The 900605-nt window shown below is 64.7% G+C and carries 869 protein-coding genes, 8 tRNA genes, 3 rRNA genes and 9 pseudogenes (2 of these 889 cut by a window edge); 453 read left to right on the forward strand and 436 right to left on the reverse strand.

Annotated features, from left to right (window positions below):
• The 3 genes from ACSFC7_RS00765 to ACSFC7_RS00775 form a co-directional block, all read right to left on the reverse strand.
• Window positions 1-379: the 5' portion of a helix-turn-helix domain-containing protein gene (locus ACSFC7_RS00765; protein WP_436345855.1), read on the reverse strand. It extends 284 nt beyond the left edge of the window; 379 of the gene's 663 nt are visible here — the first part of the coding sequence; it begins with the start codon at window positions 377-379; its stop codon lies off the left edge, out of view.
• Window positions 380-479: 100 nt separating this feature from the next.
• Window positions 480-1439, reverse strand: a complete 960-nt coding sequence (locus ACSFC7_RS00770; RefSeq protein ID WP_436345856.1) for a PfkB family carbohydrate kinase — start codon at window positions 1437-1439, stop codon at window positions 480-482.
• A gap of 158 nt (window positions 1440-1597) precedes the next feature.
• Window positions 1598-2980 (reverse strand): sulfatase family protein, encoded by a 1383-nt coding sequence (locus tag ACSFC7_RS00775; RefSeq protein WP_436345857.1) that lies wholly within the window; start codon window positions 2978-2980, stop codon window positions 1598-1600.
• A gap of 165 nt (window positions 2981-3145) precedes the next feature.
• Between ACSFC7_RS00775 and ACSFC7_RS00780 the strand changes: the two genes are divergently transcribed.
• Window positions 3146-4654 (forward strand): sulfatase family protein, encoded by a 1509-nt coding sequence (locus ACSFC7_RS00780; RefSeq protein ID WP_436345858.1) that lies wholly within the window; start codon window positions 3146-3148, stop codon window positions 4652-4654.
• Window positions 4655-4777: 123 nt separating this feature from the next.
• Here ACSFC7_RS00780 and ACSFC7_RS00785 read toward each other — a convergent pair whose 3' ends face one another.
• Window positions 4778-6610 (reverse strand): multicopper oxidase family protein, encoded by a 1833-nt coding sequence (locus tag ACSFC7_RS00785; RefSeq protein WP_436345859.1) that lies wholly within the window; start codon window positions 6608-6610, stop codon window positions 4778-4780.
• A gap of 365 nt (window positions 6611-6975) precedes the next feature.
• Between ACSFC7_RS00785 and ACSFC7_RS00790 the strand changes: the two genes are divergently transcribed.
• The 4 genes from ACSFC7_RS00790 (at window position 6976) to ACSFC7_RS00805 (ending at window position 12728) form a co-directional block, all read left to right on the forward strand.
• Window positions 6976-7269 carry an Hsp20/alpha crystallin family protein gene (locus tag ACSFC7_RS00790; RefSeq protein WP_436345860.1) on the forward strand — a complete coding sequence of 98 codons (294 nt, stop codon included), beginning with the start codon at window positions 6976-6978 and terminating at the stop codon, window positions 7267-7269.
• 125 nt (window positions 7270-7394) lie between these two features.
• Window positions 7395-9029, forward strand: a complete 1635-nt coding sequence (locus ACSFC7_RS00795; RefSeq protein ID WP_436345861.1) for a hypothetical protein — start codon at window positions 7395-7397, stop codon at window positions 9027-9029.
• A 50-nt stretch (window positions 9030-9079) separates the two neighbouring features.
• Window positions 9080-11773 carry a heavy metal translocating P-type ATPase gene (locus tag ACSFC7_RS00800; RefSeq protein WP_436345862.1) on the forward strand — a complete coding sequence of 898 codons (2694 nt, stop codon included), beginning with the start codon at window positions 9080-9082 and terminating at the stop codon, window positions 11771-11773.
• 415 nt (window positions 11774-12188) lie between these two features.
• Window positions 12189-12728, forward strand: coding sequence for a flavodoxin domain-containing protein (locus tag ACSFC7_RS00805; RefSeq protein ID WP_436345863.1), 540 nt, complete (start codon window positions 12189-12191; stop codon window positions 12726-12728).
• 529 nt (window positions 12729-13257) lie between these two features.
• On the opposite strand, the gene ACSFC7_RS00810 is transcribed toward ACSFC7_RS00805, so the two are convergent.
• Window positions 13258-14619 carry a restriction endonuclease gene (locus ACSFC7_RS00810; RefSeq protein WP_436345864.1) on the reverse strand — a complete coding sequence of 454 codons (1362 nt, stop codon included), beginning with the start codon at window positions 14617-14619 and terminating at the stop codon, window positions 13258-13260.
• A gap of 134 nt (window positions 14620-14753) precedes the next feature.
• Between ACSFC7_RS00810 and ACSFC7_RS00815 the strand changes: the two genes are divergently transcribed.
• Together ACSFC7_RS00815 and ACSFC7_RS00820 are read left to right on the forward strand one after the other, a co-directional pair.
• Window positions 14754-15155 (forward strand): hypothetical protein, encoded by a 402-nt coding sequence (locus ACSFC7_RS00815; RefSeq protein ID WP_436345865.1) that lies wholly within the window; start codon window positions 14754-14756, stop codon window positions 15153-15155.
• 267 nt (window positions 15156-15422) lie between these two features.
• A complete protein-coding gene (locus ACSFC7_RS00820; RefSeq protein WP_436345866.1) occupies window positions 15423-16358 on the forward strand; it encodes a hypothetical protein in 936 nt (311 codons plus the stop codon).
• A gap of 22 nt (window positions 16359-16380) precedes the next feature.
• Here ACSFC7_RS00820 and ACSFC7_RS00825 read toward each other — a convergent pair whose 3' ends face one another.
• Both ACSFC7_RS00825 and ACSFC7_RS00830 read right to left on the reverse strand, forming a co-directional pair.
• Window positions 16381-17304, reverse strand: coding sequence for an LLM class oxidoreductase (locus ACSFC7_RS00825; RefSeq protein ID WP_436345867.1), 924 nt, complete (start codon window positions 17302-17304; stop codon window positions 16381-16383).
• Between the two features lie 124 nt (window positions 17305-17428).
• Entirely contained in the window at window positions 17429-18490 is a 1062-nt protein-coding gene (locus ACSFC7_RS00830) for a M20/M25/M40 family metallo-hydrolase (RefSeq protein WP_436345868.1), read from the reverse strand.
• Between the two features lie 147 nt (window positions 18491-18637).
• On the opposite strand from ACSFC7_RS00830, the gene ACSFC7_RS00835 reads away from it, so the two are divergent.
• Window positions 18638-19774, forward strand: a complete 1137-nt coding sequence (locus ACSFC7_RS00835; RefSeq protein WP_436345869.1) for an ATP-binding protein — start codon at window positions 18638-18640, stop codon at window positions 19772-19774.
• A gap of 168 nt (window positions 19775-19942) precedes the next feature.
• Here ACSFC7_RS00835 and ACSFC7_RS00840 read toward each other — a convergent pair whose 3' ends face one another.
• Entirely contained in the window at window positions 19943-21913 is a 1971-nt protein-coding gene (locus tag ACSFC7_RS00840) for an aconitate hydratase (RefSeq protein ID WP_436345870.1), read from the reverse strand.
• A 321-nt stretch (window positions 21914-22234) separates the two neighbouring features.
• Between ACSFC7_RS00840 and ACSFC7_RS00845 the strand changes: the two genes are divergently transcribed.
• The 6 genes from ACSFC7_RS00845 (at window position 22235) to ACSFC7_RS00870 (ending at window position 26147) form a co-directional block, all read left to right on the forward strand.
• Window positions 22235-22717, forward strand: coding sequence for a deoxyuridine 5'-triphosphate nucleotidohydrolase (locus tag ACSFC7_RS00845; protein ID WP_436345871.1), 483 nt, complete (start codon window positions 22235-22237; stop codon window positions 22715-22717).
• A 61-nt stretch (window positions 22718-22778) separates the two neighbouring features.
• Entirely contained in the window at window positions 22779-23333 is a 555-nt protein-coding gene (locus ACSFC7_RS00850) for a metal-dependent hydrolase (RefSeq protein WP_436345872.1), read from the forward strand.
• A gap of 75 nt (window positions 23334-23408) precedes the next feature.
• Entirely contained in the window at window positions 23409-23873 is a 465-nt protein-coding gene (locus ACSFC7_RS00855) for a copper resistance protein CopD (protein WP_436345873.1), read from the forward strand.
• A gap of 197 nt (window positions 23874-24070) precedes the next feature.
• Window positions 24071-24508 carry a hypothetical protein gene (locus ACSFC7_RS00860; RefSeq protein ID WP_436345874.1) on the forward strand — a complete coding sequence of 146 codons (438 nt, stop codon included), beginning with the start codon at window positions 24071-24073 and terminating at the stop codon, window positions 24506-24508.
• A gap of 257 nt (window positions 24509-24765) precedes the next feature.
• Complete coding sequence (gnd, locus tag ACSFC7_RS00865) at window positions 24766-25665, forward strand: phosphogluconate dehydrogenase (NAD(+)-dependent, decarboxylating) (RefSeq protein ID WP_436345875.1); 900 nt, start codon at window positions 24766-24768, stop codon at window positions 25663-25665.
• A 170-nt stretch (window positions 25666-25835) separates the two neighbouring features.
• Complete coding sequence (locus ACSFC7_RS00870) at window positions 25836-26147, forward strand: HalOD1 output domain-containing protein (protein WP_436345876.1); 312 nt, start codon at window positions 25836-25838, stop codon at window positions 26145-26147.
• Between the two features lie 56 nt (window positions 26148-26203).
• Here ACSFC7_RS00870 and ACSFC7_RS00875 read toward each other — a convergent pair whose 3' ends face one another.
• Entirely contained in the window at window positions 26204-26500 is a 297-nt protein-coding gene (locus ACSFC7_RS00875) for a hypothetical protein (protein ID WP_436345877.1), read from the reverse strand.
• 380 nt (window positions 26501-26880) lie between these two features.
• On the opposite strand from ACSFC7_RS00875, the gene ACSFC7_RS00880 reads away from it, so the two are divergent.
• Window positions 26881-28353, forward strand: a complete 1473-nt coding sequence (locus ACSFC7_RS00880; protein WP_436345878.1) for an HNH endonuclease — start codon at window positions 26881-26883, stop codon at window positions 28351-28353.
• Window positions 28354-28498: 145 nt separating this feature from the next.
• Here ACSFC7_RS00880 and ACSFC7_RS00885 read toward each other — a convergent pair whose 3' ends face one another.
• The 5 genes from ACSFC7_RS00885 to ACSFC7_RS00905 form a co-directional block, all read right to left on the reverse strand.
• The gene (locus tag ACSFC7_RS00885) at window positions 28499-28897 is read right to left on the reverse strand and encodes a DUF5615 family PIN-like protein (protein ID WP_436348043.1); all 399 of its coding nucleotides are present in this window, start codon (window positions 28895-28897) and stop codon (window positions 28499-28501) included.
• Window positions 28806-30056: an RNA-guided endonuclease InsQ/TnpB family protein gene (locus tag ACSFC7_RS00890; protein WP_436345879.1), complete on the reverse strand. Its 1251-nt coding sequence runs from the start codon at window positions 30054-30056 to the stop codon at window positions 28806-28808. Before ACSFC7_RS00890 ends, ACSFC7_RS00885 begins: the two co-directional genes overlap by 92 nt.
• Window positions 30057-30302: 246 nt before the next feature.
• Window positions 30303-30575, reverse strand: coding sequence for a DUF433 domain-containing protein (locus ACSFC7_RS00895; protein ID WP_436345880.1), 273 nt, complete (start codon window positions 30573-30575; stop codon window positions 30303-30305).
• Window positions 30576-30873: 298 nt separating this feature from the next.
• Complete coding sequence (locus tag ACSFC7_RS00900) at window positions 30874-32121, reverse strand: hypothetical protein (RefSeq protein ID WP_436345881.1); 1248 nt, start codon at window positions 32119-32121, stop codon at window positions 30874-30876.
• 230 nt (window positions 32122-32351) lie between these two features.
• Entirely contained in the window at window positions 32352-32546 is a 195-nt protein-coding gene (locus ACSFC7_RS00905) for a hypothetical protein (protein ID WP_436345882.1), read from the reverse strand.
• A gap of 92 nt (window positions 32547-32638) precedes the next feature.
• Here ACSFC7_RS00905 and ACSFC7_RS00910 point away from each other — a divergent pair, with 92 nt between their 5' ends.
• Window positions 32639-33034, forward strand: coding sequence for a thiol-disulfide oxidoreductase DCC family protein (locus tag ACSFC7_RS00910; protein WP_436345883.1), 396 nt, complete (start codon window positions 32639-32641; stop codon window positions 33032-33034).
• A gap of 44 nt (window positions 33035-33078) precedes the next feature.
• On the opposite strand, the gene ACSFC7_RS00915 is transcribed toward ACSFC7_RS00910, so the two are convergent.
• Entirely contained in the window at window positions 33079-34569 is a 1491-nt protein-coding gene (locus ACSFC7_RS00915) for a lipase maturation factor family protein (RefSeq protein ID WP_436345884.1), read from the reverse strand.
• Window positions 34570-34756: 187 nt separating this feature from the next.
• Window positions 34757-35548, reverse strand: coding sequence for an HpcH/HpaI aldolase family protein (locus ACSFC7_RS00920; RefSeq protein WP_436345885.1), 792 nt, complete (start codon window positions 35546-35548; stop codon window positions 34757-34759).
• 94 nt (window positions 35549-35642) lie between these two features.
• Between ACSFC7_RS00920 and ACSFC7_RS00925 the strand changes: the two genes are divergently transcribed.
• Window positions 35643-36170 (forward strand): cupin domain-containing protein, encoded by a 528-nt coding sequence (locus ACSFC7_RS00925; protein WP_436345886.1) that lies wholly within the window; start codon window positions 35643-35645, stop codon window positions 36168-36170.
• 46 nt (window positions 36171-36216) lie between these two features.
• On the opposite strand, the gene ACSFC7_RS00930 is transcribed toward ACSFC7_RS00925, so the two are convergent.
• Window positions 36217-37431, reverse strand: a complete 1215-nt coding sequence (locus tag ACSFC7_RS00930; RefSeq protein WP_436345887.1) for an MFS transporter — start codon at window positions 37429-37431, stop codon at window positions 36217-36219.
• 90 nt (window positions 37432-37521) lie between these two features.
• On the opposite strand from ACSFC7_RS00930, the gene ACSFC7_RS00935 reads away from it, so the two are divergent.
• A complete protein-coding gene (locus tag ACSFC7_RS00935) occupies window positions 37522-38016 on the forward strand; it encodes a TIGR03668 family PPOX class F420-dependent oxidoreductase (RefSeq protein WP_436345888.1) in 495 nt (164 codons plus the stop codon).
• Between the two features lie 47 nt (window positions 38017-38063).
• On the opposite strand, the gene ACSFC7_RS00940 is transcribed toward ACSFC7_RS00935, so the two are convergent.
• The 8 genes from ACSFC7_RS00940 to ACSFC7_RS00975 form a co-directional block, all read right to left on the reverse strand.
• On the reverse strand, window positions 38064-39296 hold the full coding sequence (locus ACSFC7_RS00940; protein ID WP_436345889.1) for an MBL fold metallo-hydrolase: 1233 nt from the start codon (window positions 39294-39296) through the stop codon (window positions 38064-38066).
• 452 nt (window positions 39297-39748) lie between these two features.
• Window positions 39749-40126, reverse strand: coding sequence for an MFS transporter (locus ACSFC7_RS00945; protein WP_436345890.1), 378 nt, complete (start codon window positions 40124-40126; stop codon window positions 39749-39751).
• Window positions 40127-40129: 3 nt separating this feature from the next.
• Complete coding sequence (locus ACSFC7_RS00950) at window positions 40130-41968, reverse strand: IucA/IucC family protein (protein WP_436345891.1); 1839 nt, start codon at window positions 41966-41968, stop codon at window positions 40130-40132.
• Window positions 41968-43341: a lysine N(6)-hydroxylase/L-ornithine N(5)-oxygenase family protein gene (locus ACSFC7_RS00955; protein WP_436345892.1), complete on the reverse strand. Its 1374-nt coding sequence runs from the start codon at window positions 43339-43341 to the stop codon at window positions 41968-41970. The genes ACSFC7_RS00950 and ACSFC7_RS00955 overlap by 1 nt, the downstream gene beginning before the upstream one ends.
• On the reverse strand, window positions 43334-43990 hold the full coding sequence (locus tag ACSFC7_RS00960; protein WP_436345893.1) for a GNAT family N-acetyltransferase: 657 nt from the start codon (window positions 43988-43990) through the stop codon (window positions 43334-43336). The genes ACSFC7_RS00955 and ACSFC7_RS00960 overlap by 8 nt, the downstream gene beginning before the upstream one ends.
• On the reverse strand, window positions 43987-45801 hold the full coding sequence (locus ACSFC7_RS00965) for an IucA/IucC family protein (protein ID WP_436345894.1): 1815 nt from the start codon (window positions 45799-45801) through the stop codon (window positions 43987-43989). The genes ACSFC7_RS00960 and ACSFC7_RS00965 overlap by 4 nt, the downstream gene beginning before the upstream one ends.
• Entirely contained in the window at window positions 45798-47282 is a 1485-nt protein-coding gene (locus ACSFC7_RS00970) for a pyridoxal phosphate-dependent decarboxylase family protein (protein ID WP_436345895.1), read from the reverse strand. Before ACSFC7_RS00970 ends, ACSFC7_RS00965 begins: the two co-directional genes overlap by 4 nt.
• The gene (locus ACSFC7_RS00975; RefSeq protein ID WP_436345896.1) at window positions 47279-48652 is read right to left on the reverse strand and encodes a diaminobutyrate--2-oxoglutarate transaminase; all 1374 of its coding nucleotides are present in this window, start codon (window positions 48650-48652) and stop codon (window positions 47279-47281) included. Before ACSFC7_RS00975 ends, ACSFC7_RS00970 begins: the two co-directional genes overlap by 4 nt.
• Before the next feature lie 403 nt (window positions 48653-49055).
• On the opposite strand from ACSFC7_RS00975, the gene ACSFC7_RS00980 reads away from it, so the two are divergent.
• Window positions 49056-49574, forward strand: a complete 519-nt coding sequence (locus ACSFC7_RS00980) for an Lrp/AsnC family transcriptional regulator (protein ID WP_436345897.1) — start codon at window positions 49056-49058, stop codon at window positions 49572-49574.
• A 266-nt stretch (window positions 49575-49840) separates the two neighbouring features.
• Here the strand turns inward: ACSFC7_RS00980 and ACSFC7_RS00985 are convergent, their stop codons facing one another.
• The gene (locus tag ACSFC7_RS00985; RefSeq protein WP_436345898.1) at window positions 49841-51214 is read right to left on the reverse strand and encodes an aspartate aminotransferase family protein; all 1374 of its coding nucleotides are present in this window, start codon (window positions 51212-51214) and stop codon (window positions 49841-49843) included.
• Between the two features lie 452 nt (window positions 51215-51666).
• Between ACSFC7_RS00985 and ACSFC7_RS00990 the strand changes: the two genes are divergently transcribed.
• A complete protein-coding gene (locus ACSFC7_RS00990; RefSeq protein ID WP_436345899.1) occupies window positions 51667-53076 on the forward strand; it encodes an APC family permease in 1410 nt (469 codons plus the stop codon).
• 282 nt (window positions 53077-53358) lie between these two features.
• Here the strand turns inward: ACSFC7_RS00990 and ACSFC7_RS00995 are convergent, their stop codons facing one another.
• The 6 genes from ACSFC7_RS00995 to ACSFC7_RS01020 all read right to left on the reverse strand — a co-directional run bounded on the left by ACSFC7_RS00995 (window position 53359) and on the right by ACSFC7_RS01020 (window position 57643).
• Window positions 53359-53793 (reverse strand): SHOCT domain-containing protein, encoded by a 435-nt coding sequence (locus ACSFC7_RS00995; protein ID WP_436345900.1) that lies wholly within the window; start codon window positions 53791-53793, stop codon window positions 53359-53361.
• Window positions 53794-53868: 75 nt separating this feature from the next.
• Window positions 53869-54207 (reverse strand): hypothetical protein, encoded by a 339-nt coding sequence (locus ACSFC7_RS01000; RefSeq protein WP_436345901.1) that lies wholly within the window; start codon window positions 54205-54207, stop codon window positions 53869-53871.
• Between the two features lie 11 nt (window positions 54208-54218).
• Window positions 54219-55100 carry a hypothetical protein gene (locus ACSFC7_RS01005; RefSeq protein WP_436345902.1) on the reverse strand — a complete coding sequence of 294 codons (882 nt, stop codon included), beginning with the start codon at window positions 55098-55100 and terminating at the stop codon, window positions 54219-54221.
• 1 nt (window position 55101) lies between these two features.
• Complete coding sequence (locus tag ACSFC7_RS01010; protein WP_436345903.1) at window positions 55102-56580, reverse strand: MATE family efflux transporter; 1479 nt, start codon at window positions 56578-56580, stop codon at window positions 55102-55104.
• The gene (locus ACSFC7_RS01015; protein WP_436345904.1) at window positions 56577-57284 is read right to left on the reverse strand and encodes a TetR/AcrR family transcriptional regulator; all 708 of its coding nucleotides are present in this window, start codon (window positions 57282-57284) and stop codon (window positions 56577-56579) included. The genes ACSFC7_RS01010 and ACSFC7_RS01015 overlap by 4 nt, the downstream gene beginning before the upstream one ends.
• A gap of 74 nt (window positions 57285-57358) precedes the next feature.
• Window positions 57359-57643: a hypothetical protein gene (locus tag ACSFC7_RS01020; RefSeq protein ID WP_436345905.1), complete on the reverse strand. Its 285-nt coding sequence runs from the start codon at window positions 57641-57643 to the stop codon at window positions 57359-57361.
• Between the two features lie 340 nt (window positions 57644-57983).
• Here ACSFC7_RS01020 and ACSFC7_RS01025 point away from each other — a divergent pair, with 340 nt between their 5' ends.
• Together ACSFC7_RS01025 and ACSFC7_RS01030 are read left to right on the forward strand one after the other, a co-directional pair.
• On the forward strand, window positions 57984-58388 hold the full coding sequence (locus ACSFC7_RS01025) for a 30S ribosomal protein S6e (RefSeq protein ID WP_436345906.1): 405 nt from the start codon (window positions 57984-57986) through the stop codon (window positions 58386-58388).
• A 26-nt stretch (window positions 58389-58414) separates the two neighbouring features.
• On the forward strand, window positions 58415-58852 hold the full coding sequence (locus ACSFC7_RS01030; RefSeq protein WP_436345907.1) for a DUF7112 family protein: 438 nt from the start codon (window positions 58415-58417) through the stop codon (window positions 58850-58852).
• A 64-nt stretch (window positions 58853-58916) separates the two neighbouring features.
• Here ACSFC7_RS01030 and ACSFC7_RS01035 read toward each other — a convergent pair whose 3' ends face one another.
• The 8 genes from ACSFC7_RS01035 to ACSFC7_RS01070 all read right to left on the reverse strand — a co-directional run bounded on the left by ACSFC7_RS01035 (window position 58917) and on the right by ACSFC7_RS01070 (window position 66610).
• Entirely contained in the window at window positions 58917-59417 is a 501-nt protein-coding gene (locus ACSFC7_RS01035; protein WP_436345908.1) for a helix-turn-helix transcriptional regulator, read from the reverse strand.
• Window positions 59418-59763: 346 nt separating this feature from the next.
• Window positions 59764-60219, reverse strand: a complete 456-nt coding sequence (locus ACSFC7_RS01040; RefSeq protein WP_436345909.1) for a FlaD/FlaE family flagellar protein — start codon at window positions 60217-60219, stop codon at window positions 59764-59766.
• A 125-nt stretch (window positions 60220-60344) separates the two neighbouring features.
• Window positions 60345-62102, reverse strand: a complete 1758-nt coding sequence (flaJ, locus tag ACSFC7_RS01045; protein ID WP_436345910.1) for an archaellar assembly protein FlaJ — start codon at window positions 62100-62102, stop codon at window positions 60345-60347.
• Between the two features lie 30 nt (window positions 62103-62132).
• Window positions 62133-63812 (reverse strand): type II/IV secretion system ATPase subunit, encoded by a 1680-nt coding sequence (locus ACSFC7_RS01050; RefSeq protein WP_436345911.1) that lies wholly within the window; start codon window positions 63810-63812, stop codon window positions 62133-62135.
• Window positions 63813-64541, reverse strand: coding sequence for an ATPase domain-containing protein (locus ACSFC7_RS01055; RefSeq protein WP_436345912.1), 729 nt, complete (start codon window positions 64539-64541; stop codon window positions 63813-63815).
• Complete coding sequence (locus tag ACSFC7_RS01060) at window positions 64538-65023, reverse strand: flagellar protein G (protein ID WP_436345913.1); 486 nt, start codon at window positions 65021-65023, stop codon at window positions 64538-64540. Before ACSFC7_RS01060 ends, ACSFC7_RS01055 begins: the two co-directional genes overlap by 4 nt.
• Complete coding sequence (locus ACSFC7_RS01065) at window positions 65013-65468, reverse strand: flagellin (protein ID WP_436345914.1); 456 nt, start codon at window positions 65466-65468, stop codon at window positions 65013-65015. The genes ACSFC7_RS01060 and ACSFC7_RS01065 overlap by 11 nt, the downstream gene beginning before the upstream one ends.
• A 23-nt stretch (window positions 65469-65491) precedes the next feature.
• Window positions 65492-66610: a FlaD/FlaE family flagellar protein gene (locus tag ACSFC7_RS01070; protein ID WP_436345915.1), complete on the reverse strand. Its 1119-nt coding sequence runs from the start codon at window positions 66608-66610 to the stop codon at window positions 65492-65494.
• Between the two features lie 440 nt (window positions 66611-67050).
• On the opposite strand from ACSFC7_RS01070, the gene ACSFC7_RS01075 reads away from it, so the two are divergent.
• From ACSFC7_RS01075 to ACSFC7_RS01100, 6 genes are all read left to right on the forward strand, one after another.
• Window positions 67051-67752, forward strand: coding sequence for an archaellin/type IV pilin N-terminal domain-containing protein (locus tag ACSFC7_RS01075; RefSeq protein WP_436345916.1), 702 nt, complete (start codon window positions 67051-67053; stop codon window positions 67750-67752).
• Between the two features lie 3 nt (window positions 67753-67755).
• On the forward strand, window positions 67756-68475 hold the full coding sequence (locus ACSFC7_RS01080; protein ID WP_436345917.1) for an archaellin/type IV pilin N-terminal domain-containing protein: 720 nt from the start codon (window positions 67756-67758) through the stop codon (window positions 68473-68475).
• A gap of 2 nt (window positions 68476-68477) precedes the next feature.
• Window positions 68478-69224 (forward strand): archaellin/type IV pilin N-terminal domain-containing protein, encoded by a 747-nt coding sequence (locus tag ACSFC7_RS01085; protein WP_436345918.1) that lies wholly within the window; start codon window positions 68478-68480, stop codon window positions 69222-69224.
• A 31-nt stretch (window positions 69225-69255) separates the two neighbouring features.
• Window positions 69256-69522 (forward strand): hypothetical protein, encoded by a 267-nt coding sequence (locus tag ACSFC7_RS01090; protein ID WP_436345919.1) that lies wholly within the window; start codon window positions 69256-69258, stop codon window positions 69520-69522.
• 428 nt (window positions 69523-69950) lie between these two features.
• Window positions 69951-70646: a twin-arginine translocation signal domain-containing protein gene (locus ACSFC7_RS01095; protein WP_436345920.1), complete on the forward strand. Its 696-nt coding sequence runs from the start codon at window positions 69951-69953 to the stop codon at window positions 70644-70646.
• A 54-nt stretch (window positions 70647-70700) separates the two neighbouring features.
• Window positions 70701-71144, forward strand: coding sequence for a DUF7500 family protein (locus tag ACSFC7_RS01100; RefSeq protein WP_436345921.1), 444 nt, complete (start codon window positions 70701-70703; stop codon window positions 71142-71144).
• A gap of 148 nt (window positions 71145-71292) precedes the next feature.
• Here the strand turns inward: ACSFC7_RS01100 and ACSFC7_RS01105 are convergent, their stop codons facing one another.
• Together ACSFC7_RS01105 and ACSFC7_RS01110 are read right to left on the reverse strand one after the other, a co-directional pair.
• Entirely contained in the window at window positions 71293-71721 is a 429-nt protein-coding gene (locus ACSFC7_RS01105) for a type II toxin-antitoxin system VapC family toxin (protein WP_436345922.1), read from the reverse strand.
• Window positions 71721-71969 (reverse strand): AbrB/MazE/SpoVT family DNA-binding domain-containing protein, encoded by a 249-nt coding sequence (locus ACSFC7_RS01110; protein WP_436345923.1) that lies wholly within the window; start codon window positions 71967-71969, stop codon window positions 71721-71723. The genes ACSFC7_RS01105 and ACSFC7_RS01110 overlap by 1 nt, the downstream gene beginning before the upstream one ends.
• A 127-nt stretch (window positions 71970-72096) precedes the next feature.
• Between ACSFC7_RS01110 and ACSFC7_RS01115 the strand changes: the two genes are divergently transcribed.
• From ACSFC7_RS01115 to ACSFC7_RS01125, 3 genes are all read left to right on the forward strand, one after another.
• Window positions 72097-72525: a DUF5807 family protein gene (locus ACSFC7_RS01115; RefSeq protein ID WP_436345924.1), complete on the forward strand. Its 429-nt coding sequence runs from the start codon at window positions 72097-72099 to the stop codon at window positions 72523-72525.
• A gap of 76 nt (window positions 72526-72601) precedes the next feature.
• The gene (locus ACSFC7_RS01120) at window positions 72602-73300 is read left to right on the forward strand and encodes a hypothetical protein (protein WP_436345925.1); all 699 of its coding nucleotides are present in this window, start codon (window positions 72602-72604) and stop codon (window positions 73298-73300) included.
• Window positions 73301-73402: 102 nt separating this feature from the next.
• A complete protein-coding gene (locus tag ACSFC7_RS01125; RefSeq protein ID WP_436345926.1) occupies window positions 73403-73729 on the forward strand; it encodes a MaoC/PaaZ C-terminal domain-containing protein in 327 nt (108 codons plus the stop codon).
• Between the two features lie 176 nt (window positions 73730-73905).
• Here ACSFC7_RS01125 and ACSFC7_RS01130 read toward each other — a convergent pair whose 3' ends face one another.
• Both ACSFC7_RS01130 and ACSFC7_RS01135 read right to left on the reverse strand, forming a co-directional pair.
• Window positions 73906-75207, reverse strand: a complete 1302-nt coding sequence (locus ACSFC7_RS01130) for a DHH family phosphoesterase (RefSeq protein WP_436345927.1) — start codon at window positions 75205-75207, stop codon at window positions 73906-73908.
• A 95-nt stretch (window positions 75208-75302) separates the two neighbouring features.
• The gene (locus ACSFC7_RS01135; RefSeq protein ID WP_436345928.1) at window positions 75303-75779 is read right to left on the reverse strand and encodes a universal stress protein; all 477 of its coding nucleotides are present in this window, start codon (window positions 75777-75779) and stop codon (window positions 75303-75305) included.
• A 174-nt stretch (window positions 75780-75953) separates the two neighbouring features.
• Here ACSFC7_RS01135 and ACSFC7_RS01140 point away from each other — a divergent pair, with 174 nt between their 5' ends.
• Window positions 75954-76415, forward strand: a complete 462-nt coding sequence (locus tag ACSFC7_RS01140; protein WP_436345929.1) for a universal stress protein — start codon at window positions 75954-75956, stop codon at window positions 76413-76415.
• Window positions 76416-76532: 117 nt separating this feature from the next.
• On the opposite strand, the gene ACSFC7_RS01145 is transcribed toward ACSFC7_RS01140, so the two are convergent.
• Together ACSFC7_RS01145 and ACSFC7_RS01150 are read right to left on the reverse strand one after the other, a co-directional pair.
• Window positions 76533-77093 (reverse strand): N-acetyltransferase family protein, encoded by a 561-nt coding sequence (locus ACSFC7_RS01145; protein ID WP_436345930.1) that lies wholly within the window; start codon window positions 77091-77093, stop codon window positions 76533-76535.
• Between the two features lie 2 nt (window positions 77094-77095).
• The gene (locus tag ACSFC7_RS01150) at window positions 77096-77464 is read right to left on the reverse strand and encodes a universal stress protein (RefSeq protein WP_436345931.1); all 369 of its coding nucleotides are present in this window, start codon (window positions 77462-77464) and stop codon (window positions 77096-77098) included.
• Window positions 77465-77705: 241 nt separating this feature from the next.
• Between ACSFC7_RS01150 and ACSFC7_RS01155 the strand changes: the two genes are divergently transcribed.
• From ACSFC7_RS01155 to ACSFC7_RS01195, 9 genes are all read left to right on the forward strand, one after another.
• A complete protein-coding gene (locus tag ACSFC7_RS01155; protein ID WP_436345932.1) occupies window positions 77706-79136 on the forward strand; it encodes an ATP-binding protein in 1431 nt (476 codons plus the stop codon).
• A 118-nt stretch (window positions 79137-79254) separates the two neighbouring features.
• Window positions 79255-79683 (forward strand): VOC family protein, encoded by a 429-nt coding sequence (locus ACSFC7_RS01160; RefSeq protein WP_436345933.1) that lies wholly within the window; start codon window positions 79255-79257, stop codon window positions 79681-79683.
• A 50-nt stretch (window positions 79684-79733) separates the two neighbouring features.
• The gene (locus tag ACSFC7_RS01165) at window positions 79734-80540 is read left to right on the forward strand and encodes a PHP domain-containing protein (protein WP_436345934.1); all 807 of its coding nucleotides are present in this window, start codon (window positions 79734-79736) and stop codon (window positions 80538-80540) included.
• Between the two features lie 146 nt (window positions 80541-80686).
• Window positions 80687-81124, forward strand: coding sequence for a DUF2237 family protein (locus tag ACSFC7_RS01170; protein WP_436345935.1), 438 nt, complete (start codon window positions 80687-80689; stop codon window positions 81122-81124).
• Between the two features lie 82 nt (window positions 81125-81206).
• The gene (locus tag ACSFC7_RS01175) at window positions 81207-81536 is read left to right on the forward strand and encodes a hypothetical protein (RefSeq protein WP_436345936.1); all 330 of its coding nucleotides are present in this window, start codon (window positions 81207-81209) and stop codon (window positions 81534-81536) included.
• 135 nt (window positions 81537-81671) lie between these two features.
• Window positions 81672-82496 (forward strand): MBL fold metallo-hydrolase, encoded by an 825-nt coding sequence (locus tag ACSFC7_RS01180; RefSeq protein ID WP_436345937.1) that lies wholly within the window; start codon window positions 81672-81674, stop codon window positions 82494-82496.
• A 96-nt stretch (window positions 82497-82592) separates the two neighbouring features.
• Window positions 82593-84065, forward strand: coding sequence for an ATPase domain-containing protein (locus ACSFC7_RS01185; RefSeq protein WP_436345938.1), 1473 nt, complete (start codon window positions 82593-82595; stop codon window positions 84063-84065).
• Between the two features lie 40 nt (window positions 84066-84105).
• On the forward strand, window positions 84106-85200 hold the full coding sequence (locus ACSFC7_RS01190) for a sensor histidine kinase (RefSeq protein ID WP_436345939.1): 1095 nt from the start codon (window positions 84106-84108) through the stop codon (window positions 85198-85200).
• Window positions 85201-85265: 65 nt separating this feature from the next.
• Entirely contained in the window at window positions 85266-85769 is a 504-nt protein-coding gene (locus ACSFC7_RS01195; RefSeq protein WP_436345940.1) for a hypothetical protein, read from the forward strand.
• Between the two features lie 194 nt (window positions 85770-85963).
• On the opposite strand, the gene ACSFC7_RS01200 is transcribed toward ACSFC7_RS01195, so the two are convergent.
• The 5 genes from ACSFC7_RS01200 to ACSFC7_RS01220 all read right to left on the reverse strand — a co-directional run bounded on the left by ACSFC7_RS01200 (window position 85964) and on the right by ACSFC7_RS01220 (window position 90222).
• Complete coding sequence (locus ACSFC7_RS01200; RefSeq protein ID WP_436345941.1) at window positions 85964-86962, reverse strand: DUF5787 family protein; 999 nt, start codon at window positions 86960-86962, stop codon at window positions 85964-85966.
• Between the two features lie 118 nt (window positions 86963-87080).
• Window positions 87081-87986 (reverse strand): DUF7351 domain-containing protein, encoded by a 906-nt coding sequence (locus tag ACSFC7_RS01205; protein ID WP_436345942.1) that lies wholly within the window; start codon window positions 87984-87986, stop codon window positions 87081-87083.
• Window positions 87987-88069: 83 nt separating this feature from the next.
• Window positions 88070-89065, reverse strand: coding sequence for a PhoU domain-containing protein (locus ACSFC7_RS01210; RefSeq protein WP_436345943.1), 996 nt, complete (start codon window positions 89063-89065; stop codon window positions 88070-88072).
• Window positions 89066-89368: 303 nt separating this feature from the next.
• Window positions 89369-89881, reverse strand: coding sequence for a winged helix-turn-helix transcriptional regulator (locus tag ACSFC7_RS01215; RefSeq protein ID WP_436345944.1), 513 nt, complete (start codon window positions 89879-89881; stop codon window positions 89369-89371).
• Entirely contained in the window at window positions 89878-90222 is a 345-nt protein-coding gene (locus ACSFC7_RS01220; RefSeq protein WP_436345945.1) for a DUF7471 family protein, read from the reverse strand. Before ACSFC7_RS01220 ends, ACSFC7_RS01215 begins: the two co-directional genes overlap by 4 nt.
• 292 nt (window positions 90223-90514) lie before the next feature.
• Here ACSFC7_RS01220 and ACSFC7_RS01225 point away from each other — a divergent pair, with 292 nt between their 5' ends.
• The 20 genes from ACSFC7_RS01225 (at window position 90515) to ACSFC7_RS01320 (ending at window position 108486) form a co-directional block, all read left to right on the forward strand.
• Window positions 90515-91486 (forward strand): PstS family phosphate ABC transporter substrate-binding protein, encoded by a 972-nt coding sequence (locus ACSFC7_RS01225; protein WP_436345946.1) that lies wholly within the window; start codon window positions 90515-90517, stop codon window positions 91484-91486.
• Between the two features lie 64 nt (window positions 91487-91550).
• Window positions 91551-92492 (forward strand): phosphate ABC transporter permease subunit PstC, encoded by a 942-nt coding sequence (pstC, locus tag ACSFC7_RS01230; RefSeq protein ID WP_436345947.1) that lies wholly within the window; start codon window positions 91551-91553, stop codon window positions 92490-92492.
• 52 nt (window positions 92493-92544) lie between these two features.
• A complete protein-coding gene (gene pstA, locus ACSFC7_RS01235) occupies window positions 92545-94269 on the forward strand; it encodes a phosphate ABC transporter permease PstA (RefSeq protein ID WP_436345948.1) in 1725 nt (574 codons plus the stop codon).
• Window positions 94270-94271: 2 nt separating this feature from the next.
• Complete coding sequence (gene pstB / locus ACSFC7_RS01240; RefSeq protein WP_436345949.1) at window positions 94272-95177, forward strand: phosphate ABC transporter ATP-binding protein PstB; 906 nt, start codon at window positions 94272-94274, stop codon at window positions 95175-95177.
• A gap of 16 nt (window positions 95178-95193) precedes the next feature.
• Window positions 95194-95871, forward strand: coding sequence for a phosphate signaling complex protein PhoU (gene phoU, locus ACSFC7_RS01245; protein WP_436345950.1), 678 nt, complete (start codon window positions 95194-95196; stop codon window positions 95869-95871).
• A gap of 4 nt (window positions 95872-95875) precedes the next feature.
• Entirely contained in the window at window positions 95876-96880 is a 1005-nt protein-coding gene (locus ACSFC7_RS01250) for a PhoU domain-containing protein (RefSeq protein ID WP_436345951.1), read from the forward strand.
• 343 nt (window positions 96881-97223) lie between these two features.
• Window positions 97224-97439 (forward strand): hypothetical protein, encoded by a 216-nt coding sequence (locus tag ACSFC7_RS01255; protein WP_436345952.1) that lies wholly within the window; start codon window positions 97224-97226, stop codon window positions 97437-97439.
• Between the two features lie 307 nt (window positions 97440-97746).
• Window positions 97747-97971 (forward strand): DUF7511 domain-containing protein, encoded by a 225-nt coding sequence (locus ACSFC7_RS01260; protein WP_436345953.1) that lies wholly within the window; start codon window positions 97747-97749, stop codon window positions 97969-97971.
• 101 nt (window positions 97972-98072) lie between these two features.
• The gene (locus ACSFC7_RS01265; protein ID WP_436345954.1) at window positions 98073-98897 is read left to right on the forward strand and encodes an undecaprenyl-diphosphate phosphatase; all 825 of its coding nucleotides are present in this window, start codon (window positions 98073-98075) and stop codon (window positions 98895-98897) included.
• A 208-nt stretch (window positions 98898-99105) separates the two neighbouring features.
• Complete coding sequence (phnD, locus tag ACSFC7_RS01270; protein ID WP_436345955.1) at window positions 99106-100212, forward strand: phosphate/phosphite/phosphonate ABC transporter substrate-binding protein; 1107 nt, start codon at window positions 99106-99108, stop codon at window positions 100210-100212.
• A gap of 6 nt (window positions 100213-100218) precedes the next feature.
• Window positions 100219-101079, forward strand: coding sequence for a phosphonate ABC transporter ATP-binding protein (gene phnC, locus ACSFC7_RS01275; protein ID WP_436345956.1), 861 nt, complete (start codon window positions 100219-100221; stop codon window positions 101077-101079).
• Entirely contained in the window at window positions 101079-101924 is an 846-nt protein-coding gene (gene phnE / locus ACSFC7_RS01280; protein WP_436345957.1) for a phosphonate ABC transporter, permease protein PhnE, read from the forward strand. The genes phnC and phnE (ACSFC7_RS01280) overlap by 1 nt, the downstream gene beginning before the upstream one ends.
• Window positions 101924-102724 carry a phosphonate ABC transporter, permease protein PhnE gene (gene phnE / locus ACSFC7_RS01285; RefSeq protein ID WP_436345958.1) on the forward strand — a complete coding sequence of 267 codons (801 nt, stop codon included), beginning with the start codon at window positions 101924-101926 and terminating at the stop codon, window positions 102722-102724. Before phnE (ACSFC7_RS01280) ends, phnE (ACSFC7_RS01285) begins: the two co-directional genes overlap by 1 nt.
• Complete coding sequence (locus tag ACSFC7_RS01290) at window positions 102725-103714, forward strand: metallophosphoesterase family protein (RefSeq protein ID WP_436345959.1); 990 nt, start codon at window positions 102725-102727, stop codon at window positions 103712-103714. It abuts the gene before it with no gap.
• Window positions 103715-104105: 391 nt separating this feature from the next.
• Window positions 104106-105128 (forward strand): glycerophosphodiester phosphodiesterase, encoded by a 1023-nt coding sequence (locus ACSFC7_RS01295; protein ID WP_436345960.1) that lies wholly within the window; start codon window positions 104106-104108, stop codon window positions 105126-105128.
• Between the two features lie 338 nt (window positions 105129-105466).
• Window positions 105467-106699, forward strand: coding sequence for a translation initiation factor IF-2 subunit gamma (locus ACSFC7_RS01300; RefSeq protein WP_436345961.1), 1233 nt, complete (start codon window positions 105467-105469; stop codon window positions 106697-106699).
• A 16-nt stretch (window positions 106700-106715) separates the two neighbouring features.
• Window positions 106716-107108 (forward strand): PIN domain-containing protein, encoded by a 393-nt coding sequence (locus tag ACSFC7_RS01305; protein WP_436345962.1) that lies wholly within the window; start codon window positions 106716-106718, stop codon window positions 107106-107108.
• Window positions 107109-107678, forward strand: coding sequence for a DNA-directed RNA polymerase (locus tag ACSFC7_RS01310; RefSeq protein ID WP_436345963.1), 570 nt, complete (start codon window positions 107109-107111; stop codon window positions 107676-107678).
• A 2-nt stretch (window positions 107679-107680) separates the two neighbouring features.
• Window positions 107681-107878 carry a transcription elongation factor subunit Spt4 gene (gene spt4 / locus ACSFC7_RS01315; protein WP_436345964.1) on the forward strand — a complete coding sequence of 66 codons (198 nt, stop codon included), beginning with the start codon at window positions 107681-107683 and terminating at the stop codon, window positions 107876-107878.
• Window positions 107879-107880: 2 nt separating this feature from the next.
• Window positions 107881-108486 (forward strand): GTP-dependent dephospho-CoA kinase family protein, encoded by a 606-nt coding sequence (locus ACSFC7_RS01320; protein WP_436345965.1) that lies wholly within the window; start codon window positions 107881-107883, stop codon window positions 108484-108486.
• A gap of 20 nt (window positions 108487-108506) precedes the next feature.
• Here the strand turns inward: ACSFC7_RS01320 and ACSFC7_RS01325 are convergent, their stop codons facing one another.
• The 4 genes from ACSFC7_RS01325 to ACSFC7_RS01340 form a co-directional block, all read right to left on the reverse strand.
• Entirely contained in the window at window positions 108507-109103 is a 597-nt protein-coding gene (locus ACSFC7_RS01325) for a hypothetical protein (protein ID WP_436345966.1), read from the reverse strand.
• Window positions 109104-109413: 310 nt separating this feature from the next.
• Entirely contained in the window at window positions 109414-110517 is a 1104-nt protein-coding gene (locus ACSFC7_RS01330; protein ID WP_436345967.1) for a hypothetical protein, read from the reverse strand.
• A gap of 152 nt (window positions 110518-110669) precedes the next feature.
• A complete protein-coding gene (locus ACSFC7_RS01335) occupies window positions 110670-111665 on the reverse strand; it encodes a fumarylacetoacetate hydrolase family protein (protein ID WP_436345968.1) in 996 nt (331 codons plus the stop codon).
• Window positions 111662-112498 carry a cyclase family protein gene (locus ACSFC7_RS01340; RefSeq protein WP_436345969.1) on the reverse strand — a complete coding sequence of 279 codons (837 nt, stop codon included), beginning with the start codon at window positions 112496-112498 and terminating at the stop codon, window positions 111662-111664. The genes ACSFC7_RS01335 and ACSFC7_RS01340 overlap by 4 nt, the downstream gene beginning before the upstream one ends.
• Before the next feature lie 125 nt (window positions 112499-112623).
• On the opposite strand from ACSFC7_RS01340, the gene lrp reads away from it, so the two are divergent.
• From lrp to ACSFC7_RS01355, 3 genes are all read left to right on the forward strand, one after another.
• The gene (gene lrp / locus ACSFC7_RS01345; RefSeq protein ID WP_436345970.1) at window positions 112624-113088 is read left to right on the forward strand and encodes an HTH-type transcriptional regulator Lrp; all 465 of its coding nucleotides are present in this window, start codon (window positions 112624-112626) and stop codon (window positions 113086-113088) included.
• Window positions 113089-113318: 230 nt separating this feature from the next.
• Window positions 113319-114407, forward strand: a complete 1089-nt coding sequence (locus ACSFC7_RS01350; protein ID WP_436345971.1) for a geranylgeranyl reductase family protein — start codon at window positions 113319-113321, stop codon at window positions 114405-114407.
• Window positions 114408-114519: 112 nt separating this feature from the next.
• Window positions 114520-115947 (forward strand): MATE family efflux transporter, encoded by a 1428-nt coding sequence (locus ACSFC7_RS01355; RefSeq protein WP_436345972.1) that lies wholly within the window; start codon window positions 114520-114522, stop codon window positions 115945-115947.
• A 29-nt stretch (window positions 115948-115976) separates the two neighbouring features.
• Here the strand turns inward: ACSFC7_RS01355 and ACSFC7_RS01360 are convergent, their stop codons facing one another.
• Complete coding sequence (locus ACSFC7_RS01360) at window positions 115977-116252, reverse strand: hypothetical protein (RefSeq protein WP_436345973.1); 276 nt, start codon at window positions 116250-116252, stop codon at window positions 115977-115979.
• 110 nt (window positions 116253-116362) lie between these two features.
• On the opposite strand from ACSFC7_RS01360, the gene ACSFC7_RS01365 reads away from it, so the two are divergent.
• Window positions 116363-116554, forward strand: coding sequence for a hypothetical protein (locus ACSFC7_RS01365; RefSeq protein ID WP_436345974.1), 192 nt, complete (start codon window positions 116363-116365; stop codon window positions 116552-116554).
• Window positions 116555-116561: 7 nt separating this feature from the next.
• Here ACSFC7_RS01365 and ACSFC7_RS01370 read toward each other — a convergent pair whose 3' ends face one another.
• The 4 genes from ACSFC7_RS01370 to ACSFC7_RS01385 all read right to left on the reverse strand — a co-directional run bounded on the left by ACSFC7_RS01370 (window position 116562) and on the right by ACSFC7_RS01385 (window position 120223).
• Complete coding sequence (locus tag ACSFC7_RS01370; RefSeq protein ID WP_436345975.1) at window positions 116562-117902, reverse strand: TIGR00341 family protein; 1341 nt, start codon at window positions 117900-117902, stop codon at window positions 116562-116564.
• A 115-nt stretch (window positions 117903-118017) separates the two neighbouring features.
• Window positions 118018-118437, reverse strand: a complete 420-nt coding sequence (locus tag ACSFC7_RS01375; protein ID WP_436345976.1) for a hypothetical protein — start codon at window positions 118435-118437, stop codon at window positions 118018-118020.
• 337 nt (window positions 118438-118774) lie between these two features.
• Entirely contained in the window at window positions 118775-119884 is a 1110-nt protein-coding gene (gene ygfZ, locus ACSFC7_RS01380; RefSeq protein WP_436345977.1) for a CAF17-like 4Fe-4S cluster assembly/insertion protein YgfZ, read from the reverse strand.
• Window positions 119885-119923: 39 nt separating this feature from the next.
• Entirely contained in the window at window positions 119924-120223 is a 300-nt protein-coding gene (locus ACSFC7_RS01385; protein WP_436345978.1) for a DUF6432 family protein, read from the reverse strand.
• A 138-nt stretch (window positions 120224-120361) separates the two neighbouring features.
• Here ACSFC7_RS01385 and ACSFC7_RS01390 point away from each other — a divergent pair, with 138 nt between their 5' ends.
• Entirely contained in the window at window positions 120362-121348 is a 987-nt protein-coding gene (locus ACSFC7_RS01390) for a DUF7093 family protein (protein ID WP_436345979.1), read from the forward strand.
• Window positions 121349-121551: 203 nt separating this feature from the next.
• Entirely contained in the window at window positions 121552-121941 is a 390-nt protein-coding gene (locus ACSFC7_RS01395; RefSeq protein WP_436345980.1) for a DUF5611 family protein, read from the forward strand.
• Window positions 121942-122043: 102 nt separating this feature from the next.
• Here the strand turns inward: ACSFC7_RS01395 and ACSFC7_RS01400 are convergent, their stop codons facing one another.
• A complete protein-coding gene (locus ACSFC7_RS01400; protein ID WP_436345981.1) occupies window positions 122044-122499 on the reverse strand; it encodes a hypothetical protein in 456 nt (151 codons plus the stop codon).
• A gap of 86 nt (window positions 122500-122585) precedes the next feature.
• Here ACSFC7_RS01400 and ACSFC7_RS01405 point away from each other — a divergent pair, with 86 nt between their 5' ends.
• Complete coding sequence (locus ACSFC7_RS01405; protein ID WP_436345982.1) at window positions 122586-122756, forward strand: hypothetical protein; 171 nt, start codon at window positions 122586-122588, stop codon at window positions 122754-122756.
• 50 nt (window positions 122757-122806) lie between these two features.
• Here ACSFC7_RS01405 and ACSFC7_RS01410 read toward each other — a convergent pair whose 3' ends face one another.
• Entirely contained in the window at window positions 122807-124375 is a 1569-nt protein-coding gene (locus tag ACSFC7_RS01410; RefSeq protein ID WP_436345983.1) for a heme-binding protein, read from the reverse strand.
• Between the two features lie 210 nt (window positions 124376-124585).
• Between ACSFC7_RS01410 and ACSFC7_RS01415 the strand changes: the two genes are divergently transcribed.
• Window positions 124586-125215, forward strand: a complete 630-nt coding sequence (locus tag ACSFC7_RS01415) for a PadR family transcriptional regulator (protein ID WP_436345984.1) — start codon at window positions 124586-124588, stop codon at window positions 125213-125215.
• An 87-nt stretch (window positions 125216-125302) separates the two neighbouring features.
• Here ACSFC7_RS01415 and ACSFC7_RS01420 read toward each other — a convergent pair whose 3' ends face one another.
• The 4 genes from ACSFC7_RS01420 to ACSFC7_RS01435 form a co-directional block, all read right to left on the reverse strand.
• Window positions 125303-127132, reverse strand: coding sequence for a site-2 protease family protein (locus ACSFC7_RS01420; protein WP_436345985.1), 1830 nt, complete (start codon window positions 127130-127132; stop codon window positions 125303-125305).
• A 65-nt stretch (window positions 127133-127197) separates the two neighbouring features.
• Window positions 127198-128970, reverse strand: a complete 1773-nt coding sequence (lysS, locus tag ACSFC7_RS01425; RefSeq protein WP_436345986.1) for a lysine--tRNA ligase — start codon at window positions 128968-128970, stop codon at window positions 127198-127200.
• Complete coding sequence (pyrH, locus tag ACSFC7_RS01430; RefSeq protein WP_436345987.1) at window positions 128967-129692, reverse strand: UMP kinase; 726 nt, start codon at window positions 129690-129692, stop codon at window positions 128967-128969. The genes lysS and pyrH overlap by 4 nt, the downstream gene beginning before the upstream one ends.
• A gap of 129 nt (window positions 129693-129821) precedes the next feature.
• The gene (locus ACSFC7_RS01435) at window positions 129822-130898 is read right to left on the reverse strand and encodes a CapA family protein (RefSeq protein ID WP_436345988.1); all 1077 of its coding nucleotides are present in this window, start codon (window positions 130896-130898) and stop codon (window positions 129822-129824) included.
• A gap of 109 nt (window positions 130899-131007) precedes the next feature.
• On the opposite strand from ACSFC7_RS01435, the gene ACSFC7_RS01440 reads away from it, so the two are divergent.
• The 3 genes from ACSFC7_RS01440 (at window position 131008) to ACSFC7_RS01450 (ending at window position 133896) form a co-directional block, all read left to right on the forward strand.
• Complete coding sequence (locus tag ACSFC7_RS01440) at window positions 131008-131865, forward strand: molybdopterin synthase (protein ID WP_436345989.1); 858 nt, start codon at window positions 131008-131010, stop codon at window positions 131863-131865.
• Between the two features lie 251 nt (window positions 131866-132116).
• Window positions 132117-132362, forward strand: a complete 246-nt coding sequence (locus ACSFC7_RS01445) for a DUF7123 family protein (protein WP_436345990.1) — start codon at window positions 132117-132119, stop codon at window positions 132360-132362.
• 370 nt (window positions 132363-132732) lie between these two features.
• Window positions 132733-133896, forward strand: coding sequence for a site-2 protease family protein (locus ACSFC7_RS01450; RefSeq protein WP_436345991.1), 1164 nt, complete (start codon window positions 132733-132735; stop codon window positions 133894-133896).
• A gap of 18 nt (window positions 133897-133914) precedes the next feature.
• On the opposite strand, the gene thiL is transcribed toward ACSFC7_RS01450, so the two are convergent.
• Window positions 133915-134805, reverse strand: coding sequence for a thiamine-phosphate kinase (gene thiL / locus ACSFC7_RS01455; RefSeq protein ID WP_436345992.1), 891 nt, complete (start codon window positions 134803-134805; stop codon window positions 133915-133917).
• Window positions 134806-134982: 177 nt separating this feature from the next.
• Between thiL and ACSFC7_RS01460 the strand changes: the two genes are divergently transcribed.
• From ACSFC7_RS01460 to ACSFC7_RS01470, 3 genes are all read left to right on the forward strand, one after another.
• On the forward strand, window positions 134983-135435 hold the full coding sequence (locus ACSFC7_RS01460; protein ID WP_436345993.1) for a 30S ribosomal protein S19e: 453 nt from the start codon (window positions 134983-134985) through the stop codon (window positions 135433-135435).
• 104 nt (window positions 135436-135539) lie between these two features.
• The gene (locus ACSFC7_RS01465; protein WP_436345994.1) at window positions 135540-135890 is read left to right on the forward strand and encodes a DNA-binding protein; all 351 of its coding nucleotides are present in this window, start codon (window positions 135540-135542) and stop codon (window positions 135888-135890) included.
• Window positions 135890-136486 carry a DUF7411 family protein gene (locus tag ACSFC7_RS01470; RefSeq protein WP_436345995.1) on the forward strand — a complete coding sequence of 199 codons (597 nt, stop codon included), beginning with the start codon at window positions 135890-135892 and terminating at the stop codon, window positions 136484-136486. Before ACSFC7_RS01465 ends, ACSFC7_RS01470 begins: the two co-directional genes overlap by 1 nt.
• Before the next feature lie 157 nt (window positions 136487-136643).
• On the opposite strand, the gene ACSFC7_RS01475 is transcribed toward ACSFC7_RS01470, so the two are convergent.
• Window positions 136644-137684 carry a sensor histidine kinase gene (locus ACSFC7_RS01475; RefSeq protein ID WP_436345996.1) on the reverse strand — a complete coding sequence of 347 codons (1041 nt, stop codon included), beginning with the start codon at window positions 137682-137684 and terminating at the stop codon, window positions 136644-136646.
• A gap of 184 nt (window positions 137685-137868) precedes the next feature.
• On the opposite strand from ACSFC7_RS01475, the gene hisS reads away from it, so the two are divergent.
• Window positions 137869-139167, forward strand: a complete 1299-nt coding sequence (hisS, locus tag ACSFC7_RS01480; protein WP_436345997.1) for a histidine--tRNA ligase — start codon at window positions 137869-137871, stop codon at window positions 139165-139167.
• 61 nt (window positions 139168-139228) lie between these two features.
• Here hisS and ACSFC7_RS01485 read toward each other — a convergent pair whose 3' ends face one another.
• The gene (locus ACSFC7_RS01485; protein ID WP_436345998.1) at window positions 139229-139423 is read right to left on the reverse strand and encodes a hypothetical protein; all 195 of its coding nucleotides are present in this window, start codon (window positions 139421-139423) and stop codon (window positions 139229-139231) included.
• A 116-nt stretch (window positions 139424-139539) separates the two neighbouring features.
• On the opposite strand from ACSFC7_RS01485, the gene ACSFC7_RS01490 reads away from it, so the two are divergent.
• Window positions 139540-141030 (forward strand): sulfatase-like hydrolase/transferase, encoded by a 1491-nt coding sequence (locus ACSFC7_RS01490; RefSeq protein ID WP_436345999.1) that lies wholly within the window; start codon window positions 139540-139542, stop codon window positions 141028-141030.
• A 209-nt stretch (window positions 141031-141239) separates the two neighbouring features.
• Here ACSFC7_RS01490 and ACSFC7_RS01495 read toward each other — a convergent pair whose 3' ends face one another.
• Both ACSFC7_RS01495 and ACSFC7_RS01500 read right to left on the reverse strand, forming a co-directional pair.
• Window positions 141240-141728 carry a desampylase gene (locus ACSFC7_RS01495; RefSeq protein ID WP_436346000.1) on the reverse strand — a complete coding sequence of 163 codons (489 nt, stop codon included), beginning with the start codon at window positions 141726-141728 and terminating at the stop codon, window positions 141240-141242.
• Window positions 141725-142684 carry a cobalamin-binding protein gene (locus tag ACSFC7_RS01500; protein ID WP_436346001.1) on the reverse strand — a complete coding sequence of 320 codons (960 nt, stop codon included), beginning with the start codon at window positions 142682-142684 and terminating at the stop codon, window positions 141725-141727. Before ACSFC7_RS01500 ends, ACSFC7_RS01495 begins: the two co-directional genes overlap by 4 nt.
• 113 nt (window positions 142685-142797) lie before the next feature.
• Between ACSFC7_RS01500 and ACSFC7_RS01505 the strand changes: the two genes are divergently transcribed.
• Window positions 142798-143517 carry a YIP1 family protein gene (locus tag ACSFC7_RS01505; RefSeq protein ID WP_436346002.1) on the forward strand — a complete coding sequence of 240 codons (720 nt, stop codon included), beginning with the start codon at window positions 142798-142800 and terminating at the stop codon, window positions 143515-143517.
• Between the two features lie 118 nt (window positions 143518-143635).
• On the opposite strand, the gene npdG is transcribed toward ACSFC7_RS01505, so the two are convergent.
• Together npdG and ACSFC7_RS01515 are read right to left on the reverse strand one after the other, a co-directional pair.
• Window positions 143636-144304, reverse strand: a complete 669-nt coding sequence (npdG, locus tag ACSFC7_RS01510; protein WP_436346003.1) for an NADPH-dependent F420 reductase — start codon at window positions 144302-144304, stop codon at window positions 143636-143638.
• A gap of 108 nt (window positions 144305-144412) precedes the next feature.
• Entirely contained in the window at window positions 144413-144670 is a 258-nt protein-coding gene (locus ACSFC7_RS01515; protein WP_436346004.1) for a hypothetical protein, read from the reverse strand.
• Between the two features lie 116 nt (window positions 144671-144786).
• On the opposite strand from ACSFC7_RS01515, the gene ACSFC7_RS01520 reads away from it, so the two are divergent.
• Complete coding sequence (locus ACSFC7_RS01520; protein ID WP_436346005.1) at window positions 144787-145821, forward strand: LLM class flavin-dependent oxidoreductase; 1035 nt, start codon at window positions 144787-144789, stop codon at window positions 145819-145821.
• A gap of 41 nt (window positions 145822-145862) precedes the next feature.
• Window positions 145863-146699, forward strand: coding sequence for a glycerophosphodiester phosphodiesterase (locus tag ACSFC7_RS01525; protein ID WP_436346006.1), 837 nt, complete (start codon window positions 145863-145865; stop codon window positions 146697-146699).
• A 78-nt stretch (window positions 146700-146777) separates the two neighbouring features.
• Here ACSFC7_RS01525 and ACSFC7_RS01530 read toward each other — a convergent pair whose 3' ends face one another.
• Window positions 146778-147380 (reverse strand): hypothetical protein, encoded by a 603-nt coding sequence (locus ACSFC7_RS01530; RefSeq protein ID WP_436346007.1) that lies wholly within the window; start codon window positions 147378-147380, stop codon window positions 146778-146780.
• Window positions 147381-147511: 131 nt separating this feature from the next.
• Complete coding sequence (locus ACSFC7_RS01535; RefSeq protein ID WP_436346008.1) at window positions 147512-149089, reverse strand: FAD-dependent oxidoreductase; 1578 nt, start codon at window positions 149087-149089, stop codon at window positions 147512-147514.
• 253 nt (window positions 149090-149342) lie between these two features.
• Here ACSFC7_RS01535 and ACSFC7_RS01540 point away from each other — a divergent pair, with 253 nt between their 5' ends.
• The gene (locus ACSFC7_RS01540; RefSeq protein ID WP_436346009.1) at window positions 149343-149789 is read left to right on the forward strand and encodes a response regulator; all 447 of its coding nucleotides are present in this window, start codon (window positions 149343-149345) and stop codon (window positions 149787-149789) included.
• A gap of 109 nt (window positions 149790-149898) precedes the next feature.
• Here ACSFC7_RS01540 and ACSFC7_RS01545 read toward each other — a convergent pair whose 3' ends face one another.
• The 3 genes from ACSFC7_RS01545 to ACSFC7_RS01555 form a co-directional block, all read right to left on the reverse strand.
• Entirely contained in the window at window positions 149899-150774 is an 876-nt protein-coding gene (locus ACSFC7_RS01545) for a TIGR01548 family HAD-type hydrolase (RefSeq protein WP_436346010.1), read from the reverse strand.
• Window positions 150775-151073: 299 nt separating this feature from the next.
• Entirely contained in the window at window positions 151074-151733 is a 660-nt protein-coding gene (locus ACSFC7_RS01550; RefSeq protein ID WP_436346011.1) for a DUF3267 domain-containing protein, read from the reverse strand.
• Between the two features lie 92 nt (window positions 151734-151825).
• On the reverse strand, window positions 151826-152233 hold the full coding sequence (locus tag ACSFC7_RS01555) for a UPF0146 family protein (protein ID WP_436346012.1): 408 nt from the start codon (window positions 152231-152233) through the stop codon (window positions 151826-151828).
• A gap of 39 nt (window positions 152234-152272) precedes the next feature.
• Here ACSFC7_RS01555 and ACSFC7_RS01560 point away from each other — a divergent pair, with 39 nt between their 5' ends.
• Window positions 152273-152794 (forward strand): archaemetzincin family Zn-dependent metalloprotease, encoded by a 522-nt coding sequence (locus ACSFC7_RS01560; protein WP_436346013.1) that lies wholly within the window; start codon window positions 152273-152275, stop codon window positions 152792-152794.
• A 158-nt stretch (window positions 152795-152952) separates the two neighbouring features.
• Here ACSFC7_RS01560 and ACSFC7_RS01565 read toward each other — a convergent pair whose 3' ends face one another.
• The 6 genes from ACSFC7_RS01565 to ACSFC7_RS01590 all read right to left on the reverse strand — a co-directional run bounded on the left by ACSFC7_RS01565 (window position 152953) and on the right by ACSFC7_RS01590 (window position 160738).
• Window positions 152953-154767 carry a ribosome biogenesis/translation initiation ATPase RLI gene (locus ACSFC7_RS01565; protein WP_436346014.1) on the reverse strand — a complete coding sequence of 605 codons (1815 nt, stop codon included), beginning with the start codon at window positions 154765-154767 and terminating at the stop codon, window positions 152953-152955.
• A gap of 2 nt (window positions 154768-154769) precedes the next feature.
• Entirely contained in the window at window positions 154770-155093 is a 324-nt protein-coding gene (locus ACSFC7_RS01570) for a hypothetical protein (RefSeq protein WP_436346015.1), read from the reverse strand.
• Window positions 155094-155194: 101 nt separating this feature from the next.
• Window positions 155195-155962, reverse strand: coding sequence for a hypothetical protein (locus ACSFC7_RS01575; protein ID WP_436346016.1), 768 nt, complete (start codon window positions 155960-155962; stop codon window positions 155195-155197).
• A 348-nt stretch (window positions 155963-156310) separates the two neighbouring features.
• Window positions 156311-156835, reverse strand: a complete 525-nt coding sequence (locus tag ACSFC7_RS01580) for a DUF7344 domain-containing protein (protein ID WP_436346017.1) — start codon at window positions 156833-156835, stop codon at window positions 156311-156313.
• Window positions 156836-157012: 177 nt separating this feature from the next.
• Window positions 157013-157525: a hypothetical protein gene (locus tag ACSFC7_RS01585; RefSeq protein ID WP_436346018.1), complete on the reverse strand. Its 513-nt coding sequence runs from the start codon at window positions 157523-157525 to the stop codon at window positions 157013-157015.
• Window positions 157526-157618: 93 nt separating this feature from the next.
• On the reverse strand, window positions 157619-160738 hold the full coding sequence (locus tag ACSFC7_RS01590; RefSeq protein ID WP_436346019.1) for a DUF7289 family protein: 3120 nt from the start codon (window positions 160736-160738) through the stop codon (window positions 157619-157621).
• Between the two features lie 431 nt (window positions 160739-161169).
• Between ACSFC7_RS01590 and ACSFC7_RS01595 the strand changes: the two genes are divergently transcribed.
• The 7 genes from ACSFC7_RS01595 (at window position 161170) to ACSFC7_RS01625 (ending at window position 168235) form a co-directional block, all read left to right on the forward strand.
• The gene (locus ACSFC7_RS01595) at window positions 161170-161706 is read left to right on the forward strand and encodes a hypothetical protein (protein WP_436346020.1); all 537 of its coding nucleotides are present in this window, start codon (window positions 161170-161172) and stop codon (window positions 161704-161706) included.
• A gap of 38 nt (window positions 161707-161744) precedes the next feature.
• Window positions 161745-162881, forward strand: a complete 1137-nt coding sequence (locus ACSFC7_RS01600; RefSeq protein ID WP_436346021.1) for a CARDB domain-containing protein — start codon at window positions 161745-161747, stop codon at window positions 162879-162881.
• A 124-nt stretch (window positions 162882-163005) separates the two neighbouring features.
• Complete coding sequence (locus ACSFC7_RS01605) at window positions 163006-164175, forward strand: signal peptidase I (protein WP_436346022.1); 1170 nt, start codon at window positions 163006-163008, stop codon at window positions 164173-164175.
• A 185-nt stretch (window positions 164176-164360) separates the two neighbouring features.
• Entirely contained in the window at window positions 164361-165536 is a 1176-nt protein-coding gene (locus tag ACSFC7_RS01610) for a DUF5305 domain-containing protein (protein ID WP_436346023.1), read from the forward strand.
• Window positions 165537-165698: 162 nt separating this feature from the next.
• Entirely contained in the window at window positions 165699-167309 is a 1611-nt protein-coding gene (locus ACSFC7_RS01615; protein ID WP_436346024.1) for a long-chain-fatty-acid--CoA ligase, read from the forward strand.
• Window positions 167310-167489: 180 nt separating this feature from the next.
• Window positions 167490-167783 carry a winged helix-turn-helix transcriptional regulator gene (locus ACSFC7_RS01620; RefSeq protein ID WP_436346025.1) on the forward strand — a complete coding sequence of 98 codons (294 nt, stop codon included), beginning with the start codon at window positions 167490-167492 and terminating at the stop codon, window positions 167781-167783.
• Window positions 167784-167830: 47 nt separating this feature from the next.
• Window positions 167831-168235, forward strand: coding sequence for a hypothetical protein (locus ACSFC7_RS01625; protein WP_436346026.1), 405 nt, complete (start codon window positions 167831-167833; stop codon window positions 168233-168235).
• A gap of 185 nt (window positions 168236-168420) precedes the next feature.
• On the opposite strand, the gene ACSFC7_RS01630 is transcribed toward ACSFC7_RS01625, so the two are convergent.
• The 3 genes from ACSFC7_RS01630 to ACSFC7_RS01640 form a co-directional block, all read right to left on the reverse strand.
• On the reverse strand, window positions 168421-169308 hold the full coding sequence (locus ACSFC7_RS01630; protein WP_436346027.1) for an NAD+ synthase: 888 nt from the start codon (window positions 169306-169308) through the stop codon (window positions 168421-168423).
• Window positions 169309-169646: 338 nt separating this feature from the next.
• Window positions 169647-171527: a PINc/VapC family ATPase gene (locus ACSFC7_RS01635; protein WP_436346028.1), complete on the reverse strand. Its 1881-nt coding sequence runs from the start codon at window positions 171525-171527 to the stop codon at window positions 169647-169649.
• A gap of 115 nt (window positions 171528-171642) precedes the next feature.
• Window positions 171643-172248, reverse strand: coding sequence for a hypothetical protein (locus ACSFC7_RS01640; protein WP_436346029.1), 606 nt, complete (start codon window positions 172246-172248; stop codon window positions 171643-171645).
• A gap of 124 nt (window positions 172249-172372) precedes the next feature.
• Here ACSFC7_RS01640 and ACSFC7_RS01645 point away from each other — a divergent pair, with 124 nt between their 5' ends.
• The gene (locus tag ACSFC7_RS01645) at window positions 172373-173497 is read left to right on the forward strand and encodes a M20 family metallopeptidase (protein ID WP_436346030.1); all 1125 of its coding nucleotides are present in this window, start codon (window positions 172373-172375) and stop codon (window positions 173495-173497) included.
• Between the two features lie 3 nt (window positions 173498-173500).
• Here ACSFC7_RS01645 and ACSFC7_RS01650 read toward each other — a convergent pair whose 3' ends face one another.
• A complete protein-coding gene (locus ACSFC7_RS01650; RefSeq protein WP_436346031.1) occupies window positions 173501-174430 on the reverse strand; it encodes a universal stress protein in 930 nt (309 codons plus the stop codon).
• Window positions 174431-174563: 133 nt separating this feature from the next.
• Window positions 174564-174932 (reverse strand): hypothetical protein, encoded by a 369-nt coding sequence (locus ACSFC7_RS01655; RefSeq protein ID WP_436346032.1) that lies wholly within the window; start codon window positions 174930-174932, stop codon window positions 174564-174566.
• 239 nt (window positions 174933-175171) lie between these two features.
• On the opposite strand from ACSFC7_RS01655, the gene ACSFC7_RS01660 reads away from it, so the two are divergent.
• From ACSFC7_RS01660 to ACSFC7_RS01675, 4 genes are all read left to right on the forward strand, one after another.
• Window positions 175172-176704, forward strand: a complete 1533-nt coding sequence (locus tag ACSFC7_RS01660) for a carboxypeptidase M32 (RefSeq protein ID WP_436346033.1) — start codon at window positions 175172-175174, stop codon at window positions 176702-176704.
• 283 nt (window positions 176705-176987) lie between these two features.
• Window positions 176988-177335, forward strand: coding sequence for a hypothetical protein (locus ACSFC7_RS01665; RefSeq protein ID WP_436346034.1), 348 nt, complete (start codon window positions 176988-176990; stop codon window positions 177333-177335).
• 145 nt (window positions 177336-177480) lie between these two features.
• Entirely contained in the window at window positions 177481-178224 is a 744-nt protein-coding gene (locus tag ACSFC7_RS01670) for an SDR family oxidoreductase (protein ID WP_436346035.1), read from the forward strand.
• Between the two features lie 92 nt (window positions 178225-178316).
• Window positions 178317-178982 carry a hypothetical protein gene (locus ACSFC7_RS01675; RefSeq protein ID WP_436346036.1) on the forward strand — a complete coding sequence of 222 codons (666 nt, stop codon included), beginning with the start codon at window positions 178317-178319 and terminating at the stop codon, window positions 178980-178982.
• 92 nt (window positions 178983-179074) lie between these two features.
• Here the strand turns inward: ACSFC7_RS01675 and trxA are convergent, their stop codons facing one another.
• From trxA to ACSFC7_RS01690, 3 genes are all read right to left on the reverse strand, one after another.
• Window positions 179075-179344: a thioredoxin gene (gene trxA, locus ACSFC7_RS01680; protein WP_436346037.1), complete on the reverse strand. Its 270-nt coding sequence runs from the start codon at window positions 179342-179344 to the stop codon at window positions 179075-179077.
• Between the two features lie 797 nt (window positions 179345-180141).
• Entirely contained in the window at window positions 180142-181662 is a 1521-nt protein-coding gene (locus ACSFC7_RS01685) for an amidase (protein WP_436346038.1), read from the reverse strand.
• An 87-nt stretch (window positions 181663-181749) separates the two neighbouring features.
• Window positions 181750-182643 carry an MBL fold metallo-hydrolase gene (locus ACSFC7_RS01690; protein ID WP_436346039.1) on the reverse strand — a complete coding sequence of 298 codons (894 nt, stop codon included), beginning with the start codon at window positions 182641-182643 and terminating at the stop codon, window positions 181750-181752.
• Window positions 182644-182769: 126 nt separating this feature from the next.
• Here ACSFC7_RS01690 and ACSFC7_RS01695 point away from each other — a divergent pair, with 126 nt between their 5' ends.
• On the forward strand, window positions 182770-183924 hold the full coding sequence (locus tag ACSFC7_RS01695; protein ID WP_436346040.1) for an epoxide hydrolase family protein: 1155 nt from the start codon (window positions 182770-182772) through the stop codon (window positions 183922-183924).
• A 36-nt stretch (window positions 183925-183960) separates the two neighbouring features.
• Here ACSFC7_RS01695 and ACSFC7_RS01700 read toward each other — a convergent pair whose 3' ends face one another.
• Window positions 183961-184440 (reverse strand): MaoC/PaaZ C-terminal domain-containing protein, encoded by a 480-nt coding sequence (locus tag ACSFC7_RS01700; RefSeq protein ID WP_436346041.1) that lies wholly within the window; start codon window positions 184438-184440, stop codon window positions 183961-183963.
• Window positions 184441-184577: 137 nt separating this feature from the next.
• On the opposite strand from ACSFC7_RS01700, the gene ACSFC7_RS01705 reads away from it, so the two are divergent.
• Window positions 184578-185774 carry an acyl-CoA dehydrogenase family protein gene (locus tag ACSFC7_RS01705; RefSeq protein ID WP_436346042.1) on the forward strand — a complete coding sequence of 399 codons (1197 nt, stop codon included), beginning with the start codon at window positions 184578-184580 and terminating at the stop codon, window positions 185772-185774.
• 93 nt (window positions 185775-185867) lie between these two features.
• Here ACSFC7_RS01705 and meaB read toward each other — a convergent pair whose 3' ends face one another.
• Window positions 185868-186947 carry a methylmalonyl Co-A mutase-associated GTPase MeaB gene (meaB, locus tag ACSFC7_RS01710; RefSeq protein ID WP_436346043.1) on the reverse strand — a complete coding sequence of 360 codons (1080 nt, stop codon included), beginning with the start codon at window positions 186945-186947 and terminating at the stop codon, window positions 185868-185870.
• Window positions 186944-187360 carry a cobalamin B12-binding domain-containing protein gene (locus tag ACSFC7_RS01715; RefSeq protein ID WP_436346044.1) on the reverse strand — a complete coding sequence of 139 codons (417 nt, stop codon included), beginning with the start codon at window positions 187358-187360 and terminating at the stop codon, window positions 186944-186946. The genes meaB and ACSFC7_RS01715 overlap by 4 nt, the downstream gene beginning before the upstream one ends.
• 159 nt (window positions 187361-187519) lie before the next feature.
• On the opposite strand from ACSFC7_RS01715, the gene ACSFC7_RS01720 reads away from it, so the two are divergent.
• Window positions 187520-188044: a GNAT family N-acetyltransferase gene (locus ACSFC7_RS01720; RefSeq protein WP_436346045.1), complete on the forward strand. Its 525-nt coding sequence runs from the start codon at window positions 187520-187522 to the stop codon at window positions 188042-188044.
• Between the two features lie 9 nt (window positions 188045-188053).
• Here ACSFC7_RS01720 and ACSFC7_RS01725 read toward each other — a convergent pair whose 3' ends face one another.
• Entirely contained in the window at window positions 188054-189754 is a 1701-nt protein-coding gene (locus ACSFC7_RS01725; protein ID WP_436346046.1) for an acyl-CoA mutase large subunit family protein, read from the reverse strand.
• Between the two features lie 151 nt (window positions 189755-189905).
• On the opposite strand from ACSFC7_RS01725, the gene ACSFC7_RS01730 reads away from it, so the two are divergent.
• On the forward strand, window positions 189906-190340 hold the full coding sequence (locus ACSFC7_RS01730) for a universal stress protein (protein WP_436346047.1): 435 nt from the start codon (window positions 189906-189908) through the stop codon (window positions 190338-190340).
• 313 nt (window positions 190341-190653) lie between these two features.
• On the opposite strand, the gene ACSFC7_RS01735 is transcribed toward ACSFC7_RS01730, so the two are convergent.
• From ACSFC7_RS01735 to ACSFC7_RS01750, 4 genes are all read right to left on the reverse strand, one after another.
• Entirely contained in the window at window positions 190654-192318 is a 1665-nt protein-coding gene (locus ACSFC7_RS01735) for a sodium:solute symporter family protein (protein WP_436346048.1), read from the reverse strand.
• Complete coding sequence (locus tag ACSFC7_RS01740) at window positions 192311-192613, reverse strand: hypothetical protein (RefSeq protein WP_436346049.1); 303 nt, start codon at window positions 192611-192613, stop codon at window positions 192311-192313. The genes ACSFC7_RS01735 and ACSFC7_RS01740 overlap by 8 nt, the downstream gene beginning before the upstream one ends.
• 211 nt (window positions 192614-192824) lie before the next feature.
• The gene (locus tag ACSFC7_RS01745; RefSeq protein WP_436346050.1) at window positions 192825-193508 is read right to left on the reverse strand and encodes a haloacid dehalogenase type II; all 684 of its coding nucleotides are present in this window, start codon (window positions 193506-193508) and stop codon (window positions 192825-192827) included.
• An 81-nt stretch (window positions 193509-193589) separates the two neighbouring features.
• Window positions 193590-194474, reverse strand: coding sequence for a halocarboxylic acid dehydrogenase DehI family protein (locus ACSFC7_RS01750; protein ID WP_436346051.1), 885 nt, complete (start codon window positions 194472-194474; stop codon window positions 193590-193592).
• Window positions 194475-194665: 191 nt separating this feature from the next.
• Between ACSFC7_RS01750 and ACSFC7_RS01755 the strand changes: the two genes are divergently transcribed.
• Window positions 194666-196300, forward strand: a complete 1635-nt coding sequence (locus ACSFC7_RS01755; RefSeq protein WP_436346052.1) for an acyl-CoA synthetase — start codon at window positions 194666-194668, stop codon at window positions 196298-196300.
• Here the strand turns inward: ACSFC7_RS01755 and ACSFC7_RS01760 are convergent.
• The 4 genes from ACSFC7_RS01760 to ACSFC7_RS01775 all read right to left on the reverse strand — a co-directional run bounded on the left by ACSFC7_RS01760 (window position 196297) and on the right by ACSFC7_RS01775 (window position 198763).
• Window positions 196297-196686, reverse strand: coding sequence for a MaoC/PaaZ C-terminal domain-containing protein (locus ACSFC7_RS01760; RefSeq protein ID WP_436346053.1), 390 nt, complete (start codon window positions 196684-196686; stop codon window positions 196297-196299). The two genes, ACSFC7_RS01755 and ACSFC7_RS01760, sit on opposite strands and share 4 nt — an antisense overlap.
• Window positions 196687-196798: 112 nt before the next feature.
• Window positions 196799-197215, reverse strand: coding sequence for an acyl-CoA thioesterase (locus ACSFC7_RS01765; protein ID WP_436346054.1), 417 nt, complete (start codon window positions 197213-197215; stop codon window positions 196799-196801).
• On the reverse strand, window positions 197199-197597 hold the full coding sequence (locus tag ACSFC7_RS01770) for a Zn-ribbon domain-containing OB-fold protein (RefSeq protein ID WP_436346055.1): 399 nt from the start codon (window positions 197595-197597) through the stop codon (window positions 197199-197201). The genes ACSFC7_RS01765 and ACSFC7_RS01770 overlap by 17 nt, the downstream gene beginning before the upstream one ends.
• On the reverse strand, window positions 197594-198763 hold the full coding sequence (locus ACSFC7_RS01775; RefSeq protein ID WP_436346056.1) for a thiolase C-terminal domain-containing protein: 1170 nt from the start codon (window positions 198761-198763) through the stop codon (window positions 197594-197596). The genes ACSFC7_RS01770 and ACSFC7_RS01775 overlap by 4 nt, the downstream gene beginning before the upstream one ends.
• 120 nt (window positions 198764-198883) lie before the next feature.
• Between ACSFC7_RS01775 and ACSFC7_RS01780 the strand changes: the two genes are divergently transcribed.
• Window positions 198884-199738 (forward strand): 3-hydroxyacyl-CoA dehydrogenase family protein, encoded by an 855-nt coding sequence (locus tag ACSFC7_RS01780; protein WP_436346057.1) that lies wholly within the window; start codon window positions 198884-198886, stop codon window positions 199736-199738.
• Window positions 199739-199776: 38 nt separating this feature from the next.
• Here ACSFC7_RS01780 and ACSFC7_RS01785 read toward each other — a convergent pair whose 3' ends face one another.
• The gene (locus ACSFC7_RS01785) at window positions 199777-200901 is read right to left on the reverse strand and encodes an acyl-CoA dehydrogenase family protein (protein ID WP_436346058.1); all 1125 of its coding nucleotides are present in this window, start codon (window positions 200899-200901) and stop codon (window positions 199777-199779) included.
• 164 nt (window positions 200902-201065) lie between these two features.
• Between ACSFC7_RS01785 and ACSFC7_RS01790 the strand changes: the two genes are divergently transcribed.
• Together ACSFC7_RS01790 and ACSFC7_RS01795 are read left to right on the forward strand one after the other, a co-directional pair.
• A complete protein-coding gene (locus ACSFC7_RS01790; protein WP_436346059.1) occupies window positions 201066-201854 on the forward strand; it encodes an enoyl-CoA hydratase/isomerase family protein in 789 nt (262 codons plus the stop codon).
• A gap of 51 nt (window positions 201855-201905) precedes the next feature.
• Entirely contained in the window at window positions 201906-202889 is a 984-nt protein-coding gene (locus ACSFC7_RS01795) for an LLM class flavin-dependent oxidoreductase (RefSeq protein WP_436346060.1), read from the forward strand.
• Between the two features lie 39 nt (window positions 202890-202928).
• On the opposite strand, the gene ACSFC7_RS01800 is transcribed toward ACSFC7_RS01795, so the two are convergent.
• On the reverse strand, window positions 202929-203681 hold the full coding sequence (locus tag ACSFC7_RS01800; protein WP_436346061.1) for an IclR family transcriptional regulator: 753 nt from the start codon (window positions 203679-203681) through the stop codon (window positions 202929-202931).
• 2023 nt (window positions 203682-205704) lie between these two features.
• On the opposite strand from ACSFC7_RS01800, the gene ACSFC7_RS01805 reads away from it, so the two are divergent.
• The 8 genes from ACSFC7_RS01805 to hisE all read left to right on the forward strand — a co-directional run bounded on the left by ACSFC7_RS01805 (window position 205705) and on the right by hisE (window position 211319).
• A complete protein-coding gene (locus ACSFC7_RS01805; RefSeq protein ID WP_436346062.1) occupies window positions 205705-205866 on the forward strand; it encodes a preprotein translocase subunit Sec61beta in 162 nt (53 codons plus the stop codon).
• A 124-nt stretch (window positions 205867-205990) separates the two neighbouring features.
• Complete coding sequence (locus ACSFC7_RS01810; RefSeq protein WP_436346063.1) at window positions 205991-206848, forward strand: VOC family protein; 858 nt, start codon at window positions 205991-205993, stop codon at window positions 206846-206848.
• 44 nt (window positions 206849-206892) lie between these two features.
• A complete protein-coding gene (gene pdxT / locus ACSFC7_RS01815) occupies window positions 206893-207522 on the forward strand; it encodes a pyridoxal 5'-phosphate synthase glutaminase subunit PdxT (RefSeq protein ID WP_436346064.1) in 630 nt (209 codons plus the stop codon).
• Window positions 207523-207678: 156 nt separating this feature from the next.
• Window positions 207679-208665 carry an acetamidase/formamidase family protein gene (locus tag ACSFC7_RS01820; protein WP_436346065.1) on the forward strand — a complete coding sequence of 329 codons (987 nt, stop codon included), beginning with the start codon at window positions 207679-207681 and terminating at the stop codon, window positions 208663-208665.
• Between the two features lie 261 nt (window positions 208666-208926).
• Window positions 208927-210069: a bacterio-opsin activator domain-containing protein gene (locus ACSFC7_RS01825; protein ID WP_436346066.1), complete on the forward strand. Its 1143-nt coding sequence runs from the start codon at window positions 208927-208929 to the stop codon at window positions 210067-210069.
• A gap of 46 nt (window positions 210070-210115) precedes the next feature.
• A complete protein-coding gene (locus ACSFC7_RS01830) occupies window positions 210116-210448 on the forward strand; it encodes a HalOD1 output domain-containing protein (RefSeq protein WP_436346067.1) in 333 nt (110 codons plus the stop codon).
• Between the two features lie 118 nt (window positions 210449-210566).
• The gene (locus ACSFC7_RS01835) at window positions 210567-211034 is read left to right on the forward strand and encodes a bifunctional nuclease family protein (RefSeq protein WP_436346068.1); all 468 of its coding nucleotides are present in this window, start codon (window positions 210567-210569) and stop codon (window positions 211032-211034) included.
• On the forward strand, window positions 211035-211319 hold the full coding sequence (gene hisE / locus ACSFC7_RS01840; RefSeq protein WP_436346069.1) for a phosphoribosyl-ATP diphosphatase: 285 nt from the start codon (window positions 211035-211037) through the stop codon (window positions 211317-211319). It abuts the gene before it with no gap.
• 342 nt (window positions 211320-211661) lie between these two features.
• Here the strand turns inward: hisE and ACSFC7_RS01845 are convergent, their stop codons facing one another.
• The gene (locus ACSFC7_RS01845; RefSeq protein ID WP_436346070.1) at window positions 211662-212510 is read right to left on the reverse strand and encodes a sugar phosphate isomerase/epimerase family protein; all 849 of its coding nucleotides are present in this window, start codon (window positions 212508-212510) and stop codon (window positions 211662-211664) included.
• Between the two features lie 303 nt (window positions 212511-212813).
• Between ACSFC7_RS01845 and ACSFC7_RS01850 the strand changes: the two genes are divergently transcribed.
• Window positions 212814-215564 (forward strand): PQQ-dependent sugar dehydrogenase, encoded by a 2751-nt coding sequence (locus ACSFC7_RS01850; protein WP_436346071.1) that lies wholly within the window; start codon window positions 212814-212816, stop codon window positions 215562-215564.
• Window positions 215565-215618: 54 nt separating this feature from the next.
• On the opposite strand, the gene ACSFC7_RS01855 is transcribed toward ACSFC7_RS01850, so the two are convergent.
• The 3 genes from ACSFC7_RS01855 to ACSFC7_RS01865 are packed head-to-tail and all read right to left on the reverse strand — an operon-like array spanning window position 215619 to window position 218247.
• Window positions 215619-216572: a UbiA family prenyltransferase gene (locus ACSFC7_RS01855; protein ID WP_436348044.1), complete on the reverse strand. Its 954-nt coding sequence runs from the start codon at window positions 216570-216572 to the stop codon at window positions 215619-215621.
• 40 nt (window positions 216573-216612) lie between these two features.
• Window positions 216613-217443, reverse strand: coding sequence for a sugar phosphate isomerase/epimerase family protein (locus ACSFC7_RS01860; protein WP_436346072.1), 831 nt, complete (start codon window positions 217441-217443; stop codon window positions 216613-216615).
• Window positions 217444-217446: 3 nt separating this feature from the next.
• A complete protein-coding gene (locus ACSFC7_RS01865) occupies window positions 217447-218247 on the reverse strand; it encodes a TatD family hydrolase (RefSeq protein WP_436346073.1) in 801 nt (266 codons plus the stop codon).
• Between the two features lie 320 nt (window positions 218248-218567).
• Here ACSFC7_RS01865 and ACSFC7_RS01870 point away from each other — a divergent pair, with 320 nt between their 5' ends.
• The 3 genes from ACSFC7_RS01870 to ACSFC7_RS01880 all read left to right on the forward strand — a co-directional run bounded on the left by ACSFC7_RS01870 (window position 218568) and on the right by ACSFC7_RS01880 (window position 221639).
• Window positions 218568-219800 (forward strand): inositol-3-phosphate synthase, encoded by a 1233-nt coding sequence (locus ACSFC7_RS01870; RefSeq protein WP_436346074.1) that lies wholly within the window; start codon window positions 218568-218570, stop codon window positions 219798-219800.
• A 16-nt stretch (window positions 219801-219816) separates the two neighbouring features.
• Window positions 219817-221181 carry an alkaline phosphatase family protein gene (locus tag ACSFC7_RS01875; RefSeq protein ID WP_436346075.1) on the forward strand — a complete coding sequence of 455 codons (1365 nt, stop codon included), beginning with the start codon at window positions 219817-219819 and terminating at the stop codon, window positions 221179-221181.
• A 110-nt stretch (window positions 221182-221291) separates the two neighbouring features.
• Entirely contained in the window at window positions 221292-221639 is a 348-nt protein-coding gene (locus tag ACSFC7_RS01880; protein ID WP_436346076.1) for a four-helix bundle copper-binding protein, read from the forward strand.
• 40 nt (window positions 221640-221679) lie between these two features.
• Here the strand turns inward: ACSFC7_RS01880 and ACSFC7_RS01885 are convergent, their stop codons facing one another.
• The 3 genes from ACSFC7_RS01885 to ACSFC7_RS01895 form a co-directional block, all read right to left on the reverse strand.
• Window positions 221680-221898, reverse strand: a complete 219-nt coding sequence (locus tag ACSFC7_RS01885) for a hypothetical protein (protein ID WP_436346077.1) — start codon at window positions 221896-221898, stop codon at window positions 221680-221682.
• A gap of 21 nt (window positions 221899-221919) precedes the next feature.
• The gene (locus ACSFC7_RS01890; protein WP_436346078.1) at window positions 221920-222324 is read right to left on the reverse strand and encodes a DUF5518 domain-containing protein; all 405 of its coding nucleotides are present in this window, start codon (window positions 222322-222324) and stop codon (window positions 221920-221922) included.
• A 172-nt stretch (window positions 222325-222496) separates the two neighbouring features.
• Window positions 222497-224719, reverse strand: coding sequence for a sensor histidine kinase (locus ACSFC7_RS01895; protein WP_436346079.1), 2223 nt, complete (start codon window positions 224717-224719; stop codon window positions 222497-222499).
• Between the two features lie 97 nt (window positions 224720-224816).
• Here ACSFC7_RS01895 and ACSFC7_RS01900 point away from each other — a divergent pair, with 97 nt between their 5' ends.
• Both ACSFC7_RS01900 and ACSFC7_RS01905 read left to right on the forward strand, forming a co-directional pair.
• Window positions 224817-225812, forward strand: a complete 996-nt coding sequence (locus ACSFC7_RS01900) for an NOG1 family protein (protein WP_436346080.1) — start codon at window positions 224817-224819, stop codon at window positions 225810-225812.
• 61 nt (window positions 225813-225873) lie between these two features.
• Window positions 225874-226215 (forward strand): hypothetical protein, encoded by a 342-nt coding sequence (locus tag ACSFC7_RS01905; protein WP_436346081.1) that lies wholly within the window; start codon window positions 225874-225876, stop codon window positions 226213-226215.
• A gap of 20 nt (window positions 226216-226235) precedes the next feature.
• Here the strand turns inward: ACSFC7_RS01905 and ACSFC7_RS01910 are convergent, their stop codons facing one another.
• Together ACSFC7_RS01910 and ACSFC7_RS01915 are read right to left on the reverse strand one after the other, a co-directional pair.
• Window positions 226236-226697: an archaeal flagellar protein G gene (locus tag ACSFC7_RS01910; RefSeq protein WP_436346082.1), complete on the reverse strand. Its 462-nt coding sequence runs from the start codon at window positions 226695-226697 to the stop codon at window positions 226236-226238.
• A gap of 82 nt (window positions 226698-226779) precedes the next feature.
• Window positions 226780-228072 (reverse strand): TIGR00341 family protein, encoded by a 1293-nt coding sequence (locus ACSFC7_RS01915; RefSeq protein WP_436346083.1) that lies wholly within the window; start codon window positions 228070-228072, stop codon window positions 226780-226782.
• 179 nt (window positions 228073-228251) lie between these two features.
• Between ACSFC7_RS01915 and ACSFC7_RS01920 the strand changes: the two genes are divergently transcribed.
• Together ACSFC7_RS01920 and engB are read left to right on the forward strand one after the other, a co-directional pair.
• On the forward strand, window positions 228252-228722 hold the full coding sequence (locus ACSFC7_RS01920; protein ID WP_436346084.1) for a hypothetical protein: 471 nt from the start codon (window positions 228252-228254) through the stop codon (window positions 228720-228722).
• A 173-nt stretch (window positions 228723-228895) separates the two neighbouring features.
• Window positions 228896-229561 carry a GTP-binding protein EngB gene (engB, locus tag ACSFC7_RS01925; RefSeq protein ID WP_436346085.1) on the forward strand — a complete coding sequence of 222 codons (666 nt, stop codon included), beginning with the start codon at window positions 228896-228898 and terminating at the stop codon, window positions 229559-229561.
• Window positions 229562-229743: 182 nt separating this feature from the next.
• On the opposite strand, the gene ACSFC7_RS01930 is transcribed toward engB, so the two are convergent.
• The gene (locus ACSFC7_RS01930; protein ID WP_436346086.1) at window positions 229744-230214 is read right to left on the reverse strand and encodes an NUDIX hydrolase; all 471 of its coding nucleotides are present in this window, start codon (window positions 230212-230214) and stop codon (window positions 229744-229746) included.
• Between the two features lie 61 nt (window positions 230215-230275).
• On the reverse strand, window positions 230276-230797 hold the full coding sequence (locus ACSFC7_RS01935; RefSeq protein WP_436348045.1) for a GNAT family N-acetyltransferase: 522 nt from the start codon (window positions 230795-230797) through the stop codon (window positions 230276-230278).
• A 230-nt stretch (window positions 230798-231027) separates the two neighbouring features.
• Between ACSFC7_RS01935 and ACSFC7_RS01940 the strand changes: the two genes are divergently transcribed.
• Window positions 231028-232212 carry a polysaccharide deacetylase family protein gene (locus ACSFC7_RS01940; protein WP_436346087.1) on the forward strand — a complete coding sequence of 395 codons (1185 nt, stop codon included), beginning with the start codon at window positions 231028-231030 and terminating at the stop codon, window positions 232210-232212.
• An 80-nt stretch (window positions 232213-232292) separates the two neighbouring features.
• On the opposite strand, the gene ddh is transcribed toward ACSFC7_RS01940, so the two are convergent.
• Together ddh and ACSFC7_RS01950 are read right to left on the reverse strand one after the other, a co-directional pair.
• Window positions 232293-233222: a D-2-hydroxyacid dehydrogenase gene (gene ddh, locus ACSFC7_RS01945; protein ID WP_436346088.1), complete on the reverse strand. Its 930-nt coding sequence runs from the start codon at window positions 233220-233222 to the stop codon at window positions 232293-232295.
• 527 nt (window positions 233223-233749) lie between these two features.
• Window positions 233750-235225 carry an NUDIX domain-containing protein gene (locus ACSFC7_RS01950; protein WP_436346089.1) on the reverse strand — a complete coding sequence of 492 codons (1476 nt, stop codon included), beginning with the start codon at window positions 235223-235225 and terminating at the stop codon, window positions 233750-233752.
• 136 nt (window positions 235226-235361) lie between these two features.
• Between ACSFC7_RS01950 and ACSFC7_RS01955 the strand changes: the two genes are divergently transcribed.
• The 8 genes from ACSFC7_RS01955 to ACSFC7_RS01990 all read left to right on the forward strand — a co-directional run bounded on the left by ACSFC7_RS01955 (window position 235362) and on the right by ACSFC7_RS01990 (window position 244897).
• Window positions 235362-235907: a ribbon-helix-helix protein, CopG family gene (locus ACSFC7_RS01955; RefSeq protein WP_436346090.1), complete on the forward strand. Its 546-nt coding sequence runs from the start codon at window positions 235362-235364 to the stop codon at window positions 235905-235907.
• A 157-nt stretch (window positions 235908-236064) separates the two neighbouring features.
• Window positions 236065-237270 carry an Nramp family divalent metal transporter gene (locus ACSFC7_RS01960; protein WP_436346091.1) on the forward strand — a complete coding sequence of 402 codons (1206 nt, stop codon included), beginning with the start codon at window positions 236065-236067 and terminating at the stop codon, window positions 237268-237270.
• A gap of 46 nt (window positions 237271-237316) precedes the next feature.
• Window positions 237317-239389, forward strand: a complete 2073-nt coding sequence (locus ACSFC7_RS01965) for a hydantoinase/oxoprolinase family protein (RefSeq protein WP_436346092.1) — start codon at window positions 237317-237319, stop codon at window positions 239387-239389.
• Window positions 239386-241083 (forward strand): hydantoinase B/oxoprolinase family protein, encoded by a 1698-nt coding sequence (locus tag ACSFC7_RS01970; protein WP_436346093.1) that lies wholly within the window; start codon window positions 239386-239388, stop codon window positions 241081-241083. The genes ACSFC7_RS01965 and ACSFC7_RS01970 overlap by 4 nt, the downstream gene beginning before the upstream one ends.
• Window positions 241080-241817 carry a maleate cis-trans isomerase family protein gene (locus ACSFC7_RS01975; protein ID WP_436346094.1) on the forward strand — a complete coding sequence of 246 codons (738 nt, stop codon included), beginning with the start codon at window positions 241080-241082 and terminating at the stop codon, window positions 241815-241817. Before ACSFC7_RS01970 ends, ACSFC7_RS01975 begins: the two co-directional genes overlap by 4 nt.
• Window positions 241818-242062: 245 nt before the next feature.
• Window positions 242063-242620 carry a DoxX family protein gene (locus ACSFC7_RS01980; protein WP_436346095.1) on the forward strand — a complete coding sequence of 186 codons (558 nt, stop codon included), beginning with the start codon at window positions 242063-242065 and terminating at the stop codon, window positions 242618-242620.
• Between the two features lie 478 nt (window positions 242621-243098).
• Window positions 243099-243869, forward strand: coding sequence for a coenzyme F420-0:L-glutamate ligase (locus ACSFC7_RS01985; RefSeq protein WP_436346096.1), 771 nt, complete (start codon window positions 243099-243101; stop codon window positions 243867-243869).
• Window positions 243869-244897, forward strand: coding sequence for a 5,10-methylenetetrahydromethanopterin reductase (locus tag ACSFC7_RS01990; RefSeq protein ID WP_436346097.1), 1029 nt, complete (start codon window positions 243869-243871; stop codon window positions 244895-244897). Before ACSFC7_RS01985 ends, ACSFC7_RS01990 begins: the two co-directional genes overlap by 1 nt.
• A gap of 22 nt (window positions 244898-244919) precedes the next feature.
• Here the strand turns inward: ACSFC7_RS01990 and ACSFC7_RS01995 are convergent, their stop codons facing one another.
• Window positions 244920-245120, reverse strand: a complete 201-nt coding sequence (locus ACSFC7_RS01995; RefSeq protein ID WP_436346098.1) for a hypothetical protein — start codon at window positions 245118-245120, stop codon at window positions 244920-244922.
• A 207-nt stretch (window positions 245121-245327) separates the two neighbouring features.
• Here ACSFC7_RS01995 and ACSFC7_RS02000 point away from each other — a divergent pair, with 207 nt between their 5' ends.
• The 6 genes from ACSFC7_RS02000 (at window position 245328) to yciH (ending at window position 251075) form a co-directional block, all read left to right on the forward strand.
• A complete protein-coding gene (locus ACSFC7_RS02000; RefSeq protein ID WP_436346099.1) occupies window positions 245328-245651 on the forward strand; it encodes a DUF7573 domain-containing protein in 324 nt (107 codons plus the stop codon).
• Window positions 245652-245747: 96 nt separating this feature from the next.
• The gene (locus tag ACSFC7_RS02005) at window positions 245748-245942 is read left to right on the forward strand and encodes a cold-shock protein (RefSeq protein ID WP_436346100.1); all 195 of its coding nucleotides are present in this window, start codon (window positions 245748-245750) and stop codon (window positions 245940-245942) included.
• 265 nt (window positions 245943-246207) lie between these two features.
• Window positions 246208-247179, forward strand: a complete 972-nt coding sequence (locus ACSFC7_RS02010) for an AAA family ATPase (RefSeq protein WP_436346101.1) — start codon at window positions 246208-246210, stop codon at window positions 247177-247179.
• Between the two features lie 2 nt (window positions 247180-247181).
• Window positions 247182-248294, forward strand: a complete 1113-nt coding sequence (locus ACSFC7_RS02015) for a DUF58 domain-containing protein (RefSeq protein WP_436346102.1) — start codon at window positions 247182-247184, stop codon at window positions 248292-248294.
• A complete protein-coding gene (locus ACSFC7_RS02020) occupies window positions 248291-250609 on the forward strand; it encodes a transglutaminaseTgpA domain-containing protein (protein WP_436346103.1) in 2319 nt (772 codons plus the stop codon). Before ACSFC7_RS02015 ends, ACSFC7_RS02020 begins: the two co-directional genes overlap by 4 nt.
• A gap of 172 nt (window positions 250610-250781) precedes the next feature.
• Window positions 250782-251075, forward strand: a complete 294-nt coding sequence (gene yciH, locus ACSFC7_RS02025; protein WP_004217450.1) for a stress response translation initiation inhibitor YciH — start codon at window positions 250782-250784, stop codon at window positions 251073-251075.
• A gap of 218 nt (window positions 251076-251293) precedes the next feature.
• Here the strand turns inward: yciH and ACSFC7_RS02030 are convergent, their stop codons facing one another.
• Entirely contained in the window at window positions 251294-251659 is a 366-nt protein-coding gene (locus ACSFC7_RS02030; protein WP_436346104.1) for a rhodanese-like domain-containing protein, read from the reverse strand.
• 161 nt (window positions 251660-251820) lie between these two features.
• Here ACSFC7_RS02030 and ACSFC7_RS02035 point away from each other — a divergent pair, with 161 nt between their 5' ends.
• Window positions 251821-252054 carry a hypothetical protein gene (locus ACSFC7_RS02035; protein WP_436346105.1) on the forward strand — a complete coding sequence of 78 codons (234 nt, stop codon included), beginning with the start codon at window positions 251821-251823 and terminating at the stop codon, window positions 252052-252054.
• Window positions 252055-252192: 138 nt separating this feature from the next.
• Here the strand turns inward: ACSFC7_RS02035 and ACSFC7_RS02040 are convergent, their stop codons facing one another.
• The 10 genes from ACSFC7_RS02040 to ACSFC7_RS02085 all read right to left on the reverse strand — a co-directional run bounded on the left by ACSFC7_RS02040 (window position 252193) and on the right by ACSFC7_RS02085 (window position 258474).
• A complete protein-coding gene (locus ACSFC7_RS02040) occupies window positions 252193-252804 on the reverse strand; it encodes an NUDIX hydrolase (RefSeq protein WP_436346106.1) in 612 nt (203 codons plus the stop codon).
• A gap of 68 nt (window positions 252805-252872) precedes the next feature.
• A complete protein-coding gene (locus ACSFC7_RS02045; RefSeq protein ID WP_436346107.1) occupies window positions 252873-253751 on the reverse strand; it encodes a hypothetical protein in 879 nt (292 codons plus the stop codon).
• Window positions 253752-253879: 128 nt separating this feature from the next.
• Window positions 253880-254290, reverse strand: coding sequence for a DUF5809 family protein (locus ACSFC7_RS02050; protein WP_436346108.1), 411 nt, complete (start codon window positions 254288-254290; stop codon window positions 253880-253882).
• Window positions 254291-254315: 25 nt separating this feature from the next.
• Window positions 254316-254765, reverse strand: a complete 450-nt coding sequence (locus ACSFC7_RS02055) for a DUF5810 domain-containing protein (RefSeq protein WP_436346109.1) — start codon at window positions 254763-254765, stop codon at window positions 254316-254318.
• A 104-nt stretch (window positions 254766-254869) separates the two neighbouring features.
• The gene (gene rimI, locus ACSFC7_RS02060; protein WP_436346110.1) at window positions 254870-255352 is read right to left on the reverse strand and encodes a ribosomal protein S18-alanine N-acetyltransferase; all 483 of its coding nucleotides are present in this window, start codon (window positions 255350-255352) and stop codon (window positions 254870-254872) included.
• Between the two features lie 78 nt (window positions 255353-255430).
• Window positions 255431-255754, reverse strand: coding sequence for a hypothetical protein (locus ACSFC7_RS02065; RefSeq protein WP_436346111.1), 324 nt, complete (start codon window positions 255752-255754; stop codon window positions 255431-255433).
• Complete coding sequence (locus ACSFC7_RS02070) at window positions 255754-257214, reverse strand: sodium-dependent transporter (RefSeq protein WP_436346112.1); 1461 nt, start codon at window positions 257212-257214, stop codon at window positions 255754-255756. The genes ACSFC7_RS02065 and ACSFC7_RS02070 overlap by 1 nt, the downstream gene beginning before the upstream one ends.
• A 227-nt stretch (window positions 257215-257441) precedes the next feature.
• On the reverse strand, window positions 257442-257579 hold the full coding sequence (locus ACSFC7_RS02075; RefSeq protein ID WP_436346113.1) for a hypothetical protein: 138 nt from the start codon (window positions 257577-257579) through the stop codon (window positions 257442-257444).
• 6 nt (window positions 257580-257585) lie between these two features.
• A complete protein-coding gene (locus ACSFC7_RS02080) occupies window positions 257586-258080 on the reverse strand; it encodes a ferritin-like domain-containing protein (RefSeq protein ID WP_436346114.1) in 495 nt (164 codons plus the stop codon).
• 82 nt (window positions 258081-258162) lie between these two features.
• Window positions 258163-258474 (reverse strand): DUF6360 family protein, encoded by a 312-nt coding sequence (locus ACSFC7_RS02085; RefSeq protein WP_436346115.1) that lies wholly within the window; start codon window positions 258472-258474, stop codon window positions 258163-258165.
• A 1152-nt stretch (window positions 258475-259626) separates the two neighbouring features.
• Here ACSFC7_RS02085 and ACSFC7_RS02090 point away from each other — a divergent pair.
• The 3 genes from ACSFC7_RS02090 to ACSFC7_RS02100 all read left to right on the forward strand — a co-directional run bounded on the left by ACSFC7_RS02090 (window position 259627) and on the right by ACSFC7_RS02100 (window position 260706).
• On the forward strand, window positions 259627-259773 hold the full coding sequence (locus ACSFC7_RS02090; RefSeq protein WP_436346116.1) for a hypothetical protein: 147 nt from the start codon (window positions 259627-259629) through the stop codon (window positions 259771-259773).
• A 51-nt stretch (window positions 259774-259824) separates the two neighbouring features.
• Entirely contained in the window at window positions 259825-260520 is a 696-nt protein-coding gene (locus tag ACSFC7_RS02095; protein WP_436346117.1) for a DUF7119 family protein, read from the forward strand.
• Between the two features lie 112 nt (window positions 260521-260632).
• A tRNA-Lys gene (locus tag ACSFC7_RS02100) sits at window positions 260633-260706 on the forward strand.
• Window positions 260707-261214: 508 nt separating this feature from the next.
• Here the strand turns inward: ACSFC7_RS02100 and ACSFC7_RS02105 are convergent.
• From ACSFC7_RS02105 to ACSFC7_RS02125, 5 genes are all read right to left on the reverse strand, one after another.
• Window positions 261215-261290 (reverse strand) — tRNA-Cys (locus tag ACSFC7_RS02105).
• A gap of 158 nt (window positions 261291-261448) precedes the next feature.
• Window positions 261449-261570: ribosomal RNA gene (rrf, locus tag ACSFC7_RS02110) — 5S ribosomal RNA — on the reverse strand.
• Between the two features lie 175 nt (window positions 261571-261745).
• Window positions 261746-264665: ribosomal RNA gene (locus tag ACSFC7_RS02115) — 23S ribosomal RNA — on the reverse strand.
• Between the two features lie 246 nt (window positions 264666-264911).
• Window positions 264912-264983, reverse strand: a tRNA-Ala gene (locus ACSFC7_RS02120).
• Between the two features lie 150 nt (window positions 264984-265133).
• Window positions 265134-266607 (reverse strand): 16S ribosomal RNA (locus ACSFC7_RS02125).
• The 16S, 23S and 5S rRNA genes sit together here with 2 tRNA genes alongside, the layout of an rRNA operon.
• 961 nt (window positions 266608-267568) lie before the next feature.
• Between ACSFC7_RS02125 and ACSFC7_RS02130 the strand changes: the two genes are divergently transcribed.
• Window positions 267569-267946, forward strand: coding sequence for a helix-turn-helix domain-containing protein (locus tag ACSFC7_RS02130; RefSeq protein WP_436346118.1), 378 nt, complete (start codon window positions 267569-267571; stop codon window positions 267944-267946).
• Window positions 267943-268236: a DUF7521 family protein gene (locus ACSFC7_RS02135; protein WP_436346119.1), complete on the forward strand. Its 294-nt coding sequence runs from the start codon at window positions 267943-267945 to the stop codon at window positions 268234-268236. The genes ACSFC7_RS02130 and ACSFC7_RS02135 overlap by 4 nt, the downstream gene beginning before the upstream one ends.
• 35 nt (window positions 268237-268271) lie before the next feature.
• Here ACSFC7_RS02135 and ACSFC7_RS02140 read toward each other — a convergent pair whose 3' ends face one another.
• The 6 genes from ACSFC7_RS02140 to lipA all read right to left on the reverse strand — a co-directional run bounded on the left by ACSFC7_RS02140 (window position 268272) and on the right by lipA (window position 276663).
• Window positions 268272-269420: a multicopper oxidase domain-containing protein gene (locus ACSFC7_RS02140; protein ID WP_436346120.1), complete on the reverse strand. Its 1149-nt coding sequence runs from the start codon at window positions 269418-269420 to the stop codon at window positions 268272-268274.
• Between the two features lie 571 nt (window positions 269421-269991).
• On the reverse strand, window positions 269992-271491 hold the full coding sequence (locus ACSFC7_RS02145; RefSeq protein WP_436346121.1) for a dihydrolipoyl dehydrogenase family protein: 1500 nt from the start codon (window positions 271489-271491) through the stop codon (window positions 269992-269994).
• Between the two features lie 77 nt (window positions 271492-271568).
• Window positions 271569-273281 carry a 2-oxo acid dehydrogenase subunit E2 gene (locus tag ACSFC7_RS02150; RefSeq protein ID WP_436346122.1) on the reverse strand — a complete coding sequence of 571 codons (1713 nt, stop codon included), beginning with the start codon at window positions 273279-273281 and terminating at the stop codon, window positions 271569-271571.
• Between the two features lies 1 nt (window position 273282).
• Window positions 273283-274305 (reverse strand): alpha-ketoacid dehydrogenase subunit beta, encoded by a 1023-nt coding sequence (locus ACSFC7_RS02155; RefSeq protein WP_436346123.1) that lies wholly within the window; start codon window positions 274303-274305, stop codon window positions 273283-273285.
• A 4-nt stretch (window positions 274306-274309) separates the two neighbouring features.
• A complete protein-coding gene (pdhA, locus tag ACSFC7_RS02160) occupies window positions 274310-275416 on the reverse strand; it encodes a pyruvate dehydrogenase (acetyl-transferring) E1 component subunit alpha (RefSeq protein WP_436346124.1) in 1107 nt (368 codons plus the stop codon).
• Window positions 275417-275691: 275 nt separating this feature from the next.
• Complete coding sequence (gene lipA, locus ACSFC7_RS02165) at window positions 275692-276663, reverse strand: lipoyl synthase (protein WP_436346125.1); 972 nt, start codon at window positions 276661-276663, stop codon at window positions 275692-275694.
• A gap of 253 nt (window positions 276664-276916) precedes the next feature.
• On the opposite strand from lipA, the gene ACSFC7_RS02170 reads away from it, so the two are divergent.
• The 5 genes from ACSFC7_RS02170 (at window position 276917) to ACSFC7_RS02190 (ending at window position 281533) form a co-directional block, all read left to right on the forward strand.
• Window positions 276917-277432, forward strand: coding sequence for a PH domain-containing protein (locus ACSFC7_RS02170; RefSeq protein ID WP_436346126.1), 516 nt, complete (start codon window positions 276917-276919; stop codon window positions 277430-277432).
• Window positions 277433-277603: 171 nt separating this feature from the next.
• The gene (locus ACSFC7_RS02175; protein ID WP_436346127.1) at window positions 277604-277894 is read left to right on the forward strand and encodes a hypothetical protein; all 291 of its coding nucleotides are present in this window, start codon (window positions 277604-277606) and stop codon (window positions 277892-277894) included.
• 144 nt (window positions 277895-278038) lie between these two features.
• Window positions 278039-278638, forward strand: a complete 600-nt coding sequence (locus ACSFC7_RS02180; RefSeq protein WP_436346128.1) for a hypothetical protein — start codon at window positions 278039-278041, stop codon at window positions 278636-278638.
• 86 nt (window positions 278639-278724) lie between these two features.
• Complete coding sequence (locus ACSFC7_RS02185) at window positions 278725-281142, forward strand: DEAD/DEAH box helicase (RefSeq protein WP_436346129.1); 2418 nt, start codon at window positions 278725-278727, stop codon at window positions 281140-281142.
• Between the two features lie 79 nt (window positions 281143-281221).
• Window positions 281222-281533: a bacteriophage holin gene (locus ACSFC7_RS02190; protein WP_436346130.1), complete on the forward strand. Its 312-nt coding sequence runs from the start codon at window positions 281222-281224 to the stop codon at window positions 281531-281533.
• 24 nt (window positions 281534-281557) lie between these two features.
• Here ACSFC7_RS02190 and ACSFC7_RS02195 read toward each other — a convergent pair whose 3' ends face one another.
• The 3 genes from ACSFC7_RS02195 to ACSFC7_RS02205 all read right to left on the reverse strand — a co-directional run bounded on the left by ACSFC7_RS02195 (window position 281558) and on the right by ACSFC7_RS02205 (window position 284191).
• Complete coding sequence (locus ACSFC7_RS02195) at window positions 281558-282208, reverse strand: HAD family hydrolase (RefSeq protein ID WP_436346131.1); 651 nt, start codon at window positions 282206-282208, stop codon at window positions 281558-281560.
• Between the two features lie 420 nt (window positions 282209-282628).
• On the reverse strand, window positions 282629-283222 hold the full coding sequence (locus ACSFC7_RS02200; protein WP_436346132.1) for a DJ-1/PfpI family protein: 594 nt from the start codon (window positions 283220-283222) through the stop codon (window positions 282629-282631).
• Between the two features lie 87 nt (window positions 283223-283309).
• Window positions 283310-284191, reverse strand: coding sequence for an inositol monophosphatase family protein (locus tag ACSFC7_RS02205; RefSeq protein WP_436346133.1), 882 nt, complete (start codon window positions 284189-284191; stop codon window positions 283310-283312).
• A gap of 111 nt (window positions 284192-284302) precedes the next feature.
• Between ACSFC7_RS02205 and ACSFC7_RS02210 the strand changes: the two genes are divergently transcribed.
• On the forward strand, window positions 284303-284611 hold the full coding sequence (locus ACSFC7_RS02210) for a MazG nucleotide pyrophosphohydrolase domain-containing protein (protein WP_436346134.1): 309 nt from the start codon (window positions 284303-284305) through the stop codon (window positions 284609-284611).
• Between the two features lie 226 nt (window positions 284612-284837).
• Here ACSFC7_RS02210 and ACSFC7_RS02215 read toward each other — a convergent pair whose 3' ends face one another.
• The 3 genes from ACSFC7_RS02215 to ACSFC7_RS02225 all read right to left on the reverse strand — a co-directional run bounded on the left by ACSFC7_RS02215 (window position 284838) and on the right by ACSFC7_RS02225 (window position 287506).
• Window positions 284838-286013: an HD domain-containing protein gene (locus ACSFC7_RS02215; RefSeq protein WP_436346135.1), complete on the reverse strand. Its 1176-nt coding sequence runs from the start codon at window positions 286011-286013 to the stop codon at window positions 284838-284840.
• A 123-nt stretch (window positions 286014-286136) separates the two neighbouring features.
• The gene (locus ACSFC7_RS02220; protein WP_436346136.1) at window positions 286137-286664 is read right to left on the reverse strand and encodes an AAA family ATPase; all 528 of its coding nucleotides are present in this window, start codon (window positions 286662-286664) and stop codon (window positions 286137-286139) included.
• 125 nt (window positions 286665-286789) lie between these two features.
• Entirely contained in the window at window positions 286790-287506 is a 717-nt protein-coding gene (locus ACSFC7_RS02225) for a hypothetical protein (protein ID WP_436346137.1), read from the reverse strand.
• 223 nt (window positions 287507-287729) lie between these two features.
• Between ACSFC7_RS02225 and ACSFC7_RS02230 the strand changes: the two genes are divergently transcribed.
• The 4 genes from ACSFC7_RS02230 to ACSFC7_RS02245 all read left to right on the forward strand — a co-directional run bounded on the left by ACSFC7_RS02230 (window position 287730) and on the right by ACSFC7_RS02245 (window position 291839).
• A complete protein-coding gene (locus ACSFC7_RS02230; protein WP_436346138.1) occupies window positions 287730-288332 on the forward strand; it encodes a TlpA family protein disulfide reductase in 603 nt (200 codons plus the stop codon).
• A gap of 48 nt (window positions 288333-288380) precedes the next feature.
• Complete coding sequence (locus ACSFC7_RS02235) at window positions 288381-289157, forward strand: DUF91 domain-containing protein (protein ID WP_436346139.1); 777 nt, start codon at window positions 288381-288383, stop codon at window positions 289155-289157.
• Window positions 289158-289507: 350 nt separating this feature from the next.
• On the forward strand, window positions 289508-290572 hold the full coding sequence (gene endA / locus ACSFC7_RS02240) for a tRNA-intron lyase (RefSeq protein ID WP_436346140.1): 1065 nt from the start codon (window positions 289508-289510) through the stop codon (window positions 290570-290572).
• Between the two features lie 118 nt (window positions 290573-290690).
• Window positions 290691-291839 (forward strand): cell division protein FtsZ, encoded by a 1149-nt coding sequence (locus tag ACSFC7_RS02245; RefSeq protein ID WP_436346141.1) that lies wholly within the window; start codon window positions 290691-290693, stop codon window positions 291837-291839.
• Window positions 291840-292267: 428 nt separating this feature from the next.
• On the opposite strand, the gene ACSFC7_RS02250 is transcribed toward ACSFC7_RS02245, so the two are convergent.
• Window positions 292268-293194 (reverse strand): ornithine cyclodeaminase family protein, encoded by a 927-nt coding sequence (locus ACSFC7_RS02250; protein ID WP_436346142.1) that lies wholly within the window; start codon window positions 293192-293194, stop codon window positions 292268-292270.
• Between the two features lie 150 nt (window positions 293195-293344).
• Between ACSFC7_RS02250 and ACSFC7_RS02255 the strand changes: the two genes are divergently transcribed.
• A complete protein-coding gene (locus ACSFC7_RS02255) occupies window positions 293345-293665 on the forward strand; it encodes a hypothetical protein (protein ID WP_436346143.1) in 321 nt (106 codons plus the stop codon).
• Window positions 293666-293689: 24 nt separating this feature from the next.
• On the opposite strand, the gene ACSFC7_RS02260 is transcribed toward ACSFC7_RS02255, so the two are convergent.
• Window positions 293690-294088, reverse strand: coding sequence for a methylated-DNA--[protein]-cysteine S-methyltransferase (locus ACSFC7_RS02260; RefSeq protein WP_436346144.1), 399 nt, complete (start codon window positions 294086-294088; stop codon window positions 293690-293692).
• A 119-nt stretch (window positions 294089-294207) separates the two neighbouring features.
• On the opposite strand from ACSFC7_RS02260, the gene ACSFC7_RS02265 reads away from it, so the two are divergent.
• The 4 genes from ACSFC7_RS02265 (at window position 294208) to ACSFC7_RS02280 (ending at window position 301167) form a co-directional block, all read left to right on the forward strand.
• On the forward strand, window positions 294208-295836 hold the full coding sequence (locus tag ACSFC7_RS02265) for a tryptophan--tRNA ligase (RefSeq protein WP_436346145.1): 1629 nt from the start codon (window positions 294208-294210) through the stop codon (window positions 295834-295836).
• Window positions 295837-295977: 141 nt separating this feature from the next.
• On the forward strand, window positions 295978-297450 hold the full coding sequence (locus ACSFC7_RS02270; RefSeq protein WP_436346146.1) for a hypothetical protein: 1473 nt from the start codon (window positions 295978-295980) through the stop codon (window positions 297448-297450).
• Window positions 297451-297814: 364 nt separating this feature from the next.
• Complete coding sequence (locus ACSFC7_RS02275; protein WP_436346147.1) at window positions 297815-299341, forward strand: phenylalanine--tRNA ligase subunit alpha; 1527 nt, start codon at window positions 297815-297817, stop codon at window positions 299339-299341.
• A complete protein-coding gene (locus ACSFC7_RS02280) occupies window positions 299341-301167 on the forward strand; it encodes a phenylalanine--tRNA ligase subunit beta (RefSeq protein ID WP_436346148.1) in 1827 nt (608 codons plus the stop codon). Before ACSFC7_RS02275 ends, ACSFC7_RS02280 begins: the two co-directional genes overlap by 1 nt.
• Window positions 301168-301585: 418 nt before the next feature.
• Here the strand turns inward: ACSFC7_RS02280 and ACSFC7_RS02285 are convergent, their stop codons facing one another.
• Window positions 301586-301783, reverse strand: a complete 198-nt coding sequence (locus tag ACSFC7_RS02285; protein ID WP_090312084.1) for a hypothetical protein — start codon at window positions 301781-301783, stop codon at window positions 301586-301588.
• A 250-nt stretch (window positions 301784-302033) separates the two neighbouring features.
• On the opposite strand from ACSFC7_RS02285, the gene ACSFC7_RS02290 reads away from it, so the two are divergent.
• From ACSFC7_RS02290 to ACSFC7_RS02300, 3 genes are all read left to right on the forward strand, one after another.
• Window positions 302034-302342, forward strand: a complete 309-nt coding sequence (locus ACSFC7_RS02290; RefSeq protein ID WP_436347893.1) for a non-histone chromosomal MC1 family protein — start codon at window positions 302034-302036, stop codon at window positions 302340-302342.
• 417 nt (window positions 302343-302759) lie between these two features.
• A complete protein-coding gene (locus tag ACSFC7_RS02295) occupies window positions 302760-304088 on the forward strand; it encodes an MFS transporter (RefSeq protein ID WP_436346149.1) in 1329 nt (442 codons plus the stop codon).
• Between the two features lie 118 nt (window positions 304089-304206).
• Complete coding sequence (locus tag ACSFC7_RS02300) at window positions 304207-305730, forward strand: amidase (protein ID WP_436346150.1); 1524 nt, start codon at window positions 304207-304209, stop codon at window positions 305728-305730.
• 47 nt (window positions 305731-305777) lie between these two features.
• Here ACSFC7_RS02300 and ACSFC7_RS02305 read toward each other — a convergent pair whose 3' ends face one another.
• Window positions 305778-306443: a type 1 glutamine amidotransferase gene (locus ACSFC7_RS02305; protein ID WP_436346151.1), complete on the reverse strand. Its 666-nt coding sequence runs from the start codon at window positions 306441-306443 to the stop codon at window positions 305778-305780.
• Window positions 306444-306554: 111 nt separating this feature from the next.
• Here ACSFC7_RS02305 and ACSFC7_RS02310 point away from each other — a divergent pair, with 111 nt between their 5' ends.
• The gene (locus tag ACSFC7_RS02310; RefSeq protein ID WP_436346152.1) at window positions 306555-306947 is read left to right on the forward strand and encodes a hypothetical protein; all 393 of its coding nucleotides are present in this window, start codon (window positions 306555-306557) and stop codon (window positions 306945-306947) included.
• A gap of 327 nt (window positions 306948-307274) precedes the next feature.
• Here ACSFC7_RS02310 and ACSFC7_RS02315 read toward each other — a convergent pair whose 3' ends face one another.
• Window positions 307275-307496, reverse strand: a complete 222-nt coding sequence (locus ACSFC7_RS02315; RefSeq protein WP_436346153.1) for a hypothetical protein — start codon at window positions 307494-307496, stop codon at window positions 307275-307277.
• 82 nt (window positions 307497-307578) lie between these two features.
• Window positions 307579-309204, reverse strand: a complete 1626-nt coding sequence (locus tag ACSFC7_RS02320; RefSeq protein WP_436346154.1) for a SagB/ThcOx family dehydrogenase — start codon at window positions 309202-309204, stop codon at window positions 307579-307581.
• 80 nt (window positions 309205-309284) lie between these two features.
• On the opposite strand from ACSFC7_RS02320, the gene ACSFC7_RS02325 reads away from it, so the two are divergent.
• The 9 genes and pseudogenes from ACSFC7_RS02325 to ACSFC7_RS02365 all read left to right on the forward strand — a co-directional run bounded on the left by ACSFC7_RS02325 (window position 309285) and on the right by ACSFC7_RS02365 (window position 318320).
• Window positions 309285-311342 (forward strand): MutS-related protein, encoded by a 2058-nt coding sequence (locus ACSFC7_RS02325; RefSeq protein ID WP_436347894.1) that lies wholly within the window; start codon window positions 309285-309287, stop codon window positions 311340-311342.
• 213 nt (window positions 311343-311555) lie between these two features.
• Complete coding sequence (locus tag ACSFC7_RS02330) at window positions 311556-312761, forward strand: MFS transporter (protein WP_436346155.1); 1206 nt, start codon at window positions 311556-311558, stop codon at window positions 312759-312761.
• A gap of 134 nt (window positions 312762-312895) precedes the next feature.
• A pseudogene (locus ACSFC7_RS02335) lies at window positions 312896-313380 on the forward strand (DUF192 domain-containing protein).
• A 177-nt stretch (window positions 313381-313557) separates the two neighbouring features.
• Complete coding sequence (locus tag ACSFC7_RS02340; protein WP_436346156.1) at window positions 313558-313725, forward strand: DUF1059 domain-containing protein; 168 nt, start codon at window positions 313558-313560, stop codon at window positions 313723-313725.
• 373 nt (window positions 313726-314098) lie between these two features.
• Window positions 314099-315229: an ORC1-type DNA replication protein gene (locus ACSFC7_RS02345; protein WP_436346157.1), complete on the forward strand. Its 1131-nt coding sequence runs from the start codon at window positions 314099-314101 to the stop codon at window positions 315227-315229.
• Window positions 315230-315315: 86 nt separating this feature from the next.
• Complete coding sequence (locus ACSFC7_RS02350; protein ID WP_436346158.1) at window positions 315316-316407, forward strand: saccharopine dehydrogenase family protein; 1092 nt, start codon at window positions 315316-315318, stop codon at window positions 316405-316407.
• A gap of 123 nt (window positions 316408-316530) precedes the next feature.
• Window positions 316531-317307, forward strand: a complete 777-nt coding sequence (locus ACSFC7_RS02355; protein ID WP_436346159.1) for a TrkA C-terminal domain-containing protein — start codon at window positions 316531-316533, stop codon at window positions 317305-317307.
• 100 nt (window positions 317308-317407) lie between these two features.
• Window positions 317408-317806 (forward strand): DUF2267 domain-containing protein, encoded by a 399-nt coding sequence (locus ACSFC7_RS02360; protein ID WP_436346160.1) that lies wholly within the window; start codon window positions 317408-317410, stop codon window positions 317804-317806.
• A 97-nt stretch (window positions 317807-317903) separates the two neighbouring features.
• Window positions 317904-318320 carry a DUF2267 domain-containing protein gene (locus ACSFC7_RS02365; protein ID WP_436346161.1) on the forward strand — a complete coding sequence of 139 codons (417 nt, stop codon included), beginning with the start codon at window positions 317904-317906 and terminating at the stop codon, window positions 318318-318320.
• A 203-nt stretch (window positions 318321-318523) separates the two neighbouring features.
• On the opposite strand, the gene ACSFC7_RS02370 is transcribed toward ACSFC7_RS02365, so the two are convergent.
• The 4 genes from ACSFC7_RS02370 to ACSFC7_RS02385 form a co-directional block, all read right to left on the reverse strand.
• Complete coding sequence (locus ACSFC7_RS02370; protein ID WP_436346162.1) at window positions 318524-319534, reverse strand: hypothetical protein; 1011 nt, start codon at window positions 319532-319534, stop codon at window positions 318524-318526.
• Window positions 319527-319730, reverse strand: a complete 204-nt coding sequence (locus tag ACSFC7_RS02375; RefSeq protein ID WP_436346163.1) for a DUF4177 domain-containing protein — start codon at window positions 319728-319730, stop codon at window positions 319527-319529. The genes ACSFC7_RS02370 and ACSFC7_RS02375 overlap by 8 nt, the downstream gene beginning before the upstream one ends.
• Before the next feature lie 81 nt (window positions 319731-319811).
• A complete protein-coding gene (locus ACSFC7_RS02380; RefSeq protein WP_436346164.1) occupies window positions 319812-320078 on the reverse strand; it encodes a DUF7553 family protein in 267 nt (88 codons plus the stop codon).
• Between the two features lie 148 nt (window positions 320079-320226).
• Window positions 320227-321456 carry an outer membrane protein assembly factor BamB family protein gene (locus tag ACSFC7_RS02385; RefSeq protein ID WP_436346165.1) on the reverse strand — a complete coding sequence of 410 codons (1230 nt, stop codon included), beginning with the start codon at window positions 321454-321456 and terminating at the stop codon, window positions 320227-320229.
• A gap of 168 nt (window positions 321457-321624) precedes the next feature.
• On the opposite strand from ACSFC7_RS02385, the gene uvrB reads away from it, so the two are divergent.
• Window positions 321625-323679 carry an excinuclease ABC subunit UvrB gene (gene uvrB / locus ACSFC7_RS02390; RefSeq protein WP_436346166.1) on the forward strand — a complete coding sequence of 685 codons (2055 nt, stop codon included), beginning with the start codon at window positions 321625-321627 and terminating at the stop codon, window positions 323677-323679.
• Window positions 323680-323763: 84 nt separating this feature from the next.
• Window positions 323764-324966: an outer membrane protein assembly factor BamB family protein gene (locus ACSFC7_RS02395; RefSeq protein ID WP_436346167.1), complete on the forward strand. Its 1203-nt coding sequence runs from the start codon at window positions 323764-323766 to the stop codon at window positions 324964-324966.
• 19 nt (window positions 324967-324985) lie between these two features.
• Here the strand turns inward: ACSFC7_RS02395 and ACSFC7_RS02400 are convergent, their stop codons facing one another.
• The 3 genes from ACSFC7_RS02400 to ACSFC7_RS02410 form a co-directional block, all read right to left on the reverse strand.
• The gene (locus tag ACSFC7_RS02400; RefSeq protein WP_436346168.1) at window positions 324986-325468 is read right to left on the reverse strand and encodes an N-acetyltransferase family protein; all 483 of its coding nucleotides are present in this window, start codon (window positions 325466-325468) and stop codon (window positions 324986-324988) included.
• A 173-nt stretch (window positions 325469-325641) separates the two neighbouring features.
• Complete coding sequence (locus ACSFC7_RS02405; RefSeq protein WP_436346169.1) at window positions 325642-326190, reverse strand: N-acetyltransferase family protein; 549 nt, start codon at window positions 326188-326190, stop codon at window positions 325642-325644.
• Window positions 326191-326272: 82 nt separating this feature from the next.
• A complete protein-coding gene (locus ACSFC7_RS02410) occupies window positions 326273-326569 on the reverse strand; it encodes a translation initiation factor (protein WP_436346170.1) in 297 nt (98 codons plus the stop codon).
• Window positions 326570-326712: 143 nt separating this feature from the next.
• Here ACSFC7_RS02410 and ACSFC7_RS02415 point away from each other — a divergent pair, with 143 nt between their 5' ends.
• From ACSFC7_RS02415 to ACSFC7_RS02425, 3 genes are all read left to right on the forward strand, one after another.
• Window positions 326713-327369: a helix-turn-helix domain-containing protein gene (locus ACSFC7_RS02415; RefSeq protein WP_436346171.1), complete on the forward strand. Its 657-nt coding sequence runs from the start codon at window positions 326713-326715 to the stop codon at window positions 327367-327369.
• A gap of 71 nt (window positions 327370-327440) precedes the next feature.
• On the forward strand, window positions 327441-327788 hold the full coding sequence (locus tag ACSFC7_RS02420; protein WP_436346172.1) for a HalOD1 output domain-containing protein: 348 nt from the start codon (window positions 327441-327443) through the stop codon (window positions 327786-327788).
• A gap of 131 nt (window positions 327789-327919) precedes the next feature.
• Window positions 327920-328246 (forward strand): hypothetical protein, encoded by a 327-nt coding sequence (locus ACSFC7_RS02425; protein WP_436346173.1) that lies wholly within the window; start codon window positions 327920-327922, stop codon window positions 328244-328246.
• Between the two features lie 31 nt (window positions 328247-328277).
• On the opposite strand, the gene ACSFC7_RS02430 is transcribed toward ACSFC7_RS02425, so the two are convergent.
• The gene (locus tag ACSFC7_RS02430; protein WP_436346174.1) at window positions 328278-330035 is read right to left on the reverse strand and encodes an excinuclease ABC subunit C; all 1758 of its coding nucleotides are present in this window, start codon (window positions 330033-330035) and stop codon (window positions 328278-328280) included.
• Between the two features lie 26 nt (window positions 330036-330061).
• Window positions 330062-330844 carry a hypothetical protein gene (locus ACSFC7_RS02435; RefSeq protein WP_436346175.1) on the reverse strand — a complete coding sequence of 261 codons (783 nt, stop codon included), beginning with the start codon at window positions 330842-330844 and terminating at the stop codon, window positions 330062-330064.
• A gap of 119 nt (window positions 330845-330963) precedes the next feature.
• Here ACSFC7_RS02435 and ACSFC7_RS02440 point away from each other — a divergent pair, with 119 nt between their 5' ends.
• From ACSFC7_RS02440 to ACSFC7_RS02455, 4 genes are all read left to right on the forward strand, one after another.
• The gene (locus tag ACSFC7_RS02440) at window positions 330964-331233 is read left to right on the forward strand and encodes a hypothetical protein (protein WP_436346176.1); all 270 of its coding nucleotides are present in this window, start codon (window positions 330964-330966) and stop codon (window positions 331231-331233) included.
• Between the two features lie 166 nt (window positions 331234-331399).
• Window positions 331400-332326 carry an ATP-binding cassette domain-containing protein gene (locus ACSFC7_RS02445; protein ID WP_436346177.1) on the forward strand — a complete coding sequence of 309 codons (927 nt, stop codon included), beginning with the start codon at window positions 331400-331402 and terminating at the stop codon, window positions 332324-332326.
• The gene (locus ACSFC7_RS02450) at window positions 332323-333258 is read left to right on the forward strand and encodes an ABC transporter permease (protein ID WP_436346178.1); all 936 of its coding nucleotides are present in this window, start codon (window positions 332323-332325) and stop codon (window positions 333256-333258) included. Before ACSFC7_RS02445 ends, ACSFC7_RS02450 begins: the two co-directional genes overlap by 4 nt.
• A gap of 132 nt (window positions 333259-333390) precedes the next feature.
• A complete protein-coding gene (locus ACSFC7_RS02455) occupies window positions 333391-334392 on the forward strand; it encodes an ArsA family ATPase (protein WP_436346179.1) in 1002 nt (333 codons plus the stop codon).
• A gap of 89 nt (window positions 334393-334481) precedes the next feature.
• Here the strand turns inward: ACSFC7_RS02455 and ACSFC7_RS02460 are convergent, their stop codons facing one another.
• The 5 genes from ACSFC7_RS02460 to ACSFC7_RS02480 form a co-directional block, all read right to left on the reverse strand.
• Complete coding sequence (locus tag ACSFC7_RS02460) at window positions 334482-335759, reverse strand: MFS transporter (RefSeq protein WP_436346180.1); 1278 nt, start codon at window positions 335757-335759, stop codon at window positions 334482-334484.
• 127 nt (window positions 335760-335886) lie between these two features.
• A complete protein-coding gene (gene ligA, locus ACSFC7_RS02465) occupies window positions 335887-337965 on the reverse strand; it encodes an NAD-dependent DNA ligase LigA (RefSeq protein ID WP_436346181.1) in 2079 nt (692 codons plus the stop codon).
• A gap of 91 nt (window positions 337966-338056) precedes the next feature.
• Complete coding sequence (locus ACSFC7_RS02470; protein WP_436346182.1) at window positions 338057-338428, reverse strand: 2Fe-2S iron-sulfur cluster-binding protein; 372 nt, start codon at window positions 338426-338428, stop codon at window positions 338057-338059.
• Between the two features lie 31 nt (window positions 338429-338459).
• Window positions 338460-339863, reverse strand: coding sequence for a selenium-binding protein SBP56-related protein (locus ACSFC7_RS02475; RefSeq protein ID WP_436346183.1), 1404 nt, complete (start codon window positions 339861-339863; stop codon window positions 338460-338462).
• A 62-nt stretch (window positions 339864-339925) separates the two neighbouring features.
• A complete protein-coding gene (locus tag ACSFC7_RS02480; RefSeq protein WP_436346184.1) occupies window positions 339926-340306 on the reverse strand; it encodes a 2Fe-2S iron-sulfur cluster-binding protein in 381 nt (126 codons plus the stop codon).
• Between the two features lie 194 nt (window positions 340307-340500).
• Here ACSFC7_RS02480 and rio1 point away from each other — a divergent pair, with 194 nt between their 5' ends.
• Together rio1 and ACSFC7_RS02490 are read left to right on the forward strand one after the other, a co-directional pair.
• Complete coding sequence (rio1, locus tag ACSFC7_RS02485) at window positions 340501-341376, forward strand: serine/threonine-protein kinase Rio1 (protein WP_436346185.1); 876 nt, start codon at window positions 340501-340503, stop codon at window positions 341374-341376.
• Between the two features lie 48 nt (window positions 341377-341424).
• Window positions 341425-342282: an RNA ligase family protein gene (locus tag ACSFC7_RS02490; RefSeq protein ID WP_436346186.1), complete on the forward strand. Its 858-nt coding sequence runs from the start codon at window positions 341425-341427 to the stop codon at window positions 342280-342282.
• Window positions 342283-342795: 513 nt separating this feature from the next.
• On the opposite strand, the gene ACSFC7_RS02495 is transcribed toward ACSFC7_RS02490, so the two are convergent.
• Complete coding sequence (locus tag ACSFC7_RS02495) at window positions 342796-343644, reverse strand: hypothetical protein (protein WP_436346187.1); 849 nt, start codon at window positions 343642-343644, stop codon at window positions 342796-342798.
• A gap of 579 nt (window positions 343645-344223) precedes the next feature.
• Here ACSFC7_RS02495 and ACSFC7_RS02500 point away from each other — a divergent pair.
• The 5 genes from ACSFC7_RS02500 (at window position 344224) to thsA (ending at window position 350361) form a co-directional block, all read left to right on the forward strand.
• Entirely contained in the window at window positions 344224-344727 is a 504-nt protein-coding gene (locus ACSFC7_RS02500; RefSeq protein WP_436346188.1) for a metallophosphoesterase, read from the forward strand.
• Window positions 344728-344840: 113 nt separating this feature from the next.
• A complete protein-coding gene (locus ACSFC7_RS02505) occupies window positions 344841-345398 on the forward strand; it encodes a KH domain-containing protein (protein WP_436346189.1) in 558 nt (185 codons plus the stop codon).
• A gap of 266 nt (window positions 345399-345664) precedes the next feature.
• Window positions 345665-347092, forward strand: coding sequence for a short-chain fatty acid transporter (locus tag ACSFC7_RS02510; protein ID WP_436346190.1), 1428 nt, complete (start codon window positions 345665-345667; stop codon window positions 347090-347092).
• A gap of 115 nt (window positions 347093-347207) precedes the next feature.
• The gene (locus ACSFC7_RS02515) at window positions 347208-348464 is read left to right on the forward strand and encodes an MFS transporter (RefSeq protein ID WP_436346191.1); all 1257 of its coding nucleotides are present in this window, start codon (window positions 347208-347210) and stop codon (window positions 348462-348464) included.
• Window positions 348465-348699: 235 nt separating this feature from the next.
• Window positions 348700-350361: a thermosome subunit alpha gene (gene thsA, locus ACSFC7_RS02520; protein ID WP_436347895.1), complete on the forward strand. Its 1662-nt coding sequence runs from the start codon at window positions 348700-348702 to the stop codon at window positions 350359-350361.
• Window positions 350362-350727: 366 nt separating this feature from the next.
• Here thsA and ACSFC7_RS02525 read toward each other — a convergent pair whose 3' ends face one another.
• A complete protein-coding gene (locus tag ACSFC7_RS02525; RefSeq protein WP_436347896.1) occupies window positions 350728-351963 on the reverse strand; it encodes an MFS transporter in 1236 nt (411 codons plus the stop codon).
• A gap of 226 nt (window positions 351964-352189) precedes the next feature.
• On the opposite strand from ACSFC7_RS02525, the gene ACSFC7_RS02530 reads away from it, so the two are divergent.
• Entirely contained in the window at window positions 352190-353179 is a 990-nt protein-coding gene (locus ACSFC7_RS02530) for an ornithine cyclodeaminase family protein (RefSeq protein WP_436346192.1), read from the forward strand.
• A gap of 88 nt (window positions 353180-353267) precedes the next feature.
• Here ACSFC7_RS02530 and ACSFC7_RS02535 read toward each other — a convergent pair whose 3' ends face one another.
• The 5 genes from ACSFC7_RS02535 to ACSFC7_RS02555 form a co-directional block, all read right to left on the reverse strand.
• Window positions 353268-354704, reverse strand: a complete 1437-nt coding sequence (locus ACSFC7_RS02535; protein WP_436346193.1) for a sugar porter family MFS transporter — start codon at window positions 354702-354704, stop codon at window positions 353268-353270.
• Between the two features lie 197 nt (window positions 354705-354901).
• Entirely contained in the window at window positions 354902-355741 is an 840-nt protein-coding gene (locus tag ACSFC7_RS02540; protein WP_436346194.1) for a YqjF family protein, read from the reverse strand.
• 171 nt (window positions 355742-355912) lie between these two features.
• Complete coding sequence (gene leuS, locus ACSFC7_RS02545) at window positions 355913-358570, reverse strand: leucine--tRNA ligase (protein ID WP_436346195.1); 2658 nt, start codon at window positions 358568-358570, stop codon at window positions 355913-355915.
• A 131-nt stretch (window positions 358571-358701) separates the two neighbouring features.
• Window positions 358702-359121 carry an Hsp20/alpha crystallin family protein gene (locus ACSFC7_RS02550; protein WP_436346196.1) on the reverse strand — a complete coding sequence of 140 codons (420 nt, stop codon included), beginning with the start codon at window positions 359119-359121 and terminating at the stop codon, window positions 358702-358704.
• Window positions 359122-359180: 59 nt separating this feature from the next.
• Window positions 359181-359639, reverse strand: coding sequence for a peroxiredoxin (locus ACSFC7_RS02555; RefSeq protein ID WP_436346197.1), 459 nt, complete (start codon window positions 359637-359639; stop codon window positions 359181-359183).
• 129 nt (window positions 359640-359768) lie between these two features.
• Here ACSFC7_RS02555 and ACSFC7_RS02560 point away from each other — a divergent pair, with 129 nt between their 5' ends.
• Window positions 359769-360194, forward strand: coding sequence for a CBS domain-containing protein (locus ACSFC7_RS02560; protein ID WP_436346198.1), 426 nt, complete (start codon window positions 359769-359771; stop codon window positions 360192-360194).
• A 179-nt stretch (window positions 360195-360373) separates the two neighbouring features.
• On the forward strand, window positions 360374-360835 hold the full coding sequence (locus ACSFC7_RS02565; RefSeq protein ID WP_436346199.1) for an SRPBCC family protein: 462 nt from the start codon (window positions 360374-360376) through the stop codon (window positions 360833-360835).
• 81 nt (window positions 360836-360916) lie between these two features.
• On the opposite strand, the gene pheA is transcribed toward ACSFC7_RS02565, so the two are convergent.
• Window positions 360917-361729 (reverse strand): prephenate dehydratase, encoded by an 813-nt coding sequence (gene pheA, locus ACSFC7_RS02570; RefSeq protein ID WP_436346200.1) that lies wholly within the window; start codon window positions 361727-361729, stop codon window positions 360917-360919.
• 69 nt (window positions 361730-361798) lie between these two features.
• Entirely contained in the window at window positions 361799-362164 is a 366-nt protein-coding gene (locus ACSFC7_RS02575; protein ID WP_436346201.1) for a group I truncated hemoglobin, read from the reverse strand.
• 204 nt (window positions 362165-362368) lie between these two features.
• Between ACSFC7_RS02575 and hemC the strand changes: the two genes are divergently transcribed.
• The 5 genes from hemC to ACSFC7_RS02600 all read left to right on the forward strand — a co-directional run bounded on the left by hemC (window position 362369) and on the right by ACSFC7_RS02600 (window position 367164).
• Window positions 362369-363508, forward strand: a complete 1140-nt coding sequence (gene hemC / locus ACSFC7_RS02580; protein ID WP_436346202.1) for a hydroxymethylbilane synthase — start codon at window positions 362369-362371, stop codon at window positions 363506-363508.
• Window positions 363509-364351 (forward strand): uroporphyrinogen-III C-methyltransferase, encoded by an 843-nt coding sequence (gene cobA / locus ACSFC7_RS02585; RefSeq protein WP_436346203.1) that lies wholly within the window; start codon window positions 363509-363511, stop codon window positions 364349-364351.
• Window positions 364348-365091 carry a uroporphyrinogen-III synthase gene (locus ACSFC7_RS02590; RefSeq protein ID WP_436346204.1) on the forward strand — a complete coding sequence of 248 codons (744 nt, stop codon included), beginning with the start codon at window positions 364348-364350 and terminating at the stop codon, window positions 365089-365091. Before cobA ends, ACSFC7_RS02590 begins: the two co-directional genes overlap by 4 nt.
• 113 nt (window positions 365092-365204) lie before the next feature.
• Window positions 365205-365564 carry a hypothetical protein gene (locus tag ACSFC7_RS02595; RefSeq protein WP_436346205.1) on the forward strand — a complete coding sequence of 120 codons (360 nt, stop codon included), beginning with the start codon at window positions 365205-365207 and terminating at the stop codon, window positions 365562-365564.
• Window positions 365565-365646: 82 nt separating this feature from the next.
• Window positions 365647-367164, forward strand: a complete 1518-nt coding sequence (locus ACSFC7_RS02600; protein WP_436346206.1) for a DHH family phosphoesterase — start codon at window positions 365647-365649, stop codon at window positions 367162-367164.
• A 21-nt stretch (window positions 367165-367185) separates the two neighbouring features.
• Here ACSFC7_RS02600 and ACSFC7_RS02605 read toward each other — a convergent pair whose 3' ends face one another.
• A complete protein-coding gene (locus ACSFC7_RS02605; RefSeq protein ID WP_436346207.1) occupies window positions 367186-367941 on the reverse strand; it encodes a PHP-associated domain-containing protein in 756 nt (251 codons plus the stop codon).
• Window positions 367942-369028: 1087 nt separating this feature from the next.
• On the reverse strand, window positions 369029-369418 hold the full coding sequence (locus ACSFC7_RS02610) for a hypothetical protein (RefSeq protein ID WP_436346208.1): 390 nt from the start codon (window positions 369416-369418) through the stop codon (window positions 369029-369031).
• A 196-nt stretch (window positions 369419-369614) separates the two neighbouring features.
• On the opposite strand from ACSFC7_RS02610, the gene ACSFC7_RS02615 reads away from it, so the two are divergent.
• Window positions 369615-369932, forward strand: coding sequence for a DUF5783 family protein (locus ACSFC7_RS02615; protein WP_436346209.1), 318 nt, complete (start codon window positions 369615-369617; stop codon window positions 369930-369932).
• 83 nt (window positions 369933-370015) lie between these two features.
• On the forward strand, window positions 370016-370381 hold the full coding sequence (locus tag ACSFC7_RS02620; protein ID WP_436346210.1) for a NifU family protein: 366 nt from the start codon (window positions 370016-370018) through the stop codon (window positions 370379-370381).
• A 154-nt stretch (window positions 370382-370535) separates the two neighbouring features.
• On the opposite strand, the gene ACSFC7_RS02625 is transcribed toward ACSFC7_RS02620, so the two are convergent.
• Window positions 370536-371453 carry a ketopantoate reductase family protein gene (locus tag ACSFC7_RS02625; RefSeq protein WP_436346211.1) on the reverse strand — a complete coding sequence of 306 codons (918 nt, stop codon included), beginning with the start codon at window positions 371451-371453 and terminating at the stop codon, window positions 370536-370538.
• A gap of 40 nt (window positions 371454-371493) precedes the next feature.
• Window positions 371494-371793, reverse strand: coding sequence for a DUF7130 family rubredoxin-like protein (locus tag ACSFC7_RS02630; RefSeq protein ID WP_436346212.1), 300 nt, complete (start codon window positions 371791-371793; stop codon window positions 371494-371496).
• A 458-nt stretch (window positions 371794-372251) separates the two neighbouring features.
• Here ACSFC7_RS02630 and ACSFC7_RS02635 point away from each other — a divergent pair, with 458 nt between their 5' ends.
• The gene (locus ACSFC7_RS02635; protein WP_436346213.1) at window positions 372252-373160 is read left to right on the forward strand and encodes an alpha/beta fold hydrolase; all 909 of its coding nucleotides are present in this window, start codon (window positions 372252-372254) and stop codon (window positions 373158-373160) included.
• A 318-nt stretch (window positions 373161-373478) separates the two neighbouring features.
• On the opposite strand, the gene ACSFC7_RS02640 is transcribed toward ACSFC7_RS02635, so the two are convergent.
• Both ACSFC7_RS02640 and ACSFC7_RS02645 read right to left on the reverse strand, forming a co-directional pair.
• Entirely contained in the window at window positions 373479-377771 is a 4293-nt protein-coding gene (locus ACSFC7_RS02640) for a DNA-directed DNA polymerase II large subunit (RefSeq protein ID WP_436346214.1), read from the reverse strand.
• 1 nt (window position 377772) lies between these two features.
• Window positions 377773-378192, reverse strand: a complete 420-nt coding sequence (locus ACSFC7_RS02645; RefSeq protein ID WP_436346215.1) for a PPC domain-containing DNA-binding protein — start codon at window positions 378190-378192, stop codon at window positions 377773-377775.
• Between the two features lie 277 nt (window positions 378193-378469).
• Between ACSFC7_RS02645 and ACSFC7_RS02650 the strand changes: the two genes are divergently transcribed.
• The 6 genes from ACSFC7_RS02650 to ACSFC7_RS02675 all read left to right on the forward strand — a co-directional run bounded on the left by ACSFC7_RS02650 (window position 378470) and on the right by ACSFC7_RS02675 (window position 385155).
• The gene (locus ACSFC7_RS02650; RefSeq protein WP_436346216.1) at window positions 378470-380068 is read left to right on the forward strand and encodes an ABC transporter substrate-binding protein; all 1599 of its coding nucleotides are present in this window, start codon (window positions 378470-378472) and stop codon (window positions 380066-380068) included.
• 87 nt (window positions 380069-380155) lie between these two features.
• Entirely contained in the window at window positions 380156-381154 is a 999-nt protein-coding gene (locus ACSFC7_RS02655; RefSeq protein WP_436346217.1) for an ABC transporter permease, read from the forward strand.
• Window positions 381155-381174: 20 nt separating this feature from the next.
• Complete coding sequence (locus tag ACSFC7_RS02660; protein WP_436346218.1) at window positions 381175-382200, forward strand: ABC transporter permease; 1026 nt, start codon at window positions 381175-381177, stop codon at window positions 382198-382200.
• A 2-nt stretch (window positions 382201-382202) separates the two neighbouring features.
• On the forward strand, window positions 382203-383435 hold the full coding sequence (locus tag ACSFC7_RS02665) for an ABC transporter ATP-binding protein (protein WP_436346219.1): 1233 nt from the start codon (window positions 382203-382205) through the stop codon (window positions 383433-383435).
• Window positions 383432-384784, forward strand: a complete 1353-nt coding sequence (locus ACSFC7_RS02670; RefSeq protein WP_436346220.1) for an ABC transporter ATP-binding protein — start codon at window positions 383432-383434, stop codon at window positions 384782-384784. The genes ACSFC7_RS02665 and ACSFC7_RS02670 overlap by 4 nt, the downstream gene beginning before the upstream one ends.
• A 215-nt stretch (window positions 384785-384999) precedes the next feature.
• Window positions 385000-385155 (forward strand): hypothetical protein, encoded by a 156-nt coding sequence (locus tag ACSFC7_RS02675; protein WP_436346221.1) that lies wholly within the window; start codon window positions 385000-385002, stop codon window positions 385153-385155.
• A 178-nt stretch (window positions 385156-385333) separates the two neighbouring features.
• On the opposite strand, the gene ACSFC7_RS02680 is transcribed toward ACSFC7_RS02675, so the two are convergent.
• Complete coding sequence (locus ACSFC7_RS02680) at window positions 385334-385840, reverse strand: hypothetical protein (protein ID WP_436346222.1); 507 nt, start codon at window positions 385838-385840, stop codon at window positions 385334-385336.
• 60 nt (window positions 385841-385900) lie between these two features.
• A complete protein-coding gene (locus tag ACSFC7_RS02685; protein ID WP_436346223.1) occupies window positions 385901-386419 on the reverse strand; it encodes a hypothetical protein in 519 nt (172 codons plus the stop codon).
• A gap of 175 nt (window positions 386420-386594) precedes the next feature.
• Between ACSFC7_RS02685 and ACSFC7_RS02690 the strand changes: the two genes are divergently transcribed.
• Window positions 386595-387044: a DoxX family protein gene (locus ACSFC7_RS02690; protein WP_436346224.1), complete on the forward strand. Its 450-nt coding sequence runs from the start codon at window positions 386595-386597 to the stop codon at window positions 387042-387044.
• Between the two features lie 128 nt (window positions 387045-387172).
• Here the strand turns inward: ACSFC7_RS02690 and ACSFC7_RS02695 are convergent, their stop codons facing one another.
• Window positions 387173-387334 carry a DUF7556 family protein gene (locus ACSFC7_RS02695; RefSeq protein WP_436346225.1) on the reverse strand — a complete coding sequence of 54 codons (162 nt, stop codon included), beginning with the start codon at window positions 387332-387334 and terminating at the stop codon, window positions 387173-387175.
• Between the two features lie 178 nt (window positions 387335-387512).
• Here ACSFC7_RS02695 and ACSFC7_RS02700 point away from each other — a divergent pair, with 178 nt between their 5' ends.
• From ACSFC7_RS02700 to ACSFC7_RS02715, 4 genes are all read left to right on the forward strand, one after another.
• Entirely contained in the window at window positions 387513-388364 is an 852-nt protein-coding gene (locus ACSFC7_RS02700) for a CBS domain-containing protein (protein WP_436346226.1), read from the forward strand.
• On the forward strand, window positions 388357-390252 hold the full coding sequence (gene glyS, locus ACSFC7_RS02705) for a glycine--tRNA ligase (RefSeq protein WP_436346227.1): 1896 nt from the start codon (window positions 388357-388359) through the stop codon (window positions 390250-390252). Before ACSFC7_RS02700 ends, glyS begins: the two co-directional genes overlap by 8 nt.
• 337 nt (window positions 390253-390589) lie before the next feature.
• A complete protein-coding gene (locus tag ACSFC7_RS02710; protein ID WP_436346228.1) occupies window positions 390590-391915 on the forward strand; it encodes a CitMHS family transporter in 1326 nt (441 codons plus the stop codon).
• 88 nt (window positions 391916-392003) lie between these two features.
• On the forward strand, window positions 392004-392594 hold the full coding sequence (locus ACSFC7_RS02715) for a dolichol kinase (protein WP_436346229.1): 591 nt from the start codon (window positions 392004-392006) through the stop codon (window positions 392592-392594).
• A gap of 92 nt (window positions 392595-392686) precedes the next feature.
• On the opposite strand, the gene ACSFC7_RS02720 is transcribed toward ACSFC7_RS02715, so the two are convergent.
• Window positions 392687-393529, reverse strand: coding sequence for an ABC transporter permease (locus tag ACSFC7_RS02720; RefSeq protein WP_436346230.1), 843 nt, complete (start codon window positions 393527-393529; stop codon window positions 392687-392689).
• Window positions 393526-394461, reverse strand: coding sequence for an ATP-binding cassette domain-containing protein (locus tag ACSFC7_RS02725; protein WP_436346231.1), 936 nt, complete (start codon window positions 394459-394461; stop codon window positions 393526-393528). The genes ACSFC7_RS02720 and ACSFC7_RS02725 overlap by 4 nt, the downstream gene beginning before the upstream one ends.
• Before the next feature lie 124 nt (window positions 394462-394585).
• Here ACSFC7_RS02725 and ACSFC7_RS02730 point away from each other — a divergent pair, with 124 nt between their 5' ends.
• The 4 genes from ACSFC7_RS02730 to ACSFC7_RS02745 all read left to right on the forward strand — a co-directional run bounded on the left by ACSFC7_RS02730 (window position 394586) and on the right by ACSFC7_RS02745 (window position 402877).
• Window positions 394586-395803 (forward strand): MFS transporter, encoded by a 1218-nt coding sequence (locus tag ACSFC7_RS02730; protein ID WP_436346232.1) that lies wholly within the window; start codon window positions 394586-394588, stop codon window positions 395801-395803.
• Window positions 395804-396143: 340 nt separating this feature from the next.
• Window positions 396144-397796, forward strand: coding sequence for an HTTM domain-containing protein (locus ACSFC7_RS02735; protein WP_436346233.1), 1653 nt, complete (start codon window positions 396144-396146; stop codon window positions 397794-397796).
• Between the two features lie 316 nt (window positions 397797-398112).
• Window positions 398113-400608 carry a DEAD/DEAH box helicase gene (locus ACSFC7_RS02740; protein WP_436346234.1) on the forward strand — a complete coding sequence of 832 codons (2496 nt, stop codon included), beginning with the start codon at window positions 398113-398115 and terminating at the stop codon, window positions 400606-400608.
• Window positions 400609-400783: 175 nt separating this feature from the next.
• Window positions 400784-402877 (forward strand): cation:proton antiporter, encoded by a 2094-nt coding sequence (locus ACSFC7_RS02745; protein ID WP_436346235.1) that lies wholly within the window; start codon window positions 400784-400786, stop codon window positions 402875-402877.
• 6 nt (window positions 402878-402883) lie between these two features.
• Here the strand turns inward: ACSFC7_RS02745 and ACSFC7_RS02750 are convergent, their stop codons facing one another.
• The 4 genes from ACSFC7_RS02750 to ACSFC7_RS02765 form a co-directional block, all read right to left on the reverse strand.
• Window positions 402884-404452, reverse strand: a complete 1569-nt coding sequence (locus ACSFC7_RS02750; RefSeq protein ID WP_436346236.1) for an HTTM domain-containing protein — start codon at window positions 404450-404452, stop codon at window positions 402884-402886.
• Between the two features lie 348 nt (window positions 404453-404800).
• Window positions 404801-405529, reverse strand: a complete 729-nt coding sequence (locus ACSFC7_RS02755; RefSeq protein WP_436346237.1) for an Sjogren's syndrome/scleroderma autoantigen 1 family protein — start codon at window positions 405527-405529, stop codon at window positions 404801-404803.
• Window positions 405530-405600: 71 nt separating this feature from the next.
• On the reverse strand, window positions 405601-406029 hold the full coding sequence (locus ACSFC7_RS02760) for a GNAT family N-acetyltransferase (RefSeq protein WP_436346238.1): 429 nt from the start codon (window positions 406027-406029) through the stop codon (window positions 405601-405603).
• Between the two features lie 107 nt (window positions 406030-406136).
• Complete coding sequence (locus ACSFC7_RS02765) at window positions 406137-406601, reverse strand: TIGR00725 family protein (RefSeq protein ID WP_436346239.1); 465 nt, start codon at window positions 406599-406601, stop codon at window positions 406137-406139.
• 250 nt (window positions 406602-406851) lie between these two features.
• Between ACSFC7_RS02765 and mdh the strand changes: the two genes are divergently transcribed.
• A complete protein-coding gene (gene mdh, locus ACSFC7_RS02770; RefSeq protein ID WP_436346240.1) occupies window positions 406852-407766 on the forward strand; it encodes a malate dehydrogenase in 915 nt (304 codons plus the stop codon).
• 61 nt (window positions 407767-407827) lie between these two features.
• Here mdh and ACSFC7_RS02775 read toward each other — a convergent pair whose 3' ends face one another.
• The gene (locus ACSFC7_RS02775) at window positions 407828-409267 is read right to left on the reverse strand and encodes a cytochrome P450 (protein ID WP_436346241.1); all 1440 of its coding nucleotides are present in this window, start codon (window positions 409265-409267) and stop codon (window positions 407828-407830) included.
• 80 nt (window positions 409268-409347) lie between these two features.
• On the opposite strand from ACSFC7_RS02775, the gene ACSFC7_RS02780 reads away from it, so the two are divergent.
• On the forward strand, window positions 409348-410004 hold the full coding sequence (locus ACSFC7_RS02780) for a helix-turn-helix domain-containing protein (RefSeq protein ID WP_436346242.1): 657 nt from the start codon (window positions 409348-409350) through the stop codon (window positions 410002-410004).
• A gap of 34 nt (window positions 410005-410038) precedes the next feature.
• Here ACSFC7_RS02780 and ACSFC7_RS02785 read toward each other — a convergent pair whose 3' ends face one another.
• Window positions 410039-410284: a ferredoxin gene (locus ACSFC7_RS02785; protein ID WP_436346243.1), complete on the reverse strand. Its 246-nt coding sequence runs from the start codon at window positions 410282-410284 to the stop codon at window positions 410039-410041.
• A 114-nt stretch (window positions 410285-410398) separates the two neighbouring features.
• Between ACSFC7_RS02785 and ACSFC7_RS02790 the strand changes: the two genes are divergently transcribed.
• On the forward strand, window positions 410399-411214 hold the full coding sequence (locus ACSFC7_RS02790; protein WP_436346244.1) for a class I SAM-dependent methyltransferase: 816 nt from the start codon (window positions 410399-410401) through the stop codon (window positions 411212-411214).
• Between the two features lie 76 nt (window positions 411215-411290).
• Window positions 411291-412499 carry an anion permease gene (locus ACSFC7_RS02795; RefSeq protein ID WP_436346245.1) on the forward strand — a complete coding sequence of 403 codons (1209 nt, stop codon included), beginning with the start codon at window positions 411291-411293 and terminating at the stop codon, window positions 412497-412499.
• A 32-nt stretch (window positions 412500-412531) separates the two neighbouring features.
• Here the strand turns inward: ACSFC7_RS02795 and ACSFC7_RS02800 are convergent, their stop codons facing one another.
• Entirely contained in the window at window positions 412532-412759 is a 228-nt protein-coding gene (locus ACSFC7_RS02800; RefSeq protein WP_436346246.1) for a hypothetical protein, read from the reverse strand.
• 34 nt (window positions 412760-412793) lie between these two features.
• Window positions 412794-413255 carry a universal stress protein gene (locus ACSFC7_RS02805; protein ID WP_436346247.1) on the reverse strand — a complete coding sequence of 154 codons (462 nt, stop codon included), beginning with the start codon at window positions 413253-413255 and terminating at the stop codon, window positions 412794-412796.
• 157 nt (window positions 413256-413412) lie between these two features.
• Between ACSFC7_RS02805 and ACSFC7_RS02810 the strand changes: the two genes are divergently transcribed.
• The 3 genes from ACSFC7_RS02810 to cgi121 all read left to right on the forward strand — a co-directional run bounded on the left by ACSFC7_RS02810 (window position 413413) and on the right by cgi121 (window position 416642).
• Window positions 413413-413586, forward strand: coding sequence for a DUF1059 domain-containing protein (locus tag ACSFC7_RS02810; protein WP_436346248.1), 174 nt, complete (start codon window positions 413413-413415; stop codon window positions 413584-413586).
• Between the two features lie 141 nt (window positions 413587-413727).
• Window positions 413728-416091, forward strand: a complete 2364-nt coding sequence (locus tag ACSFC7_RS02815) for an ATP-dependent DNA helicase (protein ID WP_436346249.1) — start codon at window positions 413728-413730, stop codon at window positions 416089-416091.
• On the forward strand, window positions 416091-416642 hold the full coding sequence (gene cgi121 / locus ACSFC7_RS02820; RefSeq protein ID WP_436346250.1) for a KEOPS complex subunit Cgi121: 552 nt from the start codon (window positions 416091-416093) through the stop codon (window positions 416640-416642). Before ACSFC7_RS02815 ends, cgi121 begins: the two co-directional genes overlap by 1 nt.
• 43 nt (window positions 416643-416685) lie before the next feature.
• Here cgi121 and ACSFC7_RS02825 read toward each other — a convergent pair whose 3' ends face one another.
• Together ACSFC7_RS02825 and ACSFC7_RS02830 are read right to left on the reverse strand one after the other, a co-directional pair.
• The gene (locus ACSFC7_RS02825) at window positions 416686-417513 is read right to left on the reverse strand and encodes an iron-sulfur cluster assembly protein (protein WP_436346251.1); all 828 of its coding nucleotides are present in this window, start codon (window positions 417511-417513) and stop codon (window positions 416686-416688) included.
• Window positions 417513-418577, reverse strand: a complete 1065-nt coding sequence (locus ACSFC7_RS02830) for an amidohydrolase family protein (protein ID WP_436346252.1) — start codon at window positions 418575-418577, stop codon at window positions 417513-417515. Before ACSFC7_RS02830 ends, ACSFC7_RS02825 begins: the two co-directional genes overlap by 1 nt.
• 186 nt (window positions 418578-418763) lie before the next feature.
• On the opposite strand from ACSFC7_RS02830, the gene ACSFC7_RS02835 reads away from it, so the two are divergent.
• Complete coding sequence (locus tag ACSFC7_RS02835; protein WP_436346253.1) at window positions 418764-419807, forward strand: NAD(P)-dependent alcohol dehydrogenase; 1044 nt, start codon at window positions 418764-418766, stop codon at window positions 419805-419807.
• 286 nt (window positions 419808-420093) lie between these two features.
• On the forward strand, window positions 420094-421485 hold the full coding sequence (locus tag ACSFC7_RS02840) for an NADH:flavin oxidoreductase (protein WP_436346254.1): 1392 nt from the start codon (window positions 420094-420096) through the stop codon (window positions 421483-421485).
• A gap of 4 nt (window positions 421486-421489) precedes the next feature.
• On the opposite strand, the gene ACSFC7_RS02845 is transcribed toward ACSFC7_RS02840, so the two are convergent.
• The 3 genes from ACSFC7_RS02845 to ACSFC7_RS02855 all read right to left on the reverse strand — a co-directional run bounded on the left by ACSFC7_RS02845 (window position 421490) and on the right by ACSFC7_RS02855 (window position 422991).
• Window positions 421490-422188, reverse strand: a complete 699-nt coding sequence (locus ACSFC7_RS02845) for a rhodanese-like domain-containing protein (protein WP_436346255.1) — start codon at window positions 422186-422188, stop codon at window positions 421490-421492.
• Window positions 422189-422318: 130 nt separating this feature from the next.
• A tRNA-Gln gene (locus ACSFC7_RS02850) sits at window positions 422319-422391 on the reverse strand.
• A 33-nt stretch (window positions 422392-422424) separates the two neighbouring features.
• The gene (locus ACSFC7_RS02855; RefSeq protein WP_436346256.1) at window positions 422425-422991 is read right to left on the reverse strand and encodes a homing endonuclease associated repeat-containing protein; all 567 of its coding nucleotides are present in this window, start codon (window positions 422989-422991) and stop codon (window positions 422425-422427) included.
• A gap of 122 nt (window positions 422992-423113) precedes the next feature.
• Here ACSFC7_RS02855 and ACSFC7_RS02860 point away from each other — a divergent pair, with 122 nt between their 5' ends.
• The 3 genes from ACSFC7_RS02860 to cysE all read left to right on the forward strand — a co-directional run bounded on the left by ACSFC7_RS02860 (window position 423114) and on the right by cysE (window position 425425).
• Window positions 423114-423704 carry an IMP cyclohydrolase gene (locus ACSFC7_RS02860; RefSeq protein WP_436346257.1) on the forward strand — a complete coding sequence of 197 codons (591 nt, stop codon included), beginning with the start codon at window positions 423114-423116 and terminating at the stop codon, window positions 423702-423704.
• Between the two features lie 328 nt (window positions 423705-424032).
• The gene (locus ACSFC7_RS02865; RefSeq protein ID WP_436346258.1) at window positions 424033-424701 is read left to right on the forward strand and encodes a metallophosphoesterase family protein; all 669 of its coding nucleotides are present in this window, start codon (window positions 424033-424035) and stop codon (window positions 424699-424701) included.
• Window positions 424702-424915: 214 nt separating this feature from the next.
• Window positions 424916-425425 (forward strand): serine O-acetyltransferase, encoded by a 510-nt coding sequence (cysE, locus tag ACSFC7_RS02870; RefSeq protein ID WP_436346259.1) that lies wholly within the window; start codon window positions 424916-424918, stop codon window positions 425423-425425.
• A 50-nt stretch (window positions 425426-425475) separates the two neighbouring features.
• On the opposite strand, the gene ACSFC7_RS02875 is transcribed toward cysE, so the two are convergent.
• On the reverse strand, window positions 425476-425847 hold the full coding sequence (locus ACSFC7_RS02875) for a hypothetical protein (protein ID WP_436346260.1): 372 nt from the start codon (window positions 425845-425847) through the stop codon (window positions 425476-425478).
• A 204-nt stretch (window positions 425848-426051) separates the two neighbouring features.
• On the opposite strand from ACSFC7_RS02875, the gene ACSFC7_RS02880 reads away from it, so the two are divergent.
• Window positions 426052-426372 (forward strand): hypothetical protein, encoded by a 321-nt coding sequence (locus ACSFC7_RS02880; protein WP_436346261.1) that lies wholly within the window; start codon window positions 426052-426054, stop codon window positions 426370-426372.
• Between the two features lie 118 nt (window positions 426373-426490).
• On the opposite strand, the gene ACSFC7_RS02885 is transcribed toward ACSFC7_RS02880, so the two are convergent.
• Window positions 426491-427891, reverse strand: coding sequence for a phosphoglucomutase/phosphomannomutase family protein (locus tag ACSFC7_RS02885; RefSeq protein WP_436346262.1), 1401 nt, complete (start codon window positions 427889-427891; stop codon window positions 426491-426493).
• Window positions 427892-428041: 150 nt separating this feature from the next.
• Between ACSFC7_RS02885 and ACSFC7_RS02890 the strand changes: the two genes are divergently transcribed.
• Window positions 428042-428635 carry an NADPH-dependent FMN reductase gene (locus ACSFC7_RS02890; protein ID WP_436346263.1) on the forward strand — a complete coding sequence of 198 codons (594 nt, stop codon included), beginning with the start codon at window positions 428042-428044 and terminating at the stop codon, window positions 428633-428635.
• Window positions 428636-428683: 48 nt separating this feature from the next.
• Here ACSFC7_RS02890 and ACSFC7_RS02895 read toward each other — a convergent pair whose 3' ends face one another.
• The 6 genes and pseudogenes from ACSFC7_RS02895 to ACSFC7_RS02920 all read right to left on the reverse strand — a co-directional run bounded on the left by ACSFC7_RS02895 (window position 428684) and on the right by ACSFC7_RS02920 (window position 433435).
• Window positions 428684-429715, reverse strand: coding sequence for a hypothetical protein (locus ACSFC7_RS02895; protein ID WP_436346264.1), 1032 nt, complete (start codon window positions 429713-429715; stop codon window positions 428684-428686).
• An 83-nt stretch (window positions 429716-429798) separates the two neighbouring features.
• The gene (locus ACSFC7_RS02900) at window positions 429799-430047 is read right to left on the reverse strand and encodes a GIY-YIG nuclease family protein (protein ID WP_436346265.1); all 249 of its coding nucleotides are present in this window, start codon (window positions 430045-430047) and stop codon (window positions 429799-429801) included.
• 82 nt (window positions 430048-430129) lie between these two features.
• Complete coding sequence (locus ACSFC7_RS02905; protein ID WP_436346266.1) at window positions 430130-430279, reverse strand: DUF7563 family protein; 150 nt, start codon at window positions 430277-430279, stop codon at window positions 430130-430132.
• 113 nt (window positions 430280-430392) lie between these two features.
• The gene (gene larB / locus ACSFC7_RS02910; RefSeq protein WP_436346267.1) at window positions 430393-431160 is read right to left on the reverse strand and encodes a nickel pincer cofactor biosynthesis protein LarB; all 768 of its coding nucleotides are present in this window, start codon (window positions 431158-431160) and stop codon (window positions 430393-430395) included.
• A 954-nt stretch (window positions 431161-432114) separates the two neighbouring features.
• A pseudogene (locus ACSFC7_RS02915) lies at window positions 432115-432531 on the reverse strand (type IV pilin); the annotation flags it as partial.
• A 466-nt stretch (window positions 432532-432997) separates the two neighbouring features.
• Window positions 432998-433435, reverse strand: a complete 438-nt coding sequence (locus ACSFC7_RS02920) for a type IV pilin (protein WP_436346268.1) — start codon at window positions 433433-433435, stop codon at window positions 432998-433000.
• A gap of 1076 nt (window positions 433436-434511) precedes the next feature.
• On the opposite strand from ACSFC7_RS02920, the gene ACSFC7_RS02925 reads away from it, so the two are divergent.
• Entirely contained in the window at window positions 434512-434679 is a 168-nt protein-coding gene (locus ACSFC7_RS02925) for a DUF1931 family protein (protein WP_005578700.1), read from the forward strand.
• Window positions 434680-435340: 661 nt separating this feature from the next.
• Here ACSFC7_RS02925 and fni read toward each other — a convergent pair.
• Window positions 435341-436402: a type 2 isopentenyl-diphosphate Delta-isomerase gene (fni, locus tag ACSFC7_RS02930; RefSeq protein WP_436346269.1), complete on the reverse strand. Its 1062-nt coding sequence runs from the start codon at window positions 436400-436402 to the stop codon at window positions 435341-435343.
• Window positions 436403-436527: 125 nt separating this feature from the next.
• Here fni and ACSFC7_RS02935 point away from each other — a divergent pair, with 125 nt between their 5' ends.
• Window positions 436528-436944 (forward strand): hypothetical protein, encoded by a 417-nt coding sequence (locus ACSFC7_RS02935; protein WP_436346270.1) that lies wholly within the window; start codon window positions 436528-436530, stop codon window positions 436942-436944.
• A gap of 533 nt (window positions 436945-437477) precedes the next feature.
• On the forward strand, window positions 437478-437894 hold the full coding sequence (locus tag ACSFC7_RS02940) for a hypothetical protein (protein WP_436346271.1): 417 nt from the start codon (window positions 437478-437480) through the stop codon (window positions 437892-437894).
• A 3-nt stretch (window positions 437895-437897) separates the two neighbouring features.
• On the opposite strand, the gene rpiA is transcribed toward ACSFC7_RS02940, so the two are convergent.
• The 3 genes from rpiA to ACSFC7_RS02955 all read right to left on the reverse strand — a co-directional run bounded on the left by rpiA (window position 437898) and on the right by ACSFC7_RS02955 (window position 440500).
• Entirely contained in the window at window positions 437898-438605 is a 708-nt protein-coding gene (gene rpiA / locus ACSFC7_RS02945; protein WP_436346272.1) for a ribose-5-phosphate isomerase RpiA, read from the reverse strand.
• A gap of 114 nt (window positions 438606-438719) precedes the next feature.
• Window positions 438720-439571, reverse strand: a complete 852-nt coding sequence (locus tag ACSFC7_RS02950) for an ABC transporter permease (RefSeq protein WP_436346273.1) — start codon at window positions 439569-439571, stop codon at window positions 438720-438722.
• On the reverse strand, window positions 439568-440500 hold the full coding sequence (locus tag ACSFC7_RS02955) for an ATP-binding cassette domain-containing protein (protein WP_436346274.1): 933 nt from the start codon (window positions 440498-440500) through the stop codon (window positions 439568-439570). Before ACSFC7_RS02955 ends, ACSFC7_RS02950 begins: the two co-directional genes overlap by 4 nt.
• Window positions 440501-440833: 333 nt before the next feature.
• On the opposite strand from ACSFC7_RS02955, the gene ACSFC7_RS02960 reads away from it, so the two are divergent.
• From ACSFC7_RS02960 to ACSFC7_RS02980, 5 genes and pseudogenes are all read left to right on the forward strand, one after another.
• Entirely contained in the window at window positions 440834-441133 is a 300-nt protein-coding gene (locus tag ACSFC7_RS02960) for a hypothetical protein (RefSeq protein ID WP_436346275.1), read from the forward strand.
• Window positions 441134-441276: 143 nt separating this feature from the next.
• Complete coding sequence (locus ACSFC7_RS02965) at window positions 441277-441498, forward strand: DUF5788 family protein (protein WP_436346276.1); 222 nt, start codon at window positions 441277-441279, stop codon at window positions 441496-441498.
• Window positions 441495-441760 (forward strand): annotated as a pseudogene (locus ACSFC7_RS02970) (DUF5788 family protein). The gene ACSFC7_RS02965 and the pseudogene ACSFC7_RS02970 overlap by 4 nt, the downstream one beginning before the upstream one ends.
• 93 nt (window positions 441761-441853) lie before the next feature.
• On the forward strand, window positions 441854-442618 hold the full coding sequence (locus ACSFC7_RS02975; protein ID WP_436346277.1) for an ABC transporter ATP-binding protein: 765 nt from the start codon (window positions 441854-441856) through the stop codon (window positions 442616-442618).
• Window positions 442618-443994 (forward strand): ABC transporter permease, encoded by a 1377-nt coding sequence (locus ACSFC7_RS02980; protein WP_436346278.1) that lies wholly within the window; start codon window positions 442618-442620, stop codon window positions 443992-443994. The genes ACSFC7_RS02975 and ACSFC7_RS02980 overlap by 1 nt, the downstream gene beginning before the upstream one ends.
• A gap of 33 nt (window positions 443995-444027) precedes the next feature.
• Here ACSFC7_RS02980 and ACSFC7_RS02985 read toward each other — a convergent pair whose 3' ends face one another.
• Both ACSFC7_RS02985 and ACSFC7_RS02990 read right to left on the reverse strand, forming a co-directional pair.
• Window positions 444028-444573 (reverse strand): DUF5518 domain-containing protein, encoded by a 546-nt coding sequence (locus tag ACSFC7_RS02985; RefSeq protein ID WP_436346279.1) that lies wholly within the window; start codon window positions 444571-444573, stop codon window positions 444028-444030.
• An 80-nt stretch (window positions 444574-444653) separates the two neighbouring features.
• Window positions 444654-445784, reverse strand: coding sequence for an AI-2E family transporter (locus tag ACSFC7_RS02990; RefSeq protein WP_436346280.1), 1131 nt, complete (start codon window positions 445782-445784; stop codon window positions 444654-444656).
• A 130-nt stretch (window positions 445785-445914) separates the two neighbouring features.
• Between ACSFC7_RS02990 and ACSFC7_RS02995 the strand changes: the two genes are divergently transcribed.
• The 3 genes from ACSFC7_RS02995 (at window position 445915) to ACSFC7_RS03005 (ending at window position 448088) form a co-directional block, all read left to right on the forward strand.
• Window positions 445915-447051, forward strand: coding sequence for a thiamine ABC transporter substrate-binding protein (locus ACSFC7_RS02995; protein ID WP_436346281.1), 1137 nt, complete (start codon window positions 445915-445917; stop codon window positions 447049-447051).
• 148 nt (window positions 447052-447199) lie between these two features.
• Window positions 447200-447511: a DUF7521 family protein gene (locus ACSFC7_RS03000; RefSeq protein WP_436346282.1), complete on the forward strand. Its 312-nt coding sequence runs from the start codon at window positions 447200-447202 to the stop codon at window positions 447509-447511.
• Between the two features lie 61 nt (window positions 447512-447572).
• Complete coding sequence (locus tag ACSFC7_RS03005; RefSeq protein WP_436346283.1) at window positions 447573-448088, forward strand: SHOCT domain-containing protein; 516 nt, start codon at window positions 447573-447575, stop codon at window positions 448086-448088.
• A gap of 42 nt (window positions 448089-448130) precedes the next feature.
• Here ACSFC7_RS03005 and ACSFC7_RS03010 read toward each other — a convergent pair whose 3' ends face one another.
• A complete protein-coding gene (locus ACSFC7_RS03010; protein WP_436346284.1) occupies window positions 448131-450515 on the reverse strand; it encodes an ATP-dependent DNA helicase in 2385 nt (794 codons plus the stop codon).
• Window positions 450516-450652: 137 nt separating this feature from the next.
• Here ACSFC7_RS03010 and ACSFC7_RS03015 point away from each other — a divergent pair, with 137 nt between their 5' ends.
• Window positions 450653-450892: a DUF7127 family protein gene (locus tag ACSFC7_RS03015; protein ID WP_436346285.1), complete on the forward strand. Its 240-nt coding sequence runs from the start codon at window positions 450653-450655 to the stop codon at window positions 450890-450892.
• Between the two features lie 154 nt (window positions 450893-451046).
• Window positions 451047-451670: a DUF1684 domain-containing protein gene (locus ACSFC7_RS03020; protein ID WP_436346286.1), complete on the forward strand. Its 624-nt coding sequence runs from the start codon at window positions 451047-451049 to the stop codon at window positions 451668-451670.
• 158 nt (window positions 451671-451828) lie between these two features.
• On the opposite strand, the gene ACSFC7_RS03025 is transcribed toward ACSFC7_RS03020, so the two are convergent.
• Window positions 451829-452509, reverse strand: coding sequence for a class I SAM-dependent methyltransferase (locus tag ACSFC7_RS03025; RefSeq protein ID WP_436346287.1), 681 nt, complete (start codon window positions 452507-452509; stop codon window positions 451829-451831).
• 342 nt (window positions 452510-452851) lie between these two features.
• On the opposite strand from ACSFC7_RS03025, the gene ACSFC7_RS03030 reads away from it, so the two are divergent.
• The 3 genes from ACSFC7_RS03030 to ACSFC7_RS03040 all read left to right on the forward strand — a co-directional run bounded on the left by ACSFC7_RS03030 (window position 452852) and on the right by ACSFC7_RS03040 (window position 456385).
• Window positions 452852-453985 (forward strand): extracellular solute-binding protein, encoded by a 1134-nt coding sequence (locus ACSFC7_RS03030; RefSeq protein ID WP_436346288.1) that lies wholly within the window; start codon window positions 452852-452854, stop codon window positions 453983-453985.
• Window positions 453986-454127: 142 nt separating this feature from the next.
• Window positions 454128-455711: an ABC transporter permease gene (locus tag ACSFC7_RS03035; RefSeq protein WP_436346289.1), complete on the forward strand. Its 1584-nt coding sequence runs from the start codon at window positions 454128-454130 to the stop codon at window positions 455709-455711.
• Between the two features lie 95 nt (window positions 455712-455806).
• Window positions 455807-456385 carry a DUF7090 family protein gene (locus ACSFC7_RS03040; RefSeq protein WP_436346290.1) on the forward strand — a complete coding sequence of 193 codons (579 nt, stop codon included), beginning with the start codon at window positions 455807-455809 and terminating at the stop codon, window positions 456383-456385.
• Window positions 456386-456675: 290 nt separating this feature from the next.
• On the opposite strand, the gene ACSFC7_RS03045 is transcribed toward ACSFC7_RS03040, so the two are convergent.
• The 5 genes from ACSFC7_RS03045 to ACSFC7_RS03065 all read right to left on the reverse strand — a co-directional run bounded on the left by ACSFC7_RS03045 (window position 456676) and on the right by ACSFC7_RS03065 (window position 460006).
• Complete coding sequence (locus ACSFC7_RS03045) at window positions 456676-457458, reverse strand: DUF7089 family protein (RefSeq protein ID WP_436346291.1); 783 nt, start codon at window positions 457456-457458, stop codon at window positions 456676-456678.
• A complete protein-coding gene (locus ACSFC7_RS03050; RefSeq protein ID WP_436346292.1) occupies window positions 457458-457547 on the reverse strand; it encodes a hypothetical protein in 90 nt (29 codons plus the stop codon). Before ACSFC7_RS03050 ends, ACSFC7_RS03045 begins: the two co-directional genes overlap by 1 nt.
• 309 nt (window positions 457548-457856) lie before the next feature.
• Window positions 457857-458960 (reverse strand): OapC/ArvC family zinc-ribbon domain-containing protein, encoded by a 1104-nt coding sequence (locus ACSFC7_RS03055; RefSeq protein WP_436346293.1) that lies wholly within the window; start codon window positions 458958-458960, stop codon window positions 457857-457859.
• The gene (locus ACSFC7_RS03060; protein ID WP_436346294.1) at window positions 458960-459361 is read right to left on the reverse strand and encodes a DUF2073 domain-containing protein; all 402 of its coding nucleotides are present in this window, start codon (window positions 459359-459361) and stop codon (window positions 458960-458962) included. The genes ACSFC7_RS03055 and ACSFC7_RS03060 overlap by 1 nt, the downstream gene beginning before the upstream one ends.
• A 6-nt stretch (window positions 459362-459367) precedes the next feature.
• Complete coding sequence (locus tag ACSFC7_RS03065) at window positions 459368-460006, reverse strand: Era-like GTP-binding protein (protein WP_006092808.1); 639 nt, start codon at window positions 460004-460006, stop codon at window positions 459368-459370.
• A 1813-nt stretch (window positions 460007-461819) separates the two neighbouring features.
• On the opposite strand from ACSFC7_RS03065, the gene ACSFC7_RS03070 reads away from it, so the two are divergent.
• Complete coding sequence (locus tag ACSFC7_RS03070; RefSeq protein WP_436346295.1) at window positions 461820-463460, forward strand: Cdc6/Cdc18 family protein; 1641 nt, start codon at window positions 461820-461822, stop codon at window positions 463458-463460.
• 102 nt (window positions 463461-463562) lie between these two features.
• Window positions 463563-464003 carry a hypothetical protein gene (locus ACSFC7_RS03075; protein ID WP_436347897.1) on the forward strand — a complete coding sequence of 147 codons (441 nt, stop codon included), beginning with the start codon at window positions 463563-463565 and terminating at the stop codon, window positions 464001-464003.
• Between the two features lie 38 nt (window positions 464004-464041).
• Here the strand turns inward: ACSFC7_RS03075 and ACSFC7_RS03080 are convergent, their stop codons facing one another.
• Window positions 464042-465061 carry a S26 family signal peptidase gene (locus tag ACSFC7_RS03080; RefSeq protein WP_436346296.1) on the reverse strand — a complete coding sequence of 340 codons (1020 nt, stop codon included), beginning with the start codon at window positions 465059-465061 and terminating at the stop codon, window positions 464042-464044.
• Between the two features lie 291 nt (window positions 465062-465352).
• Here ACSFC7_RS03080 and ACSFC7_RS03085 point away from each other — a divergent pair, with 291 nt between their 5' ends.
• Window positions 465353-466921 carry a DNA-directed DNA polymerase II small subunit gene (locus ACSFC7_RS03085; protein ID WP_436346297.1) on the forward strand — a complete coding sequence of 523 codons (1569 nt, stop codon included), beginning with the start codon at window positions 465353-465355 and terminating at the stop codon, window positions 466919-466921.
• Here ACSFC7_RS03085 and ACSFC7_RS03090 read toward each other — a convergent pair whose 3' ends face one another.
• Together ACSFC7_RS03090 and ACSFC7_RS03095 are read right to left on the reverse strand one after the other, a co-directional pair.
• Window positions 466922-467308 carry a dehydratase gene (locus ACSFC7_RS03090; protein ID WP_436346298.1) on the reverse strand — a complete coding sequence of 129 codons (387 nt, stop codon included), beginning with the start codon at window positions 467306-467308 and terminating at the stop codon, window positions 466922-466924. It lies immediately after the preceding gene.
• Between the two features lie 74 nt (window positions 467309-467382).
• The gene (locus tag ACSFC7_RS03095; RefSeq protein WP_436346299.1) at window positions 467383-468003 is read right to left on the reverse strand and encodes a TetR family transcriptional regulator C-terminal domain-containing protein; all 621 of its coding nucleotides are present in this window, start codon (window positions 468001-468003) and stop codon (window positions 467383-467385) included.
• A gap of 55 nt (window positions 468004-468058) precedes the next feature.
• Here ACSFC7_RS03095 and ACSFC7_RS03100 point away from each other — a divergent pair, with 55 nt between their 5' ends.
• The 3 genes from ACSFC7_RS03100 to ACSFC7_RS03110 all read left to right on the forward strand — a co-directional run bounded on the left by ACSFC7_RS03100 (window position 468059) and on the right by ACSFC7_RS03110 (window position 471098).
• Window positions 468059-469081 carry an ABC transporter ATP-binding protein gene (locus tag ACSFC7_RS03100; protein ID WP_436346300.1) on the forward strand — a complete coding sequence of 341 codons (1023 nt, stop codon included), beginning with the start codon at window positions 468059-468061 and terminating at the stop codon, window positions 469079-469081.
• Window positions 469078-469992, forward strand: coding sequence for an ABC transporter permease (locus ACSFC7_RS03105; protein WP_436346301.1), 915 nt, complete (start codon window positions 469078-469080; stop codon window positions 469990-469992). Before ACSFC7_RS03100 ends, ACSFC7_RS03105 begins: the two co-directional genes overlap by 4 nt.
• 344 nt (window positions 469993-470336) lie before the next feature.
• On the forward strand, window positions 470337-471098 hold the full coding sequence (locus ACSFC7_RS03110; RefSeq protein WP_436346302.1) for a hypothetical protein: 762 nt from the start codon (window positions 470337-470339) through the stop codon (window positions 471096-471098).
• Window positions 471099-471175: 77 nt separating this feature from the next.
• Here the strand turns inward: ACSFC7_RS03110 and ACSFC7_RS03115 are convergent, their stop codons facing one another.
• Window positions 471176-471613, reverse strand: a complete 438-nt coding sequence (locus ACSFC7_RS03115) for a hypothetical protein (RefSeq protein ID WP_436346303.1) — start codon at window positions 471611-471613, stop codon at window positions 471176-471178.
• A 307-nt stretch (window positions 471614-471920) separates the two neighbouring features.
• Between ACSFC7_RS03115 and ACSFC7_RS03120 the strand changes: the two genes are divergently transcribed.
• The 3 genes from ACSFC7_RS03120 to ACSFC7_RS03130 all read left to right on the forward strand — a co-directional run bounded on the left by ACSFC7_RS03120 (window position 471921) and on the right by ACSFC7_RS03130 (window position 475394).
• On the forward strand, window positions 471921-473099 hold the full coding sequence (locus ACSFC7_RS03120) for an aspartate kinase (protein ID WP_436346304.1): 1179 nt from the start codon (window positions 471921-471923) through the stop codon (window positions 473097-473099).
• A gap of 158 nt (window positions 473100-473257) precedes the next feature.
• Complete coding sequence (locus tag ACSFC7_RS03125) at window positions 473258-473842, forward strand: hypothetical protein (RefSeq protein ID WP_436346305.1); 585 nt, start codon at window positions 473258-473260, stop codon at window positions 473840-473842.
• Between the two features lie 205 nt (window positions 473843-474047).
• Window positions 474048-475394, forward strand: coding sequence for a tryptophanase (locus ACSFC7_RS03130; protein WP_436346306.1), 1347 nt, complete (start codon window positions 474048-474050; stop codon window positions 475392-475394).
• Between the two features lie 48 nt (window positions 475395-475442).
• On the opposite strand, the gene ACSFC7_RS03135 is transcribed toward ACSFC7_RS03130, so the two are convergent.
• The 4 genes from ACSFC7_RS03135 to ACSFC7_RS03150 form a co-directional block, all read right to left on the reverse strand.
• Window positions 475443-475802: a hypothetical protein gene (locus tag ACSFC7_RS03135; RefSeq protein WP_436346307.1), complete on the reverse strand. Its 360-nt coding sequence runs from the start codon at window positions 475800-475802 to the stop codon at window positions 475443-475445.
• 143 nt (window positions 475803-475945) lie between these two features.
• Complete coding sequence (locus tag ACSFC7_RS03140; RefSeq protein ID WP_436346308.1) at window positions 475946-476278, reverse strand: DUF5789 family protein; 333 nt, start codon at window positions 476276-476278, stop codon at window positions 475946-475948.
• Window positions 476279-476490: 212 nt separating this feature from the next.
• A complete protein-coding gene (locus ACSFC7_RS03145) occupies window positions 476491-476904 on the reverse strand; it encodes a GNAT family N-acetyltransferase (RefSeq protein ID WP_436346309.1) in 414 nt (137 codons plus the stop codon).
• Window positions 476905-476907: 3 nt separating this feature from the next.
• Window positions 476908-477444 (reverse strand): peroxiredoxin family protein, encoded by a 537-nt coding sequence (locus tag ACSFC7_RS03150; RefSeq protein ID WP_436346310.1) that lies wholly within the window; start codon window positions 477442-477444, stop codon window positions 476908-476910.
• Window positions 477445-477787: 343 nt separating this feature from the next.
• Here ACSFC7_RS03150 and ACSFC7_RS03155 point away from each other — a divergent pair, with 343 nt between their 5' ends.
• Complete coding sequence (locus ACSFC7_RS03155) at window positions 477788-478432, forward strand: helix-turn-helix domain-containing protein (protein WP_436346311.1); 645 nt, start codon at window positions 477788-477790, stop codon at window positions 478430-478432.
• A 30-nt stretch (window positions 478433-478462) separates the two neighbouring features.
• On the opposite strand, the gene ACSFC7_RS03160 is transcribed toward ACSFC7_RS03155, so the two are convergent.
• Window positions 478463-478846, reverse strand: coding sequence for a hypothetical protein (locus ACSFC7_RS03160; RefSeq protein ID WP_436346312.1), 384 nt, complete (start codon window positions 478844-478846; stop codon window positions 478463-478465).
• 29 nt (window positions 478847-478875) lie between these two features.
• Complete coding sequence (locus ACSFC7_RS03165; RefSeq protein WP_436346313.1) at window positions 478876-480015, reverse strand: aromatic ring-hydroxylating oxygenase subunit alpha; 1140 nt, start codon at window positions 480013-480015, stop codon at window positions 478876-478878.
• A 213-nt stretch (window positions 480016-480228) separates the two neighbouring features.
• Here ACSFC7_RS03165 and solA point away from each other — a divergent pair, with 213 nt between their 5' ends.
• The 4 genes from solA to ACSFC7_RS03185 all read left to right on the forward strand — a co-directional run bounded on the left by solA (window position 480229) and on the right by ACSFC7_RS03185 (window position 487114).
• Complete coding sequence (gene solA / locus ACSFC7_RS03170) at window positions 480229-481377, forward strand: N-methyl-L-tryptophan oxidase (RefSeq protein WP_436346314.1); 1149 nt, start codon at window positions 480229-480231, stop codon at window positions 481375-481377.
• A gap of 137 nt (window positions 481378-481514) precedes the next feature.
• Window positions 481515-484031 carry a GcvT family protein gene (locus ACSFC7_RS03175; RefSeq protein WP_436346315.1) on the forward strand — a complete coding sequence of 839 codons (2517 nt, stop codon included), beginning with the start codon at window positions 481515-481517 and terminating at the stop codon, window positions 484029-484031.
• A 4-nt stretch (window positions 484032-484035) separates the two neighbouring features.
• Entirely contained in the window at window positions 484036-485271 is a 1236-nt protein-coding gene (ilvA, locus tag ACSFC7_RS03180; RefSeq protein WP_436346316.1) for a threonine ammonia-lyase, read from the forward strand.
• Window positions 485272-485485: 214 nt separating this feature from the next.
• Entirely contained in the window at window positions 485486-487114 is a 1629-nt protein-coding gene (locus ACSFC7_RS03185) for a BCCT family transporter (RefSeq protein ID WP_436346317.1), read from the forward strand.
• A gap of 108 nt (window positions 487115-487222) precedes the next feature.
• On the opposite strand, the gene ACSFC7_RS03190 is transcribed toward ACSFC7_RS03185, so the two are convergent.
• The 4 genes from ACSFC7_RS03190 to ACSFC7_RS03205 form a co-directional block, all read right to left on the reverse strand.
• A complete protein-coding gene (locus ACSFC7_RS03190; RefSeq protein WP_436346318.1) occupies window positions 487223-487573 on the reverse strand; it encodes a nuclear transport factor 2 family protein in 351 nt (116 codons plus the stop codon).
• Between the two features lie 108 nt (window positions 487574-487681).
• Window positions 487682-488926, reverse strand: coding sequence for a serine hydroxymethyltransferase (glyA, locus tag ACSFC7_RS03195; protein ID WP_436346319.1), 1245 nt, complete (start codon window positions 488924-488926; stop codon window positions 487682-487684).
• 194 nt (window positions 488927-489120) lie between these two features.
• Window positions 489121-489351: a ubiquitin-like small modifier protein SAMP2 gene (gene samp2, locus ACSFC7_RS03200; protein ID WP_436346320.1), complete on the reverse strand. Its 231-nt coding sequence runs from the start codon at window positions 489349-489351 to the stop codon at window positions 489121-489123.
• 106 nt (window positions 489352-489457) lie between these two features.
• The gene (locus ACSFC7_RS03205) at window positions 489458-490543 is read right to left on the reverse strand and encodes a bactofilin family protein (protein ID WP_436346321.1); all 1086 of its coding nucleotides are present in this window, start codon (window positions 490541-490543) and stop codon (window positions 489458-489460) included.
• A 256-nt stretch (window positions 490544-490799) separates the two neighbouring features.
• Between ACSFC7_RS03205 and ACSFC7_RS03210 the strand changes: the two genes are divergently transcribed.
• On the forward strand, window positions 490800-491792 hold the full coding sequence (locus tag ACSFC7_RS03210; RefSeq protein ID WP_436346322.1) for a replication factor C small subunit: 993 nt from the start codon (window positions 490800-490802) through the stop codon (window positions 491790-491792).
• A gap of 22 nt (window positions 491793-491814) precedes the next feature.
• On the opposite strand, the gene ACSFC7_RS03215 is transcribed toward ACSFC7_RS03210, so the two are convergent.
• The 3 genes from ACSFC7_RS03215 to ACSFC7_RS03225 all read right to left on the reverse strand — a co-directional run bounded on the left by ACSFC7_RS03215 (window position 491815) and on the right by ACSFC7_RS03225 (window position 495754).
• Window positions 491815-494268, reverse strand: a complete 2454-nt coding sequence (locus ACSFC7_RS03215) for a histidine kinase dimerization/phospho-acceptor domain-containing protein (protein WP_436346323.1) — start codon at window positions 494266-494268, stop codon at window positions 491815-491817.
• Between the two features lie 119 nt (window positions 494269-494387).
• A complete protein-coding gene (locus ACSFC7_RS03220; protein ID WP_436346324.1) occupies window positions 494388-495077 on the reverse strand; it encodes a hypothetical protein in 690 nt (229 codons plus the stop codon).
• Window positions 495074-495754 carry a hypothetical protein gene (locus tag ACSFC7_RS03225; protein ID WP_436346325.1) on the reverse strand — a complete coding sequence of 227 codons (681 nt, stop codon included), beginning with the start codon at window positions 495752-495754 and terminating at the stop codon, window positions 495074-495076. The genes ACSFC7_RS03220 and ACSFC7_RS03225 overlap by 4 nt, the downstream gene beginning before the upstream one ends.
• Window positions 495755-495975: 221 nt before the next feature.
• Between ACSFC7_RS03225 and alaS the strand changes: the two genes are divergently transcribed.
• Window positions 495976-498753, forward strand: a complete 2778-nt coding sequence (alaS, locus tag ACSFC7_RS03230) for an alanine--tRNA ligase (protein WP_436346326.1) — start codon at window positions 495976-495978, stop codon at window positions 498751-498753.
• A 102-nt stretch (window positions 498754-498855) separates the two neighbouring features.
• Here alaS and ACSFC7_RS03235 read toward each other — a convergent pair whose 3' ends face one another.
• A complete protein-coding gene (locus tag ACSFC7_RS03235; RefSeq protein ID WP_436346327.1) occupies window positions 498856-499632 on the reverse strand; it encodes a hypothetical protein in 777 nt (258 codons plus the stop codon).
• 282 nt (window positions 499633-499914) lie between these two features.
• Between ACSFC7_RS03235 and ACSFC7_RS03240 the strand changes: the two genes are divergently transcribed.
• The 6 genes and pseudogenes from ACSFC7_RS03240 to ACSFC7_RS03265 all read left to right on the forward strand — a co-directional run.
• On the forward strand, window positions 499915-500697 hold the full coding sequence (locus ACSFC7_RS03240; protein ID WP_436346328.1) for an alpha/beta fold hydrolase: 783 nt from the start codon (window positions 499915-499917) through the stop codon (window positions 500695-500697).
• Window positions 500698-500758: 61 nt separating this feature from the next.
• Window positions 500759-501424, forward strand: a complete 666-nt coding sequence (locus ACSFC7_RS03245; RefSeq protein WP_436346329.1) for an SdpI family protein — start codon at window positions 500759-500761, stop codon at window positions 501422-501424.
• Window positions 501425-501601: 177 nt separating this feature from the next.
• Window positions 501602-502618 carry an NAD(P)-dependent alcohol dehydrogenase gene (locus tag ACSFC7_RS03250; RefSeq protein ID WP_436346330.1) on the forward strand — a complete coding sequence of 339 codons (1017 nt, stop codon included), beginning with the start codon at window positions 501602-501604 and terminating at the stop codon, window positions 502616-502618.
• 197 nt (window positions 502619-502815) lie between these two features.
• Complete coding sequence (locus tag ACSFC7_RS03255) at window positions 502816-504129, forward strand: class I adenylate-forming enzyme family protein (protein ID WP_436346331.1); 1314 nt, start codon at window positions 502816-502818, stop codon at window positions 504127-504129.
• A gap of 129 nt (window positions 504130-504258) precedes the next feature.
• The gene (locus ACSFC7_RS03260; protein ID WP_436346332.1) at window positions 504259-504996 is read left to right on the forward strand and encodes a type 1 glutamine amidotransferase; all 738 of its coding nucleotides are present in this window, start codon (window positions 504259-504261) and stop codon (window positions 504994-504996) included.
• A 198-nt stretch (window positions 504997-505194) separates the two neighbouring features.
• Window positions 505195-505347, forward strand: a pseudogene (locus ACSFC7_RS03265) (type II toxin-antitoxin system VapC family toxin); the annotation flags it as partial.
• A 100-nt stretch (window positions 505348-505447) separates the two neighbouring features.
• Here ACSFC7_RS03265 and ACSFC7_RS03270 read toward each other — a convergent pair.
• Window positions 505448-507646, reverse strand: coding sequence for a heterodisulfide reductase-related iron-sulfur binding cluster (locus ACSFC7_RS03270; RefSeq protein WP_436346333.1), 2199 nt, complete (start codon window positions 507644-507646; stop codon window positions 505448-505450).
• Between the two features lie 182 nt (window positions 507647-507828).
• Between ACSFC7_RS03270 and ACSFC7_RS03275 the strand changes: the two genes are divergently transcribed.
• The 3 genes from ACSFC7_RS03275 (at window position 507829) to ACSFC7_RS03285 (ending at window position 510093) form a co-directional block, all read left to right on the forward strand.
• Window positions 507829-508419 carry a conditioned medium-induced protein 4 gene (locus tag ACSFC7_RS03275; protein ID WP_436346334.1) on the forward strand — a complete coding sequence of 197 codons (591 nt, stop codon included), beginning with the start codon at window positions 507829-507831 and terminating at the stop codon, window positions 508417-508419.
• A 540-nt stretch (window positions 508420-508959) separates the two neighbouring features.
• Complete coding sequence (locus ACSFC7_RS03280) at window positions 508960-509643, forward strand: CRISPR-associated protein Cas4 (RefSeq protein WP_436346335.1); 684 nt, start codon at window positions 508960-508962, stop codon at window positions 509641-509643.
• 90 nt (window positions 509644-509733) lie between these two features.
• The gene (locus ACSFC7_RS03285; RefSeq protein ID WP_436347898.1) at window positions 509734-510093 is read left to right on the forward strand and encodes a hypothetical protein; all 360 of its coding nucleotides are present in this window, start codon (window positions 509734-509736) and stop codon (window positions 510091-510093) included.
• 15 nt (window positions 510094-510108) lie between these two features.
• Here the strand turns inward: ACSFC7_RS03285 and ACSFC7_RS03290 are convergent, their stop codons facing one another.
• From ACSFC7_RS03290 to ACSFC7_RS03300, 3 genes are all read right to left on the reverse strand, one after another.
• On the reverse strand, window positions 510109-510717 hold the full coding sequence (locus ACSFC7_RS03290; RefSeq protein ID WP_436346336.1) for an L-threonylcarbamoyladenylate synthase: 609 nt from the start codon (window positions 510715-510717) through the stop codon (window positions 510109-510111).
• A gap of 98 nt (window positions 510718-510815) precedes the next feature.
• A complete protein-coding gene (locus tag ACSFC7_RS03295; protein ID WP_436346337.1) occupies window positions 510816-511325 on the reverse strand; it encodes a redoxin domain-containing protein in 510 nt (169 codons plus the stop codon).
• Window positions 511325-511603 (reverse strand): glutathione S-transferase N-terminal domain-containing protein, encoded by a 279-nt coding sequence (locus tag ACSFC7_RS03300; protein WP_436346338.1) that lies wholly within the window; start codon window positions 511601-511603, stop codon window positions 511325-511327. Before ACSFC7_RS03300 ends, ACSFC7_RS03295 begins: the two co-directional genes overlap by 1 nt.
• A 101-nt stretch (window positions 511604-511704) precedes the next feature.
• Here ACSFC7_RS03300 and ACSFC7_RS03305 point away from each other — a divergent pair, with 101 nt between their 5' ends.
• Entirely contained in the window at window positions 511705-513108 is a 1404-nt protein-coding gene (locus ACSFC7_RS03305; RefSeq protein WP_436346339.1) for a hemolysin family protein, read from the forward strand.
• Window positions 513109-513140: 32 nt separating this feature from the next.
• Here ACSFC7_RS03305 and ACSFC7_RS03310 read toward each other — a convergent pair whose 3' ends face one another.
• The 4 genes from ACSFC7_RS03310 to ACSFC7_RS03325 all read right to left on the reverse strand — a co-directional run bounded on the left by ACSFC7_RS03310 (window position 513141) and on the right by ACSFC7_RS03325 (window position 516526).
• Window positions 513141-513584, reverse strand: coding sequence for an acyl-CoA thioesterase (locus ACSFC7_RS03310; RefSeq protein WP_436346340.1), 444 nt, complete (start codon window positions 513582-513584; stop codon window positions 513141-513143).
• A 134-nt stretch (window positions 513585-513718) separates the two neighbouring features.
• Window positions 513719-514108 carry a hypothetical protein gene (locus tag ACSFC7_RS03315; protein WP_436346341.1) on the reverse strand — a complete coding sequence of 130 codons (390 nt, stop codon included), beginning with the start codon at window positions 514106-514108 and terminating at the stop codon, window positions 513719-513721.
• Window positions 514109-514285: 177 nt separating this feature from the next.
• A complete protein-coding gene (locus tag ACSFC7_RS03320; RefSeq protein ID WP_436346342.1) occupies window positions 514286-515290 on the reverse strand; it encodes an AAA family ATPase in 1005 nt (334 codons plus the stop codon).
• Between the two features lie 135 nt (window positions 515291-515425).
• Entirely contained in the window at window positions 515426-516526 is a 1101-nt protein-coding gene (locus ACSFC7_RS03325) for a DUF7282 domain-containing protein (protein WP_436346343.1), read from the reverse strand.
• 201 nt (window positions 516527-516727) lie between these two features.
• Between ACSFC7_RS03325 and rnz the strand changes: the two genes are divergently transcribed.
• Together rnz and ACSFC7_RS03335 are read left to right on the forward strand one after the other, a co-directional pair.
• Window positions 516728-517654 carry a ribonuclease Z gene (gene rnz / locus ACSFC7_RS03330; RefSeq protein WP_436346344.1) on the forward strand — a complete coding sequence of 309 codons (927 nt, stop codon included), beginning with the start codon at window positions 516728-516730 and terminating at the stop codon, window positions 517652-517654.
• Between the two features lie 97 nt (window positions 517655-517751).
• Entirely contained in the window at window positions 517752-519107 is a 1356-nt protein-coding gene (locus tag ACSFC7_RS03335; RefSeq protein ID WP_436346345.1) for a TIGR00341 family protein, read from the forward strand.
• 12 nt (window positions 519108-519119) lie between these two features.
• Here ACSFC7_RS03335 and ACSFC7_RS03340 read toward each other — a convergent pair whose 3' ends face one another.
• The 3 genes from ACSFC7_RS03340 to ACSFC7_RS03350 all read right to left on the reverse strand — a co-directional run bounded on the left by ACSFC7_RS03340 (window position 519120) and on the right by ACSFC7_RS03350 (window position 521124).
• Window positions 519120-519317 carry a hypothetical protein gene (locus ACSFC7_RS03340; RefSeq protein WP_436346346.1) on the reverse strand — a complete coding sequence of 66 codons (198 nt, stop codon included), beginning with the start codon at window positions 519315-519317 and terminating at the stop codon, window positions 519120-519122.
• 87 nt (window positions 519318-519404) lie between these two features.
• Window positions 519405-520160: a pentapeptide repeat-containing protein gene (locus tag ACSFC7_RS03345; RefSeq protein ID WP_436346347.1), complete on the reverse strand. Its 756-nt coding sequence runs from the start codon at window positions 520158-520160 to the stop codon at window positions 519405-519407.
• A gap of 112 nt (window positions 520161-520272) precedes the next feature.
• Window positions 520273-521124 (reverse strand): hypothetical protein, encoded by an 852-nt coding sequence (locus ACSFC7_RS03350; protein ID WP_436346348.1) that lies wholly within the window; start codon window positions 521122-521124, stop codon window positions 520273-520275.
• Window positions 521125-521218: 94 nt separating this feature from the next.
• On the opposite strand from ACSFC7_RS03350, the gene ACSFC7_RS03355 reads away from it, so the two are divergent.
• Window positions 521219-523192 carry a DUF460 domain-containing protein gene (locus ACSFC7_RS03355; protein ID WP_436346349.1) on the forward strand — a complete coding sequence of 658 codons (1974 nt, stop codon included), beginning with the start codon at window positions 521219-521221 and terminating at the stop codon, window positions 523190-523192.
• A 24-nt stretch (window positions 523193-523216) separates the two neighbouring features.
• Here the strand turns inward: ACSFC7_RS03355 and ACSFC7_RS03360 are convergent, their stop codons facing one another.
• Entirely contained in the window at window positions 523217-523471 is a 255-nt protein-coding gene (locus ACSFC7_RS03360) for a hypothetical protein (RefSeq protein WP_436346350.1), read from the reverse strand.
• Window positions 523472-523536: 65 nt separating this feature from the next.
• Window positions 523537-523716 carry a DUF7470 family protein gene (locus tag ACSFC7_RS03365; protein WP_436346351.1) on the reverse strand — a complete coding sequence of 60 codons (180 nt, stop codon included), beginning with the start codon at window positions 523714-523716 and terminating at the stop codon, window positions 523537-523539.
• Window positions 523717-523841: 125 nt separating this feature from the next.
• On the opposite strand from ACSFC7_RS03365, the gene eif1A reads away from it, so the two are divergent.
• The 3 genes from eif1A (at window position 523842) to ACSFC7_RS03380 (ending at window position 527668) form a co-directional block, all read left to right on the forward strand.
• Window positions 523842-524132 (forward strand): translation initiation factor eIF-1A, encoded by a 291-nt coding sequence (gene eif1A, locus ACSFC7_RS03370; protein ID WP_006065309.1) that lies wholly within the window; start codon window positions 523842-523844, stop codon window positions 524130-524132.
• 544 nt (window positions 524133-524676) lie between these two features.
• Complete coding sequence (locus ACSFC7_RS03375; RefSeq protein WP_436346352.1) at window positions 524677-526035, forward strand: S8 family peptidase; 1359 nt, start codon at window positions 524677-524679, stop codon at window positions 526033-526035.
• Window positions 526036-526321: 286 nt separating this feature from the next.
• Window positions 526322-527668: an RNA-guided endonuclease InsQ/TnpB family protein gene (locus tag ACSFC7_RS03380; protein ID WP_436346353.1), complete on the forward strand. Its 1347-nt coding sequence runs from the start codon at window positions 526322-526324 to the stop codon at window positions 527666-527668.
• Window positions 527669-527716: 48 nt separating this feature from the next.
• Here ACSFC7_RS03380 and ACSFC7_RS03385 read toward each other — a convergent pair whose 3' ends face one another.
• From ACSFC7_RS03385 to ACSFC7_RS03400, 4 genes are all read right to left on the reverse strand, one after another.
• Window positions 527717-528829 (reverse strand): pyridoxal-phosphate-dependent aminotransferase family protein, encoded by a 1113-nt coding sequence (locus tag ACSFC7_RS03385; protein ID WP_436346354.1) that lies wholly within the window; start codon window positions 528827-528829, stop codon window positions 527717-527719.
• Between the two features lie 117 nt (window positions 528830-528946).
• Window positions 528947-529519 (reverse strand): plastocyanin/azurin family copper-binding protein, encoded by a 573-nt coding sequence (locus ACSFC7_RS03390; protein ID WP_436346355.1) that lies wholly within the window; start codon window positions 529517-529519, stop codon window positions 528947-528949.
• A gap of 326 nt (window positions 529520-529845) precedes the next feature.
• A complete protein-coding gene (locus tag ACSFC7_RS03395) occupies window positions 529846-530316 on the reverse strand; it encodes a plastocyanin/azurin family copper-binding protein (RefSeq protein ID WP_436346356.1) in 471 nt (156 codons plus the stop codon).
• Between the two features lie 128 nt (window positions 530317-530444).
• Window positions 530445-531668 carry an MFS transporter gene (locus tag ACSFC7_RS03400; RefSeq protein WP_436346357.1) on the reverse strand — a complete coding sequence of 408 codons (1224 nt, stop codon included), beginning with the start codon at window positions 531666-531668 and terminating at the stop codon, window positions 530445-530447.
• Between the two features lie 205 nt (window positions 531669-531873).
• On the opposite strand from ACSFC7_RS03400, the gene ACSFC7_RS03405 reads away from it, so the two are divergent.
• Window positions 531874-532530, forward strand: a complete 657-nt coding sequence (locus ACSFC7_RS03405; protein WP_436346358.1) for a DUF6517 family protein — start codon at window positions 531874-531876, stop codon at window positions 532528-532530.
• 18 nt (window positions 532531-532548) lie between these two features.
• Here the strand turns inward: ACSFC7_RS03405 and ACSFC7_RS03410 are convergent, their stop codons facing one another.
• Together ACSFC7_RS03410 and ACSFC7_RS03415 are read right to left on the reverse strand one after the other, a co-directional pair.
• A complete protein-coding gene (locus ACSFC7_RS03410; RefSeq protein ID WP_436347899.1) occupies window positions 532549-532887 on the reverse strand; it encodes a DsrE family protein in 339 nt (112 codons plus the stop codon).
• A 149-nt stretch (window positions 532888-533036) separates the two neighbouring features.
• Complete coding sequence (locus tag ACSFC7_RS03415; RefSeq protein ID WP_436346359.1) at window positions 533037-533540, reverse strand: methyltransferase family protein; 504 nt, start codon at window positions 533538-533540, stop codon at window positions 533037-533039.
• A gap of 200 nt (window positions 533541-533740) precedes the next feature.
• On the opposite strand from ACSFC7_RS03415, the gene ACSFC7_RS03420 reads away from it, so the two are divergent.
• A complete protein-coding gene (locus tag ACSFC7_RS03420; protein ID WP_436346360.1) occupies window positions 533741-535069 on the forward strand; it encodes an O-acetylhomoserine aminocarboxypropyltransferase/cysteine synthase family protein in 1329 nt (442 codons plus the stop codon).
• Window positions 535070-535081: 12 nt separating this feature from the next.
• Window positions 535082-536287, forward strand: coding sequence for a homoserine O-acetyltransferase MetX (gene metX, locus ACSFC7_RS03425; RefSeq protein ID WP_436346361.1), 1206 nt, complete (start codon window positions 535082-535084; stop codon window positions 536285-536287).
• A 107-nt stretch (window positions 536288-536394) separates the two neighbouring features.
• On the opposite strand, the gene ACSFC7_RS03430 is transcribed toward metX, so the two are convergent.
• The 3 genes from ACSFC7_RS03430 to serB all read right to left on the reverse strand — a co-directional run bounded on the left by ACSFC7_RS03430 (window position 536395) and on the right by serB (window position 538367).
• Window positions 536395-536982 carry a hypothetical protein gene (locus tag ACSFC7_RS03430; protein WP_436346362.1) on the reverse strand — a complete coding sequence of 196 codons (588 nt, stop codon included), beginning with the start codon at window positions 536980-536982 and terminating at the stop codon, window positions 536395-536397.
• A 154-nt stretch (window positions 536983-537136) separates the two neighbouring features.
• The gene (locus ACSFC7_RS03435; protein ID WP_436346363.1) at window positions 537137-537508 is read right to left on the reverse strand and encodes a hypothetical protein; all 372 of its coding nucleotides are present in this window, start codon (window positions 537506-537508) and stop codon (window positions 537137-537139) included.
• Window positions 537509-537716: 208 nt separating this feature from the next.
• On the reverse strand, window positions 537717-538367 hold the full coding sequence (gene serB, locus ACSFC7_RS03440) for a phosphoserine phosphatase SerB (RefSeq protein WP_436346364.1): 651 nt from the start codon (window positions 538365-538367) through the stop codon (window positions 537717-537719).
• Window positions 538368-538573: 206 nt separating this feature from the next.
• On the opposite strand from serB, the gene ACSFC7_RS03445 reads away from it, so the two are divergent.
• Window positions 538574-539470: an EamA family transporter gene (locus tag ACSFC7_RS03445; protein WP_436346365.1), complete on the forward strand. Its 897-nt coding sequence runs from the start codon at window positions 538574-538576 to the stop codon at window positions 539468-539470.
• Between the two features lie 151 nt (window positions 539471-539621).
• Window positions 539622-541208 (forward strand): phosphoglycerate dehydrogenase, encoded by a 1587-nt coding sequence (gene serA / locus ACSFC7_RS03450; RefSeq protein WP_436346366.1) that lies wholly within the window; start codon window positions 539622-539624, stop codon window positions 541206-541208.
• A gap of 78 nt (window positions 541209-541286) precedes the next feature.
• Here serA and ACSFC7_RS03455 read toward each other — a convergent pair whose 3' ends face one another.
• Entirely contained in the window at window positions 541287-541415 is a 129-nt protein-coding gene (locus ACSFC7_RS03455) for a DUF7577 domain-containing protein (protein ID WP_436346367.1), read from the reverse strand.
• Between the two features lie 160 nt (window positions 541416-541575).
• Between ACSFC7_RS03455 and ACSFC7_RS03460 the strand changes: the two genes are divergently transcribed.
• The 3 genes from ACSFC7_RS03460 to ACSFC7_RS03470 all read left to right on the forward strand — a co-directional run bounded on the left by ACSFC7_RS03460 (window position 541576) and on the right by ACSFC7_RS03470 (window position 543589).
• Entirely contained in the window at window positions 541576-541866 is a 291-nt protein-coding gene (locus tag ACSFC7_RS03460; protein ID WP_436346368.1) for a hypothetical protein, read from the forward strand.
• Between the two features lie 124 nt (window positions 541867-541990).
• On the forward strand, window positions 541991-542413 hold the full coding sequence (gene hisI / locus ACSFC7_RS03465; protein WP_436346369.1) for a phosphoribosyl-AMP cyclohydrolase: 423 nt from the start codon (window positions 541991-541993) through the stop codon (window positions 542411-542413).
• 6 nt (window positions 542414-542419) lie between these two features.
• A complete protein-coding gene (locus ACSFC7_RS03470) occupies window positions 542420-543589 on the forward strand; it encodes a DUF7118 family protein (RefSeq protein WP_436346370.1) in 1170 nt (389 codons plus the stop codon).
• 78 nt (window positions 543590-543667) lie between these two features.
• Here the strand turns inward: ACSFC7_RS03470 and ACSFC7_RS03475 are convergent, their stop codons facing one another.
• Window positions 543668-544732, reverse strand: a complete 1065-nt coding sequence (locus ACSFC7_RS03475) for a hypothetical protein (RefSeq protein WP_436346371.1) — start codon at window positions 544730-544732, stop codon at window positions 543668-543670.
• A 171-nt stretch (window positions 544733-544903) separates the two neighbouring features.
• Here ACSFC7_RS03475 and ACSFC7_RS03480 point away from each other — a divergent pair, with 171 nt between their 5' ends.
• Together ACSFC7_RS03480 and ACSFC7_RS03485 are read left to right on the forward strand one after the other, a co-directional pair.
• A complete protein-coding gene (locus ACSFC7_RS03480; protein WP_436346372.1) occupies window positions 544904-545317 on the forward strand; it encodes a universal stress protein in 414 nt (137 codons plus the stop codon).
• A 117-nt stretch (window positions 545318-545434) separates the two neighbouring features.
• Window positions 545435-545944, forward strand: a complete 510-nt coding sequence (locus ACSFC7_RS03485) for an HPP family protein (RefSeq protein ID WP_436346373.1) — start codon at window positions 545435-545437, stop codon at window positions 545942-545944.
• Window positions 545945-546058: 114 nt separating this feature from the next.
• Here ACSFC7_RS03485 and glmM read toward each other — a convergent pair whose 3' ends face one another.
• Window positions 546059-547423, reverse strand: a complete 1365-nt coding sequence (glmM, locus tag ACSFC7_RS03490; RefSeq protein ID WP_436346374.1) for a phosphoglucosamine mutase — start codon at window positions 547421-547423, stop codon at window positions 546059-546061.
• 81 nt (window positions 547424-547504) lie between these two features.
• On the opposite strand from glmM, the gene ACSFC7_RS03495 reads away from it, so the two are divergent.
• From ACSFC7_RS03495 to ACSFC7_RS03515, 5 genes are all read left to right on the forward strand, one after another.
• Window positions 547505-548404 (forward strand): HVO_0234 family beta-propeller protein, encoded by a 900-nt coding sequence (locus tag ACSFC7_RS03495; RefSeq protein WP_436346375.1) that lies wholly within the window; start codon window positions 547505-547507, stop codon window positions 548402-548404.
• Between the two features lie 104 nt (window positions 548405-548508).
• Window positions 548509-549039: a hypothetical protein gene (locus ACSFC7_RS03500; RefSeq protein WP_436346376.1), complete on the forward strand. Its 531-nt coding sequence runs from the start codon at window positions 548509-548511 to the stop codon at window positions 549037-549039.
• A gap of 200 nt (window positions 549040-549239) precedes the next feature.
• Window positions 549240-550094, forward strand: coding sequence for a ribose-phosphate diphosphokinase (locus ACSFC7_RS03505; protein ID WP_436346377.1), 855 nt, complete (start codon window positions 549240-549242; stop codon window positions 550092-550094).
• 164 nt (window positions 550095-550258) lie between these two features.
• Window positions 550259-550492, forward strand: coding sequence for a hypothetical protein (locus ACSFC7_RS03510; RefSeq protein ID WP_436346378.1), 234 nt, complete (start codon window positions 550259-550261; stop codon window positions 550490-550492).
• A 299-nt stretch (window positions 550493-550791) separates the two neighbouring features.
• Window positions 550792-551331: a heme NO-binding domain-containing protein gene (locus ACSFC7_RS03515; protein WP_436346379.1), complete on the forward strand. Its 540-nt coding sequence runs from the start codon at window positions 550792-550794 to the stop codon at window positions 551329-551331.
• Between the two features lie 42 nt (window positions 551332-551373).
• Here the strand turns inward: ACSFC7_RS03515 and ACSFC7_RS03520 are convergent, their stop codons facing one another.
• The 3 genes from ACSFC7_RS03520 to ACSFC7_RS03530 all read right to left on the reverse strand — a co-directional run bounded on the left by ACSFC7_RS03520 (window position 551374) and on the right by ACSFC7_RS03530 (window position 557316).
• Entirely contained in the window at window positions 551374-553470 is a 2097-nt protein-coding gene (locus tag ACSFC7_RS03520) for a hypothetical protein (RefSeq protein WP_436346380.1), read from the reverse strand.
• A 297-nt stretch (window positions 553471-553767) separates the two neighbouring features.
• Window positions 553768-556980 carry an isoleucine--tRNA ligase gene (gene ileS, locus ACSFC7_RS03525; RefSeq protein WP_436346381.1) on the reverse strand — a complete coding sequence of 1071 codons (3213 nt, stop codon included), beginning with the start codon at window positions 556978-556980 and terminating at the stop codon, window positions 553768-553770.
• A gap of 93 nt (window positions 556981-557073) precedes the next feature.
• Complete coding sequence (locus ACSFC7_RS03530; protein ID WP_436346382.1) at window positions 557074-557316, reverse strand: hypothetical protein; 243 nt, start codon at window positions 557314-557316, stop codon at window positions 557074-557076.
• Window positions 557317-557407: 91 nt separating this feature from the next.
• Here ACSFC7_RS03530 and ACSFC7_RS03535 point away from each other — a divergent pair, with 91 nt between their 5' ends.
• Window positions 557408-558184: a uracil-DNA glycosylase gene (locus ACSFC7_RS03535; protein WP_436346383.1), complete on the forward strand. Its 777-nt coding sequence runs from the start codon at window positions 557408-557410 to the stop codon at window positions 558182-558184.
• 35 nt (window positions 558185-558219) lie between these two features.
• Here ACSFC7_RS03535 and ACSFC7_RS03540 read toward each other — a convergent pair whose 3' ends face one another.
• The 3 genes from ACSFC7_RS03540 to ACSFC7_RS03550 form a co-directional block, all read right to left on the reverse strand.
• The gene (locus ACSFC7_RS03540; RefSeq protein ID WP_436346384.1) at window positions 558220-558924 is read right to left on the reverse strand and encodes a glycerophosphodiester phosphodiesterase; all 705 of its coding nucleotides are present in this window, start codon (window positions 558922-558924) and stop codon (window positions 558220-558222) included.
• 98 nt (window positions 558925-559022) lie between these two features.
• Window positions 559023-559706, reverse strand: coding sequence for an NTP transferase domain-containing protein (locus ACSFC7_RS03545; protein WP_436346385.1), 684 nt, complete (start codon window positions 559704-559706; stop codon window positions 559023-559025).
• On the reverse strand, window positions 559694-560680 hold the full coding sequence (locus ACSFC7_RS03550) for a CDP-glycerol glycerophosphotransferase family protein (protein WP_436346386.1): 987 nt from the start codon (window positions 560678-560680) through the stop codon (window positions 559694-559696). The genes ACSFC7_RS03545 and ACSFC7_RS03550 overlap by 13 nt, the downstream gene beginning before the upstream one ends.
• Before the next feature lie 420 nt (window positions 560681-561100).
• On the opposite strand from ACSFC7_RS03550, the pseudogene ACSFC7_RS03555 reads away from it, so the two are divergent.
• A pseudogene (locus ACSFC7_RS03555) lies at window positions 561101-561238 on the forward strand (RNA-guided endonuclease TnpB family protein); the annotation flags it as partial.
• 190 nt (window positions 561239-561428) lie between these two features.
• On the opposite strand, the gene ACSFC7_RS03560 reads toward ACSFC7_RS03555, so the two are convergent.
• On the reverse strand, window positions 561429-561599 hold the full coding sequence (locus tag ACSFC7_RS03560; RefSeq protein WP_436346387.1) for a hypothetical protein: 171 nt from the start codon (window positions 561597-561599) through the stop codon (window positions 561429-561431).
• Window positions 561600-562093: 494 nt separating this feature from the next.
• Between ACSFC7_RS03560 and ACSFC7_RS03565 the strand changes: the two genes are divergently transcribed.
• Together ACSFC7_RS03565 and ACSFC7_RS03570 are read left to right on the forward strand one after the other, a co-directional pair.
• Entirely contained in the window at window positions 562094-562513 is a 420-nt protein-coding gene (locus ACSFC7_RS03565) for an HIT family protein (protein ID WP_436346388.1), read from the forward strand.
• Window positions 562514-562584: 71 nt separating this feature from the next.
• Complete coding sequence (locus ACSFC7_RS03570) at window positions 562585-562815, forward strand: hypothetical protein (RefSeq protein ID WP_436346389.1); 231 nt, start codon at window positions 562585-562587, stop codon at window positions 562813-562815.
• A gap of 384 nt (window positions 562816-563199) precedes the next feature.
• On the opposite strand, the gene ACSFC7_RS03575 is transcribed toward ACSFC7_RS03570, so the two are convergent.
• From ACSFC7_RS03575 to ACSFC7_RS03585, 3 genes are all read right to left on the reverse strand, one after another.
• Window positions 563200-564240, reverse strand: coding sequence for an A24 family peptidase C-terminal domain-containing protein (locus tag ACSFC7_RS03575; protein ID WP_436346390.1), 1041 nt, complete (start codon window positions 564238-564240; stop codon window positions 563200-563202).
• A 295-nt stretch (window positions 564241-564535) separates the two neighbouring features.
• Window positions 564536-564925, reverse strand: a complete 390-nt coding sequence (gene fer, locus ACSFC7_RS03580) for a ferredoxin Fer (protein WP_436346391.1) — start codon at window positions 564923-564925, stop codon at window positions 564536-564538.
• Between the two features lie 324 nt (window positions 564926-565249).
• Window positions 565250-566431, reverse strand: coding sequence for an anion permease (locus ACSFC7_RS03585; protein ID WP_436346392.1), 1182 nt, complete (start codon window positions 566429-566431; stop codon window positions 565250-565252).
• Window positions 566432-566723: 292 nt separating this feature from the next.
• Between ACSFC7_RS03585 and ACSFC7_RS03590 the strand changes: the two genes are divergently transcribed.
• The gene (locus ACSFC7_RS03590; RefSeq protein WP_436346393.1) at window positions 566724-567212 is read left to right on the forward strand and encodes a hypothetical protein; all 489 of its coding nucleotides are present in this window, start codon (window positions 566724-566726) and stop codon (window positions 567210-567212) included.
• A 22-nt stretch (window positions 567213-567234) separates the two neighbouring features.
• On the opposite strand, the gene ACSFC7_RS03595 is transcribed toward ACSFC7_RS03590, so the two are convergent.
• The 3 genes from ACSFC7_RS03595 to ACSFC7_RS03605 all read right to left on the reverse strand — a co-directional run bounded on the left by ACSFC7_RS03595 (window position 567235) and on the right by ACSFC7_RS03605 (window position 570814).
• Entirely contained in the window at window positions 567235-567660 is a 426-nt protein-coding gene (locus ACSFC7_RS03595; RefSeq protein ID WP_436346394.1) for a universal stress protein, read from the reverse strand.
• A gap of 42 nt (window positions 567661-567702) precedes the next feature.
• Window positions 567703-568866 (reverse strand): anion permease, encoded by a 1164-nt coding sequence (locus ACSFC7_RS03600; protein WP_436346395.1) that lies wholly within the window; start codon window positions 568864-568866, stop codon window positions 567703-567705.
• Between the two features lie 91 nt (window positions 568867-568957).
• Window positions 568958-570814 carry an SLC13 family permease gene (locus ACSFC7_RS03605; RefSeq protein WP_436346396.1) on the reverse strand — a complete coding sequence of 619 codons (1857 nt, stop codon included), beginning with the start codon at window positions 570812-570814 and terminating at the stop codon, window positions 568958-568960.
• Between the two features lie 173 nt (window positions 570815-570987).
• Between ACSFC7_RS03605 and hisA the strand changes: the two genes are divergently transcribed.
• Complete coding sequence (gene hisA, locus ACSFC7_RS03610) at window positions 570988-571722, forward strand: 1-(5-phosphoribosyl)-5-[(5-phosphoribosylamino)methylideneamino]imidazole-4-carboxamide isomerase (RefSeq protein WP_436346397.1); 735 nt, start codon at window positions 570988-570990, stop codon at window positions 571720-571722.
• Between the two features lie 604 nt (window positions 571723-572326).
• On the opposite strand, the gene ACSFC7_RS03615 is transcribed toward hisA, so the two are convergent.
• Both ACSFC7_RS03615 and ACSFC7_RS03620 read right to left on the reverse strand, forming a co-directional pair.
• On the reverse strand, window positions 572327-573859 hold the full coding sequence (locus tag ACSFC7_RS03615; RefSeq protein ID WP_436346398.1) for a TrkH family potassium uptake protein: 1533 nt from the start codon (window positions 573857-573859) through the stop codon (window positions 572327-572329).
• 156 nt (window positions 573860-574015) lie between these two features.
• Entirely contained in the window at window positions 574016-574285 is a 270-nt protein-coding gene (locus ACSFC7_RS03620) for a hypothetical protein (RefSeq protein ID WP_436346399.1), read from the reverse strand.
• A gap of 290 nt (window positions 574286-574575) precedes the next feature.
• On the opposite strand from ACSFC7_RS03620, the gene hisB reads away from it, so the two are divergent.
• Entirely contained in the window at window positions 574576-575163 is a 588-nt protein-coding gene (gene hisB / locus ACSFC7_RS03625; protein ID WP_436346400.1) for an imidazoleglycerol-phosphate dehydratase HisB, read from the forward strand.
• Here hisB and ACSFC7_RS03630 read toward each other — a convergent pair.
• Window positions 575160-575924, reverse strand: a complete 765-nt coding sequence (locus ACSFC7_RS03630; protein ID WP_436346401.1) for a hypothetical protein — start codon at window positions 575922-575924, stop codon at window positions 575160-575162. The genes hisB and ACSFC7_RS03630 overlap by 4 nt on opposite strands.
• Window positions 575925-576120: 196 nt before the next feature.
• Here ACSFC7_RS03630 and ACSFC7_RS03635 point away from each other — a divergent pair, with 196 nt between their 5' ends.
• Window positions 576121-576624, forward strand: a complete 504-nt coding sequence (locus tag ACSFC7_RS03635; protein WP_436346402.1) for an amino acid-binding protein — start codon at window positions 576121-576123, stop codon at window positions 576622-576624.
• 21 nt (window positions 576625-576645) lie between these two features.
• Here ACSFC7_RS03635 and ACSFC7_RS03640 read toward each other — a convergent pair whose 3' ends face one another.
• Window positions 576646-577062 (reverse strand): DUF7522 family protein, encoded by a 417-nt coding sequence (locus ACSFC7_RS03640; RefSeq protein WP_436346403.1) that lies wholly within the window; start codon window positions 577060-577062, stop codon window positions 576646-576648.
• A 326-nt stretch (window positions 577063-577388) separates the two neighbouring features.
• On the opposite strand from ACSFC7_RS03640, the gene ACSFC7_RS03645 reads away from it, so the two are divergent.
• The gene (locus ACSFC7_RS03645; RefSeq protein WP_436346404.1) at window positions 577389-578027 is read left to right on the forward strand and encodes an IMPACT family protein; all 639 of its coding nucleotides are present in this window, start codon (window positions 577389-577391) and stop codon (window positions 578025-578027) included.
• Between the two features lie 724 nt (window positions 578028-578751).
• Here the strand turns inward: ACSFC7_RS03645 and ACSFC7_RS03650 are convergent.
• The gene (locus ACSFC7_RS03650; RefSeq protein ID WP_436346405.1) at window positions 578752-579402 is read right to left on the reverse strand and encodes a metal-dependent hydrolase; all 651 of its coding nucleotides are present in this window, start codon (window positions 579400-579402) and stop codon (window positions 578752-578754) included.
• Between the two features lie 105 nt (window positions 579403-579507).
• Here ACSFC7_RS03650 and ACSFC7_RS03655 point away from each other — a divergent pair, with 105 nt between their 5' ends.
• Window positions 579508-580044, forward strand: coding sequence for a hypothetical protein (locus ACSFC7_RS03655; protein WP_436346406.1), 537 nt, complete (start codon window positions 579508-579510; stop codon window positions 580042-580044).
• A gap of 124 nt (window positions 580045-580168) precedes the next feature.
• Window positions 580169-580522 (forward strand): hypothetical protein, encoded by a 354-nt coding sequence (locus ACSFC7_RS03660; protein WP_436346407.1) that lies wholly within the window; start codon window positions 580169-580171, stop codon window positions 580520-580522.
• A gap of 78 nt (window positions 580523-580600) precedes the next feature.
• Here ACSFC7_RS03660 and ACSFC7_RS03665 read toward each other — a convergent pair whose 3' ends face one another.
• Genes ACSFC7_RS03665 through ACSFC7_RS03680 form a run of 4 tightly spaced genes read right to left on the reverse strand, consistent with a single transcriptional unit; the run spans window position 580601 to window position 585800 of the window.
• A complete protein-coding gene (locus ACSFC7_RS03665) occupies window positions 580601-581485 on the reverse strand; it encodes a hypothetical protein (protein WP_436346408.1) in 885 nt (294 codons plus the stop codon).
• A 54-nt stretch (window positions 581486-581539) separates the two neighbouring features.
• Entirely contained in the window at window positions 581540-584272 is a 2733-nt protein-coding gene (locus ACSFC7_RS03670; RefSeq protein WP_436346409.1) for a TRAP transporter permease, read from the reverse strand.
• A gap of 16 nt (window positions 584273-584288) precedes the next feature.
• Window positions 584289-584813, reverse strand: a complete 525-nt coding sequence (locus ACSFC7_RS03675) for a DUF1850 domain-containing protein (RefSeq protein WP_436346410.1) — start codon at window positions 584811-584813, stop codon at window positions 584289-584291.
• Between the two features lie 39 nt (window positions 584814-584852).
• Complete coding sequence (locus ACSFC7_RS03680; protein WP_436346411.1) at window positions 584853-585800, reverse strand: TAXI family TRAP transporter solute-binding subunit; 948 nt, start codon at window positions 585798-585800, stop codon at window positions 584853-584855.
• A 180-nt stretch (window positions 585801-585980) separates the two neighbouring features.
• On the opposite strand from ACSFC7_RS03680, the gene ACSFC7_RS03685 reads away from it, so the two are divergent.
• Window positions 585981-588089 (forward strand): S9 family peptidase, encoded by a 2109-nt coding sequence (locus tag ACSFC7_RS03685; RefSeq protein WP_436346412.1) that lies wholly within the window; start codon window positions 585981-585983, stop codon window positions 588087-588089.
• A gap of 194 nt (window positions 588090-588283) precedes the next feature.
• Window positions 588284-588487: a YgaP family membrane protein gene (locus ACSFC7_RS03690; protein WP_436346413.1), complete on the forward strand. Its 204-nt coding sequence runs from the start codon at window positions 588284-588286 to the stop codon at window positions 588485-588487.
• Between the two features lie 92 nt (window positions 588488-588579).
• On the opposite strand, the gene ACSFC7_RS03695 is transcribed toward ACSFC7_RS03690, so the two are convergent.
• Together ACSFC7_RS03695 and upp are read right to left on the reverse strand one after the other, a co-directional pair.
• A complete protein-coding gene (locus ACSFC7_RS03695; protein WP_436346414.1) occupies window positions 588580-588960 on the reverse strand; it encodes a cupin domain-containing protein in 381 nt (126 codons plus the stop codon).
• Window positions 588961-589013: 53 nt separating this feature from the next.
• Entirely contained in the window at window positions 589014-589691 is a 678-nt protein-coding gene (gene upp / locus ACSFC7_RS03700) for a uracil phosphoribosyltransferase (protein WP_436346415.1), read from the reverse strand.
• Window positions 589692-589984: 293 nt separating this feature from the next.
• On the opposite strand from upp, the gene ACSFC7_RS03705 reads away from it, so the two are divergent.
• Window positions 589985-590857, forward strand: a complete 873-nt coding sequence (locus tag ACSFC7_RS03705; RefSeq protein WP_436346416.1) for a hypothetical protein — start codon at window positions 589985-589987, stop codon at window positions 590855-590857.
• Between the two features lie 79 nt (window positions 590858-590936).
• Window positions 590937-591659 carry a DUF5828 family protein gene (locus ACSFC7_RS03710; RefSeq protein WP_436346417.1) on the forward strand — a complete coding sequence of 241 codons (723 nt, stop codon included), beginning with the start codon at window positions 590937-590939 and terminating at the stop codon, window positions 591657-591659.
• 28 nt (window positions 591660-591687) lie between these two features.
• On the opposite strand, the gene ACSFC7_RS03715 is transcribed toward ACSFC7_RS03710, so the two are convergent.
• Genes ACSFC7_RS03715 through ACSFC7_RS03725 form a run of 3 tightly spaced genes read right to left on the reverse strand, consistent with a single transcriptional unit; the run spans window position 591688 to window position 594113 of the window.
• On the reverse strand, window positions 591688-592851 hold the full coding sequence (locus ACSFC7_RS03715) for a pyridoxal phosphate-dependent aminotransferase (protein ID WP_436346418.1): 1164 nt from the start codon (window positions 592849-592851) through the stop codon (window positions 591688-591690).
• A 19-nt stretch (window positions 592852-592870) separates the two neighbouring features.
• A complete protein-coding gene (locus ACSFC7_RS03720; RefSeq protein ID WP_436346419.1) occupies window positions 592871-593875 on the reverse strand; it encodes an agmatinase family protein in 1005 nt (334 codons plus the stop codon).
• Entirely contained in the window at window positions 593868-594113 is a 246-nt protein-coding gene (locus ACSFC7_RS03725) for an aminotransferase class III (protein WP_436346420.1), read from the reverse strand. The genes ACSFC7_RS03720 and ACSFC7_RS03725 overlap by 8 nt, the downstream gene beginning before the upstream one ends.
• 132 nt (window positions 594114-594245) lie before the next feature.
• On the opposite strand from ACSFC7_RS03725, the gene ACSFC7_RS03730 reads away from it, so the two are divergent.
• Window positions 594246-595289 (forward strand): NrpR regulatory domain-containing protein, encoded by a 1044-nt coding sequence (locus ACSFC7_RS03730; RefSeq protein ID WP_436346421.1) that lies wholly within the window; start codon window positions 594246-594248, stop codon window positions 595287-595289.
• Between the two features lie 57 nt (window positions 595290-595346).
• On the opposite strand, the gene ACSFC7_RS03735 is transcribed toward ACSFC7_RS03730, so the two are convergent.
• The 5 genes from ACSFC7_RS03735 to ACSFC7_RS03755 form a co-directional block, all read right to left on the reverse strand.
• Window positions 595347-596177: a nitrilase family protein gene (locus ACSFC7_RS03735; RefSeq protein ID WP_436346422.1), complete on the reverse strand. Its 831-nt coding sequence runs from the start codon at window positions 596175-596177 to the stop codon at window positions 595347-595349.
• Window positions 596174-598072 carry an ABC transporter permease subunit gene (locus ACSFC7_RS03740; protein ID WP_436346423.1) on the reverse strand — a complete coding sequence of 633 codons (1899 nt, stop codon included), beginning with the start codon at window positions 598070-598072 and terminating at the stop codon, window positions 596174-596176. Before ACSFC7_RS03740 ends, ACSFC7_RS03735 begins: the two co-directional genes overlap by 4 nt.
• The gene (locus ACSFC7_RS03745) at window positions 598073-599149 is read right to left on the reverse strand and encodes an ABC transporter ATP-binding protein (RefSeq protein ID WP_436346424.1); all 1077 of its coding nucleotides are present in this window, start codon (window positions 599147-599149) and stop codon (window positions 598073-598075) included.
• A 5-nt stretch (window positions 599150-599154) separates the two neighbouring features.
• Complete coding sequence (locus tag ACSFC7_RS03750; protein WP_436346425.1) at window positions 599155-600258, reverse strand: ABC transporter substrate-binding protein; 1104 nt, start codon at window positions 600256-600258, stop codon at window positions 599155-599157.
• 174 nt (window positions 600259-600432) lie between these two features.
• The gene (locus ACSFC7_RS03755; protein WP_436346426.1) at window positions 600433-600720 is read right to left on the reverse strand and encodes a hypothetical protein; all 288 of its coding nucleotides are present in this window, start codon (window positions 600718-600720) and stop codon (window positions 600433-600435) included.
• Window positions 600721-600753: 33 nt separating this feature from the next.
• Here ACSFC7_RS03755 and ACSFC7_RS03760 point away from each other — a divergent pair, with 33 nt between their 5' ends.
• The 6 genes from ACSFC7_RS03760 (at window position 600754) to ACSFC7_RS03785 (ending at window position 606304) form a co-directional block, all read left to right on the forward strand.
• A complete protein-coding gene (locus ACSFC7_RS03760) occupies window positions 600754-601947 on the forward strand; it encodes an anion permease (RefSeq protein WP_436346427.1) in 1194 nt (397 codons plus the stop codon).
• Between the two features lie 50 nt (window positions 601948-601997).
• Window positions 601998-602726: a hypothetical protein gene (locus ACSFC7_RS03765; protein ID WP_436346428.1), complete on the forward strand. Its 729-nt coding sequence runs from the start codon at window positions 601998-602000 to the stop codon at window positions 602724-602726.
• 498 nt (window positions 602727-603224) lie between these two features.
• Window positions 603225-605411 carry a bacterio-opsin activator domain-containing protein gene (locus ACSFC7_RS03770; protein ID WP_436346429.1) on the forward strand — a complete coding sequence of 729 codons (2187 nt, stop codon included), beginning with the start codon at window positions 603225-603227 and terminating at the stop codon, window positions 605409-605411.
• Window positions 605412-605555: 144 nt separating this feature from the next.
• Window positions 605556-605867, forward strand: coding sequence for a HalOD1 output domain-containing protein (locus tag ACSFC7_RS03775; RefSeq protein ID WP_436346430.1), 312 nt, complete (start codon window positions 605556-605558; stop codon window positions 605865-605867).
• A 35-nt stretch (window positions 605868-605902) separates the two neighbouring features.
• Window positions 605903-606109, forward strand: a complete 207-nt coding sequence (locus ACSFC7_RS03780; protein WP_436346431.1) for a DUF7576 family protein — start codon at window positions 605903-605905, stop codon at window positions 606107-606109.
• Between the two features lie 42 nt (window positions 606110-606151).
• Window positions 606152-606304, forward strand: coding sequence for a hypothetical protein (locus tag ACSFC7_RS03785; protein ID WP_436346432.1), 153 nt, complete (start codon window positions 606152-606154; stop codon window positions 606302-606304).
• Between the two features lie 157 nt (window positions 606305-606461).
• On the opposite strand, the gene ACSFC7_RS03790 is transcribed toward ACSFC7_RS03785, so the two are convergent.
• Entirely contained in the window at window positions 606462-607565 is a 1104-nt protein-coding gene (locus ACSFC7_RS03790) for a TIGR01177 family methyltransferase (protein ID WP_436346433.1), read from the reverse strand.
• A gap of 206 nt (window positions 607566-607771) precedes the next feature.
• Here ACSFC7_RS03790 and ACSFC7_RS03795 point away from each other — a divergent pair, with 206 nt between their 5' ends.
• Entirely contained in the window at window positions 607772-608332 is a 561-nt protein-coding gene (locus ACSFC7_RS03795) for a TATA-box-binding protein (RefSeq protein WP_006092636.1), read from the forward strand.
• A gap of 296 nt (window positions 608333-608628) precedes the next feature.
• Complete coding sequence (locus ACSFC7_RS03800; RefSeq protein WP_436346434.1) at window positions 608629-609057, forward strand: DUF7344 domain-containing protein; 429 nt, start codon at window positions 608629-608631, stop codon at window positions 609055-609057.
• 68 nt (window positions 609058-609125) lie between these two features.
• Here the strand turns inward: ACSFC7_RS03800 and ACSFC7_RS03805 are convergent, their stop codons facing one another.
• The 6 genes from ACSFC7_RS03805 to ACSFC7_RS03830 all read right to left on the reverse strand — a co-directional run bounded on the left by ACSFC7_RS03805 (window position 609126) and on the right by ACSFC7_RS03830 (window position 616386).
• The gene (locus ACSFC7_RS03805) at window positions 609126-609458 is read right to left on the reverse strand and encodes a hypothetical protein (protein ID WP_436346435.1); all 333 of its coding nucleotides are present in this window, start codon (window positions 609456-609458) and stop codon (window positions 609126-609128) included.
• A gap of 194 nt (window positions 609459-609652) precedes the next feature.
• Window positions 609653-610543 (reverse strand): ATP phosphoribosyltransferase, encoded by an 891-nt coding sequence (hisG, locus tag ACSFC7_RS03810; RefSeq protein WP_436346436.1) that lies wholly within the window; start codon window positions 610541-610543, stop codon window positions 609653-609655.
• Between the two features lie 176 nt (window positions 610544-610719).
• The gene (locus tag ACSFC7_RS03815; protein WP_436346437.1) at window positions 610720-612789 is read right to left on the reverse strand and encodes a PAS domain-containing sensor histidine kinase; all 2070 of its coding nucleotides are present in this window, start codon (window positions 612787-612789) and stop codon (window positions 610720-610722) included.
• 102 nt (window positions 612790-612891) lie between these two features.
• Window positions 612892-615219, reverse strand: coding sequence for a heavy metal translocating P-type ATPase (locus ACSFC7_RS03820; protein WP_436346438.1), 2328 nt, complete (start codon window positions 615217-615219; stop codon window positions 612892-612894).
• Window positions 615219-615578, reverse strand: a complete 360-nt coding sequence (locus tag ACSFC7_RS03825; RefSeq protein ID WP_436346439.1) for an SHOCT domain-containing protein — start codon at window positions 615576-615578, stop codon at window positions 615219-615221. The genes ACSFC7_RS03820 and ACSFC7_RS03825 overlap by 1 nt, the downstream gene beginning before the upstream one ends.
• A 169-nt stretch (window positions 615579-615747) precedes the next feature.
• Window positions 615748-616386 carry a DUF305 domain-containing protein gene (locus ACSFC7_RS03830; protein WP_436346440.1) on the reverse strand — a complete coding sequence of 213 codons (639 nt, stop codon included), beginning with the start codon at window positions 616384-616386 and terminating at the stop codon, window positions 615748-615750.
• Between the two features lie 223 nt (window positions 616387-616609).
• Between ACSFC7_RS03830 and ACSFC7_RS03835 the strand changes: the two genes are divergently transcribed.
• Both ACSFC7_RS03835 and ACSFC7_RS03840 read left to right on the forward strand, forming a co-directional pair.
• Window positions 616610-619321: a heavy metal translocating P-type ATPase gene (locus ACSFC7_RS03835; RefSeq protein WP_436346441.1), complete on the forward strand. Its 2712-nt coding sequence runs from the start codon at window positions 616610-616612 to the stop codon at window positions 619319-619321.
• 87 nt (window positions 619322-619408) lie between these two features.
• The gene (locus ACSFC7_RS03840) at window positions 619409-620116 is read left to right on the forward strand and encodes a hypothetical protein (protein ID WP_436346442.1); all 708 of its coding nucleotides are present in this window, start codon (window positions 619409-619411) and stop codon (window positions 620114-620116) included.
• A 543-nt stretch (window positions 620117-620659) separates the two neighbouring features.
• Here the strand turns inward: ACSFC7_RS03840 and ACSFC7_RS03845 are convergent.
• Together ACSFC7_RS03845 and ACSFC7_RS03850 are read right to left on the reverse strand one after the other, a co-directional pair.
• Window positions 620660-621688 carry a stage II sporulation protein M gene (locus ACSFC7_RS03845; protein ID WP_436346443.1) on the reverse strand — a complete coding sequence of 343 codons (1029 nt, stop codon included), beginning with the start codon at window positions 621686-621688 and terminating at the stop codon, window positions 620660-620662.
• 89 nt (window positions 621689-621777) lie between these two features.
• Window positions 621778-622767, reverse strand: coding sequence for a phosphotransferase family protein (locus tag ACSFC7_RS03850; protein ID WP_436346444.1), 990 nt, complete (start codon window positions 622765-622767; stop codon window positions 621778-621780).
• Between the two features lie 115 nt (window positions 622768-622882).
• On the opposite strand from ACSFC7_RS03850, the gene ACSFC7_RS03855 reads away from it, so the two are divergent.
• The 4 genes from ACSFC7_RS03855 (at window position 622883) to ACSFC7_RS03870 (ending at window position 627704) form a co-directional block, all read left to right on the forward strand.
• The gene (locus ACSFC7_RS03855) at window positions 622883-623698 is read left to right on the forward strand and encodes an FkbM family methyltransferase (RefSeq protein ID WP_436346445.1); all 816 of its coding nucleotides are present in this window, start codon (window positions 622883-622885) and stop codon (window positions 623696-623698) included.
• Between the two features lie 99 nt (window positions 623699-623797).
• Entirely contained in the window at window positions 623798-625096 is a 1299-nt protein-coding gene (locus ACSFC7_RS03860; protein ID WP_436346446.1) for an amidohydrolase, read from the forward strand.
• A gap of 157 nt (window positions 625097-625253) precedes the next feature.
• Window positions 625254-626129, forward strand: coding sequence for a hypothetical protein (locus tag ACSFC7_RS03865; RefSeq protein WP_436346447.1), 876 nt, complete (start codon window positions 625254-625256; stop codon window positions 626127-626129).
• Between the two features lie 285 nt (window positions 626130-626414).
• The gene (locus ACSFC7_RS03870; RefSeq protein WP_436346448.1) at window positions 626415-627704 is read left to right on the forward strand and encodes an adenosylhomocysteinase; all 1290 of its coding nucleotides are present in this window, start codon (window positions 626415-626417) and stop codon (window positions 627702-627704) included.
• A gap of 354 nt (window positions 627705-628058) precedes the next feature.
• Here the strand turns inward: ACSFC7_RS03870 and ACSFC7_RS03875 are convergent, their stop codons facing one another.
• Both ACSFC7_RS03875 and ACSFC7_RS03880 read right to left on the reverse strand, forming a co-directional pair.
• Window positions 628059-628838, reverse strand: coding sequence for a PAS domain-containing protein (locus ACSFC7_RS03875; RefSeq protein ID WP_436346449.1), 780 nt, complete (start codon window positions 628836-628838; stop codon window positions 628059-628061).
• Window positions 628839-628928: 90 nt separating this feature from the next.
• Window positions 628929-629186, reverse strand: coding sequence for a HalOD1 output domain-containing protein (locus tag ACSFC7_RS03880; RefSeq protein WP_436347900.1), 258 nt, complete (start codon window positions 629184-629186; stop codon window positions 628929-628931).
• A gap of 709 nt (window positions 629187-629895) precedes the next feature.
• Between ACSFC7_RS03880 and ACSFC7_RS03885 the strand changes: the two genes are divergently transcribed.
• From ACSFC7_RS03885 to ACSFC7_RS03900, 4 genes are all read left to right on the forward strand, one after another.
• Window positions 629896-634761, forward strand: coding sequence for a PAS domain S-box protein (locus tag ACSFC7_RS03885; RefSeq protein WP_436347901.1), 4866 nt, complete (start codon window positions 629896-629898; stop codon window positions 634759-634761).
• An 89-nt stretch (window positions 634762-634850) separates the two neighbouring features.
• Window positions 634851-635681, forward strand: coding sequence for a CPBP family intramembrane glutamic endopeptidase (locus tag ACSFC7_RS03890; protein ID WP_436346450.1), 831 nt, complete (start codon window positions 634851-634853; stop codon window positions 635679-635681).
• A gap of 62 nt (window positions 635682-635743) precedes the next feature.
• Complete coding sequence (gene hjc / locus ACSFC7_RS03895) at window positions 635744-636265, forward strand: Holliday junction resolvase Hjc (RefSeq protein WP_436346451.1); 522 nt, start codon at window positions 635744-635746, stop codon at window positions 636263-636265.
• A 156-nt stretch (window positions 636266-636421) separates the two neighbouring features.
• Window positions 636422-636568, forward strand: coding sequence for a hypothetical protein (locus ACSFC7_RS03900; RefSeq protein ID WP_436346452.1), 147 nt, complete (start codon window positions 636422-636424; stop codon window positions 636566-636568).
• A gap of 9 nt (window positions 636569-636577) precedes the next feature.
• On the opposite strand, the gene ACSFC7_RS03905 is transcribed toward ACSFC7_RS03900, so the two are convergent.
• Window positions 636578-638422 carry an acyl-CoA dehydrogenase family protein gene (locus ACSFC7_RS03905; RefSeq protein ID WP_436346453.1) on the reverse strand — a complete coding sequence of 615 codons (1845 nt, stop codon included), beginning with the start codon at window positions 638420-638422 and terminating at the stop codon, window positions 636578-636580.
• Window positions 638423-638684: 262 nt separating this feature from the next.
• Window positions 638685-639311 carry an SWIM zinc finger family protein gene (locus tag ACSFC7_RS03910; protein WP_436346454.1) on the reverse strand — a complete coding sequence of 209 codons (627 nt, stop codon included), beginning with the start codon at window positions 639309-639311 and terminating at the stop codon, window positions 638685-638687.
• 364 nt (window positions 639312-639675) lie between these two features.
• On the opposite strand from ACSFC7_RS03910, the gene ACSFC7_RS03915 reads away from it, so the two are divergent.
• Both ACSFC7_RS03915 and ACSFC7_RS03920 read left to right on the forward strand, forming a co-directional pair.
• A complete protein-coding gene (locus tag ACSFC7_RS03915; RefSeq protein ID WP_436346455.1) occupies window positions 639676-639939 on the forward strand; it encodes a DUF7472 family protein in 264 nt (87 codons plus the stop codon).
• Window positions 639940-640018: 79 nt separating this feature from the next.
• Window positions 640019-640417: a hypothetical protein gene (locus ACSFC7_RS03920; protein ID WP_436346456.1), complete on the forward strand. Its 399-nt coding sequence runs from the start codon at window positions 640019-640021 to the stop codon at window positions 640415-640417.
• Between the two features lie 48 nt (window positions 640418-640465).
• Here the strand turns inward: ACSFC7_RS03920 and priL are convergent, their stop codons facing one another.
• A complete protein-coding gene (priL, locus tag ACSFC7_RS03925) occupies window positions 640466-641548 on the reverse strand; it encodes a DNA primase regulatory subunit PriL (protein WP_436346457.1) in 1083 nt (360 codons plus the stop codon).
• A 160-nt stretch (window positions 641549-641708) separates the two neighbouring features.
• Here priL and ACSFC7_RS03930 point away from each other — a divergent pair, with 160 nt between their 5' ends.
• On the forward strand, window positions 641709-642575 hold the full coding sequence (locus ACSFC7_RS03930; RefSeq protein ID WP_436346458.1) for an alpha/beta fold hydrolase: 867 nt from the start codon (window positions 641709-641711) through the stop codon (window positions 642573-642575).
• Window positions 642576-642694: 119 nt separating this feature from the next.
• On the opposite strand, the gene ACSFC7_RS03935 is transcribed toward ACSFC7_RS03930, so the two are convergent.
• The 4 genes from ACSFC7_RS03935 to ACSFC7_RS03950 all read right to left on the reverse strand — a co-directional run bounded on the left by ACSFC7_RS03935 (window position 642695) and on the right by ACSFC7_RS03950 (window position 644580).
• Window positions 642695-643012 carry a HalOD1 output domain-containing protein gene (locus ACSFC7_RS03935; protein WP_436346459.1) on the reverse strand — a complete coding sequence of 106 codons (318 nt, stop codon included), beginning with the start codon at window positions 643010-643012 and terminating at the stop codon, window positions 642695-642697.
• Between the two features lie 125 nt (window positions 643013-643137).
• Window positions 643138-643881 (reverse strand): DNA polymerase sliding clamp, encoded by a 744-nt coding sequence (locus tag ACSFC7_RS03940; RefSeq protein ID WP_436346460.1) that lies wholly within the window; start codon window positions 643879-643881, stop codon window positions 643138-643140.
• A gap of 87 nt (window positions 643882-643968) precedes the next feature.
• Window positions 643969-644220, reverse strand: a complete 252-nt coding sequence (locus ACSFC7_RS03945; RefSeq protein ID WP_436346461.1) for a PRC-barrel domain containing protein — start codon at window positions 644218-644220, stop codon at window positions 643969-643971.
• Window positions 644221-644310: 90 nt separating this feature from the next.
• Window positions 644311-644580, reverse strand: a complete 270-nt coding sequence (locus ACSFC7_RS03950; RefSeq protein WP_436346462.1) for a hypothetical protein — start codon at window positions 644578-644580, stop codon at window positions 644311-644313.
• Between the two features lie 208 nt (window positions 644581-644788).
• On the opposite strand from ACSFC7_RS03950, the gene ACSFC7_RS03955 reads away from it, so the two are divergent.
• Complete coding sequence (locus ACSFC7_RS03955) at window positions 644789-645349, forward strand: uracil-DNA glycosylase (protein WP_436346463.1); 561 nt, start codon at window positions 644789-644791, stop codon at window positions 645347-645349.
• Window positions 645350-645486: 137 nt separating this feature from the next.
• Here the strand turns inward: ACSFC7_RS03955 and wecB are convergent, their stop codons facing one another.
• Complete coding sequence (gene wecB, locus ACSFC7_RS03960) at window positions 645487-646596, reverse strand: non-hydrolyzing UDP-N-acetylglucosamine 2-epimerase (RefSeq protein WP_436346464.1); 1110 nt, start codon at window positions 646594-646596, stop codon at window positions 645487-645489.
• Window positions 646596-647672, reverse strand: a complete 1077-nt coding sequence (locus ACSFC7_RS03965; protein WP_436346465.1) for a DUF354 domain-containing protein — start codon at window positions 647670-647672, stop codon at window positions 646596-646598. The genes wecB and ACSFC7_RS03965 overlap by 1 nt, the downstream gene beginning before the upstream one ends.
• 659 nt (window positions 647673-648331) lie before the next feature.
• On the opposite strand from ACSFC7_RS03965, the gene ACSFC7_RS03970 reads away from it, so the two are divergent.
• Window positions 648332-649033 carry a hypothetical protein gene (locus ACSFC7_RS03970; protein ID WP_436346466.1) on the forward strand — a complete coding sequence of 234 codons (702 nt, stop codon included), beginning with the start codon at window positions 648332-648334 and terminating at the stop codon, window positions 649031-649033.
• A gap of 45 nt (window positions 649034-649078) precedes the next feature.
• Here the strand turns inward: ACSFC7_RS03970 and ACSFC7_RS03975 are convergent, their stop codons facing one another.
• Complete coding sequence (locus tag ACSFC7_RS03975) at window positions 649079-649324, reverse strand: DUF7127 family protein (protein ID WP_436346467.1); 246 nt, start codon at window positions 649322-649324, stop codon at window positions 649079-649081.
• 295 nt (window positions 649325-649619) lie between these two features.
• Here ACSFC7_RS03975 and ACSFC7_RS03980 point away from each other — a divergent pair, with 295 nt between their 5' ends.
• Window positions 649620-650405 carry a 23S rRNA (uridine(2552)-2'-O)-methyltransferase gene (locus tag ACSFC7_RS03980; protein ID WP_436346468.1) on the forward strand — a complete coding sequence of 262 codons (786 nt, stop codon included), beginning with the start codon at window positions 649620-649622 and terminating at the stop codon, window positions 650403-650405.
• Between the two features lie 39 nt (window positions 650406-650444).
• On the opposite strand, the gene ACSFC7_RS03985 is transcribed toward ACSFC7_RS03980, so the two are convergent.
• The 3 genes from ACSFC7_RS03985 to ACSFC7_RS03995 form a co-directional block, all read right to left on the reverse strand.
• On the reverse strand, window positions 650445-650705 hold the full coding sequence (locus ACSFC7_RS03985) for a hypothetical protein (RefSeq protein ID WP_436346469.1): 261 nt from the start codon (window positions 650703-650705) through the stop codon (window positions 650445-650447).
• 49 nt (window positions 650706-650754) lie between these two features.
• Complete coding sequence (locus ACSFC7_RS03990; RefSeq protein ID WP_436346470.1) at window positions 650755-650937, reverse strand: ribbon-helix-helix domain-containing protein; 183 nt, start codon at window positions 650935-650937, stop codon at window positions 650755-650757.
• Window positions 650938-651087: 150 nt separating this feature from the next.
• A complete protein-coding gene (locus ACSFC7_RS03995; protein WP_436346471.1) occupies window positions 651088-653427 on the reverse strand; it encodes a twin-arginine translocase subunit TatC in 2340 nt (779 codons plus the stop codon).
• 142 nt (window positions 653428-653569) lie between these two features.
• Between ACSFC7_RS03995 and ACSFC7_RS04000 the strand changes: the two genes are divergently transcribed.
• The 4 genes from ACSFC7_RS04000 (at window position 653570) to ACSFC7_RS04015 (ending at window position 660697) form a co-directional block, all read left to right on the forward strand.
• Window positions 653570-654517: a twin-arginine translocase subunit TatC gene (locus tag ACSFC7_RS04000; RefSeq protein WP_436346472.1), complete on the forward strand. Its 948-nt coding sequence runs from the start codon at window positions 653570-653572 to the stop codon at window positions 654515-654517.
• Window positions 654518-654985: 468 nt separating this feature from the next.
• The gene (gene nasA / locus ACSFC7_RS04005) at window positions 654986-657148 is read left to right on the forward strand and encodes an assimilatory nitrate reductase NasA (RefSeq protein WP_436346473.1); all 2163 of its coding nucleotides are present in this window, start codon (window positions 654986-654988) and stop codon (window positions 657146-657148) included.
• Window positions 657149-657162: 14 nt separating this feature from the next.
• Complete coding sequence (locus ACSFC7_RS04010; RefSeq protein WP_436346474.1) at window positions 657163-658512, forward strand: MFS transporter; 1350 nt, start codon at window positions 657163-657165, stop codon at window positions 658510-658512.
• 370 nt (window positions 658513-658882) lie between these two features.
• Window positions 658883-660697, forward strand: coding sequence for a nitrite/sulfite reductase (locus ACSFC7_RS04015; protein ID WP_436346475.1), 1815 nt, complete (start codon window positions 658883-658885; stop codon window positions 660695-660697).
• A gap of 161 nt (window positions 660698-660858) precedes the next feature.
• On the opposite strand, the gene ACSFC7_RS04020 is transcribed toward ACSFC7_RS04015, so the two are convergent.
• The 5 genes from ACSFC7_RS04020 to ACSFC7_RS04040 form a co-directional block, all read right to left on the reverse strand.
• Window positions 660859-660996, reverse strand: a complete 138-nt coding sequence (locus ACSFC7_RS04020; protein ID WP_436346476.1) for a hypothetical protein — start codon at window positions 660994-660996, stop codon at window positions 660859-660861.
• Between the two features lie 236 nt (window positions 660997-661232).
• Entirely contained in the window at window positions 661233-661589 is a 357-nt protein-coding gene (locus ACSFC7_RS04025; protein ID WP_436347902.1) for a hypothetical protein, read from the reverse strand.
• A gap of 238 nt (window positions 661590-661827) precedes the next feature.
• Entirely contained in the window at window positions 661828-662724 is an 897-nt protein-coding gene (larE, locus tag ACSFC7_RS04030; RefSeq protein WP_436346477.1) for an ATP-dependent sacrificial sulfur transferase LarE, read from the reverse strand.
• A 70-nt stretch (window positions 662725-662794) separates the two neighbouring features.
• Window positions 662795-663769 (reverse strand): Gfo/Idh/MocA family protein, encoded by a 975-nt coding sequence (locus ACSFC7_RS04035; RefSeq protein WP_436346478.1) that lies wholly within the window; start codon window positions 663767-663769, stop codon window positions 662795-662797.
• 195 nt (window positions 663770-663964) lie between these two features.
• Complete coding sequence (locus tag ACSFC7_RS04040; protein WP_436346479.1) at window positions 663965-664756, reverse strand: hypothetical protein; 792 nt, start codon at window positions 664754-664756, stop codon at window positions 663965-663967.
• 123 nt (window positions 664757-664879) lie between these two features.
• Between ACSFC7_RS04040 and ACSFC7_RS04045 the strand changes: the two genes are divergently transcribed.
• The 3 genes from ACSFC7_RS04045 to ACSFC7_RS04055 all read left to right on the forward strand — a co-directional run bounded on the left by ACSFC7_RS04045 (window position 664880) and on the right by ACSFC7_RS04055 (window position 667393).
• Window positions 664880-665449 carry a DUF6789 family protein gene (locus ACSFC7_RS04045; RefSeq protein WP_436346480.1) on the forward strand — a complete coding sequence of 190 codons (570 nt, stop codon included), beginning with the start codon at window positions 664880-664882 and terminating at the stop codon, window positions 665447-665449.
• A 139-nt stretch (window positions 665450-665588) separates the two neighbouring features.
• The gene (locus ACSFC7_RS04050; RefSeq protein WP_436347903.1) at window positions 665589-666485 is read left to right on the forward strand and encodes an ABC transporter permease; all 897 of its coding nucleotides are present in this window, start codon (window positions 665589-665591) and stop codon (window positions 666483-666485) included.
• Window positions 666486-666673: 188 nt separating this feature from the next.
• Window positions 666674-667393 (forward strand): DUF2270 domain-containing protein, encoded by a 720-nt coding sequence (locus ACSFC7_RS04055; protein ID WP_436346481.1) that lies wholly within the window; start codon window positions 666674-666676, stop codon window positions 667391-667393.
• A gap of 70 nt (window positions 667394-667463) precedes the next feature.
• Here the strand turns inward: ACSFC7_RS04055 and ACSFC7_RS04060 are convergent, their stop codons facing one another.
• Complete coding sequence (locus ACSFC7_RS04060) at window positions 667464-668561, reverse strand: glutamate-cysteine ligase family protein (RefSeq protein WP_436346482.1); 1098 nt, start codon at window positions 668559-668561, stop codon at window positions 667464-667466.
• Between the two features lie 294 nt (window positions 668562-668855).
• Between ACSFC7_RS04060 and ACSFC7_RS04065 the strand changes: the two genes are divergently transcribed.
• Complete coding sequence (locus tag ACSFC7_RS04065; protein WP_436346483.1) at window positions 668856-669452, forward strand: cupin domain-containing protein; 597 nt, start codon at window positions 668856-668858, stop codon at window positions 669450-669452.
• A 47-nt stretch (window positions 669453-669499) separates the two neighbouring features.
• On the opposite strand, the gene ACSFC7_RS04070 is transcribed toward ACSFC7_RS04065, so the two are convergent.
• The 3 genes from ACSFC7_RS04070 to ACSFC7_RS04080 are packed head-to-tail and all read right to left on the reverse strand — an operon-like array spanning window position 669500 to window position 671020.
• Window positions 669500-670000 carry a ferritin-like domain-containing protein gene (locus ACSFC7_RS04070; RefSeq protein WP_436346484.1) on the reverse strand — a complete coding sequence of 167 codons (501 nt, stop codon included), beginning with the start codon at window positions 669998-670000 and terminating at the stop codon, window positions 669500-669502.
• 16 nt (window positions 670001-670016) lie between these two features.
• Window positions 670017-670661, reverse strand: a complete 645-nt coding sequence (locus ACSFC7_RS04075) for a ferritin-like domain-containing protein (RefSeq protein ID WP_436346485.1) — start codon at window positions 670659-670661, stop codon at window positions 670017-670019.
• Window positions 670662-670690: 29 nt separating this feature from the next.
• Entirely contained in the window at window positions 670691-671020 is a 330-nt protein-coding gene (locus ACSFC7_RS04080) for a DUF5789 family protein (protein ID WP_436346486.1), read from the reverse strand.
• Window positions 671021-671137: 117 nt separating this feature from the next.
• Between ACSFC7_RS04080 and ACSFC7_RS04085 the strand changes: the two are divergent.
• Both ACSFC7_RS04085 and ACSFC7_RS04090 read left to right on the forward strand, forming a co-directional pair.
• Window positions 671138-671512 (forward strand): annotated as a pseudogene (locus ACSFC7_RS04085) (sensor histidine kinase); the annotation flags it as partial.
• A 145-nt stretch (window positions 671513-671657) separates the two neighbouring features.
• On the forward strand, window positions 671658-672320 hold the full coding sequence (locus tag ACSFC7_RS04090) for a sensor histidine kinase (protein ID WP_436346487.1): 663 nt from the start codon (window positions 671658-671660) through the stop codon (window positions 672318-672320).
• Between the two features lie 89 nt (window positions 672321-672409).
• On the opposite strand, the gene ACSFC7_RS04095 is transcribed toward ACSFC7_RS04090, so the two are convergent.
• Together ACSFC7_RS04095 and hemL are read right to left on the reverse strand one after the other, a co-directional pair.
• Window positions 672410-673099, reverse strand: a complete 690-nt coding sequence (locus ACSFC7_RS04095; protein WP_436346488.1) for a hypothetical protein — start codon at window positions 673097-673099, stop codon at window positions 672410-672412.
• A gap of 212 nt (window positions 673100-673311) precedes the next feature.
• Window positions 673312-674658, reverse strand: coding sequence for a glutamate-1-semialdehyde 2,1-aminomutase (gene hemL, locus ACSFC7_RS04100; RefSeq protein WP_436346489.1), 1347 nt, complete (start codon window positions 674656-674658; stop codon window positions 673312-673314).
• Between the two features lie 110 nt (window positions 674659-674768).
• Here hemL and ACSFC7_RS04105 point away from each other — a divergent pair, with 110 nt between their 5' ends.
• Window positions 674769-675659 carry a DMT family transporter gene (locus ACSFC7_RS04105; protein ID WP_436346490.1) on the forward strand — a complete coding sequence of 297 codons (891 nt, stop codon included), beginning with the start codon at window positions 674769-674771 and terminating at the stop codon, window positions 675657-675659.
• A 123-nt stretch (window positions 675660-675782) separates the two neighbouring features.
• On the opposite strand, the pseudogene ACSFC7_RS04110 reads toward ACSFC7_RS04105, so the two are convergent.
• The 4 genes and pseudogenes from ACSFC7_RS04110 to ACSFC7_RS04125 form a co-directional block, all read right to left on the reverse strand.
• Window positions 675783-676184: pseudogene (locus ACSFC7_RS04110) on the reverse strand (P-II family nitrogen regulator); the annotation flags it as partial.
• A 596-nt stretch (window positions 676185-676780) separates the two neighbouring features.
• Window positions 676781-678475 (reverse strand): ammonium transporter, encoded by a 1695-nt coding sequence (locus tag ACSFC7_RS04115; protein WP_436347904.1) that lies wholly within the window; start codon window positions 678473-678475, stop codon window positions 676781-676783.
• Window positions 678476-678977: 502 nt separating this feature from the next.
• Window positions 678978-680006 (reverse strand): porphobilinogen synthase, encoded by a 1029-nt coding sequence (hemB, locus tag ACSFC7_RS04120; protein ID WP_436346491.1) that lies wholly within the window; start codon window positions 680004-680006, stop codon window positions 678978-678980.
• A gap of 117 nt (window positions 680007-680123) precedes the next feature.
• Entirely contained in the window at window positions 680124-681146 is a 1023-nt protein-coding gene (locus ACSFC7_RS04125) for an asparaginase (protein WP_436346492.1), read from the reverse strand.
• A 210-nt stretch (window positions 681147-681356) separates the two neighbouring features.
• Here ACSFC7_RS04125 and ACSFC7_RS04130 point away from each other — a divergent pair, with 210 nt between their 5' ends.
• From ACSFC7_RS04130 to ACSFC7_RS04140, 3 genes are all read left to right on the forward strand, one after another.
• Complete coding sequence (locus ACSFC7_RS04130) at window positions 681357-682529, forward strand: MFS transporter (protein ID WP_436346493.1); 1173 nt, start codon at window positions 681357-681359, stop codon at window positions 682527-682529.
• Between the two features lie 438 nt (window positions 682530-682967).
• Complete coding sequence (locus ACSFC7_RS04135) at window positions 682968-683768, forward strand: TrmB family transcriptional regulator (RefSeq protein WP_436346494.1); 801 nt, start codon at window positions 682968-682970, stop codon at window positions 683766-683768.
• Window positions 683769-683936: 168 nt separating this feature from the next.
• Window positions 683937-684260 (forward strand): 4Fe-4S dicluster domain-containing protein, encoded by a 324-nt coding sequence (locus ACSFC7_RS04140; protein ID WP_436346495.1) that lies wholly within the window; start codon window positions 683937-683939, stop codon window positions 684258-684260.
• A 73-nt stretch (window positions 684261-684333) separates the two neighbouring features.
• Here ACSFC7_RS04140 and ACSFC7_RS04145 read toward each other — a convergent pair whose 3' ends face one another.
• Together ACSFC7_RS04145 and ACSFC7_RS04150 are read right to left on the reverse strand one after the other, a co-directional pair.
• A complete protein-coding gene (locus ACSFC7_RS04145; RefSeq protein ID WP_006066091.1) occupies window positions 684334-684498 on the reverse strand; it encodes a DUF6757 family protein in 165 nt (54 codons plus the stop codon).
• 61 nt (window positions 684499-684559) lie between these two features.
• Window positions 684560-685339, reverse strand: a complete 780-nt coding sequence (locus ACSFC7_RS04150) for a PHP domain-containing protein (RefSeq protein WP_436346496.1) — start codon at window positions 685337-685339, stop codon at window positions 684560-684562.
• Window positions 685340-685509: 170 nt separating this feature from the next.
• On the opposite strand from ACSFC7_RS04150, the gene ACSFC7_RS04155 reads away from it, so the two are divergent.
• A complete protein-coding gene (locus tag ACSFC7_RS04155; RefSeq protein WP_436346497.1) occupies window positions 685510-685797 on the forward strand; it encodes a DUF5789 family protein in 288 nt (95 codons plus the stop codon).
• Window positions 685798-685955: 158 nt separating this feature from the next.
• Here the strand turns inward: ACSFC7_RS04155 and ACSFC7_RS04160 are convergent, their stop codons facing one another.
• The 3 genes from ACSFC7_RS04160 to ACSFC7_RS04170 all read right to left on the reverse strand — a co-directional run bounded on the left by ACSFC7_RS04160 (window position 685956) and on the right by ACSFC7_RS04170 (window position 689242).
• Window positions 685956-686915 (reverse strand): plastocyanin, encoded by a 960-nt coding sequence (locus tag ACSFC7_RS04160; protein ID WP_436346498.1) that lies wholly within the window; start codon window positions 686913-686915, stop codon window positions 685956-685958.
• A 153-nt stretch (window positions 686916-687068) separates the two neighbouring features.
• On the reverse strand, window positions 687069-688130 hold the full coding sequence (locus tag ACSFC7_RS04165) for a zinc-dependent alcohol dehydrogenase family protein (RefSeq protein WP_436346499.1): 1062 nt from the start codon (window positions 688128-688130) through the stop codon (window positions 687069-687071).
• A 104-nt stretch (window positions 688131-688234) separates the two neighbouring features.
• Complete coding sequence (locus tag ACSFC7_RS04170; RefSeq protein WP_436346500.1) at window positions 688235-689242, reverse strand: DUF5784 family protein; 1008 nt, start codon at window positions 689240-689242, stop codon at window positions 688235-688237.
• 136 nt (window positions 689243-689378) lie between these two features.
• Between ACSFC7_RS04170 and ACSFC7_RS04175 the strand changes: the two genes are divergently transcribed.
• Entirely contained in the window at window positions 689379-689552 is a 174-nt protein-coding gene (locus tag ACSFC7_RS04175) for a DUF5786 family protein (RefSeq protein ID WP_436346501.1), read from the forward strand.
• A gap of 108 nt (window positions 689553-689660) precedes the next feature.
• Here ACSFC7_RS04175 and ACSFC7_RS04180 read toward each other — a convergent pair whose 3' ends face one another.
• Window positions 689661-690659 carry a YkgJ family cysteine cluster protein gene (locus ACSFC7_RS04180; RefSeq protein ID WP_436346502.1) on the reverse strand — a complete coding sequence of 333 codons (999 nt, stop codon included), beginning with the start codon at window positions 690657-690659 and terminating at the stop codon, window positions 689661-689663.
• A gap of 93 nt (window positions 690660-690752) precedes the next feature.
• On the opposite strand from ACSFC7_RS04180, the gene ACSFC7_RS04185 reads away from it, so the two are divergent.
• A complete protein-coding gene (locus ACSFC7_RS04185) occupies window positions 690753-690992 on the forward strand; it encodes a DUF7561 family protein (RefSeq protein ID WP_436346503.1) in 240 nt (79 codons plus the stop codon).
• A 404-nt stretch (window positions 690993-691396) separates the two neighbouring features.
• Here ACSFC7_RS04185 and ACSFC7_RS04190 read toward each other — a convergent pair whose 3' ends face one another.
• Complete coding sequence (locus ACSFC7_RS04190; RefSeq protein ID WP_436346504.1) at window positions 691397-692128, reverse strand: hypothetical protein; 732 nt, start codon at window positions 692126-692128, stop codon at window positions 691397-691399.
• Between the two features lie 243 nt (window positions 692129-692371).
• Here ACSFC7_RS04190 and ACSFC7_RS04195 point away from each other — a divergent pair, with 243 nt between their 5' ends.
• Entirely contained in the window at window positions 692372-694216 is a 1845-nt protein-coding gene (locus ACSFC7_RS04195) for a helicase C-terminal domain-containing protein (protein ID WP_436347905.1), read from the forward strand.
• Window positions 694217-694502: 286 nt separating this feature from the next.
• Here the strand turns inward: ACSFC7_RS04195 and ACSFC7_RS04200 are convergent, their stop codons facing one another.
• The 3 genes from ACSFC7_RS04200 to ACSFC7_RS04210 are packed head-to-tail and all read right to left on the reverse strand — an operon-like array spanning window position 694503 to window position 698531.
• Window positions 694503-695714, reverse strand: coding sequence for a class I SAM-dependent methyltransferase (locus ACSFC7_RS04200; protein WP_436346505.1), 1212 nt, complete (start codon window positions 695712-695714; stop codon window positions 694503-694505).
• Window positions 695707-696846: a 60S ribosomal export protein NMD3 gene (locus tag ACSFC7_RS04205; RefSeq protein WP_436346506.1), complete on the reverse strand. Its 1140-nt coding sequence runs from the start codon at window positions 696844-696846 to the stop codon at window positions 695707-695709. The genes ACSFC7_RS04200 and ACSFC7_RS04205 overlap by 8 nt, the downstream gene beginning before the upstream one ends.
• A gap of 53 nt (window positions 696847-696899) precedes the next feature.
• A complete protein-coding gene (locus ACSFC7_RS04210; protein WP_436346507.1) occupies window positions 696900-698531 on the reverse strand; it encodes an outer membrane protein assembly factor BamB family protein in 1632 nt (543 codons plus the stop codon).
• 399 nt (window positions 698532-698930) lie between these two features.
• On the opposite strand from ACSFC7_RS04210, the gene htpX reads away from it, so the two are divergent.
• The 4 genes from htpX (at window position 698931) to pspAB (ending at window position 701415) form a co-directional block, all read left to right on the forward strand.
• Window positions 698931-699812 carry a zinc metalloprotease HtpX gene (gene htpX, locus ACSFC7_RS04215; protein ID WP_436346508.1) on the forward strand — a complete coding sequence of 294 codons (882 nt, stop codon included), beginning with the start codon at window positions 698931-698933 and terminating at the stop codon, window positions 699810-699812.
• A gap of 143 nt (window positions 699813-699955) precedes the next feature.
• Window positions 699956-700093: a hypothetical protein gene (locus ACSFC7_RS04220; protein WP_436346509.1), complete on the forward strand. Its 138-nt coding sequence runs from the start codon at window positions 699956-699958 to the stop codon at window positions 700091-700093.
• Between the two features lie 87 nt (window positions 700094-700180).
• Window positions 700181-700738 carry a metal-dependent hydrolase gene (locus tag ACSFC7_RS04225; RefSeq protein ID WP_436346510.1) on the forward strand — a complete coding sequence of 186 codons (558 nt, stop codon included), beginning with the start codon at window positions 700181-700183 and terminating at the stop codon, window positions 700736-700738.
• Between the two features lie 71 nt (window positions 700739-700809).
• On the forward strand, window positions 700810-701415 hold the full coding sequence (gene pspAB, locus ACSFC7_RS04230) for a PspA-associated protein PspAB (protein ID WP_436347906.1): 606 nt from the start codon (window positions 700810-700812) through the stop codon (window positions 701413-701415).
• 186 nt (window positions 701416-701601) lie between these two features.
• Here the strand turns inward: pspAB and ACSFC7_RS04235 are convergent, their stop codons facing one another.
• Window positions 701602-701757 (reverse strand): hypothetical protein, encoded by a 156-nt coding sequence (locus tag ACSFC7_RS04235; protein WP_436346511.1) that lies wholly within the window; start codon window positions 701755-701757, stop codon window positions 701602-701604.
• A gap of 29 nt (window positions 701758-701786) precedes the next feature.
• Here ACSFC7_RS04235 and ACSFC7_RS04240 point away from each other — a divergent pair, with 29 nt between their 5' ends.
• Together ACSFC7_RS04240 and radA are read left to right on the forward strand one after the other, a co-directional pair.
• Window positions 701787-702977: an outer membrane protein assembly factor BamB family protein gene (locus ACSFC7_RS04240; protein ID WP_436346512.1), complete on the forward strand. Its 1191-nt coding sequence runs from the start codon at window positions 701787-701789 to the stop codon at window positions 702975-702977.
• 188 nt (window positions 702978-703165) lie between these two features.
• Window positions 703166-704197: a DNA repair and recombination protein RadA gene (radA, locus tag ACSFC7_RS04245; protein ID WP_436346513.1), complete on the forward strand. Its 1032-nt coding sequence runs from the start codon at window positions 703166-703168 to the stop codon at window positions 704195-704197.
• Between the two features lie 13 nt (window positions 704198-704210).
• On the opposite strand, the gene ACSFC7_RS04250 is transcribed toward radA, so the two are convergent.
• From ACSFC7_RS04250 to ACSFC7_RS04280, 7 genes are all read right to left on the reverse strand, one after another.
• Window positions 704211-704501 carry a HalOD1 output domain-containing protein gene (locus ACSFC7_RS04250; protein ID WP_436346514.1) on the reverse strand — a complete coding sequence of 97 codons (291 nt, stop codon included), beginning with the start codon at window positions 704499-704501 and terminating at the stop codon, window positions 704211-704213.
• A 234-nt stretch (window positions 704502-704735) separates the two neighbouring features.
• On the reverse strand, window positions 704736-705155 hold the full coding sequence (gene sufU / locus ACSFC7_RS04255) for a Fe-S cluster assembly sulfur transfer protein SufU (protein ID WP_436346515.1): 420 nt from the start codon (window positions 705153-705155) through the stop codon (window positions 704736-704738).
• Window positions 705156-705356: 201 nt separating this feature from the next.
• Window positions 705357-705605: a hypothetical protein gene (locus ACSFC7_RS04260; RefSeq protein WP_436346516.1), complete on the reverse strand. Its 249-nt coding sequence runs from the start codon at window positions 705603-705605 to the stop codon at window positions 705357-705359.
• Window positions 705606-705743: 138 nt separating this feature from the next.
• Window positions 705744-706382 carry an HD domain-containing protein gene (locus ACSFC7_RS04265; RefSeq protein WP_436346517.1) on the reverse strand — a complete coding sequence of 213 codons (639 nt, stop codon included), beginning with the start codon at window positions 706380-706382 and terminating at the stop codon, window positions 705744-705746.
• Window positions 706383-706622: 240 nt separating this feature from the next.
• Window positions 706623-707078 carry an arsenic resistance N-acetyltransferase ArsN2 gene (gene arsN2 / locus ACSFC7_RS04270; protein ID WP_436346518.1) on the reverse strand — a complete coding sequence of 152 codons (456 nt, stop codon included), beginning with the start codon at window positions 707076-707078 and terminating at the stop codon, window positions 706623-706625.
• A gap of 222 nt (window positions 707079-707300) precedes the next feature.
• Complete coding sequence (locus ACSFC7_RS04275; RefSeq protein WP_436346519.1) at window positions 707301-707723, reverse strand: hypothetical protein; 423 nt, start codon at window positions 707721-707723, stop codon at window positions 707301-707303.
• 195 nt (window positions 707724-707918) lie between these two features.
• The gene (locus ACSFC7_RS04280; RefSeq protein ID WP_436346520.1) at window positions 707919-709163 is read right to left on the reverse strand and encodes an aminotransferase class V-fold PLP-dependent enzyme; all 1245 of its coding nucleotides are present in this window, start codon (window positions 709161-709163) and stop codon (window positions 707919-707921) included.
• Window positions 709164-709607: 444 nt separating this feature from the next.
• On the opposite strand from ACSFC7_RS04280, the gene ACSFC7_RS04285 reads away from it, so the two are divergent.
• Together ACSFC7_RS04285 and ACSFC7_RS04290 are read left to right on the forward strand one after the other, a co-directional pair.
• Window positions 709608-710588, forward strand: a complete 981-nt coding sequence (locus ACSFC7_RS04285; RefSeq protein ID WP_436346521.1) for an ABC transporter ATP-binding protein — start codon at window positions 709608-709610, stop codon at window positions 710586-710588.
• On the forward strand, window positions 710585-711460 hold the full coding sequence (locus tag ACSFC7_RS04290) for an ABC transporter permease subunit (RefSeq protein ID WP_436346522.1): 876 nt from the start codon (window positions 710585-710587) through the stop codon (window positions 711458-711460). The genes ACSFC7_RS04285 and ACSFC7_RS04290 overlap by 4 nt, the downstream gene beginning before the upstream one ends.
• A 17-nt stretch (window positions 711461-711477) precedes the next feature.
• On the opposite strand, the gene ACSFC7_RS04295 is transcribed toward ACSFC7_RS04290, so the two are convergent.
• On the reverse strand, window positions 711478-711768 hold the full coding sequence (locus ACSFC7_RS04295; protein WP_436346523.1) for a DUF424 domain-containing protein: 291 nt from the start codon (window positions 711766-711768) through the stop codon (window positions 711478-711480).
• A gap of 3 nt (window positions 711769-711771) precedes the next feature.
• Window positions 711772-712656 (reverse strand): tetratricopeptide repeat protein, encoded by an 885-nt coding sequence (locus tag ACSFC7_RS04300; protein WP_436346524.1) that lies wholly within the window; start codon window positions 712654-712656, stop codon window positions 711772-711774.
• A gap of 165 nt (window positions 712657-712821) precedes the next feature.
• Here ACSFC7_RS04300 and ACSFC7_RS04305 point away from each other — a divergent pair, with 165 nt between their 5' ends.
• The 6 genes from ACSFC7_RS04305 to ACSFC7_RS04330 all read left to right on the forward strand — a co-directional run bounded on the left by ACSFC7_RS04305 (window position 712822) and on the right by ACSFC7_RS04330 (window position 716379).
• Window positions 712822-713358: a hypothetical protein gene (locus tag ACSFC7_RS04305; protein WP_436346525.1), complete on the forward strand. Its 537-nt coding sequence runs from the start codon at window positions 712822-712824 to the stop codon at window positions 713356-713358.
• A 61-nt stretch (window positions 713359-713419) separates the two neighbouring features.
• Complete coding sequence (thpR, locus tag ACSFC7_RS04310) at window positions 713420-714034, forward strand: RNA 2',3'-cyclic phosphodiesterase (RefSeq protein WP_436346526.1); 615 nt, start codon at window positions 713420-713422, stop codon at window positions 714032-714034.
• 191 nt (window positions 714035-714225) lie between these two features.
• Window positions 714226-715200 (forward strand): hypothetical protein, encoded by a 975-nt coding sequence (locus ACSFC7_RS04315; protein ID WP_436346527.1) that lies wholly within the window; start codon window positions 714226-714228, stop codon window positions 715198-715200.
• 77 nt (window positions 715201-715277) lie between these two features.
• The gene (locus ACSFC7_RS04320; RefSeq protein ID WP_006092547.1) at window positions 715278-715430 is read left to right on the forward strand and encodes a 50S ribosomal protein L39e; all 153 of its coding nucleotides are present in this window, start codon (window positions 715278-715280) and stop codon (window positions 715428-715430) included.
• Window positions 715431-715432: 2 nt separating this feature from the next.
• Window positions 715433-715711, forward strand: a complete 279-nt coding sequence (locus ACSFC7_RS04325; RefSeq protein ID WP_436346528.1) for a 50S ribosomal protein L31e — start codon at window positions 715433-715435, stop codon at window positions 715709-715711.
• 2 nt (window positions 715712-715713) lie between these two features.
• Window positions 715714-716379, forward strand: coding sequence for a translation initiation factor IF-6 (locus ACSFC7_RS04330; RefSeq protein WP_436346529.1), 666 nt, complete (start codon window positions 715714-715716; stop codon window positions 716377-716379).
• A 198-nt stretch (window positions 716380-716577) separates the two neighbouring features.
• On the opposite strand, the gene ACSFC7_RS04335 is transcribed toward ACSFC7_RS04330, so the two are convergent.
• A complete protein-coding gene (locus ACSFC7_RS04335) occupies window positions 716578-716889 on the reverse strand; it encodes an ASCH domain-containing protein (RefSeq protein ID WP_436346530.1) in 312 nt (103 codons plus the stop codon).
• Between the two features lie 246 nt (window positions 716890-717135).
• Between ACSFC7_RS04335 and rpl18a the strand changes: the two genes are divergently transcribed.
• From rpl18a to ACSFC7_RS04355, 4 genes are all read left to right on the forward strand, one after another.
• Complete coding sequence (gene rpl18a, locus ACSFC7_RS04340) at window positions 717136-717312, forward strand: 50S ribosomal protein L18Ae (protein WP_006092542.1); 177 nt, start codon at window positions 717136-717138, stop codon at window positions 717310-717312.
• Entirely contained in the window at window positions 717309-717764 is a 456-nt protein-coding gene (pfdA, locus tag ACSFC7_RS04345) for a prefoldin subunit alpha (protein WP_436346531.1), read from the forward strand. The genes rpl18a and pfdA overlap by 4 nt, the downstream gene beginning before the upstream one ends.
• Window positions 717765-717785: 21 nt before the next feature.
• Entirely contained in the window at window positions 717786-719417 is a 1632-nt protein-coding gene (gene ftsY, locus ACSFC7_RS04350) for a signal recognition particle-docking protein FtsY (RefSeq protein ID WP_436346532.1), read from the forward strand.
• Between the two features lie 136 nt (window positions 719418-719553).
• Complete coding sequence (locus ACSFC7_RS04355) at window positions 719554-720144, forward strand: hypothetical protein (RefSeq protein ID WP_436346533.1); 591 nt, start codon at window positions 719554-719556, stop codon at window positions 720142-720144.
• A 40-nt stretch (window positions 720145-720184) separates the two neighbouring features.
• On the opposite strand, the gene ACSFC7_RS04360 is transcribed toward ACSFC7_RS04355, so the two are convergent.
• The 5 genes from ACSFC7_RS04360 to ACSFC7_RS04380 all read right to left on the reverse strand — a co-directional run bounded on the left by ACSFC7_RS04360 (window position 720185) and on the right by ACSFC7_RS04380 (window position 725451).
• Window positions 720185-720682: an Lrp/AsnC family transcriptional regulator gene (locus ACSFC7_RS04360; protein ID WP_436346534.1), complete on the reverse strand. Its 498-nt coding sequence runs from the start codon at window positions 720680-720682 to the stop codon at window positions 720185-720187.
• Window positions 720683-720777: 95 nt separating this feature from the next.
• A complete protein-coding gene (locus ACSFC7_RS04365) occupies window positions 720778-721599 on the reverse strand; it encodes a carbon-nitrogen hydrolase family protein (protein WP_436346535.1) in 822 nt (273 codons plus the stop codon).
• Window positions 721596-722414 carry an enoyl-CoA hydratase/isomerase family protein gene (locus tag ACSFC7_RS04370; RefSeq protein WP_436346536.1) on the reverse strand — a complete coding sequence of 273 codons (819 nt, stop codon included), beginning with the start codon at window positions 722412-722414 and terminating at the stop codon, window positions 721596-721598. Before ACSFC7_RS04370 ends, ACSFC7_RS04365 begins: the two co-directional genes overlap by 4 nt.
• Window positions 722411-724627 (reverse strand): acetate--CoA ligase family protein, encoded by a 2217-nt coding sequence (locus tag ACSFC7_RS04375; protein WP_436346537.1) that lies wholly within the window; start codon window positions 724625-724627, stop codon window positions 722411-722413. The genes ACSFC7_RS04370 and ACSFC7_RS04375 overlap by 4 nt, the downstream gene beginning before the upstream one ends.
• A gap of 2 nt (window positions 724628-724629) precedes the next feature.
• On the reverse strand, window positions 724630-725451 hold the full coding sequence (locus ACSFC7_RS04380; protein ID WP_436346538.1) for an enoyl-CoA hydratase/isomerase family protein: 822 nt from the start codon (window positions 725449-725451) through the stop codon (window positions 724630-724632).
• Between the two features lie 158 nt (window positions 725452-725609).
• Here ACSFC7_RS04380 and ACSFC7_RS04385 point away from each other — a divergent pair, with 158 nt between their 5' ends.
• The 6 genes from ACSFC7_RS04385 to ACSFC7_RS04410 all read left to right on the forward strand — a co-directional run bounded on the left by ACSFC7_RS04385 (window position 725610) and on the right by ACSFC7_RS04410 (window position 733413).
• Window positions 725610-726686, forward strand: a complete 1077-nt coding sequence (locus ACSFC7_RS04385) for an ABC transporter substrate-binding protein (RefSeq protein WP_436346539.1) — start codon at window positions 725610-725612, stop codon at window positions 726684-726686.
• Between the two features lie 27 nt (window positions 726687-726713).
• Window positions 726714-727820 (forward strand): ABC transporter ATP-binding protein, encoded by a 1107-nt coding sequence (locus ACSFC7_RS04390; protein ID WP_436346540.1) that lies wholly within the window; start codon window positions 726714-726716, stop codon window positions 727818-727820.
• The gene (locus ACSFC7_RS04395) at window positions 727817-728662 is read left to right on the forward strand and encodes an ABC transporter permease (protein ID WP_436346541.1); all 846 of its coding nucleotides are present in this window, start codon (window positions 727817-727819) and stop codon (window positions 728660-728662) included. The genes ACSFC7_RS04390 and ACSFC7_RS04395 overlap by 4 nt, the downstream gene beginning before the upstream one ends.
• On the forward strand, window positions 728659-729453 hold the full coding sequence (locus ACSFC7_RS04400; RefSeq protein WP_436346542.1) for an ABC transporter permease: 795 nt from the start codon (window positions 728659-728661) through the stop codon (window positions 729451-729453). Before ACSFC7_RS04395 ends, ACSFC7_RS04400 begins: the two co-directional genes overlap by 4 nt.
• 458 nt (window positions 729454-729911) lie before the next feature.
• Window positions 729912-731597, forward strand: a complete 1686-nt coding sequence (locus ACSFC7_RS04405) for a nitrite/sulfite reductase (protein WP_436346543.1) — start codon at window positions 729912-729914, stop codon at window positions 731595-731597.
• Window positions 731587-733413, forward strand: coding sequence for a Coenzyme F420 hydrogenase/dehydrogenase, beta subunit C-terminal domain (locus ACSFC7_RS04410; RefSeq protein ID WP_436346544.1), 1827 nt, complete (start codon window positions 731587-731589; stop codon window positions 733411-733413). Before ACSFC7_RS04405 ends, ACSFC7_RS04410 begins: the two co-directional genes overlap by 11 nt.
• Window positions 733414-733464: 51 nt before the next feature.
• Here the strand turns inward: ACSFC7_RS04410 and ACSFC7_RS04415 are convergent, their stop codons facing one another.
• A complete protein-coding gene (locus tag ACSFC7_RS04415) occupies window positions 733465-733899 on the reverse strand; it encodes a hypothetical protein (RefSeq protein WP_436346545.1) in 435 nt (144 codons plus the stop codon).
• Window positions 733900-734047: 148 nt separating this feature from the next.
• On the opposite strand from ACSFC7_RS04415, the gene ACSFC7_RS04420 reads away from it, so the two are divergent.
• The 4 genes from ACSFC7_RS04420 (at window position 734048) to thiM (ending at window position 737380) form a co-directional block, all read left to right on the forward strand.
• Window positions 734048-735100 (forward strand): phosphatase PAP2 family protein, encoded by a 1053-nt coding sequence (locus ACSFC7_RS04420; RefSeq protein ID WP_436346546.1) that lies wholly within the window; start codon window positions 734048-734050, stop codon window positions 735098-735100.
• 62 nt (window positions 735101-735162) lie between these two features.
• Window positions 735163-735768 carry an N-acetyltransferase family protein gene (locus ACSFC7_RS04425; protein WP_436346547.1) on the forward strand — a complete coding sequence of 202 codons (606 nt, stop codon included), beginning with the start codon at window positions 735163-735165 and terminating at the stop codon, window positions 735766-735768.
• Between the two features lie 111 nt (window positions 735769-735879).
• A complete protein-coding gene (thiE, locus tag ACSFC7_RS04430) occupies window positions 735880-736548 on the forward strand; it encodes a thiamine phosphate synthase (protein ID WP_436346548.1) in 669 nt (222 codons plus the stop codon).
• A complete protein-coding gene (gene thiM / locus ACSFC7_RS04435; RefSeq protein WP_436346549.1) occupies window positions 736541-737380 on the forward strand; it encodes a hydroxyethylthiazole kinase in 840 nt (279 codons plus the stop codon). Before thiE ends, thiM begins: the two co-directional genes overlap by 8 nt.
• Window positions 737381-737446: 66 nt before the next feature.
• On the opposite strand, the gene ACSFC7_RS04440 is transcribed toward thiM, so the two are convergent.
• Complete coding sequence (locus ACSFC7_RS04440) at window positions 737447-738703, reverse strand: RNA-guided endonuclease InsQ/TnpB family protein (RefSeq protein WP_436346550.1); 1257 nt, start codon at window positions 738701-738703, stop codon at window positions 737447-737449.
• 165 nt (window positions 738704-738868) lie between these two features.
• Here ACSFC7_RS04440 and ACSFC7_RS04445 point away from each other — a divergent pair, with 165 nt between their 5' ends.
• Window positions 738869-739141: a DUF7553 family protein gene (locus tag ACSFC7_RS04445; RefSeq protein WP_436346551.1), complete on the forward strand. Its 273-nt coding sequence runs from the start codon at window positions 738869-738871 to the stop codon at window positions 739139-739141.
• 60 nt (window positions 739142-739201) lie between these two features.
• Here the strand turns inward: ACSFC7_RS04445 and ACSFC7_RS04450 are convergent, their stop codons facing one another.
• On the reverse strand, window positions 739202-739837 hold the full coding sequence (locus tag ACSFC7_RS04450) for a rubrerythrin family protein (RefSeq protein ID WP_436346552.1): 636 nt from the start codon (window positions 739835-739837) through the stop codon (window positions 739202-739204).
• Between the two features lie 188 nt (window positions 739838-740025).
• On the opposite strand from ACSFC7_RS04450, the gene ACSFC7_RS04455 reads away from it, so the two are divergent.
• Window positions 740026-741222 carry a polysaccharide deacetylase family protein gene (locus tag ACSFC7_RS04455; RefSeq protein WP_436346553.1) on the forward strand — a complete coding sequence of 399 codons (1197 nt, stop codon included), beginning with the start codon at window positions 740026-740028 and terminating at the stop codon, window positions 741220-741222.
• Between the two features lie 480 nt (window positions 741223-741702).
• Here the strand turns inward: ACSFC7_RS04455 and ACSFC7_RS04460 are convergent, their stop codons facing one another.
• Window positions 741703-742566, reverse strand: a complete 864-nt coding sequence (locus tag ACSFC7_RS04460; RefSeq protein WP_436346554.1) for a sulfurtransferase — start codon at window positions 742564-742566, stop codon at window positions 741703-741705.
• 280 nt (window positions 742567-742846) lie between these two features.
• Here ACSFC7_RS04460 and ACSFC7_RS04465 point away from each other — a divergent pair, with 280 nt between their 5' ends.
• Together ACSFC7_RS04465 and asnB are read left to right on the forward strand one after the other, a co-directional pair.
• Window positions 742847-743659, forward strand: a complete 813-nt coding sequence (locus ACSFC7_RS04465) for a sulfurtransferase (protein WP_436346555.1) — start codon at window positions 742847-742849, stop codon at window positions 743657-743659.
• Between the two features lie 251 nt (window positions 743660-743910).
• A complete protein-coding gene (asnB, locus tag ACSFC7_RS04470) occupies window positions 743911-745779 on the forward strand; it encodes an asparagine synthase (glutamine-hydrolyzing) (RefSeq protein WP_436346556.1) in 1869 nt (622 codons plus the stop codon).
• 43 nt (window positions 745780-745822) lie between these two features.
• Here the strand turns inward: asnB and ACSFC7_RS04475 are convergent, their stop codons facing one another.
• The 4 genes from ACSFC7_RS04475 to ACSFC7_RS04490 all read right to left on the reverse strand — a co-directional run bounded on the left by ACSFC7_RS04475 (window position 745823) and on the right by ACSFC7_RS04490 (window position 750361).
• A complete protein-coding gene (locus tag ACSFC7_RS04475) occupies window positions 745823-747415 on the reverse strand; it encodes a sensor histidine kinase (protein WP_436346557.1) in 1593 nt (530 codons plus the stop codon).
• Window positions 747416-747433: 18 nt separating this feature from the next.
• A complete protein-coding gene (locus ACSFC7_RS04480; RefSeq protein ID WP_436346558.1) occupies window positions 747434-748876 on the reverse strand; it encodes a dihydrolipoyl dehydrogenase in 1443 nt (480 codons plus the stop codon).
• A 67-nt stretch (window positions 748877-748943) separates the two neighbouring features.
• The gene (locus tag ACSFC7_RS04485; RefSeq protein WP_436346559.1) at window positions 748944-750056 is read right to left on the reverse strand and encodes a YihY/virulence factor BrkB family protein; all 1113 of its coding nucleotides are present in this window, start codon (window positions 750054-750056) and stop codon (window positions 748944-748946) included.
• 83 nt (window positions 750057-750139) lie between these two features.
• Window positions 750140-750361 (reverse strand): type II toxin-antitoxin system HicB family antitoxin, encoded by a 222-nt coding sequence (locus ACSFC7_RS04490; protein ID WP_436346560.1) that lies wholly within the window; start codon window positions 750359-750361, stop codon window positions 750140-750142.
• 135 nt (window positions 750362-750496) lie between these two features.
• Here ACSFC7_RS04490 and ACSFC7_RS04495 point away from each other — a divergent pair, with 135 nt between their 5' ends.
• The 4 genes from ACSFC7_RS04495 to ACSFC7_RS04510 all read left to right on the forward strand — a co-directional run bounded on the left by ACSFC7_RS04495 (window position 750497) and on the right by ACSFC7_RS04510 (window position 754033).
• A complete protein-coding gene (locus ACSFC7_RS04495) occupies window positions 750497-751039 on the forward strand; it encodes a winged helix-turn-helix domain-containing protein (protein ID WP_436346561.1) in 543 nt (180 codons plus the stop codon).
• Window positions 751040-751492: a hypothetical protein gene (locus ACSFC7_RS04500; protein ID WP_436346562.1), complete on the forward strand. Its 453-nt coding sequence runs from the start codon at window positions 751040-751042 to the stop codon at window positions 751490-751492.
• A gap of 55 nt (window positions 751493-751547) precedes the next feature.
• On the forward strand, window positions 751548-752945 hold the full coding sequence (locus ACSFC7_RS04505; RefSeq protein WP_436346563.1) for a signal recognition particle protein Srp54: 1398 nt from the start codon (window positions 751548-751550) through the stop codon (window positions 752943-752945).
• Window positions 752946-753061: 116 nt separating this feature from the next.
• Window positions 753062-754033, forward strand: coding sequence for a hypothetical protein (locus ACSFC7_RS04510; protein ID WP_436346564.1), 972 nt, complete (start codon window positions 753062-753064; stop codon window positions 754031-754033).
• A 28-nt stretch (window positions 754034-754061) separates the two neighbouring features.
• On the opposite strand, the gene ACSFC7_RS04515 is transcribed toward ACSFC7_RS04510, so the two are convergent.
• A complete protein-coding gene (locus tag ACSFC7_RS04515) occupies window positions 754062-755021 on the reverse strand; it encodes a CBS domain-containing protein (protein WP_436346565.1) in 960 nt (319 codons plus the stop codon).
• A 106-nt stretch (window positions 755022-755127) separates the two neighbouring features.
• Between ACSFC7_RS04515 and ACSFC7_RS04520 the strand changes: the two genes are divergently transcribed.
• Complete coding sequence (locus ACSFC7_RS04520) at window positions 755128-755481, forward strand: hypothetical protein (protein WP_436346566.1); 354 nt, start codon at window positions 755128-755130, stop codon at window positions 755479-755481.
• 42 nt (window positions 755482-755523) lie between these two features.
• On the opposite strand, the gene ACSFC7_RS04525 is transcribed toward ACSFC7_RS04520, so the two are convergent.
• Window positions 755524-755937, reverse strand: a complete 414-nt coding sequence (locus ACSFC7_RS04525; protein ID WP_436346567.1) for an RNA-binding domain-containing protein — start codon at window positions 755935-755937, stop codon at window positions 755524-755526.
• The gene (locus ACSFC7_RS04530; RefSeq protein ID WP_436346568.1) at window positions 755934-756533 is read right to left on the reverse strand and encodes an AAA family ATPase; all 600 of its coding nucleotides are present in this window, start codon (window positions 756531-756533) and stop codon (window positions 755934-755936) included. Before ACSFC7_RS04530 ends, ACSFC7_RS04525 begins: the two co-directional genes overlap by 4 nt.
• A 367-nt stretch (window positions 756534-756900) precedes the next feature.
• On the opposite strand from ACSFC7_RS04530, the gene ACSFC7_RS04535 reads away from it, so the two are divergent.
• The 5 genes from ACSFC7_RS04535 to ACSFC7_RS04555 all read left to right on the forward strand — a co-directional run bounded on the left by ACSFC7_RS04535 (window position 756901) and on the right by ACSFC7_RS04555 (window position 762981).
• On the forward strand, window positions 756901-757287 hold the full coding sequence (locus tag ACSFC7_RS04535; RefSeq protein WP_436346569.1) for a hypothetical protein: 387 nt from the start codon (window positions 756901-756903) through the stop codon (window positions 757285-757287).
• A 204-nt stretch (window positions 757288-757491) separates the two neighbouring features.
• Window positions 757492-757869, forward strand: coding sequence for a YccF domain-containing protein (locus tag ACSFC7_RS04540; protein WP_436346570.1), 378 nt, complete (start codon window positions 757492-757494; stop codon window positions 757867-757869).
• A 53-nt stretch (window positions 757870-757922) separates the two neighbouring features.
• Window positions 757923-758026, forward strand: a tRNA-Arg gene (locus ACSFC7_RS04545).
• Window positions 758027-758383: 357 nt separating this feature from the next.
• Window positions 758384-761386 carry a DUF4350 domain-containing protein gene (locus tag ACSFC7_RS04550; RefSeq protein WP_436346571.1) on the forward strand — a complete coding sequence of 1001 codons (3003 nt, stop codon included), beginning with the start codon at window positions 758384-758386 and terminating at the stop codon, window positions 761384-761386.
• Between the two features lie 365 nt (window positions 761387-761751).
• On the forward strand, window positions 761752-762981 hold the full coding sequence (locus ACSFC7_RS04555; RefSeq protein WP_436346572.1) for a C45 family autoproteolytic acyltransferase/hydolase: 1230 nt from the start codon (window positions 761752-761754) through the stop codon (window positions 762979-762981).
• A gap of 44 nt (window positions 762982-763025) precedes the next feature.
• On the opposite strand, the gene ACSFC7_RS04560 is transcribed toward ACSFC7_RS04555, so the two are convergent.
• Genes ACSFC7_RS04560 through ACSFC7_RS04570 form a run of 3 tightly spaced genes read right to left on the reverse strand, consistent with a single transcriptional unit; the run spans window position 763026 to window position 765689 of the window.
• A complete protein-coding gene (locus ACSFC7_RS04560; protein WP_436346573.1) occupies window positions 763026-763991 on the reverse strand; it encodes a sulfite exporter TauE/SafE family protein in 966 nt (321 codons plus the stop codon).
• A 2-nt stretch (window positions 763992-763993) separates the two neighbouring features.
• Window positions 763994-764233: a DUF7512 family protein gene (locus tag ACSFC7_RS04565; RefSeq protein ID WP_436346574.1), complete on the reverse strand. Its 240-nt coding sequence runs from the start codon at window positions 764231-764233 to the stop codon at window positions 763994-763996.
• Window positions 764226-765689 (reverse strand): FAD-binding oxidoreductase, encoded by a 1464-nt coding sequence (locus ACSFC7_RS04570; RefSeq protein ID WP_436346575.1) that lies wholly within the window; start codon window positions 765687-765689, stop codon window positions 764226-764228. The genes ACSFC7_RS04565 and ACSFC7_RS04570 overlap by 8 nt, the downstream gene beginning before the upstream one ends.
• Before the next feature lie 148 nt (window positions 765690-765837).
• Between ACSFC7_RS04570 and ACSFC7_RS04575 the strand changes: the two genes are divergently transcribed.
• A complete protein-coding gene (locus ACSFC7_RS04575) occupies window positions 765838-766746 on the forward strand; it encodes a helix-turn-helix transcriptional regulator (protein ID WP_436346576.1) in 909 nt (302 codons plus the stop codon).
• A 59-nt stretch (window positions 766747-766805) separates the two neighbouring features.
• Here ACSFC7_RS04575 and ACSFC7_RS04580 read toward each other — a convergent pair whose 3' ends face one another.
• Window positions 766806-767879, reverse strand: coding sequence for a glutamate-cysteine ligase family protein (locus ACSFC7_RS04580; RefSeq protein ID WP_436346577.1), 1074 nt, complete (start codon window positions 767877-767879; stop codon window positions 766806-766808).
• Window positions 767880-768268: 389 nt separating this feature from the next.
• Between ACSFC7_RS04580 and ACSFC7_RS04585 the strand changes: the two genes are divergently transcribed.
• The 4 genes from ACSFC7_RS04585 to ACSFC7_RS04600 all read left to right on the forward strand — a co-directional run bounded on the left by ACSFC7_RS04585 (window position 768269) and on the right by ACSFC7_RS04600 (window position 770814).
• Window positions 768269-768889: an FAD-dependent oxidoreductase gene (locus ACSFC7_RS04585; RefSeq protein WP_436346578.1), complete on the forward strand. Its 621-nt coding sequence runs from the start codon at window positions 768269-768271 to the stop codon at window positions 768887-768889.
• 18 nt (window positions 768890-768907) lie between these two features.
• Window positions 768908-769528: a VOC family protein gene (locus ACSFC7_RS04590; RefSeq protein ID WP_436346579.1), complete on the forward strand. Its 621-nt coding sequence runs from the start codon at window positions 768908-768910 to the stop codon at window positions 769526-769528.
• A complete protein-coding gene (locus ACSFC7_RS04595) occupies window positions 769528-770190 on the forward strand; it encodes an alpha/beta hydrolase (protein WP_436346580.1) in 663 nt (220 codons plus the stop codon). Before ACSFC7_RS04590 ends, ACSFC7_RS04595 begins: the two co-directional genes overlap by 1 nt.
• Window positions 770191-770289: 99 nt before the next feature.
• A complete protein-coding gene (locus ACSFC7_RS04600; protein ID WP_436346581.1) occupies window positions 770290-770814 on the forward strand; it encodes a cupredoxin domain-containing protein in 525 nt (174 codons plus the stop codon).
• A gap of 28 nt (window positions 770815-770842) precedes the next feature.
• Here the strand turns inward: ACSFC7_RS04600 and ACSFC7_RS04605 are convergent, their stop codons facing one another.
• Entirely contained in the window at window positions 770843-771259 is a 417-nt protein-coding gene (locus ACSFC7_RS04605) for a universal stress protein (RefSeq protein ID WP_436346582.1), read from the reverse strand.
• Between the two features lie 288 nt (window positions 771260-771547).
• Window positions 771548-771678 (reverse strand): annotated as a pseudogene (locus ACSFC7_RS04610) (RNA-guided endonuclease TnpB family protein); the annotation flags it as partial.
• A gap of 267 nt (window positions 771679-771945) precedes the next feature.
• Between ACSFC7_RS04610 and ACSFC7_RS04615 the strand changes: the two are divergent.
• Window positions 771946-772530, forward strand: coding sequence for an HTH domain-containing protein (locus ACSFC7_RS04615; RefSeq protein WP_436346583.1), 585 nt, complete (start codon window positions 771946-771948; stop codon window positions 772528-772530).
• A 207-nt stretch (window positions 772531-772737) separates the two neighbouring features.
• Window positions 772738-773130 carry a DUF7344 domain-containing protein gene (locus ACSFC7_RS04620; protein ID WP_436346584.1) on the forward strand — a complete coding sequence of 131 codons (393 nt, stop codon included), beginning with the start codon at window positions 772738-772740 and terminating at the stop codon, window positions 773128-773130.
• A gap of 142 nt (window positions 773131-773272) precedes the next feature.
• Here ACSFC7_RS04620 and ACSFC7_RS04625 read toward each other — a convergent pair whose 3' ends face one another.
• The 4 genes from ACSFC7_RS04625 to ACSFC7_RS04640 form a co-directional block, all read right to left on the reverse strand.
• The gene (locus ACSFC7_RS04625; protein WP_436346585.1) at window positions 773273-774400 is read right to left on the reverse strand and encodes an aminopeptidase; all 1128 of its coding nucleotides are present in this window, start codon (window positions 774398-774400) and stop codon (window positions 773273-773275) included.
• 58 nt (window positions 774401-774458) lie between these two features.
• Window positions 774459-774668: a hypothetical protein gene (locus ACSFC7_RS04630; RefSeq protein ID WP_436346586.1), complete on the reverse strand. Its 210-nt coding sequence runs from the start codon at window positions 774666-774668 to the stop codon at window positions 774459-774461.
• A gap of 94 nt (window positions 774669-774762) precedes the next feature.
• Window positions 774763-775797 carry a hypothetical protein gene (locus ACSFC7_RS04635; RefSeq protein WP_436346587.1) on the reverse strand — a complete coding sequence of 345 codons (1035 nt, stop codon included), beginning with the start codon at window positions 775795-775797 and terminating at the stop codon, window positions 774763-774765.
• Window positions 775798-775876: 79 nt separating this feature from the next.
• Complete coding sequence (locus tag ACSFC7_RS04640) at window positions 775877-777109, reverse strand: M14 family zinc carboxypeptidase (RefSeq protein WP_436346588.1); 1233 nt, start codon at window positions 777107-777109, stop codon at window positions 775877-775879.
• 90 nt (window positions 777110-777199) lie between these two features.
• Here ACSFC7_RS04640 and ACSFC7_RS04645 point away from each other — a divergent pair, with 90 nt between their 5' ends.
• Complete coding sequence (locus ACSFC7_RS04645; RefSeq protein ID WP_436346589.1) at window positions 777200-778222, forward strand: threonine aldolase family protein; 1023 nt, start codon at window positions 777200-777202, stop codon at window positions 778220-778222.
• Between the two features lie 6 nt (window positions 778223-778228).
• Here ACSFC7_RS04645 and ACSFC7_RS04650 read toward each other — a convergent pair whose 3' ends face one another.
• Together ACSFC7_RS04650 and ACSFC7_RS04655 are read right to left on the reverse strand one after the other, a co-directional pair.
• Window positions 778229-778357, reverse strand: coding sequence for a DUF7859 family protein (locus tag ACSFC7_RS04650; RefSeq protein ID WP_006092488.1), 129 nt, complete (start codon window positions 778355-778357; stop codon window positions 778229-778231).
• Window positions 778358-778855: 498 nt separating this feature from the next.
• Window positions 778856-779437, reverse strand: coding sequence for a metallophosphoesterase (locus ACSFC7_RS04655; RefSeq protein WP_436346590.1), 582 nt, complete (start codon window positions 779435-779437; stop codon window positions 778856-778858).
• A 97-nt stretch (window positions 779438-779534) separates the two neighbouring features.
• Here ACSFC7_RS04655 and ACSFC7_RS04660 point away from each other — a divergent pair, with 97 nt between their 5' ends.
• The gene (locus ACSFC7_RS04660; protein ID WP_436346591.1) at window positions 779535-780479 is read left to right on the forward strand and encodes a cation diffusion facilitator family transporter; all 945 of its coding nucleotides are present in this window, start codon (window positions 779535-779537) and stop codon (window positions 780477-780479) included.
• A gap of 6 nt (window positions 780480-780485) precedes the next feature.
• Here the strand turns inward: ACSFC7_RS04660 and ACSFC7_RS04665 are convergent, their stop codons facing one another.
• Window positions 780486-780914 (reverse strand): hypothetical protein, encoded by a 429-nt coding sequence (locus ACSFC7_RS04665; RefSeq protein WP_436346592.1) that lies wholly within the window; start codon window positions 780912-780914, stop codon window positions 780486-780488.
• A gap of 164 nt (window positions 780915-781078) precedes the next feature.
• On the opposite strand from ACSFC7_RS04665, the gene ACSFC7_RS04670 reads away from it, so the two are divergent.
• Window positions 781079-783250, forward strand: a complete 2172-nt coding sequence (locus tag ACSFC7_RS04670; RefSeq protein WP_436346593.1) for an ATP-dependent DNA helicase — start codon at window positions 781079-781081, stop codon at window positions 783248-783250.
• A 28-nt stretch (window positions 783251-783278) separates the two neighbouring features.
• Here the strand turns inward: ACSFC7_RS04670 and ACSFC7_RS04675 are convergent, their stop codons facing one another.
• The 3 genes from ACSFC7_RS04675 to ACSFC7_RS04685 form a co-directional block, all read right to left on the reverse strand.
• Window positions 783279-783626, reverse strand: a complete 348-nt coding sequence (locus ACSFC7_RS04675; protein WP_436346594.1) for a hypothetical protein — start codon at window positions 783624-783626, stop codon at window positions 783279-783281.
• 90 nt (window positions 783627-783716) lie between these two features.
• Entirely contained in the window at window positions 783717-784217 is a 501-nt protein-coding gene (locus tag ACSFC7_RS04680) for a 2'-5' RNA ligase family protein (protein ID WP_436346595.1), read from the reverse strand.
• 65 nt (window positions 784218-784282) lie between these two features.
• Window positions 784283-784468: a DUF7554 family protein gene (locus ACSFC7_RS04685; protein WP_436346596.1), complete on the reverse strand. Its 186-nt coding sequence runs from the start codon at window positions 784466-784468 to the stop codon at window positions 784283-784285.
• 86 nt (window positions 784469-784554) lie between these two features.
• Between ACSFC7_RS04685 and ACSFC7_RS04690 the strand changes: the two genes are divergently transcribed.
• The 11 genes from ACSFC7_RS04690 (at window position 784555) to thrC (ending at window position 797166) form a co-directional block, all read left to right on the forward strand.
• Window positions 784555-785646 (forward strand): helix-turn-helix transcriptional regulator, encoded by a 1092-nt coding sequence (locus tag ACSFC7_RS04690; RefSeq protein WP_436346597.1) that lies wholly within the window; start codon window positions 784555-784557, stop codon window positions 785644-785646.
• Between the two features lie 506 nt (window positions 785647-786152).
• Window positions 786153-787385 (forward strand): argininosuccinate synthase, encoded by a 1233-nt coding sequence (locus ACSFC7_RS04695; RefSeq protein WP_436346598.1) that lies wholly within the window; start codon window positions 786153-786155, stop codon window positions 787383-787385.
• Window positions 787386-787387: 2 nt separating this feature from the next.
• Window positions 787388-788944 (forward strand): argininosuccinate lyase, encoded by a 1557-nt coding sequence (gene argH, locus ACSFC7_RS04700; RefSeq protein WP_436346599.1) that lies wholly within the window; start codon window positions 787388-787390, stop codon window positions 788942-788944.
• 258 nt (window positions 788945-789202) lie between these two features.
• Window positions 789203-789367 (forward strand): lysine biosynthesis protein LysW, encoded by a 165-nt coding sequence (lysW, locus tag ACSFC7_RS04705; RefSeq protein ID WP_005554620.1) that lies wholly within the window; start codon window positions 789203-789205, stop codon window positions 789365-789367.
• The gene (gene lysX / locus ACSFC7_RS04710) at window positions 789364-790248 is read left to right on the forward strand and encodes a lysine biosynthesis protein LysX (RefSeq protein ID WP_436346600.1); all 885 of its coding nucleotides are present in this window, start codon (window positions 789364-789366) and stop codon (window positions 790246-790248) included. Before lysW ends, lysX begins: the two co-directional genes overlap by 4 nt.
• Window positions 790248-791324, forward strand: a complete 1077-nt coding sequence (gene argC / locus ACSFC7_RS04715; RefSeq protein ID WP_436346601.1) for an N-acetyl-gamma-glutamyl-phosphate reductase — start codon at window positions 790248-790250, stop codon at window positions 791322-791324. Before lysX ends, argC begins: the two co-directional genes overlap by 1 nt.
• 1 nt (window position 791325) lies before the next feature.
• Window positions 791326-792201: an acetylglutamate/acetylaminoadipate kinase gene (locus ACSFC7_RS04720; RefSeq protein WP_436346602.1), complete on the forward strand. Its 876-nt coding sequence runs from the start codon at window positions 791326-791328 to the stop codon at window positions 792199-792201.
• On the forward strand, window positions 792198-793352 hold the full coding sequence (locus ACSFC7_RS04725; protein WP_436346603.1) for an aspartate aminotransferase family protein: 1155 nt from the start codon (window positions 792198-792200) through the stop codon (window positions 793350-793352). The genes ACSFC7_RS04720 and ACSFC7_RS04725 overlap by 4 nt, the downstream gene beginning before the upstream one ends.
• A complete protein-coding gene (locus ACSFC7_RS04730; RefSeq protein ID WP_436346604.1) occupies window positions 793349-794458 on the forward strand; it encodes a [LysW]-lysine hydrolase in 1110 nt (369 codons plus the stop codon). Before ACSFC7_RS04725 ends, ACSFC7_RS04730 begins: the two co-directional genes overlap by 4 nt.
• Window positions 794458-795378 carry an ornithine carbamoyltransferase gene (gene argF, locus ACSFC7_RS04735; RefSeq protein WP_436346605.1) on the forward strand — a complete coding sequence of 307 codons (921 nt, stop codon included), beginning with the start codon at window positions 794458-794460 and terminating at the stop codon, window positions 795376-795378. Before ACSFC7_RS04730 ends, argF begins: the two co-directional genes overlap by 1 nt.
• Before the next feature lie 510 nt (window positions 795379-795888).
• Entirely contained in the window at window positions 795889-797166 is a 1278-nt protein-coding gene (gene thrC / locus ACSFC7_RS04740) for a threonine synthase (protein ID WP_436346606.1), read from the forward strand.
• A gap of 212 nt (window positions 797167-797378) precedes the next feature.
• On the opposite strand, the gene ACSFC7_RS04745 is transcribed toward thrC, so the two are convergent.
• Window positions 797379-797669 carry a hypothetical protein gene (locus ACSFC7_RS04745; protein ID WP_436346607.1) on the reverse strand — a complete coding sequence of 97 codons (291 nt, stop codon included), beginning with the start codon at window positions 797667-797669 and terminating at the stop codon, window positions 797379-797381.
• Between the two features lie 227 nt (window positions 797670-797896).
• On the opposite strand from ACSFC7_RS04745, the gene ACSFC7_RS04750 reads away from it, so the two are divergent.
• Window positions 797897-798796 carry a transcription initiation factor IIB gene (locus ACSFC7_RS04750; protein ID WP_436346608.1) on the forward strand — a complete coding sequence of 300 codons (900 nt, stop codon included), beginning with the start codon at window positions 797897-797899 and terminating at the stop codon, window positions 798794-798796.
• 89 nt (window positions 798797-798885) lie between these two features.
• Here ACSFC7_RS04750 and ACSFC7_RS04755 read toward each other — a convergent pair whose 3' ends face one another.
• From ACSFC7_RS04755 to ACSFC7_RS04765, 3 genes are all read right to left on the reverse strand, one after another.
• On the reverse strand, window positions 798886-802914 hold the full coding sequence (locus ACSFC7_RS04755; RefSeq protein ID WP_436346609.1) for an LAGLIDADG family homing endonuclease: 4029 nt from the start codon (window positions 802912-802914) through the stop codon (window positions 798886-798888).
• Between the two features lie 397 nt (window positions 802915-803311).
• Window positions 803312-803968 (reverse strand): DUF502 domain-containing protein, encoded by a 657-nt coding sequence (locus tag ACSFC7_RS04760; RefSeq protein ID WP_436346610.1) that lies wholly within the window; start codon window positions 803966-803968, stop codon window positions 803312-803314.
• A gap of 868 nt (window positions 803969-804836) precedes the next feature.
• Window positions 804837-804909 (reverse strand) — tRNA-Pro (locus ACSFC7_RS04765).
• Between the two features lie 85 nt (window positions 804910-804994).
• Here ACSFC7_RS04765 and ACSFC7_RS04770 point away from each other — a divergent pair.
• A complete protein-coding gene (locus tag ACSFC7_RS04770) occupies window positions 804995-805249 on the forward strand; it encodes a pro-sigmaK processing inhibitor BofA family protein (protein ID WP_436346611.1) in 255 nt (84 codons plus the stop codon).
• A 45-nt stretch (window positions 805250-805294) separates the two neighbouring features.
• Here ACSFC7_RS04770 and ACSFC7_RS04775 read toward each other — a convergent pair whose 3' ends face one another.
• Window positions 805295-805996 carry a DUF7504 family protein gene (locus ACSFC7_RS04775; protein WP_436346612.1) on the reverse strand — a complete coding sequence of 234 codons (702 nt, stop codon included), beginning with the start codon at window positions 805994-805996 and terminating at the stop codon, window positions 805295-805297.
• 172 nt (window positions 805997-806168) lie between these two features.
• Window positions 806169-808301 carry a DEAD/DEAH box helicase gene (locus tag ACSFC7_RS04780; protein WP_436346613.1) on the reverse strand — a complete coding sequence of 711 codons (2133 nt, stop codon included), beginning with the start codon at window positions 808299-808301 and terminating at the stop codon, window positions 806169-806171.
• A 155-nt stretch (window positions 808302-808456) separates the two neighbouring features.
• Here ACSFC7_RS04780 and ACSFC7_RS04785 point away from each other — a divergent pair, with 155 nt between their 5' ends.
• Window positions 808457-810808, forward strand: a complete 2352-nt coding sequence (locus ACSFC7_RS04785; RefSeq protein ID WP_436346614.1) for a methyl-accepting chemotaxis protein — start codon at window positions 808457-808459, stop codon at window positions 810806-810808.
• Between the two features lie 296 nt (window positions 810809-811104).
• Here ACSFC7_RS04785 and ACSFC7_RS04790 read toward each other — a convergent pair whose 3' ends face one another.
• From ACSFC7_RS04790 to ACSFC7_RS04825, 8 genes are all read right to left on the reverse strand, one after another.
• Window positions 811105-812010, reverse strand: a complete 906-nt coding sequence (locus tag ACSFC7_RS04790) for an ABC transporter ATP-binding protein (protein ID WP_436346615.1) — start codon at window positions 812008-812010, stop codon at window positions 811105-811107.
• Window positions 812007-813224: a FecCD family ABC transporter permease gene (locus tag ACSFC7_RS04795; protein WP_436346616.1), complete on the reverse strand. Its 1218-nt coding sequence runs from the start codon at window positions 813222-813224 to the stop codon at window positions 812007-812009. Before ACSFC7_RS04795 ends, ACSFC7_RS04790 begins: the two co-directional genes overlap by 4 nt.
• Before the next feature lies 1 nt (window position 813225).
• Complete coding sequence (locus tag ACSFC7_RS04800) at window positions 813226-813396, reverse strand: hypothetical protein (protein ID WP_436346617.1); 171 nt, start codon at window positions 813394-813396, stop codon at window positions 813226-813228.
• Window positions 813397-813528: 132 nt separating this feature from the next.
• Window positions 813529-815052, reverse strand: coding sequence for an NAD(P)H-dependent oxidoreductase (locus tag ACSFC7_RS04805; RefSeq protein WP_436346618.1), 1524 nt, complete (start codon window positions 815050-815052; stop codon window positions 813529-813531).
• Between the two features lie 89 nt (window positions 815053-815141).
• Window positions 815142-815507, reverse strand: coding sequence for a cupin domain-containing protein (locus ACSFC7_RS04810; protein WP_436346619.1), 366 nt, complete (start codon window positions 815505-815507; stop codon window positions 815142-815144).
• A gap of 346 nt (window positions 815508-815853) precedes the next feature.
• Window positions 815854-816048, reverse strand: coding sequence for a cold-shock protein (locus tag ACSFC7_RS04815; protein ID WP_005554588.1), 195 nt, complete (start codon window positions 816046-816048; stop codon window positions 815854-815856).
• Window positions 816049-816160: 112 nt separating this feature from the next.
• On the reverse strand, window positions 816161-816379 hold the full coding sequence (locus ACSFC7_RS04820) for a hypothetical protein (protein ID WP_436346620.1): 219 nt from the start codon (window positions 816377-816379) through the stop codon (window positions 816161-816163).
• 118 nt (window positions 816380-816497) lie between these two features.
• The gene (locus ACSFC7_RS04825) at window positions 816498-817193 is read right to left on the reverse strand and encodes a carbonic anhydrase (RefSeq protein ID WP_436346621.1); all 696 of its coding nucleotides are present in this window, start codon (window positions 817191-817193) and stop codon (window positions 816498-816500) included.
• Window positions 817194-817388: 195 nt separating this feature from the next.
• Here ACSFC7_RS04825 and ACSFC7_RS04830 point away from each other — a divergent pair, with 195 nt between their 5' ends.
• Window positions 817389-818396, forward strand: coding sequence for an NADP-dependent oxidoreductase (locus ACSFC7_RS04830; protein WP_436346622.1), 1008 nt, complete (start codon window positions 817389-817391; stop codon window positions 818394-818396).
• A 96-nt stretch (window positions 818397-818492) separates the two neighbouring features.
• Here the strand turns inward: ACSFC7_RS04830 and ACSFC7_RS04835 are convergent, their stop codons facing one another.
• The 3 genes from ACSFC7_RS04835 to ACSFC7_RS04845 form a co-directional block, all read right to left on the reverse strand.
• Complete coding sequence (locus tag ACSFC7_RS04835; RefSeq protein WP_436346623.1) at window positions 818493-819296, reverse strand: ABC transporter permease; 804 nt, start codon at window positions 819294-819296, stop codon at window positions 818493-818495.
• The gene (locus ACSFC7_RS04840; protein ID WP_436346624.1) at window positions 819293-820342 is read right to left on the reverse strand and encodes an ABC transporter ATP-binding protein; all 1050 of its coding nucleotides are present in this window, start codon (window positions 820340-820342) and stop codon (window positions 819293-819295) included. The genes ACSFC7_RS04835 and ACSFC7_RS04840 overlap by 4 nt, the downstream gene beginning before the upstream one ends.
• 94 nt (window positions 820343-820436) lie before the next feature.
• The gene (locus ACSFC7_RS04845) at window positions 820437-821618 is read right to left on the reverse strand and encodes a CBS domain-containing protein (RefSeq protein ID WP_436346625.1); all 1182 of its coding nucleotides are present in this window, start codon (window positions 821616-821618) and stop codon (window positions 820437-820439) included.
• A 550-nt stretch (window positions 821619-822168) separates the two neighbouring features.
• Here ACSFC7_RS04845 and ACSFC7_RS04850 point away from each other — a divergent pair.
• The 3 genes from ACSFC7_RS04850 (at window position 822169) to ACSFC7_RS04860 (ending at window position 824423) form a co-directional block, all read left to right on the forward strand.
• Window positions 822169-822399, forward strand: coding sequence for a MarR family transcriptional regulator (locus tag ACSFC7_RS04850; protein ID WP_436346626.1), 231 nt, complete (start codon window positions 822169-822171; stop codon window positions 822397-822399).
• 316 nt (window positions 822400-822715) lie between these two features.
• Complete coding sequence (locus ACSFC7_RS04855) at window positions 822716-823246, forward strand: 50S ribosomal protein L16 (protein ID WP_436346627.1); 531 nt, start codon at window positions 822716-822718, stop codon at window positions 823244-823246.
• Between the two features lie 301 nt (window positions 823247-823547).
• A complete protein-coding gene (locus ACSFC7_RS04860; protein WP_436346628.1) occupies window positions 823548-824423 on the forward strand; it encodes an ATP-grasp domain-containing protein in 876 nt (291 codons plus the stop codon).
• 42 nt (window positions 824424-824465) lie between these two features.
• Here ACSFC7_RS04860 and ACSFC7_RS04865 read toward each other — a convergent pair whose 3' ends face one another.
• Window positions 824466-824864, reverse strand: a complete 399-nt coding sequence (locus ACSFC7_RS04865) for an Hsp20/alpha crystallin family protein (RefSeq protein ID WP_436346629.1) — start codon at window positions 824862-824864, stop codon at window positions 824466-824468.
• Between the two features lie 120 nt (window positions 824865-824984).
• Window positions 824985-825998, reverse strand: a complete 1014-nt coding sequence (locus ACSFC7_RS04870) for a type II glyceraldehyde-3-phosphate dehydrogenase (protein ID WP_436346630.1) — start codon at window positions 825996-825998, stop codon at window positions 824985-824987.
• Between the two features lie 183 nt (window positions 825999-826181).
• On the opposite strand from ACSFC7_RS04870, the gene ACSFC7_RS04875 reads away from it, so the two are divergent.
• Together ACSFC7_RS04875 and ACSFC7_RS04880 are read left to right on the forward strand one after the other, a co-directional pair.
• Window positions 826182-826547, forward strand: coding sequence for a DUF7857 domain-containing protein (locus ACSFC7_RS04875; RefSeq protein ID WP_436346631.1), 366 nt, complete (start codon window positions 826182-826184; stop codon window positions 826545-826547).
• Complete coding sequence (locus ACSFC7_RS04880) at window positions 826544-827242, forward strand: MinD/ParA family ATP-binding protein (RefSeq protein ID WP_436346632.1); 699 nt, start codon at window positions 826544-826546, stop codon at window positions 827240-827242. Before ACSFC7_RS04875 ends, ACSFC7_RS04880 begins: the two co-directional genes overlap by 4 nt.
• Window positions 827243-827327: 85 nt before the next feature.
• On the opposite strand, the gene ACSFC7_RS04885 is transcribed toward ACSFC7_RS04880, so the two are convergent.
• The 7 genes from ACSFC7_RS04885 to ACSFC7_RS04915 all read right to left on the reverse strand — a co-directional run bounded on the left by ACSFC7_RS04885 (window position 827328) and on the right by ACSFC7_RS04915 (window position 836063).
• Window positions 827328-828620 (reverse strand): DUF7125 family protein, encoded by a 1293-nt coding sequence (locus ACSFC7_RS04885; RefSeq protein WP_436346633.1) that lies wholly within the window; start codon window positions 828618-828620, stop codon window positions 827328-827330.
• 192 nt (window positions 828621-828812) lie between these two features.
• Window positions 828813-829688, reverse strand: coding sequence for a transcription initiation factor IIB (locus ACSFC7_RS04890; protein WP_436346634.1), 876 nt, complete (start codon window positions 829686-829688; stop codon window positions 828813-828815).
• Window positions 829689-829993: 305 nt separating this feature from the next.
• Window positions 829994-831709, reverse strand: a complete 1716-nt coding sequence (locus tag ACSFC7_RS04895) for a secretion system protein (RefSeq protein WP_436346635.1) — start codon at window positions 831707-831709, stop codon at window positions 829994-829996.
• Between the two features lie 7 nt (window positions 831710-831716).
• Window positions 831717-833645 carry an ATPase, T2SS/T4P/T4SS family gene (locus ACSFC7_RS04900; protein ID WP_436346636.1) on the reverse strand — a complete coding sequence of 643 codons (1929 nt, stop codon included), beginning with the start codon at window positions 833643-833645 and terminating at the stop codon, window positions 831717-831719.
• A gap of 31 nt (window positions 833646-833676) precedes the next feature.
• Entirely contained in the window at window positions 833677-834141 is a 465-nt protein-coding gene (locus ACSFC7_RS04905; RefSeq protein WP_436346637.1) for a DUF7311 family protein, read from the reverse strand.
• Complete coding sequence (locus tag ACSFC7_RS04910) at window positions 834138-834911, reverse strand: DUF7310 family coiled-coil domain-containing protein (RefSeq protein WP_436346638.1); 774 nt, start codon at window positions 834909-834911, stop codon at window positions 834138-834140. Before ACSFC7_RS04910 ends, ACSFC7_RS04905 begins: the two co-directional genes overlap by 4 nt.
• 90 nt (window positions 834912-835001) lie before the next feature.
• The gene (locus tag ACSFC7_RS04915) at window positions 835002-836063 is read right to left on the reverse strand and encodes an ATP-binding protein (RefSeq protein WP_436346639.1); all 1062 of its coding nucleotides are present in this window, start codon (window positions 836061-836063) and stop codon (window positions 835002-835004) included.
• A gap of 76 nt (window positions 836064-836139) precedes the next feature.
• Between ACSFC7_RS04915 and ACSFC7_RS04920 the strand changes: the two genes are divergently transcribed.
• The 13 genes and pseudogenes from ACSFC7_RS04920 (at window position 836140) to ACSFC7_RS04980 (ending at window position 850329) form a co-directional block, all read left to right on the forward strand.
• The gene (locus tag ACSFC7_RS04920) at window positions 836140-836676 is read left to right on the forward strand and encodes a DUF7382 domain-containing protein (RefSeq protein ID WP_436346640.1); all 537 of its coding nucleotides are present in this window, start codon (window positions 836140-836142) and stop codon (window positions 836674-836676) included.
• Between the two features lie 9 nt (window positions 836677-836685).
• Window positions 836686-837162, forward strand: a pseudogene (locus ACSFC7_RS04925) (ZmpA/ZmpB/ZmpC family metallo-endopeptidase-related protein); the annotation flags it as partial.
• Between the two features lie 543 nt (window positions 837163-837705).
• Window positions 837706-838986, forward strand: a complete 1281-nt coding sequence (locus ACSFC7_RS04930) for a CARDB domain-containing protein (RefSeq protein WP_436347907.1) — start codon at window positions 837706-837708, stop codon at window positions 838984-838986.
• 296 nt (window positions 838987-839282) lie between these two features.
• Window positions 839283-840557 carry a hypothetical protein gene (locus tag ACSFC7_RS04935; protein ID WP_436346641.1) on the forward strand — a complete coding sequence of 425 codons (1275 nt, stop codon included), beginning with the start codon at window positions 839283-839285 and terminating at the stop codon, window positions 840555-840557.
• A gap of 1 nt (window position 840558) precedes the next feature.
• Window positions 840559-841785, forward strand: a complete 1227-nt coding sequence (locus ACSFC7_RS04940; RefSeq protein WP_436346642.1) for a hypothetical protein — start codon at window positions 840559-840561, stop codon at window positions 841783-841785.
• A 198-nt stretch (window positions 841786-841983) separates the two neighbouring features.
• On the forward strand, window positions 841984-842934 hold the full coding sequence (locus ACSFC7_RS04945) for an aminopeptidase (RefSeq protein ID WP_436346643.1): 951 nt from the start codon (window positions 841984-841986) through the stop codon (window positions 842932-842934).
• Between the two features lie 258 nt (window positions 842935-843192).
• Window positions 843193-844113 (forward strand): DUF7351 domain-containing protein, encoded by a 921-nt coding sequence (locus ACSFC7_RS04950; protein ID WP_436346644.1) that lies wholly within the window; start codon window positions 843193-843195, stop codon window positions 844111-844113.
• A 171-nt stretch (window positions 844114-844284) separates the two neighbouring features.
• Window positions 844285-845091: an ABC transporter ATP-binding protein gene (locus ACSFC7_RS04955; protein WP_436346645.1), complete on the forward strand. Its 807-nt coding sequence runs from the start codon at window positions 844285-844287 to the stop codon at window positions 845089-845091.
• Window positions 845063-846799 (forward strand): hypothetical protein, encoded by a 1737-nt coding sequence (locus tag ACSFC7_RS04960; RefSeq protein WP_436346646.1) that lies wholly within the window; start codon window positions 845063-845065, stop codon window positions 846797-846799. The genes ACSFC7_RS04955 and ACSFC7_RS04960 overlap by 29 nt, the downstream gene beginning before the upstream one ends.
• Window positions 846800-846922: 123 nt before the next feature.
• Window positions 846923-847966, forward strand: a complete 1044-nt coding sequence (locus ACSFC7_RS04965) for a M23 family metallopeptidase (RefSeq protein WP_436346647.1) — start codon at window positions 846923-846925, stop codon at window positions 847964-847966.
• A 157-nt stretch (window positions 847967-848123) separates the two neighbouring features.
• On the forward strand, window positions 848124-848783 hold the full coding sequence (locus ACSFC7_RS04970) for an HVO_0476 family zinc finger protein (protein ID WP_436346648.1): 660 nt from the start codon (window positions 848124-848126) through the stop codon (window positions 848781-848783).
• A 99-nt stretch (window positions 848784-848882) separates the two neighbouring features.
• On the forward strand, window positions 848883-849515 hold the full coding sequence (locus ACSFC7_RS04975; RefSeq protein ID WP_436346649.1) for a protein-L-isoaspartate(D-aspartate) O-methyltransferase: 633 nt from the start codon (window positions 848883-848885) through the stop codon (window positions 849513-849515).
• Between the two features lie 64 nt (window positions 849516-849579).
• Window positions 849580-850329, forward strand: coding sequence for a protein-L-isoaspartate O-methyltransferase family protein (locus ACSFC7_RS04980; protein ID WP_436346650.1), 750 nt, complete (start codon window positions 849580-849582; stop codon window positions 850327-850329).
• A gap of 682 nt (window positions 850330-851011) precedes the next feature.
• Here the strand turns inward: ACSFC7_RS04980 and ACSFC7_RS04985 are convergent.
• The 4 genes from ACSFC7_RS04985 to ACSFC7_RS05000 form a co-directional block, all read right to left on the reverse strand.
• Entirely contained in the window at window positions 851012-853123 is a 2112-nt protein-coding gene (locus ACSFC7_RS04985) for a bacterio-opsin activator domain-containing protein (RefSeq protein WP_436346651.1), read from the reverse strand.
• A gap of 92 nt (window positions 853124-853215) precedes the next feature.
• Window positions 853216-853629, reverse strand: coding sequence for a group I intron-associated PD-(D/E)XK endonuclease (locus ACSFC7_RS04990; RefSeq protein ID WP_436346652.1), 414 nt, complete (start codon window positions 853627-853629; stop codon window positions 853216-853218).
• Window positions 853630-853834: 205 nt separating this feature from the next.
• Window positions 853835-853907 (reverse strand) — tRNA-Asp (locus ACSFC7_RS04995).
• Window positions 853908-854216: 309 nt separating this feature from the next.
• Window positions 854217-854289 (reverse strand) — tRNA-Asp (locus tag ACSFC7_RS05000).
• A 314-nt stretch (window positions 854290-854603) separates the two neighbouring features.
• Here ACSFC7_RS05000 and ACSFC7_RS05005 point away from each other — a divergent pair.
• The 8 genes from ACSFC7_RS05005 (at window position 854604) to ACSFC7_RS05040 (ending at window position 864030) form a co-directional block, all read left to right on the forward strand.
• The gene (locus ACSFC7_RS05005; RefSeq protein WP_436346653.1) at window positions 854604-854831 is read left to right on the forward strand and encodes a DNA-directed RNA polymerase subunit H; all 228 of its coding nucleotides are present in this window, start codon (window positions 854604-854606) and stop codon (window positions 854829-854831) included.
• The gene (locus tag ACSFC7_RS05010; protein ID WP_436346654.1) at window positions 854832-856406 is read left to right on the forward strand and encodes a DNA-directed RNA polymerase subunit B''; all 1575 of its coding nucleotides are present in this window, start codon (window positions 854832-854834) and stop codon (window positions 856404-856406) included.
• A gap of 6 nt (window positions 856407-856412) precedes the next feature.
• Window positions 856413-858242, forward strand: coding sequence for a DNA-directed RNA polymerase subunit B (gene rpoB / locus ACSFC7_RS05015; RefSeq protein ID WP_436346655.1), 1830 nt, complete (start codon window positions 856413-856415; stop codon window positions 858240-858242).
• A 9-nt stretch (window positions 858243-858251) separates the two neighbouring features.
• Complete coding sequence (locus ACSFC7_RS05020) at window positions 858252-861179, forward strand: DNA-directed RNA polymerase subunit A' (protein ID WP_436346656.1); 2928 nt, start codon at window positions 858252-858254, stop codon at window positions 861177-861179.
• Window positions 861172-862365, forward strand: coding sequence for a DNA-directed RNA polymerase subunit A'' (rpoA2, locus tag ACSFC7_RS05025; protein ID WP_436346657.1), 1194 nt, complete (start codon window positions 861172-861174; stop codon window positions 862363-862365). The genes ACSFC7_RS05020 and rpoA2 overlap by 8 nt, the downstream gene beginning before the upstream one ends.
• Before the next feature lie 3 nt (window positions 862366-862368).
• Window positions 862369-862812, forward strand: a complete 444-nt coding sequence (locus ACSFC7_RS05030; protein ID WP_436346658.1) for a NusA-like transcription termination signal-binding factor — start codon at window positions 862369-862371, stop codon at window positions 862810-862812.
• 179 nt (window positions 862813-862991) lie between these two features.
• Entirely contained in the window at window positions 862992-863420 is a 429-nt protein-coding gene (locus tag ACSFC7_RS05035) for a 30S ribosomal protein S12 (protein ID WP_004267302.1), read from the forward strand.
• Window position 863421: 1 nt separating this feature from the next.
• Window positions 863422-864030 carry a 30S ribosomal protein S7 gene (locus tag ACSFC7_RS05040; protein ID WP_436346659.1) on the forward strand — a complete coding sequence of 203 codons (609 nt, stop codon included), beginning with the start codon at window positions 863422-863424 and terminating at the stop codon, window positions 864028-864030.
• Window positions 864031-864087: 57 nt separating this feature from the next.
• On the opposite strand, the gene ACSFC7_RS05045 is transcribed toward ACSFC7_RS05040, so the two are convergent.
• The gene (locus ACSFC7_RS05045) at window positions 864088-865917 is read right to left on the reverse strand and encodes a hypothetical protein (protein ID WP_436346660.1); all 1830 of its coding nucleotides are present in this window, start codon (window positions 865915-865917) and stop codon (window positions 864088-864090) included.
• 469 nt (window positions 865918-866386) lie between these two features.
• Here ACSFC7_RS05045 and ACSFC7_RS05050 point away from each other — a divergent pair, with 469 nt between their 5' ends.
• Both ACSFC7_RS05050 and ACSFC7_RS05055 read left to right on the forward strand, forming a co-directional pair.
• Window positions 866387-866896 carry a HalX domain-containing protein gene (locus tag ACSFC7_RS05050; RefSeq protein WP_436346661.1) on the forward strand — a complete coding sequence of 170 codons (510 nt, stop codon included), beginning with the start codon at window positions 866387-866389 and terminating at the stop codon, window positions 866894-866896.
• Window positions 866897-867062: 166 nt separating this feature from the next.
• Window positions 867063-867185, forward strand: a complete 123-nt coding sequence (locus ACSFC7_RS05055; protein ID WP_436346662.1) for a DUF7503 family protein — start codon at window positions 867063-867065, stop codon at window positions 867183-867185.
• On the opposite strand, the gene ACSFC7_RS05060 is transcribed toward ACSFC7_RS05055, so the two are convergent.
• The 3 genes from ACSFC7_RS05060 to ACSFC7_RS05070 all read right to left on the reverse strand — a co-directional run bounded on the left by ACSFC7_RS05060 (window position 867170) and on the right by ACSFC7_RS05070 (window position 871176).
• Complete coding sequence (locus ACSFC7_RS05060; RefSeq protein WP_436346663.1) at window positions 867170-869242, reverse strand: hypothetical protein; 2073 nt, start codon at window positions 869240-869242, stop codon at window positions 867170-867172. The genes ACSFC7_RS05055 and ACSFC7_RS05060 overlap by 16 nt on opposite strands.
• An 83-nt stretch (window positions 869243-869325) precedes the next feature.
• Window positions 869326-870039 (reverse strand): DUF7504 family protein, encoded by a 714-nt coding sequence (locus ACSFC7_RS05065; RefSeq protein WP_436346664.1) that lies wholly within the window; start codon window positions 870037-870039, stop codon window positions 869326-869328.
• 372 nt (window positions 870040-870411) lie between these two features.
• A complete protein-coding gene (locus ACSFC7_RS05070) occupies window positions 870412-871176 on the reverse strand; it encodes a DUF5781 family protein (protein WP_436346665.1) in 765 nt (254 codons plus the stop codon).
• Between the two features lie 367 nt (window positions 871177-871543).
• Here ACSFC7_RS05070 and ACSFC7_RS05075 point away from each other — a divergent pair, with 367 nt between their 5' ends.
• Window positions 871544-873730, forward strand: a complete 2187-nt coding sequence (locus tag ACSFC7_RS05075; RefSeq protein WP_436346666.1) for an elongation factor EF-2 — start codon at window positions 871544-871546, stop codon at window positions 873728-873730.
• A gap of 345 nt (window positions 873731-874075) precedes the next feature.
• Here the strand turns inward: ACSFC7_RS05075 and serS are convergent, their stop codons facing one another.
• Complete coding sequence (gene serS / locus ACSFC7_RS05080) at window positions 874076-875452, reverse strand: serine--tRNA ligase (protein ID WP_436346667.1); 1377 nt, start codon at window positions 875450-875452, stop codon at window positions 874076-874078.
• Between the two features lie 144 nt (window positions 875453-875596).
• On the opposite strand from serS, the gene ACSFC7_RS05085 reads away from it, so the two are divergent.
• On the forward strand, window positions 875597-876805 hold the full coding sequence (locus ACSFC7_RS05085) for a potassium channel family protein (protein WP_436346668.1): 1209 nt from the start codon (window positions 875597-875599) through the stop codon (window positions 876803-876805).
• Window positions 876806-876888: 83 nt separating this feature from the next.
• Here the strand turns inward: ACSFC7_RS05085 and ACSFC7_RS05090 are convergent, their stop codons facing one another.
• A complete protein-coding gene (locus ACSFC7_RS05090) occupies window positions 876889-877011 on the reverse strand; it encodes a hypothetical protein (RefSeq protein WP_436346669.1) in 123 nt (40 codons plus the stop codon).
• Window positions 877012-877256: 245 nt separating this feature from the next.
• On the opposite strand from ACSFC7_RS05090, the gene ACSFC7_RS05095 reads away from it, so the two are divergent.
• Complete coding sequence (locus ACSFC7_RS05095) at window positions 877257-878306, forward strand: SDR family oxidoreductase (protein ID WP_436346670.1); 1050 nt, start codon at window positions 877257-877259, stop codon at window positions 878304-878306.
• Between the two features lie 100 nt (window positions 878307-878406).
• Here the strand turns inward: ACSFC7_RS05095 and ACSFC7_RS05100 are convergent, their stop codons facing one another.
• Genes ACSFC7_RS05100 through ACSFC7_RS05110 form a run of 3 tightly spaced genes read right to left on the reverse strand, consistent with a single transcriptional unit; the run spans window position 878407 to window position 879892 of the window.
• On the reverse strand, window positions 878407-878685 hold the full coding sequence (locus ACSFC7_RS05100) for a hypothetical protein (RefSeq protein WP_436346671.1): 279 nt from the start codon (window positions 878683-878685) through the stop codon (window positions 878407-878409).
• Between the two features lie 56 nt (window positions 878686-878741).
• Window positions 878742-879323 (reverse strand): magnesium transporter, encoded by a 582-nt coding sequence (locus ACSFC7_RS05105; protein WP_436346672.1) that lies wholly within the window; start codon window positions 879321-879323, stop codon window positions 878742-878744.
• Window positions 879323-879892, reverse strand: a complete 570-nt coding sequence (locus ACSFC7_RS05110; RefSeq protein WP_436346673.1) for a magnesium transporter — start codon at window positions 879890-879892, stop codon at window positions 879323-879325. Before ACSFC7_RS05110 ends, ACSFC7_RS05105 begins: the two co-directional genes overlap by 1 nt.
• A 334-nt stretch (window positions 879893-880226) precedes the next feature.
• Here ACSFC7_RS05110 and ACSFC7_RS05115 point away from each other — a divergent pair, with 334 nt between their 5' ends.
• Window positions 880227-880421: a cold-shock protein gene (locus ACSFC7_RS05115; RefSeq protein WP_254862228.1), complete on the forward strand. Its 195-nt coding sequence runs from the start codon at window positions 880227-880229 to the stop codon at window positions 880419-880421.
• A 150-nt stretch (window positions 880422-880571) separates the two neighbouring features.
• Here the strand turns inward: ACSFC7_RS05115 and ACSFC7_RS05120 are convergent, their stop codons facing one another.
• Together ACSFC7_RS05120 and ACSFC7_RS05125 are read right to left on the reverse strand one after the other, a co-directional pair.
• A complete protein-coding gene (locus tag ACSFC7_RS05120; RefSeq protein ID WP_436346674.1) occupies window positions 880572-880964 on the reverse strand; it encodes a fluoride efflux transporter FluC in 393 nt (130 codons plus the stop codon).
• Entirely contained in the window at window positions 880961-881371 is a 411-nt protein-coding gene (locus ACSFC7_RS05125; protein ID WP_436346675.1) for a fluoride efflux transporter FluC, read from the reverse strand. Before ACSFC7_RS05125 ends, ACSFC7_RS05120 begins: the two co-directional genes overlap by 4 nt.
• Before the next feature lie 263 nt (window positions 881372-881634).
• Here ACSFC7_RS05125 and ACSFC7_RS05130 point away from each other — a divergent pair, with 263 nt between their 5' ends.
• Window positions 881635-882540: a cation diffusion facilitator family transporter gene (locus tag ACSFC7_RS05130; RefSeq protein ID WP_436346676.1), complete on the forward strand. Its 906-nt coding sequence runs from the start codon at window positions 881635-881637 to the stop codon at window positions 882538-882540.
• A 105-nt stretch (window positions 882541-882645) separates the two neighbouring features.
• On the opposite strand, the gene ACSFC7_RS05135 is transcribed toward ACSFC7_RS05130, so the two are convergent.
• Window positions 882646-883893 carry an ATP-binding protein gene (locus ACSFC7_RS05135; RefSeq protein WP_436346677.1) on the reverse strand — a complete coding sequence of 416 codons (1248 nt, stop codon included), beginning with the start codon at window positions 883891-883893 and terminating at the stop codon, window positions 882646-882648.
• Between the two features lie 157 nt (window positions 883894-884050).
• Here ACSFC7_RS05135 and ACSFC7_RS05140 point away from each other — a divergent pair, with 157 nt between their 5' ends.
• From ACSFC7_RS05140 to ACSFC7_RS05150, 3 genes are all read left to right on the forward strand, one after another.
• Complete coding sequence (locus ACSFC7_RS05140; RefSeq protein ID WP_436346678.1) at window positions 884051-884977, forward strand: MBL fold metallo-hydrolase; 927 nt, start codon at window positions 884051-884053, stop codon at window positions 884975-884977.
• A gap of 376 nt (window positions 884978-885353) precedes the next feature.
• Window positions 885354-887309 (forward strand): AMP-dependent synthetase/ligase, encoded by a 1956-nt coding sequence (locus ACSFC7_RS05145; protein ID WP_436346679.1) that lies wholly within the window; start codon window positions 885354-885356, stop codon window positions 887307-887309.
• A gap of 356 nt (window positions 887310-887665) precedes the next feature.
• Window positions 887666-888112 carry a DUF2391 family protein gene (locus tag ACSFC7_RS05150; protein ID WP_436346680.1) on the forward strand — a complete coding sequence of 149 codons (447 nt, stop codon included), beginning with the start codon at window positions 887666-887668 and terminating at the stop codon, window positions 888110-888112.
• Between the two features lie 21 nt (window positions 888113-888133).
• Here the strand turns inward: ACSFC7_RS05150 and ACSFC7_RS05155 are convergent, their stop codons facing one another.
• The 3 genes from ACSFC7_RS05155 to ACSFC7_RS05165 all read right to left on the reverse strand — a co-directional run bounded on the left by ACSFC7_RS05155 (window position 888134) and on the right by ACSFC7_RS05165 (window position 890913).
• Window positions 888134-888736, reverse strand: a complete 603-nt coding sequence (locus ACSFC7_RS05155) for a magnesium transporter (RefSeq protein WP_436346681.1) — start codon at window positions 888734-888736, stop codon at window positions 888134-888136.
• The gene (locus ACSFC7_RS05160; protein ID WP_436346682.1) at window positions 888733-889305 is read right to left on the reverse strand and encodes a magnesium transporter; all 573 of its coding nucleotides are present in this window, start codon (window positions 889303-889305) and stop codon (window positions 888733-888735) included. The genes ACSFC7_RS05155 and ACSFC7_RS05160 overlap by 4 nt, the downstream gene beginning before the upstream one ends.
• A 348-nt stretch (window positions 889306-889653) precedes the next feature.
• Window positions 889654-890913 (reverse strand): magnesium transporter, encoded by a 1260-nt coding sequence (locus tag ACSFC7_RS05165; protein WP_436346683.1) that lies wholly within the window; start codon window positions 890911-890913, stop codon window positions 889654-889656.
• A 218-nt stretch (window positions 890914-891131) separates the two neighbouring features.
• On the opposite strand from ACSFC7_RS05165, the gene ACSFC7_RS05170 reads away from it, so the two are divergent.
• On the forward strand, window positions 891132-892322 hold the full coding sequence (locus ACSFC7_RS05170) for a potassium channel family protein (protein ID WP_436346684.1): 1191 nt from the start codon (window positions 891132-891134) through the stop codon (window positions 892320-892322).
• 178 nt (window positions 892323-892500) lie between these two features.
• Window positions 892501-892773: a hypothetical protein gene (locus tag ACSFC7_RS05175; protein ID WP_436346685.1), complete on the forward strand. Its 273-nt coding sequence runs from the start codon at window positions 892501-892503 to the stop codon at window positions 892771-892773.
• Between the two features lie 286 nt (window positions 892774-893059).
• On the opposite strand, the gene ACSFC7_RS05180 is transcribed toward ACSFC7_RS05175, so the two are convergent.
• Window positions 893060-893629: a DUF2391 family protein gene (locus ACSFC7_RS05180; protein ID WP_436346686.1), complete on the reverse strand. Its 570-nt coding sequence runs from the start codon at window positions 893627-893629 to the stop codon at window positions 893060-893062.
• Window positions 893630-893814: 185 nt separating this feature from the next.
• Between ACSFC7_RS05180 and ACSFC7_RS05185 the strand changes: the two genes are divergently transcribed.
• The gene (locus tag ACSFC7_RS05185; RefSeq protein WP_436346687.1) at window positions 893815-895545 is read left to right on the forward strand and encodes an aldehyde ferredoxin oxidoreductase family protein; all 1731 of its coding nucleotides are present in this window, start codon (window positions 893815-893817) and stop codon (window positions 895543-895545) included.
• A gap of 76 nt (window positions 895546-895621) precedes the next feature.
• Here the strand turns inward: ACSFC7_RS05185 and ACSFC7_RS05190 are convergent, their stop codons facing one another.
• On the reverse strand, window positions 895622-896797 hold the full coding sequence (locus ACSFC7_RS05190) for an MFS transporter (protein ID WP_436346688.1): 1176 nt from the start codon (window positions 896795-896797) through the stop codon (window positions 895622-895624).
• Between the two features lie 262 nt (window positions 896798-897059).
• Between ACSFC7_RS05190 and ACSFC7_RS05195 the strand changes: the two genes are divergently transcribed.
• The 3 genes in view from ACSFC7_RS05195 to ACSFC7_RS05205 are tightly spaced (at most 14 nt apart) and all read left to right on the forward strand, a layout consistent with a single transcriptional unit that may run on beyond the window.
• Window positions 897060-898421, forward strand: coding sequence for an ethanolamine ammonia-lyase subunit EutB (locus tag ACSFC7_RS05195; protein WP_436346689.1), 1362 nt, complete (start codon window positions 897060-897062; stop codon window positions 898419-898421).
• A 2-nt stretch (window positions 898422-898423) separates the two neighbouring features.
• A complete protein-coding gene (gene eutC / locus ACSFC7_RS05200; protein ID WP_436346690.1) occupies window positions 898424-899248 on the forward strand; it encodes an ethanolamine ammonia-lyase subunit EutC in 825 nt (274 codons plus the stop codon).
• A gap of 14 nt (window positions 899249-899262) precedes the next feature.
• On the forward strand, window positions 899263-900605 hold the 5' portion of the coding sequence (locus ACSFC7_RS05205; RefSeq protein ID WP_436346691.1) for an ethanolamine ammonia-lyase reactivating factor EutA. Its footprint extends 106 nt past the window's final position; only the first 1343 of its 1449 coding nucleotides appear in the window; the start codon lies at window positions 899263-899265; the stop codon falls past the right edge of the window.

The raw sequence follows: 900605 nt of genomic DNA on the forward strand, positions 1-900605 counted from the left end.
GGGAGAGGTGTTCGGGGTGTTCGACACGGAACTCGAACACCCAGTTTCCGCGCTCTCCGGTCCCCGTTCCTTTCGTTAACGCCATATCGAACGTCGCAATCGCGGTTAGCACACCTTCTGCCTGTTCGTCCCAATCAGCGCGGAATAGGCCACCGCCGCTCACCGCGTCGACGAGGGTGACGGACAGGATTTCGGGTTGATCCGCGATCACGCCTTCGACACGCTCCATATCGTCGCCCCACACCCAGAAGTACGGAAGTATAGCCTTGTTCGTCGGAACGAGACGGTCCAGTTCCACGGTAACAGCTGGTAACTCCTCGAAGATCAGCCCGAGGGGAAAGTCGTCGCCCTCGATGGTGAATTCGGCTACCGTGACCATACACCGCTAGTCGGGTTCGATTCGAATAAGGGCTGGTACCGGTCGAAAGTTCCAACACGTTCGAACGAGCGGCGGTCGCCGGTTACGCCGGTGACGGCGATCAATCGTCCACGTTCCTGTTTTCGAGCGTCCGTTCGACCGTCTCGCGGTCGGGAATCGCGTTCTGGACGCCTTCCGTCTCGGTCGCGGTCGAGCCGGCGACGGTCGCGCCCTCGAGCGCTCGCTCGAGCCCCGCTCCCCCGCCCACCAGCGCCGCGAGGTAACCGCAGAAGGCGTCACCCGCACCGGTCGTATCGACCGGGTCGACGGACGGCGGCGTGACTCGGTGTTCGACGGCACCGGTAGCGACGACGCCGTCGGCCCCCCGCGTTCGGACGACCGTTCCGTCGAAATCCGCGAGTTCCTCCTCGAGCGCCGCGTACTCGGCTTCGTTGACCACGACGATGTCGACGGCCGAACGGGAGCAGAGCGGTTCGGCCCCCTCGGCCGGAGCCGGGTTGAACACCGTCGTCGGGCGAGTCGACTCGCTCTCGAGGCGCTCGAGCACCCGCTCCATCGCGGCGACCGGAATCTCGTTCTGCAGGAGGAGTGCGTCCGCCGTCCGGATCCGCTCGTAGTGGCGATCGACGTACGCGTCGTCGACTGCGTCGTTCGCCCCGCCGACGATCGCGATCCACGACTCGCCCGTATCGTCCACGAACACGTACGCTTTCCCGGTCTCGAGATCGGCGGCGATCGCCACGCGATCGACGTCGACGCCGCGGTCGGCGAGCGTCTCGAGCACGCCGTACTCGGCCGCGTCGGCGCCGACGCAGCCGAGAAACGCGGTCTCGGCGGCGGCACGGGCCGCTGCTACCGCCTGATTCGCGCCCTTGCCGCCGACGACGTTCTCGTAACGGTCGGCCTCGAGGGCCGGTAACTCGGGACTCGCGTCGATCCGAACGGTCTCCCCGGCCGCCGGAAACCAGTCGTATCGGGCCTCGAGGTCGCGGATTCGGTCGGTGGACAGATACCGGGTCCGGTCGACGTTGGCGCTGCCCAGGCTCACGACGTCGGTCATTCGTGTCGTGACTTCGCGTGCAAGAGCATTAATCCGGGCGGCAGCGCGGTTCGTTGGCCGTTCGCGCTCAGTGCTTCGGCCCGTTCGCACTCAATTCCACGTATCGTCTCCGATCCGTCCGCGCTCAATTCCACGTATCGTCTCCGATCCATCCGCGCTCAGTTCCACGTGTCCTTCCGGAGATCGTCTAGCCGCGGGTGGACCGTTTCCCAGTCGTTGGGCAGAACCGGGCCCTCGAGCAGCGGATCGACGGTCGCGTCCATCCAGTCGAGTAACTCGTCGCAAAGCCGATCGCGAACGGCTTCGACGGCCGGGTCGTCCGGTTCGTCCGCCGCTGCGAGGTTCTCCCGTTCGAGCGGGTCGGCCTCCAGGTCGTACAGTTCCTCGTAGGGTCGCTGCTCGCCGTAGTACTCCTCCTGAACCTCGCGGCCGGCGTCGCTGGCGAAGATGTCCGTCGTCATGTAGACCGCGGGCAGGTGCCAGAAGTTCCGAATGTACTTCCAGCGCTCCGTCCGGATCGCCCGAGTCGGGTTGTAGCGGTCGTGCCAGGTCATCCCGGCGAAGACCCGATCGCGCGGCTCGTACGTGGATTCGTCGTCGCCCAATAGCGGGGCGAAGCTCCGACCGGCGAGGCGGTCCGGCTCGGGAACCGACGCCGACGCGATATCGAGCAGCGTCGCGAAGACGTCGACGTTGCTCAGGAGGTCGTCGACGACCCGCTCCGACTCGAGGACGCCGGGCTGGCGCATCAGGAGGACGCCCTCGATGCCGGCGTCGAAACAGGTCCCCTTCGCACGCGGCATCGCCAGCCCGTGTTCGGTCGTGAAGACGACGAGGGTGTCCTCGGCGAGCCCCGCCTCGTCGACGCTCTCGAGGATTCGCCCGACGCCGTCGTCGATCGCGCCGAGCATCCCCTGCATCTCGGCGATATCCGACCGGATCCCGGGTCGGTCAGGGAGAAACTCGAGCGGCTCAACCGCGTCGGGATCGGGCGTCTCGTAGCGGTCGCCCTCGAACCCGAAGCCACCGTTCTCCTCGACCCGGTGGAGTTCGAAGAAGCCGACGGAGGCGAAGAATGGGTCGTCGTGATCGCCCGCCTCGAGCAGCCCGGCGACGTCGTCGGCGACGTCTCGAGCGCGGGCCGTCTCGTGGACCGACGGCGGGGCGTCCACCGTCAACGGTTCGTCGCTGTGGATGTGATCGTAGCCGAGCCGGTCCGGATACTCGGTGAGATGCTGGAGACCGAAGAGATGGGTTTCGTAGCCGGCCTCGCCCAGCAACTCGGGCAACAGTCGCTCCTCGGGTCCGAGCTCCCAGTTCCCGTGAGCCAGCCCGAGCATCCCGTTCTGGTGGGGATGGCAGCCGGTCATCAGACTCGAGCGACTGGGCGAGCACTGCGGGGCTGTCACGAAGTGCCGGTCGAACCGGACGCCGTCGGCGGCGAGGGCGTCGATGTTCGGCGTGTCGACGGCTGCGCCGTAACAACCCACGTACTTCCCCAGATCGTGACAGTGGACCAGTACGATGTTGGGCGAGGCCATGGCCGTGGCGTACGGGAACGAGCGGAGTAAGGGTTCGGACTGCTATTCCCGAAAAACAGGTTCTCGGCGGCGAGTATCGATGTTTCGGACACATTCCAATATCGTGAACCACCTGCATACTCCGGGGCGGTGACCTTCCCTGCGAGGGGCGGAGTTGTATCCACCATGGCGGACTCTACCGAATCCGACGCGGACTCGACTAACGAGCGTGACTCGGAGTCACATTCCACCGTGCGGAACGTCGTTTTCGTCGTTCTCGACACCGCTCGAGCGAAGAGCAGCGGTCCGGAGACGAGCCCGACGCTGACTCGACTCGCGAACGAGGGAACGTCCTTCACCAACGCCTTCGCGACGGCGCCGTGGACCCTCCCCTCTCACGCGTCGATGTTCACCGGAACCTACCCCTCCGAGCACGGAACTCACGGCGGCCACACCTTTCTCGACGAAACGTTGCGGACGCTCCCCGAATCCTTCGCCGACTCGGGCTACGAAACGATCGGCGTCTCGAACAACACCTGGATCACCGAGGAGTTCGGCTTCGACCGCGGCTTCGACGAGTTGCGAAAGGGCTGGCAGTACATCCAGTCCGACGCGGACATGGGCGCCGTCGTCCGCGGCGAGGACATCCGGGAGAAATTCGATGCGACCCGAAACCGACTCTTCGACGGCAACCCGGTGGTCAACGCCGCGAACATCCTCTACAGCGAGGTGCTCCAGCCGGCCGGCGACGACGGCTCCGACCGGTCGACGACCTGGATCGGAAACTGGCTCGAGGAACGCGACGACGATCCGTTCTTTCTGTTCTGCAACTTCATCGAACCCCACGTCGAGTACGATCCGCCGAAGGCGTACGCCGAGGAATTCCTGCCCGCGGACGCGAGCTACGAGGAAGCGGCCGCGATCCGACAGGACCCCCGCGCGTTCGACTGCGAGGACTACGAGCTCACCGACCGGGATTTCGCCCTCCTTCGCGGCCTCTACCGGGCCGAACTCGCCTACGTCGACGACCAACTCGGCGAGCTTCGGACGGCACTCGAGGACGCCGGCGAGTGGGAGGATACCCTCTTCGTCGTCTGCGGAGACCACGGCGAACACATCGGCGAGCACGGCTTCTTCGGCCACCAGTACAACCTCTACGACACCCTGATCAACGTCCCGCTCGTGTTCTACGGCGGTCCGTTCACCGACGGCGGCCGGCGCGACGACCTCGTTCAGTTGCTCGATCTTCCCGCCACGCTGCTCGAGACCGTCGGCATCGACGATCCGGAACTACTCGAGCAGGGCCCGAGTCGCTCGCTGCACCCGGACTCGGTATCGGCCCCGCGAGACGCCGTCTTCGCCGAGTACGTCGCACCCCAGCCCTCGATCGAACGGCTCGAGGCCCGCTTCGGGGACATCCCGGATCGCGTCCGCGAGTACGACCGTCGACTTCGCGCAGTCCGGACGCGGGAGTACAAGTACGTCCGCGGCGACGACGGCTTCGAGCGCCTGCACGACGTTACGACCGATCCGAACGAACGTACCAACATCGCGGCCGAGAAACCCGAGCGGGTGCGCACGCTCCAGCGACGCCTCGAGGACCGGTTCGAACCGCTCGAGGACGCCGGTACGACGGGCGAGGTCGAGATGCGCGACGGGACCAAAGAGCGGCTGGCGGATCTGGGCTACCTCTGAGCGGAACCGGTGAGACCGTTCGCGTTCGGAGGGCGCTCCGTCGAGACTCGGTGCGAGATCGGTGTGGCGACCGCAGCGGTACGGCGGGGAGCACACCGATCGGTGAGATCGAATGTCGGTATCCTATCCGTCGTCGTCGGTATCGCCGGCGTCGGTATCGTCGGTATCGCCGTCGTCAGCGTCCGGCAGTACCCTGAAGGGACGCATCATGTCGTGATCCTCGTGCTCGATCATGTGGCAGTGCCACATATAGTCGCCCGTCTGGTCGGTGAACAGCCCGTCGTACTCCCCGAAGTGTACGATCACGTGGACCACCTCAGCGGGATCGACGTTGATCACGTCGTTCCAGCCCAGTTCGTAGGGCTCGGGCGACTCGAGCGTCTCCGGTTCGACGCCGTCCTCGGTCGGATCGTAGTCGGACACCGGCTGTCGTCCCAGCATCTGAAAGTGGACGAGGTGGAGGTGTATCGGATGGGACATCCCGGTGTAGTTCGCGAGACTCCAGATCTCGGTGTCACCGAGCGTGGGATCTTCGGTAATGGGATCGTCCAGTCTGTACCCCGATTTCTCCTCGTCCGTCCCGAGGAGGTACAGCCGTCGCCCGTACTCGTCGGTTTGCGTAGCGAGCGTGAGATGTCTGTGTCGGTCCGCCGAGTCGACGGGGATCTCCGGGACCGTCGTCAGCTCGTCCGGCACCTGGCCGGTGTCCCGTACGCCTCCCGCGTCGTCCACGTCGACGAGCATGAGTTCCGGAAGCGGCTGCGTCTCCGTGCTCTTCTCCGGTGGGCCGCGGTACAGTGACAGCGCATCGTTGTGGAGGAGCAGCGTCTGCCCGGCGTAGTCGGCAAAGTCGACGACGACGTCGGCACGTTGGCTCGATCCGAGCTCCAGACGGTCGGCGATCCGAACCGGCTCCGAGAGGAGGCCGCCGTCGTTCCCGATCTGGACGAACGGCGGGCCGTCGTCGCCGGTCTCGCCGGAGTCCTCGTCGTACTCGAGCAGTTTGAGGTTGTAGTATCGACTGTTGGCTCCGTTGAGGAGCAGGAGCCGGTACGTTCTGGGTTCGACGGACAGCCGGGGCCAGGCTTTTCCGTTGACGACCGACGTGTCCCCGTAGAACTGCGGAACGATGCTCGGTTCGGGATGCGAACCGTCTCCCTTCCCGTCCGAGACGGCCGTCGGATAGAACAGCGACCCGTCCTCGTCGAAGCTTCGATCCTGAAACACGAGCGGGATCTCGTACTCGCCTTCGGGCAGGTCGAGACCCCGTTCGTGTTCGTTCCGAAGGAGATAGAAGCCTGCGAGGCCGGCGTACACGTTGAGCCGCGTGATACCGAGCGAGTGGTCGTGGTACCACAGGGTCGTCGGGGGCTGGTCGTTCGCGTAGTAGTAGTCTTTCTTCTCGAACTCGGGGCCCGTCTCCCGAAAGTCCCGGGTGAACCACGCCCGAGCTTTGCCGTCGCTCTCGGCCTCGACGTTTCCGCCGTGAAGGTGCGTCACGGTCCGTACACCCGCCGTATCGTACGGAATCAGATCGCCGTGAACCGTCGGATCCTCGGGCAGGAGGTGGTCGTCCGGCAGTTCGTTTCGCCACCGCACGTAGATCGGCTCGCCCTGCTCGGCTTCGATCGTCGGACCGGGGTACTGGCCGTCGTACCCCCAGACGGTCGTCGGCGGGAGGTCGCGGTGTATCTGCTGTTCGACCTCGCGGATGTCCACCTCGTACCGGGGCTGTCCGTTCTTCGTTCCGGACGGTTCGATGACCCCCGGGCGAGGGACCTCGTCGACCCACTTCTCGAGTTCGGGCGACGAATGGTCCGCTATCGTCGTCGCCGGTTCCTTCTCAGCGGTCGGTACCGAACAGCCCGCGAGAGCCGAGACGCTCGCGGCGCCGGTCGCCAGGAGATACTCGCGACGAGCGATACCGGTTCCGGGCGCTCCAATCTGATCCCTCATGGTATACGTCAGTATATGAATCCCCTGCGAATAGCGGGCTAGACCGGTTCCTACCGGGTGAGAACCCGAGCAAACATGTTCGTTACTGCCTTTACGTCCGATCGTTCGGATGCCGTCGAGCAGTCGATCGTCCCGTTACACGAATGTTAGGAGAACGCCCGCGACTGAAGCCGTGAGCCGAATCCGACAGCGGCCGACGCAAACCGCCGACGACAGCGCGGTGCAGTCTCGAAGACCGTCTGGAACGCGTCTATCCGACTGGCGAACGGAGCGTTCGAGGACAGAGAGGGTGACCGAGACAGCGACTATCAAGGACACAGTTGTGCACGCGGATCGATTTCCGACTGGATTCGGAACGTGGCTCCGTGTCCCCCTCCACGCACACGACAACGCAGTCGTTTCCGACGCGAGCCGTCTACGATCGATCGACCGGTCGGCTGACCGTCGTCGTCGACGCGCTCCCCGCCGTCGTCGACGATATCACGGTCACCGCCAGTTCGAAGCGCATCCACCTCCGGATCGAACGCGAAGAGACCACCTTCGAGCGGTTCGTCTCCCCGCCGGTCCGCCGACACGGCTTTACCGACGACCGTGAGGCCGTCTACAACAACGGAATTCTCACCGTCACCGTCGGAACGGCGCGGCGATTCAGGCGCTGAGTCGTATCCGTTCGGCGGAGTGGGTGTGCCTGCAGTGAATTTTTGCCCGGCGGTCCGATACACTCGAGCCACGAGTTCCGTCTACTCTCTCGGATCCCACTCGAGGGACACCCACACGCCACCCGATGACCACACACGATGCATCCGCCGAGGAGAACGGCTTCGTCCGGTTCTTTCGGAACTACACGAAGACGTGGGTCCACACCGTCGCGACGGCCGGGTTGACCGCGTTCGGGACGCTGACGGTCGTCCACCGCTGGTTCGCCGCGCTCGCGATCGCATCGTATCTCGTCCCGCCGATCGTGCTGTATCTCCGAAGCGGACGGGCGCGTCCCCGCGGCGAGGACGCATCGGCTGCGGCCTCGAGCGGCGAGACCGGGTCCTCGAGCGGCGACGGGCGTGAGAGCGGAAACGCCGACAGGAGTGGACAGTCGGAACGCGCCGACGCTCGAGAGCAAGCGGAGGCAACCGCGACGACGGACCCATCCGCGGAACCCGCGTCGAACGCGGCTGCAGGCACCACGACGGAGGCGCCTACAAACGCCGCATCGGAAACCGCCGCAGGCACCGCGACGGGCGAGACGTCCGACGCCGAATCGCACGCGACGGACGATCAGCACCCGGACGTGGGATCGAGTACGGCGGATTCCAACGGAGCGGCGCTCGAGCACGCCGACGCAACGGACAGCGAATCTGCTGAAGCAGCGGAGAGCGAAGACGCCGACGCGACGGACAGTGACGACATCGAAGCGGGGGGCAGAGGCGGTCGCGCCGACGAACCTGTCGGCCTCGACGAAGACGAACCGGACGCAGCCGACGACACTCGAGCCGACTCGACAGCCGGCGAGACTGCAGAAACCCCCGCGGAGACCCCGCCCGAGTGGCACGCCGTCGACGCACCCACGGATGCGACACTCCGCGGCGTGATCGTCTCAGCGGCGAGCGGCGGCTACGCGGTCGGCGACGGCGGCACCGTCCTCGCCAGCGGCGAGAACGGCGACGAGGGCGGGTGGAACGTTCTCCTCGAGGACGGCCCCGCCGCCGGCGGCAACGACCTCCGTGGCGTGGACGCGACGGCCGGCGGCGGCGCGGTCTGGGTCGCGGGCGACAGCGGTTCGCTGGGGCGAATCGACGCCGAGACCGGCCGGCATGTGGACTACACGGCTCCCGAGGACATCACGGACAACTGGCTGGGCGTCGCCGTCGCCGGTGACGGCGGCGACGAGACGGTCCTCCTGATCAACGGCTCGGGTGCCATCCTCCGCGGACGGTATCGCGACGAGACGCTCGAGTGGACCGGTCCCGAGAAGCCCGGCAGCGGCTCGAGTCTGAGCGGCGTCGCGCTCCTCGAGGACGGCGTCGGCTACTGCTGTGACACCAACGACGGCGTCTTCGAGACGACCGACGGCGGCGAGTCGTTCGAGCGGGTGGGGCTCGAGGGCGCCGACGGGACGCTCACCGACGTCGCGACGACGGGGGAAGGCGAGTGTCTGGTGACCGCAGACGACGGCGTCGTCCACCGCTACGATGGTCCGACGTGGACCCCCGAGCGGGTCGCCGATCAGGCGCTGTCCGGAATCGCCTCCCGCGGCGAGCGCGTCGCGGTGTGTACCGACGACGCGGTGTACGAACGTGACGGGGCGAACGCCGAGTGGGAACGGTTCGATGTCGATGCCCCCGGGCCGCTGCTGGGGGTCTCGATCGACGCCGGTCGAGGGGTTGCCGTCGGGGAGGGCGGGACCCTCGTCGAACGGGACTGACGGCGAACTGCGACCACTGTTATGCCACTCGAGGATGGAGAGTTCGTGTGGTGAGTGATCAGGAATCGACGCGCGATCGCTGTCGCCTGTGCGGAACGGCGTGTTCCGAATCCTTCGGAGCGTCGGCAGCGGAGTCGGCTGCGGCAACGGAATCGGCCGGTGATGCGGCAACGGAATCGGCCGGTGATGCGGCAGCGGAATCGGCCGGTGACGCGACGGTTGAATCGGCGCGAGAGGCGGCGGCCGAATCGAACGCCGAGGGTCCGTTCTGCTCGAGCGGCTGCCGCCAGGTCGCCGCGGTACTCGGCTGTCCCGACGCCGACGACCGCGACAGCACCAGCGACGGTGCCCCCGGTGACTCGAGCGACACCGCCGGTCCGGATGCCGTTCCCGAGAACCATACGCGTACGTTCTTCCGGGTCGACGGCATGCACTCGACGCTGTGTGAGTCGTACCTCGAGTCGATCGCCGCCGGTCACGACGGCGTTGCGGACGCGGCGGCGAGTTACGTGACGGAGACGGTCCAGGTCGACCACGACCCCGAGCGGGTGTCGGCGGCGGCGCTCGAGGACGCGCTGAGTCGGACCGGTTACACGGCGTACCGCCGCGAGGAAGCCGCGGGTGAGGACGACGGGTCGGAATTGGCGAGCGACGACGCGAGCACCACCCGCCGCTCGCGCGAGATGCAGGGGATGCGCAAGCGACGCTCGGAGGACGTCCTCGAGATCCGCTACATCGTCGGGATCGTCTTCGGGTCGTTCCTGCTGGTACCCTACGTCACGGTGTTTTACCCGGTGTATCTCTCCCAGTACACGGAGTACTGGCTGTTCGAGCAGTACGGGGACACGTTCGCGAGTTTCGACGGGGTGCTGTTCCTGCCGGTCTTCTTCGTCCTGACCGCGGCCGTGCTCTACCTGACCGGGATGCCGCTGCTCCGCGGGGCGTACGTGAGCCTGAAACTCCGCCAGCCGAGTACGCACCTGCTCGCGGCGCTGACGATCGTTGCGGCCTTCTGCTACGGCACGCTCGCGTTCCTCGTCGGGCGGCCCGAGGTCTACTACGACCTGACGATTCTCGTCGCCGCGTGCGTGATGGCCGCCGTCTTCTACGAGGAGACGATCAAACGCACGGCGCTGAACCGGCTCACCGACCTCACGGTCTCGCAGGTCGACACGGCCCGCGTGCTCGACGCCGACGGGACGACTCGAGAGATTCCGGTGGCGGACGTCGCTGCCGACGACCGCCTGCTCGTCCGCGCCGGCGAGCGGATCCCGGTCGACGGACACGTCGCGGAGGGCGAGTGCACCGTCGACGAAGCCGTCGTCACCGGCGAATCCCTCCCGGTCTCGAAAACCGCGGCCGACGCGGTGATCGGCGGGTCGATCGTGACGGGCGACGCCGCGATCGTCGACGTCGGCGACCGGACCGCGAGCAGTATCGAGCGACTGACGCGAACCGTCTGGAACCTCCAGAGCGCGGATCACGGCGTCCAGCGCCGGGCCGACAGGCTCGCCGGAATCGCCCTCCCGCTCGTCGCCGGCGCTGCGATCCTCGCGGGTCTCGCAGCCGTCCTGCTGGGCTCGAGTGCACCGGTGATCGGGAGCGCCGTCCTCGTGACCGTCCTCGTCGCGAGTCCGTGGGCGCTCGCGCTCGCGACCCCCTGTTCGGTCGCCTCGAGCATCCGCGACGCCCTCGAGTCCGGCATCGTCGTCTTCGACGAGAGCGTCTTCGAACGGCTGCGCGAGGTCGAGTGCGTCGTCTTCGACAAGACGGGGACGCTCACGACCGGCGAGATGACCGTGCTCGAAGCCGAGGGCCCGGACGAGCTGTTGCAGGCTGCCGGCGCACTCGAGCGGCGGGCGTCGCATCCGGCCGCGGCGGCGATCGCGGACGCCTTCGACGGTGGAATCGGCGAGGGTGAGAGCGAACCGACGCGAGCGGACGGCGGGGGTACCGACGAGGGAACCGGTGAGACGGGTGACGGGGCGCAAGACGAGGCGGTACGGGAGTTCGAGCGCCACGCGACCGGCGTGGAGGGCATCGTCGACGGCCGGCGGACCCTCGTCGGCCACCCCGATTGCTTTCGCACGGCGGGGTGGGGACTCGATTCCGGCTTCGAGTCCCGAATTGCCGACGTGCGCGAGGCCGGCCGCCTCCCCGTCGTCGTCGGTCGAGACGGACGCGCGGAGGGGCTCGTCGTCGTAGGTGACGAACAGCGGGCGGAGTGGACGGACGTGGTGACCGCGCTCGCCGACCGCGGCGTCGACGTCGTGGTGCTCACCGGCGACGACGACTCGGCAGCGGCCCGCTTTCGGGAGCATTCCGGGATTACGCACGTCTTCTCGAGCGTCCCACCCGCGGGAAAGACGGCCGCGATTCAGCGGTTACGCGGGGACGGCTGCGTGGCGATGGTCGGCGACGGGACGAACGACGCGCCCGCGCTCGCCGCGGCGGATCTGGGGCTCTCGCTGGGCGGCGGGACGGCGCTGGCCGCCGACGCTGCCGATCTCGCGATCGTCGAGGACGACCTCGCGGCGGTCGAGCGCGCGTTCGCGCTGGCCCGCGGCGCTCGCAGGCGCGTGGTGCAGAATCTCGGGCTGGCGCTCGCCTACAACGCGATCGTGATCCCCGTCGCGCTGGCGGGGCTGTTGAGTCCGGTGGTGACGACCCTCGCGTTGGTGCTCAGCGGGTCGTTGATCGTCGGGAACTCCTCGCGGGCGCTGCTAGAGGAACAATCCACGTAAATCGTACAGAGGCGGCTCGGTTCGGGTCGACCGAGCTACTGCTTCTCAGTGGACGGCCGTGAAACACTCAGTACAGGTGGTGTACACACCGTTAGGGCCGATTAATCCACGCGTGCGGTGGCGCGTGCCGGGTCGCGGCGAACGAATAGTGAGGCGCGAGCCGAAATTGCGCGAGGGATGAGTGAGCGAACTCGTGAGCGAGCGAATCGGTTGGGGAGGATGTGGCAATCACCGCTGCCAGCGAGAGCAGAGCATTCGTCTTCAGATTCCGTCGTCTACACTCGAGCGTTCACTACGCCTAGCGAGTGAGTAACTCGAGCAGTTCAGGTACAACGCTCAATACCCACATCGTCGAACGGACACCCGAGATGCCTTCGTTCGACCCTAAATCCGCGGCCGCTCGAGGTGGCCACCGATGACCCGCGTCCTCGTCGCCTTCGGCTCGAGCGAGGGCCAGACGGCGACGATCGCCGAGCGAGTGGGAGACGTCCTCGAGGCGAACGACCACGAGCCGGTGCTGGTCCACCTGAAACATCCCCCGTCGGGACTCGACGTGAATGCGTACGACGGCGTGATCGTCGGCGCGTCGATCCACGCGGGGTCTCATCAGGGGTACGTCACCGAGTTCGTTCGAGAGTACCGCGAGGCGCTAAACCGGCTTCTGTCGGCCTTTTTCTCGGTGAGTCTGACGGCGGCGCACGCGGATCCGGTCGAGCGAGAGCCTGCACGAGAGTTGCTCGAGGCGTTTCTCGAGGAGACGGGTTGGGAGCCGGACGGGACACTCACCGTGGCGGGCGCGCTGAAGTACAGCGAGTACGGGCTGATGAAACGGTTCGTGATGCGCCGGATTGCACGGAAGGCGAGCGGCGATACCGACACGTCGCGGGATTACGAGTACACTGACTGGAACGAGGTCGAGGCGTTCGCACTCGAGTTCTCATCTCAGCTCCGCTGACTACTGTACTGTCCGATCTACCCGACAGGTATGACGAGTCGAGCGTTCTGCTGCCGCTGGCGGCGATGAGTGCCACGTCCTCCCCAGCCGATTGCTGCTCGCGGGCCGACGGCCCGCTTGTCTGGTTCGCGGAACCTCCGGTTCCGCGCTACCGTTCGCACCCGCTGGCTGCTCACTCATCCACTGGAAGACGCTTCGCGACTGCCAAGCCGTCGCTCGATTCATCTGCTTACGGGCGCTCCGCGCCCGTCTGCTCGCGGGCCATCGGCCCGTCTGCTCACGGCGGCAAAGCCGCCGTTCGCATGGTATGCGGGACCGTTGGTCCCGCACTACTCGCATGGTCTGCGAGACCTGCGGTCTCGCACTATTCGCACGGTCCGCGGGACCTTCGGTCCCGCGCTACTCACGACGACCTCGCACGGTTTTGTGCCGTGGTTCGCCCCCGGCTCACCACGGCCCAGCGCGCGCCACCGCATGTGGATCGATCGGTCCGAAGTGACACGTGGGAAGTTCTTTGCGTCGGGCGAATTTACACGAGACCGAGCGATAGCACGACCAGGAACGCCACGAATAGCACGCAGAGGACGGTACCCGCGGCCAGCGTCACGTTCTCCTTCGCCTTCTCGTGGATCGGCATGTTAGCGTACTCCTCGCGGAAGGCCTCGAGGTTCTCCCGATCGTAGAAGTACTTGGTGTCGAACGCGAACCGTTCGGTCACGGCACAGCCGGTACACACCGGTTCGTCCACGAGTCGCTCCGTTCTGACGTGTTCGTCGCAGTTGATGCTCCCGCAGTTGCGACAGTAGATGTAGCTCTCGCTCGCCCCGTCGGTGCCGCAGTGGACACACTGACGGAACTCGTTCGTCGTGGTCGCTCTCGAGGGGCCGGCGGCGTAGTAGGCGTACCGATAGTCGTACTCCCCGAGCGAGACGCGGGACTGGACGTGCGGCGCGTAGACGGGATCGATCGACCAGATCGAGACGTCCGAGGATCTCGGCGTACAGGTCTTCTCGTAGTCGACGTTGTTGTCGCCCGTGTACTGGACCGTCGTGGTGTGCACCTGTTGCAGTCGATCGATCGCCCACTGCTTGTAGGTCGTTTCCGTCCGGCCGAATCGGGCGTGCTCGACGCCGTCGAAGGTGTCCCGGAGGCCACAGTTCTCGAGGTCGATGCGGGGTGCCGACGGGTTCGCGACCAGGTCCTTGACGTCGCCGGTCTCGATCTGCGGCGTGTCGCCCTCGGCGCGGATCACGAGGTCGTTCGACTCGTCGACCTGATGGACGACGCCGACGGACGTTTCGAACGTCGCGTTCGTTCTCGTGTGGACGGTCACCATCGGCTCGAGCGACACGGTCGTCTCGGGCGTCGGAATCGTCGCGGGCTCGAGGTTGTCGATCTCGCGGGCGGCTTCGAAGACCGGCGCGTCCCGACCGGCGGTGGGGTGGGTCGGCCGGAGGACCTCATCGCAGAGGATCTCGATCCGGCCGTTGTAGAGGTCCATGCCGATCTCCTCGCTGATCTCCCGGAGGTCAGTGCCGTCGAGGAGTTCGACGCCGCCGTCCCGGCTGGAGCCGAGGTTCCGCGTGTACTCTCGAGCGGGGGCGGTAAACCGTCCGGTCGTCACGACTAACCCGCGGACGGGGCCGTCGTACTCGTACGTCTCGACCGCCGAGTGGAGTTTCTGGATGACCGGCCGGCTGACGGTCTCCGTGTGTTTGCACTCGACGACGACCGCCCGCCGGTTTCCGTCGACGACCTCCTCCATCAGGATGTCTCGACCCTCGTCGGCCGTCCGTCTCGATTGCTGGACGTTCTCGTAGCCCAGGTGTCGGAATACGTCCTCCATCAGGTCCTCGAACTCGTAGCCCGAGAGGTCGTCGAGTATCGCCATCGCGTTCACGGAACCTAGATAGTCAGGGAACCATAGCGTTTCGGGTCGACTATCGAATCCGATTACTAGGGCCGAGAATCGGCAGCCGTTGCCGACCCTGAAACGTCTTTGATGCCGTCCGTGGTCCCACGCCTATGACGACCGATCCCGACGAGCTCGAGTTGACCGACGCCGAGGAGCAGGCCCTCCACGAACTGCAACTGGGCATCGAGCACATCCACCGGGCCTACGGCACCCTCCTCGAGTTCCACCACGACCTCGGCCACGCGATGGACCGGATGAGCGACGCCGAGGACGCCCTCCGCGAGGCCGGCCACGACGAGTGGGCGGACGACCTCCGCGACGACCACCTCCCCGCGGGTGCGATCAGCGATCAGTGGACGTTCGAACTCGTCGAGGAGTTCTCGACCGAGTTCCTCGAGGAGGTCGACGACTTCGAGGGAGAGGTCAGGGACGAACTGGCCGACGGCGTCGACCACGTGACCGAGCGCCGCCAGAAGCGTCGGTTGCGCGACCGCGCGAAAGACGAGCGGTGACGGCCGGCGACCCGAGACGGGGATCGGTCGATACAATTATTTGATGGGAATCCCGATAGTTGATCGAATGGGGGATTCGCAAATAGCGACGGTTGGGGACACCGTCGGTCTGACACCGAACGGTACCGGCTCAGCGGCTATCGACGGACCGACACCGAACGCTAACCGATCGACACCGAACGCTAACCGATCGACACCGAACGCTAACCGATCGACACCGAACGACGACGGCCCACCGACTGCAGACGCCGTCGGTCCGAACTGAGCATGAACCGAACACGACGGACGGTAGTGGCGACGATCGGCGGCTCCGCCGGCCTGCTCACCGCGGGGACGCTCGCGGCTTCGTACTGGTCCAGCGACGGGTCCGACGAGTCCGCCGTCGACGGCGACGGCCCGGTCCTCGAGTTGACCGACGACGGCTTCGAGGCCCACGGCGACCTGTTCGACGGCGACGTCCAGCGGCCGCCCGTCGCGTTCGACGTCGTGAACGGCCGACCCGACGCCGTCTCGCTGACGCTCGCGGCCGACGCGTTTCGACTGACCGCGGCAGACGCCACTACGACGGACGATGGACACCTCCGCGTCGGTGGCGGCTCGAGCGACCGACTCGAGTCCGGGGCCAGACTTGCGAACGTCGTCGTCGAACTGACGCCGGACGCTGCCAAACGGGCGACCGAGCGGACGATCACGGAGCCGATCGCGGTCACCGTCGACGGCGAAGCGACGATCGAAAGCGGCCTGGAACTCGCCCTCGAGCGCCCCGGATTCGTCGTCGAGAAAGCCACGCTGGCGCTGCGTCGAGTTGACGGCCCCGTCGAACACCGATGGACCCTCTCGAATCTCGACACCGGCGGCGTCGCGCTCGAGGCGCTTCGGTTCGACTACGCCGACCTCGAGTCGCGATCCGCGAGCCGGTTCGACGACGCGGAGTCGCTGTCGGCGACGATCACGGTCGACGGAACCGAACGCGAGGGCGAGATCGAACACCGAACGGCGGATCGGATCGACGTCGCGCTCGCGGAGCCGCTCGAGACCGACGGCGCGTCGGTCGAGATCCGGTTCGCGGCACCGGAATCAGAATCGGAGTCGTCGGCGAACCAGCCGCCGAACGGGGAGCCAGGGACTCGGAGCGGGGCGACACTCGAGTTCATCGGCGGCGGGTACAGCGGCCGCGTCGAGGGCGTCTGGAACGACCCCTGAAATCGAGGCGTAGAAAAGCGCGCTACAGTTCGGCCATAATTTCGTCGGCGAACGTCGACAGCACCGCCTCGCGATCGTCGTTCTGGATCCCGATAATCGCGTGGTCGAGGCCGTAGTCCTCGAGTCGTCGGAAGTAGTCGCGGAACCACTCGACACCCGCGTGAAAGCCGAGATGCAGCGGTTCGGGGTCGGCCGTCGGATCGTCGGCCAACTCGACCCGGACCGCGATGGAGAACGGTTTCTCGCCCGCCAGTTCGCGCCAGTCCGCGAGATAGCTCTCGAGCGTGGACTCCGGGAGGTGATAGAACAGCCAGCCGTCGCCGTGCTCGGCGATCCACTCACGGGACTGGCGGGCGTTCCCGGTGGGTAACAGCGGGAGCGTTTCGGTCGTCGGCTTCGGGACGACGTCGAGGTCACCCTCGAGCGATCCCCACTCGCCGTCGACGGTTGGAAACTCCTCGCTCCAGACGGTTCGAATCGCATCGACGCGCTCGCGGAACACGCGGCCGCGCGCCTCCTGATCGACGTCGAAGGCGGGATACTCCGGGTCGCGGTCGCCCGAGGCGATCCCGAGGACGAGCCGCCCGTCGGAGAGCCGGTCCACCGTCGCGGCGGATTTCGCGACGTGGAGCGGGTGGCGAAGCGTGAGGACGATACTCGAGGTCCCCAGCGCGATATCGTCGGTGTGGGCGGCGACGTGGGAGAGCCACGGCCAGGTGTCGAAGGTCTGGCCAGCATCGCCGAATTTGGGCCAGTAGGTCGGGACGTCCCGCGCCCAGAGTCCGTCGAAACCGACGCCCTCGGCGTGTTTCGCGAGGCGCACCTCTTCGGCGACGTCCGGCGTCGAGCGGTTCGCCCCGGTGAGTGGGAATCCGGCGCCAAAGGACAGGCCGTCGCCGTCGAACAGTCGTCGGTAGCCCTCGTTTTCGTATCCACGGGTCGGCATTCGCTCGAGCTATCGGCTCCGATCGGATGTCGGTACCGGTTCACCGACGAGACCGGTTCGAGATCACCGGTGTCGCAGCGCGCGTTCGCGATGCTCGCCGTCTCGCGGTCAGTCCCGAGGGAGGTCAGATATCGACGGCGAACGGGGCGAACTCGTCCGCGCGACTCGCAAACCCGCTGAGCAGCGCCGCCACAGCCTCGAGATCGTCGGTGTCGATCACCTCTACGGGGGTGTGCATGTACCGGTTGGGAACGCTGACGACCTGCGAGGGGATCCCGCCGGCCGCGGTGAAGAAGCCGTCGGCGTCCGTACCCGTCCCGAGACCGAGCGCCTCGACCTGAACGTCGATCTCTCGGTCGTCGGCGACCGACCGTAGCGCCTCGAAGAGCGTCGGATGATTCGTACTCCCTCGTCCCAGGGCCGGCCCCCCGCCGAGTTCCATTCGGCTCGTCTTCTCGCTCGGCGCCGAGGGGTAGTCGACCGCGTGACCGACGTCGACGACGACGACGGCGTCGGGCTCGAGGTCGAAGCCGACCATCTGCGCCCCTTTGACGCCGACTTCCTCCTGGACGGTCGAGACGGCGTAGACGGTCGCCTCGGTACCGGCTTCGACGGCCGTTCGAAAGCCTTCGGCGGCGGCCCACGTCCCGACGCGGTTGTCGAGACCGCGGGCGGCGAGGCGCGTCTCCGAGAGCCAGGAGACCGTCGACGAGAACGTGATCGGGTCGCCGATCTCGAGGCGTTCGCTCGCCTCCTCCTCGCTCTCGGCGCCGATGTCGATCCAGAGGTCCGAGATGTCGGGATCGCCGCCGTCGTCCTCGCGGAGGTGGATCGCGGTCTGTCCGATCACGCCGTCGATGGGGCCGTCCACGGCGTGGATCGTGACGTGCTGGCCCTGCGAAACCGTCGGGTCGCTGCCGCCGATGCGCCCCGGCCTGACGAAGCCGTTCTCGTCGATCGATCTGACGATGAATCCGATCTCGTCGGCGTGGCCGGTGAGGGCCACTTCGGGCGCGTCGGGGTCCCCCTCGTGAACGGCGATGGCGTTCCCGTAGGCGTCCGTCCGAACGTCGTCCGCAAACCGGTCGACGTAGTCGACCCAGACGCGCTGTCCGCGAGTTTCGTAGCCCGACGGCGAGGGCGTCTCGAGCAATTCGACGAGGAATTCGCGCGACGTAGATTCCATATCCGAATCCTACGGGCGGAGAGTTGGATATAACTGCGTCGATTTCGAGCCGGAATACGCGGTCACCGTACGAGCGAACTGAGCACTGAACGGGTATTCACTGGCCGAGTCATAAGGACTATAATCGATCCTGATGCAAACACGGCAATGCGCCCCTGGGACCGCTTCGTCGCCGTCATAGGCGGGAGGAACACGATCATCATTCTCGGGGGGCTGTACCTCGCCCTTGCTGTTGGTTGGGCGTTTTTGCCTACCACTCCGGAGCTGACACTTCCGAGCGTTCTCATCGTCTCTAGCTTCATCGGCGGCTCCGGGTTCATCCTCCTCGCTGGCGGATACCGATTGCCCAACACCGACATCCACCCGCGATTCTATTCCACGATTGCAGGCTGGTGCCTCGTCGGAATCGGGGTAATGCTCGCCATTCTCGCGCTCTACAACCTCCAGCCCGGTCCGAATCTCTCCAGCCCACTGTGGTCCGTCTCTATACTCACCGGGTTCAGTTGTGTCGCCGGATACGGCGTAGGGACGTACGCTGCGCAAGCGAAAACACACGCCTATCGACTCGAACGGCAAAATCACCGACTAGAACGGACGCAAGCGGAACTCAGGGAATCGAACGAACGCTTAGAGCAGTTCGCGTACGCCGCGTCGCACGACCTCCAGGAGCCGCTCCGGATGGTCTCGAGTTACCTGGAACTCATCGACCGCCGATACGGTGACGAACTCGACGACGACGGCGAGGAGTTCATCGAGTACGCCATCGACGGCTCGATGCGAATGAAAGAGATGATCGACGGGCTGCTCGAGTATTCACGCGTGGATACGCAGGGTGAACCGTTCGAACCCGTCGATCTCGACGAGGTGCTCGTCGACGTTCGCGAGGATCTTCAACTGCAGATCGACGAGACCGACGCCACCATCGAAACCGCCGAGTTACCGCGTGTCGAGGGAGATAGGAGCCAATTACGCCAGCTCTTTCAGAACCTGCTGTCGAACGCGATCGAGTACAGCGGCGACGAGCCGCCGCGGATCGACGTTTCCGCCGAACCCGATACCGAGGAGTGGATCATCTCGGTTCGTGATAACGGCATCGGGATCGATCCGGCGGACCAAGATCGCATCTTCGAGGTGTTCCAGCGCTTGCACAGCCACGAGGAACACGCCGGGACGGGAATCGGGCTCGCGCTCTGTGAACGCATCGTCGAACGTCACGGCGGCGAGATCCGGGTCGATTCCAGTCCCGGGGAGGGGACGACGTTCACGTTTTCGTTACCGGCGTAACCAGTGAGACGGAGAACCGTTCTACACCGAGCGATTCAGTATCGGCCTGAACAGCCTCAACGTGTTACATCCTTCATCTATAGTATACACTGAACCGATCCCATCGGTCGGTGCGGATTCCAACGGAGTCAAAAATCGAAACGCGATTCGCTCGCTGCAGCGAGTCGATCAGTCGTCGGCGGGGGCGGCGCCGCTGCCGCCTTCGGCCTGCTCTTTCGTCCAGGAGAGCTTGCCGCCGGCGGCGAGGATTGCGCGCTCGCGTTCTGAGGCGTCCAGCGTCGCGGTGTACTCCTCACCGTTGACGCGGACGGTGAACTCTTCCTGCCCGCTGGTGACGGCGTCGTAGACGTCGTCGTCGATTTCGATCTCGTCGCCCTGATCGATGTTCTCGTAGGTGTCCTCGTCGATCGTCAGCGGGACGATCCCGAAGTTGAAAAGGTTCGCGCGGTGGATCCGGGCGAAGCTCTGTGCGAGGACGCCCTCGATGCCGAGGTACATCGGACAGAGGGCCGCGTGCTCACGCGAGGAGCCCTGGCCGTAGTTCTCGCCCGCGACGAGGAAGCCGCCGTCGGCCTCGAGTGCACGGTCGGCGAACGTGTCGTCGACGCGCGAGAGGGTGAACTCGCTCAGCTTGGGGACGTTCGACCGGTACATCAGGATGTCCTGGGTCGCAGGGATGATGTGGTCGGTCGTGATGTTGTCCTCCATCTTGAGCAGCGCCTCGCCGGAGATATCCGAACCGAGCTGGTCTTTCAGCGGAACGTCGCCGATGTTCGGACCCTTGATGAGTTCGTCGTCGACGGCCTCGTCGGGGGCGATGAGGTCCGTCTTGGAGCCGTCGTACTCGTCGGGAAGCTCGACGCCGGGCGCTTCGAGATCGCCGAGCTCGTCGGCGAGGTTCCGTGGGTCGACGATTTCGCCTTTGAGCGCCGCAGCGGCGGCGACCTCCGGCGAGCAGAGGTAGACGTTGTCGTCTTCGATCCCGGAGCGCCCCTCGAAGTTGCGATTGAAGGTTCGCAGCGAGACGGAGTCCGAGGACGGCACGTGACCGATGCCGATACAGGCACCGCAGGTCGCCTCGGAGAAGTTGACGCCGGCGGCCATCATCTCCGCGACCCAGCCCTCGCGGGCGAGCATCTCGGAGGCCTGCTTGGAGCCGGGCGCGACGATCGTCTCGGTCTCCATCGAGGTTTCACGGCCCTCGAGCATCTTGGCGACGGGGAGGATGTCCTCGTAGCCGCCGTTCGTACAGGAGCCGACGATGACCTGCTCGACGGACTCGCCTTCGACTTCGCTGACTGGGACGACGTTGTCCGGCATCGAGGGCTGTGCGATCAGCGGCTCGAGGTCGGAGAGGTCGACGACGATCTCGTCGTCGTAGTCGGCGTCGTCGTCGGGCTGGAGCTCGACGTACTCGTCGCCGCGGTTGACGCGCTCGAGGTAGTCCTGGGTCTGGTGGTCGGTCGGAAAGATCGACGTCGTGGCGCCGAGTTCGGTGCCCATGTTGGTGATCGTCATCCGCTCGGGTGCGGTGAGCGACTCGACGCCGGGGCCGGTGTACTCGAGGATTTTGCCGACGCCGCCCTTGACGCTCAGTCGGCGGAGCAACTCCAAGATGACGTCCTTGGCGGTCGCCCACTCGGGGAGTTCGCCCTCGAGACGGACGCTGACGATTTCGGGCATCTCGATGTAGTAGGGGGCGCCGCCCATGGCGACGGTGACGTCGATGCCGCCGGAGCCGATGGCGAGTTCGCCGATGCCGCCGGGGGTTGGCGTGTGGCTGTCGGAACCGAGCAGCGTCTTGCCGGGCGCTGCGAAGTTCTCGCGGTGGACGTTGTGACAGATACCGTTGCCGGGGCGAGAGAAATGAGCGCCGTAGGTGCCGGCTGCAGAGCGGAGGAAACGGTGGTCGTCGGTATTCTTAAAGTCGAACTGGTAGGTCTGGTGGTCGCAGTACTGGGCTGCGATCTCGGTCTGGACTTCGTCCAGTCCCATCGCTTCGAACTGGAGCCAGACCATCGTTCCGGTCGTGTCCTGGGTAAGTACCTGGTCGATCTCGATCCCGATCTCCTCGCCGGTTTCGAGTTCGCCCTCGACGAGGTGGTCGTCGAGAATCTTCTCGGTGAGAGTCTGTCCCATAGCATCCAGAACTCGGCTTTCCGTCGTGATAAATCCAGCGTGTTTCTGCGAGGTGGCGTCCGTTTTCAGGCCACGAAACAGGTACTGTTCGAGTAAATATTACCACGCGGGTGGACGTTCGTCCGGGTAAGTCCGGACGGATGACACTACCATTCCAGTACCGCTGATTCTCACGAGTACAGGTGCGTCACCGCTCGATTGCGCGTTCCGTCGGCTCACCCGAGCGCGGCTCGTCGACTGTCGTACGGCGTGCCACGCGTATCCGTTCCGAACCGCTCACGAACGGATACGCTTTTCTCGGTTCCGTGGTGTTGTCAGCACATGTTTCGCTCCGGTGCGTTCGTCGCCGAACACATCTCGCCGACGACCGACGATCAGATCCAGCCGAACGGCGTCGACCTGACGCTCGACGTCGTCTTCGACCAGCTCGAGCCGGGTCGCATCGGCCGAGACGGGAAACAGGTCGGCGACCGGGTCGCCCGCCCGCTCGAGGAACTCGAGAAGAAAGATCCCGACACGTACTATCTGCCGGAGGGTGCCTACGTCGCCCGCTACGGCGAGCGAATTGCGATCCCCGAGAACCACATCGGCTTCGTCTACCCTCGCTCGTCGCTGATGCGCAACTCGTGTATGTTGAACACGGCCGTCTGGGACGCCGGTTACGAGGGCCGTGGCGAAGGGCTGTTGCAGGTCCACCACGACGTCGAGATCGAACGCGGCGCACGGATCGCCCAGCTCGTCTTCGCCGAAGCGGACCACGAGGACGTCTACGACGGCAGTTATCAGCGCGAGAACCTCGAGTAGGTCGGACGAACCACCGGTTCGCGTATCCTTTTGACGGTTCCCGACGGAGGGATCGATACCGATGATGGCGACCACGCACGTGTTCGCGGGACTCGCCGTCGTCGCTCCCGTCGCGGCACTCCGCCCCGAGTTTACGCTGCCGATCGCAGTCGGTGCGATCGTCGGCGGACTCGCTCCCGATTTCGACCTCGTGTTCGCACACCGGCGGACGCTGCACTTCCCCGCGGCCGGCGTCGCACTCGCCGGTCCGGCCGCCGCGTTTGCAGTCGCGTTCCCCTCGAGCGCCACGGTCGCCCTCGCGGCGTTCGCCGTCGCCGCGTGGCTCCACGCCGCCAGCGACGCGCTCGGGGGCGGCCCCGAGATGGACCCGTGGAACGACCGGAGCGAACGGGCGGTCTACGACCACGTCCGGAACCGCTGGATCCGGCCGCGACGCTGGATTCGCTACGACGGCGCGCCCGAAGACGCGGCGCTCGCCGTCGCGCTCGCCGTGCCGGCGCTGCTCGTCTTCGACGGCTGGATCCAGACTATCGTGCTCGGCGGCATCGCCGTTTCGCTGGCCTACGCGCTGCTTCGCCGGCGACTGGTCGCGTGGGTTCCCGACTGGCTCGAGTGACAGCGTACGGAGACGAAGACGCGAGGAGAGACGCGAGTCGGAACGCTGATACTGCCGCTTCTCCAGCAACTCCGTATGGTTGATACGTTCCTCGCCCAGACGACCCATCTCGTCTTCGCCGCGCTCTGGGCCGGCAGCGTCTGCTTCGTCGCGTTGGTCGTCTTACCGCTCGCTCGAGACGGCGCGTTTAACACGACGAAACCGCTCGAGGTCATCTCGGGGAGACTCACGACCATCACACGCGTGAGCGCGCTTCTCTTGCTCCTCTCGGGCGGTCACCTCGCCGAAACGGGGTACACCTCCGAGAGTCTCTTCGGGACGATAAGCGGCCAACTCGTGCTCGTCATGGTCGGCCTCTGGGCCGTGCTGGCCGCGCTCGTCGAGATCGGTACGAAGCGACTCGAGGCGGGACTCAACGGGAAGAAACTGCGCGAACCCGCGAGCAAGGCGCTGCCGGTGTATCGGGCGGCAGCGGTCGTCTCCATCGCGTTGCTCGTGGTCGGCGGCATGCTCTCGACGAACGTGGCTCGACTCCTCTAACGACTCACAGCGTCCCACGACGGGTCACGGACTCTCGTGGCCGTTCGACGTGTAATACTGTCTGCCGTTCGACGCACGTCCGTGAACTGGCCGAATATCGTCGGGAAACTGCCGACAGAATAGATTTTCGGTCCGAAACGTCCTTGGAAGGAATATTCTTGCGAAAGATACTTAGTTGGTTACTGTAACGTACTCCCATGATGATCAGGGGCAAAGAACTGGCGCTGTCGGTGCTTGCGGTCGGAACTGCTGCAGCCGCCGGATACGTGCTACACTCGGGCCAGCGGACCGACTGCCCGTCGCGATCGAAAGCCGACCTCGGCGCACGAGTCGTCGGCAGCGAAGAGGTCCCTCGCGGGGCGACCGTCGTCGATATCACCTCCCAGCGACTGAGCGACATCCCCGGCGCGCGCCGCGCCATCGACCGCGCGGTTCGCAACGACGCGCGCGAGAAATGGGAACACATCACGATCGACCACGAGGGCGCCTGGTCCGTCGTCGACGCCGTCCGCGGCTCGCTGCCGTACCACGACGGGAACGGCGGCGAGTACAACGGCGTCTACGTGCGGTACAACGACCACATCGTCGTCCTCGACGCGATCGGCTGGGCCCGGCTCGAGGAGCCGCTCCACTAACCGCCGCTGGCGTCCGATCGACCGTTGTCGCCGCGATTCGAACCGTCGTTACGACGGTGGTTTTTGAGCGCCCGCTCGACCCGAGCAGTGTCACCTCGACCCGATCAGTGGTACTGATCGGCTAGCGCGTGCGATCGGTTGGACCCGCCAGTGCAACTCGAGAGTGCAGTTCGAGCGTGGATCCGCCCGAACTCGAGCACCCGGCGGCCGTATCCCAAATCACAACCACTACCTCGCCCCCCCGCCGAGTACTCGTCATGCAACTGGGCGTAATCGGACTCGGACGTATGGGACAGATCGTCGTCGATCGCACCCTCGAGGCGGGCCACGACGTGGTCGCCTTCGACCTCGAGCCGGAAGCCGTCGCGACGGCCGCGGACGCGGGTGCCGAACCGGCGGAGTCGGTGTCGGATCTCGTGGACCGCCTCGGCGAGGACAAGCGCATCTGGCTGATGGTCCCCGCCGGCGGGGCCGTCGACGCGACGCTCGAGGAACTCGAGGCGCATCTCGATTCGGACGACGTCGTCGTCGACGGCGGGAACTCGTACTTCGAGGACTCCGTTCGACGGGCCGAAAGCTGTCCCGCGGCCTACCTCGACTGCGGGACCTCCGGCGGCCCCGCGGGCGCACACCTCGGCTTCTCGCTGATGGTCGGCGGGCCGGAGTGGGCGTACGACGAGTTCGTCCCCGTCTTCGACGCCGTCGCGACGGGACCCGACGGCCACGAGCGCATGGGCCCCGCGGGCTCGGGCCACTACGTAAAGATGATCCACAACGGCGTCGAGTACGCGCTGATGCAGACGTACGGCGAGGGGTTCGAGTTGCTCCACGAGGGGCGGTACGACCTCGATCTGGAGAACGTAGCGTCGGTCTGGAACAACGGCGCGGTGATCCGCTCGTGGCTGCTCGAACTGTGCGAGGAGGCGTTCCGCGAGGAGGGCACCGATCTGGGCGACGTCGCGGACCGCATTGAGGGCGGCTCGACGGGCACGTGGACCGTCCAAGAGGCGCTCGAGCAGGAGGTACCGCTGCCGCTCATTTACACGGCGCTCTCCGAACGGTTCGGCTCGCGGGCCGACGACGGACGGTTCTCGCGACGGCTGGCGAACCGACTCCGGTACGGCTTCGGTCGACACGACGTGCCGCGACGGGAGTAGCGGAGTCGCCCGCTCGGGATCGAGACGCGAGAGTCACAATTACCGGTCCAAAACCGGCGATACCGGCACCGATCGCGACATTACACGGGGTCGAACTGTGATTTTGCCTGTCTGGCCCGGGTCGAAAAATTGGGTCATTTTCTTTACTCCCGGTCACGAGACCATGAGTTATGAACGCTCACAACTCGACGACGGTGACGGCTGACGACAACCAGCGGCCGAGTATGGCCGTCGTCGACCTCGTCAGTGAGGCGACTGGAATCGACATCCTCGAACTCGATCCCCTTTACAACGCCATCGACCCCGACGTTCTCGATACGCTCTGTACGTCCAGTTCCGGATTTACGAGTCTCGAATTCCAGTACGCGAGTCACACCGTCGTCGTCGAGCAGGTCGAAATCGGGGTAGAAATATCGCTCGAACCGGTGACGATCGGGGCGTCCGGATCGTCGGGCGTTGCCGATAGCGGACCGTCGGCATAAGCTGGATTTTCAGAACGATAGCGACTACTGTTCGTCATTTCGGCAGATCACCGTGCTTAGTCGCAGACTTCTTCCTCGTACTCTCGCTCGAGCGTCAGCACGATATCCCACTGTCCTGACGTCATCAGCGCTTCGTTCTCGAGTTGAACGTAGTATCGGCCGTCAGTATCGATAGTGAGCGTCCGCCGGATGTTGCTGCTGGGGCCGATATCAGCGATCATGCTTCCCAGCGAATCTTCGACCTCGAGCGCAGGCCGTGCGCCATCGACTTCGGTGACATCGATGGTCAGTTGGTCGCCACGCTCCAGGTCGGGATTCCACGTGAGTGTTCCACCAGCACTGACAGACTGCATCTCGTCGTACAGCGTTTCCTCTCTGGTCTCTGTAACAGTTCTGCAGTCTGTACCACCGTTAGACGATTCAGTCGCGGTTGTCGCGCCGTTCCCCTCATCCGTACATCCAGCGAGCGTGACGATTCCGCCAGCACCAACGCCCCGAATCACAGTACGCCGTGTAACCATACACTGTACTGGTGAGATGTCGTGAAAAGACATTCGCTATAATTTATCAGTATTGGCATCTGATAGCACATCCGGTACAAGCAGTTCCGTGTCAAAACGATTCCGGAGCGCAACGCCGTCGATTGTATTGGACGAGGCGATCCGTAACTGAAAGCGCTGCCACTCGATTTATATCACGTGTCTCTCAATAGTAGCGTAGCTAGATATCACAGATGGGAGAGGAGAAACGCAACATCGCAGTTCGATTCTTCGGCGGTGCGGGGAACTACACGGACGTCCTCGAGGAGTGCTTCACATACATTTGTACCGAGAATCCGGATGAACGGGCCGTTCTCGAGTGGCTGAAATCGAACACGCGAGCGACGAGCGACGACGGAATTCGTGATCGGCTCAGTTTTCTCGAGGCGATCGGACTGCTCGTAATCGACGAGGAACGGGTGACGTTGACCGAGCGCGGAATCCGGTGGCTGGCCGGTACTGAACCGGAAGTGCTGTTCGAGGCGCTCACCGAGAACGTCCGCGGGTTCGAAGCCGCTCTCGAGGCGCTGCTGGACGGGCCGAAAACGGACGAGGAATTGGGGACGGCTATCGCAGCCGAGCACCTCGAGTTCGGCTGGAACGATCCCGCGGGTCCCGCACAGCATCGGGGCTGGTTACAGAGCCTCGGCTACGTCGAGCGGTCGGACGGGATGAACTCGCTGACGGACGGCGGACGAACCCTCGCCCGACGGCTCGCGTCCGACGTACCGGCCCTCGAGTGCGGCGAGTACTACTCGCAGACGGAACTCGAATCGGCATTCGACACGAGTTTCGGCTCGTACATCAAAGGGATCAGTCCGCGAACGGACGACGACGGCGAGCGTGCGTACATCATCGTCAAGGCTCGAGAGGACGGCCCGTACGGCGACGATCTCGACGGTGAGCGCTTCACCTATATCGGCGAAGGGGTTCCCGCGAAGGGCGATCAGTCGTTGACCGGGGCGAACAAGGCGTTACTCGAGCAGGCAGAGGTGGAGCCCATTCCGGTGTACTTCTTCTTCCAGCCCGCAGACAACAGCGAACTGCGCTACGAGGGACTGGTGGATGTCGTCGACGTCCGGTACGTGTTCGATGACGACCAAGAGCGAATGGTCTACCGATTCACGATGGAGCGTCTGGAGTTCGATCATCCAGCGGAGTTCGAAACGCTCGCGGCGTCAGTCACCGACGGCGGCGCCGCGAGTGGTGAGCAGACGGAGGATGAACCCGACGCGGAACCGGCGCTGACCGACGACGAAGCCGAGTTCACCGAGACCCAACGACGGGTGCGCTCGAGTGCGTTCGCGAAACGGGTCAAGACGGCCTACGACTTTCGCTGTGCGATCTGTGACGCGTCTCGTGAGTCACCCGCGGGGACCGTCGACATCGAAGCGGCACACATCTATCCGAAACGGGACAATGGCAGCGATATCGTTCAGAACGGACTCGCACTCTGTCGACTGCACCACTGGGCCTTCGACGCCGGCTGGCTCGCCGTGTCGGACGAGTATCGGATTCTCGTGGTGGATCGACCGGATCTCGAGGGGTACGAGGAGTTTTCGCGGCTCGAGGGAGAGACCATCACGGTGCCGACTGCCGAGGAAGAACGACCGCACGCGAAATTCCTGGCGGCACACCGCGAGCGGTACGGGTTCGAACCAGTGTAGAGTCCCAGAATCTATCGTAATCGAGAGTAGTGTCCAGCCATCAATACGCCTAACTCGTTAGTCGAACTCTCGAGTGGGAGTCAGTGCTATCGGGAATAGTATAGACAACAAGCAGTTGAAACGTGATCGATTTGTCGACGCAGCTTCAGCAATAATGGATCTCGCGGTCGTTTGGCGAACGAGTTTCGAGGTGTGAATCGACCGTCTTGACGACGTCTCCAATATCACGACCTGCCTGCTGGACGAAAATAATACCGGCGTGGTCTAAGCCAGCGCGTTCGACCAGCGAGAGAAAGTCGTCGTCGAACGTCAACAGTATCCAGTCGTTCTCGACGTCGTATGAGAGGTGGTCACGATCAGGCTCACCGAGTTTACCTTTGTCTCGAACGGTGTGACATCCTCCGCGCCCTGAAGGGCGCGGCTTCCCGTACCGCAGGTAGGATATTTTCGGTCTACGACACGACCTGTTCTCTCGTGCGAAACATCCCGCTCTCGCGGTCGAACAAGTATGTCGAGGGCTGTGCCACGCAGCCGTTACTCCTATCCTCGCCGTGAGGACTCGGAGTTATCTTCTGTCGCATGTTCTCCGCCCCGTTACAATCCGCGTTCCCGACCAGCTCGCACGACGAACAAACGTACAGCCCACGGTGTTTGCGATTCGACCTTGTCTCGTCACCACACCGTGAGCAGGTCTTACTGGTGTCCCACTCGTTCTCTTTCAATACTTCAACACCGCGTATTTCTCCTTTGTACGCGAGATATTGGTAGATGCGGTCGAACGCCCACGAGTGCAACTTCTTGTTGCCAGTTTTTCCCCAGTCGGACTCACGCACGTCTTCCGGCCAACTCACCGCGAGCGTGCCAACACCGCGTTCAACACACTCAGTGATGATGGTGTCTGTAAGCGTGTGGTAGAAGTGGGTTTCACGGTCTGCGAGTTTTCGGCGCGCCCACATCGACTTCTCTGAGGGGCCGTTCTCACCCTCGGTAGTATACTCTGCTCGGGTGAAGTAGTGCTTGTCCTGTTTGAGCGATTTGCCGGGGTACAGGACGTATTCGTCGGGAAAGGCGACCGTAGCGATATTCGTGATGCCGAGGTCGATGCCTGCTATGCCGTCGCCTGCCGAGTCAGTAGTTTTGAGTTCGGCTTTGCAGACGAAGTGCAGTTCCCACTCGTCGCCGTTCCAGACGGCACGAACGTTTTGCACCTTGTTGACTTCCGAGAGGTCAACGTCGGGGCGAGTCTGGTATTCACAGAGGATGAAGTCCGACCAGGTCTCTTTCAGATTCGACCCTTTCGACAGTCGAACGCGATTGTTCTCGAGGTCGTGTTTGAAGCCGTCTGCTTTGAACGTGACCGTACTCTTGGGGCGAGTGTCGCCGTGTTTGCGGTAGCCGGGCGGATTCGCCTCATCGTCTTTGTGCCGCAGGTCGAACCACGACTGGAAAGCGTCGGAAAGTTCTTCGATGACTTTCTGACTGGATTGTGCATTCAGGTCTTTCCAGCATCCTTGGTTCTTCATATACGATTTCAGCGGGCCTTCGTCTGGGATTTCGCCAGTTTCGTTCCAAATCCGGTCTACTGTCCATCTTGCGACGTTCCAAATTTTCGAGGCAGAGTCTCCAAGCGAGTCAAGGTCATCGCAGACCTGTCGCTGGTTCTGGATGGAACCAACGTAGGTTCGAGTGACCTTAATCGCCATATATAGCCCATGTAGTTAAACCAACTTAATGATATGGATTCATGTTGAATATCCGTTCTGCTATCGACAGTGATCGTGTAATTGTGTGACGCGATTCACGCCCGTTGAGCAAACCGGAGGTTTGTGATGCCCATCAGAACGCGAAGCGTTCTGAGGACGGCGTAAACGACGGGATTCTCTCGCTGATTAAAGATAGACAGTCCAGCCACGACGGCGCAGTCCATCAGCTACTGGATCCAGATTCCTTCATCGCAGTAGAGCGGTCTCATGCTGGAGCAGACTCAGCCGGTCGGAAATCGTCGATGTGATCGAAGTAATAGGCGAGTGCACGGTGGACGTCTCCGAGCGTGAGATCAGGGTACAGTTGTCTCCGAGCGTGAGATCAGGGTACAGTTGTGTGATTTCGTCCGGTTCGTACCCACTGTGTTCGTAGGCAATCGCGATGTCCTTCACACGGATCCCGGTCCCTTCTATCGTCGGCGCTCCGTCGCTGTGCGCTGGATCCTGTACGATACTCATGTACTGAAATAGTTCGTAATCATCCTTAAAGGCACGGTCGACGATTCGTTCCGTTTCGGTATCGGTACGGTGTCTCTCGATGTTCAATGGCTACTATTGGACGGGCTTGTGCCGCCGACGATCACTACGATGAAACCGGGAGTCTACCAACTATCCAATCGTAGTCGATCCTGTCTCGAGGACGAACTCGAAGAATAACAGCGCGTCACCGTCGTGAAGGACCAGTCGCCGTTTTCAGTAACCCAGTGACACTTTGGAGAGGGGCTCCTACGTACCTCACACGTCCCATTCGGTCGACTCAAACCGGCTCCCGAAGCGCCCAGACGTCTTCCGTCGGCTCGAGTCGGTTCGGTTCCCTCCCTCGCTCGGTCAGAATCCCGGCGTGGTACAGCATCGCCTTCAGCTGGAACACGGTCGGCGAGTGGTAGACGTGTCCGTCCTCGAGCGCCTCGCGCCGTAAGTCCCCGTCTTCGGTCAACACCCGCCGCCGAACGTCGTCGTCACCGCGAACGAACAGCTCCACCGTAAAGGTCGGATGAACCGCGTGCAAGTGCTCGACGAGATCCACGAGCGACGGCTCCGGCTGCCAGTCGTCGTGCATGACCTGGAGTTCCGTGACGAGTAGCTCCGTCGCGGGATACTCGAACACCACTCGACGGGCTAGCTGGCCCCACTCGGGAGCGAGATCGACGAACCGTTTTCGCGAACGGTACCAGTCCTCGAACTCCTCGAGTGCGCTCTCGGCGGATCCACAGCGGGCGTTCGCGAACCGGACGACCTCTTGGCCCAGCGACGTGAGTTCGATTCCGCGCGGGTCGTCCTCGATCAATCCCAGAAACGCGGCGCCGCGTCTGGCATCCGTGACGGCGCTGACGACCCTGTATTCGGACAGCAACTCGTCAGTATCTCCGTTCGCGTAGTGGGCCAGCGGATAGCCGAGGTAGTTCTTCGGGTGGTTCAGCCCGAAGGATTTGTTCGCGACACCCTGCGCACCGGCCTGAAACCGAAGGGCCGTCGCCTCGCTCGAGGTCCGATTCCCCACGACTCGCGGGACCTCGAGCACGTCCACCCCACCCGCAGTATCCACACCCAGAACCCCCACGTTCAGCTCCCGAGCGAGCGTTCGATCGGTCTCCGTGATCGCGGCCGCCGGTGCCGCGAAGTACGCCGCGTTGGCCTCGTGGAGCCGGTCGTAGGCCTGTACGATCCCGAGTTGCGTATCCACGCCGCCGCTCGTCTCCCCCTTCGCCTCGATGGCGATCAGCGGCGGCTCGTCGCCCACTCGCTCGACGGCGAGGAGATCGGACTCGAGCGCACGCACACCGACCAGATCGGGATACCCGCCGCCGATCTGGACGTGATTGAACGGCGCGAGAGAGTCTCGAGTCGCGGGATCGATCGGCTGCCCGGAGAGCCACTCGTCCTGCGAGAACTGCGTGTCGGCCACCACGTAGGACGGCCCGTCGTCCTTCTCGGCCGGAAAGAGCCGCCGCTTGGTGTGGGCGAGCACCTGCGGTTCCGAAAGCGGTCGCGCCGCGCTACTCATGCGTCTCGATTAGTCACTGACACCAATAATGTTCTGGCGAGACGACTGGTCGCCGTCCACGCTGCTATTGCTGCTCGAGTGATCCACCGCCGGGTGGGACTGAAAAGGGCGAGCGCTCTCGAGGAAGGCGGGCGACGCAAGCACCGCAGCGAAGCGAGGAGCACAGCGAGCCCACCGAGTCGAGAGCGCTCGGGGCTTTCGGAGTAGTACCATCTATCGAAAAGACAGTATCACAGCACACTAGCCTCGAGTTCGCTGACGATCCCCGCAGCCAAACCGCCGATCCCGAGCACGGCGAGCACGATACCGACGATCCAGAGCGTCGATCCCCACTCGAAGATCGCCACGAGCCAGAGTGCGCCGACGAGGACGATGCTGCCGGCGACGATCAGTTGGACGAACCGCTCCATAGGGCTCGAGTCCACGTCCCGACTCAAGTATCCCGGTATCAAGAACGCGGTCTCGGCGCGAGCGAATCCGGGTTAGGCGTTAATGTCTCGAGCGCGTACGTCGACCCATGACCGAGCCGACCCTCGTCTACGACGACGATTGCGGCTTCTGTACGTGGTGGGCCGACTACTTCGACGAGCGGACGACGCTACGGATCGTCGGCTTCAGCGACTTACCGGACCATCCCGACCTGCAGGAGCGGCTCCCGGAGTGCTACGAGGAGTGCTCGCACCTCGTGACCGACGACCGAATCTACTCCTGTGGCGCGTCGATCGAGGAGGCGCTGCGCCGGTACGACCAGAGCGGGCCCGTCGGCAACGCCATCGGGTTCCTCCGGAATTTCGAGGACTACGCGCAGATTCGCGAGTGGGGCTACCGACAGGTGGCGGACAACCGCGACAAGTGGGGCCAAGTGATGTCGAAGACGCCGCCGGCCCGCCAGAAATCCGACGACGACCGCTGAGTTTGAGCCGTCCCCACGCTCGTCGGAGACCGACCCGCCAGCGATCACAGTCCCGGTCCGCGCATCCGCAGTTCCTCGAGCGAGACGGCCCCGACGTACGTCCCGACACGTTCGCGCCGCCACCAGTCCCCGGTGGCCGCGCGCTCTTCGGGCGTCGTGTACCGGTAGCGATAGCGGATCGCCCGGACGTGCGTCGGCGACGCTCCGTTTTCGGCGAAGGGATCCTCAGCGAGCAGCGCGACCGTCTCCTCGTCGCCCTCGAGCAGCTTCGCCAGAAACCGAGTGAACCACGGCTGGCGACGCGGCGAGGGCGCCATCGCGGCGAACCACAGCTGCCAGTCCAGCCGAAGGTGGTACGGCGCGATCTGGGGCGGCCGCCGATCGAGAGCCGTCGGCTTCCCGTTGAACCGGTACGCCTCCCAATCGGTCTCCTCGTCGATCCGCTCGTCCGTCGTGCCCTCGATCACGACCTCGTAGCGGTCCCGCGTCACCGAGCCGAACGCGCCGTACGTGTTCACCAGATGGAGCGGATCGAACGCGGTGTTCATCGTCTGGCTCTCCGAGAGCATGTTCTCGATCGGCCGGATGCTCATCGCGAGCACGACGATCGCGACCAGGATCGTCCCGGCCTCGAGATAGAACGGCGTCGCCACCGTTTCGGGCCGCGAGACGGCCAGCACGCTCTCGAGCGCGGAGACGGGAAGTGCTGCCTCGAGAACCCCGTCGCTGAACGTCGCGATCGCGAGGACGATCGTCAGCGCGTTCAGCCACGCGAAGTTCCCGGTGAGCATCAGCCAGCCCATGAACCCGATCGTCGCCGCACCCGCCAGCGACGAGGCGGGCTGTGGCGCGAAGTAGAGGAAGGGAATCGCGAGTTCGACGACGTGATTGCCGAACGTCTCCAGACGATGAAACCGCTCCGAGCGGTGGTGGACGTACCAGCTCACGGGGTTCGGAATCGGCTGCGTCTCGTAGTGGTAGTCCATACACGAGAGGTCGCGCCAGCACTCGTCCCCGCGGAGTTTGATCAGCCCCGCGCCGAACATGTTGCGAAAGAGCACCCACTGCAGCAGTAGAAGGATCACGAACGGGGGCGAAACCGCCCCCGCGCCCAGGAAGATCGCGAGAAAGCCCGTCTCGAGCAGCATCGACTCCCAGCCGTAGCCGTAGAACGTCTGCCCGGCGTTGACGAATGAGAGGTACAGCAGCCACAGGCTCGCCCACAGCCCCATCGAGACGGGCGTCGGATACGGCTCCGGGAGCCAGTAGGGAACCCCCAGCAGCGCCAGCAGCGACAGGCCGACGCCGGTCCACGCGGCGATCCCGATCGCTCGATCGGTCGGAACGACGTAGAAGAGGCTCGGCCGCTCGCGAAACGACGCGCCCTCGGCGTACCACTCGAGGGGCAAGAGGCCGTCCTCGCCGGCCAGCGGCCGGAACTGGTTCGCCGCGACGAGAAAGGCCAGCAGGAACAGCAGCGCGAGCCCTCGCTGAAAGAGAAAGCGAACGAGCCAGAACTCTTCGCCGTGGAGCATGTGCGGTGCTGATCGCTCCCGACGGCTAAAATCGTCGGCTTTCAGCGGGTGTCAGTGCGCCGCTCGCCCCAGCGGCGACTCACCCACGTCACTGCTCGGGCGATTCACCTACGTCACTGCTCGGGCGACTCACCCACGTCACTGCTCAGGTGATTCACCTACGTCGCTGCTCGGGCGACCACTCACGTTACTCGATCCCCTCGTACTCGGTGAACCACGAGCGTACCACACCCTGCAGCGCCCCCGTGGTACTCCCGAGATTCAGTATCTGATACCCCGATTCCGCCTTCTCGTTGACGTCGTCCATCCCGAAGCCGAGGCCGCCGAGGGGGACGTCGGCCTCGAGCGCCGCCTCCCGGATCTCCTCGATATGTTCCTCGACCTCCTCGTGGGTCGGCTCCCCGGGATGACCCAACGACACCGCGAGGTCGAGCGGGCCGGCGAAGACGAATCCGAGTTCCGGAACCGACAGGATCTCCTCGATGTTCGCCACCGCGGTCGGGTTCTCGATCGTCACGCCGACGACGATTTCGTCGTCCTCGGTCCCGGCGTAGTCGTCGGTCGTCCCCCACCGACTCGCACGGGGGCTCGCGAACCCCCGCTTCCCGGGGTCGCCGTCGTACTCGAAGCGAGACGCTTCCACCGCCCGCCGGACCTCGTCGGCCGTCTCGATTCGCGAGACGAACAGGTTCCGGACGCCGGCGTCCAGCGCCTTCCGAATCATCCCCGGATCGGGTTTCGGCAACCGAACGAGCAGTTCCGTGCCCGTCACGTTCGCCGCGCGGAGCAGGTCGTCCAGTCGCTCGCCGTCGAACGGACTCGGGCCGGCGTGCTCGAGGTCGATCCAGACGAAGTCGAGGCCGAGTTCGCCGTAGAACTCGACGAGCGTCGGGCTGTACGTGTTCTCGAGGATGCCGAGCGCGACGGCGTCGTCCTCGAGCGTCCGTCGGAGCAGGTTGGTACGCGGTGACGTCGCCATAGACGAGGCACGACAGCGGGAGGGATAATGCTTCGCGGGTGGGTGGTCGTGTCTCCGAACAAACATCTTTGGTGCAGTGCGTCGAACGACACCTATGAATTACGTCACGATCGGCGATCTCGAGCCACGTCCGTACGACGACGAGTTGCACGCGGATCGACGCCCCCTGTCCGAACCCCTGGGAGCCGAACACGTCGCGATCACGCGCTACGTCCTCGAGCCCGGCGAACGGTTCAGCGGCTCGGTTCACGCTCACTTCGATCAGGAGGAGGTGTTCGTCGTTCTCGAGGGCGAAGCCACGTTCGAAGCGTCCCCGAACGACGACGATAGAGACGGCAGGCCCACCGAGATCACCGTCGGCGAAAACGAGGCGATCCGCTTTGCGCCCGGAGAGTTCCAGTCCGGACGGAACGACGGCGAGGAGCGAGTCGTCGCGCTGGCGCTCGGCGCGCCGCGTGACACCGAGGATATTCGCATCTCGCGCATTCCCGTACTGGACGACAGGGACGTCTCGTGTCCCGACTGCGAGGCGGATCACATGCGGATCTCGAGGAGCGACGACGCCGACTTCGAGTGTCCGGACTGTGCGGCGACGCTGACCCTCGATGTGGAGCAACCCTGACCCTCGAGTGACGAACCCGCCAGCGAAAGCCGGCAGAAAACGCCGCTCAGCCGTCCTGATACTGCAACGCAGTCCCGGCGAGGACGACCACGAGCGCGCCGCCCGCGAGCATCGCCAGTCCGGGAACGAACGAGCCCGTGACGTCGTGAAAGACGCCGATGAGCATCGGGCCGAAGAAGCCCCCGATCTCGCCGACGGCGAAGATGAACCCCACCGCGGTGCCCGTGAGTCGCGCCCCGATCCCCTCGAGATCCGGCGGGATCGCCCGGACGAGCGGCGAGACTCCGCCGACACCCAGGCCAGTCACGAGAATGCCGACGACGACGAGCGCTCCGGTATCGCCCGCGATCACCCCCACGACGCCGAGAAAGGCGGCGGCCCCACAGCCCATCAGGGCGGGCCGCCGCGCCTCGAATCGATCCGCCAGTTCGGGCACCGCGAGGACGCCGACCACGTAGGCCCCGATCAGCAGGCTCGTCGCCTGGCCGGCCAGCCCGGCCGAGAGCCCGCGGGACTCGAGCAGCGTCGGCAGCCACCCCTGCAGCCCGTGGTTGAGCAGCAGGTACATCGTCCCGATGACGACGACCAACCGCAGTTCGCGGTGGGAGACCACCAGCCGCAGGTCGGCGACGACCGACTCGAGCGAGAAGGAGTCGTCGTCGGCCATCCGGTCGTCGATCCGCGCGCGGTGGGCGACGAGCAGCCAGGCCAGTCCGTAGGCCACCGCGACGACGCCGCTCCAGAAGAACAGTGGGCGCCAGCCGCCGAGCCACGGTCCCAGCACCGGTCGTCCGACCGCGAACACGAGCGCCGATCCCGCCGAGGCCCCGACGAGGTAGATCGCGGACGGGCGTCCGGTCTTCGTCGGCGGAAAGAGGATGCCGACCAGTTTCGGGAGCCCGAAGGTGATCGCCGTCGCCCCGACGCCGAGCAGGAGGGTTGCAGCGAGCAGCGACGGAAACCCGAGGGCGACGCTGCGACCGATCTGCGCGACGCCGTAGATCACTACCCCGGCCGCGAGGCTTCGTCCGGGACCGATTCGATCCACCGCGATCCCGGAGAACAGCGCGAGCGGGATGTAGGTCAGCGGTACCGCGCCGGCGAGCACGCCGGCTTGCGTGCTCGAGAGCCCCAGATCGTCGATAATCCCCGACAGATACGCCGGCAGCGAGAACCAGACGAACATCAGGCAGGTGTAGCTCAGCGCCGCGAGCGCGACGAGGCCGTACTCCCGGCGATACTCGGCAGTCGCGCGACCCATTCGGGCGAATCGAGTGGCGGAACGCTCGAGTAGTTTGCCGTCCCGGTCGATACGGCCGGGTCCTTTTGTCGTGCGCGTCGTTCGTTCAGTATGATACCAGAAGAGCGAACCGTTCTCGAGCGAGCGCGGGTCGCAAGGTTAGCGACGGCCACCGAAGACGGGACCCCCCACGTAGTGCCGATCTGTTACGCGATTCTCGAGCCCGCACACTCGAACCGCGACGACGACTCCGGCCTCCGAATCGTCTCTGCGATCGACGAGAAGCCGAAGTCGTCGCGGACGCTCCAGCGCGTTCGCGACGTCCAGGCCAATCCGCGCGTCGCGCTACTCGTCGACCAGTACAGGGAGGACTGGTCGCGTCTCGCGTGGGTGCAAGTCCGGGGCCGTGCTCGCGTCGTCTCGAGCGATCCCGACGGAGACGCGGACGCCTCGACGAGCGTTTCCACCAGCGATCACGACGACGGCGTCGCCGCGCTCGAGTCGAAGTACGAGCAGTACGGAGATCACGACCTGCACGACCGACCGATTCTCGAGATTCGCGTCGATCGGGTCCTCTCGTGGGGCGCGCTCGAAGCGTACAGCTAGCTGAACAGCGAATCGCCGACCGACTCGAGTCGCGCCCCCTCCGTCACTCACACCGAAACGGCGTCTCCGAGTTCCGGCGTGCTCGAGTCGAACCCGTCGCCTCGAAGTTCCTCCGCGAACGCCTCGCAGCGATCGCCGTGATTGACCAGCACCGTACTGTCGCGGTAGGAATCCAGCACCTCGAGCACCCCGTCTCGATCCGCGTGCGCCGAAAAGTCGTACTGCTCGACCTGCGCGCTGACGGGCATCACGCGGCCGTCGATCTCGGCGCTGCCGGTCTCGAGGAGGTCGCGACCGGGCGTCCCTTCGACTTGATAACCCGTCATGGTGATTTTGTTCATTGGATTCGCCCGAATTTCGGGAATATAGGTCATAGCAGGGCCACCAGACAGCATACCACTGGTGGTGATGATCGCTGCCTTCTGTTCAGTAATTCGCTTTCGCTGGCCGTTACGTCCGGTGACGAACCGTGCGTGGGATTTTGCTCGTTGAAATGCATTTGCGTCGCGAACGAACTCGGGATACTGCTGAAGCATCTCGGTTACCTGTTTCCCCATCCCGTCGACGTAACAGGGAATGTCGTAGGCGTCACAGATGAGCATCAGTTCTTGCGTTCGTCCGATCGCGAATGCGGGGACGACGACCGTCCCGCCCTCCCAGAGCGTCGTCTCGACGCTCTCAGCGAATCGTTCCTCCACCACGGATCGTTCCTCACGCTCGAGATCGGAGTAGGTGCTCTCGCAAATAACGACGTCAGCCTCGGGTCGCGCAGTCGTCCCTGAAACCAAACGTTGGTCGTCAGTGTGGAAGTCTCCCGTGTAGAGCAGGCGCGTATCCCCATCGTCAACGAGCACGTGAGCGCTTCCTGGGATGTGTCCCGCATTGTAGAACGTCACATCATAGCCAGCCGCTTCGAAGGTTTCCTGATACCCGTGAGTTTTCGACACCTGTGTGACGCGCTTGAGGTCGGTCTGAGTGAATGGGCAATTATACGAGCCACCATGCAGTTTGAGTGTATCCTGTGCGAGAGTAAGAGTCAACTCGTAGGTTGGGGGTGTCCAGTGAATTGGAGGACGAGATTTGCCAGAAAGCAGAGACGGTATTGTACCGACGTGATCGAGATGCCCGTGTGAAACGACGACTGCATCGGGGTTCGGTGTTTCGATCGGAAACTGAGGAGAATTGTCTGTCAACATCCCGAAATCGAGTAGAAGAGAATCGTCCACGAGAATGGCGCTTCGGCCAATCTCGCGTGCTCCGCCGAGAAACTGAATATCCATTACCGGACGTATACTCGCCAAACGCTTTTCTTCGTCGATTTACCCGAAGCTATCTGTAGAGGGAGCCAACAGCAATAAAGCGGATTTACAGAGACTTCTCAGCAGCAGTAATCAAGGACGATATTCGAACTCTAAGGATTCGCTCAGCTGTGGCGTCTCAATCGGGCTTTCGTCACCCCTCGTCATACTCGAGAGTACGGTCGACAAGGGGCGGCTCTTCCCGTGCAGCAAGCTTTAGCACTGGAGAGATGTTCGATATCTCTTCGCGACAATCGGCAGAGCAGTGAAAAGTTACAGTTGGATCTTCGACCAGTTCGTCAAGTAGTCGCTCGTAATCCGAGCACCGTAAGCGCAATGTTCGGCACGATACCGAAGTGCGCGACCCCTTCGGATTGACGGGCGGATGGCACCACGTCGGCAGCAATCGCCGGTGTCGCGGTACTGCTGACACCTCAGGCTAGCCCGTGGAGCACCCGAAGGGCGATCGCGACCCAGATCACGGTTACCCACGTGAACGAGAGGGTCGTACCCGCAAGTGCGACGGCAGCTATTGCCTGGACACCACGTCGACCGACGCGGTCGAGCAGCCATCCAGCGACGGGCCGTGCAACCACGGCTGCAAACGTGAACGCGCCGAAAGCTACGCCGATGAGCGACTCGCTATGCGTGATCGTTTCCAAATATACCGCGAACGTCGGGTGGATCGCAGCGTAACTGCTGTACGCGAGCAGCTGTGTCCCGCAAACGAGCAGAAAGGCGCGCATCAACAGTGGCGGCTCATCGTCGGCGACGAACGCTGCCCTGAGCCGCCGTGCTAGCGCACCGCGCATGGGCTAGTCGTCAGCGGGGCTCGGCTCGGTCGCGCTCTCCGGCGTATCGGCTGCGACCTCGTAGAGCGGGTTCGTCACTGTGCCGTGCTCGGAGGCGTGAGGTCGACCGGGCACGTCGTCGTAGCCGTAGTCGAAGATTCGGTTTCGATTGAGGCTGAGCTTCGTGAACTCCGGCTGGAGCAGGTCAAAGAGCTCGAACCGCTCTTCGAGCTCGGGGAACTGCGACTGATAATCGAGCACCGTCTCCCGTGCGTGAGTCCAAAATCGTTCTTCGGAATAGTTCTCGTGTTCCTCGAGGAGATCCACGACGTACCGGAGAACGCAGACGAACAGTCCACAGAAGATGAACTGGCAGAGTCCTTCCGGGGGCTCCTTTCGGAGCACGTCGTGCATCTCGTCTGCGAGTGCGTCGAGTTCGGGAAGCGGCTGGTCGCTCACGTTCACGTCGTCGACGAAGTCCTTGACCGCGAGGCGCGAGGGGACCCCGTCTTCGACGACCAAGATCGTATTCTGCCCGTGGGGGGAGAAAACCGTGCCGTAGCGATAGAGGAAGTGCAAAAGCGGTGAGAGAACCGTATCGAAGAATTCCGCGAGCCACTCGTCGAGTGTAAGTCCCGACTCCGCGACCAGTTGCGAGATGTAGGGCTCGCCCTCGCCGTCGACGTGCATCAGCGAGGAGAGCGTGATGGCCTCCTCGTCGTCCTCTAGGAAGGTGTAGATTGATTCTCGCCAGATAGCGCCAAGCAGTTCGTGGTACTGATAGGGCGAGCCCTCGATGTCGGTGAACTCCGAGTGGTCGTAGTTGATGCCTGCAACCTCTCCTGGGAGGATGAGTTCTCGGTCTTGCAGGAACTCGTCCTGCTCGTAGATTCCCTCGATATACTCGGTGACGGTCGGTGCGAGTTCGGTTCGCTCGCCGGGGAGTCCACGCCAGACCAGCGTGTTGAGGATCCGCATCGGCACTTTCACGTGGTGTTTCTCCTCGTCATCGACATTGACGAAGGTGCGAACCGACTGCTGTGGCAGGTACTCGTCGGGTCCCTCGCCGAGTGCCACGATGTCGTCCGCGGCGATGTGATCGGGGAACAACGGGACGATACTGTTCACCCACTGCCAGTCGTGAACCGGCAGGAAGTAGTAGGCGTCCGGATCGAGCCCCTGTGCGGCCAGTCGATCGCGGAACTCCTCGTAGCGGGACCCAAGCTCGCGCTGGACGAGCGAGTCGTGATCGATGCTTTCGGTGGCGACGAAGGTGGCCTTCTCTTTGCGTACAGCGACCCAGGAGAGCGTCACCGGGTTCTTTTGCTCGGGAGCGAACGCCTGGTAGTCGTCGTACCCCCAGCCGAGACGGCCCTTGTTGTACGTGATCCACGGGTGACCCTCCATCTCGCCTTCGAGTTCGGCATACTCGAGGTCCAGCGGATCGAAGTCGTCGCGGTCCTGCTTGCGTGCCTCGACGTGGGCATCGGCGAGAAGCGTTCGCTTGTACTCGCGGACGAGGTTCCCCTCGGTCAGTCCGTCGAGATCGGTGGTTTCGCCGAGGTCGCGAAGGAGCCCGAGCGGATCCGTGAACCCGGTCCAGTCGTTGCCCCCGTCACGACGTTCGATAGTGTCGCCGTAGACGTGGAGACTATCCATCAGCCGCTCCGTCGCCTCGAATCGGTACGACGTCCCACCGAGGTCGAAGCGGTAGGTGGCGCGCTCGTCGGCGTCGACTTTTCGCGGCGTGATGATCTCCTCGTACGTGAACTCCTCGAGCATCTTCGTGAGGAGGCGGCGTTCGACCGTTTCCCACGTTTCGTTGTTCAGTGCGTCCTGTAGCGTCGTGTCGTTCGGGTTCATCAGTAGTCGTCGTTGGTTGGGATCGCTTCGCTCCCGTGCTGACGGGAGGCAGACGGTGCATCTTCGACGAACTGCTCTACGGCGAAGTCCTGGTAGACGGTGTCAGTGTCCTCGGGGTAGGCTTCACGGCTGACGAGACGATTGACGAACTTCGTGTTCCGATAACAGCCGAGCCCGAGGTCGGGGACCCCGACCCCGTGGGTGTGGAGCTCGGCGTTCTGGAGGAAGACATCCCCCGACACATCGACGTCGAGTCGGTGGTCCTCGGTCACCTCGAACCGGCCCTTGTCGTCCCACCTGATCGCCGGTTCGAGCGGTTCGAGAAAGCCTGGAATCGGGCGCTCGTAGCCGGTTCCGAGGACGACGACCTCGCTCTCGTGTACGAACGACTCTTCGGTCTGCCACTGATGACAGTCGAGGGCGTACGCGTCATCCGTGTCGACGATATCCCGTACCTCGGTCATCGCGAAGAGCCCGACGTCGGGCTCGCGGTCGCCGATCGAGCGGTGATAGAGGAGATCGTAGATTTCGGCGCTCGTTTCCGGGTCGACCCCCTTGTAAAGCAGGCCCTGGTTCGGGATGAGATCGTCCTTGACGTCTCGGGGAAGGTCGTAGACGTACTGCTCGTACTCGGGGGTGAAATGTTGCAGCCCCAGCTTGGAGTATTCCATCGGGAAGAAGCCATCCGAGCGGGTCAGCCAGTCTAACCGGTAGTCGCCATCCGGCTGGCGTTCCAGCAGGTCCTGGAACACCTCGGCGGCACTCTGTCCCGATCCCACGACCGTGACCGACTCGGCGTCCATCACGCGCTCGCGGTTGTACCGATAGTGTGCCGTGTGGAAGACGTCCTCCTCCGGGTGCCCCTGAAGCGGCTCCGGAATCTGCGGTCGCGAACCGATTCCGAGCGCGAGGTTCTCAGCACGGTAGTCGAACCGCTCGTCCGTCTCCGGATGGCGAGCCACGACGACGTAGTGTTCGCGCTCGTCGTTCCATCGAACTGTAGTCACCTCGCGGTTGAACCGGCAACTGTCGAGGGTCTCGCTGACCCACTTGAGATAGTCGTTGTACTCACGACGAGGCGTCTGGAACGTCTCGTAGAAGTAGAACTCGTAAATGCGCCCCGTCTCCCGCAGATAGTTGAGGTAGCTGTGGGGGTTCGTCGGGTCGGCAAGCGTCACGAGATCGGCGATGAACGGCACCTCGAGGGTTGCCCCCTCGAGCAGCATGCCCTCGTGCCAGTCGAAGTCGGGCTCTCGTTCGAGGAAGACGGCATCGACGGATTCCTCGACGCCGTCCAGCAGAGCTGCGAGACCGAGATTGAACGGCCCCAGTCCGACACCGACGACGTCGTGAACGCTCTCCGATTCAGTCATCGGCGCTCACCTCGCTGCCGTCGTCCGCTTTCTGCGGTGGTGCAGCCGTCGCATCGGTGAGTACCTCGGTTTCGAACCGATTTCGGTCACAAACCATCAGTACGGCATCCTTCTCGGCCTCGTCGAAGCGGAACTCCGCTCGCGATTCGAACCCGCACTGCTCGAAAACGTGGATAACGCGGTCGTTGCGAGCGTCGGGTTCCGCGATAACCCGTTCCGTCTCGGAGTGGCGGAACTGCATCGCGACCACGGCTCGCAGCAGCGGGAGGGCGTAGCCACGGCCGAGATACTCATCAGGGCCGATAAGTAGGTGGATGCCCTGGTCGGTCGGGTCGGCGTCGTAGTGGTTCGCGACGTCGTCCTCGGCGGCCCAGTAGCACTCCCAGTAGCTCATCGGAACGTGGTCCAGACACCCGATATAGGGCGTCAGGTGGTCGTCCGCGAGCTTCGTCGCGAGTCGGTCGCGAAACGCCGGGAGCGGAAGGTCGAGCTGCCAGTACGGTTTCACGTGGGCGCTCCCGAGCCAGGCGTGGAGCCGACCGAGGTCACGGTCGAGCGTCGCCTGCCGAAGCGATACGGTCCGTTCGATGCCCGGATCGTACGTCTGGTAGTCGTAGTCCGTCGCGATAGTTGCGTCTGGTCCGGTCATAGGTCGAGTTCGATGACGAGTGGGTTGTTCACGTCCGTGTAGACGGACTGGTTCTCGAGGTCGTTCTCCAGTTCGTCCAGTCCGCGAAACCGTGTCAGCAGGTTGGCCTTACACGGGACGGTTGGCGATTCCAGCAGCGGCGTCAGGAAGTCCGACGAGGGACGATCGTAGTGCTCGCGGGCCCGCTCCAGTTCCGCTCGGAGGAGCGCAAGCAGGCGTCGCTCGGCGACGAGTCCAGCACTCCCAAAGGCGTTGATGACGTCGAGCGCGTTGTTCAGAATGACGTAGTAGCGGAGTCGCTCGTCGGCGATGGCGTCTTCACAGACGGTGTCGGCCCGCTCGCCGACGCCTGGGAGATAGGCGTCGACGTCGGGATACTGTGACTCGGGGAAATAGAACCCCTGATTGTCGCGATAGCGGAACTCGCACGGATAGCCGTCCTCGTCGAGCGTGAGCACCGAGTTCTGCTGGTGGGCTTCCACGCCGACACCCTGGACGAGATAGAGCCACAGCACCGGACGGATCGCGATTTCCAGGTACTGGCGGAACCACTCTTCGCTGACCGCCGCGGTATCGCGGTCCTCGCGCTCGGCGATGGTTGTGACGAGACGACCGAGACGCGACCGGCCCGTGATGGCGTCCTGACAGAGCGCGACCAGTGGGGTCGAACGCTCGGCCAGTTCACCGCGGAAGGGGTTGGCCCGGAGGACCGTCTCGAGTCCGGACTCGCGTTCGTCCCCGATGTCGAGCGCGAGGAAGGCGGGATCGCGGACGATGTCGAAGTTCGGGAACGCCTCGGAGAGTTCGTCGCCGAACGCGGTATCGAGGAGTTCCGCGACGGCCACACCGCGGTCGAGTTCCGGGCGCTTGTTCGTCCGTACGGAGTTCGTGATCTTCACGCGTAACGACGATTTCACCATGAACGGGGTGTCCGGGCTGTAGAGCGTCCGGACCGAGGTCGTCGGATAGAACTCCTGTCCGACTGCGCCGAGGTGTTCGATCCCGTCCCCGAGATGGCGTCGGACGTGTGGCTGGTCACAGAGGTAGCCCGCCTGCCACGGATGGACCGGCAACAGGACGTCGTCGCTGTCGACGTGATCGTCGACGAACGTCTCGGGCACGGTGTCGTCCTCGCGCAGAGCGTCTTTCACCCAGGTCGTGGCGCGCCGATCGAGGGCCGAACGCTCCGCGACGAGGTCGGGATCCGCGCGGAAATAGTGGAGCGGGAACGCCCCCCGGAGTTCCGGCGCGTACGTTTTCTGGTTTCGGGCAGCGATACCCTGTCGGCTCTTTGGCGTCGGATGACGGTGGTGGCCGAAGACGAGCGCCTGCTCCGCGTCGCGGAATGACAGCTGTTCCTCGTAGAGGTGTGTTTCGTCGCCCGTCCGTGCACGAACGAAGGTTTCGACGTTTCGCTTGCTCCGGAGGACCCGCTCGAGGAGCTCGTCCGGAACGGATCCCCCCTCTCGTGTGCGTGAGAGGTCTTTCACGACGAGCGAGGCGAGCGTCGCGGCGTCGACCGGGTGGACTGTGCCGTCGGGGAGACGGTATCGAACGGGCGTGTCGAACAGATGGCGCTCCGTCGGCGACCGGTACTCGAGGGGGGCCAGTATGTCGATTTCCTGTTCGGGCAGCCGCGTCCGAAGCAGTCCGCTCGGACCGGGTGCAACGTCCGCCACGCTCTCGTCGTGGACGGTGTAGCCGCCGGTCTCACGAAGGTAGCAGTTGAGGAACGCGTGCACCGTGGCGTCGTCAGCCCGTTCGGCGGGATCGACTTCCCGGTCCACACGGCCGTCGAACTCCAGTGTCACGCAACCACCTCCCGTTCTTGAGCGGCTGCCATACCACAGTCCCGGATGACATCCAGCATTGCAGCGACGTCCTCGAGCGTGGCGGTCGGGTTCAGCAGCGTGAACTTCAGGCTAGTCACGCCTGCGACCGCCGTTCTGGCGACGATCGCACGGCCGTCGTGGAGCAACCGTTCCCGGATGTCCGCGTTCAACCGACTGACAGCCTGCTTACTCATCGCCTCACGCGGCCGATAGCGGAAGACGACCGCGTTCAACGTCGGTTCGTGCAACAGTTCGAAGTCGGTGGCATCCTCGATGAGCGATGCCGCATCGGAAGCCAACGCCACGGTTTCCTCGACGAGGTCCGCCATTCCCTCGCGACCGAGGGCACGGAACGCGAGGTAGGGTTTCAGCGCGTCGAATCGGCGTGTCGTCTGGACCGATTTCGCGACGAGGTTCGGAACGCCGGTCTCGTCGTGTTCCGCCGGGTTGAGGTAGGCGGCGTTACGCGCCATCCACTCGAAATCGTCCCCGTCGCCGAGGAGGAATGCGCCACAGCTGATGGGCTGGTAGAAGAGTTTGTGGAAGTCCACGGCGACGGAGTCGGAACGCTCGATGCCCTCGAGCAGGTCGTCGGAGTCGGTCAGCGCGAGGGCGCCGCCGTACGCTGCATCGACGTGGTACCAGAGGTCGTGCTCGGCGGCCCGGTCGGCGAGTGCGTCCAGCGGATCGATGCTGCCGAAGTCGGTCGTTCCGGCAGTCCCGAGGAGCGCGAAAGGAGCCGCGTCGTTAGCATTGAGTTCAGCGAGTATCGCGTCGAGTGCGTCGGGGTCCATCCGGCGTTCCTCGTCGGTCGGAACGGCGACAACCGCGTCTTCACCGAGTCCGAGGTGATGGGCCGCCTGCTTGCCAGTGAAGTGGGCCTCCTCCGAGCAGAGGATGCGAAGCGACTCGGCCGCTGGCGGGAGTCCACCTGCTTGCACGTCGCGGCCGAACTGGCGACGACAGTATCGGTCGCGGGCCAACAAGAGGGCCTGGAAGTTCGACTGCGTCCCCCCGCTCGTGAAGACACCATCCGCGGCGTCCGGAAGGTCGAACAGCTCACAAAGTGTGCCGACGACTTCCTGCTCGAGGACGGTGGCGGCGGGCGCCTGATCGAAAGAGTCGAGCGACTGGTTCGCCGCGGTGAGCATCGCCTCCGCGGCGAGCCCCGGAATCATCGGCGGACACTGGAGGTGCGCCGCGCACTGCGGATTCGAAGTTCCGACCGAGTGGGCGAGAACCTTGGTTGCGACTTCGTCGATAGCAGTGCCCAGACCCGTGCCGGTTTCGGGGAGGATCGGGTCCGCGAACTGCTTAGAGAGCGCTTCGGGTGACCGCCCCGAGTACGGGTTTTCGGCGGTGGCGAAGCTATCTACGACGGCGTCGGTCGCCCGCTGCATGGCCTCACGGTAGGCGGCAGTGCCCGCTTCAGAGTCGAGGAACAATTCGTCTGCGCTCATACGGTCACCTCCGCCGGTTCCGCCTCGGCGTCGGCGACGGCGGCGACGGCCTCCTCGAAGATGGTCGCGATCGCGTCGATCTGTGTCTTCGACACGACGAGTGGCGGGAGGAACCGGGCCGTCGCACTTTCGCGGCCGCCGAGTTCGATGATAAGTCCGCGGTCGAAACACTCGGCCTGGACTGCCGCCGCAAAATCACTGTCCGGAGCGTGAGGTCCTGCGCCTTGCCAGTCGGCATCGGGGTCGACGAACTCGATGCCCAGCATCAGCCCGCGACCCCGGACGTCTCCGACCGCACTAAATCGCTCGGCCGTACTCTCCAGGTGGTCCCGCAGACGCGCCCCCACGTCGGCGGCGTGATCATCGAGGTCGTTCTCGAGCACGTAGTCGATGGTCGCTTCTCCGGCTGCCATCGCGAGCTGGTTCCCGCGGAACGTTCCGGCGTGTGCTCCGGGTTCCCAAACATCGAGTTCCTCGTCGTAGACGACGACGGCGAGCGGGAGACCGCCACCGATGGCCTTCGAGAGTGTAACCACGTCGGGAGTTATTCCGGCATGCTCGAAGGCGTAGGTCTCGCCTGTCCGTCCGAGACCCGCCTGAATCTCGTCCAAAATGAGAGGAATGTCGCGCTCATGCGTAATGCGACGGATCTCTCGGAGCCACGCATCGGGCGCAGGAATCGCACCGCCTTCTCCCTGGACGGGCTCGAGAATCATCCCGGCGGGGTCGGTGATTCCACCTTCATCGTCATCGAGGAGGTTCTCGACGTAGTCGCTCCCGATTCGGTGTCCGTCCTCGCCGCCGACGCCGAACGGGCATCGATAGTCGTACGGGAAGGGGAGATGATGAACCTCGTTCATCAGTCCCGGAACAGGTTCTTTGGCACCAGTGTCACCCATCAGCGAAAGTGCCCCGGTCGTCATCCCGTGGTAAGCACCCTGGAACCCGAGTATACTCCGGTTTCCTGTGGCCGTTTTGACGAGCTTCAGTGCAGCTTCGACGGCGTCGGTTCCAGCCGGGCTACAGAACTGGACTTTCGCTCGCTCGCTGAACTCGTCAGGAAGGCTCGCGAACAAGGAGTCGACGAACCGCTCTTTCGCTGGTGTAGAGAGATCGAGGGTGTGGAGCGGTCGCCCGGTCTCGAGCGTGCGCTCCATCGCTTCGACGACCCGCGGGTGATTGTGACCAAGCGCGAGTGTCCCTGCCCCGGCGAGACAATCGTAATACTCGTTCCCGTCCATGTCCGTCACGGTGACGCCCTGCGCTTCGCGGATGGCCAGCGGGAGATGGCGAGGATACGTTCGCGCGTTCGATTCACGCCCGGCTTGCTGGGAGAGGATGGCACTGTTATCCTGATCGAGATAACTCATCGTGCACCACCTCCACGACGAGTCGAAACCGTTGCACGGAGTGCGGGTGCTCGCGTATTTGGTTGCCGCATACAAATTTTAGGCCAACCTAAACCATCATAAAGGCACCGATTTTTAGGCCAACCTAAAATAACGTGTGGGTTCCAGATTCAAGTGCCGCCGTAGCAGATCAGGGTTCGAGGTTTCGTGCGAGATCGGCGGGTGTTCTCGGCAGCAGAAATAGCGGGACTGACTAGGCTACCAGAACACGTCTTCCGTGCGAGGGGCAGTTAGGCAGCGAGCACCGATCGTGGTGCCCGACTTGCTAGCGAATCATCGGTTCCGTTCGGTGCTCGGTACGGACGATCCGAGAGCGAACGGTCACCGAAAAGGAATAGGATCGTCTGTGTGAAACGACACACGAATGAACGAGACACTGGACGAGCGGGATATCAAGATCCTCTTTGCGATCGCCGATCAGGAGACCGATAACACGAAAACGCTCCACGAACAGACGGGGATTCCAAAATCGACGGTTCATTACCGCTTGCAGAATCTCAAAGACGAGGGTATCATTACGAACGATCTGTACGAACTCGACCTCGAGGAGATCGGACTGGGGCTCACCGTCATTTCCGAGATCTGGGCGGAGTTCGGCGAGGGGTATCACGAACGAGTCGGCGAACAACTCGCCGATATCGAGGGGGTCAACCAGGTGTACTTCATGATGGGAGAGACGGACTTCATCGTTATCGGTCGACTGACCTCGCGAGATATGGTCGAGGGACTCATCGAAGACTACGAATCGATCGACGAGATCACTCGAACGAGTTCCAAGTTCGTCATCTCGACGATCAAGGCGTACGAGGGAATCGGTATGCTGCGCAACTACAGTCAGCAGTCGTTTCTCGACAGCCACGGATCGCCGACTGATGGGACGTAGTCCGCACAACCGCTCTCGAGTTCGGAAACGGCGTCGCCAAGTGCGACCGGTCGGCGACGCCGACACGCATCGACCGGTCCGTCGCCCCGTCGTTCCGTGATCGCACGTCGGATAGAACCGGCACCCACCGACGTCGGTCGACCGTTCGTTCGTCTTCAGGCGCTCCGCTCGTCGACGAACTCTCTGTTCGTCGGCGACCTCACCGTCCGGCTCTCGACGCAGCGATATTTTCCCTCGAGTCGGAGCTCGAGGGGACGCGTTGGATACTAGTCCGCGCTTTCTCCGGTACTCGATTCGATCGCCGTACAGATGATATCCATACCGATTTCGGCCTGTTCGCGGGTGAGAACGAGCGGTGGGATCAGGCGCAACACGTTCCCGTGTCGACCGGCGCTCCAGACGAGCACGCCGTCTGCGTAACAGCGGGTCTGGATGGCTTCGACCAGGTCGGCGTCCGGATTCCCGTCACCGTCGACGAACTCGACGCCGACGAACAGTCCTTTTCCTCGGACGTCGCTGATCGCCGGCGTCGTCTCCGCGGTCTCGTGAAGGCGATTTCGAAGGTACTCCCCGAGCTGTGTCGCGTGCGAAAGCAGGTCGTGTGATTCGATGTACTCGATCGCTCGGAGGCCGCCGACCATCGCCGGCGCGTTGCCGCGGAAGGTCCCGACGTGGCCACCTGGTCCCCACGTATCGAATTTTTCGTGATAGAGCATCGCACCGATCGGCAGCCCGGTCCCGCCGAGTGCCTTCGCCATCGTGATCGCGTCGGGCGTCACGTCGAAGTGGTCGGTCGCGAACCATTCGCCGGTTCGGCCCAGTCCAGTCTGAATCTCGTCGACGATCAACATCGCATCGTTGTCGTCCGCGATGTCACGAAGCCCCTGCAAGAACCCCTTCGGCGGGACGACGACGCCACCCTCACCTTGAATCGGTTCGACCCAGATGCCGGCGGGTGTCTCGTGGCCGCCGTAGGGGGCCTCGAACTTCCGCTTGGCAGCGTCGAGCGATCGCTCACAGGCGCCGCGGTCGGCCGAACCCGCATCGCGTGTTGGATACGGCACGTGGACGGTGTCGGCGAGTAGTGGACCGTATCCCTCCTTGTACTTCTTACCCGCGGTGAGACTGAGCGCACCCGCAGTTGTCCCGTGATACGAACCTTCGAACCCGAGTAGTCCGTGACGGCCGGTGTTGTGTTTGGCGAGTTTGATCGAGCCTTCGATCGCGTCGCTTCCGCTCGGCCCACCGAATACGACGTTGCTCGCACCGGCCAGTCCGCCGGGAGCGATCTGTCGCAGTTTCTCGATGAGATCGATTCGCGCTTCGGTCGGGAAGTCGATCGTGTGCGCGACCGACTCGAGCTGGTCCTGTGTCCCCTCGAGGACGTACGGGTTGGAGTGTCCGACGTTCAGAACGCCGATACCGGCGAAAAAGTCGAGAAACGTATTCCCGTCGACATCTCGAACCGTCGCTCCGCGCGCCTCCTCGAGTGCGATCGGGATTCGTCGCGGGTACGCCACTGCGCTACTATCGATCTCTCGCTGGCGCTCGAGTAGCGTCCGTGAGTTCGGTCCCGGAACCTCGTCGACTGACGGTTCCGTCGTGAGGTGAAGCTCGTCGATCGATGGGCCTACGGCCATACTACGTGGTTCCCACTAGCCCATATATATTTGATTTGGTGTCTCCATATCGGGGCAGAACGAGATATATTATCTAATGAATATAGTTGTAATTGGATGATGTCCAATATATGTCCCGCAGCGGTCGTACAGAGAGTCGATGATACTCGAGAAGCGGCGTTCTGACGGACGGGTAGGTGAACAATTGCTACGCGCCGAATCGTTCAACAACCGCATCCACTGGAGCAGTAGTACTACGTCCAGTGTATCATATGGGCGTTCTAACTGGTTAGAGCATCTCCTTCTGACCGGACGCTGGAGAGCTCGATCGGCGATGTAATCCTAATTAGATGGATAATTATTGGAATTGATATAACATATGCCCCGATTGCTGTCTCATATACAATATCTGCGAAAGATACATTAGTAATCGTGAGTATTCGGTACATGCCACTGAGTCCCAAATCACAATTATGTCAGATACTACACAGAGCGGTTTGAAAAAAGCGTTGGGTAAAAAGGAGATGCTGATTCTGTCGTTCGGGGCGATGATCGGATGGGGATGGATTATCCTCGCTGGAGATTGGATCCAAGAAGGCGGTCCGTTGGGTGCGATTTCTGCGTTCGTTGCAGGAGGGATCGTCGTCGGTGTCGTGGCGATCATTTACAGTGAACTGGCCTCCTCGATGCCGTTGGTCGGTGGAGAACACGTCTATAGCCTCCGTGCGCTCGGCCCGATCGGCTCGTTCGTCTGTACCTGGGCAATTATCTTCGGCTACGTCACCGTCGCCGCCTTCGAAGCGGTGGCGCTCCCGTCCGCGATGGCGTTTATTATCCCCGGGTTCAACGCTGTCCCCCTCTGGGACGTCGCCGGAGAACCGGTGTACGGAACTTGGATCCTCGTCGGCGTACTGGGAACGATCGGCGTGACGTATCTGAACTACATCGGCATTCGGATCGCCGCGCAGTTCCAGATCATTATGACCCTGGTCATCGCGTTCGCCGGAGTCGTGTTGATCGCCGGCGCGATTACCAGCGGTCAGCCATCGCCTGACCCGTCCTTCGGTGCAGGGACCGCCGGAATCTTTGCCGTCGTACTGATGACGCCGTTCATGTTCGTCGGGTTCGACGTTATCCCGCAGTCGGCTGAGGAGGCCGACATCCCGGCCCGGACCCTGGGGCTCTTGATCTTGCTATCCGTCGGAATGGCCGCGCTGTTCTACATGGCCGTCATCTGGGGTTCGAGCCGCGCACTTCCGGGTGCAGAACTCGTCGAGAGCTCGCTGCCCGCAGCGAGGGCTATGGAGGTACTGTACGGCAGTCAGACCGCAGGACAACTCATGGCACTTGCGGGTGTCGCAGGGATCCTGACGAGCTGGAACGCGTTTATTATCGGTGGCAGTCGCGCACTCTTCGCACTCTCCGAATCGGGGATGCTTCCGGAACCGCTCTCGGAAGTCCATCCGGAGTACAATACCCCGAGCAACGCGATTTTACTGATCGGCGGACTGTCCGCGATAGCGCCGTTTTTCGGCGAACAGATGCTCACGTGGATCGTCAACGCCGGCGGACTCGGCATCGTCGTCGCCTGGTTCCTCGTCGTCGTCTCGTTCCTGATCCTGCGCTATCGTGAACCCGGAATGGAACGCCCGTACAAGGTCCCAGCCGGATACCTCGTCGGGATCATTGCGTTCGTGATGACCGCGATCTTCATCACACTCTACTTGCCGGGCGGGCAGTCCGCACTGCTCTGGCCCTACGAGTGGGTTTTCGTCCTCGGATGGTGCGTTCTCGGTATCGTCCTCTACGCGTTTTCGGGCGATACGGCAGTTGAAACGTCCGAAGAGGTAGTACGCAGAATAGAAGCGCTAAACGACGAGTGAACGACTGCCACACGGTCGACCCGTGTGGCTTCTGCGGTGGAATATCGTGCTCGATCTCACCCGGACTGCTGCTCGACGAAAAACCGTTCCCGGTCTGAGATACCTTCCTGAAAGCTGTTGTGGGGCGATCGAATCGCCTCGTTCGCTGGGGAGACAGTTCGTCACGAGGGAGTGCTGTCTTCCACAGCGGCGGTCGAACGCCGATCTCAGCTACCCGTTCGAAAACGGGTCGCACGAGTTCACGCTCATCTCACCTACTGATCCAGTGCCGCGTCCTGTCGATTATCGATCCCAGAGCCGCGTTCGATCGGTCGACTCGCGAGTGCGTGAGCGATCGCGTTCGAGTCCGTCCGCACGTCCACGGTCGTCCTCGAGCAGTCGATCGAGTTCCCGTTCGAACTCGTCCTCGCTGAGTGTTCCGTCGACGTACCGGGATCGGAGGCGATCCGCCGGGTCCTCGTTCTCGGTCGACCGACTGGAACGATCAGTGGTGTCGTCCGCGGCGACGGGCGTCTCGTCGCCGCCCCAGAACAGCGAGGCCAGCCCGACGGCTGCTAGCACGAAGACCGCGAGGATCGCGAGCGTCACGACGGCTGCGACGACGGTCGCAACGATCGAGAGGACGATACTGACGAGTGTCGCGATCACGCTGAGCACGACGAACGCGAGCAGGAGGGCACCGGCCCCTTTGAGCAGGAGTGTCCCGAGACGAGCCATACGTGTAATTCGTCTCACACGCAGAAAAGTGTGTAGCAATCGGTCGGGTTCCCGTGCCGAACCCTCGAGCGAGTCTCAGGAGCCGTTCGAGGCGGGCGACGCGGCCGTCTTCGCGGCCGTCCGTCTCGTGAGGCCGATGAGGTAGACGTCGAGCAGGCAGATCACCAGCACCGCGAGCGGAACCGCGACGTCGGTGTAGGCGACCGACTCGAACTGCAGTGCCGTCACGACGAACGGCTCGCCGAAGTCGAGCGCACCCGACAGGGTCCGAGCGGAGAGGAAGGCGAGCGCGAGCACGTAGAGTGCGAACCAGATCGCTCCGCGTTTCCACTGCCCGAGGTAGCAGTGGCCGAGCCCCGCGACGAACGCCGACAGCGGGTACGCAGGCCAGATCGGTCTCGAGAGCTCAGTCATCGCTCGACCACTCACTCCTGGTGGAACGGGATCCGCGTCGCGCGCTCGAGTCGACCGAGCGGTGACGAGACGTCGTCCGTGACGCCGTCGGCGAGCGTCTCGAGGGCCGTTCGGGCCCGCTCGAGGGAGCGCTCGACGGCCGGGGTCGCGTGCTCGAGCGCGGCCTCGCTCGCGACCGCGTGCTGGCACGTCGGGTCGAAGAGCACGCGAGCGGCGCTCGCCTGGGGATCGACGTCATCGGGCGTCGCCGACGACTGGGACGCGAGTGCGGTCATCATCGCGTGACTATAGCGACGCAGTGCCGTCCGTGTTTCGGCCGAGGCATCGACGGCCGCCGCACCGATCGCACCCGCAGTTTCGGCGAGCGTCGCCGTCGCCCCGAATCGGTCGTCGGCCGTCTCGTCCGCGTCGGCGCGGGTTAGAAACTGCCGGGAGAGCGCCGTCGACCCCTCGAGCAAGACGCGGTACAACTCGAGACGCCGTCGGTCGGGAACCGGCGTCTCGGCGACCGCCGCGTACGTACGGGCGTGGAGGAGGTCGCTCGCGAGGATCCCCTCGTCCCGGTCGACCGTCGGCGCTTCCTCGAGCGTCACATCTTCGGCGGTGCCAACCAGCGTCAGTCGAAGCCGAACGTAGCCCTCGAGGAGCGTGACTCCGGTGACGACCGGCTCGAGGACGGCCTCGAACGCCTCACGATCCGCCGACTCGTCCCGGTCAGCTGGCCCGAAACCGATTTCCCCGGCGACCGTACACAGCGCGGCGGGGAGCGACCGGTCACGCGCCGGCACCGCCTCCGTGGCGAGCGCCCGAATCGGTGCGGCCAGTTCGGAAGCCGAGCTACGGGTGCTCAGGCGGGCGATACGTCGGCTCGGGTGGACGTCGTGCTCGGTCACGTCAATCACCGGGTGCTGGCGTCGTCGGCTCGTCGGTCACGACGTCGTCGGTCCAGGTGCCACGCAGGAACCACGCGGCAGTGGTGATCGTCGACAGTACGTACGAGATGGCGACGGCGTACCAGACACCAACAACGCCCATATCGAGGAGGATAAGCGCAACGGCTGCGATCGGAATGCGCCAGAGCCACAGCTCCTGCACCGAGAGGACCATCGCGGCTCGCGTGGAGCCGCTGCCGCGGAGCCCGCCCAGCAGGATCTGGAAGACCCCGAGGAAGACGTAGGAGGGGCCGGCGATGAGGATGTACGCTGCGGCGTACTCGATCACCTGATCGGCGTCCTCGGTCCCCGCTTCGATGAAGATTGCGACGATCGGCTCGGCGAACTGGTAGGCGACGGCGACGATCACTGCGAACGCCGAGACGACGACGATCGAACTGAGTTTGACGGCCTGTTTGGCGCGGTCGATCTGCTCGGCGCCGAGGTTCTGGCCGACGACCGTCTCGGTCCCGCGGGCGAGTCCCAGCGCGGGCATGAACAGCAACGAGGAGAGCCGCGTGACGATCCCGTAGGCGGCGACCGCTTCCGTCCCGGCGAGGGCGATGATCGCCGTCAACACGGTGATGCCGAACGCGCGAAAGCCCTGCTCGGTTGCGATCGGCGCACCGATGTCGACGATCTTCCGGACCGTCTCCCGGTCGAGACGCAGATCCGAAAGCGAGGGCTGGAGCCCGACCCGGCCGGTGAACAGCAGGGTGAGTCCGATGGCGGCGGCGACGCCGCGAGAGAAGATCGTCGCGACTGCGGCGCCGTCGACGCCCCAGCCATCGAAGCCGGTGGCGGCGTAGAGCGTCGACTCGAGGCCGGTCGCACCGAGCCAGGCGAACAGCGGATTCCCGTCGAAGCCGAGGATCAGGACCGGGTCGATGAGTACGTTGAGCGTGACGCTGACGGCCATCAGGTACAGCGGCGTTCGGGTGTCGCCCCACCCTCGCGAGAGCGCGTCGAAGATGAAGAACCAGAACATGAACACGATACCGACGAACATGATCCGGGTGTAGCTGACGGCGTAGCCGTAAGCGACCGAGCCGGATTCGGCGCCGACCATCTGCATGAGCCACGGCGTCAGCACGTAGCCGACGGTCGCGAACGCGAGCGCGACGACCGTCACGAACGAGAGCGTCTGGCCGGCGAGGTGGCTGGCCATCCCGATCCGTCCGGCGCCCTTGTTCTGTGCGATGAGGACCGTTCCGGCGACGGTGAGGCCGCCGCCGACGCTGATCATCAGGAAGACGACCGCCCAGGAGTACGAGAGCGCGGCGATCGCGTCCCCGCCGAGGCGGCCCACCCAGTAGGTGTCCGCCAGATTGTAGCCGACGTTGAGCACCTGCGAGGCGACGATCGGCGCCGACAGCACCATGAGCGGTTTGAACAGGTCGCCGTCGGTGACGTCGACGGATCGGTCGGTCGCTTCGCTCATTCCGTGGGATCAGCCTCCGACTCCGCCGTCTCGGTATCGCCCTCCGCGTTCGTCGTCTCGGTATCGTCCACGAGGCGGTCGTCGCGCGGGAAGTCGAAGCTCGCTTCCTCGGGAAAGTCGACGTCGGCGGCGAGGACGTCCGCGAGGACGCGGTCGACGGTCTCCGCTCTGACCGTCTCGAGGTACTCGTCGCGGCCGAGCGTGAACTGGCGGATCTGCGCGCCGTCGAACGAGGCGAGAAGGAGCGCCGAGACGCGCTCCGGATCGTGGTCTCGGAAGGTGCCCGCGTCGATACCCTCCTGAAGGATTTCCTCGACGGCAGCCCGGAGGTGATCGTCGCTCTCCCGGAGCTTCTCGCGGTAGACCTCGTTGTACGGCGCCTGTGCTCGGAGTTCGAGAAAGGCCGTGTGAAACGCCAGTTGATCGTCGTCCGGATCGGCGAGGAACCAGTCGACGAACGCCGCGAGTCGCTCGAGCGGCGGCCGGTCGCGGGTCCGTTCGACCCGCGTCTCGAAGCCTTCGATCAGGTACTCGATGAAGTCCGCGACGAGATCCTCGAGCGAGTCGTAGTGGTAGAAGAGCGCGGATTTGCTGCGGTCGGTTCGGTCGGCGATCGACTGTGCGGTGAGGTCACTGTAGCCCTCCTCGCAGAGCGCCTCGTACGTGGCAGCCATGATCGCGTCCCGCGTGTCGTCGGCAGTCACTGACTAACCAGTCAGTCAGGGACGGAAAAAGCTGTTTCGGTTCGAAGTAGTTGCGACTCGACGAGAAGGAGCGCTTACTCCTGGTTCTGATACCGACGAATACCGAACTGGCCGTAGCCGCCGTAGGCGATCTCGAGCGAACCGATCCACCAGTTCCACCGGTCGGTCGGGGCGCCGTCGGGCGCGTCCGAGAGCTCCTCGATGACGACGTCGTTCGTCAGCGTCGCCCCGACGTCGGCCTGGTACTGGCCGGAATCCGCGAGATCGACGGCCTGCCGGACGACGACGCGGGACTGGCCCATCGTACCGCCGAACTCGTCGCGCAGGCGTATCTCGAGCCGCCCGGGATCGATGAACACGGTTCCAGCTACGATTTCGACGTACTTGACTGTTCGAGCGGCGGTAAACGTGTAGTCGACAATTGACGTCGAAAGAGCACCGATATCGGTGGCCGGGAGGACGGCTCGAGCACCGCGAGAGCCGTCCGACTCGGGGAAGGGCAGGCGGTCACACGTCGCTCACCGTGAACGAACCCGTAGGTGAGTGAGCGGGCCGACGACTGACCCGGAGTGAACGAAGTGAATGGAGGGGAAGGAGGAGTGCTTTTAATCGAATTTTTGCCGAGGGCGCGGCTTGCCGCGCCCGCAGAGCAAAACTTCGATCGATGTTCTTTTGAGCGACGGCCGTCTTCCGTCGAACATGGCAAGTTTCACTGTCGTCGTCGGCGACCCCGACTCCGGGTCGTCCTACCAGCTCGAGGCGGAAGAACAGGACGCAAACCGGTTCATCGGCAAGTCGATCGGCGAGGAAGTCGACGGCGGCGCCGTCGGACTCGACGGCTACACGCTCGAGATTACCGGTGGCTCCGACGACGCGGGCCGACCGCTCAACCCGGGCGTCGCCGGCGCGAACCTGCAGGAAGTCCTGATGAAGGAACGCCAGACGGGCTACAGGCCGTCGCGTGACGGCGAACGCCGCCGCATCACGGTCCGTGGGAGCGAGGTGTCCGACGCCGTCGCACAGATCAACGCTGCGGTCGTCGACCACGGCAGTACCGACATCGACGAACTGCTCGGTGAGGGCGACGCTGAGGGCGACGAGTAACCGCCGACACGAACTTCGTTTTCGCTATGGCAGACCGAATTTCGAGCGACCATCCGTCAGTGCAGACGGTCCGGTCGACGTGTACGGAGACGGCAACCGGCGTCCGTCTCGAGGTACCGGCCGACGAACGCGACGCGTTCCCGACCGACGAGGTCGTCCGGATCGTCCTCGAGGGCGACGAACGGTTCGGACGGGTCGAACGAGCGTTGACGGGCGACGATCTGTCGATTCCGGCCGTCTACGAGACGCCCGATCAGGCCCGCGATCCGAGCGGCGCGCCGGACCGACTGACTGACTGGGCCGACGAGCACGACATCGCGGCGGGTGGCTCGGTACTGATCGACGTCATCGAACCCGAGTTCCTCTACGGGCTTCGCGCACCGGGCGAGACGGTCTATTACGACGCCCGTGAGCCCCCAAGCGACAGCCTGAGTGACATCGCGAAGGATCTCGAAGATCAGTAGGGTCGTCGTCTCGGGACTCGAGTCGTCACCGGGCGCGAAAGCCGATAAAAGCACAGCGACCGGTCTAGAGTCGCGGCAGGAACGCGTACAGCAACAGCCCGAAGGCCAGATGCTGGACCATCGTTCGCTCGACGGTCGCACGAACGTACTCCTCGTCGTCGATCGAGTACTCCTTGGTTCGTACCTTCGCGTGCATCGATAGCACGTCCGCCTCTTCCAGAGTGTGCAGACTCGGGTAGACGGTGCCCGGACTGAGCTGGGCACCGAACAGGTGGGTCAGATCCGAGAGCAGTTCCTTCCCGTGGGTCTCTTCGTGCAGGGCGATGAGCATCAGCAGAATCTCGTCGAGATTCTCCTTGATTATCGCCTCGTCGAACTGCACGTCGTCGGTCGGCAACGCCGCGTTCACCTCGGCCATCAGCTCGTCGAGTTCGCGCTCGACGTCCTTGGACGACTCGTCGGTCGTTCCCAAGGAGATAGTGTACGATTCCGACTGCTCATCTGCAGTCGCCGCCCTCGACAGGTCGTCGAAGACGGACTCCGTATCGGGTATATCCTCACGCATTGACGATCACCAGTTGGGGGTTCGTGAGAAGGACCGTCGACGCACCCGTCGACCACGCACTGCCGACGAACCGCTGGCGGACGACCACTACTCACGACTACTGAGTTACTGGAACCGCCATATATTAAATAGCAGGGAGTCGAACAGACAATAAATCCGTAAGTACAATCTCTCTTGATTTATAAAATAACTATATTATCTGCCGTTGTTTGTGACTCGATACCGATTTCGTTTTGAATACGTTGATCATTCAAATCACAACAGCAATAGTGACCACATGATTTGTTATGTGTGCCGGAGGATTACTTATGATAAGGGTTTTGGCCGATGGCCAAATGAATGACCATTACGTGGACGGCTCTTCGCGAATGATGCTAACCATCTCGTTCGGTTCGTCGGTCGTCTCCTCCTCGTCGATCTGTCGTTCGACCCGACGTTCGGCCATCCGAGCGATCATGACGTGCTCCTCGAGATCGTCCCCTCTGATCTTCGCGATGTACTCGAGGCTCTGGGCGTGGGCGCTAAAGAGCGTCCCGCTGAGCGACTCGAGGGGGTAGTCGAGGGTGGTCGGTTCGTCGTAGCGTTTGTTGTGAATCTCGCCGAGCGAGAGCCCGCGCAGGTAGGAGGTCATCTGTTCGCGGACGAGCGAACTGATCCAGCCGAGGTCTTCGTAGTAACGCAGGCAGTTCAACGCACCCGTGGTGCCGAATGTTTCGCCGAGAAACCGGGCCCACTGGATGGTCGCGTCGGTTCGCCCGGCCGATCGTTCGAGCGTCTCGAGGTACGGTTGTGATCCTGACATGGTAGGTGGCCGGAGTGGCCGGTCTATACCGATGACAGTGCCGGAACTATCAAGAAGGTTCGTCCGATTACGAGGAGTGAGTCGCCCGTTACTGCGGTCCGAAGCGGTCTCTGCGCCGGAATTAGTTAGACGGCGATGACGGCGTTGACGACGTACTGCGTCACGACGGCGATGATCGCGCCGAGCCAGGTCAGGAGGACGAAGTGAACCAGACTGCTGATCATGTGTCCGCGGTCGGTGATCCGGATCATGATCGACGAGAGCATCGCGTTGATCAGAACGGTCATGATCAGGAGGTACTCGATGGCACCGAGGTCGTACTGTTCGGTGTGGAGGAGGTTGCTCGCGACACCACCGCCGCTTACGCCGGCGCCCTCGCCGCCGCTTCCGGCGCCGAAATCCATCTCGGTCGTGATCTCCATCATAATCTCGACGACCTCGAGGCCGATGAAGAAGGCGAAGACGCTCGCGGCCGTGATGCCGTAGAGGACGCCGGTCAGCGTCGTCGTCGCCTGCTGGCGTTGTTCGCGGACTTTGAGCACCTGGTTCTGGTTCTGACTGATCACCTTACCCAGCACCTTCGGATCGCCACCCATCTGGCGGCCGACGACGTACATGTCGCCGAACTTCTGGATGAGGTAGGAGCCGGTTTCGGCGGCGAACAGCCGCCACGAACGGATGTCGTCGATCCGCATGTTGAGTCGCTTGTAGAGGGCGTCGACGTTCGCCGTCAGCGCGCCGAAGTCCTTTCGTCGCAGGCTCTCCAAGACGTTCCCCGTCGAGGTCTGTTTGACGCTCTCGACGGCACCCAGCGCCCGGATGAAGCTGGGAAACTCCCCGTCGCGGACCTTCACCTTACCCTCCTCCTGACGCATCCGCCACCCGGGCAGGAGTAACGGCGTCACCGGGATCGCCGTCAGGACCGGCAGCGGGATCCGGTCGGCAGCGATCGGGAGGAGTCCGAGCAGGACGAGCAGGACGGCGATCGCGAGAAGGAGACTGCTCCCGATACCGATCGCGAGCGCCCGAGGAATCCGTGACAGCGGGCCGACTCCGGCGGTCTCCTCGATGTACCAGAGGGGATCGTACGGCGAGACGACGTGAATCGCGTACACGAACGCCACCTGCACGATCCCGAACATGGCGATCGTGCCGAGGATGAGCAGCGTCGGGCTGATCCCGACCAGGATCGGCAGCACGATCGCGAACACGAGGACGAACGACACCGACAGCATCATCGACATGTACAGCTCCTTCATGACGTCGAGTTTCGCCAGATCGGCCTCGTAGCGGGTGACGAACTGCTGGATGATCGTGTCCTGTTCTTCGATCAGGAACTCGTCGATCCCCTGGCCGCCACCGACCGTGTACGCGAGTCGCTCCAGAAAGTCGGTCAGGAGCGGACTCGAGGTCTGTTTGGCCCGGAGCCGACAGGCGTCGTCCAAACTCATGTTCCAGGTGTCGACCAGCGCGACGAGATAGCCCATCTCCTCGGCGAGCGCGTCGTACTCGTCTTCCTCGGCGAGCGTCCGAAAGATCTCGACGCGGTTGATGTTCGTCATCGAGAGGACGGTGATGTGGGTCAGAAAGAGGTGAAAGCGCTGGCGAACCTGCTTTCGCTTGCGATCCTGCGCGAGCTTCGGGTAGATGATCGCGACGACCACGAACAGGAGCCCGAACAACACGACCGGGAGCGCGACGAACAGCGGGAGCCCGGGCGCGAACGTGAGGACGGCCGCGCCGACGAAGATGCCGAACGCGGGCCCGATCACGAGCAGCAGATATCGCTCGGTGGACATCTCCATGTTCGCGTACGCCGTGTTGAGCGACTGGAGTGCCGAACGGGCGCTCATATCGGGCGCGGGTTGGGATTCTGTCGACATTGGCGGTGTAAAGGTGTCTCGGGTCGTCGCTCAGGCGAACTGATCGATCCCCCGGATCTGGATCGGGAGCCCCTCGAGGCCGTCGCGCTGGAAGTCGGCGATGGCGTCGTTGACCTCGTGGTAGCCGAGCACGTCGGCGTCGATGAGTTGACGGATGATCTCGGCGCGACGGTCGAGTTCGTCGTAGATCTCGCGGGTGTCCTGATAGCCCAGCAGCGTCGCGATCTGTTCCTCCAGGACGTAGGAGTTGTTTCGTCCCGTGAAGGCGACGTCGTCGTCGCGGGGGTCCCACTTGAACGCCTGTCGGGTGACGACCCCGCCCTCGTAGTCGGAGTAGCCCTCGATCTCCTGGACCGACGTGACGCGCCGGAGGACGTCGTCGCCCTGCTTGACCCGGTTCTGGAACAGGGCAACGTCGCAGTTGTCCATGAACGTCTCGGGGACGTTGATCGGCGCCCCGGTAAACCGCTGGATCATCGAGACGATGTCGCTGGCGTGGAAGGTCAGCATGACGGGGTGGCCGGTCTGGGCCGCCTGGAACGCCATCTGTCCCTCCGCCCCGCGAACCTCACCCACGATGATGTAGTCGGGTCGCGATCGGAGGGCGGCCGCGACGAGGTCGAACATGTCGACGTCCGCGGACTCGTCGCCCGACCCCTCGCGGGTGAGGAGTTGCTGCCAGGTGTCGTGGGGCGGAATGACCTCCGCGGTGTCCTCCGCGGTGTAGATCTTCGCGTCTCGCGGGATGAACGAGAGGGCGGCGTTCAGCGTCGTCGTCTTCCCCGACGCCGTCTCGCCGACGACGAACACCGTCTGCTCGTTCTCGAGACAGAGCCAGAGGTACGCCGCGAGCTCCGGCGAGATCGTCCCCCACTTCGTGATCTGGAAGACCGACAGCGGGATCTCCTCGCCCTGACGGATCGTCAGCGAGGGACCCTGCACGGAGACGTCGTCGGAGTAGATAATGTTGATACGCGAGCCGTCGGGCAGCGTCGCGTCGATGACGGGATCGGAGTCGCTGACCGGGTGGTTCATCCGCTCGCCCATGTTGCGCAGCCACTGTTCGAACTCCTCGGGCGTGCCGAAGTCGACCGTCGCCGAGATCATGCCGTAGGTGCCGTGATCGAGGTAACACTGCTCGGGCCCGATGACGTGAATGTCCTCGTTGGCCGTGTCGACCATCACCGGCTCGAGCGGGCCGAGGCCGACGATGTCCCGCTGGAGCTGGTAGCGCAACCGGTCGAACTGGTCCCGCGAGAGCGAGATCTTGCTCCCGCCGAGGGATTTGAGCCGGCCGATCGACTGGCCGGTGATTCCCGAGGTGATCTCGACGACGTCGTCCAACAGTTCGTCCAGGTGTTCCTCGAACTCCTCGTTGTTGCCGGGTGCGGGCCGCGTAACGCTCTTGTCGAGGATCCGCCGCCGGATCTTGTCGTACAGCGCCGTGTCCTCGTCCTCGAGGGTCGGCTCGACGCAGTAGTAGGTCGTCGTGATCCCCAGATCGCCGTGGACGTGACAGAAGATCGGCGCCTCGGCCTCGTAGATGACGTTCGGTCGGTGGGACTCCCACTCGCCCGACGGTTCGTCGATGAGTTTCGGGTACTCGTTGTACTCCTCGTAGAACCGGTCGAGATGTTCCCGGAGGTGGGGGTATTCGCTCGCCAGTGCGTCCAGCTCGTTCTCGAGTCGCGCAGTGCCGAAATCGGACATCTATGCCACCGTCCTGCTGACGATCGAGATGCCGCGTCCCTGCTGGACGTTGAACCCGATCGAGTCGTCGACTGGCGTTTTCATGTTCTGGAACCGACGGACGAGGACGTTCCGTCGAATCTCCTGTCCGACCGTGTTCGTCTCTATCTGGAAGTAGATATCGGCCGTGTTCCGCAGCGGCCGCAACGCGTCGTCGCGGACGCTCGTCGGGTCGATCGTCAACACGACGGTCTTGTCCTGCATGGTCACGTGCCGGAGGAAGGTGACCAGTCGCTGGATGACGTGGTCCTCGTCGCCCTCTTCGATGACGGCCTCGTAGTTGGGGTCGTTCCGCAGGAGCGCGGAGAGGGTATCGACGTAGACCACGTCGGCCTTCCAGAGCGTCTCCGCGCTCGCGAGCCGCGCGAGCAGTTGGCGCTCGGTACCCTCGTCGTGCGTGTCGACGTTCGCGTGCAGGAAGAGCATCCGCTCGTCTAACAACAGGTCGACCACGTCGTAGGACAGCGAGTGCATCTGCTGGACGAACTCCCAGGACTCGAGCTCCGTGGAGATGTAGGTGACGTAGGCCTCCTCCGTCGCCATCCCGTAGGAAAAGCGCTGGGAGAGCGCGCTCTTGCCGGCGCCGTCCTCGCCCTCGATGAGCACGATGCTCCCCTCGGGGATGCCGCCGCCGATGGCGGTATTCACGCGGTCGCTGTCGGTCAGTCCGATGGAGTAGTAGTCGGTCATGGTTGGGGCACGTAGAACTCGAGCGTTTCCGTCTGGCCGTTGACGATGACTGTGACTCGGTGTTCCTCGCCGGTCTCGAGACTCTGGTCGGGGATCTCGAGTTCGGCGACGACGTCGTGTCGCCAGCTGTTCGGTTCGTCGTCGGCATCGTGGAGTACGACGTCGAACTCCTCGCTCGTGACGTACTCACCGTTGACGAGTACGTCCAGACCGCTCCCGTCGTCGGCGAGGGTCTTCTGGCCGGTGTTCTTGACGAGGACCGAGATCGTTCCGTTGTCCACGTCTGCGTCGTACACTGCGTCGCTGCCCGGATCGCTGATGATCTCGATATCGGTATCGATCTGCTCTCTGACCCCGTCGCTGTGGGTATCGATCGAGCCGCTGACGTCGGTCACCGTCGTCACGAGCGTCCCGGCGACGGCCGCCGCGACGAGCATCGCGGCGATAAAGAGGATCAGCGACGAGATCGATTCACTCGACATGGGTCACCTCCGCCGTCTCGGCGATACCGTGCTCGGTGACGACCTTCACTCGTTCCGGTGGGTCGTCGGTGTCGTCGATCACGACGGTGATCGAGAGCGTCTCACCGGGTTGCCAGAGTTCTCTGTCCGCAATCCCGTCGACGGCGGTCTCGTCCTCGCCGACGCTCCGGTAGACGCCGTCGACGAGCAGATCCGTCGCCGGTACCGACAGCGTCGTCGAACCGGTGTTGGTCACGTTCACGGTGAGTTCGTCGCTGGTTTCGTTGAACCGAGCCTCCTCGAGTTCGATATCGCTATTACGAAGCTCGAGCGTTCGTTCGTCGCGGTCGTCGATCGCCGACAGTCGGTTCTCGTGGGCTCCCTGCAGTACCGGGTAGGCGATGCCGACGGCCACGAGCATGCCGACGAGAATTACCGCCGTCGCGCCGCTGGTACTGAATCCCACGTCCGGTCACCTCCGTCGTCCCGTCATGGACCCGGCCCCGAGGTCGTCGTCTGCTTCGGCTCGACCTCCCGTTTCGTCCGGTGGATCTCCTGCAGTTTCATGATGTACGTGTAGCTGTCGGCGTGATCCTCGGCGGTCAACTCCTCGGGCGTCGTCTCCGGATCGACGTGAATGTCGAGATCCGGGCCGCTGAGCACGCCCTCGAGGTGGGTTTTGACCTCCTCGTCAATCCAGCCGATCTCGGCGTAGTAGGAGATCGCCCGCAGCGTCGCCGCCGACCCGGCCGTCCGGACCAGTTGGGTGAGCCACTCGAAGACGATGATATCGGTCGCGTACGTGTCCGCGAGCGTCGTGAGCGTAACGTCGTCCGGATCCTCGTCGTCCACGCTATCGGTCTGATTCTCGTCGGTCTCGGCGTCCGGGTCGTCGACGCTCTCGGTCGCCTGAACCTCTACGCGCGTATCACTCTCGTCGTCCCGCTCGAACCGCTCATCCTCGTCGAACGTGATCGTCCGTCCGCCGTCGGCCTGGGCCTGGGCCGCGTTCTCGAGTGCGCCCTTCAGATCGTCGAACGAGACCGTCTCGTCTTCGGTACTCGAGCCGGCGGACGAGTCGGCGGCCGACGCGAGACCGAATCCGCTCGTTCCGTCGTTGTTGTCCTCTTTCTCGCCGAAGACGCCGAAGCCGTTCTCCTCCTCGCCCGCGCCCGTGAACGGATTGACGTCGTCCGTCACCATGTCGTAGACGCCGAGTAGCTGGCGGACCGTATCGTTCACCTCTTCGACCTGCTCGGCGACCTGCTGCTGGGAATCCTGCACCGTCCCCAGCGTGGACTCCTTGGACTCGAGTTCCTCCTCGAGTTCCTGAATCCGATAGAGGAGGTCGTCGACCTCGTCCGCATCGTCACCAGATCCGCGGTTGAAGAGGCCGCCACCCTTGCCGCCGTCCTCGGATTCGGACTCGGCGTCGTCCTCGACGGTCGTCTCCGACGCATCGGACTGGGCGTCCGTCGCGGGCTCGGACTCCTCGTCGAACGCATCGCCCGCCTCGCGTCGGTCCTCGCGGTCGCGACCCCGACGGCCGCCGCTACTGGCGAGGAAGTCTTCGATGAGCTCGCGGAACGTCTGGAGTCCGAAATTCATTGTCACCTACACGGGGTCGCGACGCGGCGGGGAGCGCGACTCGAGGCCCTGCCGGCCGCGAGCGGTGCGGCCCCGTATTCCACGTCGCACGATCATGCTACTCCCCAGTAGCGAGTCGGGTCCTATAGGGGTTCGCTCGAGTTCGCGCCGCGTTTCGAGACGTGAGTCGAGTCTCGATACGCTCGGTGAAATGGTACAGAGCTTGATAGGCTACCTATTCGTTGTCATCGCCGGGGTGCATCCCCAGATACTGTGATGCCAATCATCTCGCCACACTCCGGCCTTCGACGGGGCACAGTCCGTGTTCCGTCGCCACGCCCGACGAGGGAGCGACGGGCTCGGCCCGTCAGGTCGGCAGTGGGTGTCCAGGTGGGCACTCGAGCGCGTTTCACAGGGTGTGACGCGTCGCGGGCGAGTCCGGCACGCAGGGTGTACACACTATGTTCGAAACAATAACAGACGACGAAGAACGCGGCCAGGTCGGTATCGGTACCCTGATCGTGTTCATCGCAATGGTCCTCGTGGCGGCGATCGCCGCGGGTGTCCTGATCAATACGGCAGGGGTACTGCAGAGTCAAGCCTCCGACACCGGGTCGGAGACACAGGAAGCGGTTGCGAATCAGATCGAGGTCGTGCACGCAGTCGGTGAAGTGAACGATGAACAGGACATAAACAGTGATGGTACCGTTGACTACAGCCATACTGGCGATATCGTAGACGTAGTCGAAATCACGGTGATGAAATCAGCGGGGTCGGACTCGATCGACCTCTCGTCGATGACGATCCAGTACACCAGTGATTCCACCGATCAAACACTGACGCACGAGACGGGCGTTGCAATCGATGGGGATGGTTCCGCTCTCACCGGTGCGGCAACCTCCGACACATTTTCGACGACTGCCGTCGCAGGTGATAACGCGGATGACGAACTAATTGACACAGAGGACCGCGTAAGAGTTACTCTCTTCGTCGGTGCGATCGAGGCAGGAACTGACACCTACGGGGGAGACGAGCTTGTGGATGAGGGACTTGAAGGCGGCGGTAGCGCGACTATTTCGCTGACCGACCAGTCCGGTGCACAGTTCACCTACGGCATCAGCGTTCCATCGACCTTCGGTAACAAAGAGGTCGTAGAGGTCTGATTCATGTTTGAAGCAATCACAGATAGTAATGAACGTGGGCAAGTAGGTATCGGTACCCTCATCGTGTTCATCGCGATGGTGCTGGTTGCCGCAATCGCAGCCGGCGTGTTAATCAACACCGCAGGTGTACTGCAGACGCAAGCCTCTGACACTGGTTCCGAAACTCAGGAAGCGGTCGCGAATCAGATCGAAGTCGTTCATGGTGTCGGCGAAATTAAAAAGCTAGACGGTGTAGAGCTAGATACTACAAATTCCCGCAGCATCGATTACGACGCTGACACCGAATTTGTGGACGTGGTAAATCTAACGGTGATGAAATCGGCCGGGTCAGAGTCGATCGACCTCTCGTCGATGACCATCCAGTATACCAGTGACACAACTGACCAAACGTTAACACATGGTGCGACTGAAAATGGCCTCTTTGCCGACGCGGATGAAGACGGCCAGCTTGATGGCGACGCGACATCATCAACGTTCGGAACAAATGCTGTTGCAGGCGACAACGCTGACGACGAACTCATCGATACCGAGGATCGAGTGACGATCACGCTATTCGTCACTGCAATTGAAGCCGACAGCGATGGTTACGAGAGCTTCAGTAACGAAGGTCTCGAGGGCGGAGACAGTGCAACGGTATCGCTGACCGACCAGTCCGGTGCACAGTTCACCTACGGCATCAGCGTTCCATCCACGTTCGGTAACAAAAAGGTCGTGGAGGTCTAACCATGTTCGAAGCAGTTACCGATAGGAACGAACGTGGACAGGTGGGTATCGGTACCCTCATCGTGTTTATCGCGATGGTGCTGGTCGCAGCGATTGCAGCCGGCGTGTTAATTAACACTGCTGGTGTCCTGCAAACCCAGGCATCCGATACTGGCTCCGAGACCCAGGAAGCGGTTGCAAATCAAATCGAAGTTAAACACGGGATCGGAAATATCAACGCAACGCATGGGATGGAGGTGAATCCTAGTGCAACAGAGCCAGAAACGATCGATCATGGCGGCGAGGATTACGTAGATGTTGTCGAGCTCACGGTAATGAAATCGGCAGGTTCGGAGTCGATCGATCTGAGTTCGATGACGGTTCAGTACACGAGTGATCGAACTGATGAAACCCTCACGCACGGTGGAAACGACGCAGATATTGCATTCGATGATAGCGGCGATCCTATCGTTGTCGATGCATCTGCAAACGCAACACAATTCGCTACGAACTCCGTTGCAGGTAGCAATGGTGATGACGAACTCATCGACACGGAGGATCGCGTGAAAATCACGCTCTATATCAGCGCCATCGAAGCCGGGACAGATAGCAACTCGGATGCAGCAACGCTTGCAGGTGACCTCTCAGGCGTCGGTCTGGAGGGCGGTGACAGTGCAACGGTATCGCTGACCGACCAATCCGGTGCCCAGTTCACCTACGGTATCAGTGTCCCGTCGACCTTCGGTGACAAACAAGTCGTTCAGGTCTAATCAGACGACCACCTTCACACACAAACACACCATGACCCCCGAACCAACACAGGACGACGGCATTCTCACCCCCGAGGAGTTGCAACTCGAGGACGACAACGTCGCCAAACTGAGTGAGAATTGCTATCCCGTCCAGTCGGACGGAACGGACACCGCAGCCGAGATGCCGGTAACGCCGCGACGATCACCACGGGCATCGACTCGACTCCCACGCATCTCGAGTCGAACACGTCCGACCACTCGACACACCAGCGTCTCGCCGACGCGACCGAACCGCGCGGGGTCACCATCACGCTAAAAACAGACGGCGGGGTCACACACCATCGTACGACATCACATGACTCCGCGAGGTGTTCGTAGACTTCCTGACCTGAGATGCCAGCCAGCCCGACGACATGCGCCACACGAAGTGCTGCAGGCCACGCTGGCTGCGTCCGATCTCGAGGTCTGACCCGTCGATCACACACGCTTCGTAACAGAAGTCGCAATACAGGGACACAACGGTATGCGATACAGGGATACGGCGTGTCTCGCTTTCGACGCCGATTGAATTCTCGGCGTTTTCTCGATCGAACTCTCAGAGGGTTCTCGAGCGGTATCGACCAGTTGATCGGACACGGAATTTCGAACCTCCATAGGAGTACCCGAATCGAGACGCGCCAGATTCACAACTCACCGCTCGATATCGTCCGGGTCTTTTTGCAGGTACCGCCTCGAGAGAAACTCATGACGGACGGCCCCCTTCACAGTCCCTCGCGACGACGGTTTCTCGGCGCCGCTGCCGGTACGACCGCGACGATCGCCGCAGCCGGGTGTCTCAGCTCGCTCGGCGGCGGCTCGCCCTCGAACCGGATCGACCCCGTCGAACCGTCCGAGCCCCGCGAGGGATCGCCCGGCGAGTTCTACTACTTCCTCGAGGAACACGGAATCGAGGTCGAGGAACTCCTTCGCGAAGACGACGAACTGCTTCTGACCTACCGCTCCGAAGCGGAGACCGTCAGCGACTCCAACGAGGAAATCACGATCGTCTACGAGATTTACAAACAGGCGCTGATCCAGCGCGGCTCGGAGATCGAGTTCCTCTACTCGGAGATTTCGAACCCCTTCGACGGCCAGGCACTCGGCTGGGGGATCGACACCGAGTGGATCCACCAACACGACAGCGGCGAGGCGGACGAGGGACTAGACGCCAACGAGTCGGCGACGGCCGACGCCGGAAACGAAACTGAAGGTAACGAAACCGCTGGTAACGAGACCGCCGATGGCGGCTTCGATTCGGACGCGTTCACCCTCTGGAACAAGATCCTGAACACGAAAGTCTACGAGGAAGACGTCGAGGCCGTCGAAGACGACCAGAATCCGGAGGAACCCCCGGAGGAAGACGTCGACCTGGACGAGAACGAGACCGAAAGTGACGACTGATCGACGACACGGCACTGCTGATCGAACGACCGTCCGAATACGTTCCGAGAACTCATGACCCCCGACCCCACCCAAGACGACGGCGTTCTCACCCCCGAGGAGTTGCAACTCGAGGACGACAACGTCGCCAAGCTCAGCGAGAACCGCTATCTCGTCCGATCGGACGGAGCGGGCGCGACGGCCGAGATGCCGGCGGCCGACGCCGCCGCGGTCGCTACGGACGCCGACTCGAGTCCCGCGCGCCTCGAGTCGAATCCGTCCGATCAGTCGACGGACAGCCCGCTCGTCGACGCGGCCGAACCGCACGGGGTCGACATCACGCTGAAAACCGACGGGGAAATCGCACACCACCACGCGACGTCGCACGACGTCCGCGAGGTGTTCGAGGACCTCCTGACCTGGTACGCGAGCCAGCTCGACGACGACCTGTCGCCGAGCGAGGCGCTGGAGGTCATGCTTGCCGCGTCGGATCTCGACGTTGCGCCGCCCTCACGCTGACAGGGCGGGCGGACGCCACGGGGAATGCCCGGCGCAGGGCTCGTTTTTCGGTGCGGTCGACTCGGCTAATCCAGTGACTCGAGTTTTCGTCGGAGATATCTGTTCAATACAGCGATAAGACCGTCTCTCCATTACCGTCGAATGCCGATCATTCGAACGGGTTATCCGTTGTCGTGAGTCGGGTAATATTATCGATAGCGTCGAAGCCGTCGTCGAACGAGTACAGATACTGTAGTTCGAGCCGCTGCATCGCGGCGGCAATAATAGCATCTGTCAGCGAGAGACAGTTGTATCGTCGAAACAACGACCGTCCGGCGTCGAAGTCGCTCTTCGGAGTGTGAACGATTTCGAAACCACTGCTTTCGATGAGTACATCGAGTGTCTGAGCTGCAGCATCGTGTGTACTCCTCGCCTGAAGATAATTAACTACTTCCTCGAGAACATCGCTCAACACGTATGCCGTCGGCAACTCGTTCTGATCGAACGCTCGTGAGATAGCGTGTGCCCGTTCGTGATTCTGATCGCGCGATAGTCGAGCCGCGATGAGTACATTTGCGTCCACGACAACGCGAGCCATCAGTGGTCACCGGCAACGAAGTCGTGATCTTCAGCCGCGTTCGTCGTCTCACCGATATTGACTGGCTCGAGTTCCGAGAAGGCACCATACCGTTGTTTGACGATTTCGATCGAGAGCGTGCCATCTTCGTCGACTCGCCATCGGAGCTTATCGCCAGCCTCGATATCGGCTGCACGTCGGACTGCTGCTGGAACCGTTACCGAATAGCTATCGTTGACCGTTGTTTCGTCCTCCACTCCGCGAGACATGACTATGGCTACACACTCCAGAGTGAATAATTTGGCGCCTAATTTGCGTGCTGAAAACACGTCACTGAGGTCAGTATTGCCACCGTATGACGGGTCCTTTTTCCACCTCGAGCGACGACTTTACGCTATGACCAACGCACGTGAGGAGTTCCTAGCCGGCGAGCGACCCGACGACGTCGCACTGTTCTTGGCCGACTCGTACGTCTCGGACGACCGCCTCGAGCAGTTCGGCGACCGGGTCGAGGACGGCGTCCTGATCGTCGTCGACGGCGGGCGCGGCCGGAGCGCGTTCCAGGCGGCGACCGGCACGCAGGCGATGGAGTTCGCGAAGTCGGCGATGGATCTCGAGGGGGAGATCGACGACGACCTCTCGGGTGGGAGGTGCCCGAAGGCGTCGGACGACGAAGCGCACGCGGTCCAGTTCGTCTTCGCCTTCGCGGAGGAACAGAACGAGGACGTCGGCGGGATCTACGCCGACGGCGACGTCGTTCACGCCTACGCGCAGTGTACGTGCGAAACGGCGTACTCGGATCGGTGGAACGCGACCGACGCCTGATCGAGAGGTATCACGGTCCGTATCGTTTCAGCCGTAAGGAACACCCTTTTGCGACCTGATCGGCTAGTTCAGGGCCATGAGTTCCTTCGAAACACCGCACGAGACCGACCGTGGCTTCGGACTTTCGGGCCGAGAGATGCAGGTAATCGGCGGCGCGACCGGGTTGATGGCGATCACCGTCGCGTTGATGTACGTCTTCGCGGCGACGCCGCTCGCGGTCGTCAACGACTACCTGTTCGCGGCGCCGATCGTGGGCGTGCTCGTCTACGGTGCGGCGATCATGGGCGGCGAGATCATCGCCGAGCGAGGGATCGAGGGCGGCGATATGGGAATCGCCTTCGTCGGGATGGTCGTCCTGCAACTGGCCTTCGGCGTCTTCGGGGCCGGTATCCTGTCGAGGGCTCCGCAGGCGACGCAGCTGACAGCGTTAGGGATCACGGCGATCGTCACCGCGCTGATGACGGCGCTGGTGTCCGGCTACGTCTACGCCCGCTCGACGACGTTCGAACACTGGGGACGGTTCGCGAACTACGCGTTCCTCGGGGGCCTCGGCGTGATCCTCGTCGGGACGTTCGTCATGCAGGTCCTGCTTCTGGTCGGGTTCGTCCTCATCTTCCTGGGGTTCATCCTCCGGCTGGGCTACGAAATTTGGCAGGTTCGGGACCACCGCGACGCCTCGGTCGCGCTCCAGACGATCGGCGTCTACATCGCCGTCGCCGGTGTGTTCGTCCACGTCCTGCAGCTCGTGATGCGGTACATGGCATCGCAGAATTGAAATCGAGGTTCGGAGCAGTTTTCGGCGCGATATCGACCGAGTAGCCGCGACTCTATCCCCTAAATCGGTCGATTTAATCCCTCGTTCGTGATACCCTCCTCCGTGACGCGCTATTACGAAGACCTGGCGGTCGGAGACGTCTACGAAACCGGGAGTTACACCGTTACGAAGGAGGAGATCGTCGACTTCGCCGAACAGTTCGATCTGAAGCCGTTCCACGTCGACGAGGAAGCGGCTGCGGAGTCGATATTCGGGGAACTCGTTGCCAGCGGTCTGCACACGCTCTGCCTGTCGGTTCGGTTGTTCTCACGGACTTCGTCCAGGGTGAGGAGGGAGTCGCGAACATGGGCGGACTCGGAATGGACGACCTGCGGTGGCACGAGCCGGTCAGACCCGATGATACGCTCCGCGTTCGAGCCGAGGTGCTGAACAAGACGCCCTCGGAGAGCCGATCGGATCGCGGCTACGTCGACTTCCGTCGCACCGTGCACGTCGACGGTACGGAGGTCATGGCGATCACTTCTCACAACATCGTTCGTCGAGCAAAAGCCGAGGAGTAGGTCGCTTTCGATCTCGCCGTTTCGACCACCGCATCCTCGAGTCGATTATTCGTCGTCGACCGTCGCGTCGTCACCGTCGGCTTCGGCTTCTTCGACGACGTCCCGGAACGCCTCGAGAATGACCCGTTTCGTGACGGCCCCGCGGGTCACCCAGTGGTTCGCGTAGTCGAGCATGTCGTCGTAGATGTCGGGCTTGCAGCCCGCGGCCTTGGGGTGGCCGCCGCCGTTGACCTTCCCGGCGACCTCGTGACAGAGCTGGAACTCGTCGGTGCCGCGGATCGAGGCCGAGCCGGCGGGTTTGACGATCACGGAGGCGTCGGCCCCCTGCTCGCGCATCGCCTCGGCGACCTCGTTCTGCGAGCAGCGACCGTAGGTGATGCCGACGGTGTAGCCGCCGATCTCGCGGAGTTCCGATCGGCCGACCGCCTGATCGATGAGCGCCTCCTTCTCGACGCGCCGTTCCTCGAGGAAGTCCCGTGCCCAGTCGGGGAGATCGGCGCCGTACTCGCGGACGACCTCGACGTACTCCGCGGGGTCGGTCCAGTAGGCGTAATCCGCGAGGTCGTCGCTGCGCGGGTCCTCGCGCAGCCAGAGGTCGTGATCGCGCGTGACGGCGGCCAGCTCCTCGTACATCGGGGAAAAGTCCCACTCGAGCGAGCGGTAGACCACGTCGGCGCTACACTCCTCGTCCGAATCGCCGACGACGAGATCGACGCCGGCGTCGCGAACCGACTGGGCGACGTCGTCGCCCCACTGGTGGTGGTCGTACCAGGCGACGCCGCTCGCGGTCTCGAGCGCCGCGTCGAGTTCGTCCTCGACGTACTCGTACCGGTCGGGCGCGAGGTCGCAGACGAAGAGGTCGATCCCCTCGTCGCCGTACTCGGCGACGCGAGCCAGCGCGTCCTCGACGTCGTGCGGACTGGCGGGGATCAGCGCGACGGAGTGGGGCGTGGGTTCGGGCTCCTCGAGCGGGGCGTCGGCCTCGCCGGCAGCGAGCGCGACGGCCGCTTCGTCGGCGTCGTCGACGGCATCCGCGGCGGGTTCGGTATCGACAGCCGGGTCGTCCGCTCGCGCGCCGTCGTCGCTCTCGGCGTCTTCGGCGTCCTCGTCGTCCGGCTCCGGGACGTTCCGGACGTCGTCGTAGGCCTCGCGGATCAGCGCGACGCAGGCCAGTCCGTCGGCGTCGGGGTCGGCGACGACGGCGACGTCGGCGCCCTCGAGCGCGGCCGCAGTCTGCTCGTCTTCCAGGTCCTCTTCGAGCGTATCCGGGAGAAAGAACCCGGTGCCCGGAACGACCGACTTCCGGGCGATCGGGAGCTCGCCGCTATCGATGAGTTCGTCGTACATATCACGGTCTGCGGGCCCGCAGGGGAAGTGACTTCCCCTCTGTGGCGGCCACTGCCTCGCGTTCGCACGGGGATCCGACCAGCGCTCGCCTCGCCTCAGGCCTCGCTCGTCGCTTCTTCGCCACTGGCGGCGTCGTCGCGGATCGTCTCGAGCTGTCGAACCGAGAGGACGGGAACGGGCGAGGTACGGACGACGCGTTCCGCGACGCTGCCGAGCAGGAGTCGGTTCTCGCCGTGGCGACCGCGGGTGCCGGTCGCGATCAGATCGGCGTCGATCTCGCGAGCGTACTCGCAGATCTCGACCGCGGGTCGTCCGTCACGGACGGCGGTGGTGATTCCGATCTCCTCGCCGGTGCGCTCCTCGACGGTCGCGAGCGCGGCGTCGGCGGTCGTCTCGAGGGCGGTCTGGAGTTCGTCCCGGAGCTGTTGGGGTGAGGCGTCGACCTCGCTGGCGTCGACGACCGAGAGCGCGTGGACCTCGGCGTCGAAGCGATCCGCGAGATCGAGGGCGACGTCGACGGCCCGTTTGACGCTGTCGGAGCCGTCGGTGGCGATCACGACCGTATCGAACATACGCGGAGGTTACGGGCGGAGCGGCTTAAACGCTCTCTCGTCTCGGCCGCGACCACCGTCGAGTCGCGATAGCCCGTCTTGGAACGGGTCTCGGCCCGAAAACGGCTCTCCGATTCGGTTCGGGTCCGCCGAGCGTGGGGTGGCTTTTTGACGACGGGCCACACACCAGCGCGTATGGACGACAGCGAGCCGTTTACCGTCGACACCGTTCTCGCGCCGGTCGACGGGAGCGAGGAGTCAGCCACCGCCGTCGAGTACGCCGTCGCGGTCGCCGACCGCTACGATGCCTCGGTCCACGCCCTGTTCGTACTCGGCCGCGGTGTCGTACAGGGGATGAGCGCCGGCTCCGTCGAGGAAGACGACATCGCGGCCGACACGCAGGGGTTTTTCGACGACGTTAGCGCCATCGCGGACGAGGCGGGCGTCCCGATCACGACCTCCGTCGACGACGGCTTCTCGCCGACCCGCAAGACCCGTCATCCGGGCAACGTCGTGCTCGACACCGCCGACGCCATCGACGCCGACTTCATCGTGCTCCCCAGGGAGCCGGTCACCGACACCGCGTCGGCGGAAGTGCTCGAGCAGGTCGCCGAGTACGTGCTGTCCTACGCGAGCCAACCCGTTCTTTCGGTGTGAGATCGGGTCTCTCGGTTACAGGGGCGGACGAAATGCACGCGGTTTCGTCGCGATTCGGAGGCAGAACTGAGCGGGGAGCCGACCGCGTAGTCGACGAGTTCGGAGAGCTACCGGCCACTACAGTCGAATCGCCATCTCCTGTTCGAAGCTCTCGGTACCGGTCGCCTCGAAGCCGACCCGTTCGTAGAGCGCGATCGCCGGGTTGTTCCAGCGTTCGACGGTCAACCACACCCGTTCGATACCGAGCGCGCTCGCGTGCCCGAGCAGGTGCTCGAGGAGCTTCGTCCCGATCCCGGCGCGCTGGTAGGCCTGCAGGACGAAGATCGCGAGCTCCCACTCGATATCGGCGTTGTCCTCGATCGAGGCGGGGTCGTCGGTGTCGGGGACGAGCATCGCGTGTGCGATCACGTCGTCGCCGTGGCGAGCGACGACGTTGACGCTCTCGTCGGCGATCGCCTCGAGCCAGTTGCGAATGCGCTCCTCGCCGGTCGGCGGGATCCCCTGTGCGCGGTCGGTCGGGTCGAACTGATCGTACATCTCGACGACGTCCTCGAGGGTGTCCTCGAAGTCGTCGGACGCCAGAATTTCGATCGGGCGCCCCTCTCGGTCCTCGAGCGTCGTCGGCGGCGCGGGAAACGGTCCGGCCGGCTCGTCCGGATACGGGCGCGTACCAGCCATCGTTATCGCACCAGTTTGACGGTCGTCGGCGCGTTCAAGAGGACGAACTCGGTGATCGGTCCGAGTTGGATCTTCCCCATCGGGCTCAGGGTGCCGCCGCCGATCACCAGCTGATCGAACTCGCCCTGTTCGGCGTAGTCGACCAGCGAACTGCCCGGATCGCCCTCGAGTTGGACGACCTCCGCCTCGACGTCGGCCTCCCCGAGGAGCTCCGTCGCCCGTTCGACCATCGCATCCTGTGAGCGTTTCGCCTCGGGTTTATCGACGACGGCGACGGTGAGGTCGTCGCCGACCTCGCGGGTGCGGTCGATCGTCTGCCGGAGCGTCTTGATCGATTCGTCGCTGCCGACGATGCCCACTAAGACGTTCATACGCATGACTGTGCACCCGTGCACGAAAACCGTTGTGCCGCAGCCGCCGCCGTCTGGGGGTGGAACTGTGCCGCAACCACCGTCGCCGAGGGGGCGGAACCGGCGGGTGGCCGCGGACGGTCGAACGCCGCTCTCGATCGGCACGAACGAATACTCGAGTGTGAGTGAACACCGCGTGTATCGGCCGCAGACGTTGCGCAGGACGACGACGTTAAGAGCGTGTGGTGAATACGATGACGGAATGAGTGATGCGGCGCTCGATGTCGTGGAGTTTCTGCTCACGACGAGCGTGTATTCGGACGACAGGACGCTAGACGAGAACGATCTCCCGCCGGCGTTCCGGCGGGTCTTCTGGACCGGAGGTGTCGAGGACGACGGCGACGGCGACGGGCACAAACACGCCGGCATCAGTCGTCCCCTCTCGGCGACCAACGGGACCGCCCGGGAGGCGACTGACGTCGACCGGCCCTGGGACGCCATCTCGGAGCTGATGTTCACCGAGCGCGACGAGTTCTCGGGGACGATCACCCTCGCCCAGGAGGGGATGGCCGAACAGTGGTTCGCCGAGCGCGTCGACGACGAGCGACTGCGCGAGAACCCGACGCTGACGAAACACTTCACGAACCACGAGGAATACGGCGACCAGTTCGACGTGACCCACGAGGAAGCGCGAGAGGCGAACCGCCCGATTCAGGCCGACCGCGTCTGGATCGACGGCCTGCTCGACGAGTACTTCGACGAGGAAGAGGACGAGGAGATGCTCGACCTCGTCGAGGTTCGGGCACCGGAGGAGGTCGACATGTCCCTGAACGACCTCGTGCTCACCGAGGATCAGGAGAACGAGCTCAACAAGATCGCCAAGGCGATCGAACACCGCGACTACCTCGCGAACATCGGGCTTCGCGAGATCGGCAAACTGCTATTCGTCGGCCCGCCGGGCACCGGGAAGACGTCGACGGCGCAGGCGCTGGCCCAGGACATGGATCTGCCGTTCGTCGAGGTCAAACTCTCGATGATCACGAGCCAGTATCTCGGCGAGACGGCCAAGAACGTCGACAAGACGTTCGAGGTGGCCAAGCGGCTCTCGCCGTGTATCCTCTTCATCGACGAGTTCGACTTCGTCGCGAAGACCCGCAGCAGCGACGAACACGCCGCCCTGAAGCGTGCGGTCAACACCCTGCTCAAGAGCATCGACAACATCTCGCTCATCGAGGACGACGTCCTGTTGATCGGCGCGACCAACCATCCCGATCAACTCGACGACGCCGCCTGGCGGCGCTTCGACGAGATCATCAACTTCCCCAAGCCCGACTACGACATGCGGGCGGACATCCTCTCGCTCATCACCCGCACGATGGAGATCGACGAGTTCGATCCCCACCTCATCGCCGAGGTCACCCAGGGGCTGACCGGCAGCGACCTCCGGATGGTGTTACGAGAGGCCGTCCTCGAGGCGCTGACCGAGGACCGAACGACGCTGACACAGGAGGACCTGCTCAACGCCGTCGAGGAGTTCGAGGAGCGCGATACGCTGAAGAACATGGACATGATGGGCGGCGACCACGACGCGCTCGTCGCCGGCGGCGACCTCGGAAAGGCCAGTGACGGCGGTGAGCCGACCGAATCCGACGAACACTCGCACGACCACGGCGATCACGATCACAGTCACTGACGCGGATCACGGTCACGGCTACTGACGTCGACGAAACGGAACTACTCGCTCGAGGCTGGATCGGACGGTTTTTAGGTAGCTTCCGAACAGTATTGATCGGTGCCGCCAGACAAATGGTATGAGCCGCGACCACGCCGATTCGGCCCACACCGGACGGCTTCACCACGTCGAACTGTACGCGTCCGACCTCGAGACGTCGGTCGAGTTCTGGGACTGGCTGCTCGCCGAACTCGGCTACGAACGCAAAAACGAGTGGGACGGTGGTCGCTCGTGGATCAACGGGCCGACGTACCTCGTGCTCGTTCGGGCGGACGACGCCGACCACCCGTTCGATCGGCGGGCCGCCGGCCTGAACCACCTCGCATTTCACGCGGCCTCCCGCGAGCAGGTCGACCGGCTCACGGCCGGCGTTCGCGAACGGGCGAACGCGACGGTGCTCTACGAGGATCGTCACCCCTTCGCCGGCGGCTACTACGCGCTCTACTGCGAGGACCCCGAAGGGATCAAAGTGGAAGTCGTCGCTCCGGACGAGTCCGCCGAGACGTAACGCGTGTTTTCGAGCGAAACTACCAACTATCCGCCCGATGTCGTCGCCGTATGAAGGATTTCCACACCCACACGACCTACTCCGACGGGGGGTTTCTCGAGGGGATGGTCGAGGCCGCCGAGGCGGCCGGACTCGAGGGGATCGGGCTGACCGACCACTGTACGGTATCCGCCCGGGAGAAGCCGTCGACCGTCCGCACCATCTACGGCTTCAATCTGGATCTGACCTACGAGCGGCGGCGGCGGGCGATCGAGGCGCTTCGCGACCGCGAGGACGTCTCGATCGAGATCTACGACGGCGTCGAGATGGACTACGACCCGCGCGACGAGGCCGAGATTCGCGACTTTCTCGAGGAGGCCGGCTTCGACTACACCATCGGCAGCGTCCACGCGGTCGACGGGCTGAACGTTCAGGTGCCGAGCAACTTCGCGGAGCTCTCCGACGTGGACCGCGACGAGATCGTCGACGGCTACTTCGAGACTCTGGTCTCGCTGATCGAGTCGGAACTGTTCGACGTCGCGGCCCACATCGACCTGATCGAACGGACGCCGGCGCTGCGCGGGCGGGCGACGAGAGCGCACTACGACCCCGTCGCCCGGGCGCTCGCGGACTCGCGGACGGTCCCCGAGATCAACGCCGGACGAGCCATCGCCGACATGGCCATCGTCCACCCCTCCGAAACGTTCCTCGACGTGTTACGGGAGTACGACGTCGCCGTCACCATCGGCTCCGACTCCCACCGGCCGAGTGAGATCGGCGACCGGGCCGCGTTCCTCGAGGAGTACTTCGAGACCCACGACCTCGAGGTGGTCGAACCGCCGGGACTCGACGTCGGGCACACCAATAGTAACAACTGAGGGATGTGTACACCAGTTGTCAGTCGGTAACTGCCCCGGATAGGCGCTCGGTGGGGGTGATAGCACCGAATCGCCGGCGACGCTTCGATATCGAAGTCCCGATAGGAAGGACACCCTTTTTGTCGGCGGCATCCGATAGCCCGACCATGACTACGGACCGGAACGTCTACGGGACCGAACTCGAGCCCTGTAGCACCGATCCATCGACCGGTTTTCTCCGGGACGGCTGCTGTCGTCGCGTCGAATCGGATCGGGGCCGCCACGAAATCTGTGCCGTGATGACCGAGGCGTTCCTGCGGTTCAGCAAAGCCCAGGGGAACGACCTCGTCACGTCGAAACCCGAGTTCGAGTTCCCCGGCCTCGAGGCCGGCGACCGCTGGTGTCTCTGTCTCGCTCGCTGGCTCGAGGCCGAGGCGGCCAGCTGTGCGCCGCCGGTGGTGCTCGAGGCGACCCACGAGGCCGTCTTACGCGACATCGAGCCGGAGCTGCTGCGAGAGTACGAGTACGGGCGCGGCGAGCGCGGCGATTCGAGTGGCAGCGGTGCGGATCACGGCACGTCTACGGACGGGTTCGAATCGGAGTAGTCCGCAGTCGGATTTCGAACCGGGCGAACTGACGCCACCTGCGGGGAATACCCTTTATGTGACGGGTTCTAATCGGATGCCAATGAGCGATGGATCGTCACAGGGAAGCGCCGCGGACGCGTTCGCCGAACGGGCGCAGGCGGAGTACGGCGACTCGATCCGTCACCTCGTCGTCTTCGGGGACGCGGTCCGCGACGACGACCGCGGCATGCACACCGAGTGGGAGGCGCTGGTCGTCCTCGAGGACCACGACGAGGCGACCGAACGACGGCTCGAGGGCCTCGGCGAGACCGTCGGGCTCGAGCGCGGGGTCGTCACCTCGGTGTACGTGCTGCCGGTCGATCGATTCGAAGCCCGCGAGGATCATCCGTTCGTGCGGGCGGCGTTCGAGGAAGGGCGGTCGTATGTCTAGGCAACGGCGGAGAGGCGGTCTCGGAAGCCGTATCGGAACGAATGGACCGTTGGCCGACGCCGACGGGCCCACCGAACCCGGTGAATCCGCCGCCGTCTACGACGTCACCGAACGTCACGGGGGCCGAGCGTAACGATGCGCGTCACACTGCTCGGAACCGGGGACACGACCGGAACGCCCACCGTCGGCTGTGACTGTGATACCTGCGAAACCGCCCGCGAACGCGGCGTCGAACGCACTCGGTTTTCGGTCCACGTCGAGAACGAACGCACCGACGAATCGCTGCTGATCGATTTCAGCCCCGACTTTCGGTACCAGTTTCTGCGCGACGACGTGGCACTGCCCGACGCCGCCATCGTCACGCACATTCACTTCGATCACCTCGACGGGCTCGGCAACGTCTTTCGCATCCTCGACTCCCTCGACGTGTACGCGGCGAACGAAACCGACCCGAAGACGGGCAAGAGCGTCGCCGAAACGGTTCGGGCGGACTACCACTACCTCGAGCCGATCGACGTCCACCCGACGACGCCCCTCGAGTCGGTACGGGTCTGTGGCTTCGACGTGACGCTCGTGCCCGTCGAACACCCGCCGCTGCTGTGTTACGGCGTCGCGATCGAGGACCCCGAGACGGGCGCGAAACTCTCGCTCACGGGCGATACGAGCTACGACGTTCCCGCAACCAGTCGGGACGCCCTCGCCGATCCCGACCTGTTGCTCGCGGACGCCATCGTCCCCGCACACCTCTGTGAGTACCACCCGATCGGCGGCCGCCACGAGAACGAGGCGGGCGTTCCCCGGACGTTCGGGACGAAACACATGACTCGAGAGGGGGCACTCGACCTGGCCGCCGAGTTGAACGCCGAGCGGACGCGGCTGGTCCACCTCGCCCACTACTATCCGGCCGACGAAGCGTTCGAAGAACCGTTAGCTGTCGACGGTGAGACGTACGTTCTCTAGAATTTCAGCCACCGGGACGATTCGCGTGTGGCGGTCACCCGCTCAGTCGTATCCCAGATAGGTTGATTCATAACCGTCAATTACGTGTGGGTTGTCATGGGCTCGAGTGTTTCCCCGATAAGTAGCGGAGTCGACGGCGTAGACGATATTCTTCGCGGGGGGCTCGTTACCGGCCGGATGTATCTCGTTCAGGGACAACCAGGAACCGGAAAGACGCTACTGGGGATGCACTTTCTCGAGGAGGGGCTCGAAAAGGACGAAACGGTGCTGTTTATCCACGGCGAAGAGTCTCACGAAGAGCTCCTCGCGAACGGGGCTGCAGTCGACATCGATATCTCCGACGCGGAGTTTCTCGACCTGGGACCGGACTCCGAATTCTTTATCGAGGACTATTCGTACGACCTGGTCGATCCGAGCGATATCGAGCGGGACCGCTACACGCAGGATATTCACGACGCCATTCGAGCGATCGATCCGGACCGAATCGTCATCGATCCGATTACGCAACTGCGATACGTCGAGGCGAACGACCACCAGTTTCGCAAACGCATCCTCGCGTTCATGCGCTTTCTCAAACAGCGCGACATGACCGTGCTCACCACTGCGACGGCCTCCCCCGAGCAGACGTACGATACGGAGGTCCGGTCGCTCAGTGACGGGATCATCGAACTGACTCGAGGCGAGGGTGGCCGTCGGATCAAAGCGGCGAAACACCGCGCACTCGGGCAGATGCAGGGCGACCACGGGATGGAAATCCGCGACGATGGCGTCGAAGTCTATCCGCGGTTGATTCCCGAACAGCACGACCGCCCGTTCGAGTCGGAGCGTGTTCGGTTCGGTATCGACGAACTCGACGAACTGATCGGCGGCGGCTTTGATCAACGAACGGTGACGTTCATCAGCGGGCCGACGGGAACCGGAAAGACGTCGACTGGAACACAGCTGTTGTGTCAGGCAGCCGAGGACGGCCTCCAGTCGGCGATCTATCTCTTCGAAGAAAGTATACAGACGTACGACCACCGGGCGGAATCGATCGGCATGCCCGTCAAGAAGCTTCGCGAGGACGGATCGCTCTCGGTGACCGAAGTCGAACCGCTCACGCGCTCGGGAGAGGAATTCGGCCACATGGTCAAACAGCAGGTGGACCGACAGGGAGCGGATATCGTGATGATCGACGGGATCGACGGCTACACGATCGCACTGCAGGGACAGGAAACCGAACTGGTGCGGAAACTACACGCCCTGACGCGGTACCTGAAGAGCCGCGGCGTGACGGTGCTCATCACGAACGAAATTTCCGAGATGACGGGTATCTCCAGGGCGACGAGCGGGAACCTCAGCTACATCGCGGACAACCTCATGTTCCTGAGCTACGTCGAAATGGACGGCAGTCTCCGAAAAGTCATCGGCGTGTTGAAGAAACGGACCGGTGGGTTCGAACACAGTCTTCGCGAGTTCGAAATCACGGCGGACGGTATTCACGTCGGCGAACCTCTGACGGGTCTCTACGGAATTCTGCAAGGGTCCCCGCGACGGGGAGAGATCACGGACACGTTCCGAGACGAATGACGCGGGCACTACTCCAACGCGGTTTCGACTATCGTCAAGTATGAACGCAAGCGAACGACGGGGGACCGTCCAACTGCTCATCAACGAGGAGGGGAATCGAGCCGCAGTCCGGGAACTGCTCGACGGACACTACGAGGTCGACACCGAACAATCTGTCGGCGAGGCCGACTGCTATCTCGTCGACGACCACACGTTCCCCGAGTATCACGACGACCTGCGCGAGCGCGTCGAACAGAGCTACCCCGTGTTCTGTCCGGTGGTCATCGTTCGTCGCAGAGACAGCGCGCTCCGGATCACGCTTCCGGACCCAGGTGAACGTGAGCCACCCTTGCTCGTCGACGAAATCGTGGACGCGCCGATCGATCGAAACGTCCTCTTTCGGCGCTTGAACACCCTGCTCACGCGGCGAACGCAATCGGAAGATCTCCGCCACTATATCACGAAACTCGAGGAGTCCAACAGGTCGCTCGAGCAGTTCGCCTACGCTGCCTCTCACGACCTCCAGGAGCCGTTACGGATGGTCTCGAGCTATCTACAACTCATCGAGGACCGGTACGGTGACGGCCTCGACGACGACGGTGAGGAGTTCCTCGAGTTCGCCATCGACGGGGCCGACCGGATGCGCGATATGGTCGACGGGCTCCTCGAATACTCACGCGTGGACATGGAGGGGGATCCGCTCGAGCCGACCGATCTGAACCCGGTGCTCGAGGACGCGCTCACCGATCTGATGGTGAAAATCGAGGAACACGACGCCGACATACGGGTCGAATCGCTCCCCCGCGTCGAGGGAGACCCCGACCAGCTTCGCCAGCTGTTCCAGAACCTCCTGTCGAACGCGATCGAGTACAACGGTACCGGGGCCCCGGAGATCCGCATCGGCGCCGAGCGAGTCGGCTCGAGGTGGCAGCTGTCGGTCAGCGACGACGGGATCGGGATCGATGCCGACGATCAAGCGCGCATCTTCGAGGTCTTCCAGCGGCTGCACAGCCACGAGGAACACGCCGGAACCGGGATCGGGCTCGCCCTCTGCAAGCGCATCGTCGAGCGCCACGACGGACGCATCTGGGTCGAATCGGAGCCGGGCGAGGGGGCGACGTTCACGTTCACCCTCCCCGCAGACGACGGTCGGTGATCCCGTCCGACAGCGACTGGCAGCCCAACTCGGTCACTCAAGAGGCTCGAGCCCGTACCTCGCCCATGGACTGGAGTAGACGACGGCTGGTCGGGACAGCCGTAGCAACGGTGACCCTCGCCGGCTGTCTCGGCGAGGACAGTGCCGACGACGGAGACGTCAATCCGGGGGACGACGAGGACGGGGGCGGCGACGGCGACGACCGCGATGCATCGGCACTCCTCGAGGAGCACGATCTCGAGGATCACACCGGCGAAGAGACCGTCGAGATCACGGTCGATCCCGACGGAGACGGCTTCGAGCCTGACGCGGTCGAGATCGATCGGGAGACGGTGCTCGAGTGGACCTGGGAAGGGACGAGTACGGAGGTCTATCCGATCGACGTCCCCCCGGAGTGCGTCTGGGACGAAGACGTCGACGAAGAGTCGGTCGAGGATCGGGAGGCGGGACACCAGTACGATCGACTCTTCTGGGCCGACGGCGCGTATCTCTACGGCACCCGCGACGAGGACGGAGAGGAGTTTACGGGCGCGTTTCGCGTTCTCGAGGACGAAGAGAGCGACGAGTGAGCGACGACGTCGGACTGAGAGAGCCGCATCGGCGCCGTGGAGCACAGTATTTGGAAGGTTCGGCTCGAACCGCGCTGCTCGTCGCGTTCCGCATCGATCCCGACGCACCGATCACCCGTCAGGGAACTGTGGGACGGTAATCTCGATCGTGTGCGCGGCTCTAGTCGGTAGTCGGCAGTCGTCGAACGGTCTTCTCATCCGAACTGATCCAATCCCGACTGCTGGCGCCGTTTGCCGTCCGGATCCGCGGCCCAGGGCGTTCGGCGGTCGCGCTCGGCCTCGAGATCCACCTCCGAAGACGGCTCTGACTCCGGCTCGTACCCCCCACACGAGGCTCCACACTCCGACCCGGCGTCGACGACCCGTCCCTTCCACTCGCAGTAGGGGAGCGTCGCGCCGCTCGAGTCGTCCCGACGACAGGCCCCACACGCCGGGAACTCGTACGTTCGCCACCCCTTGCCGTACGCCCGTTCGGCGATCCGACGCCGCTTGCGGGCCTTCGCGTCGGGGGAGACGACGGCGATATCGGTCCGGCCGGGGTGGGACTCGAGGGGTTCGATGCCCGGTTCGTCGACGCCGAGCGGTTCGGCCTCGCGGAGCACCTCGACGTCGACTCCACCCTCGCCCTCAGCGCTCGAGCCCTCGCGATGCACGCGCCAGACGCCGACCGCGTCGGGGATTCGATTCAGGTGGGCGCGCGTGACGTAGCTCTCCGTTGCGAGAACGATTTCGTCGACCACCGCGAGGCTGACGTCGGTCCGGAGTTGGGCCTCGAGGTCGCCCGGCCGGCCGAGGTCGGGCTTGTTCTCGATGCCGACGATGCGGTCGTACCAGTCCGGATAGCGGGCGACCTGCCGGACGTAGTCGCGGCCCGTGCGGCGTTCGCGTTCGAAAAAGCCGATCTCGCAGGCTCGGTCGACGGCCCGTCGAGCCTGATCGGGGTGACAGTCGAAGGCGTCCTTCCAGTAGCGTGCCCGCCCCGTACCGATCTCGGCCTCGATGGCCGCGTCCGGAACGGCGGCGCTGGAGAGGGCGACGCGGTCGTCGAACGCGGGGCCCGGCTCGACGCGGACGACGTCGAGGATCCGTCCGCCGGGATCGGCGACGCTCGCGCCGAGCTGGCGGGCGAGAACGCCCTCGCGGCGGCGCTCGAGGTGGGCACACAGCTCGAGTTCGAACGCGAACTCACTCACGGCTCTCGAGAGGGGGGCCAGCGGGAAAAAGCGCGCGACTATCGCCGTCGGCCGGTCGGGCGTTCGGGGTAGGGTCGTGTTAGTCGCGTCTGGTAGCGGTCGGCGAGACGGTCGCGATTCAGTCGGCGGATTCGACGGTCGTCTCGAGCACCGCGAGCTCCTCGTTCAACGTGACGCGGAGTTCGTCACCCGCGAGCGGGAGGCGGACGCGCAAACGGATCGGATCGCGGTCGGTGATGGTCGTGTACTCGTCCGAGACGCACCACGGTAACGTCCAGTACGGGCGGTCGTCGAGCGAGACGCCGCGCTCGCGGTGGAAGCCGACGACCCGCGAGTGATCGAGCAGGCGGAGTCCGGGTGCCGAACAGAGCGTGTGACCGCACTGGACGCACTCGTGATCGACGCGGACCGTCGCGCCCAGACAGCAGGCGTCGTCCTCGACGACGTTCGATTCGACGCGACCGCTACACTCCGGGCAGACGCCGTCGGCCGCGAGACAGTGGAGGTGTTTCACCCGCTGGTCGAAGGCGTCGGCGACCTCCGCTCGCGTCCGGTCGTTCAGGCCGCCCGGCGGAAAGCCGTACTCGCCGTGGCCGTGCTCGCAGTCGCGACACCCGATCGCCAGCCGTTCGTCCCGGTACCGAGCCTCGAGCGGACCGCCACAGGCGACGCACGAGCCCGCGACCGGGAACGGATCGATCGTCGGATGCTCGTTGAACGAGCCGGCGATCACCGAGCGGACGACCTTCTCGCCGGCGTGTTTGAAGTCGTAGCCGTCTTCGCTCTGTGAGACGAACTGACCGAGCAGCTTCTGGAGGTGGTAGTTGAACTGCGCCGAATCCCGCATTCCGACCTCGCGTCGCAGGTCCGAGAACGCGACGGGGCGGTCGTCGGCCATCCACAGCGCCTCGAGAATCGCGAGGCGCGTCTCGTTTCCGATCAACGCGAAGGCGTCCGCCGGATCGAGACAGTCGGTGCACGCGAGGACGGTCGCGCGCTCGCTCGAGCCGTCTGACTTGCTCATACGAGGATGCACGCGACCGGTTGATAAAATGGTTCCCTGAACGACGTTTCTGTAAGACTATTGTCTCGTGTGGCGAAGACGATTCAGGGCCGCGGTGCAGCCTTCTGGAGCGCCGTCTCGGCGATGTTGCCGCCGTAGTCGGCGCTCCGGGAGAGCGAGTCGAGGATCAGGCCGAGCGACTGGGCTTGGACGGAGTCGAGTTCCCGAAGCATATCGTCGATCGTTCGGGTGTGTTCGTCGATCTCGAGGACGGACTCGAGTGCCTCGTGACCCAGGTCCGTCGCCTCGTCGCTGTCGTCGGCGAAGAGCGCGTCCATCGACTGGTCGAGAATCGTCGACGCGTCGGCGTGTAACTCGAGCAGGGCGTCGGCGACGCCCTCGGGGATCGCCTCGAGTTTACGCGCGAGTTGGCTGATCTTGACGGCGTGGTCGGCGACGCGCTCCAACTGGCGAGCGCTCGAGTGGAAGTCGAAGCAATCCTCGCGAGAGACGCCGAGCCCTTCGGCGGCACGAGGCGACCGGAGCGTCGCGCGGAAGATTCGCGAGACGACGAGGAAGAGTCGGTCGACATCGTCGTCGCGCTCGATGACGTCCTGTGCGATGTCGCCGTCGTTCTCGACGAGGGCGGTGACGGCGTCCTCGAGCATCGAGGTGGCGATCAGCCGCATCCGACTCACGGCGTTGACGATCGACAGCTCCGAGGAGTCGAGGAGATCCTGGACGACGACGGAGTCGCTTCCCTCCTCGACGACTTCGACGCCGACGAGCCCCTGAACGGCGCTGCGAATCGCCCGCCGCTGGTCCGTCGTGATCCGATTCGCCTCGAGACGAATGATGTCGAACCCGCTGACGTACATCGTCAGGACGGCCCGGATCAACTGTTCGTCCTCGAGCGTGGCCACCTCGAGCGTGCCCTCGTGATGGTCGGTGTCCCGCTGGGGCGTGACGAGCAGCGTGTCGCCCTCCGAGTAGATTTCGACGGTCGATCCGCTGCTGATACCGTTTTCCGTCGCCCAGCCCTTCGGGAGCGACACTGTATACGTCGATCCACCAGTCACCTGGACTTTTCGGGTCTCCATACCACGCGATTGCTATGGCAGGAATATAAATCTACCCGAGTCTATAGAGTGATCCCGCTATCTCGCATTCTTCGGTATGAAGTGCTATTGAGTACGGTTTAGAGCACACAGTGGAACATACCATCACGCACCAATCTATATAACTATATAGTTCCATATATCTACGACCGACGATTCCCCGTCTACTCTCGAATCGGCGTTCGACGGACTGACCGCTCCGCACCAGCCGGCTGCGGAGACGTCCGCACGGATCGGTGCTTATCGGCGCCTACGCCGTCCGCCCGTCTCGGGCCGGATCGGGGATCATCCGCCTTCGAGGAATCGATCGAGCAGTCGGGACGCCCGGTCGAGGAACCGGTCGGTCGCGTCGGGTTCGACGATGGCGAGCAGTTCGATGGTCTCCTCGGGACTCGCGAGTTCGAGCGTGACGTGGGATCCGTCGCGCCGTTTCTCGACCAGATCCCACTCGAGCAGCGTCTCCAGGTGCCACTCGAGCGTGCCGCGTGCGATGTCGAGCGCCGTCGTAACGTCGTTCGGACGGGACTGGCCGTGTTCGTAGAGGTAGACCAGAATTTCGCGGGCGGTTTCACGGTGAAACGCCGCCAGCGCGCGTCGCTCCCAGTCGTCGTAGGACGGCGGATAGTAGTGGGTACGGCCGGAGAGCTCTTCGACCGCAATCGTCCCCTGTTCGAGCAGGTCGTCGAGCGCGTCTCGGACGGTCGCCGGCGTCAACTCGAGGGTTCGGACGAGTTCGTTGAAGTGGACCCCCGGCTGCCGGTGAACGCGTCTGGCGATCCGCAGTCGGTGTTCGCTCATGAGTTCGACCTCGGGTTCGCGTACTCGCTTCGCTGGGCGACGATCACCGCGAGAAACAACAGTCCGATCAGTAAGACGTCGAGTCCGTGTTCGAGGACGTGGTGACTGTCGATCGCGAGCAGTCCGAACACCGTGAGGAGTCCGAGGGCACTTCGAATCACCAGCGTCGAGAACGCGGCCGTGACGAACAGATACGACGTCTGCCTGCGTCGGGCGAACAGCGCCAGCGATACCGCGAGGATCGCGATCGAGGCGACGGTCTCGAGGGCGACGATGGCGGCGTACTCGGGCGGGGCGGTCGATAGTCCGTCGAGTATGGTCTCGAGTCCCGGAACGGCCATACCTAGGTATTCGGCCGAACGTACGAAAAGATATCTGTCGTGACAGACGGAGACGCGCACTCGACTACAAACCGAACCGATCGAGACAATATAGATCTGATTATCGCCGCCGTTTCCGAGACTCGAAGACGCGTTCGGGGACAGTGTCCGAAATGAAATTACGGCACCTGAGGCCGTCTAAGTGCACCTATCGAGGATACAACAGTCATCACTGTTCAAGAATATATAGATACGTGTCAATATATAGCAATCATAGCATCGTATTTTTACTACCCGTCGGATTGTCCACGTGATGACCGATGAGAAATTCGGACGGCTGGGTGGATCGACGTCGAGACGCGGCTTCCTCGCGGCAACCGGGACCGCCGGAGCGCTCGCGCTCGCCGGGTGTTCGGAAACCGACAGCGATGACGGCGACGGCGGTGAAGTGATTATCACCGGCTCGAGTACCGTCTTCCCCGTCTCCGACGAGATGGCCCAGCAGTTCATGGACGAGTATCCGGACATCAACGTCACGGTCGACTCGACCGGCAGCGGCGGCGGGTTCGAGAACCACTTCTGTCCGGGCGATTCCGACATCAACGGCGCGTCGCGGCCGATCAAGGACGAGGAGGAGTCCAGTTGTCTCGACAACGACGTGACTCCGGTCGAGTTCGAGGTCGCCGGCGACGCCCTGACGATGGCCGTCAGTCCGGACAACGACTGGGTCGACTGCATGTCCTTCGACGAGATGGCCCAGATCTGGCAGGAAGACGGCGCCGAGACGTGGGCCGACGTCAACGACGACTGGCCCGACGAGGAGTTCGAACTGTTCGGACCCGACACGACCTCCGGCACCTTCGACTGGTTCACCGAGAACGTCGTCGGCGAGGCCGGCAACCACCGCGACGACTACGAGCCGACCGAGGACGACAACCTCATCGTCCAGGGACTGCAGGACAACCCCCACGCGATCGGCTACTTCGGCTACGCCTACTACCAGGAGAACCAGGACGCGATCAAAGCCCTCGAGGTCAAAGAGTCCGAGGACGGCGACTGCGGCGAGCCGAGCCTCGAGGCCGCACAGGCCGGCGAGTACCCGATGGCTCGCCCGCTGTTCATCTATGCGAGCGAAGAGGCGACCCAGCGCGAGGAGGTCTACGATTTCCTCGAGTTCTACCTCGAAAACTCGAGCGAGAGCTTCATCGCGGACGAGATCGGCTACGTCCCGGCGAACGAGGACGTCCGCGACGAGAACCTCTCGACGCTCGAGGACCTCGCGTAAGCACCACTGTCGTGGTCGTCAGAACACGACCAGCCACCAAGGCGAACACTAATTTATCACAACTATGAGTAAGGAATCGGTAACAGCCTCGCTGACACGGGCGCGAACCGGCCGTGACACCAAAGAGCGGTTGTACCGCTGGCTGTTGTTTTCGTGTACGGCGTTGACAGTACTGGTCACGCTGAGTATTCTCGGGACGCTCGCCTACGACACGATCACGTTCTTCGGCTTCGACGAGGTCGAGGTCCGCTCCTTCCTGACCGGAACGGAGTGGAACTCGAGAACCGACACGTTCGGGATCCTCCCGCTCGTGAGTTCGACGCTGATCGTGACCGCCGTCTCGGCGCTGATCGCGATCCCGATCGGCACCGCCGCCGCGGTCTACCTCTCCGAGTACGCCAGCCCGCGAATGCGCTCGATACTGAAGCCGGCGCTCGAGATCCTCGCCGGGATTCCGACGGTCGTCTACGGCTATCTCGCGCTGGTGTATCTCACCCCGTGGCTTCGCGGGATCGGCGTCCCGATCGGCACGTTCAACCTGTTGAGCGCGTCGATCATGGTCGGCATTCTGATCGTGCCGATGGTCTCGTCGCTCTCCGAAGACGCGATGAGTGCCGTCCCGGAAGAACTTCGCGAGGCGGGGTACGGCCTCGGCGCGACGAAGTTCGAGGTCTCGACGAAAGTCGTCATCCCCGCCGCGGTGTCGGGGATCTTCTCGTCGTATATTCTGGCTATCTCCCGGGCGATCGGCGAGACGATGATCGTCGTGATGGCCGGCGGGATGCAGGCCCGGCTGCTGAACGTGACCAACCCGTTCGAGAACCTCGCGAACTCCGGACAGACGATGACCGCGGCGATGGTTCACGCGGTGACGAGCGACGCGACCGGCGCGTCGGCGGAGTTCTACAGCATGTTCGCCATCGGGCTGACGCTGTTCGCGATCACCTTTCTGATGAACCTGCTGAGCAACCGCATCGCGGCGCGATACCGCGAGGAGTACCAGTAACGATGACTGTAAACGCAACGAGACGCGCGAGACGAGCGGAGGTGGACAGCTAATGGCGGGACGGACCACCGCGTCGACTACCGGCGACTGGTTCGGTGCCGGCGAGAACGTCGGCCGAACGCGAGGGAAACTATTCGAGTGGACCTGTCTGGGTGCAACGCTACTCGCACTCGGCCTGATGCTCGTGTTCCTGCTGTACGTCGCGAACGACGCGCTCCAGCCGCTGACGGCCGATCCGGCGTGGATGGCCCTGTTCGGATTGGTCGTGACCGGACCGATCGTCGCGTTCGCCGCGTACGTCTACCGCACCGCACCGCAGGCCGGACGGGTCGCCTACACGGCACTCGGCATCCCGCTCGTCACGGCGCTCGCGGCGGGCGGCGTCTGGATCGTCTACGCTCACATCGTCACGCCCCACGAGTGGCTCGCGCTGGTGATCTCGTTGCTGGTCGCGGCCGCCGTCATCGAGGGACACACTCGAGTCCGACCCGACGTCGTCCTCGAGCGACTGGCCGTCGTCGTTCTCGTTCCGCTGCTCACGGTGGTCGGGATTCCGGGAATCAGCGTCGACGTTCCGGTTCGGACGCCCCTCCTCGGGCAGGAACTGTTCCACGTCGCGTTCTCGATACCGGAACTGGTGCCGAGCGTTCGGGGAGTGATACTCTCGTTACCGGTCCTCCCGACCGCGGGGCTCACCCTGCTCGGCACGTTTGCGATTCCGATCGCGGCCGCGATCGGGTGGCACATCCGTCGGGTCCGCAAGAGCGATCGCGACGGGGCGGTCGCGTTCGGAGCGACGGTCGTCCTCGCCGGACTCGGCCTCGCTCTCGCGCCGGTGATCGGGGTAACGCCGATGACGTGGATCGTCTTCGCACCGATCGTCGTCGGCGGCTGTGGGCTGTACGCCGAACACGTCCTCCGACACGGTGACGGAGCGATCGGGCTCGCGTTTCCGGTCGTCGTCGCCGTCGGGTTCGCGCTCCTGTGGGGGCTCGCCGGAGCGCTCGGCGTCGCCGGGCCGGACGCCTGGCTCGACTGGTCGTTTCTGACCAGTCCGCACAGTACCGACCCGACCGAGGCCGGAATCTATCCCGCCCTCATCGGAAGTATCCTCATCCTCGCCGTGATCGTTGTCACGACGTTCCCGATCGGCGTCGGTGCGGCGATCTATCTCGAGGAGTACGCACCGACGCAGGGGCGCATGAGCAAGGTAGTCGAGCTCCTCGAGATCAACGTCGCGAACCTCGCCGGCGTCCCGTCGGTCGTCTACGGCGTCCTCGGACTCGCGATCTTTATCAGGACCATCGGCATGGGAAGCGGAACGTCCCTCGTCGCCGGCTTCACCATCGGACTGCTGATCCTGCCGATCGTGATTATCTCGGCACAGGAGGCGATCCGCGCGGTACCGGATTCTCGACGAAACGCCGCCTACGGCATGGGCGCGACGAAGTGGCAGACCGTTCGAAGCGTCGTCCTCCCCGAAGCGATTCCGGGGATCCTCACCGGAACGATTCTCGCGCTGGGCCGTGCGATCGGTGAGACGGCGCCCCTGCTGATGATCGGCGTCGCCGCCGTCGTTCGGACCTCTCCGAACTCCTTTACGGGCCGAACCGGGGCGATGTCGCGACAGATCTACACCTGGTCGACGCAGATCGGAGTCGACTTCCGGTACGGCGTGCTCGCGGCGGGTGTCGTCACGTTGCTCGTCGTGCTCATGACGATGAACGCGACCGCAATCGTCCTCAGAAATCGCTATCAGCGAACCCAGAACCGGTAACGATGACCCGAAACGATCCATCCACGTCCGACGATCCGACGCCGGGAGAGGCCGCGACCGAAGCGGCCGGTATAGACATCGCCACGCGAGACGACGCGGTCTCGAGCGGCGATACGACACCGGAGTCGACCGCACGATCCGGTGGCTCGACGGTGACCGACCCGATCGTCGAGGCGAGGGACCTCGACGTCTCCTACGGCGACGACCGCGCGTTGCAGGGGGTCGATCTGGCGATCCCCGAGCGCAGCGTGACCGCGCTGATCGGTCCCTCCGGCTGCGGCAAGTCGACGTTCCTTCGGTCGATCAACCGCATGAACGACCGCATCGCCAGCTGCCGAATCGACGGCGAGATCAGATTCGACGGCAAGAACGTCTACGACGAGGATGTCGATCCCGTCGCGCTGCGCCGCAAGATCGGCATGGTGTTCCAGCAGCCGAATCCGTTCCCGAAGTCGGTCCACGACAACGTCGCCTTCGGCCTCGAAGTCCAGGGAATCGACGACGACGTCGACGAACGGGTCCACACCGCTCTCGAACGCGCTGCACTGCTCGAGGAGGTCGAAGGCCAACTCGAGTCGTCGGGGCTCGACCTCTCGGGCGGCCAGCAACAGCGGCTCTGTATCGCGCGAGCGATCGCCACCGATCCCGACGTGATCTTGATGGACGAACCCGCGTCGGCGCTCGACCCCGTCGCGACCTCGAAGGTCGAGGATCTCATCGCCGACCTGGCCCGCGACTACACCGTCGTCATCGTCACCCACAACATGCAGCAGGCGGCCCGCATCTCCGACAGGACCGCCGTCTTCCTCACCGGCGGGGAACTCGTCGAGTACGGCGACACCGCGAAAATCTTCGAGAACCCCGAGCACGACCGCGTCGAGGACTACATCACCGGCAAATTCGGATAACGACCGCACGCCAATCATGTCACGGAACGAATACCAGCGACAGCTTGTGGAACTGCGCGAGACCGTCCTCGAGATGAGCGACCTCGTCTGTCAGCGGCTTCGGCAGGCGCTCGAGGCTCTCGAGACGAAAGACGACGCGCTAGCCGAGGAGATCATCGCGGGCGACCACGAGGTCAACGAACTGTACCTCGAGATCGAACAGCGGTGTATCGAGCTGTTCGCGCTCCAACAGCCCGTCGCGGGCGACCTGCGATTCGTCGCCGCGTCGTTCAAGATCATCACCGATCTCGAGCGGATCGGCGATCTAGCGGTCAATCTCGGGGAGTACACCCAGCAGGCCGAACGGGAGCGCTACTCCGAGATCGACATCGGCTACATCGGTACCCAGACCGTCGAGATGGTCGAGACGGCGATGGAGGCGTACGCGGACGACGACGCCGCGACGCCCCACGACATCGCGGCGATGGACGACGAGACCGACGCGCTCTGTGAGGGGGCGAGCGAAGCCGTCGTTCGCGACCTCCTCGAGTTCGAGACGACGGCCGCCGCCGAGATCGGCGACGACGCGCTCCTCGAGGACGTCTCGCGGATGTTACTGACGGTCCGCGATCTCGAGCGCGTCGGCGACCACGCGGTCAACATCGCCGCGCGAACGCTGTACATGGTCGAGAACGACGACGAGCTGATCTACTGAGCCGATGAGCCACCACACCGTCTCGGACGGCGCGTCCGACCCCGTCGAACGGAAGATCCAGCTGACCGGTAACTCCACGTTCGTCGTCTCGCTGCCGAAGGAGTGGGCGCTCGAGCAGGGGCTGGAATCCGGAATGTCCATGTTCCTCTATCCCCACGACGACCGAGTCATCGCCGCCCCGGAGCACGTGCCGGGGCGCGATCGATCGGTGACGATCGACGCGACGGACGGCGACGAGCGCGCGCTGTTGCAACGGGTTCGAGCGGCGTACGCGACGGGCTCCGATCGAATCACCGTCACGGGAGTGAGCGGTCTCGAGACCGATACGCGGCGGGAACTCGAGCGAGCCGTCGGTCGACTCATCGGCATCGAAATTCAGGAGACGACCGACGACCGGCTCTCGATCGCGAACCTGCTCGACACCGGAGCGGTCTCGCTTCCGCAGACGGTCGCACAGGCGCGCCAACTCGCGCTCGAACTGTACGGCGATGCGATCGAGGCCCTCCTGTACGACGACGACGAACTCGCGCGGCGGGTCCGGAGCCGGGACGACGACGTCGACCGGCTGTTCGCGTTCGTGAGTCGGGGCTTTCACCGCGGGCTCGAGGACGTCCAGGACATCGACCGACTGGGAACCGACCGAACGGTCGCGTTTCGCGAGTACCGGACGGCTCGTCAGTTCGAGCGACTCGCGGATCACGCGGATCGAATCGCCGCCGTCGCGCTGGACCAGCCCGGCCCGCCCGACGAAGCGCTTCGGGGCGGGATCGAATCCGTCGCGGCCGAGATTCGGTGTCTCGTCGAGTCCGCACTCTCGGGCGAGGTGACGGCCGCGAGCGACACGTACGCCGCCGTCGACGAGGATCTCGCGGGACTCGGTCGGCGGCTGTACGACCACCGCGAGACCGACGCGTGTCTGTACAGTCCGCTCCTCGGGAGCCTCCGTCAGATCGCCGAAATCGGGCTCACGATCGCCGAGACCAGGATCGAAACGGGACTCGAGGGATGAGTGCGACCGGTGCGGGCGTGTGAGAACGTGTGACGTCTCTTTTGGCCGGTGTACTGCCAGTTCGTGGCCGAGACCGCAACCGGTAGCGACGGCAGTACAGGAGGACGAACGGCAACCGGACAGTAGTGCTATAGTCGATTCGAGAGCGGTCCGTACCGCTCCTAGAAACGGCCTTATGGCGATACGTGGACGCTTCAGTTGCGTGGTGTCTCAGTCACTCGGGAGACAGTGGCCGGCGACGCTCCGCCCCCAGCGGACGTGTCGATCGGTCGACGGCGACTGCTCTCGACGCGTACCACGGACCGAGACGACCACGGCATCCCCCACTGCGGTCCGATCCACCATGTCCGATCACTCCACGACGGCCGACCGGCCGACAGCAGTCGACCCGTCCACGACAGCCAGCCAGTCCGCGACGGCCGAGCAGACGACCTGTCCGCTGTGTGCGTACACTGCGGAGACTCGGAACGCCATCTCCACGCACCTGTTGACCAGTCATCGAAAGCGCTCGATCAGCGAGTTGCTCCTCGAGTGTCGTTCGACGGACGCGGAACGCTGACCCGCAGCGACTGAACGGCGATCATGGACGCTCTCCCCTCTTTTCGAGTCCGAAGTCGGTCGAGAACCCCTGCCGGTCGAACTCCCGGTGCCGACGTCACCGGAAGTCCACGCCGAAGCCGCCGCTCCGAACCGGACCGACGGTCGGGACAGCCGCGACCGGAGCGTGTCGACGACTCACGCAGGAGTGAGTCGATACCGGTCGGTACGGCACACACTACACCGCTATTGAGCACTCAATACGGCAACTAGCAGCGGTTTTGTACGTCTTGGCAGTGCCCCTAGGTAGTCGTTCGAGGTTCACCCCCATGAGCAAATCATCACACGGCTCCGACGACCGCGCGATTCGACGGCGACTCGAGGCGGCCACGGGCAACAATCACTCCGACGCGCTCGAGTGTGTCGTCGTCCACTACCGAAATCAGGCGGATCGGTGTACGATTACACCGCGCGAGTGTCCCGAGGACGAACGAACCACCACCTGGCTGTCGGCGGATCTGTCGGCCGTCGTCGACCTCGACGCAATGCGGTAGCGATCGATGACTGGGACGAAATCAGCGGATGACTCTCCGCAGGTTGCGAGGGATCGAAACAGCCGTCGGACCCCGGTAGCGGCGGGAGGCTGGAGCCACCGATGACGCTCCGCGAGGTGATCGTCGCGATCCTCTCCGGGATCGTCCAGGGGATCGTGGAGTGGTTGCCCATCTCGAGCACGGGCAATCTCTCGCTGTTTCTGACCGTCGTCGGCACCGAGCCCGAACTCGCGCTCCAGCTCGCGCTGTTCCTCCAGGCCGGAACGACGCTCTCGGCGACGCTGTACTACCGCGAGACGATCCGGGACGCCGTCGAAGCCGCACCGGGATGGCGTCCGCGGACGGCATTCGAAGGATCGAACGCGGAGACGACGTTCGTCGTCGTCGCCTGTGTAGTGACGGGGCTCGTCGGCGTTCCGCTGTATCTCCTGTTGATAGACGTCGCACGGGATCTCACCGGCGGTGCGTTCATCGCGCTCATCGGCGTGTTACTGGTGGTAACCGGGGCGATCCAGCAGGTCACCGAGTCGGTCGGACTCGGGGATCGGTCGCATCCGAACCTGTTCGACGCGATCGTCGTCGGCGCGTTGCAGGGCATCTCGATCCTTCCGGGCGTCTCTCGGTCCGGAGCGACGGCGAGCGCGCTGCTGTTCCGCGGGCACGACGGCACGTCGGCGTTCAGGCTCTCGTTCCTGCTGAGTATCCCCGCCGGGATCGGTGCCGGGATGCTCGTTTTGGTGGATACGGGCGGCGTGCCGACGCCGACTCCCTCGATAGCGCTCGTCGCGCTGACGACCAGCGCCGTCGTCGGCTACGTCGCGATCAGCGCGTTGATGCGGGTCGTCGACGCGATCGAGTTCTCGCACGTCTGTTTCGGGCTCGGAGCGCTCTGTATCGTCGGCGGCGGTCTCACGGCGCTCGCGTGAGTGTTCGGTCCCGGTAGTCGCCAGCGTTCGGCTCCCGCCTGCGGTCACGGCGTCTCGAAATCTACCGGTGGAACGGACCTTCACGACGCGAGCCGAGCCGTTCCGATTGGGCCGGGAGCGGTGGACTATATACTACTACGGACGAGCTACTATCAATTAGTATACCAATTAGCATAGTTAATACCCGTTCGACGACCCGATGCTATCGATGGCAGATAACCAACGTCACTCCCTCGGTGCACAGAGTCGACGACGCTATCTTCTCACTGGCAGCGCAGTAGTCGGCGGATTACTCGCGGGCTGTGTCAGCGGAGACGATTCGAACGGTGGCGACCCCGACTCCTACCCCGACTGGGATCCCGACGATCCGCAGTTCCCGCAACTCGCCTCGACGCTCCTCGCGGACGACTTCCACATCGGCACTGACGAACTGCTCGAGCAGATGGAGCCGCGCGACGAACCGCGCTACGGGAGTCCCCCGCCGGAGACGCCCGATGCGGGCGACCGCCTCGATCCGGATACCCTCGACTTCTCGATGGTCCCGACCGAGGATCCGGCCACGTACGAGGACGTCCTCGCCCCGCTCGTCGAGAACATCGAGGCCGAAACGGGGAAAGACGTCGTCGTCAATCCCCTCGACTCCTACGCCGCACAGATCGAAGCGATGAACGCCGATCGACTGCACGTCGCGGGATTCGCGACGGGAGCGACTCCGTTCGCCGTGAATATCGCCGGCGCGGTGCCGTTCGGTATCCAGATCGCAGACGGGGCGTTCGGCTACCGGCTCTGGGTGATCTCGCAGGTCGGCAGCGATATCGACGAACTGGCCGATCTGGACGGTGCCGACGTCACGCACGTCGAAGAGTCCTCGAACTCCGGCCACCAGGCGCCGAGCGCGCTCTTCTCCGCCGGCGGCGTCGAACCGGGCGAGGACTACGACCTCGAGTTCTCGGGCAGTCACGAGAACAGTATCCGTGCGGTCGACGCCGGCGACTACGACGCCGCACCGATCGCGAGCACCGTGTTAGAACGCCAGATCGAGAGCGGCCACGTCGACGGCGACGATCTGAAAGTGGTCTGGGTGAGCGATCCGTTCCCGACGACGTCGTTCTGCTACCACCACGCGCTCGAGCCGGAACTCCAGGAGGGGATCGAACGCGCTCACCTCGAGTACGACTACGCGGGGACGGCACTCGAGGAGTACTACGATCGAGATTCGTTCACCGAGATCGATTACGCCACCCACTGGGACGTCATCCTCGAAATTCAGGAGCAAAACGAAGCCGACTACCGGACGGACGAACTGGAGGACTGACCGACGATGCTCTCTGTATCCGCGCTGGGAAAGACCTACGAGACGGGCGATCGCGCGCTCGACGACGTCTCGTTCGAGGTCGACGGCAACGAGGTCGTCGCGGTGATCGGGCCGAGCGGAGCAGGGAAGAGTACCCTCATTCGGTGTGTAAACCGGCTCACGGAACCGACGGACGGCGAGATCGTCCTCGACGGAACCGAACTCACGTCGCTCTCGAAGCGCGAGCTCCGGACCGCCCGCCGCGACATCGGGATGATCTTCCAGGAGTACGCGCTGGTCGAACGACTCACCGTGATGGAGAACGTCCTCTCGGGTCGACTCGGCTACCTCAGTCCGTGGCAGGGATTCCGTCGAAATTTCCCGTCCGAAGACGTGCAGTACGCCTACGAGACGCTCGATCGAGTCGGACTCGCCGGCCACGAGAACGATCGAGCCGACGAGCTCTCGGGCGGCCAACGACAGCGAGTCGGGATCGCCCGTGCAGTCCTCCAGCGGCCGAAGATCCTGCTCGCCGACGAGCCGACCTCGAGTCTCGATCCCGAGACCTCCCGCGCCGTGATGGAGCTGTTGACCGAGATCGCACGATCCGACGAGATTCCCATCATTATCAACATCCACGAGGTGGCGCTTGCGGTCGAGTACGCGGATCGAATCGTCGGCCTCGCCGGGGGCGAACTCGTGTTCGATGGCGCTCCGGACGACCTCGACGAGGCGGTGATGGATCGGATCTATCGGGGCGGAGAACCGCGCGATTCGGACGACGCGGAGCGCGTCGACGCCGAGCGCGGGAATTCCCGTGACCGTCGAAAACGAACGACTGCCGACGGGGGTCGAATCGCCGGAGAGTCCGTCGCGGAGGATCAGTGATGGCAACGTCGGCAACCAAGCAGTACGACTCCGAGTGGCAGCGACCGACGGCGTTCTACAACCGCGCAGTGAAGTGGTTCGTCTACGCGATCGGGACCGTCTTCATCCTGTGGAACCTCTGGGAGGCGCGCGTCTCTTTCGACCGGTTCGTGTACGGGCTCGAACAGGGCGGCGTCGTTCTCGAGGGGATGTACCCACCGGACTTCGGCATCACGGTCTCCGCGAGCGGCATCGAGACCGATCAGCGGTTCTGGCGGATCTACGACGGCATGCTCGAGACGCTCGCGATGTCGATCGTCGCGACCGTCGCCGGCGTCGTCATCAGCATCCCGATCGCCGTCATGGCTGCCGAGAACCTCGTCCCCCGACCCGTCTACTACGTGGGTCGATCGATCGTCTCGGTAACGCGAGCGATGCACGAACTCATCGTCGGCATCGTCTTCGTCGTCGGATTCGGTTTCGGGGCACTCGCAGGCGTTCTCGCGCTCGTCTTCGCGACGCCGGGCTTCTTCGCGAAGCTGCTGGCGGAGGACCTGGAGGATATCGATTCCTCGAGACTCGACGCGGTCCGTGCGACCGGTGCCGGACCGCTGTTGGTGCTGCTCTACGGCGTCCTGCCACAGGTGTTACCGCGGGCGATCGGACTGACGATCTACCGGTGGGACATCAACCTCCGGGCGAGTACGATCCTCGGCGTCGTCGGTGCCGGCGGGATCGGATCGGCCCTGAACACTTCATTCGACACCTACGAGTACGACTTCAGTCTGGCGATCCTGCTCACGATCATCGCGTTCGTCGTGCTGGGAGAGGTTCTCAGCGCCTCCGCTCGACGGAGGGCCCAGTGATGGCGAGCGCTGATGGCTACGCCGAGTGGGAACGGTACGATTCGACGACCAGACTCCTCCGCTTCACCGCACTCCTCGGTGTCCTCGTCCTCACCGCCGCCTCCTGGCGCGCGCTCGAGGTCAGATACGAGTACATCGAGACGGCGCCGGCGAACATCGGAAACCTCCTCGGGCGGATGGTCCCGCCGGATACGGCCTCCGCGAACGAGATCGTGACGCCGATGGTGCACACCGTCAACATCGCCGTCGTCGGGACGCTCGCCGCGATCGTCCTCGCGCTCCCGGTCGCCTATATCGGGGCCCGAAACACGACCCCGAACCGTCTGGCGTACGGCCTCGGAAAGGTCGTCATCGCCTCCTCGAGATCGGTTCACTCGATCATCTGGGCGTTGCTCTTCGTCATCATGTTCGGGCCTGGCGTCCTCGCCGGCATCCTCGCGATCACCTTCCGATCGATCGGCTTCATCGCCAAGCTGCTAGCGGAGGAGATCGAGGAGATCGACGACCGCGCCGTCGAGGCGGTCACCGCGACGGGAAGCGGCGGACTCAACGTTCTCATCTACGGCGTCGTTCCGCAGATCAAGGCCCCGTTCGTCGGCCTCGCGATGTACCGCTGGGATATCAACGTGCGCGAGGCGACGATCATCGGTCTCGTCGGGGCCGGCGGTATCGGTACCGAACTCAACAACCGGATCAACGCCTTCGACTGGCAGGCGGTGTTGACCATCCTCATCGCGATCCTCGCGGTCGTGATCGTGAGCGAACTCGTGTCGGCGTACGCCCGACAGAAGGTGCGATAGATGGTTCCGATCGATTCGGACGGGATCGTTCTCGCACGCCTCGCCCGACCGACGACCGAGCAGCCGGTTCGGCTGGCCGTGCTCTCCGATCTCCACGTCGCGACCAGGGCCCGCGGAACTGACCGGCTGTTCCACCGAACCGAGGACCGAGCGGCCACGGCGATCGAACTGCTGAACGCCGCCGAACCCGACCTCGTCTGCTTCGACGGCGATCTCACGAAGGACGGCGAACCGTGGAACTTCGATCGATTCGACGACCTCGTCGCCGACCTCGAGGCACCGTTCGTCGCCACGCCCGGAAACCACGACGTCCCGAAAGCCGGCGACGAACACGAAACGCCGTCCGTCTCGTCGTTCGAGGACCGGTACGCGCCGGAGCCGTTGCCGTTCGTGAAATCCGTCGGCGGGATCGATCTCGTGGTTTGTAACACCGCGACGGTCCCCGACGGCTCGCTCGAGGACGAACACCGCGGCGCGCTCTCTCGACCGCAACTCGAGTGGCTCGAGACGACGTTGCAGGTCGTTCCGAACCCGGTCGTCGCGTTCCACCACAACCTGTTACCGATTCTCGAGAGCGACGTCGTCCGGCGATCGCCGTGGCAGACGTTCTCGCTTCGGAACGGTGAGACGGTCTTCGAGTTGCTCGATCGCCACGGCGTTCCGCTCGTGATCTCCGGTCACCACCACATCCCGGCGACGGTGAGCGCTGGCTCGCTCACACAGCTGATCGCGCCGGCAGCGTGCGCCTATCCGCTGGCACACCTCGTGCTCGATATCGACGGCCAGGGAACGACGGTCAGGCTCGTGCCGCACGCAGGAGTCGACGATCGGCAGGAAGCGTACGACGCGATGGTCGCAGGGTCGCCCCTCCGTCACACCTTCGCACGGCTCGTCGACGAAACGCTCACTGCGGCACCGTTGGTCGATGCGACTGCCGATCGAACGCAATCGTCGTCGACGACGGGTCGGAGACGACGATTCCAGTCGTGACTGATACGGTCTGCTGTAACGATTTACCGGAGCAACCACAGGCCGGCTCGCGGTTGCTCCGAAAATGACTTACAACAGACCGTATGAGACTCCGAGTGCATGCCGTTCGATATGGATGACGTCGTTCTCGAGGGGCGCGGGACGTTCGTCCTCGAGTGAGAAGCGATTCGATCGGAGGCACGCGATTCAGCGCCGTTTCGTCGTCCCGAGGGAGCTTCGATACGTAACCGGTCAGTAGCGGTCTCTCTCAGACGCATACTGTACGTACTCGATGTACGAAGAGGGAGCCGTCGGGAGCGGTAGTATTTCACAACAGATCCATTGCTAGATATTTCGTCGCTATAGTACTATTATAAGAGACTATCGTGCGGTCCGATATATTCGGCGATGCATGCCGGAAACCGATAGCGAGACGACTCAGTCCGATGGAAACGGCGCAGAATCCACCGATCAGCGGAACGGAAGTATCCTCAACCGACGGCAGTTCGTCGCCGGAGCGACTGCAGCAGCTGCCGGCAGTGCGGTCGTCGGGACCGCCGGTGCGAGCGGCGGAAACGGCAAGGCGAAACGCGGCGACGACGCTGGTGCCGGCCGCAAGGCCCGCAACGACCGCGCGACCGTCATCGCCCACCGAGGGTACGCCGACACGTACCCCGAGAACACCGTCGCGGCGTTCGAACAGGCGGCTCGAGGCGGATCGAACGACGCCGCTGCGCGACGGGGTGCAGACTGGATCGAGCTGGACGTTTACCCCACCGCTGACGGTGACATCGCCGTTTTCCACGACGAGGAGATAGGTGGGCTGACCGATACGGACGGCGTGATTTACGAGACCCCCTCGGCGGACGTCTTCTCGGCGGAGGTACTCGAGAGCGGCCAGACCATCCCGACGCTCGCCGAATCAATGGACGCCATCCCGCCCAGCGTCGGCGTCAACATCGATATCAAAGCCGGCTCCCCCGACGTCCAGTTCGGTCGGGTCGACGATCCTGACGCCGAACGCGACGCGTGGGCGTGGCTCGAGACCGTGGTCGACGTCGCCACCGACTCTCGGAACGAACTCCTGTTCTCGACGTTCTGGGAGGGCGCGCTCGCGACGGTGCGGGATATCGCCCCCGACGTTCCGGCGGCGTATCTCCTCTCGGGGTCCATCCGGGAGGGACTCGACGTCACCGACGAGTACGATACGGCAGGGATCAACCCGCCGATGGACATGATCTCCGGCACGCCGTTTTTCGACGACGACGCCTACGAGAGCGTCGATCTCGTCGCCGAAGCCCACGCTCGGGACCTCCCGGTCAACGTCTGGACGATCGACACCTGGTACGAGGTCGAGCGGCTTCTCGAGGCCGGTGTCGACGGGCTGTTTCTCGACTACGCCGGGGTCGTGCGCTGGGGAGCGCTCCGGCGGTAGTACTGCTGAACGGATTCCCGACCCGTTTTTCTGTGACGAGAGACGGCCGGTTCGAGAAGGAGGTGCCAGCGGCGAGTCGCTCGCGCGCACTCGAACAAGGAGTACGATCTCGTCGTCCGTCACCGGAACCGGCCCGGCCGGAGCGTTCGTTCGGGGAATTCGCACGATTCCAGGTGGGTTTTCCGCGCAGACGCGACGGGAGTAGTCACTTACTCAGTCAGTCAGTATGACGTCCGTGATCCGCTGCAGGAACCCTCGTCGGCCCGATCCGGAGAGACCAGAACAGTAGGTTTATCAAGCGCACGGGGATAGGCCTACCTAAGATTACTTACCGTCTTATGGCAGGAACTCAACAACCGGAGGTGAACATCGGGCTCGTCGGTCACGTCGACCACGGCAAGACGACGCTGGTACAGGCACTCAGCGGATCGTGGACTGACCAGCACTCAGAGGAGATGAAACGCGGGATCTCCATCCGACTCGGCTACGCGGACGCGACGTTCCGCTACTGCGAGGGGGTCGAGGAGCCCGAGTGTTACACCGTCGAGGAGGAGTGTCCGGACGGCTCGGAGAGCGAGCCGCTGCGGACCGTGTCGTTCGTCGACGCCCCGGGTCACGAGACCCTGATGGCGACGATGCTCTCGGGTGCCTCGCTGATGGACGGCGCCGTGCTGGTGGTCAGCGCCAGCGAGCCCGTCCCACAGCCCCAGACCGAAGAGCACCTGATGGCACTCGACATTATCGGCATCGACAACATCGTCATCGCCCAGAACAAGGTCGACCTCGTCGACAGCGAGACCGCTCGAGACAACTACGAGCAGATCCAGGAGTTCGTCGAAGGGACCGTCGCCGAAGGCGCGCCCGTCGTTCCCGTCTCGGCCGGCCAGGAGGTCAACATGGACCTGCTGATTCAGGCGATCGAGGAGGAGATCCCCACTCCCGATCGGGACCCCGACGCCGATCCGCGGATGCACGTCGCCCGCAGTTTCGACATCAACAAACCGGGGACGACCTACGAGGATCTCGCCGGCGGCGTCCTCGGGGGCAGCCTGGTGCAGGGCCAACTCGAGGTCGACGACGAGATCGAGATTCGGCCCGGCCGCGAAGTCGAGGAGGGCGGCCAGACCGAGTACGTCCCGATCGAGACGACGATCCGCTCGCTGCAGGCCGGCGGCGAAACGGTCGACACCGTCAGCCCGGGCGGACTGCTCGGCGTCGGAACCGGACTCGACCCGGCACTGACGAAGGGTGACGCGCTGGCCGGCCGACTGGCCGGCCCGCCCGGATCGCTCCCGCCGACGTGGCAGGAGTTCACCATGGAGGTCGACCTGCTTGAGCGCGTCGTCGGCGCCGAAAGCGGCGAGACGGTCGACGAGATCAGCACCGGCGAACCGCTGATGATGACCGTCGGGACGGCGACGACCGTGGGCGCGGTCACCAGCGCTCGCGAGGGCGAGTGCGAGGTCAACCTCAAACGACCCGTCGCCGCCGAACCGGGAGCGAAGATCGCGATCAACCGCCGTATCGGCGCGCGCTGGCGGCTGATCGGGCTCGGAACGCTCACGGAGTAACGCGGACGAACGACGAATGAGCACGCCGACGCGGGTTGCGCTCGATACGAGTGCACTCATGATGCCGGTCGAACTCGACGTTCGGTTGTTCGACGAACTCGATCGAGTCGTCGATTCGTACGAGGCGACGGCCCCGCAGGCCGTCGTCGAAGAACTACGCCGCCTCTCCGAGAAGGGCGGCACCGAAGGGACGGCCGCGAACGTCGGGCACGACCTGGCGACCGAACGCTGTCTCGTCGTCGACACGGAGGCATCGTACGCCGACGACGCGCTGGTCGAACTCGCCCGCGAGGGCACCGTCGACTACGTCGTCACGAACGACCGCCCGCTGGGCGACCGGATACTCGAGGCGAGTGTACCGGTAATTGCATTACGCGGGAGAAACAAGTTAGCGATCACTCAACCATAGATGTACAAGCGGGTCACCCTAACGGACACGGTAGAAGTACCGCCCGAGGAACTCGGCGACGTTTCGCCGGACCTCGTGAAGCGACTGCTGCAGGACAAACTCGAGGGGCGCATGGACGAACAGGTCGGCAGCGTCGTCTCGGTCACCAATGTTCACGACATCGGTGAAGGGACGGTGCTGCCGAATCGGCCGGGCGTCTACTACGAGGCCGAGTTCGACGCCGTCACGTTCGATCCACAGATGCAGGAAGTCGTCGACGGCACCGTCGTCGAAGTCGTCGAGTTCGGCGCCTTCGTCGGCATCGGCCCCGTCGACGGGCTGTTGCACGTTTCCCAGATCAGCGACGAGTACCTCGCCTACGACGGCGAGAACCAGCAGCTCGCCTCGAACGAATCCAACCGGACGCTGGGCGTCGACGACGCCGTCCGCGCACGAATCGTCACCAAGAGCATCGACGAGCGCAATCCGCGCGACTCGAAGATCGGCCTGACGGCCAAACAGCCCGGCCTCGGCAAACACGGCTGGCTCGAGGAAGACCACGAGAAGCAGGAAGCGGCTGCAGGTGAATAACCATGGCATCGGATCGGCTCGTCTGTCGCGAGTGTCACCGGGTCAACGAACCGGACAACGAGACCTGCGACGCCTGTAACTCCTCGTCGCTGACCGAGGACTGGGCCGGCTACGTCGTCATCGCCCACCCCGAGGAGAGCGAAATCGCGACCGAGATGCAGGTCACCGAACCCGGCGCGTACGCGCTGAAAGTCCGGTAACCGTGACTCGCGACGACAACGACGCCTCCGCGTCGAACGACGACGCGGCGCCCGCCGACGTCGACGACCAGCTACTGGTTCTGCCCGACGACCTCCGCCACGAACTCAAGGAGCCGATGGGCCCGATCGAGACCGACGCCGACGTTCTGCTCGAGGGCGTCGACGGCCCGCTGATCGCCGTCGGCGACGTCGTCACCTATCACTTCCTGCAGGCCGGCCGCGCGCCGGATGTCGCGCTCGTCGACGAGCGGACCAAACGGTCGGCCGTCGACGAGGAGATTCGGAAGACCGTCACCGAATCGACGCACCTCGAGGCCGTCAACCCGCCCGCTGAGATCTCCGCCGAGGTGATCGAGGCGCTGCTCGAGGGCCTCGCGAGCGACGAGCCGACGACGATCCTCGTCGAGGGCGAGGAGGATCTGGTCGCCCTGCCCGCGATCGTCGCCGCGCCAGAGGGGGCTAGCGTCGTCTACGGTCAGCCCGACGAGGGCATGGTCCACGTGAAAGTGAGTGACGACCACCGAACGGAGATGCGTGCGTTGCTCGAGCGCTTCGAGGGCGATACGGAGCGGTTTTGGGACCTGCTCGAGTCCGATACTGACGCGTAACCGGCGCAGGAAGGACGATCTTATGCCGCAGTACTGTTCTCCGACAGACAATCGGTTTCAGGAGGTTCCGGGGCGTCGTCGTCGGGGTTCTGTATCGTGTCGACGCTGAGTTCGTCGAGCGAGAGCTGCGTGATGAACTGGCTATCGGTGTGAATCGTGCCGTCCTCGATGGTGATGCTCGAGGCCGAGATCCGCATCTGGTCGCTTTCGGTGTCGTATTCGGTAACCTGGTCCTCGTCGAACGCGATGTCGCCCTCGAGGTGCGTGAACTGCTGGTTGAGTCCCTGGAAGTCGGCGCTCTCCGACTCGATCGACACCCGGACCGTGTCGCCGATAGGCATCTCGACGTCTTTGTAGAGGTGGAGGCCCTCGATCGTCCCGCTGTCCATCTGGGCGACGTTGACCGAATAGCGTCCGCAGCTGTCGGTACTATCCATCGCAGAGCGCTGCTCGAACTCCTCTCCCCGCAGCTCGTCGAACTCGATGGTGAAGGTTCCGACACCGGCGGCCGGGACCGCGGCGCCGACGCCGGCCGAGACCATCCCCGCTACGACGCCGACCATGACGACGTTCGTGACGAGGAACCCGACGAGGAAGCGTTTTCGATCAATTGGCACGAGTGTAAGCCATTCCAATAAATGTATAGTTATAAATTCGCGCGCGTATCCGAGGGCCTATATAAGGAGTCGGATACTCACCGTATCGGAACGGCGAGTACTGGCGTAACCGACGGCGATGGTTCGCCATTCGAAATCGATGTCCCTTCGGACCGACCGCTGACGAACCGTGATCCGTGAGGTGTCGTAACCGATCGGCGCTGAGAGAACCAGTATCGAAGCGGTGAGAGAGAGACGGGACCGGCTGCGTCGCGGTTCGGCTACGTCGCGTTCGACTACCGGGACGATCGATCGCCGGTCACGGCGGTCGCTATCCGAAGGGGGAATCGGCCGAGACGGTGAGGAGATCCGTCGTGGTATCGACGACACCGTCGACTGCGTCCGTCGTCTCGTCCACGGTGTCGTCGACCGCGTCCGTCGTCTCGTCCGCGGTGTCGTCGACCGCGTCGGTGGTATCGTTGACGGTATCGTCGACCTCGTCCGGCGTATCGTCCACGGTGTCGTCGACCGTCTCCGTCGTGTCATTTACGACACCGTCGACTGTGTCCGTCGTCTCATTCACCGTATTATCAGCCGTGTCTGTCGTCTCGTTCACCGTATCATCGACCGTGTCTGTCGTCTCGTTCACCGTATCATCGACCGTGTCTGTCGTCTCGTTTACCGTATCATCGACCGTGTCGGTGGTGTTATTCACGGCACCGTCGACCGGGTCCGTCGTGTTCTCTACCGTGTCGCCGATCTCGTCCGTCGTATTCTCTACCGTGTCGCCGGTCTCGTCCGTCGTGTCGTTCACGACATCGCCATCCTCGTCCGTCGAATCGTTGTCGGTTTCGTTCGATGCGGGATCCGTTTCGTCGAGTTCGAACCCGTCGATACCGAACAGGTCTTTGATCGTCTCGATCACGTCGATCGAACCGGGGATCTGCACCAGGAGACTCAGCACCTCCTCGGGCGGGAGAACGACTGTCATCGAGTCCGCCTCACCCTGCTCGAACTCGACGTCGGTCCACGGGCCGGTCAGCGAAGTGTCTTCGAACTCGACGTCGTTGAGCTGGAGTTCGACGCTCTCTCGCTCGTCGTCCGAGGCGCTGAAACAGATGGTGCTGGCGGAGATCGACCCGGACTCGATCTCGAACGTTTCCTGCTCGTCCTTGGGGCCGGTACTGGTCGACGCGACAGTCCCGCCCTGCGTCTGGAGGTTCGTCGACTCCTGTCTGTAGACGTTCATCGAGATATCTCGGAGCGCCGGCGACGGAAGACAGCCCAGCGAGTCGAGGACTTCGGCGTCTTCGGCTTCCTGCTGGAGAGACGCGTTCGGCGTCGAACTCGATGCGGCGGAGTACGCTCCGGCCGGAAGGCTCGCGACGACCAGGACGACCAGGCACGCGGCCACGAGGGAGGATCGATCGGTCATTGGTCCAGACGGTGTGTTCTAGCGCAATTTCAGTATCCGTAATAGATATTTGCTGAGTTATCACCGGCTGTTTATAACAACGAACGATAGCGTCCCACCGATCGAAACGTCTCGAGCAGCGACGGATCGAGCCCCGTCGTTCCGTCGCGCCCTCACTCCACGACGGTGTGCTCGAGCACGCCGATCCCCTCGATTTCGAGTTCCACGGTCGACCCGTCCTCGAGCCACTGGCCTAACTCGAGCCCGCAGCCTTCGCCGACGGTCCCGCTACCGATGACGTCGCCCGGATGGAGCGTCTCGGACTGGGAGACGTGCTCGACGATGTCGGCGAAGGAGTGGTACATCTCGTCGACGGTGCCCTCCGACCAGACCTCGCCGTCGATCCGTGCGGTCATCGGGGCCTCGAGGATATCGATATCGTCCAGGGGGACGACGTACGGGCCGAGGCCGTTCGCGAAGTCCTTCCCCTTCGCCGGGCCGAGTCGTCCCTTCATCTCCTCGCCCTGAATGTCGCGAGCGCTGAAGTCGTTGAAGACGGTGTAGCCGGCGATGTATTCCTCGGCTTCCTCGGCGGGAATATCCCGACCCCGTTTCCCGATCACGGCCGCGATCTCGAGTTCGTAGTCCATGATCGACGAATACGCGGGCCACCGGATCGTCTCGCCGGGCGCGACGACGCTGTCGGCGTTGCCCTTGTAGTAGACCGGCAGTTCGTACCAGACGTCGTCGATCTCGCCGTCCATGCTGTTCTGCACGTGCTCCTCGATAGCCATGAAGTCCCGCAGCGAGTTCGGTCGGGGAAGCGGCGCGAGCAGGTCGTACTCCCCGGCTTCGTACCGGATCTTCGCCCCGCCGGGACTGCGCTCGGCGTCGGTCTCGGCCGCGTACTCGAGAGCTTCCCTGGCGTCCTCGATCGCTCGATTACCGCGCTCGAGGAAGGCGATCATCTCCGGCGGGACGTGGGCGTGGGCGAGGTCCGCCGGCGCGGGTTCTCCCTCGGCTTCGAGGGCTGCGCCGTAGGCGGCGGTGAGGTCGACGAGCGTGGCCTCCCCCGCAGCGGTATCCCGATCTTCAGTCGCTTCGGCGACGGCGCCGACGCGCTCGACGGGACCGACGGGCGTCTCGACTTCGAAGGTGGCGAGTTTCATTCGGTTTCACCTCCGGAGTTCGCGTCGTTCCCGTCTTCGATAAACGCGACCGGACGAACCCACCCCGCGCTGCCGCCCTCGATCTTGATCGGGAACGCGACGATCGGAATATCGGTCTTCCGCGGCAGTTCGTCGAGGTTCGCCATCTTCTCGATCTGGCAGTACTCGACCTCGCGGCCGGCGAAGTGAGCCGGCCACAGCTCCGCCTCGTCGCCGCTCTCGACGTAACGCTCGCCCATCGCGGTGAACGGCTTGTCGAAGCCGTAGGCGTCGGTTCCGATGACCTTCACGCCCTGCTCGACGAGATACTTCGTCCCTGCGGCGCTCATGCCGGGGAACTGGGTGAGGTAGTCGGGCGTGCCCCACAGCTCGTCGGCCCCCGTCTGGATCAGGACGATCTCTCCGGACGAGAGCTCGTGATTCAGGTCGTCGAGGGCGCCCTCGAGATCCGCAACGGAAATTTCCTCGCCGGGCTCTTTCCACCGGACGTCGAGCACGACCGCGTTGCCGCGACACCACTCGAGGGGGATCTCCTCGATCGTCTTCGCCGGTTCGCCGTCGACCTCGGGTCCGTAGTGCCAGGGGGCGTCGAGGTGGGTGCCGGCGTGGGGGATGATCTCGAGGTCCTCCCAGGCCAGCCCCATCCCGTCGGGAAAGTCGCTCGCCTCGACGTCGTGGCCGAGTCCGCGGAGGTTCTCCGCGAGGCGCTCGGCGCCGGCTTCGTGGCCGAACGCGTCGATCGACGGCGGCATCGGCTCGCTCGGCGGGTCGTCCTCGAGACCGATGCTCAGATCGATCAACGTTGCATCGTCGGCTGTCACCAATCCGCTCATGGTAGTCACGATTTGGAGCACCTATTTGAAACTGACTGCGACGATCGACTGTGACGACGACACGGGGAGCGAGTAGAACTGGATATTCGTAACCTCCTAATACAAAGAGTGATTGATATTGTACAATGACGTACGAAACACTGGATGACGATCTGGTAAACGAACTTCTCGACAACGGTCGCGCGAGTCTCCGCAGCCTCGCCGAAGAGCTCGACGTCTCGGTCACGACGGTCTCCAACCACCTCTCGGATCTCGAGGACGAGGGCGTGATCGAGGGCTACACGCCGAAAGTCAACTACGACGCAGTAGGCTACGACGTCACCGCGATCATGCAGCTCAAAGCCGAGGGCCACGCGCTCCCCGAGATCACCGAGACGCTCCGCGACCACCGGCAGATGATCTCGGTCTACGAGGTCACGGGCGATTACGACGTGATCGCGATCGGCAAGTTCGAGGACACGGACGACATGAACGACCAGATCAAGACCCTGATCACCGATCCGGACATCAACCAGTCGAACACGAGCATCGTCCTCAACACCGTCGCCGAGAACGAACAGTTCGAACTCAACGCCGGGGACGAAGAGTAACCGAGAGCGGCTCTCGAATCAGGAGCGGATCACTCGCACGCCCGTAGGCACACCGATAGCGCCGTCTGAGTCCTCGAGATCCGGTTCCGGATCGCAGAGCCGACGGACCCGGGATTCGAACGCAGCGGCGACGGGCGCTCGATCCGACGCGACCTGCGTCGAGCGCGATCGTCGACACGGCCGAGAGAATCTCGAGAAGGTATTTACACGCTCACGAGAACCCCATAACCATGTACGATTTCGTCGTTGTCGGCGTCGGACCGCCGGGAGCGCGCTTCGCCCGTCGGGCCGCCGAAGACGGCTACGACGTCCTCGCTCTCGAGAAGGGACGGATCGGCGAGCCGCTGGCCTGTTCGGGACACGTCAGCACGGACATCTGGGAGTTCTCCGGCGAGGACGCGCGCGAGGAACTGTTCCAGAACGAGGTCTACGGCGCGCGATTTCACGTCGGCGGGCCGCACAGCGAGGCCTACCCGTTTTACAAGCACGAGGTCGCGTCGAACGTCATCGACCGCGTCGGGCTGGACCGCCACCTCGCGGATCTGGCACGCGAGGCGGGCGCGGACGTCCGGGAGGAACACACCGTCACGGCGGTCACCGAACGCCGCGACCGCGTCGAAGTCGTCGCGAGCGGCCCCGACGGCACCGTCGAGTTCGAGGCGAAGATGCTCGCCGGCTGTGACGGGGCCCGGTCGCGAGTGCGGGACGAACTCGACCTCCCCGAACCCGACGAACTCCTCCACGGCGTGCTGGCGTTCTCCGAGGAGGAAGACCACGAGGACTTCGTCGACGTCCACCTCACGGCGCCGACGTTCTTCGCCTGGCGCATCCCTCGCGGCGATGCCGGCGTCGAGTACGGCCTCGCGGCACCGCCGGGCGTCCAGGTCACCAAGCACTTCGAGGAACTGATCGACGGCTACGAGATCGACGTCTCGCACCGCTGTTCGGGCCCGATTCCGATCGGGCCACCGGACCGAGTTACGACCCGCCGTGCGTTCCTCATCGGCGACGCGGCCGCCCAGACCAAGCCCTTCACCGGCGGCGGCATCCTCTACAGCATGACCAGCGCCGACCACGCCGTCCGCGAGATCGATCCCGACCGTCCGACCACGCTCGCGGCCTACGAACACGCCTGGCGCGACGACCTGGAACGCGAACAGGAACTCGGCCACTATCTCCGCCAGGCCTACTCGCTCCCCGAACCCGTCCAACACGTCGGACTCGGCGCGCTCTCCGGCGAGATCGGCGTCCACATGGACCGGCCGACGTCGCTCGTCTCGCCGACGCACCTCAAAACGCTGCTCTCGAGGCTCCGGTAGCCGTCCGTCGTCGCTCCGATCGATTCTCTCCCGTCACCGGAACTCGCACTCCCCGACCGCGTTGGAACCGCAGCCGACAGACCGAAGGCGCCCGTCCCGAAACGACCAGTAGATGACAGGCCTGCAGGCGGCTGCAGTCGAGTTCGTCGCGAGGGCGCTCGAGCGCCTCGGGATCATCGACGCCGAGCGGTTCCGTCCGACCGCGGAACTGGCGTGGCCCCGGATCGTGACCGGGTTCGCGATCATGTCCAAGCAGACGGCCGACCTCGCGATGGTCGGCATCGCGATCGGGACGGCGGGAACCGCGGGACTGGCGTACGCGCTCGCGTTCTGGGAGATCGTCACGATGGTCGGACTGGGACTGGCCGGCGGGACGGTGAGTCTCGTCTCCCAGAACTACGGCGGCGAGGAGACCGACCGGGCCTCGCTCGTGGTGACACAGAGCGTCCTGCTCGCGACCGCGATCGCACTGCCGGTCGTCGCCGTCTTTCTCCTGTTCGCCGACTCGCTGATCGGGCTCTTCGACGCTCAACCGGCGTCGCTCGAGCACGGGAGCACCTACCTCGTCTTCGTCGCGCCGGCCGTGCTCTTCGAGTTACTCAACCTGATCGCCAGCCGGACCTACACGGGCGTCGGCGACACGTTCACGGAGATGGTCGCCCGCGCCGGCGGTGCCGTACTCAACGTCGTTCTGAGCGCGATCCTCATCTTCGGGTTCGACCTCGGGGTCGCCGGCGCGGCGATCGGCACGACGCTCTCGACGGGATTCGTCACCGTCGTCCTCGGGTGGGGCATGATGGGACGGTCCTACGGCGCGCTCGGGATGGAGCCCAGTCCCGTCCCCGTCACGCGGTCCGGGGGCTGGATCGAGCCCGCGCTCCTCCGGCAAGTCGTCGAAATCTCGACGCCCGAAATCGGTCGCCGACTCGCCCAGGGGGTCGTCGTCTTCCCGCTGCTGTGGATCGCCGCGACGTTCGGTCCCGTGGTCGTTACGGCCCTCGAGGTCGGCCGCCGCGTCCGCAGCCTGATCAACAGCGTCAACTGGGGGCTCTCGCTGGCCTCGAGTTCGCTCGTGGGCCAACAGCTCGGATCGAACGACGAGGACGAAGCGGGAGCCTACGGCGCGGCGATCATCCGACTCTCTGCCGTCCTCTACACCGGACTGGCCGCGCTGGTCGTCGTCTTCGCGGACCCGATCGCGAGTCTGTTCGTCGGGAGCGAGGAGGTGGCACTGGCGGCCACGTTCGTCGCCGCGGGCGCGATCAGTTCGATCGGCTTCGGGATCGACGGCGCCGCGGCGGGGGCGCTGCTCGGCGCCGGCGACACGCGCTGGCCGTTCGTCGCCGCGCTGATCGGACGGTACGGTTTTGCCGTCCCGGCGGCCGTGCTCGGACTGGTCACCCCGCTCGGTATCTGGGGGCTCTATCTCGCCCTGTTGCTCGAGACGAGCGTGCCGGGCGGGATCAACTACTGGCTGTTCCGACGCGGCCGCTGGAAGGTCGTGAGTCGGCGGTACCGCCCCTCGGCTGAGAGCGGATAGGAGACGGTCGAAGCTCGTCGTCTCGGGTGTTACTCGGCAGTGCGTCGAGTCGGGGACTCGAGAACCGGCACCCCGTGCCGCTCGAAGTACGTGACGCATCGGACGAGTGCGAGTCCGAGGACGAGCACGCCGATGGACGTGACCGCGACCGGGACGAACCCGTCGGGCGTTCCCATCGAAACGGTCAGCAGCGATGCCGCGAACGCGAGGACCGTGACGGCGGTCAGAACGGACAGCATCTTGCAACTCAACGTCGTCCACGTCGACCGAGCGACGTATCGATTCCGAACGGCGGTACAGGCCATGAAGAGTGGTTAGATTTTCATCACTATAATTCCTTGGGACCAGCGGATGCCACTCGGCAACCGAGTCGAACAGGGGCGATAATTATCACCTCGGCACACCATCGTCCGGTATGGCAGAACCAACGGGGTCGGGAACCGGTCGGGACGGCGACGACGGTCTCGACGGGACGGATCTCGGGGCCGGAATCGCGATCGGTATGGGAATCGGCGTCGCTATCGGCGTCGCGGCGGACAACCTGGCGCTGTGGCTCCCGATGGGCGTCGCCATCGGCGTCGCTATCGGCGCAGGGATGAACAGGTGAGCCCCGCTCACGGGCCGCTCGAGGTCCGAACGGCGATCCGTTCCGTCCCGTCGGCCCCGCGCTGTTCGGCGACGACGTACTGCACCTCGACGGTCAGTGACTCGTCGCCGTGCGGTTCGATCGCCTCGTAGAGCCGATCGGCGAGCCCCGACTCCGGACCGGGCTCCTCGCCGCCGACCGTGACGACGACCCGGTCGACCGACTGGATCGGGTAGTCGCCGTCGAGTTCGACCGCGACGTCTTCGCTCTCGAGACGCTCGTACTCGGACTCCGCGAGCACCGCGTCGACCTCGTCCTCGGCCGACGACTCGAGTTCGGTCGTGTGGAAATCGAGCAGCGTGACGCCGGCCAGCGGCGCGGCGAGCACCAGCAGTCCGACGCCGAAGATCGTCGCGTAGGTGTACGTCGGTTTCCGGGTCGGCGCGACCTCGAACAGTCCCTGCGGGCGGTAGCCGGCGATCCACAGCGTCGCCAGGGCGGCGAGGTTGATCGACAGGAGGTTGACGACGACGAGGACGGCGGCGCCGATCGCCGCGCCGTACATCCCCCAGGCGACCGTGATCCCGACCGCGGCGGAGGGCGGAATCAGCGCCGCGGCGATCATCACGCCGACGATGGCCTCGGAGAAGCCCCGCGTGAGACTCAGGATGCCGGCAATTCCCGCCCCGAGGGCGACCGCAAGCGAGAACAGGTTGGGAGCGACCCGCTCCTCGAGTTCGGTGGCGACGACGATGTCGACCCCCGCGGGCTCGAGGCCGGCCAGGCGGGCGAGCGTGGCGAGTCCGATCGACGCGACGACGACCATCGTCACGCCGACGACCTGGTACCGGAATCCCGTCGATTTGAGCCGGTCGTCGCCGGTGACGATGCCGACGTTGGCGGCGAGCGCGGGGCCGAGCAGCGGCGCGATGACCATCGCGCCGATGACGACCGCCGGCGAGTCGGCCAGCAGCCCCGCGGTGGCGACGACGGCGCTGATGAGGAGCATGACGGCGTAGATCGCAAACGGCGGCGTGAGTTCGTCGGCCTTCGTCCGGAGCACCTGTCTCGAGGTGCGAGCCCCCTTCTGGCCGCCGTGACTGTACTGGTCGCGAAGCGTCGAGAACTGTTCGGAGAGGACCGTCTCGGCGTTGATCACGACGACGCTGGAGTCGTCGCCGATACCGGCTCGCTTCAGCCGGTCGAGCACCGGTTCGACGGCCCGCGTCGGCAGCGGGAACCGGACGACTGCGGTGTACCCCCTGCCGCTGGTCTCGTCGCTGACGACGTAGTCGATCCCCTCCGCCTCGAGAATGTCGAGGACCGCTCGTCGTTTTCCCTCCGGGACCGTGATCTCGAGGTAGCGCATACGGCCATCACGCTCGAGTCGTGGATAATTTCGGGGTCGGCAGGAGACGGGTGACCGGGGCGACAGAAGGCGGGTGTCCGGCGGCGCACCGAGGCGGCTCGACCGATCGGCAGCGTCAGTGGTCGGTGCCCACGATTCCGCAGGCGATGGCGTCGGGGTCGCGGATCTCCTCGCCGTCGACCGCGTCCGGATCTAGCAGCAGGATCGTGTCGTCGGGCATCTCGTCTTCGATCTGTACCGTCCGGCCGAGCACGTCCTCGAGTTCGTCGACGTCGTCGATGTCGAACTCCCGCTCGAGCAGGAGTTCGGCGTTGGCCCGCGAGAGCACGAACGCGAGATCGGACGGGTCGGACGCGTCGTTCTCGCCCGCCTCGAGCAGTTCCGAGAGCGAGTCGGAGCTGACTTCGTCGAACGAGCGGATCGTCACGTGTTCGGTGTCGGAGCCGGGCGCGTCGTCCGACTGCGTGCGCAGGCGTGCGGACAGTTCCTCGAAATCGGTCGCGGCGTCGATCGGGGTGTCGCTACTCGAGCCCATACCGAACACTCCCGCCCGGGACGCCCTTGATGGTGTGGCCGGCCAGTTCCAGTGAGAGACGGTAACAGAGAACGGAACGGAGTTGTTTTCGGGACGAGTTCGCGAGAGGAGTGACCTGCTGTCGCTGGCGGCAGTGATTGCCACGTCCTCCCCAGCCGATTCACTCACTCCCTTCGGTCGTTCATTCATCCCTCGCGTGACTTCGAGCCGCGGCTCACTGTTCGTTCGCCCCGGTTCAGCACGCGCCACCGCACGTGGCTTGGTCGGTCCAAAATGAGATGAAAACCGTGCTGTGGTTCCCTGGCGAAAAAATTAGGCGTCCGCGACTACGAACCAGTCACTGATAGTCGGGCAGTCGATCCGATCGATCCGAGCCCTCGACGAACGGTAGTGCGGTCACGACGGCGGGCACCTCCTCGCCGCCGACGCGGACGGTCAGATCATCGCTCTCGAGGCCGTAGTCGACCGTGGCGAGCGCGATGACGTCCTCGAGCAGCGGGCTCTCGCCCGCGCGCGTGACCTCGCCGACCGACGCGTCGCCGTCGAAGACGGCGGCACCCGACTCCGGAACGTCGGCACCCGCATCGTCTGCGCCCCCCTCGAGCGTCAGCCCGACCAGCTTTCGACTCGGCTGGCCGCGGTTCTCGACGCGGGAGACGACCTCCTGGCCGACGTAACAGCCCTTTTCGAAGTCGAGGGCGCTCCGAAGGCCGAGCACGTTCGGGAGGGTGCCCTCGAGTTCGGTCTCGAACAGGGGCGAGCCGGCCTCGAGCGCGAGACTCTCGAAGCTTCGGTAGCCGAAGGGCGCGGCGTTCAGCCCGTGATTCAGCAGGGTGTCGTAGACGGCTTCGGCGTCGTCGGCCCCGCAGATCACTTCGAAGCTCTCCTCGCCGGTGAGCGCGTCGGTCCGGATGACGGTGACGCCCTCGTCGCCCATCGTCCCGCGGACGAACGAGTAGCGCTCGTCGGGCGAGCCGGCTCCGTTGAGGACGCTGGCGACCTTCTCGGTGGCCTTGGGGCCGTGAATGCCGAAGATCGCGTACTCGTCGGTCGCGACGCGGATGTCGACGTCCTGGATGAACACCTTCTCGGACCAGTCCTCGGCCAACGGCTCCGCCTCGGCGGGCGGCGTGAAGAGCAGCAGGCGCTCGCCCGCGTTGTAGACGTAGAGCTCGACAGCGATCCCGCCTTGCGGGTCCAACACGAGCGCGTAACAGCCCTGGCCGTCCTCGGCCGGCACGCGGTTCGAGACGACGTTGTCGACGTACTCGAGGCGGTCGTCGCCCTCGACGACGACGACGCCGTAGGCCATCTCGAGCAGGCCGACGCCGTTGCGGACCGCGCGGTGCGTTCGCTCGGGGCGGCCGAAGTGCTCGACGATCGTTCGGCCGTCACGCTCGCCGAACGTCGCGCCGTGATCGGTATGAATAGACTCGATGACGCTCATGCCTCTCCAGAGGAGCCTGGACCCCACAGGCGTTTCGATTCAAAAGGGAAGTCGCTCGCGGATCCAGTCGCCGATGGACTGCGCGTCGTCTTCGTCGGTCGGTGCGTCTGGAACGACCCGGTCGGCGGGCTTGATCACGGTCTCGCTGGCCCCGGATTCGACGGTGATCAGTCCGTCTTCTTTCAGCGTCGACAGCGCCGACTCGAGTTCGTCGATGTCGACCTCGACGGCGGCGCGGAGTTCGAAGACGGTCATCCCGTCGTCGGTACGATCGACGAGCGCGTCGAGTACCGCCACCTCCGTCGATTCCCGGTCCCGGTACTCCCGCTTTGCTCTCATCCGTCTCCGTATTCGACGACCGGGGATTTGACGTTTGTCGTTCGGTGAGCAGGCCGCGACCGATCGAGGTGCTCGTGGTATAACTCGTGTCTCGAGAGGCAGTACGTTTTTTATGGTGTGACTGGGTACGGTGGGACAATGGTCCTGCGATGTTCGCTGCTCGGTCACGACTACGGTGACACCGACGTCGAACGCGAGCGCGAAGAACGGGGCAGTGAGGTCGTCGTAACCGTCCAGGAGTACGAAGAGTGTGCCCGCTGTGGCGACCGAAACGTCATCAGCGAGAACACCGAGGTAACGAGCCTCTCCACCGAGACGGCCGCCGACGCACTTCCCGACGAGTACGAACTCGAGTCCGACGCAACTGCACCGACCGACGACGACGCCGTCGAAACACCGCCAGATGCCGACACCGAGGTCGAGTTTTCCGAAGGCGACGGAGACGCCGAGTTCATCGACGCCGACGGTGACGTCGATCCGGCCGACTCCGACGACGAGGACGAGTTCGACGTCCCGACCGACGAGAACGGCGATCCCGTCACCGACGACGGCGAGATCCTCGACGACGAGGAGTCGACACCGGACCGCGATCGCGAACACGGCGAGTGGCCCGACTCGGACGACGTCGGTCCGCCCGTCGGCACGGAAAACGAGCCCACCGAGTGGCCGGACAGCGACGAGTCCGCCGCGGACGCGGACGACGAGGGTGCAGCGCTAATCGACGAGACGGGCGACGACGCCGAGGTCGTCGATGCCGACACCGAGGTAACCGACGACGCGGTCGTCCTCGAGGACGACACCGACGCGACCGCCAACGGAGTCGAGTCCGCCGCGGCGGCCGACGCTCGATCGGTGACCACGACGGCGCCGAGCCCGAACGACGCCCGAGACGCGGGCGACGCGACGACGCAGGCCGACGCCAGCGGCGACTCGGGATCCGGTATCGAGCGAGCGGAAACCGCCCCGACACCCGGCCAGAGCGGCGGAACGGCTCGTGACGACGTCCCTACCGAGTTCTACTGTCCGCGATGTGAGTACGTCGCTAACAACGACCGGAGCTCGCTTCGTGCCGGCGACATCTGCCCCGAGTGCCGAAAGGGCTACCTCGGCGAACGAGAACGGTAGCGCAGCCGACAGATCAGCCGATCGGTCGCGGTTCGACGGGGGCGCTCGAGGCAGCCACCGATCGGCCGATACCGTCACCGTCCTCCGGAGAGTCCAACCCGGACCGTCGCGGAGCGTCCCCAGCCGTTGCTCGCGCCGTCCGTCGAGGGGTCGGAAGATCGGCTATGAAAAGAGGTAAACAGTCCGCCGTGTATTTCCGATTCATGAAGGAGTACAAGATGCGTCGCGGTGAGTATCTCGAGGAGCGAATCCCCGATATGGAGTCGACAGTTGTGGACTACTTCGGCCCCATCACCGACACGGAGGAGTACAAGGGAAGCGACCTCTTCGTGATCGGCGAACCCGACAATCCAGTCTTCGAAAAGGTCGTCGTCGGGACGATCGAGTACTCCGGCAAGAAGGACAAACTCGGCGTCGAGTTCTACGAACGCGATCCCACCGAACTCGGCCCCGACGAACTCGAGGCCGCGGCCGACGCCGTCGACGCGAAAAACGACTTCCTGCTCGAGGCGACCGGCCGGGACGCCAAGTCCCGCCGCGACTCGATGAAGCGATCCGTCGAGGACGATCCGGACCACGACGTCGACGCCTGATCGGACGGTAACCGCTGTCGCGCGTTTCTGCGTCGCACAGCAGTCAGAGAGCTTCGCGTCCGGTTCGACGACCAGCGAGCGCGAGCGCCGGCAGTCGATCGGTCAGTCGCGCTCCTCGCGTCGCTCGTGGACGGAGACCAGCCCGCCGGAGCTGCGAAAGACGAGGTCCGCGACGTCGCCGACCTCGAGTTCGTTGAAGTCCTCGCGGACGAGCGTCGTGCGCCGACAGTCGTCCTCGGCGCCCGTCTCACAGGCGCGGATCCGATACTCGACGCTCTCGAACTCGCGCTGGAGGTCCGTGACGAGCGCGTCCGAGAGCACGAGCGGCTCGTCGGCCCCGATCTCGTCGGCGAGCGCGTCGTGGATCTCGCCGTCGTAGTACGCCCGCTCGTCGGAGTCGTATCGCCGTACCGCCGCGTCGATCGGATCGGCCGTCTCCGACGGCTGGAGGCGGACGGACTTCCGGGCGATTTCGACGCGGTCGGCGAGTCCGAGCCGCGTCAAGCAGCCTGAAAGAGCGATCGACGGGACGAGGGCGATGAACGCGCGTCGATTCACACTGTGGATATCGTGGACCGGCCTCGAGAACGTTTCCCCGGGACGGTCCGAAACGGCTATGATTCGCCCGTAAAATCATCCGCACGATGGATCTCGCCGCGTTCCTGCTCGCGACGCTGGTCACCCACGTCGGCTTCGCGGTCTTCGTCGCCGGCCACGCCTCGCTGACGGATCGGGAGGCCGGAAACTGGCCGTACATCACGCTTGCACTGGGACTCGCGGGGCTCGCCGGCTACTTTTTCTACGACGAGACGTAGTCACCCGCTCGAGGACGGACGACGAAAACGGCGAGTCGAATCGCGCCCGATCAGGCGAGGAAGACGTGTCGCGGTCGGTCGGACAGAATGTCGCGACCGAACTCGACGGTCTCGCCGAAGGCGTCGCTGCGGAAGAACTTCATGGCGTCCTCGCGGGAGTCCCAGCGGCTGGCGATGAACATGTCGTTCTCGTCCTCGCGGTTGACCAGCAGGTCGGTCTTGCGGTGGCCGTCCATATCCGCGAGCAGACCGGCGACGTCGCCGAAGGTCCCCACGAAGTCCTCGCGGTGCTCGGGTTCGACGGTGTAGAACATACCCATCGTGCCCCACGAATCGCTGCTATCGTCCCCTGCCTGCCGAACGATATCGGGAAGATCAGCGAGGAAGCCGGCAGCCGTGTTCGCGGCGCGTTCGGTTTCCCAGAGGCTGACGATAGCGTTCTCGGCGTCGTCGCCTCGGGATCCCGCGTCGCTGGGCTCGTACACCGCGGTCTTCACGTGCGTATCGTAATGGTCGAAGTTCGTCCGCAGGCCGTCGACCTCGTCGAACAGGTCGTCGGCGTCGGCCTCGGAGTAGAGGACGACCGCGTGGACGTCCTCACCGTGTGGCTGGCCCGCGTAGACGCCGATTTCCTCGAGTTCGCTGCGGACGTCCTCGCCGTCGGAGCCGGGTGGACCGCCGCCGCTGGAGTCGCCGTGGTGGCCTCCAGCGTCTCCGTGATGGCTGCCGGATTCCGATCCGCCGTGAGCGTGGCCGCTCGAGTCCGAATCGCCGTGGTGATGACCACCGCTCTCGTCGGCGTGATGGTGGCCGCCGTGAGCATCGCCGCCCTCCCGGGGAATCCGTTCGCCCGCGAGGTAGGCGCCGAGGTTCTCGGGCGGGAATCTGCGGGCCGAGAGGAAGCGGCCGAACTCCGCGAATCGGGAGCTCGAGGGATCGAACCGCATCTCGTAGAGCAGTTCCTTCACGTCGGTCGGGTCGTCGCCGAACAGGGTGATCCCCCACTCGAAGTCGTCGAGCCCGATGCTGCCGGAGATGATCTGGGTGACGCGACCGGCGTACCCCTTGCCGATCTCGCCGTGGCTCGAGAGGTGCTCGGCGCGCTCGTCGAACGGCAGGTCGTACCAGTTGTCCTCGGGGCCGCGGCGCTTGTCCATCGGGTAGAACGAGCAGAACTCCGCGTCCGGAATCTCGGGTTTGAGTCGCGACTCGATGTAGCGTTCCATCCCGGTGTCGTCCATCTCGGCGTCGTCGTCGAAGTAGTCCTGAGACATGTAGCCCGAGACCTCCGTCACCGAGAGGTAGGAGTCAGCTCGCTCGGTGAACTCGGCGAGCGCCGTGTGTTCGAACCGGCGCTCGAGGGCGTCGATGTCGCCGAGCGTCGGCCGCAGGTGGAGTACGAGCAGGTCGGCCTTGTGGCCGATGACGGCGAACGTCGCCGAGTCGCCCTCGTCGGCATCGGTCACGGTCTCGGCGGCGGAGAGGTAGTCGATACCCTCGTCGATCGCCTGCGAACGCCGTCGTTCGGGGGCGTCGCGCCAGGCGTCCCAGTCGATCGACCGGAAATCGTGCAGGACGTACCAGCCCTCTTCGGTCTGTGGCGGCTGCCGTCGTTCCATGTGCGCGGGTTGGGCCGGCGACGCTAAGAAGGACCGGGTTTCGCGACGGGCATCGCCGATGTCGATTCCGCGGACCCGCGTGCGATCGAACTCGACGACTGTCGAACCGTCGAACGGTAGATAGCCGAATACACCAGTCTCAGCCACCCGCTCGCCAGTATTGGAACCGACCGAAACCCTTTACGTACGGCGGTTTAAATCACGGGGTACATGCGGAAAAGTGGGCCGCCGAAAGGACTCATCGCCTATCTCGTTCTCGAACTCCTCGAGGAGAAACCGCGGTACGGCTACGAAATTTTGAAGGAGATTCGAGACATCAGCGGCGGCCACTGGGAGCCCTCCTACGGCTCCGTCTACCCCATCCTCTACAAGTTCGAGGAGAAAGGGTGGACCGAACGGATCGAACGGGCGGACGAACCCGACCGGAAGTACTTCGAACTCACCGAGGAAGGGCACGCGGAACTCGCGGAGCGCCGCGAGAGCTGCACCGAGAAGGCGCGGGACTTCGCCGACGTGATTCTCGGCTTCTTCCACGTCTACGCGGCCTTCTCGACCGACGAGCGGTTCGAGATTCCCGAGCAAGACGGCGAGTGGCGGTTCGACGAGACGTTCAGCGAGTGGATCGTCGAACAGGTCGTCCGCCACCACGAACACTACTTCGACACCGAGTTCGAGCGGGTCGAGGCGACGCCGGCGGAGTTCTACGAGCGCCACGGCATCGACGAGGACGTCGAGGAGACGAACGCAGACGCAGACACCGATGCCGACGACGTGGACACGGACGCAGACGCAACCGACGATGCCGACGACGCGGACGGCGAGGAAAACGCGGCCAACTAGCGTTCGACGGAGTCGACTCGAGTCCCCTTCTCGTCAGTTCGAAATCGAGTCGTCCGGTCTAGCGGTTCGAACCCGAACCGGCAGCCCCTAGAGGAGGAAGGGGAGAAACAACATGATGAGGAAGCTGACGAGCATCGTCAGCCCGACGGTCGTCGTCACCGTTCGAACGTGACCGCGAGTCGTCTCGACGGGGAGTCTCGAGACGATGGCCTCGGTGCTCGTCCGGAGGATGTGCCCGCCGTCGAGCGGGAACGCCGGAATGCAGTTGAAGAAGCCGAGCTGAATGTTGATCCAGCCGGTCCAGAACAGAATGTTCGCGACGACGAAGACCGTGCCGTCGCCGAGCGCCGCGAGCGATCCCTGAACCTCGTAGAAGTTCTGGACGCCGCCGGTGAAGCCGGCGAAGTTGAACGGCAACAGGCCGATGACGCCGATCACCGGGAGCAGTATCGAGAGCCCGATCTTTCCGAAGAAGGAGTCGGCCACCCCGCCGTAGCTGCTGCCGTCACCGCCGCCGAGAATCGCCAAATACTCCTCGGCGGGGTAGAGCTGGACGCCGATATCGCTCACTTCGAAGCCGGACGTGCCGGGATTGGGGCTGACGCCGAGGAACCCGGTGTCGTCGCGGGGATGGTCACCGAGGGTCACGGTAACCTCCTCGCGCTCGCCGTCGAGATAGCCGGCGACGGTCACCTCGTCTCCCGGTTCGGTGTCCGAGAGCAACGCATCGAGATCGTCGTAGGAGTGAGTCCGGTCCCCGTCGAAGGACGTGATGACGAACGTCTCGTCGGTCGGGCCGAGCGCCGCCTCGAGCGGGCCGTCCTCGACGACACCGACCGCGGCGCCGATCGGCACCTCGCGCTCGCTTCGGTCGCCGTCCTCGGTGGCGATCGTCAGCGTCACGACCTCGTCGTCGCCGATAGCCTCGAGGAATTCGCGCTCTGTCGCGACGGACTGGCCGTTTACCTCGACGATCGCACTCCCGGCGTCGACGCCGGCGGGACCGTCTTCCATCGCGGCGGTCACGAGCAACGAGCGGTCGACCGTGACGGTGCGCTCGCCGTTGAGTTCGAGATCGACCTGCTGCCCGTCGCGGTCCTCGAGGCGGTCGGCGAGGTCGTCGTTCGTCTCGACTTGCTCGCCGTCGACGGCGGTGATGCGGTCGTTGGGGTCGACACCGGCGTCGGCGGCGGGTGAGTTGGGTGCGACGCCGCCGACTGCGGCACCGGGGGCGACGGCGATGGCCCCGACGATCGGACCGAAGAGGAGCGCGAAAACGAGGATCGTGACCGCGAAGTTGTTCGTAACCCCCGCGGCGAACATCCGCGTCTGGGCCCCTCTCGAGGCGTTCTTGCTGCTTTCCTGTTCGGGTTCGACGAACGCACCGAACGGGATGATCGCGAGCATGGCGACGCCCATCGACTCGATGCCGATGTCCTCGACGCGACAGAGCAGGCCGTGGCCGCCCTCGTGGACGACCAAACCGATGAGGAGGCCGGCGACGATACCGGGCGTCGCGGAGAGCGGCAGGAAGTCGTTGACGCCGGGGAACGGAACGACGTTTCGAGGCTGTTGGACGCCGCCGGTCGGTTGGGGCGACGTGATCGCGGAGATCGCCGCGAGCAACAGGAGGACGAACATCGCGACCATCACGACGAGGGCGATGCCGACCCCGAGGTTCGCCCACGCCCGCCAGAACCGCTTCGGTTTCGACAGTCGGTCGAGAAACGCCCGACCGCGTTTGGTGTGGAACGTGAGAATCGGTCCCTGCGTCCCGACGTACTCCGGCAGCAGATCCGCTCGCTGAAGGGCGATAACCCCGAACCAGTAGACGAGCAGGCCGGCGACGACCCACGTGAGCGTCTCCGAGCCGTAGAGTTCGGGAACCGAGACGACAGCAGGGAAACCGTAGTCCATTGGTCCTATTTCGGGGAGGGGTTCTCAAAGGGCTTTTGTCTATTCCGTCGACCGGAAACGAACCCTCAGCGCTCCCGACGCAGTCGGTCGACGACGAACTCGCGGTCGACTTTCGCGAGGAACGAGCCGAGTTTCGGCCCCTGCTCCTCGTCGAAGAAGAGCCGGTAGCCCGCGGTGAAGAAGTCGCCGACGTCGACGTCGTGGCGTCGCGCCGTCTCGTAGATTTCTCCCTGAATCTCGTCGGGTTCGTGACCCGCCTCGATGAAGTCGGCGAGCTCCTCGAGCGCCTCCTCGGTCGCCGCGTCGAACTCGTGGGCCGGAATCTCGGAGCGCTTGAGTTCGTAGTCGAACTCGTTTTCGGTGCGTCGCGCCCAGTTTCGCGCGCGCTCGACGCGCTCGAGGGCGCCCTCGACCGCCCACTCGGGTGCGTCGTCGGGGATGTGGCCCTCCCGGCGGGCGATCTCCTCGCGCAGGTCGGGGTCGTCGGTCATCCCGAGCACGGCGGCGAACGTGTAAGGAAGCCGAACGCGCTCCGCTCTCGGCTCTTCAACCACGAAGGGATAGACGCGCTTCGCGAACGCCGTCTCGTCCTCGTCCGCGTCGATCTCGTCGAAGTAGATCGCCTCGAGCCGGTCGAACTCGTCGACCAACTGGTCGAGCCGTTCGATGCTGAAGTCCCGGGCCTTCGCGGGATCCTTCGCGAAGAAGTAGCGCAGGACTTCGGGCTCGAGTAACTCGAGCACGTCCGAAACCAGAATGACGTTCCCCTCCGAGGAGGAGAACGGCTCGCCCTCGAGGGTGAACCACTCGTAGACCATCGGGACGGGCGGCTCGATCTCGAGGACGTTGCGCGCGACGTCTTGCCCGCTGGGCCAGGAGCCCTCAGCGTGGTCCTTGCCGAAGGGCTCGAAGTCGACGCCGAGGGTCTGCCACTGGGCGGGCCACTCGAAGCGCCAGGGCAGCTTTCCCTCGCGCAGCGTCGCGGTGCCCTCGTGGCCACAGCCCTCAATGGTGCGGTCGCCGGCGTCCATGTCGGTACAGGTGTAGTCCACGGTCGGCGGCTCGGCTGTCTTGCGGGTCGCTTCGCTCCCCGTCTGCTCGCGGGCCTCCGGCCCGCTCGCATGGTTCGAGGGACTCTCCGAGTCCCTCGCTACTCGACTATCCGAGGCGCTTCGCACCTCGCCATCCAGATCGACGCTCGTGACGGTTTCGGTGACTTTGCCGCACTCCGCACAGATCGGATTGAAGGGGACGTAGTCTTCGTCGACCTTGTCCTGGTACTCGGAGAGCACCTCACGCGCGCGCTCGCGGTGCTCGAGCACGAATCGGGTCACGTCCTCGAGGTCGCCCGACTCGTACAGTTCGGTGTTCGAAACGAGTTCGATCGGCACGTCGACGGCGTCGGCGCTGTCCTGAATGATGTTCGAGAAGTGGTCGCCGTAGGAGTCACAGCAGCCGAACGGGTCCGGAATGTCCGTGTACGGCGCGCCGAGATTGCGTCCGAGCGCGCCCGCGTCGACGTCGCCGAGGTCGACGAGGTTCCCCTCGAGATCGCAGAGCGTGCGAGGCAGCTTTCGCAGCGGGTCGCGGTCGTCCGCCGTAAAGACCTGCCGGACCTCGTGGCCGCGCTCGCGAAGCACTTCGGCGACGAAGTAGCCCCGCAGGAGTTCGTTGACGTTGCCGAGGTGGGGAACGCCCGACGGCGAGATGCCGCCCTTGACGACGATCGGCTCCTCCGGATTCCGTTCTTCTACCCGATCCGCGACGGCATCCGCCCAGAAAGCGTGATGTTCCTCGTCGTCCTCGCGCTGAAGGGTGTACGGACTCTCGTCGCTCATCGTTCGTCCCGCGCCCAGTAGGTCGGTTCTTCGCCCGCGCCCTCCGGAATGACGTCGGTGCCGTCGTGCTCGCCGTAGCGGACGGCGCGCGAGATCCGGTCCGGATCGGTGCCGTCCAAGACGATGGTCCGCATGCCCGAGCGCTGGATGATCTTCGCGGCCAGCAGGTCGACGGGTGCCGAGGCGCCGGCGTTCATCTCGAGGCCGGCGATGACGTCGACCAGATCCGTCGCGGAGAGTTCGTCGTACTTGGTTGCCTCGGCGTTCTCGTTGGGATCGTCGCTGTAGACGCCGGGGACGCTGGTCGCGTAGACGAGCAGGTCGGCGTCGACGTACTCCGCGAGGGCGGCCCCGACGGCGTCGGTCGTCTGGGCCGGTGCGACCCCGCCCATCACGGAGAGGCCGCCTCGCTGCAGCGCTTCGCCGGCCTCCTCGTAGTCTTTGGCCGGTGCCGTTACCGAGTCCCCGCCCAGTGCGGCGATAAGCAGGCGCGCGTTGAGTCGGGTGACGTCGATCCCCAACTGATCGAGTTCGATCTCGTTCGCCCCCAGATCGCGGGCGGCGTTGATGTACTCGCGTGCGACGCCGCCGCCCCCGACGACGGCACCGACGCGACAGCCGTCCGCGACGAGGTCTTCGACGACGGCAGCGTGTTCGGCCACCCGATCCGTGCCGAGTTCGGGCACGAGCACGCTTCCGCCGATAGAGACGACCACTTTCATGCTATCCCGGTGTAACCGGGTTGCTATCTTAAGGGTTGCCAACTGGGAGGCAGCGCGCGTGTCTCACTCGAACACGGGACGAGTTCGCGGGATCGCCCGCGAGCTCGCGGTTCGAGCGACGGGACGGATCTACGCGTCGAGCGACAGCACGAGCGCCTCGCCGTCGCGCTCGAACGCGGTACCGAAGGGTGACGACAGCTCCCGCATCCGGTCTCGCGACCAGTCGGCCGCGTCCGAACTCGCCTCGTGGACGGCACAGTCGTCGATCTCGATCGGCTCGAGGCGGAGTTCGGTCGGCCGCCACGTCGTCCCGTCGCCCCGCTTTTCGGGCGCGACGGAAAGCACGAACAGAAAGCTCCGGTCGTTGTGCAACTCCGCGTCGACCGCGTAGTCGTCCACGAAATCGCCCGCGTCGTAGACGATCGGGCAGCCGTCGCGGACCTCGACTCCCTGGAAGACGTGTGCGCTGTGGCCGTGAATGAGGTCGACACCCTCGTCGATCAGCCAGCGACCGAACTCCCGGAAGGAGTCGGGCGGCTCCGTGACCATGTTGGGGCCCCAGTGCAGCGAGGCGACCAGCAGATCCGGATCCGATTCGCGTGCGCGCTCGAGGGCCTCGCGAACGCGTCGTCTCGTCTGCTCGTCGTCCACGTCGATGTCGACCCACGCGGTTCCAGGCGATTTCTCGTCGGCCGCGTACTCCGGTGTGTTATCGGTGAATGAGACGACGGCCAGCTCGAGGCCGCGATCGTCCCGTTTCTCGCCCTCGCCGCCCTCGTACTCGTCACCCTCCTCCGCACTACCGTCGACCGTCAGAACCGCCGGCTCGAGCGCCTCGTCGATCGTCTCCCCCGCTCCGGTTCGCGCGATCCCGGCCTCGTCTAAGTGCTCGAGCGTGTCCCGCAGCGCCACCTCCTCGTAGTCCAGTACGTGGTTGTTCGCGAGCGCGCAGACGTCGACGCCGGCGCGCTCGAGTGCAGGCACCGCCCAGTCGGGATCGGCGCGAAAGTGGAACGGGCGGTGCGTTCGCCGCCACTGCCGTCCGCGCGCGGAGAGCACGCACTCGAGGTTGATCACGAGGGCGTCGAGTCGGTGGAGTCGGTCCGAGACGGTACCCCAGACCGCGTCGACCGGCCGACTGCGCTGTCGGTCGTCGACCAGTCGTCCGAGCATGACGTCACCCGTGAATCCGATCCGGCGAGTCATGTGAGACAGTTGGCACCCCAGGGGCAAAGTTCTCTCAGTGGAGGGTCCGTCCCGCCGAACGGGTTTCCGCGTCGACAGCTACAAAGTCCGACGGCACCACGGTCAAGACATGTACGTACTCGGTGTTCGCGATCACGGGGCGGGTGGCGACGCGCTCGGGCGAGTCGTCGACCGACTCGTCGATCGACTCGAGCGGGAGGGACGCGTCGGCGTCGTCAGGTACGACGCGACGATCGCCGACGGGATGCAGGCCCACGACTCGCTGACCGTCGGCGGCGACGTCAGCTACGAACTCGGCGCGGACGGCGACTGGACGGCCTCCGGAACGGGAATGACCGTCGACAGCGTCGTCGACCAGCTCGCGGTCGACTGCGACTACGCGGTCGTGGTCGGCGTGGACGGGCTCCGCCATCCCACGGTCGTCGTCGGCGCTGACGGTGAGGCGTCGACGTCTCGAGAGGACGGTGAACCCGATGACGAACGCGTTATCGCAGCCGTCGACGCCCCCGGCGACCTCGACCCGGACGCGGTCGTGGCCGCCCTCGAGGACCACGATCCCCACGAAACTCTCGAGTCGCTCGTCGCCCGCGTCAAACGGTCACCGAAGGCGGAGCTGTCCGGTGCGATCGCCACGTTCACCGGACGCGTCCGAGCGAAAGACGACGCGGACGACGCGCGCACCCGGTACCTCGAGTTCGAGAAGTACGAGGGGATCGCCGAGGAGCGCATGGCCACCCTCGAGACCGACCTCGAGGCGCGCGACGGCGTTCTCGAAGTCGAACTCTACCACCGCACCGGCGTCGTCGAGGACGGCGAGGACATCGTCTTCGTCGTGGTGCTGGCCGGCCACCGCGGAGAGGCGTTTCGGACCGTCGAAGACGGGATCAACCGGTTGAAAGACGAGGTCCCGCTGTTCAAGAAGGAAGTGACGGTCGACGACGAGTTCTGGGTCCACGAGCGGTCGTAGGGGAGTTGTTTTCACGGGTGGACCGTTCAAAATAGGCCAACCCTATCGGAGAAGGATATTCTAATACCCGTGGAAGTTCTGGGGGTGATAATAGATTAGAACGGGTTTTAAAACGTCTCGGCCCCTCTCGTCGTTCGATAAACATTCTCGTAAATGAGAATAAAACGTCAATTACCCCCCAAATCGCTGAACACAAACGAAATGCCGCTAACCATCCTTCCTTTATAACATATTCCCCCCACAAGCGGTTGATGTCGATGAGCACGACAGCCCAACCCTCCACGGAAAGCAAAGAACGCCGCCTGAAGAGCTACCTGCGTGACCGCGCAGAAGACGGTGAGCTGTACTTCAAAGGCAAGTTCATCGCAGACGACGTCGGTATGTCCCCCAAAGAGATCGGCGCGTTGATGGTCAAACTCTCCGACTCGGTCAGCGACCTCGAGATCGAGAAGTGGTCGTACACGAGTGCGACCACCTGGCGCGTCGCCCCCGCCTGACGCACATCGTGTCTCGTCGGTCACCCTGACCCCCGTGACGCGACGGATCTCCCGCGATCCCCATCCCCCACACCCTGCGTAATGCACCCCCGATGCGAGTCGGGACGCGCCCTGAATTCCCCACCGCGGGTCGGGTCGGACACCCCTCTCCTCCGGCCCGTTCCGTTTCGACGCGATAACGCTACGAGCGGTCAGTACACGCCCGATCGAACGACGTTCGCCGGTGTGCGAACGGTCGGTTGCGACCGCACCGCCGGCGAGACGGCGACCGTGCCGCGTAGCGACGCGCTCGGTGCTCGAGTCGAACTCGAAGCCGGTCGGCGCGACCGACGACAGGCGATTTATACGAGGAGCCCTTGACTCACCGATGATGGACGACGTCGACTCGTCCGAGTTCGGATCGGCGCGGACGGACGGCTCGTCTCTCGACGCCGGGCCGCCGCTCGAGCGAATCGAATCCGTGTTTACGATCTACGAGATCCGAACCGAGGGCGACCAGCTAGTGTACTACGGCGACCCGCGGGTGCATCCCGAGCAGGCGATGCGCGAGCTGTGGCCGGCGTTCCGAAACGCGGGCTACGATCCGCAGCTGACCACTCGGTACGGCGAGTACGTGCTCGTCGCCGAACCGATCGACCTCGGAATCGACGGGGTTCCCTGGACGAACCTGTTCCTGTTACTGGCGACGGTGGTGTCGACGCTGTTCGTCGGCGCGCTGTGGTGGTATCCCCAGCTCGATCCGCTGGCGAATCCGGCGGAGATGATGCAGGCGTGGCCCTTCTCGCTCGCGATTCTCGGGGTACTCGGCGTTCACGAACTGGGCCACTACGTGATGAGCCGGTACCACGAGGTCGACGCCTCGCTACCGTACTTCATCCCCATCCCGACGATCATCGGGACGATGGGCGCGGTGATCAAGCTGAAGGGACAGATGCCCGATCGGAAGGCGCTGTTCGACATCGGCGTCGCCGGCCCGCTCGCCGGACTGGTCGCGACGGTCGCCGTCGCGATCGTCGGGCTCCACATGCCGCCGGTGACCGTTCCGGAGCCGCTCCTCGAGGAGGCCGACGGGGCCGGACTCCGACTGGGCATCCCGCCGATGCTCGAGTTGCTCGCGTGGGCGGTCGATCGGCCGATGTACACCGACGATCCGACGCGAAACGTCAATCCGGTCGTCATCGGGGCCTGGGTCGGCATGTTCGTCACCTTCCTCAACCTGATCCCGGTGGGCCAGCTCGACGGCGGCCACATCCTCCGGGCGATGGCCGGCGAGTTCCACGGGCTGATCAGCACGCTCGTTCCGCCCGCGCTGCTCGGTCTCGCCGGCTACCTCTACTTCGTCGGCGGGTACGCCCTCCAGTCGGTGTTCATCTGGGTCTTCTGGGGCATCCTGACCGCACTCTTCGCGACGGCGGGTGCGGCCCGACCGGTCACCGACGAACGGCTGGGGACCGGCCGCCTCGTCCTCGGTGTCGTCACGTTCGGACTCGGAGCGCTCTGTTTCATGCCCGTCCCGCTCGAGGTCATTCAGTAGCGGATCCCAACTCCGCCGTCAGTGCGTGTAGCCGCGATCCTCGAGCGGCTTCCCGTCGATCGTGATTCCGCGATCGGACGGCGTCACCGAGCCGATCACCGATAGCTCGACCTCGAGGGCCGACCGAACGGTCTCGAGCGCGTCCTCGGGCAGCGTGACGACGAGTTCGAAGTCCTCGCCGAAGGTCGTCGCGCGGTCGAGCGCGTCGCCGTCGGCGACCTCGAGCAGCGCGTCGTCGATCGGAATCCGGTGGGCGTCGATCGCGAATCCGCAGTCGCTGGCGTCGGCGAGCTGGTGCAGCGATCGGGCGAGCCCGTCGCTCGAGTCCATCATCGCGGTGGCGCGGGGCGCGAGCGTTCGACCGGCCGCGACCCGCGGCTCGAATCGGAACAGGTCGTTCGCGCGCTCGAGTCGCTCCCGATCCTCGGCGGGAGCACCGCGCTCGAACAACTCGAGGGCGGCCGCACTGCGACCCAGCGTACCGGTCACGCAGACGAGGTCGCCGGCGGTCGCACCGCTGCGGCGGACGGGATCGTCGGTTCGACCGATCGCCGTCGTCGTCACGGTGAACTCCTCGTGGCCGTCGAGGTCGCCGCCGACGTACTCGCCGTCGACGCGTTCGCAGACGTCGCTCGCGCCGCGTACGAACGCGAGCAGTTCCTCGGCGTCGAACTCGGGAGCCGCGTAGGCCGCGACGGCGGCGGTCGCCTCGGCACCCATCGCGGCGACGTCCGAGAGCGATGCGCCGACGGCCCGCCAGCCCGCCGTGTAGCGGGTCGTTCCGGCCGGGAAGTCCGTCCGCTCGTGGAGCATGTCCGTCGTGATCACGAGGCCGTCGACGACGGCGGCGTCGTCGCCGGCAGCCTCGAGTTCGCGTTCCAGCAGCGCCAGCGCGGCGCGTTCGTCCATACCGGGCGTTTCGAGTCCAGCACGAAAAACGGTCCGGGCTGCGGCCGCGAGAACGAGGACGGTCTCTCGAGCGTGATCCCGTGGAGATCGTGAAACCCGTGTACATACTCCGCACGAACCCCGAGAGACCGGTAGAATACGATGGTGTTAAATGCCGCGGCCGGAAACCTCACGCCAATGGCTACGATGTACGACGTTCCGGCGGACGACCTCATCGAGGCGCTCGCCGACGATTTCGAGGAACGGCTCGACGAACCCGACTGGGGCAAGTTCGTAAAGAGCGGTGTCGACCGCGAACTCCCACCGGAACAGGAAACCTTCTGGGCGACCCGCGCCGCGAGTCTCCTGCGCAAGGTCTCCGACCGCGGCCCCGTCGGCGTCGAGCGACTCTCGACCGAGTACGGCGGCGGAAAGACCTCGAACCGCTACCAGGTCGCGCCCGACAAACGCGCCGACGGCTCGAAGAACCTGATCCGGACCATCCTCCAGCAGCTCGAGGAAGAGGATCTCGTCGAAACCGCCGAAGGTGAGGGCCGACGCATCACGCCCGCGGGCCAGAGCCTGCTCGACGACACCGCCGGCACCGTTCTCGAAGAGCTCGACCGTCCGGAACTCGAGCGCTACGCGTAACGACGCGACGCGAGACCAGTTTTCCGACGGACACGATCTCGAGCACCTGCAGTCGTGCGTCGCGTCCGTAATCATTTTCCACTGTGCGACACAACAGTACTCGTATGAGTGGCTCACCCGACGAGGAGAAACTTGAAGAGCTCCGACAGAAGAAGATGGAGCAGTTACAGGAACAGGCCGAGGGCCAACAGGGCGGCGGCTCGCAGGAGGCAGCCCAGCAGCAGGCCGAAGCCCAGCAACAGGCCCTACTGCGCCAGTACCTGACCGACGATGCCCGGAAACGGCTCAACACGGTCAAGATGAGCAAACCGCAGTTCGGCGAACAAGTCGAACGGCAGGTCGTCACGCTGGCCAAGAGCGGCCGCATTCAGGGGAAGATCGACGACGAGAAGATGAAGAAACTCCTCCAGGAACTGAAGCCCGACTCGAAGAGCTTCGACATCACGCGTCGCTGATGGAACTCGGCGTGCTCTACAGCGGCGGCAAAGACTCGACGCTCGCGGCACTTCTCCTCGAGGAGTTCTACGACGTCACCCTCGTGACGGCTCACTTCGGCGTCAGTGACGACTGGACGCACGCCCGCGAGACGGCCGCGGCCCTCGGCTTCGAGTTCGAACGCCTCGAACTGGATCCCGACGTCGCCCGCGACGCCGCCGCGACGATTCGCGAGGACGGATTCCCCCGCAACGGCATCCAGCAGGTCCACCTCCACGCCTTAGAGCGACTGGCCGCACGAGAGTACGACGCCATCGCGGACGGCACTCGGCGCGACGACCGCGTCCCCACGGTCTCGCGGGCGCAAGCCCAGAGTCTCGAGGATCGCCACGAGGTCGACTACATCGCGCCCCTGTCGGGGTTCGGGCGCACCGCCGTCGATCGACTGGTCGAGGCGGAACTCGAGGTGACCGTCGGCCCGAGCGAGGAGATCGACCGGGCCGACTACGAGGCGGAACTGCGAGCGATCATCGCGGACGAAGACGGACCCAGCGCCATCGCGGAGTGTTTCCCGGATCACACGCAGACGTACGTGACGGGCGTCCAGCGAGAGTAGTGCATCGGTTCCGTGGTCTCGCCTCGTCTCGTCTGAGTGGCTCTCGCACCGAAGACAGAGCGGGTCTTCCCGCTCGTCGTCGGAGTCGGCGCGCTCGTCCGCTCCCTGCTCTCGACGGATACGACGACAGAACGTTCAGTGAGCGACGCCGACCGCGCTAGCGAGTGAACTCGAATCGGGCGCCACCCGAATCGCTCTCGGTAACCGTAATCGACCAGCCGTGAGCGTCGGCGACGGCGCGGACGATGGCGAGCCCCAGCCCCGAACCGTCGGTCGACGTGGAGTAGCCCTGTTCTAGGATCTTGTCGCGTTCGTCCTCGGGAATTCCGGGCCCGTCGTCCTCGACGAAGAACCCGCCGTCACAGGGACCGACGCGGACGTGAACGTCGTCTCGCCCGTGGTCCAGCGAATTGCGAAACAGGTTCTCGAAGAGCTGTTTCGCCCGCAAGGGGTCGACCTGCAGCGTCCGGGAGTCGACGACCTCGTAGGTCGCGTCTCCGGTCGCGCTCGCCGCCCAGGCGTCGCTGGCGAGTTCGATCAGCGGCACCTCGTACGTCTCCTCGACCTGCGTCCCGTTGCGGGCGACCGACAGCGAGGCCTCGATCAGTTCGTCCATCCGTTCGAGGGCCTCGTCGACCTCTTTCAGGTGGTCGGCGCTGCCGGTCCGAAAGGCCGCGTCGAGGCGACCCCGCGCCACGCTGAGGGGGTTCCGGAGGTCGTGGCTGACCACGCTCGCGAACTCCTCGAGTCGGTCGCTCTGGCGGCGCGCCTCACGGGTCGCCGCCCGCTGTTTGATGTCGAAGACGCCGGCGATGGTGCCGGCACCGACGCCCATCGTCCCGCCCATCAACAGCAGGTACAACGGCGCGTGAGCGCCGGTCCCTTCGAGGTAGGCGATGTAGAGGTGGAGCGCGGTCACGACGAACGCCGCGAGAAAGCCGCCGAGCGCGTACGCGAAGACGGTGAGTCGGTCGCGGATCGGCACGTCCAGCGCCACCAGAAAGCGATCGGCGAGGACGACCGCCGTCGCAGTCACCAGCGGGAAGACGCTCTCGAGGAGCGCCTGGCTCGAGACGTTCTCGCCGGCGATCCGGACGCCGATCGTGGCCGCGAGGACGAATCCGAGGACCGACAGCGGCGAGACTGGAAGCTGCTTGCCGATCTCGGTGACCCAATCGTCGTCCGCGATGCGTTGCACAGGCTCACCCTCCACGCAGGAAGATATCAATTTACGGGAGTATCTCAGCGGTATCGGAGTCGAAATAATCGGCAGAGAGCGCGTACGAAAGGCCGGACTCCGCGATCGACGCAGCGGCCGTTCGGGACTGACGGGATGGTCGGGAATAACAGGATAGAAGTTCGCCGTGCTCGAACGAACGAGCATGTACGACCGGATCAAGGGCTTTCGTGACTTCTATCCCGGCGAGATGGCCGCCAGACGGGCGACCATCGACGTCTTGGAGGAGACCGCTCGCAGCTACGGCTTTCGCGAGATCGGGACGCCGGCCCTGGAGCGAGCCGAGATGTGGACCGACAAGAGCGGCGACGACATCGTCGACGAACTGTACGCCTTCGAGGACCAGGGCGGTCGCCACGTCACGCTCACGCCGGAGCTAACGCCGACCGTCGCGCGGATGGTCGTGGCGAAACAGCAGGAGCTGTCGAAACCCATCAAGTGGGTCTCGACGCGACCGTTCTGGCGCTACGAACAGGTTCAGCAGGGCCGGCAGCGGGAGTTCTACCAGACCAACGTCGACATCTTCGGCTCCGCGGAGCCCGAGGCCGACGCCGAGATTCTGGCGTGGGCCGCCGACGCGCTGACCGGACTCGGATTGACGGGGGAACACTTCGAGTTCCGGATCTCTCACCGGGACATTCTGGGCGGCGTCCTCGAGAGCTACGATACCGAGGTCGATACGGAAGCCGCGATCCGCGCGGTCGACAAATCGGACAAGATTTCGCAGGTCGAGTACCACGACCAGCTGATCGGGGCCGGGCTGACGGCGGAGCAGGCCGCCGAGTTCGACGAGCTGATCGCGGGCGGCGACCTCGAGGACGTGAAGGCGTTCGCCGACACCGAGCGCGTGACCGACGCCGTCGAGAACCTCCAGAACGTGCTCGCCGCCGCGGCGGACTTCGGCGCCCGCGAGTACTGTACGATCTCGCTCGAGACGGCGCGCGGACTCGACTACTACACCGGCGTCGTCTTCGAGTGTTTCGACTCGACCGGCGAGGTCTCGCGGTCGATCTTCGGCGGCGGCCGCTACGACGATCTGATCGAGCAGTTCGGCGGCCAGCCGACGCCCGCGGTCGGTGTCGCACCGGGGCACGCGACGCTGCCGCTGTTGTTGCAGCGTGCGGGCGTCTGGCCGGAGGAAGCGGTGACGACCGACTACTACGTCCTCCAGATCGGCGACACGCGAACGGAAGCGTCCCGAATCTGTCGGGAGTTGCGCGAGGAGGGTCACGTCGTCGAGACCGACGTCGCCGATCGCTCGTTCGGCGCGCAACTGAACTACGCCGACTCGATCAACGCCGAGACGGTCGTCATCGTCGGCGAACAGGACCTCGAGAACGACGAAGTGACGGTCAAGGACATGGAGTCGGGCGACCAGACGCAGGTGCCGGTCGATTCGTTCCCCGGCGACCTCGAGCGGCCGACGTTCGACGACCTCGAGTAGGCGTCGCCGCCACGCGATTTTCAGAATCCATCCGCGGCCAACCATCGGTTCCAAGCAGTCGCTACTCGCGTTCGAGACGTCTTTGCGAGGAGTGACGAGCCGATAGCGTCGACAGCGCGTCCTCGAGGTCGAGCCGCTCGATCGGTCCGTGGCCGGTCTCGACGTAGTGATCGATCATCGCCCGATTGATGTCCGCGCTCGAGTCGTCGTCCGTTCGCCGTTCCCACTCACACACCGTACAGTTCGCGATCGGCACGGCTCCCCCTTTCGAACCGGAGCAACTCAACGACCGGCCTCGATATAGGCGTGAGTTATCTTCGAGCCCTCGAAGCAGGCCCCACCATTAACTACGGCGTCGGCGTATCACGTCCGATGGCCGACAGCCGACCGAACGTCCTCTTCGTCCTCACCGACCAGGAACGATACGACTGTAGCGCAGTCGACGGCCCGCCGGTCGAGACCGAGACGATGGATCGGCTCTCGAGCGAGGGGATGCGCTTCTCGCAGGCGTTCACGCCGATCAGCATCTGTACGAGCGCCCGCGCGTCGCTCATGACCGGCCGGTTCCCCCACGGTCACGGGATGCTCAACAACAGCCACGAGGCCGACGCGATCCGGGCGAATCTGCCCCCCGAGATGACGACCTTCTCCGAGGAACTGGCCGAGAGCGGGTACGAATGCAGTTACACCGGCAAGTGGCACGTCGGCCGCGACCAGACGCCCGAGGACTTCGGCTTCTCGTATCTCGGCGGCAGCGACAAACACCACGACGACATCGACGACGCGTTTCGCGAGTACCGCGAGGAGCGAGGGGTTCCGCTGGGCGAGGTCGACCTCGAGGAGGAACTCTACACCGGAAGCGATCCCCGAGACACCAGCGGGGGGACCTTCGTCGCCGCCAAAACGCCCGTCGACGTCGAGGAGACCCGCGCCTACTTTCTCGCCGAGCGGACGATCGACGCGATCGAGGCGCACGCGGACGGTGAGGGGGACAGCGAGGGCGACGACGCGCCGTTCTTCCACCGTGCGGATTTCTACGGCCCACACCACCCCTACGTCGTCCCCGAGCCCTACGCCTCGATGTACGATCCCGACGCTATCGAGCCGCCCGCGAGCTACGCCGAGACCTACGAGGGGAAACCCCAGGTCCACGAGAACTACCTCCACTACCGCGGCGCCGACGGCTTCGACTGGGACCACTGGGCCGAAGCAACCGCGAAGTACTGGGGGTTCGTGACGATGATCGACGACCAACTCGAGCGAATTCTCGAGGCGCTCGAGGCGCACGGTCTGGCCGACGAGACGGCCGTCGTCCACGCCTCCGATCACGGCGACTTCGTCGGCAACCACCGGCAGTTCAACAAGGGCCCGCTGATGTACGACGACACCTACCGGATTCCGCTGCAGGTGCGCTGGCCCGACGTCACCGAGCCGGGGTCGGTCTGCGAGGCGCCCGTGCATCTGCACGATCTGGCGGCGACGTTCCTCGAGATGGGCGACGTGGCGGTTCCGGAGGCGTTCGACTCGCGGAGTCTCGTGCCGCTACTCGAGTCCGGCGGTGATCCGAACGACGTGCCGTCGGAGTGGCCCGACTCCACGTTCGCCCAGTACCACGGCGACGAGTTCGGGCTCTACACCCAACGAATGGTCCGCACGGATCGGTACAAGTACGTCTACAACGGGCCGGATATCGACGAGTTGTACGATCTCGAGGGCGATCCGGCCGAGTTGCAGAACCTGATCGACCACCCCGAGTACGGCGAGGTGCGCCGGAAGATGCGCGAGCACCTGATCGGGTGGATGGACGAGACGGACGATCCGAATCAGGGCTGGGTGCCGGACGTGCTGAGAAACGCGTCGTGACGACACCCGGCCAACCGACCGTCCACGTCGATCACCGATTATCCACGTGCGGTGGCGCGCGCTGTCGACGGGCCCGAACTCGGTGAGGGTGCGTCGATAACGTCGTGCGAGGGGCGAGTGAGTGAACGAAGTGAACGAGCGAGTCGGCTGGGGAGGACGTGGAAATTCCCCGTTGCCACGTGAGCAGGACTCGTCGTGACTGACGCAACTCAATCGACGACGAGCCGTTCTCGCTCGAATCGCCCCTCCTCACCGGGTTTGCTCGCAGTATCATCGCCAGTATCACACTCTCGCCAGCGCCAGGAGCCGATCTCGAGCGGCTCGAGCGAGACGATCAGATACGACCGGTCGGGCCACGTCGCCTGTGCCGCGTCGGTCTCGCTTGGCCGCGGCGGGCCGCGGGGATGCGAGTGGTAGAAGCCGACGATCTCCTCGCCGCGGTCCTCGAGGCGCTCGAAGATCTCGAGTTGGGCCTCGGGATCGATGCGATACCGCGTTCGCGGCGTCTCCGCGACGTTCTCCGCGGGGTACTGCGACCGGACGCGACTCCGACCGTCGGGGGCGGAATCGTATTCGCCGCCGAAGATGCCACAGATCTCCTCGGGCTGGCCCTCTCGAGCGCGCTCGAGGATTCGATCTCGTATCTCGGCGGGGACGACGAGTGCGGGACCGGACTCGGGAACGGAACCGTCGGTCACGGCTCCGGCCGCGCGTCCGCCTCGGAGCGATCCACGAGCGTCTCGAAGGGGACGGCGATCTCCTCGAGCGCAACTGGCGGCGTCGACTCGTCGAACAACTCGGGCTGAACGATCGGCGCCAGCGCCTCGAGCGTGTCCACCAGTCGCGGCCCCGGCCGATTCAGGTAGTGGTGGCCGTCCATCGCCCAGACGCGGCCCTCCCGAACTGCGGTGAGGTCGTCCCAGCCCTCGCGCTCGGTGAGGTCCGCGGTGTTCTCGGCGGTCTGCTCGAGGCCGAAGCCACACGGCGCGACGACGACGAGTTCGGGGTCGTACTCGCGGATCCGGTTCCACTCGCGGGGTCTCGAGCGATCTCCCGAATCGGCCAGCCCGTACGTCCCGCCGGCCCACTCGACCAGGTCGGCCGTCCAGTGGCCCGCGATCATGACCGGGTCGGTCCAGTCGAAGACGGCGACTCGAGGGCGGTCGTCAGGTGCGAGGTCCGCGGTTCGGTTCTGGACGGTTTCGATTCGCGACTCGAGTTCGGCCCGGACCTCGCGGGCGCGGTCCTCGCGGCCCGTGGCCCGGCCGATTCGCTCGAGGTCGTCGAGCACGTCCGCGACGCTGTGGGGGTCGGTAGTCAGAATCTCCGGGTCGGAATCGATCTGGTCGACGGCATTCTCGATGACGACCTCGTCGACCGCACAGACGTCGCACATCCCCTGCGTGACGATCAGGTCGGGCTCGAGGGACTCGAGGAGGCCCACATCGACGTCGTAGACGCCCGCCTCGGAATTGTCGAGGACTTGCTGGTCGATCTCTCCGCTCGAGGCCTCGGCATCGATCCTCGAGTCGGTAACCGATGGCAGCGACTCGACGCCGGGTGGGTGATCGCACTCGTGGGAGACGCCGACGGGCTCGAGACCGAGCGCGGCGACGGTTTCGGTCGCCGAGGGAAGCGTCGTGACGATTCGCATGAGTCGTCGTTGGTGGTGTGTGACCAAAAGCAACGGCCTCTCCCGGGTAGGATCCCCTCACCAGACCTACGAAGAAAAACATTTACCGCTGTGGTAAAAACTCCTCGGAGATAATGGTCCTCGCCGTTCGCAGTCTCAAACGACTCCTCCTGTCGCCGACGTCGTTCTTCGACGAACGATCCCCGGCCGAAACGCTTCCGGTTGCGGCGGGAATCGTCGCGCTGTTCGCGCTCTGTTTCGTCGGTTCGATCCTGCTCGTCGGGACGATGCTCGCCGGTTCGGTGGACGGGACGGTCACGATGGATAACCCGGATCGACCGCCAGAACAGGTCTGTAACACGCACGAAGAGATGCTGGACGGCTGCGACGCACCCGAGACGATCGAACGCGATATGGGGGCGATGGCGCAGGAAGCGGTGCACGACTTCCTCTGGATCGCACTGATCGGGCCGTTCGTGCTCTGGCTCGTCGGCGGCGTGGTGCTGTTCGGAGCCGGACGGCTCGCGAACGGGAATCCCTCGTTCGCGGGCTCGCTGGCGCTCGCCGGCTGGGCGGCGCTCCCGGAGTTCTTCCGGCTCGCAGTCGGACTTGGCGGATTATGGGTCGCCCTCGAGGGCGTGACGATCACCGATCCCGACCGGGCAGTGACCGTACTGGAGTCGGCGCTGGCTCCGGTACAGCCCGTTCTCCTGCTGGCGTCGCTCGTTACACTCGGTTGGCAGTGGTACCTGCTCACCGGCGGAATGACGCGGGAAGCGGAGATCTCTCGAGCGGCGGCCGCGGTCAGCGTCGGCGTTCCGCTGGGACTCTTCGGCCTGTTCGGTCTCCTGTAGCGGCTCACCCATCCCAGTCGAATCAGGAATCGAGATTACGGATTCAGGGGCTTCTCAGCACTCTGTCCGTGTCAGACAACGCCATCCGGATCAGCTACCGGTGAGCGAATTTCGGATTCTAGTGGAACTTGACGCCGACATCGTGAAGCTCCTCGTTGTACTTCGCGATGTTGATGACCAGCGGGGTGACGCTCTCGACCTCGGCGGCGTTGGCGAGCGGGCCGACGTCGAGCGCGCGCAGGCCCTCGATCTCGTTGGCCAGGTTGCGAACGGTCTCCTTCGCGTTATCGTCGTCCGCGACGAGCAGCGTGTCCAGATCGAGGTCGTTGTCGAGGTCCGAGAGGGCGTCGGCCGCGAGGTTGTGGAACGCGCCGACGACGGGCACCTCGTCGGGCGCGCGCTCGGCGACGAGTTCGGTGACGCTGCCGGTCCCCGGCGGGTGGTAGTGCAGGCCGTCCTCGTCGCCCTGCATGCCGACCGCGGGGGTGACCAGAATCGAGGCCGAGTCGAGGTCGTCTTCGACGGCCTCGACGGTGTCGCCGGCGTAGTACGGCGGCACGCTGAGGATGACGACGTCCGCTCGGTCGGCCGCCATCTCGTTCGCGAAGCCCTTGACGTTCGATTCGGCGCCGCGGGACTCGAGTTCGTCCTCGTAGGTCTCGACCGCGTCCCGCGCCTTCTCGGGATCGCGCGAGCCGATGAGGACCTCGTGGTCCGTGTCGTGTGCAAAGCGCAGGGCGAGTCCCTGCCCGATGTCGCCGGTTCCGCCGAGTAGTGCGATTCGCATACCCCACTCTCGGGACGGCACCCGAATAAAAGGGGTGGGGGCCGGCCGATCTCGCCGGGTTCTCAGACGGGCACCCGTACTCCGCCGGAGGAGGGGTCGTCCAAGCCCCTACGGCGCTTCGTCCTCATCGGGGTTCATCGATGCGCCCAACCCGCTGTCGTACGCGTCGCGCTCCTCGACCTCCCGAATGCGCTGCTCGAGGCGGTCCTCGAGTTCCCGGCGTCGCTCCTCATCGACGTCGGCGGCGGTGCCCAGATCCTCGAGGTCCTGTCGCGTCGTTCGCAGGACGGAGAGGGCCTCTTCCTCCTCAAGATCGGTCGCGCGGTTGAGGTTTCGTTCGACGTCCTCGAGCGTGGTGTCGGTCATGGATACGGCTTCGGTCGGGAGCGTCGTGAATGCTGGGCCGTCAGTGGTCGGGCGCGACGGTCGGCGACGAGTTCGGAATGCGCAGACACTTCCCGCGCTGACCCCATCCTGACGGTATGGAGCTATCGATCGTCGATCTCGCACCGATTCCGGAGGGCGGCAGCGCGACGGAGGCGTTCGAAGGCACCGTCGAGCGCGCCCAGCAGGCCGAACGGCTCGGCTACTCGCGATTCTGGGTGGCCGAACACCACGACTTCACGCAGTTGATCGCGAGCACGACGCCCGAGGTGCTGATCGCCCGCGTCGCCGCCGAGACAACCGACATCCGGGTCGGCTCCGGGACGGTCCTGCTCAACCACTACAGCCCGTACAAGGTGGCGGAGACGTTCAGCGTCCTCGACGCGCTCGCCCCCGGACGCATCGACCTCGGCCTCGGTCGAGCCACCGGAAACCCGACCCGAGACCTCGCCCTGCAGGTGGATCGGAGCCAGCGGCGAACCGCGAACGACCACGCCGAGAAGATCGACGAGGTGGCGAAACACCTCTTCGACGGGTTCGCGGACGACCACCCGTTCGCCGGATTGGACCTGCCTCGAGCGGCCGATTCCGTCCCGGAACCGTGGGTGCTCGGCTCGAGTCCCTCGAGCGCGAAGATCGCCGGCGAACTGGGGCTGCCGTACTGCTTCGCCGCGTTCATCAGACCCGATCCGGCCGTGCGAGCGTTCGAGGTATATCACGAGCACTTCGAACCGTCCGCCTACGGCGCCGGCCCTGACGAACCACACGGCATGCTCGCGGCGAACGTCACCTGCGCGGAGACCGACGAGGAAGCAGCACGGCTTCGCGCGACGACCGAGGCGTCCTCGCGGCTGCTCCGAAGCGGCCGGATGGACCGGCTGCCGATCCGCTCGGTTGAGGAGGCGATCGACGTTCTCGGCGGCGTTCCCGACCCGACGCAGCTACCGATCGAACCCGGCGAGTGGCCGCGAGCGATCTCCGGCAGTCCCGAGACGGTTCGGGACCTACTCGAGGAACTCGCGGCGCAGGTGGGCGTCGACGAGGTGATCGTCCAGAACCAGATCGCGGATCCCGAGGATACGCTGCGGTCGCACGAGTTGCTCGCCGACGCGGTCGGGCTCTCGTCGCGTTGAGAGAGCACAGCGCCCATTACCGCCGCCGTCGTCGTCGAACTATGGACACGCCTACCGTCATCGCCCACCGCGGCTTCGCCGGGGTCGCACCCGAGAACACCGTCGGCGCCGCAGTAGCCGCGGCGGAGTACGACGAGACCGCGATGCTCGAGATCGACGTTCAGCCGGCGGCCTGTGGAACCCCGGTCGTCATCCACGACGAGCGATTGGACGGCGCTCGCGACGGCCGTCCGCTCACCGACGCGTCGGGGCTGGTCTGGGAAACCGATCTCGAGGACATCCAAACGACCCGCGTCCTCGGAACCGAAGCGACGGTTCCGACGCTCGCGGGGTTCCTCGAGGCGATCCCCGAGACCGTCGGCGTCAACGTCGAGTTGAAGAATCCGGGAACGACCGACCTGCGGTTCGCCGAGTCGCTCGCCGCGGACGAGCGCGACGAACGCCGCGAGGTCTGGACGCCGTTCGTCGAGCGCGTCGTCGACGAGTGTGCCGCCTTCGACGGCGAAATCCTCTTCTCCTCGTTCTGCGAGGGCGCGCTGGCGGCCGTTCGCGAACTCGCATCGTCGTATCCCGCCGCGACGCTCGTCTGGGACGATCTCGAGGCCGGCCTCGAGATCGCGCGCCGCTACGACTGCGAGGCGATCCACCCGCCGCGAAACGCGATCGTGGGAACCGGGCTGGCGAACGCCGAATACGCCGGCTTTTCGGCCGGAGCACCGGAGATCGACGTACTCGAGGAAGCTCACGCGGAGGGACGGACGGTCAACGTCTGGACGGCCACGAACTGGCACCAGTTCGCGGCCCTCGCCGAGGCGGGGGTCGACGGGATCATCGCCGACTATCCGGGACTCGGCGCGTTCTCGAGCGCGTCGTCGTAACGAATTCCGGCAGTCAGGAGCGAGTACCAGCAGAGAGGAGCGAAGCGGATTCCGGGCGTCAGAGACTGGTTCCCGCGCTCAGGGGACGTCCTTCGTGAAGCCGAGCCAGCAGGCGGCGAGCTGCACGCCCGCCGCGACGGCGGCAGCGACGAGGTCGTCGGTCAGCCACGTCGCGTCGAACAGCACGACGGCCCCAACGGGAATCGCACCGAGCGCGACGGCGTAGACGACCACGCGGAGGAAGTCGTCCGGCGCGAGACCGAGTCGCTCGAGGCCGCCGTAGAACGCGAGCCAGCCCGAACACAGCGTCGTCGCGAGGGCGAACAGGTAGTCGAGCGCCTGCAGCCCGGTCAGGAACCCGAACGCGAGCCGCGTCGGGAGGAACGCGAGCGGGACGAAGAAGATCGCCAGCCACGCCAACGTCGCGCCGCCGTCGGGATCCGCGCCGAACCGTTCGTAGCCACCGCCCTCGAGCCAGGTGGTTCCGAGGGCGGCCACGACGAACAACGCGACCCAGCCGAATTCGGGCGGAACGACCAGATCGTACGACGACAGCGCGACCGCTCGAGCGCCGACCAGTCCGGCGAGGAGACAGCCCCACAGTAGTCCGACGAAGGTGCCGAACGCACGGCCGGCGTCGGCGAGGACGGTCTCGACGCTCGAACGGAGTGACGTCACCATCGGTGATAGTTCACCGCAGTTGTCACATATACTTTCGGTTTGGTCGTCGACGGCCTCGGCCGCACGTTCGACATCGACGGCGAATTGGGGCGAACGCCGTCGATCAGTGAGTCCACGTCGGACGCCCTCGATCAGCGAGTCGGCAGGTCCTCGGTCGCCGGCCCCTCGAGCACCTCGCCGTCGGGCGAAAATCGCGAGCCGTGACAGGGACAGTCCCAGCTGGACTCGCCGTCGTTCCACTCGACGAGACAGTACATGTGGGTACAGACCGCCGACGTCGCGTGGAGTTCGCCGTCGTCGTCGCGCGAACAGGCGATCGGCTTCCCGCCGCGGCGGACGATCCGGCCCTCGCCCGGCTCGAGCGACTCGGTATCCGGCGAGAGCAGCGCACGCGCCCAGTCGGTGGCGAACTGGCTCGCCGCGTCGGCGTTCTCGGTGAGGGTCTTGCCGGCCGACGTCTTCGGCGTGAATCGCAGCGGCGAGAAGAGGTCGCGTTCCGGCGGCTCCTCGCCGGCGATGGTCGCGGCGAGGAGGGTTCCGGCGGCGACGCCGTTGGTCATCCCCCAGCCGCGGAAGCCGGTCGCGACGAGGACGTTCTCGGCGGCCCCGATCCGACCGACGAACGGCACCTTGTCGACCGGTTTGTAGTCCTGCGTCGACCACCGGTAGGCGATTTCGTCGACCGGGAACCGCTCGCGCGCCCAGCGCTCGAGTCGCCGGTAGCGGTCGGCGGTCGATCCACCCTGGCCCGTCTTGTGGTTCTCGCCGCCGACGAGCAGGAGTTCACCCTCGGAATCGCGGTGGGTTCGCACGGAGCGGTAGTTGTCCCCCGACCGGTAGTACATCCCCTCGGGCGGCTCGCCGTCGAGGCGGATCCCGAGCACGTAGGAGCGCTTCGGGTGCATCCGCGCGAAGTAGCCCGCTCGGTCGAGGATGGGGAAACCGGTCGCGATGACGACGCGTCGCGCCGTCACCGAGCCCTCGGGCGTCCGGACGCGACACGGCGTCCCCGGGTCGACGTCCGTCACGCGGGTGTGTTCGTAGACGGCCGCCCCCTCGTCCGCCCGGAGTTCGTCCGTGATCCCGAGGAGGTACTTCCGCGGGTGATACCAGGCCTGGTCGTCGAAACGGACGCCCGCTTCCGCGCGTTCGAACGGCGGGACGGAGGTCACGTAGGTCGCCTCGAGGCCCGCGGCCCGTGCGGCGTCGGTTTCGCGCCGGATCGCGTCGGGTTCGTTGCCGTAGAGATAGGACGGCTGGCGTTCGAACCCGCACTCGATTCCCAACTCGTCGATCCGGCGTTCGACCTCGTCGATGGCGTCCTCTTGGACCCGCGCGTACTGGCTCGCCTGTCGCCGGCCGAACTCCCGGCGCAGGTGGTCGTAGATCTTCCCGTGCTGGCTGGTCAGTTTCGCCGTCGACTTGCCCGTGATCCCCGTCGCGACTCGATCGCGCTCGAGGACGGCGACCGTCCGGCCGCGCTCGCGGAGTTCGATTGCCGTCGAGAGGCCGGCGATACCGCCGCCGACGACGGCGACGTCGACCGACCGATCGTCAGTGAGCGGTTCGGCGTCGGTTTCGTCGCTGGTCGGTTCGCCGCTCGTCGGTTCGTCGGCGGACGATTCGTCACCGCCCTCGGCCTCGAGCGTGCTCGCGAGCCAGGGTGAGGTCGGGTCGCCGGGGAGGTCGCTGCGGGTGAACTCGGGCATCGATCTGCGGCGGGCTACACCGACGGCGGGCAAAAAAGGGGCGGGCGGACGTGCAAGTCGACGTACCGACCGGACGAGCGTCCTCGTGTTCCATTCCGATCGCTGGACTGGTTGGTTCGTGTTCGATCGCTGATCTGATTGTTCCTGTCCAGTCGCTGGGCTGGCTCGTGGCTGATCACACGTCTGCCTCGAGTGCAGTGTCTTCGATCCTGAAAACCGCTCCCTTCATCATATCGACGTTCGTATTTAGGCCATGACGCCGCCTGAGGACGTAATTTCGATACTGCTCGTCGAACCGGACCCGGGAGACGCGACTCTCTTCGTCGACTCGTTCGGGGACGTCCGTAGCGAGACCGAGATCGACACCGCCTCCGACGGAGAGACCGCACTCGAGTTCGTCCATCAGCGCGGCGAGTACGCCGACAGGCCCCGGCCCGACATCGTGTTTCTGAACTCACAGCTACCCGAAATCAGCGGCGAAGCCGTCCTCTCGGAGATTAAAACGGAACCGGCGCTGAAATCGATCCCCGTGATCGTGCTGACGACTGGCGATGACGATGCGGAGATCCGCCGCTCGTACGATCTCCACGCGAACGCCGCGCTGCAGAAGCCAGCGGACACCGAGGCGGTCGCCTCACTCGTTCGCTCCATCGAGAACTTCTGGCTCACGTTCGTCCGGTTCCCGAACGCCGATTTGTAGGCGTCGCTCCTCATAGGGTCGATTGTACCTGTTTATCGGCGCAACCGCAAGACGGTTCGCCGTTGCGCTGGAAATGACTGACAACCGACCTATCAGACCGAGACCGGGCTTACTCCTCGAGCAGCGCCGGCAGGTCGTCGATCGAATCGAGGACCGCCGACGCGTCTTCCGCTGCGTACTTCTCTCGACCCTCCTCGCCGGTGAGTCCACCCGTGAGAACGCCGATCCCGTGGTAGTCGCGGTCGGGATCCGCATCGGCCGCGTTCGTGGCCGTCCGAATGTCGTCTAACGTGTCGCCGACGAAGACCACGCGATCGGCGTCGAACCGATCGGCGAGCGTCGTCAGCGCCCGCGGGTGGGGCTTGCCCTCCTCCCAGTCGTCCATCGTGAACCGGTGTTCGAGCGGGATCTCGCCCTCGAGTCCCACGCGCTCTAAGGCGATTTCGGCCTCGGCTTCCGGGCGACCGGTTACGACACCCACGTCGTAGCCCTGGAGGAGGGACTCGCGCGTCTCGTCGGCGAGCAGGATCGGTTCGTCGTGGATGAAGCCGCGGCTCTCGATATCGGGCTCGCCGCCCTCGAGACCCCGATAGAGGTCGGCCCCGAGATACAGTTGCTGGAAGACGTCGCGGAGTCGCTCGCGATCCCAGCGGTTCGTCACCCGCTGGGTCGCCCGCGCGCCGAGTTCGTCCCGGATCGCGGTTTCGGCCGCCTCGAGGCCGCCGCCTCGAGTCGCGATCTCGTCGGTGAACTCGTCGATCGATTTGCCGTAGTTCTCGCTCGTCGCGAGCACGTACAGCGCGGCGGCGTAGGTCAGTTCCCAGTCGTTGTTGAACCCGCCGGCGTCCTTGAACCGCTGGATGTCGGCCTTGCGGATCGTTCGATCGTAAACGTGCTCGATGGACTCGAGGATCGCACGTCGATAGGAGTCTTCGACGTCGACGAGCACGCCGTCGATATCGAGGACGACAGCATCTGCGTTCATGGATGTTCAGACGAGGTCCCACGGATAAAGGCGGTCGGATTCGCACTCGACGTGCTCTTGTCGCTGCCCGTGGCGTCCTCGAGCGTTTCGAAGCGAGTTGCAGGACGATCGATCGGGTTGCTGTCGCCGGCGGCAGTGATTTCCACACCCTCCCCAGCCGATTCGCTCGCGCCACAGTCGCTCGCTCATCCACAGAAAGACGCTTCGCGTCTTCCACGCAGTCGCTCGTGTTCGAGCCGCGGTTCGCTAATCGCTCACCCCGACTCAGCGCGCGCCGCCGCACGTGGGTCGACGCACCCTCAGAATCCGAGCGTCCCGATCACGTAAAACGCGGCGACGCCCAGCGCCAGCGCGTAGAACACGTCGGCCCAGAGCCACGAGAGCAGGTTCGCGAGGTAGATGACGAGGACGACGGGCACCCCGAGCAACACGACCGGCGAGCGCCGCCACTCGGCTCTCGAGCGAGCCCAGAGCGTGTTCGCGTCGCCGGTGCTCGGAAACGCCTGCATTCCGACGGAGAGCCCCCACCAGCCCCAGAGGGCCGCGAAGGCGAGCGTCTGATTCGAGGCCGTCGAGAGGTCGCCGAGAAGGGCGGCCGGTGAGCCGCCGTCGCCGGTCGTCGTCACGAGCCACGCGAATCCGAGGAAGGCGACGAACGCGACGACGGTGTTGACCAGGAACGGGGCGACGCTGATGACGAACGAGGTGCGATAGCGCCTCGGTTGGTGGTGGCGCACGTAGCCCGGCGGATTCCCGAATCGAAAGTAGACCACCTCGACGACGGGGACGCCGACGAGGTCGCAGGCCTGCTTGTGGGCGAACTCGTGGACGACGACGCCGGGTGCGGTAACGCACACGAGCGCGAGCGAGAGGAGATAGCTGACACCGACGATCGCGACCGAAAGCGCCACGATCGCGACGACGATCGCAGCGGCGATCAGCACGTACTCGGCAGGCATCGATTCCCGGAACGGTTCGCACCCCAATAACTCGTTCGAACCGGACTGTCACGCCGGCGGTTCCGTGGTCGGTCAGTCGGTCGTGGAGCCGATCAGTCGGTGGTTCCCGTCGCTCGAGCCACGTACAGCGTCCCGGAGTCGATCGTCCGCCGTTCGACCGGCACCGCGGGCTGATCGCCACCGAGCGTCGTAAACAGGAAATCGGCGTCGGCGTCGCGGGCGGCCTCGAGCGCCGGCCGGTGGAGTTCCGGCGGGAGGTTCAGAGCGTACACCGCGTCGGCATCGGCGTAGAGTTCCGGGTCGGGGTCGACGATATCGTCGCGGACGAACCGCACGGGCTCCGGACTCCCGCGATCGTACACGTCGGTCGCGGTGACGGTAACATCCCGGTCGACGAGCGCCGCCGCAACGTCGGTTCGGCGGCCGATTCCGACCTCCACGAGCCGATCGTATTCGGCGAGGGCCTCGAGCAGGTCCGAGTGACGGCGAGAGTGGGACACGGCGGGACGTTTATGCCATCCGCGGCCATAGCGTTTTCCATGCTCGTCGATATCGTGCCGGTCGGCAACGTCCCCGCGAACGTCAAGCGGGTGGCTTCCGCCGCGTTGCGATCGGTCTACGACTGCGACGTCACGGTCAACGACGCCCAGTCGGTCCCGAACGGCGCGTACGACGCCGACCGGAATCAGTACGCCGCCGAAACGTTCATCCAGCTCGCCGAACGGATCGGCCGCGGAGAGAAAAACATCGCCGTCACGCCACACGACCTCTTCTACCGGCGGCGTAACTACGTCTTCGGACTCGCCTATCTCGACGGCAGCGGGAGCGTCGTCTCGACCTACCGGCTCCAGACCTCGAGCGACGGCGGCTTCTCGAACCAGAGCGCGAACGACATCTTTCAGGATCGCGTCCGCAAGGAGATCGTCCACGAGATCGGTCACACCTACGGCCTCGAGCACTGTGACAACAACCGCTGCGTGATGAACTTCTCGCCGACCGTCCGCGAGGTCGACATCAAAGAGGAGAACCTCTGCGGGAGCTGCCAGCGACTGGTTCGGTAAGCGGATACGCCTGACTCGATACCCCTATTTCCGGTCCGATATCGTCCGACGAGCACTGGTGAGGACTCTCCTCGAGGGATTGGGCAACGAGTATGACAAGTGAGCAGAAAGAGGCCGGCGAGAAGAGACTACCCGATCGAACGACCGGTCAGACCGGCTCAGGGAGCGTAGTAGTACTCGCCTTCGCGCTTTTGCTCGCGGTCGAGCTGTGAATCGGGTTTGTTGATTCGCGGTCGCGACGTGCGCTCGTCCCGACGGAACGTCACCTCGAGGTTCGCGAGGAACTCGTTCATGCCGTCGCGCATCGGCTGTGGGTTGCCGGCGCGGCCGTGGACGGCGGGTTCGCCGTCGAAGACCATCAGCCGATCCGCGAGCAGGTCGATCATGTAGATGTCGTGGTCGATGACCAGGACGGTGGCATCCTGCTGTTCGGCGTACCGGCGAATCGCGCTCGTCGCCTGCACGCGCTGTTCGACGTCGAGGTGTGCGGAGGGTTCGTCGAGCAGGTAGAGATCCGCGGAGTCCGACAGACAGGCCGCGATGGCGACCCGCTGGCGTTCACCGCCGGAGAGATCCGAGAGGTTCTGCTCCATGATCCGCTCCAACTGGAGCGGCTGGGCGATCTCCGTGTTCCAGTACGAGGAGCCGAACTGGTCCGTAATCGAGGAGAGGAAGGCGTCGACCCGCATGTGCTGGTCGATGGTGACGTACTGCGGTTTGTAGGAGATCTCGAGGTCCAGATCGGCGTCGCCTTCGTCGGGCTCGAGGTTGCCGGTGAGGAGGTTGGCGAACGTCGACTTCCCGATCCCGTTGGGACCGACGATGCCGAGCACTTCGTTTTTCCGGATCTCGCCGCCCTCGACCTCGAGGCTGAACTCGCCGTCGCCGTAGCTCTTGGTGAGGTCGGGGTACTCGACGAGCGTGTCGGCGTGGCCCGTGGTTCGGGGGGCGTGTTCCTCGAACTCGATGGGGTTCGGCCGAATCCGCATGTTCTCGTTGTCGAGGTAGCCCGAGAGGTACTCGTTGATCCCGTTTCGGACGGACTTCGGTGCGGTGACGACACCGTACGCGCCGGGTTCACCGTAGGCGACGTGGAGCGTATCCGCCAGCAGGTCGAGGATCGCGAGGTCGTGTTCGACCACGAGCATCGACCGGTTCTCCTCCTCGGCGAGTTCGCGGATGAGCCGCGCGACCGTCACGCGCTGGCCGATGTCGAGATACGGCGTGATCTCGTCGAGGAAGTAGAAGTCCGTATCGCGGGCCAGCGTCGCGGCGATCGCGACTCGCTGGAGTTCGCCGCCGGAGAGGTCGTCGATCGCCTGCTCCATGACGGGGCCGATCGAGAGCCGCTCGACCAGATAGTCGAGTTCGCCTCGCTCGTCGGTCTGCTCGAGCAGTTCGCGAGTGTTGCCGTCGAAACTGTTCGGAATCTGATCGACGTACTGGGGCTTTCGCGAGATGGTCATCTCGCCGTCGCGAACGTCCGCGATGTAGTCCTGAAGCTCCGTCCCGCGGTAGGCCTCGAGCACCTGGTCCCAGTCGATATCCTCGTCGTGGCGGCCGAGGTTCGGCTCGAGTTCCCCCGCGAGGATGCGGACGGCGGTGGTCTTCCCGATCCCGTTCGGACCGAGGATTCCGGTCACTTGCCCCTCCTGTGGTGCGGGAAGCCCGTACAGCGAGAAGGCGTTCTCGCCGTAGCGGTGGGCCGGATCGTCCTGCAGTTCCTTGGGCAGGTTGATGATCTCGATCGCGTCGAACGGACACTTCTCGACGCAGATGCCACACGTTTCGCCGAGACAGATCTCTTCGGAGATGTGGATCTGTTCGGGCTGACCCTCGTCGGCCTCCTCGCCGCGAAGGGTGATACACTCCTTGCCCGTCCGGTTCGGCGGACAGTAGTTCTTACACTCGTAGCTACAGCGGTCGGGCTGGCACCGATCCAAGTCTACGACGGCGATGCTGTCGTCCGCCATGGTTACGGAGCCGCCTCCGTGGTGAGCAGGATGCCCCACGTCACGAACCAGAACGAGAACGTCATGAACACGATGAACAGGTAGTGTTTCGCCCCGAACTCGTCCTCGCCGTAGATGCTCGTGAAGTCGAAGAGGATGAACTGGGCGAGGATCGCCCCTGCGACGAGCATGAGCGCGCGCATGTCGGTCGCCGCGTCGCCCGGCGAGACGTCGCCCGTGATGGACATCGAGGCGAGCGCCGCGGCGACGCCGAGCAGCGCTGCCAGCGACGTCACGCTGATCGAGCGGATGTGCTCGCGTCGGTCACTGATCGATTCGGTCGACATGTGATGGAGTCCGTGTGCGGGGCTAAAAAGGCGTTCGCATTGGCAGACGAGTGGTTATCAGTGACTGCACAGAGATTTCGTACTAGTCGTACCCGAGAACGCTAGTCGACGCTGAAGGATGTCTCTTCGGTCGCCTCCTTGTCGTTTCGGTCGAAGCTGACATCGTATGGAGACTGTTTAGCAGCGTTCTTTTTGGTCTCGACACCGTCAACGGTGATCGAAACCCGTTCGCCTCGAGCGATGTCATCAGTCGCTTCGAAGACGAGTTCGTAATCGTTGCCGGACGTCTCCGTAACGATTCCTGGATCGTCCGTATTGGCACTCGCCTCGCTGTAATCGAGCCGGTTACCGTTTCCGACGCTACTGGCGGTGATAGTCGTCGTATCGCCGGTAGAGAGGTCCTCCGTAAGGGTGAATGCGAACGTCTGTGTCTGGCTCGTACCGCCCTGCGTAAGATCACTCGCGGCGACATCACTGAGTCCCGAATCCGTCGGCTCGATCTGTCCGCTACCAGTTCCACAATCGATGTCGACTACTGTCGTAAATGTCGCCCCTGTCACCGTGAGGGGAGCGTTCATCGTTTCCACCTGAAACGTGACCTCTTGTTCACCGACGCTCTCGGCCCGTGCACACTGAACGCGAGCCGACGTCGACTCGCTCGGTCCGAGCTCGAAATCTGCGGTATCTACGGCCAGTATATCGTCGTTCGCGTTGTCAATCGACACGATCGACACGTCGATCTGTGTCGTCTGGTCGACGTTGTTCGTAAGCGACGCGACCGTCGTCGGCTCATCGTTGTTTCCGGCGACCGGTCCGACCATGTCCTGGTTGTCGATCTCGAGAAACGCGTTCTCGTCAGTAGTTATCACGGAAACTCCCCGGTCGGCAGCCAACGAATTGAACCCAAACGACGGTCCAGTCAGTAACAACCCACCGACGATCAACAGCCCAACTGCGAGTGTACTCAGTCGATTCGCGAACATACGTAGCAGATCAGCCTCGGAGAGACGATTTGCACGGTCGGACTGACACGGCTCGCCACGATAGCCGTGTCAGTGAGCATCATCCGTCTCCGACACGAGACTCAACGTAGCATGATACTATCACAGTAAAAATACAGTCTACTCTTCAGAACGTTCATTTCGTTTAGAACTACTTGGAGATATTCGTGGCGTTAGAACACACGTAGATCGATGGAGCGAACTCTCAGCTTTCGCTCACGGTGGTCGCTCCATCTCACCGAGTCGCATTCGTCGACTCTGGCCGACGTGGACGATGGCCGACACAGCAAACAACGCAAAGATCAGCGTTGCCCAACCGAGTTCAGGTATCGTCTCGGTCGGTACGACCTCGAGCCACAGCCCCCCCATCACGATCGCACCGACGCCGGTCAGTCCCAGGTAGTACATCCCCCACGGGATCGAGTCCGCGGGAACGACGTCGAGGTAGACGTCCAGCTCCGTTGCATCGTCGGTGAGTTCGATCGTTCGGTCGTCGAACTCGATCATGTCGGCTCGCTCGAGCGTCGGTAGGTGTGTCTGCTGTAGGGAAGTGTAGACACGCTTTCGCTCCGCGGAAGTAAGTTCCTGAACCTCTTTGTCGAGTTCCCAGGCGGCGACGTGCTCGGCGAGATCGCCCAGCGTGACGGGTTCGTTCTCGCGCTTGCAGTAGTGGATGGCGTACCGGCGGCGGTGGTTACTCAACAGATCGAAAATTTCGCCTCTATTCGAATCTTCTCCCATCTTAGCTGCCATCGAACACTCCTATTGCTGTGAAAGAACGTCTTTACGATACATAACCTTTCTCGCCGAAGGATGTCACCGCCTCACTCACCGCGATCTTTCCGGTAACGTGGTTGGTTCCGCATCACCGATATATGGAACGGGCTCGGTGTGAGTATGACTCCATCGAGCTAGTTCTCAATCGGCAACGCACTCGAGATCGACCGTTCGCTCGAGGTCTATACTAATTTTCTCGCCACTGACCTCAGCATCGATCGTCACCGTCGCACTACGATGTTGCTGATCGCCACTGCCAAAGGCTCCTGCTGATGAACAACGAAAATCACCGAGCACGACGCGTAATCCATCGTCAGTCGGTTCGTGTCTAAGTTCTTCACCACCAACGATATCGTCATTATCGACATCGACTGTCAAGTCATTCTCACCGATAGATAACTCATTGGACGGCGTATTGTCTTCGAAAACTACGATCACCACATCGTTATACCTGTACGGCGAACAGAAACCAAGAAAACATCCGCCACCACCGTCGGCATCGTCACTATTTAGCTCGAGCGTTCTATCTTCCGACGGATATTCGAAGCCAAGAAGCGCACTTTCGTCGCTTGCTGTTTCGACGCCTACCCCTCTATCCGCGTTAGCTACGTCGAAAGCGCCGCTCGAGGTGGCGACGATCAACGCACCAACCATGAGGAGTCCGATCCCGATATATATGATCGTACGCATTTATCTAATGTTTCCGTTTCGTAGGTAATCCAACGAGGCGACGGCACGCCGGAGAGATTACCCGATCACGATGTAATCGGTATCGATGTCGATCCCCGTCTCGACCGACTGATTGTCTCCCGAGCTGCCGGCGGATTCACCGGTTCCAACTGAAGGGGAGTCACCGCCGCTGGAACTGCCCTCGCCGATATCGACATGGACATCACCGACCTCACCGACGCCGTCAGAGCCGCCGTGGCTCACGTCAGTTTCGTCACCGCCACCGGGCATGATCGTGATGCTCGGTGTGTTGGGGTTGACGCCTGCGCGTTCGACTTCGACGTAGACGATCAGGTCGTTGAAGTTCGGGTCGTACGTTTGATCGGGGTACTCCTCGTAGGTGTCGATCGCGTCGTCCCAGAGCGCGTCGATACCCTCTTCGTCCGTCGACTCCGTGTTCTCGAAGAGGAACACGAACTCACCGGGGCCGAGGTCGAGTTCGTCGCCGCTGTCCGCGATCAGTCCCTGCTGCTCGAGCACTTCGGTCGCGCTCAGCTGTTGGTCGTTACCCGCTGGAAGGGCGGGAATCGTGTTGTTCTCGGCGCTCCGAACCCGGACGTTCTGCAAGTTCTCGCCCTGCGAGGCGTCGATCGGTCCGAATGCCTCGCCGCTCGGGGCATCGTTACACCACATGAAGTCTCGGTCAGTTGGTCCCGTATAGTGCGGAAGCGAACTCGGGTCAGTCGATTGGGCTTGACAGGTGGTATGCCGCGTGTTCCGCAGCGTGAGTTCGATCTCGTCTTCGACGGAGAAATTGTACGTATAACTGTCGTCACTTTTGTCCTGCCACGTCGGGCCGGTATTGATGTTGTCCCCACCGGCTGGATTTTCGAAGGAGTGTACCTCCTCCTCGTCTGCCAGTACGTCCAACGTCATCGGGGCCAGATTGTGGACCGATTGAGGGAACCAGCCAGACCACATTGTACCGTCACCGGACACTTGTGAGCCGAGGACTTCGACGGTTACTTCCGCGTCTTCGACTGCGCCCAGTCCAACTCGTCCGGGATCGATTCCGGCGTCAACATCGAATTCGACACTGTCCGTGCCATCATCCGTGTGAATTGTTGCCTCGTACGTCCCATCGATGAGGGTACTCTCGTTGAGTTTCAGTTCGATGGTTCCCGACTCGCCGAACGATCGCTCGACCGCCCTCTCGCCGAGATAGCCGTAGGGACTGTCACCCTCGAGTTTTTCCGGGAGGTCTCCCAGATACTCGAGTTCGAAGCCGACCTCCTGAGAGCCGGATTCGACGCCGAGATTCGTGATGTTCGACGTGACCGTGACGTACTCGTCGTCGTGCGTCGCGTTCGTCTCCGACGCATCGAAGTGTGTGCCAGATTTGCCGGCGTAGAACGAGCCGGGCGACGTCATCGCGTTGTCCTCGGTCGAGACGTTGTACTCGTACACCGAGCCGGCGTCGAAGTCGTCGGTCTCGAGTTCGAACTCAACCGTTTCGGACTCGTTCGACTCGAGCGTCACCGTTTCGGGGTCTGGTTCGCTACCAGCTTCGCCCGGAAGCACCAGCGTCACCTCCTGCGTCTCGGTGTCGTAGTTCGTGTTGGTGATCTTCGTCCCAATCTTGAACGTCGACTCCGTTACATCGACCCGCTGATCGCCGGTGTCTCCTGGGCCGTCGAGAACACCGTGATCCTCGACGATGACGAATCCGTCTCCCGCTTGGCCACCGTCGATTTTGAGGACCCCCGTCGCGTCGTCGTCTTCGGTCTCGATGGTAAACGAATAGTTCCCGCTCGGCCACGCGCTCTCGTTTATCGTCCACTCGACTGTCCCCTCAGCTCCGTAGTCGAGTTCGAGTTCTTGCTCAACGCCGTCGATGTTGGGGTGGTCGAACTCGAGCGAGATGTTTTGTGCGTCGTCCCCCGTCGCGTTCTCGACGCCCTGATTCCAGATGTCCGCGCTGATCGTCGTGTTTCCGTCGCCGTCAGGTGTCGTTTCGATGTCATCGTCGGTGACGTTGAAGTGCGTTCCTGGCTTTCCGAGGTAGAACTCGCCGGGAGTGTCGAGCGACTCGTCGTTGATGTCAAACGAATATTGATACTGATAGGTATGACCGGGTTTCAGCTCGTCTCGATACCCATTGTGGTTGATTTGAATATCTTTGCTACGTGTGCCAGACGGAAATGCGAAGTTTTGCGTCTCCTCAACTGACGTGCCAAGAATAGAGACAGTTGTGTTTGGTTGTGGGATTCGATCACCAGTATTATTCACCCGAATCGTGAAATCAAGATGATCGCCGACTTCAACACGTTGATCGTTGTCTCCAACTGTATTTCCAATCCCTCCGTCTTCCTCGATGAATAGGTCTGGGTCCTCGGAGGTCTCCCTGATTCCTTCAACCAGCGCTTCGACGGTCCCGGCGTCCGAGTCGTGCGAAATATCGACGTTCACGTTTGCGTCTTCGTCCGCCACGAGTGCATCCTCGAGATGTCGGTTCCATCCATCGTGATAAGCGCTCTCGATTCGGATCGCGACGTTCGCTCCGTCGGAGTTGCTGGCAGCCTCGGTGATCTCTGCGGCCAGTTCGTCGCTTCTGTCGTGGTCGGCTCGCGCGACCGGATTAGAACTCGACAGTTCGTCCTGGTCGAGGAGCATGATATTGAACTGGATGGACCCATTCTCCTGGGCGGACTCATTCTTGTAACTAATTCCGGGTTCCGAGACGATCCGCGTCTCCGAACCGGTGTACTCCCAGATGGCACCGCCCTGATGCGCGATCGTTCGGTCCTCGAGTTCGAACTCGAGGGCACCGAGTTCAGCGGAAGCGGTTCGGTCGTCATCGTCCCACGGGATATCGTCGGCCTCGGAGTCGTTGTACCAGACGAACTCGATCTGTCCCCCGTCGGTAACGTCGATCTGGCAGTCCGAAATATCGGTCGCCGGCATCGAACGCTGCTCGCCAGTTGCCGCGACCGTCGCGAGTTGGTGATCCGTCTCGTCCATACAAAGATGGGCTCGTTCGCGCTCGTTTTCCGATTCGAATGCATCGAGCATCGGCGAGCCGACCATCAACAACAGTGCTGCCCCTGCAATCACCATCCCAAAGAGGAGTATGAGACCCACAATGGGGCTTACCCCTCGAGAGCGACACCCCTTCTTTTTCCCACATTCACCAGCCATTATATCCCAATAGAATGTTGTCACTATAAATATATTCAGGAACGTTTAGAGGACGCCACTACTGGTTTGATACGCTCCCACAAACAGCTGGGGCCGAAGATGCTATCCCGTGGAGCAGAGGATGTATCCCAATCGTAAAACGCACACCACAAATGGAGTTGCGAACTCGAGTAGACGACTAACTACCCAGCTACCATCGGTTAAACTAGGCAAGGAGCCATAATTGTAGGTTGACGAGGAAACTATCTTAGCTATCTCGACGCCGTCAGCAGACGTTCAAGACAGTCTTGAAGCGGTGTATTGCTTGGCTTTCAGTCGTTCTGGCAACCTAATACAAAGTGGGTAGACTGTCTGGAGTGGAGTAAGGACCGCGTTCCGGATCCGCCCATCGTGGCGGCGGATATCGGCGCGGTTGTACGGAGACCATAACCATGAGAATGAATCGACGTAACGTGTTAGTCGGACTGGGTACGATTGTCGCAGGTGGCGGAGCTGCGCTCGGTACGGGCGCGTTCAGTAGTGTGGACGCAGATCGAACTATTGGTGTTCAGGTAGAAGATGATAGTAGTGCATATATTCAGTTTCGCACTGCAGACACTGCCTCAGGAACACTAGCGAATCAAGAATATGTGACCACTGAAAGTGGAACGAACGGAAATAGTATTATTAGATTTGATTTTGATGGCGCAGGTGGCGGTACCAACGGTGAAGGCCTTAATGAGGAAGCAGTCACCTCATTTGATGACTTGTTCGAAATCGGTAATGAAAGCGGCGAAGAGATAGAAATTGGATATGAGGTGGAGGGCACATCTGCAATCACGTTTTACGACCAAAGTGACAGTGATATAGATGGTGAAAGTATAGTGGATGAAGGTGATCTTATAGTTGGTATAGAAATCGACACAAGGGAATCAATCGGCGATGGGGAGACTTCTGTTACATTCACCGCTACCCCTACCCCTACCTAATCGAGACGGCACCATCGTTGGCTTAGTTTAATTCGGAAATGTGGTCTTCCAAAACGCTACTCATCGCTGCAATTGCCTGCTTTATTCTCGCGCTTGCAGTCCCAACAGTAGCGATCACGGTGGGTGAAGACACCGCAGCCGACGACGTCGTCCTCGAGCCAACGTCCCAATACGCCTCTCTTAACGAGAACGACGAACTTCAACTCGACCTCGAGGCGCTCAACGACCAAGCGATGACGACCTTTGACGATATCTTCACGATCACGGTCAACGACGACAGCGTTGAGCGGGTCTGGATCAGTAACGACATCGCTGGCCTCGAGTTCTACGATGGAACTGACCCAACGGCCGAAATCAGCGAATCGAATCCGCTCGAGCCATCAGCCGGCGATACGCCGAACGTCGGCGTCTCGGTCGACACGACCGAGAGCTACGAGGAGACGGAAACGTTCACGATCCACGTCCAGTACGAGGACGAAGACGAAGACCATCCCACGGGAATCGAACTCACCACCCTCGAGGTCGACCCGACCACACTCGAGACCGGCACGAACGTAACGGCGAACGCGACCTACGAGAACGTGGGCCGGACGACGAAAGAGACGACGGCGCGGCTCACCGTCAACGGCACCGTCGTCGATACCCAAACGCTCGAGATTCCACCCGGCGAGACGAAATCGGTCGTCTTCGAGCGCCGGATGCAGTGGCCCGGCACGTACAAGATCGGCGTCGACGGGGTCGCGAGCGAGTCGGTTACCGTCGAGGGGCCGCCGATCAACGTGCTCGAGGCCTCGATCACCGACACCGATCTCACGGCCGGCGACAGGGCGACCATCGAGGCGACGGTGTCGAACCCGACCGACCAGCGAGTCCAACGCACGCTCGAGTTGGCGGTCGACGGCATCGTCGTCGATACGAAGACGGTGCCGATCGCGCCGAACGGAGAGACGACGATCGCGTTCGAGCGCCAGTTCGACGACGCGGGGACGTACGATATCGCGGTCAGCGGCGTGGAGGCGGGGACGATCACCGTCGCGGAGCGAACGTCGATCGCGATCCAGAACCGCGAACTGTCGGCGGCGGCGACGGCCGCCCTCGCGCCGCCGATGGCGATGGGGTTCCTGTTTCTGGGCATCGCCGCGAACCGCCGGTGGGCGTTCGTTCCGATGCGGTAGCGAACCGCCGGACGGCGGTCCAATGGGTCCAGAAGCCGCCTCTCGGGGAGTTTAAGGTGTTCGATTCCCAAGTGAATCGGTAGTTGAATAGTCAGCATAGCATGATGTTCCCCGCAACCGCACGATGACGTCGGCCACACTCCTCAAACGAGGACTGGGATTGGTCGTCGCCGTCTGCATCGTCCTCCTGCTGGTCGGACAGCTGCTGGGACAACCGATCCTGCTCGGCTACGTCGCGACCGGAAGCATGGAGCCGACGATGGACGCCGGCGACGGCTTCGTCGCGATCCCGAGCATCGCGACTGGCGACGTCGAGGAAGGGGATATCGTCGTCTTCGAGGCCCGAGAGTTACACGACGGCGAGCTGACGACCCACCGCGTGGTCGGCGAGACCGACGAGGGGTACGTCACCAGAGGGGACGCCAACCCCTTCACCGATCAGGACGGCGGCGAACCACACGTCATGGACGGCCAGATCGTCGCCAAAGCCTGGCAGGTAAACGGCGAGGCCGTGACGATACCGTATCTCGGCACGGCGATCATGGGCGTCCAGGGCGTCGCGGAGTCTGCCTACGGAACGGTCGCGTCGGTTCTCGGGCTGACGGCGACGGCCGACTCGGAGGGGCTCGGCGCGATGCTGGTCGCCTTCGGTGTCGCCCTGCTCGGCTTCGGGACGCTCCTCGAGCGACTCGGACCCGGGCGACGCGAGACGCACCGCTCGCGCTCCCGCGAGAACGTCATCGCGTTCTGGACGGCGCTGGGGCTGATTTTGCTCGTGTTCGTCACGTTCGCGACCACGGCGATGGTCGTTCCCGCCGGCACCGCCGAGTACGAACTCGTGAGCACGGACTCGCCGACCGACGATCCGCAGGTGCTCGCCCCCGGAGAGACGGCGGAACTCACGCGGACCGTCGACAACGCGGGCTATCTCCCGATCGTGGCCGTCCACGAGGCCGAGAGTCGAAATATCGGCACGGATCCCGGCTCGCAGACGGTCGGGATACGCTCGAGCGGGGAGACGACGGTCTCGCTTACCGCACCCGAGGAGACCGGCGAGTACACGCGACACCTCGGAGAGTATCGGTACCTCGCCGTGCTCCCGCCGTCCGTGATTGTCTGGCTCCACGGGCTGCACCCGCTCGCGGCGATCGCCGCGGTCAACGGCGTCATCGTCGGTGGTACCGTCGCGATCGTGCTCGTGGTCTTCGGGTACAACGACTTGCGCGTTCGATCCGCGGGGTCGCACGTCTCGCTGTCGACTCGACTGAGACGGAGCGTTCGAAAGTGGTTGTGAGAGGGACTCGCACCTGGAATCGGCCGGTACCGTTATAATGAATTCCGTGGTCAGCCAGTATCGTTATAATGGTTGCCTCGCATGAATGTACGCATACGTGTCTTGAGACGGATCCCGTGGACGGATCGAAACGGGCACTGCGGGGAACGGGAACCAGCTGAACTGACTCCGGGGGAATCCAAACTGTGATCGACAATCCGCGTCTCGACCTGCTGTTCGCCGAATACGGTCGCCCGATCGCGATCGGGCTGGTCGTGATCGGCGCGCTCGCCCTCGTCGCGACCGGATGGGCCGTCGCGAACCCGTCGACGGCAACCGAGACGCAGTACGCCGACGAACGCGTCTCGAGCGACCTCCAGACGAGCGCCGTCGTCGTCCAGGACGGACCGCTCTGGAACGAAGGGGATCGACTCGAGAACAGCGAGGTCTACATGTTGAACGCCTCGCCCGTGCTGACGCTCGAGGCCGAGACCGACCTCCGAAACGAGAGCGACGGAACGCCGATCGACGACGCTGCGGTGAGCCACGAACTCGAGGTGCGATACGAGGCGTCCCGGAACGACCAATCGTTCTGGAACGAGAGTCACACCGTAATCGACGCTTCGCCGACGATCGAAGACGGCGTCGCGACGTCAGAGACGACCATCGACGTCGAATCCTACCGCGACCGCCAGCAGGAACTGGAGAGCGAACTGACCGGGGTCGGCGACGTCGATATGGCGTTCGTCCTCCGCGTCGAGTACGATACCGGAGCCGCTCGGGGGACCCAGCAGGAGTCGACGACGGTTCGCGTGACCGATACCGCCTACTGGCTCGAGGAACCGGTGTCCGCGTCCGAAACGCACACCCACCAGACGGGGACGAGAGAGACGACCGAGTCACGGAACCCGGCGATGATCGCCGGGCTCTCGCTGCTCGGCACGCTCTCGCTCGCCGGAGCCGCCTTCGTCGCGCGCCGCTCGCCGGTCGACGAGGCGGCCGCCCGGCGTGCGGTCCACGAACGGCGCTACGCCGAGTGGATCTCGCGCGGCTCGATTCCGATGTGGATCGGCGACTATCACGTCTCGCTCGACACCTTAGAGGACGTCGTCGACGTCGCGATCGACACGAACGAGCGCGTCGTTCACGACACGCAACGCGGCCTGTTCGCCGTCGTCAACGACGGCGTCGTCTACTACTACAGCGACCGCGGGCTCTGGGAAGAGACGGCCTGGCCGGAGATGGACCTGGAGGAGCAGCCGACGGTCGTCGACGGCGATCCGACGGTCTCGGCCGACGATCTGGAACTCGAGGGCAGCGAGGAGTTCGCCGATCCCGACGACGGGTTCGACGACGACGAGGACGTCTGGCAGAAACTCTGAGAACGCCGGCGACGAACCGCGTTCGACGACGGTGCGTCTCGCGGCGAATAAACGTACACCGCTCGAGGCGGTCCCGGAACTGATTTTTACACGCCACGGCGTCCGACTGCTAGCTGGCGTGACCAAAACGGGTATGTGAACAGTAATGAAAGAATGTACTGTATGGAAACGCCACTCACAGTCACCGGGTTCCTCGAGCAGGCGCGGACCTACTACGGGGACGAGGAGGCCATCGTCGGCGCGGACGGTGACCGATTCACGTACGCCGAGTTCGGGGACCGCGTCGATCGGTTTTCGGCCGCCCTGCAGGAGCGCGGGATCGAGAAGGGCGACCGGGTCGCGGTGCTCGACCCGAACACGCACTATCACCTCGAGGCGGCCTACGGCGCGATGCAACTCGGTGCGATCTTCACGCCGTTGAACTATCGGCTGGCGCCGGACGACTACGCGTACATCCTCTCCGACGCCGGCGTCGACGCGATCTACGCGGACTACGAGCACGCCGAGAAGATCGACGCGATCCGCGACGAGGTACCCACGGAGACGTACGTGACGAACGATTCGGACGCGGCGGAGGGTCAGTGGGAGGAGTTCGACGACCTCCTCGAGGACGCCGGCACCGACTTCGACGCGCCCGAGATGAGCGAGGACGAGGTCATCACGATCAACTACACCTCGGGGACGACGGGCGATCCGAAGGGCGTCTGCCGGACTCACCGTACCGAGACCATCCACGCCTACCTGATCTCGGTCTACCACGAGATCACCGACGACGACGTCTATCTCTGGACGCTGCCGATGTTCCACGTCAACGGCTGGGGTCACATCTACGCGGTGACCGGGATGGGCGCGACCCACGTCTGTACGCGCGGCGTCAACCCCGACGAGGTCGTCGAGGCCATCACCGAGGAAGACGTCTCGATCCTCTGTGCTGCCCCGGCGGTGCTCAACCAGTTGATCGACTACTACGAGACGGAGGGCGAACCCGAGATGATGGGCGCGAAGAGGGTTCGAGCGACGACAGCCGGCAGCGCGCCGCCGGAGGCGACCATCCGCGCCGTCGAGGAGGAGTTCGGCTGGTACCTGAAACACCTCTACGGCGCGACCGAGACCGGACCGCTGATCACCATCTCCGACGCCAAACGGCTCATGACCGACGAAAACCGGTACGAACTCAAGAAACGCCAGGGGATGGGAATTCTCGGCACCGACGTTCGGGTCGTCGACGAGGACGGGAACGACGTTCCGCAAGACGACGCGACGCTCGGCGAGATCGTCGTCAGGGGCAACCAGGTGATGGATCGCTACTGGAACAAGCCCGAAGAGACCGAAGAGGCGTTCAACGACCGCGTCGAGGGCTACTACCACACCGGTGACCTCGCGTCGGTCGACGAGAACGGCATGATCGCCATCCGGGACCGCAAGAAGGACATCATCATCTCCGGCGGCGAGAACATCTCGAGCATCGAACTCGAGGACACGCTGTTCGACCACGACGCGGTCGCTGACGCGGCGGTGATTCCGGCACCCAGCGAGGAGTGGGGTGAGACGCCGAAGGCGTTCGTCGTGCCGTCGAACGGCGATCCGGACGACCCGCCGGTTTCGGCCGACGAACTGACGGCGTTCACCCGCGACCGCCTCGCGGGGTACAAGGTCGTTCGCCGGATCGAGTACGTCGATGAACTGCCAAAAACGGCGACCGGCAAGACCCAGAAGTACGAACTGCGCCAGGAGGAGTGGGACGACGAGGATCGAATGATCGGCGAGGGATGACACAGGCAGTCGCGACTCCAGCAATCTTCGCCAGAACCTGACTATCCAGTCAAATACCGATTTCGAGACGTACAAGCCGTCGTTGGTTACTTTACTTCCTAAAATTTGTTGTAATCTTTCATGATATCCACGGCTCGTAAGGCTCAACTTTTATGCTGCTGGGAGCTTTCGATTCGTAGTATGGCAGAGACCGACGGGGAGGACATCGAAGATTTGCCACCGAGTGCCAAACTCGTTTTCAAGGTGCTCGAGTACGATGGGCCGTTGACCCAGAAACAGATCGTCGAGGAGTCGATGCTGTCGGCCCGGACGGTCCGATACGCACTCGAACGCCTGGAGGAGATCGGGATCGTCGACGAGGATATCTACTTTGCGGACGCTCGTCAGAGTCTCTATCGAATCGAGGAGCCGGTCGCGGCCGACGGCAACGGTGTCGAGGAGTCACCGAAGAAAGACGCCTGCTGTGCCGAATGACGGCGCACAAACGGTAGGATTATTTTGACGGCGTAACCGTCCCCTGCATGGACAAGGAGACGCTCCCACGATGGGGCTGGCTGCTGCTCGGCCTGTTCGCGATGGCGATCGTCGCGAACACGCTCAACATCGTCGTGCTCAGGCCGGCTGGACTACCCGACGAGTATCAGGTGATCACGGTGATCACCTCGATGGCGCCGGTGTTGATCTACATCGGTATCTGGTACGACGAAGAGCGCCAACAGTACTGGGATCGCTCACGGGAGCACATCGCGGGCGATCTGGTGTTCGTCGTGACGGGCGCCGCGATCGGGTCGGCGATCGTCCTCGTCCCGATCGTCGATCTTGGACTCCCGCGTATCGTGCAGGATGTCGTCGCGATGGCGGCCGGGTTCATGCTCTCGTGGGGGCTGTTCTGGTGGCGCAACACGGAGTTGTACAGGAGCGTCTGACGCGACCGAAAACTCGATCGACCGGCGGATTCGCCGCCGTTTGCGTCTCGATCACCGAGAGGGCATGTTTCGACACACCTCACGTCGGTACTAGGACGTCCTCTCGTCGCGTCACACGCTCGATACGGGCGAGTGGGACGGCAGTCGCTTGGAGGGCGGTACTCCGAAACGGAACTGGCTATCAGTCAGGGACCAGCGGTTCGGCCGCCGATTCCCGGCGTCGGTGGCGTGGCCCGTTTGTGCTGCGTTTCGGCACACAGCCACGCGATCGAGCGGGCCGTCTCGCGATCGATTCCGAGCACGTCCGCCGCGTCGCCGATCGGTTCGTCCATATCGACGAGGCGCTGTAAGAGCGGGTCGATAACGTCGTACGACGCGCCGAGTTCGTCGGCGTCGGTCTGGTCCGCCCAGAACCCGGCCGTCGGCTCCTTGCTGACGATGCGTTTCGGAATGCCGATGCGCTTCGCGAGCGCGCGCACTTCCGTCTTGTAGAGGTCGCCGATCGGATACGTATCGGCCGCACCGTCGCCGTACTTGGTGAAGTAGCCGAGCAACCACTCGGAACGGTTCGCGGTCCCTAGGACGAGTCGGCACTGGCGGTTCGCCGCGTAGTACACACAGATCATCCGCAGGCGCGCGACGACGTTGCCGGTCGCGTGGTTTCGCTCGTAGGGCCGGTCGTCCGCCTCGTGGGACTCGAGCGAATCCACGACCGTGTCCTCGAACGCCTCGAGGATCGGTCGCAACTGAATCGCCTCGAATTCGATTCCCAGCCCCTCCGCGATGGTCCGGGCCTCGCTGACGCCGGTCTGTTCGGTCTTGTGACAGGGGAGCCCGAGTCCGAGGACTCGATCGCTACCCAGCGCTTCGACGGCCAGCGCCGCCGTCACGGTCGAGTCGATCCCGCCGCTCATCGCGACGACGACGCCCTCGGCGCTCGCGTCCTCGACGGTCGATCGAATGTCGCTCACGATCCGCGAGCGCACGGCCTCGAGTCCCGGCCGGTCCGTGATGAACGACCTGTCCGACTGTCCGACGCCCGAATACGCGACCGTCTTCCTATCTGCTCCCATAGAGGTCAAACACCATGTTGTATTACACTCAGTTCGACATTTGTCTCGTATAAATGCTTAATCCTTAAACAGCTAGTAGTTGTATCTCATATCGGCTGACGGTCGACCACCTTCGTACGTGTTTCGTGCTAGTACCCGCCATTCTACCGTGGGAGATAGTACCACAGTACACGCGCCGTCGGGATCTGCGCTTCTCGCGGCCGCTACGACCGTCGTTCGTTACCCCCGCGCAGAAATCTCCTCGGCGAGAGCGGTGCTCTCGCTGATCCTTTGCTCACGTCGTTCACAAAGACGCCAAAAAAACCGTTCACTCACTTTGTTCGTTCACGGCTCACCCCTTACGACGGCACGACCGTCACCGGGTCCTTCCGGTCGACCGCCTGCTCCAACTCGTCGGCGATCGCGCTCCCTCGAGACACCTGAATCTCCCCGCCACGACTGACCGTCGCGGTGAACAGGTAGTCGCCGCCGGCCTGTACCTCGACGGTCTCGCCGTGGTTGCCGTCGACCGGGATGACGATGTGTCGGGACGTGATCTCGGGCGTGACCATCTGGCCGGCGGCCTGTCCGCCGCCGCCACTCCCGCCGTCAGCGCTGGCGCTGCCGCCACCGCCGCCGGCGCCGTAGTTGGGGTTCTCGTCGTGCGTGCGGACGTCGATATCGATCCCGAGACGGTTCTCGACGTCGGTAATTCGACCGCCGCCCTTGCCGATGACCGTCGAGATGTCGTCGTCTTCGACGTAGACGACGGCCTTGTCCTGACTCTTGAGTTCGACGTCGACGTAGCCGCGGGCGATCGAGCGGATCTCTCGTTCGATCTCCTGCTTGGCGATCCGATCGACGCCGGACTCGTTCGCGGGGCCGCCGTCCTCGTCTTTGAGCGGGACGGTGACGACCTGGCGGTTGAAGGTGTAAATCTCGTACTCGGGCTCGCCGGTCTGGAAGTTCGTGATCTGGATGACCGGCCGAGCGAGGTCCTCCTCCGTGAGTCCGGCGGGCACCTTGACCTCCGTTCGCACGTCGTAGACGGTGTGGACCTCACCGGCTTCGATGTAGACGACGGTGTCGACGACCTGCGGAATCATCCCGAGTTCGACCCGGCCGACGAGTCGCTGGAGCGCGTCGATCGCTCGCGTCGCGTGGACGACGCCGATCATCCCGACGCCGGCCAGTCGCATGTCCGCGAAGACCTCGAAGTCGTTGGTCTTGCGGACCTCGTCGTAGATGGTGTAGTCGGGCCGAACCATCAGGAGGGCGTCGGCCGTGTTGGCCATGTCGCCCGCCAGTTCGGTGTACTGGGTGATCTCGGGGCCGACCTGCAGGTCCCGCGGCTTCTCCATCGTCTTGACCGAGTAGTCGTGATCCGAGATGTAGCGCGCGACCGCCTGCGCGAACGTCGACTTCCCGGCACCCGGGGCGCCCGAAATCAGGACGCCGCGCTGGTGCTCGAGCAGCCGCTCTTTCAACTCGTCAGCGTGCTCGTAGTCCTCGATGTCCGTCTGGGCGATCGGGCGGACGGCCGTGATCTCGATACCGTCCGAGAACGGCGGTCGACCGATGGCGATCCGGTAATCCCGGAACTGGACGATCTTCATGCCCGGTTCCGAGAGTTCGATGAAGCCCTCGGGCGCCTCCTTGGCGCCGTCCACGACTTCGCGGGCGTACTCGTCTATCGTCGCCTCGTCGAGGGGTTCGTCGGCGATCGGCTCGTAGCGCATCTCGCCGAGCGTGCCCCGTTTGGCCTTCGGCACGGCACCCGTCCTGAGGTGGACGCTCATCGTCTGGTCGTCGAAGTAGTTCTCGACGGTGAGCTTGCCGACCTCGCGGACCTCGGGAGAGACGTGCTCGACCGCGAGCCCCTTGGCCTCGGCGACTTCGGCCTGAACGATGTCGCTGGTGAGGAAGGTCGCGTCGAGATCCTCGGCCAGATCGCGGATCAGGGCGTCGATCTCGCCCTCGGAGGCGTGACCGCGCTCGATGGCGTTGGGGCGCTCCCCGACGTACTCGAGATCGATGACGCCCTCGTCGGCGAGATCGGCGAGGCGCTGGAGTTCCTCCAGGCCGTCCCAGCCGCTGTCGATCCCGTCGTTTGCCTGCGCCTCGAGTTCCGCGACGACGGCTTCCGGCACCGAAATCGTCGCTCCCTCGAACTGCCCGTCTTCGATCGTCGCCGAGACGCGGCCGTCGATGACCACGCTCGTATCCGGCACGACGTGCATACGATAACTGGTCGACGGACACGTATAAGCGTGTTCCACCGCCGGAACCGGCGTCGGCGCTCGAGTCGGCCGTATCGATTCCGAGCTGCGCCGCGGCCACCGTCGACGGTCGAAACTACCACGATAGGTAACTAATGGGACCTCGATTGGCGCCCTCCATCTGGGCCGCGGCGGTATCGGGTTCGTCGCCGTCCTCGGCGTCGGTACCATTCTCGGCGTCACCACCCCCAGTATCGTCGCCCTCGTCGGTTCCGCCGTCTTCGGCGCCGTCGGCTTCGTCGGCGTCGTCACCCGCCTCTGCGTCGATATCTTGCCGTCCGGCCTCCGCCCCCTCCCGTTGCATCGCGGTCGTCGCGACGATGGAGGCGACGTCGGCGAACGGCTCGTCCGTCAGCGTCGGCTCGATCCGGTCGTCCTCCCGGAACTCCCGTTGTAACTCGAGCGTCGCGAGCAGCGACTCCCGGTCGAGGACGTTCTCCCCGCGGACGACGACCTGGACGGTCGTCGTATCGTCGTCCTCGCCGTAGTTGGCCTGGACGTACTCGAGTTTCTCGGCGGCTTCGCTGTCGGTCTCGAACTGATCGAGCGAGGAGGTCTGCTCGAGCGACGCGATTCCCGTCCCCATCACCAGCGTAAACACCAGCGCGACGGCGATGACGAGCCGTCCCTGCCGGGTAACTGCTCGGACGAACCGATCGGTGACCGACACGTCAGACGGCACCTCGGCTCGTCTCGAGTGCGTTCATGGCTGACCCCTAGGGACAATCCGTCCATACGTGTTACTATCCGAAGGTGACGGCGATTCGACCGGTGCAATCAACTTGCAGAGCCTCGAGGGAGGTGGTATGGACGTCGTCGATCTGACCCGCGACCTCGTCTCGCTCCCCAGTCACGAGGACGAGACGGCCGCGGGCGACTACATCGAAGAGTGGCTTCGAGACGAAACCGACGCCGACGTGACGCGGGACGACGTGGGCAACGTGATCGCCCGGACAGGGGTGGAGACGAGCGGTGGAGGGGAGACGGATTCGGAGACGCTCGCACTCGTCGGCCACCACGACGTCGTCGCGCCGGCGGCGTCCCAAGCGGACGCGGACGGCGCGTACGTCGTCGAGCAGCGAGACGGACGACTGTACGGTCGCGGCGCGGCGGATATGAAAGGCGCCGTCGCGGCGTCGATGCTCGCGTTTCGCGACGCGGCGAGTAGCGAGTCAAACGGTTCCGCGTCGGCGAACGAACTCGTCTTCGCGAGTTTCGTCGGCGAGGAGGTCGGCGGCGTCGGCGCGCGCCACGCCATCGACCGGGGCTTCGCACCCGAGTATGCGATCGTCGGGGAGGGATCGACCAACTACTCCAAGCCGGGCGTTACCGACGTCGTCGTCGCCCACAAGGGCCGCCGTGGAAGTACGATCACCGCTCGCGGAACGGCCGCCCACGCCAGCGAGGTCGACGCCGGCGAGAACGCCATCTACCGCGCGACCGACGCCGTGGACGTCGTTCGGGGCCTCGAGGTCCCGTCCGTCGACGTAGCGGGCGAGACACTCGAGGGGAGCCTCGTCGTCACCGAAATCGACGGCGGGACGGCGATGAACGTGATCCCCGAGCGCTGCGCCCTGACGATCGACGAGCGGACGGTGCCGGGCGAACGGGCCGCTCTCGAGCGCGTCGGGGATCGTGAGGGCGTGGAGTGGACCGTCGATCAGGACCTGCCGCCGATGCGGTGTGGCGACGTGGAGTTCGCGGAGCGAGTGCTCGAGGCGGCCGACGCCGCGCAAGCGGGGTCGCCGGAACTGGTGACGAAACCGCACGCGACCGACGCGGGGTGGCTCGCCGAGGCCGGCACGCAGTGCGTGATCTACGGCGCGTCGGAGCCGGGCGAGGCCCACACGAAAGACGAGAGCGTCTCGCTCGAGGTCTTAGCGCGGTGTCGGGAGACCTACCGACAGGTAGCGGACTCGTGGCTCGGGTAACGCTCAGTCCGCCTCGTCGGTCCGACACGTCGTGAGGACGGGGACCGGCGACGTACGGATCACTCGCTCCGTGAAGCTCCCGAGCAAGTGACGGTCGATTCCCGTCCGTCCGTGCGTTCCCATGACGACGAGATCGATCCCCTCCGCCTCGGCGTAGGCGACGACCTCTCGCGGCACCGATCCGATCTCGATGGCGGTCGTGACGTCGTCGGCCCCCGCTCGCTCGGCGCGCGCCGCCTCCTCGTCGAGAACCGTCTGCAGGTTCTCCTCGAGTTGCGCGGGAAGTCCCGCCGACTCCGCGTCGGGGATTTCGGGGAGTTCGTCCATGACAGACAGCAGGTGTACCGTCGCGCCGTGTCGACCGGCGACCGACGCGCCCAGTTCCACCGCCGCCTTCGCGTGAACGCTCCCGTCCGTCGGGATGAGGACGTTCGCGTACGGGTACGTCTGCGACGCGTCGTCGGCCGCTCGAACCGTCAGCACCGGTACCGGACTCCTGTTGACGACGTGGTCCGTGACGCTACCGAGGATGTACTCTCCCAGCCCGCGTCGACCGTGGACACCCATCACGACGAGATCGAACTCGACGGAAGAAGCGGCTGCGTCTTCCGAACCGTTCGACCGCTGGTCGGAGACGTTGCCGGTGATAAAGTCGACGACCACCTCCTTCGGGTTGCCCTGGACGACGTGCGTAGTGACGGACGCGCCGCGGTCCGCGGCCAGTTCGGCTGCGTCCGAGACGATCCCCTCGCCTTCCTGTTCGAGGGTGTCGACGACGTCGGTTCCGAGTCGCGTGAGACTCGGTTTCGACGTGTCCGCGACGAAGAGTACGTGAACGATTGCGTCTCGATCGACGGCGACGTCCAGCGCGTGTTCGAGGGCCGCCGTCGCGGAGTCGCTCCCGTCGGTCGGAACGAGAATGCGAGTGGACATGCGACGAGTTTCGAGGTGGACCCGCTTACGTTTATGGGACCACTACCCACCGGTTCGCGCCGGCGGGGACGTCATCTTCGTATCGGAGCGGCGGAGTCCGTCCGACCGACCGAACCGACTCTCCGAACGTCGGTCAGACCCCCGGAACGCCGACCGCTTCGAAGCCGGTGACGCCGAGGAACGCGAGCGCGTACAGCACGGCCAGGACGGTCACCCAGGCGAGCAGGCCGATCATCGCCGCGGCGGTCCAGTCGCCGGGGTACCGGAAGTTGATCACCGCGATGTACGCGATCAGGGCCAGGAGCGGCCCCAACAGGGGTATCCACCCCACGACGAAGCCGACGACGGCCCAGACGATCGCCCCGATCAACGCGGTGACGATCGCGTGATCGTAGTCGCCGGCGCCCACGATGACGCGAGCGCCGACGTAGATACCCAGTGCACCGATCAACAGGCTCGCGACGAATACGATGGCTGACGCGATTGGAGCGGATACGACCATGACAGTAGCGCATACGTCAGATAGCCCGAATAGCACACTGCTTGCGAGTTCCACACCGCTATCATGGGTTCGGGATATCGGACCGGAGAACCCCTGTACGGGCCACGTTACAGGGCTTCGAACTGTCATCGAACTCGAGGGGTCCTCGAGTGCGGCCTCGAGGCCACCGACAGATCCCGACGGCGACGAGACCACCGGAACCACGACGTTGATACTACGCCCGTGCATACGAGGCCCCAATGGCGACCGATCAGGCTCAGAGCGAGGCGGCTACGAACGGCACCTACGAGGAGTTCGAACAGCGCGTGCGGCGAATTTCGAACGTATCGAACGCGGCCGGCATCCTGCAGTGGGATCAGGAGGTCGTGATGCCCGAGGCGGGGACGCCCGCCCGAGCGCAGCAGCTCTCGGCGCTCTCCTCGATCGGTCACGAACTCCTGACGGCCGACGAGACCGGCGAGTTGCTCGAGGAACTCGAGTCCGCAGAGCTAACCGACGAACAGGAAGCCGTCGTCCGCGAGGTCCGCCGGCGCTACGACCGCGAGACCAGCGTCCCGCAGGAACTCGTCGAGGAGATTTCGGAGACGACGGCCAACGCTCACCCGAAGTGGAAGCAGGCCAAGGAGGAGGACGACTTCGAACAGTTCGCACCCACCCTCGAGAAACTGGTCGAACTCAAGCGCGAGTACGCGGAGCACATCGATCCCGACGCCGACCCCTACGAGGTGCTCTTCTCGGACTACGAGCCGTATCTCGACCTCGAGACGGCAGAGCGGGTCCTCGAGCGCCTGCGCGACGAACTGGTGCCGTTGATCGACGCGATCGACGACAGTGACGCAGACGTCGAGACGAACGCCTTCGCGGGCACGTTCGAGGACGACGATCAGGAGGCCCTCGCGCGGGACGTCCTCGACTCGCTGGGGTACGACTGGGGCCGCGGCCGACTGGACACCGCGCCGCACCCCTTCTCCTCGGGCACACAGTTCGACGCCCGCGTGACGACCCGATTCGAGGAGGACGACCTGCTCGGCTCCATCACGTCGACGATCCACGAGTTCGGCCACGCGAACTACACCCTCGGTCTGCCCGACGAGGGCTACGGCACGCCGCTCGGCGAGGCGCGGGACCTCTCGGTCCACGAGTCCCAGTCGCGACTCTGGGAGAACCACGTCGGCCGCTCCCGACCCTTCTGGGAGCACTTCCTCCCGATCGCCCGGGAGCGGTTCCCGAGCCTCGAGGACGTCTCCCCCGAAGCGGCCTACGAGGCCGCCAATCAGGTCTACGACGACAACCTCATCCGGGTCGAAGCGGACGAACTCACCTACCACCTCCACATCGTGATCCGGTTCGAGATCGAGCGCGACCTGATCTCGGGCGACCTCGCGGTCGAGGACGTTCCGGAGGTCTGGAACGACAAGTACGAGGAGTACCTCGGCGTCCGTCCCGAAACCGACGCGGAGGGCTGTCTGCAGGACATCCACTGGTCCCACGGCTCCTTCGGCTACTTCTCGACGTACTCGCTCGGGTCCGCGCTCGCGGCCCAACTCTACGCCGCCGCCGAGGACGAATTGGGAGACCTCGACGACGATATCCGGGAGGGCGACTTCGACGAACTCAACGGCTGGCTCCGCGAGAACGTCCACCGGCACGGCAAGCAGTTCACCACGCCCGAACTAATCGAGCGGGCGACCGGCGAGGAGTACACTGCCGAGTACTTCCTCGAGTACGTGACGTCGAAGTACGGCGAACTGTACGACCTCGAGGAGTACTGACGGTCGGAGAGCGGGCGACTCGAGCGAGTAGCGCGATCGATTTCGTTTCGCCGGGTTCGATCGGACGGTCGGTCAGTTCGAGCGCAGTCGCCGGTCCACCCTCGTCTCGTGGCCGAGCGCCCGACCGTGACTCGTGGGCGGCGCGACGCCCGCCGAACGGCACACCGAAACGATAGTAACAACTGAAACGATTTACACACTGATCGCACAGCCGTTGTGCGATCAGGTGTGCATTGACTTTCAATGGCTACTATATTAGTCGAGTAGACGAAACGGCTACCGTATGACAGCCGAAATCTCGCTCGACGGACGGACGCTCGCCGGCGTCGCGAACGACGAAGACGGAGACGTGAGTGCGGAAACGATCTTTCACTTCGAACAGAACGGGGACCGGATATACGCGAGCTACGCCGGCGGCGAGATCGTCGACGGCCACCTGGTCGGGACGTTCGACGGAGAACAGTGGGACATTCGGTACGTGCAGTTGACCGAGGACAACGAGACGGCCACCGGCCACTCCGTCGGAGACGTGGAGTTGCTCGAGGACGGACGTCTCAGAGTCGAAGACGAGTGGGAGTGGGAGTCGAAGGCCGGCAGCGGCGAGTCGGTTCACGAAGAGGTCGACCGGTAGCAGACTGCCGTGTAAAAAGGCAGTCGACCGACGCGCGATCCGGCGGACGAGGTACCACCGGATAGTGGTGCAGTCCTCGAGGACGAGCGGGCTGTGAGTTCTGCAACCCGCGTTTTTTAGGAACCGGTGGCCGTTTTCTCGGCGTATGATCGACACGTCACTCGAGAGCAAAACCGCCATCGTCACCGGCGCGAGCGCGGGCATCGGGGCGGCGACCTGCCGCGCGTTCGCGGCCGACGGCGCGAACGTGGTCCTCGCGGCCCGCAGCGAGGACGAACTACGCGCTCTCGCCGACGACCTCGAGACCGAACACGACGTCGAGACGCTGGTCGTCCCGACGAACGTCCGCGACGAGGACGCGGTCGACGCGCTGATCGACGAGACCGTCGACGCGTTCGGCGGGATCGACGTGCTGGTGAACAACGCCGGCCTCTCTCGAGGCGGCGACGTCGCGGAGATGTCGACCGACGACTACGAGACGATGCAGGAGACCAACGTCGACGGCCTCTTCTACGCGACGCGGGCCGCAATTCCGCACGTTCGCGAGCGCGACGGCCACCTCGTCTTCGTCGGGAGTTTCGCCGGACAGTACCCCCGCTCGTTCAACCCCGTCTACGCGGCCACGAAGTGGTGGACCGGCGGCTTCGCCAAGAGCGTCGCGGCGCAGGTCGGCGACGACGACGTCGGCGTCACGATCGTCAACCCCGCGGAGGTCCGCTCGGAGTTCGAGGCGGCCGACGGGACGACGTTCGAAGAGCACTTCGACGAGGGCGAGGCCAGCGAACCCGAGGAGATCGCCGACGCGATCCTATTCGCTGCCAGCCGCGAGGGCTCGAGTATCAGCGAGATCGACGTCAACCGCCGCGATAAGTTCGCCGACGGCTTCTGAACTGGCCGCGTTCCAGACCGGCGAGAGCGCTTAAAACGCGGGTGGCAGGTGCCGGGTGCAGACTCACCCGTAGCCGACGCCATAGCTGGCGTATGCGCGTTTCCATCCCGGGCGTTCCCGGCGTCTACTACGACACCGATTCCGGCTCGTCGGCGATCGGCGTGGCCATGACGGCCGCCGGCCGAAAGGTTCCGAAACCGAAGGGGTACGCCATCCAGTTGCTGCCGTACCTCTGGTCGTTCGACGTCGACCTCCACGAGGTTCCCAACGACCATCCGATCCAGTATCTCCACCCCGAGGGGGCCCAGAGCCTCGGCGAACTCTCGCCCGAGCGCGGCGTGCGAGAGGCGGGAACCGAACTCGAGTCGGTCCTCCGGTTCGTCTGGTCGGTCAATCAGGAACTCGAGTCGGCGACCAACCAGCTGATCGGTCGCAGCGCAGAGCACGAGGGCGTCGTCATCGAGATCGAGGACGGCAGCGTCGGCGTCGACGGCGAGGAACTCCGGACGGACGAGTTCGACATCGAGGAGGGCTCGATGGGCGAGACGAACATCGACATCGAGGAGGGCTCGACGGGCGAGACGAACATCGACATCGAGGAAGGATCGGTCCGCAAGAGGGACGTCGACGGCGAGGGGAGCGCGGCGGGTGAGACGGAAACCGACCCCGACTCCGAGTCGTTCGGCCTCGATCACTCGACCAGCGACGTCGATACCGACGGCTCCGACACCGACGACATCGATCCGGACGAGCCGTGACCACCGACAGCTAGCGATTCCGTCTCGGGGAGATGGCGTCCGCTCATCGGCGATGGAGACCACAAAAACGACCGTCTCGAGATCGGCGTCGCTTACGCGCCGGCCGACTCGAGGGCGTCTTCGATGTCTTCGCGCTGGGTGACACCGACGAAGCGCTCGACGATCTCGTCGTCGTTCTCGATAATGAGCGTCGGCAGGGAGCGTACCTGGTACTCGTTGGCGATATCCTGTTGCTCGTCGACGTTTACTTTCTCGACTTCGAATCGGCCCTCCCAATCGTCCTCGAGCTCCTCGAGGATCGGATCCTGGGTCTTGCAGGGGCCACACCAGTCTGCGTAGAAGTCCTTCAGTGTGACAGTCATCGGTTCATCGCTAGTTCCAACGCGTCGCGCATAAGGGTTTCCCACCGGTTGTGAATTGCCGCAATCGCGGAGACGCGCCGTGGCCGGCAGGTGCTGGTTTCGACGGGGATGGCGGAGCGATAGCCGATCGTTTTCGCGTCCCGCTACCGTGATCGCCGGTCGTGAAACGGAGTCGATCGACCGACGGCGGGTGCACCCGAGAGCCCGTGTCGGAGCCGCGTCGCGACGGCTCGGCCAGTCACTCGACGAGCGCTTGCCGTGGTCTCCGCCGAGAGCGCGACGCAGGTTCGGTCACACTGGTTCGAGTACATATATAGATAGGATATTCGATATATTCTAGTACATCCTACTTTTGAGATATATTTGAGGCAGATCGCGACTCGATCCCGTCGGTGAATCGGAGCAGTCTACGCGGATCGAAACAGTCCAATACAGGACTCGAGAGAGGAGATCTGGATCGGGGAGGAGAGGTTGAACAATTTCGGAATCGATCAGTAAAAGCGGCCGTTGACAGGGAAATAAAAACGATATTCGCACCTCAATTACCGTCTAAATTCGAATAGATGGAAATTATGTACGGGCAATAACAGAATTAGTAGACGATCGTCGTTCAAGTCCGGCGGATCATCGGTTGAGAGGGATCCGATCGATCGATGGATAGCAATCAAATTTGATAGTATATATGTTTTCAGATATATAGTCGCGAACGCACTCACGTAGCGCTACCGGAGCCGTCCGCGCAGACCGACGGACGGCCGGTCGCTGCCGGTCGCGTTCGTCTGCGACCGAGACCGCGTTCACGACGCGCGCTGGCGTTCGAACGCGTGGGCGCTCGAGAGAACCATCGCATCGTCGAAGCGCTCGCCGATCAGCATGAGTCCGACCGGCAGATCGTTCGCCCGCCCGGCGGGCACCGATATCGCCGGATGCCCGGTCACGTCGAACGGCGACGTGTTGTGAAGCATGTTGAGCGCCCGATCGATCGCCTCGAGGCGCGAGATCGACTCGTCGACTTCGTGGGCGGTCTGCGGTGTCGTGGGCATCGCGAGGACGTCGACGTCCTCGAGCGCCTCGTCGTAGGCGTCGGCCAGTCGTCGGCCGAGATTCTTCGCCTTCGCGTAGTACTGACCGCGGTACTCCTCGGAGAGATACTGGCCGAGAACGAGCGTGAGTTTCAACGTCGTCAGGTAGTCGTCGGCGTGAGCGCGCCGGGCCCGTCCGAACGCGTTCGCCAGTTGGGTGTCGTAGAACCCCTTCCCGTAGTGACCGATACACTCGGCGTCGACCGTCGCGGCCGTCTCCTCCGTCGCGATGGCGTTCCAGATCGTGAGCCCGTCCGCGTGCATCGGTACGGAGACCTCCGTCACCGTCGCACCAGCGTCTTCGAACTCGGTGAGGGCGTCGCGAACGGCGTCGTCGGCCGCCGGCTCGCTGACCGCATGGCCGAACCCCTCCTCGACGACGCCGACGGTCACGTCGGACGGATCGTCCGCCAGCGCATCGAGGTAGTCGGCGGTCGGAACGGCACCCTGTCGGGGGTCGAGATCGTCCTCGCCGGCGATCACGTCCAGCACGCGCGCGCAGTCTTCGACGGTGGAACCCATCGGGCCAGCGTGGTCGAACGACCGACCGAGGCCGGCGATACCGGTGTACGGAACCAGTCCGTGGGTGGGCTTGTGGCCGACGATCCCGCTCCAGGCGGCGGGGATGCGAACCGACCCGCCCTGATCGCCGCCGATGGCTACATCGACGTCACCGTTGCCGACGGCCGCGGCCGACCCCGACGAGGAGCCGCCCGCGATGTGATCCGCATCGACGGGGTTCAACACCGGCCCGGTCGCGGAGAGTTCGCCGCTCCCCGAGAACGCCATGTCCTCCATGTTCAGCTTCCCGGTGATGGTCGCTCCGGCGTCGAGCAGTCGGCTGACGATCGTCGCGTCGGTCGACGGAACGTATCCCTCGAAGAGCTTCGAGCCGAGCGTCATCTCGACGCCGGCCACGTTGATGTTGTCCTTGAGTCCGACGTCGTAGTCCTCGAGCGGGCCGCTATCCGCCCCTTTCACCTCGCATTTGGTGACGAACGCGTTGAGCGGATCCTCGTCGCGTCCCGGTTTGTAGCCGGGGTCGCGGTCGGTGTACTCGACTCGAGGACGAGGGTCCGGAAGCTCGTCCAGTCGTTCGTAGCCGGCCAGCGTCTCGACGATCGCGGCTTCGAAGTCCTCGACCTCCTCGTCGGAGAGGTCGATGTGGTGGTGTGCCGCGCACGTTCGGATCTCTTCCGGTGTCGGCGGTTGGACGTTCGGCGGTGATTCTGACATCCCACCGTGATAGTGGATAACAATAGGCAAAAAGCTTCACCGGTGCCCCTCCTCGAGCGAAAGCGAGGCCGAATCGACCGCTACCGATCAGGCGATACCGTGGTGTCTGAGATAGCCCTCCGTGAGCAGCTTCGCGAAGAAGGACTCGACGACCGGGTCGTACGGCGGCGAGAGGTCGAGGAGGTCCTCGGCGACGGCCCGTTTCGTCTCCTCGAGCGAGTCCGTGGCCTCGTAGTACTCGAGGATCCGTTCGTCGTAGCGGTGAAGTTCGGTTTTCGCGCGTTCGAACGCCGCTTCCGGGTCGTGCGGCCAGACGCCGAAGTGGGGAAAGAGGATTCGATCGGGATCGAGCGTCTCGAGTCGCTCGATGGTGTCGGCGATCACGTCGACGTCGAAGTTGGGAAGGGTCGCCGGCGGCAGCCACTGGTCGGCCCGCTGGAAGTAGAGCCCGAGACACTCGGCGGCGAACAGGAGGTTCCGCTCGGGGTTCCAGACGGCGACGTGGTCGGGGGAGTGTCCCGGCGCGTGGATCAACTCGAGGCCGTTCGCGCCGATATCGATCGTCGTTCCCTCGTCCGGGACGCCGACGATGTTCGCCTCCGGAACTGGTCCCTGTTCGCCCATCAACTCGAAGTGGTCGCCCATCGCCGCCTTGCTGCTGTCGACGAGTCCCTCCGGGTTCGCCAGGTGCGGGGCCGTCGACTCGTGGATGTACACGTCGACGTCCGGTGCCGCGTCGACGAGGTCGCTCGCCGCACCGGTGTGATCGACGTGGACGTGCGAGAGCACGACGTTCGACAGCGCCGAGGGTTCGACCCCACACGCCGCGATGTCGTCCAGGAGCTGCTCTGCGCTGGCGGCGATACCGGCATCGACGAGCGTCGGCTCGTCGTCGTCGAAGAGGTAGACGGACGCGATCCCCGAATCGAACATCTCGATGTCGATCCCGTAGACGGTGTCGGAAACGTCGAATACGGCCATGGGACTATCTGTTCGGCCGAGTAGCAAATCTGTTTCGGGGACGGTCACCGCGCGCGACCCCGTCGGTCGAAAACCGCGCCTACCCCGTGTTATTTGGCTTCGACCCACACAGTAGTCTACAGCGCCATGACTTCGAGAGAACGCGAGTCGATCCGCCCCTTCGAGGTCGACGTCGATCGAGACGAGATCGACGACCTCCGCCGACGGATCGCCGACACTCGGTGGCCGGATCAGTTGCCTGATGCGGGCTGGGAGTACGGAACCGAACTGGCCACGCTGCAGGACCTGTGTGAGTACTGGCGAACGGAGTACGACTGGGCGGCGTTCGAGGACCGACTCAACGAGTTCGACCAGTACGTGACGACGATCGACGGGCAGCGGATTCACTTCTATCACGTCCGCTCGCCCGAGCCGTCGGCCACGCCGCTACTCCTGCCCCACGGCTGGCCCGGATCGGTCGTCGAGTTTCTCGACGTCCTCGGCCCGCTCAGCGATCCGGCGGCTCGCGGCGGCGATCCGGACGACGCGTTTCACCTGGTCGTCCCCTCGCTGCCGGGGTACGGCTTCTCCGGCCCGACTCGAGAGCGGGGCTACGACGTTCACACGATTGCGACCGCCTTCGACGACCTGATGGACCGGCTCGGATACGAGCGGTACGTCGTCCAGGGCGGCGACTGGGGGGCGTTGATCGCCGCGGTCCTCGGCGCGACCGCTCCCGAGAGAGTCGACGCGATCCACACGAACGTGCTGTTCGTCACGCCGTCCGGACTCGACGATCCGAAGGGCATGCTCGACGACGACGAGCGAGCAGACCACCGCGAGACGAAGGCGTTCCTCGAGACCGGCTCCGGCTATCAGGCGATCCAGTCGACCAGGCCGCAGACCGTCGCCTACGGGCTCACCGACTCGCCGGCGGGCCTCGCCGGGTGGATCACCGAGAAGTTCCGAGCCTGGAGCGACGGCGACGACGTGGACGAAACGATCGGTCGCGACCGGCTGCTCGACAACGTCAGCGTCTACTGGTTCACCGAGACGATCAACGCCTCGATGCGCCTGTACTACGAAACCGACGTCGACCGAACGGTCCCGGAGTTCGTGGACGTGCCCACGGGCCACGCCCGCTATCCCGCGGAGATTATCAAAACCCCTCGTAGCTGGGCGGAAGAGTTCTACGACATCGTTCACTGGAACGAGATGCCCGAAGGCGGGCACTTCGCGGCGATGGAGGTGCCCGAACTGTTCGTCGACGAGGTTCGCTCGTTTTTCCGGTCGTACCCGTAGTCGGGGACGACGCGCGACTCCTCGAGCGCGTGTCGGCTACGCGAACGATTCGGCGGCGGCGCGTCTGAGAACGAAGAACTTCAGGTCGCCCTGGAAGACGACCGTCTCGTCCTGAGTAGTCATCTTCGTCTCGAAGACGACCAGTCCGACGTCGTCGCGGCTCTCTAAGTCCTTCGTCTCGGCGACCTCGATGTCGACCGAGACGGTGTCGCCGATGTAGGCGGGATTGGGAAGCACCATCGCGTCCATTCCGAGAAACGCGTAGGCGGTCCGCTCGAGAATCCCGATGCTCATGACGTTGCCGAGCGCGTAGTTGAACGTCATCGCTCCGTGGGCGATCCGTTCGCCGAAGTCGCGCGCTTCGGCGTGTTCTTTGTTGGTGTGGAGTTCGTTCCAGTCGCCGGTCAGCGCCGATTGCATCACTACGTCGGTTTCGGTAATGGTCCGCCCGGGACTTCGGAACGTCTGTCCCTCCCGGAACTCCTCGAAGTGATGTGGCTCGTAACTGTACGCCATACCGCCACCTCTTCGACGAACTACAAAGGCCTTTTCTCGCGACCGGTAGTCGTGCGAGACCGAACGGGAGCGGTGACCTCGCGGCGCTTCCCCGAGAAGAGGAACAGCTATAGGACGACTCCGTGAACACGGATACCATGGACTTCCGCTTTACGGACGAGCAACGGCAGATCGTCGAGATGGTCGCGGATTTCGTCGACGACGAGGTCGTACCGATCGCCAGCGAGATCGACCACGAGGACGAGTTTCCTCGCGAACTCGTCGACGAACTCGCCGAACTCGGGCTGATGGGGATGCCGTTCCCCGAGGAGTACGGCGGCGCCGGACTGGACTATCACGCCTATCCGGCGGCTCTCGAGGAGATCTCCCGGGGCTCGGGCGGCCTGGGAACGATCGTCGCCGCCCACATCTCGCTGGCCGGGAACATGCTTTACGAGTTCGGCGACGAGTCCCAGAAGGAGGAGTACCTCACGCCGGTCGCCGAGGGGACGGACATCGGCGCGTTCGCGCTCTCCGAAGCCGGCGCCGGAAGCGACGTTCCCGCGATGGACACGGTCGCCGAACGCGACTCTGCCGAGGGAACCTCGGCTGATCCCCGAGAAGCGACGAGCGCTTCTCGGGACGGGGACGGCTACCGCATCAACGGCGGCAAACTCTGGATCTCGAACGGGTCGGTCGCGGACACGGTCACGCTGTTCGCGAAGACCGATCGGGACGCGGGGAGCAAAGGAATCTCCTCGTTCGTCGTCCGGCCCGAGGAGGACGACGGCTTCATCGTCGAGGGCACCGAGGACAAACTCGGCGACAAGGGCTGTCCGACCGCCGAACTCCGCTTCGACGACCTCTGGATCCCCGAGGACCGCCTCCTCGGTGCGGAAGGCGAGGGGTTCGTCCAGGCGCTGAAGACGCTCAACGGCGGCCGGATCACCATCGCCGCCCGCTCGATCGGGATCGCACAGGCGGCTCTGGACGAGGCGACGAGGTACAGCCAGGATCGAGAGCAGTTCGACCAGCCGATCTCGGACTTCCAGGCGATCCAGCACAAACTGGCCGACATGGATACGAAAACGCGCGCCGCCCGACTGCTCATGCACGACGCCGCCGACAAGAAGATTCGCGGCGAGAACTTCATCAAGGAGGCCGCGCAGGCGAAGCTCTACGCCAGCGAGATCTCGCGCGAAGTCGCCAACGAGGGGATCCAGATCCACGGCGGCTACGGCTACACCAAGGATTTCCCCGCCGAGCGGTTCTACCGCGACGCGAAGCTCAACGAGATCTACGAGGGCACGAGCGAGGTGCTCCGGAATACGATCGCCGCGCAGTTACTGAACTGACTCCAGTCCGCGATCCTTGAGTTCCGTTTCGACCCTCCACAGCCGAGTACTACCGATCCGGATCGGACGTTTGCAGTAGAGAGACGGTAGAGACTACGCGGCGTCGTCCACCTCGAGTTCGTCGAGGCAGTCTTCGACCGGATCCAGCAACTCGCCGGCGATCGAGTACGGATCAGTTTCACCCTCGCGAACCGATTCGGCGAGGTCGTCGATCCCGCCGGCGTCCTCGAGTCGATCCTCGAGCATGGCGTGGACGTCCTCGCGCAGCAGCGTCCGGATCTCCTCGGCGTACCGTCCGCGGACCTGATCGGCGTGTTCGCCGGAGTCGACGAGGTAGGTGCGGTGGTTGCCGAACTCGGCGATGAGGTCGTCGACGCCCGTACCGTCCGTGGCGACGGTTTCGACGATCGGTGTCGTCCAGCCCGCCACCTCGTCGGTGTCGTCGACCTCGCCGTCCCAGTCGTCGTGGGCGTCGATGACCTCCTGACTGTGGTGGCCGCCACCGCCACCACCGGTCCCACCGCCGCCGTTGCCGAGCTGGATCATGTCTCGGAGTTCCTGCACCGTCCGATCCGATCCGGGTCGATCCGCCTTGTTGACCACGAAGACGTCCGCGATCTCGAGGATGCCGGCCTTCAAGGTCTGGATGTCGTCGCCCGACCCCGGCGGGACGAGGACGGCGACGGTGTCCGCGGTCCGGACGATGTCGATCTCGTTCTGGCCGGCGCCGACGGTCTCGATGATGATCTTGTCCTTGCCGAAGGCGTCCATCGCCTTGACCGCGTCCGCCGTGGCCGTGGAGAGGCCGCCGAGCGTGCCGCGAGCGCTCATCGAGCGGACGAAGACGTCCATATCGCCGACCGTCGAGGCCATCCGGATTCGGTCGCCCAGTACTGCACCGCCCGTAAAGGGCGAGGAGGGATCGATCGCGATGACGCCGACCGTCTCGCCGCGGTCGCGGTAGGTCTCCGCGAGTTTGTCGACCAGCGTCGACTTCCCCGCACCCGGACTCCCCGTGATGCCGATCACGTCTGCCCCGCCCGCGTGAGCGTACAGCGCCGAGACGAGGTCGCGATAGCCCGGCGAGCGGTTCTCGATCTTCGAGATGACTCGAGCCAGCGCGCGGTGTTCGCCCGCGAGCAGCGCCTCGAGCAGTTCCTCGTCGGAACTCATCGCTGGGGCGCGTTCTCGCGGACGAATTCGATCGTCTCCTCGATCGACGTCCCGGGCCCGAAGATGGCCGCCACGCCATCGTCTCTGAGCGGCTGGCGGTCCTCTTCGGGAATCACGCCGCCGACGAGAACGAGCGTGTCCTCTTTGGCCCCGTACTCCTCGAGTCCGTCCATGATCTTCGGAACGAGCGTGTCGTGAGCTCCGGAGAGAATGGAGATACCCAGGACGTCGACGTCCTCCTGGACGGCCGCCTGAACGATTTCGTCTGGTCCTTTGTGCAGTCCGGAGTAGATGACTTCGAACCCGGCGTCACGGAACGCGCGCGCGATAACGTGGGCTCCGCGGTCGTGACCGTCGAGTCCGACTTTCGCAACCATACACCGGATACTTTGCTGATCGCTGCCAGCACTCATACGCCTGCGTTTCACGTATTACCGTATGGTTCTATCGGAACGCCGAATGAAACGCAGTTTCGTTGCACCAATGAAAGCCGAGTTGGACCGCCACCGCCAGTAGAGAGGTTCTCTCGAACCAGCACAAAGGATTAATTCGACCAGCGTGCTTGGTATTGTATGGCAATACGCGAAGCAACGGTCGACGACATCGAGGCGATACAGGACGTAGCACAGCAGTCGTGGACCCGGGACTATCCGAAGATTCTGAGTCGAGAATCGCTGCAGGAGGGACTCGACGACTGGTACTCCGAGGAGCGGGTCAGAGATTCAATCGTCTGGGCGCGCGCGCTCATGCTGGTCGTCGAGCGGGACGACGAGATCGTCGGCTTCGCGCACGCGACCTGGGACAACAGCACGGACGAAGGGAACATCCTCCGCGTGTACGTCGCACCGGACTCCCGCGGCGAAGGGATCGGCGGACGGCTGCTCGAGGAGACCTGTCACTCCCTCTTCGAGCAGGGCGTCGAGCGGGTCAAAGCGATGGTGCTCGACGCGAACGAGCTCGGCAAGCGCTTCTACAGCGAGTTCGGCTTCGAGAAAGGGGACGTCGAGGAGATATCGATCGGCGGAGACACCTATCAGGAGTGTACGTACGTCCTCGAGCGCGAGTCCTACGCGGAGGAGATGGACAGTCTGGCGTAGTCTCCTCGCTCAGACCGGCGAGAGCTCCTCCTGATAGGCGCCGTGGTGGTCCTCGAACACCTGCATGATCTCGCCCATCGAGACGTACGCTTTCACCGCGTCGACGATGTACGGCATGACGTTCTCTTCGTTCTCGATGGCATCCGACAGCGCCGACAGCGTCGCCTCGACTTCCTCGTCGTCGCGTTCGTCTTTGACGCGCTCGAGCCGGTTGAGCTGTCGCTCACGCGTGGTTTCGTCGATCTGGAGGATGTCCGGCGCGGTGTCTTCCTCGATGGTGTACTTGTTGACGCCGACGACGACTTCTTCGCCGCGTTCGACGCGCTGTTGGTACTCGTAGCTCGCTTCCCCGATTTCGCGTTGGAAGTAGCCCTGCTGGATGCCGTCGAGGACGCCGTCGCGGACCGAGCCGTCGCCGATCTCCTTGATCTCCTCGATGTAGGACATGATCTCGGCTTCCATCTCGTTGGTGAGTTTCTCGACGGCGAAACTCCCGCCCATCGGATCGACGATGTCTGCTGCACCGGATTCGTCGGCGATGATCTGCTGGGTGCGAAGTGCGACGCGGACGGCCTTCTCGCTGGGCAGCGCCAGCGCTTCGTCGAAGCTGTTCGTGTGCAGCGACTGTGTCCCGCCGAAAACGCCCGCGAGCGCCTGGATGGTGACGCGGGCGATGTTGTTCAGCGGCTGCTGGGCGGTCAACGACTGCCCGGCCGTCTGGGTGTGGAACTTCAGTCGCTTCGACTCGGGCCGCTCCGCGTCGTACCACTCCTCCATTACGTTCGCGTAGATGCGACGCGATGCGCGGAACTTCGCGATCTCCTCGAAGATCGAGTTGTGGGAGTTGAAGAAGAACGACAGCAGCGGCGCGAACTCGTCGACGTCGAGCCCGCGGTCGAGACAGTCCTCGACGTAGGCGAAACCGTCGGCGAGCGTGAACGCGGCCTCCTGGGCCGCCGTCGAGCCGGCCTCGCGGATGTGGTAGCCCGAGATGGAGACGGGGTGGAAGTTCGGCGTCTCGTCGACGGCGAACTCGATGGTATCGGTGACGATCTTCAGCGAGGGCCCCGGCGGGATCACCCACTCCTTCTGGGCGATGAACTCCTTGAGCATGTCGTTCTGGAGGGTGCCTCTGACCTTGTCCCGGGGGACGCCCTGTTGGTCGGCCAGCGCGATGTACATCGCGTAGATGACCGCCGCCGAGGGGTTGATCGTGAACGACGTGGAGACCTCGTCGATGTCGATGCCGTCGAAGAGGATTTCCATGTCCGCGAGCGTGTCGACGGCGACGCCCTCTTTCCCGACCTCACCCTCGCTCATCGGGTGGTCGGAGTCGATTCCCATCAGCGACGGCATGTCGAACGCCGTCGAGAGGCCGGTCTGGCCCTCGTCGATGAGATAGTGGAACCGCTCGTTGGTCTCTTCGGCGGTCCCGAAGCCGGCGAACTGGCGCATCGTCCACGCCCGACCGCGGTACATCGTCGGGTACGGCCCGCGCGTGTACGGTGGTTCGCCGGGAAATCCGAGATCCTCCTCGAAATCGAGATCGGCGATATCGTCCGGGGTGTAGAGTCGGTCGACTTCGTGATTCGAAACCGTTGCGAACCGGTCCTTTCGCTCGCCGTGTGCCTCGAGCGCGGGATCGAGCGTCTCCGCTTCCCACTCCTCCTGTCGCTCGCGGATGTCATCGAGCTCGGTATCGTCGAACATTGGTGTGACTAACAGTGCCAGTATTCTAAAGTCTTGTTATCGGGACACTGGTCGGTTTTTGAGACGCCAGTACCGGTGTTCGTCACACCCCGTTTCGGGCGAACGGCCCTCGCGCCCTAATCGTTAAGTGATACTGAGTTGATTGTCATCTATGCACACGATTTTGCTCCCGATAGACGAAAGTGAGACGCGCGCCCGACGGGCGGCCGAAACCGTCATCGAACTCCCCGGCGACCCCGAAGAGAAGGCGGTCGTCCTGCTTAACGTCTCCGAAGAGACGAAACAACCCTGGTTACAGGAGTTCGAGACCCAACGGTCGGAGGGTCGAACGGATCCCGAGTTGCCGGCCAGCACCGAAGCGGCGCACGAACTCCTTTCCAATGCGGGAATACCAGTGGAAACGCGGTTAGAGCGGGGGGATATCACCGAGGAAATTCTGGCCGTCGCTCGAGAGATCGACGCGGACAGTATCGTGATGAGTGGGCGCAAGAAAAGTGCCGCCGGAAAGGTGCTTTTCGGCAGCGTCACCCAGTCGGTGTTGCTCAACGCCGACACGCCGGTCACCGTGTTGATGAGCGAGGAGTAGCGAATCGTTCGAACTCCTCCTGCCGAGTAGTGGAATTCGATAGGTAGCTTCTCAACGCGTGATCCACTACCGACATCCGTCGAACAGGAGTATCACGAGAGTCGGCTGCAAAAATCGACAGTGTTCGCCGCCTCAGTCCGATTTTCTGAATTCGGTCCAACTGAACACCGCGAGTGTGATCCACCCGATGGCGATGATCGCGGTGAGCCGGTTATCGTTGTGGACGGCGAGCGCTGCGGTACCGATACCGATGAGCAACCATACTATCGTCCCCGCTTTGGATCCAAAGAGTTGCATAGACTAGAGTTGTGGCTTACCAGGGCTGGATTCCCCACCAGAGGATCGGTAGCATGAGCACGGCGAGGACGATCAGCGGCATCGCGCTGTTAAAGCGTTCGGTGCCGTCGTCGGGGTAGCCGTGCATTTCATTGATGAGTGACGCGTTGTCTGCTGGTTTAACGTCGAACGCATCGATCTGTTCGGCAATGAGCGAGACGAGGACGAACGCGAGGATCGACAGCGGGAACGCGATCATGATCGCATCGATACCAATGGAGGCTGTCAATCCTTCACCGCCGGCGGTAATCCCGCTGAACGCGTGCGGAGAGAGCAAGATGACGGTTACGAAGCCGACGAAACTCGAGGCGATAGCACCGTATCGGTTCGCACGGGCCGACCAGACGCCGAGGACGATGGTCGGTGTGATCGCGGCCGCACTGACCGCGAACGCCCACAAGATACTCACGACGAGGAACGCCGGCGGATTGAGCGCGATCAGCGCGATGATGAGACCGGCGGCAATGACGGACGCGTAGCCGAACTGCGTCTTGCGATCTTCGGTGATATCGAGTTCGAATGCTTCGATGATATCGTTCGCGACGGCAGCGCTGATGGCGAGCATGTGTCCGCTCACAGTCGAGAGTCCGCCGGCAATCGCGCCGGCGACGACGTAGCCGGTGACCGTATTGCCGTTGAACGCGAAGTTGAGATAGAAGATCATCTTGTCCAGGTCGGCATCGGCGATCTCGTGGCCCTGATTTTCGAGCCAGAAGACGCCAGCGAACGCGACGGCGTATATCGTCGCGAACATCATCCCGGTGACGAAGATGAACCAGAAGACGGTCTTGCGGCCGGCTTCGACGTCACGGCTGGTGAAGATGCGCTGTGCGAGGTGGGGCATACCGATGGGGCCGAGCGCCATCGCGAGGAACATTGCGAAGTACCATCTGGTGTCGAACGCCATGTCGAAGAAGCCGGGATTGGTTTCCTGCATCTGTGGAACCAGGTCGCCGTAACCGAGCGGCGGGAAGAACCAGCCGCTCGAGCCGAGCTGGTTCAGGACGAACATCATCGGGACGAATGCCGCGGTCAGCATGATCCAGAACTGCAGGGCGGAGTTGTAGGAGACGCCCCACATCCCGGCGATGACGACGTATCCGGTCACCAGTGCTGCGATAGCGAACAGGGAAAGAGTGTAGTCCCAGCCGAGCAGGACTTCCGTAATCTGTGCGAGACCGATGAACTGGCCCAGCGCGTACATGAGCATGACGAACACGATGAGCAAGGCCATGACCATCGACATCACGTTGCCGTATCGGTCCTTGCAGAACGTCGCCGGGGTGTACGAGCCGAGTCGGCGGAGCGTCTGGCCGTACAGAATGACGATCAGGGGGATCGAGAGCAGGAAGTTGGTCCAGACCGCCAGAAACGGTATCTGGACTGTGATCATCAACGCGACCACGCCCATGAACGTGGCCAGACTCTCCCACGTTGCGGAGATCGCGGAGCCGTTGACGAACGGGCCGATGGTCCGGCCGGCAACCATGTAGTCGTCCGTTCCCTGAATGTTCTTTTTCATGTAGTAGCTGATCCCGTAGTAGGCGATGAACGTCGCACCGATGATCAGTACGGGAATCAGCAGTTCCGTGAACGTCTCTTGGAACTGATATTCACCGGCCTGCTGTAGCGGCTTAATCATCGTCATCACCCGGATCGGCTCCGACTTCGCTGGCCGCTCCGACGTCGCTCGTAGCTGCGTTCATCTGTTGCTTTTCCTCCATGATGGAGGTGGTCACGTACTGATAGTAGCCCCAGTACAGGACGAACATCGCTGCCGGCCCACCGGCCACCAGCCAGAAGTAGTGGAACGGGAACCCGAGTACCGTGAAATTGGGCGTCCCGAACATGGTGAACCAAATCCCCGAGTGTATCACACCGATGAGTGCTAACGCTGCAATCATTGATGCGAGTGCTTCCTTGGTATGTGTCTGCATACACTACACCTCGTCATAATGCAAGTATTAAATTCTTACGCATAGATAGACCTAATATGCCTAATATCCGTACACTATGCCGTCCGTTCTAACGAGTGACAATAATTTAACTAATATTCGAGCGAGGATACAATCCCGTAGCTCGGAATAATTAGCGAAACGGCCATGGAACCCGTCTGGAATGGGGGCCGCGAGGCGAATGCGGCCGGAATTATGGCGCGAGTTCATCCGTGAGATCGAAGAACGTCTCGACGATCAGATCCGGTTCCGTAGCGGACGGATCCCACGGTCCATCATCGCGATTGATCCACACTCCCTGCATCCCCGCGTGCATCGCTCCCCGAACGTCGAAGGTCGGTCCGGCGACGTGCGCCATCGACTCGAGTGCCGTCCCGGTTCGGTCCGCCGCGTGTCGGTAGATATCGGCATCGGGTTTGAACGTTCGAATCTCGTCTGCGCTGATCGTGTCGCTGATCACGTGTCCGATCTGCGCCGACTCGACCATCGACTCGAGCATTGCGGGGTTGCCGTTCGACAGCACGTAGACGTCGTATCCGGCGTCGGTAAGCGTCTCGAGACCGTCTCGAACGTCGTCGAACGGGTCGAGGTCGTGATACGCCGAGAGGACCTCCTCGACCGTCTCGGACGACAGCTCGATCCCGCGGCTCTCGAGTGCGAAGCGAAGCGCGTCGCGGTTCATCTCGTAGAACGTCTGGTACTCGTCGACGAAGTTGCTCACCATCGTGTACATGATCGACCGGCTCCGCCAGAGAGCGGAGATCGGACGAACCGCATCGACGTGCGCCTCGAGCGCCGTTTCGACGGCGTCCGGATCGACGAGTGTTCCGTACGAATCGACGGTGATCGTGTCTACTGAAGTCGAATCGAACGACATACGCGATTGGTTAGACGCCACGACGCATATACGGTGGGGTCCGTTGCACGGCCCTCTCGGCTCGATCGGAGACGCTCCGGGTCAGTCGAACGCGCGTTTCCCGGTCGCGTCGACCGTCGCCGCGTACACCGGCAGGGCCGGAACCACGGTTTCGATCGGGCCCCGGTTGAAGTCCCGAAACAGCGTCTGCAGTTCCGAGATCGCTTCCTCGTCGATTCCGCGCCGAGCGAGCGACGCCGGCCCTAACTCGGGGGTGAACGGAACGCCGTCGACGAATTCGGACACCGATGTTCGAGCGTCGTCGACTGCGGTCGAGAACGAGTCGTCCTGGAGAATCGGCTCGAGGTCGTCCCACGTCGGGACCAGATACCCGGGCCACTGTGCGAGCGTCCGATAGATACTCGGGAGTCCGTCCTCGAGTCCGTGAAACGATTGAATAGCCGGGACGACGTCGTCCAGTTCGGCCGGCGTCTCGTCGAACGCGATCATCGTCGGCGGTCGCCCCCGGTCGGCGTCGAGCCAGGGCGGGAGGGGCGACGTCGCCTCACGCGTTTGGTCGGGATCCGTTCCAATCGGATCCTCGTGGAGCGCCCGATCGACGAGTTCGAAGAGCACGGCGAGTCGCGGTGCGACGACGTCGTAGGTCGCGAGTTGGCCCTGCAGTTCGCCGTACTCGGCCGGCGAAACGTCGAGTTCTCCACAGCGATAGGTCGGCACGGACGTCTCCGCCTCGAGCGCTGAGAGGACGGTGTCCCGATACGTAACCGACAGACGGCCGAAGCGGGCCGTTTCGAACACCGGCTTCACCTGTCCCCAGGCGTACCGGCAGAACTCGGGGTAGTTCGCGATGGTCGTTCGAAAGATCCAGTTGACGATCGGCGCTCTGAACGTCCATTTGATGTCGTCGTAGAGCCCGCGCTTCCAGCCCGTCGCGTCGGTCTCGTACAGTTGCTTGCTCGTGTCCATACCGGAGCAGCGACCGCCTGTCGTGTTAACTGTTCTCCTCACCCGTGTGATCCGACCGGCTCTTCGTCACCGAGAGAACGCGAACGATTCCACACGCCGCTTACCGACCGCAGACGTGTCAGGAACGCAGTAGTGGCAAGAAGAGCGGAGGCAGCAAAACATTAAAGCGGACATACTATGATTGGTTGAGTATGGGTGTGGATTACGATACCATAGTCGAGGAGTTCGAATGGGATATTCCAGAATCGTATACGATCACGTCGACCGTCGCCGACCACGCATCGTCGTTCGGCGATCGAGTTGCCGTTCACTTTCTGAACGAAGACGGCCATCGCGAAGAACGGACGTACGCCGATCTTCGAGACGATATGAATCGGTTCGCCAACGGACTCGAGGAACTCGGCGTCGGCAAGGGCGACCGCGTGATGCATCTGCTTCCGCGGCATCCGGACGTGTTCGCCGTCCAACTGGGTGCGCTCGCGACCGGATCGCTGCTGGTCCCCTGTTCGTCGATGCTGCGAGCGAAGGACATCGAGTTCCGCTCGAACGACTGTACCGCCACGTCGATCGTGGTCCACGAGTCGCTCACCGACATGGTCGAACCGATCCTCGAGAACACGCCGCTCGAGCGCGTGATCGTCCTCGACGGCGACGATAGTGAACTCGACGGCGAGCAGTGGTCGTCCTTCGAGTCGGTTATCGACGGCCAGTCGACCGAGTACGACGGACCCGACCTTTCCTCGGAGGACCCGATGTCGGTCAACTACACGAGCGGGACGACCGGACAGCCGAAACCGGTCCTCCACAAACACCGCTGGCAGTACTGCTTCAATCGGATCAACGGCACCTACTGGTGGGGCGTCGACGAGGACACCGATCTCGAGGACGAGTTGCTGTGGGCGACCACCGGCACCGGCTGGGCGAAGTGGTTCTGGAGCCCCGTCGGCGTCGGCCTGACGACCGGCGCGACGCAACTCATCTACGACGGCGGTTTCGAACCCGAGGTCTTCCTCGAAATCCTCGAGGAGGAAGGCGTCACCAAACTCTGTGCCGTCCCCACCCAGTACCGGATGTTCGCGAACGCCGACCTCGAGTCGTACGACGTCCAGTTGAACGACACGCTCTCGGCGGGCGAACCGCTCAACCGCGAGCCGATCGAGCGCATTCAGGACGCCTGGGGTGTGACTCCGCGCGACGGCTACGGACAGACCGAAACCGTCGCGCTCGTCACGAACTATCCGGGCATCGACGTCAAGATCGGGAGCATGGGGAAGCCGACCCCCGGCGTCGGCGCGACGATCATCGACATGGACGAGGAAGAAGAGGCCGACGCCGGTGAGATCGGTGAAATCGCGGTCCCCGTCGACTCGCCCGCCATCTTCGACGGCTACTACGAGAAACCGGACCTCGACGAGCAGAAGCTGTCCGGCGAGTACTATCGAACCGGCGATCTGGCCTCTCGAGACGAGGACGGCTACTTCTTCTTCGAAGGCCGCGCCGACGACATCATCATCTCCTCGGGCTACCGCATCGGCCCCTTCGAGGTCGAAGACGCGCTCATCAGTCACGAGGCCGTCGCCGAAGCGGCCGCAGTCGACAGCCCCCACGACGAACGCGGGAGCGTCGTCAAGACCTACGTGATCCTCGCGGAGGGCTACGAAGGCAGCGAGGAACTCAAGACCGAACTCCAGGACTTCATGAAGGAGGAGACGGCCCCCTACAAGTATCCGCGCCGCATCGAGTTCGTCGACGAACTCCCCAAGACCTCGAGCGGGAAGATCCGACGAGTCGAACTCCGCCAGCAGGAACAGGAGAAGTACAGCTAACCCTTCCAGATCAGTCCCGAGATCGCGCCCTCGAGGACGATTTCGTCGTCGCCGTTCGTACAGACGACGCCGCTCTCGATTTCGTACCGGTCGTCGCGCTCGACGACCGACTCGTTTCGCCAGGTACAGGTGATCCGCTCGCCCGTGTACACCGGTCGGACGAACTCGAGTTCCATTCGTCGCGCCAGATAACTGAGATCGCCGCCGATCTTCGTCGACAGCGACGCGGTGAGCAGCCCCTGCACGACCAGCTCGCCGTCCTCGTTGGGTTCGGTGTGAATCGCCTGCTGATCGCCGGAGAGTTCGCCGAACTCGCGAACCTCAGCGGTCGTGAACGTCCGTTCGTACGTGCGCTCGTCACCTTCTTTCGGAACTGACGTCGACATGGCCGTTCGTTCTCGACGGCTCGGCTTCAAACTGCCGTCCATCTAATCCTGCTGCGAGGCAGCGCCTCGTCGTGGCCGTTCCGCCCACCAGGCTGCCCGCTCGTCACCCGAGTCAGGCGTCGCCACGGGTGCGGATGCACTCGTGAATCTCGTCGGGCAGCGGGGTGGCGTCGAACGAGTCGTCGACGAAGACGAACGAGACTTCCCCGTCGGCGACGCGTTCGCCGTCGGTCGGACGAGTGATCGCGAACGCGAGCGTCAGCGAGGACGTCCCGCTGTCGACGACGGTCGTCTCGAGCAGCGCCTCGTCGCCGGCGCGGAGCGGCGAGCGGAACGAAGCCGACGCCTCGACCGCGGGAAGGACGTAGCCGGCGCGTCGGTACCGCTCCATCGGGTGTTCGCCGTCGGTGGCGAGCCTGAAGTAGTCGTTCAGCCCCACGATCACGAAGTGGAAGAATCGCGGGTAGTAGATGAGCCCGCCGGCGTCGGTGTCGCCCCAGTCGACGGTGATCTCAGTCGTGTGTGCCATCGTTCGGTCGGAACGTGATCGTTCGGTCGTCGGTCGTCTCGCTCGGTTCGACGGTCGCCGTAACGGTGTCTCCGATCTCGGCGTCGGCCGGATCGACGCCGCGGAGGATTCCGGTCAGTCTGACCGGTCCGAACGCCGCGAGCGCCGTCACGTATGGCGCGTCGTCGTCGAACGCCGGCGTCGGCACGGTGACGGTCGTGTGCGTGACGATCTCGCCCGTCTCCGGCAGCGCCAGCGTCTCGAGGTCGCGATCCCCGCAGTGGGGACAGCTCCGCCGCGGTGGAAGCGTTCCGTGGCCGTTCGAACACTCGTGGTAGTAGCCGTCACCGGACTCGAGAGCCTCGAGGAACTCGTCGTAGCCGTCGGTACGAGGCTCACTCATGCGACGACCTCCAACACGTGAACCGTCGCACTGGCGACCGTCCCGCCGGCGTTGTGGGCGAGACCGACGGTGACGTTGTCGTCGACGGCGTCCGAACGGGGATGGGTTCCCTCGAGCAGCATCCTGACGGCCGCGATCTGAGCGGCGCCGGTCGCCCCGACGGGATGGCCCTTGGCCTTCAGCCCGCCCGAGAGGTTCACCGGCAGCGTGCCGTCGCGGCGCGTCTCGCCGCGGCGGGCCGCGCCGAGCGCTTCACCGTGGCTGTACAGCCCGAGTCCCTCGAGCGCGAGCACTTCCGCGATCGTGAAACAGTCGTGGACTTCGGCGAGACCGACGTCCGCGGGTTCGATTCCGGCGTCGTCGTACGCCGCTTCGGCGGCCTCGCGCGTTCCGGGCGTCTTCGCGAGCGACTGGCGATCCTGCAGCGCCATCGTGTCGCCGCCGTGCCCGGAGCCCGTAATCGCGACGCCCGAGTCGAGTCCGTGTTCGGCGGCGTACGACGGAGAGCAGAGGACGACGGCCGCAGCGCCGTCGCTGATCGGGCAGGCGTCGTACAGGCCGAGCGGCGCGGCGATCTCCGGGGCCTCGAGGACGTCGTCGACGGTGATCTCCCGTCGGAGGTGGGCGTGGTCGTTGACGAGCGCGTTGTCGTGGTTCTTGACCGCGATGTGCGCGAGGTCCGCCCGATCGCCGCCGTACGCGTCGAAATACGCTCGAGCCAGCAGCGCGTACGCCGCCGGGAACGTGACGCCGGCCCGTACTTCGAAGAGGTCGTCTGCCGCACGGGCCAACCCGTCGGTCGCACCGGCGGTCCCCATGTTGCTCATCCGTTCCATGCCGCCGGCGACGACCACGTCGGCGTCACCGGCCCGAACGGCGCGGACCGCGTCCCGAATCGCGACGCCGCTCGAGGCGCACGCGCTCTCGACCCGTCTGGCCGGCGCGGTCGTGCCGAGGGCCTCCGCGACGAGCGGCCCCTGGTGGCCCTGTCGCTCCGAGAGCGTGCCGACGAAGTTGCCGTAGAACACCTCGTCGACGTCTGCAGATGTGAGCCCGGCGTCGTCGAGCGCGGCGAGTCCGGCCTCCGCGAACATGTCTCGTCCGGTTCGGTCCGGAAACGATCCGAACGCAGTCGTCCCTGATCCGGCAATGAATGCCTTCGTCATTAGCTACCACGACACGTTTACACAGACGGGATTAAATGTGTATCGACAGCGCCCCGAAGCACGGAGTAACGGCCGCTCGAGGCGCTACACTTATCAGCGTGGTCGAAACACCTTCTGGCAATGGTCGAGAAGACGATCGACCGCGTCGGCGTCGTCGGCGCGGGAACGATGGGCAGCGGTATCGCACAGGTTGCCGCCACGCACGGCTACGACGTCGTGATGCGGGACATCGAGCGGGAGTTCGTCGACAGCGGGTTCGACACCATCGACGACAGTCTCGGCCGTCTCGAGGGACGTGACGCCCTCGAGGAAGACCCGGACACCATTCGGGGCCGAATCGACGGCACGACGAGTCTCGACGATCTCGCGGACTGCGACATCGTGGTCGAGGCGGCCCTCGAGAAGCTCGACGTGAAACGGGAGATCTTCGCGGATCTCGAGGACGTCTGCGACGAGGACTGCGTGCTCGCGACGAACACGAGCACGCTCTCGATCACTTCGATCGCCGCCGACCTCGACGCGCCGAATCGCGTGATCGGCCTGCACTTCATGAATCCCGTCCCGATCATGGAAGGCGTCGAGGTCGTCGTCGGCGAGAAGACCGACCCGGATATCGTCGAGTTTGCTCACGAGTTCGCGGAGGCTCTCGAGAAGACGACCTGGGAGGCCGACGACAAGCCCGGCTTCGTCACGAACCGGATCCTGATGCCCTGGATCAACGAGGGGATCCGCGCGTTCGACGAGGGCGTCGCCACGAAGGAAGACATCGACGCGGGCATGGAACTCGGCACGAACGTCCCGATGGGGCCGCTGACGCTCGCGGACCACATCGGCCTGGACATCTGTCTGCACGCGACCGAGACGCTGTACGAGGAACTCGGCGACCGCTACAAGCCCGCCTACCTCCTCAAGCGGAAGGTCGAAGCGGGAGACCTCGGGAAGAAGACCGGAACCGGATTCTACGAATACGAGTAACGCTCTCGCCGATCGAGGGCGAACGACCGCGAGCCGTCCTACCGCTTCAGGTGCCGGGCGATGATCTTCTTCTGGATCTCGGAGGTGCCCTCGTAGATCGTCGTGATCTTCGCGTCGCGGTAGTAGCGCTCCACGTCGAAGTCCTTCGTGTAGCCGTAGCCGCCGTGGATCTGGACTGCCTCACTCGCCACGTCGACCGCCGTCTCGCTGGCGAAGTACTTCGCCATCGCCGCCGCCTTCGGGGCGACGCCGCCCTCGTTTTGGCGGGCGGCGTCGCGAGTGAGCAGGCGGGCCGCCTGCACGTTCGTCTGCATATCGGCGAGTTTGTGCCCGATCGCCTGGTGTTCGACGATCGACTTGCCGAACTGCTCGCGGTCGTGCGCGTAGGCGATCGAGTCGTCGAGCGCCGCCTGCGCGACGCCGACCGCCTGACTCGCGATCGCGACCCGGCCGCCGGTCAGGATCGAGAACGCGGAGCTGAGACCCTCTCCAACCTCGGTCAGTCGGTTCTCTGCCGGAATGCGAACGTCGTCGAAGATGAGCGTCGTCGTGTCGCTCGCGCGCAGGCCGAGTTTGTCCTCCTTCTTGCCGACCTCGAGACCCTCGACGTCTTTCGGCACGAGGAACTGGGTGACGCTGTCGGGGTCGTCGCGGTCGGTCTTGGCGAAGAGGATGACGACGCCCGCGCGCTCGCCGTTCGTGATCCACTGTTTCTTGCCGTTGATGACGTACTCGTCGCCGTCTCGAGTAGCTTCGGTCGACAGTTCGGCGGGGTTCGAGCCGGCGTGCGGTTCCGACAGCGCGAACGCGCCGACCGGCCGGCCCGACACCATCTCGGGAAGCCACTCCTCACGGTGCTCGTCGGACCCGAACTGGCGGATGCACGAGGTCGCGAGACAGTGGACCGACAGGGCCGTCGCGACGGCGAGGTGGCCGTACGCGAGCTCCTCGTTGACGATACTGTACGTGAGCGTGTCGACGTCGAGCCCGCCGTACTCTTCGGGAACCGTCAGGCCCGTCAGATCGAGCTCCGCGAGCCCATCCCAGACGTCTTCCGGAAATGTCTGGTTCGCGTCGGCCTCGTCGACGTCGGTTCCGACTTCGTTCGCGACGAACTCCTGTACCGTGTTTCGGATGAGCTCCTGTTCGTCTGTCAGCGTCATTACTCCCTTCTTCTCGAGGCTGCTACTAAAGTGTGTGACTCGACGGCCGAGAGACGCGCACGTCGACGGCGCGCCTCGAGCAGTCCCGCCGCGGAGACGACGCAGCCGACGAGAATCGAGTGAACAGAATAGTTAACCGGTATCGTTCCGAACCGGTGGCACACATGGACGACTACGAGAACCTGACCGTCGACCGGAGCGACGGCGTGGCGACGGTAACGCTCGACAGCGCGGCCGGCCGGAACGCGCTGACCCTCGAGATGGCGAACGAACTGGTGTCGGTCGCGACGACGCTGGGCGAGGACGCGGACGTTCGGTGTATCGTGCTGACCCACGAGGGCGACTTCTTCGGTGCGGGCGCCGATCTCTCCCGGTTCTCCGGCGACGAGTCCGACGCACCGCTGCTCCGCGAACTGGCCGGCCGCGCCCACGAGGCGATCGTCCAGTTCCACCGGACCGAGACGCCGGTCGTCGGGGGAATCGACGGCGTCGCCGCCGGGATCGGCTTCAGCCTCGCGCTCATGCCCGACCTGGTCGTCCTCGGCGAGGGCGCGACCCTCAAATTCGCCTACCCCGGAATCGGACTGACCGGCGACGGCGGTTCCACCTTCTTCCTGCCGCGACTCGTCGGGCTTCGAACCGCGAAGGAGATCGTCCTCCGGGACGAGCCGATCGCCCCCGACGAGGCCGTCGAGATGGGACTCGCGAACGAAGCCGTCCCCAGCGAGGCGTTCGACGATCGACTCGAGACCGTCGCGGCCGACATCGCCTCCGGCCCGACCCAGGCCCTCGGAGCGACGACCCGGCTGTTGACCGACAGCTACGATCGGAGCCTCGAGTCCCAACTCGCTGCGGAAGCAGACGTCATTGCGGGAGCGACGCGGACGGAAGACTACGAGCGAGGTCTCGGCGCGTTCTTCGGCGACGGCGATCCCGAGTTCGTCGGTCGGTAACGAGCCCGCGCCGCGGAATGATTTATGAGACCGAGTCGCAAACAGGTGGGTATGCATCTCGGCCTGGTAATTCCGCGAACCGGCGCACACGACCCGACCGACCTCGCGATCGACGCCGAAGCGCGGGGGTACGACTCCGTCTGGATGGGCGAACTCTGGGGAACGAGCTCCGTCGTCAAACTCTCGGAGATCGCCGCTCGCACCGACAGCGTCGAAATCGGTACGGCGATCGTGAACGTCTTCTCGCGGACGCCGGCCGTGCTCGCCATGACCGCGGCGACGATCGACGACGTGTCGGACGGACGGGCATCCTTCGGCGTCGGGACGAGTACGCCGACGGCCGTCGAAAACGTCCACGGAATGCCGTTCGAACGGCCCGTTCGCCGGTCTCACGAGACCATCGAAATCGTCCAGGAGATCCTGACGGGCGACGAACCCGTCGAGTACGAGGGCGAACTGCTCGAGGTGAACGGCGTTCCACCCGTCGACAGGGACGTGCCGATCTATCACGCGGCGCTCGGGCCGGCGAATCGGCGGGTCGTCGGCCGGCTCTGTGACGGCTGGATGCCGCACAACATCCCGTTCTCGGCGCTCGACGAGGCGTTCGAGGTCGTCGAGGAAACGGCTCGAGAGGCGGGTCGCGATCCGGACGGGATCACGATCGCGCCGTACGTCCCCGCCGCTGTGAGCGACGACGCCGACGAGGCCTACGACGCCGTTCGCGGACACATCGCCTACTACGCCGGCAGCGCCGACGGCTACCGGAACGCGGTCGGGACCCGGTTCCCCGACCGAGCCGAGCGCATCGCCGACGCGTGGGGGGCCGGCGACCGCGGGGAGGCCGCCGGGCTCGTGACGGACGAGATGGTCCACGATCTGGGTGTCGCCGGGACGCCGTCGGACGCCCGAGAGCAACTTCGCGAACTCGTCGACGAAACCGCGATCGATCGGCCGCTGCTGACGATCCCGGAACAGGCCGCCGACGATCTCGCCGAGGGAACGATCGAGGCGCTCGCGCCGGTTTCGGACTCGTAATCGATCGGCCGCGAGTCGCCGACGGCGGTCGAACCGACCTCACACGTAATCTAAGTTCACCTGCGTTACGTTCGCCGCCCGCCGGACGATGTCCGCGATTTCGTCCCGGCGCGTCTCGTCGATTCGGCTCTGCGGTCCGCAGACGCAAATCGCGCCGCGCACCCGATCGTTCTTGTCGAAGATCGGAGCGGCGATGCACACCATTCCCGCGATCCGCTCGCCTTCGTCGATCGCGTACCCCTGCTGACGGATCTCCTCGAGTTGGTCGAACAGGACGTCGGAGTCGGTGATCGTCCGAGACGTCAGTTCGACGAGTCCGTGTCGGTCGATGATTTCCTCGACGCGGTCGGTTGGCATGGAGGCGAGCATCGCTTTCCCCGGAGCCACCGCATGTAACGGCATCCGCGCACCCGGATACGCGAACAGATTGACCGCATCCGAGCCCTCCTGGACGGCGAGGATGACCGCCTGATCCTCCTCCTCGATGAAGAGCGTCGCGTGTTCGTCGGTCTCGTCGGCTACGGTCTCGAGTTCGTCGCGAACGGCCTTGAAAACCTCCAGACGGTGTCGTTGGCGATGACCGACCTCCAGAAATCGCGTCGTCGTCTGGTACTCTTTGTCCTCCATCCGTACGTATTCCGTTTCGACGAGGGTCTGCAGGTGATCGTGAACCGTACTCACCGGCATATCGACGCGCTCTGCCAGTTCGGAGACTCGCCCCCCACCGTTCTCCGCGAGTTCGTCGACGAGTGCGAACGCCCGTTCGACCGACCGGTTCGATGTCCGTGTCATACTGACCGACCACTATCGCCACCCACAGAAGTGTTTCGGCTCTGCCGGATATGTTTTCGAGATGAATGGCGTTCGATTCGTCCTCGTTGTCACAGAAAACGACGTCGAAGGCGTTCGACCGTCGAGAAGGCCGAGTAGTGGGCCAGAAAGTAGAGGTTTTCTCGAGCGTGTCTTGTTAACAGTACACTATACCCGGAGACGACGCTTTCGGAAGAGCCGGATCTCCTTTCATCGAATATATTGTATTAACACCATATTATTGGGCGACCGGCCAGAACGGAAGCCGATCCACCATCCGAGGCCGGGAGCGCGGACGTACGGAGCGATGGTCCGATATTCCGCCGTCGGACGCACCGAAGCACCACGTGAATCGCTCCCAAACTAGTTCCGATAGAGTCGGAACAGGTTTCGCGGAAACTGTGAGAGAAAGCGTCAACTAGCGTACCGGCAGGGCTCGCTACGCCCATATCCGGTGTCGAACGGTTTCCGAGACGCTCGGAACGAGCGCTGAACTCCGATAGATGCGCAGAGTCGGGTGGACAGACTCGTCCTGAACGAATATATTACAAGGGTACATTTGTAATCATCCCGAAGTCGAGAAATGTCCACGACCGTGTCGCGGGCGGTATCGATCGCCTGTACGCCGACGGCAACACGACGACGGGCGGAACGGGATCCAATCATAGTCGCGATGGTAAGAGCCGATCTACATTCGGCCGCCCGACGATGACGGCCGTCGAACGGCGGGAGCGAGGGTTAGTACTCGAGACCCGTAAGCAGTCTGAAGACGAGTGTATACACCCGTGCAGCCGTAAAACCAGATTGCGATGGACGGTATTCGCGGTGTTCGGTGTACTGGAAGCAGTATCCGAGTACTGTATCGAAACGGGTTCGTGTAATGGAGCGCTCACTCGCCACCCGGTAATAAACAATATTTAATTTATTATTCGGAGTGTCGTCCCACGCTATCGAATTGAAGTGTTAGTGAATGAGCGAGAAAACTCCCATGTCCAAATGGTAACACGCTTTTGGAAGAGATTGTATTATATTACACAATATCTGCCATATACAGGCTATTTCAGAAGTAATCCAGTCCCGGTCTGGACATCCCATCTAGTGTGAGAGGATATTGATGGTGATTCCAGTCTCGGCACCTATATGGCGCGTATAGGCGCATTAGCAGCAGTATTTCAGTGCACGATAGCTAAAACAGCGCGGATAGAGTCGATAACTCAGAGTCTGCGATCGGGACCGGTAATGACTACCTGACCCCAAAATAAATATAAGTTTAGTTTATTTATTGCGGTGCGTATCATAGCGTGCATAGCTGTTCGACACAGTACGCGAGTAGAACGACGAATCGACGGTCGATATTCTGCCTGGAGCTGCTACGCCGATCCCGACATCGTTCAGATTAGTTGGTTCCAGCAGTCTGTAGCTCTGCAGCCACGTTTCGGCGGTTGCTGGATCGGCGTTTCTGAAGCAGTTTTCAAACCGGGATGTACGCCGTGTTATCTCTTGAATGAAACGTTTGACTGTGTCCGATTTTCAGGTTTTTCGTATCGAAATCAGAACCCGTGGTTGTGGAGTGCAGCGTCGAGCTACGGTGCTGAGTCGACGAGAAATACGGCATCGTCGATGTCGTCTTTCTGTTCGAGTACACTCGGGAACATCTCGGTAAGTGCGGTTGTACGCGCTGAATAGCGCCGTACATGGAGAGGTTCGTTGGTCTTCGGATCGACAGCAGCACACGGCCAGTAACGCTGATTGTCGAGTTGGATCGCGGTTTCGTCGAGTGCAACGTGGTCCGGCTGTTTTCCAACTGTCGGCTGTAGATCTGCGTTCTGCACCCAATTATGGATCGTCGATCTCGCCCGTTTGACACCGAATGTCTCCAAAAGAGAAACAGTATCCGAAAGTGATAGTTCCGCCAGATGGAGCACCTCATTCCTTCAAACGGTAATCTGAACAGCGCCGTCCACTGGGACGAAAGATTTAGTTCCGTCCGCTCGTAGTAGTGGGTATGGATAAAGGACAGAACAGCGGTGGGCTGATGTCCAGTGCCGGACTCGTCCGGTACTTCGACTCGGAGGACTCGAACTCGATCAAGATCGATCCCAAGACGGTCATCGCGACCGGTGTCATGATCGGCGTACTGGTCCAGCTGCTGACGTTCGTCGCGTAACCGACCAGCCCTCGTTCTCACACCCAACCGAGGCCCGCGAGGAGCGGCTATTCCGTGCGACGATACCGTTCGTGGTCGCGCGTACAGTCAAACTACATATAAGCCAATAGTGCGTATCGGACGTATGAACGACTCTATCGGACTTCTTCCGGATTCGACCCGACTCGGTCGGACGGCACTGACCGTCGGTGACGAGGCGGCGGTGATCGACTTCTATCGAGATATCGTCGGACTCGAGGAACTCACGCGGGAGGCAGCGACGACGACGCTCGGCGTCGACGGCACGCCGCTGCTCGAGTGCCGACACGAGGCGGATGCGGACCCGCGTCCCGTGGACGCGACCGGCCTCTTTCACAACGCGTTCAGGGTCCCCAGCCGCGCGGCGCTGGGTGATGCGCTCGCTCGGATCCGCGACGGCTGGGAGCTTACCGGGGCGTCCGACCACGGCGTCAGCGAGGCGCTCTACTGTACCGACCCGGAGGGCAACGGCGTCGAGATTTACTGGGACCGACCGCGCGAAGACTGGCCGCACGACGACGACGGGAGCCTCCAGATCGGCTCGTGGCCGCTCGACCTCGAGTCGCTTGCGGCGGCCGCGAACGGCGATCCGGTCGCGACGGCCCCTTCGGGGACCGCACTCGGTCACGTCCACCTCGAGGTGTCGTCGCTCGACGCCGCCCGGGAGTTCTACGTGAACACCCTCGGGTTCGACGTAACGGATACGGCACCGTCGGCGCTGTTCGTCGCCGCGGGCGGCTACCACCACCACCTGGGCCTGAACACCTGGCACCGCCGATCGGCCCCGGCGACGGCGGATCACCGCGGACTCGCGTGGTTCGAACTCGTCGTGCCCTCGAGCGACGCGCTCGAGACGATCCGCCGGCGACTCGCGGACGGTAACGTCCCGGTCGACGACCGCGAGGAGGGCTTCGAAATCACCGACCCTGACGGGATCGCCATTCGCCTCGCCGCCGAATCGTAACCGGGGACGCGACCTTTTTGACGCACCCATCCATAGGGCGGGACATGTCACTGACCGCTGGCGTCGTCGCCGTTCAGGGCGACGTCGAGGAACACGCGGCCGCCATCGAACGCGCGGCGCAGGCCCACGACCGCGAGGTCACCGTCCGCGAGATTCGCGACTCGGGGCTCGTCCCGGACTGCGACCTGCTCGCGATGCCCGGCGGCGAATCGACGACCATCTCCCGACTGCTCCACAGCGAGGGGATCGCCCCCGAAATCCGGGACCACGTCGCCGCCGGCAAACCGCTGCTCGCGACGTGTGCCGGGCTGATCGTCGCCTCGAGCGACGCGGGAGACGACCGGGTCGAGGAACTCGGGCTGCTCGACGTCGCGGTCGAGCGCAACGCCTTCGGCCGCCAGCGGGACAGTTTCGAGGGGGCGCTCGCGGTCGACGGCCTGGCCGACGACGAGCCGTATCCGGCGGTGTTCATCCGCGCACCCGCCATCGACGACGTGGGGAGCGGAAACGCCGAGGTACTCGCCTCGTGGGACGGCCGTCCCGTCGCGGTCAAGCAGGGGCCGGTCGTCGGGACCGCGTTCCACCCCGAACTGACCCCCGACAGTCGAATTCACGGGCTCGCGTTCTTCGAGAACGACGACGCGGCGGTGCCGAGCCTCGAGCGCGGGCAGTAGGCGTGCCGCTCGGAAACAGGAGGCGTCGTTCGGTGCTCGGGAGCCCGCCGATCGACGGCCGGCGATCGAGCAGTGAGGACGAGCCATCCCGCCGTCGGATCGGAGCCGCGACGGATCGAGACTTTATCTCGCGGCACCGCGTTGGGTGCAACGGAAATGGCGAGCGAATACGACGCGGTAGATTACCAGATACGCCCCGACGACGGCACCGTTCACAGCGCGTGGGACAACAGTCTCGAGCCGGTACGGACGATCGAGTCCGGCGACGTCGTCCGCTTTACGTGCAGAGACTCGACCGACGGACAGCTCGGCCCCGACTCGACGGTCGCCGACATCGCCGACCTCGACGTCAGCCGCGTCCACGCGCTGACCGGACCCGTCGCGGTCGATGGTGCCCAGCCGGGCGACGTCCTCGAGGTCGAACTGCTCGACCTCGAGCACGAGGGCTGGGGCCACTCGCTGATCCTCCCGAGCGAAGCGGAGCTCGGGCTCCTGTCGGACGAGTTCCCCGAACCGGACCTTCACGTCTGGGACCTCGAGGACGGCGTCGCACAGTTCGTCGACGGGATCGAGGTCCCGCTGGATCCGTTCCCCGGCGTAATCGGCGTCGCCCCAGACGAGGACGGCAGCCACGAGACGTTCCCGCCGCGGTCGGTTGGTGGGAACATGGACATCAAACAGCTCACGGCGGGATCGACGCTCTACCTCCCCGTCGCGGTCGACGAGGGACTGTTCAGCATCGGCGACTGCCACGCCGCTCAGGGGGACGGCGAGGTCTGCGGGACCGGCATCGAGGCGCCGATGACCGTCACGTGCCGGTTCGACCTGCGGTCGGATCTGTCGATCGAGCAGCCGCAGTTCGAAACCACGGGGCCGTTCACCCCGACCGGTCGAGACGAACCGATGTACGGAACGACCGGGATCGCCGACGACCTAATGGAGGCGACCAGAGCGGCCGTTCGGAACATGATCGATCACCTGCACGGCGAACGCGGACTCGGCCGGAGCGAAGCCTACATGCTGTGTTCGGCGGCCGTCGACCTGAAGATCAACGAAGCGGTCAACGCCCCGAACTGGGTCGTCTCCGCGTACCTGCCGGAGAGTATCTTCCCGGAAGCAAAGCGACGGCCGACGCGAGAGTGACGAGCCGGTTCGGAGGGACGCAGCGAGTCCGATCCGAGCGGTCGTGACGGACTCCGTCCGGGTTTCTCACCAGTGGTACGCATTTATCCGTCGGAGCCGTAGCAGTGGTATGACCCGGTACCGATCCACCGGGGCGTCGATCGCTCGCCGCGGCGAACTCGGACGACGATCGGCACTCGGGTATCGACGTGACGAACGTGGCTGCGAGCGAGTCGACCGTCTCGAGACGAGTCAGCGGTTTCTCGAACGGTCGGTGGAACGATGACGAACTCGCCAGCAGGGGGAGTTCACGACGACGAACCGGCCGACCCCGAGGAACACGAGTCGTCCGGAACACCGCCCGAGGATCTCGCTCGACGAGTGTTCGACGTGACCCCGGGCAGCACCGTCGTGGTCGATTCGACGGGGTCCATCGCCTTCGCAAACGACCGTACATCGGAGACGCTCGGACTCACGAACGAACGGCTCACCGGCGGCGCGTACGATCCGTCCGAGTGGAACATCTACGACGACGACGGGGCACCGATCCCTGCCGACGACCACCCCGTCACGCGCGTCTTCGAGTCCGGCGAACCGGCGTTCGGCTTCGAACACTGGATCGAACTCCCGGACGGCTCCGAGCGGTGGTTCTCGAGCAGCGCGTCACCCGTACTGGACGACGAGGGGACGGTCGAGTACGTCGTCGTCTCGTTCGAGGACGTGACGGCGTTGAAGCGGCGCGAGAAGCGGTTGACCAGCGACCACGTCCGACTGCTCGAGTACCGGGCCGACAAGTCGGCGGTCCCACCCTCCCTTCGCGTCGAGGACGACGAGAGGCGAATCGAAATCGACTCCGTCGTCCCGCTGCCGGACGGGACGACCGTCCAGTACATGGGGACGTCGGATCTCTCCGCGAGCGAGTTCGTGACCGCCGTCGAAGAGGTGCCACACTACGTCGACGCACGGTTACTCAGTTCGATCGACAACCACCATCGCGTCGAGGCCCACGCGGAATCAGAAACGGTGGCCCAAGTGTTCCCGTCCCTCGGCGGCCGGCCCCGCGACATCGTCATTGCTTCGGACGAAGTCAGGTTCCGCGGCGAGCTTCCGGGTGACGTGGATCCGCGGCTGGCTGCGGAGGGAATTCGGCGGTTCCACGACACAGTCGAACTGGTGTCCGAGGAACTCGTCTACTCGCCCCACCTCCTCTACGACGTCGTCGCCGACGCGCTCACCGACCGGCAGCTGGCCGCGCTCGACGCCGCCTACTTCGGCGGCTACTTCGACACGCCTCGAGCCAGCACCGGCGACGAATTAGCGAACCGGTTCGACGTCACGCGGCAGACCTTCAACCAGCACCTTCGGAAGGCACAGCGGACCGTCCTTCGCCACCTCTTCGAGAAGTCCGGTGCGGACGCACGCTGACTGGTCAGCGTGACCGCTTACTTCGATGTCCCCGATAAGAGGGCCAATGAATGATAACACGACTCTATCCGATTCACCTTCGTTCGAGTCGTTCGACGACGACAGTACGGGCTACGATCCCACCACGGGAACGTTCCACAGGCAGTTCGATGCAGATTCCGACACGATCATCGGCGCGATCGTCGAAAGCGTGGGGGCCGTCACGAACTGCGATCCGACCACGATGACCGCACTGTACGAGACGATCGATCCCGAAGCGCTCGCTACGCTCGTGCGGTCGAACCGGGACCGCCCCATCGAAGTGTCGTTTTCGTACGAAGGCTGCCAGGTGAGCGTTTCGAACCGCGGCACCGTCGTCGTCGAGCCACCGGAGCGGTGAGACCGACGGACCGACGCTAGCCGAGCACGGTCATCGAACGAGTCGACCGCGGTTCGGTGACCGCGTGCATGCATTCGCGACCGGACGTGTTTTCTCGCTCGCTCGCAAGGGTATCGATATGCAGGCATCCATCGACGCGGTTCGTGTCGCGGGGACCCCACAGGGGCCGGTGCCGGTGGTCGTCCTCGACGTCGACGGCGAAGAGGACGTCGTTCCGATCTTCATCGGCTTCAACGAGGCGACGAGCATCGCTCGCGGCCTCGAGGCCGAGGACATCGGCCGGCCGTTGACCCACGACCTCCTGCTCGACGTCATGGAGGAACTGGGCAGTCGGATCGACCGCATCGTCGTCAACGAGATCGAGGAGCGCGACGACGGGCAGGGCGGCACCTACATCGCCGACCTCCACCTCGAGACGCCGCGGGGCGAAACGATCATCGACGCCCGACCGAGCGACTCGCTCGCGCTGGCGGCCCGGACGAACGCCCCCATCGAGATCACCGACGACGTCTTCGAAGACGGCCGCGACGATAGCGAAAAGTTCGAGCAACTCGAGGATATTCGTAACGTATCAGGTGAGATGTAGATGGATCAGACGCTCGAAGAGTTGTTCGCCGTGATCGAGGATCGCAAGGAAACGCTGCCCGACGACTCCTATACCGCCTCGCTGTTCACCCACGAGAAAGGGGAAAACGAGGTACTCGAGAAACTCGGGGAGGAGACGACCGAACTCGTCCTGGCGGCCAAAGACGACGACCGCGACGAGATCGCGTACGAGGCCGCCGACATCGTCTACCACCTGCTCGTCCTCCTCTCGATGAAGGAGATGAGTCTCGAGGATCTCGAAGCGGAACTCGAGGCGCGGCGCTGAAGACGAAGACTCGAACCGCAGACGCTAACGCCGAGCGGGGCCGCCGGTTTCGTTTTCGCGGTCCGTCCCTCCACCGTCTGGGTTTCGCCCACCTCGGAGAGGATCGCCGATTCGATCAGTTCCTCGCCATCCGTCGTGTTCAGCCGTTTGGTCCGCCTCTCGATTGTCGTTAGCGGTCATCGTCCGACTACGCTACAGGGATTGGCAGAAACGGGGGACGTTACGACTATTCGGTTCGTTATCTTGACGCGGGCCGCGAGTAGCACGGTATTACCGATTGGACGGGCGATAGCTCGCGTTTCGATGGGGATCCGGGTGGGATGAATTGGTATCAGAGCAACGCTACACGTACGCCTCGAGCGCCGCGTACGCCTCCCGTGCCGCACGATCCGGTTCGTCGGGGTAGGTGTACAACTCGAGCGTCGCGAACCCGTCGTAGTCGATGTCGTCGAGCGCGTCGAAGATCGCCCGGAAGTCGAGATCGCCCTCGCCGGGGATGCGGTGGTAGTGTTTCCCGCGTCGGCCGCCGACGATGTCCTCGAGGTGGATGCCCGTGATCGAGCCGGCGCTGCGACGGATGCTTTCGGCGACGTCCTCGCCGTAAACCGCCGCGTGGCCGACGTCCAGATTGACCCCCAGTCCGTCCCGACCGAGGTCGTCGATCAACGCGAGCACCTCGTCGGTGTTCTCGATCAGCAGTTCGGGTTCGTACTCGATGCCGACCGCGACGTCGCGACTCTCGGCGTAGTCGAGGATCTCGTGGAGCGACTCGCGGAGGTACTCCCGGGCCGCCTCGGGCATCGTTCCCGGCAGGGGACGCCCCGTCGCGAGACAGACCGCGGGCGCGTTGACCGTCTCCGCGATGTCGATCGCGCGCTTCGTGTACTCGACGCGCCACTCGCGGGCGTCGTCGTCGGCGCGGATCACGCTCGGTTCGAAAAACGCCGACGGCGGCGCGTCGTCGTAGTAGCCCATCGCGGTGTTCGCGTTGATATTCGATACCGCGAGATCGGCGACCTCGAGCGCCTCGCGGAGCGACTCGCGATCCGCGTCCGCGAAGTCGGGGAAGTAGGCGTGTGGCTCGTCGCCGAGGAGTTCGACGCCGGCGTAGCCGCAGTCGGCGATGCGGCGAACCGCGTCCGGGAGCGAGTGCTGCGTGTACGCGTTCGTCGAAAAGGCGAGTTCGACCATGGGTTCGGAGACGTATACCGTCGAGTCACTAATCCGTTGGCCACGAATCGGTCGTTAACGCGACTCGTGCGGAGCGGAGACGCCCTAACTCGAGGTTAGGACGTGAAACGAACGGCCAGAGCGAGATTGTCCGTGGAACGGTTTGCTCGATTTATCAAACTGACACGACCACCTCCGTGCGGGCGAGTCACACAGCGACGCCGGACCGAGCTAGCGGAGCGCTACTCGAACGCGGGTACATCCGCTGTCGGCGGATGTAGATTCTGTCCAGGCCTCGTCCATTCGTTTCACGATACACTGAGCATGAGTTACCCAAACGACACGGTACGCGGCGTACACGAATCCGGAATCGGGAGTCAATCGCGACGGACGATCCTTCGAGCCCTCGCGGCCTCGGGATCTGCGGCCGCACTCGGCGGCGTCGCGAGCGCACAGGAAGACGAGGAGACGGGCGAGGAGGAGGCGGAGGAAGCCGATTTCGAGGGCGTCCCCGTCGCCGGCGAGTTCCCGGAAGGGGAGACCGTCGGCCTCCAACTGGTCGCGGAGAACCTGCCGGCACCGACCGACCTCGACTACGTCGAAGTAGACGGCGAGGTCCACCACTTCCTCGTCACGCAGACGGGGCAGGTGTTCGTCACCAACCTCGGCGAGCAACCGGAGGAAGCCGACGGCGGACCCGAGGAGGACGGAGCGCCAGACGAGGCAGTCGACGAGGAGGAAGACGGTCCAGTCGCGGCGGACGACGCCGAAGGTGAACTCGACGAAGACGGCGCCGAAGGAGAGTCCGTCGAAGCCGACAACGAGACGGGCGTCGCCGACCCGAACAACGAAACGGGCGTCGCCGACCCGGACAACGAAACGGACGTCGCCGAAGCCGAGGAGGGCAGTCTGATACAGGAGGAAAACGAGACCGGCGAGCCACCCGAAGCCGACGAGGGCAACGAGACCGCCGATCCCAACGAAGGCGTCGTCGCTGACGATGACGGTGAGGACACGATGGACCAGCCGGCAGAGGGCGAACCGCAGGAGTTCCTCTTCAACGGCGTCGTCACGGCCTGGTTCGGCATGGGTCCGGACGAGATCGACGGCGAGGAGAACCCGACGCTCGAGCTGGCCGCCGGCGAGACCTACCGGTTCACCTGGGAGAACGGCGACGGCCAGCCGCACAACGTCGTCATCCTCGACGCCAACGACGACATCCTCGAGCGGACGGAGATCGTCCGGGAGGCGGGCGAAACCCAGACCCTCGAGTTCGAAGCGACCGAGGAGATGGACCGCTACGTCTGTGAGGTCCACCCCGGGACGATGTCGGGCAGTATTCAGGTTGAGGGGGAAGCGGCCGAGGACGCCGGCGACGCGACGTCGCTGACCCCGGACGACATGGAGCTGTTCCTCGACATCGAGGATCAGCTCGTCACCCTCGGTATCGGCGAACTCGGCGGCTACGACGAGCGCGGGCTGCTCGGCATCGCGTTCCATCCGGAGTACGCGGAGAACGGCCGCTTCTACGTCCGGTACAGCGCGCCGGAACGCGACGGACTCGGCTACAACCACACCGACGTGCTCGCCGAGTTCCAGGCCGAAGACGACCTGACGAGCGTGAATCCCGACTCCGAGCGGACCATCATGGAGATCCCGCAGCCACAGGACAACCACAACGGCGGTCGGCTGGCCTTCGGTCCCGACGGCTACCTCTACACTTCGGTCGGCGACGGCGGCAACGTCCACGACATCGGCGTCGGCCACGTCGACGACTGGTACGACGAGAACGAGGGCGGCAACGCCCAGAACACGACGGAGAACCCGCTCGGCGGGATCCACCGGATCGACGTCGACGCGGAGGAGGAGGCCGAGTTCGGCGAGTACGGCGTTCCCGACGACAACCCGCTCGTCGACTCGGACGAAGACATCGACTCCTACTGGGCCTGGGGCTTTCGCAACCCGTGGGGCATGTCGATCGACGACGGCGGGCAGGTGTTCGTCTCCGACGCCGGACAGCATCACATCGAGTCCGTCTACACCGTCGACGAGGGCGGCAACTACAGCTGGAACGTCAAGGAGGGCTCGTTCTGCTTCAGTCCGGAGTTCCCGCTCGAGGCCGCCGCCGAGTGTCCCGACGAGGTCGAAGGGGACGTCAGCGAGGCGCGAGCGGGCGAGCCGCTGCGGGACCCGATCGCCGAGTACCAGCACACCCGCGTGTCGGAGGCGTTCATCGACAGTTCGGTCGTCGTCGGCGGCCACCGCTACGCGGGCGACACGATACCCGAACTCGAGGGTGAGTTCGTGTTCGGCAACTGGAGCAGCCAGGGCGTCGCCGAGGCCGACGGCGAGGTGCTGGTGGCGGTCGATCCGGCCGGCGACGGCGCCGACGAGGACGAGGTGGACGCGGAGGAGCAAGACGAAGGGGCACTCGAGGACGAAGCCGAGGCGAACGAAACCGAGAACGAAGCCGAGGCGAACGACACCGAGGACGGAGTCGAGGCGAACACCACCGAGGAAGCCAGTCTGATTCAGGAGGCGGACGACGAAGGCGCCGATCCGGACGAAAACGAGACGGAAGACGACGCGGGACTCGAGGACGACGCCGACGCGGGCGACGACCTCGTCGAGGTCGACGAGGGCTGGGACCTCGAGGAACTGCAGTTCGAGGGCGCCGACGACGAGTCGCTCAATCGGTACGTCTACGGCGTCGAACGCGACGAGAACGGCGAACTGTACGTCCTCGCGAACACCGACTTCCGACCGGACCCCGAGACGGGCGAGGTCTACCGGATCGTGCCGGCGGAAGAGGGCGAGGAGATTCCTGCGCCCGAGGACCCGTTCGTCGTCGACGAAGAGGAGATGGAGGAAGAGGCCCCCGAAGCGGAGGCGCCGGACGGCGCGGACGAAGAGGGCGAGGAGTTCCCCGAGGGCGAAGACGACCCCGGGGCAGACGAGGAACTACCCGACGACAACGCGACGGCGGACCCTGACGGCCCCGACAACGACACGTCAGCGGCCCCCGACGATGCTGACGAAGCGGCGGAACCGGGGCCGCAGGAAGCCGACGACTGACTCCGGCAGGCCGTTCGATGCGGTCTGTTTTCGCGAGCGGTCCGTTTTCACGTCTCACGTCACGTCGAACGCGCGCGAGAGCACGACCGCCGGCGCGAGAAATACCCCTGCAGCGACGGCCCACCCGGGTCCGGCCGCGGCGGCGAACGCGGCGTCGAGCAGAACGAGTCCGAGGACGCAGGCCCCGACCGCCGGCCCGACGGTTCCCGGAACGGGATCGGCGTAGGCGCTCCGCAGCGGGCGGCCGACCCACCGGACGAACGCGCCGGCGAACGCGACGGCCGCGACAGTCCCGAAGGGCGTCGGCCTCACACTCGCGAGGTACCACGCGAGAACGACGAGCGCGGCGACGACACCCCCGATGGCGACGCCGACGGCGCCCCGGTTTCCGCCCTCGGTCTCTCGAGCGGCCATCGACGTGACCGCGGCGATGTAAACGACCACGGCGGCGGGAACGACGACCGTCGCGAGAGCCAGTTCGAGGACGACGAATCCGGCGGCGGTCGTCCCCAGGACGACGTTCAGTCCTCGCGTCGTTCCCATCGCGAGAAAGCCCGCCGACGTTCCCTTGAGCGCGCCGTCGTAGGCGACGATCGCGGCGGCGATCAGCCCGGCTACGACGGCACCCGGACCGCCCGTCGCGACGAAGGCGCCGACGATGCCGAGGAGCAGCAAGCCGAAGCCGATGGTGAACGCCGAGTCCCTCGAGACGCGCCCCGACGGAACCGGGCGTTCGGGGCGCTCGCGGGCGTCGACGGGGGCGTCGAAGGCGTCGTTGAGCGTGGTTCCGCCGGCGTAGAGGAGCACGGAGGCGACCGCGAGCCCGGCGACGGACGCCGGACGCGGCTCGAGACCGGCGGCCGAGAGCAGCGCGGCGCCGAGGATCACGTCCGGCGGCGCGGTGAAGAGGTTCGGGACGCGGACCAACTGCGCGTACGCCGCGATCGACGACCGAGAGCCACCGTCTGCGGTCCGCTCTTCGACCGAGTCGGCCTCGGGTCCGGGCAGCCGCCCGCTCTCTTCGTCTACGTCCGCGCCGCCGGCCACCCTACGCCCACCCGCGTTCCTCGAGGTAGGTCATCGCCTCTCGGGCCGTTTCGATCGGCGTCTCCTCGTAGGGATAGAGTTCGACGGTGACGAAGCCGTCGTAGTTCCGGTCGTCGAGTTCGCCGAGGAAGGCGTCGATGTCCATCGCGCCGTCCCCGAGTTGCGTGTGTTCGTGGGTTCTGTCGGCCGGGATATCCTCGAGGTGGTAGTGGGACGTGTGCTCCCAGAGCGGGTCGACCAGTTCGGCCGGATCCTCGCCGACGCAGTAGAAGTGTCCGGCGTCGAAGTTGCACTTCACTCGATCCGAATCGACGCGCTCGAGCAGCGCGAGGAACTCCTCGGAGGTTTCGATCAGCAGGTCGGGCTCGGGTTCGACGAGGAGGTCGACCCCGACCGTCTCGGCGCGGTCGGCGACCTCCGCGAGGCTCTCGACGAACGTGTCCATCGCCCACTCCCGCGATTTCTCGTCGGGGATCGGTCCGCCGGGTTCGATCGAGATGTACGGAATCTCGAGGTCGGCCGCGGTCTCGAGCGCCGCCAGCGTGTAGTCGATCCGCTCGCGGCGGTACTCCTCGTCCGGTTCGACGTAGGAGGGGTGGTGAAAGCCCTCGATCGCGGTGAGCATGAACGCGTTGCCGTTGCTGATGGCGATATCGTTGTCCGCGAGGCTCTTCCGGACGGAGTCGACGTCGTCGTCCGTCGCGGTCGGCGGATACAGGTGCGGTTCGTCGAACAGGAGTTCGACGCCGTCGTAGCCCGCCTCGGCGATGGCGTCGATCGACTCCTCGAGTCCGTACTCTCGGAACGCGTTAGTGGAGAAACCGAACTGCATGGCTCAGGCCTCGTACTCGAAGTTCGGCGACTGGTCGAAGAAGTCGTAGGGGTTCTCGAAGACCACCTTGCGGACCTCCTCGCGGTCCCAGCCGCGGTCGAGCATCTCGTCGCGCGCTTCGGGCACCGCGAGCGGATCCGAGGGGTCCCAGTCGGCCGCGCTGTTGAAGATCATGTTGTCGGTGCCGTACTCCTCGAGCAGGTCGATCGCGGACGAGGCTTCGATCTTGCCGGGGTAGAGGGTGAAGCCGATCCAGCAGTCCGTCCGCGTGGAGATATCGATCGTGTTCTCCGTGTTGTGATCGATGATGATCCGCTCCTGCGTGACGTCCATCTCCTCGATGATCTCGACGATCCGTTCGGTGCCCGACGGTTTGTCGGTGTGCGGGGTGTGGACGATGACCGGCAACTCGCGCTCCTCGGCGATCTCGAGTTGGCGGCGGAACGCCCACTCCTCGTCGTCGGTGACCTGATCGAAACCGATCTCGCCGACGCCGACGACGGGGTCGCGGTCGAGGTACTCCGGAATGCGGTCGACGACCTCCTCGGCCATCTCGCGGTAGTTCGCCTCCTTCGGCTCCAGACCGATCGTCACGTAGTGGTCCATGCCCGCCGCGCGCTCCGCGCGGTCGGTCTCGTGTTCGATGATCTGCTCGAAGTAGTCGAAAAACGAGCCCGCGTTGTGTTTGTCCTGACCGCTCCAGAACGCGGGTTCGATGCAGCACTCGATTCCCGCCCGCCGCGCTCGCTTGTAGTCGTCCGCGGAGCGCGAGACCATGTGCATGTGCGGGTCGATAATTCGCATACCCACACTGCGACGAGTGGATACCTTGGCGATGGCGTTCGTTCGATCGCACAACACGGGATTGTCCCCGGATCGCGGCCTCCCAGAGCTGCCGGAAAACGGTGGGAAAGCGTGCCAATATCCCGTTACCGTCGCTACGGCGGGCATAACAAAACTCGTTCGGTGACGAACCCCTTCGAGATGAACGGTCTCGAACGAGCGACGACGGAGTTGCATCCATCCTCGAGCGGATCCCCCGAGACGCGGCCACTCTCGAGCGGTACCGGCAATTTCGACGGACCGTCCTCGCCACCACGAACGCGCGGGAGACGTGATCGCCGATGAGCGAGAGGTCGACCGACGGCGAGCGTACGGAACCGGCAAACGGCGAGCGCACGGGCGTCTGGCTCGTCGGCGCTCGCGGGAACGTCGCGACGATGTCGATCGTCGGCGCCCGGGCCATCGCCGAAGCGCTCACCGGCACGACCGGAATGGTAACCGAACGCGACCCCGTTTCGACGCTCGACCTCCCGCCGGTCGACGGGTTCGTCTTCGGCGGTCACGACATCGCCACCGAATCGCTCGTCGACCGGGCCGAGCGCCAGTCCGAGCGCAACGGCGTTCCGGACGCGGCGACGCTCGAGGCCGTCCGCGACGACCTCGCCGCGATCGACGAGCGGATCGAGGTCGGCACCGCCGTCAACTGCGGTGCCGCGGTCTCCGACGACAGCGAGCAGTTGGACGAGAGCCTCGCCGTCCGCGACGTCGTCGGCCAGATCCGGGACGACTACGAGACGTTTCTCGAGCGCCACGACCTCGAGCGGCTCGTCGTCGTCAACGTCGCGTCGACGGAGCCGGAACTGCCCGATCCGACGGCCTACGAGACCCGCGACGAACTCGAGGGGGCACTCGACGCGGACGACCGAGACCTCCCCGCGAGCGTACTGTACGCCTACGCAGCGATCACCGACGGCCATCCGTTCGTCAACTTCACGCCGAGTACGGGCAACGCGCTCGGCGGGGTTCGCGAACTCGCCGCCGAGGAGAACGTCCCGCACATGGGTCGCGACGCGAAAACGGGCGAGACGCTCGTCAAGTCCGCGCTCGCGCCGATGTTCGCCGGTCGAAACCTCGACGTACTGGCCTGGGAGGGCCACAACATCCTCGGGAACCAGGACGGCCTCGTGCTCGAGGACGACGCCAACGCGGCCGGAAAGCTCTCGAGCAAGGGGGAACTCCTCGAGTCGATCCTTCCCGATATCGGCCACAATCGGGTCCGGATCGACTACACGCCGTCGCTCGCGGACTGGAAGACGGCCTGGGACTACATCCACTTCGAGGGCTTCCTGAACACCGAGATGAAGATGCAGTTCACGTGGGAGGGCTCCGATTCGGCGCTGGCCGCGCCGCTGGTGCTCGATCTGGTTCGGCTGGTCGCCCACGCCGACGAGCACGGCGAGGGCGGGCTCCAGCCCCAGCTCGCCTCGTTCTTCAAGGCCCCGATCGGGGTCGACGAGCACGACTTCTCCCGTCAACTGGACGAACTGTACGAGTACGCGAACCGCCACAGCTGATTCCGACACCGAAGCGATGACAGAACCCATCCCCCCCGACGCAGCCGACGCCGACCGCGTGATCGTGCTCGACGTCGTCGGTCTCCAGCCCCACCACGTCGACGCCGACCGAACGCCGACGCTCGCCGAACGGTTCCCGACGGGGCAGGTGACCGATCTTCGACCGCCGTTCCCGGCCCTGACGGTTCCGTCACAGACGACGCTCGCGACGGGTCGACGACCGGACGAGCACGGCGACGTCTCGAGCGGCGAGTACGACCGCGAGCGCGAGGTCGCCGAGTTCTGGGAGCGCGACCGCGGCGACCGGAACCGACTCTGGGAGGCCGCCAGCGACGAGGCGGGACTGACCACCGGCGTCCTGAACTTCCAGCACCTGATCGGGACCAGCGCGGACGTCGCGCTCACCCCCTCTCCGATCGAAGACGAGGATAACAACATCCTCGAGATGAACTGCTGGACGAACCCCGACGGCTTCTACGACGACCTCCGCGAGGCACACGGCCACTTTCCCCTGCACAGCTACTGGGGCCCCGGGGCCAACGAGGAGGGCAGCGAGTGGATCCTCACCGCCGCCCGCGAGGCCGTCGAGCGGTTCGATCCCGACCTGCTCTGGGTGTACGTCCCGCACCTAGACTACGTCGGGCAGAGCGACGGCCCCGACTCCGACGCGTTCGAGGCCGAACTCGAGACCGTGGACGGACTGCTAGAGGAGTTCCTGTCGTTCCTCACGAGCACCGAGCGCTGGGACGAGACCTTGCTGACCCTCGTGAGCGAGTACGGCTTCCACGGCGTCGAGCGGCCGGTGTTTCCGAACCGCGCGCTCCGCGAGGCGGGGCTGCTCGAAACCGACGAAGACGACGACGTCGATATCCCGGCGTCGGAGGCGTTCGCCATGGTCGACCACCAGATCGCACACGTCTACGCCGACGAGGACGTTCTCGAGGACGCCGAGGAGGCCCTATCCGGACTGGAGGGCGTCGACGCGGTGCTCGAGGAGTCCGGAAAGAAAGAATACGACATCGACCACCCGAATGCGGGCGACCTCGTGCTCGTCGCGGACCGAGACGCGTGGTTCCAGTACTACTGGTGGGACGACCGCGAGAACGCACCGCCGTACGCGACCGAGATGGATATCCACAAGAAGCCCGGCTTCGACCCCTGCGAGCTGTTCTTCGGCGACGAGGGGCTGGTGTCGCTGGACGCGACGAAAGTCAGCGGCTCCCACGGCCGCGTCGACGACTCCGCGTTCGGCTGTTTCGGCCTCGGCGGACCGGTGGCGCCGGAACTCGAGTGGGGCGACGCCGACGAGCCGGTCGACGCGACCGACGTGACGCCGACGATCGAGGACGCGCTCGGGCTGGACCTCGAGACGCTCCGCTGACGGCGACAGATCAGCGTCGCGCGGTCGTTCGGTTCCGTCGAAACTGTCGTCTCTCACCCTTGCAGTCGCCCGTCCTACCTTGATGGCGATGTTCGATGTCCGTTCACTCGATGGCGTTACAACAGATCGACCACGCGGACGACCACATGCAGGAGTGTATCGACAACTGTCTCGAGGCCGCCCAGGTGTGCGAGTGGTGTGCCGACGCCTGTCTCGACGAGGGCGAAGGCATGGCCCGCTGCATTCGACTCTGTCGGGACGTGGCGGACATCACGACGCTGCACGCCCGATGGATGGCGCGTAATTCGGGCTACCACGAGGCGCTCGCGGAAACCTGTGCGGACCTCTGCGAGGAGTGCGCCGAGGAGTGCGAGCAACACGATCACGAGCACTGTCAGGCCTGCGCCGAGATCCTCCCGCAGTGTGCCGAGACCTGTCGCGAGATGGCGTCGGCCTGAGCGGGGTCCGCGGCATTTTGCGTTTTCGACGACACCATCGCTACCCGGAACAGCCAAGCGAGTCCCGACGAGCACGCGCGAAGCGGTCGACGAACGGCTCAGAGAACAGTTGGGGGATCGGCTCCGGTACTCCGTCGAACGCCCGGGCGAGACCGACGAGCGATTGGACGGACTCGAGCGCGAGTGGGACGTCGAACGGACTCGAGGCGATCCGGGACGCGTAGCGGCGTTCCGGTTGTAGACTCGAGAAGACGGCCACCGGCGTTCGATCGGGGCGCGCTCAGTACGTGTTTCGCCCGCCGCGACCGGGACGGTCGGGGTTGAGTACGCCACCCACGGCACCCGCGATGGCGCTCTCGAGGGCCATGATAAACGAGATTATCACGGCGATGGCGAAAATCCCGAGCCCGGCGAACCCGGTGATGGCACCGCCGACCGGACCGCCGGCCAAGCCGGCGAGGCCGACGACGACGGCGATCAGCAGCCCACCCACGATCCCGCCGAGCGCACCCGCGAGCAGGCCGTGCCAGAAGCCGCGTCCGAGGCCGCCGCCGGCCATGTAGCCGGCGACGAAGCCGCCGATCAGTCCCGCGGCCAGCTGGCCGATCCCCGGCAGCGCGAGCCCGAACAGTCCGAGCACGGTCGCGACGAGGAAGCCGACGATAACCGCACGCCAGTTCGTCATACTCGAGTATACGCGGGCGACGGGGATATACTAACGGCAGTCACTGGCTGGTGGATCGGCGCCTGGAAGCTGCTCGAACGCGATATCGGTATCGCTCCGCTTGCAGGTGCGTTCGCGAGCGAATCCGAACCCGCGGGAATCACCCGGCATCGCGCCGCGTCGAAGGCCGACGTCATCGGACGCCGACGATCTCGAACTTCGCACCGCCCTCGTCGCTCTCCCCGATCGAGAGCTCCCAGCCGTGTGCGTCGACGACGTCCTGGATGATCTTGAAACCGAACCGGACGTCGCCGTCGGCGCTGTCACCCTCCAGCAATCGATCTCGGCGCTCCGGGTCGATCCCGGGACCGTCGTCCGCGATGTAGAAGCCGCCGTCGATCGCGCCGACCCGGACGGAAACGCCCGATCCGCCGTGCTCCACGGCGTTTCGAAACGCGTTCTCGAACAGCTGCTGGAGCCACCCGAGGTCGGCGGTAATCGGCCGGTCGGTCTCGACCCGAAGCGACGCGTCCCGCGTCTCGATCGACGACCACGCTTCGGTAGCTAGCCGTTCGAGGGCTCCCTCTTCGAAGTCGGTGATCCCCTGGCCGGTCCGGGCGAGCGCGAGCAACCCGTCCATGATCGACATCGCCCGTTCGACGCCCTCTTCGACGTCCGTGAGGTGATCCAAGTTGCCGGTTTCGCGCGCGAGTTCGACGTACCCCTTCGCGACGGCCAGCGGGTTCCGAAGGTCGTGTGCGAGGACGTTCGAGAACTCCTCCAACCGCTGATTCTTCGTCTGGAGCTGTCGTTCCCTGTCAACCCGGTCGATCGTCCCCTGAATCATCGCCCCCAGGATCGTCGCGAACTCGAGGTCGTGTTCGTCGAACTCGCGGGTTTCGGTCGAACCGGCGAACAGTACCCCGTGCTCGCCGAGCGGCACGATGATCTCGCTCTCGATCGGGGTGTCCGAGCGATCCGCCGTCGAATCGGTGGAGACGTCGCCCGACGCGTGTCGGTCACCCGTCGAGAACACCCGTCCGGCGATTCCCGACCCCCAGGTCGTCGTCGTCGAGTCGCCGAGCAGATCGGTCGCTTCATCGGTCATGACGATCGGCCGGAGCACGTCGTCGCGCTCGTCGGGCACCAGGATGGCGGTGATCGGCTGGTTCAGCACGGATTTCGCGACGGAGACGGCGACCGAGCCGACCGACTCCATCGTCTCGCACTCGAGCAGCCGCGGCCCGGCCTCGGCGAGCGCCTGCATGCTCTCTTCGCGCTCTTTCCGCTCGGTTATCTCGGTGGCGATCCCGTAGATCGCGTACGGATCGCCGTCGGCGTCGAACAGCGGTGCCCGCACGTTGAAGAAGACTCGACGCTTCCCGTCGATACGGAAATCTTCGACGTACTTGTTCGACTCCCTCTCCGAGAGCACCTCGCGATCCATCTCGTTGATCTGTTCGACGTTGACATCCGGGTGGATATCCTCCGATCGCTTCCCGAGTATCTCGTCGCGAGACTGTTCGAACAACTGCTCGAACGCGGGATTGACGTAGAGATACCGCTGCTCGAGATCCTTCATGTAGACCACCGCCGGCGTGTTGTCGAGGATTACCTGTAACTGATCGCGCGTGCTGTGCAGTTCCTCGGTCGTCTCTCGTATCTCCGTAATATCTCGAGAGATGACCACGTACTCGCGGCCGTTGGACTCCGCGTCGTCGGCGTCGCTCGGAAGGTACTGACCGACCGCCTCGAAATGGACCCACGAGCCGTCCTTGTGACGGTATCGAAACACGGCACGACCGGTGTGGGGCTCCTCCGACGTGGCGGCCTCGGAGAAGACCTCGGCAGCGTCTTCGACGTCGTCCGGGTGGATGTAGTCGAACGTGTACTCGCCGACGAGTTCCTCCTGATCGTAGCCGAGAACCTCGCGAATCGACGGGCTCTGATACCGGACGATCCCGTTCTCGTCGAGAACCGTGACGACATCCGACGCGTTCTCGATGAGCCCCGAAAAGTGGGCGGCCCGGTCCCGAAGTTTCTCGATCTCCCGCGCTCGCTCGACCGTTCGGCGGAGACGAGTGGCGACGAGGGCCGGGTCCGCGACGAGTCGGCGTTCGTCCACCCAGTCGTCGGCGGGACGTAACTCGGCCAGCACGTCGGTTCCGAACTCGTCGGCTCCGTTCCCGACCACGTACACGAACGGGACGGTCGGCCACACCGAACGGATCGTCTCGATCCCGATCGACGAGACGCCGTCGTGATAGAGCACGCAGTCGACCGATTCCGTTCGGGTCCAATCCTCGCCGCTCGTCGCGTCCACGACGGTGATCGTCAATCCGTGGTTCGCTCGTTCGAGCGAACGGGCGTGCTCGCCCGTCTCGAGAGCACCGGGAACGAACCAACAAACGTGCATGCACAATCTAGGTAATCGGACGGGATATAAGCCCCCCGGCAGAATCGACCGGAGCGTAACGAACGGCCTTTTATGATCGGGGGGTCTAGTGCCGGGTATGATTTTCGAAGACCTTCCGACAACGCCCACGTCGGAAGAGCTGATCGACAAGGCGTTTTCGCGGGCATCCCGGTCCGGGAAGGCCAAAGGCGGTCTCGAGGCCCAGCAGTCGATGCTCCAGGTGGCGGCGAACATCATCTCGGACAATCTGGAGAACGTGGTCACGGCGTGGCCGGACTTCGCGTACGAGGACGACGTGCATCCGTTCTACTACGAACTCGCTGACGCGATCGTCGACGTGGACAGGCTCCGACAGAGCCTCTCGGAGGTGATGTGGGCCAGCCGGAAGGCCCGCGAGATCCACGAGGAGTACCAGCCGAAGCTCCGGAAGACCGACGTCGACACGGCCCGCAAACACCGCAAGCAGGCCTTCGCCCGCCTCGCGGACATCGTCGAACAGATCGACGACGAACTGATCTACATCAACAAGTCCCGGAACGACCTGCGGGACCTGCCCGAGATCAACCCCGAGGAGCCGACGATCGTCGTCGCCGGCTACCCCAACGTCGGCAAATCCTCGTTCGTCAACGACATCACCAACGCCCGCGGCGAGACGGCGTCGTATCCGTTCACGACCAGAGGGATCGGCCTCGGTCACTTCGAGCGCGACCACATCCGCTACCAGATCGTCGACACGCCCGGCCTGCTCGACCGACCGGCGGACGAACGCAACGAGATCGAGTCCCAAGCCGTCAGCGCCATCGAACACCTCGCCGACTGCATGCTCGTCATGATCGACCCGAGCGCCGAGTGCGGCTACCCGCTCGGCTCGCAGCTCGAACTCCGCGACTCGATCGCGAGCCAGTTCGAGGACGTCCCCGTGCTCACGATCGCGAACAAGGTCGACCGGAGGGAGGTCTGGGACGAGGGCCTGATCGACGAGATGGCCGCCGATTACTCCATGAGCGTCGAAACCGGCGCGGACGTCGAGACGGTAGTCGAAGCGGCCGTCGAAGCGATCGACCACGAGCCCGAACTGCCGTTCGACGAGTAACGGTGCACCCGAACTCGCGAACCGATAGCGATACCGGTGGGCGACGCGAACCGTGGCACCGATGAAGGGACCGGGTATCTTCTGGATGCTCCAGACCGCCGCCGGGCTCTCGATGGCCGGCCCGATGTTCGTCGTGGGCTTCGAGTTCGTCCGGAGCGGCCGGACCGCCTCCGGCATCGGCTTTTTCGCCCTCGGAGCGGTGGCGCTGTACTTTCCGACGTATCTCATCAACCGCATCGGCGGACCGAGAACGTGGATCCGACGACGGTTCAGCCGCGGCGACTCGAGTGCCGACAGCGGGACTGATCGTTCCGAGGGCGGCTCCGATCCCGCGCCCGACACGTCCGACGGGAGTGACGAAGCCGACCGAAACGCGACGCTCCGCGACCGGTTTCGGCGATAAGTTCGGCTCGAGCGCCGATTCTAGTCGACCGAGAACGTCAGCACGTCCCGTTCCGTCTCGATTTCGACGACCGCGCGGTGCTCGCCCGCCTCGAGCGGTTCCGCAACGTCGATCGTCAGTTCCAGCACCGCGTCGACCCGCCACTGGTCAGCATCGCCGCCGTCCCCCAGTACCCGCGTCTCGCTCGGCGGGACGTACTCGCCGTTCAACAGGACGTCGGCGGAATCCGGCTCGAGGGTGTCCCCGCCGACGTTCTTGACGTACAGCGTTACCCGTTGGCTGGACCCGTCGTACGTCGCGTCCGCGTCGGCGTCGTCGATGATGGCGATTTGGGCGTCGGCCGCCGCGGCCTGTCTGTCGCGTCCGTCCTCGACGGACTGGGCGTACGGTCCGGACTGCGTGACGCCCACGCCGACGAGCATCGTCGAGACGCCGATCGCCGCGATGAACAACAGTACCTGCGCGACAGCGGACCTGACCATCGGTGGGGAACTCGAGATGAGAACGGTCCCAGACGGCGATAACGGTACCGGCCGACCGATTCGGTCGGCGAACGAGGCCGCCCTAGCGCTCCGTGAGTCCGACGGATCTGATCTCGACGCCGACAGGCTCGTCGGCGTGCTGACTGATCCGCTCGTGTAACGTGTCGGCCAACTCCGGCGGTATCTCGCCCTGCGGACCCCCGATCGTGACGATCACGCGCTCCGGCTCGACGAAGGGATAGTTGTCGTCCATAATGACCTCGAACTCGAGGAGTTGATACTCGACGAACTCCCCCTCCGAAAAGACCGTTTCGACCTCACTGCGAGCGTTTTCCTCGAAGCTCGCGACGGCGTACGAGGAGTAGGTGATGGCACCGAGGAACACGGCGAAGACGAGGACGATCACGGCCAGTCCGATCACTCGCCTGCGGACGCGCTGCTGCGTCTCGCCGATCGAAAACAGGTTCTCCGGGCGGTAGCCGGCCCACCACAGCGTCAGGAGGCCGGCGAGGTTCACCGAGAGGACGTTGACCAGCACGAGCGCGGTGGAGCCGATCGCGGCCGACGGCTGTCCCCACGCGATGGCGATCCCGGCGGCCGCAGCGGGCGGAATCAACGCCGCGGCGATCATAACCCCGACGAGCGCGACGGAGGTTCCCGTCGCGATACTGATGATCCCCGCGACGCCGGCCCCGAGGGCGATCGCGAGCGAGAGCAAGTCCGGCGCGAGTCGCTCGGAAATCTCGTCGACGCTACCGATGTCGAGTCCGGGCGGGACGATGTTCGTCACCCTGACCGTCCAGGCGAAGACCGCCGCCGCGCCGATCGCGAGGACGATACCCACGAGCTGATAGCGGAGACTGTTCCTGAACAGCTCCTCGTCGTCGATCACCGAGCCGACGCTCAACCCGAGCGCCGGGCCGATCAGCGGCGCGATCACCATCGAGCCCACGACGACGGCGGGCGAGTCGAGGAACAGTCCCGCCGTCGCGACGACGGCGCTGATGATCGTCATGATCGCGTAGACCGCGAACGTCGGCGTCAGCGAGTCGGCCTCGGCCTGCAACTCCTGTCTCGAGATGCGGTCGGACTCGACGTCGCCGTTCTCGTACTCCTCGCGGAGCGCCTCGAAGCGACGCGAGACGACCGTCTCCGCGTCGATGACGACCGTGTAGGCGTCGTCGTCGACGCCGGCGTCCTGTAGCTCGTCGAGAACCGGTTCGACGGCCGGATCCGGCAACGGGAAGTAGGCCACCGCCGTGTAGTCCCGACTGCTGTTCTCGTCAGTCAGGACGTAGTCGATCCCTCGCTCCTCGAGCGTCTGGATGATCGTCTCTCGCTTGCCCGTCGGAACCGTCAACTGTACGAGCCGCACGTGTTTCGATGAGTACCCCCGGGGCCATAACTTGGGGCGCTTTCACCGCCCAGCCGGCGGCTTTCGAGACGGACGACCGCCGACGCCCGACACCGGATATCCGTCGATGCCCGACACCGAACACGCGTCGGAGTCAGTATACCGGTGGAGATTTGTGTCAATAGGAATTAGTTGCGCGTATGCACCGACGGCTCGCACCGTGGTTCGGCGGATTCCTGCTGCTTCTGACCGCGGGCTTTCTCGCCGTTTTCGGACGCGACGCGATCGCGGAGCCCGGTACCGCCGTACTGGCTGCAGGGCTCGTCGCCGCGGCAATACTGTCGATCGTCGGCGGTACCGTCGAGTCGATCACGGTCGGGCCGCGGACGCTCCCGTGGACCGTCCTCCTCGGCGCCGCCGACGTCGTCGTCGCGCTCGTCGTCGTCCTGTCGAGCGTTCGCTCCCTCGGAACCGGCGGAACCGACGCGCGACTCTTCGCGGTCGCAGCGATTATCGGCGGCGCGTCGCTCGCCTGGCTCGGCCTCCAGACCGCGCGTGATAGCCGCCACGTCGACCTCGAGGCCGAACCGTCGCGAGAGCGACTCGTCGGTATCGCCGCGCTCGTACTCGCTTCGGTTGTCGGCGGGATCCTCGTCGCAACCGTCGTCTGACGCCGTATTCCAGATCGACCCCTCGAGTCCTCAAGAGCGGGACGCTGAGCCTGAACGGCGATTACACCGCCTCCGACACCGTGTCGGCAGAAGGGGAGTCCCACGCTCGAGCCCACGGCTTTAGCCGTGGGTAGATGACGGAGTATAAACCCGCGACCGCCTTACGACAGCCTATGTTCGATACCCGTCCCGACCGCGAGGCCGAAGTCGCCCTCGTCGGTCGCTCCAACGTGGGCAAGTCGACGCTCATGCGCGAGTTGACCGGCCACAGCTTCGACACCGGCGGCAAACCCGGCGTCACCCGCGAGCCGAATCACTACGACTGGGCGCCCGAGGACTTCGTCATCAGCGACCTGCCCGGCTTCGGCTTCATGAGCGGCGTCCACGAGGACCACCGCGAGGAGATCAAGACGAACATCGTCCGCTACCTCGAGGAGTACGCCGACAGCATTCTCGTCGCGATTCTCGTCGTCGACGGAAAGAGCGTGATCGACATCATCGACCGCCACTCCGGCCCCGACGGGGCGGCTACCGCCGCCAGTCCAGAGGGGGCCAGCGGGCCCCCGGACGAGATCCCCTACGACGTCGAGATGTTCCACTTCCTGCAGGAACTCGACGTGCCGACCGTCGTCGCCGTCAACAAGATGGACAAGGTCGACGACCGCGACGAACGCCTGAACGAACTCTGCGACCGCCTCGGCCTGCTCCCGCCGTGGAAACAGTGGCAGGAGACCATCGCGCCGATCACCGCCAAGAACGGCCAGATCAGCTCCCTCAACGAGGCCGTTCGGGGGCACCTCCACGAGCAGCAGCGGGACGACCTGTTCAAGTTCTTCTAGAACCGAACTTTTACTCTGTCGTTCGGAAGACGCTCCGCGTCTTCCGCGATCAAGCGAACCCTTCGGGTTCGCGGACAGCGAGGGACCTTCGGTCCCTCGCAGCTCGGAAGCGCACGCGCTTCCGTAGGATCACGCGTCTCTCGCATCTGCTCGAGACGCGCTCCCGGCCGTCTGAAATCGAGTCACAACCCAGAGCCGGCGGCGCGAATCGCCTCCGTTCCCAACGTGACGACGTCCTCCGGCAGATCGCTCTCGAGCAGATCCTGTCGCGTGTACCACTCCCACGCGTTCGCATCCACCTCGCCGTCCGCCGGCGAGATATCGCGACTCGAGACCGTCGCGTAGTAGATCAGGTCGATGTGCTGGTGACCGACCCCGCCGTCGTGGACGTTGATATCGTAGAGCATCTGGTGGCGCGGCGGGGGCAGCGGCCGCCCGGCGGGCGCCTCGATCGGGTCCGGTTCGTCGAGTAACGTGGCCTCGAGTCCCGTCTCCTCTCGGACCTCCCGAATCCCGGCTTCGGCGGGCAGTTCGTCCCGATCGACGTGTCCGCCGGGCGGGATCGTAATCCCGAGTCGCTCGTGATCGTGGAGGGCCGTCGCACCGTCGTTGACGATGTAGACGGTCGCCGTGAAGTGGCGCGTCGTTTCCATATCGGCCAGAGATGCCGGCGTCTCTTCAGGGTATCCCATCCGCGGCGGAACTGAAACCGAATTACGCCGCTCGCAGCGCCGTTCGCATCCGCAGACACTCGAGTCTCACCCCCTCTGCCATCTCGAGCGAGACCGTCTCGATCTCCTCGTACCCCTGCCGTCTGTAGAAGTCGATCGCGTTCCGCGAGGCCGTTAGCACGAGTGTCTCGAGCCCGGCGTCGCGCGCAGCCGACTCGAGCGCCGCGAGAATCGCACGGCCGACGCCCTCGCGGACGTGGTCGGGGTGAACGTAAACGGCGCCGATCTCGCCGGTCGACCGGTCGTCGCGGCCGTCGGAATCGTAGTCGAGCACGCCGAAGCCGACGATTTCGTCGTCCCCGTCCTCGAGTTCGGCGACGACGACGTGGTGGTCGGGGTCCTCGAGCGGGTAGCGATCCGGTGGCACGTTCGAGAGCCACGCCCGAACCTGCCGCTCGTCGTACGCGTCGGGGCCGAGCGCGCGGATCGACGCCGCGTGGGTGTCGCCGATCGACTCGGCGTCTGCGGACGTCGCTTCGCGGAGCGTTACTCGAGGTGGCGTCATCGTCGGACGGTGGGCCGGGTCGAAGCGGGTGCGGTTTTCGAGCCAGTGTGGCGATTCGCCGAGAGCGCCTCGCTCCATTCTGGCACGCTTACCCACCTAATAATAACGACTAGATACGAGCGAGTCGAGAGCATGGATGACGACGTGCAGTTCGAGCGGCTCTCACCGCCACCACGACGCGAGCGCCACGGGAAAACGGATGATGAGACGAACAGCGATCGTGAAGGACGATGAACCGCATCGGACGGCGCGAGGCCTGTCGGCTCGGGGCGACGAGTGCGCTCGCGATGGTCGGCCTCGGGCCCGGAACCGGGACGGTCGTCGGCTCCGCCGGATCGACCACCGACGGTCGCGTCGTATTCGTCTACGACGATAGCCGGCGCGAGGACTGGACCGACACCTTCCCCGTCCACCGGGACGAAGGCGTTCCCGCCTGCTGTGCGGCCGTCGTCGACTACGTCGACACCTCCTGGGGGCTGCTTCCGGAACACCTGCGAGAGATGGAGGCCGAGGGCTGGGAGATCATGTCCCACACGACCAGTCACGTCGCCGTCGGGAACCTCTACCTGACGGAGCCGGCCGAACCGGACGACGAGCGACTCTTCCTCGACGGCAGCTTCCTCGGACACTACGACGGCGACGAAATCGTGATCAGCGACGGTGACCGAACCGTCGAAAACGTCGTCGCCGGCGGCGACCGTGACGATACCGGGATCTACCTCGACCTCGCGGAACCGGTCGGCGAGGCGTTCGGCGCGGGAACGGCGTTCGCGCGCTTCGCCGGCGACCGCATCCGCGACGAAGTCGTCGGCTCGAAGGACGCGCTCGAGGAGATGGGCGTCGACGTCGACGCCTTCGTCTCGCCGTTCGGCCGCAGCGACGGACTGGTCGACGACCTCGTCCGGGACCACTACGCCGCGTTCGCGAATCGCGGCGGAAACGGCCTGAACGCGATCGACGGGTTCGATTCGCACGCACTCGGGCGCTCGAGTATCGACGGGCAGTCGGTGAGCGAAGCCGAGATCGAACGCTTCTACGACGACGTCGCCGCGAGCGACTCCCTCGGAATCGCGGTCGGCCACAGCCAGTTCGACGAGACGACGCCCGGACGCGTCCGGTTCGCGATTCGGGCGGCGAAAGCGCGCGACCTCGAGATCGTAACGCTTCGGGAGGCGCTGACCGATCTCGACGTCCGGCCAGCAGACGGCGACGGGAACGGAACCGAGGCGGAGACGACCGCCGAAGCCGCCCAATCGAACGGGAACGAATCGCGAGCGAGCGGCGACCGCATCGCGTCCGCGGTCCGGGACAACCGCACGCCGATTCTGGCGGGCACCGGTGCAGTCGCGACGGCCGGCCTCGCGGGAACCGCCCTCTACCGCCGACTCAACCGCGAGGACGACGACCGGTTATAAGCGAAGAATGGGTCGCCTGTGAGCGAAGGGCGGGATCAGCTGTGAGTGAAGAACGGGTTTGGCTGTGAGCGAAAAGCGGATCAGACCACGCGGTTGTGGAACGCCTCGTCGGCCTCGAGTCGCCCCACGTTCTCGCGGACGATTTCGCCGACGTCCCGGAAGTAGTTCCGCGTGTAGGCCGCACAGTGGGGCGTGACGATCACCTCGTCCATGCTCCACAGCGGCGACGCCTCGGGCAGCGGCTCCTCCTCGAAGACGTCCAGCGCTGCCCCCGCGATGCCGTTCGACTCGAGGGTGTCGATCAACGCCGGTTCGTCCACGACGGGGCCGCGGGCCACGTTGACGAAGTAGGCGTCCTCGCGCATGGCGTCGAACGCTTCGGCGTCGAACAGGTGGTGCGTCTCGTCGGTCAGCGGAACCGTGGCGATCACGAACTCGGCGTCGGCGACGGCCTCGAGCAGGTCGTCGTTCGCGTAGATTTCTTCGAATCCGGGGACGGGATCGCCCGATCGACGGACGCCGGTGACGCGAACGCCGAGCGCGTCGAGCGTTTCCGCGACGCCGCGTCCCAGGGTCCCGGTGCCGACGACGCAGGCGGTTTTGCCGGGCAGCGTAAACGCCTCGTCCCACTCGGGGCGCTCCCACCGGCGCTCCTGCTGGTTCGCGACGTGATCGTGGAGCCGCCGCGAGAACGCGAGCAGGTAGCCCGCGACCGTCTCGCCGACCGTGCGGTCGTGGATCCCCGTGCTGTTCGTGAGGACGACGCCCGCTGCTTCGAAATCGTCGAACGGGAACCGGTCGACGCCCGCCTGGATGGAGTGGACCCACTCCAGTTCGAGGAACATCTCGCGGTGCTTGAGGGTGACGACCGCGTCGCAGTCGGCGATTTCTTCGTCGCCGATCACGTCGACGGCGACCGGAAGATCCGAGAGGTAGTTCGCGAGTTCCGACGGCGGAAACACCGCGTCGACCGAGTCGTGGACGCCGAGTCGCTCGAGTTCGAATTGCATGGGTGTGGGTACGGACGAACCCGAGTTGAACCTTTCCAGAGAAAACTCGCCCTCAGCATCGTTGCTGGAGTCTGCATTGGACAGATGATAGTGTTCATTCGGTGGACGTAGTGAACGGAGCTATGTTATTGAGGAGTTGGTGAGGACGAGCGTGTTGCTGTCGCTGGCGGCGATGAGTGCCACGTCCTCCCCAGCCGATTCGCTCGCTCCGGTGTCGCTCGCTCATCCCTCGTGCGACTTCGGCTCACGGTTCGCTGTCCGCTCACCGAGAGCCAGCGCACGCCACCGCACGTTGCTTGATCGGTCCGGAGTGGTAACGCCTTGCCCTGTACTGACAATTGATCCGCGAAGTCGGTCGACTATTGGAACCACTGAAAGGGCGGTTCAGAGACGGTGCCATCGCTGAGAACTGCTGAAGGGGCGGCTCAGGAAAAATCCTCGTCACAAGGGGCTCAGAGGGGGTAACACATCGTCACTGCCGCCTGCTTCGAATACGCGCTCGAGGGGTTTCCGTCTATCGCTTCGATCTACCGGTCGCGCCAGTCCTCGAGCCCCCGCAACTCCTCGACGACGGACCCGACGTCGTCGGTCTCGAGCGATCCTCGCTCAGTAATAATCTCGCAGACACACGCGGCGGGCGTCACGTCGAACGTCGGATTCAGCACGTCGAGCGGTGCCGCGCCGTCGTAGACGGCGGATCGGTCGTCAGACTCGAGGTTCACCTCTTCGCGCGTCGTAAGTTTGTCCGTCGCGGCGACGACCGTGACCGGAATCCCCTCGTGGGCGGCCGCGAGCGCCAGCGCCCGCGTTCCGGTCTTGTTCACCACGGAGCCGTCCTGAAGCACCGTATCCGCACCGACGACGACCCGATCGACGGCTTCCTGCGAGAGAACGTGCGCCGCGGCCGCGTCGGTGTGAACCGTCACGGGACAGTCGATCTCGTCGTCCGCGGCGAGTTCCTCCGCCACGTCGATCCCCTCCCGCGCCGGCCGGGACTCGGCGACGAAAATCCGCGACGGATCGCCCCCGCGGAGCGCCTCGAGGACGGTCCCCGACCGCGAGAGCGTCGCGACGGTGCCGTCGATCCGCTCGCTCGCGGCCGCCGCGGCGTCGGTATCGGCGGCGGTCGCGCGCTCGATACCGGCGAGCGTGGCCTCGAGGACGGCCGGCGCGCCGGGGATCGACTCCTCGTCGGGTGCGGCGTCCACCGCCTCGCTCATCGCCCGATTGACCCGGTTTCGGAGGACCGCCATCGAGGGTCGAGCCTCGAGCAGCCTCCCGGCGAGTTCTGCGAGTTCGTCCCACTCCGCCGCCGGATCGACGTCGAACTCGCGGGTACCCCGTTCGCCGTTCCGAGGCGACGTCGTCGCCTCGCTCTCCTCGCCTTCCGCGACGATGAGGGCCGCCCGGTCGCGCACTACCTCGAGTGCGCGGATCGACAGGGACGCCGCGCCGTGCTCGTCGTCGGCCGCGATCGATCGGACAGTCGGCGCGACGCGCTCGTAGGCGGTCCACAGTTCGGGGACCGTCTCGCGGTCGGCTTCGCCGTCCGCGTCTCCGTCCTCCGCACCGACGTCGGCCGAATCTCCGTCGGCACTGACTCCATCGAGGCATATCTCGGTCGGCGCGACCCACTCGAGGGCGTCGTGTTCCTCGCTCAGGTCGATCTCGCGTGAGTCGCTGTCGAACAGGTACGGGTGGACGACCCACTCCCGCCCGACAGCTGGGTCCTCGAACCGGACCGGACGGCCGCTGCGGACGAACGAGAGATCGTCTCCCGGCTCGAGTCCGGTCTCCTCGCGGATCTCGGCGCGGACCTGTTCGTCGGGATCGCCCTCCGCGAAGCCGGAGACGCCGCCCCACCGGCCGACGTAGGTGCCGACGGCATCGCTGCGGCGCAACAGCAGTACCTCGCCGCGGTTTCGAAGGAACGCGGTGACGACGTGGCTCGGTCCGTCCTCACTCCCATCGTCGCCGCTTTCGCTTCCCGCTCGATCGCTCATACGCGAGACGACGACCGGCCGATGGGAATCGCTTTCGGGACCGGGTCGGCGAGTCGGGACCGACCGGTCCCCGCGAAAGTGACCTCGTTTAGACAGGTGCCGTGAACTATACCCGTCTCGCGTTCGACGGGAGCACATGACCCAGCGCGTCACGGTCTCGCTCGACGACGACTCGCAGGCGGCGCTCGAGACGCTCCTCGCCGAGACCGGAAACGGACAGAGCGAGATCGTTCGCCGTGCGCTCACCTTCTACGCCGCGAACTTCGAGGCGGCGAGCGGACGGCCGAGCGACAACTTGGAACAGTACTACCAGATGCTCACCTCGGGCGAGCACGTCCTGCTGGACGTCGACTTCCTCCACGCCTTTCTCGAACACTGCTACGCGAGTGGCGACCCCGATCCGGCGTTCGTCGCGGCGGCCGACCGGGTCTCGGACTACCACGCTCGCGAGTACGCCCAGCGCTTCGAGAGCGCGAGCGAGGTCCTCGAGTGGCTCTCGTTCTGCGGCTTTCTGGACGTTCGCTGCGAGGAAGACGGCGTCTATCACATCGTCTTCCCCTCCGAGGCCATCCGCTGGTTCATGACGCGCTTTCTCGAACGCAGTACGGTCGACCTGCCGACCGAAATCGAGATCGATCGGGGCGTCTCGAAGGTGATCGTGACCGAACACGCGAGTAGCTGACTGCCGACGGAGGCCCTCCGCCGGGCGCGTTCGTACGCGTTCATACGACGGTGATCAACGCAGCGGGTCGGACGCGGTTCGTATGTACAGTTCTTAACAACCCTTTTGCCGTCTTCGGGGCTGGTTGTGTGTGGACATACATCATGGGTGTTGAAACATGGGAGTCGTAGACCGACTGAAGGCGATCGGACCGGGCGCACTCGTTGCGGCGGCGTTCATCGGTCCGGGAACCGTCACGACGGCGAGTGTCATCGGAGCGGAGTACGCGTATCTGCTCGTATGGACGATCGCGTTCTCGATCCTGGCGACCATCGTTCTCCAGGAGATGAGCGCTCGACTGGGACTGATCACGAAGGAAGGACTGGGCGAGGCGTTTCGCGGCGAGTTCTCGAACCCGATCGCGAGGGGCGTAACCGTCGCGCTCGTTGTGAGCGCGATCGGGATCGGAACGGCGGCGTTCCAGACGGGAAACATCGTCGGCGGCGCGGCCGGCCTCGCGACGATCACCGGCGTTAGCGAGAACGTCTGGGGGCCGGTCATCGGACTGGTCGCCGCCGGGTTGCTGTGGTCCGGTAGCTACAAACTGATCGAGCGGGTCTTCATCGGCCTCGTCGTCGTCATGGGACTCGCGTTCGTGCTCAACGCGATCATCGTTCGACCGGATATCGGGGCCCTCGGCGGCGGTCTCGTGCCGACGGTTCCCGAGGGCTCCACGTATCTGATCGCCGGCCTCGTCGGGACCACCGTCGTCGGCTACAACCTGTTCCTGCACGCGAGCACCGTCCAGGAGCGCTGGGACGGCGCCGACGACCTCGCGGCGTGTCGCACCGACACGATCGGGATGATCATCGTCGGCGGGCTCATCACGACCTCGATCGTCGTCACGGCCGCCGCGGTGTTCCCCGAGGGGACCCAGATCGGCGACGTCGGTGCGATGGCCGACCAGCTCGAGCCGGTCTTCGGCGGCTACGCGCTCACGTTCTTCGCGATTGGCCTCTTCGCGGCCGGCTTCACGAGCGCGATGAGCGCGCCCCTCGCGGGGGCCTACGCCACCGCCGGCGCGCTCGGCTGGGAGCGCGACCTGAAATCGACTCGGTTCCGCGCGATATGGATGACGATCCTCGGCACCGGCATCGTCTTCTCGGCGCTGGACTACAACCCCGTCGAGGTCATCGTCTTCGCGCAGGTCGCCAACGGCCTCCTGTTGCCGATCCTCGCCGTCTTCCTCATCTACGCGATGAACAACGACGAACTGCTCGGCGAACACACGAACACGACCCTCCAGAACGTCCTCGGCGGCCTCGTCACGCTCGTCGTGGTCGGGATCGGTCTACAGACGCTCTACGACGTCTTGATTCTCTAACTGAATGACGGATTCAAACGCCTCCGACACGAAATCGAACGTATCGATGGACGACTATACCGTGCGCGCCGACGGCGGCGCCCCGCTCTCCAGCGACGATACCCGAATCGGGGTCGACGTCGGCGGCACTTTCACCGACGTGGCGCTCTCGGTCGACGACCGCCTCGTCACCGCGAAGGTGCCGACGACCGATCCACAGCAGATCGGCGTCCTCGAGGGCATCCGAAAGGCCTGCGACCGAGCGAGCATCGATCCCGGCGAAATCGACGCGTTCGCCCACGCGATGACCGTCTCGGTCAACGCCCTCCTCGAGCGCGGCGGCGCAAAAACCGCGCTCGTCACGACCGAGGGGTTCCGGGACGTGCTCGAAATCGGCCGGCAGAACCGGCCGGATCTGTACGATCTCGAGGCCGAGAAGCCCGACCCCCTCGTTCCGCGCCAGCGGCGATTCGAGGTCGCGGAGCGAACGACGACCGAGGGCGTCGAGCGACCGGTCGATCCCGACGAGATCCGCGACCTCGCGGCGACCCTGCGCGAATCGGACGTCGAAGCCGTCGCCGTCTGTCTGCTACACTCCTACGCCGACTCGGAGAACGAGCGGCTCGTCACCGAGATTCTGCGGGAGGAGCTCGCAGTCCCGGTCTCGGCCTCCCACGAGGTGCTCGCGGAGTTCCGCGAGTTCGAGCGGACGTCGACGACCACGGTCGACGCCTACGTTCGGCCGGCGATCGACCGCTACGTCGGTCGGCTGGTCGACGAAGCCGAGGACGCGGGGATTCCGGCACCGCGGATCATGCAGGCCAACGGCGGCATCGCCGACCCCGAAACTGTTCGCGAACACGCCGTGACGACGACGCTATCGGGTCCTGCTGCGGGTGTCGTCGGTGCCGCGGCGACCGTCGACGACGCCGACGTCGAGGGACTCGTTACCTTCGATATGGGCGGCACCTCGAGCGACGTGAGTCTCGTCCGAGACGGCCAGGCCGAGCGGACGACCGACGCCGAGATCGACGGCCTGCCGATCCGGACGCCGATGGTCGACGTGAACACCGTCGGCGCCGGCGGCGGATCGATCGCGTGGGTCGACGCCGGCGGCGCGCTGCGCGTCGGACCGCGATCGTCGGGCGCAGAACCCGGACCCGCCTGCTACGGCCGGGGCGGCACCGAGCCGACGGTCACCGACGCCAACGTCGTGCTCGGCTACATCGGCCCCGAAACCGCACTGGGCGGCGAGATGACCCTCGACGTCGAGGCGGCCCGCGCGTCCCTCGAGCGACTGGCCGACGAGGCCGGCTTGGACAGCGCGCTCGAGGCCGCACGAGGCGTCTACCGCGTGGCGAACGCGACGATGACCCGGACGATCCGCGCGGTGACGGTCGAGAGAGGCCACGACCCCCGCGAGTTCGCCGTCATCGCCTTCGGCGGCGCGGGACCGATGCACGCCGCCGCGCTGGCCGACTCGCTCGAGGTGGATCGGGTCGTCGTCCCGCGGCCGGGCGGGGTTCTCTCCGCGTTCGGATTGCTCGCGGCCGACGAGAGCTACGACGCCGTTCGGACGGTCGGCGTGGATCTCGAAACGGCCGATTCGGCAGAACTCGAGGCCGTCTACGACGACCTCGTTTCGGACGTGCTCGCGGACGCGTCCAATCGGGACGCCGCGGAGGTCGAACGCGCCGCAGACTGCCGCTACGCGGGTCAAAGCTTCGAGTTGACCGTCCCCGTCGACGAGTCGTTCGACGCGTCGGGAGTCGCGGAGCGCTTCCACGCATCCCACGAGCAAGCCTACGGCTACGCGATGGACGAATCGCTCGAGGTCGTCAACCTCCGCGCGACGGCGACGGTTCCGGGGACGGAGCCGACCGTCCGCCACGAGGGGACGGGCGACGCCCGTCTCGGCTCCCGGGACGCACACTTCCCCGGGACCGGGACTGAGCCCCGAGAGACGACCGTCTACGATCGGGATCGACTCGAGTCGGGCGCGACGGTTTCCGGGCCGGCGATCCTCGAGCAGGCCGAGAGCACGACCGTCGTCCCGCCGGACTGGGGCGGCGAGATCCTCGACGACGGCACCCTCGTGATGAGTCGAGCGGCGGATAGGACGGAGGTGAGCGAGCGATGACGAGAGACACGACTGACGGACGCGATTCCGACGACGGTATCGATCCGGTGACCCTCGAGGTGCTGCGCAACCAGCTCGAGAGCGTCGCCGAGGAGATGGGCCAGACGCTGATCCGCGGGGCCTACTCGCCGAACATCAAGGAGCGCCGGGACTGTTCGACGGCTCTGTTCGACGCCGAGGGACGGATGATCGCCCAGGCCGAGCACATTCCGGTTCACCTGGGCGCGATGCCCGCGGCCGTCGACGCGGTGCTCGAGTACGACCCGAAACCGGGCGACGTCTTCGTGCTCAACGATCCCTTCACGGGCGGGACGCACCTGCCGGACGTGACGATGGTGTCGCCGATCGCACCCGAAGCGAGCGAGGACCGTGACGAGGCCAACGAGGAACCCGAAATCGTCGGCTTCGCCGTCTCTCGAGCCCACCACGCCGACGTCGGCGGGATGACCCCCGGCAGCATGCCCGCGGGGGCACAGGAGATCTATCAGGAGGGGCTTCGGCTCCCGCCGACCCGACTCGTCGAGGGCGGGGAGCGTCGCGAGGACGTCCAATCGCTGATCCTCGCGAACGTCCGCAACCCGACCGAGCGACGGGCCGACCTCCGGGCGCAATTGGCGGCGAACGAACGCGCCGAAACGCGGCTCGCAGCGCTCTTCGACGAGCACGGTCGAGAGACGGTGGTGTCGGGGTTCGACGCCGTCATCGACTACTCGCGCGAGCGGATCGCCGAGGAGATCGCGGCCCTGCCAGACGGCACCTACGAGGCGACCGACCTCCTCGAGGGCGACGGCATCACCGACGCGGACATCGAGATCTGCGTCTCGGTGACGGTCGACGGCGACGCGATCGACGTCGACTTTTCGGGGACCGCGGGGCAACTCGAGGGGAACCTCAACGCTCCCATCGCGGTCGCGAAGAGCGCGGTCTACTTCGTCGTGCGCTGCATCACGGACCCCGAGATCCCGCCGAACCACGGCTGCTACGAACCGGTGAGCGTCCGCGCGCCCGAAGGGACGCTCCTGAATCCGAAGCCGCCCGCGGCGGTCGTGGGCGGGAACGTCGAGACCAGCCAGCGCGTCACCGACGTCGTCTTCACCGCGCTCGCGGGGGCCGCACCCGAGCGCGTCCCCGCCCAGGGCCAGGGGACGATGAACAATCTGACCATCGGTGCGCGGGACGGGTCGTTCACCTACTACGAGACCATCGGCGGCGGGTTCGGCGCTCGAGCGGGCCGCGACGGCATGGACGGCGTGCAGGTGGGGATGACGAACACGCTGAACACGCCCATCGAGTCGCTCGAGACCGAGTATCCGCTCCGGGTCGAGCGCTACGCGCTCCGCCCGAACAGCGGCGGAGACGGGCGATTCCGAGGCGGACTGGGACTCGAGCGCACCGTCACCGTCGAGGCGGACGCGACGGTGTCGCTGCTGACCGAACGGCGACGGCACGCGCCGAAGGGAGTTGCCGGCGGGCGAAACGGTGCCACCGGCGAGAACCTGATCGACGGCGAGTCGGTGCCCGCGAAGACGACCGTCGACGTCGCGGCTGGGACGACGGTGTCCGTCAGGACCCCCGGCGGCGGCGGACACGGTGACCCGGAGGAACGCGACGAGGCGGCGCTCGAGGCCGATCGCTCGGCCGGCAAGCGAACCGAACCGGACGAGCGAGCGGAGAGAAAGGGGACCGACCGATGAGCGTCGACGCCGACGACGTCCGCGGCCGACTCGGGCTGATCGTCCCCTCCTCGAACACCACGGCCGAACCGGAGTTCCGCCGGTGGCTTCCGGGGGAGATCACCGTCCACGGCGCGCGGATGGCACTCGAGTCGGTGACCGTCGACGCACTGGACGCGATGAGCGACGACGCGGCGCGGGCGGCCGAGTTGCTGGGCCACGCCGACGTCGACGCGGTCGCCTACGTCTGCACCACCGGCAGCCTGCTCCACGGGCCGGGGTTCGACGCCGAACTCGAGGAGCGATTGCAGGCGGCGGCCGGCGTCCCCGCCGTCGCGACGGCTCGATCGGTGGTACGCGCGCTCGAGGCCCTCGAGGCCGAACGAATCGCGGTCGTCACGCCCTACACCGCCGATCTCGACGCGAAGGAACGCGACTTTCTCGAGGCTTCGGGCTTCGACGTCGCGTCGATCGACGGCTGGGGGCTCGAGGCGAACACGGCGATCGGTGCGCTGGACGCGGCCGACGCGTACCAGCAGGTGATCGACAGCGTCGACGGGGTGGACGGCCTCGAGGCCGTCTTCGTCTCCTGTACGAACTACCGGTCGCTGGCCGCCGTCGAGGATCTCGAGGCGAAGCTGGGGATTCCGGCGATCACCAGCAACGGCGCGACGCTGTGGGACGTCCGCGGCGTCGCCGGACTGGATGTCGATCCCGACGGGCCGGGAGCGCTGTTCGATCGCGACCGTTCGTGACGGCTGGCCGAGTTTCACACGGCAGTTCGTGACCGTCGGTCGAGTTCCACGCGACTCGAAGAGCGAGTTTCGGAACAGACGGGATCGGGTGCGCCGGTAGAGATCGAACCAGGTCGAACATATCCTGACCGAATCGAAGGGAGATCGGTGGTAGCGCGCCAAATGTTGTCCCCACGGGGTGGGAAGATGGGTATTCGTTCAAAGGTGTACCCTGCGTTGTATCGAGTATAAGGAGCTGACCGATCATGTCCACTACCACCGAAAACGCACTCGAAAGCCACTACGCAGGAATCGAACTCGAAGGCCACCCTCACGCGCTGTCGGCGTGGTTCGTCGTTGCTCTGCGATTCCTGCTGGGCGGGATGATACTGTTCGCCGGCATCGGCAAGGTCGCGGACTGGCCGTTCGACGCCAGCGGCTTCCTGGTCCACGGCGTCGACCCGGCGAGCCCCGTCAGCGGCCTCTACGCCGCGATGGCGGGCAACGCGGCGCTGATGGAGATCATCAACGTCGTCGTGCCGGCGACCCAGATACTGATCGGCGTCGCGCTGATCTTCGGCGGCCTGCTCCGGCTGGCCGCCCTCGGCGGCGCGCTGCAGATGTTCGCCTTCTACCTCGGCGGCTGGGAAGGTGAGTGGCTCGCACTGTTCGACTCGACGCTGATCTACGCCGTCCTGTTCCTGGCCCTCGCGGCCTTCGGCGCCGGACGGGTCCTCGGCGCGGACCGCTACATCGAGAACCTGCGAGTCGGCGGCCAGACGCTGGTCGAGACGTACCCGAAACTCCGGTACGTCCTCGGCTAACGCGGTTCTGAACGCTTTTTCTCTCGTCTATATTCGATTCGATCGCTATTTCTGCCGAAACGATGGTGCTCACTACAGATTCGTACTTGCCGAATCTGCTTTTGCAGAGACTAGTGGTGAGATTGAGCGAAGTACTCATACTGGCGGCGATGATTTCCACGTCCTCCCCAGCCGATTCGCTCGCTCGCAGGCTCGCTCCCTCATCCACAGGAAGACGCTTCGCGTCTCCCACGCCTTCGTTCACGAGTTCACGAAAACCTCGCACGACTTCGAGCCGTGGTTCACTCGTCGCTCACCACGGCTCAGCGCACGCCACCGCACGTGTTCAATCGGTCCGAAGTAGTTCGTCTCTCACCTGTACTGATCAGTAAACTGTATCGGCCCGACGCTCAGTTTTGACACGAGAACTCGAGTCCCCGACACTGGCTCCATTCTCCGGTGACGGTGCGTTTTTGACGCCGCTGGCCCACCCTTCGGTATGGAACTCGAACCAGTGACGGGTCTCCCCGAGATCCGTCCCGGCGACGACATCGCCGCCCTCGTCGCGGATCGGGCCGCCCTCGAGTCCGGCGACGTGCTCACCGTCGCGAGCACCATCGTCTCGAAGACCGAGGGCCGGATGGCGAATCTCGAGGACTACCCCGTCAGCGGCCGGGCACAGGAGATCGCCGACCGAATCGCCGACGTCGCGGGCGAGGAGAAGGACCCGCGGTTCGCACAGGCCGTCTTAGAGGAGAGCACGGAGCTACTGATCGACTGTCCCTTCCTGCTGACCGAGACCCGGTTCGGCCACATCTGCGTCAACGCGGGAATAGATCGCTCGAACGTGCCGGACCACGATATCCTGCTGCTGCCCAAGAAGCCGGCCGAGAGCGCCGAACGGATCCGTTCGGGCCTCGCGGAGCGCGGCATCGAGGACGTCGCGGTGATCGTGACGGATACCTGCGGGCGGCCGTTCCGCCACGGCCAGCGCGGCGTCGCCCTCGGTTGGACGGGGATGCCCGCGAGCCGGGACTGGCGGGGCGAACTCGACCGAGACGGCCACGAACTCGGCGTCACCGTCCAGTCCGTGGTCGACGAACTCTCGTCCGCGGCGAATCTCGTGACGGGAGAGGGCGCCGGTGGAACGCCCGCGGTCGTCGTTCGCGACTGGGACTTTGGCGACCACGAGGGCAGCGACGAACTGTTCAGAGCGGTCGAGGACGACCTCGTCCGGCAGGCGCTGCGAGAGTGGAGGTTCGACGACTGATGACCGACGAGAACGCGACCACCGACGACGCGACCCGGGCCATCGAACTGACACCCGAATACCCGACGGACCGCATCGCCGACCTGGCGGCGCTCGCGGAGGACGAAGGGTTTGATATCGCCTTCGCGAGCAGCCACTACTTCAACCGCGACCCGTTCGTCGCCCTCTCGCGGATGGCCGACGCCACCGACGACCTGCGACTCGGGCCGGGCGTCGTCAACCCCTACGAGAGCCACCCCGTGAAACTCGCCGCACAGACGGCGACGATCGACGAAGTGAGCGACGGCCGGGCCGTCTTCGGCGTCGGGGCCGGCGACCGCTCCTCGCTCGCGAACCTCGGGATCGAGCGCGACAGCCCCCTTCGGCGCGTCCTCGAGACGTTCAAACTCGCGCAGGATCTCTGGGACGGCGAGACGGTGACCCGCGAGGGGACGTTCACCGCTCGAGACGCCTCGCTCAACATCGAGCCGCCGTCCGACGAGATTCCGACCTACGTCGGGGCGCAGGGGCCGCACATGCTCCGGATGAGCGCGAAGCACGCGGACGGCGTCCTGATCAACGCCGCTCACCCGCGGGACCTCGAGTGGGCGGCGGGAGAGATCGAGCAGGGGCTCGCCGAACGACCGCCCGAACGCGGCGCCTTCGAGTCGCTCGCGTTCGCCAGCGTGAGCGTCGCCGGCGACGAAACCGAGGCCCGCGAGGCGGCCCGGCCGCCCGTCGCGTTCATCGCCGGCGGGGCGGCGGAGCCCGTCCTCGAGCGCCACGATATCGACCGCGAGGCCGCGAGCGCGGTGAGCGACGCCTTAGAGCGGGGCGACCTGAACGAGGCGTTCGGCCGCGTCACGCCGGACATGATCGACGCCTTCTGTATCGCGGGAACGACCGAGACGGTCGCGGATCGGTTCGCGGCCGCGCTCGAGCACGTCGACGGCATCGTCGTCGGCTCGCCGCTCGGGCCGGATCTCGAGGATGCGGTCGTGCGCGCGAGCGAGGCGCTCGACAGTGTCACGGAGCGGCAATCGGAATAAGAACGCAGTCGACGCAGCGAATTCAGATCGAGCTGGAGGAGAAGAGGCTCCCGATGGCGCCGAGGGTGAGCGCGCCGAAGACGCCGAGCGAGAAGACGATCAGCAGCGTCCCGATCAGGACGAGCAGCGGCGCGAACCCGTCGCCCACCGCGACGTCGGCGAAGAGCTCGTTCATCTCGGTGATGTTGTCGACGATCACGTTCATCGGTGTGACGGTGTCCATGTACGGGGGTTGTCACCGATCCTACTTGGCCGTGCCGGTCCATCGGAACGGATCGTCCGATGGCGCAGACGCCCCCGTCCCGGCACCGTCCGTGGCGTCAGTACTGCGGGCTGTGAGTCGGTGACGGTCGTTCGTCGGGCGAGCGCGGCGACGCTGGCGAACGACCGGAGCCGACAGTATAAGCCACCGCCGGCCGTACGCCCGACCGTGACCGACGACGCGACGCTCTCGGATTTCGGTTCGACTGGGGCCACGGACGACGACGATACCGACGAGCAGCGATCGGACTCGAGCCGGGTCGACGAAGTCGAGACGACCGAACGAGTGACAGGCGACAGTGACACGGGCGACGAACCGCACGACAGCGAGATGAGCGACGACGAACCGCACGACGGAGACGTGGGCGACGGCGAAACCGCACGGTCGACGTACGCGTGGGGATCCTACACCTGCAGTCGATGCGATGCCGAAACCGAGCGCGTCTGGCGTGACGACGGCGAATTCGTCTGCCCCGACTGCAAACCCTGGTGATCGGCAGTTTCAGCGAGTGTGACCGGGGTTTTTCGAACGTGCCTGCGAATGTGCTCCCGAAGCTTTATATTTCTGTCGTGGCTCTATACATCTGCAATGGCGAAAGGCACGGTCGACTTCTTCAACGACACTGGCGGCTATGGATTCATCGAAACCGAGGACGCAGACGACGACGTGTTCTTCCACATGGAAGACGTCGGCGGCCCTGACCTAGAGGAGGGACAGGAGGTCGAGTTCGACATCGAGGAGGCCGACAAAGGCCCCCGCGCGACGAACCTCGAGCGCCTGTAGGGCGGATTCACGGAGTGGTATCGTTCTCTGACTGTTACGTGGATAGCAACGGCCAACGGCAGTCTCGGACGCCGATAGCGTTCGAGTCGAGACGCGCCGCCGCGAGAGGAGCACCGCCGCCGGTTTCTGGCTGCGAATACGGCCCGACAGCGAGCAGCAACGGCTGTCATTCGTACGATGCGACGCAAAGCCTATGGTCCGGAGTCACTACTGACGTACTGATGAGAGGTTCGACCGGGTCCCCGCTTCGGTACGTGTACGAACCATGACTGACGTGAATCCGCCATCACAGACCGCTAGCCCTGCGAACGAGTCCCTCGAGGTATCGACGGTCGCCGACCTCTGTACCGAAATCGAGGCGAACGTCGCCGACGTGATCGTGGGCCACGAGGAGGCGATCGAGCACGTCATCACCGCCATGCTCGGACGCGGCCACGTCCTGCTCGACGACGTCCCCGGCGTCGGGAAGACGATGCTCGCCCGCTCGATCGCGACGTCCGTCGACTGTACGTTCCGCCGGGTCCAGTTCACCCCCGACCTCCTCCCCGCCGACGTCACCGGGGTGAACGTCTTCAACCAGAAGACCCGCGAGTTCGAGTTCCAGCGCGGCCCCGTCTTCGCCAACTTCGTGCTCGGCGACGAGATCAACCGCGCGCCGCCCAAGACCCAGTCCGCGCTGCTCGAGGCGATGGAAGAGACGCAGGTCACCGTCGACGGCGAGACGCGCGACCTGCCCGATCCGTTCACGGTCATCGCGACCCAGAACGCCGTCGAGCCGAACCGGACCTACGACCTGCCCTTCGCCGAACTCGACCGGTTCATGAAGAAACTCCAGTTGGGCTACCCCGATCCCGAGGAGGAAGCCGAGATGCTCGGGCGCACGGTCGGCGATCACCCGATCGACTCGCTCGAGGCGGTGACCGATCTCGAGACGATCGTCGCCGCCCGCGAGACCGTCGCCCGGACGCGCGTCGAAAAACCGGTTCGGGAGTACGCGACGCGGCTGGCGGGCTACACCCGAGAGCACGCCCGCATCGGCGTCAGCCCCCGCGGAACGATCGCCCTCCTCCGCGCGGCGCAGGCGCGGGCCGCCGCCAACGGTCGCGAGTACGTGATTCCGGACGACCTCCAGACCGAAGCTCCCGTCGTCCTCCCCCACCGGATTAAGACGACCGACCGCGACCGTGACGGCGCGACGGTCGTCGCGAACGCCCTCGAGCGCGTCCCTGTGGAGTGACGATGCGACCGACGATTCGCGGCTTGACTGCCGTCGCCGTCGTCGCGGCCTCGTTCGCGATGGCGTGGGAGTACGGCCCCCGGGCGCTGAACGCGATCGTGACGCCGCTACTGGTCGTGCTCGTCCTCGGTGCGCTGACGACCGTCCGCGCCGCGCGACCCGAGATCAGACGCGCCCCCGTCTCCGCAGGATCCGTCGGCGACCGCCGGACGGTCGAGATCGCCGTCGAGACCGGATCGTCCGCCTCGGCGACCGTTCGCGAGACCGTCGGCGAGGGACTCACGGTCACCGCGGTCGAGACGGCCGGCAGCGCCGACCTCGAAACTGGCGACGACCGCACACTCGCCGTGCAGACGACGCTCGAGGGCGACGACCGATTCGAGTACGAGGTGCGACTCGAACAGCGAGGCGAACACCGACTCGGCCCCCTGACGATCACCGTCAGCGACGTCTTCGGGCTCTTCGCACGGCGATTTACGTACGAGGAACGGACGTCACTGCTCGCCTACCCGCGCGTGCACGAGTTACGGAGCGGGCCCGGCAACGAACTCCAGGCGTTCGTCGAGCGCGAGCGCGGCGAGCGAGAGGAGTTCGACCACCTGCGAGCGTACCAGCGCGGTGACTCGCTACGGGACGTCCACTGGAAGTCCGCCGCTAAACGACCCGACGCCGATCTGGTCGTCACGGAGTACGCCACCGACGACGAGGCCGGCTCCGCGACGATCGCCGCCGAGTGTGCCCCCGGCCGGGACGACGAACTGGCGACGGCCGTCGCGAGCGTCGCGTCCCACCTGCTCGAGGCCGACGTGAGCGTCGGCGTGACCGTTCCCAACGGCGAGTATCCGCCGGGAACGGGGTCGGATCACCACCGCGCCCTCCTGTCGGCGTTCGCCGTCCTCGAGGCGGGCGAGCTCGAGGACGAACAGCGGCAGGAAGCGGACGTTCTCGTCCGGGCCACCGGCGACGGGACGGAAGTCACCGTCGACGGCCGATCGATTCCGTTCGATCGACTCGTCAGTGAACGTCGCGGGGACGGACAGCCCGGACGGGCCGATTCGACCAGCCGAGCGGCTCGAACACGCCCCGACGGCGGCGACTCGGAGGTGGCCACATGAGCACGAAATCGGGGTCGCACACCGGCGACCGAACGGCGGACCTCGATCTGGACGGCTCGATCGGGCCCGACACGTTCCGGCTGGTCGCGCTGTGTTGCGTGCTGGTCCTGACGGCGTCGTACGTGAGCGTGCTGCGCGAGGTGACCCGCGTCGTCGGCGGCACCCAGTCGCTGTTCGCCCTCGTCGGTGCGATGGTCGTGGTCGCGACGGTGCTCGCGTGGACGATTCGGCCCCGAACGGCGGTCGTCGCCGCGGTCGTCGCCGGCGCGGTCGGCTTCGCCTACTACCTCGAGATCAGCGGCGTCGGCGTCGTGTTCTCGGCGAGCGACGCGATCATCGCGGATACCGTCGAACTCGCGGCCGGCCTCCCGCTGCTCCGGATGGTCGAAGCCGGCGTCTGGACGCTCGCGTTCGTCCCGACACCCGTCTTCCTCTCGTGGTATCTCGCCGTGCGAGGCCGGTACGCACTCGCCGTGATCCCGGGCGGTTTCGCGCTCGCCTTCCTCGTCCTGACCGGCGACGCCGGGACGACGGTCACCCTGCTCGGGACGCTGGCCGCCATCGGGGCCGTCGGCTTCGGTGAACTCGAGCGCCGCGGCGGGTCGATCGCACAGGCCGACCTGCTCGCCGTCTCCTTCGCGCTGATCATCGTCCTCTCGCTGTCGGTCACGTTCGTCCCCGAGGGCTCGAGTTCCCCGGCCCACCTCTCCGGGGGCGACCCGAACACGCTCGAGGGGGCGATCGACTACTCCTCAGAGCGGTCGGGAATCGGCGGCTCCGTCGATCTCTCGCCGGAGGTTCGGTTCACCGTCGAATCCGAACGGGGGGCCTACTGGCGCACGGGCGTCTACGATCGCTTCACCGGCGACGAGTGGGTCCGAACCGGCGACACCAGTGCCTACAATCGACCCCTCGCAGACCCACCCGGCGAGTACGAACGGGTCCAGCAGGTCGTCACCGCGGAAACCGACCTCGGCGTCATGCCGGCCGCCGGCCAGCCGATCGCCATCGAGGGCGACCTCGCCCAGCACACCGAGGTCAGCGCACACGGACAGTTCCACCCCACGACGCCCGTGATCGAGGGCGATAGCTACGCCGTCGAGAGCGCGATCGTCGACCCCGGCGCGAGCGAACTCCGCGCCGCGGGCACGAACTATCCGCGGCCGATCGTCGAGGGCGACTACCTCCAGACGCCCGAGAGCACCTCGAGCGAGTTCGAGGAGCGCACCGCGGAGATCACCGCCGACGCCGACACCCCCTACGACAAGGCGGTCGCCATCGAGGGCCACCTCCGCTCGACGAAGGGCTACTCGCTCGAGGTCGACCGGCCCGACGGCAACGTCGCCGAGGAGTTCCTGCTCGAGATGGACGAGGGCTACTGCGTCTACTTCGCGACGGCGATGACCCAGATGCTGCGCGCGGAGGATGTTCCGGCCCGCTACGTCACCGGCTACACGAGCGGCCAGCAGGTCGACGACGACGAGTACGTCGTCCGCGGAACGGACGCCCACGCCTGGGTCGAGGTCTACTTCCCCGACCACGGCTGGGTCGCATTCGAGCCGACGCCGCCGGGCCCCCGCGATGCGGCCCACGCCGAGAGCGTCGAACAGGCCCGCTCCGACGGCCTCGAGAATGTCGACACCGACTCGAGTCAGGACGTGCCGATCAGCGACGAGGAGTCCAGCGACGAGAGTCCGGACGATCCCGACACCGACGAGGGCGAGTCGAACGACGGTGACTCCGACCGGGACGAGACCGATACCGAAACGAATGGATCGAACGGCACAGATACGGAGCCGGGCGAGAATGAGTCCGGATCGAACGGCACCGATACCGACTCGTCCGACGACGACGAGGCCGGGTCGAGCGAGAGCGACGGCAGCCGCTGGAGTACCGTCGTCTCGGCGCTTTCCGTCTCGCGCGAGACGGCCGCGATCGGCCTGATCGCACTCGTCGGGCTGGTCGCCGGCGCCCGCCGCACCGCCGCGAGCAGTCGCGCTCGGCGAACGATCGGGCGCTACTGGCAGCGACGAAGCGACGATCCCGACCGCGACGCCGAACGCGCGTACCGACGACTCGAGCGCGTACTCGCACGCGAGTACCGGCCGCGTGAGCGCTCGGAATCCGCCCGGAGCTACCTCGAGGCGCTGTCGTCCGATCCGGAACGCGACGTCGATCCGCAGGTCGCGACGGTCGTCGAGCGGTACGAACGGGTGCGCTACGGCGGCGGCGTCAATCGGGCCGAGGCCGACGAGGCGGTCGAGATCGTCGACGACCTCGCTCGGACGTCGCTCCCGGTAGTCGGTGGCCGCTAGCGTCGATTTCACTCGATCCGCCGCACGGAATCGATGGCGGCCATCCGGTTCCGTTCGGCGGTCGACGACGGACGGAGACGAGAACCTGGCCGCTCTCCACTCAAAAAGAACCACGCAAGGGCATGCGGGTCCCGATAGTGTTTAATATGGCCGTTTCGTAGCATGTAACGTAATGTCGGAAGTCTGCTCGACGTGCGGGCTGCCCGAGGAACTTTGCGTCTGCGAAGACGTGGCCAAGGGACAACAGCAACTCAACATCCGCATTGACGAGCGCAGATACGGTAAAGAGGTAACGATCGTCGAAGGATTCGATCCGAAGGACGTCGACTTAGACAGTCTCTCGTCGGACTTGAAGTCCAAGTTCGCCTGCGGGGGAACCGTCGAGGACGGCCAGATCGAACTACAAGGCAATCACACAGGCCGCATCGAAGAGTTCCTTCGGGACCGCGGCTTCAACGTCGCCTAATGCCCGCGATGATCTGAGACGACTTCCGAACCCCACGATCGATTCGCGTATCGCTACGCAGCGATGTTCATTCTTTCACGGCCGAAAGCGAGTGGAGTAGCGGCGCGAACGACCGACGATACGGAGGGCGACACCATCGAGCGAGCGGTCGCGATCGACTCGAGCGTCCCCGGCCTCGGTACGGAGATCGCACGGACCTCAGCGCCCCGTATCGGCGCTCAGAACGGAGATTCGGCGTTCGCGGACTCGTCCCTGTCCTCGTCCTCCCGGACGAGGCCGTACTTCATCCCGTACTTCTCGAGGCCGCCGGCCATGCTCTCGACGCGGGCGTCCGCGGTGCCCTCGTAGGAGCCGATGAGTTGGGCCGCCTGTACGCTGGCCTTGCCGTGCGGACAGACCGTGACGATGTGGTCCTCGTCCTCGAACTCCTCGACCCGACTCGTCAGTTCGTGGAACGGGACGTTCTCGCTGTCGGGAATGTGGCTGTGCGTGAAACTCTGTGCGTCGCGAATGTCTACGATACGTACGTCGGCACCGTCCTCGAGGAGGTCCTTGACCTCGTCGGGGGAGATTTCGCCGTCCATTACCGGCGGATTGGGACTCGGGCAGAATAAGACCACGGGTCGACACCCGCTCGAGGACCAGTCGTATCGGCACCGACGCGGCCCCGAAAAGCGGCCACTAACCCGGAGAGTCCGACAGTTCGTATGAATCCATTATCTACTCAGCGAGCGTCTAGAGACGTATGAACCGCGAATCGATCACCTTCGAAGCCCTGTTCGCCGGCCAACTCCTCGGAACGCTCGTCTTCGTCGTCGGGCTGTTTCTGGGCGGCCTCACGACCGTGACGGTCGTTGGCGGCGCGCTCATCATGCTGTGTATCGTCGGGCTCGCGCTCACGGCACTCACGGCCGAACGGAACGACCGCTCGGTCGGCGGGAACAGTCACCCCGACCCGGCTGAACCCGCTTCCCACTAGGTGACGGCACCTGGTGCGGCAATCACCGGTCGTTCACCGCCTCCGTTTCGTCGACCGTCAGAGACGGCACATCGAGAACGCTAACTCGGGCTCAGAGCGACCGTCCCGTTCTCGAGTCGCCAGAACAGTCCCGAGAAGTCAGAGCACGCCGTCCTCTTTCGCCAACAACAGCCCCGTCATCGTCGAATCGTTGGCCGGCTGCTCGCGAGCGCGCTCGAGGGCCTCGTCGACCGGCACCGTCGTCACCTCGAGGAACTCGTTGTTGTCCAGTTCACGCTCGCCGGGTTCGAGCCCCTCGGCGTACACGATGGCGCGGTCGTGTCGCAGGACGCCGGTCGCGACCGCGTACTCCTGTAAGAGCGCGGTGCTCGAGGGTCTGAACCCGGTCTCCTCCTCGAGTTCGCGGGCGGCGGCGCGGGTGTAGGATTCGCCGTCCTCGACGATGCCCGCGGGGAGTTCGAGGTGGGTTTCCCGGACGGCCGGCCGATACTGCTCGACGAAGAGCAGGCGGTCGCCGTCGCTGCTGTCGCCGGAGTCGTCGGTTCCGCTTCCGCCACCGTCCCCGTCGACGGACGCGACGAGATCGCCGTCGATTCGGGCGACCACGACGACCGCCGGCGGCAGGTCCGCCCAGTAGTAGCGCTTCTCGATCCCGTTGGGTTGCTCGAGCAGGTCGTAGCCGCCGTCGTACCAGCCGGTTTCGTACTCGGTGACCGTCTCGCGGAGCTCCCACTCGTCGGGTGCCGTCATTGGAAGCGGCTGTCGGCCTCGAGCGGGTAATAGGTACCGTTCCTCGAGCGAACGGCCGAGAGTCGTCGCTACGTCGAGCGGATCGGGAACGTGACGACGTACCGACGGCGGCGGGTGAGGTAGACGGCAGACGTGAGCCAGAGCGCGCCGAGGAACGCGTACATTCCGTAGCCGGGCGGGTTCTCCAGCGTCCAGAGGGTGGCCGCTAGGTGGGCGAGCGCGTACGCCCCGAGCGGAACCCCCGCGTACAAGAGCGCGTTCGGGAACCAGGCCGAATCTTCGTCTCGCGGGGCCGTCGCGTCGATGAAGAGTCCGGCGAGCGCGGCGACCGCGAAGACGACCAGTGCCAGCAGTCCCAGCACCGAGAGGAGGATACCGACGCCGCTCTCGGGCATCACCCCGAGCGCGTACCCCAACGCCACCGGCGCCAGCGCGGCGTAGACGGCGACGGGGAGCCACCACCGCGACGCGGTGACGTGTTCGTCGGTCCCCGACCGATTCGAAAGTCGACGGTCTCGAGTCAAGCGCGTCGTCACCCAGTCGGCGAACTGCGCGCTGAGCGTCGTGAACAGCACGAGGAAGCCGACGCCGATCGCGAGGAGAACCGGCGTCGCGACGACGGTAAGGACGAAAAACTCCGGCGGAGCGGATGGAATCGACGTGACCGCGTCGACCACGGCCACGGCCACCACCCCGAGCGAGCCGGCGAGACCGGTCCACATTCCGGCACGGCGGCTCTCCGTCGGTCGATCGCTGTAGCAGTAGCCGACGAGCAACCCGGCCAGCATCAAGGGATTTCCGAGGAGGGAGCCGGCGGGGACGACGTCGCCCGACACCGGCGCCCACGCGAGGAGTACGGTGAACGGAATCGTCGCGAGACCCGCGAGGATCGCGACCCGCAACGACTCGTCGGTCAGGTCGTCGCGAAGGTCCTGAAGGGAGGGCATACGCACGTGTTATATACGTGTCACGAAAGCTGTTACTCTATCGACCGGAACGAGTCGTGAATTCGAGCCGAACGGCGGCGAACTCGAATCGGACCGAATCGGTGACGAAACCGGCGCCGAACGAACCGTCAGACGAGGTCACGGTACAACTGTCCGAACGCCTGACGTCGAAGCGTCGCGACCGCCGCATCCTCCTCGTTCTGGAACGTCGCCGCGACGGCCTCGCCCTCGGGGCCGGCGTGCCAGACGACGCGGTCGACGTTCTCGTGACCGGAGACGATCACCTCGCCGTCGTACGAGTCCCGCCAGTCGTCGAACTCCTCGCGCGTTCCGACGCGGACACGGAGCAGACTCGCGAAGAGGGCGTCGCGGGCGGTCTCGACGACCTCGCTCGTGACGCGGTCGCCGTACTCCTCGCGGTCGAACTCCATGGCCTTCGCGACCTCGCGGACGACGGTCTGGGCTGCCGGACCGACGTCGCCGTACTGTTCGCGTGCCGCTGCGGCCGACTCGAAGGTGAACGTCCCCACCGTGTGCATACCCAGACGAACGACGGACGGGCAGTTACGCGTTTTCGTTTCCGCTCTCCGCCGGATCGCCGCCCGCCTCCTCGCTTTCGACGCGCTCACCGTCTTCGCTCTCGTCCGCGTCACTCGTCTCCTGCATTTGTTTCGTCAGTTCCCTGGCCTCCTCGAGGGCGGTCTCGGCCTCGGCCGTCAGCGAGCCGCGACCGGGCTGGCGGCTCTGCTGGGCCAGTCCCTGCTCGAGGCCGCCCGGCCGACCGTGGTCGTGGCCGTGGCTCGCGCTCTCGAAGCCGGGCGTCTCGATCTCGCGGGCGTACTGGCTGACGGTGTCGCCTAACTCCTCGGGCGAGCAGTCGCCCCAGTCGGGAGCGTACTCCTCGAGCCACTCGCGGTGATCCTCCCGACCGAGCGAGGCGGTGATCGCGAGGTGATTCGCGAGGTGCACCGCGTCGGCCTGTTCAGCGTCGCAGACCGGACAAGCGTATCCCATGCTCGGCCGTACGAGCGCGCGCGGTAAAACGTCCACGTCCGGCGACTGAGCCGACGACGGCAGAGCGACGTCCCCGCAAAAGCGAGCAACGGAGCGGGGAACGATCAGTCGAGTTTGCGGATCATCACGATCGCGTCCTCGTCGTCCCCGTAGTAGTCGGGGACGAACCGCAACGGCTCGAAGCCGAACTCCCGGTAGAGGCGTTTCGCGCCGTCGTTCGAGCGTCGAACCTCGAGTTTGACCGAGTCGGCCCCGTGGGCGGTGAGCACCGCGAGCGCCCGGGAGAGCAACACGGTGCCGACGCCCGCCCCGCGGCTATCCGGGTGGACGGCGATGTCCTTCACGTGGCCGAGGTTCCGGCCGAACGTCTGCGTGACGTCGGCGACGATGTAGCCGGCGACCTCACCCTCCTCGAGGGCGACGAGAAAACCGGGTTCGCCCAGAAACCGGTCGAAGGCGTCGTAGGGCCAGGGCTGGGCGAACGACTCGTTCTCGATGCGGGTGACCGCGAGCAGGTCGGCGCGCTCGGCGGGTCGGATCGAGGGACCTTCGTCGCTGCCACCTGTTCCGGGAGCCGGCCGTGTCACACGCACAGGTAGTGGCGGAGCGATAAAAGAACTAGCGACACTCGGGGAGTGCCGGACGGCCGCGCCCGAGCGCGGCGATCAGACGCGCTCGAGTCGCTCGACCTCCGCGTCCGACCAGTCGTAGAAGCGTCTGTCAGTCTGCTCGAGGATTTCGACGCACTCGTTGTGCCGTTCGCGGACCTCGTCGACCAGCGGGTCGTTGGGGTTAGCCTCGATCCACTCGCGCAACTCCGCGAGGGCCTTCGGCGAGTAGGTGTCCATCCGATCCTGGTGCTCGAGGATCTCGACTTTCCGCCCCTCCTGACGCAGCGTCCGGACGAGCGCCCACCCGGAGACCCCCCAGAACGCGAGCAGCGTGAAGGCGAGCATGCCGATCACCTCGACAGAGAGACCGCCCAGCATCAGTCGTCACCTCCGGGGACTTCCGCGGTATCCGGTTGGCCTCCTCGGCCCTCGAGGACGGACATCACCGCGTAGCCGATGATCGGGAACAGCACGATCACGAGCATGCCACCGATCATCTCCGGGGTACCGTAGTTCTCCCAGGCGAAGTAGCCCATGATGAAGAGCATGACCGCGGGGATGACGTACTTGATCACGGGGTCCCACCAGGAGCCGACGTAGATGCCGGCGTTGCGGTTGACCGCGAGCATGCGGATCCGCTTCGGCCCCACGACCCAGCCGATGATGCCGATGATGGCGAGCGTCGCGAGCGGCAGTCCCCAGTTCCCGAAGACAAAGTCGAGGTAATCGAGGATATCGACGGAGTACGCGCTCGGAATGCCGATCAGCCAGATCGCACCACAGACCCCGAGCGTCGTCTGGGTACGATCGAATCGCGTTTCCTCGCTCACCGTCGTCACGCTGACTTCGGTGATGAGCAGTCCCGACGTGAACGTCGCGAGGAAGAAGCCGACGAAAAACAGGATCGCGACGAGCCCACCCAGCGGAATCTCGGGGAAGACCTGCACCAGCGAGACGAACGCGAGGCCGGCCCCGACGTCCGGATCGACGCCGACCGCGAAGACGATGGGGAAGATGGCGAGCGCGGCGAGAATGCCGATGCTCGACTCGCCGATCGCCGTGAAGACGCCGCCGCCGAGCGGGACGTCGTCGTACTCCCGCAGATAGCTCCCGACGGTCAGGGCGATCCCCCAGCCGAGACCCGTCGAGAACAGCGCCTGTCCGAGCGCAGCGATCCAGGTGTCGCTGAACGTCAGGTACTCCCACTGGATGCCGAAGGTGAAGGCGATCCCTTCGCTCGCCCCCGGCAGCGTCAGTCCGCGGATCGTCATGACCACGAGCGCGACCACCAGCGCCGGCACCGCGTAGACGACGATTCGCTCGACGCCGCGCCGGATGCCGAGGATGAGAATCGCCGCGATCGACCCCATCACGACCGTGTGGAGGCCAATCATCAGCGCCGAGTTCGCGAAGAGGTCGTTCATGAACGCCTCGGGCTGGAAGCCGGTCGCCGTGAACGTAAACAGCAGCGAATGAACCGCGTAGTACAGCGTCCAGGCGATCACCGGCGAGTAGTACGACATCAAAGCGACGTTTACCATGATGACGACGACGCCGAAGCCGACCATTCCACCCCGACCGACGACGTCGCGGAAGGCACCGATGACCCCTTTGTTCGTGTACCGTCCGAGCGCGACCTCGGCCATCAATCCGGGAACCGCGAGGACGAACAGCAAGGTGAGAAACGCGAGGACGAACGCGCCACCCCCGTTGTTCGCCATCACGTACGGGAACCGCCAGATGTTCCCGGCGCCCACCATCGCGCCGATCATCGCCATCAGGAACCCGAAACGCGTTCCCCACTCCGCTCGAGCCGTCTTGGTTGGGACGTCAGCCATCGTCGAATCACCCGGAAAACGCGCCACGTCCAGCTACCTAGTTATTTGGTGCATGCTACCACAGCACCCATACTTATCAGCAGGTTACCGGCCGATCGCGGAACGCGAACGCGGTCGCTCGAGTCGACTATAACCCGGACGAGAGACGCTCACGTTCGACAAGAGACGCCCGCGTTCGGGCGAAGTGGTAACATATCACCGTCGACGGCCGAACCGCCGGCCACCGATCACTTGTCGACGGCTTCGTTGTCGGTATCCGCGCGTTCGTCGTCGTCGTCTTCGTCCTCGACGGTCGTCGTCGGCTCCTGGTCTTCGGTCCCGCCGTACTGCGTCTGTTCCTCGTCGTCGTCGTTATTGTCTGTCATGGGCGGTTACTCCGCTGGGATCGCGTCCATCTCGAACTGCTCGGTCAGTTCCGTCAGTTCCTCGAGGGCGTCCTGTTCCTCACGAAGGTTCTCCTCGAGGAGGTCGGCGCCCTCGTCCAGCCCCAGCTGGTCGGCGAGGGGAATCAGATTTCCGTAAGCGGCGATTTCGTAGTGCTCGGTCTTCTCGGCGGCCGCCATGTTGTGGTAATCCATCACTTCCTGGCTCGGCTCTTCCGCCGTGAACTCCTCGTACTCCTGGATCAAGCCCTCGATACCCTCACACTCCTCTTTCTCCGGCGGTTCGCCGAACATCTCGAACACCTCCTCGAGACGGTTGATCTGTCCCTCGGTCTCCTCGCGGTGTTCGGAAAACGCCTGTGCGATTTCCTCGCGCTCGGTGTTCTGTTCGAGATCGTCGAGTGCGTCGAGCAACTGGTGCTCGGCGTGATAGATGTCTTCGAGACCGTGCTCGAACAGGTCCTGAATCGTGTCCATACTCATTGTGGAACCAGACAATCGTTCGCTACCCGCGCGAAAAAATCGGCAGCCTGCGACGGCAGGTGCTGCTGGCGGAGTGCGGTGGCTACGCGTCGGTCGTGTCGTCCTCCGCGGCCCCGGACCGGGCGTCCGCGACGCGATCGGCGTGTTTCTCGAGGTCGGCCGCCAGCGTTCGCGCCTGCTCGGGCGTCAACTCGAGGTCCTCCATGTGTTTGGGCAGGTGTTCCTCGGAGAGGTTGTCGAGTTCGAGTTGCAGGTGGACGGCGTCCGGCTCCTCCCTGTCGGCAGTCGCGTTCACGACGGCGACCGACTCCCACTCGAACTCCTGGCCCTTCGCGGTAGCCTCGACGTAGTCTAGCGTCGTGTAGGCGTTGACCGTGATCAGTCGATCGGACATACTGGAACGCTCGCCGCGGGACCACTTAGGTACCGCGACGGGAGCTGAACGGGGCCGATCCGGTTCGGACACGCACTCGAGTCCGCTCCCTAAACTGCCTGTAAGTGTGCACAGCGCACTCACCCCCACACAACTGCGAGGTGCGACTGGCGTGGTTGTACTCGCTGTGAGTCTCCGGGATCCCGCGACATAGCCACGATCACGCCGGTGAGAGACCAATGACAACAGAGACGGACTTCCTCGAGCGAACCGAATCGAACGCGCCCGTCGACGGACACCACCCGCGAGGCGATTCGGGCAACCCTCGGCGAACGGATCACGGACGGGCAGGCCGTTGACTGTCACTCGAGCCGTCTTCGATACACTCCGGGAGACGACGGCCGAGTGCGAACTCGAGAACGTCACCACGCAACTTTCCGCAGCGTTCGACGAACAATCTGGGTTCGAGCAGTAGTTCGTATCCCTCCGTTCCGATCCCAGTATGCACCCATCACCGAACGGGATCGAGACTCGACCCCATCCTCGCGAATTCAGAAGACGCAACCGACTCACCAGTCAGTCGAGCGTGATAGCAACTCGCTCGAGGGATACGACAACTCTGACCACACCCGACGCAGGTCGCCCCACTTAGCGGCATCATTTTCCTCATCGGATTCAGTTCGACGACCGCGATCCGCTACACGCCGCAGCCAGCCGCGTGCCGTCCGACCACGTTGATCCACGTTCGACGAGACATACCAGTTCGAGTGAGTACCCGTTCGGCGGTGGAACCAGCTATCGCTGCCCTCCACACCGCCTCGAGACGAACACGAATTCGGGAACGACCTCCGGAGAGCCCCTCGGTAGAACTGCAGCCACGGATCCACAGCCCCCGTTCACTGGCCCTTCCTCGGGAGCCCCCGTCACACAGCACTCTCTCTACCACAGACCACAGCGACGGAACACTCACAGTAGCCAATCAGTACCTCACGTCGACGGCCTCGAAATGGAGCGCGATCCGCGACAGCCGTTTCGTCACGAACCACACGCCGCCAGTGTGACTCGAGTGTTCAGTGCGTCAGCGATAGCGGCAGTACTAACCTCCAAGACCGAGCACGGGTATCGCTTGCAGACGAAGCGGTACTTATGCCCTCGGCGTTCGAAAGAGCATCCATGACTGATGCGGCCGAATGCAAACCAGAGACGATCGACCACGAGCAGGACGAGGAAGAGCGTGACGACGCGCATCTCGACGACATCGAGGAGGGCGCTGGCTGCACGGAAATCTGGGAGCATCTCGCCGAACAGCGTGACGAGTGAGATATTCGCCACGGCAGCGGCTTTTTTGACCTCGAAGCCCGTATCGATGGTATGACCGACAATCGGCCCGGCGATCGTTCAGCTAGCCGTCGTGACAACGGTCGATCGATTCCGACGGACCGTGAATCCCCCGTCGGTGCACCAGTTATCCGGGGCGACGAATCGGTCACTGGAACACGTGCTCGCGAGGCCGTTCAGTTCGATCCCGACGATCCCGGCAGTCTCGCCGACGCCGCCGAAACCGTCCGCCAGTTCGCCGCCGGCTCGACGAACGACGATCACCTCTACATGCTCCGCGGTGCCGCCGCCTGTGCCGCACTCGTTCGTGGCGAAGGCTCGTACAAGGCCGCAGCCGAGCGTGCTGGCGGCGATGCGACCGTCTCGTTCATTCGAAAGTGGGCTCGCGTCCACGACCTTCCTCGCTCCGTCCGCAAACAGGTCGCACTCGGCGGTATCGCACCGACCGCTGCCAAACACATCGCTCGCGTCGGTGGTGAAGCGAGGCTCCTTCTCGCCTGGGCTACCCTCGACGGCGAACTCACCGTCCGGGAGGTTCGCAGCGTCGCGAGCGCCGTCAACGACGACGTCCCGATCGGACAGGCATTGGCCGATCAGGGCGTCACGCTGGGTCGGTTCGAACTGACACTCACCCCCGACACCTACCGTAATCTTCGGCGTCGGGCCTCGATCGACGATGTCGAACCCGGCGCCATCGTTAGCGAAGCACTCGAGCAGTACTTCGAGTAGTATCAGGACGGCACATTCACCGTCGATCTGTCGCGAAAATAGCAATCAGGGCAGCCAGCGCCTGGCGAAGAAAGAAACGTTTAACCATCACTCTCCGGAAGTAGCAACCAGAGGGCCGGTAGCTCAGTCTGGCAGAGCGTCTGGCTTTTAACCAGACGGTCGCGTGTTCAAATCGCGCCCGGCCCGCTTTTGCCAACGAGCAAACTCGCGAGTGGCAAAACGGCCAGAGCGATTTGAACGCAGGGAGAGCGCAGTCTCACGAGCGAAGCGAGTGAGGAAGCGATCGACCGTGTGTTCATAATCGCGCCCGATCCGTTTCTGCGAGGAACACTTCGCGAGGAGCAAAGCGGTTATCGGGATTTGACGTAGACGAGTCATAGCCGGGAAAGCGAATGGAATGAGCGACCCGGAACGTCTCGATGCGATTTAAATCGCGCTCGCCCTGCTTTCTGTCGACGAACGAGACACGAGTCGATAGCGATGGAGCCGACGGAAATCGAAGTAGAGAGGCCGTAGACGGACAACCGAGCGACTGAAATTGTGATCAGAGACACTCCTCGACCCATGGGGCTGTCGGTGACAGCGATCGGAAAGCTGACGGGCCGGATTTGAACCACGAGAATCCACTTCACTCGTTCTCTGGGTTCAAACCGGACGATTCAGCGGTTGCTCGCGACGAAGTGTTACTCGCAAAAGCCAAGGGCCGGATTTGAACCGGCGGTGGGCGGCTCTGCAGGCCGCTGCGTTCGGCCGGACTCTGCCACCTTGGCGCGTCTTGCTGTTGTCACTGCGTTCGTTTAAGCATAGCGGTACGGCACAATCGTTGCTGAGCGACTGTACCGTCCATACGCAAAAAACCCACAGAGCCAGCGCTGTGGCTCCGTGGGTGATGTGCGTGGTGATCCCGTGAGGGATCACCGAGTATGAGTGAAGGCGGCGAATCGGATTTCCCAGAGGCTCGCGCACTCCAGTACTCGCCGATACGCAGGTGAGCTTATCTTCCGTGTTCGGGATGGGTACGGGAGGAACCTCACCGCTCTGGCCGCCGTAACGCCGATCAACGGACTCGAACCGTTGTAACACCGGGAGACTCCGTGGAGTCTCCCGCGCCTTGGACATCCGTCCAAGAAACCGTAATCGGTGGTTACTGACCGTGTGTATGTGTAGTCCAGTTTGCGTCCGGACCCGCTCGCCGCGTCACGGATCCAATGCGATGTAATGTATGACTATGTGGCTTGGCCGATTAGTGCTCGCGGGCTCAACGCCTCGTTGCCTTGGCGCGTACACCCCGAGTCTATCGAACTCGTCTTCTACGAGTGGCCTCAGTGGTATCTCTTTTTCAAGTGGGTTTCGAGCTTAGATGCGTTCAGCTCTTACCCCGTGGTGCGTGGCTGCCCGGCACGTGCTCTTTCGAACAACCGGTACACCAGTGGCACCCATTCGTAGTTCCTCTCGTACTATACGAACGTTCTCGTCAGATACCGTAACACCCCCAATAGATAGCAGCCGACCTGTCTCACGACGGTCTAAACCCAGCTCACGACCTCCTTTAATAGGCGAACAACCTCACCCTTGCCCGCTTCTGCACGGGCAGGATGGAGGGAACCGACATCGAGGTAGCAAGCCACCCGGTCGATATGTGCTCTTGCGGGTGACGACTCTGTTATCCCTAAGGTAGCTTTTCTGTCAGCAATTGGCCGCATCAAGCAGCCTAATTGGTTCGCTAGACCACGCTTTCGCGTCAGCGTCGATCGTTGTGTTCGACACTGTCAGACTTCCTTTTGCTCTTGCGCTCTTCCTCGGGTCTCCGACCCGAGTGAGGAAATCTTGGGGCGCGCTCGATATCTTTTCAAGCGCGTACCGCCCCAGTCAAACTGCCCGGCTACCAGTGTCCTCCGCCAGGAGTGAGAGTCGCAGTCACCATCGGGTAGTATTTCAATGCTGGCTCGGTGAGCCGCTAGCGCGGCTACCTGTGTAGCGCCTCCTACCTATGCTGCACAATGGCGACCACGTCTCAGTGACAGCCTGCAGTAAAGCTCTATAGGGTCTTCGCTTCCCCTTGGGGGTCTCCAGACTCCGCACTGGAACGTACAGTTCACCGGGCCCAACGTTGGGACAGTGGCGCTCTCGTTGATCCATTCATGCAAGCCGCTACTAAAGCGGCAAGGTACTACGCTACCTTAAGAGGGTCATAGTTACCCCCGCCGTTAACGGGTCCTTCGTCCCCTTGTAAGGGGTGTTCAGATACCCGCACTGGGCAGGATTCAGTGACCGTACGAGTCCTTGCGGATTTGCGGTCACCTATGTTGTTACTAGACAGTCGGAGCGCCCGAGTCACTGCGACCTGCCTCTTCGCGAGGCAGGCATCCCTTATTGCGAACGTACGGGACTAACTTGCCGAATTCCCTAACGTCGGTTGCTCCCGACAGACCTTGGCTTTCGCCGCCATGAGTACCTGTGTCGGATCTCGGTACGGACTGTGTGCTCGCCTTTTCACGGGCTCTAGGTTGGCCTCTCTTTCGCTATCCAGCCATTCGTTCGCTTCGTGCCATTACGGCTTCCACGAAGTTCGACTGTTCGACCGGGCGAAAGCCCGGCAGAGGCGGCCCCAAAGCGTCGGCTTTGGATGCACACTGGCGTAGGAATATTAACCTACTTCCCTGTTGTCAGCTTCGACTTACGGGCTGACTTAGGACCGGCTAACCCTCAGCTGATCAGCATTGCTGAGGAACCCTTACTCATTCGGCCGTCGAGGTTCTCACCCGACTAACGCTGCTACTATGACCAGGATTTTCGTTACTGAACGGTCCACATGATCTCTCGACCATGCTTCCGCCCGAACAGAACGCCAACCTACGGGATCATCCTGTAACGGATGCCGCTAGGTCTCGGTGGTGGACTTGAGCCCCGATCATTTTAAGCGCGCCGAACCTCGGCCGGTAAGCTGTTACGCTTTTCTTAGAGGGTAGCTGCTTCTAAGCTCACCTCCCGGCTGTCTAGGGCTCGGCACCACTTTCGATCGCACTTAGTCCACACTTGGGGACCTTAACCCAGCTCTGGGTTGTCTCCCTCACGGTACACAGGCTTACCCCGCGCACCGGACTCCCTGCGTCAAACGACGTTTGTAGGTTCGGAGTTGGACAGGGGGGCACACTCCTCTCGGAGTGCGATCCCCCAATCCGTCGCTCTACCCCACAAACTATCTCGGCAGAGGTCATGCTTCGACATGTTTCGGTTGGAACCAGCTGTTTCCGGACTCGATGGGCCTTTCACCCCTAGACGTAGATCACGAGAGGGTATTGTAGGACACCAACTCTAACAGGCCTCCACGCACCTTTCGGCACGCTTCACCTTGTCCACGCCTAGATCGTCCGGTTTCGGGTTGTGCCCGTTTGACTCCCCGCGCTTGAACACGGTGACCCTCGTCGAAAGACTGCGGTCATATCGGTTTCCCTACGCCTTCCCGGATAATCCGGTTAGACTCGTCAAACAGGCACACTCCCTGGTTCGTTTTTCAAAACGTACGACGGAACATCGGCTTCCGCTGTGGCTTACTACAGATTCGCATCTGGTTCATTGTACAGCGGACCTTGTATGCCCCGTCGCTCTATCGCCAACTGATTTCACGCCCTATTGCACCTCCCTTCTGGGGGTACTTTTCAGCGTTCGTTCACACTACTTGTTCGCTATCGGTCTTGAGGAGTGTTTAGTCTTTGCAGTCGATGCCTGCAGTATTCACGAGGGATATCCAACCCCCGCTACTCTGGAGCTGACTCGTCTCATACTGATCTGCACTACGGGACTGTCACCCTGTCTCGTGCTCTATTCCAAGAGACTTCCTGCAGATGGTCTGAGAGTGATCGTCAGTCCGAACACCACATTGCCCGTGAAGGCTTCGGTTTGGACTGTATCGCGTTCATTCGCCATTACTAACGACATCACATTCGTTTTCTTTTCCTGTCGATACTAAGATGTTTCAATTCTCGACGTTCCCCATTGCGCGAAGCAATTGCGGTGGGGATTCCCATTCGGAGATCCTGAGTTCTTCGCCTCCGTGCGGCTCCCTCAGGCTTATCGCAGCTTGGCACGTCCTTCTTCAGCTCTCAAGCCGAGCGATCCACCAGCTGGCACAGTAGCCACGTTCATCGGATCGGCGTTGCGACAGAGTCGCAACGAATAACGTTACACGGAAGTGTAACGCGAGTGACCCGGGAACGGGTCCAGTGGACGCCTGGACTACACGTACACACGGTCTCATCTGCACGCCGTAGACGCGGCATGCATTGACCCTTCCCAGCCCCGTTTACACGGGCTGGTGCATCGGTTTCGTTCGGATTAGACCAGAATCGTTTGCCCCACTTAAGGGGCACGATTCGATCCGCACCGAGTGATGGACCCACAGGGATTCGAACCCTGGGCATCCTCCTTGCAAAGGAGGCACTCTACCACTGAGCTATGGGCCCACGTCCACAGATGTGGACACGAGACGACAGTGTTAGCCTTGGTAGTTCTAAGGTGCCCGATCGGCCAGCGGTTGGGTCGATCGAACGTGGAGTGCGTGGCGCGTAGCGCCACGCGAAGGTGGGCCGGGGCGGCGCCCCGGTCCCGGTCTGTGGAGGTGATCCAGCCGCAGATTCCCCTACGGCTACCTTGTTACGACTTAAGCCCCCTTGCGAAGCCCAGATTCGACCTGGGAATCCAGGCCTCATCCGGACCTCACTCGGGTGCTTTGACGGGCGGTGTGTGCAAGGAGCAGGGACGTATTCACCGCGCCCTTCTGAGGCGCGATTACTACCGAATCCAGCTTCATGAGGGCGAGTTTCAGCCCTCAATCCGAACTACGACCACGTTTCGGAGATTAGCGTCCCCTCTCGGGGTTGCATCCCACTGTCGTGGCCATTGTAGCCCGCGTGTCGCCCAGCACATTCGGGGCATACTGACCTACCGTTGCCCGTTCCTTCCTCCAGTTTGGCACTGGCAGTCCTCTTAATGTACCCAGCCACCACAAGGGTGCTGCTGGCAATTAAGGGTGCGGGTCTCGCTCGTTGCCTGACTTAACAGGACGCCTCACGGTACGAGCTGACGGCGGCCATGCACCTCCTCTCAATGGCTCAGGTAAGCTCATCACACTGACCGTCACTGCACATTGTCGATGCTGGTGAGATGTCCGGCGTTGAGTCCAATTAAACCGCAGGCTCCTCCGGTTGTAGTGCTCCCCCGCCAATTCCTTTAAGTTTCATCCTTGCGGACGTACTTCCCAGGCGGTCTGCTTCTCGGCTTCCCTACGACACACCACAGGCTCGTAGCCTGTGGCACATCTAGCAGACATCGTTTACAGCTCGGACTACCCGGGTATCTAATCCGGTTCGTGACCCGAGCTTTCGTCCCTCACCGTCGGATCCGTCTTTCCAGAGCGCTTTCGCCACCGGCGGTCCGTCCAGGATTACAGGATTTCACTCCTACCCCGGACGTACCCTCTGGATCTTCCGGTCCCAAGCCAATCAGTTTCCACCGGACGCCTGCGCGTTAGGCACGCAGATTTCCCGATGGACTTGACTGGCCAGCTACGGACGCTTTAGGCCCAATAATAGCGGTCATCACTCGTGCTGCCGGTATTACCGCGGCGGCTGGCACCGGTCTTGCCCAGCACTTATTCCACTACCACCTTACGGTAGTGAAAAGCGAGGACTATATGCCCTCGCACTCGGAGTCCCCTTATCGCACTGGCGTGCAGTGTAAAGGTTTCGCGCCTGCTGCGCCCCGTAGGGCCCGGTATCTTGTCTCAGATACCGTCTCCGGGCTCTTGCTCTCACAACCCGTACCGATTATCGGCACGGTGGGCCGTTACCCCACCGTCTACCTAATCGGCCGCAGCCACATCCTATGGCGCCGGGGCATTTCGCACTCGAGCCAGTTCCAGGCATCGAGTGGTATTCCAGATTAGCCTCAGTTTCCCGAGGTTATCTGGATCCATAGGGTAGTTTGGCCACGTGTTACTGAGCTATTTGCTACGAGTCTGAACTCGTGCAACTAGCATGGCTAAATCGGACTCCAATAGCAATGACCTCCGGCAGGATCAACCGGAATGCTATCTAACTCCCAACCGTCTGGTTGGGAGGGTTCATTTGGCGGTGAATGTCGTATTCTTGTACACACTCACACATAAATGGGTCCACGTTCGGTGACCACGGACCGACGACCGGTCGAGCGTCACCGAACTACCAAGGCTAACATCAGATCCCATCTGTACGGCGGACCGCAGGGGTAGGATCCTCATTTCCTTCGGATCTATTCCTAGGTCGTCCGGGGTACATAACCCCTTCGAACCCTGTTGATCCGAGATGGCGGAGCGAGTTGAACGCCCCGTCGATCACATATTCTTTTGCAATCCATCCGAGTGCCCTCGTACACTTAAGGGCGTCGGATCGCAGGTCGCCAGAAACCGCATCCGGCGAGTCGGTTGCGATCCGATCTGAACGCCCAGCCACGTATAAGGGCAACGGATTGTCGCGACCGGCGAAGCCGGCCACGAGCACATCACGTTTGGAACGCCCGGATACGCATAAGGCCATCGGATCGAACCGACGACCTGTACGAGAGTGGATGGAGTGTCTGCCTCCGCGCCGGGTCACGGCCGGAGGGAACGTGGCGGCGTGCGCCACGTCGTTCGCATTAGTATCGAATGCCGGGTTGCTATATAAGGCCGTCGAACGATCCGAGCATCGGAACCCGCTACCATGGCACGGTTTTCCACCAGACAGTCACTTCGAGTACACTACTAACAATAGCGGGCGCTCGAGACCCAACTGCTCACACTGATCGGCTATAGAATATCACGCGGGCGGAGGTCGGCCGGTCATTCCACCCTTGCAGGCGCGGTCGGGCCGAATGAGACCCGCGTGAATCGTAGTCGAGCGTGCACGCGCAAGAACCTGTCGTGATTCGAGCGTTCGTCACCGGGGGACCGAACGCGTTCGGACGTTACAGAGACGCGAGCGAGCGAATGCATCGATGCCGATAAACCACGTGCCTCGTAAGAGGTAGACGAATGGTCCGGGACCCGATCGCTTCGGAGTCAACGCCGTCAGCGGAAGAGATCTGCTCCGCGCTCGACGACCCCGACTGCCGAGAGATCATCCGGAATCTCGAGGAACCCATGACGGCTTCTGAGCTAACGAAACGGTGTGAGATCCCACAGTCGACGCTGTATCGAAAGCTCGAACTGTTGACCGACTCGACGCTGCTCGAGGAATCGACCGAGATTCGCCAGGACGGTCACCACGCGAGCAAGTACGCGGTCGCGTTCGACGAGATCACGCTCGGGTTGGACGAGGATCGGACGCTCGCAGTACAGATAGAGCGACCGGCCCGGACGGCGGACGAACGGCTGGCCGAGCTGTGGTCGGAGGTGCGAAAGGAGACATGAGTACGTACACCGGCGCGACCGAAATCGCACTCGCGCTCGCGGTCGTCAAGACGCTCGTCCTCGTCGTCGGAACTGGTATCACCTACTTCGCGTTCAAAGCGTATCGACGGACCCGACAGCGTGCACTCGGTATGCTCGCCTGTGGCTTCGGTCTCGTGACGCTCGGACTCGTCCTCGCGGGAATGCTCTACGAACTCCTCAACGTCCAACTGGCGTTGGGTATTTTGCTCGAGAGTCTGCTCGTTCTGGCCGGCTTCGTGGTGATCGCGTACTCGCTGTACGTCCAGTAGAATCAGTGAATGCCGTAGAACGAGAGCGGGAGCGATTAGCCCTCGTAGCCGGCGTCGTCCATGACTTCTGCGAACTCCTCGGAGTCCATGGCCTCCTCGTAGACGATAGCGGTTGCCATCCCGCCTGGGTAGTGGCCGTCGGTGGTGACGTGATCAACCTTGTGACAGTGGACCGGGTAGATTCCGGGGTCGGAGTCGGCTTCGAACTCGAGGGTGAGTCGTTCGGCAGGAGCGATCGGAACGACGTCCTCCTCGTACTGGGCGGCCTCGGGGATCGGGCTCCCCTCTTCTTCGACGACCGTGAAGCGGTGGCCGTGCGTGTGGAACGCGTGGGTCTCGTAGCCCGCGTTAACGACGTGCACTCGAACGGTCTCGCCCCGTGAAAGCACGAGCGGTGAGCCGAGTTCTGGGTGGAACGTCGTCGGAGCGCTCCGACCGTTGACCGTGTAGAAGTTCGGTGTCCGGTCGCTGATATCGTACTCGGCGTCACCGCCCGCCGTCTGTTCGTGGAGTCGGCTGTCCCACTCCCGGAGCGTCAGGAAGTACTCGCGGTCGGGTGCCTCGTATCCTTCGGGATCGACGCGGATGATGCCGTACATCCCCATGTCGAGGTGGTTGTGCGTCTGATAGTGGCAGTGATAGAAGTGCGTCCCGGGGACATCGCCCTCGAGGACGTACGTCTTGCTATCGCCGGCGTCGACTTTCGTTCGCGTGGAAACGGGCGCGCCGTCGTCCTTCCACGACTTGCCGACCGCGTGGACGTGGACGGTGTGTGGGCGGTCGTGATCGTTTTCGAACGTGAGTTCGAACGTCTCACCTTCCTGCATGCGGTAGATCGGTCCCGGCACGCTGGGTGGGAGGTCGTCGGCCTGCCAGGCCCACACTTCGGGTAGTTCCACCGGGCCACCGTTCGCCTCGTCGGTGACGATCTGGTGTCGAGCGGAGACGGTTCGCAGCGTCGACTCGTGATTCTGTTCGGCGAGGTCGACGACCTGGGGCGGTTCGGTGTACTCGTAGTCGGTCAGCGGTTCGTCGGCTTCGGTCTCGTCGGCCTCGTCATCGTTACTATCGGTATCGTCGCCTGAGAGCGCAGACATACAGCCGGCGAGCGCACCGAGTGCGCCCGTTCCGGCGATCGAAAGGACGGTCCGACGTCGAATATCGGAAGATGTGGTGGGCGTCATAGTCACACCTGATAGTTGGGACCGGGTAATGAAGGGGTGAACGGTACTTCCCATCGATCGGGAAGTACTCGGTCGGTGTGCGGGTTTTGAGACCGTGTGTAGGTGAACGGAAGGTGGACACCGACGACCCGAGCCGGTCGAGTAGCGACGCGCAAATTGTAGGTCGAGTGCGCGTTCTTCGACTCCCGGGAACTCCAACGTATCGGACGAGATCGCGGGTAACGGCCGAGTCCGAAGCCCATCCAGACAACAAAGAAGCCGAGCGCGAGCAACGGCAGTCCGCCCACTGTCGACAGGAGTTGCTCCCGGGAACGGCATCATCGGAGTCGACCATCCCGGCGTCCCGTGCGAGTCCCAGGTGCGGGGCCACGATGGCGAGCAGTCCACCAAGGACGAGGATGGGGCCGGAGACGAGCGGATACGGGTGGACGTCCACGCAGTGATCGATGGTGCAGCGTCTCGCTGAGCGTCGTCACGAGTGCGAGCGGTCAGGAACTGACCGCTTCGAGGGGCACCTCCTATCGAGTTCTTCGTACGGACGGCCACAGGTTCGGACCGACCGGGTACGAGGTCACCGATTCAGCGTGTGGATCGCGTGGCCGAGGGCGTTCTCGGCGGCCTCCATCACCGACTCCGAGAGCGTCGGGTGGGCGTGGACCGTCGAGGCGACATCCTCGAGGGTCGCGCCCAACTCGATCGCGAGCCCGAGTTCGGCTACCAGTTCGGAGGCCTCGGGGCCAACGATCGACGCACCGAGGACGTACCCCTCGTCTTCCTCGGCGACGATCTTGACGAAGCCGTCCGAGTCGCCGGTGGTCAACGCGCGGCCGCTGGCCCGGAACGGGAACTGGCCGACGACCGTCTCGAAGCCGGCCTCCTCGGCCTCCGATTCCGTCATTCCGACGGTCGCGATCTCGGGGTCCGTGAAGACGACGGCCGGCATGGCCTGGTAGTCGATCGCGGACGGTTCGCCGGCGATCACTTCGGCGGCGACCTGTCCCTCCATGCTGCCCTTGTGGGCGAGCATCGGCTCGCCGGCGACGTCGCCGACCGCGAAGATGTGGTCGACGTTCGTGCGTGCGCGCGAATCAGTTTCGATGAAGCCGCGCTCGTCGGTCTCGACGCCGGCCGCCTCGAGGTCGAGCGTGTCGGAGACGGGGCTGCGGCCGACGGCCACGAGCACCTTCTCGACGTCGAGTTCGAGGCGTTCATCTTCGACGGTCTCGGAATCGCCGGTCGAACCTTCCGAGGCGGCGTGCGCCTCGCTCCCGCCGTCGGCGGCCGTCCGTTCGGCGGGTTCGGCGATAACGCGAATGCCCCCGTCGGGTTCGTACCACTCCGAGGCGGTGTAGCCGAACTCGAAGTCGATACCCAGATCGTTCGCTCGCTGTTTGACGGGTCGTTTGAGGTCGTCGTCGTAGCCCGGCAGGATCGAGTCGAGCATCTCGATCACCGTCACGTCGGTCCCCAGTTTGGCGAAGACGCTGGCCAGTTCCATTCCGATGTACCCCGCGCCCACGACGACCATCGAGTCGGGGATGGAGTCCAGCGCGAGCGCCTGTCGCGAGTTCAGGACCGGATCGTCGTCGAACGAGAAGTCCGGAATCGAGATGGGACGAGAGCCGGTCGCGACGATCGCGTGTTCGAACTCGAGGCTCTCGGAGCCCTGTCCCTCGCCGCTGTGAGAGATGCGAACGCTGTTCTCGTCGGTGAACGTCGCCGTCCCCTCGAGCAAGTTGACCTGATTCGCCTTGCAGAGTTTCTCGACGCCGCTGGTGAGTTGGTCGACGACGCCGTCTTTCCACGCGACCATCCCGGAGAGGTCGACGGCGGGGTCGGCGTGAATCCCCATCTCCTCGGCGTTGGCGGCGTCGTTGGCGACGTCGGTCGCCGTGATCAGGGCCTTCGACGGAATACAGCCGTGGTTCAGACAGGTGCCCCCGTAGGCCTCCTTTTCGACGAGCGTGACGTCCAGATCGAGCTGGCCGGCCCGGATCGCGGCCACGTAGCCGGCGGGGCCGGCGCCGATAATCAGCACGTCCGTCCCGGTGGTGACGTCTCCGACGACCATCAGTTCGTTCCCTCCCTCGTGTGTGGTGTTGCGGTGTGCATAGTGGATAGTGGTAGTTGCTGGTAGGATGCCCTACGCTACTCGAGCAGTAGTAGGTGTGGATTCTCGAGGTACTCCATCACCGTGTTCGTGAACTGGGCGCCGATCGCGCCGTCGATCAGTCGGTGATCGAACGACAGCGACAGCGTCAGCACGGAGCGCGGTTCGACCGACTCCTCGCCCGTCTCCTCGTCGACGACGACGCGCGGTTTGCGCTTGATCTCGCCGAGCGCGAGAATGCCCGCCTCCGGATAGTTGATGATCGGGGTGGCGTACTCGCCGCCGATCCCGCCGACGTTGGTGATCGTGAACGTCGAGCCGCGCAGTTCGTCGGGGCTGATCGTGCGTTCGCGGGCCTTCTGGACGACCTCGTTCATCTCCGAGGAGAGCTGCAGGAGTCCCTTCCGGTCCGCGTCGTCGACGACCGGCACCATCAGGCCGACGTCGGTCGCCGTGGCGACGCCGAGGTTGTAGTAGTCGCGGTAGACGATCTCCTCGTTCTCCTCGTCGATGACCGCGTTCATTTCGGGGTACTCCTGTAACGCCGCCACGACGGCCTTCATGACGAACGGCATGTAGGTCAGCCGAATGCCGCGATCCTCGGCGCGGGGTTTGAGTTCCTCGCGGGCCTCGACGAGTTCCGTCACGTCGACCTCGTCGTGGTGGGTGACGTGGGGCGCGCTGTACTTCGACTCGACCATGGCGTCCGCGATCGTCTTGCGGACGCCCGTGAACGGTTCGCGGCGCTCGCGCTCGCCCTCGGCAAACTCGGTTCCCTTCGAACCGACGGACTCGCCGGCCTCGATCGCTTCTCTATCGGCCTCCTGGGCCCGCCGTTGGGCGTCGGCGTACTCCCGAACCGCCTCGGGCGTCACGAACGCCTCGCCCTCGCGTTCCTCGTCCGTCGGGACGGCGTCGATGTCGATGCCCTCCTCCTGGGCGATCCGTCGGGTCGCGGGCGCAGCGAGGGTCGTGTCGCGGTCGGCGGACTCGATGTTCGCCGGTGGCTCGTTCGACGGTCGAGTCTGGGACTGGGTCCGACTCGAGGCCGCGGCTGCCGTCCCGTCGCCGGGTTCGGTGTCGCTCGAGTCGTCGTCCGCCGCCGCGGTCGATTCGTCCGCGGTCGCTTCGACGGACTCCTGCGTCTGCACCTGTCCGTCGCCTGCGGGACCGCCGCCAGCGGCGGCCTGCACGTCCGCCGCGGTGATCCGGCCGCCGGGACCGCTGCCCCGGATCCGCGTGAGGTCGATCCCTTCCTCGCGGGCCATCCGTCTCACGCGCGGGGGCGCGAAGACGCGATCCTGCGGCGTCGCGGCCTCGTCCGCCTCGGCACCGATCGCACCGGGGCTGCCGGCGGGCTCGCCGTCTTCGGCCTCGACCTCGGCTGTCTCGTCCGGTGAGTCGACGCCTTCGGGTTCGCTCGCTCGCTCCTGTTGCTCGTCAGTCGTCGTCTCGCTCTTGCTCGCGGTTTCACCGCTCGCTTCCGAGGCGCGTGGCGCCTCGCCCTCCTCTCCCTCGACGTTGAACGAGATGATCACCGTCCCGACCGGGACGACCTCGCCCGCCTCGACGTGTAACTCGCGGACCGTCCCGTTGACCGGCGAGGGAACCTCGACGAGTGCCTTGTCGGTCTCGACCTCCGCGACCGGCTGATCTTCGGAGACCTCGTCGCCCTCCTCGACCAGCCACGAGACCAGTTCGCCCTCTGCGACCCCCTCGCCGACGTCCGGAAGTTCGAACTCTCTGACCATCTCAGAACCCCATCGCGTCTCGAATACCGTCCTCGATTCGTGCCGGTTCGGGCAGGTAGTAATCCTCGAGCGCGTACAGCGGGAACGGCGTATCGAAGCCCGTGATGCGCTCCACCGGGGCCTCCTGATACAGGAGGGCTTGCTCCTGTAAGGTCGCGGTGATCTCGGCCCCGAGACCGCCCGTTTTGGGCGCCTCGTGGACGACCGCGGCGCGGCCCGTCTTCTTGAACGACTCGACGATGGTCTCCTCGTCGAGCGGAGAGACGGTCCGCAGGTCGACGACCTCGACGTCGATCTCGCCCTCGAGATTGTCCGCGGCCTCGATCGTCGGTCGGGTCATCGCACCCCACGTGTAGACCGAGATGTCGCTGCCCTCGCGGCGGACGGCCGCCTCGCCGATCGGCACCTCGTAGGAGTCCGTGGGAACGTCTCCGCGGAACGCCCGGTAGATGAGTTTCGGCTCGAGGAAGAGTACCGGATCCGGGTCGCGAATCGCGCTGATGAGCAAGCCCTTGGTGTCGTAGGGCGTCGAGGGGATGACGACTTTGAGCCCGGGCTGGTGGACGAACATCGCCTCCGTCGACTCGGAGTGGTGTTCGGGTGCACGGATGCCGCCGCCGTAGGGCGCTCGAATGACCATCGGACACGTGTATCGTCCGCGCGAGCGCGTCCGCAAGCGCGCGGCGTGGGAGACGATCTGGTCGAACGCGGGGTAGATGAATCCCAGGAACTGCATCTCGGGAACGGGGCGCATCCCGTAGGCGGCCATGCCGATGGCCGTCCCGACGATCCCCGACTCCGCGAGCGGGGTGTCGATGACTCGATTCTCGCCGAACTCGTCGTACAGCCCCTCCGTCGCGCGGAAGACGCCGCCGTTCTTCCCGACGTCCTCGCCTATGACGACGACGTCGTCGTCGCGTTCCATCTCGGTGTGCAAGCCGTCTCGAACCGCCTGCACCAGCGTGAGGCTCTCCGATGCTCCGTCCGCGTCTACGTCCGTATCTGTCTCTGTCTCTGCAGCCATGATATCACTCCAGGAGCGCGTCGTCGCCGTGTCGTTCGCGAATCGATTCGAAGTACTCGAGTTGGCGCTGTAACCGCTTGGGCATCCCCTCGTAGACGTGCGCGAAGATCTCCTCGGGATCGGGTCGGGCGATCGACTCCGCGGTGTCGATCGCGTCGGCCACGTCCGCCTGAATCTCCGATTCGATCTCCTCGACGCGTTCGTCGTCGAGGATCCCCTCGTTCCGGAGGTAGGTCTCGAGGCGCGGGATCGGGTCCTTCTGCTTCCAGCGTTCGACCTCGTCGTCGTCGCGGTAGACGGACGGATCGTCCGCGGTGGTGTGGGCGCCGAACCGGTACTGGACCGCCTCGATGAGCGTCGGCCGGAGTTCACCCTTGCCCGGGTTCTTGGCCTTCTCGATGGCCTCGCGGGTGACTTTGTACACCGCGAGCGGATCCATCCCGTCGACCTGGACGCCCTCGAAGCCGTAGGCTTCGGCCTTCTGTGCTAAGGTGTCGCTGGCCGTCTGGCGCTCTCGAGGGACCGAGATCGCCCACTGGTTGTTGTTACAGAAGAAGACGTTCGGCGTATCGAAGACGCCGGCGAAGTTGAGCCCCTCGTGGAAGTCGCCCTCGCTCGTCGCGCCGTCGCCGAAGTAACAGAGGAACGCCTTCTCCTCGCCCTTGAGCTTCGAGGCCCAGGCGGCCCCCGTCGCGTGGGGGATCTGGGTCGCGATGGGCACGGCGACCGTGAAGATGTTGGCGTCGTCGGGGATCTGGTTGCCCTGCTCGTGACCCATCCAGTAGAGTAACGTTCGCTCCAGCGTCATTCCTCGGACCAGCGCAGTGCCGTGTTCGCGGTAACTGGGGAACACCCAGTCTTCCTCTTCGAGCGCGTAGGCGCTGCCGATCTGCGCGCCCTCCTGGCCCGATAGCGGCGGATACGTTCCCATTCGCCCCTGTCGCTGGAGGCTCACCGCCCGCTCGTCGAAGTGGCGAATCAGCCGCATCTGTTCGTACATCTGGACGAGTTCCTCGGCGCTCAGGTCGGGCACCTCGGCGCCCTCGAGGACCCGACCGGCTTCGTCGAGTACCTGTATTCGGTCCCGGGGACTGCGCTGTATCGTACTCACGGGTAAACCCACCTGTACATACCCTAGGGAACTATCGCTCGGGATAAAGGAGTTTCCCAAAAAAGTTTACTATGCGAGAGATTCTTGCCAACCACGCACAGAAATATCGGTTACTTTCCACCAGATCCGGATGGGGTTGTTCAGATATGGATATTACAAATCATTCGTCTAATTTTGGATCGAGGGGAGAGCGAAGACTGGACAAAGCGGGAGTTTAATAGGAAGTGATACGTTGACAAGCGCCACAGCGGTCGCAACGAGGCGCCGTCTCTCACTCAGGACCCGGTTCGCTCGGTCTGCCGTACGCTCGAGTCGCGCGCGTCGGCTCTCGCTTCCTCGACGCTCTTGCCCTCCCGAAGCACGGCGTCGACGAACAGTTCGCCGGCCTTGTACGACGAGCGCACCATCGGACCGCTGGCGCAGTAGAGGAACCCCAACTCGTCCTCGGCGACCCGCCGCCAGGTCTCGTACTTGTCCGGGTGGTCGTAGCGTCGCACCTCGAGGTGATCCCGCGAGGGCCGCAGATACTGTCCCAGCGTCACGATGTCGACCCCGCGCTCGCGCAGGTCCGCCATCGTCTGGTAGACCTCGTGGTCGTACTCGCCGTGACCGAGCATGATCGAGGTTTTGGTGTAGATGTCGGACTCGCGGTCGACCTGCTCGAGAACGCCGAGGCTCTGTTCGTATCCCGCTCGTCGATCCCGGACGGGAAACTGCAGGCGTTCGACGGTCTCGACGTTGTGAGCGATCACGTCCGGATCGGCGTCGATGATCTTCCGGACGAGCCGTTCTTCGCCCTGAAAGTCGGGAATGAGGACTTCCACGAGGATGCCCGGATGTCGGTCCTTGATCTCGCGAATCGTCTCCGCGAAGTGACCCGCGCCCTGATCCGGCAGGTCGTCCCGGTCGACGCTCGTCAGGACGACGTAGTCCAGTCCGATCTCGGCGACCGCGTCGGCGACGTTTTCGGGTTCGTCGGGATCGAGCGGTTCCATCCCGCCGGTCTCGACGTCACAGAAGTTACAGGCCCGAGAACAGCGATCGCCCATCAGCATGAACGTCGCCGTCCCGCCTTCGCCCTCGCCGGTTCCGGCGCCGCCGGACCAACACTCGCCCAGATTCGGGCAGTTGGCTTCCTCGCAGACGGTGTGTAAGTTGCGCTCGCGCAGCGTCTCCCGGATGTCCGTGAACTCCCGGCCCGACGGCGGCCGCATCTTCAGCCAGTCGGGCTTGCGTGCGCTGCTCATACCCCGACAAGGGGACGCGCGGTGAAAAACCGTGGTGGTTTCGGAGATCAGTTGCCGCGGTGATTCCGGGGGTCGATTCGAGAACGTTCACGTATCCGCGACTGATCGATCGATTCGGCGACGTTCGGTACCCGTGATCCGCGAATCCGACGGCTCTCGAAAACGCTCGAACGCGTGTCTCTCCGGATTTCGTGAGGGTAAGCGGTACGTACCCCCGATAGCTTTACCAGAGTGAGTGAAATAGCCACGATCGATGGCCTTCAGCACGACTCCCGACTGGTTCCACATCAGCGACGACGACGACGTCGTCTGGGAGAGCCGTCCCCACCCGATCACGATGGGTGCGGGGCTCCCGGTCGGAGTCGTCCTCGCACTGCTCGGACTCGTCCTCACCGGCTGGACCGCGAGCGGCGGCGCCGGGTTTCTGACGATTCTCGGCGTGCTCCTCCTGATAGGGGGGATCGCGCTGGCGGGCGCCCGCTATCTCGTCTGGACGAACACCCGCTACGTGATCACCACCTCGGAGCTGTACAAGAAACACGGCGTGATCTCGAGGGACGTCACCCAGTTTCGTCTCGACCGCGTCCAGAACATCAGCCTCAGTCAGGATATAACCGGCCGCGCGCTCGGCTACGGCGATCTGACCGTCTACACCGCCGGCTCCGGTGACCCGGAACTCGTCTTCGAGCGCGTGCCCGAACCCGAACGCGCCTCGAGCCTGTTGAGCGACCAACTCGAGATGACGTCGACCGACGAGTCGGTCGTCTGAACCGGTGACCGATCGTCGGTATTCCGGGGGAGAACCGCGAATACGAGCGCGAGCGAGCGGAAAAACGCCGTCGGACGTGTTCGGCCGGACGAAACTATCGGTACCAGTTACATTCGTTATAGCCGAAAGTTATATCTGGGGTTCATTGGTATCTCGAACAGGTATACACCGATGGCAGAAGCAACCGCAGCAGCAACTACGAACGACGAAGAGACGAACGAAATCCTCGCGGCGCTCATTTCGTTTCTCATTCCCGGCGTCGGGCAAATTTACAACGGACAGACCACTCGCGGACTCGCCTTCCTCGGCATCTACGTCGCGTTCTGGGTGTTCACGGTGATCATGATGTTCCTGCTCGTCGGATTCATCATTATGTTCATGGCGCCGCTGATTCACATCGCCGCCGCGGCCGACGCCTACATCCAGGCGGGGAAAATCAACACCGGTGAAGTGAAACTGTAGGCCGACCGGAACGGGACGACCGAATCGACGCCTTTTGCGTGTGACCGGAGTCACGAAGTGGACGACGAACAGTCGACGGGCACCGATTCCTCTCGAGTCGAACCACAAAGCCCATTAGATCAACCCGCTTCCGGGGTCGATACAATGGCGTCACGACTGGCGACGGCCAACGACGGCCCGGTATCGCGCGGTTCGAGCGTCGCGGCGAGTGCGGGACTCGGCGTCCTGGCCGCCGCGATCGGCTACCTCGTGACGTACGTGCTGATCGTCGACGAGGTCCGCGACGTCTTCGGCGGTGACGTCGCCGACTGGAAGGGTGTCGCCTGGTACTTCTACAACGCGCATCTGGTCGACGTGGAGACCACCGGCTCGTTCGGCTCGTTCGGCGGCTCGAGCACCGTCGACTTCATCGCCGAGTCCGGCTCGACGAGCGCGACGCTGCTGTACGTCGTCCCGCCGCTCGTCTTGCTCGGAACGGGAGCCGTGCTGGTCCGACGGTGGAACGTCGCCGATATCGGCGAGGCCGTCACCGTCGGCGCGCCGGTAACCGTCGGCTACGCGGTCGTGGTGGGCCTCGGTGCGCTCGTCGCCGAGTCCAGTTCCGAGGGATCGGTCTTCGGCATCGAAGCGAGCGGCTCGGTCGCACCGGAACTTCTGCCCGCGATCGTTCTCGGTGGTATCTTCTACCCGCTGGTGTTCGCCACTGCGGGCGCCGTGCTCGCGACCGCGTTCGACTCCCGGTGAAGGCGAAACGGCAGTCGTCCCGTCGCCACTCCCGAATCGCGCCTCGAAGGAAACGCCTTTGACCCGTCACTCCCCGTTTGAGGGTGATGGAGGTCGCCGAGGTTCTCCCCGATTTCGCGGACGCCTTTGCCTTCGAGGAGTTCAACCGAATGCAACGCGAGGCACTGCCAGGACTGCTCGAGTCCGACGAGAACGTGGTCGCGAGCGCGCCGACGGCCTCGGGCAAGACCGCGCTCGCGGAACTGGCGATCTGTAAGGCGCTCGCCGACGGCGGGACCGCGCTGTTTATCGCGCCGCTGCGAGCGCTGACGAACGAGAAAGAAGACGACTGGGACCGATTCGAGGAACTCGACTACTCGGTGTACGTCGTCACCGGCGAGCGGGACCTGAACCCGCGGCGCGCGCGGCGCGCGGACATCCTCGTGATGACGCCCGAGAAACTCGACTCGGCGACCCGCAAACACGACTCCCGACGCTACGACTTCGTCACCGACATCGACGTCTGCGTCATCGACGAGGTCCACCTGCTCGACGCGGATCGACGGGGCTCGGTGCTCGAGGTCACGATCTCTCGGCTCCGGCGGCTCTGTGACCCCCGCGTCGTCGCCCTCTCGGCGACGATGCCGAACGTCGACGACGTGGCGGCGTGGCTCGACGCGCCCGGCGAGACCACCTTCGAGTTCGACGAGAGCTATCGGCCCGTCGACCTCAAATCGGGTGTCAAGACCTACACGCACGGCGAGAACTCCTTCGCGGACAAGTACCGACGCCTCTACCGGGCGATCGACCTCGCGGAGCCACACCTCCGGGAGGACGGCCAGTCGCTCGTCTTCGTCTCCTCCCGACAGGACACCGTGCAAGCGGCCAAGAAGGCTCGAGACGAGATCGCCGAACGCGACATCCCGATGGGCGCCCGCGGCGACTACGACTTTCACACCGATTCGAAGGAACTCGAGAACGACACCCTCCGAAACTCCGTGCTGGACGGCGTCGCCTTCCACCACGCGGGTCTCTCGAAGAACGACCGCGACCTCGTCGAGGAGTGGTTCAAGGCGGGCCACGTCGAACTGCTGTTTTCGACCTCGACGCTGGCCTGGGGCGTCAACCTCCCCGCCCGCTGCGTCGTGATCCGGGACACGAAAATCCACGACCCGCTCGAGGGCGAGGTCGACATGAGCCCCCTCGACGTCCTCCAGATGCTCGGCCGCGCGGGTCGGCCGGGCTACGACGACGTCGGCTACGGCTGGGTCGTCTGCGACGCCGCGGACGCGGACAAGTACCGGCGGCTGCTCCGGGACGGGAAGGAGATCGAGTCCCGCCTTGCGGAGACACTGGAAACCCACCTCAACGCCGAGATCGCGATGGGAACGATCACCGATCTCAGCGAAGTGATGGACTGGCTTGAGACCACCTTCTACTACGTTCGCGGCCAGTCGAAACCCGAGGAGTACGACTTTCCAAACCTCAAACGACGCGTCAAGGACTGCCTCGACGATCTGGTCGAACGGAACTTCGTCGAACTCGGCGACTCCGCGAACCTCTCGATCGAGGCGACGCCGCGGGGCGTGCTGGCCTCGAAGTACTACCTGCGCCTCGGGACGGCAGCGACGTTCGCAGCCCTGTGCGACCGGGTGGCCGACGAGGGAGCCGAACTCGAGCCCGACGATATCCTCGAGGCGGTCGCGACCGCCGAGGAGTTCGACTCGGTCTCGGCCCGCCAGTCCGAGCGCGACGCGGTCAACGCGGTGCTCGTCGGCCGGGAGACGGACGACCTCGAGGCGGGCCAGCGGAAGGTGCTCGCGATCCTTCGGGGTGCGGCGGACGGCTCGACGCCGACGGAGCTTTCGAGCGACGCGTGGGTGATCCGTCGCAACGCGACGCGGCTCATCTCGGCGCTGGGGGCGTTCCTCGACCGACTCGCGGGACCGCACGCGGCCAACCTCGCCCGACGGGTCGAGGCCCGGATCGAGAACGGCGTCGCCGAGGACGCGGTCGGCCTGACCGCTATCGACGGCGTCGGGCCGGGACGCGCAAGCAAGCTGGCGACGGAGGGGCTGTCGACGCCCGGCGATATCGTGGACGCGGGACTCGACGGACTGGTCTCGGCCGACCTCTCGGAGGGCGTCGCCGAGCGCGTCTACGAGGGCGCGCAGTCGCTTCCCGCGATCGAGATCGACTGGGGCGAGTTCCCCGAGACCATCGCGACGGGCGAGAACGAGGTCCGCGAGGTGACGATCCGCAACGTCGGCGAACCCGCCCGGGCCGGCATTCGGGTGACCGTGAACGACCGCGGGAGCGAAGCTCCCGCGAGCCAATCGGGAACTGACGTTCCCGATGACGGCGTCGAGATGACCAGCACGAGCACCTACCTGCGCGACGAGGACACCGTCCCCGTCGGCGTCTTCGGGGCCGACGCGGACGACCTCGAGTACACGGTCAGCGTCGTCTTTCCGGAAGCGCCGTTGCTGCCGATCCGAGACCGGCGGATCGTCGACGTCGTCTGAGCGGACGGCGAGCGAACGGTTTCGATCCCGGAACTCGCGCGTCGCCCTTCTTTCAGTGACGCGGCGAGAGTGTACGGTGATGCGATCACAGAACCAGCCGCGGGATCCGGCACCGGTGATGGAGTCGATGGACGATCACGGCGACCGACTCGATCCGGTCGCGTTCGGGCTCTCCCTCGGAACGACGATGGCGGCCAGCATCGCCCTCATCGGTACGCTCTCGCGACTCGGCGTGGCCGAACGATGGCGCGCGCTGTTCGCAGATATGTACCCCGGCTTCGAGGGGGACGAGGGCGGCACGATCGCCGGAATCGCGTGGGGAGCCGCCGACGGCTTCGTCTTCGGCGTCGTCGTCGGCCGGCTCTACAACGCGTTCCGGCGGGCCTACTGATCGATTTCGGCGGAAAACGGTCAGTTACGCGGCCAACTCGAGCACCGTCTCTCGAATCCCGGCAGCCGAATCGACGACCTCGTCCGCCGGCGAGTAATCGATGTCCCCGTGGGCGTCGATCCGGTAGGCAATAACGGTCGTCTCGGCTCGAGACGCCGCCTCGATGCCGTTTTCTGAGTCCTCGACGACGGCGCACTCCTCGGCCGGGACGCCGACCTCGTCGGCCGCGTACTCGAAGACGTCGGGTTCCGGCTTGCTCGCCGCGTCGATGTCGTCGGCGCTGATCACGTGGTCGAACCCATCCTCGAGGTCGAAGCGATCGGTGACCCAACTGATCCACTCGTGCGGAGACGAGGAGACGAGTGCGGTGGGGACGTCGTTTTCGTTCAACTGCTCGAGTACGTCGTGGGTCCCGTCGAGGAGGTCGACGCGCTCGGTGTAGATTTCCTCGGCAGCGGCGGAGAATCGGTCGACCCACTCCTCGCGGGAGATGGCGGTTCCGTACTCGGCCTCGAGGTAGTCGTAGATCTCGCGGAAGTTCATCCCGCTCGTCTCGGCGAGATCGACGTCGTCGTCGGGAACGGCGTCGGGAAAGAGGTCCTCGCGCTCGAACTCGACCCAGTAGTCCTCGCTGTTGACGAGGACGCCGTCCATGTCGAACAGCACTGCGCTCATGTGGGCCGGCTACCCGGGCGCCACGGATAGCCGTTTGGCAAGGAGCAACCAATCAGACTCGGATTCGCGATGTTGACCGCTGCCGAACTGATTATGAACACCACGAAAGCCCCTGTCACGCTCGACCCTCCGGGCCTCGTTGCGCGCGCTCCCTTTGGTCGCGTGCTTACGTCGTCCGGGAGGGATCGAGCGTGACAGCCCCTTTCATTCCCACCCGCGGTGGCTCGACCGGCCAGCCGGCACGGGTGGGAATGAAAGGGGCTGCCGCTATCGAGGAAGGCCGACGACGCAAGCACCGCAAGCCCAAGGCTGAGGAGCACAGCGAGTCGCCCGACTCGATAGCGGCAGGGGCTTTCGTGGTGTTGCGGTCCGCTATGCACACAGAGTGCAGATTGAGAACGGGAGCTGGGCAGAAAACGACTAGCCGAACACTTCGCCGCGCTCGTACTCCATCTCCTCGCTCACCGTGCTCGCGACGTCCTCGCCGAACTCGCGCTCGACGAGCCACAGCGCCAGATCCAGCCCCGACGTGACGCCGCCCGCGGTCAGCACGTCGCCGTCGTCGACGACCCGCTCGTCGACCACGTTCGCCGCGTGGGCCTCGAGGTCATCCTCCGCGACCGGGTGGGTCGCCGCGGGCCGGCCCTCGAGCAGGTCCGCTTCGGCGAGCACCATCGCGCCGGTACAGACCGAGGCGACCGTCGAACCCGCGGTGTACCGCTCGTCGACGGCGCCGGGCAGTTCGCCGTCCTCGACGGCCGCCCGAACGCCCTCGTTGGCCGTCGTCCAGCCGCCGCCGGGGACGATCAGGATGTCCGGCTGGCCCAGCGTCCCCTGGGACTCGACGCGCAGGTCGTGACTGGCGGTCACGATGTCGGTCTCCTCGAGGGTCACCAGATTCGTCTCGAGGTCGGCGCCGGCCTGGGCGGCGTTCTCGAGCACTTCGTAGGGACCGATCGCGTCCAGTTCGTCGAAGCCTTCGAACAACACGATTTCGGCGGTAGTGTCGGCCATATCGCGACCATCGCTCCCGCGTGTGAAACGTGTTGTGCCGGAATTCGCAGGACGTCGAGGAGGCCTCTAGAGGGGCGAGAACGGCCGCTAGACGTTCGTCTCGGCGATTTCGAGGAGCGCGTCGAACAGCGCCTCGTTCGCGGCGCCGACGAACCACTCCGCGCCGTCGCCCGCGAGGTCGCTGTCATGCTCGCCATCGGCTCCGGTCTGGCACCCGCTGGCCGCAGTGCGGAGCCCGCTCTCGGCCGCGAACAGCTCCCCCAGGAGCTGTTCCTCCGCGTCCGGCCGGTAGCAGACGATGCCGTCCAGCCGACCGCGGGCGAGCAGCCCCCAGTGGACCGTCGGCGACCAGCTCTCGAGACGGCGCTTGCAGCGATCCTCGAGCGCCCGATTGATCGACTCGGAGACGGCCGCCTGTTCGGGCCGGCGTTTCACGTCGTGGCCGATCACCGAGACCGCGGTCGCCGTCTCCGGGCTGGCGTCGCTGGCCGCGCTGATCGGCTGACCGTTATGTCGGACGCCGCCGCCTCGAGCGGCGACGTAGAGGTCGTCGAGCAGCGGCACGTAGACGACACCGAGGACGGGCCGTGCGTCCTCGAGTCCGGATCCCGAGTCGCCACCCTCGAGTCCGGTCCTCGAGCCATCACCCTCGAGCACCGTTACCGCCGTCGCGAACGACGGGAGTCCCGACTCGAAGTTGTTCGTCCCGTCCAGCGGATCCACGAGCCAAGTGTACTCGCCCGCCCCCTCGTGGCGGCCCGACTCCTCCGCGACGATGGGGTGGTCGGGGAACGCGGCGCGGATCACCTCGAGAATCCGGCGCTCCGCCTCCGTATCCGCGCTGGATTTCACGTCGTGGACGCCCGCGTCGACATCCGTATCCTCCGCGCGGTAGGCCTCGCGCAGATACGCGCCGCCGACCGTACAGGCCTCGATCGCGGTTCGCTCGAGTTCGTGGACGCTCGTCATGGAACTCGAGTACGGCTGACCCTCACTTGAACGTTATTTCCTACCGACTGGTTCGCGGGTAGCGCAACCGAATTTCGATCGGTTCTTGAGGGCGGTCCCAGACGTGACCGTATGGACGACCAGCAGCAAGCCGTGGCCGCGTTCGTGGACGAATACGACCTCGAGGCGCCACCCGAATTTCGCCTGCTCGACCTCGTCTCGGAGGTCGGCGAACTCGGGAAGGACGCGAACACGTCGACCGGCTATGGTGCTGTACCCGAGGATCTGGAACTCGCAACCGACGAGATCGGCGACGTGCTCTTCGCCCTGCTTGCGCTCGCCGATTCGCTCGAGGTCGACGCCGGGGACGCGCTCGAGGAGGCGATGGAGAAATACGAGCGGCGGTTGGGGGATCGGGAGACGCCCGGTTCAGGTGAATAGATCGAATACGCGCTCGCACCGGACTCGTTTGTGAGACGAGCGTCCTGCTCGCGTGGACACGAGGGATCGCCACGCCCTCCCCAGCCGATTCGTTCGCTCGCAGACTCGCTCACTCATCCCTCGCACGTCTTTGGACCACAGCTCGCTATTCGCTCACCGTGGCACAGCGCGCGCCACTGCACGTAGTTCGACTAATCTTGAGGAAGGCACGGACATCGAACACCCGTTATGGCACGACGTCGGCCTCAACCTCGAGCACGTCTGAAGCTGCGTCCTGCACCGACTCGAGGACGTCCGGCCGCGCGTAGACCCCCAGCCGCCAGATTTCGCGGGCGCAGGCGTCCAGCCCGGCGACCAGCGACGAGCGCTCCTCGAGCCGCCGCAGGTCGCCGTCCGCGACGATGCGGGCCCTGGATTCGGGCGAACTGGGCTCGGCGGGGCTGTCGACGACGACGGCCGCGGGATCGACGTCGGCGACGGCGGCGATTTCGCGCTCGAGGTCGCGCGTGCGGTCGTACTCGAGGCCGACGAAGCGGTCGGGCACGTCGTCGCGACGCGCCCAGATCGCCCGCTTGTAGAGCCGCCGTTCGCGCAGGCGGGTCGCGACGTCGGCCGTCGGTGCGTGGTCCTCGAGCGTGGCGAGCAGTTCCGCGTCGGTCAGCCGGGCGAATCGGTCGGCGTCGACGGCGCCGTCCGAGAGGAGCCGTTCGCTCGCGCGGTCGAGCATCGCGCCCGCGATCCGCGACACGTGGTGGCGGTAGACGGTCGCGTTCATCAGCGTCCGGGCGATCAGCGCGCTCTCCGCGGTCGCGACGTCGCTCGCCTCGAGGGCGAGTTCGCCGTCGACGATCCGCAGCGAGTAGAGCAGGCGCGCGTGGTCGATCGTGCCGTAGGGGACGCCGGTGTGGTGGGCGTCCCGGACGAGGTAGTCCAGTCGGTCGACGTCCAGCGGGCCGGAGACGAGTTCCCCGAGCGGGCCGCGACCGTCGACGGTCGCCGCGACGGCTGCGGGGTCGAGTCCTCGGGCCTCGAGCACGTCCCCGAGGTCGCTGTCGGCGAGCAGCCACCCGATCTCGTCGTGGTGGCGACCGAGGTGGCGCTCGATGGCGGCTTCGGTCTGGTGACCGAAGGGGCCGTGACCGACGTCGTGGACCAGCGCCGCGGCGCGCAGCCGGTCGGCGAGGTCGGCCTCGAGGTCGAGCCGGTCGACCGCGCGCGAGGCGAGGTGGTAGACGCCGAGACTGTGTTCGAAGCGGGTGTGGTTCGCGGAGGGGTAGACGAGCTGGACGGTGCTCAACTGTCTAACCGACCGCAGCCGCTGCATCGCCGCCGTGTCGAGCAGCGCCTCCGCGGTCGCGTCGAGTTCGATGTAGTCGTGAACGGTGTCCTTGATCGTCGTCATCGGATATGTAGCCTCTCGAGAGGGTAGCGTCTTAGCCGCCGCGGTTCCGGTTGCGGGGATCTGCTGCTGGTTGCGTGCTCGTACCGCGGCCACGCGCTCGTACTGCCTGCGACGGACTCGTACTCACCGAGTCGACCGTTCGCGGGGCGCGGACAACACGAGTCGGTCGAGTTGGGCTTGTGTCTCCTCGACCGACCCCGAGTTGTCGATGACGACGTGATCTCGGTCGATCGGGTCGAACGAGTCGCGTAACTGCAGGTGCTGTTCGAACTCGGCGTCGCTGATCGAGTCCGTGCGGTTTTCGAGTCGATCCTCGACGACCTCGAGCGCACAGGTCACGTGGACGAACCGGACGTCCGCGTCAGCCTCGCGAGCGGCCGCTGCCGCCTGCTCGCGGCGGGCGTTCGTGCGAAACGTCGCGTCGAGGACGACGTTCGAGTCGGCCTCGAGGTCGGTACGCGCCCGCTCGAGGAGTTCGGCGTACGTCGCGTCGCTCTCGGCGGTCGAGTAGGTCGGGTCGGGGAACAGCGTCTTCCGAATTTCGTCGCTGCGGTACCGCGTCGCCGGGAGTCGATCCGCGGTGTAGCCGGAGGCCATCGACTTGCCGACGCCGGGCAGCCCGCAGTAGACGAGGAGCGTTGGACGAGCCACGCCGCATACTCCGCAGGAGGGATACTAAATCCGAACGGTTTGTGGGACGCGTCGTGATCGAGATGGGTGCGATCTTCTGATCGTCTCGAATCCCTCGCAGTCGCCTCGATTCGAGCGACGCGGACTCACTCGTAACCCAACTCGCGAGCCCGCCGGAGGAACAGTTCGTCGTCGTCGACCCCTGGATCTCGCTCCAGATCGGCGGACTCGTACTCGAGAGCCGGTTTCTCGTGTCCGCTGTCGGGGAAATGGACGGCCAGTTCGTACCGCCCGACGTCGCCGTCGGCGGCGTCGACCAGTCGCTCGTCCGCGCTCGAGAGAGCGATATCGAACGCCTCCCGGACCACCGTGGCGAGTTCGGCTTCGGCGCGGGTGTAGCCGGGCAGACTCTGTTTGACCGGCGCGGGGACGTCCGCGAGGTAGGCCTCGGTGGCGTCGTGGAGCAGCCCCCAGCGGATCGCATCCGGACTACCGCCCCGAGCCTCGACCTCGTGACTGACGTGGACCGCGTGTCGGGCGACGCTGTAGAACGCCGCCCCGTGGCCCGTGAAGCGAGTGAGATTGGCGAGCGCGTGGGCGATATCCGCGAGCGAAACGTCGTCGGGATCGGCCGCGAGCGGCGTGATCGTGCCCCCGGTTCGCGTGTCGATCACGCCGTGGCCGCCGTTCGACTCGGCGAGCACCGCCTGCAGTTCGCCCGCGACGGCTTCGAATCGGGGTCGAAGTGCCGTCTCGACGTCGCCGTCGTCGGTCGCCCGGATCGTTCGTCTGAGCGTCTCGACCTCGCTCTCGAGGCGATCGAGTCGGTCCTCGAGGGCTTCGTTCTCGTCGAGAGAGTCCATACGGGTGAATTTAGAACGAGTTGACAAAAATAGTGGGTGATAGACCGGGCGACACGCCGCCGGTCGCGCGCCGAGACACGTAACGCACTGACGACGCCGCTACGCCCCAGCGCGGACGTCAACCACGACGACTCGAGCGCGAGCGGCGCAGCACGCAGGGGAAACGCACTCCCGACTCCGCGTCGTTGTCTCGCCACCCGAGCGATCCGGCCGAGGGATCGATATGAGACGACGTTCGTTCATCGCAGCGACGCCGTCAGTGGCGGTGTTGAGCGGCTGTCTCGACGATAGCGGGAGCGGATCGAACGGCGACGAAGACGCGGCAACCGAACGGGACGAACCGCCGTTCGACGTTACGACCGTCGACGCACCCGGCAGCGACGCGGGGACGGTCACCGTGCCCGCCGCGGACCAGATCCAACTGATCAACTTCACTCGAACCACGTGCCCGACCAGCCGAGCGTTCCTCGAGCGCGTCGGCGAGGCCGAGGAGCGCCTCGAGGAGTCGGTCGACGTCGGTCCCGACGGAACGGTCCACGTCCTCTCCGTCATCGACGGGAGCGCCGGAGCACAGCCCTCGGAGGCGGAACTGGCCGACTGGTGGGCCGAGCAGGACGGCGACTGGACCATCGGGATGGACGAATCGGGCGCGCTCGTCGACCACTACGAGATTTCCAGCTATCCGACGACGGTCGCCATCGACGGAGACGGTGACGTTCACTGGCGCGACGAGGGCGGGACGACGGCGAGCAACGTCGTCAGGGGCGTCGAGACGGCGCTCGAGGCCGCAGCGGAATCGGAGACTCGAGACGAGTCCAGCGGCTGATCGATCCGCGTCCTCGGTTTTATATACCAATCCGCGGCCAGACCGTCCATGATCGACGACGCGATTCGCGTGCTCGCGGGCGACTGTACCGTTATCGCCGAAGACGCTGACCGCGAGGAGTACCGCGGCCGGGTGACGACGATCGTCAAACCCGACAACACCGTTCTCGTTCACGACAGCGACGGCTACCAGCCCGTGGCGTGGCTCACTCGAGCCGACAGCGTCTCGAGCGACCGCGCAAACGACTTCACGCTCGTGGCGAAGAAGGACACTCAGACGCTGCGGATCGCCGCCCACGACCAGGACGGCTTCGCGCACTATCCGGCCTCGGCGGCCGGGACGCCCGTCGGGCGCTGCCCCGACTGTGGCGGCGCGCTCGTGCGGTCGAACGGCGTCCACTGCGTCGGCTGTGGGGACCGCTACGGGCTGCCGCGAGACGCGACGATTCGGGAGGAGCAGTGCGACTGCGACTGTGGCCTCCCGCGGATGCGCGTCGAGCGCGGGCTGGCGTTCAACGTCTGTCTCGACCGGGCCTGCGAGTCCCTCGACGCGGCGGTCCAACAGGCGTTCGACCGCGAGTGGGACTGTCCCGAACCGGACTGCGACGGCGACCTCCGGATCCTCCGACGCGGCGGGCTCATCGCCGGCTGCGAGCACTACCCCGACTGCGACACCGGCTTCGCCGTCCCCGCCGGCGTCGTCGACGGCGAGTGCGGCTGTGGGCTCCCCACCTTCGAAACCCAGAGCGGAACCCGGTGTCTCGACGCGACGTGTGAGGAAGCGTTAGAACGGCCGCTCGAGGCCGAATCAACGGCGGGGGACTAACCCCAACACCGCGCACCAAGGCGGACCCATCCACCGCACTACAGCCCCCGGCCAGCCGCTGCGGCGGGTGGGACTGAAAGGGGCTGGCGTTGAGCGGACGCTTTGCGTCCGCGATGCTCGGAAGAGCTTGCTCTTCCGTTGCGGTCGACGAACCCCGACGACGCAAGCACCGCAATCGAACGAAGTGAGATGCGGAGCGCAGGGTTGGCGCGCGAGTTCAGCGCACCAGGGGCTTTCGAGACGGTCGAATCAGTCGCAGTTACTCGAGTATCGTCCCCCGATACTCGGCACCTATTACCGACCAGGAATCGATCCGCAGCCCCTTAGTCCCGGCCGGCCGAACCCCGCGTATGACACTCGAGGGGCGGTTCGACGAGGAGGCGGGCGTCGTCCGCGTGGGGAGCGACGCGCGGCAGCGCTATCACGATTCGCGGGGGTACGGCTATCCGCTCGAGGGGAACGAAATCGCCCTCGCACCGGTCGAGGCGGCCCATCTACTCTACCGTGGCGATCTCGAGGCGGTCGTCGACGACGCGAGCGGCGAACGCCTGGACTTTCGCTCGTTCGCGGCCCGCGAACCCGGCGAGAAGTTCGGCGTCCGGTTTCTGGTCTACGCCGACCTGCGCTCGCGCGGCTTCTACCTCTCGCCGGCCGCGGAACCGTGGGTTCCCGACCCGCCCGAGGGAACGCTCGATTTCGCGGTCTTCCCCCGCGGGAAGGGACCGCGAGACGGCGAGGTCGAGTACGCGCTGCGGGTGATCGGCGAGCGAACCGACGTCCCCGCGAGCGAACTCGAGGACGGCGTCCTCGCGGTGGTCGACGAGGAGAGCGAGATCACGTACTTCGACGTCTCGCCGCGCGATCCGTCGGGGTCGTCGACCCCCGACTCCTCGTTGCCAGACGGCTGCGAGGCCGACCTGCTGGCCGACCGGGTCGTCGTCTGGGAGCCGCCGCTCGACCTCTACGAGACCACCTTCTACGGCCAGCCGCTCGAGGGCCGGGAGTACGACGAACCGACGCTCCAGTGTTCGCTGCTCGAGGCGGCCTACCTCGCCGAACGCGGGGCGATCGACCTCGATCCGGCGGCGGTCCGCGACCGGGGCCACGAGGTCGAAGGCGAGCGGTTCGCCCGACGGCTGGCGGTCTACACCGAACTGCGCGAACGCGACGTCGTCCCCAAGACGGGCTACAAGTTCGGTGCCGACTTCCGGACCTACGCCGAGGTCGAGTCCGTCGAGAATCTGGGCCACTCCGAACTGCTGATTCGGGTGCATCCCGACGGCTACGTCTTCGAACCGCGGGACCTCGCGCTCGACGTTCGCCTCGCCCACGGCGTCCGCAAGACGATAGTGTTCGCGCTGGTCGACGCAGACGAAGGGATCGACTGGTGGTCGGTCGAGCGACTGACGCCCTGACCCGAGTTGGGGTCTCGAGCGGCTCTGCGGGATCGGCCCCTCTCGGGCGACCCCCGAACGACGGTCGCGACCTCGCGCGAGCGCAACCATAAAAACCCCGACGCGAGAGGGTAGCCGTATGCAACTCGAGGTGATCGGCGTCGGCGGCGCGGGCTGTCGGATCGCCGACGCGATCCGGGCCGCGGAGCCGGCTGGACACTCGTTTCTCACGGACGTCTTCGCGTTCGATACCGACGACGCGGCGCTGAATCGCACGGTGCTCCCCGAGTCACACCGCTATCGGTACGGCGCGGGATCGGCGTTCGACAGTGGACTCGAGGCCGCGATAGAGACCGGGCAGGAACACGCCGAGGAACTCCTCGAGGTACTCGAGCGCGGCTCCCCGGCCGAGGCCGACGCGTTCCTCGTCGCGGTCGGTCTCGGCGGCACGACCGGCGGGGGAACGGTTCCCGCGCTCGTCGCGGCGCTGCAGCGGCTCTACGACGAGTCGGTGTACGTCCTCGCGACGCTGCCGGCCGACCGCGAGTTCGACGCGGACGCCGGCGAGCCGTCCGGTCTCGGCGGTGGCTCGCGGACGGCGTCGGCGACGTCTGAGGAGAATACGCCGCCGCGACCGAACGCGGCGACGAACGCGATCGAGACGCTCGAGCGACTCGAGGGACTGGCGAGCGCGATCGTTCCGTTCGACAACGAGGCGTGGCTCCGGCCCGGCGAGGAACTCGCCGACGCGCGCGATCGGTCGAATCGGGAGCTGGCGACGCGAGTCGCGGCCGTGTTCGCCGACAGCGGGAGCGAGTCTGACGGTCCGGTCGCCCAGACCGTCATCGACGCGAGCGACGTCGAGCGGATCGTCGGCAACGAGTCTGCCATCGTGACGCTCGGCTACGCCGAACAGACGGTCGAAACGAAGCGCTCGAAGTTCGGACTCGGACTTCTTCCGACGGAGCGGGAGGTCGAGACCAGAGAGGCCGTCAGCGCCGTCGAGACCGTCGTCCGGAAGGGGATTCGCGGGAAGCTTACGCTCGAGTGTGAGCCCGAAACCGCGGAGCGCGGACTCCTGATCGTCGGCGGCCCGACGGCGTGGCTCAACCGGCAGGCGATCGCCGAGGGGCGGCGGACGCTCGAGTCGGCCATCGGCGGGTCGGGGATTCTGGGTGGGGACGCGCCGCGACCCGACGGCGAGACGGTCTTCGCCGGTGTGGTTCTGGCCGGCGTGGTGTCGGCCCGGCTCGAGGAGTTACGAGCGGCAGGGGATCGAGCCGAGTGAATCGAAGGCGGCACCTATTACTCGACAGAAGCGGGGGCGAGCGCAGTACTCATACTGGCAACGAGGAGTTTCACGTCCTCCCCAGCCGACTTCTCCTCATGGGTGCGTAGCACCCGTCTGCTCACGGCGGCTTTGCCGCCGTTCGCATGGTATGCGAGACCAAAGGTCTCGCACTATTCGGATGGTTCGCGGAACCGACGGTTCCGCGCTAACGTTCGTTCACTCCGTTCACTCATAGGGTCGGTTGTAACTGTTTACCGGCGCAACCGCAAGGCGGTTCGCGGTTGCGCCGGAAATGACTTACAACCGACCCTATACTCGTCCCTCGCGGTTCGAATCGCAGTTCACCGACGACGAACTGCGATTCAGCGCGCCAAAAGTGCGACTATCCGCGGTGAGTTGGACGATCTCGCCGCTCCGACGACCGATCACGCGAGTGCCTCGAGCAACCGTTTCCCGAGAACGACCTCCGTCCCGGCGAGGCCGACCGAGCAGAACAGCGTGAGCTCGTCGTCGCTCGTCCGGCCGCGGTCTGCGTCCTCGAGGACCGCCGCGAGTTCGACCATTCGCCCGCGGTCGTCTTCCGCCACGAGAAACGGCCGGTCGTAGGCGTCGACCTGCGGGAACGAGTCGGTGCCGATGACGTCGGCGCGCTCGACCACCTCGAGCGGGAGTTCGTGTGCGTCCCGGAACTTCGGACCGATCGTGGTCACGTGGGTCCCCGACTCGAGCCAGTCGGGGTCGAAGACCGGTTCCTCGCTGTCGGTCGCACAGATGAGCACGTCGGCCTCGCGGACGACCGATTCGGGGTCGTCGGTCGCGCGGACGGATGGCGCGACGTCGTCGTCGACCGTCTCGGCGAACGACTCGCGGCTCTCGGGGGTCGGGCTGTAGACCGATACGTCCGCGAAGTCGCGGACGGCACAGGCCGCGCCGACCTGCGCTCGAGCCTGGAAGCCGCTGCCGAGCACGCCGAGGGTGTCACAGTCTTCGCGCGCGAGGCAGTCGATCGCGACGCCGCCGATCCCGCCGGTTCGCAGGCCGCCGACGGCGTGGCCGACGAACAGCCCCTCGAGCGCGCCCGTCGTCGCGTCGAACACCGCGACCAGTTGCGCGGGATCGTCGCCGCCGGGGTGCGTGTCGTAGACGCGAAAGCCGGCCGCGTTCGTCGGCCCGGTCGCGGCGCCCGCGGTGAACACGAGGTCGCCCGCGCCGGCGTCGAGGTGCCAGCGCGGCGGGGCCTCGAGCGTTCCCGCGGCGCGTTCGGCGAACGCGTCGTGCATCGCGTCGACGACCGTCTCGTAGTCGAACTGGGAGTAGACGTCTCCGTCGGTCAGGATGGAAAAGTCGGGCACGGTCGGACCGTCGTTCGCGATCGAGATAACAGTTGCACGGATACTCGAGACGAACCTGTTTCGTCGCCGACTGAAATCGAGTTTGGTAAGCCGCGTTACAGAAATGATATTCAGCTTACAATTATGGCGGGCGACTCCGTCTGTAACAGTATGTGGAGACACCCACCACCGCGAGCCGAACCGATTACCGGCCGCACGATCGTCGCCGGCTTCCTCGTGGCCGCCGGCCTCTTCGTCGTCCTACTCGCCATCGATTACCCGATCATCACGATCGCCGCCCTCGCCGTGGTGTTCGGTGGGTCCCTGCTCGTCCGCCGACTCCGACGTGATCGGCCCCTCGAGATTCCCGGTACCAGTGTCGGCCTGCAACTCACCGTTTCGACGCCTCGAGACGCCGCCTCGAACGTCGCCGAGTGCTCGATCGCGCTCGTCGACAGCGACGATTCGACGAGGGACGGCCGCGCCGGCTGACCCGCCTCGCCGTGCCCAAACGGCCTACGCCGGGTCCCCCGGAATCACCGCGCCCTCGTGCTCGAGCAACTCGCGTTTCAGGTCCAATCCACCCATGTAGCCGGTCAACGAGTCGACGCCGACGACCCGGTGGCAGGGAACGATCACGGGAACGGGATTTCGGCCGCAGGCCTGTCCGACCGCGATCGGCGCGCTCTCGAGGTCCGCCGCGATATCTCCGTACGTTCGCGTCTCGCCGGCCGGAATCTCCGTCATCGCCCGCATGACGGCGCCCGTGAAATTATCGGGATACTCGATTTCGAGATCGAACTCGGTCCGCTTCCCAGCCTCGTACTCGCGGACCTGCTCGCGAATCGTCTCGGTATCCGCGTCGATCCTGGAGGCGTCGATCGCTCGGTCACAGCCGAATATCTGAATCCGCATCGTCGGTGTATTCGGTGGGAGTGACCTTTACTCTGCCCGGAGCGGTGGCACTGCCCGGGGACTCGACGTCAAACCGAAGCCGAAGGCTTTTGCGAACTGGCGCGCGAAAATAATCAGTAATGACCGGAGACGACCCACTCGAGGAGTCCGAGTCAGGGGAACCGTTGACCGATGGAGGTGAAGGGACCGCAGAGCCGCAGTCGGAGCTTCGAGCTGACGGCGGCGCTGCCGGTGCCGACGACGTCGCGCTGGACCCCTGGGGCTCGTCTTCCGTCTCCGACTACCGGAAACTGTTCGAGGAGTTCGGTATCGAGGAGTTCGACGAGGTCCTGGACGAAGTCCCCCATCCGCACTACCTGATGCGCCGCGGCGTGATCTTCGGCCACCGGGACTATCGACCGGTCGCACGGGCGCTGCAGAACGACGAACCCGCTGCCGTCCTCTCGGGATTCATGCCGACGGGCGACCCCCACATCGGCCACAAACTCGTCTTCGACGAGATCATCTGGCACCAACAGCAGGGCGCCGACGCCTACGCGCTGATCGCCGACCTCGAGGCCAACTCCGCCCGCGGCATGTCCTGGAAGGAGATCGACGAACACGCCCGCAGCTACCTGCTCTCCCTGCTCGCGCTCGGCTTCGATCCCGAGGCGGGCGAACTCTACCGCCAGTCGACGAACCGCGAGGTGCAGGATCTGGCGTTCGATCTCGGCGCCGAGGCCAACTTCTCCGAGTTCCAGGCGATCTACGGCTTCGACGGCGAGACCGACGTCTCGCACATGCAGTCGGTCGTCACCCAGATGGCCGACATCCTCTACCCGCAACTCGAGGAACCGAAACCCACGGTCATCCCCGTCGGTCCCGACCAGGACCCCCACGTGCGGCTGGCACGGGACCTCGCCGAGCGGATGCGCTTTTTCAAGGTGAGCGAGGCGTACGCCAGCTTCGAACTCGAGCCCGCGGAGCGCGACCTCGTCGCGGAGTTCTACGACCGACTCGATCCCGCCGACTTCGACGACGACGATCTTCGCTGCGTCCACGTCGCCGAAGCGCTCGAGGAGACGCCGCTGTCGGATATCGACGCGGACGCCGACACGCTGAGTTCAGTCCTGACGAAACTCACCGAGGCCGGGATGGAGCCGGTCCGCCCGCGCACCCGGTTCTTCGATCGGCGGGCGACCGACGACGCCTTCGACGCGCTCATCGACGCCATCGAGGGCGAGAAGCGGGTTTACGAGAGCCACATCGACGCCTTCGAGATCGACCGCGCCGAGGCCGAAGCACTCGCCCGGCAGGTCGAAGTCGACAACGGCGGTTACGGCTTCCAGCCGCCGTCGTCGATCTACCACCGCTTCATGACCGGCCTCACTGGGGGGAAAATGTCCTCGTCCGTGCCGGCAAGTCACATCTCCCTGCTCGACGATCCCGAAGACGGCTACGACAAGGTGAAATCGGCGACCACCGGCGGCCGCGAGACGGCCGAAAAACAGCGCGAACTCGGCGGCAAAGCGGACGAGTGTCCGGTGTACGAACTGTACGCCTACCTGCTCTCCGGCGACGACGACGAGTTCGCCAAGCGCGTCTACGACGAGTGCGTCGGCGGCGAACGCCTCTGTGGCGACTGCAAGGAGCAGGCCGCACAGCTGATGCGGGAGTTCCTCGAGGAGCACCAGGAGAAACGCGCGGAGGTCGAGGAGTTGCTCGAGGAAGCCGACATCGAACTCGAATCGCCCCGTCGGCGACAGTAGCGATAGCAGAAGAAGAGACCACTACGGCAACGGGTGCCTCGACGGAATGAGGAGACACGTCAGCGGTAGTCGCTCTCGTCTATTTTTTGTCACTGAATCCAGGGAGAAAGCATATCTGCGTTCACGATGTACCCCGCGTCGATGGAGACCGGCCGAGCCGGCAGCCCGAGCCGAGACGTCGTGCGCTGTGCCGATATTCTCGGTTCGTTCGGCGTCACGCCCGCCGACGTTCGCGCCCAGCGTCGGGAGTACCACACGACGGTGCCGCCCGGTCGCGCGGGCGGCGACGCCTCGCTCGAAGCGATCCTCGCGGACGTTCTCGCCGACGAACGCGATCGGACGGCGACGGTTCGACAGCTGATCTGTCACCGCGATCGCGGCCTCACCTGTTCGGCTCGCTACGCCCAGCGAGCGCTGGGGCGCGAACTCGAGGCGGTCTTCGAGTCGATCGGCTGGTCGCTCGAGTGGACGCGGACGGGGCCGGCCCAAAACGGGCGGGACAGGCTGGAGCTCACCGCGACGGATCCGAACGGGCGCTCCCGGGAGACGACGATAACCTATCCGCAGACGCCGTTAGCGGACGACAACCTGCCCGCCGTGTTGCGCGCGGTCGACGAACGGCTGCTCGCTGGGACGGACGCGACGGTCGTCCTGCTGTCGGCCGGCGTCGACCGCTGGCGGGCCGCGTTGATCGAGGCGAGCGAACTCGAGGCGCTTCGAGAACGCTACGGCCGGCGAATTTCGGCGTTCGATCGCCCACTGCTGCCCGAGTACGACCTCGAAGCGTACGTTCCCGCGGACGAAACCGACGCCGCCAGCGCCGACGAGCAAGACGAGGTGTCCGAGGCCGGACCGTGGCCGTCGTGGGCGCTCGAGCGAGCGAAGCGGCGTTCGGACCGCCTCGACGACGGTAGCGACGCGCACACCTCGGACACGGCCGACGTGCGGTCCCCGGTCGCGTCACTCATCGAGGAAGCCGAACCTGAAGGCGCGGGGGCCGCGGCGAACTCGAGGCCGGTACCGACCGACACGACGAGTGCAACGACGCCCGAGGCGTCGGGTTCGCCGTCGTCGACGTCGTCCCCCTCGACGGAGGCCGGCGGCTTCGAGATCCGGGGCGGCTCTCCGACGGTCTCGAGAGTGAGCGGCGACGGCGACTCGAGCCCCGATCCGTCGCCGCGGGACGTGGCCGACTCGATGCTCGAGGCACAGCGGGAGCGAACGGCGGATCGAGGCGACCGCGGTGAGCGATCCGACGCCGCAGACGACGCCTCATCGGACGACGGATTCGGCACGCTCTCAGGGACCTCGAAGACCGCCCGGGTCGGCAACGACTCCTTCGGGACCGACGACGAGTTCGAGACGGAGACCGACCGCTACAGCGCGCTCGGGGTCGCCCTCGGCGCCGGCGGCGCCGTCACCGTCGAGGGGCTGCTCGAGGACGACGAGTTCCTCCCCGAACTGCCCGCCGTCGAACGCACGGAGACCCGCATCGAATTCGCGGAATCGTTCGATCCGGACGCGGTTTCGACGGCGAAAGCGGCCGGCGAGCAAGACGGGTTCGAGTGGGTCGACTCCGGCGCGCTCGAGACGACGCGCGTCTCGAATCGGTGACTGCGGCTCGACACGGCGTCGTCCGACGTCGGTTCGCACGTCTCGCGCGATGCGTTAGCCCAAATTCGACGGCGGCGGGCGGCCGTCGCCGTGCGACGAACCCACAAGATTTTTGCACTGACTCCGACTCCCCTGAGGTATGGTACTCGGATCCCACGAGACCGGTGTCGCACCCAAACCGCAGCGGCCAGCATCGGGATTCGACTTCTTCTTCGCCCGGTGAGTCCGGGCCGGTGGAGCCGCGAGCGCACACACCGTCCGCTCGCGGCGAAACCGACCGTACGACGTACCCCGTCGGGGGACCGACTCGGCAGGCAGTATCGGAACCGCTAACTGACCGACACGCAGCCATACGAACAAGCGAATGCAACTTCCAGCACAACAGGTCGCGGTCCTCGAGGCCGCGAGCGCAGACGAGGCGGAGTCCGTCGACGCCCTCGCTGCGGCGACCGACCTCCCTCCCGAGACCGTCACCGGCGCGGTGTTCGAACTCGAGGAGGAGGGGCTGGTCGCCGTCGCGGAGCGCGTCGACGAAACGGTTTCCCTCACCGACGAGGGCGTGGCGTACGCGGACGAGCGGCTTCCCGAAGTCCGGCTCTACGAGGCCGCGCTCGAGGCCGGTGCCGATGGCGATCCGGTCCAGATGGGGCGGGTCATCGGCGCCTCCGGACTCGAGGGACCCCAGGTCGACATCGCGCTCTCGAACTACGCCCGCAAGGGGTACGGCGTCATCGACAGCGGCGAGATCACGGCCGATCCGGACGCGGATCCGGCCGCGGACGCGGAAGCGAACGCGCTCGAGGCGCTGATCGACGAGGACGCCGTTCCGGTCGACAGCGTCGACGTCGATGCAGACACCCTCGGGCAACTCGAACGCCGCGGACTGCTCGAACGCACCGAGTCGACCGTCCGCGAGGTGACGCTGACCGAGCGCGCCGTCACCGAACTGATGGCCGGCATCGAGACCGCCGAGACGGTCGGGCAGGTCACGCCCGAACTGCTCACGAGCGGGGAGTGGGAAGACGTCGAGTTCGCCGAGTACAACGTCGAGGCCGACGCCGAGGCGTTCGAGGGCGGCAAGGTCCACATCCTGCGCCAGATGTCCGAGCGCGTCAAGGACGTCCTCGTCGGCATGGGCTTCCAGGAGATGGACGGCCCCCACGCCGACGCGGACTTCTGGATCAACGACTGCCTGTTCATGCCCCAGGATCACCCCGCGCGCACGCACTGGGACCGGTTCGCCCTCGAGCGGCCGACGCACATCGACGACCTCCCGGAGGACCTCGTCGAGCGCGTCGAGCGCGCCCACCGGGAGGGGATCGGCGAGGACAGCGAGGGCTATCACTCGCCGTGGGACGAGGACTTCGCCCGCGCGCTCGCGCTTCGCGGCCACACGACCTCGCTGTCGACCCGCTATCTCTCCGGAACCGAAATCGGCGAGATCGAACCGCCCGCCCGCTTCTTCAGCGTCGAGAAGGCCTACCGAAACGACACGCTCGACGCCACGCACCTCCTCGAGTTCTACCAGATCGAGGGCTGGGTGATGGCCGAGGACCTCTCGGTGCGGGACCTGATGGGCACCTTCGAGGAGTTCTACGCCCAGTTCGGCATCGAGGACATCCAGTTCAAACCCCACTACAACCCCTACACGGAGCCCAGCTTCGAACTGTTCGGCACCCACCCCACGACGGGCGAACTGATCGAGATCGGCAACTCCGGCATCTTCCGCGAGGAGATGCTCGAGCCGCTGGGCGTCGACTGCGACGTGATGGCCTGGGGGCTCGCGCTGGAGCGTCTGGCCATGCTGACGACCGGAGCCGAGGACATCCGCGACCTCCACGGCACGCTCGCCGACCTCGAGTTCCTGCGGAACGCGGAGGTGACCTACTGATGCCCACCGTCGATATCGATCCCGACGAACTGCGCGAGTTGACCGGCCACGAGGACAAGCGCGACGACGACCTCATCGACGACCTGTTCGGACTCGGCCTCGAGTTCGAGGGGCGCACCGAGGACGGCGAGTTCGAACTCGAGTTCGCGCCCGACCGACTCGATCGGCTCTCGGTCGAGGGCGTCGCGCGCTCGATGCGCTACCAGTACGGCGACGCCCGCGGCGTCCACGTGCCGTCGCCGAACTCGGCGGAGTGGACCATCGAGGTCGACGACTCCGTACCGGACGAACGGCCCTACGTCACGGGCGCGGTGATCCGCGACGTGAACCTCGACGAGGACGCCCTCGATTCGCTCATCCAGCTTCAGGAGAAGCTCCACGCGACGATGGGGCGCAAGCGCGCGAAGGGCGCGATCGGGATTCACGACCTGACGATGTTGAAAGGTGGCTCTGCCACCGAGGGAGCCTCGACGATCCGGTACGTCGGCGTCGAACCCGACGAGGATCGGTTCGTCCCGCTCGACTCCGACGAGGAACTGACGCCCGCGGAGGTCCTCGAGAAACACCAGACCGGCGAGAAGTACGCCGACCTCGTCAGCGGCTACGACCGCTACCCCGCGATCTACGACGATATCGGGCTGTTCTCGTTCCCGCCGGTGATCAATGGCCGACGCACCGAGGTGTCGACGGACTCGAGAGACCTGTTCGTCGAGATGACCGGCACCGACCAGTGGACGATCGACAAGATGCTGAACATCGTCTGCTACGCGCTCTCGGCCCGCGGCGCGACGCTCGAGGATGTTACGGTGGAATATCCCGATCACGAACTCGTCCGACCGGATCTCTCGACGAAGACGAAGACGGTCGCACACAGCCGCATCGAGACCGTTCTCGGCATCGACCTCGATCCCAACGAAGTGATCGATCTGGCCGAACGATCTGGACTCGACGCCACGAAAAGCGAGGACGGAGAGACGGGCGACAGCGAGGAGAGCATCACGCCGCTGGAGCAACGAGATGGACTCGAGGAACGGCGTTCCGTGGACGATTCGAGCGAGCCACGGGGAATCGACGAGGCTGCGCCAACGGGCGACCTCGTCTACGAGGTCACCATCCCACCCTACCGCGTCGACGTGCTCCATCCGCTGGACGTCATCGACGACCTCGGGCGGGCCTACGGCTTCAACGAACTCGAGCCGACCTACCCCGACGTGGGGACCGTCGGCGGCCGTCACGAGCGCTCGCGCCTCGAGCGCGCCGTGCGCACCCAGCTCGTCGGACTTGGCTTCGAGGACCTGCTGACCTTCCACATGAGCAACGAGGCTGAGAATTACGAACGCCTCGACGTCGAGCCGGATTCGGACGCGTACGGTGCCGGCGAGCCCGCGACGATCAAGGAGCCCTACAGCGAGGACTACACCATCCTCCGGACGTGGCTGCTGCCGTCGCTCATGACGGTCCTCGAGCGAAACACCCACCGCTCGTACCCCCAGCACCTCTCGGAGATCGGCTTCCGCGCGGCGCTCGACGACGGCGAGAACACCGGCGTCGGTGAGAGCCGCCACGTCGGGGCCGTCCTCGCGAACCACGACGCGGGCTACGAGGACGCCAAAGCGCGCCTCCAGACGCTCGCGCGCAATTTCGACGTGAACCTCGAGACGCCCCCGTCCGACCATCCGGCCTTCATTTCGGGTCGAACCGCCTCGGTCGTGATCGACGGCGAGGACGTCGGCGTGATCGGCGAGGTCCACCCGAAGGCGCTGATCGAGTACGATCTCGAGGTGCCGGTCGCGGCGTTCGAGTTCGATCTCGAGGCGCTGCAGTAATCGAAATCGGTCTTTCGTCTCAAATTCAGAGTCGATCCACGGCGGTAATCCGACGTATTGTACCGCGAGCGAACGGAGTGAGCGAGCGGGCCGACGACTGATGTGGAGTGACGCGAAGCGTCACGGAACGGAAGGAGGAGTGTCTTCGCGAGTTTAGCGAACGAAGGCTCGGAAGTCGCAGCCTGCGAGCGATAGCGAGCAGGACCGTCTTCCGGTGCTTTTAATCGAATTTTTGCCGAGGGACATCGCGCTGTGCGGCAGCTTCGCTGCCGTCAGCGCGACAGACCGTCGTTCGAGACGGCGAAACCGTCTCGTGATCAAGCGAAACCGACGGTTTCGCTGACCTCGCGGAACTTCGTTCCGCTCAGTCACGAAAGACGCGAAGCGTCTTTCGAACGACAGAGCAAAACTTCGTTCCTTAGAATTCGTGTTCGACGTCCTCTTCGTCGGCTTTCTGGATGATGATCTTTCCGTCCCGGACCCGAACGAAGACTTCATCGCCGATATCCATGCCCGCGACCTCGAGTTCGTCCTCGTGGAGGTTGAGGTGGACGTTGTGATAGTTACCGTCTTCGTCTTTCGCACCGCTTGGACTCAGCTTCTTTTTCCGTACCATCGCGGGATTCTATGACGAACTTCGCCGTAGGATATACTTAAGTGTTTTCGACGCCCCGACGGGTGAGCGTCTCACGCACGGTGAGACAACACGACGAGGAACGCAACCCGATCCCGGCGGCGGACGGAAATTGCAGATATTGCGGAAGAATGGTGTAGGCCACCCACTTAAAGATACCGGCGCAGTCGGTCGGTTTTCGGGGATATCTTTATGTCGGATCGTGTGCTTAATTAGCATGGAGTCGAAAACCATGGTACGTGAAGACGGTAAACGAAACTTTGCACTGCGCGAGTCGAGCGGCGACGAGTCGAGCGTCTTCTCGGGGAACACTCCCCGTCAGGCAGCCCTCAAGGCGGCCCGACGACTCGAGCCCGGCTCGAGTGAAGACGACGCGGAACGCGTAGAGCTCAGACTACGAGAGAAAGGGACGAGTAAAGTACACATCTACGAGGGCTGGGCGTGGGAGGAGACGGCCCCCGACGACAAGCCCGACTGGATGCCCGACGAGATCACGGAAGCGAACGTCTCAAAGGAAGGAATCGAACACCTCGAGGAGTAGCGTGCCGACGAGCGTGTTTTCTCGTCCGCCACGTCTAGAGTGACGCATATCGAATTTTCGACGGAGTTAGCAAAAGTTCGGTTATTTTTCCCGCCGATAGCTGCATCCGTCACGTCCTTAAAGGTCCACAGAATGGATTAGTGTGATGGCTACTGCGTATTATTGTTAGTTCCGACTAATAAATACGCTTATATAGGGTCGAACGGTCAGAGTAGACCGTAATATGAGCTCAATCGGCCACCAAATACCGTCTGAGACGAACGATTTCAAATCCGTATTGGGATACGAGTGTGCGGGTACGGGTGTACGAGACACGGACGACGAGCGTTCCAGCACCGCCCCGATAGCGACGACCGATGGGGCGCTCGCTCGACCGGCCAGATGCTCGAGTAACGATGCAGGAAGCGAGGGATGGGGATGATCGACCGCAAGTGGATCAACCTGCTGCTCGCGACGGCGATGTTCAACCTCGGGTTCGTGATCTGGTTCTCGTTCGCCCCGTTCACGGGCGAGATCGCGGACGAGTACGGACTCTCGGTGGCCCAGCTCGGACTCGTCTCGAGCGCGGCCGTCGTCGCCGTCCCGCTCGGTCGAATCCTCATCGGTCCGCTCACCGACACGTTCGGAGCGCCGGTCACCGCCGGCTTCACGCTGGTGATCGTCGGGATATTCTCGATCATCAGCGCGTTCGCGCCGAACTACGAGATCTTCACCGTCTCGCGAGTGATCGCCTCGCTGGCCGGGATCACCTTCGTCATCGGTATCCAGCACGTCGCCCAGTGGTTCGAAGAGGAGAACCTGGGACTGGCGGAAGGCGTCTTCGCCGGGGTCGGAAACGCCGGTGCGGGTCTCGGCGCGTACTTCACGCTCCCGCGGCTCTTCGGCGACGGCTACTCGGACGCGCTGTTCGCGTCGAACTGGCGAGCCGCCTTCTTCTACACCGGCGTCCTCGCCATCGTCCTCGGCGTGATCTACTTCGTGGTCGGTGACGCCGCGAAGACCGAGGAGCGACGCCGGGCGGCCAAACGGGGCGTCAGCCGGGACCAGTGGCTCTACATCGCCACCCGACACGGCGCGGTCGTGCTCTCGGCGGCCTACGTCATGACCTTCGGCCTCGAGGTCGCGATGAACGGCTGGCTGGGAACCTACTACCGCGAAGGGTTCGGTCAGAGCGACCTCGTGATCGCGGCGACATTCGCGGCGACGTTCTCGATCGCGGCCGGGTTGCTCCGCCCGCTCGGCGGCTGGATCAGCGACGTGGTGGCCCGCAACGAGACGGACATCCTCCCCTGGTTCGAGGGACGCTACCGCGAGCAGTGGACGTTCGCGACGATGGCGTTCGTCATCTGTGCGATGGTCGGGATGACGGCCGCCGGACTGACCGGCAACATCTACGTCGCGGTGGTCGCCGGCTTCCTCGTCGGCGTCGGCTGTGCGTTCTCCGAGGGAGCGATCTTCGCGCAGGTGCCCGCGATGTTTCCGGATAACTCGGGCTCCGTCGCCGGTATCGTCGGCGGCATCGGAACCGTCGGCGGATCGGTCTACCCGCTCCTGTTCGCCGCGCCGTTCCTCCCGAACCTGCACGCGGGCTACGCCGTCGTCGCGCTCACCATGATCCCGATCCTGGCGCTGACCGCCTGGGTGTTCCAGCCGGACATCGCCGAGAACGCGACCGAAGACGGCTGGTTCGTCGCCGAGAATCCGGCTGCGGCCAATAACGCCGGGAGTACGCCGAGCGACGACTGACGGCAGGTCACCGTCGACTCCGGTTCGAGTATCCCCGTAGCGGGTCGACCGTCACGTATCGCTTACATTCTTCGCTCGGTCGATTACGCACTTTGCCGGCCGTCGTGTCTGGCACACTATGCCGATTCGACCGCCGACGAAAGACGATCTCCGCGCGTTCGGCGACTCGCTGTTTCTCGATCTGACCGACGAGGAACTCGAGTTCTTCGCCGAGATGGCCGAGCAACGGGTCGACGCCTACGAGACGGTCCGCTCGTACGATCCGGAGTCACGGCTCGGCGGGAGCGAGACCCGCGAGCGAAGCGCCGGCGTCCGGGTCCCCGACGAGGAGAACCCGCACAACGCCTGGGTGAGCCGCTGTCACGTGTCGGGTGACGACGGCGGCGAACTGGACGGGATGGAGATCGCGATCAAGGACAACGTCTGCGTCGCCGGCGTCGAACTGACCTGTGGTTCGCAGGTCGTCGAGGGGTACGTCCCCGACGTCGACGCGACCATCGTCACTCGACTGCTCGAGGCCGGTGCGGACGTCACCGGCAAGGCGAACATGGACGACTTCGCCATGACGACCACCGGACACAGCACCTTCGGGCCGATCACGAACCCCCGCGACGACGACCACCTCGCGGGCGGCTCGAGCGGCGGGAGCGCGGTCGTCGTCGCGACCGGCGAGGCGGACGCCGCCATTGGCACCGATCAGGGCGGGAGCGTCCGAATTCCGGCCGCGCTCTGCGGCGTGGTGGGCCACAAGCCGACCTACGGACTGGTTCCCTACACGGGCTGTATCGGGCTCGCGCACGCGATCGACCATCCGGGACCGATGGCGTCGGACGTCGAGACGGCCGCGCGGCTCCTCTCGGTGATCGCCGGGAGCAACGAACGCGACCTGCGAGAACCGTCGCCGGTCCCGGTCGAGCCCTACCACGAACGCCTCGACGGCGATGCGTCAGCGCTCTCTATCGGTCTCCTGCAGGAAGGGTTCGACCGCCCCGAAGCCGACGACGGCGTGCTCGAGCGCGTCTACAGCGCCCTCGAGACGCTCGAGGAGCAGGGAGCGAACCTCGAGGACGTCTCCGAGCCGATGCACCGCGACGCCGAAGACATCCACACCGTCTGTACGGCGGAGGGCCTGCTCGACGCGATGATCGGGGAGGGCCTCGGCCACGGCTGGAAGGCCTGGTACAACACCTCCTGGATCGAGTACTTCGGCTCGGCGCGACGGGTGCAGGCCGACGACTTCCCCGCACCGCTCAAACTCTCCCTGCTCGTCGGTGCGTACGCCAACGATGAGTACCACTCGCGGTACTACGCCGACGGGATGAACCTCGTCGTCGAACTCACCGAGCGCTACGACGCGCTCCTGGAATCGCACGACCTGCTGGCGATGCCGACGACGCTCCGGACCGCGCCCGAACGCGATCCAGAGATGGACCAGTACGACCGCATGCGGGAGGATCTCGTCATCACCAACACGACCGCGTTCAACCGGACCGGCCACCCCGCGATCAGCGTCCCCGTCGGCGAGGCCGATGGGCTTCCGGTCGGACTGATGCTGGTCGGCTCACGGTTCGACGATGCGACGGTTCTCGACGCGGCCGAGACGCTCGAGTCGGCGCTCGAGAACGGAGAAACGGAATCGTAGCGCCGGGATCGAGCCAGCACTCGACGCCGCAGCACCGCTCGAGTCGGCTACCCGCTCGAGTCCGCGACGATCGACGCGAAGTTCTCGACGACGCGAGTCGCGTTCACGTCCTCGAACCCGCGGTCGCCGTCGGTCCAGTCGAAATCCGCCACGAGTCGGTCGCGCAGGTCGGCGGTGAACTCGGGATGGAACTGGACCGTCCACAGCGGGGCCGTTCGGTGGCGCGTCGCGAACGCGGGGTAGTAGTCGGCCGAAGCGACGATCTCCATATCGTCGCCGACCTCGGTAACGACGTCGCCGTGCGTGACGGGGACGACCGACGAAACGCCGTCGAAGAGCGGGTCGTCGGCGAGGCCGGCGTCGACCGGCCGCGCGGTCGTGCCGACGTGCTCGACGGTGCCGCCCAGCGCCGCGTTGGCGATCTGGTGGCCGAAACAGACCCCGAGCGTCGGAATCTCGCGGTCGATTAGCTCCCGAACGAGGCGCTGCTGGTCGGCGATCCACGGGCGTTCGTCGGCCTCGTAGACGCCCGCCGTGCTCCCCGTGAGGACGACGCCGTCGGCGCGCTCGAGGTCGGGCCGCTCGCCGGCGGGATAGTCGATCTCTCGGGCGCCGGGAGCGGCGTTCGGGACGCATCCCGCGAGGGCGTCGCAGTGGTACTCGGCGTCGGGATCGACCTCGTTGCGAACGACGACAATCGTCGGCGATTCCATTGGTGACGTATTGTCCCCGTTTCGAAAAAGCAGTATCGGTCGGGGAGTGAACTCGAGGCCGTTGAACTCGCAAGGGGCAGGCCGATTTTTCGCGTCGACGATGGCTCGTGTATGACCGACTACGAACTGCACGAGCCCGAATTCTCGGACACGACGACCGAGGAGTGGGACGATCCGCAACTCGAGGATTTCGACATCTCCGAGCGAAGCTCGGATGGTCAGCGAGACTCGTCCGAGTCTCACCAGACGGACGACCTGAGCGAGGTCGCGGACCACTTCCTCCTCTCGGCGTCGGGGTTTCCGCCGGAGAACTTCACGGATCTCAAACTCCCCGTGGTCGATCCCGACGGTGAGTTGAACAAGAACGCGCTCAGCACGGCGAAGAGCGGCGGTCGCGGCGTCGGCGCGGTCGAGGACCTGGACGACGAGAAGCGAGCGCAAATCGAGGACATGATCGACGAACTGGCTAACGAACACTTCGAAGATGCCGATTTCGGTGACTGAGTCCGGGAGATCCGGCGGGACTCGCGGACGGTCTCGTTTCGCAATCGGGAGCGAGCCGCAGCCCGTTACCTGGTGTCGGAGCCGTCTTCGGAACTGGGTCGCTCGGTGACCCGTCTCTTCTGGCATCGCTGGCAACGGGACGCGTCGGCGCTCTCACCGGATTCGGTGTACTCGCGTGGCCACTCGTGACCGAGAACCCAGCAAACGACTACTTCGAACCCGTCGATCGGCCCGGAGTCGCCCCACATACCGCTACCGAGGAAACCCGTCTACGTAATACTGTGGCCGAGAGAATATCTTCGGGTGGGCGGAACTGGTTCGAGACGATTACGCCGGACTCGAGTTCGACCGACCGCCGCGAACCAGTTTGAGGACGCCCTGCGCGGCCATGCCGAGGAGCAGCCACTTCCAGGTGAGGACGGCAACGCCGACCAGCAGGAGCCCGCGGGTTCTGTTCCCCTGACGGAACGCCTTCTTCGCCTCCGAGAGCACCGAGACGACCGTCAGCGACCGCGTCGCCGTCGAGCCGAGGAGTTTCTTGAGTACCATATCCGTCCTTGGGAACCCGACCGAATAACGGGCGTCCCGGAGCGCGCAAGCCTCGAGCGGAGCCAGCGGGCTCGAAGACGAGCTACGCCGGACGGCCGATCGTGTACAGGAACATCGGGGTCTGGCCGGCGGCGCGCGGCGCGAAGAAATCCGAGACGAGGTCGTCGTAGAACGTCAGTCCCGTGCCGCCCAGCGTTCGATGCGCGTACGTCGCCAGATAGAGCCGACCCGCCGTCAGCGCAGCCTCGAGTTGCGCCACCCGGTAGCCCCGCTCACCGAGCGCGTCGACGACGCCTCGCGGCTTTGCCGCTCGGCTATCCGCGGACCGTTGCTCCGCGCGTCCCTCGAGGTCGGTCATGAAGTAGATGCAGACCGCGGCGTCCCCGCCCAGCCGCTGGTCCAGCGCGAGGTGGCTCGCCTCGCGCCGGAACTCGCCCGCCCGAAGGCGCTCGAGTTCGCCCGCGGCGGGATGGTAGCGGTAGCTGCCGGACTCGAGGCCCTCGACGCCGTTGACGAGCAGGTAGGGGTCGACGAACGAGAGTGGCGGGTCTTCCTCGCGGCGGGCATCCATCGGGACCCCGCGGACGGCCCGGTCGAGCACGGTCGACAGCTTCCGAAAGCTGATCGGGTCGCGGTCGTACTCGCGACAGGAACCGCGTCGACCGATCGTCTCGTGGAGCGGCCGACTCGAGGCCGTCTCGTTGTCGACCGGCTCGAGTGCGATGCGGTCGCCGTCGCCGGAATTGCGAGTGCCGATCGGCCCCGCGGGTCCGTCAGTGCGCCAGGAATCGGCGTCGGCACCGTCCTCGATCGTCCCGGCCGACCACGCCTCGTGGATCAGCGGGAACCGTTTCTCGTTCGGTGAGAGGGGCTCGGTTTTGGGGTCGATGGGCTCGAGGTCGAGATCGGCGGAAGCGTGGGCGGCGTCACCCGACCCGATCGGTACGATTTCGAGCGGCGCCTCGCGCCCGGGATCGACACCGAGCAAGTCGGCGACGGGCCGGTCCGCGAAGCCGGTGACGACCTCGGCGCGGTAGTCCAGCGCGTGGGCCACCGCCAGCAGGTTCGCGAGCGTCGTGCCGGAGTCCCAGAAGGCGTGGCGGAACGTTCGATCCCCGTACTTCCAGGCGTTGCGCCACCACGTCGAGGTCGCGACGAACGAGACCGGTGCGTCGGCGACGGCGTCGTACTCGCTCGCGGCTGCGAGAGTGCCGCGATAGTCACCCTCTCGGAGGACGTCCAGCGACAGGGTTCGGGGATCGAAGTGGTAGACGCCGGCCGCGAGGTCACTCGCCGCCTCACCGGTCGCGCTTCCATCGAGGTCGCCACAGACCACGTACAGGTCGACGTGATAGAGCGCGCCGGTGGTCGCCGCGGCCCGGAACAGCTTCGACCGATCGCGGAGGTCGATCTCCTTCGTGATGCCCGCCGCGTAGTAACAGAGGGCCGTGACGGTCTCGCGGTCCAATCGCCCGTCTCGAGTCGCGTCGTCCGCTGGGAGTCGTCCGTTCGGCGTCGATTCGGTGATCGCCGACAGGGCCGGCTGCTGGGGCGGGCGTATCCGCTCGGCGAGCGGCACCGCGAGGAGATCCGTGTACGCCTTGTACGGCGTCGGTTTGTTGTCGAAATCCAGTCCGTGTCCACCCTCTCGAACGCTCTTCGGGGAGTGCTTCGTCCGGTCGTGGTACGCTCGAGCGCCGGTTTCCATGCGCCGAGCTACCACGTCGAGGCCGAAAAACCGGGCGGGAACTTTTTCTCGCTCCGGTTTGATACGCTGTGCACGAAGCTATGGACCTCGAGTCGATCCCGGGCGTAGGCGAAAAGACGGCTCGGGCGCTGGACGCGCTCGAGGAACCCGAGCGCGCGCTGCGGAGCGGCGACGTCGCGACGATCGCGACCGCGCCGGGGATCACCCAGGGTCGGGCCGCACGCATCGCGCGCGGCGCGATCCGGCAGGAACACGACGATCCCGGCGGCTTCCTCGCGACCGACCGCGCTCGCGAGGTCTACCGGAACGTCCTCGCGTTGCTCCAGGCGCGAACCGTCACCGACTACGCCGCTCAGCGACTCGAGACGATCTACCCCAGTCCGCGCCGGTCCCGTATCGAAGAGGTACAGGAGTTCGCGAGCGCGGCCGTCGAGCGCGACTACGACGAAGCGGTGCTCGAGGCGCTCGAGGGCGTCGAACCCCTCCAGCAACCCGGCGACGTTCGGGTCCGGGAACGGTGTCTGGCGACGACCGACGCCGAACGCTACTCGGAAGCGCGGGAGGCGATCCCGGAGCTCTCCGTCGAAGTCGTCGAGGACGCACAGGGGCTGGCCGAACTCGCGCGGGGCTACTCGACGGTGTTCGCGCTCGACGAGTCGTTCGCCGGCGTCACCGTCGAGGGCGACGTGCAGGTCAGACCGGACGCGCTCGAGAACCCCGCGGAGGTCGTCCCCGAGCGCCCGCTGGCCTTCTTCGCGCGCAATCGCGATCGACTGCAGGCCGCCGTCGAAGTCCACCAGGCGGCCGGCCTCGAGCCGGCCTGTGACCTCGCGGCCCTCGAGGACGGCCTCTCGCGACTCGACGAGGACGGCACCGTCGCGGGCGACGACGAACTCGATCGGCTGACGACGGCGGTCGACGACCTCGACGCGGCGGCGAGCGCGGCGGAAAGCGTGGCCAACGACCACCTGCGACAGGCGATCCGCGAACAGGACGTCACGATCGAGGGGGCGGACCTCCTCTCGCTGGTCGAACGCGGCGCCGGCGTCGACTCCCTGCTCTCGCGGGAGTTGGCGGACGATTACGCACGGGCTGTCGAAGCGGCCCGCGACCACCTGGTCGACGCGATCGATCTGGATCAGGGCGAGGCCGAGATCGCCCGCCGGGCGTTCAGCGACGAGCCGACGTTTCCGGTCGAGCGCGACGAGGCCGTCGTCTCGCGGCTGCGCGAAGAGCTGACGGCGGCGAAGGAGCGTCGTGCCGGTCGTCTCAAGCGCGACCTCGCGGCCGACCTCGCCGACCAGCGCGAGGACGCCCGACAGCTGGTTCGAGACGCCCTCGAACTCGACGTCGAACTGGCGATCGCCCGGTTTTCTCGCGAGTTCGAGTGTACGATGCCCGAATTCACTGGCGGAAAAACTGCCAGCGGCAGTTCGGACGACGATTCGGCCGGCTTCGCCGTCGAGGGCGGCCGCTCGCCGCTGCTCGACGAACCGCTCGAGGCCATCGACCCCGTCGACTACGAGGTGTCGGGCGTGGCGCTTCTTTCGGGCGTCAACAGCGGCGGGAAGACGTCGACGCTCGATCTGGTCGCGAGCGTCGTCGTGTTGGCCCACATGGGCCTGCCCGTCCCCGCCGAGCGAGTGCGGTTGCGACGGTTCGACGACCTGCACTACCACGCGAAGACCCAGGGGACGCTGGACGCGGGCGCGTTCGAGTCGACAGTGCGGGAGTTCGCCGACCTCGCGCAGGGCGGCGAGGGCTCGCTCGTGCTGGTCGACGAACTCGAGAGCATCACCGAACCCGGCGCGTCGGCGAAGATCATCGCCGGCATTCTGGAGGCCCTCGAGGACAACGGTGCGATCGCCGTGTTCGTCTCCCACCTGGCGGGCGAGATCCGCGAGATGGCCGACTTCGCGGTGACGATCGACGGGATCGAGGCCGTCGGACTCGTGGACGGCGAACTCGAGGTGAACCGATCGCCGGTCAAAGATCACCTCGCGCGGTCGACGCCGGAGCTGATCGTCGAGAAGCTAGCGAACGAGGCCGGACAGCCGGCGGCGGCCAACGGCGGGGCGCCACCGGCCGGCGAGTCCGAACCCGTCTTCTACGATCGGCTGCTCGAGAAGTTCGACTGACGGCACTTCCGGTTCCCGCAGCTATTTACTCCTGCTTTCGGCATACGTTACTCGTGAATTGTTCGCAAAGAGTGGTGCAGATGCACTCATTGTTCGACCACACGGGTAGATCCGTCGAACACGTTCGGAAATCGGCACCGACCGCCGTGCAGGTCATCGGCGCTGTCCAGACGATGTGTGGCTCCGCTCGGTATCCGAAGACGTCGGATCTGTATGTCCCGTAACACCGACCTCAGGGCCGACCCGAAGCTCTACGCGATCCTCGGACTCGCCGGTGTCGGCGTGTTCTCGAGTACACTGGTTTCTCCGGCGCTGCCCGGAATGGCGTCGGCGTTCGACCTGACCGAGGCGCGTGTCGGGATGGTGATGACGGCGTTTTTCCTCCCCGCAGTCGTCGCGATTCCGGTCGTCGGATCGCTGACCGACGTCATGGGTCGACGGACGGTGTTTCTCGTCTCGCTGGTCGTCTACGGCTTCGCGGGCATGCTGATCGGATTCGTCGACTCCTTCGGCGTCATCCTCCTGCTTCGGGCGATTCAGGGGTGTGCCTTCCCGGGACTCATCCCGATGGCGATCACGCTGATCGGCGACCTCTACGAAGGACGCGTCGCGACGACGGCACAGGGGTTTCTCACGAGTATCACGGGGCTGGTCGGCGTGGGCTCCCCGCTGCTAGCCGGCGTGCTGGTCGACGTCTCCTGGCGGCACCCGTTTTTCCTCTACGGGCTGTCGTTCGTCGCCTTCGTCTGCTGTTATCTGTGGCTCCCGGAACCGACGTCGGCACCCGCGCGAGCGGCGTCCGAGTCGTCCGGATCGATCGTCCCATCACTCTCCCAACTCGTCGAGATGGGACGCGAGGTCGGCGGCGCGCTCACAACCGAGAGCCGGATCGTCATCGTCGGCGTCTTCGTACTCTTTTTCGTCCGGTACGCGCTCTTTACGTTCATGCCGCTGTACGCGGTCACCGTACTCGGTACGAGCGAATTCGTCGGCGGCGCCGCCGTCGCCGTCCTCGGACTCGGCCGCCTGTTCGTCGCACCGGCAGCGGGTCGGATCGTCGGCCGATTCGGCCGGCGCACCGTCCTGATCGGGAGCCTCCTCCTGTTCGGCGTCGGCACCGGCGCGTTACTCCTGACCCTCGAGCCGTGGCTCGTTCTCCTCATCCTCGGGGTCGCGAGCGTCGGCGACGGCCTCTTCGATCCGGTGGCCAACGACGTCGTCACCGCCACCGCGGCGGCCGACGTCCGGGGTCGCGTCGTCAGCGTCCTCGAAGTCGGCAAGACCGGGGCGATTTCGGTCTCACCGGTCGCGTTCGGCGTCCTCCTCTCGGTGAGTTCCTACACGGTCCTGTTCGTCACTGGCGCCGTCCTCGCCGTCGCCGTGGCTGGCGTCATCGGGCTCGTTCTGGACGATCGCTGACCGACCACAGCTCCCGGTTTGCAAGTGAAATACCCCTTCACCCTCGGCCGACGCCGCGGTCTGCCCTATCACGACAACCATTTATCAGCTCCGTCGTAGCCAGTAGCATACCGGTAACGACTCCACCGTGCTCACTGTCCTCGAACCGGTGGACGGTTCTCACAGGGCTCGCCGCGAGCCTCGCTTCACTCGGGCTCGCCGGGTGTATCGGCGTTACCGACGACGACAAGGAGACTGCGGAAGACTCGAGCGACGACGAATCGTCGACGGAGATCCACGCGGAGTACGAGACGGCCGACGTCAGCGTAGCGACCCCGACGGCGACGAACTGGGTGAGGTGACGGCGGCGATCGCGGATGCGGATGAGCTGCGAGGGCTCGGGCTCAGCGACACGGACGAACTCCCCGAAGACCGTAGTATGCTGTTCGTCTACGACTCGGTCGAGGAGCGGCGGTTCGGGATGCCGGACATGTCGTTCGAGATCGACGTCGTCTTCGCCGACGACGGGGGCGTCATCACGAGTATCCATCACGCGCCGGAGCCCGAACCCGACGAGGACGGGAGCGAACAGACCTACACCGGCCGCGGACAGTACGTGCTGGAAGTCGACTACGAGTGACCCGCCGAGCGCGGCGTCGGGGACGTCCTGCTGATCGACGGATAACGACCGCGTTCTTGCCCGTGGAGAGGAGTGCGATACGGGGATCTCGAGGCGGAAGATCCGGCCAGTCGAGGCGGTCAACGCCCTCAGTATGCAAGTGTAATACCTACCTGCGTACCCGGACGATGCTACGGTATGACCTACCAGTTTTCGTGTTCGGAGGGGAGCTGTCAGTTCATGATCCGTTCGAGCAGCGGCGACGAGGTGGAACGGCTGGTTCGAGCGCACGTACGGATGACCCACGGCGGCCGGATCGATTCGGCGGATCTCGATCGCGGGATGGAGCGGATCGAACTAGCCTAAGCCGGATCAAACCGCCGGAACGGCAGGCTATGAACGTTCGAGTCGGTACAGCCCCGAGAGGGGCTGCCTCGGTCACATACGTGCGGGATAACGGTTTGGAGAGTGTGGATCGTTCCTCGGAGGGGGACGAAACTTGAGCATTATCCCGCTATTATCCACACGGTGTTGATGGTTGTTACGTATCTTCGCTAGGTCTAGGAAACACCTGTTATTTATCGATTTATTTGTGGACAAGCGTCTCTCGGGTTTCTGGGGTGATAGCTCGCCACGAGCGAGTAATCCGGCAGTACGCCACACGCGTCCAGCACCCCCTAACGCGCCGCTGTCGATTCGCTGCGAAGAACTAAGTAGCTACGAGAGCGTGGTGAAAGTGATGGTGGACGACCCCGACGGGGGGATGTTGTCGTGGGACGAGTCCGTGTTCAAGAACGAGCACGTCTTCGAAATCGACTACGTTCCCGAGACGTTCAAGCACCGGGAGGGGCAGACCCAGAGCCTGACGTACGCGTTACGCCCAGCGGTGCGTGGATCGCGACCGCTGAACGTTATGGTTCGCGGCCCGCCCGGAACGGGCAAGACCACGTCCATTCAGAAACTGTTCGACGAGGTCGGTGCCCAGACCAGCGACGTGCGAACGATCCGCGTCAACTGTCAGGTGAACGCGACGCGGTACTCGGTGTTCTCGAGGCTGTTCGAGGGCACCTTCGACTACGAACCGCCCTCTTCGGGCATCTCGTTCAAGAAGCTGTTCGGCCAGATCGCCGAGAAACTCGTCGAGGAGAACAAGGTGCTCGTCGTCGCGTTAGACGACGTCAACTACCTCTTCTACGAGAACGAGGCGAGCGATACGCTCTACTCGCTGTTGCGGGCGCACGAGGAGTACCCCGGCGCGAAGATCGGCGTCGTCGTCGTCTCCTCCGACCCCGCACTCGACGTCATCGACGAACTCGACTCGAGGGTCCAGAGCGTCTTCCGACCCGAAGACGTCTACTTCCCGGTCTACGACCAGCCCGAAATCGTCGACATCCTCTCCGAACGGGTCAAACGCGGCTTTCACGACGGCGTCATCTCGCGGGAAACCCTCGAGTACGTCGCCGACCTCACCGCCGACAGCGGCGACCTCCGGGTCGGAATCGACCTGCTCCGACGGGCCGGCCTCAACGCCGAGATGCGCGCCAGTCGGACCGTCGAGATGGAAGACGTCGAGCAGGCCTACGAGAAGTCAAAGTACATCAACCTCTCGCGGAGCCTCTCCGGGCTGACTGACACCGAGCAGGCGCTGCTCGAGGTGATCGCCCACAACGACGGCGATCAGGCCGGCGACGTCTACGAGGCGTTCCACGAGCGGACCGACCTCGGCTACACGCGCTACTCCGAAATCGTCAACAAACTCGACCAGTTGGGGCTGATCGACGCCGACTACACGGAGGTCGACGGCCGCGGCCGCTCGCGGTCGCTGTCGCTGTCCTACGAGCGAGACGCCGTGCTCGATCGACTCGAGTGAGTCGACCCCGCGTTGTTGTACTTCCTCCGGCGATCGGATGAGTATTCCAGCCTGTCGCTTACCCTCCGAGAGACCGTAGCGCGAGTATGCCCTCGCTCCTGATCTACGGCTCGTACGGGTTCGTCGGGTCCCTGATCGCCGAGAAGGCGATCGACCGCGGACTGGACCCCGTTCTGGCCGGACGAGATCGTGAGCAGCTCCGCGAACAGGTGGACGAAGTAGGCCAGCCGGGTCGACGCTTCTCGCTCGAGGATCCCGACATCGTCGCCGAGGCCCTCGAGGACGTCGACTGCGTGCTGAACTGTGCCGGCCCGTTCTCGAACACGGCCGATCCGCTCGTGGAGGGCTGTCTCGAGAGCGGAACGGAGTACGTCGACATCACGGGCGAAATTCCCGTCATCGAGTCGATTCGGGACAGAGACGACGAAGCGGTCGATGCGGGCGTCACTCTCCTCCCCGCCGCCGCGCTCTCGACGGTCCCGATGGACTGTCTCGCCGCCCACCTCGCCGACCGCCTCCCGGAGGCGACCGACCTGGCGCTGGGCGTCGACTCCTTCCGCGTCCCGTCGGTCGGCACGGTCCGGACGGTGATCGAGGGCGCCGACGACGGCGGTGCGATCCGCCGCGACGGGGACCTCGAGGACGTGCCGACGGCGTGGCGAACCCGGGAGATCGACTTCGGCCGCGGGGAGCGGCCGGCGGTCACGATGCCGATGGGGGACGTTTCGACCGCCCACTACACGACCGGGATTCCGAACGTCGAGATGTACGCGGTGATGCCCCAACCCGCGCGTACCGCACTGAAGTTCCACCGCGTTCTCGCGCCGGTTCTCTCGGCGCCGCCCGTCCAGTGGACGCTGAAGCTGCTCGCCGGCGTCCGCGAGGGACCGTCCGAACGGGCGCGCGAACGCGGCTCGGCGTACATCTGGGGCGAGGCAAGTACCGACGACGGCGAGCGCGTCGTCTCCCGCCTGCGGACGCCGGATCCGTACGTCGTCACCACCGACGCGGCCGTGACGGTCGCGGAGCGGGTGCTCGCAGGGGACGCCGGGGACGGGTTCCAGACGCCCGCCGGCGCGTTCGGCCCCGAGTTCGTCTTCGAACTCGAGGGCGTGGAGGGCTTCTTCGACGAGTCGACGCCGGACGGGACGTCGCCGGTGAGTCCGCTGCTCCAGTAGGCGTCGGAGAAGCGGCGTTACGGACGCACGTTCCCCGAGAGAGACTCCCCATCCCTCTGAACGCGGTACTTGAACTGGCCGGCACCGGATACAAACGGGCCGTAGTGCCTACCTCCGGGACCGATGTACGCGTTCGTCTCCCTGCTGATCATCATCTCGCTCTCGATGCTCGTGGTCCGTATCGGAACCGTCGCGCTCACAATGACCGGGCTCTCGACGGAAGTCGCGTCGTTCCAGTCGCTGTCGGCCTTCTCCGGAGCCGGGTTCACGACCGACGAGGCCGAGGAGGTGACCGCGTATCCGAGTCGCCGCCTCACGGTCAAGATGCTCATGCGACTGGGCAACGTCGGTCTCGTCACGACGGTGGCGTCGCTGGTCGTCTCCTTCGCGGATCCGGTGACGCGCTTCGAGCGACTGGTGATTCTCGTCGGTATCTGTCTCGTCCTGATCGGACTCGCGCGCAGCCAGCGGTTCAACGACCTGCTCACGCCGGTCATCGAGCAGGGGCTCTCGCGGTCCGCGCGGTTCGAGCCGCACGACTACACCGGCCTGCTCAATCTGGACCGCGACTACCGCGTGGCCGATATCGCCGTCGACGAGGACGAGTGGCTGGCCGGCGAGCGAATCGGCGACCTGGAGTTGCGCTCTGCGGAGGGCGTGACGATCCTCGGAATCGAGCGCGAGGACGACACCTACATCGGCGCACCGGGCGGCGAGCACACGATTCACGCCGGCGACCGGGTCATCGCCTACGGACGGGCGGAGCGACTGAAGGAACTGGCAGACCGAGGAGCGAACGACGAGGCGGCCCACGAGGCGGCCAGACGGGAACACGATCGACAACGCGACCGCGAGCGCGATATCGATCCGAAACGGCCGTTGTCCTCGGTTCGCGAGTGAACGGTGAACGATCCGACTCGCTTCCGATCGGGTCGAGTTGCTCGGACGACCAGCAGTCGCCGGCCCAACCGGCACAAGCGATTCCGTCCAACGGTCCGGTATGGAACGCCACGACTTCTACCAGTCCGTCCAGTACGAGGCGAATTTCGCGAGCGAAGCCGACGCGCGGAACGCGACGGAGGCGGTCCTGTCGGCGCTCGGCGAACGACTCGACGAGACGCGCCTACAGCGTCTCGACGGCTCGTTGCCGAACGATATCGGCGACTTCCTCACCGACGATGCGTCGGGAGAGCGGTTCGACTACGACGAGTTCCTGTCGCGAATCGACGAACGGACCACCCACACCGATATCGACGATCCGGATCGACTCGCTCGGATCGTCGTCGGCACGCTGCTCGAGCACGTCGACGAGGACGAACGCGAGGCCCTCCGGGAGCGACTCGAGGAACTCGAGTTCGAGGCGGCGCTTCCCGAGTCGGGGCCGGGCGCTCGGAGCTAATCCCGGCGGCCTCGGTAGTTCTTCCGTGCCGACCCGCGCACCGTCCCCAGCAGTTGCCGCCCGAACAGTGAGGGAGCGGGTGGGCGTGGCCACACCCATGGAACGAGCAGCACTGACGGAGACGGTGAGCGACCGCACCGAGGCCGACGAAGACGGCGCGATGGACGCGATTCGAGCCGTTCTGACGACGCTCGGTGAACGCCTGAGCGCGGATCAGGCCGAGGATCTGGCGGCCGAACTGCCCGGAGACCTGAGCGATCACCTCGTCGAGGGAGAGTCCGGGAACCGCTTCTCGGAGGAGGAGTTCATCTCGCGGGTCGACCAGCGGATGGACACCCTCGACCTCACCGGCGAGCGCGCGGCGACCGCCGTCATGGGGACCATCCTCGAGGCGGTCGACGAGGAGGAGCGGGCGGCGATTGTCGACCAGTTCGAAGACTACGGCTTCGAGACGCTGCTCGGGGAGACGGACGCCGATATCGACATCAGCGAGCGCTCGCCGCGCGAGCGGTAACCCGACGGTTCGACGACGGTTTGCACCGGTTTTCCAGCGGACGATTCTGCTCGGTCGTCGATCGAATCGGCCATCTTCGAGAGCGGATCCGTGGTTCGAGTGGATCGTCCGTTATCCGCCTCGTTCACGGCGTTCGTTCACAGCGCCAGCGTGAGGAACGGAATCGTTCCCCGAGTCGGACGGCGGACGACCGCTGATTCCGCTCAGCGCTGGGACTCCCGGAGGATCAGCGGACCGATCGCGAGCGTTCGCTTGGCAGCAGTCGCGATTCGCAAGACGTACGCGGTGAGGAGGAAAAACGGGACGAGCGTGATCGTAAAGCCGACGGCGACGATCCACAGCACGTTCTCGACGCCGACGGTCGTGCCGGGAGCCGTCGACGCGTCGACGAACGTAAACACGCCTCCGGCGACCAACAGTGCCGGAATCGCCACGTACAGGATGAGTCTCGAGAGATCGATCAGCTCCCACTGGAAGTACAGCGTCTTGACGTGTTCGCGGGCCGGTCCGAACATGACGAGCGCCGTCCTGAGTTCGTCGATAGCGTCCCGGTGTTCGTCGTCCATGACGTCGCCGTAATCGTCCTCGAAGCGCTCGAGTTGAAAGATCTTCCAGGAGTAGTTGTAGTCGAGCGCCGCGTTCAGAACCTCGAAGGTACCGAACTGTGCGCCGTCGAGCTGTTCGCGAACGGTGGCGGCATTGCCGATCAGGCTCTCGGTGAACTCGTCGGCCTCGGCGGCCAACTCCCGGTCGTCGACGCCGTCCACCGACTCCTGAAACCGCTCCGCTCGCGACTCGGTGGCGTCGATGAGGTTTCGCAACAGCGCCGACGGATCCGCCGGCGACGGCTTCCCGACGAGATCCGTGACGTCATCCCGGAAATCCATCGTCTCGCTCATCCGGCGGTGTTGCTCCCCGAGCGGGCCGTTTTCCTCGGAGATGACGAGCTGACTGATCGTGACGACCAGCGTGACGCCGGTGATGAGCGCCCCGATCATCGCCGAAAACAGCGTCTCGATCACGCCGCGATCCTCGAGCAGTACCGAAAGCGGGGGATCGAGCTGCGAGCCGACGCCGACGAAGAGGGCGAAGAAGACGACCGCGAGTACGACCGTCACGATCGCTCGGTTCGCGCTGAGCAGCAACCAGAGCTTGAGCCGACTCTCGTCGGCCCGCTCGCGCATGGTGTCCTGCGTACTGACCTCGTCACTCATCGGCAGTGTTCCCGGGTCGCTTGAAGACGAGGTACTTCGTTCCGCCACCGGTGTACTCGATGGTCGTGACCAGTTCCCACCCGTCGGCACCCAGTTCGTTCAAGACGGAAGACGGATCTATGGCTTCTTCCATCGTCGGCCCTCGGGGCGGTTCAACGACGTTGTACTGCCACGATTGGTCATTCGACTGACTCATAGTGGAGTGTATCACGGTCCGGCCCAAAACGGTTCACCCGGCGAAACGCACGAGTGAGCGGTCGATTCTCTCCCTAACAGATTAGGCCTGGTCGATCGTCTCGCGGTAGTCCTCGGTCGTCTCGATGGCCGACTCGAGTTTGTCTCGGGTGTTGCCGTCCGCCTGCTCGCGGGCCTGTCGGAGCGTGTTGAGCCGCTCGTCGAGGATCGCGTGATCGGGTTCCGTATCGCTCATCGTGTAGTCGGCGAAGGCCTCGGCGGTTTCCCGGATGTCGTCGCGGACGTCGTCGTCGGCCGACTTCGCCGCTTCCTCGAGATCATCGCGCGCCTGCTGGAGTTGCTCTGTCATACGTCCGACCACCACGACTCGACCCATAACAGTTAGCGTGGCAGGTGAGCGCGACCCGTCCGCACTCATACGGACCGCTGTAAGTCATTTCCGGAGCAACCGCAGGACGGGTCGCGGTTGCTCCGGTAAATCGTTACAGCAGACCGTATCAGCCGTAGGTGACGACGTGACCGTGTTCGGTCCCGACGACGAGCAGGCCGTCGACGGCGGCGAGCGACGTCGCCCCGGCCAGCCGAACGGTGTCTCCCCGAACCCCGCGTTCCCAGTGCGTCTCGCCGGTTTCGGGATCGATCGCCGCCAGAGCGGGGGCGTCGGGTTCGCCGCCGGCGAAGAGCGTCCCTCCGGCGGCAGCCAGCACCGGCACCACCCACTCCGTCTCGATCTCCCAGTCCACCTCGCCGTCCGCGTCGACCGCGAGCAGCGTTCCCGGTCCGTCGGGTGTGTCGTTCCAGCCCCCGCGACCGACGTGGAAGATCGCGCGGTCGTCGACGATAACCGGCGACGTGACGTACGTCTCGGGAAACTCGTGCGTCCACTCGAGGTCGCCGCCGTCGGCGTCGTACGCCTGCAGCCGTTCGGATCCCTCGAACCAGTACTCGGCGCCTGACAGAACGCGTCCGTCCCAGACGACCGGGAGTTGTCTCGTACCGCTGCCCGACGCTTCCCACACCGGTTCTAACTCGTCGTCGCCGAGACCGAGCGACGAGGTTGGCGACTCGTACGCGGTGATCGTCGCACTGCCGCGGAACAGCCGATCGCCGTCGATCGCGCTCGCGCCGTACCCGGAGAGACGCCATCGCTCGTCACCCGACTCGCCGTCGTACGCGGTGAGGGCGGACTCGGTTCCCCGATAGAGCGTCTCCCCGTCGAACAGCAGCGTCCGGCGCCGCGGAACGTGTGAGCGTGAACTCGACTCTTCGCCGTCGTCCCACCGGCGCTCGCCCGTCTCGAGGTCGTAGGCGGCAACGTAGCGATCGGCCGACGCCGCGTAGACGGTCTCGCCGCCGAGTGCGATCTCGGAGACGTCGGCGTTCTCGTCTTCGGTCTCCCACAGCACGTCGCCGGTCTCCCGCTCGAGCACGACGAGGCTGGTGTTCGCGTCCCGCTCGCTGCCCGCGACCACGACGTCCTCGCCAACGGCGAGCCCGTTTACGCTTCGAACCGGCGACTCGGGTTCGAACCGCCAGCGCTCCTCGGGGTCGTCGGGAACGGTCGCGTCAGCGTTGGAGGCCGTGTTCCGGAGATCGTACCCCGAGAGACGCCAGGTGTCCGGATCGGTCTCGAGCGTTCCGAACGAGTGGCCGCTCGAGAGACAGCCCGCGACGGCGGCGAGTCCAGTCGCCGCCCCGGCGGCGAGCACGCTTCGTCTGGAGTACACAGCACGAGTTGTATACGAATTGAACATAACGGTTCCGGTTGACCGTCGCGAGCGACCGACGGTTGGTGGAGAGTGAATCGATCGTCAGGCGCGGACCGAACGATCGCGTGACCGAGCCCGCGGGACGGATGCGAGCGCGTAAAGTGCCTCGAACCCGTGACTCCGATAATGAGTGAGACTCGAGGTCCCCTCCAGCCGGACCGTCCCGACGTCGACCGCCCCTTCGAGGTCGACGCCCCCTTCGACCCCGCGGGCGATCAACCCGAGGCGATCGAGCAGTTAGCCGCAGGCTACCAGTCGGGGATGGACAAACAGACCCTGCTCGGGGTGACCGGGTCGGGGAAGACCAACACCGTCTCGTGGGTGATCGAGGAGGTCCAGAAGCCGACGCTCGTCATCGCCCACAACAAGACGCTCGCGGCGCAGTTGTACGAGGAGTTTCGAAATCTCTTCCCCGACAACGCCGTCGAGTACTTCGTCTCCTACTACGACTACTACCAGCCCGAGGCCTACGTCGAGCAGAGCGACACCTACATCGACAAGGACGCCTCGATCAACGACGAGATCGATCGGCTCCGCCACTCCGCGACCCGGTCGCTGCTGACCCGCGAGGACGTCATCGTCGTCGCCTCGGTCTCCGCGATCTACGGCCTCGGTGACCCGCGGAACTACATCGACATGTCCCTGCGACTCGAGGTCGGCGAGGAGGTCGGCCGCGACGAGTTGTTAAAGCGGCTCGTGGACCTGAACTACGAGCGCAACGACGTCGACTTCACGCAGGGGACGTTCCGCGTTCGCGGCGACACCGTCGAGATCTACCCGATGTACGGCCGCTACGCCGTCCGCGTCGAGCTCTGGGGCGACGAAATCGACCGCATGGTCAAGGTCGATCCCCTCGAGGGCAAGACCCAGGGCGATCAGCAGGCCGTCCTCGTCCACCCCGCGGAGCACTACTCGATTCCCGAGACCACGCTCGAGGCGGCGATGGACGAGATCCGCGACGACCTCGACTCGCGCATCTCCTACTTCGAGCGCAAGGGCGACATGATCGCCGCCCAGCGCATCGACGAGCGGACGACGTTCGACCTCGAGATGATGCAGGAGACGGGCTACTGCTCGGGGATCGAGAACTACTCGCTGTACCTCTCGGATCGGGAGTCGGGAGAGGCCCCCTACACCCTGCTGGACTACTTCCCGGACGACTTCATGACCGTGGTCGACGAGTCCCACGTCACCCTGCCGCAGGTTCGCGGCCAGTACGCCGGCGACAAGTCCCGGAAGGACTCGCTGGTCGAGAACGGGTTCCGACTGCCGACGGCGTACGACAACCGGCCGCTCACCTTCGAGGAGTTCCAGGAGAAGACCGACCAGACGCTGTACGTCTCGGCCACGCCGGGCGACTACGAGCGCGAGGAGAGCGAGCAGATCGTCGAGCAGATCGTTCGACCCACGCACCTCGTCGACCCCGCGATCGAGGTCGCGGACGCCAACGGGCAGGTCGACGACCTCATGGACCGCATCGACAACCGGATCGAGCGCGACGAGCGCACCCTCGTGACGACGCTCACGAAACGGATGGCCGAGGACCTGACCGAGTACTTAGAGGAGTCCGGCGTCGACGTCGCGTACATGCACGACGAGACGGACACCTTGGAGCGCCACGAGATCATCCGCTCGCTTCGACTGGGCGAAATCGACGTCCTCGTCGGGATCAACCTCCTTCGGGAGGGACTGGACATCCCCGAAGTCTCGCTCGTCGCGATCCTCGACGCCGACCAGGAGGGGTTCCTGCGCTCGGAGACGACGCTCGTCCAGACGATGGGGCGCGCTGCACGAAACGTCAACGGCGAGGTCGTCCTCTACGCCGACGAGCCCTCGAACGCCATGGAGTCCGCGATCGAGGAGACCCAACGTCGCCGAGAGATTCAACAGGCGCACAACGAGGAACACGGCCTCGAGCCGACGACCATCGAAAAGGACGTCAGCGAGACCAACTTGCCGGGGAGCAAAACGGACACCTCGAGCGTCTCCGGCAAGGACCTCGCGGACGAAAACGAGGCCGCCCGCTACATCGAGGAACTCGAGGACCGGATGGAGGAGGCCGCGGGCAACCTCGAGTTCGAACTGGCAGCCGACATCCGGGATCGGATTCGGGAGGTTCGCGAGGAGTTCGAACTCGAGGGCGGCGACGAAGGGATCGCACCGCCATCCGAGGAGTTCTGAGCACGGAACCGAGCGATCGTCGGCTCCCGTCAGTGGCCGATCACATTCATCGTATTTATTATTCGGTTCTGAGCTGTAGGTATCATGAAACACCCGAGGCGTCGAGTTCTCCTGACGGGCGCTGCGGCGACGCTGAGTGCCACCGCCGGCTGTACGAGCCTGCTGGATGGCGAAGACGGGGGAACGGAGGACGATGGAAACGGTGACGAGGGCGACGGCGACGGGAACGAAACGGACACCACTAAGGACGATCCGGAGATCGCGGCCGACGACTGGCCGTCCTTCCAGCGAACGCCGGCAAACGACGGCTACACTCCGTCGACGGCCCCGACAGGGGACCCGTCCGAACGGTGGTCGACGACGCTACCGGGTAGCATCGACGATCAGGTCGCGGTCGTCGACGGCACCGTCTACGTCGCGACCGACGCCGGGACCGTTCACGCGCTCGATACGGCCGACGGCGACGAGCAGTGGTCCGAGTCGCTCGAGGGCGGCCGATCACAGTGTCCGTGTATCATCGACGGACTGGTCGTCGTCGGCACCGAGGAGGAGCAACTCGTCGCGCTGGACGCAGCCGACGGCGAACGGGAGTGGACGACCGACCTGGCCGGTCCGGTAGCGGGACCGACTGCCGCCAACGGGACCGTCTACGTCGGCACGAGCGACGAGTCGGTCGCCTACGCCATCGACGCGACTGACGGCGACGAGCGATGGTCGGCGGAGTTGTCCCTGGACGCCGTCGACTACCCGGCCGTCGCCGACGATAACGTCTACGTCGGCGTCGAGGAGGTGCTGGACGGGCGACTCCACGCGCTGGATCGGATTAACGGCGACGAGCAGTGGATCCACGAGGGTGCCCGCATGCAGTCCCCGACGCTGATCGAGGACGATATCGTGGCGCCCTCGCTCACGGTGGAGGTCCTCACCTCCGCCGGCGTCACGCACCGCGGGTTCGGATTCGCGGGCCACGTCATCTGGTCGCCAGCGGCGACGAGCGAGGCGATATTCGCGGGCTCGACCGGCCGCCGGTTCGCGGCCTTCGACCGGACCGATACCGGAACGGACTGGAACGTGGAGGTCGACGGCCGGCCGAACTCGGCTCCCGCAGTCACCGACAGGGCCGTCTACCTGACCGTCGGCGGCTCGGAACTCGTGGCACTCGACGTCGAGACGGGCGATCGACTGTGGTCTCGGTCGCTCGAGGGCGGATTCGCAAGCGGACTGACGGTGGCCGACGGGGCAATCTTCGTCGGCACGGACGGCGGGGAACTCGTCGCGTTCGAGTGAGCCGAGACCGACACGGGACTCACAGCTCGAGCGTGTAGACGACCTCTTTGCGCTCCTCGCCGCCCATTTCGACCGACCCCTCTCCGGTCTGCTCGAACCCCTGTTCCTCGTAGAACTGCTGACCGCCCTCGTTGGAGGCCAGATCGATCGCGCGCATCCGCGCCATGTTGAAGTCCCGGAGGTCCTCGCGCAGTCGGTCGTGCAGCGCCGTCCCGATCCCCTCGTGCTGGTGGGCCGGGTGTACCGCCATCCGCAGGACGTCGCCCTCGTCCTCCGTGACGACGCCGTGGGTGAAGCCGACTATTTCGTCGTCCTTTTCGGCGACCAGAAAGGCGGTTCCCGGCTCCGACAGCGCCCGCTCGAGTTCGTCGTCGCCGTACCAGTCGTCGATAGTCGCGTCGATCGTCTCGGCCTCGAGTTCGTCGTAGGTGTCGTGCCAGGTCGCTCGAGCGACGGATCTGATCGCCTCGCGGTCGTCGGGAGTGGCTGGTCGGATCTCCATACCACAGCGTACGTCATCGAGTACCAAAGTGGTAGCACTCCACAGTGTCTCGTATCGCCGTTAGCCGTTCCGCTCGACACCGACAGCGAGGTCGTTTCAGCTACCCCCAGCCGACGAGTGAATTACTGATCGCCGGGTTCGGTAGGGGGCGGTAACCCACCGACGGCCGAGTTCTAGAGTTCGAGCGTGTACACCGCTTCGTCGTACTGCTCGCCCTCGATCGTGACCTCGCCGGTGTCGGTCCGTTCGAACCCGAGCCCCTCGTAGAACTGGCGGCTGGTGTCGTTGAACGCGAAGTCGAACGAGCGGACGCGGTCGACGTCGTACATCTCGAGTCGCTCGATCAGGTGCTCGTGCAGGTCCGTCCCGATGCCCGCTCCCTGCGCGTCGGGCGCGACGTACATACGGAGGATATCGGCCGTGTCACCCTGCGCGACTGCGTGTGTAAAGCCGACGATTTCGCCCTCGTCGCCGGACCGCGTCCGGCTCTCATCCGCGGACCGTTGCTCCGCGCTCTCATCCGCGGACCGTTGCTCCGCGCGATCGACCACGAGAACGACCGTTCCGGGCGCATCGAGGGGCATCGAGTCGTCGGTGTACCAGTCGTCGACGGTCCGATCGATCAGTCCAGCCTCGAGTTCGTCGTAAGTATCGTGCCACGTTTCCCGCGCGACGGCTTTGATTTCCTCGAAATCTTCGGGTTCCGCTGGACGGACGTTCATGCCCCTACTTGACACGACTGCCATAAAGTGACTTCGACTACGCGACGGGACGACAGACCGTGAGCCGGCGGTTTCGGCTCGCTCACTCGCGAACGTCGAACCCGCGGTCGCGAAGCAGGTCGGGAACTCGATCGCGGTGGTCGCCCTGGAGTTCGATCCGGCCGTCGTCGACCGTTCCACCCGTCCCCATCGAACTTTTGAGGTCCGAAGCGATCGATTTGATCTCGTCCGACTCGAGATCGAACCCCTCGACGATGGTCACCGGCTTGTCGTACCGGCGGCTTTCCGTCCGGATCGAGAGCATCTGTTGGGACGTCTCGAGGTCGCCCTGACTGTCGAGTTCGTCGAGCAGGTCGTCGAGGTCGTCGTCGTTTGCCATAGAATACCATAGAACGCTGCGGGGGATAGCCCTGTCCCTGCCTTCGCAACGGATGACTCGAGGGAGTGTACAGAGTCGAGTCCCCGGTCAGTGTCGGGAGGACAGGGCTAGTGACTCAAGAACGCTCGCCGAGAACCGTGACTATGGCAATCGAGGCATCGTTTACCATCGATCAGCCCGAATTCCCGCTGAACGCCGTCTTCGAAGAGTTACCCGACGCCACCATCGAACTGGATCGAGTCGTCCCGACGAGCGATGCCATTATCCCCTACTTTTGGATTTACGCGGAGAACATCGCCGAACTCACGACCGATCTGAGCGACGATGAGGGAGTCGAGAAGGTGAAAATAGTAGACGAGTTATCGGAGCAGATGCTCGTCCGAATCGACTGGAACCTCGAGCACGAGAGCGTGCTAACCGCGATCGTCAACACCGACGTCGCCCTCCTGTCTGGAATCGGGGACGACGAGAAGTGGACGTTCGAGGTGAGAAGTGGCACTCAACAGCAGATTTCCGAATTCCAGTCGTACTGCCACGATAACGACATTCCCATCCAGCTCACCCAACTGCACGCGCTCTCGGCGCTCAGGTCGGACCGGGAGTACGATCTGACCGACGGCCAACGGACGGCGTTGGTTCTGGCGTACTCCCGCGGCTACTTCGACTCGCCGCGAGACGCCACGCAGGACGATATCGCCGACGAACTCGAGATCAGCCGACAGGCGGTTTCGTCGCGGTTACAGCGCGGTCTTCGGCGCCTCGTCGCGAGCACGTTGATAACGTCTCAAGCGGATCGATAAAAAGGACGTATAAAAACGTGTTGCGCGAGCAAAAGTCACCCACAATCCGCTGGCAGGCGTTCATCGAGTATATGACAACATCTGGTGAGACGTTCGGAAGCGTCGATATCGTCGACTCGATGGGGGCCGTCGAATTCGATACCGAGAGGGAACGCTTTCGGGCGGCGTACGATAGCATTCGTGATTCGGCGAGTCTGGCGGTCGTTGCGGTGGTAGCGACCGCGCTGAACAGCGATCCGATGGAACTGTCTCCGCTCCATTCCGCCATCGATACGGCGGCACTCGAGGACCTGTTCGCGCCGTCTCCCGGCGGTATTCGGAAATCTGGCAGCACGTCCTTCCGTTACGAAGGATTTGCGGTGACCGTGTTCAGCGGGGGAGCGATCGAGGCCGTCCCGATGCGGAACAGAGAGTCGTAGTGATGGTTCCAGCGCGTATTCCGTGTTCCGACCGTGGAACGCCGCGCCTCGGCCGGACGCGGTCGACGGGCGGCGATGTGATACCGGACCCGTGCGAACCGCGGCGAGACGAACGTCGAGAGCGGTAGCAGATGGAAACACCCGAACAGATATCCGAGAGTGGTGGGCAACTAACGACCGCGCTTCGAGCGCAGAAGCGACGGATCGTCGCCGCACTGGCCGACGACGAGACGCTGGACGCAACCCCGATCGTTCGGGGCGACGAAACCCTGTGCTGTGAGGAGTACCTCACGCTCGTCTACGAACTCCATCACGTCCAGCTGCCCGAATTAGCCCGGAACGGTGTTATTCGATTCGACCGGCGGAGAGACGCTGTAACGCGGGGGCCGCGGTTCGGCGAGGTCGCTGCTCCCGACGGAGAACGTGACGGCGGAGACGAGATCGGTGAGTGCGAGTAACCAGTTCAGTTCGGGGCCGACGGCGTACCGCTCACAATCGTGATTTGAGGGTTTCAGCCGTCTTCTCCCCGACGCCGGAGACGCTCTCTAAGTCCTCGAGACTCGCCTCGCGAACGTTCTCGACGCTCCCGAACCGACCCAGCAGCCGCTTTCTGGTCTCCGGACCGATGCCGGGCACGTCGTCGAGCACCGTCTTCACCTCGTCCCGAATGGTCTGGTGGTACTGAACCGCAAACCGGTGGGACTCGTCGCGCACCCGCTGGAGGAGATGCAGGTGCGGGACGTCGCTGGGCCACGAAAACACCCGATCCGGGGTGACGACTTGCTCCTCGGCTTTCGCCAGCGCGATGGCGGGGACGTCCCAGCCAACCGCGGCCAGCGCGTCCCGTGCGGCCTCGAGTTGGCCCTCGCCGCCGTCGATCACCAGCAGATCGGGGTCCGGCCGATCGTCTCGCCCCTCGACGGCGCGGCTGGCGCGCCACTCGAGTAGCGTCCGCATGTTATCGTAGTCGTCGTTCTGATCGGTCAGTTTCTTCCGGCGGTAATCGGCCTTCTCGGCGCTGCCGTCGACGAACGTGACGTTGCTGCCGACCGCCGCTTTTCCCTGGGCGTGACTCACGTCGAAGCCCTCGATTCGCCGTGCCGAGTCGATCTCGAGGGCGTCCGCGAGCATCCCGCACTCGTCGCGACCGCCGACGTTCCGGCGGGCGTTCTTCAGCGCGAGTTCGACCAGTTTGGCCTCCCGGCCGGCCCCCGGCACGCGGACCGAGACGCCTTCGGCCTCGAGCCACGCGGCGACCTCGCTGTCCCCGTGGCGTTCGGGCAGGAGCAGGGCGTCGGGCAGGTCGCGCTCGGCGTAGTACTGGACGATGAAGGCGGCGAGGACGGCGGGGACGCCGCCCTCGTCGGTCCCGCTCTCTCCGACGTCCGTGCCCGGTGCCTCGAGCGTGTGCCGATCCCGGTCGACCAGTTTGCCGGTCTCGGCGCGCAGGCGGGCGACGGTCGCGTCCTCGCCCTCGATGGCGACCCCGAGCACGTCGACGGCGCGTTCGTCGCTCCGCGTCTGGACCGCCTCGCCGCCCTCGCCGTGGAAGGCTTCGACGGTCTCGAGTCGATCCCGCATGTTAGCCGCGCGCTCGAAGTTCTGCTTCTGGGCTGCGCCCTCCATCTCCCGGCGCAGCGGGTCCGCGAGGATGCCGGTCTCGCCCTCGAGGAAGCGCTCGACCGCGGTCACGTCCTCGGCGTAGCTCTCGAGGTCGATCTCGCGGGTACAGGGCGCGGTACAGAGCCCCATCTCGTAGTCCAGACAGGGTCGGTCGCGGCCCGCGTACTTGTGCTCCGAACAACCCCGAATGCCGTAGGTTTCCCGCAGTGCCTTCACGACCGTCTCGACCTGTCTCTTGTTCGTGTAGGGGCCGAAGACGGTCGCGGACTCGTCGGGGTCGCGGGTGATCTCGATCCCCGGGGCCTCGTGGCTCGTCAACTGGACCATCGGGTACGACTTGTCGTCCTTGAGTCGGACGTTGTATCGGGGCTGATGGCGTTTGATCAGGTTCGCCTCGAGCAACAGCGCCTGCGTCTCGGTGTCGGTGACGGCGATCTCGATCTCCTCGGCGCGGTCGACCATCCGGCGGATGCGCGCGCTTCGCGGATCCGCGTACGATCGGACGCGACTCCGGAGATCGACCGCCTTCCCGACGTAGAGCGTGGTGTCGTCGGCCCGGAACTGGTAGACGCCGGGCTCGCGCGGTAACGATCCGGCTCGGTCGCGAACCTCCTCGGCGTTCATCGGCGGCCCTAGGACGTCAGTGGCTTTCAGCCTGACTCCTCGGCGTCGTCGAGAGCGTCGGTATCGGTCTCGGCGACGGGCGTGTCCGCGCCGCCGATATCGGCATCCGTCTCGTCAGCGGGCGTGTCGTCTTCCGCGTCGACAGCGGTCTCGTCGGCGGAAGTGGCATCTCCCGTCCGCTGGCCGGTAGTCTCGCCGGTTCCTTCCGCGTCGGCCTCGACGACGGCATCGGTATCCACGGGACCCGGACCCGGCGCGATCGCCTCCTGCAGGTCGACCTCCCGGTCGCTCACGAGATCGGCGTCGGTAATCGGGAGCGAGATATCGTCGTCACCGCTCACCCGGAGCAGGAGTCGACGCGAGCGCGACTGCACGTACCGGACGAAGAACCCGGCGGCGATCAGTGTCAGGAGGATCCCGATCGCGAGGACGGTCAGATCGAGCACCGTGAGCAGGGTCTCGATGGTCTCGAGGGCACCGCCGGTGATCCCCGTCGTGTCTTCGACGTCGAAGCCGTCGACGATACTGGCGAGATCGTAGGTCATCGCCACGAGCAACACGCCCAGGGCGAGAAACAGGACGATCGTTCCCCAGACGAGCGGAGCCAGCGAATCCGCGGTCTCGACCGAGACGCGTGCGACGTTCGGCCGCTCGACGGTCCAGTAGTTCGGTCCGTCGCCGCCCTCCGTAAACACGAGGACGCGATCGTTCGTCACGACGATCGTCGCGGCCTCGAGGTCGACGCGCCGCTTTACGCGTTCGCCCTCGTACAGTAACTCGTCGACGTGCTCGCTCCAGACTCCGAGCATCCCGTCTCGAGGTTTCTCACCGACCGGCAAGTAGCTCGCGCCGTGTTGCGCAAATCGAGAATCTACGTGGTACCATTCGACACGGTACATTCTCGAGTCTCGATCCCCAACGACGGGGTATGAGTGACTCGACGATCCGGTGTTGGTTGGTCGAACGAACGTTCGACGACCGCAATCTCGTGACCATCGTTTACGCGACGCCAGACGGCTCGCGCTACCAGCAACGGGAGCGCTCCTCGACGTCGCTGCGGACCGGTGCCGACGTCACCGCGGCGACGGAGGTCCCCGAAACCGAACTCGAGCCGGTCTCCGACGAGGCGACTCGAGAACGGTACGCCACGGAGGCCGAACGGACCGCCGAACAGTACGATCCCGACGAACCGGTATAGACTTCGAAGTCGACGACTGCGAGCCGATAGCGGAGACGACGCGGACGGCCCGCATCGCGTTCGACCGAGGTGACCGATCGAGTGACAGTTTGTTCCTCCGGACGGACCGGAATATCAATACGACGAAGTAACAACTCTTATCGGCGAACGGTGAGAGCACACAGCCATGCCAGCTATCACAGTCGACAACCTGACCAAGTCCTACGGTCGGGAACTCGCACTCCAAGACCTCTCGTTTCAGGTCGAAGAGGGCGAGGTCTTCGGCTTTCTCGGTCCGAACGGAGCCGGCAAATCGACGACGATCAACGTCATTCTGGACTTCATCCGGCCGACCGCCGGTCGGGTGGAGGTACTGGGGATGGACGCTCAGGCACACAGTCGCGAGATTCGCTCGCGGACCGGCGTCCTCCCCGAGGGCGTCGAGACCTACGATCGCCTGACCGCCCGCCAACACCTCGAGTTCGCCATCGACTCGAAGGATACCGACGACGATCCGCGGGAACTGCTCGAGCGCGTCGACCTCGCCGACGCCATCGACAAGAAGGCCGGCGGCTACTCGAAGGGGATGTCTCAGCGACTCATGCTGGCGATGGCCCTCGTCGGCGAACCCGACCTCCTCATCCTGGACGAACCCTCGACGGGGCTCGACCCTAACGGGGCCCGTGAGATGCGAGAGATCGTCCGCGAGGAGAACGCCCGCGGCGCGACGGTGTTCTTCTCGAGCCACATCATGGAGCAGGTCGAAGCGGTCTGTGACCGCGTCGGCATCCTCCGCGACGGCGAGATGGTCGCCGTCGACACCGTCTCCGGACTGCGCGACTCCGTCAGCGGTGGGACGAGCCTGCGGGTCACCGTCGACCGGGTCGACGACGACGCGCTACAGGCCGTCCGGTCGCTGCCGGACGTCAACGACGCCGTCGTAGAGGGACAGAACCCGCCGACGCTGGTCGTGCAGGTCGACGGCTCGAAGACCGCCGTGCTGAGCGAACTCGAGGACCACGGCATCGAGGTCCAGGACTTCACGACGCGCGAGGCCTCGCTCGAAGACGTCTTCCAGTCCTACACGACGGGTTCGGAGGTGGAAGCGCGATGAGCACCGAATCCGGAACCGGAGCGGGGTCGGCGTCGACCTCGAGTTCGGTCAATCTCGAGAGCGTCCGTGCGGTCGCGAAGAAGGACTTTCAGGACGCCGTCCGGTCGTGGCTGTTCTGGGGACTGAGCGTCTTCTTCTTCGTGCTGCTGGTCGGGATCACGGGACTGCTCTCGTACTTCGGCGAGGATATCGCAGCACAGGGTCAGACGACGGAAGCGCTCGTCGGGATCGTCTATCAGATGACGCGGGTAGTGATCCCCCTGATCGCGCTGGTGCTCGGCTGGAAAGCCATCGCCGGCGAGCGAGAGACCGGGAGCATCAAGATTCTGCTCTCGTTGCCCCACTCACGGAAGGACGTGCTGCTCGGAAAGCTGATCGGCCGATCGGCCGTCCTCTCGGTCTCGCTGATCGCCGGGTTCGTCATGGCCGCGGTCGTCGTCGCCGCGTTGCTCGGCTCCTTCGATATCGTCGATTACGCCGGGCTCCTCGCGATGTCGATCATCTACGCCGTCGCGTACACGAGTATCGCCGTCTCGATCTCGTCGCTGTACGGATCGACGACCAAGGCCGGTGTAGGCTGTTTCGGCGTGTTCCTCCTGTTTTACCTCGTCTGGGGCTCGATCCAGCTGGCCGTTCAGCTGATGATGAGCCGCGACTGGATTTCGGGCGTCACCGTCAACGGCTTCGAACGGCGACCGAACTGGGCGTACTTCATCGACATGCTCGATCCGGGTAACGCCTACCAGAACGTCCTCTCGCTCGTGACCTCCGTCGCCGAGTTGGATCAGGAAGCGCTCGACGCGCAAGCGGAGTTCTTCGGCGGTAGCGTTCCGTTCTATCTGCAGGACTGGTTCTCGTTCGTCATCCTGCTGTTCTGGATCGTCGTTCCGCTCGCCATCGCGCTCTACCGGTTCGATCGCGTCGACCTCTGACGACCGATCTCGGCAGTCACGTGCGATATTTTCGCGCCTCGAGTCCGCTTACCGGGTACTTCCGGCCGCCAGTGAGGATACTCCTCGATAGCTGGCACTCGGTTTAGGTATCTGCCGCGCGTACGCGAGTCCGTGACCGACTGCATCTTCTACGGCGGGAAAGGCGGGGTCGGGAAGACGACCTGCGCGGCGGCGACCGGTCTCCGACTGGCCGACGCGGGCCGCCGGACGCTGATCGTCTCGACCGATCCGGCCCACTCGCTGTCCGACTCGCTCGAGGCCGACGTCGGACCCGAGCCGAGCGAACTCGAGGTGGGACCCGGCCCCGAGACGACCGACGAGGAGCGCCTCGAACTCGACGCGGGCGGCAGCCTCTGGGCCGTCGAGATCGACGCCGAGACCCAGCGGGAACGCTACGAGAAGTTGGCGACGGCGCTCGCCGCGGACCTCCGCAGCGCCGGCATCCGCCTCTCGGACGAGGAGGTCGAACGGATCTTCGCGTCGGGCGCACCGGCCGGCGGGGACGAGGTCGCCGCGCTGGACCTGCTCGTCGAGTACGTCGACTCGGGCGAGTGGGACGTCGTCGTCTTCGACACCGCGCCGACGGGCCACACCCTCCGGCTGTTCGACATGCCCGAGGTGATGGGGCCGGTCCTCGAGACCCTCCAGTCGCTGCGCGGGCAGGCCAGCCGAATCGGCACCGCGGCCAAGTCGGCGGTGTTCGGCCCGATGTCGATGATGACCGGCAGCGGTACCGACGGCGAGGAGAGCCTCGAGGCTTTTCAGGCCCGACTCGGGCGCGCTCGCGACCTGCTGGCCGATCCCGAACGGACGGAGTTTCGCGTCGTCCTCGTTCCGGAGGGAATGGCCATCGCCGAATCCGAGCGGCTGGTGGAGACGCTCCGCGACGCCGAGGTGCGGGTCGATCGACTCGTCGTGAACCGCGTCTTCGAGGACCCCGACGAGGGCTGTTCGCGCTGTCAGTCCCGGTACGAGCGGCACGCGAAGCGGGTTTCGGAGATTCGCGAGACGTTTCCCGGCCTCGAGGTCGTCACGCTGCCCGAACGCGAGGAGGAGATACGGGGACTCGAGGCGGTTCGGTCGATCGCCGATCGACTTCCCGCCGACCCGTAGCCGGGTTCGGTCGGAGAGTCACGGATCCGTCTAACGCATCAAAACTGTCCCGTAACCGGCGTTCGCGCTCGAACGCCACCGGTTCACGATCAGTCGCCCGTGATCCACAGTAACGCGAACGAGGCGGCCAACACGACGCTCACCGTGGCGATGGCGGGAAACGCCGCCACGATCCCCCACCGGGTCGAGAGGACGCCGAATACCGCCGGTCCGCTCGCGCTGCCGATGGCCGATCCGGTCTGGATGACGCCGAACAGACTCCCGCTCGAGGCCGTGTCGGCGTGCTGGGAGATCATCGCGTTCTTGACGGGATAGCTGGTGTACATTCCGGCGCCGATGACGGCGAACCACACCACCAGAATTACCGTCAGGACGCCGATCGGGAGTCCGCCGGAAACGGCCGCCAGCGCCAGCGTCGCGGCGACCAGCAGGGCAGTGACGAGCGAGGCGCCGATACCCAGCGCGACCCGATCGAACCGATCGGCGAGGTCACCCGCGTACAGCGAGGCGAGACTCCCCCCGACCAGGAGCGCGAAGAACGTGATGTTTCCCACCGACGCGGACGTTCCGGTCTCGGCGGCGACGTAGGCGGTCGTGTACGTCTGTATCGCCCGGTGTTGCATCGACAACACCAGCGTGACGAAAAAGAGGACGACGACGCTCTTCGTGATCGTGAGATCGAACGACAGGTCCGCCGATCGGATCGCCTGGCGGATCGTCGGCCGGGACTCACCGCCGTCGGCCCGAGGGCCGTCCGCTGACTCCGGATCCGCGTCGCTCGAATCCTCTGCCGTGACGAACAGATAGACTACCAGACAGCTGACGACGAGACCGATCGCGACGCCGGTACCGAGGGCGAGTCGCCAGCCCGCGACCGCGGCGACGCCGCCGACGACGACCGGCGCGGACATCGTCCCGAGCGCGCCGCCGAACCCGAACACGCCCATCGCCTTCCCTTCGGTCGCCTCGCTCTCGTAGTCGCTGACGAGCGCCATTCCGGTCGGGTGGAACGCGCTGCCGCTGATCCCGGCGATGGTCTGGCCGACGAGCAGCGTTTCGTAGCTCGTCGCGGCGCTCGCCAGAAAGATCCCGGCCGCCATACCGAACAGTCCGCCGACCAGGAGGCGTTCCTTCCCGATTACGTCGGCGAGCATGCCGGCGGGGAGCTGGAAGACGACGTACATGAGAAAGAAGACGGTCACGAGGAACCCCGCCTGCCCGTAGGTGATCCCGAGATCCGCGACGAGCAGCGGGATGATCGGCGGGATCACGATCGCGAAGAACTCGTTGACCCCGTGTCCGACGGTGATGGAGCCGACCGCTCTCGGACGAGAGACGTCACGTAACCGCCTGAGCAGAGTCAACACGGTGCTCTCCCATCACGGTCGTCGGTACTAAAACCGTCGGAACCCCATCCGTTTGGCCGAGAGTTTCGACAACGATGCGACCCGGACCGCCCACGACGTCGTTCGAAGGGAGACAGAAACGCGACGCTCACTCGAGGTTGATCCCGTACTCTCCCAGCAACTCCCGAAACTCGTCCTCGTCGACGATCGGCACGTCGTTCGCTTCGGCGTCGTCGCGTTTCGTCCGTCCCGGATTCTCGCCGACGACGAGGTAGTCCGTGTTCCCCGAGACGCTGCCCGTCGCGTTGGCCCCGTGAGCCTCGACGGTCTCCTGGGCCTCGCCGCGGGTGACGACCTCGAGCGATCCCGTGAAGACGAACGTCAGACCCTCGAGTTCGTCGCCGCCTGCGTCTGTATCGGCTTCCTGCGGCGAGACGTGCGCGAGCAGGTTGTCGACCGCTTCGGCGTTGGCCTCGCTGGCGAAGAACTCGTGAATTTGTGCGGCGACGGTCTCGCCGACGTCGTCGACGCCCTCGAGCCGTTCGGGGTCGTCCTCGGCCGTCTCGCGAAACGCCTCGAACGTCCCGAACTCGCGGGCGAGTTCGCGGGCCGTCGTCGGCCCGACGTGAGGGATCCCGAGCGCCGAGCAGAAGTCGGCGAGCGGGGGTTCGCGAGCGTCCTCGAGTTCGGACAGCAGGTTCTCGGCGCTGGTCTCGCCCCAGCCCTCGAGATCGGTCAGTTCCTCGCGCTCGAGTTCGTAGAGGTGGGCGACCGATTCGAGCAAGCCGGCGTCCACGAGTTGACGGACGCTCTTCTCGCCCAGTCCCTCGAGATCCAGCCCGTCGTCGCTGGCGTAGTACTCGATCGAGCGGCGGAGTTGCGCGTCACACGCCAGCCCGCCGGTACAGAAGGCGATCGGCCCGTCGCGCTCGACGGCGCTGCCACAGACCGGGCAGTGATCGGGCAGTTCGTAATGGCCCTCGCTGCCCTTCTCGACGACCTCCTCGACGTAGGGGATCACGTCGCCGGCGCGCTGGACGCGGACGGTATCGCCCACGTTGACGTTCTTCGACTCGATCTCGTCCGGATTGTGGAGACTCGCTCGAGAGACCGTCACGCCGCCGACGTCGACCGGCTCGAGGAGGGCGACCGGGGTCAGACGGCCCGTCCGACCGACCTGCACCGCTACGTCGACGATCGGCGTGACCTCCGCGCGGGCGGGGAACTTGTAGGCGAACGCGTAGCGGTCGTGGCGAGCCGTTCGCCCCAGTTCCTCGCGGGCCTCGCGGTCGTCGACCTTGATGACGGTGCCGTCGATCTCGTAGCCCAGATCGTCCCGAGCCTCGAGCATCCGGTCGCGGTACTCGATCGCGTCCTCGATGTCGTCCGCGAACTCGATATGCTCGGTGACCCGCAGTCCCCACTCGGGGAAGCGTTCGAGTTCCGCGCTGTGGCTGTCCTCGAGATCGCTGGCCGCGAGCACGTCGAAGTAGAACACCTCGAGCGGCCGTTCGGCGACGATCGAGGGATCGAGCTGTCGGATGGTTCCTGCAGTCGCGTTTCGGGGGTTCGCGAACGGCTCCTCGCCGCGTTCGATGCGCTCGCGGTTGTGCGCCTGAAACGCGTCCTTGGGCATGTAGACCTCGCCGCGAACCGCGAGAAAGTCGGGGTAGTCGCCGTGGAGTTTCTGGGGCACCGAGCCGATGGTGCGGGCGTTTCGCGTGACGTCGTCGCCCTCGCGGCCGTCGCCGCGGGTGACGGCGCGCTCGAAAGATCCCTCCTCGTAGACGAACTCCATCGAGACGCCGTCGAACTTGGGTTCGCAAACGTACCGGACCTCACCGACTTCTTTCCGCACGCGGTCGTCGAACTCCCGGACGTCCTCGGCCTCGCCGCTCTGGTCGATCGAGAGCATCGGCGCGACGTGTTCGACCGTCTCGAACGCCTCGAGCGGTTCCCCGCCGACGCTTCTGGTCGGACTGTCGGGATGTGAGAGGTCGAACGCATCCTCTAAGTCCTGCAATCGCGTGAAGAGGGCATCGTACGTTCGGTCCGCGATGATCGGATCGCCCTCGACGTAGTACCGGCGGTCGTGCTCGCGAATCGCCTCCCGGAGCAGTTCGACCTGCTCGCGGGCCTCGTCTTCGGAGAATTCCTCGACTGGATCGAAGTCGGTCGGGGGATCCCGGAGGTACGGGTTCTCCGCGTCCTCGTCGGCGACAGACATTACTCGAGGGTAGCCGCTCACACCCGTTAACGTTACTGACTGCCCCTCGACCGCGAAGTCGGGGGATCGTCGCCGACCGGCTCGAGGCGCGTCACTTCCAGGGGTTCTCCACCAGTTCGGTGTGGACGCTCGCGCCGACGGCGATCCGGCAGTCGGTCCGCGGCGAGGCGATACACAGCAGCACGTAACCGGCCTCTCGGTGCCGAGCCTTCAGCGCTCGAGGCGGGCGACGATATTCGAAGGCGTCGTCGACGTCGTCCGCGCCGGCGTCACCGTTCGCCGTCTCCGCTCCCGACGCCTCGAGCAGTCGTCCCGTACAGGTCCCGCAGGCGCCGGTGCGACAGCCGAACGGGAGGCCGATATCGGCGCGCTCGGCGGCCTCGAGCACCGTCTCGTCCTCGCGGACCGCGACCGTCCGCGTGCGTCCGTCCGGCCACTCGAGGGTCGCGTCGCGGGTCGTCATGTGAGCGACCGATCGGCGTTCGAGCGTCCGATCACTGCCAGACGTCGCTCGTGCAGTCGCCGTCGGGCCAGCGGATCTCGTGGGCGCGGGCCGGCCCCTCGGGACAGTCCGCCCAGTCGACGAGGAAGTCCTCGTCGAGTTCGAGCGTACCGTTCCGGGGGTCGACGTCGGCCTTCAGCATCACCGAACCCCGCTCGCCCTCCTCGGGGTAGAACTGGTCGTCCCACGAGGAGAACAGCGAGGTGGTCCAGTAGAGCCGTTCGCCGTCCAGCGAGAGCTGGATCATCTGCGGGCCGGCAGCGAGTTCGCGACCCTGCACCTCTTGTACCTCCCCGAAGGTCCCGCCGACCGAGAGCGAGTCGGCTCGGCGCGGATTCGCAGGATCCGAGATATCGTACATCCAGACCTCGCCGTGGAGCCAGTTCGAGCCGAACAGGTACCGATCGTCCATCGAGATCAGGATGTCCGTCGGGAGCGCGGGAACCGGCATGTCCCAGTCGTCGTGCTCTCGGCTCTCGAAGTCGATCACCTTCTCCGCGCGGTATTCTTCACGCTCTTCGTCCCTCCAGAAGTGGAAGACGTTCGACGAGAGCGCGGCCCCGACGAACCCGTGGGTCGATTCGGGGGTGTGGAGGAACCGCACCTCGAGCGGGATCAGCCCCTCCTCGCCGAGGTCGATGGTCTGCTCGACGGTGCCGTCCTCCCAGTCCCAGAAGTGGAGCTTCTGGCCGTAGTTGCCCGCCTCGACGTCGTCGAGGTCGAAACCCGGATAGTACGTTTTGGGGGCGGCCCACTCGCTCGAGACCATCACGTTCTGGCGGGGCTGGTACCAGTAGTCGTAGTTCATCTCGATCTCGCCCGGCGGCTCCCACCGGCCCTCGATCTCGAAGTCCTCGTTCAACTCGAGGAAGCCGCCCGGGAGGTCGCCGTCGGCGTCCCCGAGCATGCTGATCAGGATCTGGCCGTCCGGGATGCAGTGGACCGTGTGCGGCGCCGAGAGGTCGTGTTCGAAGACCTCCTCGGGTTCGATCACCTCGACCAGTTCGGGGTTCCGCCGGTCCGCGGCGTCGATCACGTGGATCCGCGAGGAGCGCTGCCCGGGGACGATCAGGTGTCGCCGCTCGAGGCCCTCGACGTGACAGGACGACGAGCAGGCGTTCCACCCGAAGTGGTGGAGTTCGTCGCCGCGCTCGGGCATCTCGATCCGGTCGACGATCTCGCAGTAGGTCTCCGAGTCGGGATCGAGGTCGACGACCCCGACGAAGTCCGACGCGTCGACGTCCGTGCCGACGTAGAGGCTCATCACGTAGGCCAGTTTCTCCCGATCGCCCTCCTCGATGGCGGCCTGCGGCGTCGCGTAGCCGGGCCCCTCGTGGTGATGATGCTCGTGGTCGTGGTCCGGTTCCACGTCGTCTGGTGCGCTAACATCACTCATGAAGTTTCCCGACCACGAGCAAGGGGATAAATCTGGTCGGGGAACCGCGACGGGAACGGGAGCTACGCCCAGGGGCTGTCGCCGACTTCCGCGCGCACCCGCGGGCCGACCTCGACGCGGCAGTTGGCTCTCGGGGCGGCGATACACAAGAGGACGTAGCCGTCGGCCCGTTCACGGTCGGTCAGCGCCTCCGGCAACCGTCGATAGGTGAACCCGTCCGCGGCGTCGAGTGGGTGATTCGTCTCGCCGTCGTCGGAGTCTGTCTTCCCGTCTTCGATCGCGATCAGCCGGCCCACACAGGTGATGCAGGTCCCGGTGCGGCAGTCGAACGGGAGTCGGACACCGGCCCGCTGGGCCGCATCGAGCACCGTCTCGCCCTCGTCGACCTCGATCGCGTGGTTCGGACCGTCAGTTCGCACGAGCGTCACGTCGTAGCGGGTCATCGCTCGATCCTCACCGCCGAACCGAGTTCGGAGCAGTCGGCCATACGAGCCATACCACGCGCAGGCAAAAAAGACGGGACCCGACATACCGATTCGAGATCACACCGCCGGTCCGAAGCCGTCGGATCGCTGAACCCGAGACGACCGTCGGATACCCAGTCTTTACCCGCACCGCTCTCGTAGAGGCCGACTAGATGGGACAGGGAACGGATACGGAGTTCGGACTGGTCGACCTCGAGGAAGTGGAAACGCCGGGCGACGAGTGGGAGGAGATCGACGTCTCGGAAACCGAGGCCGACCGGATCGCTCGCAAGCGAGATCGCGAGTTCGAGCAGTTCGAGGAGCGGATCAAGGACGCCGACCAGTTCAAGGTCGAGCAGTCGGTGTTCGACGACGCGACCCTGGCGGCGCTCTACAAACTCGTCCAGGACGGCTACGTCGAGGCGTTCGGCGGCCCGCTCTCGACGGGCAAGGAGGCCAACGTCTACCACGCGCTGGGCGACGACCGCGACGTCGCCGTCAAGATCTACCGGATCAACGCCTCGAATTTTCGCCAGATGCGCGACTATCTCGAGGGCGACCCCCGCTTCGAGGGTCTCGGCGGCAAGAAGAAAGACGTCGTGCTGGCCTGGACGAAGAAGGAACTCGCCAACCTCGAGCGAGCCAAGGCTGCCGGCGTGCGGGTACCGGAGCCGATCGCGACCGAGCGCAACGTGTTGGTCATGGAGTACATCGGCGACGACGACGGCCGCGCGAAACGACTCGGCGAGGTCCACATCGAGAACCCGGAGACCGCCTACGAGGTCATGCGCGAGTACATGCGCCGCCTCTACTCCGCGGGCATCATCCACGGCGATCTGAGCGAGTACAACGTCGTCTTCGACGAGGGCCAACTCGTGATCATCGACGTCGGACAGGCCGTCACCGTCCACCATCCCAACAGCCAGAAATTCCTCGAGCGAGACTGTTACAACGTGGCGAGTTTCTTCGCACGGCAGGGTCTGGAGACGGACGAAGACGAGTTACTCGAGTTCGTGACGAGTCCGGAGCCGGACCCCTCTGGAGAGTAGGAGACCGGCCAGCAGCGGAACTCACAGCCAGGTTGCGGACGATTTCGAATGAAGGAACTTCCACCGATCCCGCGCGTCGCCGATGCCCCCGACCGACTGTTCGAGGAGGGGCATCTGTGGCTCCTCGAGAAGGTCGACGGAGCCGGGTTTCGCTTCCAACTCCAGCAGTCGGGACTCGTTCGATTCGGCGATCGAACCCGCGTGTACGACGACCCCGATGCCGTTCCAGAGCCGTACCAGCACGCCGTCCGCCACGTTCGGGAGAATTTGGACCGCGACGCGCTCCGGAGTGCCGTCGACGACGTCGAGGACGTCGTCTTCTTCGGCGAAGCGATGCACCACCGGACAATCGCGTACGACTGGGAGCGGACGCCGTCGTTTCTCGGCGTCGACGTCTGGTCGGCCGATGCGGGGAAATTTCGCCCGCCGGACGCCGTCGAAGCGATTTTCGAGGGGATCGGCCTCGAGCCGGTGAACGTCTTCGAACGGGAGTGCCGCGCGCGGCATTTCGATCCCGACTCGTACACCGTTCCGCAGTCCGACTGGTACGACGGCCCCGCCGAAGGCGTCGTCGTTCGGAACAAGCGGGGCCAGCGCGCGAAAATCCTCCATCCGGAGATTCGAGAGCGCGACGAACCGGCCCCGATCGACGCGTCGGCCGAGGAGGCGGCAGCGGCGTACGCTACTCGAGGACGGTTCCGGAAACTCGCTGAGAGACTCGAGGAGCGAGGTCGGCCCGTAACGTTCGAGCCGCTCTACGAGCGCGTTCTCGAGGATATCACTCGCGAGGCGCACGTCCGACTCCACCACGGCCAGAGCAACGTGGAAATGGGGGACTTTCGCTCGGAGGTCGCCGCACTGACGCGGGAGTTCCTCGACGAGCGAACCAACGGCGCGGCGGGGTGATGGCTGCTCGAGTCGACAAAAAACGAGCGCCTAGGGGTCCCGACTCAGCGACCGACTGTCAGCAACGAGTACAGATCTCGGCCGAGGCTTAATACGATTCCTTCAATTCCCCCCGGAAAATGGGAAAGCTACCTGAACCGTACTGTAGCAACCATCATAAATTAGGGTAGCGCACGTGAGGCGGATCGCGACAGCGCCTCACGAATGCGATACCAGGACTATTGAACAAATTGTAATATACCGGTCTACCAAGATGTGATGAAGCGTAGTTGCGCAGTAGTAGCTCAGGTGTAGAGAGACACAATCTGTGCACGGGAACTTACTTATTCAACGATGCACTATCTTTTCGTACAGGAGAGCGGGACCTCCCGAGAGAGACCATGGAATTCGAGGATCAACTTCGCTCGCTTGAAGAACGATACGAGATTTCCGAAAGCGAACGTGCACGAGAACTCGGTCGAACCGTTGCCCAGCTTCGGGACTAACCTCAATCCACCAACTTACTGGCCGAAGTTAGCGTCTCAGTCCGTGTTTTGCAGATACTCGAGGAACTCCTCTTTGTCTGGGCCCTGCTCGAAACGGAGGTGAGACGCGTCGGCTCGCGTAACCGACTCGGTCATGAACTCCGTGCAAAGATCGGAATGATGCGCCGCATACACCGACAGAGCTTCTGAATGCCGCATCTCGAGATCGTACTCCGAGAGATCGTTCGATACCGCCCTTTCGCAAGACGACATCACAGCCCCACTCGCTGAGCAGCCTGAACGGCATCGTGTTCCGGCGCACGGTGAGAAGACGTTTTGAATCGACAATATACGGATCGACCCACTTCCGCCAATCGTACGTCTCAGTCGCTAACTCCGGTAGTGAAAACGACAAATCAGCGCTCTCGATGTACCACTCGGCGAACGCGATCGACGTTCGGTGGTTAGCGTTCGGAAGCGGATGTGCCAAGATGAGCGACGACAGCAACTGGCCCGCAACATCGACGACCGAGCCGGACCAGTCAACGTGATCGAGTGCAGTCGGGATGCGATCGACCTCTATCTGTTTGTAGATCTCGAGTTTCTCCCCTTCTTCCAGCTCCATGGCCTCGAGGACACCTTCGAACGTCTGGAGAATTCGCATGGCGAAGAGGCGATCTGGCTCTGACATTCCGTCCAACTTCGCTTCCAACTCGCCGGTGATTTCGTCGATGATGCCGCTCGCACCAGAGTTGGTAAACAGGACGTGAACCGTTTTCTCCAGGAGGTAGGTTTCGACCTTCCCGTCGTCGGGGTTGATCTCGTCTGGGTCCAGGGTTACGTACGCGAGTGAGTATTGCTCGTCGTCGGGGTGGTGATAGTGGACGAGATCGGTCATTGCAGTCGGGAACGCACCGGTGACACATAATGGCTGTTCGTCGGTACTTCTACTGATCCGAATACGAGTATTTCACCCGGCGAAAATAACGTTTTAGCCGACAGGTTGGTAGATTACGACCCGGCTATTCGTAATCGGGTCAAAAGACCGATTTGACCCAATAACTCAGTGTAGATCTCTAACCCGAGGGGTAAATACCTGAATTGGATGCTAAACCGACTACCGGTAGTCGGGTGATTTCACTTCACGCGGGGATAGCTACTGCTACCAATTTGTGCGTTGTAAGCGGATCAAGTACGTGTTTTTGCGATAGAATTTGTTCCGGAGTCAGGTGAGGTGACTCGCTTTCGGCTAATTTGAAGACTGAAATCCGTCTGGAACGGTACGCGTATATCGAATGATTCTCCGCAAATATTTCGAGCGTTATCTTGCCTGGAGAGACCAAACTAAACCCGTTACTGGTCGATCTATTGCCAGCGACTCCCGGCTTTTGAACCTTCATTTCGGACGGTCTGGAGATGCCTCTCCAGGGCTTTTCGCTCCCGAACGCATTAGTGGCTCGCCAGCGCGACCTCCTGTATGAACATCGGGATCATTTCCGACACGCACGACAACGTCGAAGCGATCGAGCGGGCGACCGAGGTCTTCGAGGAGGAGGGCGTCGAAATCGTGATCCACTGCGGCGACTTCGTCGCCCCGTTGATGATCGGCTACTTCGACGGGTTCGAACTCCACGGCGTCCTCGGGAACAACGACGGCGACGTCGCGAACCTCCGGGCTGCGTTCGACTCGCTGGGTGACGAGAGCGAACTCCACGGCCGCTTCGCGAGCCTCGAGTTCGACGGCCTCTCCTTCGCCGTGCTCCACGGCGAGCACCTCGAGGAGGTCGAGGCGATCGCCGCCGGCGAGACGTTCGACTTCGTCTGTTACGGCCACCACCACGAGCGCGAGCTATCGGACGAGGGCCGAACGACGGTGCTCAATCCCGGCGCACACGTGCTGGCCAAATCCGAGGCGGATCGGACGGTTGCGATCGTCGACACGCTCTCGGAGTCGGTACGGTTCCGATCCCTCGTCGAGTGATCGAGGCGACTCGGACGGCCGAGGATGGAACGGCGACGGACTCGAGTGGGCGTCAATCGCACCCGTACCTCGCGTACCAAGCGCTTAACCTCGCCCAGCTAGTACTGTGCCGTATGCAACACGTGAAGATTCCGCAGGACCGCATCGGCGTTCTCATCGGCGAGGGCGGCGAGACGATGCGCGAAATCGAGGCGGAGGCCGAGGTGCGACTCGACATCGATTCGGAGAACGGCTCCGTCGCCGTCGAGACCGTCGGCGATCCCGTGCTCGGCCTCAAGGCGCCGGATATCGTCCGCGCGATCGGCCGCGGCTTCTCGCCCGACGCGGCGTTGCGACTGCTCGAGGACGATATGATGCTGTTCGACGTCGTCGATATCGACGCCGCCGCACGCAACACGAACGACATGAAACGCAAGAAGGGCCGGCTCATCGGCGAGGGCGGCCGCACTCGCGAACTCATGGAGGAACTGTCGGGCGCCGACGTCGTCATCTACGGCTCGACCCTCGGCATCATCGGCGCGCCACAGCAGGTCGACGTGGTCCGCAGCGCCGCCGAGATGCTCCTCGATGGAGCGCCACACGGCGCCGTCTACTCGTTCCTCGAGGAGAAACACAACGAGATGAAACACCAGGGCATGGAGTACCACCGGTTCCCCGGCGGACAGTCCTGATCGAGAGCTAATCGCCTCGAACCGACGACGGCCACCGATGTGATGGACCGTCACCAGCAGAAGGTGTCCGTTCAGTGGTGTATTGGACGAATTGTAGTCGGTCTGCTACCGTATTAGGTTCCCTCGCACGTGTTCTCCGACGAAGGGAGAGAGTCGACGAGAGTCGGACGCGTGCAGTTCGTCGCCGACACCCATTCTCGCATATAGACGTTACGTTACACGTGAAAATGGCCAAACTTTATACGTCGATGGTGTGAGCGCCACTCATGGCACAAAGTATCACTGGAGGGTCGGCGCTCGAGCGCATGGGCAGCGGGATGGCCAACTGGGTGGAACGGTGGATGCCCAGTCCGTTCCTGTTCGCCATCATCCTCACGTACATCGTCTACATCGCGGCGGTGCTGGGGACGGACGCGGGCGTGTTCGAGGCGGTCGAGTTCTGGTACGACGGGTTCTGGGCGTTCCTGACGTTCGCGATGCAGATGGTGCTCATCCTGATGACCGGGTTCGTCGTCGCCTATCATCCGCGGGTCAACGCCGGTCTCCAGTGGTTGAGCCGGCTTCCGTCGAACGGGAAGCAAGCGGTCGTCCTCGTCGGCGTGATCTCGATGGCGCTCGCCTGGGTCCACTGGGGCCTCGGGCTGATCATCGGCGCGATCTTCGCCCGGGAGATGGGCAAGACGGCCTACCGGAACGGGATCTCCGTTCACTACCCGCTGCTGTGCGTGGCGGGCTACATGGGTCTGGGACTGACCTGGCACTGGGGGCTCTCCGGGTCCGCCCCGCTGTTGCTCGCGACCGAGGGCAACGAGTTCATCGAGATGGGAATCATCGACGAGACCGTCCCCACCTCCGCGACGATCCTGCACCCGTACGCGCTGACGCTCACCGTCCTCTCGATCGCCTTCGCCGCGGTCGTGCTCTACTTGCTGAGTCCGTCGCCCGAACGATCACGGGACATCACGGCGTACATCCCCGAAGACGAACTGTTCGAGACGGCCGCCGATGGCGGTGACGTGCAGACGGAACCCGTAGATTCGGCAGGGGGCCCGTCGGACGAGCAGGTTCCCGCGGAACGACTCAACAACAGCCGGATCATGGGGGGACTCATCGCGCTGGCCGGGCTCGTCATGGTCGGCTACACGTTCGCGACGCTCGGATTAGACGCCCTCGACCTCAACGTCGTCAACTTCGCGTTCCTCATGGCCGGACTGGCGATCTACACGCGGCCGCAGCTATACCGCGACCGCTTTGGAGATGCGTCGAAAGCCGCTGCAGGGGTCATCCTTCTCTTTCCGTTCTTCGCCGGGATTCAGGGAATCATGGCCTCGTCCGGACTCGCGGAGTCGATGGCAGAAGGCTTGCTCACGATCTCCTCACCGGAGACGTTTCCGATCTTCGCCTGGCTCGCTGCCGCGGTAACCAACATGTTCGTCCCCTCCGGCGGCGGGGAGTGGATCGTCCTCGGCCCGTCGGTGCTCGAGGCCGCCCAGGCCCACGGGATTCCGGCCGGCCACGCGACGATGGCCTACGCCGTCGGTGACGCACACACCAACCTGTTGAACCCGTTCTGGGCGCTTCCGCTCCTGGCGATCACCCGGATAAAGGCCCGCGAGATGTTCGGATACGCCATCGCCATGCTGTTGTTGTTGATTCCGTTCCTCGCGATCGTGCTCTACGTCGTCCCGTACTGAGCCGCATCGACCTGTATCGAAACCGACTCGACACGGCTCGACGCGACTCGACACGATTTCGCCGGTTCCGCCTCATTCACAATCCCCGACTCACGATATCGACCGATACCCACCGATGAATCGTCCCTACTACGGCTGGATCGTCGTCCTCGCGTGTTTCCTCGGGACGTTCGTCGTCTTCGGCCTCTCCTACTCCTTCGGCGTCTTCCTCGAGCGAATGGCCGACGACTTCGCCCGCTCCCGCGGCGTGACGACGATCGCGTTCGGGGTACAGACGCTCATGCTGTACGTGGGTGCCGTGCTGGTCGGCGTTTTCGTCGATCGGCTCGGGACCCGTCGAATGCTCGCCGCGGGAACGGTGGTGCTCTGTCTCGGACTGGTCTGGACCAGTCTGGCGTCGTCGTGGGTGACGGTCGTCCTCGCCTACGGCGTGGTCACCGGGATCGGGATGAGCATCGTCTACGTGGTCGCCTACGCGACCGTTCCGCGCTGGTTCGACCGACGGGCGGGGTTCGCCGGCGGCGTGGCCTCCGCCGGACTCGGCGTCGGGATGCTCGTCGTGGCACCCGCCGCGACCGTGCTCATCGACCGCGTCGGCTGGCGGTCGTCGTTCCTCGTCCTCGCCGGCGTCGTCGCCGTCCTGTTGCTCGTCGCGACCGCACTGATCAGGGACGAACCGACGGCGGAACCGATTCCGTCCGGGGAGTTCGCCGACGAAACCCGGTCACTCGAGACGGACGGCGACGGCGAACGGCGAGCGCGAGCGGAGACCGAACGGCAGTCGGTCGGCGAACAGCTCGCCGACGTCTACGCGATCGCGCGCTCGCCGTCGTTCGTCCTGGTCTTCGTCGGCTGGGTGGCGATCTACACGACGATGTACGTCGTCTTCGTTCACCTCGTCGTTTACGCGTCCGATATCGGCCTGTCGCGGGCCGTCGGCGCGACCGCGCTCGCCGTCATCGGCGGTGCGAACGCCGTCGGGCGGGTCGGCATCGGCTACGTCTCGGATTACGTCGGTCGCGTCCGCGTGTTCGCGGCCTGTTCGGCGATCATGGGCGTCTCGACGCTGGCCCTGCCGGTGATCGAGACGACGGTCGCACTGTTCGCCTTCTCGCTCGTCTTCGGCCTCGCCTACGGCGGGAACGGGGCGCTGCTCGCCCCGCTGACCGGCGATCTGTTCGGTCGGACGAACCTGAACGCCGTGTTCGGACTGGTCTCCGGTGCGTTCGCACTCTCCGGCCTCGTCGCACCGTTTCTCGCGGGTGTAGGGCACGATACGCTCGGCACGTACGATCCCGCGTTCGCCGTCGCCGGCGTCGCCGCCGTCCTCGGCGCGCTGGCGATCATCGTCGCCGACCGGCTACGGGATTGACCGGGCGAAGTCGGGAGAGCAGTGATGACCCCGCTCCGGACGCGATGAACGGAGTCACCGGCCGTCAAACCGTGGATTCTCACGCTCCAACGGCGGATATGGTTATAAATACCAGTAGTACGGGTAGCGGGGAACTGCCGTACTACGCCCTCGTAGTGGGATTTAGCTCGCACGTTCTCGAAAGGTTTATATAGAATCACAAACAATCCTTCGGTTGACTATGGCACAACAGCAGATGGGCAACCAGCCCCTTATCGTTCTCTCGGAGGACAGCCAGCGGACGTCCGGCAAAGACGCGCAGTCGATGAACATTCAGGCCGGAAAGGCCGTCGCCGAGTCCGTACGGACCACGCTCGGTCCGAAGGGGATGGACAAGATGCTCGTCGACTCGACAGGCAACGTCGTCGTCACGAACGACGGTGTCACGCTTCTCTCGGAGATGGAGATCGACCACCCCGCTGCCGACATGATCGTCGAAGTCGCCGAGACCCAGGAGGACGAGGTCGGCGACGGCACCACGAGCGCCGTCGTCGTCTCCGGGGAACTGCTCAGTCAGGCCGAGGACCTCCTCGAGCAGGACATCCACGCGACCACCCTCGCCCAGGGGTACCGAGAGGCCGCCGAGGAAGCCACCGAGGTACTCGAGGACATCGCGATCGACGTCGAAGCCGACGACACCGAGATCCTCGAGCAGATCGCCGCCACGGCGATGACGGGCAAGGGCGCCGAGAACGCCCGCGACCTGCTCTCCCGACTCGTCGTCGAGGCCGTCCGCTCGGTCGCCGACGACGACGAGGTCGACACGGACAACATCAAAGTCGAGAAGGTCGTCGGCGGTTCCACCGAGAACTCCGAACTCGTCGAGGGCGTCATCGTCGACAAGGAACGCGTCTCCGACAGCATGCCGTACTTCGCCGAGGACGCCAACGTCGCGATCGTCGACGGCGACCTCGAGATCAAAGAGACCGAGATCGACGCCGAAGTCAACGTCACCGACCCCGACCAGCTCGAGCAGTTCCTCGAGCAGGAAGAGGCTCAGCTGCGCGAGATGGCCGAAGCGGTCGCTGATGTCGGCGCCGACGTCGTCTTCGTCGACGGCGGCATCGACGACATGGCCCAGCACTACCTCGCACAGGAGGGCATCATCGCCGTCCGCCGCGTCAAATCCAGCGATCAGGGCCAGCTCGCCCGCGCGACCGGCGCCACGCCCGTCTCGAGCGTCGACGATCTGACCGAGGACGACCTCGGCTTCGCCGGCAGCGTCGCCCAGAAGGAGATCGCCGGCGACCAGCGCATCTTCGTCGAAGAGGTCGACGACGCCAGGGCCGTTACCCTCATCCTCCGCGGCGGCACCGAACACGTCATCGACGAGGTCGACCGCGCCATCGAGGACTCCCTCGGCGTCGTCCGCACCACGCTCGAGGACGGCAAAGTCCTCGCCGGCGGCGGTGCCCCCGAAGTCGAACTCTCGCTCGCACTCCGTGACTACGCCGACTCCGTCGGCGGCCGCGAACAGCTCGCCGTCGAAGCGTTCGCCGACGCCCTCGAAGTCATCCCGCGCACGCTCGCCGAGAACGCCGGGCTCGACCCCATCGACTCGCTCGTCGAACTCCGCGCCGACCACGACGCCGGCGACACCGCGTCCGGTCTCGACGCCTACACCGGCGACACGATCGATATGGCCGAGGAAGGCGTCTACGAGCCGCTTCGCGTGAAGACCCAGGCTATCGAATCCGCAACCGAAGCCGCAGTCATGCTGCTGCGCATCGACGACGTCATCGCCGCCGGCGACCTCGCCGTCGCCGACGACGACGGTGACGACGAGATGCCGCCGGGCGGCGGTGGCATGGGCGGCGGCATGGGCGGTATGGGCGGTGGCATGGGCGGCATGATGTAGAACTAAATTTTGCTCTGTCGTTCGAGAGAGCGAAGCTCTCTCGTGATGACGAAAGGCGCGAAGCGCCTTTCGAACCACGGGCGCGGCTTCGCCGCGCCCTCGGCAAAATTTAGTATAAAAGCACTCCTCCCTCCGTTCCGGTCCCTCCGGGACCTCCACATCGGTCGTCGGCCCGCTCGGGCCTTCGGCCCTCGCGGTGAGAAACGGAGGGAACTACCGCTCGAATCGTCGGCTCGAGTCGGCCCACACCTTTTCGTCGTCGCTCCCAACCTGATCAGCTTCGTACTCGAAGACTCGAACTCGTCAACCAAGACCCATTGACATCAATTCTCAGCGTCCAGAACGGCGGGCAGCGTGACGACCGGATCAGTCCTCGCTCTGCGCTCGAGCCGTCGGCCCCTGCCAGACGTCGAAGCGCGAGATGGCGACGAGCAGGCCCCAGGAGAGCCCCATTCCGACGAGCGCGAAGCCGATCAACAGGCCGAAGAAGGCCTTGAGACCCACGCCGAGCGCGAACCCGCCGAGGGCGATGCTCCCCGCGCCGAAGCCGAACTCGCCGAGGTAGGTGTAGCCGTAGGAGAGGCCGCGAGCGTCTTCCGGCGTGTGAACCGCGACGGCCTCCTGGTAGAACGGCTGGATCGCGAAGAGGAAGAAACCGAGAATGGCACAGAGGACGACGATCGGACCGAGCCCCATGTTCCGTACCGGGACGAAGGCGACCGCGAGGACGGCGAGGACGGCGAAGATTCCGGCGAGACCGCGCTCGACGCGAACCCTGTCGGTGAGTTTCCCGCCGGCGTACTGGCCGGCGATACCGACGACGAGCAGACCGACGTAGATGTAGTCCGCGGGTTCGATGCCCTCGAATCCGGTCGGCAGGTCGAGGACGGCCATCGCCGGCGCGTCGTGGAGGATCTCGGGGAGGTAGGTGAGAATACCGCGGTAGAACAGCCCCTCGAACGTCACGATGGCGAAGACGACGGCGAACGCGCTCGCGAACAGGGCGCGCGACCCGGAGACGAACTCCGAGAGCGAGAGCGGTTCGGAGGCGTCGGAGACGTCGTCGACGTCGACCGCGCCCGCCGGATCGAAGTTCGCGCTGAGGCCGTACGCGAGGCCGACGAAGCCGGGTACGGCGAGAATCGCCGCGACGAGTTGCCACTCGAGGCCGACCATCAGTAACGTCGCGGTGACGAACGGACCGAGGGCGATACCGACGTTGCCGGCGATTCCGTGGTAGGCGAAGACAGTCGGTCGTTCCTCGACGCCGGTGCTGATCAGCGCGAGTCCGGCGGGGTGGTAGACGCTCGCGGCGACCCCCCAGAGGACGAGCGCGGCGGCGATCGTGGCGATCGAATTCGCGAACGCGAGGAGCACGAACGCGAATCCCATCCCGCCGAGACAGACGAGGATCAATCGCTTGGGACCGTAGCGATCCGTGAGGACGCCGGCGGGCAGTGCACCGAGACCGAACGGCGCGTATCCTAACGCGACGATCAGGCCGAAGACCACGACGCCGGCGTCGGGAAACTCGGTCAGCCAGACGACGAGAAAGATCGGAATCGACGTCTCGAACCAGTGGACCAGCGAGTGGCCCAGCATCGTAAAGTTCGCTATCGCTCGATCGTTATCGGGAAGTCCGAACACGGTTCGTTCAGTGCGGTAGTACACCCGCCGTCGATATTTAATTGGTCGTGTTTCGGCCGCTCGCTCGAGTCGGTACGGTAACAGGTTCGACGAAAACTCGCCGCGTGTCGGCACTGAAACCCCTCCCACGCCGGCCTGCCGATTCGAACCTACTAAGTTGGCCCCCGCAATATTCGCCACTATGAACACGCTTCTTCTGGACAGCGACGACGTCGACGACTACGCCCAACTCGGCGACGTCATCGCCGCCGTCGAGCAGGCCTTCGCGGCCTTCGAGCGCGGAGACACGCAGATGCCCGCGAAGTCCTACATCGATCTGCCGCAGTACAACGGCGACTTCCGGTCGATGCCGGCCTATCTGTCGACCGACGAGTGGGACGCCGCCGGACTGAAGTGGGTCAACGTCCACCCCGACAACCCCGCGGACCACGACCTGCCGACCGTCCTGGGAACGATGATCTACTCCGACCCCGAAACCGCCTTCCCGAAGGCGATCATGGACGGCACGACGCTCACGATGAAACGCACCGGCGCAGCGGCCGCCGTCGCGACCGACTACCTCGCCGTCGAGGACGCCTCGAGTCTCGGCCTCGTCGGCGCCGGCGTCCAGTCGTACACGCAACTCGAGGCGATCGGCGAGGTCCGGTCGATCAAGGAAGTCGTCGTCTCGGACCCCGACGAAGCGCGCGTCGACGCGTTCGTCGATACCTACGACGACCGGTTCGACGTCCGCGCGGGTTCGATTTCGGACGCCGGCCACTGCGACATTCTCTCGACGGTGACGCCCGTCGAGGACCCGATCGTCGGACCGGGCGACGTCGGCGATCGCACCCACATCAACGCGATCGGGGCCGACGCCGAGGGGAAACACGAACTGCACGACGACCTCCTGCGGGCGGCCACGATCGTCATCGACGACCACGAGCAGTGCACCCACTCGGGCGAGATCAACGTCCCCTACCACGAGGGCACCCTGACCGACGACGACATCCACGCCGAAATCGGCGAGGTCGTTGTCGGATCGAAACCGGGCCGGACGGACGAGACGGGCGTCACCGTCTTCGACTCGACCGGACTGGCCATTCAAGACGTCGCCGCGGCGCACGTCGTCTACGAGAACGCTCGCGCGGCGGACGACGGCCACCCGTTCGAACTGATCGATACCGAGTAGAGCAGTCGTCACCGAGCGAGTGCCGCGTTCGTGTCGGATCGAAATCGAGGAACGCGACGAAAAATACCGTCAGCGATGCGTCAGTCGTCTAGTCGTCCGTCTGTACTACGTCCGTCCGTTCGGCCTCGCTTCCGAAGGCCGTCTCGCGCAGGTCGGCCTCGATCTCCTCGAGCGACCGGCCCTTCGTTTCGGGGACGAGTCGATAACAGAAGACCAGCGCGAGGAGCGAGAGCGCGCCGTAGAGCCAGAACGTCCCCGACTGTCCGAAGACGTCGACGAGTCGGAGGAACGTCAGCGACACGACCAGGTTTCCGGCCCAGTTGACGACCGTGACGACGCCCATCGCCGTGCCGCGGACCTCCATCGGATAGATTTCGGCGATCATCAGCCAGAACACCGGGCCGAGACCGATCGCGAAGAACCCGACGTACAGCATCAGACTCCCCGTCGCAACCCAGCCGATGACCCCCGAGAGACCGGGCAGGTAGAACGCGGCACCGAGTACGGCGAGCATTCCGGTCATGCCGGCGAGTCCCGTCAACAACAGCGGTCGACGCCCCGTTCGGTCGATCAACAGGACGGCGACGACGGTCATCACGACGTTGACGGCCCCGATTCCGACGGTCGCGAGGATCGAGGCGGTATCCTCGAAGCCGGTCGACTCGAGGATCGTCGGCGCGTAGTACATGACCGTGTTGATACCGGTGACCTGCTGGAAGACCGCCAGGCCGACGCCGACGACCAGCATCGGTCGAACCCACGGCTGGAACAGATCGCGGAGCGTCCCGGACTCGGTTCGGATGGTTTCTTTGATCTCCCGCAGTTCGGCGCCGACCTGGCTCTCGGTACGGGTTCGGGAGAGGACCTCTCGGGCGTCCGACTCGCGACCCTGTTCGTAGAGCCATCGGGGGCTCTCCGGCATGAAGAGCATTCCGGCGAACAGGACGGCCGCGGGGACCATCCCGAGACCGAGCATCCAGCGCCACTCGCCGCCGGCGGCGAACGCGTAGTTCACCAGATAGGCGATCAGGATCCCGCTGGTGATCGTCAACTGATTCAGTGACACCAGCGAGCCCCGTATCTTCGGCGGCGAGATCTCGGAGATGTACAGCGGGCCGACGACCGACGCGAAGCCGACCCCGATCCCGTCGACGATCCGTCCGAGGATCAACACTTCGACGGTCGGTGCGATCGCCATGATGAGCGACCCGACGAAGAAGACGACGGCGCCGACCAGAATGAGGCGTCGTCGACCGAGTCGGTCCGCGAGGCGGCCGCCGAGGGCCGCACCGATGATCGCGCCGATCATCGCACCGCTGACGATGATCCCCTCGACGTAGGAGGGGTTCATCGAGTAGCCGAGTATCGTCGTCAGTTCGAACGTCTCCCGGACGTAGAGCATTGCGCCGGAGATAACGCCGGTATCGAATCCGAACAGTAACCCGTTGAGCGCGGCCAGCGCCGCGACGACGTAGACGAACGGGTTTCGTTCGTCGGCCGTATCTCCGGTCAGTGTGGCTGTCATAGATGAACCTTCGTGAGGATTCTCTCACATCATAGTTAACAAATCCAACGGTGTCGGCCACGGCGTGTCAGTGGCGGAACTGGTTCGGCTCTCCGATCGCGACGCGTGACCCCCGACGTGAATCGACCTTCTCGCAGCCCGTTCGAACAGTTCGGCGACTCACTGCGCGCAACAGCGACGTCGGCCGCTCACAGCACCTACTGGCGTGATTCCGCTCGAATTCGCCGCGGAATCGACCCCGTCATCCGAAGTTCGTCGCAGTAGTAGACGACGGGGTCACCCGTCGGTTCCGGCAGCCCGTTCGCCTCGAACATCGTGTTCGCGTCGATCGAAACGGTCGCGGGCTGTAACGGCCACGGGTCGTGTGCGATTTCGCCCGACAGGACCCCCCGGTTCTCTTCGGCGGCGTAGAACCGCCGGCGCTCGACGAGCCAGTAGGCGAGCGTATCCGGTGCCGGCGTGAAGACGTCGCCGTCGGGCTGGTACGTCGCCGAGAACCGCGCCGGAGCCGCGTCGTCGTCGAACCGCGGCCGAGCGCCGACGGCGGTTTGACTCCGCGTGCTCGAGAACGCAACCTCATTCTCGTCGCCGGAACTGACCCGCATGTGGGCGTGGTAGACCGGCAGCCGAGTCGTTCGGCCGACGGTCGCGGCGATCAACGGGTTTCCGACGTCGATACTGAAGAAGAACAGGCCGGGGTCGCCGCGGTGGCGGACGTACGTCCGGACGTTGAGTTCCGCGACCGCCGTCCGAGCGAACGGCGGCGAGCCGCGGACGCCGGCATCCGCGAGGACGAACGGCAGGACGCTGAGCCAGGCGTCGCCGTCGTGGGTCTCGAGCGTCAACTCGTCGGGGATGTGCGAGCGAAGCGCGTCGGGATCGACGGGCCAGTTGGCGAACAGTCCGTCGCGCCACGTCATCGACGCCACGTGCGGTGCGGCCGGTGACGACCCGTCGGCGAACGTCCATCGGAACGGGTCGGTTCGTCTGCGTCGTCGTGTCCGCGTTCGTTGCTGTCTGTCGTTCTGTTGTGTCATCCTCGAGAATCAGCGCAAGGGCTGTACGACACGATACGACGGGAAGCGATATAAATTAGACAGTCGCCTGTCAGATGTGGTGGTGGTTCGATACCGACTGCAGTTCGGACGATATCGCGACGGTCGCCCCGTCTCCCTCGGTGTCCGACCTGCCACTCGACTCGACCGCAGTTAGTCGTCGATCTCGATCGCCGGCCGGCCGGGTTCGGCGTTCTTGCGCACGCTGTCGTCGGCTTCGTCGGCGTGGACGACCGACACCGGCGCGTCGAACTCGCGTTCGATCAGCCACGCGGCGGACTCGAGGGCCGCGTGTTCGTCCCCGGGACCGAGCGTCATCGAGAGCGCCTCGCGTTCGGCCTGCAGGTCCTGGCCGTAGTCCGCTGCCGCGTCGCCCTGTTCGCGAATGTGTGACTCCTGCATGAGTTCGCCGATCAGGTTGTCGGCGTCGCTCTCGATCGCGATCTCGAGGGCGTCGTACTTCCAGTCGGGCGCGACGACGACGTCGATCGCCGTCGGGTCCTCGATACTGGCCACCTCGACGATGTCGCGGATGTCCTCGCGGGTGTTCCGCACCAGCTGACGGCGTTTCCGCACGTAGTCACGGTCGACCTCGGCGGCCGGCCACGCGGCGTCCACGACGAGGTCGTCGTTGCCCAGTTCGTTCCACAGCTCCTCCGCGAGGTGGGGTGCAACCGGCGCGAGCAGACGGACGACGGCCGAGAGCCCGCGTTCGTAGGTTTCAGCGTGGGGTTCCGTGTAGTCGGCGTACTGCCGAAGCGTTCGAACCAGATCCTGGGTTTCGCGCAGCGCCCGGTTGAACGTCAGGTCGTCGTACTCGCCGGTGGCGATGGCGATCGTCGCGTCGATCTCCGCGTCGACGTAGCTGGTGATGGCGTCGTCCTCGCCGACGGGGCCGGTTTCGACGAACTCCGCGACCATCTCCTTCAACCGACCGAGGAAGGCGTTCGTCGAGCGAACACCCTCTTCGCTCCAATCGAAGTCGCGCTCCGGCTGGGCGGCCTCCATCATGAACAGCCGCGCCGTGTCCGCGCCGTACTCCTCGACGATCCGCTGTGGCGAGACCGTGTTCCCCTTCGACTTGGACATCTTCTCGCCCTCCAACTGGACCATTCCCTGGGCCAGCAGGTTCGTGAAGGGTTCGCGGTGTTCGAGGCCCTCGTTGTCCGCCAGCACCTTCGTGAAGAACCGGGAGTACAGCAGGTGCATGACGGCGTGTTCGATGCCGCCGACGTATTGGTCGACGGGCATCCAGTCGTTAGCCTGCTCGAGGTCGAACGGCGCGTCTTCCGCACCGGGCGAGACGTAGCGCAGGAAGTACCACGAGGAGTCGACGAAGGTGTCCATCGTGTCCGTCTCGCGGGTGGCGTCGCCGCCGCAGTCGGGACAGGTCGTCCGCTTCCACTCCTCGGCGGCGTCCAGCGGGTTGCCGGTGGTGTTGATGAACTCCGGCAACTCGACCGGCAGCTCCTCGTCGGGGACCATAACCGGGCCGCAGTCCTCGCAGTGGATGACCGGAATCGGCGTGCCCCAGTAGCGCTGGCGGGAGATCCCCCAGTCGCGAAGCTGGTACTGGGTCGCCTCCTCGGCGCTGTCGATATCCTCCGTGAGTCGTTCGCGAGCCGTCTCGCTCTCGAGACCGGAGTACTCGCCGGAGTTCACGAGGACGCCGTCGTCGGTGAACGCCTCCTCGCTGACGTCCGGGGCGTCGGGAACCGTCTCCCCGTCCCAGTCGTCCGGTTTCGGCGCGATGACGGGCACGATTTCCTCGTCCATCTTCGTCGCGAAGGCGTGGTCGCGCTCGTCGTGGCCCGGCACGGCCATCAGCGCGCCCGTCCCGACGTCCGAGAGGACGAAGTCGGCGACGTAGACGGGAATCTCCTCGCCCGTCACGGGATTCGTCGCGGTCAACTCCGTCTCGACGCCGTTCGGTTCGTCACCTTCGGGGTCGGCTTCGTGCTCGACGAACTGGTGAATCTCGTCGTCTTCCGCAGCCAGTTGCTCGCTGATCGGATGATCCGGTGCGAGCGCGAAGAACGTCGCCCCGTGGATGGTGTCGACGCGGGTGGTGAAGGCTTCGACGGACCCGTGCTCGGAAATATCGAACTCCAGTTCCGTCCCGAACTGCCGCCCGATCCAGTTACGCTGCATCTGGCGCACCGAGTTCGGCCAGCCCTCGAGGTCGTCGATCGCCTCGAGCAACTCGTCCGCGTACTCGGTGATCTGCAGGAACCACTGCTCGAGTTCGCGCTGTTCGACCGGCGTATCGCAGCGCCAGCAGAGTTCGGCCTCGCCCTCGACCTGCTCGTCGGCGAGGACGGTCTCGCAGTGGGGACACCAGTTGACCTCGGCGTCGCGACGCTCGACGAGTCCTTCCTCGTGAAACCGCGAGAAGAGCCACTGGTTCCACTGGTAGTAGTCGGGCGTGCAGGTGGCGATTTCGCGATCCCAGTCGTACCCGAACCCCATCGCGGTCATCTGGTCGCGCATCGTGTCGATGCAGTCGAACGTCCAGTCCCGCGGGTTGGTGTCGCGTTCCTTGGCCGCGTTTTCGGCGGGGAGGCCGAAGGCGTCCCAGCCCATCGGGTGGAGGACCTCGTCGCCCTGCATCCGTCGGAAGCGGGCGTACGCGTCCGTAATCGTGTAGTTGCGGACGTGACCCATGTGGAGTTTGCCCGACGGGTACGGGTACATGCCGAGGACGTACGTCGGATCCTCGACGTCGTCGGGCGTTCGATAGGCGTCTTCGTCGTCCCACGCCTCCTGCCAGCGCCGTTCGACCGCCGCGTGGTCGTATCCCGCGTCGCTCATTCTTGTATGCGTGTCCGGGCGTCGCCGCCCTATAGCTTTCCATACCAGCCGTCGCTATCGCGAGGGATCGCATCCTCGAGACGCCCGATACGAAAACCGACCGGAACGGATGAGCGACCCGAGTCGCACGCCTACTCGATGTCGATTTCCTTCGACGTGTCGCCGCCGGTGACCTTCGGCAGTCGAACCGTCAGCACGCCGTTCTCGAAGCCGGCCGACACCTCCTCTTCCTCGACCGGCTCCGGGAGGCGAATGCGCCGGTTCGCCGACGTTCGCGTCCGTTCGCGGCGAAGGAATCGACCCTCCGCGGAGGCCTCCTCGTCCTCCCGACTGGCCTCGAGGCGCAGCGTCCCCTCCGAGAGCGTCAGTTCGATGTCGTCGGTCTCGTAGCCGGGCAGATCGGCCGTGACGAGGTACTCCTCACCCGTATCGACGACGTCCGCCGGAACCGACCCCGGAACCTGCAGACCGCCGCTGGTCATCCCCGATTCGACCTGCTTGCTGACGCGGTCGAGCATCTCCTCGATATCCTCGAACGGATTTCGTCGCATACGCACCGGTACGGGTTCGAACAGGATAAATTCTGCCCGCGACGGGAGGTCACAACCGACTACTCCGACAGCGTCACCAGTCCGTCGTCGAGCGCGTCCAACAACACGTCGCGCGCGTGGCCGTCGGGATCGACCCCGTCGTAGACCGCCTTCACCTCGCCGTCGGCGAGGAAGAAGGTCGTTCGCGTGGTCACGCCGCTGTCCCGCAGTTCGACGTCGAAAGCGTCGGCTATCTCGGCGTCCGGATCGGCCAGCAGGTCGAACTCGAGACCCTCCTGCTGGCAGAACGAGTCGTGTGAGTCGACGTCGTCCCTCGAGACGCCGTACACCGCCACGCCGGCGTCCCGGTAGGTCTCGTATTCGCGCTGGAACTGGTTCGCCTCGATCGTACAGCCCGGCGTGTCGTCCTTCGGGTAGAAGTAGACCACCGTCGGCTCGTCGAACTCGAGGGAAACCGCCTCGCCGTTCTGATTCGGTGCGGTCACGGTGGGGGCGTCGGCCCCTTCGTCCAGTGTCATATGCGTACTCCCGCGGGGACGCCGAAAATCGTTTGTGGTCCGGTGTGGATTCGTCGGGATCGCTCTCGAGCGGGAGTGCAGTTGAAGGCCGGCTCTTGAAGCCGTCGCCGGCCGTGGCTTCTCGTGACCATGTCCGTCAGCGAACTCGGTCCGAACGACGTCGTAACGGCACAGCCGGATACCGAACTCGGGACGGTCGCGGACCGTCTCGCGTCCAACAACGTCGGTGCCGCGGTCGTCACCGAAGACGACTCGCCCGTCGGCATCGTCACCGACCGCGACATCGCCCTCGAGGTCGCCCAAAGCGACGACGTCGCCTCGACGCCGGCCGAAGACGTGATGACGGGGGATCCGACGACGCTCGAGGCGGACGCCGGCCCGCTCGAGGTTTCGCAGGCGATCGAAGCCGAGAACGCGCGTCGCTTCCCCGTCGTCGACGACGACGGCACGCTCGCCGGCATCGTCACGCTCGACGATCTGGTCGCGACGATCGGCGAACAACTCGGCAACGTCGCGGACACGATCGAAGCGCAGTCGCCCGATTACAGCCCGTAGCTCGCGTCCGGAACTGCCAGTATTCCCGTCGCTCCGCCCGCTTCTGGCGAGACCTGTGACTGAATGCGCTCGAGAGTGCCTACTTTATCATCTCACGTGCCCTATAGAGAGACAGTCAGTCACCACCCATCTTTCATCGCGAACGAGTGTGTGGCACGATGTGACGAGAGTTGAGAGCAATGCCTACCTTCGAGCAAACGATAACGATTGCAGCACCCGTCGAGACCGTCTTCGCGTTCGATACCGACCCCAAGAACTGGCCGCGAACGATGTCCAGTCTGAAGAGCCTCGAGATCGTTTCGGAGACCGACGAGACCGCCCATATGAACGCCACTTACAGCCTGCTGGGCTACCCGATGAACGGCACCATGGAGCTGACGATCGTCGAACCGAACGAGCACATGATCGCGACGTTCGAGAGTCCCGGTATGACCGGTGAAACGCACAACCGCTACTCGGAGACCGACGCCGGGACACGGATCGTCAACCGTGTCGACTACGAGTTCGGGGACTCGCTCCTCGAGCGCGTGATCGAACCCGTGGCCGCGCGATACAACCGGCGGCAGTTCAGGAGCCACCTCGAGCACACGAAAGAGCGTATCGAAGCCGAGGTGCGGGCCGAAGCGACGATACAGCGCTGACTGCGGCTCGTCCCTTCCCCCTATTCGCCGATTCCCCCACCCTCGAGCCGTCAATCCCTGACTCGCACGAGCAGTCAGTTTCTAACTCACGACGTGCTCGGTGTCGTACGATCCCAGCCGCCGGACCCAGCCCTTCTCCGCCAACTCCTCGAGGTCCTCGATCGCCTCCTTCGTCCGGGCCTCGTAGAGGCCGGCCTCGATATCGACGTGGAAGACGTAGTCGCCCAGTCGCTGGCCGCTCGGGCGGGATTCGACCCGCGTGAGGTTGATGTCTCGGTTCGCGAAGGGCTGGAGCAACTCGAGCAACAGCCCCGGGTAGTTCGCGTTCGGGTAGACCACGAGCGAACTCTTGCCGCCGCCCTTCGAGCGCTCTTCGGCGGGCGCGAGCGCGAAGAAGCGCGTCGCGTTCGAGTCCTGGTCCTGAATGTCCTCGGCGAGCACCTCGATGCCGTTACCGCCGTTGTCGGGGTGGGCGATGCCCGCTATTGACGGGTCGTCGCGGGCGAACTCGACGCTCTGTGCCGTGCTCGCGACGGCCTCCAGCGTGGCGTCGGGGTACTCGCGCTCGAGGTAGGAGCGACACTGCGCGAGCGCCTGCGAGTGGCTGGCGACGGTGTCGAACTCCGGTCCCTGGGCGAGCAGCGCGTGTTTGATGGGGGTGACGATCTCGCGGACGACGGCGACGTCGTACTCCGCGAGCGCGTCGAGGCTCTCCGTGACGCTGCCCTCGATACTGTTCTCGATCGGGATGACGCCGTGATCGTACTCGCCGCCCGCGACGGCGTCGACGATCGCCGTCACCGACTGGCGGAAGTCGATCTCGTCGCCGTTCGCGACCGCCGTTGCCGCCCGATGTGAGTAGGTTCCTTCGGGACCCAGCGTAACTGCAGCCATTGCGTGGTGATACCCGCGACGGGATCAAAAGGCCTCGGGTCCGATAGCAGCTGACCGTCGATTCGCGACTCAGGCCGCGGCCGTGACGATATCGTCCTGATACTGGCCGACGGCCTCGAGGACCGCCTGCCGGTCGTCCTCCGGGACGTCGAACTCCTCGAGCGTGGCGTCGAGATGGGTGACGATCGCGTCGAAGTCGGGTTTCGTGATCCCGAGATCGTCGTGTGCGGCCTCCATGTCCTCGCCGGAGTAGTCGACGGGGCCGCCCGCGACCGCGCTGATGAACTGGGTCTGGTGGGCGCGCTGTTTCTGCATGTCGACGTCGTCGAAGTAGTGGGCGACCTGTTCGTCCGCTATCACGCGTTCGTAAAACCGATCGACGACTGCCGCGATCGCGTCCTCGCCGCCGAGTCGCTCGTACAGGGTTTCGCTCATCTGGTCGATCCTTCGAATGGCGGGAATATAAGCATCCGTCCGAATACGTTCCGCTCGGAATTGCCGACAGACATATACCGGTAGCGTCGGTCGCACCGTGCCAAAATCGACCGCGGCGACGGGTTGAACGGAAATATACGCCGACCGACCGGTTAGCGTCGGACAAGCGTGCGCTTTTCATACCCGAGGCGACGACTCATCTCTATGAGAACGCGCGGGACGCTTCGATTGGCGACACGGGGGTCCACACTCGCTCGGCGGCAGGCCGCTCTGGTACGGGAGGCCCTCGAGGATCGACGGTACGAGGTCGAACTCGTCACCGTGGAGACGACGGGCGACCAGATCAGAGACGAACTGATCCATCGACTGGGGAAAACCGGCGCGTTCGTCCGGGAACTCGACGAGCGCGTCCTCGAGGGCGACCTCGACGGCGCGATCCACTCGATGAAGGACATGCCCACCGAACAGCCAGAGGAACTGGTGACCGCCGCGGTGCCGGAACGCGGGAAGCCGGGCGACGTCCTCGTCACGCCCGACGGATCGACGCTCGAGGAACTCCCCGACGGTGCGACCGTCGGCACCTCGAGTCTCCGCCGTCGCGCACAACTGCTCTCGGAGCGACCCGACCTCGCGGTCGAGCCGCTGCGCGGGAACGTGGACACGCGCCTCGAGAAACTGCTCGCGCCCGCGCTGCAGGCGGAACACGAGGAACGGACGGAGGCGGACAAGGAGCGAAAAGGAAATACTGGCGACGACGATTTCGAACCCGAGTTCGAGCAGACCGTCGACGACTGGTTCGACGGCCTCTCGGAACTCGAGCGACAGGCCCTCGGCCGCGAGGTCGAGACCGAGTACGACGCGATCGTGCTGGCCCAGGCGGGCCTCGAGCGCAGCGGCTTCGCCCACTACGTCGACTACCGGAAACTGCCGACGAACGCGTTCGTCCCCGCGCCGGGACAGGGCGCGCTGGCGGTGACCGCAACCGACGGCGAGACGGCCCGCGAAATGCAGTCGGTGATCGATCACCCGCGCAGTCGCGTCGAAACGACGGTCGAGCGGACGATCCTCGCGGAACTCGGGGGCGGCTGTATCGCACCGGTCGGGATCTACGCGGTCGTGCAGGGCGAGTACGTTCACGCGAACGTCAGCGTCTTCGACCGCGACGGCGAGGAGTCGGTCGCGGCCGGCCGCGACCTGCCGATCGAGAGCCACGCCGAGGCCGCCCGCGAGTTCGCGCAGGATCTGGACGCTCGAGGCGCGGCGGAACTGATCGAGCAAGCGCGCACGGAAGCCGACGAGGACGAGGACGACGTCTCCGAGGAAGACAAGCCGGAGGGGAAGTAGATGGCAGAGACGGACACGTCGACGGAGGCAACCGACTCCGAGCCCATCGACGCCGGTCCCGACGTCGAACCCGGCACCGTCTACCTCGTCGGCAGCGGTCCCGGCGACCCCGAACTCCTGACCGTCAGGGCCCATCGGCTGCTCGAGGAGAGCGACGTCGTCCTCCACGACAAGCTTCCGGGGCCGAAGATCATCGAGACGCTGCCCGAGGACCGCCGCGAGGACGTCGGCAAACGCGCCGGCGGCGAGCGCACGCCCCAGTCGGCGATCAACGAGCGACTGGTCGAACTCGCCCGCGAGGGGAAGTCGGTCGTTCGGCTCAAAGGCGGCGACTCGTTCGTCTTCGGCCGCGGCGGGGAGGAGGCCGAGTATCTCGCGGCCCACGACGTGCCCTTCGAGGTCGTGCCAGGCGTCACATCGGCCATCGCGGCTCCGGCCGTCGCCGGCGTCCCCGTTACCCACCGCGATCACGCCTCTTCCGTCTCCTTCGTCACGGGCCACGAGGACCCGACCAAGGCGGAGTCCGCAGTCGACTGGGGCGCCCTCGCAGCCACCGGCGGCACCATCGTCGTCCTGATGGGCGTCGGCCGACTCCCCGACTACACGAAGGCCTTACTCGAGACCGGCATGGCTCCCGAGACACCCGTTGCTCTCGTCGAGCGCGGCACCTGGCCGGGTCAGCGGGTCGCGACGGGAACGCTCGAGACCATCGTCGAAGCGCGCGACGAGGCGGATATCTCTCCGCCCGCGGTGACGGTGATCGGCGACGTCGCCGGCACCCGCGAGTCGGTGGTCGACTTTCTGCAGAACGACTACGGCGACGCCAGCGAGGATCCACGATGAGCGAGACACCCACCGTCGCCGTCTTCCGTCCCGACGACGAGCGGGTCGCGGACGCCGTCGCCCTGCTCGAGGAGTGCGGTGCGGACCCCGTACCGGATCCGATGCTCGCCGTCGAACCGACCGAGGCGACGCCTCGAACCGACGCCGACTACGTCGTCTTCACGAGCAAGACGGGTGCGGAACTCGTCTCCGAGGTCGGCTGGGAGCAAAGCGGCGAGACCGTCTGTGCGATCGGCCCCGCGACGGCAGATGCGCTCCGCACGGAGGGCTACGCGGTCGATATCGTCCCCGAGGAGTTCACCTCGAGCGGGCTCGTCGCCACCCTCCAAAACGAGGTCGACGGCGCGCGCGTCGAGGTCGCCCGCAGCGACCACGGCAGCCCGGTGTTGCTCGAGGGCCTCGAGGACGCGGGCGCGTACGTCCACGAAACGATCCTCTACCGACTGGTACGGCCCGAAGGCAGCGGCCGGTCTGCCGAACTCGCCGCCGCAGGTGACCTCGACGCCGCCTGCTTTACCTCGTCGCTGACCGTCGAGCACTTCCTCGAGGCGGCCGCCGAGCGCGGGGTCCGTGCGGATGCACTCGCAGGGATCGCCGACGCCACCGTCGGCGTTATCGGTGCGCCGACGGCCGAGACCGCCGAGTCACGCGGAATCGACGTCGACGTAGTGGCCGCCGAGGCCACCTTCGAGACGCTCGCGCGGGAGACGCTCGAGACCGTTCGACGCGCTCACGAGTAGCCGGCTCGATTTCGAGCGACCCGAAACCGGGTTCGAATCGCGTGCGATTACCTCGCAACCAGAGCTGGCAAGGTAAACGTCTACACCCGTGAGACTCCTTTTATGTACTGTCTATGGCAGCAGAAACGTTCCACAAGCGAAGCCTGGATCCGCCGAACTCCGTCAGTCTCCGAGCTGCGTTTCTCGTCCTCTGGACGATCGACGCCGTCGCAGCGACGCTGTTCTTTCTCGTCCCCTACGCGACCGAACTCAACCCCGTCACCGTCTTCTTCTACCAGCTGATCGGACTGCCCGGCGTCCTCCTCGCGGCCCTCTGCTACGCCGGACTCGTCGTCGCGATCGGCCACGTTCTCTCGGACCCGATGGACATTCGGTTCGTCGGCATCGTGGTAGCCCTCTACCTCCTGTTCGTGACGAACAATATCCTCCTGCTGCTGTTTCGCGAACCCCTGCCGGAGCTAATCGGGGTGTGAGAGCCGGACCCCATCGGCTACGGCGTGACGATGGGACCGGAACTTTATCCCGGATGCCGACCCATCATCCACCGATGAACCGATGACCGGGCCGGTGCCAGAACTCGCCGATCGAGCCGTCGCATGCGCCGACCGTCTCCTCGAGGCCGACCGCGTGCTGCTGGCTTCCCACATCGACGCCGACGGGCTGACCAGCGCCGCGATCGCCGCCCAGGCGCTCGAGCGGGCCGAGCTTCCGTTCGAGACGGTCTTCGAGAAGCAACTCGACGAGGAAGCGATCGCCGGGATCGCAGCAACCGACTACGACACCGTGCTCTTCACGGACTTCGGGAGCGGCCAGCTCGATATCATCGGCGAGCACGAAGACGCGGGCGCGTTCACGCCCGTCATCGCTGACCACCACCAGCCCGCCGATCGCGAGACGGAGTACCACCTCAATCCGCTCCTGTTCGGGATCAACGGTGCCTCCGAACTTTCGGGTGCGGGCGCGAGCTACGTGCTCGCGCGTGCGCTCGCGAACGTTTGGAACGGGGAACGGCGTTCGGCTGAAGAGACGTCGGCCGAAAGTGAATGGACGGACCCACGGTCCGACGGCGGGATCGTCACTGCGAGCGGTACCAGCGACGCCCGCACCGACAACCGCGACCTCGCCGCGCTGGCCGTCGTCGGCGCCGTCGGCGACATGCAGGCGTCCGGTGGCGAACTCCACGGCGCGAACGCGAAGATCGTCGAAGAGGGCGTCGAGGCCGGCGTCGTCGAAACCGGCACGGATCTCGCGCTCTACGGGAAACAGACCCGTCCCCTCCCCAAACTGTTCGAGTACGCCACCGACGTCCACATTCCCGGCATCTCCAACGACGAAGGGGGTGCGCTGCGATTCCTCGACGGACTCGACCTCGAGCTGAAACGAGACGGCGAGTGGCGTCGGTGGTCCGGCCTCTCGAACGAGGAGAAACAGACCGTCGCCAGCGCACTCGTCAAACGGGCCGTCTCGAAGGGCGTTCCGGCGAGCAAGATCGACCAACTCGTCAGTACCGCCTACGTGCTGTCCGCAGAGCCCGTCGGTACCGAACTCCGAGACGCCAGCGAGTTCTCGACGCTGCTCAACGCGACCGCCCGCTACGAACGCGCCGACGTCGGCCTCGGGGTCTGTCTCGGGGATCGGGGCGACACACTCGAGCGCGCGCGGAAACTCCTCCGGGACCACCGGCGGAACCTCTCGAACGGAATCGACCTCGTCACGCGCGAGGGTGTCACGCACGAGGACCACCTCCAGTGGTTCGACGCGGGCGATAAGATCCGCGAGACCATCGTCGGCATCGTCGCCGGGATGGCGATGGGGAACGAGGGGATCAGCCGAGCGAAGCCGATCCTCGCGTTCGCAGAAAAGAACGACGAAGCGGTGAAGGTCTCCTCCCGCGGGACCCACAATCTGGTCCGGCAGGGACTCGACCTCTCGGTCGTCATGGGCGACGCCTCTCGAGCCGTCGGCGGCGACGGTGGTGGGCACGACGTCGCCGCGGGTGCGACAGTACCGAAAGGAGAGGAAGCGGCGTTTATCGAACGCGCCGACGATATCGTCGGCGAGCAGCTATCCTGAACGAGTGTGCGTCGCGTGACGTTAGCCCGACCGCTCCATCGACGCCGGGACCGTCGGCACCAGCGGCGCGCGCTTGGTCAACAGGAACGTCGACTTGCGAACCGCGCCCTTGGCGTACTGGACCGTACTCTTGTGAATCGGCGTGCGCTTCCCACGGATCTGTGTTCGACCCTCGAGGATGGCGTCGACGAGTTCATCGCCGTTGATGTCCGCTCCGGTCGGGTTCTCGGAATCGGGTGTGACGAGAATCTCCGTGTAGGCCTTGCCGACGTTCGGGAGATAGTGAGCGTCGCTCGCGCCGATCTCCGGATACTCGCGGCGACGGGCGAACGTGCGAGCGCGACGATTTCGGTAGCCGGTAAAGACCATCGAGTTGTAGGTCTCGATCGCGTCGGCGTCCTTGATCTGTCGTTTGCGGACGCCGTGGCGACTGCGCTGGAAGGGGTGGGGAACGATCGCGACCCCGCCGAGTTCACGAACGGTTTCGACGGTATCCATGAACGGTTGACCGGGGTCGGGACGTTCTTCGACACCGATCGCCAGTAGGTGGCCGTGTCGAGTCGATACTTCGACGCCGGGGATGCCAATCAGGCCGTACTCCGGCGCGAGTTCGGCGGCCCGGATCGACTCGCTGATCTCGTCGTGGTCGGTGATAACGACCCCGTCGAGGCCGATATCGGCCGCTTGCTCGAGGATGAGTTCGATCGGTTCGTGGCCATCGTACGAATCGTCCGAGTGAACGTGGAAGTCGATAGCGAAGGGAATCTGAGATGTCATAGGACCATCAAGGTGGCTTCCGTGCTGTACCTATTCTCCGACGAGAGCATAAGCGCTCCGCCAGTGATTTCGCCGGAGAATTCCCTCGATTCAATATCGCACTATGAAGTTTATCACTTGATTACCCGACCGATAGCTGACGGGAACGTGGGACTGCAGACCGATCGATTCGGGGATACTCCGTCCCAGACGACCCGCGCATGAGCGATCGCAGCTAGGGGTTGCACGGATAGCGGTGGCACACTCGAAAGTCTGTCATCGAGGGGAAGACGAAACCACACAGCAACTGCGAGTTCGAACGACCCACGAACTCCCATTGCTACGACGGGGTCGGCTACAGGCACCCGCCAGCGAGCAATCAGCCGTTCTGTAACACAGTACTCGATTACCGAACGAGAGTTGTGTGTTATCGCACGTGCGCGAACCGAGACTCACTAGAGTCAGGAAGACAGATAGCAGTACCCACACCGAAGAGAATCGAGTACGCAAATCGAACGTTCCCGCCGTTGCTGTTCATCGGGACGGCATCGTTCGGTGGACTCCACTCTCGACGAACCAGCGATGCAGGGTGGGGAGACACACGTTGACTTCTGTCCCACCAGCCACCCCACCAGAGGGGATCTGAGACACAGCGCGTCACGTCGTCGTTCGAGAGATGCAGTTCTGATGGCGAGGAGTCCCACGTCCGAACCGCACCGGATGGGTTCGCGGTTCGCGTACCGCCAGATGCTGGTCAGGCCGAACGGCTGTTACTCGGCACAAACGTAACTGGACGGAGGACCGTGGCTGTATACCACCAGTATCCGAGCTCCCGTCGGCGGAATACCGTCAGCCTCGAGTGCGAGGTTGTTCGATCGACCGGGTGCGACCGTTCCGCATCGAATACCGGCCACCAGGCGGTGAATCCACGGTTCGGCGATTCGCCACCGTCTTCTGAACACCACCCGCTACGGGTATGCTGCTGAACCGCCTCAATAGGCGTCAGCAGCCGCCGAAGGCTGGTCTGCGGACTCGAGATGGTCGAAGGGCTATACCCTATACTGCGATATCGAATCGGTTGGGCTCGCCGTCAGTAGCCAGAGGCCGGTCACTTCATCGGCGACGGGCCGTCCGGAACGACGTCCGAGAACCGTACCCGATCGAGGACCTCCTGTACCTCGACTGGGCCGCTCAGTTCGTCGACGGACTCGTGGATGCGGTGCATACACCGAAGCACACCCTCGACAGCGGCTCGACGGGTCGAGACGCGACCGATCGACTCGATGATCGTCTGCTCGCCGAGCGAGTACTGGTAGCGGAGTTCCCAACATCGGCTGAGCCCGAGTCCGGGATGGGACCGATTGGCCGCCGTGCGGTCCGCGACGAGTTCGATCGGCGGCTGTCTGTGACGGTACGAAAATTCGCCGTCACAGAACGTTACAGGCCCCCACCCGGGAGGTAGCGACTCGCGTGGAATGGGGGGGTTGTCCGGGGGCATGTACCTTGATGAGGATGGTCGCGGGAGTGTTGGTTCCGCTTGCGCACGCATCGTCCGTATGTAGGACACCCCTACCGGGTTAGCAGGTTGTCACGTTCTGAGAACGAGTCCCGCGACATCGAAATCAACCGCTGCGTCGCGGTACAGTTGCCGACCGATCGTCCGACTTTTGTCTCCGCTCGCCCTCGGTTCACGTATGGCCGACTTCGATCCCGAGAAATTCGAGGACAAGTACGCGAACTACTTCCCCGAACTCCAGCAGGCGTACAAGAACGCGTTCAACCGAATGAACGATACGCACGATTCGGAGCTCGTGCACGCGATCGACCAGCAGGTGCTCAACGAGAGCGAACCGTTCTACGAAGGGGACGGAGAGTTCCGCGTCGAACTGCCGGACGATCCGTACGATCGACTGTCGGGTGTCCTCGTCGAGGAAGAGCGGTTCGAGCAGGTCCTCGAGAAACACGTCGAGGAGATCGAAACCGAACTCCAGCGCGTCTTCGGGTTCGCCTGATCGTCAGCAGTCGCGACTCGAAGTGTTCCCAGCCGAACATAGATGACGGAAGGTTTAGGGGCTCTCGTACCCAAGCGAATCGTATGAGTACTGAGACCCAGGACGGGGACGACCTCGAGGACCGCGTCGCGAACTTCCTGCGTCGGAACTTCCCGCAGATCCAGATGCACGGCGGCAGCGCGGCAATTCAAGATCTCGACCGTGAAACCGGCGAGGTCAGCATCGCGCTCGGTGGCGCCTGCAGTGGCTGTGGTATCTCGCCGATGACGATTCAGGCGATCAAGAGCCGGATGGTCAAGGAGATTCCCGAAATCGAGAAGGTCAACGCCCACACCGGGATGGAGGGTGACGCAGACATGGGCGGCGGTAGCGGCATGAGCCCATCGTTCCCCGGCGAAACCGTCGACGACGACGGCGACGCGGACGAAGGTCCCGAAGCCCCGTTCTAACGTTCTCGAGCGACCGAGTTTTGTTTTCGACCGGCACACTAGTCACGTAGCCGCAGGTAGCGACGCGAACCGACACCACGAGCGACGAATAGCAGCGGGTGACAGCCGGGAATCGGCCGACAGTTACCGATTTCGTATCGTCACGTTCGGTTTATCACGAATCCGATCGGCGAAGCTCCCGTCCACGTTCCCACGTCCGAACCAGTGCCGTGAGAAGTCGATTCGTCGGTGTTTCGAGCCTCAGCTCTTCCCCTCGGTCGACGACGAAGCCGTTGATCGCGTCGATCTCGGTGCGTCGCTCGGCGAGGATATCCTGGTGCATCGAGGAGGTGTTGGCCGCCGTGTCGCGGGCGACGGACTCCACCGCGTCGACGGCCGCACGGTTCGACAGGTGAACGCCGTCGGCTCGAGCGACTCGAGCCGTCTCGCGGGCGGCCGCGCGAGCGAGGTCGTTCGCCTCGGCCGCGAGGACGGTCCCGTTCTCGGTCCTTGTCAGTGCCGTCACGGCGTTGATCCCGGCGTTGACGGCGAGTTTCTCCCACAGGCGCCGTGGCATGTCGTCGGCGACGGTGGTCTCGAGACCGGCCGCCGTGAACAGGTCGCCGATTCGGGTGGCTCGCTCCGATGAACCCCCGTCTCGTGCACCAAGGACGATGTCACCGATGCCGGTACACTCGACGGTTCCCGGCTCTCGAAGCACGGCACCGTAGGAAGCCGTGCCGGCGAGGACCAGACACTGCAGGTGGGCTGCGAGCGTCTCCTCGTTCCCCATGCCGTTTTGCAGCGAGAGGACCGTCTCGTACGCGCCCGTCCGAAGCGTCTCGGCGGCCGCCTGCGTGTCGAACGATTTGACCGTGACGATCGCGAGGTCGGCCGTGAGGTTGCAACCGTCGGTCGTCCCGTTGGGAGCGGTCGTAGCCGCAAACTCGCCGACGAGTTCGAGGCCCGTCTCGCGAACGGCGCTCACGTGAGGGTCGCGTCCGACGAGCGTGACATCGTGTCCCGACTCGCGCGCGAGGGCCCCACCGACGAGACTGCCGAGGCTACCGGCCCCGAAGACGACGATCTCCATGCCGTAGCCTGGGGTCACCGCGGTAAAAACGGTTGTCGTCCTAATCCTCGGTCCAATAGTAGAGGTTCTCGCGTTCGGTTCCACAGGAGGGACAGCGCTCCGGCAGGTCCTGATCGAGTTCGTCCATCTCGCCGCACTCGAGACAGCGCCACATCAGGTGTGCCTCGCCGAACTCGTGGCCCGATCGAACGTGTTCGACGCTCATTCCCTCGAAGCCGTCACGAATGGTGACGTAGAAGCCGTCCTCGTCGAAGCCCCGAATGTGGCCGACTTTCTCACCGTCCTCGGTGTAGAGTGCGGTTCCGAATCCGAGTCGTGGGGGTTCTTGTTCTGTGGCCATACCGATAGCTCACGCTTCGAAGCGCTATAAAGCCGTCACGGTGTTCGAATCGATAGAATGACGTGGTTTCGGGAGTCTCTTCGGATCGAGAAAGAGCGCCTTCGTAAACTGATAATCAATATACGAAATGCGGAGCCAGTACGTCGTCGCCGGTTCGTGCTGATAGTATGCCAATATACCACACGGTAATAGAAAACAATATACATCCGTAGTTCAGACCCACGGAGGATGATAGGTGACCGCACAACTGGAACGTGTGCCGATGCACTTCCAGTCGAATCAGGGGGCTTTCAATTGGGACGGCAGGAGATCGCACCGTCGAGAGACGGTGAACGGCCTAACGGGTGGCCAGAACGGTCGAAAACGGTGTATTCTGCAGTTCGCACTACCGAGGGACCCATCAGCTGCCCGCCGGTTTTTGATGTGTTAGCAGCACTCAATACTCGTGTGATTCGAGTATGACGGGAACTGGCGTTACTACCGTTGGTGACTGCCGGATCGGCTACTGCCGGGCGGGGACGAGCGGTCCGCCGGTCGTCTTGCTTCACGGAGCCGGGATCGACGACGCGACGGTCTCCTGGCGCCACGCCATCGATGCGCTGTCGGACGACTACCGCGTGTACGGGCTGGACTGGCCGGGGTACGGACGGAGTACGGGCGACGTAACGCACACCATCGAAACCTACGTCGACATCCTCGAGAGGTTCGTCGAGACGATTCCGTACGAGCGGGTTTCCCTCGCCGGGATCTCGATGGGCGGCGGCGCGGCGCTCGGCTACGCACTCGAACAGCCGGAGCGCGTCGAGCAACTGGCGCTCGTCGATAGCTACGGACTCGGCGGCCGACTCCCCAACGCCCTCCCGTGGAAACTCCTGTCGCAGGTGCCCGGGATGACCGAGTTCGGCAAGATCGCCGCCAGCGCCACCACCGATAGCGTCCGCATGGTGCTCGATAGTCTCGTCGCGGATTCGAGCGCACTCCCCGACCAGTTCGTCGAAGACGTCAGGCAGAAGCTCATGGAACCGGGCTCGATTCAGGCGTTCAAGGAGTTCCAGAACAACGAGCTCTCGTTCAACGGCCGCGTCGCGACGAACTTCGTCGACGACCTCGACTCGCTGGCCGTGCCGACGCTGCTCGTCCACGGCAAGGAGGACCCCCTGGTTCCCGCCGAGTGGTCGGCCCGCGCAGCGCGCCGGATTCCGGACGCGGAACTGGACCTGGTCACGAACTGCGGTCACTGGACGCCTCGAGAGCGACCCGAGCGATTCAACGAGCGTCTCCGAAACTGGCTGCCGGACTACCGACACGTGCCGAAGCCGCGGTATCCGAAGGCGCAGATGCCCGGGGTTACTCGAGCCAGTTACTGATCGGTTTCGTCTACTCTTTCAACGAACTGGCCGGGAGCATGGCTCGAGTAACACGAGAGTCATGCGACTCGGGGAAGGGCAGGCGGGTGACCGACGCTCATCGCGAGTGAGGCCGAAGGGCGAGCGAGCGAGCCGACGACTGATGTGAAGGGACGCTTTGCGTCCCGTAACGGAAAGAGGAGTGCTTTTGGTGGAGCTTTTGCCGAGGGACGCCGCGACGGCATTTTGCCGTCGCGGCAGACCGTGGTTCGAAAGGCGCTTCGCGCCTTTCGTTATCACGAGAGAGCGAAGCTCTCTCGAACGACAGAGCAAAAGGTCCTACATGAAATCCTCGATCCCGCTCTGCTTGTTCTTGTCGTTCTCGAAAATGCTCTCGAGGGCGCGTTCGAGTACTTCTAACCGCTGTTTCGTGTAGTCACGGCAGTCGTACTCGTCGGCGACCTGAATCGCGGTCTGCATGTACTTGTTCACCGAGCCCTTGTGAACGGTGAGGTTGACGCGGCCGCCACACTCCCGGCAGTCCCCGGTCAGGGGCATCCGCCGGAACTTCTCGCCGCAATCGAGACAGCGGGTCTCCTGCCGGGAGAACGCCCGGAGATTCCCGATGAGGTCCGGCAGGAAGTGGTACTCGATGACCCGCTCGGCGACGTCGGTCTCGTCGACGGCCTCGAGTTTCCGCGAGAGTTCGAGCTGGGCGTCCATCTTATCCATCATCGAGCCGAGCGTCTTGTACGCCGAGAGGTCGGGCCCCATCGCGATGTCGGTGGTGTCGTGGGTGTGCTCGAAGCCGGTGTATTCGCCATCGGTGCCGAGGGTGTCCTCGCCGATCTGGATGTCGACCGATTCGGGATCGGCCTGCTCAAGGGAGGCGAGGTAGAACTTGCGGGGGTACTGCGAGACGATGTCCATGTTGTGGGCCTCGTCGTCGATCTCGGAGGGATCGATGCGGGAGGACATGACGAGCGGGGCGTCCATCTTCCCGCCGCGTTGGTCCGGGAGGAAACTCCGACTGAAGTTGAGAAGTCCGTCCATGAGGAGCATGACGCAGTCCTCGTCGCCATCGCACTGCCCTGTCAGGATTCCGTTCGCTGAGACAGTATTCGAGTCGTCGACCTCGAGACAGTAGACGTGATCGGTATCAGACGTGACGATTTCGACGCTCGAGACGGTGTCCCAATCCGTAACGGCGGGCGGGTAATCGTTGATCTCTTTGACGGGGCTAAAGAGGAAATCTTCGACAGGGGCATCACCGGCAGGCGAGGGGGTCGGCAGTTTGTCGCCTTCTGAAAGGTCGTGAGCGAGGACCTTCTCCGCCTTCCAATAGTCTTGACGGAGGCTATCCGAGGCATCCTCGTCGAAGCGAAGCATCGTGTGGTCGGGCGTCACCCGAAGTTCGCGGCCGCTTTCGGTCGTGATAGCGAGCAAGTGATTTGGTGTTGGATGCTTCGAGACGGCAACGACCCGTTTCGGACAGCAAACGCCGGTATAGGATAGCACCCAGACGTCGTCCGTGAGCTCTTGATACTGCGTTCCGAAATCGTCTCGTTCGGGGTCGTCGAGGCGTTCCTCGACGAATTCCCGAATACTCGCACGTCGCGGCTGCTCCGCTCGGGGAAGGGCATCGTCGTCCGCGAGTTCTTGCTTTTCGTAGATCGACCGCGATTCGCCTTCGCGATAGACGATCTCGGTCTCCGGATGGAAACAATTCCGGCGCTTCGCGGCGTGAAAGTACGGATGCGCGTATCCGACTGCCGCGCTCGTGAAACCGATCACTCTGCCGACAGTCGCCGCGCTCGTGTGAGGCGCCATCCCGAACACCAACTCGCCGACGAGTTCCTGTCGGTCGTCGATCTCGTAGAACCGCTCGAGGCCGTAGTACTGCTCCAGGAGGTCGTCGATGAAGTCGGCCGTCTGCAGCATGTGCTCGGCCGCGCCGTCCGAGAGGACGATGTCCTGGACCTTGAGTTCGATCAGTTGATCCTCGTGGGTGAGCGGTTCGCCGTGCATGTCCTCCTCGTAGCCCAGCGCCTGGAGTTGGCCGACGTCGACGTCGAGTTCGCTCGCGCGGACGGCCGTGACCGGGAGGTCGGTCATGTCGTAGCGGACGGTGCCGTCTTTGAACGTCGAGACGTCGTGTTTGGCCCGCAAGACGCCCTTCTCGATGGGTTCGGGCACCTTTGTCGTCGAGGTGAGCCCCTTGACGCCTTTCAGGATCTCGAAGGCGTTCTCGCGCTCGCCGACCGACTCGAGCGCGTCCCGATACTCCTCGTGGATGTCGACCTCGCGGTTCTCGACGCAGGTGGCCTCGCGCTCGCAGTGACCGCACTCGACGCGGCCAGCCTCGTCGGGTTCGATCCGGTCGTCGCAGTCGGGACAGCGGTAGTCGGGCGTCGTTCGGGTGTCGCACTCCGGACAGCGGTTCTTGAACGTCTCCGTCCCGCAGTCGGGACAGCGGTGACGGCCGATCTGGACCTCGACGACGCCGGGCGTGTCCGACATCGTTTCGGCGTGTTTGGCCGCGTCGGCGACGTTGCGCTGCGTGCCGCCGGCCTCGCCGATCGGGAACAGGGTGTGGACGGCGGGGCTCAGGTCGCGGCTCTCAGACTTCTCGGGGCGCCCCATCCGGTTGCCGACCCGCGTCGGCGCGCGTTCGCGGACCGCGAAGGGGGCCACCTCGTTGACCGCCTCGATGGCGTTGTCGCCGGCGGCCTCGTGACCCCAGGTCTCGGCGCGTTCGGAGAGGTCGTCGTCGGTCCACGTGCGCTCGAGTTCGATACTCGGCTGCTGGGCGTCGGGATCCAGCGTGGCTCCGTCGGTCGCCGTTTCACGGATGGTACAGCCGGTCGTGCGGACGAACGGCCGCCAGTCGTCGATCTCGATCCGGCCGTCGTCCGGGCGCTGGCGGTGTTCGATGACGATGGTCTCGAGGGCCTCCCGGACGGCGTCGCTGTACTCGAGGACGAGCGTGGTACCGTCGCCCTCGCCGTCGCCGGTGGCGCCGATATCGCCCTCGATCCGGCCGTCGGCGACCACCTCGGCGAGTTCGCAGAAGGCGCCGACCGAGATGTCGTGCCAGAGGTAGGTGTACTCGGGGTGGAGCGGGGCGTCGTACTCCAGCGCCCACTCGAGGGCCGTCGTCGCGGGCGGGAACGCCTGGTCGATCCGCGGATCGTCTTCGATCGCCTGCGCGTCGGCGCCGGCGGCCGCGAGGTCCTGAATCCACCACTCGTAGGTGTAGGAGGCGGGAGCGAGCGGGTGGTTGTTCTCGACGAACTCGCCGTAGTTGACGAGGTACTCCCCGAGGTCGAGAATCTTCTCGACGCCGTTTCTGATCTCGAGGGCGTCCTCGGGGTCGTCGATCCGCCGAACGTCGCCGTTTGCCAGTTTGACGGTCGGGCCTTCGAGCGAGTCGACGGGGACGACGCCGGCGGCCTTCCCGGGCCGTTCGGTCTTGATCTGGGTCCCCGTCGCGAGAAAGTCGTCGACCAGGTGCATCGCGGCGGGATGGACGCCGGCGGTCGCGAAGCCGTGATTTCGCGCGCGGCCGTAGCGCAGTCGGAACCCGCCCTCGGCGCAGGGATGAGAGAAGACCGGACGGCCGGCGATCAGATCGCGGAGGAACTTCTGTGAGGTGTCGACGCGGGGCGGACCGTCGGAGCCGTCCGGATCGGCAGCGTCGTCGTCGGCTCCATCGCCGTTGGCGCCGTCATCGTCCGTCTCGCCCTCAGCGTCGGACTCGCCTTCGTCGTCGGCGCTCTCGTCGGCTTCGTCGTAGTAGGTGCCGTCGATCAGGTCCTGCAGCCACGGCCAGTCGACCTCGTCGAGGTTCCGGGTGTAGCGCTGGATCTTCGGGGCCTTGAGCGCGATCCCTTCGGCCATGACGAGACACATCCCGCCGCGGGCGCTGTTGGTGTCGACGCGCTCTAAGTCGCGAAAGCCGGAGACCTCCTCGTCGCCGGTGGCCTCCCCGTCCAACATGATCGGGAGGTTCTTGGCGATGAACTTGGCCTCCTTCGCCTTCGGCGTGTACTGGAGACCGGTCTCCTTGTCGTAGAGGCCGATCTCCTCGGCGTAGCGTTCGATCTCCTCCTGGCGTGCCGAGTACTGTTCGATACCCACGAGCGCGCGCGTGTAGTCCGCCACGAGCACGGAGAGCGCCTGTGCGGTCCCACCAGCCGAGCGGATCGGCCCGGCGTAGTAGACGTTGACGAACTCGGTTCCGTCGTCGTTCGTGAGGATCTCGACCCGGTCGATCCCCTCGATGGGCGCGGCGACGACGCCCTCGGTCAGCAGGGCGACTGCGGTCCGGACCGCCCCCTCGATCTTCCCCGCTTTCGTCTCGTAGTCGCCGACGCGGCCCTCCGCGAAGTCCGCCGCGAGTTCGAGTGCGGCCTCCTCGCGGCTCATCTCCCCCTCGAGTTCGCGGACGCGTTCGGCGACGCCGTCGATTCCGAGGATGTTCTCGACGCGGTCGGCCATGTCCTTGGCGACCGGAATTTCGACCTCGGGTTCGGGATCCGCGCCGCGTTCCTTGGCGCGCTCGGCGACGTCGAACGCCTCGTCGAGCTGGGACTCGAGTCGCTGGAAGTACCGTGTGTCTTCGTCGCGCATGTCAGAGCCAGAGGTCCAGTTCGGTCGTTTCGTCGTACTCCCGCTCCAGACCGTCCGCGAAGACGCGCATGTAGACTTCGCCCGCCCAGACCGTCGCCTCGTTCAGGTGGCCCGCGAGGGCATCGCCGTCGGGATCGGAGAGGACGGCGTGGGTGTGCGCGAAGCGCTCATCGTCTAACCAGGAGACGTTGCCGACGCAGCTGGCGACCTCGAGCGGCTCGTCGAACCGGATCGAATCGTACGTACAGTCGTCCTGGTCGTAAAACCAGAGTTCGGCGTCCTGGACCGCCCCGAGGGCGCTAAACCATGCCGCGTCGGCCTCGATCTCGTCCGCGAGCGACTCGATTTCGGCCCGCCAGTCGGCGCCGGTCTCGAGGCGGGCGATATACTCGGCTTCCGTCTCGACCGCCCGGTAGTTCATACCAGTCATCATCGTCTCCATGACAAAAATGCCACCGGTCTGCAGCGGGCTGTCCATCGATGGGGACGAGTGCCGCACAGTCACGAAAGCTGGCTCGGAAGGAGAAGAGTGTACACCGTCTCTCAGTATGGCGCATGCAGTTCGGTTGGGTTTTCCCGGTGAATCATTGGAACCTATTATAGTCTTGGTATTTGTAAGATTATGGATCCGGTAAAATTCGCTTTCGCAGTTTCTAGCTCCCCGCTACCAATATACGTGGTTGGCGTGGACTCACAGGATGGTATACGATCAGTTCACCGCCACGCGACGGCGGGTCCTTACATCAGGTGCAGCGGTCAGTGCAGCCGTGGTTGCCGGCTGTATCGGTGGGGAAGGTGGATCCGGGGGCGACGGCCTCCTCTATACGCAGGAAGTGAGTCCGGACGGGGACTTCGATCCGGTCGTGACGTTCGACGCCTACAGCGCCCAGATCGCCAACCTCGTCTACGACGGTCTGTACGAGTACGACTTCGATCTGGAACCCCAGCCGAAGCTCGCGACCGGGGAACCGGAGGAGGAGCGCGACGGGGAACGCTATATCGTCGAACTCGTCGACGGTGCGGAGTTCCACAACGGCGATCCCGTTACCGCCGAGGACGTCGTCCACTCGCTGACCGCGCCGGTCGAGGAGGAAACCCAGAACATGCCAACCTATCAGATGATCGATCTGGACAACACGGAGCCGGTCGACGAGCAGACCGTGCAGATCGATCTCGAGTACCCCTACGGCGCGTTCACCGAGATCCAGCTGGCGGTCTCGGTCGTCAACGCGGAGGTGCGGCAGGACGATCCCGACGCGTACAACACGGATCCCGTGGGGTCGGGTCCGTTCACGTTCGAGGACTGGGCCTCCGACGAGTACGTCGAGATCGAACGCTGGGACGACTACTGGGACGAACCGCAGGCGGAGATCGAGTCGGTCCGGTTCGAGGCCGCCGAAGACGACGCCGGTCGCGTCTCACAGATTCTCGCCGGCGATACGGACGCAATCGCGACCGTACCGCCGACCGACTGGGACCAGATCGAGGGCGAAGAAGGGATCCAGGTCCACCGAGCTGCGAGTCCGTCGTACATGTACGTCGCGTTCAACTGCAACGACGGCGGAACGACCGACCCGGACGTCCGGCGCGGCGTCGCCCACGCGTTCTCGCTCGACGAGTTCGTCTCCGCGAACCTGGGGGAGAGCGCGACCGCACTCGAGTCGCCGATCCCGCCGATCGTCGACGAACTCGGCTGGGACTTCCCGGTCGACGAGTGGGCGGAGGCGTCGCCGGAATACGATCCGGACCGGGCACAGGAACTGCTCGACGATGCTGCACCCGACGACTGGAATCCGACGATCATCGTCCCGCCGGACGACGTCCGCATCGCGCTGGGTGAACTGATCGCCTCGCGACTGGACGAACTGGGCTACGACGCCGAGGTTCAGAGCCTCGACTTCGCGACGCTCGGCGAGACCTACGTCACGGGCGAGGCGGACGATTACGAGATGTACATCCTCGGCTGGACGGGCGGCCCGGATCCGGACGTCTACCTGTACAACCTGTTCCACGAGGACAACGAGGGAATCTCCCAGGGCCACTTCTACGACGGCAGCGACGACTTCCACGACAACATTCTCGCGGCCCGCGAGAGCGTCGATCAGGAGGAGCGCCGCGAGATGTACATCGACGTCGTCGAGGAGATCAACGAGGAAGTGCCGGTGATGGCGGCCTACTCCGAGCACAACACGATCGCCACCCAGGACTACGTGCAGGGCCTCGAGCCCCACCCCGAAGTCGGCTACAACCCGCGACTCGTCTCCGACGAGACGACCGTCTCCCTCGAGGAGGAGTAGGTCGACGGCGACCGGCTCTCACCGCCGTCCGACGCGGTCGGCCGAATAGCAAACGGACACCACAGCGACTCAGTAACCGCACCACGAATGGGACTGCTCCGATACACGATCTATCGACTGCTACAGGCGATCCCCGTCCTGATCGGGATCTCCATTATCACGTTCGTCCTGGCGAATCTGGCACCGGGCGATCCGGTCCGACTCATGCTTCAGGGCCAGGAGGTCGACGAGGAACTCATCAGGACGATCGAACAGCGCTACGGGCTCGACCAGCCGCTACACGTCAGATACTGGAACTACATGACCGGGCTCGTGCAGGGTGACCTCGGCTACAGTATCCATCGTCGACGACCGGTCTCGGAGCTCATGCTCGAGCGAACCGGGCCGACGCTGCTGCTGGTGCTATCGGCGTATCTCTTCGCGCTCGTGACGGCGATCCCCCTCGGGGTCATCGCGGCGAAACGGCGAAACGAGCCGACCGACCACATCTCGCGGATCGTCGCGCTGATCGGCGTCAGCACGCCGTCGTTCTGGATCGGTATCATGCTGATCATCGTCTTCGCGGTCAAACTCGGCGTGTTACCCTCGGCGGGGCTGGTGTATCCGTGGCAACCGCCCGCAGCGGCCGGTCACGGCGGCTACCTCGAGCACTGGATCGAGACGATCAGACACCTCCTCCTCCCGATGATCGCGCTGGGAACGCTCCAGATGGCGACGCTGATGAGAGTCGAGCGGACCCAGATGATCGAATCGCTCCAGGAGGAGTACGTGAAGTTAGCTCGCGCGTACGGCGTTCCCGAACGGACGATTCTCAGAAAACACGCGTTCCGGTCGGCACAGCTGCCGATCATCACCATCGTCGGGCTCAACCTGTCGACGGCGCTCGGCGGTGCCGTTCTGGTCGAGACCGTCTTCGCCATCAACGGGATCGGACGGCTGTTCATCGAGGCGATCCAGCAACTCGACTACCAACTGATCATGGGGATCACGATGGTGCTCGGGTTCCTGTTCGTCATCGGCGTGGTGATCACGGACATCTCGTACGCGTACATCGATCCGCGCGTGACCTACGGGGAGCGTGAGTGATTATGAGGGGGAGATAACACATGGCTACGACCGAATCAGAACTCTCGGATCAGGAACCGGGCGCCGACGCCGAAGGCGGATCGGCCGACGAGGAGGTCGAGGCGCGCGTCGGCTGGCGCTACACCCTGGCGAAAGTAAAGCGGGACGCGACCGCCCGAATCGGGCTGTACATCGTCGCGTTCGTCATCTTCATCGCGGCGTTCGCGGCGATCGATAGCAACCTCTCGCGGCTGACGTTCGGTGCGATGTCGGACTATACCGCCGCACAGGCGCTGCCGATCTTCGACCATCCGACGCAGATACCACCGCCAGGAGAGGCGAACCCGAATCAGCCACCGGCGTTCCTCGACGGCGGGACGCTCTCGGAGCCGCTGGGGACCGATCCGCAGGGTCGTGACTACTTCACCCGCATCGTCTACGGCTCGCAGGTGTCGGTCAGCGTCGGGCTTGCGGCGACGGCGATCGGGCTGATCGGCGGGACGGTCATCGGTTCGATCGCGGGCTACTACGGCGGTTGGGTGGACGACGTCCTCATGCGATCGGTCGAGACGGTGTACGCCATTCCCCCGCTCGTGTTGATCATCGTCTTCACCGTCTTCGTCAGCGGTGGGAGTCCGGACATCCAGTACGCGGTGATCGGCGTCGGTATCGCCTTCATTCCGGTGTTCGCCAGGATCATTCGCAGTCGCGTGCTCTCCGTTCGGGAGATGGACTACATCGAGGCCGCCCGCGCTGCGGGGGTGAAGGACCGGAACATCATCCGCAGACACGTCATCCCGAACAGCTTCGCACCCGTGATGGTGTACGCAACGCTGCAGATCGGCGTGACGATTCTGATCGTCGCCGGACTCTCCTTTTTGGGCTACGGCGCCCAGCCGCCGACGCCCGACTGGGGTGAGATGCTCCGGATCGCCCACGGCCGGTACATGCACGCGAACATCTGGCTGTCGATCTGGCCCGGCCTCGCGATCCTCGTGACCATCATGGGGTTCAACCTGTTCGGCGACGGGCTGCAGGACGCACTCGATCCGCGGATCAAGAACTAACTATGAGCTCCGAACCACTCCTTCGCGTCGAAAACCTCAAGACACAATTCTTCACCGAAACCGGTACCGTCCGGGCCGTCGACGGCATCTCCTTCGAGGTCCACGAGGGCGAAATTGTCGGCCTCGTCGGCGAGTCGGGCGCCGGAAAATCGGTCGCCTCGATGAGCCTGCTGCGTCTCGTCGAAGAGCCTGGCGAGATCGTCGGCGGGACGGTCGAGTACCGGGGCGAAACGATCTTCGGCCTCGAGGAAGGCCCCGACGGCGAACTCCGCGAACACCCGGACATGCTCTCGGAGTCCGAGATGCGCGAGCGGATCCGGGGCCGGGAGATCGCGGTGATCTTCCAGGATCCGATGGAGTCGCTCAACCCGGTGTTCACGGTGGGTGGGCAGCTCCGAGAGTTCATCGAGATCAACCGCGACCTCTCGAAAGATGAGGCGAAAACGGAGGCGATCCGAATGCTCCGCGAAGTGGGGATTCCGGATCCCGAAGAGCGCTACGAGGAGTACCCGCACCAGTTCTCGGGCGGGATGCGCCAGCGCGTGCTGATCGCGATGGCGCTGGCCTGCGAGCCGAACCTGATCATCGCCGACGAGCCGACGACCGCGCTGGACGTCACCGTCGAGGGCCAGATCCTCGACCTCGTCGACGACCTGCAGAATCGCTACGGCACGAGTTTTATCTGGGTCACCCACGACATGGGCGTCGTCGCCGAGATCTGCGATCGGGTGAACGTGATGTACCTCGGCGAGGTCATCGAACAGGCGCCCGTGGACGAACTGTTCTACGACACCAAACACCCCTACACCGACGCCCTGCTCGACTCGATGCCCCGGCCCGACCGGACCGTCGAGGAACTCGATCCCATCGAGGGCGTGATGCCCGAAGCGATCAATCCGCCCTCCGGCTGTCGGTTCCACCCCCGGTGTCCCGACGCGCGAGAGGTCTGTACCCGCGTCCATCCGGAGCCGCTCGAGGTCGACCGCGCCGACGGTCACCCGCATCGCGCGGCCTGCGTGAAACACGACGTTTTCGACGTGGGCTACGACGAGAGCGTGCCGCTCGAGGAAGGAGACGAGGCCGAGACGAACGTCGGTGGGACGGCGACCGATCCCGAGGAGGACCCGGAGACGCCAGTCGAAGAGGAGCAGGCGTCGACTGATGGGGGTGAGCGATCCGAAGGATCGCGATCCTCGTCGGACCGCAGGTCCGACGGAGGTGAGGCGAGCCGATGAGCACGCCGGACGACCCCATCGGCTTCGGCGAGAGCGATATCGCCCACGGCGAAACGCTCCTCGAGGTCGACGGGCTGACGAAACATTTCGCGGCCGACTCGGGGCTGCTCGCGGGGATCAACCTCGAGACCGATCAGTTCCCGCCGGTGAGCTTCGGGGTCGATCAGGTCGAGGCCGTCGACAACGTCACCTTCGAGATCAAGAAGGGGGAGACGCTGGGGCTGGTCGGCGAGTCGGGCTGCGGGAAGAGTACGCTCGGGCGAACGATCCTGCGGCTGCTCGATCCGACCGACGGAACGATCAGCTTCAAGGGCGACGATCTGGCCGAGTTGAGCGGCGAGGAGTTGCGCCAGAAGCGAGCAGAGATCCAGATGATCTTCCAGGATCCCCAGTCGTCGCTGGATCCGCGGATGAAGATCGGCCAGATCATCGAGGAGCCGATGCGGGCCCACGACATGTTCGACGACGAGGGCCGGGAGGCGCGCGCAAAGGAGCTACTCGAGAAGGTCGGCCTCGATCCGCGCCACTACAATCGGAACCCCCACGCCTTCTCCGGGGGGCAGCGCCAGCGGATCAACCTCGCGCGGGCGCTGTCGGTCGACCCGGACTTCATCGTCTGTGACGAACCCGTCTCCGCGCTCGACGTCTCCATCCAGGCCCAGGTGATGAACACGATGGAGGAACTGCAGGAGGAGTTCGGCCTGACCTACCTCTTCATCGCCCACGACCTCTCCGTGATCCGGCACATCTCCGACCGCGTCGCGGTGATGTACCTGGGCCACATCGTCGAACTCGCCGAGAAGGAGGAGCTGTTCGAGAATCCCCAGCACCCCTACACGAAGGCGTTACTCGAGTCGATTCCCGTCCCGGATCCGCGAGAGTCGGGGGTGCGCGGCGTGCTCGAGGGCGAGGTGCCGAGCCCGCAGGATCCGCCCTCGGGCTGTCGGTTCCGGACGCGCTGTCCGCGTCTGATCGTCCCCGAGGAGTACGAGATCGGCGACGACGAGTGGGTGCACACTCGAGCGTTCATGCGCGCGGTCAAGCGACGGACGTTCGAGCCGATGACGGCCGCCGAGATTCGTCGGGAGTTCTTCGAGGGCACGCTGCCGCGCGGCGGCGCGGGCGAGATTATCGGGGAGGCTATCGACCTGATCGCGACCGATCAGCGGGGAGGGATCCGCGAGCCGGACGGTGACGACGAGATCGAGGAGAACTGGGACGAGGCCACGGACCTCCTGCTCGAGTCGTTCGCCGAACAGAGCATCTGTGCGCGCGAGCGGCCCGCCTACGACCTCGAGTCGGAACACGGGTCGGGAACGCACTTCGCGGCGTGTCACCTGCACCGGTAGCGGGACCCGCTGAAACCCATCATATCTGATTTTGTATGTTTGTGAAGTGGACTCGTGACACGAGTGTCCGTCTCGAATAATTGCCATTATTTCGGATCGAGGGACTCTGAGACATCCGTTCGAGAGATGATTGATCCTGTGGTCGTCGGCGGTGAACTAACACAATCTTTCATCTCGAAAATACTTATATGCATGCCGCGCCTTTTTACTCATGTATGAGTAAGATACTCGCCACCGTCACGGCAGGCACCCGACGAATGGCAAAGGCACGACGAACGATCGCTCACTCCCCGCAGCTCGGTGAAAACCAGCAGACGGACGACGACAGCCCGTCGGGACAGATTCCACCAGGTGGCTTCCTCACCGGGTGAAGGCCGACTAATGGTCCCGATACGCGGCGCAGTTTCTCTCTTCTCAGTTCCGATCGAAACGACTTAGCGGTCGCTGCAGATCGGTCGAGATTCCGACCGGTTCGTGCCGAACTCGTGCAGTGGCGACCTGCCCGCCGCAACCTCGTCGCCACCGACTGGCTCGCTCACGGAATCGGCCTCACTCGAGCACCGACGCGGGATGCTTGAGATAGACGTCCTGTTCGACCACTCGCTGGTAGAGATCGTAGAGCGTCGCCACGGCCGCCTCGTCCGGATCGAACCGAACGTGGGACGCAGCGTGATAGCCCCGGCAACTGATCAGGAAGAAGTACAGCGTCCGGTGGTGGTCGGGCGTCGCGTCGACCACGCCTAGCGACCGCCCGCCGAGGTCGTCCGAGAAGTCGTTGAGCAGCGCTGCGATGTCGTCCGCCAACTGTTCGTCCGGCCGGTACTGCGGGATACCGAACGACTGTTGCATGTACGTCGTCGCCGCCTCGAGCACCGGGTTCGAATCTAATCCGGTCGGATCGACGCTCCGGAACGTCTCGTACAACGCGAGGAGCGTCGAGAGCTCCTCATGCGTGACCGCGATCGGCAGGACGGGGTCGCCACGCGGGAGCGAGTAGTCCGGAAAGGTGTGCGAACTGGGGTCCGGGAGTCGGGTGAACACCTGCTCGAGAGACATGCGTGTGACCATGACACACACGATTAAACGGTTACTGGTGGCGATCGAACGGACGAACGGCTACTCGAGTCGAATCGTCGTTGCATCGCTCGGCTGGTACCGGTCGTCGCGGGCCGCGACGAACGCGCGGAGTTCGTACTCGCCGGGGTCGGGGACGACCGACTCGTCCATGCCGTCGTCGGCAGTGCGCTCGAATCGACCGTTCCAGGTGAACGCGACCTGTTTGCGCTCGCCGCCGCCGAACCGGAACTCCGAGGGCCGACTGCGAGTGTAGCGGCGCTCGTCGCTGGCCTCGAGTTCGCCGTCGATCGACCACCCCCAGCGGCGCTGGCGCGGCGTCGGAATCGAGACGGGCAGCGGGAATCGGTTCTTGAAGTCGACGGTGATCTCGACGGGTTCGTCGCGCTGGTAGGCGTCCCGATCGGTGTCGATCGAGACGGCGATCGAACGCCGGGCGAGCGCCGTCGGCACGAGTGCGGCGAGGAACGTCGCCACCGTATAACGCGAGTCGTCGGTCTGGAAGCCGAACTCGTCGTTCGCATCGGTCCCGCGCTCGTCTCGCGGTTGCGGACCGACCATCGAACGGAGGTGCAACGCTCGTCCACTAAACTGTGGGGCCGTACGGCAGCCACGGAGAGAACGCGCTTTCGGCCCCGACTCACCCTCGAAAAGCCGACGATAACACCGCCGTTACCAGGTGAATCCGATGTCCGGGAACGGCTATATCGGTACGGTTCCTCCACCAAGTTACACGATGATACCAGCTATCGAAACGGTACCGCTTCAGAGCTTCGACGGTCCGTTCGCAGCCGAACTGTTCCTGGTCGCGCGCGTCCTCTTCGGGGGAATGATCGCGTTCACCGGGCTGAACCACTTCCTCGATCTCGAGAGCACGGCGGGCTACGCCGAGATGAAGGGCGTCCCGGCGCCGACGTTCTCGGTCGTCGCCTCGGGTGTCCTGCTCGTATTCGGCGGTCTCGGCGTCGCACTCGGGGTGGTCCCGGTACTCGCGGCCGGCGCGATCGCGCTCTTCTTGCTCGTCACGACCCCGATGATGCACGATTTCTGGGCCGTTCCGGCGGATCAGCAACAGGCCGAGATGACGAGCTTTCTGAAGAACGTCGGCCTGTTCGCCACGACGCTCGTCCTGCTCGCCGTCGGCACGCTCGAGTGGCCGTACGCGCTCAGTATGGGCGTGTTCTAGAGTCCGACGATCGCGTCGGCGGTGTCGGTGACCGCCAGTCAGGCCCGTACGCACCGCGCCGCTCGCGGACGGAATCAGTAGAAAATAGCAATTCGAGTCGTTCGCCGCAGTGTCTTCCCCACCCCCAGTTATCGCCAGGCCGGAAGCGTCGGCGCGTCATCGGCCTGCATCGAGAGCCAGGCGTCGTCGGCCGAGATATCGGCGATGACGTAGTCAGTACTCGAGCTACTCGAGTCGATCGAACCGACGACGGTGTCGTCGGACGTCATGGCGTGGGGGTTCGTCGCCATGTATGAGAGTGTCTCCCACTCACATATAAACTCGTCGAATCGGACTATCTCGTCAGACGACTGATCAGGATGGGGAATTCTCGGGGCGTCGGTGGCTCCGGCTTCGGGATGCGAAGCGTCCGGTTCGGGCGCCCGTGAAGCACTGGGTTTATACTCATTTTAGCCGTACCCTGGGGACATGAACGTAGCCGACGCCATGACGCCTCGCGAGGACGTGGTCACCGTCGAACTGCCCGGCACCCGCTCGGACGTCCTCGAGTACCTCCAGGAGAAGTCGTTTTCCTCCGTCCCGGTCGTCAAATCGACCGATGACGGCCTCGAGTACCGCGGGCTCGTCTCGCGGGACGTCCTGATCGAACAGCCCGACGAGGACCAGCTCGTCATGCTGATGGACGACACCCCGACGACGACCGCCGACACCGCGCTCGAGGACGTCGCGCGACTGATGGTCGACGAAGGTGCGCGACGCGTGCCCGTCGTCGACGGCGAGTTCGAGGGGATCGTCACGGTGACGGACGTGATCCACGCGATCGCGGCGGGCGACCAGCAGACCGACGGGGTGGTCGAGGGCTACGCGAGCACGGACGTGAACACGACCTACGAGGGCGCGCCGCTCCCGGTCGCCGAGCGCGAACTGTACTACGCGAACGTCCCCTACGCCGTCACGCTGGACGACGACGGCGAGATGAGCGGCGTCCTCACGGAGGTCGACATCATCGACGTCGCTCGCATCGTCGAGGGCGAGGAGGAGACGGGCGACAACTTCCCGGATCAGGACTCGGAGTGGTCCTGGGAAGGGATCAAGGGCGTCGGGAGCCGCTACCTGCCGACGCGGGATATCGAGATTCCCAACGGACCCGTCAGCGAGTTCATGAGCGGCGACGTGGTGACGGTCTCGGCCCAGACGCCGATTCAGGACGCTGCACAGCAGATGATCAGCAACGACATCGAACAGATTCCGATGCTCACGGGCGAACAGCTCGTCGGCATCGTCTGTGATGTCGACATCTTGGAGGCGCTCTATGAGTGAACACCAGCACGCGGACGAGACGGACGACGAATCGGCAGCGACGAGCGAGAAACTGGTCGAACTGGCCAAGCGGCGGGGCTACTTCTTCCAGTCCTCGGGCGCCTACGGCGGCGTCGGCGGCTTCTACACCTTCGGCCCGCAGGGAGCGTCGCTGAAGGGCAACGTCGAGGACGCCTGGCGCGACCGCTTCGCCGTCGCGGAGGGGAACATGGAGATCGACGCGCCGACGATCATGCCCGAACCCGTCTTCGAAGCGTCGGGCCACCTCGACGGCTTCGACGATATGCTCGTCGAGTGTCCCGACTGCGGCGAGAGCCACCGCGCCGACCACGTCGTCGAGGACAACACCGAGTACGAGGACGCCGAGAGCCTCCCGATTCCGGAGGTCGAGGAGGTCATCGCCGAACACCAGCTCGTCTGCCCGAACTGTAGCGCGGGCCTCGCGGGCCAGGCCGTCGAGGCGTTCAACCTCATGTTCTCGACGAACATCGGTCCCGGCGACTCCCAGCCCGGCTACCTCCGCCCCGAGACCGCACAGGGTATCTTCGTCGAGTTCCCGCGGCTCAAGGAGTACGCGCGCAACCAGCTTCCGTTCGGCGTGACCCAGATCGGCCGCGCCTACCGCAACGAGATCAGTCCGCGGCGCTCGATCATCCGCACGCGGGAGTTCACGCAGGCCGAACTCGAGTACTTCGTCGACCCCGAGACGGACGAGCCGGACCTCGAGTCGGTCGAAGACGTCGAGGTCACGCTCTACCCGGCAACTGAGCAGAACGCGGAGAGCGCGGCGCAACGCGCCGCGGAAGGTTCGAGCGGCGACGATGAGGAGCCGCGAGAAGACGGCGACGAGATCCGGACGACCATCGGCGAGGCCGTCGAGGAGGGGATCATCACCAGCCCGTGGGTCGCCTACTTCCTCGGCGTCGCCAAGCCGTGGTACGAGGCCGTCGGCGTCGACATGGACCGGTTCCGGTTCCGCCAGCACCTCTCGGGCGAGCGCGCCCACTACGCCGCGGACTGCTGGGACGCCGAGGCGTTGATCGACGGAAATGAGGAATCGAAAGATTCCGAACAACGGAAGTCGACGGAGTCGTCTTCCGGTTACTGGATCGAGATGGCCGGCTTCGCCTACCGCGGCGACTACGACCTCTCGAAACACGCCGAGCACTCCGGCGACCGCTTTACCGTCTTCAAGCAGTACGACGAGCCCAAAACGGTCGAACGCGCCACGGTCGACCCCGACATGAGCTATCTCGGACCGGAGTTCGGCGGCGACGCGCAGGCGGTCGTGCAGCAACTCGAGGATCTCGCCTCGCGCGATCGGGCCGCATTCGACGGCGACACCGTCGAGATCGATCTCGCAGGCGAGACCCACGAACTTCCCGTCGAGAAGACCGGCTTTTCGGTCGAGGAACAGACCGAAGCCGGCGAGCACATCGTCCCGCACGTCGTCGAACCCTCCTTCGGCGTCGACCGGCTGGTCTACACCGTGCTCCACCACGCCTATCGGGAGGACGAGGTCGACGGCGAGGAGCGAACCTTCCTCGAGCTCGATCCCGAAGTCGCGCCGACCTTCGTGGGCGTCTTCCCGCTGCAGAACGACGAGGGCCTCGAGGCCCAGGCCGACGAGATCGTCGACGAGCTGCGCGCGGAAGGGCTCTCGGTCACCTACGACGACTCGGGCAACATCGGTCGGCGCTACCGCCGGCAGGACGAGGTCGGGACGCCGTTCTGCGTGACGGTGGACTACGAGACGATCGAGGACGAGGAGACGACCGTGACGGTTCGCGAACGGGATACGACCGATCAGAAGCGACTGGCGGTCGAGGGTCTGGCGGAGACGCTGGCCGAGATTCGGGAGGGAGGGAAGGAGTTCGACGAGCTGTAGTCGGACCGAAACTCGAGGTCCCGGAGAAGCCGTCACCTCTCGTTTTCGTCGGAGCGGGTACCGTTAGAGCGATATCTAGTCGAACGGTGACCGAGCGTCTATGGAAGTCGTCGACGCGTATTCTGCGTTCCGCTCCGGCGGCTACTCCCTCACTAACGGCGCCGTATATATCTAAACTATGATCATAATTATATTTTTAAGGGGATAGGCACAGTATATAGCAACTATTTTATGTGATATACCGCGCTGCATTCGTACGGTTAGGAGCAGAACATGTTGCTAGTTCAACCCTCTATGAATAGTATAGTTTTTATATCGATATACTGACTGCTCGAGTATGCTAGGATCCGGATTGACACTCGGTATCATTGGATACGGGGCAATATTCCTCATACTATTCCTCGTTATTCAGAAACGATTGTACGTCGTTCCGACGCTCATTATCGTTCCGGTGATCGCTGCGCTGGTCGCCGGGTTTTCGCTCGGGGAGATCGCCGAGTTCTCGGAGGAAGGGCTACAGGGGATCGTGGGTATCACGGCGATGTTCGCGTTCGCCGTCTGGTACTTCAGTATCATGCGGGACAGCGGGCTGTTCGATCCGTTCGTCGCGCGAATCGTCGACAACATCACCAGTAAGCCGGCGCTGCTCACGGTCGGTACCGTCGGACTCGCGATGGTAACGCATCTCGATGGGGCCGGCGCGACGACGATGCTCATCACGATTCCGGCGTTGCTCCCGCTGTACGATGCGCTCGACGTCGACCGAAAGATTCTCGCCGCGCTCGTTGCGCTCACTGCCGGAACGATGAATATGGTGCCGTGGGGTGGACAGGTCGTCCGCGGGGTCGCCGCGATCGAACCGGCGACGATCTCGAACGTGTTCAACCCGATGATTCCCGCGCAGGCCGCCGGCATGCTGTCCGTGTTCGCTATCAGCGCTTACTACGGCAAACAGATCCAACAGGACATCGACTCCGTCACGGCCTTCGACGGGATCGACGAGGACTCGCTCATCGAGGAGGCCACCGACGGTCGCGATATCGACGTCGACTGGAGGTGGGCGTTCAACCTGCTGCTGACGGTCGCGGTGCTCGGCATTCTCATCGCCGATGTCACGTCACCAGAGGTATCGTTCATGATCGGGGTCGTCATCGCCCTGATCGTCAACGTCCCGGATTACGAGGATCAAAAAGACGTCCTCGAGGACTACGCGCCCGACGTCATGACGTACGTTGGTATCCTCTTCGCCGCCGGCGTCCTCATCGGCGTACTCGAGGAGAGCGGCATGGTGACCGAGATGGCCGAGATCATGGTGTTCCTCATTCCCGACGCGTTGGGTGCTCAGCTCCCCGTCGTCGTCGCCGTCCTCTCGTTGCCCGCTCGACTCCTGTTCAGCCCGGACGCGTTCTACTTTGGCGTGCTTCCGGTCCTCGCCGAAACGAGCGCCGCGTACGGTCACGATCCGGTGGCAGTCGTGCGCGCCTCGCTCGTCGGACAGACCGTCGGGTTCCCGGTGTCACCGTTTACCGGTGCTACCTATCTGCTCATCGGACTGGCCGGGATCGAACTCGGCGAACACATCAAGTTCACGCTCCCCCTCATGGTCATCCCATCGGCGGTGATCCTCGTCGTCGGCGCCCTTACCGGCGCAATTCCGCTGTAAGGCACACGGACGAGAACACCTGGTCATCGTCCCCGTATACCGAACGTAACCGACGGACTGAAGGTCGTTACCTTCGACGGGTGACCTGATGGCTGACGAACTAAAGCGACGGCTCGTCCACTCGAGCGGGGCGGGACTGGTCGCACTCTACCTCCTCTCCGACGCCTTCGAACTCGGACTGACGTGGTTCCGATTCCGGGCCCTGATGGTCGTCCTCGCACTCGGCACGATCGGCCTCGAGTTCCTCCGGCTACAGGTGGGACTCGACTGGCAGCTCTACGACAAGCTGACGCGCGACTACGAACAGAACCAGTTCGCGGGCTACGGCTACTACATGGTCAGCATGACGGTCGCCGTACTCCTCTTCGAGCCACAGATCGCCCTGCCCGCGATGTTGATGCTCGCCATCGGCGACCCGATCAGCGGGGCCGTCTCGGACGACAGCCTCAAGTTCGTCAAGGGGCCGAAAGTGCTGGTCACGATGTTCGTCGTCAGCGCGATCATCGCCGCGCCGTTCCTCTACGAGCACCCGCTCGCCGTCCTCGCAGCGGCGGTCGGCGCGACCATCGCCGACGGGGTCAAACTCCGCCTGGGCGGCTACATCGTCGACGACAACCTGACGATCCCGATCTACGCGGGCGCGCTGGCGTGGATCGCACTCGAGTTCGTCCCGGTCTGATCGAGGGCGAAGCGATCCCGGTCCGCTCGAGACCGGTCTCGAGGCGACTCCAAGCGACGAGAAGAGACGAGAACCGATACCTCCGAGAGCGATCAGAGGTCGGTCGCCCGGAACCGCCAGTAGCCGACGCCGATCGTAACGACGATCCAGCCGACGAGCACCGCGAGCGCGAACGACGGCCGCTCGTAGACCGCCGGCTCGGACGGCGGCCGGATGAACGCCCCGCTGTTGAGGTCGGGATACAGCCCGGCGAGCAGATTCACGTACGCGGCGACCGGGTTCACCGCGGCGACGACGTCGACCCACTCCGGCGTCGTCTCGGGAAACGAGAAGCCGTAGCGGACGTACAATACGGCCTGCGGAAGCGACGACCAGAGGCCGAAGAAAAAGAGGACGAAGGTGCCGAAGGCGGCGACCGTCGCTCGCGTCGTCGTCCGAACGAGAGCCGAGATGGAGACGGCGATGGCGGTGAACGTCACGGCGAGCAGGGCGAGTAGCAGCGACACCGTGACGAGCCTGACCGGATCGATGGTAACACCGAGTACCAGCGCCAGCGCGGCGGTGGCGAGCAAGGAGACGAACACCGCCGTACAGATGACGAGGCTCCGTCCGAGGAACGTGCCGAGGACGACCGTTCGCCGGGAGAACGGGAGCCCGAGCAGGATTTTGAGCGACCCCGCCGTTCGCTTCTCGACGACCGCGGAGGCGAAGAAGCCGAGCACCAGCAGCGGCAACAGCATCGCGAACAGCGGGAGTACCGCGGGGATCAGTTCCGGCCCGCTTCCGGACGTCGCCGACGCCGACTGGTCGGCGGCGTACGTCACGAAGAGCCCGAGGAGGGCGAAGATAGCGACCAGCAACTGCAACTGCCGCTCGCGAACGGTGTCGCGAACGTCTTCGCGGACGAACAACGCGAGCGTCCTGACGGAGCTCACTGGGCGACACCCCGCGTGTAGCTCTCGAAGAGTTCCTCGAGCGACGTCTCGTCCGTCGTCACGTTGCGGACGTCCGCCGCGGACTCGTAGAACGCGGCGATAACCGGCGCCTTCGCGGCGTCGGTACAGGCGACGACGACGGACGCGCCGTCGCTCGTGACGCCGGTGACGCCCTCGAGCGAGCGCACGCGTGCGACCGCGGCGTCCGGAACCGACGACAGATCGATCGTCACGGAGGACGTGCCGCCGCTGGACTCGCGCAGGGCGTCGATCGTGTCGACGGCGACGAGTTCGCCGCCGTCCAGGATCGCGACGCGGTCGCAGACCGCCTCGACCTGTTCCATGATGTGGCTCGAGAAGAAGACGGTCGCACCGCGCTCGTTCTCCTCGCGGACGATCCGGCGCATGGTCCGCGCACCGTTGGGATCGAGCCCGGTCGAGGGCTCGTCCAGTACGAGTAGGTCCGGGTCGCCCACGAGGGCCATCGCGAGCATGAGCCGCTGTGCCATCCCCTTCGAGTACTCCGTAACGGGGTAGTCGCCCACGCTGTGCATCCCGACGCGCTCGAGGAGGTCGTCGGGGTCGTCGTCGGCGTCCTTCGCTTCGATAGCGAACGTAACGTGTTCGCGGCCCGTTCGCTCGCCGATCGGGCCGTAGCCGTCGGGGAGGACGCCGACGCGTTCGCGAACGGCGGTGCTCTCGGTGGCGACGTCGCGGCCGAGGACGCGAACCGAGCCCTCGGTCGGGGCGGCGTAGTCGAGCAGAATATCGATCGTCGTGGACTTTCCGGCACCGTTCGGGCCTAAAAATCCGAAGACCTCACCGGATCGGACGGTGAGATCGAGGTCGTGGAGGGCGGTGACCGACCGACTCCTGACGAAGCCGGTCCGCTCGTAGCGTTTGGTCACGCCGCGGAGTTCGATCGCGGACATAGCGCGAAATCTCATCAGTATATCATTAGTCTTTTGATCGGTTCGGACGGTCGCCCCGGTCCGATATCGGCAATACCGTCTCTGAACGGAGCCCTTTAGCGGCGGCGACGGGGAGTCGACAACAGTGGGACGACTGCCGGGTTTCGACGGTCGAGCGGTGCGGTCGGTGCTCGCGGACGGCCGCGGGAAGATCCTGTTCGCCGTCGCGACGGGCTGGTGCTTCTCTATCGGCGTCCGCCTCGCGTATCCGGTACTGCTTCCCTACCTGCAAGACGCCTACGCGCTCGACCTGACGACGGCCGGACTGCTGTTGACCGTGCTCTGGCTCGCCTACGCGCTCGGCCAGCTGCCGGGCGGTATCCTCGCAGACCGGCTCGGTGAGGGGAACGTCCTCGTCGTGAGCACGCTCGTCTCGGCGGTGGCGCTCGGTCTCATCGCCGTCGCCGGCTCCGCCCCCGTCGTCTTCCTCGCGACGGCGTGTTTCGGCTTCGGGACGGCGCTCTACGGCGTCGCCCGCTTTACGATCCTCTCGGACGTGTTCCCGGACAACGACGGGACCGCCATCGGCGTCACGATGGCCGCGGGCGAGGTCGGCAACGCCGTGTTGCCCCTGATCGCCGGCGGAATCGCGGCCACGCTCGCCTGGCAGTACGGCTTCGGCCTCGCCGTCCCCGTGTTCGCGCTCGTCGCCGTCCTGCTCTGGCTGGTCGTCCCCGCGCGGACCTCGGGATCGACGAGCGCCGTCGACAGCCTCTCGCTCGAGACGGTACGCTACGTCGCCGCCCAACTCCGCCGGCCGGCCATCGTCGTCGTGACGGCGATCCAGATCCTCACCTACTGCGTCTGGCAGGGATTCACCGGGCTCTATCCGACGTATCTGATCGAGGTGAAGGGGTTCTCGGAGGGGATGGCTACGGCGCTGTTCAGCGCGTTCTTCGCGCTCGGGATCGTCGTCCAGCCGATCACGGGACGGCTCTACGACGGGTTCGGCATTCGGCGATCGCTGCCGGCCGTCCTGACCGTTATGGCGGTCGCGCTCGTCTCCCTACCGTTTCTCGAGGGGTTCTGGCCGATCGTCGTGGGGACAGTCTTCCTCTCGAGCATCCTCGGCTACGGGACGATCACCCTGCCGTACATGACCGCGGCGTTCCCCGCGGACATGAAAGGGACGGGGCTGGGCTTCCTGCGCACGTTCTACATGACCATCGGAGCCGCGAGTCCGGCGCTGTTCGGCGTCCTCGCGGACAACGGCTTCTTCGACGAGGGGTACGTCGTTCTGGCCGGCTTCGCGGTCGTGGCGATGGTGCTCGTCTACTGGTTGCCCGACGTTTCCGGCCAGTGACGGCACCGGAAAGAGCGGCGTCGATCGTCAGGCGTTCAGCCGCCAGAGCTCGAAGTTGAGCACCGTCGCGAGCGTCACCCAGGGTTGACCGCAAGCACGAATCCGACGGCCCGGAGGAGCGGATCGCGGTCCGGCAGTCGGCTCGTGACGCGGGCGAAGTCGGCGACCATAGCATACGGACGACTCGCGTTCGGAAAGCGCTGGTGCTGTCAGCAGCAACCGGTCGGTACTGGCGGCGACACCCGTGAAATCGAGCGAACGGGCACGACCCGCGACCAGTTGCGAAACGCGACTCTCCCGATGGAAATAGCTATAGTGTTGGGTTAAAATCATTTTACAGATGGGTCCCGCGTTACCTCCCTCCCTCCTCGAGTCGGGTCACCGGCTTCGAACCGCTCTGCGCCGGCGCGTTCGAATCGACACGCGAACGCTGGCCGTCTTCCGGGTCGTCGTCGGCCTGCTCGTCGTCGCCGACCTGTTCCTCCGGTCGCGGAACTTCACGTACTTCTACACCGACGACGGCGTCGCCCCGCGGTCGCTCGTGCTGGACGCTACGGCGAGCGATCCGTTCTCGATCTACCACCTGACGACGGATCCGACGCTGATCGCGGCGCTGTTCGTCCTCCAGGGGCTGATCGCCGTCCAGTTGATCGTCGGCTACAGGACCCGAATCGCGACGGTCCTCACCTTCCTGTTCGTCGTTTCGCTGGACCACCACAACCCGTTCGTGCTGAGCTACGCCGACACCCTCTTCCGGCTGTTGCTGTTCTGGGCCATCTTCCTCCCGCTGGGCGAGCGCTGGTCGGTCGACGCCGTCCACGCCGACCGCGACCTCAGGCCGTCCGTCGCGAACGCCGCGACCGCGCTGATCACGGGACAGATGGTTTACATGTACTTCACGAACGGGCTCATCAAATCCCAGTCCGACGTCTGGACCAGCGGCGATGCGGCGCCGCTGGTGCTCGGCATCGACGAGATCACCTTCCTGCTGGGGGACACCGTCCGGCAGGTCCCGGCACTGCTGGAACTCGGCGGCCTGATCTGGTTTACCCTCCTCGTCTGTTCGCCGCTGCTGATCCTCCTCCCCGGCCGGTGGCGATACCCGCTGATCGCGCTGTTCGCCGCGGGACACCTCGCCTTCGCCGTCTCGGTCCGCATCGGCGCGTTTCCCTACGTCGCGCTCGCGGGACTGCTCCTCTTCCTCCAGACGCCGTTCTGGGACGACCTGCAGCGGCTGGGACGGTACGCGGGTATCGATCCGGACCGATTTGCCGCTCGAGCGACCCGACTCGAGCGGGGCGCGAACCGCCTTCCCGCCGCCGGCCTCCGGTCCGAGCGAGCGATGCGGATCCGCGGCCACGCTTACACCCTCGCACTCGGCGCCGTCGTCGTCACGCTCCTGTTCGTCGCGGCCGTCATGGTCTTCAACGTCGGGGCCGCGCTGGCCGACGACGCGAGCGACCAGTCGATGGAAGAGCGGGTCGAAGGGGCGGTCGACGAGACGCTCGCGGAGACGACGGGGGTGAAACGGGTCGAAGCGACCGCCTCGAGGTTCGGCATCGACCAACCCATCGGCTGGGGGGTCTTCGCCGGGCCGGATCCGCGGACGACGGACCGCTACTACGTCTTCCCCGCCGAAACCGAGCGCGGGGACGTAGTCGACGCCTATAACGACCGGGAACTGACCTACGAGCGGCCCCACGACGGGAAGTTACAGAAGCAGTACGGCACCTACCGGGAACGGTTCTACATGAACAGCGTCCGCCGCGGCAGCGTCCAGAACGCCGTCCCGGATCGCCTGGCCGATCACATCTGCGAGCAGTGGGTCGACGATCACGACGAGGAACTCGCGTACGTCAACATGTACGCGGTCCACGAAGACGTGACGTACGAGACCGTAACTGAACCCGGCGATCGGGAGCGAGAGTACCTCGACATCTCCTACCACGGCTGCGGCGACAACGAGCCGAAAGTGATCGACCCGCCGGAGTAAGACGGTTCGACACGTACGGCACGGAGAATCGTCCGTCGGCAACCGGGAGCGAACGTACCGCTACCCCGAGACTTACTGATTGCCGATCCGCCGTTTCATCGCGTCCCGTGCCGCTCTGGCTCTCTGCGCTGCGTCGGTCCCGTCCAGAGTCCGGCACCATCACGGACGTCGTCGTTCATGGCTGGAGGTACGCGCTGCTGCGTCAAAATCGTCGTCTCCAGGGGCCGCGAGCGGATGCCGTCTCTCGAACAGTGCGGAATTTCACTTCCGCCACGGTACGAGAACCCTTATTCGCGCCGACGGCGAACCACCGCCAATGGCAGCAACGGACGAGGGCACAGATATTCCCTCTATCGAGCATCCGCTCCTCGAGCCGAACTTCCTGGAGCGCCGGCTCTACCAGCTCAAACTCGCCGGTACCGCCGCGAACGGGCACACGCTCGTCTGTCTCCCGACGGGCCTCGGCAAAACCACCGTCAGCCTGCTCGTCACGGCGCGCAGACTCGAGGAGGTCGGCGGAAAAGCGCTGATGCTCGCCCCGACCAAACCGCTCGTCCAGCAACACGCCGATTTCTACCGCGAGGCGCTGCAGATCCCCGACGAGGAAATCGTCGTCTTCACCGGCGACGTGAGCCCGGACGACCGCGCCGAGACGTGGGAGCAGGCGACGGTCGTGATGGCGACCCCGCAGGTCATCGAGAACGACCTCGTCGGAAGCCGAATCTCGCTTTCCGACGTCACCCACCTCACCTTCGACGAGTGCCACCGCGCGACCGGCGACTACGCCTACAACTACATCGCCGAGCGCTACCACGCCGACGCGAACCAGCCGCTCGTGACCGGGATGTCGGCCTCGCCCGGCGGCGACGAGAAGGCCATCCTCGAGGTCTGTGCGAACCTCGGCATCCAGGACGTCGAGGTGATGACCGAGGAGGACGCCGACGTCAGCGAGTTCACGCACGACACCGACGTCGAGTGGGAGCGCATCGACCTCCCGGAGGACGTTATCGAGATCCGAGACGCGCTGAACGAGGTGATCAAAGACCGCCTCGAGAAACTCAAGGAACTCGGCGTCGCGAAGTCGATCCAGCCCGATCAGTCCCAGAAGGATCTCAACCGAATGCGCGCGGAACTCCAGCAGCTGATCAACAACGACCAGTCGGAGGGGTTCAAGGGCATGTCCGTCCACGCGGAGGTGATGAAACTCCGGCAGGCCGTCACGCTCGTCGAGACCCAGAGCGTCGAGGCGGTGTGTCGGTACTTCGACCGCCAGCGCAATCAGGCGCGGTCGTCGGGCGCGTCGAAAGCGAGCCAGCGGATGGTCTCGGACCCCCGCGTCCGGGAGGCCATGCGCAAAGCCGAGAGCTTCGACGAACTGCATCCGAAGTACCGCAAGACCCGGATGCTGCTGGCCGAGACGCTGGGGCTCGAGGGCGGCGAACGGGTCATCGTCTTCACTGAGTCCCGCGACACGGCGGAGGCGCTGACCGAGTTCCTGAACGACAGTTTCGACGCCAAGCGGTTCGTCGGGCAGGGCGACCGCGAGGGGTCGGACGGGATGACCCAGAACCAGCAACAGGAGGTGTTAGATCAGTTCCGCGCCGCCGAGTTCGAGGTGCTGGTCTCGACGTCGGTCGCCGAGGAGGGGCTGGACGTCCCCGAAGTCGACCTCGTGCTGTTCTACGAACCCGTCCCGACCGCGATTCGGTCCATCCAGCGCAAGGGACGAACGGGCCGCCAGTCCGAGGGTCGCGTCGTCGTCCTCATGGCCGAGGACACCCGCGACGAGGCCTACTTCTGGATCTCCCAGCGCCGCGAGAAGGAGATGGAGTCGGAACTGCGCGAGCTGAAGGGGATGGCCGACACGCTCGCCGAGGAACTCGACGACTCCCAGCAGGCGCTGACGGACTTCGACGGCGCCACCGGAGAGAGCGAAGTGGAAGTGGACGGAGACAACGAAAAATCCGCCGCCGTCGGCGGTTCTTCCAGTGGAAGTGAGGGGGTTTCGACACAGCCCGGGCTCCAGGATTTCTCGAACGACAACTCGGAATCGAGTACCGACGAATCGGGTGCCGGAGCGAGCGAACCGAACGACGATGACGCTGTAATCGAAGACGAGACGGTCGAAACGCACGAACCGCACGCCGAGGGCGATGGGATCGAAATCGTCGCCGACCAGCGCGAGATGGACGCCAACATCGCGCGGGATCTCTCGAGGCGCGAGGAGATCGAGATCCGCCTCGAGACGCTCGACGTCGGCGACTACGTCTGTTCGGACCGGGTCGTCGTCGAGCGCAAGTCCGTCGCGGACTTCGTCGACTCGCTGGTCGGCGGCGACCGGTCGATCTTCGAGCAGGTCGGCGCGATGGCTCGCCACTACTCGCGGCCGATCGTGATCGTCGAGGGCGACGGAATCTACGAACAACGGGACATCCACCCGAACGCGATTCGCGGCGCGCTCTCGAGTCTCGCCGTCGACTTCGGCGCGAGCGTGTTGCGAACCGAAGGCGAGGACGAGACGACCGAACTGCTCGCGGTGATCGCCGGTCGCGAGCAGGAGACCGCCGACCGGGAGGTCTCGGTCCACGGCGAGAAGGGAGCAAAGACGGTCGCCGAGCAACAGGAGTACGTCGTCTCCTCGATCGCCGAGATCGGGCCGGTGACCGCGCGATCGCTGCTCGAGGAGTTCGGCACCGTCGAAGCCGTGATGATCGCGAGCGAGGACGAACTGCAGGAGGCCGACGGCGTCGGATCGGTGACCGCCGAACGGATGCGCGAGGTCATCGGAACCGAGTACACGGGATCGAACTGATCGGCGCCCGAATTACCGTCTCCGTACGTCTCGAGCCGACGGCTGTTTCCACGAACTACTGAAACGGTAGCGCACCGAGACGATCAGCGAGGGCACCCAGTGACAGACCCAACGACGAGCAGGAGGAGTCGACAGTGATCTCATGAACGGAGCCAGTGCAGTACGATCCTCGTCGATGCAGTCGTCAGCGAGTGCGGGGACAGCGACACCGCTGGCGACCGGCCCGTCGCTGACGCCGCCGTTCGACGATCCCGTGCTCATCTTCGGGCTCGCGATGGTGATCTTCCTCGTCGCGCCGCTCGTCCTCAAACGCTACCGACTTCCGGGGATCATCGGCGTCATCCTGATCGGGGCGGCAATCGGTCCGAACGGTGCCCACCTGCTCGAGCGCGACGCGACGATCCAGTTGCTCGGCGAGGTGGGCCTGATCTACCTGATGTTCATCGCGGGCCTCGAGATCAACCTCAACCAGTTCATCGAGTACAAGGACCGCAGCATCGTCTTCGGGCTGTTCTCGTTCGTCATTCCGCAGGCGGTCGGAACGGTAGTCGGCGTCTACGTACTGGATCTGACGGTCGCCGCGGCGTCGCTGTTCGCGGCCGTCTTCGCCTCGCACACGCTGCTCGCCTATCCCGTCGTCAACCGACTCGGCATCGCGAAAAACGAGGCGATGACTGCGACGATCGGCGGGACGATCCTGACGGACACGCTCGCGTTGCTCGTGCTCGCGGTCGTGATCGCCTCCGTCGACGGGGCCTTAGACGCCGCGTTCTGGATACAACTCGGCGTCGGCCTGACGGCCTTCTTCGTCGGCGTCTGGCTGCTCGTCCCCCGACTCGGACGCTGGTTCTTCCGCATCCACGACGAGGAGAGCTACTTCGAGTTTCTGTTCGTGATGGCCGTCCTCTTCGTCTGTGCCTTTCTCGCCGAACTCGTCGGCGTCGAACACATCATCGGGGCCTTCCTCGCCGGCCTCGCGCTCAACCGGCTGATCCCGGAGTCGGGGCCGCTGATGAACCGCATCGAGTTCGTCGGGAACGCGCTGTTCATCCCCTTCTTCCTGCTCTCCGTGGGGATGCTCGTCAACGTAGGCGTCCTGCTCGAGGGAGCCGGCACGCTCGTGATCGCGGGCTCGCTGATCGGCATGGTCCTGACGACGAAGTACGTCGCGGCGTGGACGACGGGCCGGATCTACGGCTACGACCGCGACGAGGTTCTCGGCATGTTCGGACTGTCCGTCGGCCAGGCGGCCGCCGCCCTCGCCATCGTCCAGATCGGCTTCGAGGCGGGCGTTCCCGGCTTCGATCAGCACATGATCAACGCCGTCGTCCTGATGATCCTCGTGGTGAGTCTGATCAGTCCTGCGCTCGTCGAACGCGCCGGGGGTGCGCTCGTTCGCGCACGCGAACACGAGGAGTACGACCCGAGCGACACGCCACAGCGGATCCTCGTCCCGGTTTCGGCCGACTCGCGATACAAGGAGTCGTTACTGGATCTTGCGTTTACGATCCGGAACGAGCGCGACGACGAGCCGATCCACACCGTGGCGGTGGTCCGTCCCGACGCGAACACGAAGACGGAAGCGAAAGTCGCCGAGGCGGAGGAGCTACTCGAGGAGATGGAGGCGTACGCCTCGGGTGCCGAAGTCCCGATCGAAGAGCACACGCGCGTCAACCACAACATCGCCTCGGGCATCGTCCACTCGACCGTCGAGAACCGAATCACGACGCTCGTCATCGGCTGGGACGGCGCTCGGTCGCGGACACAGCGGGTGTTCGGTCACACCATCGATCGGGTGCTGAGCCGAACGGACCAGTTGGCGCTCGTCGGTCGGGTTCGCGAGCGGCTCAACACGACCCAGCGGATCGTCCTCGTGCTCCCGCCAGAGATCGACCACAACGACGGGTTCTCCGAGGCGCTGCACACGGTGAAACTCATCTCCGAACAGACGGGCGCGCCGATTCGGGGACTCGTCGTCGACGGGGATCCGGCGCAGTTCGAGCGGCTGTTCGGACTCGTCGAGCCGGACGTACCCGTCGAGTTCGTCGACCTGAACGGCTGGGACGGCCTGCTCGCCACGCTCCGCGACGACGTCCGTTCGGACGACCTCGTCGTCTGCACGAGCGCGCGCCGGAACGACCTCGGGTGGGACCCTAAACTGCAAACGCTCCCGAAGAGCATCTCGACGCTCACGGACGGTAACTTCGTCGTGATGTATCCGGCGACCGAGGAGCGGGCCGACGATCGGCAGTTCCTCCGGTTCTCCTGAGGAATCTCAGCACCGCTGTTCGACGAGCGTGATCTGACGCGGCTCCTCGTACTCACCGTCGACCGGACTCTGTTGGATGAATCGATGGATCGTTACCGTCTCGAGGTCGTCGCCGAGATAGGGCGTTAACTGGTCACAGACCCAGTTGGCGTACTCGCCGGATATCATTTCAGTCGGTTCGTTGCCCGCCGAGTTACGGACCGACTCCATGTATTTGCGGTGGCGGAACGTCTCGTACTCCTGCGATGCGTCCGGTGGACGGTCGCTCACCACGGCTTCACCGTTGAAGGCGTTGAACGTCGATCCGTCTTTCGTCTCCGCTTCGGCGACGTACCAACTGTACGACTGCGACGGGTCGGGCGTGTACAACCCCCATCGCTGTTCGTCGGGAAGGTTCGATTCCATCTCGTCCGGAACGGCCATCCCGGTAGCGTGACTCGCGCTAAACACCAGGATCCAGACGAGAAAGATGACACCGACGACGGTCTTCAACGATCGACCGTACGTAACGACGAACGAGGTGGTCGATTCGTGACCCCGTCGACGGAGGGCGTCGAGTACGCGCCGTTCCACGGGCGGTCGGCCGATCGGGCCGAGGTGGGACGCGGTCGGGAGTCGATCGACCAACCGTCGAGACGGGATCAGCGAAGCGGCCGTATCCCAGAACGGAGCCGTGAGGAACGGAAGCACCGCTGCGATCAGAACGAGCGGAAACAAACCCACGGACATTACCGGCAGCATTCCGAGGAACGCGCCGATATACGCGAGGGTAAAGAGCGCTCGCAACCGCCCGGTAGTACACAGGAGGAACACGACCGAACCGGTCAGTAACGTCACCCATATCCAGTTGAGAGCCTCCAGGAGCGCAGGGTAATTCCCGAGGTGATTGCCGAGATAGATCGTCATCACGTCGTTGGCGAGGGCGATTCCGATCGCTTCGCCGGCGAACCACGTATCGCCACCGTGTTTGAGAACCGCGTTTTGAGTCAGGACGGCGATCGGCTGGACGAGAAGCGCGGCGGTCGTGAATCCGACCACGGTAGTCCGCGCTGTGCCGCGACGGAGCGCATCGATCGACCACCGTTCCCCCAGCGGGACCAGAATCGCGACCAGGAGCAAGACTCGGAGTAATCGGTCTGCGCCGTTGAGGACCAGCGGATTTCGCACCTGTAACGAGACGAGCAGCAAAAGCGAGACGAGCGCGACCAGTCTCGTTCGATACCCCAGTATCAGTGCGATCGCAAACGCCGCGGCGACCGCGAACAGCAACTGCTGAAACCACAGTTCGCCGGAGAGACCGTGAAGCGAGTAGCCGTCGTACAGACTGGACGTAGCCTCGTAGAGCGCAACCGGATAGACTCCGTCGTCGGTGTAGAAGTACCGCATATCCCGTGCCCGGTGGAGCAGGTCGACGAGGATGATCAGACCGAGTGCGATACGAAGCGCCGCAAGGGCGCGCGTATCGATCTCGAACCGAGACCGAACCCGTCCGTGAACCGCCTCGAGTCGATTACCGAGAGAGCGAGCGCCGCCAGTCTCGAACCCCTCTCGGTCCGGTTTTAGCTCTCCACCCATGGTTCTCGAATCACCTCTGGACGGGCTGTGTAACGTTCCCAGCGGTCCGGCCTCCCAGCAGAGACACTCCGCTTTTCGAAGGGGAACATGATACCTCATGTGAATAAGTCCGACATAAGTTTTGTGTGTTTCCTAACCGGAAGTCGCGTTTCGCCTCGAGTATGCCACCCCCCGTCCGAAAAGAGCCGGCGACGGTCAACTACGGGAACCGAGAGACCCGCACGTCACCGCTGTACGAACACGGCTGCGGCGACAACGAACTGAAGGAGATCCAGCCGCCGAAGTTCTGGCATCGCCGTCGTCACACGGCGAGCCGAACCGAGCGCCCGGGCACCGAACCGCACTTCCTCACCGCAACGTCTCGAGCGTCTCGCTCGCCTCGCGAGCGGCCTCGAGACACTCCGTCGCGTACCGCGGATCGTCGGTCTCGGCGGCCATCCCTGCAAACTTCTCGAGGGCCTGCACGAGCGAGGCGTGGGCGGCCTCGAGGTCGCCGTCGGCGGGCGAGGAGGTCGCAGGAGTCCGGCGCGTCGGCCGACGGTCGTCGGTCGACCCCGTGGCGGGTGCTGGGGCGGGCGACGGCTCCTGGGACTGTGCGTCACCCGCGCTGCTCGAGTCGGTCGCGGGAGCCGGATCGGTCGCGCCGCTCGAGTCGGTCGTCACGCTCGAGTCGGCCGGGTCGTGCCCCCGAGCGGCCGCGGGATCGACTGCCGGGCTACTGTCAGCGGCCGCCTCACCGTCCTCGGCGTCGGTCGGACGCGACGGCGCGCGGTTCGGCGTTGCATCCGGCTCCTGGGTCTCGGTAGCGGTGGGCTCCTCGTCGGCCGTCTCCTCGGCCGGCTGGGCCTCGAGATCCGTTCCCTGAACGGCGTCGGGGTTGCCGTGACAGCTCGGACAGAACGTGGTGCCGTCCTCCTGGAAGAGCGGGTCGCCGCAGGTGCCACAGTGGGCGTTCGTCATCGTGGCCCCCTTGAGCAGCAGGTCGCTCATGCGCTGGGTCGCCTCGCGCTCCTGTTCGTCGCGCTCGTACTTCTCCCGAAGTTTCTCGCGTTCGGCTTCCTTGTCGAAGTCGCTCATACTCGTCTAGAGGGAGCGGAACGTCGAAAAAGCTGCGAAGGGTCACGCGCTCGGAAATCGGCGGCGGGCCGCTAGTCGATCCGGCGGTACATCCCCTTCGAGGCGGGGCGGACGTCCTCGAAGCCGAATCGCTCGTAGAAGCCGTCGACGTCGGCCACGAGGTTCACGTACGCCTGCGGCGGCGCCGTCTCCTCGATGTAGGTCTCGAGGGCCTTCATAATCCGCGTGCCGAGTCCCCGTCGCTGGTGGTCCGGATGGACCGCCATATCCGAAATCTGGTAGACGGTGCCGCCGGCGCCGACGATTCGCCCCATCCCGACGGGTTCGTCGGTCGGCTCGTGAACGGCGACGACGCCGTACAGCGAGTTCGGCAGGCCGCGTTCGATCCCCTCGCGCGAGCGCGGCGGCATCCCCGCGGCCTCGCGTAACGCGGCAAAGGTCTCTGGCTCGGGGAGGTCCTCGCGGAGACGGTACGGATCGGACGTGTCGGAGTCGGCCATGTGGAACTCGACTCGTGCGCCCGAAAAGACGGTTCCGGGTTCGGCCGTCGCGGTTCCGGGTTCAGTCGTTGCGGTCGCGGTTCCACGTGCAGTCGTTGCGGTCGGATTCAGGGCTCGCCCTCGAGCGCGGCCTCGACGGCGTCGACGGCCGCTTCAGGGGTTGCGACGGTCTCGAGATCGATCTCGATCTCGGAGACGTCGTGGGTCTCGAGGCCGACGACGGGGCGGTCGTAGATGCCGGCGAAGCCGATCTCGGTGAGCGTGCCGACGCCGCCGGTGAGCGCGACGACCGCATCGCCGTTCAGCGGGACGAGCGCGTTCCGGGCGTGACCCAGTCCGGTCGCGATGGCGACGTCGACGTACTCGTTCGCGGCCTCGCGGCGGTCGCCCGGCAGAATCCCGATCGTCGTGCCGCCCTCGGCCTTCGCCCCGCGACAGACGGCTTCCATCGTCCCGCCGCGGCCGCCACAGACGACCGTGTGGCCGCGAGCGGCGAGTTCGCGGCCGACGGCTTCGGCGCGGGCCGTCTGCTCGTCGGTGATCACACCGCCGCCGATAACGCTGACTCGCATACGAGAAAAGCGCAGGCATCGACAATGATCGGTTCGGTTTCGAGGCGGAGTCGATAGGACGGCCTCGAGACGAAACGTCCGTCAACTTTTCGGCCCCCGATGGAGGTATTCACGCCGGAACGTGGTGTTTCGCCGACGATAACTGGGCATCGAAATGAGTTCGACAGCTGTCGACAGTATTCTCGTCAGATCGTTCGAGGGAGCAGTTTTCGACGGATTTAACGCGTGGGATGGTGGAGCATTACGTGGTATGACGAAAGTTAGCGTGGTCGGCGCGGCCGGGACGGTCGGGGCCGCAGCGGGCTACAACATCGCGCTTCGGGACATCGCCGACGAACTCGTCTTCGTCGACATTCCGGATCAGGAGGATACGACGGTCGGACAGGCTGCGGACACCAACCACGGCGTAGCCTACGATTCGAACACGAGGATCCGGCAGGGCGGCTACGAGGACACCGAGGGATCGGACGTCGTCGTCATCACGGCCGGCATCCCGCGCCAGCCGGGCCAGACGCGTATCGATCTCGCGGGCGACAACGCGCCGATCATGGAGGACATCGGCTCCTCGCTCGCGGAGTACAACGACGACTTCGTCACCGTCACGACGTCGAACCCCGTCGACCTGCTCAACCGCCACCTCTACGAGGTGGGCGACCGCGCACGCGAGCAGGTCGTCGGCTTCGGCGGTCGCCTCGACTCCGCCCGCTTCCGGTACGTCATCTCCCAGCGCTTCGACGCGCCCGTCCAGAACGTCGACGCGACCATCCTCGGCGAGCACGGCGACGCCCAGGTCCCCGTGTTCTCCAAGGTGCGCGTCGACGGTCAGGACCTCGAGTTCACCGACAACGAGAAAGAGGAACTGCTCGAGGAGCTCCAGACCTCGGCGATGAACGTCATCGAGAAGAAAGGCGCCACGGAGTGGGGCCCGGCCACCGGCGTCGGCCACATGGTCGAGGCGATCATCCGCGACACCGGCGAAGTGCTCCCCGCGAGCGTCGTGCTCGAGGGCGAGTACGGCCACGAGGACACCGCCTTCGGCGTCCCGTGTAAGCTCGGCGCCGACGGGATCGAGGAGGTCGTCGAGTGGGACCTCTCCGAGTTCGAGCGCGACCAGCTCGGCGAGGCCGCCGAGAAGCTCTCGGAGCAGTACGACGAGATCGCGTAATCGTTGGTCCGACACCGCGTTTTTTCGCAGCCGATCGAGGCCCCGAGCCCCTGCAGTCACCTCACGTTCGGACGCGAACATCGAGCGGCCCGGGATCGAGCGTGATCCCGACGGACGGCTCGAGCGAGTCGCTGACACGGTCGAATTCGACGCGGCGGGCGATCGTCGCGAGCGCGAGTTGGAGTTCGACCATCGCGAACCGCAGTCCCAGACAGTGGCGCGGCCCGCCGCCGAACGGGAAGTAGGCGTACTCGGGCCGGTCGGGGTCGGACTCGAGCGCTTGACCGTCGTCCGTCCGCTCGGTTTCGGATCCGACCCCGGGTTCGTCCACGAGCCAGCGCTCGGGTCGAAACGCCTCGGGGTCGTCCCACCAGCGGTCGTCGCGGTGGATGCCGTACGCCGAGAGCTGCAGGGTCGTCCCGGTCGGAACGCGATAGCCCGACAGCACCATCGGCGACTCCGGTTCGCGGTAGACGCCGATCACCGGCGGGTAGAGCCGCATCGCTTCTCTGACGACGGCCTCCGTGTACGCGAGATCGCCGAGATCCTCGAGTCCCGGCTTCCCGTCGCCACAAACGGTCGCGAGTTCGCGCTCGAGGGCGGCCCGGACCGCGGGGCTGCCCGCGAGCAGCCAGCAGGCGACCGACAGCGCCGTGGCGGTCGTCTCGTGGCCGGCGAAGAGGAAGGTGACAAGTTGATCCCGGACCTCCTCGGCGGTGAGCCGGGAGCCGTCGGGATACTCCGCACGGGCCAGCACCGAGAGGAGGTCGTCGCCGGCCGCGTTCGTTTCGCGGCGCGTCGCGACCAGTTCGTCGACGAGGGCCTCGAGGTCGGCCATCGCCGCCTCGTACTCGCGTTCGGCGGACGTCGAAACCCACGACGGCAGAATCGACTCGAGCGCGAGTCGCCGCGGCGACGCGTAGTCGTCGATGGCGGTTACGGCCCGCCTGACCGTTTCGGCGCGAGCGTCCTCGAGCGGGACGTCGAACAGCGTTCGAGTGAGCACGCGGAGGGTGTACGTCGATAGCTCGTCCGCGAGCGAGATCGTCTCGCCGTCGTCCCAGCCGTCGAGGAGTGCCGTCGCCTCCGTGACCATCCCGTCGGCGTAGGAGCCGATCCGATCCGGGGTGAACGACGACTGCAACAGCCGTCGCTGGCGTCGCCACCGTTCGCCTTCGGTGAACGCGACGCCCTCGGGGGCGAGGAGTTCGCCGAACTCGGTCTCGAAGTCGCCCTTTCGGACCGCGTCGGAGCGCGAGACGAGCACCGCCTCGACGGCGCGCGGGTCGAAGACGAGCGCGAACTCGGTACCGTACCCCTCGTAGGCGACGACGTCGCCGTACCCCCGAGCCGACTCGACGAAACCGAGCGGGTCGCGAGCGATCGACAGCGTGCTCCCGACCACCGGGAGCCCCCGAATTCCCGGCGGACGGTCGGCGCTCGAGCGGTCGCGCTCCGAGGCTGTCGCGTCGTCGGACTGCATCGCTGGTGTCTCGGTCATGGTCGAAACGAGGACCGTGGCGAACGTCGGCGTGTTCCCGAAGCACTGAACCTCTTTATATTGGCGGACGATGTGCCGGTATGCGATCGACTGATCTGACGCTCCGGCTCCCCGAGCGGATGCAGCTTCCCGTCCCAACACTCGAGGACGAACTCGAGTTCCACCGTGAGGAACTGCTCTCCTGGCACGTCGACCCCGAGACGAAACGGGTTCGATTCCTCTCGTTGATCGTCGGCGACCGAGATGCAGTACGGGAGACGGCGGTCGATCTGGACGTCGTCCACCGGTTCGATCTCACGCCGATCGACGCGGACACGTTCTACGCCTACGCCGTGATGGACGTCCAGGCCGCCGACGCGACGCTGATGGGCGCGTTCGACGAACCCGGTCTCGTGATCGTCCCGCCGATCGTCTACACCGGTCGGGAAAGCGTCCACGTCACCGTCCTCGGCGAACCCGACGCGCTCGCGAGGCTGGTCGAGCGGTTCCCCGAGGACGTCGGCGTCGCGGTCGAACGGGTGAGCGACCACCAGCGCAGGGCCGAGACGCTCGCGGGGAGACTCACCGCTCGGCAGTTCGAAGCGATGGAAACGGCTCGAGAATACGGTTACTACGACGTTCCGCGCAGCGGTTCGCTCGAGGAAGTCGCGTCGGCGTTAGACTGTTCGGAGAGCGCGGCGTCGACGCTGCTCCGGACGGTCGAATCGCAGCTGGTGGACGCGGCGTTGCGACGATAACGGCGCGGAGAACTGCAGCCGGTCGACTCGAGAATCAGGGGATGATTTGCTCGCCGTCGTCGTCGTAGATCCTGATCGCGTCGACGGGACAGGTCCGCGCGGCGAACTTCGCGTCGAGTTCAGCGTCCTCGGGCACCTCGCGGACGAAGACGCCGTCTTTGACCTCCTCGCTATCCTCGAGGATCGCCTTCCCCTTCGATTTGTCCTCCACGAAGGCGTCCCACTCCGCGACGCACTGGAACATCCCGATACAGGTGTCCTCGTCGAATTCGACTCTCATGAGCGGTGGTTGGACCGATCGTCGTAAATCGTTAGCGGTCATTGAATGTGGGCAACGGTACCAGAAACCACATGTCATCGTGTTTTTATTATCGGGCGGGCCGTCGACTCGAGTATGCGGCAGACCCGTCCCGGAGGGCCGGCACAGACCGATCGACGGCAGCGTGACGTAAGCACGGATCCGCTCGGCCGAGCGATGCTCGCCTATCACCGCGACGAGCCGGGGCGGCTCAGCTATCGCGACGGTTCGGACGTCCGGGACGGGAACGTCGCGAAGTTCTACTTCTCGGGGGCCGAGTCGTGGGATCGGGAGACGATCGAGGCGCTCGAGCGCCTGATCGGACACGAACCCGTTCTCGACGTCGGCTGCGGTGCGGGAAAACACCTCCTGTGGATGGCCGAGCGCGACGTGGCGGCCGTCGGCGTCGACGCGAGTCCGAACGCGGTTCGGACGGCCCGCGAGCGGGGACTCGAGGACGTTCACGTCGGCGACATGTTCGAGCTACCGGTCGCGAGCGCGTTCGGTGCCGTCCACGCCGTCGGCACACAGCTCGGACTCGGCGGGTCGCTGGCTGGTATTCGCACCCTGCTGGCCGAGTTCGCTCGCGTTACCGACGATACGGGGGTCGCGGTCGTCGACAACTACGATCCGACGCGGCTTGACGAGGCGTTCCTCGGCTACCGTTCGGATCCGCGGGAGGGCGTCGCTCACCGGTGTTTCCACCTCGAGTTCGAGCGCGAGGGAGACGACGACCGCCTCGAGCGAGCGGTGGGTCGAACGCTGCACTTTCTGCTGTGCGCACCGCCTCGGCTTCGGGAGGCGACGATCGGAACGCCGTGGGACGTCCGCGACGTTCTCTCTGCCGACGGGACGGCCCACTACAGGGCGGTACTCGAAAAGCAGCCCGCTGCGAGCGACGGGTCCGAGTAACGCCGTCACAGCGCGCGTCGCCGAGTGTTTCCGAGGGAACGCTTTTCCGGTCCGTCGTGGAACGACGAGAGACGGAATGGTCGCACTGTCGTTCGCCGTCCTCGTCGGGACCGCCATCCTCACCTGTCTGTTCATGGCGTGGGTGCTCGGGGCGAACAGCAACTCCCCGCCGTTCGCCCCCGCGATCGGTGCGAACGCGATCTCGACGATGCGGGCCGCGTTCGTCATCGGCCTGCTCGCGGCCGCCGGCGCGCTCATGCAGGGCGGAAGCATCTCGGAAACGGTCGGCGGGGATCTCATCGACGGCGTCACGATCACGCCGCTCGCGGCCACCGCGGGCCTGCTGACGGCGGCGACGTTCATGGCGGTCGGCATCTACACGCGGTATCCGATCCCCGCCGCGTTCGCGACGACGGGCGCGATGATCGGCGTCGGCCTCTCGCTGGGCGGCGATCCGGCAACGGCGACCTACCAGCGACTCGGCACGTTCTGGCTGATGGTCCCGATCATGTCCGGCGGCCTGGCGTACGTGACTGCGATTCTATTGCGGCGTGACGACGTTCCCGAGTCAGTCGGCGTCCCGTTGCTCGCGGGGGTCGTCGGAGCCATCGTCGCCAACATCCGGCTCGGGGTCATCCCGGATTCGGCGGCCGATCAGGGGACACTCGCCAGATTCGTCGCTCGGCAGTTCGGCGGCGGGCCGACGCTCGCCGCGGGCGTCGATCTCGGGGCCATCCTCGTGACGATCGTCTGTGGCGCGCTCGCGTTCGCCTGGGTCCGCAAGCGCGTACTCGTTTCCATCGAGGCAGGGATCCGGTCGTTTCTGCTCGTGTTGGGCGGCATCGTCGCCTTCTCCTCGGGCGGCTCGCAGGTCGGGCTCGCGACCGGCCCGCTCGAGAACCTCTTCCGAATCGAACTCGGGCTCCCGGGGATCCTCCTGCTCGCGATCGGCGCGAGCGGCATCCTCGCCGGGGCCTGGATGGCCGCACCGCGACTGCTGCAGGCGACCTCGAGGGAGTACGCCCAGCTCGGCGTTCGACGGTCGATCGCGGCGCTCGTACCGGGCTTTATCATCGCACAGCTAGCGATCGCGCTCGGGATCCCGGTCTCGCTGAACAACATCATCCTCTCGGGGGTTATCGGCGGCGGGCTGGCGGCCGGCTCGGCCGGCGTCTCGAAACGGAAGATCGGCTTCACGATCACCTTCTGGCTGCTGACGCTCGGGAGTTCGATCGCCGTGGGGTACGGACTCTATCGACTGCTCGCGACGGTCATCGGCGGGTGAATCCGTCTCGAGGACTCCGGCTCGAGCTGGCGTCACTCCGCCGGCGACAACAAATAGCTCCCGCCGAGAGCGATGATCTCGACGAAGACGCCGAGCAGTCTCACGGGTGGAGAGACGAGCGTCAGCGCCCCGCCGAAGACGAGCGCGCCAGCGCCGAATCGCCGGGCGATCGATCCCGGGTTGTGGCCACAGTGGGGACACTCCTCGGCGGTCCGGGAAATCTCTTCCCCACAGCGGCGACAGCAGTAGACCGGTTTCACGTCGTATGCACCGTCTCGAGCGAGACGGATCAGCTTACTCGAGTACCGTCACCGGACGCGGCGTCCGTTCGACGACAGTCGTGGCGATATCGCGGCCGAGAATTCGCCGGACGAAGCCGCTCGTGTCGGTACCGTGGCCGTACATGATCACGTGGTCGACGTCCGCCTCGGTCGCATACCGGGGGACGACGGTGCCGGGCCGCCCCTCCGCAGTCTCGATTCGAACCCGCTCCGTCGCGGTCGGTTCGTCGACCGACTCGCGGAGTTCCGTCGCCCCCTCTCGTGCCCGTGTCGTCCGTTCGTCGTCGCGCTCGAGGACGCCACCCTCGCTCATCCGGGCGTCGAGCGGCGTCGCGACGGCGAGCAGCGTGACGTCGGCGTCGGGAAACGTCTCGAGGGCGTACGTGAGCGCCTCGTCCTCCCCCGGGCGGCCGAGCGTCGGGACGAGGACGTGATCGGGATCGGCCATCGGTTCGTCTTGGGTCGCCACGCTCATCGGTCTATCGCCGGTGAGTGGTCGCGTTCTCCGTCCGCGTATCGCTCGCCACTGCTCGATCCATGGCACGTCGTGCACCCCGTTCAGACGGTGGGGATCGGTCACGAGATGACTCTATGTGAGTGAATATCATACTGGAGGACGGGTGAGTCAACCGATGGCAGAAGCACACAAACTCGATTGTGAGGCGGTCTCAGATGACTGTCGATTCATCGTCCAATCGGAAAACGAAGACGAAGCGATCGAACTGGCCAAGAACCACATGAAGGAGGTTCACGACCGGGAGGTAACGACGGAGGAACTGCAAGAGGGGCACTTACAAGTCGTCTGACGATCGACGAAGTCGGTCTACTGCCGCTATCTCTCTTCCGCTTTCGGCAGACTCCGGGTCGACCGTGGCGTCGCTCGAGCGACCAGTGCCAACGGCACTCGAGACGACAGTTTAAACCACGGGACGCGCCAAGTGTGGGTAATGAATATCGAGGAGCTGTCGGGGCTCCCGGCCGGTGCCGTCGATCACTTCCGAAGCGAGGGCATCGAGGAGCTCTACCCGCCACAGGCCGAGGCCGTCGAGGCCGGCGCGACCGACGGGGACAGTCTCGTCGCCGCCGTCCCCACCGCCAGCGGCAAGACCATGATCGCCGCGCTGTCGATGCTGTCGGCGGTCGAACGCGGCGGGAAGGCGCTGTACATCGTCCCGCTTCGAGCGCTCGCCAGCGAGAAGAAGGCCGAGTTCGAGGCCTACGAACGGTTCGGCGTCACGACGGGCGTGACGACGGGGAACTACGAGAGCACCAGCGAGTGGCTCGCGACGAAAGACATCATCGTCGCCACCAGCGAGAAGGTCGACTCGCTCGTGCGCAACGGCGCCGACTGGCTCTCGGATCTGACCTGCGTCGTCAGCGACGAGGTCCACCTGATCGACGACCGGAACCGGGGACCGACGCTCGAGGTTACCCTCGCGAAACTCCGGCGGCTCAACCCCGCAATGCAGACGGTCGCGCTCTCCGCGACGGTCGGGAACGCCGACGAGATCGCCGACTGGCTCGACGCCGCGCTCGTCGACACCGACTGGCGACCGATCGACCTCCGGATGGGCGTCCACTACGGCAACGCGCTGAACTTCGACGACGGCTCGACGCGGGAGGTACCCGTCGAGGGATCGGAAAAACAGGAGGCCGCGCTCGTCCGGGACATTTTGCAGGAGGGCGGCTCCTCGCTCGTCTTCGTCAACTCCCGCCGGAACGCCGAGGCCGCCGCGAGCCGATTGGGGCAGGTCTCGAGTCGCGAGCTCACCGGCGACGAGCGGGAGGGGTTGGCCGAACTGGCCGAGGAGATCAGAGAGGACAGCGACACCGAGACCAGCAAGGATCTGGCCGACTGCGTCGAACGGGGCGCGGCGTTCCACCACGCGGGCCTCTCGAGCACCCAGCGAACGCTCGTCGAGGACGCCTTCCGCGACCGGCTGCTGAAGGTGATCTCGGCGACGCCGACGCTCGCTGCGGGCGTCAACACCCCCGCACGGCGGGTCATCGTCCGCGACTGGCGACGCTTCGACCCCAGCGCCGGCGGGATGTCCCCGCTGGACGTCCTCGAGGTCCACCAGATGATGGGCCGGGCCGGCCGACCGGGGCTGGATCCCTACGGCGAGGCCGTCCTGCTCGCGAAGAGCCACGACGAGAGCGAGGAGCTGTTCGACCGCTACATCTGGGCCGATCCGGAGGCCGTCCGGTCGAAACTCGCCGCCGAACCCGCCCTGCGAACGCACGTGCTCGCGACCATCGCCTCCGGCTTCGCCCGCACGCGAGCGGGGCTGCTCGAGTTCCTCGAGGCGACCCTCTACGCGAGCCAGTCGACCGAAGCGGGGCGGCTCGAGCGCGTGACCGACGACGTCCTCGATTACCTCGAGCGAAACGACTTCATCGAACGCGAGAGAGAGGGTGGCCAAACGAGCGGCGAGAGCGACGACGCCGGCGCGTTCACCTCCGCGGCCGACCTCGCGGACCAGCAGGAATCGACGCGCGAGGAGACGCTCGAGGCGACGAGCCTCGGCCACACCGTCTCCCGTCTGTATCTCGACCCGATGAGCGCCGCCGAAATCGTCCACGGCTTAGAGCGGGCCGACGACCGTCCGACCGCGCTCGGCCTCTACCAGCTCGTCTCGCGGACCCCCGACATGTACGAACTCTACCTGCGCTCGGGCGAGGACGAGAAATTCGGCGAACTCTACTACGAACGCGAGGCCGAACTGCTCGGCGACACCCCCAGCGAGTACGAGGAGGACCGCTTCGAGGATTGGCTGGCCGCGCTCAAGACGGGGAAGCTGCTCGAGGACTGGGCCAGCGAGGAGGACGAGGAGCGGCTGACCGACCGGTACAAGATCGGTCCCGGCGACCTCCGCGGCAAGGTCGACACCGCCGAGTGGCTGCTCGGCGCGGCCGAGTCGCTGGCCGCGGAGATCGACAGCGAGTGGACCGTCGCCGTCCGCGAGGCCCGCGCTCGCGTCGAACACGGCGTCGGCGAGGAACTGCTCGAACTGGTCTCCGTCGGCGGCGTCGGCCGCAAACGCGCCCGCCAGCTCTACGAGGTCGGCATCGAGGAGCCGGCCGATCTCCGAAGCGCCGACAAGGGCGTCGTCCTCGGCGCGCTCAAGGGGACGAAGACGGCGGAGAACATCCTCGAGAACGCCGGCCGCGAGGATCCCTCGATGGAGGGCGTCGAACCGGTCGGCGGCGACGCCGGCGCGGGGACTCCCGGTTCGAGCGACGCGACCGAGACGGCGCGAGCGGAGTCATCCGAATCGGACGACAGCCAGTCCAGCCTGGGTGATTTCTAGTGGAGCTACTCGAGTGTACCCTCGCGATCGACGACCTCGATCGGTTCGTCGCCGAGATCGGCGAGATCGGCGACCGACGTGGCGTGACGATACAGGTCTTCGACGCCCGCTACGTCGCCGACCGCGCCCACCTCGAGCGGGCCGTCGAACTGGCCGACCGCGCCATCGCTCGCGGGACGAACGTCGCCCGGGATCGAGCCGTCGAGATCCTGCTGTACGCCGCCGGCCGCCGACAGATCGATCGCGCCCTCGAGATGGGCGTCGACGAGGGCGAGAACCGATCCGTGCTCCTCGTTGACAGTGGTTCCACTGGAAACGAAGGGGGTCGAGACGGCGAGGGCGGTGACAGAACCGCCGCCGACGAGACGGCAGTTCTCGAGGAGCTCGCGGAACTGGACGCCGTCGTCGGGACGGAGGCGATGCTCGACTCCCTGGATGAGGAAACGCTGTGTGCCTTCTTCGATATTGCTGACCGCGAGCGAGCGGCGACGGACGCGACGCTTTCGGAACTGGTCCGCGAGCGCGTCGCCTTACTCGAGGTCGAGAAATAGCCGCTACGGCGGAGCCGGTTCGTAGCTTACCGACCCATACCGGTTAGTCGTCCGCCGGTTCCTCGCGGCGACCGTCCCTGGATTCCCGAAGTCCGTCACAGATTCCACCCTGGCTCGACATGTTGACCTTGCCGAGTCGCCCCCTGCGGTGGACGAGTTCGAAGGCGTCGAGGTCGATCGGTTCGCCCTCGGGCGTTCGGAACAGGATATCGTCCGGTTTCGAGACGAGACCTGTCTCAAGGGCCTTCTCGAGATAGCGCTCGATCGGCTCCGACGGAACGGTCACGGCGAACGATCGATCGTGGACGTAGATGGAGACCCGTTCGGCCGTTGCAGCGTCCGTTTCGGTGGGGATCGGCCGATCGTCGGTCAGCCGATCGAAGTCGATCCTCTCGAGATTTTCGGGCCGGAGGTCGACGATCGCGTCCGCCTCGAGGCCGGCGTTCAGGAGCGCCTCGACCGCATCGTACTGCCGTGCGACCCGCGCCTTCTCGTCGAGTTCCGCGCGGACCGCCGCGACGTCGCCGTCGGCGTCCGGAAACGCCTCGACGAAGGCGAGTCGCTCGTTCACGCCGCGATTGATCTCGGTCTCGTGCATGTGCTCGGAGAGCGTGATCCGGGCCTCCTCGACCGTCGGCAGGGACTCGACCTCGTCGCGAGCGTCGACCGCCATCATCCAGGCGAACGCCGGCGAGCACCACGCCGTCGGGAGGGTGAACGCGACGCTGACGCGTCCGCCGTCGATCTCGATCGCGTCGATGTACTCGAGTTCGACGATCGAGCGGTCGAGTTCCGGATCGGTGACCCCGTCCAGTCGGTCGCGGACGGCCGCCCGCGTGGGCGGAGAGCCGTCGGAGTCGTGGACGGTCATCAGTCGTCCGCCGCCGCGGGTTCCTCACTCGCGTAGTGGTCCCCGAGGTCGAACTGCTGGCTGATCTCGTCGTCCCGAAACGCCCGCCGTTTCGCCTCGATGTCGATGTCGTAGAGTTCGGCGGCGTTCTCGCCCATGACCTTCTTCTTCGTCTCGAGGTCCCACTCGACGCCGTACTCCGTCCGGTGTTCCCGGGTGAGTTCGGCTTCGATGACCTCCTCGACGAGCCAGTCGGGGTTCCACAGCGCGTAGTCGGAGCCGAACAGCACGCGGTCCTCGCCGAGCCACCAGAGGAGTTCCGACATGATCTCCGAGAACTTGCCCGGCCGGTTCTGGGCGAACGGCGCGGCGACGGCCAGCCCGCCGTAGACGTTGTTCTCCTGGGCGGCGATCCAGCAGAAGTCGTCGAGTCGGGGAAGGCCGACGTGCTCGACAATGAAGTTGAGTTCAGGGAACGAGGAGGCCGCGTCGTCGATATCCGCGACGTCGAACGCGTCGCGGTTCAGCGGCCGAATCGTCGGCCCCTTGTGGGCGTGGATATTCTCGATACCGAGTTCCTGGCACTTCTCGAGGAACCGGAACGCCTCCTCGTCGTCGAGTCGCCACCCCTTGGAGTCGCCGCGCCACTCGGCGGTATAGAGTTTGACGCCGGGGATGTCGTATTTCTCGTGGAGTTCCTCGAGATACTCGATACCCGGATCCGCGTCGCGCGGATCGAACGAGCCGTTGAGGACGAATCGCTCGGGGTGTTCGGTCGCGAGTTCGGCGTTCTGCTCGGTCGTGTTGAAGCCGTCCTCGTAGAAGTCGGTGAGGTACGTCGGCTGGAAGATGGCCATGTCCGCGGCGGCGTTGCTGAACAGGTCCTCGACCATCCGGTCGGCGCCGTACCGACGATACTCGTCGATGTCCCACTGGCGTTCCTCGGGCGTGAACGTCGTGTGATAGTCGTAGAAGCACTGAATGAACTCCTCCCCACCGTCGTGTTTGATGTTCTCCTCCGTGGCGTCCCACAGGTGGACGTGCCCGTCGATGACGAAGATCTCCTCTCCGTTGTGCTGATACATCGCACCGTGTACATTGATACCACAGGTCATGACTCTTTTTCAGACACGTTTGAGTGTCCGTCTCTCACTGTAGTCCGCCAGCAAAATTAGCGCTCCACGGGACGAGTATCAATTACCGTACGGTCACGGGGAGTGACATACGGGGCGAACGTTTTCATCGAGTACGGTGAACTGTGACACAGTCCCATGCAAGCAGCCAGACTCCACGAGTACACCGAGGAGATGAGCGAGGCGCTGGAGGTCGAGGACGTCGATCGGCCCGAAATCGACCGATCCGACGGCGTGCTGGTCGAAGTCGAAGGGGCGGGGTGGTGCCAAACAGACAACCACATCATCGAGGGGATGTGGACCGAGTACGCCCCCCAGGACCTCCCGATGACGCTCGGTCACGAGAACGCCGGCACCGTCGCCGAAACCGGCGACGAGGTGACGCTGGTCGCGGAGGGCGATCCGGTGATCTGTCACCCCGTCCAGACCTGTGGCATCTGTCGGCCCTGCCGACTCGGCGAGGACATGTACTGCGAGAACAGCGCGTTCAACGGCCTCACCACCGACGGCGGCTTCGCCGAGTACCTCCGGACGAACGAGCGGGCGGTGATCCCGCTCCCCGACGGCGTCGATCCGACGGAGATCGCCCCCCACGCCGACGCGGGGATCACGGCCTACCACGCCGTCAAGAAGGCCGTCGGAGAACTGAACCCCGGCGACACCTGCGTCGTCATCGGCGTCGGTGGCCTCGGCCACATCGGACTCCAGTGTCTCGACGCGATGAGCGCCGCGACCATCGTCGCCGCCGACATCAAGGACGAGGCGCTCGAGCTGGCGGACGAGTTGGGGGCTCACCACACCGTCAACGTCGCGGACTCGGATCTGGGAGATGCGATCGCCGACCTGACCGACGACGGCGGCGCCCAGCAGGTCGTCGACTTCGTCGGCGCGGACGAGACGACGTCGACCGCCCCCGACGTCGTCGCCGCCGGGGGCGACCACCACATCGTCGGCTACGGCGGCCACGTTCACGAACCCAGTCAGGCGCTGGTCAACGGCGAGTTCGCGTTCCGCGGCACGCTGGTCGGGAAGTACGCCGAACTCCAGGAACTCGTCTCGCTCGTCGACCGCGGCGACGTCGAGTTGCGGACCGAGACCCACGACCTCGCGGACATCAACACGGTCGCGGAGCGCCTCGAGCACAACGAGATCGAGGGGCGCGCGGTCGTCCTGCCGCCGTGACTAGATTGTCCACCACGCGGCGGCGCGTGCTGAACGGCAGTGAGCGGACAGCGAACTGTCGTTCGATCCCACGCGAGGGATGAGCGAGTGCGGGCGCGGCAGCGCCGCGCCCGAGCGAGCGAATCGGTTGGGGAGGGCGCGGGAGTCCTCGTTGCCACGATAGCAGGACCGCGCCTTCTCACTGCCACCGTCGACGCCGATTCGAAGATGTACGTCCCCGGGATCTCGTGAGTCCGTTCGACCGAATCGGCGCTACGCTCTTGTACGGTCCCGTGATAGCGTCGGTATGACTACCCTCGAGGACCCGCTCGAGATCGGCGGCTGCGAGGTTCCGAACCGGCTCTATCGCGCGCCGGTGCTCGAGTGTGCGGGCAACGGCCCCGACGCGGTCGAGACGCTGATCGACGACCTCGAGCCGGCCGCCGAATCGGGCGTCGGCCTCCTCTGTCAGGGCGCGACGATCGTCCGCGGCGACGGCGGCTGTGCCGCACCGGGGATGACCCGCGTCCACGATCCCGAGTTCGTCGCCCAGCTATCGCGGCTGACCGACCGGATCCACGAGCACGGCAGCCGAATCTTCGTGCAACTCGAGCACGGCGGGCTCCGGAGCATGGAGACCTGGCACGCCGAGTATCGCGAGGAACATCCGGACCTCGAACAGTTGGCGGTGTCGAAACCGCCGTGGCAGTTGCGGCTGCTGGATCGACTCGGCTTTCTCGCCTACGATCCACACGTCCTCTCGACCGAGGAAGTGTACGAGCTCGCAGCCGATTTCGGCCGGTCGGCGGCCTATGCGGCGGCGGCCGGCTACGACGGTATCCACCTCTCGGGGGCGAATATGGGCATCGTCCAGCAGTTCCTGTCGCCGTTTTACAACCGGCGGGACGACGAGTTCGGGGGGAGTCCCGAAGCCAGACTCGAGTTCCTCGCGCTCGTCCACGACGAGATCCGCGAACGGGCCGGGGATATTCCGCTCATGACTAAGGTACCCGCCGAGACGCCCGCGCCGCCGTCGCCCGTCGTACGCCGAAAGCTCTCGCTCGAGGACGGCATCGAAATCGCCCGACGACTCGAGCGAATCGGCTACGACGCGGTCGTTCCCGTCCAGACGTCGGTCGTCTGGGACATGAGTATCGTCCGCGGGGAGTATCCCGAGCGGGCGTGGGGGAACGAGCAGTTGCGCGAGGAGTACGACGTCGCGTTCGGGGGTGCGCCGCGACGGCGGCTGGTCGCCGCCGCGAATCGGGTCCAGTCGCTGCAGTACGACTTCGACTCCGCGTGGAACGCGGATTTCTGTCGGCGGGTTCGCGACCGGGTGTCGATCCCCGTGCTCGCGGAGGGCGGGATCCGCGAGCGAGCGGAGATGGATCGGCTGCTCGGCTCGAGCGGCGGGGGCGACGAAGGGGGCGGGGACGACGGCGCGACGGCAGCGGCGCCCGCCTGCGACATGGTCGGGATGGCCCGCCCCTTCTACGCCGAGCCGCGGCTGGGAGCGCGGCTGCTCGAGGCGGACGGTGGGTCCCGGCCGGACGGCGATCTGCGCGTGCTCTGTGAGAACTGCAACAACTGCACCGTTCCGCAGGTGACCGGCGCACCGGGCATCTGTCGGACGCCGAGCGTGTTACGAAAACGGGGCGAACTCGAGCGCGAGGGGGTCTACGAGCGATCGGAGTCGTAGCGACTCAGATCGTCACGGGACCGCTCGTCAGTTCCGCAAGCGTCCCCTCGATCCAGTTACCGTCCACTCCGACTCTGAACTCGGAATCCGGCGATCCCGCGTAGTGGAGCTGCAGGGTGTACGAGCCGTCGTCGTCGATCGGTGCGGCTTCGTTGCGATCCGCGTCGAGTTGCTCGAGCAGCGCCATCTGTCCCCCGTACTCCGGATCGGTCGTGCCGCTGATCCGGTAGCTCTGCCGTTCGACGTCGACACTCGAGCCTTCCATCGGATACTGGCGATCGTACCACTCCTGCAGCCCCTCGTCGATCGCGTACGTGTGCTCGTATCCGGCGTCGATCAGCGTCGCACCGCGCATCACCGACAGGTGGTGCGGACAGCCACAGTAGGTGACGATCCGCGTATCGCTCGACCACTCCTCGGTCGGATCGTCGTCGACGCCGTCCGGTGCGGGAGAAAAGACGGCACCGGCGATGCGGACTTCCTCGTACTGATCCCGACCGCGTGCATCGACGAACTCGGCCTCGTCGTTTTCGTACCACTCGATGACGTCGTCGATCGGCGCGAGCGGCACCTCCGTCCCTTCGTGCGACTGCATTTCGTAATCGAACTCGTTCGCCGGCGACCCGTCGTCACCGCTGAGACAACCAGCAATCCCGCCGAGCGTCGCCGTTCCGCCGACGGCGAGGAATGTCCGTCGATTCATATCTGTCCTCTAGCGGCGTAACCGAGATAGGGTTTCTGGTGACGCCTCAGTTACTCCAGACCCCTTCGTTTCGACTGGAGATCGGAAGACGGGACTGGTGAATGGCTCGAGTCGAAAAAGCGAAGAGGAGTAGTCCCGGGAGGATTCGAACCTCCGTCTCGGCCCCCAGAAGGCAGAAGGATTGGCCACTACCCTACGGGACTTCACTCGAAGGGAGGGGAGTTATCCACTAAACCCTATCGCTTTTCGATCGCATCTGGTGGCTCGTAGTGTTCCTTTCGGTGACAGTTCGAACAGAGGATTTCGCACTTTTCCATCTCAGACTCGAGACGGGACTTACTGTATCCATGTGTAATCATCTTCCCAATAGCCATCTCCTTCTCGTCAGCATCGAGGTGGTGAAACTCGAGACAGGCTGGATCATCCTCTTCACATCGATTACACCCTCTCGCCTGTTTGTACTTGTAAACCCATGCTCGGTGTCGTGCTCGCCGGTTCAGTGATCGTTGCGTGTTCCACTCGACGTTTCGGTAGTGCCAACGCTGGTCTACCGTGAGTTCTTCCCAAGATGTCCCTTCGGGGAGTTCGACGTCATCCGGTTTCGGACGGACGCGCGATCCCCTTGAGGGTACTGTCTCCAATCCAGCAGCCTCTTTCGCCTCATTCCAGCTATCGAGCGTTCTGATGATCGTCGCCGAAGCAGGCGTCAGCCCCAGCTCCTCGTACTGTGCTTTCGTCGGCGACTCGCCGAGTCTCTCCGCGGCCCGCCGTAACGCCTCGAGACACTCCTCGTCCGTCGTCACACCCGCGTTCGCCGCGGTATCGTATATAAAACGTCGGCTCCAAAGCAAGCACGGTGTCGCCGAAGACGGCCGCTCGAGTCCGAACCGACACCCCTTTTCCCCTCTCTCGCCCACTCCCGCGTATGTACGTTGGACGGTTCGTCGTCGTCGGTCCCGACGTCGGCGCCTACCGCGTGTCGTCGCGCTCGTTCCCCAACCGGGAGATCACCGCTCGAGAGGACGCTCTCACCGTCGGGCCCACCGAGGACGCCCCCGAGACGGACAACCCCTACGTGTCCTACAACTGCCTGCGAGTGGTCGAAACGCCGACCGGCGAGACGGCCGCCTTCGGCAACGGCTCGCACGTCGACCCGATCGCGGAGAAACTCGAGGGAGGGTATCCCGCTCGAGACGCCCTCGCGGAGAGCCTGCTGGCCCTGGATTACGAGAAGGACGACTACAACACGCCACGGATCGCGGCGACGATTGGCGATACGGGCGAGGCCCTGATCGGCACCGTGCGGAAGGACGCCCTGCTCGTCGAAACGGTCGAGGAGCCGACGCTGGTGGCGACCTACGAGAAGGATTCGCCCGAATCGTTCGGTCTCGAGGCCGACAGTGCCGAGGCCGCGGCGAACGAGGTCTACGACCTCGAGTTCGAACACGCCGTCTGTGCGGCCGGCGTCGTCAGGACTGACGACGGGTTCGAGACGGCGATCGAGAACGGCGACTAGTCGATAACGAAGAAGGGCCAGAGTAGTGGTTCGTAGATTACACTGGGTCTGTTTTTGCAGTAGTTGCTGGTAACAAGAAAATCGCCACACGCTGGCGCCGATGATTTCCACACCCTCCCCAGCCGATTCGTTCGCGTTACTGCGGCGCTACGCGCCGCGCTCCGCTCACTCATCCCTCGCGCGCTGTTGTCGACCGTCCTCGCATTCGCTCGGCCGGCCCACAGCACGCGCCACTGCACGTGGGTCGATCAGTCCGCTGTAGACGAGTTAGTCCATATATTGAGCAGTCGGCAAACCTACAAACCGCTCGCGACCGTTATCCTCGCACATGAAAGTCGGACTCATCTCCGACGTCCACGGCAATCGGGTCGCCCTCGAGGCCGTCCTCGAGGACATGCCACCCGTCGACCGACTGCTCTGTGCCGGCGACGTGGTCGGCTACAACCCCTGGCCCGCGGCGTGCGTCGACGAACTCCGGGAGCGCGACGTGCCGACGGTGATGGGGAACCACGACGCCGCAGTGGTCGGAGACGCTCCGTTCCGATTCAACGGGATGGCGCGAGCGGGCGTCGAACACGCCAGAGCGCAGCTCTCCGACGAGCAGCGCGCGTGGCTCGAGTCGCTGCCCGACGAGCGCCTCGCCTGTGACGGCCGGGTGAAGCTCGTCCACGGCCATCCGGACGATCCGGATCGCTACACCAGGTACACCTACCCGAGGGAGTTCTCACCCCGGCTGCTCGAGGACGAGGACGTCCTCGTCCTCGGCCACACCCACGTCCAGGGCGTCGAGCAGTTCGCGGAGGGGATCGTCCTCAACCCGGGCAGCGTCGGCCAGCCGCGGGACGGCGATCCGCGAGCGGGTTACGCGGTCGTCGATCTCGAGGCGCTGACCGTCGAGACCCGCCGCGTCGAGTACGATATCGAGGCCGTCCAGGAGGCGGTTCGGGAGGCGGGACTCCCCGATCGGATCGGAACGCGACTCGCACGCGGGGAGTGAGTCGCAGACGGCGGTTCCGTGGAGCGATCGACGGGAAGCGAACCCTTTTAGGTCGACTCGCCGGTAGGTCCGGATATGGTATCTCCCGGCCGTACTGCGCGCATCGACAGGAACTCCCCTCGTCGCGTTACCGGCCGGTGCTGTCGTTCGAGTGATCGCCGCGGTTCGCGCCGAGTGCGTCGTCTCGTGACTACCGCGTTCGAACGGGTGAGCGATGGTTCGACGGATGCGTGAGGACGCGCGGACGATGTGCGAACGCGACCCCGCCGCGACGGGGTGTCTCGAGGTCGTGCTCTGTTATTCGGGCTTGCACGCCGTCTGGGCGCACGGCCTCACCCACTGGCTCTGGAACCGCGGCTTTCGGCTCCTCGCGCGGCTGCTCTCGCAGTTCGTTCGCTTTCTGACCGGCGTCGAGATCCATCCGGGGGCGACGATCGGGCGTCGAGTGACGATCGACCACGGCATGGGGATCGTCATCGGCGAGACGGCCGAGATCGGCGACGACGTCCACATGTACCACGGCGTCACGCTGGGCGGTGACACGAACGAACCGGTCAAGCGCCATCCGACGGTCGAGGCGGGCGTCCAGATCGGGGCGAACGCGACGCTGCTCGGCGACATCACGATCGGCGAGGATGCAGCGGTCGGTGCCGGCTCGGTCGTCACGCGGGACGTCGAACCGGGCGCGACCGTCGTCGGCGTGCCGGCGGAACGAGTCGACTGACGATCGGTCCGTCCCCCTCTCGAGTCGCGGGTCGAAAGAAGCGCGGCGATTTACTGCTGTTCGTTGCTTACCGTGCCGTCTGACCCGGACGGAGAGCCTTCGCCGGGAACGCCCTCACCCGTCTCGACGCTGTCGGCGGACTGTTCGGCGTCCGAATCGGTCGCCCCGGGATCGGGATCGGACGTGTAGCCGAGTTCGAGGTGGAGTTTCGCCGTACAGTCGAGCGCCTCCTCGTCGAGTTCGGTCTCCTCCTCCTGCTGGTCCATGTAGCCGTTACACCGGCCGTGGGTGACGATGTTCATCAGCGACGCCGCGGAACCACACTCCGGGCAGTCGATGTAGTAGTTGCCCTCGTCGTTCTGGTGCCACGAGTCCGGCGTGAGTTCCGTGAACGCGATGTCCTCGCGGTTTGACTGGCTCATAGTCCTAGAGAGCGGGCCGACGCTGGTAAAGAAGGGCCCGGAGCACGCAACCCAGCCGAGTGGCGTTTCGGTCGAAACGGTAGTACACGATGGAAATGGGGTATTGCTTCGCTGCTGGGTCGTCTCGTACCGGGGTGGAGCCGCTCGAGCGGGGACGATCCGGTCGAGAAGGCGAACGCCGCGTGGCGAGCGATCGAGTCCCGGTTGGCGGACGTCGACGAGGCGGACGAGTACCTGTTGGATCGGCTCGCCGAGTACGACGAGCGCCGGCGGAACGAGGACGAACGGGAGATCGAACGCTCGTTACGGGAGCTTCGGAACGGCTGGGCGGACGTCGAAGGGGAAGCCGAAGCGGCGAAGGAGTACGATCCGGAGCTAGAGCGCGTTCGAGAGATGGCCCGGGAACGAAAAGAGGAGTTCCACGAACAGCTTCGGGTGTTCGAATCGCGGCCGGAGTACTTCGTGGAGGAGTACTACTGGGACCCGGACGACCGCGTCGGCGAATCGCTCGAGGACGACGAGTAATACGGCCGGCCGTACGAGTCGGTACCCGGTAGCGAGTTCGATATCAGCACCCTGCGACTCGACGATAGCGCCGGCGCCGAGTCGGTGGCAGGAGTCGAGCCGATACCGCGTCTCGGTCTCAGACCAACGGCTCGACTAACTCCGTTCCGGCCTCGAGCAACTCGCTCACCCGCTCCTCGTCTTCGGCCTCGGCGTAGACCCGCAACACGGGTTCGGTCCCGCTCGGGCGAACGAGGAGCCACGAGCCGTCGGCGAGCTGGAGTTTGAAGCCGTCGGCGGTGTTGACGCTCTCCACCGAGGTTCCCGCGACGTCCTCGGGAATTTCGTCCTCGAGATCGGCGAGGACCCGCTCCTTCTCGTGGTCCGGACAGCCCACGCTGCGCTTGTTCTGGACGACGGTGCCGTGGTCGTCGAGGAGCCGGTCGACGCGCTCGTCCAGGGGTTCGTCCGCGTGCATCACGGCCGCGAGCAGCGCCATCAAAACGCCGTCCTTCTCGCGGACGTGGCCGCGGACGGTGAAGCCGCCGGACTCCTCGCCGCCGACGAGGGCGTCGTGGTCGGCCATCGCCTCGGCGACCCACTTGAAGCCGACCGGGACCTCGTGGACGGTCTCGCCGTGGGCCTCCGCGATGCGGTCGATCAGGAACGTCGTGGAGACGGTTCGGACGACGGCTCCCGAATCGTCCTCGAGCAGGTAGTCGTAGAGCGCGGCGAAGAAGCGGTTCTCGTCGAGATAGCCGCGCTCGGGCGTGACGATGGCGATTCGATCCGCGTCGCCGTCGTTCGCGATCCCGAGGCTCGGGTCGGTCCCGTCGCCGGTGACGAGATCGATCAGCGCCTCGAGGTTCTCCGGTGCGGGTTCGGGTGCGCCGCCGCCGAACTCGGGATCGCGCGCACAGCGCAGACACTCGAGGGAGGCCCCGGCGCGCTCGAGCAGGGCGTCGGTCGTGTCGCGGCCGCTGCCGTGCATGGCGTCGTAGGCGACCGTCAGGTCCGCATCCGAGAGGTCCGCGCTGCCGGTGATCGTCTCGACCAGCTCGATCGCGGCGTCGGCGTGGGGCGTGACGAGATCGACCTCCTCGACGGTGCCGTGTTCGGCTTCGGGGAGGGGGTCGGGTTCGGCGAGTCGGTCCGCGATGGCGTCGGTGACGTCGGGCAGGGCCGGTGCGCCGTCCTCGGGAATGAACTTGACGCCGTTGTACTCCGGCGGGTTGTGCGAGGCCGTGATGGCGAGGCCGCCCGCCAGCTCGCGCTCGACGATCGCGTGGGCGACCAGCGGCGTCGGCCGGTCGCGGTCTGGCATGATCACGTCGAAGCCGTTCGCACACAGCACGCGAGCCAGTTCCTCGGCGAACCCGCGCGAGGTTTCGCGGGCGTCGTAGCCGACCACGACGGAGGCCTCGAGCCCCTCGTCCCGCAGGTACGTCGCGACAGCCTGTCCGACCATCCGCACGCGCGGCGTGGTGAACTCCTCTAACGTCGCCCGCCAGCCGTCGGTGCCGAAGCTGATCGTCTCCATACGCGTGTTCTCGTCGTCGGGCGCGAAAAAGGCGACGCCGTCGCGCAGATCCCGCAGCACTACCGGAGCGGCGAGAATCGGGACTCGGGGAGCGGATCCGCCTGTACGGGCGATCAACGGCGTTTTCCGGACTGCTACCGTAGCGCGACCATGACCGAGACTCCCTCCATCGTCGCCGTCAACGGCAGCCTCCGCGAGTCGAGTTACACGCGCACGGCGCTGCGCTACGCCCTCGAGGCGGCCGCCGACGCCGGCGCGGAGACGACGTTGCTCGATCTGGGCGAGTACGACCTCCCCGTCTACGATCCCGACGTCGACGGACAGGGCGAGGCCGAGGAGGCGATGCGGCTCGTCCGCGAGGCCGACGCCGTCGCGCTCGGGACGCCCGTCTACCACGGCTCGTACTCGGGGGCGCTGAAGAACTTCCACGACTACTGCGGCTGGGACGAGTACGAGGATACGACCGTGGGCCTGCTGGCGACCGCCGGCGGCGGTAGCTACGGCTCGACGCTCGATCACCTGCGGATTACGGTTCGCGGCGTCCACGGCTGGGTGTTGCCCCATCAGGTCGGGCTTCGGAACGCTTCCGGGAAGTTCGAAGCCGATCCCGACGCCATCGACGGCCGCCGGTTCCGGGATCCGGACCTGCAGGAGCGAGTGGAGAAACTGGGCCGAAACCTCGCCGAGTACGCGTTCATCGAACCGAGCGTCACGTCCTCCCGATCCGCGGCGGCCGACGACTGATCCGCGCTCACTCACGATCCGAGTCGCCGTCTCGGTATCGCTCGAGCGCTACCGCCGCATCCGGCTCGAGGAGGTGTTGACCCGCTGCTCGAACAGTCGTTCGCCCGTCTCGTCGCAGGTCACGGCGACCACGTCGTGGGAGGTACAGCAGGATTCGACGACCTCCTCGTCCATGCTGATCTCGCCGCCGGTGCCCGGGCAGGTCTCGAGGAACATCCGAAGCCCGTTGAGCACCTGCCCCTTCGTCTCGGGTTCGTGCGCGTCCCAGCCGGGCGTCCACGTCTCGAGGACGCGACTGGCGGCGACGTCGGCGACCACCGCGGCGCGGGAGGGCCAGCGGCCGGCGATACCGTGTTCGCCGACGAGTAGCCGGGCCTCGTCGCGGGACTCGAGGTCGAACGCCTCGGGATCGGCGTCGAAACCGAAGGCGTCGATCGTCACTGTCGCGTCGACGCCGGCCGCGTCGACGTCCTCGATCGCCTCGAGCCAGTCGGCCTCGAAATCCGGGGTGAGACAGAGGTCGTCCCTGTCGGCGCAGGGCTCGAGGACGTCGTGTTCGAGGAAGAACGTCTCGAGGTCGAGCGGTTCCGGTTCGGGCTCCGCCTCGGCGGCGGCGTCTTCGGCCTCAGTGGTGGCGTCTTCGGCCTCGGTGGCGGCGTCTCCGGCCGCGTCGTCGGTCGCTTCGGTCCCGTCGACCGCGATATCGGTCGGCTCGGTCCGGCCGCCGGCGGTACCATCCGATGCGTCGGTGGCTGCGACGTCAGACGGGCCGGCGTCGTTCGGGGGCTCGACGCCGCCGAAGCCGCTCGCCAGCTCGGGCTCGGGATCCTTGCCGAACCAGCGCAGGACTTCGGGCGGCAGATAGCGCTTCGTCAGCGTCGGGGTGCCGGGGACGAGATAGCCCCGCAGGTAGATGAGTCCGATCGAGACGCCGACCGCGGCCAGCCCGCCGAGTTTCGTCTTGCGGGCCACGAGCGAGCCGACCACGGCGGCGATCGCGAGGTTGAGTATCGTACACGGCTCACACCGGTTCTCGCCGGTGTACTCCGGTTGTTTGAGTTCGGCGATGTCGATCTCCATACTGTCTCACCATGGAGCGCCGCGGTATCTATTTTTTGGGGATTTCGTGATAGAATTCTACGCCGAACGGACGGGCGGCGGGATCACTCGAGGCCGACGAGTCGCTCCTTTCGTCGGCGGGAGAGCTGTTTGATCTCGTACTCGCGGGACATGGCGGCCGATTTCGAGGCGTACCGCTCGTGGTACCGAAGTTCGACGGGCGTGCGCCCGCGGGTGTACTTCGCGCCATCGCCGGCGTCGTGTTCGGCGACCCGCCGCTCGAGGTCGGTCGTGTAGCCGGTGTAGAGTGAGCCGTCGGCGCACTCGAGGACGTAGACGACGTGGTCGGCCATCGGCTCACGGTAGGGGAGGGATCGATAAAAAGCGCCACGGAGTGGGGGCGTGTGGTCGTCGGTCGCGATGCTCGAACGGGGATCAGGTACCGCGAGCGCGGTCCCGTGCGGCTTCCGCGATCCCGGCGTTCGCCGAGCAACTGATACACGCATGGATCTCGCCGTTTTCGTCGGCGAAGACGCGTGCGAAGCGCTCGGAAACGTGCGCGTCGCAGTGATCACAGGTGGGCATTGGGCAATGGTCACACCGGCCTCGGCCGGTACCTGTACGTACAGGTGATTAGATAAAAAGCCTTTCCCATACGCTGTTCGGCGTTTTTGATTTGGGAGAATTTTTTGTCGATATCAGGGACTCGAGTCGCGAGCGCCGTCGACGGCCCGGGCGATGAGGGTCGCCTGCGCGCCGGCGACGAAGCCGGCGTCGATGTTGACCGCCGAGAGGACGGTACAGGACTGGAGCAGTCCCGCCAGCGCGGCCTCGCCGTCGCCGCCGAAGCCGTAGCCGCTCGAGACCGGCACGGCGATCACGGGCGTATCGACCAGGCCGGCGATAACGGTCGGCAGCGCTCCCTCGCGGCCGGCGGCGACGATCAGCACGTCGGCAGCCCGGAACCGGTCGACCTGATCGAGCGTGCGGTCCAGGGCGGCGACGCCGACGTCCTCGACGCGGTCGATCGTCGCCCCCGCGTCGCGGGGGACGAGTTCGGCTTCGTCGGCCACCGGGCCGTCGACGGTGCCCGCGGTGACGACGCCGACCGTCGCGTCCAGCGACGGCTGGTCGAAATCGGCGGTGACGACGCGGACCGACGTCCCCCGGCGTTCGACGGTCGCGTTCGGGTAAGTGTCCTCGAGTGCGGCCTCGAGCGCGTCGACCTGCTCGTCGTCGGTGCGGGTCAGCAGCGCCCGGCCGGTGGTCTCGAGGGCGGTTTCCGCGAGGGCGACGACCTGGGCGGGCGTCTTCCCCTCGGCGAGGATGGCTTCCGGAATCCCGCGGCGGTGCTGTCGGGCCGCGTCGAACCGGCCCGCTGCGTTGGTTGCGTAGCCCCTGAGTTCGGCTTCCGCTTCGGTGGGGGAGAGGCGGCCGTCGGCGACGGCCTCGAGGAGTTCGCGCATGTGGGGAGTTGGGTGGTGGGTGTACTCGAAGGTGTTGGGTTTGGTGGAGAAGATGGATATTGAGATTGGACCGTTCAAGATTAATTTGAGGAAGAGTTCATACGTGTAGAGACACTATCTAATAGGAATCAATTTGTATGTCCTTTAAAAAAGCCGAAAGCAGCGAATTGTATGAGATTAGCTTCTGTTACCAGCCTTCCCACTCGAAGCTACCAATAGTGCTCTCTGCATCGCCGTCAACGGCGACAATATTAACAGAACCATCGCTACCATCCAAAACGTCGTCACTTGCTTCAATTGTTACTGAATCACCTCGCTTATTCGCGGTAGTATGGAACCACCGTCTGACCATCGGAGAGTCTGGTTACACCAACCCTCCTACGCGTCACCCTTCCTGCCGTTCGGATTTGGTGCTGATAGCAACCAGTTGACTACACACATTTATATCCCAAGTATCGTGAATGTCATTCGAGCTAATGTCAGTTTCAGAGATGATAATCAGGGGTAGATAGAATCGATCCAAGGAAGGATTGAAACCTTCGATATACTCGGTTCTGTCGGCTCATACGGTGGCTTACTCATGTCCAATAACTGCAATGGCCGTTGTAGAGTTTAATGGTACAGGTCACAGTTGATCATGCAACTATACTAATAAAATCCAAAAAAGATCGAGAATAGTGATTTTATTCGATATTAGCTAAAGTCCCACTCGATACTACCGATTTCAATTACAGAATCACCGTCAACAACAATAGTTGCTGAACCAGGATCGTCATCTACGTCACTCGAGCTAAGTCTGTATTCATCACCAACTTCGCTAAAGCCCAATGATGTTGGATCGGTGTCGAGATCGGAGCCTCTGAGTTCAAAGTCACCTTCATCTTCACCACCAGTCGCGACAAGAGTGAGAACCAGTTCACTGCCATCCTCTTCGACACTTACGGTTGGGTCAAAGTCCCACTCTACGCTCCCGATAGTGCTCTCAGCGTCGCCATCAATAGCAACTATATTGGCAGAACCGCTCGGCATTAAGTCATCAGTCTCTCCCAGTGTTACCGAATCACCGGTATTCTCAACGTTTAACTCAACTTCATCAGTATCAACACCACTCCCTCGGAGAACAAACTCTTCTTCATCGCCACTCTCAGTGAGGGAGAACTTGATTTCTCCATTGCTATTGCTCACATCCTCAGTCACTGCCGCATCGACCGAACCGCTACCCATGTCGTCACCCAGGTCCAGCACGAAGGCTGCGATCACGGCTGCAAGAATAACCGTAATGGCAACCATCAGGATGACACCAATAACTGGCGATACTGCTCGTTCCTCGTCGTTCCCGACGAGCTTCTTACCGATTGTTTTTAAATTCATGTTGTCTCACAGCACCTGAACGGACGTGGATATGTGTTCACAGTGGTCTACTACCACTATCCGACACGTGGTGAATGGGGAGAGCCCACAGCAATCCCACCAATCATCCTTCCTGCCGTTCGATTTCGGTGCTGGTAGCAACGTATCCACTACATCCATATATACTTCAGTAATGGTGAATGTGTTGCAAAATGAATACACGCTCAGAACCGGATTCCAAGTGTTGATAGAACTACTCCAGTACGAGTTTGAACTTATTGGAAGAATGTTTTTCTGGTTCGATTATCGAAATTTCAGCTGGCAATACTATTTGGGGTTTGACCCAATCAACTATTGTAACTAAAGTACTGCAATCAGGGTCCAATGAGTGTTATATTGATAGCACTATCTGAGTTTTTCTCTATGTCTGGCAATCCGATCATAGACCAATTTAAAAATTGAAACAGCAACTTCCAGTTCTACGGGGTTAGGGAACGCCGCTGAAGTCCCATTCGAAGCTACCAATCTGGCTCTCAGAATCACCGTCAACAGCAACAATATTGGCCGATCCACTCTCCTCTAAGTCAGCATGAGTGTGGTCGATAGTCATTGAATCGCCAGTGTTCTCTAAATCAGTTAGGTCAATATCGTTAGTGACACCACTTCCTCTGACCACGAACTCTTCTGCGTCACCCATGTTGGTTACAGAGAAATCCACGGTCCCCTCGCTGTTACTAACATCCGTACTCACGGCCGCGTCGACAGAGCCGCTACCCATGTCGTCGCCGAGGTCCAGGACGAACGCTGCGATGACGGCCGCGAGGATCACGGTGATCGCGACCATCAGAATGACGCCGATAACTGGCGATACTGCTCGTTCCTCGTCGTTCCCGACGAGCTTCTTACCGATCTGTTTTGCATCCATAGTTGTTTCAGCACCCGAACGGTCGGAACGGTTATTAGTTAGATTGTCTAACTGTTGTCTGACGCCGGGGGATTGGGGCATCCACCACTCCAACCCGAGCGTCACCTTCCTGCCGTTCTTTCAGTGCTATCTGGTCAGTGAGACACACCGACCATATACCTAGTGGACCGTGACTGTTCGCTGAACGGTAACCGCTTTCACAACTGATAATTAGGGAGGTGTAGAACCCCTCCAGTGGCTCCTTGAAGTCGTCTCCGTATTGCGATTCGTCTTTCTTTCGGAGATCCGGGATAACTAGTTTCGCAGCTGATAATACGACAATCGAATAACAGGTTCTGGAACCCGATCGTCCTCGAGCACACCCCACCGCTCTCGCGACGCGACCAAGCCGGCGGTCCACAGCGCACGCGACAGTCACGGCGGAGACGGTACTCGCCTCGTACGCGACAATCACAGCGCACGATCACCCTGTTGCGGGCGGAGCTCGCGACGCCGAGCGCGACGTCGAGGGTGCACGCTCGAGCGGCCCCCGGTCTCGACGCGTGTTCACTGTCCAACCCCTCCCTCGAGCCCGCTCTCCGACTCCCGACTCGACCCGCCGTCTGACCGACGACTCGATTTGGAGCACCGCCGACCCACCCGAAATCTAGCACTACCGTTGACACCTCACTCCGCGCTCACGTGTGTGGACGTGCGTGCGTAAAGAAACATACCTAGTAAAACACGAGTTTCGTTCGAGGGCGACGCGACTCGCTGTAACAGCCCGTACCGTCCAGCCGACGGCTCCAGTGTCGATCCCCGGCCGATCGGCCTCGAGTCGCGATCGATCGACCCTGCAATCGCCGGGTCGGACCGACCGCGCGGCCAACCGACGGTAGGGACGCCACAGCGTCCACAGAGCGCGCGCGAGCGAACTGAACCCCGATTCTGGCGACCGAATTCCTGTCGTCGACTCATCAGTCATATACTTTCCGGTGGATTCGGCCGCCGAAACGGGCGGGTCAACCCCTGCAACCCCCGTATCCCGGCCCACAACCAGAGCTTTTATATGAGGTTACGCGGAATCCGTAAACCGTATGGCAGACCTTATCGTCAAAGCCGCCGTGAAGGAAGCGCTCGATGACAAAAACGTTGCTTCGGACTTCTACGAAGCACTCGACGAGGAAGTCGACGAGCTTCTCGAAGACGCAGCCCGCCGAGCCGAAGCGAACGACCGGAAGACGGTCCAGCCCCGCGACCTGTAAGGAACGCCAACCGAGAATCATTTTATCGACGCTACGTCCGTAACCACTGGTTTCCGCGCACTCGAGCGGACGGTGTGTCGAGCAGCTGGTGCGACTCGCTGTCTGGACGACGGGTTCGTCCGGACTCGAGTTCGAAACTGTATCCGAATCGATCGAATCACTCGCTCGTTTGGCTTGTGTATCGGAGCTGTTTCGACGAGGAAGAGGTGATGACGGGCGTGTTGCTCACGCTGGCGGCGGTGATTTCCACGTCCTCCCCAGCCGATTCGTTCGCTTGGAGTGCTTGTCTTGGTTAGTTGGAGATCGGTCGACGAAATCAGCGATGCTGCTCACGCTGGCAGCGATGATATCCACGTCCTCCCCAACCGATTTTTCCTTACGGCGCTACGCGCCGTGAGGATGGTTCGCGGAACCGCCGGTTCCGCGCTAACGCTCACTCCTTCCAGTCGTTCGCTCATCCCTCGCGTACCTTCGAGCCGCGGCTCACTTGGCTCACGGATCGCTTCGCTCTCCGTTCGCTTTCCGAGGCGCTCACTCTGTTCGCGCCTCGCTTTCGTTCGCCCCGGCTCAGCACGCGCCACCGCATGTGGTCTGGTCGGTCCGAAGCGATAACTCCGTCAGACCCCGTTGCGTGAATCACTCCACAAACGCGAAAAGTCGACTACTGCCGTCGTTCCTCGAGATACTCCTTCGTCCGCCCGAGCGCAACGTACTCCGCGGACTGCAGCTCGTCGACCGACGCCGAGCCGGTGACGAACATCGCCGTTCGCAACTCGAGGCTGAGCGTCTCGATCAGATCGACCACGGCCTCGGTACCCTGCCCCGCGGGGGCGAGGAACGGCTTCGCGAGGCCGCCCGCGCGGGCGCCGAGGGCGATGGCCTTCGCGATGTCCAGCCCCGATCGGACGCCGCCGCTGGCGATCACGCAGTCGTGGACCGACGCGGTCTCGCTCGTGCTGACGACGGTCGGCTCGCCCCACGCGCGAAACAGCTTCCCGACGTGTTCCTGGCGCGACGCGCCGACGGCGGCGGCCCGGTAGGACTCGATGCCCGACCAGGTCGTCCCGCCCTGTCCGGCGACGTCGATCGCGTCGACGCCCGCGTCGGCGAGCCGCTGGGCCGTCTCCCGGGAGATGCCGTTGCCCGTCTCCTTGACGACGACCGGTACCGAAAGCTCGGCCGCGACCCGCTCGATCGCCTCGAGACAGCCTCGGGCGTCGACGTCGCCCTCTGGCTGGACGGCCTCCTGGAGGAAGTTCAGGTGGACCGCCATCGCGTCGGCCTCGATCATCTCGACGGCCCGCTCGACGTCGCTCACGTCGTACTCGAGCAACTGCGCCGCGCCGACGTTCCCGTAGAGGAAGGCGTCGGGGGCGACGTCCCGGACGACCGTGTAGGACTCGAGCAGCGCCTCGTCGTCGAGTTCGAGGCCGGCGCGCTGGCTGCCGACGCCCATGGCGACGTTCGTTTCCTGGGCGGCTTCGGCGAGCGCGCGGTTGAGCGTGGTCGTGTTCGGATGGCCGCCGGTCATGCTCTCGATGACGATCGGCGCGGCCAGTTCGTGGCCGAACAGCGTCGTCGTCGTATCGATCTCGTCGCGGTGAATTTCCGGCAGTGCCTCGTGGACGAGTTCGACGTCGGCGAAGCCCGCGCCGGACGTCTCCACGTCTTCGTCCTCGATGATTCGGATGTGATCGTCTTTCCTGTCGGATGTTTCGGGCATCGGATCGTCTCTATCGAACGATAGCGTGAGGCCATTGAAAAGGTGTCCATCGACGCCACGCGGCCAACGTATCAGCTGGCTTCAAGCTCGTGTTTTTTCACGCTGGCCGGCGTACTCCGGACAGCATGCTCAGGAAACTCCTGGTCGCCTTCGGCTGTTTCGAGATCGTCAAGCCCCAGCCGGTGATGGACGCCTGCGAACGCATCGGCCTCGAGAACCCCAACGAAGCCCAGCTCAGATCGCACGCGCTCTGGGGGGCCCGACTCGAGGGCCTGCTCTTCGTCTGGCTGCTCGTCCGCGGCCGCGAGGGCTCGACGCTCGTCAGCACGCTGCTGGGACTGGCCGGCGTGTTCCTGATCGCCCTCCCGCAGCCGGCCATCGAACTCAGCCAGCGAGTGGTCTACGAGAACACGGACGACCTCGAGTTGAAGCCCTGGATCGAACCCGCGGCGCGCGCACTCGGCGGGCTCTACCTGCTCGTCGTCGTCCTCTCGAAGCGCAGCGACGAGCCACCTTCTGAGGAGACTGCAGAAACGGCGTGACTCGAGGTCGACTGTAGACGGTGAGCGAAATCGAACTGTAAACGGCGGTCGGCGAACGCAGCCGTTCACTCGCTAGGTGTGCCTGTCGATCCTGCTTTTGCAGTGATTACCGCGAAGAAGAGCGTATTGCTGTCGCTGGCGGCAGTGGTTTCCACGTCCTCCCCAGCCGATTCACTCGTTCAGACCCTTCACTCGCTCATCCAAAGGAAGACGCTTCGCGTCTTCCACGCAGTCGCTCGCAATATTTGCTCACGGGCCGTGCGCGGCGCGTCGCGCCGCGAACTCGAGGCGGTGCAACCGCCTCGCAGCGCCCGTTCGCATAGTCTGCGGGACCGTCGGTCCCGCACTACTCGCGACGACCTCGCACGATATCGTCGGCCGTCCTCACTCTCGTTCGGCCGACCGACAGCGTGCGCCACCGCGCGTGGCTTGCTCGGTCCGAAGAGCTAAGTCAGTCTATCACCCGTGCGTATCGTTCGGGCAACCGGGTCGCTCGCGACCAATCTTTTGCCAGTGGCGCTCGTGGAGACGGTATGCGACGACTGCTCGCCCTCGCGCTGGGGCTGGTGATGGTCATCGTCCCGAACCGAATCGTCGAACCCGCCGAACGACTCGCCTTCGAGAACCCCGAAACCGGCCGGTTGCGACGGTGGACGCTCTCGATAGCTCGACTTGAGGGCCTCGTCTTCGTCTGGCTGCTCGGTCGCCACCCCGAACACGCGTCGATACTCAAACGGCCGCTCAGCGTCCTCAGCCTGGTCATGGCGCTGGTGCCGCGACAGTCCCTCGCGTTCGGCCTCGATCTCGCCTACGAAAACCCGGACGAACTCGAGGTGAAGTCGTGGATACTCCCCGCAACGCGCGTCCTGGGGGCGTGTTACCTCGTCGCCGGACTGGCCGCGGTCCGTGCGACCGGGCGGGGGGACGGCGAGTCGGCGCCGAACGGCTGAGACTCAGTACCTCCGAACCTCGACGCCGTCCTCGCTGCCGACGTACGTCACGTCCGCCATCCCGACGAACAGCCCGTGCTCGAGGACGCCCGGAATCTGCGAGAGCGAGCCGGCCAGCCCGTCGGGATCGTCGATCGACCCGAACGCACAGTCGAGCACCAGGTTTCCGTTGTCGGTGACGACCGGCCCGTCCTTCTCGCCGGCCTCGCGAAGCGTCGGCTCGCCGCCGAACGCCCGAACGCGGTCGGCGACGACCGTGTGGGCGTCCGGCACCACTTCGACCGGGACGGACCGCTCGAGCGCCCCCGCGAGTTTCGACGGGTCGGCGACGACGACGAACCGGTCGGCCGCCGCGTCGACCAGTTTCTCGCGCGCGTGCGCTGCACCGCCGCCCTTGATCAGCGCGCCGTACGCCTCGGCGTCCGGATCGTCGACCACCTGATCCGCGCCGTCGATCGCGAGATCCACGCCGTCGACCGCGTCGAGGGTCGTCAGCGGGATGCCGACCTCGAGCGCCAGCCGCCGGGACTGGAACGACGTCGGAATACCGCGAATCTCGAGGCCGTCGTCGACGGCTCGTCCGATCGCCCTGATCGCGTGAGCGGTCGTCGACCCGGTGCCGAGACCGACGACGAACCCGTCCTCGACGTCCTCGGCTGCGCGTTCACCCGCACGGCGTTTCGCCGCCTCGGAACCGCCTGCCGTCTTCATGCCTACTATCGCGCGGGGCGACGGGAAAAACGTTGCAATATCGCGGACCGACTCGAGTGCGCCGAGCGACCGGGTTCGGACGACGGGCGCAGAGAAGGGGTCGAGCGGCGAGTCTCAGAGATCGGCGCGACCGAACTGCCAGAGACCGATTCCCAGCGGGACGAACGCCCAGACCGCGAGCACGACGAACCCGAACCAGGGCTCGGCGAGCAGCGGTGGATCCTCGATGCCGTACACGCTGGCCATGGTGAACTGGCCTTCGCCGAAGACGGCGGCGATGGCGGAGCCGTAGGCGGCGTCCGGCGACAGCGAGAGGAGGCTCACGTACCAGTCGGGATGTTGCTCCATCCACAGTTCGCCCTCGACGAGGTAGAGGGCGCCCATGGCGATGAAGCTCCAGAGGAACCAGAAGAACATGATCAGCCCGAACGCGCCGGCTCCCGCCTTGGTCGTCGATCCGGTCATCGAGGAGAGTCCGACGGCGATACAGACGTAGACGAACCCGAACAGAATCGTCACGACCGTAAACAGGAGGTAGTCGACGATCGAGACGGAGCCGACGAAGACGAACAGCCCGATCAGGCCGACGAGGAAGCCGACGAGGATCGAGACGGCGACGACCGCCGAGCGGCCGAGGATCTTCCCGAGCACGACGTCGCGGCGCGTGTGCGGCAGTCCGAGCAGGAACTTCAGGCTCCCGCTCTCTCGCTCGCCGGCGATGGCGGCGTAGCCGATCACCAGCCCGATGATCGGAACGAGATAGCCGGCCGGCGTCTGGAGTGCGAAGACGAGGTCCAGCGTCGTCTCCGCGCCTTCACCGTCCATCTCTGCGAACAGGTCGCCGGCCCACGAGGCCAGAAACGCGCCGCCGAGCGTAAAGAGCGCGAAGACGGCCGTCAGCGCCATCAGCTTGCGCGAACGAGCCGCGTCGGCGAAGTCCTTCTTCGCGACGGTGATTGCACTCATTGGGCCACCCCCGTCCGATCGCCGGCCGTATACGCCATGAACAGGTCCTCGAGCGACGATTCGTCCGTCGCGAAGTCCTCGATCGAGACGCCCTGTTCCTCGATCGTTCGAAGCACGGTCGTCTTCGCCCGATCCTCGCAGGTGATGACGAGCGTCGTGCCGTCGGCCGACACCTCGGCGACGCCGTCTACCGACTCGAGCGCCTCGAGCGCCGCCGAGGAGTCGTCGGGTATCCGATCGACCTGCACGCGAAGCCGGGTCTGTTCCGGCATCGAATCGCGAAGGCCTTCGACGGTGTCCTCCGCGACCAACTCGCCGCTCCGGAGGATGCCGACGCGGTCACAGATCGCCTCGACCTGGCCGAGGACGTGCGAGGAGAAGAAGACGGTCGCGCCGCGAGCGTTCTCTTCTCGGATGATCTCGCGCATCTCGCGAGCCCCGTTGGGATCCAGTCCCGTCGAGGGCTCGTCCAGAATCAGCAGATCGGGCTCGCCGACGAGCGCCGTCGCGAACATGAGCCGTTGGGCCATCCCCTTCGAGTAGCCGCCAGCCTTCTTGTCCGCTGCGTCGGCGATCCCGACCCGCTCGAGGAGGTCGTCGGGGTCGTCGTCCGCGTCCTTCGACTCGATGGCGAACTCGACGTGTTTGCGGCCGGTCAGTCGATCGTACGTATCGACACCTTCGGGAAGGATGCCGGTTCGGGTTCGGATCTCGAGGGTGTCTGCTCGCGCATCGAGGCCGAAGACGCTCACCTCGCCCGCGGTCGGGCGGATGAAATCGAGAATCAGGTTGATCGTCGTCGACTTCCCCGCGCCGTTCGGGCCGAGGAAGCCGTAAATCTCGCCGCGCCGGACGGTGAGATCGAGGTCGTCGAGGGCCGTTTCGCCCCCGTACCGTTTCGTCACGTTGGAGATATCGATGGCAGTCACGGTGTTAATTATACTATTTTAGACTCAACACACATATACGTTGTTTTGTTTAACAGGTTCGAGTGCGGGCGGGACGGTCGTCGGTAAACGTATCGCTATACCGGCGGCAGAAGCGGGTTAGAGGCGTCCTCGAGCGGAGTACCTCGTAGCAGAGGGCGGACGATCGCCGAGTCCCGCACGAAACGAACAAAAGAAATATATCTACCATCGTTTATTTTTCACCCGTAGTAACAGTATGTTCACAGTATCCCCGCAGACGGCCGATCGCCGCGATCGCGAGCGAGACCGGCGAGTCGACGCTCGAACGACGGCAGACGGACAGGAGGCTGACCGATGATGCAGGTCGCGCTCGCTCCGTTACAGACCGGCGGCGAGGAGTTCGCGATGGATCCGACGCTCATCCTCGTCTCCACCGCGGTCTTCCTGATCATCTCGCTCGCCATCGGCTACTGGGTGTACAAGGACGCCTCGAAACGGGACAACAACGAGCTCCTGTGGTCGATCGGGACCGCCGGACTGACGTTCTTCACGTTTATCTTCGGTCTCGTCGCACTCGTCGCGTACCTCATCGTCCGCGGCGACGAGACGGCCGAGGGATCGCCACAGGACGACGCGGCCAGCGGCGACTGGTAACGGCTCGGGGATCGATCCCGACCGCGGCCACCTGACCCGCGGTGATCGCGGCCGCAATTTCGGACGGGAGACCACCTGACGCCAGTAACCGGTACCCGGATCTCGTTGCCCTGCGTTCGAAGCCAGAACCCGCTTTCACCGATATGCCACCGTCCAACGACCAACTGACTCCCGCTCAAAGACGCGACCTGCTCGAGCGCGCCACCCGACAGAGCGCGACCGTCGGGCGGCGACTCCCCGAGACGATCACCGTCGGCGACGACGAACTGGCCCTCGAAGAGTTCATCGTCGAGACGCGAACGGTCGAGGGCATCCTCGACGTTCGCAAGAGCGACGCTCTTGTGCAGCCCAGCAGAAATCTTTGATTTCTGCGGACGACGCGAAGCCGCTCGTTCGAGAGGCCGAACGCGAACTGACCGCCGAGCGCGACCGCCTCGTCGACCGACTCGAGTCGGCTCCGATCGATCGCGAGGAAGGCGACGAGATCGCGAGGCCATCGTCGGCATCGACCGTGCGCTGAACGCCCTCCGGAGCCTTCGCAGGGACGGCTTCGCCGCCGAAACGCGGTCGACCGCGCGCGACGATCACGAGCGGTGGCTCGACTTCGTGAACTCGATTCGGCGGTAGCGGTTTCGTCAGCGTGCGACTCGCAGAAACGCAGCGAGGGTCGGCTGCGTGGTTCGGCTGTACCTTTTTCGCCGACGCTGCCGTTCGACACCTATGGCGACATCGGGAGCCGGGAGTGAGCCCGGCACTGACGACACTGGCACGGCGGTCTCGCTCGAGAACGTCCGCAAGACCTACCAGCTCGGCGAGCCGGTCCACGCGTTAGACGGCGTCTCCCTCGAGATTTCGCGGGGGTCCTATACGGCGATCATGGGGCCGAGCGGCTCGGGGAAGTCGACCCTGATGAACCTCGTCGGCTGTCTCGACACGCCGACCGACGGGACCGTCGTCGTCGACGGTGCCGACGTGGCGACGCTCGACGATCGCGAACGGACGACCCTCCGCGGGACGACGGTCGGGTTCGTCTTCCAGACGTTCAACCTCATGCCCCGACTGACCGCCCTCGAGAACGTCGCCCTCCCGCAGCTGTTTCAGAACGTGGATCGAGGGGAACGTCGCGAACGGGCCAGGGAGCTACTCGAGCAGGTCGGGCTCGCGGATCGGGCGGATCACCTCCCGAACGAACTCTCCGGCGGGCAACGCCAGCGGGTCGCGCTGGCTCGAGCGCTGGTCAACGACCCCGCGATCGTGCTGGCCGACGAGCCCTCGGGGAATCTCGATACGGAGACCGAAGCCGACGTCCTGGACCTCTTCGCCGAGTTTCACGACGCCGGGACGACCATGGTCGTCGTCACCCACGAGCGCCACGTCGCCGAGCGCGCCGAACGCATCGTCCACCTGCTCGACGGGAAACTCGAGCGGATCGAACCGTTAAACGGAAACGGAACGTCGGACACTGCCGACGGGGCGAGTCGCTGATGCGACCGCACGAGAGTCTCCGTCTCGCCTGGCGCTCGATTCGGGGCCACAAACTCCGCTCGGCGCTGACGACGCTGGGTATCGTGATCGGTATCGCGGCCGTGATCGCGTTCGTCACGCTGGGCGCGAGCCTGCAGGCGGGCATCATCGGGGATATCAGCCCGGACGACCAGCGCAACAGCTACGGCTGGGCCGCCGACCCCGACACCGAGGGCGGCCCGCTCGCCGGTGCCCAGCCGGTGTTCAGTCAGACCGACGTCGAGCGACTGTCCGACGACGAGGACATCGACGCCGCCTACGGCTACATGCCGCTGTCGACGCAGGCGCTCGTCTACGAGGGCGATATATCGCCCCAGAGCGATGCCCTCGTCGCGGCCGGACCGACGTACATCAGGGAGAACACGCTCGACGAGGGGCGACAGTTCGAACAGGGCGAACGCGAGGCGGTCGTCAACCCGGCGGTCGCCGGACAGTTCGAGGAGGATCTCGAGGTCGGGGACGAACTGACCATCGCGCTACAGGGCGGCCAGCAGACGGACGTCACCGTCGTCGGAATCACCGAAAGCTCGGAGGGGCTGAGTCCGTTCGAGGGATTCGAACCGTCGCCGCGCGTCTACGTTCCGACGGATCCGTACTACACCGAGGACGCGGCCGGAGCCCTTCTGGGAGCGGGTGGTGAGGGCGGCGATGGCACAGGAGACGACGGAAACGGCGAGGACGAAGCCGACGAAAACGGGACCGGTGACGGAGACGGCGACGAGAACGGGTCCGAGACGGACGACTCCGCCGGACCCGACGACGCGCTCTTCCTCGCGATCATCGTCGAAGCCGAATCCGCCGACGACGAGGATATCGACCGGGCTCAGGAGAGCGCGATCGCCTACCTCGAGAGCGACGAGTCCGACGCCGGCGAGCTATTGAGCGACGACCTCGAGATAACCCTCCAGACGAGCGCGGAGTTGCTCCAGCAGCTCGAGGACGTCCTGGACCTGCTGCAGAACTTCATCGTCGGCATCGCCGCGATTTCGTTGCTGGTGGGGTCGATCGGCATCGCGAACATCATGCTCGTCTCGGTGACCGAACGGACCCGCGAAATCGGGATCATGAAAGCCGTCGGAGCACAGAACCGGGAGGTGCTGGGACTCTTCCTCGCCGAGTCGGTGATCCTCGGCATCGTCGGGGCGATCCTCGGCACGCTGCTCGGTCTTGCCGCCGGCTACCTCGGCGCGTGGTACATCGATCTCCCGCTGGTCTACCCCTACGAGTACGTCGCGCTCGCCATCGCCGTCGGCGTGCTCGTCGGGATCGCCGCCGGGCTGTATCCGGCGTGGCGAGCGGCGCGGACGGATCCGATCGACGCGCTCAGATACGAGTGACCGCCGCGTGAGTCGCCACCGTAGTCGGGGGCGTCAGCGTCGGTCCCGCTCGGTATCGCGGTCGCGCCTCGAGTCGCGCGTTTCGGGGCGGTCCGGCTCTCGATCGCGTGCCCGCGACGAGTCCGACTGCGGCCCGGCCGATCGGGTCCGGGCGGCCGCCTCCGAGCGGTCCGACGACAGCCCGATCGCCGCTCGCGTTCGAGCGTGCCGTGCCGGATACTCCCGGGCGAGATACGCGCCGAGATAGCCCCCGAGCAGCGAGAGGCCGACGGTGTAGAAAAACAGGAGCACCGCGGCGGCGACGACGACGAGCGCCACGATCGCGAACCCTTCGAACGGGACCGCGGCGATCCCCATCCCGAACCCGAGAACCCCGAGCCCGAAGAGCGCGAGACCGGCGAGCGGAAGGAACGTGATCGCACCCGCCAGCGCGCCGGCGATCGCTCCCGCTCGAGTGTCCGGTCCCTCGAGGAAGGCCGCGGCGGCACCGCCGAGAACGGTCGAGAACGGAACGAACGAGAGTACGACGCCGACGATGGCACCGACGAGCGCGTTGACGAGCGTCCGGCTGTTGACCATACCCGATGAACGACAGCGACGGAGAAAAGTAACGGTGGTTGGACGGGCGAGTGTCGACCGCAGCCCGCTCGGCGGGGCGGTCAGTCGTCGGCCGGTCGCGAGCCGGACTCCTCCGGCGGCGTCATCGTGGTTTCGGTCCCGGATCCGGAGCCGAGCCCCTCGCCCGGCGGCTCCTTGAGGTCGGCCTCGACGACGTCGGAAAAGCTGACGTCGCCGTTGACCTCGTCCGCGAGGAGATCGACGGCTTCGACGAAGACCGCGACGATCAGCGGTCCGACGACGATCCCGATCGGACCGAGCGTAAAGAGCCCGCCGGTGAAGCCGACGAAGTAGAGGCTGCCGGGGAGACCGGCGGAGCGTCGGGCGAGGCGCGGCCGGACGCCGATGTCGGGGAACCAGGCGACGAGGGTGATGCCGAGGACGCCGACGAGGACGGCCGCGGTGAGTTCGCCCGCGGCGACGTGATAGAGGGCGATCGGCGCGATGAGCAGGCTCGGCCCGATGATCGGGACGAACTGGAGGATCGCAGCGATGATCGCGAGCGTGAAGGCCGCCTCGTAGCCCAGCAGCCAGAACAGCGGATAGCCGATGAGCAGGGTGGCGACGGACGTCGCGAGCTGCAGGACGTAGATCGCGTACAGCGTCTCGCGAGTTCGGTTGGCGAGCGCGTGGACGATGTCGCGGTACTCCCGCGGGACCGGCGCGATGGCCGCCCGCCCGGCCGCATCACCCTTGAGAACGAGCGCGAACAGCAGAATGACGAACAGTGCGAACTTGATCGCGAGCACCGGCAGCGCCGAGGCGAAGGAGACGGCGGCCCCGCTCAGAAAGTCGAGTGCGATCGACCGCACTTCGGCGACCTCCACCGTGTACGCGATGCCGAGCGCCTCGATCGGAACCTCCTGGGGAATTCCCTCGACGACGCTCATCACCTGATCGATCCGGAAGTAGAGCGTGACGACGATCGGCGCGAAGACGGCGATCGCACTGACGAAGCCGATCACCGTCGCCGCGACGGCCGCAAGCCACTCCGAAAGCCCGCGTCTGACCAGCCAGGCCTGGACCGGCATCAGGACGTACGCCACCGTCAGTGCGAAGAGAATCGTGCCGAGAACCTCCAGTAGGATCGCGCCCGTGACGAGTCCGAGTATCCCGACGATACCCGCGAGCACGTACCGGCGGTTTCTGGAAGAAATCGCGTTCGATGTCACAGGTACGGCTCACGCTGTGACAGCAAAACCTTTCGGATCCCCTGAACGTCGTCGAAACGATCGTCGAGAGAGTTCAAGTTCCCGAAACGTTGGGAACGAGACTTACGTCTTCACTGCGTAGCCCCGGTGAATGAAACGGCGGACGGTCGTGCGGACCATCGGCATCGGAACGGCAACAGCCGTCGGTGTCGCGGGCTGTCTTACTCGCGACGGCGACGACGATCCGCCGAACGGCGGCGAAGACGGCGATCCCGAACCCGACGAACCCGACCACGAGGGGACCCTCCGGATCGCCACCTATCGCTCGATGGTCGCGGGGCCGAACCCGGCCGCACCGAGGCTCGAGGAGACGTTCGAGGAGGCGTATCCCGACGCCGACCTCGAGTGGGTCGTCCCGAACTCGGGGCTCGAACACTACATCCGGCGCGGCGAGTACGAGGCCGAGATCGACGTCGACGTCTGTTTCGGGTTCACCGTCGGCGATCTGGCACAGATCGACGACCGGATCGGCGAGGGACGGCTCCTCCGCGAACTCAACCTCGATCGGATCGACGGCACCGATCGAATCCGCGACGAACTCGACTTGGAAGATCCACACGGTCGCGCGCTGCCCTACGACACGGGATACGTCAGCCTCGTCTACGACGAGACCGAACTCGGGGCACCCGAGAGCTTCGCCGACCTGCTCGGATCGACGTACGAGAACGCACTGCTGGCCCAGCATCCCGTCACCTCCATCCCCGGTCAGGCGTTCCTGCTGTGGACGATCGAGACGGCCGACGCGGAGACCGCCTTCGACTACTGGGAGGAGCTCGTGGCGAACGGGGTTCGGGTCCACGACTCCTGGAGCAACGCCTACCGCGGCGCCTACATGGACGGCCAGCGGCCGATGGTCGTCTCCTACTCGACCGATCCAGTGTTCGCAGCCGCGGAAGGGTACGAGAGGGATCGCCACCGGGTCGCGTTCCCGAACGACGAGGGGTACGCACTCTCCGAAGGGATGGGGATTTTCGAGGAGGCCGACGAACCCGATCTGGCCTACGCGTTTCTCGAGCACGTTCTCGCCGTCGACTCACAGCACGAACTCGCCCGCCGAAACGTCCAGTTTCCGGCCGTCGAAGACGCCGGTCCCTCGCCGGAGTTCAGCGAAGTCGCACGCCAGCCCGCGGAGCCGGTGACGACGAGTTACACCGAACTCCGCGGCACCCTCGGCGAGTGGCTCGAGGACTGGACCGGACGGTTCGACGACCCCCTCGAGGACCAGTAGTACCCCTATCGTGTCTTCGCAGCCGTTCCCTCCGACTGGGAACTGGTGGCAGCACTGAAGTACGATAGCGCCGGAGTAGACGACATTCCGAGCGGTGCTCGGCCACCGGATCGGTGACCCCGGGCACGGCGGTGCTCGGCAATCGACCATGGACGAATACACACTCCTCATCGCCGGCGCGAACACCGCAACGTTGCTCACCGGTGGTGCGGTCGCAGCGCTCGCGTATCGTGCGTTTCGACGAACCGGCTCCAGCGCACTGCGTGCGGTCGCGCTCGGCTTCAGCTTCATCGTCGCCGGCTCGGTCGGCGGTGCGATCGCCCACCTCGCCAGCGGAAACGTCGCACTCGGTGTCACGATCCAGAGTGCGTTCACCGCGGGCGGATTCGCGATCCTGCTGTACTCGCTGTACGCCGAGACGTCGACGACGACGACAGTAACCCTGCGCCGGTCCGATTGAATCGGTTCGCGATGTCGTCGCGACCGCCACGGTTATGTAGATGTGACTGACATTTTGTCGCATGACTCCTCGCTCGTCGCGACGCTCGCTGGTCCGCCGATTTCGATCACGCGTCGAACACTACACCCCGGACGGTGCGCTGGGTCGCTGGCTGCTCGGTTCGGGCGTCGGGACGGTCGGGCTCTGGTTCTTCGCGCTGGCGTTTTTCGACGGCACCCTCTCCATTTTCGTCAGCGTCCTCTTGCTCGGACTCGCAGCGCCACTGCTGCTGTTCGCGGGACTCGTCCTCTGGCCGGTCTATCTCTCGCTCATCGGCAACCTCGAGTCACCCGACGCCTATTCGGTCGGCGACGGGACCACCGCGGAACCCGATACGGCGAGCGAAACCGGCGGCGAAGACCCGCTCGAGGTTGTAAAACGACGATACGCGAACGGTGAGATCACCGAGGCCGAATTCGAGCACCGCCTCGAGAACCTCCTCGAGGTCGATTCCGTCGAGCGGTCGGGGCCGGACGCGAACGGAAGTCGAACGAAATCGAACGGGAGCCTCGACGAGCGCGAGCGGTCGATCGAGTAGTGACGCCGGCCTCGTCAGGGCGAGTATTTGTGACTGTGACCGTCAGTTTCCCGCCCCGAGTCGGTCCCGAAACCGCTCGAGCCCCATTCCGAGCATATCCGGGCTAACGGGCTGGAACTCGCCGTCGTCGGGCAGATACGGTCGGACGGAGTCCCAGCTATCGCGAGCGTACCGCTCGTCGAGCAGGACGCGAACGCCGACGTCCTCGGGACTGCGGATGACGCGGCCGATCGCCTGTCGAGCCTTTCTGACGGCCGGAATCGTGAGCGCGTAGGTGAAGCCGTCCCCGAACTCGTCGTCGTAGGCCCGCCGAACCGCCTTCGTGCGCGGACTCGAGGTGTTGACGATGGGAACGCCGCAGACGACGGCCGCGGAGAGGCGGTCACCGCTGTAGTCGACGCCTTCGGTCAGCGTCCCCCGGAGACTCGTGACGAGCACCTTCCCCTCACCCGCGAAGAACTCGTTTTTGAGCGACTGAGTGGTCTCGTCGTCGCTCGCGGCGTCGACCAGGACGGGTTTCGAGAGGCGCTCCTCGAGGACCCCAGCGATCCACTCGGCCTCGGCGTAGCTGGGCATGCCGACGAGGACGTTGCCGGGAAGGTGGCCCACTTTCGAAATCGCGTCGGCGTAGTGCGTTCTGGTCGGGTTCGTTTCGCCCGCCCGCCCGCGGTTGTCGTAGGTAAACTTCGGTGCGGCGACCGCGAAGCTCTCGCGGTTTTCGGCGGGGAAGTGCAGTCCGTAGCGCCGTTCGACGACGGGCCGATCTTCCTCCCGCTCGAGGTAGTCGAGCCCCGTCACTTCGGTGAACGCGTCCATCGGCTCCAGCGTCGCGCTCATGAGGATCCCGCCGCCGAAGGCGGCGAGTCGGTCGCCGATGGCGTCGCTCGGCACGCAGTTGTGCAGGGCGAGTCTCGCGTTGTAGGCTCGCCGCCACGAGTCGGCGGGTTCGGTGTCGTCCCAGGTGCGCTCGAGTTCGATCTCTCGGAAGTAATCGGTGTGATCGCAGCGGTACCACTCGCCGAGTACGCGACCGACGGCGGGTGCCGCCCGGGTCCGGTCCTCGTCTTCGGCCTCGTTCAGGATTCGCTCGACGACGGCCCCGACGGAGTCGGCGCGAACCCAGTCCGCGTCGCCGTAGCCGGCCTCTCTCGCCCACTCGGTCAACTCGTCCTCGGCCGGTTCGGCCGGGTCACGAAGCGGGATCTCCTCGTCGTGGAGGTCGTGGGGATCGGACTCCCACCCCCCGTGGTTCCGGTCGAGATAGGCCGTCACCCGACGGTCGAGTTCGTTCCGGAGGTCCCGGACGAACTCGAGGGTACGGTTCAGTTCCTCGAAGGAGACGTCGGTGTCGTCGAGTTCGGCCCGCACGAGGTCGGCGTCGGCGGTCTTCGACCCGCCTTGCGCGTTGCGTCCCTCGCGTTCGAATGTGACCGGCTGGATCACGCGCGAGAGTTCGGTTTCGGCGTCTCGCAGGAACGTATCGCTGATTCCGTCGCTGACCAGATCGCGCACGCGCGGCTCCAACATGTGGGCCTCGTCGCAGACGACGAACGTCGAGTCGTCGAGCAGTGCCCCGGTAAAGGAGCCGGTCGTGCGGGGATCGAACGCGTGGTAGTAGTTTCCGAGGACCACTTCGGCGTGGCCCAGCACGGCGCCCATCACCGAGTGGGGACAGGTGCCGTGGGCGACCGACCGCGCGACGAGGTCCTCGGGCGTGATCATCCCCGCCTCGGTGAAGTCGTAGGGGACGGCTTCGACTGCGTCGCCGTCGCTGCCCTCCTCGGGGAGGTCTTCGAGGTACTGCGCGTAGAACGGGCAGTACTCGGTTTCGGCGCCGACGGGACCGCCCTCGCCGTACTCGGGAAGGTCGGGCGAGTAGGGCGTCGGTTCGCCGGCAGTCTCGAGGAAGCGACCGCTGGTCCCGCCCCGACTGCCGCTGTCGGCCAGCCCGATCTGCTGGCTGCGAGCGCGCGCGGCGAGGTTCTGGGCGGTCGTCGAGCCGCCCTCGCCGGTGAGATCTCGCGTGCGGTCACGTAACGTCTCACAGCGGTCGTAGACGTTGCCGTCGTCGATCCCCGCCGCTCCCTCCCGGTTGTACGGACAGACGTCGGCTTTTCCGACCAGCGTCAGTCCGGAGATCGGGTTCCAGTCGTCGGGCAGGTTCTCGTTGATCGTCTCGAGGTCGGCTTCGAACTGGCGCAGTTGCTGCTTGACGCTCGTGAGGACGAAGACGCGCTCGTAGTCGCTGTCCGGATCGCGGACGAGGTCGATCCCCGCGGTGAGCGCGATCATCGTCTTCCCGGTGCCACAGGCGCCCTCGATGACGGTGTAGCCGTCGTCTCGAGCGGTGTCGATGGTAGTCTCGATACCGTCGACCTGCTCGTCGTAGGGCTGCGTGTGGCCGAAGATCGATCGCCAGTCCGTCATGCTTCCCCTACTCCGCAGCGGTCGTGCATATCCTTGACGGACTGTGGCCGCGTCATTACTGATAAAGTCCGGGACAGTCGCGGCGGCCGGACGCTGCCAGCGTGGTCCTTTAAGTGACTGAGCCCCTACCGTCGTCCATGAAAGTCCCCCACTCCCTCGAGAACGTCGACCGAGACGACGTCGTCGTCCGTACCTTCGAGTACGACGACGGCAGCGTTATCGCGGTCGATTTCGGCAACTCGGCCGCGGACATCTCGATGGACATCCTCGGCTCGACGGCCATCATCGTCGCCGACGGCGAGCAGTACGAGTTCGAACTGCCACCGGAGGCCAGCGATGTCTCGGCACGGAACGGCGTCTTGACGATCGAGGAGTAACAGACCGGTCGCGAACATCGACGAAAGCGACGCGCAACGCGATCCGTCGGAGCCGCCCGCTTTTTTGCCAGTCCGAAACTCGGACCGGATCCGCCGGCTCGCGAAGAGCAATCGGAAACGCAACGCCTTCCCCGTTCGGTCGACTACGCACGATATGAGCGAATCCATCGACGTCGACCGCTGGCGCGAGGAACTCGAGTCGAAACGGGCCGAGAAAGACGACTTCTTCGCGGAGCATCCCCAGTCCCCGATCCCGCCGGAGGAGCGCGACGGGTTCGACGGGCTGGACTACTTCGAGCCGGATTCGACCTACCGCGTGACCGCCACCGTCGAGCGCCACGACGACCCCGAGGTCGTCCTGATGGACACGACTGCGGGCCGAGAGATGCGGTATCTCCGCGTGGCGACGCTCGAGTTCGAACTGAATCGAGACGACGAAGATCTCGAGGACGGCACCGACGAACTCGCAGCGTACCAACTCGAGAGCCCGAACGAGGAGCCCCTCTTCGTTCCCTTCCGGGACAAGACGACCGGCCAGCAGACCTACGACGGCGGTCGGTACATGGAACTCTCGCCGAATCGGGACCCCGCGGACGCCGCGGAATCGAGTTCCGCGAGCCCCGCCTCGCAAGCGTGGCAGGACGGCGACGAACTCGTCGTCGACTTCAACCTCGCGTACACGCCGTTCTGCGCCTACAGCGAGACGTTCGACTGTCCGCTCCCGCCGAAGGAGAACTGGCTCGAGATCGCGATTCCGGCGGGCGAGCGGTTCGAGTAACGATACGGGTTCGGATCGATGACGATGGTGAGGGGTGGGTGGCTTCGAGTCGAGCCACAGTCCGAAAACCACCCGACGAAGGTGCGACTCGACTCGAAGCGAGGGGGTTGTGAGACGGGGGGTCCGTCGAGTGGAAACCGGGGGCGGTTCCGTGAAAATCAGGGTGCGACGCCGACCGTCAACAGGGTTCCGAACTCGCGGTAGCGCTCGACCATCGCGTCCCGGGTTTCCCAGTCGTCGGTCGGAAACTCGGTGTCCGCGGGAATCCTGATCTCGCGGTCGGGAATGTTGTCCTGTTCGGCGACGTGGAGACCCGCGTCGCGGAAGGCCTCGCGGTACTGCTCGCGGTCCCAGCGCGTCATCTCGATCGAGATGCGGTCCTGCCACTCGTGAGAGTGGACGTTCTCCTCGTAGTAGTTGACGGCGCAGTAGAACGTCCCGCCCGGTCGAAGGATGCGGGCGATCTCCTCGAGGGTGTGGTGCGGATCGCTGGCGTAGTAGAACGCTTCCATCGACCAGACGTGGTCGATCGAGTCGTCGACGAAGGGAAGGGAGTCGAAGTCACCGACGAGGAAGCCGACCTGCGGATCGTCCGTGTAGTCCGCCGCGTTGGTGGCCATCTCGGGCGAGCCGTCGAGACCGTAGATCCGACCCGCGTCGTTGGTGTCTCGAAGCGCACGCCCGGCGTAACCGCTGCCGCAGCCGAGGTCGAGAACGGCGTCACCGGCTTCGACCGGCATCCGCGCGAGCGCGTGCTTCGCCGTGTGCCAGTGGCGGTCTTCCATCCCTCGATCTCGGCCGCTAGCGGCCCAGTCGTCGAACTCCTCGCGAACGCTCATACGCGTATCGTTACGCTCGGCGGCCAAAATGCGTTCGGCTCGAGAGGAGGGAGACTCACACATCCACCGGTGGAGGTGAGAGCGACACCCACTGGTGGACGTGAGAGCGAACTCGAGTCCGAGTAGTGACGTCCGAACCGAGCTCCGTTCCCGACCCATCGGAACGACCGACAGACTTTTTAGGCTGGCCTAAAAAGGGCTAATCGCAGAGGTTTAGGTTGGCCGAAACTCCGTGGGCATCGGACGAAGGCCGAACAGACAGCTCCTGCCGCCGGATTTTTCGTACCGGAGACCGGAAATAAGCGGAAGCTATATGTATTTTAGGCTGGCCTAAAGATATACATGCAACAGCACGACGGCAATCGAACGCACCGGACGGCGATCGGTCGACGCACCTTCCTCGGAGCGACGACGGCCACGGTCGGAACGCTCGCCATCGCCGGCTGTTTGGGTGACTCCGGCGAGGACCTCGAGGGGTACGGTCCCCAGTCGTCCCCGGTCGAGGCGTCGGCGGTCTCCTGGGATGATCTGGGCGATCTCGAGGGAGAGTTGACGATCTACTCCGCACGGACGCAGGATCAGATCGATCCGCTCTTCGAGGACATCGAAGCCGAGTACGACGACTTCGAGATCAGCCGGGACTACGACGACGAGGGCGATCAGCTGGCGAGCCTCCTCGAGGAGGGCGAGAACAGTCCGGCCGACCTCTTCTATACGCAATCCTCGGGCGAACTCGCGCGACTCAAGGAGGAAGAACTCGCCCGAGAGTTACCCGAGGACGTGATCGACGCGGTCGACGACAATTACAGTGACAGCGACGGCTACTGGACCGGCGCGTCGGGTCGCGTTCGTGCGGTCCAGTACAACACGGACGAGTTCAGTGCCGACGAACTCCCCGACGATATCTTCGAGTACGCGACGGACGACCGCTTCCAGGACGTGATCTCGACGCGTCCGAACTCGGGCACGTTCCGTTCGTTCATCGTCGCGATGATCGAAGAGGAGGGCGAAGACGCGACCCGCGACTGGGTCAGCAGTATGGTCGACGACCAGAACGCGACCCTGTACAGCAGCGGTTCGACCCAGGCGGAGGCCGTCGCGGACGGCGAACAGGAGATCGCACTCGGTAACCAGTACTACGCCGGCCGGATCGTCGGAAACGACCCGGAGGCACCCCTCGGCGTGACGTTTACCAGCAACGATCCCGGCTGTCTGTTCAACGTCTCCGGCGTCGCGATCCTCGAAGGGGCCGACAGACCGAACCTCGCCGCGGAGTTCACACGTCACGTGCTCGCTGCGCAGGGACAGGAGTTCTTCGTCGATGTCAACGGCGAATACCCCGTCGTCGACGGCGTCGACTACGTCGGCGAACTCCCCACGCTCGACGAAATCGATCCGCTCGAGTTCGACCTGAACGAGCTCAGCGACGTCGAGCAAGCGCAGGACCTCCTCCGCGAGGAGGGAATGACCGTCTAGATCGGCGCGCAGTTTCGGATCCTCGCGTTTCGCAGTGCTGTCCAGTTGCGTCTCGGTTCCGCTCGGTCGAGTGTTCCCATCTCGAGGGGGTTTTACGAAGCCCTAAATCCCTTCCAGCGGAAGATTCGATCGAACTACTCCCGTGGCGTCTGAACGATTCGAACGGCTGTCGAAGATTACCAGCGATACGTCGAAGCTCGGGCTAACGGCGCTGAGCGGTGCGATCGCGTTGCTGGTCGCCTCGCCGCTGCTGTGGATCGGACTACGCGCGACCCAGGTCGACCCGGGCCGAGCGCGCGAGTTGCTGCTCTCGACGCGAACCGCCGAGATTCTCCTGACCAGTCTCGGCCTCACGGCCGGCGTCACCGTTCTCTCGATCGTCGTCGGCGTTCCGCTCGCGGTCCTGACGACGCGAACGGATCTGCCGTACCGGCGGTTCTGGACGATCGTCGCGGCCCTCCCGCTGGTGATCCCGAGCTACATCGGCGCGTTCGCGTTCGTCTCCGCCTTCGGTCGACACGGCGAGGTGAGTGACGTCCTCGGCGTCCCGATGCCGCGCATTCAGGGACTGGCCGGCGCCGTTCTGATTATCACGCTCTATACGTACCCCTACGTCTTCCTGACCACCCGAGCGGCGTTGCTCTCGATGGACGCGTCGCTGGTCGACGCTGCGCGAACGCTGAACGCGGACCGACTCGAGGCGTTCCGTCGGGTGACGCTCCCACAGATCAGGCCGGCGATCGCCGCCGGCGCGCTGCTGGCGGGGCTGTACGCGATTTCCGATTTCGGGACGCCCGCGTTCTTGCACGTCGAGGTGTTCACGAGTGCGATTTACTGGGAGTTCGGGGCCATCAACGTGGAGTACGCGGCCCTCCTGTCGCTGCAGTTGCTCGCGGTGTCGGGGATCATCCTCCTGATCGAAGCGCGGGTCGGCAAAGACGAGGACGCGAGCGGCGGGAGTACGAGCGGGACGCGGATTCGCCTCGGTCGCTGGAAGTGGCCGGCGATGGGAACCGTCGCGGGGATCGGCGTCGTCACGCTGATCGTCCCGATCGCGATCTTCGGCGTGTGGCTCGTCCGCGGAACCGGCGGTGACGCACCGACGTACGCCTTCGAGTGGGGGTACGCCTTCAACTCGGTGTATCTGGCCGCGCTGGCGGCGATCGTCGCCAGCGCGTTCGCACTCCCCGTCGGCTACCTGGCGGCCCGGGCGGACTCGTCGTCCGCTCGCCTGTTCGAGCGCGTGACGTACGTCGGCTTCGCGGTTCCCGGGGTCGTGATCGGACTCGCACTGGTCTTTTTCGGGGCGAACTACGCGGGCTGGATCTACCGAACCGTTCCGCTGCTGGTGTTCGCCTACGTCGTCCGGTTTCTCCCGCAGGCCGTCAGCACCACCCGAACGTCCGTTCTCCAGGTCGACGAACGACTCCCCGAGGCTGCGCGAACGCTCAACGCGGGCCGCGTAGAGACGTTTCGACGCGTCACGCTTCCGCTGATCGCCCCTGGTGTCGTCGCCGGTGGCGTCCTCGTGTTCCTGACCACGATGAAAGAGCTCCCGGCGACGCTGATGCTACAGCCCATCGGAATGGATACCCTCGTGACCCTCATCTGGAGCGCTCACGGAACCGCGTACTATCGCTACGCCGCACTCCCCGCGCTGATTCTCGTGATCATCTCCGGGTTGTCGATGCTCATCTTGCTTCGGCAGGAAGATTTCAACGCCTGAATCGTCGTCCGCCACCCGCGCGCTCTGGTGACGGTTCGGACGATCCTCGAAACATCCGCACAATTAAGTCGGTGCCGAAAGTTGTTCACGTCAATATGGACTATTCGCTTGCAATCGACGGGACGCCGGACACGATACCGGGTGGGACGGGCGTACTGTTGCTTCACCCCAGCACGGGCGAAACGGACCGCATCGACACCGATTTTCTCAAAACCGATACCGACAACTTCCTCGTCATCTCCACTCGAACCACCGCCCGCGAGGTCAGGCAGAAACTCGAGTACTACGACGTCGACGAGGAGCGCGCCGAAATCCTCGACACCCTCAGTATCGAACACGGCTACTCCCGGCGCGCGTCCGACACCGTCCATTACGTCGCCGCGCCCGACGACGTCGACGGCATCGTCGAGCACATCGACGGCTTCCTCGAGAGCCACGACGGCAAACTCCGCCTCAGTTTCGACTCCGTGACCGAACTGGCCTACTACGCCGGCGACGACGCCGCACTCGAGACCGTCGAACGGATTCTGGACCTGCTCGAGGAACACGACGCCATCGGTCTCTTCCACGTCTCGGAAGAACCCCACGACGAGACGCTTGTCGACGACTTCCGCGAACTGTTCGACGGAACCATCGATCTCGACGAGGATGGGAGCATCGACGCCGACTTCTAACTGTTGACGTCGGTTTTCGCTGCGAGTCGAGGTACGGATAGCGGCGTCTCGAGTGCTTAACTCGGCTTACCACGTGGCGCGTGCCGAATCACGCCGAGTATACCGAGGCGTGATTCGAAATCATGCGAGGGATGAGTGAGTGAGCAGTGCGAACGAGCGAATCGGTTGGGGAGGACGTGGAAATCCTAGTGGCTACGTGAGGGGAACTGCGTTATGACGGCCACCATCGCTACTGGTATCCGTCATATCTGAACCGTAAGAGAGAGTTCAGACAACCAATCGTGCGTCCATTATTCGGCGAGTGAATCGAACGTCTTCTCCGCCCACTTGACCGCGTACTCCGGGCCGTGATCGCGATACGCGCCGGTATCGAGTGCCGCGAAGGGAGCCGGCAACTCGAGTCCGTGCTTGATCGCCGCACACGCCAACTCCGTCGCGTCCGCGAAATTCGTCTCGCCGCGGGCGACGGCGCGCGACAGTCCCGAGACGCGGTCCTCGAGTCGATTCCCGGCGTCCTGCCAGGCGTCGAAGAGTTCGGGATGATCGTCCTGCCAGTCCGCGAACTCCTCGCGGGTCTGGAGGCCGACCCAGCCGTCGTACAGCGCCGCCGCAACCTGGTAGGTGCCGTTCGGGTCGAGGTCGGTCGCCGCGTCGAGCGCGAGATACTCCTCCTCGAAGAAGCCGAGGAAGTGTTCGGGCACCTCGCACGCGAGTTCGACGAGCGCCTCGGCGATCAGGAAGTCGACGAACGCGTCCGGCGATCCCTCGACGCGAGCCTTCACGAGAACGAGGGGTGGCTGGGTCTGGCGTGTCCAGACGACGCTGCCGTCGCCGGGCATCCCGACGGTCAGGTCCGAACTCGCGTACCGCGCGAGCAGCGTCGGCGCGTCCTCGGGGAGCCAGTCGGCCGGATAGCTCGCGGGCTCGAGCGCGTCGACGATCAACCCGAGATCTTCCGCCTGCGCGGGGGCCAGCGTCTCGAAATCGCGCTCGCAGTCGAGTATCTGTACGTCGGGTGCGTACTCGTCGCGAACCGCCTCGACCGGACTCGGGAGGTCGCGAGCCTCGAACATCAGGCGAGGACGCTCTGGAAGACGACCAGCAGCGACAGCAGTGCCGATACGGCGATCGTGGTGAGAACGACCTTGGTGGGAGTGCTCATACCTACACGAAATCAGCCGTCTCGCTTAAATCCATCTTTCTCGCCCGAAATGAGGATCGATTCGGGGGTGAATCTCGCGACTCGAGACGGTCCGGCCACGAAGCGTACATCGGACACTCGAGTCGACGAGGGACAGCTACCTGGGTCGAACTCGAGTCGGCGATAGAGACGTGTCCGAATCGATAACGAACGCTGGAAACCAATAATTCAACTGGAACGCTCATCCCACATCATTATCAATTAGAGTGTTGGATACTGGAAACTGCAGTCGAAATAGAGGGGGTTGATCGGCGGAGGTACTGGATCGTGCTACGAATCCTCGTCCGAGCGCCACGAGTCCGGAACGTCGATGACGTACCGGCCGTCCTCTTGCAGCGAGATGATATACTCTTCGCGGTTGTAGAGTTCCATCAGGTTGAGTTCGTACTGGCCCGGACTGACGATCTTGATGCTCTCGAACTGCTCGTTGAGTTCCGCACGAAGCTCCTCGATAGACGGCTGATCGCCCGACGGTTCGCTGACGACGCGACCGTGGTCCGGCGGGTGGTCACCGGCACCGTCGGCGGAACCGCGTGACTGAGGTGACCCACCGGCCGTCGCCCCGGTTTCGTCCGGTCGAGCGGCGTCTCCGGGCAGGTCGTCCGTCGACACGACCTCGCTTCGCGCGTCGGCCTGTGCCGTGTTTTCGCTCTCGGCGAGCGTAGTGCCGTCCTCGGGGGTCGCCTCGCCGTCCTCGAGGGTCGACTCGCCGTTCTCGAACGACCGTCCGTCGTCGATCGATCCCGAGGAGGGGGCTGCAGATTCGGCCGGCGGGCGGTCCCCCTGGGTTCCACTGGAACCGTCGTCCGGCGGCGTCGAGCGGTCTTCGGGTCGACGCGCGGTCTCCGGCCACTCCGAGAACTCACCCGTCGTGTCCTCGGTGTCTTGGGCCGGCTCGTCGCTGTCGGGCCACGATTGATCCGGCCGCTGGGTTCGGTTCGCGTCCGCCGATCTGGAACGGGCTCCGTCCGTCGGCTCGGAGCGATCGTCGCCGGTCGACGGCTCGGAGCGATTCGACGCAGTCGGTTGCGGCCCCGTTCCGGCACTCGACTCGTCCGTGACACTCGAGCGGGTCGACGCCGAACGCTCCGTCTCACTCGAGGCATCCGATTCCGACGACATCCACCCACGAACGGTTTCTGCGGCGCGCCCGACGGTTCCGGACGCGTCGGATGTCCCTGTGTTGTCGGCGGCGTCCGCAGTTCCCGCGCCCGAATCGGCTGCGTTCGTCGCAGCCGACGCGGACGATCCGCTCATCGCCCGTCCGGAGGGGGCGAACTGGAACTTGTTCCCGCCACAGTCGGGACAGCCCGACAGCATCTCCTTGGAGCCGTCGGGAAACGTGCGACCGCAGTTCGTACATTCGTGTGGCATTAGTCTCGGGACACGAGGGCACTGATCAGGTTTTCGTCCTTGTGAAGCGTTTCGATCTGGTTGGCCGGCCCGATGACCGTCAGTTTGGCCGTTGATTCGTCACCGCCCATGATCCGACCGAGCAGCGAGGAATCGCGCGTCGTGGATTTCGGATAGGTCTCGATCTCGATCCCGTTGAACTCGTCGGGACTGATCTCGGACATCGTCACCTCGATCAGTTTGCTCTCTTCGTCGGGCGTCAGCCCCTCCTCGAGGATGACGATGTTGCCGTCGTGGACGCCGTCCAGAATCATCCGGATCTTCTCCATCGTGGCCATGTTCTCCATGCGCTCGCCGCTGATCAGGTCGATCTGGACACCGTTGGGAGCGTCCGGGTCGTCCGCGTTAGTTGCTTTTGGCATTGTGAGTCACCCGAAGTACTCCGCGATGTTTTCGTACACTTCGTCCATGTTCTCGCCTTCCTTGGCCGACAGCGGGACGGTCTTGTGCTGCGGGAACGCGTCTTCGATCCGTTTGACGCTCGAGTCGTCGAGGTCGATCTTGTTCGCGAAGATAAGAACGGGGAGATCTCGAGATTCGATGATACCGATCAGCATCGTGTTGACCTGCGTGATCGGATCTTCGGCGCTGTCGAGAACGTAGATAACGCCGTCGACGTCCTCGCGCAGCCAGTGCATCGCCTCGGCGACGCCTTCGGTCGCCTCGCGAGAGCGGCGGATCGCGTCGTCTTCCTCCATCTCGTCGGTGAACTCTTCGTAGTCGACCTTCGTCGTGACACCGGGTGTGTCGACGATGTCGATGGTCACCGACTTGCCGTTGCGTTCGATCTCGACGCCTTCCTTCCGGCGCGCGCGCCGTGTTTCGTGTGGAATGTGACTCTCCGCACCGATGGCGTCACCAGTCCAGTCACGAGCGATACGATTGGCAAGCGTTGTCTTTCCTGCGTTCGGCGGACCGTAGATGCCGATTCGTTTGGGTTCCTGTTCCGAAAACAGGCGGTCCGTAACCCGAGAGATACTATCTTTGAGTTCTGTGAACAGTCCCATCTATGGGGCCCTCCAGCACCGCGGGGTGCAGTTGCGCGTACTACAAACTGAATTCACTTAAGCCTACGTCAGACGTGTATACAATTCAACGCGAAGAATAGTCTGCTCCAGGCGACGAGAGATTCGGTCAGCACAGTACAGGAGACGGACTCTCACTCGACCGCGTTCCCGCTCGAGAGCGTTCTCTCGTCGGATCACGTTCCTCTTCGAGCCATCTCCCCGTTCTAACGACCATGACTGCCATGACTGTCGTCGTTTCGCGTGGGCATACGCGAGTACAGCGCGTGGACAGTCCATATACATGTTGTGTAAATGCCATATACTATATACCATATACGGGTCACAGGTAGTGTGCAGATCACGAGTCACAGACCCTGTACGGATCGCCGTCCCGCGATTGTGAAATGAGTATTCCCGAGATCATGAGGTGGACGTTTTCGATGTTGCGAGATGCACGGACCCAGCTGGCGACAGCGAGTTCGCGTGAACGTGAGCCAACTGCGCGAGAGAAGTTCGACCGGGAGAACCATCGTCAGAATAGTTGGTAAATTATATCGAGGAGTTACTAGACCTGACTCGCAAATAGTGTGGCAAGATACCATCCGACATCGACCTCGAGACACCCCCACCCCTTCGTTTCAACTGGAGAGTACCGAGACCGGGGTGCGGGGAATCGGAAGCGATCGGCAGAAATGCCCCCGAAAGAATCCGAGATCGGTCCGAGACCGGATAGAGACGGTTTCTGCGGATGGAATCCGACAGTAGGAGTGGGTCTAGTAACTCGAGCCGCTAAGAGAGGGCGTTCTAGTAGGGACTAGTAACCAAAACCACTTCCTCTAGTAAAAAATACGTTTTGCTAGTGCTACGGACCGTGTTTCTCACCTATCAACATAAAGATTCCCGTCCTAGAGGCACCCCCTCCCCCACCCCCCTCTTTGTAGTCGTTCCACCCGAAACAAAGGGGTGGGGGGTCGGACGTCTTTCCTCCCTCGAATATCATGTTCTATGGTGGCGTGTCTCACAATCTTGGGAACACTCCCATCACCAATACGCGTCGGGTGCGGTGAATCGGAAGCGATCTATCCTCGGTCCATCATCTCTCCGTACAGGTCACGGACACTCATCGTCCCGTCCTCTTCCTCCCTCCACCCCTCTCGCTTATCACACCATCCGATCGACCACCGCCCGCAGTACGCTGCGAGCCAGTACATCGATCTCGTTTCAGCCCCTGATCCGTCGATCGTCTCGCTCGCCGTCTCGGCGATTACTCGCATCGATCCTGTTGCTCAGCACGTCGACTCCTCGTTTCCGATTCGATCAGACGCTCTCGAGTTTCTCACTGGCCTCTCGAGGGGTCAAGGACCAAAACTACGAACTCACCGTGTCGGTCCCCCCGAACTGACTCTCGGATTTCACTGGATAGATTCAAACTCACAGAAAATGATTGTTTCCAAACCACTACCACCAGTTATCGCCAACTACCGATAACTCATCTCCTGTCTGAGAACTGACTACCGCGGCGGTCGACCTGAAACGTACGTTTCGCGACCTGCCGCTGTCTCGACAGTACGCTCGTTCCAGCAAATCTGCCGTTTCAGCCCCGTACGTGGTTCAATCGATCACTACTTCGGCGTCCGCCGTGGATGGAAGGGAAGAATTTAATAGCGTGGTTTTCCTCTGTTTCGTTTGCATCAACTGGACCCAGGTTGGGTGCTTGGAATAGGAGGTCGCCCCAGTCGGGCTATCTACCACGCAATATTCCTGATTTTGGGTCCGGTCTTCCACTCGAAGTAAGGGGGTATGTATACGACGGATGTCAGACGACAATTCAGAACCGACAGGCTCAGAGGAGGTCGATATCGACGAGACCCGCGGGTTCTCGAACCTCGAGCGATCCGATCTCGACGACGAAGCGTCGAGTCAGGGATTGTTCGACGACCTGCTCAGCGGCGAACCGATTTTCGAGAACAAGGAAGTGCTTCGTCCGTCCTATACGCCGCACGAACTCCCTCATCGGAGCGACCAGATCAACAAGATGGCGACGATCCTCGTCGCCGCACTCCGCGGCGAGACGCCGTCGAACATCCTCATCTACGGAAAGACCGGGACCGGCAAAACGGCCAGTGCGAAGTTCGTCAGCAAGGAACTCGAGAGCACCTCCCAGAAGTACAGCGTCCCGTGTGACGTCGAGTACATCAACTGCGAGGTCACGGACACGCAGTACCGCGTGCTCGCACAGCTCGCGAACAAGTTCATCGAGAAGAACGAAGCCCGGATCGACGACCGGGTCGCCGAACTCGAGGAGCGACTCGCCGCCCTCGACGAGTACGCGGCCGACGCCGAGGCCGATACCGCGACCGCAGCCGACGGCGACGACGCCGACCTCTTCGGGGGGGCGGAGACGCCCGCCATCGAGCGACCCGAAACTGACGACGGGGTGGCGTCGACCGACGAGATGACGATGACCGACGAGTCGTCACCGGCCCATCCCCTCGATTCGACCCCCTTCGACTCCAGACGCGAGGTCGAAACGAAAATCGAGGACCTCGAGGCCGACAAGGAGTCCTTCGAGGAAGTTCCCATGACTGGGTGGCCGACCGACCGGGTCTACAGCGTCTTCTTCGACGCCGTCGATTACGACGAACGCGTCGTCGTCATCATGCTGGACGAGATCGACAAACTCGTCGAGAAGAGCGGTGACGACACGCTCTACAACCTCTCGCGGATGAACTCCGAACTCGAGAACTCGCGGGTCTCGATCATCGGCATCTCGAACGACCTGAAGTTCACCGACTTCCTCGACCCCCGCGTGAAGTCCTCGCTGGGCGAGGAGGAGATCGTCTTCCCGCCCTACGACGCGAATCAGCTGCGCGATATCCTCGAACACCGGTCGAACGTCGCGTTCAAGCCCGGCGCGCTGTCGGACGACGTGATCCCGCTCTGTGCGGCCTTCGCCGCACAGGAACACGGGGACGCGCGGCGCGCGCTGGACCTTCTTCGGACCGCGGGCGAACTGGCCGAACGCTCCCAGACGGAGACGATCGTCGAGGAACACGTCCGGCAGGCCCAGGACAAGATCGAACTCGATCGCGTCGTCGAGGTCGTCCGCACCCTCCCAACCCAGTCGAAACTCGTCCTCTTCGCGATCATCCTGCTCGAGAAAAACGGCGTCCACAGCATCAACACGGGCGAGGTGTTCAACATCTACAAACGACTCTGCGAGGAGATCGACGCCGACGTGCTGACCCAGCGTCGGGTGACGGACCTCATCAGCGAACTCGACATGCTCGGGATCGTCAACGCCGTCGTCGTCTCGAAGGGACGGTACGGCCGGACCAAGGAGATCAGCCTCTCGGTGCCGATCGACGAGACGGAGGCCGTTCTCCTCTCGGACTCCCGACTGAGCGATATCGACGACGTCCAGCCGTTCGTCCAGGCGCGATTCGAGAACTGAGCGGTGACCGGTGATTCTTCTCCGCTCGAGTTCGAGTCGACGGGGTTCGAGTCGACGTGGAGCGACGACGGATCGATATACGTGGAGTCACTTCGATCCGGTTTGAACCGTCGGGCGGTCATCGTCGCGTGCTCGAGTCTGCTGCCGCTTTCCGGCTGTTCGATGGTTTTCGACGAGCGACTCGACGCGCGCGGACGGATCGCTGTCGTCGTCGACGGCGATCCGATCGATCTCTCGGCGGACCGATATCAGGCCGAACACGCCGACGAAGCGATCGAGTTCCACCTCCACGAGGACGACGAGTACTGGTATATGGAGGGAACGGAGCCGGTGACGTTCGCCGAGGGAATCGATCTCCTCCCCCATTTCGAGTGCAACGACCGGAACGGATCACCTGTCGTTTCCGTCGATGGAACCGTCTACGACGACGGCGAAGCCGGGACGGAACTGACGTTCCTCGTCGACGACGAGCCAGTCGATCCGACCGCGTACGACGTACGGGACGGGGATGATCTCCGTCTCGAGATCGAGACCGACGCGTAAAACGAGAACCTATCGCATCGGGGGAACACGGCGCCCGATCAGTTTCGATATCGTCCGATCGCGACGGCGACGCTGCCGGCGGCTCCGGCGACGCCGGTGGTTCCGACGAGACCGACCTGTGCGGCGGCCGAGTCGGGTCCGGTCGTCGCTGCGGGACCGGCCTCGATCACGGGCGATGGGGCGAGCATCCCGCCGAGAATCGAGTCGAACGTCAGTCTGACGTGCCCGAGCCACGGGATCCCGAATCTGGCCTTCCCGGCGATCCAGTCCGGGTGGACGACCTCGCTCTGTGGCTCGTTGAAACTGCCGTACTGTTGGTCGTAGCCGCTGTTGTCGTCACCTTTCGTGATGAAGCCGTCGTGATTGGCGGGACACGTCGCGAGGTCGTCGCAGCTCGTGTCGCCGATAATCTCGTCGTCGGCTTTCGTGTCGACCCAGTTTTCGTCCTCTTCGACCCAGAAGTGCGCCCGATGGATTATCGGCGTCTGTCGCTCGTTGCCGTTGGGCTGGAAGATGATCACGTCGCCGGGTTGGCCGAAGCGCTCGTGACCGCTTTCCACGGCGTTTTCGCGGGGGACGACACCGGTGTCACCGGCGGGATCGTCACCGACGTATCGGTCCTGATCGATAACGAAGATGAGATCGCCCCGCTCCATGTTCGGCTCCATGCTGCCGCTCTCGACGGCGACCAGCGGCGGCCAGATGCCGCTGAGGGCGAACAGGAAGAACCCAATCACAGCGACGATGGCGACGCTACTCAGGATATCGCGAACGAAGACGACGTTCCCGTCCTCGGATTTCAGGAACCAGCGAACGACGCCGTCGTCTTCGATCGTAATCCGATCGTCGGCGGAAGCCGTTTCGGCCGTCCCGGAGGGGCGCCCCGGATCTCGACCCCCGTTCGTGTCCGGATCCCGATTCGCGTCGGCAGCTGGACCTCGACCCGTGTTTGCGTCTGAATCCCGGCCCGCGTCGGCGTCCGGATCCCACCGCTCACCGGTGTGGTCACCACGCTCGTCGGGATCGTCGGGCGGGTCGCCGGGGTTAGAACCGCTCATCGTCACCCGTTTTGCTGGGGCCTGCAATCAACCTTCTGCTCCGACAACCCCGATCGAACTCGACGGATACTGCCGAGGGCGTTGCACTCGATAATCCGCTCGACGTGGTGCTGGATGGGCACACCTGAATCACTCGTTCCCGCTGCTATTTCAACCACGGAAATAACGCTACTGGTGACGGTAACGGTAGCCCCGTACGACCGTCCCGTCCACCGTTCGACGGGGCGGGGACGGTCTCGAGAACACTCCCATTACGATATCCTTTTCTCCCCGCTCGCGAATGCGAACCGTGTGCCACTCGAGGCCTCCGCTCGGATCGTCAGCGAACTCACCAGTCGTGGGTACAACGCCGAACGCGAGGCCGTCACGAAACTCGCGTCGGCCGACGACCCGCACGCGACCCTCGAGCGCGTCGTCGAGAACTTGCCGGCGGACGCGCTGGTCGTTCGAACCGACCACGTCGAATCGGCCCTCTCGGCGACCGACACGGACGCGAAACCGGAAGCGGGCGGACAGCAGCCACCCGCCACGGCCGACGCCGAAGACCCCTCCGTTTCAACTGGAGCGGACATCCCCGATCCGACCGACGTGGAGGGGGCGACTCCAGTCGAAACAGGGGGGTCGTCGGCCGCGAACCGTTCCGTCGATCCCGAGTTGCGATCGCTCGAGATCGCCGGAGATATGACCGGTGATAGTACCGGAACGGGCGAGTACGAGGATTTCGTCGCCGTTTTTCGGGATCGACTCGAGAAACTGGGGTCGAAACTGCGGGGTCGGGTCAACCACCGACCGGCGACGGCCATCCAGAAGATGCCGGGCGGCGGCGACGTCGGGATGGTCGGACTGGTCAACGACATCCGCTCGACGGCGAGCGGCCACTGGCTAATCGAACTCGAGGACGCGACCGGGACGTTCCCGTGGCTGGTGATGAAAGACCGGGAGTACGCCGACTTGGTGGAGGAACTGCTCTGTGACGAGGTGCTGGCGATGGAGGGGACCCTCGCCGACGACTCGGGGATCGCGTTCGTCGACTCGATGTACTTCCCGGACGTTCCCCGCACCCACGAGCCGTCGACGGCGGATCGCCACGTGCAGGCGGCGCTGATCAGCGACGTCCACGTCGGGAGCCAGGAGTTCATGCACGACGCCTGGAACGGCTTCGCGGACTGGCTGCACACCGCCGAGGCCCAGCACGTCGAGTACCTGCTCATCGCGGGCGACATGGTCGAAGGGGTCGGCGTCTACCCGAACCAGGACGAGGAACTCGACGTCGTCGACATCTACGAGCAGTACGAGGTGTTCAACGAGTACCTCAAACAGGTGCCCGGCGACATCGAGATCGTGATGATCCCGGGCAACCACGACGCGGTGCGCCTCGCCGAACCCCAGCCGGGGTTCGACGAGGAGCTACGGGAGATCATGTCGGCCCACGACTCGCGGATCGTCAGCAACCCCTCGACGGTGACGCTCGAGGGCGTCTCCGTGCTGATGTACCACGGCGTCTCGCTGGACGAGGTGATCGCGGAACTGCCCGAGGACAAGGCCAGCTACGACGACCCGCACAAGGCGATGTACCACCTCCTCAAGAAGCGCCACGTCGCGCCGCAGTTCGGGGGCCACACTCGACTCGCACCCGAAGAGGAGGACTTCCTCGTGATGGAGGAGGTCCCCGACATCTTCCACACCGGGCACGTCCACAAACTCGGCTTCGGGAAGTATCACAACGTGCTCGCGATCAACTCCGGCTGCTGGCAGTCCCAGACGGACTTCCAGAAGAGCGTCAACATCGATCCCGACGCCGGCTTCGCGCCCATCGTCGACCTCGATACGTTAGACGTGACGGTCCAGAAGTTCAGCTAGCTATCGATCCGTCCGAACGATCCCTTCGATGGTGCCGGTCAGAACGGTCTCGTCCTCGTCGTTTTCACAGCACGCGTCGACGTCGACGATGTAGCGATCGTCGCGTTCCTCGACGGCGTCGAACGTCCACGTACAGGCGATCCGCTGGCCGGTGTAGACGGGTCGGACGAGCTCGAACTCCATCGTCGTCGCCAGCACCTCGAGGTCGCCGCCGATCTTCGTCGGCAGCGTTGCAGTCAACAGACCGTGGACCATCGTTCGTCCGTCGTCGTCCGGCACCGTGTGCCGATCGTGCCGGTCGCCCGATAGCTCCGCGAATCGCTCGACATCGTCGGTCGTGAACGTCCGTTCGAAGCCGTGCGTCTCTCCCTCGGATGGACGAGTCACGGCGGTGGGTTCGTTCGTGCGCCGGTTTACGGTTCCGTCCGATTCCGATCGAGCGCTCGTGGCAGTGTGAACGCTCACTGCTGGTTATCGTCCGCGAGCAGGTGGCTCCGAACGTATTCGGAGAGCTCCCGTCGCGCGGCGGCGGTCGGCTCGTCGCCCTCGGTCGTCACTCGTTGGGTCTGTGCGCCGTGCAGGGTCGTCGCGACGAACGCGGCGGTCCGCTCCGGATCCACCTCGCGGAACACGCCCTGATCGATTCCCGTCCGAACGATGTCGGCGATGTGCTCGCGAAAGAACCGATCGGTCCTGGTGAACTGCTCGCGGTAGGCGTCGTCGTGAGCGGCCTGTGCGCGCAGCTCCGTCATCACGGTCGTAAACTGGGCATGCTCCGGCTCGAGCGATTCGGGCAGCGAGTGTTCGACGAGCACCTGTACGTGCTCGTGGGCGTCGTCGAACCCCTCGGTCGGAACGTCGGCCTTGAACCGCTCGAGGAGGAACTCGAGAAACGTCACGAGCAGGTCGTCCTTGCCGTCGTAGTGCTGGTAGATGAGGGATTTGCTCTTGGGGAACTCGTCGCCGATACGCTGGATCGTCAGGTCGGAGTAGCCGTGTTTCCGGAGGGCGTCGTAGGTCGCTCGCATCATCTCTGCGTGCGTGTCGTCCGGCGACGACTCGAAGGGGTCCGGTGCGTCCATGATGAATGAATATTCATTCACAAGCTATATGCGTTGTTACTTCGTCCGACCGTCCATGAGCGAGACGAACACGATCGACGCCCAGCACGTCGAACTGACGTACGCCGACGGGACGGAGGCCGTCACCGATCTCACGCTCGAGATTCCGTCGGGCGAGTTCTTCGGCTTTCTCGGCGCGAACGGGGCCGGGAAGACGACGACTATCAAGGTGTTCGCGACGCTGTTGCGGCCGACCGGCGGCACCGTCACCGTCAACGGGTTCGACGTCGAGTCCGAGTCGCGTGCGGTTCGCGAGTCGATCGGCTACATGGCCCAGGAGACCAGCGTCGACCCCGAACTTACGGCCCGCGAGAACATCCGCTTCGCCTGCGAGGCCTACGGCGTCTCGGCCGCCGACCGCGCAGACCGGATCGACGACCTGCTCGACCTCGTCGATCTCGCCGACGTCGCGGACAAGCGGGCCAAGGACTTCTCCGGCGGGATGCAAAAGCGCCTCGACGCCGCGACCGCGCTGGTCCACGAACCGCCGCTCGTCTTCCTCGACGAGCCGACCACCGGGCTCGATCCGAAGGCCCGTAACCGGCTCTGGGACTACTTCGAGCGGATCAACGAGCGCGGGACGACGGTCTTTCTCACCACCCAGTACCTGGAGGAAGCCGACCAGCTCTGCGACCGGATCGGCGTCATCCGGGACGGTTCGATCGTCGCGTCCGGCTCGCCCGCCGAGCTGAAGGCGCAGGTCGGCGGGGCCGTCCTCGAGATCGAACTCGCCGATCCCGACGAGGCGACCCTCGAGCGCGCCCGCGAGGTCGCAGCCGGTGCGGACCTCTTCGACGACGCGCCCGTCGAGATCACTGATTCGGGGCTCAGCGTCCGGTCCGCCGAGGCCCGACGACGAGGCACGGACCTGCTCGTCGCGCTGAAAGAGGCGGGGATCACCGTCACCGGATTCAACGTCCGTGATCCGACGCTCGACGACGTCTTCCTGGCGATCACCGGCGAGGGGCTCGACGCGGACGAAGCCGAGGTGCCGGGTGATGGCACGCCGTCGGCCGCGACCGCGGAGGTGGACCGATGAGCGTCGACGCCGAGCGCGTCGAGGCCGAGACGGCGTCCCCGAAGACGACCGGTGGGAACGGCTTCGCGAGGGATACGTGGATCAACCTCAAACGCTGGCTGCTGAAGACCACCCGCAACCCGTTCGTGATGACCGTCTCGCTGCTGAACCCGATCATCTTCCTCGTGCTCTTCACGGAGGTGTTCGGCCAGATCACGGAGGGCGCGGTCGCACAGAGTCTCGGCACGGAGGCGAGCTACGTGACGTTCCTCGTGCCGGCGATCGTGATCCAGACGGCGCTGATCGCCGCGACGACGTCCGGGATCGGTCTCGTCGAGGACATCGAGAACGGCATGTTCGAGAAGGTGCTCGTCTCGCCGATGCACCGTGGAGCGATCTTCCTCGGGAAATCCCTCTCGGAGGTCATCCGCATCGTCGTTCAGATCGCGATCGTCCTCGGTCTCGGGTACATCCTGCTCTACCTGAATACGGGCGCCGCACCCACCGACTACATCGCCACCGGTGCCCTCGGCGCGCTCGGCGTCGTCGCCGTCGCCATCCTGTTCTCGATCTGGTTCACCGCGCTCTCGAACGTGGTGGCCCTGATCACGCGCGACCAGGAGTCGACTATCATCGCCGTGAACCTGCTGCAGTTCCCGCTGCTCTTCCTCTCGAGCGCGTTCCTCCCGCTCGAGCTCCTGCCGGGGTGGGTCCAGACCGTCGCGGCGCTGAACCCGATCACCTACGGCGTGGACGCGACGCGGGCCCTCATGTTCGGCCAGGACGTCATGACCGTCATCGAGGTGTCGACCTTCGGCGGCATGTGGGACACGCTCGTCCCCGCGATCGCGATCCTGGCCGCGCTCGATCTGGTTCTCGGAGCCGTCGCCGTCTACTTCCTGAACGCCGCCTCGAGTTCCGACGTTCAGTAGGCGCGTTCACTCGAGGGTGCTTCGACGGGATTTGGGCGAAGACGAGTATTTTGCTGCCGCTGGCAGCAGGGATTTCCGCGTCCTCCCCAGCCGATCGTTCCTCACGGCGCTTTGCGCCGTCTGCTCGCGGGCCGACGGGCCGTCTGCTCACGGCGCGACACGTCGTCTGCTCGCGGGCCGACGGGCCGTCTGCTCACGGCGGCAAAGCCGCCGTTCGCATGGTATGCGGGACCGTCGGTCCCGCACTACTCACATGGTCTGGGAGACCTGCGGTCTCGCACTATTCGCACGGGTCCGGACGCGTCGGCAGTCCTTTATTGCCGTTCTCGCCGAAGTGGTGCCCGATGCTCTCGACGCTCGGCGTGTTGCTCGTCGCGGGCGGGCTGGCAGCGGTGCACGTCGGGGCCGGAGAGTTCCGATTCCTTCGCGGAATTCCCCGCAGCCGGTGGCTCTCGCTGTGCGGCGGCGTCTCCGTCGCGTACGTCTTCGTTCACCTGCTTCCCGAGATCACGGAGCACCAGTCTCGAGTCGTCGAGGCGTTCGAACCGACGAACGTCGTCCTCGAGGCGACGCACGAACGGTCGCTGTTCATCGCGGCGCTCGTCGGGTTTACGCTCTTCTACGGGCTCGAACAGATCGTTCGCCGGTCGCACCGCGGGAGAAACCGGCGAGCGAACGGCGGCGAGGTGACGATTCGAGCCGTAACGGGCGTGTTCTGGATCCATATCGGCTCGTTTGCGGCGTACAACGCACTCATCGGCTATCTCTTGCTGCATCGAGAGGAAACCGGGGTCTCGAGTCTGCTCCTCTACGGGGTAGCGATGGGACTTCACTTCGTCGTCAACGATTACGGGCTGCGCGAACACCACCAGGCCGCCTACGATCGGATCGGGCGATGGCTGCTCGCCGGTGCCATCGTCGGCGGCGCGTCGCTCGGCGCGCTCGTCGGCGTCCCGGAACTCTATCTCAGCCTCCTGCTCGCGTTTCTGGCCGGCGGTGTTATCCTCAACGTGATCAAAGAGGAGCTACCGGCGGACCGCGAGAGTCGATTCTGGGCCTTCGGCGCGGGACTGACGGCCTATACCGGTATCTTGCTGCTCGGCTGATGGCCGCGTTTCGCGAGGCGACGGGCGACGAGTTGCGACGGAGCGGGGCCGACGGCCGTCTCGGCACCGATCGGACCCTACGGCTCGAGTCGAAACCGAATCGTGGGGGCCCCTTCGAATCGCGGTCCCCGACCGCGTCGTTCGAACCCGAGTTCTTCGGCGGCGTCTTCGATGCTCGACGTTTCGGCGGAGACCAGCATTTCGACGTTCATCGACTCCTGCTCGGCGAACCGGACGGGTTCGGCGAGCAGCCGTTTGCACGCGTCGGCCGTTCCGTCGAGTTGGGTCACGTGGACGGTATCTTCTTTCGCGTCGAAGCTGATGAACCCCAGCAGGTCCTCCGGATCGGAGCCGTTGTACTGCGATTCCGATACGTCCGCGTTCGGATCGTGCGTGCCGTCTTCGGCGACGCGAACCGTCCGATCGTGAACCAGATTTCGCATCACGTCGGTCGGAGAATCGGCGATCGACGCCAGCGCGTCCGCGTCGGCCTCGAGAGCGTCCCGTACGTTCATTAGCGTGTGGTAATGCTACGCACAAACATAAATCCCGCCCGCGATAGCGTCGTCTCGGTCTCGATTCGCGGCGAGCGGTCGCACCCCGAGGGACCGATCTCGGTTCGACGCACCGACGTGTTTCGGGAGAGCGACCCGTCGCTCATCCGTCCGGAGTACGGCGATTCGAGACCGCGCTTTCGGCTTCGATCGAACCGCGATTGCTGGTAAAAGTACGAGCGATGGGACACAGTTATCTGCGCGCTCTGGTAACGGTCTGGCATATGAGCCACGAGATCGTGACGCCAGTCGCGGACGAGGTGTCAGTATGCGCGTTGTAGCCAAGTTCGGTGGTACGAGCCTCGGGAGCGGGGATCGGATCAATCGCGCCGCGGACTCGATCGCGGCGGCCGTCGAGGACGGCCACGAGATCGCCGTCGTCGCCAGCGCGATGGGATCGACGACGGACGACCTGCTCGAGGAGATCACCTTCGAGACCGACGAAGCCGACCGCGCCCAGATCGTCAGCATGGGCGAGCGGACCTCCGTTCGAATGCTCAAGGCCGCCCTGTCGGCCCGCGGCATCGATGCGACCTTCCTCGAACCGGGGAAGGACGAGTGGCCGGTCGTCACCGACGAGTACGGCGAGGTCGACGTCGAGGAGACGCAGAAGCGAGCCCTCGAGGTCGCCGACGATCTCGACACCACGGTGCCGGTGATCACGGGCTTCCTCGCGGAAGGACCGGACGGTTCGATCACGACGCTCGGCCGCGGTGGCAGCGACACGACGGCCGTGATGATGGGCAAGTACATGGACGCCGACGAGGTCGTCATCGTCACCGACGTCGAGGGCGTCATGACGGGCGATCCCCACGTCGTCGAAGGGGCTCGAAACGTCGGCGAAATTTCCGTCGACGAACTCCGGAACCTCTCGTTCCGCGGGGCCGAGGTCGTCGCGCCCTCCGCGCTGTCGTACAAGGGCGGGAACCTCGACGTCCGCGTCGTCCACTACCAGCACGGCGATCTGCTCTCGGGCGGGACGAGCATCGAGGGCGAGTTCAAGAACCTCGTCGACCTGCGCGAACGACCGCTGGCCTGCCTGACCGTCGCCGGACGGGCGATCCGCAACCAGCCGGGCATCTTCAACCACCTCTCGGAAGCGCTCTCCGAGAGCGACATCAACATCGACGCCGTCGCCAGCGGGATGGACACGGTCACCTTCTACATCGACGAAGAAGAGGCCGAACGCGCCGAGAACATCCTCCACCGCGAGGTCATCGCCCGCGACGAACTCTCGAGCGTCACCGTCGACTCGCCGACGGCCGTCGTCCGCGTCACCGGCGGCGAACTCCCCAACCAGCCGGGGATCATCAGCGAGATCGTCAACCCGCTCGCCGAGGAGCGGATCCACCTCCAGGACATCATCACGAGCGCGACCAGCGTCGCCCTCTTCGTCGAGTGGGACGACCGCGAGAAGACCCTCGAGTTGACCCAGGATCTGTTCTAGATCCGCGAGTCCCCCTCGGATTTGGATCTCCCCGGATTCTGCTACCGTAACCGGTACTCGCGGAACCCCTCGTTTCGTCCGGAATCGTCCCAGTAGCCGGTCCATGAACTGTCGGTAACGTGGTCGTAACGAAGGTCGTGAGTATCACAGCTATTGTCATGAGCACCGATTCGACAGGTACGGAAGTGTTCGAGGACGTCGAGCCCGATCCCGACGCGGTCCTCGCCGAATTCGACGTGGAATCGCCGGACGAACTCGAGGAGGCCGGCGGGGCACACGATACGATCCCCGACGACGAGTTAGACGTCGACGACACGACGGCGGCCGAACTGTTCGCCGGACTCGCGGACGTCGAGACGGCGGACACTCGTGACGAGCAGGTCGGCGAGACTGATCAGGCCGCTGCGGACGACCAGCCCGCTGCGGACGACCTCGAGTTCGAGTTCGTCGGCGACTCGGACGTGACGATCCGGGACGACGGCGACGTGATCGAGTCGACGGCGTCCGAACTCAGCGAACTCGTCGCAGCCGACTCACCTCCCGACGAGCGGACCGATTCCGACGACGATACCGGAACTGCCGACTGCACCGACGTCGAGCGGACGGCCGACGCCGCCGAGTCGACGGGGAAACTCACCGTCCGGTCCGGGTCCGCGGACGAGCTGGAACTCGTCGGTCCCGATCCGACGCCGACGCGGGTCACCAACGACACGTTCAGCGGTGTCGAGGCCGACGCCCGCTGACGCTCGCTGCCCCTTCAAGCGACGATCTCGGCCCCGCTACCGCCGTTCGTCGGTGTCCGTTCGCCGCCGTTCGATAGCTCCAGCGCCGTTCGGATCGTCGACTCCGTCCATCGATGCACCGATTCGTCCGGAAGCGGACGGTTCGAGTCGCCAGCGAACACGAGATTCCAGCTAGACTGAACACGCGCGGCGGCGTTGAGGTAGTATGGTTGCCTACAAATCGAAAGTGGTCGAGCGAATTCAGCTACCGTCCCGCGAACGACGCGAGCGAGCGCTCGAGGAAGCCGGCTACAACGTCTTCGATCTCGACGCCGAGGAGGTGTTCATCGACCTGCTGACCGACAGCGGGACCGGTGCGATGAGCGACGAACAGTGGGCCGCGCTGCTCCGCGGCGACGAGGCCTACGCGGGATCGCGCAGTTTCGACGAACTCGAGTCGGCCGTTCGGGAGGTCACGGGCTTTTCACACGTCGTCCCGACCCATCAGGGCCGCGGCGCCGAGAACGTCCTCTACGGCGCGCTGCTCGAGGACGGTGACGTCGCGCTCAACAACACCCACTTCGATACGACGCGCGCTCACGTCGCGAATCAGGGGGCGGATCCGGTCGACTGTCCGGTCGATCGAGCCCACGACCTGACGGTCGACGGCTCGTTCAAGGGGAACTTCTCGCTGGATCGCGGCCGATCGGTCGTCGACGAGGTGAGCGCGGAACGCGTGCCGATGGTGATCCTGACGATCACGAACAACTCGGCGGCGGGCCAGCCCGTTAGCGTCGAGAACACCCGCCGCGTCCGCGAGTTCGCGGACGAGATCGGCGCGACGTTCGTGATCGACGCCTGCCGGTTCGCCGAGAACGCCGCCTTCGTCAAACGGCGCGAGGACGAGTTCGCCGACGCCACCGTCGCCGAGATCGCCCGCGAACAGCTCGGCTACGCCGACGCGCTCGTCATGAGCGGGAAGAAAGACGGACTGGTGAACGCCGGCGGATTCGTCGCGACCGACGATGACACGCTCTTCGAGCAGTGCAAGCAGCGCGCGATCCTCTACGAGGGGTTCCCGACCTACGGCGGGATGGCCGGCCGAGACGTCGCCGCGATGGCCGTCGGCCTCCGGGAAGCCGTCGAGGAGGCCTACGTCACGGATCGCCTCGAACAGGTCCGAACCTTCGCCGAAATGCTCGAGGAGGCCGGCGTTCCGATCTACACGCCGGCCGGCGGCCACGCGGTCTATCTCGACGCGGCCGGTGCGCTTCCCCATCTCTCCTCAGAGGAGTTCCCGGGGCAGGCGCTGGTCTGTGCGCTGTATCGGGAGGGTGGCGTCCGCGGCGTCGAACTCGGGAGTTTCGCGTTCCCCGACACCGACCGGCCGGAACTGGTCCGGCTCGCGATTCCGCGTCGGACCTACCACAAAGAGCACCTCGAGCACGTCGTCGAGACCGCCGAGACCGTCATCGAGAACCAGGAGACGGTGTCGGGTCTCGAGATCGTCTCCGAACCCGAAAACCGCGAATTACGTCACTTTACGGCGTCCCTCGAGCCGATTTCACCCTGATCGGTGCGCTCCGAGGCGTATCGAGAGTCGACCGGAGGCCGTCGCCGATCAACTCGAGAGCAGTCCTCGAGCGCGGTCCCGAACCGTCGGCTCCGGTTCGGACTGGCTTCCCAGTCGCTGTTTGGCCATCTTTCGGACGCCCCGTTTCGCCGGTTCGGAGGTCGCGAGACCGATCGCCCAGTCGGGAACCTGCGATTCGATCTCCGCGCGTTTTTCGTCCTTGAGCTGGCTGTACTTTCGTAACGCGATGCCGACGCCGATGAACAGTCCGGCGTCGACCAGTTCCCGGCGGAACCGCTCCTGGTCGTTGCGTACCGCGATCGCCTTGACGAGCGAGAGGCCGCCAATCACGAGGTAGAGTTTCGAGCTTTTCGATGGGTCGCCGCTGAGTATCCGTCCGAGAGCCATGCGAAGGATCGTACCACGTTCTGTCCGATAAAGCTCCGCCGGAACACGCCTGCAGGAGGGTACCGGAGTTGCGACCGCTCGAGCAAGAAAACGGCGAGTCGAGCGAGCGACGCTCGAGACGAGGCTCGACGATAGCGCGGCCCTCAGCGGCGTATCAACCCCTGAATCCGATTCCGAACGTCGTCGGCGGAGTCGTAGGATTCGTTGTCGACCGGCTCGAGCACGTCCTCGAGGGTTCTCGACCCGCCCTGCGTTTCGACTGTGCGGTCGCCGTAGGCCCCGCGCAGGTCGTCGGTGGTCGTCGGATACTCGTGTTCCTCGAGCGCGTCGTCGAGGTCGCCGAGTTGTTCGCCCTGCTCGGGGTCCGTCGGCTCGGGTTCGTCGTCGCGGTCGCGCGCCTCCTGCAGTTCCCGCTCTCGCTGGCGTCGCTCCTCGTCGTCGGCCTGTTTGTTTCGGGATTTTTTGTCGTCTGCCATCTGGATGACGTAGGCGTGCGAGCGGGATAACGCTGTGGCCGTTCGGGGTTCGCACCGCTCACCGGCACGGAGCAGCCGTAGACGGCAGCAACGGCGGAGCAGTGTTGGGCACGCGGCTCGGCGATCGCGTGTCTTGACGATTACGCGGCTCAGCGACTCGAGTCGCCTCGTTTCGTCTTCGGTGTCGCCGAGCAAGGGGGCACCGACATCTGTCACGACTGCTCGAGCGCTATCACGCCGCGGTGGCGCTGGTCGTCGATCGGTTCGATCGCGAACCCGAGCGCCTCGTAGAACGGGCGGACGCCGTCGTCGAACCGGACCGTGAGTCGCCGCTCTCGCTCGAGGGCCCGTTCCATCAGCGCGCGGCCGATCCCCTTCCCCCGGTGGCGACGGCGGACGCCGATCGCCGAGACGTGAGCGCCGTGGACGCCGTCGCGGGACTCGAGGACGACCGTGCCGAGAATTCGTTCGCCGTCCTCGGACCCGCCGCGGTGATCGCCGGCGACGAGAACGTCTTCGTTTTCGATCCGGGTTTCGACGTCGCCCGGCTCGAGCATGGCTGCATCGAGGATGCGTCGCACGTCGAGTGCGTCGTCGGGCGTGGCGGTGCGGACGTGGCCGTCCATTCGTTACGTTCGTCGGTCGATAGTGGCCAACAACTCGTCGATTTCGGGGCGGTCAAGATTCGTCCGGCCGCGGTAGGCGTTGGCGACGTCGATTTCCCCGTCGTCGTCGATGTCGAAGACGATCGCGACGGGCATTCGGCCGACGACGTCGAACTGCTCGCCGAGGGCTCCGAGTCGGACCGGTTGGTCGAAGGTCTCGCCCGTTGTCGCCTCCGGATCCGCACAGAGCGGAAACGGGAGGTCGTAGCGCGCTTGCCACTGCTCGACTCGGTCGCGGGGTTCGGGGACGACAGAGACGACCTGGCAGCCCCGCTCGCGGAACTCGTCGTAGCGGTCGGCGACGGCCCGGACCTGTCGGCGACACTGCCCGGCGTGGTGATCGCGGTGAAGCAACAGGAGGATGGCGTCGTGGGCCGGATCGGCCTCTTCGGTCGTCGTCGGATCTGCCGGTTCGACCGGCGCTGCCAGTTCCGCCAGCGTGAGCGGATCCGGGCCCGGTCCCACGTTCTCGAGGGTTACTTCGGCAGCGTCTCCGGTCATAGCTCCGGCTACGACGCTCGCCCTCAAAACGGTCGGGCTTTCACCATCTCGGTCCGGATCGCTCTCGGGTGTACTCCCCGTCGGCTCGTTTCACCGAATCCCACGGCAGGGTTTCCGTCGCAAAACGCCGGAGTTCGGTTCCGCTCCGAGCGCGCGGTAACGACTATCGATTGTCGATCCGCGCTGCCGTACGTGGTAATGGTTAAGGAATGGGGCGTGGTATCTACTACCACTATGGGGTCCGAACGCGGCCGTATTCCGTGTCGATCTATCGAACAGCACAATCGCTTCGTATGCGGCCGTCGGAGCGAACAGTCAGCAACGGAACGGGGTGTGAGCAACCATGAGCCTGGTCGCGATAATTGACATCGCACACCCGGACCTCGCGCTGACGCCGACGATCCGCGAGTGTCCGGACGCGTCCATTCAGGTCGTGCCGCATTCGACGACGGATCCGGAGACCGGGCTATTCTTCTTTCTCGTCGACGGGGCGGACGAGGCGTTCGAAGCGGCACTCGAGGACGATCACACGGTCCCCCACTGGACGCTCGTCGACGACCTCGGGTCGACGCGCATCTACCAGCTGGAACACACCGACGAGACGAAACTCATCTCGCCGAAGACCGCCGAACTCGGGGGCCTCATGTTGAAAGCGGAGAGCAACGATCGCGGCTGGACTGTTCGGCTGCACCTTCCGGATCGGGAAGCGCTCTCGACCCTCTGGGAGTACTGCGAGAGCGAAGAGATCTCGTTCGAACTGTACCGCATGTTCCGCCAGGACGAGTGGGCGGGCGGACGGGCACCGACGTTGACCGACGAACAGCAGGCCGCGCTGGTGAACGCGTACGAGGAAGGGTACTTCGAGGAGCCCCGGGAGACCTCGCTCGAGGACCTCGCCGATCGGCTCGACATCTCGCCGACGGCCGTCGGCGGTCGCATCCGTCGCGGCACGGGCAAACTCGTGGAGACGACGCTGCTCGAGGAGTAGCAGCGGCGGGCGCTCCGAACGCGGCCGCGCTCAGAAGGCGGCGAGATGATCGTCGCGAGGCTCGTAGAGCGCCCCGGTCATTCGGACCTCGTAGATCGCCTCGAGCGTTTCGCCGACGGTGAACCCCCGCTGACGCATCGCCGCGGCGACGATACCGATCGGCACGCCGGTTTCGTAGTGCGATTCGAGGGCGTCGACGACGGTCGCGACGTCCGTCGCCGGGTCCTCGAGCGCTACCTCGGCCTCGAGGTCGACGTCGAGGTCGGCGCGGGTCAATACGACGTCGTGTCCCGTATGCCGGTGGTGTCGGCGGTAGAATTCGACGACCTCGTTGGCCGGTTCGGCGTCGCGTTCGACGTTACAATCCGGACACGTGGCGACGAACGGGGTGCGTTGGTGGTGGCCGTGACTCATGAGTAGTGGGAAGACGGAACGCCGGCCGGCTAGGCCTCGTAGGCCTCCTGTGCGAGCCGGTGGAGCCTGTGGACCGTGTGTTCGTTGGGGCCGAGTTGGGCCTGTGCGATCGCGCCCGAGTTCAGCCCGCGCTGCTGGCGCTCGACCAGTTCGAAGTCCTCCTCCTGGAGTTGCCTGCTCGTCCGCACGAACTGCTCTTCCTCGTCGGAGAGCTCGGAATCTCTGAAGTAGTAGTCCGCGACGAGCTGGAACCGCCCCTCGTCGATCGGGTCGATGATGTAGGTGCCGTAGCCGTCGGCGGTTCCGTACATGTTGACCGCGAAGTTCGGCCAGAAGTAGTGGAACTGGGCCTCGTGCTCGTCGTGGATGCGCATCTCGTCGTCGACGTCCTCCTTGTGCTTGTAGTGGAGCACCCAGTGGTAGTCGTCGACCTCGAGTTCGGACTCGAGCAGTTCGAGGTCTCTAACCCAGTCCTGGTGGTTCGCCTGGCAGTGATCGCACTCGGAGTAGTTACCGGCGAACACTTTCCAGTTGCACTCGACTTCCGAGACGATCCGCCGGGCGAGCTGGTACTCCTCGAGCGGCAGCGACTCGAGTTCGTCTTTGAGGGTCCCGGCCTGCTCCTCGAGGGGCATCGGATCGGTGTCGACGTTGACGAAGACGAACGGCCCGATGCGGTCGCTGTGGACCTCCATGAGGGAGTTCTCCTCGGCGTCCAGCTCGGGAACGTCCTCGTCCTCGAGGTCCGGGTTCAGCCGAGCCTCCTCGAAGCTTCGGGGCGTGCTCGCGAGGTCGCCGTCCAGGTCGTAGGTCCAGAGGTGGTAGGGACACTGGATCCGTCGCGCGTTACCCGGATCGGTCATCGGGGTGTCCTCGACGATCGCCGACCCGCGGTGAGCGCAGACGTTGTAGAACGCCCGTACCTCGCCGTCGTGATTCCGGAGGACGATGAGCTCCCGATCCCCGATCGTCCGGGTGAAGTAGTCTCCGGCCTCCGGAATGCAGTTCGCGTGTCCTGCGTACACCCAGTACCGTCCGAATACCGCGTCTTTCTCCATCTCGTGGACGTCCGGGTCGGTGAAGTACCGTGCCGGAAGCGCGTTCGTCTCGTCGGTGAGGTCGGGACTGACCCGCTCTACCTCGTCCAGCCCGTTGTTCCATCTAGTCATGCTCTGTGGCATGCCATGACGTATCGTTCAATAAGGATTGATCGCAGATGGTTCGGACGTATAAGTAGTGGCGGACGGTCGCGCCACAGCGGCGAACCGAGCGGGCCCGGATGCACCGCTCGAGAGCGCTCTCCGCCCGATCACCGGCGTCAAAAAGGTGTGAGGTGAGACGGCCGAACGCTATTGACCGCGCTCGTCGAATCGGACTGCAGTATGCCGACGACAGCTGAGCGCTACGACGTCATCGTCATCGGCGTCGGCGGGATGGGCAGCGCGACGACCTTCCACCTCGCCGAGCGCGGACTCGACGTCCTGGGACTCGAGCGGTACGACGTCCCACATACGATGGGCTCGTCCCACGGAATCACGCGGATCATTCGCCGAGCCTACTACGAACATCCGTCCTACATCCCGCTCATCGAGCGGGCGTACAAGCTCTGGGACGACCTCGCGGCCGAGACCGGTCGCGAGGTGATCCACCGAACGGGTTCGATCGACGCCGGCCCCGAGGGCAACGTCGTCTTCGAGGGATCGCTCACCTCGTGCGAGGAGTACGACATTCCTCACGAGGTGCTCACGAGCGAGGAGGTGAGCGAGCGCTTTCCCGGCTACCGGCTGCCGGACGGGCACATGGCGCTGTACCAACCCGACGGCGGGTTCGTCGTCCCCGAACAGTCGATTATCGGTCACGTCGAGGCGGCGCAGGCCGCCGGTGCGGAGGTGCGCGCACGCGAACGGGTCCACGACTGGGAGGAGACGCCGGACGAGGGCGTCCGCGTCGAGACCGACCGCGGCACCTACGAGGCCGAGAACCTGGTGCTCGCCGCGGGCGCGTGGAACGGCACGCTCGCCGACGCCCTCGAGGGGCTCGCGGTGCCCGAACGGCAGGTGCTCGGCTGGTTCCAGCCCGATCGACCGTCGCTATTCGAACCCGACAGGTTCCCGGTCTGGAACCTGAAAGTCGAGGAGGGCCGCTTCTACGGGCTGCCGATCTACGACGTCCCGGGGTTCAAGATCGGGAAGTATCACCACCGCGACGAGCAGGTCGATCCGGACGACTACGCCACCGAGCCGGAACCCGAGGACGAGCGCCTGCTCCGGGCGGTCACGGGGAAGTGCTTCCCGGAGGCGGACGGACCGACAATGCGACTCGCCACCTGCATGTTCACGAACTCCCCGGACGAGCACTTCATCCTCGACACCCTCCCCGACCACCCGCAGGTCGCCGTCGGCGCGGGTTTTTCGGGCCACGGCTTCAAGTTCGCCAGCGTGATCGGCGAGATCCTCGCCGACCTCGCGGTCGACGGCGATACCGACCGTCCCATCGAGATGTTCCGACTCGAGCGGTTCGACGACGAATAGCGGTCTCGGCTTCCCTCGAGTACCCTCTTCCCTCGCTCCGATCACTGCCGTACTGCGGGCCGTTCGTCGCCCTGTTATACGCCACAGGTTATGCACCCGGATAGCTATGGCCGATCGTCTGGCAGTACCTATGATAGATGAGTACAAGGGACACGATTCCGGACGCCGCTGGAACCGTTATCGTCGGCGCCGGCTGCGTCGGCTGTAGCGCCGCCTACCACCTCACCCGTCTCGGTCGCGAAGACGTCGTCGTGGTCGATCAGGGGCCGCTGTTCGAGACCGGGGGCTCCACCTCGCACGCGCCCGGGCTGGTGTTCCAGACGTCTGGCTGCAAGTTGATGACCAGAATGGCATCGTACACGCGCGAACTGTACGAGGACCTCGACGGATTCCGGACGTGCGGCGGTATCGAAGTCGCCTACACCGAGGACCGATGGAACTACCTGAAGCGAAAGCGCGAGTGGGGCCGATCCTACGGCGTCGAGGGCGGCGAACTCCTCTCGCCCGCCGAGGTCGCCGACCGCGTTCCGCAGGTCGACGAAGCCGTCATCCACGGCGGCTACTCCGTCCCGACCGACGGCAAGGCCCACGCGGTCGACGCCTCGGCCGCGATGGCCGAGCGCGCCCGCGCGGCGGGCGCCGCGTTCTACGGCGAGACGACCGTGACGGACCTCGAGACGAGCGACGGCGAGATCGAAGCGGTCGTCACCGACCGCGGCCGGATCGCGGCCGACGAGGTCCTCGTCGCGACGAACATATGGGGCCCGCTGTTCGGCGACATGGTCGACGTCGATATCCCGCTCGTTCCGTGTGCTCACCAGTATCTCGTCTCCGACGAACTCGAGGAACTTCGGGGCGCGAACCGCGAGATCGAGCAGCCGCTGTTGCGCCACCAGGACCGATCGCTGTATTTCCGCCAGCACGGCGAGCGCTACGGGATCGGCTCGTACAACCACGAACCGCTGCTCGTCGATCCCGAGGACATCTACGGGCCGGAGCGACTCGAGGATCTGGGTCTCGAGTACCCCTCGTTGCGGGAGTTCACGGAGACCCACTTCTACGAGAACACCCACCCCGATCACGACCAGACCGCCTACGACGCGGCCTGTGAACTCGTCCCCTCGCTGCGGGACGCCGAGTTCGAGTCCGCGATCAACGGGATGTTCTCGTTCACCCCGGACGGGATGCCGATCCTGGGGCCGACGGAGGAGGTAGACGGACTCTGGTGGGCGCTGGCCATCTGGGTCACGCAGTCGGGCGGCGCGGGAAGTATCGTCGCCCACTGGATGGAAGACGGCGTCCCGCGGCTCGACGGCGAGCGCGTCGACGCCACGCCCGCACACCTCACGCGGTTCCAGTCCCACGCCGGCTCGCGCGAGTATACCCGGGGTCGCGGCGCACAGCAGTACCAGGAGGTCTACCAGTTAATCCACCCGCGCGAACAGCCGCGGGAGCAACGTGCGCTCCGACGAAGTCCGTTCTACGAGCGCCAGGCCGAACTCGGCGCGGCGTTCTACGATACGGGCGGCTGGGAAGTACCCCAGTGGTACGAGCGCAACGAGTCGCTGCTCGAGGAGTACGACGTCCCCGACAGGCCGGACTGGCTCGACCGCGGCTGGTCGAAGGCACAGGGGGTCGAACACCGGGCCGTCCGCGACCGCGTCGCGATGGTCGACATGACCACCTACACCGGGATCGAGGTGACCGGCGAGGGGGCCTGCGAGTTCCTCCAGGGGCTGTTGACCAACGACGTCGACGTCTCGCCGGGCCGGATTCGCTACGCGGCGATGTGCAACGAGGACGGCGGGATCCTCGCGGACGTGACGGTCGCCCGGTTCGCGGACGACCGGTACGTGGTGTTTACCGGCGGCGGCAACTCCGCGACGCTGCACTCGCGGTGGCTCCGCGAGCACGCGCCCGACGACGGCTCTGTCTCGGTGACGACCCACGACTCGAGCCTCTGTGGTATCGGCGTCTTCGGTCCCGACGCGCGGAACGTACTGGCGCCGCTGGTCGAAGCCGACCTCTCGAACGATGCGTTCCCGTTCTACACGGCCCGAGAAACGTACCTCGAGAGCCTCCCCGTCACGATGCTCCGGCTCTCCTACGCGGGCGAACTCGGCTGGGAGGTCTACACGCCGATGGAGTACGGGGCGCGCCTCTGGGAGGCGATCGAAGACGCCGGCGAGGAGTACGGCGTCGTCCCGATGGGCTGGGCAGCACTCGACTCGACGAGCGTGGAGAAGGGGTTCCGGCTGTGGGGCACCGACGTCACCCCCGAGTACGATCCGTACGAAGCGGGGATCGGATTCGCGGTCGACCTCGAGACCGACTTCGTCGGCAAGGAGGCGCTGCTCGAGGCGCGCGACGAGGGGATCGACCGACAGATCACCCCCGTCACGCTCGACGAACCCGGGGCGCTCGTCGACGCGGGGCATCCGGTGTTCGATCCCGGCGGCGACGAGGTGTTCGGGGACGTCGTTCGCGCGGAGTACGGCTACACGATCGACGCGGGCGTCGCGTACGCCTACCTGCCGCCGGACGCGGCCGAGGCCGGCCGCGCGGTCGAAATCGGGTACGAGAACGATCGCTACCCCGCGACGGTCCGGGACGAACCGTTGTTCGATCCCGACCGGGAGAAAATGCTCCGCTGATACCATGAACCGAGCGTTCGGAACCATCGACTTCGCCGACATCGAGGACGCTCGTGACCGGCTCGACGACGAGTCGGTCGTCAAACGGACGCCCGTCGAACGGAGCACGTCCCTCGACGATCTGACCGGCGGCGATGTCTCCCTCAAGATGGAGCACCTGCAGTGGACGGGCTCGTTCAAAACTCGCGGCGCGTACAACAAGATCGCGCAGTGCGCCGCCGAGGGAGGGACCGAGCGGGTCGTCGCGGCCAGCGCCGGCAACCACGCACAGGGCGTCGCGCTCGCGGCGACGAAACTCGGCGTCGACTCGACGATCGTCATGCCGAAAGGAGCACCCCAGGCGAAAGTCGACGCGACCCGTAGCTACGGCGGCGACGTCGAACTCGTCGGAGCCGACTTCCGGGAAGCGATGCGTCACGCGCGCGAACTCGTCGACGACGACGCGACGACGTTCGTGCACGCCTACGACGACCCCGCGATCGTCGCGGGACAGGGAACGCTCGGCATCGAGATGTACGAGGACCTGCCGGAGGTGGAGACGATCGTCGTCCCGATCGGCGGCGGCGGGCTCATCTCCGGGATCGCGACCGCCTTCGCCGAACTGTCGCCGGAGACGCGCGTCGTCGGCGTCCAGGCGGCGAGGGCGGCGACCGTTCCCGACAGCCTCCAGAAGGGCGAACCCGTCTCCCTCGAGTCGGTGAAGACGATCGCCGACGGCATCGCGACGGGCGGGATCTCCGAACTGACGCTCTCGCACATCGAGGCCCACGTCGACGAGGTGGTGACGGTGACCGACGGCGAGATCGCCCGGGCGATACTCCTGCTCCTCGAGCGGGCGAAGCAGGTCGTCGAGGGAGCGGGTGCGGCGTCGGTCGCCGCCGTTATCAGCGAGGAACTGGACGTCACGGGCGAGACGGTGATGCCGCTGCTCTGTGGCGGCAACCTCGACATGACGATGCTCCAGACGGTGCTCGTCCACGCGTTGACCGATCGGGAACAGCTGCTGCGGTTGCGCGTTCGCATCGACGACCAGCCCGGCAAGATGGAGGAGATTTCGGGGATCATCGGCGGTCACAACGCCAACATCCAGACCGTTCGCCACGATCGAGCGGCGCCGGAACTCGACGTCGGCGAGGCTCACCTCGTCTTCCAGATCGAGACCAGCGGTGCGGGCCAGGCTCGCGCGATCATTCGATCGATACGCGATCACGGGTACGAGGTCAGACACGTCAACGCCTGAGCGGGGTCCACACAGCGCACTCGTTCGGGCCCTTAAAAGTGGCGCTCGTTATTAAGATGAACACTGATAGTGTTCTTTGTGAACTATTGGCACGACCCCCAGTGACACGAATTCCCGTCGTACGGCGGCTGATCGCTCGGCGGGTGACCGCGTCGCGCGAACGGGGAGCAGCCGCTCGAGTCCGGAAGCACACGACGTGATACGGTGATCGACAATGGACGACTCAACCACACAAAGCACGATACGAACCTTTACGGACGAACTCGACACCGTCGTCTTCGGCGTCGGGTTCGCCGTCGCGGCCATCGCGGTACTCGCGTTCATCCTCAGACCGACGGCCGCGTCCGGATACATGAACAGCGTGAACGATTTCCTGTGGACGGCGCTCGGGTGGTGGTACCTGATCGCGATGTTCGTCCTCGTCGTGTTCGTCGCGTTCCTCATATTCGGGCCGTGGGGGAACATCAAACTCGGCGACGACGACGAGGAGCCGGAGTTTACGTTTCTCGCGTACTTCGCGATGCTGTACTCGGCGGGGATCGCCGCCGGAATCGTGTTCTGGGGTCCGGCCGAAGCGATCTTCCACTACGACGCCGTCTCGCCGTTCGTCGGCGCGGAGTCGCAGACCCCGGAGGCCGCCGTCGGTGCGATCCAGTACACGTTCTTCCACTGGGGGATCTCCGCGTGGACTGCCTACGTGGTCATGGCGCTGCCGATCGCGTACTACGCCTACCGTCACGACGCGCCGTTGCGCATCTCGACGGTGATCGCCCCCTGGGTCGGACTCGAGAACCTCGACGGGCCGCTCGCGAAACTCGTGGACATCCTCGCGGTGTTCGCGACGATCGGCGGCGTCGCGACCACGCTGGGACTGGTGGGCAACCAGTTCCTCGTCGGCGTCGAGTGGACGACCGGCGCGAGCGTCGGCGACGCCGGCACGGTGCTGGTGATCACCGGTCTCACCGTCGCGTTCACGATTTCCGTCGCGCTCGGCGTGCGGAAGGGGATTCGTCGGCTCTCGTACTTCAACATGGCGCTGTTCGCCCTGTTGACCGTCGCGACGTTCCTCCTCGGCCCGACGACGTACATCATGTCCGCCGGGACCGAGGCGCTCGGCGCGTATCTCAACCAGTTCGTCACGATGAGCTTCTACACCGGCGCCGCGGAGAGTACCGGCGGCGGCGTCGCCGGGTGGGTTGGCGGCTGGACGATCTTCTACTGGGCGTGGTGGTTCTCCTGGACGCCGTTCGTCGGGCTGTTCATCGCCCGCATCTCCCGCGGCCGGACGGTGCGACAGGTCGCCGTCACGGGCGTGGTGGCGTCGACGGGCGTCACGATCCCGTGGTTCGCCACGATGGGCGGAACGGCGATCTTCATGCAGGAGACCGGTCAGGCCGACATCCTCACCGTCGTCGGTGAATTGGGCGAAGCCGGCTCCGGCTACCCGCTGTTCGAGGCGCTGCCGCTCGGCGGACTGCTGACGGTGCTGTTCCTCGTGCTCGTGACGACATTCCTCGTCACGTCGGCCGACTCGTCGACGCTGGCGCTCGGAATGCTCACAACCGGTGGCGCCGAGAGCCCCTCGACGATCAACCGCGTCATCTGGGGCTTCCTCATCGGTGCGCTCGCCTCGCTGCTGATGGTCACCGGCGGCGTCGACGCGCTGCAGGCGGCGGCGATCATCACCGGTGGACCGTTCTCGATCATCGCCCTGATCGCCGTGGCGTCGATGGGACTGGCGTTCGGCACCGAGCGCTCGCTGTTCCTCCGCGAGGAAGACGACGTGGAGGTGCCCGGCTCCGACGACATCGTCGGCGTCGACGGCACTCCGGACGACGATTGACGCGCCGACTGCCGTTCGCGCGACGGCGTCCACAGTGAACGTCCACGATGTTCGTCACGCGACGGCGAAAAATGAATCCGGGCCGATCGGCCCCCGCTGATCGGTCGATCACTCTTTCGGACTGATCTTCCCCGCGAACGTCTGGAAGCTGATCGTCTCCTCGGGGATGTGGAAGGTGTCCGTCGCGAACTCGTAGACGTTCTCCGGCGTCTCGGCGGTCCAGACGATGTAACCGAACTCGTCCTCGACGAGTTGTTCGTCGATCGTGATCGACGCGTCGGGATCGTCGAACTCGTCGAAGAGGTCCGCGAACAGCCCTTCGATCTCCTCGAGTCCGCGGAACGTCCCCATGGTGGTGACGATCGTCGATTCGTCCGTGTAGTCCTCCATGACGGCCTCGAGATCCTGATTCCCGAAGGCTTCGAGGTGGTGCTCCAGTGTGTCTTCTCTCGTAGTCATTCCGTACCCTCCCGCCGGGCTCGCGGCCAGCGAGGCTGTTGGAAGTTCGACAGGAACCCTCATAACGATTCCGTCGGTTCCGAACCGACGAGCGGAAAACGCGGAGGACTAGCCGTACACCGGAAACGACTCGCAGAGGTCGTCGACCGCGTCGGACGCCCGTTCGCGCGTCGCGTCGTCCTCGGGTGCCTCGAGCACGTCGGCGATGAGGTGGCCGACCGTCTCGATCTCCTCGCCGCCGAACCCGCGAGTCGTCACCGCGGGCGTGCCGATGCGGATCCCGCTGGTGACGAACGGCGAGCGCGTCTCCCCCGGGACCGTGTTCTTGTTGACGACGATTCCGACGGCCGAGAGCGCGGCTTCGGCGTCCGCCCCGGTGAGGTCGGGGTGAGAATCCCGGAGATCGACGAGCACGAGGTGCTTGTCGGTGCCGCCGGAGACCAGCGACAGGCCCCGGTCTCGCAGGACGTCCGCGAGCGCGGTCGCGTTCGCGACGGTCCGCTCGGCGTACTCCTCGAACGCGGGCTCGAGGGCTTCCCCGAAACCGACGGCTTTGCCGGCGACGTTGTGCATGAGCGGGCCGCCCTGACTCCCGGGGAAGACCGCGCTGTCGACGTCCTCCGCGTACTCCTCGTCGCACATGATGATCCCACCCCGACCGGATCGGATGGTCTTGTGCGTGCTCCCGGTGACGAACGTCGCGTGCTCGATCGGGCTCGAGTGAACGTCCGCCGCGACGAGCCCCGTGATGTGGGCGATATCGGCGAGGTGGTGTGCGTCGACCTCGGCCGCGATCGTGCCGATGCGCTCCCAGTCGAACTCGCGGGGATACGCCGAGGAGCCGCTGACGATCACGTCGGGATCGGCCGCGCGAGCCCGTTCGGCCAGTGCGTCGTAGTCGACGTACCCCGTCTCGGGGTCGACCTCGTACTGTTCGACCTCGTAGAGTTGCCCGGAGAAGTTGACGTGGTGGCCGTGGCTGAGGTGGCCGCCGTGGGTCAGATCGAGCGAGAGAATCGTGTCTCCCGGTTCGAGGGCGGCGAAGTAGACGCCCATGTTCGCCTGCGTTCCGGAGTGGGGCTGGACGTTGACGTGATCCGCGCCCCACAGCTCCTTCGCCCGCTCGATGGCCAGTCGTTCGACCTCGTCGACGTGCTCGCAGCCGCCGTAGTAGCGCGCGCCGGGATAGCCCTCGGCGTACTTGTTGGTCAGCGCCGTTCCCTGGGCGGCCAGGACGGCCTCGGACGCGTGGTTCTCCGAGGCGATCATCCCGAGCGTCGTCTCCTGGCGCTCTCGCTCGTGGTCGACGGCCGTTGCGACCGCCGGATCGACATCCTTGAGAGGAGTTGACATACTACTGCTATCGAGAAATCCGTCCAAGTATCTTGATCGCAGATGATCGACCCGTTCAAAAGGACCGGCGCGCCGAACGATCGCTCGCGTCGACGACCGCGGTCGATTGCGGCTCGAAGCGGTATGCGATCGAGACCGAAGCGATCGCGGCGATCGGTGGCCGATTCGAGTCGGAACCGACGATCGCCGGCCCGTTAGCCGCCCTTGATCAACCGCAACACCGTCACGTGGTCGCTCTCGACCGGCTGATCCTCGGGGACGGGCCGGCCGTCGACGAGGACGCTCACCTCGTGGGGGCTGAGGTCGACCTCGCGAAGCAGATCCAGATAGGTCGGCGTCGTCTCGGCGGTCGCGTCCGTTCCCGACACCGCCTCGAGGTCGATCTCGTGGGTCCCTTCGCCCTTGACGTCGACGGTGACCTGCATAGGATCGCCTTACGCGAGCGCGGACTTGAGCGCGTCGCTCTCTCCGCGGGTCACGCGGCCGGCACGCCGTCGAGAGCGCCGTCCGGGCGGCTGTCCTCGTCACTCGTCAGTCGGTCGCCGGCCCGTCGGAACCGACCTCGCGTCGCGGCTCCCGTTCTCGGTCCCGAACCGTTCGTCGGTGGGTGTACAGCCCCATCGCGAGCGCACCGAGGCCGAGCAGGAGGATCACCAGATTCAGCAGACCGCCGACGTACGGGATCTGTGCCAGCGCCGCACCGCCGACCAGTCCGACGAGCAGCGCGAGCCACCGGTTCGTGACGTTGACGGCCGAGAGCAGCCACGTCGCGACGGCGAAGCGTCCGTAGACGGTCCCGATCCAGACGAGGAAGGCGAACACGAACGCGCCGACGACGGCCAGCGGAATGCCGATTACCGTGATCGCCGTCGCGGCGAGCAGGATCGGTACGCCGACGAGGACGCCGAACCCGACCAGTCCGGATCGCACGGGATTGCTCGCGACCCGATCCGCGACGCCGTCGGAGAACCGGGGGAACAGGGCGAGTAACGCGGCCCCGAGCAACAGGTTCACCGCGAGGGCGTACACCGCGAACAGCCACGAGGCGATCGGCTGGATCGTCGGCGTGAGACCGACGCCGATCGAGGAATCTTCCGTGATGGTGCCCGCGACCGCGTCGGTGTTCCCCTCGAGGTCACCGCCGTAGCGCAGATCGCCCGCGATCGACGCCTCGTCGCCGAGCTGGATGGTCTCGGCGCCGATCTCGGCGTCACCCTCGAGCGCGCCGTCGACGACGACGGTTCCGGCACCCGCGGCGAAATCCCCGCCGACGGTCCCGTCTTCGGTGACCTCGATGCTCCCGGCGGCGGCTTCGACGTCGCCGTCGACGGTGCCGGCGATCGTCACGCTCCCGCCGACGGCCTCGAGGTCGCCGCCAACGTCGCCCTCGATCCGCACGTCGCCGCCGACGGCGCTGACGTCGCCCGTGACAGTGCCCTCGACGATGACGCTTCCCCCGAACGCCTCGACGTCGTCGACCGTCTCACCCTCCTCGACGACGACGGTGCCACCGGTCCGTTCGACCGACTGTGCGGCGACCGAGGCCGGAATCGTCCCGACGACGACGGTGAGGACGGCGACGACGACGACCGCTCGAGCGGTATTGTTGGATACCATACAGGAACGTTCGTCGAGCACCGTGAAAAATCGGTTACTGAGCTATCGGACACGGGAACTGTTCGACACTCGTGATCGTCTTCCATCGGACGTAGCCGTGGCCTCGAGCGCGGCTGAGTCGGTCGTCGTGCGGGCCTGGAGTGAGCGTTCGCCGGTCGTCGGGTCGGGACTCGAACGCGCTTCCGCCGTCGTTGGGTCGGGACTCGAGACCGACGACCTTCGGTCGTTTTATCTTCGGCCCACTCCTTGGGCCGGTATGAGCGAGGCCGACGCCGAGGCGGCGGAGCCGACTCCCGGCAAGACCGAAGTCTGGATCGAGAAGTACCGGCCGGAACGGCTCGACGAGATCAAGGGCCACGAGAACATCGTCCCGCGACTCCAGAACTACGTCGAACAGGACGAACTGCCGCACCTCATGTTTGCGGGTCCAGCGGGTACGGGCAAAACCACCGCCGCACAGGCTATCGCCCGCGAAGTCTACGACGACGACTGGCGCGAGAACTTCCTCGAACTCAACGCCTCCGACCAGCGCGGGATCGACGTCGTGCGCGACCGGATCAAGGACTTCGCGCGCTCGTCCTTCGGCGGCTACAACCACCGCATCATCTTTCTGGACGAGGCCGACGCGCTGACCTCCGACGCCCAGTCGGCCCTGCGCCGGACGATGGAGCAGTTCTCCAACAACACGCGTTTCATCCTCTCGTGTAATTACTCGAGTCAGATCATCGACCCGATCCAGTCCCGCTGTGCGGTCTTCCGATTCACCGAACTCTCCGAAAAAGCGATCGAAGCGCAGGTCCGTGAAATCGCCGCGAACGAGGACATTGAGGTGACCGACAACGGCGTCGACGCGCTGGTCTACGCGGCCGACGGCGACATGCGAAAGGCCATCAACGGGCTGCAGGCCGCCGCCGTGATGGGCGAGACCGTCGACGAGGAGACCGTCTTCGCGATCACCTCGACCGCCCGACCCGAGGAGGTCGAAGCGATGGTCGAACACGCCATCGAGGGCGACTTCACCGCCGCCCGCGCCGCCCTCGAGGATCTCCTGATGGACCGCGGTCTGGCCGGCGGCGACGTCATCGACCAGCTCCACCGCTCCGCCTGGGAGTTCGACATTCCCGAACAGGCGACCGTGCGGTTGCTCGAGCGCCTCGGCGAAGTGGACTTCCGGATCACCGAGGGCGCGAACGAGCGGCTGCAACTCGAGGCGATGCTGGCCTCGCTGGCGCTCGAAAACGAGTCCTGATCGACTCCCGACGACGCCGGCGTCAGGTGCCGTCGACGTCGGCCGAGTCGACGCCGCGAAACGCGAACGCGATGCGGTCCTCGTCCTCCGCGATGCCGATATCCCAGCCGTGAGCGTCGGCGATCCGCTCGACGGGACCGAGCCCGAGGCCGGCGCCGTCGCACGCGGCCAGGCGACCGAGGTCGGCCCCCGATGCGACACCGCCGGTCTCGCCGGCTCCGTTCCACCGGCCGGTGACGTAGAAGCCGTCGTCGGCCGTCCCGACGGAGACGACCGTCGAATCCGCCGTACTGCGCCCGGTCTCCTCGTCCGCAGTCCGTCTCTCGTCCGCGTCCCCATCAGGTCCGGTACCGTCGTGTCCGGTCGTCTCCTCGCCGTGAACGACCGCCTGAAAGAGGTGTTCGAACAGCTCCTGAACCCGGCTCTTGTCGGCCTCGAGCACGAGGTTCTCCTCGGTGACGAGCCGCGCGTCGCCGGTGTCGACGACGACCCAGGCCCGTCTGGCGACGTCGTGGAGCGCGACCGGTTCGGTGTCGACGAGCGCGTCGGTTCCGTTTCCGCGGGCGATCGCCGCTAGCTGGTCGACCAGTTCCAGCAGCCGCTCCTGGGCGTCGTCGACCTCTTGAAAGTGCTCTCGATCACCGGTTTCTTCGACGAGTTCGAGGTAGCCGCGAGCCACGTTCAGCGGCGTTCGCACGTCGTCGTCGACAAGCTGTGCGATCGTCTCGAGGCGATGCTCGACGGCGGCGAGTTCGCGTTCCAGCTGATTCGCGTCTGTTACGTCGGTGTAGACGACCGCTCCCTCTGCGGGGCCGTCGTCGGTTCCACTTTCGGCTGACTCGGCTCCACTCTCGGCTGACTCGGCTCCACTCCCGGCTGACTCGGCTCCACTCTCGGCTGACTCGGCTCCACTCTCGGCTGACTCAGCTCCACTCTCGGTCGTTTCGCCATCGTCCTCGAGCGAGCAGGGAACCACGGTGAGCAGGAACTCCCGGATGCCGTCGCCGGTCTCGCGGCGGCTGACGAACTGGCGGCGCTCGGTCGAACGCACCGCGTCGGACAGGGTCGGCGCTCGGTCCTCGAGTCCGGGCGGGACGGTCGTCTCGGTGCCGCCGGCGCCGTCGATACCGCTGTCGACGACCGCCGTACGATCGATGTCGAAGGTGATGGTGAGCTGTTCGGTGACGTCTCGGACGACGACTCGACCGTCGACGAGTTCGTACCGGAGCGCCGGTATCGGGAGGCTCGCGAACGCCGTCTCCAGTCGATCCCGTTCGGCCGTGAGGCGGTCGCGCTCGTCCGTGGCTCGGTCCCGCTCGGACTCCAGCCGGTCGCGTTCGGCCTCGAGCCGCGTCCGTTCCCGTCGCGCTCGGTCGCGTTCGGTGCGCAGTCGCGACGTCGTCTCGGTCCGCTCGAGTATCGCCGCGCCGTACCGACAGCAGGCCTCGAGGATCTCGTCCGTCGTCTCGTCGAACGCGTTCGGCTCGGTGGCGGCGAGCTGTACGACGCCGACGTCACCGACGGGAGCGACGGACAGCGATACGGCATCCTCGAACGGCGGCTCGAGCGCCGCGTCGTCGACGTCGTCGATCCGCAGCGACTCACCGGCCCGGAAGGCGTCGCCGATCGGTCCCTCGAGCGGGATCGGCTCGAGTGCGCCGTCGGGGACTGCGGCCGTCCCGGCCCGGGGGGTGAACTCGCCGAAGTGGACGGTCGAGAGCCAGCAGTAGTCGGTCTCGCAGACGTCGGCCACGAACTCGACGAGCAACTCGTAGCCCCGTTCGCGTCCGCTCTCGTGTTCTCGCCAGGCGGCGAGTTCGGTCAGCGACTCGAGGCTCGAGACGGCGGTCGATCGGTCGTCCGACCGAGCGGAATCGCTCGATCGGGCGGCGTCCGCCGATTCGGCGAGGTCGGTCGGCCGGACGGGTGCGACTGCGAGCGGTTCCTCGTCCGCGTTCGTATCGACCGCCTCGTCCGCAGCACAGCGGTCGGCTGCGCTTCCCGCGTCGACTGTTGTCCCTTCCTCCGTCGTTTCGTCTTCCGCCGTTTCGTCTTCCGCGGTCTCCGCTTCGTCGATGGCCGCGCCGTGGCACACCCACTCGATCTCGTCGACGAGGTGGGCGACCGCGTCGTCGGTGTCTCGACGAACGTAGCCGGCGATTCCGTCGGTCGAGCGCGCCGCCGTCGGCGCGTAGGCCGGCTCGCAGAAGAGGACCAGCGGCGTCTCCCCGCAGGCGTCGACGACCTCGAGCAGGCTCGCCCCCGCCGCGGTCGTCGGCGTCTCGGCGAAGACGACGCAGTCGGCCTCGGGGGCCCAGCTACGGAGTTTGTCGAGCGCGTCCGCCGACAGCGCCTGGACGGTTCGGTCGGGACCCGAGTCGACGCCCTCGAGTGCGGCTGCCCCGCTGCGGGCCGTAGCCGCCGCTTTGGCGACATAGAGCACCGTACGCGGTCGTGATCCCGGCGGGTGGGTCATGGCATCGATCGGCGTGTTGTGTGGACGTGACCCTCCACCCCGATAAAGATGCTCCGGAGATATCGAACGGTGAGTCGTCGCGACCGGTCTCGAGTGTCAGCCCCGCTACCGAACGCCGGTCACGACTCGACCTCCGTCTCCTCGGCCCGCGCCCCGACCGTCGTTCGGATCGCGGCCTGCCAGTAGGCCCCGACGATCCCGACCGGGACGAGCCAGAGCACGCCGAAGGGGGCGTACCACTCGAGTGTTCGCGGCGGTTGGATGGCGACGAACTGAGCGACACCGGCGGCGGCGACGAGTATCGCCATCGTGACGAACAGCAGGTGTACGGCGTCGATCTCGACGGATCGCCAGGGGCGAAGCGATCCCGCCCGCCGAACGTCGGTCGCGAACAGCGCGAGGGCGCAGGCGGCGGCGCCGACGGTCAGCGCGACCGCCGCGTCGACCCCGAGGACGTACTGGCCAGCGGCGACGTCGACGAGGAGGACCGGCACGAGCGGCATCGAAAACGAGAGCAGGGGGCCGCCGTTCCACGCTGCGTAGACGAACGGGAGGATCGTGATCGTCGCCGTCACGAGCGCGATCAGCACTTTCGTGATCGTATCGAACTGCGTCGTCAGCGTCTCGAGCGGCGCGCCGCCGACGGCGACGGCCGAGCCGGCGTAGCTGACGGCGAACAGCGCAGTCAGGGCGAGCAGGGAGACGATCGCGACGCTCGTTCGGCGGCGCTCGAGTCCCAGCAGCGGGTGCTCGAGGACATCGTCGATAGCGGGTCGGCGATCGAATCCGTACCGGTCGTCGGTGCTCATGCGTCCTCCGTGACGACGGACGCCAGTCCGTCGTAATCGCCCTGGTCGTTGTCGAGGTCGATCGCGTCCGGTGAGACGTCCCAGCCGGCGGCGTCGAAGATCGATTCGATCGCCTCGAGTCCGCGGTCGTAGGAGGTGACCGTGTGCTCGGGCCGAGCGCCGGAATCTTCGTGGGCCTGCATCGAGACGATCCCCTCGAACGACCAGCAGCGGACGTGGAGGCGACCGCTGGTCCCGTAGTAGCTCTCGGCGGCCGTCGCCTGCTGGCGGACGAACGCCGACTCCCGACGGTCCCAGGCGTAGCGGGTGTACTCCTCGGGGTCGCGCAACCAGCCCTCGTCCTCGAGGACGGCCATCACGCGCTCGAGGCCGTCGCCGTCGGCGTCTGCGTCCGGGACGAGGACGACGTTGATCGGTGCCGTCGCGACGAAGTCGGCTAACTCGCTCGGGTCCGCGCCGTCGTCGATCGGCCGGTACTGGTACCGACTGATCGGCGTGTCGGTTTCGCCGGTGATCGGGCCGTCGGTCCACTCGTCGACCGCGGGCGGCGTCTCCGATCCCTCGACGGTTCGACCGATCGGCGTCGCGTCGGGCGGCGACGGCAGCGCGGCGACCGCGAGGAGGGTGCCGGCACCGGCCGCCGCGCCCGTCCTGAGCAGTGAGCGTCTCGTTCGCATCGACTCACTCCCGCGACGGCGTTCGTTCGATTCGCTCCCTACCTTTCATTCGAATACCACTTATTATCAGCGTATTCCGCGTCCACTATATGTCTTCCCCTTCACATGATTGGGCGACTGAAGAGTCACTGCTCGATCATCTACCCCGCTCGCGTCGGTCGATATTCGGAAAATGAACGTTGCGGAACTGTTTTAGGCTCTGGCTCGCCAAGAAACGTGTAATGAGCGAACTGGCGGACGCGTACCGCCTCGAGTACTTCGAGGAGGAGGGATTCGAGCGCAAGGAGTGTCCTTCCTGCGGTGCGCACTTCTGGACCCGCGATCACGACCGGGAAACCTGCGGTGAGCCGCCGTGCGAGGAGTACGGCTTCATCGAGAACCCCGGCTTCGACGAGGAGTACAGTCTCGAGGAGATGCGAGAGGCGTTCCTCTCGTACTTCGAGGACCACGACCACGAGCGGATCGAGCCCTACCCCGTCGCGGCCAACCGCTGGCGAGACGACGTCCTGCTGACCCAGGCGTCGATCTACGACTTCCAGCCGCTGGTCACGAGCGGCGAGACGCCGCCGCCGGCCAACCCGCTGACCATCTCCCAGCCCTGTATCCGGATGCAGGACATCGACAACGTCGGCAAGACGGGCCGACACACGATGGCCTTCGAGATGATGGCCCACCACGCGTTCAACACGCGCGAGGACGTCGGCGAGGATGAGTACGCCTACTACGGCGAGGTCTACTGGAAGGACGAGACCGTCGAACTCTGCGACGGCTTCTTCGAATCGTTCGGCGTCGACCTCGACGAGGTCATCTACATCGAGGATCCGTGGGTCGGCGGCGGCAACGCCGGTCCCGCCATCGAGGTCATCTACCGCGGCGTCGAACTCGCCACCCTCGTCTTCATGTCGATGGAGCAGGACCCCGACGGCGAGTACGAAATGAAAGACGGGAACCGCTACACCCCGATGGACACCTACATCGTGGACACGGGCTACGGCCTCGAGCGCTGGACCTGGGTCTCCCAGGGCACCCCGACGGTCTACGAGGCGGTCTACCCCGACATGATCGCGTTCCTGAAGGACAACGCGGAACTCGAGCACACCGACGAGGAGGAGCAACTCCTCCACCGCGCCGCGAAACTCGCGGGCCACATGGATATCGACGAGGCCGAGGACATGGAGACCGCCCGCGGCGAGATCGCCGACGAACTCGGCGTCGACGTCGACGAACTCACCGCGCTGATGGAACCGCTCGAGTCCATCTACGCCATCGCGGACCACTGCCGTACCCTCGCGTACATGCTGGGCGACGGCATCGTCCCCTCGAACGTCGGGACGGGCTACCTCGCGCGGATGGTTCTCCGACGAACGAAACGGCTCTGTGACACCGTCGGCGTCGACGCGCCGCTGGACGAACTCGTCGACATGCAGGCCGAGCGCCTCGACTACGAGAACCGCGACACCATCCGCGACATCGTCCGCACCGAGGTCGAGAAGTACCGCGAGACGCTCGAGCGCGGCGGTCGGCGGGTCGAAACGATGGCCGAGGAGTACGCCAAGAAGGGCGAGTCGATCCCGGTCGACGAACTCATCGAACTCTACGACTCCCACGGGATCCAGCCCGACATGGTCGCCGAAATCGCCGACGAAGCCGGAGCCGACGTCGACGTGCCGGACGACTTCTACAGCCTCGTCGCGAAGCGCCACGACACCCCCGAGACCGTCGAGGCGACCGACGAGGAGGAGGACGAGCGCTTCGAGGACCTCCCGGAGACGGAGAAGCTCTACTACGACGACCAGCAGCGGACGCAGTTCGAGGCCGTCGTGCTGGACGTCTTCGAGCGCGAGGACGGCTACGACGTCGTCCTCGATCAGACGATGTTCTACCCCGAGGGCGGCGGCCAGCCCGCGGACACCGGGACGCTCTCGACCGACGACGCGACCGTCGAGGTCGAGGACGTCCAGATCGAAGACGGCGTCATCCTCCACCGAACCGACGAGAGCCTCGGCAAGGGCGAGTTCGTCAAGGGCCAACTCGACGCGACGCGTCGCCGGCAGCTCATGCGCCACCACACGGCGACCCACATCGTCATCCACGCGGCCCGGCAGGTGCTCGGCGAACACATCCGCCAGGCCGGTGCCCAGAAGGGCGTCGACAGCTCGCGGATCGACGTGCGCCACTACGACCGCATCGGACGCGAGGACGTCAAACGGATCGAGTCCCTCGCCAACGAAATCGTGATGGACAACACCGCGGTCACGCAGGAGTGGCCCGACCGCCACGACGCCGAGGCCGAACACGGCTTCGACCTCTACCAGGGCGGGATTCCGCCGGGCGAGCAGATCCGCCTCATCAGCGTCGACGAGGACGTGCAGGCCTGCGGTGGCACCCACGTCGCCCGCACCGGCGAGATCGGCACGATCAAGGTCCTGAACGCGGAGCGCGTCCAGGACGGCGTCGAGCGGATCACCTTCGCCGCGGGCGAGGCCGCGCTCGAGGCGACCCAGCGCAAGGAAGACGCCCTCTACGCGGCCGCCGAGATCCTCGACGTCTCGCCCGAGGACGTCCCCGAGACCGCCGAGCGGTTCTTCGAGGAGTGGAAGGGCCGCGGCAAGGAGATCGAGGACCTGAAAGAGCAGCTCGCGGCCGCTCGAGCCGGCGGCGGTGGCGGCGGCGAGGAGGTCGAGGTCGGCGAGACGACGGCCGTCGTCGACCGCATCGACGCCGACATGGGCGAACTCCGCGCGACCGCGAACGCGCTGGTCGAGGAGGACAAGATCGCCGTCCTCGGCAGCGGCGAGAGCGGCGCGCAGTTCGTCGTCGCGGTGCCGGACGATTCGGGCGTCAACGCCGGCGAGGTCGTCGGCGAACTCGCGAGTCGCGTCGGCGGCGGCGGCGGCGGCCCGCCGGACTTCGCACAGGGCGGCGGCCCCAACGTCGAGGACCTGGACGCGGCGCTCGAGGACGCGCCGGACGTGTTGCGGCAGGTACAGGACGCCTGACCTCGCTGTCTGGTGATTACCCCGACGCCGACGGTCGCCTGCTTTTCGCCTCGTTCCGACCGATCGTCCCGTCGATTTCGTATCGTCGTCTCTCCCGTCCGGTCACCGATCGGAGCCGTCGCTCGTCTCGGGCCACCCGTCGGCCGCCAGTCCCTGTAGTTCGCCCGCGTCGATATCGACCGTCCTCGCCCACTCTCGAACGTACGACTCCGCGTCGACTTCGTAGCGCTCGATCGCCGACTCGAGTGCGTCTCCACGGTGCTTCGCTTCCAGCCGGACGCGCTCGATGTCACCGCCGGCGTGATACCCGTCTGCGTCCGTCCGCTTCTTCCCGATCGTCTCCGCTAGTCGTTCCAGTTCGCGACAGTGCTCCCTGAGTTCGGTCAACAGTCGGCCGATCCGCCGCTCTCGCTCGGCCGTCGGCTCGTCGTCGTACGCGCGCATCGTCCGCTCGAGTCGGTCGGACTTTTCGCCGAACGTCTCCAGGGTAGTATCCAGCTCCGCCACGTGGTCGTCAACCTCGTCGAGCAACCGTTCCGTCTCGGTTCGTCCGTCCCCTCCCGCGAGCCGCCGAAGCGGTCCGCGAAGGTCGATTCCGAACAGGAGTCGGAGACCGAGCAGCCACAGTCCGCCGATCGTCGCGGCCCCCGCTATCGCAGCGATCAGTCGCGTGGAGACGCCGAAGGGGGAGAGCACCGACAGGAGAACGCTGATAGTGACTTTGAAGACGACGAGAGCGAGGACGACGACGGCGAACGGAACGAGTCTCGCAACCGTATGCGCGACGAAGACCCGGACGGTCGAACTGAGGTCCCTGAGGAACCTGAAAACGAACTCGCTAAGCCGTTTAGTGCGCATCTTGTCGTAGGTATCGACCACAGTCCGTTCTCAATGTGAACAGCATTCTTGCAGCTATGTTCCCCTTGCTGCTACGCATGAAGAAAAATATGATATTCTCCGTCATTATACCCTATTGATTTCATACGGTTAGAATAAATAAATGGCCATTCGGAGCCAGTTTAGTGCTAACGAGACGGTATTCGACGAGAACAAACGTATCGGCTCGTGGTACGGACATCGGACGACGGGCGGCTCGCGAACGGCGACGACCGATCGCGTGGAACCGAAACTGTCGCCTTGCTCCACCCGCACAGTCCCCGTATGTCCACCGCAACGAACGGACCCGTCTCGCTGTACTACGACCGCGCAGGCGAGGGCAACCCGGTCGTCTTCGTCTCCGAAGCCGGTCTCGGCGGCTGGTCGTGGGGCTGGCAACACGCCGCGCTGGCCGGCCCCCACGAGGTCGTCGTCTGGGACCTCCGCGGGACGGGCCGCTCCGACGCGCCGCCGGGTCCGTACGACCTCGAGACGCTCGTCGATGACCTCGAGGCCGTCCTGTCGGACTGTGGCATCCGTAAGGCTCACCTCGTCGGCTGCGGCCTCGGTGGCGCGATCGCGTTGCGCGCCGCGCGAGACTCGAGTCGCGTGGCGACGCTGACGCTGTTCGGGACTGCACCGCGGGGAGCAGAGTTCGACCTCGAGCCGCTCTTTGCGCCACCGGACGATTCCGAGGCGCTTCGCGAGTCGCTGTCGGCGGGGCTTTCGGACGAGTTCTGCGAGACGCAGTCGGAGGTCTGTGCGGGCATCGTCGACTGGCGGGCCGACGGCGATGCGGCTCGAGCGGAGTGGGAGGCACAGGCGGCGGCGCTCGAGGAATTCGACGCGACCGATTGGCTGGTCGAGGTCACCCAGCCGACGCGGGTCGTCCACGGCGGGGCTGACGAACTGGTTGCGCCCACGGCTGGACAGAAACTCGCTCGAGGGCTTCCGCGCGGGGAGTTCGAGGTACTCGAGGGTGCGGGGCATCTGTGCCAGATCGAGCGCTCGCGAACGGTCAACGATCGGTTGCTGGGCTTTCTCGAGGCCCAGATAGCGGACGACTGATCCACTCACGCGACTCGTGAGAGTCGGTATACTCATCAAAGCTCCGTAACAACAAGTCTCCATGAACGGCGTTCACCGATTCGGAATCGCGGCAGCTATCGTCGTGCTCTCCGGCGTCGCGAGTCTCCTCGCCGCTCCGTCGCTTCCCGACCAGGTCGTCTCGCACTGGAACGTTGCCGGGGAGCCCGACGGCACGATGTCGAAGACGGCAGCGCTCGCCCTGTTTCCAGCACTATCCGCTGGTCTTCTCGGATTGTTTGCCCTGATCCCTCGAGTCGATCCGAACCGGGCGAAGATCGACGAGTTTCGGCCGTCGTACGACTGGTTCGTCGTCTTCTTCACCGGGTTCCTCTTCGTTATTCACGTCGGCATCATCGCGTTCAATCTCGGCTACGAGTTCGACTTCGTCGCCCTGCTCGTCGGGAGCCTCGCACCGCTGTTCTACTTCGTCGGGTTCGTGCTCGAGAACGCGAAACAGAACTGGTTCGTCGGCATCCGGACGCCGTGGACGCTTAGCAGCGAGGCAGTCTGGAACCGAACGCACGAACTCGGGAGCCGACTCTTCAAACTCACCGCTCTCGTGATGCTCGTCGGACTGGTGTTCGACGCGTACGCCATCTATTTCCTCCTCGTTCCGCTGCTGGTGACGGCCGGCGTGACGATCGCGTACTCCTACGTTCTCTACGGACGGCTCGAGGAGACCGCACCGACGTCTCGCGGACGCTGATCTCGACGACGATTCTCCTCCAGTCGACTCATCGACAGTCGTTCGTGTTCAACGAACCGGCGGCACTCTTGAATCCCTCGGCGGCAAGTACAGGTGAAGCACACCTCGTTCAGTATAGGTAGGGAACACATCGAAGGGGTCGTCGTATTTATACCGTTGACAGTTAGATAGACCGCAATGAACGCTATCGTTCAACACTCGTACGGCTCACCAGACCAATTAAAATTCGAGGAGATCGATCCTCCGGTGGTCGAAGACGACGAAGTGCTCGTACGAGTTCACGCGGCATCCATCCATCCGGACGTCTGGCACGTGGTAAGGGGTTTGCCGTATATCCTCCGATTCACGGGCGCTGGCATCCTCAAACCAAAAAATCCGATCCCTGGCACTGATGTGGCTGGACGAGTCGAGGCCGTGGGCGAGAACGTGACAAAGTTCATGCCTGGTGACGACGTATTTGGTGAGACCATCAGAGGTCAACAGTGGACCAATGGCGGGGCATATGCGGAGTACGTGTCTGCACCTGCTGAAGCGCTCGCGCCCAAACCCGCAGACCTCACGTTCGAAGCGGCCGCCGCAGTCCCCACCTCTGGATTGATCGCTCTACAAGGTGTACACTATCAGGGACAGGTACAGTCGGGACAGACAGTATTGATCAACGGTGCTGGGGGAGGAGTGGGCACCTTCGCTGTCCAGATTGCGAAGGCATATGGCGCGGATGTAACCGGCGTAGACCGGGCTGAAAAACTGAATATGATCCAATCTCTCGGTGCAGACCATGTTCTCGACTACACCCGAGAGGACTACACTCAGGGGAACGAGCGTTACGACCTCATCGTAGACATTCCCGGAAACCGCTCGTTTTCCGCGTGCAGACGCGCACTCACCCCTGAGGGGAAGTACGTCCTGATTGGGCACGATCACTACGACGCAATGGGCCGCCGCGTGTTCGGGAGTATCCCCCGATTTATCAAACTGATGCTACTATCTATCAAGGAGAGTCAGCTTCCCGAGACAGACTTTGCGACACCGCCAAAGAGGGACTCGATGGCCATCTTATCGAATTTCCTCAAATCCGGTGATATCACTCCCAACATCGACAAAACGTACCCCCTCAGTGAGGTCCCAGAGGCAATACGAGATCTGGAATCACAACGGGTTCGCGGAAAAATTGTCGTCAATGTGATGGGCTGACCGCTGGCCACTTTGATACGCCATGTACTGTCAGCAACATCCCTAAATTGACTGGCTCAATCATTCTACATAGACGCTCAGTACGCAAATGTACTGTACGGCTGTCTCGTGCGGACCGATATATACGAGATCGTCTCGGAGTTATCTACAGGAGTAGTGTGCTTGCGCTTGACCCCCCATCTACTACGGGTTTCAGGATGGAATTTGATGCCGTGACACTCTCGCTGGCTCGTCGGGCCGAACGTTTTCCGAACCGGACGGCGGTCGTCGACGTCTCCGAGGAGCGACTGTACGCACCTGCCGAAACCATCCACGAGAATCGGGTTTCCTACGGCGAACTCTCGGCGATCACGACGCGAACGGCCGAACACCTCTCCGCACTCGGGATCGAAGCGGGTGACGTCGTCTGTCTCGTCACGCGAAACCGGATCGCCTCGGTCGCGCTCTGCTTCGCCTGTCGACGGCTCGGTGCGACGTTCGCGCCGATCTCACACTGGCTGACGCCCGCCTCCGTCGAGCGCCCGTTCGACGTCATCGATCCCGACCTCGTGGTCTCGGAGGCCGCTCAGCGCGACCTCGTTCGGTCGATTCCGTTCGATCGGACGGTGACGCTCGAGGAACTCGCGGACGCCGATCGCGACTCGCTCTCGGATCCGGTAGATGCGGAGTACGAACGCGACGACTCCGCCGACACCGAGACCCCGCTGCTGCTCCTCCACGGGGACGACGGCCGACCGGTCGTCGGCTACTCCGAACGCGCCCTCGAGTGGAACTGCGTCTCGAGTCTGGTCACCTGGGGGCTCTCGGGGGCGGACGTCGTCCCGCTCGTGACGCCCCTCTCGGCCGCCGATGGCCTCGTCCGCGTCGCGCTCTCGGTGCTGTACGTCGGCTGCACCCTCCTGCTCGACCGAGCGTTCGATCCCGGCGATACCCTGACCGCCATCGAGACGGAGGACGCGACGTTCCTCGCGGGTCGAAACCAGTCGCTGTCGGATCTGACGGCGGAGTCCGGATTTTCGGACCGCGTCGATTCGCTCGAGCGGGCCGTCGTCGAGGGGCCGATGGACGACGACGTTCGCGAGCAGTACCGCGACGCCGGCGTCTCGGTCGCTCGCGCCTACGGTCGACTCGAGTGTCCGACCGCGTTGAGCCAGTCGTTCGAGCCGGTCGAAGCCGATTCGATCGGTGCCGACTCGACCGGCACCGATTCGGCCGACGCTCGTTCGGCGGCTGTCGGCCGCCCGGTACCGGACTGTCGAGCCCGCCTGGTCGACGACGAGGGGACCGTCCTCGAGGGCGAGGTGGACGGACGACTCGAGCTTTCCGGCCCGGTCGTCGCCGAGGGCTACGTAAACGCTACCGGAACCGACGGCGAGAACTGGTACGACTCCGCCGATAGACAGAGCGAGGAGTACGACGCGTCCGAGGATCGCGGGGAGTTCGACGACGGCTGGTTCGAAACCGGCGAGCGCTTCCGACGCGAGGCGGACGGGACCTACCTGTCGCAGTAGTTCGATCACCGCTCTCGGACGCTACTCGGTGATACCGCCCGGGAATCGAGCGATCCTAGCCGTCAACGGTTGCGGCAACGCCGGTAGCGGACGGAAAGCATATGCCTTCGGAGTAGCCAATACGGGACGATGGATCAGCTTCGTATTGCCGTCCTGAACGCGGCTCACCGGGACGAGAACACGACACGAAACTTCCGGCGCGAACTCGACGGCTCACTGGCCGAGTTCGACGCCACCAACGGCGAGGTACCCGACAATTTCGACTACGACGCGGCCGTCGTCACCGGTTCGAGATCGTCCGTCTACTGGGACGAAGACTGGATGCGAGCCACCAAAACGTGGGTCGGAGAGGCGATCGACCGCGGAATCCCCTTCCTCGGTATCTGTTGGGGACATCAGTTGCTCGCGGACGTCCTCGGCGGGACCGTCGAGGACATGGGGGCCTACGAGGTCGGCTACAGCGAGATCGAACGACTCGAGGAGTCGCGGCTGTTCGCGGGCATCGACGACGAATTTACGGCCTTTACCAGTCACTCCGACGAGGTCGCCGAACTGCCGCCCGGTGCGAGACCCCTCGCGACGAATCACTACTCCAATCACGGCTTCCGCAAGGACCGGGTCTTCGGCGTCCAGTTCCACCCCGAGTACGACACCAAGACCGCCCGCGAACTCGTCCACCGAAAGGATCTCTCGGACGAACGACTCCAGTCGGTCCTCGAGGAGATCACCGACGAGAACTACCGGCGAGCCTGCGAGGCGAAACTCGTCTTCGACAACTTCCTCGAGTTCGTCCGCGAGGTGAACGCGGTCGACGTTTCGGCCGAAGCGAGCGGTGACGCATCGGCGTCGCTGGGCTGTTCTGATTGAGTTTCCTCCCCGTTTTTGGCTCGGCTTCGGTCGTCGCCGTCGGAAGTGAGGGGGGTCTCATAATCGCGGGTCGACCGTCCGGAGTACACTTGTAGAAACGGTTACTGTTCTACCGTTGCTACATCGCGTATGGCCACGTCCGTAACGATGGACGAGCGGACAAAAGACCGACTCGAGCGGTTACAGGCAGAAATCAACCTCGAGACGTTCGAACGCTACGACGATCGATCACTCAGCTTCACCGACGCGAATACGATCGCGCTCGTCGATGCGTATGATATCGACGCCGTTCTCGGTTTTGATGATGATTTCGACGGTCTCGTCGAGCGAGTCGATCCAGCGTCGCTCTAGACTCGAGATTGGACTCCCGTTGAGAGTTCTCGACGGCCGATACTGGAGGGTTCTGCTCGAAAGCAATCGTCAAAATAGCTCCTCGGAAACCGATCCGTCGTCAGTCGGCCGCGACTTCTAGCTTCGCCTCTTCTTCGGCGCCGATCGCCTCGACGATGAGTTCGGCGACGTCGACGATCTCGATCTCGTCCTCGTAGCCGCCGGTCTTGCGGCCGTCCTCGTACATCGTCATGCACATCGGACAGGCGACGACGAACTTCTCGACGTCGGGTCCGTTGTCCGTGTCCTCGAGGGCCTCCCGAATCCGCTCTTCGCTCGGTTTGGGCTCTTCCTCGAAGTCCATCCAGAGACCGCCGCCGCCGCCGCCACAACAGAAGGAGTTGTCGCGGTTGCGGGGCATCTCGTCGAGTTCACAGCCCGTGGCACGGATGAGGTCGCGCGGCGCCTCGTACTCGTCGTTGTACCGACCGAGGTGACACGGATCGTGGTAGGTGACCGTGTAGTCGAGTTCGGTGCCGGTCAGGTCGAGTGCGCCGGTTTCGACGAGTTCTTCGACGGCCTGGGTCCAGTGGTAGACCTCGATCTCGCCGTCTTCGTTCCAGAACTCCTCGTAGTCAAAGGGCATCATCGGATCGTCGGCGAACTCCTCGAAGTCGACCTCGGGATACTCGTTCTTGAAGGTGTTGTAGGAGTGGGGGTCGGTGCAGACGATCGTGTCGAACTCGCAGTCCTCCCAGGTCTCGACGTGGTGGCCGGCCAGTTCGACGTAGAGGAACTCCTCGCCGACGCGGCGGATGTCGTTGCCGTCGTACTTCTCGTCGTCGAAGAGGATGCCGAAGCTGACGTCGGCTTCCTTCAGGATCGTCGCCAGCGAGCGAGCGACCTGCTTGTTGCGCTCGTCGTAGCTCGGGAAGTCGCCGACGTACCAGAGATAGTCGACTTCCTCCTCGCGGGCGTCTGGCACGTCGAACTCGAGTTCGTCGGCCCAGTCGCCGCGGTTGCGCGGCGAGTCGCCGAACGTGTTGCCGTTCTGCATGACGTTCTGGAAGACGTCCTGCATGCTGGGGGCGATGTCGCCCTGGTCGGTCATCTGTCGCTGGAGCCGAGTGAACGACTGGAGGTGCTCGATCTCGACGGGACAGGCGTCCATGCAGGCCATACAGGCCATACAGGACTCCATCGTCTCCGTGTTGATGACGCTCGTGCCGCCGTCGGCGATCATCGGCTTCTCCTCGCCGCCGGCGTCGAGCTGCTCGCGGTACTTCTTCAGGTCGAGGATGACGTTACGCGGGTCCAGCGGGCGATCGGACGCCTTCGCCGGACAGACCGACGAACACCGGCCGCACTTGGTACAGGCGTCCTGGTCGAGGATCTCCTTCCAGGTGAAGTCGTCGATGGATTCCGCGTTGGTCGCGTCGAGATCGGCTGGAACGTTGGGAAGCCGTTTGCCGGCCTTCTCGTCGCGCGTGACGACGTTCGCGAAGGAGGAGATCATGTGGAACGGCTTGGCGTAGGGGATCCACGCGATGAAAAAGAGCGCGAGCAGCGAGTGGGACCACCAGGTCAGCCAGTGGAACGTCTCGGCGTTGAAGCCGAGGTTGGCGACGGCGGAGTAGTCCGCGCTCGCCGCCGCTTCGCTCGTCGGAATGCCGATCGCACCGAACAGCATCGCCAGCCCGTAGCCGACGAAACTCACGACCTCGTGTTCCGGCATGCCGGTGATGTAGATCCGGAAGCCCTCGAGCAGGAAGCCGCCCACGCCGAGACCGAACAGCGTCCAGATGAAGATATCGTCCTCGTTAGAGGTGTGACGGCCCCAGAGACGGTGATTCTGGACCCAGTAGCGTCGGTAGATGGCCATCCCGATCCCGACGACGAAGAGGAGCCCCATCGCGTCGACCATGAACTGGTAGGAGAGGTAGAAGTCTCCTTCCCAGAACACGATCCCGAAGAACAGTTCCGTCGTGTACTGCTCGAAGCCGATGATCGCGGTCGCAATGAGCAGCGTCAGGAACCCCCACATAATAAACGAGTGCATCAGGCCGCCGTAGAGATCCCTGTTGAAGTTCTTCTCGTTCGTGATGACGGTCCTTGACGCACTGACGATTCGATTCGGCAGATCGTTCAGTCGGGCGAACGGGTCGTCGTCGCCCTCCGCGTACCGACTGAACCGCTGGTAGACGCCGTAGGCGAAAACGGCGAGCGTAATTGCGACGAGGAGATAGAACAGCGCGTAGCCGACGCCGCCGATCCCCAGGTAGGTCTCCCGTCCCACCTCCGACTGTGCTATAACGTTCATGTACAATGAGGTGGGGAGCGGAGACTTAATTCTTACCACACTCATCGAAAGACAACCGCCACGCCCTCTTGCGAAAATTTTGCTCCGATTCCGAGTTTATAATAGACGTCCGTGTTGGTCTCCAGATCCCCAATTTTAGCTGGCAACAGGCTTAAATAGACTCCCATCGGGAATATCGACTCATGAACGAAAAAACCGAGGAACTCCGCGATATCTTCACCGACGTCACCGACGGCGAGGAAACCGTGACCGAATCGCAGGAGAACACGCGGGGCTCGCTCGAACGAGACGAGCGGACGACCGAGGAGCGCCTCGAGAGCGTCGTCCAGCAGATGCGCGAGCGCTACGCGTTCGACATGTCGCTGTCGAACGAGGAACTCGTCACCGTCGCGAAAGGCTTCTACGAGGGCGACAGCGACGACGACATCGCCGCCGATCTCGGCGTCGATCCGGAAGCCGTGTTCGAGGCACGGATGACGCTGCATCTCGTGGGCGAGGACGACGCCGACGAGGTCGACCTCGTCGCCATCCGCGACCGCGAGGAAGACGACGCCACGCTCGCCGACGAGTACGACGTCAGCGACGACCAGATCCGACGGTACCGCCGCGTCGCCGCGGCCGAAGACGAGTCACGAGCGGCGAACGACCGCTACCGCGACGAGTTCGACAGTCTCCTCGCCGACGCGGACCTCTCCGAACGGATGACCACCGACGTTCGTGAGGACGGTCTCGAGGACGCGACGGAGGGGATGGAGACGGACGTCGAGTTCTAGAACCGAACTTTTTTTAACTGGGTCCTCGCTCACTTCGTTCGCTCGAACCCAGCCAAAAAACTTCGATGAAAAAATGCCGAGCGCGCCAGCGGCGCGCTCGGTACGACTGCTTGCACCGCATACCAACACGGTCGTCTACGCACAGTTTCTGGTCGAGATCACTATCAAATCCACCGGTGACAAATTCGACACTTATTGTGGTCAGTACAGGCGAAGGCGTTACCACTTCGGCCCGGTCGAACAACGTCGACCTCAACATGCGGTGGCGCGCGCTGAGCCGCAGTGAACCGACGGTGAACCGCGGCTCGAATATGCGCGAGGGATGAGCGAGCGACTGGGAGCGAGCGAATCGGTTGGGGAGGACGTGGCACTCATCGCTGCCAGCGACAGCAACACGCTCGTCTTCACCAACTCCTCAGTAACATAGCTCCGTTCACTAAGCCCAGCGAGTGAGCGGCTCTACACTGACACCGCAGTAACGGCCAGCGAATCGATAGCGTTGTCCGGAAATTTATATACAAATAGGCGGCCAGACGGCTCGTGTCTCGAGCCCGCGTCTCGTTCAGCGACCTGCGAACCGCCGCGTACTGTCCCCGGAAGTGCTACTATCAGCGGACGAGCGACGACTACGATCGGGAGCCACCGCCGCAGGTCGAGTCGATTCGCGCGCTCGCGACGCGGTACGAGGAGCTACTCGAGGCCCCCGCAGGTGCGCTCGAGTCGGAACCGATCGCCGTCGCGCCCGTTCGATACCGCGATCGACTCGCCGCGACGCGGGATCGGCTCGCCGACGCCGGCCAGTGGAGTCGCCTCTGTGAGCCCGGTGATCGGGACGTCTACGTCAGCGGTCGCGACTGCCACGGTATCGTCCACAAGGTCCTCGAGGAGCCGCTCGAGCCGGTGCTCGTCTCGACCGGTGAGCCGCCCGAACGGGGGGTCTGGGAGGCCCAGTCGGTTCACGCCGTCGCGGCCGCGAAGGCGCTGGCCTGGGAGCACCAGCAGCGGGTCGACCGGGCCTGGCTCGAGTACCCCGCCTACGGCGTGATCCGCGCCGTCGATCTGACGACGCGGCGAAAAGCCCGGTACCGCCGCACGCTCCGGACGGTTCGAGAACTGGACGGGCCGCCGGCCCGGACCAACAACCGGTCGAAGTGCGACGCCTGCGAATTCGCGACGCAGTGTGGCGTTCGGACGCGAACGTTACGCTCGCTGCTCGGATTCTGAGACGCGCCTCGTCGCGCAGTGATTCGTCGGTGGTATCGATCCGAGACCGAGACACTTTTACTCGAAACCGAGTAATGCTTTCTACCGATGATGTGGCAAGACTTCGTGTTCCTCGCTGGAAGCGTCCTCTCGATCGTGTTTCTCGCACCGACGGTGCGTGATTCCTCCGCCCGAATTCCCCTCGGCTCGAGCGTTCCCTCGATGACGATCGGCGCGGTGTACTCGTTCACCTACTCGACGATGGGCATGACGTTCTCGTCGCTCGGCGCGGCCGGCGTCGCGATAATGTGGTCGCTGATCGTCTGCTATCGCGCACCCGGCGCACGGACCGGCCCGGCGAATATCGTGCGCTTCCTCGTCGAGATGGGCCAGCGCGGCCGTCAGTTCGCGATCGGTGCTCGAGGAAACGATCAAACCGTACGCGCCGAACCCGAACAGGCGGCCGACTAGCGGTCCACCGGTCGGTCAGTGGTCCTCGAGCCACGCCTCGATCTCGTCGGCCAGCGCACCCCGACGATGAATCGTCCCCGCTGAGACGTCGACGACGGTACTTTCGGTCGTATCTCTGGACTCACCCGTATCAGCCTCGAGAACGACTGCCGCCTCGAGCACTCGGTCCCCGATCTCTTCGACTCGTCGGGCGCTCGGCTCCCCGCTGACGTTGGCGCTCGTGGCCGTGATCGGTCGCTCGGCGCGCTCGAGGAGTGCGAGCGCGGGCTCGCAGTCGGGGACTCTGACGCCGACGCGACTCCCGCCGGCCGTGAGGATATCGGGAACGACGGCTCGTCGCTCACAGAGCAGCGTCACGGGTCCCGGGAGGAACGTCGCGGCGAAGGCGCGTTCGCGGTCGTTCGCGCGAACGTACTCCTCCTCGACGGCCGTCTCGAACGTCGGCACGGCGAGTGAGACCGGTTTCGAGCGATCTCGATCCTTCACCTCGAAGACGCGCTCGACGGCGTCGGCATCGAGCGCGTCGGCACCGAGCCCGTAGACGGTTTCGGTCGGATACACCACCAGTTCGCCCGCACGGATCGCCGCCGCTGCGCGTTCGAGTGCCTCCGTGTCCGCGTCCATACCTCAGTATCGCCGCGTCCGCGGCAAAAGCGTACCGTCCTGTGCGCTGGGGAGTGCAGCGGTCGTCTTGATCGGGTACTCGACTGCGGGCCGACCGATTACTCGAGCCCCAGCCGTTCCTCGAGTTCGTCGTAGTCGGGGAACTCGGGCCACTCGGTGGCGACCCAGGCGGCGTCGACGGTCAGGTCCGGCTCGAGCGCGAAGAACGCGACCCGCGGCTCGCCGAGTCCTTCCATCCCGTCCAGTTCGTGGGCGATGCCGTAGGACGCGGCGACGTCGTTGCCCGGATCCGAAAAGATCGCAAACGGGAACTCGTTCTCGTCGAGGAACCGCGAGATACCGTACGGTGTCGAAGCCGTCACGCCGACGAGTCGGTCCGCGCGGTCGGCCCAGTCGCGCTCGTCGAGTTCGTCCCAGATGTACTTGCCGACGAACGAGCCGATCATGGGCGTGAAGACGAGGATCGTCCGCCCACCGTCGGCGACCTCGGACAGCGTTCGCTCCTCCCAGAACTCGTCGGTGACCAGCGGCCGCGTAAACGCGGGTGCCCCGTCTCCCGACTCGGGGTGGTCCGCGGGGCCGAGGTGGACGACCTCGAAGTCGGGCATCAGTTATCGCCTCCGTAGGTCGACTCGAGGTAGTCGACGATGTTTGCGCTCTCGGCCATCGTCACGCCGGTGGTCTCGTCGACGACCACCGGGACGGTGCGGACGCCGGCGACGCGCTTGACGACGTCCCGCCGCGAGTGGAGCGGTTCGACGAACCGCGAGCGGTAGTCGAGATCGTACTCGTCGAGTAACCGCGCGACGCGTTCGCAGTACGGACACGCCTGCAGGCGGTAGAACGTGATCGGCGCGTCGCTGTCTGCACTGGTGGATGCTCCCATACCCGCTCGTTGGGGAAACGGGCGGGTAAACGTGTCGTCGCCGGCGACCCGGGGCATAAATGGTAAACGGTTAACCGATCCGGCTATTATCCACGACATCAATGGCGTTGTCTCCGCTGCTCGCGCTCGTGTTTGCCGCCTACGAGGTTCCCGTCGTGGACCTCGCGTTCGAACAGTCGACGGTGACGATCGTCGGCGCCCTCGCTGTGGTGGTTCTCATCGCGCTCTCCGGGTTCTTCTCGTCGTCCGAAATCGCGATGTTCAACCTGCCGAAACACCGTATCGAGGGGATGGTCGAGGACGAGGTTCCGGGTGCGCAACTCGTCAAATCGCTCAAGGACGATCCACATCGCCTCCTCGTCACGATTCTCGTCGGCAACAACATCGTCAACATCGCGATGTCCTCGATCGCGACGGCGATCCTCTCGATCTACTTCGGCGGTCTGGTCGGCGTGTTGCTGGCGACGTTCGGGATCACCGCCCTCGTTCTCCTGTTCGGCGAGAGCGTTCCCAAGTCCTACGCGGTCGAGAACACCGAATCGTGGGCGCTTCGCATCTCGAAGCCGCTCAAGACGACGGAGTACCTGCTGTTCCCGCTCATCATCCTCTTCGACTACCTCACGCGACAGGTGAACAGGCTCACGGGGTCGACCGGTGCGATCGAATCGCCCTACGTCACCCGCGACGAGATCCAGGAGATGATCGAGTCGGGCGAGCGCGAGGGCGTTCTGGAGGAGGAAGAACACGAGATGCTCACGCGGATCTTCCGCTTCAACAACACCATCGTCAAGGAGGTCATGACGCCGCGTCTCGATATGACCTCCGTCCCGAAAGACGCGAGCATCGACGAGGCCATCGAGACCTGCATTCAGAGCGGCCACGCGCGGATCCCAGTCTACGAGGGTAGTCTCGACAACGTCCAGGGAGTCGTCCACATCCGCGATCTCGTGCGCGATCTCAACTACGGCGAAACCGAGGTCGAGGATCTGGAACTCGACGATCTCATCCAGCCGACGCTCCACGTCCCCGAGTCGAAGAACGTCGACGAACTGCTGACCGAGATGCGCGAAAACCGAATGCACATGGCGATCGTCATCGACGAGTTCGGCACCACCGAGGGGCTGGTGACCGTCGAGGACATGATCGAGGAGATCGTCGGCGAGATCCTCAAAACCGGCGAGGACGAACCGATCGAGGAGGTCGACGACCGAACCGTGATCGTCCGCGGCGAGGTCAACATCGAGGACGTCAACGAGGCGCTCGATATCGATCTACCGGAGGGCGAGGAGTTCGAGACCATCGCCGGCTTCATCTTCAACCGTGCGGGCCGACTCGTCGAGGAAGGCGAGGAGATCACCTACGACGGCGTCCGGATCACCGTCGAGGGCGTCGAGAACACCCGCATCATGAAGGCGCGACTGCGGAAACTCGAGCAGCCGCCCGAGCCGGAAGACGAGGACGAGGCCGAAACCGAGATCGACGAGGAGTCGGTGGCTCGAGACTGATCGTCACTTCTGCTGCGGTCGTCGGTCCCGCATTACATGCCGTCTTCGACGTCGAGCATTCGGTCTCGAAGGTCCCGGCCCCGGTCGGAGTCGACCGTCAGTTCCGGGACGGGAACCGGTCTGTTGTTCTCGTCGATCGCGACGAACGTGAACGACGATTCGGTCGTCCGCTCCGTGTCGCCGGTTCTGGGCTCTTCGCGCCACGCGCGGAGTCCGACGTGGACGCTCGAGCGACCCGCGTCGTAGACGAACGCCTCGACCAGCGCCGTGTTGCCGATGCCGATCGGTCGCTCGAAGTCGAGTTCGTTGACGCGAGCGGTGACGCAGGTCTCGCCGGCGAAGCGCATCGCCGACATCGCGCCGACCTCGTCGAGCCACTTCATGAGGGTGCCGCCGTGGAGCGTGTCGTTGTTGTTGGCGTGATTCGGCTGGACGCGGAACCGGTTCTGGATGTGCGTCTCGAGGATCGTCGGCATACGGTCCCCTTCGCACGAGGGGGTGAAGAAAACACTCACTGAACGCGGGTCTCACGCGACGATCCCCGGTGACTCGCGCGTCTCACTCGCCCGCCTCCGTCGACTCGCGCGTCGAGGTGGTCACGAACGGTCCGTCATCGTCCGTCAGTCGTCCCGAAACCCGTCTCCTCGAGTTTCCCGTCGATGAGGTGAACGGTCCGTTCGAGAGCAGCGGCGCTGACCGCGTCACCGCGGTCGCGAAGGTTCTCGCGGTACCGACGGAGCGTTACCGACAGTCGGAGCGCATCGGACCGGCGAATTTCCACGCGTTCTCCCCGGTCTCGCGCGTTCGCCATCTCGACCCGAAGTTGGCGGTGCCGGTGTGCTTCGCCGAGGGCGTCGGTTTCCATGGCCGATTCGGCCATCTTGTCCAGGGCGTACAGACACGCGTCGAGGTGTTCCTCGTCCCCGTCCAGATAGATCGGATCGGTTACCTCGTCGAGTCGGTTCAGCGCCCCGTATAGCGTGTCGAACGATTCGTTCATCCGTATTCGCTCTCAGAACACTGTCGCTGATTATTATACGATGAATAAAGCGTTGCAGACTACAGATCCCGGCCGATCTGGACGATTGCACCGCCGCTGCTCTCTCGCTGTGATACCACACTTCGTCGAGCCGAGGCTCCCGTGTACCTCGCTCGCCGCGACGAGACCGACGGGACGTCAGGCGTCCCGCCCGAGTTCCGCAAGCAGGTGGGAGACGTGAATCCGGTCGCTCGAGCCCTCGTGCATCTCGAACTCGATATCGGCGGCCAGTCGGTGTATCCGCGCCAGTTTCTCGCCCTGATACCGCTTTCGCGCCACCTCGAGGATCGAATCGATGACCTCCTCGCCGTCGAGGCCTTCGTCGACGAGCAGGTCGTCCAGGGCCTTGCGAGCGTCCGTAAACGCTCCCGCTTCCGCGTCGTCGAGCATCGCCTCGATCTCGTCCTCGAGGCCGACCTCGCCGATCGTCTCGTAGGCCGCCTGCATCGTCAGTTCGCCCTCGTCCTCGACGGTCGTCTGGGCCGCCAGAATGGCCTGCCGGAGGTTGCCGTTGGCGTAGCCTGCGACGAACTCGAGGCCGTCCGCGTCGTACTCGACGCCCTCCCGTTCGACGATACGCTCGAGCACCGTCACGATCTCGGGACTCGAGGGCGCCCGAAAGGAGACGGGGAAACACCGCGAGCGGATCGGCGGGATGAGTTTCGTGGGCTGGCGGGTGGCGATGATAAACTGCGTCGTCCGGTGGTGTTGCTCCATGATCCGGCGCAGCGCCTGCTGGAAGTCCTCGCGGACGTCCTCGGCGTTGTCCAGCAGGATCGTCTTGTACTCGCCGGAGACGGAGGCGTAGCTCGCCGATTCCTTGAGGACGTGGTTGATCATGTCCCGCTTGGACATCGAGGAGCGGCCGACGAGGAACTGCTCGAAGCGCGGATCGTTCTTGATCTCGGTCTTCGTCCGGCCGAAGAAGTCGGCGACGTTGATCTCGATCAGATCGTTGTCCGGGTCTGTATGCGCTTCGCGTGCGAGTGCGCGCGCCGCCGCCGTCTTTCCGCTGCCGGGTGGGCCCTGCAGGAGAAGGTTGATCGGCTCGTCGACGGCGCGCTCGAGGTACTCTCGAGCGTCGTCCTGTGGCAACTCGGCCAGCTCGGGGGCGTGGGTGTCGGTCCACAGCGGCGCGTCCATCGCCAGTCCGTAGGGACGGGGCGGGTAAGAATCGGTCGATTGTCCTGTCGGCTGCGAGCCGGGCGGTGGATTCGACGGATCGTCTCGGCGAATTCCCCGAGCAGTTGTAGCCGACAGTATCGCGTCGGCTACGCGCTACTCCTCGTCGTCCTCGCCGTCCGCGACGTCCGCGAGCGTGAACGTCGTCTCGACGCCGTCACCGTCCTCGCCCTCGAACGGAGTCGGCTCGTCGTCGTCCGACTCGCCCTCGTAGAGGCTCGCGGTGAGTTCCTCGTCCTCGTCGACGTCGGTGTCCTCGTCGAACTCGACGGTCACGTTGTCGTGTTCGCCGGGCTCGAGGTCGTCGCTCGTCCCGATCAGGCTGCCGTTCTCGTCCTCGATCCCGACGAAGCCGTCGACGGGAATCGCGGCGTCGACGGTGACGTTCTCGTCTCCCGCGTCGACGACCTCGACTGCGGGATCGGTGTGGAACTCGAGGTCGATGGTCGTGATGGCGCCGTCGCCTTCGGTGTAGACGCCGATGGGCTGTTCGCCGGGTGGCGCGCCGACGGTGTCGATCCGGAAGGTCACCTCGCGCGTTTCGTCACCGTCGAGTTCGAGCGCCTGTTGCTCGAGGACGGTGCCGCCCAGGCGGAACTCGACGTTCTGCTGGATCGCGAGTTCCGTCGGGTTGGTGATCTCGGCGGTGATCTCGATCGTGTCGTTCGTGGTCGCCGACTCGGGGGCGCTGATGGAGCCGACGGTGAACGAGTCCGACAGCGCGTCGTCGTCCACGGTCGTCGTCACCGATGCCGTGTCCGAGACGGGGAAGCCGTCCTCGAGGTAGGGTCGGTCCTCCTCGCCCTCGGTCTCCTCGTAGGCGTAGCCGTCGCCGCCCGTGTCCCTGTGGACCGTCGCGGTGAGCTGGCCGACGAGGTCCTCCTCGGCGTCCTCCGCGCGTTCGATCGTCACGTTCTCGTGCGTGTCCGCCTCGAGGTAGTCGGAGACGGCGAGCGGTTCGTCACCGCCGTCGGTGATGACGACGAAGCCGCCGTCCGAGAGTGTCACCTCCTCGATCGTGACGTTCTCGCCGGTCCCTTGCTGGTCCTCGAACTCGATCGACGCCTCGGGATCCTCCTCGACGCCGAAGATGGCGGGGGCCTGACCGACGACGATCCCTGCGGCGAGTACGATCGCGATCGCGATCAGGATCGCACCGACGCGTTTGATGGTTCCGAGTGTCGATTTCGTGCTCATGATCGGAACTACCTGTGGGTGTCGCGGAGCGATTCCTGGTCGAAGTCGGGCGCCATTACGAGTCGTTTCACGGTCCATCGATGTAAAACGTCGAGGTGATTCGCTCGCTCCGGTAATTGAGCGCAGTTGAAAGTAGTCGACCGAACTCGATCCCGACGCGATCCGAAGGCCGTATACTCGTCCCGAACCGAACAGCAACCGATGCCACTGCGCGTGACGTTTCTGGGGACGGCCGGGGCGATTCCGACGACCGAGCGAAACCCGAGCAGTATCTTCGTCGCTCGAGAGGGCGACCAGTTGCTGTTCGACGCCGGCGAGGGAACCCAGCGCCAGATGATGCGATTCGGCACCGGATTCTCGATCTCGCACCTGTTCGTCACGCATCTCCACGGCGATCACGTCCTCGGCATTCCCGGACTGCTCCAGACGATGGCCTTCAACGACCGCGAGGAGCCGCTGGCAATCCACGCGCCACGCGGCACGCGCCGACAGCTGAAGTCGCTGGTGAACGCGCTGGGCAACCGCCCCTCGTTTCCGGTGCGAATCAACGAGGTCGGCGACGGGGACGTCGCCTTCAGCGCCGACGAGTACGAGGTCCGCGCGTTCGAGACCGACCACGACGCCCGGTCGGTCGGCTACGCCCTCGTCGAGGACGACCGCAAGGGCCGCTTCGACCGCGAACACGCCGAGGAGCTGGGCGTTCCCGTGGGGCCGAAGTTCTCGAAGCTCCACGCCGGCGAATCCGTCGAACTCGAGGACGGCACCGTCGTCGATCCGGAACAGGTCGTCGGCGAGCCTCGACCAGGCCGCTCGATCGTCTACACCGGTGACACTCGACCCGCGGCGGCGACGATCGAGGTCGCGGACGACCCCGATCTGTTGATCCACGACGCGACCTTCGCGGACGACCGCGCCGACCGGGCCGCGAAGACGGCCCACTCGACGGCCCGACAGGCCGCCGAAATCGCGACCCGCGCGGGTGCCGATCGGCTCGCCCTGATGCACCTCTCCTCGCGCTACGCGGGCCACACTGCGGACCACCTCGAACAGGCGCGCGAGGTGTTCGACGGCGAGGTGTTCCTTCCCGACGACGGGCGGGAACTCGAGATTTCGTATCCCGACTCGTGACTCGGTGGCGCGATAACCGCCGGAGCTCCCGGTGTCCCGCCGAGAGCATGCAGTTTCCGACCCAGGAATTTTCGAGTCGGGCGACTACTCCTACGGGATGCGTCACATTCAGGTCACGATCCCGATCGGGGAGCGGGAGACGATACTCGACCTGTTGGACGAGGAAGGGATCGATTACGTCGTGACCGACGAGAGCAGCAGCCGCGAGTACGACGCCGTGGTGTCGTTTCCGGTTCCGACGAACGCCGTCGAACCGATTCTCGATTCGCTGCAGGAGGCCGGGGTCGACGAGGAGTCCTACACCGTCGTCGTGGACGCGGAGACGGTCATCTCACGGAAATTTGAGCAGCTTCAAGAGGAGTACGCCACCGAAACCGTCGAGGAGGAACAGATCTCCAGACAGGAACTACTCACCAGAGCAGACGAGCTGACGCCGACGTTCAGCGTGTTCTTCGCGATGACGCTGATCAGCTCGGTCGTTGCGACCGTCGGTCTCATGCTCGACTCCCCGGCCGTCGTCGTCGGATCGATGGTCATCGCGCCGCTCATCGGTCCCGCACTGAGCGCGTCCATCGGGACGGTGGTCAACGACCGCGAGGTCTTTTTTACGGGTATGCGCTACCAGTTCACCGGCGTCTTCGGCGGCATCGTCGCGGCGGCCGTCGTCGCGTGGCTGTTTCAGGCGCTGTTTCTCGTCCCGCCCGGCACCGAGATCACCCAAATCGACGAAATCGCCGAACGGATCGCGCCGGAACTGCTCCTGTTGCCCGTCGCACTCGGCGCCGGCGCAGCGGGAATTCTCAGTCTCGCGACCGGCTTTTCGGTGGCGATCGTGGGCGTGATGATCGCCGCGGCGCTGGTCCCGCCGATGGCCGCGGCCGGAATCGCGCTGGCCTACGGATTGCCCGTCGCCGCACTGGGGTCGACGGTCCTCGTGCTGGTGAACCTCCTCGGCGTCAACCTCGCGGGACTCCTGACGCTCCGGTACATCGGCTACCGTCCCGGTTCCGGATTCGAGATCTCGACGGCACGGTGGCAGTTCGTCAAACAGGTCGCCGCCTTCGTCTGTATCATCCTCGTCCTCTCGCTGTTTCTGACCGGGGTCACCTACTCGTCCTATCAGGTCTCGGAGTTCGAGGGAACGGCCACCGAGGAGACCGAGGCCGTCCTCGCGGAGTACGACGACATGTACCTCCTCGAGATGGAGGTCGAAGTCCATCGGGGCGGGTTCCCGCTGGACGCGTCGCTCGACGCCACGCACCAGATCGATGCCGTGATAATCCAGATCGGCGGCCCGCCCGGCGTGTACGACGCCGACGTCGTCGAACGGCTCGACGAGCGGATCAACGCCCACACGTCCGACGAGACCGAGGTACAGGTTCGGTTCGTGACGACCGGTGGGGCCGAGGTCGAAGAACCGACGGATACCGACGACTCGGCTCCTCGGGTGTGAGACGGCGGCCGACTACTCCGTCTGGATCAGTTCGACCTCGTCCGATCCGCATCGCGGGCACTGCTGGTGGGCCGAGTCGCTGAAACTCGTCCCGCAGCTCGGACACCGCTTCCGATCCGTCTCGATACCGGCCGTCCCGCACACGCCACACTGCTTTCGAGACCCCTTGAAGTGGGCGTTACAGGACTCGCATCGGTACGTCCCGCGCATAGTCGTACGACGCGCGGCACGATGAAATGGATTGGGGCGTCAGTTCACACCGCGTGGGTACCTCCGTTCGCAGGGTACTGACACCGCTCAGATTCGGTCGGCGTAGCCGCCACAGTCCGCCGTCTCGCACTCGGAGCCGTCGAGCCACGTCGCACCGGTGAGGTCGGCGTCGGTGAGATCCGCACCGACCGGGTACGAACTCGTGAGATCGGCCCCGGTGAGGTCCGCTCCCGAGAGGTCGACGGTCGGGTAGATCGCGTCCGTCAGATCCGCATCCGAGAGGTCCGCGTCGGAGAGGTCGGCGTTCGGGAGGGTCGCATCGGTCAGGTTCGCACCCGACAGATTCGCGTTCGAGAGGTCCGCGTCCTCGAGGTCGGCTCCCGAGAGGTCGGCGCCGGCGAGGCTCACGCCGGTGAATTCCTCGTCGGAGAGATCCACCGCCGAGAGATCGACGCCGGAGAGGTTCGCACCGGTGATGTTCGCCTCCGTGAGCGCCCCGATCAGGAACGTCGCGTCCCTGAGATCCGCGTCCCTGAGATCCGCATCCTCGAATTTCGCGAGAAAGAGGTCCGCCTCTCTGAGATCCGCACCCCGAAGGTCCGCGTCCGTGAGCGTCGCCATCGAGAGATCGGCGCCGGAGAGGTTGCAGTCCGCCAGATCGGCCCCCTCGAGATCGGCTTCCGACTCGATCGCGTGGCCGTTGCACTCCTCCCCGCTGCTCTCGAGTCCCGCGAGACAGCCCGACAGCCCGACGACGGCGCCGCTGGCGGCACCGACGCGCTGGAGCAGTCGGCGTCTGGACGGCCTCGAGCCCGCGTTCTCCGTGGTAAATCTCTCTGGCATAGTTTCGTCGACCGGGTCGCTTCGTTCGTCGAAGAAGGATAATCAGTTGTCAAATCTCTTGTGGTCCGACCGTCTCGAACGGACGACTGGCCTCGAGTCGGACCGGTCTCGATCAGCGCTCGTTTCGAGCGTCTCGAGTACTCCTGCTGTCCGGATCGCCTCGGGTATCACGGGCGTCGCCGGGCTCTCGAGCGTCACCGGTCCCTCGGGTATCACTGGGCTCTCGAGTGTCGGCGGTTTCACGATCAGTGCGAGGCTCTCGAGTCTCTTCCCGAACCGCGACGCGGGACGTCCCGGCCACCGCGAGGGTGACCGGTGCCCGCGTTCGCGTCGCCCAGACGCCACCCGCGGCGACGAGTCCCGCGGTGATGCCCGCCAGGATCGCGTTGGCGAGCAAGCCGCCGATGTCGATCGAGACCGCGAGCGGAATCGTGCCGAACAGCGCCGCGAGGGTCCAGAAGACGAGCGTCGAGACGCCCGTACAGATGCCCGCCGTGACGTAGGTCGTCGACCGGTCGTGCTCGAGTCGCCAGCCGAGGAACGCACCGACGAAGGCGGCGAGGAGGATCGCCAGATACGGGGTCGCCGTAATCGGAACCGAGAGCGCCGCTTCGAACGCGGCGTCGAAGCTCACAGCGTCGTCGGCCGTGTCGACGACCCCTTCGTCGATCCCGTCGCTGAAGATTCCGAACAGTCCGAAGCCGACGGCGACCAGCGCGAGCAGTAGCGTCAGATACGTCGTCCACGCCCTGACGACCGGCTGTCGTGCGAGGTCGACGACCGACGCTCCACCCGGTTCGTTTCGTCGTTCGGCTTCCGGCTCGTTCCGTCGTTCGGCTTCCGGCTCGTTCCGTCGTTCGCCCTCCGAATCGCCACTCCGACTGCGCGTCTCGTCGTCTCGGTCGGCGGTATCGGCGTGTTCGGCAGTTTCGTTTGCTTCGGTGGATCGATCTCGAGTATCCATGTTTCTGTCACAACAGTTCGTTCCTTAGTGGTTGGGCCGACGGCCGGCACGAACCCGCGCCGGATTTATCACCGACTCGCCCATAGGGCCGGCCGTGAGTACGCGAACGAGTGCCCTCGATGCGGTCGTCTTCGGAGTCGATATTCAGAGCGGTGACGTCCGGGGTGACGCCCCGTCGTACGCGCTCGTCGTCTACGACGGCGAGGACGTCACTCGGGACGTCGTCTCCCACCGCAAACTCCGGCGACTGATCGACGACGAGGAGCCGGCGATCGTCGCGACGGACAACATGTACGAGCTGGCCGCCGACAAGGATCAGCTCATCCACTTCCTCGGCTCGCTCCCCGCCGGGACGAAACTCGTCCAGGTGACCGGCGCCGAACAGCCCGAGCCGCTCTCCCGGGTCGCGAAACGCCACGGCATCCCCTACGGGAAGGATCCGATGCAGGAGGCCGAGGCCGCCGCCCGACTGGCCGCCCACAACGTCGGCCACGAGGTATCGGCCTTTACCGACACGACCGAGGTCAAGGTCGCGAGGGGCCGGTCCACCGGTAGCGGCGGCTGGAGCGAGGACCGCTACACCCGCCGCATCCACGGCTCGGTCAGGAAACGAGCCCGCGAGGTCGAGTCCGAACTCGACGACGCAAATCTCGAGTACGAGCGGGAGGTCAGGGAGGCTTACGGCGGCTTCGCGAACGCCGTGTTCACCGTCGAGGCCCGGCCGCAGGACATCCCCGTCTCGCGCAATCGCTCGGGCGACGTCCGCGTCGAAATCGAACGCGAACGGCGGGACGGCATCGAGTTCCAGCCGCTCGTCAAACGCCGGGATCACGTCGTCGTCGGCATCGATCCCGGGACGACGACCGCGGTCGCCATCGTCTCGCTCGAGGGCGAGGTCCTGGACGTCTGGAGTTCGCGCACCAGCGACACCGCCGACGTGATCGAGTGGATCGTCGAACGCGGCCGGCCGATCATCGTCGCGGCGGACGTGACGCCGATGCCCGAGACGGTCGAGAAGTTCCGCCGCAGCTTCGACGCCGCGGGCTGGACGCCCACGAGCGATCTGCCGATCGACGAAAAGCAGCATCGAACGCGCGAGGAACCGTACGACGACGACCACCAGCGCGACGCGATGGCCGCGGCGCTGTACGCCGTCGACGCCCACGAGGACCAGTTCGAGCGCATCGCCGACAAACTCCCGCCGGGGCTCGACCGCGGCGAGGTGACCGCTCGCGTCGTCGCCGACGAAGAGAGCGTCGAGGCCGTCCTCCGGGACCTGGACGACGACGAGGACACCGAGGAGGAGTCCACGGAACACGAACCCCGCGAACTGACCGAGGAGGAAAAGCGGATCAAGTCCCTCGAGCGGCAGGTCGACCGGCTCCAGTCACACGTCGGGACCCTCGAGGGCCGCATCGAGGACCGAGACGAGCGGATCGACGAACTCGAGTCGAAACTCACCCTCGCCCGGCGGGAGGAACGCACGCAGGTTCGCAAGGACCGGGAGGTGAGTCGCCTCGAGCGGAAGGCGAACCGACTCGAGCGCGAACGCGACGAGGCTCGCGAGGAGGTCGAGTCGCTCGAGGGGAAGGTCGAGCGGATGAAGGCGCTCTGGAAACTCGATCACTCGAACTTCAGCGACGTCTCGGCGAAAAAGGAGGGGCTGGTCCCGGTCAAGTTGATCGAGAAGTTCACGAAGGGGGCGATCCGCGAGGCCGACGAACAGTACGGCATCGCGGCCGACGACGTCGTCTACGTGCGGGACGCGAGCGGAGCCGGTCGATCGACGGCCGAACTCCTCGCCGGGTTCGAACCGCGGGTCGTCCTGAAGGAGGGCGGCCTCTCGGAGATCGCCGACGAGATCCTCTTCGAGAACGAGATTCCGGTCGGTCCGGCCGACGACGTCGCCATGCAGGAGGTCGACGAATTAGCCGTCGCCCGCGAGGACGACGTCGAGGCCGTCATCGACGACTGGCACGACCGCGCGGCGGAACGCGAACGCGACCGCAAGGCGTCGATGGTCGACCAACTCATCAGCGAACACCGGGCCGGCGACAACGAGGTCTGAATCTCCGCGTTCGTGGTCCCGGGCTCAGTCCGCCGTCTCCATCGGCGACAGCACCTGTGGCACCTCTTCGACCGCGACTTCCTCGGTCAGATCCTCCGGTTCGTCGACCGGCCCGTTGACGAACAGCGCGTGGACGATGAAGCCGATCGCGACGACACCCATCACAGCGACCGAGAGCTCGAGGGCGACCGGCGTCGCGTAGCCGATACCCACCCCGAGACCGAGGCTCGCACCGATACAGCCCAACACGAGATCGTAGTACTGGAGCGTGTATCCCATGTCCTTCTCGAGGCGACGAACCGACAAAACAGTTCGGAGCGCGAGTGCAGCCCCGTCGGCCGGTTTCAGAACATTCCGAAGCTCTGGAGCATCCCCGAGATCAGCGCCTTGACGACCAGTCCGAGGCCGGCGAGGACCATCGCCATCCCGGCGGCGATCAGGAGACTCTCGTAGGCGATCAGCGCGATTCCGGCGAGCACGATAACCAGACCGACAATTCCCAGCGGCCCGAGGTTCTGCAACATACGCAGCACTGCCGAGCGGAGGAAAATAAACGGCGTGGTTTCCCGGCCTCGAGTGTCGCTGCCGGCGGCCGAACGCCCGGCGAAATCGATAAAACATTAAACGGCTTGGCTTCGAACGATGAGCCATGAGCGACGACGGTGAGGGCGGTCGGAAGAACCTCCGGATGCCGGAGGACGACGAGGTCTTCGCGACCGTCACCAACATGCTCGGGGCGAATCGGGTGAAAGTACGGTGTGCGGACGGTCAGGAACGCACCGCGCGTATTCCCGGCAAGATGCAAAAGCGCATCTGGATCCGCGAGGATGACGTCGTCCTCGTCGAGCCGTGGGACTGGCAGGACGAGAAGGCCGACATCACCTGGCGCTACGAGAAGAGCGAGGCCGATCAGCTCCGGCGGGAAGGGCATATCCAGTAAAACGAAATTTTGTTCTGCGGTCTTCGACGGCTGCGGCAGCATAGCTGCCGCACGCCGTCGTGTCCCTCGACAAAATCATAAAAGAGCGCTCCGCGCTCTTTTAGACATCGCGGGAGCTACGCTCCCGCTCAGTTTCGATCAAAAGCACTCCTCCTTCGGTTCGTTCGCTTCACTCACTCACATCAGTCGTCGGCCCGCTCACTCACTCCGTTCACTCGCGGTGAACGGCATCGTTCTGGTTCTTCGAACCACTCACTCGCCGACAATACAATGGTGAATGTCTCACCGGCTGTACCGCAAATTCTCGGACCAGAAGCCTGCCCTCCCCCGGTTCGTCCGCTCCTCGCAGCGCTCGGAGCGAACTCACGGCCGTCGATTTTGCTCGTCCGCTCCCCACAGGCGGCGGGTGATACACCGAGAACGAGCGGATTCGAGACGTATCGTGCCACGCGAACGCGGGGCTTGTCGCGTACGTGACTGCTGCCGAACACAAATACGAGCATCGTACAGAAAGCTTATCTTCGCGATTTACATTCAAGTACGCATGACTCTCAGTCGACGTCAGCTCCTGCAGGGTGTCGGAGTCGGCGTCTCCGCGGGACTGATCGGACTCTCGGGATCTGCGTCGGCGTCTGCGTCTTCATCAGCAACGGCCACTCGCAGGGTGTTCGTCCACCCGCGCAACGGACTGGTCGGTGAGTTACTCGGTGTGGTCGAGGCCATCGGCGGGACGACGCTCCGCAGGTTCGACAACTTCGAGTTCGTGGTTGCGGAGGTGCCGTCGAACAGGCTGGACGAGTTGCGCGGCGACCGTCGCGTGTCGTTCGTCGAGGACGACGACGAGACGAGGATCCCCTCGGACTGGTCGCCGTCCCTCTCGGATATTCTGAATCCCCCCGACGACTCCGACTGTTCGACCCATCCCGATCAGCGACCCTCCTGGGGCTTGGAGCGGATCGGTGCCGACGACGTCGACCCGGACGGGTCGGGCGTCGACGTGGGGATTCTCGACACGGGAATCGCGTCGGACCACTGCAGCCTGTCGGTCGCCGGCGGTCAGAACTTCACGAGTGACGGGACGTCCGGCGACTACGAGGACCGCCACGGCCACGGGACCCACGTCGCCGGCGTCGCGGGCGCGCCGGACAACGACCGCGGCGTCGTCGGCGTCGCCCCCGAGGCGAACCTGTACGCGGTGAAGGTGCTCGGCGACGACGGCTCCGGTCGGTACAGCGAACTGATCGCCGGGATCGACTGGTGTATGTCGAACGACGTGGAACTGATCTCGATGAGCCTCGGCGGCGAGGAAGCGAGCTCGACGCTGGACGACGCGATCGAGGCCGCACACTCGGCGGGACACCTCCTGCTCTGTGCGGCCGGCAACGAAGGGAACGACGGCGGCGAGTCGTGCGACGAGGAGACGATGACCCACCCGGCGATGCACGACGACGTCGTCGCGGTCACCGCGATGAACGAGAACGACACGCTGGCGTCCTACAGCAGCGTCGGCTCTGCCGTCGACCTGATTGCACCGGGAACGGAGATCAACTCGACTACCGTCGACAACCAGTACGCACAGGCGAGCGGGACGAGCGTCGCCTGCCCGTTCGCCACTGGCGTCGCGGCGCTGGTCTGGGAGACCCGCGAGGAGTCCGGACCGGGGCCGAACGAGGCGGTCAGGGAGATCCTCGGTGAGACGGCGGAGGAAGTGCTCGGAACCTGTGCGGAGGGCGACGGACTCGTGGACGCCCGCGCCGCGGTCGGTGACGAGCGCGCGACCGACGGTGGCAGTCACGACACGGATCGGGCCGGCGGATTCTTCGACGGACTCCGATCGGTGGTCGACTGGTTTGCGGACCTGCTCGCGAGCTTCTTCGATTGGCTCCGACGGCTGTTTTCGTAGCCGTCGTTGCGGTACGACCGGAGTGATCGGCGAAAAGTGGTCTTCTGACCGGTGTGCTACCTTTCAACAGCGAGGGAGTCCCGCCGTTCACGGCGTCCTCAGAACGCTTTGCGTTCTGATGGGCATCGCAAACCTCCGGTTTGCTCAACGGGCGTGAATCGCGTACACTCCGTTACCGTCCCGCCACGTTACTCCCGAGCCCGAGTCTCACACACTATCTCCACGTTCACTTTCACCCTGGATGGATCGTCTTTACAACACCCAAGTACGTCTGTTGGAATGAGAGATGAAGCGTACCAATACGTTCACCGTACGACCGCTCTCCGACAGTGGAGAGCAACTGCTACGCGATCTGTTGGACGCTTCTGCCGCTCTCTGGAACCAAGTCAATTACGAACGCCTCATCCGGTACAACGACGAGGACGGCTTCGATGGCGACGTGTGGGACGCTGATACAGGCCGACTCGAAGGCCAGTACAAAGGCGTGCTTGGTGCGTCTACCGCCCAACAGGTAATTCGCAAGAACAGCGAAGCCTGGCGCGGATTCTTCGACCTGAAAAACGAATACTACGACGAGTCAAACACGTCGATCACAGAACACCCGGAACCACCGGGGTTCTGGGGGAACGAAGACGACGGGCGAAAGCCCCATACCGTCATTCGCAACACGTCGTACACCGTCGAATGGGGCGATCGATCCCGGCTTGAAATCCTGATCGGGAAAGAACTGAAAGACCGATACGACCACACCGGACGGCTCCGCCTGGAAATCGCTGGCGACCCGAACTGGCCCGAGTACGAGAAACAGGGCCGGTTAGACCTGTGGTACGATGAGACTGACAGCACCTTCCGAGCTTCGCAACCCGTGACTGTTTCTGACGATGTACGGGACACTCCACTGGCCTCAGAGAAGGCCGCTCTGGATATTGGTGCGAATAATCTCGTCGCCTGTACCACGACAACCGGACAGCAATATCTGTACGAGGGGCGGAACCTGTTCAATCGGTTCCGCAACACCACACGCGAGATTGCCCGATTGCAGTCGAAACTCGAAGAAGGTCGGTACAGTAGCGATCGTATCCAACGGCTGTACCGCAAACGAACCCGTCACCGTGACCACGCTCAAGAGACACTGTGTCGTGACCTGATCGAACGACTGTACTCTGAGTGTGTAGACACGGTATATGTTGGTGGATTGACTGACGTGTTAGAAACACACTGGTCAGTCGAAACCAACGCCAAGACCCACAACTTCTGGGCGTTCGAGAAATTCACCAAACGGTTAGCTTGTACTGCCGAGGAGTACGGAATTGCGATCGAAGTCCGATCGGAAGCATGGACAAGCCAGGAGTGCCCACAATGTGGTTCGACAGACCGAACGACTCGGTATCAGGACACGCTCACCTGTCCGTGTGGGTTCGAAGGTCATGCCGATATCACGGCGTCAGAAACGTTCCTGAAACGGCATACAGAGAAGGCGGTCAGGCCGATGGCACGGCCCGTGCGGTTCGAGTGGGACGACCACCAATGGTCGGAGTCACCACGCTCTTACCGTCCCAAAGAACAGCGCACAGACCCGAGTACCGTCCATCGTGACGGGAATGTTGCCACCGGGGATTCTCAGGCAGTCTGAGACTCCCACGCCGGAGAGGAAACCCCGTCGTTTACGACGGGGAGGATGTCATAGCCCGGCGACGTCTTCGATGGCGTCGGTCAGCTCTCGAATCGACTCGAGGTCGTGTTCGCCCATGTGGCCGATGCGGAACGTTTTCTCGCCGAGTTGTGAGCCGTAGCCGTTCGAGAAGACCATGCCGTACTGGTCGTCGACGGCCGCGATGGTTTCGGCGACGTCGATCCCTTGCGTGTTCTCGATACAGGCCACCGTCTGTGACTCGTAGCCCTCCTCGGGGAACATCTCGAAGTGCTCGGTGGCCCACTCGCGGGTGTACTCGGCCATCTCGCGGTGGCGCTGGTCGCGTCCCTCGTGGCCCTCCTCGAGCATGTACTTCATCTGTTTGCGGTAGGCCAGCATGATCGGAATCGCCGGCGTGGAGTGCGTTTGGCCCTTCCGGTCGTAGTAGTCGATCGTGCGCTGGAAGCCGCCGTACCAGGACGCCGACTCGGCCTCGAGTTCGCGCTCGTAGGCGTCGTCGCTGACGACGCAGACGGCCAGCCCCGGCGGCATGGCGAAGGCCTTCTGGACCGACGTGAAGATGACGTCGATGTCGTGTTCGTCGATATCGACGTAGTCGCCGCCCAGCGAGGAGACGGCGTCGACGACGAAGTAGGTGTCCGGGTAGTCGGCGACGACGTCGCCGATCTCCTCGACGGGGTTGCGGATGCCGGTCGAACTCTCGTTCATCACGCAGGTGACGGCGTCGTACTCGGTGTCGCTCTCCTCGAGTCTCTCGCGGACGTCCTCGGGTTTGACCGCTTGCCCCCACTCGTACTCGAGCGTGTCGACGGTTTTGCCGAGGCGCTCGGCGACGTTGGCCTGTCGCTCGCTGAAACTGCCACAGGTCGTGACGAGGACGTTCTCGTCGACGAGGTTGAGTATCGAGCTCTCCATGAACTCGGTTCCCGAACCCGTGAGAATGATGACCTCGTTGTCGGTGCCGAGGAACTCCTTCGTATCTTCGACGATGGTGGTATAGAGATCCGTCATTCGGTCCATCCGGTGGCCGAACATCGGCTCGCACATCGCCTCGATGACGTCCTCGCGTACCTCGGTCGGACCCGGAATATACAGCGTTTTGTCGGGATAGTCGTCCTTGTACTCTTGTTTCTTGGTCACGGAAACCACCTGATACGGCCTACTGCGTAGCGAGGCGGTATGGTACTTTTGATGCCGTATCCATCCCTGTCCCGCAGATTTTGCCGTCTCTTGCTACGCGTCGACCGACGTGATCGATCACTCGACCACGATCTCGCCGCGCATCGTGCCGTCGTGCGGGTTACAGACGTAGTAGGCCATCTCCTCGGTCGCCTCGATCTCGAGGATCTGGCCCTCGTCGGGGTCTTCGGTAACGCCGGTCCGGTAGTCGTCGACGACTTCGTCGTTCGCGTCCCAAATCTCGATGTTGTGCACGATGCCGTCGCCCTCGGTCCACCCGATTTCGTACGTTTCGCCGGCCTCGAGTGCGATGTTTGGATTCCTTTCGCCGTCGATCGGTGCCGGCTCGATCCCTTCCCAGCCGCTCTGCTGGCCGTCCAGGAGAATCTGCGTCTCGGGTTCGATCCTGAAGACGTCCCCATCGTCGTCGCTGTCGTCTTCGCTTTCGTCCGCATCCGGCTCCGTACCGGGGTCCTCGTCACCGTCGGCGGTATCGCCGCTCTCGTCGTCATCGTCGGCGTCGTCGGCGGACGCCTCGGGTTCACCGTCGGTTCCGGCCTCGTCGACACAGCCCGCGAGTACCCCGGCCGATGTCGCGACACCGGCGGCGTACAGCAGCGTCCGACGCGTAAGTCGATCGGCAGTAGTCATACGTACTCCTATTCGACACTGTTCATAAAACCAATCATTGTTCGCGATCGGAATCGCCACACGACGGTGCAGTGATGTACGGGTGCTCGGAAGGACGAAGTCGGTACTCCGTCTCGTCGGAGTCGGGATTGCCGTGGGAAATGGGTACGCTGACTGCCGACACTTTCGTAGTTGCTCGCCGCGGTGCTACGAGCACGATCATCCGATCGCTGGCCGTCGTGAACTGAGACGAGACCGCTGAGACGGAGCTGTCGGGGCCCACCGCGGGAGCCAGCCGACTGCGGACAGTGTCTCCGAAAAAATCGCTTCGGGAACTGCGGCGTCAGTTATTCAACCTGAATCTCGCCGCGCATCGAACCGTCGTGGGGCTGGCAGACGTAGTTGGCCATCTCGCTGGTGACCTCGATCTCGAGGATCTGGTCCTCGTCGGGCTCGGCCGTGATGTCCGTCTCGTAGTCTTCGACGACTTCGTCGTCGGAGTCCCGGATTTCGAAATTGTGCTCGATATCGTCCCCTTCGGTCCAGCCGATATTGTACGTTTCACCCTCTTGGAGGATGAGCGTCGGGTTCTGCTCGCCGTCGATCTCGTCCGGTGAGAGGCCTTCCCAGCCGCTCTGCTGGCCGCTGAAGGTGATCTCCGTGTCGGGATCGATCTCGACGCCGCCGTCGCCACTGTCGTCGCCGTTGCCGTTTTCGTCACCGTCGTCGCTGCCACAGCCGGCGACGAGTGCGGTCGCTGCGGCCGCACCCGTGAGCTTCAGCGCTGTCCGCCGAGAGAGTGGGTTGTCTCGCGTCATCGAGCGGAGGTTAGGGTTGAGCACATAAAAATTGATACCCTCTATCCTGACGCTGTCATGCGGTTACATACCAGTGAGCTCCCTGGTAGTTCTCGAGGAAATACCGATTGAAAAGAACGTGACGGCGATCAGATACGACCGTGATCGAGACGGTCACTCCGTCCGAAAGACCATCGCAGGAACATCGGCACGGCGAGCAGCGCGATCCCGATCTCGAGGCTGCCGACGACGAGGAAGGCGAGATCGTAGCCGTACGCGCTCGCGACGGTGCCGCCGACGAGAAAGCCGCCGAGAAAGCCCAGACTGCCGGCGATGTTGAAGCCGGCCATCGCGAGCCCGCGTTCGCTCTCCGCGGCGATGTCGGTCACGAGGGCCATCGTCGCCGGCGAGACGAGCGCTCCGAGGACGCCGACGCCGACCATCGCGACCGCGACAGTCGCGACCGACGGCGCGGCGCCGACGGCGAGGATGCCGACGCCGTAGCACAGCGAGCCGACGACGATCGGAATCGTCCGGCCGATGCGGTCCGAGAGCGCGCCCATGGGGTACTGCAGGAGGGCGAACGGCGCGAAAAAGCACGCCAGCAAGAGCCCGGTCGTGGCGGGGTCGACGCCGAACGCGTCCTGGAAGTACAGCGTCCCGACGAGCGCGAAGAAGCCGGCCGTCAGCCGGTCGACGAAGCCGAACGCGTAGGGGATCGACAGCGTCGGTCGCTTCCGAACGCCATCGAGGAGCGCGCGTGCGGTCCGGCGACTGTTCGGCGTCCGGTCGTCGACGCGGGTGACGAGCGCGCCGACGCAGACGAGCAAGCCGGTGGCGCCCAGCAGCGGCGCGATCGGGTCGAGTTCGGTGAGTTGGCCGCCGATCGGGGCGCCGAGAGCCGCGCCGAGTCCGATCGCGATTCCGGCCGCGCCCATGTTCCGACCGTGGCCGCCCTCGAGGTCCATCAGCATGGTCATGGTCAGCGAGAACGCGCCGATGGTCATCGCGCCCTGAACGACTCGCAGGGCGAGGACGCCCTCGAAGGGAATCGAGCCGATCGCCGGAACGGCCGCGAGTGCGGCGTAGCCGACGGCTCCGGCCAGCGCCCCGGCGACGATGAAGGGCGTTCGCCGTCCGGTCACGTCGCTCGCGACGCCCCAGACGCCGACGAAGGCGACGTACGCCGCGAACTCCGCGACGAGAAACCACATGCTTGCGTCGAGTTCAGTCGCCGCGAACGACGACGTCGTCTCGTCGGCCCCCAGCGTCTCGACGAGCGTTCCGACGCCCGGATAGAGCAACAACTGTGAGAACAGCACGGCGAAGACGACGGTGGCGAGGACGACCCGGTCGCGGTCACTCGAGTGCACGCCCGCTTCTTGACACTACGAGACTATCAAGGCGTTCGTCTCGGCTCGCGTCGTCGTTCGTCCGAGTTCGACGAACTGTTCGCCCGGATCCGATAAGCCGTTCGTTCCGGATCGACCGCCTCGACCCCCGCTATTTCCACTCCGACGCGTCAGCGGACCGACCGAAACCGACACGTTTTCATCGTTGGATGATCTGTACCTGTCGATGACTGTCACCCGACGGCGATTACTCGCAGCGGGGGCGGCCGCCGGTGTGGGAGCGACCGCCGGCTGTACCGACGTTCTCGACGACTCCCTCTCGTCGATGCCAGCGATCGTCTCCCCGTCGGCACTCGAGGAGACGGGGTACAGCGAACACACCGTCGAGGAGGTCGTCGTCGAGCGAACCGTCGGTCGGTTCGGCCTCGAGCGCTCGGTCTCGGTGAACAACTGGTACGCCGAGTACGACCGCGCGGTTTCGCTCGACGCGATCGGACTGACGCGGCTACAGGCGTCGGTCTGCTCCGTTCTCACGACGCCGCAGGTGTCCTTTCTCGGGCACACGTTCAACCCCGTCGGCGAGTACTCGACGGACGAACTCGTCGCGCTGATTCAGGATCGGTACGACCAACTCGAGGACGTCGAACGCGCCGGCGAGGAGTCGCTCTCGGTACTGGGGACCGAGACGACGGTGACTCGCTATACCGGCCGCGCACGGCTGGTCCCCGCCGGAACGACACTGGACGTTTACTTACAGGTGAGCGAACCCGTCTCCCACGGAGACGACTTCGTAATCGCCGTCGCGGTCTATCCCCAATTTCGGGGATACGAGACCGAATCGGGCGCAGTACGGACGCTGCTCGGCTCACTCGAGCACGAGTGACCGTGGGTCAGTTCGACTTCAGGGTCGGATGTAGGCGTAGCCCTCGTCTTGCAGGCGCGTGAGTTCGCCGCCGCCGGAGGGGACGGTCTCGACGCCCTCGACGAGATCGGATTCGGCGAGGTCTTTCAGATCCAGGGTGTTCCCGCAGGCTTTGACCGAAAACCCGTCGTCGAGCAGCGACTCGACCGTGTCGCTGCCGTCGCCGCCGGCGACCAGCGGTTCGATGCCGTCCGCCTGCGCGACGATCGCGATGTCGTCCATTTCGACGGAGTCGTCCCTGCTCAGGTTTTCGGCGATCGTGAGTGCGGTTTCCCGTTGCTTCGGATCGTCGGCGATGAGGTGGAAGACTGTCTGCACGGTCGTCACTCCGACGTAGGCTGCAGTAGTGGTTGGGCTTGCAACGGTAGCGGTCGGCTCTATCACGAGTGTGGTTTCGACGCTCGAGCGCCTCGGTGTTCGTTCGGGTCCGTCGCGCGTCGTGGTCGCGGCTGGTTCGATCCAGCGATTCAGTAGCCCGCCGGTGGCCGTCCGATCGGCAGCCATCGGGGCACTCGATCGCGGTACGCTTCGTAGGCGTCGCCGTGTTTTTCCAGGAGGTGCGGCTCTTCGTAATCGACGACTCGACGGTGAAATCCGAGCCAGCAGACGAGCCCCCACCACAGCACGTGCAGCGACCTGTACCGGACGGCCTGTCCGACGATGACCAACAGAACGCCGACGTACATCGGATTTCGCGTGTAACGGTAGATCCCGCCGGTGACGAGGTCGTCCGGCTCGTCGCTCGGTGCCGGCGTCCCGTTTCCCTCGCTCGAAAACCGAAACGCGGTGTGGAGATACAGCAGCGTGCCGGCGACGAGCGAAACGGTCCCGACGATCCTGGCGCCGCGAGAGCCCAGGGTCGGAGATTCGCGATCGTAACGGGCCAACGCTCGAGGAATGGCCCCGGCGACGGTTCCCGGAACGAGGACGGTGAACACCGCCGTCTTCAGTAGCACGAGTGGTGACGACATCGCTGGAAACTCCTCCGTGCTACCGTTCATCGCGTGAGGTGTTATAATCGATCGGTCGATGCCCTCGCGGGTTCGGTCGTCTCAGCTACGAGCGTTCTCCGTTTCGACGAACGCCTCCCGTGTGTGAATCACCTAGAATCGACTGCGGTTTTTGCCGTTACTGAGACGCATAAGAACGTGCAGTAGTATGCATACTAAACATGAGCGACGACGAGAGCGACGGGACTGAGCGACCCTGTCCCGAGCGCGGTCTCGGGACGCGTAGCGTACACGCCGGCCAATCCCCCGACCCCGAGACGGGGGCGATGGCGCCGCCGATCTATCAGACCACCTCCTACGTCTTCGACGACGCCGACACCGCCGCCGCCCGCTACGCCCTCGAGGACGACGGCTACATCTACTCTCGCATCGCCAACCCGACCGTCACGACCCTCGAGGACCGCCTCGCCTCCCTCGAGGGCGGCGCGGGCGCGGTCGCGACGGCCAGCGGGATGGCCGCCCTCGACTCCGCGGTGCTCGTCCTCGCCGAGGCGGGCGACAACGTGGTCTGTTCGACGGACACCTACGGCGGGACGACCGCCTACTTCTCGAAGACGGCCTCCCGGCGGAACATCGAGACGAAATTCGTCCCCACCCTCGAGTACGACGCCTACGAGGAGGCCATCGACGAGGACACCGCGTTCGTCCACGTCGAGACGATCGGCAACCCGTCGCTGGTCACGCCCGACTTCGAGCGCGTCGCCGAAATCGCCCACGAGAACGGCGTCCCGCTCGTGGTGGACAACACCTTCGCGACGCCGGCGCTCTGTCGCCCGCTCGAGCACGGCGCCGACGTCGTCTGGGAGTCGACGACCAAGTGGCTCCACGGTTCGGGGACGACCGTCGGCGGCATCCTCGTCGACGGCGGCACCTTTCCCTGGGGCGAGCACGGCTACGACGAGATCGCCGGTCCGAACCACGCCTACCACGACGTCGACTTCTCGCGGGACTTCCCCGACGCGCCCTTCGCCGAAACCGTCCGCTTCCGCTCCCTCCGGAGTCTCGGCAACCAGCAGTCGCCGTTCGACGCCTGGCAGACCCTGCAGGGACTCGAGTCCTTGCCCCTCCGCGTCGAGAGACACTGCGAGAACGCCGCCGTCGTCGCCGAGTACCTCGCGGACCACGAGGCCGTCGCCTGGGTCACGCATCCGGGACTCGAGGACCACCCGACCCACGACAACGCCCGGCGCTATCTCGAGGACTACGGCGGGATGGTCGCGTTCGGCCTGGAGGGCGGGTTCGAAGCCGGGAAGACGTTCTGCGAGAGCGTCGAGGTCGCCCAGTTCCTCGCGAACATCGGCGACGCGAAGACGCTCGTGATCCATCCGGCGAGCACGACCCACGGCCAGCTGACGCCCGAGGAACGGGAGGAGGCCGGCGTGACGGACGACCTGATTCGAATGTCGGTCGGCATCGAGGACCCCGAGGACATCCTGGCCGACCTCGAGCAGGCCATCGACGCGGCGACGCGCGCGGCGACCGACGACTGAACCCAGATACCGATGACGACCAAGAATACGATGGACCTCGGCGAGTTTCAGTTCCTCTCGGGAGAGACGGTTCCGTCCCTCGAGGTCGCCTACGAGACCTACGGCGAGTTCACCGGCGATAATGCGGTACTCATCTGCCACGCCCTGACCGGCAGTTCCCACGTCGCTCGCCGGCCCGACGCGGGCGGCGACACGGCGGGCCAGGCCCGCGCCTGGTGGGGCGACGTCGTCGGTCCCGGAAAGGCGATCGATACGAGCGAGTACTACGTCGTCTGTGCGAACGCGCCGGGATCGTGTTACGGCACGACGGGACCGTCGAGCGAGAACCCCGAGACGGGCGAGCCCTACGGGACCGATTTCCCGCCCGTCACGGTGGGCGACTGGACCCGCGCACAACGACAGTTGCTGGACGAACTCGGCGTCGGCCGCCTCCACGCCGTCGTCGGCGGCAGCGTCGGCGGCATGAACGTCCTCGACTGGCTCCGGCGGTTCCCCGACGACGTCGACCGCGCCGCCGGCGTCGCCACCGCGGCCAGACTCGATCCGCAGTGTCTCGCGCTCGACACCGTCGCTCGACGGGCGATCACCAGCGATCCGAACTGGAACGGCGGCCACTACTACGGCGGAGCACGACCGGAGGATGGACTGGCTCGAGCGCGCCAGATCGGCCATATCATGTACCTCTCGAAGGCCTCGATGTCCCGGAAGTTCGGCCGGCGCTCGGCGGGCCGCGAGGCCGTCCGCGAGGAGCCGCCGGACCCCGCGGCCGCGTTCTTCCCGTACCGGGAGGTCGAGTCCTATCTGGACTATCAGGCGGACAAGTTCACCGACCGGTTCGACGCGAACAGCTACCTCTACATGACCCGGGCGATGGACGACTTCGACCTCTCGGCCGGGTACGAGTCAGACGCCGACGCGCTGGCCGCCTTCGAGGGGGAGCTCCTCTTGCTCTCGTTCACCGGCGACTGGCACTTCACCGTCGAGCAGGCCGAGGCGTTGGCCGACGCCTGCCGAAACGCGGACGTCGATGTCGCCCACCACGTCGTCGAGTCCGACCACGGCCACGACGCCTTCCTCGTCGAGCCCGAGAAGGTCGGCCCGCCGCTCTCGGAGTTGCTCGAGACGGGTCTCGCCGGGCGGACGATCACCGACACCGAGTCGGAGCCGGACGAGCCCGAATCGTTCGCGCCGGTCCACACGAGTCTCTTCTCGGAGTGAGCGGCCGGGTTACGGTCTCGAAAATAGTTGCGTACGGTCGGTATCGTTTGTCCGCCCACTTTCGTTCGTCGTTCGACGCTGTCTCCGCTACTCGGTAGTCGAGCCGATCAGACGGCCGACGATTCGACGTCCGGAACGAGGTTGCGCATGACGTAGACGGTTCCCGCAGCGATCCCGCCGACGAAGAGACCGAGGACGATACCGTTGACGAGCAGTCCTCCGATCTCGAGGCTCACGTTGTCGATCTGTGACGCCGCGAGGAGCGCCGAGAGGAACCACAGCACGACCGTTCCCGCAACTGCGCCTGCGGCACCCGTAATCATCGCCTGTCGGTCGTCCGCTGCCATTCGAACGCCGAGGTAGGCACCGACGAGCAGTGCAAGTACCGCGGCGATGTGTGGGGCGCCGACGAGCGGAATTTGGGCGAATCCGACCTCGACGAGCACACCGTTGTCGGCGGGAGCGTCGAAGAGGGCCTGATCGACGATGTCGCCGACGATGACCAGAAGCCCCATTCCGGAACCCAGCAGGGCGTAGAGCGCGACGATCGCCTTGATGTACGCCTGCGTGAGCGGCTCCGTGAGCAGGTCGGTGATCGACTCCTCTTCGACGGCGGGCTGTGTTGGCTGGCCCTGACCCGGTACATCTGCGTCGTGTGTGGCTTTGCCTTCAGCTTCGATATTCGGATCTGACATGGTACGTGACTCTCATGTCTGTTACTTATTCTTTCTGGTAAGAGTTTCACTCTTAGTGATCATTTTGCCGAAGCTACGGCTCAGTGAGATGTGTGGGGGTGTCAACAAAATTGGGTGTGCAGTGTCGGACGCTGCGTACCGCAGTGCGTCGCAGTTAGTAGCCGTGGTCGGCGGAGACGTACTGTTCGGCGTTCGAGTACTCGGAGCGCCGGTGATCGATCCAGTTTCGGAGGTCGTCCGCGAGCAGGGTCGGACTCTCGAGGCGGCGGAGTCGCCCCGAAATACCCATGCCGGTCGGCGAGCGAATCATCGCGATCAGGGCCCACATCGTCCCGGCCGCGAGCGAGCCGGCGGCGGAGAATGACATCCCGAGCGTGAAGAACGTCATCCCGTAGACGAATCCGATCCCCATCGACGGAAGGCTCGTGCCGAGCGGAACGCGGGAGGTTGCGTCGCGCAGCGTCGGCGCGAGAAAGACGATGGAAAGGCCGCTGCCGATCATGAAGATAAGGTCTTGCCACATCATGTAACTACTTACTCGACGACGAGTTAATAAGCATCTCGGTCTCGAAATGCGCCATTGAACCGGTTATTCGCGCATTCAGATACGTCCTCGAATCAGTACTCCGCGAGACGAGCGGCCACACGAACGCCGGGTCGTGATAGCCCAACTCTCCTCGGAACTAGAATCAGTCGGCGGACGGAGCGTGCGATCGGCGACGATCGAGGCCGATTCAGACTTCCGGCAGGACGCCCTCCTCGAGCAGGACCTCGCGAGCCTCGGCCATCGAGGTCACGACGATCTCGCAGTGGGGTTCGACGGCCGGTTTCGGCTCGAACCCGATCGAGAGACCGGCGACTTTCAGCATCGGCAGGTCGTTCGCGCCGTCGCCGACCGCGACGCACTCCTCGAGGTCGACACCGACGTCGTCGGCGAGGTCCTCGAGCGCGTCGTCCTTGGTACCCTCGATGAGCGGGCCGTCGACCTCGCCGGTCAGTTCGGTCCCGTCGCTGTTCATCGGCAGTCGGTTCGAGACGATGTGGTCGACGGACGCGCCCTCGCGCTCGAGTGCGGCCGCGACGCCGCGTTCGAAGCCGCCGGTGAGGATCGCCGTCGTGACGCCGGCCTCGTTCAACTCCTCGATGAGGTCGGCGGCCCCCTCGCGGAGGACGACCTCCCCGAAGGCGGCTTCGACGTCGTCCTCCGGGAGCCCCTCGAGCAGCGCGGCCCGCTTGCGGAGGCTCTCGGCGTACTCGATCTCGTCGTTCATCGAGCGCTCGGTGATCTCGGCCATGTCGTCGGCGACCCCGCAGCGGTCGCCGAGTAACACGGTCATCTCGGAGTCGGAAAGCGTCCCGTCGAAGTCGAAAGCGACGACTGTCATCGCCTGCTGGTTGTGTGGCCCCGAATAAACCAGTTCAGGTTTCGCATCCGACTCGAGGCGGGTACCGTTCGGTTCCGAACGGCACGAAAGGCAGCGGAACCAAGCGGCGCGAAGCCAGCGAATCGAACCGCCACCGCAACGTTGACCCGCCGGCCCCGCGGACAGCCTCTGATGAGCGTTCGGCCGCCGCCGAGTGAGACGGGTCGATGACGGGTCCGAGTCTCGAGGTTCTCGCCCTCGCTCTGATTCCGGCGGTATTCTGGGGTTTTACGCCGATATTCGACAAGCGCGGGATGGCCGCGGGTGGCGGCTCCGTGCAGGCCTCGCTGACCGTCGTCGTCGTCGATTCGGTGCTCTACTGGCTCGTCATCGCCGCCGTCTACGGGCGCTCGGCGTTTTCTGGACTCACGCTCGAGGTCCTGCTGGTGTTCGTCTTCGCGGGCGTCGTCGGCACCGCGCTCGGCCGGATCACGATCTTCGTCGGCGTCGATAGGGTCGGCGCGAGCCTCAACAGCACGATCCTCAGTACGCGCCCGCTGTTCGCGACGCTGATCGCGCTCGTCTTTCTGGGGGAACCGCTGGGGCCGGTGACGGGGCTCGGCATCGTCGTGCTCGTCGCCGGACTCTCCCTGCTGACGATTTCGAAAGGCGGCGACCTCGGCGGCTGGCAGCCCCGCGACCTCCTGTGGCCCATCGCCGCCGCCGCGACCTTCGCCGTCGCGAACGTGAGTCGGCGGTACGGCATGCTCGAGACGCCGATTTCGGCGCTCGAGGCCGTCGCACTCAACGAGGCGGCCGGGCTGATCGCGCTGCTCGCCTACGTGGCCGCCGCCGGTGGCCGAGACGTCCTCGACCGACCGCCGGAGTCCTACAAGTACTTCCTCGGCAGCGGACTGCTGACTACCGTCGCGATGCTCTCGTTGATGGCCGCGCTGGGCTTGGAGGGCGGTCGGATCGCCATCGTCGATCCGCTGGTCGCGACCGCACCGCTGTTCACGGTGTTGTTCGCCGCCGTCCTGTTACGCGACCTCGAGCGGGTGACGAGGGGCGTCGTCGCGGGTGCGGCGCTGGTCGTCGTCGGGGCGGTGCTGATTACGGTGTGACCGAGGCCGACCCGCTTCGCTCGGGCGTGCCCGAAATCGGCTCGTCACCTGGAGCCACTCCCCTGTCTCACCTCCAGCGACACTGTGGACAATTTTTGCCACGCCTCCCAACAACGGAAGGGTTTACCTGCTCCACACGATTGTCTCGCGCATGAAGGTACTCGTCACGGATCCGATCGCTGATGCGGGTCTGGACGTACTCAGAGAGGCCGGGCACGACGTCGAGACAGGCTACGACCTCGAGGGCGACGACCTCCTCGAGGCGGTATCGGACGCCAACGGACTGATCGTCCGCTCGGGCACCGAAGTCACCGACGAGGTACTCGACGCGGCCGAGGAACTCGTCATCGTCGGCCGTGCCGGCATCGGCGTCGACAACATCGACATCGAGGCCGCCACGGACGAGGGTGTCATCGTCGCCAACGCCCCCGAAGGGAACGTTCGCGCGGCGTCGGAACACACCGTCGCGATGACGTTCGCGGCCGCCCGCTCGATCCCGCAGGCCCACATCCGTCTGAAAAACGGCGAGTGGGCGAAAAGCGAGTATCTCGGCGCCGAACTCGACACCAAGACGCTCGGCATCGTCGGCCTCGGCCGCGTCGGCCAGGAGGTCGCCAAGAAACTTGACTCGCTGGGCATGGATATCGTCGCCTTCGATCCCTACATCTCCGAGGAGCGCGCCGACCGACTCGGCGCCGAACTCGTCGACTTCGAGCCGTGTCTCGAGCGAGCCGACTTCCTGACCATCCACACGCCGCTGACGCCCGAGACGGAGGGCATGATCGGCGAGGACGAACTCGACCTGCTCGAGGACGGCTACATCGTCAACGTCGGCCGCGGTGGCATCATTCAGGAGGACGCACTCGCCGCCAAGATCGAAGACGGCACGCTCGCGGGTGCAGCACTGGACGTCTTCGCCGAGGAACCGCTCCCCGCGGACTCGCCGCTGCTCGAGCACGAGGACATCATCGTCACGCCCCACCTCGGCGCGTCGACGGAGGCAGCTCAGGAGAACGTCGCGACCTCGACGGCCGAGCAGGTCAGCGCCGCACTCGTCGGCGATCCCGTCGCGAACGCCCTGAACGCGCCCTCGATCGACGAGGCCGCCTTCCCCCGCCTCGAGCCCTACATCGAAATCGCCGAGACGGCGGGCAAGGTCGCCGCCCAGTTGCTCGACGGTCGCATCGAGGATATCGAGATCACCTACGAGGGAGATATCGCCGACGAGGACGTCGAGTTCGTCACCGCCAGCGCGCTGAAGGGCGTCTTCGAACCGCTCGAGTGGCAGGTCAACGCCGTCAACGCGCCCCAGATCGCGGAGGACCGCGGCGTCGACGTCACCGAGTCCAAGACCCGGCAGGCCGAGGACTTCCAGAGCCTGATCTCGGTGACCGTCAGCAACGACGACGACGAGGTCACCGTCGACGGCACGCTCTTCGCCGGTGACGACCCGCGGATCGTCCGCGTCGACGGCTACCGCGTCGACGCCATCCCCCACGGCAAGATGGTCGTCACGCGTAACACCGACGAACCCGGCGTCATCGGCCTCATCGGCACCGTGATGGGCACGCACGGCGTCAACATCGCGGGCATGTTCAACGCTCGCGAGGCCATCGGCGGCGAGGCGCTGACCGTCTACAACGTCGACAGCGAGATCCCCGACGAAGCCCGGGAGGAACTCGAGTCCGACGAGCGGATCATCGGCCTCAACTACATCACGCTGAACGGTCAGGCCTGAGTTCGGCCTCGTTCGCGGCGCGAATCGACTTGCGGTCTCTCTCTTTCTCTTTCGGCGTGCGGTAGATCGGTCGCGGGCTCACGGATTCGCGTCGGGTCTCGCGGGCAGCGTCTGGAGACAGTTCCGGCAGTACGTGTAGCAGTGATCGTTCGTCGTTCCACAGGCGCGGCACCTGACTGGCTGCTCGATTTGCGTGCGCGGACTCATCGTCGACCCTCCGGTCCCGTGCCCAATATCGGGTGCGCTGACGTTTGCAAGCAGGGGTGAGGACCGACGGCCACGATGTCCGCTCGGCACCTGATCGGTCCGATTTACAGTACGAGTGGTTATCTCCGCCGGGAGCGTACCTCTCGGAGAGGCGAGCACGATGTCACTAATCGACCACCCAACCGAGCCCCGATCGACCCCGAGTTCCACCGCGGACGCGGCGGAGAGCAAGTGGATGCTCCGCAAGGGATTCGGCCTGGCCGTCACCTCGATCGTCGGCCTGCTCGTGTTGATGGTCGGCCTCGAGGTCCTGTCCGGCCTCGTCGTCGTCCCGTCGGGGGTCCAACTCGCCCTCGGGATCTGGCTCGGTGGATTGGCGTTCGTGCTGATCCTGCTGACGTTGCCGGCCGAGGACGACGGGGAACGAAACGAGAAGCGGCGTGCGAACTGACGGTTTTTCGACCCCAGAGAATGACTCGAGACCGTCGCGCTCGCACCCACCGAGTCCGACGATTAGGACTGAGACGCGATACCGCGACAAAAGACCTATCGGCCTCCCAAACCATTCCTCATCTATGGACGACGGCATCGCGGTCGACTTCGGCGAGGACGGTCTGGTCCCCGCCGTCGCACAGGACGCCGAGACGGGCGAGGTGCTCATGCTCGCGTACGTCTCGCCGGAGGCCCTCGAGCGCACGCACGAGACCGGCGTGGCCCACTACTACTCCCGGAGCCGGGACGAACTCTGGCAGAAGGGGAAGACGAGCGGCCACACCCAGGACGTCGAGGAGGTACGCGTCGACTGTGACGCCGACACGCTGCTCTACCTGGTCGACCAGGAGGGCGGCGCGTGTCACACCGGCCACCGATCCTGCTTTTATCGAACGATCAACGGGGTCTCCGCAAGCGAAGCGAACGGAGGCTCGTCGACCGCGACGGTCGACGTTGAGAACGTCGGCGAACGGGTGTTCGACCCCGAGGCCGTCTACGACGACTAACCGCACATGAGCGAACGCGTCCACCACTCCGACGCGGATACGAGCCTCGACGACCGGACGCCGCTCGAGGCGCTCGAGGCGGCCCGCGAGCGCTTTTCCCGGGCCGAGGACCGAATCGAAGACCACGGCGGCGAGGCGGTCACCGACGCGGCCGACGCCTACCGCGACGCGACGGAGTTACTCGAAGACTACGTCGACCGAGCGACCGGCACCGGCCGGGAGAACTTCCAGGCGTACATCCAACTCGAGGGGAAGTTCGACTCGCTGGTCACGGGTCTGCCCGACGATCTGAAGGGGCGCGAAGCGTTCGAGGACGCTCTCGACGCGATCGACAAGCGCCGACTCAGCGAGTCGGACTTCGAGCGGGCACACGACGCCCTGGAACCCGCAGCGCAGTACGCCCGACTGCTCGAGGAGCGCGAGGCCGCCCGCGAGGCGATCGACGACGCGCGGACGGCGGCCGCCAAACGCTACCGGCAACTGGACGACGACATCGCGGAGCACGAGCGACTGCTCGAACTCGCGAACGCGGATCTCGAGGCGCCGGTCGAGGAGCTTCGCGACCCCATCGAGGCGTACAACGCGGCGATCGAGGCGGCCTTCGAGGAGTTTCGGCTCTCGGTGTCGACTCGCGAGGTATTCGCCCTGCTCGATCGGAGTCGCTGGTACCCCTTCGTCGACTACAAGCAGCCGCCCGACGATCTGGCGGCCTACGTTCGAGACGATCCGGCCGGCGAGTACACGATTCCCGAGTTGCTCGAGTACGCCAACTACTCGCGGTCGAAACTCGACCACTACGTCGCGAGCGCGGACGAACTCAAACGGAAGGTGGCGACCCAGCAGACGTTTCTCGACGGGATCGACGCCGAGCCGCTGACGATCGAGTGGCCGCCGGGCGAAGCGGGCATCCTCCGGCGGCGGACCCGCGAAATGCGGCCGTTCGTCGCGCGCGTCGGGGACGAGGAGTGCGTCGCGAAGCTGCGAGCGATCCGTCGGCTCGCGACCGATCCCGCATTCGACTACGACCGACTGCAGACGGCGGCCCAGGCGGTCGCCCAGCTCACCCCCGCCGAACGCGAGCGATTAGCCGACGGCCGGGTCGCGGACGAACTCGAGGCCCTCCGGGACGAACGGGAGCGACTCGAGGCGGCGCTCGAGGTCGACGATCCGATCTGAACGGCCCACTGCCGGACGGCGGGACCGATAGCCGGCGCGCAGAGTATTCTCGAGCGGAGTCTCGGTCCTCTCGACGCGTCACTCTCTGCGCTCCTCGAGTCCCGCTTTCTCTTCGAAGTCCACGCGCGGCACGAACGGTCCGAAGTCGGCGGTTCGCGACGTGATGGACGCGATCCGGAACGTGTAGACCAGCAGGACGGTAAACGGGAGGAAGACGAAGGTGATGACACCGCTGACGATGAGCACGAGCACCGACGGCGTTCCGACGGTCTCGATGATCGTCGAGTACGTCATCATGAAGATCCCGCCGCCGAGTAGCGTCGGAAACCCGACGACCAGCAGCACCTTCGAGAGGTGCGCGAGTTCGTACTGCATGTACAGCGTCTTGAACGTCTGCCGAGCGATCGCGAGCTGACCGAGCAACTCGACGAGCACGTCGAGCGTCTCGAGGTCCTCGCTCGAGAGCTCGTCCGCGTAGTGCGTTCGGATTTGGCGGGCCGCGTAGAGGTGCGCGCCGTTGAAGTGGCCGAGCACCGACGACAGCGTGGCGAACGTCCCGAAATCCGAGTCTTCGAGCGATTCGGAGACGAGTTCGCCTTCGGTCCTGACCGCCTCGACGAAGTCCCTGACGACCGCAGCGCGCTCCGGATCGGCCATTCGATCCGCGGTGGCTTCCAGCCGTTCGGTCCGGTCGACGACGCTATCGACGACGAGTTGCAGAAAGTCGGCGGGTGCCGCCGGGCTGACCGGCGTGTCCGTCAGGGATTCGATTTCGTGGCGGAAGGCCACCATTTCCTCGAACCGATCCGCGAGGTCCCCCGGCCAGCCGAGTTCCTGCGAGAGGACCAGCTGGTTGATCGCGAGCACGATCGTGATGAACGGCAGGGTTCCACCGACGATCGCCGCGACGAGCGTGGTCGCGGTGCCGGGATCGGTGACCGGAATGTACCCGGCGAAGCCGATGCTCGCACACGTGACGAAGACGACGAGCGAGAACAGCCCCGCGATCGCGTACCGGTTCCCGTCGAGCAACACCCACCGTTTGATCGGCGACTCGCGCAGTCGCTCGTGAACGAGATCGCTCCGACTCACCTCCTCGTCGATCCGTTCGCCCTCGTCGATACCGTACTCGTCCGCGCTCATGTCATCGCTGTCGACACAGTGTCGGAAAAGTGTGAGCACGCCCGCTTCGGACTCAGGGACCGTTCGAACGCTCGCTTGCACACCGATCCCGTACGGACTGGAGGCGTCCCTCCCGCCCGTACCTGGGAACTCGAGGCGACGACTGAAGGCGACAGCCGTCGTACCACCGGTATGACCAGACACCTGCTCGTTCCGATGGACGACTCCGAGACGGCCCGCGCGGCCCTCGAGCACGCGCTCTCCGTTTTCCCGGACGACGAGATCACCGTAGTTCACGTGGTCGACGATCTCGAGGCCGGATACGGCGGACGACCGCCGGTGATGGTCGGCGGCGGAGACGACGGGGACGAACCCGACTTCTTCGCCGACGTACGCTCGATCGCCGACGAGTACGACAGGACCATCGAGACGGCCGTCGTCGAGGGAACGTCGGCAGAGGCGATCCTCGACTACGCCCGGGAAGCGGACGCCGACGGAATCGTGATGGGCAGCGAGGGTCGATCCGGCGTCTCCCGAATGCTGCTGGGCAGCGTCGCGGAAGCGGTGACGCGGCAGTCGCCGATTCCGGTGACGATCGTGCCGTGAGCGATGGCCGGTAGTTCCGACGGACGACTGCCGAACGTGCGTCCGTCGATGGCGATCTCGGCCCGTCCACGGCCGCGAATCACCGGTATTTTTCGTCCGACTCGCTAATGGACGGCCATGGACGATCGGACGGGGACGACGCTGCACACGGGGCTTCTCATCTCGACGACGGCCGCGATCGCCTGGCTCTCCGGTCTCCCAATGCTCTTCCCGAGTCTCGGACCGTCGGCCTTCGTGCTCGCGCTGTTTCAGGACAGCGACGCGACGTCCCCGCGGCGGGTGATCGGGGGGCACGCGATCGGCGTCGCCGCCGGTCTGCTCGCGTACCATCTACTCGGCGTCACGACCTCGATCACGGCCACGGCCGATCCCGGCTCGTTCGAAGCGCTTCTCCTCGGCGCGAGCGGTGTCGTGGCGACGATGCTGACCGCGGGCGGCATGCTCGCGACCGATACCCGTCATCCGCCGGCCTGCGCGACGACGCTGATCGTCTCGCTCGGACTGCTCTCGACGCCGCTCGAGGGTGTGTTGATCGTCGTCACCGTCGTGGTGCTCGTCGTCGCTCACCAACTCCTGCTCGCGACCGAACGGGCGGGAGCGAGGTACGAGAAACGGTTTCGATCGTAGCGGGCCGAGTCAGATCCTTCCGCCCGGCTGCGGGCGTTCTCGTCGGTCAGCGTCCCCGCTCCGTTTCGACGGGCAAGTAGAAACCGCGTCGCGATCAGTCGGGATCGATCGCGATCACGCGTCGGCTTTCGCGTCGGCGAGCGTCTCGTACATCTCCTCGGCCAGTTCGCTCGCACGGTCGCTGTCCCGAGCCTCGGCGTAGATGCGGACGAGCGGTTCGGTTCCCGAGGGGCGGGCGAGCACCCACGCGTCGCCGTGGTCCAGCCGGTAGCCGTCGCGTGTGTTGAGTTCGGCGTCGGACTCCTGTGCGTGGTTCGCCGCTGCGTCGATCATCGCGTCGCGTTCGGCCGTCGACTCGTACTCGATGTTGTACCGGACGTTCGCGTAGTCGTCGTAGGGAGCCACGATCTCGCTGACCGGGCGCTCGGCGACGAGCTCGAGGAACCGTGCCGCGGTGAACGCGCCGTCGCGCGAGAGCCGGTAGGCGGGGAAGAAGATCCCGCCGTTGCCCTCGCCGGCGATCGGGACGCGCTTGCCCTTCTCCTCGAGCTCTTCGATCCGGGTGATGATGTTCGTCGAACCGATGGGTGTCAGTTCGAGGGCTGCGCCGACCTCGCCGACGACGTCGACCAGTCGCTGGGAGACGTTGACCGCCGAGACGGTCGTGTCTCCTTCCTCGAGTTCGGCGGCGGCGAGCGCGGCGAGCGCGGCGTCGCCGGCGACGTACTCGCCGTTCTCGTCGTAGAAGATGGCGCGGTCGGCGTCGCCGTCGTGGGCGATCCCGATATCCGCGTCGGTCGCCCGGACGAGCTGGCCCAGATCCTCGAGGTTGTCGGGGACGGGTTCCGGATCCCGTCCCGGGAAGTGGCCGTCGGGCTGGCCGTTGACGGTGACGACGCGGCAGCCGAGTTCGCGGAAGAACTCCGGACTCGTGAGCGTGCCGGCGCCGTGGCCGGGATCGAGTGCGACCGTCAACTCGGCGTCGGCGATGGTCTCTCGATCGGAGGCGGCGAGCAGTTCGTCCACGTACTCCCGGGTGACGCCCTCGATCTCTCGGACCCGCCCGGTCTCGTCCCAGGGCGCGACGGTGGCCGACTCGGCGAGCAACACCTGTTCGATGTCCTCCAGGTCCGAGACCGCGAGTTCGATCCCGTCGCGGCCGACGAGTTTGACGCCGTTGTACTGTGGCGGGTTGTGCGAGGCCGTGATCACGATGACGGGGACCCCTTCGCGTTCGGCGTAAAACTGCGCGCCCGGCGTCGGCAGAACCCCGAGTCGGTCGACGCCCGTTCCCGTACTCGCGAGTCCGCTCGCGGCCGCGTCGGCCAGCATCCGCCCGGTGTAGCGCGTGTCGCGCGCGATAGCAACCCGATCGGCTCCCCAGGCCGTCCCCGCCGCTTTCGCGACGCGGAGGACGAACGCGGGCGTCAGCTCCTCGTTGGCGACGCCGCGTGTCCCGCTCGATCCGAATACTTGCATGCGTCCTAGTCGGAGCGGACTCCCCAAAGGGATTCCGAAGCAGACAGAACGCTTTCGGCGCGCGGCCACAACCGTTCACGTATGGATTCTATCGAGGAGAAACGCGTCTACGGCGGCCGCGAGGGGGCCCTCGAGGTCTACGTCGCGAGTTCCATGGGCGTCGTGCGCGTCCGCGTCGCCGGCGACACCGTCGGCGAGTTCGGCCTCTGTGACCGCTGTAACGCCCGCGATATCGCGGCGACCGACGACGCCGTCGCCGTCGCGACCGACGAGGACGTGCAGGTGCTCGGGCTCGACGGCGAGGCCCGTACCGGCTCCGAAAACGGCGACGATCCGGACGGGACGTTCGTCGACACCGACTTCGGCCCCGCCGTCGCCGTCGGCACCCACGGGTCGGACCTGATCGCCGCCGGCCCCGACGGCGCCGTCGCGCGGCTGTCGGCCGGGTCGGATGCCGACCCCACAACTCGGGAGTGGGAGTTCCTCGAGCACAACGGCGTCGCGACGGTTCGCGCGATCGACGGCGACCTCGTCGGCACCGACGGCGGCGTGTATCGCGTCCACGAGGGGCGACTCGATCACGCCGGCCTCTCGGACGTCCGCGACGTCTCCGCGGCCGGCGTCCCGCTGGCTGCGACCGGCGACGGCCTCTACAAACTCGGAAACGGCTGGATGGAGGCGCTCGAGGGCTCCTTCGAGGCCGTCGCGGCGGATCCGCGAACCGAACCGGGTCGTCTCGCGCGGGCACACGCCGTCTCCGGGGAGGCCGTCTACGCCTACGGCGCCGACGCGGAGACGTGGGAGGAGTACGACCGGTCCAGGGAGTCGATCGTCGGAATCGGCTACGGGGAGACGATCCACGCCGTCACGGAACGAGGAACGTTCCTCTCGGCGACGCCCGACGATAGTAGCGGCCGGTGGCGCTCGCAAACGATCGGTGTCGGAGACGTGACGGGACTCGCCGTGCCCGCCGACGAGTAACGACCTGCGGCGGGCTTCGGGGTGGTGTCGATCCCGACTCCCGTTTCCGCCGAACGAATCGTCTGACGGAGATTTAACTATCTCCGATACTTTCCTCCGGCAACATGAGTGGGATACCACGCCGCCGACTGCTGGCCGCGACCGGAGTCGGCCTCGCCGGCGCCGTCGCAGGCTGCTCGAGCAGCGCCGAGGACGACGAAAACGGGGACGAGAACGGCGACGACGAGGGGGCATCCGAGGAAGAGACGGACAGTTCGACGGACGTCGCGGACTCGGTTTCCGGGGCGATCATCGTCGACAACCTGTCCGATACCGCACAGCAGATCGATCTGCTGGTCGAACTCGACGACGGGATCGAGGACTGGGAGACCGAAGAGCTCGAGGCCGGTAGTACGATCGCGCTCGAGCGCGACTGGGCGTCCGATTCCGGCCAGTTCCGCGTCACGGCTCGGCTCAACGAGGGCGAGCCGGCGGACATCACGCCGTCGAACTGGAACGGCACCGACTGCCTCAGTATCTTCGTCCGGATCACGGACGACGACAGCATGACGTACTCGAGCAACGCCACCGACGGCAACTGTGGCGGAGCCGAGGATCGCGAGGACGACGGCGACAGTCAGGACGCCGACACGTAGCGCTCGCCGTCACTGACCGCCGCCGGACGCTCGAGTCCGACGACAGTGCGATCGCGCTCCGTAACTCCACTGCGGTCGCTCTCTCCGACGCCGCTGCGACCGGTTCTCGTTCCAGTTGCGATTCGCACTCGCACTGTGTCGAACGCCCGTGCCGAGGGGAGAACGAAAACGGGTTTATCCCCCGCCCTGTCCACTCGAGTATGACTACGATCGTCAGCGGGTCCGCGTCGCAGGCGTTGGCCGCTGCCCTCGCACGCGAACTCGAGGAACCGCTCGCTTCCGTCGAGTACGACCGATTTCCCGACGGCGAACTGCTCGCCGCCGTTCCCGACTTCGACGACGACCGCGCTATCGTCGTCGCCTCGACCGTCTCGAGCGACGCCCACCTCGAACTCCTCCAGTTGCAAGACGCCGTCCGGGAGGCCGGCGCCGCGGAGGTCGTCACCGTCCTGCCGTACATGGGCTACGGCCGGCAGGACGAGGCCTTCGAGGCGGGCCACCCCGTCTCCGCGCGGGCGGTCGCTCGCGCCGTTTCGACCGGCGCCGATCGCGTGCTCACGGTCAACCCCCACGAGCGAGCGGTGTGCGAGTTCTTCGAGCCGACGGCGACCGCCGTCGACGCGGCGGGTCGACTGGCCGATCCCCTGCCCGGCGACCTCGAGGATCCGGTCTTCCTCTCGCCCGACGCGGGCGCGATCGACCTCGCCGAGACGGTTCGCGACGCCTACGGCGACGGCGAGACGGACTACTTCGAGAAGACCCGCCACTCCGGCACGGCGGTCGAGATCACGCCCAGCGACGTCGACGTGGCCGGCCGCGACGTCGTCGTCACGGACGACATCATCGCGACGGGGTCGACCATGAGCGAGGCCGTCGGCGTCCTCCGGGACCGCGGCGTCGCCCGAGTGTTCGTCACCTGCGTCCACCCGCTGCTCGCGCGTAACGCGGTGACGAAGCTCTCTCGGGCCGGCGTCGAAGCGATATACGGCACCGACACGATCGAGCGCGGGGCGAGCGTCGTCTCGGTCGCGCCGACGCTCGCATCGGAGCTGTGATCGTACGACTCACGAGCAGTCGGTATCTGGGGCTGTGCGTGCGATATCTGGACCGGTTTTCCGCGCTCGATTTCGCCGTTTGCCCGTAGACTGGTTAGTTACCTAGTATCTCGTTCGCGGATGAATAACGGTTAACTCGCATCATTACACACGGTCTACTAGAGATGGCTGGGGAAGATACCGAACAACGGGCGGCGGCAGTGTGCGACAACTGCGGTACCGCTCACGCGGTTCGTCTCGGTCCCGACGGAGAGATCCGTCCCATCGGAACCGGACAGGGTCCCGGGTGTACCTGCGGGGACGGCGAACTTCGCATCATGAGCGACGATACGGACGTTCTGGAGGACGTAGAGATGGGTGGAGAGAAACGTAGTGGGTCGACCGAGACGACTGGATAGCGAGTGCGGTCTCCAATCCGAGAGGCGTGTGGACGGTCGTGCGGTCCCCAATCCGAGAGGCGTGTGGACGGTCGTGCGGTCCCCAATCCGAGAGGCGTGTGGACGGTCGTGCGATCCCGGAGCGAGCGCTCGACAGCCCTCTGCTTCCGTCTCGTTCCGACGGCTGAATCCGTCTCAGCGACCGATGCCGTTCACCCGTTCTACAACTGTTAAGTAGATGCCATCCCGTGACCTAGTTACTCGGAATTCGAACAGATCGCTGGCAGCGCGCCCCGGCTTCGAGCCACCACTGACACCAGATGCACGGAATCGTCCACAAGACGCTCAAGGAGTACGTCGTCGACCGAACCGACGAGGACACCTGGGAAACGATCCTCGACCGCGCGGGCCTCGAGCCGGCGCTGTACCTTCCCGTCTCGACCTACGACGATCACGAGATCGACGCTATTCTCTCGACGCTGTCGTCGATGGCGACCCAGAGCAGACGGCAGATCGAACGCGACTTCGGGCGCACGCTCGCGCCCGAACTCCTGTCGACGTTCAACGCGCACGTGCGTGAGGAGGATCTGTTCGCCCTTCTCGAGCGTCTCGAGCGGGTTCGTGACGACGTCGACGCGGCGACCGACGAAACCTCGTTACCGGCGGTGTCCGGCACTGGCGAGACGGATGGCGGTGTGCGCGTGACGCATCGGACTCACCGGAAGCCGGCCTACTGCGGGCTGGCACGGGGGATTCTCGAGGGGATCGCCGACGAATTCGACGCGGACGCGACCGTCACGGAGCAGCGCTGCGTCGACGATGGCGAGGAAGCGTGCGTGTTTCTGGTGGAACGGCCGTAGCATCGTTCGCGCTGCCGACAGCCGTATCGCCGTCGAGCGGCGTCACCGTCGCCGACCGATCGATCCGATCGCGAGTGCGACGGCCAGCGCGACGATCCCGACGGCGCCGCCGAAGCCGGGCATCGAGTCGATGGTCGAGACGACCTTCGAGATGCCGCCGGCGACCGTGACCGTCGCGGTCCGGTCGCCGGCGGTGACCTCGTAGCGCCCGTCGTCGTCGAACGTCAGTTCGACCGCCGTGGTCCCCGTCTCGCCGGGGGCGAGCGCGACCGGATTACCGGTCTCGATCCCGTTCGCGGTCTGGAACGGTAGGGTTCCCGCAGCGGGCAGGTCGCCGCCCGCGGCGATCGTCGCGGTCGCCGTCACCGTCTCACCGGGATCGACGCTGTCGGGGTCGACCCGCAGGTCGGTGACGGTCAGGCTCGGACTCGAGCGGACGAACACCGTCAGCCGATCGCCCCCGATACGGACGTCGTAGACGCCGGGCTCCGTCGGCGTCCACGAGAGGCGCGTCGTCGCGCTCTCTCCGGCCTCGAGGGACCGCTGCTCGAGGGCGACGATATCGCCGTTCGCCTCGAGGGTCGCGTCGGCGGTGCCGGCCCGGTCGTCGACGTTCGCCATCGCGACCGGAACGCTGACGGACTCCCCGGCGGGCACGGCCATCACGTCCCCGCCCGCAGTGTCGGCGCTACTGCCAGTGTCGACAGCAGCCAACTCGCTCGAATCCCAGCGCTCCCACGCCTGGCCGGCGACCGCTACCGGCTCCGAGCCCAGTCCGTACTCGACGGTCGCCGAGGGCCGGTCGAACGCGTCCCCGTGCTCCCAGCGACTCCACGTGTCGGGCGTCTCCGGGGTCCGTACGTACCGTTCGGCGACGGTTCGAACCCCGGCCCCGCCGGCGTCCTCGAGTGCCCGCAGGAAGTCCGCCTCGCTCACCGGATCCTCCCGTGCGTTCAACTGTCGGAAGACGTCCTCGAGGGTCCGGTCGCCGTCGGTCGCCAGCCGCAGTCGGCGATCGATCTCACCGTAGACGAGCGGTCCTTTCACGTAGTCGGTGTCGCCGTCCTCCCAGGTGGCCGGATCGTCGAGGGTGCCGTCCGCGTAGGGCGAGCGCTCGCCGCGCTCCAGGTGGTCGCTGAACTCGCTGAAGCGGATCGATCCCCGCTCGTAGCCGAGCAAGGCGGCGTAGTACTCCGCCTGGGCTTCGACGAGCCACCTGGCGTCGGTCGTCGTCTCGCCGTTGGCGAACCCCTGTCGGGCGTGGACGTACTCGTGGAGCCAGACGTTCGCCGCGGTCTCGAGTTCGGCGTCGGCGGCGACCCACGCGTCCGCGTCGCCGTACTGGACGCCCCGCGGTCCCCAGTCGACGTCGGTCGGGGCCGCGACGACGAACGTCTCGGCGCTGCTGGACCCGACCGCGAGCCGCTCGCTCGCCGCCGCGAGTTCCGCGAGGATATCGTCGGGCGCCTCGTGCAGATCGGCCGCCTCGGGGACGACCAACCTGATCGTCCTGCCGTCGACGGTCCGCTCGTACTCCTCGACCGGGCCGAAGAACGCGATATTGCTGCCGGCCGTGCCCTCGCCGTCGACGGTAACCGTCTTCTCGATGCCGAGCGTGACGGATTTGGGCGTTCGAAGGGAGAGCCCGACGGAGGGGACCTGTACGACGCCCCACTCGCCGGTGTCGACGAACGTGTAGCCGTCTCGATCCCCGTGGTCGTGGCGGACGGTACCCGTTCGATCGGCCGGCATCGCGTATCGGATCGTCGGCTCCGCGGTCGCCTCGTCCCAGCGGTACGTGCCCGCTTCTGTCGCCTCGAAGCCCTCGAGGGCCACGACGGCCGCGTCGTCGTGGAGGTCGACCTCGAGTCCCCGCATCGGGGCCGGCATCTCGAAGGTCGTCTCGACCTCGAACTCGCCCGGCCGATCCGGGCGGTGTCGCAGTTCGGTTCGCTGGTGGAGGACGTCGTCCTCGTCGGCCATCGCGCTCGAGCCGCCACTCGTCGCGGTCGCGACTGCTGGCTCGGATGCTCCGGACGTGTCGGGTACGGAGGAAAACCCGCCCGCGCCGGCGATACCGGCCGGAAGGCTTCCGATCAGGAGAATGACAACGACACAGACGGCGAACCGAGATTTCACTACCCTTCTCTGACGAGTCTGCGATTAAGACTTTTATGGCACGTGTACTGTCGGTATACCGAGACTTACTGCAGAACGAGGACTCGAGGTGGCCGTCTCGAGTCACTCAACCTCTCAGTCGGACGCTTCAGCGGCCGCCAGCGGTTCGGATCCCACCTTTTTCCGTTCGGGTTCGTTCGCTTCGCTCTCTCACCGCTCACGCAAAAATCTGTCCGGCGAGAGCGAAGCTCTCGCTGACCATTGCCTCACTCCGTTCGGTAAGAGACCAAAAAACCGCCTCACTCCGTTCGGCGGCGACTAATCTGAGGCTTCAGCGGCCGCCAGTGGCTCGATCGCGATCGTCACCGTCACGCCTTCGACCTCCCACTCCTTGCGGTTGCCGTTGTCGACCTCGAGGTCGCCGATATCGTCGGCGCGGACCTCCTCGCGAATGAGGTCCTCGCGCTCGGCGACCAGCGCGGCGACGCGGTCGTCGTCGATCGAGAGGTCCAGCGCGATCCGCTCCTCGACGTCGAGTTCGAGGTCCTTGCGCATCTCCTGGACGCGGCGGATGACCTCGCGAGCGTAGCCCTCGCTCTCGATGTCGTTGGTCAGCGAGGCGTCGACGTACGCGACGCCGCGGTCGTCGCCGTTCAGGCCGAAGGCGGTGCCGGCGACGCCGTCGGGCGTCTCGGTGACGAACGAAACCATCTCGTCGGTGATTTCCTCGCCCTCTTCGAGCACGCCTTCCACGGCGGACTCGATCGCCTCGAGCCCCGGTTCCTCGATCCGGGCCTCGTTGAGCGCGTTCATGACCCGTCCGGCGCGGTCGCCGAACGCCGGTCCGAGTTCGCTCATGTCGGCCTCGGCGCTGTAGTTCAGTTCGCCCCAGCGGTCGTCGGGCGAGACGAGTTCGATATCGCGGGCGTTGAGTCGGTCCTCGAGCAGCGGCGTGTGGCGGGAAACGGCGTCGACCACGCGCTGGTCGTCGGCGGCGACGACGACTCGCGGGACGGGCCAGCGGAGCTTGCGACCGGCCTGCTGGCGCGCGTTCGCGCCGGCCTCCTCGATCGCGCGCAGGATGGCGACGTCCTCCTCGAGTTGCTCGTCCGCCCAGTACTCCTCGACGGCGGGCCAGTCTTCCATGTGGACGGTGTCGTGGCCGGCGTCGCCGGTGAGCGTGCCGTAGATCTCCTCGCTGACGAACGGCGCGTAGGGTGCGAGGAGCGCGACGCTCTCGCGGAGGACGCGGTAGATCGTCGCGTAGGCGGCCGTCTTGGATCCGCTGTCCGTTTCGTCCCACATCCGTTCGCGGACGGCCTGGATGTAGAACCGCGAGACGTCCTCGACGACGAACTCGATGAGCGCCTCGAGCGCGCGGTCCTGACGGAACTCCTCGAGATGTTCGGTCATCTCGGCTTTTGTTGACTGCAGTCGGGCGAGGATCCACTCGTCGACGAGTTCGAGGTCCGAATCGGCATCGTTCAGGGTCGTCTCGTCCGGATCGAAGTCGTCGAGTCGCATGTACGGCAGCGGGAACCGGAAGACGTTCCACAGCGTCCGGAGGTGGTTCTCCATCGTGCCCATCTCGTCCCACGAGAAGCGCATGTCGTCGCCCTGCGGGTTCGCCGAGAGCAGGAACATGCGCATCGCGTCGGAGCCGTGGCGCTCGATGGCCGTGTCGGGTTCGACGACGTTCCCGACGGATTTGGACATCTTGCGGCCGTCTTCGTCCAGCGCGTGGCCGTGCATCAGCACCTTGTCGTACGGAACCTCGCCCATCGCGGCGGTCCCCATCCCCAGCTGGGACCAGAACCAGCCCCGCGTCTGGTCGTGGGCCTCGAGGATGAAGTCGGCGGGCCAGAGCTCGTCGAACTGGCTGTCGTCCGACGGGAAGTCGAGGGTGCCCCACGACGCGACGGAGGAGTCGAGCCAGACGTCGAAGACGTCGGGAACGCGCGTGTAGGTAGTCCCATCCTGGGTGATCGTGAGGTCGTCGACGGTGTCCTTGTGGAGGTCCACAGTTTGAGAATCGATATCCTGATCGACGCGCTCGGCGAGTTCCTCGCGGTCGCTGATGACGATTCGATCCTCGTCGTCGTCGCGGTCCTCGGGGGTCCAGACGGGGAGCGGAATGCCCCAGTAGCGCTGGCGGGAGACGTTCCAGTCCGGCGCCTCCTCGACGAAGTCGCGGAAGCGGTTGTCGCGGGCCCACTGCGGATACCACTCGCTGTCCTCGATGTTGTCGAGGAGTTCGTCTTTCACGTCCGTGATCGTGATGAACCACTGGTCGGTGACGATCTGGAGAATGCCCGTGTCACAGCGCCAACAGTGACCGTAGTTGTGGTGGACGGTGCCCGACGCGAGCAGCGCGCCGTTGTCCTCGAGATCGGCCGTGATTTCCGGGTCGGCCTCCTTGACGAACTGGCCCTCGTACTTGCCCGCTTCCGCGGTGTAGACGCCGTCGCCGCCGACGGGACAGAAGATCGGGAAGCCGAGTTCGCGACCGCGCTCGAAGTCGACCTCACCGTGGCCGGGTGCGGAGTGGACGAGTCCGGTGCCGTCGCCGTGCGTGTCGACGTAGTCGGCGGCGTAGACCTCGAACGCGCCCTCGGCGTCGACGTGGTCCGGAACCGCTTCCGCGAGCGGGTGCTCGTAGGACCAGCCGAGTAGCTCCTCGCCGGTGAGCTCTTCGACGACCTCGTACTCCTCGTAGCGGCCTTCCTTGAGGACCTCCTCGTGTTTGGCGTCGGCGACGTACAGCAGCTCTTCCTCCCCGTCCTTCTCCGCACGCACGCCGACGTAGTCGCCGTCCTCGTCGACGGCGACGAACGTGTTCGCGGGGATCGTCCACGGGGTGGTCGTCCAGATGACGATCGAGCCCTCGCGGTCGTCCAGGTCGAACTTCACGTAGATCGAGGGGTCCTCGACGTCCTCGTACTCGACTTCGTTGTTCGCGATGGCGGTCTCACAGCGCGGGCACTGCGAGATGGAGCGGTGGCCCTTCTCGACGAGTCCGCGGTCGGCAGCCTTCGAGAAGCCCCACCAGGCCGCTTCCATGTACTCCGGGCTGACCGTCCGGTAGGGGTTGTCCCAGTCCATCCAGACGCCGAAGGACTTGAAGTCGTCCTGAAGGCCCTCGAGTTGCTCGTCGGCGTACTCCTTACAGGCCTCGATGAAGTTCTCCTCGCCGTACTCCTCGATGTCCTTCTTGTTCTCGAAGCCGAGTTGCTCCTCGACTTTCGTCTCGATGGGGAGACCGTGCATGTCGTAGCCCGGTCGGTCCGTCACGTCGTACCCCTGCATCCGCATGAATCGGATGTAGACGTCCTTCAGGGACTTGTTCCAGGTCGTTCCCATGTGGGCCGAGCCCGACGTGTACGGCGGGCCGTCCACGAAGAAGAACGATTCACCGTCCGATCGGTGGTCGACCGTCTGCTGATAGGCGTCGACGTCGTCCCAGTAGTCGAACACCCGTTGCTCTACAGCGTGGGGATCGTACTGGTCGTCGACCTCGCCGAACCTGCTCATGTGGGTCCAATCTCACTCCGAGAGTAAAGGGGAATCGGTATTGCGGACGCCGGCGTCGGCGTGCGATGGGCCGTACCGACGAAGAAAGCTGCCTTACTGACTCGCGGCGATCAGCCGTCCGATCAGTTTCTGATAGGCGATGCCGTAGACGCCCGCGTAGAGCAGGACGCAGCCGATCGCGGCCAGCCACATCGCGACCATCGTCTCGCCCGAGCCGAGATGCTGAACGCTCGCGTACTCGGCGACGATACCGCCCGTCGTCAGTACGCCGGCGAGAACGGTATAGATGGCCATCGGAAGCAGTTCTGCGAGTAGTTCGGGGGTTGCCGATCCCATTGATTCTGGAGAATCACTCTACGAAGGTAAACCTATCCCTCCGCTCGAACCGATCCGAGCGACCTAACTCGCTCGAGACCGACGTACGGTCGTGTCTCCGTCCCCCTCCAGTGACGGTCCGAACCCGACCGTCGACACCGATTCCGACACCGCTACCGATTCCGCTCCAGAGACCGCTCCCGACCCGGACTCCGATACCCGTACCGACGCGACGCCCGCTCGAGACCCCGCCTATCCGACCACGCGAAACGTCGTCGAACCCGACTGCGAGCGCTGTCCGGCCCTCACCGAGCACCGCGAGTGCATCTCGTGGGGAACCGGTCCGCTCGACGCGACCGTTCTGGTCGTCGGCGAGGCACCCGGTGCCGGCAATCCCGACGCCGACCGCTGGCAGGGCGGGAACTGGACCGGGATGGCCTACACCTCGAGACACTCCGGACGGCGCATCCGCCGGATGCTCGATCGGATCGGCTACGGCGACGAGGCCTACTACACGAACGCGGTGAAATGTTTTCCGCAGGATCCGACCGATCCGACGAGCAACCGCGAGCCGACGCCCGACGAGCGCGCGAACTGTCGCGGCCACCTCGTCACCGAGGTCGAGACGGTCGATCCCGACGTGGTGCTCGCGACCGGGAAACACGCGACGAAGTCGGTGCTCGCGGTCGAAGACCGCGACATCGACGGATTCGTCGATAGCGTCCTGACGCCAGTCCGGTGTGACCGTCTCGAGACGCAACTCGTCCCGATCCTCCATCCGTCCTACCAGGACGTCTGGATCGGGCGCCTGGGCTACGAACCGGAAGAGTACCTCGAGGCGATTCGAGAGACGCTCGACGAGTACTGTCGCCCGCCAGCAGAAGACTAACCGCACGGACTCACGCGTCCGTTCTCGAGGACCAGTTACGAGACGCGCTGGGACTCGAGCGGGACCTCGCGTTCGGGCGGCGCGACGTCCCACCGATCCGCGGTAACGCCGTCGACGCCGGCGCGTTCGAGGGCACGGATGTCGTCGACCGTTCGCGCCGCTTTCCAGGCGATAACGTCGAACCCGTGGTCACGGGCGGCGGCGACCACGTCGGTTTCGACGCAGAGGTCGTAGTGGGGGAAGACGTGCGTGCAGTCCAGTTCGGCGGCCTGCGAGAGGTTCGCGTCCGGTTCGTCGCCGAAGAGCAGTCCGTTCGGGACCTCCAGGCAGTTCGCCTGCAGTTCCGCGAGCGCCTCGGGGTCGAACGACGAGACGCGGACGTTCGCACCGGCCGCCATCGCGAGTTGCACCGTGTCCGCAGCGATCCCCCGCTCTTTCAGTTCGAGTTGAACCGTCGTCTCGTTCGGAACGGTCTGCAACACCGTTTCGAGGCGTGGAATCCCTTCGTCGGACTCGAGGACGGTCAACTCGCGAAGGTCGGCCCACGGCGTCTCCGAGACCTGAGCGTCGGCATCGGTCACGCGCTCGAGCGTCTCGTCGTGAAACACGACCAGTTCGCCCGAGTCACAGCGACGGACGTCGACCTCGACTGCGGGGAGTCGTCGGGCGGCTTCGCGAATCGCGAGGAGGGTGTTTTCCGGAGCCTGGTCCGCACAACCGCGATGGCCGATAATCTCCATCTACCGGGATCCCACGCCCCAGTTCTCATCAACATTGTGTTTTCTAGCGCTGTACTGGCGATTGTACGGACTGTCTCCGAAGCATACCAGTCGTTCTCTCACCTGGGCGCACTGATTCGATCGGAGGCGAGCCACTCGCGGGCTCGATCGAGATCGGCCGGCCGGTTGATCTCGAGGTGCCGCTCGGCCGGGAGCAACAGCGGCCGAGTCGGCGTCCGGGGGTAGACACAGGGATACCAGTCGTCGAGTCGCTCCTCGAGGATTCGGATCGCCGCCGACCGGTGGGTGCGACTCACGATACCGAACCCGGCGTGTCGGTGGCCTTCGATGAGGCCATACGCCGTTACGTTCCCCCGCTCGTCCCAGCGGATCGCAGTCTCGGCGCTCTGTACGCCCGGAATACAGCCGACGAGATTGAGACTGCGTCTGCGGCTGTCGAACTGCTCGCTCAGGCGACCGACCTCGCGCTCGTCGACGAGAATGTCCCCGTTCAGCACCAGCAGATCGTCGTCGATGTGGCGGAGTGCGAGGAGCAACGACGCAGCGTTCTCGTACCGCTCCCACTCCTCGAAGACGATCGGATCCTCGAGGTCGTAGCGCTCGAGGACGGTCTCGTGACAGTACCCGAGGACGGTGCTCGTCCCGTCGACGTGTGGCTCGAGTAGCTCCCGCTGGCGGTCGTACAGCGTTCGGCCGTCGAACTCGAGGAACGCTTTCGGGACTTCGTCGGTGTAGTGTCCCATCCGTCGCCCCCGTCCCGCAGCGAGGATCACGCCACGCATCGACACACCTCCCTGGCGGCGCGTTCGCCGGCCCGTCCGTCCATCGGAATGCCGAGCGCGTCGAGCCACGACGCCCGTCGTTGCGCCGCGACGTCGGGTTCGCCGTTCCGATAGCAGTCGTCGACGAGTGCGAGGTCGATCGCGTCCGTCGTGATGCCGATTCGCGGCACCTCACGGTTCGGCGCGTCGATGTCGGTCAGTTGGATCAGCGGCCGACCGGTGTGGAGCCACTCGGCGATCAGCCCGGAGTAGTCGGAGACGAGGACGTCCGAGCGGCGCATACTCTCGATGGGCGTCGTGGTCGTATCGAAGACGACGTTCGGCAGTTCGGCGATTCGCTCGCGACACGCCCGCGTGATCGCTAATCCCGGTCCTTCGCGTCTATCGGTCGGATGCGGTCGAAACAGGAGTTCGTACTCGGTGTCGGCGAAGCACTCGACGACCGAACGGGCGGTGTTCGCGTACGCGCCTCGACCGATCATGTAGTTCGTCGGGGCGTACAGCACGCGGCGTTCGCGGGGTGGCGGGGTGTCGACCAACGCGTCGGCTTCCGGGATGCCGACGACGGCGACGGTTACGCCGGACGGGGCGGCCTCTCGGTAGGCGTCCGCCCATCGTTCGCCGGGTGCGAGGGCGGCGGTGACGTGCTGGAGGATCGTTTCCGTCGTCACATCGATCTCGCCGCGACCGATCGATGCGCCGTGTCGGATGTGTACGAGCGGATACTCCTCGTAGAACGAGACGCGGTCGATACCGAACCGGTGGTTGTAGACTACCACGCCGGGGTCGATCGCTCGCACGTTTTCGTCCACGCTACCGGGGTTGTCCACCTCGATTTCGTCGATGCGGTCGCTACAGCCGCGTGCGTCCGCTCGAAGCGAGACGTACGCCGATTCGACGTCTACGTGGCGATCGATCGCTTCGAACGTTTTGCTCATAAACGGTCGTTCGATAGCGTAGAGTACGTCTACCATCCTGTGGATTCTCCCGAAGCGTTCGTTTGCGCGCCTCGCTCCGATCCTGGTCGAAGGCTCGTCTCGGGACGGCGCGTTTCACCGCCGTGACCAACCGATGCTCACGGTACTCCGTCGAGCGGTATAGTGTTTGTAGCGGCACACGCCGACAGGACCGTGTATTTTCAGTAGTAGATGGAAAATGCGCACGAACACACAATCTCTCGAACCGTCAACGACGGTTTCGGGTTCGCTCCGAGGCGATTCGGGAACCGCTCGACGAGTGCTGTGAGAGTGCCGATGCGAGGCCGTCCGCAGCCGGAGGTGTCGTCTACAGGCGGAGCAGGCCGAGTGCCTCGGGGCTTGACCCCGAGGGTGAAGGCCGTAAGTCCGATTTAGACGTGTTCCGTTCGCTCGATATACTGTTCAATCGTGTCGGTCGATGTGCCTTCTCTCAACACCCTTCCCGTTGTTCGGAAGGTGCGACGGCAGGCATCGGGGGCCGTGGACGCCCCGACCGTGACCCTCGACACCGCCCGAGGCTGTCAGACCGATGGTGTTGCGGGAGTGTCCGACTAATCCACGGGAAGCCTCGGGGTCGTACGGAAGATCGAAGATCTTCCGTGACTGAGCGAATCGGAGATTCGCGATGTCCGCGAACGCGAAGCGTTCGCTTGATGACGAGAGAGCTTTGCTCTCTCGAACCACTTGACCCCGAGGCGGTTCACTCGCAGTCTGGCTCGAGCCGCCGATTCCGTCACCGAGCGGGTCACAGAACCGTCGTAACGACGGTATAAACCGCCGAAAAGAGCAGAAACCAGAAGACCGATCTGACGAGTAGTTTGCTGTGACTGGCCTTGATCGGCGCCGTCTCGTGGAGTCGCTGCTCGGCGTTCAACAGTGCTCGAACGAGTCCGCCGTTGGGTCCTGAATCACTCATCCCTTCCGCAGTGGTACTCGGTACACCGGGTTAACCGTCCCGACTCCACGTACGTCGCTGCGTCGTGGACCGGTATCAGGGGTGACGCGACTCGGTATCGGGACGACGCGATCCGATAGTACGTGACACAGACTCGAGGTCCGGATACTCGAGTCGAGTCGAACCGACGCCGTCGATGCTCGGCGCTGTTCGTCGGCTAAAACCGACCACCGACAAAGAACCGTCGGTGGTGGTAGGTCAGGATACGTGACGTTGGTGGTTTCCGATACAGGGGCGATACGACACCGCGCCCAGGTGGGCACTCGATTCGAGGCCGGCGTCGCTATTGAAGGCCGGTGACCGTCCACCCCACTTATCGTGACTTTATCCCAGTTTAATGGGTGTCTCTGACGTGACGCTCGCCGAATCGATACTGTTCCGTTTTCGCACACCACTGCCGTCTCGCGCCGCTCGAGCGGGTAAACTTCTTACAGTGGGCCGACACACACTCGCGTATGAGTACGATCTTCAGTCAGATCGTGGAGGGAGAGATCCCGGCACGAGTCGTGTACGAAGACGAGACGACGATGGCCTTTCTGGACGCGAACCCGCTCGCCTCGGGCCACACCCTGGTCATTCCGAAAGACGAGTACGAACGACTGAACGATATCCCCGACGACGTCGCCGCGGATCTCTACGCGACGATCCACCGGATGGTCCCCGCCGTCGAGGAGAGCGTCGACGCCGACGCGACCACCGTCGCGTTCAACAACGGCGAGGAAGCCGGCCAGGAGGTGCCCCACGTCCACTGTCACATCGTCCCTCGCTTCGAGGGCGACGGCGGCGGCCCCATCCACGGCATCACCGGCGAGCGGCCGGACCTCGCGGACGACGAACTCGACGATATCGCGGACGGTATCGAGTCTCGAGCCTGATTTGCCCGGCGTTCGATCCCGTCACGACGGCGCGCCGTGACACTTTTCTCGCTCCCGTGTGAGCCTCGAGTATGATCGCCGGACTCGCCGCCCAGTTCCGGGCCCACCCCGTCGCCACGGTCCTCGAACTCGGCAGCGTCGTCGTCTGTCTCCTGCTGTTCGTGGGCACGCTGGCGCTGCTCTCGAGCGGCCCGCCGACCGGCCGAGGTGGCCCGTGGCTCATCCTCGTCGGTATCGGAGCCGCGTTCGTCGTGTTCTGGACGGCGCTGGTACCGCTGTACGAACGTCTCGTATACCCGTAGTGTGTTCAGTAGAGAGAATCTCCATTCACCTTGGTCCGATCAGGCCACGTGCGGTGGCGCGCGCTGGCTGCGAGGCGCGACCGGCGGGAGCGCCTCGGAAAAGCGAACGGGGAGCACAGCGACCCGTGAGCCCAGTGAGGCGCGGCTCACAACCGTGCGAGGTCGTTGCGAGTGCAACTGCTCGGAAGTCGCGAAGCGTCTTCCGGTGGATGAGCGAGCGGAGCGCGGCACGGAGCGCCGCGGTAAAGCGAACGAATCGGCTGGGGAGGACGTGGCAATCACCCATGTGAGTAACAGCAAAACGCTCGCTCTCGCCGAAACAGATCTGCAAGTTCGCCTATCGAGCGGACGCCGCACAAAAACACTTCTCTACGAAGCGAACTCTTAGATGATCGTCCCGACGAGCAGGTCGCCGTAGACCAGCGCGATCGCCAACCCGAGGAACACCGGCACGAGAAACGGCGTCCCCGGCGAGATCCAGACCGTCTCCTTCGCGGTGAGGACCTCGAGCCCCTCCCGTAACTCCGCGGACGAGGTGCCGTAGGCCGTCCCGTCGATGTCCGCGAGGAAGGCGTCCGCGCCCCACGGGTCGTCGTACTCGAGCGTGTCGTCAGCCCCCGTAGCGGGTTCAGTATCGGTTTCGGGACCGTCGGCTCCGTCGGACTCGTCCTCGAGTGTCGTCCCACCGTCGCTCCGAACCGCCGCCGTAACCGCGCCGTCGGTCGGCGGGTTCGGCTCCTCGGGGAGCGTCGCCGGATCGCGGTACCGGTCGGGCTGTTCGCGAACGTCGGCCAGCGTGAGCCCCCGCCAGCGGAGGTACATCCGCAGGGCGTCCAGGTCGAGTCCGCCCCGTGAGCGCCCCTCGGGGGTCTCGAGGAGTCGGCCGTGCAGTTCGGGGATCCGATCCCACGAGACGGGCCAGCCGATGAACATCACGCCGTTGACCCGGCCGGCAGCGGCGTTGCGAACCGCGAGGACGATCGGAATGGCGACGCCGATGACGACGGCGTTCGTCAGGATCGTAAACGAGAACGTCTCGATCGGCGTGGTCGTCAGGGGGAACGTCCACGAGCCCACGGCGTACTGCGGGAAGGTCGGGAACAGTAGCGCCAACACGAGCAACGCCTTCGCGTCGGCGCCGCCGAAGCCGCCGAACCACCAGAATAGGTAGGCGATGGGAACGACGAAGCCGATACTCACCGCCGCCGGAAGCAGGAACTCGTGGGTCCAGGCGTAGCCGTCGGCGTTCCAGGCGATCCAGCCGTCCCAGACGAGCAGAACGGCCCCGAGGAGGGCGAGGGGGATCCAGACGGTACTCGAGACGCGTCTGGTCTTGATGTCGCGAATCGCGACCCAGGCGAAGACGGGGACGGCGACGAGCCGCAGGAGGTCCGGCGTCGTCGCCACGGCACCAGCGAGTGTCACAGGTTTCCGTGCGAAGCGGGGTAGTGTTATCCTTTCGGCTCCGACCACGGGTCGGTTGCGAGTCGATAGCCGTCGGGACCAGCATCAGCACTCGAGTGAGCGGTCGATCCCGGACGAGCCCACGGATCGACCCGTTGTCGTATGCGGTAGCGTTGCTGGCTCTCGATGCGGTACGGTCGGTATCGACGATGCCGTGACTCCGTTTCAGAGCGGACGCTCACTGTCGTCCTCGCAACGAACGTGGCGAAAATGCGGCCCCAAAGCGGGGTGCATCCGTCGAACTGTGCGCTGTCGTTTAAATGACGCGGTTCTGCAGGTAGTCGAGGTGCTTTGCGTTGTAGACGATCTGCACCTCGTCGGTCTCTGCGGAACCGATGCAGGTCAGACGGACGTTCCTGTCCTCGACTTCCTCGTCCGAGAGGATCTGCTGCATGTCCATCTCGATCTCGCCTTCGTAGACGATGGCCGCACAGTTCGCACAGGCGCCTGCACGGCAGGAGAAGGGCCAGTCGTAGCCCTGAGCCTCGGCGGCCTCGAGGATGTACTCGCCTTCGGCGACGTCGAGAGTCCCGTAGTCCTCCTCGTCGAGACCGGCGTCGGCGGCCTGACCGAAGAGGTCGTCGTCGTCCATCTCCCATCCCTGGTCGTCTAGCACTTCGTAGTTGAGGTATTCTACCGTGGGCATCACTCTACGATTCGAGACCCGCACTGGTATAGCTTGCTGTTCAGTCCTAAATTGTCTTTCAATCAGAATTGACTATTTCGAAGCAAAGAATATCAGCATCCGTCAAATAACGGGCCGGGAACGCGACGAGAAACGGAAACATCGCAACTCCAGCGTGGTTACAGTGGGTACCGCGTTCGTGGCAGCGTCGTGGAACGTCGTCCCGAGTTGCGATCACGTCTCGATGGAACTCGAGGTCGTGTGTTCGCCCGTCACTCCGACGGAGGCTCGTTCGACCACCGGTCCGGCGACCGTTCGAGTGGGTGTCCGACCCGCAGTCGGTCGTCAGAAGCCGAAAATCGGGACGAACCGGAACGTGAGAAATGCGCCGACGGTCGAGATGATCGGGACGACGTTCTGCATGATGATGACGCGGGCCGTCGTCGAGGGGTTGAAGAGATCCGATGCTTTCGGGATGTCCTCGGGTTCTTCCTCGCCGATACGCGGGGCCTGCTCTCCTTCTTCCTCGGCGGTGAGCGCACCGACGGAGACCCGGGTCTCCTCGCCCTTCCGAGCGTCGGAGATCGTCGTCGTCCGGGTTGCACGGCCCCAGCCGAGACCGATGATCGCCATCGTCGCCACCACCACGAAGCTCGCCGGAATGCCGATCGCCGACAGCATAATGACGATCGTCGATGCCACGATGGCGACGATGATCGCCGCCGTGAGCGGCAGGTTCGTAATATCGTTCCCGAGCGTCTCCATGGTTCGCCGGGCGATGGTGAAACACCCGACGGTCACCGCCGCCGAACCGATCAGGATCAGCGGGATCATGTCGACGTCGCCCGTGCCGTAGATCGGGGCGATGGCGTTCGCGATGTTACTCGTTCCCGACGAGAAGGCCATCAGACAGCCGATCCCGACGACGACGAACGCGCCGGTGACCTCCCGTCGAGTGGCGTTTTCCTGGAACCGGAATCGCGGAACGATACTCGAGCGATCGATCGTAATCATCTGGCGCCCCTCCCGGTCCCCTTCGATGGCGATCCACCGGTTGATCTGCGGATAGAAGTACCGACCGATGACGCCTGCGACCCAGAAGCCGATGATCGGTGCGACGATCCACCAGACGACGATCTCGCCCATCACCGCCCAGTTGAGTTCGCCGGTCGCGAGGCCGAGCGCGGCGATCGCACCGACGGCCGTCATCGAGGTCGAGGCGGGAACGCCGGCGTAGTTGCCGATGAACAGCGCGCCCCCGATAAAGAAGAGGACGGCGACGTTCGATCGCATCGTAAAGATCGCCGTGTCGTGGACGAGTTCGTTCCCCAGCGTGTCGACGACCTGGGGGCCGATCGTGATCGCTCCGAAGAAGAAGAAGACCGACATCAGTGCGGCTGCCATCAGCTTCGTGATCACGTTCGCGCCGACGGCCGGCCCGAACGCCGGTCCGGTCGTCGCACCACCGATGTTGTAACCGACGAACACCGCGACAATGAGTCCCACAATAAGCAGTACTTCTGTCACGTCCAGAGCGTAAGCGGGCCAATCCTAAAAACGCGCCTATTCGCCAGTCGACCCAGTGAGATGCCGTCACACACGAGTCTTCCCGAACGTCTCGCGACGACTCGACGCGCGAGTCAGTGGTGGTCGGTGATCCGTTCGTCGTCCCAAAGGATTTCGTCGGCCGTATCGTACGGTTCGACATCATGTTGCCACGCGTCCCACCGATTGAGGGAAACGGAAGGGTACGGTGTGAAGACGGGCCGGTACACTCGCGAGCCCCACAAACCGACGCGGAGTCGGACGGGTTGCGATTATGAATCCGGCACGCGTCGACGCGATCATCGACCTCGCGTACGGAGCGTTGATCTTCCTCTCGATCGGCCTGATCGCGACGCTCGACATTCGGATCGGACTGACGTTCGGGCTGGGCGTGTTCGCCTCGTACATCCTCCACGTCGTCTGGAAGATGGCCCGGTTCGATCCCGAGTGGATGACCAAGGCCGTCCAGGAGTCGGTCAGAGAGACGATGGACGACTCGGTCGAGAAACAGGTCGAACGGACGGTCAGTGACACCGTCGAGGAGAGCGTCGAACGGACCATGGACGATACCGTCGAGAAACGCGTCGAACGGACCGTCAGCGATGCCGTCGAAGAAACGGTCGAACAGACCGTCGGCGACCAACTCGAGGAGGTACAGGCGCAGGTCGAATCCGTCGACGAGCGCGTCGACCGCCGCCCCCGCGAGGACGAGGTCGAGGGACTCATCGAGGGGTCAATCGACGACGACCGAACCGAAGACTGATCGCGCCGGTCGCGGGATCCGGTTACCGGACGATCACGACCGGGACCGGAGACCGCCGCACGACTTTTTCGGCCACCTTGCCGACGAACAGCCGTTCCGCCACGCTACCGCCGTGCGTGCCGATGACGACCGTGTCGTAGTCGTCGGCGCAATTGATGATCGCGCGAACGGGGGTGCCCAGCTGGACGTCGGTCTCGAGTTCGGCGTCGCCACCGGCGCGCTCGGCGATTTCGCGTGCGCGATTGAAGGTCGGCTGTGCGTGTTCCGCCGCCACTTCGTCGAGGTCGTCGGCCAGCGAGAGCCCCGTCGCCTCCCCCCACATCGGCGACGGTTCGCCGACGACGCGCAAGACGGTTATCGCGGCGTCCGGATAGGCCTCGAGGGCGTACTCGAGGGCGCGTTCGCTCATTTCGGAGCCGTCCATCGGGACGAGAACCCGTGAGATCATAGGGAGACTACACCAGCGACGCGAATAAACGCGGGGGAGTCGTCAGCTGATCCCGACGGCGGTGAAGAAGCCGTACGCGAGCAGCGTCGACATCGACGGGCCGATGATCCACATCGAGACGTACTTGACGATGGCCCGCGGGTTGAAGAGATCGCCGGCGTTCAGGACCTCGTCGGACTCCGCCTCACCGATTTTGGTCATCGGGGCGTCCGGTTCCGCCGTCAGCGCCCCCATCGACAGCTCCGCGTCGGTCTTCCCCCGAACGGCGTCTCGAGCCGTGATGGGACGGGTCGCTCGCCCCCAACCGAGTCCGACGATCGTCATCACCGAGGACATCACGAGACTGATCGGAATGCCGGCCCACGAGAGGAGCGTCGTGATCGTCGAGGCGGTTATCATGACGATCAACGCCGCGAGCAGCGGGATGTCGCTGAGTTCGCTGCCGACGGACTCCATCGTCCGGCGGGCGATCGTGAACCCGCCCAGACCGATCGCGACCGTCGCGATGATGATCGCCGTGTTGACCTCGAGTGCGCCGCTGCTAACCAGCGGTGCGACGGCGTTCGGAACGTTGCTCGCACCGGCGCTGAAGGCCATGTAACAGCCGATGACGAGGACGACGATCGTCCCGCCGAGCTCCTGGTAGGTCGTGTTCGGTCCGAGTGCCAGTTTCGGAACCGAGCCGCTGCGATTCACCGCGAGCAACGCCCCCTCGGACGTCCTGATCTCGAACCGCCGGTTGAGTTCCGGATAGATGTAGCGCCCGACGGTCGCGCCGACCCAGAGGCCGATAATCGGCGTCACGATCCACCACGAGACGATCCAGCCGATCGTGTCGAAGTTGAGCGTCCCCGTCGCCAGCCCGAGTCCGGCGATCGCGCCGACGGTCGTCATCGACGTCGGAACGGGGACGCCGAAGACGTTCGCGATGAGGATCCCCAGCCCGATGAAAAAGAGGACGGCAACGCCCGCGGCGAGCGAAATCTCGATCGCGATAATGTCGCCCGCCAAGGTGTCCATCACGTTTCGGCCGACGGTCCAGCCGCCGAGGAAGACGAAGAACGTCATCAGCGCGGCCGCCGTGGTCTTTCGGAGGAGCCCCGCTCCCACGGCGGGTCCCCACGCGATCCCGGTCGAGGAACCGCCGATATTGAACCCCACGAAGATGGAGGCGACAACCCCAACCAACAGCACAGTTTCGACCATCGGCGGATAATACACGTGTGTTCCTGAAAGGAGTACTGGATGCTGTCAGTACGATAAACGAGTAATACTGCTATCTTACGCTCGAGATTCGTCACGTTCCCCAGAAGAACGCGATGCCGAGCACAGTCACGACCGAGAGGAGCAACTGCAACGGCGCGCCGATCCGGGCGTAGTCGCTGAATCGATAGCCTCCGGGACCGTAGACGAACAGGTTGGTCTGATAGCCGATCGGTCCCAGGAAGGCCGTGCTCGCGGCGAAGGTGACCGCCATGACGAAGGCGAAGGGGTTCGCCCCGATTCCGGTCGCTGCGGCCGCCGCGACCGGGATCAGGAGGACGACGCTGGCGTTGTTGCTGATGACGTTGGTCAGAAGCGCCGTGAGCAGATAGAACAGCCAGAGGACCGCGATTGTCGGCAACACCCCCGCGGCCTCGACGACCGCGAACGCGAGCAGCGTCGCCGCTCCGGTCCGTTCGAGGGCGATTCCCAGCGGGATCACGCCCGCGAGCAGGAAGATGATATCCCACTCGACGGCGTCGTACAGTTCGTTCGCGTCGAGAACGCCGGAGACGACCATCGCGACGACGCCCGCGAGCGCGGTGACCAGAATCGGATAGATCTCGAGGGCGGCGACGGTGACGACGCCGATCATGATCGCGACCGCGATGGGTGCCTTGTCGGCCCGGTACTCGGGCCGGGGCGGTTCGCGGGCGACGATCACGTCGTCGCGCCGCGAGAGCCGATCGAGCGTCTCGGGCGGGGCCTGGACGAGCAGCGTGTCGCCGACGTCGAGTCGCCGCCCGACGAGTCGCTCGCCGACGAGCGCGCCGTGGCGGCGAAGTCCCAGTACGGCCGCGCCGAACTCCTCGCGGAACGATTCGGGCGCGAGCCGTTCGCCGACCAGCCGCGAGTCGAGCGAGACGACCAGCTCCGTCACGATCCCCTCGCCGTCCTCGTCGGATATCTCCGGGGTGGATTGCGGGTTGCCGACCAGTTCGACGCCCGCGGCGTCCTCGAGCATCGTGATCGCGTCTCGATCCGTGCGAACGACGAGGATGTCGCCCTCTTCGAGGTGCGTATCTCGACGCGGAGCGATCGATCGCTCACCCTCGCGGACGACCTGCACGACGTCGATTTCGGGGCCGAGTCTGCTGGTCGTGTCGCCGACCGTCGCGCCCACGAGCGGCGAGCCGGGTACGACCGCCACGTCGGCGACGTAGTCTCCGACCTCGTACGCCTCGAGGTAGTCCGCCCGCGGCGGCACGCGTTCGGGCAGGAGGTAGTGGCCGACGAAGATCAGGTAGAGCGAGCCGACGACGACGACGACGACGCCCAGTTGGGTGAACTCGAACATCGAGAACCCGTGAAGTTCGGGGTACTCCGAGCCGAGACGAGCGCTGATGTCGCTCGCGAGGATGTTCGTCGACGTGCCGATGAGGGTGAGCATTCCGCCGACCTGCGAGGCGTACGACAGCGGAATGAGAAGCTTTGACGGCGACGTATTCCCGCGGTTGGCGACGTCGGTGACGACCGGTACCAGCAACGCGACGACGGGCGTGTTGTTCAGAAAGCCGGAGACGGGACTGGTCGCGAGCACCGTCGCGAACAGCTGCTTCCGGAGGCTCTCGCCCGCGAAGCCGGCCATCCGTCGTCCGAGTTCCTGGACGAGACCCGTTCGGGCGATGCCACCGCTCAGGATGAGCATCGCGAGGACGGTGATCGTCGCGTCGTTCGCGAAGCCGGAGATGCCCGTACTCGGATCGATCCCCGTCCACGGCTCGAGGACGACGAGAATCACGATCAGCAGGATCGCCGTCACGTCGATCGGCAGCCGTTCGGTGACGAACAGCACGAGCGCGAGCGCGACGACGCCGAAGACGACGAGAACGTCCGTCGTCAGTTCGGGCTGGGTGACGGGTTCCTGTGCGAGCGCGACGAGTTCCGACATTCGACTGTCGAAATCCACGCCGTCTCGGCCCGTAACGTCTCTGCATGAGACTCGAACTGTAACGCGGCGAGACTCGTCACGCGGAGCGCACGGACGAGACGACGGGATCGTTTCATCTCGAGTCCAGCGCCGAAGTCGGTGGCTTTAGGCACACCCCGCTCCTGCCACCCGCCATGAGCGCCTTTCCGACGTTCGAAGTGATCCCTGCTGTCGATCTCCAGGACGGCGAGGTCGTCCAGCTCGTCCAGGGCGAGCGCGGTACCGAGAGGACCTACGGCGACCCCGTCGAGGCCGCCCAGCGGTGGATCGACGCGGGTGCGGAGTCGCTGCACCTCGTCGACCTAGACGGCGCGTTCGACGGCGAGCGCAAGAACGCCGAGGCTATCGACGCGGTGCTCGTGACCGTCGACGTCCCCACGCAGTTGGGAGGCGGGATTCGAACCGCACGGGACGCGATCGACCTGCTCGAGCGCGGCGTCGACCGCGTCATCCTCGGGACGGCGGCGGTCGAGAACCCCGACATCGTGGCCGAAATCAGCGCCGAACAACCCGACAGCGTCGTCGTCAGTCTCGACGCGAAAGACGGCGAGGTCGTCGTCGAAGGTTGGACCGAAGGGGCCGGAATTTCGCCGGTCGAAGCCGCCGCCCGGTACGAGGAACTGGGGGCTGCGGCGATTCTGTTCACCAACGTGGACGTGGAGGGACGACTCCAGGGCGTGGCTACCGAACCGGTGCGGGAACTGGTCGAGGCGACCGATATCCCGGTCGTCGCGAGCGGTGGGGTTGCGACGCTCGAGGACGTGCGGGACCTCGAGGAGGCCGGTGCGGCGGCGGTCGTGGTCGGCAGTGCGCTGTACGAGGGGAACTTTTCGCTCGAGGAAGCGCGGGACGCCGTCGACAGCAGTTGAGGCAGTTGGGCAGAGACGTGGAGTCGGTATTTCGAGTGCGTTTCCGAGGAACCGAACGACGACTCGAGCGTGCTGCTCACACTGGCGGCGATGATTTCCGCGTCCTCCCCAGCCGATTTCTGCTCACGGGCGCGGAGCGCGCGTTCGCACGGTCCGCGGAACCAGAGGTTCCGCGCTACGCTCCTTTCAGTCGCTCATCCACCGTCAGAGCAAGCTCTGACGAGCCTTCGTTCGTTTCACTCACGAAGACCTCGCACATATTCGAGCCGCGGTTCACTGAACTCGCGGTTCCCGGTAGTCACCGCTCGCTTTCCGAGGCGTTCACTGTGTTCACGCCTCGCTTTCGTTCACCACGGCTCAGCGCGCGCCACGTGGGTTCACCGGCCGGGAGCACGGCTCGAGCAACGCGAGAGTCGTGTGACTCGGGGGAGGGCAGGCGACTCACCGGTACTCACCGCGAGCGACCGACGGGAGCGAGCGGGCCGACGACCGATCCAATGGGGAGGGAGGAATGCTTTTGGTCCAGGTTTTGCCGAGTGACGGAGCGACGTGCGGCAGCAACGCTGCCGTCGTCGACTCCAGAACGCAGCGCAAAAGCTGGTCGTTAGGACTTCCAGAACGCCGGCGTCAGCAGGACGAGCACCGGAATAATCTCGATGCGGCCGATCCACATCATGACGATCATGACGATGCGAGTGGTGACGGGGAAGCCGGCGTAGTTGTCCATGGGGCCGGCCATTCCGAACGCGGGGCCGATGTTGAGGAAGATCGAGGCCGACGCGCTGAGGGCCTCGAACTCGGTAACGTCCGGATCGGCGAAGCGGGCCGCGTCGACGACGACGAAGATCGTTAGCAGGAAGAAGATGACGATGGCCAGGAGGACGTACGCGTAGATGTCTCGGATCGTCTCCTCGTCGACCACGGTGTCGCCGAGCCGGAGCGGACGCACCGCGTCCGGGTGAATCGACGTGAATAGGTTTCGCCGGAACGCCTTCAGCGTCACGAGCCAGCGCAGGGACTTGATCGAGCAGGTCGTCGACCCGGCCATCCCGCCGAGGAACATACACAGAAAGAGCATGTGCGCCGCGCCGGCGGACCACCGGCTGAAGTCCGTCGAGGCGTAGCCCGTCGTCGTCACCATCGACACCACGTTGAACAGCCCGTGCCTGATCGTCTCCTCGAGCCCGCTGTCGATCGCCGGATCCATCCAGAGGATCGCCGCGACGATCGCGCTGAACCCGACCAGAATGCCGATGTAGAACCGGAACTCCTCGGACTCGAGGGGCTGGCGGAAATTCCCCTGGATGACGTAGTACAGCAGGACGAAGTTGGTCGCTCCGAGGATCATGAAGGGCATGACGGCCCACTGGACGACGGGCGCGAACGCGCCGACGCTCTCGGGTTCCGGGGAGAACCCGGCCGTCGCGACGCTGGTTAGCGCGTGGGAGACGGCGTTGAAGAGGTCCATGTTGGGTGCCAACCCGGCCAGGTACAGCGCGTAGAACGTGATGGTGGCGAGTACCGTCAGGCCGACGTACAGCCCCCAGATGAGTCGAGCCGTTTCGTCGATGTGCGGACGGAGTTTGCGGACGTTTCTCGTCTGCGTCTCGGTCTCCATCAGCTGTGCACCGCCGACCATCAGGCTCGAGAGCAGGCCGATGGCGACGATCAGGATCCCGAGGCCGCCGAGCCACTGGAGCACCTGCCGCCAGAGCAGGATCGCACGGGACTGGTTGTCGAAGTCCCAGCCGCTCATGATCGTCGCACCGGTCGTGGTGAGCCCGCTCGTGCTCTCGAAGACGGCGTTGACGAGGCCGTCGACCGATGCCGAAAACGCGGACTCCGGCGGGGCACCGAGGCCGACGAGAGAGAACGGGATCGAACCGATAACGGCGACGCCGAGCCAGGTCAGTGCGACCATCAGAAACGCCTCCCGCTGTTCCAGTTTCCGGTGGCCGCTCAGCCCTTCGAGTACGATACCGACGGCGACCGTTACTACGACCGCCGCGACGAACGGTAGCGGGTCGTCACCGTCGAACACCGCCAGTACGAGCGGGACGGCGAGCGGGACGGCGAGCCACTTCAGCACCGTTCCGGTGAGACTACAACTCGAGCGCCAGTCGACACGAATCCCCATCGAGTGACCGTACCTGCGGGTGGGAGGGCATTAATCAGTTCGGAAACCGACAGCGGCTCGTCACTGCTCGCGCCGAGGGACGGCGATGGGAGACGAAGGAGGGACTCGAGACCCGACTACAGTTCCAAATTAAGCTGTCGTGTCGAATCCGCGAGATCACTGCTTGTAGCCGTGGCCGACGTAGAGCGCGAGCACGTTGACCGCGAGCAGCGCGATGAACGTGAGGGTGATCTGCGGGTCGCCCAGTCCCTGTGCGACGAGGGGCAGGTGGACGAACGGGAGGGCGATCGCCACCCAGAACGACAGGAACTGCGCCGGTCCTTTGAGCGAGCGGAGGGGTGTTCGGTCGGGCTGATCGTGTGGTCGGTCCGGTTCAGGGCCGGACGGACCGATCGATTCGTTCGAGAGCGGGGAGTGGTTAGACATCGGTTCGATTCACTGTCCTGTATGAACGACATTCATCCAACACATCATATAATGGGCCGAACCTTGCCGTCGTTTCGGTCCGTTTCAGACCGTATATGCAATCCATACGACGTTTCGAAACGATCTAAAAGACGATTAGATGTTTTATAGCTCTTCCTAAGCCGATAACTCGTTTCTGACCGTTCGGGGTGGTCACGATCGGCAAATCGATCGCTGAACGCGAGCGTCTTCGATCGAACCGACGGGTCCCGAGCGCAATTTCCTTGTACTGGCGGCCACATCGGAACGGTATGAGCGAGCGAACGGCGACCATCACGCGCGAGACCGCCGAGACGTCGATCGAGTGTACGCTGTCGATCGACGGCAGCGGCGACGCCGACGTGGATACGGGGATCGGTTTTTTCGACCACATGTTGACGTCGTTCGCCAAACACGGACTGTTCGACCTCGAGATCGACTGCGACGGCGACCTCGCAGTTGACGACCACCACACGGTCGAGGACGTGGCGATCGTCCTCGGGGAGGCGTTCGACGAGGCGCTGGGCGATCGGTCGGGCATCGTCCGCTACGCGGACCGGAAAGTCCCGCTGGACGAGGCCGTCGCCGGTGCGGTCGTCGACGTGAGCGGTCGGCCGCGGTTCTACTTCGACGGGAGGTTCTCGCAGGCGCAGATCGGGGATTTCACGAGCGACATGGCTCGTCACTTCGGGGAGTCGCTGGCGATGAACGCCGGCCTCACCGTTCACTGCGAGGTCACCGGGGAGAACGCCCACCACGAGGTCGAGGCGCTGTTCAAGGCGCTCACGCGGTCGCTCGACGACGCGACGCGGGTCGACGAGCGACGAACGGGGACGCCGAGTACGAAAGGGACGCTCTAGGGTCGCTCGAGCATGTCGCGGTTCTCGACGAACTCGCCCTGCTCGAGCGCGTGGTCGATGATCGCTTCGACCTCGTGTGACTCGAGTTCGTAGGCGCCGGCGGCCAGATTCTCGGCGGCGTTGCGTTGCACGGGGAACTCCCGGTTTTGCAGCAGCCGAACGACCTTGCCGTAGGCCTTCGGCGGCCGTGTCGCGGACTCGCTGGCGGCCGTCTCCGTTTCGTTCGCGGACCGGTCCGTTCGGTCTGCGTCCGCGGACTCGCTCGTCCCGCCTTCATCCGCGGAATTAATTGCCCCGGACTCGCCGGCGGGGTCGCTCGAGTCGTCAGATGCTGCCGAGTCGGATCGCTCGAACGAAATCCCGTCCTCGAGTATCGGTCCGGCTTCCGAATCGACGTCGACGTCGTCGGTATCGCCGGTATCGTTACTGTCGTCGGAATCCGACTCCGAAACGGTCGCGTTCGGACTCGACGTTCGTGCCTGTTTCTGCGTCGATTCGTTCGCCGTGGCGACGACGGTTCCGCTGTCACCGTCCGTGTCTGGGTCCGCCACCGTCTCATCAGCGTCGGCCGTCGTGCTCGTGTCGCCGACGCCGGCGCGGGCGAGCAACGGCTCGAGGAGGTCCTCGAGTTGGTTTCGACAGCCCGAACAGAGCACGACGCGGCGCTGTTCGGTCTCGGTCGGCTCGAGTTCGGGCGGGACGATTTCGAAGGTGCCGACGGCCTCGCCGTCACAGAAGTCACAGGTCCGGAGTGCGCGCATGGGGGAGGCTACTGGCTGGACCCTCAAAAATCGCCCGTCAGACGCCGTGTTCGGGTGTCCGTCGGGTCCGGAACGGGACTCGAGCGGGCCGTTACCGACCGAAACGGCGATGCTCGACGCGGTTCGTCACCGTTCGAACCGGCGCTCGAGTCGATCACCGGACATTATACCCCCGCACCCATAGATACGAGAACGAATGTTCGACGAGATCATGGAGAAGTTCGAGGGCTCCCCGAGCCAGCAGGCGGTTATTCGGCTCCTGCTGGAGCGGGGGTTTTCCGTCAACGACGACGGCCGCGTCGTTTCGGGCGGCATCGAGATTCCGAACACAGGTATCGCTCGCGAGATCGGCGTCGACCGCCGCGTCGTCGACTCGACGACCGATGTCATCCTCGACGATCCCGAACTGCGTCGCATCTTTCAAAACATTTCGCAGGTGCCGAGTCTGATGGACCTCGCACCGGTGCTCGACCTGACGGTGTTGACGATCACGCCCGACGACGCCGACCAGAAGGGGATCGTCGCGGGAGTCACGGGAACGCTCGCCGAACATGACATCTCGATCCGCCAGACGATCAGCGAGGATCCGGAGTTCACCGACGAACCGCAGCTCTACCTGATCACCGACCAGGAACTGTCCGGCGAGGTCTTCACCGCGATCCGCGAACTCGAGTTCGTCCGGAAGATGGAGATCCAGTAGTCGAGATTCGACTCCGGTAGCTCACTCGCTCTCGCTCTTGCTCTCGGTGTCGACGTCGTCGGCGAATTCGTCGAGGACCGACTCGAGCGCGCTCGTTAGCTCCTCGAACCGCTCCATCGACATATCGTCGGTCGTCACCCAGACGCCGTGGGGACCGCGGATCACTCGCGAGAGGTAGCCGTTCTCGAACATCCGGATCGTCGCCTCGTAGTCGCCGAGTTGCGTGTTTCGGTACGCCGACTGGGAGCGAAAGCCGAGTCGTTCGTGGTCGGCGAAGCCGACCAGATCGGCGGTCCGATCGAGGTCCGAGCGGAGATAGAGCTGTTCGACCTCGTCTTCGGTAAAGTAGGTGATACTCCGCAGTTCGTCGCCGACGGCCGTCCGGCAGACGCTCTTCAGTTCGTCGACGAGCGTGGGGTCGATGGTAGCGTCACTCATGGTTACATGAACCACAGAGAGCGTTAAGAACGTGGGGTTTCAGGCAGTTGATTCGAGTCAGACGCCGTGACTGATCGTCGGCTATCGGCTGGAAGGGGACGGTCGAGCACGGTCGTCGACGGCTCGAAACGGGACCGACGTGCTCTTTTCGCGGGCCAGCGTATCGGGGCTATGGTCGAGCGGCAGCGGCGGATGCGTCGGCGGCGGGGTCGCCAGTTACGATCCGTTCAGGAGCAGCCACGACGCGTCCGGAGTCGGTCGTGGCGTGTCCGGAGTCGGTCGTGGCGCGTCCGAAAGCGGTCACGACGCGTGTGGGGTGACCGGCCGTGAGTCGCACGTATTTGACGGTAGCCGAACCGGCGACCGCCGAGTTCGTCGTCCAGGGGTCGGAGTTCATCGGCCACGTTCGGCCGGTCGACTCCGTCGACGCCGCCGAAGCGTTCGTCGACGCCGTCAGCGAGGAGTACGCCGACGCCACCCACAACGTTCCCGCTTATCGAGTGCGAGTCGGCCACGACGGCGCGGGCGACGGCGACGCTGGCGCTGACAGCGGCTTCCTACGGGAGTACTCGAGCGACGACGGCGAGCCCTCCGGCTCCGCGGGGAAACCGGCGCTGAACGTCCTCACCCAGCAGGAGATCGAGAACTGCGCGGTCGTCGTCACGCGCTACTACGGCGGCACCAATCTCGGGGTCGGCGGCCTCGTCCGCACCTACTCTCGAGCGGTCAAAGAGGCCGTCGAGGCGACGGGTATCGTCGAGGAGCGGCCCCACGAAACGGTCTCGGTCGGCGTCGAGTACGACGACTCGGGCACCGTTCGGAGCATTCTCGAGAGCGAGGGCTACGAGTTCGACGCCGACTATCAGGCGGCGGTCTCCTTCGAGGTTCGGGTGCCGCTCGCGGAGACCGACGCGTTTCGCGATCGACTGCGGAGCGCGACGAGCGGGCGTGTCGACCTCGAGTGAACGCGGGGTAGGTCGGCCTGTCACGCTGTGTGACGTGGGTAAGCAGAAGTACCTTTTTGCGCCTCGGGTTCGCTCGCTTCGCTCACTCACCTCTCAGCGCAAAAATCTACGCTAAAAATGCCGGGGAACGAAGTTCCCCGAACCCTCGTTCACTTCGTTCACGAGGAGGATGCTCGCTCCCCTCCTCGCGGCCGTTGCCCGCTCGGAATTCCGCGGTTCTCGGCCTTCGGCCTCCGAACCGCGCTCCGCTCGCGGGTGCAGTGCTTGCGACTAAACCGCAGTGGCAACTCCTTGCCCTGTACTGAGCGGAAACTACGTGTGCGAACTGAACGTAGATTGATTCTCTCAGTTAATCAAAACACAGTGAGTTAATGAAAATGTCAGGGTCATAAGAGCTGTTGTCTCCTAAGCTTCAGTAGAGATGGCTGGTAATAATGAAATACAGAAGGCAGTAGCAGTGTGTGATAACTGTAGAACTGCTCTTGCAGTACATCTCGGCCCTGACGGCGAAATACGGCCAATTGGGACTGGAAGGGGGCCAGCTTGCTCATGTGGAAATGGCGAACTTCGTATCATGAGCAACGATAGGACTGTTCTCGAAGACGTAGACATGTAGCAGCTGGATGAATCAACTCAAAAGAACGTTTGAAAACAATTGTTCTGTGAATCGCCTGTACTGAACGGCAACTACGCATGCGAACTGAACGGAGGCCGATTCTTGAACCTACTTCGGCGTGGCCTGCGCTTGCCTGAGCGCAGTACGGATCCGTTCGAGGCCAGGGCACCCGTCACGGTACCACCATCCGAGCACAATTCCGACGAGGGCGAATTCGGCGATGAAGTATAACTCGGAAAGCGGCTCGAACAGAGCCCCCATTACGGTAGGCGTGGAGGGAGAGCTGATGGGCCAAAAGAGCGAACCTGTAGTCGTATACGGATTCCACAGCACTTCGACTGCGTCAGTCAGAGCGTGCGCGAGTGCTCCAATTCCGAACGCTGCTACATATTCTCTGTTCCCGTGCCAACTGGTACAGCAGCCAAATCCGATTACAAGCGCTCCGAGAACGACAAGCGAGTGTCCTGGACCAGACCCGGAAGGAATAACGCCAAGTATCCATGCGAGAGGCTTATCGACGAGGTCCGGAAACTGGGTTCCGAACATGAGGACGAGAACTGATCTATATCCAGGCGGACGATCAAATCGAACACGGGTCGTGAGCCGATAGAGGAGATAGCCGATCGCCGCATGTCCAAGAGGCCACATTGACGAGAGAAACGAGATCGAGCGGGTAAAATAATTCCTCACGTATCGCAGTTCGAAGCGCACCGGTTCGTTCATGTGTCTGCAATTGGCCGGAAAAGCCATACTGCTCATTGACGGAGGGGGTTCACGTCTTATGATAACGCTGGTTACGAACTGAACGACTCATGAGTCAGGTTTACACAAGACCTATTTCAATAAATTTCGATAACTACACGTATGAACCGCCGTCAGGTGCTCGCCGTCGTCGGAGCGAGGGCCGGAGTTTCTGGTGGGTACTTTGCGTGGGACTGGTATCAGTCACCTTCCCTACCGGACGGAATGGATGTCGACACGCTATACGTAACGGGAAACGTGTTCGGTGAGCCAGCACGGGAGCATCACGATGTGGGTCCAAGAGATGAGTATCACAGAACTATCGAAGATGGGGAGGCGGCAGGAAGTGAAATCATCTTCGACGATTCTGCGATGGCATTTGCTGAGGAGACCGATTTCGACGACGCTTATCTCATAGTCGTCCAAACAGGGATGCAAACAGATCCCGATCTCGCGCTCAAGACGATTTCCCGCACGGATGATGGGCTTTACCTCAACGTGGTTGTCGAACACCCGTGGTGGCGCGGTGTCGACGATGATTTGAGAACCCACTCGCTGCTCATCAAGATCACTGACGAAAAAGACGACAGCCCCGAGTCTGTTTCGGTAAATAGTGAAGAGATACGTCTAAATGGGATCTTCACTAGCCACTTTCCGTAAACAGCCCTATCGCGATCACTATCTCCCCTGTACTGAACGGCAACTCCATGTGCGAACTGAGCGGTTGGATTGCATCGAATCACCTTTCAGTCATAATTATGCCGCTCTACTGTAACCGTGTAATATGTCAAGTTCGTCGTGGTGGTACGGAATCCTTCTGTTCCCTCTCGTGATTCTGACGTCGTTGACCTCTTATTTCGCGTCCCGTGCCTTCTTTGCCACGGCTCAATCTCCTGATTCAACTATTGGCATGGACGTTGTGTGGTTCATACTCCAGATGCTCTCATTCTGGACGGGAATCCTCGTGGCAGTGGTCGTCTTCATTTGTTTACTTGCGGACCTCCGGACGCTCAGCGGGGATAGAACGTGGTCACCGAGTAACGTATGGGGACTTGCAGGCGTCGTTCACCTTGGCGGAGCCATATTCACAGAACTGCTGTTCATCTCGGTTCCAGCACTCTCCTATTATCTGTATTGACGCCGTACTGACCGGTAACCTTCACCTCTACTTGCCGGCCTTTCCACACCCGAAATTCTACACGAACGTGGGGACTCGCTACTGATATCCTGACTCAGTGCCTGACAGCCGCCGATCGACGGCCTCGAGCACGGCGTCCGGATCCTCGAGTTCGTCGCGGTCGAATCGCACGTCGCGCAGGCCGTAATCGAGGACGAGTTCGTCACCGCGCAAGCGGGTGTGATCGATGTCGTGCCACGCGACGAACGTCTTCGTGTACGGCCGTCGTTTGACGAGACCAGTCTCGTAGAACTGGATCTCGCAGCGATCCCGTCCCGGACCGAACGCCCACCGCCCTTCTGCGAGGCAACTGCCGATCCAGACGACGCCGAGCGTCAGCCACAGCAGCGCCTGCAGCCAGTTCCCGCTGACGGCGTTGCCGACGGCGAGGACGATGTAGAGGACGAAGAGCGCGACGTCGAGTCGGACGGAGCCGGGCGGATCCCACCGCCAGGTTTCGTCGGGTTCGCCGGGGGTGACCGCGTCGACGTACCGGTTCCCGGCCAACTGCGAGAGGACGTAGCCCGTCACGAACACGGCGATCACCGACCAGACGGCGACGACGTCGACTGGGGGCTCGAGCGGGGCCAGCCACAGGACGACGAACGGAATTGTCGGGGTGAGGAGGGTCAGTCGCCGGATCAGTGTGCGGCCGAGTCGTATCGGGAGCCGACGATCGACTCTCGAGAGGATGACACCGGCGACACAGCCGACGCCGAAACCACCCGCGTAGGCGGTTCCGACTGTGGCTGAGATGGTGTCCGGAGCGGTCGGTATGGACGCTGTCAGCACGGCTGCTGTCGCCGTAAAACCGGCGAGAAGTGCGCCGCTGTAGACGGCAACGGCGACCTGGAACGCCGCGTCTGGGTCGCCGTCGTCGCGGTCGCTGGTGTCCGGCGAGACGACCGAATTGTACGCAGTCACGAACTGATGTACGCTCGATCGTATTAAAAAAGCAACCGGTCTGTGGAGCCGTCCTCAGGCGTCGCCAGCCGTAGGTGGTGACGGCTCCGAATCTGCACCCGTGAGGCGAGCGTTGTTGCGGTACGACAGCGTAACGAGCATCGCCAAGCCGACGACCCGCAGTGGGAACGTCATCGAGAAACCGGTCAGTCCGACCGACAGCCCGGCCAGCGAGAGCAGCCCTTCGCAAACAAGTAGCGGGATCTCGGGGACCATCAGCAGGATCGAGGCGACCGCGTACAGGCCACGTCGCGCGGCGTCGACGCTCGAGTACTGGTGGCCGATGATCGTAACCCCGAGTGCGTACACGCCGAGGAACAGCCCCAGAATGGGGACCGCCACCTCGGATGCAAAGAAGCTAACGTCGGTGACGTCGCTCCAGCCGACGAGCCCCCACTCGCCGTTGACCTCTCGGACGAGCAGGATGCCCGGTGAGAAGACGAACGCGAACGGAACGAGGATCTTGTTCAACGAGAGGAGGAACGCGATGGTCGCGGTCTTGAGTTCGTCGGCCTTGGCGACGCCCGCCCCGGCGAAGGCGGCGACGGCGACGGGCGGGGTAACGTCCGCCATCAGGCCGAAGTAGAGGATGAAGAGGTGGGCCGCAACGATCCAGATGCCGAGGTCCTCGATCGGGCCGCCGAGCATCGCAACCAGGATAATGTACATCGCGGTGGTCGGCATCCCCATGCCGAAAATAATCGAGGCGATCCCCGTCAGAACGAGCAAGATCAGAATCGAGCCGCCACTGACGGTGTTGATGAGGGCAGCGAGGTTCGGACCCAGCCCAGAGATGCTGATGACGCCCGGGACGACGCCCGCCGCGGCGACGGCGATGACGACCGTTGTCGCGGTGCGCGCACCGGAGTCCATCGATTTCAGCACGAACGAACCGAAGCGGTAGCCGGTGTTCTCCGCGAGCGACGGCCGGCCGACTCGCGTTGCGCTCTGTCGTGCGAACTCGTCAACCGACTCGTCGAGTTCGAGCAACGGCGCATCCGGCCGTGACTGGGCGAGGATGAAGACAAGACCGACGAGAATCGCAATCAGGCCGAGATCCGACGCCGCCGTGGCTGCCGCATCGCCGATCGAATACGGATCTGCCGCCGACTCGAGTCCGGCCAGCGCCTGTATCGCCCCGCCGAGTCCGACCCCGTAACTCGCGAGGGCTGCGACCTGAGCGAGATAGAGCGCAGTGATCGTGCCCAGCAGCGGAAGCCGGGTCCGCTCGTTGTACGCGGCGACGACTGAGATCAGTGCGACGACGGCGACGATGGTGTACCAGCCGGCGCGGTTGATCGAGAACCGGGCGATGACCAGGAAGTAGACTAGGAGGACGAGCGGAACCAGATAGAACCAACCGGTGCGGAACTTCGAGCGGCCGTCGGGAAGTTCAGCACGCGGGAGGCCGCCGATTCCGCCCCGGACTGCCTCGAAGTGGACCATAACCCACATCCCGAAGAAGAAGGCGATCGCGGGCAGCGTGGCCGCCACGATCACGGTCGAGTACGACGTGCCGGTAAACTCGACGATGAGGAACGCGGCGGCACCCATCACGGGCGGCAGAATCTGGCCGCCCGACGAGGCTGACGATTCGACGGCGCCGGAGAACGAGGGGGAGTAGCCTGACCGCTTCATCAGCGGGATCGTGAACGCACCCGTCGTCACCGTGTTCGCGATCGACGACCCGCTGAGCATGCCCATGAATCCACTCGAGACGACGCTGGCTTTCGCCGGCCCACCCTTTCTGGTGCCGGTCAGCGAGTACGCGAGGTCGATGAACCACTTGCCGGCGCCGCTCATCTCGAGGAACGCCCCGAAGAGGATGAAGATGTAGATAAAGCGGACGCTGACGGAAACGGGCGTACTCATGATGCCCGCCTCCGTGATGTACCAGAGGTTGTAGACGATGTTCCCCCAGTTATCGGGCTGGATTGCCAGCGCGCCGATGACCGAGTCGCTGGGGACGAAGTAGCCCCACCTGGCGTAGACGATGAATAGGGCGATCAGCGCCATGAGCAACGTGCCGAGCGTCCGCCGGGTCGCCTCGAGTACCAGGAGGATACCGAGAGCGCCCAGCAGGAACGCACCGGACCACTCGTCTATTGGCACACCGACCGCAGCGAGCCCCATCACGAGCGGCTCGATCAAGGGGAAGATCTCGTGGAACGGACTTCCGGCCCCGATACCGAAGGTCGCCATCTGGCGGATCTCGCTGTAGTCGGTGACGACATAGTAGACAGGGAGCAACGAGAGGCCGATCAGGGCGATATCGAGCGGTGTAATGCGACGCAGCGACGGATCGACCACCGCCCACCGAACGCCGTCACCGAGCCGTTCGATACCCTGCGTCAGGGAATGGTCCGAGCCGAATCGCTCTCGAGTAGCGGATTCGATCGCCCCGAGTCGTCGAGCGACGAATCCGTCACCCTTGCTCGCCGGGAACAACAGGAACGCGAGCAGCAGCGCGAACGTGACGTGGATCGCGTTGACCTGCAGCGGCTGGAGCGAGGCGATTTCGATTTCGCCGACGACCGGGAACGTCGCGCCGAACCGATAGCTGCGAGCGGCGACCCACATCTGGAACGCCGAAAACGTGATTCCGATCAGGGCGACGATGGCTGCAGCCAGTCCCTGATGGGATCGCCGTCGTTCGACCTCCTGTAACAACTCCTCTTGTTCCTCCTCTGAGAGGGCGTCTGCGTCCTCTTTTGGAAGCGCGTCTCCGTCGTGGTTATCTTTACTCATAGCAGATTGGAAACAGTCATCTCGATTCGAGCAGCGGTGTGAATCGGGGATCGGCGTCGAAAATATCGTCTACCACGATCCGATCGACGAGCGTGATGACAACCGGTCCGTCCGAGAGTGCGACCAGATCGTACCGCTCGTCGCCGACGACGAGTTCGTGTCCAGCGATCGAACCGGGCACGACGCCGAGTTCTTCGTACGTCTCGTCGAGTTCGAGCACGAATCCCTCCTCGGTCCGTTCGATCGGTGCGTCAGAGGGGAGGCCGGCCCCGTGCGAGTGAAACACCATTCGTTCCATTCGGAGCCGTGTTCCGTCGACGACGTAGATGTCTTCGACAGTCGTTTTCTCGACGCTGTGGGTGTACGAAAGCGTCACCTGGTCTTTGTCGTCGACCGGGACCTCGAGCAGCCGCTCGTCAGTATCTGCATCGGTAACGACGAGCGTTTTGTCCGCAGATCCGGTCGTGGTGACGGTTGCAGTCGCTCCGAGTACCAGGAGAACGACAGCGACCACGACCAGGCGGCGAGTCAATCGGGACACGATCGGTGAATGGGAAACAGCGGTGATCGTGTATCGCGCTTATCCGAAGTAGGCTTCGGCGCCCGGATGGAGGTCGATCGGCATCCCGTCTTGTGCCGAGTCGACGTCGATGAACTCCGCCTTCTGGTCGATATCGTCGGCGTTGTCGAAGATCGTTTCGGTCACCGTCTCGACGACGTCGTCGTCGACCCCATCGTGGGTGGCGATCATCGCCTGTACGGACACCGTCTCGACGTCCTCGTCGATCCCCTCGTAGGTTTCGGCCGGGATCGTGTCCTCGGCGAACCATTCGGCTGCGCCCATGATGTCCTCGCGGAGGTCGCTGGACACCTCGACGAGCGAAATCTCCGCACTGTTCGCGAGGTTCTCGACGGAGCCAACCGGCCAGCCACCGACGACGAACGCCGCGTCGACGTCGCCGTCGCGAATCTGGTCGGTCGCCGTATCGAAGTCGGTGTTCTGTTCGGTGAAGTCGCCTTCCTCGATGCCGGCCGTCTCCAGGATCTGGAGGGCGTTGACCTGCGTTCCGCTGCCAGCGTCGCCGGTGTTGATCGTCCCCCCATCGAGATCTTCGATGGTTTCGATCCCGGAGTCGTCCTGCGTGATAACGTGAATCGTCTCGGGGTACAGCGTTGCGACGCCGCGGATGTTCTCCATCTCGTTGCCCTCGAGGTCCTCGTGGCCGGTGCCGTTATACGCGAAGTACGCAATGTCGTTTTGAATCAGTGCAAACTCGGCTTCCTCACGATTGAGGTTGCCGACGTTCTCGAGGCTTGCACCGGTCGACTGGACCTGCAGCGAGTAGTCCGTGTGTTCCTCAACGATCGTTTTGAAGTTGTTCGAGAGTGGGTAGTAGGTTCCACCGGTGCCACCCGCGTGCCATGAGAGCGTGTCTTCGTCGTCCTCACCCGAACAGCCAGCGAGACCGGCCATTCCAGCAGCCCCTACAGCAGTCACGAACTGTCTCCTATTAATATTGTGTCGCATATCTTAAGGAAGCGAGCTGGAGATATTTATATATTCCCGATTGTCAATCGTAACGTAAATGTAGTGGCATACTAGACCACGTCGATCGAAGGTCGGTAACTGTCTGTTCAGTTATCTAGTGTCTGATGGAACGTATTAGGCACCGAAATGTATAATCGGGCCGGCGAGTTGGCAGGGTACATGAACGCAATTACTGCCAGAGACTATCACGACATCATTCAGGTCACGGATCCCGCCGTCTCTCCGGATAACGATACCGTCGCGTTCGTTCAGAAACGCCCTCGAGAAGACGAGTACGAGGCGACGGTCTACGTGGTTCCCATCGGCGGCGACGAGCCCCAGCAGTTCACCGTGAGCGAGGGTGTCGACAGCCAGCCTCGCTTCAGTCCGGGCGGCGATTGGCTCGCGTTCGCCAGCACCCGCGGCGAGACCGACCGCCAGCAGCTCTGGCTCGTTCCGACCGACGGCGGCGAGGCGCGGCAGGTGACGTCGGTCGTCGGCGGTATCGGCGACCTCGAGTGGAGCCCCGACGGCTCCCGACTGCTGTTCACCCAGCAGGTCACCGCGGCCGACCGCGAGGCGGACCGGGACGTCGCGGTCGACCCCGAGTACGAACCGGAGGAGCCGGATCCCCGCGTGATCGACCGGATGGTCTACCGCGCCGGCACCGAGTACCTCGACGGCCGGCGGAGCCACGTCTACGTGATCGACGTCGCGACCGCGCTCGAGTCGTCCGAGACCGACGACCCCGACGGCGACGCGATCACGCGGCTCACCGGAGCGGACGAACTACCCGCCGACCGCGACTACGTCGCGCCGGCGTGGGGCGACGGCGAGACCGTCTACTTCGCCGTCAAGACCGGCGAGGAGCCGGACGACTCGCTCACGTACGACCTGTACGAACACGACATCCGATCGGGAACCGTCGAGTCCTTCGCGCAGACGACGGGGTGGGTTTCGTCGCTCGAGGCGACCCCGGACGGCCGAATCGCCTTCGAGTACACCCCCGAGGAGAACGCCTCGATGCGCCAGACGGAGATCCGGGTCCACGACCGCGAGACCGGCGAGGAACGAGCGCCGACGGAGTCGCTGGACCGCACCGTCGGTCACCGCTGTGGCTTCGAGTGGGCGCCCGACGGCGAGACGCTGTACTTCTCGACGCCCGACGAGGGCTCGAGGGTCCTGTGGTCGGTGCCGGGTGACTCGAGCGAGGAGCCCGCGAAGGTGTACGGCGACGGCGTCGATATCGCGGGGTTCTCCGTCGGCGAGAACGCCGTCGCGTACGTCCACAGCGAGTGGGATCACCCCGGCGACGTCTTCGTCACCACGCGCGGGGGCAACGAGGTCCACCGGCTGACACGGGTCAACGCCGACTATCTCGCGGACAAGCCGGTCCGACAGCCCGAGGAGGTGTGGTTCGAGATCGACGACGAGGCGGGTGAGAGCGAGGGGAGTCGGCGGATTCAGGGCTGGCTCCTCACGCCGCCGGCGTTCGACGCCGACGCGACCGACCAACGCTACCCGCTCGTCGTCGAAATCCACGGCGGACCACACGCGCAGTGGACGACCGCGGGGACGACGTGGCACGAGTTCCAGACGCTCGCGGCGCGGGGCTACGTCGTCTTCTGGTGCAATCCGCGAGGCTCGACGGGTTACGGCGAGGACCACGCGACGGCCATCGAACGCGACTGGGGCGACGTTACCCTGACCGACGTGCTCGCCGGGGTCGACGAGGTTTGCGAGCGTGAGTACGTGGACGAAGACGAGGTGTTCGTCACCGGCGGTAGCTTCGGCGGCTTCATGACCGCGTGGGCGGTCACCCAAACCGACCGATTCGACGCGGCGGTCTCCCAGCGCGGCGTCTACGATCTCACGAGTTTCTACGGCTCGACGGACGCGTTCAAACTCGTCGAAGGCGATTTCGGCACGACCCCGTGGGACGAGTCCGAGTTCCTCTGGGAGCAGTCGCCGGTCGCCCACGTTCCGAACGTCGACACCCCGACGCTCGTGATGCACTCCGACCGCGACTACCGCACGCCAGCGAACACCGCCGAACTGTTCTACCTCGGCCTGAAGAAACACGGCGTCGACACCCGTCTGGTCAGGTATCCCCGCGAGGGCCACGAACTCTCCCGCTCCGGCGAACCGGCCCACGTCGTCGACCGGATCGAGCGCACCGTCCGCTGGTTCGACGGCTACGCCGACGCCCACGAGGCGGCGCCGGCGCTCGAGCGCGAGCGGAACGAGGGGCTCTCGAGCGGGAACGAAGAGACGGACCCAGCGGAGTAAGCACGAACTGCGAGACGACGCGACGATACCGGATGACCGTTTCACCTCGACCGACAGCCGCCGTACCCCGTCAGAACGCCTGCTGCGGTCGGTTCGACCGGAAACGAAGGGGTTCGAGCGCCCTCGGATGGACGCGAGGTCGTTCCACCGATCGCGAGGAAACCCCTACGGACGTCGCACTCGTTTTACCGCGTATGGACCGAAACGTCGGGGGATTCGATCGCGTCTGGCGCGTCGCGTTCGGCATCGCGTTACTGGTGGTCGGCTACCGAAACCGGGAGCGGACGCTCGGCGCGCTCGCGTTCGTCGCCGGCAGCGACATCTTCGCGACGGCAATCATCCAGCGCTGCCCGGTGAACGCGGTGCTGGGGATCGATACCTGCGGCACGGATCAGTAGCCCTGTTCCGGACGACGAGCGGCCGGTCGCTCGAGGCCGCCTCGAGTCGCGATAAATCGGTATTCGAACTGCCTCGAGTCGCGAAAATCCGATTACTCGGCGTCCGGCTCGTAGGCGACGGCGTCACCGCTGACCGGCGGTGCACCGATCGCGACGACCTCGATCGCGGTCTCGGCGTCCGCGGGGTTGTACGCTCGCTGTGGCGCCTCGGGCTGCACTGCGAATATCGAGCCCTCGGGAACCTCGAACTCGCCGCCGGGCGTCTCGACGTGAAGCGTCCCCGAGAGCACGATAAACGCTTCCTCCTGTTGCTCGTGATAGTGGTAGGCCAGCGGCAACTGCTCGCCCGGTTCCGCTCGAAAGCGGTTGATGGCGACGTTCTCGAGGCCGGCGGGTTCGCTCACCCGACGGAGATCGCAGGCCCGGTCTTCGGTCGGCTCGAGTTCGTCCGGATCGACGACGCTGTAGTCCATGTCATCGACTCACGGTCGACCCGCAAAAAGGCGACGGCAGCGGGAGCGACAGCTCAGGTCGTACGGAACGCGCGGTCGCCCGCGTCGCCAAGTCCGGGGACGATGAAGCCGTCGTCGTCGAGGTAGTCGTCGATCGACACCGTCAGCAGATCCGCCGCGGGACACGCCTCGCCGACGCGGAGCAGCCCTTCGGGTGCGGAGACCGCGGAGAGGACGATCAGGTTCTCCGGTTCCGGCGAGTTCTCGATGACGTGCTCGAGGACGGTACACATCGTACTCCCCGTCGCGAGCATCGGATCCGCGACGATGACGGTGTCCTCCTCGGTGATCTCGGGCAGTTTCACGTAGTCCACCGAGATGGGGAACGAGCCGTCCTCGGCGCGACCGGCTTCCTCGTCACGGCTCGCGCTGATGACGCCCTGGCGCGCGCGCGGGAACGCTTTCAGTAACCCCTCCACGAAGGGCGTCGCGGCGCGCAGGACGTTGATGATCACGACGTCGTCGAGCCCGCGCACGCGCTCGCCCATCGTGGGCTCCAGCGGGGTCTCGATCTCGACGTACTCGGTCTCCATTCGGCCGTCGATGATCTCGTAGCCACAGATGCGGCCGAGTTTCACCAGTCCCTTTCGGAAGCTGACTTGCTCCGTTTCGACGTCGCGGATCCGTGAGAGCGTGTCTTTCGCCAGTGCGTGGGTGATGAGATACGCGTCGTCCCGGTCTTCGATCGGCATATCTCTACAGGCTGTCGCCGGGTAGTTCATCGTATCGGTCCGGCACCGACGACGGGAGGGCGGGCCATGGTGCGTGTCCCCATCGGATGTCTGTCTCGGTGTCTCGCCCGTGACGCCCGCTATCGCGGTATCCAATCGGAAGTTACTGCTCGAGTCGGTCGAATCGGGGGCCAGCCTCGAGTAACGGGCAGTCCGAAAAACCGGATTAGCAGCGAAAAACGATCGAAACGGTACGGTCGCTTTACTCGACGACCGGTGCACCGTCCAGTACCTTCCCAGAGGTGTCGATATCTATGCCATCACCGAACGATTCACAGCCACAGCACGGACAGGGCGACCAGCAGCCGCACCAGCAAGCGGGGAGTCGACGGATGGGCGGCCAGCAGCACCAGCAGATGACCGGACAGACGGACTCCCGAGGAGGACAGGGCCAGCAAACCGGGACACAGCATCGAGGACCCGGGATGCGGGGACAGCAGGCCGGAGTGCAGGGCCACCAGACCGGGATGTACGACCAACAGCGTCAGCAAACCGGAACATACGGCCAGCAGGGCCACCAGACCGAAGCGCACGGCCAGCAGGCCCAACCCCACTCGTTCAAAGACCACATGGCCGACGAGCTTCGCATCGTCCTCGAGGACTTCGGCGAACTCTCACACGTCGCGGCCTGGTGTGCGACGGAGTGTGCGTCCGGCGGACCGGAGCTCGGGATCTGTGCTCGGATCTGCCAGGACATCGCCGAGATCGCCCAGCTCAACGAGATGCTGATCACCCGCGACTCGATGTTCGGCCCCGAAGCCGCGGAGATGTTCCTCCGGGTTGCGGCCGAGGGACTCCCGGAGCTTCGACAGCACCAGCAACACCATCCCCACATCGTCGAGACGATCGCGACGCTCGAGCGAACGATGAACGCCTGTGAGACCGTCCTCCAGCAGGTCGGCCAGGGGTCACAGACGGGCGGCCAGCGAACGAGCCAGATGGGCGCCCAGCAGACCGGGAACCAGATGAGCGGCCAGCAGACGAGCGGTCGGCAGGGCGGTAGCCAGCAGCGCGGCCGGCAACAGTCGGGGCAGCAGATGCAGGGCATGCGCGAACAGGGTCAACACGGGCAGGGAATGAGCGGCCAACCGACGGGCGGCTCGGAGCTGACGGATCGACAGTACTGACGCCCCCGCGCTCACCGGCACCATTTGTTCGCAGCAACGAAGTTTATAGCCGTCCAACTCCTACCACCGCGCCAGCCGAATGGAAGAGAGTATCTCGGGATTCAAAGTCCGCGGTGACTGGGGCGACATCGTCGAGCACGGCGAGCGCATCACGCGCGCGCTCCGAGACGCCGGCGTCCACGACCCTGACGCAGACTACGGGGCGCGCTTTACCCGCGCGTACGAGGAGTGGGACGAGTGGCGACCGAAGGCCCACGAGACCCTCGATACCGACGTCAGCGAGAAGACCGCCGACCAGGCGAGCATCGAAGAGGGCAAGGGCGAAAAGGCCGGCAAGAACCCCGACGAAGACATCAAGACGGCCGGCGAGAAGCTCTCGGAGTCGTACGAACGACTCGAGGACGACGACGCGGAAGCCGCGGTCGGCAACTGGAAGGAGTCGATCGACTACGTCGCGCGGGCGGCCGACTCCGCCGGGCGCAAGGCGTTCCGCCGCGTCGAGGACACGGTCTACCAGAACGTGATGACCCAGCTCGCCCCGTACTACTTCGACAACGAACTCGTCAGCGCCAACATCCAGCAGTCGACGCGCAACGGCGGCAACGGCGAGCAGTTCGTCTTCGAGGTCAACGTCAACGACGATATCCTCAAAGACGACGTCTCCGAGCGCCTCGCCGAGTTCGACGAAGAGATCGACCGCTGGCACGTCGAAGTCGAGAAGGATACCGACGCCGCCGAGGCGATCGAGGGCGCCGAACCGCCGCCGGAGCCGGAGGATAACTCGCGGTCGACGACGAACTGAGCCACCCGGCGCATCGGCGCGCGGAGCCCTACCACCAACGGTTCTCGAGCAGTCGATCGATCGCCTCCTCGAGCGTCGCCCGATTTCGGGAAAAGGTAAACCGAATCCAGTCGGCCTCCGCGTCGGGGTCGGTGTAGAAACTGCTGCCGGGGACCGCGGCGACGCCGGCCTCGCGGATCAACCGGTAACAGAACTCGATGTCGGACTCGTCGGTCGGGTACCGCGTCATGATGTAGTACGCGCCGTCCGGCTCGATCGGCTCTAACCCGGCCTCGAGCAAGCCGTCGTAGAGGAGGTTTCGCCGCCGTTCGTAGGAGTCCGACAGCTCCCGATAGTACGAGTCCGGGAGCGACAGCGCCTTGACGCCGGCCCGCTGGAACGGCGTGGGCGCGCAGATGCTCGTGTAGTCGTGGACCTTTCGCAGCTCTTTCGAGAGGTACTCGGGCGCGAGACAGAAGCCGACCCGCCAGCCCGTGACGCTGAACGTCTTCGACATCCCCGTACAGACGACGGTACGCTCGGAGAGGTCGCCGACCTCGACGGGGCTGCAGTAGTCGTCGTCGTAGACGATGTGTTCGTAAATCTCGTCGGTTAGCACGATGAGATCGTGTTCGAAGACGATCTCCTCGATCGCCTCGAGTTCCGCGCGGCTGAACACCTTCCCCGTCGGATTCATCGGCGTGTTGAGCACGAGGATTCGCGCGCGTTCGGCGGCGTCGGCGAGTCGATCCACGTCGATCTCGAGGTCGTCAGTGATGTCGATCGGGATCGCGGTCGCCCCTGCGAACTGACTCGCAGGGATGTAGCTCTCGTAGACGGGCTCGAAGTAGATCACCTCGTCGCCGGGGCCGGCGAGCGAGAGCATCGTCGACATGATCGCCTCGCTGGTCCCGCTGGTGATCGTCACCTCCGTCTCGGGATCGTACTCGACGCCTTTCCAGTCGGCGTAGCGCTCGGCGACGGCTTCCCTGAGTTCCGGCAGCCCCCAGGTGATCGTGTACTGGCTGTCGGTGTCGATGGCATCTCGTGCGGCCCGCTTGATCTCCGGCGGCGTTTCGTCCTCGTCGGGGATGCCCTGCGAGAGGTTGATCGCGCCCTCGCTGATCGCCGCTCGAGTCATCTCGCGGATGACCGATTCGGCCACGTCGCTCGTTCGCTCGGTTCCGACCGTCGGCCTCGGTGTCTTCGTCATCGGTTTGTGGTAGTGTCGGTCATTCTGCGAACTGTCGCTCGAGCAGCGTCACGAGGAGGTACGCCGCGATCCGTTCGGTGCTTTCAGTCGCGTCATACCGCGGGGCGACCTCCATCAGGTCCACCGCGCCGACCGCGTCGCTCGCGCCGAGCACCGCCATCGTCTCGAGCGCCTGGTGGGCGGTGAGACCGCCCGGAACCGGGGTGCCGGTTCCCGGCGCGACGCTGGGATCGACGGCGTCGATGTCGAACGAGACGTAGACGGCGTCGGTGTCTTCGGCCGCCGCCTCGACCGCGTCCTCGACGACCGAGATGATGCCTTCCGTCTCGACGTCCCGCATCGTATAGAGGTTCAGTCCCGTTTCGTCGGCGAACTCGAAGAAGTCGGGGGACTCGTAGCCGCGGATGCCGACCTGACTCACGTCGCCGTACTCGGTGTGGGGCGAGTCGGCGATCAGCGCCGTGCTCGAGCCGTGAAAGTCCGTCCCGAAGACCGGGCTCTCGGAGACGGTGTCGGTGTGGGCGTCGATCTGGACGAAGCCCACGCGGTCGTGGCCGGCCCCCTCGGCGAAGCCGCGAACGGCGGGGAACGTACAGTAGTGGTCGCCGCCGAGGACGACCGGAAAGGTCTGCTCGGCGACGGTCGCGACGTGGGCCGTGATGCTCTCGGCCGTCGTCTCGCTGTCCATCGGGAAGACCGGGACGTCGCCGCAGTCCGCGACGGTGAGGTCGTCGAAGTTGACTTGCTCGCCGGTCTGCATGTTCGTCAGTCCGCCCTTGTAATCGGAGAGGTACGCCCACCAGCCGCTGGCCGAACGGATCGCCTCCGGACCGTATCTGGCTCCGGGGCGGTTCGAGACCGCGCCGTCGTAGGGGATTCCGAGCGCGGCCGCGTCGACGTCGCCGACGTTCTCGACCTCGCGGGGGTCACCCTTGAGGAACGTCTTGTGGCCGGCGTACGCGAGTTCGACCGACGAGCCCCGCACGGACTCTCGGAAGGCTGCCGCGCGTGATTCGTCAGACATCGGCTCCACCTGCGGCCTCGGCTTCGAGTGCCTCGCCGATGGCCTCGCTCTCGTGACTGGCGTTTGCGACGGCGGTGCCGGAGAAGAGATCGAGATACGTGTTGTCGTCAAAGTCCTCGAGTGGACGATCGTCGGCCCGCTCGATTGGTGCGTCCAGACGCTTCCGGATCGGCATCAGGTAGTCGTCGCAGCGCTCCTTTACGGCCCGGTCGTTCGTTGCTGATCGTTCGAATGTCATCCTTTCACACACTGGCAGCAGTTTGCCACCCTATTCTTTTTTCAGCGGGGTTAAAAGATTATCTCGACCCGTTCGAACCGGTCGGCTCGCAAACCAAACCTTGGTGGTGATCCCCCGCCACTGGGATTATAGATGGCGCCGGAACTCGAGCGACGCACGTACGATCTCCTTCGCCTCGTGGATCGGCACGGACCGATCGGCAGCATCCAACTCTTCGAACTGATGCAGCTCCACGGCTACGATATCAAGGACCGAACGATCAGACTTCGGCTCTCCGAACTCGACGAACTCGGTCTGACCGAAAAAGTGCCGGGCCAGGGCCGCCAGCTAACGGCGAAGGGGCGAACCGAACTCGAAAAGGGAGACGTCAACACGCGTCTCGAGCAACTCCGGGCCCGGATCGCCACGCTCACTAGCCGCGTGAGCTACGATCCGATCGACGACAGCGGTGCGCTCGTCGCTTCGGCGGCCTACCTCCCGGCGTCGAACGTCGACGCGGCGCTCGACCTGATCGAGCGTCTCGAGGACCTCCCGCTGGGGCCGATTCCGGTTTCGATGGCGGAGAGCGGCGAGGACGACCCCGGCGACGTTCGGCTGGCGACCGCCTCGAGCATCACGCTGGACGGCGTCTTGCTCGCACACGGCGTCGACGCCAACATCTCGAACGCGGGCATCCTCGAGTACGGGCCGACCGAGTCGGAGCCGACGAACGAGGTGGTCCCCCAGCGCGGCGGTCGAATCCGGCGTCACATCGACGTGATAAACGGCCAGGGGTCCTCGATCGACGTCGTCTCGCTGCTCATCGAAGCCGGGCGAACCGACGTGACGACGATTCTCGAGACCGGCGAGGCGGGGCTGCTCGTCGGCGACAGCCGTGAGTTCCCGATCAACCGCTTCGAGGAGGCGCACGACCTCGCGGTCGCGACTCGTCGCTCCCTCGGCGGCGTCCTCGAGTTTCGACGACCGCGCGAACAGAGCCATCTCCCGAGCGGGACTTCGACCTGGGCGTTCGGCTCGATCACGTACATCGGCCCCGGCGAACTCCTGTTGACCGCCTTGAGCGAGTACGGGCTGACCGAGGAGTGGGAAACGCTTTCCGGAACGATCGAACGAGGCGAACTCGACTCGGTACAGTCGATCCGATCGGCGCGACCGGAGCCGCTGCTCGACGACTGATACGGTCGCTGCACGTCGTCGGAGACGACAATAACAGTAGATCTCGGAGCCCGCGGGCTACTCGAGGTCGTAGACGTCCGGCCGACGATCCGCGAGGGCGTCGTCGCGGGGGGTCAGGGCCTTCGTCCGCGCGCGCTCAAGTTCGCAGTCTGCGGTAACAATACGTTCGCCCGTAGTGGGTGCGGGCCCGGCGAGCGGGAGCCCGTCCGGATCGACGATCACGCTCTGTCCCTCGAAGGCGGTGCCGCGCTCGGTTCCGGCGCGGTCAGCACAGGCGATGAACACTCGGTTCTCGTTCGCGCGTGCGACCGCCTGGTGGACCCCCATCGTCCACCCTGCGGGCCGCTCGCCCTCGCTCGGGCCGGGGACCCAGTTCGTCGGTACGGCGACGAGGTCGACGCCCGCGCGGGCCTGGTTCACCGTCGTTTCGCTGAACCAGAGGTCGTTGCAGATCTGCACACCGAGTCGACCGAACGGCGTCTCGAACGTCGGCAGCGCGTCGCCTGGTTCGAACCACCGTTTCTCCTCGTTCCAGAGGTGAACCTTTCGGTAGCCGCCCTCGACGCCGTCGGGAGAGACGACGAGGGAGCTGTTGTAATACGTATCGCGGTCGATTTCGGCGAAGCCGCCGACGATCCACGTGTCGGTTTCGGCAGCGATTGCGGCCCACGCTTCGGCGGTTGGCCCGTCGCGCGGCTCCGCCAGCGACTCGAGTTCGGATCGCTCCTCGAACACGTAGCCCGTCGTCGCCAGTTCGGGGAGGACGACGAGATCGGCGTCGGCGTGCTCGCGGACGAGCTCGACCGTCCTCGAGCGGTTTCGATCGACGGCGCCGAACGCCGGAACCGTCTGGGCGGCGACGACCGCGGTCCCGTCGGCTCCGTTCACTCCCAGATCCCTCCGGAGAGATGGTCGATTGCGACCATGACGACGACAGTGAGCGCGATGAAGACCACGCTCGCGGCCGCGATGGTCGGCGAGTAGCCGTACCGAAGCGAGTTGAAGATCCGGATCGGGATCGTGTCGACGAGGAACAGCGACAGCAGCCAGGCGATGATGTACTCGTTCAGCGAGAGGATGAACGCGAACAGCGCCCCCGAGATCACGTTCGCCCGCAGGAGCGGGTACGTGATCGTCCGAATCGTCTCGATCGGGGACGCGCCGAGATTCATCGCGGCCTCCTCGTAGGTTCGATCGAGTTCGTCCAGCCCCTGCGAGATGAGGATGAACGGGAACGGCGCGTAGAAGATCCCGTGAGCGACGACGATGCCGGCCCGCGTCCCCGCGACGCCGAGCTCGAGGAAGAAGACGAGAAACGCCACGCCGACGATGACCGGCGGAACCAGAATCGGGAGCATGCCGAAGGTTCCCAGGATCGCGCTCCACCGGTAGCCGTACCGGTCGAGGGCGAACGCCAGCGTCCCGCCGATCGTCGTGCTCAGGAGCGCGGCGGCCCCGGCGATACCGAGGCTGTTGATCAGCGCGATGAGCCACGACGAGTCGGTGAAGAACTCGACGTACCACTGCATCGAGAACCCGCCCGGCGGGAACGTGAGGAACTGTTCGGGCGTGACCGAGACGGCGATGATGATTCCCAGTGGGGCCGCGATGAACGTCATCGCGGCGATCACGTAGAGCCGACTCGCCGTCCAGATCACCCGTTCGCGGGTCCGGGCGTCGACCGTCGTGACGACACTGTCGAGTCCGCGTCCTGCGCTACCGAGCAGCCGAGTAAGCCCGACGGCCGAGGCTACCGAGGCGAGCGTAGACCGGACTCGCGTCGTTCCTGCGGACGACTCGTACGCGGTCGAATCGGGCGTTCCGCCGTCGGGTTCGGCCACCTCGTTGCCGCCGAGACTGGCAGCCGTCACGTTGGTGAACCGGACCATCGCCCAGAGGAACGCGAGGACGACCACGATCAGCCCGATGCTCATCGCGGCGGCGAACGGGTAGTTCTGCTCGCCCATGATCTGGGCCTCGATCAACACCGGCAGCGTTCGCTCGGCGGAACTGCCGAGCAGCCGCGGCATGACGTACGCCCCGAGCGCGAGGATGAACACCAGCGCCATCCCGCTGGTGATGCCGTTTTTCGACAGCGGCAGCGTCACCCGTCGGAACGTCGTCACCGGACCCGCCCCGAGATTCTTCGAGGCTTCGAGGAGTTCGCCGTCGATGTTTCGGATACTGCTGTAGAGCGTGAGGATCATGAACGGCAAGAAGACGTACACCATGCCGACGACGAGGCCCCAGTAGCCCGGATAGAACGACTGGGGTTCGGCGAGCAGGCCGGTTCTGACGCCGATCGAACTCAGAATCCCGCCGGAAGCCAGGATGACCTGCCAGGCGTAGGCGCGGATGACGTAGGTGACCCACAGCGAGGAGATGATCGTGATCAGCAGCAGACTCCGGAGCCACGGTCGGTTCATCCGCGCGAGGTAGTACGCGATCGGGTAGCCGAGCAGCAACGAGGCGAACGCCGTGACGAGCGAGATTTCGATCGTCAGCCAGAGCTGTCTGAGATAGAGGTTCGTCTCGACCGGCGGCCAGCCGAGCGTGACGCTCACGTCGAGGAACCGTGCGTAGTTCTCGAGGGTAAGGCCCGGCCGGTAGGAGCCGCCGGGGATATTCACGTAGAAGCTGAACACGACCAGCAGCGCGAGCGGCACCAGAAAGACGGCGACGAGCCAGAACAGCGGGTAGCCGAGCGCGTACCACTTGGTGTTCGACTTCAGCCCCGCACGTGCCGGCTCGTCGGTCTCGGTTGACGATGATTCCGTCTCCATCTACGCCTCCACGATTCGACAGTCGTCGGGGCCAATGCGGACCGAGACGCGGTCGCCGGGCGACCGTTCGTCCGTCCCGCTCCGTCTGGCGACGACGAGTTCCCGGCCGTCGTCTGTCTCGAGTTGGTACTCGACGCTGCTCCCGAGGTGTCGTTTGAACTGGACCGTCGCGTCGAACGTGTTCTCGGCGGTTGCGCCGTCGGCACCCGCCGAATCGATCGCGAGCCGTTCCGGCCGGGCCACGACCGAAACCGTCTCGCCGACCTCGACGCCGTTGCCGAGGGCGCGGATCGTGGCGTCCGAACAGTCGACGGTCGCGTAGCCGTCCTCGACGCTCGTCACGGAGCCGTCGAAGAGGTTCGCCGTTCCGAGGAAGTCGGCGACGAACCGCGTCTTCGGGCGGTTGTACACCGCTTCCGGCGGGCCGACCTGCTCGAAGCGGCCGTCGTTCATCACCGCCAGTCGGTCGGACATCGTCAACGCCTCCTCCTGATTGTGCGTAACGAAGACCGTAGTGATGCCGACCTCCTGTTGAATCCGGCGCAACTCGACTTGCATCTGTTCACGGAGCTTCTTGTCGAGGCTCGCGAGCGGTTCGTCGAGCAACAGCGCGTCTGGCCGCGGTGCGAGCGCGCGGGCGAGCGCGATCCGCTGTTGTTGGCCGCCCGAGAGCTGATCCGGCGTTCGGTCGCCGACGCCGGGGAGTTCGACCAGCTCGAGCATCTCCGCGACTCTCGCGTCGATCTCCTCGTCGGTGTACTCGCCGCTGACGTCCATCCCGTAGGCGACGTTCTCGTAGATGGTCAGGTGTGGAAACAGCGCGAAGTCCTGAAACACCATCCCCGTGTTGCGCTCGTACGGCGGCGCGTCGGTGACGTCGGTTCCATCGATCGAAATCGTCCCGTCAGTCGGCCGCTCGAAGCCAGCGATGGTCCGCAGCGTCGTCGTTTTTCCGCAGCCGGAGGGGCCGACCAGCGTGACGAACTCGCCGCTCTCGATGTCGATATCCACTCCCTTGACCGCGAGCACACCACCCGGGTACCGCTTCGTCACGCCCGACAGTGAGATTCCGCTCATCGGAATTAGCCGATGATGAACTCTTCCCACTGTTCGTTGACCCACTCCTCCTCCTCGAGGTAGAGATCGTAGTAGGGGCTGATCGCCGCCTCGGGACCGGGTCCGGCGATCTCCTCGTAGGTCTCGTCGTCGAGTTCGGAATGTTCCCGGTCGATAACGGGCGCGGTAAAGAGGTCCTCCGCGAGCCGGTCCTGTACCTCTGGACGGCTCGCGTAGTCGATAAACTGCTGGGCCTCCTCCACCATCTCGGAGGGCTCGAGGACGACCCACGAGCCGGAGTCGATCACGGAGCCCTCCTCGACGAAGTTCGACTGGACGGGCGCGCCGTCTTCCTGCATGACCTTCGTGATGTCGCTGTAGAGCATACCCGCGGGCACCTCCGCGTCGCGGAGGCGCTGCTGGAACTCGGCCTCGTTCTCGTACCAGAAGTTCGCCTGGTCGGTAATGCCCTCGAGCTCTTCGAAGACCTCCTCGACGCCGTCTCGATCCTCGAGGATCTCCTGGCCGCCGAACTGAACCTCCGCGGTGATGTCGAGCAGGAAGGAGTTGGAGGCGAGTCCGAGCAGCCCCAGCTGATCCTCGTACTCGTCGTCCCAGAGCGCTTCCCAGCTGTCGATCGGTTCCTCGAACACGTCGGTATTCTGTACGAGGTTGATGTACCACGAGAGCGCGCCGATGCTGGCGATACCCCCTTCGCGCTCCTCGACGAGGTCGTCGCTGATGTACTGGAGGTTCTCGAACGCGTCTTCGTCGTCCCAGATGTGCCAGAGCTCGGAGTTCAGTCCGCGGAGGACGCCGACCGTCGACATGATCGCGACGTCGACCGGCGCTTCGCCGGCGCCCACGGCGCTGTCGTACTGCGAGAGCGCCTCTTCGGCCGTCGGCTGCTCCTGTGACTCGGCCTCGAAATCGACCTCCTCGTTGAACGGCTCGAACAGGACGTCGTCCATAACCTCCTGAAACACACCGCCGTACACTGCGACGGTCAGCGTGTCGTCATCGTCGAGAAACCCCGTACACCCCGCGAGCCCACCGATCGCAGCGGCGCTTCCGGTCGCCGCCGTCGTTCGGAGGAACGTCCGTCGCCCGTAGCTGTTTGATGCCGGCATTATATTGCCACCTTGCTCAGTGAGTTGCTGATAGCTACACATAAAGCTTCCCACGGTAGAATAAGACATCTACCGTTTCATCTGCCTCGTTCGTGCGCGTTGTTTGATTTCGACGCGGTACGGTTGGATCGAACCGTGGGGTTCGATTCGGTACCAGTCCCGATTACCGCGAGTTCACGGCATCAGTTCGGACCGCCGTCGTACTCCGGCGAGGGTCTCCCAGTCGAGAGCGAGGTCGGCTTCGACGACGGCCGAAATAACGAGCTCTGCGGTTCCGATGCAGGTCAGCGAGGCGAACGACCAGTCCGGCTGACCCCACGGGAACGGTCTCGACTCGCGCGGTCTCCGGAGATCGCCGCCGTCGGCCGCCGGATCGTCGGTGACTCGACTGATCAGCTCCACCAGCCGCTTGCGGACCTGTTCGACCTGGATGCGGGCGCTGGCCCAGGTACAGGTCGGCACACACTTGTAGGGCTAGCTGGTAAGCCGGGATAGATGGTCGAGATCGTGACGCTCGCGACGTTTCTGGTGGCCGCACTCGCCAGTCTCTTCATGGCCTGGGCGATCGGTGCCGGTTCGAGCGGGTCGACGCCGTTCGCTCCCGCGGTCGGCGCGAACGCGATCTCGGTGATGCGAGCGGGCTTTCTCGTCGGAATTCTCGGCTTCGCGGGCGCCGTCTTACAGGGTGCGAACGTCTCCGAGGCGGTCGGTGCCGATCTGATCGGTGGCGTGACGCTGTCGCCGATGGCGGCGACGATCGCGCTGATCATCGCGGCCGGACTGGTCGCGATCGGCGTCTTCGCGGGCTACCCGATAGCGACGGCCTTCACCGTCACCGGGGCGGTCATCGGCGTCGGGCTCGCGATGGGCGGCGATCCCGCGTGGGCGAAGTACACGGAGATCGCGACGCTGTGGATCCTGACGCCGTTCGTCGGAGGCGGTCTCGCCTACGGGATCGCCCGGCTCTTGCGAAGCGAACCGATCGCGGAGGCGTACCTGATCATCGGGCTGTCGGCGCTCGTCGGGACGGTCGTCGCCAACATCGAGTTCGCGATCCTCGGCTCGGAAGACGCGGGCGGGGCGTCGATCGCGCAGGCCTCGAGCGGCTGGGTTCCCGGTCCCGAGATCGTCGGCGTCGCCGCCGCGACGGCCGCTATCGCCGCCCTCTGGGCGGGTGCGATCGCGATCGATCTACGAGACGAACTCGAGCGCGGCGAACGACACTTCCTGCTCATCCTCGGCGGACTGGTCGCGTTCTCCGCTGGCGGCAGTCAGGTCGGACTGGCGGTCGGCCCGCTGATTCCGCTGTCGGGCGACGTCGGCCTGCCGCTGATCGCGCTCCTCGTGGGCGGCGGATTCGGACTCCTGCTCGGGTCGTGGACCGGCGCGCCCCGAATGATCAAGGCGATCTCGCAGGACTACTCCTCGCTCGGACCGCGCCGGTCGATCGCCGCGCTCATTCCGTCGTTCATCATCGCGCAGGTCGCCGTCCTCTACGGCATTCCCGTCTCGTTCAACGAGATCATCGTCAGCGCGATCATCGGGAGCGGTTACGCCGCAGCCGGCGCCGGCGGCGGGGTCAGCGCCCGGAAGATGGGATTCACCGTCCTCGCGTGGATCGGCTCGCTCGCCGGCTCGATCGTCATCTCGTACGTCGGCTTCGTCGTGATCGATGCCCTGGTGTTCTGAGAACTGGTCGACATCGAACAGGCTTTACAGGACGGGTGGCGAGTTCTGGTATGGACGAGGACGCTGTGGATCCGGACGACTCCGAGACGATGCAGTGGCGACGCGACGCCTCGACGTCTCGAACCGTTCGCCTGCTGTGGTCGCTCGGCGTCGGGACGTTCTTCGCGGCGATCACTATCATCGTCTTCTGGCGACTGTACGATCTCGCCGCCCAGGGCGGCGCCGGCGCGATTGTCGTCGCCGCACTCGCCGCGATCGTCGTGACGATTCTCGCGTTCGCCGTCACCAGCGACACCGAACGCCGACTCGAGGCCCTCGCCAGCCGCTTGCCCATCACGACGCCGTCCGGGAAGGCCCTTGAGCGAGCGATGGACGCCGCGCTCGGAACGATCGCGATGATGGGCGTCATGGGCTCGCTGATGGCCGTCGGCCGGTACGTCTCCCAGCGAGAGCTTCTGGAGGTCGGTGCCGGCCCGTTCACCGGCATGGCCGCGCTGTTGCTCCCGCTCGCACTCGTCGCGCTCGTGCTCGCGTCGTTCCTGCGCTCCGTCGGCACGCTCGACCGCGAGAAACGAACGATCTACCTCTACGATCCGGATCAGGCGATCGATCTCGAGGTCATTCGGGGGGTCTCGTCGCGCCGACTCGGCGACGCGGCGATCCTGAAACTCGAGTACGCCGAACCGGACGGCCAGTACGTCGCGGGGCCGCGTCGGATCGTCGTCCCGCCCGAGGTCGCGAGCGAACTGCAGGGGCTCGTCGACGGACGGGCTCCGTGAGCGGCGATGGCTCGCAGCGGTGCGGATCGATGACTGTCCGGTAGCGACTGAAGAGACGCTTCGTTCGAGCACGACGGTCAGACCGACTCCTCTCGCCGACGCGTCCTTCGGTCGCTCGAGACCGCGTCTGTCGGAGGGCGGATCGAGACGAGCGACTCGCGTGGGCCTCCGCGCCGGTCGACGCTGGCCGAGCGACCGAGAACACTTGTCTTCGATATTACACGTGCGGTGGCTCGAGATGTTGGCTGGCTTACCAACCGAGCAGCGCTGCAGAATTGCCGAGAGGACGGTACAAGGTATTTGACCGGTCATCCACGCCTGTGGATTTATTTGTACGCTCGCCATCAGACTACATATCGATGAGCGACTGTCTAAACGTAGAGAATACTGTACGAAGAACTCGATTGCTGTCTTGAAAAATCTAATATCACAAAAATGTCTGGTAAATCGGATCAGGACACGAACGCGAGTGTAATGATGATGACGTGATATGCGTCCATGATAGCGGACGATACGCTCCGTATCCTCCTCATCGAGGACAATCCAGGCGATGCCCGCTTGATCGAGGAGATGCTTCGGGAAACGACCGTTCCCTTATCGTCGATCCAAACCGGGAGCGGCAATAGACCGCGCTCGGAACCCGAAACCGGTACGGTAGACCTACTGCACGCCGATCGACTCGAGACGGGACTCCAGCAGTTGGCGGAGTCGACGATCGATATCGTGTTGCTCGATCTGGGGCTCCCGGATAGCACGGGACTGGAGACGCTCACGACCGTCCTCGAGCACCCGATAGCCGTGCCGATCGTGGTGCTCACGGGTCTCACCGACGAGACGGTCGGTATCCGTGCCGTCCAGCAGGGCGCCCAGGCGTACCTGGTAAAAGACGAGATCAACAGCGAACTCCTGTCTCGATCGCTCCGGCACGCGCTCGAACGTCACCAGCGTGAAACGCAGTTGACTGCGCTGGCGACAGTCTCGCGGGAACTGATGGCGATGACGTCCTTCGACGACATCGCCGAGCGGGCGGTCACGGCGGCGGCGGATTCCCTCGACTTTCCCGTCGCGATGGTCTGTCTCTACGACACCGATCACGGCACGTTGCGGCCGCTCGCCGCCACCGATCGGGCGGAAGAGCTTCTGATCACCGAGAATCCGACCAACGACGTAGCCGACGTTTCGACTCAGCTGTCGTCGGCCTGTGCGGAGGTCGTCGGACGAGCCTTCGCCACGGATCAGGTCGTCATCGACTCCGACGGAGATTCCCGGTCTTCCCGCACGGACGCCGAACTCCCGCTGGACAGCCAAATCGTGTTCCCGCTCGCTACCCACGGCGTCTTCCTCCTCGGCTCGGCGAGTTCGCCGACGATTCCGTCTACCGGCGTCGACTACGCGAAGATCCTGGCGACGAACACGCAGGCGGCGCTCGAGCGCCTCGAGCGCGAGCGGCGACTGCAGGAGCGAGAGGCCGAACTCGAGACGCAGACGGAGTCGCTCGAGCAACTCGACCGGATTAACGCCATGATCCGCGATATCGTGCAGGGTGTCGTCCACGCGACGACGCGAACCGAGATCGAGCAGGCCGTCTGCGATCGACTGGTGGCCGCCGACTCGTTTCGCTTCGCCTGGATCGGCGTGCACGACGCGCTCACGCAGACGCTGACCCCGCACGCTCGTTCGGGCGTCGAGGACGGCTATCTCGAGAGCGTCACGATCACGACCGACGAGAGTCAGACCGGACGAGGGCCGGTCGGAACTGCCGTACGCACGCGCGAACTTCAGGTGGTCGAGGATACGATGCGGGATCTCTCGTACGCGCCGTGGCGCGAGGAGACGATGAAACGCGGCTATCGGTCGATCGCGAGCATTCCGCTCGTGTACGCGGAGACGCTGTACGGCGTGTTGACCATCTACGCGGATCGACCGGGAATCTTCACCGATCGAGTACAGGCCGTCCTGTCCGAACTCGGTGAGACGATCGCCCACGCGATCAACGCAGTCGAAAGTAAGCGGGCGCTGATCAGCGATCGGGTCGTCGAACTCAAGTTTCAGGTGCGGGACACGGAGCTCGTGTTTCTGGACTTGACCGAAGCTGCCGATTGTGAGTTCTCCTTCGAGAGCGTGGTCCCGCGACTCGACGACCGACTCCGAGTGTTCTTCTCGACCCGCGATGCCTCGGTCGACGAGGTGGTCGCGTTTGCCGAACGAGCGCTCGCTATCGACGATCTCACGCTCGTCGCGGAACGGGAGGACGGCTGCGTGTTCGAGTGTACGCTGCGGGAGCCGAATTTCGTTTCGTTCTGTCTCGAACAGGGGGTGACGGTGCAAACGCTGACGGCGGAGCGCGGAACGGGCCAACTGACGGTCGAACTCTCCAGCGACGCCGACGTTCGGGGGTTCGCGGAGCGATTCCAGTCGGCGTATCCGGAGTCGACGCTGGTAGCGAGTCGCGAAGACGAGCGATCGGTGCAGACCCGTCAGGCGTTCCAAACGACGCTCGACGATCGACTGACCGATCGACAGGCGGAAGTCCTGCGCACGGCCTTCTTCAGCGGCTACTTCGAATCACCGCGCGCGAGCAGCGGACGAGACGTGGCGGCAACGCTCGACATCGCACAGCCGACCTTCAACCACCACCTCCGTGCGGCCCTGCGAAAACTCCTGTCGCTCCTTTACACCGACTGACGCCGTCGACCGAACGCGGCGTTCGACTCCGTTTGCGGCTCCGCCGCCGATATCTCAACTGATAGCCCCCGCTCGAGCGCGCATCTTTCAGTTGAGCTAGTGTGGCTTTCCCGGTACACTCCGTTTCTACGGGTAGATCAACAGATGAGCGCAACCGAACCCGTAACCCAACAGCTGTCTCCGGCCGACGAGGTATGTACCACGGTAGCTCTGGCGGTTTCGGCCGCGACGGATACTCCTGTCGACGAACTACCGCCGCTCTATTCCGTGATCGATCCGGATGCCCTCAACGCGATCTTCCAGCCGAGCGGGACCGGTCGGCCCCAGGACGGGACGCACATTTCCTTCACGATAGCGGGATGTACGGTCACCATTCGAGACGATACCGTTACCGTCACCTCGGACTCGGAGACGCCGAGCGAGCGATCCGCCTCGGAGTGCGCACGCGCGAACTAAGTCGCCGATGAGCACCTCCAGTGCCAGGGGTTTCGATGGATGACAACGGCCCCCCGTCGACCGCCGAAACGTCCGACTCCCCCGACCGCTGTGCGACCTGCGGAACGAGCCTCGATCCCGGTAGCTGGCACCCGACAGTCGGGTACACGGATTCGGACGGAACGTACCGCATCGTTCGGTTCTGTAGCGACGCGTGTCACCACGAGTGGCGGACGAGTCGCGAGGAAACCGGTGACCCGTGATGGACGGTTACAGCCGCAGTCGGATCCTCGCTCCGAATTTCGATGAGTAAGACACCAACTGATACCGCTGCAGACCGAATTCGTGACGAATACCGCGAATTCACCGTCGACGACGGTGTCGTCGCTGTCATCACCGATCCACGGGACGACCGGGCCTGGATCACTTCGACGCTGACCGTCACCATTCGGCAGTAACGAGTTCCCGCCGTCCGTTCGACGCTGCGGTGCGATACGACCGCGTCTGCCAACGAGCGACTCGCCGCTGACCCGAACCGCGTTCCTTGACGAACGCTGCTGATCTGACGCACGGAGACGGCCCCGCGTTGCGCTCGTCCGAACTCGGATACGTCGACTACGACTCTCGCCGCTCGAGAATCAGCACGTACCGCGTCAACGACCGGTGAACGCGCCGCTCGAACGCGGCCTCGAGTTCCCACCCCGCCGCTCGCGCCTCGCCGGCCCACGACCGATCCGCGACCACGACGGCCCGCGGGGCGACCCGGCGGGCCTCCGTTAACGCTCCCGATACCAGATCCTCGAGCCGGTGCGTCTCGATCTTCGACTGCCGTCCGTACGGCGCGTCGAACACCGCGCCGTCGACGGCGTCGTCCGCCAGCGGCAGCCGGGTCGCGTCGCCGCGGCCGACGTGCCACTCGCCTCGAGCGACGCCGGTAGGCGACGGCTCGTCGGCGTCGAGAAAGTGGCCCAAATTCTCCCGCGCACCCGCGACCATCTTCTCCTGGGCGTCCGTTCCGACGACGTCGGCACCCACCAGTCCGGCCTCGACGAGGACGCCGCCGGTACCACACATCGGGTCCAGAACCGTCGCGCCGGGCCGCGCCCCCGCGACGTTCGCGACGGCGCGGGCGAGCAGCGGATCCATGCTCCCGGGCTGGAAGAACGGTTTGTCCGTGGGCGCGCGCGAGCCGAAATCCCGCACGCTCTCGGCGGCGAGCCAGCCCAGTGCACAGACCGAGACGGGTTCCTCGAGTGCCTCGTCAGTTTCGGACGCGAACAGCGCGCCGGTCTCCGCGTCGGCTTCGAGCCCCCCGCCGGCCTCGAGTTTTCCCACCGAAAACGTCGCTCGAAGCACGTGATCGGGATCGTCGAGATCAACCGTAAACCCACGATCGACCAGGATTTGGCCGAGTTCACGTTCGGCCCGCCCGCTACTGACGCCGCTCGAGCCGTGGACGTCGGTCGCTCGAACCGCAACGGTTCCCTCGCGATCGATCGGCGCGGTCTCGAGTAGCGTTTTCGCACTCGCCAGGTCGGCGTCGGTACGGCCGACCAGTTCGCTCGCGCGGTGCGTGTACGCTAACCCGCGGACGCGCTCGGGGGCGACAGCGTTCGCGACGGCGAGTCCGGGGGCGATTCGACGGACGTCGGCGGCCCCGCTGGCCGCCTCGCGGGCTGCGAACGCGTCGTCCTCGCCGCCGAGCTCGAGTAGATACACGCGTATGCGTCGCCGTGGGGGAGCCATGAGCCTACCGTTTTTCGTGACGTCTCCCGTCGAGGTGCGACCGGTCCGAGACCGAGTATCAGCCACTAACGATCCCAAAATCGATCGGTATTCGGCCGACGCGGTCGCCGTATATACCGGATATATCAGGTGGCGGTACTAACCTTTATAAACCTTAAATACGTCTTTTTAAGCGACTTATGACGGATCCCAAGGACACCATCAACATCGAAAACGTGGTGGCGTCGACCGGTATCGGACAGGAGCTCGACCTGCAGAGCGTTGCCATGGACCTCGAGGGGGCCGACTACGACCCCGAACAGTTCCCCGGCCTCGTCTACCGCACGCAGAACCCCAAGTCCGCCGCACTGATCTTCCGCTCGGGGAAGATCGTCTGCACCGGCGCGAAATCGACCGACGACGTTCACGAGAGCCTGCGTATCGTCTTCGACAAACTCCGTGAACTGCAGATTCAGGTCAACGAGGACCCCGAGATCGTCGTCCAGAACATCGTCACCAGCGCCGATCTGGGCCGCAACCTCAACCTGAACGCGATCGCGATCGGTCTCGGCCTCGAGAACATCGAGTACGAACCCGAACAGTTCCCCGGTCTCGTCTACCGCCTCGACGACCCCGAAGTGGTGGCCCTGCTCTTCGGCTCCGGGAAACTCGTCATCACCGGCGGCAAGAAACCGGTCGACGCCGAACACGCGGTCGACAAGATCGTCTCCCGTCTCGAGGACCTCGGCCTGCTCGAGTAACGCGACTCGATTTTCGGTCCTCGCAGCGAGCGCCGACTCCCAGCAGCGCCTGCGTCGTGTTGCGTCTCGAAAACCGACAGTATCGGTCGATAGCGATTCCCGATTCGTTCTCGATGCCACCGACAGTCGCCGTGGCCGCTGCTATCCGGAACCGTTCACCGCGATCGATCGGTCTCTTTCGCCGGATTATCGACCGTTTACCGTCCCGTGAACGATCAATAGTGGCGTGAATCGTGTCTCATCGACTGGAACGACCAGCCTCGTTTATTCGCTCTTCGGCTGAGTTTCAGCTATCGATGACGATCCACCCTGACCGACTGGCGACCGCGCTGGATAGCCCCGCTCCCGACAGTGTCGAGCGATTTCAGGGAGCCCTCCCGCGTGCGGCAGTCCGTCGCGTGCTGGGCAACGACCGTCGACGCGAGGTGCTCCGCTGTCTCCTCGCCGAGGACGGCTCCCTCTCGGTGTCCACGCTCGTCGCGCGGATCGCGGACGCCGAACACGACGCGACGGCCGTCACGTCGCTACTCGAACTCCGCCAGCGCGTCCACGTCTCGCTCTGTCGGACCCACCTCCCGCTGCTTCAGGATCACCGCGCCCTCGCGTACGACCAGGTGCAGGGGCTCGTCTCCCCCGGAGCGACGCTCCCGGCGTTCGAGCCGTTGCTCGGCGAGGAGTCGCTCGAGGGACCGATCGACTCTCGACTGGAACCGCGGTCGGAGTAGTCGGCAGCAAGCGCGTCGACTGCGAGTCGCCGGCCGGTCGAGTACCCGTTCGATTTCGGTGCCCGTCCTCATCTCTCCCCGTCGATATCGACGTCTGTTTCGCGGAGTACACGACCGAGCCAGCGATTGTACCGGTCGAAGTACGGAATCGACACGATACAGAGGAGCAACCCGGCGATCCACGCGAGCGGTTCCGTAGCCCGTTCGGCTGCGATCCGGGAAATAGAGCGGTCGGCGATGACGACCGTCGGGGGGACTCCGAAGAGCGCCCCGAGCAGCACGTAGAACGCGATACTGAGCGCGACTATCGCGGCTATCACGGTCCCGAGAAGGACGAGAAGTCCACCCACTGCGAGCGGGACGCGAAACCACCGCGGCTCGAGGAAGTCGCGTCCAGCCATTACTTCAGTGTCTGCGAGTATCTCCCTTGAACCCACCGTTAGCACCGCTCTCTCACGTCGCCGACACGCTTCGCAACGTTATCGGTCCGACTGTCTGAACCACGAGCGATCACACTCGGTGATACGGTCGCTCCCTCTGCAGTTACAGTTGAAACGCGGTCGTCGTCCCGCTCGTCTCGAGGATCCGATCGCGACTACTCGACCAGCCGCTCGATTTCGGTCACCAGGATGTCGCTCGCGCCGGCCTTCTTGACCTCGGTAATCGTCTCGAACACGTCCTGCTCGTCGACGACGACGTGGACGGCCACCTTCCCGTCGCCGTCTCGAGACTCCTCCGAAGTCTCGCCGTTCTCGTCTTCTCCGGCGATATCCATCACCGTCGGCCCGCCCATCCCGGGAATGACATCCCGGACGGCGTCCAGTTTCGTCTTCGGGACGTTCATCATCAGGTAGCGCTTCCCCTCGGCCTGTTTGACCGACGAGAGCGCCGTCCGAACCTCCTCGACTTTCGGCTCCTCGAGGACGTCCTCGCGGCCGAACAGCCGGACCGAACTCGAGAGCACGTCGTCGACGACGGCCAGTCGGTTCATCTTGAGCGTCGTCCCCGTGCTCGTGATGTCGACGATGGCGTCGGCCATCTCGACGTGGGGTGTCAGTTCCGTCGCGCCCGTCACCTCGACGATATCGGGCTCGACACCGGTGTCGGCGAAGAAGTCGCGGGTGATGTTGGGGAACTCCGTGGCGACGGTCTTGCCCGCCAGATCCGCGACGGTCTCGATGTCGCCGTCTTCGGGTGCCGCGAGGACGAGTCGACAGCGGCCGAACTCGAGGTCGAGCAGTTCGGACACGTCGTCGACGCGAGCCTCGTGGACCTGATCGAGACCCGTGATTCCGAGGTCCGCCGCGCCGTCGGAGACGTACTCCGGGATGTCCGCCGCGCGGGCGAAGAGGACGGAGACGTCCGGATCGACGGTGTCGGCGTAGAGTTTCCGATCGGCACCGTTCTCGAGATGGAGTCCCGCCCGCTCTAAGAGGTCGATCGTCGGCTCGTGCAGGCGGCCCTTGTTGGGAACGGCGATTCGCATTTGCTGGTGGTTCGGCGTCGGCGGGGAATTGTCTTTTCATCCCGGCGAGGTGGCCAGTGGCGGTCCGTTTGCCGACGCTCGAGAAGCAGTACTCGAGGGTGCGGACCGGCCCTTCACACGCCGCGGGTATTCGTAACGGCCGGGATGCCGACCGGTTCCGTCACCCGTAGTCCTCGTCACTCGTCTCTGGCGGGCACCGTAAACGAGAAGGTCGCCCCGTCACCGGGTTCGGAGTCGACCCAGATCTCGCCGCCGTGGCGCTCGACGATCCGTTCGCAGAGTGCCAGTCCGATGCCCGTGCCGTCGTACTCGTCGCTGGTGTGGAGGCGGTTGAACACCTCGAACACGCTGTCGGTGTTGTCCGAGTCGATGCCGATGCCCTCGTCGGTGACCGAGACGGTCCACCTGTCGCCGGTACGTTCGGCGTCGACGTGAACGCGCGGGGGCTCGTCGCCCGAATACTCGATGGCGTTATCCAGCAGGTTCTGGAACAGCTGACGCAGTTGACTGTCGTCGCCCTCGATGCGGGGCAGTGGTTCCACCGTGATCTCGGCGTCACTCTCCGTGATCCGCCGCTGGAGGTCGTCGCGGACCTCCGCGAGCACGTCGTTGAGATCGACCGGCTCGAACGGCTTGCCGCGCGTCTCCACGCGCGAGTACGTGAGCAAGCTGTCGATCATGTCTCGCATGCGGTCGGCACCGTTGACCGCGAACTCGAGGAACTCTTCGGCGTCCTCGTCGAGTTCGTCACCGTACCGGCTGTCGATCAACTGGAGGTAACTCGAGACCATCCGCAGGGGCTCTTGCAGGTCGTGCGAGGCGGCGTGGGCGAATTGCTCGAGTCGCTCGTTCGATTCTTCGAGCTTCTGCTGATACTCCCGCCGATCGGTGATGTCGTGAACGTATATCGAGAGTCCCGATTCGGAGGGATACACGTTGTACTCGAGCCACGCGTCGAGACCCTCGTCGTACAGTTCGAAATTGGCGGGTTCTTGCGCGTCCATCGCCCTGCGGAACTCCTCCCAGAGTTCCCCCTCCGTTCGATTGGGGAACACCTCCCAGAACGACCGCCCGAATAGCTCGTCCTCGGGCCGCTGGAACAGCTCTGCAGCGCGGTCATTGAGATGCGTGAACTGCCAGTCGTCGTCCAGCGCGAAGAACGCGTCGGAGATGCGCCCCAGAATCTCACTCAGTTCGGTCTCGAGTTCCTCCTTTCGCCGTTCGAGTCGTCGCTCGTATTCTTTCCGATCGGTGATGTCCTCGAGAGAGATGACGATTCCGTTATCGCCGGACAGAGCGCCCTCGAGCGGGACCGCGTTTATCGAGAGCCACTGATACCCGTCGCTCGACCACTCCGCTCGGCACTGGAAGTCGTATACCGGCTGGCCGGTGTCGATGACCCGTGTCCACGGTTTGTCGTCGTTCGGAACGAGCGTGCCCTCGCCGTCGTATAGCTCTATAGATCCGATCGAAAAATCCTCGAAATCAACTGCGGTGGTTCCGAGGAGTTCGAGCGCCTGCCGGTTCGCTCTCCGGGACTCTCCGTTCGAATCGACCACACAGATGCCGACCGGGGCGGTTTCGAGGATTTGCTCGGTCAAGTCACGCTCTTTGCGGAGTTGGAGCTCGTACTCCCGCTGCTCGGTCATGTCGCGGGTCACTTTCGTGAACCCCTGAAGCGTTCCGTCGAGATCTCGGATGGCAGTAATGGTGACGTTCGCCCAGAACCGCGATCCGTCCTTGCGGACCCGCCAGCCTTCGTCCTCGACGCGGCCCGCCTCCACGGCGGTTTCGAGGTTCGTTTCCGGAACCTCGTCCTCGATATCTTCGTCGGTGTAGAACGTGGAAAAGTGTTTTCCGACGATTTCGTCCTCCGGATACCCTTTGATACGTTTGGCACCCTGGTTCCAACTAGCGACGGTGCCGTCGGGATCGAGCATGAAGATCGCGTAGTCCTTGACGGCACTCACGAACGCGCCGAACTCCTGCAATCCGGACTGCTGATCGGCCGAATCGGTCTGGTCTGACGGCTGCCACCAAACCCGGTTTTCGGGATCGATCTCCTTGCACTGTAGCTCATCGATATCGGCGAGCGCTCCCAACTTCTGCTCTGCAGTTCGTTCGGGGCACTCCAATCGCTTTGCGACTTCGGCCGTCGTAAATGGCGTACACGGCTCATCCGACTTAGAGAAAAGCCGCTCGATGTCCTCCCGGGTAACGCTCGGTGGTGAGCCGGAGGAATTCATGAAGTAGATATTAGCGTGGACTCGTAAACGATTGGCGGTTGGACTCTGACGTCGATTGTACGGTTCGACGAATTGACGTACGGGCGACGGCGTACCGGCAGTTCAGACCGACAGATCCGCCCGGCGCAACAGCTGCGCGTTGACCGCCACGATCACCGTGCTCGCGGACATGAGCACCGCGCCGACGGCCGGCGAGAGCAAGATGCCGATCGGTGCGAGGATACCGGCCGCGAGCGGCAGCGCGAACACGTTGTAGCCGGCCGCCCAGGCGATGTTCTCCTGCATCTTCCGGTAGCTCTTCGCGCTCAGGCGGACGAGGCTGGCGACGTCCCGCGGATCGTTCTCGACGAGGACGACGTCGGCGGACTCGACGGCGACGTCGGTACCCGAGCCGATGGCGATCCCGACGTCCGCGCGGGTGAGCGCGGGCGCGTCGTTGACGCCATCGCCGACCATCGCGACGAGGTGGCCCTGCTCCTGTAACTCGAGGATCTTTTCGTCTTTGTCCTCGGGCAGCACCTCCGCGAAGACGGTGTCGATGCCGAGTTCGTCGGCCACGCTGTGGGCCACGTCCGCGTCGTCGCCGGTCAGCATCGCCACCTCGACGCCCATCCCGTGGAGCGCGTCGATGGCCTCGAAACTCTCCTCGCGGACCACGTCCGCGAGCGCGACCGCACCGACCACGGCCTCGTCGTGCAAGACGTAGACGACGCCCTCGCCCCGAGCGCCGGCCTCGTCCGCGAATCGCTCGAGGTCGGGGTTCGGTTCGACCTCGAGGTGGCGGAGCAGGTTCGGGCCGCCGACGGAGACGGTGCGGCCGTCTCGTCCGGCCGACTCGTCGACACCGTCCGAGCCACCGCTCCCACCGGGTGTCACGGCCGGCATCGCGTCCCGTTCGACCGTCGCACGGACGCCTCGTCCCTCGAGCGCCTCGAATCCGCGGACGTCGGGCACCGAGAGTCCACGTTTGCCGGCCTCGTCGCGGACGGCCTGGGCGATCATGTGCTCCGAATCCCCCTCGACGGCGGCCGCGAGCCGCAGGACGTCGTCCTCGCTCCAGCCCCCGACGGTCGCGATGTCGACGATTCCTTGCTCGCCCGCCGTGAGCGTCCCGGTCTTGTCGAAGACGACCGTATCGAGGTTGCGCGCTCGCTCCATCGCGATCCGGTCGCGGACGAGCATCCCGTTTCGGGCGGCCATCGAGGTGTTGATCGCGACCACCAGTGGGACCGCCAGTCCAAGCGCGTGCGGACAGGCGATGACGAGGACGGTGACGACCCGTTCGACGACCGGCAGTCCAAAGCCGACGGCGATAGACCAGGTGACGGCGGTTACGGCCGCGACGCTCAGGGCGGCGTAAAACAGCCAGCCCGCGGCCCGATCGGCCAGGACTTGCGTCCTCGAGCGACTCTCCTGGGCCTCCTCGACGAGGCGCACGATGCCCGACAGCGTCGTCTCCTCGCCGGTCGCGGAGATGCGAACGCGAAGACTGCCGTCCCGGTTGGTCGTCCCGCCGATGACCTCGTCGCCGGGTTCCTTTGTCACCGGTTTCGACTCGCCCGTGATCATCGCCTCGGTGACGTTCGACTCGCCCTCCTCGACGACGCCGTCGGCGGGGACGTTCGCACCGGGCCGGACGAGCACGAGGTCGCCTTCCTCGAGGTCGTCGATCGGAACTTCGTCGGTCTCACCGCCCTCCGTGACGCGTTCGGCCGTGTCTGGCAGCAGTTCTGCGAGTTCGTCGAGCGCGCCCGAGGCCCGCCTGACGCTGCGCATCTCGATCCAGTGGCCCAGCAGGAAGATGACGATCAGGGTCACGAGCTCCCAGAAGAACGGCTCGCCGATGGGGAAGACGGCCGCCGCGACGCTGTATCCGAAGGCGACGGTGATCGCGAGCGAGATGAGGAGCATCATCCCCGGTTCGCGGTTCCTGGCCTCGACTGCGCCCATCCGGAGGAACGGAATCCCGCCGTAGGCGAAGACGGCCACGCCGAGGACGGGCGCGACGAATTCGCTTCCCGGGAACGTCACTGCGGTGAAGCCGAACCACTCCTGGAGCATCGGGCTGTAGTACAGCACCGGCAGGGAGAGCGCGAGGCAGACGAAAAAGCGCTGCTTGAACATCTCCTCGTGGTCCGAGTGGTCGACGTGTTCGCCGTGGTCGTGGTCGCCGCGGCCGGACTCACTGCCCTCGCTGGGGCCAGAAGCACCGTGCTCGCCGCGATCGCGTTCGCCGTCTTCGTGATCCGCGTGCTCGGCGTGGTGCTCGCTCGGCGTCTCGTCGGCGCCCGGCGTGTCCCGATAGCAGTTACAGACCCGGCAACACGAGCAGTAGCTGTCCGTCGGTTTCTCGCCCCGAGGGGTCGTCTCTGGTTCCGAGTGGGCCACGTCGTCGCCATCGTCGCCGTGGTCGCGAGACGAGTCGGCCATCAGCGGCGGTCACCCCGTTCGAGTCGCTCGCGGCGCTCCTCGAACTCCTCGCTCGAGAGGTCGCCGCGGGCGTAGGCGGTCCGGAGCTCCTCGATGGCCGGATCCGTTCGCCGTCTCGTCGACCCGCGAAGCAACCGGTACAGGACGTAGCCGATGACGAGAACCAAGCCGAGGGGCACCACCCAGACGAGCAGCCACGGCCACGGCTCTCCCATCGTCCCGTTCCAGGTACCCATGGGTCCGAATCCGATCATCGGCATCGCGAAGACCATCACGAGGAGTGGGACGAGCACCGCGACGAGTACTACCGCGGCTATCACGAGCAGGATCGTCCTCCCGAGGGAGTCGTCGGTCGTCATCGGGTACTAGTTATCGGCGAAACGACGTAGTTCTCACACACGATTCGCACAGAATGGCGATTTCCATCGGCAATCGTCTCTCTCAGAGAGGTTGATTACGTCTTCCGAGACGCTGACGGACGCTCGTTATCCAGCGGGTGTATCCCGCCGTGAACGGCGGACGAGAGCGTCACACCCACTCGAGGTACCACCCGTACAGCTGGACGATCTCCTCGAGTTGCATCTCGATGATGCCCTCGGCGAGTTCGGCGACGACCGGCGACTGGCCCTCCCGCAGGAGGCGCTGGGAGAGCTGAATCGCGCCGCTGTGGTGGTAGGTGAACCGTTCGATGAATCGGAGGTCGAACTGTCGGCCCTCGAGCGACTCGAGGTACGCGAGTTCGTTGACCTCGGGCTGGCCGGGAATCGCGGTGACGAAGCCGCGAACGTCGTCGAGGTCGGCGCGGAGCACCCGTCCCGGCTCGATTCCGGCGTCCGCGAGGATCCCTTCGATCTCCTCGATCTCCTGGGTCTGCATCTCGATGGCCATCCGGGCCATCTCGCGGAGCTGGTCGTGGTCGGTCCGCTCCGGGACCAGTTCCGCGAGTTCGATCCCGCCGCGGTGGTGATAGGCCATGAGCTGGAGGAAGGTGACGTCGGCGAGGTTCAGCGGATTTCCGTCTTCGTCGTGGGCGACGGGTTCGTCCGCTGCGCCCGATACGGCCCCGCCGAGGCCGAGCGCGAGACCGCTCGAGGCGAGGGCTCCAGTCTTCAGCAGCGTTCGGCGCGACTGATCGTCCGGTTCGTTCGAATCTGCTGTCCGTGTCATCGATCCATAGGGACGGACCACGGTTATCCCAATAACGCTACTCGTTGCAAGAATCATCACGAACGACCGGGGTACGGTATCGAACGCGGACCACTAGGTCGCGATTCGGGTAGCGCATCGCTACTGCTGGGCCTGACTCGATTTACTTTCGAAAGTCGAGAACGGATAGATTCACGGTTTCTAAGGCACAACCCGCTTGAACGTCCATCCCCTACGGTCACGTATGAGCACGAGACGAGCCCACCTCGAGATAACCGGCATGTCCTGTTCGACGTGTTCGGGGACCATCGAGGACGCGGTAGGAGCCCTCGGGGGCGTCGAGTCGGTGAGCGCGAACTACGCGACCGACGAGGGGACGGTCGCCTACGACCCCGAGGCCGTCTCGCTGGCCGAGATCTTCGATGCGATCGACGACGCGGGATACGAAGCGGCCTCGGAGACCGAGACGGTCACCGTCATGGGGATGTCGTGTTCGACCTGCTCCCAAACGGTGAGCGAGGCCGCCGAGGACCTGCCGGGCGTCGTTCGAGCGGACGTGAACTTCGCGTCCGACGAGGCACGCGTCGAGTACAACCCGAACGACGTCTCGCTGGCCGCGATCTACGACGCCGTCGAGGACGCCGGCTACGACCCCGTCCGCGACGAGAGCGAAGGTACCGAGGGCACGCAGGGCTCGAGCCAGCGCGAGCGCGCCGTCGAGAAGGAACTCCGTCGCCAGCGCCGATTGGTGATCGGCGGCGCCGTTCTCACGCTGCCGTTCGTGCCGATCATGCTGGGGATGCTCGGACTCGTCGAACTCCCCCACGAGATCGCCGGGATCGACCTGGGCTGGCTCGAGTTCGCCCTCGCGACGATCCTGATGGCGACGCTCGGCAGGGAGTTCCTCGCCGGCGCCTATCGCGCGTTCTCGCACAACCGGCGGGCGAACATGGACACGCTCGTGGCGATGGGCTCCTCGGCGGGCTACGTCTACAGTACGGCGGTCCTCTTCGGACTGATCGCCGGTGCTGGCCTCTACTTCGAGGCCGTCGCCTTCATCCTCTGGTTCATCACGCTCGGCAACTGGCTCGAGGTCCGATCGAAGGCCCGGGCCGGAAACGCCCTCCGTGAACTCCTGCAGATGGAGGCCGACGAGGCGACCATCGTGGAAGATGTCTCCGAGTCGCGCTCGGAGGACAGCGAGACGGAGTCTCGCCAGTGGGAAGAGCGGCAGGTCCCCCTCGAGGACGTCGCGGTCGGCGACGTGATGAAGGTCCGACCGGGCGAGCGGATTCCGACGGACGGGGTGGTCGTCGACGGCCAGAGTGCGGTCGACGAGTCCATGTTAACGGGCGAATCGGTGCCGGTCGAGAAAGGCGAGGGCGACGACGTCGTCGGCTCGACGATCAACGAGAACGGCGTGCTCCTCGTGGAGGCCACGCAGGTCGGCTCCGAGACGGCGATCCAGCAGATCGTCGACCGGGTCAAGGAGGCCCAGTCGCGCCAGCCCGAGATCCAGCGACTGGTCGACAGGGTGAGCGCCTACTTCGTCCCCGCGGTGATCGGTAACGCCGTCCTCTGGGCGGTGCTCTGGTTCGCCTTCCCCGAGCAACTCGCGGCAGTCGCGAACTGGCTGCCGCTGTGGGGACTCGTCGAGGGCGGCCCCGAAGTGGCTGCCGTCGGCGGCGCTGGCGTCCCGCTCCTCGAGTTCTCCGTCATCGTCCTCGCCTCGGCCCTGCTGATCGCCTGTCCCTGCGCGCTGGGGCTGGCGACGCCGGCCGCGACGATGGTCGGCTCGACGCTCTCGGCGACCAACGGCGTGCTGTTCAAAGGCGGCGACGTGCTCGAGCAGGTCCGAGGGATCGACACGATCGTCTTCGACAAGACGGGGACGCTGACCCACGGCGAGATGGTGCTGACGGACGTCGAACTGGTCGGCGAGCGGGCGGCCGCGGACGGCGGCACCGATACCGCGCCCGACGGCGGTGAGCGATCCTCGTCGGAACCTCGTTCCGACGGCGGACTGCTCACCGAACGCGAGGAGGACCTCGAGTCGCTCGTCCTCGGCGCGGCCGCGACGGCCGAATCCGGCTCCGAGCACCCGATTGCGCGGGCGATCGTCGAGGGAGCCGAGGAACGCGGTATCGAGGTCGGCGAGGTCAGCGAGTTCGAGAACGTTCCCGGCCACGGCATTCGCGCCGAGACCGACCGCGGGAGCGTCCTGATCGGTCGTCGAAAGCTCCTCGAGGAGGCCGGGATCGATACCGAACCCGCAGAGGAGACGCTGACGCGACTCGAGCGCGAGGGGAAGACGGCGATGCCGGTCGCGGTCGATGGCGAACTCCTCGGTGTGCTCGCGGTGGCCGACGAGGTCCGCCAGAGCGCGAAAGAGACGGTTGCCGCCCTCCGCGATCGCGGCATCGAGGTCGTGATGCTCACCGGCGACAACGAGCGCACCGCTCGAGCGGTCGCCGAACAGGTCGGGATCGATCCCGACAACGTGCGCGCGGCGGTGTTGCCGGAGGACAAGGCGGACCACATCGAGGCGCTTCAGGAAGACGGATCCCGCGTAATGATGGTCGGCGACGGCGTCAACGACGCCCCCGCACTGACGACCGCACACGTCGGCGTCGCCATCGGTTCGGGCACCGACGTCGCCATCGAGTCGGCGGACGTGACGCTGATGCGCGACGATCCCGCGGACGTCCTGAAGGCCGTCCGAATTTCGGAGGCGACCATCTCGAAGGTTCGCCAGAACCTGTTCTGGGCCTTCGCTTACAACACGACGCTGATCCCCATCGCCTCGCTGGGCCTGCTGAATCCCGCGCTGGCGGGACTGGCGATGGCCGCCTCGAGCGTGAGCGTGATGGCGAACAGCCTCTCGTTCGCGAAGTACGATCCCCACGAGGAGTACCGGTTGGCGCTGTTGAAGCCGTTCGAGCGGTTTCGGCGGTAGCTACCCCTACCCGGCTGTCCGGCAACGTACGGACATGCTTAAGTATGGGACGATACCTTATTTGATATCCTAGAGTAGCGATATACAATGGATGAGGGGTTTGGAGACGTTCTGAGTGAACTAGCTGATCACCGTGGGCAACACCTTGTTTGGCAGCGTGACAGTCTCCAACGGGCTCTCCAGATATTCTTTCGACACACGGATTCCTTCGTTGTATTTCTCGACGAGATTCGCCAACAGCTCTCGGCTGGAGAAGGTGAATCACTACGCGAGGAATATAACGACGAGTTCCTCGTCAAATCACACGACTATTTTTCGGCCGCCTATGGGTTATTTTCTAAAGCACAGAGTTTTCAGTCGAGGTGGTACTGCGACTGTGATAACGAGAGATGTAAGCCTGGGAGATGTGAACCGTTTGAGCCGTACCTCGACACGCTCCGTGAAAGCGGCCTCGCAGAGCGGGGGAACTATATTAACTCGATTCGCGTCATGACTCAGAAAATCCAGACGCCCTGTTTGCTTACACAGACGAAATACAACTTCTTCGGCCTCGAACCAGAGATCGGTGTCGTGATTCACAGACAAGAACTTCTAGATTGGGTCGAGCATGATAATCGCAAACCTGCCGTAGAGTATCTTGAAGAGAGAGACGGCCAGTACCTAGATCTCCGAAAGGAAGTAAGGCAGTATAACGAGTGTGTTGAAGAGTTTTATGGGTGGCTTTTTGCCGATGTTGAAGAGGAATATGCTCACTCACTTCGAGATCGCCGCCAGATCATCAGTGAGTACGCCTAAATCCGGTCCGAATCCTAAAACATCTTCATTTCGGCTGATACGGGTGACCATCAATTATTTATCTACCGTTCCCGTTGTGATGCGTATGAACCCGGATAACGCCCGTGTCCTCCAGTCGCTGGAACAGGGCACTGAGGGGTTCAACTCCGTACTTGACCGCCTCGATGGTGTCTCTCAAGAGAACGATTTCGTCCGGTACAATTGCGACGAAATTCGGTCAATGATAGGGGAAGATCCTCAGTATCGCGAGCGGCTTTCTGCTAGCGATTAACTGTTTCTAGCTCTTTTCGTCTGCTATCTACTCCGAATCGTTATTTCGTCGGTTAGCGTCTCTGAGCGGTCTTGGTCGTCCGTGCTGAGATGCGAGTTGTACGCACCGCGACGCTGTGACCACCGTTTGTAACTGATCGGAATTTAGTAGTCAGTTCGCACCTGTAGTGTACCTCTAGTTGAAGACAAAATCGTGTAACGGAGCCTCAACAGGGTCTGAATTCTCGAATTATATTTCGTGATTCAGAGGCAAACATACCGTCTTTGAGCGTCTCACCCCATTTGTCCCGGAAACAGCGCGTCCGCGATGAGAACCGTCACGTAGGCCTCGACGAACGCGGCGAGGACGAGAATCAGCCACGCGAAGACGACCAACGCCGTCGTCCGGAGGAGATACCCCCTGGTGAACAGCGCGTCGCGCGTGCCGGCGATTCGTTGCCCGACGCGGTGCAGGAACCGAAAGCTGACGCCGGCGGCGATGAACAGCGCCGGCAGTTCGAAGATGCCGTGGGGCACGAGCAGGGCGATAATCACGCCGAACCCGGCCTCCGACCCGACGAACGCCGCGATGTTGCCGACGATGACGCCGTTGAAGACCATGATGAAGAGCGTCAGGACTCCCAGCGTGAGGGCACCGAAGATCGTGGCCAGAAACGGCGGCGTGTTGTTCGTGATGAAAAACGACGCCGAGAGCTCGAGACTCGTCCCCTCGCCGAGGTCTCCGTCTTGACCGACCGGGAGTTCGTCCTCGCCGAACTCCTGCATGATCAGCTCGAGAAACAGGTCGATCAGATTGACGCCGGCAGCGTAGAGCAGGGCACCGAAGAGGACGCCGAGGGCGAACAGTCCCGTCGAGAACCAGACGTACAGCCGGTGTTCGGCCCAGGCGTCGTCGAGATGCCTGAAGACGGCGGGCGACGCCGTCCGACCGACGAGCGCGATGGCACCGAACCCCGCGCCGAGGGCGACGGCACCGGCGGCGGCCGCGGGGAGGTCGTAGGCGACGAAGATCGCCGCGGCGCTCGCGAGGGAGATCAACGCGAGCGCGGCCGTGAGCGCGGTCCAGTTGCGGACGTTTCTCGGATCCGGCGGATCCGGCGGTTCCGAGTCCCGCTCTGCACCGGGATCCGCAGTCGGTGCCGGACTCGAGGATGCGCCCTCGTCCCCGAGGTCGACGGTCGGGTGGCCGTCGACTCGCGAGTCGTCGCGATCGGTCTCCCGGTCGCGATTCACGCCGTACCCCTCGTCGCGCTCGGATTCCGTCTCGGTCCGGCCGTCGCGATCGTCCCCGCTCCCGGTCATAGTTGCGTTTCGACAAATACGGGGATAAATCCGCCGTCTGTCGTCGGGATCCGTCGGTCCGAATGGCGCGCTCGAGCACTCAGCTCGGCTCACTCGAGCAGCCGCCGACACTGCCGCCACAGCTGTCGCCGTCCGCGCGGGCTACGAGCGATCCGCAGGTAGTTCACCCCGGACTGGACGAGCCAGAGCAGCTTGTAGATCGGTGCCCGTCGGTCGAACGCGGCCTCGAGTGGGACACGACTGGCGTACGCCCGCCGAAACAGCCGTCGAAGCCGACGACGCTCGTTTCGGGAGAGCCGGCCCGCGTAGCTGTCGACGAACCGGGCTTCCGCGCGAGCGAGCGCGTATTCGGCGTGCGTAACGTGAGCGTTGCCCCAGTCGAGGACGGCCGTAACGGCTCCCTCTCCGTCGACGAGGAGGTTACTCGGCTGGTAATCGCCGTGTGTCAACACCGGCCGACAGTCCTCGTCGCCGGCCAGCGGTACCGGGAGTGACGCCAGCGGCCGTCCGGGATCGACGGCGTGCCAGCCGTCGGGTTCGCACAGTCGAACGCCGTTCCCCATCGCACCGTATTCGCCCGTACTGCGTGCCACTCCGCCGACGCGGTCGAACTCGAGCGCCGATGTCCCGTGCAGCCGTCCGAGAACCTCACCGGCGTCGGCCACCAGTCGTCGGCGGGCGGCCGGATCGAGGTTGGGATACCGAGGCCCGGGGTTCGTTCCCCTCCGAAACTCGTAAATCGCCCAGCGCTCGAGGGGACCGGTCGCGTCGGTTTCGACGAGACTGCACGCAGCGCCTTCGGGTTCGAGCGACCCAGTTGCGAGCACGCGGGGGACGGGCAGATCGGTCGCTTCGGCGATGCGCTCGAGGACGTCCGGCTCGATTACGTCGCCCGTCCAGACGCTCGCCCCGCCGCGTTTACAGACGACTCGAGACGGCAGCCCGTCCCTCTCGTCGACCGCCCCATCGAGCCGACAGACGACGGTCTCGCCGACCGACCCCGACCGGGGCCGGTACCACGAGTGGACGTCGGCCTCGAACGCGGCGGCGACGATTCGCTCGACCGTCTCTCCCGCCATTTTCGAGGGTGTACGTCGGACTTCGGCGTAGTCGTTTGGCCGAACCCCGCCATCCGCGTCGGCGTAGGGACCGCATATACAATCGGATCCGTCCCGAAACGATCGGTAGACGGCGATGCCGGACGCGTCCCCCGCGAAACGGATGCTTCGTGCCGCCCGCAGCGTCGGCTATCGGAGCTACTTCCGGCTCGCCCGGGTGAACTACGACCGCGAACTCCTCGCGCGTCGAAACCGGACGCCTGCGGGGACGTTTCGCTGCTACGAACCGCTCAACCGCCACGGGAGCGACGCGATGCTCGAGGAACTGGCCGCCTGCTGTGGGCCGTCGGACGTCGTCTACGATATCGGCGCGAACGTAGGGATCTACGCGCTCGCGCTGGCGAGCGGCGCGCCCGATCGCCGCGTCGTCGCGCTCGAGCCCTCGCCGACCACCGTCGAGCGACTGGCGCGGAACGTTCGGGTGAACGACCTCGAGGATCAGATCGACATGGTGGCTTGCGGCGTCGGCGACGAGTCCGGCGAGCGCCCGTTCTACGTCTCGACGTACCCCGAACTGTCGGCGTTCGACCGCGCGAGCGCGACCCGCTGGGCGGCCACCGTCGCCGACGTTCGGTCCGTTCCGATCCGTCGATTAGACGATCTCGTATGCGCCGGTCCCGACGACCGCCCACCGTCGACGGACCTCGTCGTCGGGGATCTCGCCGTCGACCTCCCGTCGCCGGATATCGTCAAGATCGACGTCGAAGGTGCAGCCCCCGCCGTCCTCAGCGGCGCTCGAGCGACGCTCGAACGCCACCGACCGATCGTCCTCCTCGAGGTACACGACGAGGGGCTCGCGGGGGACATTCCGGGAGAAACGACGGCGGTACTCGAGGCCCTCGACTACGGGATTCGGGAGCGCGAGACCCACTGGCGGTGCGAACCACCCTAATCGTGAACTGTCGTGTGCGTGACCTGCGGTGACGTGCCACCGACGAGCGGCTGACTCCCATTCGACAGTATAAGGCTCTCGCAGGAGAAACGCCGACCCATGACGACACTGGCGATCACCGGTGGACAGGTGCTGTTGCCCGACATCACGGTCACGCGGGCGGACGTACTGATAGAGCAGGACGGCGGCGAGATCCTCGAGATCGGCGACGATCTGGCGGGCGACGCCGACGAAACCCTCGACGCCGAGGAGTCGCTGGTCGCGCCCGGCTTCGTCAACGGTCACTGCCACGTCGCGATGACGCTCATGCGGGGCTACGCCGACGACAAGTCCCTCGACGCCTGGCTCCAGGAGGATATCTGGCCGACCGAGGCCGAACTGACGCCCGAGGACGTCTCCCACGGAACGAGACTCGGCGCGCTCGAGATGATCAAATCCGGAACGACCTCGTTCGCGGACATGTACTTCATGGTCTCGAACATCGCCGACGCGGTCGAAGAGGCCGGTCTCCGCGCCCGTCTCGGTCACGGGATCGTCACCGTCGCCTCGAGCGACGAGGAGGCCCGCGAGGACGCGGAGGAAGGGCTCGAGGTGGCGGCGGAACTCGACGGCCGCGCGGACGGCCGGATCTCGACGGCCTTTATGCCCCACTCGCTGACGACCGTCGGCGGCGAGTATCTCGAGGAGTTCGTCCCGCAGGCACGCGAACTCGGCGTCCCGATCCACTACCACGCAAACGAGACGGCGAACGAGGTCGCGCCGATCGTCGAGGAGCACGGCGTCCGGCCGATGGCTTACGCCGCCGAGCGCGGGATGGTCCAGGAGGGTGACTTTATCGCCCACGGCGTCCACCTCGACGAGAGCGAGATCGGCCTGCTCGCGGAGGCGGGCACGGGCGTGATCCACTGCCCGGCGTCGAACATGAAACTGGCGAGCGGGATGGCCCCCGTCCAGCGCATGCTCGACGCCGGTGTGACGGTGGGCATCGGCACCGACGGCGCGGCCTCGAACAACGACCTCTCGATGCTCGACGAGGCCCGCGACGCGGCCATGATCGGCAAACTCGAGACCGGCGACGCGAGCGCGGTGCCCGCGGAGTCGGTGGTCGAAATGATGACACAGGGCAGCGCGGACGCCATCGGACTCGACGTCGGTCGGCTCGAGGCGGGTGCACCCGCCGATATCGCCGTGCTGGACCTCGAGTCCGCCCATCTGACGCCGCGCCACGACCTCGTGAGTCACCTCGCGTACGCCGCGGCGGCGGCGGACGTCCGCCACACCGTCTGTGACGGGCAGGTGCTCATGCGCGACCGCGACGTGCTGACGCTCGACGAAGACGCGGTTCGAACGCAGGCCAGCGAGGCCGCCGAAGCGCTGGTCGATCGCGCCGAAAACTGACCGAAACGTTCGGTTAGTCGACAGGGACAGTAAACCGAACTGAACGCTCAGAACTAATTATAAACACTTAAACGATCTCTAAGACTCTCCTATCGATCCGGAATCGTCGAGAACTGCCAAGGGGGTTTATTCATAATTCCCTGAATATCTCGACCGGATGAGTAATCGGAAACTATTCGCGGTGGCGTTGGCCGCCGTCATGTTGCTGTCGGTGTTCGCACTGCCAGGCGTCGCAGCCGCGAGCGCAGAGGAACCGACCGCCTCGATATCGGACGAAGACGTCGAAGACTCCGAGGAAACCGAGGATGACACTACTAACGACTCAGACGAAGAGTCCGAAGATGACGCTGACGACGACTCTACGGACGAGGAATCCGAGGATGAGGAGTCCGAAGACGATGCTGACGACGACTCTACCGACGAAGAGGTGTCCGAAGATGACGATGCTGACGGAGATACCTCGATCGGCGTCACACAGGACGGTGCCGACGTGACCGCGACGCTCACTGCAGGCGGTGACGGCGTCGCGAACACCAGCGTCACGGTCTCGACCGTCGACGAGAACGCCTCGTACGAGGATACGGGGACGCACACGACGGACGAGAACGGAACGTTCGCCCTCGAGGCACCGACGGGCAACGAGAGCGTCGAAATCTCGCTCGAGGCGACCGTCGACGACGAGTCCGTCGAGACGACGACGACCCTCGAGCCGGCCGAGGAGGAGCCGAAGAACTTCGGACAGCTCCTCGACGACTTCAAGACCAACAACGTGACCGACGACGAGCCGCGGGGACTCCAGATCGCTTCCTTCGTCGTCCAGAACAACCCGGGTAACGCGCCGGATCACGCGGGCCCGCCGAGCCACGCCGGCCCACCAAGTGACGATACCAAGAGTAGCCAGGGACCACCGGCTCACGCTGGCGGCCCGTCTGATGACGGCGACGAAGACGACGAGGACGACCGCGGGAACGGCAACGGCAATGGCAATGGTAACGGCGGCGGCCCACCGTCCCACGCGAACGGCGCCGAGTGACGATCTGATCGCCTTCGAACCGACCGCCGAACGTCGATCGACGGACTCGCGCTCTCCCTTGTCAGAGGCACGATCCCGTCGCCGCCGTTCGGACCGATCGCGACGCTGACGGTACGCTAGGCGTCCCGATCGAACCGAATCGCGTGGACCCGGTCCACACCGACCGTTCCGTTGTAACCGTTTTTTACCTGCTCGAGTGACACGGCTCGAGGAAACTGGGATCGAGTCGGCCCCTGCCAACGACGGTTCGGTAGGGTTTTGGCTCCGGTCGCACTCACTTACCGTATGACCGATACTGCCTATCCGCCGATCAGCGAGCAACTGGCGGATCTAGAGGCCGCACAGGAGGAGGGCCGCCGAAAGATGGACTGGGCGACCCAGCACATGCCCATCCTCGAGCACGTTCGCGAGGAGTTCGTCGCCGACCAGCCCTTCGAGGGCGAGCGCATCGCGATGGCGATGCACGTCGAGGCGAAGACGGCGATCCTCGTCGAGACGCTTGCGGAGGGCGGCGCCGAGGTCGCGGTGACGGGCTGCAATCCGCTCTCGACTCACGACGACGTTTCGGCCGCCCTCGACGCACACGAGAACATCACGAGCTACGCCAAACGCGGCGTCGACGACGAGGAGTACTACGCCGCGATCGAGGCCGTCATCGCCCACGAACCGACCGTGACGGTCGACGACGGGATGGACCTCGTCGCCGCGATCCACGAGGACTACCCGGAACTGATCGACGGCATCGTCGGCGGTGCCGAGGAGACGACCACCGGCGTCCACCGCCTGCGCGCGATGGACGAAGACGGCGCGCTCGACTATCCCGTCTTCGCGGTCAACGACACGCCGATGAAACGCCTCTTCGACAACGTCCACGGCACCGGCGAGTCCTCGCTGGCGTCGATCGCCATGACCACGAACCTCTCGTGGGCCGGCAAGAACGTCGTCGTCGCCGGCTTCGGCTACTGCGGCAAGGGCGTCGCACGGAAGGCCTCGGGCCAGAACGCGAACGTGATCGTCACCGAAGTCGAGCCGCGCCGCGCGCTCGAGGCCCACATGGAGGGCTACGACGTCATGCCGATGGCCGACGCCGCCGAAGTGGGTGACGTCTTCCTGACGACGACCGGCAACCGCGACGTCGTCGTCCGCGAGCACTTCGAGGAGATGCAGGACGGCGTCCTGCTCGCCAACGCGGGTCACTTCGATATCGAAATCGACCTCGATGCGCTCGACGACCTCGCGGTCGACCGCTACGAGGCCCGCGACGGCGTCGAGGCCTACGAGATGGCCGACGGCCGTCGACTGAACGTCATCGCCGAGGGGCGACTCGTGAATCTCGCCGCGCCCGTCTCGCTCGGCCACCCGGTCGAAGTGATGGACCAGTCCTTCGGCGTGCAGGCCGTCTGCGTGCGCGAGATGCTCGAGAACAGCGACGCGTACGACGCGGGCGTCCACGACGTCCCCGACGAACTCGACACGGAGATCGCCGAGATCAAACTCGAGGCCGAAGGCGTCGACTTCGACTCGCTGACGGACACCCAGCGCGACTACATGGGGTCGTGGGACCACGGAACGTAAGCGGTTTCACCCGGAGCACCTCGAAAATAGCGACTACGAACGTCTCGAACTCACTCGTGCTGTTTCTCTGCGGTGGCGCGCACTGGCGACGCGCTCGAACATCGTGAGAGCGCGTCGTCGACAGTGTGCGAGGGATGAGCGAGTGAGTCTACGAACGAGCGTTAGCGCGGGACCGGAGGTCCCGCGAACCATGCAAACGGGTGCTTCGCACCCGTGAGCAGAAATCGGTCGGGGAGGACGTGGAAATCGTTGCCGCCAGCACGAGCAGAACGCTTGTCTGTACCAGCGGTCGCTACGAGAATAGCCTCGGTGTCTCTCCCGAGTAACTTCACAACTCGAGCACCGCGTCTCCGGTTACGCCGCCTCGTTCTCTCCACCGTCACTAGCCGGCGTGTCCACCCCGAACACGAGACTCCCGTCCTCGAGCCCCCCGAGCCGAATCCTGACATCGAACAGTTCACCCGATTCTCGTTGTCCGGTACAGCTGCCGGTCCAGCGCCAGCCGTCCGCGACGGTCGGAATGGCGGCCGTCTCGAGTCGCTCGACGCAGGCGTCGGTGAACAGCGTCTGCCAGGCGGTCCCGAGGAGGTCGTCGCGGTCGGCACCGAACTGCACGGCGAACGATCGGTTGGCGAACTCGAGCGTGCCGTCAGGCGTGGTGATGGCGACCGCGTCCTGTGCGAGTTCGACGCTGGCAAGCGACCGGCGAGAGCGGGCAGCGAGCCGCCGGTGTTCGACGAGGGTTCGAACCCGGTGGCGCAGCCGGTCGGTGAGCGTCGTCGCGCCGCGCTGTGTGACGCAGTCGACCCATCGTCGGGACTGAATCGTTTCGACGGCGACCGCGGATTCGTCGCTCTCGTCGACGAGGAGGACGACCGGCAGTCTCGGGTCCCTGTCCCTCACTCGGTCGAGCAGGTCGATCCCGTCGCCGTCCGCCAGCGCGTACTCGCTGACGAGACAGTCGACGTCCTCGAGCCGTGCCATCGCGTCCGTGATCGACTCGGCCGTCCGGATCGTGACGTCGTCGGCGACGGTCGTCTCGAGTCGGGCACCGTACTGGCGATCGGTCGTCACGACGAGGGCGGTGATCGGTGAGGAGTCGCAGTCGATCGCTTCCATCGGCGGAATCGTCATCGGGGGCCCTCCACTCGAATCGAGTGATGAAGCCGAACACTCTCGAGGAGTGTCGACGGGAGCGTCGCTCGGTTCGGCAGTAGCCGCCGCTTATGCACGATCATGGACCGTTCCGTCGATCAGAATGGTCCCGTCGCTTCGCACTTCGACCGCGTGGTCGCCGTACGAGAACTGAATCCGACCGTTGACCGTCGTGTTTTCCGTGAATAACTGATCGAGCGCTTCGGAATCGACGACGTGGTAGAGGGGGTCGAGTTCGGTGGGATCGGTCCCGATCGCGTCTGCGAGGGCATCGATAACGGAGAGACTGATCGAATCGTTGTGAAAGTCGAGCGTCGTTCCGGGCATGTTGTCAGCACGAACGCGAACGATGGCTATTCTCCTGTCCATTATACACGTAATATCGCCGCGGTCGCGACACTACGTGTATAGAAGCCCCCTCGAAACTGGACGACGGCGTCCGGATGACATCGTCGGAGTCGTCGCCGACAGTCTCGATCGACTGCACTTTGCTCGTCGAATCCGTTTACTGGCTGCGTGACCCACTACACGTATCGCCCGGCAAATATTGCGGAACCATGAACGTCATCTGCAGGGGTTGCGTACGTGTCGTATGACTATCCCTTCGCTTCGTGGGGGATCATTGGCACGTCTTTCCGATCGGAAGAGACGAGTACTCGGTCTCGGCATCGTCGCGCTCGTGTTCGGCACGTGGATCGGTCTGCTGACGATGGCGTCGACTCCCGTGGAACCGACGACGTCGAGTCTCACCGGGACGGTACCGGAACCGGTGTCGGACCTCCCAATCTTCCTTCCGTTCCTGTTCGGGCTCGCCGCATCCGGCGACCCCGACCGCGACACTGCCCTCGAGCAACTCGCGACCGACCTCGAGGCGTTCGTCGCCCGGTTTACGGACGGATCACCCGGAGAGCCAGACCGGACGGAAACGAAGCGGAACGGACCCATTTCGAAGGGATCGGACCGGAGCGGAGCGGCCATGGACGACACGAGTCGAAACGGTCCAGCCCCGGACGGCACGGATCGGAACGGCCCAGTCCTGGACGGCACGGTTCAGCACGAACCGGGCCGAATTCGGGAGACGGAGCCGACGTTCGACCTCGAGCGCGACGACGAACTGGGCCGACTGTCGGCGGCCATCGAGGAGCTCACGACGGCGGTTCGGGAGCGCGACCGACGATTCGAAGCCGTCTTCGACGATCCGAAGACGCTGGTCGGCGTGCTCGACCCGGACGGGACGGTGCGACGGATCAACGAGACGGCCCTCGAGTACACCGACGTCGATCGGGAGGCGGTGATCGGCGAGCCGTTCCGAGCGATGCCCCGGTGGTCGGAGACGCCGACGGCGGACGTACAGGAGTGGATCGACCGCGCTGGGGATGGAGAGTACGTCGAGTACGAAGCACAGCTGAACGATCCGGGCGGGAGCCGACGGTGGGTGACCGGCACGGTTCGTCCGGTGACGAACGAAGCGGGTGACGTCGTGTCGATCGTCGTCTCCGGTCGCGATATCACGGCCCGCAAGGAACGCGAACGACGGCTGGAAACGACGAACGCACGACTCGAGGCGCTGTTCGAGAGTTCGCCCGACATGATCGACGTCCTCGACACCGACGGACGGGTCGTCGACGCGAACCGACGGCTCCGTGACGAACTCGGATACGAGGAGGACGAGTTGCTCGGAACGGGAATCTGGACGTACGATCAACTGGTCGACGCGGACGACGTTCGGTCGATACTCGAGGAGATGTCGGTCGGTGACCGTCGGAAGTTCGAGGGGCGATATCGGCGTCGCGACGGCTCGGAGTTCCCCGTGGAGGTGCACCTGCTCCACCTCGATCTCGCGGAGGCGAATCGGTACGTGGCCATCAGTCGCGACATCACCGAACAGAAAGCCCGCGAACGGGACCTCCGCGAGACGAAACGGCGCCTCGAACTCGCACTGAACGGAACGAACACCGGTATCTGGCAGTTGGATCTGGAAACGAACGACGTCGTCTGGAACGAGACGTTAGAGGGTCTCGTGGGGCTCGACCCCGGGGAATTCGAGGGAACGTACGATGCCTTCAGACGGCGCGTCCATCCGGATGATCTGCCCCGAATCGAGGCGGTGCTCGACCGAGCGATCGAGAACGACGAGCTGTTTCAGGAGGGGTTCAGGCTGCGACACGAGGACGGGAGCTGGATCTGGGTCGGCTCCCGCGGTCGGCTCGTCAGCGGCGAAGACGGGGGCCGGCGCATGGTCGGGATCAACAACGACATCAGCCAGCCGAAGGAGCGCGAGCGGCAGTTACGCGAGCGCGAACGGGAGTTACAGCGGTACACGGAGTACACCGATTCCCTGCTCGACGCCGTCGACGACGTCTTCTACGTTATCGACGAGGACGGCGACGTCCAGCGGTGGAACGAGACGCTCTCGTCGGTGACCGGCTTCTCGGACGCGGAGATCGAGTCGATGAACGCCTGCGAGTTCTTCGCGCCGGCGGATCGATGTCTGATCGCCGACGCGATCGACGAGGCCCTCGAGACGGGCTCTGCGCGAGTGGAGGTCTCTCTGAACACCGCCGATCGCGACTCGGTTCCCTACGAGTTCGTCGGCTCCAGACTCGAGGACCTCGACGGGAACTCCGTCGTCACGGGAATCGGGCGCGACATCTCCGAACGGAAAGAGCACGAACGCCAGCTTTCGACGCTGATGAGCAACGTTCCCGGGATGGTGTACCGGTGTCGGAACGAGCCGGATTGGCCCTTCGACTTCGTCAGTGAGGGCTGTGCCGAGCTTACCGGATACGAGCCCGAACCGCTGGAGTCGGGCGACGTGAACTGGGCTGCCGACGTCCTCGTCGAGAATCACGACGAACTCTGGGAGGCGGTGCAGGACGCCGTCGACGAACGGGGCCCGTTTCAGGTGACGTACCCGATCGAGACGGCCGACGGCGAGCGCCGCTGGCTCAGCGAACGCGGTCGCGGCGTCTTCGCGGCGGACGGCACGCTCGAGTCGCTGGAGGGCGTCATCACCGACGTTACCGAACGGATCGAAAACGAACGACGTCTCGAACGGACCACGCGGCTCCTCGAGCAGTCACAGCGGTTGGCGAACATCGGCGCCTGGGAGCTCGACGTCCGAGACGATTCGTACGATCTCGAGTGGACCGACGAGGTTTCCCGGATTCACGGGCTGTCACCGAACGAGGAGATCGACCTGGAACGGTCACTCGGGTTCTATCATCCGGAGGATCAGACGGAGATCCGGACGGCAGTCGAGCGCGCCGCCGATACGGGCGAAGCGTACGATCTGGAACTCCGCCTGATTACGGACGACGGCGACCAGCGGTGGGTCCGGTCGATCGGTGAACCGGTCCGCGAAAACGGGGCCGTCGTCAAGATCCAGGGCTCGTTTCAGGACATCACCGATCGCAAACGGCGCGAACGCGAACTCGAGCGCTACGAGACGATCATTCAGGCGATCGGCGACCCGGTGTACACGCTCGACGAATCGGGCGAGTTCCAGTTCGTGAACGACGCGATGGAGTCGCTCACGGGCTACGAACGCGAGCAGATGCTCGAGAAGGACGTCGCGGACGTCATGACGAGCGCGGATCTCGAGACGGCCAGGGAGCTGGTGCGTGACCTGCTCCGCGAGGGCGAACCGTACAGGACGTTCGAGATGGCCCTCGGGACCGCGGACGGCGATGTAATCGAGACGGAGAATCACGTCGCGCTGTTACCGATGGACGACGGCGAGTTCGCCGGCACCGCGGGCGTCGTCCGCGACATCACCGAGCGCAAGGAGCGCGAGCGCGACCTCGAGCGGGCGACGGATTTGCTCGAGCGCGTCCAGCGCATGGCGAAGGTCGGCGGCTGGGAACTGGACGTCCGCGCCGAGCCGCCGGAAGCGACCTGGACCGACGAGTGCTATCGGTTACACGGACTGTCCCGCGACGTCACGCCGACGCTCGAGACGACCCTCGAGTGTTACCATCCGGACGACCGGTCGCTCGTTCGCACCCGACTCGGGAACGCGATAGACGCCGAGCGACCGTACGATTTCCAGGCGCGCCTGCAACCCGAGGCGGACGAGAGCAGGTGGGTTCGAGCGAGCGGTGAGCCGATCTTCGACGCCGACGGCGACCTCCGCAAGTATCGCGGCTCGGTCAAGGATATCACCGAGCAGAAAGGGCGCGAACTCGCGCTCGAGTCGCTCCACGAAACCGCTCGAGAGCTGCTCAACGCCGAGACGGAGTCGGCGGTCGCGGAACTGGTCGTCGAGACGGCCGCGGACATCCTCGAGCCCGGGAGCGCGGGTGTCTACCTGCTCGATTCGGAAACGAATCGGTTCGAACCGACCGCGCTCACGGCCGATTTCGTCGACCGGGCCGGCGGTGCGCCGTCGATCGCGGTGAGTGACAGCGACTCCGTGCTCTGGAACACCTACCTGACCGGCTCACAGACGGTCGTCGACGACGCCGCGACCGGCGACCGCTCGCCGCTGTTCGGCGGCGACGTGCCGGGCGGCCTGCTGGTCCCGATCGGCGACCACGGCGTGTTCGTTCTGGTCGCCCCGCCCGCCACGATCGACGACGAGGCGCGACGACTGGTCGAGACCCTCGTCGCGACGACCGAAGCCGCGTTCGACCGCCTCGAGAGCGAGGCGAGTCTCCGGGAACGCGACGCGGAACTGGAGGCGCAGAACCGGCGGCTCCGACGGCAGATACAGGTCACCGAGATCATTCGGGGCATCGACCGATCGCTCGTCGGCGCCGACAGCCGCGAGGAGATCGAACGGACCGTCCCCGAACGGCTCGTCGAGGCCGACAACGTCGCGTTCGCCTGGATCGGCGACGTCGACGCCGCCGGAACGACGCTCGAGCCGCGGACTTGGGCCGGCACCGAACCGGAGTACCTGGACGCGGCCTTGTTCGATCTCGAGGCCGGCGCGAACGAGCCGTCCGTTCGGACCGTCGGCGTCTCCGAGCCGACGGTCGTCGAGAACGTCGTCGAGGGCCTCAAAGACGAGCCGTGGCGGACCAGCGCCCTCGACGCAGGCTTCCAGTCGGTCATCTCCGTGCCGCTGTCATTCGAGGAGTACAGCTACGGCGTGCTGACCGTGTACGCCGACGAACCGGACGCTTTCACCGACCTCGAGCGGACGGTGTTCGCGGAACTCGGTGAGGGGATCGCGAACGCGACGAACGCGGCGAAGACGCAGGAGGCGTTGCACGCGGAGACGCTCGTCGAGTTGACGATCGACCTCGAGGGCGGCGACGACGTCCTCTCCCGAATCGCGACGAAGACCGGCGCGACCGTCACGTACGAGGGACTCGGCGCCGACTCCGGATCGGAAACAGTCCTGTTCTTCGAGACGGACGGCGTCGCGCCGGCCGACGTTCGGGCCGTCCTCGACGATCTCGTCTCCGTTACGGACGCCCGACTCGTCACCGAGTCGGACGACCAGTGTCTGTTCGAGGCGTCCGTGACGGGCGACGTCGTCGCCTCGCGACTGGTTCGTCACGGGGCCAGCCCGCGGTCGATCACCGCCGACGGCGACCGGATGGCGGTCACCGTCGACGTCTCCACGACGACCGACGTCAGGGAGTTCGTCGAGATGCTCGCGGAGCGCTACACCAGCGTCGACCTCCAGTCTCGACAGCACGTCAGGCGGGCGACCCACACGAGACAGGTGACGTCGCTGTTCGACGACCTGACCGACCGCCAACTCGAGGTGCTCCGAACGGCGTATCTAGCCGGCTTCTTCGAGTGGCCGCGCGAGAGCACCGGCGAGGAGATCGCCGAGATGCTCGAGGTGACCCAGCCGACGGTCAATCGTCACCTCCGGATCGGCCAACAGCGGCTGTTGGCGCAACTGTTCGAGAACGGCGCGCTCTCGTTCGTCGGCGAGCCGTAAGCCGGCCGCTCGGACGACCGTTCTCGACCGTTTCCCGGTGTTGTCTCGAGAAAGGAACATCCAAGGCGGGGGCTCTCGTAGCCGTCCGTATGGAAACGCCCTCGCATTCGGAACCCCGTGACGGTGCGCCGCTCCGCTCGACGTTCGTCGCTATCGGGCTGACGGTCTTCGGTCTCCTCATGTCGGAGTTCGCGATGCTCCCCGCCTTTCTGGTCGATCCCGCGTTACTCGACGTCGTCGCCAACGGCTCACTGGGCGACGCCTCGATCGGCGGCCGTACGCTGCTCCTGATCCTGAACTTCGTCGGGATGGCGCTGGCCGGCGTGATCTATCTGTTCGCCACCGACCGGGGCCTGTCGTGGATCGATTTCCGCGTCCCGACGCGAACGGACTGGAAGTACCTGATCGGCGGCAGCGTCGGCGTCATCGTCTTCCTCTACGCTATCAGCATCCTCTTTATGGTGCTCGACGTGCCCGCGGCGGAGAGTCAGGTCATGGACATCATCGGCGAGAACCAGACGATGATCCTGATCATGATCTTCATCGTCTTCTTCTTCAACGCCCCGGCCGAGGAGTTCCTCTTCCGAAACGTCATCCAGAAACGCCTGTACGCGGGGTTCAACCGGATGCAGGCGGTTCTGGTCACGAGCACTATCTTCGCGCTCGTTCACCTTCCGATGTACCTCATCGCCGAAACGATGATCGCGACGCTCGCGTCGCTCACGATCATGTTCGGCGGCTCCATCATCTTCGGCTACCTCTACGCGAAGACCGACAACCTCCTCGTGCCGACCGCCGCCCACGCCGTGCTCAACGCCTTCCAGTTCACGATGCTCTACCTCGCGATCGAGTTCGGCATCGACGAGGCCGGAACCGCCCCGTCATTGCTGTTCGAAGCGGTCGCGACGATCCCGCTGTAGTCTCCCGATCAGTTTCGCCGCGCTCTCCGTCCCTTTATTAGGGCACGCGGGCGAGAGCCTGTATGTCTCAGGCGAAGGGTGACCGACGCGAACGGGAACTCGTCAACGCGCTCGACGAGGCCGGGTTCGCGGTCATGCGTGCACCCGCGAGCGGTTCCGCGACGGAACGTGAACTGCCGGACGTCCTCGCGGGCGACGGCGAGCAATTCTACGCGATCGAAGCGAAATCGAGTTCGGGTGACCCCATCTATCTCACCGGCGAGGAAGTGGAGGCGTTGATCTACTTCGCACGGAACTTCGGCGCGAAACCGCGCATCGGCGTTCGGTTCGACCGCGAGGACTGGTATTTCTTCCATCCCGGCGACCTCTACGTCACCGACGGCGGCAACTACCGCGTCAAGAAGGAGACGGCCATCGCCGACGGCACCGACTTCGCCGAGTTCGTCGGCGAGAGCGAGAAGGTGACGCTCGAGGAGGTCGGCGACGACGCCGACGACGGGCCGGACGAAGACGTTCTTCGCGTGCTCAACGCCGTCGAACAGGGCGTGATGGACGTCGAAGAGGCCGCGGAGATACTCGAGTGAGCGGGCCGACCGAGTCGCGCTACTCCGGTCGACTGCACCGTCCCTAATCGAACGACTGCGGGAGGGCGAACCTATTTGTCCGTGTGTCGCGTTCACACACTCGTATCGACGACGCACGGACGACACCGACCTCAAGACGCGACGGAGGCGCGTGACATGACACTACCACCAGCCGAGCCGATGTTGGCCTTCGCAGCGGGGGCTTCGGTCCTCTACTTGGCGTTCTGGTGGGTGTGGTGGAACGTGCTCGTCGACAACGGGGTCGAACTGGAGTACTCGGAGGACGGCTCCGAACTCGACTGACGATCTCCCCTAGTCGTCCGCCGTCACCGGCTCCGAGAGCGTTTCGGGATCGACCGACGCGTTTCTGACGATCGGTTCGAACGCCTCGAGTGCGAACCTGTCGCCGCTCGAAATCCCTCGCGCGTCGGCGGTTTCGAGTTCGTTCGCGACGAATCGCCGGGCCACGAGCGCCACTCTCCCGTCGCCCTCGTCGAGTTCCGTTTGCGCCTCCTCGAGCAACAGCGCCGCGGTGAACACGTCGAAGACGTAGTGGGCGAGGCGCTTGGCCGAGAGCTGTGCGTACTCGCCGTCCTCGCCGGCCAGCATCGCGAGCGCGCCCGCGAGGTCGTGGTACTCCGATTCGATCGTTTCGGCGGTCTCCGAGAGCGCCGGGTGTGAGACGCTCTCGAGTCGGTTCTCGATCGCCTCGAACAGCGGTTCGTGGGCGTCCTCGCGCTCGAGCGCCCGGAGCACGTCCAGCGAGAGGATATTCTCGGTCCCCTCCCAGATCGGCAGCACCTGCGCGTCCCGGAGCAGCCGGTTGGTGACGAAGTCGTTCACGTAGCCGTTGCCGCCGTGGATCTCCATCCCGTAGGAGGCGGTGTCGACGGCCATCCGCGCCGTTCTGGCTTTGGCGATCGGAACCAGCAGGCGCATCAGGCGGTAGGTGTCCTCGGCGTCGGTCCCGTCCGCGGACGGCTCCTCGCCGCGTTCCGCCCGCTCGCGCTCGGACAGTAGCCGCGCCGCCTCGAACGTGTACGCCATCGCCGCCTCGTGGTCGACGGCCATATCGACCAGATCCGCCTTCATAAGCGGATACTGGTCGATCGTCTCGCCGAAGGCCTCGCGATTCGCGGCGTAGATCTTGCTCTCGAGCAGCACGCGACCGATGATCCCGCAGGAGGCGGCGGCGTTCGAGAGCCGCTCGAGGTTGAGCATCTCGGTCATCTGTTTGAAGCCGTTCTCCTCCTCGCCGACGAGGTGGGCTTTCGCGCCGGTGAACTCGACCTCGCCGGTCGGGACGGCGATCGTGCCGAGTTTGTCCTTCAGCCGACGGTAAAGCTGGTCGTTCACCTCGTCGGGTGCGAGCGGGCCGTCCTCGACCCGGTTCCCTTTTGTGACAGGTCCCTCGTCTGGATCGGCGTGGGGGACCAGAAACATCGACAGTCCCTGCGTGCCCTCGGGTGCGTCGTCGGTTCGGGCGAGCGCGAGGGTCCCTTCGGCGTCGATGTTGGAGCAGAACCACTTCTCGCCGATGAGTCGCCAGCACTCCGCCTCCGGGTCCCGCTCGGCGCGCGTCTCGTTCGCCCCGACGTCGCTGCCGCCCTGTTTCTCGGTGAGGAACATCGCGCCCTCGATCAGGTCCTCGTAAATCCGGCTCGTCAGCCCCTCGTAGTACTCCTCGAGCGACCCGTCGTCGAACTTCTCGAGGACGAGCGCCGCCCCCGCGGTCATCGCCACCGGACAGTCGAAGCCGGGGTCGGCGTAACACAAGAGGTACTGCATCGCGAGGTTGTGCGAGAGCGGCATCGGCTCCTCGCGGCCGGGCGGGGCCGTAAACGAGTCGGCGACGATCCCCATCTCGTAGGCCAGCCGCTCGTTCTCGAGCTGTTCGGCGGGGTAGCGAACGAAGTTCTGCACCTCCCCGTGTTTGTCGTAGGGCTCGAGTTCCGGGCCGTGATCGTCGACGTAATCGGCGTTGTCCGCGATCGTGTGGCCGACGATCCCGCCGAACTCCTCGAGTCTCGACTCGGCCCAGTCGAACTCCGCGTCGGTGTAGATTCGGCGCAACTCGCGCTCGAGGGTGTGATCGAGGTCCCAGTAGTTGACGTGGCGTCCCTCCTCGAACTGGCCGTGGTCGATCCCGTCGCTCATACCCTGGTAGTTGTTGGCGAATGCCAATAAAACGGGCGTGAGTCAACGCCTGGTCCGTTTTCGATCGTTTACGGACTCGAGGGTCACGATTCGTGGGCAGGTATCCGGCTGACCCGTTCGGAACGGTGATCTACCGTGCGGGTGACGGATCGATCGCGGACATCGATGGCGGTTCGACGTCAGACGTCCGTGGCGGTACCGACCGATCAACGGCTGTCCAACGGGAAGTGTGAGATCGGTCTGTGAACTGCCGAAGCGAACGCTATTCCGCCTTCTCGAGTCGCGTCCGCGGGAAGACGTAGACCTTCAGCGAACCCGGGACGACGCCGTTCGTGGCGACAGTCGCGTGGGGGTAGACGGCCCCGACGACGGGGACGTCGGGGTCGTACTCCTCGTTCGTCGCGTAGTCGGCGACGGTACAGTCGGCCGCGCCGATCTGTACCGCGTCGGCCCGCAGGTCGGAGACGTCGACGACGGTGAGTCGGTCGTCCGTTTCGCGGTCGCGGACCGCGTCGCCCGGCCAGATCGCGTGTTCGTCGCAGTAGGCGGGCGCGTTCGCCGCGTCCTCGTCGACGAAGACGGTCGTCCCGCAGTCGTGACACGCGACGGCGACCTCGCCCGGCGGGGGCGTTCGGCCGTCGGTGATCTCGATGGCGACCCGGCGGATGTGCTTGCAGCGAGCCTCGCGGAAGATGTGATCCGGACAGGTGCAGCGACCACCCTCGAGGTCGACGAGATAGGTGTGGTTGCTGGCCGACTCGACCTCGTAGAGGCCGTCGCCCAGCGAGAGGACGGACATCGGTTCGGTGCGGGCGCGGCGCGCCCGCGCCTCGAGGCGGTTGCTAGACGGTACTGGCAGTGGTGTTTTCGGTGACGCTGTTGTGTTCATAGGTGCGTCGGGAGCGGTGCGATCAGGACGTGCTGATCGGCTTGTACGTAGTCGATTGGCTATTCGATCTTCCTAGGCATTCGAGCAATATAACGCGTCTGCCGGCACTTGCTGGCAGCTGCTTTATGAGGGCCTCGACGGATGACCCCTTCAGTTCGAGTGGAGATTGACCCGGGGACTGTCGACCGCCGTCGGTCACGAGCACTCCAGTCACTCAGCGGCTGTCACCCGGCATGTAGCCGTGCGATTACGTCAGGGGTGCCACTGCGGCCAGTTGGCAGACCGATCGATCGGGTCGTCGTTCCGATCGCGCCGACGCGCCCTTCGAAGCGCTTTTGACCGGTCCGCCGAAATCGATCCGATAATGCTCGAGCGTGAGCGAATCATCGAAATCGTCGTCGCTATCTCCGCTGTCCTCCTGATGCTCGGCGCCATGATCGGTATCGGCTCTCAGTACACCGCCAACGGCGAAACCATGTCGACCGAAGGCGGTGAACTGCTGGTCATCGCGATCGTCGGCTTCATCCTCCTGCTGACCGCCGTCGGTTTCGCCCTCGCGTTCCTCCTGAACGACCCCGAGGAGGGACTCGAGACGGACGACGATCCTGACGCCCAGAGTGCGGCCTGAGCCCGCCCGACTACGTCGACCGAAGGCGGTTCGGCCAACCGGCGGCACCTTTTTCACGGTCCGTAAATGACATCAAACTATGGACACTCCCGACGCCAGTTCGGAGTCGCGAGCGGGATCGAACGGCCGTCGATGGCGGCTCGCCGCGGTCGCCGTCTTCGGACTCCTCGGTTCGTCGGTGCTCGTACGGACGACCGCCGTCGTCGATCCGCTACTCGCCGGCGGCGCACTGGCTATTCTGGCCGTGCTCGGAGTCGTTCTGTTGCTGTCGTCGTCCGGATCGACCTCGGGGACGAACGGCGACGACGAGGGCAGTGACGCCGACGGTGAGTCCGACGTTTGGGATGCGATACCCTCGTGGCAGTACGAGGGTCGACACGTCGAGTCCGGTGGACTCGCTCGCGGTGAACAGGAACAGGCCTTACAGGACATTCAGCAACGGGCCGACGAACTGTCCGAGGATCCGTCCGGCGAGTAATCGAGTGATCGGGTACTGTGCTCGTGACCGCGAAGGTCGTGTGACCGGCTAATCGCCGCTCGCTTCCTGGCTCTCGTCGCCCTCCTCTCGCCAGTCCTCGACGTCCTCGTCGTCGGCGTCGTCGATCCGCTGCTCGTAGTAGGCCATCGGATGGGGAATGCGCTCGCAGAGATCGTCTTTGTTCACGCAGTCGCCGTAGGACTGCATCGTCGCACAGGAGGGCGCCGAGTACTCCGTGGGAGAGGAGTCGCCGCGGATGTGGTCGGTCTGGTAGCGCGTCATCTCCTCGCCGAACGACGAGTTGACGCGGTAGAGGTCGACGATTTCGTCGGTCGTCATCCCGATGTTCGCCAGGAAGGCGGTGATCGCGAACCGGGAGTGGTGCGGGAGGTGCTCGCCCTTCTGAATCTGATCGAGCAGGGCCTTCATGCACGGCGGGAACAGGTCGGGAACGACGGTGTCGATATCCTGGGTCAGTTCGAGGTCGGCCAGCACCTCCCGAATCTCGGCGGCCTCGTCCTCGAGCGCGGTCGCGATGACCTCCGGGACGTCGAAGGGAAGGCCGTCCTCGATACGGCTCCGGATGGCCTCCTGGAGCAAGACGAGGAGTTCGGCTTCCGAAACCGGCACCTCGCCGTCGGCCAGCGCGCGGTTGACGAGCCGCCACTCGTCGTCCCAGCAGTCCTCGGCCAGCGGCAGGTAGGTCCCGACGTCGATCCGGTAGCCGTCGGACGTCTCTCGGACCTCGCCGTGGAGGTCGAACTCGGAGAGTAGCGTCTCGAGGTCGAGTCCCGTCGATTCGACGCTCTTGAGTTCGGTCGTTTCCTCGAGATCGTCCGTAAAGCGGTCGTAGGCGGTCGCGGCCTCGGCGCGGGCGTACTTGCGCACGAGGACGCGCTCCTCGACCAGCGAGACGAGCACGCGCGCCACGGGGTAGGAGAGCAACTCGACGCGGGGCCCTCGCCGCGGTTCGCCGGTTTCGCCGTCCTCGAGGGCCGCCACGACGCGCTCGCGAGCGCGGTCGACGACCGCCTCGTCCTGCTCGACGACGGTGGCCAGATCGACGGCCTCCGTCGCCACCGCGTCGCGGGCAGCCCCGAGGAACGGGTACCGGGCGTGCAGTCGCTGCATCGGTAATGGGATGTTACTGCGCGGGGTTAAACCCGCTGATTGTTCGCCGGATCGTCGGGGGTGGTAACCGACGATTGGATCGCTCGATGACCGGCTACTTCCGGTGCTCACGGCGCAAATGAGGGTCGATTTCAAGGGGATCCGATACGTCACTCCGAGTATGCCACGGGCGATACGCGACGGTGTGTCGATCTATTACGATCGCGACGAGAGTGAAGCCGGCGGAACGCCGGTCGTCTTCGTGCAGGGACTGGGGTACGGCCGGTGGATGTGGCGATGGCAACGCGAGGCCGTCCGCGACGGCTACGACGTGGTCGCGCCGGACAACCGCGGGACGGGCCGGTCCGATACCGGACTGCCGCCGGTCCTCCCGCGGCTACCCCGAACGCTCCGCGCGCCGCTCATCTTCAAACTGGCCGGCTACTCCATCGGCGGGCTCGCCGCCGACCTCGAGGCCGTCCTCGACGACGCGGGCATCCGGGAGGCCCACATCGTCGGCGCGAGCATGGGCGGGATGATCGCCCAGCGCTACGCGATCGAGTACACCCGCGCGAAGACCCTCACGCTCTGCTGTACGAGCCACGGCGGTCCGGACGCCGTCCCGGTCCCCGAGGAGACCCAGGAGTTCATCTTCGACGTGCCCGACGGTGCCAGCGAGCGGGAGAAGTTACGCCATCGCATGCGGCCCGCATTCAACGAACGGTTCACGAACCGAAACCCCCATCTGATGGACCGAATCCTCGAGTGGCGACTCGAGCAGGACGCCGCGGATCCGGCCCGCGAAGCCCAGGCCGCCGCCGTCCTGAACTTCGACGTCAGCGACCGTCTCGATAGCATTCGGGTGCCGACGCTGGTTCTCCACGGAACCGACGATCGGGTCGTCCCCGCGGCGAACGGGACGCTGCTCGAGGAGGGGATTCCGAACGCCCGACTCGAGCGCTTCGAGGGCGGTTCGCACCTGTTTTTCATCGAGGACGCGGAGCGAGTGAACGAGGAACTGCTGGCGTTTCTCGAGGAACACGACTGACGACTCCCTGCTGTGAGAACGTCGGCGATAGACGGGGAGGAGAACGGGGACGCGGGCGACTCGTTCGGGTTCGAGTGTCGGAGACTCGCGATCGGTCGCCGACGCTGACTCGAGTCCGGTTATCGGCTCGCCGGGATGGGGTCGTCGCGGATCCGAATCAGACCGTCGCTTCGGACGCCGATGTCGTATCCCTCGTAGGTGAACCAGAGTTGGTGGGTACCGGTGTCGCCCCGCTGAGCGTGCTCGACCAGCGAGTCGAGCGCGTCCGGTTCGACGACCTCGTAGAGGGGGTCGAGATCGACCGGCCTCGAGCCGACGAGCGCCGAGACTGCCGTGACGACGGCTTCGCTCGCCCGCTCGCCGGCGGGATCGAACGTCGCGACGTAACTCGTTTCGCGCGGCTCTGTCGTGTCGGCGGGATCGTTTGCGGAGGGCATACGCCGCTCTACTGTAAAGAGACTGGTAGAATGTCACCTTACTATGTATGACTTTTAAGTACGACGATGCGTGTCGACGGCAGAATACGCTCACTCCGGAAACGAGTCCTCGTCGCGAGGGAGACTCAGTCGCTCTGAATGCGCGGTGCGAGCATGTAGGTGACCTGTCCCTGCCCCTCCGCGAAGCCGAAGTAGATCTTGACGGGGAACTCCTCGCCGAGATGGAGCGTGACCTCGGTGTCGGACGGAATCGCCTTGTTCATGTCCTTGAGGTAGTCCAGTGAGAACAGCGAGTGGGCTGGACCGACCTGCAGGTCGATCAGGTCGTCCTGGGTGAGTTCGAGGTGGACGTCGTCGGTGTCGCCCTCCGCGTTGACGTAGAAGAACTCGTCAGTTTCGTCGACGCCGAGTGCGATGTGGTCGCTGACCATGTCGGCAGCCTTGACCGAGCGGTTGACGTCCTTACCCTCGAGGATGACTTCCGCGGGCAGGTCGAGATCCGGAATATCCGGCTCCTGGCGGATGGAGTCGGGGTCGATGAGCGCGAGCGTGTACTCGAGCCCGTCGATCTGAATGTGGAGTTTGCGCGTCTCTTCGTCGAGTTCGAGCTGGACGAGTTGGCCGGATTCGGCCATGCCCGCGATGTCCTCGAGTCGCGAGAGGTCGACACCGATCAGCCCGCCGTCGGCTTCGTAGGATTCGAACGCCGCCGCTTCGAGCGAGAGGTCGACCATGCCGACGTTGGCGGGGTCGACGGCCCGGATCTCGAGGCCGTCTTCCTCGAGGTGGATTTTGCACTCGTCGACCAGCACGCTCACCGAATCGAGCGCGCTGGTGAGCGTTGCCGCGCTCACGATGGCCTTGAACATATAGCTCGGGGTACGGACGGTTGCCATAAAAAGCCACCCTTTACGCGCGGGCGAGGCACACTCGGTGTCTCGATTCCGCGACGGCGCTCAGTACTCGTCGCGTAACTGGATCGCGTCGTCGGTGATCTCGCCGATCGCGTCGTTGCGCAACGGATACGTACTCGCGGTGTCGGAGCCCCATCCGAGGCGGGTCTTGAGTTCGCCGCCGAGTTCCTCCCGGTTCGGTTCGACGTACGCCGTTCCGTCCTCGTCGTCGACGTCGGTGACGACGCCGATCTCGTTGCCGTTGCTGTCGATCACGCGATTGCCTGCGACGTCCGTCGTAATCTCTCGACCCATAGTCGAACGTCCACGCTTCGGCGGGAAAACTGCTGGCCCGTCGTTCGCAACCGAACCCGAGCGACGCGTCGAGGGAGACCGACGCGCCGCTTACGACTCGATCTTCTCGACGATCTCGCGTGCCTGCTCCTCGGCCTTCTCCTCGCCGACGCTCTTTTTGATCAGGACGCTGGTCACCTCCCAGTCGTCCTCGCCCTCGACTTTGCCGGTTCGGACCTCGCTCCCTTCGGAGACCGACTCGGCCGGCTCCGTCGCCCAGTCGGGCGTTCGGATCTCGTCGTAGCGGTCAGGGTCGCGAAATCGGACGTGGATGTAGTCGTCTTCGGTTTCTACCATCTCGACGTCTGGAGTGTCGGCCACGATCGATTCGACTCCTGCCACGCGCCTAATAGTAGCGCCTGAATACGCCCCATATCGATCGAACTCGCCTATAGTAGCCACTGAAAGTCAATGCACATCTTATCGCACGACGACTGTGCGATCAGTGTGTAAATCGTTTCAGTTGTTACTATAGCAGGGTGCGTGCGCAAGGAAACCGTGTTTTTCGACGCGGCCGTAGCCCGCCCCGATGAGCGACCCGGAACACTCCGAGTGGACGTTCGAGACCGAGTTCGCCGACGCGCTCGAGACCGTCCCGGACGAGCACCGCGATGCCGACGGGTTCGTCCCCGGCGTCGGCCCGCTCTCGGCCGACGTGATGCTCGTCGGTGAGGCTCCCGGCGAGCAGGAAGTGACCCAGGGCGAACCGTTCGTCGGGCAGGCCGGCCAGCAACTGGATCGGACGCTCGAGGCGATCGGCTCCGACCGGCGGGAGCTGTACATCACGAATCTCGTCAAGGTGCGGCCGCCGGAGAACCGCGACCCGTACGTCGACGAGATCGAGGCCTGGTGGCCGGTGCTCGAGGCCGAGATCGCACGCGTCGATCCGTCCGTTATCGTGCCGATGGGCAGTTTCGCGACGAGCGAGATCCTCGAGACGGACGAGACGATCACCGACCTGCACGGCCAGGAGCGAGAACGGGACGGCCGGCCCGTCAGACCGTCGTTTCACCCGGCGGCCGCGCTCTACGACCGGAGCAAGGTCGACGCGATCGAGTCGGCGCTCGACGCGGCGCTCGAGGACGCATAACGGGTCGATCGCGACCGTTTCGCGAGAATTCGGGACGGGACCGCGAAGTCGAGGTGAGCGACGGCCGAGTGCGTTCGTCCGCTGCGAACGGTTCGACCGCAAGCGTTGGGCCGATGCCAGCGGTTCAACCGTCAGCGTTAGTCCGACGCCAGCGGTTCGACCGCCAGCTCCGACTCGGCGGTGTCGACGTGTCGCTGGAGGATGTCCGCGATTCGACGGCTGGCCTTCCCGTCGCCGTAGGGTTCCGGCGTATCGTCGGGTGTTCGATCGGTCTGCAGCGCCTCGCGGATGGCGTCGGCGTCCGCGCCGACGAGTTCGTTCCAGCCGCAGTCGACGGTCTCCGTCCACTCCGTTTCCTCTCGGAGCGTTACGCAGGGCGTCTCGAGGAAGAAGGCCTCCTTCTGCACCCCGCCGGAGTCCGTCGCGATGCGCTCGGCGGTGTCGAGCAGTCGGACGAAGTCGAGGTAGCCCAGCGGTTCGATGATCTCGAGTGCATCCTCCGCTCGCTCCCGAAGGCCGTACTCCTCGAGTCGGTCGATCGTTCGGGGGTGAGCCGGAAACACCACCGGCAGCGGGGCGTCCGCGAGGGCGTCGAGGATCGACTCGAGGTTCGACCGATCGTCGGTGTTGCTCTGTCGGTGGACGGTCGACAGGATGAACTCGTCCTCGGCGAGTCCGAGCTCCTCGAGCACCGTCGACTGACCCGCGACTCGCTTCCGGACCTCGAGGATGCTGTCGTACATCACGTCGCCGGTCCAGTAGACGCCGTCCGTGATCCCCTCGTTCGCGAGGGCGTCGACGGCCCGTTCGCTCGGCGCGAAACAGAGGTCCGAGGCGTGGTCCGTCAGCACGCGGTTGATCTCCTCGGGCATCTCCCGGTTGTGACTCCGCAGACCCGCTTCGACGTGAGCGACGACCACGTCGCATTTCGACCCGACGATCGCCCCCGCGAGCGTCGAGTTCGTGTCGCCGTAGAGCAGGACGACGTCCGGTTCGGTCTCCTCGACGACGGGTTCGATCTCGGCGATCATCTTCGCCGTCTGGCGGCCGTGGGTGTCCGATTTGACGCCGAGGTTGAAGTCGGGCTCCGGGATGCCGAGTTCCTCGAAGAAGACGTCCGACATCTCCTCGTCGTAGTGTTGGCCGGTGTGGACCAGCACCTCCTCGCCGACCTCGCGCAGTTCCCGCGAGACGACCGCGGCCTTGATGAACTGGGGTCGGGCGCCGACGATCGAACAGACCCGCATCAGTTCACCCCCGTGACCGTTTTGGCGGTCTGTTTCGTTCGCGTATCGCCGTAGGAGGTGGCGATGTTACAGATCAGCTCCGTCAGGTTGTCCATGTCCGCGACGTACTCGTCCCGTCGCCGTTCCCAGACGTCCGTCGTCGAATCGTCCGCGAGCAGTTCCTGTGACTGCTCGAGGACGTCCTCGAACGACTCGAGGTTTCTGATGAGTCCCTCTCGCTCGAGTTCGATGAAGTTCCCCATGTCCGCCTCGCCGACGAACGAGTTCGATCGGATCGCGGGTGTCCCGAGCAACGCGGCCTCGGTGACCATCGTCTGGGTGTCGGCGACCAGCAGGTCGGCCTCCGCGAGCGCGTCGTGCATCTTCGCCGGGTGGAGGTCGAACGGCCGCGCCGGGAGGTCGTCGAAGTCGAGGTCGCCGCCCTCGTCGGAGACGAAGATGGTCGCGTGCTCCGACAGCTCCGAGAGGAGCCGCCGCCGCTGCTCGAGCGAGAACCCCTTCTTTCCGACGTCGTGGTGGCCGTTGAAGGCGTTGAGCCGAACGATCGCGTAGGGTTCGTCGGGGCCGACACCGAGGTCGTCCCGGATCGAGGGGTTCGGTTCGAAGACGTCCGGGTGGAGGTAGGCCGACTCCGCCACGCCCGAGAACTTGTAGTGCTTGCTCCCGAGGTCCTTCCGGAAGGCGGTCGGCGTCAGGATCGCTCGGACGAACGGCCGAGCGACCACGTGATCGAACGACGTCTCGGAATCCAGTACGGCGATCGCCGGCGTTCGAGACAGCATTCCGGCGGCTGCTGCGTACGGACCCTTCCCGAAGATGACGTCCGGGTCGAACTTCTGGACGCGGGTGGCGATATTGTACAGATGCGTCGGAATTTCCCAGGCGAGCGACCGCAGTGACTCGCTCCGTTTGCCGTACGTTTCGTAGGGGAGGTCGTGATACGAGAGGAGTGCTTCGGTAAATTCGTCGCTTCTGGCGAAGACGAGAACGTCGTGACCTCGTTCCTCGAGCCGCTGGACGGCGTGTTTGTACTGATGAACGTGAGCCGGTGTGTTATTGAAGATCAGACATTTCATTGATACTCACCGCTAGTGCCAGTCGTATACCTTCTTGGATGACACATTGTTATGGCTGTTGTAAATCGAGACTGTACCGAAACTGGGAGTTATATACCGGCGACTAACTCGCTCGGTATTCCGGTCGATACCTGCCGACGGACCCGTTCCCGATATCGACGCCTAACCGCCTCAAACGGCCATAATGCCCGTTTAGGGCCGGGTGATTACTTCGGGAGAGAGCTGGTACTACTCGACTGAATCGGTGATTGCTACTGCATTCGAGCACTGAAACTGACACTGAAAAATATAAAATTTAACTACTTTACTGCTCTTTCTAGTTTTTCAGGTAATATGTCAGTTATCGCGAACTGACCGCTGTATTGGCCCACTAAACGGAGCGTGCACGGAGATAGGCGACGGTTGTCCCCGGGAAACGAACACCGTGACACCGCACGGGAGACGGACGGCGGGTGCGACGGATTTCGTCACGACCGGCGGATCTCGCGAATTTCGTGATACTTCAACACACGGCTACCGTCCTCGTCGTCCGTTCGTCCCCGCTGTACCGCGTTGCGATCGATGGACCGTCCGGCCGAGACGACGGGTCACCGTCTCCGCTCGAGACCCAGGGTGTGCAGGCACGAATCGCTTCCCGCGACCGACGGTAGTCCCACCGTATGAGCCCAGCCTTCACCGACGACGACATCGGCAAGACCGTCGAGACCGCAACCGGCGAGATACTCGGCGTCGTCGCGGATATCGACCCCGAGACCGCGTACGTCGAACCGGCGGAGGGAGTCACGGACTCGACCAGAGCCGTCCTCGACTGGGAGCGGGACGCCGTGGAGTCCGTCCCGCTCACCGACGACGTCGTCGACCGGATCACCGACGAGGCGGTCCAGCTCGAGGCCGAGTTCGAGGCCGAGAGCATCACGACGGGCACCACGGCGGACGGCGAATCCGACGAACTCGAACCCGGCGAACAGGACGTCGAGTACGCCCCCGGCGAGTCGGTGACGTCGAACCCCACCGAACCGGAGTCCGACGTCGACGGGACGGCCAGCGGACCCGAAACCGACGACCTCGAGGAGTCGGAGCCGATGCTCGAGGACGACGAGTTCTACGACGCCGCCGAAGGGGGTGCTCGAGTCGATCCCGACGAGGAGATGGAGGCGCCGGCGGAGGTCGACGAATCCGAGGATGTGGATGCGGCAGACGAGACGGAGGTGTCCGACGAAGCGGATGCGGACGACTCGAGCGACGCGAGCGACGTCGACGTCGATCCGTCCGAGGTGACAGACGACGATCCGGAGGCCGACCTCGAGCCCGGGGAGGACGTCGGCCGACGACGAAAACCGGGCGACGACCGCGACGATTGACGATCGCGACGACTGACCGCTGACGACCGGCCGTCGAACGACGACCTATCCCCTGATCGTCAGAATCCCGTCGTTGACGGTCACGTCGGTCGCGTCGGCGGGCACGTCGAACTCGAGTTGCGTCCCGTCGACGACGACGATCGCCGTCCCGTCCACGACGTCGAGCGACGGGGTGTCGCCGGTCGGTCCGAAGTCGACCGCGATGACCTGCTCGCCGTCGTACTCGCGTTTCGTGATCGTGATCTCCTCTCGATCGCCGGCCGCTGTTTCGAGTTCCGGTGGCGTTTCCATACTCGATCGGTCGAGACCAGCGGCCGTAAGCGGCCTGCACGAAGTTGCCACCTTCGACGAACTGATCGATACCGGAACCGGTTCCCGTTCGGCGGCTGACCGGCGGTGGAACCGCCGACCGTCTCGCGGCGCTGCGGATCGTTTTCAGCAGGTCTTTCCGCGTCTGTCCCGTACGTGGAGGCGAACACGGTCGGCCCGCTACTCGAGCCGACCGGTACCGCCGACCGCACCGAGTCCGCCGGTCAGTCGCCGACCCGCGATCGGTTCGACCGCGGTACCGCGTGAGACACGTACTATGACACGGAAAGACGACTACTACAACAGAGCGAAACAGCAAGGATACCGCAGTCGAGCAGCGTACAAGCTCAAACAGCTCGACGACCTCGAGAACGTCATCGAGGGCAGAGACACGGTCGTCGACCTCGGAGCCGCACCCGGCGGCTGGCTGCAGGTCGCCGCCGAGAAGGTCGGTCCGCGGGGGACCGTCATCGGCGTCGACCTCCAGCGGATCAAGGACCTCGAGGATCCGGCCCTGACCGACCAGGTCGAAACCCTCCGCGGGGACATGACCGAAGAGAAAACCCGCGAGCGGGTCGTCGAGGCCGCGGGCGGGAAAGTCGACGCCGTCGTCTCGGACATGGCGCCCAACATGTCCGGCGAGTACTCGCTCGACCAGGCTCGGTCGCTGTACCTCGCGCGACAGGCGTTCGAGACGGCCCTCGAACTGCTCGACACCGGCGGCAACTTCGTCGTGAAGGTCTTCGAGGGGCCGGACGTCGACGACTTCCGGGCGGACGTCGAGGAGGAGTTCCAGTACGTTCGCGCCACGTCCCCGAAAGCCAGCCGCGACGAGTCCTCCGAGATCTTCCTCATCGGCAAGGGGCGTCTCACCGCCCCGGTAGCGACGGGCGACGAACTCGAGGTCGAGATCGTCGACGTCGGTAGCGAGGGCGACGGCATCGCCTCGGTCGAGGGCTACCGACTGTTCGTCCCGTCGACCGAGGAAGGCGACGTCGTCACCGTTCGCGTCGAGGACGTCAAACCGAACTTCGGGTTCGCGGAGCCGCTCGAGGACGAGTGAGCGGTCCGGTGACCCGTCGGACGCGTCGTCGCGACCGCCCTACCGGTCGCCGCGTTCGTACGCGAGTTCGAGTCGTGAGAGCGATTCGTCTCCCGTCGCGACGTAGAGCGCCTCGAGGTGGGCGAACAGTTCGTCGGCGGGGACGCCGTCACCGTCGTCGCGGTGTTCGCGACTGATTGCGAGTTCGTCGTAACAGTGACCGATCGCTTCGTGGAGCACGCGCTGTGTGGTCGCGGTCAGTGGGAACTCGATCGTCTGCGGATCGGTGTCGTCCAGCCGTTCGATCGCCGGTGCGGTCATGGTACCACACTCGCGTCCCGCCACATAACACCTTCTGCAATGGTAATTTCTAGTCGCGTTCGTCGTTCTCGAGGCGATCGTGGCGCTCGTCGATCTCGTCCAGGATATCGAGCGTTTTCCGAACGGAGGCCCGAATCGCGTCGCTGCGATTGACGAACTTGCCGTCGTCGCCGACGTGACCGTCGAGATCGTCGAGTAGTTCCTGGGGGATTTCGACGCTGATCTTTGGCATGTGCGTTATCGTTGGGAACAGGGGTTCTTAACAGTCCGTGGCTGCGAGACGGGACCGGGGATGGCGTAGAAACGGGCCGTCGGCCGAACGGGGTACCGACGCGATCTCGAGTCCGAATCGCTTCTCAGTCCGTCGCAGTGTCGACTCTCGTTACTCCGTCGCGGTGCCGGTCTCGGGCTCCGGCTCGGGCGGGCTCTCGCTGCCACCGCCGCCGCCGAACAGCCGACCGCCGGCGGTGAGCACGTAGAGGACGGCCAGTCCGAGCATGTAGGTCAGGGCGATCGGGATCGCCACCAGCAACATCGTCAGGATCCCCTTCGGGCTGAGGAAGGCGGCGGCCGTGAAGATCCCGACGACGATCGGTCGCCAGCGATCGAGCATCGTCCGGTAGCTGACGATACCGCCGACGTGGAACAGCGCCATCGTGACGATGATGTTGAACAGGAAGCCGACGCCGAGGGTCGTGTAGATCACCAGCCACGAGAAGCTGTTGATCCGGTAGGTGACGACCATCCCGTTCTGGACGGCGTCGGTGACGAGATACGAGATGACCATCGGGGCGATCCAGTAGAACCCGAGGAAGATTCCGAGTCCGAATCCGGCGAACAGCGTTCCGCCCCAGACGAGGAACACTCGCGGGTCACCGCGGACGAGGCCGCGCTCTCTGGCTGCCGGCCAGCCCCAGTACATGACCATCGGGGCGATGGCGATGAACGCCAGGATCGTACTCACCTTCACCATGAAGATCAGCACTTCGACGGGGTGTAAGGCGATCACTAAGCCGAGATCGCCGATCACGTCCGGCGTTACTTCGCCCGCCTCGACCGGTTCGTCGGTGACCTCGTTCAGGACTTCCGGCGGGACGCGGTCGATGAACTGCGCGAGGATGATCCCGAACCCGCCCTGGTACATCGCGAGGAACGTCCCGCCGAGGACGGCCATGAAGACGCCCACGATGTAGATCGTCTTCGAGGTCAGGCTGTCGACGATGAATGCGATGTCGTAGGCGTAGCCACCGATGTCCTCCTCGGTCGTCTCCTCCTCCGTGAACGGATCGAGCATTCCGGCGGCGGTACTCGAGAACACGCTCCCTTCTTCCTCGCCACCGGACGCGGTTCCGCCACCGCTCGTTGCTCCCGCCGCGCCACTCGCAGCGCTGGCCTCGCCGGCGTTCGCCTGGCGTTGTTCCTCGAGACCGTCGTATCGGTCGAGGATGGCCTGGGCTTTCTCCCGATTGTCGTCGTACATCGCCTGCCGGGAGTACTCGAGCGCCGTTTCCTCGTCCATCGCGATGAACACCCGTGCCGGGACCTCCGCGATGTCGTCGGCCGTGAGCGTCTCGAAGTCGATGTCGTCGTGGACCTGGGCACTCCTGATATCTCCCTCTCGCGGGTACACCGGCGCCTGAAGCACCCGTACGGTGTAGAACACGAGGAAGACGAAGCCGACGGCGAGGGCGAGGATGGCACCGGCGGCGACGTCGCCGAGCGCGCCGTACTCGGCCGCGAAGGACTCGAGCCCGAGCGTCCCCTCTGGTCGGAAGGCCGAGGGAAGCAGCGGGTAGACCGATTCCTTGAGGTAGTCGAAACCGTTCTGATTGAGGAAGACGGCCATCCCGGCGGCGACGGCCGTCAGTGCGCCGACTAGCTGGAGGACCCGCCGCTTCATGAGCGCGGTGCCGGTGTCGAGTTCGGCCGCGCCGCGCCGGCGGATGTTGGCGACGACCTTCGCGAGGCCGAGGCTGAACGCGTAGAGGCCGACGAGCGGGATGGCCCACATGATCAGCGTGAACGGGTCCGGCGGGGAGAACATCGCGCCGAAGACCGTGATCGCGACGATCGCGTGGCGCCACTTGTCGCGGAACGTCTCGTACGGGATGATTTCGGTGTACGACAGGACGCTCATCAACAGCGGCAGTTGCGCCGCGAGACCGAACGAGATCGTCAGCAGGGCCATGAACTCGGTGAACTCGGTGATCCCCCAACTGGGGTTGACGCCGGCGTCGTGGGCGACGGTCCCGAGGAAGTCGAACGCGTAGGGGAAGAAGATCGCGTAGGCGTAGAAGACGCCGATGCAGAACAGCACGAACGAGGTCAGCGCGAAGCCGGCCATGTACGCCCTCGAGACCGGAACGACGGAATCGATACCGCGCTCACGGAGCGCTTCCCGGGAGAAGTACAGCAGCGCCGGAATCGAGACGATGATCCCGACGAGCATGCCTATCTTCGCCTGTAAGAGGATGACCTCGAACGGCGTCCGGGTGATGATCTCCGTCGCCTCCGCGACGGTTTCGGTCATCTCCGCTTTCGCCGTCGCCTCGAGAAAGCCCCAGATCCATATCCGGAGCGCGTAGAAGGAGCCGACGAAGCCGATGGTGAAGACGATAAACACCTTCTGAAGATGCGTCTGCGCGCCAGACAATACCGCGCCGATGGTCTCACGGCCAGTGTTGATCGCTTTGGCCGTATCCTCTCCGACGGCAGAACTCATTTACTGCCTGTGGCTAACTGATATCCGGTTATCAACCTTTCGAGTGCTGAGGCGGTAACTGCCGGTTTCGACACCTTGTCCCTCTCGTTCGGTGTTCGTAAGAAAAAGGCCTATAACCGGTGGCCGTCTGATATCCCGATAGATGTCGGACGAGTCGGTGGACGACAGGGATGCCGAGGGCCCCGTCGACGAAGCCGCGGAGCCACGGGAGACAGACGACGAGCAACTGCCTTCCGAGAGCGACCGCGACGGAGAGTCCGATCTCCCGGTCGAAACCGACGGCGAGGGCGTCGTCGACCGCCCCGACAGCATCGACGAGCCCTCCTACCCCGATCCGGACGACGACGTCGGCGGCATCTCGACGCCGCCGGACGACGAGGAGATGCCGCTGGCCGACCACATCGAGGAGATGGTGCTTCGGTTCGCGGTCGTCTTGCTCGTCGGGGCGGCCGGGACCTCGATCGGACTGCTGTTCGCGTCGGATGCGATCAGCTACGTCTGGACCGATATTTTCCCCTACGCGTCCGAGGAGGTGCCGCCGCCGCACGTCTATCATCCGCTCGAGCTGTGGCTGACTCGGATCAAGTTCTCGGCGCTACTGGGAATCATGGTGGCGCTGCCGGTGTTCGTCTATCAGTGTTACCTGTTCATGCGACCGGGACTCTATCCCCACGAGCGCAAGTACTACCTCGCGGCGGTGCCGATGAGCGTCGTCCTCGCCGCGCTCGGGATGCTGTTCTCGTACATCCTCGTGTTGCCGGTGCTCTTCCAGTACTTCACGTTCTACGCCGAGGGCAGCGCACAGATCGCGTACGCGCTCGGTGAGACGTTCGACCTGGTCATCACGCTGACCGGCTTCCTCGCGATCGTTTTCCAGATTCCGCTCTTCATCATGCTCGCGATCATGATGGGCGTGACGACCCGCCGCTGGCTGGCCCAGAAACGGCTGTACTTCTGGGCGGCCTTCTTCGGGCTCTCGTTCATGTTCACCATGGATCCGACCATGATGGCTCCCATCCTCGTCGCGCTCACGATGATCCTGCTGTTCGAGGGGACGCTGGCCATCCTGAAGTGGGTCGGACGGGAGTGACCGTCGCGGTCTCTCGGTAGGGTGCATTCGACGTTCTCCCCGTGAGCCGTCGATCCGTTATTTCGCTCGACTCGAGCGGACGGGTTCTGATAGGGTCGGTTATAAGTCATTTCCGGCGCAACCGCGAACCGCCTTGCGGTTGCGCCAGTAAATAGTTACAACCGACCCTATGACGCCAGTCCGGCACCCGATATCGGTCACCGAACTGGTCCGTAATTCGTGGACGCTCGTTCGATCGACCGGCGTCGTCCGGTAATTCTACGCCCTTATATTCCTCCTATTCATCCGTAGATTGCTGGAATTCCCTCTTTATCGGCCAAAAGATTACAGTTTGTAAACGATCACCGTTTAGTAGTTGCATACGTTCTCCGTTTCTGTGAAAGAGTTCATGAAGTTGAGTCAAAATCTCGTTACTAGGTGTGTTTGTAAATTGCACACCGCTCGGTTCGCGGCCGGGAGGTGTCGTCCGTGACGGAACTCGTCCCGACGACGTGTATGCGGTGTGCCGTCGGCTGTGGACACGTCCAGCGAGCCGTCGAGCAGGGGTACGGTCTCGACGTCGTTCGCGGCGATGCCGCCCATCCGACCAACAACGGGCTCGCCTGCCAGCGCGGAATCAGCGAGTCCGTCGACCCCGGCGGCGAGTGGCTGACGCGTCCGCTCGTTCGCCGGGACGGCGAACTGGTCCCGACGACCTGGGAGACCGCACTCGAGCGCGCCGCGGAAGGGCTCGATACGGCACTCGAGGACGGAACCGACGGCGTCGCCGTCCTCGGCAGCGGCCAACAGACCAACGAAGCCGCCTACGCACTCGGTAAACTCGCCCGCGGCGGCTTCGGGACGCGATACTACGACGCCAACACGACGCTCTGTATGGCTTCGGCCGTCACCGCCTACTACGACGCCTTCGGGAGCGACGCGCCGCCGCCGACCTACGACGACATTCCGGAAGCCGAAACGCACCTCGTCTGGGGAGCCAACCCCGCGGCCGCCCACCCGGTCATGTTCCGGTGGATCAACCAGTCCGCCGACGAGGACGACTCCGAACTGATCGTGGTCGATCCCATCGCGAGCGAGACCAGCGAGGTCGCGGACCACCACGTCCCCGTCGAACCGGGCGGTGACCTCGACCTCGCGCGTGCCGTCCTCGCCCGCGTCGTCGAAACCGACCGCGTCGACGAGGCGTTCGTCGCCGAAGCGACGGAGGGGTTCGACGAACTGCGAAGCCAGCTACCCGACGCGGCCACGGCCGCCGAGGCCGCTGGCGTCTCTCTCGCGGACATCGACCGGATCGCAGACGCGCTCGAGGACCCCACCCTCGTCTACTGGGGGATGGGAATCAACCAGAGCGTCAACGGGACGGCGGCGTCGGGCGCGCTGATCGATCTCTGTCTCGCGACCGGCAACCTCCGCCCCGGCTCCGGCCCGTTCTCGCTGACCGGGCAGGCGAACTCGATGGGGACTCGCATCTGCTCGTCGAAGGGAAGCTGGCCCGGCCAGCGGCCCTTTACCGACCCCGCACACCGCGAGGTCGTCGCGGACGCCTGGGACGTCCCCGTCTCGCGACTCCCGAACGATACCGGCCCCGGCCCGGTCGGCATCGTCGACGCGATCGGCGACGACGTCGAGGCCGTCTACGCGGTCGCGACCAACCCCGTCGCCGGCATGCCCGACACGACGCAGGTCCGCGAGCGACTCGAGGACGCATTCCTCGTCGTCCAGGACGCCTTCCGGAGCGAAACGGTCGAACTCGCGGACGTCGTCCTGCCGGCGGCGACGTGGGGCGAATCCGAGGGGACGACGACCAATATGGAACGGACCGTCTCACGCGTGCGCGCCGCCACGGACACTCCGTCGGGGATCAAGACCGACCTCGAGTTGATCGACGCACTCGCCGATCGACTCGTCCCCGATCTGTTCGACGACCCGCTCGAGCCCGAATCGACCTTCGAGGAGTTAGCGGCGCTGACCGCGGGGACGCCCGCCGACCTCTCGGGGATCGGCTACGAACGCCTCGAGGCGGAGGTCGCCGTTCGGTGGCCCGCACCCGAGCCGGACGCCTCGGCCGGCTACCGGTACTACGAGGGACCGCTGGCCGACGACGGCGAGGCAGAGGACGACGCCGGTGACGGCGCGTCCGAGGCGTCGTGGTCGTTCCCGACGCCCTCCGGCCGTGCGCAGTTCTCGACGGGCGAGTCCCGGCCGCTGCCGGAGCCGACCGACGAGCAGTTCCCGCTGACGCTGACCACGGCGCGGCGTCCGGACGCGTACAACACGGGCGTCCGGACCCGCGAGGACGAACCGCCGACGGCTCGCGTCAGCCCTGCGACCGCCGCGGCGCTCGCGGACGAACTCGTCGACGGGGAGAAGTCCGACGGCGGAGACGCCGACGACGCCGCGGAGTACACGCAGGTCGTCTCCCGTCGAGCCTCGGTCACGGCCCGCGTCGAGGCGGACGAGTCGATCCCCGACGGTGTCGTCTGGCTCCCGATTCACCACCCCGCAGTCAACGATCTCACCCTTCCGGACGTCGATCCGCGATCGAAGGAACCCAACTTCAAGCAGTGTGCGGTGCGACTCGAGGCCCCGCGTGAACGAGCGCCCAACGCTATCGCGGAAGTGAGCGCCTGACCGGTGATGGATCGATGAGCGACTACGCCGCCCAGTCTCCCGCCGAGAGCGGGTCTGTCGACGTCCGCGGAAGTCCGAGACAGGGCGTCGCATCCGCGACGTTCGGGTTTTTCGTCGGGTTCGCCGGCGTCGTCCTCTACGGCCCCGTCGCGACGGAGTTCGAGAACGCGATGGGGCTCTCCGGACTGCTGCTCGGACTGCTCATCGCCGCGCCACAGTTGACCGGCTCGTTGCTTCGCATCCCCTTCGGCGCGTGGGTCGAGGACGTCGGTGCGAAGAAGCCGTTTCTGATCCTGCTCGGGCTGTCGATCGTCGGGATGGCGGGACTGTCGGCCATCCTGTTGACGTCCTCTCCCGACGGCCTGACGAGGGCGCACTACCCGCTCGTCTTCGTGTTCGGGGCGTTGAGCGGCTGCGGAATCGCGACGTTTTCGGTCGGAATCACCCAGACGTCCTACTGGTTTCCCTCGGACAGACAGGGAACGATGCTCGCGCTCTACGGCGGCCTCGGCAACACCGCACCCGGGTTCTTTACGCTCGCGTTGCCCGTCGCGCTCGCAGTCCTCGGGCTGACCGGTGCGTACCTCGCGTGGCTCGCGTTCCTCGTCGTCGGGACGATCATCTACGCGATCTACGCGGTCGACGCGCCGTACTTCCAGTTCGTAAAACACGGAGCTGACGAGCGCGAGGCCGAACGGCGCGCCAGCGCGTGCGGCCAGGAACTGTTTCCGAGCGGCGACGCGGTGGGGTCGTTCCGACGGGCCGGGAATAACAGACGGACCTGGGCGCTCGTCGCCCTGTTTTTCACGTCGTTCGGCGGCTTCCTCGCGCTGACGGCCTGGCTCCCGTCGTACTGGCGGGCCGTCCACGGGGTCGATCTCCGGACCGCCGGGATCCTGACCGCGGTCGCGTTCACGCTGCTCGCGGCGGTCGTTCGCGTCCCGGGCGGTATTCTCAGCGACCGGATCGGCGGCGAGCCGACCGCGATCGCGAGTTTCGCCGCAGTCACGGTCGCGACGGTGATCCTGATCGTGACCCGCGACTTCCACCTCGCGCTCGCCGCGACGGTCCTGCTCAGTTCCGGGATGGGCGTCGCCAGCGCGGCGGTCTTCCAACTGGTTCCGACGTACGTCCCCGACGCCGTCGGCGGTGCCTCGGGACTCGTCGGCGGTCTCGGCGCGTTCGGCGGCTTCGTCGTGCCGCCGATCCTCGGGCTGTTCGTCGATTATCAGGGCGTGACGGGGTACGCGACAGGGTTCGTCGTCTTTCTCGTGCTCGGCATCGTTTCGATCGGTCTCTCGAGCACGCTCTATCGCGCCCAGCCGACGGCGACGCCGGAGCGCGTGGCGCCTGCGGACGACTGACCGCCGCTATCCGTCCGTTTCGGTCGAGTCTCCTCCGACTGACGAGTGAGACGCGTTCTCGTCCGCGCTCGACTTCGGCGCCGACTACCTCCTCCTGTCGCCGTCAGTTCCGTTCGTCAGGTCGACTGACACCCGTCGAGTTACCGGCTGCTAGACCGCGGTCGGGCTGCCGACATACGTCCTAATACAGGATATATTCCATTGTACATTCAACGTCTGGTCCTAAAACTCCGTTATAATTTGGTGTTTGTAAACGATTAGGGTTATATGCGTTAGGAACTTGATGCACAAACGTGAATTACGAAATGTTTGGAGCGGAAATGTGCAAATATGCGCCGGTTCGTTCGGTCGCCAGCGAGGTGAGTGACTGATGGTTCACAAGAAAGAAGAACAGAAGGCGGACTGTTACGGCGACGAGGTGCGAGCGCACATTCTCGAGTTCGCCGACAACGGCGGCTACGAGGCGATTCCGGAGGACGAACGCGAGACGTGGTTCACCCGGTTCAAGTTCTGGGGGCTGTTCCACCAGCGCAGCGGGCAGGAGTCGTACTTCATGATGCGTCTGACCAACGCCAGCGGCATCCTGGAGCCGGGACAGCTGCGCATCATCGGCGAGGTCGCTCGCGACTACGCGACGGGGCCCGTCGCGAACCCCGAGTTCGGCAACGGCTGGATCGACCTCACGACGCGCCAGTCCGTCCAGTTGCACTGGCTCAAACTCGAAGATGTCCCGGAAATCTGGGAGAAACTCGAGGCCGAGGGCGTCCACTCCCGCTCGTCGGGCGGCGACACGATGCGAAACATCTCGGGCTCGGCCCTCCACGGCAAGGTCGAGGAGTACGTCGAGTCCGGACCGCTGCTCGAGCGCTTCGAGGAGGAGCTTCGCGGCGACGACGCGCTCGCGAACATGCCCCGAAAGTTCAACATCAGCGTGACCGGCTCGAAGTCCGGCTGTGCGCAGGACTCGCTCAACGATATCGGCTTCGAGCCGGCCCGCAAGGAGATCGAGGTCTCCGGCGAAGCCGGAGGCTCGTCGGACTCGTCCGACGGTGGCGAGACGGTCAAGGGCTTCAACGTGCGTATCGGCGGCGGTCTCGGCGGTCGCCAGCCCCGCGCCGCCACGCCGCTGGACGTCTTCGTCCGTCCCGAGAACGCCTACGAGGTCGGCCGCGCCTTCGTCGAACTCTACCACGACGAGGGTGGTCGCACGAATCGCTCGAAGAACCGCGGTCGGTTCTTCGCCGAAGACTGGGGCATGGAAAAGATCCGCGAGACGATGCAGGAGGAGTACGTCGACTTCGAGATGCATACCGCGGGCGAGGACTTCCGCGACGAGTACACGTACAACGCCGGTCGCCCCACTCGAGAGGGCAAACACGACCACGTCGGCGTCTACGACCAGAAACAGGACGGGCTCAACTACGTCGGACTGAGCGTGCCCGTCGGCCGTCTTCCCGCCGAAGATGCGATCGAACTCGCCGATCTGGCCGACGAGTACGGCTCCGGCGAACTGCGACTCACCCGCCGTCAGAATCCCGTCGTCGTCGACGTACACGACGACGATCTCGACGAGCTACTCGCGGAGCCGCTCCTCTCCGAGTACCCCCCCGAACCGAGTCCGTTCGAGCGCGGTGCGATGGCCTGTACCGGCACGGAGTTCTGCTCGATCGCACTCACCGAGACGAAGGGACGGATGGCTCGCATGCTGCGCTGGTTCAACAAGAACGTCGATCTGCCCGACGACGTCGGCAAGATCAAGATGCACTACTCAGGCTGTACGGCCGACTGCGGGCAGGCGATGACCGCGGACATCGGTCTGCAGGGCATGCGCGCCCGGAAGGACGGCGAGATGGTCGAAGCCTTCGACATCGGCGTCGGCGGCGGCGTCGGCGAGAACCCGTCGTTCGTCGAGTGGATCCAGCAGCGCGTCCCCGCCGACGAGGCCCCCGGTGCGATCCGCAACTTGCTTCAGGCGTTCGCGGCCCACAGAGAGGAGGGAGAGACGTTCCGTCAGTGGGTCGAGTCGGTCGGAACCGAACAGCTCGTCGAGTTCTGTGAACCCGAGGAGACCGACTTCGAGGCGCCGTACATGGACGACGCCAAGCAGTCGTGGTACCCCTTCGCCGAGAGCGACTCCGCGGCAGCCGCGACGGGCGAGGAGTCCGCCGCACCGTCCGACGACTAGCTGGCAGTATTTTCGATCGATTCGCGTCGTCGCTGTCGCTCTCGGGAACTATCCGGTCGAGAGTGCGTTCGCTCTCTTGTCGGACCTGTGCGCGTTATTTCGCCGAAAATCGAGTGTCTCCGCGTCGTGTCGTTTCGCTACTGCCGTCCGCTCTCTCCGGATTATCGGGAGAGTTTGCTGGCGAGTCGCTCGAGGGCGGCCGCGAACCCGAGCGTCGGGGTTCCGGGCATGTAGACCGGGACATCGGACTGTTCGGTTAGCTCGGCGACCGTCGGTTCGGTTGGGTCTCTCGTGCTCATACACGCTCTTCGTGCCGGGGATATTTACGCTTTCGCAAATTTACTTTTGGAACCAGCAACCATAAATCGTTAATGTGGAATATTCGCACGGTATTCGGTACACTGGTACGGCGACACTCGATCGATCCGGGCCGACGGAGACGTCGCTGGACTGACCGCTCTCGTCGTCGGTATCGACCCACCGCTCACTCGAGGCGGCATCGCGGACGGTCGACGGCCGAAAACACGCTCGCTCGTTACCGGTGCTCGCGCGTTCGCTGGTAGGCGTACTCAAGGGCGTCCTCGAGCGATCCCGGACCGTCGTAGCTGGCCGAGAAGAGATCCATGAACTGGGTTGCGATACGATCGCAGCGTTTGAAGGTGAGTACGGTTCGGACACGGATGGTCTCGGAGAGGTCGAGACCGGGGTAGGTCGTCGCGGTCAGGGCGTAGCCGGGATGATCTTCGCCGTCGAGCGACGCCGGTGCGACCTTCAACCGCAGATCACCTGATTCGTGACGATAGGTCCGATACTGCATTTCCCGGTCGGTGTCGGCCGGGGTATACGTCCGACACTCTTCCGCATTCCACTCGAGCGGCACGTCGGCGTCCATCATCTATAGGTACCCAACCTAGAGCCACGTTCGTATCGAAATGCGCAATATTACCGGACGTTAGTGCAAGAACCCCACTACTGATGGGTTTTCCGCGGAGAAGATGGTTATATTTTGGAGGGGTGTTGGAGAAGAACGCACCATTCCGTACGATTTCGAAATCGGCTCCGAAACCCGGAGACGACGCTCACGAGTTCGAACGGATCCGGGGCCGATAATTCGGGGCTCGAGAATCGAGTCAGTCGTCCGTCTGTGACTCCGCGGCGAAGACGTCTTCGACGAGCGGTTCGTCGGGTGGTGATTCGTCCTCGGGATCGCTGGCGCCGTCGCTCTCCGGACTGACGCTGCCGGTTCGGTAGCCGTGTAAGTCCAGCGTCACGTGGTCGAACCCGAGGTCTTCGAGTTCGTCGCGAACCGTCTCGACGAACTCCAACTGGAGCGTCCGCTCGAGTTCGTCGGGGGCGACTTCGATGCGCGCGAGGCCGTCGTGGTCGCGCACGCGGAACTGATCGAAGCCCCACTGGCGGAGCAGCGCTTCGGCGTGCTCGACGCGGGTGAGCCGTTCCTCGGTGACCTCGAGTCCCGTCGGGATGCGCGAGGAGAGACACGCCATCGAGGGTTTATCTGCGACGGAGAGCCCGTACTGCTCGGCGATCGCACGGACTTCGTCCTTCGAGATCTCGTGTGCCAGCAGGGGCGAGTGAACCTCGAGTTCGTCGACCGCCTGGAGTCCGGGCCGGTGGCCCGCGCCGGGATCGTCCGCGTTCGTCCCGTCGCAGACGGTCTCGATGTCGAACTCGCGGGCCGTCTCGAGCATCTCGCCGAGGCGCATCGTCCGGCAGTGATAGCAGCGATCGTCGTCGTTCTCGACGAAGGCGTCGCTCTCGAGTTCGGAGAAGGAGACGATCTCGTGGCGGATGCCGATCTCCTCGGCGACCCGCCTGGCGTCCTCGAGTTCGGCCTCTGGGAGCGTCTCGCTCCTCGCGGTACAGGCGACCGCGTCCTCACCGAGGGCGTCGTGGGCGAGGGCGGCCACGACGCTCGAGTCGACTCCGCCGGAGAAGGCGACGAGTACTCCGTCCCGGTCCGCGAGGTCCTCGCGGGCGGCCTCGAGTTTCGCCTCGACCGTAGTCATGACCCGTCGTTTGCACTGGACGGGCAAAAGCACGTTGTCGTCGGGCCGACGCCTCTCGCCGGACAGCCGTTCACACGTCAACGGGACGGCCGCGCTCGGCGCTCTCGGAGAGCGCGTCGATCACTCGCATGTTCGCGATCGCTTCGTCACCGTCGGTTCGGGGCGGTCGTCCCTCCTCGACGCTCGAGACGAACGCCTCGACCTCGAGTCGGTACTGATCGACCGGCTCGAACGTCTCGACGCCGCGCCGCCCGTCGATTCGGTACTCCAGCTCCAGCGGCTCGCCGTTCGGCGGATTGAAGGCGTTTTCGACCTCGATCCAGCCGTTCGCGGCCTCGACGCGGTAGCGCTGGACCGCTTGGGTGTCGAAGCCGGAGGCGACGCGCGCGGACGCCCCGTCGTCGTACTCCAGAATCCCGGCCAGTTCCGTGTCGACGCCGGCTCCGCGCGAGTCGTCCGTGTGGGCGTAGGCTCGCTCGGGTTCACCGAGGAACTGCCGGACGAGGGAGACGGGATAACAGCCGACGTCCATCAGGCTACCGCCGACGAGTTCTTCGGACAGTCGGATGTCGCCCGGCCGACCGAACAGCGGGAACTTGAACGCGGCCGTCGCGGAGCGGACGTCCCCGAGTTCGTCGCGCGCCAGTTCGATCGCCCGCTCGGTCCGCGGATGATACCGGTACATGAACCCCTCCATCAGCGTCACGTCTCGGTCGGCGCAGTAATCGACGACCTCGCGGGCTTCGTCGGCGTCGACCGCCAGCGGCTTCTCACAGAGCACGTCGATGCCGGCGTCGGCCGCCCGCTTCGTCCACTCGGCGTGCAAGGCGTTCGGCAGTGGGACGTACAGCGCGTCGACGTCCGCCCGCTCGAGCAGGTCCGCGTACCCATCGTAGCAGTCGTCGATCGCGTACTCGTCCGCGAGCGCCCGCGCCGACTCGAGGTCCCGAGAGGCGATGGCGGTCACGTCGTGGTCGGTGGCTTCGACGGCCGGGAGAAACGCCTTCTGTGCGATACCCGCCGTACTGAGGACGCCAAAATTCATACGTCATGTTGCTCGAGCGGACACTAATACTCTGTCGAACGTCCCGATCCACACGGTATTCTCACTGCGGAACGTCGTTCGTACTGCGCCGTCGGCTGCAGACGGTGTCGTCGCGACGTCCTCACGACCGTTCCGGTGGCTGATCCTGCTCGCAGCCATCGTCGGGACGACCGACGTGTGGGTCCCACCGTCGGTCTATCGCGCTGTCGACCGGTCGACGGCCGTCCGCATCGCTTCGCGGGCGTCCGCCGGGACCTCGTCGGCGGCCATTCGTTCGTCGAACCGCCAGCGGCGCTCGAGGACGACCGCGCCGTCGGTTTCGCGGTAGCCGTCGAACCGATCCCAGGGAAGAAAGGAGGTAGCCACGGTCCCCGACTCGGCGTACCGCAGGCCGTGCTCGCAGGCCTCGTACGTTCGGTGCCGACGGACGCTGATCTGCAGGATGACGATTCCCGCCACGGCGCCACTCAGGAAAAACGAGGGAACGCCGTGGAACGTGGCGGCGAACGCGCCGACGCTGCCGATTGCGAGCCCGACCGTTCCGACGTGCATCCACCGTCGCCGCCGCGAGTCCCGATTCGCGACCCAGCGTGCTCGGACGTCCCCCGCGGCCCGGTCGGCGTAGACCCTGTTTCCGAGGATCCAGAACGCGAGCCCGGCCGCCATCAGCCCGGCCAGCGGGAACAGGACCGTCAACGAGACGTCGACACCGGCGCCGATCTCGTCGACGAGTATCAGTCCGATCCCCGGGACCATCGCGGCGAGCACCGGCACCGCGAGCAGTCGACGACGCCCGTACGCAACCCACAGTTCCGGACGGCCGCCGAGTGCGAGCGCGACGGCTACCGCGACGAGTCCGCAGCCGACGGACAGTCCGGTTCCGTCGACGCCCGCGCCTATCCCGGCGAGGTGTCCGAGGAGACCGACGTAGGCGCCGGCCGCCACCGACGGACCGTCGATGTGCAATCGGCTCTCGATCGGGCACATTAGTACGATAGATAAACAGTTCGGACGGTATACACGTGTTGGTCGGGTCGTCTCGAGCGACCCGTCCACTGCACGCCGGGCTGTTAAGTCACCGTTCGTGGTAGAATGCCGCCCGAGCACACCATGTCGCTATCAAATCGATTACGACGGCTGCGGTCGACGAGCGAGTCCAAGGAGGGGCCCAGAGCGACGGCTGAGCAGTCGCGTATGGAACACGCCGCCTACGCGGCGATCCGCGGACTGCAGGCGGGGTTCGTCGCGACGATCATCATGACGGCGTTTCGGCTGCCGATCCTGCGTTCGTTGCCGCCGTCGGCGAACTTCTACTCGCAGTACGTCTCCGGCGGCGATCCGGAGGATCATCCAGTCGCCGGATTGCTCTTACACTTCGTCTACGGGATTCAGGCGGGAGCCCTCTTCGGCGGGCTGTTCGCACTCCAGGACGCCGAACGCTCGATCGAACCCGAACAGCGCGGCATCGTCTGGGGGTCGATCTACGGGATGGCCCTCTCCGCCTTCGGCTCGCAGGTCATGCTGAAGGAGGTACTCGACATTCGGCTCGACGCCGACGAACTCGCGCTGTTCCACGCCGGCCACCTCATCTACGGCCTCTCGCTTGGCGCGTGGATCGGCTCCCGCACCGAGGGCGTCGAGGATCCGGAAGAGGACTACGAGTACGACAACGGCAACTGAGTTCACAACTCTTCGACGTTATCCGTACTTTTCCTAGTAGGATCACACTCGATCTTATCAACGGTTAACAGTCGTATTACGATATCCCGACGCGGGTCATAACAACGCGTAAACCTGCCCAGCGATGGGATTTCTGTATATGGAACTCGGCGTCGTTCTCGGTGTCATCGCGATCGGATTCATCCACGGCGTCCTGCCGGATCACGGCTGGCCGATCGCGGCGACGTACGCGCTCACCAAACAGCACCGCTGGCTCTACGGCTTCCTCGCGGCGCTGATTCTCGGGGTGGGTCACCTCGTCAGTAGCGTCGTTCTCGTCCTGGCGTACTTCTGGTTCAGCACCTTCGCGGACTTCGCTAACGGTCCGTGGCTCGGCTACGTCGCTGGGACCCTGTTGATCCTGCTCGGCATCCACGAGTATCGCCACGGCGGGCACGGACTGGACGATCACGAGCACGGACACGGCGAGCACGGTCACGCAGAGCACGAACACGGACACCACGGACGCTCCGAAGAGAACGCACGCGACGGCCACAGCCACCACACCGACGGCGGGAGCGAGGCGCATTCGGAACACGAGCACGCACACGGTGGTCACGACCACCACGAACACGACGCTCACGACCATCACACACACGACAGCAACGATCACCACGACCACGACGCCGACCGGGGCTTTCTCGAGCGCATCCGAAGCGCCCTCCCGGGGGGCGGCGGCCATCAGCATCTCACCGAGGAGCACGCCGAGCGCGGACTCCTCGCGCTCGGAACGACGGCGCTCCTGCTCGGTTTCGCACACGAAGAACCCATTCAGATCCTGGCGATCTGTAGCGGTGCCGGGACGGGGCTCTGTCTCGAGTTGATGCTCATCTACTCGCTGGCCGTCATCGTCGCGATCATCCTGCCGACGCTGCTGTTGATCGCGGGCTACGAACGCCACCGAGAGCGAATCGAGGGGTACACGCCCTACCTGCCGACGATTACGGCTGCCGTGCTGATCGGGATGGGACTGGCGTTCATCGTGGGCTTCGTCTGACGTGTGCCGTTCGTTCGGCGTGACCGCTACTCGGCCGTCGGTAACACGATCCTTTTCGAATCGAGGGCGAGACAGAGCTTCTCAGTTCGCACACTACTGCCGCGTACTGTTCGATGTTCTCCAGTACACGACACTCAGATTACGCCGTCACCATACCTGCTTATGGAGCGAGGAGATGTCTCTCCTCTATGACCGATTCGAGTAGCGACGAGTTCGACCCAACAGCACCGGACCAACGGGAGATCGGTCGCGAAATGGTTGACGACAGTACGGGACTCGGTTCGGTGATGGCCCACGCCTATCGCGGAGAGATAGACCGAGTGGGGACGTGGCGGCAGCGCCTCGACGAGACGACGACGTGGGCGGTGACGCTGATGGCAGCAATCTTGACGTGGGCGTTTTCGAGTACCGATAACCCACACTATATCTTGCTAATCGGGATCGTTGTCGTCACCATCTTCCTGGGCATCGAAGCACGGCGGTACCGGGACTACGATGTCTTTCGCTCTCGTGCTCGAGTCATCCAAGAGAACCTGTTCGCAAACGCCCTCGATCCGTCCCAAGGCACTGAAAGTCACGACTGGCGAGCGGAACTGAGCAGGGACTATCGCAAGCCGACGCTGAAAGTCTCGTTATACGAAGCACTCGCAAACCGGCTCCGGCGTGTGTACCTTGCTCTGCTCAGTGTCCTATTGGTCGCGTGGGTCGTCAGGATTACAGCGTTCGCACCGCGCCAAGACTGGCTGACAACCGCTGGAATCGCCCGTATCCCCGGGATTGCTGTGGTTGCCGTTGTGAGTGTGTTCTACGTCGTACTGCTGGGCGTCACCTTCTGGCCCCGCGAACGCCATGCCAAGGGTGAATTCCGTGAAGGGGACCCGGACGACTGGAAAGAGACAGACCGATAAATCCTTCTCCTATAGTTACCGCGACTTTCACGAGTGATTCCGAGTACCAGAACCCTACTCCTGCCTCCTCTTAGGGTTCGACCGACTGAACGAGGTCGTCGACGTCTTCCTCGAGCAGACTCGCGTACTCCAGTCGCAGGTCCCGGGCGTCGCTCTTGGTGACGAACTGACGGCCGTCGATCCGCGTCGAGATGGGATGGTAGTCGTCGACGGAAAAGCCCATTCGATCGAGATACCTCGTGACCTCGGTCGACTCGAGGCCCTCGTGTATCGCGGCTTCGGCGAGGTCCCACGCGGTGTCGAACGCGGGGAGGCTGATGCCGTCGCTCGTGACGTGACCGGTATTTCTGGGGTCGCTGTCGCGTTCGATTTCGACGGTCGTGTGGTGGAGTTGCTCCATCACGGACTCGAGTTCGCCGGTCAATCGAAGCAACTGGCTCGGCAGTGCCGCGTCCGGCGAGCGCCACTCCACCGTCGGCATCGACTCGCGCAGACGGACGGGCGTCCAGACGACGTCGTCGGGCGAGAAGTGCTCCTCGACGGCGCTCTCGTCGATGCCTTCCTCGATGGCCGCCTCTTTGAACTCGTCGTAGCGATTCTCGAGGCGACGGTGCCACTCGCCGACGTTCTCGACGTAGTGCCAGAGCTGGCCGTGTTTGGGGAACTCCTCGTAGCTCTTCTTTCGGTAGCAGTAGGCGCGGGCGCTGCTTGCGGTCCGTTCGCCCTTGAAGTACGGCGAGGAGTTGGCCAGCGCGAGCGCGGCGTCCAGTGCGATGAGGACGTTGAGCTGGTCCGTGACGTTTCGCTTCTCGACGTGGACGTGCGTGCCGGCGCAGTACTTCGCGTAGGCGAAGTTCTCGCCGACGACTTCCTTCTGGATGCGACCGCGCTCGTCGGGTCGCCGGTCGATCTCGTCGCTGTTGATCGGCGTCCCCAGCGGCACGAGCCGTTTGTCTACCCGCTCTGCTCTCGAGAGCACGTCGTCGAGTTGCTCGACGAACGTTCGCTGGAGTTCGTCGACCGTCTCACACGGGGGCGTTTTCAGCTCGAACAGCGGTTCGACGAACTCCCGCTCGGTCCGGTCGGAGACTTCCGCCAGCGCGCCCGGAGACGTGAGTTCGCCGTCGGTGTCGATCACCCAGTATTCGACTTCGATACTCGTATTCATACTCGAGGTGGAAGATGTTCGGCTATCACGATGTGTCAGCGGCCGCTCTCGTCACGAGTCGGTTGCACCGTCCTGTCGTCGTGGTGGGCGTCGCCACCGTCGGGTCTCGGAATAGTTGCACGCGTCTCGTTGAATTGACGGTGCCTGCAGCCGCTTGCCATTTCTCCCAACCCGTACGCCGTGCGATCCGATCGGCCGCTCCTTCGACGGACGCGTCTCGTATCGGGGGCACTGACAGTCTGCCCGTCGCCGATAAACGCTTTCCGACGGAGCGGTGAACCTCGACGGGAACCGATGATCCCGCCATCGACGACACGACCGACGATCGCGAATCCGGCGACGGGCGAACGAATCGCGTTTCGCGACCGCACCGAATCGGCGCTACGATTCGAGTACGCGCTCGAGCCGGGCGGCTTCGCCGTCGGAAAGGTCGATCACGTCCACCCCGAGCAGGACGAACGGATCAGCGTCGAGAGCGGCACGCTCGGGGTTCGAATCGAGGACGACGAGTGGACGGCGACACCGGGAACCAGCTTCGGCGTGCCGGCCGGCACCGGTCACACGATCTGGAACGACGCGGACGACCCGGTCCAGACCGTGATCGAGCTCCGGCCCGCACTCGAGACGCACCGGCTCTTCGAGACCCTGTTCGGACTCGCCCGCGAGGGGAAGACCAACGACTGGGGGCTTCCGGGGCCGCTCCAGCTCGCCGTGCTCGCCGACGCGTACCGCGAGGAGTTCGCGCTCGCCCGCGTGCCGCGCTCGCTCCAGCGCGGGATCGCCACGGCGACCGCCCCGGTCGGCCGACTCGCGGGCTATCGGGCGCGGTACGACCGGTTCAGCGCCGACGCCGACCCCGTCTTCGCGGACCCAGCGGAACGGGACCCGTAGCGGACTCGCGCTCCACAGCGGCGGCCCTGATCACGTTTTACCTCTGGCTACGCGTCGTCCACCGCGACGGTCTCCAGAACCGAGAGCTCGCTTTCGAGATCCTCGAGCGCGCCCAACGCCGCACGCTCCTCCTCCAGAATCGTCTCGAGCGGCTCGACGACGTCGTCGGCGTAGGCGAGTCGACCGGCGAGCGTGAGCAGCGACTCGTACGCTCTGATCTCGAGTCGTTCCGTCGTGAGGGCGATCTCGAGGGCGCTCGGGACGGCCGGTCCGTCCGTCGACTCGTCGTGTTGTCGCCAGGATTCGGTCACGCCGTCGATGGTTCGCGTTCGACTCGCGTGTGGCCGCCGGCCGAGCGCCTCGAAGACGCGCTCGAGCCGGACGACGTGGCCCTCGGTCTGCTCGCGGTGATCCGCGAACCGGTCCGCGAGGTCGTCGCTCGACGCGCTCGCCGCCATCTCGGCGAGCAGTTCGACCTGTGTCCGTTCGACGTAGTACGCCCGCTGGAGCTGGTAACCGAACAGATCCTCGAGTGTTTCGACGTTCATGGGTCGTTGTACTGCGTCATGGGTTTTCTCGCCAGGAGCGGTCGAGCGATTCTCGCGCGGCGTCGTCGACCGGACTCGAGGCGAGCAGCGTCTCGACGGCCTCGCCATCGAACAGCGACTCGAGTTCGGTCCGCACCTGTCGCTCGTCGTCGTAGTTGTCCTGCAGCGCGTCGATGACCGCGGTAATCGCGTCGTCGGCTTCGTCGCCCTCTCGAGACGTCTTCGGCGTCTCGCCGTCCGCGACTGCGGTCGCCAGCGCCATCGTCGTCTCGTAGACCGTACACTCGATCGCCTCGAGTTGGAGGACCGTTTGAATGTAGTACAGCGGCCGCAGGGCGTCGTTCAGAACGACGTTGTTGAACGCCTCCTTGTCGGCGATCAGGCCGTCGAGCTCCGGGACGGGGCGGCTGTCCGGTTCCGCGCCGAGGGCGTCGAAGGCCCGTTCGATCCGCTCGAGATGCGTCTCGGTCTCCTCGCGGTGGCCGTCGATCACGTACTGGAGTTGCTCGCGACACTCCAGCGCGCGCAGGTCGTCGAGCGAGTCGATCGAGACGTCGGTCGCGAGGGTTCGAAGCTCCGACTGTAACGTCCGTTCGATGTAGTATAACCGCTCTAACTGAGCCGTGAGCGCGTCGCGTGGGGTCGTCGTTGCGGTGCTCATGGAATTAGTGGTGCGTCGACGATCGTCCCTCAGAACGACTGTTGCATCCGCGTCTGCTCGTCGGTAGCGTGGGGGCTGTCCCCGCGGTCGCTGTAACGCGGCCGACCGACGGCGTCGCGCCGGACCCCGTTCAGGATCGCCAGCTCGAGTTCGTTTCGGCTCTCGTAGGTCTCGTGGCCGGAGGTCTCGAGGATCGCTCTCAGCGTATCCGACTGGTTTGGATAGGAGATCTCGACGTCGGCGAACTCCGCAAGCACCTCGTCGGTCGTCAGCGGGAACGTCGTGTCGTCGAACAACTGGCTGACGGCCCCGACCTCGAGCGATCTGACGTCGTCGGCGGTGTCGTCGGTGTGGCTCATCGAGGTGCCCTATCAGTATCGGCGACAAAGAGCTACAGCCTGCAGTTGACTGCGCGTTCTCTCCGACCGAACCGGATGGCCAGAACGGCTAACAGAGCCGGGGGGTGAGTACCAGTCATGCAGTGGCCCGCGAACGACGGTTTCGGCGCACCCGATCGAATCCCGCAGTACGTCGTGGGGTTCGGAGCGCTGCTGACGCTCGCACTGGGTTGCGAAATCGTCGCACTGTTCGCGTTCGACTCGCCGACCGTCTCCGACGGAGAGTTTCTGGTCGGCGTCGTCACTACTGCGCCGTTCCTCGCCGGAATCGTCTTCGGCGGCTACAGGCTCCGGTCTTCGGAGCTCTCGGCGGATCGGTCTCCCAGAGTCGTCGGCTGGTGTCTCGGGTGGCTCGTCACCTTCCTCGCGATCAATCTCGCACTTATCGTCGTCATGCCGACCGAATCGTGGGCCGTGGTCGGGTCGTGGATCCGGTGGACCGTCGTGCTCGGCGCCAGCGTCGGACTCCTCATCGGCTGTCTCGAGGGGAGCGCCGTCGAGCGCGCCCTGACCGCCGAACGGGCCCCTCCAGGCGTCGTATCTCGAGGACCAGCGGGAGTATCTCGACTATCTCACCAGTACCCTCCGACACGAGGTGTTGAACACGGCGACGATCATCAACGGCTACGCGTCGCTGCTCGAGGACGAGGCCACGGAGTTGACCGATCCGCACCGAGAGTGGGCACGGATCGTGATCGCCGAATCCGAGGAGCTGTCGACGGTGATCGACGACGTCCGCGTGCTGTTACGGGCGACCGAAGGGGCGTCTCGACTCGAGCCGGTAAACGTCTCTCGAGTACTGACGGACGAAGTTCGAAAGCTCGATCATCGGTGGGCGTCGGTCGACGTAACGACCTCGATCCCGGAGGGCGTTTCCGTCCAGGCTGACGACCTGCTCGCTCGGGTCTTTGGGAACCTCCTCTCGAACGCCGTCGAGCACAACGACGCGGCGGTGCCGTCCGTGGCGATCACGGTCGGGTCGACCCCCGACACCGCCCGCATCGAAACCGCGGACAACGGGCCCGGAATCCCCGACTCGAAACGAGAGACGCTGTTCGACCGCGTCGAGAGTCGGGGCAGTACGCACGGACTGGGGCTCTATCTGGTCTCCCAACTGGTGGCTCGCTACGACGGGACGGTCGAGTTGACCGAGACGGGCCCCGACGGGAGCGTGTTCACGGTCGAGTTACCGGCCCTGTCTTCCGACCGGACCGACGCGGCTCTCGAGCGACCGGCGAATCATTCGCTCGTGATGGAGTGAGCGGTAGCAGTTCAGCTGAGACGATCCCGGGCGCGTCCGACGGACTCGACTCGAGCCTGTCACGGTCGATTTCGATTCGCGGTGGAAGGCTACTGGTCCCGCTCCTCACGGCGTCCCATCTCCTTTCGCCGCCGGGCGAGATAGTAGCCCGCGACGACGGGCTGTAACGGCGGAACGAACAGGCTGAGAAACGCGACGCCGAGGTAGAAGCCCGGATTCGGTCGCCACGAGTCACCGTCGGTACAGACGTAGGCCGCGTCCTGGTGGATCGCGATCGGAAAGGAGCCGAACGCGATCGCACCCGCGAGACCGACCGCGGCCACGAGCAGTCCCGGGATCGTCAACAGGATCGCGATCGCCGCCGCAACCAGCCCGAACACCGTCGTCGCGAGCGAAACCGCCACGACGAGCCACCAGCCCGACCAACCCGACCGGGTTCCAAACCGTCTGTGGCGACGCGCGAGATAGACGACGCCCGCGAGCGGTGCCGAGACGAGCGCGAAGGCGGCGTTGAGCCACGGGTTCGGGTTCCAGTTCCCGCTGGCTCGCGGCAGTCGCCGGATCCGCCGTGCGTCGAAGAAGATCGCCACGAGCAGACCGATCGTCAGGAAGGTGTAGCCGAAGCTACTGAACAGGACCAATCCGTACTGAAGCCCGGGAACGCCGGGCTCCGTCTCCCGGAGCACGCCGACGATTCCGACCCCGATCACCGGCGGAAACAGATACAGCAGTCGCTCGATGAACCGCGCCCAGTCGATCTCGTCGACGTGCGTTCTCATCTCGAGAGCGATCCGCTACTGACGGGAGCGTGGCCGGTCGGCACCACGGTGGGCGTGACCGTCGACCGCGACGGGAACCACGCCTCGGAATCTCTGTATTACTGTCCCTCGAATCCGACGACGACGCCGGACCCTGTCGCGTTCGCCGGCGATGGACGACCTGTCACCGGAGGAGACGGTCAGCCGTCAGACTCGTCGGCGAGTCGACCGGTTCACAGCGCGTTCTTGTACGCCTCGAGGGTCTCCTCGACGTCTTCCTCGGTGTGGCCGTAGCTGACGAACTGGCACTCGAACTGGTTCTGCGAGAGGAAGACGTTCTGTTCTTTCATATCCCCCCAGAAGATCCGGCGCCAGCGCTCGGTTTCGGCGTTTTTCACGTCGCCGGCGTTCTTCGGACAGTAGTCGTAGCGCGGACAGGTCGGATCCTGTCGACAGCCCGCCTCGCACTGCTCCTCGAGCGAGTCCGGGCCCGGCCCCTCCCGCGTGAAAATCACTTTGAACATGCTGTCGGTGCCGGTGACGGTGTAGCTGGGGGCCTGATCGGCGAGAATGTCGGTCAGGCCGCTGCGGAGTCGCTCGCCGAGTCCGTCGACGTGATCGTAGACGTCGTTTTCGGCGGCGAACTGGAGCGTCTCGAGGCCGGCGGCCATCGTCACCGGGTGGCCGGAGAAGGTGCCGGCCTGGAAGACGTCGCCCGTCGGGGTGAACTGCTCGATGATCTCGGCGCGGCCGCCGATCGCGCCGACGGGGAAGCCGCCGCCGATGATCTTGCCGAACGTCGTCAGGTCGGGCGTAACGCCGAACTCGCTCTGGGCGCAGCCGAGGCCGCCGACGCGGAAGCCCGTGATCACTTCGTCGAAGATCAACAGGGAGCCGTGTTCGTCGGTGATCTCCCGGAGGAACTCGTGGTAGCCCTCTTCGGGGTAGACGATGCCGTAGTTACCCAGGATGGGTTCGGTGAGGACGGCCGCGATGTCGTCGCCGTGTTCCGCGAACACCTCGCGGATCGCCTCCTCGTCGTTGAAGGGCACCGGCAGGGTGTGTTCGGAGAACGACTGCGGGATACCCGCGGAAGAGGGCTGTGGGTTCTCGGCGTCGCCCTCGACCAGTGTCGACTCCTGGGCGCCGTGGTAGCCGCCCTGCATGACGACGATCTTGTTTCGGCCGGTGTAGCCGCGAGCGAGTCGCACGGCCGATGTGGTCGCTTCAGTCCCCGAATTCACGAAGCGGATCTTCTCGACGCTCGGGACGTGGCGGACGACGAACTCCGCGAGGTCGACTTCGACTTCCGTCGGCGTCCCGTACATCGGCCCCTCGCTGGCCTTCCGCTGGATTCCCGCTCGAACGGGTTCGGGAAGATCGTGGCCCAACAGGAGCGGTCCGAGTCCCATCACCCAGTCGACGTACCGGTTGCCGTCGGCGTCGATGACGTGTCCGCCGTCGCCTTTTCGGACGAAGAACGGATACGGCTCGATCGCCGCACGAACCGCCGAGTTCACCCCGCCGGGCATGACCGACAGCGCCCGGTCGTACAGGTCGCGTGAGTTGTCGTCGTTCATACCCGGTTGGTTGGCAACGGGACGGGAAAGTAGTACCGAGGTTCGTTCGGTTCCGCGCGTCGATCACTACCGTTAATAACGCGCTTCACCGAGTCGTTTGCCACTACTGTATGCGTCATCGAACTCCGCTTACGTTCCTGCTCGTCGGTGCGATCTGGGGGACGACCTTTCCCGCCGTTCGCGCCGGGGTCGAGGTCGTTCCGCCCGTCCTCTTTGCTGCCATTCGGTTCGATGTGACGGCACTGTTGATCCTCGGCTACGCCGCCGCTCGAGGCCGTCGCGTCCGTCCTCGTCGCGGGGAGTGGGCGGGAATCCTCGCCGGCGGAACGCTGTTGATCGCGCTCCATCACGCGCTGTTGTTCGCCGGCCAACAGTACGTCACGAGCGCCGTCGCCGCCGTCGTCGTCGCGACGGTACCGATTCTGACTGCGGGACTCTCGCGGCTGTTGCTCCCCAGCACTGCACTCGGCGCGGTCGGCGCGGTCGGTCTCGGACTCGGATTTTTGGGGACGGCGATCGTCGCCGATCTCGACCCGTCAGCGCTGTACACCGCTGAATCGCTCGGCGTCGTGCTCGTTCTCGCCGCTGCCGTCGCGTTCGCACTCGGGGCGGTGCTCACCCAGCGGACCAGAACCGAACTCCCAGTCGCGTCACTGCAGGGCTGGATGATGCTCGCCGGTGCCCCGATTCTTCACGTCGCGAGCCTCTCGCTGAGCGAACCGCAGTCCGTCGAGTGGACCCCGACCGCCGCGCTGGCGCTCCTCTACCTCGTTCCTATCGCCGGCGGTCTGGGCTATCTGCTGTACTTCGACCTGCTCGACCGGATCGGGTCGGTCGAACTCAACCTCGTCAGCTACCTGTTGCCCGTCTTCGCCGCGTTCGTCGGTTGGTTCGCCCTGAACGAGGCGCTCAAGCCGACGACGATCGCCGGCTTCGTCGTCGTCGCGATCGGTTTCGCGCTGATCAAGCGGCACGCCCTGATTCGACTCGTCGGAAACTGATCGCGTCGCTCGAGCGGAAAACTGCGTACGGCGTCGATTGTCCGAGCGAACCGCGAGCAATCGCTGGTCAGCGCCGGTGAACGCTTTCGGTGACGGAGAACTGTCACGACCTCGTGCCCGAACTTAGACGGCGTCCGGTCCGGTGTTTCCGGTTCGGACCTGGTAGGCGTCGTCGACCGGGAGCACGAAGATCTTCCCGTCGTCCGGTTCGCCGGTGTTGGCGGCCTCGGCGATGGCCTCGACGACGGCTTCGGCGGGAACGTCGGCTGCGCGGCTACCGCCGCTTCGCTGCGGGCCTCCCGGCCCGCTCGCGACGACGCACTCGATCTTGACCTTCTGGTGGAGATCGATCGTGTACTCCTCGCCGCGCCACTGCCCCTTCTTCGCGGGTTGAGAGCCGCGTCCGGAGACGTTGGTGACCGTCAGCGACGGCGCACCGACTTCGGCGAGCGCTTCTTTGACCTCGCCGAGGCGGTCGGGGCGGACGATCGCGGTGATCATCTCGAGTTCGCCGTCGTTCGGTCCGCTCATCTCGAGTCGCCTCCGCACGTCGTCGCGCTGCCGTGTATCGGCGGACAGCCGCCTGTACGACGCCGCTCGGAGCGAGTTGTCCGTAACGTCACATCTAGTTCCGATGGCCTATTCTCACGTAAGGGTTAGCGTCGACGTTCGGATACGACTGCTGCTGGGCTCGACGCAAGCGGTCGACGGTCGCTCGATTACAGCACACGCGGGCGGCGTTGCCGTCTCTTTTCACAACCATCGGCGTTCGGACTCGTTTGCAACCCGTGACCACCCAGTAGCGAGAGGCGTGCTGTCGCGCACAGCACGTCTTGGTACTCACTACCGGGTTTTGGTACTCATTACCGGGTTCTGGAACGCTCGCAAAAATACGACCGCAAAAAGAACGCACATCGAATCCAACGCGGGGTGACGCGATCGAAACCACCGTGTGACCGCACTGGTCGGTCGCCGGGTATGCCGTCGGCGACCGGTGACGCCCGGTTCGGCGCGGGCGTCGGTGTGCCGAGTGCCGGATCGATGTGGGTCGCACGAGCACGAGCGTGCTCGCGGTAACGCGTGTCGGCTGCACGCGTCTCTGACGACCGCGTAACCCGCACTCAGACGGCGTCCTGTCCGGTGTTTCCGGTTCGGACCTGGTAGGCGTCGTCGACGGGCATCACGAAGATCTTGCCGTCGCCAGGTTCGCCGGTGTTGGCCGCGCCGGCGATGGCCTCGACGACGTCCTGGGCCGGAATGTCGGCGACAACGCACTCGATCTTGACCTTCTGGTGGAGGTCGACCGTGTACTCCTCGCCGCGCCACTGGCCCTTCTTCGCGGGCTGGGAGCCGCGGCCGGAGACGTTGGTGACGGTCAGTGACGGCGCACCGATCTCGGCGAGGCCCTTCTTGACCGCGCCGAGCTTGTCGGGGCGGATGATCGCGGTGATCATCTTGAGTTCGCCGTTGTTCGGCTTGCCGCCGTCAGAGCGAAGCTCCGACGAGGATCGCGATTCTTCGAATCGCTCACCGCCGTCCGTGCGGATGATACGGTCTTCGCCACCGTCGGTTGCGACGTCGGGACTACCGAACTCGGGGTAGGTGTCGACGCCGTGTTCGGAGACGTCGAGGCCGTCACGTTCGTGTTCGGGCGTGACTCGAGCCTGTCCGGCGGCCTTGAACGCGTACCAGATGATGGCGGTTGCGCCGACTGTCCAGGCGCTGATAACGACGACACCGATGGCCTGTGCGACGAACGCGTCGACCATGCTATCGACGACGCCCGGGGCGGCGACGAACGGGAACAGCAGCGTGCCGAGGACCCCGGCGGAACCGTGGACCGGGAAGACCGCACACACGTCGTCGATCTTCAGCTTCTGTTCAACGAACTCGAAGACGATCGGCAGCTGCGCGCCGGCAAGGCCGCCGACGACGAACGCGCCCCACCATGCGGTGGTGTGTGGAATCGCGGTGATGCCGACCAGACCGGCCAGCAGGCCGTTCGCAACGAACAGCGTGTCGACCTTTCCGGTCTTGAGCCACGCGACGAGTCCGGCACCCATCGCACCGCAGGCCATCGAAATCGTCGTCGTCGCGGCGACGCGACCGAGCTGGTCGCCGACGAACGCCCCGTCGCTGAAGATCGCCGAGGTACCGACGTTGAAGCCGTACCAGCCGAACGCGAGGATGAGCGTCCCGAGGACGGCGAAGGTCAGCGAGTGACCGGGAATGACGTTGACGCTTCCGTCGTCGTTGTACCGATCCATGCGCGGACCGAGCACCCATGCGGCGGTAAGACCGGCAATTCCGCCCATCCCGTGGACGATCATCCCGCCTGCGAAGTCCTCGAACAGCACGCCGCCGAACTCGAGGTACTCGCCGGCCCACGTGAGCCCGGTGACGACGGGGTAGATGACTGCCGCCAGCAGGAACGTATAGCCGACGTACGCGCGGAGTTTCGCTCGGCCGGCGACGGCTCCCGAAACGATGGTCGCCGCCGTCATGGCGAAGACGGCTCCGTACAACCAGTCAATCCAGCTCGTGGCGTCTCCCACGAACGCCGGTTCGAATCCGCCTCCGGCGACGGCACTCTCGACGCCAACGCCGATGAGGAAGAACACCGTCACGCCGACGCTCCACGTCAGCAGGTTCTTCGTCAACTGGTTCGCGACGTTCTTCGAACGCACCTGCCCCGCCTCGAGCATGGCGAAGCCGGCGTGCATGAAGAAGATGAGGAACGTGACGAGCAGAATCCACGTGTAGTTGATCGACTCCATCAACATCTCGGCTTCGGTTTGCAGGATCGTCGGTTCCATCATTCGCGTCCCTCCACCACTTCCGTTTCGTTAGCGATACGTTGTAGACGTATGTCCATGTCTGGTCCGTTCGAGCTCATGGTTGTCTTCTGAATCACGTTTGATGTCGATGGACTAGCTTCATATAAGGGTTAGCGTTGTAGTTTGGTCAAAAATTAGAGGGTAATGGGGACAAGCGAACAAATCTAGAGGTGATTTAATGTGTATAAGGCAATACGATCTTGCGGATTTTTCGAGCCGTGGTTATATATTCGCTCTTTCTAAACCGCGAAAAACCCCGCTCTGCGAGATACTCGTCCCGATTAGTCCGATATCGTGCCGTTAGCAGGCTCACGGCGCTCGCGCGCGGCAGATGTTGCCACTCGTTCGTCGCCGCGCAACCGAGTTGGACATTCGTCCGAACAACGAGCGAAAACGACTCCGGTCGCGCCAGGAGGCGAGCAGTGCCGTCGAATTTCGCTCCGTCCTCGAGAGCGGGCGACGGTACGCCACCGTCTCTCCGCTACTGACCCCCGGTCAACTCCTCGGCGACGTCTTCCGCGAAGTACGTCAGAATCAGATCCGCACCGGCCCGTTTGATCGAGAGGAGCGACTCGAGCGCCGCCGCCTCGAGATCCAACCACCCCTTCTCTGCGGCGGCGTGGAGCATGGCGTACTCGCCGGAGACGTTGTAGGCGGCGACGGGGTGGTCGAACTCCCGGCGAATTTCCGAGATAATATCGAGGTAGGGCAGCGCGGGTTTGACCATCAGCACGTCCGCGCCCTGCTCGGCGTCGAGGCGAACCTCGCGCATGGCCTCGCGCGCGTTCGCGGGATCCATCTGGTAGTGCCGACGATCGCCGAACGACGGTGCGCCGTCGGCGGCGTCCCGGAACGGGCCGTAGAACGCGCTCTCGTACTTCGCGGCGTAGCTCATGATCGGGACGCGTTCGAACCCCTCGCGATCCAGCCCCTCGCGGATGGCGGCGACCATCCCGTCCATCATCCCGCTCGGCGCGATCATGTCCGCCCCCGCCTCGGCGTGGGAGACGGCGATCCGATCGAGCGACTCGAGCGCGGCGTCGTTGTCGACGGTCAGCGTCGGTTCGTGAGCACAGCCCTCGCCGTGTTCGTGCCCGTCCTCGCCGCGGAGTTCCTCCTCGAGGGGCCCGCAGTGGCCGTGATCGGTGTACTCGCAGAGACAGACGTCGGTGATGACGTAGGCGTCGGTTTCGGCGGTGATCTGTCTGGCCGCCTCCTGGATGACGCCGTCGTCGGCCCAGGCGCGAGTCCCCTCGGCGTCTTTCGACTCCGGAATGCCGAACAGCATCACGGCTTCGACGCCGGTCTCGAGCACTTCCTCGACGCGGGTGACGCTCTCCTCGACCGGCACCCGCTCGTGGCCGGGCATCGACTCGATCGGGAGTCGCTCGTCGGTCGTCGCGTCGACGAAGACCGGTGCGATGAGATCGGACGGCTCGAGGCTCGTCTCACTGACGAGGCCGCGAACCCGGTCCTGGCGAAGCCGCCGAGGACGGTGTGTGAGATCCATACGCGAGTATTCGTCGGCGGCCGCAAAAGCGATGCGCTCGACGGGCGAGAACGGGATCGGTGTGCCGATGGGAGCGACCCGCCGGAACCCGGTGTGAACGCCTTCGGACCGAGCGAATCACACGACCGAATCGACGCCCTCGAACGCGTTCCGAACCCGTTCGGTCGCGTTCGGTCTCTCGTCGTCAGTCGCCGACACCGCCAGTGCGGTCCTGACCCTGGCCTTCCACGCGGGGAGGTCGCCGCCCCCGATCGCGCCCGCCTCGAGCAGCGTATTCGCGCCGCCGGGGCCGCCGTACAGCCCGGCGGTCGTCCCGGCGTAACAGCGCGAGGTGAGCACGACGGGCACGCCGCGGTCGAGAGCGTCCTCGAGCGCCGCGCCGAGTTCGCCGGTCGCGTTTCCGAGTCCGGTTCCCGCGACGACGATCGCGTCGACGCCCGCGTCCGACTCGAGTGCGCGCTCGATCTGCCGGCCGTCGACGCCCATCGCGTTCGTCACGAGTTCGACGCGGACGTCGGGATCGACGCGCGCACCTGGAATGGGTGCCGAGTAGCGCCCCGGTTCGCGCAGGAACCGAATCCCGTTCGGCGTGCGTTCCGCGATCGGCCCTGCGGTGGGCGAGTCGAAGGTCTCGAGTTTGCTCGTGTGTCCCTTGACGACCCATCGAGCGGCGTGGACGCTGTCGTTGAACGCGAGATAGCTCCCGCCCGCCTCCCGGAACCGGTCGTGTGCCGCGGCTCGAACGGCCGTCAGCAGGTTCGTCGGCCCGTCCGTTCCCGACTGGTCAAACGGTCGCTGTGCGCCCGTGAAGACGACCGGAATCCCGGCTTCGACGACGACGTCGGCGTAGTAGGCGGACTCGGCCATCGTGTCGGTTCCGTGGGTGACGACGACGCTGACGGCGCCCTCGCCCGCGGCGCGTTCGGCCGCGTCGACGATTTCCCGCGCGTTCTCGAAGGTCACCTGGAATCCCGAAACCTGACAGACGTCGTCGACGTCGATCGAGGCGTAGTCCGCGATTTCCGGGACGGCGTCGACCAGGTCGTCGCCGGATACCGAGGGCGTCTTCCCGGTGTCGTCCTCGCTCGAGGTGCTCGCGATCGTTCCGCCGGTGCTGACGATCCGGACGTGTGGCTGCATACCCGTTCGTGAACGCGACGGACGAAGTGTCTGTCCGGTTCGATCGACCGCTCGTCTGCGTGACGCGGGTACCGGACAGAGTGGGGACGCCGCCGATCTCGAGGCGGCCACTGCCGGTAGCAGTACGCTCATTGACCGCGGCCGGTGACGAGTAGACGACCGCAGTGACTCGTAGGTGGCGCTGACAACGATGGTGATTGAACTCGACTGATGCGCTGGCGATATCGGGACACCGTGCTGGCGCTGTGTACGCTCGCGTTCTTCGCGACGATGGTCGGCCGACTGGCGATCAGTCCCGTCGTTCCGATCATCATCGAGGAGTTCGGCGTCTCGAACTCGGTGGTCGGCGTCGCCCTGACGGGCATGTGGATGGCCTACTTCGCCTCGCAGTTCCCCAGCGGGATCCTCGCCGACCGGTTCGGCGAACGCCCCGTCATCCTCGTCGCCGTCGGCGGCACGGCGATCGCGAGCGTGTTCCTCGCGCTCGCGCCGGCGTTCGTCCTCTTCGTGATCGGGACGATCGTCCTCGGCGGCGTCGCCGGTCTCCACTACAGCGTCGCGACGACGCTGCTGACGCGCACGTACGAGGAGATCGGCGCCGCGATCGGCGTCCACAACAGCGGCGGCCCGGCGGCCGGGTTGATCGCCCCGCCGATCGCGGCGTGGATCGGCGTCCGGTACGGCTGGCGGCCCGCCGTCGCCATCGGGGCCGCGATGGCCGTCCCGGTGTTCGTCCTCTTCGCGTGGCGCGTCCGACCGACGGAGCCGCGCCGGCCCGACCAACCGATGGCCGAACGGTTGCAACTCGAGGCCGTGCTCGAACTCCTCTCGCGGCCGCGGATCGTCTTTCCCATCTGCCTGGCCGTCGGCGGCGCGTTCGTCTGGCAGGCGACGGCCTCGTTCCTGCCGACGTTTCTCGTCGAACACCGCGGGCAGTCGACCGAACTCGCCGGGGTGGTCTTCGGGGGGTACTTCGTGGTCCAGGCGGTCACGCAGGTCGGCGTCGGTGCGGTGTCGGACCGGTACGGACGAGACTTCGCGACGGCGGGCTGTATGGTCCTCGCGGTGGTCGGATTCGCCCTGTTGATCGCCGTTCCCGGAACCGTCGCAATCGTCACAGCGGTGATACTGGTCGGCACCGGTCTCGGCTGGGGTGCCGCACTGTTGCCTCGATTCATGGACGTCCTCTCCGAAGCCGAACGCGGGGCGGGATTCGGCCTCATCAGGACCGTCTACGGCTTTATTGGGGCGCTCGGCTCCGTCGCGACCGGGCTCCTCGCCGACCTCTTCGGCTGGGGGGTGGCCTTCGGCGTTCTCGCCGGACTGCTCGCGCTGGTCTTCGCCGCACTCGTCGTGAACTGGGCGCTTTCGCTCGGCTACTGATACTGCCGGACGGAACTATTCGAAGATCGGTCGCAGTCCCGCCGTCATCGGTGCGCCGACGGCGGGATTTTTGGGACCGATCTTCTCATTGACTTCTATCCGGGAGTATGACTCGCGGTCGAGTCTCGAGGGCGCGCGGCTGTTGTTACAGTCGGAGTACACGCCGGTGTACTCCATTCAAACTTACAATTTGCTTATATGATTCGGGGGTGTACATCGGTCGATGGCAACACAGTCGCGGCGGAAGGGCGCAGCACGGTGTGAGAACTGTGGCAGAGCGTTGGCGGTCTGGCTCGGCTCGGACGACGTACGTCCGATCGGGAGCGTCGACGGCTGCCCCTGTGGCAGCACCTCGTTTCGCGTTTTCGACTGAGCCTCGTATGAGGACGTGGCGGCAGAAAGCCGCGCCTTTTCGTGAGTTCTCGACCTGTACCGACCGTGTCCGATGCCGAGGAAGCGGTCAAGACCCTCAACGAACTCGGGTTGACGGAGTACGAGGCTCGCTGTTTCGTGGCGCTCACCCGTATTTCGAAGGGGACCGCGAAGGAGATCAGTCAGGTCGCAGACATCCCCCGTTCGCGAGTGTACGACACGATCGAGCGGCTCGAGAAGAAGGGGCTGGTCGACGTCCAGCAGACCGAGCCTCGCGAGTACAAAGCCGTATCGGTCGAGACGGCGTGTCGCCGTATCCGGGAAGATTACGACTCCCGGATCAACGCGGCCGAGAACGCGCTCGGCCAACTTGATGAACCGGACGCTCGAGACGACGAGGGAATGTGGGCGATCTCCCAGAAAGAGCACGTCAGCGAGCGAGTCGTCACGTTTCTCGAGGACGCCGAGGAGACGGTCCACTATCTCCTTCCGGCGACCGAGGTGGCCGAACAGTCGATTCTCGACGGACTGCGATCCGCCGTCGATCGCGGCGTGTCCGTGTACATCGAAGTCCCCACCGAAGACGATCGTGACGAGTTCTCCGAGCTGATCCCGGGTGCGACCGTCGTCGCGGCCGACGACCTCCGGACGACGAACGAGGTGTACTCCGAGTGGCCCGGACAGCTCCTCATGGTCGACCAGCAGGCCATCGTCGCCAGCGGGGTCAAGGAAAGCGACCTTCCCGACGTGATCAACGAGATGGCCGTCTGGACCTACGGCCGGGATCACGGGCTGGCCGTCTGGATGCGCGAACTGCTCGACGATCGACTCGAGGAACGCGACGACGACTGCTCCGGCGACGAGTAATGCGGACGAGCGTTCGTCGCGTCCGACCGGCGGATCCGAGCGGACGGTCGACCGATCGGGGAGCGTTCCGAAGGGGGTGTGACCGCTCGAAACCAGGTGCCCGGCGACCGTCGACCGCCGACGGGTGTATACTTTTAAGTGCGAGCCGCACGTTTCAGTCTGCTAGCAATGGCCATAGATCCACAGTTCACCGAGAATCGCGACAAGGTCGACGAACACAACGGACACGACGTCTGGGGTCCCGTCGACGAACCGGAGGAACTCGGCATCCACGGTACCCACGTCGCGGTCGATTTCGACCTCTGTATCGCCGACGGCGCCTGTCTCGAGGACTGTCCCGTCGACGTCTTCGAGTGGGTCGATACCCCGGGCCACCCCGAGAGCGAGGAGAAAGCGGACCCCGCGAAGGAGGCCCAGTGTATCGATTGTATGCTCTGCGTGGACGTCTGTCCGGTCGACGCGATCGACGTCGACGCCGGCCGAACGGCCTGAACCGAGCCGGTCGTCCGGCCGGCCGACCGGTTCATTGTCCACTGCGAACCGCGCGTGAACGGAGGAGAGTCAGTTACTCGGCTCGATCGACGTCGACTTTCTCTTTCAACGTTTCGAGACCGTCGGCTTCGGCGAGTTCCTGGAGGCGCTCGCGGAAGTGTTCCTCACAGAGACCGACCTTGAGGCCCTCGGACTCGGCGGCGAAGGCGGCCTCACGGTCACAGTAGTGGCAGTTCATACTCGTGCCTTGGCACCACGATGCATTGAACCCTCCGCTATCGGCCAAGATTGTATCGAAATTACGACAACTCTAGCCGATCGTACGCTCGCCGGGAGAGACCGGCGACCCCGAGGTCGTGCCCGTGGGCGTCGGTCCCGCCGGTCGCCAGCAGCTCGTTTCGCTCGATCGCCCGTTCGACGAGGCTGCGGTCGACGTCGGCCCCGTAGGGGTAGTGCAACTCGACGGCCTCGAGCGCGGGGTCGGCCGTCAGCGCGAGCGCGGCTTCGGGATCGCGATACCGCAACGGATGGGCCAGCGAGACGAGTCGACAGGACGCGGTGAGCGCCGCCAGCCCCCGTTCGAAGGTGGGTACGTCTCGCGGCACGAAGCAGGGGTCGCCGGAGCCGATGAGCCGATCGAACGCGTCCTCGTAGTCGTACTCCACGTCGGGGTGGGCGTCGATCGCTCGAGCGACGTGCGGTCGTCCGAACCCGTCCTCGACGGTGACGCCGAGATCGACGCCGAGTCGCGTCTCGACGCAGTCGACGATCGCCCGCCCGCGCTCGACGCGGTTCGTCTGGATTCGGTCGACCACTCCCTCGAGGTCCCCGGTCGCGTCGACGCCGTACCCCAGCAGATCGACCCGCTCACCGTGGGGCGTCTCGACGCGGAGTTCGATCCCGCTGACGAGCGTCACGCCCTTCCGCTCGACCACCGGCGCGTCGAACGGCTGCACCCGGTCGTGGTCCGTCACCGCGACGACGTCCACGCCCGCTCGGTCGGCGGCGGCTGGTACGTCCTCGAGTTCGAGGCTCCCGTCCGAACGCGTTGTGTGGACGTGCAGGTCGGCGTACGGCATATCACTCGAGTCGAAGGCCGGCGCTCGTAAAGACGTTTCTTCCTCGCGTCCGCGGCTCGGCCGCTACACCATGATCTATAATGATCATCTAGGACTCCTAGGTCTGCAGTGGAACTAGAAAATGTATATGGACAATGTTTATAATTATCGTTCACGGAAGATCGGGTGTAATGCTGCCCACAGGCTCCGGCGACTTCGATGCCGACTACGACTACCCCATGACGACCGAGGAACTGATCGAGGAGCACGGCGATCGCACCCTCGAACTCCCGAACGGTACCGAAACCGTCGGCGACGTACTCGCTCGTCTCGAGTCCGAGACCTTCGAATCCTCGGACGACGTTCGGCTCGCACTCTCCTGTGCCGTGAGCAACAAGGCGATCGGCCGCGTCGGCTACAGCGACCGCGACCCGAACCCGGTCGGGAGTCCGTACACGCCCGACGCCGTCTCGTTCTAGAGACGAACGCCGCGTTTAATCGAGTCTTCTTTCGCTACGCGCAGTCGAGCCCGGTCTATTCGCGAGACGGAGGTCCGTTCGAACTGCTCGCGGGACCGCCGATATCGCTGGCCAACGACCGTCGACGAAACACTGCCGAGCGCGCCAGCAGCGCGCGCTCAGAGTACGAGCTGTTTGTTCGCGTCGGCGATCTCCTCCCACGAGACCCGTCCCTCGTCGACGATCCGTTCGGGCTCGAGTGCGGGATCGCCGAGGACGGCCAGCGCGGTGCCGGTCGGTGGCCGGAGTTCGGGTTCCGCGTCGGGTGGCACCTCCTCGTCGTCCGCTTCAACGTCGCTACTCTGCGGGTCGTCGTCCCTGTGAGGGCCGTCGCCGCGGTCGTGTGGCACGTCGTCTCCGTGTGGCGTATCGCCCTCGCGGGGCGCGTCGTTCCCGGATGGCCCGTCTCCGGGCATCCGGTCTCTCTCGCCGTCCGCCGGCATCTCGTCTCGCGTCGGATCGTCGTCCGGATCCGGCATCGATTCGGGTTCGGGAACCGGCTCCGCACCGGGCCCCGTCGCCTCGCCCGCGACGATCCGGATCACGTGACCGAAGATCTCGTGTGGGCCGCAGTGCACGTCGTACACGCCCGGCCGGTCGAACGTGTAGAGCCAGTACGCGTTCATCGGGAGCACCGGCGAGGAAAACGGCGGGACGTCGTCCGGAACCCGTTGAAACTGCCCCTGTGCGGGGTGGTACGCCGTCACGGAGTGGTGCGGCGAGACGAGGCTGAACTGGACGGTATCGCCCGGTTCGACGTACAGTCCCGTCGGCTCGAAGAAGAACTCCGGAATGTCGCGGTCTTCGCGGGGCCGGATCTCGACCTCGACGACGTGATCCGGCTCGACCGGCGGATCGACGTCCATCGAGAGCGCCGCGAACCCGAAGACCGGATGGATTCCGTCGCCCGATCGATCCGGCGGCAGCTCGTCGTGCTGTGCGCTGGTGCCGGCAGCGACCGTGTTCGCACCCAGCGTCACCGCTGCGCTCGCGCCGAGCGCCTGCATCAGCCGTCGTCTATCGAGAACGCTGGAGACTCGTCCCGAATCGCCGTCCGCTCGATCGTCTGTATCCGTCATTGCAGCACTCGCTCCCACGACCGAGGGGATAAATGTTCAATTCGCTACAAAAAGACTGTCAGCTCGATCAACTGTCCCGTATCAGCACTCGATACGTCGGTCCCAGTCGACACGCTCGTGCGCACCGTTCGTCCCGCGGCCGGCGCCGTCCGCTCAGAACTCGTCGATGACCGGAATGCCGACCGTCTCGTAGTCGGTCATCGCCGCGAGCTTGTCGCTGACGCCCTCGAGTCCGATCGTTTCCGAGACGACCTTCTCGGGCTCGAGTTTCCCCGTCGAGACCATCCGGAAAATCTCGTCGTAGCGCGTCGGCGGCATGCCCAGCGAGCCGATAAACTCGATCTCCTGCATCGTCATCGCGTCGGTCGGCAGGTGGACCATCCCCTGTTCGTCCTGGGTCGTGAGTCCGACCTGAATGTGTTGACCGTGGGCATCGAGGCTGAACACGGAGTTCTGGCAGGTCGTCGCGATGCCGAGCGCGTCCATCGAGACGTTCGCACCGCCGTCCGTGATCGCCTGCACTTCGCCGGGCACGTCCTCGACGTCGTCGGCGTTGACGGTCTCGACGGCCCCGAGTTCGCGGGCTTTCTCGAGTTTGTCGTCCGTGAGGTCGACCGCGACGACGTTCGCGCCGAGCGCGTCGGCGATGTGGACCGCCGAGAGGCCGACGCCCCCGCAGCCGTGGATCGAGACCCAGTCACCGGCGCCGATATCGGCCCGGTGGGCGAGCGCGTGAAACGAGGTCATGAACCGACAGCCGAGGCCGGCCATGTCGACCGACGAGACGCCGTCCGGGAGCGTGACGGCGTTGTGGTCGGCGACGGGGACGTGGAGTTGCTCGGCGAACGCTCCCTGAGCCTGCTCGACGAACCCCAGCGGCATCACGTTCTCACAGATATTGGAGTGACCGCGCTGACAGCGCGGACAGGCTCCGTCGCCGAGATTGAACGGGACCGCGACGTGATCGCCTTCGCTGACGCTCTCGACCTCGTCACCGACGGCGACGATCCGACCCGCGGGTTCGTGGCCCAGAATCTGTCCCGACTGCGTTTCGAGGTCGAGCCACTCCCAGTCGCCCTGCCAGCCGTGCCAGTCGCTCCGGCAGACGCCACAGGCTTCGACGTCGACGACCGCCCCCTCCGGGTCCGGATCCGGGGCGTCGACGTCTTCGATCGAGAGCGGTTCGCCGTGTTCCTCGAGGACTGCTGCTCGCATACCATGTCCGTTGTTACCGCGTGACAAATACGTGTCTCTACGCTCGCGTATCCGTGGTACTCACGCCCGAGAGAATGTATTCGAGAGCCGAACCGCGACGAGCGTCAGTTCGAGAGATCGATCGCGTTCTCGAGTTCGAGCGGGACCGCTCCTTTCTGGTAGCCCTCGACGTGCCCGTTCGGTCGAGCGCGGTAGACGACGGCGGGGCGGTGCCGAACGTCGGGCTGCTCGCCGCGGACGGCGTTCCAGGCGTCGTCACGGAAACTCGAGCAGTCGACGAAGAGGACGGCACCGCCGCCGTGTTCGGCGAGTTGGCCGTTGGTCTTGGTCTCGGCGGTGTCGCGAACCGCGGCGACGGGGCCCGACGCCGCCCGATTCGCGGGCGGCTGCGGTCGGGTCACTTCGACGAGGACGTTGGTCTCCGCGTCTTCGGCCCGGAAATCCAGTGAATGGCCGGTCGTGACCTCGATCTCGGGGACCACGTCGTAGCCGGCGTCGCTGAGGATCTTCGCGGCGATGAACTCGCCCATCGCGGCGCTCATGCGGACGCGGTCGACGTGATCGCTGGTCCCTAACTTGCCGGACATTACGTGTCGGTACTCGTCGAGGACGCCGGTCGCGAAGAAGTCCTCGAAGAAGCGCGTCGTCTCGCGGCGACCGGCGTCGGGGAAGCCGGCGGCGTGTTCGCGGAAGAAGGTCCGCGTCGACTCGCGGCCGTCTTTGGACATGAAGACGGGCAGGAAGTACCACGAGAGGTGCGGGTAGTCGGCGAGCCACGGGTCCTCCTCGTGAAGCGTCGCGAGCAGTTCGCGCTGGGCCCATCGAGCGACGTGATAGGGGACCTCCCGCCAGCCGAACTTGTCGGTTCGCCACAGCGAGGAGGGCGTTTCGGTGTTCCCCATCCAGTAGGCCTCCTCGTCGTTTCGCGCGAAGAGTGCGACGTCGCCGTTTTGCATCTCGAAGCGATGCGTCTCCCAATCGGCGCCGATCTCGAATCGCGGCGGGACTGCACGCGCTCCGATATTCGATCGAAGCGGCTGTAGAATCTCCTGTCGAACTTTCTGTTCGCTCCACGACGAGGGCGAACACCGAAAGCGAAGCGGCCGTGCCACAGTCTCGCTACGGTGTGCGGGTGCATACGTGTTACGTGTTCGCGGTGGAAACCGCGCGGGAAGCGGACATCGTCGAGAAGGGGGTGAGGGACCGTTACATTAATGTATGTCAGCTACCAACATGAGTGTACTTACCATGTCAATGGGTGCCTATGATGAAGATGAGCACGAGCGCCGCGAGCAGCAAGCCTCCAAGGTGGACACCGATTTCGACGACGAGCGGACGATCTATCGTGGCAAAGTCGAGTACGACTCCGGCGATTCGGCCGAAGAACTGCTCGATCAGTTCGAACGGATGAAGTCGAAGTAACGCCGAGACGTTCGTTCTCTCCGTTTTCGCCGTCCGCGAGCGACGGCCGTCGAATGTCCGTCACGACAGTCCGGTCGCGGCGAGAGCCGAGACGCTGACTCCTCGGCGTCATTCGATGGCGTCCCAGCCCGGCGTTTCCGGTGCTCCGCGACCCTCCTCGACGTCGGTAGCGACCGCCGGCGAGGGAACCGTCTCCTCTGCGGCCCGCCGTCGCTGATACCACTCTCGGATCGCCGGACCGACCCACGATTCGCTTCGGGTCGCGGTTGATCCGTCCGCCGAACCGCGCCGCTCGTCGTCGCGCTCGTCGGCCGAATCGCTGCTGACACCTGCCGCCTCGAGCGCCCGTTCCTTCCCCCACTCGTAGTGATAGTCGGAGGTCACGAGCGTGCCGGGACTCGAGGCCGCGGCGACGGCGAGACACTCCGCGCGATCCTCGCTCGTCAGTTCTCCGGCGGCCGTCCGATCGACCACGCCCTCGAGAGCCTCGGGTCGGGGATGGGCGAAGAGCTTCGCGCCGAGGGCCTGCGTGCCGAGCAGCAATCCGTCGAGGTCCTCGGGCACGTCGTCCTCGAGCAGGCGCCGTCCCCCGAAGGCGGCTTCGACGCGCTCGCACTCGGTCTCCTGCTCGAGCGCGAGGTTGTGTGCGGGATAGGCGCCGCACTCGTCGGGGAAGTGCTCGTCGCCGTGGATGCGACACTGCAGCGTCGCGGGGTCGAGGAAGACGCAGGCCGGGAGCCACGTGGGGTCCTCGCGATCGAAGGGAGCGACCGGCTTCGGCGGTTTTCGAAGGCCGACGAAGAAGACCGGTCGGCCGGCGACGGCGGCGACGCTGCGGCCGTCGATCTCGACGCCCTCTTCCTCGTCTCGAGCGCGCCAGAACCGCGGCGTGAGCGCGGGTGCCATCCCCGCCTCGAGAAAGCCCCGGACTTCGTCTCGGGTCAGCGCGACGAAGTTCGTGTCGTCGTCGAACGGGGCTCGAGTCGCTGCAGCGTCGGCGTCGGCATCGAGCCGTGCGCGTCGGCGTGCCGTCTCCTCCGTCTCGTCGTCGTGAAACGGTCGCCAGTTCAGACAACAGCCCGCACAGCCCTCGCAGTTCACCTCCATGGGCACCGATACTCCGTCGGGACGTATATACTGCCTCCCGGGACGGGACCGGTGCGGGGGAACGACTTTCACCGCACGGACCCAGTATCGCGTATGGCACGGGACTCCTGTGACGGCTGCGGCCGAACGGTCACGGTTACCGGCGGCATCGCCAACATCTGGACGTTCGGTGACGGCAGCGACGGGACCGCGATGACGCTGGAACTCGCGGACGGAACGGAGCACCTGCTCTGTTATCCCTGTATCGAGGCGGTACCCGACGATCCGACCGCCGAGGACGTCGCCCGACTCGAGCAGGTCGACGAGGAAACCTCGCGGCTCGGGGCGGCCTAGTCGTTCTGTCCCTCGGCTCCTTTCGCGGCCAAAAAATCGTGTGGAGTCCGCGGTCGGATGGCCCTGGTACGTGATACGAGCGCGACGCAGTAGCCCCGCGGACGGAGCCGTTCGCCAACCGACCGCACCTGTTGCGTGAGCCACGACCACTGCGCCAACGACCGGCGCAAACGGAAGGGGTGGGGTTCGAGTACGAAGCGACCGTGCTGCGAGCCATCGACAGCACGGTGCGCGACCGCTGATCGCCCCCTCCGTATCCGGATCCAACGGCCGAATTCGTATTTGTAATCGGGCGACTACCCTCGATCGATCGACTCTAGTCCGGACGTATCTTCGGTTTCGAACCCTATACTATTCAGTCGCTGTGACCGCATCCGGCCCGGTAGACGAGGGCTACAGTCGCGTTACGACTCCCAAAAACAGGGAGCGACGTCGGCCGTCGACTCGAGTAACGAGAACTCGTCACCGACGACGAGTCCGTCGAACTGGAAGTACTCGCCCAGCCGCGAGTCGATGGTCTCCTCGCGCCCGCGGTCGTCCGATACCGTACACTCGTAGCGTCCCAGAACGTCCGAAACGGCGACCGTCTCGCGCTCGCCGGCATCGAGCGCGAGCGTCTCGTCGACCACGGTCTCGCCGTCGGCAGCGCGGTCGACGGTGATCGCGATCGTCCGCCGGTCGTCCGTCGCGTTTTCGACTCGCAGCTCGTGGACGCGTCGCCGAGTGAGTCGTTCCCGTTCGACCAGGGAGAGCGTCCGTTCGTCGGTCTCGTCGGACTCGGAGACGCTCGGTTCGTACGTCGCGTCGTCCCGGCGAACGTAGGCGTGCTCGGCGTCCATCGCGTCCTCGAGCAGGAATCGACCGGTCGCGGTGTAGCCGTCCGCCTCGAGTGCGGCGTCGATCTCACACTGTACGGGGCTGGGGAACGAGCCGTACGAGATGAGCAACCGGCCACACGTCTCGTACGTCTCTTCGGCGCCACAGGTCGTGTCCGGGTTTCCGTCGGCGGCCTCAGCACGCGGAGCGTCGGCATCGTCGCGCGGGTCGTCGGCAGCGATTTCGTCGCTGCTACCGAGACAGCCGGTCGATACGACCGTCCCCGAACCGACCGCGGCGAGGAGCGTGCGTCGTTTCACGACCGGATATCGACCGGTCGGGATATGTGTCTTGAGGTAGGTCAAAGCCCGGTTTCAGCTACCGGCGAACCGCTCTGTGAGACCGTCGTCCGTTCGAGCGGTGATGACACACGGTTTCGCAACGAAACGGTCGAAAACGACGGTCGTGGATCCGGCGGCTCGAGAGACGACTCGCGCGTTCGGGATCTCATCGCGAGCGACGGTTCGCAGCCTTTAGGACGCGGCCGCCCCGTGAGTCGAACGGTGAATCCCGAGCGGATCTTCGAGGAGTTTCCCGCGCCGAGCTACCGCGGGGCCCAGGAGCAAGCCCTCCGAGACATTCGCGACGCGTTCGCGGCCGGCAACGACGTCGTGTTGGTGCGCGCGCCGACGGGCAGCGGGAAGTCCCTGCTCGCGCGGGCCGTCGCCGGCTGCGCTCGCCGGATCGACGACGGCGATCCCAGCGACGCGACGGGCGCCTACTACACGACGCCGCAGGTCTCGCAGCTAGACGACGTCGCGGCCGACGACCTGTTGTCGGACCTGAACGTCATTCGCGGGAAGTCCAACTACAGCTGCATCCTTCCCGACGAACGAAACACGCCGGTCAATCAGGCGCCCTGCGTTCGCGAACGGGGGTACGACTGCTCCGTCAAACACCGCTGTCCGTACTTCTCCGACCGAGCGATCGCCTCCAACCGGGAAATCGCGGCGATGACGCTCGCCTACTTCATGCAAACGGCCGGTAGCGAGGTGTTTCGCGCGCGAGACGTCGTGGTCGTCGACGAAGCCCACGGCCTCGCCCAGTGGGCCGAGATGTACGCGACTATCCAACTGGGACCGCGGACCGTTCCGTTCTGGGACGACCTCCGCGTCCCCGAGGTCGACTCCCTCGACCGCGCCGTGCGCTACGCGGAGAACCTCGCACAGATCTGCGGCCGCCGGAAGGACGACCTGCTCGCCCAGGACTCCCTGTCGCCGGCCGAAGTGCGCGAGCGCGACCGCCTCCAGGAACTCATCGGCGAACTCGACTGGTTCGTCTCGGACTACCGCGACCCGGAGAGTCCGACGACGTGGTTAGTCGATCAGTCCGAGCCCTCGAGCGCTCGCGTCGAGAGCCGCGACGATGACGACGACCCCGCGGGCGGTCCCCTCACGATCAAGCCGATGAGCCCGGAGAAGTACCTCAAACACACCGTCTGGGACCGCGGCAATAAGTTCGCGCTGCTGTCGGCGACGATCCTCAACAAGGAGGCCTTCTGCCGGCAGGTCGGGCTGACCCCCGACAACGTCGCACTGGTCGACGTCGAACACACGTTCCCGGTCGAAAACCGGCCGCTGTACGACGTCACGCAGGGGAAGATGACCTACGAGCACCGATCGGAGACGACGCCGAAGATCGCCCGGACGATCGTTCGGCTCATGCAACACCACCCCGACGAGAAGGGTCTGGTCCACGCCCACTCCTACGACATTCAGGAGCGACTCGCCGACCTGTTCGACGATTTCGGCGTCGGCGACCGCGTCCGGACCCACGACCGCGACGGTCGCGACGCCGCCCTGGACGGCTGGAAAGCGAGCGACGACCCCGACGTCTTCCTCTCGGTGAAGATGGAGGAGGCGCTCGACCTCAAGGGCGATCTCTGTCGCTGGCAGGTCCTCTGTAAGGCGCCGTTCCTCAACACGGGCGACTCTCGCGTCGCCCACCGACTCGAGGAGGGCCAGTGGGCCTGGTACTACCGCACCGCGTTGCGAACCGTCATCCAGGGCTGTGGACGGGTCGTCCGCGCACCCGACGACTACGGGGCGACGTACCTGGCGGACTCGAGTCTCCTCGATCTGTTCGAACGCGCACGCACGGACATGCCCGACTGGTTCGAAGAACAGGTCGATCGGCTGTCGGAACCCGATTTACCGGAGTTCCAGCCGCGGGCGGCGCTCGCCGACACCGATGGCGCTGTCGGCGGTCGTAACGGGACGTCGGGAACGAGTTCGAACGATACGTCGAGGGCGGACGAACGCACCCGAACCCGGTCGCGTTCGCGACGGTCGGGTCGCTCCTCTTCTTCCTCGAGTCCGCTGGCCGACGTCTGGGATACGGACGGCTAGAAAGTCCATCGCTCGAGAACTGATTTTACGTCGAATCGCACTCCTGACGCCGAGCGTTTTCTCGAGCGGGTGAGAGACGAACGCGATGCACTCAGAGCGCGGCGAGTGCGCCCCACGCGATCATCGAGGTGATCATGAGGAACGCGAAGCCGAGCGCGATGAACTGGTTCTTGTCCATACCTGACGTGACACACTGCGAGCGCATGAATGTCACGACCGTTCGATTCCGACGGTTGGCGACCGAGACGCCTCGCCGCCTGCGTGCGAAACGCGTACGAAAGCGGCGCTATTCGAACCGCGCGTCGACGACGACGTGATCGACGCCGGCGCTGTGACTCTTGACGCGCCGTTTCTCGAGTACTTCGAGCTCTCGACAGGACGCTTCACCGGCGGCCTCGAGTCGTTCTATCGGGCGGTCCCAGAGCCGCGCCTCAGGCGTCGCTTCGTGGTAGTGGACGACGCCGCCGGGGACCAGTGCCTCGAGGGCGGTCGGGAGGAACTCGTGCGCCTCGCCGGTTCGCGTGCCGTGGTCGTCGCCATCCGTCTCAGTGACTGCCGCGTCGGAACTCCCGTAGTACCCCATCACGACCCGATCGGCGTCGATCTCGCCCGCGAGGTCCCGACAGTCGGTCATGTAGGCGTCGACTCGGTCGCCGACGTCGTTCAACACGGCGTTCTCAAGCAGGTACCGAAAGGCGGTCGGGTTGATCTCCGTCGCCGTCACCCGCGCCCCGGCGCGGGCCATCGGGAGCGTGAAGTAGCCGATGCCGGCGAACATGTCGAAGACGCGCTCGTCGTCGAGATCTAGAGCACCCATTCGGGCGCGCTCGGCCTGATTTCCCGGCGAGAACATCACCCTCGCGGGATCGAGTCCGTACCGGGTCCCGTGCTCGGTGTGGATCGTCTCGGTATCCGCTTCGCCCGCCAGCAGGCGCGTCCGCGGTTCGCGGTGGGTGCCCGCTTCGCCGTCGTTCGCGATACCCTCGTCGGCCAGCACGCTGCCCGCCTCGCCGTGGAGTTCGAGCAGCGCCTCGCCGAGGGCTTCCTCGTCGGGACACCCCTCAGGAACCGTCACGAGAATCACCGACCCGATCACGGCCCACGAGCCCGGCACCGACTCGAGCTCCGCGTCGCTCCAGCCGCGGTCGGCGAGCAGGTCCTCGAGGTCCGGATTCCGGCGCTCGGGCTCGAGTTGGCGGACGACCTCGAGCACGCTGGTCTCCGCCGGCGGCTCGGTAACGGGGAGTGCGACCGTGTTGGGCCCGTCCTCGCGCTCACGGGTCGTTTCACCCACCGTTCTATTCGAGGGCTTCGTTCCGCTTCGCCCTCGCTCTTCTCGAACGCGCCTCGAGTCGTCGTAGACGCCCTCCGCCCGAAGCGACTCGATGGCGGTTTCGGTGCGTGATTTTTCGACGACGGCGGCGAGGGGTGCGTCGGCTCGCGCCCGCTCGAGGACGTCTTCGGGTGTCGGCTCCGCCGGCGCTTCCTCGTCACTCATCGTCGTCGGGAAGGATGTGCAGTCCGGCGCGACTCTTCAGCACGGGCACGGTCTCCGCGTCGGGATCGAAGTAGTCCGGTCGGGAGACGGTCTTCGCCTGATAGGTCTCGGGGTCGAGCACCTGCACGGCGTTCTCGTCCTCGACGGTGACGACCGTGGCTTCGACGGCGTCCTCGAGGGCACCGAGTCTGCGCGCGTCGGGGGAGTTGCCCTCCTCGTAGCCCGCTTCGTAGCGCTCGCCGGTCGTCGCACGGATGCCCTTGAGGTTGCCTCGAGCGCTGCGGACGATCACCGGGCCGCCGTCGTCGTCGACGAGATCGATGACCTCGCCGGGTCTGTACGGCGGCAGTCGGACGGCGAAGGTCACCCGATACACCTCGTTGCCGTCGGAGTCCTCGGTGACGAGCGTTTCGGCGTCGTTGACGGTGCCGCCGAACTCCTCGATCATCTTGTTCGAGACCTTCTTCCCGATCTTGTTGGTCGAGACCTTGATGTTCAGGCCGTCGTCGGTCTCGGTCGTCTCCGTGACGAAGGCGTTGCGGTCGCCCGTCGACTCCATGTCGGCGACGATCTGATTCGCGATCGCCTTCGCTCGCTCGATCTCCTCGGTCGTCGGCGTTCGCTCCTCGGCGCGAATCTGGACGATGCTGGCGTAGTAGTCGCCGGCGATGCGCCCGCAGCGAGTACACGTCTGGCGGGCGATTCTGACCGGGACCGTCACCTGCTCCTCGACCGGGGTTCCGCGCACGACGCCCGTGAAGTAACAGTGCATCCGGATCGTGTTCGGGTCGATCTGCTCGGGTTCGACCTGCCAGGCGACGTCCTCGACGTCGACGTGGACGGCGAGCGCCTCGCTGACCTCCTCGATGGCGACGTCGGTGTAATCCTGTGCGCCGACGTCTACCCATCGGTTCCCGCGGTGGACGGCACCGCAGGTGGCGCAGACGCGAACGTCGATCCGTTCCGGCACGTCCACGAAGTCGAAATCGTCGAAGTAACAGGCGTCACAGAGCTCTACCTCCGCACCCGGCCGAAGCGGATCCGCGGCTTCGGTCTCGCCGTCCGCGTCGCTCGCCGACCGCTCGGGTACCGGATCCCCACAGCGGGGACAGAACGCGCGCGACTCACTCATTGTTCCCGATTGGGGGCTGACGGAGTTAAACGACGCGCTCTCGGTTCCGCTCGCTACGCGTCCTCGTCTCCGCCCCGGCGTCGGAGCCACTCGAGCGTGAGCGCACCGCCGGCGATCCCGGCCCCCGCGGTGAATCCGGGCGTCCCGTCCTCGCCGTCGTCTCCCTCGTCACCGTCGGGTTCGCCGTTCGGTCCGTCGGCCGCGTCTTCGGGACCGTCCGCGCTCCCCTCGGACGGGTCGTCCGTTCCGTTCCCGCCGTCCGACCCGTCCGCACCGCTTCCGTCGTCGGAGCCGTCCGTTTCGTTTCCGCCGTCTCCGCCGTTCCCGTCGGCGCCGTCCGGCGACTCGTCGCCTCCCGTCTCGCCGTCATCACCGGACTCTCCGCCCCCATCTCCCGACTCTCCGCCGTCGTCGCCCGACTCGCCGTCGTCTGCGGGGTCCTCGTCGCCGTCGTCGTCCGACCCGTCTTCGGACCCGTCCGTTTCGGATCGGATCGCGATCAGCGTCTCGCCGCTGGCGTAGAGCGTCCCGTCGGCCATCGCGAGGGTCGGTCGCTCGTCGGTTTCGATCGCCCACTCGGTTTCGCCGTTCTCGTCGAAGGCGTAGACGCCGGTCGCCGGTTCGGGCATCTCCTCCGCGTAGGCCTCCCCGTTGACCGTGACGCCCGCGTAGACCAACTTGTCGCTGACGACCGCGGACGAGACGTGATACATGTTGTACTCCGTTTCCCAGTCTCTCTCACCGGTCTCCCGATCGAATCCCCGCAGATCGTGCATCGTCCGGGCGAAGAACCGCTCGTCGGTGATCGATCCGGGCGTGACCGGTGCCGGTTCGCTTCTCGTGCGTTTCACGCCGGTTTCCGCGTCGTAGAGTGTCGTGTAGCCGCTCTCCCACACCGCCCCCGGTTCCGAGTCCACGCTCCCGACGGCGACGACGTCGTCGGTCGCGACGGGATGGCTAACCTGCCTGTCGTTGGGCGCCGTGAAGTGACTGTACTCGTCGTCGCCCGTCGGGTCGTCGTCGGTCCAGCGCTCGGTTCCGTCCTCGAGTTCGCGCGCGAACAGCCGCGACTCGCTGACGGCGAACACCGCGCCGTCGCCGACCGCGACCGGCTGTTCGTACAGCGTCCCGTCGGCGGGGTCGAACTGCCACCGGATCTCGTACTCGCGAGCGTCGACGGCGTAGAGGACCCCGCCCGCGACGGTGAAGACGAGCCCCTCCGCGACGACGGGCGAGGGGATCGCCTCGTCGTAGCCGAGGTCGGCCTGACAACAGATCTCGCCGTCGAGTTCGATCCGCGTCAGCCGTTCGCCGCCGACGTACACCGCCTCGTCCGTCACCGCGGGCGTCCCTATCGCGCCGATATCGTGTGTCTGCCACGCGAGCGTCCCGTCGTCGGCGTCAAGCGCGTGGACCTCGCCGCCGGTCGTCAGATAGACGGTACCGTCGGCGACCGCGGCCGGGCCACCGCGGTCGTACTCCCACGCGACGGTGACCGGTGGCTCCGGCCCGCTCGAGGCGACCGGGTTGTTCCCCGGGTTTCCGCCCAGCGACGACCAGCCGTCGGCTTCTCCGACCGGCGCCGATTCGTCGTCCTGAGCGGCCGCGACGCCAGTCGTGAGCGCTCCACCTGCGATCGCGAGTCCGGTGTACTGCAGGACTCGTCGTCTGTCGTATTCGACCATGTGTTCGGTCGTCGGACACTCGAGTCATTAGCTATCGAGTGGATAATACCGTCCCCGTCCGCGAACTGACGGCTGCAACCGTTTGCACAGTGACAACTGTCGGCGTCAGCGACCGAAACCGGCGTCGCCGACCCCGGTACGCGTCGCCGACGAATTCCCGCTCCGACTGGTTGCATATTCTACGCGAAACGGAGGGGTGTCGCCTTCGTCGCCGTTCGAGAACCCCGTCAGACGCGAGTCAGACGTCGACCGGATCCCGGCGCGTCAGACGTGGCGGCGTCTCGAGGTTTCCATGCGAAACGAAGGGGTCGGGACTCCGTTCGGAAATGTAACATTAATTATCTGCCTCCGTCGGTTGCGTTGGTGACACTTATTCGTGCGGACCCCTTCGTTCCACGTATGAACTGGCAGGCTGACTGGGGATTGCGGTTCCGAATGTTCCTGACGATGTTCCTGCTCTTCGCACTGTACATCGTCTTCGCAGGAGTGATCACTGCGTACATGGGCGGGGGACTACTCGTCTTCGCGTTCCTGTTCGGCGGGATGTCGCTGGGCCAGTACTACTTCAGCGATACGCTCACCCTCCGAAGTATGGGTGCGAAGACGGTCTCGGCTGACGAGTACCCGCAACTGCACGCGTCGATCGAACGCCTCTCCCAGCAGGCCGACCTCCCGAAACCGAAAGTCGCGGTGATGGACTCGAACGTGCCCAACGCCTTCGCGACCGGGCGCAACCAGAAGAACGCCGCCGTCGCGGTGACGACGGGGCTCATGCGAACGCTCGATCAGGACGAACTCGACGGCGTCATCGCGCACGAACTCGCCCACGTGAAGAACCGGGATATGATGGTGATGACGTTCGCCTCGCTGCTCGCGACGATCGCGTTTATGGTGGTCCGCTGGGGGGCCTTCTTCGGCGGCGGGCAGAGTCGCGGCCGCGGTGGCGGCGGAATTCTGGTCGCCATCCTCGTCTCCCTGCTCGTCTGGATCATCAGCTACATCCTCATTCGCGCGCTCTCGCGCTACCGCGAGTACTCGGCCGACCGCGGGGCGGCCGCTATCACCGGCAACCCCTCCGCGCTCGCCTCCGCGCTCATGAAAATCTCCGGCCAGATGGACAAGGTCCCGAAAGAGGATATGCGCGAGGAGGCCGAGATGAACGCGTTCTTCATCATCCCGATCAAGTCCGGCATCGTCGGCCGACTGTTTAGCACGCACCCGCCGACGGAGCGACGGATCGAGCAGCTGCGCGAACTCGAGCGCGAGATGGCCGCGTTCTAGACCACTCTCGAGCGGATCCCGATCGAGTACGTCAAGCCGGGGTCGTCCGGTTCTCGTTCGGCCGATCGGTACTGACGATTTCAACTACCACAAACGGCGTTACCTAACGGGTAGGGACACGAGATGGGCGCGTACCGTGCGATATGTCCGATTGGCAACGACGGTTGATCTTGGCTACCGGTGCAGCACTCACGGTCGGGAGCGTCTTCGCCTCGAGCGTCGCCCCCTCGCTCGAGTGGCTTCGCCGCCGAGCGCTCGGCGAGGAACGGACCGGGGAGTGAGCGGAGACTCGCCCGATCGATCTATCCGCCCCCTCGCTCGAGGGCATTCGGGCGATTACTTATGTGGCTCGATGGGGGGCAGCCGATATGGTCGAACCGATTGGACACGTCGCGACGGCGTTGTTGTTCGCAGTGCCGGCCTGGTTCCTGTGGGGTCGCCGTCCCTCGGTCACGTTCGCCGCGCTGACGCAGGCGACGGCAACGCTCCCCGACGTCGATATCTATCTCCAGGAGTACTCCACACATCCGTTGCTCCAGCACCACGGCATCACGCACACGGTCCCGTTCGTACTGGTCGTGGGCGTCGTCTTCGGCATCGTCGCCGCGTACCTGTTGACCCCGAGCCTGAACGCCGCACGGCTGATTCACAGCGACTCGATCACGCGGTCAACGACGTTCCTGTTCACGACGGCCGCGTTCTGGGCCGGCGGCCTCAGTCACATCGTAGTCGATCTGCTCTCCGCCGCGCCGGACGCGGCGATCGCCCCGTTCTGGCCGCTGTATCACGGCGATGTAATCCTCAATATCGTCGCGTACGACTCGACGCCGGTGAACCTCGGATTGATCGCCACGGCCGTCGTGCTCCACGTCGGACTGTATCGGGCCGAACGGTATCCGTACGAGACGCGGTGGGGAATCAACTAACGATACGGGTCGAACCCCGGACGCTGCGGTCAACCAGAATCCTTCTAAGGAATTGGACGCTTTAGATGAGCATGGGACTGCTGGACGGACTTCGCGCCGTCCTCGGATTGCGCGCCGAGGCCGACGCCAGACGCGACGCCGACCCCGACGACCTCTTCGGGATGAGCACCGCCTACCTCACGATGGAAGCCGACCTCGGCTACGACTCGCTCGACGTCGGTGCGCTCTGTTTCTCCGGCGTCGACTCGAGTAGCTTTCGCGACGCCGTCGACGAGGTCGAAGCGATCCTCGAGGCCGGCCGCGAGGACACCGGCACCGAGTTCGCGGTCACCAGCGACGACCACGGCTACCACTGGGTCGTCCTCGAGGACTCCAATCCCGAGGACCTGATCACGAGCATGCACTTCGCCGCGGACACGTTCATCGAACACGACTACGGCTCGCGGCTGCTGGCGGCGATTTTCGGGTACGAGAACCGTGACGGCCCCGCCTACTGGATCTACTCCTTCCGCCGCGGCCGGTTCTACCCGTTCGCGCCTCGCTCCGGACGGGAACGCGACTCGAGCGTGGAGTTCAAACTCGAGGCGTCGCTCGACGGCGAACTCGAGATCGAACGCGAGAAGGAGTACTGGTACCCGCTGTGGCCGAGTTCGGGCGGAACGCACCCGTGGGAGTGAGACGAGCGGGTTCGTTCGATCGGAGCCGACGAGCGGCGCGAGCTTCGATACCAAATACTGTTGGCACCACCGATATTAGCCTTCCACCCGTCCGTCGATATACGGCAGGAACCTACCGCCACATCATCACCAACTGCGCCATACACCAGTTGTTGCCCCATTTCCTGCCGCGCCTTTTACGACCGCTCAGCCGTGGCTCGGTCCGAGCGACGATAGAACGCCGAGCAGCACGCCGACAGGGCCGGGCAGTGCACAGACGGTCCAATCCCGCTCGATCCAGCCGGAGGAGTCGCTCCTCGAGTCCTCGCGTACACCCTGCCCGTCGATCGCTGTCGCATCCATTATGTCGGACCGCTCGGTAGAGCCAGCCAGTGAGCCACTGGAACCAGTTCAAGGGAGACCCGCGACGCTCCGGGCTTCGACGCGACCTCGAGGGACCGAATCGCGTGACCGAGGCCTGGGCGGTCGACCTCGTCGGCCCGGTCGGATCGCCGGTACTCGACCGCGACACCGTCTTCGTCGGGACGAGTCACGGGAACTGCTACGCCCTCGAGCGCGAGAGCGGCCGCGAACGCTGGACGTTCGAGACGACGGCGGCGACCGACGCCGCGCCGGTCGTCACCCGCGAGTTGCTGTATCTCGGCGCCGGCGACGCCGTTTACGCGCTCGATCCCGCGACCGGCGAACGGGTCTGGACGTCGGAACTGCCGGGCGCGCTCGAGTCGTCGCTGGCGCTCGCCGACGATTATCTGTACGCCGGGCACGCCGCGGGCGTGTCGGCGCTCGAGGTCGAGTCCGGCGAGGTCGTCTGGACCCACGAGACCGACGCGGCGGTCGTCGGCGCACCGGCGATCGACAGCGCGCAGGACCGAGACGGTCAGCGGGGCTGGGGACGACACTCGAACGAAGCGGCGGAACCGGATCTGTTGTCGCTCGAGGACGCGCGCATGGAGGACGACGCACAGCCCCACGACCAGGACCGCGTCTACGTCGGCACCGCCGACGAGACGGTGCTCGCGCTCGAGGCCGAAACGGGCGAGGTGCTCTGGAACGCGCCGACCGACGGCGCGATCGTCGACGGGCCGACGGTCGTCGACGAGCGAGTGTACGTCGCCGACGAGAGCGGCACGCTCGTCGCGTTGCACGCCGACAGCGGCCAGTCGTGGTTCACCTACCAGATTCGGGACTCGTTTACGTCGTCCCCGACGGTGCTTCCCGAAACCGACTCGACGTTCGTCGGCGCGTCGGACGGCTACCTCCACGTCACCGACACGACCTTCGGTCGGCGCAAACTCCGCGGCTGGCTCTTCGCGAAGAAAGGCGTCGCGCTCGACGGCGCGGTCCGCTCGAGTCCCGTCGTCGCCGGCGAAATCTGCTGCGTCGGCGACTCGACCGGCTCGCTGTACGGCGTCGACCTCGGCGACGACTGCAACCTCTGCTGGCACTTCGGCCTCGAGGGCGCGGTCACGAGCACGCCCGCACTCGCCGGGAACCGGCTGTTCGTCGGCGGCGGCGATCGGCTCTACTGCCTCGAGTGGGACCCCGACGAACGGATGCCGTGATCGCGGCCGGACACTCTCTCGCTCGAGTCGTTCGACTCTCTTCCGTCCGTCCGGCTTCCCCCCATCCAGTTCGCCTTTTCGGATAACTCTGTTGCCGTGATAGCTTCCCATCCCGATGCCGCCCGGCACTTTCACTTTCACTCTCCTGTTAACGAGGGTTTATGAGGGGTCCGGCACAAGCACGGAGTATGCCAGAAGCAGATCTCGAGACGCTCCCCGGCGTCGGACCGGCAACCGCAGACAAGCTCAGCGAAGCTGGATTCGAGTCCTTCCAGAGCCTCGCCGTCGCATCACCCTCCGAACTCTCGAACACGGCCGACGTCGGCGAGTCCACGGCCGCGGACATCGTTCGCGCCGCTCGTGACGCAGCCGACATCGGTGGCTTCGAGACCGGGACTACCGTCCTGGAACGACGAAACGAAATCGGCAAACTGAGCTGGCACATCGACGAGGTCGACGACCTGCTCGGTGGCGGCATCGAAACCCAGTCGATCACCGAAGTATACGGTGAGTTCGGCTCCGGGAAGTCCCAGGTCACCCACCAGATGTCCGTCAACGTCCAGCTTCCCAAGGAGGTCGGCGGTCTCCACGGCAGCGCGATCTTCGTGGACTCCGAGGACACGTTCCGACCCGAGCGGATCGACGACATGGTCCGCGGACTGCCGGACGACGTGATCAACGCGACGCTCGAGGACCGAGAGATCGAAGGCTCGGCCGCCGACGAGGGCGCCGTCGACGAACTCATCGACGACATTCTCGACAAGATCCACGTCGCGAAGGCGTTCAACTCCAACCACCAGATGCTGCTGGCCGAGAAGGCCAAGGAACTGGCCAGCGAGCACGAGGATTCGGAGTACCCCGTCCGCCTGCTGGCGGTCGACTCCCTGACCGCACACTTCCGCGCGGAGTACGTCGGTCGTGGCCAACTCGCGGACCGACAGCAGAAACTCAACAAGCACCTGCACGACCTCGACAAGGTCGGTAACCTCTACAACGCCGCTGTGATCGTCACGAACCAGGTTGCCTCGAACCCCGACTCGTTCTTCGGCGACCCGACCCAGCCGATCGGTGGGAACATCCTCGGCCACAAGTCCACGTTCCGAATCTACCTCCGCAAGTCCAAGGGCGACAAGCGGATCGTCCGACTGGTCGACGCACCGAACCTCGCCGACGGCGAAGGTGTTATGCGCGTCCAGGACGGCGGTCTGAAACCCGAATAACGCAGTACGTCGCTTAGAACTCGGATGTCTTTTCTGCCGTTTCGAGCGAGACGGCGACCGTCGCTTCGGTCGAAACCTCGACGGTGACCTTGTATCCCGCGTAGACGAAGGTGGCGCGGCCGGCCCGCGGGTGGCCCCCTCGCGTCGGTGCGAACAGGTCGTCTAACGCCTCGGGATCGATTACGTCCCACAGCGGCGGGAGCGTCAGCGGATCACAGTCCTCGGCCTCGCTCACGGCGTCGACGATCGTTTCGGTAACGGAGGGGGACGCAGGTCGGTCTTCGGACAGTGAGTGGACAATCATCGAAATCCGTACGGCGTGTGGTAGTAAATAGCTACCTGTGATTCGTAACTCGTTGGAGAATTCGAAATACTGACAGGCTACGGATGCATCTGGGGGTGATCAGTCGTCGTCGACCGGCAACAATCGTCGCGACACGGATCGGCGTCCGAACGGAGCGGAAACCGCATCGCTGTCCGTGTCGAGTACGGTACAAACGCCGCGTCCGACCGAACGCCGACGCTCGGGACCGCGTCCTCAGTCCTCGGTCGTCGTCTTCTCGACGTCGAGTTCGCCCTGATAGATCTCCGCGCCGTCCTGTGCGACTTTCTCCGCGAGGACCGCACACTTGACTCGCATCGGCGAGATATCGACGCCGAGCATGTCGATCACGTCGTCGCGGTCCATCTCGATCAGTTCCTTGAGGGATTTCCCGTGTAGTTCCTTCGAGAGCATGCTCGCGGAGGCCTGACTGATCGCACAGCCGTCGCCGGAGAACGCCACTCGTTCGATCGTCTCTTCGTCGTCACCGAGCTTGACGTCCATCCGGATCTCGTCACCGCACATCGGGTTCTCCCCGATGTGTGTGAACGTCGGATCCTCGAGTTCCCCGTAGTTACGGGGGTTCTTGTAGTGGTCGAGGATCTGCTGTCTGTACATATCCGAGCCCAGTCCCATTGTTGTGTCCGAATAGACGCGAGAGTTGTAAAAGGGTTCCGGGGCTGCGTACGCCGTTGCTGGCAAACGCGGCTAACGGGACTCGAGGCGGCAAAAATACGCTCTCGTCCGGATCGCGTGCGGTTTTCCCGTAACGGGCGGTCGCGAGGAGGGGCGAGTCCACGCGATTGACGCGTATCGAACGGTTGGTGGTCGGTGCCGCTACGTCGAGCCCTGATCGATCGGCGGGTTCCGGTAGCAGGCATCGACGATCACGACCACGCCGACGAACGCGGCGACGAGCATCGCCTCTACGAGCGACACGCTCGAGATGGTCGCTACGACCAGTGCAACCGCGAACGCAACCGGGATACTTCCCAGCAGGAGATCGTACCGGTTGGCCGCGGCGAGAACACCGATCAGGGTCTCGAACGGGTCCCGTTCGGGACGGCCGATCGTTTTCTCGTACATCGTTCTCACCTCGGCGCCGCCTAGTACGACCGGCGGTCAGAAAAAACCCGCGGTGAGTTTGTTGTTTCTGGTCGTCGGTTCGGACATGAGCGGGAGTCGCTGGGGTTTCGAGCCAGTTTCGCTCCTGATCGCCGTCCCTTATCGCTCGCCGCCGAGTTCCGCGTCGAACTGCGCGACGTACTCGCGAACGAACGCCGCGCGCTCGTCGGCGATCCGGCTACCGACGGTGGTGTACATGCGCTCGGGGAGGTCGAGAATCTTCTTGTGGAGATGGTTGTACTGGGTCCTGCCGTCGGGCGTCTCGTCGTCGGCGATCGGCGCCTCGGGATCGTAAATCGGCGATCCGACCTCGCCGCCGTAGGCGAACACGCGAGCGATCCCGAGCGCACCGAGTGCGTCGAGGTTGTCCGCGTCGGAGACGAGTTTCGCCTCGAGCGTCTCGGGTTCGATCGCGTTCGAGTACCGGTGGGCGCGAACGCAGTGCTGGACGCGCTCAGTCGTCTCCGCGCCCGCACCGATCTCCTCGAGAATCCGACCCGCTTCCCGTGCCCCCCAGGTCGCGTGGTCGTCGATCTCGCCCCGATCTTCTCGCTGGCGGCCGATATCGTGGAGGAGGACGGCGAGGCTCACGACGCGGCCGTCGATCGACGCCGACTGCGGGTGGCGGTCGACCAGCGTCTCCGCGAGCGTCTCGACCCGCTGAACGTGGTGCCAGTCGTGGGCCGGCGGAGCGTCCTCGAAGTACGGGCGGGCGCGGCTTCGGACTGTCTCGAGCATGCCGCTCGTGTTTCGACGACGCGGGGATAAACGTACAGATCTCGAGCGGTTGCGTGGCCGCCTCCAGCCGCTATAGTAACAACTGAAACGATTCACACACTGATCGCACAGCCGTCGTGCGATCAGGTGTGCATTGACTTTCAGTGGCTACTATAGATTCGGAGTGAACACGCGCCGCCTCGGCGACTACTCGAGCGGTTCGGCTCGTCGACCGGGACCGCACGCCTTCTATCGATTTCGTCAGCACTGGTCCGAGAGGTGTTTTCGCATACACGTGGCTGACGCGGGACAGAGGGCGTCGAACTCGGCAGTCTCTCGTATCGCGGCCGGCGCGTCGGTCCGCTCGAGTTCCGCATAGCCGCGGTCCGCGAAGAAGTCGGCGGCGGTCGTCGTGAGCAGGTACAGCGTCTCGACGCCGTCGGCTCGAGTTCGCCGTTCCAGCGCGTCGCAGAGCGCCGTTCCGAACCCGTTCCCGCGCGCCGACTGCTCGACGACGACCGACCGGAGGAGCCCGTCGGTTCCGTAGCGTTCGAGTCCCCCGACACTGACCCGTTCGTCTCCGTCGTAGCCGATGTAGAACTGCGCGGGTCCGGTCCGAACGTCCGCCGAGGGCAAACCGTTCGCTTCCAGCAGGGTTTCGACGTACGAGCGTTCGCGCTCGTCGGCCCGTCGGAGCGTGAGTGTCGCGCCGCTCATACCCGTCTCCACGATGTAACGGGACTAATAGCTTCGGCGGAGCCACGTGTGGCCGTTCGCGATAGAGATTCCAGGTGTGAACGTGATCGTCCTCGAGTGTGATACTGACGAGGCGGCTTCGATCTCCGCTGACCGCCGCTCTCGACGCAATCTCCGCCGAACAGTCGCTCAGGTCTCTCGTTAGCCAACAGTCGCTCAGGTCTCTCGTTAGCCAACAGTCGCTCAGTCTCGAGCGTTCGCCGACCCGACTACTGCCGGCCGGACGATGTGCCGAGCCACGGATGTGAGTGCAACGCTCCACATAAAGACGACGCTGAATTGAGTGAACGTCGAGAGGTGTTCTCTCGGGAATACCAACCACACGAGCGCAGTACCGACGGCGATGCTCGCGAGAGCGACGATCGTCATGGTTCCGTCGCTACGGTTCGATCCGATCTGGGCTCCCTCTAGCAGGAGCGTCACCGTAACGCCGGAGATCACTCCGGTACCGACGGCGACCGCTATCGCTTCGACCGAGACGATTTCTCGAGCGGACGGCGGCAGTAGCAGTATCGGTGTCAGTACGATGGCGTACAGCAGTTCCTGCAGCGCGCTCGCCTGCTCGTTCGAGCCGTGATAGATGTCGCCGAGTGATAATTTCCCCATTACAGACCATCAATCTCGTTGCCATATAATGATACGTATGGACGGATAGTTCGACTCCGTTCATCGCCGAGTGTGTTCGACGCGTTCGCCTACGCGAACAGCTGGTACCTGGCGAGACGCTCTGCGTGTCGCCGGCTTTCGCTCGCTCACTCGCGAAAACATCGTCGAGGCCCTCTTCTCGCTATCAGTGTTCGCTCACGCGAACAGCTGACGCGCATCGTCGAGGGCAGCGACCAACTTGTCGACCTCCTCCCGCGTATTGTAGACGTAGAACGACGCTCGAGTCGACGCCGGCACGCCCAACTTGTCGTGCAGCGGCTGCGTACAGTGGTCGCCGGCTCGGACTGCGACCGTGTGGTCGTTCATAATCGAGGCGAGGTCGTGGGCGTGAACGCCGTCGATGTTGAAGCTGACGAGGCCGCCGCGGTCGGGGCCGCCCTCGGGACCGTAGATCTCGACGTCGCCTTCCGCCTCGAGTTGGTCGTAGGCGTAGGCGGCGAGCTCCTCCTCGTGGACCCGAATTCGTTCCATGCCGATGTTCTCGAGCCAGTCCACCGCCGCGTGGAGCCCGACGGCTTCGGCGATGGGCGGCGTGCCGGGTTCGAACTTCCAGGGGAGGTCGCCCCAGGTCGAGTCCTCGAAGGTGACCTTGCGGATCATGCCGCCGCCGTAGAGGTAGGGCTGTAGCTCCTCGAGCAACTCCTGCTTCCCGTAGAGGACGCCGATACCGGTCGGGCCGGCCATCTTGTGCCCCGAGAAGGCGTAGAAGTCGGCGTCGATCTCTCCGACGTCGACGGGGCGGTTGGGGACGGCCTGAGCGCCGTCGATGAAGGAGAGGGCGCCGTGCTCGTGGGCGAGGTCGGTCAGTTCGGAGACGGGGTTGACCGTTCCCAGGGTGTTCGAGACGTGGACGGCGGAGACGATGGCGGCGTCGTCGTCGATCAGTTCGCGGGCGTGATCCATGTCGAGACGGCCGGTGTCGTCGACGCGGATGTACTCGACGTCGGCGCCCGTCCGGTGGGCGATCTGTTGCCAGGTGACCAGCGAGGCGTGGTGTTCCATCTCCGTGAGGACGACCCTGTCGCCGGGTCCGAGTTCGTTCAGCCCCCAGGAGTAGGCGATCAGGTTCTCCCCTTCGGTCGTGTTCTTGGTGAAGATGACCTCCTCGCGGCCGTCAGCGTTGATGAACTCCGCGACGCGGTCGTGGGCCTCCTCGTAGAGGATCGAGGCCTCCTGACTGAGGTGGTGGATCCCCCGGTGGACGTTGGAGTTGGACTCGCGGTAGTAGTCGCTCATCGCGTCGACGACCGCGTCGGGGGTCTGGGTCGTCGCCGCGTTGTCGAGATAGACGACCTGCTGGTCGTCGAACTCCCGCTCGAGGATGGGAAACTCCTCGCGGATGGCCTCGATGTCGAGCGCCTCGAGATTCTGTTGACTCATTGAATACTAGCACGAACCCCAGACAAAACACTCCTTCGGTCTGCGGGCGTTCGTGCGGTTTGAACCCGGACCGTACGACCCTGGCGCGTCCGATCTAGCCCGTTCGACGCCGGAGATGGGACCGGCGGATAGCGGGATATACGAAGCGAGTACGGAATCGATAGACGAACGGAGGTGCCGACGAAAACGCGAGGGGGGAGCAGGACGGACGGGTTGGTGGGTGGGTGCCTCGGCAGGGCGATGTGATCGCCTCGTCCACTATCGGTGCCCCGCCAGTAACTGTGTTCCTTGGCGACCGACATATCGGTATCTCCAAACCATTTTGGTACCCCGAGACCGGCGACGGGGATGACTGATCCGGTAGCGTCGTCCCGTGGCGTCGAATATTCGGACTCTGAAACTGCCCCGTCAATTATATACTCGTTCTGTGTGACCTCCAACAAAATGGCTGCGATCGAAACGGTAGGGCTGACGAAGACGTACGGTGAGCTTACCGCCGTCGACGAACTCGATCTCACGATCGAGAACGGAGAGGTGTTCGGATTTCTCGGGCCGAACGGCGCGGGCAAGTCGACGACGATCAACATGTTGCTCGATTTCACTCGCCCGAGCGCGGGGTCGGCGACGGTGCTCGGCTACGACGCCCAGACCGAGGCCGACGCGATCAGTCCCCGCGTCGGCGTCCTCCCGGAGGGGTTCGACATCTATCCGCGCCTCTCGGGCCGCCGGCACATCGAGTTCGCGATCGAAACCAAGGACGCCGCCGACGATCCCGATGCCGTCCTCGAGCGAGTGGGGCTCTCGGCCGACGACGCCGCGCGGCCGGCCGGCGACTACTCCAAGGGGATGCGCCAGCGACTCGCGACCGGGATGGCGCTGGTGGGCGATCCCGATCTGCTCATCATGGACGAACCCTCGAGCGGCCTCGATCCCCACGGCATCCGCGAGATGCAGGACCTCGTCCGTTCGGAGGCCGAACGGGGGACGACCGTCTTCTTCTCGAGTCACATCCTGGAACACGTCGAGGCCGTCTGTGACCGGATCGGCGTGTTGAACGAGGGGGAACTCGTCGCCGTCGACACCATCGAGGGGCTTCGGGAGTCGGTCGGCGACGGCGGGACGTTGGAACTGACGCTCGCCGACGCTGCCGGCGACTACCGTGAGGCCGTCGGCGCCGTCAGCGGGATCGCCGACGTCACCGCGTCCGGCCGCACGCTCGAGTGCTCGATCACCGATCCGGCGGCGAAGGCGGGCGCCGTGATCGCGCTCGATCAGGCGGGGACGACGGTTCGGGATATGCGGATCGAGGACGTCTCGCTCGAGTCGCTGTTCACGACACTGACGAACGGCGGCGGCGAAAGCGAGGGTCGAACCACCGACGAAACGACGCGTCCCGCGGCCGCGAAACCGGAGGTGGCCGAATGACCTCGCACATCGCGACCGTCGCGAGAAAGGACTTCGAAGATGCCGGCCGCTCGAAGCTGCTCTGGGCGCTGATCGGCCTACTCGTCGGCCTCGTCACCGTCGGCTACGTCGCGATCTGGTACACGGTCGACGACGTCACGGCGGGTGAGGTGCTCGGCTTCATCGCGCTCCCGCTCCAGACGATCATCCCGATCGCCGCGCTCATCGTCGGCTACATGGCCGTCGTCGGGGAGCGCCGTTCGGGCAGCATCAAACTCCTGCTCGGCTTGCCGCCCAACCGGACCGACGTCGTCTTCGGGAAACTGCTCGGACGGATGGCCGTCGTCGCGACGGCCGTCTCCCTCGCGTTTCTCGTCGCCCTCGTCCTAGGCGCGGTGCTGTTCGGTTCGGTCCCGTTCGTCGACTGGCTCGCGTTCGGTGCCATCTCGATACTGTTCGGCGTTTCGTTCGCCGGCCTGGCCGTCGGCGTCTCCGCCGGCGTCTCCACGCGGGGCAAGTCGATGGCGATCGTCGTCGGGATCTACATGCTCGTCCTCGCGCTGTGGGAACTCGTCACGGCCGGCCCGTACTACCTCATCTACGGCGAGGGGCCGCCGGTCGAAGCCGAGACGTGGTATCTGTTCGTCGACCAGTTCAACCCGATCACCACCTACACCACGCTGGTGGGCAACGTCGTCGAGGGGGAGGTCTTCCCCTTCATGTTCCAGTACGGACTCGAGGACTTCCAGGCGGCCGGGATGACGCCGGCCGAACGGTACCCGGGTGACGCGCCGTTCTACCTGCAGGACTGGTTCGGCGCCGTCGCCCTGCTGTGCTGGCTGGTCGTGCCCGTCGCGATCGGTTACTATCGGTTCCGGAAGACGGACCTGTAGCCCGTTTCGGCCGGCGGCTACATCCGCAGCAACTGTGCGTGCAGCGTCGATCCGACCTCGAGGACGTTCGCCTCGTCGACGAACCCCTCCTCGATGGCGAGTTCGACGGCCTCTCGGCCCACGATGTTGGCGACGTCCGCTCGGGCGAGGCTGTCGACGACGACGGCCTCGTCGACCCCGTCGCCGCCGTAGAACTCTTCGGTGACGGTCAGCGAGATGTCGTCGGTCTCGAAGGTCTCACCGAGGACGTCCTCGTCGCAGACGGCGACCAACAACCCTTCCGGCGTCTTCCGTTCGTTGACGATCATTCGTTACTCGAGCCGCCACTCCTCGTCGTCTCGCTCGGACGCGCGGCCGGGATCGGTGATGTCGGCTCCGTCTTTGCGACCCTGCTGCCCCGGTCGCCCGTCCGGAACGCCCGCCGAATCGGGCGTGTGGCCCTGGGTCTCCCTGCGTTCGTCGACCATCTCCTGTTCGGCGCGCTCGAGCATCTCGTTGGCCTCCTCGGCGATCTCCTCGGCCTCGTCGTACTCGCCCAGATCCTCGAGGATTTCGGCCTTTTCCTCGAGCACCTTGGCGTTGCGAAGGCCCAGTCGGATCGCGTTGTCGATACAGTGGAGCGCCTCCTCGGCCAGCCCGCGCTCCGAGAGGAAGAAGGCGCGGTTGAACCAGCCCTCGGCGAATCGCTCGTCGACCTCGACGGCGCGTTCGGCGTGTTCTAAGGCCTGTGCCGTCTCGCCGAACTCCCAGAGCGCGTAGGCGAGGTTCGTTTCGGCGGTCGCGGCGTGCTCGCTGTCCTCGTCGATCCGGAGCGCCTCGCGGTGGGCGCCGATGGCCTCGTCGTACTCCTCGAGTTCGGCGTGGGCGACGCCCTTGTTCACCCAGGCCTCCTGTGTCGTGCGGTCGTCGTCGGCGAACTGGGCGGCCCGCTCGAAGGCGTCGGTCGCCTGCTCGTAGCGGTTGATCTGCATGTAGTTCAGCCCGACGTCGAGCAACTCGTCCGCGTCGACGTCGTCGCTGCCGATGTTGTGTTTATCGAGCGTGTCGGTCACGACCCGCGAGTCGACGGGATCGACCTTCGAGGGGTCGACGCCCAGCTCCGGCGGGTCCAGATCGAACTCGTCGTAGGCGTCACTGAAGCCCTCGCCCTCGGAGAACCGGTGATCGCGGTCGCGGTCGCCCTCTCGGTCAGTCATTGACGTAGATGTGGCGGCGACGACTGTTAAGGGCTGCGACCTCGCCCGGGTGCGCACCGCTCGAACCCTGCCGTGATCGGGTTCTGCTCGATCTCCCCGTCACTCGATTTCACTCACCGCAAACGGGAAAATTTACAACGTTGACGTTTGTTATCGACTATCTATATGTCCTCACAACCACCGACGTCTCCGCCCGCGCCCGCCGCTACCGACGCTGCGGATGGACGAGAGACGGCCAGCTACTCCCGGCGCGCGTTCGTCGCCGCTGGCGGCATCGCCGGGATCGTGTCGCTGGCGGGCTGTTCGACGCTTACGAACCTCGTCAGTGACGCCGTTCTGGACGACGTGATCGTCCTCAACGGGACGGAGGAGCCGATCAGCGGAACGGTCGACATCGTCGACCCGAACGGCGACACCGTGCTCGAGGGAACGTTCGATCTGGAGGCGACGGACGGTGACGACGATCGCGACGTCACCGAGGATCTCGATTCGCAGACCCAGTTCGACGATATCTGGACCGACGCGGGTGAGTACGCGGCCAGCGTCGAACTCGACGACGACCTCGAGGGGACCTCGAGCGGCGCCGACACGGTGACGATCGAGGACCCCGACGAGGAGCATCTCGCGATCGGCATCGGCGACGCGGAACTGGCGGGCGTGATCGGCTTTCGCGTCTTCGAGGACGTCGACGAACTCGAGTAATCCGTTCGGCGGTCCGTCTCCCGCCCCATCGTTCAATAGCGTCCCGGTCTACCATCCGTCCATGCGCCTCTTCGTCAGCGTCGACCTGCCCGACGACCTCGCGGAACCGGTGGCCGACCTGCAGGCCGAGTTCGCCGACGCGAGCGGCCTCAATTTCACCGACCCCGAACAGGCACACATCACGATGAAGTTCCTCGGTGATGTTCGAAAGAGCGGAGCTCTTTCGAGCCAATCAGAATCGCAAAGCGATTCTGATGACGTGGACGAGGATCGGCTTCCGGCCCTCGAGCGCGAACTCGAGGCCGCCGTGGACGACGCCGACGTCGACCCCGTTACCGCCCGATTCGGCGGGCTGGGCGTGTTCCCGAGTCTCGACTACATCAGCGTCGTCTGGCTCGGCGTCGAACGGGGTGGCGAGGAACTGACCCGACTCCACGAGGCCATCGAGGAACGGACGACGGCGATGGGGTTCGAGCCGGAGTCTCACGAGTTCACGCCTCACGTTACGCTCGCGCGGATGGAACACGCGGGCGGAAAGGACCTCGTACAAGATCTGGTTCGCGAACACGACCCGACGATCGGCGAGATGCGCGTCGACGAGGTTCGACTGACCGAGAGCACGCTCACCGACGAGGGACCGGTGTACTCGACCGTCGAGTCGTTCTCTCTCGAGTAGCCGGCAGTCGGATCGATTTTGGCTCGAAGGTACGAGTCACGGCGTTCCCTCGACGCGTCGCGTATCGACGCCCTACGCGCTGCTAGGCCGTTCGTACCCGATTCGGGTGAACAATGCAGGACTCGCTCTCATAACACCGACCGGTGTAGCGATTCGTAGACGATGGTGGCTCCCCCCGCCGGTGATCGACCGTGACACGCGCTCCGCAGACGCAGCCGTCCGCGAGCGGGGACGGCCGATTCGTTTCCCGCCGAGAGCTGCTGGTCTCGCTCGGCGGGGCGGCCGCCGTCTCGAGCGTTCGTACCGAGACGTCGAGCGGATTCACGAGCGGCGACGACGGACGGCTCCGGATTCGCGTCTATCCCCGGCCGGTGCCGCTGTGGGCCTGGGTCCGCTACGGGTTCGAGGGAGTTCGGGACGACTGGCCGCCGCCGTTTCGGGACGCGTTTTCGGCCATCGAGGACGCGTTCGAGCAGGTACTCGCCTACGCCCGCGAGCGCTCGCGACTCGAGGGGATCGAGGTGGCCGTCGAACGCGGCGACCTCGTTCGGCTCCCACTCTCGACGCTGTCGCGCCCGTCCGAGGCGGTCGTTCCCTCGCTCGAGACGGTGCTCGACGGGTTTCGGACGCGACTCGACGAGCGCGACCTCCTCACGGGATCGACCTGTCACGCCCTGCTGTGCTGGGCCCCGCTCAATCATCGCGTCGGCTACGGCGGGACGCTGTCCCCGAACGCGTGGACCGGCAACGTGACGGGCCAGCCCGCCGACACCGGCGACTCACAGACCGTCGCGAACCTCGGCGCGACCGAGCTCTGGGACTCGCGAGCGGTCACGCGGAACATGGCGATCCACGAGGTCCTCCACACGTTCCTCGACACCGACGTCGTCGAGGCGGTCGGCGGCTCGAGCTGCGATCACGACCTCGGGACCGCGGTGCGGGTCGACGAGGAGACGATGCGCGTCTCCCCGATGGCGACGGCCTACGCCGGCCCGGACGAGATCGGCGGCGGCACCCGATTCCACGGCACCGGCTGCCACGATCACGACGAGTTCCACCGCCACGACGGCCTCGAGGGCGTCGAAAACTGGACGTACACGACCGAACTCAGCGAGGCGACGATGGAGGCCGTGACGCGCTATCTCGAGGCGACCGTCGCCCGATAATTAGCTCTCACACCGCGCTCGGCGCTGTCTCCAAGATGGACAAGATTTTAAGCCACCGCGGGCTACGTCCGGCTACTATGGGTAAGAAAACGAAGGGCAAGAAGAAGCGTCTTGCCAAACTCGAGAACCAGAACAGCCGCGTTCCGGCCTGGGTCATGATGAAGACCGACATGGAAGTCCAGCGCAACCCGAAGCGACGCAACTGGCGGCGCAACGACACTGACGAGTAACGATGAGTGTAAGTGATTTCGAGGAACGTGTCGTAACCGTTCCACTGCGCGACGTCAAGAAGGGCGCCAACCACGAGGCCGCCGACTACGCGATGCGACTCGTCCGCGAGCACCTCGCGAAACACTTCGCGGTCGACGAGGACGCCATTCGTCTGGATCCCTCGATCAACGAGGAAATCTGGTCGAACGGCCGCTCCAACCCGCCGCGAAAGCTCCGCGTCCGCGCGGCCCGCTTCGACGAAGAGGGTGAAGCCGTCGTCGAAGCCGAGGTCGCCGAGTAAATTTGCAACGACTCGCCTTCGTCGGATCGGCCTACGTCGGGGTCTTCGCCCGCGCAACCGACTCGTGCGTGCTCGTTCGCCCCGACGTCGACGACGACGTCATCGCCGATCTGACCGACGAACTCGAGGTGCCCGCGATCCCCACGACCGTGGGCGGCTCCTCGACGGTCGGCGCGTTAGCGACGGGTAACGAGAACGGACTCCTCGTCAGTTCGCGCGTCCTCGAGTACGAGCGCGAGCGACTCGAGGAGGAGGCCGACGTTCCCGTCGCGGAACTACCGGGGAACATCAACGCCGCAGGAAACGTCGTGCTCGCCAACGACTACGGCGCGTACGTCCACCCCGATCTCCCGCGGGAGACGATCCAGATCGTCAACGACACCCTCGAGGTGCCCGTCGAACGCGGGGACCTCGCGGGCGTTCGCACCGTCGGAACGGCCGCGGTCGCGACGAACAGCGGGGTGCTCTGTCACCCGAAAGCGACCGACGAGGAACTGGACGCGCTCGAGGACACCCTCGACGTCCGGGCCGACGTCGGCACCGTCAACTACGGCGCGCCGCTGCTCGGTTCGGGGCTGATCGCCAACGAATCGGGCTACGTCGTCGGTCAGGACACGACCGGACCGGAACTCGGCCGGATCGAGGACACGCTGGGCTATCTGGACTGAGGCGTTTCCGCCGGGCTTCGCTCTTTCCCGCCGCTCTCCGTTCTTCCGTTCGTTCGTCGGGACCGCTCGGTCTTCTCCATTCCACTGCGGACTCATCGTATCGCGTGCCACTGCACCTGGTCCGACCGTTCCGAAGTGGAACGCACCCCGTACCGAGAGCTGTACGCGGCAATCGTTCCCTTTGTTCACCCCCGCGTATTACTGCGGTTCGAACTGATGACGAACGATCTCGCTGTCGTCGTCCCACTCGAAGTTCTCGTGGGCGCGCTCGAGCAGCCGTCGATACCCCTCGAGGTCGTCCATCCCTTCGGCCCGAGCGTCCGCGTCGGTCAGGTCTCCGAGCGTGCGTTCGGTGACGTCGGTCACCTCGAACGTAGTGTCCTCGATGGTGAACGTATCGCCCGCCTCGGCGTACCGGTGGCCGCGATGGATCTGGGTGACCTCGCCCTCGAGGGCCTGGCTCTGCATTCGATCGCTGGGCAGGAGGTCGGCTGGATCGAGTTCGCTCATGGCCGGTCGTTCGTCGTCTCGACTGAAAGCGTTTGGCCGTCCGACGACGAACTGCCGCCGGAGTGCGACGGGATCGACCCCGACGCGATCGTCAGGCGGAAACGCGACTCGAGTGGCCTGTCCGGCGGTCCGTCGGGACAACGATCGGGACGGATCTATACAACACCGCGTCTCCCGGTTTCGTCGTCCGATCGCTGGCTCCGATGGAAGGGAAGATTCTTCCGACTGCCTGCCGGAGTGGTAGCCATGAGTCAATTTACGGTCACCGGCCGGTTCAAGAACCGCGACGGATTCGCGGAGTTCGAAACGACGATCGACGCGCAGAACGAGAACGTCGCTCGCGAACACGCACTCTCCCAGCTCGGGAGCCAGCACCGACTCAAGCGGACCGAGATCGACCTCGAGGAGGTCGTCGAACAATGAGTCAGCAGCAACTCCAGCAGCTCTCCCAGGAGATTCAGGAGATCGAACAGGAGATCGAAGCGCTCGAAGAGAGCGCCGAAGCGATCCAGCAGCAGAAGACCGAAGCCGACGAAGCGATCGAGGCCCTCGAGAGCCTCGAGACGGACTCGACGGTGCAGGTGCCGATCGGCGGCGGCGCGTACCTCCGTGCGAACATCCAGGACATCGACGAAGTGATCGTCGAACTGGGCGCGGACTACGCCGCGGAGTTCGAACAGGACGGTGCCGTCGACGCCCTCGAGAGCAAGAAGGAGAACCTCGACGACCGCATCGACGAGGTCAACTCCGATATCGCCGAACTCGAGTCCGAGAGCAGCGAACTCGAGCAGCAGGCCCAGCAGATCCAGCAGCAGGCGATGCAACAGCAGATGCAGCAGATGCAGGGTCAGCAGGGCCAGGGCCCCGACGAATAACGTCGGCACACCATCCGTACCATGTTCGACAACCTGAAGAAGAAACTCGGGAGCTTCCGCAAAGACGCCGAAGAGGCCGCTGAAGAGAACGTCGAGGAGGTCGACGAGGACGATCTCGAAGCGGATGAGCTCGAGGAAGCGGAACTCGAGGCGGCTGACACGGCCGAAGCTGAACCCGCCGAAGCTGAACCCGCCGAAGCTGAACCCGCCGAAGCTGAACCCGCCGAAGCTGAACCCGCCGAAGCTGAACCCGCCGCGGTTGAAAGCGCGGAGACCGAAAGCGCCGCGGCTGAACCCGCCGCAGCTGAGAGCGCCGAGCCGGCACTCGAGGACGACGAACTCGAGGACGCAGCCCCTTCGGAAAGCGAAGCCGAGGTCGAGCCTTCCGAAGCCGAGGGTGACACCGACAGCGCGGCACTCGAGAGGGAGACGGCGGAAGCCCCAGATACTACCGGTGAAACGGCCGACGAGGCCGTCGTCGAGCCCGAGCGCGAACTCGAGGCCGAGCCCGAACCGCCGACCGAGTCGGCGGACGACGGCGCCGGGTCGGAATCCGAATCGGCTCCCGAGGCGAGCGATAGCCAGGAGTCGTCCGAGACGGTCGAGTCGTGGGTGACGCAGCCGGTCCCGGACGCCGGCGAGGCGGACGACACCGAAACCGGGATCGACACCGAGCGGGATTCGGTGGCGATCGATGCGAGCATTGCCGACACGGACGCGGACGGCGAAGCGACTGCAGACGCCGAGGACGAGGGATCGACCGGGTTCGGTAACAAGGCTCGCTCGCTCGTCAAGGGGAAGTTCGTCATCGAGGAGGAGGACCTCGAGGGTCCACTGCACGAACTCGAGATGGCGTTGCTCTCGAGCGACGTGGAGATGGGCGTCGCCGAGGAGATCCTCGACAACATCCGCGACGAATTGGTCGGCGAGACGCGGACGTTCACGACCTCGACGGGTGACGTCGTCGAGGAGGCACTGAGCGACGCGATCTACGACGTGATCAGCGTCGGGCAGTTCGACTTCGACGAGCGGATCGCCGTCGAAGACAAGCCCGTGACGATCGTCTTCACCGGCGTCAACGGCGTCGGGAAGACGACCTCGATCGCCAAGCTGAGCCGGTACTTCGAGGAGCGGGGCTACTCGTCGGTAGTGGCCAACGGCGACACGTACCGTGCCGGCGCGAACGAGCAGATTCAGGAGCACGCCGATGCGCTCGACACGAAACTCATCAGCCACCAGCAGGGCGGCGATCCCGCTGCAGTGCTGTACGACGCCGTCGAGTACGCCGAGGCGAACGATATCGATATCGTGCTCGGCGACACCGCGGGTCGGCTCCACACCGACGAAGGATTGATGGACCAACTCGAGAAGATCGGCCGGGTCGTCGATCCCGATATGACGCTGTTCGTCGACGAGGCGGTGGCCGGACAGGACGCGGTCAACCGCGCCCGCGAGTTCAACGAGGCCGCCGAGATCGACGGCGCGATCCTGACGAAAGCCGACGCCGATTCCAACGGCGGTGCGGCGATTTCGATCGCTCAGGTCACCGGTAAACCGATCCTGTTCCTCGGCGTCGGACAGGGGTACGACGACATCGAGCGGTTCGATCCCGACGAGATGATCGATCGACTGCTCGCGGACGAGGAGTCGTAGCCGCCGATCGGGGTCCGTTCCCGTCGGAAGTCCGGCCGAAAATCCCCGTGACGGCCAGTTCTGATTGCGAAAACCGGGTACAATACCCGAGCGCTGAATACGAAAAATACATATAATGCATCGCTGACACCTATATATGCGCACACCCCGGTCCCGGCGTGCCCTCCTCTCGGCGGCGGTGCCGTTTACGACGGCTCTCGCGGGCTGCTTCGAGGGGCGACTGACGAGCACAGACGACCCCGAGTCGGAGTTCATCTCCGAAGACGAGTACGACTGCGCCGATATCGACCGCCCGGAGCCCGACGACCCGTCTCACTCTCACGCGCTCGAGGTAGCGCAGTACCCGTCGCCGTCGGATCCGTTGACCGACGCCGACGAGTTCGCCCGCGCGTTCGAAGAGGCGTATCGCCGCAATAGCTTTCTCGACGAGTACGGATCGGCGACACGAGTGTTCGACTTCGAGTTCGGAGCCAGCCAGCTGGAACAGGTCGAATCGGAGCTGGAGTCGGAGTCGGGGATGGAGGCCGTGTTGGTCTCGATCATCTACGATCTCTCGACCGAGACCCAACGGGGGACGCCGACGACCGAGTACGACTCCCGCGTCACCTACTATATCGACGAGAATGTCGCACTCCGGGCACGCTACCAGCGGGGGATCGCGAACGAACCCGATCCGTACAATCCCGACCCGCGGGACACGGGCACTGCCGTCATGTGTTTCGAATAATTGAGCCGAAAAAGGATGATGCGTTGTGGCAACGCAGATATCAACTGTTGAACAACTTCTCGAGGTCTTCGTCGTCGTAGTTGACCAACAGCCGCGGTTCCTCTTTGAACGTCCGGAGGACGATATGGGTCGCGGAGTTTTCGACGCCCTCGGTTTCGATGATCTCCTCGATGAGCGACTGCAGGTGGTCGTGGTCGCGAACGTGGGAGATCACGTAGAAGGACATCTCTCCGATCATCGAGTACACCTGCTGGACGCCCGATAACTGTGCGAGTCGTTCGCCGACTTCCTTCGCTTCGGGACCGTAGACGGTCTTAATCTCCGAAATCGCTGTCATGCTGAGTCCGAGTTCGTGGCGATCGAGATGAGAGACGGTCCCCGTCAAGATCCCCTGGTCTCGGTACTTTTCGAGTCGGTAGTAGACGGTCGACTGACTGACGTCGAGTTCTTCGGCGATCTCGTCGGCGTCGATGTCTCCGTTTGCGTCTAACTCTCTGAGGAGTCGAAAGTCGGTTTCGTCGAGTGTGATATTGGCCATGGGTAGCGTTGGTGAACGATCGTTGAAGGACCATCGAAGTCCCTAAATTATGCGCTTCCACGTCTCGTGGCTGATTCGATGGTCGAATCGCAGCGTCAGCGCTCGCCAGCGTCGAGTACGAACCGTTCGATCGTCGGTCGATCGTCGCGTCGATCACGACGCATCGGATTGCGCTTTCGTTCGGCCTCGAGCGTTTCGTTTGAGAGCCGGTGGACGAGGACGCCGGGATCGCTGTCCAACCGACCAGCGATTGAGCCGTCCGGTTCGTACGCCGTACTGCGTCCGTAGAACTCCAGAGCGCCCTCGACGCCGGCTCGATTACAGCCCAGGACGTACGCACCGTTTTCGATGGCGCGAGCGGGCAGCAGTCGATTCCAGTCACCCGCCATCGGAATAGACCACGCCGAGATATTGATGATCGCGTCGACCTCCTCACGGGCGAACGCCACGCTCTGTTCGGGGAAGTTCAGGTCGTAACAGATCTGCACGCCGAGCGTTCGGCCTTCGCACTGGAGGACGAGGCCGTCGTCGCCGGGAACGAAGGCCGAACGCTCCTCGCCCCAGCAATTCCGTTTGTCGTAGCGCGCCCGTACTGCGCCCGAACGATCGATCCAGACGGCGCTGTTTCGGACGCCCGCCTCGTCGCGAACGGCCATGCCGAACAGCACGTGGACGTCGGTGCCGGCCGCCGCTTCGCCGACGGCTCGCGTCGTCGGTCCGGGAATCGGCTCCGCGCAGGCGTCGATCCGATCGAAAATCGAGTAACCGGTCGTCGCGAGTTCCGGAAAGACGATCAGGTCCGGATCCGCCTCCGCGGCGGTCTCGCGGATCCGATCGCACAGTCGCTCGAGGGTGCCGTCGTCGGCCGGGCCGACGGTCGGATCGAACTGGACGAGTGCGACGGTGTCGAGGCTCATTCGCCGGTGAACTCCGGTTTGCGTTTCTCGGCGAACGCGTCGACCGCCTCCGCATGATCGTCGGTCTGAGCGCAGATCCGTTGCGCTCGAGTGGCGCGTTCGAACGCGGTTTCGAGGTCGATGTCGGCGCTCTCGTTGACCAGCGACTTGCTCAGTCCGAGCGCGATCGGTGGCTGCTCGGCGAGGTCGGCGGCGAACGACTCAGCCGTCTCGAGTAGTTCGTCGTCGGGGACGCACTCGCGTGCGAGGTCCCACTCGACGATCTCTTCGCCCTCGAGGTGACGGCCGGTGAAGATCAGTTCCTTCGCGCGGGCTTCGCCGATCAGTCGGGGCAGGAGGTAGGCGCCGCCGTCGCCGGGGACGAAGCCGACGTCGATGAACGTCTCGCCGATAGCCGCGTTCTCGCCGACGATCCGGACGTCGCAGGCGAGTGCGGTGTCACAGCCGGCGCCCAGCGCGTAGCCGTTTACCGCGCCGATGACCGGCGTCTCGATCGTCCGTAGGGTCCGGACGATGTTCTGGAATAGGCCGAGTCCCTCCTCGTAGTCGGCGAAGTCCATCTCGGGCGTCAGCGGCATGTTCTCGAGGTCGACGCCGCTACAGAAGGCACGTTCGCCGGCGCCCGTCAGGACAATCGCTCGAACGTCGTCGGCCGCGTCGAGATCCTCGAGTCGATCGACGAGCGTTCGGAGGAGCGATTCGTCGTAGGCGTTCATCGCGTCCGGTCGGTCGAGCGTAACGCGAGCGACGTGCTTACGGGGGTGTTCGACCCGGACTGGCCCTGTCTCTCCGTCGCCGTCGTTCGAGTCGGTCATTCGTCGGCACCTCCGTCGGGAACTGTGTCGGGTTCGTACATGGGTTGGTCGGGATCGTCGGTTTCGTCCGTCGGGTCGGATTCCGCGTCGAGAACGATACTCGCGTCGAGGATTTCGGCGTCACCTTCGCCCGCAAGCACCGGATTGAGATCGATCTCTGCGATTTCGGGGTGGTCGGCGACGAGTTGTGAGACGGCCAGTAACACGTCGACCAGTGCGTCACGGTCGATCGCGGGGTTCCCGCGAGCCCCGTCGAGGATCTCTTGGGCGTCGATCTCCTCGAGCATCGTTCGCGCGTCGTGTTCGGTCAGCGGGGCGCCGCGGAAGGCCACGTCCTCGAGCACCTCGACGAAGACGCCGCCGAGACCGAACATGACGACGGGGCCGAACTGCTCATCTCGGGTCGCGCCGACGATGACTTCGACGCCGTCGGTTCGCATCGGCGAGACGAGCACGCCGTCGATCGAGGCGTCCGGTTCGTACGCTCGCGCGTTCTCGCAGAGTCGCTCGTAGGTCGACCGGGCCGCCTCGTCGGTGACGTCTAACGCGACGGCGTCGGCTTCGGTCTTGTGGACCATGTCCGCCGAGACGACTTTCATCGCGACCGGACCGTCGAACTCGGCGGCTACCCGTTCGGCCTCGGCGGCGTCTTCGGCGAGTTCGAACGGGGTCACCGACGCCCCGTACTCGTCGAGGAGTCGCTTCGCCTCGTACTCGGAGAGGGTTCCGTCGCTCGCCCGTTCCTCGAGCGCTCGAGCGCCAGCGGGGACGTCGGTGTGACTGCGGTCCAACTCGAAGGAACTCTTCTCGTCGGCGAGACGCCGATGCGTTCCGTACTCGGACAGCGCGGAGAGGCAGGTGACGGCGATATCGAGCGACTCGTACACCGGGACGTCGTTCTCGCGGAGGACGGTGTGGGTCTCGGGATCGGTACTCTCGTAGGCGCTCTGGACGACGAGGGGCGTATCGGTCGCCGCGGCTGCGGCGGCGATCTCTTGTGCGGCGGCTCGTTCGACCGGCTCGAGGTCGTCGGTGAACCGCTCGCCGTAGCCCCCGAACAGTCCCGAGAACAAGACGGCGTCGACGTTCGGGTCTTCGACCAGCGCCGCGGCGCAGTCGGTGAACACCGACGGATCGTCGTCGGTCCCGCCGGCGACGTCGACGGGGTTTTCGACGCTCGCGGCGTCTGGGAGGACGGTCTCGAGTCGATGTCGGGTCTGCTCGGTCAGCCGCGGAACCGAGAGTCCTCGTTCGGCGAGCGCGTCGGCGGCCAGCGTGGCGTGGCCGCCGCCGTCGGCGAGCACCGCGACGTTGTCGCCGTCGACGGGCGGCTGGGAGGCGAGCGCGTCGGCGACCGCCAGCAATTCGTCGGATCGGTCGACGCTGATGACACCAGCCTGCCGGAAGACTGCGTCGGCGATCGCCGCGTCACCGGCGAGCGAGCCGGTGTGAGAGCTCGCGGAGCGCTTGCCGACGGCCGAGCGCCCGCTCTTGCAGACGACGATCGGCGTCTCCCTACTCGTCTCTCGGGCGCGCTCGAGGAACGCGCGTCCGTCGGAGAACCCCTCGACGTAACAGACGATGGCCTCCGTTTCCTCGGCGCGTTCGAAGAACGGCAGATACTCGTCGAACTGAAGGTCTGCCTCGTTACCGACGCCGACATAGTGGCTGAAGCCGACGCCCTCGCGGCCCGCGGCCTCGGTGAACAGCGCAATTGCGAGGTTGCCGCTCTGACACAGCAGTCCGAGATCACCTTCGGGGACGCCGTCGGCGCCGATGAGATTCGCACCCGTGTCGATGTTGATCAGGCCCGACGTGTTCGGTCCGACGAGCCGAACGTCGTTTTCGCGGGCGATCGAGACGATTTCCTCCTCGAGCGCCTCGCCTTCGTCGTCGGTCTCGCCGAAGCCGACGGCGACGACGACCGCGCCGCCGACGTCGATCTCGGCGCACTCTTCGAGCACCGAGGGAACGACGGGACCGGGAACGACGATCAGCGCGAGATCGATCGACTCAGGAGCGTCGGCGATCGACGGATAGACCTCGAGGCCGCGGATCTCGTCGGCGTTCGGGTTGACCGGGTAGATCGAACCGTCGAAGCCGCTCGTCTGGAGGGTCTCGATGGCCTGATGGCCGCGCTTGGACGGATCGGTCGACGCACCGACGACGGCGATCGACATCGGGTTCAGGAGTCGATCGATCGGTTGCCGCATGGTTATCGCCCCTCGAAGATCGGCTCCCGATCTTCGGCGAACGCGTCGACGCCCTCCTGCCAGTCGTCGGTCTCCATGCAGGTGAGCAGCGCGTCGACCTCCGCAGTCAGCGCGAGCTCGGGGTCGCTCGGACGCCGGTTCAGCTGTTCTTTCGCGAACGCGACCGGAATCGGCGCGTTACCGGCGATTTCTTCCGCGAGGTCGTCGACGGCATCATTCAACTCGTCCGCGGGAGCGACCTCGTCGACGAGACCGATCTCCGCGGCCTCCTCACCACCGACGCTGGCTGCGGTGAGGAGCAGTCGCTTCGCCGTCGCGGTACCGACCCGGTCGGGAAGTCGGTAGGTCACGCCGCCGCCGACGTAGGTGCCGATCCCGGCCTCGGGAAAGCGCATCTCGGCGTCCTCGGCCGTCACTATCAGATCCGCGCTGAGCGCCATCTCCGCGCCGCCCCCGATCGCGTACCCCTGTACTTTCGCGATCACCGGCCGCTCGTGAGTCTGGATCGCTCTGCAGGCGTGCTGGGCGGTCCAGGCGTACTCGCGCTTTTCGGCAGCCGACCGCTCGCGTTCGCCGTGATCTTTCAGGTCCGCGCCGACGCAGAAGGCACGCCCGTCGCCCTGAAGGACGACGACTCGGGCGCCGTCCGTACTCGATCGCTCGAGTGCGCCCAAAACGCCTGCGTATAGCTCCTTCGTGACGGCGTTGAGCCGGTCCGGCCGTGTCAACGTTACTGTCGCGACGTCGCCGTCAAGCCCGTAGTCGACGGCGTCGGTCGCTGTCGGTTCGATAGCGTCCACGCTCCGATTGGCAGTGCAATCCATGGCTGTTCTCGTCTCTCCCTCGTCCGCAGGGGGAGTCGTGTTAATCACAATATTTCCTAACTCACTTAGCTATTTCGGAGAGTTTTTGAAAATATATCGGTTATCTCGGACTCGTCGTTAGAACTATATACTCCGTTATCATACCAACTATCAGACCCATGCCTAACCGTAACATGGTAACACGGCGGACGGCGCTCGGTGCGATCGGTGCGGGATCACTCGCCGGCGTCGCCGGCTGCATCGGCGCGATCAGCGGCGACTCGAACACCCTCCGGTTTCTCGGCTTCGGTGGAAACACGCAGGAGGCACAGATGGAAATCTTCGATCGCTGGGCCGGCGATTCGGACTACGACGTCGAGGGAACGGCGGCCGGTGGGACGACGGAGATGATCTCGATGATCCAGCAGAACCCCGGCGATTTCGATATCGTCGCCCTCAACGACACGGGGATGGCTCAGGGGCAGGAGGAGGGCGTCCTCGAGCCGATCGACGTCGACGACGTGTCGAACTACACCGACAACATCCGAGACGACGCCCAGGAGCTGACGTTTCTCGTCGAGGACGGGGAGACGATCGGCCTGATCCGCGAAAACGGGGCGACCGGCTACGCGTACAACACCGAACTCATCGATCGCGAACTCACGTCGTGGGAGAATATCAAGGACGACGAGTTCGACGGCGATGTCGCATTGCTCGATCGCGCGGTCGATCGGTTTTCGAATTGCGCGGTCACGATCGACGTCGATATCAACGACGCGGCCGACGACGAGGAACTGTTCGAAGACGTCGTCGAAGAGGCCGAAGCACAGGACGAGAACTGCTTCAGCTACTGGGCTGACGGCGCGACGTCGATCCAGTACCTTCGCCAGGAGAACGCGACGATCTGTGAGGCCTGGGGTGGCCGCGTACTCGCGCTGCAAGAGGACGGGCACGAACACATCGAGTACGTTATGCCCGACGAAGGAGCGATGGCCTGGACCGACACACTCGCGATCGTCGATGGCACCGAGAACCGCGAGACCGTCCACGAATTGCTCGATTTCACCTACGAGCGCGATAACCTGCTCGAAATGTCGGACATGATGAACTATACGGTGCAGGTCGAGGATCCACCCGAAGAGATGACCGATCTCCCCGACTACGCCCCCGTCAACGAACTCGCATTCCGGGACTGGTCGAAGATCTTGCCGCTCCAGGACGAGTGGTCGGAGCGATTCCAGGACGTCAAACAATAGTTGAGAGAGTGATAATTCCCCTCACCAATGCTCGAAGTTACCGGACTCACGAAGTACTACGGCGACCTCTGTGCCGTCGACGACGTCAGTTTCCACATCGACGAAGGCGATTTCGTCACGCTGTTGGGGCCGTCGGGCTGCGGGAAGACGACGCTGTTGCACATGATCGCCGGGCTCAGAGAACCGACCGATGGACGGGTGAACCTCCGCGGCGAGGACGTCACCGACCGGGCGCCCGAAGACCGAAACATCGGCATGGCGTTCCAGAGTACGGCGCTGTTCCCCCACATGACCGTCAGAGAGAACATCGCCTACGGCCTTCGCATGCACGGCTACGATGCGGAGGAACGCGATACCCAGGTTCAGGAGTTCCTCGAACTCGTCGACCTTCCCAACCACGGCGATCACCACCCGAACGAACTCTCGGGCGGCCAGCAACAGCGCGTCTCGCTCGCTCGAGCGCTCGCGTACGAACCCGACATACTCCTGCTCGACGAACCGCTGACCGGACTCGACCGGGTCCTCCGCGAGGAGATGCGCGAGTGGCTGATGACCCTGCAGCGCGAACTCGGCGTCACGTCGCTGTACGTCACTCACGACCAGGAGGACGCACTCTCGATGTCGGACAAGGTGATCGTTCTCGACGGCGGCGAGAAGCAGCAAGCCGCACACCCGGAGGAACTCTACGAAGAACCGGCGAACGAGTTCGTCGCGACGTTCGTCGGCAAATCCACCGCGTTCGAGGGCACTGTAACATCCGTCGACGGCCAGTCTATCGTCGAGACCGACGCTACTCGAGTCGTAGTCGGTGACCGTGATCGCGCCGACGGCGAGGACGTCAGCCTATTCGTCCGCCCCGAAGACATCGACATCGAACCCGTTCAGGCGACGGCCGACGGCGGTACGGCGGCGGCCTCGACGTCGGGTTCGACGGCCGCGACCGCGGCGGCGACCGTCGATAACGCCTTCCCCGGCACCGTCGAAAAAATAGCGAACCTGGGTAACCGGTCCGAGGTGACCGTTATACTCGAGAGCGGAGAGACGGCGCTCGCGAATACGGCCCGCTTCCCGAACATCGCAGTCGGCGACGAGGTAATCGTCACGTTCAACTCCGAGTCGGTGGTCGTGGTATGAGCGTCATCGTCGACCGCAGTCCCGTGCCGTCCTGGCTCACCGACCGCATCAGCAACCGCCACCTCGTCGGCATCGGCGTCGGCTGGGTCGCGTTCTTCTTCGTCTTTCCGATCCTGTTTCTGGTCGTCGAGAGCCTCAACTTCGGCGAGGGGAGTCTCTTCGAAGCCTATCACCGCGCAATGGGCGGCGTGTACGTCGACGCGTTCGTCCGGTCGTTTATCTACGGCTTCGTGACGACCGTTCTTACGCTCGCGTTTGCGTACGTCCTCGCGTACTATCTCGCGTTCGCGAGCAAGCGCGTTCGACTCCTGCTCACGCTGGTCGTCGTCCCGCTGTGGATCGCCTACATCATCCGCTACTTCGGCCTCCTGTTGTTCTTCTCGCCGACGGGTCCGCTCGCACAGGCCGGACTCGAGATCGACCTGCTGTTCACCTCGACGGCGGTGATCCTCGGGCTGACGAACGCGTACCTTCCCTTCGCCGTGTTACCAATCTACAACTCGTTGAACGCGATCCACCACGAGACGATCGACGCCTCGCGCATACTCGGCGCCGGCCAGTCCCGGACGATCTACGAGGTGGTGCTTCCGCTGTCGGCGCCCGGTATCGTCGCCGCCGGCGTCATTGTGTTCATCCTCGCGACCGGCTCGTTCCTCGGTCCCGCGGTGCTCGGCGGTCCCGGGCAGTCGATGATCGCGAACGAGATCGCGCGCACATTCCTCGAGGCGTACAACATTCAGCTGGCGTCGGCGCTGGCGGTGATCTACACCGTCTTGCTCGTCGCGTTCATCGCGGCGTTCAACGCCGTCTTCAACCTCCAGGAGGCGCTCGGTAACATATGAGCGTCACCTCCTCCATCCGTCGGGCCAGTTTGGTCCGTCAGGGATCGCTGTTGTTCGTCCTCGTGTGCATTTATGCGTTCTTGCTCGTCCCGGTCGTCATCGTCATCCTTACTTCCTTTACCGGACAGAGCTTTCCGGCGGTTCCCTACGATGGGATCAGCCTCGAGTGGTACGCCGAACTGATGACCGACAGTCAATTGCTCGGTGCGCTGGTGACGAGTTTCATCGTCGCGACCGTCGCGTCACTGCTCTCGGTCGCGTTCGGTACTGCCGCTGCAGTCGGCTTCGTTCGCGCCGAATTCCCGTACAAACAACAACTCTCGACGATCATGCTGTTGCCGATGATCATCTCGCCGGTCATCACCGGTATCGCGCTGATCCGCTACTTCGGGATGCTCGACGTCTCGAGTGGCTACCCGGCGCTCATCATCGGCCATTCGATCCTGACGATCCCGTACGTCTTCTTGCTCGTCCGGTCGCAACTCGTGACGTTCGACGAGGACCTCGAGAAGGCCTCCCGCGTACTCGGAGCCGACTCGACGGTGACGTTCCTGAACGTTACTGCACCGATTATCTCACCGGCGCTCTTGGCGGGCTTTTTCGTCGCCTTCGTCGTCTCGTTCGGGGAGTTCACTGCGACGCAGTTCCTCATATCGCCGGGATCGAGCACCGTTCCGGTCGAAATCTACACGATGCTTCGAACCGGACTAACGCCGACGATCAACGCGCTCTCGACGGTCCTCGTCGTCATCATGGTCGCGGCTGCACTGCTGAGCCGCTACTTCGAGTGATAGCTGTTCTTTCCCCTCTCGATCCCTCTACTTACCGTTCGAATCGCAATCCGTGTCCCTCGTAGGGCGCCGCTCACATCGGATCGGTCGGCGTATGCCCTACCGGAAACAACTGCCGGAATCGGGGCTGCTCGGACCGGTCGTATCTCGACAGAACCCTCGAGCGCGTGCTCTGGTCGAACGGCCGCTGACGTCCGTGACAATTATTACCGGATTGTGGTATCTCCGTCATGGTTCGCCTATTTACGGAGTAGTATACGGGCGGAACTGTATTACCCGCCAAACGATGGTCCTTTCAGATTGCGTCACATCGCTGCTGGCTACCGGAGTCACTCGCCAGCGGTGGTACAAATGAATCACGAAAACGCGAGCGTTTTCGAACTCACACGAACCACCGGGACGGCTTCGCCGTCTCGAGCTTCGCTTCACTTCGTTCAGCGAAACACGAGGTGGTTCGCGTGAACACGACCGAACAGTACAAACAGAACAAGCACCCGCTCGACGTGATCGACGACGTCTACGACTACGCCGAGGACGAGCTCTCCTTCGAGGAGATCGAGGAGCGCGCCGGCGGCGGCGAGTGGGAACGGCTGAAGTGGGCCGGGATGTACGCTCAGAAGCAGGAGGGCTACTTCATGATCCGGACGAAGGTCCCCGGCGGGAAACTCACCCCCGAACAGGCCGAAGTCATCGGTGAGGTCACCGACGACCTCGCCGTCGCACCGGAGGAGTACGGCGGCGAAGAACAGAACGAACTCTGGGGCGACGCCTACCTCGACATCACGACCCGACAGGACATCCAGAAACACTGGATCCGCGTCGAGGACGTCCCGGAGATGTGGGACCGATACGACGAGGTCGGCCTGACGACGGTTCAGGGCTGTGGTGACTCCGCCCGGAACGTCCTCGGCTGCCCCGCCGCCGGACTCGACGACCACGAGTGTTTCAACGCCCAGCCGGTCATCGAGGCCGTCTCCGACTTCTTCACGAACAACCGCGAGTACGCCAACCTGCCGCGGAAGTTCAAGATGACCATCACGGGCTGTGCCCACGACTGCGCCCAGTCCCAGATCAACGACATCGGGCTGGTTCCCGCGAAGAAAGAAATTAACGGCGAGTACCTCTACGGCTTCCACGCCCGCGTCGGCGGCGGCCTCTCCGACGGCCCGCGAATGGGCTCGGAGCTGGACGCCTTCGTTCAGCCCGAACACGCCGTGGAGTTCTGCCGCGCCGTCGCCCAGACGTTCAAGGAGATCGGCGACCGCAACAACCGCGGCGTCTGCCGCATGCGCTACCTCGTCGAGCAGCTCGGTCCCGAGAAGTTCGAGGAAGCCATCCGCGACCGCTGTACCGTCGACCTGCCGACCAGCGGCGAGAACCTGACCGTCGGCTACCAGGGCGACCACGTCGGCGTTCACGACCAGAAACAGGACGGGCTGCAGTACGTCGGCTTCAACGTCGTCGCCGGCCGCATGGGCGGCGACGAGTTCGCAGAGGCCGCCTGCGCCGCCGAGAAGTACGGGACCGAGGACGCCTCCGTGCGCCTCGCGACCGACCAGAACTTCCTCATCACGCACATCCCCGAGGAGAACGTTGACGACCTCCTCGCGGAGCCGTTCGCCGAGGACTACCAGCCCAACCCCGGCGCGTTCTCCCGCGGCGCCGTCGGCTGTACGGGCAGCGAGTTCTGTAACTACGCGATCATCGAGACCAAAAAGCGGACCAAGCGCTGGGCCCGCGAACTCGACGAGCGCATCGACGTGCCCGACGACATCGAGGCCATCCGGATGCACATGTCCGGCTGCTCGGCCTCCTGTGCCCAGCCCCAGATCGCGGACATCGGCTTCCGCGGCGAGACCGTCAAACTCGACGAGGACGGCGACTCCGACATCGTCGAGGGGATGGACTTCGGACTCGGCGGCTCGCTCGGTGAGGACAACGAGTTCCTCGACTGGGTCGAGAACGCCGTCCCCGCCGATTCGGTGATCCCGGCGCTCGAGCAGCTGTTCGACGCCTACAACGACGACCGTCACGACGGCGAGCAGTTCTACGAGTGGTGTCGCCGCGTCGACAACGAGCGACTCCGACGGATCATGCAAGGGGCCGAGGCCCCGGTCGCCGGAGGTGTTGCCCATGGGGACTGACGGCGAGGACGAGCGGCGCGAGGCCGACCAACGGGAGGCCTCGAACGGATCGAGCGGGGAGCGAAGCGACCCGCGAGGAAGCGAGTCCTCGGATCGAGTGAGTAGCGCGGAGCGAAGCTCCGCGGACCGTTCGAGCGGGCGAAGCCCGCGAGAAGACGGCGAAGCCGCGAGCCGCGACGACGAGCCGACGTTCCCGAGCGTTCCCGAGTCACAGACGGACGACGATGAGGCCGTCATGTTCCCCGAGTCGGGGAGTGCAGCGCCCCGGTCCCGCGAGGGAACGGATCACGCTCGAGAGGGCGCAGTTCAGACCGGTGCGGACGACGCCAGCGGCGACAGCTGCTCGCCGAACACCTGTACCTGCGGCGAGAAGACCGCGGACGTGTCAGGCCAGGACAAGCGCGTCGCCACCGACGGCGATGAGGGAACCGAAGGTTCGCGATCCTCGTCGGCGCTTCGCGCCGACGGCGCCGGCGCCGCCAACGTCGACGAGATGGGCGAACTCGGCGACCTCGAGTTCACCGAACCCGCCGAGAACGTCAGCCAGGACGTCGACAACGGTGCGCCGGACGTCCGCGTCGGCGTTCCGGAGGGTGCCGACCTCGACACGCCGGAGTACTCGATTCGTTCGCAGATGAACGACATCGAGACGCCGGACGAGAAGACCTGGTTCATGGAACTGGACGAGGCCGTCATCGACGAGGGTCGCTGTATCCAGTGTGGGACCTGCGTCGCGGCCTGTCCGTCGGACTCGATCGGCGTCGGCGAGGACGACCTCCCGAAACTGGTCAAGATGTGCACCGGCTGTTCGCTCTGCTGGGACTTCTGTCCCCGCGGCGGCATGCGCTACGAGCGCCAGTGGAAGATCACTGGCGGCGAGGACAACGTCAAGGGCGCCGGCGATCCGATCACGGAGTTCTCCGCGAAAGTCGAGGACGACTGGACCGACGGCGCACAGGACGGCGGCGTCGTCACCGGCGTCCTCGCGACGTTGCTCGAGGCGGGCGAGATCGACGGCGCGCTCATCGCGACCGAGAGCGAGGAGGAAGCCTGGAAGGCCGAGAGCTTCCTCGCGACGACCGAGGAGGAACTCGTCGAGAACGCCGGCACGGTCTACAATCAGACGCTCGCGCTCGGCAACCTCGACCTGAAACAGTGGGAGCACAAGCTCCCCGACAAGGACTGGGACGACCTCAGCCTCGCGATCGTCGGCACGCCGTGTGAGATCGAAGGCATCCGCGCCCTGCAGGACTTCGACTGGGACTACCAGAAACAGAACGAGGGTATCCGGGCCGTGGACTACACGATCTCGCTGATGTGTACGAAGAACTTCAACTACTACAGCCTCATGGGCGAGCAGTTGGAGGAGAAACGCGACATCTCGCCGGACCAGATCGGCAAGATGGACGTCCTCAACGGCAAGATGATGGTCTACGATCACGACGGCGAGATGATCGTCGAGGAGGACGTCGAGAACTTCCACGACGCCGCGCTCAAGGGCTGTGACGAGTGTGCCGACTTCACCGGCTTCTGTTCGGACATCACCGTCGGCTCCGTCGGCTCGAGCGACGAGTACTCGAGCGTCATCATCCGGACCGAGCAGGGGATGAAGGCGTGGGATCTCACCGAGCCGAAGCTCGACTACCACGACTTAGAGGACAAGTCGGCGGTCGGCAAGCTCCAGGGCTGGGACAAGAAGAAGGCCTTCGAGAGCCTCGAACGTCCGTTCGACCCCGACGCGCCCCGGTTCATCGACTACAAAGATCACGCCGAGAACTACGGCACGGCGCTGAACCCGCACGATCAGGGTCACTAAGCGGTCTCGCGGTTTCGTTTTCGATTTCGAGCCTTCGATTTCCAGTGTGACTTATAGCGCGACCGTATACACCGTAATCTCGTCCGATTCGTCGACGGTGACCTCGACCGACTTGCCGTCCGGCCGGAGGATGTCGTTCACTGCGGCTTCCGGTCTGGGTGCGATTTCGGTCGGGAAGACGAGGTCCACCGTTCCGTCGTCGCTGTCGTGGTGCTCGGCTGTCGCCTGGGCGACTGAGTCGCCGTCGAAGTGAACCGTTATCGCGACGGGCGGTCTGGCTTCACCGTCCGTCTCCGGCGCGAAGGTGACGGCCCGCACGCCGTCCCCGCGTTCGAACGCACGGCCGTCTTCGGTCGGCACCGCCTCACCGCGTTCGTCGAGATACTCCTCGAGTCGGACGACGTACTCGGACTCCAGTGCCCGTTTCGCGAGCGCGTTCGCGTCGTCGCCGCTCAACTCCACCAGTTGCTGGGACTGATCGTCCATACTGCCGCCAATACCGGTCAGACTGGTAAGAATTGGTTCCGTAACGGTTGCGACGAACGGTTCGCCGTCGGTATTCAGTCCGTTCTCGGCCGCGCCGAGCTGACGCTGAGGCGATACCGATTAGTGAACCGTCGCCATAGCAACCGCTATGTCCAGAGGAATCGGTGAATTCGAACCGTTACAGGAGGTCATTCCTGAGTGGGCCGCGGTACTCGTCGCCCTCGTGACGCAGTTAGGTGACGTCTGGTTTCTCGCGCTCGTCGTCGGCGGTGTCTACTGGTTTCACGCCAGCAAACGTGAGGACGCGACCGTCATCATCGGGCTGACGCTGGCCGGATTCTCACTGATCACGGCCCTGAAACACGTCTTCGCCTTGCCGCGACCGGGTCAACCGCTCGTGGCGCTCGAGTCACTCCCGTGGCTGATTCAGCCGCTGTACGAGGCCACCGGGATGGGCAGCGGCTACGGCTTTCCGAGCGGCCACGCGCTGATGACGACGATCGTCTACTTCAGCCTCGCCAAGCGGCTCTCGATCAGCACGGTCAATCGACGGGCGCTCGCTGCGGCAGCCCTCGTCGGCATCGTCTGTTTCTCCCGGGTCACGCTCGGCCTGCACTATCTCGTCGACGTCGTCGCCGGCGTCGCCGTCGGACTGACGTTCCTGTTCGTCGCGGAACGACTGCTCGCCCGCTACTCGACCGAACAGGGGACGGTCGCGCTCTCGCTGGCGGTCGTCGTGAGCATGATCAACCTCGTCGCGAGCGACATGGATCCGGACGCCGTGTTGACGCTCGGCGCGTCGCTCGGCGTGTTCGGCGGCTGGCAACTCATCCGACTCGGTATCGACCTGTTCACGTTCGAGCGCCCCTCGAATGCGGCACGTCCGATCCTGTTCCGGGGCGGACTCGCGGCCGCGGCCGCCGCTCCGCTCGTAGCCTCCCTCGAGTACTTTCACCTCTTCTCGCTCCCTGCTGCCGGCGGCGCACTCGGCCTCGCGCTGGGCGTGTTCATCACGATTCCCGTGTTGCACCACTCCCACCGCGCCAGCCGGGTCTGGCGGGCGCTGGTCTTCTGGCTCACGATGGCGGCGCTCGGGGTTCGCTACCTGCTGCGACCGTCGACCTGGCGGCGCGGCTACGCCGTCGGCCGACGCTACGCCGGTCGGTTTCGGCGATGGCTCGGAACGCGGATTTCGGGCTGACCGGGGACTCGACGCGCACTCGAGTTCCGCGCGTTTATGACCGCTCGCCGGAATCCTCTCGTATGACGTCCGACTCTCGCATTCGGCTCGCCCACCCGGCGGACGCGAGCGCAGTCCGCGACATCTACACGCCCTTCTGTGAATCGTCGGCAGTTACGTTCGAGGAAGAGCCGCCGACCGAGTCCGAGATGGCCGACCGCATCGAGTCGACCCTCGAGACGTATCCGTGGCTGGTCTGTGTGGCCGACGGAGCGGTCGTCGGCTACGCTTACGCGACCAAACTCCGCGAGCGACGGGCGTACCAGTGGACGGTCGAGCTCTCCGTCTACGTCGCCGACTCCGCGCGCCAGTCGGGCGTCGGTCGCGCGCTCTACGAGTCGTTGTTCGCGGTCCTCGAGCGTCAGGGCGTTCGCGACGCCTACGCCGTGACGACGGTCCCGAATCCCGAGACGGAACGGTTCCACGAACGGATGGGCTTCGAGCGCTGCGTCGACTTCCCCGCGATGGGGCACATCGAAGGCGAGTGGCACGACGTCGCCTGGTGGCGACGCCGGATCGCCGAGAAGTCCGACGACCCGGACCCGATCACGCCGCTGCCCGCTGTGCTCGACGATCCCGACTGGGAGTCGCTCGTCCGGACCGGCGAGGACTGCCTCGAGCGCTCGTAGCCTTTTTCGATCGTCGATCGTCCGGAGATCCCTCGCGGACGAGGGTCGAATCCGCATCGAACGAGCCGATCGACCGAAGTCGATTAGTGGCCGAGAACCGCCAGTTCGGTCATGGACCCGTCGAACTACGGCACCTACCTCGTCACGCAGCAATCCATCTCCGCGGAGCGCTCGACGCCCGAAATCGTCCGCGCGGCGATCGACGGCGGCGTCGACGTCGTCCAGCTTCGCGAGAAGGAGACCGAAGCCCGCTTTCGGTACGACCTCGGCCGCGAGCTGCGAGAGCTGACCGCCGAGGCGGGCGTCGAGCTGATCGTCAACGACAGAATCGACATCGCGCAGGCCATCGGTGCCGACGGCGTCCACGTGGGCCAGTCGGATCTCCCGGTTTCCGTCGCGCGCGACCTGCTCGGTCCCGAGGCGGTCGTCGGCTGTTCGACGTCGACGGTCGAGGAGGCGCTCGAGGCGGACGCCGACGGGGCGGACTACCTCGGCGTCGGCGCCGTCTACGGCACGTCCTCGAAGGACGTCGCCGCCGAGGAGGACGGCGTCGGTCCCGAGCGAATCGCCGCCATCACCGACGCGGTCTCGATTCCGGTCGTCGGTATCGGTGGCATTACGGCCGACAACGCCGGCCCGGTCGTCGAGGCCGGCGCGGCCGGCGTCGCCGTCATCTCCGAAATCACCGCGGCCGAGGACCCGCAGGCTGCGACCGCTGCGCTCGCCGAAACCGTCGAAACTGCGAAGGGGGTGGCGAACGGAACGAGACCTGATGAGTGAGTCACTACCCACTGATATTACCGGAGACGAACTCGCGGACTCCCTGCGGGCGATCGACGACGCGTCGCCGCTCGTCCAGCACCTGACCAACGAAGTGACGATGAACGACGTGGCCAACCTCACGCTCCACTGGGACGCACTCCCGGTGATGGCCGACTCGCCGGGCGACGCCGGCGAGATGGCCAACGGCGCGTCCGCGATCCTCTTCAACATCGGGCAGGTCCCGGAGGGGAAAGTCGAAGCCATGCACGAGGCCGCCGCAACCGCTGCTGAACGGGACATTCCGGTCGTTCTCGACCCCGTCGGCGTCGGCGCGACGCCGACTCGAGAGGGGGTCGCCGAGGACCTGCTCGAGGCCGTCGACTTCTCGGTCATCAAGGGCAACTACGGCGAGATCAGCGCGCTGGCGGGCGTCGACGCCGAGATGAAAGGCGTCGAATCGGTCGGCGAGTACGAGGAAATCGAGGACGCGGCCCAGTCGCTCGCCGAGTCGACCGGCACGACGGTCGTCGCCAGTGGCGTGGAGGACGTCGTCGCGACCGCTGACGACGCGGTTCGACTCTCGGTTGGCCACGAGCGGTTGAGCGACGTCGTCGGCACCGGCTGTATGCTCGGTGCGACCATCGCGGCGTTCCACGGGTCGCTCGAGGACTCCGCGACGGCCGCCGTCCACGGCACGCTCGCGTTCGGTATCGCGGGCGAACTCGCGGCCGAGATGTCCTACGAGGGACCGGCGAGCTACCGGACGAACTTCCACGACGCCGTGTCCGGCTTTTCCCCGGACGAAGCGGCGGAACTGGACCTCGCGCATCGGATCGAACGCGTCGACTGACGCGAGCGCACGCGAGTATCATTTCCGCAGACTCGTAACGAGGTCAACTACCCCACCCTACTTCGCTCACCCTGACGGGTTCGCTCGTTGAGGGTGGGACTTGTCCATGAACTCGGCCTCGAACCCGTCGGGGTGGGCGGTAAATCCGCCACTCGGCGTCACCGTTCCGGACTTCAGGGCAAGCTGACTGTTGCCCGTCCGCCGAGACGACTGTTGGCCCCGACGGACATACCGCATACCGATGTTCTTCGCCGCGTTGTAATCCGCGTTCGCCTCTGACTCGCACTTCACACAGCGGAAGTCGTTTCGCGTTGGTCGATTCTCGTCTGCCGTGAACCCACATTCGGCGCATCGCTTCGACGTGTATGCCGACCCAACTTGCTTCACCGAGACGCCGACTGCTTCGGCCTTGTACTCCACCTGCTTGTACAACGTTCGGAACGCCCACCTGTGCCCCCACGACGCTCCCGTTTGGTCGCGGATGTCGGTCAAGTCCTCGAACGCGATCACGTCACACTCGTGTCGGAGTGCTTCCGTGATGATGGCGTTCGACGCGCGGTGAAGTACGTCTCGGACATATCGTAGTTCCCGGCCACTCGATTGTTCGAGCGTTCGGTGGGCGCTTCGTGTTCCGGTCTGTTGCAACCCGGCGCGTACCTTCTCGAACTCGCGGAGATTGTGGGTTAACTCTCGCCCGGTGAAGAAGTAGGCGGTGCTGGTGACAGCGAGGTTTTCAATACCGAGGTCAACCCCGAGAACCGTTCCGTCCTCGGCGGTATTCCTCTCAGTATCGTTCTTGTGTCGGCGGAATCCAATATGCAAGAAGTACTCGCCGTCGCGGGCAGTGAGCGTACTCTCCGTGACGCTCCATGTGTCCGAGTCAACGTACTGCCGCTGGTAGCCATCATCGGCGTCGGGGAGAGCAAGCTGACACCGGACGCGGCTCTCTGTGGTGGAGAGCGACACGGTGCCGTCATCGAACAGCGTCATGGTCCGAGTGTCGTACTTCACCGTCGGACTGGCGAAGGTAGGTTTGCTGACTTTCTTGCCTTTGCTCCGGCGTTCGATACAGCCGGTGATGGCTTGAGCGGCTTGGTGGGTGGCGAGAATCGCGTGCTGACTACCGAGGTCGGTGTGTTCGCGCACGTCGTCGTAGGTGAGGGGTTGTACGTCGCTTTTGGCGTTACATTTCTCCCACGCCATGTCCGTGGCGATTTGGCAACCACGCTTCCACTCTGAGATCGTGGATTCGAGTAGGTCGCGTTGCTCGTCTGTAACCTCAAGACGAGTGATTGCCGTCCGACGCACGTAGTCGTCTGCCACAGATTCAATGTAGTGGCGGGGCCACTTATAGGTCGATGTTTGCGTTCTGTACGAACGCGCTCCTCCCCTCCCTACTCACTCACTTCGCTCGTTCCTTGAGGAAGGGGGCTCCGCGCTATCGCTTCAGTTGAAACTGTTTTATCGGTCGCCGGCGAACCACGACGTGTGACCCGACCACAACTCGAGAACGCCGCTGCAACGCTTCAGGATGCCGCCGAGGCCGCGTCGGACGACGAGACGCGAGAGCGGCTGGAAAATCAGTCGCAACAGTTCGAAACGCTGGCCGAGGCTGACCGCGGCCCGGACCACGGCAAACTCGCGCGTCACGAACACGTGCTCACCGAAATCGCGGACGACGAAGGCGGCCCGGTCGCCAATCTCGTCACGGAGGCGCTCGAGTCGATCAAAGCCTACCGGGAGACCGTCGACGGCGTGTGACGACGCGTCTCGGCCGATCGCGGTAGCGCGTTTCGACTCGATCCAGACGATGAACTCCCGTCAGCAGACCGGCTTCGGATTCGCGCCCATCGCCTCGAGGTTCTCGACGTACTCGCCGTAGGCGGCTTCGATAGCTCCGCTCGCAGCTTCCCGGGCTCGCTCGCGGTCCTCGTCGCTCTCGCAGACGTCCTCGAGCAGGGTTTCGGCGCGCTCGAGTTGGTCGTCCAGATCGTCGCCGAACGCCCGGAAGACGCCGGCCGTCTGGGGGTCGGCGTCGCCGACGAAGTAGCCGACGACCTGTTCTTTCGAGCGCTTGCTCGCGAGGATTCGGCCGACGAACGCGCCGACGCGCTCGACCGTCGACTCGAGACCGCGCAGGTACTCGTGAAGCGCGGGGATCTCGCGCGGTTCGTACTCGTCGTCTCCGAGGTGATCGAGGACGGTCTCGTAGTGGTTCTGTTCTTCCGCGGCGGTGGCCTCGAACGCCTCGCGCGCGCCGTCGTGGGACTCGTCGTCGGCCCACTCGAGGAACGTCTCCCAGGCGGCGTGTTCAGCGTCGGCGGTCGCGCGGAGGACCGGTTCGGTGTCGATGTCGCCGCCGGTGTCGGCGTACAGCGACTTCGACGAACCGAGTCGGGAGAGCGCGGTCTGGTTGTCTTCTCGAACGGCGTCGAGGACGGCCTCGGAATCGGTCATGGTCGTTGGTTCGTTCGACCGGACTCGAGTTAGTAGTGTCGTGATCGGCGCGTTCCGGACCCCGATCCGAACTCGCGGCTGCGGGGACGGTAGTCGGTCCATTCCGGTCGATAGGCACCGGTTACTCACGAGTTCCGGATACTAACGTGGCCATAACAATCACCCCAAAGCGACTTTCCTCGATCGTAATGAAACGACGAACGTATCTCGCAACCGCGACGGCCGCGGCGGCTACGGTCGCTGGCTGTTCCGCCCTGACCGGTTCGGAAACCGACGAGGAGAACGGCAACGACGACGACGAGAACGGAAACGGATCGTCGGATCCGATCAACGAGGACCCCGGCTCGTTCGACGAGTTCGAGGACCTCTCGAAGTGGACGGTCATCGAAGGATCGCTCACCGCGGACGAAGACCGCGTCTACACCGGCTCCCAGTCCGCCCGGATGGACGCCGACGGCTCGGACGAGCGCATCATGATCAAACGCGAGTTCGATACCCCGCGCGACCTCTCCGACGAGCTCCCCGCGCTGGCGTTCGCGAGCGATCACGACGTGAATCCGGTCGTCCAGCTCACCGACACCGACGGCGACCGACTGTTGCTCCAGTGTGCGCTCCGTGCAGACGGGCCGTTCGCCCGCCACGATCTGGGCATCGTCGACACCGACGGCGACCCCGACCTGGGTTCGATCGCCCACACCAAGGTCTCCGTCTGGGCCGGCGACCGCGAACTGTCCCTCTGGTGTGACGACTACCACTTCGTCGAGCGACCCGAGACCGGGAAAGTGCTGCTGCAGTTCCCCGAGAGCACGCCCGACGTCGCGAACGATGCCGCCCCGCTCCTCGCGGAGTACGACGTCCCCGGGACGGTCTTCGTCACCACCGATTACGTCGGCGCGTCCGGCTACCTCGCCCACTCCGACCTCGAGTCCCTCCAGGACGACGGCTGGACCGTCGCCAGCGGCGGTGCCACCGGCACCGACCTCACGCAACACGACGCGGACCGACAGGAGGAGGAACTGAGCCGCGCCGCCGACTGGCTCGCGGACAACGGCTTCGACGACGCCTACCTCTCGTACGGGCTCAACCGATACGACGAGTCGGCGTTCGAACTCGCCCAAGAGTACCACGACATCGCGTTCGTCGGCGGCTACGCGGGCCACGGGCACCTCACCAACCCGCACCTCGCACCCCGCGCGACCAACCCCGATCCCGAGGAGGTCGAACAACTCCTCGAGTGGACCGCCGACCAGCGTCTGATCACAACGCTGTCCTACCGAAACGTCGGCGACTCGCTGACGCAACTCGAGGCGGCACTCTCGACGATCGAATCCGTCGACGTCGAGGTCGTCACGCCGGACGACGTCGCCTCGGATAACCTCCACTGATACCGCCGTTCGCTCACCGCTGCTCACGTGGCTCGTTTTTTGCCGTGAATCACTCTCGATAGCCGGCGGCTCGTAGGCGCGCTACCGGCGAACGATACGGTCCGTTCCCTGTTCTGGCGTCTCGATTTGCGTGCCGCTCGGCGACCGTGAGGAGAAATCGGCTGGGGAGAACGTGATACTCACCGCCGCCAGTGTGAGCAGGACACTCGCCGTTACTATTATTTCACCACAACTTCGATCGAGACATTTGCACGCGGACAGACTCGATTTGACTGATCTGATCGATTCGAACGATCCGAGTAGCGACTACTCGAGCGATCACTGAAAAAACGAACTTCCGCTACGAGACGGAGTTCGCTTCGCTCACTCCGCCTCGCCCTGCTCCGCCTCGAGGGCTCCTTCGCGCTGCTCAGTCGCCCTCGCCTGTTCCGCGGGTCGGCTTCGCCTCCCCGCTCCACTACGAGACGGAGTTCGCTTCGCTCACTCCGCCTCGCCCTTCTCAATCGGCGCGTTGACGAGATTACCCCACTCGGTCCAGGAGCCGTCGTAGTTGACGGTGTCCTCGTAGCCGAGCAGTTCGTGGAGCGCGAACCACGCGACGGACGAGCGCTCGCCGATGCGGCAGTAGGCGACGGTCGTCTCGTCGCCGTCGATGTCCTCGCCGGCGTAGAGCTCCTCGAGCTCGTCGCGCGTCTTGAAGGTGCCGTCGTCGTTGGTCACGGCGGCCCACGAGATGTTCTTCGCGCCGGGGATGTGGCCGCCGCGCTGGGCGGTCTCCTGAAGGCCTGGGGGTGCGAGAATCTCGCCGCTGAACTCCTCGGGCGAGCGAACGTCGACGAGCGGAACGCCGCGCTCGATCGCGTTCTCGACGTCTTCGCGGTAGGCGCGGATGCTCTCGCGCGGACCGGCGGCGTCGTACTCGGTCTCCGAGAAGTCGGGCTCCTCGTCTGTGGTCGGATAGTCGTTCTCGAGCCAGTATTCGCGGCCGCCGTCGAGCAGGTAGACCTCGTCGTGACCGTAGTACTTGAACTGCCAGTAGGTGTAGGCGGCGAACCAGTTGGAGTTGTCGCCGTACAGCACGACGGTGGAGTCCTCGCTGATGCCGTGGCTCCCGAGCAGGTCCTCGAAGTCCTCTTTGGCGAGGATGTCTCGAGTGGTCTGATCCTGCAGTTGGGTCTCCCAGTTGAACCCGATCGCACCGGGCGCGTGGGCTTCCTCGTAGGCTTCCGTGTCGACGTCGACCTCGACCAGCCGGAGGTCGGAGTCGTCGTCCTGGAAGTCGTCGAGTCGCTCTTCGACCCAGTCGGCCGTGACGAGCACGTCGTTGGCGTAGTCGTTTGCCATACGCGTCCGTTCGACGGGGACACACAAAGGGACTGCTTAACCGGTCAATTCGGACACCGATCGACTCTGCCGGAGATATTTGCCGCCGGATTCCGCGTCGGTTCTCGGTACCGTCCGTACGGGTGCGTCATTCGCCGGATTCGAAGGGGGTTTCGATATATTGGGATCTGTACAGGTCAGATTTCCCACCAAAAACAAGCAAGTGTTGCCACTGTCCCGGTAGCCACCGTTCGGCTCGAAACCGGTGCGTACTCGAGTCTCCGTTCCGAACGCCGGGGTAATGGAGGACTCCGTCGTCGTTTCCCCCGACTGGCTCGCATCGCGTCTGGACGATCCGCAGGTACGCATCGTCGACGTCCGCGATTCGTGGGAGTACGACGGCATCGGCCACGTTCCCGGTGCCGTCAGTATCCCCTTCGACAGCTACCGCGACGAGAGCGACGTCGACCGCGGGACGCTGCCCGGCGCCGACGCCTTCGCCGAACTGCTCTCCGAGGCCGGTATCAGCCCCGACGACACGATCGTCGCCTACGACGACACTCACGGCGTCTTCGCCGCGCGGTTCGTGCTCACCGCTCTCGAGTACGGTCACGACGACGTGCGCCTGCTCGACGGCGACTACAGCGCCTGGAACCGCGACTACGAGACGACGAGCGAGGTGCCGGAAATCGAGGCGACGACGTATGAGCCGTCCCCTCTCGCGCGCGACGAGAGCCCGCTGGTGGGTTTCGAGGCCGTCGAGGCGGCCCTCGAGCGAGACGCCGTCTTCGTCGACACGCGCGAGGAACACGAGTTCGAGGAGGCTCGGATCCCGGGTGCGGTCCGGTTCGACTGGCGCGAGGTCGTCGACGACGAAACGCGGCGACTGAAGCCGGCGGACGACCTCGAGGCCCTGCTCGAATCGTACGGAATCACGCCGGATCGCGAGATCGTTCTCTACTGTAACACCGCGCGACGGATCAGCCACACCTACGTCGTCCTCCGCGCGCTCGGCTACGAGACCGTCGCCTTCTACGAGGGGAGTCTCACGGAGTGGCTCGCGAACGACGGCGAGGTGGCGACCGGTCCGATCTCGGCCGCCGAAGACGCCTGATCGGTCCCGACCGGAACGGTAATCTATATAGATTTCTCCCGGATCCCGATTCAGTAGCCTCTCATATTCACCTGGCTATCGACGGTATCGTTCGTTTATGTCTCCAAAAACCGATCGTCGAGGACTCTTAGCCGGAGATACCGACGGACTCCCGTCGCAGTACACACACTGATCAATCGGGTTACGATACGTTTCGATTACCACTCAGTACGACAGTCATTACAAGGGAGGTATCCGCCGCTCGATAGCTCATGTGCGGCATCGTCGGTGCATATGGCTGGACTAATGACGAAACACTGTCGTCGATGCTCGATTGGATCGAGCACCGCGGCCCAGACGAGGAGGGATCGTATCTCGACCGCGATGCGGGGCTGATGATGGGTGCGCGGCGGCTCTCGATCGTCGACCTCGAGGGTGGCTCACAGCCGAAGTGGAACGAAGACGAGTCGGTGGGCGTCGTCTTCAACGGTGAGATCTACAACCACGCCGCGTTGCGAGAGTCGCTGTCTCGGAAGGGACACCGGTTCGAAAGCGAGTGCGATACCGAAGTGCTCGTCCACCTCTGGGAGGAGTACGGCGAGGAGATGGTGACCCATCTCGAGGGAATGTTCGCGTTCTCGATCTGGGACCGCGACGCGGACACCGTCTTCCTCGCTCGCGATCGGTTCGGCATCAAACCGCTCTACTACGGGGAGACGGACCGCGGCTTCGTCTGGGGCAGCGAACTGCCGGCGCTACTGATCGGCGGCGTCGATCGGACGATCGATCCGTCGGCCGTCTACAATCACTTCTCGCTCGAGTACACGCCGGCGCCACAGACCCTGCTGGAAGACGTCCGGAAGGTCGAGCCGGGACAGACGGTCACGATCGGGCCCGAGGGCGTCGAGACGCGGACGTACTGGTCCCTCCGTGACATCGAGACCGGGAGCGCCACGGGGTCGTTCTCGAGTCTGTCCGATCGACTGCGGACCCTGCTCGAACGCTCGGTCGAGAAACGTCTCATGGCGGACGTTCCGGTCGGCGCCTTTCTCTCGGGCGGGCTCGACTCCTCTGCGGTCGTCGGGATCGCCTCGGAGCTGAAAGACGACCCGCTCAAGACCTACTCCGTCTCCTTTAACGACGACAAACTCGACGAGAGCCGGGAGGCCCGACTCGTTGCGGACCATTTCGGAACCGACCACCACGAGGTCAACATCGACCTCTCGTCGATGGACCTCTTCGGCGAGATGATCCGGTATCTCGGGGAGCCGACCGGTCACCTCCAGATGCTGCCGATGTACGCGCTCTCCGAACGGGCGAGTCAGGACGTCAAAGTCGCGCTCGCGGGTGAGGGGTCCGACGAACTGTTCGCGGGCTATCCGTGGTACCAACACGTCCCCGAGCACAAACGGAAAGTGGACTTCATGCCGGAGTTCACCCACGACGTCGCCGGCGCCGTCGCGCAGGTGTCGCCCGTCGGCAACAAACACCTTCGCTACTACTCGGGGCTGAAGAACAACGAGGAGATGCTGTTGAGCCACGTCTGTGGCTTTACGACCTTCCGACCCGAGCCCGACGAGTTCCTCCGAACGGGGAAGACCGCCGAGACGTCGGGACTGCGGTCGAACGTCGACGAGATCACCGAACAGGTCGCGGATCCGTCGCTCGTGCAACACATGTCGGCCTACGAGACGAGCTACACGCTGCCGGACTACCACCTCTACAAGGCCGACCACATGAGTATGGCCCAGTCGCTCGAGTTGCGGGTCCCGTTCCTCTCGACCGAGATGGTGGAGTTCGCCCACTCGCTGCCGGTCCAGCACAAAGTGACCCAGAACGACGTCAAGCGGGTGCTCAAAGATGCCGTCGGCGACCTGTTGCCCGGCGAGATCATCGAGCGCAAAAAGATGGGGATGCGACCGCCCGTCGAAGACTGGTTCCAGAACGACCACAACGCGATCGAGACCTGGTTCACGCGCGAGAAACTCCGACGGACACCGTACGTCGACGCCGACAGAGCGACGGCGTTGCGAGAGGCTCACCGTCGCGGCGAGCAGTCGGTCGGCCGAACGCTCTGGATGATCCTCACGTACGTCGCGTGGTATCACACGATCGTCGACGACCAGCACGGCATCGTTTGAATTCGGACAGCCGACGGGACGGGGGCTCGTCACTCGGGAGCGATCACGCGGCCGACGTTTCGGCTCCGTCGGACGACGTTGCCGGCAGTGTAAACGCGAACGTCGCCCCCTCGTCGGGTTCGGAGTCGACCCAGATCTCGCCGCCGTGACGCTCGACGATGCGTTCACAGAGCGCGAGTCCGATTCCCGTTCCGGCGTGTTCCTCGTGGCTGTGCAGTCGCTCGAATACCTCGAAGACGCGCTCCGCGTCGTCGGGATCGATCCCGATCCCCTCGTCGCTGACCGAGATGGTCCAGTCCCCGCCCGTCCGCTCGGCGCTGACGCGGATCCGCGGCGGTTCGTCGCCGCTGTACTCGATCGCGTTCGAGAGGAGATTCTGGAACACCTGCCGTAACTGATCGGCGTCGCCCTCGACGCGGGGCAACGACTCGCTCGAGAGGTCCGCGTCCGTTTCCTCGAGCCTGAACTGCAGGTCGTCTCGGACGTCGTCGAGGACGGCGTTCAGGTCGATCGGCTCGAACGGACTCCCCCGCGTTTCCACCCGCGAGTACGCGAGCAGGCCGTCGATCATCTCCCCCATCCGCTCGGCACCGTCGACGGCGAACGCGAGGAACTCCTCGGCGTCCTCGTCGAGTTCGTCCCTGTACCGCTGCTCGATGAGACCGAGGTAGCTCGTGATCATTCGCAGGGGCTCCTGTAAGTCGTGGGAGGCGGTGTAGGCGAACTGCTCGAGTCGTTCGTTGGATTCCTCGAGTTTCCGCCGGTAGCGCTCGCGCTCGAGTTCGTAACTCACCCAGTTACCGAGTAGTTCGATGAACGTCACCTCCCAGTCGGTGAACTCCTCGGCTCGGGCCTCCATGTCGTAGAAGCAGAAGGTGCCGTACACCTCGCCGTCGACGGTGATCGGCGTCCCGAGATAACAGGAGATTCCCCACTCGGCGTTGCCAGCGCGATCGGCGAACTCCGGCGCGTCCACTTCGACGTCCTCCAGCACGAGCGTCCGTTCGGTGCTGACGACGTGTTCGCAGTTCGTCGCCTCCAGTGCAGTGGTGTCTCCCGCCTCGAGATCGGCGTCGGGTGGCGCGTCGACGCCCTCGAAGATGTACTCGCCGGCGTCCTCGTGAACGCGCGACAGCGTCGCGTACTCCGTCCCGATCGTCCGCCGAACGACGGCCAGCAGATCGTCGACCTGCTCGCGAAACGCTCGCTGGGGATCCGCGATGACCTCGTAGGCGTCGTGCAGCGCTTGCTCGCGTTTCTCCAGTCGCTCCTTCCGACGAACGCGGTCGGTGATATCCCGGAAGTATACCGTGAGCCCCGTTTCGGAGGGGTAGGCACGCACCTCGAGCCAGGCGTCGAGCGGCGCGTAGAACTCCTGGAACGTGACCGGGTCCTGGGTCTCCATCGCCCGCTCGTACTCGCGCTGGAACGGCGAGTCGACCGCGCCCGGAAACGCCTCCCAGATGGACGTCCCGAGTAACTCCGCCTCGGATCGCTCGAGTAAGTGCTCGGTCCGTTCGTTCAGGAACGTGAATCGCCACTCCTCGTCGAGCGCGAAGACGGCGTCGGTGATGCGCTCGTAGACCGCGGCTGACGAATCGGCGTCGGGTGGGTTCGACTCAGGCTGGTCCGTCATCTGGGTAGTTGGTGACGCTCATTCGTCGCTCACGTCCCGCCAGTCCGGCGCCGTCGAGTACCGACTCGAGGACAGTTCGTCGAACGCCGCGTACACGACCTCCGAGAGCGCCGGATGGACGTGGACCGGATCGGCGACGTCGTCGACGGTCCCCGAGCCGCTGTCCATCGCGACGACGACCTCCTGAATCAGCGTCGAAGCCTGCGGGCCGACGATGTGACAGCCGAGAACCTCGCCGTCGGGAGCGGCCAACACCTTCACGAGTCCGTCGTCGGCCTCGAGGATCATCCCGAGCGGCGCGGCGTCGAAGGGAACCGTCGCCGACTCGTACTCGGTGCCCGCCTCCTCGAGTTCGCTCTCCGTCCGTCCCACGCTGGCGACCTGCGGGCTGGTGAAGATGGCGTGGGGCATCGCGCTGTAATCGGGTTCCCGGTCGGCGCCGTCTACGACGTTCGCCGTCACGACCTTCGCCTCGTAGTCGGCCGCGTGCTTGAACGGCTGCTCGCCGACGATATCGCCCAGCGCCCAGATACCGTCGGCGGTCGTCTCGAGTCGGTCGTCGACCTCGACGTACCCTTTGTCGTCGGCGTCGACGCCCGTGGCATCGAGGTCGAGCGTGTCGGTGTTCGGTCGTCGGCCGGTCGCGACCAGCAGTTCGTCGGCCTCGAAGTCGACCGCGTCGCCGTCGTCATCGTCGTCGCTCGGCGCGGCCGTGACGACGACCCGGTTACCGTCCTGACTCACCTCGGCGGCCTCGTAGCCGGTGTACAGATCGCAGTACTTCGCGAGCGAGTCGGTCACGACCTCGCTGACGGCGCCGTCCTCCTCCGGAACGAGCGTCTCGCTGCGACCGACCATCGTCACGTCGGCCCCGATCGCGCCGAAGAAGTAGCCCAGTTCGGCCCCGATGTAGCCGCCGCCGACGATCACGAGTTCGTCCGGTCGGTCGTCCAGAAAGAGCGCGTCGTCGCTCGTGAGGAACTCGACGTCCTCGAGGCCGTCGATCGGCGGTACCATCGGTCGGCTCCCGACCGCGAGAACGACGGTCTCGCCCTGGACCTCGACGCTGTCGGCGTCGCGGTCGTTCGGGTCGACCTCGAGCGTGCGGTCGTCGACGAACCGGCCCTCGCCGCGGTAGAGCGTGAGATTGTCGGCGTCCTCGAGGCTCGATTCCTGTTTCTCCGCCTTCTCGTAGACCGTGTCGTGGATCGACGACGTGATCTCGCCGTAGTCGACGTCTCCCAACTCGGCCGCGATGCCGAACTCCTCGGTCCGCCGGACCTCCTCGACGACGTCGGCCCGGTGAATCAGCGCCTTCGAGGGGACGCAGCCCCGCGTGATACAGGCCCCGCCGAGCGGGCCGCGTTCGACGACGGCGGCCTCGAGGTCCGCTTCCGCTGCGGCAGTCGCGACCTGGCTGCCGGAGCCGCCGCCGATCACGACGATATCGTACGATTCCATAGCCGCAGTGACCACGAGCGAGCGCGTAAATCTGGAGCCTGCAAGTCGAGCGGACCTGCTGCTCGGATCAGGGATTGCGTTCGTCGACGGTCCGCCGTTCGGCGGCTTGTTCGGTCTCCTCGGGTGCGTTCCAGTGGAGTTCGATGCCGACGGTATCGTCGACGAACGGGATCGTCGTGCGCCGGCGGTCGGTGTCGATCCGGTCCGGCGGGGGAATCCGCACCGACTCCTCGTCGACGACGACCCGGACGTCGGTCGCGGTCGGGAGGCGCTCGCGGAGGTCGTCGATGGCCCGGACTGGATCGACGGGGTCGCCGTCGCGTCCGGAGTCGTTCGCGCGGTCCTCCTCGAGCGGGACGCCGCCCACGACGGGTCGGATCGAGACGTCCTCGCTCCGGTTCGAGAGCACGGCGTTGACGGCCGCGCCGACGAGGATGAGGAGGCCGCTGACGTACAGCCAGGTCATCAACACGATGATGCCGGCGAGCAGGCTGTTCTGGGCGTTCGTCGAGCCGTACTGGACGTACAGTCGGAACAGCGACTCCGCGGCGACGAGTCCAACGGCGGTGACGGCGACGCCCGGCAGCGCCTCCACGAGCGCCATGTCCTCCTCGTCGGGAAAGAGGTAGTACATCGGTACCAGCGCGACGCCGACGGCGACGACGAGGAAGAGCCGCTGTGCGACCCAGCCCGCGGTGCCACCGGAGCGACCGAACCCGCTGGGGGCGATCGATTCGATAGCGGCGACGACGCCGACGACGGCCGCCACCGAGATCAGCACGACGATCCCGTCACGGAACTGGTTGAGCAGCGTGTTCCGTGCCTGGGACTCGTAGATGTCCGAGAACGCCATGTCGAGGCTCCGGAAGATCCGCAACGCACCCCAGACGAGGGCGACGAGACCGAGCGCCGAGGCGCCGGCCGGCGTCGACTGGAGTTCTGCGACCAGTACGTCCGCCGCACCGGGCGTCAACGCCGACCGCGTGATCGAGACCAGCCCCTCCTCGAGGCTCCGGTTGCCGACGCTGCCGATGATCGCGAGCAAGAGCAAGAGCAGCGGCAGCAACGAGAGGAACGCGTTGTACGCGATGCTGCCGGCCATGAACGTGACCCGTTCGACCTTGAGCTCGTGAACGATCGCCCGCAGCACGGTTTCGATACGCTCTCGCCGAACTGTCATGGGTGCTGGTGAGTCCCCGGATCACATAACCGCTCCGTCTGGCGGAGGCGACGCGTGTACGTGATCTACACCTCACGCACCGCTCAGAGCCAGTCGTCGCCCGGATCGTCGTCGGTCGCTTCCCGGTACGATCTGACCGCCTCCGCGAGGTTCTCGAGGGCCGCTTCGGGCGTCTGACCCTGGCTCGAGACCCCGGTCACCTCGTCGTCGGCGATGTGGAGGCCGTGCTCGTTTTCGCGCATGGTGACGTCCGCGTCCTCGAGCGCCTCGTACTCCGAGGGATCCGCGTCTGCATCCGAACTCATACGTAGAGGTTGTTCGGGTCGGCTGAAATACTCACCGACGACGGCTGCGGTGTCATTGACACCCGAAGTGGGCACACTGTCCACACATATTTGCGATAACACACATATATTATCGGCGAGTGCGTATCGACGATCGTGACCGAGTTCGATCCAGTTCCGGATCAGGAGGCCGTCGACGAGGTGCGCCGGCGGTGGAGCGAGCGTACCGATACGTTCGACCGGGTCTACGACACTGCGCTCGGCGTGACGGAGCCGACGCCGTACACCGAGATCGCGTCGACCGCGGATTGCTCACCGAACGCGGCGAAAAAACACCTCGATCGCCTCGCCGAAATGGGTATCGTTCGAGCCGACCGCGACGCCAAACCCGCCCGCTACGAGCGCAACGACGGGTATCTGGAGTGGCAAGAGGCGAGTCGAATCGCGGAGGACCGGACGGTCGAGGAAATCATCGACCGCGTCGAGACGCTGGAAACCCGTCGTGACGAGTTCGTCGACCGGTTCGGGACCCCGGATCCGACCTCGGTCTCGGTCTTCGATCACGGCGACCACGACGAGATCCATACGTTGATGGTGCAACTCAGCGACTGGCAAGCCCTCGAGCGAGATATCCGTCTCTACGAACTCACACGCCAGATCGCACAAAACGACGGCCATCTCGTTCCGACTTCGCCATAGATGAGTGGTTCGTCCGATGACGTCCCTTCGTCGTCAGGACCACCGGATCGCCAGACGCTTCGGCTACTCGAGCGTCGACTCGCGAACGATCCACTCGTCACGAGAACCGAGTACCGTCCCGATAATGACGAACCACGCGTCTTCGAGGGACACGTCGACGCAGAACGGTACCCGCCGTCGATCGAGGCCGCTCGGCTCGACGTTCGGTGGTTCACGACCGGCGATTTCACGCTTCATTTCGTCGAGACGGCGGCTACTGGTGACCGCTGGGAGTGTCGATGGGATCGGCATCCGAACTCGCACAACTCACGGCTCCATTTCCATCGGCCGCCGAGCGGAAACGACATCGTGGATCTCGAATTACCGCCACCTCACCCGTTAGACGTCCTCTCGACGGTGCTGGCTGCCGTCGAAGGCCGGATCGAACGGGCGTGGAGCGAAGACGCGGCTTGATTTCCCGTCGCCCGTAGAAAAAGCCTTTAACACCGTCGCCACGTAGTCGATGCAAATGGTACTCGACGATCTCGGCAGTTCTCTGCGGGGAACTTTAGACAAACTCCGCGGGAAGTCACGGCTCAGCGAGGAGGACATCGAGGAGATCGTCAAGGAGATTCAGCGCTCCTTGCTCTCCGCCGACGTCGACGTCTCGCTCGTGATGGAGCTGTCGGACAACATCAAGGAGCGATCGCTCGAGGAAGAACCCCCCGCCGGCACCCCGGCGCGGGACTTCGTCCTCCGCATCGTCTACGAGGAACTGGTCGACCTCATCGGCGAGTCGACCGAACTGCCCCTCGAGGAACAGACCATCCTCCTCGCAGGGCTGCAGGGGTCCGGGAAGACGACCTCCGCCGCGAAGATGGCCTGGTGGTTCTCGACGAAGGGGCTCCGTCCGGCCGTGATCCAGACGGACACCTTCCGGCCCGGCGCCTACGAGCAGGCCCAGGAGATGGCCGGCCGCGCGGAGGTCGACTACTACGGCAACCCGGAGAGCGAGGACCCCGTCGAAATCGCCCGGAAGGGCCTCGAGGAGACCAGCGAGGCCGACGTCCACATCGTGGACACGGCGGGTCGCCACGCGCTCGAGGACGATCTGATCGAGGAGATCGAGGAGATCGAGTCCGTCGCCGATCCCGACACCTCCCTGCTCGTCCTCGACGCGGCGATCGGGCAAGGGGCGAAAGACCAGGCCCAGCAGTTCGACGAGTCGATCGGGATCGACGGCGTCGTCATCACGAAACTGGACGGTACCGCGAAGGGTGGTGGCGCGCTGACGGCCGTCGACCAGACCGACTCCTCGATCGCCTTCCTCGGGACCGGCGAGGAGGTCCAAGACATCGAGCGCTTCGAGCCCGACGGCTTCATCTCCCGACTGCTCGGCATGGGCGACCTCGGCCAGCTCGCCGAACGCGTCGAGCGCGCGATGGAGCAGACCGAGATGGAAGAAGAGGACTGGGATCCCGAAGACATGCTGCAGGGCCAGTTCACCCTCAACGACATGCAAAAGCAGATGGAGGCGATGAACAACATGGGGCCGCTCGACCAGGTGATGGACATGATCCCCGGCTTCGGCGGCGGGATCAAGGATCAGCTCCCCGACGACGCGATGGACGTCACGCAGGAGCGGATGCACACCTTCAGCGTCATCATGGACTCGATGACCGAGACCGAAAAGGAGTACCCCAAGGCCATCGGCGCCAGCCAGATCGAGCGCATCGCTCGCGGCTCGGGCACCGAGGAGGAGAAGGTCCGAGAACTGCTCCAGCAGTACAAGATGATGGAGAAGACGATCAAGCAGTTCCAGGGCATGGGCTCCGAGAAGGAGATGCAGCGGATGATGCAACAGATGCAACAGGGCGGCGGCGGTGGCGGTGGCGGCGGGATGGGCGGCATGGGACCGTTCGGATAACCACGGTAGCCGTCCTCGGCGCAGCGCTACGTGGTTCCGACGACGACCGTTCACTCGTTTTCATTGACTCGTTTGCCACTACGTTCATACGTCTCTAGACGAATCCCCGAGTACCAATGAACCGCCGACAGTATCTCACTCGGGCCGGAGCGGGGGTCGGCACGCTGGCCGCACTCGCCGGCTGTCTCGACGATCTCACCGGCAGCGAGTCGACCACCAGCGCCGAGGACCGAACCGGCGTCCGCGAACTCAATCGGGCGGTCGGCGCGCTGAACGACGCCGCCCTCGCGCTGGATATCGAGGGTGGCGGCGTGGACGACTCCGGGGAAGTCGAGTTCGACGCGGCCGAACCCGACGGACTGATCGAGGACGCTCGAGCCCACCTCGAGACCGCCGCGGCCGAACTGGACGACGACCGCAACCCCGATATCGAGACGCTGAGAACGTACGCGGACGTCCTCGAGGCGCTGGTCGTCGTCACCGAGACGATCACCGACGAGGAACTCGAGCCGGACGCCGACGCGGTCTTCGACGCGAGCGGCGAGGAGCGTGATCTCGAGGCGGCGTCCGCGACCGTCGACGAGTGGATAGGAGAACTCGAGACGGCTGAGACGTGCCACGAGGAGGCCGATACCGGCTATCGGGCGCTCGACGGCGATCGGTTCGAGGAACTGGCGCGGATCGATCGAACGGACCTCGAGGACGGCATCGCGTCGCTCGGCGACGTCCTCGACTCGCTCGTGACGCTCGTGGACGGCTTCGATTCGATGCTCGACGGCTACGAGGCGCTCGACGAGGGCCAGGAATACACCGAGAACGACGAGTACGAGGGGGCGGAGGCCGCGTTCACCGACGCGGAATCGGCCTTCGAGACGGCGACGGAGACGTTCGAGAGTGACGACGAGCCACCGACCAGACTGGCCGATCAGTTCGAGACGGCGCGCTGCCAGAGCGGTCACCTGACGGACGCTGCCGAGGCGTTCGGGGAGGCAGCGTCCGCGGCGCAGTCCGGGAACGTCCTCGCCGTGGACCGGCGCGAGCGGGAGGCGGAACGGTCGCTCGAGGCCGCCGACGAGTGTACGGAGTAGTTGATCCGCTCTCACCAGCCGTCAGTTGTCAGTCAGCAGTCGCCGCGTCCCCTTCGAGTGCGGCGTCCGGCGGCAGGTCGTCGATGAGGACGACGGCATCGCCCTCGAGCACCGTCGTGTCGTCGCCGTCGGAGACGGTCGTCTCGATCCGGTACTTTCCGTCGCCGAGGTCGTCGACGACGTCGCAGACGGCCGTGACCTGATCGTCGATCGACAGCGGTGCGAGGAAGCTACTCTCCTGTGAGAGATAGATCGTCAACCCCGGCAGGCGGGCGAGTGCAGCACTGATCAGACCGTTCGCGAGGACGCCGTGGACGATCCGCTCGCCGAATCGGGTCTCGGCGGCGTAGGCCTCGTCGAGGTGGACGCGATTCGTGTCACCGGTGATCTCGGCGAACGCCTCGACGTCCTCGTCCGAAATCGTCTTCGAGAAGCGGGCGACGTCGCCGACGGAGACGGTCGACTCGTCTTCACCGCGGTACTCGAACTCCCAGCCGTCGCGTTCGTACAGGGTGTCGGTCCGGACCTGCCGTCGCGGGGGCCGGTGTTCGCGACCACCCGTTCGGTGGGCCAGATGCGGGACGTAGTAGGACAGTTCCGTCGTCGTGAGGATGCCGACGAGCGTTCCGGACTCGTCGGCTCCGCCGTTCGAGTCGGTGTCGTCACGTTCGACGACCGGCAGGTGTTCGAGTCCGTTACCGCGGAGGACGGTGACGGCGTCGACGAGGGACGTATCGGGTGCGATCGTCTCGAGCGGGGAGGCCATCACGTCCGCCAGTTCGACGCTGCCGAGGTCGGTCCGTTCACAGAGGTGGGTCGCGAAGTCGCCCTCGGTGACGATCCCGACGGGCGCGCCGTCGCGGACGACGACGACCGAACTGACGCGCTCGTCGCGCATCAGGGTCGCAGCGTGGCTCGCGTTCGCGTCGGACGGGGCGGTGACGACGTCGGTGACCATGATCTCCGAGACGGCGATCGTGTCGTGCATCCCGTCGACGTACGTGTCGCTGGCCTTTCACTGCTGGCCCGTCGCTCGCTACTCGCTATCCCGTTCTAACACAACGTTCATATATCATAAAACCGAACGGTTCGGTATGTCGGTTCGAGCCGCGACGGCGAACTCGATCGATTGGCGAGACCCGGCCGTGCTCGCGCTCGGCGCGTTGTTCGTCGTCAACTTGATCCCGCTCTCGAGTGCGGTTCGAACCGGTGCGTTCGCGGAGCTATCGATGAGTCTCGCGGTTTGCTACGCACTCGGTGTCGCAGCGATCGGTGTTAGCCGTGGCCTGCTCGGTAGCGACGTGATCGGGTTCGCTTTCTCCGGCGGACTCGCAGCGTTTGCGGCGGTCGCGTTCGTACTCGCTCCGTCGTCACGATATGCGGCTCTCGCCGCCGCGTTCGGGGCGTGTTCGGTGTACTACTGCTGGCGACTCGTCGACGCGTCGTAGCGGACGCACGACGGAACCGTTCGACTCGAGCACCGCGTCCGATCAGCCCTCGATCGGCCGCCCGTCTTCCGTCGGCGGCGCGACGTGGTCGACGTACTCCTCGAGCGTGGGTTCCTCGACGCGAACCCGGACGGCGATCTCGCCGAGTTCGTCGGGTTCCCCCACGGAGAAGTTCACGCGGTCCTCGAAGGCCGCCTGTTTCTTGAGCGCGAAGCTGAACGTGTCGCCCTCCCGATTCGCGAAGAACTCGCCGCGAGCGGTGTCCAAGATCTCCTGTCGGTGGAGCAGTTCCGAGAAGTGGTCCAACGAGTGCGATTCGGCCCTGATCTCGCCGAACTCCTCCTCGAGGTCGGCGTTGGGGAAGACGTTCGCGACGGCGTCGGCGACGCGGCTGGTGACCTCGGTGTCGTAGACCGGGGCCGTGATCTCGACGTCGACGCGGTAGATCTCGGTCATGGTTGGTGTACCTCCGTACTGCTCTCGGTAGTCGCTTCGGAATCGCTCGTCGTCCCCGCCTCGACGATCGACTGCATCCGGTCGTGGAACGCCTCGAGCGTGTCCGTGTTCTCGACGACGACGTCGGCCCGGTCCATCGCGTCGTCCATCCCGAAGCCGCGTTCGCGTTCGTCGCGGGCGGCCAGCCCCTCGCCGCCCTCGTCTTCGCCGACGTCTCGGCCGCGGTCGTCGATTCGTTCGGCCCGGAGTTCGAACGGGGCTTCGATACTGACCAGCGTGAACTCGCTCCCGAAGCGCTCCTCGAAGACGTCGACCTCGGTGTCGGAGCGAATGCCGTCGATCAGGACGGTCTCGTGGTCCTCGAGGCGGTCCTCGATCATCGGCAGCGAGCGCTCGGCGATCGCCGCCGGCCCGTTCTCGTCGCGCAGTGCCTGGGCGACCTTGCCGTGGTCTTTCGCCGGGTCGAGCCCGCGGTCGGCGGTTTCCTGACGGACGACATCGCCCATCGTCACCACCGGGATTCCGTTCTCGCGTGCGACGGTGGCGGCCTCGCCCTTTCCGCTGCCGGGGAGCCCCACCGTTCCGATGACGTGCATCGAGGGGAGATACAGGCGAAGCTTGCATAAGGGCTGTGTTCGTCGCTCGCCGGCGTTCGTCTCGTCACCCTATTCGATGTTCCCAGTTGCAGTCGCCGAAACGGCGAACGGTAGCGTTCGCGTACCGAAATTCGCTCTGGAGACCGCTCCACCGTCCTCTCGAAGCCGTTCCGTCGAAGTTGTCGGATCGGTAAACACAGTGTCGTGAGAACGAACCGATCGGTTGCGCGACTCGAAACAGCGGCGACCAGTGAAACCGTGTACTTTCGACGAGCTAAAAATCGGCAATCCATCTGAATCGGAGACTATCATCCGTAACGAACTCTCCCCATTATTTGCCAGTCGGTTATCGGCCCAGATGCGCGCTATGAAAGCACCAACCCTCGACAGACGACGATTCACGAAGGCACTCGGCGTCGGTATGGTCGCCGCCGTGGCAGGCTGTTCGGACGCCGAAGAAGAGGAAGAATCGGTCGACGACGGACTCGAAAACGACGACGACACGGACGGGATGGACGACGGACCCGACGAAGAAGGGGAAGACGAAGAAGGTGAAGCGGACGAAAACGGCCTCGGGGACGACGAGGAAGAAGACAACGGATCGGGAGACGACGAGGAAGGCGGGGTTGGAGACGACGACGGTGGCCTCGGAGACGGCGAGGAAGCGAACGATACGGACGGCGAATCCGACGACGAGGAAACGAACGATACGGACGACGGACTCGACGACGGGGAGGACGACGAAAACGCGTAAGCACGTTTCCGACGATCTAGCCTGTCGCTGCTCCTTTTTGACCGTCTCATTCCACTCGAGAGCCGTTGTACCCGCGAGTAGTTTTGACGCTCGTGACGGTGCATCGTCGCCGCAGGAGACGCGGCACTCGAGAGTGCCCAGTTCAGTCGGCGAGCAGTCGGTGAGATCGGTGCGGTTATCTCCCTGTCCGCCCCACCGTCGACCGTGACGCAGCGATCCCTCCTCGTTCGAGCGCTCTGGTTTCTGGTCATCGGCTGGTGGGCGACGCCGATCGTGGTCAATCTGGCGTGGTTCCTGAACGTGACCGTCGTGCTGGCACCGATCGGAATCAAACTGATCAACCTCGTCCCGACGGTGCTGACGCTGGCGGAACCGCGGTCGTTCACGAACCCCAACCTGGCCCGCGGCCAGCACTCGCTCGTCGTACGAGCGCTCTACTTCGTCTTCGTCGGCTGGTGGCTCAGCTTCTTCTGGGCCAACCTCGCCGCGTTTCTGGCGGTGACGATCGTCGGACTCCCGGTCGCCATCTGGCTGGCCAACCGGCTGCCGTTCGTCACGTCGCTGTATCGATTCCACGGCTGAGGGGAACCGAAATCCACACTGCTTATGCCATTTGGTCGTGGATTCGTACTCGAGGGCGCGTAGCTCAGTCCGGATAGAGCGTCGGACTTCTATCCCCGTCGCGGATGCGGTGGGGGAAGACATCCGACGGTCGTGGGTTCGAATCCCATCGCGCCCGTGTAACGAGTCGCGCAGCGACGAATGAACCGGCACGTGGGATTCGAATCAGGGAGCAGCTTGCTGCGACCGTGGTTCGAATCCCATCGCGCCCGCGATTTTGTGACGAGCGGACGTGAGAACGGAGTGAGACGACCGACTGGCTTTGGTTCGAATCCCATCGCGCCCGTTTTTTCACCGAACGTCGACCAATTTCTGGTAGGGAAACGAACGATTATCTTCAGGATATCCGCCTGAAATACCGCATCGTATCGGGTTTGTTTCCTTCGATACACCGCTATGGATGCCACTAGCAGTCACGGAACGTGTTTGGTTTACTATTACCAACTTTTTTATTAACCACCGAGACATTGGGTCCATGGTACGTTCAACTATCGAGAGTGATTCGACGGTCGAACGGCGGTCGTTCCTGTCGCTACTCGGGGCCGGAGCAGGTGCACTCGCGCTGTCCGGGTCGGCGAGTGGAGCCGTATCGACGGAGCGTGGGGACTCGAGCGACCAACTCGACGCCCTCTCCTTCTACTCGACGGCGAGCCAGACCGACGCCAACGGCGACCCGTTGACCGACGAGGACCACGTGGTCGCGTGGGCGTCGCCCGACGCGTACGTGATGACGGCCTCGGACGTGACCGACGAGGACGACGTCGAGTTCTACGAGGACGAGCGGATTCCCCTGATTTCCCAAGACGGCTCCGTGATGGGGATCGGATCGGCCGGCTTCCTGAGCGACGAGCGCGGCGGCTTTTCGATGGACAACGAGCAGTTCGTCCTGAACGTCTGGGACGAACTGATGGGGCCCGACAGCACGGTGCTCTGGGACGAGAGCCACCAGCAGTACTGGGACCTCGAGAGTCACGACATCTTCCGGAACTACGCCGAGGCCAACGGCTACGACGTTCGGGCGCTGACGGCGTTCGACGCGGGGACCGACGACCCCGACCTCGAGTTCTACTCGACGGCGAGCCAGATCGCCCCCGGCGGCGGGGCGCTCACCGATGAGGAGCACGTCCTCGTCTGGGCCGAAGAGACGGCCTCCAACGTGGACGAGAACGAGGACGGCGCGTATCGCTACGGCGACGACGAGTCGATTCCGCTGGTCTCGAGGGACGGCTCGGTCGTCGGCTTCGGCGCGCCGTTCGTCGACGACGAGAACGACCACGACGCGAACGACGAATTCGTCCGGGCGCTCTGGGACGAGGTGATCGACGGCGACACCGTCTACTGGGACGAGAGCCACGACCAGTACTACGGTGCCTGGCAGTTCGAGGACTTTATCGCCGACGCCGAGAGCGAGGGGTACGACGTCGAGGCGACCGAGGACCTGCTGGCGGTTCTCGAGGACGACGCCGACGCGGTCGTCGTCACGACGCCCGAGGAGGCGTTTACGGCCGACGAACTCGAGGCGCTGTCGGCGTTCGTCGACGACGGCGGGGCCGTCTTCCTGCACGATCAGTCCGAGTTTGGCGGCCACGACGAGACCGACTCTCTGAACGAGATCGCCGACGCGCTCGACCTCGCGTTCCGGTTCAACGCGGACCAGGTCGAGGACGAGGAAACGGGCTGGAGCGAGTTCGTCTTCACGACGACGGCGTTCGACGCGGCGTACCTCGAGGACGACGGCGAGGGTGAACTCGGCCTCGCGGACGCCGACGGCCTCGTGATCACTACCCCCGAATGGGAGTTCTGGGAGTCCGAACTCGAGCGGCTGCAGTCGTTCGTCGACGACGGCGGGGCCGTCTTCCTGTTCGACCAGTCCGATTTCGGCGGGAACGACCGAACCGAGAACCTGAACGACATTGCCGACCACCTCGATCTAGCGTTCCGGTTCAACGGCGGACAGGTCGAAGACGAGGTGCAGAACGCGGGTCCCGAATACGTCCCCGTCGCGACGGCGTTCGCGGTGCCGGACGAGTACCTGACGGACCGGAACGGCGTCGGGATCGAGTTCGAACGCGGCGAGGCGTACTACGGTCGCGTCGTTCGCGTCTTCGACGGCGACTCCTTCGAGGTCGAGTTCGACTCCGAGTTCGGCTACCGCGACACGGTCCGAACCGTCGGGTTCGACACCGCCGAGACGCCGCCGGCGCAAAACGACCCCGAGGAGTGGTTCGGCATTCCCGACGACGCGGACGAGCATCTCTACGACTGGGGAGCCGAGGCAACGGAGTTCTCGCTCGATCTCATGGCTCCCGAGGACGCGAGTCTGGACGAGGCCGACATCGAGGGCCGCCGGATCAAGCTGACGTTCGATCCCGTCGAACCGCTCCGGGGTAACTACGGGCGGCTGTTGGCGTACGTGCACTACGATCCCGACGCGTTCGGGGCCGACGCCGAAACGGGCGACTTTGTGGTGAACTACAACCGACAGGCCGTCGAAGAGGGCTATGCGCGGGTCTACTCCTCCGGCTTCTCGAACCACGACGAGTGGTCGGCGCTCGAGGAGGACGCGCTCGCCGACGGCCGTGGCATCTGGTCGGCCGCGGACTTCGACGCGCTCACAGAGATCCGAAACGAGCCCGTCGAGGACCTGTTCGTCCCCGACGCCCGGAGCATCCGCAGCCGTCGGGGCCGCGACGGCGGTCGGCTTCGCGACGAGCGCGTTCCGGTCTACGCCGCCGAGACCGCGACGCAGGACCTCGGCGACGACGGCGTCGAGTACGACGAGGCCCCACTGGTCGGCGTCGACGAACGAAAACGCATCGCGCTCGTCGGCGGCCTCCTCATCCACGAGCAGTACGAGGAAGCCGAGGAGTTCCCCGCGGACACCAGCGAGTACGGCAACTTCCCGTTCCTCGCGAACCTGATCGACTCCCTCTCGGCCGCCGCCGGCGACGTCCTCATCGCGGGTGGGCAGGGCCAGTTCAACGCGCCCGGTTCGATCTCCCTCGAGCGCTGTCAGTACTTCCTCCGGTATCTCGAGGGCGTCGGCCTCCGGCTCCGGCAGGTCAACGACCTCGCGAACACGCTGCCGGCCGAGTCGACGACGCCCCGTGCAGTGTTGGTCACCGCGCCGGAACGCGAACTCGAGACGGACGAGATCATCGCCCTCCGGCAGTACCGCAACGACGGCGGCGCCGTGATCCTACTCGGCAGTGCCGAGGCGACGGACGACCACGTCGGAAACCTGAACGCGCTCGCGAAGGGACTCAACACGGACCTCCGGTTCAACGACGACGCCGTCCGCGACGAGACGAACAACCTGGCCGGCGAGCCGTCGATCCTCGAGACGGACGTGTTCGACGATTCGTTCCCGCTGTTCGATGCCTACGAGCCGTCTGCAGACGACGATGACCATCCGGGGAAGGGTCGTGGACGCGGACGGAATCGCGACCAGCCTGGGCGCGCTCGAGGACAGGACTGATCAGGTCGGCGCTAGTGGCCCGTTTCAACGGCGTTCCGCCGGTTCACCAGAGCCGGTACACGCCACGTGCTCGAGCTACTGTCTCGCCAACACTGTTCACTCCGACAACGTAATGATCGCTGACACCGTTCGTACCCACGTCGGCAGAGCCGGTCGACGGCATCACACTGGGGATAGGGGGGAAATCACCGATCATCGCGACACGCGACGATCACCATCCCCGCTGCCGACGTGCGTACACCCTTTCGCGCGTAGCTTATCGGGCAACTACTCCCAGTGGCGAGCGTCAGGGAGATCTGTCTCCTCGTCCCACAGCATACCTTTTCAGGCCGACGATACAACCCCATCGAGTCCAACTGCCCTCTATGGACGACACGGCCGTCGACACGAGCGCATCTACCGATGGCATCGCCGGATCCGATAGCTTCGCCGAACAGGCACGCCGCCGAGCCGAGACCGAGCGCGAGGCCGTCGAGTGGGCCATCGACGAACTCGAGTCGATCATCGACGAACGGGGTATCGATCTGGAGCCGATGCTCGAGTACGGCCGGCGGAGTCGGGAGAGCCTCCCGGATCGCCACCTGCGGGCCTACGAGGCGATGGCCGAGGTGTTCGACGTCGATCCGGACGTCTACGACGTCTACGTCTTCGCCTACTCGGAACTCTGCGAGGAACTGGCCGACGGGGAGGGCCGATCCGAGAAGAACCCGAAGGGGTGTACGAACGCGCTCGCTGCGCCGCCGAGGGTCGAGTCGGACGGCGGATTCGACACCGGTACTGCCGATACGACTGCCGACCCGGGTGCCAGCGATTCCGGGCCGCTCGTCCTCAAGAACCGGGATATCGCGGGCCGAGGAACGCGACCGAAGTCGATCGTCGAACAGCCGCCGATCGACGACTACTACGGCTTCCTGACCGTCGACACCTGCGGGACGATCTCGATCTTCAAGGGCGTCAACGATCAAGGTCTCGTCGCGGCGAACACCTACATCGACAGCGAACGCGACGACGTCGACCCCGAGAACCAGCTTCGAAACGGGACCGTCATCCGAATGCTCCTCGAGGAGTGTGCGTCCATCGACGAGGCCCGCGAGCTGCTCGAATCCTATCCGACGCGCCACCTCTGCGGCCAGACGCTGTTTCTGGCGGACGCGTCCGACGCCGCCCTGCTCGAGGTCGATCCGGTGGCCGAGCGGATCGCCGTCGACGACGACCCCGTCGTGACCAGAACGAATCACTTCGTGAACTCGGAGTCCACGCGGACCGAGAGTTCGGCGGACCGACGCGAGCGATCGCTCGAGTTGCTCGAGGGCGCGGATCGACTCGACCGCGACGACCTGTGGACGTTCGCGCAGGATCACGCGAACGGTCCGGGCGACGACTCGATCTGTCGCCATCCGGAGCCCGAGACGGACGAACCGCACGCGTTCGGGCAGTTGACGACGGCGAGCACGGCGATCTTCGAGGGCGGCTCGCCGGTGATCGAGGTCGGGATGGGCAACCCCTGCGAGACGGAGCGAACGCGGTGTGCGTTCGGCGACGAAATCCCGGCCGACCTCCGGACCGGCCGGCGGTGGCTCGATCGACTGCACTGACGCTCGAGCGCCGGTTCCCGATCGCTTGAGTAGCATGGTGATCGCTACGCGTTCCCCTCGAGCGAAGCGATCGACGCGTGGACGATCGCACCGCTGACCAGCAGTGTAGACGCGAAGATGAGGACGACGCTGACGGTAGCGAGCACCTCGACACCGTACGCGTCACCTATCTGCTCGCTCGCGGTGGCGACACTTCCGGCGAGCAGCACGACCGCGAAGTACCCCTTGACGTCGGTCTCGTCCGCGAGACGTGTCGCACCGACGCCGACGCGTGCTCCGAGCGCGCTCCCGACGAGCATCGCGGCGACGACGGGGACGTCGACGGCGTTCGACAGGGCGTAGACGAACGTCCCGAACGCACCCGAAACCGTGATCTGAAGGAGACTGGTTCCAGCGGCGACCGCAGCGGGAACGCCGAACCCGTAGATCATGACGGGGAGGAGAAGGAATCCGCCGCCGACGCCGAGGCATCCCGAGAGGGTGCCGATCCCCAGGCCGACGGCGAGCACGATCCACCCCGAGATGGTTGCACCGCCGGATACCGTCATCATAGGCGGGAGTTCGATTGCCTGCACCGCGGTGGCGATTCCGACCGGTTCGACGAGGGTGTCGTCAGTACGAACGTCTCGAAGTACGAACAATCCGGCCGCGCCGAGGAGACCCGCGTAGACCAGGCCGACGACGACGTCGGCGCTACCGAGTTCGTCGAGCAGGAACACGACTCGCCTGCCGACCTCGATACCGAGCGTCAGTCCGAGGATCAGTATCGCCGCTAGCCTGTAGTCGATCTGATCGTGGGCGCGGTGTCTGAGCGAACCGATAACGCTCGTCCCGAAGACGAACGCGAGGCCGCTTCCGACGGCGACCGTCGCCGGATAGCCGAGCACCAGCAACACCGGCGTCACGAGGAACGATCCTCCCATTCCGAAGAATCCGAAGAGGACGCCGATCAGTAGGCCGAACCCGACGAAGAAGGCGATCGTCACGACACCGAGACCGAGGATCTCCACGGTCAGTGACTCACGAGCCGTTCACGGACGACCGGGTCGGCGGCTCGAGCGAGCGCACCGTAGCCGACGTACAGCGCGATCGCTTCGGCCAACACGATCCCGACCGTGACGGCAGCCCGTCCGGGCTCGCTGAGTGAGGGTCCGAGGACCCCCAGCGCCACCACCATCACGCTCACCAGTACGACCTGCGCCGTCGACGCCCGCCACGAAACCGCCGCCGGTTCGTCGTCGTGATCACTCACGGTCTGATCCACCGTCGTTTCGAGCGCTGTGGCGCGTCTCGCCGTCGTTCAGAGCGCCGCCGGACGGAGCGACGTTCTGGTTCCGGCTGAATACGTTCGTCGGATCGTACTCGTCTTTCAACGCGACTAACCGCTCGTACGCCGGCCCGAACGTGGTCTCCATCATGTCCTCGCCCTCCTCGAAGAACCCGGGGAAGTTCAGGTAGACCGTCCCGTCCGAGAACTGGCGCATATCGTCGAGACAGTCGCGTACCCACTCGAGGTTGGCGTCGTCGTCTTCGGGGCGTTCCCAGTTCGCCTCCACGCCGAGGAGGAACGGCGCGTGTCGTCCCGAGAACGCGCTGTCCTCGGTGTCGACCCGAGCGATTGCGCCTCCCAACTGCCAGACGTCGACGGTCGATAGCGGCGAGGGTGCGACGTCGGCCCAGGAGGCGATCCGATCGATGGCGGCGTTCGACAGTCCGTCGAGGTACAGCGACTTCCAGTAGTACCGCATTCCGTCCGGATACTCCTCGTCGAAGAGCTGCTGGAGTTCCGCGTACGGGATCGTCCCGCTGACGTCGGCGATCGGCTCGCCAAGTTCCCGCAGGGGCGCCAGCGCACGCTCGCCGTCTTCGATCGAGCCGGCATAGCAGCCGATAATGCCGATCTTACGTTCGTTCACCGCGTCCGCCGGAAACAGCTCCTCGTCCGGCATCGCGCCTGCTGACGCGAGGGTAGAGATTTCCTCGGGCGCAGACGCGACGTACTCGCGGTACGCTCGCAGACACTCGGCCAACCGGTCGCTCGAATAAAACACCACGCAGGTCGCCACGTCGGGACCGACCGGGTGGAGGTCGAACTCGAAGGTCGTGACGACTCCGAAGTTGCCGCCGCCACCGCGGAGCCCCCAGAAGAGGTCCTCGTTCTCGTCTGCGCTAGCGGTCAGAAACTTGCCGTCCGCCGTCACCAGCTCGACCGATGCGAGGTTGTCACAGGTCAGGCCGTGCTTGCGGCGGAGGTGTCCGATTCCGCCGCCGAGGGTGAGCCCCGCGACACCGGTCGCCGAGACGACCCCGCCGGGCGTTGCGAGACCGAACGCCTGGGTTTCGCGATCGACATCCGCCCACGTGGCGCCGGCCTGGACGCGCGCCGTCCGTGCGTCGGGGTCTACCCACACACCCCGCATCTCCGAGAGGTCGACGACGAGTCCGTCATCGCAGACGGCGGTCCCCGCGACGTTGTGGCCACCACTGCGAACCGACACCGGGAGCTCGAGATCGCGGGCGAACGTCACCGCATCGACGACGTCGGCGACGCCACGACACCGGGCCACGAGGGCAGGGTACTTGTCGATCAGTCCGTTCCAGACGGCGCGGGCGTCGTCGTACGCACCGTCGTCGGGCCGGATCAGGGTTCCGTGAAACGTCGTCTCGAACTGTGCTAACTGGTCGTGAGTGATTGCCTGTCGTCCCATGCCGAACCAGACGACGCGACGGGCGTTGGCCTCACCTATCGAGCAGCGTTCGGCGTCGAGTGCACCGTTACAGCGGGTGAGACGGATCTCGAGACGAGTACGGGTAGAGTTACTATCCTTGATAGCCTCCCTCTAGCAAGTGAGTTCCATGGACTCCGATCGAGACGAACAACTGGCCGACGATCGACAGCCGCCCGGCTCTCCGGTCTTCGAGGCCATTCTGGAGAACGAACGGAACCGTCGCTATCTCGGCGAGCGTCTGGACGCCGCGGGCGACCGCGTCGACACGGACCTGCTCATCGACATCGTCCGGCACGGTCCGGTCCTCGAGGCGCTGCTTTCGGAACCGCTCGACCGCCGGGAGATCGAATCGCGTCTCGACGTTTCGCGGGCGACGAGCCACCGGTACACGCAGTGGCTCGACGAGCGGGATCTCGTCGAGAAGGTCGATAGTCGATATCGGTTGACCTGGCGCGGCGAAGTCGTCGCGGAGGAGTTACTCCGGTTCGAAGCGAACGTGCGAACCACACACAGACTAACCCCGCTTCTCGATTCGATCTGTGCGGACCACCGTGAGTTCGTCGTCGAACCGTTCGTGGACGCGACGGTTACCGTCGCCGAACCGGACGATCCCTACGGGCCGGTCGAGCGGTTCATCGCACTCGTCGACGAGTCGGAGACCTTCCGGGGGTTCAATACGACGCACATGGCCCCACTGATCCTGGGCGAGTTCCACCAGCGGGTGTTCGACGAAACCGACACCGAGATCGTCTACCTCCCGCACATCGTGGAGAAACTGTTCCAGACCTATCCCGATCGGGCTACCGACGCGATCGAGCGCGGACACTTGACGCTTCGGACGCGCGGCGACCTCCCGTACGGACTCGCGCTCTTCGACGACCGCGTCGGTATCGGTGGCTACGACGAGACCACGGGCCTGATGCAAGTGTTCGTCGACACCGACTCGCCTATCGCCCGCGAGTGGGCCGAGCGCGTCTACGCGTCCGTTAGGGCGGATTCCGATCCGGTCGACGAACGGAGTCCGCCGACCCGGTGACGGCCGTCTTCGACGCTCGATCTCGGGACGGCTTCGCCACGGGAACACGAAAATCGGACTCAGGCCCGCGCAGGCTGGGTCGCGAGGTCGGCCTCGAGTTGCCTCGCCGCCTCGAGCCGAAGTCGTTTCGCCTGTCGCTTCGTGAGCCGCGAGCCGGGGAGTCGATCTACGAGCGGGTCGTACGTCGACGGCGTGAACCCGAGTTTCTGCAGGTAGTTCCGGACGTTCGAGTCACTCAGACCGTCGTAGATCGCGCTGTCGGTGATCTCCTGGACCGTCTCGAACTCGGGCAGCGGGACGGCACCGTCGACGCTCGAGTCGTCGCCGACGACGGTTCCGCGGGCGTCGGCGTGCGTGACGATAGATCGAACTTCCTCCGCGAGGTGGAGGATCTGACTCGGCAGCGCCGTGTCGGGCGAGCGCCACTCGACGGTCGGCATCGCTTTGCGCAGTCGAACGGGGGTCCAGACCGCGTCGTAGGGGTCGAACTCGTCGTCGAAATCGTCCGGATCGACGCCGTGATCGAGTGCGCGCTCGCGGAAGCAGTCGTAGGCGTCGTCGAGGAGGGTCTCCCACTCCTCGACGCTGTCGACGTAGGGCCAGAGCTGGCCCTGTTCGGGACAGGCTTCGTAGCACGACCGTCGGTAGAGGAACGGACGAGCGCACTCGAGGAGGCGTTCGCCGCGGTAGTGCGACGAACTGTTGGCGAGTGCGAACGCGGGATCGAGCGCCGTCAGCGTGTTTAGCTGCTCGACGACGTTCGACTGTTCGAAGTGGATGTGCGTGCCGGCACAGACGCGGGCGTCCTCGAACGCCGGTCCGACGATCCGGCGCTGGAGGTCAGTCCCTTGCTTATCGCGGTAGGGGACCTCTTCGGGGCCCGCGTGCAGCGGCGTCGCCAGCGGAACGAGTCGTTTGTTCTGCCGGCGTGCCGCGTCGACGGTCGTGGCGATGAGACTGCGGAACTCCGTGCGGAGTTCGGCCATCGACTGGCACGGCGTCGTTTTGATCTCGAGCATCGGTTCGACGAATTCGGGATCGATCTGCTCCGAAAGATCGAGCAGTGGTCCGGGCGGAACCAGGTCGCCGTCGTCGTCGATGACCCAGTATTCCACCTCGAGGCTGGTTTTCATGGATGGCTCCGTTGGATTACTGTAGTTGCGGGGCCCTCGGGCGGGTCGTCACCGGGCCGACACTAGCTGCCGGACGACGAACGCTGAACGCGAACACAGTGTGCGGGTTCGGCGTCGCCGTCCAGTGATTCTCTCCTGTGGATTGCAGGGTAGGCCGGTACTACGTGAAGCGGTTGAGCCTGCGTGCGCAGGTTATGTATTGGGGGTAGGGGGCGAATACGCAGGGAAAACGGACGTTTCAAGCAACGCGTAACTCGCCACTACGGATATCAAAACCGCCGGAAGCACGGTACTCTCGAGACCTCGACCGTCCCACTAACACGAGTGTTACGTGGTTGTTCCGGCGTCTCTGCTGGGTTCATACCCGTCCAGTAACATAGTGTAACTACATGACTACCGAGACGACCGGAGATGACAACGGAACTGACGCGTCGGTGATCGTCGTCGGCGGCGGCCCCGCCGGATTGAGTGCGGCGCTGTTTACCGCGAAGAACGGCCTCGAGACGACGGTGTTCGACACAGACGAGACGTGGATGCACAAGGCACACCTGTTCAACTACCTCGGCATCGGCTCGGTCGGCGGCAGCGAGTTCATGGCGACCGCACGCCAGCAGGTCGACGACTTCGGCGTCGACCGACGGCAGGGCGAACCGGTGACCGCCGTCAGCGAGACCGACGGCGGGTTCGCAGTCGAGACCGACGAGGACTCCTCCGAGGCCGACTACGTCGTCCTCGCGACGGGTGCCAACCGCGACCTCGCAGCCGAACTCGGCTGCGAGTTGACCGACGCGGACGTCGTCGACGTCGGCGTCGACATGGAGACGAGCGTCCCGGGTGCGTACGCGACGGGGGCGATGGTCCGCCCCGAGGAGTGGCAGGCAGCCATCGCGGTCGGCGACGGTGCCGCCGCAGCACTCAACATCCTGTCGGCCGTACGTGGGGAACACTACCACGACTTCGACGTTCCCGCCGACGCGTCGCGTCTCTTCGGCGAACAGCTCGCAGAATAACACCCCACGATCCATACCATGGCTAACGAAACTCAGAACCCAGTCACGGCCGAATTACCGGACAGCCCCGTCCACATGACGGGTACCGACCACGTCACCATCTGGGGGAGCAACGAGGAGGATACGATTGCGTTCTATCAGGACGTCCTCGGCATGCCCCTCGTCCTCCGCCAGCCCAACCTCGACGATCCCTCGCAGACGCACCTGTTCTTCGACACGGGTGACGGCCGTATCCTGACGTTCTTCGTCAGCGACGACCGCCCCTCCAACCAGCGCGGTCAGCGCGGCGGCGTCGGCGCCGTCCACCACCTCTGTTTCAGCGTCGATCCCGAGGACTACGAGGATACCATGCAGGCACTCGAGGACGCCGGCCACCAGTACAATATCTTCGACCGCGGCATCTTCCACTCGATCTACACTACGGACAACAACGGCCTCGTCATCGAACTCTCGGCGGATAAGTACGAGATTCCCAACGACCGCCGCGGCGAGATCCTGGCGAAGGCACAGGAACTTCGCGAGGAAGACGGCGCCGACTACGCGAAAGACGAACATCTCCGCGGCGCGATCGAGGCGCTCGGCCTCGAGGTCGTCGAGCACGATCTTCCGGACGCCAGTACGGGCACCGGTGGGCTCTGATGAGCGCCGCGTACGACGTCGACGGCCCGCATCAGGACCAGCCCCTCGTCACCGGCGGGACGGATCTCGCGGACGCGGAGGCCGCGCTCGTGCTCACTCACGGACGCGGCGCGACCGCCCGGAGCATCGTCCAGATGGGGAACGAACTCCATCGGGACGGCGTCGCACTCCTCGCGCCGCAGGCCGCGCGCAACACCTGGTACCCGAACTCGTTTCTCGCCCCCGTCGAGCAGAACGAACCGGGGCGAACGTCGGGCCTGCGGGCCATCGCGGACGCGATCGAGCGAGCGAACGAGGCCGGCATCCCCACCGAGCGCGTCGTGCTCGTCGGCTTCTCACAGGGCGCCTGTCTCGCCAGCGAGTTCGTCGCTCGCAACCCGCGACGCTACGGCGGTCTCGCAGCCCTGAGCGGCGGACTCATCGGCGAGTCGGTCGATCCCGACGATTACGCCGCTGCGGGGACTCTCGAGGGAACCCCGGCCTTCCTCGGCTGTAGCGACGTCGACCCGCACATTCCCGAAGAACGCGTCCACGAGACGGCGAACGTCCTCGAGGCCATGAACGCCGACGTCACCAAACGCCTCTACGAGGGGATGGGTCACGGCGTCAACGAGGACGAACTCGAGTTTGTCTCCGGAATGGTCGCGGATCTGATCGACTGAAATCGCCGCGGACCTCGTTGCGGTTCGACGTTCTTTACGCGACGACCGTCCGTCTCGAGTGAACTGCGACTTATTCCGTTCCCGCGCGTAGCACCGATAATGGCACCGTACAGCACGGACCGGCGGACGCTCCTCTCGGGAGTGGCCGGGACGCTCACAGTCGTGTCCGCCGCCGGCTGCCTTGGAACGGACTCGAACGACGGCCGGGAGGACGACGAGCCCGACCCAGTCGTGGACGAAGCCGAGTTCGTCGAGGGTGACGTCGACCCGGACGCGTGGCGGGACGTCGAGGAGATTCGGTTCGACGGCCACGTCGGGGGCTGGGTCGGCGTCGAACCGGCCGCCATCGACCGCGTCGAGAACCCGACGCTCGTGCTCGAGGCGGGCCGGGAGTACGAACTCACCTGGGAGAATATGGACGGCATCCACCACAACATCGCGTTCTGGGACGACGACCGCGAGGTCGTCGACGGCTACTCGACCGACGGCAACGAGACCGTCGGAGAGACCGAGACGCTCGCGTTCGAAGCGACCCCCGAGATGGCGACCTACCGCTGTGAGTACCAGCCGGAAGGGCAGGTCGGTGACGTCCTGCTTCTCGAGGACGCGGACGACGCTTCGTAGACGCACTCACGAGACCCGGTAGAATCGATCACCGGACGACGGTCACGGAAACGGGTGCTCGGCGGACGACTCGTTCGGCCACGCTGCCGAGCAGCACCCGCGAGACGCCCTTTCGGCCGTGGCTGCCGACGACGATGTGGTCGACGTCGTGTTCTTCCGCGAATTTGACTATCTCGCGTGCGGGATCTCCAGCGGCGGTCTCCGTCCGGAAGTCGACGTCCGCGGTGTCGACGATCTCCGGGAGATCCGCGCGCAGTTTCTCGGCGGCCGTCTCGCGACGGTCGCTGAGCAGGTCGTGGACGGCTTTGATGCTCGCCTCAGTGTAGCCGTCCGAGACGTCGACGACGCGCAACAGAACGATCTCCTCGTCGGAATACTCGTCGAACGCGCGCTTCACTGCCTTCTGTGCCGGTGCCGAACCGTCGTACGCGACGAGGATGGTCATACGTCTAATTGCGTCTCGGGGACAATAAACTCGGAGGCAGATCTCCGATTGGAACCGACCCTCCGTTCGCGCTCGAGCGTCGGAAGCCGACGGTCGAGACCGATAGAAACGGGGCACCTCGTTCGGCCCTGCTCGTCTCGCCCGGCGCGCACCCAACTATGTTGGGATCGAGACGTTATCCGACGGGAACATGCATTGGCCTGCGGCCAACTTAGGTTTGTCAGGCCATACACGACTGGTCGCCGGGTAGCGACCACTCGTGGACATCATTTCGGTCGAATTCCCGTTTGACTCGTCGTAGACGGCTCGAACTTATCGTAGTTCTCGACGGTGACGCCGGGCCGAGTTTCGTACTCGACGAGGATCCATTCTCTCGCTTTCGGGTGTTCCTCGGGAGTAGCGCCCTTCGAGAGTCGGGCGGGTATTCTCCTTGAATCGCTATAACACCACCTTCGATACGGGATTATGATCCGATAATACTACTTGATTGTACCACTACCGGACGTTGTTTTCTCCGCGATATGAGGGTGTTTGACACATTCTATCTTTATGTGATTCTCTCTCACAGACGGTAACGATGTCCACGAGTACCCAGCAGATAGCGTCGCCGAACGCACGTCTATCGATAGCAAGTGCGCTCGAGCCCCTCATCGTGCCGAACCGCGTTCCGCGGACGGAGGACGAGTATGCCGTCCGGTAACGCCGAGGGCCTCCCAGCGGTCGACATCGATTCACGGGCCGACCTCCGGGTCGACTGTTACGTTCGATCCAGTATCCCCGCGCCGCTCCGCGGGACGATCGACACCGTCGTCGATCGGTTACAGCGGCTCTGTGAACACGGCTCTCTACTCGAGTATCGGCTCTCCCACTGGCCACCGGAACCCCACGCATCCGCAGAGTCGGCCGACGAGCGCGAGCTAACACGAGCCGAACTCGTGTCCGAGTTCGAGCAGTGGGCCGACCGGCGGAACGGATCGCTCGAGCCGGCGTTCCGTCGACGGGAAATCCCGGCCTCGGCGTTCGGAATCGGGGGTGACGAACCGTACGAACGAACGCGGGTCCCGATCGTGACGTTGGCAGTGTACGACGCGAACGCCGAGGCGGACGCGGAGAGCGGGGCGCTCCGAGGGGTCCTCCCGTACACGGAACGAGCACGCGAGGGTCGCGAGCGAACGTATACGGTCGACGAGTGGCTCTCCGAACTCGAAACGGCGGTCGGACTCACACCCGAGTCGAAACGCGTTCAGCAGTCGCTTTCGGAGGGTCACTGATGACCGGCGCGGATCTCGGACGTTCGGACGCTCGGGAACGGCCGTCCCCTCGATCGACCGGCGGACTGACGATTCTCCGGGTTGTTCCGACCGAACCACTCGCAAGCACGATCGAAACCGCTCGAGGCGTTCGATACGTTCCTAACGGGGAATTTCTCTCCCCGGCCGAGGGCGGTATCGGCTTCGATGGGGGGATCGATTCGAACTGTGATTGACGATACAGACCGCGAACGCGACGGGGAGTCGGAGCCGAAGACAGACGAACTGACTGGCTCCGGCGGTGACCTCTCGATGGACACGATACTCGACGTGGTCGCTCACCGTAGCCGGCGCGAAATCCTGCAATTCCTCGCTAGCGCTTCCGACCGTCCGACGACCGTCGACGAACTCGTCGAACACCTCCGTAATCGGGAGGCCGAGCGAAGCGGCGAGCGACCGAATCGCGACCGGATCGAGGCGGTGCTCCGACACACTCATCTCCCGAAGTTGGCGGCGGTGGGCGTCATCGAGTACGATTCTCGATCGCGCGAGTTGCGCTACTGGCGTTACGACCGCCTCGAGGAGACCCTCGAGTTCGTTCGGTCCAAAGCGTCTGAATGAGACGGTGACCGACTCCCCGCTCGGCCGGAGAAGCTGCGTCCCGTTCGGCTCACCGACGCCCGCTCACGATCCCCGGTTCAACGGGTGATCGGTTAGCCCTGAAACCCGTCTCCGCGACTCGCGTCGGTCGTTCTGAACCGCGCTACTCCTCGAACACGAACGTCCCGTCTTCCTGCACCACTTCCCCGTCGACCTCGATGATCGAGTCCTCGCTCATGTCGACGATCATGTCCACGTGGACCGCGGAGTCGTTGGCCTCGTTCTCCTCGCCGACGGTGTCGTCGTAGGCGCGACCGACGGCCATGTGGACCGTATCGCCCATCTTCTCGTCGAACAGCATGTTGTAGGTGAATCGGTCGATGTCGCGGTTCATCCCGATGCCGAGTTCGCCCAGTCGGCGGGCACCGTCGTCCGTGTTCAGGACCTCAGTCAGGACCTCCTCGTTCTTCGCGGCCGAGTGGTCGACCACTTCGCCGCCCTCGAACTCGAGGTAGACGTCCGTGATCTCGCGACCCTGGTGGTACAGCGGCATGTCGAACAGCACTTCGCCCTCGACGCTGTCGGGCTGTGGCGCGGTGAAGACCTCGCCGCCCGGCAGGTTGTGCTCGCCGTAGTCGTTGAGCGTCGGGTTGCCGTCGATCGACATCGTGACGTCGGTCGTCTCGCCGCTCTTGATGCGGATCTCCGAGGCGGGGTCCATGAGCTCGACCATGTTGGCCTGGTGCTCGCGCTGCTCGTCCCAGTCCTTGTTGACGGCGTCCCAGACGAAGCGCTCGTAGCCCTCCGTCGACATTTCCGCGAGCTGGGCGTTCGCCGGTGCGGGGTACTGCGTGAGACACCAGCGCGTCGAGAGCCGTTCCTCGAGGATCGGTCGGTGGGCCTGCTGGTAGGCCGCGCTGGTCTCGGGATCGACGTCCGCGGTCTGGGTGACGTTGTCGCTGGCCCGAATCGCGATGTAGACGTCCGTGTTCTGGATGAGCGCGAGTTCGTGCTCGGGAGTGTCGAAGCTCGCGGTTCCACCGCTCGCATTCGAGGCGCTACGCGCCTCGCTATCGTCGTCTGCGGCCCGCAAAAAGGCGCGCCGCTGGCGGGCACCCGTTCGCTGGCTGACCGTCATCGGATTCGCGCCGGCGTCGCCGATCACTTCGTGGAGGGCGACGACCAGGTCCTCGGCGACGGGGTGAGCGTCGACGACGACGTTGTCGCCTTCCTGCAGATCGACCGAGTGATTTGCGATGATTTCGGCGTGTTCGCGGATACGTGGGTCCATGTGCCACACGTCTCTCGACGCCGGGATACCGTTTTCGAATCGAAATGCCGGGCGGAGCTCAGTCCCTGTTCGCCAGAAAGATCCCGAGGTAGATCGATACCAGTGCGCAGGCGACGCCGGCACCGAACGCGAGCGTGAACGGCGACTCGAGGCTCACCTCCCCGCCGTCGTCGAGCATCCAGCCGGCAAAGCCGACGAGGAGCAGGACGATCGCGGCGAGACGGAGCGCCGAAACGAGGTGGGTACCGGGGCCAGTGGGTTCGCCCATACGACGGGTTCCGTTCGAGTCCGTCGAAAGCGTTGGCATTTCGATGTGTTCGTGCACGATGCGAAGCCGGGTGTCCGTCACCGGCGTCGGTATTTCAGGGTACGATTCCGGCTTCGTCGTCTGGATTCGACCCAGTCCGGGGACGATCTGTCGTCTCCTCGAAACCGTCGACACCGACGAGTTCCTGGACCAGCGATACCGTTGCCGCCGTGAGGACGAACGCGAGCGGTGCCGCGACGACGAGCGCAATCGCGACACTCGCGATGCCCCCGGTGCTGACCACCATCGATAGCCCGATCGAGACCAGCACGGCGACGGCGACGTGCCCGAGAGCGAACGTGGCGTACGGACCGCCCTCGAGCGCGAACTGGGCGGACCGACGAAACGCCTCGAGGAATTCCGCGTCGTCGACGACCATCAGGAACGGAACGGCGTAGAAGAGGTAGCCGAGAACGATCACTAGCGGTATCACGAATAGGACCAGCAGCGGTGCGGCGACGAGGAACGGCACGAGCCCCGCGAACGCCGCGAAGAGGACGAGGTAGTACAGGAGGAGCGCCGGCGTATACCGGACGATACACGGGACTATCGCCGCCGGTTCGCCCCGAAGCCGACGGTCGATGCCACCCAGATACCCGGCGGCGATCACCGCTGCAGTCACCGCGTACAGCACCAGCGCGACGCCGAGCCACGCCACCGTTGCCCCGTCGACGGGCTCGAGGGGCAGTACGACGGTCTCGAACGGCGTCTCGATGGTCACATCGGTGGTGCCGGAGCCGGTCGATCCCGTCGGTTCAGTGTGCCGTGGTCCGTCTCCTGGCCCGACGGCCGGTTCGGGAACGCGTTCCGCCGACGCGGGGTCCGGCGGGTCGACGAAGCTCCACAGGTCGAGCAACGGCGTCGGAAGCGCGAATTCCACGTTGATCGAGAAGTCGCTGCGTCCCGAGTCGAGCGTCCGCCGAACGCTCTCGAACTCGAAAACCGACAGGACAAACGGAACCAACACGAACGGACGAAGGTCGTCGAACCGATCGACGATCCGTGTGACGTGTCTCGTAAACGCCCACGACCGATCGTCCAGCCCGCCTGCGCCGGGCGCAGCGTCGGGATCGGAACTGGGTGCTGACATGGGTTCCTCAACAAACGACACGAAAGTGAAACTTTCGCTCGGAACTGGTTCGGTTCACGCCAGTCTCGTTCCCGCTCGTCTACTCCGCAATCGAAACGGCCAAATCCCGTCCGAATTTCCGGACCGTCTCCGGCGTTACGGGATCCCGTTTCGTCCCGACGTAGGGCACCTCGAGGGCGACGGCCGGTTCCGCACCCAGCCGCGAACAGTAGCGAGCGAAGGTGTGCAACAGCCCCGACTGGCCGTCGAAACTCGCCAGTCCGACGCCCGGACTCGCGTCGAAGGTGAGCGTCGGGCCGTCGGTCGTCGAGCGCGGCCCCCGGGCGCGTTCGAGGGTCGCCTCCTCGAGTCGCGCCGCAAGTCGTCGAAGCGGCTCACTCGCCACGTCCGGCTCGGTCACGAAGAACGGCCGGTCGTTGATGTCGCCGCTCCACTTGTACGGGCAGTGGAGGTCCAGCGCGAGGTCGAGGGACCCGAGCGACCGCAGATCCGCGGCGACGGCGGCCGTGGTCGGATACAGCGGCTCGAGGTCGGTGATCGCGTTCGCGTCGACGTAGTCCCGGTTGTGATCGTGCGGTGCACGGTGTTTCCCCGGATCGCCGCGTTCGACGCCGTCGAGGTCGCCGAAGGGATAGACGTGGATGCGATGGGTCTCGAGTAGGTCCCCCTCGTCGTCGGACTCGAGGAGTTCCCGGCAGACGCCCTCGAGCACGTAGGAGGCCGTCGACTCGCAGGCGTGATGGCGGGCCGCGAGTGCGACGTGGCGGTCGGCGTCGGGTGCACCCATACGAGCAACCGGGACGTCTCGCTCGCCCACTGTCGTCGTCAGCGTCTCGACCGTTAGATTCGGGTTCGACTCGAACTCGAACGCGAACGCGTCGCAATCGGCTCGCTGATACGGGAACGAGAGGGCGAACTGCACCCGTTCGCCCGCCTCGAACGTGTACCGAAACGCGCTCGCGTCGATGCGGTGCTCGCGGCCGAGCCAGCGCCACGCTTGCCACGCTCCGTCCCCGATCGGCCCGCCGCAGGGATTTCCAACTCGGATTGCGGGTCCGCGCGGTCCGATCGCCTCGTCGGCTGGGAACTCGAGTCGGAGGGTCTGGCTCACGTCGCTCTCTACGTCCACGTACCAGTAGAACCATCGCCGGGTCGAATCCCTCGTCTCCGGTTCGAGTCGGACCGCGTCGCCGTCGACCTCGAGCACGCGGCCGTTCCCGCCGGGATGCGTGGTTCGAACCGTCACGCCTCCCCTGGTCGTCTCGTGCCCGGTGACCGTCCCGGCGGCTGCGGGCTCGCGGTCAGTCTCCATACGAACCTGTTGGCGCGAGTGAACGTAAGTGGTCGGCTCCCGTCGTCGCTCGCCGTCGACTATTTCTGCCCGCACTACGGACCTCGAGTCATGATCGATCTCCGCTCGGACACGGTAACGAAACCAGACGACTCGATGCGAGACGCCGCTCGAACGGCCGACGTCGGCGACGACGTCTACGGCGAGGACCCGACGGTAAACGACCTCGAGGCCCGTGCGGCCGATCTGGTGGGGACGGAGGCCGCGCTCTACGTCCCCTCGGGAACGATGGGGAACCAGATCGCGGCCCGGGTCCACACCGAGCGCGGCCAGGAGGTGCTCGCGGACCGCCAGAGCCACGTCGTCAAGTACGAACTCGGCGGGCTGGCCCAGCACGCCGACCTACAGGTCAGGATGCTCGAGACCGACCGCGGTGTCCCATCACCGGCGCAGATCGCCGGCGAGTACGTCGCGGAGGACCTTCACCGGCCCGGAACCGGCCTCGTCTGTCTCGAGAACACCCACAACGCACGGGGCGGACTCGCCATCGCACCCGAGGAAATCGCTGCGGCGGCCGACGCGGCCCGCGAGCGCGACGTGCCGGTCCATCTCGACGGTGCGCGACTGTTCAACGCTGCGACGGCGCTGGACGTCCCCGCAGCCGAACTCGTTGACCCGGTCGACTCGGTCATGTTCTGTCTCTCGAAGGGACTCGGCGCGCCCGTCGGCTCGATGTTGGCTGGCAGCGAGGAATTCATCGAGCGCGCCCGACGAACCCGCAAACTGCTCGGCGGCGGGATGCGACAGGCCGGTATCGTCGCGGCTCCCGGTCTGCAGGCGCTCGAGAACGTTTCCGACCTCGAGACCGACCACGAACACGCTCGGCTGCTGGCCGACGGACTGGCCGATATCGACGGATTCGACGTACGAGCACCCGAGACGAACATCGTCCTCGTGGACGTCGCCGGGACGAGTCTGGAGACGGAGGCGGTGCTCGAGCGACTCGAGGAACGAAACGTACTGGCGACGCCGTTCGGGCCGACGAAGATCCGTTGCTGTACTCACCGGGACCTCTCGCGGGACGACATCGAGACGGCGCTCGAGGCCGTCAAGGACGCGTTCGACACGATCTGAGACCGATCAACGACCCATTCCCTCGCGGAACTCGAGGATGGTTTTGCGCAGTAGCAGGTACGAGAAGAAGACCAGCGACAGGAGGATCAACACGATCACGATGATAACGGGATCGTCGGGGAGGAAGCCCAGCATACGAGAGCGTTACCGTGTCGGAGTGCAAAACCGTTTCGACCTCGTTCAATTATCCCCGGGTTGGCACGATACGATCGCGAAACGGTGGACGGCTGGTCGTACGACGGTACGTACTCCGACCGTACAGTAACTAAAAGCGGATTTTCACCTTACGCTGGGTATATGCTCTCGGCTCGCGTAGCTATCGATGCGTCTCGATTGTCGGCCCTCCACCTCCGCGATCGAGACCATCCGTCCGTTCGATCATCCCTCACAGCAGCCTCCGTCGACTCCCGACCGCCAGTTCGGTCCGAACGGGCGATTTTCGGGTCCGGACGACGCCCGGTCCCGACGCGTTCCCGCCGTCACCGCCCTCCGAGTGTGTTCTCGGTACCGCGACCCCGCTGACGCGTGGTCCCGCTGACGCCACGGCCGTCCTCTCGCGCGACTCTTACTGACCTCCCTGTTCCGATCATCGTTCGTGCTCGCGATCGTTCCCATGATCGTTCGTCCCGACGATCATTCCCCTTCGGCATCCGCTCGTGACCCCGTCAGTTCGAACGACTCCACAACCGTGCCGTCCGGTTCGCGGATCTCGCCCTCGAGCGGTCTCCGTCCGTCGTCCGCCTCGTCACCCCGTTTCCCGTCCGCGTCGGCGTCCGCTCGCGGTTCGAGGACGGCGAACCCCGGCCGATTCCCGCGCGGATCGGCGTGGCTACCGGGGTTCAACAGGAGGACGTCCTCGGTTTCGATGGCCGTCGGTCGGTGGCTGTGACCCGAGACGACGACGTCGGCGTCTCGAGAGCGGCCGAACATCGCCAGCCCCGTCTCTCCGCCGTCCCGACGATGCGTCACCGCGAACCGGACGCCGGCTTCCTCGACGACGCGGGCCGTCGGCAACCGATCGCGGACGGCCGCGCTGTCGGCGTTCCCGTGGACGGGAAAGAACACCTCGCACTCGTCCTGAAAGGCCTCGAGTGCGGCCTCGCTCGTAAAATCGCCAGCGTGGATCACGACATCGGCCTCGCGGGCCGCTCGCAGGGCCTCGCCGGTGAGTTCGTGTCCGCTGGAACTGTGCGTATCCGAGAAAATCGCGATCATGGTCGTCCTTCGACCGTCCCCGACAGGTTACTTTCGGATGCGAACGCCGTCGTTACACGGCCGACGCTTTTGCGTCGGCCGGTCGAATGGAGGGGTGATGGCCAGTAGTACCTCCGTCGTCCTCGCCGCACTGTTCGCAAACGGCGCGATCGCGATCCTGAAGTTCGGCGGTTTTCTCCTGACCGGGAGTCCCGCGATGCTCTCGGAGACGTACCACTCGATCTCGGATACTGGCAACCAGATCTTCCTGCTGATCGGGATCAAGTACGGTGCACAGGAAGCCAACCGGAGCCACCCGTTCGGTCACGGAAAGGCGCAGTTCTTCTACAGCTTTCTCGTGAGCGTGATGCTGTTCGGTATCGCCGGCTGGGAGAGCGCCCGCCACGGCTACAGCGCGCTGCAAGAGGGTGGCGTCCACCGGGCCAGCGAGGACGTTACGCTACTGGGGCAGACGTTCGACCCGGTCTACGTCAACTACGCCGTGTTGCTCGGCGCGATCGCGTTCGAGACCTACGCGTTCTGGAAGGCCTACCAGGGGATCAGTCGCCAGATGGACGAGTACGGCTGGGAGACCTTCCGCGAGGCGTTCCGGAAGACCAGTGACGTGACGACCCTGACCGCACTCACCGAGGACACCATCGCGCTTGCGGGCGCGGGAATCGCACTCTTCGGTATCTACCTCACCCGGACCACCGGGAATCCGCTCTACGACGCCGGGGCCGCGCTCGTCATCGGATTCATGCTCATGGGATTCGCCGTCGCGCTGGCCTGGGAGAACAAGCGACTCCTGCTCGGTGAAAGTCTCTCGAAACCCGCCGAGGACGAACTCCGCGCGATCATCGCCGACTGGGACGGCGTCACCGAACTCGTCGACTTCCGAACCGTCTACTTCGGCGCCGAGGAGTTGCTCGTCACCGCCGACGTCGCGTTCGATCCGGACCTCGACACGACGACGATGGACGATCGAATCACCGAGATGGAGCGCGCGCTGACAGATCACGACGAGCAGGTGCGAAAAGTGTACATCGAACCCGAGATCTAGCTTCCGTTACGCGCCCGATTCGATACTCCCGTCGTCGCTATCGTCGCTGTCGTCGTAGCCCGCCACGACCGTCGATCCCGCCGGTCGGTCGTTCAGGGTCGCCGTCACCGTCGTCTCCTCGAGATCGACGGTCGACTCGAGGGGCTCCCAGCCGTCCTCGCCGTCGACGGCGACCGCGACGTCGGTCGGACTCGCGCCCGGCGGCAGTTTCGAGGGATCGTAGACGAGCGCGATTCGGACCGCCTCGACGGCCTTCAGTTCCTCGAGACCGACGAGTTCGACGGGGTCCGCGAGGGCATCGACCGGCGGCTCGCGTCCGCTCTTCTCGAGACCGAACTCGTCGGGGACGACGCCCGCGACGACGGCGACGCGGGCGCCCGCGTGCTCGAGTGTGAACTCTGCGACGTTGCTGGAATCGTACCCGGGAATGGCCATACTCGTGGCGAAGGCCCAGAGACATATGGCCCTGTAGCGTGCGTTCGCCGGCCGGCGGTTTCCCGTACCGGTCGCTCGTTCGACCGGGCGCCGCTCTCGGCCGCCAGACGCCCCCGTCGAACCGAGACGAACGCTTTTATCGTAGCGGGAACCAATCATTGATCGTGTCCGAGACAGCCGGGTACATGCGCTTTTTCCCGTACGACCAGCCGTACGAGAACCAGCGCGAGGCGATGGACCGCATCCACAACTCGCTCCAGCGAGGCCAGGACGTGCTCTTCGAGGGCGCCTGCGGAACTGGCAAGACCCTCTCGTCGCTCGTCCCCGCCCTCGAGGTGGCCCGCGAGCACGACAAGACGGTCGTCATCACGACCAACGTCCACCAGCAGATGCGCCAGTTCGTCGCCGAGGCCCGGGCGATCACCCGCGAAGAGGACATTCGAGCGGTCGTCTTCAAGGGAAAGTCGTCGATGTGTCACATCGACGTCGGCTACGAGGAGTGTCAGGCCCTGCGGGACAACACCCGCGCGGTCGTCGACACCGAACGCGACAAGCGGCAACTCGAACGCCGCCAGCGCGAACTCCTGGCCGAGAGTCAGGAGGGCGACGGCGGCGCGGCGGACGCCCGCAGCGCCGTCATGGACGAACTCGAGACCCTCGAGGAGCGACTCGACGACCTCGAAGAGCAGAACGTCTGTGACTACTACCGGAACAATCTGACCGAGGATACGGACGACTTCTTCGCGTGGCTCTTCGAGGACGTCCGCACCCCCGACGAGATCTACGAGCACGCGGAGGCCCGGGAGTTCTGCGGCTACGAACTGCTCAAGGAGGGGATCGAGGGCGTCGATCTGGTCGTCTGTAACTACCACCACCTGCTCGATTCCACGATTCGAGAGCAGTTCTTCCGCTGGCTGGGTCGGGACCCCGAGGACGTCATCGCCGTCTTCGACGAGGCCCACAACGTCGAGGACGCCGCCCGCGAACACGCGACCCGGACCTGCTCCGAGCGGACGTTCGACTCGGCGCTCGACGAGTTGGCCGACACCGACGATCCGCGGTCGGAAGACGCCGCGAACGCCCTCTCGGCGTTCCACCGCGCGCTCGTCGAAACCTACGAGGACTCCTTCGGCTTCGGCGACCGCGAGGCGATCGACGAGAACTGGACGGACGTCTCCATCGCCAACGAGGATCGGAAGGACGATCTCACCCTCGAGTTCCTCCAGCGCTACTCCGGTCAGGGGATCCAGGACGACTTAGAGGCCGCGATGAAACTGGGTCAGGAGTTAGACGAGCAGTACGAGGAGGCCTACCGCGAGGGCGAGACGGCCACCCGCACGGAGTGTCAGACCTTACAGGCCGCCGCGTTCGTCAGCGCGTGGATGAACGAGGGCTCGAAGGAGGGGCTCTACCCCGTCGTCGCCGTCACCCGCGACGCCGGCACGGACGAGGTCTACGGCCGCGCGGAGCTCTACTCCTGTCTGCCGCGACAGGTGACCGGCCGACTGTTCGACGAGGTGTACGCGACCGTCCTGATGAGCGCGACGCTCCAGCCGTTCGACGTCACCGAGAACGTGCTGGGGCTCGAGGACCCGGTGACGATGGCCTACGGGCTCCAGTTCCCCGAGGACCGGCGGCGAACGTACGCCGTCGAGACGCCGGCGCTCTTCTCCTCGGACCGGGACGACCCCGCCGTCCAGGAGGAGGTCGCCGAGACGATTCACGACACCGTCCGGATGACGCCCGGCAACACGCTCGCGTTCTTCCCCAACTACGGCGAGGCGAGTCGGTACGCGGAGCGAGTCGACCGTCGCTCGGAGAAGACGGTGTATCTCGACGAGCCGGGGACATCCGTCGAGGAACTGCGACAGCAGTTCGTCGCGGACGACGGCGCCGTCCTCTGTACGTCGCTGTGGGGTACCCTCGCGGAAGGTGTCAGCTTCGACGGCGACGACGCGCAGACGGTCCTCGTCGTCGGCGTCCCCTACCCACACCTGGACGACCGGGCCGAGGCGGTCCAGGAGGCCTACGACGCGGCCTTCGAGGGGACCGAGACGGGCTGGCGCTACGCCGTCGAGATTCCGACGGTCCGCAAAACGAGGCAGGCGCTGGGCCGGGTCATCCGATCGCCGGAGGACGTCGGCGTCCGCGCGTTACTCGATCGGCGCTACTCGCGGTCGGCCAAATCGGATCTCGGCAGATACAGCGTCAACGGTACTTTCCCGCACGAGGAACGCGAGGAACTGATCGATATCGCGCCCGAGAAGCTCAAGTTCGCGATGCTCAACTTCTACGGCGATTTCGACGCCTACGACGGCGAGACGCCCGCGCCGTAGCTCCTGCCTCGAGAACCATGCTCCCGTCTCACTCGGCCGGTTCGATCGTAACGTCGGCGACGCCGTTCGTCACCGTGACGACGTGGGTGCCGTCGACCTCGATCGTCACGTCGTAGGTGTCGGACTCCTCGATCGATCTCGCGTCGAGGGGTCCCGCGCCGACTTCGGCGACCTGAACGCTGACCGCGCGGCCGTCTCTGACTTCCTGGACGTCGACCGAGACGGCGAGTTCCTCGCCCGCCTCGGCGCTGAACTCCGCCGGTTCTTCGTCCCGTAACGTCTCGTCGACGTATCCGTCGCCCACGAGTCCGGTGAGTTCGCTACAGCCGGCCAGTAACGCCGCCGTCGACCCCGCGAGAACCGCCCGTCGGTACATGGCTCGAGGTACCGAGACCGCCGAGTAATAGCTCCCGGACGACTCACGATTCGATTCCGATTTCGATTCGGACCGGCAGCGAGACCCGACTCACGCGGGCAGCGTCACTCGACTCACCGGCAGCTTGTAGGTCCCGTCCCAGAACTCGAGTTCGCTGACCGTCCACCGGATCGGGTCGATCTCTCGGTTGGCGAGGCGTTTCGCGGTCTCGAGGTCGCCGCCGCGGGCCAGCGTGACGTGGGGGACGTAGTCGGACCCCTCGAGGCCCTCGACGGTGTCGAAGACGTCGGTGAGTGTCGCGTGGATCGATTCGAGGCCGGGGCTCTCGACGGCGAGATAGACGACGGGGTCGGAGCCGAGCGGCGGGTCCGCGAAGTAGTCGATACCCGTAATCCGGGCCTCGACGGCGGGGGACCCCTCGAGCGCGCGGTGGGCGCGGTGTTGTAACTGGGCGACGTGGTCGGCATCGCCGAGACGTTTGAGCAGACACGAGTGGTCCTCGCGGACGGTCTCGAAGCCGACGAGTTCGGGATAGAGCTCGTTGGCGACCGTCCGGACGCGGCCGGGGACGGGGACGTTGACGCTGTACACTTCGCCGACTCTAGGGTCGATCGACGTATCAGTGTGACGTTCCGGACGGCTCTCGTGTACCGTTCTTAGAGCCGGTCGAGCAGCCACAGCACGATCACCGCGAGGATGGCGATCATGAGCAGCGGTTGGAGAATTCCGAGAATGCCGCTGACGATCGTACTCACGATATTGATAACGAGCAGGATAGCGACCAGTACGAGGACGATTTTCAGGAGGGTTTCGACCTCGAGCGAACCGCGTTTGCCGTGCATACATTCAGCTACGGATGAACCTCTCAAAAATACATCGCTGTCCTCGTCGGAAAGACCTATTTGGCCGGCTACGACAGTTCATTGTAATGGATTCGAAGGGGCTCTGGGCCCTGCTCTGGGTGCTCGTGGTCGTCGGGTGTGCGGTCGCGTTGCTGCCGGTTGCGTCGGTCGCCGACGCTGGAGCTACAGGAGCGGTCGTCCAGGAGGAGCCGGTCGAGCGCGAGGAACTCGACGCCGCGGACGAGGTTCACATCGATATCTCTCTCACCGAGAACGGATCGGCCACGTTCGTGGTGGATTATCGGTATCACCTCGAAAACGAGAACAACACCGAAGAGGACTGGGAAGAGCTACGCGAACAGATCGAATCGGACCCCGAGGCGTTCACCGAAGCGGAGATGGAGGACTGGGACAGCATTCGCGCCGACGGACAGAACGCGACGGAACGGGAGATGAACATCTCGAACGCCACCGTCTCGATCGACGAGAGCACTGCGCCGCGGCACATCGGTCACGTCCAGTTCACGTTCGAGTGGTCGTCGTTCGCCCACGTCGAGTTGACCGAAATCACCGCGGGTGACGCGCTCTCGGGCTTTACGCTCGTCGACGGCACGACGTTACAGATCACCGGTCCCGAGGACTACGCCGTCCACGATCACGAACCGACGGCCGACAACACGGAGCCGAACGCGGTCTACTGGGACGGCGACGGGACCGAGTTCAGCGACGACCAGCCGCGGGTCGTCTTCATCGAGAACGGCGATTCGGGTACGGCGACGACCGAACCCGACGAGGGACCGCCGACGACGTGGCTCGCGGTTGCGGCCGCACTCGGTTTGCTCGCGACCGGCGCGGTGATCGGCTGGTGGCTCAGACACGGTCGATCCGACGGCCCGGCCCCCAGCGACGACGCGCCCCCCTCGATGGGCGACGGCGCACCCGCGTCCGGCGGCGCGGCGGGACCACCACCCGAACTGCTCAGCAACGAGGAACGCGTCCTGCGCTTGCTCGAGGAACGCGGCGGACGAATCAAACAACAGGAAGTCGTCTCGGAACTGGACTGGACCGAGGCCAAGACGAGTCAGGTCGTCGGGAGACTGCGAGAGGACGACGAGATCGAGGTCTTCCGGATCGGCCGAGAGAACGTGCTGTCGCTCCCCGAGGAAGACGAGGAGTAGTCGTCGTCGTCGCTGTCGCGGTTATCGCCGTCTTCGCGACCGTCACTGCTGACATCGCTTTCGTCGCCGCCTTCGCGACCGTCACTGCCGACATCGCTTTCCCCGTCTTCGCGACCGTCACCGCCGACCGTTCCAACGCTCTTCGCACTCGCCGATTTCTCGTGTCGTGTTAACACTCGTTTCCCCTCAGGCGGTCTGAAAGCCGCAATACTTGCTATTCAGCAGGATTTAATACCGGGGCCGCTCATAGAACGATCAATGAGTCCCACCGTCGGCACCGCGTTCGCCGTGTTCGGTACCGACGGGACCGTCTCGCCGCGGCGACCGCGACGGCGGCGGCCGGGCCTTTGAGCCCGAATACCACTTTACCCTTCGACCCCGGTTCGTTTCAACGTTCCACTCTCCGAGTAATCCCCTAATTCTCGGTTAGCAGCCGCTCTATCGTTAATTTACGCGTTCGAAACCAATGTGCTTAAGTCGCTCCTGGCGTTTTCATCGAGTACGACATGACACGCGTTGCACTCGCGTTCTCGGGTGGGCTGGACACGACCGTCTGTGTCCCGCTGCTCGAGGAGGAATATGGATACGACGACGTTATCGGCGTCACGGTAGACGTCGGCCAGCCGGCTTCCGAATTCGAGGAAGCTGAAGAAACCGCCGAAGCACTCGGTCTCGAACACTACGTCGTCGACGCGCGAGCGGAATTTGCGCAACTCTGTCTCGATAGCGTTCGCGCGAACGCGACGTACCAGGGCTACCCGCTCGGCACCGCACTCGCCCGTCCCGTGATCGCGAACGCGATCCTCGAGGTCGCGGAGGAACAGGGCTGTACCGGCATCGCACACGGCTGTACGGGCAAGGGGAACGACCAGCTGCGGTTCGAAGCCGTCTGGCGCGACTCCGATCTCGAGGTTATCGCCCCCGTGCGCGAACTCGGCCTCACCCGCGAGTGGGAACAGGAGTACGCCGCGGAGAAGGACCTCCCCGTCGAGGGTGGGAGCGGCGGCGACTGGTCGATCGACACCAACCTCTGGAGTCGGTCCGTCGAGGGCGACGAGCTCGAGGACCCCAACTACGTCCCGCCGAAGGAGATCTACGAGTGGACGAGCGATCCCACCGGCGAGACCCAGGAGATCGAGATCGGCTTCGAACAGGGCTACCCCGTCGCCGTCGACGGCGTGGAGTACGACCCGATCGACCTCATCGAGCATCTCAACGGCGTGGCGGGCGCGTACGGCGTCGGCCGCACCGACTCGATGGAAGACCGCATGCTCGGCCTGAAGGTGCGCGAGAACTACGAGCACCCGGCCGCGACGACGCTGCTCAACGCGCACGAGGCCCTCGAGGCCCTCGTCCTCACGCAGGAGGAACGCGAGTTCAAGCAGCTGATCGACCAGCGCTGGTCGAAGAAGGGCTACGAGGGTCTGATCGACGCGCCGCTCGTGAAGGCGCTCGATGCCTTCATCGACGAGACCCAGCAGCGCGTCACCGGCACGGTCACGATCCGCTTCGAAGGCGGGCAGGCCCGCGCCGTGGCTCGTGACAGCGAGTACGCCGCGTACTCGGCCGAACACGCCTCCTTCGACACGGAGACGGTCGGCAAGATCGAGCAGGAAGACGCGACGGGCGTCGCGAAGTACCACGGCTTCCAGCGCCGTCTCGCGAACGCGGTGACCGAGGCCGACGAGGAAGTCGAACTCGCGACTGACGGCGGGAACGAAGACGAGGCAGACGAATAACCATGACCGAGGAGAGCGCTCACGACGGCGGGCCCGAGCCTGAATCCACTATCGAGACCGATGGTGGTAACGGCGAGGGCGTCGTCCGGCGAGACCGCTTCAGCGGCGGCCCCGCCCGGAGCTTCCTCTCCTCGCTCGCAGCCGACGAACGGATATTCGAGGCCGACCTCGAGGTCGACCGCGCACACGTCCTGATGCTCGCCGAGCAGGGGATCGTCGAGGACGACGTCGCTGGCGACATTCTGACGGCGATCGACGCCATCGAGGTCGACGGCCACGGCTCCTTGCCCGACGGCGAGGACGTCCACGAGGCCATCGAGACGGCCGTCATCGAACGCATCGGCGCCGAGGGCGGGAAGATGCATACCGCGCGCTCGCGCAACGACGAGGTCGCGGCCTGCATTCGCTACCGCCTGCGCGAGGACGTTCTCGACGCCCTCGAGACGACGCTCGCGCTGCGCGAGGCGCTGGTGGCGGTCGCCGAGGCGAACGCGGAGACGATCATGCCCGGCTACACGCACCTCCAGCCCGCCCAGCCGATCACCGTCGCCCACTGGGCGTGCTCCTACGAGGGAGCCGTCCGCCGCGATACGGAACGCCTGCTCGAGGCGTACGGCCGAATCAACGAGTCGCCGCTGGGCGGGGCCGCGTTCGCCGGGACGACCTTCAATATCGACCGCGAGCGGACGGCAGAACTGCTCGGATTCGAGGGGGTTCCCGCGAGCAGCGCGAGGGGGAGCTCGGCGGAGCAGCGCTCCGCCGTTGTTGTCGAGAACTCGATGGACGCCTCCTCGAGCCGGGATTTCCTGCTCGAGACGACGCAGGCGCTGTCGACGCACGCGACGACGCTGTCGGGGCTCGCGGAGGATCTGGTCATCTTCGCGAACCGCGGCTTCGTCGACCTCGCGGACGACTACTCCTCGACGTCGTCGATCATGCCCCAGAAGAAGAACCCGGACACGCTCGAACTCGTCCGCGCGGTCGCGGGCGACGCGGCCGGCAGCGTCCAGGGCCTGACGACGACGCTCAAGGGACTGCCCCGCGCGTACAACCGCGACCTTCAGCGGGCGACAACCCACGCCTGGGACACCGTCGACGCCGTGACGGAAGCGAGCGAGGTCGCCGCCGGCGCGGTTGCGACGGCCGACTGGAACGAGGAGACGCTGGCCGCCGAAGCCGGCGAGGGCTTCTCGACGGCGACCGGCGTCGCCGACCTGCTCGCGGCGAACGGCCTTCCGTTCAGAACGGCTCACGAGATGGTCGCCCACGCCGCGGAGAACGGGGGCGACTACGGCGCACTCGACTCGGCTGCCCGGGAGGTACTGGGCGAACCGCTCGAGTCGTTCGTCGATCCCGAAGCCGTCGAGGACGCACTCGACCCCGTCGAGAGCGTCGCGAGCCGCGACTCGCAGGGTGGCCCTGCTCCCGAGGCGGTCGCAGCCCAACTCGAGGCGGCTCGTGAGGCCCTGTCGGCCGACGAGGAGACGCTCGAGGAGACGAGCGACGCGCTCGAGGCGGCTCACGAGGCGCTCCGCGAGGAGGTGAACGGCTATGTCTGAGACTGGTCTCTCACTCGCGGCACCACGACCGCCGCGACCGCTGCCGCCGTCCGTAGGTGAGGAACGAACCTACGGGCGAGCGAGACCGACGGTCTCGCCACCGTCCCCGCGAGGGGACAATACACCGAACACATGATATGTCAGACAAAATTTGCCGCGGATTCGCCTTTTCATCCGCTTAGCGGGTAGTCTGTGTAGTGTAATTTTGCTGTTAAGTTCGAAGGCTTTAAGGGTCATCGGCTCTCAGTTGCAGGTACAATGACCGAATGCGTCGAGTGTGGGGCTGAGGTGTCCCTGCACGACGATCTGGAAGTTGGAGAGATCGTTGACTGTACGACCTGTGGAGCAGAGCTTGAAGTCGTCGACACCGAGCCGCCAGTCCTCGAGCGAGCCCCGGAGCTCGAAGAGGACTGGGGTGAGTGACCTTGCAAGTAGGAATACTCTACTCCCGGATCCGCAAGGACGAGAAGCTCCTCCTGAACGAGCTTCGCGAGCGCGATCACGAAATCGCGAAGATCGACGTCCGCAAACAGACGTTCGACATCAGCGAGGTCCCCGACGAGTTCGCTGACCTCGACATCGTCGTCGACCGCTGTCTCGCCACGAGTCGGAGCCTGTACGCCACGCAGTTCTTCGAGGCCTACGGCATCCCCGTAGTCAACAGCCACGAGACCGCCGACATCTGCGCGGACAAGGTGAAGAACAGCCTCGCGCTCGAGCAGGCCGGCGTCCCGACGCCCGCGACGAAAGTCGCGTTCACCAAGGAGACCGCGATGGAGGCAATCGAGGACTTCGGCTACCCCTGCGTCCTCAAACCCGTCGTGGGTTCGTGGGGCCGCCTGATGGCCAAGATCGACTCGCCCGACGCCGCCGAGGCCATCCTTGAGCACAAGGCCACCCTCGGACACTACGAACACAAGGTGTTCTACGTCCAGGAGTTCGTCGACAAACCCGGCCGCGACATCCGCGTGCTCGCGACCGACGGCGAACCGATCGCCGGAATGGTCCGCTCGTCGGACCACTGGATTACGAACGCCGCCAAAGGTGCCGAGACGGAGGTCTTCGAACCCGACGAGGAAGCCACGGAACTCGTCCGAAAGGCCAGCGACGCCGTCGGCGGCGGCCTGCTCGGTATCGACCTCATGGAGACCGACGACGGTTATACCGTCCACGAGGTCAACCACACCGTCGAGTTCAAGGCGCTCGACGGCGCCGTCGACACCGACATCGCCGGCACCGTCGTCGACTGGCTCGAGACGAAAGCGGCCAGCGCGGCCGAAGACGAACTCGAGGTGACCGTCTGATGGCAGTCGGCACCGAGACCGGCGCCGACGCGAACGCCGAGACGATCACCGCGAGCGTCATCGGCGGGAGCGGATTCACGGGCGGCGAGTTGCTGCGACTGCTCGCCGGTCACCCGAACTTCGCGATCACGGACGTCACCAGCCGCTCGAAGGCCGGTAAGAGCGTCGGCTCCGTTCACCCGCCGCTGCGGGGGAGGGACCTGCGTTTTACCGAACCCGAGGACCTCGAGTCCGTCGACGTCCTGTTCGCCGCGACGCCACACGGCGTCTCGATGGGCCAGATCGACGAGTTCTTCGAAATCGCGGATACCGTCGTCGACCTCTCGGCGGACTTCCGCCTGAACACCGAAGCGCAGTACGAGGAGTGGTACGACGGCCACAGCGCGCCCGAATATCTCGAGAAAGCCGAGTACGCGCTTCCCGAGATCAACCGCGAGAACCTCAAAGGCGCGGGCCTGATCGCCGGCGGCGGCTGTAACGCCACCGCGACGATTCTGGGACTGTACCCGCTGTTCGAGCACGGTATCTTGGAGGGCGGCGAGCAGATCGTCGTCGACGTCAAAGTCGGCTCCTCGGAAGGTGGGGCCGGCGGCGGCGAGGCCTCGAGCCACCCCGAGCGCTCGGGCGTCGTGCGGCCGTACGCGCCGACGGGTCACCGCCACGAGGCCGAGATCGAGCAGTTCCTCGATACCTCGGTCGCGTTCACGTGCCACGCCGTCGACATGATCCGCGGTGCGAGCGCGACCAGCCACGTCTTCCCCTCGGGACCCGTCTCGAAGGGCGACCTCTGGAAAGCGTATCGCGGCTGCTACGAGGACGAGCCGTTCGTCCGCATGGCCGCCGGCGGCTCCGGCGTCTACCGCTACCCCGAACCGAAGGCGGTCGCCGGAACCAACCTCGCCGAGGTCGGTTTCGAACTCGACCCCTCGAACAAGCGCATCGTCGTCTTCTCGGCCATCGACAACATGATGAAAGGCTCCGCGGGACAGGCGGTCCACGCCGCCAACATCGCGCTGGGCCTCGAGGAGACGGCCGGACTCGAGTTTACGGGGCTGCACCCCGTGGGGGCGCCCTGAGATGACTACTGTGGTCAAGATCGGCGGCGCGCGCGCCGTCGATCCCGAAGGCGCGCTCGCGGACGTCGCGAGCCTCGTCGAAGACGGTGAGGACGTGGTCCTCACGCACGGCGGTTCGACCGCCGTCGACGAGACCTTAGAAGAACTCGGCGAGGAACCGACCTACGTCGAGACCCCCGGTGGCGTCGTCGGGCGATTCACCGACGAGGACACGATGGACGTCTTCAAGATGGTGATGCCCGGCAAGCTCAACACGGACCTCGTCGAGAACCTGCAGAATCTCGAGGTGAACGCGGTCGGCCTCTCGGGCACCGACGGAAAGCTGCTCGAGGGCAAGCGCAAGTCCGCCGTCCGCGTCAAGGAAGACGGCAAGAAGAAGATCAAGCGCGGCGACCACTCGGGCAAGATCGAGTCCGTTAACGCGGACCTGCTCGAGACGATGCTCTCGGGTGGCTACACGCCAGTCGTCTCCGTTCCGATGCTCGGGAAAGAGAAGTCGGGCGGGTACACCGCGGTCAACGCCGACGCCGACCGCGCGGCTGCTGCGATTGCCGGGGCGCTCGAGGCCGACCTCGTCGTCCTCACCGACGTCTCGGGGATCTACGAGGATCCCGACGACGAGTCGACGAAGATCGATTCGGCGTCGACGCCCGACGAGTTCTCCGCGGTCAAATCCGCTGCTGAAGGCTTCATGACCAAGAAGGTCATGGCCGCCGAGGAGGCACTCGAGGGCGGCGCGTCGTCTGTTATCGTCGCGACCGCCAACGCGGACGACCCGATCACGAGCGCGCTCTCGGGCGAGGGCACGACGCTCGAGTCCGGCGTGCTCGCCGACGACGAAACAGACGAAGAAACCGCACAGGAGGCCGCAGAATGAGCGATCACGATTTCGTCTCCGGCAGCAAACCGATCGGCCTCGAGCGCGGCGAGGGGCCGTACCTCTACACCGCGGACGGCACGGAGTACCTCGACGCCGGCGCGAGTTTCGCGTGCACGCCGCTCGGCCACAGTCATCCCGCGGTCGTCGAGGCGGTCCAGGAGCAGGTCGGCCAGTTGACGTTCGTCGACTCCTCGTATCCCGTGCAGTCGCGCGAAGACGCCTACGCCGCGCTCGTCGCGGCCGCGCCCGACGGACTCGAGTCCGCCTGGTTCTGTAACTCCGGGACCGAGGCCAACGAGGCCGCGCTGAAGTTCGCTCGATCGGCGACCGGCGAGTCGAAGATCATCGCGGCGACCCGCTCGTTCCACGGGCGGACGATGGGGTCGCTCGCGGCGACCTGGAAGGACAAGTATAAGAAGCCGTTCGAGCCCCTCGCCGGCGACGTGGCGTTCGTCCCGTACGGCGATAGCGAGGAGCTCGCGGCCGCCGTGGACGACGAGACCGCGGCCGTGATCCTCGAGCCGATCCAGGGCGAGGGCGGGATCAACGTCCCGCCCGCGGGCTACCTCGAGACCGCTCGCGAACTGACCGACGAGGCCGGCGCGGCGCTGGTCTTCGACGAGGTCCAGACCGGGATGGGGCGGACGGGCTCGATGTGGGCCTGCCAGAACGCGGGCGTCACGCCCGACGTGCTCACGACGGCGAAGGGCCTGGGCAACGGCCTGCCCGTCGGTGCCGTCGCGGTTCGCGACTGGATCGCCGACGGCGCGGCCTCGCACAACGCCACGTTCAGCGGCGGCCCCGTCGTCTCCGCGGCGGTCCACGCGACCGTCTCGACGCTGGTCGAGGAGGAGTGGCCCGCCCACGCCGCCGAGATCGGCGGCTACCTCGTCGACGAACTCGAGGCGGCCCTGGGCGACGAGGTGCGCGAGGTCCGCGGCGACGGGCTGCTCGTCGGCGTCGAGTTGAAACGCGGCGCGAACCGCGTCGCCCGCGACCTGGCGATGGACCACCAGATCCTGGCGCTCCCCGCGGGTCGGACCGTACTGCGCCTGCTACCGCCGCTCGTGATCGACGAGGCGGAGGCCGATCAACTCGTGGACGCGCTGGCCGAGATCGTCGCTCCCGAAGCGAGTGCTGAATCATGAGTGCAACCATGGAAGATACGGCCGACATCTCGCTCGAGGACGCTCGCGAACTGCTGATCGACCTCGTCTCGATTCCGTCGCCCTCCGGCGAAGAGACCGAGGCCGCCGAACGGCTCGTCGCCTTCTTCGACGCCCACGGCCGCGAGGCGCGGATCGACGAGGTCGGCAACGTTCGCGCACCCGCGGACGACGCCGTCCTCCTCACCTCTCACGTCGACACCGTGCCCGGCGAGATTCCGGTCGAAGTGAAGCCAGCGGACGAGACCGACGTGGAACGGGAGGTCGCCGACGAGACCGGCGAGGACGTCCTCTGGGGACGCGGCAGCGTCGACGCCACCGGCCCGCTGGCCGCGATGGCCGCCGCCGCCGTCCGCACGGGCGTCTCCTTCGTCGGCGTCGTCGGCGAGGAGACGAACTCGCGCGGTGCGCGCCACCTCGTCGAGGACCGCGACGAACCCCGCGCCGTCGTCAACGGCGAGCCCAGCGGTGCGACGGGCATCACGCTCGGCTACCGCGGCTTCCTCGCCGGCACCTACGTCGCGACCAGCGAGTCCGGTCACACCTCGCGTCCCGAACCGAACGCGATCCAGCACGCGACCAACTGGTGGACGGGCGTCGAAGACGCCTTCGAGGACGACGAGTACACGGCCGTCTTCGAGCGCGTCACCGCCAAACCCGTCGACATGAACGGCGGGATCAGCGACGACGGCCTCTCGGTCGAGGCCACGCTCGACGTGCAACTGCGGATCCCGCCGTCGCTGGACGCCGAATCGGTCCGCGAGACCGCCGAAGCGGGTCTCGAGATCGGTACCGTCTCCTGGGCCGAGCCGATTCCGCCGGTGATGGAGAGTCCCCGGACCGAGATCGCCCGCGCGTTCCGCGCGGCGATCCGCAAGGAAGGCAGCGATCCGCGGCTCCTGCGCAAGACCGGAACCAGCGACATGAACCTCTACGCCGGCGTCTGGGACTGTCCGATGGTCACCTACGGCCCCGGCAACTCCGACCTCGATCACGCGCCGGACGAGCGCCTCTCGCTCGCCGAGTTCGACCGGTCCGTCGAGATCTTAGCACGCGTCGCGACGACGCTCCGAGGAGGCGACGACTGATGACGGACGGTACTGACGTCCGTCACTTCCTCGAGATCGACGACCTCTCACAGACCGAACTCGAGGCGGTCCTCGATCGTGCCGAGGAGTACAAGACGGCCCAGCAACGGGGCGAGGATCATCCGGACCTCGACGGTCAAACGCTGGGGATGATCTTCCAGAAGCCGAGCACGCGCACCCGCGTCTCCTTCGAGACCGGGATGACCCAGCTCGGCGGCCACGCCGTCTTCCTCGGCGAGGACGACATCCAGCTGGGCCGCGGCGAGCCGCTGAAAGACACCTCGCGCACGCTCTCGCGGTACGTCGACGCCGTGATGGCTCGCGTCTTCAAACACGAGAACATCGAAGTGTTCGCGGAGTACGCTTCGGTCCCGGTCGTCAACGGGCTCACCGACGACGCCCACCCCTGCCAGACGCTCGCCGATCTGCTGACGATCCGCGAGCAGGAAGGCGGATTCGAGGGCGTCTCCGCGGCCTGGATCGGCGACGGGAACAACGTCGCCCAGTCGTTCGTGCTCGGCTGTGCGATTGCGGGCATCGACGTTACGGTCGCGACTCCCGAGGGGTACGGGATCGACGACGACGTGCTGCAGGGCGCTCGCGATCTCGGCGGCGATCCGACGGTCACGACCGACCCGGTCGCCGCCGTCTCGGACGCCGACGTCATCTACACCGACGTCTGGATCAGTATGGGCCAGCAGGACGAACGCGACGTCCGCATGGAGGCCTTCGACGGCTTCCAGGTCCGCTCGGAGTTGCTCGAGCACGCCCCCGACGCGTCGGTCATGCACTGTCTGCCCGCCCACCGCGGCGAGGAGATCACGGACGACGTCATCGAGAGCGACCGGTCGATCGTCTTCGATCAGGCCGAGAATCGGCTGCACGCCCAGAAGGCGCTGTTGAGTTGGCTGCTCGAGTAAGTCTTCGATCACGAACGGAGTGAGCGATCGGATCGCTCATCCAATTTTGACACTCCCCGGTCGCTTCGGTGACTATCACGATATCGTGTTCGAGCTCGTAGCACCGGTATGGGTCCCCTTCCGAGCGACAACGAAGTAATTACTCGAGTCAATATGTTATTTTAAAGATGAAAGTCACATCATCATATATGAACGATTAACCGACATTATATGTACGTTTCAGGTATCGCCGCTCGAAGCATGTCGTTCAGAGTACTGCTCGCCACGCTCATCATGCTGCTCGGGCCGGCGGCCTTGTTGGCACTGCATCTGACGTAAGCGAGTTCGGGGGACGGTGAACAGACGAGGGACTACGCGACCGAGCCGCTCGTTTTTGGCCGTGCTACCGACGCGTTCGTCGCTCGAGCACATCGTCGGACCGGTAGGTCCGACCAGCCCTCGATCGCGGGGCTCGCGAGAACACCGCCGAACCCACGTCCTTTTTCTCCCTCGCCACCCTCTCGGCCGATAATGAGTCTCAGCCTCTCCGCTGACCAGCCGGCAGCGCCCGACGACGCCGACGACGGCGTCTGGCTCGAGTGTATCGAGTGCGGCGGAACCTTCGCCCCCTTCGACGATATCCGCTACACCTGCGACGCTTGTGAGGGCCTGCTCGAGGTCCGCTACGACGATCTTCCGACGTTCGACGACTTCGAGGGCCGGGGCGTCTGGCGCTACGCCGACGCCCTACCGTTCGAGGCCGGCGTCTCGATTCAGGAGGGGGCGACGCCGCTGTACGAGGTGCCGCGGCTCGAGGACGATATCGGCGTCGAGGCGCTCCGGATCAAACACGAGGGGATGAACCCGACGGGCTCGTTCAAGGATCGCGGGATGACCGTCGGCGTCCGTGTCGCCGAAGAACTCGGCGTTGGTCGACTGGCGTGTGCCTCGACCGGTAACACGAGCGCCGCGCTGGCCGCCTACGGCTCCCGCGGCGGGATGGAGACGCTCGTGCTCCTCCCCGCAGGGAAGGTCGCGGCGGGCAAAATCGCACAAGCCAGCCTCCACGGCGCTCGCATCCTCGAGGTCGACGGCAACTTCGACGCCTGTCTCGACATCGTTCAGGAACTGGCCGGCCGGGGCGAGGCCTACCTCTTGAACTCGCTGAACCCGTTCCGACTCGAGGGCCAGAAGACGATCGGCCTCGAGATCCTCGAGGGCTTCCTCGCGGACTACGACGCCGTGCCGGACCGGATCGTCCTGCCGGTCGGCAACGCCGGGAACACCTCGGCGCTGTACAAGGCGTTCCGCGAACTCGTCCAGGCGGGCGAACTCGACGAGAGCGACGTGCCCAAACTCACGGGCGTCCAGGCCGAGGGCGCGGCGCCGATGGTCGAGGCGATCGAGAACGGCGCGGACGAAGTGACGCGCTGGGAGGAGGTCGAGACGCGCGCGACGGCGATCCGGATCGGGAACCCGGTCAACGCACCCAAAGCGCTGCCCGGAATCCGCGAGACCGGCGGGACCGCAGTCGCCGTCTCCGACGAGGAGATCACCGAGGCCCAACGGGACATCGCTGGCGAGGGGATCGGCGTCGAACCCGCCTCCGCCGCCTCCGTCGCTGGCCTGCGAAAACTCCGATCCGAGGGGATCGTCGACGACGACGAACGCGTCGCCTGTCTGACGACCGGGCACCTGCTCAAGGATCCGGACGCTGCAGCGGCCGCGGGGGTCGATCCCGAACCGGTGCCGAACGATCTCGAGGGCGTCCTCGCGAGCCTCGCGAGCGAGGGCTCGTCGGAACGGTAGATCCAACGGCGTGCTCGAGCATCTCCTAGAGTGAGAATCGCTGTGTCATTCGGATGCACGACCCGCGTCAGACGCGTCTGACGGCCGACTGACTGAGCTTTTTCCGGACCGGAGACGAATCCGGAGTCATGTCCGTCGAGCAACGACCTCCCGCCGAAACTTCCGCCGCCGAAACTTCCGCCGTCGACGAATTCGTGGCGACGCAACGACGATCACGGTCGGATCGGGCGGCCGATTCCGCGTCCGCCCGCCCCCCGAACGTGGGACGAACTGGACACTCGAGCCTCGCCGAGCCACCGCTTCACGCTCGAATCGAGCGAACACAGCTGCAGGTGCAGGTCGCCGCCCTCGAACGCGCCCTCGAAATGAGTGAACACCGCCGGCAAACCGTCATCGACCGATACGAGCAACTCCTCGCGAACCGTGAGCCGTCGGCCACTGAGTCGTCGACGTCGTCGACGCGTTCCGATTCGGCCCTGAAACGACTGCTCAGTGTGTGGCACTGAGTCTCGACGACCCTGCTATCGAACGGACTGTCCGAATTCACTCCGACGACCGACCGAGCCCCCCGCTCTGTTGACCACTTCGACTGGTGCCGGGACTGCCCGTCGCCACGTTTCGTCATTTTCTCCGGTCGATTGGACACCTGCTTCCCGTTAATTCACTTTAGATATCCTATATTTTAAGTACCATCACGAGCTTCATACCATGTACGGAAAGGTAATAACCAATGGTGGGAACCGATTCAGCTGCCGTCTGTCCCGAATGTGACGGCAGATTACGAACGAGAGGAACTGAGACGATCTGTGAGGACTGCGGGCTCGTTTCTGCGGAGGATGCGATCGACCGCGGCCCGGAATGGCGATCGTTCGACGATGACGAAACCGATCGCCGACGGACCGGCGCACCGCTTACTCGCTCGAGACACGACCGCGGACTCTCGACTGAAATCGGCTACGGCTCCGGCTCGAGCGCCGACTACCGGTCTCGACTCACCGGCCGGAAACGCCGCCAGATCGGTCGCCTTCGTCGCGAACACAACCGCGCACGAATCTCCACGAAAGCGAAACGCAATCAGGTGTACGGATTCACCGAAATTCGACGGCTCAACGCCTCGCTATCGCTTCCCGAGTCGTCCAGGGAACAGGCCTGTGCCCTGTTCAAGTCGGCCCAGTCCGAGGGGCTCTTTCAGGGCCGTTCGCTCGAGGGGTTCGCCGCGGCTGTAGTGTATGCGACCTGTCGAACGCGGTCAAATCCGCGAACGGTCGACGAGATCACTGCCGTCGCCCGGGCCGGTAGCGACGAGCTCACCGCCGCGTACGACGCCCTCAATCGTGAACTCGGGCTGCCGACCGGACCGATCGATCCGACGCAGTATCTGCCGCGATACGCCTCGAAACTCGACCTCGGGACGGCGGTCGAGCGCCGCGCTCGAGAACACGTCACGACCCTGGTACAGGAAGGGGTGATCTGCGGGCGCAACCCCAGCGGTGTCGCGGCGGCCTGTCTCTACGCGGCGTCTGGTGAACGCGAGGAATGGCCGACGGTCACCCAGGCCACTGCGGCCGACGTCGCTGACGTCGCGACCGCAACGATTCGATCGACCGTGAAGACGCTTCGAGAGCTGTGACTCGTCGCCGGAAACCGCGTCTGCAGAACTGACGCTCGGTCGTCCGCGGGTCTATCGTCGACTGCTAGCTCCGTTCGGCGTCGGACGGATCACGTCGTTCGGAGATTGTCCATACTCGGCTCGTAGACCTCGCCTTTCTGTTTGAGTTTTTCGATCTCGTGTTCCGCCTTGGACTGGTCCATCCCGATCTCTTCGGCCCGCTCCATGACGATGTCGACCGGCGCACCGTCGTCGTACTCCTCCTCGATGTCGCTGATGAGTTGTTTGAGGTTCTTGATCCGATCGCGCTGGGACTTCGACGTGCCGGCCTCGACGATATCCGCGTCGAACTCGCCGGTCTCGGGGTCGACCCCGATATCCTGCAGACAGGAGCGGACGATCTCGATGACCCGGTTCGCGTCGGACTCCTCGACCGTATCCGAGAGCCGCACGCGAGCGCTGGCCTCCGAGAGACGGACCAGCGCCTCGAGCTTTCGCGCCGTGACCGGAATCGGCGCGTCGTCGTCGGTCCCCTTCGACCGCAGGTCGACGTAGAAATCTCGGATCGCGTTGCGGGCCACCTCCGTCATTCGCGGGTGGCAGTTCTGTTTCGCGTAAGCGATGTACTTTCGCAGGAGATCGGCGTCGATCTCGGGATCGACCTTCTCGGTCATCTCCTCGATCTCGTCGCTCGAGACGTCCATCGAGTTCATCTGTTTCTGTTGGGTAGTCAACTCGCCGGCGTAGTTGGTGTTGATGATGTGTTCGGCGAGGTTTCGGTCCTTCTCCTCGTCGGGCTCGTCGGTGACGGTGAAGATCAGGTCGAATCGGGAGATGAGCGCCGGCTCGAGGTCGATCTGCTCGCTGATCGGTTCGTAGTGGTCGAACCGGCCGTACTTGGGGTTCGCCGCGCCGAGGAGCGAGCAGCGGGACTTGAGGGTGGCGTTGATCCCCGCCTTGGAGACCGAGATCTTCTGCTGCTCGAGGGCCTCGTGCATGGCACTGCGGTCCTCGGAGTTGTGGACGACCATACCGTTCGCGATGAAATTGTGCGTGCCTTCGACGGTGAGATCGTACACGCGAGGCAGATCCCGACGTTCGATTTCCTCGAGAAGTTCCGAGATACTCTGTCGTTTCTCGTCGAGTAATGTTGTGCAGACGGATCGGACAGTTTCGAAGTTGTTGACTTCAACGGCTCCCGAGAACCACCGTGAGACCGTCGAGCCTGCGACCTCCATCTCCTTGGCAACTTGCTGGAACGAAATTCCGTACGCTTCGAGTCGGCCACGGAGTTCATCCCACGTTTCAGCCGGTTCGTCCGTCTCGAGCAAGGACCGTGCTCGCTCTCGAATCGAATCGACGGTAGATGCACTGAGTTCGTCAGCAAGTTGTTGTTCAAGAACCCGAACTCTGGTGTCGGTGTGTTCCCGGGAGTCTACCGAGTCTACTGTCTTTACGCGACGCCATTTCACATCGTTCTCAACCAGCGTTCGGAGCGGCTCGAGATCGACCGAAGCAGGTGTTGTAAGTCGCTCACAAAGTCGATTCCGAACTTGCTCTCTGAGATCGGTGTCGGTTCCCCAGCGAGCAGATAACTGCTGCTGAGAAAGTGACATTTCGGCAGCCAATTCTCGCTGTGAGACGTGGTACTGCTCTCGAAGTTCTGCAAGCCGTTCCCAAGATGTCTCGGAAGCAAGTTCTTTGCGATGGTCGCTGGCCGCCGCTTTTCGCTCCTCGAACGTTTTGAGTATCGTTTTCGAGAGCCGGAGCGATGCGTTCGCATCCCCGTTTTCGAAGTTGCAGTAGGTCGCATCGCTCTCGAGACCGCACTCGGATTGATGCAATCGGAGTGCACCGCGGGCCTGTTCAAACAACTCACCGCACTCGGGCAATACGTCTAAAATAGTTCGGGTACCCGTCGTCCGTTCGCAAGCCCGTTCCAGAGCATGCTGCTTTCGGTCGAGAGTAAATCCGATGTGTCGCTCGAACGCGTTGAGTGATTGGTCAGACGTAATGGCGAGAATGAATAAATCCCGCTTCTTATCGTGATTCCGGGTCTGGATCTGGCTCGAGATACCAAACTCGAGCAGGAGCATCTTCGTTCCGAGGAGCAGTTCATAGCTCGAGGAATGGATTTTGACGGCTCGTTCATCGACCGTTCCTTCGGAATCTGCGAGAGCACGAACAAACGCCGCTTTCGTCTCTCGGGATGCATTCGTTATCGTTCCGGGGAGTCGTTTTCCGTCGTACGTCTCGAGGTTCGCGCCCGATTCGAGAAGGTCGTCGACGTACTGTTTCCCGTGGACACGGACCGTTTCGACACCGTCACTCCGTTGCTCGCTGGGGTGTCGGACGGGTTGCGTATTGAACGCCACCTCGCAGACCTCTTCGAAGTCGCTCAGAAGTTCTTCTTCTTTGTTCGTAAACCGGAACCCGTAGCTACCGCCCTTTCGATCGTAGAAGATGTTCCCGTCACCAGCGATATAGCCCAAAACCGCCCCGTGAGCGGCGGTTATGTGATCGACCTCTGATTCCGTATTGGAGGCTGGTAGTACGCTGACTCCGCCGTCTGCAATCTCCGCTGGAATCTTCTTAGGGACATATACCCAGTCGTCTTCGTGAAGATACTGGGCTTGACGTTCTTTACGCTCTCCGTCTTCCAAGACGAAGAATGGATGGTCTGCGGTAGTCGTTAGCTGTTCTCCACTCTCCAGTTCGACTTTCCGGAGTTCTTCCGGTGCGTCGTACTCGTGGATCGCGAGAACGTCACGTTTGACCACGTTTCCGTTCTCAGTCATGGTCCACACGTCCATGTCAACGTCTCGGATCGTCCGGCCGTTCTCGTATTCTTCGATCGAACCGTCAGCTATCGCTTCGTGTGCGAGTTCACGAACTGGTTTGATTCCGTTATATGTATGGACTAGTGTGTCTCCTGTGACACACCTCATCTTGTCAAGTTCGTCCACTGCTGCAATGCCTCGATCGGCGAGAACTAATGCCCCGGCCTCGAGCGTCCACTGCTGCCCATCACCGAAATCGTCCCTCACAGCTGCGGCCGTGAGCCCTGCCGAGGACGAACCCTTACCAGAAGTATATACTGCCCGTGGTGCAATATTTTTGATATACCCAATCATCTGGCTCTTTCCTGTACCAGGGTCCCCTATTAGCAGCATATGCAGGTCGCCACGGATCCTCGAGCCGTCGGGCAACTGCTTTGTCACGCCCGAGAACAGCTGCAGAATCATCGCGAGCTTCTCCTGTTCGTAGCCGTAGATCGAGGGGGCGATGGAGGCGACCATCTGCTCGTAGACGTCGTCCTGATTGGAGATCTCGTAGATCGCCTTCTTGTCCTCGTCGGTGATGTCCATGTCCTCGAACTGCTCTTCGTCGATGTCGACGGACATCCCCTCCATGTAGAAGTCGAAGACGGGAGATTTCTCCTGCTGGTCGCCCTGTTGCTCGAGTCGCAACACGCCGGTCGCGGAGACGTGGTCGCCGGGGGTGACCTCGCCGGTGATGTCGTCTTCGATGTGGACGTCGAGCGACTGCGGGGTCTCACCGCCGCGCAGGCCTTCGGGGCTCTCCTGCATCCGGAGCTTCTGGGAGTCGACGAATTCGGACTGATCGAAGTTCACCTTGAACGGCCCCTGTCGCTCACAGCCTTGACACTCGTGTGGTTCCTGAAAGTCGCCGCTGGATTGGGGAATCCGCGTCAGGGTGCCACAGAGCTGGCACTCGAAGGCGGCTTCCTCGATCTTCGGGCGGACGTCGGTGGCTTTCCGGACGATGCCGTGAACCTGCACGAGGGAGTTCATATCCCGGGCGCGGATCTCCCGGATCTCGGGGGCCTCCGTCTCGGGAAGTCCTCGAATCCTGACGTGGGCCTGCCCGAGACTGACGTCGATCGGCAGGTCGTACAGTCGCAGCGCCTCTTCGGCGTAGCGCTGGAGCTGTTCGGGCTGGTTCAGGTAGTCGTCCGCGAGATCCGGATCGTACCGGTAGAGGTCCTGCCAGTCGATGTGAAGCGAGCGCTGCTCGTTGGGGTATCGCTGCGCAAGCTGCTTGATCTCGTTGTCGTAGTAGTTGCGGAAGAACTGCTCGAATGCGTCGACGAGTTCCGTATTTCCCGCTTGCGCCATTGGACACTCTTAGGAGCGCCATCGGGTATAAATGGTGGCAAAGCGGACCGAAACTGAACGTGGCGTCGAGTCGCCAGCGCTCGACTCACGAGCAGGGTCCTCGACCCGTAAGCATTCGCCGCTCGTGCGTCTCTACTCGTACCGGCCCCTCGATCGACTCACAGCGTGCGCTCGAGTCGAGTGCAGTGCGATCGACAAAACCAAACGGACCGATTTCAGGTCACGACACACCGCTCGTCCGACTATCGCCGCCAGCGAGTCTGCTGGTGGCACACACGCCGCTTTCCTGTATTCCTGTGGGCCGCTGGGGCCACACCTACCCTTTCGACTCGTGGGTTATGTACGTACGGCCAATCTGTTTTGGTCATTGGCGATGAACGACAGCGGATCGACATTGTCACTCGAGCTTCTCTTCGCCGAGTTCGCTGGAGGCGACTCCCAGCGTCGCGATCGAGCGGACGGCCTCCTCGACGGTAATGTCGACGTCGTAGACGCGCTCGGCCGGCATGTGCATGATGAACCCGTTGGTCGTCGGATTCGGTCCCAGCGGAACCATGACCGTCACCATCCCGCCGTTGTCGACGTACTCTTCGACCACTCGCGGGGTATCCGCGGTGAGAAAGGCTAGCATGTAGGCGTCCTGGTGGGGAAACTCGACGAGTTTCACGTCTTTGAACTGCTCCGTGTCGTCGTCGAGGAGCATACTACTGGCCCGGCGAACGCTCTCGTAGACCGTGCTGATTCCCGGAATGGTCTCCATCGTCGCGTGGACGCGCCTCGAGATGTACCGACCGGGGGTGTATTCTGCGACGACGCCGACCACGAGGAAGAAGGTGATCAGCGAGAGGAGGGTCACCAACTGGACGACCGTCGTTGGCGGGTCGTTCGGGAGGACGTAGATGATCCCCTGCACGATCGGCGAGAGCACACCGAGGATGAAATCGATGACGACGATCAGCACCAGTAGCGTGATCACCAGTGGAATCGCGATCGCGATCCCGTTGATGAGCCAGCGCTTGAAGTGGGCTTTCGGGCCGCCTCGAGGCTTCGGCATGAGTTTAGGGTGAATAGGTGCGGTTATGAAGTCGTTCGGCTTGCAGGGACCGTCGTGGTAGGTGATGAGTCGGAATCGAAGCGGTAGGCGACGGGTACTTCGTTTCGCGGGTGCTCGGACACCACTTCATGGCACACCAACCTGAGTTCGAAATTTCGGCGTTTCAGAGTGCAAATCCGCAGTGGACAATCGACACCGTTTCGCCCCGCTGACAGCGCTGCTTCTACCGGCTACGGTTTCGAGCCCAGCGATGTTAGCATCGTGAGCTGCAGCCGGCAATTCGTCCCCGAACCTGTTTGAACAGTCCTTAAATATAGAGACTCAATACAAGGTGAATGAATTCGAGACGAAACCGTAACACGATCCGGAACTGATCCAAACCAAAGAAGGGTAGATAGGGACGAGGTCGGTAGACCGCGATACGGGTATGAGACGTGACGAACCGCGGCGAACGGTGGCCGAATGCGCCGATTGCGGTGCCGTCTTCGCAGCCAGTATCGCTCCGGACGGATCGATTCGAAGTATCGGGCGGCCCGACGGCTGCAGTTGTGGTGGGCGGGATTTCGTCCTTCCATCCGAGTGATTGGTGTACTCGAGGCTTACTGGCGGTTCTCTACGGAGTAACTCGAGGAGGAGACGTCCGTGCCGGTACTGAACGACGCGTGATTGCCGGCAACGTTTTGCCGGCGGAGACAGGGGGCCGACGGGATTGTCCGGATTTGAATCCCGCCGAAACGTGCTCGCCAGGGGTTCGCCGTCCACAATCGCGGTCGCGTTGCGACCGCGCTCGTTGCGCGCGTCTCGTCTACTTCGAACCTGGGCGCTTTTAACACCTGCTGCTCGCGAATTTGCCTGCCACAGAAGTGAGTGGGATCGCCCGGATTTGAACCGGGGTCACGGGCACCCAAGGCCCGAAGTATACCAAGCTAACCCACGATCCCGTACCTCCACCTAACTGGTGCACTGCATAAAGGGTTTCGTTACGCACCGAACGGTTTTACCGGTCGAGGTGATACCGCCGGACAGATGACTGGTTTCGAAATCCTCCTCCTCATCCTCGTTCTCGTGGGTGTACTCGTCGCGGCAACTATCGTTCGTGCGATCAGTCCCTTCATCGTCAACGCGGTCGTCGGACTGCTCGTCTTGTTCCTCGCCAACGCAGTGTTCGCTCTCCCGATCGCGGTGACGCCGATCGTCCTCCTGATCGTCGCCCTCGGCGGCGTCCTCGGTGCGGTCGCCGTTATCGTGCTCGCACTGTTCGGCATCGCATTCGTTCCCTAGAACGGGTATCGCGCACCCAGCGCACCGTCTCCGGATCCCTCGCCTTCACTTCTCCAGAATCCGCGCGATATCCTCGTCGGTCGCCTCGGCCGTCGGAGTCGGCTCGAGTTCGATCTCACCCGTCCCACCGTCGTTCCACGCCGCGAGCAGGTCTGCGACCTCCTCGTCGGTCGCCTCCGGCAGCGCGTCTTCGGCGTCCTCGTCGGCGACGACCGAATCGAAGATTGTTCCGAACGTGGAGACGACCCGATCCTCGTGGCGCGTCGGGTCGAAGTGGAAGTGCGCGTAGGCGTCGACGCTCGCGAGTCGGTTCGTGAGCACGTGGACGAACTGGAAGACGCGCTTCGGGGACGGGTAGCGCAGAACCGCGTCGAGCGAGTCGAAACAGACCGTAATCCGCTCGTCCGACTCGTCCCAGTGTTTACAGAATCGACTGATCGCCACGCCGATTTCGGAGAGGTCGGTCGGGTCGCAGACGGAATCGGTGACGACGGTGCCGGTGAAGTCGGGGTCCGATTCGCCGTCGTCGCCGTGCAGTAGATCCCCGATCCGCAGCAGTCCGAGCGTGCCCTCGATGTCGTCAGGATTCGGCTCGTTCGGCCGGTCGTCTCCGAACGTCACTCTGAGTTCGGCCGTGGGGTCGTGCTCGTGACAGAGGTCGGCGCAGGCGTCGGACTCGCCGTGGGTCGCGTGAACGAGCAAGACGTTCGCCGGCGGTTCGATCTCGGCTGGGGTTTCGGGCTCCATTGATCTCTCCGGGGAAATCCCCGTACTGATAGCTGCATGGGCGCTTCCATTCTTTATCGTTCCGGCCACTGATACGTTCCTCAAAAGGGTTCCGGCCGGAGTCGCGTGTCGGTGATTCTCCGCCGCGGTCGGACGAAACTGAGCGAGTAGTGACGCCGTACTCGAGGCCGCCCTACAGGTCGTCGTCGCGAAGCTCGATATCGGCGACGAGTTCGTAAGGGTGGGCGTCCTTTCGGATGCCGTCGAGCAGCATGAACGCCTCGTTGGGATCCAGGAAGTGTCGCGTAATGACCCGGCCCAGCGGCGTGGGTTCGAAGCCGTCGATGAAGTCGTACTGCAACAGCTTGCCGATGGCGTGTTTCGTCGGCACGTCGCCGAGCATCCGGTCGTTGAGCGCCTTCGCGGCCTTCCCGCCGACCGTGATGTTCGCGAGCGTCTCCTCGATGGCCGCGCCCTCGTCGTAGTGGGTCATCACCGACTCCATGTCCCCCTTCAGCAGTTTGAAGGCGACCTCGTCTTCAGACATCTCCATCGAGTTGTGGTACGCACAGTCGGGTTCGACGAGGACGTACACCGTCCCCTTGTCGTGGTAGTCCGGCCGACCCGCACGGCCGAGCATCTGGTGGAACTCCTGAACCGAGAGCCACTCGATTCCCATCGCCAGCGAGTCGAAGATGACCTGCGAGGCCGGGAAGTCGACCCCCGCCGCAAGCGCAGCCGTCGTGACGACCGCGGATAACTCCTGCTCGCCGAACTGGCGCTCGACCGACTTTCGGCGCTTGTAGTCCAGGCCGGCGTGGTACGGCGCGGCGGAGTAGTCCAGCTTTCGCGAGATCTCGTGACACCGTCTCCGCGAGTTCGTGAAGATGATCGTCTGCCCGCGATACCCCTTCGAGGACTCGGTGTCGAACGCGCGTTTGACGAGTTTGTTCTCGATGCGGACCTTCTCCTGGCCGTCGGCGAAGGTGACGTGACGTTCGATCGGCACCGGGCGCTCCTCGAACTCGATGAGTTTCGCCTCGAGCGCCGTCGCTAACTGCTCGGGGTTGCCCACGGTCGCGGAGAGGTAGATCCACTGCGCGCCGCCGTAGTCGTCCCCCCGTTTCGCTCGCTGCTCACGGGTCGCTTCGCTCCCCGTTCGCTCGTTCTGTGACTCTCGCTTCGCTCGACTCGCGCGCTGCTCGCAGTAGTACTTCAGCCGCGAGATGAGGCCGTCCAGCCGGTGGCCCCGCTCCTCCTCTTTGAGCGTGTGCACCTCGTCGATGACGACGGTTCCGATGTCGCCCATCTCCTTGCCCGTCCGCAGGGCGTGGTCGATCCCTTCGTATGTGCCGACGATGACGTCGGCGTTGGGGTCGAACTGGTTGCCGTTGTCCGAAATTCGACTCGCGCCCACGCGGATGGAGACGTCGACGAGGTGGCCGTACTCGTCCTGAAAGTCCTCGTACTTCTGGTTCGCGAGCGCGACCAGCGGAACGAGAAAGAGCATCTTCCCTTTCCCGTCGAGCACGCGGTCGATCCCGGTCATCTCGCCGACGAGCGTCTTCCCGGTCGCCGTCGCCGAGACCACCATCTGATCGTCGCCGTCGAGCAGTCCGTGGTCGACCGCGAGGCTCTGGACGGGCAACAGCGTCTCGAACCGGTCCTCGAGCAGGTTCTGGACGCCGGGATGCAGGCTCAGCGAGTCCACCCGGACGGGGTCGACCTCGTCGGTCGTCGCCGAGATGGTATCGAACTTCGTCAGGTCGGGATCGAGCTGGCCCTTCAGCAGGTTGACGATCCGTTCCAAGTCCTGGACCTCCATCATGAGGTCCTCGAGGCGGTCCTTCGCGGCCCCCGTCACCTCGCCACTGCCGGCGTAGCTCAACTGCCGCTCGAGTTGCTGGCGCGCGCAGTCCTTGCAGATCCAGTCGTCGTCGTCCTTGATCGCGGTCTCCGTCGTGATCGGCGAGTAGCGGCCCGCGGAGGCGCAGTACCGACAGGTGCGGACGGTCTTGGTCTTGTCCTCGAGCTGGTAGCCGCCGAACATCTCGGTGAGTTCCCGGCGGCCCTCCCTCGAGGTCTGCTCCGAGAGACGGATCCGCTTCGCTCGGCGCGCGAGTTCGACGAACTCGTCGGGCTGGCGGGGCTCCTCGCTCGAGCCGTCTTTCAGTCGGAACTTCGCGGGGCGGGGACCGGCCGAGGTTTCCGAGAGACCAAGCTTCGCCCGGAACAGCCGCTGTCCGTCACGTTCGACGACGACGAGATAGTCGTTGCCGATCTCGTGACAAAAGATCGTCTCGACCTCCTGGACCTGCTTCGACACGATAGCGACTAGAGCGGGACGGTATTTCAGCGGTTCGGACTGGACCGATCCAGACGGGTCGATCAGTGCCGTTCGTACCCGATGATAGTGGTCTATAGCTGTACGTATCACTCATAGCGACTTACACGTAGGGTGGATCGAATTCCCCACTTCATATGGATCTACGCCCATGGAGGTGGGTTCCGGACGTTCGCCGCAGGTACGCGCTCCGGTTCGGGATCGTGCTCGCCGTGGTATTGCTCGTCGTGACGATATTCGGCGGCAGCATCTACGCGCACACCGGTTCCGAACTGCAGGACGACGTCGAGTCGCAACTCGTCGCCGACGCGGAGACGGACGCGGAACGGCTCGATATCTGGTTCCGATCCACCGGCCGGTACATGGAGTCGCTGCCCAAGTCGGTCGCCTTTCGCAACGACGACCGGGTTGTCATTTCGGATTCGTTACACAGGATGAACGACCGTCCCACGTTCGAGGGGGCGTACTACGTCGATTCCGAGACGGGAGCCGTTCACGTCAGCGCCGGATCGTCCGAGGAGATCGACGATGGTCGCGTCAGTGCCGCCGTCGACGAACGGCTCTCGACCGCGATGGACGATCAGTCGCAGGTCGTCTTCTCCGAGACGTTCGAGACCGCCGACGGCCGCCCCGCGATGCTCGTCACCAGCAGGGTCCCGGGTGAGTCCGATCACGTCGTGATCGGGCTGGTCGACCTCGAGTCGCTGTCTCGGTATATGATCGGCCCCGGCGGGGCCGAGAACGTCGTCGTTGCCGATCGGTCCGGGACGGTCGTGCTCGCCGAGGACCGGTCGTTGCTTCTCCGTGACGACGCACTCGATCCCGCAACCGTCACCGACGACGCCGGAACGACGTCGCTCGATTCGGATACGACCGACGACAGTCTCGTCGTCGGCTACGCGCTACTCGAGAACGCGGACTGGCGGCTGACCACCCGAATGCCCGCCTCGGAGGCGTACTCGCTGCAGTCGGACATCTCGAATCTGCTCCTCGCGATGCTGGCCGTCGTCTTCGGGAGCGTCGTGGTCCTCGGCGCGACGGTCGGCCGGAACACCGCCCGCTCGCTTCGAACCCTCTCCGAACGAGCGGCGGCGATCGAGGACGGAAGGCTCGACGAACCGGTGGAATCCGACCGCCGGGACGAACTCGGCGAACTCCACCGATCGATCGACCGGATGCGACGGTCGCTGCGAGAGCGTCTCGAAGCGACGGAAGCGGCACGGGCCGAGGCCGAGCGGGCCCGCACCGAATCCGAGCAGTTCTCCCGACACCTCGAGCAGACGGCCGACGCGTACGGCGAGACGATGCGGGCTTGCGCGGGCGGCGACCTCACGCGACGCCTCGAACCGGACGCTGACAACGAGGCGATGGAGACGGTCGCCGCGGAGTTCAATGCGATGATGGACGATATCGAGGCGACGGTCGCCGCGACGCGAGCGTTCGCCGAGGCGGTCGACGAGGCCGCCGAGTCGACGGCAGACGGGGTCGTCGAGGTCCGTTCGGCCTCCGAGCAGGTGACGACGTCCGTCCAGCAGATTGCCGACGGAGCCGACCGTCAGAGCGAACAGCTCACGGCCATCGGCACCGAGGTCGACGAACTTTCGACGACGACCGAGGGGATCGCCGCGACGTCCTCGCAGGTCGCCACCCTCGCAGAGCGGACCGCCACGACGAGCGCGGACGCCCGCGACGCCGCTCGGCGCGCCATCGCCGGGATGAACGCCATCGAGGACGAGGCGAGCGATGCGGTCGCGGAGGTGGACCGCCTCGAGCGGGAGATCGAAGCGATCGACGACTTCCTCGAGTTCATCGGCGATCTCTCGAAGGAGACCAACATGCTCGCGCTCAACGCGAGTATCGAGGCCGCACGCTCGAGTTCGGGGGACGCGGAGTTCACCGCGGTCGCCGATCAGGTCAAGTCCCTCGCCGAGGAGACACAGGAGGCCGCCGTAGACGTCGAAGACCGACTCGAACGGGTCCGTCACCGGACCGCGCAGGTCGCGGCTGTCGTCCGGACGACCGACGATCGGATCGCGGATCACCGCGGCGCGGTCGAGACGACGGTATCGTCGCTGGAGGAGATTTCGGCGATCAGCGAGGAGACCAGCGACGGCGTCCAAGAGATTTCGGCGGCGACTCAACAGCAGGCGGCTGCGACGCAGGAGGTCGTCGCGATGACCGACGACGTGACGGCGATCAGCGAGGAGACCAGCGCCGAGGCGGAGACGGTCGCGGCGGCCGCGGAGGAGCAGACCTCGTCGCTCGTCGAGGTGTCCCACACGGCTACGTCGCTGTCCGATCGCGCGCGGGAGCTCTCCGATGCAGTGTCGTCGTTCGAGGTCTCGGCCGCGGCGACCGACTCGGTCGAGCCCCCGGCATCGCAGTCGGCTGAAGCGCTCTCCACCGCTGTCGATGATGGGACTGCTGAGGACGAGCGATCCGAATCGGGAGCTTCGGACCGAGCGTTTACCTGGAACGAACCGCAGTAGCGGACGGTCGCATGTATCGACAGGGGACCGGAGGGCCTCGGACACCGCCGGGTCTCGGGGCGCGGCGCTCTGCGCTCGCCCATCGGTCCGTCGAAGAACGGGTAGCGCCGCTCGAGTCGCTGTCGGTACGCTCGCCGAGACCCGAGACGCTAGTTCCGCACGCGACCGCGTCCGCGCCTACCCGACTCCGCGTCTCCGTGCGGCCGGCGCGTCGCCGGCCGCCCTTCGACAGCCGTTGGAGCGGATGGCGGGGCTGCTGGATAACGGTTGTTGGACGACAGTCGCGAGACAGGGCCTCAGTCCTCGACGGGGTGGTGGGGCATGATCGTCGGCCCCTCCTCGCCGTAGCCGACGGTGGCGACGACGCCGAACACTTCCTCGAGCAGTTCGTCGGTGACGACCTCGTCCGGCGGGCCCCAGTCGAAGATGGAGCCGTCTTTGAGCGCGACGAGGTTGTCCGCGTAGCGGGCGGCCTGCGAGATGTCGTGGAGGACGATGCCGACCGTGACGCCCCGCTCCTCGTTGATCGTCCGGACGACGTCCATCACTCGAAGCTGGTGGTGGAGGTCGAGGTAGGTCGTCGGCTCGTCGAGCAAGAGGACGTCCGTCTCCTGGGCGAGGACCATCGCGATCCAGATGAGCTGTTTCTGGCCGCCGCTCAGGTTGCCGACGTTCTCGTCGCGCAGGTGGTCGACGCCCGCGAGGTCGATCGCCCGTTCGACGGCCGCCTCGTCGTCCGCATCGACGGTATCGAAGAAGCCTCTGTGCGGGTAGCGCCCGTAGTAGATCAGTTCTTCGGCGCTCATGCTGCCCGGCGACTCGTGTTCCTGGGAGAGCAAGCCGACGTGGCGAGCGAAGGCCTTGGAGTCGAAGCTATCGATGTCGTCTCCGTCGAGGAGGACGGCGCCGTCGTCGGGTTCGTGCTGGCGAGCCAGCGATTTCAGCAGCGTCGACTTCCCGCTGCCGTTCGGACCGACCAGCGCCGTCACCTCGCCCGCGGGGAGGTCGATTCGGTCGACCTCGACGACCGGCTCCTCGGTCGACGGGTAGCCGATGGCGAGTTCCTCGCCGACGAGTCGGCTCGAGTCGTCCGCGTCAGCGCCGGCGTCGTTCGGCGTTGGCCGGTGCTCGAGGTCGGTTTCGACTGTCTCACTGTCGGTTCGCGTCTCGGACGGGGATTCGAGGGTGTTTTCGTTGCTCATAGGTCACCGAGTTGTTCGCGTTTGCGCATCAGATAGAGGAAGTACGGGCCTCCGATCAGCCCGGTGAGGATTCCGACCGGGAGCTGGTTCGGACTGTCGAACAGGACCTGCATGCCGAGTCGGGCGCCGACGTCGGCCGACACCAACAGCGCGGGGCCGACGAAGATGCAGCCGATCATCAGCCGCTTGTAGTCGCTGCCGACGATCGTTCGGACCACGTGGGGGACGATGAGGCCGACGAAGCCGACGATGCCGGCGACGGCGATGGAGGCTGCGGCCGCGAGGATCGCCACCGACGAGAGCGCGAAGCGAACGCGCTCGACCGACATCCCCAGTGCGCCGGCGGTCTGCTCGCCCAGCAGGAGGACGTTGAGCTGCCTCGAGCCGGCGAGCGCGAGCCCCAGCGCGATCACGGTCCAGGGGAAGACGAGGCGGACCTCGCTCCAGTCGGCGCCGGTCAGCGAGCCGGTCGTCCAGGCGACGGCCGACTGGACGGTCGAGATGTCCTCGGCGAACAGGTAGAGGGCGGTCTGCAGCGAGGTACAGACGGTGGCGACGATAACGCCGGCGAGGACCAGCCTGACCGGACTCGTCCCGCCCTTCCAGGCGATCGCGTAGACGACGACGAACGCCGTTGCGCCGCCGAGGGCGGCCGTGATCGGCAGCAGCGAACTCATGCTCGAGAAGACGACGAGCGTCAACAGGATCGCCAGGCCGGCCCCCGAGGAGACCCCGAGGATGTACGGACTGGCGAGTTCGTTCCGGGTGACGGCCTGGAAGATGGCGCCCGAGATGGCGAGGTTCATGCCGACGAAGATCCCGACCAGCACGCGCGGAAAGCGCATGTTCCAGACGATGTTCGTATTCGTCGCCAGATCCGGCAGCCGGTAGCTCTCGGGGACGAAGAGGACGGTTCGCATCAGCTCCTCCCCGAGCAGGAACGAACCGAGCACTCGCGGCTCGTACCAGACGTCGGCGTCCAACAGCGCGTACCAGGCGTCGGTGATCGACATCGTGTACGTCCCGAAGCTCACCTGGACGAACAGCGAGGCGAGGACGATCCCGACGCTCACGAGCGCGAGCCCCAACAGACTCGAGTCGAGCCACGGGACCATGTCACGCGGGGACGACAGTACGCTTCTGCCGTCCTCGCCGCTGGTCGCGCCACCACCGGACCCGCGATTTTCCTTCGATGACGAGATGTCCCCGCTCATCTCAGTTCCTGATCCGGAGGATCCCCGCGACCCGATCTTCCACCGTCACCGAGAACGGGTCGCCGCTCCCGTCGTCATTGTCGCCCCCGGTCCCGCTGACACAGCCAGCGAATACCCCGGCTGTCGTCACCCCCGTCGCGAGAATGGGTCGTCGTGTCGCTGTCGGTTGCATACGTTTTAGGCGCACCTAACTATCCAAAAGTGCATCGTTTTAGGATTACCTAAAGTAGGCGGTGGTTCTCGTGGTCGAACGGCCTCGAGACTGTTGAAACGTGGATGGTCCGACGCGAACGGTCCGCGGATCCTACAGCAGTCCGAGCAGCGGGACGACGGCGAACCACGTGATGTAGCTCAGCGAAGCGGCCATCAGCCCGTCGATGCGCTGGGGACCGGTCGCGTCGTCCAGTCGGCGGTGAATCAGCCAGCAGATACCCAGTGCGTGTGGAACGCACAGGTAGATCGCCGGCCCGTAGGCCTCGGGAACCAGATCCAGCAGGTGCCAGCCGATCGCCGTTAGCGCGGCCAGTAGCGCCGTTCCCGTCGCAACCGTGGCCGCGCCGTCGATCCCGAACCGAACGGCGACCGTTCGTTTGTCCGCGAGCCGATCGGCCGCGTAGTCGGGGACTCCCGCGAGCGTAATCGAGGGGAGCACGGACAGCAGGAAGGGCAGGCCGAGCAGCCACGGTTCCGGCTCCTGCCACGACCCGCCGACGGCGAGAAAGCCGATCAGCAACACGCCGATGCTGTGGGTCACTGCGACGGTCACCTCGCCCAGCGTGCGATACGACAGTTCCAGCGGTGGGGCCGTGTAGCCGAGCGCCAGTACGACGAGTGCGGCCATCGCACCCGCTATCGCGACGGTCGAGCCGGCACTGATCGCCACCGTCGTGACACCGAACGCCGCCGTCAGCGCCAGTGCGACGCCGATTCCTCGTCGAAGGTCGCGAAACGACAGCGCGCCGTCGACCAGTACCTGCGATCCGCCCGTGAACGGCCCGGCGAACGTGTTCTTTCGGTCGGTCTCGTAATCGTAGTATTCGTTGCTCAGTACCGTCGCCGCTTCGAGGACACACAGAAACCCGAGTCCGAGCCAGTACGCGGTCGAACCGAAGACGTCACTCGAGCCGACCGCAGCCAGCGCCCCGATCGTGTAGGCGAGCCACGCCATCGGGTAGAACTGGAGTCGGAGCGCGCTCAGCCACGTCTTCGCTTTGCGCGTCGTCCGCGCTGCCCTCGATTCCGGACCGGTTTCCAGGCTCCGTCCCGCCTCCCTGACCCGCTCGAGCCAGCCCTCGCGTTCCGCGGGCGTCGAGGACTCGATCGGCCCCAGCGTCGTCACCCGCGTGGTTCGCACGCCGGCGTAGCCCAGCGTGGCGCGCTTGACGGCGTTGGTGCCCGGCTGCCGGTAGATCCAGCGGTAGACCCACGGCGGCATGTCCATCGTGACGATCAACTCGGCCGTCTTGTCGTCCAGCAGTTCCGCGTGTCCCGCACCCTCGCCCTCGTCGTACTCCGCGAACGCGAAGCCGGGTTCGAAGACCCGGTCGAAAAAGCCCTTGAGCCGCGCCGGCATCGTCCCCCACCAGTTCGGATAGACGAAGGCGAGGTGGTCGGCCCACCCGATCAGTCGCTGGGCGGCCCGGAGGTCGTCCTCGAGGCGCTGGTCGACCGGGCTCTCGGTGCGGACGTCGGGATCGAACGCGAGGTCGGCGACGGCGAGTTCGCGGACGTCCACGTCGGCCTCCTCAGCCCCCTCACAGTAGGCGTCGGCCAGCGCGCCACAGAAGCTCTCGGTCCGGGGATGGCCCAGAATGCACAGGACGTTCACTGCGTTGCCGGCGATTCAACGAACCGAGGGATATAGTTGGTCCGTGGCTGCTGCCGGTGAAGCCGGATCCGTCGTCGATTCGCCGTCGCTCAGTCGACCAGTTCGATCGCGTCGTCGCCGTTGGGAACCGCACAGATGAACGCGCCCCGTTCCTCGCCCTCGTTTCGGTACCAGTGGACGGTCCCGCCGGGGATGAGCAGCGAATCGCCCGCGCCGACCTCGTACTCCTCGTCACCGATACCCACCGTGTACTCGCCCTCGAGGACGTACTGCTCGTGTTCGACCTCGTTCGTGTGTTCGGGTACCTCGGCGCCGGCCTCGAGCACGAACCGTCGGATCGCGAAGTTCGGCGCGCCGTCCGTTTCGTCGATCAGGACGCCCTTCTCGAGGCCGTCGGCGGCGTTCACGGGTTCGTAGTCGATCTCGTCACCGCGGCGGATCAGTGGCTCGGTCATACCTCGAGTCGGTGTCGAATCCACAAAACCGTCCGGGTTGTTTCGTCCGACTGCCCGTTCGCCCGCTGCGCTCTCGTCCGCGATCAGATGGCCCGTCGAATCCGCGAGCAGAGATACCAGAAGCCGCCGATGGCACCCGCGAAGAGAACGAGATTGATGAGGAGGATCGGGAGTTCAGCCGTACCGATTGCGGAGACGGTCATGCACGGCCAGACCGCGGTCGATACTATCACTCTATCGTAACGTCTCGTCGATAACGCGACCGAACTCGGCCAGTATCGACGGGGCCGTCGCTCGTCGGTGTAAAATACAGTTCTGAAGTGCCGATACCTCCGCGAATTCCGATTTACAGGCGCTCGACGTTCGTCGCGCGCGGGCCCTTGGGGGCCTGCTCGATGTCGAACTCGAGCTCCTGTCCTTCCTCAAGGTCCGGGCCGCCGATGTCTTCCATGTGGAAGAACACGTCGTCGTCCGCGTCCTCAGTCTCGATGAATCCGTAGCCGCCAGTGTCGTTGAAGAAATCAACGGTTCCTTTCGCCATTGCTTCTAAAGAGAGTGCCCCGATACGCATAAAGCCTGCGACTCGACGCATTCGGCCAGTATCTCCGCACAGTGCCCCTCTAACGCCTGTTTGGCTGATTCCTTTCGGTCGCTCACAGCCCGTTTCGCTCCTCGAGTCGGTGAACCGTTACCGAGACGAAGTACACCAGCATGAACAGGAAGAAGCCGACGACGAGCCCGCCGAGTTCGGTCGCACCGACGCCGCCCGGATTGACCATCGCGAGCACCGCTAACGCCAGGAGAAAGACGGCGATCGTAAAGACGCCGATGGCGTAGTAGAAGCCGGTATCGGACTCGAGGAACTCCCGCATAGCGTATGCTTTTACCGCGGCTGGCAAAACGCTACTGGGAACGAACCGCTCGAGTTCACCGAACGATCCGACCCGAATCGGGCGGTCGCGGTGCGTTCGTCGACAGCCGTACCCGTCCTCAGTGGAGCAGACTCCGCGTCGCGTCCGCGTACTCGTCCGGAATCTCCTCTGCGATCGCTTCGGGATTCGTCTCGCCGTTGACGTTGACCAGATACGCGCGCCCGAGTTCGTCGCCGTAGATCCCCTGGAAGTCGTAGACGAATCCGTAGACGTCGACGTCGTCCGGGACGTCGTCGGACTCGCGAAGGAACGTCGCCTGGTGGTCGACGTTGTACTCGACGAGCTGGTTGATCACGGTCTCGTCGTCGCCGTTGGCGTCGATCAGGTCGCTCTCGAGGCCGTCCTCGACGACCGGACGGAGCATCTCGACCCACTTGTCGACGCCCCGTGGACCGGGCATGTCGCCGCCGGTCGTGGCCCGATACGCGGCGGTGACGGCCCCACAGCCGGTGTGGCCGACGACGGCGGCGACGTCGGTTCCGGCGTGGTGGATCGGATACAGCAGGCCGCCGTCGACGATTCGATCGCCGTCATCTTCGTCCCAGACCTGATTCCCGATGTTGCTCGGAGTGAAGACGGTCCCCGGGTCGTCGACGCCCCACATTCGCTCCTGCGGGACGCGCGAGTCCGAACAACAGACGGTGACGACGTCGGGTTCCTGTCCCGCCTGCACCGCTTCGAAGTACGCGTCTGGCAGTCCGTCGACGTGACGCTCGTTTCCGGCGAGCAACTCGTTGAGAACGTCGTAGTCCATACCTGAACGATGACGGATAACCGCCAAAACGGTTTCTTTCGGGTCGTGATTTGCGAGGGATCGAGCACCGAGTGGCTCTCCGACCGGAATTCGTTCGCGTCTCGCGACGAGCCGACTCGAGACGAGGCCGCGATCCGGACCACCGCCCGGTTCCGGGAGCCAAATATTCACCTACCGTCCCACCCTTGGGTGGGTATGGCAGAAACCAGACAGTGGCAACTCGCGAGCCGTCCGGTCGGCGAACCGACCCACGACAACTTCGAACTCGTCACCGTCGATCGTCCCGAACCCGGCCCGAACGAGGTGCTCGTCAAGACGCTCTACCAGTCCGTCGACCCCTACATGCGCGGCCGAATGCGCGACGCGGAGTCGTACGCCGAACCGTGGGACGTCGGCGATCCGATGCAGGCCAGCGTCGTCGGGGAAGTCCTCGAGTCCAACAGCGCCAACTTCGACGAGGGCGACGTCGTCACCGGCGACCTGCTGTGGGCGGAACACGTCGCCGCGGACGCGGGCGAACTCCAGCGGGTGAACCCGGATCACGGCCCGATCTTGACGGCCCTCGGCGTCCTCGGGATGCCCGGCGTGACGGCCTACTGGGGACTGAACGACGTCGGTGACCCGAAACCCGGCGACACCGTCGTCGTCTCCGCCGCGGCCGGCGCGGTCGGCTCCGTCGTCGGTCAACTCGCACGACTCTCGGGCGCACGCGTGGTCGGAACCGCGGGCAGCGAGTCGAAAGTCGAGTGGCTCACCGAGGACCTCGGCTTCGACGCCGCGATCAACTACAAGGAGACCGACGACCTCTCCGGCGCGGTCGACGAGGCCTGTCCCGACGGCGTCGACGTCTACTTCGACAACGTCGGCGGCCCCATCACGGACGCCGTCTGGCCCCGGCTGAACGTCGACGCCCGCGTCGCGGTCTGCGGTCAGATCGCCCTCTACAACGAGACCGAGGTGCCGACCGGTCCGCGAAAGCTCGCGAAACTCATCGAGACGCGGGCGACGGTCGAAGGGCTGCTCGTCAGCGACTACCAGCCGCGATGGGGCGAGGCGCTCCAGCGCCTCTCGCAGTTCGTCGGAAACGACGATATCCGCTACCGCGAGAACGTCGTCGAAGGCTTCGAGAACGCCCCCGACGCCTTCCTCGGGCTGTTCGAGGGTGACAACATCGGCAAACAGCTGGTCGAGGTCGCGGAGTGAGACGAGTAGGCCCGCGCGTCTCGAGGATTCGGTACCGTCGATACGATTCCCGGCTGCACCCCGATCGACTGGTGTCGGCCTCGAGTTCGCAGCCGATCAATCGGTCAGGCCGTAGCCGATCTTGAACAGGTAGACGTCGATCGCCAGGACGAGCAGGGTGGCCGTCGTGAGCACGCCGAGCGCGAGCAGCGGCGCGAACTCGGTGTACGGGCCGGGTAGGATGCCGACCGCGATCAGATCCGAGTGGCCCAGCAGTCCGTACCGGACGCTGTCGACCATGTAGACCATCGGGTTTACCAGCGAGAGGTTCACCTGCCAGGTCTGCTCGAACGTCTCGAGGGAGTAGAAGACGGCCCCGAAGAACACCAGCGGTCGAAGGATGAACTGGTTCATCACGGTCAGATCGTCGAAGTCCCGGGCGACGAGCCCCCCGATGATGCCGAATCCGGCGAACAGCGCCGTGATGACGACCATCGTGGCGACGAGGAACAGGCCGTGTTCGATACTGATCGGAACGAACAGCCGACCGACGCCGGCGATGATGACGCCGACGATGAGGCCCCGCACCGCGCTGGCACCGACGTAGGCGACGACCATCTCGACGTACGACAGCGGCGAGGTCAGCGTCTCGTGGATGTACTCGTTCCACCTGCCGTGGAAGATCGAGAACGAGGCGTTCTCGAAGGCGTTGGAAATCGCACCCAGCACGATGAGGCCGGGGACGATAAAGAGGATGTAGTCGAAGCCAGCGATCTGATCGATCCGGCCGCCGAGGATCAGCCCGAAGACGGCGAAGTAGAGCACGTTCGTGATCGCCGGCGGCATGAACGTGTTCTTGGGTCGGCGGACGAATCGGAGGATTTCGCGCCGGAAGAGCGCCTTGAATCCGACGGAGATCATCGGGCGACCCCCTCCTGTTCTCGCTCCTGCTCCCGCTGCTGTGCCGTTTCGCGCGTCTCGTCCGCGTCGTCGCCATCGTCAGCGTCCGACGCGCCGGACCGCGTCACCGTCCGATCCTCGCTCCGGGTCAGGTCGACGAAGATTTCCTCGAGCGAGGTCCGTGAAATTTCGAGGTCGGCGATCTCGTACCCCATCGCCTCGAGGTCGTTGAGCAACTGCGGGGCGGTCGAGCCGCCCTCGTCGACGCGGACCTCGAGGCGGTCGCCGTCCGTCGTCACCTCGTGGGCGTACGCGCCGAGCTCGGTCCCGAGGTCGGCCGTCGCGGTCGCCGACAGCGGCGACTCGAGGCGAACCGAGATCGTATCCGTTCCGCGCGTCTTCAGTTCGTCCGGCGTCGCGACGGTCACCTTCCGTCCTTCGTTCATGATCGCGACGCGGTCGCAGAGGCGTTCGGCCTCCTCGATGTAGTGGGTCGTCAGCAGGATGGTCGTCCCCTCCTCGTTGAGTTCGGTCACCAGTTCCCAGAGGTCGTGGCGCAACTGGACGTCGACGCCCGCGGTCGGTTCGTCGAGGATGAGCAGATCGGGGTCGGTGACGAGCGCGCGGGCGAGCAGGAGTCGACGTTTCATTCCGCCGGAAAGCCAGTCGAAGCGCTCGTTGCGCTTGTCGTAGATCCCGACTCGCTTCAGCACCTCGTCGGCCCGCTCGCCGGCATCCTCCACGGGAATGCCGTGGTAGCCGGCCTTGTGCTCCAGGACTTCTCGAATGGGGAAGAACCTGTCAACGTTAAATTCCTGTGGCGCCAGCCCGATCGCATCGCGGGCCTGCCGGTAGTCGGCTTCGACGTCGTGGCCGAAGACGCGCGCGTCGCCGCCGGTCTTGCGAACCAGTCCGACCAGCGTGTTAATGAACGTCGTCTTGCCCGCGCCGTTGGGGCCGAGCAGGCCGAAGAACTCGCCTTCCTCGACGGTGAGCGACAGTTCCTGCAGGGCGCGCAAGTCGCCGTACTCCTTCACGAGGTCCGTCGTCTCGATGGCCGGTGGCATCGCCGGGGAATCGGCCCCGGTCGCGGTTAAGAATGTTGATAGCGGCGCTCGAGACGGCTAAAACGGCCCTTTTTGCCGCTTCGCGTCTCGAACGTCAGTCCGCGGTTCGTGGCTGTCGACTCGGGCTCACTGCGCCGCTTTTCTGGACGATATCGAAGGCGGTCATCACGTCCGAGCGCGAGATGAGGCCGATGAGGTCGCCGTTCTCGACGACGAGCAGGCGACCAATGTTGTTCTCGCGCATCCGCTCGATCGCCGTCATCGCGTCCGAGTCGGGTGAGATCGTCTTCAGGTCGGTCGTCATCACCTCTTCGACAGAGAAGGCGTCTCGCTCGACGGGATCGATTTCGCGCGCGTCAGTCAACGTGACGAGGCCGACGAGTCGCTCGCCCTCGACGCCGCTGCGGTCGATCACCGGATACCCCGTGTGGCGCTCGGTGAACATCCGCTGGATCAGCGCCGCGACCGAGGTCTCGGGTTCGACGATGTGGAGGTCCTTCGCGGGCGTCATGATATCTCGAACGGTGACGTCCTGGAAGGCGGCCTTCATCGTCACCTGCTGGGCCTCGCTCGAGGCCGCGATGTACACGAAGAAGGCGAGGGCGATGAAGATGATGTTGAACTGCAGGAGTCCGAACAGCCCCATCAGGACGGCGAACAGCTTCCCGATGCTGGCGGCCTGCTGGGTCGCCTTCGCGTAGGGTGTGTTGCGGGCGAGTAGCGCCCGGAGGACGCGCCCGCCGTCCATCGGAAACGCGGGGATCATGTTGAAGACGGCGAGGACGATATTCAACACGGCGAGGTAACCGAGCACGAAGCGGGCTCCGTCGAGCGATTCTGGAGTGACGAGAAAGAGCCCGTACGACGCCACACCCACGAGTATGGAGACGATGGGGCCTGCGATGGCGATGTTCAGTTCCTGCTGCCAGTCCTCGGGCATCTCCGAGAGCGCGGCGATGCCGCCGAGCAGCCAGAGCGTGATCGAGTCGATCGGAAAGCCGTAGCGCTGGGCCGTCAGCGAGTGACCGAGTTCGTGCAGGACGACGCCGACGAACAGGCCGATCGCGGCGATCAGGCCGATGAGGTACGGCATCCACGACTCGGCGGTGAGTGCGTCGACGTCGATCCCCGCGCCCATGGACGTATTGAGGATGTCGACGACGGGTTCGATCTGGACGCCGATGAGATACGCGAACAACGGCAACACCAGCAAGAACGTGAGATCCAGCTTGATCGGGATCCCGAACAGGGAGCCGATCCGGAAACTCTTCATCATGTACCACACTATCGGTGGAACGGCCTTAAAAACGCTGCCGTCACGATGTTACGGCAGTTACTGCGTACCGAGTTCGATCCGGTGGACGATGTCGACGCAATCCTCGATACGCACGTTGTGGCTCCGCTACCGGACCGGACCCTCGAGGCCGTGTACTGCCGCCAGTTCGGATTTTGCTCGAGTGCGTCGCCGCCTCCCGGGCCCGCACTCTCCGCCACCGAGTCTGCAATATTAATATTCATTAAACAGTTCCGGCGAGTCGAACAATCATAATTAACCCTATTGGTTATCGCCGCGCTGATCGACGATACTCGTGGTTCGAACCAGTTCGAACGCGTGTTGATTCGATTCGTATCGAACAGTGACAGTTACTGTGGCCGTGTTTGTCCGGTCTGTTAACCCGTCTTTGCGGCTGATTCGCATTCCACTGGATCCGAATCCCGTTCGTCCTACTGCACATCAATAGATATAATCACAATAATACTCGCTAGTCGATATGTATTCTACCTACCACAGATTTATACAGTAGTTCGGCGTTGGTGTAGATACGATGATAGAACAGACTCACGCCCCTAACGAAATCAGCCAGCTTCCGACCGAAATCGAGTCCCCACAGGGGAAACTCGTCTATCTCTACATCGAAGCGACGGGTGGGGCGAGCGCCGACGAACTGGGCCAGATCCTCACGATGAAGAAGATCTCGATCCTGAGCGTCCTCAGCTCGCTCTCGAGTGCGGACCTCGTCGAGAAGCGCAACGACGAATACGTCCTCGCCAACTGAGCCGATATTCTGTCGCCGAGTGTGCCGTGTTGTCGGTGTCTTCGTGGTAGCCGCGGGTCTCGATCCCCGCTGGACGCCGATCGATTGTAACTCCTCGAGTGGGTCTTGCCGATCGTTGATAGCCCTGAGACCCGTTTCCGGCCACTGCGCCAGTCGATCGCCGGTTCTCGAGTCGATAGTCCCGCCTGGCCCGGTCCCGGTGTCGATGGCAGTAGTCGGTCCGCCTCGTCCGCTCGCGTCTCGACGCCCGTCCCAGCGCGTGGTTCGAAGCCTTTATCCGCACGGTAGGCCTGCGTTTTCGTAAGTAATCACAACCATGTCAGACAAGCCTGCCTCAATGTACCGGGAAATCGATAAGCCGGCCTACACGCGCCGTGAATACATCACCGGCATCCCGGGTTCGAAAATCGCACAGCACAAGATGGGCGACGTCAGCGCCGACGCTGAGGACTACCCCGTCCAGATCAGCCTCGTCACCGAGGAAGAAGTGCAGATCCGCCACGGGAGCCTCGAGGCCTCGCGCCTCTCGGCCAACCGTCACATGCTGAAAAACGCCGGTGAGGGCAACTACAAGATGATCCTCCGGAAGTTCCCCCACCAGGTCATCCGAGAGAACAAGCAGGCGACGGGTGCGGGTGCGGACCGTGTCTCCGACGGGATGCGCCAGTCCTTCGGGAAGATCGTCGGCACCGCCGCGCGAATGGGCGCCGGCGAGCGTATCTTCACGATCTGGTGTGACGTCGACGACGCCGCGTTCGCCAAGGACGCGCTCCGACGCGCCTACAACAAGATCTCGCCGCCGTGCCGTATCGTCGTCGAGAAGGGCGAAGAGCAGTTGATCGCATAACGAAGTTTTGCTCTGCGGTCTATCGCGGCCGCGGCGGACCGCGGCCGCGATGTCCCTCGGCAAAAATTCGATTAAAAGCACTCCTCCTTCCGTTTCGAACGCATAGCGTTCTCCACATCAGTCGTCGGCCCGCTCGCTCGGCCTTCGGCCTCACTCGCGGTCAGTAGCTGGGCACTTGCCTGCCCTCCCCCGGGTCGTGGGTTTCGCGCAGTTTGCGCGAAACTCCACTCCCGGCCACTGCGTTCTCGTTCGAACGACCGTCTCGAGCACCTTTTTACCTCTTTACTCCCGACTTTCCAGTATGATCGATCTCGCGGTCGCCAACGATCAGGAGACGTTCCAGCGGATGCGAGAGCCGCTGGCCGAGCGGGGGATACGGGTCCATCACGTGCCCGCGAGCGAGCGCGTGGTACCGTTGGGTGAGGACGCGCCGTGGTCGCCCGACGAGTACGATGTCGGCTACGTCTATCCCGGCCGACTGATGGAGGGCGGGGTCGCCGACGCGCTGCTCGAGGTGCCGTGGCTCAACGACCACGAGACGGTGTTGACCTCGCGGAACAAGGCCGAGGTGATCGCGCGTCTCGTGCAGGCGGACCTGCCGGTTCCGAGAACGGTGTACGTCTCGAACGACGTCGGCGAATCCGAGTTGACCGCGGTTTTCGAGCGGTTCGAGCCGCCGGTCGTCGTCAAACCGAACTCGACGACCCGCGGCGTCGGCGTCGCGAAGGCCCACGACCTCGACTCGTTTCTGGGGATCTGTGACTACCTCTCGCTGGTCCACGACTACAAGGCGACGGGGGATCGATCATTCCTCGTTCAGGAGTATCTGCCCGACGCGACCGACTACCGGGTGATGATCCTCGAGGGCGAGTACGTCGGTGCGGTCGAGCGTCGCCTCTCCGACGACGCGGTCGCGGAGGGCCAGTGGAAACACAACGTCCACCGCGGTGCGGAGGCGACCGGTGTCGACCTTCCCGAACCGCGGCGCGAGTTGGCCGAATCCGTCGCGGCCGAACTCGAGATCCCGTTTCTCGGCGTCGATCTGCTCGAGACCGACGACAGACTGGTGGTCAACGAGACGAACGCGCGGCCGACGATCGACGAGGAGACGAAGTACGAACCGGGATTCTACGATCGACTCGCGGCCGCTATCCGTAGGACGGCCGATAGACGGTAAAAACCAAGCGACTGCGACTGTCACTGCGACCGCGACCGCCGATTACTCGAGGCTGATTCCCGACGACTGTTCCGCGAGGTCGAAGACGACCTCGAGGACGCCGTTGTTGTAGGTCGCGGAGGCCGTGTGTTCGTTGACGCGCTGGGGCAGGGAGACGCGTTCGTCGTACTCGCGGTGGTCGCTCGAGGCGGAGATGGTCAACGTCTTGCCGTCGCACTCGAGTTCGATGTTCTCCTTTTCGACGCCGGGGAGGTCGGCGACGACGCGTATCTCCTCGTCGGTTTCGTGGATGTCGACGTGGGTGTCCATCCCGAAGCCGTTGTCGACGCCGGAGGAGTTGAAGTCGACGTTCGCGTCGGCTCCGTTCATCATTTCGTTCATCATGCGTTCAATCTCGCGGAACAGGTCGTCGAAGGGTTCGTCGCGGTCGTCTCGGCGCATGCGAATGCGTAGTAGACCGCAAGGCAAAAACTTTCTGTCGTCGCTAGTTGTTCGAGGTGACCGAACTCGAAGAAAGCGGGGGGATCGCTGTGCCCGGATCTCTCTCCCGAGACGACCGGTCTAGAGGCCGATGCCCATCGTCTCGTCGGTCGTTTCGATACTCTCGTCGGCGTCGGCCGCGCCGAGCACCGCTCGAATGGCGTCGACGTTCTCCGGCACGACGTCGCTCTCCTGGTGGATCCCCTGGAAGAGATAGAGATCCGTCCCGACGGTCGAGATGGACTCCTCCCAGATGCAGTTCTCCCAGATGTCGCCGCGCGGGCGACCCGAATCGTGGGCGTACTCCTTGAGTTTCCCGCTGCCGTCGATGTCCATCCGCTCGGGGATCAGGAACAGTCGGGACTCGTCGGCGAAGCGGTCGCGAACCTCGCTGGCGTCGACTTCCTCCTCCAGGGTGACGTTCAGGCTGTGCATGTGCATCAGCGTCGCGGGCACCTTCATCCCGAGGGTGTCGATGTCGAGGTCGTCGAAGATGGTCTCGACGTCGGGGCCGTGGTGGGAGGGGATGGAGACCGGGTTCGGCAGGATATCGTTGATCGGGCCGCGGGAGGTCTGGCCGGGGTCGCCGCCGCGACGGACGAGCGTCGCGCGAACCTTCTCGACGCCGTAGGCCTCGCGAAGCGGCGCGAGAACCCGCGAGAGGCCGGTCGTGTTACAGGAGACGACGCGGACGTGGTCGGCGTCGACGGCGTCCTCGAAGTTCGAGCGCGCGTTGAAGCTGACGTCGACGAGGTCTGCGTCCTCGCCACCCTGGTAGAGCGCCGGAGTATCGTACTCCTCGTACAGCTCCTTGTTCTTCGCGCCGATTCCCGAGGGCGTCGCGTCGACGACGATGTCCGCGTCGTCGACCAGGTCCTCGACGGGACCGGCGATCTCGAGGCCGGCCTCCCCGAACTGGTCGGCGCGTTCCTCGATAGCGGCGTAGAGCGGGTACCCCTTCCCGACGGCCGTCTCGGCCTCGAAGTTCGGCCGCGTCTTGGCGACGCCGAGGACCTCCATATCCGGCTGTTCCCGGACGGCGTCTGCGACGCGTTTCCCGATCGTGCCGTAGCCGTTGATCGCGACCTGAATCATATGCCCGGGAGTCCACTACCGAGGGGGATAACCGTTTCGAGGCTTTGCGATCAATTGTAACTCAGAACCGAGTTTTATACGCTCTCTCGTGAGTATTTCGAGCGAACGGCAACCGCGATCCGATCGGCGGTTCCGACGTAATCGTGTTGAACTTTATACGATAGCAGGCCCGAAAATACGGGTATGGTCGAGGTCGACTGGGAAACTGATCGCCGGGACGGGGTGACGTTCGTGACGGTGACCGTCGCGAACACGCGGACGACCCCACAGACGGTCCGTCTCGAGAGCCGACTCGACGGCCCGACGTGGCCGCCACGTCGCGACGGCGTCACGGCACCCGAGTGGGACGGCGGCGTCTGGGAGGGAACTGTCGAACCGGGACGCCGTCGCGGCGTCGGCTTCGCGAGTCCGGCCTCGCCGACGGAGCCGCCGATCGAGGTTCTCGAGGTGTCTCGCGTCTCCGAAGCGACGACCGCGACGTCGGACGAAGTGCTCGCCGCGCTAGACGGATGGGCCCCGACCCCCGACGTTCTCACACGGGGACCATGATCGTCGCGGTCAGTGGCGGGAAAGGTGGCGTCGGTAAATCAACCGTCTCGTTGAACCTCGCGCGGGAACTCGACGCCGTCGTCGTCGACGCGGATCTCGCGACGGCGGATCTTCCCCGCGGCCACGGGCCCGACCTGCACGACGTCCTCGCGGACCGTGCGGATCCGCTCGAGGCCGTCGAGTCGTTCGGCTCGATTCGAATTCTGCCCTGCGGCCGAACGCTCGCCGGCGCTCGCGCGTCGAACCTGACCGACCTCGGACGGGTCGTCGATCGACTCGAGCGGGAGTGCAGCCGCGTCGTCATCGACTGTCCGGCGGGACTGGCACGCGACGTCGGCATCCAGCTCCAGTGTGCCCACGTCGCGGTGCTGGTCACCACGCCGACCGAAGCGGCGATCGTCGATGCGCTACGGACCCGAGAGATCGCGCTCGAACTCGACACGCCGATTGCGTCGATCGTTCTCAACCGGGCCGCAGCCGACGAGACCGATCACCTCGCGACTCGCGTCGAACGGGAACTCGGTGCCCCGACTGCGGTGATCGAGGAACGCTCGGCCGTCGACGACGCGATGGCACGGTGGCAGCCGGTCCGCGACGCCCGCCCCGACTGCGACGCGATCGACGCCTTCGAAGCCGTCGCTCACTCGATCGAACGCTGCGAGAAGCGCCTCTCCGGTCGTATCGGTGTTCTCTGACGGTCGTTACGCCGTCTCCCTCACTCGTGCCGACTCGATCCCGTCCCGTGACTGGTCGTTCGGATCGATCTCGTTTTTCGTGCGCTCAATCCGTGTTCTGATTCGTCTCGAGCGGCATCGACTCGACGCCGTCGAACCTGAGTTCGATCGTCTCGGTGAACGTGCTATCGGACCGGAACTTGGGGACCGAGAGGTAGTGTTCGACGGCCGTTCCGACGCCCGAATCGTCCGTCTGCAGGTCGAAGACGGCGTCGGTCGCGTGGATCGTCGTCGTTCGGTTTTCGGGTCGATCGGGACCGCACAGACAGTGCAACAGGGCGACACTGTCGGTTTCGACCATCCGGTCTTTGAGGTCGTTCAGAAACGAGACGTACGCCCGTCGATCGTGCCGTTCCAGCACGTCCGCGAGGTCGACCACGAGCGTGGCGCCGTCCGGCAGCTTCCCGATAATCTCGCCGGCTTCCTCGAGAACGTCCGTCCCGTCGACGTGACGGATCGTCGGATTCCCGGTCTCGACGGGCGTGGTTTCGAGCGCCCGCCGGACGTTCGTCGCCGACCGCTCGGTCGTGAGATACAGCGTTCCACGGGGTGCCGTCGCCTCGTAAAGCAGTTGCTCGGACTGGCTGGCCGGCTCGGCGGTCAGCGCCACGACGGAGCCGGGCGCCAGCCCACCGCCGAGTCGCCGATCGAGGGCGTCGATGCCCGTCGGTAACAGCTCGTCGTCGTACGCCGGTGGCGTCCGGTCGGTGGCGTTTCGCGTCTGTAACGTCTCGACGATAGCCTCGTAGGCGGCCGTGGTGTCCTCGTCCGTCAGCGGTGACTCCGCCTCCGGGACGACGCCGAGTACCGGTACGTCGACCCACGATTCGACCTCCGAAGGGACCTCCTCGCAGCTGTTCACCACCGTCCCGAGCACCCGCACGCCGAGACGACGGGCCATCTCGACCGTCGTTTCGGCGGCCGTCAGGCTCCGGTCACTGTCCGTCGTGACGACGATCACACCGTCGGCCGCCGACAGCGGTTCGACGACGTCGGGTCCCGCCCCCGACGGGCAGTCGACGACCGTCTGTATCGAGTCGGCCTCGAGTCGACCCAGCACCGACTCGACGTCGAGTTTCTCGGACGGTTCCGGCGCGGGAACGATACCGGCACGCGACGTCCGTGGGCTCACTTGCGCGACCGATCGGACGTCGGCCTCGGACGTGAGCGCCGCGAGCGTCGGCTCGCGGTCGACGCCACCGGTCACGTGCAAATTCGGTAGCTGCCGATCGGCGTCGATCGCGATAGCTGGCATTCCGGTTCGCGCAAAGCCCTCCGCGAGGCCGAGCGTCGTGATCGTCTTCCCACACCCGCCTTTCGCACCGGCGATGGCAATCATATCGGGATTGGTGCGCCCTCCTTTTTCAACCTGTACACCGCCGTTGGGTCGCACTCGAGCGCGACGCGGCTCCGACGACTAGCGATCGTCGACCACGCTGTCGGCTGACCGTCGACGACGTCGCCCGAGGAGTCTCAATCACGTCACATCGATCTCGGAAGAAGTCGCTGGTCTGGGCGTCGTCGAACCGTGTTATCGGTACTTCTTCAACTCGGTAGCCGTCGACCGAATCGTCATCCGCGAGACGTTCGCCAGATCGGCGACTTCGGTCTGCGTGACGTCGACGCCGTGGTCGTAGGCCGCCCGATAGAGACAGGCGGCCGCGACACCGCTGGGGTTCTTCCCGCCGATCCGTCCGCTCTCGCGTAGCCACGTCGCGTACTCCCGGGCACGGCTCTCGATGTCCGCCTGAAGCTCGAGTTCCGACGTGTACCGTGGCAGGTACTCGACCGGTGAAATCGGACCGATCGGCAGGCCGAGTTCTCGATTGAGCGCGTCGTAGGCCGCCTTGAGCTCGCTCTTGTTCGCACGCGCCTGCGTGACGACCTCGTCCATCGTCCGTGCGATCGACTGGACGCGACAGGTCGCGTACACCGTCGCCGCCGAGAACCCCTCGAGCGAGCGCCCACAGAGGAGGTCCTCGTGCTGGGCCGACTCGAACAGCGTACACGATTGTTCGCGGACCGGCGTCGGCAACGACAGCGAGGACACGAGTCGACGGATCTCGGTGAATCCGTAGGCCTTGTTTCGCTCCGCCTTCGACGAGAACCGAGCTCGGTTGTGTTGGCGACGCATGCGGACCAGCTGTCGCTGGCGCTCGCCGGTCACCTCCGTTCCCGTCCCGAACCCGATTCTGGTCGACAGGCCCCTGTCGTGGCGCGAGCGCTCGAGCGGCGCGCCGGTTCGGCGTCGGTTGTCTCCGTTCTCGAGGTGTCGCCACTCCGGGCCTCGATCGATACTGTCTTCGCCGACGACGAGTCCGCATTCCTCACAGACCACTTCGTTCTCCGTCGTGCGAAGACGTCCACCACACTCATCACAGCTCTCTGTCTGGGTTACGCGTTTCATTCAGTCCCCACCACTTCAACTTCGTGTCTATACTATATTATATTAAATCTTCTGAACAATACGAAAATCCAGAACTTTATAAATTACACGGGATACCGGACAAAGATACTGACGTTATCTGATAACATTTCTACGAGTTTGTAAGTGTTAGGTATTCAAGCAAAACCTGCTGTAGGTATCGGATCCCAGTACAGGAACCGAAGCTCAACTGAGAGCAGTACGGACGAGGCGTCCGTTCCTCGCTCGAACCGTCCGTCGTCCACCTCGAGTGTGAATTCGTCGGGTCCGTTTTCAGCCTCCTCGCTTCACAGCGCCATCTCGATGACTGTAACGGAAAACCCGTACAGGGCCATCGAGGCGACGAGCGCTCGGCCGATGTGATAGCCGAAGAGGGCGCGATCCATCCCGTACCGAAGGGCGATCGAGAGCGGAACCAGGATGAAACACAGCGTGATGAGATAGACGCCGACGACGATAGCGAGCGATTCGGCGGGAAAGGCGGCCGCATCGAGGTCTGCCGTCCCGACCATGTCTTCGCTGGACATCATCGCGGCCATCGCGACCGTCGCGCCGGCCACCAGCGGTCCGAAGTAGGCCGCCGTATTGTCGAGTGTCCCCGTCACCTGCTCCAGACTCCGTTTCGTCTTGGCCTCGACCTCGTCGAGTTCCTCGAGGTGGTCGGCCATCGAGACGATCGCCCGGCCCGCGGGTTTCCCCTCGTCGGCGGCGATCGCGAGCAGCGCCGCCGTCCCGCGGGCTCGAGGACTGGGGACGTCTCTGAGCGCACCGTACTCGCCGAGGAACGCCGCTTCGACGCCCGCGTGAAGGCGTCGCTGGACACCGGAGGCGTGCTCGAAGACCGCGCCCGTCTCGGCGGGAACGCGTTCGGCCGCGAGTTCGATCGCCGACTCGACGGACTCGCCCTCGGCGACCTGCCGGCCGACGATGTAGAGCGCGTCGGTGAGGTGTTCTTCGACGTCACGGACGTAGTTCCGTACCTCGAGGATCGGTCCGAAGATCGCGAGCAAGCCGGCCCCGAGGCCGAGTCCGATGCCGATGATCGGCGCCAGATGGGCGGGACCGAACGTAGCCGTGATCGCGTATCCGCTGACGCCCGCGAGTACACCCCACAGCCCCCGCATCCAGAGCCGGTCGGGAACGTCGGGGTGATCGTGGCTGACTTTCGGTGGCGGGAACGCGACCGGGCGACGGACGAGTAGCCAGACACTCGCGGCGACGAGAACTGCGGGGAGGACGACGTTGTACAGCAGGACGAAAATCCAGATGTTGACCGAGAAGCCGACCATCGGCACGGCGGGGACGAGCGCGATCAGCGCCAGCGGAATCATGATCCCGAAGGCGAACAGCGCGGTCGTCGGCGCGCGAATGGTGGCGGTGAAGTCCGCCATTTGGTTCCGGGTGCCGGTGAGCACGGCCGAAAGTGCTCGGTCGAGCGTCCGTGCTCGTTCGCCCTCCGGTGCGTCCTGGGCGGTCGCGAGCAGGTGTGACGACCGCCGCAACGCGGGGAACCACTCTGCCCACTCCTCCGCGAACGACAGCAGCCCCGTGTCCGCAGTTCCCATCGACCGATCGATGTGGCCGTCGAGACTGGTCGACAGCGGCCCCCGTCCGGTCTCGGCAGCGAATCGCACGGCGCTCTCGAGGGCCGGCTGGACCTGCATCCGCAACACGGCTCGGCCGACGAGGTTCGGCGTGTCGCCGAGCGCCTCCGTCCGGCGGAACGCCGCCTGCAGATGCGGCACCGAGTGGATCCCGTGAATCGCCGCGACGGGCGTGACGAGCACGAAAAACAGGACGAACGTGAGCGGTGCCGAGGTTACTAACAGTGGTAACGGGATCAGAGCGCCGACGATGCCGGCTCCGTACCCCGCTCGAATGACCGTCTCGTCGTCGTGTGGCGAGTCGATGAACGAGAGCGATTCGACGAGGTCGTCGCTCCCGTCGACGTCGTAGGGGTACAGCGCGGCCAGATTTCGAATGAGTGCCGTCGACAGCGTCATCGGTCGATCACTCCGTCCCCCGGTCGGCGTACACCGCGGCTACTTCGCGCGGACTCGTCCGCCCGTCGGCGGCGAGTCTCGAGAGCAACTCCGTCCGCTCCACGATCGCCTGCCGGACCGATGCGTACTCCTCGGCCGGTCCGGTGAGCCGATCGACGATCCGACTCTCACCGCGGTCGATTCGTCCGGTCGCGACGGCTCGGCCGTCGTCGTCGAGTTCGTACAGCGACTCGAACCAGATATCGTCGCCGCTGGTGATGACCTCCTCGATTCTCGCGACTCGGCGCTCGCGGCCGTTCGGGGTTCGGTACGCCTGAACGGTTACGACGAGATCCGTCGCTCCGAACGACGACGGCTCGACCTTGAGGTCGGAGACGACGCGCTCGTAGACCTCGTCCGCGCCGTCGCCGTGGATCGTTCCGAGCACGGCGTTCGCGTTCGCACCGACACGCATCGCCTCGTAAAGGACGCGCGCCTCCTCGCCTCGGATCTCCCCGACGACGAGCGCGCCGTCTCCGAGGCGGAGTGCCGTCTTGAGCGCTTGTTCGGGCGATATTTCCGGTCCGTCACCGGTTCCGGTTCGGAGCGCCTGTACGTCTCGATCGACCGACTGCAGCGGATCGACCGGGAGTTCTGGCGTGTCCTCGATCAGAACGGTTCGAGTATCGGGCGTCAGTTCGTACAGCAAGGTTCCGAGTAGGGTCGTTTTCCCCGAGCCTCGTGTGCCGGCGATCAGTGCGGCCGCATTGCGCTCGATGGCGACCGAGAGAAAGGCGGCGACCGCCGCCGGCATGGTCCCGTTCGCGACGAGACCGGGGAGCGTGAACCTGTCGTCGGCCTCCTCTCGGAAGGCGAACGCGACTCCCTCCGCGACCGGATCCGTAACGCCAGCGACGCGGACGCCGGTCCCGTTCTCGAGGGCGGCCATCGCGTCGACCGTCGGGTTCGCCCGCGAGAACGCCCGTCCGCTGGTCCGACGGACGCGAGACGCGAGCGCCCGCGCGCCGTCCGCCGTCAGGTGGACGTTCGTCGTCATCGACTCCCCATCGACGACGAGTCGGATCGGATTCTGGGACACCGGTGAGGTCACGTAGACGTCCGTCACCCGATCGTCCGCGAACAGGTCCTCGAGGATGCCGTACCCGCTCGTATGCTTCGAGAGCACCCTGGTCAGCAACGGATCGGCCGGTTCGTCGGTCGCGTACTCGATCGCACGCGAGGCCGCCCGGTCGCCCTCGACGTACCCCTCCGCGATGGCCTCGTAGCCCTCGATGAGGTGCTCCCGTTCCGTTTCCGAGAGCGTTCTGTCGACGACGTCGAGGACGTACAGCGGAACGCCGTCCGACCGCGTGTAGATGCGCGCTTCGCTCCCGGTCTCGAGCGTCTCGACGTCCTCGAGTCGCACGTCGTCGTCGATCCGCTGATCGACGAAGTAGTGTCCGATGGTGAGGCCGACGGTCGACGTCAGCACCGATTCGTACCGCTCGATTCCGATCGCAGCGTCCGTGAGTCCGGACTCGACGGCGATGTCCGCGACCGGACCGATCTGTGTCTCGAGTTCCGCAGCGACCTCGAGGGGATTGCGCGCGGCGGCGTCGGCGAGTCGCTCGTCGCGCTCGCCGAGCAGTTCGACGAACCGGCCGGCCGCGCCGAGCAGTTCGACGCCTCGATCACCGTACCGTCGTTCGATACCGTTCGATCGAGTGAGGATGCCCGTCGCTTCGCGGTCGGTGAGCGCGTCGACGACGGTGTGCCGACACTCCGCTGCGCTCGCGAGGTCGCCGTCGCAGTCGCTCGCGTCGACCGCCAACACCTCGTCTTCGAAGGAGATACTACACGTACACGGCCCCGTTGGCTCGCTATCGCCGAGAAGCGATCCGAGTCCGAGTTCGTCGAGAACGGATCGAAGGGAGCTCGCGACCCCATCCTGAGACATATCGGTACTGGCAGCGTGTTCTGGTTTAAAATTATACATATCGGGCAACGACTATCGGATCTCCATCCTCGTCTTCCAGCAGCACGAGCGCGAGGCGCTGGTCACCGGTTCCGCCTAACTCGGTCGTTTCGTTCCCCTCGGGATCGTTCCAGACGATCTCCTCGCCGATCACCTCCTCTCGCGTGGTGCCGTCCTCGAGGACGTACCGAGCGTGCGTGTAACTCCCGTTCTCGTGGGGGACCAGTTCGAAGTGATCGACTCCCTCGGTCGTCAGCGTGCTCCGGGGGAGCGTCACCTCGACGACGCGCTGGGGATCGGGGTGACCGTCGGGTGTCACCTCCTCGTTTGCGATCAGCGAGGCCGCCTCGTCGTCGATCTCCGCCAGACTCGCGTCGACCTGGCGCTCGCTGTTCATCGTCGCCCCCCTGTCGATGGCGGGGACCGAAATGGCGAGGAGTGCGATCGTCAGCATGACGGCGAGGACGTATCGGATCACGAGAGTTTGGCGCGGAGTGAGGTGAACAGTCCGTTCGAGTCGTCGTCCCTGTCGGTCGACGGCTCGCTCGGTTCGTCGTCCGATCCGGACGTTCCGTCCGAACTGGATTCGTCGGCTGCGTCGTTCGACCCGGACAGTCGTCTCTCGATCGCCTGCTGGACGGCCGGTCTGCCGGGCGAAGTGCCGTCAGCGTCGTCCGCTTCCGTCCCGTCTTCCGGTGACTCGAGGAGCGTTTCGGCCGTTGCTTCCACGTCACCGGCCTTCCCGAACGGCGCGTCGCTCGTCGAGGTCTCGGTCGTCACGAGGCTTGCCGAACGAGACCCACTCGTGCTGGCTCCCAGCGTGTGGCCCGATCTGGTCGCCTGCTCGTCGCCACCAGCGGTATCCAGCGCAGGTGGTTCCGTTCCCGTATGATCACTGGTGTCGTCGCCGACGGCTCGACCGGCGTCGTGACGCTCTCGCTTCGCGAGCGATCGCTCGAGTTCGTCGATCCGGTACTCGAGTCGATCGACGGCGGCGATGGCCGCATCGGCCTGGCGCTCGACGCCCTCGTTGACCGTCTCGACGTTTCCGACGAGACCGTTGACCGCATCGACGGTTCCCTCCAGCTCCGCGAGTCGCCGTTCGTGTTCCTCGAGTCTTGTCTCGAGGCGTTCGACGTCCTCGATGACCGAGGCGAGATCGGCGAGCTGGTCGAGTTCGACGTCGCCGTCGACGACCGCACGCTCGACCGCGGATAGTCGCTGATCGATCCGCTCGATATCGCTCATGTCGCTCTTGGCTGACTCATCGTATTTAAACATCAACCTCGATGGACCGATCGATCCGTCGAAATCAGTGGCGTCGACCGGGGTCTGGTATCAGTCGTCCGCGACGACATCGCTCGCCCGTGGACTGTCACCACCGTGTGGGGTGTCACGCGGACGGACCTGCGCCGAGTGGATCGTCTCCGTCGCGTCGTCGACGATGACGACCTCGCCGGGAGCCTCCGGGAGGCGGTCCGCGTCCGACAGCGAGAAGTTCATGTACGTCGGCTGGGCGGTCTGAAGTGCGCCGAGGTCCGCCTGAGAGGTCAGCCGATGGGAGATCAGGACGTCCGACTGGGAGATGCCGACCTCCGGGACGGCGCTCGGCCGCTGTGTCGCCGAGACGAGACTCACACCGGGTGCGCGGCCGCGCGTAAGGATCGTTCGGAGGGCCGGTTCCGCCACGCCGTCGAAGAACGTGTGGGCCTCGTCGAGGAGCAGCCAGGGGAGCCGATCGATCGTCTCGGTGACGCGTGCGCGATACAGCGCTTCCGCGACACCGCGGCAGACGGCGTTCATCGGCGCGGACTCGAGTCCCGAGACGTCGACGATCGTCACCTCGGAACTGCCGAGTTCGGCCGCGTCGATCCCGTCGGGGTCGAAGACTCCCCACGCGTCGGCGAGCCGTAGATGATTGCCCGCGGCTCGTTTGTCGGCCGTCGGCGCGTCGGTGGCTTCGACGTGGTCTTCCATTTCGTCGAGCGTCGATGCCGCCTGTGCGGCCTGCCAGACGAGACCACCGGCTCCGCTCTCCGGCGAGAGACCGAGCAGCGCACACCACGAACTGGGATCGAGCGAGGTCGGTGTTACAGCCGGCTCGTCGATCACCGTCGCGGGGACGCCCGCACCGGGGGTCGACTCCGCGAGCGTGTCGAAGACGCCCATCGGGTCGACGATCACCGGTGCGACGCCCTCGGCCCGAGCGAGTCCCTCCGCGAGGACGCCCATCGTGTAGGACTTCCCGTAGCCCCGCTTGCCGACGATCAACATCGCGTGCGGCCCGTCGAAGTCCAGATGGAGCGTCGCCCCCTCGCTCCCGTCGCGGGCCCGATAGGCACCCAACCGTCCGACGGGGCCGTTCTCGAGGTCGTCACCGCGTCCAATTACGAAGTTCACGTCAGCAAATTACCTCCTCTTCTCTTTTGAACTTTCGGTCAAACATTTAAGTCGGAAGGCGCGACCAAGATGGGGTATGCTTCCGGACAACCTGTTGTCGGACCGCTCCGACGGGTCGGCTTCTTCCGATCGGTCGAACCGTTCTCGGTCGTCGTTCGCTCGAGACGATCGTGCAATCGAGGGGTTGCCGATTCGACTCGTGATTGCGCTGGTCGTCGGTGTAGCGGCGTTGGCGTTGATGTTGAATATGCTCGGAACAATTGGATCTGTTGGCGATACTGAGGTGGATGTTGAAATAAAAGAGGGACAAGTAATCGAAAATGATGAAACAGAAAAAATTGTTATCGAAGTCATTGATGAGGATGGTAACTACGTAGAGGAGGCTACCGTTCTTATCTCGTCAGGATCAGCTCAGCTTGAAGGTACGCTGGATCAAGATACTAGTGCCTCTGGTGAAGAGCACATAGCCGAATTTTCTGGTGTTACTGAACACGGACTTCGTGCTGATCAAGACAAAGGGACACTCGAAGTTGATGTGGTACCTCCTTCGGATAGCAGCTATATTGATGAGCAACCGAATTCAGAGATAATCGTTGTTCAGGATAGAAATTAATAACATAAAATGAATAAGAGGACTTTAATCCCAGTTCTAACGGTAGCCATATCTGTATTATTAGTGTTTACAGGATCCGCTATCGCTCATGGGCCTGCCTTTCAGGAAATCGAAGGTGAGGGAACCGAGGATGATCCGTACGTAATCACCGATATCGAGGAACTACAGGCGGTGAACGAGGATCTTGAAGCTAACTATGTCCTCGGAGACGATATCGATGCAAGTGATACCGAGACATGGGACGCAGGCGCTGGATTCGAACCGATTGGTGAGGATAGTGAATCTCCGTTTGCAGGAACATTCGACGGACAAGGATACACGATCAGTGATCTTACCATCGATCGAGCAGGGCAGCGGAATGTCGGGTTGTTCGGTCAGAGTTCAGGAACGATCGAAAACCTTAATCTAGAAAATGTCGATGTTCGCGGAGGTGATAGACGAGTTGGTGGGTTGGCTGGTGAGACGACAGGTGTTATTAAAGATGTCTCAGTGTCTGGCGTCGTTAATGGTGAGGATTGGAGTACTGGTGGCGTTGCTGGATCCACAGATGGAGATGCACGAATCGAACGATCCTCCGCTGACGTGGATGTGACTGGTAAAACTGGTATTGGTGGTTTAATCGGAATTGTGTACGGAGACTCGGTGACTGAGTCCTATTCGACGGGTGATGTTACCATTAATGGGGATTCCAATTACGGAGGCGGATTAGTTGGCTCTATTGGTGAAGAAAGTGATGTTCGTCAATCGTATGCAACGGGTGACGTGACCGGTGAGCGGATCGGTATGTCAGGAGGAATAGTTGCGTTTAACAGAGGGACGGTTAGTGATGCCTTTGCAATAGGAACTGTTGCTAGCGGCGATCGCGAATCTGGCGGATTGGTTGGCCGAAACGGCCGACACGATGAGGGACAGGTAGTAGATTCGTATTGGAACACTGAAACCACTGGACAACAAGTCGGGAAGTCGGGTGGCGGCGCTGGAACAGGACTACGGACTGATGAGATGACTGGGGCGGCTTCCGAGGACACAATGGATATGCTCGACTTCGACAACTTCTGGACACTCACTGACGAGTACCCAATCCTCGAGTGGCAAGTCCAAGACGTCTCGGTCTCCCTCGACGATTCGACCGTCGGCGAAGGTCAGCAAACGGACGTCACCGTCACACTCACCTTAGACGACGACTCGACGGTCACCGCCTCCGAAGTCGCCGACTACGACGCCGGCGGTATCGTCGACGTGGATAGCGGTGTCGTCGACACCAACCAGCAGGGAACCACCGAGATCACCGCGACCGTCGCCGGTCAGAGCGACAGTGCCGAACTCGAGGTCGTCGAACCACCGAACATCGAACTCGAGAGCACGAATCTCGATGGAGACGCCGTCGTCGAAGACAGCCCACTGACTGCCACGGCTACCTACGAGAACGACGGTGGGCCGGGCAGTCACACCGCCGAACTGATCGTCGACGGCGAGGTCGTCGACACGCAGTCCGTCTCGCTCGAGGCCGACGAGGAGACCGACATCGGCTTCGAGTGGACGCCGGACGGCCACGTCGGCACCGAGTACGACGTCTCGGTCGACGATATCGATCTCGGTTCGATCGACGTCGTCGAGTCCGGAACGATCTCGCTCGCGGATCTTTCGGTCCCGGAGCAGGTCGGTTCCGGGGCTCCCTACGAGTTTACGGTCGACCTCGAGAACGCGGCCGACGAGACGGTGATCGGTACCGTCGAGTACGAACTCGAGGGCCAGACTGCCATCATGGAGCCGATCGCAGTAGATCCCGACGGTTCGACCGCAATCCTCGGTCATGAGACCGACGTCGATACCGGACTCACCATCATGCACGCGGTGACGGTCGACGACGAGACGCTCGAGGGGACGAGTCAGGTCACTGAGCCACCGTCGTTCGACGTCGCTGACGTCGAGACACCCGAGGATATCGAACCCGGTGAGGAGTTCGACCTCTCAGTGACGGTCGAGAACACCGGCGGCGTCGAGGGGACACAGTCGGTGGCCGTTTCGTCCAACGACAGCGAGATCGCAACCGAGGAACTGACACTCGAGACCGACTCGAGCGAGACTATCTCACTGCCGGTCACTGCGGACGCGGCGGGCGAGTACGAGTACACGGTCGCGACCGCTGACGACGAGACGACCGCCACGGTCACAGTCTCGGAAGCGGCCGATGACGACGGTGCGGCCGACTCGGACGGTTCGGACGGCCTCCCCGGTTTCGGGGCGGCCGTTGCGACTGCTGCCCTCGCGATCGCGGTAGCGCTTACGACGCTGCGACGACGTGGATAGCGGTCGGTTTGCTTACGCCGTGATTTCAACTGCAACAACCAACAACCGAACATGATTTGTCGAACAACGAATCAGACGAACTTCCGGAGCGGGATGGGGACCAGTCCGCTGAGCAACACTCGAGGTGGACCGACAGCCCGTTCGTTGCGATCCACGATCACCTGGTGGGCCAGCGATGGAGCGGAGGGGACTGTTCGGCCCACGATTTTCGGGGTCGGTATCGAGCGTAGCGGGACGACGAATGCAAACTCGAGAGCGGGTGAACAGCGCTCCCGCTATCGACGTGAGGGGTGGCGATGATCCCACTGTTCGTAACGCCCGTCGAGATTCTCACGGGTGTCTCGTTCGCCCTCCTGTTCGGTACGGTCTTCGCAGCAGTCGTCGGCTGTGTCAGCTTCCTGATCAGCTACGTCGGCGACGAGACGGTCCCGCCGGCCGTGGGTGGTGTGGCGACCATCGTGATCACCGGCGCCGGATTGTACGGTGCGGCTGTCGTCGACCTGAGCACGGTCCAACCCGGGCTGCTCCTCGGCACGGGACTCGGCTTCGTCCTCGGACTGTACGCGACGAGTTGGGGGGTCCAGCTCGCTGCCGACCTCCCGCGTACCACCGCCGGCTCGATCGAACGAACGCAACCGCTCGCGGCGGACGCGATCGACGCAGTCGACGCGATGGGGCAGGTGACGATCCGCTTGAGCGGCGGCGTCCGCGAGTTCGAGGGGTACCCGCCGCTGGGCCCGGGGCTCCGGGCCGCACTCGAGGACGGTTCCTGGCGACTCCCGGCGGATTGTCCGCTCTCGGAACTCGAGACGCGCCTCGAAGATCGACTGCGGACGAGCTACGACCTGGAGGCCATCTCCGTCTCCGTCGATGGCCGCGGCCGGGCGACGATCGCTGCCGCCCCGCCGGCGAACGGCGTCGCAAAGCAGGTACCCGACGGGTGGCGTGCCGTTTCGATTCGTGCACTCCTCCCGACGGGACTAGCACCGGGCGACGACGTCCTCGTTGTCACTGACTCGGCGACCGTTTCCGGGACGGTGCTCAGCGCGACTGCCGACGCGGTTGTCGATGGCGGCCACACCAGTACGAACTCGGCTGCACCCGACGACACCTCGAGCGACGACCGATCGGCAGGTGGCAGTGGTACACTCGTGTCCGACGCCGTGGCGAGTGGTGGCGACGGATACGTGACTGTCGCCGTCCCGACGACCGATGCGGACGTGCTTCTCGAGGCCGAGCGAGCCCGAATCGTCGTCAGGCCGTGTGGCACTACCCACGAGTTCGACGCGATGTCGTTACTCGAGCGGAACGGTACGGCGATTCGGCAGGTAACGGTGACCGACGCAGTACTGGGCGCTGTTTCCGACGATGAAATCGATCTCGACGTCTTCGCGGTCCGAAACGCCGACGCCAACGACGGCGACCGGGCGGCCGAGTACGAGTGGCAGTTCGAGCCCGATTCGGACGCCCTCGCGACCGGAACCGAGGCGTTCCTTCTCGGTCCCGATGCAGTGGTCTTCGGACCCGAACCAGACGAACAGGAACCGGCGGCTCTCGAGGTGAGCCACTGAGATGTCGATCGCAATCGCACTCGAGTCAGTCACCGCGACACACCCACTACAAACAGGCGCGGAGTTCGGTGGTACCACGACGATAGAGTGGACGCGAGCCGCGCTGCTCGGTATTCTCGGCTACGGATTGCTGGCAGGTATCGGCGCGCTCGCGGTCGCGTTCGGCTATCGAGCATTGACCGTTCGCGAACTCCCGATCGGACCGGCCGTCCTCGTCGGACTCGCACTGCCGTCGGGCTGGCTCACCGCGGAGGCGCTTCGTCACGGTGAAGTTATCGTCGACTCGCCGCTGGTTCACTACACCTCCGGGACGTTCCTCTTCGGGGTGTTGTTCGTCGGGTGCGTCGCCGCGGTCGGTGGTCATCGACTCGGCGACCACCTCGCGTGTGGTGTCTACGAGATTACGGCGATCGAGGCCAGCGGCCCGGTCGCAGACCTCGTCCAGTCGGCCGGTCTCGCCATCGTCGTGTCGTTGCCCGGGTCGATCGACGACGCCGAGGGCTATCCATCCGTCGACGACGAACGCAAGCAGGAGCTTGCGGACCGGGAGTTCCTCCTCCCGAGTGGGCTGTCAGTTCCGGAGCGTCGGTCCAGACTGGAGTCTCGGATCGAGTCGGATTACGACGTCGGCTACGTTCGCGCAGATCTCTCCGAGGAGGGTGCCGTGGCGACGATCGCAGTCGGTGATCGACAGACCGGTGTGAGTCCCACGCTGGGGCCGGACCAGGTCGCCGTCGCGATAGCCGGTGATCCGTCGCCGAGAGCGAGTGCTGGTGATCCGATCGAAGTCTGGACGGCCGACGAGGGCTCGAGTCGGCTCGTCACGACCGGAACGCTACGGGCGAGTGCCGGGCCGATCACGACGGTGGTCGTCGACGCGGACGACGTGGACGCCTTCGAGCCGGACGGCCGCTACCAGCTGACGACGCGGCCGGAGACGCCGAGCGATGGACACGCGCTCGTCTCCGCGATTCGGGCTGCCGACGAAACGGTTGTAGCGATCACCGTCGAAGATGGCGGTCCACTTGAGAGCGAGTTTGCAGGGTGGGTCCCCGGAACCGTCCTCGCGATCGACCGGGACGACGAAGTCCTGACTGTGCCAGCGGACAAGGAGCCGTTGGCTGCCGGTGATACGATTTACGTCTTCGGGACGCCGGCCGAACTTAGGGAACTCGCAACGGGTCTCGGGCCATCGATAGCACCGGACACGCGAACCGAACAGCCATAGACAGTGGAGTAACGTGATTGCGCCCCCCGGGAGCGGCTGCCTGATCGCCTCGTTCGTTGATTCGTCGAAGAACCGTTTTCAAGCGTCGCCGTCGCCACACGTTCCGTGAGCTGTCGAACTCCTCCCTGAAAGCGGTGTCGCCGGAGCGGCGGCCGGTAAAGCCAACAGCTTTCGGGGCAGTTGCGTACATATACACCTATGTCCGAACTCCGTGCCGCCGCCGAGACGGCCGTTCGACAGTGTCTGGCTCTCGAGAGCAGCGAATCCTGTGCGATCGTCACCGACGACAACCGCGAGCCGATCGGCAACGTACTGTACGAGGTCGCCAGCGAGGTGACCGACGATGCGGTCATCGTTCGCTATCCGCCGGGTGAGACCCACGGTAGCGAGCCGCCTGCGCCCGTTGCTGCGGCGATGGCCGGTGCTGACGTCGTACTCGCACCGACGACGAAGAGCCTGAGTCACACCCGCGCTCGAACCGAGGCCAACGAGGCAGGCGCTCGCGTCGCGACGCTTCCGGGGATCACCGAGGACGTCTTCACGACGGGACTGGACGCCGACTACGAGTCCATCGCGGCCCACTGCGATGACGTGCTCGAGCAGGTCGCCGACGCGGACCAGGTCCGTGTCACGACGCCGGCCGGCACCGATATCGCCTTCGGGATCGGCGACCGGGAGTGGCTCGCTGACACCGGTATCGTCCACGAGTCCGGCGTGATGTCGAACCTGCCGGCCGGCGAGGTGTTCGTCAGTCCGGAAACCGCGACCGGAACGTTCGTCGTCGACGGCACGATGCGTCCCCACGGGTTGCTCGAGGACGGCCACCAGTTGACGTTCGAGGTCGAAGACGGACTCGTCACGCACATTTCGGACGACGAGATTCGCGGGACGGTCGAGGGCGCAGCGGAGGACGTCGGTGACGCCGCCTACAACCTCGCGGAGCTGGGAATCGGAACGAACGTGGCGGTCACCGAACTCGTCGGTTCGGTCCTGCTGGACGAGAAAGCCGCCGGGACCGTCCACATCGCTATCGGCGACAACGCGGGAATCGGCGGCGAGACGGAGGCCCCGATCCACCTCGACGGAATCTTGCGGGAGCCGACGGTGTATGCGGACGACGCGGAAGTGAAACTTCCGCGGGCAGAGTGAGCGGCGAAAGCCGCGAACAGGGAAGTCGTTAGACTTCCAGTAGCGAACGGCGACGAGCCGTGAGCAGGGGAGGTCGTAGACCTCCCGAAAAGCGAGCGGTGAAACCGCGAGCAGGCGCGGCAATTTCACTTCCGCGCGTCGAGTGACCGACGAGAGTCGCACTCGGTAACGTCCAGGACCGTAGATCGACCGGGTCACCGGATCGACGCGGAAGTCCAACGGTAAAGGCACTCGAGTCCGTCCGTTAGCTCAGGTCGAATGGACGACGCTGAAACTACAGCGAGCGGAGACGGAGCCGAAAGTCATGCCGTCGAGGATGTCGATCCCGCAGACGCGTTCGCCGCGCTCGGGAATTCGACGCGCGTCGCGATCCTGCAGGCGTTCCGCGAGCACTATCTGGCGAACCCGAACGAGTCGGCGGCCGCGTTCTCGACGCTCCGAAAGGCCGTCGGGCTCAGGGATTCGGGGCAGTTTCGGTACCACCTCGAGCAGCTTCGGGGAACGTTCGTCGAGAAGTGCGACGAAGGGTATCGGCTCACGTACGCCGGCTCGAAGGTGATCGACGCGATCATCGCCGGCACCTACACCGGTCGGTCGCGACTCGGACCGATCACCCTCGACAGCACCTGCAGTCATTGTGGGACGGTCGCCCGTGCGAGCTACCGGGACGGCATCCTCGAGGTTACCTGCGAGAACGATCACCCGCTGTTTTACTGGTCGGTGCCACCGAACGCTGCGATCGGGAACTCGCTCGAGGAACTGGTCGAACTGGCGACGACGCTGGCCGTGCAGTCTCACGAGTTGGTCGCCGACGGGACCTGTTCGGAGTGTTACTCCGGTGTCGAGCCGACAGTCCGAACCGTCGAAACCGACGGCGGCGATCGATCGGTCCGGTTTTTCGCCCGGTGTGGGGCCTGTGCTGCCACCTGGGAAGCCCCGGTCGGCTTCGTCTTGCTCGGACACCCCGAGATCGAGTCGCTGTATCACCAGCAGGGCCGGCCGATCAGCGGCCAGTACTGGTGGGAGCTCGAGGTCGTCGACCGAACCGAGATCACGATCCTCGAAGAGAGCCCGCTCCGAGTTCGACTGTCGGTCACGATCGGAGAGACAGACGTCGAAGCGACGGTCGACGAATCGGCTCGCGTCGTCGATCTCGACTGTCCGGCGAACGCGGGCTGAGCCGCGATAACGTGACAGAACTGTCATAGAAATCGTCTTCTCCAAACCTTTATTCCCGGGTCCAACTGATGGTACGCTAATGATTGCGACCGACCGATCGATGGGTGACGTGCCTGCTCGGGGTCGACGCCCGAGGGCGCGGTCGACTGCTCGTACGGGGGTGTGCGGGCCGTGACGACGCCGGCGATCGAGACCGACGGACTGACGAAACGGTACGGCGACGACCTCGCGGTCGACGACCTGACGCTGTCGATACCCGAAGGATCGATTTACGGCTTTCTCGGACCGAACGGGGCCGGCAAGACGACGACGATGCGGATGCTCACCACGCTGACCGAGCCGTCCGCGGGAACCGCACGGGTCGCCGGCGCGTCGATCACGGACCGACCGGCGATCACCGAGCGAATCGGCTATCTCCCCGCCGACCCGCCGGTGTTCGACGAACTCACGGGCTGGGAACAGCTTCGCCACGTCGCCCGCCTCCACGGTATCGCCGACGACCGGGGAGACGAGCGGATCGAACGGCTGCTCGAGCGCTTCGACCTCCTCGAGGATGCCGATCGACGAATCTCGGGGTACTCGACGGGGATGACCAAGAAGATCGGGATCATCGGAACGGTGTTACACGAGCCCGAGGTCGTGTTGCTCGACGAGCCGACCAGCGGACTCGACTCGCGTGCGGCCAGGACAGTTCGGGACGTGATCGCCGAACTGGCGACCCGGGAGATGACCGTCTTCCTCTCGACGCACGTCCTCCCGGTCGTCGACGAACTCGCGGACGCGATCGGCGTGATCGACGACGGCCGTCTGGTCGCCGAAGGCCCGCCCGACGAGCTGAAAGCGGCGGCAGAGGACGGCGAGACGACCGACCTCGAGACCGCGTTTCTGGCGATCACGGAGACCGACGACGTCCGCGACCGGTTCGAAGACGGAGACGAGGGGGAGGACCATGTCCAGCGAGACTCACTCGACGCGTAGCGCCGCGCGGGACGAGCGCGGGGACGACTCGAGCCGGCGCGCCGATTTCGGCCGCAACGGTCGGTTCCCGTCGCCGGCCACAAGTGTCGAACTCGCCCGCGTCGAACTCCGGCGCGGCTACCGCTGGCTCTGGGTGCAGGACTTCTGGATCCTGTTCGGGATCGGCGTCGCGGCCGCGTTTCTGTTCATCACGTGGCTCGCGTTCGATGCCTTCCGGGACGTCGGGGCGGCACTCGGCGCCGGCGAACCGGTCCCGTCGTGGGTCGGCCTCGCCTGGAGCGTCACCTGGCTGTTCGCGGTCGTCATCTCGGCGTGGTCCGGACTCAGCACGGAGAGCGATCTCCCGAACGACGGCCACTACCTGACGATTCGGCCGGTCGCGGACGTCGTCGGTGGACACCTGATCGCGGCGATCGGCAAGTTCTCGCTGTACGTCCTCCCGCCGGCGGGCGGCGCTGCACTGGGGCTGGCTCTCGGCGCCGACTCGGCGCTCCCGGCCGTCGGCATCGTCGCGGCCGCTCTCCTCGTGCTCGTGACCGCCGTCGTGGTCGGCTATCCGATCGGACTGGCGATCAAGGGACTCGTTCGTCGGTCGCCCACGCTGTCCCGGTACAAGTCGATCGTCGGCCTGGTGCTCACCGTCGCCTACTTCGGGCTCGCGTTCTCCGGTCGCTGGATCGACCTCGTCGACGCCCTCGAGCCGCTGCTCCACGCGCCGCCGCTGGCGTGGCTGACGGATTTCGCGCTGGTGACCACGCCCGGCGCAGACGTCGGCGCGCTTGGAGCGGTCGCCGTGATCGTTCTCGCCGCCGGTATCGTCGCCGTCGGGGCGCTTCTCGCTCCGCACCCGGCGCGCTACGCGTGGATGGCGGATCGACAGCACCACGACGAGAAGGCGGACGACGTCGCCGTCTCCGCACCCGCCCATCGGATCGACGCGGTTCTCGAGTCACTCTGCCGAGCGCCGGCCACGCGCGGCATCGCCAGCACGACGCTGTTGCGGGCGGTTCGAGCGCCCCACCAACTAGTCTTCGTCGCGTTCCCGCTCGTGTTCGCGATCCCGGTGATCGAGCAGCTGTCGTCCGCCGGCACGCTCCCCTGGTACGTGCCCTGGTTCGTGGTTTGGTACGGTGCCTGGGCCGGCGGCGTTCTCGTTCCGCTGAACCCGCTCGGCAATCAGGGTGCGACGCTGCCGTCGCTGCTGACGGCCCCCGCCGACGGCCGCCACGTGGTGCACGGCCACGTCGTCGCCGCCACAGTGCCGATCGCACCGCTGACTGCGGCGCTCGCCGTCGGCGCTGGATACCTCGCCGGTCGCCCCCAATCCGAACTCGTCGCCCTCGCGGTCGCGAGCGTCGCGGCCGTCGCCGTCGGAGCCGTGCTGGCGGTCGGTATCGGGTCGGTGTTCCCCCGATTCACGGCGATCGACTTCGCCGACTCGACGCGGGCCGTTCCGCCGAGCAAGGTCGCCTACGGCGTCTTCTCGGTCGGGCTCTCGCTCGCGGTCGTCGCCGCGGCGTTCGTCGCCGACGAGCAGGCCCTCGAAATCGGTGCACTCGTGCTCTCGGCGTGGCTCTCGTGGGGAACAACGGTGAGCACCGATACCCTGGTCACCGTCTCGTGGGCGCTCGTCGGCGCCGCCGTCGTCGCCGTTCCGATCGCCTACCGTCTGGCCGTGAGTCGGCTCGGTACGTACCGACTGGACTGACGGTGGACGGACGGGAGCGGTCTCGAGTCACCTCGAATCGCCCATCTGATGGATAATGGCACTCTGTTTATAGAAAATACCTTCGCCAAACGTTGATCCGTTCCGACGCACATTCGAGAGAGTATGACAGTCCACCATCCGATCGGTCCGAGGGAGGCCGAGACCGAAACCGAGTCGGGGCGACTGTCGGCGATCCGTCGCCGGTTTCCCGACCCGATGTACGTATTCCTGCTGGGATTTCTCTCGATTCCCGGCTATCTGTTCGACTCGCTCGCGAGGCTCCAACTGTTCGCGCTGTTCTTTCTCGCCGGGCTGTGGCCGCTGGTCGTCGCCATCGTCGGAACGGTTCTCGGATTGGGGACCGACGACGATGCGGACGAGATTGTGCCGACGGACTGGATCGACATGGGTGACCGGGACACCAACATCCGCGCGCTCGTCGCCATGCTGGCCCTCCAGTTTCAGCCGATCCTCTTCGTCACGGGGATACTGCAGATGGCCGGCCACATTCCCATCCTCGCACGGTACCGCGGGAGTCCGCCCTCGCCAGCGTCGTTCGAGAGCGATGTCGACTATCGACTGCCCTTCGACGGAACGTGGACCGTCGTCAACGGCAGTCCGGATCGCGACTACTCTCACTCGTGGGGGATCCTCACCCAGCGATACGCCTACGACTTCGTGATCACCGACGACGACGGCCGAACGCACGAGGGCGAGCGCGGCCCGCCCGAGGCGTACCACTGCTTCGGCGACCCGATCCTCGCGCCCGCGGACGGCGTCGTCGTGAGCACTCGGAACGATCACCGGGACTACCATCGCACCGACGGCTGGCTGGATCCGCTCCAGCGGAGCATTCTGGGTAACAACGTCGTGATCCGACACGCCAACGACGAGTACAGCGTGCTGGCCCACTTAGAGTGCGGAAGCGTGCGGGTCGAACCGGGGGACCGAGTCGAGCGCGGCCAACGGATCGCCCGCTGTGGGAACTCCGGCAACTCGACGGAACCTCACCTCCACTTTCACGTCCAGGACCACCCGAACTTCTTCCTCGGGGCCGGACTGCCGGTTCGATTCCGGCACGTCGAGACCGACCATCCGCGAACTGGGGCGGAACGCCACGACGAGACGTACGTCCACGCGGGCCAGCGCGTGATGGACAGTCGATGATTCTGTACTCGTGCCGACTGCCGGTGACCGGTTCAGGTTGGCACTCGGACAGTCCGAGTCGGTACTCGAGCACACCGACGTGTGACTCGAGACCATCCCGCTGGACGCCAGCCCGAAGTTCAGTTCGCTTTTAGGTGCGCGGCGTCTACGACGTGTTATGAACGATATTCCGGACCGGGTTCCGACTACCTGCCCGTCCTGTTCGCCGGATCTCGAGACGGTCCACGAGGTCCTGACGGTGACGGAAGGCGGCGGGACCGTGACCGTCCGCTGTAGCGAGTGCAGCCACGTCCACAAGATCCAGCCCGAACAGGAGAGCGAAGTCACCCTCGACGTCGTCGTCTCTCAGGAGGGCGAGTCCTTCACGGCGAACGTCACGACACCCGAAGGCGAGACCATCGAGACCGGCGACGAGTTCATCCTCGAAACGGACGAGGTCCTCTCGACGGTTCGCGTCACGAGTCTCGAACTCGACGGCCAGAAGCGCAGGGAGGAGGCCGTCGTCGACGACGTCGAGACCGTCTGGACCCGCGAGGTCGACAACGTCGCCGTCAACGTCACCGTCCACCCGCAGGACGGCTCGCGAAACGACAGTCGAAGCATCACGGTTCACGTTCCCGGCGACTACGAGTTCACCGTCGGCGAGACGGAGGAGTTCGGCGACGACGAGTTCGAGATCGACGCGTTCGTCGTCCGCAAGGATTCCTCGGGCTACCACCGAGATCGATACGAGGAGCGCGGCGATACGATCCTCGCGAAGGACGCGAAACGGGTCTACGCCTACGACGAACAGACCAGCGCCTGGTCCGCCTGGTAGCGCCGGCGGTTTCGAGACCGCGGATTCGTTCGGCTCTCGATCCGCCCCAGCACTCGCCACGAAATCCTCTTGCTCGCGAGACACTAGCACACGGTACCCATGTCTGATAACTACGAGGCCGCCCGCGAGCGCATGGTTCGGACCGTCGCCTCGCGCGTCGACGACGACCGCGTCCTCGAGGCCCTCGAGTCCGTCCCCCGGCACGCCTTCGTCCCACCGAATCGGCGGACCAGCGCCTACGAGGACCGACCGCTCCCGATCGGCGACGGACAGACCATCAGCGCGCCCCACATGGTCGCGATGATGGCCGATACGCTCGACCTCGAGCCGGGAACGGAGGTCCTCGAGATCGGGACCGGCTGTGGCTACCACGCCGCGGTGACGGCAGCGATGGTCGGCGCGGAGCACGTCTACAGCGTCGAGTACAGTGCGGACCTCGCCGAGCAAGCCCGCGACCAACTCGCAGCGATCGGCTACGGCGACGTCTCGGTCCGGACGGGTGACGGTCGGGACGGCTGGCCCGAGCACGCGCCGTACGACGCCGCGTATTTCACGTGTGCGACCCCGGCGTTCCCCGATCCGGTCGTCGAGCAGCTCCGTCCCGGCGGTCAGCTCCTCGCACCGATCGGCACCGGGTTTCAGACCCTCGTCGAAGCCACGAGACGCGAGGATGGGACCCTCGAGCGTACCGAACACGGCGGCGTTCGATTCGTCGAGATGCGGGGCGAGTAATGCCGTCTTGCCCACCGGGTCGCGCAAGCGCGTCTTTGATTACCGACCGACCGATACTCCGAGTATGGACCCCGCGGTACTGCGAGAAGATATGGTCGACGGCCTCGAGTCCGACGCCAAGGACGTCCTCCACGACGAGACCGTCGCCGTCGCGATGCGCGACGTCCCCCGCCACGAGTTTCTCGAGGACGACCGATCCGCCTACGCCGACCGGGAGCACGAGATCCTCGGGACTCGCGTTCTCGCACCGACGACGGCCGCACGGCTGTTGCAAACGCTCGATCTCGAGGACGGTCACGACGTGTTGCTCGTCGGGGCCGGCGTCGGCTACACGGCGGCCGTGACGGCCGAAATCGTCGGTGAGACGAACGTCCACGCCGTCGATATCTCCCGCCCCCTCGTCATCGAGGCCCGCCAGAACCTCGCTCGAGCGGGCTACGACGGCGTGCTCGTCGACCGTCGCGACGGAGCGGACGGCCTCCCCGAGTACGCGCCGTTCGATCGCATCCTGCTCGAGGCCGCCGCCGTCGACCCGCCGCGGGCGTTGCTCGAGCAACTGACCGAGGACGGTCGACTCGTGTTTCCACGCGGGACGCAGCGACAGCGTCTCGAAGCGGTTTCGGCCGACGGGGAGCGGACGGCGTTCGGGGCCGTTTCGTTCGATCCGCTGCTGGTCGAGGGCGAACAGTCGGGTGCCGTCGAACGCAACCGAATGACCCGCGAGGACCGCGAACACGCGATGCGCCGGTCCGAATCACGCCGGGGCTGGGAGCAGGAGTGGATCGAGTGGGAGGAATCGGTCGGTTCTCAGTGACTGGACGAACCGGGTTGTAGCCGGCACGCCAGTGCTCTGCGGCTGCTACGATCCCGCTCTACTAATCGCGATTTCCGGTGAGTCGAGCGGATACGGCGGGCGCTCGCCGTCCAGTTTCGAGGCAAAAGTGGGGGGTGGGGGGGGGATTGGGGGTGGCGACAGGCTATCGCAGATCGCCGATTATTGGTATGGTCGGCTGAGGGTTAACTATATTTCCTAATTAATTAGAGGAAGGTCGATCGAGAGTACTACATAATTAGATATCAGCTCACAGCGTACCGATTCGGCAGCGAGTAGTCCGCTAACTGTCGATCCGCTCCGTTCGGTGAATTTCGCTCCGCATCGGTTCGGCGACCGATCGACTGTAACCCGTGATTTCGGTTCGCGCGGTCAGCCGATCGTTCGAACCGTTTCTGCGAACCGACCGGATGCAGTCGCTGCGTGGACTCGTCGTTCGTTCGGTCCGGTTTCTATCGACGCCGAATGCGTCGACGCGTGAGGCCGATTCGACCACTCGCGGTATGTAGTGGATGACTCTCAGGAGTAGTAGTTCGGGGGAAAGTTGGGGGGTGGGGGATTGGGGGTGGCGATAGACTATCGCAGATCGCCAGTTTATCGTACGAACTGATGGGAAGTAAGTATACCTTCTAATCAGTTAGTGGGGGGAAGATACTGGTACTAATTAACTAGATTTCCCGTCGAACGCCAGCGTCACGAGCTTTCGCTCGGCCGCTCGCAAGTGGTAATGGTACGTTGGTGGAGTCACGTCGAGGGCATCCGCGAGTTCTTCCCCAGTACTCTCGCGCGGCCACTCGAAGAAGCCGCTGTAGTGAGCCGCCTGTAGCGCTTCGAACTGCTTGGCCGTGAGCCGTTCCTCGAGATGCGTATCGAGCTGTCGCGCCGAGCGCATACTGGTCGTCTCGCGTCGCGCCTCGAGTTCCGTCTCCGGATAGCCCTCTCTGATCGCTTCGATCAGCGACCGGGGCTCGACCTGCTGTGGGACGTCGAGAACGAGGGTCGTCGTCCCGTTTCGGGCCGTCGCAGTCCGCAAGTGGACGTCGTAGGTTCGCAGGATGTCCAGAATCGGTGACGAGGTGACCGTCAGTTCGAACAGCGCCTCGTCGTCGCCTTCGGAAACGACCGAGAGCGCGTCTATCGACGCCCACTGATCCAACGATGCGAGATCCGCCGTCGTCGGTGCACTGACGAACACGACGACCTCGTCGTCCCGATAGATCACCCCTTCGATGGCGACCACCCCGTCGACTCGCTCGGCGACGCGGTTCAGTAACAGTCGCGAGTCGTGAATCGCGAGTTCGAGTTCGAGCCGACTGTCCGTCAACATCGCGCGCGTCCGTTCGACCGATCGAATCGCGTGTCCGATCGTCTCGCCGAGTTCACCGAGCACCTCCCGTTCGCTGTCGCCGATCGAATCGACGCCTGCGACGTGGACGAGTAACACGCCGTACTGGCGTTCGGTATCCGCGAGCGGGACCGCGAGTATCGTCTGGTAGCCGTAAGTCAGCGCCTCCTTCCGACGCGGATCCCAGCCGTCGGCCTCGAGGACGTTTCGGACGATCTGGACGCCCCCGGTCTCGAGGGTTTCCCCGACCAGTGTGAGCTCCGGGGCTCGATCGCCATCGTCTCGGACCCGGTCGATGAAGGCCGCGTCGACGCCGGCCCAGGCGGTCGGTTCGGGCGGATCGTCGTCGGTCGACGCGATCCAGGCGAAACAGTAGCGTTCGGTGTCGGCCAGTCGATCACAGACCGTCGTCTCGATCTCCGTCCGCGTCGAGGCCTGGGCGACGCCGTGGTTGATCTCCCTGACGATCTCGTTCGTGTGGTTGAGCCGCGTCAGTTCCTCGTTCTGCCGGGTCAGCGTCCGATCGTGCTCCCGGAGCAGCTGCTCGCGTTCCGCCCGATCCAGTGCCGCTTCGGTGTTCGCCGCCAGAATGTGGAGCAACTCCGTCATCGTCTCGTCGAAGCCGTCGACGTCCTCGGTCCCCGCAACCAACACGCCGTGGGTACCGAGCGGGACGATCAACTCGCTTCGACTCAGCGGTTTGGCCTTCCCGCTCTCCGACTCTCGCGTCGCGTCCTCGTAGTAGGCGCTCTCCCCCTCCGAAAACACGTCCCAGACGTGGCCCTCACCCTGTTCGAACTGCATCTCCGGGTCGACGAGTTCCCGCGACTCTCGGGTCGACGCCGCGTGCTCGAGGAGTCCCTTCGTCGGTTCGAACGCGTATGCCGCGGCGACGGGCACGTCGAGGATCTCCCTTGCCGTATCGACCGCCGACTGGTAGATCTCGCGTTTCGTCCCCGCCCGCATCAGATCCCGCGTCGTCTCGTGTAACGTCGTCAGCGTTCGTTCGTACCGTCGCTCGCTCTCGCGTAACTCCGTCTCGGTCCGATACTGGGAGACGGCGTTCGTGATCTGGTTCGCGAGCAGCGCGTACTGCTCCTTTCCGGACTCCTTCTGGAGGTACTGTGTCACGCCCGCGGCGATCGCTTCGCTGGCGATCTCCTCCGAACCTCTGCCGGTAAAGAGAATGAACGGGAGATCCGGATCGGTGTCGCGGACGCGCTCGAGCAACTCGAGTCCGGTCAGCGTCGGCATCTCGTAATCGCTGACGATACAGTCGACCGCGCGTTCTTCGAGGGCCTCGAGTGCCTCCTCGGCGTTCGTCGCTGCTTCGGCGACGATCGCGTCGCGTTCGCGTTCGACCATCTCGCCGGCCAGATCGGCAAACCCCGGTTCGTTGTCGACGATGAGGACGGTGATCGGTTTCGTCATTGGTGAGCGTCGGTGCAGCCGTCATGGATTGGAAGATGGTGCGGATACTAAATGATTAGTGTTCTCGACGATCTGGTCCCGTCGCTCTTCAGTCAGGAAAGCCGCTCGTCAAAACGGTACGTTTCGGCCATCTTGACGTTAGGATGATCGATTTCGGGTTCCGTTATCCGCAAATACGTACTCTTCTTCCCCGCATCCTCAACCGGAACCCAGTAGAGTGCGTCTGTGTTTTTGCAGCGTACTGCGAAGGCATCGATAGTACTGTCGTAATCATTCATCGTTGCTACGCCGTCGACAGTGGTCTTGCTGGCTGTTTTGAATCGGATGACATCGTCTTCGATCCATCCCGTTTTGCACTGGACACGGAGTAGTTCGTCACCGGTGTCCAATACGAGATCGTATCTATCGTTGTCACCAAACGGAATGGCAGTAGAGTATCCCGCTTCGATTAGCGCGGCGATTATTCGTGCCTCGGTTTCGTCACCTGTCTGTTTCGTGTTCGTCACAGCATTGACACACCCGTGCCTTCACTCGGATTCCTATATAAATTCGAGTAACCGACTCGTACGAAAACCGTGCTCCAAGTCTCTACATTCGCTCGAAAGAATGGCCTTCCGTTGTGTTTGATAGTGTCTATTGTCTCGTTTACAGATAGTCAATTGTTTATAACGCGAAGAACTAGCTGCTCGCGAGTTTGAATTTCGAGAGAAGCGCCCGGAGCGGGATTTGAACCCGCGTCACGACCGTGACAGGGTCGTATGATGGGCCACTACACCATCCGGGCAACCTGCATCCCCTGATTTCCCGGTGACAGTATTAAGGGTTGTGTTCCGAAGATCACTCAATCAGATTACCACACCGGGAAGACATACTATCGGCGGCATCTGTTTCGACGCGCTCTGCTCGACAGAGCTAGTTCAGGAGTCTGTTGTGGACTAACGAGCCGGCGACAAGCCGTCGGCCTCAAACCGTTTGAGACGGCCCCTAAAAACCTAAACGTCGCTCACTTCGTTCGCTTCACTCCTCGATTTAAATCCCTTTTTGGCTTCGCTCGTTGCAGATGCTCCTCGCTCAGAGTTGAAATCGAGAGAAGCGCCCGGAGCGGGATTTGAACCCGCGTCACGACCGTGACAGGGTCGTATGATGGGCCACTACACCATCCGGGCAACCTGCATCCCCTGATTTCCCGGTGACGGTATTAAGACTTTCCAATCGACCACCGTGTGGTACGGTGAATCGAGCCACGGAACCGCCTCGAGCGTACACTTTGCCACTCAGTTACACGCTCCACAAGGAATTTAACTGATACTGGGGTACTGTCGCATGTGATCGGCCCCTCCGATCAGGGCTGCCGCGGTCGGATAGCTGTTGCTCCCGCTCGAGTTAGTAACCGTTAAATGCGTCCCGCCGGTATCTGCCTGTAGTATCTCGTGACAGCCGCTTCTCTCCCGATAGCCGACACGCACACCAATCCCAACACATGGTAGACGTAAGCCAACACGAACTCGTACCGGAGCACACTGTGCTCGACGAGGACCTCCTCGAGGAGGTCCTCACCGAGTACAATATCGATCGTACAGACCTACCGAAAATCAAGCGCAACGATTCCGCCCTGCCGGACGAGGCGGAACCCGGCGACGTCATCAAAATCGTTCGGAACTCACGGACAACCGACCAGGCAGTCGTATACCGACTCGTGGTGGAATAAATGGCAACAGAACTGAACAGATCCAAACGACGAGACATTTCGCGCGAATACTTCTCGAGGGAACGACTCGCCGAACACCACTACCGCTCGTTCAACGCCTTCCTCGGCCGAGGGATGCAGGAGGTCGTCGACGAGAAGGCGACGATCGATACGGACATCGGCGACAAAGAAGGTGAGGAGCCGGTTCACGTCGAGTTAGGCGACGTGCGCGTCGTCACACCCCGCGTTCGAGAGGCCGACGGCTCCGAGGAACTGCTGTACCCACAGGAAGCCCGCCTCCGGAACATCACGTACTCCGCACCGGTCTTCATGGAGATGTCGATCGTCAAGGGCGAGGAGGGCGACCAGCGGGTCGTCGACTCGACCGAGACCAAGATCGGCCGGATGCCGATCATGGTCGGCTCCGAGAAGTGTAACATCGCCGGCTTCTCCGATCAGGAACTGATCGAGATCGGCGAGGACCCTGCAGACCCGGGCGGCTACTTCATCGTCAACGGCTCCGAGCGCGTGCTGATGACCAGCGAGGACCTCGCACCGAACAAGATCCTCGCGGAGTACGACACCAAGTACGGCGACGAGATTCAGGTCGCAAAGACCTTCTCCCAGCGCCGTGGCTACCGCGCGCTCGTGCTCTGCGAGCGGACCCGAGACGGCCTGCTCGAGGTTTCCTTCCCCTCGGTATCGGGCTCGATCAACTTCGTCACGCTCGTCCGTGCACTGGGGCTCGAGAGCGACGAGGAGATCGTCCACAAGGTCTCGAACGACCCCGAGGTCGTCAAGTACATGCTCGAGAACCTGGAGGAAGCGGACGTCCAGACCGAGGAGGAAGCGATCGAAACCCTCGGGAAACGCGTCGCGTCGGGCCAGGGCAAGAACTACCAGCTCAAACGGGCCAACTACGTCATCGACCGCTATCTCCTGCCGCACCTCCACGAGGAGGGTGTCGAAGAGGAGGACGTCCGGATCAACAAGGCCCACTACCTCTGTCGGATGGCCGAAGCCTGTTTCGAACTCGCGCTGGGCCGACGCGACTCCGACGACAAGGACCACTACGCGAACAAGCGCCTGAAGGTCAGCGGCGACCTGATGAAAGACCTGTTCCGGACCGCGCTGAACAAGCTGGCCCGGGACGTGAAGTACCAGCTCGAGCGAGCCAACATGCGGAACCGGAACCTCTCCGTGTCGACGGTCGTCCGATCCGACGTCCTTACGGAACGCCTCGAGCACCCGATCGCGACGGGCAACTGGGTCGGTGGCCGCTCCGGCGTCTCCCAACTGGTGGACCGGACGGACTTCATGGGAGTCCTCTCTCATCTGCGTCGTCTCCGCTCGCCGCTGTCGCGTTCGCAGCCCCACTTCGAGGCGCGGGACCTGCACGCGACCCAGTGGGGTCGCATCTGTCCCTCCGAGACGCCGGAGGGGCCGAACTGTGGACTGGTCAAGAACTTCGCGCAAGCGATGGAGCTCTCCCAGAACGTCGAGGACGAACAGGAACTCAAACGTGAACTTGCATCGATGGGCGTCGAGGGGATTCCGGGTCTCGAGGGCATCGAACGATCGACTGCGGACGACTAATCAACAATGAGCAGCCAAGAGCGAGAAGCGAAAGTCTACGTCAACGGGTCGCTGGTGGGAACACACCCCGATCCGCACGAGCTAGCCGCACAGATCCGCGAAGCGCGCCGTATCGGGGACGTCAGCGAGATGGTCAACGTCTCCGTCAAAGAGCGCACCCGCGAAGTAATCGTCAACGCCGACGCCGGCCGCGCGCGACGACCGCTTCTGGTCGTCGAGGACGGCGAACCCCGTATTTCCGATCAGGAGATCGAGGCGCTGCAGGACGGTGACCTCGAGTTCGAGGACCTCGTCGATCACGGCTACATCGAGTTCATCGACGCCGAGGAGGAAGAGGACATCCTCGTCGCCGTCGACGAAGACGATCTGAGCGAGAAACACACCCACCTCGAGATCGACCCGTCACTGATCTTCGGGATCGGTGCGGGGATGATTCCCTACCCCGAGCACAACGCGAGTCCGCGTATTACGATGGGGGCAGGGATGGTCAAACAGTCGCTGGGACTGCCGAGCGCGAACTACCGGATTCGACCGGACACGCGCCAGCACCTGCTGCACTACCCGCAGCTTTCGATGGTGAAGACCCAGACGACCGAGCAGATCGGGTTCGACGACCGACCTGCAGCACAAAACTTCACCGTCGCCGTGATGAGCTACGAGGGGTTCAACATCGAGGACGCGCTGGTCATGAACAAGGCCAGCGTCGAGCGCGCACTCGCGCGTTCGCACTTCTTCCGGACCTACGAGGGCGAGGAACGCCGCTACCCCGGCGGTCAGGAAGATCGTTTCGAGATTCCCTCCCAGGACGTCCGCGGTGCACGCGGCGAGGAAGCGTACGCACATCTCGACGAGGACGGTCTGGTGAACCCGGAAACGACCGTCGACGAGAACAGCGTGCTGCTCGGAAAGACGAGTCCGCCGCGATTCCTCGAGGAACCAGACGACATGGGCGGCCTCTCACCGCAAAAGCGCCGTGAGACGTCCGTCACCATGCGCTCGGGCGAGTCCGGTGTCGTCGACACCGTCACGCTCATGGAGGGCGAGGACGGCTCGAAGCTCTCGAAGGTCTCGGTGCGCGACGAGCGAATCCCCGAACTCGGGGACAAGTTCGCCAGCCGCCACGGCCAGAAGGGGGTCGTCGGCCACCTCGCACCGCAGGAGGACATGCCGTTTACCGAGGAGGGGGTCGTTCCCGACCTCGTCCTCAACCCGCACGCGCTGCCCTCCCGGATGACCGTCGGCCACATTCTCGAGATGATCGGGGGCAAACTCGGCGCGATGGAGGGACGCCGCGTCGACGGGACGCCGTTCCTCGGCGAGGACGAGGACGAACTCCGCGGCGGCCTCGAGGACGCCGGCTTCAACTCCGCGGGGAAGGAGACGATGTACTCCGGCGTCACCGGCGAGAAGATCGAGGCCGAGATCTTCGTGGGGATCATCTTCTACCAGAAGCTCTACCACATGGTCTCGAACAAGCTGCACGCCCGTTCGCGCGGGCCGGTGCAGGTTCTCACCCGCCAGCCGACCGAGGGACGGGCCCGCGAAGGTGGGCTCCGTATCGGGGAGATGGAACGGGACGTGTTCATCGGCCACGGGGCGGCGATGACGCTGAAAGAACGACTGCTCGACGAGTCCGACCGCGAGTTCATCCACGTCTGCGGACAGTGTGGGATGAGCGCGGTCGAGAACGTCGAACAACGGCGTGTCTACTGCCCGAACTGCGACGAGGAGACCGATATCCACGAGATCGAGATGAGCTACGCGTTCAAGCTCCTCTTAGACGAGATGAAGGCGCTGGGTATCGCGCCGCGACTCGAACTGGCAGACGCCGTCTAAGCAACCACCATGCAACACAGCACACCAAAAGACATCGGATCGATCAACTTCGGGCTCATGGAGCCCGAGGAGTATCGGGAGATGAGCGCGACGAAGATCATCACCGCCGACACCTACGACGACGACGGCTTCCCCATCGACATGGGACTGATGGACCCACGGCTCGGGGTCATCGACCCCGGCCTCGAGTGCAAGACCTGCGGGAAGCACTCGGGCTCCTGTAACGGCCACTTCGGCCACATCGAACTGGCCGCTCCCGTCATCCACGTCGGCTTCACGAAACTCATCCGGCGGCTCCTGCGTGGCACCTGCCGGGAGTGTTCGCGACTCCTCCTGACGGAGGACGAACGCGACGAGTTCCGCGGGGATATCACGGAGTCCCGAAAGCTGGGCCGCGACCTCAACGACGTGACCAAGGCGGCCATCCGTCAGGCCCGGAAGAAGGATCGCTGTCCGTTCTGCGGCGAGATTCAGTACGACATCGATCACGAGAAGCCGACCACCTACTACGAAGTCCAGCAGGTCCTCACCAGCGAGTACTCCCAGCGCATCGCGGCCGCGATGCAGGGCGACGAGGACGAGGGTATCGAGCGGACGTCGCCGGACGAACTCGCCGAGGAGACGGAGATCGAACTCACTCGAGTCAACGAGATCCTCTCGGGCTCGTTCCGTCCGCGTGAGAGCCAGCGCAAGGCCATCGAGAAGGCCCTCGACATCGACCTCACCGAGGAGGACACGAACAAGCTGATGCCGAGTGACATCCGGGACTGGTTCGAGAACATCCCGGACGAGGACATCGAAGTGCTCGGGATCGATTCCGACCGCTCCCGGCCGGAGTGGATGATCCTAACCGTGCTCCCGGTGCCACCGGTCACCGCGCGACCGTCGATCACCCTCGACAACGGCCAGCGCTCCGAGGACGACCTCACGCACAAGCTGGTCGACATCATCCGGATCAACCAGCGGTTCATGGAGAACCGCGAGGCCGGTGCTCCCCAGCTGATCATCGAGGACCTCTGGGAGCTGCTTCAGTACCACGTCACCACGTTCATGGACAACGAGATTTCGGGGACGCCGCCGGCCCGACACCGCTCTGGACGGCCGCTCAAGACCCTCTCCCAGCGGTTGAAGGGCAAGGAAGGTCGCTTCCGTGGCTCCCTGTCCGGGAAGCGCGTGAACTTCTCTGCCCGGACCGTCATCTCGCCGGACCCAACGCTCTCGCTCAACGAGGTTGGCGTTCCGGACCGGGTCGCAAAGGAGATGACCCAGACGATGAACGTCACCGAGCGCAACTTAGAGGACGCCCGACGATTCGTTTCCAACGGCCCCGAGGGTCATCCCGGCGCGAACTACGTTCGACGACCGGACGGCCGTCGGCTGAAGGTGACCGAGAAGAACTGCGAACAGCTCGCGGAGAAGGTCGAAGCCGGCTGGGAGGTCAACCGACACCTCATCGACGGCGATATCGTCATCTTCAACCGCCAGCCGTCGCTCCACCGGATGTCGATCATGGCCCACGAGGTCGTGGTCATGCCGTACAAGACGTTCCGCCTCAACACCGTCGTCTGTCCGCCGTACAACGCCGACTTCGACGGCGACGAGATGAACATGCACGCCCTCCAGAACGAAGAGGCCCGTGCCGAGGCCCGCGTCCTCATGCGCGTCCAAGAGCAGATCCTGAGCCCGCGCTTCGGTGAGAACATCATCGGGGCCATCCAGGACCACATCTCGGGAACGTACCTGCTCACCCACGACAACCCGCGGTTCAACGAGACCCAGGCGCTCGACCTGCTTCGTGCGACCCGGATCGACGAACTGCCCGAACCGAGCGGGATCGACGACGAAGGCACTCCGTTCTGGACCGGCCACGACGTCTTCTCCGAACTCCTGCCCGACGACCTCAACCTCGAGTTCACCGGCACCGTCGGCGACGAGGTCGTCGTCGAGGACGGTCAACTCCTCAAGGGGACCATCGCCGAAGACGAGGTCGGCGAGTTCGGCGGCGAGATCGTCGACACCATTACGAAGGTCTACGGCAACACGCGTTCCCGGATCTTCATCAACGAGGTTTCGACGCTCGCGATGCGTGCGATCATGCACTTCGGATTCTCGATCGGGATCGACGACGAGACGATCCCGGGAGAGGCACAGGACCGCATCGACGAGACTATCACCGACGCCAACGACCGCGTCGAGGAACTCATCGAGGCCTACGAGAACGGAGAACTCGAGTCCCTCCCGGGTCGAACGATCGACGAGACGCTCGAGATGAAGATCATGCAGACGCTCTCGCGTGCGCGTGACAACGCGGGGACCATCGCGGACGAACACTTCGAGGACGACAACCCGGCCGTGGTCATGGCCAACTCCGGTGCGCGTGGTTCGATGCTCAACCTGACGCAGATGGCCGGTGCCGTCGGCCAGCAGGCGGTTCGGGGCGAGCGAATCAACCGCGGCTACGAGGACCGCACCCTCAGCCACTACGAGCAGAACGACCTCTCGGCGGAGGCCCACGGCTTCGTCGAAAACTCCTACACGAGCGGGCTGACCCCGCGGGAGTTCTTCTTCCACGCGATGGGTGGCCGCGAGGGGCTGGTCGACACGGCAGTCCGGACCTCGAAGTCCGGCTACCTCCAGCGCCGGCTGATCAACGCCCTCTCGGAACTCGAGAGCCAGTACGACGGGACTGTCCGGGACACCTCGGACACCATCGTCCAGTTCGAGTTCGGCGAGGACGGCACTTCGCCGGTCAAAGTGTCCTCTGGCGACGAGAACGACGTCGATGTCGAGGCGATTGCGGACCGCGTGCTCGACTCGGAGTTCGAGTCCGAAGCCGAGCGAGAGGAGTTCTTCGGCGCGAAACGACAGCAGACGAACCTCTCCGAACACGCAGACGAGCGACTTGCCGAGGGGACGGAGGTGACCTCCGATGACTGACGTCCACTACGACGTCGACGACGATACGATCGCAGTCGTCGAGGACACCAACCTCCCGCGACGACTCAAGGACGAGGTCTACGAGACCCTCGAGGACCGCGGCGACGCGACCGTCGAGGACGCCGACGAACTCTCGAAGGCGGTCGAGGCCCGCTACATGGATACGCGGGTCGATCCGCTCGACCCCGTCGGCACCGTCAGCGCGCAGTCGATCGGCGAACCCGGAACGCAGCTGACGATGAACACGTTCCACTACGCCGGTGTCGCGGAGATCGACGTGACCCAGGGGCTGCCCCGACTCATCGAACTGGTCGACGCTCGGAAAACCCCCGACACGCCGATGATGACGGTCTACCTCGAGGACGAGTACGCCACCGAACGGGAGAAAGCCCACGAGGTCGTCTGGAACCTCGAAGCGACGAAGATCCTCGCGCTCGGCGACGTCTCGACGAACGTCGCGGATATGCGGGTCCAGATCTCGCTCAACAAGGACACCTTAGAGGAGCGGATGATCACGGCCGAGGAAGTTGCCGAGATCATCGAAGACAACCTCGGCGTGAGCACGGTCCAGCAGGGTACCGAGATCCAGTTCGGTCCCGAGGAACCGTCCTACCGCGACCTGCTTCAGCTGGTCGAGGAACTTCGCGATATCACGTTCAAAGGGATCGAAGAGGTCTCTCGAGTCGTCATCCGCCGCGAGGAACTCGACGAGGGCGAGCAGTTCGTCCTCTACACCGAGGGATCGGCCTTTGGCGACGCCCTCGAGATCGACGGCGTCGATGCTTCGCGGACGACGTGTAATAACCTCCACGAAATCCACCGCAACCTCGGCATCGAAGCTGCACGTGAGACGATCATCGAGGAGACTCACAACACGCTCGCCGAGCAGGGGCTGGACGACGTGAACGTCCGCCACCTCATGCTGGTCGCCGACATGATGACGAACCGCGGCGAGATCGAGTCGATCGGTCGCCACGGCATCTCGGGCTCGAAGCAGTCCGTCCTCGCTCGTGCGGCGTTCGAGGTGACGGTCAACCACCTGCTCAACGCCGCGATCCACGGCGAGATCGACGACCTCGACGGTGTTACGGAGAACGTCATCGTCGGCAAACCGATCAAGCTCGGCACCGGCGACGTCGATCTCCGGATGGGATCGACCGACTCCGGCAGCAGTCAAGCCGACTGATCGATGGGTGTTACCCTCGACGACGACGCCCGTCAGTACCTCGCGGCCTTCGAGGACGTAACGGGTGTGAGCGGACAGGACTGTCTGATCACCGATACGGCCGACGCTGCGTCCGCGGACGAACGACTCCTCGTCGTCGTCTCGAGCGGACGGATGAGCGAGGCGATCGGACCCGGCGGCCGGACCGTCACGAAGTACGAAGAGCGCGTCGGGAAGCCGGTTCGACTCGTCGAAGACGCCGACGATCCTGAGACGTTCGTCGCGAACACGCTCGCCCCGGCGGCGGTGTACAACGTCACGATCAGTGAGAACGAGGATACCGTCGCCTACGTCGAGGTCGCCAACGACGACCGCGGCGTCGCTATCGGGACCGGTGGCCGAACGATCGAGGCTGCACGAACCCTCGTAGATCGCCACTTCGGGATCGACGACGTACAGCTGATCTGATTCTTTCGCGCCGTTCGGCAACCTCACGCCCGCCGAGGCACGCTACGCTACTCTCCGTCCGTAACTCGACTCAGCGAAACGCGCTCAGATTCGGCGAACGGGGTACCTCGAGCGCTCTCGGGCCGTAACGCGCGACTCGAAACGGGTCGCTTAAGTGCCTTCAACGGATATCGCTTCCCATGGCAAACGGCAAGTACGCCGCGCGCAAGCTCAAGAAGGACCGCCAGAATCAGCGGTGGTCCGACTCTGACTACGCGCGCCGCGCCCGTGGACTTCGCGAGAAGTCCGACCCGCTCGAGGGCGCTCCACAGGCTCGAGGTATCGTACTCGAAAAGGTCGGCATCGAAGCAAAACAGCCCAACTCGGCAATTCGAAAGTGTGTCCGAGTCCAGCTGATCAAGAACGGCAAGCAGGTCACCGCGTTCTGTCCCGGTGACGGTGCCATCTCGTTCATCGACGAACACGACGAAGTCACCATCGCCGGTATCGGTGGGGCGAAGGGTCGTGCGATGGGTGACCTCTCCGGTGTCAACTACAAGGTCGACAAGGTCAACGGCGTCGCCCTGAAGGAACTGGTCCGCGGAAACGCAGAGAAACCGGTGCGATAATATGGCGGCAGAAGACCAACCCGACCCGGACGCCCCAGCAGGTGGCGCAGACGTCGGCGCGAAGCTGTTCGGTACGTGGGAGATCGAGGAGATTGCGTACAATGATCCGTCCACCGAACGCTACATCACGGTGACGCCGGTCGCACACACCGCCGGCCGTCACGCCGGCAAGCAGTTCAAAAAATCCCAGATCTCGATCGTCGAGCGGTTCATCAACCGTCTCATGCAGACCGAGGAGAACACGGGCAAGAAACAGCAGTCGCTCAACCACGTCCGTGACGCGTTCGAACTCATCCACGAGCGCACCGAGGAGAACCCCATCCAGATCCTCGTGACCGCTGTCGAGAACGCAGCCCCGCGTGAGGAGACCGTCCGCCTGAAATACGGTGGGATTTCGGTCCCCAAGGCCGTCGACGTCGCACCGCAGCGCCGCGTCGACCAGGCCCTGAAGTTCCTCGCCGAAGGTGTCTACAACGAATCGTTCAAGACGCCGACGCCGGTTTCGGAGGCCATCGCACGGCAGCTGATCGGCGCGTCGAACTACGACGTCCAGACCTACGCAGTCAGCCAGAAAGAAGAGAAAGAGCGCGTCGCGGCAGCCGCACGTTAAGCGTCTCGCACGTTTTTGCTGGTTTTGTTTTCTGCCGTCTGTCGGAAATGTATACTATTAGTTTAAGTCACGTAGTGTAATCTCGTCACTCCAATATAGCTCATTGTTCAGTAGAACGGGCATTGTTTCTTTCTCAAGGAACTGCACGAGTTGCGGTTTCGTTACAGCTAGCGGCCCGATTTTCTTCGGCAGGAGATGGTGCGAGTCGATAGATTCGAGATACGGAATAGATACCGTTCCCATACCCTTATTTCCTAGAATATAGTCGTAGATCTCGACATTCGACTTTTTACCGTATTTATCTATAACGCACGTGTTCGGAACTCCGTTCTCCGGTTGTGCTACTGCCAACCGTCCATTGCCGACAACGTGATATTGATTTCCAATTTCGGAAATTCTTCGAATAATGTCGATGGCAGCGTAGAAGGAGTATCCCAGATTCAATAGACGAGCAATTACGCTGCCAGTATCGACTGCATCGTCGTTTTCGACATCACTCAATGTAACAATCCCGCTAATACTTCCCGCTTCGATCAATTGTAATCCTTGCTCGTATGACTTGCACGCGTTGAGGAAGAACGATTTCGTACCGACTGTGTCTAAATCGTATATATCTAGTAGACCGTCGGAGCATCGAAAGCCGGAACTATCGATATGGCCGATATAGTGAACGAAATCGCTTTCACGTGTCAAAACCTCTTCAAGCTCGGCCGAGGTGAGTTCGTGGTGAATTTCAACATTAAGCGGAAGCGTATCACGTTTCCCATAGATGCTGTTTACGAATATGAGCTCTTCACTCATGTCCGGATCGTTGCAGACGACCTCGATTTTGATTGGATTCTCTTGCGGTGATTGTTTGATTCCGTTATGGTACGCTGATACTGGTGTTATGCTTTTGACTTCAGCCCCTCCGCTACAGCGCCACGATTGGTCAATCGTCGTTATCGGTGACTGGTCGTCAGTGAATGAAATGGGCATGGTGTGTACGCTTCGCTCGCTATCCGCTGTCACCCGTGACGGTTCTTTCAGGGGCTGTTTCAGTCGGTCAGTTTCATCCTGTACACTCACGAGGGAGAGGTCATTCGCGATAAATGGAAGAAAGGGAATAGAGTCCGAGGTTGGTTTGATTTGTGTTTTTAGCCGCCACTCGGGAAGATAAGGCTTTATAACAGAAAATTGAACATCAAGGTATGACTTGAGCTGTTCGGAAAGGGGCTGTTCATATAGTACTGAAGGATCGAACTCTAGCTGTTCATTGAGTTGTTGTCGTTCGGAAAGTGGTAACGAAGTTTTGCCCCCAGCCCGAACGATGCAGTCGAAGAAAAAAAGCTGCTGCAACGTTCGTTCTACTGTTCGTTCGAATTTGCCCGCAGTATTAAGAGAATAGCTGAACCCATCTTTCGTACAAAGTCGCGGTTCTGCCCCGGAAACGATGTCTGCTCCAAGATAGTAGGCCAGTGGTGTCGAGACAAATATGTGAGAGAGTGTCGGTGGAATCTCGAGGACAACACCCGTTTCTGGACAATCAATTCCACGAGGAATTGTGAGTTCGTCCCCCATCTTGATCGTGGGTGGATGACCACGCATTGTCGGAAAGGATCGTTCAGTTGTTGTCGTTTTTAGTGCCGAACCGAATGATGATACAGCCTGCATTACATCACTTGGCTCTGCCGTTGTCGTAATTGTTCTAGCCGGACGCGTGTGATGTGAACGCGCACCGATCGTCACTCGGGTTGACCCATTTAGATCGATGTGTGTGCGATCTGTATCGGAGTATATCTTCACAGGGCTTTCGAAGTGAATATAGACTTTAATTTGTAGAGAGATATCCAGCGTATATTCTCCATGGAGTAGTGTGAATTGCTCATCTGGCTGAATATCTGTCACCATCCTGCTCCCGTCGTACACATAGACAGGATTGATTACTGGCAGTGTAATCCGGCTAGTTTCGATCTCGACTGTTGAGTCTATCGGATATGGAAAATGCTCCTGGTTACTATCTTGAAGTGAAACTGGCTCATGTGTCGTGAAGTGATTTCGGTGTCGATCGATTGGATCGATAATTTCCACTCCATCTCGAGTGGCCTTGAATTGTGGTTTCATGTGCTGTGAAAGTTAGTGCGAAAATCGACGCCCATTCCCCCCCATCATATACTTCTCTATGTGAATTGGCAAAAATATACGTTGTGGCTGTGACATTTTTCCGCCCTTCTACTACAGCATATAGATTAGTACGATCTCTGTCCGCTTCTGGCCACATTTAATAGTATTTGCCCGAGCAGTATTGATAGAAGCTGTGTTGCTGAAATCTACATCCCAGTTGTTCGTAGTCCATCCTACCCTCTCTCTCACTGATATGGACCCCGAGCGGACTCGAGTCGCTGCTGAAATCAATAGAGCCGACTTCGACCGTTCGATTCTCGAGCAAATCGACGAGAGCTACGATCTTCTCGTTCTCGATTGGGAGCTCGAGACTCCAGACGCTCGTGGCATCCTTGATGCTTTTCGACAGAATGCTCCGGGGACCCAAATTCTCGTACTTGCTGGCGATGTCCCGTCAGATGACCCTGTTGACCGAGGTGCTGACGAACTCCTTGTCGATCCTGTTTCAGACGAGACGTTACATTCAACGGTCGAACGATTGCTTCTGCAGAAGGAATACGAGGCGGCGATGGACGAATTTTTCAGGTTATCGACCGAGCGTGCATTGCTCGAAAGCGAGTTACAATCCGGTCTTGATGTCGCCAACCGGTACCAGTCCGTTGTCTCTGACCTCTACGACTATCGCGAACGAGCAGCTTCGATTCGAGACGAACTCTCGAGTGACGAGTTCAATCAGGCTCTTCGCCAATTGCTGGACGAATAGTATAGACCTTAAGTCGAGTTCTTCTAGGGAGTATTGGCTTTCTGTATAGTAGATCACAAAGACGTTACCTTTTCACACGATTGGATCATACAATAACACTACTATTTATTTATATGATTAATTAAAATAAATTTATAATTGGCCGGGGCAATGTCTAAGATGTACCATGGAAGACCTAACCCAGTACCTGAAGAACCACCCACGAAAGATCGGCGTCCTGTTCACGATTATGCTGGCACTGTCCCAGGCTGGTAGTGTTGCAGCAGGCGGGTATTACGGCGGATTGTAGAGTTCGCTAACAGTAACTTCATTACTCCAGTAAAGCATTTCATCACATAAGACGGGAAGTTCTTCTAGTTCAAAAAACTCGGTGAGCTGTGGCTTCGTTACCTGAATCTGTTCAGTTTTCCCTGGGAGCACGTGATACAAGCTAATCGGCTCCAGATACGGTTTGAAGAGACCGCCTTTTCCCGTCGTGGAACTCACGTACATCGTTAACTCGACACTGGTGCCCTCGTTCGCACTGACCGAACAGAGCGTCGGCGTCCGGGTTTTTGATTGGGCGATTGTGGTTATTCCATCACCGACGATTCGATACTGCTCGCCAGTGACGTTCTCTTTTCGGCTGATTTCGAGCGCTGCATAGAGCGGAAATCCTTGATTCAGCAATCGTGCAATCGTCTCTCCAATACTGATTGCACCGCTGTTTACCACGTCTCCAAACGTTACAATGCCTCCCATACTGCCGGCTTCTACTAGGTGTAATCCCTGTTCGTACGATTGGCAGGCGTTAAGCAAAAATGCTTTTGCGCCGACCGATTCTATTACTTCCCCGTCAATTTTCCCATCAGAACACTGGTATCCGTCGTGATCAATATGGCCGATATAATGAAAGAAATCCTTCTCCCTCGATAAAACGTCAGTAAACTCCTCACGACAGAGGTCGTAATGAACTGTTACGTCGAACGGGAGTTCCTTGTGGGATCCGTAGACTCCGTTGACTGTCTGTAATTCTTTCCGCATATTTTGATCGTTACAGACGACTTCGATTGCGATTGGGTCCTCTGTCGGCTTTCGGCCGATGTTGTTCTGAAATGCCGACAACGGTGCGGTACTTTTGACACTCGACGAACCCGCGTCGTTCCACAGTTGCTCAATCGTTGGAATCGAGTACTCTGTCGTAGACACGTTTTTCGCTCCACGGACCGACGCCGTACTTCGGGTGGATGCACCTCGTGTGAACCCTTCGATTGCAGTTTTCTGTGTTCGATCGATTACTTTCGTCTGAGTCTCCTTTTGGACGCTCACAATAGACAGTCTATCGGTTATGAACGGGAGAAACTCAATATTCTCTCCGTCCGGAGTGAGATGGGTTTTGAGTCGCCACTTCGGGAGATGTGGCTCCACCGTGTCGACCGACTCTGAAAGATACGTTTCGAGTTGTTCGGCCAGTGGTCGGTCGTAGAGCGACTCGATATCGAATGTGAGATCAGGCTCGATCGCTTCTCGTTCGGGGAGCGACAGTGGTGTCGCTCCTTCTGTCCGAAGGATACAATCGAGCAGGAAGACTTGCTTTAGAACCCGTTCGACCGTTGCTTCGAATCCACCATCCCCGTCCAGTTCGTAGGTGAATCCACTGGCAGTGCAGACTCGTGGAGCCGAATCAGGAACGACCTCAGCGCCGAGATAGTAAGCCAACGGGGTGACGACGAAGACGTGACCAAGTGTCGGCGGGACCTCGATTCGGACACCCGTCTCTGGCGATTCAAATTCGTCAGGAATAGCTAATTCGTTACCGAGTTCGATAGCGGGCGGATGACCTCGCTGAGTCGGATAGGATCGTTCGGGTGCCGTTGATTTGAGCGCTGAACCGAAGGCAGATACTGCCCGCATTACGTCGGTTGGGTCTGTTGTCGTTGTAATCGTTCCTGCAGGACGCCTGTGGTACGAGCGTGCACCGAGGGCCACCTGTGTCGAACTGCCGAACGTAATATATGTTCGGTCAGTATCCGAGTATATCTGTATCTCACTTTCGACGCACGCGTATACTTTTATCGGGCCCGACAGGTCGAGTGTGTACTCATCTCGAGGAAGCATCGCTTGCTTGCTCGGTCGAACTTCTGCGACCATCTCCCCATCTCCATCGCGGACGTAAACCATGTCGTTTGTCGGTAACGTTATCATCTCGGTCGTAAACTTGATAGCCGAGTCCACCGGATACTGAATCTGATCCGGATTCATTGGCTCAAGTGTTACCGACTTATGTGTCGTAAGTCGATATCGATGTCGCTCGATCGGATCGATAATTTCAAGGCCGTCTTCGGTCGGCTCAAAATTCGGTTTCATGGGAACAAGGAACGAGTGAAGTAGCTGTTAACAATTGGTCGTCGGGCAGGGCAATAGATATAATTCTCGAGCAACCATACACCCTACGACTGATCGATTGAGATCCACCCCGAACTCTGGTCCCCGTCGTTGATCGACCAACGCTCTTGGAAGTCGCCGTTCTGTTCCCGAAGTTCGATGATGATATTGAACAGCGGTGCCAGGACGGAGACGACGTCCGAGTCTCGGTCCATCGGAAGGTGGTAGTGGATCATGCCGTCGGTGTCTCGCGTTCGACCGTTAGTCAGATGAACGAACTTGAAGACCCGTTCAGCACCGTACTCCTCGAGCAGCGGCACCAGCGAATCGATGCCGACGCGGAGTTCTGCTGGGGCGAGTCCGTCTGCTTCGGTTTCGAGTTCTTCGATGGCACTCGAGATGGCAATACCGAGATCGGCGAGGGTGGTGGTCGTCGTCGGCGACGCCTCGAGTGATGGCGCGTCGGATTCGATCGTGTCCGGACTGGTGTCGGTTGCGGCGGTGCTGCGGGCCTGCGTGGCGTAGCTGACGAGTTTGAGCGTATCGGATGCGTTGATGTCCGCGTCGAACTGGTGGGAGTCGCCGGTCGTCGATACCAGAACGCGCCGACGTGGCTGGACGGTTGCCTGCCCCAGCAGGCGTCTGCAGACATCCCGCTGCTGATGAGGTCGGACGGAACCGACGACGAGGACGCTTGCTCCCGTCCGTTTCAGTCGGGATAGCGTTTCGGTAAACTGCTCGCCGTCTGACCCGCTCCCCCAGTCCTTGCGCGAAAACATCAATATATGTTACGCCATTCGTCGAATCAAACATTAAATGTTCGGGTTGAAGCGAAGCCGTACACTTGGGTCTTATGGCCGACACTCCCGATTCGGCGTTCTGGGCTCGTCTCTGTGAGTAATCTCGCGGCGTCTGTTCAACAAAGAGGGGACTCGCTTTCCACCTTGTATCAGTCATAATCAACTGATATAGACGCTGTCCGATATGGCTACTCGACTGTCCCTCTCCCAATTTGTGATACGCACCGGAAATGAAGGGTGGTGGACGGCTCCTATCACGGGGCCGCCCGGGAACTGTGTGATTCGGAGCGCCTACTGCTGAGTATGCGAGTAGTGTGATCGACGGTTCCGTTCGGCGGCAGTCCCCGCCAGTCAGTCTGCCGCAGGTTTGTCACCGCTTTCGCCGCCCACGTACGCGCGGGTCGCGTCGACGAGCACCTGTCGATACGTACTCGAGTCGGGGTCGCGGGCGAGTTCGCGGAAGCGGCGTTTGAATCCCTCGAAGTCCACTTGGGGCGCGTCCATCGCGGCCGCGTACGCGAGGTCGTACAGCCGATGGTCGTCGTCGACGAGATCGTGGCGTTCGGCGAGTGCGAGCGCGAACGCGGCGTTGACCGCCGTGATATCCGGGTCGGCACTCGCCGAGAGGCGCTCGAGTCCGGGCCGGAACGGCGTCTCGGGACGGTCCGCGATCGCCATCGCGAGACTCGACTCGAGAAAGGAGAGCAGTTTCTCGCCGGGACCGACGGCGAGCGTGATGTCGTCGGCGTAGATGTCTTTCATGTGGTTGGCGATCTGGTAGCAGTGAGCGAGTTTCCGGCGTTCGACGCTCTTCCCAGCGAGCGCGAGGTAGAGCACTTCCTCCGTCGACTGGGTGTGTGAGGGGTGTTCCTGTTCGTGTCTGGCCATGTGGGCGAACTCGTGGAGGGCCAGTTCGCGAGCCATGGCGCTCGAGGCGGCCTGTCTCGAGATGTTCAGGACGTGGCGGTCGTCGTGGTGGCCGGCCCAGGTCCGTTCGTCGGGATCGTCCCGGAGCTGAACGTGGACCGGTAACGAGAGGTCGTGTTCGGTCTCGAATAGATCTCGAGCACCGAGAAACGGGGAGGTAGGGCCGGCGCCTTGTACGCGGAGATCCATGTGTAGCAGTACCAAGTTCCGGCGGCGTATGTCTCTTGCGCCCGATTTCGACGGCCGCAGTTTACCGTGGTCTATGAGAACTATCGTTTAGCGAGCGGATCGTGGTATCTGCCGCCCTCATCTATCGAGCCCATGACAGTATGTCCGTTCGATGATCTGAATCGTGACAACGGAGTACGTCTGTTGACAGTGTGACTCCATTTAGTACCGCCTGTGACGGCGAGTTCGGTGCGAAACCCACCGGGTTGGTTGTGTGGTATTCACTCACTCAAACTGGAAATTCCGGCGCGAAAACCGGGAAATTCGACGGATTCCGGCGGCGACGAAACACTACCCTTTTGACCCCGCTACCGGTAACAGGGTGTATATGGGCCGACGCAAGAAGATCGTCCAAGAGTGTGAACGGCTGATGGACGAACCGGAGAACATCCGGAACATCGCCATCGCCGCTCACGTCGACCACGGAAAAACGACCCTTTCTGACAACCTCCTCGCGGGTGCCGGCATGATCTCTGACGAGACTGCCGGCGAACAGCTCGCGATGGACACGGAAGAAGACGAGCAGGAACGTGGGATCACCATCGACGCGGCGAACGTTTCGATGACCCACGAGTACGAGGGGACGAACCACCTCATCAACCTCATCGACACGCCGGGCCACGTCGACTTCGGTGGCGACGTCACCCGTGCGATGCGCGCCGTTGACGGTGCGCTCGTCGTCGTCGACGCCGTCGAAGGGGCCATGCCCCAGACCGAGACCGTCCTGCGACAGGCACTCCGCGAGGGTGTCAAGCCGACCCTGTTCATCAACAAGGTCGACCGACTCATCTCGGAGCTTCAGGAAGGTCCTGAAGAGATGCAACAGCGTCTCCTCTCGGTCATCCACGACGTCAACGAGCTCATCCGGGGCATGACCCAGGACATGGATGACATCGACGACTGGACCGTCTCCGTCGAGGACGGCACCGTCGGCTTCGGATCCGCCCTCTACAAGTGGGGCGTCTCGATGCCGTCGATGCAGCGCACCGGGATGGACTTCGGCGAAATCATGGAGCTCGAGCGCAACGACAACCGTCAGGAGCTCCACGAGCGGACGCCGCTGTCGGACGTCGTGCTCGACATGGTCTGTGAGCACTTCCCGAACCCCGTCGACGCACAGCCCCGCCGTATCCCGCGTATCTGGCGTGGCGACGCCGATTCCGAACTCGCGGAGACGATGCGTCTCGTCGACGAGGACGGCGAGGTCGTCTTCATGGTCACCGACATCGCGATGGACCCACACGCCGGCGAAGTCGCCTCCGGTCGCGTCTTCTCGGGCTCCCTCGAGAAGGGCCAGGAGCTGTACGTCTCCGGAACCGCGGGCAAGAACCGCGTTCAGTCCGTCGGGATCTACATGGGTGGCGAACGCGAGGAAGTCGATCACGTCCCAGCAGGGAACATCGCCGCCGTCACCGGTCTCAGAGACGCCATCGCCGGCTCGACGGTCTCGAGCGTCGAGATGACGCCGTTCGAGTCGATCGAGCACATCTCCGAGCCGGTCATTACGAAGAGCGTGGAGGCCCAGACCATGGACGACCTGCCGAAGCTCATCGAGACGCTGCGACAGGTCTCCAAGGAGGACCCCACGATCCAGATTACGATCAACGAGGACACCGGCGAGCACCTGATCTCCGGGCAGGGTGAGCTTCACCTCGAGGTCATCACCCAGCGTATCGAGAAGAACCAGGGCATTCCGGTCAACACCGGTGAGCCGATCGTCGTCTACCGCGAGCAGCCCCAGCAGCCGAGCGACGAGATCGAAGGCATCTCGCCGAACCGCCACAACCGCTTCTACGTCTCCATCGAGCCGATGTCGGACGAACTCGTCGAGACGATCAAGATGGGCGAGGCGTCGATGGACATGCCGGAGCAGGAACGCCGTGAGGCCCTGCAAGAGGCCGGCATGGACAAGGACGACTCCCAGGAAGTCGAGCACATCCACGGGACGAACATCCTCATCGACGATACGAAGGGGATTCAGCACCTGAACGAGACGATGGAACTCGTGATCGAGGGATTCGAGGACGCCCTCGACAACGGCCCGCTGGCCAACGAGCCGGTTCAGGGGACGCTCATCCGACTGCACGACGCCCGACTCCACGAGGACACCATCCACCGCGGTCCGGCACAGGTCATCCCCGCGACCCGAAACGCGCTCCACAAGGCGCTGATCGACGGGAAGATCAAGCTGCTCGAGCCGATGCAGGACGCCCGTATCGACGTACCGAACGACCACATGGGTGCCGCATCCGGCGAGATCCAGGGTCGTCGTGGTCGCGTCGACGACATGTATCAGGAAGGGGACCTCATGGTCGTCGAGGGTATCGCACCCGTCGGCGAGATGATCGGTTTCGCGAGCGACATTCGCTCCGCGACCGAGGGTCGCGCCTCCTGGAACACCGAGAACGCCGGCTTCGAGGTCATGTCCGACTCCCTCCAGCGCGAGAAGATCATGGAGATCCGCGAGCGCAAGGGCATGAAGCTCGAACTGCCGCCGAGCATCGACTATATCTAACGACCTTTTTTAACCGGGTTCGAGCGCGGCCGGAGGCCGCGCTCGAACCCGGCCAAAAAATCTCGACCAAAAAAGGCCGCTCGCGTCTTCGACGCTCGCGGTCCAACTGCTGGACCGCAGGTCGTGTTCGCCGCTGCTTATTTCACGTTGTGAATCCAGTGGTGTGACGTAACAGTGTCTCGAGAACCGAACCCAACAGCGCTCGAGGGTATTCTCTCGTCGGACGAAATCAAAGAAGTACGAGCTGCAGCCGATCAGTTCGGTGGTCGTGACGAGGAGCGATTGGAGCGAGCGCGAGAGGCGTTCGAGAACTGAGTTAGCGGTGGGTTCGAAACTCGCCTACTTCTACTCCCGTTCGCCCGCACCCAGGGCGCTCTCGCCGACCTTCTCGTGCCCCTCGATGACCTCCTGTCCACCCATATACGGCTGCAGAGCCTCGGGAATCTCGATCGTGCCGTCCTCGTTCTGGTAGTACTCGAGAATCGCCACCATCACGCGCGGAATCGCCAGCCCCGAGGCGTTCAGGGTGTGGAGGTACTCCGCCGATTCGTGGCGCTCGGGTCGGTAGCGGAGGCCGGTGCGGCGAGCCTGGAACTCCTCGAAGTTCGAGGCCGACGAGACCTCGAGCCAGCGGCCGCCGTCTTCGGGGCCGTCGTCCATGTCGTCGCCGGGTGCCCAGACCTCGATGTCGTAGGTCTTCGCGCTCGCGAAGGTCAGATCGCCGGTACAGAGTTCGAGGATGCGGTAGGGCAGTCCCAGTTGCCGGAGGACTTCCTCGGCCTCGTCGAGGAGGGCCTCGAGGCGGTCGTAGCTCTCCTCGGGTTCGACGAAGTTGACGAGTTCGACCTTGTTGAACTGGTGAACCCGGACGATCCCGCGGGTTTCGGTGCCGTGCTCGCCGGCCTCGCGCCGGAAGTTGGGCGTGTACGCCTGATGTTTGAGCGGGAGATCGTCTTTGAGGAGGATCTCGTCGGCGTACATGTTGGTGACCGGAACCTCCGCGGTGGGACAGAGCCAGAGGTCGTCGTCGTCGTAGTCTTCCTCGCCGCCGCCGAGTCGGTACGCGTCGTCGGCGAACTTGGGGAGTTGGCCGGTGCCACGCATCGACTCGCTCGTAACGGGAACCGGCGGGAAGACGTCGACGTAGTCCTGTTCGCGGTGGAGATCCAGCATGAACTGGATCAGCGCGTGCTCGAGTCGCGCGCCGTCGCCCTTGAGGAAGTAAAACCCCGAACCGGTCGTCTTGGCCCCGCGCGCCTCGTCGATGATGTCCAGATCCTCGCCGAGTTCGTAGTGGGGAGTGATCTCGTCGGCGTCGACGCGGAGGTCGTCGAACCCCCAGCGGCGGTCCTCGACGTTGTGGCGTTCGTCGACGCCCTTTGGAACGCTCTCGTGGGGGAGCTGTGGCACCTCGAGCAGTCGCTCCTCGAGTTCGTCCTGGAGTTCGGTGGCCTCGCTTTCTACCTCCTCGATGTCGGCTTTGAGCTCCTTCGACTGGGCGATCGCCTCGTCCTTTTCCTCCTGTTTGCCGTCGGCGACCAACTCGCCGATCCGTTTGGTGACCTGATTGCGCTCGTGACGGAGTTCGTCGCCGCGAGCTTTCAGTTCCCGCCAGCGTTCGTCGATCTCGAGGAGGTCGTCGAGGTCCACGTCGGCGCCTCGAGCCTCGAGGCCGTCGCGTACCTCCTCGGGGTTCTCGCGCAGATAGGTCCGGTCGATCATTGCTCGTGCGTTCTTTGTGCCCGGCCAAAACCGTGTCGGAAGCCAGCGTCGAGGCGATTGCGCTGATCGGTGCGGCCGATCGATGGCTCGCCGGTCCAGCTCTCGCGGGAAACGCTTTTTTCGACAGGGAACCGAGTTCTACCTATGGACCCGCTCGAGGGCGAAGCGTCGTCGGTATCGATCGAGTACGAGCCGGTTAGCGTCAAGGACGTGCTCATCGAGATGAAGGACACGGCGGAGTTGCTCATCGACCTCTCGTACTCGGCGGTCCTCCATCGAAACGAGCAGCTCGCTCGAGAGGTGCTCCGACTGGAGGAGCGGATGAACGTCCTCGAGCTTCGAGCGCGGATGAGTCTCATGATGGCCGTTCGGAAGCCGGCCGACGCGGAGGAACTCGCGCCCGTACTGGGGATCGTCGCCGCCGCCGACGCGATCAGCGACGCGGCCGGCGACATCGCGAAGATCGTCCTGGAGGAGATGGGGCTCCCCGAGGCCATGCGCGCTGCCCTCCCGGAGGCCGCCGAGACGCTCGTTCGCGGCGTCGTCGACCCCGATTCCGAGTACGCCGATCGCACGCTCGAGGATATCGACCTCGAGTCCGTGACGGGCGTGCGCGTCATCGCGCTCCGACGAGGTGACAACTGGTTGCTCAACCCCGGACCGGAGACGACCGTCTCGAGCGGCGACGTCGCGCTCCTCCGCGGTCCCGATACGGCGATCGGTGACGTCTGCGAGGTGCTGACCGGGGAGGTCTACGAGACGCCGACCGTCGACGACCCGGGTATTCCGGACCTCGAGCGGGCCGTGGACACGATCATCCACATGAAGAATCTCTCCGAGTTGGCGGTCGACCTGGCCTACAGCAGCGTGCTGTTCGACAGCGCGGAGTTAGCCGAGGAGGTCCGCAACCTGGAGGTCGAGGTCGACGCCATGCAGTCGCGCTTCGAGGCCTGGACGCTCCGGGCGGCCGCCGACGCGGAGGATCCGGTGGTGCTGCGGGGGCTCATCCGGCTGGGAACCAGTACGGAGGTCATCAGCGACGCGGCGATCGACATCAGTGAGGGCGTGCTCCGGGATATCGACGTCCACCCGGTCGTTCAGCTGGCGGTACAGGAGAGCGACGAGATCATCACCCGCGTCGAGGTCGATCCGGGCAGCGAACTCGACGGCACGTCGGTCACCTCGGGGGTGCCCGAGGTCGAGTCGACGATGTCGGTGATCGCCATCCGCCGACCGGGCGACGGTTGGTTACTGGTGACCGATTCCGACGCCGAACTCCGCGGCGGCGACGTTCTCATCTCGAAGGGGACCCGGACGTCCGCGGCGGCGTTCGAGGAACTCGCGGGGGCCTGATCGAGCCGTCGACGACGTTCTGTGGTCACCGTTCTCGCCGTTTCCGTCACTCCCGTCAGCTAGCGTACGTCCCGTCGCACCCGTCACCCAGCGTACGCGATCAGGATGGAGACCAACTCGAGGTAGACGAGCGCGCCGAGGACGGCAATGACGACGGCGAGGATGAACGGAACGAGCGTCTGGCCGGCCCCCTGAACTCGTCTCATTCGAATCAGTCCGATCATCGGTGTCCTCCCTTCCCGGAGGCTGGATTCTCGTGCCGTCGGCGGTGCGGTCGATCGTACGGTTGCGGTTCAGGGACCATGTGTTCGACCCCCACACCATCGCACTTGAAACTCAGTCAGACGCCCGACGGACGCGGCGCTGACGGCGTTCTCGAGGATCGAGAATCTCCCATGCGTATACAGGCGCCGACGGCATGACCGTCCTGACCCTCTCTCGAGAGGCACTCATGAACGACACTCTGGCGCCACTCGAGGAGCAAGTGATCGTGATCACCGGTGCGTCGTCGGGCATCGGACTGACGACCGCGCGGATGGCCGCGGACCGCGGTGCGAGGGTGGTGGCCGCCGCCCGAAGCGAGGACGCCTTGCAGGAACTCGTTGCAGAAATCGAGGCCGAGGGCGGTGACGCGACGTCCGTCGTCGCCGACGTCCGCGACCGCGACGACGTCCGCGAGATCGCACGGGTCGCCGAGGAGGAGTACGGCGGCTTCGACACGTGGGTCAACGGCGCGGCCGTCTCCATCTACGGCCGACTCGAGGACGTTCCGGTCGAGGAGATGCGCGACCAGTTCGACACCAACGTCTGGGGCCTGCTGTACGGCTCGCTTGAGGCCGCGGATCACCTGCAGAATCGCGAGGACGACCGCGCCGGAGCGATCATCAACATCGGGAGTATCGTCTCCGAACGGTCGATCATCCTGCAAGGGAGCTACTCGGCGTCCAAACACGCGGTGAAGGGGTTCACCGAATCGCTTTGGATGGAACTCGAGAGGGACGACGCGCCGGTCTCCGTGACGCTGGTCGAGCCGAGCGCGATCGACACGCCGTTCCCGGAGCACGCGAAAAATCACATGGACGACGCGGCGACGCTTCCGGCACCGGTCTACGCGCCGGAAACGGTCGCTCGCTCGATCCTCCACGCCGCGGAACACCCCCAGCACGAGGTGACCGTCGGCGCCGGCGGGAAGCAGATGACCGTCCTCGGTGAACTCGCGCCACGACTGATGGACAAACTCATGGAGACCGTCTTCTACCGTCAGCAGCGGAAGGACGAACCGCCCCGATCCGACGCGGAGAACGGACTCGAGGTCCCCGCCGGCGACCTCGAGGAACGCGGCGGCTACAACGGTCACGTCGCCGAGTCGAGCCTCTACACCAGTCTCCGTCAGCGTCGGGAACTCCCCCGATCGGCTGCCGTCGGACTCGGGCTGGCGGCGACGGCCGCGTACGCGGGGTACAAACTGTTCGGTAGTAGTGACGAACCTACTCGGGAGTAGTGACGGACCTACTCGAGAGTAGCGACGAACCTGCTCGAGAGTAGCGACGGACTGAGCAGCTAGCTGCGTCTCCGCCCTGTGCTCCGTTCGGTCCGCGTCGCTACTCGTCTCGAAGCGCGGTCGCGACTGCCTCGAGTTCCGCCTTTCGAAGGGGGCGTTCTGCCTCGGCCGGATCGGCGTCGTCGAGGACGCCGATCGACCGGAGAATGCCGGCACGCATCTGCGGTTTCGAGGGAAGGCCGTTCGTCCCGATATCGTAGTCGACGGCGTCGCAGATCGCGGCGAGCGCTTCCTTTGTGAACGCGGTCGATTCGACGCGCTCGTAGCGTCCGACGGCCTGGCGGATTTCGTTCCGGAGATCGTCGACAGTTTGGGTCACGCGTACTGCAAGGAGCGGACTCCTCGTGTAGATTCCGGTCACACCCCGGACGCGGGTTAGAAACTGAGTACGAGCCCCGAAACGCCGATGAAGATGACCATTCCGAAGACGTCGACGACGTTGGTGACGATCGGGATCGTCGTGTCGTCGGGATCGATCCCCAGTCGGTAGGAGACGTACGTCGCCCCGAAGCTGAAGACGATCGCGATCACGGCGACGGACAGTCCGCTGACCAGCGAGATAACGAGCAGCGTCGACAGCGCGAGTGTGGCGCCGATGAACTGCCCGAGCAGCCACGCACCGGTTGCCAGTGCGGTAAAGATCGTCACCGCCAGCGCGAGGATCGCGGCGACGTTGGCCCAGAGCTCTCGGTCGGACGGATCGATCTCCGTCGTCCCGAGGTGAAATCGGGTGGAGAGCCGCGCGCTCAGGATGGCGCCGAGGTTCCCGCCCATGTCGACCATCGTCGGCACCATCACCGCGAGGATGGCGTACTCCTCCAACAGCTCCTCGGCTCCCTCGAGCGTGAGCCCGGCCCAGAGGACGATGATCGAGAGCGCGACGAGCAGCGGGAACATGTTGCCGACGATGCGTTTCCAGTCCCAGGTCCCGAGCGAGCCACCGCCGGGGGCGACCATCAGACCAGCACCTCCACGAGACCGATCGCGAACAGCATGAACAGCATCCCGAAGATGTCACCGAGCGTGGTGACGATCGGACCGACGAGGTTGTCGGGGTCGTAGCCGTACTTGTAGCCGGCGAAGATCAACGCGAGCAGTCCGAAGATGAGAACGACGGAGGTCAACACGCCCGCGACGAGCATGATCGCGACGAGTTCGTACAGCGCGGCGACCTCCCAGCCGAGTACCAGCAGCGCCCCCCAGGTGACGACGCCGATCACGACCGAGATACCGATTCCGTTGACGAACGAGGCGATGACGGCGTTGACGAGGCGATCGTTCCACTCGAAGTGCGGTTCGAGGAGTCCCTGATGAAGGCCGCTCGAGATGCGTCCACCCAGTGCGCCGTAGACGTTCCCACGGGTCGCCAGAAACACGGGTACCATCACGAGCAGTCCCGGAAATCGGTCGACGTCCTCGAGAAGTCCTTCGAGAACCAGCCCGGCGAAGAGCCCGCCGCCGAGTGCGATCAACAGGATGGGGAGCGCCTCCCGGTAGATAGACCAGAAGTCGCCGCGAACGCTCATATCAGTGAATCACTGAGTTCGATGTTAAACGTACCGGGACGAAAGCGCAAGCCGTCGCTGATACGGTCTGCTGTAACGATTTACCGGAGCAACCGCAGGCCGGCTCGCGGTTGCTCCGGAAATGACTTACAACAGACCGTATGAGACGACCCGGTTCGTCGATCGACGGCTCGGGACGAACGACGGAATCGTCGGTGCCGTCGCCCCGTCGATCCGGAATCGATCTGACTGCTGCCGTCCCGGGTGCCGCCACTCCTCCGAGTTCGACGAGTTCGGTCGTGATACCACGACCCTCGCAAGCGTTATCCCTGCCTCGACACTACGTTTGTTCGTAATGGCAAACGGTAAGGTTGATTTCTTCAACGACACAGGCGGCTACGGTTTCATTTCGACTGACGACGAGGACGACGACGTGTTCTTCCACATGGAAGACGTTGGCGGCCCGGACCTCGAAGAAGGCACCGAGATCGAATTCGATATTGAACAGGCCCCCAAGGGCCCCCGCGCGACGAACGTCGTCCGCAACTAATTTCTGCGTTCACTGTCGCCTGACGGCGATTCTGAACGACGATTTCACGTTTCGTACAGTTACATCTCGAGCCGATGCTGACAGCGTCGGCGTACGCTCGTCCGGTAGTCGTCCGTCAGTACCGAGGCTGCACGGCTCGAGCTAGATCGGTTAGAACGGCCCCAGCGCGACGAGCCCCCACGCGAGTCCGATCGCCGCCAGCGAGAGCGCGAGGTTGCCGCCGGCGTTCGCGATCGCGAGCAACCGGTCGCCGCATTCGTACAACTGGACGGTCTCGACCGAGAACGAGGAAAAGGTCGTGAACGCGCCACAGATCCCGGTCCCGAGCAGTCGAAGTGCCGACTCGTCCGCCCCGGCGAACATCGCGAGTCCGAAGACGAAACTGCCGATCACGTTCACCGCGAGCGTCGGCCACGGGAACCGGTCGCTCGAGACCCGGAGGTACACCCAGTGGCGCAGCACGGCCCCGATCGCACCGCCGGTGCCGACGACGTGTGCCGGTTCGGGGTCGAACGCGAGCGCGGCGGCGATCTCGAGGCTCACGCCGTCTCACCCCCGGCAGCGGGGGTGGCGTCGTCGCGAATCCGGCTCGCGAGTGCCCGACTGGCGATCACGGCGGCGAAGCCGAGTCCGTAGTTGCCGGCGACGATGGCGACGAAGAGGACGGGATCGGCCGCCAGCGCCGACTGGATCGCGAACGTGCTGTAGGTCGTCAGCGACGAGAGAAAGCCGGTCGTGAAGACGGTCCGGGATCTGCTCCCGACGAGTCCCGAGTACTCGGCCTCGTAGACCAGAAACCCGAGCGCGAAACAGCCGAGGACGTTGACCAGCAACACGGCCTGGAGATCGGAGAACAGGCCCAGTGCGAAGTATCGGAGGTTCGAACCGGCGAAGCCGCCGATACCGATCAGTGCGAGCGTCTCGAGTCGAACGATGGGGTGGTCTGCCATGGCTACGGAGTCTGACAGGGACCGTCAGCCGCCCCCGCGCCCGGGTCGGCCGTCGATCCGACGGCCGACGCCGACTGCGAGCGGTCCGGCGGTTGGATCGGGCGGGCCCCATCGCCCGGATACGCCGGTGTTCTCACAGGACCGGCTTGAGGATTGCGGAACGTCGACTCGTGGGACCGTCGGACGCGACTGCCGTGCGATATCGTCACAGTGTCGAACGCGGAAGGAAAAGACACAAGTTTAGACTCCCTCTAATCCCTGTCATGGCTGACGCCGAGGCGGAACGACGCGGGTTCACGCGTGCCTCGTGGGCGAACGTCCTCGGCAACGTGGCGAAGATCGTCGTCGAGGGGGCCGCCGGACTGGCCTTCGGCAGCGTCGCGCTGGTCGCGGACGCGGCCCACTCGGTCGCGGATCTGGTCGCGAGCGTCGTCGTGTTGATCTGGGGGCGGAGTTCCTACGACGAACCCGACGACACGCATCCGCACGGACACGACCGGATCGAACCGCTGACGGCGCTGTTCGTCGGTGCCGTCATCGCCGTGCTCGGATTGTTGTTGCTCTCCGAGTCCATCCAGGGCCTCATCGAGCGGGATCCGCCGGACGCGAGCCCGCTGTTGCTCGGCGCGCTGGCCTTTGCAATCGTCGATATGTACCTCGTCTACTGGTATACGACGCGGGTCAACGGGGAGCTCGATTCGACCGCGCTGAAGGCGTTAGCGACGGACTGCCTGAACGATATCTACACCTCCTTCGCGGCCGTCGTCGGCGTCCTCGGCGTCCTCCTCGGCGTTCCGCTGCTCGATCCCGTCGCCGGTGGCCTCGTCAGCCTGCTGGTCGTCTATCAGGGGGTCGAGATCGGCCGCGAGAACGTCGACTACCTCATCGGGGCCGCACCGGACCCCGAGAAGCGGGCGGTGATCACCGAGAGCCTGCGCACCCACCCCGACGTTCGGGGCGTCCACGATCTGACCGTCTTCTACGACGGCACCGTCCTCGAGGTCGAAGTCCACGTCGAGGTCGACGGCGACATGCCGTTCCGGAAGGCCCACGACATCGAGTCGGACCTCGTGGCTCGCCTCCGGGCGCTCGAGGACGTCGGTGACGCGCACGTCCACCTCGATCCCTCGGGGATCGGCGAGTGGAAGGACTGTCTGGAGGAGCGGTGACCCGCCCGCTGCAGAACGAACGACGACTCACCTGCGGGTGAACGGGCGGGCCGTCGTTCGACGAGCGGTGACCTGCCCGCGGACGGCGTTTCGAGGCCCTCCGGGTCAGGGAAAACCCGTCCCCGCGTCCCCGTCGGTCGACTGCGAACTCGCGCTCGAGGCCGATTTGGTCGCCGTCTCCCCTGCGGATTTCGCGTCCGTCCCGGACGCGGTCTCGTCCGTGATCGGGTCACGCGCCGGTTCTCCGTCGGCGTCGTCCGAACCGTGCACTCGAGGCAGCGTGACGGTGAACACGCTGCCGTCGGGTCCGGTCTCCGTCAGTTCGACGGCTCCACCGTATCGATGTGCCAGAATCTGGACGAGGTACAACCCGAGACCGTGGTGCTCCGACTTCCGCTCGAACAGCGTCCGTCGCGTTTTGGCCGGAATGCCCGGTCCGTTATCCGCGATCTCGACGGTCACCGTTTCGGGCCGTGTTTCTACGGTCACCTCGACCCGCGGTGGCGTGCTCTCGTTGTGCTCGACGGCGTTCTCGAGCACGTTCGCGAAGATCCATCTGAGCCCCTCGTTCCCCGGGACGAACGCGGACTCCGGTACGTCGGCGTCGACCTCGAGTGCGTCGAACCGATCGTCGAGACTGGTCAGTTCGTCGGTCAACAGGGCGCCGAGGTCGACGACGCCGGAGCCCTCCTGCTTCGCGTCCAGCATGGCCCGGACGTCGTCGATTACGTCGGTGAGCGCGTCGCTCTCGCGATCGATCGTCTCGAGGTGGCTTCGCGTCCGATCGTCGGCGTCCTCGAGCAGCAACGAGGCGTGGCCGCCGATGATCTGGGCGCTGTTCAGCACCTCGTGTCGCAGGAGGTCGTTCAGGTAGGTGAGCACCTCGCGCTCGTCGGCGAGTCGCTCGGCGCGGACGGCGGCCGCCGTCGCCTCGACTTCGCGCTGGATGGCCCGCGCCTCGACGTACCCGATCGTGAGTCCGGCGACGGCGCCCACGTTCAGCGAGAACTGCGCCCAGGAGATGTTACCGGTGGTGGTCGGCCAGGGAAAGAAGGCTATTATGAGGGCGTTGACCGCCAGAAAGCCGATTCCGCCGCCGAAGCACCACTGCGCGATGCGACCGTACCGGTCGGCACCGATCGTGCTTCGCTCGAGTCGGTAGCCGCCCCAGACCAGCCCGAGCGCGGGGATGGCGATCGTCACGAAACCGAGTCCGACGGCCGTCGCGTCGAGTTCCGATGCGAACCGGACACACCAGCCCAGAAAGAAGGCGAACGAGAGGCTACCGAAGCCGCCGATGAGCCACGGAAGCACCGCGTTGTCGGGCCGCTCGACGCTGATGGCGCTGCTCATGGCAGCCCCACCGACGCTGGCGCGGCGTGATCCCCCATACGGGATAGCAAACTCTTCCTGCTGTAAAGGGTGTAACGGCCCGCCCGACGGACGATCCCGTCGTCGTCCATTCGGCCGCGACGCCAGCTTTTATCCTGCACGCCGACGGGCTACCGGTATGGGACCGGATATCGGCGACGTTCACGAGGTGACGGCCGGAGACTGCACGGACTGTTACTATCTCGATACCGGCATGTACGACACCGAGGAGTACGGTGCCGCCTACATTCTCGACGACGAGCGACCCGCCGTCGTCGAGACGGGACTCGGCACCAACCACGAACTGATTCTCGAGGCGCTCGACGAACTCGACATCGACCGATCGGACCTCGAAGTCGTCGCGGTGACGCACATCCACCTCGATCACGCCGGTGGGGCGGGCTTTCTCGCCGAGGCGTGCCCGAACGCGGACGTCTACGTCCCGGCCGCCGGTGCGGGGCTGCTCGTCGACCCCGAACGGCTGGTCGCCGGGACGAAAGCCGCCGTCGGCGACCAGTGGGAGTACTACGTCGAACCGAAGCCGCTCGACGAGGAGCGCGTCGTCGAGATCGAGGACGGCGACGTCGTCGACCTCGGCGAACACGAACTGCGCGTCCACGAGGCACCGGGGCACGCGTTCCACCAGGTGATCTTCGAGGATCCCGCGAACGACGCCGTCTTCACCGGCGACGCCGCGGGCATCTGGGTGCCCGAAACCGAGGAGATCCGGGAGACGTCGCCGCCCTCGGACTTCCACCTCGAGCAGTGCCTCGAGGATTGCGAGACGCTGAAATCGATCGATCCGACCGTCCTCTGCTACACCCACTTCGGGCCGCGAGACGTCGGCGACGATGTCGAGGGGGCGCTCGAGGCGTACGCGACTGTCCTCAGCGAGTGGGTCGAGGCCGTCGAGACGAAACGCGCGGAACTCGAGGACGACGCGGCCGTGATCGAGCACTTCGCAACCTCGAGCGAGATGGTCGACGTCTGGGGCGAGGAGAAGGCCAGCGCCGAGGCGGCGATGAACACGCGAGGCGTCCTCGGCTATCTCGACCGGCGCGACTGATACTGTCGGACAAACGTCCGTGAACACCCGATCGCGTCTCGAAGCCTGTCGCCACCGGCGACGGCTTCTCGAGTGCGATCGGTGTGTGAACCGTTTTATCCAACAGTATGAGCCTCGTCCGGCGATTGCGCGTCCGACTCCGCTGCCGACGAAATTGGACGCTCGTTCGAATTCACACCGCCGCACTCTCGTGGAGCGCTGTCGGCCGCTACGTAAACTGCTATTTAGTGGGAAACTGCTCGAGTGGTTTCCGTATGTCGGCCGATAGCGGGTTCTACAGGCGGTCTAAACCGATTTATTGAACGTAAATAAACGCGACCACAGATGAGTTCCGTTTCAGCACGTTTTATCGCGCGGGAGGTACTGTCACACGCATATGAACTGGCGGGATGCCGAACGAGAGTACGAGGACGAGGTAATCGGGGAGACGACGCTCGCACGGATGTTCGAAGACTCAGTCGAACGGAACGCGAACCGTCCGGCGCAAAAATACAAGGGCGGGATCTACGACCGATCCCTGACGGAGTCGGTGCTCCCGACCGCAACGGCCGGCGAGTTCCGGACCATCTCCTACACCGAGATGCGCGATATCGTCCGCAAGCTCTCGGCGGGCTTTCACGACCTCGGCGTCGAGCAGGGGGATCGCGTGGGGATCTTCGCCGACACCCGGATGGAGTGGGCCCAGTGTGACTTCGCCCTGCTCGGCGCCGGGGCCGCCGTCACGACGGTCTACACGAGTTCCTCGCCGAATCAGGTCGAGTACCTGCTCGACGACCCCGGCGCGTCCGCCGTCGTCGTCGAGAACGAGGAGCTACTGGAGGCCGTCCTCGAGGTCGAGGACGAACTCGACCTCGAGTTCATCGTCTCGATGGACGAGATCGAGGGGTACGACGACCGCGACGACGTCTACACCCTGGACGAGGTCTACGACCGCGGCGAGGAGACGTTCGACCTCGAGGCCTACCAGGAGCGCGTCGACGCGCCCGATCTGGACGATCTGGCGAGTCTGATCTACACGAGCGGGACCACGGGCCAGCCGAAGGGCGTCCAGCTCACGCACTGGAACTTCCGATCGAACGTGAACGCGGTTCGCAAACGGTTCGCGCCGCGGCCGGACAAACCCGACGGCGTGCCGGCGCTCGACGAGGAGTCGCAGGCGGTCTCCTACCTGCCGTTGGCACACGTCTTCGAGCGAACGGCGGGCCACTTCGTGCTGTTCGCGACCGGCGCGTGCGTCGCCTACGCCGAGAGCTCGGAGACGCTGCAGGAGGACTTCAGCCTCGTCCAGCCGACGACGGCGACGAGCGTGCCGCGGGTCTACGAGAAGATCTACGACGCGATCCGCGAGCAGGCCAGCGAGTCGTCGGTCAAAGAGCGGATCTTCGAGTGGGCGACGGACGTGGGCGTCGAGTACCAGCGGGCCGATTCGCCGGGTCCCGTCCTGAACGCCAAGCGGTCGCTCGCGGACAAACTCGTCTTCTCGACGGTTCGGGAGGCGCTCGGCGGCGAGATCGAACTGCTGATCAGCGGCGGCGGCAGCCTCTCGCCGGAGCTCTGCCAGCTCTACCACGCGATGGGACTCCCCATCTACGAGGGGTACGGGCTGACCGAGACCTCGCCGGTCGTCACGACGAACCCGCCGGAGGCGGTGCAGATCGGGACGATCGGCCCGGCGCTTCCGGGGGTCGATCTGCGAATCGACGAGACCGTCGTCGATCAGGCGACGTTCGACGACCCCGGCGAGGTCGGCGAACTCCTCGTCAAGGGGCCGAACGTCACCCAGGGCTACTGGAACAAGCCCGGAGCGACGGAGGGCGCCTTCACCGAGGACGAGGACGGCGAACGGTGGTTCCGCACCGGCGACATCGTCCACATGCGTCCCGACGACTACATCGAGTTCCGCGACCGCGCGAAACAGATCATCGTCCTCTCGACGGGCAAGAACGTCGCACCCGGACCGCTCGAGGACGCCTTCGCGGCCAGCGAGGTCATCGAGCAGGCGATGGTCGTCGGCGACGGCGAGAAGTTCATCGGCGCGCTGCTGGTGCCGAACACGGAACACGTCCGCGAGTGGGCCGAGGAGGAAGGGATCGACCTGCCCGACGACCCCGAGGGGATGTGCGACGACGAGCGCGTCCGCGAGTACATCCAGCAGGAGGTCGATCGGGCCAACGAGAATTTCGAGAAACACGAGACGATCAAGCAGTTCGAACTCGTGCCGCGGGAGTTCACCGAGGAGAACAAGATGCTGACGCCGTCGATGAAGAAGAAACGTCGCGTGATCTTGGACGAGTTCGAGGACCGCGTCGATCGGATCTACGCGAACGACTGATACGGTCTGCTGTAACGATTTACCGGTGCAACCGCGAGCCGTTCTGCGGTTGCACCGTCAATGACTTACAGTAGTCCGTATGAGCGGGCTGCGAAACCGATTCGGTTTTCGCTCCGTTCACCCACCGATTCGACCGCGATCGTCCGAAATCCGGCTGCGACTCGAGCGAATCGTCAGAATGTCCCGCCTCTAACTACCGATTTCTGATAGCGACCGATCTCCGCTCCTTCGCCAGCGTCCATCCGTCACAGCGGGGATTTCGGCTAGCCGATGGCCGCTCTCGAACCGTTCTCTCGGAGTACGATACGGTTCTCCCGATCGTTTGGTATTTCGTAGTCGAGTCGGAACACTCCGCTATGAAGTTCCAACGGCTGCGTCGTTCTCGACGATTTCGACCCGCCGATTCGGCACAGCAAATCGTCGGTGGATTCCTGCTCGCCGGCCCGTTCGTCGTAACGGAGGAAGTCTGGCTCCTGGCGGCGAACATGAGCCTCCTCCAGGCGCTGGCGACGGTGAGCATCGTGTTCGGCATCGGGTACGCGACGTTGTACAAGGCGGATACGAACCGGGATGCGACGGACGAGCAGAACATCGGTGGTATTCCGATCAGATTCATTTCGTTGATGTGCGTTTCGTTCGGATCGGTGACGATTCTCGCACTCTTGTTCGATGCTCCCGATACGTTCCTCGAGTCTACCGAGACGACCGGCGAAGTCGCGCTGATCACCTTCAAAGCCGTGAGCGTCGGTTCCGTGTTCAGCGTCGTCGGAGCGGCGACGGCCGACAGCGTCTTTTCACGGTAGGGCGGGCCGTCTCGCCCCGTGTTAGAGCACGACCCAGACCACGCCGAACAGGATCAGCACACCCGTGATGTCACAGACGTTCGTGACGACGGGAATCGTCGTGTCGTCGGGATCGTAGCCGAGCCGGTAGGAGGTGTAGACCGAGACGGTGCTGACGAGGACGATCCAGACCGCGAGCAACATCCCGCTGACGATCGTGATGAACAGGAGCGTGCCGAGACCGAGGGTCCCGCCGAGCAGTCGGCCGATTCCCCACGACGCGACGCCGAGCAGGACGAAGACGGTCGCCGCGAGCCCCATCACGGCGCCGACGTTCGCCCGGATGTCGGGATTCGCCGGCGAGAACTCGAGGGTCCCCAGGTGAAGCTGGGTCGAGAGCCGCGCACACATGATCGAGCCGAGGTTGCCGGCGGTGCCGATCATCACCGGGACGAGCACGAGCAGCGACGGGTTCTCGAGCAGTTGGTCCTCGAAGGTCTCCAACACGGTGCCCGAGACCATCTGGAGGACCGAGAGGGCGATGAGCAAGGGCACGAGCGTCGAAACGATGTTGCCGACGGTCCAGTCGGTGAGCAGGTCGTCCTCTAGGTCCTCGCCGTGAAGGATGTCGCTGCCGGCGCTCACAGTATCACCCCGGCGACGGCGATGCCGATGAGCAGGAAGATCACGCCGAAGACGTCACCGACGGTCGTCACGACGGGACCGACGACGTTGTCCGGATCGAGGCCGCGGCGATAGCCCTTGAAGATCACGGTGAGCAACACCCCGAGCATCGCGACGGCGCTCAACAGCGCGGCGACGATCAGCACGATGAGCAACTCGAACAGACTCCCGCCCCGGCCGAGCACGAGCAAGACGCTCCAGGCCAGCACCGCGATAAAGACGGAGACGATCATCCCGTTCAGAAACGAGGCGACGATCGCGTTTCGGAGGCGGTCGCTCCACTCGAAGTGCGGATCGATCAGTCCCTGGTGGAGCCCGCTCGAGAGGCGAGCACCGAGCGAGCCGTAGACGCCCCCGCGCGTGGCGAGAAACGCGGGGAGCAACAGCAGAATGCCGGGGACGCTCTCGATCCCCTCGCGCATGGTTTCGGTGCCGAGCAGCGTTCCAGCGAACAGTCCTGCCACGAGACTGACGAGGATGACCGGCAACGCCTCTCTGTAGACGTCGGCGGCGGAGTCGTGGCCTACCATCTGTCCGAACGTGACGCTCCGGTACATTAGTTTCCGCGATTGTATCCGCACGAATAGGGGAGTACAGCTTCAGCCCGTACGCTCGCCGCTGAATGTCGGTCCCGGCCCTCTCCGAGGTCGTTCGAATCAGTACGGGACGACCACGACGGGCGTTCGGTCGTCCCGTCGACTGCCGACGCTGAACGTTCGATGCGGGGCTCCCCGGTCGGTCAGTTCGACTTGGGTCCCGACGGCGAGGCATCCACTTGAGTGGCCGTCAGCGATCGCCGATCGCTCGATTACGGAGCCGAACGACGGCGGGGAGTTCACGAAGCGAGCGACGCACCGATTCCCGCCGCGATGCAACGGTCACAGTAGCACTGCCTGGGCCAGTCCGAGGAAGACGAAAAAGCCCAGTACGTCGGTCGCGGTGGTGATGAAAATCGTCGCGGAGGTGGCCGGATCGTATCCGAGCCGATCGAGCAGTAGCGGGGTAACCGCACCGAAAAAGCCCGCGATAACCAGGTTCGCCACCATCGAGATACCGATAACGGCGCCGAGCAGTATGCCGAACTCGCCGAACGAGAACGCGACCGCGATGGCGGCGACGAGCACCCCCGTAATGAGTCCGTTCGCGGCTCCAGCGATAGCCTCGTTGATGACGACGCGCTTTCCGGTTTTGAGCGACACCTGGTCCAGGGAGATGCCCCGGACGGTGACCGCCATCGCCTGCGTTCCGGCGTTGCCCCCCATACCGGCGACGACCGGCATGTACGCGGCCAGTATCGCGACGGCGGCGATCGTCGACTCGAACAGCCCGACGACCGCTGCAGCCATAAACGCCGTTCCGAGGTTGAGAATCAGCCATTTGTATCGCCGCCGAACCTTCTCCACCGGTCCGTCGAGCACGCTCTCCTCCTCGGCGACGCCGGTGAACTCGTAGAGGGTTTCGCCGGCAGCCTCCTCGATCATCATCAGCAGGTCGTCAGCGTGGATTACGCCGAGAATATCGTCTTCCTCGTCGAGCACTGCGACGGTACGCTCGCGGTTCTGTCGGAACACCTCGAGTACCTCTTCGTCGTCTCGGTCGTACCGGATACGCGGCGTCTCCTGTACGTAGTCGGCGACCGTCTCCGTCTCTCGATCGGCCACCGAGAGCGCCGCCCCCGGGAGTTCACCCAGGAGTTCGTCCTCGTCGGTGACGAAAATCGTCGGTACCTGTCCCGTTCGTTCCTCGAATCGGCGAACGCGCTCGATCACCGCGGCGAAATCCCGGCTGCTGTCGACGGTGACGTAATCGAGGCTCATCAGCCCGGCCGCACTCTCGGGGTTGAACGACAGCAGAAAGTCGATCTTCTCGCGGCGCTCGCTGTCGAGCGTCGCGAGGACGGCCTCGCGGGTCTCCTCGTCGGCGTATCCGAGGACGTCGGTCACCTCGTCCGGATCGAGCCGATCGACGAAGGTCTCCAGCTCCGAGCGGTTTAGCTCCGCAACGAGTGATTCCCGCACGTTCTCCGGAAGCGCGAAGAACACGTCGCGCCACTCGTCCCGTGGTAACGACGTAAACGGATCCGACGGATCCGGAGACATCGCGATCGTTTCCTGCACGTCCCGTATCTGACTGCTCATACGCTGGGACTATAGAGGGGGAACTAAACGATATCGGAGCCGTCGCCGGCTTCTCGATCCTCTCGCGTGTCAGCTCTCGACGCCCCATCGTCGATCGTCATTCCGTCGTCGGTACCCGTCGTTTTTCCGTACTCCGTCTTCGGCACCCCGTCCTCTCTCGGCACCTCGTCTGGCCGCCGTCCCAATCCTAATTAGGGTGCCATCCCAGTTCAGGGGTAATGCGCGAAATCTCCTACGAGCCCCGGAACGTCCGGGAGACGCTCGTCGAACTCAAGGACTCCTCGGAGCTCGCGGTCGATCTCGCCTACTCCGCCGTGCGCTACGACGACGCCGAACTCGCCGACGAAGTCGTCGAACTCGAGGCCCGGGTGAACTACCTGCAGTATCACAGCCGGATCGCCCTGATGCTCGCCGCGAAGCGCGCCGAGGAGGCCGAACGGCTCGTCGGGCTCTTTCAGGTGGCCTCGAGCGCCGTCCGGATCACCGAGGCCGCGGGCGACGTCGCCCGAATCGTGCTCGAGGAGGGCGGCGTCCCGGCGGCCTTCGAACACGCCTTCCCGGAAGCCGACGAGCGACTCGTCCGGGCGACGGTCGGCGAGGATTCCGACTTCGCCGGCAGTCGCCTCCGCGAACTCGAACTCGACCTCGAGGAAGGCGTTCGACTCATCGCGATTCGACGCGACGGCGAGTGGTCGTTCTCGCCCGACGGCGACGACCGACTGCAGGCGGGCGACGTCATCGTCGGTCGCGGCCCGCGCGACGGGATCGAGTCGGTCTATCGGCTGGCGACCGGCGGGGCGTTCCCGGCCCCCTCGGAGCCGCCGGCGTCGACCGACGACCTCGAGCGAGCGGCCGAGGCCGTCGTCGAACTCAAGGACATGGCCGAACTCGCGGTCGGCCTGGCTTACGGCGCGGCCCGATTCGACAGCGACGAACTCGCGGGGGAGGTTATCTCGCTCGAGGAACAGTCCGACGTCCGGAAAGCCGACCTCGAGACGTGGGTCATCGAGACCGGCGGCGACTGGAACGCCGACGAACTCCGCGGGCTGCTCCACCTCGCGGCCGCCTCCGAGGCGATCTGTGACGCCGCCGTCGACGTCGCCGAGGTCGTCCTCCGAGACGTCGAACTGCCGCCCGTGTTCGGCGCGGCGCTCGAGGACAGCGAGGAGGTCATCGCGGCCGTCACCGTCGGCTCGGGGAGCGATCTGGACGGCACGACCATCTCGGACCTCGAGTTCGAGGAGGGCGCGGGCGTGGTCGTCCTCGCGATCCGTCGCGACGACGGCTGGACGTTCGATCCGACCGGGAATCTCTCGTGTACGAGCGGCGATTCGCTGCTCGTTCGCGGTCCCCCCGTCGGCGTCGATCACCTGCGCGAACTCGCGGGAGACGGGGACGGACTCGAGTAATCGCTCTGGATCGATCGTCCGGGCGTCGTGCGGTTCCGTTCTCGTCGTCGCGCATGTCCGCTCTCGCCGCCGTGTAATTCCGTTCTCGCTGTCGTCTGGGTCCCGACTCGTCGTCCGTCGCGCGGGCTTCGTTCTGGCGGTCCACAAAAGATATAGTACCCTCCGAATGTCCTCGAGTATGGTCTTTCCCCGCTCGATCCCCCTCCGAACGACCGCCGCGGCCCTCTTTCCCGGCACGACCGTCCACTACTCCTACCGAACCGGCGACTCGCTCGCGACCGTCGTCGAACGCACCGAGCGCTTCGTGACGTTCGTCGGCGAGGAGTGCGACGGCCGGTTCACCCACGAGCAGATCAACCGGCTGATCGACGACGGCCGTCTCGAGGTCGTGCTCGACGACGAACTGCACGTCCCCGAAGACGAAGCCGCGGAACTGCGGGCGTCGGACTGAGGACCTCTCGACTCGGTTTCGACGACGTAATTCCGGGACGCGATCGGTCCGGCTGTATATTCGGCGGTAACTCACTCGAGGGAGCTGCTCGTACTGGCAACGATGATTTCTACGTCCTCCTCGACCGATTCACTCGCACGACTTTGAGGCACAATTCGTCAATGACTCGCGGTTCCCGTCGGTCACCGCTCGTTTTTCGAGGTCTCACTCCGTTCGACCTCGCATACCTCACCGTACCAGAGCGCGCGCCACCGGACGTGGTCCGATCGGTTCGTGACGGAATCGATCACTCCTCGCCGGGCAGAATGTCGCCCAGCGAGCCGCCGATCGCCATCGCGGTGAAGACCACGGACACCTGACAGAGGTTGACCCAGGGCTCGTCCCACGCGACCCGCCCCCACAGCGTCATCATCGCCGTCGCCGTCACGAACGCGATCCCCAGGACCCACACCGGTCGGCGCGGCACGAGGCCGAAGTACGGGTTGGTGATCTGGACCTCGCGGAAGTCCGCGACGTAGAGGATGCCGACGACCAGCGAGACGGCGAGTGCGATGTTGACGGCGAAAAACGCCGGCGTCGTCGCGAGGAACGCGCCGATATCGATGACGCCGTCCTCGACGAGCATCGGTAACCCGACGATGACGCTGCCGACGAACGCCTCCGCCTTGTCCTTCCCGGTGAACTGCGTGATCACCCGGTTGACCATCCCGTTGTGAGAGAGTCGGCTGGCCAGGGTCATCGTCCGGCGGACTTCCGTTCGCTCGTGGGGGTCGTCGACCGTCTCCTCCAGGGTCTCGAGTTGCTCGTAGAGGTCGTCTAACGTCGGGTCGTCGGGTGTCCCCTCCGATCGTGCCATCGTCCGGTTCTCACACTAGGGCGTCTAAAGCACGTCGGATCGATACGTCGATTTCAGCGGTGAGGCGGACGCTATCGAACCGTGCCACGCGACTTCGGTTCACTACCGGTCACCGACCCCGACTGTCCCGTTCGAATAACAGGAACCGGTACCATTTTGCAGCCGGAGAGGGCACTACTGTGTATATGAAACACGTACAGGGACCGCTGTGTACGGTCGACGTCGGGGAGCGAACGAGCGAGACCGAGGACATCGACGACGTCCTCGAATCGTTCCTCGGCGGGCGTGCGCTCGGCACGAAACTGGCACACGACCGCGTCCCGTTCGACGCCGATCCGCTGGGAGCCGACAACCGCCTCTACTTCGCGACGGGGCCGCTCCAGCACTCGACGATGAGCTTCACCGGTCGGATGTCGGCGACCGGCGTCTCGCCGCTGACCGACGGCCTGCTCTCCTCGAACGCCGGCGGGTTCCTCTCGCGGAACTTCACCGGGACGGGCTACAGCGCCGTCGAGATCACCGGCGCGAGCGACGACCTCGTCATCGTCCACGTCAGAGACGAGGTCGACGAGTCACACTCGTCGGGCAGCGAGACGGAGTCTCGCCCGCGCGTCGAGTTCGAGGAAGTGCCGGATCTCGAGGGGGCCACGGTTCCGGAGACCTGCGAGTACATCGAGGACGAACACGGCCTGGAGAACGACCACACGGTCGTCGCCGGCCCCGCGGGTGAGAACCAGGTCCGCTTCGCGTCGATGATGACCTCGAAGGATCGGGCGTTCGGCCGCGGCGGCCTCGGGGCGGTCCTCGGCTCGAAGAACGTCAAGGCGATCACCTTCGACGGCGACTCGACCAACGAGGTCGAGATTCCGCCGGTCCAGATGGAGATCCACGGCGAGGCCGCCCAGGCCGAGCACCCGATGAAGGAGTCGGGGACCACCTCCGTCACCGAGTACGCGAACATGGTCGAAGCGCTGCCGACCCGGTACTTCTCGGAGCTCTCCTTCGATGGCATCGACGGCGTCAACGGCGACCGCGTCGCCGAGAAGAAGTACAAGAAAGGCACCTGTTCGGCCTGCGCCTTCGCCTGCAAACTGCCGACCCGCGACGAGGAGACCGGCCTCGAGACCGAAGGGCCGGAGTACGAGACGCTGATGGCCTTCGGCCCGAACTCGGGCGTCGACGACATCGTCGACGTGATGAAGTCGAACAAGCTCTGCGACGAACTCGGACTGGACACAATTTCGGCCGGCGACGCCGTCGCGGCCTACCTCTCGAGCGAGGACGAGTTCGGCAACGTCGACCTGATCCACGACCTCGTCGAGAAGATCGCCTACCGCGAGGGCGTCGGCGACACGCTCGCGGAGGGCATCGACGAGTTCCACGACGAACTCGGCGTCGAAAACTGGACCGTCAAGGGAATGGAGTTCCCCGCCCACGACGGCCGCACGCTGAACGGACAGGGGCTCGCCTTCGCCACCTCGAACCGCGGCGCCGACCACATGTACGCCGAGTTCTACCCCTACGAGTACCCGCTCGTCGACGCCGACGACGCCTTCGACAAGGACGGCCTCGAGAACAAGCCGCCGAAGGTCATCGAACTCGAGAACGTCAACGTCATCAAAGACAGCGGCGTCCTCTGTAAGTTCTCTCGGGACTTCGTGACCCCCGAGCGCATGGAGCAACTCCTCGACGCCGACTACGAGGAACTGCTCGAACTCGGCGGCGAAGTCGTCTCGCTCGAGCGCCACTTCAACAACCAGCGCGGCTTCGACCGCGGCGACGACGCGCTGCCCTACGAGATCCCCGACTTCGATCAGGGCCTCACGGAGTACTACGCGGAACGCGGCTGGAACGACGACGGCACCGTTCCCGACGGGCAGTTCGGCGGCGACACGGCCGCCCCGGCGGACGACTGAGCGGGATCCGACGGCGTCGGTCCCGACGCCGATGCGATCGTGCATCCGTTTTCTTCGACTCGCGCGTTCGGTACGACTACTCCGCGGCTGGTCCAGCCGTCGGCGCGTGCGCCGTGCCGGTCCACGCCCACGTCGCCGCGACCGTCACCGAGAGCGCAGCCGCGAACCCGACGGCGAGCCACAGTCCTCGACCGATACCGTACCACTCCGCGAGGACGCCCACGATGGCGGGCGCGATCGCGATTCCGGCGTACGTCGCGCCGGCGGTCAGGGCGGTGAGCGGCCCGCTGTACTCCGGTGCGGCCTCGATGGCGTACGCGGACAACGTCGGGAACCCGCTGGAGAGCCCCGCACCGGCGACGAAGACGGCGAGAAACAGCGGCGGGCCGGTAATCCCGGAGAACGCGAGCGCGAGCGCCGGAATCGCGGGTAGCGTCGCCGCGAACAGCAGCGTCAGGTAGGGAACGCGCTCGACGGCGACCGTGTAGCCGGCCCGTGCGGGGACGTACGCCAGCAGGTACGCCGACAGCAGCAGGTTGGCCGTCGCCGCCCCGTAGAACCCGCTCGCGTAGTAGGCGAGCCAGGTGAACATGATTCCTTCGACGCTGCCGACGAGAAACATGCCGGTACAGGAACCGACGACGGCGGGTCGCCGGAGCAGGGCGCGAAGCGCGTCCGGAGAAATCGATCGCTCGGCGTCCATCGCGGGGAGGTCGACGCGGCCCGCGACGACGGCGACCGGCGCGAGACAGCAGGCGATGACGAGGAAGACGACTCGCCAGCCGGCCACCGCGAGCACGGCGCTGACGAGTTGCGGGCCGAGGACGGCACCGATCGCCCAGATGAGCGCGTAGGCGGTGAATATCCGGCCCCGTCGGGCGGTGTGCAGGTGGCTCAACACGACCCGATCGAGGCCGCGGAACACTCCGGCCGCCGCTCCCTGTGCGAGCAGCGCGAGCAGGAAGAGCGCGTACAGCGGCGCACCGGCCATCAGGACGAGTGCGGCACAGACCCCGATCACGCCGAGGAGCAGGGTCCACCGCATCCGGAGTCGGCCGGCGAGGACGCCGGTCGCGACGACGGCGACGACGAAGCCGATCGTTCCGGCGGGCGCGACCAGCCCGAGTGCGGCCTCGGAGACGCCGAAACTCGCCTCGAGGCTGGCGAGGAGCGGTCCCCGGGCCTGCATCGCCATCGCGTCGCCGAAGACGAACAGGAAGATCGCCAGCGTCCAGATGCGTGCCCGGTCCATATCTGCTCTGCCGTCCCGCGGATAAAGACGCTGGTCATCTCGGTCGACGCGCGACTCGGTCGTCGTATCGGTCGGCTCACGATCCAGCCGTCGTATCGGTCGGTGTGCGACCCTGCCGTCGTATCGGTCGGTGCGCGACCGGGATGTCGACGAGCGGGTGCCGCCGCCGAACGAACCGCCGGCTCGAGTCCCACCACTGCGCTGTCGGAACCGGGACCAAACTGTGAAGCCGGTTCACGGTGTAGCCGTCGCCGTCCGTGTCATGTCTATTCAAACCACACATCCGTCGGCCGGTGACCGGTTCGACTCCGTCTCCGAGGTGCTGGCGAAGGCCAACGAGCCGAAGACGGGCGACGAACTGGCCGGAATCGCGGCCGAATCGGCCGCCGAACGGGTGGCCGCAAAACGGGCGCTCGCGGGGATGCGACTCGAGACGCTCCGCGAGAACCCGGTCGTTCCGTCCGACGAGGACGAGGTAACGCGAGTCATTCAGGACGCCGTGCGAGAGCCGATCTACGAGGAGATCAGGGAGTTGACCGTCGCCGACCTGCGTGAGTTCCTCGTCGCCAGCGAGACCGGCGACCGCGAGATCGCGGCGATCCGCCCCGGTCTCACCAGCGAGATGATCGCGGCAGTGACGAAGCTCATGTCGAACATGGACCTCGTGCTCGTCACCTCGAAGATGACGGTGACGGCCCGCTGCAACACGACCGTCGGCGAGGCCGGAACCCTCTCGTTTCGACTCCAGCCCAACGATCCCGCGGACGATATCGACAACATCGTCGACGCGACCCGAGAGGGGCTGGCCTACGGCGCCGGCGACGCCGTTATCGGCGTCAACCCGGTCACCGATACCGTCGAGACGACGACGCGTATTCTCGAGGCGACCCACGAGTTCATCGAGGAGTGGAACGTTCCCACGCAGAACTGCTGTCTCTCGCACGTGACGACCCAGATGGACGCGATGCGGGAGGGCGCGCCGGCCGACCTCGTCTTCCAGAGCCTCGCCGGCACCGAGGCCGGCAACGACGAGTTCGGGGTCGACGTCGACCTCCTCGACGAGGCTCACGACCTCGCCCAACGTCGCTGTACCTCGTCGGGACCGAACGTCATGTACTTCGAGACGGGACAGGGCGCTGAGCTCTCGGGCGACGCCCACCACGGCGTCGATCAGCTGACCCTCGAGGCCCGCTGTTACGGCCTCGCGAAGCGGTACGACCCGTTCCTCGTCAACACCGTCGTCGGGTTCATCGGCCCCGAGTACCTCTACGACGGCCAGCAGGTCATCCGGGCGGGTCTCGAGGACGTGTTCATGGGCCAACTTCACGGCATCTCGATGGGGATCGACGCCTGTTACACGAACCACATTCAGGCCGACCAGAACAACATCGAGAACCTCGCCGTCCTGCTCGCGGCGGCGGGGACGAACTACTTCATCACGGTGCCGATGGGCGACGACGTGATGCTGAACTACCAGTCGAACAGCTACCACGACGCCGCCGCGCTGTGGGAGATTTTCGACCTCGAGCCGACGACCCCGTTCCGTAAGTGGCTCGCCGAGATGGGACTCTGGCGCGACGGCCGACTGACCGACCGCGCGGGCGATCCGACCGTCTTCACGTGACCATGGCATCCGATTCCAATCGCACCCACGAAGCCGATTCGACCGACGACCCTGCTGACGTACCCGACTCGGTCGACGAGCGGGACGACGAACCGACCGACCACCGGAGCGACGAGGCGCTCCAGCGCATCGCCGACCGAACCCCCGCGCGGCTGGGCGTCGGCCGCGCCGGGCCGCGACCGACGACTGACGCGCTCCTCGAGTTCCGGGCGGACCACGGTCTCGCCCGCGACGCCGTTCAGTCACGGGTCGACGAGAGCCTCATCGACGACCTCGAGTTGGTACGGTTACGAACGCGGGTCGCGGACACGGACCAGTACCTGGCCCGTCCCGACCTCGGGCGGGAACTCGCGGACGAGAGCCTGGAGACACTTCGAGACGAGTGCGAGCACGCGCCCGACGTCCAGATCGTCGTCAGCGACGGCCTCTCCTCGACGGCCGTCGAGGCGAACGTCCCGGAGCTGTTGGCGGTCCTGCGGGACGGTCTCGCCGACCGCGATATCGAGGTCGGTACGCCGGTCTTCGTCGAGTACGGCCGCGTCGACGTGATGGACGCGATCGGCGAGGAACTCGAGGCCGGCTGCTGCGTGAATCTCGTGGGAGAGCGCCCCGGCCTCAGAACCGCCGAGAGTCTGAGCGCGTACCTCGTCTACGGGCCCGAACGCGGCCTCCCGACGGCGAAGAAGTCCGTCGTCTCGAACGTTCACGGCGGCGGGCTGCCGCCGGTCGAGGCCGGCGCCGAACTCGTCGACCTGTTAGCCGAGATGCTCGAGCGGGAGGCCAGCGGCATCGACCTCCGCGAAGACGACCGTGAGTTCACGACGTAGCGGGGGCGGTCGCCGTGACTGACGCCCGGCGAACGCTCACCAGCATCGGCGTCGACGTGGGGACGACCACGACGCACGCCATCGTCAGCCGACTGCGCGTCGAGACGCCACCAGGCGGCGCTGCCAGTCCCGAGATCACGGATCGAGCGATCGTCCACCGAGGCACGGTTCGCGAGACCCCGCTGATCGATTCGGAGACCATCGACGTCGACCGCGTCGCCGCGTTCGTCGACCGCGAACTCGAGGCCGCGGGCGTGACGGCCGCCGAGATCGATACCGGCGCGGTCATCGTCACCGGCGAGACCGCCCGCCGGGAAAACGCCGAACCGCTCGTCCACCGACTGGCCGCCGACGCCGGCCAGTTCGTTGCCGCGGTGGCCGGCGCGTCGCTCGAGGCCGTCCTCGCCGGGCGCGGCTCCGGTGCGGCGACCCGCGCCGCGGAGACGGGCGGACTGGTCGCCAACGTCGACGTGGGCGGTGGAACGACGAACGTCGCGATCTTCGATGGGGCTGGTGCCGGAACCGACGGGGCCGCTGTCCGGGAGACCCGCTGTCTCGACGTCGGCGGCCGACTCGTCGCGTTCGACGACCGGCGACGCGTCGTCTCCCTCTCGCCGCCCGCTCGAACGCTCGTGGAGGCACTCGAGTTGCCCATCGCTACGGGTGAGTCACCGACTGAGGACGCGTTGAACGAACTCGCGGCCGCGATGGCCGATCGGATCGTCGATCTCTGCGTCGGCCCGCCGTTCGACGACCTCACCCGCACCCTCGCGATCGGCTCCCTTCCCGACGAGTCGCTCGAGTTCGATGGCGTCGTCTTCAGCGGCGGCGTCGGTCGACTCGTCGGCTCGCCGCCCGACGATCCCTTCGCCTACGGCGATCTCGGCGGTGCGCTGGCGGCTGCGCTCGCGGATCACGAGGTCGTTCGGTCGTGGCCGGTGTGCGAGCCCGCCGAAGACATTCGGGCGACCGTCGTCGGTGCCGGGACGGAGACGACGACGCTCAGCGGGCGAACCGTCTCGCTCGAGCCCTCGACGCTTCCCCTGCGAAACGTGCCCGTTTCGGCGGTTCCGGACGTCTCCGAGTGTTCGGATGCGGCGCTCGAGCGGCGCTTCGAGGAGCGCGTTGGTCGATTACTCGAGCGTCACGATCCCGACGAGGTCGACGCGGTCGCGCTCTCGATCGACGACGTCGGGCCGCTCGCGTACGACCGACTGCGAGCGGTCGCCGACGCGTTCGTCCCTGCGCTCGCGGCGCTTTCGCCGTCGCTCCCGGTCGTCGTCGTCACGCGGCAGAACTGCGCGAAGGTGCTCGGACAGGTGCTCCGCCGCCGAACGGATCGCCCCCTCATCGTCCT

This window comes from Natronorubrum halobium, from assembly GCF_051351675.1.
Lineage (GTDB): Archaea > Halobacteriota > Halobacteria > Halobacteriales > Natrialbaceae > Natronorubrum.

Bases quoted from the DNA above. Each gene is read 5' to 3' on its own strand.
- ACSFC7_RS00770 (WP_436345856.1), bottom strand. From the start codon at position 1,439: ATGACCGACGTCGTGAGCCTGGGCAGCGCCAACGTCGACCGGACCCGG.
- ACSFC7_RS00775 (WP_436345857.1), bottom strand. From the start codon at position 2,980: ATGGCCTCGCCCAACATCGTACTGGTCCACTGTCACGATCTGGGGAAG.
- ACSFC7_RS00780 (WP_436345858.1), top strand. From the start codon at position 3,146: ATGGCGGACTCTACCGAATCCGACGCGGACTCGACTAACGAGCGTGAC.
- ACSFC7_RS00785 (WP_436345859.1), bottom strand. From the start codon at position 6,610: ATGAGGGATCAGATTGGAGCGCCCGGAACCGGTATCGCTCGTCGCGAG.
- ACSFC7_RS00795 (WP_436345861.1), top strand. From the start codon at position 7,395: ATGACCACACACGATGCATCCGCCGAGGAGAACGGCTTCGTCCGGTTC.
- ACSFC7_RS00805 (WP_436345863.1), top strand. From the start codon at position 12,189: ATGACCCGCGTCCTCGTCGCCTTCGGCTCGAGCGAGGGCCAGACGGCG.
- ACSFC7_RS00810 (WP_436345864.1), bottom strand. From the start codon at position 14,619: ATGGCGATACTCGACGACCTCTCGGGCTACGAGTTCGAGGACCTGATG.
- ACSFC7_RS00815 (WP_436345865.1), top strand. From the start codon at position 14,754: ATGACGACCGATCCCGACGAGCTCGAGTTGACCGACGCCGAGGAGCAG.
- ACSFC7_RS00820 (WP_436345866.1), top strand. From the start codon at position 15,423: ATGAACCGAACACGACGGACGGTAGTGGCGACGATCGGCGGCTCCGCC.
- ACSFC7_RS00825 (WP_436345867.1), bottom strand. From the start codon at position 17,304: ATGCCGACCCGTGGATACGAAAACGAGGGCTACCGACGACTGTTCGAC.
- ACSFC7_RS00830 (WP_436345868.1), bottom strand. From the start codon at position 18,490: ATGGAATCTACGTCGCGCGAATTCCTCGTCGAATTGCTCGAGACGCCC.
- ACSFC7_RS00835 (WP_436345869.1), top strand. From the start codon at position 18,638: ATGCGCCCCTGGGACCGCTTCGTCGCCGTCATAGGCGGGAGGAACACG.
- ACSFC7_RS00840 (WP_436345870.1), bottom strand. From the start codon at position 21,913: ATGGGACAGACTCTCACCGAGAAGATTCTCGACGACCACCTCGTCGAG.
- ACSFC7_RS00845 (WP_436345871.1), top strand. From the start codon at position 22,235: ATGTTTCGCTCCGGTGCGTTCGTCGCCGAACACATCTCGCCGACGACC.
- ACSFC7_RS00850 (WP_436345872.1), top strand. From the start codon at position 22,779: ATGATGGCGACCACGCACGTGTTCGCGGGACTCGCCGTCGTCGCTCCC.
- ACSFC7_RS00855 (WP_436345873.1), top strand. From the start codon at position 23,409: ATGGTTGATACGTTCCTCGCCCAGACGACCCATCTCGTCTTCGCCGCG.
- ACSFC7_RS00860 (WP_436345874.1), top strand. From the start codon at position 24,071: ATGATGATCAGGGGCAAAGAACTGGCGCTGTCGGTGCTTGCGGTCGGA.
- gnd (WP_436345875.1), top strand. From the start codon at position 24,766: ATGCAACTGGGCGTAATCGGACTCGGACGTATGGGACAGATCGTCGTC.
- ACSFC7_RS00870 (WP_436345876.1), top strand. From the start codon at position 25,836: ATGAACGCTCACAACTCGACGACGGTGACGGCTGACGACAACCAGCGG.
- ACSFC7_RS00875 (WP_436345877.1), bottom strand. From the start codon at position 26,500: ATGCAGTCTGTCAGTGCTGGTGGAACACTCACGTGGAATCCCGACCTG.
- ACSFC7_RS00880 (WP_436345878.1), top strand. From the start codon at position 26,881: ATGGGAGAGGAGAAACGCAACATCGCAGTTCGATTCTTCGGCGGTGCG.
- ACSFC7_RS00890 (WP_436345879.1), bottom strand. From the start codon at position 30,056: ATGGCGATTAAGGTCACTCGAACCTACGTTGGTTCCATCCAGAACCAG.
- ACSFC7_RS00895 (WP_436345880.1), bottom strand. From the start codon at position 30,575: ATGAGTATCGTACAGGATCCAGCGCACAGCGACGGAGCGCCGACGATA.
- ACSFC7_RS00900 (WP_436345881.1), bottom strand. From the start codon at position 32,121: ATGAGTAGCGCGGCGCGACCGCTTTCGGAACCGCAGGTGCTCGCCCAC.
- ACSFC7_RS00910 (WP_436345883.1), top strand. From the start codon at position 32,639: ATGACCGAGCCGACCCTCGTCTACGACGACGATTGCGGCTTCTGTACG.
- ACSFC7_RS00915 (WP_436345884.1), bottom strand. From the start codon at position 34,569: ATGCTCCACGGCGAAGAGTTCTGGCTCGTTCGCTTTCTCTTTCAGCGA.
- ACSFC7_RS00920 (WP_436345885.1), bottom strand. From the start codon at position 35,548: ATGGCGACGTCACCGCGTACCAACCTGCTCCGACGGACGCTCGAGGAC.
- ACSFC7_RS00925 (WP_436345886.1), top strand. From the start codon at position 35,643: ATGAATTACGTCACGATCGGCGATCTCGAGCCACGTCCGTACGACGAC.
- ACSFC7_RS00930 (WP_436345887.1), bottom strand. From the start codon at position 37,431: ATGGGTCGCGCGACTGCCGAGTATCGCCGGGAGTACGGCCTCGTCGCG.
- ACSFC7_RS00935 (WP_436345888.1), top strand. From the start codon at position 37,522: ATGATACCAGAAGAGCGAACCGTTCTCGAGCGAGCGCGGGTCGCAAGG.
- ACSFC7_RS00940 (WP_436345889.1), bottom strand. From the start codon at position 39,296: ATGGATATTCAGTTTCTCGGCGGAGCACGCGAGATTGGCCGAAGCGCC.
- ACSFC7_RS00945 (WP_436345890.1), bottom strand. From the start codon at position 40,126: ATGCGCGGTGCGCTAGCACGGCGGCTCAGGGCAGCGTTCGTCGCCGAC.
- ACSFC7_RS00950 (WP_436345891.1), bottom strand. From the start codon at position 41,968: ATGAACCCGAACGACACGACGCTACAGGACGCACTGAACAACGAAACG.
- ACSFC7_RS00955 (WP_436345892.1), bottom strand. From the start codon at position 43,341: ATGACTGAATCGGAGAGCGTTCACGACGTCGTCGGTGTCGGACTGGGG.
- ACSFC7_RS00960 (WP_436345893.1), bottom strand. From the start codon at position 43,990: ATGACCGGACCAGACGCAACTATCGCGACGGACTACGACTACCAGACG.
- ACSFC7_RS00970 (WP_436345895.1), bottom strand. From the start codon at position 47,282: ATGAGCGCAGACGAATTGTTCCTCGACTCTGAAGCGGGCACTGCCGCC.
- ACSFC7_RS00975 (WP_436345896.1), bottom strand. From the start codon at position 48,652: ATGAGTTATCTCGATCAGGATAACAGTGCCATCCTCTCCCAGCAAGCC.
- ACSFC7_RS00980 (WP_436345897.1), top strand. From the start codon at position 49,056: ATGAACGAGACACTGGACGAGCGGGATATCAAGATCCTCTTTGCGATC.
- ACSFC7_RS00985 (WP_436345898.1), bottom strand. From the start codon at position 51,214: ATGGCCGTAGGCCCATCGATCGACGAGCTTCACCTCACGACGGAACCG.
- ACSFC7_RS00990 (WP_436345899.1), top strand. From the start codon at position 51,667: ATGTCAGATACTACACAGAGCGGTTTGAAAAAAGCGTTGGGTAAAAAG.
- ACSFC7_RS00995 (WP_436345900.1), bottom strand. From the start codon at position 53,793: ATGGCTCGTCTCGGGACACTCCTGCTCAAAGGGGCCGGTGCCCTCCTG.
- ACSFC7_RS01000 (WP_436345901.1), bottom strand. From the start codon at position 54,207: ATGACTGAGCTCTCGAGACCGATCTGGCCTGCGTACCCGCTGTCGGCG.
- ACSFC7_RS01010 (WP_436345903.1), bottom strand. From the start codon at position 56,580: ATGAGCGAAGCGACCGACCGATCCGTCGACGTCACCGACGGCGACCTG.
- ACSFC7_RS01025 (WP_436345906.1), top strand. From the start codon at position 57,984: ATGGCAAGTTTCACTGTCGTCGTCGGCGACCCCGACTCCGGGTCGTCC.
- ACSFC7_RS01030 (WP_436345907.1), top strand. From the start codon at position 58,415: ATGGCAGACCGAATTTCGAGCGACCATCCGTCAGTGCAGACGGTCCGG.
- ACSFC7_RS01035 (WP_436345908.1), bottom strand. From the start codon at position 59,417: ATGCGTGAGGATATACCCGATACGGAGTCCGTCTTCGACGACCTGTCG.
- ACSFC7_RS01040 (WP_436345909.1), bottom strand. From the start codon at position 60,219: ATGTCAGGATCACAACCGTACCTCGAGACGCTCGAACGATCGGCCGGG.
- flaJ (WP_436345910.1), bottom strand. From the start codon at position 62,102: ATGTCGACAGAATCCCAACCCGCGCCCGATATGAGCGCCCGTTCGGCA.
- ACSFC7_RS01050 (WP_436345911.1), bottom strand. From the start codon at position 63,812: ATGTCCGATTTCGGCACTGCGCGACTCGAGAACGAGCTGGACGCACTG.
- ACSFC7_RS01055 (WP_436345912.1), bottom strand. From the start codon at position 64,541: ATGACCGACTACTACTCCATCGGACTGACCGACAGCGACCGCGTGAAT.
- ACSFC7_RS01060 (WP_436345913.1), bottom strand. From the start codon at position 65,023: ATGTCGAGTGAATCGATCTCGTCGCTGATCCTCTTTATCGCCGCGATG.
- ACSFC7_RS01070 (WP_436345915.1), bottom strand. From the start codon at position 66,610: ATGAATTTCGGACTCCAGACGTTCCGCGAGCTCATCGAAGACTTCCTC.
- ACSFC7_RS01075 (WP_436345916.1), top strand. From the start codon at position 67,051: ATGTTCGAAACAATAACAGACGACGAAGAACGCGGCCAGGTCGGTATC.
- ACSFC7_RS01080 (WP_436345917.1), top strand. From the start codon at position 67,756: ATGTTTGAAGCAATCACAGATAGTAATGAACGTGGGCAAGTAGGTATC.
- ACSFC7_RS01085 (WP_436345918.1), top strand. From the start codon at position 68,478: ATGTTCGAAGCAGTTACCGATAGGAACGAACGTGGACAGGTGGGTATC.
- ACSFC7_RS01090 (WP_436345919.1), top strand. From the start codon at position 69,256: ATGACCCCCGAACCAACACAGGACGACGGCATTCTCACCCCCGAGGAG.
- ACSFC7_RS01095 (WP_436345920.1), top strand. From the start codon at position 69,951: ATGACGGACGGCCCCCTTCACAGTCCCTCGCGACGACGGTTTCTCGGC.
- ACSFC7_RS01100 (WP_436345921.1), top strand. From the start codon at position 70,701: ATGACCCCCGACCCCACCCAAGACGACGGCGTTCTCACCCCCGAGGAG.
- ACSFC7_RS01105 (WP_436345922.1), bottom strand. From the start codon at position 71,721: ATGGCTCGCGTTGTCGTGGACGCAAATGTACTCATCGCGGCTCGACTA.
- ACSFC7_RS01110 (WP_436345923.1), bottom strand. From the start codon at position 71,969: ATGTCTCGCGGAGTGGAGGACGAAACAACGGTCAACGATAGCTATTCG.
- ACSFC7_RS01115 (WP_436345924.1), top strand. From the start codon at position 72,097: ATGACCAACGCACGTGAGGAGTTCCTAGCCGGCGAGCGACCCGACGAC.
- ACSFC7_RS01120 (WP_436345925.1), top strand. From the start codon at position 72,602: ATGAGTTCCTTCGAAACACCGCACGAGACCGACCGTGGCTTCGGACTT.
- ACSFC7_RS01130 (WP_436345927.1), bottom strand. From the start codon at position 75,207: ATGTACGACGAACTCATCGATAGCGGCGAGCTCCCGATCGCCCGGAAG.
- ACSFC7_RS01135 (WP_436345928.1), bottom strand. From the start codon at position 75,779: ATGTTCGATACGGTCGTGATCGCCACCGACGGCTCCGACAGCGTCAAA.
- ACSFC7_RS01140 (WP_436345929.1), top strand. From the start codon at position 75,954: ATGGACGACAGCGAGCCGTTTACCGTCGACACCGTTCTCGCGCCGGTC.
- ACSFC7_RS01145 (WP_436345930.1), bottom strand. From the start codon at position 77,093: ATGGCTGGTACGCGCCCGTATCCGGACGAGCCGGCCGGACCGTTTCCC.
- ACSFC7_RS01150 (WP_436345931.1), bottom strand. From the start codon at position 77,464: ATGAACGTCTTAGTGGGCATCGTCGGCAGCGACGAATCGATCAAGACG.
- ACSFC7_RS01155 (WP_436345932.1), top strand. From the start codon at position 77,706: ATGAGTGATGCGGCGCTCGATGTCGTGGAGTTTCTGCTCACGACGAGC.
- ACSFC7_RS01160 (WP_436345933.1), top strand. From the start codon at position 79,255: ATGAGCCGCGACCACGCCGATTCGGCCCACACCGGACGGCTTCACCAC.
- ACSFC7_RS01165 (WP_436345934.1), top strand. From the start codon at position 79,734: ATGAAGGATTTCCACACCCACACGACCTACTCCGACGGGGGGTTTCTC.
- ACSFC7_RS01170 (WP_436345935.1), top strand. From the start codon at position 80,687: ATGACTACGGACCGGAACGTCTACGGGACCGAACTCGAGCCCTGTAGC.
- ACSFC7_RS01175 (WP_436345936.1), top strand. From the start codon at position 81,207: ATGAGCGATGGATCGTCACAGGGAAGCGCCGCGGACGCGTTCGCCGAA.
- ACSFC7_RS01180 (WP_436345937.1), top strand. From the start codon at position 81,672: ATGCGCGTCACACTGCTCGGAACCGGGGACACGACCGGAACGCCCACC.
- ACSFC7_RS01185 (WP_436345938.1), top strand. From the start codon at position 82,593: ATGGGCTCGAGTGTTTCCCCGATAAGTAGCGGAGTCGACGGCGTAGAC.
- ACSFC7_RS01190 (WP_436345939.1), top strand. From the start codon at position 84,106: ATGAACGCAAGCGAACGACGGGGGACCGTCCAACTGCTCATCAACGAG.
- ACSFC7_RS01195 (WP_436345940.1), top strand. From the start codon at position 85,266: ATGGACTGGAGTAGACGACGGCTGGTCGGGACAGCCGTAGCAACGGTG.
- ACSFC7_RS01205 (WP_436345942.1), bottom strand. From the start codon at position 87,986: ATGAGCAAGTCAGACGGCTCGAGCGAGCGCGCGACCGTCCTCGCGTGC.
- ACSFC7_RS01210 (WP_436345943.1), bottom strand. From the start codon at position 89,065: ATGGAGACCCGAAAAGTCCAGGTGACTGGTGGATCGACGTATACAGTG.
- ACSFC7_RS01215 (WP_436345944.1), bottom strand. From the start codon at position 89,881: ATGAGCGAACACCGACTGCGGATCGCCAGACGCGTTCACCGGCAGCCG.
- ACSFC7_RS01220 (WP_436345945.1), bottom strand. From the start codon at position 90,222: ATGGCCGTTCCGGGACTCGAGACCATACTCGACGGACTATCGACCGCC.
- ACSFC7_RS01225 (WP_436345946.1), top strand. From the start codon at position 90,515: ATGACCGATGAGAAATTCGGACGGCTGGGTGGATCGACGTCGAGACGC.
- pstC (WP_436345947.1), top strand. From the start codon at position 91,551: ATGAGTAAGGAATCGGTAACAGCCTCGCTGACACGGGCGCGAACCGGC.
- pstA (WP_436345948.1), top strand. From the start codon at position 92,545: ATGGCGGGACGGACCACCGCGTCGACTACCGGCGACTGGTTCGGTGCC.
- pstB (WP_436345949.1), top strand. From the start codon at position 94,272: ATGACCCGAAACGATCCATCCACGTCCGACGATCCGACGCCGGGAGAG.
- phoU (WP_436345950.1), top strand. From the start codon at position 95,194: ATGTCACGGAACGAATACCAGCGACAGCTTGTGGAACTGCGCGAGACC.
- ACSFC7_RS01250 (WP_436345951.1), top strand. From the start codon at position 95,876: ATGAGCCACCACACCGTCTCGGACGGCGCGTCCGACCCCGTCGAACGG.
- ACSFC7_RS01255 (WP_436345952.1), top strand. From the start codon at position 97,224: ATGTCCGATCACTCCACGACGGCCGACCGGCCGACAGCAGTCGACCCG.
- ACSFC7_RS01260 (WP_436345953.1), top strand. From the start codon at position 97,747: ATGAGCAAATCATCACACGGCTCCGACGACCGCGCGATTCGACGGCGA.
- ACSFC7_RS01265 (WP_436345954.1), top strand. From the start codon at position 98,073: ATGACGCTCCGCGAGGTGATCGTCGCGATCCTCTCCGGGATCGTCCAG.
- phnD (WP_436345955.1), top strand. From the start codon at position 99,106: ATGGCAGATAACCAACGTCACTCCCTCGGTGCACAGAGTCGACGACGC.
- phnC (WP_436345956.1), top strand. From the start codon at position 100,219: ATGCTCTCTGTATCCGCGCTGGGAAAGACCTACGAGACGGGCGATCGC.
- phnE (WP_436345957.1), top strand. From the start codon at position 101,079: ATGGCAACGTCGGCAACCAAGCAGTACGACTCCGAGTGGCAGCGACCG.
- phnE (WP_436345958.1), top strand. From the start codon at position 101,924: ATGGCGAGCGCTGATGGCTACGCCGAGTGGGAACGGTACGATTCGACG.
- ACSFC7_RS01290 (WP_436345959.1), top strand. From the start codon at position 102,725: ATGGTTCCGATCGATTCGGACGGGATCGTTCTCGCACGCCTCGCCCGA.
- ACSFC7_RS01295 (WP_436345960.1), top strand. From the start codon at position 104,106: ATGCCGGAAACCGATAGCGAGACGACTCAGTCCGATGGAAACGGCGCA.
- ACSFC7_RS01300 (WP_436345961.1), top strand. From the start codon at position 105,467: ATGGCAGGAACTCAACAACCGGAGGTGAACATCGGGCTCGTCGGTCAC.
- ACSFC7_RS01305 (WP_436345962.1), top strand. From the start codon at position 106,716: ATGAGCACGCCGACGCGGGTTGCGCTCGATACGAGTGCACTCATGATG.
- ACSFC7_RS01310 (WP_436345963.1), top strand. From the start codon at position 107,109: ATGTACAAGCGGGTCACCCTAACGGACACGGTAGAAGTACCGCCCGAG.
- spt4 (WP_436345964.1), top strand. From the start codon at position 107,681: ATGGCATCGGATCGGCTCGTCTGTCGCGAGTGTCACCGGGTCAACGAA.
- ACSFC7_RS01330 (WP_436345967.1), bottom strand. From the start codon at position 110,517: ATGACCGATCGATCCTCCCTCGTGGCCGCGTGCCTGGTCGTCCTGGTC.
- ACSFC7_RS01335 (WP_436345968.1), bottom strand. From the start codon at position 111,665: ATGAAACTCGCCACCTTCGAAGTCGAGACGCCCGTCGGTCCCGTCGAG.
- ACSFC7_RS01340 (WP_436345969.1), bottom strand. From the start codon at position 112,498: ATGAGCGGATTGGTGACAGCCGACGATGCAACGTTGATCGATCTGAGC.
- lrp (WP_436345970.1), top strand. From the start codon at position 112,624: ATGACGTACGAAACACTGGATGACGATCTGGTAAACGAACTTCTCGAC.
- ACSFC7_RS01350 (WP_436345971.1), top strand. From the start codon at position 113,319: ATGTACGATTTCGTCGTTGTCGGCGTCGGACCGCCGGGAGCGCGCTTC.
- ACSFC7_RS01355 (WP_436345972.1), top strand. From the start codon at position 114,520: ATGACAGGCCTGCAGGCGGCTGCAGTCGAGTTCGTCGCGAGGGCGCTC.
- ACSFC7_RS01360 (WP_436345973.1), bottom strand. From the start codon at position 116,252: ATGGCCTGTACCGCCGTTCGGAATCGATACGTCGCTCGGTCGACGTGG.
- ACSFC7_RS01365 (WP_436345974.1), top strand. From the start codon at position 116,363: ATGGCAGAACCAACGGGGTCGGGAACCGGTCGGGACGGCGACGACGGT.
- ACSFC7_RS01370 (WP_436345975.1), bottom strand. From the start codon at position 117,902: ATGCGCTACCTCGAGATCACGGTCCCGGAGGGAAAACGACGAGCGGTC.
- ACSFC7_RS01375 (WP_436345976.1), bottom strand. From the start codon at position 118,437: ATGGGCTCGAGTAGCGACACCCCGATCGACGCCGCGACCGATTTCGAG.
- ygfZ (WP_436345977.1), bottom strand. From the start codon at position 119,884: ATGAGCGTCATCGAGTCTATTCATACCGATCACGGCGCGACGTTCGGC.
- ACSFC7_RS01385 (WP_436345978.1), bottom strand. From the start codon at position 120,223: ATGAGAGCAAAGCGGGAGTACCGGGACCGGGAATCGACGGAGGTGGCG.
- ACSFC7_RS01390 (WP_436345979.1), top strand. From the start codon at position 120,362: ATGGTCCTGCGATGTTCGCTGCTCGGTCACGACTACGGTGACACCGAC.
- ACSFC7_RS01395 (WP_436345980.1), top strand. From the start codon at position 121,552: ATGAAGGAGTACAAGATGCGTCGCGGTGAGTATCTCGAGGAGCGAATC.
- ACSFC7_RS01405 (WP_436345982.1), top strand. From the start codon at position 122,586: ATGGATCTCGCCGCGTTCCTGCTCGCGACGCTGGTCACCCACGTCGGC.
- ACSFC7_RS01410 (WP_436345983.1), bottom strand. From the start codon at position 124,375: ATGGAACGACGGCAGCCGCCACAGACCGAAGAGGGCTGGTACGTCCTG.
- ACSFC7_RS01415 (WP_436345984.1), top strand. From the start codon at position 124,586: ATGCGGAAAAGTGGGCCGCCGAAAGGACTCATCGCCTATCTCGTTCTC.
- ACSFC7_RS01420 (WP_436345985.1), bottom strand. From the start codon at position 127,132: ATGGACTACGGTTTCCCTGCTGTCGTCTCGGTTCCCGAACTCTACGGC.
- lysS (WP_436345986.1), bottom strand. From the start codon at position 128,970: ATGAGCGACGAGAGTCCGTACACCCTTCAGCGCGAGGACGACGAGGAA.
- pyrH (WP_436345987.1), bottom strand. From the start codon at position 129,692: ATGAAAGTGGTCGTCTCTATCGGCGGAAGCGTGCTCGTGCCCGAACTC.
- ACSFC7_RS01435 (WP_436345988.1), bottom strand. From the start codon at position 130,898: ATGACTCGCCGGATCGGATTCACGGGTGACGTCATGCTCGGACGACTG.
- ACSFC7_RS01440 (WP_436345989.1), top strand. From the start codon at position 131,008: ATGTACGTACTCGGTGTTCGCGATCACGGGGCGGGTGGCGACGCGCTC.
- ACSFC7_RS01445 (WP_436345990.1), top strand. From the start codon at position 132,117: ATGTCGATGAGCACGACAGCCCAACCCTCCACGGAAAGCAAAGAACGC.
- ACSFC7_RS01450 (WP_436345991.1), top strand. From the start codon at position 132,733: ATGGACGACGTCGACTCGTCCGAGTTCGGATCGGCGCGGACGGACGGC.
- thiL (WP_436345992.1), bottom strand. From the start codon at position 134,805: ATGGACGAACGCGCCGCGCTGGCGCTGCTGGAACGCGAACTCGAGGCT.
- ACSFC7_RS01460 (WP_436345993.1), top strand. From the start codon at position 134,983: ATGGCTACGATGTACGACGTTCCGGCGGACGACCTCATCGAGGCGCTC.
- ACSFC7_RS01465 (WP_436345994.1), top strand. From the start codon at position 135,540: ATGAGTGGCTCACCCGACGAGGAGAAACTTGAAGAGCTCCGACAGAAG.
- ACSFC7_RS01470 (WP_436345995.1), top strand. From the start codon at position 135,890: ATGGAACTCGGCGTGCTCTACAGCGGCGGCAAAGACTCGACGCTCGCG.
- hisS (WP_436345997.1), top strand. From the start codon at position 137,869: ATGTACGACCGGATCAAGGGCTTTCGTGACTTCTATCCCGGCGAGATG.
- ACSFC7_RS01490 (WP_436345999.1), top strand. From the start codon at position 139,540: ATGGCCGACAGCCGACCGAACGTCCTCTTCGTCCTCACCGACCAGGAA.
- ACSFC7_RS01500 (WP_436346001.1), bottom strand. From the start codon at position 142,684: ATGCGAATCGTCACGACGCTTCCCTCGGCGACCGAAACCGTCGCCGCG.
- ACSFC7_RS01505 (WP_436346002.1), top strand. From the start codon at position 142,798: ATGGTCCTCGCCGTTCGCAGTCTCAAACGACTCCTCCTGTCGCCGACG.
- npdG (WP_436346003.1), bottom strand. From the start codon at position 144,304: ATGCGAATCGCACTACTCGGCGGAACCGGCGACATCGGGCAGGGACTC.
- ACSFC7_RS01515 (WP_436346004.1), bottom strand. From the start codon at position 144,670: ATGACCGACACCACGCTCGAGGACGTCGAACGAAACCTCAACCGCGCG.
- ACSFC7_RS01520 (WP_436346005.1), top strand. From the start codon at position 144,787: ATGGAGCTATCGATCGTCGATCTCGCACCGATTCCGGAGGGCGGCAGC.
- ACSFC7_RS01525 (WP_436346006.1), top strand. From the start codon at position 145,863: ATGGACACGCCTACCGTCATCGCCCACCGCGGCTTCGCCGGGGTCGCA.
- ACSFC7_RS01530 (WP_436346007.1), bottom strand. From the start codon at position 147,380: ATGGTGACGTCACTCCGTTCGAGCGTCGAGACCGTCCTCGCCGACGCC.
- ACSFC7_RS01535 (WP_436346008.1), bottom strand. From the start codon at position 149,089: ATGCCCGAGTTCACCCGCAGCGACCTCCCCGGCGACCCGACCTCACCC.
- ACSFC7_RS01540 (WP_436346009.1), top strand. From the start codon at position 149,343: ATGACGCCGCCTGAGGACGTAATTTCGATACTGCTCGTCGAACCGGAC.
- ACSFC7_RS01545 (WP_436346010.1), bottom strand. From the start codon at position 150,774: ATGAACGCAGATGCTGTCGTCCTCGATATCGACGGCGTGCTCGTCGAC.
- ACSFC7_RS01550 (WP_436346011.1), bottom strand. From the start codon at position 151,733: ATGCCTGCCGAGTACGTGCTGATCGCCGCTGCGATCGTCGTCGCGATC.
- ACSFC7_RS01560 (WP_436346013.1), top strand. From the start codon at position 152,273: ATGCTCGTCGATATCGTGCCGGTCGGCAACGTCCCCGCGAACGTCAAG.
- ACSFC7_RS01565 (WP_436346014.1), bottom strand. From the start codon at position 154,767: ATGGCGGACGACAGCATCGCCGTCGTAGACTTGGATCGGTGCCAGCCC.
- ACSFC7_RS01570 (WP_436346015.1), bottom strand. From the start codon at position 155,093: ATGTCGACCGAATCGATCAGTGACCGACGCGAGCACATCCGCTCGATC.
- ACSFC7_RS01580 (WP_436346017.1), bottom strand. From the start codon at position 156,835: ATGGGAGAAGATTCGAATAGAGGCGAAATTTTCGATCTGTTGAGTAAC.
- ACSFC7_RS01585 (WP_436346018.1), bottom strand. From the start codon at position 157,525: ATGGTTGGTGCGTTGATCGTCGCCACCTCGAGCGGCGCTTTCGACGTA.
- ACSFC7_RS01590 (WP_436346019.1), bottom strand. From the start codon at position 160,738: ATGGCTGGTGAATGTGGGAAAAAGAAGGGGTGTCGCTCTCGAGGGGTA.
- ACSFC7_RS01595 (WP_436346020.1), top strand. From the start codon at position 161,170: ATGAGAATGAATCGACGTAACGTGTTAGTCGGACTGGGTACGATTGTC.
- ACSFC7_RS01600 (WP_436346021.1), top strand. From the start codon at position 161,745: ATGTGGTCTTCCAAAACGCTACTCATCGCTGCAATTGCCTGCTTTATT.
- ACSFC7_RS01605 (WP_436346022.1), top strand. From the start codon at position 163,006: ATGACGTCGGCCACACTCCTCAAACGAGGACTGGGATTGGTCGTCGCC.
- ACSFC7_RS01615 (WP_436346024.1), top strand. From the start codon at position 165,699: ATGGAAACGCCACTCACAGTCACCGGGTTCCTCGAGCAGGCGCGGACC.
- ACSFC7_RS01620 (WP_436346025.1), top strand. From the start codon at position 167,490: ATGGCAGAGACCGACGGGGAGGACATCGAAGATTTGCCACCGAGTGCC.
- ACSFC7_RS01625 (WP_436346026.1), top strand. From the start codon at position 167,831: ATGGACAAGGAGACGCTCCCACGATGGGGCTGGCTGCTGCTCGGCCTG.
- ACSFC7_RS01630 (WP_436346027.1), bottom strand. From the start codon at position 169,308: ATGGGAGCAGATAGGAAGACGGTCGCGTATTCGGGCGTCGGACAGTCG.
- ACSFC7_RS01635 (WP_436346028.1), bottom strand. From the start codon at position 171,527: ATGCACGTCGTGCCGGATACGAGCGTGGTCATCGACGGCCGCGTCTCG.
- ACSFC7_RS01645 (WP_436346030.1), top strand. From the start codon at position 172,373: ATGGACGTCGTCGATCTGACCCGCGACCTCGTCTCGCTCCCCAGTCAC.
- ACSFC7_RS01650 (WP_436346031.1), bottom strand. From the start codon at position 174,430: ATGTCCACTCGCATTCTCGTTCCGACCGACGGGAGCGACTCCGCGACG.
- ACSFC7_RS01655 (WP_436346032.1), bottom strand. From the start codon at position 174,932: ATGGTCGTATCCGCTCCAATCGCGTCAGCCATCGTATTCGTCGCGAGC.
- ACSFC7_RS01660 (WP_436346033.1), top strand. From the start codon at position 175,172: ATGGCGACCGATCAGGCTCAGAGCGAGGCGGCTACGAACGGCACCTAC.
- ACSFC7_RS01665 (WP_436346034.1), top strand. From the start codon at position 176,988: ATGACAGCCGAAATCTCGCTCGACGGACGGACGCTCGCCGGCGTCGCG.
- ACSFC7_RS01670 (WP_436346035.1), top strand. From the start codon at position 177,481: ATGATCGACACGTCACTCGAGAGCAAAACCGCCATCGTCACCGGCGCG.
- ACSFC7_RS01675 (WP_436346036.1), top strand. From the start codon at position 178,317: ATGCGCGTTTCCATCCCGGGCGTTCCCGGCGTCTACTACGACACCGAT.
- trxA (WP_436346037.1), bottom strand. From the start codon at position 179,344: ATGACTGTCACACTGAAGGACTTCTACGCAGACTGGTGTGGCCCCTGC.
- ACSFC7_RS01685 (WP_436346038.1), bottom strand. From the start codon at position 181,662: ATGTCAGAATCACCGCCGAACGTCCAACCGCCGACACCGGAAGAGATC.
- ACSFC7_RS01690 (WP_436346039.1), bottom strand. From the start codon at position 182,643: ATGGCCGTATTCGACGTTTCCGACACCGTCTACGGGATCGACATCGAG.
- ACSFC7_RS01695 (WP_436346040.1), top strand. From the start codon at position 182,770: ATGACTTCGAGAGAACGCGAGTCGATCCGCCCCTTCGAGGTCGACGTC.
- ACSFC7_RS01700 (WP_436346041.1), bottom strand. From the start codon at position 184,440: ATGGCGTACAGTTACGAGCCACATCACTTCGAGGAGTTCCGGGAGGGA.
- ACSFC7_RS01705 (WP_436346042.1), top strand. From the start codon at position 184,578: ATGGACTTCCGCTTTACGGACGAGCAACGGCAGATCGTCGAGATGGTC.
- meaB (WP_436346043.1), bottom strand. From the start codon at position 186,947: ATGAGTTCCGACGAGGAACTGCTCGAGGCGCTGCTCGCGGGCGAACAC.
- ACSFC7_RS01715 (WP_436346044.1), bottom strand. From the start codon at position 187,360: ATGAGTGCTGGCAGCGATCAGCAAAGTATCCGGTGTATGGTTGCGAAA.
- ACSFC7_RS01720 (WP_436346045.1), top strand. From the start codon at position 187,520: ATGGCAATACGCGAAGCAACGGTCGACGACATCGAGGCGATACAGGAC.
- ACSFC7_RS01725 (WP_436346046.1), bottom strand. From the start codon at position 189,754: ATGTTCGACGATACCGAGCTCGATGACATCCGCGAGCGACAGGAGGAG.
- ACSFC7_RS01730 (WP_436346047.1), top strand. From the start codon at position 189,906: ATGCACACGATTTTGCTCCCGATAGACGAAAGTGAGACGCGCGCCCGA.
- ACSFC7_RS01735 (WP_436346048.1), bottom strand. From the start codon at position 192,318: ATGATTAAGCCGCTACAGCAGGCCGGTGAATATCAGTTCCAAGAGACG.
- ACSFC7_RS01740 (WP_436346049.1), bottom strand. From the start codon at position 192,613: ATGCAGACACATACCAAGGAAGCACTCGCATCAATGATTGCAGCGTTA.
- ACSFC7_RS01745 (WP_436346050.1), bottom strand. From the start codon at position 193,508: ATGTCGTTCGATTCGACTTCAGTAGACACGATCACCGTCGATTCGTAC.
- ACSFC7_RS01750 (WP_436346051.1), bottom strand. From the start codon at position 194,474: ATGGACACGAGCAAGCAACTGTACGAGACCGACGCGACGGGCTGGAAG.
- ACSFC7_RS01755 (WP_436346052.1), top strand. From the start codon at position 194,666: ATGGGTGTGGATTACGATACCATAGTCGAGGAGTTCGAATGGGATATT.
- ACSFC7_RS01760 (WP_436346053.1), bottom strand. From the start codon at position 196,686: ATGTCGACGTCAGTTCCGAAAGAAGGTGACGAGCGCACGTACGAACGG.
- ACSFC7_RS01765 (WP_436346054.1), bottom strand. From the start codon at position 197,215: ATGGCACACACGACTGAGATCACCGTCGACTGGGGCGACACCGACGCC.
- ACSFC7_RS01770 (WP_436346055.1), bottom strand. From the start codon at position 197,597: ATGAGTGAGCCTCGTACCGACGGCTACGACGAGTTCCTCGAGGCTCTC.
- ACSFC7_RS01775 (WP_436346056.1), bottom strand. From the start codon at position 198,763: ATGACGAAGGCATTCATTGCCGGATCAGGGACGACTGCGTTCGGATCG.
- ACSFC7_RS01780 (WP_436346057.1), top strand. From the start codon at position 198,884: ATGGTCGAGAAGACGATCGACCGCGTCGGCGTCGTCGGCGCGGGAACG.
- ACSFC7_RS01785 (WP_436346058.1), bottom strand. From the start codon at position 200,901: ATGACGCTGACAGACGAACAGGAGCTCATCCGAAACACGGTACAGGAG.
- ACSFC7_RS01790 (WP_436346059.1), top strand. From the start codon at position 201,066: ATGGACGACTACGAGAACCTGACCGTCGACCGGAGCGACGGCGTGGCG.
- ACSFC7_RS01795 (WP_436346060.1), top strand. From the start codon at position 201,906: ATGCATCTCGGCCTGGTAATTCCGCGAACCGGCGCACACGACCCGACC.
- ACSFC7_RS01800 (WP_436346061.1), bottom strand. From the start codon at position 203,681: ATGACACGGACATCGAACCGGTCGGTCGAACGGGCGTTCGCACTCGTC.
- ACSFC7_RS01805 (WP_436346062.1), top strand. From the start codon at position 205,705: ATGGATAAAGGACAGAACAGCGGTGGGCTGATGTCCAGTGCCGGACTC.
- ACSFC7_RS01810 (WP_436346063.1), top strand. From the start codon at position 205,991: ATGAACGACTCTATCGGACTTCTTCCGGATTCGACCCGACTCGGTCGG.
- pdxT (WP_436346064.1), top strand. From the start codon at position 206,893: ATGTCACTGACCGCTGGCGTCGTCGCCGTTCAGGGCGACGTCGAGGAA.
- ACSFC7_RS01820 (WP_436346065.1), top strand. From the start codon at position 207,679: ATGGCGAGCGAATACGACGCGGTAGATTACCAGATACGCCCCGACGAC.
- ACSFC7_RS01825 (WP_436346066.1), top strand. From the start codon at position 208,927: ATGACGAACTCGCCAGCAGGGGGAGTTCACGACGACGAACCGGCCGAC.
- ACSFC7_RS01830 (WP_436346067.1), top strand. From the start codon at position 210,116: ATGAATGATAACACGACTCTATCCGATTCACCTTCGTTCGAGTCGTTC.
- ACSFC7_RS01835 (WP_436346068.1), top strand. From the start codon at position 210,567: ATGCAGGCATCCATCGACGCGGTTCGTGTCGCGGGGACCCCACAGGGG.
- hisE (WP_436346069.1), top strand. From the start codon at position 211,035: ATGGATCAGACGCTCGAAGAGTTGTTCGCCGTGATCGAGGATCGCAAG.
- ACSFC7_RS01845 (WP_436346070.1), bottom strand. From the start codon at position 212,510: ATGGTCGAACTCGCCTTTTCGACGAACGCGTACACGCAGCACTCGCTC.
- ACSFC7_RS01850 (WP_436346071.1), top strand. From the start codon at position 212,814: ATGAGTTACCCAAACGACACGGTACGCGGCGTACACGAATCCGGAATC.
- ACSFC7_RS01860 (WP_436346072.1), bottom strand. From the start codon at position 217,443: ATGCAGTTCGGTTTCTCCACTAACGCGTTCCGAGAGTACGGACTCGAG.
- ACSFC7_RS01865 (WP_436346073.1), bottom strand. From the start codon at position 218,247: ATGCGAATTATCGACCCGCACATGCACATGGTCTCGCGCTCCGCGGAC.
- ACSFC7_RS01870 (WP_436346074.1), top strand. From the start codon at position 218,568: ATGAGCGAGAGGTCGACCGACGGCGAGCGTACGGAACCGGCAAACGGC.
- ACSFC7_RS01875 (WP_436346075.1), top strand. From the start codon at position 219,817: ATGACAGAACCCATCCCCCCCGACGCAGCCGACGCCGACCGCGTGATC.
- ACSFC7_RS01880 (WP_436346076.1), top strand. From the start codon at position 221,292: ATGGCGTTACAACAGATCGACCACGCGGACGACCACATGCAGGAGTGT.
- ACSFC7_RS01890 (WP_436346078.1), bottom strand. From the start codon at position 222,324: ATGACGAACTGGCGTGCGGTTATCGTCGGCTTCCTCGTCGCGACCGTG.
- ACSFC7_RS01895 (WP_436346079.1), bottom strand. From the start codon at position 224,719: ATGCACGTTTGTTGGTTCGTTCCCGGTGCTCTCGAGACGGGCGAGCAC.
- ACSFC7_RS01900 (WP_436346080.1), top strand. From the start codon at position 224,817: ATGATTTTCGAAGACCTTCCGACAACGCCCACGTCGGAAGAGCTGATC.
- ACSFC7_RS01905 (WP_436346081.1), top strand. From the start codon at position 225,874: ATGAAGGGACCGGGTATCTTCTGGATGCTCCAGACCGCCGCCGGGCTC.
- ACSFC7_RS01910 (WP_436346082.1), bottom strand. From the start codon at position 226,697: ATGGTCAGGTCCGCTGTCGCGCAGGTACTGTTGTTCATCGCGGCGATC.
- ACSFC7_RS01920 (WP_436346084.1), top strand. From the start codon at position 228,252: ATGCACCGACGGCTCGCACCGTGGTTCGGCGGATTCCTGCTGCTTCTG.
- engB (WP_436346085.1), top strand. From the start codon at position 228,896: ATGTTCGATACCCGTCCCGACCGCGAGGCCGAAGTCGCCCTCGTCGGT.
- ACSFC7_RS01930 (WP_436346086.1), bottom strand. From the start codon at position 230,214: ATGGAAACGACGCGCCACTTCACGGCGACCGTCTACATCGTCAACGAC.
- ACSFC7_RS01935 (WP_436348045.1), bottom strand. From the start codon at position 230,797: ATGACGCCACCTCGAGTAACGCTCCGCGAAGCGACGTCCGCAGACGCC.
- ACSFC7_RS01940 (WP_436346087.1), top strand. From the start codon at position 231,028: ATGAACCGCATCGGACGGCGCGAGGCCTGTCGGCTCGGGGCGACGAGT.
- ddh (WP_436346088.1), bottom strand. From the start codon at position 233,222: ATGCAATTCGAACTCGAGCGACTCGGCGTCCACGACTCGGTCGACGCG.
- ACSFC7_RS01950 (WP_436346089.1), bottom strand. From the start codon at position 235,225: ATGAGCGATCGAGCGGGAAGCGAAAGCGGCGACGATGGGAGTGAGGAC.
- ACSFC7_RS01955 (WP_436346090.1), top strand. From the start codon at position 235,362: ATGACCCAGCGCGTCACGGTCTCGCTCGACGACGACTCGCAGGCGGCG.
- ACSFC7_RS01960 (WP_436346091.1), top strand. From the start codon at position 236,065: ATGGGAGTCGTAGACCGACTGAAGGCGATCGGACCGGGCGCACTCGTT.
- ACSFC7_RS01965 (WP_436346092.1), top strand. From the start codon at position 237,317: ATGGACGACTATACCGTGCGCGCCGACGGCGGCGCCCCGCTCTCCAGC.
- ACSFC7_RS01970 (WP_436346093.1), top strand. From the start codon at position 239,386: ATGACGAGAGACACGACTGACGGACGCGATTCCGACGACGGTATCGAT.
- ACSFC7_RS01975 (WP_436346094.1), top strand. From the start codon at position 241,080: ATGAGCGTCGACGCCGACGACGTCCGCGGCCGACTCGGGCTGATCGTC.
- ACSFC7_RS01980 (WP_436346095.1), top strand. From the start codon at position 242,063: ATGTCCACTACCACCGAAAACGCACTCGAAAGCCACTACGCAGGAATC.
- ACSFC7_RS01985 (WP_436346096.1), top strand. From the start codon at position 243,099: ATGGAACTCGAACCAGTGACGGGTCTCCCCGAGATCCGTCCCGGCGAC.
- ACSFC7_RS01990 (WP_436346097.1), top strand. From the start codon at position 243,869: ATGACCGACGAGAACGCGACCACCGACGACGCGACCCGGGCCATCGAA.
- ACSFC7_RS01995 (WP_436346098.1), bottom strand. From the start codon at position 245,120: ATGGACACCGTCACACCGATGAACGTGATCGTCGACAACATCACCGAG.
- ACSFC7_RS02005 (WP_436346100.1), top strand. From the start codon at position 245,748: ATGGCGAAAGGCACGGTCGACTTCTTCAACGACACTGGCGGCTATGGA.
- ACSFC7_RS02010 (WP_436346101.1), top strand. From the start codon at position 246,208: ATGACTGACGTGAATCCGCCATCACAGACCGCTAGCCCTGCGAACGAG.
- ACSFC7_RS02015 (WP_436346102.1), top strand. From the start codon at position 247,182: ATGCGACCGACGATTCGCGGCTTGACTGCCGTCGCCGTCGTCGCGGCC.
- ACSFC7_RS02020 (WP_436346103.1), top strand. From the start codon at position 248,291: ATGAGCACGAAATCGGGGTCGCACACCGGCGACCGAACGGCGGACCTC.
- yciH (WP_004217450.1), top strand. From the start codon at position 250,782: ATGTCGGAAGTCTGCTCGACGTGCGGGCTGCCCGAGGAACTTTGCGTC.
- ACSFC7_RS02030 (WP_436346104.1), bottom strand. From the start codon at position 251,659: ATGGACGGCGAAATCTCCCCCGACGAGGTCAAGGACCTCCTCGAGGAC.
- ACSFC7_RS02035 (WP_436346105.1), top strand. From the start codon at position 251,821: ATGAACCGCGAATCGATCACCTTCGAAGCCCTGTTCGCCGGCCAACTC.
- ACSFC7_RS02040 (WP_436346106.1), bottom strand. From the start codon at position 252,804: ATGACGGCACCCGACGAGTGGGAGCTCCGCGAGACGGTCACCGAGTAC.
- ACSFC7_RS02045 (WP_436346107.1), bottom strand. From the start codon at position 253,751: ATGCCCTCCCTTCAGGACCTTCGCGACGACCTGACCGACGAGTCGTTG.
- ACSFC7_RS02050 (WP_436346108.1), bottom strand. From the start codon at position 254,290: ATGCACACGGTGGGGACGTTCACCTTCGAGTCGGCCGCAGCGGCACGC.
- ACSFC7_RS02055 (WP_436346109.1), bottom strand. From the start codon at position 254,765: ATGGGATACGCTTGTCCGGTCTGCGACGCTGAACAGGCCGACGCGGTG.
- ACSFC7_RS02065 (WP_436346111.1), bottom strand. From the start codon at position 255,754: ATGCTGGGCGGTCTCTCTGTCGAGGTGATCGGCATGCTCGCCTTCACG.
- ACSFC7_RS02070 (WP_436346112.1), bottom strand. From the start codon at position 257,214: ATGGCTGACGTCCCAACCAAGACGGCTCGAGCGGAGTGGGGAACGCGT.
- ACSFC7_RS02075 (WP_436346113.1), bottom strand. From the start codon at position 257,579: ATGACAGACAATAACGACGACGACGAGGAACAGACGCAGTACGGCGGG.
- ACSFC7_RS02080 (WP_436346114.1), bottom strand. From the start codon at position 258,080: ATGAGTATGGACACGATTCAGGACCTGTTCGAGCACGGTCTCGAAGAC.
- ACSFC7_RS02085 (WP_436346115.1), bottom strand. From the start codon at position 258,474: ATGTCCGATCGACTGATCACGGTCAACGCCTACACGACGCTAGACTAC.
- ACSFC7_RS02090 (WP_436346116.1), top strand. From the start codon at position 259,627: ATGACTGATGCGGCCGAATGCAAACCAGAGACGATCGACCACGAGCAG.
- ACSFC7_RS02095 (WP_436346117.1), top strand. From the start codon at position 259,825: ATGACCGACAATCGGCCCGGCGATCGTTCAGCTAGCCGTCGTGACAAC.
- ACSFC7_RS02130 (WP_436346118.1), top strand. From the start codon at position 267,569: ATGGTCCGGGACCCGATCGCTTCGGAGTCAACGCCGTCAGCGGAAGAG.
- ACSFC7_RS02135 (WP_436346119.1), top strand. From the start codon at position 267,943: ATGAGTACGTACACCGGCGCGACCGAAATCGCACTCGCGCTCGCGGTC.
- ACSFC7_RS02140 (WP_436346120.1), bottom strand. From the start codon at position 269,420: ATGACGCCCACCACATCTTCCGATATTCGACGTCGGACCGTCCTTTCG.
- ACSFC7_RS02145 (WP_436346121.1), bottom strand. From the start codon at position 271,491: ATGGTCGTCGGAGACGTCACCACCGGGACGGACGTGCTGATTATCGGC.
- ACSFC7_RS02150 (WP_436346122.1), bottom strand. From the start codon at position 273,281: ATGGTCAGAGAGTTCGAACTTCCGGACGTCGGCGAGGGGGTCGCAGAG.
- ACSFC7_RS02155 (WP_436346123.1), bottom strand. From the start codon at position 274,305: ATGGCTGCAGAGACAGAGACAGATACGGACGTAGACGCGGACGGAGCA.
- lipA (WP_436346125.1), bottom strand. From the start codon at position 276,663: ATGAGCAGCGCACGCAAGCCCGACTGGCTGAAGATGCGGCCGCCGTCG.
- ACSFC7_RS02170 (WP_436346126.1), top strand. From the start codon at position 276,917: ATGGCCTTCAGCACGACTCCCGACTGGTTCCACATCAGCGACGACGAC.
- ACSFC7_RS02175 (WP_436346127.1), top strand. From the start codon at position 277,604: ATGGCAGAAGCAACCGCAGCAGCAACTACGAACGACGAAGAGACGAAC.
- ACSFC7_RS02180 (WP_436346128.1), top strand. From the start codon at position 278,039: ATGGCGTCACGACTGGCGACGGCCAACGACGGCCCGGTATCGCGCGGT.
- ACSFC7_RS02185 (WP_436346129.1), top strand. From the start codon at position 278,725: ATGGAGGTCGCCGAGGTTCTCCCCGATTTCGCGGACGCCTTTGCCTTC.
- ACSFC7_RS02190 (WP_436346130.1), top strand. From the start codon at position 281,222: ATGCGATCACAGAACCAGCCGCGGGATCCGGCACCGGTGATGGAGTCG.
- ACSFC7_RS02195 (WP_436346131.1), bottom strand. From the start codon at position 282,208: ATGAGCGCAGTGCTGTTCGACATGGACGGCGTCCTCGTCAACAGCGAG.
- ACSFC7_RS02200 (WP_436346132.1), bottom strand. From the start codon at position 283,222: ATGGCCGACACTACCGCCGAAATCGTGTTGTTCGAAGGCTTCGACGAA.
- ACSFC7_RS02205 (WP_436346133.1), bottom strand. From the start codon at position 284,191: ATGACGAGCGTCCACGAACTCGAGCGAACCGCGATCGAGGCCTGTACG.
- ACSFC7_RS02210 (WP_436346134.1), top strand. From the start codon at position 284,303: ATGGACGACCAGCAGCAAGCCGTGGCCGCGTTCGTGGACGAATACGAC.
- ACSFC7_RS02215 (WP_436346135.1), bottom strand. From the start codon at position 286,013: ATGACGACGATCAAGGACACCGTTCACGACTACATCGAACTCGACGCG.
- ACSFC7_RS02225 (WP_436346137.1), bottom strand. From the start codon at position 287,506: ATGGACTCTCTCGACGAGAACGAAGCCCTCGAGGACCGACTCGATCGC.
- ACSFC7_RS02230 (WP_436346138.1), top strand. From the start codon at position 287,730: ATGAGACGACGTTCGTTCATCGCAGCGACGCCGTCAGTGGCGGTGTTG.
- ACSFC7_RS02235 (WP_436346139.1), top strand. From the start codon at position 288,381: ATGATCGACGACGCGATTCGCGTGCTCGCGGGCGACTGTACCGTTATC.
- endA (WP_436346140.1), top strand. From the start codon at position 289,508: ATGACACTCGAGGGGCGGTTCGACGAGGAGGCGGGCGTCGTCCGCGTG.
- ACSFC7_RS02245 (WP_436346141.1), top strand. From the start codon at position 290,691: ATGCAACTCGAGGTGATCGGCGTCGGCGGCGCGGGCTGTCGGATCGCC.
- ACSFC7_RS02255 (WP_436346143.1), top strand. From the start codon at position 293,345: ATGTGGAGACACCCACCACCGCGAGCCGAACCGATTACCGGCCGCACG.
- ACSFC7_RS02260 (WP_436346144.1), bottom strand. From the start codon at position 294,088: ATGCGGATTCAGATATTCGGCTGTGACCGAGCGATCGACGCCTCCAGG.
- ACSFC7_RS02265 (WP_436346145.1), top strand. From the start codon at position 294,208: ATGACCGGAGACGACCCACTCGAGGAGTCCGAGTCAGGGGAACCGTTG.
- ACSFC7_RS02270 (WP_436346146.1), top strand. From the start codon at position 295,978: ATGGAGACCGGCCGAGCCGGCAGCCCGAGCCGAGACGTCGTGCGCTGT.
- ACSFC7_RS02275 (WP_436346147.1), top strand. From the start codon at position 297,815: ATGCAACTTCCAGCACAACAGGTCGCGGTCCTCGAGGCCGCGAGCGCA.
- ACSFC7_RS02280 (WP_436346148.1), top strand. From the start codon at position 299,341: ATGCCCACCGTCGATATCGATCCCGACGAACTGCGCGAGTTGACCGGC.
- ACSFC7_RS02285 (WP_090312084.1), bottom strand. From the start codon at position 301,783: ATGGTACGGAAAAAGAAGCTGAGTCCAAGCGGTGCGAAAGACGAAGAC.
- ACSFC7_RS02290 (WP_436347893.1), top strand. From the start codon at position 302,034: ATGGTACGTGAAGACGGTAAACGAAACTTTGCACTGCGCGAGTCGAGC.
- ACSFC7_RS02295 (WP_436346149.1), top strand. From the start codon at position 302,760: ATGATCGACCGCAAGTGGATCAACCTGCTGCTCGCGACGGCGATGTTC.
- ACSFC7_RS02300 (WP_436346150.1), top strand. From the start codon at position 304,207: ATGCCGATTCGACCGCCGACGAAAGACGATCTCCGCGCGTTCGGCGAC.
- ACSFC7_RS02305 (WP_436346151.1), bottom strand. From the start codon at position 306,443: ATGGAATCGCCGACGATTGTCGTCGTTCGCAACGAGGTCGATCCCGAC.
- ACSFC7_RS02310 (WP_436346152.1), top strand. From the start codon at position 306,555: ATGACCGACTACGAACTGCACGAGCCCGAATTCTCGGACACGACGACC.
- ACSFC7_RS02315 (WP_436346153.1), bottom strand. From the start codon at position 307,496: ATGGTACTCAAGAAACTCCTCGGCTCGACGGCGACGCGGTCGCTGACG.
- ACSFC7_RS02320 (WP_436346154.1), bottom strand. From the start codon at position 309,204: ATGGAAACCGGCGCTCGAGCGTACCACGACCGGACGAAGCACTCCCCG.
- ACSFC7_RS02325 (WP_436347894.1), top strand. From the start codon at position 309,285: ATGGACCTCGAGTCGATCCCGGGCGTAGGCGAAAAGACGGCTCGGGCG.
- ACSFC7_RS02330 (WP_436346155.1), top strand. From the start codon at position 311,556: ATGTCCCGTAACACCGACCTCAGGGCCGACCCGAAGCTCTACGCGATC.
- ACSFC7_RS02340 (WP_436346156.1), top strand. From the start codon at position 313,558: ATGACCTACCAGTTTTCGTGTTCGGAGGGGAGCTGTCAGTTCATGATC.
- ACSFC7_RS02345 (WP_436346157.1), top strand. From the start codon at position 314,099: ATGGTGGACGACCCCGACGGGGGGATGTTGTCGTGGGACGAGTCCGTG.
- ACSFC7_RS02350 (WP_436346158.1), top strand. From the start codon at position 315,316: ATGCCCTCGCTCCTGATCTACGGCTCGTACGGGTTCGTCGGGTCCCTG.
- ACSFC7_RS02355 (WP_436346159.1), top strand. From the start codon at position 316,531: ATGTACGCGTTCGTCTCCCTGCTGATCATCATCTCGCTCTCGATGCTC.
- ACSFC7_RS02360 (WP_436346160.1), top strand. From the start codon at position 317,408: ATGGAACGCCACGACTTCTACCAGTCCGTCCAGTACGAGGCGAATTTC.
- ACSFC7_RS02365 (WP_436346161.1), top strand. From the start codon at position 317,904: ATGGAACGAGCAGCACTGACGGAGACGGTGAGCGACCGCACCGAGGCC.
- ACSFC7_RS02370 (WP_436346162.1), bottom strand. From the start codon at position 319,534: ATGAGTGACGAGGTCAGTACGCAGGACACCATGCGCGAGCGGGCCGAC.
- ACSFC7_RS02375 (WP_436346163.1), bottom strand. From the start codon at position 319,730: ATGAGTCAGTCGAATGACCAATCGTGGCAGTACAACGTCGTTGAACCG.
- ACSFC7_RS02380 (WP_436346164.1), bottom strand. From the start codon at position 320,078: ATGACAGAGCAACTCCAGCAGGCGCGCGATGATCTCGAGGAAGCGGCG.
- uvrB (WP_436346166.1), top strand. From the start codon at position 321,625: ATGAGTGAGACTCGAGGTCCCCTCCAGCCGGACCGTCCCGACGTCGAC.
- ACSFC7_RS02395 (WP_436346167.1), top strand. From the start codon at position 323,764: ATGAAACACCCGAGGCGTCGAGTTCTCCTGACGGGCGCTGCGGCGACG.
- ACSFC7_RS02400 (WP_436346168.1), bottom strand. From the start codon at position 325,468: ATGGAGATCCGACCAGCCACTCCCGACGACCGCGAGGCGATCAGATCC.
- ACSFC7_RS02405 (WP_436346169.1), bottom strand. From the start codon at position 326,190: ATGAACGTCCGTCCAGCGGAACCCGAAGATTTCGAGGAAATCAAAGCC.
- ACSFC7_RS02410 (WP_436346170.1), bottom strand. From the start codon at position 326,569: ATGGCAAACGACGACGACCTCGACGACCTGCTCGACGAACTCGACAGT.
- ACSFC7_RS02415 (WP_436346171.1), top strand. From the start codon at position 326,713: ATGGCAATCGAGGCATCGTTTACCATCGATCAGCCCGAATTCCCGCTG.
- ACSFC7_RS02420 (WP_436346172.1), top strand. From the start codon at position 327,441: ATGACAACATCTGGTGAGACGTTCGGAAGCGTCGATATCGTCGACTCG.
- ACSFC7_RS02425 (WP_436346173.1), top strand. From the start codon at position 327,920: ATGGAAACACCCGAACAGATATCCGAGAGTGGTGGGCAACTAACGACC.
- ACSFC7_RS02430 (WP_436346174.1), bottom strand. From the start codon at position 330,035: ATGAACGCCGAGGAGGTTCGCGACCGAGCCGGATCGTTACCGCGCGAG.
- ACSFC7_RS02435 (WP_436346175.1), bottom strand. From the start codon at position 330,844: ATGCTCGGAGTCTGGAGCGAGCACGTCGACGAGTTACTGTACGAGGGC.
- ACSFC7_RS02440 (WP_436346176.1), top strand. From the start codon at position 330,964: ATGAGTGACTCGACGATCCGGTGTTGGTTGGTCGAACGAACGTTCGAC.
- ACSFC7_RS02445 (WP_436346177.1), top strand. From the start codon at position 331,400: ATGCCAGCTATCACAGTCGACAACCTGACCAAGTCCTACGGTCGGGAA.
- ACSFC7_RS02450 (WP_436346178.1), top strand. From the start codon at position 332,323: ATGAGCACCGAATCCGGAACCGGAGCGGGGTCGGCGTCGACCTCGAGT.
- ligA (WP_436346181.1), bottom strand. From the start codon at position 337,965: ATGTCTGTCGCCGACGAGGACGCGGAGAACCCGTACCTCCGGGATCCC.
- ACSFC7_RS02470 (WP_436346182.1), bottom strand. From the start codon at position 338,428: ATGACGACCCGCGACGCGACCCTCGAGTGGCCGGACGGACGCACGCGG.
- ACSFC7_RS02475 (WP_436346183.1), bottom strand. From the start codon at position 339,863: ATGAGTGATGTTAGCGCACCAGACGACGTGGAACCGGACCACGACCAC.
- ACSFC7_RS02480 (WP_436346184.1), bottom strand. From the start codon at position 340,306: ATGACCCGCTACGACGTGACGCTCGTGCGAACTGACGGTCCGAACCAC.
- rio1 (WP_436346185.1), top strand. From the start codon at position 340,501: ATGGGACAGGGAACGGATACGGAGTTCGGACTGGTCGACCTCGAGGAA.
- ACSFC7_RS02490 (WP_436346186.1), top strand. From the start codon at position 341,425: ATGAAGGAACTTCCACCGATCCCGCGCGTCGCCGATGCCCCCGACCGA.
- ACSFC7_RS02495 (WP_436346187.1), bottom strand. From the start codon at position 343,644: ATGACCGATCTCGTCCACTATCACCACCCCGACGACGAGCAATACTCA.
- ACSFC7_RS02500 (WP_436346188.1), top strand. From the start codon at position 344,224: ATGAACATCGGGATCATTTCCGACACGCACGACAACGTCGAAGCGATC.
- ACSFC7_RS02505 (WP_436346189.1), top strand. From the start codon at position 344,841: ATGCAACACGTGAAGATTCCGCAGGACCGCATCGGCGTTCTCATCGGC.
- ACSFC7_RS02510 (WP_436346190.1), top strand. From the start codon at position 345,665: ATGGCACAAAGTATCACTGGAGGGTCGGCGCTCGAGCGCATGGGCAGC.
- ACSFC7_RS02515 (WP_436346191.1), top strand. From the start codon at position 347,208: ATGAATCGTCCCTACTACGGCTGGATCGTCGTCCTCGCGTGTTTCCTC.
- thsA (WP_436347895.1), top strand. From the start codon at position 348,700: ATGGGCAACCAGCCCCTTATCGTTCTCTCGGAGGACAGCCAGCGGACG.
- ACSFC7_RS02525 (WP_436347896.1), bottom strand. From the start codon at position 351,963: ATGCTGGGCCACTCGCTGGTCCACTGGTTCGAGACGTCGATTCCGATC.
- ACSFC7_RS02530 (WP_436346192.1), top strand. From the start codon at position 352,190: ATGAACACGCTTCTTCTGGACAGCGACGACGTCGACGACTACGCCCAA.
- ACSFC7_RS02535 (WP_436346193.1), bottom strand. From the start codon at position 354,704: ATGACAGCCACACTGACCGGAGATACGGCCGACGAACGAAACCCGTTC.
- ACSFC7_RS02540 (WP_436346194.1), bottom strand. From the start codon at position 355,741: ATGACACAACAGAACGACAGACAGCAACGAACGCGGACACGACGACGC.
- leuS (WP_436346195.1), bottom strand. From the start codon at position 358,570: ATGAGCGACGCGGGATACGACCACGCGGCGGTCGAACGGCGCTGGCAG.
- ACSFC7_RS02550 (WP_436346196.1), bottom strand. From the start codon at position 359,121: ATGCGACGAAATCCGTTCGAGGATATCGAGGAGATGCTCGACCGCGTC.
- ACSFC7_RS02555 (WP_436346197.1), bottom strand. From the start codon at position 359,639: ATGACACTGGACGAAGGGGCCGACGCCCCCACCGTGACCGCACCGAAT.
- ACSFC7_RS02560 (WP_436346198.1), top strand. From the start codon at position 359,769: ATGTCCGTCAGCGAACTCGGTCCGAACGACGTCGTAACGGCACAGCCG.
- ACSFC7_RS02565 (WP_436346199.1), top strand. From the start codon at position 360,374: ATGCCTACCTTCGAGCAAACGATAACGATTGCAGCACCCGTCGAGACC.
- pheA (WP_436346200.1), bottom strand. From the start codon at position 361,729: ATGGCTGCAGTTACGCTGGGTCCCGAAGGAACCTACTCACATCGGGCG.
- ACSFC7_RS02575 (WP_436346201.1), bottom strand. From the start codon at position 362,164: ATGAGCGAAACCCTGTACGAGCGACTCGGCGGCGAGGACGCGATCGCG.
- hemC (WP_436346202.1), top strand. From the start codon at position 362,369: ATGAGAACGCGCGGGACGCTTCGATTGGCGACACGGGGGTCCACACTC.
- cobA (WP_436346203.1), top strand. From the start codon at position 363,509: ATGGCAGAGACGGACACGTCGACGGAGGCAACCGACTCCGAGCCCATC.
- ACSFC7_RS02590 (WP_436346204.1), top strand. From the start codon at position 364,348: ATGAGCGAGACACCCACCGTCGCCGTCTTCCGTCCCGACGACGAGCGG.
- ACSFC7_RS02595 (WP_436346205.1), top strand. From the start codon at position 365,205: ATGGCAGCAGAAACGTTCCACAAGCGAAGCCTGGATCCGCCGAACTCC.
- ACSFC7_RS02600 (WP_436346206.1), top strand. From the start codon at position 365,647: ATGACCGGGCCGGTGCCAGAACTCGCCGATCGAGCCGTCGCATGCGCC.
- ACSFC7_RS02605 (WP_436346207.1), bottom strand. From the start codon at position 367,941: ATGACATCTCAGATTCCCTTCGCTATCGACTTCCACGTTCACTCGGAC.
- ACSFC7_RS02610 (WP_436346208.1), bottom strand. From the start codon at position 369,418: ATGCCCCCGGACAACCCCCCCATTCCACGCGAGTCGCTACCTCCCGGG.
- ACSFC7_RS02615 (WP_436346209.1), top strand. From the start codon at position 369,615: ATGGCCGACTTCGATCCCGAGAAATTCGAGGACAAGTACGCGAACTAC.
- ACSFC7_RS02620 (WP_436346210.1), top strand. From the start codon at position 370,016: ATGAGTACTGAGACCCAGGACGGGGACGACCTCGAGGACCGCGTCGCG.
- ACSFC7_RS02625 (WP_436346211.1), bottom strand. From the start codon at position 371,453: ATGGAGATCGTCGTCTTCGGGGCCGGTAGCCTCGGCAGTCTCGTCGGT.
- ACSFC7_RS02630 (WP_436346212.1), bottom strand. From the start codon at position 371,793: ATGGCCACAGAACAAGAACCCCCACGACTCGGATTCGGAACCGCACTC.
- ACSFC7_RS02635 (WP_436346213.1), top strand. From the start codon at position 372,252: ATGACGGGAACTGGCGTTACTACCGTTGGTGACTGCCGGATCGGCTAC.
- ACSFC7_RS02640 (WP_436346214.1), bottom strand. From the start codon at position 377,771: ATGCGCGACGAAGACACACGGTACTTCCAGCGACTCGAGTCCCAGCTC.
- ACSFC7_RS02645 (WP_436346215.1), bottom strand. From the start codon at position 378,192: ATGAACTACCGGGCGGTCGAGACGGAAGCCGAGTATATCGCCCGCCTC.
- ACSFC7_RS02650 (WP_436346216.1), top strand. From the start codon at position 378,470: ATGGTATACGATCAGTTCACCGCCACGCGACGGCGGGTCCTTACATCA.
- ACSFC7_RS02655 (WP_436346217.1), top strand. From the start codon at position 380,156: ATGGGACTGCTCCGATACACGATCTATCGACTGCTACAGGCGATCCCC.
- ACSFC7_RS02660 (WP_436346218.1), top strand. From the start codon at position 381,175: ATGGCTACGACCGAATCAGAACTCTCGGATCAGGAACCGGGCGCCGAC.
- ACSFC7_RS02665 (WP_436346219.1), top strand. From the start codon at position 382,203: ATGAGCTCCGAACCACTCCTTCGCGTCGAAAACCTCAAGACACAATTC.
- ACSFC7_RS02670 (WP_436346220.1), top strand. From the start codon at position 383,432: ATGAGCACGCCGGACGACCCCATCGGCTTCGGCGAGAGCGATATCGCC.
- ACSFC7_RS02675 (WP_436346221.1), top strand. From the start codon at position 385,000: ATGAGTAAGATACTCGCCACCGTCACGGCAGGCACCCGACGAATGGCA.
- ACSFC7_RS02680 (WP_436346222.1), bottom strand. From the start codon at position 385,840: ATGTCTCTCGAGCAGGTGTTCACCCGACTCCCGGACCCCAGTTCGCAC.
- ACSFC7_RS02685 (WP_436346223.1), bottom strand. From the start codon at position 386,419: ATGGTCGGTCCGCAACCGCGAGACGAGCGCGGGACCGATGCGAACGAC.
- ACSFC7_RS02690 (WP_436346224.1), top strand. From the start codon at position 386,595: ATGATACCAGCTATCGAAACGGTACCGCTTCAGAGCTTCGACGGTCCG.
- ACSFC7_RS02695 (WP_436346225.1), bottom strand. From the start codon at position 387,334: ATGGCGACGAACCCCCACGCCATGACGTCCGACGACACCGTCGTCGGT.
- ACSFC7_RS02700 (WP_436346226.1), top strand. From the start codon at position 387,513: ATGAACGTAGCCGACGCCATGACGCCTCGCGAGGACGTGGTCACCGTC.
- glyS (WP_436346227.1), top strand. From the start codon at position 388,357: ATGAGTGAACACCAGCACGCGGACGAGACGGACGACGAATCGGCAGCG.
- ACSFC7_RS02710 (WP_436346228.1), top strand. From the start codon at position 390,590: ATGCTAGGATCCGGATTGACACTCGGTATCATTGGATACGGGGCAATA.
- ACSFC7_RS02715 (WP_436346229.1), top strand. From the start codon at position 392,004: ATGGCTGACGAACTAAAGCGACGGCTCGTCCACTCGAGCGGGGCGGGA.
- ACSFC7_RS02725 (WP_436346231.1), bottom strand. From the start codon at position 394,461: ATGTCCGCGATCGAACTCCGCGGCGTGACCAAACGCTACGAGCGGACC.
- ACSFC7_RS02735 (WP_436346233.1), top strand. From the start codon at position 396,144: ATGGGTCCCGCGTTACCTCCCTCCCTCCTCGAGTCGGGTCACCGGCTT.
- ACSFC7_RS02740 (WP_436346234.1), top strand. From the start codon at position 398,113: ATGGCAGCAACGGACGAGGGCACAGATATTCCCTCTATCGAGCATCCG.
- ACSFC7_RS02745 (WP_436346235.1), top strand. From the start codon at position 400,784: ATGCAGTCGTCAGCGAGTGCGGGGACAGCGACACCGCTGGCGACCGGC.
- ACSFC7_RS02750 (WP_436346236.1), bottom strand. From the start codon at position 404,452: ATGGGTGGAGAGCTAAAACCGGACCGAGAGGGGTTCGAGACTGGCGGC.
- ACSFC7_RS02755 (WP_436346237.1), bottom strand. From the start codon at position 405,529: ATGAGCGACTTCGACAAGGAAGCCGAACGCGAGAAACTTCGGGAGAAG.
- ACSFC7_RS02760 (WP_436346238.1), bottom strand. From the start codon at position 406,029: ATGGCCGACTCCGACACGTCCGATCCGTACCGTCTCCGCGAGGACCTC.
- ACSFC7_RS02765 (WP_436346239.1), bottom strand. From the start codon at position 406,601: ATGCGAGTCAGCGTTATCGGCGGCGGTGTGATCACCGACGAGCAGACG.
- mdh (WP_436346240.1), top strand. From the start codon at position 406,852: ATGACGAAAGTTAGCGTGGTCGGCGCGGCCGGGACGGTCGGGGCCGCA.
- ACSFC7_RS02775 (WP_436346241.1), bottom strand. From the start codon at position 409,267: ATGACCGAGACACCAGCGATGCAGTCCGACGACGCGACAGCCTCGGAG.
- ACSFC7_RS02780 (WP_436346242.1), top strand. From the start codon at position 409,348: ATGCGATCGACTGATCTGACGCTCCGGCTCCCCGAGCGGATGCAGCTT.
- ACSFC7_RS02785 (WP_436346243.1), bottom strand. From the start codon at position 410,284: ATGAGAGTCGAATTCGACGAGGACACCTGTATCGGGATGTTCCAGTGC.
- ACSFC7_RS02790 (WP_436346244.1), top strand. From the start codon at position 410,399: ATGCGGCAGACCCGTCCCGGAGGGCCGGCACAGACCGATCGACGGCAG.
- ACSFC7_RS02795 (WP_436346245.1), top strand. From the start codon at position 411,291: ATGGTCGCACTGTCGTTCGCCGTCCTCGTCGGGACCGCCATCCTCACC.
- ACSFC7_RS02805 (WP_436346247.1), bottom strand. From the start codon at position 413,255: ATGAGCGTGGCGACCCAAGACGAACCGATGGCCGATCCCGATCACGTC.
- ACSFC7_RS02810 (WP_436346248.1), top strand. From the start codon at position 413,413: ATGGCAGAAGCACACAAACTCGATTGTGAGGCGGTCTCAGATGACTGT.
- ACSFC7_RS02815 (WP_436346249.1), top strand. From the start codon at position 413,728: ATGAATATCGAGGAGCTGTCGGGGCTCCCGGCCGGTGCCGTCGATCAC.
- ACSFC7_RS02825 (WP_436346251.1), bottom strand. From the start codon at position 417,513: ATGACCGTCCACGACTCCGACGGCTCTCCGCCCACGCGGGCGGCCGTC.
- ACSFC7_RS02830 (WP_436346252.1), bottom strand. From the start codon at position 418,577: ATGTATCAGCACAACGGAGAGGAGATCTTCGTCATCGACGGGCACGTC.
- ACSFC7_RS02835 (WP_436346253.1), top strand. From the start codon at position 418,764: ATGCAAGCAGCCAGACTCCACGAGTACACCGAGGAGATGAGCGAGGCG.
- ACSFC7_RS02840 (WP_436346254.1), top strand. From the start codon at position 420,094: ATGACTACCCTCGAGGACCCGCTCGAGATCGGCGGCTGCGAGGTTCCG.
- ACSFC7_RS02845 (WP_436346255.1), bottom strand. From the start codon at position 422,188: ATGAATCGACGGACATTCCTCGCCGTCGGCGGAACGGCGACGCTCGGC.
- ACSFC7_RS02860 (WP_436346257.1), top strand. From the start codon at position 423,114: ATGTACGTTGGACGGTTCGTCGTCGTCGGTCCCGACGTCGGCGCCTAC.
- ACSFC7_RS02865 (WP_436346258.1), top strand. From the start codon at position 424,033: ATGAAAGTCGGACTCATCTCCGACGTCCACGGCAATCGGGTCGCCCTC.
- cysE (WP_436346259.1), top strand. From the start codon at position 424,916: ATGGTTCGACGGATGCGTGAGGACGCGCGGACGATGTGCGAACGCGAC.
- ACSFC7_RS02875 (WP_436346260.1), bottom strand. From the start codon at position 425,847: ATGAGCCAGTCAAACCGCGAGGACATCGCGTTCACGGAACTCACGCCG.
- ACSFC7_RS02885 (WP_436346262.1), bottom strand. From the start codon at position 427,891: ATGGAGACGATCAGCTTCGGCACCGACGGCTGGCGGGCGACGTTAGAG.
- ACSFC7_RS02890 (WP_436346263.1), top strand. From the start codon at position 428,042: ATGACCGAGACTCCCTCCATCGTCGCCGTCAACGGCAGCCTCCGCGAG.
- ACSFC7_RS02895 (WP_436346264.1), bottom strand. From the start codon at position 429,715: ATGGAGATCGACATCGCCGAACTCAAACAACCGGAGTACACCGGCGAG.
- ACSFC7_RS02900 (WP_436346265.1), bottom strand. From the start codon at position 430,047: ATGGCCGACCACGTCGTCTACGTCCTCGAGTGCGCCGACGGCTCACTC.
- ACSFC7_RS02905 (WP_436346266.1), bottom strand. From the start codon at position 430,279: ATGCCCACCTGTGATCACTGCGACGCGCACGTTTCCGAGCGCTTCGCA.
- larB (WP_436346267.1), bottom strand. From the start codon at position 431,160: ATGCGCGAACTCCTCGAGGCCGTCGCCGACGGCCGCCTCTCCCCCACC.
- ACSFC7_RS02920 (WP_436346268.1), bottom strand. From the start codon at position 433,435: ATGGATGCAAAACAGATCGGTAAGAAGCTCGTCGGGAACGACGAGGAA.
- ACSFC7_RS02925 (WP_005578700.1), top strand. From the start codon at position 434,512: ATGGCAGACCTTATCGTCAAAGCCGCCGTGAAGGAAGCGCTCGATGAC.
- fni (WP_436346269.1), bottom strand. From the start codon at position 436,402: ATGCCCGAAACATCCGACAGGAAAGACGATCACATCCGAATCATCGAG.
- ACSFC7_RS02935 (WP_436346270.1), top strand. From the start codon at position 436,528: ATGCTCAGGAAACTCCTGGTCGCCTTCGGCTGTTTCGAGATCGTCAAG.
- ACSFC7_RS02940 (WP_436346271.1), top strand. From the start codon at position 437,478: ATGCGACGACTGCTCGCCCTCGCGCTGGGGCTGGTGATGGTCATCGTC.
- rpiA (WP_436346272.1), bottom strand. From the start codon at position 438,605: ATGAAGACGGCAGGCGGTTCCGAGGCGGCGAAACGCCGTGCGGGTGAA.
- ACSFC7_RS02950 (WP_436346273.1), bottom strand. From the start codon at position 439,571: ATGAGTGCAATCACCGTCGCGAAGAAGGACTTCGCCGACGCGGCTCGT.
- ACSFC7_RS02960 (WP_436346275.1), top strand. From the start codon at position 440,834: ATGATGCAGGTCGCGCTCGCTCCGTTACAGACCGGCGGCGAGGAGTTC.
- ACSFC7_RS02965 (WP_436346276.1), top strand. From the start codon at position 441,277: ATGCCACCGTCCAACGACCAACTGACTCCCGCTCAAAGACGCGACCTG.
- ACSFC7_RS02975 (WP_436346277.1), top strand. From the start codon at position 441,854: ATGGCGACATCGGGAGCCGGGAGTGAGCCCGGCACTGACGACACTGGC.
- ACSFC7_RS02980 (WP_436346278.1), top strand. From the start codon at position 442,618: ATGCGACCGCACGAGAGTCTCCGTCTCGCCTGGCGCTCGATTCGGGGC.
- ACSFC7_RS02985 (WP_436346279.1), bottom strand. From the start codon at position 444,573: ATGGTCAACAGCCGGACGCTCGTCAACGCGCTCGTCGGTGCCATCGTC.
- ACSFC7_RS02995 (WP_436346281.1), top strand. From the start codon at position 445,915: ATGAAACGGCGGACGGTCGTGCGGACCATCGGCATCGGAACGGCAACA.
- ACSFC7_RS03000 (WP_436346282.1), top strand. From the start codon at position 447,200: ATGGACGAATACACACTCCTCATCGCCGGCGCGAACACCGCAACGTTG.
- ACSFC7_RS03005 (WP_436346283.1), top strand. From the start codon at position 447,573: ATGACTCCTCGCTCGTCGCGACGCTCGCTGGTCCGCCGATTTCGATCA.
- ACSFC7_RS03010 (WP_436346284.1), bottom strand. From the start codon at position 450,515: ATGACGGACTGGCGATCGATCTTCGGCCACACGCAGCCCTACGACGAG.
- ACSFC7_RS03015 (WP_436346285.1), top strand. From the start codon at position 450,653: ATGAAAGTCCCCCACTCCCTCGAGAACGTCGACCGAGACGACGTCGTC.
- ACSFC7_RS03020 (WP_436346286.1), top strand. From the start codon at position 451,047: ATGAGCGAATCCATCGACGTCGACCGCTGGCGCGAGGAACTCGAGTCG.
- ACSFC7_RS03025 (WP_436346287.1), bottom strand. From the start codon at position 452,509: ATGAGCGTTCGCGAGGAGTTCGACGACTGGGCCGCTAGCGGCCGAGAT.
- ACSFC7_RS03030 (WP_436346288.1), top strand. From the start codon at position 452,852: ATGCAACAGCACGACGGCAATCGAACGCACCGGACGGCGATCGGTCGA.
- ACSFC7_RS03040 (WP_436346290.1), top strand. From the start codon at position 455,807: ATGGACTATTCGCTTGCAATCGACGGGACGCCGGACACGATACCGGGT.
- ACSFC7_RS03045 (WP_436346291.1), bottom strand. From the start codon at position 457,458: ATGTTCGAGGCTCGCGACCTCCCGAGTCCGGTCGAGGCGGTTCGCGAC.
- ACSFC7_RS03050 (WP_436346292.1), bottom strand. From the start codon at position 457,547: ATGAGCACTCCCACCAAGGTCGTTCTCACCACGATCGCCGTATCGGCA.
- ACSFC7_RS03055 (WP_436346293.1), bottom strand. From the start codon at position 458,960: ATGCCACACGAATGTACGAACTGCGGTCGCACGTTTCCCGACGGCTCC.
- ACSFC7_RS03060 (WP_436346294.1), bottom strand. From the start codon at position 459,361: ATGCCAAAAGCAACTAACGCGGACGACCCGGACGCTCCCAACGGTGTC.
- ACSFC7_RS03065 (WP_006092808.1), bottom strand. From the start codon at position 460,006: ATGGGACTGTTCACAGAACTCAAAGATAGTATCTCTCGGGTTACGGAC.
- ACSFC7_RS03070 (WP_436346295.1), top strand. From the start codon at position 461,820: ATGTCAGACGACAATTCAGAACCGACAGGCTCAGAGGAGGTCGATATC.
- ACSFC7_RS03080 (WP_436346296.1), bottom strand. From the start codon at position 465,061: ATGAGCGGTTCTAACCCCGGCGACCCGCCCGACGATCCCGACGAGCGT.
- ACSFC7_RS03095 (WP_436346299.1), bottom strand. From the start codon at position 468,003: ATGGACGCACCGGACCCCTTCGAGTCGTCGCCGGACGACACGCACGCA.
- ACSFC7_RS03100 (WP_436346300.1), top strand. From the start codon at position 468,059: ATGAGCGAGACGAACACGATCGACGCCCAGCACGTCGAACTGACGTAC.
- ACSFC7_RS03105 (WP_436346301.1), top strand. From the start codon at position 469,078: ATGAGCGTCGACGCCGAGCGCGTCGAGGCCGAGACGGCGTCCCCGAAG.
- ACSFC7_RS03110 (WP_436346302.1), top strand. From the start codon at position 470,337: ATGCTCTCGACGCTCGGCGTGTTGCTCGTCGCGGGCGGGCTGGCAGCG.
- ACSFC7_RS03115 (WP_436346303.1), bottom strand. From the start codon at position 471,613: ATGAACGTACGGGACGCTCTCGAGGCCGACGCGGACGCGCTGGCGTCG.
- ACSFC7_RS03120 (WP_436346304.1), top strand. From the start codon at position 471,921: ATGCGCGTTGTAGCCAAGTTCGGTGGTACGAGCCTCGGGAGCGGGGAT.
- ACSFC7_RS03125 (WP_436346305.1), top strand. From the start codon at position 473,258: ATGAGCACCGATTCGACAGGTACGGAAGTGTTCGAGGACGTCGAGCCC.
- ACSFC7_RS03130 (WP_436346306.1), top strand. From the start codon at position 474,048: ATGGTTGCCTACAAATCGAAAGTGGTCGAGCGAATTCAGCTACCGTCC.
- ACSFC7_RS03135 (WP_436346307.1), bottom strand. From the start codon at position 475,802: ATGGCTCTCGGACGGATACTCAGCGGCGACCCATCGAAAAGCTCGAAA.
- ACSFC7_RS03140 (WP_436346308.1), bottom strand. From the start codon at position 476,278: ATGGCAGACGACAAAAAATCCCGAAACAAACAGGCCGACGACGAGGAG.
- ACSFC7_RS03145 (WP_436346309.1), bottom strand. From the start codon at position 476,904: ATGGACGGCCACGTCCGCACCGCCACGCCCGACGACGCACTCGACGTG.
- ACSFC7_RS03150 (WP_436346310.1), bottom strand. From the start codon at position 477,444: ATGACCGGAGACGCTGCCGAAGTAACCCTCGAGAACGTGGGACCGGGC.
- ACSFC7_RS03155 (WP_436346311.1), top strand. From the start codon at position 477,788: ATGAGCCTGGTCGCGATAATTGACATCGCACACCCGGACCTCGCGCTG.
- ACSFC7_RS03160 (WP_436346312.1), bottom strand. From the start codon at position 478,846: ATGAGTCACGGCCACCACCAACGCACCCCGTTCGTCGCCACGTGTCCG.
- ACSFC7_RS03165 (WP_436346313.1), bottom strand. From the start codon at position 480,015: ATGACTAGATGGAACAACGGGCTGGACGAGGTAGAGCGGGTCAGTCCC.
- solA (WP_436346314.1), top strand. From the start codon at position 480,229: ATGCCGACGACAGCTGAGCGCTACGACGTCATCGTCATCGGCGTCGGC.
- ACSFC7_RS03175 (WP_436346315.1), top strand. From the start codon at position 481,515: ATGAGTACAAGGGACACGATTCCGGACGCCGCTGGAACCGTTATCGTC.
- ilvA (WP_436346316.1), top strand. From the start codon at position 484,036: ATGAACCGAGCGTTCGGAACCATCGACTTCGCCGACATCGAGGACGCT.
- ACSFC7_RS03185 (WP_436346317.1), top strand. From the start codon at position 485,486: ATGGACGACTCAACCACACAAAGCACGATACGAACCTTTACGGACGAA.
- ACSFC7_RS03190 (WP_436346318.1), bottom strand. From the start codon at position 487,573: ATGACTACGAGAGAAGACACACTGGAGCACCACCTCGAAGCCTTCGGG.
- glyA (WP_436346319.1), bottom strand. From the start codon at position 488,926: ATGTCAACTCCTCTCAAGGATGTCGATCCGGCGGTCGCAACGGCCGTC.
- samp2 (WP_436346320.1), bottom strand. From the start codon at position 489,351: ATGCAGGTCACCGTCGACGTCAAGGGCGAAGGGACCCACGAGATCGAC.
- ACSFC7_RS03205 (WP_436346321.1), bottom strand. From the start codon at position 490,543: ATGGTATCCAACAATACCGCTCGAGCGGTCGTCGTCGTCGCCGTCCTC.
- ACSFC7_RS03210 (WP_436346322.1), top strand. From the start codon at position 490,800: ATGAGCGAGGCCGACGCCGAGGCGGCGGAGCCGACTCCCGGCAAGACC.
- ACSFC7_RS03215 (WP_436346323.1), bottom strand. From the start codon at position 494,268: ATGACCCACCCGCCGGGATCACGACCGCGTACGGTGCTCTATGTCGCC.
- ACSFC7_RS03220 (WP_436346324.1), bottom strand. From the start codon at position 495,077: ATGAGCACCGACGACCGGTACGGATTCGATCGCCGACCCGCTATCGAC.
- ACSFC7_RS03225 (WP_436346325.1), bottom strand. From the start codon at position 495,754: ATGCGAACGAGACGCTCACTGCTCAGGACGGGCGCGGCGGCCGGTGCC.
- alaS (WP_436346326.1), top strand. From the start codon at position 495,976: ATGAGCGAACTGGCGGACGCGTACCGCCTCGAGTACTTCGAGGAGGAG.
- ACSFC7_RS03240 (WP_436346328.1), top strand. From the start codon at position 499,915: ATGTCCACCGCAACGAACGGACCCGTCTCGCTGTACTACGACCGCGCA.
- ACSFC7_RS03245 (WP_436346329.1), top strand. From the start codon at position 500,759: ATGAACGGCGTTCACCGATTCGGAATCGCGGCAGCTATCGTCGTGCTC.
- ACSFC7_RS03250 (WP_436346330.1), top strand. From the start codon at position 501,602: ATGAACGCTATCGTTCAACACTCGTACGGCTCACCAGACCAATTAAAA.
- ACSFC7_RS03255 (WP_436346331.1), top strand. From the start codon at position 502,816: ATGGAATTTGATGCCGTGACACTCTCGCTGGCTCGTCGGGCCGAACGT.
- ACSFC7_RS03260 (WP_436346332.1), top strand. From the start codon at position 504,259: ATGGATCAGCTTCGTATTGCCGTCCTGAACGCGGCTCACCGGGACGAG.
- ACSFC7_RS03270 (WP_436346333.1), bottom strand. From the start codon at position 507,646: ATGAACGTTATAGCACAGTCGGAGGTGGGACGGGAGACCTACCTGGGG.
- ACSFC7_RS03275 (WP_436346334.1), top strand. From the start codon at position 507,829: ATGAACGAAAAAACCGAGGAACTCCGCGATATCTTCACCGACGTCACC.
- ACSFC7_RS03285 (WP_436347898.1), top strand. From the start codon at position 509,734: ATGTGGCAAGACTTCGTGTTCCTCGCTGGAAGCGTCCTCTCGATCGTG.
- ACSFC7_RS03290 (WP_436346336.1), bottom strand. From the start codon at position 510,717: ATGGACGCGGACACGGAGGCACTCGAACGCGCAGCGGCGGCGATCCGT.
- ACSFC7_RS03295 (WP_436346337.1), bottom strand. From the start codon at position 511,325: ATGCCCGACTTCGAGGTCGTCCACCTCGGCCCCGCGGACCACCCCGAG.
- ACSFC7_RS03300 (WP_436346338.1), bottom strand. From the start codon at position 511,603: ATGGGAGCATCCACCAGTGCAGACAGCGACGCGCCGATCACGTTCTAC.
- ACSFC7_RS03305 (WP_436346339.1), top strand. From the start codon at position 511,705: ATGGCGTTGTCTCCGCTGCTCGCGCTCGTGTTTGCCGCCTACGAGGTT.
- ACSFC7_RS03310 (WP_436346340.1), bottom strand. From the start codon at position 513,584: ATGCCGACGATCCTCGAGACGCACATCCAGAACCGGTTCCGCGTCCAG.
- ACSFC7_RS03315 (WP_436346341.1), bottom strand. From the start codon at position 514,108: ATGAACGAATCGTTCGACACGCTATACGGGGCGCTGAACCGACTCGAC.
- ACSFC7_RS03320 (WP_436346342.1), bottom strand. From the start codon at position 515,290: ATGGACGCGCCGCTGTGGACCGACACCCACGCCCCCGAGCTGGCCGAG.
- ACSFC7_RS03325 (WP_436346343.1), bottom strand. From the start codon at position 516,526: ATGAGCACGAAATCGACACTCGGAACCATCAAACGCGTCGGTGCGATC.
- rnz (WP_436346344.1), top strand. From the start codon at position 516,728: ATGCCACTGCGCGTGACGTTTCTGGGGACGGCCGGGGCGATTCCGACG.
- ACSFC7_RS03335 (WP_436346345.1), top strand. From the start codon at position 517,752: ATGCGTCACATTCAGGTCACGATCCCGATCGGGGAGCGGGAGACGATA.
- ACSFC7_RS03340 (WP_436346346.1), bottom strand. From the start codon at position 519,317: ATGCGCGGGACGTACCGATGCGAGTCCTGTAACGCCCACTTCAAGGGG.
- ACSFC7_RS03345 (WP_436346347.1), bottom strand. From the start codon at position 520,160: ATGCCAGAGAGATTTACCACGGAGAACGCGGGCTCGAGGCCGTCCAGA.
- ACSFC7_RS03350 (WP_436346348.1), bottom strand. From the start codon at position 521,124: ATGGATACTCGAGATCGATCCACCGAAGCAAACGAAACTGCCGAACAC.
- ACSFC7_RS03360 (WP_436346350.1), bottom strand. From the start codon at position 523,471: ATGGGATACACGCTCCAGTACTACGATCTCGTGTTGGGCTGTATCGGT.
- ACSFC7_RS03365 (WP_436346351.1), bottom strand. From the start codon at position 523,716: ATGTTGCAGAACCTCGGGCCGCTGGGAATTGTCGGTCTGGTTATCGTG.
- eif1A (WP_006065309.1), top strand. From the start codon at position 523,842: ATGAGCGACGACGGTGAGGGCGGTCGGAAGAACCTCCGGATGCCGGAG.
- ACSFC7_RS03375 (WP_436346352.1), top strand. From the start codon at position 524,677: ATGACTCTCAGTCGACGTCAGCTCCTGCAGGGTGTCGGAGTCGGCGTC.
- ACSFC7_RS03380 (WP_436346353.1), top strand. From the start codon at position 526,322: ATGAAGCGTACCAATACGTTCACCGTACGACCGCTCTCCGACAGTGGA.
- ACSFC7_RS03390 (WP_436346355.1), bottom strand. From the start codon at position 529,519: ATGACTACTGCCGATCGACTTACGCGTCGGACGCTGCTGTACGCCGCC.
- ACSFC7_RS03395 (WP_436346356.1), bottom strand. From the start codon at position 530,316: ATGACGCGAGACAACCCACTCTCTCGGCGGACAGCGCTGAAGCTCACG.
- ACSFC7_RS03405 (WP_436346358.1), top strand. From the start codon at position 531,874: ATGACTGTCACCCGACGGCGATTACTCGCAGCGGGGGCGGCCGCCGGT.
- ACSFC7_RS03415 (WP_436346359.1), bottom strand. From the start codon at position 533,540: ATGTCGTCACCACTCGTGCTACTGAAGACGGCGGTGTTCACCGTCCTC.
- ACSFC7_RS03420 (WP_436346360.1), top strand. From the start codon at position 533,741: ATGAGCGACGACGAGAGCGACGGGACTGAGCGACCCTGTCCCGAGCGC.
- metX (WP_436346361.1), top strand. From the start codon at position 535,082: ATGACGACCAAGAATACGATGGACCTCGGCGAGTTTCAGTTCCTCTCG.
- ACSFC7_RS03430 (WP_436346362.1), bottom strand. From the start codon at position 536,982: ATGTCAGATCCGAATATCGAAGCTGAAGGCAAAGCCACACACGACGCA.
- ACSFC7_RS03435 (WP_436346363.1), bottom strand. From the start codon at position 537,508: ATGATGTGGCAAGACCTTATCTTCATGATCGGCAGCGGCCTTTCCATC.
- serB (WP_436346364.1), bottom strand. From the start codon at position 538,367: ATGACAGTCGTCGCTTTCGACTTCGACGGGACGCTTTCCGACTCCGAG.
- ACSFC7_RS03445 (WP_436346365.1), top strand. From the start codon at position 538,574: ATGACGGGTCCGAGTCTCGAGGTTCTCGCCCTCGCTCTGATTCCGGCG.
- serA (WP_436346366.1), top strand. From the start codon at position 539,622: ATGAAGGTACTCGTCACGGATCCGATCGCTGATGCGGGTCTGGACGTA.
- ACSFC7_RS03455 (WP_436346367.1), bottom strand. From the start codon at position 541,415: ATGAGTCCGCGCACGCAAATCGAGCAGCCAGTCAGGTGCCGCGCCTGT.
- ACSFC7_RS03460 (WP_436346368.1), top strand. From the start codon at position 541,576: ATGTCACTAATCGACCACCCAACCGAGCCCCGATCGACCCCGAGTTCC.
- hisI (WP_436346369.1), top strand. From the start codon at position 541,991: ATGGACGACGGCATCGCGGTCGACTTCGGCGAGGACGGTCTGGTCCCC.
- ACSFC7_RS03470 (WP_436346370.1), top strand. From the start codon at position 542,420: ATGAGCGAACGCGTCCACCACTCCGACGCGGATACGAGCCTCGACGAC.
- ACSFC7_RS03475 (WP_436346371.1), bottom strand. From the start codon at position 544,732: ATGAGCGCGGACGAGTACGGTATCGACGAGGGCGAACGGATCGACGAG.
- ACSFC7_RS03480 (WP_436346372.1), top strand. From the start codon at position 544,904: ATGACCAGACACCTGCTCGTTCCGATGGACGACTCCGAGACGGCCCGC.
- ACSFC7_RS03485 (WP_436346373.1), top strand. From the start codon at position 545,435: ATGGACGATCGGACGGGGACGACGCTGCACACGGGGCTTCTCATCTCG.
- glmM (WP_436346374.1), bottom strand. From the start codon at position 547,423: ATGCAAGTATTCGGATCGAGCGGGACACGCGGCGTCGCCAACGAGGAG.
- ACSFC7_RS03495 (WP_436346375.1), top strand. From the start codon at position 547,505: ATGGATTCTATCGAGGAGAAACGCGTCTACGGCGGCCGCGAGGGGGCC.
- ACSFC7_RS03500 (WP_436346376.1), top strand. From the start codon at position 548,509: ATGAGTGGGATACCACGCCGCCGACTGCTGGCCGCGACCGGAGTCGGC.
- ACSFC7_RS03505 (WP_436346377.1), top strand. From the start codon at position 549,240: ATGACTACGATCGTCAGCGGGTCCGCGTCGCAGGCGTTGGCCGCTGCC.
- ACSFC7_RS03510 (WP_436346378.1), top strand. From the start codon at position 550,259: ATGGCTGGGGAAGATACCGAACAACGGGCGGCGGCAGTGTGCGACAAC.
- ACSFC7_RS03515 (WP_436346379.1), top strand. From the start codon at position 550,792: ATGCACGGAATCGTCCACAAGACGCTCAAGGAGTACGTCGTCGACCGA.
- ileS (WP_436346381.1), bottom strand. From the start codon at position 556,980: ATGAGCAGGTTCGGCGAGGTCGACGACCAGTACGATCCCCACGCTGTA.
- ACSFC7_RS03530 (WP_436346382.1), bottom strand. From the start codon at position 557,316: ATGGGATCGGCAACCCCCGAACTACTCGCAGAACTGCTTCCGATGGCC.
- ACSFC7_RS03540 (WP_436346384.1), bottom strand. From the start codon at position 558,924: ATGGAGATTATCGGCCATCGCGGTTGTGCGGACCAGGCTCCGGAAAAC.
- ACSFC7_RS03545 (WP_436346385.1), bottom strand. From the start codon at position 559,706: ATGCGTGGCGTGATCCTCGCTGCGGGACGGGGGCGACGGATGGGACAC.
- ACSFC7_RS03550 (WP_436346386.1), bottom strand. From the start codon at position 560,680: ATGGTAGACGTACTCTACGCTATCGAACGACCGTTTATGAGCAAAACG.
- ACSFC7_RS03560 (WP_436346387.1), bottom strand. From the start codon at position 561,599: ATGAGTGATTCAGGACCCAACGGCGGACTCGTTCGAGCACTGTTGAAC.
- ACSFC7_RS03565 (WP_436346388.1), top strand. From the start codon at position 562,094: ATGAGTACGATCTTCAGTCAGATCGTGGAGGGAGAGATCCCGGCACGA.
- ACSFC7_RS03570 (WP_436346389.1), top strand. From the start codon at position 562,585: ATGATCGCCGGACTCGCCGCCCAGTTCCGGGCCCACCCCGTCGCCACG.
- fer (WP_436346391.1), bottom strand. From the start codon at position 564,925: ATGCCCACGGTAGAATACCTCAACTACGAAGTGCTAGACGACCAGGGA.
- ACSFC7_RS03590 (WP_436346393.1), top strand. From the start codon at position 566,724: ATGAATCCGGCACGCGTCGACGCGATCATCGACCTCGCGTACGGAGCG.
- ACSFC7_RS03595 (WP_436346394.1), bottom strand. From the start codon at position 567,660: ATGATCTCACGGGTTCTCGTCCCGATGGACGGCTCCGAAATGAGCGAA.
- ACSFC7_RS03600 (WP_436346395.1), bottom strand. From the start codon at position 568,866: ATGGTCGAAACTGTGCTGTTGGTTGGGGTTGTCGCCTCCATCTTCGTG.
- ACSFC7_RS03605 (WP_436346396.1), bottom strand. From the start codon at position 570,814: ATGTCGGAACTCGTCGCGCTCGCACAGGAACCCGTCACCCAGCCCGAA.
- hisA (WP_436346397.1), top strand. From the start codon at position 570,988: ATGAGCGCCTTTCCGACGTTCGAAGTGATCCCTGCTGTCGATCTCCAG.
- ACSFC7_RS03615 (WP_436346398.1), bottom strand. From the start codon at position 573,859: ATGGGGATTCGTGTCGACTGGCGCTCGAGTTGTAGTCTCACCGGAACG.
- ACSFC7_RS03620 (WP_436346399.1), bottom strand. From the start codon at position 574,285: ATGTCTAACCACTCCCCGCTCTCGAACGAATCGATCGGTCCGTCCGGC.
- hisB (WP_436346400.1), top strand. From the start codon at position 574,576: ATGAGCGAGCGAACGGCGACCATCACGCGCGAGACCGCCGAGACGTCG.
- ACSFC7_RS03630 (WP_436346401.1), bottom strand. From the start codon at position 575,924: ATGCGCGCACTCCGGACCTGTGACTTCTGTGACGGCGAGGCCGTCGGC.
- ACSFC7_RS03635 (WP_436346402.1), top strand. From the start codon at position 576,121: ATGTTCGACGAGATCATGGAGAAGTTCGAGGGCTCCCCGAGCCAGCAG.
- ACSFC7_RS03640 (WP_436346403.1), bottom strand. From the start codon at position 577,062: ATGAGTGACGCTACCATCGACCCCACGCTCGTCGACGAACTGAAGAGC.
- ACSFC7_RS03650 (WP_436346405.1), bottom strand. From the start codon at position 579,402: ATGAGCAGTATGGCTTTTCCGGCCAATTGCAGACACATGAACGAACCG.
- ACSFC7_RS03655 (WP_436346406.1), top strand. From the start codon at position 579,508: ATGAACCGCCGTCAGGTGCTCGCCGTCGTCGGAGCGAGGGCCGGAGTT.
- ACSFC7_RS03660 (WP_436346407.1), top strand. From the start codon at position 580,169: ATGTCAAGTTCGTCGTGGTGGTACGGAATCCTTCTGTTCCCTCTCGTG.
- ACSFC7_RS03670 (WP_436346409.1), bottom strand. From the start codon at position 584,272: ATGAGTAAAGATAACCACGACGGAGACGCGCTTCCAAAAGAGGACGCA.
- ACSFC7_RS03680 (WP_436346411.1), bottom strand. From the start codon at position 585,800: ATGCGACACAATATTAATAGGAGACAGTTCGTGACTGCTGTAGGGGCT.
- ACSFC7_RS03685 (WP_436346412.1), top strand. From the start codon at position 585,981: ATGAACGCAATTACTGCCAGAGACTATCACGACATCATTCAGGTCACG.
- ACSFC7_RS03690 (WP_436346413.1), top strand. From the start codon at position 588,284: ATGGACCGAAACGTCGGGGGATTCGATCGCGTCTGGCGCGTCGCGTTC.
- ACSFC7_RS03695 (WP_436346414.1), bottom strand. From the start codon at position 588,960: ATGGACTACAGCGTCGTCGATCCGGACGAACTCGAGCCGACCGAAGAC.
- upp (WP_436346415.1), bottom strand. From the start codon at position 589,691: ATGCCGATCGAAGACCGGGACGACGCGTATCTCATCACCCACGCACTG.
- ACSFC7_RS03705 (WP_436346416.1), top strand. From the start codon at position 589,985: ATGCCATCACCGAACGATTCACAGCCACAGCACGGACAGGGCGACCAG.
- ACSFC7_RS03710 (WP_436346417.1), top strand. From the start codon at position 590,937: ATGGAAGAGAGTATCTCGGGATTCAAAGTCCGCGGTGACTGGGGCGAC.
- ACSFC7_RS03715 (WP_436346418.1), bottom strand. From the start codon at position 592,851: ATGACGAAGACACCGAGGCCGACGGTCGGAACCGAGCGAACGAGCGAC.
- ACSFC7_RS03720 (WP_436346419.1), bottom strand. From the start codon at position 593,875: ATGTCTGACGAATCACGCGCGGCAGCCTTCCGAGAGTCCGTGCGGGGC.
- ACSFC7_RS03725 (WP_436346420.1), bottom strand. From the start codon at position 594,113: ATGACATTCGAACGATCAGCAACGAACGACCGGGCCGTAAAGGAGCGC.
- ACSFC7_RS03730 (WP_436346421.1), top strand. From the start codon at position 594,246: ATGGCGCCGGAACTCGAGCGACGCACGTACGATCTCCTTCGCCTCGTG.
- ACSFC7_RS03740 (WP_436346423.1), bottom strand. From the start codon at position 598,072: ATGGAGACGGAATCATCGTCAACCGAGACCGACGAGCCGGCACGTGCG.
- ACSFC7_RS03745 (WP_436346424.1), bottom strand. From the start codon at position 599,149: ATGAGCGGAATCTCACTGTCGGGCGTGACGAAGCGGTACCCGGGTGGT.
- ACSFC7_RS03750 (WP_436346425.1), bottom strand. From the start codon at position 600,258: ATGCCGGCATCAAACAGCTACGGGCGACGGACGTTCCTCCGAACGACG.
- ACSFC7_RS03760 (WP_436346427.1), top strand. From the start codon at position 600,754: ATGGTCGAGATCGTGACGCTCGCGACGTTTCTGGTGGCCGCACTCGCC.
- ACSFC7_RS03765 (WP_436346428.1), top strand. From the start codon at position 601,998: ATGGACGAGGACGCTGTGGATCCGGACGACTCCGAGACGATGCAGTGG.
- ACSFC7_RS03770 (WP_436346429.1), top strand. From the start codon at position 603,225: ATGATAGCGGACGATACGCTCCGTATCCTCCTCATCGAGGACAATCCA.
- ACSFC7_RS03775 (WP_436346430.1), top strand. From the start codon at position 605,556: ATGAGCGCAACCGAACCCGTAACCCAACAGCTGTCTCCGGCCGACGAG.
- ACSFC7_RS03780 (WP_436346431.1), top strand. From the start codon at position 605,903: ATGGATGACAACGGCCCCCCGTCGACCGCCGAAACGTCCGACTCCCCC.
- ACSFC7_RS03785 (WP_436346432.1), top strand. From the start codon at position 606,152: ATGAGTAAGACACCAACTGATACCGCTGCAGACCGAATTCGTGACGAA.
- ACSFC7_RS03795 (WP_006092636.1), top strand. From the start codon at position 607,772: ATGACGGATCCCAAGGACACCATCAACATCGAAAACGTGGTGGCGTCG.
- ACSFC7_RS03800 (WP_436346434.1), top strand. From the start codon at position 608,629: ATGACGATCCACCCTGACCGACTGGCGACCGCGCTGGATAGCCCCGCT.
- ACSFC7_RS03805 (WP_436346435.1), bottom strand. From the start codon at position 609,458: ATGGCTGGACGCGACTTCCTCGAGCCGCGGTGGTTTCGCGTCCCGCTC.
- hisG (WP_436346436.1), bottom strand. From the start codon at position 610,543: ATGCGAATCGCCGTTCCCAACAAGGGCCGCCTGCACGAGCCGACGATC.
- ACSFC7_RS03815 (WP_436346437.1), bottom strand. From the start codon at position 612,789: ATGAATTCCTCCGGCTCACCACCGAGCGTTACCCGGGAGGACATCGAG.
- ACSFC7_RS03820 (WP_436346438.1), bottom strand. From the start codon at position 615,219: ATGGCCGACTCGTCTCGCGACCACGGCGACGATGGCGACGACGTGGCC.
- ACSFC7_RS03825 (WP_436346439.1), bottom strand. From the start codon at position 615,578: ATGACGACCGACGACTCCCTCGGGAGGACGATCCTGCTCGTGATAGCC.
- ACSFC7_RS03830 (WP_436346440.1), bottom strand. From the start codon at position 616,386: ATGACACGGACAGCAGATTCGAACGAACCGGACGATCAGTCGCGCCGA.
- ACSFC7_RS03835 (WP_436346441.1), top strand. From the start codon at position 616,610: ATGAGCACGAGACGAGCCCACCTCGAGATAACCGGCATGTCCTGTTCG.
- ACSFC7_RS03840 (WP_436346442.1), top strand. From the start codon at position 619,409: ATGGATGAGGGGTTTGGAGACGTTCTGAGTGAACTAGCTGATCACCGT.
- ACSFC7_RS03845 (WP_436346443.1), bottom strand. From the start codon at position 621,688: ATGACCGGGAGCGGGGACGATCGCGACGGCCGGACCGAGACGGAATCC.
- ACSFC7_RS03850 (WP_436346444.1), bottom strand. From the start codon at position 622,767: ATGGCGGGAGAGACGGTCGAGCGAATCGTCGCCGCCGCGTTCGAGGCC.
- ACSFC7_RS03855 (WP_436346445.1), top strand. From the start codon at position 622,883: ATGCCGGACGCGTCCCCCGCGAAACGGATGCTTCGTGCCGCCCGCAGC.
- ACSFC7_RS03860 (WP_436346446.1), top strand. From the start codon at position 623,798: ATGACGACACTGGCGATCACCGGTGGACAGGTGCTGTTGCCCGACATC.
- ACSFC7_RS03865 (WP_436346447.1), top strand. From the start codon at position 625,254: ATGAGTAATCGGAAACTATTCGCGGTGGCGTTGGCCGCCGTCATGTTG.
- ACSFC7_RS03870 (WP_436346448.1), top strand. From the start codon at position 626,415: ATGACCGATACTGCCTATCCGCCGATCAGCGAGCAACTGGCGGATCTA.
- ACSFC7_RS03875 (WP_436346449.1), bottom strand. From the start codon at position 628,838: ATGACGATTCCGCCGATGGAAGCGATCGACTGCGACTCCTCACCGATC.
- ACSFC7_RS03880 (WP_436347900.1), bottom strand. From the start codon at position 629,186: ATGCCCGGAACGACGCTCGACTTTCACAACGATTCGATCAGTCTCTCC.
- ACSFC7_RS03890 (WP_436346450.1), top strand. From the start codon at position 634,851: ATGGAAACGCCCTCGCATTCGGAACCCCGTGACGGTGCGCCGCTCCGC.
- hjc (WP_436346451.1), top strand. From the start codon at position 635,744: ATGTCTCAGGCGAAGGGTGACCGACGCGAACGGGAACTCGTCAACGCG.
- ACSFC7_RS03900 (WP_436346452.1), top strand. From the start codon at position 636,422: ATGACACTACCACCAGCCGAGCCGATGTTGGCCTTCGCAGCGGGGGCT.
- ACSFC7_RS03905 (WP_436346453.1), bottom strand. From the start codon at position 638,422: ATGAGCGACGGGATCGACCACGGCCAGTTCGAGGAGGGACGCCACGTC.
- ACSFC7_RS03910 (WP_436346454.1), bottom strand. From the start codon at position 639,311: ATGAACACAACAGCGTCACCGAAAACACCACTGCCAGTACCGTCTAGC.
- ACSFC7_RS03915 (WP_436346455.1), top strand. From the start codon at position 639,676: ATGCTCGAGCGTGAGCGAATCATCGAAATCGTCGTCGCTATCTCCGCT.
- ACSFC7_RS03920 (WP_436346456.1), top strand. From the start codon at position 640,019: ATGGACACTCCCGACGCCAGTTCGGAGTCGCGAGCGGGATCGAACGGC.
- priL (WP_436346457.1), bottom strand. From the start codon at position 641,548: ATGCAGCGACTGCACGCCCGGTACCCGTTCCTCGGGGCTGCCCGCGAC.
- ACSFC7_RS03930 (WP_436346458.1), top strand. From the start codon at position 641,709: ATGCCACGGGCGATACGCGACGGTGTGTCGATCTATTACGATCGCGAC.
- ACSFC7_RS03935 (WP_436346459.1), bottom strand. From the start codon at position 643,012: ATGCCCTCCGCAAACGATCCCGCCGACACGACAGAGCCGCGCGAAACG.
- ACSFC7_RS03940 (WP_436346460.1), bottom strand. From the start codon at position 643,881: ATGTTCAAGGCCATCGTGAGCGCGGCAACGCTCACCAGCGCGCTCGAT.
- ACSFC7_RS03945 (WP_436346461.1), bottom strand. From the start codon at position 644,220: ATGGGTCGAGAGATTACGACGGACGTCGCAGGCAATCGCGTGATCGAC.
- ACSFC7_RS03955 (WP_436346463.1), top strand. From the start codon at position 644,789: ATGAGCGACCCGGAACACTCCGAGTGGACGTTCGAGACCGAGTTCGCC.
- wecB (WP_436346464.1), bottom strand. From the start codon at position 646,596: ATGCGGGTCTGTTCGATCGTCGGCGCCCGACCCCAGTTCATCAAGGCC.
- ACSFC7_RS03965 (WP_436346465.1), bottom strand. From the start codon at position 647,672: ATGAAATGTCTGATCTTCAATAACACACCGGCTCACGTTCATCAGTAC.
- ACSFC7_RS03970 (WP_436346466.1), top strand. From the start codon at position 648,332: ATGAGCCCAGCCTTCACCGACGACGACATCGGCAAGACCGTCGAGACC.
- ACSFC7_RS03975 (WP_436346467.1), bottom strand. From the start codon at position 649,324: ATGGAAACGCCACCGGAACTCGAAACAGCGGCCGGCGATCGAGAGGAG.
- ACSFC7_RS03980 (WP_436346468.1), top strand. From the start codon at position 649,620: ATGACACGGAAAGACGACTACTACAACAGAGCGAAACAGCAAGGATAC.
- ACSFC7_RS03985 (WP_436346469.1), bottom strand. From the start codon at position 650,705: ATGACCGCACCGGCGATCGAACGGCTGGACGACACCGATCCGCAGACG.
- ACSFC7_RS03990 (WP_436346470.1), bottom strand. From the start codon at position 650,937: ATGCCAAAGATCAGCGTCGAAATCCCCCAGGAACTACTCGACGATCTC.
- ACSFC7_RS03995 (WP_436346471.1), bottom strand. From the start codon at position 653,427: ATGAGTTCTGCCGTCGGAGAGGATACGGCCAAAGCGATCAACACTGGC.
- ACSFC7_RS04000 (WP_436346472.1), top strand. From the start codon at position 653,570: ATGTCGGACGAGTCGGTGGACGACAGGGATGCCGAGGGCCCCGTCGAC.
- ACSFC7_RS04010 (WP_436346474.1), top strand. From the start codon at position 657,163: ATGAGCGACTACGCCGCCCAGTCTCCCGCCGAGAGCGGGTCTGTCGAC.
- ACSFC7_RS04015 (WP_436346475.1), top strand. From the start codon at position 658,883: ATGGTTCACAAGAAAGAAGAACAGAAGGCGGACTGTTACGGCGACGAG.
- ACSFC7_RS04020 (WP_436346476.1), bottom strand. From the start codon at position 660,996: ATGAGCACGAGAGACCCAACCGAACCGACGGTCGCCGAGCTAACCGAA.
- ACSFC7_RS04025 (WP_436347902.1), bottom strand. From the start codon at position 661,589: ATGGACGCCGACGTGCCGCTCGAGTGGAATGCGGAAGAGTGTCGGACG.
- larE (WP_436346477.1), bottom strand. From the start codon at position 662,724: ATGACTACGGTCGAGGCGAAACTCGAGGCCGCCCGCGAGGACCTCGCG.
- ACSFC7_RS04035 (WP_436346478.1), bottom strand. From the start codon at position 663,769: ATGAATTTTGGCGTCCTCAGTACGGCGGGTATCGCACAGAAGGCGTTT.
- ACSFC7_RS04040 (WP_436346479.1), bottom strand. From the start codon at position 664,756: ATGTGCCCGATCGAGAGCCGATTGCACATCGACGGTCCGTCGGTGGCG.
- ACSFC7_RS04045 (WP_436346480.1), top strand. From the start codon at position 664,880: ATGTCGCTATCAAATCGATTACGACGGCTGCGGTCGACGAGCGAGTCC.
- ACSFC7_RS04050 (WP_436347903.1), top strand. From the start codon at position 665,589: ATGGAACTCGGCGTCGTTCTCGGTGTCATCGCGATCGGATTCATCCAC.
- ACSFC7_RS04055 (WP_436346481.1), top strand. From the start codon at position 666,674: ATGACCGATTCGAGTAGCGACGAGTTCGACCCAACAGCACCGGACCAA.
- ACSFC7_RS04060 (WP_436346482.1), bottom strand. From the start codon at position 668,561: ATGAATACGAGTATCGAAGTCGAATACTGGGTGATCGACACCGACGGC.
- ACSFC7_RS04065 (WP_436346483.1), top strand. From the start codon at position 668,856: ATGATCCCGCCATCGACGACACGACCGACGATCGCGAATCCGGCGACG.
- ACSFC7_RS04070 (WP_436346484.1), bottom strand. From the start codon at position 670,000: ATGAACGTCGAAACACTCGAGGATCTGTTCGGTTACCAGCTCCAGCGG.
- ACSFC7_RS04075 (WP_436346485.1), bottom strand. From the start codon at position 670,661: ATGAGCACCGCAACGACGACCCCACGCGACGCGCTCACGGCTCAGTTA.
- ACSFC7_RS04080 (WP_436346486.1), bottom strand. From the start codon at position 671,020: ATGAGCCACACCGACGACACCGCCGACGACGTCAGATCGCTCGAGGTC.
- ACSFC7_RS04095 (WP_436346488.1), bottom strand. From the start codon at position 673,099: ATGAGAACGCACGTCGACGAGATCGACTGGGCGCGGTTCATCGAGCGA.
- hemL (WP_436346489.1), bottom strand. From the start codon at position 674,658: ATGAACGACGACAACTCACGCGACCTGTACGACCGGGCGCTGTCGGTC.
- ACSFC7_RS04105 (WP_436346490.1), top strand. From the start codon at position 674,769: ATGCGTCATCGAACTCCGCTTACGTTCCTGCTCGTCGGTGCGATCTGG.
- ACSFC7_RS04115 (WP_436347904.1), bottom strand. From the start codon at position 678,475: ATGGAACCGACGATCCTGCAAACCGAAGCCGAGATGTTGATGGAGTCG.
- hemB (WP_436346491.1), bottom strand. From the start codon at position 680,006: ATGGATCTCACACACCGTCCTCGGCGGCTTCGCCAGGACCGGGTTCGC.
- ACSFC7_RS04125 (WP_436346492.1), bottom strand. From the start codon at position 681,146: ATGCAGCCACACGTCCGGATCGTCAGCACCGGCGGAACGATCGCGAGC.
- ACSFC7_RS04130 (WP_436346493.1), top strand. From the start codon at position 681,357: ATGCGCTGGCGATATCGGGACACCGTGCTGGCGCTGTGTACGCTCGCG.
- ACSFC7_RS04140 (WP_436346495.1), top strand. From the start codon at position 683,937: ATGGCCATAGATCCACAGTTCACCGAGAATCGCGACAAGGTCGACGAA.
- ACSFC7_RS04145 (WP_006066091.1), bottom strand. From the start codon at position 684,498: ATGAACTGCCACTACTGTGACCGTGAGGCCGCCTTCGCCGCCGAGTCC.
- ACSFC7_RS04150 (WP_436346496.1), bottom strand. From the start codon at position 685,339: ATGCCGTACGCCGACCTGCACGTCCACACAACGCGTTCGGACGGGAGC.
- ACSFC7_RS04155 (WP_436346497.1), top strand. From the start codon at position 685,510: ATGCTGCCCACAGGCTCCGGCGACTTCGATGCCGACTACGACTACCCC.
- ACSFC7_RS04160 (WP_436346498.1), bottom strand. From the start codon at position 686,915: ATGACGGATACAGACGATCGAGCGGACGGCGATTCGGGACGAGTCTCC.
- ACSFC7_RS04165 (WP_436346499.1), bottom strand. From the start codon at position 688,130: ATGCGAGCAGCAGTCCTCGAGGAACACGGCGAACCGCTCTCGATCGAA.
- ACSFC7_RS04175 (WP_436346501.1), top strand. From the start codon at position 689,379: ATGTCAATGGGTGCCTATGATGAAGATGAGCACGAGCGCCGCGAGCAG.
- ACSFC7_RS04180 (WP_436346502.1), bottom strand. From the start codon at position 690,659: ATGGAGGTGAACTGCGAGGGCTGTGCGGGCTGTTGTCTGAACTGGCGA.
- ACSFC7_RS04185 (WP_436346503.1), top strand. From the start codon at position 690,753: ATGGCACGGGACTCCTGTGACGGCTGCGGCCGAACGGTCACGGTTACC.
- ACSFC7_RS04200 (WP_436346505.1), bottom strand. From the start codon at position 695,714: ATGAGTGACGAGGAAGCGCCGGCGGAGCCGACACCCGAAGACGTCCTC.
- ACSFC7_RS04205 (WP_436346506.1), bottom strand. From the start codon at position 696,846: ATGAGTGAGTCGCGCGCGTTCTGTCCCCGCTGTGGGGATCCGGTACCC.
- ACSFC7_RS04210 (WP_436346507.1), bottom strand. From the start codon at position 698,531: ATGGTCGAATACGACAGACGACGAGTCCTGCAGTACACCGGACTCGCG.
- htpX (WP_436346508.1), top strand. From the start codon at position 698,931: ATGAACTGGCAGGCTGACTGGGGATTGCGGTTCCGAATGTTCCTGACG.
- ACSFC7_RS04220 (WP_436346509.1), top strand. From the start codon at position 699,956: ATGTCCGATTGGCAACGACGGTTGATCTTGGCTACCGGTGCAGCACTC.
- ACSFC7_RS04225 (WP_436346510.1), top strand. From the start codon at position 700,181: ATGGTCGAACCGATTGGACACGTCGCGACGGCGTTGTTGTTCGCAGTG.
- pspAB (WP_436347906.1), top strand. From the start codon at position 700,810: ATGGGACTGCTGGACGGACTTCGCGCCGTCCTCGGATTGCGCGCCGAG.
- ACSFC7_RS04235 (WP_436346511.1), bottom strand. From the start codon at position 701,757: ATGGATGCGACAGCGATCGACGGGCAGGGTGTACGCGAGGACTCGAGG.
- radA (WP_436346513.1), top strand. From the start codon at position 703,166: ATGCCAGAAGCAGATCTCGAGACGCTCCCCGGCGTCGGACCGGCAACC.
- ACSFC7_RS04250 (WP_436346514.1), bottom strand. From the start codon at position 704,501: ATGATTGTCCACTCACTGTCCGAAGACCGACCTGCGTCCCCCTCCGTT.
- sufU (WP_436346515.1), bottom strand. From the start codon at position 705,155: ATGGGACTGGGCTCGGATATGTACAGACAGCAGATCCTCGACCACTAC.
- ACSFC7_RS04260 (WP_436346516.1), bottom strand. From the start codon at position 705,605: ATGTACGAGAAAACGATCGGCCGTCCCGAACGGGACCCGTTCGAGACC.
- ACSFC7_RS04265 (WP_436346517.1), bottom strand. From the start codon at position 706,382: ATGCTCGAGACAGTCCGAAGCCGCGCCCGCCCGTACTTCGAGGACGCT.
- arsN2 (WP_436346518.1), bottom strand. From the start codon at position 707,078: ATGAGCGGCGCGACACTCACGCTCCGACGGGCCGACGAGCGCGAACGC.
- ACSFC7_RS04275 (WP_436346519.1), bottom strand. From the start codon at position 707,723: ATGGGGAAATTATCACTCGGCGACATCTATCACGGCTCGAACGAGCAG.
- ACSFC7_RS04280 (WP_436346520.1), bottom strand. From the start codon at position 709,163: ATGAGTCAACAGAATCTCGAGGCGCTCGACATCGAGGCCATCCGCGAG.
- ACSFC7_RS04285 (WP_436346521.1), top strand. From the start codon at position 709,608: ATGGCTGCGATCGAAACGGTAGGGCTGACGAAGACGTACGGTGAGCTT.
- ACSFC7_RS04290 (WP_436346522.1), top strand. From the start codon at position 710,585: ATGACCTCGCACATCGCGACCGTCGCGAGAAAGGACTTCGAAGATGCC.
- ACSFC7_RS04295 (WP_436346523.1), bottom strand. From the start codon at position 711,768: ATGATCGTCAACGAACGGAAGACGCCGGAAGGGTTGTTGGTCGCCGTC.
- ACSFC7_RS04300 (WP_436346524.1), bottom strand. From the start codon at position 712,656: ATGACTGACCGAGAGGGCGACCGCGACCGCGATCACCGGTTCTCCGAG.
- ACSFC7_RS04305 (WP_436346525.1), top strand. From the start codon at position 712,822: ATGTCCTCACAACCACCGACGTCTCCGCCCGCGCCCGCCGCTACCGAC.
- thpR (WP_436346526.1), top strand. From the start codon at position 713,420: ATGCGCCTCTTCGTCAGCGTCGACCTGCCCGACGACCTCGCGGAACCG.
- ACSFC7_RS04320 (WP_006092547.1), top strand. From the start codon at position 715,278: ATGGGTAAGAAAACGAAGGGCAAGAAGAAGCGTCTTGCCAAACTCGAG.
- ACSFC7_RS04325 (WP_436346528.1), top strand. From the start codon at position 715,433: ATGAGTGTAAGTGATTTCGAGGAACGTGTCGTAACCGTTCCACTGCGC.
- ACSFC7_RS04335 (WP_436346530.1), bottom strand. From the start codon at position 716,889: ATGAGCGAACTCGATCCAGCCGACCTCCTGCCCAGCGATCGAATGCAG.
- rpl18a (WP_006092542.1), top strand. From the start codon at position 717,136: ATGAGTCAATTTACGGTCACCGGCCGGTTCAAGAACCGCGACGGATTC.
- pfdA (WP_436346531.1), top strand. From the start codon at position 717,309: ATGAGTCAGCAGCAACTCCAGCAGCTCTCCCAGGAGATTCAGGAGATC.
- ftsY (WP_436346532.1), top strand. From the start codon at position 717,786: ATGTTCGACAACCTGAAGAAGAAACTCGGGAGCTTCCGCAAAGACGCC.
- ACSFC7_RS04355 (WP_436346533.1), top strand. From the start codon at position 719,554: ATGCGCACACCCCGGTCCCGGCGTGCCCTCCTCTCGGCGGCGGTGCCG.
- ACSFC7_RS04360 (WP_436346534.1), bottom strand. From the start codon at position 720,682: ATGGCCAATATCACACTCGACGAAACCGACTTTCGACTCCTCAGAGAG.
- ACSFC7_RS04365 (WP_436346535.1), bottom strand. From the start codon at position 721,599: ATGAGCCTCGACACCGTCGCACTCGTCCAGTTCGATCCGACCGTCGGC.
- ACSFC7_RS04370 (WP_436346536.1), bottom strand. From the start codon at position 722,414: ATGACCGACTCGAACGACGGCGACGGAGAGACAGGGCCAGTCCGGGTC.
- ACSFC7_RS04375 (WP_436346537.1), bottom strand. From the start codon at position 724,627: ATGCGGCAACCGATCGATCGACTCCTGAACCCGATGTCGATCGCCGTC.
- ACSFC7_RS04380 (WP_436346538.1), bottom strand. From the start codon at position 725,451: ATGGATTGCACTGCCAATCGGAGCGTGGACGCTATCGAACCGACAGCG.
- ACSFC7_RS04385 (WP_436346539.1), top strand. From the start codon at position 725,610: ATGCCTAACCGTAACATGGTAACACGGCGGACGGCGCTCGGTGCGATC.
- ACSFC7_RS04390 (WP_436346540.1), top strand. From the start codon at position 726,714: ATGCTCGAAGTTACCGGACTCACGAAGTACTACGGCGACCTCTGTGCC.
- ACSFC7_RS04395 (WP_436346541.1), top strand. From the start codon at position 727,817: ATGAGCGTCATCGTCGACCGCAGTCCCGTGCCGTCCTGGCTCACCGAC.
- ACSFC7_RS04400 (WP_436346542.1), top strand. From the start codon at position 728,659: ATGAGCGTCACCTCCTCCATCCGTCGGGCCAGTTTGGTCCGTCAGGGA.
- ACSFC7_RS04410 (WP_436346544.1), top strand. From the start codon at position 731,587: ATGGGGACTGACGGCGAGGACGAGCGGCGCGAGGCCGACCAACGGGAG.
- ACSFC7_RS04415 (WP_436346545.1), bottom strand. From the start codon at position 733,899: ATGGACGATCAGTCCCAGCAACTGGTGGAGTTGAGCGGCGACGACGCG.
- ACSFC7_RS04420 (WP_436346546.1), top strand. From the start codon at position 734,048: ATGTCCAGAGGAATCGGTGAATTCGAACCGTTACAGGAGGTCATTCCT.
- ACSFC7_RS04425 (WP_436346547.1), top strand. From the start codon at position 735,163: ATGACGTCCGACTCTCGCATTCGGCTCGCCCACCCGGCGGACGCGAGC.
- thiE (WP_436346548.1), top strand. From the start codon at position 735,880: ATGGACCCGTCGAACTACGGCACCTACCTCGTCACGCAGCAATCCATC.
- thiM (WP_436346549.1), top strand. From the start codon at position 736,541: ATGAGTGAGTCACTACCCACTGATATTACCGGAGACGAACTCGCGGAC.
- ACSFC7_RS04450 (WP_436346552.1), bottom strand. From the start codon at position 739,837: ATGACCGATTCCGAGGCCGTCCTCGACGCCGTTCGAGAAGACAACCAG.
- ACSFC7_RS04455 (WP_436346553.1), top strand. From the start codon at position 740,026: ATGAAACGACGAACGTATCTCGCAACCGCGACGGCCGCGGCGGCTACG.
- ACSFC7_RS04460 (WP_436346554.1), bottom strand. From the start codon at position 742,566: ATGGCAAACGACTACGCCAACGACGTGCTCGTCACGGCCGACTGGGTC.
- ACSFC7_RS04465 (WP_436346555.1), top strand. From the start codon at position 742,847: ATGGAGGACTCCGTCGTCGTTTCCCCCGACTGGCTCGCATCGCGTCTG.
- asnB (WP_436346556.1), top strand. From the start codon at position 743,911: ATGTGCGGCATCGTCGGTGCATATGGCTGGACTAATGACGAAACACTG.
- ACSFC7_RS04475 (WP_436346557.1), bottom strand. From the start codon at position 747,415: ATGACGGACCAGCCTGAGTCGAACCCACCCGACGCCGATTCGTCAGCC.
- ACSFC7_RS04480 (WP_436346558.1), bottom strand. From the start codon at position 748,876: ATGGAATCGTACGATATCGTCGTGATCGGCGGCGGCTCCGGCAGCCAG.
- ACSFC7_RS04485 (WP_436346559.1), bottom strand. From the start codon at position 750,056: ATGACAGTTCGGCGAGAGCGTATCGAAACCGTGCTGCGGGCGATCGTT.
- ACSFC7_RS04490 (WP_436346560.1), bottom strand. From the start codon at position 750,361: ATGAGTTCGGATGCAGACGCGGATCCCTCGGAGTACGAGGCGCTCGAG.
- ACSFC7_RS04500 (WP_436346562.1), top strand. From the start codon at position 751,040: ATGAGTGGTTCGTCCGATGACGTCCCTTCGTCGTCAGGACCACCGGAT.
- ACSFC7_RS04505 (WP_436346563.1), top strand. From the start codon at position 751,548: ATGGTACTCGACGATCTCGGCAGTTCTCTGCGGGGAACTTTAGACAAA.
- ACSFC7_RS04510 (WP_436346564.1), top strand. From the start codon at position 753,062: ATGAACCGCCGACAGTATCTCACTCGGGCCGGAGCGGGGGTCGGCACG.
- ACSFC7_RS04515 (WP_436346565.1), bottom strand. From the start codon at position 755,021: ATGCACGACACGATCGCCGTCTCGGAGATCATGGTCACCGACGTCGTC.
- ACSFC7_RS04520 (WP_436346566.1), top strand. From the start codon at position 755,128: ATGTCGGTTCGAGCCGCGACGGCGAACTCGATCGATTGGCGAGACCCG.
- ACSFC7_RS04525 (WP_436346567.1), bottom strand. From the start codon at position 755,937: ATGACCGAGATCTACCGCGTCGACGTCGAGATCACGGCCCCGGTCTAC.
- ACSFC7_RS04530 (WP_436346568.1), bottom strand. From the start codon at position 756,533: ATGCACGTCATCGGAACGGTGGGGCTCCCCGGCAGCGGAAAGGGCGAG.
- ACSFC7_RS04535 (WP_436346569.1), top strand. From the start codon at position 756,901: ATGAAAGCACCAACCCTCGACAGACGACGATTCACGAAGGCACTCGGC.
- ACSFC7_RS04550 (WP_436346571.1), top strand. From the start codon at position 758,384: ATGGTACGTTCAACTATCGAGAGTGATTCGACGGTCGAACGGCGGTCG.
- ACSFC7_RS04555 (WP_436346572.1), top strand. From the start codon at position 761,752: ATGGACGACACGGCCGTCGACACGAGCGCATCTACCGATGGCATCGCC.
- ACSFC7_RS04570 (WP_436346575.1), bottom strand. From the start codon at position 765,689: ATGGGACGACAGGCAATCACTCACGACCAGTTAGCACAGTTCGAGACG.
- ACSFC7_RS04575 (WP_436346576.1), top strand. From the start codon at position 765,838: ATGGACTCCGATCGAGACGAACAACTGGCCGACGATCGACAGCCGCCC.
- ACSFC7_RS04580 (WP_436346577.1), bottom strand. From the start codon at position 767,879: ATGAAAACCAGCCTCGAGGTGGAATACTGGGTCATCGACGACGACGGC.
- ACSFC7_RS04585 (WP_436346578.1), top strand. From the start codon at position 768,269: ATGACTACCGAGACGACCGGAGATGACAACGGAACTGACGCGTCGGTG.
- ACSFC7_RS04590 (WP_436346579.1), top strand. From the start codon at position 768,908: ATGGCTAACGAAACTCAGAACCCAGTCACGGCCGAATTACCGGACAGC.
- ACSFC7_RS04595 (WP_436346580.1), top strand. From the start codon at position 769,528: ATGAGCGCCGCGTACGACGTCGACGGCCCGCATCAGGACCAGCCCCTC.
- ACSFC7_RS04600 (WP_436346581.1), top strand. From the start codon at position 770,290: ATGGCACCGTACAGCACGGACCGGCGGACGCTCCTCTCGGGAGTGGCC.
- ACSFC7_RS04605 (WP_436346582.1), bottom strand. From the start codon at position 771,259: ATGACCATCCTCGTCGCGTACGACGGTTCGGCACCGGCACAGAAGGCA.
- ACSFC7_RS04615 (WP_436346583.1), top strand. From the start codon at position 771,946: ATGCCGTCCGGTAACGCCGAGGGCCTCCCAGCGGTCGACATCGATTCA.
- ACSFC7_RS04625 (WP_436346585.1), bottom strand. From the start codon at position 774,400: ATGGACCCACGTATCCGCGAACACGCCGAAATCATCGCAAATCACTCG.
- ACSFC7_RS04630 (WP_436346586.1), bottom strand. From the start codon at position 774,668: ATGGGCGAACCCACTGGCCCCGGTACCCACCTCGTTTCGGCGCTCCGT.
- ACSFC7_RS04635 (WP_436346587.1), bottom strand. From the start codon at position 775,797: ATGTCAGCACCCAGTTCCGATCCCGACGCTGCGCCCGGCGCAGGCGGG.
- ACSFC7_RS04640 (WP_436346588.1), bottom strand. From the start codon at position 777,109: ATGGAGACTGACCGCGAGCCCGCAGCCGCCGGGACGGTCACCGGGCAC.
- ACSFC7_RS04645 (WP_436346589.1), top strand. From the start codon at position 777,200: ATGATCGATCTCCGCTCGGACACGGTAACGAAACCAGACGACTCGATG.
- ACSFC7_RS04650 (WP_006092488.1), bottom strand. From the start codon at position 778,357: ATGCTGGGCTTCCTCCCCGACGATCCCGTTATCATCGTGATCGTGTTG.
- ACSFC7_RS04655 (WP_436346590.1), bottom strand. From the start codon at position 779,437: ATGATCGCGATTTTCTCGGATACGCACAGTTCCAGCGGACACGAACTC.
- ACSFC7_RS04660 (WP_436346591.1), top strand. From the start codon at position 779,535: ATGGCCAGTAGTACCTCCGTCGTCCTCGCCGCACTGTTCGCAAACGGC.
- ACSFC7_RS04665 (WP_436346592.1), bottom strand. From the start codon at position 780,914: ATGGCCATTCCCGGGTACGATTCCAGCAACGTCGCAGAGTTCACACTC.
- ACSFC7_RS04675 (WP_436346594.1), bottom strand. From the start codon at position 783,626: ATGTACCGACGGGCGGTTCTCGCGGGGTCGACGGCGGCGTTACTGGCC.
- ACSFC7_RS04685 (WP_436346596.1), bottom strand. From the start codon at position 784,468: ATGCACGGCAAACGCGGTTCGCTCGAGGTCGAAACCCTCCTGAAAATC.
- ACSFC7_RS04690 (WP_436346597.1), top strand. From the start codon at position 784,555: ATGGATTCGAAGGGGCTCTGGGCCCTGCTCTGGGTGCTCGTGGTCGTC.
- ACSFC7_RS04695 (WP_436346598.1), top strand. From the start codon at position 786,153: ATGACACGCGTTGCACTCGCGTTCTCGGGTGGGCTGGACACGACCGTC.
- argH (WP_436346599.1), top strand. From the start codon at position 787,388: ATGACCGAGGAGAGCGCTCACGACGGCGGGCCCGAGCCTGAATCCACT.
- lysW (WP_005554620.1), top strand. From the start codon at position 789,203: ATGACCGAATGCGTCGAGTGTGGGGCTGAGGTGTCCCTGCACGACGAT.
- argC (WP_436346601.1), top strand. From the start codon at position 790,248: ATGGCAGTCGGCACCGAGACCGGCGCCGACGCGAACGCCGAGACGATC.
- ACSFC7_RS04720 (WP_436346602.1), top strand. From the start codon at position 791,326: ATGACTACTGTGGTCAAGATCGGCGGCGCGCGCGCCGTCGATCCCGAA.
- ACSFC7_RS04725 (WP_436346603.1), top strand. From the start codon at position 792,198: ATGAGCGATCACGATTTCGTCTCCGGCAGCAAACCGATCGGCCTCGAG.
- ACSFC7_RS04730 (WP_436346604.1), top strand. From the start codon at position 793,349: ATGAGTGCAACCATGGAAGATACGGCCGACATCTCGCTCGAGGACGCT.
- argF (WP_436346605.1), top strand. From the start codon at position 794,458: ATGACGGACGGTACTGACGTCCGTCACTTCCTCGAGATCGACGACCTC.
- thrC (WP_436346606.1), top strand. From the start codon at position 795,889: ATGAGTCTCAGCCTCTCCGCTGACCAGCCGGCAGCGCCCGACGACGCC.
- ACSFC7_RS04750 (WP_436346608.1), top strand. From the start codon at position 797,897: ATGGTGGGAACCGATTCAGCTGCCGTCTGTCCCGAATGTGACGGCAGA.
- ACSFC7_RS04755 (WP_436346609.1), bottom strand. From the start codon at position 802,914: ATGGCGCAAGCGGGAAATACGGAACTCGTCGACGCATTCGAGCAGTTC.
- ACSFC7_RS04760 (WP_436346610.1), bottom strand. From the start codon at position 803,968: ATGCCGAAGCCTCGAGGCGGCCCGAAAGCCCACTTCAAGCGCTGGCTC.
- ACSFC7_RS04770 (WP_436346611.1), top strand. From the start codon at position 804,995: ATGACTGGTTTCGAAATCCTCCTCCTCATCCTCGTTCTCGTGGGTGTA.
- ACSFC7_RS04775 (WP_436346612.1), bottom strand. From the start codon at position 805,996: ATGGAGCCCGAAACCCCAGCCGAGATCGAACCGCCGGCGAACGTCTTG.
- ACSFC7_RS04785 (WP_436346614.1), top strand. From the start codon at position 808,457: ATGGATCTACGCCCATGGAGGTGGGTTCCGGACGTTCGCCGCAGGTAC.
- ACSFC7_RS04790 (WP_436346615.1), bottom strand. From the start codon at position 812,010: ATGAGCAACGAAAACACCCTCGAATCCCCGTCCGAGACGCGAACCGAC.
- ACSFC7_RS04795 (WP_436346616.1), bottom strand. From the start codon at position 813,224: ATGAGCGGGGACATCTCGTCATCGAAGGAAAATCGCGGGTCCGGTGGT.
- ACSFC7_RS04800 (WP_436346617.1), bottom strand. From the start codon at position 813,396: ATGCAACCGACAGCGACACGACGACCCATTCTCGCGACGGGGGTGACG.
- ACSFC7_RS04810 (WP_436346619.1), bottom strand. From the start codon at position 815,507: ATGACCGAGCCACTGATCCGCCGCGGTGACGAGATCGACTACGAACCC.
- ACSFC7_RS04815 (WP_005554588.1), bottom strand. From the start codon at position 816,048: ATGGCGAAAGGAACCGTTGATTTCTTCAACGACACTGGCGGCTACGGA.
- ACSFC7_RS04820 (WP_436346620.1), bottom strand. From the start codon at position 816,379: ATGCGGGAGTTCCTCGAGTCCGATACCGGCTTCTACTACGCCATCGGC.
- ACSFC7_RS04825 (WP_436346621.1), bottom strand. From the start codon at position 817,193: ATGGACTACGACGTTCTCAACGAGTTGCTCGCCGGAAACGAGCGTCAC.
- ACSFC7_RS04830 (WP_436346622.1), top strand. From the start codon at position 817,389: ATGGCAGAAACCAGACAGTGGCAACTCGCGAGCCGTCCGGTCGGCGAA.
- ACSFC7_RS04835 (WP_436346623.1), bottom strand. From the start codon at position 819,296: ATGATCTCCGTCGGATTCAAGGCGCTCTTCCGGCGCGAAATCCTCCGA.
- ACSFC7_RS04840 (WP_436346624.1), bottom strand. From the start codon at position 820,342: ATGCCACCGGCCATCGAGACGACGGACCTCGTGAAGGAGTACGGCGAC.
- ACSFC7_RS04845 (WP_436346625.1), bottom strand. From the start codon at position 821,618: ATGATGAAGAGTTTCCGGATCGGCTCCCTGTTCGGGATCCCGATCAAG.
- ACSFC7_RS04850 (WP_436346626.1), top strand. From the start codon at position 822,169: ATGATAGAACAGACTCACGCCCCTAACGAAATCAGCCAGCTTCCGACC.
- ACSFC7_RS04855 (WP_436346627.1), top strand. From the start codon at position 822,716: ATGTCAGACAAGCCTGCCTCAATGTACCGGGAAATCGATAAGCCGGCC.
- ACSFC7_RS04860 (WP_436346628.1), top strand. From the start codon at position 823,548: ATGATCGATCTCGCGGTCGCCAACGATCAGGAGACGTTCCAGCGGATG.
- ACSFC7_RS04865 (WP_436346629.1), bottom strand. From the start codon at position 824,864: ATGCGCCGAGACGACCGCGACGAACCCTTCGACGACCTGTTCCGCGAG.
- ACSFC7_RS04870 (WP_436346630.1), bottom strand. From the start codon at position 825,998: ATGATTCAGGTCGCGATCAACGGCTACGGCACGATCGGGAAACGCGTC.
- ACSFC7_RS04875 (WP_436346631.1), top strand. From the start codon at position 826,182: ATGGTCGAGGTCGACTGGGAAACTGATCGCCGGGACGGGGTGACGTTC.
- ACSFC7_RS04880 (WP_436346632.1), top strand. From the start codon at position 826,544: ATGATCGTCGCGGTCAGTGGCGGGAAAGGTGGCGTCGGTAAATCAACC.
- ACSFC7_RS04885 (WP_436346633.1), bottom strand. From the start codon at position 828,620: ATGATTGCCATCGCCGGTGCGAAAGGCGGGTGTGGGAAGACGATCACG.
- ACSFC7_RS04890 (WP_436346634.1), bottom strand. From the start codon at position 829,688: ATGAAACGCGTAACCCAGACAGAGAGCTGTGATGAGTGTGGTGGACGT.
- ACSFC7_RS04895 (WP_436346635.1), bottom strand. From the start codon at position 831,709: ATGACGCTGTCGACGGCACTCATTCGAAATCTGGCCGCGCTGTACCCC.
- ACSFC7_RS04900 (WP_436346636.1), bottom strand. From the start codon at position 833,645: ATGTCTCAGGATGGGGTCGCGAGCTCCCTTCGATCCGTTCTCGACGAA.
- ACSFC7_RS04910 (WP_436346638.1), bottom strand. From the start codon at position 834,911: ATGAGCGATATCGAGCGGATCGATCAGCGACTATCCGCGGTCGAGCGT.
- ACSFC7_RS04920 (WP_436346640.1), top strand. From the start codon at position 836,140: ATGCTTCCGGACAACCTGTTGTCGGACCGCTCCGACGGGTCGGCTTCT.
- ACSFC7_RS04930 (WP_436347907.1), top strand. From the start codon at position 837,706: ATGGATATGCTCGACTTCGACAACTTCTGGACACTCACTGACGAGTAC.
- ACSFC7_RS04935 (WP_436346641.1), top strand. From the start codon at position 839,283: ATGATCCCACTGTTCGTAACGCCCGTCGAGATTCTCACGGGTGTCTCG.
- ACSFC7_RS04940 (WP_436346642.1), top strand. From the start codon at position 840,559: ATGTCGATCGCAATCGCACTCGAGTCAGTCACCGCGACACACCCACTA.
- ACSFC7_RS04945 (WP_436346643.1), top strand. From the start codon at position 841,984: ATGTCCGAACTCCGTGCCGCCGCCGAGACGGCCGTTCGACAGTGTCTG.
- ACSFC7_RS04950 (WP_436346644.1), top strand. From the start codon at position 843,193: ATGGACGACGCTGAAACTACAGCGAGCGGAGACGGAGCCGAAAGTCAT.
- ACSFC7_RS04960 (WP_436346646.1), top strand. From the start codon at position 845,063: ATGTCCAGCGAGACTCACTCGACGCGTAGCGCCGCGCGGGACGAGCGC.
- ACSFC7_RS04965 (WP_436346647.1), top strand. From the start codon at position 846,923: ATGACAGTCCACCATCCGATCGGTCCGAGGGAGGCCGAGACCGAAACC.
- ACSFC7_RS04970 (WP_436346648.1), top strand. From the start codon at position 848,124: ATGAACGATATTCCGGACCGGGTTCCGACTACCTGCCCGTCCTGTTCG.
- ACSFC7_RS04975 (WP_436346649.1), top strand. From the start codon at position 848,883: ATGTCTGATAACTACGAGGCCGCCCGCGAGCGCATGGTTCGGACCGTC.
- ACSFC7_RS04980 (WP_436346650.1), top strand. From the start codon at position 849,580: ATGGACCCCGCGGTACTGCGAGAAGATATGGTCGACGGCCTCGAGTCC.
- ACSFC7_RS04985 (WP_436346651.1), bottom strand. From the start codon at position 853,123: ATGACGAAACCGATCACCGTCCTCATCGTCGACAACGAACCGGGGTTT.
- ACSFC7_RS05005 (WP_436346653.1), top strand. From the start codon at position 854,604: ATGGTAGACGTAAGCCAACACGAACTCGTACCGGAGCACACTGTGCTC.
- ACSFC7_RS05010 (WP_436346654.1), top strand. From the start codon at position 854,832: ATGGCAACAGAACTGAACAGATCCAAACGACGAGACATTTCGCGCGAA.
- rpoB (WP_436346655.1), top strand. From the start codon at position 856,413: ATGAGCAGCCAAGAGCGAGAAGCGAAAGTCTACGTCAACGGGTCGCTG.
- ACSFC7_RS05020 (WP_436346656.1), top strand. From the start codon at position 858,252: ATGCAACACAGCACACCAAAAGACATCGGATCGATCAACTTCGGGCTC.
- rpoA2 (WP_436346657.1), top strand. From the start codon at position 861,172: ATGACTGACGTCCACTACGACGTCGACGACGATACGATCGCAGTCGTC.
- ACSFC7_RS05030 (WP_436346658.1), top strand. From the start codon at position 862,369: ATGGGTGTTACCCTCGACGACGACGCCCGTCAGTACCTCGCGGCCTTC.
- ACSFC7_RS05035 (WP_004267302.1), top strand. From the start codon at position 862,992: ATGGCAAACGGCAAGTACGCCGCGCGCAAGCTCAAGAAGGACCGCCAG.
- ACSFC7_RS05040 (WP_436346659.1), top strand. From the start codon at position 863,422: ATGGCGGCAGAAGACCAACCCGACCCGGACGCCCCAGCAGGTGGCGCA.
- ACSFC7_RS05050 (WP_436346661.1), top strand. From the start codon at position 866,387: ATGGACCCCGAGCGGACTCGAGTCGCTGCTGAAATCAATAGAGCCGAC.
- ACSFC7_RS05055 (WP_436346662.1), top strand. From the start codon at position 867,063: ATGGAAGACCTAACCCAGTACCTGAAGAACCACCCACGAAAGATCGGC.
- ACSFC7_RS05060 (WP_436346663.1), bottom strand. From the start codon at position 869,242: ATGAAACCGAATTTTGAGCCGACCGAAGACGGCCTTGAAATTATCGAT.
- ACSFC7_RS05065 (WP_436346664.1), bottom strand. From the start codon at position 870,039: ATGTTTTCGCGCAAGGACTGGGGGAGCGGGTCAGACGGCGAGCAGTTT.
- ACSFC7_RS05070 (WP_436346665.1), bottom strand. From the start codon at position 871,176: ATGGATCTCCGCGTACAAGGCGCCGGCCCTACCTCCCCGTTTCTCGGT.
- ACSFC7_RS05075 (WP_436346666.1), top strand. From the start codon at position 871,544: ATGGGCCGACGCAAGAAGATCGTCCAAGAGTGTGAACGGCTGATGGAC.
- serS (WP_436346667.1), bottom strand. From the start codon at position 875,452: ATGATCGACCGGACCTATCTGCGCGAGAACCCCGAGGAGGTACGCGAC.
- ACSFC7_RS05085 (WP_436346668.1), top strand. From the start codon at position 875,597: ATGGACCCGCTCGAGGGCGAAGCGTCGTCGGTATCGATCGAGTACGAG.
- ACSFC7_RS05090 (WP_436346669.1), bottom strand. From the start codon at position 877,011: ATGAGACGAGTTCAGGGGGCCGGCCAGACGCTCGTTCCGTTCATCCTC.
- ACSFC7_RS05095 (WP_436346670.1), top strand. From the start codon at position 877,257: ATGAACGACACTCTGGCGCCACTCGAGGAGCAAGTGATCGTGATCACC.
- ACSFC7_RS05105 (WP_436346672.1), bottom strand. From the start codon at position 879,323: ATGGTCGCCCCCGGCGGTGGCTCGCTCGGGACCTGGGACTGGAAACGC.
- ACSFC7_RS05110 (WP_436346673.1), bottom strand. From the start codon at position 879,892: ATGAGCGTTCGCGGCGACTTCTGGTCTATCTACCGGGAGGCGCTCCCC.
- ACSFC7_RS05115 (WP_254862228.1), top strand. From the start codon at position 880,227: ATGGCAAACGGTAAGGTTGATTTCTTCAACGACACAGGCGGCTACGGT.
- ACSFC7_RS05125 (WP_436346675.1), bottom strand. From the start codon at position 881,371: ATGGCAGACCACCCCATCGTTCGACTCGAGACGCTCGCACTGATCGGT.
- ACSFC7_RS05130 (WP_436346676.1), top strand. From the start codon at position 881,635: ATGGCTGACGCCGAGGCGGAACGACGCGGGTTCACGCGTGCCTCGTGG.
- ACSFC7_RS05135 (WP_436346677.1), bottom strand. From the start codon at position 883,893: ATGAGCAGCGCCATCAGCGTCGAGCGGCCCGACAACGCGGTGCTTCCG.
- ACSFC7_RS05140 (WP_436346678.1), top strand. From the start codon at position 884,051: ATGGGACCGGATATCGGCGACGTTCACGAGGTGACGGCCGGAGACTGC.
- ACSFC7_RS05145 (WP_436346679.1), top strand. From the start codon at position 885,354: ATGAACTGGCGGGATGCCGAACGAGAGTACGAGGACGAGGTAATCGGG.
- ACSFC7_RS05150 (WP_436346680.1), top strand. From the start codon at position 887,666: ATGAAGTTCCAACGGCTGCGTCGTTCTCGACGATTTCGACCCGCCGAT.
- ACSFC7_RS05160 (WP_436346682.1), bottom strand. From the start codon at position 889,305: ATGGTAGGCCACGACTCCGCCGCCGACGTCTACAGAGAGGCGTTGCCG.
- ACSFC7_RS05165 (WP_436346683.1), bottom strand. From the start codon at position 890,913: ATGAGCAGTCAGATACGGGACGTGCAGGAAACGATCGCGATGTCTCCG.
- ACSFC7_RS05170 (WP_436346684.1), top strand. From the start codon at position 891,132: ATGCGCGAAATCTCCTACGAGCCCCGGAACGTCCGGGAGACGCTCGTC.
- ACSFC7_RS05175 (WP_436346685.1), top strand. From the start codon at position 892,501: ATGGTCTTTCCCCGCTCGATCCCCCTCCGAACGACCGCCGCGGCCCTC.
- ACSFC7_RS05180 (WP_436346686.1), bottom strand. From the start codon at position 893,629: ATGGCACGATCGGAGGGGACACCCGACGACCCGACGTTAGACGACCTC.
- ACSFC7_RS05185 (WP_436346687.1), top strand. From the start codon at position 893,815: ATGAAACACGTACAGGGACCGCTGTGTACGGTCGACGTCGGGGAGCGA.
- ACSFC7_RS05190 (WP_436346688.1), bottom strand. From the start codon at position 896,797: ATGGACCGGGCACGCATCTGGACGCTGGCGATCTTCCTGTTCGTCTTC.
- ACSFC7_RS05195 (WP_436346689.1), top strand. From the start codon at position 897,060: ATGTCTATTCAAACCACACATCCGTCGGCCGGTGACCGGTTCGACTCC.
- eutC (WP_436346690.1), top strand. From the start codon at position 898,424: ATGGCATCCGATTCCAATCGCACCCACGAAGCCGATTCGACCGACGAC.